Genomic DNA, 922746 nt, shown 5'->3' with positions numbered 1-922746 from the left:
CGGTGGCCTGCGACTTCGGCTTGATCTGGAGGGTCTGGCCCTCCTTCACGCGGAACGACGGGCGGTCCACGATCTTGCCGTCGACGAGCACGTGACGGTGCGTGACCGTCTGGCGCGCCTGCAGGATCGTGCGGGCGAACCCGGCGCGCAGCACCAGGGCGTCCAGACGCGTCTCGAGGTCCTCGACGAGGGCCTCACCGGTCAGGCCCGGGGCCTTGCGGGCGTTCTCGTACGCCTTGGCGAGCTGCTTCTCGCGCAGCGCGTACTGGGCGCGCAGACGCTGCTTCTCGCGCAGACGCACCGCGTAGTCCGACTCGGTGCGGCGACGGGCGCGGCCGTGCTCACCGGGCGGGTAGGGGCGCTTCTCGAAGTGCTTGACGGCCTTGGGCGTCAGGGCCAGGCCGAGCGCGCGGCTCAGGCGGACCTGGCGACGCGAGCGGGTCACGTTGCTCACAGAGGTACTTCCTGTCGTGTCGATGGACGAGCACACCCGCGCACCGGACGAGGTCCGGACGGAAAGGGTTCCGGCGGGCGTGGGGCCGACCACTGGTGCGGCGCGCTGACCGTCGCAGGACGGTCGGTGCCACGGGCTAGGGCCCCAGGTGCTGCTTGCTGGTGGTGCTCGTGCGGCGGACCGCACGATCGCCCGCACACGGCGGACGACCGGTCCATGCTACCCGACCACCACCCGTCCGTCCGACCGCGACGCCGGCACCGGCACCGGCACACCGACCGTGGCGTCGCGCGCGGTCGCGGCGACCGCGCGCCCGTCAGCCCCCCGACGTGCCGGGCCCCGGCCGCGTCCCGGGGTCGAGGATCGACCGGATCCGGGTCAGCCGCTCCCCCACCGACCGCTCGAACCCGCGGTCCGAGGGCTCGTAGTACCGCGTGCCCGCCAGCTCGTCCGGCAGGTACTGCTGGGTGGCCACGGCGTGCGGCTCGTCGTGCGCGTAGCGGTAGCCCTTGCCGTGGCCCAGCCCCTGGGCACCGGCGTAGTGGGCGTCACGCAGGTGCGGCGGGACGCTGCCGATCCGGCCCGCCCGCACGTCGGCCAGCGCGCGGTCGATGCCGAGGTACGCGGCGTTGGACTTGGGGGCCGTCGCCAGGTGCACGACCGCCTCGGCCAGGATGATCCGCGCCTCCGGCATCCCGATGAGCGCGACGGCCTGCGCGGCCGCGACCGCGGTCTGCAGCGCGCTGGGGTCGGCCATGCCGACGTCCTCCGCCGCGGAGATGACGATGCGCCGCGCGATGAACCGGGGGTCCTCCCCCGCCGCGATCATCCGCGCGAGGTAGTGCAGCGAGGCGTCGACGTCGGAGCCGCGGACCGACTTGATGAACGCGCTGATGACGTCGTAGTGCTGGTCGCCGTCACGGTCGTACCGCACCGCCGCGACGTCGATCGCGCGTTCCATGGTGGCGAGGTCGACCGTGGCGGGCGTCGCGTCGTCGGCCGCGGGGCCACGGTCCCCGAGAGCGGCCCCCGCAGCCGCCTCGAGGATCGTCAGCGCCTTGCGGGCGTCGCCGCCGGCGAGGCGCAGCAGGTGGTCGAGCGCGTCGTCGTCCAGCGCGACGGACCCCGCCAGGCCGCGCTCGTCCCGGACGGCACGCTCGACCAGTGCGCGCACGTCGTCGGTCGTCAGCGGCTGCAGCGTGAGCAGCAGGGAGCGCGACAGCAGCGGGGAGTTGACGGAGAACGACGGGTTCTCGGTGGTGGCGGCCACGAGGGTCACCCACCGGTTCTCGACGCTCGGCAGCAGCGCGTCCTGCTGGGCCTTGGTGAAGCGGTGGACCTCGTCGATGAACAGGACGGTCTCCGAGCCGTCGGACGCGAGGCGGCGACGGGCGTCCTCGACCACGGCGCGCACGTCCTTGACGCCGGCGGTGACGGCGGACAGCTCGACGAACCGCCGTCCCGAGGTGCTGGCGACGAGGTACGCCAGCGTCGTCTTGCCGGTGCCGGGCGGGCCCCACAGGATCACCGACGACGGCGCGGCACGGCGTGACGCCTCGTCGGCGGGCTCGACCAGGCGACGCAGCGGCGAGCCCGCCACGAGCAGGTGCCCCTGGCCGGCGACCTCGGCGAGGGTCCGGGGTCGCATGCGCACCGCGAGGGGTGCGCCGGCGGCGGGCGCGGGCAGCCCCTGCGCGGTCGAGACGACCGCGTCGAACAGGTCCATGCCTGCGAGCCTACGCACCGCCGCCGACGGGACCGCCCACGGCCACGACGGCGCACGACGCGGCGTCGGTGTCCCGCGACGTGCGCGGGTGGCCCCGGACCTGCGAGCATGGCGGGCGTGTTCGCACGCCTCGGCCGCAGGGTCGCCCACCACCCGCGCCTGACCGTCGTCGTCTGGCTCGTGCTCACCGTCGTGGGCTACGCCCTGGCCGTGCAGGGCCTCCACGGCCAGAGCCTGTTCGACCGCGTCGAGGCCGGGGGTCCGGGTGTCCCGGGCGCGGAGTCGACCGAGGGGCAGCAGATCCTCGCGGACGAGCGGACCACGGGCCCGGCGGTGAACCTCGTGCTGACGGGTGTCGACCCGGCGGACCCCGCGGTCGGGCCGGCGCTCGAGGAGGCGCGCGCGCAGATCGCGGCGGTGCCCGGGGTGGTGTCGGTCATCGACCCCCTGGTGCTGCCCGGCGGTGTGCAGAGCCCGGCGGCGGCGCCGCTGCTGGCGCAGGACGGGGACGGGTTCCTCGTCGTCGTCGAGCTCGAGCCGGACCTGACGGCGGACGAGCAGGCCGCCGCGCTGGACGAGGTGGAGCAGCGCCTGCGCGCGGTGCCTCAGGACCTGCGGGACGTCGCACCGGACGTCCGCGGCGTCGTGGGCGCCGAGCACCTCATCGTCGACGAGATCACGCAGCAGGTCGAGGACGACCTGCGCACCGGAGAGGCCGTCGCGCTGCCGATCGCGCTGCTCATCATGGTGGTGGTCTTCGGCGGGTTCCTGGCGGCGTCGATGCCCATGGCCGGCGCCCTCGCGTCCATCGCCGGCGGGCTGGGCGCCCTCCTGGCGCTCACGTACGTGATGGACGTCGACGCCTCGGTCGTCAACGTCGTCACCGTGCTGGGGCTGGGCCTGTCCATCGACTACGGCCTGCTGATCGTGTCGCGGTTCCGCGAGGAGCTGCAGCGCACCGTCGGGACGGACGACGGCGCGGGGTCGCGGCGGCGACGCGGCGACGGACCGGTGGTGGAGGCGGTGGAACGGACCATGGCGACGGCCGGGCGGACGGTCGCGTTCTCGGCCGTGACCGTCGCGGTGTCGATCGCGGGTCTGCTGGTCTTCCGGCCGGAGATCCTGCGGGCCATCGCGGCCGGTGGGGTGGCGGTCGTGCTCGTGGCGGTCTCCACCGCGATCACGCTGGTCCCCGCGCTGCTGACGCTCACGGGCCGTCGCCTGGCGCGCCCGGGCCTGGTGGCGCGGATCCCCCTGCTGCGCCGCGCGTCGGACGTGCAGCGTGAGGAGGGTGCGTTCTCGACCCTGGCCGCCCGGGTCCAGCGCCACCCCTGGTGGGTCATGCTCGGGTCCGTCGCGCTCCTGCTGCTGCTGGCCGCCCCGGCGTTGCGCATGGAGCTGCGGATCAGCGGGCTGGAGCTGCTGCCCGAGGGCACCACCCAGCGCGAGTACGTGGGCGACCTGGAGGAGAACTACCCGGCCGCCGCGGGACCCGCCGTGACCGTGGTCGCCGCGACGTCGCTGGCCGAGGCCACGGCGTGGGCCGAGGAGCTCGAGGCCCTGCCGGACGTGGCGTCCGTCGACCCGCCGGCCGAGCTGGGCTCCTACGTCGTCATCGGCGTGCGGGCGGACACGACCGACCCCGGCGGGCCGGTCGCGGCGGACGTCGTGCGGGAGGTCCGTGACGTGCCGGCGCCGTTCGAGCGCTGGGTGGTCGGGCAGGCCGCGTCGCAGATCGACTTCACGAAGGCGCTCATGGAGCGCGCGCCGGTCGCGCTGGCCGTCGTCGGGGTGGCGACCCTGCTGCTGCTGTTCCTCATGACGGGCTCCGTGGTGATCCCGGTCAAGGCGCTGCTCACCAACGTGCTGTCGATCCTGGCCTCGCTGGGCGTGCTGGTCTGGGGGTTCCAGGACGGGCACCTCGAGGGGTTGCTGGGCTTCACGTCGACGAACGGCATCGAGACCTACGTGCTGGCGCTCGTCGCCGCCTTCGCGTTCGGTCTGGCGATGGACTACGAGGTCTTCCTGCTCTCGCGCGTCAAGGAGCTGCACGACGAGGGGCTGGCGACCGACGCCGCGGTCCGGCTGGGGCTGCAGCGCTCCGGGCGGATCATCACCTCGGCCGCGGCCATCATCATCGTGGTGTTCGCCGGGTTCGTCGCCGGCGACCTCGTGGTGATCAAGCAGGTCGGGTTCGCGCTGGCGGTCGCCGTGCTGATCGACGCGACGGTGGTCCGCCTGTTCCTGGTGCCGGCGACCATGACGGTGCTGGACCGCGCCAACTGGTGGGCACCGCGCCCCCTGCGCCGGCTGTACGACCGGTTCGCGATCCTGCACTGAGCCGCCGAGGCGCGCGGGCAGGGGGCGGCCGGGCCGTCAGGCGACCAGGCCCTGCCCACCGTCGACGAAGACCTCGGTCCCCGTCACGTGCCGCGCCGCGTCGGACACCAGGAACGCGATGACGTCGGCGACCTCCTGCGGCGAGCCCGGCTCCTCCCCCGTGAGCGGGATCTGCCCCTGCGGGTACTGCGCCGGCAGCCCGAGGTCGTCCGTGTCCCGCTGCTCCGTGTTCTCGTCGATGTTCGTCTCGATGGCGCCGGGGCACACCGCGTTGACGCGCACCCCGCGCGGGCCGAGCTCGACGGCCGCCATGCGGGCGAGCGCGACCTGACCCGCCTTGCTGGTGGCGTACGCCGACGCCCCGGGCGTCGTGAAGGTCCGGGTCCCGTTGATGGACGACACGACGACGACGGCCCCGCCCTGGCGCAGCAGCAGCGGCAGCGCGTAGCGCAGGGTGAGGAACGTCCCGGTGAGGTTGGTGCCGAGCGTGGCGTGCCACTCGTCCGGCTCGATCTGCTCCAGCGGCGCCCACACCCCGTTGACGCCGGCGTTGGCGACGACCACGTCGAGGCGCCCCAGCTCGCGCTCCACCCGGGCGTACACCTCACGGACCGCCTCCGCGTCCCCGACGTCCGCGGCGAGGGGCAGCACCCGCCCGCCCGCCGCGCGGACCTCCGCGGCGACGTCGTCCGCGCTCTCCTGGCGGTGCCCGACCGCGACGACGGTCGCACCGTCCTGCGCGAGCCGCACCGCCGTCGCCCGTCCGATGCCCGATCCCGCGCCCGTGACCAGCGCGACCTTGCCGTCCAGCGTCATCGTGCTCCCTCCCTCGACGTCATGGTCGACGGTAGCCACGCCCGGCGCGGACCGCCCGGTGAGCACCACGGCGGAGCCAGGGGCACGTCAGGGGCGTGCGGCACCCGGCGGCCCGTAGCCCGCGTTCTCGACGTCGACCCGGAATCCGAGGGCCGCGTAGACGCGGCGTGCCGGCGCGTTGTCGGCGTACATGCCCAGCGACACCCAGGGCGCGCCGCCCTCGAGCGCCCGGCGCGTCGCCACCGCCGCCAGCGCGGTGCCCAGCCGGTGGCCGCGCGCGTCGGGGACGACACCCAGGCCGTGCAGGTGCATCGAGGGGACGTCCGTGCCGGCGCGCACCGCGACACCGATCACGCCCAGCAGCCGGCCGCCGGCCGGGTCCGGCACACCCCACCACGCCGCGTCGTCGGACGCGCCGGGGCGCGCGTGGGTCGTCGGGTTCGCCACGTCGAGGCATGCCGTGATCGCCGCGGCGTCGCGCTCGGCGTCGAGGAGGACGACGCGGTCCTCACCGGGCTGCGCGGGGGGTGGGACGTCGCACGAGAACCGGTCCCACGACGTGGCCGGCACGACGCCGACGACCTCGAGGGCCGCCGGCGTGACGGGCACGGCGCGCGGGACCGTCGCCCAGCGCACACCCGGGCCGTGGCTCCGCAGCGCGTCGGGGAGGAGCTCGTGGAGCTCGTCGGGTGCCCCCAGGGCCCACAGGATCGACCCGCCCGGCCGTTCCCGGGCCAGGACCGCCGCCGCGGCGCCCTGCGCGAGCACCGCGGCATCGGCCCAGTCGTGCCGCTGGTCCAGCACGTCCCGCCGGCTGCGCAGCGCGGCGGGCAGCCGCGCCAGGAGCCGGTGGCTCACACCTGGGCGGCGGGGGCCGGGCCGGCGGGCGGCTGGGCGGCCTTGGGACGCGTGTCGACGCCGGTCTCGCGGCGCTGCTCGGGCGAGATGGGCGCCGGTGCCCCGGTCAGCGGGTCGTACCCGCCGCCGGACTTCGGGAAGGCGATGACCTCACGGATCGACTCGGAGCGCGTGAGCAGGGCGACGATCCGGTCCCAGCCGAACGCGATGCCGCCGTGCGGCGGCGCACCGAACGCGAAGGCGTCGAGCAGGAAGCCGAACTTCTCCTGGGCCTCCTCCTGCCCGATGCCCATGACCTCGAAGACGCGCTGCTGCACGTCGCGCCGGTGGATACGGATCGAGCCGCCGCCGATCTCGTTGCCGTTGCACACGATGTCGTAGGCATACGCGAGGGCCGCACCCGGGTCCTCCTCGAAGCGGTCGATCCACTCCGGGGTGGGCGACGTGAACGCGTGGTGCACGGCCGTCCAGGCGCCCTTGCCGACGGCGACGTCGTCGTCCTCGCCGGTGGGCTTGAACAGCGGTGCGTCGACGACCCACACGAACGACCAGGCGTCCTCGTCGATCAGCCCGCCGCGGCGGCCGATCTCCAGACGGGCGGCGCCCAGCAGCGCACGCGCCTCGCTCTGCTTGCCGGCGGCGAAGAACACCGCGTCACCCGGGTTGGCCCCGACCGCGGCCGCCAGCCCGGCGCGCTCCTGGTCGGTGATGTTCTTGGCGACCGGTCCGCCGAGCTCGCCGTCCTCGCCCACCGTGACGTAGGCCAGGCCCTTGGCACCGCGCTGCTTGGCCCACTCCTGCCACGCGTCGAACCCGCGGCGGGGGGTGCTCGCACCACCCGGCTGCACGACCGCCCCGACGTACGGCGCCTGGAAGACCCGGAACGGGGTCTCGGCGAAGTACGCGGTGAGGTCGGTCAGCTCGAGGCCGAAGCGCAGGTCGGGCTTGTCCGTGCCGTACCGGCGCATCGCCTCCGCGTACGTCATCCGCGGGATCGGGGTCGGGATGGTGTACCCGATCAGCTCCCACAGCGACGTCAGCACGGCCTCGGCGAGCTCGATGACGTCGTCCTGGTCGACGAAGCTGGCCTCGATGTCGAGCTGGGTGAACTCCGGCTGGCGGTCCGCGCGGAAGTCCTCGTCCCGGTAGCAGCGGGCGATCTGGTAGTACCGCTCCAGGCCGCCGACCATGAGCAGCTGCTTGAACAGCTGCGGGGACTGCGGCAGCGCGTACCAGCTGCCCGGGGCCAGGCGCGCCGGGACGACGAAGTCGCGCGCACCCTCGGGCGTGGACCGCGTCAGCGTCGGGGTCTCGACCTCGACGAACCCGCGCTCGTCGAGCACCGCGCGCGCGGCACGGTTGACCTGGGCGCGCAGCCGGATGGCGTGGGCCGGGGCGGGCCGGCGCAGGTCGAGGTAGCGGTGGCGCAGGCGCGCCTCCTCCCCCACCGGCTCGTCGACGGACGCCGAGACCTGGAACGGCAGCGGTGCGGACTCGTTGAGGACGACGACCTCGTGCGCGACGACCTCGACCTCGCCGGTCGCGAGGTTGGGGTTCTCGTTGCCCTGCGGACGGCGCCCGACCTCACCGGTGACCTGGAGCACGTACTCCGCACGCAGCCCGTGGGCGACGGCCTCGTCGCGGATGACGACCTGGGCGATGCCCGAGGCGTCGCGCAGGTCGACGAACGCGACCCCGCCGTGATCGCGCCGGCGGTCCACCCAGCCCGTGAGGGTGACGGTGGTGCCGATGTGCTCGGCCCGCAGCGAGCCGGCGGTGTGGGTGCGCAGCACGGAAGGTCCTTCAGGTCGGGGATCCGCGCCCGGACGGACGCACCCCCGATCATAGGTGCGCCGACGGTGCCCGGCCCACGCGGACGCCCTACCGCGGGACGCCCCGCGCGCACCCGCCCCGACGGGCCGGACCCTCAGAAGAGACTGGGCTGCAGCTCGGCGGCGGCCGGCGGCGCGGGCTCCCGGTCGCTGCCCCAGCGCACGCCGTCGCCGACGTCCTGCGGGGCGCGGTCCAGCCCGTGCCGTGCGAGCAGCGGGCGGACCCGCGCGCCCAACCAGGCGCCGTACTCTGCGTGGGCGTACGACCCGCCCCGGTACACCCGGTCGTAGCCGGCCACCAGGTCGGGCCGCTCCCGCCGCAGCCACGCGAGGAACCACTCCCGGGCGCCCGGCCGCAGGTGCAGCGGCAGCACGGTGGCCCGCTGGGCCCCGGCCTCGGCGACGGCGGCGAGCAGCCGGTCCAGGTGGTCCGTGGAGTCCGTCAGCCAGGGCAGCACCGGCGCCACCATGACGTGCACGGGCAGCCCGGCCTCCCGCGCCGCGCGGACCAGCGCCAGACGCGCCCGCGCCGTCGGCGTGCCGGGCTCCAGGCTCTGCTGCAGGTCGTCGTCCAGGACGGCGATGGAGACGGCCGTCGACACCGGCACGTCGCGCGAGGCCTCGGCCAGCAGCGGCAGGTCCCGGCGCAGCAGGGTGCCCTTGGTGAGGACGGACAGCGGCGTGCCCGAGCCCGCGAGCGCCTCGATGATCCCGGGCATCAGCGCGTACCGGCCCTCCGCCCGCTGGTACGGGTCGGTGTTGGTGCCGAGCGCGACGTGCTCGCGTCGCCACGACGGCCGACCGACCTCGGCGTGCAGCACCTCGGCGACGTTGGTCTTGACGACGATCTGGGTGTCGAAGTCCGCCCCCGCGTCGAGGTCGAGGTAGCGGTGGGTGCCCCGGGCGAAGCAGTAGGCGCACGCGTGCAGGCAGCCCCGCATCGGGTTCACGGTCCACCGGAACGGCACCGCCGACGCGTCCGGCACCCGGTTGAGAGCCGTACGGCACAGCACCTCGTGGAAGGTGACGCCGGCGAAGTCCGGCGTGCGCACGCTGCGCACGAGTCCGGGCATGGCGCGCAGGTCGAGCCCGGGCAGCGCGGTGCCGTCCTGCGCACCGATCTTCTGCCCGTCCCATCGCACACGGTCATTCGAACACACGTTCGACCATGTGTCGAGAGGGTCAGCCGCCCGCCCGGCAGCCGGCCGTGCGGCAGCCGGTCGTGCGGCAGCCGGTCGTGCGGCAGCCGGCCGTGCGGCAGCCGGCCGTGCGTCAGCCGGCCGTGCGGCAGCCGGCCGTGCGTCAGCCGGCCGTGCGGCAGCCGGCCGTGCGTCAGCCGGCCGTGCGTCAGCCGGCCGCGACGACGCGCGGACGCACGTCGTCCGCCGGCGGCGCCCACGTCGCGGCGTCGGCGGGGACCTGCTCGCCCGAGCGGATGTCCTTCACCTCGTCCTGCGCGGGTGCGCCGTCGTCGGCCGGGTCGCCGACGAACCACACGAAGGGGATGCCGCGGCGGTCGGCGTGCTTGATCTGCTTGCCGAACTTGGCGGCGCTCGGCGCCACCTCGACGGGGATGCCCCGCGCCCGCAGCGCGGCGGCGACCGCGTCGGACCGCGAGCGCAGCTCCTCCGACGTGACCGCGACGAGGACCGCGGTCGGCACCGAGCGCGTCGCGCGCACGAGGCCGGCGGACAGCAGCCGGGACACCAGCCGGGACACGCCGATCGACAGACCGACGCCCGGGTAGGTCTGGTTGCCGTCCGACGCGAGCGTGTCGTACCGGCCACCGGAGCAGATGGACCCCAGGTCCTCGTGCCCGACCAGCACGGTCTCGTAGACCGAGCCGGTGTAGTAGTCCAGGCCGCGGGCGATCCTCAGGTCGGCCACGACCACCCCGGGCGCGCGCTCGGCCGCGGCGGCGACGAGCGCGCCGAGCTCGCCGAGCCCTTCCTCCAGCAGGTCGCTCGATGCCCCCTGCCGGGTCGCGAGCTCGCGCACCCGCTCGACGACGGAGGCGTCGTCGCCACTGATCGCGGCGAGCTCCAGGCAGGCGTCGGCCTGCGCGGGCGTGGCGCCGGCCTCGTCGACGAGCAGCGCCGCGACCGCCTCCGGGCCCACCTTGTCGAGCTTGTCGATGCCGCGGAGCACGGCCTCGACGTCGTCGAGACCCAGGCCGCGGTAGAAGCCCTCGGCGACCTTGCGGTTGTTCACGAGGATCCGCACCGGCGGCACGCCCAGGTCGCGCAGCGCACCGAGGGCGTCCGCCATGACCAGCGGGAGCTCGACCTCGTAGTGGTAGGGCAGCGCACCGGCGCCGACGACGTCGATGTCGGCCTGCACGAACTCGCGGAACCGCCCGTCCTGGGGCCGCTCGCCACGCCACACCTTCTGGATCTGGTAGCGGCGGAACGGGAAGGCCAGGTGCCCGGCGTTCTCCAGCACGTACCGCGCGAACGGCACGGTGAGGTCGAAGTGCAGGCCCAGCTGGCCCGCGCGCTCGGGCGCCGCGTCCGGGTCCTCCTGCAGGCGCCGCAGCACGTAGACCTCCTTGGAGGTCTCTCCCTTGCGCAGCAGCTGGTCGAGCGGCTCGACGGCCCGCGTCTCGATCCCCGCGAAGCCGTGCAGCTCGAACGTGCGGCGCAGGACGTCGAGGACGTGCTGCTCGACGATGCGCCCGTCGGGCAGCCACTCGGGGAATCCGGACAGGGGTGTGGGTCGCGCCATGGGCACGATGATCCCAGAACGCGACGCCCGGTCCCGCACCCTTCCGGGACGTGGGCCGCGCCGTCCCGGCGGCTCAGCCCCGACGCGGCAGGTACGGGTTGGTCGCCAGCTCGGTCGCCACGTCGGTGGCGGGGCCGTGGCCCGGCAGCACGCGGGACCCGCGTGGCAGGGCCGCCACCACGTCGCGCAGGGTCGCGAGCATCGCGTCATCGTCGCCGCCCGGCAGGTCGGTGCGACCGATGCCGCCGGCGAACAGCACGTCGCCGGACAGGACGACGGGTTCGACCTCCCCCGCGTCGACGAGGTAGAGCGTGGAGCCCTCGGTGTGCCCGGGGGCGTGCCGGGCGACGACCCGGACCCCGCCGAGGTCGAGGTCGACGTCACCCGTCCGGCCCACGCCCGCGCGACCGAACGGCTGGACCTGCTGCGGCTGCTGCCACGCGGCGGGCTCGACGCCGACGGCGCGCAGCGCCTGGGCGAGGGGGCCACGCGGGTCGTGGCGCGGGTCGAGGACCCCGAGCGTGCCGAACGGGTCCGCCAGCCGGTGCACGTCCCCGGCGTGCAGCAGCACGGGCACGTCGAACGCGGCGGACAACGCCGCCGCGTCCCACGTGTGGTCCGCGTGCCCGTGCGTGAGCAGCACGCCGCGGGGCCGCAGCGCGTGGCGGGCGACGATCTCGCGCACCTGCTCCGCCGTGCCGGCACCGGGGTCGACGACGGCGCAGTCGCCGTCCGGGGCGACGAGGACCGAGCACCGCGCCGCGAAGACGGGCGCGACCACCGTGAGCATCTGCATGTCCCGCACGCTAGACGAGCACCCGGACGCGTGCTGCACCGGCGCCGGCGACGGACGTCGGGGCGCACGGGACCGGGGCCACGCCGTGGTCAGCGTGCGCGACGACTGCCCGGGCTTGCCTAGACTGTCCCGGGGTCCGGCGCGTCTGCGGCGGTGGCACGTGGGACGGCAGCGGTGCAGCGGCGACGCGCACGTGCCGGCGGCACGACGAGACTGAGGAGAGCGGTGTCTTCGAAGCGCGAGCGCGAGCAGGAGCGCCGTCGGCAGGAGAAGAGGCACGCGCGCATGCTCGAGGCGCAGCGTGCGCGCCAGAAGCGCGCCCGCGTGGTGGCCGGCGGCGTGGTCGGCGCCCTCGCGCTCGGCCTGGGGGCTGTGGCGATCGTCGGCCTGACGCGCGACGACGCTCCGCCGTCGGCCGGACCGCAGGACGCGCCGTCCGCCGCCGCGACCTTCCCCGCACGGACGGGCAACGGCGGCGTCGCGCCCGACCCGGCGCTGGCCGAGGCGCGCACCTGGACCGGCACGCTGAGCACGTCCGCCGGTGAGATCGGCGTCGAGCTCGACGGCGCGGCGGCGCCGCAGGCCGTCGCGAACTTCGTGACCCTCGCCGACGAGGGGTACTTCGACGGCACGCTGTGCCACCGGCTCGTGACGCAGGGCATCCACGTGCTGCAGTGCGGCGACCCGACAGCCACCGGCATGGGCGACCCCGGGTACTCGTGGGGCCCGGTGGAGAACGCCCCCGCCGACGACGTGTACCCCGCCGGCACCATCGCGATGGCCCGCGTCGGCGGCGACGCCGAGTCGATGGGCTCCCAGTTCTTCCTCGTCTACGAGGACTCGCAGATCCCGTCCGACGCGGCGGGTGGCTACACCGTGTTCGGCCACATCACGTCCGGTCTGGACGTGGTGCAGGCCATCGCTGACGCGGGGACCCAGGACGGCTCCGAACGTCCGGTCTCCGACGTCACCATCGAGGGAGTGGAGATCCAGTGACCGAGCACCCGACGACGCCGTCCGCGGACGACGCCGAGCAGGCTCCCCCCCTCGCGGGCGACCCGACGGCCGTCGAGGCCACGCCCGAGGCACCGGTGGACGAGCCGGCGACCGAGGACAGCACCGCGACGCCGGACGAGCCGACGGACGACGCCGTGCAGGACGTCACTCCTGAGCCGCAGGCCGAGGCCGGCGCCCCGGCGACCGACGGCACCGAGGGCGTCGTGACGGACACCGAGCCCGGCACCGCCGCGGACGAGGCGCCACCGGCTCCGGCCGAGGAGGCCGCACCCGCCGAGGACGCACCGGTCGACGAGACCGCGCCGGCCGAGGAGACCGCACCGGTCGACGAGACCGCGCCGGCCGAGGAGACCGCACCGGCCGACGAGACCGCGCCGGCCGAGGAGACCGCACCCGCCGACGAGACCGCACCCGCCGAGACCGCGGCCGAGGTGAGGGACGTCGCGTCCGAGCAGCCCGCGTCCGACCAGTCCGCCACGCCTGCGCCGGGTGGGGTCCCCGCCCCCGGCGCCCGGCCGGGTCAGCGTCCGCGGCCGACGCCCGCGGCGATGCGTCCCGGCCCGCGGCCGCCGCGCCCCGGCGGTCCCGCCGCACCTGCCACACCGGCCGTCCCGGTCCCCACGCCGGACGAGGAGGCCGAGGCCGCGCGGGCCGCGACCTTCGGCCGGGTGGACGAGGACGGCACGGTGCACGTGGTCGAGGCCGCGGGCGAGCGCGTCGTCGGGCAGTTCCCCGGCGCGAGCGCGCCGGAGGCCCTCGCGCTGTACGTCCGCCGGTTCCTGGACCTGCAGGCCAAGGTCGCGCTGTTCGACGCCCGGCTGTCCGCGACGGACCTGTCCGTCAAGGAGATCGACCAGACGCTCGCGCGCCTCACCGAGGAGCTCGTCGAGCCCGCCGCCGTCGGCGACCTCGACGGCCTGCGGGCACGTCTGGAAGGGCTGCGCGCACGCGCCGCCGAGCGCCGCGCCCAGGCCGACGCCGAGCGCGCCGCTGCACGCGAGGCCGCGGTCGCGGCCCGCACGCAGATCGTCGAGCAGGCCGAGAAGATCGCCGCGACCGACCCCGCACGCATCCAGTGGCGTCCCGCCGGTGAGCAGCTGCGCTCCCTGCTGGACCAGTGGAAGGACGCCCAGCGCTCCGGGCCGCGCATCGACCGCCCTACGGAGGAGTCGCTCTGGAAGCGGTTCAGCCACGCACGGACCACGTTCGACCGCGAGCGACGGCACTTCTTCGCCGAGCTCGAGGCGCGCAACGCCGAGGCGAAGGGCGTCAAGGAGCAGCTGGTCGCCGAGGCCGAGCGCCTCGCGTCGAGCACCGACTGGGGCGGCACGTCCGCCGCGTTCCGCGACCTCATGACGCGCTGGAAGGCCGCGGGCCGCGCCAACCGCCAGGTCGACGACGCACTGTGGGCCCGGTTCCGGACCGCCCAGGACGCGTTCTTCGCCGCGCGGGACGCTGCGAACGAGGCCGTCGACGCCGAGTTCCGGGCGAACCTGGAGGTGAAGGAGGCGCTGCTCGTCGAGGCGGAGGCCCTCCTGCCCATCCGTGACCTCGGCGCCACCAAGGCGGCCCTGCGCTCCATCCAGGACCGCTGGGACGCCGCCGGCAAGGTGCCGCGCGCCGACCTGCAGCGTGTCGAGGGCCGGCTGCGCGCCGTCGAGAGCGCGATCCGCGACGCGGACTCCGCGCAGTGGCGTCGCGGCAACCCCGAGACCCGCGCGCGGGCCGAGGGCGCTGCGGCACAGCTGGAGCAGGCGATCGCCGGGCTCGAGGCGGACCTCGACGCCGCGCGCGCCGCGGGCGACGAGCGCCGCGTGCGCGAGGCTCAGGCGGCGCTCGACGCCCGACGCGCGTGGCTGGAGCAGGTCCAGCGCGCGGCGCAGGACGCTCGCGGCTGACGCACCACCCGTCCGTCCACAGGATGCCCGTCCGCGCCCCCGGCAGGGGGCGGGGGCGGGCATCCTGGCGTCCGTGACCTCCCCGCTCGACATCCCGGGCCCCGCGGCCCTGCGCCGGCTGCGGCCTGGCGCTCCCCCGTCGGTCCCGCTCGTCGTGCGCCGCGCCGACGTACCGGCCTCCGCGTGGACGGGGCTGCACCTCGACGGCGTGCTCGCGCCGCTGTGGCGGGACACCGCACGCGTCGTCGACCGCAACGCGTCCGACGGCAGCGCGTCCGACAGCAGCGCGTCCGACGACGCAGCGGTCGGCGGCACAGCGGTGGCCGGCACAGCGTTCGACGGCACAGTGGTCGACGGCACAGCGTTCGACGGCACAGCGTTCGACGGCACAGTGGTCGACCACGCGGTGGACCCCGCCGTGCGCGCGGCGGCGTTCGCCGCGCTCGTGCCGCAGCGCGGCACGGTCGGCCGTGAGGCGGCCGCGTGGGTGCACGCGGGAGGCAGCCCGCCCGACCGCGTCACGGTGCTCGTGCGGTCCGGGGCGCGGCGCCCGGACCCCCATCCGAGCCGCACGACGGCCGAGGCCGACCTCACGGAAGCCGACGTCGTGGACCTCGGCGGGGTGCGCGTCACCACCGTGCTGCGGACCGCGGTGGACGTCGCGCGGTGGCTGCCGACCGAGGACGCGCTGCGCGTGCTGCGCCGGCTGCCGCCGGTGGGCCTGGACCCGGCCGACGCGCTGCGCCGGCTCGAGCAGCACGCCGGAGGGCGCGGGGTCCGGCGCGCACGGCGCACCCTGCGGCTGGTCTGACACGCGGCGCCGCGGCGCCCGGGACCGACCCGGGCGTCAGGCGCGGATGGCCGGCTCCTCGGCGCCACGCGACCCGGTCACCCGGTACACGTCGAAGACGCCCTCGACCTTGCGCACCGCGGCCAGCACCGACGCGAGGTGCGACGGCTCGGCCATCTCGAACACGAAGCGCGACAGCGCGACCCGGTCGCGGGACGTCGACACCGACGCCGACAGGATGTTCACGTGGTGGTCGGACAGCACGCGCGTGACGTCCGACAGCAGCCGGCTGCGGTCGAGCGCCTCGACCTGGATCTGCACGAGGAACAGCTGCGAGCTGGTGTGCGTCCACTCCACCTCGACGATGCGCTCCGGCTGGCGCCGCAGGCCCTCGACGTTGAGGCAGTCCGTGCGGTGCACCGAGACGCCCGCGCCCCGCGTGACGAACCCGATGATCTCGTCACCCGGCACGGGCGTGCAGCACTTGGCGAGCTTGACCCACACGTCCTCGACGCCCTTGACGACCACACCGGGGTCGCCCGTGCGCACGCGCCGCGCGGTCGACCCGGGCCGCGCCGCCTCGGCGAGGTCCTCCTCCTGGGCCGGCTCGCCCCCCAGCGAGTGCACGAGCCGCTGCACCACGGACGTGGCCGAGGCCTGCCCCTCGCCGACCGCCGCGTACAGCGCCGAGACGTCCGCGAAGCGCATCTCGTGCGCCAGCGCGACGAGGGCCTCGTGCGACATGAGCCGCTGGATCGGCAGGTTCTGCTTGCGCATCGCCTTGGCGATGGCGTCCTTGCCCTGCTCGATCGCCTCCTCGCGGCGCTCCTTGGTGAACCACTGGCGGATCTTGTTGCGCGCGCGGGGGCTCTTGACGAACGCGAGCCAGTCGCGGCTGGGCCCCGCCGTCTCGGACTTCGACGTGAAGACCTCGACGACGTCACCGTTCTCCAGCGTGGAGTCGAGCGGGACGAGACGACCGTTGACCCGCGCGCCCATCGTCCGGTGACCGACCTCGGTGTGCACCGCGTAGGCGAAGTCGACGGGCGTGGAGCCCGCGGGCAGCGCCTGGACGTCGCCCTTGGGGGTGAACACGTACACCTCGGCGCCGGCGATCTCGTCGCGCAGCAGGTCGAGGAACTCCGTGGGGTCGGCCGTCTCCCGCTGCCAGTCGACCAGCTGACGCAGCCACGTCATGTCGTTGCCGGCGGCGTCCTGCGGCCCGCCGCTCTTGGCGGTCTCCTTGTACTTCCAGTGGGCCGCGACGCCGTACTCCGCGCGCCGGTGCATGTCGTGCGTGCGGATCTGGATCTCGACCGGCTTGCCCCCGGGACCGATCACCGTGGTGTGCAGCGACTGGTACAGGTTGAACTTGGGCATCGCGATGTAGTCCTTGAACCGGCCGGGCACCGGGTTCCACCGCGCGTGCAGCGCACCGAGCGCCGCGTAGCAGTCGCGGACCGTGTCGACGAGGACGCGCACGCCCACCAGGTCGTAGATGTCCGCGAACTCGCGGCCGCGCACGATCATCTTCTGGTAGATCGAGTAGTAGTGCTTCGGCCGGCCCGTCACCGTCGCCTTGATCCGTGCGGTCCGCAGGTCGGCGCCGACCTGGTCGCGGACCGTGGCCAGGTACTCCTCGCGGGCGGGGGCGCGCTCCGCGACCAGGTGCACGATCTCGTCGTACACCTTGGGGTAGAGCGTCGCGAACGACAGGTCCTCGAGCTCCCACTTGATGGTGTTCATGCCGAGCCGGTGCGCGAGCGGCGCGTAGATCTCGAGGGTCTCGCGCGCCTTCTTCTCGGCCGACGCCGCGGACACGAACTTCCAGGTGCGGGCGTTGTGCAGCCGGTCCGCCAGCTTGATGACGAGCACCCGGATGTCGCGCGACATCGCGACGACCATCTTGCGGACCGTCTCCGCCTGGGCGGCGTCGCCGTACGCGACCTTGTCGAGCTTGGTCACGCCGTCGACCAGCATCGCGACCTCGGGACCGAAGTCGTGCCGCAGCTGGTCCAGGGAGTAGTCGGTGTCCTCGACGGTGTCGTGCAGCAGCGCCGCCACGATCGTCGACGGGGTCATGCCGAGGTCGGCGAGGATCGTCGCGACGGCGACGGGGTGCGTGATGTACGGGTCACCGCTCTTGCGCAGCTGGCCGCGGTGGGCGTGCTCCGCCACCACGTAGGCCTGCTCGATCACCGACAGGTCGGCCTTGGGGTGGTTGGTGCGCAAGGCCTGCAGCACCGGCTCGAGCGCGGGGTGCGCGGAGGCCGACCGCCCCGACAGCCGGGCGAGACGGGCACGGACCCGACCGGTCGACCCCGGCACGGCGTCCACCTCGGGCGTTCCGGCGCCCGGCGTCGTGACCGCGGGCCCGGAGGGCACGGCCGGTCCGGGCGCAGCGGGGACGGGCGCGCTCACCGGCTCGGCCCCTGCTCCGACCTTCTCCGACATCCGCCCGCACCCCCTTTCCGTGATCGCTCGATTCTACGGCCGCGACGCGTGCGGCCCCGCCCGGCGCACACGCCCCGCACCGGTGCGTGCGCCCCGCCGGCGGGGCGCACGGTCAGGCGATGGTCAGCAGCGCGTCGACGAAGCGTCCCGGCAGCTGCGCACGCCCGCCCAGCGCCTCGAGCTCCACGAGGAAGCTCAGCCCCACGACGGTGGCACCGCAGGACTCCAGCAGCTCGACGGTGGCTGCCGCCGTGCCGCCGGTCGCCAGGACGTCGTCGACGACGAGCACGCGCGCACCGTCGGGAATGGTGAACGGCTGCACCTCGACCGCGGCGGTCCCGTACTCGAGCGCGTACGTCTGCGACGCGACGGGTCCGGGCAGCTTGCCGGCCTTGCGGACGGGGACGACACCGGCACCCAGGGCGGTCGCCACCGGCGCGGCCAGCAGGAACCCGCGCGCCTCCATGCCCGCCACGAGGTCGATCGGCCCCGGCGCGTCGGCGGCCAGCGCCCCGACCACCTCGGCGAAGGCGCCGGCGTCCGCCAGCAGCGGCATGATGTCGCGGAACAGGACCCCGGGCTCCGGGTAGTCCGGCACGGTGCGCATCAGCGCGTCGATCCGACCGGCCAGCGCGGCCCGCTGGTCCGACGGGCCGGGCACCGTGACCGGCCCGTCGGGCTGCGGGCTCATCGGCCCTTGCGCCGGGGCTGCGCGCCCTGGCCCAGGTGGCCGCCCGGCCGCAGGGCCGCGGCCGCGTGCACCGCACCGGCGGTGAGGCCCTCGCCCTGCGCGCCGTCGCTACCCGCGCGCGCCGCCAGGACCTTGGCGGTGTGCTCACGGATCCGCGGCTCGCGCTCCCGCAGCGTGACCTCGAGCGGCGTGGCGATGAAGATCGACGAGAACGTCCCGACGAACATGCCGACGAACAGCGCCAGGGCGATGTCCCGCAGTGTCCCGGCCCCCAGGACGAACGCACCGATCACGAGGATCGACGCGACCGGCAGGAGCGCGACGACCGAGGTGTTGATCGACCGGACGAGGGTCTGGTTGACGGCCAGGTTGGCCCGCTCGGCGTACGTGAAGCGCGTCTGCTCCAGCGTGTCCGCGGTGTTCTCCCGGACCTTGTCGAACACGACGACCGTGTCGTAGATCGAGTACCCGAGGATCGTGAGGAACCCGATGACGGTGGCCGGGGTGACCTCCCAGCCGATGGCCGCGTAGATCCCGACGGTGATGATGAGGTCGTGGAACAGGGCGATGATCGCCGCCGCCGCCATCCGCCAGTTGCGGAAGTACACCGTCATGACCAGCGACACGAACAGCAGGAAGACGAGCAGACCGGTCACGGCCTTCTGCGAGACGTCCTGCCCCCACGAGGGGCCGATGTAGGCGCTGGTGATCTGGTCCTGGCCGACGTCGAAGGCCTCGGCGAGACCGTTCTTGACCTCCTCGACCTGCTCGTTGGTGAGCTCGGCCGTCTGGATGCGCAGCGAGCTGCCGCCGACCGTCGTGACGCGCGGGGCCTCCTCGGGCGAGACGGCCTGCACCGTGTCGACCGCGAGCTGCTGGTCGTCGGTGGGCACACCCGAGACCATGAACTCCGAGCCGCCGCGGAACTCGATGCCGGGGTTGAGGCCCGGCTTGACGAGCAGCACCGCGGAGATGAGGACGAGCACGAGCGAGATGGCGTACCACCTGCGCCGCTTGCCGACGATGTCGTACGAGCGGCGGCCCGTGTAGAGGTCGTTGCCCCACTGGGCGAATCCCGTGGCCATCAGCGGTCGCTCCCCTCGGCGCGCTCGGCGGCGGGCTCGTCGGTCCCGGACGCGGGCGGTGCGTCCGGCGGTGGTGCCGCAGCCGACTGCGCGGCACGGGCCGCGGCGCGGCGCTCGGCAATGGTCAGGCCGCCACCGCTGCCGACGGAGACCGGCTCGCGTGCGGACTCGGGGGCCGGTGCACCCGCCGTGCGCTGGCCCGGCGTGACCACGCGGCCGCGGCCGCCGTACCGCAGCACGTCGACGCCGAGGCGGCGCGGGTCGAGCCCGGAGGCGGGGTGCCCCTCGGAGAAGAACCGGGTACGGCCCAGCAGGACCATCAGCGGGTGCGTGAACAGGAACACGACGAGCAGGTCGACCACCGTCGTCAGGCCGAGGGTGAACGCGAAGCCCCGCACGCCGCCGACCGCGAGCAGGTACAGCACGATCGCGGCGGTGAAGTTCACCGCGTCGGACGCCAGGATCGTGCGACGCGCCCGCTCCCAGCCCTTCTCGATCGCGGCACCCAGGGCCCGGCCGTCCCGCAGCTCGTCCCGGATGCGCTCGAAGTACACGATGAACGAGTCGGCCGTGATGCCGATCGCCACGATGAGGCCGGCGACACCGGGCAGCGAGAGGCGGTAGCCCTGCAGCCAGGACAGCAGCGTGATGACCCCGTAGGTCACGAGTGCCGCCACGAGCAGCGAGGCGACCGTCACCAGGCCCAGCGCGCGGTACTGGAAGAGGGAGTACACGACGACCAGCAGCAGCCCGAAGACACCCGCGAGAAGGCCCTTCTGGAGCTGCTCGGAGCCGAGCGTCGCGGAGATCTGCTGCTCGCTCTGGACCGTGAAGCTGATGGGCAGCGAACCGAAGTTCAGCTGGTTCGCCAGCGTCGCCGCGGACTCGCGGTCGAACGACCCGGAGATCTGCGCCTGGCCGTTGGGGATGACCTCGTTGACCGACGGGGCGGAGATCACCAGCGCGTCGAGCACCACCGCGAACTGGTTGAGCGGCGGGGTCTGGCTCGCCAGGCGCGTCGTGACCTCGGTGAACTTCGGGGTGCCGGCGCCGGTGAACTCCAGGTTGACGACCCACTGGCCCGTGGAGGCACCCGTGGAGGTCGTCCCCATGCCGGACGTCGCGCTCTTGATGTCCGCACCGGGGATCTCGACCGGGCCGAGGATGTACTTGGCCAGGCCCTCCTGGTCGCACGCGACGAACGCGGTGTCGGGGTCGCCGGGGGCGCCACCGGCCCGGTTCTCGGGCAGCGTGCAGTCGAGGGCGTCGAACTCCTGCTGCACCTCGGGCGTCACGTAGTACGCGATGTCGCTCGGCCCGTCCGGGGACTCCTTGGTCGGCTGGTCGGCCGCCGGGGACGCCGCGGGGTCCTGCGGCGTCGCCGCAGGGGCCCCCATGACGAGGACCGGACGGAACTCCATCTGCGCCGAGGTGCGGACCAGGTCGAGGGTCTCCTTGTCGGGACGGCCCGGCAGCGCGACGACGATCTTGTCGCCACCCTGGCTGGTGATCTCCGCCTCGGCGACGCCGGAGGCGTCGACGCGCTGGCGGATGACCGCGATCGCCTGGTTGATCGTCTCGGAGGTGACGTCGCCCTTGGCCTCGGGCACGGGCTCGAGAATGATCTGCGTCCCGCCCTCGAGGTCGAGCGCGAGGTTCGGCGTCAGGGACGCGTCGCTCCAGCGGGTGCCGGCGAGGATCGACGCGAACAGCGCGACGACCAGCAGCCCGAGCATGACGAGCGTACGGACCGGCCGTTCACGGCGGCGGGGAGGAGGGGCCAACGGAGTTCTTCTCTCGTGCGCGCACCGCCCGGGAGGACCGGCCGGTGGGGTCGGGGCCCGGGCGTCATCGCCCGGGCCGGTGGGTCACTTGTCGTCGCGACGGTCGTCCGGCGTCGTCGGGGGCTCGGGCGGCAGGGAGGACAGGTCGTCGGGCACGTCCACCACGGGCTCGTCCTGGACGGCGGGGTCCTCGGTCTCGGACGGCTGCTCACCCACGACGGCCTCGGTGCGGCGCCCGATCGCGGCGCGCAGCCAACGCGTCTGCGTGCCGGGCGTGGACTCGAGCGTGACGACGTCGCCGTCGATGGCCGTGACGGTCCCGAAGAGCCCGGAGGCGGTCATGACCTCGTCCCCCACCTCCAGGTTGTTCCGCAGCTCGGCGGCCTCGCGCTGCTGCTTGCGCGTGCGGCTCGACATGAACCACAGCGCGGCGAACGCGAGCAGCATGATGATGAGGAACGAGTAGTCCATGGGGTGGTGGTTCTCCGCATTCGTGTCAGACGTCCGCCGCAGTCTAGGCGCCGCGGCCCGCCGCTCCAACGTCCCAGGGTCCTGCGACGTTCCCACCCGGTGCCCGAAGGGCGCCGCGCGCTCAGCCGAAGAGCGTGTCCGAGGCCACGGGGACCGCCAGCCCGAGGTGCTCCCACGCCGGTGGCAGGGCGACGCGGCCGCGCGGCGTGCGCCCCACCAGGCCCTCCCGCACGAGGAAGGGCTCGGCCACCGTCTCGACCGTCTCGGGCTCCTCGCCGACCGCCACCGCGAGCGTCGTCAGGCCGACGGGGCCGCCACCGAACCGGCGGCACAGCGCGTCGAGGACAGCACGGTCCAGCCGGTCCAGCCCGCGCTCGTCGACCTCGTAGACCGCCAGCGCCGACCGGGCGGCGTCCAGCGACAGGTGGCCGTCACCGCGCACCTGTGCCCAGTCGCGCACCCGGCGCAGCAGCCGGTTCGCGATGCGCGGCGTGCCGCGCGAGCGCGACGCGATCTCGGCCGCGGCCTCGGCGTCGAGCGGCACGCCCAGCAGCCCGGCGGACCGCACGAGCACACGCTCGAGCTCGTCGTCGGCGTAGAAGTCGAGGTGGCCGGTGAACCCGAACCGGTCGCGCAGCGGCGCCGGCAGCAGTCCCGCCCGGGTCGTGGCACCGACGACGGTGAACGGCGGCAGCGACAGCGGGATCGCGCTGGCGCCCGCCCCCTTGCCCACCACCACGTCGACCCGGAAGTCCTCCATGGCCACGTACAGCAGCTCCTCCGCCGGGCGGGCCAGCCGGTGGATCTCGTCGATGAACAGGACCTCCCCCTCGTCGAGGGAGGACAGCACCGCGGCCAGGTCGCCCGCGTGCTGGATGGCCGGCCCGCTCGTGACCCGCAGCGACGCGCCGAGCTCGGCGGCGATGATCATCGCCAGCGTCGTCTTGCCGAGGCCCGGCGGGCCCGACAGCAGGACGTGGTCCGGTGCCCGCCCCCGCGCCATCGCCGCCTCCAGCACCAGCGACAGCTGGTCTCGCACGACGCGCTGCCCGACGAACTCCTCCAGCCGACGGGGCCGCAGCGCCGCCTCGGCGGCACGCTCCGGCTCGTCCGCGGCGGGACGCACCACCGAGCCGGCGTCGAAGGCGTCGGGCTCCCCCACCTCGATGCGTCCGCCGCCGAGGGGGTCCGTCGCGTCCTCAGGCACGGGCGCTCCCCAGCGAGCGCAGGGCGGCGCGCAGCACGCCGGGCACCTCGTCGGCGCCGACCGGGCCGGTGGTGCCGTCGAGCACGGCCGCGACCGCGTCCTGCGCGGCCCGCAGCGGCCAGCCGAGGCCCACGAGGGCCTCGACGACCTGCTCGCGGTGGTCGGCCGACAGCGGGGCGGAGGCGGCGCCGGTGGGCGCGGGCGCCCCCAGACGCTCCCCCAGCTCCAGGACGATGCGCTGCGCACCCTTGCGTCCGATGCCCGGCACCCGCACGAGCGCCGCCAGGTCCTCGTCCGCGACCGCACGGCGCAGCCCGTCCGGGGTGTGCACGGCCAGCATCGCCAGCGCGAGGCGCGGCCCGACGCCCGAGACCGTCTGCACGGTCTCGAACACGTCGCGCTCGTCGTCGTCGGCGAAGCCGAACAGGGTCAGGGAGTCCTCGCGCACCACGAGGGACGTGAAGAGCCGCGCAGGCTGCCCGACGCGCAGACCGGCGAGCGTCGCCGGGGTCGCCTGGACCAGCAGACCCACACCACCGACCTCGAGGACGGCCGAGTCCAGCCGTACCGCCAGCACGGTCCCGTGCACCGACGCGATCACCGCGCGCTCCTCCCGTCGTCGACCGGGACACTGTGCCACACCCGGGCGAACACCTGTACGAACGACACGCGAGCCGTCACCCCCGGCGGCGCGCCGCCTGCTCCGCCTCCGCCCACCGGCGCTGCGCGGGAGTGAGGGCCCCGGGCTCGCGCTGCGGTGCCCCCAGCGCTCCCGCCGGGCGCCACAGGTGGCAGATCGCCAGGGCGAGGGCGTCCGCGGCGTCCGCGGGCCGCGGCAGGTCGTCCAGGCCGAGCAGCCGGGCGACCATCGTCTGGACCTGCGCCTTCTCGGCACGGCCGGACCCCGTGACCGCGGCCTTGACCTCGCTGGGCGTGTGCAGGGCGACGGGGATGCGGCGACGGGCCGCCGCCACCATGGCCAGGCCGGCGACCTGCGCGGTCCCCATCACGGTGCTCACGTTGTGCTGCGCGAAGACGCGCTCGACCGCCACGGTGTCGGGCGCGTGCTCCTCGATGCACTCCTCGAGGGCGCGCTCGATGAGGAGCAGCCGCTGGTCGACGTCGAGCGCGGGGTCGGAGCGCGCGACCGACACGTGCACGAGACGGGCGCGCCGTCCGGGCAGCCCGTCGACGACGCCGAGGCCGCACCGGGTCAGGCCGGGGTCCACTCCGAGCACGCGCACGCGGCCATCGTCGCAGCCGCCGGACGCAGGACGGGCCCCGCCACACCGGTGGCGGGGCCCGTGCGCGCACCCGGGAGGGTGCGGTGCGTCACTCGGCGTCGAGCTCGGCCATGACCTCGTCGGAGGCGTCGAAGTTGGCGTACACGTTCTGCACGTCGTCGGAGTCCTCGAGCGCGTCGATCAGCCGCAGGATCTTGCGGGCGCCGTCGGCGTCGACCTCGATCTGCGTCGACGGCCACCACACGACGTCGGCCGAGTCGTAGTCGATGCCGGCCTCCTGCAGGGAGGTCCGCACGGGCACCAGGTCGGTGGCCTCGCTCAGCACCTCGAACGACTCGCCGAGGTCGGTGACCTCCTCGCCGCCCGCCTCGAGCACGGCCTCCATGACGGCGTCCTCGTCGGTGCCCTCCTTGGGGACGATGACCACGCCCTTGCGGCTGAAGATGTACTGGACCGACCCGGGGTCGGCCATCTGGCCGCCGTTGCGCGTGAAGGCCACCCGCACGTCGGACGCGGCCCGGTTGCGATTGTCCGTCAGGCACTCGACCAGCACCGCGACACCGCCGGGGCCGTAGCCCTCGTACGTGATCGACTGGTAGTCCGCGCCGCCGGCCTCCTGGCCGGAGCCGCGCTTGACGGCACGGTCGATGTTGTCGTTCGGGACGGACGACTTCTTGGCCTTCTGGATGGCGTCGAAGAGCGTCGGGTTGCCCGCGGGGTCACCGCCGCCCGTACGGGCGGCCACCTCGACGTTCTTGACGAGCTTGGCGAAGAGCTTGCCCCGCTTCGCGTCGATGACGGCCTTCTTGTGCTTGGTGGTGGCCCACTTGGAGTGACCCGACATGGCTCGTTACCCCTTCGTCTCCGCTGATCCGCCCGCGTCGCTCCCGGGGCGCCGCCCAGGTGCGGGCGGGCCGGGGATCCGCGACGTCACAGGCTGTCGCGGACGATCTGCACGAACAGTCGGTGCACCCTCGGGTCCCCGGTCACCTCGGGATGGAACGAGGTCACGAGCAGCGGGCCCTGGCGCACCGCAACGATCCTACCGGCGGCGGGGCCCTCCGCGACGCGTCCGACGACGGTGGCTGCGGGTCCCACCTCCTCGACCCAGGGCGCCCGGATGAACACGGCGTGCACCGGGTCGTGCGCGCTCTCCTCCACCCCGTCCAGGACGAGGTCCGTCTCGAAGGAGTCGACCTGCCGCCCGAACGCGTTGCGCCGCACGGTGATGTCGACGCCGCCGAGCGTGCGCTGCCCCTCGATGCCGCCGATGATCCGGTCGGCGAGCAGGATCATGCCGGCGCACGACCCGTAGGCGGGCATGCCGCCGGCCAGCCGGTCCCGCACGGGGCCGTCCAGCTCGAACGCCCGCAGCAGCTTGTCGATCGTCGTCGACTCACCCCCGGGCAGCACGAGCGCGTCCACGGCGTCGAGCTCGCTGCGGCGGCGCACCGCGACCGCGCCGACGCCGAGGGAGCCGAGCACCGCCAGGTGCTCGCGGACGTCGCCCTGCAGGGCGAGCACACCGATGGTGGGGGTCACGGTGGCCGATCCTAGGCGTCCTCGACCGCGGCCGGCCCGACCACGGCGAGGGGCCGCCCGGCAGCGCCCGTGGGGTCCGCCACCTCGTCGGCCAGCCGCTCCAGCCCGAGCAGGAGCTGGTCCCGCGGCGCCGCGAGCGAGACCCGCACCATCCCCGCGGCGGCCGTCCCGAAGGTCGACCCGGGCGCGACCGCGACGTGCCGACGTGCCAGCAGGCCCCGGGCGAAGGCATCGGTGTCGGAGGTCCCGACGTCGACCATGAGGTAGAACGCGCCGTCGGGCACGACGTGCGCCACGCCGCGGCGCGCCAGGAGCGCGCACGCGGCGTCCCGCCGCTCCCGGTAGGACGCCACGGCGTCCGCGACGCCGTCCTGCGGCCCCGTGAGCGCGGCCAGCGCCGCCACCTGCCCGGGCGTCGACGGGCAGGCGACGGTCGCCTCGGCCAGGTGGCCGAGCGCCTCGACGACGTCGGGCGCGGGGACGACGACCCAACCCGTGCGCCAGCCCGTCAGCGCGTAGGTCTTGGAGACGCTGAAGAACCCGAGGACCCGCCCGTCCGTGTCGTACGCGAGCGGGCTGACGTGCGGGCGGTCGAAGGTGATGGCCTCGTAGCACTCGTCCGACAGCAGCCACAGGTCGTGGCGCCGTGCGACCTCGACCAGCCCTGCGACGACGTCGGGCGGGTACACCGCCCCCGTGGGGTTGTTGGGCGAGCACACGACGAGCGCGCGGGTGCGCGGTGTCACGCGCGACGCCACCTCGGCAGGGTCCGGCACGAAGCCGGCGGCCGCGTGCGCCGGGTAGGTGCGCACGGCGGCACCGGCCGCGACGGCCGCCATGTCCCAGTTCGGGAAGGTGGGGTCGGGCAGCAGCACCTCGTCACCCGGGGCGAGCAGCGTGGCCATGGCCATGGCCAGCCCGTGCATCGCGCCGTGGGTCACCACGACCTCGTCGGGCGACGTGGGACGTCCGTGGGTGCGCGCGACGCGCTCGGCCGCCGCGACGCGCAGCTCGACGAGGCCCGTGCTCGAGGTGTACCCGGTGCGTCCGTCCCGCGCGGCCGCGGCGACCGCCGCCACGACGTGCTCGGCGGGACCCGCGTCGGGCTCGCCGATCTCGAGGTGGATGGCGCTCGGGTCACCCAGCGCGAGGTCCATGAGGGTGCGGATGCCCGACCGCGGGATCCGGGCGACGGGCGAGGAGGCGGCGGCACGAGGCATGCGCCGGACGCTAGCCGGGTGACGTGACCGGGATGTTACCGACCAGTACGCACGGCGCGGGGGGCCGCCCGCGACGCGTCACTCCTCGACGAGACCGAGGTGGCGCGTCGTGCCGTCCCACACCAGGACGGCCCGCACGAGCTCGGGGAGCCCGGCCGGGAACACCTCGATCGTGACGCGGTCCAGCTCGTCGAGGTCCCACCACCGCAGCTCGTCGAGGACGTCCAGCTCGACCGCGGTCCAGCCGTCGCGCGTCGTCACGAGGTCGGTCGCCGGCACGCGGGCGAGGTACAGGTCCTCGTCCTGCCGGCACGTCCGGGCGGCGAAGTCGAACAGCGCGGACCGCGTGTACACCGGGCCCACCAGCTCGTCGGGCGCCAGCACGATGCCCGTCTCCTCGCGGACCTCCCGCACCGCGGCCTGCCGGGACGTCTCCCCCGCGTCGATGCCACCGCCCACCGTGAACCACCACGACCGCTCCGGCAGGTCGACGTCGTGGCCGCGGACGAGCAGGACGCGGTCGTGCTCGTCGAGCAGGATGACGCGGGCGGCGCGCCGGTGCAGCAGGCCGTCCGGGCCGGGGACCCAGTCGCTCCCGAACACGGCGGCCGACGCGCCACCCACCTCGGCGCCGTGCGGGCCGGTCGTGCTCACCAGCCCCGCTCGGCCAACCGGTGCGGCACCGGCACGTCGTCCACGTTGATGCCGACCATGGCGTCACCCAGGCCGCGGGACACCTTGGCGATGACGTCCGGGTCGTCGTGGAACGTGGTGGCCTTGACGATGGCCGCGGCGCGCTCGGCGGGGTTGCCGGACTTGAAGATGCCCGAGCCGACGAACACGCCCTCGGCGCCGAGCTGCATCATCATGGCCGCGTCCGCAGGCGTCGCGATGCCGCCGGCGGTGAAGAGCACGACGGGCAGCTTCCCGGCCGTCGCCACCTCCTTGACCAGCTCGTACGGTGCCTGCAGGTCCTTGGCCGCGAGGTACAGCTCGTCCTCGGGCAGGGACGTCAGCCGGCGGATCTCGTCGCGCAGCGTGCGCATGTGCGTCGTCGCGTTGGACACGTCACCGGTTCCGGCCTCGCCCTTGGAGCGGATCATCGCCGCGCCCTCGGTGATGCGCCGCAGCGCCTCGCCGAGGTTCGTCGCGCCGCAGACGAACGGGACGGTGAACGCCCACTTGTCGATGTGGTGCGCGTAGTCGGCGGGCGTCAGCACCTCCGACTCGTCGACGTAGTCGACGCCGAGCGCCTGCAGCACCTGCGCCTCGACGAAGTGCCCGATGCGGGCCTTGGCCATCACCGGGATGGACACCGTCGAGATGATGCCGTCGATGAGGTCGGGGTCGCTCATGCGCGCCACGCCGCCCTGCGCCCGGATGTCCGCGGGGACCCGCTCGAGCGCCATGACGGCGACGGCGCCCGCGTCCTCGGCGATCTTCGCCTGCTCCGGGGTGACGACGTCCATGATGACGCCGCCCTTGAGCATCTCGGCCATGCCGCGCTTCACGCGCGCGGTGCCGACCTCGCCGGCGGCGGGCTGGGAGTTCTGGGTCACGTCAGACCTCTTCGATCGGTGGTGGCGGGGGGCCCGCCTGCCGCGGTGCCCGGCGGCACGGCGCGACGCCGGACGCCGGCCGCCGTGGTCGGGGACACATCCATCCTAGGCAGGACGACCCCGGCGGTGGACGGACGACCGGCACGCGGACAGCGCGCGTCAGGCGCCGGTCGCGCCGACCTCCGGGGGCACCGGCCGTGCGCTCTCGCCGGGCCGTGCCAGGCCGTGGGGCCACGCGTCGTCGAGCTCGAGGGTGCGCGGCTCGGGCGCGTGCCCCGCGAGCCGTAGCAGCCGCACCGAGGCGCTTCGGCGCACGCGCTGCGTCTGGGCGACGGCCTCGTTGTGGAACCGACGCGCCAGCTGCACGCGGTACCAGGCGGCGGCCAGGTCGCCCAGCAGCCGGGCGCCGAGCGGGTCGGTGGCCAGCGCGGCCACCTCGTCGGCGTCGTCCAGGATCTCGCGCAGCGCTGCCGTGAGCTCGCTCTCCACCTGGGACCGGTCCACCGGCTCACCCGGCGCGTCCGGGGCGCCGAGCACCTCGTGCACGTCGGGCGGCAGCAGCCCCGCCGGCACGTCGACCGCGCCCGCGGCGGTCAGCGACTCCCACACCGACTCACCCAGCACCACCGAGCTCGCGGGGTCCAGCAGGCCGCTGGTGGCCAGCTCCGACGCCACCGTCGCACGCCGGACGAGCTGCGCGTCGACCACCGCGCGAGACGCCGCCACCTTGCGGTGCAGTCGGTCCAGCCGGCTGGCGCGCACCCACACCAGCCACAGCGCCAGCAGCACGACGCCGACGACCACCAGGACGGCCGTGCCGTCCATCGCGCCCGTCACGTGCGGTTCCGCCGCAGCTCGAGCAGGCGGGCGCCGCGCAGCGACGACGGGTCCTCGCCGACGGGCGCATCGCGACCCGCCACCGCCATCTCGTAGACGGCGAGCACCTGGTCGGTCACCGCCGACCAGTCGTAGCGGCGCACCACGCGCGACGCGTGCGCGCTGATCCGCTCGCGCAGGGCGGCGTCGCCGAGCACCCGCACCAGGGTGGCGCCGAGGTCCGCCGGGTCACCGGTGCGGAACAGCACGCCGGCGTCCCCGTCGTCGAGCACGCGCGCGAACGCGCCCAGGTCGCTGGCGACCACCGTCGTCCCGGCCGCCATCGCCTCGACCAGGACGATGCCGAAGCTCTCGCCGCCGGTCTGCGGCGCGCAGTAGACGTCCACGGAGGACAGCAGCCGCGCCTTGTCCTCCTCGCTGACGCCGCCGAGGAACTCGACCGCGCCGGCCCGGTCACCCAGCAGCTCACGCGCCTGCTCCTGGCCCGTGTCACCGCTGCCCGCGACGAGGAACCGTGCACCCGGGTACGTGTCGAGCACGGTCGTGACGGCGCGCAGCAGCACGGCGAGCCCCTTGCGGGGCTCGTCGAGGCGGCCGAGGAACGCCACGGTCGGCGCCTGCGGCGTGCCGGTCCACCGGGGGTCCGTGCCGGCGTTCGCGAAGGTGTCGACCCACACCCCGTTGGGGATCACCACCGCGTCGCCGCCCAGGTGCTCGACGAGCGTGCGCCGCGCGTCCTCCGAGACCGCGATCCGCAGGGAGATCTTCTCCAGGGACTGACGGACGAGCGGGTACGCCATCTGCAGGGAGCGGGACCGCACGATCGAGGTGTGGAACGTCGCCACCACCGGGCCGTCCGCGATCCACAGGGCGAGCATGCCGAGGCTCGGCGTGACGGGCTCGTGCAGGTGCAGCACGTCGAACTCGCCGGCGGCCAGCCAGCGCCGCACCCGGCCGGCCGTCACGGGGCCGAACGTGAGCCGCGCGACGGACCCGTTGTAGTGCACGGGGACCGCGCGGCCGGCCGCGACCAGGTAGGGCGGGACGGGGGTGTCGTCGGCCGCGGGAGCGAGCACCGACACCTCGTGGCCACGCCCGATGAGCGACTCGGCCAGGTCCCGGACGTGGAACTGCACGCCCCCGGGCACGTCGAAGGAGTAGGGGCACACGATCCCCACGCGCAGGGGGCGGGTGCTGGTCACGTGGCGGTCTCCGGGCCCAGGGCGTCGTCGCCCGCAGCCGGCTCCCCCGTCGCGCGGCGAGCCGCGTCGCGGGCAGGGTCGAGGTCCGCGACGAACACGCGCTGCAGCATGTGCCAGTCCTGGGGGTGTGCCTGGATCTGATCGGCGAGGACGTCCACCCACGCCTGCGTCAGGGCGTGCACCCTGTCGGCGCGGGGCGCGTCCGCGGGGACCTCGATGCGAGGGCTGAAGCGCACGACGATCCCCCACGGCCCGCCGGCCGCCCGCCGCCGGGCACGACGCAGCCGCTCGTAGCTGATGGACGCGGCGACCAGCGGCGCGCCGGTGGTCACCGCCAGCGCGGCCGGCCCGGCCGCCACCCGCGCGCGCTGCCCGAAGAGGTCGACCTCGAGGCCCTTGGCCGTGAGGTCGCGGTCCGCCAGCAGCGGCAGGAGCCCGGGTCCGGTGCGGGTGACGTGCACCAGCTGCCGGAACACGTCGCCGCCACCGGTCAGCGGGATGATCCGCAGGCCGATGCTCTCGCGGAAGGCGAGGAACTCCTGGAAGAGCTCCTCGGGCTTCAGCCGCTCCGCGACGGTCGTGACCGGCGCGACGTGAGCGGCCGCCCAGGCGCCGGCGAGGTCCCAGTTGCCCGTGTGCCCGAGGGCGACGACGATCTGCCGCCCCTCGTCGAGGTGCGGCAGGAGGTTCTCCAGGCCCTCGACCCGCACCCGGGCCGCGAGCTGGTCCGTGCTCAGCGCGCGCAGCGTGAACGCCTCACCGAAGTAGCGCATGTACGAGCGCATGCCCGCGCGCGAGAGCCGACGCAGCGCACGCTCGTCCAGCTCGGGGCGCACCCGGGCGAGGTTGGCCTCGAGGCGCCGCACGCCGGACCCGCGGCGCGCCCACGCGACGTCCGCGCCGAGCGTGCTCAGCCCGCGCACGACGACGCCGGGGACCCGGTGGCCGACGCGCCACGCGAGGTGGTAGGCGCGGGCGACGTCGATCACGGGGCCGCCTCCCGCACCTGGCGACGGACCGTGGCCATGCGCTGCACCACCGTGACCGCCGACGCAGCCGCGAGCAGCCCCAGGACGACGGTCATGACGACGTCGGGCAGCCCGGCGCCGACCAGGATCGTCGCCACGATCACGGCCACGAGCCGCTCGGCGCGCTCGGCGATCCCGACCGCGGCCGTCATGCCCAGGCCCTCGGCACGCGCCCGGGCGTACGGCACGATCGAGCCGAGCACCAGGCACGCGAGCGCGAGGACGGCGGTGAGCCGCGAGCCGCCGCCGCCGGTGTACCAGAGCACGAGGCCGGCGAAGATCGCGCCGTCACCGAAGCGGTCGAGCGTGGAGTCGAGGAACGCCCCCCAGGGACTGCTGCGCCCGGCGCGCCGCGCCATCACCCCGTCGAGCGAGTCGGTGAGCGTGAAGACGGCGATGAGCAGGCCACCGAGCAGCAGGTGACCCGTGGGGAACGCCCACAGGGCCGTCACGACGACGACGAGCGTCCCGGTGATCGTCACGGCGTCCGGCGACACCCCCCGGCGCAGGAGCGCGTCGGCGAGCGGCGTCCACAGCCGCGTCATCACCCCGCGCAGTCGGCTCAGCACGCGTCCGTCATCCCTTCGTGGTGGCGGGCCACGCGGCGGCGAGCGCCTCACGCGTGTCGCCGAGCAGCGCCGGCAGCGCGCGCGTGCGCGCCACGATCGGCAGGAAGTTCGCGTCGCCACCCCAGCGGGGCACGACGTGCTGGTGCAGGTGCGCCTGGATGCCCGCGCCCGCGACCTGCCCCTGGTTCATGCCGAGGTTGAAGCCGTCGGGCGCGAGCACGTCGCGCACCACCCGCATCGCGGTGCGCGTGAGGTCCGCCACCTCCGCGACCTCGGACGGCGTGAGCTCGGTGTAGTCCGCGACGTGCCGGTACGGGCACACCAGGAGGTGCCCGGAGTTGTACGGGTAGAGGTTCATCACCACGTAGGCGACCGCGCCGCGGTGCACGACGAGCCCCTGCTCGTCCGGCAGGCCGGGGATGCGGCAGAACGGGCAGCCGTCCCCCGGCGAGTCGTCCGCGGGCTTGTCCTGCCCGCCGATGTAGGCCATGCGGTGCGGGGTCCAGAGGCGGTCGAGCCCGTCCGGGACGCCGGCGAAGGCGTCGGCGGGCTCGACCTCCACGTCGTCGGAGGAGGGCACGGCTCAGACCTGCACGCGGTCGCGGACGGCCGCGACGATCCGCTCGACCGCCACGTCGACGGGCACGCCGTTGTCCTGCCGGCCGTCGCGGTAGCGGAAGGAGACGGCACCGGCCTCGGCGTCCTCCCCGCCGGCGATGAGCACGAACGGGATCTTCTGCGTCGAGGCGTTGCGGATCTTCTTGCCGAAGCGGTCGTCGGAGCGGTCGACCTCGGCACGGATCCCCTGGGCGCGCAGGCGGGAGACCACCTCGTCGAGGTACGGCTCGAACGGCTCGGCGACCGGCACGGCCAGCACCTGGACGGGGGCGAGCCAGGCGGGGAACGCCCCGGCGTAGTGCTCGGTCAGCACGGCGAAGAACCGCTCGATCGAGCCGAACAGGGCGCGGTGGATCATCACCGGGCGCTGCCGGGTGCCGTCGGGGGCGGTGTACTCGAGCTCGAAGCGCTCGGGGAGGTTGAAGTCGAGCTGGATGGTCGACATCTGCCAGGTGCGGCCGATGGCGTCCTTGGCCTGGACCGAGATCTTGGGGCCGTAGAAGGCGGCGCCGCCCGGGTCCGGCACGAGGTCGAGGCCCGAGGCCTCGGCGACCTCGCGCAGGGTCTCGGTCGCCTCCTCCCAGACCTCCTCGGAGCCCACCGACTTCTCGGGGTTGCGGGTCGACAGCTCCAGGTAGAAGTCGTCGAGCCCGTAGTCCTTGAGCAGGTCGAGGACGAAGGTGAGCAGACTGGTCAGCTCGTCCTTCATCTGCTCGCGCGTGCAGTAGATGTGCGCGTCGTCCTGGGTGAAGCCGCGCGCGCGGGTCATGCCGTGCACGACGCCGGACTTCTCGTACCGGTACACGGTGCCGAACTCGAAGAGCCGCAGCGGCAGCTCGCGGTACGACCGCCCGCGCGAGGCGAAGATGAGGTTGTGCATCGGGCAGTTCATGGGCTTGAGGTAGTAGTTCTGCCCCTCGCGCCGGATCGTGCCGTCCTCGTGGTACTCCGCGTCGAGCTGCATGGGCGGGTACATGCCGTCGGCGTACCAGTCCAGGTGGCCCGAGATCTGGAAGAGCTGCTCCTTGGTGATGTGCGGCGAGTTCACGAAGGAGTAGCCGGCCTGCACGTGCCGGCGGCGCGAGTACTCCTCCATCTCCATGCGGATGATGCCGCCCTTGGGGTGGAAGACCGCCAGGCCGGACCCGATCTCCTCGGGGAACGAGAACAGGTCGAGCTCGTTGCCGAGCTTCCGGTGGTCACGGCGCTCCGCCTCGGCGATCCGCTCGAGGTAGGCCTTGAGCTCGTCCTTGGTCGGCCACGCGGTGCCGTAGACCCGCTGCAGCTGCGGGTTCTTCTCCGACCCGCGCCAGTAGGCGGCCGCGGACCGGGTGAGCTGGAAGCCGTTGCCGATCAGGCGGGTGGAGGGCAGGTGCGGACCGCGGCACAGGTCCTGCCACACGACGGTCTCGGACTCCCGCCCGGCGCCGCGCACGTTCTGGTAGATCGACAGCCCGCCGAGGCCCACCTCGACGGACGCGCCGTCGGTGTCCCCGGCCTCGCCCTTGAGCCCGATGAGCTCGAGCTTGTACGGCTCGGCAGCGAGCTCCTCGCGCGCCTGCGCCTCGGTGACCTCCCACCGCCGGAAGGTCTGGCCCTCCTTGACGATCCGGCCCATGACCTTCTCGATGGCCTTCAGGTCCTCGGGGGTGAACGGGGTCTCGACGTCGAAGTCGTAGTAGAAGCCGTCGGTGATCGGCGGGCCGATGCCGAGCCGCGCCTTCGGGTTGACCTCCTGCACCGCCTGCGCGAGCACGTGGGCGGCCGAGTGCCGCAGCACCGCGAGCCCGTCCGGGGAGTCGATGGTCACCGGCTCCACCACCGCGCCGGACGCCAGCGGCGCAGCGAGGTCCTTCAGCTCGCCGTCGACGCGGACGACGACGACGTCCCGGCGGTCGGCGAACAGCTCGGCGCCCGTCGTGCCCTGCGCGACCGGGGTCTCGACGCCGTCGACGGTCAGGGTCATCTGCTCGGGCACGTTCGTGAGCTCCTCGGGTCTGCCCGCTCCGCGGGTCGCGGCGGGTCGGCGGCACGGGTCGGCGGTCGTCGACACGGGCCAGGTCGATGCTACCGACCGCGGTCGGCCGGAGGCGCACCCCGCCGTCGCCGACCGGGGTGCAGAGGCGGGTCAGGACGGGCGGGGCCCGCCGGGCAGCTCGTGCGGGACGTGCGCCTCGAGCTCCGCGAGCCAGGCCGCGGGCGACGCGTCGGACGGCATCCGCCAGTCGCCGCGTGGCGACATCGTGCCGCCCTCGCTGACCTTCGGGCCGTTCGGGAGCGCCGAGCGCTTGAACTGGCTGGCGAAGAACCGTCGAAGGAACACCTCGAGCCAGCAACGCACCGTCGGCAGGTCGTACTCGGGGCGCCGGTCCTGCGGCCACGCCGGGGGCCACTCCCCCGCCGACGCGTCGTGCCAGGCGTGCCACGCGAGGAAGGCGATGCGGCTGGGCCGCATGCCGTGCCGCAGCAGCTGGTACAGCGCGAAGTCGTGCAGCGCGTACGGGCCGATCGTGTCCTCGGTGGACTGGATCCGCTCGCCCTCGCGCGCCGGGACCAGCTCCGGGGAGATCTCCTGGTCCAGGACGCGCAGCAGCACCGCGTTCGTCGCGTCGTCGAAGTGCCCCTCGCCGACCACCCAGCGGATGAGGTGCTGGATCAGGGTCTTGGGAACGCCGGCGTTGACGGCGTAGTGGGACATCTGGTCCCCCACGCCGTAGGTGCACCAGCCCAGCGCCAGCTCCGAGAGGTCGCCGGTGCCCAGCACGATGCCGCCGCGCTGGTTGGCTGCGCGGAAGAGGTAGTCGGTCCGCAGACCCGCCTGCACGTTCTCGAACGTGACGTCGTAGACCTCCTCACCGGCGCCAGCAGGGTGGCCGAGGTCCGCGAGCATCTGGCGTGCGGCGGGGCGGATGTCGATCGTCTCGAACGTCGTGCCGAGCGACTCCATGAGCGCCAGCGCGCTGGCCTTCGTGCCCTCGCTGGTCGCGAACCCCGGCATCGTGAACGCCAGGATGTCGCTGCGGGGACGGCCGAGCCGGTCCATGGCCCGGGCGGCCACGATGAGCGCGTGCGTCGAGTCCAGCCCGCCGGACACCCCGATGACGACCTTGGCGCCCCCGACCGCACGCAGCCGCTGCTCCAGGCCGCTGACCTGGATGTTGTACGCCTCGTAGCAGTCGAGGGCGAGGCGCTGCGGGTCGTCCGGCACGAACGGGAACCGGTCGACTCGCCGACGCAGCCCGACGTCGCCCGCCGGCGGGTCGAGGGTGAAGGCGACGGTCCGGTGCGAGGCGCCCGCGGGGGGCATGCCCAGCCCGCGGCGGTTGTCGTCGAAGGTCCCGGTGCGCTGGCGGTGCTGGCGCAGCCGGTCGAGGTCGACGTCCGCCACCGTGTGCACCGGCTCGTCGACGAACCGCGGCCCCTCGGCCAGCAGCTCGCCCAGCTCGTAGACCATGGTCTGGCCGTCCCACGACAGGTCCGTCGTCGACTCGCCGTACCCGGCCGCCGCGTACACGTACGCCGCTGCGCACCGCGCGGACGCCGAGCGCACCAGCAGCCGGCGGTCCTCGGCCCGCCCCACGGTGATCGGGCTCGACGAGAGGTTGACGAGCACGGTGGCACCCGCGAGCGCGGCGGTCGCGCTGGGCGGGACCGGGACCCACAGGTCCTCGCACACCTCGACGTGCAGGACGAGCCCGGGCACGTCGGTCGCCGCGAACAGCAGGTCGGGGCCGATCGGCACGTCCTGCCCGGCGATCGTGATCGTGCCGCGCACGTCGTCCCCCGGGGCGAACCAGCGACGCTCGTAGAACTCCCGGTACGTCGGCAGGTACGACTTGGGCGCGACGCCGAGGACCCGGCCGCGGTGCACGACCACCGCGGCGTTGAGCAGCCGCCCGCCGTGCGCGAGCGGCGCGCCCACGACCAGCACGGGCCGCAGGTCGTGCGAGGCGGCGACGACCTCGTCGAGCGCGGCGCGCACCGCCTCGAGCAGCGCGTCCTGCAGGAACAGGTCGTCGATCGCGTAGCCGGACAGGCACAGCTCGGGCAGCACGGCGACGGCGACGCCGTCGTCGTGGCACGCACGCGCGGCCGTGATGACGGCCGCCGCGTTGCGGGCCGGGTCGGCGACGGTGACGGGCACCGTGCACGCGGCGACCCGGGCGAACCCGTGGGCGTAGGCGGAGAGGAAGTCCACGTCGCGAGTCTGGCACGGCCCGCGGTTGCCGACCTCGGTGCACGCCCCGGCCGGCGCGGTCCCCGAGCAGCACGGACGCGAGCTGCCCGCGCGAGGTGAGGTGACCGAGGTGGAGGGGAACCACGCGGCGTACCTCACGCGTCCGGACGTGGTCGCCGGCGTCATCGACCGCGCCGCCCGCACCGCCCTGGTGCCTGCCGCCTGAGCCCGCGGGCGGCGGGACGGGTGCGGTCCTCGGCGGCCACGACCCGCCGGGCCCACCCGGTCCGGACACGACGACGCCCCAGCCATCAGGCCGGGGCGTCGTCGAGCGGGTGGGCGATACTGGGTTCGAACCAGTGACCTCCTCGGTGTGAACGAGGCGCTCTACCACTGAGCCAATCGCCCGCTGCGTGCGCCGTCCGGGTCCGTCGACGGCCCAGCCCCTCGGGGCAGACCACCGGCGAACCACCCGTGGGCGGCACGGGAGACGATGTTAGCGGACGTCGGCCCGAACGCCGAACCGACCTCGTCGTCGGCGTGCCGCGCCGGCCCGTGGAGCCCTGCGCAGGAGCGCCCCGACGTGCTCACGACGGGTCTCACGACCGGCGCCGCGACCGGGCAGCTTGTCGCGATCTGCACCCTCCCGTGCGATGGGCAACGTTTTCCATCAAGGTGAAAGGGTCCGGGCGGGTGAACTGTGGGCAAGCAACGGTCCAATGGGACATCGGTCCTGCCATGATGTGAGTCCACGGGCCCGTGCGGGCACCACCACGCGACAGGAGGACCCGATGACGGGATCGTCGTACGACGTCATCGAGGTCGTCGCCATGCAGCTCATCGGGTCCGATGCGACCGTCATCCCGGTGTCCGCGGAGCTCTGCTTCCGCACCACCGACCCCTACACGGTGCGCGCCGTCTTCACGGGCGCCCACACGATGTCGACGTGGCTGCTCGGCCGCGAGCTGCTCGCCCAGGGCGTGCACGCGGTCGCCGACGCCCCGGCCGGCACCGGTGACGTGCAGGTCTGGCGCGACGACGACCCCGACTACACCCTCGTGTCGCTCTCGGGCGTCGAGGGCAGCGCGCTGCTGGCGGCGCCGACGGAGCCGCTGCTGCGGTTCCTCGCCGCGACCGAGTCCCTCGTCCCCGTGGGCGCGGAGTCGGACAAGATGGAGGGCGAGATCACGGCGCTGATCGCCGCCCTGCTCACCGCCTGACCCGCGGCACCACCCGACGGCTCCAGCCGGTCCCGCACGCGCGGGGCCGGCTGTCGTCGTCCGGGCGCGTCGTCGTCCGGGCGCGTCGTCGTCCAGCCGTGCGGTCGTCCGGGGCCCGCCACCGTCCGGCTCCGCAGGGGCCTACGGGTCCAGGTCCTGGGGCAGCCGCTCGAGGAACACGCGCCGGGCCTCCTGCGACAGCGGTCCGGGCGTCACGTCCACGTCGTCGAGGCGCACGACCGGGGTGACGTGACGCACGGACCCCGTCAGCGCCAGGTGGGCGCGCCCGGCGGCCACGTCGTCCAGCACCTCCCACGGCAGCTCGTCGGGACGGGCCTCGCGCACCGGGAGCCCGGCCTCACGCCCCCACAGCAGCACGAGCTCGCGGGTGATGCCCGCCAGCGCGCCGGTCTCCAGCGCGGGCGTCAGCATCTCCCCGGCGGTCTCGACGAACACGTTGGACCCGGTGCCCTCGCACAGGCGCCCCCGGGTGTCGGCCAGGAGGGCCTCGTCGGCGCCGTGCTCGCGGGCGCGGGCGAGCGCCACGACGTTCTCGCCGTACGACGTGGTCTTCAGCCCGGCCAGCGGTGAGCGCTCGTTGCGGACCCACGGCACCCGCACCGCGCGGGCGACCTCGGCCGCGGCCGCCGGACCTGCGACCACGACGACCACGGGGCGCTGCTCGTGCGGCGCGTCGCGCTGCGTGCCCAGCGGACCCGGACCGCCGGTCACGGTGATCCGCAGGCGCCCCGCGCGCTCCCCCGCCGCGGCGAGCACCGCGCGCACGCCGGCACGCACGTCGTCCAGCGGCAGGGCCGGCAGCCCCATCCCCCGCGCGGACGCCTCCAGGCGGGCCAGGTGCCGGGTCAGGGCGAACGCGACGCCGTGGTGCACGGCACAGGTCTCGAAGACACCGTCGCCGACTGTCACGCCGTGGTCGACGGCCGTGAGCACCGGCTCGTCCGGGGTGCGCAGCCGGCCGTCGGCCCAGATGGTCACGTCCACGCCGGCCATCCTGCCACCGGCCGCGCCCGCGCGGCCGGTCGTCAGCGCGACGCGAGCGCGACCAGTCGGGCGGCCTTGAGCTCGGTCTCGTCCCACTCCGCCGCGGCGTCGCTCGCCCACGTGATCCCGGCCCCGGTGCCGAAGCGCAGGACGTCGTCACGCCACCAGAAGGTGCGGATGCCGACGGCGAGCTCGGCGGACCAGGTGCCGTCCCCGGCCACGTGCACCCATCCGACCAGGCCGCAGTACGGGCCGCGCGGGACGGGCTCGAGCTCCGCGATCACCCGGAGCGCCGAGCTCTTGGGCGCCCCGGACACCGAGCCCGGCGGGTAGGTCGCGGCGAGCAGCCGGGCGAGACCGTCCGGTGCGTCCCGGACCTCGGGGAGCAGGTCGCCGGCGACGGTCGAGACGAGGTGCACCAGCCCAGGGTGCTGCTCGGTGGCCAGCAGGTCGGTCACCCGCACGGTCCCCGGCCGGCACACGCGCTGCAGGTCGTTGCGCACGAGGTCGGTGATCATCACGTTCTCCGCGCGGTCCTTGGCGCTCAGACCGGCGGGCGTGGCCGCGGTGCCCTTGATGGGCGCCGACGTGACGACGCCGTCCCGCACGCGCAGGAAGAGCTCGGGCGAGGCCGTGACGACCCACCCCGGCGCCACAGGGCCCCCGAAGGGCACGTGGACGCCCCCGGAGTACGGCGCCGGGTTCCCGGCCGCGAGACGGGCGCCCAGGGCACGCGCAGCGGGCTCACGGCCGTCGCCGCCGGGCAGCGGCGCGGACAGCACGCGGCAGACGTTCGCCTGGTACACCAGCCCGTCGCGCACGTGCGCGCGGACCCGCTCCACCGCGGCCACGTAGCCGGCACGGTCCAGCGACGACGTCCAGGCCGCGCGCGGCGGCCCCTGCCAGGCCTGCGACGCACCCTGCGCAACGGCCGCCGGGCGCACGTCGGCGAAGCGCCACGCGTCGACACGGCCCTCGAACTCCCCCACGACCGCCCACCAGCCCGGTGCCGCCGTCGCGTCCGGCCGGGCCCGCAGATCGGCGTGCTCGACGACCCCCCGGGCGTGGCGCCCCCCGAACCACGCCTCACCGGGGGCGGGGACGGGCGCTGCGGACGGGCTGGGCACGGGCTCAACCTACCCAGGCCCGACGGGCGTCCGGGCCGCTCGCAGGAGCCACGGAACGCGCCCGCGGACACGCTGGTGAGGGGCCGGTTGGACTCTCACCGATGTTGTCGTCTAGAGTCTTCGACGCACCAGGAACGCCGGTGAAACGGCGGAACTGACGCGCGGACGTGGCTCAGTGGTAGAGCATCACCTTGCCAAGGTGAGGGTCGCGGGTTCGAATCCCGTCGTCCGCTCGGAGGCTATCCCCATCGGTACCCAACCGTTGTGGACTGCGGTCTCAGCGGTGGAGTGGCCGAGAGGCGAGGCAGCGGCCTGCAAAGCCGTATACACGGGTTCGAATCCCGTCTCCACCTCGCATGTACTCCCCCCATGGGCGATTGGCGCAGCGGTAGCGCGCTTCCCTGACACGGAAGAGGTCACTGGTTCGATCCCAGTATCGCCCACCAGCATCACCCAGCGAGAGCCGTCCCGGAGGTCCGGGACGGCTCTTCTGCTGTCCGGTGACGTCGGCGGCCGACGTCACCCCCGTCAGCGCCCCGCGGGCAGCGCCAGCCCCGCACCGGGGATCGCGGCGAGCAGGTCCCGCGTGTACTGCTCCCGGGGGGCGTCGAACACGTCGTCCGTCGGGGCGTGCTCGACGACCTTGCCCTCGCGCATGACGACGACTGAGTCCGCGATCTGGCGCACCACGGCGAGGTCGTGGGTGATGAACAGGTACGCCAGGCCCAGCTCGCGCTGCAGTCCGGCGAGCAGGTCGAGGACCTGCGCCTGCACCAGCACGTCGAGCGCCGAGACGGCCTCGTCGAGCACGACGACCTCGGGCGCGAGCGCGAGCGCCCGTGCGAGGGCGACCCGCTGGCGCTGCCCCCCGGACAGCTCGGCCGGGAACCGTCGCATGACGTCGTGCGGCAGGGCGACCATGTCGAGGAGCTCGCGCACGCGCGCCTCGCGCGCCGGGCGGTCCCCGACCCGGTGCACGCGCAGCGGCTCCTCGAGCGACCGGTAGACCGAGTACTGCGGGTCGAGCGACCCGTAGGGGTTCTGGAACACCGGCTGGATCCGGCGGCGGAACGCGAGCTGCTCCCGCCGGGTCAGCCCGCCGACGTCCTGCCCGTCGAACAGCACCGTCCCGGCCGTCGGCTCCAGCAGGCCGAGCACCATGTTCGCCGCGGTCGACTTGCCCGAGCCGGACTCCCCCACCAGGGCCAGCGTGCGGCCACGGGCGAGCGTGAAGCTCACGTCGTCCACGGCCGTGAAGCCGGTCGCTCGCGCACCACGGCCACGGGTGCGGAACACCTTCGTCAGGTGCGAGGCCACGACGACCTCGTCGCGCCGCGCCTCGGGCTCGTCGGCGTGCCGCGCGAGGAGGTCGTCGACGGGCTGCTCGCCGCGGGCGTGGGCGACCTGGATCCGGCGCGACGACAGCGAGGGCGCCGAGGCCACCAGCCGGCGGGTGTACGGGTGCAGCGGATCGGCCAGGATCCGGCGCGCCGGCCCGGACTCCACGACCTCACCCCGGTACATCACGACGAGGTGCTCGGCGCGCTCGGCCGCGAGGCCGAGGTCGTGCGTGATGAACAGGACCGCGGTGCCGAGGTCGGCGGTCAGGGTGTCGAGGTGGTCGAGGATCTGCCGTTGCACGGTCACGTCGAGGGCGGACGTCGGCTCGTCGGCGATGAGCAGCCGCGGGCGTGATGCCAGACCGATCGCGATGAGCGCGCGCTGGCGCATGCCGCCGGAGAACTCGTGCGGGTAGAGGCCGGCACGCGCACCGGCGTCCGGCAGCCCCGCCTCCGTGAGCAGCTCGTGCACACGGGTGCGGCGCGCCGCCCGCGTGCCGACGAACCCGTTGGCGCGCAGCGCCTCCTCGACCTGGGAGCCGATCTTCCACACGGGGTTGAGGTTCGACATCGGGTCCTGCGGGACCAGGCCGATCTGGTCGCCGCGCAGCGCCTCGACCTCCCGGCGGCCGAGACCGACGAGCTCACGACCCGCGAAGCGGATGCTGCCACCGGTGACCCGGCCCGTGCCGGGCAGCAGGTCGATGATCGCGTGCGCGGTCGTCGACTTGCCGGACCCGGACTCACCGACGATCGCGACGGACTGACCCGGGTAGACGGTCAGGTCGGCACCGCGCACGGCGTGCACCGGGCCGGTGGCGGTGGCGAACGCCACCTCGAGCCCACGGATCTCCAGGAGCGGGGCGTCCGGGTCGAGCGGCGTCCGGGGGGTGGGGGTGCTCATCGGGTGCGCGCCTTCGGGTCGAGGGCGTCGCGCACGACGTCGCCCATCATGATGAAGCCGAGGACCGTCAGGGCCAGCGCCCCGGCGGGGTACAGCAGGATCTCCGGGTTCGTGCGGATGGCGCCCTGCCCCTGCGAGATGTCCCCGCCCCAGGACACGACCGACGGCGGCAGCCCGATGCCCAGGAAGCTGAGCGTCGCCTCGGCCACGATGAACGTGCCGAGGGCCACCGTCGCGTAGACGATGACCGGTGCCGCGGAGTTCGGCAGCACGTGCCGCAGGAGGATGCCGGGCCTGCTCATGCCCAGGGACCGCGCGGCCGTGACGAACTCGTCGTTCTTGACGGACATCACGGTGCCGCGCGCGATGCGCGCGATCGGCGGCCAGCCGAAGGACGCCAGCACCAGGGCCACCGTCAGGGCGGTCCGGCGGGTGGACAGGCTCATGATGACGATGGCGGCGAGCACGAGGGGGATCGCGAAGAAGATGTCCGTCACGCGGGCCAGCAGCGTGTCCGCCCACCCTCCGAGGTACCCGGCGAGCGCACCCGCCGTGGTCCCCACCGCGACGACGAGCAGCGTGGTGAGCACGCCGACGATCACCGAGGCCCGGGCGCCGTGCACGGTGCGCGAGAAGATGTCGCACCCCTGACGGTCGAACCCGAAGGGGTGCCCGGCCCGGGGGGCGTCCAGGGCGTCGGACAGGGCGCACGTGCGCGGGTCGATCGACGTGAACAGACCGGGGAACGCGGCCACCAGCAGGACCATGACGATGAGCAGCGCGGACACCCAGAACAGGGGGCGTCGGCGCATGCCGTGCCACGCCTCGCGCCAGAACCCCGCGGGCGCGCTCGTCGTACGGACGGCGTCGACGGCGCCGAGCTCGTCGTCGGAGGCCGGACGGGCGATGTGCTCCTGACCGGGTCGCGGTGCGGTGCGGACGGCGTCGACGGCACCGGTGCTGAGGGGGGCGTCAGGCATAACGGATCCTCGGGTCCAGCGCGGCGTACAGCAGGTCGACCGCGAGGTTGGCGACGATGTAGACGAGCACGAGCACGGTGGTCAGCGCCACGACGGTCACGTTCTCGCCGCGCGTGATGGCGTCGTAGAGAGTGCCCCCGACGCCGTGGATGTTGAAGATCCCCTCGGTGACGATCGCCCCGCCCATGAGAGCGCCGAGGTCGGCACCGAGGAACGTCACGACCGGGATGAGCGAGTTGCGCAGCACGTGCCGCCCGGTGACCTGTGTGCGGGACAGGCCCTTGGCGCGGGCCGTGCGCACGAAGTCGGCGGAGAGGTTCTCCTGCACCGACGTCCGGGTCAGGCGCAGCACGTACGCGAACGACGTCGCGGCGAGGACGGACGCCGGCATCAGCAGGCTGACGACGTCGGGGTCACGGCCGGCGGTGATCGGCAGCCAGCCCAGGTTGACCCCGACGACGATCTGCAGGACGAAGCCGAGGACGAACGTCGGCACCGCGATCACCAGCAGGCTGAGCACGAGGACCGTCGAGTCGAACAGCCCGCCCTTGCGCATCCCGGCGAGGAGTCCGAAGCCGACGCCGAGCACGGCCTCGATGGCCAGCGCCATGAGGGCGAGCTGGAACGTCACCGGCAGCGCCTGGGCGATGACTTCCGTGACCTCACGGCCGGTGAACGTGACGCCGAGGTCGAGCGTGACGATGCCCTTGAGGTAGAGCAGGTACTGGACGAGGAACGGCTCGTCCAGGTGGAACTCCGCACGGATCTGCTCCTGCACGGCCTCGGGCAGGCCGCGCTCGCCGCCGAGCGCGAGCACGGGGTCACCCGGGCGCAGGAACACCAGCGCGTAGAGCAGGAGGGTGGCGCCGAGGAAGACGGGGATGACCTGCAGGACCCTGCGGCCGATGTACCAGCGCATGCCGACGTCTCTTCCGGTGGTTCCGTCACGGAGCGGGTGGACGGGTCCCGGCGCCGCGGGTCGGCGGCGCCGGGACCGCGCGTCACTCGCTCTTGGTGACCTGGTAGAGGATCGGGTCCGAGTCCCAGCCGAACTCGACGTTCTCGACGGTGTCGGCCCAGCCGCCGGTCGCGTTGTTGTACCAGAGCGGGATACCCGGCAGCTGCTCGAACAGGATCGACTCGGCCTCGAGGTACAGGGCCACGGCCGCCTCCGGGTCGTCCGCCCCGTTCGCCTCGGCGAGCTTGGCGTCGAAGTCGGCGTTGGACCACTGGCCGTCGTTGGAGCCTGCACCGGTCCCGTAGATCGGGCCGAGGAAGTTGCTCATGGCCGGGTAGTCGGCCTGCCAGCCACCGCGGAACAGGCCCGGCACCGAACCCGCGTCGCGGGCGTCGAGGTACTCGTCGAATGTCGGGTACGGGTAGAACTCGCAGCCGATCTCGAGCACGGTGCGGATGTTGTTGCAGACCGCGTCGACCCACGTCTGGTGGTCGGAGTCGGCGTTCGAGGCGATCTGGAGCGTGTAGTCGCCCACCGGCGTGATCGCCTCGGCCTGCGCCCACAGGTCGACCGCGAGCTCGGGGTCGTAGTCCAGGACGTCGTTGCCGGGGATGTCCTCGGTCCAGCCGTCGATCACCGGCGACGTGAAGTCCGTGGCCGGGGTGCGCGACCCGGAGAAGATCGTCTCGGTCACCTCGGGGCGGTTGATCGCGTGGGACACCGCCTGCCGGCGCAGCAGGCCCGCCTCGCCCTGGAACTCGGGCAGCCACTGCGGCACGGTCAGCACCTGGATGACGGCGGCCGGCTGGTTGACCGAGCGGCCCTCGAGCTCGTCCTCGAACGTCGCGAAGGCCGACGAGGGCACGTTCTTGATGATGTCGAGCTGACCGCCGAGCAGGTCGTTGTACGCCGAGTCCTCGTCGGTGTACGCGACGAGCTCGAGGCCGCCGTTCTGCGGCGTCCGCTCACCGGCGTACTCGGGGTTCGGCTCGAGGGTGATGGCCTGGTCGTGCTCCCAGGACTCCAGCATGTACGGGCCGTTGCCGACCGGCGCCTCGCCGAAGGCCTCGGGGTCCTCGAAGAACACCTCCGGCAGCGGGAAGAACGCGGCGTAGCCCAGCCGGATCGGGAAGTCGGACTCGGGCTGGCTGAGCTTCACGACGAGCGTGCTGTCGTCCTCCACGACCAGGCCGCCGGCCTCGATGAGGGAGACGTTCTCATCGTAGGAGAAGCCCTCGATGGGTTCGAAGAAGTACGACAGGCTCTGCTTGTTGTCGAGCGCGGCGCCGTAGTCCCACGCCTTCGCGAAGCTCTCGGCGGTGACGTCCGTCCCGTCGCTGAACGTCCACCCGTCGGCGATCGTGATCGTCCAGGTGAGGTTGTCGTCGGACTCGATCGACTCGGCGACCTCGTCGTGCACGGCGCCCTCGGCGTCGTAGTACACGAGCCCGGCGAAGAGGTTCTGCACCGCCAGCGCCCCGAAGACCTCGTTGGTCATGGTCGGGATCAGCGGGTTCTGCGGCTCACCGTTGTGGACGGTGACGACGCCCCCGCCCGCGTCCGCCGTGCTCGTGTCCGAGCCGCCGTCGTCACCGTCGGAGGCGCACGCCGTGAGGGCGAGCGCCCCGGCCAGGCCGAGTGCGGTGAGGGCGGTGGGGCGCCTGGTTCTCATGTGTTCCTCCGGTGCAAGGCGGGTCGGGTGTGCCGCCGGCGGTGGCGCCGTCCGCGAGGGGTGGCGCGTCCGTGGTGGGACGCGCCGGACAGTAGGCGAAGCGCTCCCGCCGTCACACACCTCCTGCGCCCGCAAGGCACGCTGTTACTGAACTGCGCCCGGGTATTTACACGACCGACATCAAAGGCCCGCGGCGGCGATACTGACCATTCTTGTGCGCCACGACCCCGGGTCGCCCCCACGGGCGACGGCAGGGTCGGTCGCCGTGCGGCCCGCCCCGAGGACCGCATGCGCGTCGGGCATTCCGCCACGTAGAGTGCGGAACGGCCGGGCGCCTGGCCGTCAGGAGGTAGCGGCTTGACGACCGTCGCGACCCCCCGACCACCCGCCCCGAGGGAGAGAATTCTCGACGCGGCGGACGTGCTGTTCTATGACAGGGGCGCCCGGGACGTCAGCATCGAGGACGTCGTCGTCCTCGCCGGAACCACCCGCATGACCTTGTACCGGCATTTCCCGTCGAAGGACGATCTCGTGCTCGCGCACCTGCGCCGGCGGGCCGAGCACGAGCGCACGGTCCTCGCGGACGTCGTGCGCGACGCGGCGCGCGACCGGCGCAACCCCCTCCTGCTGCTGGCGGCCCGCGTGCGGGACGACGTCACGGCCCCCGGGTTCCGCGGGTGCCCGTTCCTCAACGCCGCGGCCGAGTACCGCGACCCCGAGCACCCGGTGCGGCGCCTCGTCGCCGCGCACCGGGCCTGGTTCCGGACAAGCCTCGTGGGGCTCGTCGCCGACACCGGCGCGCACGACCCCGAGGGGATCGCCGACAGGATCGTGCTGCTGCGCGACGGTGCGATGGCCGGCGGCGCGCTGGGTGGCGCGTCCTCGCCGGCCGGGGCCCTACCGCCCGCCGTGGCCGCGGTGCTGGGGGTGCGCAGCTGACGGGACGGCTCGGATCCCGAACCTTCACCGGCTGCGCGGCGGCGCCCCTCAGGCGGACGGGACGCGGCCGACGAGGTGCGCGAGCGCACCGTCGCGCGCGAAGACCGGCAGGGTCGCGAGCGGGGCCTCGACGTCGAGCCACTGCCCGCCGTCGTGCACCTGCCCCGTCACGAGCGACGTCCACGTCGCCCGCGGCGGCAACCAGACCCGACGGGACGTCGCACCCGCCTCCAGCACGGGGGCGACGAGCAGCGACGGCCCGTACAGGTACTGGTCCGCCACCCGCCACGCCCACGGGTCGTCCGGGAACTCGTGCGCGAGGCCGCGCATGACCGGCTGACCGTCGGTGTGCGCGGCGGCCATGAGCTCGCGCGTGTAGTCGCGCAGCTCCTCGCGCAGGTGCACGTAGTGCTCCAGCACGTCGTACACGGCGTCGCCGAAGGACCACAGCTCGTTGCCCGCCCCCGTGGGGTTGCGCTCCGAGCCGTCCGCGGCCCGCACCGGGCTCGCCGGGACGCGGTCGCCGTGCAGCCGCATGACCGGCAGGAAGGTGCCCACCTGGAACCAGCGCACGAGCAGCTCGTGGAAGGCCGGGTCGTCCGTGCGGCCGCCCCCGAACCCGCCGATGTCGGTGGTGAACCACGGGATCCCGGCGGCACCCATGTGGACCCCGGCGACGATCTGGCGCCGCAGCGTGGGGAAGTCGGAGTGGATGTCACCCGACCACACCAGCGCGCCGTAGCGCTGCGACCCCGCCCACGCGCAGCGCACGAGGTTGACGACCTCGTGCTCGCCGTCGGCCGTCTGCCCCTCGAAGAACGCCCGCGAGAAGGCCTGCGGGTACCAGTTGGCCACCTCGGTCCCCTGCCCGGCGTGGAACCGGTAGGCGTCGTGGTCGTAGACGCCGAACTCGGGCTCGGCCTCGTCCAGCCAGAACAGGCGGATGCCGTGGCGCGCGTAGCCCTCCCGGCACCGGTCCCACAGGAACCGGCGGGCGTCGGGGTTCGTCGCGTCGACGAACCGGCTCGGGCCGCCGAACCACATCTGCACGTCGATACCGCGGTTCGTGCGCACGAGCAGGTTGCGCCGCGACATCTCGGCGAAGTTCTCCGACTGCAACGACACCTGCGGCCAGACGGACACCATGAGCTCGACGCCCAGCTCGCGCAGCTCGGCGACCATCGCCGCCGGGTCCGGCCAGAACTCGTCCTCGAACCGGTAGTCGCCCAGGTGCGGCCAGTGGAAGAAGTCCGCGACGATCACGTCGAGCGGCAGGCCGCGGCGCACGTGCTCGCGTGCGACCGCCAGCAGCTCGGCCTGGCTCGCGTAGCGCAGCTTGCACTGCCAGAACCCCAGCCCGTGCTCGGGCATCATCGGCGCGTGGCCCGTGGCCTCGGCGTAGCGCCGGCTGACGTCCGCCGGCGTCGCGCCCGCGGTCACCCAGTAGTCGAGCTGACGGCAGGCCTCCGCCGTCCACTCGGTGCGGTTGGCCGCGAACGTCGCGCGACCGATCGCCGGGTTGTGCCACAGGAACCCGTAGCCGGCGCTGGACCGCACGAACGGCACGCTGGCCTGCGAGTTGCGCTGCGCGAGCTCGAGCGTGCTGCCCTTGAGGTCGACGAGGTCCTGCTGGTACTGCCCCATGCCCGCCAGGTGCTCGTCGGCCGGGGTCCGCAGCGCGAGCCCGGCCTGCACGCCGCCGCCCGGCAGCGGCCGGTACGTGCGGGCCCGCACCTTCAGGGCGCCGCCCGACGGCACCTCGGAGAACAGGGGCCGGCCGTCGGCGTCCTCGAACGCGAGCCGGCAGTCGTGCGCGAGGGCGCCGGTCTGCCAGTCCTTGCCGCTGGTGGCCGTCGCGACGACCCGGATGCGGCCGTTGGTCAGCGTCGCCGTCGACCCGTCCACCACGACGTGCGCGTCGGCGTGCGCCGCGGGGTCCGGCGGCAGCAGCGCCCAGTCGGCGTCGACGACGTCGCCCAGCGCCGAGCGCACGCGCACGCTGTCACGGCCCCACGGCTCGACCACGAGGGTCTCGCCGTCGCCGCGCCAGACGAGGGTGCCGGCTCCGGTGTCGAACACGTGCGTCACAGGGCTGCGTCCTTCCCGCCGGGGCGCGGCCCCTGCAACGGTGGAGAGGGGTGCCCGGACGGCGACGGCGACGTCGCACGTGGTCAGGGCCACTCGCGATCATAGGTTGCGCCACCCGCCGCCCACGGCGTGCCGTGCCCTGTGGCGACCCCGGGCACCCGCTGCGACGCTGGCTGGATGGTACGAGCCGGCCACTCGTCCCCCACGCGCACCCGGGGCGGTGGCCGCACGGGGTGGGTGGTCGCCTGCGCCGCCGGCGCCCTCGCGTTCGTCGTGCGCTGGCACCTGGTCGGGGGCGCGGGCGGCGTCCGCGGGTACCACGGGTACGACGACGGCGTGTACTTCTCCTCGGCCGTCGCCTTCGTGCACGGCCGGATGCCGTACCGCGACTTCCTGCTGCTGCACCCGCCCGGTGTGGTGCTCGCGCTGGCGCCGTTCGCCGCGCTGACGCGGTGGACCAGCGACCCGAACGCCCTCGCCGCCGCGCGCGTCGCCTTCATGGCCGTCGGTGCGGTCAGCACCCTCCTCGTCACGCGGCTGGCCCTGCGCTGGGGGACGGCTGCTGCCGTCGTGGCGGGCGCGCTGTACGCCGTCTCCTCCGCCGCCGCGCGCGGGGAGCGCCTCACGCTGCTCGAGCCGCTCGGCACCCTGACCCTGCTGGGCGCCGTCTGCCTCCTGCTGCGGGCGCGCGCACCCGACACGTCCCGGTGGTGGCTGTACGCCGGCGGCGCCGTGCTCGGCGTCGGCCCCGTCGTCAAGATCTGGAACGTCGTCCCCGTCCTCGTGGTGCTCGCCTGGCAGGCGTGGACGCAGGGGACGCGCTCGGCGGTGCACGTCGCGGGCGCGGCGACCGGGTCCTCGTTGCTCGTCCTGCTGCCCTTCGCGCTGGCCTCCCCCGGCGCACTGGTGCGGCTCGTGCTGCTCGCCCAGCTGGGCCGGCCACGGTCGGGCACCACGACGGGTGAGCGGCTCGAGGGGATCACCGGTGTGGGCACCGCACTCGAGCCGCAGCCTCCCGGGACACGCGCGGCGTGGACGGTCGTGGTGTGCGTGGCGGTCGCGGTCGCCGCGGTCGTCGCCTGGTGCGGGCGCCGGGGACGGCTGTGGGTGGCGGTCCTCGGGACGCAGGTCGCCGTACTCCTGGTCTCGCCGCCGTTCTACGTCAACTACGCCGCGTACAGCGCCGCGGCGGTGGTGCTGGTGGTGGCCGCCGCCGTGTCGCTGGTCCCGGGCGGTCGGCCCGCGTGGGCCGGCCCCCGGGCCTGGGCGGCGGCGCTGACCGTCGGGGCGCTAGGGCTCCCGACGGCGGCGCTGCGCCCGCCGCCACCGGAGACGCTCGCCGTCGCCGAGGTCCGTGGGCTGCTCCCGGAGCAGGGCTGCGTGCGTGCGGACTCCCCCGGCGTGCTGGCGGTCCTCGACGTCCTGTCCCGGGACGAGGAGCGCGGCTGCCGGACCCGTGTCGACGTCTCCGGCCAGACGTACGTCGTCGGCGACCGCGACGACCGGGGACGCCCCGTCCCGCGGTCCCGCAACAGCCGCTGGCAGGACGACGCCGTGGCCTACCTGACGTCCGGGACCGCCGCCGTGCTGGTCCGGGCGACGGGCAACGGCTTCGACGACGCGACCGTGGAGCGGCTGCACCGGCAGGGCACGCTCGTGCGGGTGCACGGCGCGCAGGTGCTGCTGCCCCACGACGCCGCTGCCCCGCACGGACCGGCCGCGCGACCCTGAGGACCGGCACGTCGACGGTGCGGGGTGCCCGGAGGGCTGCGCCACGGTCGCCTCGGCGAGCCGGCCGCGCGCTCTGCGCACGCCGGTCCTGCCCCGGCACGGACGAGCGGCGGCGCCCTGCGGTGCGTCCTATGGTCGGAGGGTGCGGCGCCACGTCGGCGTGGCCCGCACGAGGGGGCGCGATCATGGCCGGTTCGCCGTTGGAGCACGTGGTGGCCCGTGCATCCGGGCTGATGCTCACGGACCGCGCGGTCGACCAGGTCCTGGACCTGCTGACGGCCACGCTCCTGCAGGCGGTGCCCGCGGCGTGCGGGGCGGGCATCACGGTCGTCGACCGTGACCGCGACGAGGGCCACGGCGGCACCACGACGGCGGCCACCGGAACGCTCGTCGAGACCGCCGACGCGGTGCAGTACCGCCTGGCGGAGGGCCCCTGCCTCACCGCGTGGCTGACCCGCCGGGCGGTGCGGGTCGACGTCGTGGCGACCGAGCTGCGGTGGCCGCGCTGGGCGCAGGAGGTGGCGGCGCTGGACGTGGCGTCGGTGCTCAGCGCACCGATGGTGGCCGGTGACCTCGCGGTGGGCTCGCTCAAGCTCTACGCGCACGAGCCGCACGCGTTCGCGTCCCGGGACGAGACGACGGTGAACCTGTTCGCGGCGCAGGGTGCGCTCCTGCTCGCCAGCGCCCGGACCTTCCGGGACGCGGGACGCCTGTCGCAGGACGTGCGCAGCGTGCTGGTGCAGCGCGACGCCCTGCAGCGCGCGGCCGGGCTGCTCATGGGGCGCGACGGGCTGACGGAGCAGGCAGCGCTCGCGCACCTGGCGGCCCGGGCCGAGCAGGAGCGCACCGGCGTCCACCAGGTCGCGGCGCGCGTGCTCACCGCGCACGCACGTCAGGTGGCCGGCCGGTGACGACGGCGGCCGACCGCCAGCGCCGGCGGATCCGTGCCGCGTTCGGCCGGACCCGCCTGGAGCCGGAGGAGCTGTGGGTGCGGTACTTCGCCCTCGGTGGCCAGGCGGGTCCCGCCGACCTCGCCGAGTTCCTCGACGGGACGTCGGACCTGCCGGTGCGGGAGCGGGACCGTGTCGCACTGGCGGTGAACGAGGAGCTGGACCGGATCACGGGGAGCGACCGGGCCCCCTACTCGCGCCCCCTGCGCGCCGCGGAGCCCGAGGGTGGCCCGCTCGCCGCCCTGGTCACGCTGCTGCGCGACACGCACCTGTCCCCGCCGGACTCCCTGCCCGCGGCGATCGACGCGGCCGGACGTCACCTCGGCGTCGTCCCCGTGCTCTACCTCGCGGACGACGGGGCCCGCACCCTGGTCCCGCTGCCCGGCGGCCCGGGCCACGGCCGCGAGCCGCTGTCGGTGGACGGCACCCTGCCCGGGCGGGCGTACCGGGTGCTGCAGACCCAGCCCGCGGTCAGCGAGGACGGGCAGGCACGGCTGTGGGTGCCCGTCGTCGACGGCGCGGAGCGTGTGGGCGTGCTCGACGTCATGCTGGCCGACCCGGCGGACCTCGACGACCCCAACCTGCACCGCCACTGCTGGTGGCTCGCCCACTACCTCGGTCACCTCGTCACGGCGCTCGCCTCGTACGGCGACGCGCTGGAGGTGACCCACCCGGCCGGGTCCCGCAGCGCCCGCGCGGAGCTGATCCACCGGCTGCTGCCGCCGTCGACCGCCGGCACGGGCCGGGTGCTGGTCGCGGGGCGCGTCGAACCGGCGCACGACATGGGCGGTGACCTCTTCGACTACGCGCTGAGCGCGACCCGTGCCCAGTTCGCCGTGCTCGACGCGACCGGTCACGACCTGCGCGCCGGCCTGGCGGTGGCCGCGGCGGTCTCGGCCTACCGCGCGGCGCGGCGGGCCGGTGCGGGCCTGTTCGAGCAGGTGGAGGCCGTGCACGGCACCGTCGCGGAGCACTTCGCCGGGAACGTGTTCGCCACCGCCGTCGTCGCCGAGCTCGACCTGCTGACGGGGCGGCTGCGCTACCTCTCGGCCGGGCACCCCGCCCCCCTGCTGCTGCGCGCGGGCAAGGTCGTCAAGCAGCTCGACGACGGACGCCGACCCCTGCTGGGGATCGACGTGCGCAGCACGACGGTCGGTGAGGAGCACCTGCAGCAGGGTGACACCGTCGTCGTGCACACCGACGGGATCACCCGGGCCCGTGACCGGACGGGCCGGACGTTCGGGCTCGGCGGGCTCGTCGACGTGCTGCAGCGGACGGCCGCCGAGGGCACGCCGCTGCCGGAGGTGACCCGGCGCGTGGTGGCGGCGATCCTCGACCATCACCAGGGCGCGCTGCAGGACGACGCGACGCTGCTGATGGTGCAGTGGACGACGGAGGGCCAGGACGCCCTGGACCCCGCCCCCCGGTGACGGGCCGCCGTCGTCGTCAGGGCCGCGCGCGGCCGGCGGGGACGCCGGGTGCGGAGCCCCGCAGCCGCACCTCCCAGCGCCGCCACGGCGGGAGCACACGCCACTGCCGCCCCAGCGTCCGGAACGCCCGTCCGAACCGCGCCACCCACTGCCGCCCGGGGCGCACGGAGCGCGCCGACACGCCCACGTGCCACGAGCGGTCGACGACGATCCGCGCACCGGGGCCGAGCGCCATCGCCAGGTCGAGGTCGTCGTGCACGTCCTCGGTGCGGGTCACGTGCGCGCGGGCACGGCGCCACGACTCCGCACGCAGCGCGGCCGACGACCCCCAGATGACGCCGTGGCCCGCGGCGAGGGCGCCCAGCAGGTAGTACGACCCGAGGTACACGTGTGCGAGGAGCGCCCCCCAGGGTCGGGGCACGTCGAACCGTCCCCACCCGCTGACCGCATCGACCTCGGGGTCGTCGAGCACGCGCACCGCGTGCTCGACCCACCCGGGTCCCGGTCGGGAGTCGGCGTCGAGACGCATCAGCACGTCGCCGCGGGCCGCGTCGTACCCGGTGGCGACCGCGGCCGGGATCCCGACACGCGGCTCGTGCACCACGCGCGCACCGTGCCGCAGCGCGACCTCGACGCTGGCGTCGGTGGACGCGTTGTCGACCACGACGACCTCGTCGGGGAGCCGGGTCTGGCGGGCCAGCAGGGTGAGGCAGGCGTCGAGGTGCGTGGCGTCGTCGCGCACCGGGACCACCACGGAGACGAGGTGCGACCGCCCGGGAGTTGCCGGCGCGGGCTCCGGACGGACCGGCTCGCTCATGGCTGTCACTCGACCTGCTCTCCGGGTGGTGGTGCCCTCGACGATCCCACGACCGGCCGCCGTCCTCCACCGGGGGCACGTGCGCGCTCCGCCGACACGCGAGCCCCGCGGGCCGAGCGGGCTCAGCGACGCGCGCCGGCCGCCCGCTGCGGCGAGGGCCACGACGACGCCGCGTGCCCGCTGACCTCGTCGTACCGGTCGAGCGCGATCGCGGCCAGCCGCGGGTCCGGCGCCAGCGGGTCCGTCACGACGTCCGCGCCCGCCTCGTGCACGCGGTCGAGGAAGTAGCCGGGGGCGAGCAGGTAGGACGCGACCACGACGCGCCCGCCCGGCGCGAGCCCGGCGCGCGCCGCCGCCACGGCGACCGGCACGCGGGGGTGGGCGCCCGACCCGTACCCGACGGTGACGGGCCGGCCCAGGTGCTGCGCGAGCGCGTCGACGACGTCACGCACCGCGGCGGCGGCGGCAGGGTCGCTGGACCCGGCGGCCGCGAGCACGACCGCGTCCCCGTCCCCGAGGCCCGCGGCCAGGAGCCGGTCGGCGAGGATCTCCACCAGGCGCGGGTCGGGGCCCATGGGCCGGGCCGCCGCCGCACCGGGCCGGTCCACCGCGCGGGCCACGTCGACCTTCACGTGGAACCCCACGGACAGCAGCAGCGGCACCACGACGGCCGGTGCCTCGCCCAGCGCGTCGGTGACGACGTCGTCGACCTCCGGCTGCTGCACGTCGACGAACGCCTCGCGCACGTCGAGCCCGGGCCGGGCCGCGACGACGTCGGCGAGGATCGAGGCGATCGCCTCGCGTCCCGCGACGCTGTCGGTCCCGTGCGAGCAGCCGATGAGGACGGGCGCGGTGGCGGACGAGGTCATGCCTGCTCCTGGAGCTCGAGGCGGTAGCCGCGCTTGACCACCGTGCGGATGAGGGCGCGGCTCCCGGCCGCGTCGCGCAGCCGCGCGATCGCGACCTCGGCGGCGTGCGGGTCGGACGAGACGCCCGGCAGGGCGGCCAACACGCGCTCGCGCGGCACCACCGAGCCCCGGGCGTGCGCCAGGACGCGCAGCACCTCCAGGCCCGTGCGCGACAGCGGCAGCACGCGCCCGTCGAGCACCGCCGCCGCCCGCCGCACGCGCAGCGGGCCGGCGACCGTGTCGAGCGCGTCCACACCGCCGTAGTGCGTCACAACGGCCCGCACGAGCGATCCGAGCCGGCCGCGATCGGGCACCAGCGGGTCGATGCCCACGTCGACGAGCGGCTTGGCGGTCACCGGGCCGACCGCCGCGAAGACCACGGCACCCGAGCGGTACCGCCGCAGGACGCCGTCCATCGCGCCGGCGTCGTCCGCGGCTGCCAGCCACGCCGCCGAGCCGGGCGCCGACGTGAAGACCACGGCGTCGATCTCGCCGTCCGCGACGGCCTGCGCCGAGTCGCGCACCAGCGCGGGGTCGGGCGGCGGGCCCCACCGGTAGACCACGAGGCTGCGCACCCGCGCCCCGGCGAGCGCGAACGCCTCGTCCAGGCCGTCGGCGCCGGCGCCGTGGTGCTGGATGACGATGTCGCGGCCCGCCACGCCCTCGTCGAGCAGCGTCTCGGCGATCTCGGCGCTGGTCTCGGACTCCGCGACCCAGTCCGCGCTGAGCCCCGCCGCCTGGATGGCGCCGCGCGCCTTGGGGCCGCGCGCGACGATCCGGGTGCCGCGCAGCACGTCGACGAGGCTGTCGGCCACGCCGGCGGCGTCGGCGGCCTCCACCCAGCCGCGGAACCCGATCCCCGTGGTGACGACGACCGTGTCCGGCGGGTCGACCAGCAGGTCGCGCGTGCGGGCGAGCAGCAGCGCGTCGTCCGTGTGGGGCACCATGCCCAGGGCCGGCGCGTGACGGATCGTGGCGCCGCGGCGTGCCAGGGCGGCGCTGAGCTCCGCGGCGCGGCGGTCCGCCGTGACGAGCACGACGCACCCCGCCAGCGTCTGGTCGATCATCTCGGCCGTCACGCGCCCATTGTCGTGGAACCGGCGCCGGACGGCTCGAGGGCGCCACCGGTCGGGACGTCGAGCAGCCCCGCCGCCGCGACGTCGCCCAGCACGACCACGGCCGGGGCGGCCACGCCCCGTGCCCGGGCCTCCGCAGCGACGGCGTGCAGGGGCGCGCGCGTCACGCGCTGGTCGTCCTGGGTCGCCCGCTCCACCACCGCGACCGGCAGGTCCGGGTCGACCCCGCCGGCCAGCGCGTCGCGCACCAGTCCCGGCAGCGCCGCGACCCCCATGAGGACGACGACGGTGCACGAGCGGTCCCGCAGCCCGGTCAGCGCCGCGGCCGACCAGCCGTCCGTGCCGTTCATCACGTGCACGGCGCCGACGACCCCGCGGTGCGTCAGCGGGATGCCTGCCGCCGCGGCGGCGGCGAACGCGCTGCTCACCCCGGGGACCACGGTGACCGGGACCCCTGCCGCGCGGCAGGCCTGCACCTCCTCGCCGCCGCGCCCGTACACGAACGGGTCCCCACCCTTGAGGCGCACGACGACCCGCCCGCGCTGGGCCTGCTCCACGAGCAGCCGGTTGATCTCGTCCTGCGGGACCGGGTGGTGCCCGGGCGACTTGCCGACGTCGATGACCTCGACGTCCGCGGGCAGCTCGTCGAGCACGTCGGTCGGTCCGAGCCTGTCCGCGACGACGACGTCCGCCTCGGCGAGCGCACGTCGGCCCGCGACGGTGAGCAGCCCCACGTCCCCCGGGCCGCCGCCCACCAGCACGACGCGCCCCCGGTCGGGTGCAGCGCGTCGTCGTCGCAGGTCGACCGCGCCGGTGCGCAGGTGCGCCGCGAGCCAGTCGCGCACCCGCACGCTGCGCCGCGGGTCGGCGCCGGCGGTCGAGACGACCCCGACGAGGACGTCCCCGGCCCGCGTGGTCGCCGGGGTGCGGGCGGTCCCGGCGGCGGGCCGCCGCGGACCGCCCGCGTCGACGCAGAACACGCGGCGTGCCGTGGCCCAGGCGACCACGGCCAGGTCGGTCACCCGGTCCCCCGTCGCGGTGTGCGCGAGCCACACGTCGTCGAGGTCGTCCTCGGCGACCTCACGGTCGGACCAGCGGACCGAACCCGCGACGACGAGGTCGGCCAGCGGCTCGCACACGTGCGGCGCGACCACGTGCACGAGCGCACCGGCGTCCGCGAGCGCCTGCACCCGGCGGGCGGCGACCGGTCCCCCACCGGCCACGAGCACGACCCGCCCGGCCAGCTCCACGCCGAGCAGCGTGGTCATGAGGCACCCCCGGCGACCGCGACCTGCACGTCCCCCTCGAGGACCCGCACGGGCCAGGTGCGCAGGTCCGGGCCGTGCCCGGCGACGGGCTGCTTGCCGGCCCGCTCGAGGCACCGACCGGTGACCAGGTCGAACACCTGCTTGTGCATCGGCGACGCCACGGTCGGCACGTCGGCGTCCTCGACGCGTCGTGTGCCGACGATGCCGCGCGCGATCACGTGGGCGTCGCTGAACGGGTCGAGCTGCTGCACGGCGAGCACGCGCTCGTCGAGCAGCCGGAACAGCGCGACCTGGGTGAGGACGGGCTGCCCGTCCACCTCGTCGGGGACGAGGGCTGCGGCGCCGCGCTCGTACGCCAGGTCGTGCCGCCGGCACACGGTCAGCCAGGTCGTGGCGCGGTCGTCGAGCGTCGTCACGAGCGGACCTCCAGGGTGGTGCCGGCGACGAGCACGGCGCGCTCGTCGTGGGTCGCGGGGCGCACCTGCCCCCGGGTGGGGACGTAGGCGAGCGAGGGGTCGGCGACGTCGGGGGCGTTGACGAAGGACGCGAACCGCCGGAGCTTCTCGGGGTCGTCCAGGGTGGCTCGCCACTCGTCCTCGTAGTCGGCCACGTGGCGCGCCATCTGCTCGTCGAGGTCCGCGCAGAGGCCCAGGGAGTCGTCCAGGACGACGGCACGCACGCCGTCGAGGCCGCCCTCGACCTCCTCGATCCACGGCGCCGTGCGCTGCAGCCGGTCCGCGGTGCGCACGTAGTAGAGCAGGAAGCGGTCGATCGTCCGCACGAGCGTGTCGGTGTCGAGGTCCTCGGCGAGCAGTCGCGCGTGCCGCGGCGTGAACCCGCCGTTGCCGCCGACGTACAGGTTCCAGCCGTTGTCGGTCGCGATGACGCCGACGTCCTTGCCGCGGGCCTCGGCGCACTCGCGCGCGCAGCCCGAGACGCCCAGCTTGATCTTGTGCGGGGAGCGCAGCCCGCGGTACCGCAGCTCGAGCATGACCGCGAGCGCGACCGAGTCCTGCACCCCGAAGCGGCACCACGTCGACCCGACGCACGACTTCACGGTCCGCAGCGACTTGCCGTACGCGTGGCCGGACTCGAACCCGGCGTCGACCAGACGACGCCAGATCAGCGGGAGCTGGTCGATGCGGGCGCCGAACATGTCGATGCGCTGACCGCCGGTGATCTTGGTGTAGAGACCGAAGTCGCGGGCGATCTCACCGACCGCGATGAGCCCCTCGGGGGTGACCTCGCCGCCCGCCATGCGCGGCACGACCGAGTACGAGCCGTCCTTCTGCAGGTTCGCCATGACGTGGTCGTTCGTGTCCTGCAGGGCGGCACGCTCACCGTCCAGGACGTGCGCGGGGGCCGTGGTCGCGAGGATCGAGGCGACGACGGGCCGGCAGATGTCGCAGCCTCGACCGTGCGAGCCGAACCGTTCGAGCACCTCGGTGAACGTGCGCAGCCCCGCGACCCGGACGGCGTCGTACAGCTGGGCGCGCGAGAGCGCGAAGTGCTCGCACAGCGCGCTGCTGACCGTCACGCCGAGCTTGGCCAGCTCGGTGGTCATGAGCTTCTTGACCAGCGGCAGGCAGGACCCGCAGCTCGTCCCGGCGCGGGTGCACGCCTTGACGGCGCCGAGGTCGTGGCAGCCCTGCTCGGCCACGGCGTGCCGGACCGCACCGGCCGACACGTTGTTGCACGAGCAGACCCCCGCGTCGTCGGGCAGCTCGAGGTCCGGTGCACCGGTCCCGCCCTCCGGGAGCAGGAACGCGGCCGGGTCGCCGGGCAGCTCACGTCCCACCATGGGCCGCAGGCTCGCGTACGCCGTGGCGTCACCGACCAGCACGCCGCCGAGCAGGGTGCGGGCGTCGTCGGACAGGACGAGCTTCTTGTACACACCGCCCACCGGGTCGGCCCAGACGACCTCGAGCGCACCGGGGGTGCGGGCGAACGCGTCCCCGAAGCTGGCGACGTCGACGCCCGCGAGCTTGAGCTTGGTGGCCGTGTCGGCCCCCGGGTAGACGGCGGCGCCGCCGAGCAGGCGGTCCACCGTCACCTCGGCCATCGTGTAGCCGGGCGCGACCAGACCGACGCAGGCACCGTGGATGCACGCGACCTCACCGACCGCGGACACGTCCGGGTCGTCGGTCAGGCACGTGTCGTCGACGACGACGCCGCCGCGCGGGCCGATCGGCAGGCCCGCGTCGCGGGCGAGCTCGTCGCGGGGACGCACGCCGGCGGCGACGACGACCACGTCGGCGTCCAGGCGCGTGCCGTCGGCGAGCTCGACGCGCCCCACGCCGCCGCTGCGGTGCGGCAGCAGCCGGGTCGTGCGCGACTGTGTGCGGACCCCGATGCCCAGCCGGTTGACCAGGCGCCGCAGCGCCTCGCCGCCGCCGAGGTCGACCTGGGCCGACATCAGGTGCGTGTCGACCTGCAGGACCGTGGCGCGGGCGCCCAGCGCGTCGAGCGCGCCGGCGGCCTCCAGCCCGAGCAGCCCGCCGCCCAGCACGACGCCCCGCACGGTGCGCTCCGCGGCGAGCGCGGTGACGTGGCCGCGCAGGGCCGCGACGTCGTCGAGCGTCCGGTACACGAAGACGCCGTCGAGGTCGGCGCCCTCCATGGGCGGGACCCACGCGGACGAGCCGGTGGCCAGGACGAGGTGGTCGTAGCGGTGCGTGCGTCCCGACGCGGCCGTGACGGTCCGCGTGGCGCGGTCCACCGCGGTCACGGCGTCCCCCCGCACGAGCGTGACGAGCGGGTCGTCCCACAGCGTCGCGTCACCCAGCGCCAGGTCCTCGGGGGCCCTGCCCGAGAAGAAGCTCGTGAGCGCGACGCGGTCGTACGGCCGCCGTGGCTCCTCGGCGAGGACCGTGACCCGCCAGACACCGTCGGCGTCACGGTCACGCAGGGCCTCGACGAGACGCTGGGCGACCATGCCGCCGCCGACGACCACGAGGTGGCGCTGTGCGTCCATGGGACCCTCCAGGGGCTGGGACCGGGGCGGTCGTCACGGGCGGGCCGGGCGCCGCGCCTGCCGACGACGCTAGGGCCGGCGTGTTTCCGCCGAGCACGCCCGTGCGTTACCCCTCCGGAACCGTCCGCGCACACCGGGGTCGGTCGCCGTGTGAGGGCGCGCGGGGCGACCGCGCCGGCGCGGCACGACGATCACCCGTGCCGGATGAGGCGCGGCGCCGACCCGACGGCGACCCTGGGGTCGGGCCCCGGCCTGCCCGGCGTGACGCCGGGCGGGGCGACGGACCGGCCCGGACGAGGAGACGACGGTGGCCACTCTGAGCGTGTGGAAGTTCGAGACCCCGGAGGGGGCGGCGCAGGCGGAGGACGCGGTCCTCGCCCTGCAGACGCAGCACCTCATCGACGTGCAGGACGCCGCCACGGTGTCGTGGGAGCCGGACAAGAAGAAGCCGAAGACGCGCCAGTCGCACAACCTCGCGGCGGTCGGCGCCCTCGGCGGCACGTTCTGGGGCCTGCTGTTCGGCCTGCTGTTCTTCATCCCCCTGGTCGGGGTGATCGTGGGGGCGGCCGCGGGCGCCATCGGCGGGGCCCTGACGGACGTGGGCATCGACGACAACTTCATCAAGCAGGTGCGCGAGAAGGTCACGCCGGGCACGTCCGCGCTCTTCCTGCTCACCTCCGGCGAGGTCCCCGACCGGATCGTCGCCTCGCTGCGGGAGCAGGGCATCCACGGCGAGCTGCTCGCGACGAACCTGTCCTCCGAGGAGGAGGCCAAGCTGCGCGAGGCGTTCCAGGAGGACGTCTGACGCCTGGCCCTCGGGACGGCCGTGCGCCGCGGTCCACGGACCGCGCTGCACGGCCGTCCTGCCTGTCAGGCGACCACCCGGCCGTCCCCGCCGCGCGGGGGCCGCCGGCGGTGCGTCGGGGACCGCCTGCTCAGGCGTCCACGCGTCCGTCGTCCTCCTGCCGGTCGACCACCCCGGGCGAGGCGGTCTGCACCAGCAGGACGAGCGTGTCGTTGATGCGCTCGAGACGGCGCCCGATGCCCTCGAGAGGGCTGCCCGCGGGAGCGTCCGCGACCCCGGTCTCCGGCAGGTCGGGCCGCACCTCGGTCGGCAGGCGGCCGGTGAGGACGTCGAGCAGCGCCGTGAAGTTGACCTGCAGCGTCGTGCGCACCGCGGCCCAGTCACGCGCCTCGCGGGTCGAGCCCGCGCGGATCGCCGCCTCGACGTTCCGCACCAGGTAGCGGGTGTCGTAGGTGAGCGCCCACAACGCGGTCAGCCGCGCCTCGACACCCGCTGCGGCGGACGCGCCCGCCGCCCGCCGCAGCGGGGCGGCGGTGGCGGAGACGCCCCGCGCCTCGCGCTCGGCGACGAGCACCCGCTCGCGCATCGCCTTCGTCGACACCGACCTGCCGGACTCCAGGTGCCCGACGGCCGTCGTCACGAGCGCCGCGAGGTCCCGCACGAGCTGTGTCGTGTCCTTGTCGAGGACGGCTGCGGTCCGGGTCGGCAGGACGAGCCAGGCGACCACCACGGCGGCCGCCGCACCCAGCAGCGTCTCGAGCACGCGCAGCTCCAGCGCGACGGGCGTGAGCCGGCCGAGGAACTCGTAGACGACCGCGAACAGCATCGTGCGCCACAGGACCGACGCCGCCGGGGAGACCCGGTTGTAGTAGGTCGCGGCGAAGACGGCGACGGCCAGCAGCGGGACCAGCACCCACGGCTCGTGGCCCGACCAGATGGCCACGCCGAACCCGATCACCGCGCCCACGACGGTGCCACCGACGCGCTGCAGCCCTTTGAGGCGCGTCTCCCCGTCGGTGCCGCCGAGCACCTGGTAGGCCGCGAGGGTCGCCCAGTACTGGTGGGAGGAGGACAGGAGCTCGGCGATGACGAGCGCGGCGCCCACCGCGATGCCGGCCTGAGCCGAGCGGCGGGTCACCGACGACAGGTGCAGGCCGGTCGCCTGCGGGTCCGCACCGTTCCAGTCGAGCTCCTCCAGCGCGTCCGCGTCCGCGTCCGCGTCGGCGTCGGCGTCCGCCGACCCCCGGTCAGGGGCGCCACGCCCGGCCGGGACCGGGGCGTCCGGTGCCGCGGCCCGGTCTGTCCCCGTCGCGGGCTCCACGACCGTGCGGAGCGTGGCGCTCAGCCCGGCCGCCACCTCGTACAGCTCGTTCATCGAGCGCCACAGCGCACGCGCCGGTGCGGGCCACTGCGCGGGCGGCGGCGGCGCGTCCCAGGGGTCGACCCGGGGCGTGGAGGCCTCGCGCGCAGCTGCGGCGTCGTGGCCCGCGGCGAGCTGCTGCAGGTGCGCCCGCAGCAGCTCGAGGCGGCCTGCCAGCCGCCCGCGCAGCTCCAGCGACACCGCCGTGCCCGTCACGTCCCGGGCCGCACCCACCAGGTGCGACGCGGACAGGGTCGTGTCCAGGAGCCGCAGGCGCAGCCCCACGGCCTGCCGCGGCTCGAGCCCTGTCGCCTCCGGCGGGCCCGTGAGCTGGCCCGTCATGAACGCCGCCCCGCGGGTGAGCCGGCGCTGGTCCACCGCGACGCGCTTCCTGACGTCGGGGTCCCAGCGCGCCCAGGAGACGGCGTCGACGAGCGTGTCGATCGACGCGACGAGCTCACGCTGGTAGCCGCTGATGCCCGCGCGCAGGACCCGGACGGGACGCTCGGGCAGGAGGACGTTGGTGAGCAGGAAGCCCCAGGCCACGCCGAGAGCCGCCGTCGCGAGGTAGAACCCGACGTCGGACAGCTCCAGGCGCAGGATCAGGGCGAAGTAGTAGACCATGAAGGTCGTGCGGCCCAGGGCCGCCCACCGGGGCCCGAAGCGGGCCATCCAGGTGCCGGCGACGGCCACGACCACGACGAGCACCGCGGTCCACACCGGCGAGCCGGACACCAGGGCGCCGAGCACGACGACGACGACCACCGGCACGAGGAGCAGGACGCTCGTGGCGCGACGCGCGCGCACCGTGCGGTCCACCGCGATGCCCGCGCTCAGCATGCCGACGAAGCCGCCGAACAGCGCGGGCGTCAGGACGTCCTCGCCGAGGGCCCGCAGCAGGAGGTAGCCCGTCAGCGCGGCCCCCACGGCCGCGAGCAGCGCACGGGTGGCCGCGCGCAGCCGCGCGTAACCCGGGTCGACCTGCGCGACGTGCTCCCGCAGGAAGGTGTGCCACCGGGACACGGCCCGCCGCCCGGCGGCGTCCGGCCGCGTCGGCTCGGGCGGGCCGGACAGGTACTCCTCGACGCCGCGCAGCGACAGCGCGCCCTGCGGGTGCAGGATCGAGACCGGCTGGTCGGTGACGATCACCGGCTGGTAGTCGAGGTCGCGTGCGACGGCGACGCTGACCTGCTGCGACCGGTACGCGAACGGCAGCCAGCCGGTGTACCGCCGGTACGTGTCGGCCGGGTCGGCGCCGGGCCGCACGCCCGCGAGAGTGGCCATGTCCTGGTCGAGCTGCAGGAACCGGGCCGCCCACACCCCGCTCACGTCGTCCGGCACCTCACCGTCGGCGATCCGGGCGAAGCGCTCCGCGTCGACGACCTCAGGGACGTCGGTGCTCGTCCAGCGGAGCCGGCGCTGCAGGTAGTCCCCGAACTCGAGGAGCTCGAAGGTCAGCGGCTCGAGCCGGGGCACGGCGGCCCCGGGGTGCCCGGTGGGCAGGCCCCAGCGCAGCGCAGCGATCGTCCCCCCGGTCATGCGCAGCGCGTAGGGCAGGGCGAACTGGTCCCGCCCGCTCTGGAAGTAGTACGCCGCGAAGTGCAGCCGCAGCCCGTCGGTGTACGACCCGAAGGCGTCGCCGACGTCGTCGAGGTGCCCGTCGAGCCCGTTGGGCTGACCGTCGCGGAAGTACGGGGCGATGCTCGCGACGGCGGACCCCGCCCCGCGCTCCGCGGTGACGAACCGGGTGCACAGGCTGTTGAGGTCACCGATCACCGAGTACACGCCGAGCAGGTACGTGAGGACCAGGGACAGCAGGAGCACGCCCGTCAAGGTCTCGGTGATGCTGAGGAAGCGCAGCAGGTCGGTCTCCGCCGTCAACGACGAGCCGCCGACCGTCGACAGCTGGGCGGCGCTGAAGTAGAGCGCGCTGAACAGGTCCAGCGACGCTCCCGTCCCCGAGACGGAGAACGCGGTCGGCGTCATCAGGCCGTAGTAGACGAGCCCGTAGCCGACGACCGTGCCGAAGACCCACAGCACGATCGTGAGGACCACCTGCAGGCCGGTGACCTGCCGCAGCGCCGTCGGGCGCCAGCGTCGCGGCAGCCGCCGGGTGACCGCCCGCAGGCTGCGCCACTGCAGCCGCGTCATCGGCGCCGCCAGGAACCCCGACTCGTCGTAGTTGAGCGCCGTGAGGAAGACGTCGAGGAGCGTGCCGAGAAGGACGACCACGCCCAGCACCAGCCACAGCACGTCCACGGGCGTCTCCTCGTCGGTGGGTCAGAGCACCAGCTCGGGCTGCAGGCGGTTGGGCGTCCACGTGCGGCGCCGGTACGCCGCCCACGTCGTGGCCGCCAGGCCCAGGACGAGGACCCCGGCCAGGACGGCGGCGTCACCGGCGGCGCTCGCCAGGTCGCCGCCGTAGAGCGTCTGCCGCAGCCCGTCGACGGTGTACGACATGGGCAGCAGGCGGTGCACCGACAGCAGCGGCTCGGGGATCGTCTGCCACGGGAAGGTCCCGCCGGCCGTGACGAGCTGCACGAGCATGAGCACGAGGCCCAGGAACTCCCCGACGGCGCCGAACCAGACGTTCAGCGCCTGCAGGACCGCGATGAACGCCGCCGACGCGAGCAGGAGCAGGAGCACCGTGTAGGCGCCGTAGACGGGCCGGATGTCCAGCGCGAACGCGACCAGGGCGGTCATGAGCACCACCTGCCCCGCCCCGAGGACCACCGCCGGCAGCCACCCGCCCAGCGCGGTGCGCCACGCCGGGGCGCCGGCGGCGAGCGCCCGCTGGGACAGCGGCCGCACGAGCAGGAACAGCACGTACCCGCCGATCCAGGTGGCCAGCGACATGAAGAACGGGGCCAGGCCCGCCCCGTAGCTGCCGGCGCGGGCGAGCTGGTCGTCGGCCACCCGCACGGGGTCGCCGATCGTGCGCGCCGTGTCGCGCTCCGTCTGCTGGTCGAGGTCCGGGATCCGTTCCAGCCCGGACTGCAGGCCGTCGCGCAGCTCGGTGACCCCGGACGCCAGCTGGTTCGTGCCGTTGTGCAGCGTGACGCTGCTGATGGCGAGCTCCTCGGCGCCCTGGGACACCTGCGCGGTGCCCGACGAGAGCCGACCGGCGCCGGCGGCCGCGGAGGCGATGCCCTGCGCGAGCCTCGGCGCGGCCTCCGCGAGCGCCGCGTCGCCCTGTGCGACCTCCCGGGCGCCGATGTCGAGCGCCCTCAGGTCGGTGGTCGCCTGGTGCAGGGCCGCCTGGGCCGAGGCGAGCTCGCCCTCCAGCCTCGGGACGGGATCGGTCAGGGCCTGGACCTGCTCGGGCGTGAGGTAGCCCTCGTCCTGCAGGGCGTTCAGCTGGTCCTGGACCACCGCTCGCGCGTCGTCGAGAGCCAGCAACGCAGCGTCGAGATCCTGCCCCTCGTCCGTCCCGCGTCGCTCCTCCAACCGCCGGGCACCTTCCTCCGCCGCTCTCGCCGCAGCCTGCGCCTCGGCCGTCGCCCTCGCCGCGGCCGCCTCGACCTGTGTCGCGACCCTCTCGATCTCGTCGTCACCCGCTGCCACCTTCGCCGCGCCCGCGGCCAGCCGGCGTGTGGCGTCCGGCAGCCCGCGGGTGTCCGCCCGCAGCGTGTCCAGACCGCCCGCCAGCTCGGCCGCGCCGCGGGATGCCTCCTGCGCCCCCCACGCCAGGCGCCCCGTCCCTCCCACCAGCTCCGCGGTCCCTGTCGCCAGCTCACCGGCGCCGTCGACCAGCCGGTCCGCACCCTGGACGCCCTGGGCGAGGTTGGTGTGGATGGAGCCGAAGCCCTGCAGGAACACCGTCGCGGCCTGCGTCCCCACCTGGGTGGCGATGGCGTCGCGCACGTCGTCGGCGATCGTGTCCGCGATGGTCGTGGACAGGTAGTTGTTGGCGTCGTTGGTCACCAGCGTCAGGCTCGCCTGCTGCGGGCGGTACTCGGCGGACGAGACGAGGTCCTGCGAGAAGGACGGCCCGATGATCAGGGCCGCGTCGAACCGGTCGGACCGGACCCCGGCCTCGGCCTCCGCCTGGGAGGTCCGCACCCAGCGGAACCCGCCGCGCCCGTCGGCCAGGCGGTCGGCGACCTCCTGCCCGTAGTCCACCCGGCGGGTGCTGCCGTCCTCCGGGTCCGTGGTCGTCGCACCGCGGTCGCGCACGACCAGGGCGGCCGGGACGTGGTCCAGCCGGCCGTACGGGTCCTCGTTCGCGAAGAGGTACAGCCCCGAGTACAGCGAGGGGATGACGACGAGCGCCAGGAGCGCCAGCTTGGGGAGGGTCCCCGCGGCGAGGCGGCGCAGCTCGGTGCCGGTGAGGCGCGCGATGATCACGACGCACGCCCCTCTCCCGGCGGCGGGTCGTCGGGTCGGTCGTCGGGCGGGTCGTCGGGCGGGTCGTCGGGCGGGTCGTCAGGCGGGTCGTCAGGCGGGTCGTCAGGCGTGCCGTCGACCGCGTCGTCGGGCGTGCCGCCCACGGCGGGCAGCTCCCCTGTCGTCACGTCGTCCGCCGTCCGCCGCACGCCGGGCGCCGTGCGTGTCACCTCGACGTGGGCGGCCCGTCCCGCCGCGTCGCCCCGGGTGCCGGCCACGGGTACGCCGAGGTGGTTCGCCGACGCCCGCGTGCACTGCACCAGCACCCCGAGGCCGCGGGCGGCGAACGCCTGCGCGATCGCCCACCAGCCCGACGGGTCGCCGCCGTGACGGTCGGGCAGCGTCAGCACCAGCAGCCGCACGCCCGGCCGCTCGGACGCCAGGGAGGTCAGCAGCGCGGTGCGCCGCGGCCCGTCCAGCTCGGCCACGCGCGTCCCGAGCCGGTCGGCCATGTCGTGGTCCGCGAGCCACTCGCGCGCAGCGCGGGCGCTGCTGGGCCGACGCGCGAGCGCGAGCTCCTCGGCCACGACGGTGCCGACCGTCAGCACGTCGTCCGGCTCGGAGACCTCGGGCAGGTCCACCACAGCGGTCAGCGCGCGCAGCGCCGCGGGCGTCGTGGTGCTGGCGCCGTCGGCCGTCGTCAGCGTGACGGTCCCGGTGTGCGGGGAGAGCCGACCGGTCGCGACCAGCGCGAGCGCCGTGTGGCCCTCCCCCGGATCACCCGCCAGCAGCACGCACTCCCCTGTGCCGAAGGTCAGGCCGGGCAGGTCGAGCATGGGCCCGTGCCGGCCGGTGACGTGCACGTCGTCCAGCGTCAGCCGCACCGGGCCCGCTGTGGGGGGCGGCGGGTGCCGGACGGCGTCCCGGCGGGCGCGGCGAGCGACCCGCCCGGCGGGCGGCCGCGGCGCGTCGACCGTCATGGCCGCCGCAGGGCGGGGACGGCCGACGCGATGATCAGGAACACCCACGTCGTGAGGATGTAGGGCCACGTGTAGTGCGGGGCGTCGGTCGCGTCGTTCAGCGCCAGGGTCACCACGGCGGTCACCACCGTGCCGACGGCGGCGTAGATCCAGGACGCGGCGCTGCTGCGCAGGAACACGACCGACAGCGCGATCGCGGTCAGGACCCCGGAGTAGCCGGCCAGGCCCTCGCCGATGTCCGACTCGGACCACCCCAGCGCGAACGCGCACAGGCTGCCCACGACGCTGCCCATCACGGCCGCGAGCCCCACCTTCCACGAGGCGATGAACAGGCCCAGCAGGATCAGCGCGCCGGCCCACACGCTGCTCACCAGGACGACCTCGGAGACGTTCGTGAGCAGCGAGCGCAGGTACGTGCCCACGGTGCCGTCGGTGACGTGCACGGCGGGCGAGCGCTCCTGCAGGCTCGCGGTCGTCGCGTGCATGACCCCGGCGACGACGCAGAACGGTGCCGTCGTCGCGGGCAGCGCGAACCGCTTCAAGGGCTGGCTGGCGAACAGACGCACGAAGAACCAGGTGACGAACGCGCACGCGATGCCGCCGACGAACGCGATCGGGTAGGCCCAGCCCTGGCTGCCCAGCGCCGTGTAGACGGCGGCGCCCAGCAGCGCGCCGCAGAAGCCCTGCATGCCCAGCGGCACGTCGTCCGCCCCGATGAGCGCCCCGGTGAGCGTCCCGGCGATCGTGCCGATGACGACGAGCAGCGCCATGCGCCAGTCCGCGACGACGAACGCGGCCAGGATGAGCAGGCCCGTCCACACGTTGCGCTGGAAGAAGATCTGCGACAGCCCGTCCGCGAGCGCGCGGGGGTCCAGCGCGGAGCCGGCCCTCGAGGACATGTTCGGCGACGTCGTTGCTGCCATGACGCTCTCCTGACGTGCGGTCGGGTGGGACGTGGACGGGCCGGGGCCCGTCCGGCTCAGGTCTTGCGCACCAGCGGCGCGGGCGCACCGGTCAGGTGCAGCCGCAGCGCCCGCCACGCGCGCGCCGTCGCGTGCGTGACGGGCGCCGTCGCGTCGCCGACGATCCGGACCCAGGCGCCGACGTCGCCGGGCAGGGCGCTGACGCCCAGCAGGACGTCGGGCGCGTCGGCGAGCTCGGCGTGCAGCAGGTCGGCGAGCTCGCGGGCCGTCGCCAGCGGCGTGACGACGTAGAGCATGCCCAGCACGTCGTGGTCGGCGAGCACCGCCAGGCCGCCGGTCCCGCCGTCCTGCGGCGTCAGGCGTACCCGGTCGAGCGCCAGCACGGTCCCGTCCGGACGGCGGATCTCGACGTCGGAGGCCAGCGCCGCGTACCGGTGGCGCTCGCCGCGGGCCAGCCGCCCGGCCAGCAGGGTCTCACCGGCGATGAGCGTCCCCGACTCCGCGACGATCAGCCGGGTGCTCTGGTAGAGGCGTGCGTCGAGGAACATGACGACCGGCTCCGGCAGGTACTCGACGTACGCGTCCTCGCCGACCTCGACGGTCGTGAGCGCCACCGCGTAGTCGGCCTCCATGCGCAGCACCCGCGTGTACGCCGTGGTCGTGACGTAGGCGCTGGTGCCGGGCCCGAACCGCAGGTCGGTCCGCAGCCGGTCCCCCTGCAGCACGCCCGCGCCGGTGGACATGAGGTAGAGGTACGGCATGTCGGGACGCTGCGGGTCGTAGTAGAGCGGGCGCATGATCTGCAGCGGCGACTTCTGGTAGTGCTCCACCAGCTCGGTGCCGTGGCCGGTGAGAGCGAACTCCAGGTCGAGGATGCCGACCTTGCCCGGGCTGCCCGTGGGCAGCATGGTGGGCACGCCGGCGAAACGGGCGACCTCCCGGGGCACGCGCCGCGGCTCGTAGTACGCCGGCTGCAGGTGGTGGCCCCCGTACGCCGGCACCGGCCCGCCGGGGGGCACACCCTCGTCCCGACGCGCCCGCGGGCGCGTCGGGACGGCGGGCGTGGCCGGCTGGGCAGCGAGGTCTGCGCTCACGGCACCAGGGCGCGGCTGCGCTCGTCCCACATGGCCAGGATCTGGTCCTGCAGGACGTCGACGCCCTCGCCGGTGAGCGAGTTGGTCAGCACGACCGGCTTGCCGTCGCGGACCCGGTAGGCGTCGGACTCCATGACGCCCAGGTCGGTGCGGACGTACTGCGCGATGTCGATCTTGTTGATGACGAGGATGTCGGAGTCCGTGATGCCCGGCCCCCGCTTGCGCGGCATCTTCTCGCCCTCCGAGGTGTCGAGGACGAAGACGAACACGTCCACGAGCGCCGGGGAGAACGTGAGCGTGAGGTTGTCGCCGCCCGACTCGTACAGCAGCGTGTCGACGTCCGGGAACCGCTCGAGCATCTCGGCACCGGCCGCCAGGTTCATCGTCGGGTCGTCGCGCACCGCGGTGTGCGGGCACGCGCCGGTCTCGACGCCGACCACGCGCTCGGGGTCGAGCACGCCCGCGAGCTCGCGCCGCACGTGGTGCGCGTCCTCCTGCGTGTAGATGTCGTTGGTGATCACGGCCGGGCGCCGGCCCACGGCGATCAGCCGGGGCACCAGCGCCTCGGTCAGGGCGGTCTTTCCGGAGCCCACCGGGCCACCGATGCCGACCCGCAACACGTTCTCGTTCATCCTCGTCTCCGTCCTGCCGGCATCCGCCGGCACGTCGTCAGCTCGCGAACAGGCGCGCCTCGGCACGCTCGTGCTGCGCCGACATCACGTCCGCCAGGGGGACGCAGCCACCCATGTCGTCGAGGTCACGGGCGACCGCCTCGTCGGCCGCCTGCTCGATCACCGGCGCCAGTGCGTGCAGCGCCACCTGGACCTCGCGGTGGTCTGCGAGCCGCAGGCGCAGCGCGGCCCCCAGCACGCTCATCGCGAACGCCGCGAGGTCGGACGCGACCGCCGCGGTCGTCTCGACACCCGTCGCCGCGTAGACCACCGCGGTGGCGACCGGCTGGCACCCCGGCGACTCCTTCGCCGCGATCGCGTGCGCCCACGTCCCGATCACCGGACCACCGACCGCGACCCCCGCCACGTCCGTCAGCTGGTGCCCGCTGCGCACGGACGCCCGGCGCATCTCGGCGTTGAGCTTGGACGCGAACAGCAGACGGTCGACCCGGTGCACCTGCTCCCAGTCGCCCGCGGTCGCGGCCTCGTGGGCCCGGGCGAGCGCTGTCGCGTCGCCCGGGCCCACCCCGTGCAGCAGCAGCCCGCGCAGCAGGCCGACCACCCCCCCGTGGTCGACCAGCCGCGCCTGGCTGAACCCCTCGAGACCGTGCGACATCGTGTAGAAGCCGCTCGGGAACGCGGAGTCGGACAGCTGCAGGCTCATGAGCAGCGCCCGGACGTCGGTCGCCACCGTGCTCCTCAGGCCAGGAAGAAGAGCTGGGTCATGGGCAGCGTCTGCGCCGGTTCGATGTGGGCCGGCTCCCCGTCGAGCGTCACCTTGTACGTCTCGGGGTCCACGTCGACGACGGGCAGGGAGCCGTTGCGCACCATGTGGCCCTTGCCGAGCTGGCGGGTGCGGCGCACCGGCAGCACCGTGCTCTCCAGGCCCAGCTTGTCCGGGACACCGGCCTCGACGGCCGCCTGCGACATGTACGTCACCCGGGTGCTCTGCTGCGCCCTGCCGAACGACCCGAACATCGGCCGGTAGAAGACCGGCTGCGGCGTCGGCAGCGAGGCGTTCGGCTCCCCCATGACGGCCCACTTGACGAGGCCACCCTGCAGGACCATCTTCGGCTTGGCCGCGAACGACCCGACCGGCCACAGCACGATGTCGGCGATCTTGCCGACCTCGAGGGACCCGACGTAGTCGGAGATGCCGCACGTGATCGCCGGGTTGATCGTGATCTTGGCGAGGTACCGCAGCACACGGAAGTTGTCGTTGCCCTCGGCGTCCTGCGGCAGCTTGCCGCGCTTGTCCTTGTTGTGGTGGGCGGTCTGGAACGCCCGCGTGAAGGACTCGCCGATCCGGCCCATCGCCTGGGAGTCCGACGAGAACATCGAGATGACGCCCTCGTCGTGCAGCACGGTCTCGGCCGAGATCGTCTCGGCACGGACGCGGGAGTCCGCGAACGCGACGTCCTCGGGGACGTCGTGCGACAGGTGGTGGCAGACCATCACCATGTCGAGGAGCTCGTCGACGGAGTTCACGGTGTAGGGCAGCGTCGGGTTCGTCGACGACGGCAGCACGTTCGGGTGCCCGGCCAGCTTCATGATGTCCGGCGCGTGGCCGCCACCCGCACCCTCGGTGTGGAACGTGTGGATGGTGCGGCCGTCGATCGCGGAGATCGTGTCCTCGACGTAGCCCGCCTCGTTGAGGCTGTCCGTGTGCACGGTGATCTGGACGTCGTAGTCGTCCGCCACGGACAGGGCGTTGCTCAGGGCCGCCGGGGTCGTCCCGTAGTCCTCGTGGACCTTCAGGGCGGCCGCCCCGGCCTCGACCTGCTCCTCGAGCGCCGGGCGCAACGAGCCGTTGCCCTTGCCGTAGAAGCCCATGCTGACGGGCATGTCCTCCGCCGCCTCGAGCATGCGGTGCAGGTTCCAGACGCCGGGTGTGGTGGTGACACCGTTCGTGCCGTCGGTGGGGCCGGTGCCCCCGCCGAACAGCGTGGTGATGCCGCCGCAGATCGCCGTGTCCCCCTGCTGGGGTGAGATGTAGTGCACGTGCGCGTCGATGCCGCCCGCGGTGGCGATCAGGTGCTCACCGGCGAGGAGCTCCGTCCCCGGGCCGACCACCAGGCGGGGGTCGACACCGTTCTGGAGGTTGGGGTTCCCGGCCTTGCCGATACCGGCGATCTTGCCGTCCTTGACGCCGATGTCCCCCTTGAGGACGCCGAGCACGGGGTCGAGGATGATCGCGTTGGTGATGACCAGGTCCAGCACGCCCTGCGCCGAGGTGGTGCGCGGGTCGGCCGCCATGCCGTCGCGTGCGGTCTTCCCGCCGCCGTAGACCACCTCGTCGCCGTAGAGCCCTTCGCTGAAGTCGTGCTCGATCTCGATCACGAGGTTCGAGTCGGCCAGATGGACCTTGTCCCCGACCGTGGGGCCGTACAGGTCCGTGTACTGCTTGCGCGGGATGATCGCCATCAGTGCTCCCCCTCGTGCTTCGTGCCGGCTGCCGGCTGCTCCGGCGTCCCGTTCGCGAACTCGCGCTCGGCGAGCCGACGCAGCGCGTCCAGACGCGTCTGGCGGGAGTCGAGGCCCCCGTCGACGAGGTTGTTGAACCCGACGACCCGGCGGCCGCCGCCGTACGCGACGAGCGTCACCTCGCGGGTGTCGCCCGGTTCGATCCGGACGCCGTTGCCGGCCGGGATGTCCAGGTGCATCCCGTACGCCTTCTCACGGTCGAACCTCAGGGCGCGGTTCACCTCGAAGAAGTGGAAGTGCGACCCGATCTGCACGGCGCGGTCGCCGGTGTTGGCCACGAGGAGGGTGACCTTCTCGCGCCCCGCGTTGATCTCGATGTCCTGGTCGTTGTGGTGGTACTGCGGGCTGCCGAGCATCGTGGTTCCTCACGTTCCGTGGTCGGTTCGAGGGTGTCCGCGTCAGGCGCGGGCGGGTGCGGGCGCACCGGACGCCGGAGCGACGGGTGCGGCGCGGTGCGGGTGGGTGTGCGGGTGTCCGTGCCCGTGCGGGTGCTCGTGGCCGGCCCCCTCCAGGCCGGCGTGCGAGTGCGCGTAGCCGTGTCCGTGGTCGGCCTCGAGCCCGTCCTCGATGCCGTCGTGACCGTGCTGCAGGTCGTGCTCCGCCGCGGCCAGACGCTCCCGGACGATCCGCAGCAGCGCGGTGTCCGACAGCAGCGGGCCGAAGAAGGCGGCGCCGTCGAGCGCGTCCGCCGAGGGCGCCGCGGCGGCGAAGCCGGCCGGCACGACCACGACGTCCTGCGCGCCGAGCAGGCGCACGCGGTGGACCGCACGGGCGAGGTCGGCGTCGGTGACGACGCACGCGACACCGATCTCCAGCCCCGTCCCGAACGTCCGCACGAGGTGCGCCACCCGGTGGAGCTCCGCGTCGTCGAACGGGTCGGCCCCGGGTGCGGCGAGCACGAGACCCGCCCCCGGGTGCCGTGCGGCGGTTCGCGTCGCCGCGGCCCGCAGCAGCGCCACCAGGTGGTCGACCGTCCCGAACTGGTCCGCCAGCGCGATCCGCCCCCTGCCGGACCCCGCGGCCAGCCAGCGCAGCGTGCGCGCCGTGTCGGCGACCATCACCGGGTCGCGCCCCCACGTCATCGGCAGGACGACGACGGGCTCCGGGCCGGCCGCGAGGCCCGCCCGCACCGCGTCCTGCAGCGAGCGCCCCGGCGCGCACACGGCGGCGCCCGGCAGGGCACCGCGGAGCCGCTCGAGGTCGGCCCCCCGCGCGCTCTCGTGCCCGCCGACCAGCACTGGTCGGACGTGGGAGCCGGCCATGCTCAGGCCGACACGGGGTCGTGACAGGAGACCAGCTTGCTGCCGTCGGGGAACGTCGCCTCGACCTGCAGCAGCGAGACCCGCTCCCTGACGCCGGGCATGCAGTCGGACTCGGCGACGACGTGCTTGCCGAGCTCCATGCACTCCGCGACGGACTTGCCGTCACGCGCGCCCTCGATGATCGCCTCCGAGACCAGCGCCTGGACCTCGCTGACGTTCAGCTTGGTGCCTCGCTCGCGGCGTTGCCGGGCCAGCTGGGCCACCTGGTACACGTAGAGCTTCTCCCTTTCACGAGGTGTCAGATCCATGGTGCGGCGACCTTTCGGAAGAGAACTGCGCAGCCCACCTGCGCTCTTGCCGACCATACACCGACGACCATTAAGGACAACTTCTGGACGAGTACCCCCACCTGATCACGGCGAACTGTTCGCGCATTCGCCCGGACGAGCAGCAGAACAACACCGGTGGCATTCTCTGGACGCCTGGTCAAATGAATCGATTTCCCTTCGCCGCACCATCCCTGGACATGTGGCCAAATGAATCGATTCGCTTGCGCGACGGCCCGTCAAAGGGCGCGCCGGAGCTTTTCTCGCCCTACGCTGGCGCCCATGGCTCAGGCACCGGGGAGTGCTCCCCCTCCCGCCGGCGGCACGCCGCACGCGGCGCCCCGCCACGTCACGCTGCGATGGTCGGCAGTCGGGCTCGTGCTGCTCGGCGGAGCGGCCGGAGTCGCCGCGCGCGAAGGGCTCTCGCTCGCCGTGCCGGACGTCGACGAGGTCCCGGTGGTCATCCCGCTGGTCAACCTGCTCGCCGCCTTCGTGCTCGGCTACCTGTACGAGGGCGTCGCCCGCGCCCTGCCGGGCACGCCGCTGGCGGGCCGGCTCAAGCTGCTCGTCGGCACCGGGTTCTGCGGCGGCCTGAGCACGTACAGCTCCCTGGCCACCGACACCGCGGTCCTGCTCGACCACTCCCGCGGCGGCGTGGCCGTGCTGTACGCGCTGGGCACGGTCGTGGTGGGTGCCCTGGCGACGCTCGCCGGCATCGCGCTCGGCTCACGGCTGCACCCGCACCAGCCCGACGCGCACGAGCTGCGGCGCATCGAGGGACACGCCGACACCAGCCCCGCCCACGGGAGGACGTCATGACGCCGGGCCTGTTCCTGCTCGTGGTCGTCGCCGGCGGCATCGGCGCCTGCACGCGGTACGTCGTCGACGCGCTGGTGCGCTCGCGTACCACGTCCGCCTTCCCGTGGCCGACCACCGTGATCAACCTGACCGGCTCGTTCGTCCTCGGGTTCCTCACCGGGCTGGTCGCTGGCGACCTGGCCTCGACCGACGTGAGCGCCGCGGTCGGCACGGGATTCCTCGGCGGCTACACGACGTTCAGCACCGCGAGCTACGAGCTCGTCCAGCTCGTGCGGCAGAAGAAATACGGCGTCGCGCTCGCCTACGGCATCGGCGTGCTCGTGGTGGCCGTGCTGCTCGCCCTTCTCGGGTACCGCTGGGGCGACTCGCTGTAAAGGATCGCCGCGCTCGCGCAGGACGCGCACCCCGGCAGCGGCCCGACGTCCGTGCGGACATTCCCTGGACGGTCGACCTGCACGCACGTCCATTTGTCGGACGGCCGGCACGCCCTCTGCAGGCCTTTTCGCACGCCTAGTACACGTCCCGGACGTACCGACGGGCGCGGGTCATCGCCGTCACGTACGCCGCCGCACCGGCGGGCGACATCCCGCCGTGTGCCGCCACGACCTCGCGCAGCGTCCGGTCGACGTCCGCCGCCATGCGCGCGGCGTCCCCGCACACGTAGACGTGCGCGCCGCGCTCGAGCCACGACCACAGCCGGGCACCCCGCTCGTGCATCCGGTCCTGCACGTACACGGTCGTGCGCTGGTCCCGGGAGAAGGCGGTGTCCAGGCGCGTCAGGACGCCCTCGGACCGCAGCGCGTCGAGCTCCTCGCGGTACCAGAAGTCGGTGGCCTCGCGCCGCTCGCCGAAGAAGAGCCAGCTGTCGCCGGTGTCGCGTCGCGCGCGCCGCTCGGCCAGGAAGCCGAGGAACGGCGCGACGCCCGTGCCCGGACCGACCATCACGACCGGCACCGACCCGTCCTCGGGCAGGTGGAAGTGCGGTGAGGGCTGCACGTGCACCGTGACGTCCGCGGCGGCGTCCGCGTCTGCCAGGTACCCCGAGCACGCACCGGCGCGGGCCGCACCGCCGGGCGCCGTGTACCGCACGATGCCGACGGTCAGGGCGATGCGGTGCGGGTCCACCAGCGGGCTGGAGGAGATCGAGTACTGCCGGGGCTGCAGCCGGGGCAGCGCGTCGGCCCAGTCCTGCGCCGACGCGCGCACCTGCGCCGCCGCGACGACGTCGACGACCTGCCGGCCCCACAGCCACTGCCGCAGGGCGTCGCCCCGGCCGGGCCGCAGCAGCGCGCCGAGGTCCTCCCCGGTGGACCGGTCGGCGACGAAGCGCAGCAGGCCGGTGGCGGGCCGCGTCAGCTCCAGGTCCGTGCGCAGCGCGTCGCCCAGGGCGCGCGCACGTCCGTCCACGCGCACCTCCGCGGCACCGTCCAGGCCCGTGGCGGCCAGCCACTCCGCCACGAGCGCGGCGGCGTTCACGGGGTGCACGGCGAGCGCGTCCCCGGCCCGGTAGGTCACCGGCACCGGGCTGTCGCCCACGTCGAGCACGACCTGGCGGACCTCCTTGCCGGAGCCGGCCACCCCGAGCCGCCGGTTGACCGCCAAGCGGCCGCGACCGGGTCGCGCCCGGGTCGCGCGCTCGCCGGTCCCGCGTGCGCCCGTCGCGTCCGGCTCCACGACCCGGGCCGTCCGGGCACCGGGACGCGACACGCCCTGCCCTGCGGCGGGCAGCGACCCCGTCCCGGGCACGGTGCCGCCCGGCACCGCTCCCGCGTCGCCCGGCGCCACCACGCCGTCCGCCACAGCGGCTGCATCACCGGTCGTCGCGTCGACGGGCGCGGGGGGCGCGCCGTCATCGCCACGCAGCGCCGCGGCGAGCGCGTCGACCCACGGGTCGACGCACGCGTCGTCGCCCGGCTCGCGCTCCAGGTGCGGGACCAACCGCTGGGCGCCCAGCTCGGCCAGACGGCCGTCGAGGCGCCGCCCATGACCGCAGAACCGGTCGTACGACGGGTCGCCGAGCGCGAGCACCGCGAACCGCGCCGCCTCGAAGGACGGCGCGCCGGGGTCAGCGAGCACCTCCCACAGCGCGGCACCGTTGTCGGGGGCGTCCCCGTCGCCGGTCGTGCTGGTGACGAGCACCAGGTCGGCGCGCCGGGGCGGCGCCGCGAGCACGTCGTCCATCGCGACCACGCGTGCGCGCCGACCGGTGGCGGCGGTGAGCCGGGCGGCGACCTCGCCGGCCAGCTCCTCGGCGGTGCCGGTCTGCGAGGCCCACAGGACCACCAGCTCGCGCGCCGGCGCACCGGCCCCGTCGGGGTCGGTGCCCCCGCTGCGGGAGAACAGCCCGGCGAGCACGCCGTCGACCCAGAGCGCGTGCTCCCCGGCCACGGGCGCACCGGGAGGCAGGACCGGCACACCGGGGGCGCCGTGCCCCAGGCCTGCGATGAAGCCCGCGAGGTACCGCTGCTCGCCCGCGTCGAGCACGGGCGCCGCGACCTCCGGCAGGCCGAGTGCCACCGCGAACGCGCGGGCGGCAGCGACGGCCGCGGTGTCGCCGGTCACCGGCAGCGCGGGCGCAGCCCCGGCCGCTGCCCCGACCGTGCGGTCGGCCTCGTCCGCGCCCGTGCCGTCCGGGGCCGGTGCCGGCGTCGCGACCGGCGTCAGCGCGACGGCGCAGGCCTTGAGCTCGGGCTGGAACGACAACGGGTCCACCGCGTCGTTGGTCACCGCGTTGACGCTGAGGTACTCGCCGAACAGGTCGTTCCAGTGGAAGGGCGCGAACGACGTGCCGGGCCGGACGCGGTCGGTCACGACCACGGGCAGCACGGCACGGCCACGGCGGGACGCGACCTCCACGGAGGCGCCGTCCGCCAGCGCGAGCCGCGCCGCGTCGTCGGGGTGCACCTCGACGAACGGACCGGGGTTCAGCCGGTTGAGCGCCGGCACCCGGCCCGTCTTCGTCAGGGTGTGCCACTGGTGGGCGACCCGACCGGTGATCAGCAGGAACGGGTGGTCGTCGTCGGGCAGCTCCGCCGGGTCGACGTGCGGGCGGGCGTGGAACACCGCCCGTCCGCTGGGCGTCGGGAACACGAGGCGCGGCGCGGTGCCGTCCTGGCGGACGTGCCGCGGCTGGTGCACACCGTCGTTGAGGTAGCGCAGCGGGTTGCGCGCCGGCCCGTCGGGCGCCGCGGGCCACTGCACGGGGCCGCGGCGCAGCCGCTCGTAGGTGACGCCGCGCAGGTCGTAGCCCGTCCGCGGGTTGCTGCTGCGGCGCAGCTCGGCGAACACCTCCTCGGACGACGCGTGGGCGAACCCGTCGAAGCCCATCGCCGTGGCGACGCGGGCGATCAGCTGCCAGTCGGGCAGCGCGCCCCCGGGTGCGGACAGCGCGCGGCGCGCGAGCGTCATGGTCCGCTCGCTGTTGACCATCACGCCGTCCGCCTCGGACCACATGGCGGCGGGCAGCACGACGTCCGCGTACGCGTTGGTCTCGGTGTCGGCGAACACGTCCTGCGTGACCACCAGCTCGGCCCGCTCGAGGCCCTCGATGACCGTGCGCCGGTTACCCACGGACGCCACCGGGTTGGTGCAGATGACCCAGCACGCGCGGATCTCGCCCTCCGCCATGCGGCGGAACATGTCGATCGTGCCCGTGCCCGCGCCGTCGGCGCGGATGGTGCCGCGCGGCACGCCCCACAGGTCCTCGCAGAACGCACGGTCGTCGGGGTCGAGCACGCTGCGCTGGCCGGGCAGCCCCGGCCCCATGTAGCCCATCTCGCGCCCGCCCATGGCGTTCGGCTGGCCGGTCAGCGAGAACGGCCCGCTGCCCCGGCGCCCGATCGCGCCGGTGGCCAGGTGCAGGTTGACCAGCGCGTTCGTGCTCCAGGTGCCGTGCGTGGACTGGTTGAGGCCCATCGTCCAGCAGGACACCCAGCTCGTGGCCCCCGCGATGAGCGCCGCCGCGGCCCGCAGGTCCGCCGCCGGGACGCCCGTGAGTCCCTCGACGACATCCGGCGGGTAGTCGGCGAGCAGCGGCGGCATCGCCTCCCAGCCCTCGGTGTGCTCCGCGACGAACTCCTCGTCGACCGCCCCCTCCTCGACGAGCAGGTGCAGCAGACCGTTGAGCAGCGCGATGTCCGTGCCGGGGCGCACCTGCAGGAACAGGTCGGCCCGGTCCGCCGTCGCGGTGCGGCGGGGGTCGACGACGATCAGCCGGGCGCCCGCCTTCACGCGGTCCAGCAGCCGCAGGAAGAGCACCGGGTGGCAGTCCGCCATGTTGGCGCCCACGAGCAGGAAGACGTCGGCGTGGTCGAGGTCGTCGTACGACCCGGGCGGGCCGTCCGCGCCCAGCGAGAGCTTGTAGCCGGTGCCGGCGCTCGCCATGCACAGCCGCGAGTTCGACTCGATGCGGCTCGTGCGCAGGTAGCCCTTGGCCAGCTTGTTGGCCAGGTACTGCGCCTCGATGCTCATCTGCCCGGAGACGTACAGCGCGATCGCGTCCGGTCCGTCGCGGTCGAGGATCTCCCGCAGCCGGCGCGCGACCTCGTCGATCGCCCGGTCGACGTCCGCGGGCACCGGCGCCGCCCCGCGCTCGGTCCGCACCAGCGCGCTCGTCAGGCGGCCGCCGGCCGTCAGCACCGTCGCGCTGGTCGAGCCCTTGGTGCACAGACGTCCGGCGTTCGACGGGTGCGAACGGTCGCCGCTCGCCCGGCGCACGGCGCCGTGCTCGTCGACGTCGAGCACGATGCCGCAGCCCACACCGCAGTACGTGCACACGGTGGCGACCTGGGTCGCCCCCGTGCGCACGTCCTGCGTCGTCGTGGTGGCGGTCATCAGATGACGGCGTGGCCGAACGCCGCACTGCGGCGCACGTACACCGCCCACGTCGTCGCCGCCATCACGCCGTACAGCGCGACGATCACCCACAGGGCGGCCTCGATGCCGCCCGTCGCACCGGTGGAGACGGCGAAGCCGCGCGGGATGAGGAAGCCGCCGACCGCCCCGACCGCGCCGGCGATGCCGAGGCACCCGGCGGCGACCTTGGCGCGGCGGGCACGGTCGGCCGCGTCCCCGGCGCCGTGGCGGAACACGGCGGGGATCATGCGGTAGACGGACCCGTTGCCGGCACCGGTGGCCAGGAAGAGCACCAGGAACGAGCCGAAGAACAGCGGGAACGAGCCGGCGCGTAGCGCGAGGATCGCGCACACGGTGCCCGCTGCCATCACGGCGAACGCGGCGATCGTCACCCGCGCACCGCCCAGCCGGTCCGCCAGGATGCCGCCCATCGGACGGGCGACCGAGCCGACGAGGGCCCCGAGGAAGGCGATCGAGAGCGTCATGGTCGGGAACTCGTTGCGCAGCAGCGTCGGGAAGGCACCCGAGAACCCGATGAACGAGCCGAACGTGCCGATGTAGATGAACGAGATGATCCATGTGTGCCGCTGCCGCGCCGCGGAGCCGTAGGTGCGGGGGTCCGTCGCCGCGTCCTTGACGTTGTCCATGAGGCGCCACGCGAGCACGGCCGCCAGGACCGCGAGCGGGATGAACATCAGCCCTGCGCGCTCGAGCTGCACGCCCGCGGCGGCGACGATCACGAGCGGGACCGCGAGCTGCACGGCCGCCGTGCCGATGTTGCCGCCCGCCGCGTTGAGGCCGAGTGCACGGCCCTTCTCCCGCTCGGGGTAGAAGAAGGAGATGTTCGCCATCGAGGAGGCGAAGTTCCCGCCGCCGACGCCCGCGAGCGCCGCGACGCCCAGCAGGACACCGAACGACAGGTCGGGCCGTTGCACCGCCCACACGAGCGCGCCGGTCGGGACCAGGAGCAGCAGCGCGGACACCACGGTCCAGTTGCGGCCGCCGAACACGGGCACCGCGAACGTGTACGGGATGCGCAGGGTCGCGCCCACCAGCGACGGCACCGCGATCAGCCAGAACATCTGGTCGGCCGTCAGCGCGAACCCGGCCGCGGGCAGCTGCGGCACGACGATGCTCCACAGCGCCCAGACCGCGAACCCGAGGAACTCGGCGAAGATCGACAGGACGAGGTTGCGCCGGGCGACGGCCCGCCCGACGGTCTGCCACTGGTCGGTCGCCTCGGGGTTCCACCCGTGCAGCCACCGCCCCCGGTGACGCACGAGCTCGGGGGTCGTCCCGGGCGGCGTCAGGACCACCGCGCCGGCTCCGTGGGCAGTGCCGGTGACCGGCGGGACGGGTGGGGTGGACGCCCCCGCCGCGGGCGGCGTCGTCGGGGTCTGGGTCACGGGGAGCCTCCGGGCGTCGGGCCGCGTGCGGGGCACGCGAGGTCGGGCGTCGGTACCGGCCGGGCCGGCGGGGGCGCCGCGTGGTGCCGGCGTCGTGCTCGAGGCTAGGAACGCGGTGTTTCACCCGGGGTGGCCCCCCGGTAACCCGCCGCGAACGTTCCGCGCACACCGGCCCGGTGCGCGGTGTGAGGTGAGGTGCGAGGCGCGGGGTGCGGTTCGGGGTCCGGCGGAGGACCGGCGACGCGGGCGGACGAGCGTGCCGCGACGCGGAGCGTGGACCCGCCTGCGAGGATCGACCCATGCCGGACCTCCACGCCCTGACCACCGAGCTCCTCGACGCCGCCCGCACGGACCCGCACGGCCGCAGCGCCCGGCTCGTCGTGCACGACGGCGAGCTGCGCCAGACCGTCATCGCGCTCGTCGCCGACTCCCGCCTGGGCGAGCACGCGTCGCCGCCCGCCGCCAGCCTGCAGACGCTGGTCGGGCGGGTCCGCGTCGAGGTCGGCGGCGACGTGCAGCAGGAGGTCGGCGCCGGTGAGCTCTGGGAGCTCACCCACGAGCGGCACGCCGTGCAGGCGCTCGAGGACAGCGTCGTGCTGCTGACCACGGTGACGGGGGTCGCGACGGGGTCGCACGGGTGAGCCCCGCGGGCGCCCCGCTCCCGCCGCTCGTCGAGCCCGGTCCCCCGCTCACGCCGGGCCAGGTGGCCCGCTACGCGCGGCACCTGGCGCTCGCCGAGGTCGGCGAGGCGGGCCAGCGCCGGCTCCTGGCGGCGCGCGTGCTCGTCGTCGGCGCCGGCGGGCTGGGCTCGCCCGTGCTCCTGTACCTCGCCGCCGCGGGGGTGGGCACGCTGGGGATCGTCGACGACGACGTGGTCGAGGTCTCCAACCTGCAGCGCCAGGTGGTGCACGGTGCGGCCGACGTCGGGCGCCGCAAGGTCGACTCGGCCGCCGACGCGGTCCGCGCCCTCGACCCGGCGCTGGACGTCCGTGCGCACCCGGTGCGGCTGGACGCCGACAACGCCCGCACCCTGCTGGCGGGGTACGACCTCGTCGTGGACGGCAGCGACAACTTCGCGACCCGCTACCTGCTCGACGACGTGTGCGCGGGGCTCGGGCTGCCGTGGGTGTGGGGCTCGCTGCAGCGGGGGCACGCCCAGGTGAGCACGTTCTGGTCGACGCCCCCGGTCGGTGAGGGCGTCACGCTGCGCGACGTGTTCGGCGGCCCGCCGCCGGACGGCACCGTCCCCCCGTGCGCCGTCGACGGCGTGCTGGGCGCGGTCTGCGCGGCCGCCGGTGCGGCGATGGCGCTCGAGGTCGTCCGCCTCGTGTGCGGCGCCGGCCGGACGCTGCTGGGCCGGGTCGTGGTGCACGACGCGTTCGCGGGCACGTGGCACGACGTGCCGGTGCGCCGCCGCGCGGGTGACTCCCGGCGCGACGGCGCGGGCGGCGCGACGGACGCCCCGTCACCAGTGCGGCGCGCCGACGCCCCTACGGGCGCTCCCGCAGACGCTCCCCCAGGCGCTCCCGCCGGGCGCCCGGCGCCGCGGGACGTGCGCACCGGCGACGTCGTGGCGGCCGACGACGCCGACGTCGTCGACCTGCGCGACGCGGTCGAGGTCGCAGCGCTGCCGTTCCCCGGAGCCCGCCACGTGCCGTTCGCGCAGTTCGTGTCCGAGACGACGCTCGCGGGGCTCGACCTCGACCGGCCCCTCGTGCTCGTCTGCCGGGTGGGGAGCAGGTCCGCGCACGCGGCCGCCCTGGCCCGTGCGGCCGGTGTCAGGGACGCGCGGCACCTGCCCGGCGGGGTGGCCGCGTGGGCGCGGACACCCGCGGGGCCCGACACCGCCTGACACCGCCCGCTCAGCCGGGGTGGTCGCCCCCCGCCAGCTGGGACAGGGCGTGCGGCAGCACGCCTGCGAGCACCTCGAGCGCGTCGCGCGCGGCACCGGGCGACCCCGCGACGTTGACCACCAGCGTGCGACCCGCCACCCCGGCGACGCCGCGCGACAGCAGCGCACCGGGCACACCGCGGCGCACGCCGTCCGCGCGCAGCGCCTCGGCGATCCCGGGCACGGTGCGGTCCACCACCGCCAGGGTCGCCTCGGGCGTCAGGTCGCGCGGGCCCAGGCCCGTCCCGCCGGTGGTCAGCACGAGGGCCGCGCCGGACGCCACCGCCTGACGCAGCGCGCGCTCCACGGGCATGCCGTCGGGGACGACCACCCGGTCCGCGACCCGCAGCCCCAGCGCCCGCAGCCCGTCGACGAGCACGGGCCCGGAGACGTCGTCGTACGTGCCGGCGGCGGCCCGGTCGGACACGGTGACGACCACGGCGCACGGCGTGGTGGCGTCCGTCGGCTCAGGCACGGGTCCACGTCCCGCTGCGGCCGCCCGACTTCTCCTCGACGCGCAGGTCGGTGAGGTGGGCGCCGCGGTCGACCGCCTTGACCATGTCGACGAGGGTCAGGCCGGCCGCGGCGACGCACGTGAGGGCCTCCATCTCGACGCCCGTGCGGTCGGCCGTGCGCACGCGCGCGTCGATCGTGACGCCGTCGTCGACGACCTCGAGGTCCACGCTCACGCCGTGGATCGCGACCGGGTGGCACAGCGGCACGAGGTCCGGCGTGCGCTTGGCCGCCTGGATACCGGCGATGCGGGCCACCGCGAGCGCGTCGCCCTTGGGCACGCCGTCACCCCGCAGCAGCGCGACCACCTGCGGGGTCGTGACCAGGCGCCCGGTGGCCCGCGCGCTGCGCACGGTGACGTCCTTGTCGGCGACGTCGACCATGTGCGCGGCGCCGTGCGCGTCGACGTGGGTGAGGCGGTCGGGCTGGGTCACGCGTCGTGCTCCCTCAGGTCGATGACGGTCACGGGGTCCCCCGCGGCCAGGTGCGCGACGTCCTCGGGGACGTCGACGAGCGCGTCGGCGCCGGCCAGGGCACCGAGCAGGTGCGACCCGGGACCGCCGACCAGGACGGCCACGGGCCGCCCCGACCCCCAGTCGAGGCGCGCGCGCAGCAGGCGCCGCCGGCCGGCCGTCGACCGCAGGTCCGCGGCGAGGTCGGCGGTGAGCCTGCGCCGGTGCACGTGGCGCGCGCCGAGCAGGCGACGCAGCAGCGGGCGGACGAACACCTCGAACGACACGAACGAGCTGACGGGGTTGCCCGGCAGCGCGAGCACCGGGGTGCCGTCCGCGAGCGCCCCGACGGCCTGCGGCTTGCCGGGCTGCATGCGCACGTGCACGAGCTCGCCCGCGCCGTCGGCCAGCAGCGCGTCGCGGACCACGTCGTACGCGCCGACCGAGACCCCTCCGGTGGTCACGACGAGGTCGGCCTCACCGACGAGCGCCGCCAGCGCGGCGCGCACCGCGGGGACGTCGTCACGCACGACCCGCACGGCGACGACGTCGGCACCGGCGGCCTCGGCCGCGGCGGCGAGCTGGGGCCCGTTCGACTCGTGGATCTGCCCGTGTGCGAGCGGCTGCCCCGGGGGCACCAGCTCGGACCCGGTCGACAGCACCGCGACGCGCGGGCGCGCGTGGACGGCCACGTGCGCGTGTCCCGTCGCGGCGAGCAGACCCACGGCCCCGGCGCCGAGCACGTCCCCGGCGTGCAGCACCACGTCACCCGCGCGCACGTCCTCGCCGCGACGGCGCACGTGGGCCCCGGGCGCGACGACGCCCTGCACGTGGACGCGGCGCGTGCCGCCGTCGGTCAGCTCGACGGGCAGGACCGCGTCGGCGCCGTCCGGCACCGGGGCGCCGGTCATGACGCGCGCCACCGCCCCGGTGGGCAGGCGGACGTCGCGGGTGTCCCCCGCCGCGACGTCGTCGGCGACCTCGAGCGCGCCGCCGACGTGCAGCTCCGCGCTGCGCACGGCGTAGCCGTCCATCGCCGAGCTGTCCCACGGGGGCAGGTCGAGGGTGCTGCGCACGTCGGCGGCCAGCGCACGCCCGCGCGCCTGCGCGGACGGCACGGTGACGGCGGGCAGCGGGCGTCCGAGCGCCAGCACGGCGGCCGCGTGCTCGTCGAGGCTGCGCACGACACGGGCGGGCAGCGCGGGCCCGGCGGGCAGGACGTCGGCCATGCGCCCAACCTACTGCCGGGTCCGCGGGTCCCCTCGCCCGCCCGGCGCGGCGCACCGTCCGGGCAGCGGACGCCCCACGGCGGGCACCACGGGGCGTCCCTATCATCGCGGGATGGGAGCCGTGAGCGGGGGCGGTGCCACCTCGCGGCCGACGGGGGGGCTGGTGGACCGGTACGGCCGGGTGGCCACCGACCTGCGGGTCTCGCTGACGGACCGCTGCAACCTGCGCTGCACGTACTGCATGCCCGCCGAGGGGCTGCCGTGGGCACCGGACGACACCGTCCTCACCGACGCCGAGGTGGTGCGCCTGGTGCGGATCGGTGTCGAGCTGCTCGGCGTGCGCGAGGTCCGGTTCACGGGCGGCGAGCCGCTGCTGCGGCGCGGCCTGGAGGGCATCGTCGGCGCGACGGCGGCCCTGCGCACGGCCGACGACGTCCCGGTGCGCACGGCCCTGACCACCAACGGGCTGGGGCTGGACAAGCGCGCGCACGCGCTCGCCGCCGCCGGCCTCGGCCGCGTCAACGTGTCGCTGGACTCCCTGGACCCGCAGCGGTTCGCGGTGATCGCGCGCCGCGACCGGCACGCCGACGTGCTGGCGGGCCTGGCAGCCGCCGCGGCGGCGGGGCTGGCGCCCGTGAAGGTCAACGCGGTGCTCGTGCGCGGCGTCAACGACGACGAGGCCGTCCCGCTGCTCACCTGGGCGCTCGCGCACGGGTACCACCTGCGCTTCATCGAGCAGATGCCGCTGGGCCCGCACGGGTCGTGGCGGCGGGAGGACCTGGTGACGGCGCGCGAGATCCTCGACACGCTGTCGGCGGCGTTCGAGCTCGTCGCGGAGCCGGACGGTGCCCGGGCCGGGGCGCCGGCCGAGACGTGGCACGTCGCCGGGCACCCGGGCGCGACGGTCGGGGTGATCGGCTCGGTGACGCGGCCGTTCTGCGGGGCGTGCGACCGCACGCGCCTGACGGCCGACGGCCAGGTCCGCAGCTGCCTGTTCGCGCGTGACGAGGACGACCTTCGCGGGCTGCTGCGCGGCGGGGCCGACGACGACGCGGTCGCCGACGCCTGGCGGGCCGCGATGCGCGGCAAGGCCGCCGGCCACGGCATCGACGACCCGACCTTCCTGCAGCCCGCCCGGACCATGAGCGCGATCGGAGGATGACGGCATGACGAGCACCCCGTCGCCCACGGCCGGGACCCCGCCGGCGCCGTCGTTCGGCGCGTTGGCGACCACGGTGGAGGTGCGCTACTTCGCGGCGGCCGCCGAGGCCGCGGGGGTCGACAGCGAGCAGGTGCCCGTGCCCGCGGGCGCCACGGTCGGCACCTTGCTCGACGCGCTCGCCGCACGCCACGGAGCCGCGCTGCGGGACGTGGCGGCGCGGTGCGCCCTGCTGGTGGACGGGGTGCTGCACCGGGACCGTGGCGAGCCCCTGGGCGCGCCCTCCCGTGTCGACGTGCTGCCGCCGTTCGCAGGCGGCTGAGCCGTCAGGCGCTGCCGACCCACTCGTGACCGCCCGCCGTGAGGTCCTGGCGCTTCCACACCGGCAGGTGGGCCTTGACCTCGTCGACCAGCAGCGCGGCGGCCGCGAACGCGTCCTGCCGGTGGGCGGCCGACACCGCCACGCCCAGGGCGCACTCCCCCACGGCCAGTGTGCCGACGCGGTGGACGCAGGCGACCGCGTCGACGCGGCTGCGGGCGACGACGTCGGCCACGACACGCTCCACCACGTCCTGCGCGTCGGGATGGGCGACGTACTCCAGCCCGGTCACGCCCCGTCCCCGGTCGTGGTCGCGCACCACGCCGGCGAAGGTCACGACCGCGCCGGCGGCGGCGTCCTGCACCGCGCGGGCCAGCGCGTCGACGTCCACGGGGTCGGGGGTCACGCGCGCGGTGAGCACGCGGCGTGCGGGCTCGTACGGGCGGTCCTCGGGTCCGGTCACCGCGCCAGCCTAGGGTTGCGCCACCAGTGCCGCAGGTGCGGTGCGCCGCCCCGCGCGCTGTCCGCAGGTGCGGCAGCGCCCCTACGATCGGGACGTGCCGACCTACCGCGTGGCCGAGGCCGCGACCCTGCTGGGCGTCAGCGACGACACCGTGCGCCGCTGGATCGACTCCGGCCGGCTCGCCGCCGCCCCGGGGTCGTCCGGCCACCGGGAGGTCGACGGCCTCGCCCTGGCCGGTCTCGCGCAGGAGCTGGGGGCGCGGCCCGAGCCCGGCGGCGAGCACCGCTCCACGCGCAACCGGCTGCGTGGCATCGTCACCCGGGTCGTGCGGGACACCGTGATGGCCCAGGTCGAGATCCAGGCCGGGCCGTACCGCGTGGTGTCGCTCATCAGCCGCGAGGCCGCCGACGAGCTGGGGCTCGAGCCCGGGGTCGTCGCGGTCGCGTCCGTGAAGGCGACGAACGTCGCCGTCGAGCACGTCGAGCGCCGGTGACGCGCCGCGTGCCGGTCCTCACGGCCGCGCTGCTGGGCGTGGCCGTGGCACTCGGCGGCTGCACGACCACCGGCGCCGCGAGCGCGGGCGACGACCCCTCCGCCGGCCGGGTCGAGGGTCGGCTCGTGGTCCTGGCGGCCGCGTCCCTGACGGACGTGGTGACGGCCCTGGCGGAGCGGGCCGAGGCGGAGCACCCCGGGCTGCGCGTCGAGACCGCCTTCGGGTCCAGTGCGACGCTCGCCGCCCAGGTGGTCGCCGGTGCGCCGGCGGACGTCCTGCTCACCGCGAGCGACGACACGATGGTCACCGTCACCGGCGCGCTCGGCGGCGACCCCGTCGTCGTGGCGACGAACCACCTCCAGCTCGCCGTGCCGGCCGGCAACCCCGGCGGCGTCGAGTCGCTCACGGACCTCGCCGACCCGGACCTGACGGTCGCGCTGTGCGCCCCGCAGGTCCCCTGCGGGGCGGTCGCCGCGGACGTCCTGGCGCGGGCGGGAGTCGTCGCCGCGCCCGACACCCTCGAGCGCGACGTGCGTGCCGTCCTGACCCGGCTGGTCCTCGACGAGGCCGACGCGGGCCTGGTGTACCGCACGGACGTGCTCGCGGCCGACGGTGCCGTCGAGGGCGTCGACGTCCCGCAGGCCGCGGACGTCCCCACCGCGCACCCCGCGCTCGTGGTCCCCGGTGCCCCGCACCCCGCCGCGGCCGCGGCCTTCGTCACGCTGCTGACGGGCCCCGAGGGACGCCGGGCGTTCGCCGCGGCCGGGTTCGGCCCGCCGTGAGCGCCCGGACCACCGGCTCGCCGGCCTCGTGGGCACTGGTCCTCGCGGCCGCCGCGGGCGTCGCGGTTCTCGTGCTCCCGCTCGTCGCGCTGCTGCTGGCGACACCCTGGGGCGACCTGCCCGCGCTCGTCGCCGACCCCGCCGTGCTGCAGGCGCTGCGTCTGTCGCTCGGCACCGCCACGGCGGCGACAGGGGTGTCCTTGCTCGTGGGCGTCCCGTTGGCGTGGGTGCTCGCGCACGACGACCTGCGCGGCGTCCGGCTGCTGCGCGCACTGGTGACCGTGCCCCTGGTGCTGCCGCCCGTGGTCGGCGGCGTCGCCCTGCTGCTGCTGCTGGGGCGGCGGGGACTGCTCGGCGGCGCGCTGCACGCGTGGACCGGCGTGAGCGTGCCGTTCACGTCCGTCGCCGTCGTCCTGGCCCAGGTGTTCGTGTCCCTGCCGTTCCTCGTGCTGGCGGTCGAGGGCGCCCTGCGCGGGGCGGACCGCCGCCGCGCGCTCGCCGCGCAGACCCTGGGCGCGTCGCCCGGGTACGTGCTGCGCCGGGTCACCCTGCCCGCCGTCGCCCCGGGCGTCGCCGCGGGTGCCGCGCTCTGCTTCACGCGGGCGCTCGGCGAGTTCGGGGCCACCGTGACGTTCGCCGGCAGCTTCCCCGGGACCACCCGCACGATGCCGCTGGCGGTCTACCAGGCGATGGACACCGCACCCGACCAGGCGGTGGCGATGTCGGTGCTGCTGCTGGCGCTCTCGGTGACCGTGCTGGTCGCGCTGCGCGGGCGGTGGCTCGGCGGCCTGCCCGGGACGGGTGCCGGCACCGGCAGGAGGGCGTCGCGGTGATGCTCGACGTCCACGCCCGGGTGCAGCGCGGGTCCCTGACCCTCGACGTCGCGCTACGCGTCCCTCCCGGTGCGGTGCTCGCGGTGATGGGCCCCAACGGCAGCGGGAAGTCGACGCTGCTCGAGGCCGTCGCCGGCCTGGTCCCGCTGACGGCGGGGCACGTGCGCCTGGGGGACGACGTGCTCGCCGACGCCGCGGCCGGGCACCACCGGCCGCCGGCGCAGCGCCGCCTGGGCGTCGCGCTGCAGGACGGTGCGCTGTTCGGGCACCTCTCCGCGCGCGAGAACGTCGCGTTCGGCCCGCGGGCGCAGGGGGTGCGCGCGGCCGCGGCACGCGCGGCGGCCGACGCGCTGCTGGCGGACGTCGGCCTGGCGGAGCACGCCCGGACGCGCGCCGACCGGTTGTCCGGCGGGCAGGCCCAACGCGTCGCGGTGGCCCGGGCCGTCGCCGCGCGCCCGCGGGCCCTGCTGCTCGACGAGCCGTTCGGCGCGCTGGACGCCGGGACGCGGCACCGGGTCCGCGGCGTCGTCCGCCGGGCCGTGGCCGCCGGTGTGCCCGCGCTCGTGGTGACGCACGACCTGCGCGACGCGCTCGAGCTCGCCGACGAGCTGCTGGTGCTCGAGGCGGGGCGCGCGGTCCAGCGGGGTGCCCCGGCCGAGGTCGCCGCCGCCCCCGCGACCGCGTACGTCCGGCGTGTCGCCGCGGCGGGCTGACGGCACCGGCAGGCCGTAGCGTGACGGACGTGACCGCTGCACCCGCCGTCGTGGTCGTCCTGACCGGCGGCACCGCGCGCCGCCTGGGCGGCGCGGACAAGACGGCGCTCGACGTGGGTGGCCGCTCCCCGTTGCGGCGCCTGCTCGACGACGTCGCACCGCTGCCGACGGTCGTCGTCGGCGAGCCGCAGGACGTGGGTCGCGACGTGGTGTGGACCCGCGAGGAGCCCGCGGGCGGTGGCCCGCTCGCCGGCGTCGGCGCCGGTGTGGCCGCGGCCCGGGCGGCGCACCCGGCCGCACCGGTGGTCGTCGTGCTCGCCGGGGACCAGCCCTTCGCCGGGCCGGCCGTCGGGGCGCTGCTGGCGGCGCTGGACGCCGACGCCGCGCTCGACGCCGCGCTCGCCGCGGGCCCGGACGGGCGTCCCCAGCCGCTGCTGGCCGCCTACCGCCTGGCGGCCGTCCGCGAGCGGCTGACCCGGGACCTGCACGGGCGACCGGCGCGGGACCTGGTGGCGGGCCTGCGCACGGTCGGCGTCGCCGTGTCCGCCGCGACGGCGCTCGACGTCGACGACGCCGACGACCTGGCGACCGCCCGCCGCGTGGCCGCCGCCCTCAGCCCGCCGCCGCGGGCTCCTCGCTGAGCAGCTCCGCCACACGGGCCAGCGCGTCACGCACCGCCGTCTCGGGGTCGTCACCCCCGGCGGCGGCCCGGCCGGCCGCCAGTCCCACCACGTACGCGGTCAGCGGGGCGGCGGGGCGCAGGACGCCGTGGGCCACGTCGCGCACCATTTCGAGGACCTCGTCCTGCGTCGCCGCGACGAGCGCCGGGTCGACGCCGAGCGCGGGGGCCGCCCGGCCGGTCCAGTCCTGCAGCGCGTCCATCGCCACCTCCGTCGTCGCAGCCTAGCCACGGCCCCCGGCGGCGCGCCCCTCGTGCGCGGCGGGTGCGTCGAACGCCTGCGCCCGGTGCCGGGCGTGCATGGCCTCGACCAGCTCGGCCTGCTCCCGCGAGCGCGCCACGAGCGCGTCGAGGCGCTCCGCGTCGAGGTCGAGCGCCACGGCGTGCTCCCGCAGCGTCGTCCAGCCCAGGCGCTTGCCCTCGAGGCCCGAGCGCAGCACCTCCAGCTCCAGGACGATGGTCATCGGGGACCGGCCGACGGCGCGGCCGTTCGGCTTCAGCCGCGCCACGCGCTCGGCGAGGGCGGCACCGAGGTGCTTCCAGCGCGAGAGCCGGAACCCGAGGTCACGCGCCGTGGCCTCGTGCACGCGACGCTCCTCGCGCAGCTCGGTCGCCAGCCGCTCGAGGTCGGCGGCGTCCTGCCCCGCGTCGGGGTTGCGGCTCATCCGCTGGACCCGCGAGGCGACGGCGCTGGCGCCCGTGATGTGGTCGTTGAGGTAGGTGCGGACCAGCGTCAGGTCGATGCGCGTGGCGTCGGGCTGCGTCATGGCGTCCTCCCGGATCGGCGTGCCCCGATCCTGGGGCCCTCGGGGACCGCGCGCACGCGGAGAGCGTCAGACGGTCTCGCTCGACGGGGCGGGCGGGGCGACCGCCTGCTCGGCCTCCCGCTCGACCAGCTGCTCACGCCGGCTCGACGCGCGCGGCCGGTACACGACGCGGGAGTGGAACGTGAAGCGGACGACGAAGGCGATCGCGATGGTGATCGCCGTCGCGAGCACCGCGGCCACGTGCATCGTGTTCACCAGCAGGCCGACGAGCGGCAGCCGGACCATCGTCTCGACGTTGTTGAACACGAACGACTGCCCGAACCGGGCCCACACGCCCTTGCCCTCGTGGCGCAGGTCGCGGAAGACGAAGCGCTCCTGCAGCAGGAAGTTCCCCGCGATCGTCACCTCGGCGGCGACGATCGCGGCCAGCAGCCAGTGCGCGCCCAGGCTCGTCATGGCCGCGACGATCCCGATGTTCGCCAGCGCGCCCAGTCCGCCGATGATGGCGAACCGCGACATCCGCCCGAACCGCAGGCCGGCGAGCTGCCACATGAAGTGGACGCCCTGGGCCAGGTTCGCCTTGGACGCCCCGGCGTAACGCTGGCCGAAGACGAACGGGACCTCGACCACGCGCATCGGGTGGCGCGCGAGGATCTCGAGGAGGATCTTGAAGCCCCGGGGACGCAGCGTGTCGAGGTCGATCGCCGCACGCCGGACCGCGAAGAACCCCGTCATCGGGTCGGAGCAGTCGCGCAGCCGCACGGGGAACATCGCGCGTGTGACCGCGGTCGAGGTCGACGACACGGCCCGGCGCACCGCGCCGGACAGGCCGGCGCTGGAGCCGTCCCCGATGTACCGCGAGGCGACGACGACGTCCACGTCGGGCTCCTGCACCCGCGCCAGCAGCGTGGGGATGAGCTCGGGCGGGTGCTGCAGGTCACCGTCCATCACGAGGACGTACGGCGTCGTGCTGGCGCGCACGCCCGCGAGCACGGCACCGCCGAGGCCACCCTCGGGGGTCCGGCGGTGGATCACGCGCACGGGCAGCTCGGCGGTCGGCGCCAGCGCACGCGCCACGTCGGCGGTGTCGTCCGTGGAGTCGTCCACGACGAGCAGGTCGACACCCAGTCCTCGGGTCGCCTCCCCGACGCGGCGCACCAGCTCGGGGACGTTGGGGGCCTCGTTGAACGTCGGCACGATCACGGTCAGCACCGCTCCCGCGCGATCCGGCGCTCCGTCCATGTGCACCTGCCTCCGGTCTTCCGACGACGCCCCGTCGCGTCGCGTCGCAGAACGTCCTGTCACGGTAACCGACACGATCTGCCGCGCCGAGCCCCTCACCCGGGCTAAACGCTTCAGCGGCGCAGAGCCCCACGGTCGGCGCAAACTCCCACGAACCCTGACGAGACAAGCGTGCACACGGCTGCCACCATGACGCACGTGCATCGCGACATGACCGCCCACCTGGTCCTCGACGTCACCTCCCCTGCGCGCCTCGTCCTCGAGATCGCCGTCTCCCACCGCCACGACCCGGTCGAGGAGCTGAGCATCCTGTCGGGCGGTCGTCCCGTGGTGCCGCGCGAGGTCGTGGACCCGCACGGGTCCCGGCTCCACGTCCTCGACGTCGAGCCCGGACCGCTCACCGTCGACTACCGCGCGAGCGTCACCGGACGGGCGGCGGAGCCGGAGCCCGGCGACCCCTCGGACGAGCTGCTCTACCTGCGGCCGTCCCGCTACTGCGAGTCCGACACCCTCGCCCCGACCGCGCGGGCGGAGTTCGTCGGGCTGGCCGGCGTCGACCTGCTGGGGGCCGTCAGCTCGTGGGTCGGTACACGTCTCGCGTACGCCCCGGGCGCCAGCCTGCCGACGGACGGAGCCGTGCGCACGCTCCTCGCGCGGCGCGGCGTCTGCCGCGACTTCGCGCACCTGGTCGTCGCCCTGCTGCGTGCCCTCGACGTCCCCGCCCGGCTCGCGGCGGTGTACGCCCCGGGCCTGGACCCCATGGACTTCCACGCCGTGGCGGAGGCCTACGTGGAGGATCAGTGGCGCGTGCTCGACGCCACGACGCTCGCCCCGCGGTCGAGCCTGGTGCGCATCGCGACCGGCCGCGACGCGTCCGACACGGCGTTCCTGTCGGTGCACCGCGGCACCGCGACGCTGCGTGAGCTGCAGGTCTCGGCGGTGGCCGACGAGCTGCCGGACGACGACGTGCGCGACCTCGTGTCGATCGGGTGAACCGGGAGGCCACCGGCGTACGGACGTGATCTGAGGCACACCGGCTCAGCGAGCCGATCCGATGGTGCCCTGGCACGCTTTCGCCATGCAGACCTGGCCCGGACGCCCCTATCCGCTCGGTGCGACCTACGACGGTACCGGCACCAACTTCGCTCTCTTCTCGGGTGTCGCGGAGCGCGTCGAGCTGTGCCTCATCGACGACGACGGCACGGAGACCCGGGTGGACCTGCCCGAGGTCGACGCGTTCGTGTGGCACGGCTACCTGCCCTCGATCGCCCCCGGGCAGCGCTACGGGTACCGCGTGCACGGCCCGTACGACCCGGCCGCCGGGCACCGCTGCGACCCCTCCAAGCTCCTGCTCGACCCGTACGCCAAGGCCATCGACGGGCAGGTCGACGGCGACCCGTCGCTGTACTCGTACACGTTCGGAGAGCCCGGCACCCGCAACGAGACCGACTCGGCTGGCCACACGATGACCTCCGTCGTGGTGAACCCGTTCTTCGACTGGGGCCACGACCGCCCGCCGCAGCACCAGTACCACGAGTCGGTGGTGTACGAGGCGCACGTCAAGGGCCTGACCCGCCTGCACCCGGCGGTCCCCGAGGAGCTGCGCGGCACCTACGCGGCACTGGGGCACCCGGCCGTCGTCGAGCACCTGTCGGGCCTGGGCGTCACCGCGGTCGAGCTCATGCCGGTGCACCAGTTCGTCAACGACCCGTCGCTGCAGGAGCGCGGGCTGTCGAACTACTGGGGCTACAACACGATCGGCTTCTTCGCACCGCACAACGGGTACGCGTCGATGGCCGGCAGCGGGCAGCAGGTCCAGGAGTTCAAGCAGATGGTCAAGGCGCTGCACGCCGCGGACATCGAGGTGATCCTGGACGTCGTCTACAACCACACGGCGGAGGGCAACCACCTGGGGCCCACGCTGAGCTTCCGCGGCATCGACAACGCGAGCTACTACCGCCTGGTCGACGATGACCCGTCGCACTACTTCGACACCACGGGCACCGGCAACTCGCTGCTCATGCGCTCGCCCGCGGTGCTCCAGCTCATCATGGACTCGCTGCGCTACTGGGTCACCGAGATGCACGTCGACGGCTTCCGCTTCGACCTCGCCGCCACGCTGGCGCGGCAGTTCCACGAGGTCGACCGGCTCTCGGCGTTCTTCGACCTCGTGCACCAGGACCCGGTCATCTCCCAGGTCAAGCTCATCGCCGAGCCCTGGGACCTCGGCGAGGGCGGGTACCAGGTAGGCGGGTTCCCGCCGCTGTGGACGGAGTGGAACGGCAAGTACCGCGACACGGTGCGCGACTTCTGGCGTGGGGAGCCCTCGACGCTCGGCGAGTTCGCGAGCCGGCTGACCGGCTCCTCCGACCTCTACGAGCACACCGGGCGCCGCCCGATCGCGAGCGTCAACTTCGTCACCGCGCACGACGGGTTCACGCTGCGCGACCTCGTGTCCTACAACGAGAAGCACAACGAGGCGAACGGTGAGGACAACCGGGACGGCGAGAGCCACAACCGGTCGTGGAACTGCGGCGTCGAGGGACCGACGGACGACCCGGAGATCCTGGCGCTGCGGGCCCGTCAGCAGCGCAACTTCCTCGCCACCCTGCTGCTGTCGCAGGGTGTGCCGATGATCGCGCACGGCGACGAGCTCGGGCGCACGCAGGGCGGCAACAACAACGGGTACTGCCAGGACGACGAGATCACGTGGGTCGACTGGCACCTCGACGACGAGCGGGAGTCGCTGCTGGAGTTCACGCGCCGGCTCGTCCGCCTGCGCCGCGACCACCCCGTGTTCCGGCGCCGACGCTTCTTCGCCGGCGCGGCCGACCACGGCGGGCAGTCCGACCTGCGCGACATCGCGTGGATGACCCCGACCGGTGGAACCATGTCCGACGACGCCTGGAGCGCGGAGCACGCGTTCGCGGTCATGGTGTTCCTCAACGGCGACGCCATCAACGAGCCGGACCTGCGCGGCGAGCAGGTCATCGACGACTCCTTCCTGCTGCTGTTCAACGGGCACTGGGAGAAGAGGCAGTTCCAGCTGCCGGGCACCGAGTACGGCGCGGTGTGGACGGCCGTGCTGGACACCGACGCCCAGGTGCGCCCGGGCCGGGAGGTCAAGGCGCGCGGCCGGGTGACGCTCGCACCGCGCTCGATGGTGCTCCTCACCCGGCCGCCGGAGCAGGAGACGCCCTCGGCGTCCGGCAGCGGGTCGGCGGCGACCGCCGCCCGGGAGGCGAGCAGGCTGGGGCGGGAGCACGTATGAGCGACCAGCCCGTCGAGCGCGCGCTGCCGGACCGGCGCTCCGTCCGCCCCGGCCACCGCGTCCCCGCCTCCACGTACCGCGTGCAGCTCGGGGAGGACCTGACGTTCGACGACGTGGCGGCCCGGGTGCCGTACTACGCCGGCCTGGGCGTCACGCACGTCTACCTGTCCCCCGTGCTGGCTGCGGCGCCGGGGTCGACGCACGGGTACGACGTCGTCGACCACGACACCGTGTCCCCGGTGCTGGGGGGCGAGCAGGGGCTGCGCCGGCTGGCGGACGCGGCGCACGCGGCCGGGCTGGGGCTCGTGCTCGACATCGTGCCCAACCACATGGCCGTGCCGACCCCCGCGTGGCACAACCGGGCGCTGTGGTCCGTGCTGACCGACGGCCCCGCGTCGCCGTACGCGACGTGGTTCGACGTCGACTGGTCCGCCGGGGACGGTGCCGTGCTGATGCCCGTGCTGGGCGACCGCATCGGGGCCGTGCTCGCGCGCGACGAGCTGCAGCTCGTCGAGCAGGACGTCCCCGGCGTCGGGACGACCACCGTGCTGCGGTACCACGACCACGTCTTCCCCGTGCGCGCCGGCACCGAGCAGCTGCCGCTGGCCGAGCTGGTGGAGCGGCAGCACTACCGCCTGGCGTACTGGAAGGTCGCGGACGAGGAGCTGAACTACCGGCGCTTCTTCGACGTCGGCACCCTGGTGGCGGTCCGCGTCGAGGACCCCGAGGTCTTCGACGCGACGCACGCGCTCGTGCTGCGCCTGCTCCGCGAGGGCGTCGTGGACGGTCTGCGCATCGACCACCCCGACGGCCTCGCCGACCCGGCGGGATACCTCGCGCGGCTGCGCGAGGCGACCGACGGCGCCTGGGTGGTCGTCGAGAAGATCCTGGCCGGCGAGGAGGAGCTGCCCGACGACTGGGCGACGGCCGGCACCACCGGCTACGAGGCCCTGTGGCGCGTGCAGCAGGCGTTCGTCGACCCCGGCGGCGCGGCGCTGCTCGGCTCGGTCATGCACCGCCTGACCGGTGACGTGTCCGACGCGTTCGACGAGGTGGAGGAGACGGCCAAGCGCGAGGTGGTCGACGGGCCCCTGTACGCCGAGGTCCACCGCCTCACCAACCTCGCTGCCGAGATCTGCCACGAGGACCTGCGCCTGCGGGACCACACGTGGCGTGCGCTGGAGGAGTGCCTGGTCGAGCTGCTCGTCGCGTTCGACCGGTACCGCGCGTACGTCGTGCCGGGCGAGCCGGCGCCGCCCGTGTCGGTCGCGGTCCTGACCGCGGCCGCCGAGCGGGCCCGCCGCCGCCTCGGCGTCGACCGCGAGGCCACCATGGCCGTCCTCGTCGACCTGCTGCTGGGCCGGGAGGCCGGCTCGGCGGGCCGCACGCGCGACCCGCGCCGTGACGAGCTCGTCGTGCGGTTCCAGCAGACCTGCGGGGCCGTCATGGCCAAGGGGGTGGAGGACACCGCGTTCTACCGGTGGACGCACCTCGTCGCGCTGTGCGAGGTCGGCGGCGAGCCGGTCCGCTTCGCGACCACGCCCACCGACCTGGCGGCGTGGGCCGTCCGGGCGCAGGCGGGCGCACCGTTCGGCATGACGACGCTGTCCACGCACGACACCAAGCGTGGCGAGGACACCCGGGCCCGGCTCGGCGTGATCTCGGAGCTGCCGCGCGAGTGGTCCGCGCTGGTCGAGGATCTGCGGCGGGCGTCCGCGCCCTACCGCGGGACGCTGCTCGACGGCCGCACCGAGTACCTGCTGTGGCAGACGCTGGCCGGCACGTGGACCGACGACGGGCCCATCGAGGAGGACCGCCTGGTGGCCTACCTCACCAAGGCGGTCCGTGAGGCCAAGTCGCACACCACGTGGCCGGCGCCCGACGAGGCGTACGAGCAGACCGTCCTGTCGGCCGCCCGGCAGGCCCGGACCGACCCGGTCGTGCTGGGGCTGCTCGGGGACTGGGACCTGCGCACCCGCGAGGCGGTGCGCGCGGCCACGCTCGGCACCAAGCTCGTGCAGCTCACGCTGCCGGGGGTCGCCGACGTCTACCAGGGCACCGAGGTGCCGACGCCCACCCTCGTCGACCCGGACAACCGGCGCCCGGTCGACGCGGACGCGCTGGCCGCACGTCTCGCCCGCCTGGACGAGGGCGCCGGTCCGCGCGGCCTGGCGGACGAGAAGATGCTGGTCACGTCCCGGGCGCTGCGCGTGCGACGGGACGTCGCGGACGCGTTCGTCGGACCGCACGCCGGGTTCGTCCCGCTGCCGCACTCGTCGGGGCACGCCATGACGTACGCCCGCACCGTGGGCGGCGACCCGCGCGTCGTCGTCGTCGCGACCCGGCTGGCGGCCGCGGTCGAGCGGCTGGGCGGCTGGGCCGACCACACCGTGGCGCTCCCCGACGGGACGTGGCACGACGTGCTGAGCGACCGGGTGGTCGGCGGCGGGGTGCAGCGCGTGGCCGAGGTGCTCGAGCGGCTCCCGGTGGCGCTGCTCGTGCGGGAGGGGGTGTGACGTGCCGCTGGAACCGCGCCTGTGGGCGCCCTTCGTCGGCCGCGTCGAGCTCGTGCTGCCGGACGTGGACCGCCGCCTGCCCCTGCACGCCGAGGACGACGGCTGGTGGGCCGCCGGGGTCGAGCTGCCCCACGGCACCGACTACGCGTTCTCGCTCGACGGCGGCGACCCGCGTCCCGATCCGCGGGCGGCCTGGCTGCCCCACGGTGTGCACGGCGCCGCGCGCGTCTTCGACGCCGACCGCTTCGCCTGGGCCGACGCCGGGTGGAGCGGCGTGGACGTGCGCGGGGCGGTGACGTACGAGCTGCACGTGGGCACGTTCACGCCGCAGGGCACGCTCGCCGCCGCCACGGAGCGCCTGGAGCACCTCGTCGAGCTGGGCGTGGACGTCGTCGAGCTCATGCCCGTGGCGGCCTTCAACGGCCGGCACGGCTGGGGGTACGACGGCGTCGCGCTGTACGCGGTCCACGAGCCGTACGGCGGGCCGCAGGCCCTGCAGGAGTTCGTCGACGCGGCCCACGCCCACGGGCTGGCGGTCTGCCTGGACGTCGTGCACAACCACCTCGGCCCGTCGGGCAACTACCTGCACGAGCTGGGCCCGTACTTCACCGACGCCCACCACACGCCGTGGGGCCAGGCGATCAACCTGGACGGTCCCGGGGCGGTGCACGTCCGCCGGTGGATCTGCGACTCGGTGCTGCGCTGGGCGCGTGACTTCCACGTGGACGCGTTCCGCCTGGACGCGGTCCACGCGCTGCGCGACGACTCCCCCCGGCACCTGCTCGCGCAGCTCTCCGACGAGGTCGCGGAGCTGGCGGAGCAGCTGGGACGGCCGATCGGGCTGGTCGCCGAGTCCGACCTGAACGACGTCGTGACGCTGGACACGACGCAGGACGGCGGCTGGGGCATGACGGCCCAGTGGGCCGACGACGTGCACCACGCCGTGCACGCGCTGGTGACGGGCGAGCGGCACGGCTACTACGTGGACTTCGGCTCCCCCGAGACGCTGCGCACGGCCCTGACCCGGGTGTTCGTCCACGACGGAGGCATGTCGACGTTCCGCGGCGAGCCGTGGGGCTCCCCGGTCCCCGACGACGTCGACGGGCACCGCTTCGTCGCCTTCACGTCGGACCACGACCAGGTGGGCAACCGTGCGCTCGGGGACCGCCCGTCCGCGCGCCTCGACGCCGGCGGTCTGGCGGCCCAGGCCGCGCTGGTCCTGCTCTCGCCCTTCACGCCGATGCTGTTCATGGGCGAGGAGTGGGGGGCCCGCACGCCGTGGCTGTTCTTCACGGACCACCCCGAGCCCGACCTGGCCGAGTCCGTCCGCGAGGGCCGCGCGCGGGAGTTCGGCGGGCACGGCTGGGTCGACCTGTACGGCGGCCCCGTCGACGTCCCGGACCCGCAGGACCCGGCGACGTTCACGGCGAGCGTGCTGGACTGGTCCGAGCCGGAGCAGCCGGACCATGCGCGGCTGCTCGAGTGGTACCGCGTGCTCGTCGCGCTGCGCCGGTCGGTCCCGGACCTCGCGTCGGGCGACCGCCACCGGACGTCGCTCGACGTGCTCGACCCGCCGTCGCCCACGGACGCCCCCGGCTGGCAGGGCGCCCTGGTGCTGCACCGGGGTGACGCGCGCGTCGTCGTGAACCTCGCCCACGTGCCCGTGGCGGTGCCCGTCGCGGCGTCGCACCCCCTGCGCGTCGTCGCCGCCTGGGACGGCGGTGCGGTGCACGCACCGCACGCCGCCGGTGAGCCGCTGGTCGTGGACGTGCCCGCGCGCGCGGTCGTCGTGCTGGTCTGACGGCCGCGGCGTCCGGCGCGCCGGGTGCCGCGGCGGTCAGTCCCGCCCGACCAGGGCCGCCCCCTCGCCCGCGAGCGCGCCGAGGCGGGACAGCGCCCGGTAGTACTTCTTGCGGTACCCCCCCGCGAGCATGTCCGGCGTGAACAGGTCGGCGCCGTCCGTGGCGCCCGCCCCCGACCCGGCGGCCAGCACGACCGGCACGTCGCGGTCGTACAGCCGGTCCACGAGCACCACGAGGCGCAGCGCGACGTCCTGCGCCGTCACCTGGTGCACACCGGTGATCCCGACGAGGTCGATGCCGTCCAGCAGCGCGCCGTAGCGGCTGGGGTGGACGGTCGCGAGGTGCTCGAGCAGCGCGTCCAGGTCGTCCAGCGTGGCCCCCGGGCGGCCGGTGACGACGGCGCGCACGTCCTGCGCGGACAGGGTGGCGGCGTGCGTCGTGACCGCGCGGTGCCGGTGGTCCTCGCCGTCGATCCGGAGCACCTCGAAGCGGGCGGCCAGCGCCTGGATCTCGCGCAGGAAGTCCTCCGCCGCGAACCGCCCCTCGCCCAACGACTCGGGCAGCGTGTTGGAGGTGGCGGCGATCGCGACCCCGCGGTCCGTGAGCTCCCGCAGCAGGCGGGACATCATCACCGTGTCGCCCGGGTCGTCGAGCTCGAACTCGTCGATGCAGACCAGTCGCTTGGCGGCCAGCGCGTCGACGGTCGCCGCGAAGCCCAGCGCCCCCACGAGGTGGGTGAGCTCGACGAACGTGCCGTACGACGTGCGCTCGGTGCCCACCGCGTGCGCGAGCGAGGCGAGCAGGTGGGTCTTGCCGACGCCGAACCCGCCGTCGAGGTACACCGCCGGCGCCTGCGCGGCGGCGCGGCGCCGCCACCACGCCCCGCCGCTGCGCGTGGGACCGCTCAGCGCGCCCGCGACCTCCCGCAGCCGGTCGAGCGCCTCCCGCTGCGACGGGTGCGCCCCGTCCGGCTCGTACGTGTCGAAGGACTCGCGGGCGAAGTGCCGCGGCGGCACGAGCTCGGCGAGAAGTCGCGACGCGGGCACCCGGGGGTGACGGGCCGTCAGGGAGTCCGGGCGTGCGCGCGGCGCGACGGGGTCGGCGGTGGTCACGGGTGACGACGATACGTCCCACGACACGGGGCGGCCTGCGCGTCCGGCACGAGCGGGCGACCCGCACTCTCGGGCATCCTGGACGGGTGTCCGTATGCCGGGCAGTCATCTCGGGATCCGGACACACCCTCCCGATTCACCCGCACGCGTGCCACGCTCGTCCACGTGAACCTCCCCGGGACCTGCTGCCTGTGTCGGTGCTGTCGCGCCGCCGCGGTCCCGTGCGCCTGCTGTCCGCGGACCCGCTGACCAGCCCCGTTCCCCTCGACGGGCGCGTGGTCCGCGCCCGTCGTCCACGACCTTCGTCGTGCGCGGACGCGTGAGCACGCCCCCCAGCACCCCGGAGGTGGCGCCCCATGGCGCAGACCACGTCCCGCACCCCGCTCGCCCCGCCGCCCAAGCGCCCCGAGGGCCAGTGGGGCTTCGACCAGCGCGACCCGCTCAACGCCAACGAGGCCCTCAAGCAGCAGGACGACGGCCTCAACGTCCGGCACCGGATCGAGACCGTCTACGCCCGCGAGGGCTTCGCCTCCATCCCCGGTGACGACCTGCGTGGCCGCATGCGCTGGTGGGGGCTGTACACGCAGCGCCGGCCCGGCATCGACGGCGGGCGCACCGCCACGCTCGAGCCGCACGAGCTCGAGGACGAGTACTTCATGCTCCGCGTGCGGTGCGACGGCGGCTCGCTCGACCTGCGCCAGCTGCGCACCGTCGCCGGCATCTCGCAGGAGTTCGGCCGCGGGACGGCGGACATCACCGACCGCCAGAACGTCCAGCTGCACTGGATCCGCATCGAGGACGTCCCGGAGATCTGGCGCCGGCTCGAGTCCGTCGGCCTGACGACCCAGGAGGCGTGCGGCGACGTGCCGCGGGTCATCCTGGGCTCGCCGGTCGCCGGCGTCGCGGCCGACGAGATCATCGACGGCACCCCCGCTGTCCGGGCGATCCGCGAGCGGTACATCGGCGACCCGGCCTACTCCAACCTGCCGCGCAAGTTCAAGACCGCGATCAGCGGATCCCCCCACCAGGACGTCGCGCACGAGATCAACGACGTCGCCTTCGTCGGCGTCGTGCACCCCGAGCTGGGCCCTGGTTTCGACCTGTGGGTCGGCGGGGCCCTGTCGACCAACCCCATGCTGGGCAAGCGGCTCGGTGCGTTCGTCACCCTCGAGCGCGTGCCCGAGGTGTGGTGCGGCGTCGTGGGCATCTTCCGTGACTACGGCTACCGCCGCCTGCGGACCCGCGCACGCCTGAAGTTCCTGCTCGCCGACTGGGGACCGGAGGTGTTCCGCCAGGTCCTGCAGACCGAGTACCTGGGGTACGCGCTGCCCGACGGCCCGCCTCCCCCGCCGCCGCCCACCGGCAACCGCGACCACGTCGGCGTGCACCCGCAGAAGGACGGCCGGTTCTACGTGGGGGCCGCCCCCACGGTCGGGCGCGTCTCCGGGCCGGTGCTCACGGCGCTCGCCGACCTGGTCGAGGAGGCCGGTTCCGAGCGGGTGCAGCTGACCACCGAGCAGAAGCTCGTCGTGCTCGACGTCGAGCCGCAGCGCGTCGACGCCCTGGTGGACGGGCTGGAGTCGCTGGGCCTGCGGGTCCGCGGCGCCTCGACGTTCCGGCGGGGCACGATCGCCTGCACCGGCATCGAGTTCTGCAAGCTGGCGATCGTCGAGACCAAGGCGCGCGCCGCGGCCCTGGTCGGCGAGCTCGAGGAGCGCCTGCCGACGTTCGACCAGCCGATCACCATCAACGTCAACGGCTGCCCCAACTCCTGCGCGCGCATCCAGACCGCGGACATCGGCCTCAAGGGCGCGCTGGCCGGCGGCGAGGAGGGCTACCAGGTGCACCTCGGGGGCGGCCTCGGCCTGACCAGCGGGCTCGGGACCACCCTGCGCGGGCTGCGCGTCCCGGCCTCCGAGCTGCCCGACTACGTCGAGCGCGTGACCCGCCGGTTCGACGAGCAGCGCACGCCCGGTGAGCTGTTCGCGCAGTGGGTGCACCGTGCCGCCGAGGAGGACCTGCGATGAGCGAGCAGACCAGCGGGCAGCGAGCGGTGCCGTACTACTGCCCGTTCTGCGCGAGCGAGGACCTCTGGCCGGCCGGGCAGACGCACGGCCAGTGGGAGTGCCGCACGTGCGCCCGGGCGTTCGCGCTGCGGTTCGTCGGACTCGTGGGCGTGTCGTGAGCACCGCGACGCACCGGGCGGCCGACCTGTCGCCCGACGCGCTGCGTGCCCTGGCCGAGCAGGCGGGCCGGGACCTCGAGGGGTCGCACCCCGCGGACGTGCTGCGCTGGGCGCGCGCGGAGTTCGGCGGCGACCTCGTCGTGGCCTCGTCGATGGGTGACGAGGTGCTCGTCCACCTCGCCGCCGCCGCCGCGCCCGGCATCGACGTCGTCTTCCTCGACACCGGGTACCACTTCGCGGAGACCATCGGCACGCGCGACTACTACGCGGACTTCACCGACGTGAGCCTGCGCACGGTCCTGCCGCTGCGCACGGTCGCGGAGCAGGACGCCGAGCACGGCCCCCGGCTGCACGACCGGGACCCGAACCTGTGCTGCGCGCTGCGCAAGGTCGAGCCCCTCGAGCGGGCTCTCGCGCCGTACACGGCGTGGGTCACCGGCATGCGTCGCGAGGACGCCCCGACCCGCACGGACATCGCGGTCGTCGGCTGGGACGCCCGCCGCGGCAAGGTGAAGCTCAACCCCCTGGCGGCCTGGTCGCAGGACGACGTGGCGGCGTACGTCGCCGAGCACCACGTGGTGCTGAACCCGCTGCGCGAGCTCGGGTACACCTCGATCGGCTGCGCGCCGTGCACGCGGGCGGTCGCCCCGGGCGAGGACCCCCGCGCAGGCCGCTGGGCAGGCACGAACAAGACGGAATGCGGGCTGCACACATGACGACGACCTTCCCCACCGACACCCCGGCCGCCGCGGCGGCCGGCCCGAGCACGCCGACCCAGCTCGACGCCCTGGAGTCCGAGGGCGTCCACGTGATGCGCGAGGTCGCCGGCGAGTTCGAGCGGCCCGTGCTGCTGTTCTCCGGCGGCAAGGACTCGATCGTCATGCTGCACCTGGCGCGCAAGGCGTTCTGGCCGGCGCCGGTGCCGTTCCCGGTCATGCACGTCGACACGGGCCACAACTTCCCCGAGGTCATCGCCTACCGCGACCGCGTCGTCGCCGCGCTGGGGCTCCGGCTCGTCGTGGCGAGCGTGCAGCAGGCCATCGACGACGGTCGCGTGACCGAGCGCCCCGGCGGGTCACGCAACCCGCTGCAGACCGTGCCGCTGCTCGACGCGATCACGGCGCACCGGTTCGACGCCGTCTTCGGCGGCGGTCGGCGCGACGAGGAGAAGGCCCGCGCCAAGGAGCGCATGTTCTCCCTGCGGGACGAGTTCGGGCAGTGGGACCCCCGCCGTCAGCGACCCGAGCTGTGGGACCTGTACAACGGCCGGCACCGGCCCGGTGAGCACGTGCGCGTGTTCCCGCTGTCGAACTGGACCGAGCTCGACGTGTGGCGGTACGTGGAGCGCGAGGGCATCGAGCTGCCGAGCATCTACTTCAGCCACGACCGCGACGTGTTCGCCCGCGACGGCATGTGGCTGACGGCGGGCACCTGGGGCGGTCCGCGACCCGACGAGACCGTCGAGCGGCGCCGGGTGCGGTACCGCACGGTGGGCGACATGAGCTGCACGGGGGCCGTCGACTCCGTGGCCGCCGACGTCGCGGACGTCATCGCGGAGGTCGCCGCCAGCCGCCTGACCGAGCGCGGCGCCACGCGCGCGGACGACCGGGCCTCCGAGGCCGCCATGGAGGACCGCAAGCGCGAGGGGTACTTCTGATGGGCACGCACGCACCGGGTCTCCCCCGGACCCGACCGACCCCCACCGCCGACGTCCACGCGCGGCGCGACCTGCTGCGGCTGGCCACGGCCGGTTCCGTCGACGACGGCAAGAGCACCCTCATCGGCCGTCTGCTGTACGACACCAAGTCCGTCCTGGCCGACCAGCTGTCCGCCGTCGAGCGGGCGACGGCCGCCCGGGGCGGCGAGGGCGCGGCCGTGGACCTGGCGCTGCTCACCGACGGCCTGCGGGCCGAGCGGGAGCAGGGCATCACGATCGACGTGGCCTACCGGTACTTCTCGACCGCGCGCCGGGCGTTCGTGCTGGCCGACACGCCCGGCCACGTCCAGTACACCCGCAACATGGTGACCGGCGCGTCGACCGCGGAGCTCGCGATCGTGCTCGTCGACGCCCGCAAGGGTGTGCTCGAGCAGACGCGGCGGCACGCGGCTCTGACGGCGCTGCTCGGCGTGCCGCACGTGGTGCTGGCGGTCAACAAGATGGACCTCGTCGGGTTCGACGAGGCGACGTTCCGCACCATCGCCGCACGGTTCGCCGAGCACGCGCGGGTCCTCGGCCTGCCGACCGTGCACGCCGTGCCGCTGTCCGCCCTCGAGGGCGACAACGTCGTGACCCGGTCCGCGCGCACCGACTGGTACGACGGCCCGACGCTGCTCGAGCTGCTGGAGCAGGTGCCCGTGGCACGGGACGCGGGCGGTGAGCCGCTGCGCCTGCCCGTGCAGTACGTCATCCGTCCCCGGACGCCCGAGCACCCCGACTACCGGGGGTACGCCGGCCGGGTCGCCTCCGGCGTCGTGCACGTCGGTGACGAGGTGCGCGTGCTGCCGTCGGGGCGCACCAGCCGCGTGGTCGCCATCGACACGTTCGACGGCCCGCTGCAGGCCGCCGACGCCCCGCGGTCGGTGACCGTGCGGCTCGCCGACGACCTGGACGTGGCGCGGGGCGACGTGCTGGTCCCCGCCGCCGAGCAGGTCACCGTCGGCCAGGACCTCGTCGGCACCGTGTGCTGGCTGACCGAGCGCCGCTCGGTGCCCGGTTCCCGGGTGCTGGTCCGCGTCGGCACCCGCACGGTGCGGGCGCTGCTGCGCGAGGTCGACGCCCGGCTCGACGTCGACACGCTCACGGTCGAGCGGTGGGACCCGGTGGACACCAGCCACACCATCGACGCGACGGACACCTCGACGCAGGCGGCGCCCCCGGCGCTCGGTCTCAACGCCATCGGGCGGGCGCGCCTGCGGCTGGCCGAGCCGGTCGTGCTCGACGACTACGCGACGCACCGCCGCACGGGCGGCTTCCTCGTGGTCGACCCGACGGACGGCTCGACGCTGGCGGCGGGCATGATCGGGCCGACGCTGCTCGACCGGCTCGCCCCGGTGCGCACCGACGAGCGCGACGACGACTGGCTCGCCGGGGCCGGGATATGAGCCCGCGGCACCCGCTGCTCCTCGACCTCGCCGGCCGGCGGGTCGTCGTGGTGGGCGGCGGTCCCGTCGCGGCGCGGCGCACCCGAGGGCTGCTCGCGGACGGCGCCGACGTGCACGTCGTCGCGCCCGCGCTGTGCGAGGACCTCGCCGACCTCGCCGCAGCCGGTGCCCTCACCTGGTCGGCGCGCGAGTACGCGCCCGGGGACCTCGACGGCGCCTGGCTCGTGCACACGGCGACCGGGGAGCGTCGGGCGGACGACGCGGTGGCCGCGGACGCCGAGGTGTCCCGGACCTGGTGCGTGCGGGCGGACGACGCCGCCGCGTCGACCGCGTGGACACCGGCGGTCGCCCGCGCGGGCGACGTGACCGTCGCCGTGAGCGCGGGCGGCGACCCCCGGCGGGCCGTGGCCCTGCGCGCGGCGCTGCAGCTGCAGCTCGACACCGGCGGCCTGCCGCTGCGCCGGCGCCGCGCGGGCCGCGGGCACGTCACGCTGGTCGGGGGCGGGCCCGGCGACCCCGGTCTGATCACCACGCGCGGCCGGCGCGCGCTGGCCGAGGCCGACGTCGTCGTCGTCGACCGCCTGGCGCCGCGCGCCCTGCTCGACGAGCTCGAGCCCGACGTGGAGGTGGTCGAGGCCGGCAAGGCGCCGCACGCGCACACGCTGACGCAGACCGAGATCAACCGGCTGCTGGTCGAACGGGCCCGCGCCGGGCAGCGCGTGGTGCGCCTCAAGGGCGGCGACCCGTTCGTGCTCGGCCGCGGTGGTGAGGAGCTGGCCGCGTGCCGCCAGGCCGGTGTCGACGTGACGGTCGTCCCCGGGGTCACCAGCGCGATCGCGGTGCCCGGGGCCGCCGGCGTGCCGGTGACGCACCGGGACGTGGCACGTCAGGTGACGATCGTTTCGGCGCACGACGCGCAGACGGACTGGGAGACGCTGGCCCGCCTGCGGGGCACCCTGGTGCTGCTCATGGGGGTCGCACGGCTCGGTGAGCACATGGCGCGGCTGACGTCGCACGGGCTGGACGCGGCCACGCCCGTCGCCGTGGTCGAGGACGGCACCCTGCCGAGCCAGCGCACGACGCTGGGCACGGTCGGGGACATCGCCGAGCGGGCGCTGGCGGTGGGCGTGCGCAACCCGGCCGTCGTGGTCGTGGGGGCCGTCGCGACGCTCGCCACCACGCTGGGAGGCGTCGCCTCTCGCGGGTGAGCCGCGGTCACCTCCTGCCGGGGCCGGCCGTCGGTGCGGCGTCCCGCTCACCCCGCGCCGCACGGGCCAGCACGACGACCGCTGCAGCCCGCAGGAGCACGGAGCCGCCGAGCGCGAGCGGCGCCGTCAGCTCGCGGACCAGCACTGCGCCGAGCGCCGCGCCCGCCATCAGCGCCACCACCGCCAGCGCACGGTCCCGCCGCACGTGCCGCGGGCCGGACGGCGCACCCGCGACGCGGCTGTCCCGGGCCAGGTCCACCAGCGTGCCCGTCACCACGACCGTCGTGATCGCGGCGTTCCCCAGAGGCTTCACGGCCGCCGCCTGCACCCCGGACAGGCCGGCCAGCAGCCCGGTCGTGACCAGCACCGTCGTCTGCCCGAGCCGGGGCACCGCGAGCCAGGCGCCGCCCACGAGCACCATGGCGACGGTCAGCGCCGCGAGCGTCGCGACCGTCGCCCGGGCCACGGCCGGGGACGACGTGCGGGGCACCGAGCGTCCGCCGACCACCGCGCCGACGACGAACGCGGCGAGCGCGACCACCGTGCCGGCCAGCGGCACGTCACCGGCACCCGCGAGCGCGAAGCCGAGGAAGAGCACGTTGCCGGTCATGTTCGCAGCGAACGCGTGGTCGAGGGCGAGGTACGTGACCGCGTCGAGCGCCCCGCTCGCGGCGGTGAGCAGGAGCAGGGCGGCGCTGACCGCGTCCCGCGGTGCCGCCGCGCCGTCTCCTGGCATCGCTGCTCCCCCGTCGGCGCCGGTCGGGCGGGTCGTGCTCCGTCATCGACGGTGCCACGACGGCACCGGCGGCGCACCTGGTCCGTGCGCGCCCTAGCCTGGGGACGTGCCGCCCACCGTCGACCTCGACCTGCTCCTCCCCCGGGACGCGGCCCGTCGGCTGGCGTCGTCCGCCGACGAGGCGGACCTCGTCGCACTGCTGCGACGCGACCGCGCCCGACCCCACGTCCGGGCCACGATGGTCACGAGCGTCGACGGCGCCGCCGCGGGTGCCGACGGTCGGTCCGGGTCGCTCGGCACCCCGGCCGACCGCCGTGTCTTCGCGGTGCTGCGGGCCCTGGCGGACGTCGTGCTCGTGGGTGCCGGGACCGTGCGGGCCGAGGGGTACCGCGAGCTCCCCGTGGCCGCCGGGCTGCGCGAGGTCCGGGCATCGCTGGGCCTCGGGCCGCGGATCGTGCCCGCCGTGGTGACGTGCCGCGGCGACGTCCCCGCGGACGTGGCGGACGGTGCCCTGGTCGTCACCGGGCCGCAGGGCGCCGACCGGGCACGCGCCGCGGTGGGTGCGGACCGGACCGTCGTCGTGCCGGCCCCCCACGACCCCGGCTCCCCCGACCTGCGCGCGGCGGTCGCCGCGCTCGCCGCGCGCGGCCTGCGTCACGTCCTGGCCGAGGGCGGGCCGCGGCTGCTGGCGGACCTGCTCGCCGCGGGCCTGGTCGACGAGCTGTGCCTGACGACGAGCCCCCTGCTGGTGGCGGGCGACGCGCCCCGGGCCGCGACGGGCGCCAGGCCCCTCGACCCGCCGCGCGCCGCACGCGTGCGCCACCTCCTGCACGCGACCGACGGCACGGTGCTGACCTGCTGGGACCTGCGCGCACCCGTAGGCTCGGGGTCGTGACCGACACCATCCTCGTCCTCACCGAGGACACCCTGGCCGAGTCCGACGTCCGACACATCGTGGGCCTGCACCCCGACGAGTCGCCCGCCTACCGCGTGCTCGTGCCCGCCGACACCGATCGCCCCCTGATCCCCTGGATCATCGACGCGCTGAGCCTGGGCGAGCTGCGCGAGGCGTGGGAGCGGGCGACGGGCCACGAGCCGAGCCGCACGCGGGCGCGCCAGACCGCCGCCGAGCAGGTCGCCGGCAGCGTCGCCGCCTTCGTCGCCGCCGGCAGGGACGCGACCGGCGAGATCACCGACGACGACCCGCTGCCCGCGCTGCGCACCGCCGTCGCCGGCGGCGGCGTGCGCGAGGTCGTCGTGGTGACGTACCCGCACATGATCGAGGACACGTTCCACACCGACTGGGCCTCGCGGGCGCGCGAGGAGCTGCACGTGCCGGTGCTGCACCTCTACTCGGGGACCAGCGAGCTGGGCTGAGCCGACCGGCGCGCCCCGCCCGCGCCCTCGCCGCCGTCCCTCGGGGAGTCCCTCGGGACGGCGGCGGTCAGCGCAGCGGGTACCCGGCGCGCTCGACGGTGCGCCGGGCGAGGACGTCGAGGGAGTCGACGTACCCGCCGTCGGCGAGCAGGTCGTGCTCGGCCGCCACGACCGAGAGCTCGGTGCAGCCGAGCACCACGACGTCGGCCCCGCGCTCCCGGAGCCGGTCCGCGACGGCGTGCAGGGCGCCGACGTCGGCCGGACGGCCGGCCTTCACCTCGTCGTAGATGATCCGCATGACGACGTCCTGGTCGGCGTCGTCCGGGACCACCACGGACAGCCCCCGGTCCTCGAACGCCCGCTGGTACACCTGCGCCGCGAGCGTCCCGCTCGTGGCGAGCACGCCGACGCGGGTGACACCCGGCCGGGCGGCGACCTCGTCGGCCGTCTCGTCGACGATGCTCAGCACGGGCACCCCCACCGCGGCGGCGACCTCGTCCGTGAAGTGGTGCGCGGTGTTGCACGGCACAACGACGAAGCCGACGCCGAGGCGCTCCAGGCGACGGGCGTCGGCGGCCATGACCGGCCCGGGGTCCTCGGTGGAGCGCCCGAGGATGTAGGCGGTGCGGTCGGGGATGCCGGCGTGCTGCAGCACCACCAGGTCGACGTGGTCCTGGTCGCGCTCGGCCGCCGTGCGGCGCACCACGAGGTCCAGGAAGCAGACCGTGGCGGCCGGGCCCACCCCGCCGATGACACCGACCTCCACGCGGTGCGGCGCCGTGCCGTCACCGCGCGGGGGCACCTGCCCGGGGTCGCTCACGCGTCACCGTGCGGGTAGTGGCGCCGGTACTTGCGCACCTGGTTGGCCTGCGCGACCGCCAGGTAGGCCAACCGCCGCGGGTCGGTCTCCGCCCGGTACCACAGCGGGTTGGTCACCCGCCCCGCGCGGCCCAGCGCCCGGGTGCGGGCCCGCAGCGCGGGGTCGGCGACGTAGCGGCGCAGCAGCCAGCGCGGCAGCACCGTGTACAGGTGCGGCTCCGTGAGGTGGTCCGCGGCCCCGTCGGGCAGCGGGTCGAGCCCCTGCACGTGCTCACGCACGTAGAGCTCGGCCGTGTTGCGGCCGCCGGCGGTGATGTAGAAGTTCGACCGTCCCAGCCGCGGGTTGAGCTCGAAGAAGACGGTGCGCCCGTCCCGCGGGTCGTACTTGAGGTCGAAGTTGGCGTACCCGGTCCACCCCAGGTGCTCGAGCAGCCGGACGGCCTGCGCGGCGATCTGCGCGTCGTGGCCCGTGATGATCCCCGCGGGGTTGCCCAGCGCGCCGGGCGTGTGCTCCTCGAGCAGCACGTGCCCGAACGCCGAGAACCGGACCTTGCCGGACGCGTCGCTGTAGCAGGTGAGGATGCGCATGCCGGAGTCGTCCCCGGGGATGAGGTCCTGCACGACGAACCGCCCCTGGTACCCGGAGGCCTGCACCCGTGCCAGCAGGTCGGCGAGCTCGACGGGCGTGTCGACCGTGAAGACCTTCTTCTTCCCGGGGAACTCCACCAGGTGGTACGCAGCGGTGTCGGCCGCCTTGGCGATGACGGGGAACCGCAGCCCGGAGGTGTCCGGCGTCCCCCCCGCCTGCACGTCGTGGACCACGGTGGCGGGGTGGTCGATCCCGAGCTCGGCGCACAGCTCGCCGAACAGCACCTTGTCCGTCACGCGGTCGAGCGTCGCGACGTCCACGTACGGGATCGTGTACAGGTCCTCGAGCTGCGCCCGGTTCTCCACGATCGTGCGCACCAGCCAGTCCGCGCTGCCCAGCAGCACCCGGTCGGTGCCCGGGTGCTGCTCGGCGATCGCACGCAGCCGGCGCACGACGGTCGGGCCGTCGTCGATGCCCGGCTCGACGACGTTCTCGAGGATGCGCGAGTGGCGCACCAGGCCCGTCGAGACCGACGACACCACGACGGAGCGCACGCCGTACGCCTCGTGGAACGTGCGCGCCAGCGAGTACGCCCCGACGTCACCACCGAGGACGACGGGCTGCAGCCGCGGCGCCGGCACCTGGGCGCCCGTGCGCCGGCTCACCAGGTCTGCTCGGTGCGGTCGCCGGACCAGTCGGTGTGGAACACGCCGTCGCGGTCCACGCGCCGGTAGGTGTGGGCACCGAAGAAGTCGCGCTGGGCCTGGATGAGGTTGGCCGGCAGCCGCTCGGCCCGCACGCCGTCGTAGTACGCCAGGGACGACGAGAACGCGGGTGTCGGGACCCCGTGCGCCGCGGCCGCCGCCACGACCCGCCGCCACGCCGCGACACCGTTGGAGACGGCCGCGGTGAAGTACGGGTCGGCGATGAGCAGCGGCAGCTCCGGGTTGCGCTCGTACGCCTGCGTGATGCGGTCGAGGAACTTGGCCCGGATGATGCAGCCGCCCCGCCAGATACGCGCCATCGCGGCCCGGTCGATGTCCCACCCGTACTGGGCCGACGCGGCCGCGATCTGGTCGAAGCCCTGCGAGTACGCCACCAGCTTCGAGGCGTACAGGGCCAGGCGCACGTCCTCGATGAAGGCACCGGGCTCGGGCACGTTCCAGGCCAGCGTGTCGGCCGGCAGGACGCCACGCGCGGCCGCGCGCTGCGGGGCGGACCCGGACAGCGCACGGGCGAACGTCGCCTCCGCGATCCCCGTGATCGGTACCCCGAGGTCGAGCGCGTTCTGCACGGTCCAGCGACCCGTGCCCTTCTGCTCGGCGGCGTCCGCGACCACGTCGACGAACGGGCGGCCGGTGGCCGCGTCGGTGTGCGCGAGGACCTCGGCCGTCACCTCGATGAGGTAGGACTCGAGGTCACCGGTGTTCCACGCGGCGAAGACCTCGCCGATCTCGGGCGCCGAGGCACCCAGGCCCTGGCGCAGCAGGTCGTACGCCTCGGCGATGAGCTGCATGTCCGCGTACTCGATGCCGTTGTGCACCATCTTGACGAAGTGCCCGGCACCGTCCGGTCCCACGTGCGTGCAGCAGGGCACGCCGTCGACCTTCGCCGAGATCGCCTCGAGGATCGGGCCCAGCGACGCGTACGACTCGGCCGTGCCGCCCGGCATGATCGACGGCCCGTTGAGCGCACCCTCCTCGCCGCCGGACACGCCCGTGCCGACGAAGTGCAGGCCGTGCGCGCGCAGCGCCTGCTCGCGGCGGACCGTGTCGGGGAAGTGCGCGTTGCCGGCGTCGACGACGATGTCACCGGGCTCCAGCAGCGGCACGAGCTCGTCGATCACCGCGTCCGTGGCGGGGCCGGCCTGCACCATGACGACGACCTTGCGGGGCCGGGCGAGCGAGGCGACGAAGTCCGCCATCGACTCCGACGGCACGAACGTGCCCTCGTCCCCGTGCTCGGTCACGAGCGACTGCGTGCGGGCGTACGTGCGGTTGTGGACGGCGACCGTGTACCCGTGCCGCGCGAAGTTCCGCGCCAGGTTGCGGCCCATGACGGCCAACCCGGTCACGCCGATCTGCGCGGTGCCGACGACCGACGACGGGACAGACATCACTAGCGCTCCTTATGCCGGATGGGCACGTACCGCCGTGAGGTGCCGGGCCCGTGCGGCGACCGGCACCGGCGCGCGCGGCGCGTGCGGATGCGTCGTCGAGCCTAGTGCGCGCGAGGCCCGGCCCCCTCGGCGTGCCGGGGACCGAGACGAGCGGTCCGCCCGTACTCTCGCCGCGTGACCCCTGCCGGACCCGAGGACGTCCCCGCCGAGTTCGTCCGCGCCCTGCGCTCGTTGCGCGGGGTGCCGGTGCGCCCCGAGGTGGTGCTGGACGAGGTTCCCGGACCTGCCCGCATCGCGCCGTACACGGCAGCGCTGACCGCGGAGGTCCGCACGGCGCGTCGTTCGGTCGCGGCCGAGGACCTCGCGTCGGGGCGGTTCGTCGTGCTCTACGACCCCGAGGGCCAGGAGGCGTGGGAGGGCTCGTTCCGCCTCGTCACCCTGGTGCGCGCGAGCCTCGAGGCCGAGGTGGGCGCGGACCCGATGCTCGCCGAGGTCGCGTGGTCGTGGTTCCACGACGCGCTGGAGTCCACCGGTGTCACCCCGCACGCCGCGGGAGGCACCGTGACGCGGGTGCTCTCCCAGAGCTTCGGTGCGCTGGACCGGCGCGAGGAGCAGACCGAGCTCGAGATCCGCGCCTCGTGGACCGCCTGGGACGAGAACCTGGGCCCCCACCTGGCGGCCTGGGCCACCCTGCTGTGCACGGCGGCCGGCCTGCCCCCGCTCCCGGAGGGCGTCGTCCCGCTACCGCGGCGCTGACGGGCCACCCGCGCACCGGCTCAAGTCGTCGGCGGGCCCTGCCGATGCACGGGGCGTGACCATCGAGCCTCTTCGACGCGACGTCCGCGACATCCCGGCCCGCCGCCCGGGCGTCTCGACCGTGCCCACGTCGCGGCGCGTACCGTCCACGACCCCCGCACGTCACCCCATGTGCGTGGTGGTCACCCAGATCGCCGAGGGCGAGGGCGAGACGCTGGTCCGCGCCCTGCGCCGGCGGGGGGCGCACCGTGTCGTCGTCCTGGCCCGACGCGCGGGACGCACCGAGCTGCGCACGCTGCTGGCGGGCGGGCTCCGCGGCGGCGTGGCCAGCACGACCGATGCCACCGGCGCACCGGCCCGCCCGGCACCCGCGCCGCCGGCCCCGACCGCCGAGCTGAGCGCCCGCGAGCTGGGCGTCCTGTCCCGCGTGGCCGAGGGCCGGACCAACCGCCTCGTCGGCGAGGAGCTCGGGCTGTCCGCCCTCACCGTCAAGAGCCACCTCGCCAGGATCTCGCGCAAGCTCGGCACCGGTGACCGGGCGGAGCTCGTGGCGATCGCGATCCGCAACCGGCTCATCGACTGAGGCCGCCACCCGCACGACCGGCCGCGGGTGACCCCGCCCGGAGCGCCGTGCGCGACGCGCGCGCCGGCTGCACGGACGCACCCCCGCGGTCGCCTACGGTGGACGTCATGAATGCCGAGGCGCCGCAGGGCGCGCCGGGTGCGGACGACCACCCGGACGTCACCACGCCGGTCGTCGTCCCGCTGCTGGAGCCGGCCGACGGCGTTCCCGAGGTCGTCGCGACGCCGGAGGCGCTCGCCGCCACCGTCGCGGCGTTCGCGGCGGGCACCGGGCCGGTCGCCGTGGACGCCGAGCGCGCCTCGGGCTACCGGTACGGTCAGCGCACCTACCTGGTGCAGCTGCGCCGTGAGGACGCGGGCACCGCGCTCATCGACCCGATCGCGCTGCCCGACCTCTCGTCGCTGTCCGACGCCCTCGTCGGCGTGGAGTGGGTGCTGCACGCCGCCTCGCAGGACCTGCCCGGCCTGGCGGAGCAGCACCTGCGCCCGTCCCGCCTCTTCGACACCGAGCTGGCCGCGCGGCTGCTCGGGATGGAGCGAGTCGGGCTCGCGGCGGTCGTGGCCGACACGCTGGGTCTGGGCCTGGCCAAGGAGCACTCGGCCGTCGACTGGTCCACCCGTCCGCTGCCGGCGGAGTGGCTGCGGTACGCCGCGCTGGACGTCGAGGTGCTGGTCGAGGTCCGCCAGGTGCTCGCCGAGCGCCTGGCCGTCGCCGGCAAGGCCGAGTGGGCCCGCCAGGAGTTCGAGGCGGTGCGGCTGGCGCCGCCACCGGCGCCGCGGGTCGAGCCCTGGCGGCGGGTGTCGGGGCTGCACAACGTCCGCGACGCGCGACGCCTCGCGGTGGTCCGCGAGCTGTACGCGACCCGTGACCGCAACGCCCGCGAGCGCGACATCTCGCCGGGACGGGTGCTGCCCGACGCGGCCATCGTGGCCGCGGCGCAGGCGCTGCCGCGCACGGTCGGCCAGCTGGTGATGCTGCCGGCGTTCGCCGGCAAGGGGACGCGGCGGCGCGCGGCGCTGTGGCAGTCGGCGATCGACCGGGCCATGGCGCTGCCCGAGGCGGACCTGCCCGCGACCCGCGGGCCCGCGAGCGACGGCCCGCCCCCGGCCCGGGTCTGGGGCGACCGGGACCCGGCCGCCGCACGCCGGCTGACGGCTGCGCGCGGGGTCGTCACCGCGGCGTCCCTGGAGCACACGGTGCCGGTCGAGAACCTGCTGCAGCCCGACCTGCTGCGCCGGCTGTGCTGGTCCCCGCCGCAGCCGCTGGACGAGTCCTCCGTGGCGGCGACGCTCCAGGCCGGCGGTGCGCGGGCCTGGCAGGTCGAGCTGCTCGCCGGCCCGCTCGCCACGGCGCTCGCCGCCGCCTGACGACGTCCTCGCGAGGGACGTGATCTGCATCACCCGCGCGGTTACTCTTGAGTAACTTCGCCTGTCCAGGGACGATGGTCCCTGCCCGCGCGACTGCGCGTGCGCGCTCCCCGGACACCGCCGTCCCCCTGGAGGACTGATGCCGAGCACGTCCCGTCCCGACGCCCGGGTGCCTGCCGCCCGTCGCGTCGTCTTCGTCGACGGGGTCCGCACCCCGTTCGGCCGCGCCCGCAAGGACGGGCTCTATGCCCACACGCGCGCCGACGACCTCGCCGTGCGGACGGTCCGCGAGCTGCTGCGACGCCACCCCCAGCTGCCGCCCGAGCGCGTCGACGACGTCGCGCTGGCCGCGACCACCCAGCAGGGTGACCAGGGCCTGACGCTGGGACGGACCGTCGCGATGCTGGCCGGGCTGCCGACGACCGTGCCCGGGTTCGCGATCGACCGCATGTGCGCCGGCGCGATGACCGCCGTGACGACCACCGCCGCGGCCATCGGCTTCGGTGCGCAGGACGTGACGATCGCCGGGGGCGTCGAGCACATGGGTCGCCACCCGATGGGGTTCGACGCCGACCCCAACCCCCGCTTCCTCGCCGAGCGCATCGTCGCCGCCGACGCCCTCAACATGGGCGTGACGGCCGAGAACCTGCACGACCGGTTCCCCGCGCTCACCAAGGAGCGCGCCGACGCGTACGGCGCCGCGAGCCAGGCGAAGTACGCCGCCGCGCTGGCCGCCGGGAAGATCGACCCCGACCTCGTGCCCGTCGCGCTCCGCGACCCCGAGCGCGGCTGGGGCCTGGCGACGGCCGACGAGCCGCCGCGTCCGGGCACCACGCTCGAGGGCCTGGCCGGACTGGCGACGCCGTTCCGTGCCGGCGGCCGCGTCACCGCCGGCACGTCGGCACCGCTCACCGACGGCGCGGCGTCCTGCCTGCTCGCCGCGGAGGACGTCGCCGAGGAGCTCGGCCTGCCGGTGCGCATGCGCCTGGTGTCGTTCGCGTACGCCGGCGTCGAGCCCGAGGTCATGGGCCTGGGCCCGGTGCCCTCCACCCAGAAGGCGCTCGAGCGCGCCGGCCTCACCATCGACGACATCGGTCTGTTCGAGCTCAACGAGGCCTTCGCGGTCCAGGTCCTGTCCTTCCTCGACGCGTTCGGCATCGCCGACGACGACCCCCGCGTCAACCCGTACGGCGGCGCCATCGCCGTCGGCCACCCGCTCGCCTCGTCCGGCGTGCGCCTCATGACCCAGCTCGCGCGGCAGTTCGCCGAGCACCCCGAGGTCCGCTACGGCCTCACCGCCATGTGCGTCGGACTCGGGCAGGGCGGCACCGTCATCTGGGAGAACCCGCACTTCACCGCCGAGGAGGCTGCCCGATGAGCACGCCCGAGCCGCGCCCCGAGCGCGTCACCCACGCCCTCGTCCGGGACGTCCGCCTGCCCGGCGACCTCGGCACGCTCGCCCTGGTCACCCTCGACAACGGGCTCGACCACACCAAGCCGACGACGCTCGGCCCGCAGGGCATCGCCGAGCTGCACGCCGCGCTGCGCACGCAGCAGGAGCGTGCCGCCGCCGGTGAGATCGCCGCCGTCGCCGTCACCGGCAAGCCGTACTACCTCGCCGCCGGCGCCGACCTGCTGCAGGTCGCCGGCGTGCGCACGCGGGACGCCGCCCTGGCGCTGGGCCGCGGCGGGCACGACGCGTACCGGCTGCTCGGTGAGATGGGCGTGCCGACGTTCGCCTTCGTCAACGGCGCCGCGCTGGGCGGCGGGTTCGAGGTCGCACTGAACTGCGACTACCGCACCGCAGCGGCCGACGTGCGCGCCCTGGCCCTGCCGGAGACCGGCCTCGGGCTCGTCCCCGGCTGGGGTGGCGCGTACCTGGTGCCCCGGCTCGTCGGCATCGAGAAGGCCGTCGAGGTGGTCCTCACGCGCCCGGCCGCCAACAAGCCGTTCACCGCGGCGCAGGCCGCGGCGATCGGGCTCGTCGACGTCGTCCTCGACCCCGCGGACTTCCTCGAGGAGTCCGTCCGCTGGGCCGCGGGCGTGCTGCGCGGGGACGTCACCGTCGAGCGCCGCCCGCTCGACGACGCCGCGACCTGGTCGGCGGTCGTCGACGCGGCCCGCGCCCGGCTCGACGCCGTCGTCCACGGCTCGCGCCCGGCGCCCGGTCGCGCGCTGGACCTCATGGCCGCCGCGCGGGACGCCGACAAGGACGCCGCGTTCGCCGCCGAGGACGAGGCGCTCGCCGACCTCATCCTCAGCGACGAGATGCGCGCGAGCGTCTACGCGTTCGGGCTCGTCCAGGGCGGCAAGAAGCCCACGGGCGCGCCCGACCCCGCGCTCGCCCGCCGCGTCACGCGGGTCGGCGTGGTCGGCGCGGGCCTCATGGCCTCCCAGATCGCGCTGCTGTTCGCGCAGCGCCTCGGCGTCCCGGTCGTCATGCGGGACCTCGACGAGGCCCGCGTCGAGCAGGGGCTGGCCGCCGTCCGCTCCTCGGTCGAGCGCCTCGTCTCGACCGGCCGCATGCCGGCGGACACCGGCGCGCGCATCGCCTCCCAGGTGACCGGCTCGACGTCGATCGACGTGTTCGCCGACTGCGACCTCGTCATCGAGGCGGTCACCGAGGTGCTGGATCTCAAGAAGCGCGTGTTCGCCGAGCTCGAGGACGTCATCGCACCCGATGCGGTGCTCGCGACGAACACGTCCGCGCTGTCCGTCACGAGGATGGCCGCCGACCTGCGCCACCCCGAGCGGGTGGTCGGGCTGCACTTCTTCAACCCCGTCGCGGCGATGCCGCTGGTCGAGGTGGTGAAGGCGGAGCAGACCTCGGACGAGGCACTGGCCACCGGGTTCGCCGTCGCCGCGAAGCTGCGCAAGACCGCGGTCCTGGTCAAGGACCGTCCGGGGTTCGTCGTCAACCGACTGCTCGTGCTGCTGCTGGGCATCATCGTGGACGCCGTCGAGAAGGGCACGCCCGTCGAGGTCGCCGACCGCGCCCTCGACCCGCTGGGCCTGCCGATGCCGCCGTTCGAGCTGTTCGACCTGGTCGGTCCCGCCGTCGGGCTGCACGTCCTGACGTCGCTGCGCGAGGACCTGGGCGACCGCTTCCCGCGCTCCCCCGGGCTCGAGAAGCTCGTCGCCGACGGCACGACCGTCGTCACACCGGCACCCGCCAAGGGGCTGCCCAAGCGGGTCGACCCCGCCGTGCAGGCCGTCTTCGACGCCGCCCGGGAGGTCGAGCCCCTCGACCCGCCGCTGGACGAGGCGGGTGTGCTCGACGCCGTCCTCACGGCCCTGGCCGTCGAGATCGGCCACATGCTCGACGAGGGCGTCGTGACGACCCCGCAGCAGATCGACCTGTGCATGATCCTGGGCGCCGGGTGGGGCTTCCACCTCGGCGGCATCACGCCGTACCTGGACCGCACCGGCTACAGCGAGAAGGTCCTGGGCCGCCGCCTGCTGCCCGAGGGCCTGGCGGACGTGCCCACCGCCTGACCGGCACGGGCTGGATCGACCCCGACGCGGGGTCGGTCCAGCCCGACCGTGCGGGGGTGTCAGAAGGTCGTCAGGCCCCGGGCGCGGAAGACGTCGCGGACGGCCTCGGTGGCCTCGCGCGTGGGCGGCTCGGTGTCCTCGAGCTCGTACGTCAGGCCCAGGTCGGCCCACTTGTCGCGGCCCATCTGGTGGAAGGGCAGGACCTCGACGCGCTCGACGGCCTCACCCAGCGAGGCGACGTAGTCGGCGACGGCCTCGACGTTCTCGGGCGCGTCGGTGAGGCCGGGCACGAGCACGAACCGGATCCACATGCGGTTGCCGCGTGCGGCGAGCCGGCGGCCGAAGTCCAGCGTCGGCTGCAGCTCGCGGCCGGTGGCCCGCTTGTACGTCTCGGGCAGGCCGGACTTCACGTCCAGCAGGACGAGCGAGACGTCGTCGAGCATCTCGTCGGTGGCCTGGGCGCCGAGGAAGCCCGAGGTGTCGATGGCGACCGGGACGTCCATCGCGGCCGCGCCGCGCACGAGGCGCCGCACGAACGCGGGCTGCATGAGCGGCTCTCCGCCGGAGATCGTGATGCCGCCGCCGGTGGCCTTGAACACGCCGCGGTAGCGGGCGATGCGCGTGAGGAGCTCGTCGGCGGTGACGTCGGTGCCCCGCCGCATCTCCATGGTGTCGGGGTTGTGGCAGTACAGGCACCGCAGCGGGCACCCGGACAGGAAGATCGTCAGGCGCGTCCCGGGCCCGTCGACCGCGGTGACGAGCTCCCACGAGTGCACCGAGCCGAGCCGGCCCTCGCGCACCGCGGCCAGTCGCTCACCGCGCTCGGCCTCCGTGGCCTCCAGCCCGGCGGTGCCGTGCCCCTGCGTGCGGGTGTGCGAGCCGCCGACGAGCGGCATCCCGAGGGGGACGACCGGGGCGCCGGTCTGCTCGGCGGTGGTGCTCATCAGGGCCTCGCACGGGTCGGTGGTGCAGGGGGGTGCGACCCCGGCCCGGCGGTCAGCGCGCCGGGCCGGGGTCACGGGGGTCAGACCGCGCCGTGGAAGGTGCGGGACAGCACGTCGAGCTGCTGCTCGCGCGTGAGCCGCACGAAGTTCACGGCGTAGCCGGAGACGCGGATCGTCAGCTGCGGGTAGTTCTCCGGGTGCTCCATGGCGTCCACGAGCGTCTCGCGGTTCAGCACGTTGACGTTCATGTGGTAGCCGGAGGACAGCACGTAGGCGTCCAGCAGACCGACGAGGTTGGTCACCTGCTCGTCCTTCGTCCGGCCGAGCCCGGCGGGCACGATCGACGAGGTGAGCGAGATGCCGTCCTGCGACTCCGAGTACGGCAGCTTGGCGACCGACAGCGCGGAGGCGAGCATGCCGTGGGTGTCACGGCCGTTCATCGGGTTGGCACCCGGGGCGAACGGCTCGCCGAGCTTGCGCCCGTCGGGGGTCGACCCGGTGTTCTTGCCGTAGACGACGTTCGACGTGATCGTCAGCACCGACTGGGTGTGCAGCGCGTTGCGGTACGTGGGCACCGCGCGGATCTTCTCCATGAAGGTCCGCACGAGCCACACGGCGATGTCGTCCGCACGGTCGTCGTCGTTGCCGTAGGTCGGGTAGTCGCCCTCGATCACGTAGTCGGTGATGAGGCCGTCGGCCGTCCGCAGGGGCGTGACCTTGGCGTACTTGATCGCCGACAGCGAGTCCGTGACGACCGACAGGCCGGCGATCCCGCAGGCGAGCGTGCGCAGGACGGTGCGGTCGTGCAGCGCCATCTCGATGCGCTCGTACGCGTACTTGTCGTGCATGTAGTGCACGCAGTTCAGCGCGTCGACGTACGTCTCCGCCAGCCAGTCCAGCGTCTTGTCGAACTTGGCGAGCACGTCGTCGTAGTCGAGCACGTCACCCTCGACGGGCGCCGAGACGGGGGCGACCTGCTTGCCCGTGATCTCGTCACGACCACCGTTGATGGCGTACAGCAGCGCCTTGGCGGTGTTGACGCGCGCACCGAAGAACTGCATCTGCTTGCCGACCCGCATCGGGGACACGCAGCACGCGATGGCCGCGTCGTCGCCCCACGAGGCGCGGATCAGCTCGTCGGACTCGTACTGCACCGCGGAGGTGTCGATGGAGACCTGCGCGCAGAACCGCTTGAAGCCCTCGGGCAGCCGCTCGCTCCAGAACACGGTCATGTTCGGCTCGGGGGCCGGACCGAGGTTGTAGAGCGTCTGCAGGAAGCGGAACGACGTCTTCGTGACGAGCGGGCGCCCGTCCTCGCCGATGCCGCCGATCGACTCGGTCACCCACGTCGGGTCGCCGGAGAAGAGCGTGTCGTACTCCGGGGTGCGCAGGAACCGGACGATGCGCAGCTTGATGACGAAGTCGTCGATGATCTCCTGCGCCTGCTCCTCGGTGAGGACACCGGCCTCGAGGTCACGCTGCAGGTAGACGTCGAGGAAGGTGGAGGTGCGGCCCAGCGACATCGCGGCGCCGTTCTGCTCCTTCACCGCGGCGAGGTAGCCGAAGTACAGCCACTGCACGGCCTCGCGGGCGCTGGTCGCCGGCTGCGAGATGTCGTAGCCGTAGGACGCGGCCATCTCCTTGAGCTCACCCAGCGCGCGGATCTGCTCGGCGAGCTCCTCGCGGTCGCGGATGACGTCCTCGACCGAGCGCTCCATGTCGAGCGACGCCTTCTCGAGCTTCTTGGCGGCGATCAGCTGGTCGACGCCGTACAGGGCGACGCGGCGGTAGTCACCGATGATCCGGCCGCGGCCGTACGCGTCGGGCAGGCCCGTGATGATGTGCGACGAGCGGGCGGCGCGCACGTTCGGCGGGTACACGTCGAAGACCCCGGCGTTGTGGGTCTTGCGGTACTTGGTGAAGATGTCGATGATCTCCTGCGGCGCCTCGTACCCGTAGGTCTCGAGCGAGGTCTGGACCATGCGCCAGCCGCCGTTGGGGATGATCGCGCGCTTCAGCGGCGCGTCGGTCTGCAGGCCGACGATCAGCTCGTTCGTCTCGTCGATGTAGCCCGGGGCGTGCGACGTGATCGTGGACGGGGTCGACGGGTCGACGTCGTAGACGCCCTTCGCGCGCTCCTCCGGGAACATCTCCGAGAGCTTGCCCCAGATGCCGGTGGTGCGGGCCGTCGGGCCGGCGAGGAAGTCGGCGTCGCCCTCGTAGGGCGTGTAGTTGCGCTGGATGAAGTCGCGGACGTCGACGTGGTCGGTCCACGGTCCGGCGACGAAGCCCTCCCAGGCCGCGGGTACGACGGTGTCGCTGCGGTCGCTGGCGGCGGCGGTGATGGTCATCAGGCTCTCCCTGGGTCGGGGTCGATGAAGACGACGCTACGGACGGAATGATGGGATGTCTTGGGACCTCTGTCCCCGCGGCCCGGCGGCACTGGTGACGCCCACCACACGAGCCGGTTCACCCCCGCGCGCGCAGCGCCGCGAGCACGTCCCCCGCGACGTCGTGGGGCGTGAGCCGCAGCTCGTCGATCACCTCGTCGCGCGACGCGTGCTCCAGGAAGACTGCGGGGACGCCGAAGGACTGCACGGGCGTCGGCACGTTCGCCTCCCGCGCACGCTGCGCCAGCAGCGCGCCGATGCCACCGTCGACCAGCCCGTCCTCGAGGGTGACGACGTGGTCGTGGTCCCCCACCAGCTTCACGAGCGCGGCCGGCACGGGCAGCACCCAGCGCGGGTCGACGACGGTGACCGCGGTGCCGTCGGCCGCGAGCAGCTCACCGACCGCGAGCGCGGTGGACACCATGGCGCCGATCCCGACGACGAGCACCCGCGTGCCCGCGCCCTCGTGCCGCGCCAGCACGTCGACCCCGTCGGCGTCCTCGATCGCGGGCACGGGGTCGCCCATCGAGCCCTTGGGGTAGCGCACCACGCTCGGCGCGTCGTCGATGTCGACCGCCTGGCGCAGCGCGGCGCGCAGCGTCGGCTCGTCCCGGGGTGCCGCGAGCCGCAGCCCGGGGACGATCGACAGCATGGCCAGGTCCCACATGCCGTTGTGGCTCGCACCGTCGTCGCCCGTGATGCCGGCACGGTCGAGCACGAACGTGACGCCCGCGCGGTGCAGCGCGACGTCCATGAGCACCTGGTCGAAGGCGCGGTTGAGGAACGTCGCGTAGACGGCGACGACCGGGTGCAGGCCGGCGAAGGCCATGCCGGCGGCCGACGTCGCGGCGTGCTGCTCGGCGATGCCCACGTCGAAGACCCGCTCCGGGAACTCCGCGGCGAACGGGGCGAGGCCCACCGGCTGCAGCATGGCGGCCGTGATCGCGACCACGTCCGGCCGGCGCCGCCCGACGCGCACGATCTCGTCGGCGAAGACGCTGGTCCAGCCGAACCGCGACGGCGCCAGCGGCAGCCCCGTCTCGGGGTGGATCACGCCCACCGCGTGGAAGCGGTCGGCCACGTCCTGCTCGGCGGGCGTGTACCCGCGGCCCTTCTCGGTGATGACGTGGACGATCACCGGCCCGCCGAACGCCCGCGCCCGGCGCAGCGCACGTTCCACGGCCTGCTCGTCGTGCCCGTCGACCGGGCCGATGTACTTCAGCCCCAGGTCCTCGAACATGCCCTGGGGTGCGACGACGTCCTTGATGCCCTTCTTCAGGCCGTGCAGCGCCTCGTAGGCCAGGCGCCCGGGCGGCCCGGAGCGGCGCAGGGTGGTCTTGCCCCACGTCAGCACCGACTCGTAGCCCTGTGTGGTGCGCAGCGAGTCGAGGTGCTGGGCGAGCCCGCCGATGGTCGGTGCGTAGGACCGCCCGTTGTCGTTGACGACGATGACGAGGCGCCGGTCGACGCCCGCGGCGATGTTGTTGAGCGCCTCCCAGGCCATGCCGCCGGTGAGGGCACCGTCACCGATGACGGCCACGGTGTGCCGGTCGGACTCGCCGCGCAGCTGCCGTGCCTTGGCGATCCCGTCCGCCCAGGACAGCGCGGTGGACGCGTGCGAGTTCTCGACGACGTCGTGCTCGGACTCGGAGCGGCTGGGGTACCCGGACATGCCGCCCCGGCGGCGCAGCGACGTGAAGTCCTGGCGCCCGGTCAGCAGCTTGTGCACGTAGGCCTGGTGCCCGGTGTCGAACACGATCGTGTCGCGCGGGGAGTCGAAGACGCGGTGCAGCGCGATGGACAGCTCGACGACCCCGAGGTTCGGGCCGAGGTGGCCGCCGGTGCGCGAGACCTGGTCGACGAGGAACTCGCGGATCTCCTCCGCGAGCGCGTCGACCTCCTGCGTCGTGAGCCGACGCACGTCCTGCGGCGACGAGATGCGTTCGAGCAGCCCCACCTGGGCCTCCTTCGTGCCGGTCCCTCCGGCGGTGTGCCGACGGTTGCCGGACCTCCCACTCTAGGTGCCGCGCAGGGGTCCGTCCTGCGCCACCCGCCCGTCCCGCCGTGCGCGCCACCGGCGCCGCAGCACGACGAGCGCCCAGATCCCGAGGGCGAGGACCACCAGGACGAGCACGGGGAGGAACACGGCGAGCAGGCTCAGGCCGATCGCCGCGCCGTCCTCGACGGTCGAGACGACGGGTGCACCCAGGCCCCCCGTGCCGGCGTTGACGACGGGGCGGGCGGCGGCCTTGCCGGCGTGCACGAGGCCCGCGACGACGATGCCGGCGAGGACCGGCACCCAGGGGTTCTCCTGGACCCAGGACGACGCCTCGAGATCCTCCGCCGCGGACGTGGCGGCGAAGACGATGCCCCCGGTGGCCGGCCGGATGAACGTCTGGACGGCGTCGTTCACGGTGTCCACGGCGGGGACCTTGTCCAGCACGACGTCGGCGAGGAGCAGCACCGCTCCGACACCGACCGCCCAGCCGCTCTGCATCCACTCCAGGCCGGCCGGCAGCACGACGACGTCCGTGAACCGCGCGAGGAGCGCCACGAGCAGGAACGGGATGTAGGCGTTGAGTCCCGCCGCGGCCGACAGGCCGATCCCCGTGAGCGCGACCAGCATGTGCGGGAGACTACCCGGGGGGGGTCCGGTCCGCCGGGCCCCGTGCCGCGTCCGCAGCCGGATCGTTAGGATTCCTGGGAAAGGGGTCCCCTCATGCGCTTCCTCGACGGCCACACGGCCGCGTCCGACCTCACGTACGGCGACGTGTTCCTCGTCCCGTCCCGCTCCGAGGTCACCTCCCGCTTCGACGTCGACCTGGCCTCCAGCGACGGCACGGGGACGACGATCCCCGTGGTCGTCGCGAACATGACCGCGGTCGCCGGCCGTCGCATGGCCGAGACGGTCGCGCGTCGCGGGGGCATCGCGGTGCTCCCCCAGGACACACCCACCGACGTGGTCCGCAAGGTCGTCTCGTCGGTCAAGGAGCGGCACCCCGTCGTCGAGACGGCGACCGTGGTCGCCCGCGACGACACCGTCCACACCGCGCTGACGCTCATCGCCAAGCGCTCGCACGGTGCCGCCGTCGTCGTCGACGACGGCCGGCCGGTGGGGGTCGTCACCGAGGCGGACTGCCGGGACGTGGACATGTTCACCCAGGTCGACCAGGTGATGACGCCGGACCCCACGACCGTGGACCTGGCCGTCATCGAGCAGGGCGGCGCCCACGGCCTGGAGGACGCGTACGAGCAGCTCCACCGCTCGCGGCGCCGCTTCTCCCCCGTCGTGTCCGACGGCCGCCTGGTGGGTGTGCTGACGCGCGTCGGCGCGCTGCGGTCGTCGATCTACACGCCCGCGCTCGACGCGCACGGCCGGCTGCGGATCGCCGCCGCCGTCGGCATCAACGGCGACGTGAAGGCCAAGGCGTCCGACCTGCTCGACGCGGGCGTCGACGTGCTCGTGGTCGACACGGCGCACGGCCACCAGCGCAAGATGCTCGACGCGCTGGCCGCGGTGCGGTCGCTCGACCCGCAGGTCCCGGTCGTCGCGGGCAACGTGGTGACCGCGCAGGGCGTGCGGGACCTCGTGGAGGCGGGCGCCGACATCGTGAAGGTGGGCGTCGGACCGGGTGCCATGTGCACGACCCGCATGATGACCGCCGTGGGCCGTCCGCAGTTCTCGGCGGTGCTCGAGTGCGCGACCGAGGCACGCCGGCTGGGCCGGCACGTGTGGGCCGACGGGGGCGTGCGGCACCCGCGTGACGTCGCCCTCGCCCTGGCCGCGGGCGCCTCGCAGGTCATGGTCGGCTCGTGGTTCGCCGGGACGCACGAGTCGCCGGGCGACATGCGCACCGACAGCCAGGGGCGGCTGTACAAGGAGAGCTTCGGGATGGCGTCCGCCCGGGCCGTCGCGGCCCGCACGCAGGGCGGCTCGGCGTTCGAGCGGGCCCGCAAGGGGCTGTACGAGGAGGGCATCTCGCACTCCCGGATGTACCTCGACCCGCGTCGTCCGGGCGTCGAGGACCTGCTCGACCAGATCACGGCCGGCGTGCGCTCGGCGGCGACCTACGTCGGTGCGACGAACCTCGAGGAGCTCCACGAGCGGGCGGTCGTCGGCATCCAGTCCGCCGCGGGGTACGACGAGGGTCGCCCCCTGCCCGACGGCTGGTGAGCGGGATGCGCCCGGTCCTGGTGCTCACGCACGCGCCGCACGAGGGCCCCGGGGCGATCACCCGCGCGCTGGACGTGCCGTACACCGTGCGCACGGTGCTCGACGTCGCCGAGCCGCGGCTGCCCGCCCTGTCGGACGTCTCCGGGGTGGTCGTCATGGGCGGGGCGATGGACGCCGACGACGTCGCGGGACACCCGGGCCTGGCCGCCGAGCGCGGGCTGCTCGCAGCGGCGGTGGACGCGGACGTGCCCGTGCTCGGCGTCTGCCTGGGCCACCAGCTGCTGGCGCTCGCGCTGGGGGCGCGGCTGCACCGCCGCACGTCCCACGAGGTCGGCTTCGCGCCCGTGCGCGTCGTCGCCGACGACCCGGTCCTGGGCGGGCTCGGCCCCGTCGGTGCGGAGCCGACGGTGCTGCACTGGCACAGCGACGAGGTGGACCTCCCTGACGGGGCGACGCTCCTGGCGTCCACCGACGCCACGCAGGTGCAGGCGTTCCGGGCCGGCAGCGCGGTCGGCGTGCAGTTCCACCCCGAGCTCGACGTGGCCATGCTCGACCTCTGGCTGGCCACGCCGGACATGGTCGACGGCATGTCGGACGACGAGGTCGAGTCGCTGCGTGCCGACGGTGCCCGCCACCTGCCGACGCTGGTGCCCGCGGCGCAGCGCGTCTTCGCGGCCTTCGCCGAGCAGGTCCGGGCCCGCGGGTGAGCCCCACGGACGCGGCGGGTGCACGCGCCGACCTGCTGCGCGTGGCCCGTGACGGGATCTCCTGGCCGGGTGACCCCGCCCTGCTCGCCCGCAGCAGCGGCGCACGCCGCTCGGCCGTCCTCGTCCTGTTCGGCGTGCTGGACGACGCCCCGGCCCGGGTCGGCACGCAGCACGTGCCGGCCGACCTCGACGTCCTGCTGCACCGCCGGGCGGCGACCCTCTCGCACCACCCCGGCCAGGTCGCGTTCCCCGGCGGCGGCATCGACCCCGAGGACGACGGCCCCGTGGCGGCCGCGCTGCGCGAGGCGGTCGAGGAGACCGGCCTGGACCCGTCGGGCGTCGAGGTGCTCGGCACGCTGGCCGACGTCCCGCTGCCCGTCAGCGACAACCTCGTGACCCCGGTGCTGGCGTGGTGGGCCCGCCCGTCACGGGTCGTCGCGGTGGACCACCGCGAGGCCGTCGACGTCTTCCGGGCGCCGGTGGCCGACCTCGTGGACCCCGCACGCCGCGGCGTCGTCGTGCACCCCGCGGGTCGAGGGCGGGTGCGCACCCCCGCCTTCGAGCTCGACGGGGGTGTCGTCGTGTGGGGCTTCACGGCGCTCGTGCTGGCGGGCGTGCTCGACGCCGCGGGCTGGTCGGTCCCGTGGGACCGCTCGCGGACCGTCGTCCCCTGACGCCACGCCGACGCGGGCGCGTCGGGGCCCGACGCGGCCGCGTCACGACGTGCCGCGGTCGCGACGCTCAGCCGCGGCCGGTGAGCTCGACGGCCCGGAGCTGCGCCAGGACCGACAGCTCGGCGGCCTTGAACGTGTGCTCCTGGGTCATGGCGTTCTCGGTGCGGTTCAGGCAGTCGAGGACTAGCTCGCCGAAGTACGGGTAGCCGACCTGGCCCGTGAGGTGGAACGCGGTCTCCTCGTGACCGTTCGCGAGGTACAGGTGACCGCCGGTGGCCTGCGGGTCGCCGAGCTGCATGTACTTGCGCTGCTCGATGAACCCCTCGGTGCCCAGGATGATCGTGCGTCCGTCACCCCAGCCCTGCAGGCCGTCCGGCGTGAACCAGTCGCACCGGAAGTAGCCGGTGGCACCGTTGTCCAGGACCAGCATCGCGTCGCCGAAGTCGTCGAGGCCCGGGTGCTCGGGGTGGTGGTAGTTCGCGATCTGCGACCGGACGACCTCACCGTCCGACGCACCCGTGTAGTGCAGGATCTGCTCGATCTGGTGCGAGCCGATGTCGCACAGGATGCCGCCGTACCTCTCCTTGTCGAAGAACCAGTCCGGGCGTCCCCGGCCGAGGCGGTGCGGGCCCGTCCCGATGACCTGCAGGACGCGCCCGATCGCCCCCTGGGCGATCAGCTGCGACGCGAACACGGCCGTCTCCACGTGCAGCCGCTCCGAGTAGTACACCGCGTACGTGCGCCCCGTCCGGGCGACGGCGTCCTTCGCGGCGGCGAGCTGCTCGAGCGTGGTCAACGGCGCCTTGTCGGTGAAGTAGTCCTTGCCCGCCTCCATGACGCGGATGCCCAGGGCGCAGCGCTCGGAGGTGACGGCGGCGCCGGCGACGAGGTGGACGGCGGGGTCGTCGAGCACCTCGGCCTCGCTGCGCGCGATCCTGACGCCCGGGTGGCGGGCGGCGAAGGCCGCGACCTTGCGCGGGTCCGGGTCGTAGACCCAGGCCAGCTCGGCGCCGGCACCGATCAGGCCCTCGACCTGGCCGTAGATGTGCCCGTGGTCCAGGCCGATCGCGGCGATGGTGAACTCCCCCGGTCCCACGACGGGTGCCGGGACGGGGTCGGGGGCGTAGGTCGAGCCGTCGGTCCTGCTCATCGGGCGTGCTCCTCGGACGTCGGGGCCTGCGGTCCGCAGGCCGGGCTGAGGTCGCCGCGGCGCCGGCCGCACGACCGTGACGATGTCGGCTCAGGCGTGCGGGCCGGGCGAGCCGCCGAGGGAGATCACGCCCTCCTGCGACGCCACCGCACGGGTCTTCTCGTGGTACCGCGGGGCCCGTGCCAGCAGGGCCTCGCCGGTGTACCACGGCGACGCGGGATCGAGCGGCAGGTCCACGGGCCGGCGCTCGATCGCGGCCTGGTAGACGGCGGTGACCACCTCGACGGTACGGCGCCCGTCCTCGCCCGTGATCGCGGGCTCGCGGCCGGCGGTGAGAGCGGCCACCACGTCACCGACCTGGCCGGCGTGCCCCTCGTGGACGAGCGGCACGCGGTCGGCGGCGAGCCTCTCGATGCGGGCGACGAGCTCGGCGTTGCCGCCGCGTGCGGGGAAGCCGTTGGGCTGGGCGGACTCCGCCCGCACCGACCACGGCTGGGCGACGGCGGCGTCGCGGCCCTGGACCGCGAAGGCCTGCTCCTCGCCGTGGTGGACGACGGACGCCGTCAGCGTCGCGATCGTCCGCTCCCACTCGAGCAGCGCGACGGAGAGGTCCTCGACCTCGGAGTTGTCGTGCCAGGCGTTCGTCATGACGGCCGTGACGCGCTCGGGCCGCCCGAGCATCCACAGCAGGAGGTCGATGTGGTGGATCGCGTGGTTGAGCGTGGGGCCGCCACCCTCGGACTGCCAGGTGCCCCGCCAGTCCAGGTCGTAGTACGGCGTGCCCCGCCACCACGCGGAGTCGACACGGGCGTGCGACACCGGTCCGAGCAGTCCCGAGTCGACCGTCTCCTTCACCGCGGCCAGGTCGTTGCGGAACCGGTTCTGCGCGACCACGCTGAGCGTCCTGCCGGCCCGGCGCGCGGCCGCGAGCATCTCGTCGCAGGCGGCGACCGAGGGTGCCATCGGCTTCTCGACCATGACGTTCTTGCCCGAGAGCAGCAGGTCCACCGTGAGGGACCGGTGCGACGACGGCGGCGTGCAGACGCTCACCAGGTCGACGTCCTGGCGTGCCAGGAGCTCGTCGAAGGTGACGACGTCGGCGTCGAGGAGCCCGAAGGCGGCCTTCGCGTCGTGCGCCCGCGACGGCACGACGTCGTGCAGGGCGACGACGCGGCACTCCTCGGGGAACGTCGCGTACCCCGCGAGGTGCGCCGCCGCGATGCCGCCGGTCCCGACGACGCCGACGTTGAGCATGGTCCGGGCTCCTTGCTGCCGGTGTGCGTGCTGTCGACGCACACGAGGTCGCGTGACGCGTCGACCCAGGAGGTCGTCGGGCACGTGATACGTATCAGCGGTGATACGTATCACGGTAGGATGCGGGCCACGGGTGCACCCGTCAAGCCGTGACGCCGTCACGCCGTGCCGGGGCGGTCCCGGCCGGCCGGAGTCCACCCGCGGCGGAGGACCGACATGGACGCACCGCGCGCCACCAGCCGAGACGTCGCACGCCTCGCAGGCGTGGCGCAGTCGACCGTCTCCTACGTGCTCGCCGGCAAGGGGTCGATCTCCCCCGCGACGCGCGAGCGCGTCCGGCGGGCCGCCGAGCAGCTGGACTACCGGCCGAACCTCGCCGCCCGTGCGATGCGCACCCGCCGCACGGGACGCGTGGCGGCCGTCATGGGCCTGCCCGCCTACGACCCCGCCGCCATGCTCGCCGGCGCCTCGGCCGCGGCGCAGGCCGCCGGCTACGCGATGGACGTCCTGCACGTCGACGGCAGCGTCGAGACACGCAGCGAGCGCGTCCTCGAGCTCGCGCGGTCCGGCCTGTTCGACGGGGTCCTGTCCTTCACCCCGCTCCTGCCCGCCGTCGGCGAGCGCGCCCCGACCGACGTCCCCGTCGCGGTGTCCGAGACCTTCGACGACGACATGCACGCCGCCGGGGAGCTCGTCGACGCCTCACCGGTCGCGACGTTCGTCGAGCACCTGGCCGCACTCGGCCACACGCGCTTCCTCCACGTCGCGGGCCCGTCGCAGTACGCGTCCGCCGTGGCGCGGCGCGACGCGTACGTGACGACCGTCGAGCGCCTCGGCCTGACGTCGCTCGGCGTGGTCGAGGGCGACTGGTCCGGCCGGGCGGGTCTCGACGCGATCAGGTCGCTGCCCGACCACGCACCGCCGCTCGCCGTCATCGCGAGCAACGACCTCGTCGCCGTCGGCGTGATGCGCGGGGCCGCGGAGCGCGGGTGGTCCGTCCCCGGGGACGTCAGCGTCACCGGGTGGGACGACGCCCCCGTCGGCCCCTACCTGACGCCGTCGCTCACGACCGTCGACACCGACCGCGCCGAGGCCGGACGGCGCGCGATGCGGCAGCTCGTCGCCGCCCTGAACGGCGAGCCGGCGCCCCACGGGCTGCCCCCGCTCACCACCATCGTCTGGCGGGAGTCGACCGCCCCACCCTCGGACCGGACCGCGCGCCCGTGACGTAGCGTCGCCCCGTGCCGACGCCCCCGCTGCCCCGCCACCCGATGATCGAGGTCGACGTCGACGCGGAGCTCGCCCGTGCGCTGCTCGTGCAGCAGCACCCCGACCTCGCGCACCTGCCGCTGCACGGGCGGACGTTCGGCTGGGACAACCTCACCTGGCGACTGGGCGAGGACCTCGCGCTGCGGTTCCCCGTGCGGGAGACGTCCTCGACGCTCGTCGAGCGCGAGCAGCGGTGGCTGCCTGTCCTCGCCGCGCGGCTGCCGGTGCCCGTCCCCCGCCCGGTCCGCGACGGCCGCCCGGGGCACGGCTACCCGTGGGCGTGGAGCGTCGTGCCGTGGCTGCCCGGCACACCGGTGGCCGCGACGCCCGTCGCCGACCGCACCGGCTGGGCGACGGAGCTCGCCGACGCGCTGGCCGCGCTGCACCGGCCCGCGCCGCCCGACGCCCCCACCAACCCGTACCGCGGGGTGCCCCTGGCGCAGCGGCACGAGGTCATGGCGTCCCGCCTGACGGAGGCCGTCCCGCACGTCGCCGCCCTGCGCGACGCACTCGAGGCCGGCCTGGCCGCACCCGCGTGGGACCGGGACCCCGTGTGGGTCCACGGCGACCCGCACCCGGGCAACCTCGTGGCCGCGGGCGGCCACCTGACGGGCCTGATCGACTTCGGCGACCTGTGCTCCGGCGACCCCGCGAGCGACCTCGCCACCGCGTGGATGACGTTCGACGCGGCCGGGCGCGCGGCCTTCGTGGCGCGGACGCAGGAGGCGCACCGCTGGGACGCCGCGACGTGGGTCCGGGCGCGGGCCTGGGCGGTGTCGTACGTGCCGGTCCTGCTCGCGCACCCCGAGGAGTACCCGCTGATGGCCGCGGTCGGCCGTCACACCGCCGCGCAGGTCGCGGCGGCCTGAGCGCCGGCACCGGCCGGGCCACGCGTCACGGACGCCCGACGCGGTCGGCCGTCCGCAGGACCACGACACCCGCCAGCACCGCCACCAGCGCGGCGACGAGCACGGTCGTCATGTACGGCGCGGCCTCCGGAGGCACCGGGCAGCCCGCGGACGAGTCCTCCTCCTCGCACGAGGCCCACGGCTGCAGGAGGACGACGCCCACCAGCAGCACGCCCCACGCGACCAGCAGCCACCCGACCAGCGCGAGGCGCTGCGCCTCCCGCGCTCCTGCGTTCATGCCTGCCTCTTCGCGGCTGTCGCCGACGGGTCGTCGGCGCGGGGCGTGCACGGTAGCAGGCGCGCCACCGTCGGGTACTGCCCCCGACGCGCCCGAGGGGGCGCCCCGTCGTGCGGGACGCCCCCTCGGGGAGCTGCGACGAACGCGGGGTCAGGCGACCCCGGCCACCTGGCGCAGCACGTACTGCAGGATGCCGCCGTTGCGGTAGTAGTCCGCCTCGCCGGGCGTGTCGATGCGCACGACCGCGTCGAACTCGACGACCGAGCCGTCGGGCTTGGTGGCCGTGACCTTGACCGTGCGCGGCGTCGTGCCCTCGTTGAGCGCCGTGACGCCGGCGATGTCGAACGTCTCCGAGCCGTCCAGGCCCAGGGAGTCCGCGCTCTCGCCCTCGGGGAACTGCAGCGGCAGCACGCCCATCCCGATGAGGTTGGACCGGTGGATCCGCTCGAAGCTCTCGGTGATGACCGCGCGCACGCCCAGCAGGCGCGTGCCCTTGGCCGCCCAGTCGCGCGACGAGCCCGAGCCGTACTCCTTGCCGCCGAGGATCACGAGCGGCACACCGGCCGCCTGGTAGGCCTGGGAGGCGTCGTAGATCGTCGTCTGCTCGGTGCCGCCCTCGAGCCAGTTGACCGTGAACCCGCCCTCGACGCCCGGCACCAGCTGGTTGCGCAGCCGGATGTTGGCGAACGTGCCGCGGATCATGACCTCGTGGTTGCCCCGGCGCGAGCCGTAGGAGTTGAAGTCACGACGCTCCACGCCGTGCTCCGCGAGGTACTGACCCGCCGGGCTGTCCGCCTTGATGGAGCCGGCGGGGCTGATGTGGTCGGTGGTCACGGAGTCGCCGAGCTTGGCGAGCACGCGGGCACCCGAGATGTCCGTGACGGGCTCCGGCGTGGCGGCCATGCCCTCGAAGTACGGGGGCTTGCGGACGTAGGTCGAGTCGGCGTCCCAGTCGAAGACGTTGCCCTCGGGCGTCGGCAGCGCGCGCCACCGGTCGTCGCCCGCGAAGACGTCGGCGTAGTCGGACTCGAACATCTGGCGGTCGATCGACGCGTCGATCGTGGCCTGCACGTCCTCCGGCGACGGCCAGATGTCCCGCAGGAAGACCTGCTCGCCCGCCTCGGTGGTGCCCAGGGGCTCGTTCTCGAAGTCGAAGTCCATCGTCCCGGCCAGCGCGTACGCGATGACCAGCGGCGGCGACGCGAGGTAGTTCATCTTCACGTCGGGGTTGATGCGGCCCTCGAAGTTGCGGTTGCCGGAGAGCACCGACACGACCGACAGGTCGTGCTCGTTGACGGCCGCCGAGATCTCGTCGGCCAGCGGGCCGGAGTTGCCGATGCAGGTGGCGCAGCCGTAGCCGACCAGGTGGAAGCCCAGCTTCTCGAGCGCCGGCCACAGACCGGCCTTCTCGTAGTAGTTGGTGACGACCTGCGAGCCGGGCGCCATCGACGTCTTGACCCACGGCTTGGCCGACAGGCCTTTCTCGACCGCGTTGCGGGCCAGCAGCGCCGCGGCGAGCATCACCGACGGGTTCGAGGTGTTCGTGCAGCTCGTGATCGAGGCGATGACGACGTGCCCGTGGTCGAGCTCGGTGGTCGTGCCGTCCGCCAGCGCGACGGGCACGCGCTTGTGCGGGCGGCGCGCGGCGTCGCCGTTCGGCACGTCGGCCGGCTTGTCGGAGTCGTCCTCGTGCTCGCCGGCCGCGATGGGGTCGGACGCGGGGAACGTCTCCGCGACGGACTCGTCGAGGCCCGAGAAGGGCGCGGCCTCGGCGTCGGAGACGTAGTCGACGATCGTCGTCGCGAACGACTCCTTGGCCGCCGAGAGCTCGATGCGGTCCTGCGGGCGCTTCGGCCCGGCGATCGACGGGACCACGCTCGACAGGTCCAGCTCGAGGTACTCGGAGAACACGGGCTCGACGTACCCGGCGGCGGCCGGGTCGTGCCACAGGCCCTGCTCCTTGGCGTACGCCTCGACGAGCGCGAGCTGCTCCTCGGAGCGCCCCGTCAGGCGCAGGTAGTCCATCGTCACGCCGTCGATCGGGAAGATCGCGGCGGTCGAGCCGAACTCGGGGCTCATGTTGCCGATCGTCGCGCGGTTGGCCAGCGGCACGGACGCGACGCCGTCGCCGTAGAACTCGACGAACTTGCCGACGACGCCGTGCTGGCGCAGCTGCTGCGTGATCGTCAGGACGACGTCGGTGGCGGTCACGCCGGACGGGATGGTCCCGGAGAGCTTGAAGCCGACGACCCGCGGGATGAGCATCGACACGGGCTGGCCGAGCATGGCCGCCTCGGCCTCGATGCCGCCGACGCCCCAGCCCAGCACGCCCAGGCCGTTGACCATCGTGGTGTGCGAGTCGGTGCCGACGCAGGTGTCGGGGTAGGCCTTGCCGTCACGGACCATGACGACCCGGGCCAGGTACTCGATGTTGACCTGGTGCACGATGCCGGTGCCCGGGGGGACGACCTTGAAGTCGTCGAAGGCCGTCTGGCCCCACCGCAGGAACTGGTAGCGCTCGAAGTTGCGCTCGTACTCGAGCTCGACGTTGCGGGCGAACGCGTCACGGCGCCCGGCGACGTCGATCTGGACCGAGTGGTCGATGACGAGCTCGGCGGGTGCGAGCGGGTTGATCCGCTCGGGGTCGCCACCGAGGTCGGCCACGGCCTCCCGCATCGTCGCGAGGTCGACCACGCAGGGCACACCCGTGAAGTCCTGCATGATGACGCGCGCCGGAGTGAACTGGATCTCGGTGTCGGGCTGCGCCCGCGGGTCCCAGCCCGCGAGCGCGCGCACGTGGTCCGCGGTGATGTTGGCACCGTCCTCGGTGCGCAGCAGGTTCTCCGCGAGGATCTTCAGGCTGTACGGCAGCCGCTCCACGCCGGGGACGGCCCCGAGCCGGTAGATCTCGTACGAGGCGTCACCGACCTCGAGAGTTCCCTTCGATCCGAAGCTGTCGACGCTGCTCACTGGCGCTCCTTCGCTGGCTGTGTCCGGGCTCTCACGTCCCGGCTCCCGGGCCCTGCCCCCGGCCAAGCCTAGGACGCGGGAGGGCGGATGCCCGAGCAAGTATCTTGATGTCAAGATACATCGTACCGCGTCGGGGCGGTCCCCTGCACAGGTCGACACACCGGTCGACACACGGCTCGACACACGGCTCGACACACCGGTCGGCACGCCACGAGGGGCGGCCCGCCCCCGGACCGCCCCTCGTCGGTGACGCGTGCCTCAGCCCGCGTCGCTCTCGCGGCTCGCCCGCAGCGCCTCGGCGGCCTTGCGCTCGGCCTCCACGGCACGCTCGTGCGCCCGCGGGTCGTAGTCGGGGGTGCCCTGCTTGTGCAGCTCCTGGGTCGCGATGCGGCTCGCCTCCGCGAGCCGGCTGGCGGCGTCCTGCGACTCGGTCATGGTCCGCTCCTCATCGTCCGTCCGCGACGGGGTCCCGTCGGGGCCCGGCCCGCGGGCCCGCCACCACGCTAGGCCCGCCCGGGACGGCCCGCGCGGCGGCGCGCCTCAGCGGTCGAGGACTGCGACGGCCTCGAGGTGGTGCGTCATCGGGAACAGGTCGTGGCCGGTGACCGTCACGTCCGACCAGCCGCGCTCACCCAGCAGGGCCACGTCGCGCGCGAGCGCCGCAGGGTCGCACGCGACGTACACGATGCGGCGCGGGCGCAGCGCGGCGATCGCGTCGACGACCTTGCGACCGGCGCCCGTGCGCGGCGGGTCCAGCACCACGACGTCGGCGGCCGCCACGGCAGGCGCCCCGCCGCGCCGCCCGCGCAGCACGTCGAGCACGTCACCGGCGTGCAGCTCGACCTGGGGACGGTCGTGCGCGTTGCGGCGCGCGTCGCGCACGGCCCGCTCGTCACCCTCGACGGCCACCAGGCGCCCGTCGGCGCCGACCGCGTCGGCCAGCGGCGAGGAGAACAGCCCGGCGCCGGAGTACAGGTCGAGCACCGTCGCACCCGCGACGTCCCCGACGGCCTCCAGGACGCGGGAGGCGAGCAGCGCCGGCGCCTCGCGGTGCACCTGCCAGAACCCGGCGGCGGCCACGCGGTAGTCGTACGCCCTGCCGGCGAGCTCCACGTGCTCGCGCACGGCTGCGCGCGCGTTGGGGCGCGGGTCGCGGCGGTTGCTGTGCAGGTCGAACGGCGCGCCGTCGAGCAGCACCAGCGCCGACGAGCCGTCCGCCGGGGCGACGGCCTCGATCCGCGAGCCGGCCGGCCAGCGCCGGTCGAACAGGCCGAGCGCGGCGATGTGCTCGGTGGCCAGCGGCATGTCCGCCAGCGGCACGACGTCGTGCGAGCGGTACGCGCGCATCCCGGCACGCCCCTCGGCGTCGACGTGCAGGTCGATGCGCGTCCGCCAGGCCAGCCCACCGCGCGCGTCGTCACCCGGCGCCGCCGTGACCTCCGGCTCGAGGTCGAGCCGCGCGAGGCGTCGCAGCTGCTCGGCCAGCACGGCGCGCTTCCACGCGCGCTGTGCGGGCAGCGCGACGTGGGCGAGCTCTCCCCCGCCCACACCACCGGGGCCGGCGGCGGGCCAGGCGGACGGCACGCGGTCCGGGGACGCGTCGAGGACCTCGACGGCGTCCGCGCGCCAGAACGACGCGTCCGGGGACGCGTCGGTCAGCCGCGCGCGCACCCGCTCACCCGGCAGCGTGTGCCGGACGAACACGACACGTCCCTCATGACGGGCGACGCAGTGGCCTCCGTGGGCCACCGGGCCGATCTCCAGGTCGACGATCGTTCCGTTGCGCAGGGTCTCAGAAGGCACCCGGTACGGTACCTCGCACCGGCTCCTCGAGGCCCGTCTGCCCGGCGGAGGACGCGAGCTGCCAGGGCACGGAGGCGACGACCACCCCGGGCGTGAACAGCAGCCGGCTCTTGAGCCGCAGCGCGCTCTGGTTGTGCAGCAGCTGCTCCCACCAGTGGCCCACGACGTACTCGGGGATGTAGACCACCACGAGGTCGCGCGGGCTCTCGCGGCGGATCGAGCGGACGTAGGTGAGCACCGGGCGCGTGATCTCGCGGAACGGCGAGTCCAGGACCTTGAGCGGGACCGGCACGTCGGCCGCCTCCCACTGCGCGCGCAGCTCCGCGACGTCGTCGGCGTCGACCCCGACCGTCACGGCCTCCACGACGTTCGGCCGGGACGCGCGGGCGTACGCCAGCGCGCGCATCGTGGGACGGTGCAGGTGCGACACCAGCACGACCGCGTGCACGCGGCTGGGCAGCGCGCGGGCCGACTGCTCGTCGGCACCGAGCGCCAGCTCGGCACGGACGCGCGAGTAGTGGCGGTGCACCGCCTGCATGACGACGTAGACGCCCGCCATCGCCAGGATCGCGATCCACGCACCCAGCAGGAACTTGGTGGCGAGCACGATCAGCAGCACCGTGGCGGTCATGCCCAGGCCGATCGCGTTGACCACGCGGGACCGTCGCATCCGGGCGCGGACCTGCGGGTCGGGCTCGGTGCGCAGCCCCCGCGTCCAGTGCCGCACCATGCCCAGCTGCGACAGCGTGAACGAGACGAAGACCCCGACGATGTACAGCTGGATGAGACGCGTGACCTGCGCGTCGAACGCCCAGATGAGCGCGATCGCGCCCAGGGCGAGCGTCACGATGCCGTTGGAGAACGCCAGCCGGTCGCCGCGGGTGTGCAGCTGGCGCGGCAGGTAGCCGTCGCGGGCCAGGATCGAGCCCAGGACGGGGAAGCCGTTGAAGGCCGTGTTGGCGGCCAGCACCAGGATCAGGCCCGTGACGACCGACACGAGCACGAACAGCAGGTGCTGGCCGGAGAACACGGCGCCGGCGAGCTGGCTGATGACGGGGTGCTGCTCGTACCCCTCACCGACCGGCACGCCGTCCCGCAGCAGCTGCGTGGCGGGGTCGTCGACGAACCTCACGCCGGTGGCCTGCGCGAGCAGCAGGATCGACAGGATCATCGCGACCGAGATGGACCCGAGCAGCGCCAGCGTCGTGGCGGCGTTGCGCGACTTCGGCTTGCGGAAGGCGGGCACACCGTTGCTGATCGCCTCGACACCGGTCAGGGCGGCGCAGCCCGAGGCGAACGCGCGCAGCACGAGGAACCCGCCCGCCAGGCCCATGAGCCCTTGGTCGAACCCCTGCTCGGCCGCGACGCCCAGGCCGGCGCTCTCGGCCGGCGGCAGGGTCCCCGAGAAGTAGCGCACGGCACCGACCACCGCGAGCGAGCCCATCGCGCCCATGAACAGGTACACGGGGACGGCGAAGACGGTGCCCGACTCCTTGACGCCGCGCAGGTTGAGCAGCGTGAGCACCACGACCAGCGCGATCGCGAAGGACGTCTCGTGCCCGCGCAGCGCCGGGACGGCGGTGGCTGCGTACTGCGCCCCGGACGAGATCGACACCGCCACGGTCAGCACGTAGTCCACGAGCAGGGCGCTCGCGACCGTGACGCCCGCCTTGGGGCCGAGGTTGACGGACGCGACCTCGTAGTCGCCGCCGCCCGAGGGGTACGCGTGCACGTTCTGGCGGTAGGAGGCCACCACCGTCAGCAGCACGACCGCGACGCCCAGCCCGACCCACGGCGAGACGGTCAGCGCCGTCAGCCCCGCCAGGGACAGTGTGAGCAGGATCTCGTCGGGGGCGTACGCGACGGAGGACAGGGCGTCGGACGCGAAGACGGGCAGCGCGATGCGCTTGGGGAGCAGGGTGTGGCCCAGCCGGTCGCTACGGACCGGACGGCCGAGCACGAGCCGCTTGGCGGCGTCTGCGAGGTCCGACACGATGAGCGATCGTATGCCCGTCCGATCCCCGGCACACGCGGGTTCGCCCCACGCGTGACCACGACGACGGACGCGCTGCGGCCCGGGCACCCCCGGGTATAGCGTGACCGGCTGTGCACTTCGTCATCATGGGATGCGGACGCGTGGGGGCGACGCTCGCGCAGTCCCTGGAGTCCCGCGGCCACTCCGTGGCCGTCATCGACCAGAACCCCGAGGCGTTCCGCCGCCTCGACGCCGGCTTCTCCGGCAACAAGGTGACCGGCCTCGGGTTCGACCGCGACACCCTGCGGACCGCCGGCATCGACGACACCTACGCGTTCGCCGCCGTGTCCGACGGCGACAACTCGAACATCCTCGCCGCCCGTGTGGTGCGCGAGACGTTCGGTGTCGAGAACGTGGTCGCCCGCATCTACGACCCGCACCGCGCCGAGATCTACCAGCGCCTCGGCATCCCGACCGTGGCCACCGTGCGGTGGACCGCCGACCAGGTCCTGCGGCGCATGCTCCCGATGGGAACCACCGACGAGTACCGCGACGCCTCCGGGCGCATCCAGCTGACGCAGGTCGACGTCCACCCGGGCTGGGTCGGACGTCCGCTGCGCGCCCTGGAGAGCGCCAGCGGCGCGCGCGTCGCCTTCGTCACCCGCTACGGCGACGGGCTGCTGCCCGACGCCGGCTCCGTCCTCCAGGAGAACGACATCGTGCACCTGCTCCTCGAGGTCGCGCAGGCCCCCGCCGTCGAGCGGGTCCTCACCGCACCACCGGCGGTCGACGCGTGAGGGTCGTCATCGCCGGCGCGGGCTCGGTCGGCCGCTCCATCGCGCGCGAGCTGCTCGCCCACGACCACGAGGTCACGCTCGTCGACCGCCAGCCCTCCGCCATGCGCGTCGCCCAGGTGGCCGACGCCGACTGGCTGCTGGCCGACGCGTGCGAGCTGCCCACGCTGCGCGCCGTGCGCGCCGACGAGTGCGACGTGATGGTCGCCGCGACGGGCGACGACAAGGCGAACCTGGTCATCTCCCTTCTCGCCAAGACGGAGTTCGGCGTGCCACGGACCGTGGCACGCGTGAACAACCCGAAGAACGAGTGGATGTTCGACGCGGCCTGGGGGGTCGACGTCGCCGTGTCGACCCCGCGCATCATGACCGCGATGGTCGAGGAGGCCGTCGCGGTGGGCGATCTGGTGCGGATCTTCACGTTCCACCAGTCCAAGGCGGACATCCTCGAGCTCACGCTGCCGGAGGGGTCCCCGCTGGCGGGCCTGCGGGTCGGTCAGATCGCGTGGCCCACCGACACCGTGCTCGCCTGCATCGTGCGCGACACGCGCCCGATCGCGCCGAGCCCGGACGACACGCTGGAGGGGCGCGACGAGCTGCTGTTCGTCACGGGTCGTGAGGTGGACGAGAAGGCGCTGGAGCACCTGCTGACCCACGGACCAGCATCCAGCTGAGCCACAGGGCCACGGCCGTCAGCGGCAGCCCCATCGCGAGCTTGGCGGTGCCGAGCCACACGACCTCGTCGGCCAGGAAGAGCGGTAGCTGCACCAGCAGCCGCAGCCCGAACATGCCGACCCACGGCCACGTGGCCAACGCGTAGCGACGGCGCAGCGCCGGGTCGTGCCGCCACTCGACGGCCGCGGACCACGGCCCCCCGCCCAGCGGGCCACGGGCGCTGAACATGCCGACGACGAGTCCCACGAGGGGCCAGCCGGCGACCACCGAGACGAGCGTCCCCACCAGGTAGGCGACGTTGACGAGCAGCCCGTACGCGAAGTAGTCGCTCGCGTCACCGGTCCGCCACGCCCAGATCACGCCGATGCCCACGCCCAGCACGCCGGAGAACGCCTGCGTCACCGGGGTGCGCTGCACCAGCCGCGCCACCACGGCCAGCACCGCGGCCACCGAGGCCGCGATGAGCGCCGGGCGCAGCTGCTGACCTGCCGCGATGTAGACCACGACGAAGAGCAGCCCCGGCGCCACGGCCTCGACCATGCCGCGCACGCCGCCGACGGCGTCGGCGGCCGAGAACTCGTCGGCCGTGATGGCGCGGAGCCCACGGGCGCCGCCCTCCTCGGGCGGCACGGCGTCGTCGATCGCGTCGAGCACCACCGGCTCGTCGTCGTGCGGACCGGGCCGCCGGCCCGTCGGCTCGCTCATCGGCTCACTCCCCCGGTCGCGCGCGCAGCTCGTAGCGCGGGTTGAACACCGTGCGGCGGCCGTCGACGAGGCACACCATGCCGTCCACCTTCAGCCGTCGTCCCGGCTCGATGCCCGCGATACGGCGCCGCCCGAGCCACACGAGGTCGAGCGCGCCCGAGCCGTCGTAGAGCTCCGCCTCGATGGCGGGCACGCCCTCGCGCGGTCGCAGCGTCACCGACCGCAGGACGCCGCTGACGCGCGCCCGCTGGCGGTGCGGCAGCGCGGCGACCGGGCAGCACCCGGGCACGCGCAGCGCGTCGGCCCGCTCCTCGTCGGCCTCGATCTCCGCCCGGGAGGCGATGACCTTGCGGAACCTGTCGGTGAGGGTCATCCGATCTCCGTGATCTCCGGGCCGCGCTCGGGGGGCGCCAGCCGCGGGTTCGCCGGCGGCGGGGGCGGCGGCGTCGCGCCGCCCGGCAGCTGCAGCGGGAGCAGGTCGCGCGGCGGCCGCGCGTCCGTGCCGCGCACGACGACGACCTGCCCGAAGAGCTCCTCCAGCCGCCTCGCGGCGTCCGGCTCGACGGCGGCGCGGCCGGTGAGCACACCGCGCACGAACCAGCGCGGACCGTCGCTGCCGATGAAGCGCGCGGGCCGGTGACCCGTGCGGCCCTCGGGCGTGCGCACCGGCAGCCGGGCGAGCAGCTCACGGCCGAAGGGACCGGGCAGGTCGTCCACGGTCCCGCCCTGCTCCGTGATCGAGGCGGCGATCTCCCCGCGAATCTCGTCCCAGATGCCCTCGCTGCGCGGCGCCGCGAACGCCTGGAGCTGCAGCGACGACCCCTCCAGCAGCACGGCCACGGCCGAGACGACGTTCGACGACTTGTCGACCTCGAGGCGCACCTCCATGCCCTCGACCGACGGCAGCTGGATGGCACCGAGGTCCACGCGCGGCACGTCCGGGTGGGGCGCGTCGGCGTCCCAGGGACCGCGCGCGTCGGGTGCCGGCAGCTCCGCGGCCTCGACGTCCTGCGTCTCGTCCTGCGGGGCGTCGGCCGGTGCGTCGGCCGCGCCGCCCTCCTTCGGGCCACGACGGAACAGACCCACTTCGCTTCCTCCGACCGGCGCTCGCGCGCCCTCGCCCTGCATCGACGTCCTCATGATCCTCAACGACGATCACGACGACAGTAGTTCCGCTCCCGGCCGGCGGCCGGGTCGCGATCACGCCGTGGACGCCCCGCCCGCGGCCGCCGCCCAGCCCCCGCTGGACCCGAAGCCGCCGACGCCCCGCACCGAGTCCGGCAGGGCGTCGACCTCGACGAACGCCGCACGCTCGACGCGCTGCACCACCAGCTGGGCGATGCGGTCGCCCCGACGCAGCTCCACCGCGTGGTCCCGGTCGGTGTTGAGCAGCGTCACCGCGATCTCGCCCCGGTACCCCGCGTCGACCGTGCCGGGCGCGTTGACGACGGTCAGGCCGTGGCGTGCGGCGAGCCCCGAGCGGGGGTGCACGAACGCCGCGTAGCCCACGGGCAGCGCGATCGAGACCCCGGTGGGGACGGTCGCCCGCTGCCCGGGCGCGAGGGTGACGTCCTCGCGTGCCACGAGGTCGGCACCCGCGTCACCGGGGTGCGCGTACGCCGGGGCGGGCAGGTCCGGGTCGAGCCGCCGCAGCAGCACCGGGACGTCCGTGCCGCGCTCGTGCGCGCCGTGCTCGTGCGAGCCGGGCTCGTGCGGGGCGGGGTGGCTGGTCGCTGTCACGGGGGCCGACCCTACCGTGGGCGCGCGCGACCCGCGCCACACCCCGGCCCGGCCGCCCGTCGACCCGACCGGGCGGCGCCGTGCGGCCCGCGACGCGAGCGCCTCGCACCGCGCGGGTGTCGCCCGCGATGAGATCCTGGGCGCATGACCACCGCACCCGCCCCCGGCACGCCCCCCGAGCCGTCCGGCACCGCCGACGGCGTCCCCGGGTTCCGCGAGCAGCTGTGGCCCGGGCCGCTGGGCTGGGTCGCGGTCGTCGCGTTCGCCGTCGTGCTCGGCATCGCGTTCGTGCCCGTCGACACGCGGCTCGCCCTCGCGGCGGGCCTGCTCGCGCTGGGCGCCGGGCTGGCGGGCGCGGTGCTCACCACCCCCCTCGTCCGGGTCGCGCAGGGCACGCTGCAGGCGGGCTCCGCGCGGATCCCGGTCGACGTGCTGGCCGCACCCCGGGTGCTCGACCGTGCCGCGCTGCGCACCGAGCTCGGGCCGGCGCTCGACGCCCGCGCGTACGTGTGCCTGCGGTCGTGGATCGGCACCGCGGTGCGCGTCGAGGTCGTGGACCCGCAGGACCCGACCCCGTACTGGATCGTCTCGACGCGGCGCCCCGACCGGCTCGTGGCCGCGCTGCTCGCGTCCGGCGCACAGCCGGTCCAGACCCCCGGGACGACGCCGGCCGGCCACCCCGAGGGGTGACCGGCCGGTCGGTCGTCGGCGAGGCGCGTCGTCAGGCGGCGCACTCCGAGCAGACGGGCATGCCGTCGCGCTCGTAGGCGAGCTGACTGCGGTGGTGCACCAGGAAGCACTTCGAGCACGTGAACTCGTCTGCCTGGCGGGGAAGGACGCGGACGGAGAGCTCCTCGCCGGACAGGTCGGCGCCGGGCAGCTCGAAGCCCTCGGCAGCCTCCGTCTCGTCCTCGTCCACCACGCCCGAGTTCTTGTCGGAGCGCCGAGCCTGGAGCTCCTGGAGCGAGTCCTCGCTCAGGTCCTCCTCGGTCTTGCGCGGGGCGTCGTAGTCGGTTGCCATGTGTGAGCGTCACACTCCGTCTTCTGCAGCAGTGGTCGTGGTACGCGGGATCAAGGCGCCACGTCAGCGTTTTGTTCCCCGCGCGGGTCGGATTCTGCATCACTTCCGGCCTGGATGCGAACAAGGACACGTGCCCATGTCCGCGGACGTGACGCGCACCACTCACCGGGCATCGTCGCCGCAGGTCAGACCGCTATCGCGGACCACCGTGACCACGGTCGCACACACCCTCGCGGGACGGCGAGTCGGGGGCGTCCGCGTGCAGCTCCTCGAGCAGCGCGACGAGCTCCGCGACGCGTTCCGCCGCGCCCGCGACCACCATGTCCGGCCCGGCCGCACGGCCGCGCAGGCCCGTCACGACACCCCCGGCCTCCGCCACCACCAGACCGGCGGCCGCCAGGTCCCAGGGCTGCAGCCCGCGCTCGTAGTACAGGTCGAGCCGGCCCGTGGCGACCTGGCACAGGTCGATGGCGGCGGCCCCGGCGCGACGCACGTCACGCACCCGGGGAAGCAGGTCCGCCAGCACACGGGCCTGGGCGCGGCGCCGCTCGGCGACGTACCCGAACCCGGTGCCGAGCAGGCACCGGTCCAGCGGCGGTGCCGGAGCCACGGTCAGCGGCCGCCCGTCGAGGTGGGCGCCCTGGCCGCGTCCCGCGGTCCACGTCTCCCCCGTCGCCGGTGCGTGCACGCAGCCCGCGAGGACGGTCCACGCGCCCGGGGCAGGCTCACCGACGACCGCGGCGACGCTCACGGCGTACGCGGGCAGCCCGTAGAGGTAGTTCACGGTGCCGTCGATGGGGTCGACCACCCACGTGACACCCGAGGTGCCGGGCACGTGACCGCCCTCCTCCCCGAGGATGCCGTCGGCGGGCCGCAGCCGGGCGAGCTCGGCACGCACGAGCTCCTCGCTGGCCAGGTCCATGGCGGTGACGACGTCGACGGCGCTCGACTTGGTCGCCGCCACCCCGACGGTCTCGGGCCGGCCGTCGTGGACCAGCCGGCCCGCAGCGACGGCGACCTGCCGGGCGACGGCGACGAGCTCGGCGACGAGCTGGGCGGACGGTTCCGCGGAGGGAGTGCTCACCCCGCCATCCTGCCGCAGCCGGCCGCGCGCCCCCGCGGCGGACGCGGGGTCGGCGCGGCCCCGCGTCAGCCGGCGCCGCCCGACCCGCTCCCGCGCCACGGTCCCGGCGCGTTGAGGCGGAAGCGCAGCGCGGCGACGCGCAGCACGAAGACGCCCGCGGCGACGGCGCCGAGGCCGAGGCCGCCGGCCCACTCCACGTGCCACAGCGCGACCACCGCGACGGACCCCAGCAGGGCCGGCACCGCGTAGAGCTGCCGGTGGTGCAGCACGACGGGCACCTCGCCCGTGAGGAGGTCGCGCAGCATGCCGCCCCCGACACCGGTGAGCACGCCCACCACGACGGCGGCCAGTGCGGTGGTCCCGTACTCCAGGCCCTTCAGCGTCCCGACGACCGTGAAGAGCGCCAGGGCGCCGGCGTCCAGGACGTTGATGACGCGCCGGGCGCGCTCGAGCCTCGGGTGCCCGAAGTACATGACGAGCCCGCCGGCGAGCGCGGCAGCCATGAGGCGCAGGTCGCTGATGCCGACCGGGGGCACCGCACCGATCAGGACGTCACGCAGCACACCGCCGCCGAGGCCGGCCGCCCAGGCGAGCACGAGGATGCCGAAGATGTCGAACTGCTTGCGCACAGCCGCCAGCGCGCCGGACATGGCGCCGACGAAGACGCCGGCGACCTCCAGCAGCGGTTGGGCCAGCAGCTCGGGCATCACGCCCCCATCCTCGCGCAGGCGTCGGGGGCGGGCGCGACGCACGTCACGTGCCGGATGCGGCGGCACACCGGCCCGGGTGCGCGCGTTCGGCGCCCGGAGGTGGCAGGCTCCCTCCTGGAGCCCGGGGAGGTCGTATGGGTGAGCTGGAGCTGGTCGGTCTGCACGAGGACGGCGAGCACCTCGTCGTCGTCGCGCCCGACGGGCAGCGCTTCCGCCTGCGCATCGACGACCCGCTGCGGGCCGCGGTGCGCCGCGACCGTCCGCAGCTGGAGCAGCTGCGCGCCGAGCAGGCCGGATCGCTGAGCCCTCGCGAGATCCAGTCGCGGATCCGGGCCGGCGCCACCGCGCAGGAGGTCGCCGACGCCGCGGGCGTGCCCGTCGAGTCCGTGCGCCGCTACGAGGGTCCCGTCCTGGCCGAGCGCGAGTACGTCGCGGAACAGGCGCGCGGCACGCGCGTCGGGCGCGACTCGGGCGCCCCCCTGCTCGGCGACCTCGTCACGGACCGCCTCGCGGCGCGCGGCGTGGACGTCGGGTCGCTGGCGTGGGACGCCGCGCGCGAGGGCACGGGCCCCTGGACCGTGGCGGCACGGTTCGTCGTCGAGGACGGTCCGCGCACCGCCCGCTGGACGTACGACCCGGTGCGGCGCGCCGTCGTCGCCGACGACGACGAGGCGCGCTGGCTCTCCGAGACGGAGATCGACGAGCCCGTGTCGCGGCGGCACCTGGCGGCCGTGCGGGACGTGGTGTTCGACCTCGAGGCGATGGGCGAGCTGACCGCCGAGGAGCCCGAGCCCACGCACGTGCTGCTCGACGAGCTGCGCACGCGCCGCGGCGTCCGCCAGCCCCTGGAGCTCGACGGCGACGACGAGGAGTTCGAGGGCTTCGGCCCGCAGCACGCGTTCGACTTCACCGCCGGCCCCGGCGGGGCCGGCACGGTCGACGAGGCGAGCGCTCCCGGCGCGCACCCCCGGGACGCCGACCCGGCACGCGAGGCGGTCGTCCTGACACCACCCCGCGGCGAGCGGACGGCTCCGCCGACGGGCGCGGTCCCGGCGGCACCCGCCCCGAAGTCGTCCGCCCCGAAGCCGTCCGCCCCGGAGCCGTCCGCCCCGAAGTCGTCCGGCCCGGAGCCGTCCGCCCCGGACGACGCCGCGGAGACGCGACCGGGTGCCGGTGAGCGACGCTCCCGGCGCCCGCGCGCCAAGGTCCCCAGCTGGGACGAGATCGTCTTCGGCGCCAAGCCGGAGTGAGGCTCGTCGCGACGGTGTAGCGGCGTCGTGACGGTGTAGCGGCGTCGCGCGGACGAGCCACGCCTCGCCAGCGCCCCCGCGCGGAACCGCGCCCGCTCAGGGAGCGGTGCCGCCCCGGCGGTCGCCCGCGTCGTCGTCGAAGAGCAGGGTCTGCGCGGACGGACCGGTGGCGCGGGCCACGCGCGCGGTCATCCGCCGCACGTGGTGACGACGGCACAGGACCTCGTAGGCCACCTCACCGGCGCCGCCCGCGACGTCGCCGACGACGACCTGGTCACCCTCGACCACCATGACACCGTCCAGGGTGCGCGCGTTGTGGGTGGCCCGTGCCCCGCACCAGCACAGGGCCCGGACCTGGAGCACCTCCACCCGGTCGGCCAGCTCGACGAGGCGCGCGGACCCCGGGAACAGCCGGGCACGGAAGTCCGTCGTGATGCCGAAGGCGTAGACGTCGGCGGACAGCTCGTCGACGACGCGGGCCAGCTGCTCGACCTGCACGGCGGTGTAGAACTGCGCCTCGTCCGCGATGAGGTAGTCGACCGGCCGGCCGCGCGTGCGCCGGGTCACGACCTCGGCCCAGAAGTCGGTCGTGTCGTCCACCTCGTCCGCCCGGCGCTGCAGACCGAGCCGCGAGGAGATCATGGCGTTGCCCGCGCGGTCCTGCCGCGTGAACAGCACACCGTCACGCCCGCGTGCGGCGTGGTTGTGGTGCATCTGCAGGGCGAGCGTCGACTTGCCGCAGTCCATCGTCCCCGAGAAGAACACCAGCTCGGCCACGGTCAGCCCCTCCCCGGCACAGGTCGCCCGCTCACCGGTGCACCAGCAGCGGCACGAGCATCTCCCGGGCCGTCAGCGACCCGTGCACGCCCACCAGGGCCATGGACGCCGGCGTCTGCGTGCGGGAGTCGACCACCGTCGCGGCCCCCGTCATCGCGACGACCACGTCCCCGACCACGGGGAGCACCCGCGGCTCGACCGGCCCGAACCACCCGGCCGCGACCGCCTCGTCACGCGTGCGCACGACCGCGTCGTCGCCCAGCTCGTCGCGCCAGCGGGCGGCGACGACACCGGGGTCGACGCCGTCGGCGACGTGCAGGTGCAGCGCGCGGGGCTCTCCCCCCGTGGTCACCACGTCCGCACCCAGCACCGGGTCCGTGCCCACGTCGCGCCGACGCGCCGGGTCGACGTCCACCATCCCGTGGTCGGCGGTGACGACCAGGAGGGTGTCGCGGGGCAGCGAGCGCGCCAGGCGCCCCAGCTCGGCGTCGAGCTCCGCGAGCGCCTCACCCCACTGCCAGGAACCCCAGCCGTGGTGGTGGCCGGTCTTGTCGACGTCGTGCCAGTACAGGTAGGCGAGCCCGGGTTCGCGCAGCGCCCGCACCACCGCGTCGACGCGGCCGTCCAGCGACTCCGCGGCCGCGTACCGCGCACCGCGCAGGGCAGCCCCGGTGAGTCCCGAGCCCTGGAACCGGGCCGGTCCGACGCTGGTGACACGCACGCCGGCGGCAGCCAGCTGCTCGAACACCGTGGGGTGCGGCTGCCAGCGCTCGGCGGGCGGCATGTCGGCCCAGGACACGAGGTTGCCGAGCCGGCCCGTCTCGGGCACCCGCACGGTGTAGCCGAGCATCGCGGTGCGGCCCGGGCCGCACCCGGTGCCGAACGCGGCGACCGCCGTCGCCGTGGTCGAGGGGAACGTGCTGAGCAGCGGCTGCGAGGAGGCGAGCAGCGAGCGGAGGAACGGCGCGTGCCCACCGCGCTCGGCGAGGTTGAGGTGACCCAGCCCGTCCACCAGCACCACGCAGGCGCGCGTCGCGGCCGGCAGCCCCAGCAGCGCCCGGCCGGGCTCGCCGCCGGCCACGTCGACCCCCAGCGCGGCCGCCACCGCGGGCAGCACGTGCCGCAGCGCCGGACCGTCGCCCGGGGTCAGCAGCTCGTCGGGGTGCGGCAGCGCCCCAGCGCGCGCGGACACGCTCACCGCTGGGTCGTCGCCGCCGAGAGCGTGCGCCCGAACCGCATCGCGGCGAGCACCGCCTCGCGCCCCTCCGCCGCGGCGCTCACCCGCACCACGACGTCGTCGGGGGTGATCGAGCCGCTCATGCCGTGGTCGGCGTCGCACTGGGGGTCACCGCAGGACGCGGGCTCCAGGTCGACGCGGGACACCGCGCCCCAGCCGATCGCCAGTGTGAGCTCCGAGGCGCCGTCGCCGGCACGGTGCTGCTGCGGGTCGTTCATGACGTGCGTGAAGGCCACCGAGCGCAGCTCGCGCAGCGGCACCGCCTCGGTCGTCGCCTGGGCGCTGGCCGACGGGTGCTCGGAGTCGGCGGGGTGGTCGTCGACGTGGGTGACGACGAACCGGGTCGCGGTCAGCACGAGCACGGTGACGTGCCGTCGCACCTCCGCACCGTCGAACGTCGTCTCGGGGTGGACCAGGTGGGCGACGGCGTCCTCGCCGGCCAGGGCGAGCTCGAGAACCTCGCCGACGAGCTCCGGGTAGTACCCGGCACGGTGCAGGTCGTCACGCAGCGCGGTGGAGAGTGCAGGCACGCCACCATCCTCCCATCCCCGCGCGAGAGGCCCGGTCCGCCGGTGACCGGCGCGCCAGGGACGTCGCCCGGACGGGCTCACGGCCGCGCCAGCCGGCGGGCGGCGTCGGCGCGGTCGGCCGGTGCCACCGTGACGTACGCGCCGAGCACGGCGAGCCCGTGCGGCGAGACGACCACCGGGTTGAGCTCGAGGGACCGCACGTCGGGCAGGGCGTCGGCGAGCACGGACACCCGGGCGACCAGGTCCTCCAGCGCCGCCACGTCGAGGGCCGGCAGCCCGCGGTACCCGAAGAGCCGGGGCGCCGCACGGGGCGTCCGCACGAGCTCGGCGACGTCGACGTCCGTCAGCGGCGGCACCCGGTACGCCACGTCGCCGAGGAGGTCGGCCGCGTCCCCCGCCACGCCGAGGCTGATGACGGGCCCGAACAGCGGGTCCTCGGCGGACCGCACCACGCACGCGACGCCGTGCGGTGCCATCGCCTGGACCTCCAGGGGCGGCACGCCGGGTCCGGGGTCGTGGGCGTCCGCGAGCGCGAGGATGCCCGCGACGTCCGCACGCAGCTCGGCCGCGTCGGCGACGTCGAGCCGCACACCCCCGAGGTCGGCACGGTGGCGCAGCGCGGGCACGGTGGTCTTGAGCGCGACGGGCCACCCGAGCGCCTCGGCGGCGGCGACCGCCTCGTCCGCGTCGCGCACGCGCACCGACGGCCACACGTGGACCCCGGCGGCGGCCAGCAGCTCGGCGGTCTGGGCCGGGTCGAGCGCCAGCGGGGAGCCGTCGGTGGCACCGGACGCGGCCAGCAGCCGCGCCACCAGGCGGGCGGCCGCGCGGGTGTCGACGCCCGCGGGCCGCACCGGGTGCCCCCGGTCGGCGGCGCGCCACGCGGCGTAGCACGCGGCCCGGCCGAGGGCGAGCGCGGCGTCCTCGGGTGCCGCGTACGCGGGCACGGTCCACGCGCGACCGCCCTCCGCGGTGGCCGTCAGGTCGGGCGTCACGCCGTGCAGGCCGTGGATGCACGCGACGGTCGCCTTGCCGGTGCGGGCCGCGGCGCGGGCGACCTCCCCGGGCAGGACCGCGTCCGGCACCCCGAGGGTCGGGATGCGCAGGACGATCACGACGTCCACGTCGGGGTCGCCGTAGACGCGCTCCACGGCGTCGTGCACCTCGTCCGGTGACGCGTCCTCGGCGAGCAGCTCGACCCGGTCGGTCACGACCAGGCCGGCGGCGGCGGCCGCCTCCGCGACCAGGGCCGCCACCCCCGTGGAGGTCGCGAGCACCGCGGTGCGCCGCCCGCGGGGCAGGGGCTGGTGGGCCAGGAGCTGGACGACGTCGAGCATCTGGTGGACGTTGTCGACCCGGATCACGCCGGACTGGCGCAGCACCTCCTCCAGGGTCCGACGGGGGGCACGCGTCGGACGCACGGCGTGACCCGGGGGCGCGACGTGACCCGAGCGGCCGGCCGTGAGGACGACCACCGGCTTGTGCGCCGCGAGCCGGCGGGCGATGCGCGAGAACTTGCGGGGGTTGCCGATCGACTCCAGGTACAGGGCCACGACGTCGGTGCCGTCGTCCTCGCCCCAGAACTGCATGAGGTCGTTGCCGGACACGTCGGCACGGTGGCCGGCGGAGACCAGCTGGGCGAGCCCCAGGCCACGGCGCTCGACCGCACCCAGCAGCGTGACGGCCAGGGGGGCCGACTGGCAGAACAGCCCGACGCGCCCCGGTCGCGGCGGGCGCGCGGCCAGCGACACGTCCAGCAGGGTGCCGTCGTGCGTCGCGATCAGCCCGAACGAGGCCGGGCCGACCACGCGCATGCCGGCGCCGTGGGCCACGCCCACCAGCAGACGCTGCCGCGCGAGTCCCTCCGGGCCCGCCTCGGCGAACCCGCCGGACAGCAGCACCAGCCCTCGCACACCCAGCGCACCCAGCCGGCGGGCCGCGTCCAGCACGCGCTCGGGCGGCAGTGCCACGACGGCGAGCTCGACGGGCCCCGGCACGTCGTCGATCCGCGCGTGGTGGTGCATGCCGTCCGCGTCGACCCCCGCCCCGTCGAGGCCCTCGGGTGCGCCGACGCCGACGACGTGCACCGTCACCCGTCCGGCACGCGCCTGGCCCGCCAGCCCGGCGACGACGCGCTCGGCCTGGCCGGCGGTCAGCGCGCGGCCCGGCTCCGGGCCGGGTCCCACCACGACGACCGAGCGCGCCGTGAGCAGCGCACGCATCGAGCGCGCCTCGGCGCGGTGCTCGCGGTCCGCGGCGACGGCCAGCGAGCGCTCGGTGGGGTCGATGTCGAACGTCACCTGCACGACGCCGTCCTCGGTGCGCTGGTGCACCTCGTAGCCGGCCTCCTTGAAGACGGCGATCATGCGCCCGTTCTGCGGCAGCACCTCGGCGAGGAAGTGCCGGACGCCGCGCTCGCGCGCCGCCGCGGCCAGGTGCTCGAGCAGCACCGAGGCCAGGCCCTTGCCCTGGTGGGCGTCGGCGATGTTGAACGCCACCTCGGCGGTCTCGGGCTCGACCACGTCGTACCGCGCGACGCCGATGATGCGCTCGGGGGTACCCGCCTCGGGCGACCCGGTCACGGCGACGAGCGCCACCCGGTCGACGTGGTCCACGGTCACCAGCCGCTCGAGGTCGCGCTCCGGCAGGCGGTCGAGGGACGCGAAGAACCGCAGGTACGTCGAGCGCTCGGACTGCGCGACGTGGAACGCCTGCAGCGCCTCGGCGTCGTCCGGGTGGATCGGGCGCAGCCGTGTCGTGGTGCCGTCCGTCAGGACGACGTCCGCCTCCCAACCCGCCGGGTAGGGTGCGGCGGCGGACCCCGGCGCACCAGCCGGGTCCGGGTGCCCGTCAGGGGGGACGACGTCGGCCATGCCGCCAGGCTAGCGGCGCGGCTGCACCGAGGACGGACACGGCGCGGCGACAATGGTCGTGGCGCGCGAACCGTCGGCACCCGCACGCCCCACCGCACCGCAGCACCCGAGGAGCACACCAGCCCATGGCGCGTCGCCCCGCGACCCCCGACCTGCCGCCCGACGACCTCGTCGAGCGGATCGTCGACGTCGACGTCACGACGGAGATGGAGGGCTCGTTCCTCGAGTACGCGTACTCGGTCATCTACTCGCGCGCCCTGCCCGACGCGCGCGACGGGCTCAAGCCGGTGCAGCGCCGGATCGTCTACCAGATGGCGGACATGGGGCTGCGCCCCGAGCGGCCGTACGTGAAGTCGGCGCGCGTGGTCGGCGAGGTCATGGGAAAGCTGCACCCCCACGGCGACACGGCGATCTACGACGCGATGGTGCGCCTGGCGCAGCCGTTCTCCCTGCGCCTGCCGCTGGTGGACGGCCACGGCAACTTCGGCTCGCTCGACGACGGCCCCGCGGCCTCGCGCTACACCGAGGCCCGGATGGCGCCCGCCGCGGTGGCGATGACGCAGGGGCTCGACGAGGACGTCGTCGACTTCGTCCCCAACTACGACAACAAGCTCAAGCAGCCGGGCGTGCTGCCCGCCGCCATCCCGAACCTGCTGGTCAACGGCGCGACCGGGATCGCGGTGGGCATGGCGACCAACATGGCGCCGCACAACCTCGTCGAGGTCGTCGCCGCGGCGCGCCACCTGGTCACGCACCCCGACGCCACGCTCGAGGACCTCATGCGGTTCGTCCCGGGTCCGGACCTGCCGACGGGCGGCAAGATCGTGGGCCTCGACGGCGTGCGCGACGCCTACCGCACCGGCCGCGGAGCGTTCCGGACGCGGGCCACCGCCCGGATCGAGAACGTCACACCGCGCCGCAAGGGGATCGTCGTCACCGAGCTGCCGTACACGGTGGGCCCGGAGAAGGTCATCGAGAAGATCAAGGAGGGCGTGCAGTCCAAGAAGCTCTCCGGGATCTCCGACGTCGTCGACCTCACGGACCGCGCGCACGGGCTGCGGCTGGTCATCGAGGTCAAGACCGGGTTCGACCCCGAGGCGGTGCTCGGGCAGCTCTACCGGCACACGCCGCTGGAGGACTCCTTCTCGGTCAACAACGTCGCGCTGGTGGACGGGCAGCCACGCACCCTCGGGCTGGTCGAGCTGCTGCGGGTGTGGGTCGAGCACCGCCTCGACGTCGTGCGCCGCCGCACGTCGTACCGCCTGACCAAGCGGCAGGAGCGCCTGCACCTCGTCGAGGGCCTGCTGGTCGCGATCCTCGACATCGACGAGGTCATCCAGGTCATCCGCACGTCGGACGACGCGGACACCGCCCGGGGTCGGCTGCGGTCGGTCTTCGACCTGTCCGAGCCGCAGGCGGAGTACATCCTCGAGCTGCGGCTGCGCCGCCTGACGAAGTTCTCGCGCATCGAGCTGGAGAAGGAGCGCGACGAGCTGATCGACGAGATCGCGCGCCTGCAGGCGATCCTCGGTGACGACGCCCTGCTGCGCACCGTCACCTCGGACGAGATGGCCGAGGTCGCGGCGACGTACGGCACCCCGCGCCGGACCGTGCTGCTGGAGAGCGCCGGCGGGACGAGCCTCGCGGGTGCCGCGGGCGCACCGACCTCGGCCAAGGGCGCACCCGCGTCGCTGGAGATCCCCGACACGCCCTGCTGGGCCCTGCTGTCGGCGACGGGCCTGCTGGCACGGACGTCCGAGGACGTCGAGCCGGCACGCGGTGACGGCACCGTCCGCAGCCGCCACGACGTCGTCGCCTCGGCCGTCGCGACCAGCGCACGCGCCGAGATCGGTGCGCTGACGTCGGCAGGGCGCGTCGTGCGCCTGTCCGTCCTCGAGCTGCCCACGCTGCCGCCGACCGACGGCCCGCCGTCGCTGTCCGGCGGGCTGCCGGTGGGCGAGGCGGTCACGCTCGGCAAGGGCGAGCGCGTCGTCGCGCTCGCCCCGCTCGGCGACGACGCTCCCCCGCTGGCGCTGGCGACCGCCCAGGGCGTCGTCAAGCGCGTGACGCCCGGCGACGTGCCGACCAAGGGCGACGAGTGGGAGGCGATCTCCCTCAAGGACGGCGACGAGGTCGTCGGCGCGGGCCTCGCGGCGGACGACGACGAGCTCGTGCTGGTCTCGTCGGACTCCTCGCTGCTGCACTTCCCCGGCGCCCAGGTGCGTCCGCAGGGCCGCGGCGCCTTCGGGATGGCCGGCATCAAGCTCGCCGCCGGCGCCCGGGTCGTGGCCTTCGCCGTCGTGCGTCCCGGGGACGACGCGGTCGTCGTGACCGTGTCGGGGTCGTCCGCCGCGCTGCCCGGCACGCAGACCGGGTCGGCCAAGGTGACGCCGTTCTCCGCCTACCCGGGCAAGGGGCGTGCCACGGGCGGCGTGCGCTCGCACCGGTTCCTCAAGGGCGAGGACACGCTCCTGCTCGCCCACGTGGGACCCGCGCCCGCGCGTGCCACCGGCTCGGGAGGTCAGCCGGTGGAGCTCCCGCCGGTCGACGAGCGCCGTGACGGGTCGGGCGTCGCGCTCGCGGCACCCGTGCACGCCGTGGGCTGACGTCGGCCGCGCCGCAGCGCCTACCGTGGAGCCGTGGCTGCCACGCTCGACCTGCCCCGGTCCGTCCTCCTCGCGCTGTGGCTGACGTCGGCCGGTGAGACCGACGCGGCCGTGTCCGCCGTCCAGCACGACGACGAGCCGCACACGGTCGACGTGGACGGCGAACCGCTGAGCCTCACCGACTGGGTGCGCTGGCTCGGCCGCCCCGTGGACGAGGCGGCCGCGCTGCTGCCCGTCCCGGGTGAGCCCGTCGCCGCGCCGCCGGCGGTGTCCGGCCCCGCCGTGGACGCGGGCGAGTGCGTGCTGCTGCGTGCCGGCACCCGGCTGCTCGCCGCCGTCCCGGACGTCCGACGGTTCGGCTCGGACCTCGAGCCGGGTCACCTCGTGACCTGGCACGTCACCACGGTGCCGGACTGGCGGACGGCGGTGTGGGCGCAGGTGGGCACGCTCGAGGACGCCGAGCGTGACCTGCGCCGCGGGCTGCTGACCGCCACGGAGGCGCTGGTGCAGCTCGGGGTCGAGCGGTGGCGCCCCGACGCGGCCGACACCATCGCCCAGGTGCGCGACGGGGCGCTGCCCGAGCGGCGGCTGCCGCGCCGCGTCGACGCGCAGCGCCTGCGTGTGCTGTCGAGCGCGGCCCGGCTGCGCGGCATCGTCGCGCTGGCCGCTCAGGACGACGGCGGCGCGGTGAACACCTGGCAGGCCGACCAGCGGGCCACCGCGCTGCGCGAGGTCGACCGCGTCGCGCGCCGGGCGATGGCGGCGGCCGCCACCGCGCTGACGCGCGACTGAGTGCCCGGCTCAGCCCTGCAGCACCCCGCGGTAGACCTCGAGCGTCCGCTCACCGATCGCGTGCCACGAGAAGTGGTCCTCGACGCGCCGGCGTGCGGCGGCGCCCCAGTGCGCGGCCCGCCCGACATCGGACACGGCGTCGGCGAGCGCGGCGCCCAGGTCCGCGACGAACGCGTCCGGGTCGACGGGTGTCCCGGTGCCGTCCTGCACCTGGTCGATCGGCACGAGCAGGCCGGTGACGCCGTCGACGACGACCTCGGGGATGCCGCCGGTGGCGGTGCCGACCACGGGCAGACCCACGGCCATGGCCTCGAGGTTGACGATGCCGAGCGGCTCGTACACCGAGGGGCACGCGAACACGGTGCCGTGCGCGAGGACGGCCACCAGCTCGTCGCGCGGCAGCATCCGGTCGATCCAGACGACGCCCGACCGTCGCGTGCGCAGCTCGTCGACCAAGCCGGTGACCTCGGCGAGGATCTCCGGCGTGTCGGGCGCACCGGCGCACAGCACGACCTGCACGTCGGTCGGCAGCGTCTCGACGGCCCGCAGCAGGTACGGCAGCCCCTTCTGGCGGGTGATGCGCCCGACGAACACGACGGCCGGCCGGTCGGGGTCGATGCCCAGGTCCTGCACGGCGCGGCGCGCACGGGCCAGGCCCTCGTCCGACGTGGGCCGCTGCCACCCGTCGAGGTCGATGCCGTTGTGCACGACGTGCACCCGGTCGGGGTCGACCGCCGGGTACGAGCGCAGGATGTCCTCGCGCATGCCGCCGCTGACGGCGATGACGGCGTCCGCCGCCTCGTACGCGGTCCGCTCCACCCAGGACGACAGCGCGTAGCCGCCGCCGAGCTGCTCGGCCTTCCACGGGCGCAGGGGCTCCAGGCTGTGCGCCGTGAGCACGTGCGGGACGTCGTAGAGCAGCGCCGCGAGGTGCCCGGCGAGGTTCGCGTACCAGGTGTGCGAGTGCACCAGGTCGGTGCCGCCGTCGGCGGCGTCCCGGCCGATCCCGTCGACGATCGCCAGGTCGACGCCCATGGTGGCGAGCGCGGCGTTGGCCCCGGCCAGACCACCCGGCACCCCGTAGCCGTACGTCCCCGGCTCCGCGACGGGCTCGTCGAAGCTGTGCACCCGCACGTCCACGAGCTCGCGCAGGACGGCCGTCAGTCCGGCCACGTGGACACCCGCACCCCCGTACACGTGGGGTGGGTACTCACGGGTCAGCAGGTCGACGCGCACCGGTGCCTCCAGTCGTGACCGGCGGGTGGCCGGTCGTCTGAGCGACACGCTAGCGCTCGGACCCGCGTGCTCCTCGCTGCGAGCGCCCCTTCGGCCTAAGTTGGTCGCATGCCAGCGCCGCGTGTCCTCGCCATCGTCCTCGCCGGAGGGGAGGGCAAGCGCCTGATGCCGCTCACCGCGCACCGGGCGAAGCCCGCGGTCCCCTTCGGCGGCAGCTACCGCCTCGTCGACTTCGCCCTGTCGAACGTCATCAACTCGCACTACCTGCACGTGATCGTGCTGACCCAGTACAAGTCCCACTCGCTGGACCGGCACGTGTCCAAGACGTGGCGGATGTCGTCGCTCCTGGGCAACTACGTCGCGGCCGTGCCGGCGCAGCAGCGTGTGGGCAAGCACTGGTACCTGGGCAGCGCGGACGCGATCTACCAGTGCCTCAACATCATCGACGACGAGCGCCCCGACATCGTGGTCGTGGTCGGTGCCGACCACGTCTACCGCATGGACTTCTCCCAGATGGTCGACGCCCACATCGAGTCGGGCGCCGAGCTGACGGTGGCCGGCATCCGGCAGCCGATCGACATGGCCGACCAGTTCGGCGTCATCGAGACGGTGCCGGGCGACCCCTCGCGCATCGCGGCGTTCCGCGAGAAGCCGTCGGACCCGACGCCCGTCCCCGGCTCCCCGATGGAGATCCTCGCGTCGATGGGCAACTACGTCGCGAACGCCGACGCGCTCGTGCAGGCCGTGACCGTGGACGCCGAGGACGTGAACTCCCGCCACGACATGGGCGGCGACATCGTCCCGTGGTTCGTCGAGCGCGGCACCGCAGGCGTGTACGACTTCATCCGCAACGACGTGCCGGGCTCCACCGACCGTGACCGCGACTACTGGCGCGACGTGGGGACCCTGGACTCGTACTACGACGCCAACCACGACCTCATCTCGGTCGAGCCGGTGTTCAACCTCTACAACGACGCGTGGCCGCTGTACACGGGCTACACCGGCCTGCCTCCGGCCAAGTTCGTCCACGCCGGCGCCGGCCGGCTCGGGCACGCCGCCGACTCGATCGTCTCCCCCGGGGTCGTCGTGTCAGGCGCAACCGTGTCGGGCTCGATCCTCTCCCCCGGCATCCGGCTGCACTCCTGGGCCCAGGTGACTGACTCGGTGCTGATGGACGGCGTCCAGGTCGAGCGGTACGCGCAGATCCACCGCGCGATCCTCGACAAGAACGTCATCGTCCCCGAGCGGGCGCGCGTCGGGCTGGACCACGAGCACGACCGCGCGCGCGGGTTCACCGTGACCGACAGCGGGATCACGGTGGTCCCGAAGGGCACGGTCATCACCGACTGACGGCGCGCCGCCGGTGCGGGTCGGGCCGGCGGCAGCACGTCATGCGGACGGGGTCGCACGTCAGGCGGACGGCGGCGCCCGTGCCCGGCCGCGCCACGCTAGCCTGCGGGCGTGGAGACCCGCACGGCCGCTGCCCGCCTCGTCGTCATGGACATCGACTCGACGCTCATCACCGGCGAGGTCGTCGAGATGCTCGCGGCCCGTGCCGGGTCGCTGCCGCTGGTGGCGGCGATCACGGAGCGCGCCATGCGCGGCGAGATCGACTTCGCGCAGTCCCTGCGCGAGCGCGTCGCCACCCTGGAGGGTCTGCCCGTCACGGTCTTCGACGACGTGCTGGCGGAGGTCGAGCTGACGCCCGGCGCGGCGGAGCTCGTCGCCGAGCTGCAGGCCCGCGGCTGGCCGGTCGGTCTGGTGTCGGGCGGGTTCCTGGAGGTGGCACGCCCGCTGGCGGCGCGGCTCGGGATCACCCGGGTCCACGCCAACCGCCTGGAGGCCTGCGACGGCGTCCTCACCGGGCGGGTCGCCGGACCGGTCGTCGACCGGGCGGCGAAGGCCGCCACGCTGACGGCGTGGGCCGCCGAGCTGGGGCTGCCGATGACGCGGACCGTGGCCATCGGGGACGGCGCCAACGACCTCGACATGCTGGCGGCGGCCGCCACCGGGATCGCGTTCAACGCCAAGCCGGTCGTGGCCGGCGCCGCCGACGTCGCGGTCGCCGGGCGGCTGGACGCGGTGCTGGCGCTGGAGCCGTTCGCCGCCTGAGGAGGGCGGGCGGCGCTCGGTACACCTGCCGCCGCCGGTCAGGCCGGGTGGTCCAGGTGGACCAGTCGCAGGGCGCCCGGCGCCGTCGCCGTCCACGGACCGTCGAGCTCGAGGACCGACCAGGCCGCCGTCGGCACACCCATGCGGACGCGGGCCAGCACCAGCTCGTCCGAGCCGGGCCCTGCCAGCGTGGCCGCGGCGTGCGACACCGTCGGCTCGTGGCCGACGACCAGCACCGTCACCGCGTCGTCCGGCACCGCCTGGACGAGGGCCACCAGGTCGCCCGTGGACGCGTCGTAGAGCTCGTCGCTCACGGTGACCGTCGCCGGCGCCGCCCCCGCGGCGCTCAACGCGGCCCGGGCGACGTCCCACGTCTGACGCGTGCGCAGTGCGGACGAGCAGAGCACGTGGGTGGGCGCGAGGCCCGCGGCGGCCAGCGCGCCACCCACGGCCGTGGCCTGGCGCCGACCGACCAGGGCGAGCGGACGCCCGTGGTCGGGGACGCCACCGGCCGGTTCGGCCTTGGCATGGCGCAGGAGGACGAGACGGTGCGGGGTCACCGCACCAGGGTGCCATCGCCCGCGGTGCGACGAGCGCGCGCCCGCGGCGGGACGGACGTGACGTGCGCGACGGCCGGCACCGTACCGCCCGCCCGCGTGCCGCGGGTCGGCGTCGCGCGCCGCCGTGCGTCTCTCACAGCCCCATGGCGTGCACACCGCCGTCGACGTGCACGATCTCGCCGGTCGTCGCGGGGAACCAGTCGGACAGGAGCGCGGCGACCGCACGCGCGGTGGGCTCGGGGTCCGTGACGTCCCACCCGAGCGGTGCACGCTCCGGCCAGCCGCCCTCCATCGACTCGAAGCCCGGGATCGACTTGGCCGCCGTCGTCCGGATCGGGCCGGCGGACACGAGGTTCACGCGGATGCCCGCGGGACCGAGGTCACGCGCCAGGTAGCGGGCGGTCGACTCGAAGGCGGCCTTCGCCACACCCATCCAGTCGTAGACGGGCCAGGCGTAGCGCGCGTCGAACGTCAGGCCCACCAGGGCCGAGCCGCGGGTCAGCAGCGGCTGCGAGGCCACCGCGAGCGACTTCAGCGAGTACGCGCTGACCTGCAGCGCGGTCGCGACGTCGGCCCACTCGCCGGCCAGGAAGTTCCCGCCCATGACCGACTGGGGCGCGAAGCCGATGGAGTGGACGGCACCGTCCAGGTGGTCCGTGTGCTCGCGCACGCGGTCCGCGAGCGCGTCCAGGTCGTCCTGCGACGTGACGTCGAGCTCGACCACGGGCGCCGGCTGGGGCAGCCGGCGCGCGATCACCTGGGTGAGCCGCATCTGGCGTCCGAACGAGGTGAGCACGACCTGTGCCCCCTGCTCCTGGGCCAGGCGCGCGACGTGGAACGCGATGGAGCTGTCGGTGAGGACGCCGGTGACGAGCAGGGTCTTGCCCTCGAGCAGTGCCATGGTCCGCGTGCCTTTCGTTCGGGGTGCGCGTGCGTCGTGCGCCCGCGCGGAGGGTCGGAGAAGGGCTCAGTGCCCCATGCCCAGGCCGCCGTCGACGGGCAGGACCGCGCCGGAGACGTACGCGGCGTCGTCGGACGCGAGGAACTGCACGGCGGCGGCGACCTCGTCGGCCTGCCCGAAGCGCCCGGCGGGGATCGCACCGAGGTAGGCCTGCTGCCGGTCGTCGGGCAGGGCCCGCGTCATGTCGGTGTCGATGAACCCCGGGGCGACGACGTTCGCGGTGATGCCGCGCCCGCCCAGCTCGCGGGTGATGGAGCGGGCCATGCCGACGAGCGCCGCCTTGGAGGAGGCGTAGTTGACCTGGCCGGGCGACCCGTACATGCCGACCACGGACGAGATGAGGACGATGCGGCCGCGACGCATCCGGATCATGCCCTTGCTCGCCCGGCGCACCACGCGGAAGGCCCCGGTGAGGTTGACGTCGACGACGTCGGCGAAGTCCTCGTCGGTCATGCGCAGCAGGAGCTGGTCGCGCGTGACTCCGGCGTTGGCGACGAGCACCTCGACGGGTCCGTGCGCGGCCTCGACGTGCGTGAACGCGGCGTCGACCGAGGCGGTGTCGCGGACGTCGCCGATGACCTCGAGCACACCGTCGGGGGCACCGCCCGACCGGACGATCGTGGCGACCCGGTCGCCCGCGGCGACGAACCGCTCCGCGATGGCGCGGCCGATGCCACGGTTGGCGCCGGTCACCAGCACGCTGCGCGGGGTGCGCGCGGCGGCGTCGGTGGCGGGGGTCGTCTCGGGTGTCGTGGCTGGCACGGGACACGACGCTAGCCGACGGCGACCGTGGGCACGGGGGTGCGCGCGGCCACGAGTTGCACCCCCGACGTTGTGGGAGACCCACAAACTGTGCGCCCCACCACGTCGCCCCGCCCCACGTCCCGTGCACGCCTACCATCGGACGGTGAGGACTCGTCGTCGCACCGAGCACGCCGGGCCGCAGGTGCATCGCATCACCTCGGCACCGACGGCGCTGGCCGACGACCTCGCGCGCCGCCAGCGGCGGTACCTGTGGCAGATGGGCGTGCGCGTGCTGTGCTTCGTGGCCGCGGGCCTGCTGTGGTCGCACGTGCCCACCGCGGTGTCGATCGCGCTGGTCGCCGCCGCCGCGGTGCTGCCGTACGTGGCCGTGCTGCTGGCCAACGCAGGACGGGAACGACGTGAGGAGCCCGGCGTCTACTACGAGGCGCGGGAGATCGGCGGCGCGCAGCCGCACGACGAGCTGGGAGACGGACGGTGACGATGGCGACGCCCCCGCAGGGTGCCGTGCCCGACGTGGTCGGGGAGCTCGTGTGCAGCGCACGCGGCTGCCGCACCCAGCCCGCCTGGGGCGTGCTGTGGAACAACCCGCGGCTGCACACGCCGGCACGGCGCAAGGTGTGGCTCACGTGCGAGGCGCACCGCGAGCACCTGTCCGACTACCTGCGGGTGCGGGACTTCCTGCGGGACGTCGTCCCCGTCGACGAGCTGGAGCGATCGGACCCGTGAGCCTGCTGCACGAGGACGAGCACGCGACCTCCGGCCGGGTACCGACGGACGACGCCGGGGCGGGCGCCGCCCCGGGCGCACCCCCGACCGCCGCCGCCCTGCGCGCGGCCGCTCGACGCCGGGCCGTCGGGCTGGTCGTGCTCGCGGTCGCCGTCTCGCTCACGTGCACGTTCCTCGGCCGCTGGCAGTGGAACCGCCACGTCGCGCGTGACGCCGCGATCGCGGTCGTCGAGGCGAACTACGCGGCGCCGCCCGCGGACCTCGCCGACGTCGTCGCGGACCCCGACGCCCCGCTGCCGGAGGCCGACGCGTGGCGCTCGGTCGAGGTCCGCGGCCGGTACGTGCCGGACGCGGCGGTGCTGCTGCGCAACCGCCCGGTGGTGCCCGGCACGCCCGGCTACCACGTGCTGGTCCCCCTGGTCGTGCAGGACGCGGCACCGGGCTCCTTCGGGGCCCCGGTCGACGCCGGGCGCGTGCTGGTGGTCGACCGGGGCTGGGTGCCGACGGGCGCGGACGGGTCGGTCGACGTCGACGTGCCCGCGCCGCCGGCCGGGGACGTCACCGTGACCGTCCGGCTGCGGCCGGGTGAGCCGGTGAGCAGCCGCAGCGCCCCGGACGGCCAGGTGCAGGCCATCGCGCCGACCCAGGTGCTCGCGGCCGCCGGCGTGGACGGTGAGCCGTACGCGGCCTACGGCGGGCTGGTGCGCGAGGACCCGGCCGCCGACGAGCCGCTCGGCGCGCTCGCCGCACCGAGCACGGACCCCGGCTCGCACCTGTCGTACGCGTTCCAGTGGTGGGTCTTCGCCCTGGGCGGGCTCGTCGCGTTCAGCGTCGCCGCGCGCCGCGAGTGGGTGGCGGCCCGCGCGCTCGGGGACGCGGCACCCGCCCCGCACCCCGCCCGACCTCGCCGGGCGCGAGGGCGGGACGAGATCGACGAGGACGCCGAGATCGAGGCGCAGCAGCGCCGCGACCTGCAGGCTCAGGCCAGCGCGATGAGGTCCAGGTAGTCCTGGCTCCACAGGTCCTCGTCGCCGTCGGGCAGCAGCAGGACCCGTTCGGGCTCGAGGGCCGCGACCGCGCCCTCGTCGTGGCTGACGAGCACGACGGCGCCCTGGTAGCCGCGCAGCGCCGCGAGGATCTCCTCGCGCGACGCGGGGTCGAGGTTGTTCGTCGGCTCGTCGAGCAGCAGCACGTTGGCGCTCGACACCACGAGGGTGGCCAGCGCGAGGCGCGTCTTCTCCCCGCCGGACAGCACGCGCGCCGGCTTGTCGGCGTCGTCGCCCGAGAACAGGAACGAGCCGAGCACCGAGCGCACCTGCGTGTCGGTGAGGTCGGGAGCCGCGGTGCGCAGGTTCTCCAGGACGGTGCGCGACAGGTCGAGCGTCTCGTGCTCCTGCGCGTAGTAGCCGAGCTTGAGACCGTGGCCGGCCTTCACCTCGCCCGTGTCGGGCTCCTGGAGCCCGCCGAGCATGCGCAGCAGCGTCGTCTTGCCGGCACCGTTGAGGCCCAGCACGACGACCTTGCTGCCCCGGTCGATGGCCAGCGAGACGTCCGTGAAGACCTCCTGCGAGCCGTACGACTTCGACAGCCCCTCGGCCGTCAGCGGCGTGCGGCCGCAGGGCGCCGGCTCGGGGAACCGCAGCTTGGCGACCTTGTCGTTGACGCGCACGGCGTCGAGCCCCGACAGCATGCGCTCCGCCCGGCGCGCCATGTTCTGCGCAGCGACCGCCTTGGTGGCCTTCGCCCGCATCTTGTCGGCCTGGGCCAGCAGCGTCGCGGCCTTCTTCTCGGCGTTCGCCCGCTCGCGCCGCCGACGCTTCTCGTCTGTCTCGCGCTGCAGCAGGTACGCGTCCCAGCCCAGGTTGTACTGGTCGAGCTGCGAGCGGTTCGCGTCGAGGTGGAACACCTTGTTCACCGTGGCGCGCAGCAGCTCGACGTCGTGGCTGATGACGACGAACCCGCCGGGGTAGGACTTGAGGTAGTCCCGCAGCCAGACGATCGAGTCGGCGTCGAGGTGGTTCGTGGGCTCGTCGAGCAGCAGCGTGTCCGCACCGGAGAACAGGATGCGTGCCAGCTCGACGCGGCGCCGCTGCCCGCCGGACAGCGTGCCGAGCTCCTGGCCCAGGACGCGGTCGTCGAGGCCGAGCGCCGCCGTGATGCGGTGGGCCTCGCTCTCGGCCGCGTAGCCGCCGGCCGCGGTGAAGCGCGCCTCGAGCCGCGTGTACCGGTCCATGGCCTTGTCACGCGTCGCGTCGTCGGCCGAGGCCATCGCGCCCTCGGTGTCGCGCATCGACGCGAGGACCGCGTCCAGGCCGCGCGCGGACAGCACGCGGTTCATGGCGAGCTGCGTCAGGTCGCCCGAGGCCGGGTCCTGCGGCAGGTAGCCGACGTCACCGCCGCGCGAGATGGTCCCGCCGGTCGGCTGGGTCTCGCCCGCGAGCGTCTTGGTCAGCGTGGTCTTGCCCGCGCCGTTGCGGCCGACGAGCCCGATGCGGTCGCCGGAGGCGATCCGGAAGGTCGTCGGTTCCAGCAGGACGCGGGCGCCGACGCGCAGCTCGACGCCCGAAGCGGTGATCACGGGGTGGTTCCTCGGTTTCCTACGAGAAGACCGGGTGGGTTCTGGCCCCCGGCACAAACGCCGTCCATCGTACCCAGCGCTAGCGTGGCCGGAGGTCGGGCTCCCGGCCGCACCGGCGTCGTCGCGCGTCCGCCCGCAGGCGGCCGACCCGACGACCGTCCACCCCACCGGCCGGAGACGCCCATGTCCAGCACTTTCCCGCACGACGACGGCGCGCGGACCGTGTCGCCCGTGCCCGGCTCGGTCGTCGCCGAGGTCCTCGGCGACCCTCCCGCACCGCGGACCGTGCGCCGTACCAGCACGGACGTCGCGCTCGTGGCCACGTTCGCGGCGTTCGTCGCCGCCTGCGCGCTGGTGCCGGCGATCCCGACGGGGGCGGGTGTGCCCATCACGCTGCAGACGTTCGGGGTCGTCGTCGCGGGGCTCGTGCTCGGCGCGCGACGCGGGTTCCTCGCCGTCCTGCTGTACCTGGTCGTGGGTCTGGCCGGTGTGCCCGTGTTCGCCGAGATGACCGGCGGGCTCGGTGTGCTGGGCAAGCCGTCGGTCGGCTACCTGCTGGCGTTCCCCCTCACCGCGGCGGTCGCCGGGTGGCTCGGCGGGCTCGCGCTGCGCGCCCGCCCGGCGTGGCGCTACCCGCTGCTCGTCGCCGCGGGCCTGGGGTCGTCCGTCCTCGTGACGCACCCCGCGGGCGTCGTCGGGCTGATGGCACGCCTCGGCCTGGGCCCCGCCGAGGCGCTCGCGATCGACGTCGTCTACTGGCCCGGCGACGTGGTGAAGAACGTCCTGGCGGCGGCCGTGACGCTGGCGGTGCTGCGCGCGTTCCCCGACCTGCGCGGCGGCCGGCGCGCGGCGTGATCGAGCTCGACGCGGTCGAGGTCACCGCCTGGTCCCCCGACCCCGCCGGTGGCCCGGACCGCGTCGTGCGGCTGCTGGGGCCGGTGTCGCTGCGCCTGGCCGAGCGGCGGGTGGCCGTCGTGGGGGCCAACGGCTCGGGCAAGTCGACGCTGGCGCGCCTGCTCAACGGGCTGGTGCTGCCGTCGGCCGGGTCGGTGCGCGTCGACAGCCTCGACACGGCGACCGACGGGGCTGCGGTCCGACGGCGGGTGGGGTTCGTGTTCACGGACCCGGACGCGCAGATCGTGATGCCCACGCCGGCCGAGGACGTCGCGCTGTCGCTGCGCCGCACCGTGCCTGACGCCCGCGAGCGCGAGGCGCGCGCGATGGACGTGCTCGCGCGCTTCGGCCTGGCGGACCGCGCGCACGTGTCCGTGCACGCGCTGTCGGGCGGGCAGCGCCAGCTCCTGGCCCTGGCCGCGGTGCTGGCGACCGAGCCGGCCGTGCTGGTCTGCGACGAGCCGACCACGCTGCTGGACCTGCGCTGGCGCACGCACGTGGACGCGCTGCTCGCGTCGCTGGAGCAGCGGGTCGTCGTGGTGACGCACGACCTGGAGGCGGCCGCACGTGCCGAGCGCGTGCTCGTGGTGGACGACGGCCAGGTCGTCGCCGACGACGCGCCGGGACCTGCCCTCGCCCACTACCGGGATCTCATGGGCGCGTGCGACGCCGAGGTCGTGCGGTGAGCGGACCGCGGCGCGCCCGGGCGCGGCGCGGTCCGGCAGGCCCGCGGTGAGCGCGGGACGGCCGCAGCGCGCACCCTGGGCCGGTCCGCTGGGGCTGCACCGTCCCGGCACGAGCGCGGTCCACCGCGCGCCCGCAGGCCTCAAGCTCGTCCTGCTCGCCGCCGCCGGTGCGGTCCTCGTCGTGCGCACCGGGCCCGCCGCGGCCGCCGTGGGCCTGCTCGTCGTCGTCGCGCTCGGCGCCCTGGCCCGCACGCCGTGGCGCACGTCGGTGCGCGGCCTGGTCCCGGTGCTGCTCACGGCCGCCGCCCTCGGCGGGTACCAGACCTGGGCGCGCGGCGCGGCGTACGGCGCGGAGGTGGCGCTGGACCTGCTGACGCTCGTGCTCGCCGGCACCCTCGTGACGGCGACGACCCGCGCCGACGACCTGCTGGCCGTCGTCACCCGGGCGGCGCGGCCGCTGCGCCACGTCGGGCTGCCGCCGGAGACGGTGGCGCTGACGGTCGGCCTGTTCCTGCGCACCGTCCCGGTGCTCGTGCGGGTCACGGGCGAGGCGCGGGACGCCGCGCGGGCGCGCGGCCTGGAGCGGGACCCCCGGGCGGTGGTCGTGCCGGCCGCGGTCCGGATGGTGGGGCACGCGCGGACGACGGGCGACGCGCTGGCGGCGCGCGGGCTCGGGGACTGAGCCCGCACCGGCAGGTGCGCGCGGGCCCGCGCGGCGCGTGTCAGGTGCCGGGCACCGCCGCGAGGTCGTCGTCGGTCGGCACCGGGCGGGCGAGCCGGCCGGTGCGCCGCAGCCACCGCTCGAGCGGCAGCGTGACGAGCGGCGGCACCGCCGCCGCCAGCGCGAGCCCGGCCACCCACCACGGCCAGCGCAGCCGCACGGCGGCGACCAGGGCGACGACCACGTACAGCAGGAACGCCCCGCCGTGCAGGCGCCCGAAGACCGCGACGCCCAGCTCGGTGGTCTGCGTGACGTGCTTGAGGACCATGCCGACGAGCAGACCCGCCCACGTGAACGCCTCGACGAGCGCGACGACGGCGAACAGGCGCCCGACGCGGTCGACGGGACGCACGGGAGCGGCGCCGGCAGGCACGGACGGGGACGCGGCCGGGACGGACGGCGCGGGGGTGGACGCGGGCATGCGGTCGCTCCTGGGGTCGGGGGTGGAGGTCCATGCTCTCCCACGGGCGGGCGTGGACGGGAACCGGCCCGCGGTGCGGCCCGTTACGGGGTCATGACGACACGGGACGGTCACGCGGACGGCAGGACGGGGCAGGGCTCGGGCGGACGGGACGCCGCTCGCCGCGCGGCGGTCGAGCGCGCCGCGCGCGGGGTCCTCGCGCACGGCGGGGGGACGGTGGACCGGCCGGTCCACGGCGACACCCTCCCGCTGGCCTACGTCCGTACCGCTCCGCGCGGTGACGCCCCTCCGCTCGTCGTCGTGCCGGGCGGGCCGGGGCTCGCGTCGGTGCTGCCCTACGTGGCGCTGCGCGCCGAGGCCACCCGCCGCGGGCTCGACGTCCTCATGGTCGAGCACCGCGGCATCGGCCTGTCGCGCCGCGTCCGCGCAGGCGGCGACGTGCCGGCCGAGGCCGTCACGGTCGCCGCGGTCGTCGACGACCTGGTGGCGGTGCTGGACCACGCCGGCGTCGAACGTGCCGTCCTGCTCGGCGCCTCCTACGGGTCGTACGTCGTCCAGGCCTTCGGTGCCCGCCACCCCGACCGCGTCGCCGGGATGGTCCTCGACTCCCCCGTCGTGGCCCCCGCGGACGACCTCGCCGCGGCCCGGGCGCACCGGCGACGCATCCTGTGGGACGGCGACCTGCGCGCCGGTGACGACCCGGCGCTGGCGGGCGTCGCCGACGCGGTCCGCTCCCTGGCGGACGACGTGCCGGCGGCCGAGCTCGCCCACGTCGTGCAGGTCGTGCACGAGTTCGCGGGGCCGCAGGTGCTGCACCGCCTCCTCCTCGCCCGGCGCGCCGGACGGCTGCGGGCGGTGTGGGACCGGGTCGCGACGCTCGGCAGCGGGGAGGTCGACGGGGCCGGGCAGCCCTTCGTCATGGAGCCGGACCTCGTCGCGCGGATCATGGACGACGAGCTCGGGTTCGCGCTGCCGCCGGACGGCGGTCCGCTCGACCCGCAGCTCGCGTTCGCGGACGCCGCCGCCCGGCACGCAGCCCGCGGCGGGGCCGGAGCGACCACCCCGTTCGACCTGCCGGCGGCGCTGCCGGCGTTCACCTGGCCCGTCGCCGTCCTGTCCGGCGACCGCGACCTGCGGACGCCGCGGCCCGTCGCCGAGCGGGTCGTCGGGCTCGCTCCGGACGCGGTCCTCGTGCCGCTCGCCGGCACCGGCCACAGCGCGCTCGACACCCACCGGGCCGCCGCCCTCCTCGCCGCCCGCGCGGTGGCGGCCGGTGCTGCGCGCCGCCTGCCGGACCTGGCGCCACGTCTCGCCGCGCTGCCTCGGCGCGGTCCGTCGAGGCACGTGGGGACCGCGCTCTCGGCGGTCGTGCGGGCGACGACGCGACGCCCCTGACGTCGTCGCCGCGCACGCGGCTGTGGCGCCGTCGCCGCACGGGGAGTGCCGGACGGCTGTCCAGCGTCGCCGCGCGCGTCCGTGACCTCGGGGCTAGCGTGTGCGCGTGACATTCAGCGAGGGTGGCAGGTTCGAGGGCGGCCGGGTCAAGCGGCACGGGCGTGGCGGCGCCGTGGCGGCCGGCGGCGGCGGGCTCGTCGGCATCATCGCGCTGGCGATCTTCCTCTTCACCGGCCAGGACGTGTCCGGCGTCCTCGGTGCCGAGGGCGGCGGCGCGAGCGCACCCGTCGACGAGGTCGGTGAGTGCACCGCCGAGCAGGCGAACACCGATCCCCTGTGCCGCTACTCCGCCACCCTGGAGGCGCTGGAGGTCTACTGGGGGGCGACGGTCCCGGCGGGGACGGCCTTCGCCCCGGCCCAGGGCCACGAGTTCTCGGGCGGCATCGCGACCGGCTGCGGCCAGGCGTCCTCGTCGACCGGCCCGTTCTACTGCCCGGCGGACCAGGGCATCTACCTCGACGTCACCTTCTTCGACCTGCTGCAGCAGCAGCTCGGCGCGCAGGGCGGACCGCTGGCGGAGATGTACATCTACGCCCACGAGTACGGCCACCACATCCAGAACCTCACGGGCGTGTTCGACTCCGCCGACCGCGGCGGGAGCGGCGCCGAGTCGGACTCGGTGCGCGTCGAGCTCCAGGCCGACTGCTACGCGGGGATGTGGGTCGGCGACGCCGCGACGCGCGAGGACCCCGAGACCGGCGTCACGTACCTGCAGCCGCCGACGCGCGAGGAGCTCGCGCAGGCGCTCGACGCCGCAGCCACCGTCGGCGACGACCACATCCAGCAGCAGTCGGGCGGCGTGAACCCCGACACCTGGACCCACGGCTCCAGCGAGCAGCGGCAGAAGTGGTTCACCATCGGCTACGAGCAGGGCTCGCTCGCCGCGTGCGACACGTTCGCCGCGTCCGAGCTCTGACGCCGCACACGGACGGCCGAGCCCGTCGACTCCGGGCGAGGCCGCGCGCTCAGTCCAGGTACGAGTAGACGCGGTCCACCCAGCGGAAGCGGCGCGAGTCGATCTCGTGGCCGATCATGCAGACGACGGCCGCGATGACGATCACGCCGTACATGATCGTGGCACCGCCCCAGAACCCGGCGGCCCTCGGCTGGCCGATGAGCGGCGCGATCACCGAGCCGGTACCGCCGGCCACAGCCGCGCACGCGAGGCAGGCGACGGCGACCGAGAGTCTCCGCAGGCCGTAGAGGACGGGGCCGGCAAGCAGGTGCCGGATCTCAGCCCGTCGCGACACACCGTCGTCGTCGGCAGGGTGCCGTCCTCCGGTGGTCATGACCGAGAGTGTCGCAGGCGCTCCCCGGGCTGTCGTGCGACGCGTACCCACGCGGCCACACCTCGGCTCTCCCACCCCGAGGTCCCCGCGGTCCGCCCGACCACGGAGCGTGCGACGAGGACGACGATCGCGCGACCCGTCCGCCCGGTGCCCGTCGCACGCCGAAGGCCCCGACCAGCGGGCCGGCCAGGGCCTTCGGGTGTGGCGTGCTCAGATGTTGAAGCCGAGTGCCCGCATCTGCTCGCGGCCGTCGGGCGTGATCTTCTCGGGGCCCCACGGCGGCATCCAGACCCAGTTGATGCGGAACCCGTCGACGACGCCCTCGAGCGCCTGGGCCGACTGGTCCTCGATGACGTCGGTCAGCGGGCACGCCGCCGACGTGAGCGTCATGTCGATGACCGCGGTGTTGGTCTGGTCGATGACGACGCCGTAGACGAGGCCGAGGTCGACGACGTTGATGCCGAGCTCGGGGTCGATGACGTCGCGCATCGCCTCCTCGACGTCCGCGGCCGTGGCGGCGCCGGTCGTGGGCGCGGTCGTGGGCACGGGCGTGGTCTCTTCGGTGGTCATGCGTCCTCCGTCGTACGGGCTCCGGACAGGATGAGGGCGTCGGCCAGCGCGACCCAGCCGAGCTGGGCGCACTTGACGCGCGCGGCGTAGCGCGAGACGCCGGTGAACGCCGCGGCGTCCCCGAGGACCTCCTCGGCGTCGTCGCCGATGCCCGCGCCCTGGGACTGCATCAGGTCGCGGAACGTCGCGGCGAGCCGGTCGACGGTCGGCAGGTCCTGCCCGACCACGAGGTCGTGCAGGACGGACGCCGAGGCCTGCGAGATCGAGCACCCCTGGCCCTCCCAGGCCACGCCGCGCAGCACCGGGACGTCACCGGTGGTGTCGACGTCGACGTGCATCGTGATCTCGTCGCCGCAGGTGGGGTTCACCTGGTGCGAGGTCGCCGCGCACGTGCCGTGGTCGGCCGCAGCCACCCCGACGGCCGTCGCACCGGCCGGCAGGCCCCTGCCGTGCGGGTGCTTGGCGTGGTCGAGGATGACCTGCTGGTACAGCTGCTCCATGGCCGAGCTCACGCGGGCCTCCCGTCCGTCGTCGTGTCCTGCAGACCGAAGAACGTCCGGACCCCCGCCAGGGCTTCCCGGAACGCGGCGACGTCGTCGTCGGTCGTGTAGACCCCGGCGCTCGCGCGGGCCGTGGCAGCCACGCCGAACCGGCGGTGCAGCGGCTGCGCGCAGTGGTGGCCGACACGCACGGCGACCCCGGCGTCGTCGAGCACCTGGCCCACGTCGTGCGCGTGCACGCCGTCGACGACGAACGACACGGCCGCGAGCCGGTCGACGTTCTCGGTGGGGCCGATCACGCGGACGCCGGGCACCGACGCCACGGCGTCGAGCAGCAGCCCCGCCACGTGGTGCTCGTGCGCCGCCACGGCCGGCATCCCGAGCTCGCCGAGGTACTGCGCCGCGGCGCCCAGCGCCACGGCCTGCGAGACCATCTGCGTCCCGGCCTCGAACCGCTGCGGCGGCGGTGCGTAGGTCGTGGCCTCCATCGTCACGACCTCGACCATCGAGCCGCCGGTCGTGACCGGCGGCATCGCCTCGAGCAGCTCGCGCCGCCCGTACAGCGCGCCCACCCCGGTGGGGCCGTACATCTTGTGACCCGAGAAGGCGGCGAAGTCCACGCCCAGCGCGGCGAGGTCCACCGGCAGGTGCGGCACCGACTGGCACGCGTCGAGCACGGTCAGGGCCCCGACCTCGCGGGCGCGGGCGACGAACGCCTCGACCGGCGTGACCGCGCCCGTGACGTTCGAGGCGTGCGTGAAGGCGAGCACCCGCGTGCGGTCCGTGACGACCGTCGCGAGGTCCTCGGTGCGGATCCGGCCGTCGTCGTCGACCCCCAGCCAGCGCAGGGTCGCCCCGGTGCGGGCCGCGAGCTCCTGCCACGGCACGAGGTTCGCGTGGTGCTCGGCCTCGGTGACGACGATCTCGTCACCGGCGCCGAGCGCGAACCGCCGGGCGGCCTCTCCCCCGCGCCCCAGCGACGCGTTGGACATCGCGTACGCCACGAGGTTGATCGCCGCGGTCGCGTTCGACGTCCACACGAGCTCGCCGGGCGAGACACCGACGAACCCGGCGACACACGCCCGGGCGTCCTCGAACGCCTCGGTGGCCTCCTCGGCCAGCTGGTGCGCACCGCGGTGCACGGCCGCGTTGCGGCGCACGTAGAAGTCCTGCTCGGCGTCGAGGACGACCTCGGGCTTCTGCGACGTCGCCCCGCTGTCGAGGTACACCAGCCGGCGCCCGTCGCGCAGCGTCCGCTCGAGCAGCGGGAAGTCGGCCCGCACGGCGATGAGCTCGGCGGCGGACAGCGTCGTGCCGCCGGTGGGGCCGGCCGGGACGAGCGGCTCGAGCGTGCTGGTCATGTGTCCTCCGGGCGGGCGGCGGGCGCCCGCGGGTGCGTGCGACGGGGTGGTCGCCCGGGGGCGACCGGTGCGGCGGCCGACGGGGTGCTCCCGGCGGCCGCCGCGACGGGCTCAGACCGAGGTGCCGGCGGCGAGGAAGCGGTCGTAGCCCTCGTTCTCGAGGCGCTCGGCCAGCTCCGGGCCACCCTGCTCGGCGATCCGGCCGTCGACGAAGACGTGCACGAAGTCCGGGGTGATGTACCGCAGGATGCGCGTGTAGTGCGTGATGAGCAGGACGCCCACGTCGCCGCCGGCCTTGACGCGGTTGACGCCCTCGGACACGACGCGCAGGGCGTCGACGTCCAGACCGGAGTCGGTCTCGTCGAGGATCGCGAAGCGCGGCTTGAGCAGCTCCATCTGGAGGATCTCGTGGCGCTTCTTCTCACCACCGGAGAAGCCCTCGTTGACGGAGCGCTCGGCGAAGGAGGCGTCCATGCGCAGGTCGTCCATCGCGGCACGCACGTCCTTGACCCACGTGCGCAGCGGCGGCGCCTCGCCGGAGATGGCCGTCTTGGCGGTGCGCAGGAAGTTCGACACCGAGACGCCCGGGACCTCGACGGGGTACTGCATCGCGAGGAACATGCCCGCGCGGGCGCGCTCGTCGACGCTCATCGCGAGGACGTCCTCGCCGTCGAGCAGCACGGTGCCCGACGTGATTTCGTACTTCGGGTGCCCGGCCAGCGAGTACGCCAGCGTGGACTTGCCGGACCCGTTCGGGCCCATGATCGCGTGGGTCTCGCCGCTGTTCACGGTGAGGTCGACGCCGCGGAGGATGGGCTTGGCGCCCTCCTTCGTCTCGACGCTGACGTGCAGGTCGCGGATCTCCAGGGTGGACATCTGGGGGTACTCCTCGCAGGTTTCAGAGCGGCGCGTCGACGTCGACGAGCACACGCTCGCCGTCGACGGTCACGGGGTAGACGGGGACGGGGCGGATCGCGGGCGGCGACAGCGGCTTGCCGGAGCGCAGGTCGAACCTCGACCCGTGCAGCCAGCACTCCACCGTGCAGTCCTCGACCTCGCCGTCGGACAGGGAGACGGCACCGTGCGAGCAGACGTCGCTGATCGCGTGCCAGTCACCGGACTCGTCGCGGACGACGGCGACCTCGACAGGTCCCGCCTCGCCCTCGAGCTCGACGCGGAGCGCACCGGCGACCGGCACGTCCGCGGTGTAGCAGGCCAGCTGGGCGCTCATGCACGCTCCGTGGCGGCCGCGGCCTGCGAGCCCTCGACCTGCGGCACGCCGAGGATCGCGCTCATCGACTTCTCGAGCTCCGCGTCGATCGCGGCGACGAGCCGCTCCTCGACCTCGGGCACGCCGATCTCCTGGATGAGCTCGGCGAAGAAGCCGCGCACGACGAGACGGCGGGCGTCCGTCTCCGGGATGCCACGGGCACGCAGGTAGAACAGCTGCTCGTCGTCGAACCGGCCGGTGGCGCTGGCGTGGCCGGCGCCCTCGATCAGACCGGTCTCGATCTCGAGGTTGGGGACCGAGTCCGCGCGCGCGCCGTCCGTGAGGACGAGGTTGCGGTTCAGCTCGTACGTGTCGGTCCCCTCGGCGGCCGCGCGGATCAGCACGTCGCCGACCCAGACCGTGTGGGCGCCGACGCCCTGCAGGGCACCCTTGTAGGTGACCCGGGACACGCAGTTCGGGACCGCGTGGTCGACGAACAGGCGGTGCTCCTGGTGCTGGTCCGCGTCCGCGAAGTACAGGCCGAGCGCCGTGACGGACGCACCCTCGCCGACGAACTCGGTGTCGGGCGTGATGCGCACGACGTCGCCACCGAGCGTGACGACGATGTGCTTCACGGTCGCATCGCGCCCGATCCGCACCCGGTGGCTGGCGGCGTGGACCGAGCCGGCGGCCCAGTCCTGCACCGACACGACCGTCAGGTGCGCACCGTCCTCCGCGACGATCTCGACCGTCTCGGTGAGGTTGGCGTGCCCGACGTGGTCGAGGACGACGACGCCCTGCGACATCGGCTCGGCGTGCAGCAGCAGGTGCGCCGCGGTCGGCTCGAGGGGCGCGTCGGCCAGACCGGCGCCCTCGATGCCCTCGACGACGACCGAGGTGACCTTGGAGGAGACCGACTCGCGGGGCAGCGTCACGACCGTCGCGCGGTCGAACGACGCCCACGCGGTCGCGGCGGCCCGGTCGCCCGGCTTGCCGGCGGTGCCGAGACGCACGTCGTCGCGGTCGACGATCTCGACGCGGACCTCCGGCGACTCGACGACCGTCGTGAGGACGCCGCGACCGGTCAGCACGCCGTCGCTCGCCGCGGCGAACAGACCGGCGAACCGGTCGACGGGCGCGAAGCGCCACTCCTCCTCGCGCCCGGTGGGAACGGGGAAGTCCGCGACGTCGAAGGACGTCGGACGCGACGCGCGCGACGCCTCCGGCACGATCCCGCCGTGCGTGTGCGCGCCGTCGGCGGTCGCGCGGGAGTGGTCCGTCGAGAGGCCCTCGCTGGGGCCCTGCTCGTTCGTGGTGGTCGACATCAGCCGACGGCCCCTTCCATCTGCAGCTCGATGAGGCGGTTGAGCTCGAGCGCGTACTCCATGGGCAGCTCACGGGCGATGGGCTCGACGAACCCGCGCACGATCATGGCCATGGCCTCGGTCTCGGTCATGCCTCGGGACATCAGGTAGAACAGCTGGTCCTCGCTGACGCGGGAGACCGTGGCCTCGTGGCCCATCGACACGTCGTCCTCGCGGACGTCGACGTACGGGTACGTGTCCGAGCGCGAGATCTGGTCGACCAGCAGTGCGTCGCACAGCACGTTGGACGCCGAGTGCTCGGCCCCCTCGAGGATCTGCACGAGCCCGCGGTACGACGTGCGACCGCCCCCGCGCGCCACCGACTTCGACACGATGGACGAGGACGTGCGCGGCGCCGCGTGCACCATCTTGGAGCCCGCGTCCTGGTGCTGGCCCTCGCCGGCGAACGCGATCGACAGCGTCTCGCCGCGCGCGTGCTCACCCATGAGGTAGATCGCCGGGTACTTCATGGTGACCTTGGAGCCGATGTTGCCGTCGACCCACTCCATGGTGGCGCCCTCGGCCGCGGTCGCCCGCTTGGTCACGAGGTTGTACACGTTGTTCGACCAGTTCTGGATCGTCGTGTACCGCACGCGGGCGTTCTTCTTGACGATGATCTCGACCACCGCGGAGTGCAGCGAGTCCGACTGGTAGATCGGCGCGGTGCAGCCCTCGACGTAGTGCACGTACGAGCCCTCGTCGGCGATGATCAGCGTCCGCTCGAACTGGCCCATGTTCTCCGTGTTGATGCGGAAGTAGGCCTGCAGCGGGATCTCGACGTGGACGCCCGGCGGCACGTAGACGAACGACCCACCGGACCACACGGCGCTGTTGAGCGCGGCGAACTTGTTGTCGCCGGGCGGGATCACGGAGCCGAAGTACTGCTCGAAGATCTCCGGGTGCTCGCGCAGAGCCGTGTCGGTGTCGAGGAAGATGACGCCCTGCTCCTCGAGCGACTCCTGGATCTGGTGGTAGACGACCTCGGACTCGTACTGCGCGGCGACGCCCGCGACCAGGCGCTGCTTCTCCGCCTCCGGGATGCCGAGCCGGTCGTACGTGTTCTTGATGTCCTCGGGCAGGTCCTCCCAGCTGGTGGCCTGCTTCTCGGTGGACCGCACGAAGTACTTGATGTTGTCGAAGTCGATGCCCGACAGGTCCGCGCCCCACCAGGGCATGGGCTTCTTCTCGAACAGCCGCAGCGACTTCAGACGCGTCTTGAGCATCCACTCGGGCTCGTTCTTGAGCCGCGAGATGTCGCGCACGACGTCCTCGGACAGGCCGCGGCGCGCGACGGCGCCGGCGACGTCCGGGTCGTGCCACCCGTAGGTGTAGTTGCCGATCGAGGCGATGGCCTCGTCCTGGCTCATCGGCTCACCGGTCGCCGGCCGGGTGGCCGTGTCGTCCGTGGGTGCGCTCATGGTGTCGGTCCTTCCGTCGAGTGCACGGGGGCTGGGGAGGGCTGGGGGGTCGGTGGTCGGCCGTGCCGACCGTCCGGCGGCCGCGCGGGGTGGTCGGGCGCCTCGACGGCGTCCGGCGGCGACGACCGGCCGACACCGGCGGGGATGCTCGTGGTGCACACGTGGCCCCCCGAGCCGAGCGTGGACAACCGCTGCACGTGGACGCCCAGCATCCGGCTGAATGCCCGGGTCTCGGCCTCGCACAGCTCGGGGAACTGCGCCGCCACGTCCTGGACGGGGCAGTGCCCCTGGCACAGCTGCACGACGGTGGTCCCGGGGACGGGGCGCGCCGACGCGGCGTAGCCGTCGTCGGCCAGGGCCCGGGCGAGGGCGTGGGCACGGGCGGCGACGTCCTCACCGGCGGCGTCGACGACGTCCGCGTGCCGCGCCTCCAGCTCGGCCACACGGTGCTCGGCGAACTGCCGCACGGCGCGCGGGCCGGCCGCGTCGGCGAGGAAGTGCAGCGCGTCCGTCGCGATCTCCGCGTACCGCTGGGTGAGGACGGCCTGCCCCTGCCCGGTCACGACGTAGCGCCGCGCGGGCCGGCCGCGACCGCGCGACCCCGCGGGGCCGACGTGCACGGCCACCTGGTCCGCCAGCTCGAGGGCCTGGAGGTGCCGGCGTACGCCCGCGGCGGCCAGGTCGAGCGCGGCCGCGAGGTCAGCGGCGCTGACCGGACCGTCGGAGGCGACGAGCTGCAGGATCCGACGGCGGGTGGAGGCGTCGTGCTCGCTCGCGGCGTCGGCGCTGCGGTCGGCGTCGGCGCTGCGGTCGGCGAGGGGTGTGGACCCGGTCATGCAGCACCTCCCCGCGACGTCGAAGACCTCGACCCGCTACGGGCGTCGGCGTGGGCACGACTGCACCCGATATCGGCAACATCCTTGTTGCCGAAATCCATCCACGCAAGCAAGGTGAGCCTTCGTGACGTGCACGTCGCACGGGGAGCCGCCGTCACGGTGCGGCGCTAGACGGTGGCGCGCGCCCGAGCCGCCGGGCCCGTGCCGCCGCGCCCGGCACCCGGGTCCCCGGTCGCGCGGGCGGACGCCGCCGCGAGCGCGATCCTGCTCGCCCCCACCTGGTCGTCGGGGGCGCCGTCCCGCGTGCGGCGCTCGAGCGCGGAGGAGAACAGGTGCACCGCCTCGGAGTACCGACCGGTGCCGTAGCGCACGCGACCCTGCCCCTGGTCGGCGAACGCCAGCACCGCCGAGCAGTCCCGGCGCGCGTCCTCGTCGACGCCCGGGACCACGGCAGCCGCCTGCGCGGCACGGCGCACGGCGTCGACCACGGCGTCGGCCGCGTCGAGCAGCCCTCGCCGGTGCAGCACCTGCGCGAGCCGCAGCAGAGGCCGCCACGCCGCCGCCGGGACGGGCTCGGCGACCGCGAGGTCGGCGAGCCGCACCGGTCCCCCGTGACGCGCCACGTCCGACCACGCGAGCCGCTCCGCGGCCGCCAGGGCGCCGAGGATCCGCAACCAGACGACCCGTTCGGCGTCACCCGGCGGGCCCTGCCGCTCGAGCCGCTCCACGTGCTCCCACGTCGCCCCGACGTCCTGGGGAACCTCCCACAGGGTCGCCGTGTCGATGCGGTACGTGACCACGGGCAGCTCCTTCGGCCGTCACGCGAGGCGGGGACGCACGGGACGATCCGGGCAGATCGACCCGGCGCCCACCGTAGGGGGCGACGGACCGCGCCCGCACGGCCCGTCCACCACCAGGACACCGCCGTCGGTCGCGCACCGCCCGGCACCTGGGCGAGGCCCGCGAGCGCCTAGACTCGCGCTCCGTGCACCGCTCCCCTGCCGTCGAGGTCCACGGCCTCGTGAAGAGGTACGACGGACGCGCCGTCGTCGACGGCCTCGACCTGACGGCCGACGCCGGCCGCGTCACCGCGGTGCTGGGTCCCAACGGCGCCGGGAAGACCACCACGGTCGAGTGCTGCGAGGGCCTGCGGTCCCCGGACGCCGGGACCGTGCGCGTCCTCGGCCTCGACCCCGTCGCGGACGCCGCGGCCCTGCGACCGGCCGTCGGGGTGATGCTGCAGGACGGTGGGCTGCCGACCGGTGTGCGGGCGCAGGAGATGCTCGAGCACGTCGCGCGCATGTACGCCCGGCCGCTCGACACGGGCCAGCTCGCGGAGCGCCTCGGCCTCGGCGCGTTCGCGCGCACCACCGTGCGCCGCCTGTCCGGGGGGCAGCGCCAACGGCTCGCGCTGGCCGTCGCGGTCGTCGGGCGGCCCCGTGTGGTGTTCCTCGACGAGCCGAGCGCGGGCATGGACCCGCAGTCGCGGCTGGCCGTGTGGGAGCTCGTGCGCGAGCTGCGCGACGGCGGGGCCGCCGTCATCCTCACGACGCACCTCATGGAGGAGGCCGAGGACGTCGCCGACCAGGTCGCCGTCGTCGACCACGGGACGGTGATCGCCCGCGGCACCGTGCCGCAGCTGCTCGCCATGGGCGTCGACCGCGACGGAGCGGCGACGCTCGTCGTGCACACCGACGGCGACGTCGACCCCGCCGGGCTCGCGGAGCGGCTCGGCGACCGGTTCACCGTGGAGCGCCGCTCCGGCACGTCGCTGGCCGTGACCGGCGCGGTCGCGCCCGGCACGGTGGCCGCCACCACCGGGTGGCTCGCCGAGCAGGACGTGCTGGTGACGCACCTGGACCTGGGTCGCCGCACCCTCGAGGACGTCTTCCTCGACCTCACCGGACGGAGCCTGCGATGAGCGTGCCCGACGCCCCTGCGGCACCTCGTCCCGACGGACCCGCCGCGGCACCGCCCGCGCGGCGCGTGCTCGCGCAGGCCGCGTTCGAGGCGCGCATGATCCTGCGCAACGGCGAGCAGGTGCTGGTCGCGGTGGTCATCCCCGTCCTCGCCCTCGTCGGCCTCGTCCAGGCGTCGTTCGTCGCGCTGGACACCGGCGGCACGAGCCGGATCGACTTCCTCACCCCCGGCGTCCTCGCGCTGGCCGTCATGACGGCGTCCTTCACCTCGCAGGCGATCGCCACGGCGTTCGACCGCCGCAACGGCGTCCTGCGCCTCATGGCGACGACCCCCCTGGGGCGCGGAGGGCTGCTCGCGGGCAAGGTGCTCGGCGTGCTCGCGGTCGAGGCCGTGCAGGTCGTGCTCATCGGAGCCGCCGCCGTCGCGCTCGGGTGGCGTCCGGACGCGACGGGCGTCCTGCTCGCGCTCGTCGGCGTCGTGCTGGGGACCGCAGCCTTCACCGCGCTCGCGCTGCTGGTCGCGGGGACCCTGCGGGCCGAGGCGGTGCTCGCGCTGGCCAACCTGCTGCTGCTCGTGCTCGCGCTGGGCGGCGGCGTCATCGTGCCCGCGGACCGCCTGCCCGGGCCGCTGGCGACGCTCGCCGCGTGGCTGCCGTCCGGGGCCCTGGGCGACGTGCTGCGCGGTGCGCTGGTCGACGGTGCGCTGCCGCTCGTCCCGGTGCTCGTGCTGGCCGGGTGGACCGCCCTGCTCGGCGCCCTGGCAGCGCGGCTCTTCCGCTGGCACTGAGCCGACCGGCGGCGCTGACCGGCACGATGAGACGTACGCCGCACGGCCCGGCCGCGCCGGGCGCCCCGCCGGGCCGCGACCGCCGCCTACCCTGGACCACGTGACCGGCACGATGCCCTCCCCCGACTCGACGTCCCAGCGCGAGCACGAGCGCCCGCCCGGGTCGCCCCGGCGGGTCGTCGCCCTCCTCGACCGCCTGCGGCCGGGCTGGACGCAGCGCGCGGTCGTCGCCAACCTCGTGGCGCAGATCGGCATCGTCGTGACCGGTGGGGCCGTCCGGCTGACCGGATCGGGCCTCGGGTGCTCGACGTGGCCGTACTGCGAGCCCGGCCGGTTCACGCCCGAGCTCCACGCCGAGATGACCATCCACCCGCTCATCGAGTTCGGGAACCGCACGCTGACGGGTGTGCTCCTCGTGGTGGCACTGGCCGTGGCCCTCCTCGCGGGCCTGGACCGCACGCGGTCGCTGTCCTACCGCCGGCTGGCCTGGGCGCCGTTCGCCGGCGTGGTCGTCCAGGCGGGCGTCGGCGGCATCACGGTGCTCGTCGACCTGCACCCCGCGATCGTGGGCTCGCACTTCCTCATCTCCGCCGCGCTCATCGCCGTCTCCGCATGGCTGCTGGTCCGGCGGCGCGAGGGCGACGGGCCGGTCGTCCCGGTCGTCGACGAGCGCGTCCGCACCCTGGCCCGCGGCCTGGCTGTCCTCGGGGCCGTCGTGGTGGCGCTGGGCGTCGTCGTGACGGGGGCCGGGCCGCACTCCGGGGACGAGGAGGTCGGGTACCGGTTCGCCGTCGACCCGTACGCCGTGGCGCGGGTCCACGCGCTGTCCGTGTGGGCGTTCGTCGTGACCCTCGCCGTGATCCTGGTGCTGCTCGCCCGCGCCCGCCGCGTCGCGGACGCCGGGTCGGGCGGTCCGGCCCGCGCCCTGCGCTCGGGCCTGGTCCTGATGGCCGTCACGCTCGCCCAGGGGCTCGTCGGGTACGTGCAGCTGTTCACCGGGCTGCCGATCGCCCTGGTCAACCTGCACATGCTCGGCGCCGGCGTCCTGATCGCCGCGATCGCGTCCTTCCTCGGGACGCTGCGCCGCCGCGAGGCCTGACGCGGGACGTGCCGGGGACGGCACGTGCACCGACGTGACGAGGGGCGGGGCCCGACCGGGCCCCGCCCCTCGCGGGCCTCACGGTCACGTCAGGCGGGCGTCACCTCGGTGAGACCCGACCAGCCGGCACCGCGCGCGGCCACGGCCGCGAGGACGCCGACGACCGTGGTCGGGCAGTGCAGCCGGCCGGCCATCACCCCGGCGACGACGTCGTCCAGCGGCACCCAGACGGGCACGATGTCGGCCTCCTCCTCGCCGCGCACGTAGCGCTCGGCCTCGGGCACGGGCGACAGGTCCCGCGCGAGGAAGATCGTGATGCGCTCGTCGGACCCACCGGGCGAGGTGAAGTACTCCGCGAGCCGCCACCACCGGCCGGCCACGAGGTCCGCCTCCTCGGCGAGCTCGCGGGCGGCCGCCGTGACGAGGTCCTCGTTCTCGACGTCCAGCAGACCGGCGGGCGGCTCCCACAGCACGTGGCGCACCGGGTGCCGGTACTGGGAGAGCAGCAGCACGCGGTCCTCGTCGTCGAGCGCGATCACCGCGACGGCGCCGGGGTGGTCGACGTACTCGCGCACGACGTCACCGTCGTCGAGCCGCACCGTGTCGGACACCACGTCCCACACCCGTCCGTCGTGCAGCAGGCGGTGCTCGACGACGTCCCGCTCGCGCGGGACGTCGACGAGCGCCTCGTCGCTCACGCGGTCGTCCGCGCCGCGAGCGCCGCGCCGACGAGACCCGCGAACAGCGGGTGCGCACGCGTGGGACGCGACTTGAACTCCGGGTGCGCCTGCGTCGCGACGTAGTACGGGTGCTCCTCGCGCGGCAGCTCGACGAACTCCACGAGCGAGCGGTCGGGCGAGACGCCGGAGATCACCAGGCCGGCGGCCTCGAGCTTGTCGCGGTACGCGTTGTTCACCTCGTACCGGTGCCGGTGCCGCTCCGAGACGCGCTCGCTGCCGTACACCTCGGCGACGACCGAGCCGGGCAGGAGCGCGGCGTCGTAGGCGCCCAGGCGCATCGTGCCGCCGAGGTCGCCCTCGCCGCCGACGATCGTCAGCTGCTCCTCCATCGTGGCGATGACGGGGTGCGGCGAGTCCGGGTCGAACTCGGAGGACGACGCCCCCTCGAGCCCGGCGACGTTGCGCGCGTACTCGATGACCATGCACTGCAGCCCCAGGCACAGGCCCAGCGTGGGGACCTTGCGCTCCCGCGCCCAGCGCAGCGCGCCGAGCTTGCCCTCGATGCCGCGCACGCCGAAGCCGCCGGGCACGAGCACGGCGTCCACGCCGCCGAGCGCCTCCCGGGCGCCCTCCGGGGTGCGGCAGTCGTCGGACGGCACCCACCGGATCGTGACGCGTGCGTCGTGGTGGAACCCGCCGGCGCGCAGCGCCTCGGTCACCGAGAGGTACGCGTCGGGCAGGTCGATGTACTTGCCGACCAGCGCGATCTCGACCTGGTGCGCAGGGGCGTGGACCCGGCTGAGCAGCGCGTCCCAGCCGCTCCACTCGACGTCGCGGAACGGCAGGCCGAGCCGCTGGACGACGTACGCGTCGAGGCCCTCGGCGTGCAGAACGCGCGGGATGTCGTAGATGCTCGGCGCGTCCTTGGCGATCGCGACGCTGTCCACGTCGACGTCGCAGAACAGCGCGATCTTGCGCTTGATCGACTCCGGCACCTCGCGGTCCGCACGCAGCACGATCGCGTCCGGCTGGATGCCGATGCTGCGCAGCGCCGCCACGGAGTGCTGCGTGGGCTTGGTCTTCAGCTCCCCGGACGGGCCGATGTACGGCAGCAGGGACACGTGCAGGAAGAACACGTTGTCGCGTCCGAGGTCGTGGCGCACCTGGCGTGCCGCCTCGAGGAACGGCTGCGACTCGATGTCGCCGACGGTGCCGCCGATCTCGGTGATGATCACGTCGACGTCCTCGGACGCCTGCGAGCGCATCCGCCCCTTGATCTCGTCCGTGATGTGCGGGATCACCTGCACGGTGTCGCCGAGGTACTCGCCGCGGCGCTCCTTGGCGATGACGTCGGAGTACACCTGCCCGGTCGTGACGTTCGCCGAGCCGACCAGGTCGACGTCGAGGAACCGCTCGTAGTGGCCCACGTCCAGGTCGGTCTCGGCACCGTCCTCGGTGACGAAGACCTCACCGTGCTGGAACGGGTTCATCGTCCCGGGGTCCACGTTGATGTACGGGTCGAGCTTCTGCATCGTGACGCGCAGGCCGCGCGAACGGAGAAGTCGACCGAGGCTGCTGGCCGTCAGGCCCTTGCCCAGAGAGGAGGCCACGCCCCCCGTGACGAAGATGTGCCGGGTCAGGGAGTCCGACCGCCCGGAGAGTCGATGCGCGCGTTCCATCACGGGCTTCCACCCTACCGGACCCGGCGCCCGACCGGGACGCGGCGACACCCGAACGTGGCGCGCCGTGCGTCACGTCGGGGTCGGACCGGTCCGTCCGGACGGTGCCGGGTCGCCGGACGTCGCGTCCGGCACCGGCGTGCGCTCGACGCGGAGCACACCGGTCAGCGTGCCGCGGTCCAGCAGCGCGACCGCCCCGACCACGGCCGTGACGGCCACGACCGCGCCCCCGCCGGCGGCCGCGGTCGCACTGAGCGCGCCGTCGCCCACCAGGTCCAGCACGGTGGTCGCGACACCTCGGCCCGCGACCGCACCGAGCACGCCGGCACCCAGCGCGACGACCGCCGTACGCCCCAGACCGGCGAGCGCTGCACCTCCCGCGGCGTGTCGCAGAGCGAGGACCGCCGCGACGCCGCCGAGCGCCATGCCGAGCGCCGTCGCGAGCCCGATGGACCGGAGGACGGCCGTCGGGTCCTGCGGGTCCCCCAGCACGACGAGCAGCGGTACGGCGACGGCGACGGCGCCCCACCCGACGACGTTCGTGAGGATCGCCGCGCGCGGCCGCTCCACGGCGTAGAGCGTGCGGGACACGTGGAACATCACCGCGAGCCCGACGACCCCCGCCGGCATCCACGTGAGCAGGATGCCCATGGCCTCGGCCAGCCCGGCACCCTCGCCCGTCGCGAGGTCCGCGAAGACCCGGGCCACGCCGCTGCCGCCCGCGACCACGGCCGCGCCGCCCAGCGCCCCCACGGTCAGCACCGCGCGCGTCGTGACGGCCGACGTCGCGGCGAACCGAGCGCGGTCCCCCGTCGCGGCGTGCGCCGCCACGCGCGGGAACGTCGACGTCGCGAGGGGCACGACCAGGACCGCGTACGGCAGCAGGTACACCTGCTGGGCGTAGACGACCGCGGAGAACCCGCGCCCGTCGTGCGGCAGCAGCTCGTTGGCGACGTACCAGATGACGAGGACCGAGAGCTGCTGGGCGGCGACCGACCCGACACCGGCGAGCGCGAGCGCCCGGAACCGGGGGCCCGCGTCGTCCGGGAACCGCAGCGTGGGACGCATCCGCACGCCGAGGCGGCGCACCGGCAGCAGCACCGGCAGCAGCATCGCGAGGACGCCCGCCGTCGTGCCCCACGCGAGCAGGTCGATGGCGCCCGGCACGAGCGCCGTCGGGTCGGACGTCTCGCCGTCCGCGAGCGCGCCGTACACCAGGAAGGTCGCGATCAGGACGAGGGAGTTCAGCACCGGGGCGAACGCCGGCCAGAAGAACCGGCGGTGCGCCTGCAGCACGCCGTACAGCAGCACGGTGAGCCCGTACACGGGGACCTGCACCGAGAACACCAGCACGAAGTACCGCACGGTCGCCGCCAGCACGGGGTCGTCCCTGCTCGCGACCGCCGCCACGACGCCGCTCAGCGCCGCGAGAAGGATGCCGAGCGGGACCAGGACGAGCAGGACCCACCCGAGCGCCGCGGACACGAGGCGGTCGATCTGCGCGCGGTCGGCGCGTGCCACGGGCGCGGCCAGCAGCGGCACGACGGCGCCCGCGAGGGCCCCACCGGCCGCGACCTCGAAGAGCACGTTGGGCAGGAGGTTGGCCGCGTTGTACGCGTCGGCGATCGCCTCGTGCCCGACGGTGCCGTTGAGGACGAGCGTGCGCACGAGCCCGAGCACGCGGCTGACGACCGTGACGACCGCGATCATCGCCGCCGCGCCGAGCAGCCCCTGGACAGCACGACGCAGGCCCGCGCGGGTCATGGCGTGGTGCCCACGCCCGCCCGGGGCGCGGCGGGGCGCCGCCCCCACGCGTCGATCTCGCGCAGCACCGGCGTGCGCTCGATGACGCGGGTGAAGCTGACCCGCTCGCTGACGAGCGTCAGGCCGACGACGCCGACGAGCGCCGCGAGCCGCACGGGGCGCGGCGCACCGAGCACCAGCGCCGTGCCCAGCGCCGCGCCCAGGGCGTTCGCCCCGGAGTCGCCGAGCATGTCCGTCTCGGCGAGGTCGGCCTCGACGGCGGTCGAGGCCGCACCGAGCACCGCGCACGCCGCCACGCCGCCGCCGGTGCCGACGAGCGGCGCCGCGGCCAGGGAGACGGCCTTCAGAGCCCGCCCCGGGCGCAGGTCGAGCAGGTTGACGAGGTTGGCGGTGCCGGCCACCAGCGCCGCCGACGCGAGGGTGTCCACCACGCGGCCGACGGGACGACCGGCGGGGCCGCCGGCGGGCGGGGCGAGCGTGGCCGCCGCGAGGGCGCACGCCCCGATGCCGAGCACCTTCAGCCCTCCCGTGGTCAGCTGCCCGCGGGCGAGGGCGCCGAGGTGCCCCCGGAGGCCCTTGGCACGCGTCCCGGGGTCCTCGCGCAGGTCGTCGACCAGGCCGAAGGCACCGGCGCCCACGACGGCCGTCGCGGTCGCGGCGGTCGCCCGCAGACCGCCCGCACCGACCAGCACGCCCGCGAGGACGCCGGCGACCACCGCCGGGCCCTCCAGCAGGCTGACGGGCTCACCGCGGTGGTTGGTGCGCGTCCACGTCGTGGCGCCGCCCGGCGGCTGCCAGTCCAGCGCACCACGCGCCGCGGCCGTGACCGCGGCGGCGACGAGCGCGGCTGCGGGACGGCCCGCGCGGCTCATCCCTCACCGCCGGCCTGGTCCGGCACCTCGCTCTGCGCCGCGGCGTCGTCCGCCTCCGGCACCACGGGTGTGCGGTCCACGGGTGTGAGCTGGACGGCCGGCGGCAGCGTCTGGAGCCCGTCCCCGTAGCCGTAGTGGCCGGGCTGGTCGGCGATCGCGGCGGCGAGCGCGAGCGGCACCACGACCTGCCCGCTGACGGTCGCGACGTCGGCGACGGTGGTCACGGTGTCGGCGAGGGCGTCGTCACCACGCACCGCGGCGACCAGGTCGTCGCCGTCCGTCCCGGTCCCCGCGACGACGGCCCCCTCGGAGAGCCGCTGCGCCGCGGCCGCCAGCGCGAGCTGGGCGTCGAAGGTGACGGGCGTCGGCGCGGCCGTCGCGTCGCCGTCCGCGGGCTCGACCGGCGTGCCGGCGACGACCACCACGGCATCCGCCGGACGGGTCACGTCCTGGGCGTACGACACCAGGGGACGGTCACCCGCCGCGAGCACGTCGAGCAGGGACGACGCGTTCTCCGACAGCGCGTCGGGCGCGGCGGAGTCGGCACCGACGAGCCCCGAGACGAGCGCCTCGGCGAGCTCGGCGTCCGCACCGGCGTCGGCCGCCGGCGGCTGGTCGAGGTAGGACATGACCGTGCCCGCCAGGGTCCGGCGGTACGTCGCCATCGCGGGATCGGTCCACGCGGCGTCCACCGTCACCGTCGCCGAGATCTCGGCACCGGCCTGCGTGAACCGCTCGACGAGCGCCGCGACCTCGTCCTCGGGGACGTCGTCGACGAGCACCAGCGCGACACGGCGGTCGGTCAGGGCACCCGCGAGCAGGCGCTCGCCGGAGGCGGAGGCGAACGCGTCCGCGGCGGCCAGCTCACCGCCGGTGCGGTCCAGCTCGGATCGCAGGCTCTCCTTCTCGGCGCGCAGCCCTTCGACCTGGCCCGTCAGGGTGTCGCCGATGGTCTCCTTCAGCGGGCCTGCGCCGAGGGCGATGCCGACGGCGAGCGCAAGGAACACGGAGATGAGGGAGACGATGTGGTACCGGAAGTCGATCACGGGGTGTGCTCTCGATCGGGTGCGCGACGGATCGCGGCGGGACGTACGAACGGGACGCCGCGCAGGCCGGGGGCGGCGGCACGGCGGGCGGGGGCGGTCACGGCGATCCGCCGAGCAGCGAGCCGACCCACGACAGCAGGTCGTCGACGCGCGCGCCGACCAGGCCGATCAGGGTCTGCCCGGCAGCGGTGGACGCGAGGGCCACACCGAGGGCCAGCAGCCCGGCCAGCACGAGCAGCGTGAGCTGCAGGTTGGAGATGCGGTGCTGGTAGAGCTGGGAGACGCCCTTGGCGTCGACGAGCTTGCCGCCGACGCGCAGCCGGGTGAGGAACGTGCTGGCCATGCCGGAGCGCCCCTTGTCGAGGAACTCCACGAGGGTGGCGTGCGTGCCGACCGCGACGATGAGCTCGGCGCCCTTGTCGTCGGCCAGCAGCATCGCGACGTCCTCGCTGGTGCCCGTCGCCGGGAACACCACGTACGGCACGCCGAGCTCCTCGACGCGGGCGATGCCGGGCGCGCGACCGTCACGGTAGGCGTGCACGACGATCTCGGCGCCGCACCGCAGCGCCCGGTCGGACACCGAGTCCATGTCACCGACGATCATGTCGGGACGCCAGCCGGCGTCGAGGATCGCGTCCGCGCCGCCGTCCACACCGATGAGCACCGGCCGGTACTCACGGATGTACGGACGCAGCGTGACCAGGTCCTCCTTGTAGTGGTACCCCCGCACGACGATGAGGACCTGACGACCCTCGATGCGCGTGTCGATATCGGGCACCCCGACGCCGTCGAGCAGGAGCTCACGCTCGCGGCGCAGGTAGTCCATCGTGTTGGCCGCGAAGGACTCCAGCTGCACCGAGAGCCCCTCGCGCGCCTCGGCCATCGCCGCGGCGACGCTCTGCGCGGTCTGGGCGACGCCCTCGGCGACGAGCGTGTCACCGTCGTGGACGGCACCGTCGACGACCCGCAGCACGCGGCCCTCGGCGATCGCCATGACGTCGGGCCCGAGGTCGTCGATCAGCGGGATGCCCGCCTCGACGAGGATCTCGGGTCCGAGGTTGGGGTAGCGGCCGGACGTCGACCTCGCCGCGTTGAGGACGGCGGCGGGCTGGCACGCCACGAGCGCCTCGGCGGACACGCGGTCCAGGTCGAGGTGGTCGATCACGGCGATGTCGCCGGGCTTGAGCCGCTTGGTCAGCGCCTTGGTGCGGGGGTCGACACGAGCCGGGCCGACGACCTCGGCATCATCGGTCGCGGGCGTGCGGCGGCGAAGGGAGACTCTCATCGAGGATCATCGTCCCACGGACTGGGCCAACAGCTCCGCCGCGTGCGCGCGTGCCGTGACCGAGTCGTCCTGCCCGGAGAGCATCCGGGCCAGCTCGCGCACCCGTTCCTCGCCGTCCACCTCGCGCACGTCGGACTCCGTCACCACGTCCACGCCGTCCGCCAAGGACTTGGAGACCACCAGGTGGCGGTCGGCGAAGGCGGCGACCTGCGCCAGGTGGGTGACGACGAGCACCTGCGTGCCGTGCGCGAGCCGCGCGAGCCGCTCCCCCACCTGCGTCGCGGCGCGACCGCCGACACCGGCGTCCACCTCGTCGAACACGAACGTCCCGGGCGTGGCCGCCCCGGAGCCCTCCGCGGTCGCGAGCGCGACCTCGAGGGCGAGCATGACGCGCGAGAGCTCACCGCCCGACGCCCCCTTGCCGAGCGGCCGCGCCGGGGCACCCGCGTGCGGGACGAGCAGCATCTCGACGTGGTCGGCACCGTGCGGGCCGGGCTCGTCTGCCGGGCGCACGACGACCTCGAGGTGCGCACCACCCATGGCCAGGCTCGCCAGCTCCTCGGTGACCGCCTGCGCGAGCCGCAGGGCGGCCTGGGCGCGGGTGGCGGTGATCGTCGCGGCCAGCTCACGCAGCCGGTCGTCGAGCGCGTCCCGCTGCTCCGTGAGCTCGGCGACGCGCTCCTGCCCGCCGTCGAGGTCGAGCAGCCGCTGCGAGGCGTCCTGCGCCCACGCGAGCACGGCGGCGACGTCCTCGCCGTAGCTGCGGGTCAGGCCGGTCAGCTCCGCACGCCTGCGCTGCACGGCGTCGAGCCGCGCCGGGTCGGCCTGCAGGTCCTGGACGTACGCCGAGAGCTCGGCGGCGAGGTCGGCCAGCAGGTAGCCCGCCTCGGCGGCGCGGGTCGCCAGGTCGGCCAGCGCCCGGTCGTGGTGCCCGGCGTGCTCGAGGGAGCGCCGCGCCTCCTCGACCAGCACGACGGCCGCCGCGCCGACGTCCGCCGCGTCCTCGTCCCCCACGAGTGCGGCGTGCGCGCCGGCGGCCGCGGCGCGCAGGTCCTCGGCGTTGCCGAGCCGCTCGGCCTCGGCGGCCAGCTCGAGGTCCTCCCCCGGCTGCGGCGCGACGCGCTCGACCTCGGCCAGGCCCAGGCGCAGCAGCTCGGCCTCGCGAGCACGCTCCTGGGCGTGCGCGACCCGGTCGTCGAGCTCCGCCTGCACACGCACCCGCTGCGCCCATGTCGCGGCGTGCCGCGCGAGCACCTCGGCGTGCGCCGGCCCGGCGAACGCGTCGAGGGCGGCGCGCTGCCGGGCGGCAGAGCGCAAACGCATCTGGTCCGCCTGGCCGTGGACCGTCACGAGCTCCTCGGCGATCTCCGCCAGGACGCCCTGCGGGACGGACCGCCCGCCGAGGTGGGCCCGGGAACGTCCCGGAGACCCGGGGGTACCCGCGCTGACGGTGCGCAGCACGACCAGCGACCCGTCGTCGTCCACCTCCGCGCCGGCCTCCCGGGCGCGCTCGAGCGCGGGCGACCCCGCGGGCAGCAGGACGCGCCCCTCCACGGCCGCGCCCGTGGCACCGGTCCGCACGGTCGCGGGGTCGGCGCGCCCGCCGAGGAGGAGTCCGAGCGCGGTGAGCACCATCGTCTTGCCGGCGCCGGTCTCACCGGTGAGCACCGTCAGCCCGGGGCCGAGCCGCACGTGCGCGCGACCGATGACACCCAGGTCCTCGATCCGGATCTCGTCGATCACGAAGCACCGTCCTCGTCACTGCTGCGGGCGCCCCGCCAACCCACGACCGGCAGGTCGAACTTCTGCACGAGCCGCGTCGTGAACGGCGCGGGGTAGAGCCGTGCGAACCGCACGGGCACGTCGCTCACGCTGACCTCCATGCGGGTCCCCCGCGCGACGGGCAGCTGCCGCCGGCCGTCGCAGGTGACCACCGCCGTGGACGGGGACCGCTCGATGACCTCGACCGCCAGCACGCTGCTCGGGCCCATGACCAGCGGCCGGGCGAAGAGCGTGTGCGCCGCCAGCGGCACCATGACCGTCCCGCGCACGTCCGGCCAGACCACCGGGCCCCCGGCCGAGAACGCGTGCGCGGTGGAGCCGGTCGCGGACGCCGCGATGAGCCCGTCGCAGCCGAACGACGACAGCGGGCGGCCGTCGACCTCGATGACCACCTCGATCATCCGTGCGGGGTCCGTCTTCTCCAGCGCCGCCTCGTTCAGGGCCCAGGCGGTCCGCACCGTGCCGTCGGCGTCGACCAGGCGCACGTCCAGGGTGACGCGCTCCTCGACCGCGTAGTCACCGTCGGCCAGGCGCTGCACGGCGGTCGCCACGTCCGCCGGCTCGATCTCGGCCAGGAAGCCCACGTGCCCGAGGTTGACGCCGAGCAGGGGCACGTCCGTGCCGCGCGTGAGCTCGGCGGCCCGCAGGATCGTGCCGTCCCCTCCGAGCACGACCGCGAGCTCGAACGGCGGCAGCTCGTCGGCGGTCGTGTGCTGGGACGCGGTGACCGGTTCGACGTCCGCGTCGCGCAGGGCGCGCAGCACGGCCTCGGTGGCGTCCAGCGCCTCGGGCCGACCGCTGTGCCGGACGACGAGCGCGCGCCGGGTCACCGGGCACCTCCCGTGCCCGGTGACCGCTGCCCCGCGCCGACCTGGAGCGTGTCCCGGTCCAGCGCGGTGTCCACGGCCGTGGCCACCGCCGCCGTCACCGCCGACCAGGACGCACCGGCGCCGGCCGCACCCGGGCCCTGCGCCCAGAGCACGAACTCGACGTTCCCGTGGGTACCGGGCAGCGTGCTCGGGCGCACGTCGCGCACCACCGCACCGGACGCGACGACCCGCTCGCAGACGGTCGTCACGGCCTGCGCCCACAGGCGGGGGTCACGCACCACGCCGTCGGCGCCGAGCCGGTCGCGGCCCACCTCGAACTGCGGCTTGACGAGCAGAACCAGGTCGGCCGCGTCCTCGGCCACCGCGAGCAGCGGGTCGATCACGAGCGTCAGCGAGATGAAGGAGAGGTCGGCGACCACGAGGCCCGGTGCCGGGACGACGTCACCGGCTCGCAGGTCCCGGACGTTGACGTGCTCACGGACCTCGACCCGCGGGTCGTCGCGCAGCCGCGGCACCAGCTGCCCGTGCCCGACGTCGACCGCGACGACGTGCGCCGCACCGCGGCGCAGCAGCACGTCGGTGAAGCCGCCGGTGCTGGCACCGGCGTCGAGGCAGTGCCTGCCGGCGACGACCGGACCCGCGGCGCCGTACCCGTCGAGGGCGTCGGCGAGCTTGTGCGCCGCCCGCGAGGCGTACCCGGGATCGGAGGGGTCGGTCTCGACGTGGACGTCCTGGCCGTCGTCGACGCTCGTCGCACCGCGGCGCACGGCGGCACCGTCGACCCGCACGCGGCCGGCCGCGAGCAGCTGTGCGGCGTGACCGCGCGAGCGCGCGAGCCCTCGCCGGACGAGCTCGCTGTCGAGCCGTGCCCTGGTCATGGTCGTCGTCATCCCTCGGCGTCCGCCAACCGGTCCTGGAGCGCCGTGTGCACGTCCTCGAAGGTGGTGAGCTGGACACGCAGGTCCTGCTCCTCGACGCCGGCGAGCCGGGTCAGGGCCTCGTCGACCGCGGGGTCGCCGGAGGTCGGCACCGCCCCCGGCACCGTCGGGTCCTGCACGGGCTCGCTCACGTCACGTCTCCTCTCGACCACCACGGACGCCGTCCGCGGTCGGGCCGCCGTCACCCCGGGCTCGCCGCCGGCACCGGCCGGTCGCGCGCTCGCCCACGGTACCCGGCGGTCGCCGCCGCGGGGCGGTCGCCCACAGGTCGGCGCGGCGCCCCGATCAGCGCAGGAGCTCGGGCACCGACGCCGGGTCGGGGCCCGCGCCGCTGTCCGCGGCGTCCCAGGCGGCCGCGCACGCGGCACGCACCAGGTCCACCGGGTCGTCGGGCAGCCCGTCGACCTGGAGGACGGCGTCCACGACACGCGCGGCCGCACCCCGGCACACCCACCACCCGCCGTCGACCACGGGCTCGGGGTGCGGCGTGAGCAGCGCCCGCAGGTCCGCGGCCACGTAGTGCGGCCGTTCGCCCGGCGCGGCGAGCACCGCGTCGCGCGCGGTGCTCACACCCGTGAGCACGTGCAGCCCCGGCATGTCCCCCGCCCGCGCACCGGCCAGGTCGGTGTCGAGCCGGTCACCCACGACCAGCGGCCTGCTCGCACCGGCACGGGCGACGGCCAGGCGGTACATGGTCGGCGACGGCTTGCCCGCGCTAGACGGCTCCACCCCGGTCGCGGCCCGCACGGCACCGACCAGCGCACCGTTGCCGGGCGCGAACCCGCGTGCCGTCGGCAGGCTCAGGTCGAGGTTCGACGCCACGTGCCAGGCGCCGCGCTGGACGGCGTACGCGGCCTCGGCGAGCTGGGCCCAGCCCACGTCCGCGGCGTAGCCCTGGACCACCGCGACGGGCTCGTCGTCCGCGGACGCGACGATGCGGTAGCCCTTCGCCGCCACCGCGGTGTGCAGCCCTGCCCCGCCGACCACGAGCACCCGCTCGCCGGCGGGCACCCGCGTCGCGAGGAGCTCGGCGGCCGCCTGCGCCGCGGTCATGACCTCGTCGGGCCGCGTCGGGATGTCGAGCCCCGTCAGCTGCTCGGCGACCGCCTCCGGCTCGCGTGACGCGTTGTTCGTCACGAACACCAGCCGCATGCCCGCAGCGCGCGCACCCGCCAGCCCCTCGGACGCACCGTCGATGGGGTGGTGCCCCCGGTACGCGACGCCGTCCAGGTCCACGAGCGCCAGGTCGTACCGCTCGGCGAGCGGCACGTCGCAGCCGAGCAGGCCGCGCGCGGTCACCGCGACTCCTGCGCCGACGCGTCGTCCGCACCGTCCACGACGTCGGTCGGGGCGTCGGTCCCCGGCGCGGTGGGCTCGTCGGTCGACGGCTCAGGCACGACCTCGCCCGCCCCGACGCCCTCGAGGAGGACGTCTTCGTCGGGGAGGTCATCGTCGGCGACGTCCTCGTCGGGGACGTCGTCGTCGGACACGTCGTCGTCGGGGACGTCGTCGTCGGACACGTCGTCGTCGGACACGTCCTGCGTCGGCCCACCCGGGGCGAGCTCCTGCTCCTCGGCGGGCTCGTCCGCCAGGTCGTAGACCACGACGTCCTCGTGCTCCGTGACGTTGCCGGCGGCCTCGTCGAGGACCTCCTGCGGGTACGCCGCCAGCTCGGCGGCGGCGTCGTCCGCGCGACCCGCGGCCTCGAGCGCCGCGGCGCGTGCCTGTGCGACGCGGGCGGCGAGGAGCCCCCGCGCCGCGCGGACCAGGGGTCCGGACAGGGCCGCGACGGCGGCCTCGGCCTGACCGAGGTCGAGACGCGCCCCGCTGACGACCATCGCCATCTCGATCTGCGTGTCCGCCGGGAGCGTCTGCGCCTCGGGCTCCTGCGAGAGCGTGATCGCCCGCTCCGGGCGGCCCAGTCCCCGCTCGCAGTCCGCCATGACGGCCAGGTGCTCGGACGAGCCGTTGAGCCGTCGCACCGTGCGCAGCTCTCGCAGCGCCTCGGCGTACCGGCCGGTGCGGTAGGCCGCGAGCCCGGCGGCCTCGCGCACGACGTCGACCCGCCCGGCACGGCGCACCGCGGCCTGTGCGTGCTCGTACGCCGCCTCGGGGTCCTCGTCGATCAGCCGTCCCACCATGACCAGATGGCGGCCCACGCGCTCGGCGTTCTCCTTGCTCAGCGTGCGCAGCGGCCCCCGCACGTCGCGGTCGAGCATCGAGAAGGTCACGTCCTCGGGGATCACCGGGTCCGGCACCCGGGCCTCCCGCTCGTCGGGCGTCGGACGGGCGGCGGAACGGTCTCCGAATCGGGCGCCGCCACTCGTCGCCGGCCGCTCGTCCCTCCCGTACGGACGGCCGCCGCCTGCGGGACGACCTGTGCGGTCGCCAAAGGACGGCCGGTCGGACCGCTCAGCCGACGACGGACCACGGCCACGGTCACCGAAGGCAGGACGAGCGGGGCGCTCACCCGAGGACCCGCCACGGTCACGGTCACCGAACGCCGGACGACCCGAGCGCTCCCCGAACGACGGCCGGTCGGACCGCTCGCCTGACGACGGACGACGGTCACGGTCACCGAACGCCGGACGACCGGGGCGCTCGGAGGAGGGACCGCGGTCACGGTCACCGAAGGCCGGGCGGTCGGAGGACGGACGACGGTCACGGTCACCGAACGCCGGACGCGCCGTCCCGCCCCCCGAGGACGGACCACGGCCACGGTCACCGAAGGCGGGCCGACCGGTGCGCTCACCCGACGAGGGCCGACGGTCACGGTCACCGAACGCGGGTCGACCCGTGCGGTCACCGGACGCCGGGCGGTCGGACCGCTGCTCACCCGAGAAGGGTCGACGGTCACGGTCACGGGACACGGGGCGCTCACCGCGACCGCCCGAGAACGGGCGCCGGTCGCGGTCGCCGGAGGAGGGCCGACCGCTCCACTCCCCCGAGGCCGGGCGACCCGGACGCTCACCGGCCGACGGACGACGGTCACGGTCGCGGTCACCGAACGCGGGACGGCCCGGACGGTCCGTGCCACCGCCGAAGCGGTCACGGTCACCGAACGAGCGGCCACCGGTGGGCCGCCCGGATGCCGCGGAACCACCGGACCTGCCGCCCGCGGGCCGGGGCCCGCCACGGAACGAGCTGTCCCCGTCGCGACCACCACGCGGGCCGCCACCCGACGGACCGCCACTACGCGGCGGACGGGCCTCGCTGCGGTCGGAGCTCTCCCACGGACGCCCGCCACTGCTCGGGCGGCCGAACGAGCCACCGCCGCGCGCGGGCCGACCCGCACCGGCACCCACGCCTCGGCGGTCGCCGCGGTCCCCCGTCCCGCCCCAGGCAGGACGGGTGCCGTCACGCTCGCCACCTCCCGGCCGCGATCCCCACGTGTCGCCGTCGGGGCGGGATCCCGCCGGACGCCCCTGCCGAGGGCCGCGCACGCCGGACCCGCCGGCCGCGGTCGGGCGCGGGCCACCGGTCCGCGGTCGCTCCGACCAGCCGCCCTGCGCCTGACCGCCGGGGCGCTGCGCGCCTGTGCGCGGACCACCGCTGGACGGCCGCGCTCCCCGCGCGTCCGAGGACGGGCGCCCGGCACGGTCCTGCCCGGATCGGGGGCTCTCCCCACCCGGGCGACCGCCGGCGTAGCCTCCGGCCCGGCCGCCGTGCTGCGGTCCGTTCCTGCGGGGTCGGTCCTGGCCACCGGGGCCGGTGGGGGCGTCGCTGTTCATCTGTACTCCTCGATCGATCGTCTGACCCCATCGTCCCACCACGGGAGGCCCACGGGCACACGACGGACCTTCCGGTCGCGCGGGTGCGCGGAGAGTCTTCTCACGTCGTGCCCGACCTGGGCACGGGGGTGGTGGGCGGGGGAACGACGAAAGGCCCACCCCTGACAGGGGTGGGCCTTTCGTTGAATGATTGTCCGGCGGCGTCCTACTCTCCCACACCCTGGCGGGTGCAGTACCATCGGCGCTGAAGGGCTTAGCTTCCGGGTTCGGAATGGGACCGGGCGTTTCCCCTTCGCTATGACCGCCGTAACCCTGTCGAGATGTCAACGGGAATGAACCGTTGGTTTCTCGGGAACCGCACAGTGGACGCGTAGCAATGAATGAAGTTAGTCAAGTTGTCGGCTTATTAGTACCGGTCAGCTGCGGCAGTCGTTAGTCCTGCCTTCCACATCCGGCCTATCTACCCAGTGGTCTAGCTGGGAGCCTCTCACCCCGTAGGGCATGGAAACCTCATCTTGAAGCAGGCTTCCCGCTTAGATGCTTTCAGCGGTTATCCCTTCCGAACGTAGCCAACCAGCCGTGCTCCTGGCGGAACAACTGGCACACCAGAGGTTCGTCCGTCCCGGTCCTCTCGTACTAGGGACAGCCCTTCTCAAGTTTCCTGCGCGCGCAGCGGATAGGGACCGAACTGTCTCACGACGTTCTAAACCCAGCTCGCGTACCGCTTTAATGGGCGAACAGCCCAACCCTTGGGACCTACTCCAGCCCCAGGATGCGACGAGCCGACATCGAGGTGCCAAACCATGCCGTCGATATGGACTCTTGGGCAAGATCAGCCTGTTATCCCCGGGGTACCTTTTATCCGTTGAGCGACGGCGCTTCCACAAGCCACCGCCGGATCACTAGTTCCGACTTTCGTCCCTGCTCGACCTGTCAGTCTCACAGTCAAGCTCCCTTGTGCACTTGCACTCGCCACCTGATTGCCAACCAGGCTGAGGGAACCTTTGAGCGCCTCCGTTACATTTTAGGAGGCAACCGCCCCAGTTAAACTACCCACCAGGCACTGTCCCTGATCCGGATCACGGACCGAGGTTAGATATCCAGAGCGACCAGAGTGGTATTTCAACGTTGACTCCACCGACACTGGCGTGCCGGCTTCACAGTCTCCCACCTATCCTACACAAGCACCGAACACCAATACCAAGCTATAGTAAAGGTCCCGGGGTCTTTCCGTCCTGCTGCGCGTAACGAGCATCTTTACTCGTAGTGCAATTTCGCCGAGTTCGCGGTTGAGACAGCGGAGAAGTCGTTACGCCATTCGTGCAGGTCGGAACTTACCCGACAAGGAATTTCGCTACCTTAGGATGGTTATAGTTACCACCGCCGTTTACTGGGGCTTAAATTCTGAGCTTCGCACTTGCGTGCTGACCCGTCCTCTTAACCTTCCAGCACCGGGCAGGCGTCAGTCCGTATACATCGTCTTGCGACTTCGCACGGACCTGTGTTTTTAGTAAACAGTCGCTTCTCCCTGGTCTCTGCGGCCCTCCACGCTTCCCCGGGCATGCCGGTTCACGCTTGAGGCCCCCCTTCTCCCGAAGTTACGGGGGCATTTTGCCGAGTTCCTTAACCACGATTCTCTCGATCGCCTTGGTATTCTCTACCTGACCACCTGAGTCGGTTTGGGGTACGGGCGGCTAGAACCTCGCGTCGAGGCTTTTCTTGGCAGCATAGGATCACCCATTTCCCGCATACGCGGTACCCGTCGGCTCTCAGGCTTCACGAGGTGCGGATTTGCCTACACCTCACCCTACGACCTTGGACGTGGACTACCATCGCCACGCTGGGCTACCTTCCTGCGTCACCCCTGTTAATACGCTTACCTACTACCGGTTCGGGTCCCGTGCTCCCCTGCCCCGGTGTCCCGAAGGACGATGAGGCAGGCTCGGACGGTTAGCATCACCGGGCTCGGTATGGGCGGTTCTTCGCCGGTACGGGAATATCAACCCGTTGTCCATCGACTACGCCTGTCGGCCTCGCCTTAGGTCCCGACTTACCCAGGGCGGATTAGCCTGGCCCTGGAACCCTTGGTCATTCGGCGGACGGGTTTCTCACCCGTCTTTCGCTACTCATGCCTGCATTCTCACTCGTGCCGGCTCCACCGCTGGGTCACCCCGCGGCTTCACTGCCGGCACGACGCTCCCCTACCCATCCACACGACTGAACCACGAAGGCTTGTCTCATGTGTGAATGCCACAGCTTCGGCGGTGTGCTTGAGCCCCGCTACATTGTCGGCGCGGAATCACTTGACCAGTGAGCTATTACGCACTCTTTCAAGGGTGGCTGCTTCTAAGCCAACCTCCTGGTTGTCTGTGCAACTCCACATCCTTTCCCACTTAGCACACGCTTTGGGGCCTTAGCTGGTGGTCTGGGCTGTTTCCCTCTCGACTACGGAGCTTATCCCCCGCAGTCTCACTGCCACGCTCTGGCTTACCGGCATTCGGAGTTTGGCTAACGTCAGTAACCTTGTGGGGCCCATCGGCTATCCAGTAGCTCTACCTCCGGCAAGAAACGCGTGACGCTGCACCTAAATGCATTTCGGGGAGAACCAGCTATCACGAAGTTTGATTGGCCTTTCACCCCTAACCACAGGTCATCCCCCAGGTTTTCAACCCTGGTGGGTTCGGGCCTCCACGCGGTCTTACCCGCGCTTCACCCTGCCCATGGCTAGATCACTTCGCTTCGGGTCTAGAGCACGCGACTACGGTCGCCCTATTCGGACTCGCTTTCGCTACGGCTTCCCCACACGGGTTAACCTCGCCACGTACCACTAACTCGCAGGCTCATTCTTCAAAAGGCACGCCGTCACCCCTGCTAGGGAGGCTCCGACGGATTGTATGCACACGGTTTCAGGTACTATTTCACTCCCCTCCCGGGGTACTTTTCACCTTTCCCTCACGGTACTTGTCCGCTATCGGTCACCAGGTAGTATTTAGGCTTACACAGTGGTCTGTGCAGATTCACTCCGGGTTTCTCGGGCCCGGAGCTACTTGGGATCCCCTTCGGGAGGCACGCCATTTCGTCTACGGGGGTAACACCCTCTGTGCCGGGCCTTTCAAGACCCTTCGACTATAACGCGGCTTTCTGACTCCCTGCCCGGGCGGCAGCCCGGACTGAAAGGTCCCACAACCCCGAACGCGCAACGCCTGCCGGCTATCACACGCGCTCGGTTTGGCCTGATCCGCTTTCGCTCGCCACTACTCACGGAATATCTCTTCCTGCCGGTACTGAGATGTTTCACTTCCCGGCGTTCCCTCCACACACCCTATATATTCAGGTGCGGGTCACACGACATGACTCGTGCGGGGTTTCCCCATTCGGACATCCTCGGATCACGGTTCGTTTGCCAACTCCCCGAGGCTTATCGCAGGCTACTACGTCCTTCTTCGGCTCCTGGTGCCAAGGCATCCACCCTGTGCACTTATAAACTTGACCACAAAGATCATTCAAAGATGCTCGCGTCCACTGTGCAGTTCTCAAGCAACCACCGGCCACCGCAAGACACCCCGGCGCCTACCGCACCCAACCAGCACCCACCCCCGAAGGGACGAGCACCACCCGAGCCGGCGGTTCGACCGGACCTCACGGTCCCGACCAAGGCAACACCCACCACGTGGCTGTTCCCTCAGGACCCAACAGCGTGCCAAGCCGACCCGCGACGAACCGGTGAGCTCTTCGTTCCCTCCCCACAGACAAGCTGCAGGCGTACTAGAAAGCCACCGACCCAACGAGCCGGCCAGTAGTCGATGTTCCACCCGTGAGCACCACCCCGGCCGCATTCGGACCGAGCGTGGGCCTGGACACCACCACCACCCCATGACAGGACGACGTGATGCCAGATGCTCCTTAGAAAGGAGGTGATCCAGCCGCACCTTCCGGTACGGCTACCTTGTTACGACTTAGTCCTAATCGCCAGTCCCACCTTCGACGACTCCCCCCAAAAGGTTGGGCCATCGGCTTCGGGTGTTACCGACTTTCATGACTTGACGGGCGGTGTGTACAAGGCCCGGGAACGTATTCACCGCAGCGTTGCTGATCTGCGATTACTAGCGACTCCGACTTCATGGGGTCGAGTTGCAGACCCCAATCCGAACTGAGACCGGCTTTTTGGGATTCGCTCCACCTCGCGGTATCGCAGCCCTTTGTACCGGCCATTGTAGCATGCGTGAAGCCCAAGACATAAGGGGCATGATGATTTGACGTCATCCCCACCTTCCTCCGAGTTGACCCCGGCAGTCTCCCATGAGTCCCCGGCATAACCCGCTGGCAACATGGGACGAGGGTTGCGCTCGTTGCGGGACTTAACCCAACATCTCACGACACGAGCTGACGACAACCATGCACCACCTGTACACCGACCTTGCGGGGCGCACATCTCTGCACGTTTCCGGTGTATGTCAAGCCTTGGTAAGGTTCTTCGCGTTGCATCGAATTAATCCGCATGCTCCGCCGCTTGTGCGGGCCCCCGTCAATTTCTTTGAGTTTTAGCCTTGCGGCCGTACTCCCCAGGCGGGGCACTTAATGCGTTTGCTGCGGCACGGAATCCGTGGAATGGACCCCACACCTAGTGCCCAACGTTTACGGCATGGACTACCAGGGTATCTAATCCTGTTCGCTCCCCATGCTTTCGCTCCTCAGCGTCAGTTGCGGCCCAGTGACCTGCCTTCGCCATCGGTGTTCCTCCTGATATCTGCGCATTCCACCGCTACACCAGGAATTCCAGTCACCCCTACCGCACTCTAGTCTGCCCGTACCCACTGCAAGCCCCAGGTTGAGCCTGAGGTTTTCACAGCAGACGCGACAAACCGCCTACGAGCTCTTTACGCCCAATAATTCCGGACAACGCTTGCGCCCTACGTATTACCGCGGCTGCTGGCACGTAGTTAGCCGGCGCTTCTTCTGCAGGTACCGTCACTTTCGCTTCTTCCCTGCTGAAAGCGGTTTACAACCCGAAGGCCGTCATCCCGCACGCGGCGTCGCTGCATCAGGCTTTCGCCCATTGTGCAATATTCCCCACTGCTGCCTCCCGTAGGAGTCTGGGCCGTGTCTCAGTCCCAGTGTGGCCGGTCGCCCTCTCAGGCCGGCTACCCGTCGTCGCCTTGGTAGGCCATTACCCCACCAACAAGCTGATAGGCCGCGAGCCCATCCCCCACCGATAAATCTTTCCAGACGCTACAGATGCCCGTGCGTCTCGTATCCGGTATTAGACCTCGTTTCCAAGGCTTATCCCAGAGTGAAGGGTAGGTTGCTCACGTGTTACTCACCCGTTCGCCACTGATCCGGTCAGCAAGCTGACCTTCACCGTTCGACTTGCATGTGTTAAGCACGCCGCCAGCGTTCGTCCTGAGCCAGAATCAAACTCTCCGTGAATGTCAAACAGCCACCCACCGACCGAAACCGGCGAGCAACAGACACACAAAGAACCCCCCAAAAGAGGGGCATCAACTGGCATCATCCCTGACCAGACCCACGGGGTGGACCCAGCCAGGATCGACACCACAAACATGGCATCGACTACTTGGCACACTGTTGAGTTCTCAAGGAACAGACGCGCATCCTCGTCAACGCTTTCGCGCTTTCGCAGGAGGCTTTGTTCGATCTTCAATCTACCAGGCGTTCTCCGCGCCCCTGACCACCGTGGTGATCCAGGCCCTGGCGAACGCCGCCGCACGACTCTACCCGACGCGCTGAGCGCCGAGAACCACCATGCGGGAGATGCCCAGCTCCTGCGGGGACCGACCACCGAACGACTGCTCGGTGTCCGTTCCTCCCTGCTGGGCGGGCTCGGAGAACATTACGCGGGTCCCGCGCGGGCGGTCAAATCCGCGAGAGTGTGACGCCGACCACCGCGTGCTCGCCGGCCCCCCGGTCGTCATCTCCGCAGGTCAGCGAGCCGGGAGCCGCTGGTGGGCGGCGCCGTGCACGTGCACGGCGCCGCCCACCCAGGGCTCAGGCCGCGGGGTCGGGTGCCTGCACGTCGACCACGGCCAGGGTCCGCTTGCCCCGTCGCAGCACGGCCCACCGGCCGTGCAGCAGCTGGTCGGCGGTGAGCGTGGCGTCCTCCGACGCGACGCGCACGTTGTTGACCGACGCGCCGCCCTCGGCGACCGCCCGGCGCGCGGCCGCCTTGCTCGCCACCACCCCGGAGGCCGCCAGGAGGTCGACGATCGGGTCACCGACCGCGCCGCGTGCCGTCGGCAGCTCGGCGACGGCCGCCCCGAGCGTGCCGGCGTCGAGCGCCCCCAGCTCCCCCCGGCCGAACAGCGCCTGGCTCGCGGCGATCACGGCCTCCGCCGCCTGCTCCCCGTGCACCAGCGCCGTCACGTCGTGGGCGAGCGCGCGCTGCGCCTCACGCGCCGCCGGGCGCTCGGCGACCGCCTGCTCGAGCTCGGCGATCTGCTCCCGCGTGCGGAACGTGAACACCTTGAGGTACCCCACGACGTCGGTGTCGTCCACGTTGAGCCAGAACTGGTAGAAGGCGTACGGCGTGGTCATGGCCGGGTCCAGCCACACCGTGCCCGACTCCGTCTTGCCGAACTTCGTGCCGTCCGCCTTGGTGATCAACGGCGTCGTCAGGGCGTGCACCCCCGTGGCCTCCACCTTGCGCACCAGCTCGACGCCGGACAGCAGGTTCCCCCACTGGTCGTTGCCCCCGGTCTGCAGCCGCACACCGTGCCGGCGGAAGAGCTCGAGGTAGTCCATCCCCTGCAGGATCTGGTAGCTGAACTCGGTGAAGCTGATCCCCTGGTCGCTGTGCAGCCGGCGGGCCACCGTGTCCTTGGCGAGCATCGTGCCCAGCCGGTAGTGCTTGCCGACGTCCCGCAGGAAGTCGATGGCCGACAGGCCCGACGTCCAGTCGAGGTTGTTGACCATCGTGGCGGCGTTGGCGCCCTCGAACCGCAGCAGGGGTGCGATCTGGGCGCGGATCCGCTCGACCCAGCCGGCGACCACGTCAGGAGAGTTGAGCGTGCGCTCCCCCGTCATCTTGGGGTCCCCGATGAGACCGGTGGCGCCGCCGACGAGGGCGAAGGGGCGGTGGCCCGCGTCCTGCAGGCGCCGCACCGTGAGGATCTGGACGAGGTTGCCGATGTGCAGCGACGGGGCCGTGGGGTCGAACCCGCAGTAGAGCGAGACGGGCCCGGCGGCCAGCTCGGCCCGGAGCGCGTCGAGGTCGGTGTGCTGCGCGAGGAGCCCGCGCCAGGCGAGCTCGTCGAGGATGTCGGTCACAGGGGTCTCCGTCGATCGGGGGCCGGCGCACCCGCGGGACGGGCGGCACGGCGGTACGGGGTCGGACGCCGCACGGCGGCGCGGGACGAGGGGGTGGGGCACGACGAGGGGGTGTGCACCCGGGTCAGGCCGACGTCGTCGCCCCGGGAGGGGCGTCTGCCGACGCCGGCGACCGATACGCGGGGCGGTAGGCCGAGACGGTCGGCTCGCCCGTCAGCCACAGACGCCACGGGTGCACCGCGGCGTCGCCACCGACGCCCGACACCCCGACGCGTGGCCCGGCCGCGACCGGGGACTGCGTCACCGCGACGTCGCGCTTGCGCACGAGCACCGGGCCGCCGGGCTCCGTGAGGTCGGCCCCGTTGGCCGCGAGATCCAGGCCCAGGCACACCGCCAGGCGTGCCGGGCCGCGGGCGAGCTGGCGCTCGTTGTCGACGACGCCGGCGCTCGCGCGTCGCGCCCAGGCGAGCTCGACGCCCTCCACGACCTCGCCGGCGCGCAGCAGCACGGCCGACGCCCGGCCCGCCTGCTCGGTCACCACGTTGACGCAGTGGTGCAGCCCCATGTGCCGGTACACGTACAGACGCCCGGGCTCGGCGAACATGGCCGCGTTGCGGGCCGTCCGCCCGCGGAAGGCGTGCGAGCCCGGGTCGTCCTCGCCGCCGTACGCCTCGACCTCGGTCAGGCGCACGGTGACCGGGCCCTCGGGGCTGCGCGCCGTCACGAAGGCTCCGAGCAGGTCGCGTGCGACAGCGAGGGGATCGCGCGCGTACCAGCTGCGCGCGGGCACCACGCCGGTGCCGGGGACGATGCCGTCGTCCGGCCGACCCGTCGCGGGCGTCTCGAGGTGCACGCGGCCATCATGCCAAACCGGTCGGTCCCGGCGCGGGGACGTCCGGCGCGGGGACGTCCGGCGCCGGACCGACGGCACGCCCGTCGCCGTCGAGCCGGACGTCGGCGCGCTCCCGCGTGCGCTCCCGCTCGAAGTGCGCGCGCTCGTCGGCCATCCACGCCGTCCAGTGCGCCCGTGCCGCCTCGCCGTCGCGGGCCAGGCCGCGCGCCAGCCGCACGTCGTCGGGTGCGCACACCCAGACGCGCACCGACACGAGCCCGTCGACCGCGCGACGCGCCGACCCGCACCCCTCGACGACCAGCACGTCGGGGACCGGGACGTCGACCCAGTCGGTGAACGCGCCCGCGGACCAGTCGTAGCGCTGGAAGCGTCCGGGCAGACCACGCCGCAGCGGTTCGAGCACCTGCGCCGACAGCCGCGGCCAGAGCGTGCCCTCGAGCCCGCCCCACCCGTCGTACAGGTCGTCGAGGTGCACGACCGCGACCCGTGCGCCCGTCTCCCCGACGAGCGCGGCGACGCGGGCGGCCGTCGTCGTCTTGCCCGACCCGGCGGGTCCGTCGACGCACACCAGCCGCACGCGGCCGAGCCGCGGCGGGGCGGCGAGCGCCCGGGCCACGACGACATCGGCACCCGGCGTCACGTCGTCCCGCCCGCGTGCCGGTGCGCTCAGGCCCGCTGTGCGCGCAGGGCGGCGCTGCGCTCGCGCGCGGCGGCGAGCTGCTCGGCCACGCGCACCGGTGCCGTACCACCGACGGCGTCACGGGACGCCAGCGAGCCCTCGACCGAGAGCACCGCACGCACATCGGGCGTCAGGTGCTCGCTGATGCCCGCGAGGTCCGTGTCCGACAGGTCCCACAGCTCGATGCCGCGCTCCTCGCACGTGCGGACGCACGCGCCGGCGACCTCGTGAGCGACGCGGAACGGGACGCCCTGACGCACCAGCCACTCGGCGATGTCGGTGGCCAGGGAGAAGCCCTGCGGCGCCAGCGCGGCCATGCGGTCGGTGTCGAACGTCAGTGTGGCGACCATGCCCGCGAACGCCGGCAGCAGGACGGTGAGCTGGTCGACCTGGTCGAAGACCGGCTCCTTGTCCTCCTGCAGGTCGCGGTTGTACGCGAGCGGCAGGCCCTTCAACGTGGTCAGCAGGCCCGTGAGGTCGCCGACGAGGCGCCCGGCCTTGCCGCGCGCGAGCTCGGCGACGTCCGGGTTCTTCTTCTGCGGCATGATGCTCGACCCCGTGGAGTACGCGTCGTGCAGGCGCACGAACCCGAACTCCTTGGTCGCCCACAGCACCACGTCCTCCGCGAGGCGGGACAGGTCGACACCCGTCATCGCGGCGACGAACGCGAACTCCGCGACGACGTCGCGCGAGGCGGTGCCGTCGATCGAGTTCTCGACGGGCCCGGCGAAGCCGAGCTCGGCCGCGACCGCCGCCGGGTCCAGGCCCAGCGACGAGCCGGCCAGGGCACCGGAGCCGTACGGCGAGCGTGCGGCGCGTGCGTCCCAGTCGGCCCAGCGCTCGACGTCGCGCAGCAGCGGCCACGCGTGCGCGAGCAGGTGGTGCGCGAGCAGCACCGGCTGGGCGTGCTGCAGGTGGGTGCGACCCGGCATCGGGGCGTCCCCGACGGCCTGAGCCTGCGCGACGAGCGCGTCGACGACGTCGAGCACCAGCCCTGACAGCACGCGCGACTGACGACGCAGGTACATGCGGACCAGCGTCGCGATCTGGTCGTTGCGCGAGCGCCCGGCCCGCAGCTTGCCACCGAGGTCGACCCCGGCCCGCTCGATGAGCCCCCGCTCGAGCGCGGTGTGCACGTCCTCGTCGTCGGGCAGGGGCCCGAACGCCCCCGACGCGACGTCGGCACGCAGCCGCTCGAGGGCGTCGACCATGCCGGCGACCTCGTCGTCCGACAGCAGCCCGGCCGCGTGCAGCACGTGGGCGTGCGCCACCGAGCCGGTGATGTCGTCGTCGGCGAGGCGCCAGTCGAACTGCGTCGAGCGCGAGAGGTCGGCGAGGGCCGCCGCGGGGCCGGACGCGAAGCGTCCGCCCCACAGCGCGAGCGGGCCGGGCTGGTCGCTCACGCGTCGATGCCTCCCTGCGTCCCCAGGTCGGGGGCGTTGCCGAACCGGACGTCGCGGGCCGCGGCGAGCTTGGAGCTCAGCCCGTAGATCTCGATGAAGCCACGTGCGGCGGACTGGTCGAACGTGTCGCCCGAGTCGTACGTCGCGAGGTTGAAGTCGTACAGGCTGGAGTCCGAGCGCCGGCCGGTGACCGTCGCGCGGCCGCCGTGCAGGACGATCCGGACGTCGCCGGAGACGTACCGCTGCGTGTCGTCGATGAAGACGTCCAGCGAGCGCTTGAGCGGCGAGAACCACTGGCCGTCGTAGACCAGCTCGGTCCAGCGCTGCTCGACGCCGCGCTTGAAGCGGGCCTGCTCGCGCTCGACGGTGACGTTCTCGAGCTCCTGGTGCGCCGCGATGAGCGCGATCGCGCCGGGGGCCTCGTAGACCTCGCGCGACTTGATGCCGACCAGGCGGTCCTCGACGATGTCGATGCGGCCGACCCCCTGCGCGCCGGCGCGGCGGTTCATCTCCTGGATCGCCTGCAGCGGGGTGACGGGCACCTCGTCGAGCGCGACGGGCACGCCCTGCTCGAACCGCACGACGACCTCGTCGGCGACCGGCGGGAACGTCGGGTCGTCCGTGTAGGTGTAGACGTCCTTGGTCGGCGCGTTCCAGATGTCCTCGAGGAACCCGGTCTCGACCGCGCGGCCCCACACGTTCTGGTCGATCGAGAACGGGTTGTGCTTGGTGGTCGCGATCGGGAGGCTGTGCTTCTCGGCGTACTCGATCGCCTTGTCCCGCGTCAGCGCCAGGTCCCGGACCGGGGCGAGGCACTTGAGGTCGGGCGCGAGAGAGGTGATGCCGACCTCGAAGCGGACCTGGTCGTTGCCCTTGCCCGTGCAGCCGTGGGCGACCGTCGTGGCGCCGAACTGCCGCGCCGCCCGCACGAGGTGCTTGACGATGACCGGGCGCGACAGCGCCGAGACCAGCGGGTACCGGTCGAGGTACAGGCCGTTGGCCTTGAGCGCCGGCATGCAGTACTCGGTGGCGAACTCGTCGCGCGCGTCGGCGACGTACGCCTCGACGGCGCCGCAGTCCAGCGCACGGCGCCGGATGACCTCGAGGTCCTCACCGCCCTGGCCGACGTCGACGGCCACGGCGATCACCTCGGCACCGGTGGCCTCCGCGACCCAGCCGATGCCCACCGAGGTGTCCAGGCCACCGGAGTACGCGAGGACGACGCGTTCGGTCATGTCAGGTTCTCTCCTTCTCGAGGTTCGCGTGCATGAACATACATGCAACTGCGGACCTATGCATAACTCGTCTCAGCCCTCGCCCGCGAGCGCGAGGAAGCGGGCGGCCACGGCGTCCCCGCCCTGCGGGTCGCGGGAGATCACCAGCACCGTGTCGTCCCCCGCGATGGTGCCCAGCACCGTGGGCAGCACCGAGTGGTCGATGGCCGACGCGAGGAACTGGGCCGCGCCGGGCGGCGTGCGGAGCACGACGAGGTTGCCCGACGCCTCCGCCGCGACGAGGAGCTCGGCGCACAGGCGCGCCAGGCGCGCCGCGAGCTGCTCGGTGTCCGTGGTGGTGGGGGTCCGGTCCCCGCCCTCCCCCGGTACCGCGTAGACCAGGGAGCCCGACGCGGTGCGGATCCGCACGGCGCGGAGCTCGACCAGGTCGCGGCTCAGCGTCGCCTGCGTGACCGTGACGCCCTCGTCGGCCAGCAGCGCGGCCAGCTCGCCCTGCGAGTGCACCGTGCCGTGCTGCAGCAGCGTCCGGATCAGCGCGTGCCGGGCCGCCTTGGTGGCCGCCACGGTGGGCGTGCTCACGACCGCTCCAGCAGGAAGGCCAGCAGCGCCTTCTGCGCGTGCAACCGGTTCTCGGCCTCGTCCCAGACCACCGACTGCGGCCCGTCGAGCACCTCGGAGGTGATCTCCTTGCCGCGGTACGCCGGCAGGCAGTGCAGGACGAGCGCACCGGGAGCCGCGAGCGCCAGCGCGGCCGCGTCGAGCCGGAAGGCGTCGAACCGGTGCTCCCGGTCGTCGGCCTCGTCCTCCTGGCCCATCGACGTCCACGTGTCCGTGGCGACCACGTCGGCACCCGCCACGGCCGCCGCCAGGTCGTGCACGACGGCGACCGAGCCACCGGTGCCCGCCGCCACCTGCGCCGCGCGCTCGAGGACCTCGGGGTCCGGCAGCGTGCCGGTGGGCGTGCCGATGCGCACGTGCATGCCCGCGGTCGCGCCGCCCAGCAGGTAGGAGTGCGCCATGTTGTTCGCCCCGTCGCCGACGTACGCCAGCGTCGTGCCGGGCAACGACGCCACGCCGCCTCGGTGCTGCGCGAGCGTCGTGAGGTCGGCCAGCACCTGGCAGGGGTGGAACTCGTCCGTGAGCGCGTTGACGACCGGCACGCCGGCGACGTCCGCCATCTCCTCCAGGCGCGTCTGCGCGTGCGTGCGCCAGACGATCGCCGCCACCTGGCGCCCGAGCACCCGGGCGGTGTCAGCGATCGACTCGCGCACGCCGATGCGTGCCAGGTTGCCGTCCACCGGCAGCGGGTAGCCGCCGAGCTCGGCGATGCCGGTCAGGAAGCTCACCTGCGTGCGCAGGGTCGGCTTGTCGAAGATGACGGCGATCGCGCGGGGGCCCGCCAGCGGTGTGCGGATGAACCGGTCGTCGCGGAACGCGAGCGCGAGCTCGAGGACCTCGGCCTGCTCCCGGGGGGTCAGGTCGTCGTCGCGCAGGAAGTGCCGGGTCACGCGGTCTCCTCGGGGGCGAGGTCGGCCGGCAGCGCGGCGACCAGGTCGACGAACGGCTGCACCTGGTCGTCCGTCAGGACGAACGGGGGTGCGAGGCGCAGCGTGGTGGGCGTGCACGGGTTGACGATGAACCCGGCCGCGAGCGCGTCGGCCGCGACCCGTGCCGCGACGGGCCGGTCGAGCTCGACGGCGACGAGCAGCCCCTCGCCCCGGACCTCACGCACCAGCGGGTTGCCGGTCGAGCGCAGGCGCTCGCGCAGCCGCTCCCCCAGCCCGGTCACGTGGTCGAGCAGGCCGTCGCGCTCGATGACGCCGATGGTCGCGAGCGCGGCCGCCGCGGCGACCGGGTTGCCGCCGAAGGTCGTGCCGTGCTGGCCGCGACCCAGCAGCTCCGCCGCCTGCGGCCCGTACGCGATCGCGGCGCCCACCGGGAACCCGGCGCCGAGCCCCTTGGCCACCGTGACCACGTCGGGGCGGACGCCGCCGCCGATGTGCGGGTGCTGGTGGGCGAACCAGCGTCCCGTGCGTCCCATGCCGGTCTGCACCTCGTCGAGGACCAGCAGCGCGCCGTGCGCGGTGGTCAGCTCGCGCGCCAGCGCCAGGTACCCCGGCGGCAGCGGCCGCACGCCCGCCTCACCCTGGATGGGCTCGACGACCAGCGCCGCGACCTCGTCACCGCCGTGCGCGAACGCGGCACGCAGCGCGTCCGCGTCACCGAAGGGCAGGAACTCCACACCCGGCGGCAGCGGCTCGAACGGCTCGCGGTACGCCTGCTTGTGCGTCAGCGACAGGGCACCCATCGAGCGGCCGTGGAACGCGCCCTCCAGCGCGAGGACGCGTGGGCGGGCGCCGGCCGAGTGGCGACGCGTGAGCTTCAGCGCGGCCTCCGTCGCCTCGGTGCCGGAGCTGGTGAGGAAGACGCGGGAGCCCTCGGGTGCGTCCGCGATCGCGAGCAGCCGCTCGGCCAGCGCGATCTGCGTCGGGCTGGCGAAGAAGTTGGAGATGTGGCCCAGGGTGCCCAGCTGGGCGCTGATCGCGGCGGTGAGCGTCGGGTGCGCGTGACCCAGCGAGTTGACCGCGATGCCGCCGAGCAGGTCGAGGTACCGCACGCCGTCCGCGTCCCACACGTACGGTCCCTCCCCGCGGACCAGCACGCGCTGCGGCGGGCCGAACGTGTCCATCACCGCGTGCGTGTAGCGCGCGGTCCACTGCGCCACCGAGCCGTCGGCGGCGGGCAGCGGCAGCGCGTCGTCCGTCCCGGGTGCGCGGTGCCGGGGGGTGCCCGGGCTGGTCACGGTCACGTCCTGGGTCGCGCTCACGGCGTCGCCTCCTGGTCGTCGCCGGCCAGCCGGACCGCCCGCACGGGCACGGTCGACGGGTGGCCGTCGGGGTCGGTGTCGGGCAGCACCATGGTGCCGACGCCCTCGGACGTGAAGACCTCGACGAGGATCGAGTGGGTCGCTCGGCCGTCGATGACGTGCGCGCGCGGCACACCGCCCTCGACCGCTCGCCAGCAGGCCTCCATCTTCGGACGCATGCCGGAGTCGAGGCGCGGCAGGAGCTCGGCCAGGGCGGACGCGCGGATGCGCCGCACGAGCGTCGAGCGGTCCGGCCAGTCGGTGTACAGGCCCTCGACGTCCGTGAGGATGATGAGCTTGCGCGCCCCGAGCGCGACGGCCAGCGCCGCCGCCGCGGTGTCCGCGTTGACGTTGAGCACCTGGGTGGGGTCGTCGATGTCCGGCGCGACGGTCGAGACCACGGGGATCCGCCCCGCGTCGAGCAGGTCGAGGACGGCCCCGGGGTTGACGTGCACGACGTCACCGACGAGGCCGACGTCGACCTCGTGCCCGTCGACCACGGCGGTGCGGCGGCGCGCCTGGAAGAGCCCGGCGTCCTCGCCCGACAGGCCGACGGCGTGGGGCGCGTGGGCGTTGAGCAGGCCGACGAGCTCGCGCGAGACCTGGCCGGTGAGCACCATCCGCACCACGTCCATGGCCTCGGGCGTCGTCACGCGCAGCCCGCCGCGGAACTCGCTGGCGATGTCGAGGCGGTCGAGCATCGCGTTGATCTGGGGACCGCCACCGTGCACGACGACGGGCCGCAGGCCGACCTGCCGCAGGAAGACCATGTCCTCCGCGAACGCCCGCTTGAGCGTGTCGTCGATCATGGCGTTGCCGCCGTACTTGACCACGACGAGCGCGCCGGCGAACTGCTGGAGCCAGGGCAGCGCCTCGACGAGGACCTCGGCCTTCTGGTCGGCGCGCAGGTCGGTGCGCGTGTCGAAGACGAAGTCGTCGGGCACGGAGGGAAGGTTCACGTCGGGACCGCTCATGTGGAGTAGGCGCTGTTCTCGTGGACGTACTCGTGCGTGAGGTCGTTGGACCACACGGTCGCGGCGGCGTCGCCGGCGTGCAGGTCGACCACGACGTGCACCTCGCGGTCCGCAGCGAGGTCGACCTCCGTGCGGTCGGCGTGCGGGCGGCCGGCCCGGCAGACCATGACACCGTTCATCGACACGTCGACGGCCTCGGGGTCGAACGGCGCGACCGCCTCGGGCACCGTGCCGGCCTGCGCGAGCACGCGGCCCCAGTTGGGGTCGTTGCCGAAGATCGCGGCCTTGAAGAGGTTGGACCGCGTGACGGCCCGGGCGACCGCGAGCGCGGCCGACTCGTCGGTGGCGTGCACCACGTGGACGGCGACGTCGTGCGACGCCCCCTCGGCATCGGCCACGAGCTGGCGCGCGAGCGAGGCGCACACCCGCAGCACGGCGTCCGCGAGCACGTCCCGCGACGGTGTGACGCCCGACGCACCCGAGGCGAGCAGCGTGACCGTGTCCGACGTCGACATGCAGCCGTCGGAGTCCACGCGGTCGAACGTCCGCGCCGTCGCCGAGCGCAGCACCGAGTCGAGCACCGGGGCCTCGACGTCGGCGTCGGTGGTGAGGACGCACAGCATGGTCGCGAGCGCCGGGGCGAGCATGCCCGCGCCCTTGGCCATGCCTCCGACCGTGAACGATCCGTCCGGCGTCTGCACCGTGACGTGCGCGGTCTTGGCCACCGAGTCGGTCGTCATGATCGCCGTCGCGGCGGCGAGCCCGTCGTCCCCCAGGGCGGCGGCGGCGAGGTCGACGCCGGTCAGCAGGACCTCGCGCGGCAGCCGCTCGCCGATGAGCCCGGTGGAGCACACCACGACGTCACCCGCGGAGACGCCGAGCGCCGACGCGACGCGCTCGGCCGTCATGTGGGAGTCGAGGAAGCCCTCGGGCCCCGTGCTGACGTTGGCGCCGCCGGAGTTGAGGACGACGGCGGAGACGACGCCGTCGGTGACGACCTGCCGGGACCACACCACGGGCGCACCGACCACGCGGTTGGTGGTGAACACCGCCGCGCCGGCCTGCCGCGGGCCGTCGTTGACGACCAGCGCCATGTCCGGCGTCCCGGACGCCTTGAGCCCGGCCGTCACGCCCGAGGCACGGAACCCGGCCGCCGCGGTCACCCCGGGCGACGTGCCGGGCGACGTGCCGGCAAGGGCGGCACCGAGGTGGTCGGTCACGGGGCGACTCCGTTCCGCGGCAGGCCGAGGGTCTCCGGCAGGCCGAGCGCGAGGTTGAGGGACTGGACGGCACCGCCGGCGGTGCCCTTGACGAGGTTGTCGATGGCGGTGACCGTCACGACGCGGCCCGCACGGGCGTCGTACGCGACCTGCACCAGCGCGGTGTTTGCCCCGGTGGTCGACGCGGTGGTCGGCCACTGGCCGGCGGGCAGCACCCGCACGAACGGCTCGTCCGCGTACGCGGCGCGCCACGCCGCGCGCAGCTGCTCGTCGTCGACCGTCACGCCCGGCGCGAGCCGTGCGGTGGCCGTCGCGAGGATGCCGCGGGACATCGGCACCAGCACGGGCGTGAAGGAGGTGCGCACGTCCGAGGCGCCGGCGCTGCGCAGGTTCTGCGCGAGCTCGGGGATGTGCCGGTGGCTGCCGCCCACCGCGTACGGCACCGCGGCGCCGAGCGCCTCGGAGGCCAGCAGGTGCGGCTTCAGCGACTTGCCGGCACCGGAGTAGCCGACGGCCAGGACGGCGACGAGGTCGGTGGTGTCGAGCAGACCGGCCGCGACGCCGGGCTGCAGGCCGAGGGTGACGGCAGTGACGTTGCACCCCGGCACGGCGATGCGGCGCGCCCCGGCGAGGAGCTCGCGCTGGCGGGTCATCGACTGCGCGACCACGAGCTCGGGCAACCCGTACGTCCAGGTGCCCGCGTGGGGGCTGCCGTAGTACGCCTCCCAGTCGGCGGCCTCGACCAGGCGGTGGTCCGCCCCGAGGTCGAGGACCACCGGGTCCTCACCGAGCGCCTCGAGCTCGGCCGCGACCTGCCCGCTGGCACCGTGCGGCAGCGCGAGCACGACGACGTCGTGGCCGGCGAGCGCCTGCGCGGTCGTGGGCTCCAGGACGCGGTCGGCGAGCTCCACGAGGTGCGGGTGGTGCGCCCCGAGCGGCGTCCCCGCGTTGGAGTGCGCCGTGAGCGTGCCGATGCGTGCCTGCGGGTGGTCGAGCAGCAGCCGCAGGATCTCCCCGCCGGCGTATCCGCTGGCCCCGGCCACCGCCACCGTGAACGTCATGTGCATGAACATACAGTCGAGTGCAGACAAATACCAAGGAGAAACGGGAACAGTCGACTCACCTCGCACGGTTGCGGCTGGCATGCGCGCCGTCATCGCCACCCACGCCGGTGGCCCCGAGGTCCTGCAGGTCAGAGACGTCCCGGACCCTGAGCCGCGACCCGACGAGGTGCTCGTGCGCGTCGCGGCGGCCGGCGTCAACTTCATCGACACCTACCGTCGCGGCGGGATCTACCGTATGCCGTTTCCTCATGTCGTGGGGTCCGAGGGCGCCGGTGAGGTCGTCGCGGTCGGCTCGGACGTCACCACGCTCGCGCCCGGGGACCGCGTCGCGTGGGCGTCCGCCGAGGGCTCCTACGCGGAGCTGGTCGCCGTCCGCGAGGCCGACGCGCTGCCCGTCCCGCCGGGCGTGGACGACGCCACCGCGGCCGCGCTGCCGATGCAGGGCATCACCGCGCACTACCTCGTCTCCTCGACCTTCCCCGTCGAGGAGGGTCACGACGTGCTGCTGCACGCGGGTGCCGGGGGCGTCGGGCTGCTGCTGACCCAGCTGGCCGCGGCGCGTGGCGCCCGCGTCGTCTCGACCGTCGGGTCCGTCGAGAAGGAGCACCTGGCGCGTGCCGCCGGTGCGTCCGACGTCATCCGCTACCGCGAGCTGTCGGACCTGACCACCGAGCTCCCGGCCCTCGTGCGGGACCTGACCGGCGGTCGCGGCGTGCACGTCGCCTACGACGGGGTCGGCAAGGACACGTTCGACGCGTCCCTCGCGTCGCTGGCCCGCCGGGGCACGCTCGTGCTGTTCGGTGGCTCCTCGGGCCAGGTGCCCCCGGTCGACCTCCAGCGCCTCAACGCCGCCGGGTCGGTCTTCGTCACGCGCCCGACGATCGCCCACTACACCGCCACGCGCGAGGAGCTGCTCTGGCGGGCGGGCGAGCTCTTCGAGGCCGTCACCGCTGGCGCCCTCGACGTCCACGTCGGAGCCACCTACCCCCTGGCGGACGCCGCCGACGCCCACCGCACCCTCGAGGGGCGTGCCACCACCGGAAAGGTCCTGCTGCTCCCGTGACGCTCGACGCCCCCACGTTCGCCTCCCCTCCCCGCACCGTAACCGTCGAGGTCTGGTCCGACGTCGCCTGCCCCTGGTGCTGGATCGGCAAGCGCCGGTTCGCCACCGCGCTGCGCGCGTTCCCGCACCGCGACCACGTCGAGGTCGTGTGGCGCTCGTACCAGCTGTCCCCCGAGACACCGACGGGGCCCGGCCGCCCCGAGATCGACGCGCTCGTGGCCGCCAAGGGCCTGCCGCGGGACCGGGTCGAGGAGATGTTCGCGCGCGTCGCCGCGGTCGGTGCCGCGGACGGGCTGCACTACGACTTCGACGCGACGCTCGCCTTCAACACGTTCGACGCCCACCGGCTGCTGCACCTCGCCCGTGAGGCGGGCGGCGCCCCGCTGGTCGACGCGACCATGGAGACGCTGTTCTCGGCGCACTTCGAGGAGGGCGCCGACCTCGGCGCGCCCGGCGCGCTCGGCGCGATCGCCCGGCAGGCCGGGTTCGCCGTGCACGGGTGGGACGACGCCCGTGTCGCGGCTGCGCTGCAGGGCGACGCCGCGGCGGACGACGTCCGGGACGACCTGGCGACGGCGCGCACGCTCGGGGTCACCGGCGTGCCGTTCTTCGTGGTCGACCGCCGGTACGCGGTGTCCGGTGCGCAGCCCGCCGAGGTGTTCTCCCAGCTGCTCGACGCGGGCTGGCGCGAGGCCAACCCGCTGGTCGTCGCACCTGCGGGCGAGGTGTGCACCGACGGCTCCTGCTGACGGCGTCCCACCCGTCGGCGCGGTCCACCCTGCGGGCTCACCGGACGCCGAGCATGAGGGAGACGAGCTCGCGCAACGAGTCCACGCGCACGTCCGCGAGCGCGGCGTCGGGGCGCCGGGCGTGGACATGACCCCACGGGCCGCGCCGCACGAGCGCCGTGCGCATGCCTGCGGCACGCGCCGGCAGGACGTCGTTGTCGAGCCGGTCGCCCACGTAGAGCACGTCGGGTGCGGGCACACCGAGGTCCGTCACGACGCGGGCGAAGAACTGCGGAGAGGGCTTGGCCACTCCCCAGCGAGCCGAGGTCGCCAGCAGGTCCACCTCGACACCGGCGGCCCGCAGCTGGTGCTCGGCGCGCGCCGGCTGGTTGCCAGCGACCGCGACGAGGTATCCCGCGGCCCGCAGCGCCCGCAAGGTCGGCAGCGCGTCGGGGTAGAGGTCGTCCGGCCGGATCTCCGGGGCGGTCGACGGCGGATCGACACCGACGTGCCGCCACACGTGGCTGTGCGGCTCGTCGCGCTCGGCCAGCGCCCCGAGCACCGCCATGAGGGCAAGGGGCGGCACACCCACCTCCCCGGCGACCTGCACCCACGCGCGCGTCTCGTCCACGAGCGTCTCGCCGACGTCGAACACGACGGCGCGCACGTCGGCCCACCGCGGACGCGGAGTCAGGTCATCCACGGCGGACACCCTGCCAGGCCCGTGGCACCCCCGTCACCCGTCCGGCGCCGCCTCGTCCCGCGTCACCCGACGGGCGCGAGCGGGCGCGCACGCACCTGGTCGAAGAAGGCGACCTCGTGCGCGCACGACGCCGCGTACGCGGCGAGCATGCGTGCGCGGGTCACCGCACCCACCTCACGCGCGGCGGCGTCGGCGAGGTCGGAGGCACGGTCGGCCGCCGCCGCGAAGGCGGGGTCCCCGTAGGTGGCGACCCAGTCGCCGTACGGGTGCGCACCCAGGTGGCCCGCGCGCGCCAGGATGCGCGCGCCCAGGTCCGCGTACAGGACGTAGCACGGCAGCACCGCGGCGACGACCTCGGCGTACGACCCCGTCGCGGCGACCGCCAGCAGGTGGTCGACATAGGCGGTGGTCGCAGGGCTCGCCGGACCGGACCTGCCGCTGCCGGTGAGCCGCTCCTCGTGCAGCCGGGCCTCGACGTCGAGGCACCGCGCCGCGCCCTGCGCGAAGAACACCTGGGCCGCGGGGCCGGGCGCGAGCTGGCTCGCCCGGGCGAGCACCCGGGAGTACTGCGCGAGGTACAGCGCGTCCTGGTGCAGGTAGGCCTCGAAGTCGTCCACGGGCAGCGTCCCGTCGGCCAGCCCGCGCACGAACGGCAGGTCGTCGCACGCGCCGCGCAGTCCGGCCGCCCGCTCCCACGCGTCGACGCTGAACGGGCGCGCACCCAGTGTCGGCGCGTGGTGCAGGTGGTCGACAGGCCCCCGCCCCGACCCGACCGCGAGGGCCTCGCCGGCGGCGATGGCGCCGGTGAGCCACTCCTTCGCCTCCCGGGCCGCCGCCACCCAGTCGGGCCGTCGTGGGCGCAGCGCCGCGACGGCGGCCGACAGCGAGCAGCCCGTGCCGTGCGTGCTGGTCGTGCGCACGCGCGCCCCGCCGAGCTCGGTCACCGTCGTCGGACCGACGACCGCGTCCGGGCTCGCGTCCCCGGCGAGGTGGCCGCCCTTGAGCAGCACCGTCACGCCCGACCGGTGCGCGAGCCGCCGGGCCTGGTCGACCGCGCCCGGCCACGTCGTCGCGGCGGGCTCACCGAGCAGCACGCCGAGCTCAGGCAGGTTCGGCGTCACCAGGTCCGCGAGCGCGACCAGCCGCCGCACGGCGTCCTCGGCGTCCGCGTCGAGCAACCGGTCCCCGCTGCTCGCGACCATGACGGGGTCGAGAACAACGACCGGGGGCCGGGTGCGGGCCAGCCAGGCGGCGACCTCGTCGGCCACGGCGCGCGTGCCGAGCATGCCGATCTTCACCGCGTCCACCACGACGTCGTCGCTCACGGCGTCGAGCTGGGCGCGCAGGAAGTCGACGCCGGGGACGTGCACCTCCCGCACCCCGTGCGTGTTCTGCGCGACGAGCGCGGTCACCACGGCCATGCCGTACGCGCCGTGCGCGGCGAACGACTTCAGGTCGGCGTGGACACCGGCACCGCCCGTCGGGTCGGTGCCCGCGACCGACAGCACGCGCACGCGGCTGCCCGTGAGGCGCGCGCCGGTCGCGGGCGCGGCCGGTGCGGCGCTCACCGGGCCACCGCCGGCGCCGCGGCGCGGTCCCATGCCTCGACCAGCCGCGCGGCGGCCCCACCGGGGTCCGTGGCACCGCACACGGCGCCGACGACGGCCATGGCGTGCACCCCGGCAGCGCGCAGCGCCGGTGCGTCCGCCGCGCCGAGGCCGCCGATGGCCACGACGGGACGACCGCCGGACGCGACGACCGCCGCTCGCGCCCCGGCGACCCCGATCGCCGGCCCCGCCTCGGGCTTGGTGGGCGTGAGCCGCAGGGGACCCGACCCCAGGTAGTCGGCGCCCGCGACCGCCCGGACGTGCTCGGGCAGTGCCGCCGAGGCGCCCACCAGGGCGTCCGGACCGAGCAGCGCGCGCGCGTCGTCGACCTCGAGGTCACGCCTCCCCACGTGCACACCGTCGACGTGGGCGCCGCGCGCCCGCGCCGCGAGCGCGACGTCGACGCGGTCGTCCACGACGAGCACCGCGGGACCCGCGAGGCGCAGCGCGTCGGCCACCGAGACGGTCAGCGCGACGAGCTCACGGGCGGTCGCCCGCTTGGCGCGCACCTGGACGGTGCCGACACCGGCACGGACCGCAGCGCCCGCGACGTCCGCGGGACGGTGTCCGGCACGTCCGCACACGTCGGCGTCCAGGACGAGGTAGATGCCCGCGGGCAGCGCGCTCATGCCGGCACGCCGATCCGCTGCGCGGCCGCGACGCGGCACGCGAGGTCGTCCGGGGTCAGCAGGTACAGCTCGTCGAGGAGCCCGACCTGGAACGACGCGGGGCCGCGCGCGTCGATCACCGCGCGCTCGGCGGCGAGCCCCAGGGCCGCCGACGCCGCGACGGCCGCGGTCAGCGGCGGCGCGACCGACGTGAAGGCCGCGACGAGACCGCCCAGCGCGCACCCGGACCCGGTGATCGTCGTCAGGAGCCGGTCACCGACCGCGAGCCGCACGTGCGTGATGCCGTCGGTGACGAGGTCGACCGGCCCGGACACCGCGACGACCCCGCCGGTGCGCCGCGCGAGGGCGTCGGCGGCGTCGGCGCTGGTGTCGACGTCGTCGCGCGCGTCGACACCGCGACCGGCGGAGACGAAGCCCGCGAGCGCGCGGACCTCGCTGGCGTTGCCGCGCACCACGGCCGGACGCTCGCCGAGCAGGTGGCCGGCCAGCCGCGTCCGGACCGACAGGACACCGACCGCGACCGGGTCGAGCACCCACGGCACACCAGCCCCCGCGGCAGCCGCGACCGTCGGGGCGAGGCACGCACGCTGGTCCGGCCCCGGCGTCCCGAGGTTGACCAGGACGGCGCCCGCGGCGCCCGCGAGCTCCTCGGCCTCCCCCGGCACGCTCGCCATCGCGGGGGACGCGCCGATCGCGAGCAGCGCGTTGGCGACGAGGTTCGTCGTGACCTCGTTCGTCAGGCACTGCACGAGCGGGGTACGCCGTCGCAGCTCGTCGAGGGCCGCGCCACATGCGGCGGCGAGGTCGGTGGGCAGGGCAGACGTCATGGCGGACATCCCTTCGCTCGTACGAACGAGATCAGGTTCGACGGGTGTGATCTCAGCCCTGCTCGGTACAGGGCACCCCGTGTCTCGCCGCCGACCCTAGCCCGCCGGCGGTGACGCTGCCGAGAGCAGGTCTCGCCCTGCGGACGCCTCGATGCCTCACCCGCCCGGGGGCCCCGGGCAGGTGAGGCCGCCGCTACGCTCACGGGTGCGGGTCGCCGGCGCCCCCGGGTGCCGTGCGCGGTCCGCGCCGACCAGCGCGCGTGCGCGCCAGAACCTGCGAGGCGACATGACCCCCGACACCACCCGACCCGCGCCGCTGACCGACCCGGTCGGCACCGTGGTGCCGTCCGCCGTGCCGACGCACTGGTACAACCTGGCAGCGGACCTGCCCGAGCCGTGCCCGCCGGCGCTGCATCCCGGCACGCGCGAGCCGCTCACCCCGGACGACCTGGCGCCGCTGTTCCCGATGGCGCTCATCGCGCAGGAGGTCTCGACCGAGCGCTGGGTGGAGGTCCCGCAGACGGTCCGCGAGATCTACGCACTGTGGCGGCCGTCCCCGCTGGTGCGCGCCCTGCGGCTCGAGCGGGCGCTGGGCACGCCGGCGAAGATCTACTACAAGTACGAGGGCGGCTCCCCCGCCGGCTCGCACAAGCCCAACACGGCGGTCGCGCAGGCGTACTACAACGCGGTCGAGGGCATCACCCGGCTGACGACGGAGACGGGCGCCGGGCAGTGGGGCGCGTCGCTGTCGATGGCGTGCGCGCTGCTGGGCCTCGACCTCGAGGTGTGGCAGGTACGGGCGTCCTACGACGCCAAGCCGTACCGCCGCATGCAGATGGAGACGTACGGCGCGACGTGCCACCCGTCGCCGTCGGACCTCACCGAGGCGGGGCGGGCGATGCTCGCGGCCGACCCGACGACGACCGGGTCGCTCGGCATGGCGATCAGCGAGGCGGTCGAGGTCGCGGCGCAGGACCCGAACGCGCACTACGCACTGGGCTCGGTGCTCAACCACGTGCTGCTGCACCAGAGCGTCATCGGGCAGGAGGCCCTCGCGCAGCTCGACGAGATCGGCGAGCGTGCGGACGTCGTGTTCGGGTGCGCGGGCGGCGGGTCCAACCTGGGCGGGCTGAGCTTCCCGTTCCTGGGGCGCAACCTGCGCGACGGGACGACGACCCGGGTCGTCGCGTGCGAGCCGGCCGCGTGCCCGTCGATGACGCAGGGCGAGTACCGCTACGACTTCGGTGACGTCGCGGGCCTGACCCCGCTGCTGAAGATGCACACGCTCGGCAAGGACTTCGTGCCGCCGCCGATCCACGCGGGCGGGCTGCGCTACCACGGCATGGCACCGATGGTGTCGCACGCCTACGCGCTGGGTCTCATGGAGGCAATCGCGGTGGAGCAGGACGACGCGTTCGCGGCGGGCATCGAGTTCGCGCGCGCCGAGGGCATCATCCCCGCGCCGGAGTCGACGCACGCCGTGGCCGGGGCCATCGCGCACGCCCGGGCGGCGACGACCGACGAGACGATCGTCATCGGCCTGTCCGGCAACGGCGTGCTGGACCTGCCCGCGTACCACGACTACGTCTGACCGGACGCGGTGCGCGGGCCGGCGACGACCCGGCCCGCGCAGCACCCGTCCGCGTCGGGCGCCCGACGTCAGGCCGGAGGGCTCGCGGCGCGGGCGCGGGCGATGTGCCCGCGCACCGCGTCCAGGTCCGCGTCCGTGAAGAGCGCGCGCGGCAGGACGAGCCACCCGTGCGGCGGGTGGGTCCACAGCGCCACTGCCGCACCGCGCACACGGACACCGCCGAAGGCGCTCCAGCGGGTCTGCGCCGCACCACGCGGGGAGGTCGTGCACAGGGCGGTCTCCCCCACCTCGACGGTGAAGGGCCCCGGGGGCGTCAACCCGACCACGCGACGCATGGCATGACGTGTGACCACGATCAGGACCACCGGCATGAGCGACACCACGACCAGCAACGTGATCCAGTCGGCGGGCCCGAGCCGGAACTCGTGGGCACCGAGCTGCAGCGCCGTGACCCCGAGCACGAGCACCCCGCCCCGGATGCGCGTCTCGCGTGACCGCAGCACGACGGCCGCGGCGTCGTGCGCCATGTCACGTCGCAGCTCCTCGGTCACGGTGAGCGTCCGTACGCCGGCATCCTGCATGGCGCACATCGTGGCAGCGCGCCCGGCCCGACGGAGCGGTATCGCCGCGGTTCACCCGACCGCCGGACCCAGCACCCGGCGAGCCCGGGAAGACCACGAGGGCCCGGCCGGACGACGCCGACCGGGCCCTCGTGCGCGTCCGTCAGCCGCGGACCGTGACCGTGCGGCTCGTGCCGCCCGCGACGTTCGCCGCGTCGTCCGGCACGAACACCGCGGTCAGGCGGTGCGTCCCGCTGCCGAGGTCGCGCGGGACGGTCCCGATCGCCAGGCCGAGCACCACGTCCGCGCTTGCCACGACGCGCTCACCCTCGCGCAGCTCGACACGGCCCGCCGGGAGCCGGGCGGTGTCGAGACCCACGGTCGCGACCCACACAGACGGGACCAGCCGCGGGAACGGCGACTGGACGACGGACAGCGACGTGGTGCTGGTCGCCTGCTCGACGGTCACGGTCACCGGGGCGGACTGCGAGCCCGCCACGGCGTCCGTGCCGGCGTACCGCGCGACGACCTCGTAGGTGCCGACGGGCGTGTCCCCCGGCAGCGTGAGCACCGCCCGCCCGCCACGCAGCGACGCCGTGCCGAGCACGTCGTCCCCGGCGACGAACTGCACCGACCCGGTGACCGGGCCCGGCGACGTCACGACGGCCGTGAGCCGGACGCGGGTGCCGCGCGTGCCGAACACCTGCGTGTCCGGCGACGCGCTGAGCGCCGTGGTCGACGCCTCGCCGGCGTCCTCGACCGTGAACGGCACCGAGGCGGTCGTGCCGCTCGGTGACGCGACGACCGTGAGCGTGTGCTCACCCGCCCCGAGATCTGCCGGGACGGTGACCGTCACCTGCGCCGACGCGTCCGGCCCGTCGCCCCGCACCAGCGGGAACGTACCGAGCGACACCTCACCGAGGAGCACCTCGACCGACGTGTTCTCGGGCGCCCCCAGGCTGGTGAGGTTGATGCCGCCGACCGTGAAGGTGAGCTCGTCCCCGGGCGCCACCGGCTCGGTGAGCGCCGGCACCTCGACGGCCCGCTCCGCGAAGTCCGGCGCGATGCCCGGGTGCGCCTGCAGGTACGCGATCCAGGCGTCCCGGTCGATGAGACCGGAGTCGGCCGTGCGGGCGCCCTCGGCGAGCACCCGGAAGTTGTCCCCGCCCTGGGCGAGGAACGAGAACGTCCCGATGCGGTACTCGGCCCCGAGGTCGATCGGCGCGCCGTCGACCGTGACCGACGTGATCCGGTCGCCGAGCTCGCGCGAGGCGTCGTACGTGTAGGTGACGTTATCGGACAGCCCCAGCTGCAGGTACGGGCGGCTCGGGATGGAGCCGTCCGCGTTGGTCTGCCACTGCTGCTCCAGCATCGTCACGACCTGGGCACCCGTGAGCGTGGTGGTCCAGAGGTTGTTGACGAACGGGAGCACCGCGTTGGCCTCGGCGTAGGTCACCGTGCCGTCGGGGGCGTGGAGCAGCTCGGCGCGCATGCCGCCCGGGTTGACGACGCCGATCTGGGCGCCGCCACGCTCGGGCGAGGCGAGCGTGTCGAGGAGGGCCTCCGCGACGAGCGAGCCGAGGGCCGACTCGCGGCTGCGGTCGTCCCGGCCCGTCGTGGTGCCGGGAGCCGAGCCGACGTACACGCCGTCGACGTACTGCCCCCCGGTGAACGCCGTCGTGACGTCCGCGGTCACGGACCCGACGGGCTGCGACCCGACCTCGGTCGCGAACGCGAGGGCGTCGGCGACGATCTGCGCCACCTCGGCGACCCGCGGGTACGCGGCAATGAGGTCGGCGTCGGGCGTCGTCGTGCGCGCCACGTTCTCGGCCGTGGCGGCCGTGACCCGGTCCGTCGCGGGGTCGTACGTCAGCACGACCTTGCCGAGGTACTCGCCGTAGGAGCCGGTCTGCACGACCGGCCGGGTGGCGTCGCCGTCGCCGACCGGCCCGAACCAGGCGTACTGCTTGTGCGTGTGGCCGGTGAAGATGGCGTCCACCGCGGGGTCGGTCCCGGTGACGATGTCGGCGAACGCGCCGCCGGCAGCCAGCTCCTCCTCGAGGGTCGCGCCGTCGGGCGTGCCCGCACCGGCCCCCTCGTGGTACTGCGCGACGATCACGTCGGCCTCGCCGTTCGCCTCGTCGCCGTCCGTGAGTGCGGCAGCCACCCGGTTGACGGCCTCGACCGGGTCGCCGAAGTCGAGACCGGCGATCCCGCCCGGGGTGACGAGCGACTCCGTCTCCTCGGTGACCACGCCGATGACGCCGACGCTCACGCCGTCCATGTCGAGCAGCGCGTACTCGTCGAGCGCGGGCGTCGTGGTGCCCGCCCGGTAGACGTTGGCACCGAGGTACGGGAACTCCGCGTTCTCGCCGCCCGCGATCACGCGCTCGACGAGGTCGTCGTACCCCTTGTCGAGCTCGTGGTTGCCGATGGCCGACGCGCCCAGGTCCAGGGCGTTCAGCACGTCGATCGTCGGCTGGTCGTCCTGCACCGCCGACGCGAACAGCGACGCGCCGATGTTGTCGCCCGCCGACAGGAACGCGACCGGGCCGTCCGCCGCCGCGCGCTGCTGCTCGACCGTGCCCGCGAGCTTCACGGTGTTGGCGTCGATGCGCCCGTGGAAGTCGTTGATGTTGAGGAACGTCAGGTCGACCGGGCCCGCGTTCGCGTCACCGGCCGTCAGGCCCACGACCACCGGGTCGTGGTCCGACGAGCGGTACGCGTCGGGCGCGTGGAACGTCGTGCCGTGGTAGCCGTACCGGCTGTACTCCAGCGCGATGGACTCCGGGGCGTTGATCTCCCAGACGTCGGCACCGGTCGCCCGCGCGATGGCCGCCTCGTTCAGCAGCACGTGGTCGAGCGACCCCGACAGCCCTTGGTACGAGTACGAGTACTGGCCGGGTGAGAGCTGCGCGACGGCGTCGACGTAGCCCGCGTCGTACAGGACCTGCAGCGGGTCCTCCCGCGTGTAGGCGTTGAAGTCGCCCACGAGGGCGACGGCCTCGGCGTCGCCCTGCACCGTCGGGACCCAGTCGCGCAGCGCGGTCGCCTGGCGCACGCGCGACTCGTTCGCCGCGCCCTGCCCGTCGCCCGTGTCGGCGTCGCCGGGCCACGGCCCGGCCGAGCCCTTGGACTTGAAGTGGTTGACGACGACGAGGAACGGCTCGCCGCCGTCCGTCGGCGTGAAGACCTGCCCGATCGGCTCGCGGGCGTTGCCGAACGCCTGGTCGTCACCGCTCTGGTCGCCCAGCGCACGCGACGCGCCCGTCGGGGTCACCGCGGCCGGCTGGTAGATGATCGCGTTGGTGATGACGTCCTGCTCCGCCGCCGGCGGCAGCTCGTCGGACGACGGCACGAAGGCCCAGCGGTCCTCGCCGGCCGCCGCGTTGAGCGCGTCGACCAGGGTCGAGAGCGCCTCGTCGGCCACACCGTCGACGCGGGCCGAGTTCTCGATCTCCAGCAGACCGACGACGTCGGCGTCCAGACCCTCGATCGCCGCGACGACCTTGGCCTGCTGCCGCTCGAGGTCCGCCGCGTCCCACGCGCCGCGCTGGTCGCAGCCCTCGCGCACCGTGACCGGCTCGCCCGCGGGGTCGCGGTAGGCCACGCACGACGCGGCCTCGTCACCGAGGGTCGTGAAGTAGTTGAGGACGTTGAACGACGCGACCGACAGGTCGCCGCCCACCGGCTCGGGGGCCGCGGTGCGGTCGTTCTCGAAGGTCACGGGGGCGGGACCGCCGGCGACCACAGGGGCCGTCGGGTTCAGCTTCCAGGTCCCGTTGCGCCAGTCCACGACCAGCGGCTCGGTCACCTGCACGCCCGCACCGACGCGCACCGGGTTCTGCAGCGACACCCACGGCGGGGTGAGCCCACCGTTGCCGGAGCCGAGGAAGTTGGTCGACGCGCCGTCGTCCAGGACGACTCCCCGCGCGGCGTTGTCGGCCGCGACGGCCGCCGCCTCCGCGGACCCGGGTCGCGCCACCTCCGTGGGCTGCAGCAGCGGCGTCGTGCCGACCGCGAGGCCGACCTCGCCGTACTGGTTCGTGCTGTACGTGTTCGAGACCGTGAGGTCACCCGTCGGCAGGAGGAGCATCGACTCCAGCGCCTCGCGCGCGGCGGCGTCGGCCGGCCACGGGCCGGTCACCGGGGACGGTGCGTCCGCCGCCGGGAGCTCCTGGACGTCGCCGGGAGCCGCGACGGTGACCTGCGTCAGCCCGTTGAACTCCACGACCTCGCCCGTCACCTGCAGGTGCTGACCGATCGCCACCTGCCCGACCGTCGCGGGCGAGTACACGAACAGGGCCTGCGAGCCGTCGCGTGCCGCGTCGCCGCCCGAGCCCGGCGTCTGCAGGACGTAGCCCGCGAGCCCGCCGGTCGGGTAGGCCGCCGTCACGACGCCGGACGTCGTCACGCGCTGACCCACCAGCGGGGACGCGTCACCGGTGCCCTGGATCGCGCCGATGGTGACCACCTGCGGCTCACCCGGCTCGCCCGGCTCCTCGGGCTCCTCGGGCGCGGTCCCCGCCGGCTGCGGCGTGGGCGTGCCGGTCCGGAAGTCGGCCGCGTTGTCCGCGGTGTGGGTGTGCGCGGCGTCGCGCTGCACCGACGTCGCGTTCGTCGTGGCCGGCGCGACGCCGGACCCCGCCCACGACGTCGCGTTCGGTCCCCAGCCGACGAGGTCGACGACCGCGTCCAGCTGGGCGCACCCGGTGTCGCACGTCAGGGCGGCCGTGCCCGCGACGAGCGCGACCTTGCCCGTGGTGCCGCTCATCGCGGTGCCCGTGCCCTCGAGGTCGACGGGCACGTCGGGGGCCGCGGTGTTCGCCCCGAACGCCTGCCCCACGACGAAGGTCGCGCCCGCAGGCACGCTGCCCGACAGCGGCGTGACCTGCCAGGACGTCCCGGTGGCCGACGCGTACTGCAGCGAGTAGCCGGCCAGGTCGACGGCCCCGTCGCCCGGGTTGTACAGCTCGACGAAGTCACGGTCGAACGGCGCGCCGGAGTTGCCCCCACCGCCGTACACCTCGTGGACCAGCAGGGGTGCGTCGGGCGACACCGCCGCCCGCGCGGCTCCCGCGGTGGCCAGGCCACCGGTGAGCATCACGGCGAGTGCGGTGAGCGCCCCCGTGGACCGTCGTCGTGCGTGCACGCAGATCTCCTCCGTCGGGCGCGCGAGGGGTGGGGGACCACGCCTCGTCGCGCGAGCAGCAGCCGTCACCCGGACGGCCGGTCTCACCCTGCGTGGTCCATCCGGTTCGTCGCAACTACCCGACAGTAACTATCTGGTGAACTCCTCCGAGGGTGCCCGGTTCACCCCGGTTCGCCCGGCCCGCGAGCGCACCGACGACGACGGGCCGGCCCCGGGGAGTCCCCGCGACCGGCCCGTCGACCTGGCGATCAGGCGCGCAGCTCGGCGCCCACGCGCGCGTGCGCCTCGGCGACCACGGCGTGCCGCACGGCGGCCGTCTCCTCGGCCGTCAGCGTCCGGTCGGGCGCGCGCAGCCGCAGCGCGAAGGCGAGCGACCTGCGTCCCGGTCCGACCTGGTCGCCGACGTAGACGTCGAACAGCCGCACGTCCTCCAGGACGTCGCCCGCGGTCGACGCGGCGGCGCCGACCCGCACGGCCGTCAGGACGTCCGCCGCCGGGACGTCGTCCGCCACGACGAGCGCGACGTCCTCCTTCGCCACCGGGAACGTCGAGACGGGCACGGCCTGCACCGGCTCCGCGGACGAGGCCGCGAGCAGCGCCGACAGGTCGACCTCGAAGGCCACGGTCCGCGCGGGCAGACCGAGCGCGGTCACGACGTTCGGGTGCAGCTCCCCCGCGTGGCCCACGACGACGCCGTCGAGCGTCGACAGCCGCGCGCAGCGGCCCGGGTGGAACGGCGCCCGCTCCCGGTCGGCGGTCACCGCGAGCTCGACGCCCGCCAGCCGCGCGAGGTGCTGCACGTGCGCGATCGCGTCCCCGTGGTCGGCGCGGCGACCCGCGCCCCACACCCCGGCAGGCTCCGCCAGACCGGCGAGCACGCCCGCCGCGTGCAGCGGCTGCGGCGGCACGGCCGCCTCGAGCGCGGCGAGGGTGTCGTCGTCCGGGCGCACCCCGCCCGCCAGCCGCGGCGCCACGCCGGGGCCCGCCGGCGGCAGCGTGACGAGCCCGAGCTCGAACACGCCCACGTCGGACGTCCCGCGCGTGACGTTGCGGCGCGCCGTCTCCAGCAGCGTCACCAGCAGGTCCGTGCGCATGTACGGCTGCCCGTCGGCGAGCGGGTTGACCAGCCGCACCGCCCGGCGCCGCTCGTCGTCCTCCGGCAGGCCGAGCGCCTCGAGCTGCTCGGCACCGACGAACGGGTAGCTGAGCACCTCGACGAGGCCCGACGCCGCGAGCGTGTCCGCGACCGCGCGGCGCAGCCGCTGGTCCCGGGTCAGGCCGCGGCCGGTCGGGGCGGACGGCACGATCGACGGGATGGCGTCGTACCCGCGCAGCCGCGCGACCTCCTCGACCAGGTCGACGCCCGCGACGAGGTCGGGCCGCCAGGACGGCACGTGCACCCGCCAGGGCGTCGTCGCGTCCTCGACCGTGCAGCCGATCTCCGTGAGCGTCGCGCGCACCTCGTCGTCGGTGTACGGGACGCCGACCAGCCGCCCGGCCTGCGCCGGGTCGAACGCGACCGGCTCCGGCGCCGACGTGCGGTCGACGTCCGTCAGCGCGTCCTCGACCGTGCCGCCGCCGTGCTCGACGAGCAGCGCGGCAGCCCGTGCGACCGCGACCCGCGGCAGCTGCGGGTCCACACCCCGCTCGAAGCGCTTGGACGCCTCCGACGTCAGCCGGTGACGCCGCGACGACCGCGCGACGGACACCGGGTCGAAGTGCGCGGCCTCGAGCAGCAGGTCCGTCGTCTCCTCCCCCACCTCGGAGTCCGCGCCGCCCATGACCCCGGCGATGCCGAGCACGCGCGCGGCGTGCCCGCCCGTGGAGTCGGTGACGAGCAGGTCCTGCGGGTCCAGGGTGCGCTCGACGTCGTCGAGCGTCGTGGCCTTCTCCCCCGGGCGCGCCCGACGGACGACGACCGGCGCGGTGAGCGTGGCCAGGTCGTAGGCGTGCATCGGCTGCCCGAGGTCGAGCATGACGTAGTTCGTCACGTCGACCGCCAGGCTGATCGGGCGCATGCCGGCCTGCGTGAGGCGCTGCTGCATCCAGGCCGGCGACGGTCCGGACGCGCGCACGCCGCGCACGACCTGGGCGACGAACCGGTCGCACCCGGGCACCCCGCCGATGCCCGCGTCGTCGGCGATCTCGACCGCGAACCCGGCGGGTCGCTCCCGCAGCACGTCGTCCGACGCCAGGCCGGGGTCGGTGAAGCGCGCGCCCGTGGAGTGCGCGTACTCGCGGGCGACGCCGCGCATCGCGAAGCAGTACCCGCGGTCCGGGGTCACGTTGATCTCGAGCACCTCGTCGGCCAGGCCGAGCAGGCGCAGCGCGTCGGTGCCGGGAGCGGTGACGTCGTCGCCGTACCCCAGTCGCGACAGCACGATGATCCCGGCGTGGTCCTCGCCGAGGCCCAGCTCGCGCGCCGAGCAGATCATGCCGTCGGACACGTGCGCGTACGTCTTGCGCGCCGCGATGGGGAACGGCCCGGGCAGCACCGCACCCGGCAGCGCGACGACGACACGGTCCCCCACACCGAAGTTGTGCGCGCCGCAGACGATGCCGCGCGCGACGGTCGGGTTGCCGTCGTCGTCGAGGTCGTTGTGCGCGCCCACGTCGACGCGGCACCAGTTGATGGTCTTGCCGTTCTTCTGCGGCTCGGGCGTGAGCTCGAGGACCTGCCCGACGACGAGCGGGCCGGTGACGCCGGAGGTGTGGATCGCCTCCTCCTCGAGGCCGACGCGCACGAGGTCGGCGGCCAGCTGCTCGGCCGTGAGGTCGGCAGGGAGCTCGACGTGGTCGCCGAGCCAGGTCAGAGGGATGCGAGGCATGTCAGATCACCGTCCGGAACTGCTGGGAGAAGCGCACGTCGCCCTCGACCATGTCGCGCATGTCGGCGATGCCGTGCCGGAGCATGAGGGTGCGCTCGATCCCCATGCCGAACGCGTACCCGGAGTACACGTCGGGGTCCACTCCGCAGGCGCGCAGCACGTGCGGGTTGACCATGCCGCAGCCGCCCCACTCGATCCACCCGGGCCCGCCCTTCTTCTGCGGGAACCACAGGTCCATCTCGGCGCTCGGCTCGGTGAACGGGAAGAACGACGGCCGCAGCCGCGTGCGCGCCTCCGGCCCGAACATCGCCCGCGCGAAGTGGTCGAGCGTGCCCTTGAGGTGCGCCATCGTCAGGCCCTTGTCGACCGCGAGGCCCTCGACCTGGTGGAACACCGGGGTGTGGGTCGCGTCGAGCGCGTCGGTGCGGAACACCTTGCCGGGGCACGCGATGTACACCGGCACGCCGCGCTCGAGCATCGTGCGCGCCTGCACGGGCGACGTGTGCGTGCGCAGCACGAGACCCGAGCCGTCCTCGGCGACGTCGCCGTCCTGCGGCGCCACGAAGAACGTGTCCTGCATCTGGCGCGCGGGGTGGTCGACGCCGAAGTTCAGGGCGTCGAAGTTGAACCACTCGGCCTCGAGCTCCGGACCCTCGGCGATCTCCCAGCCCATCGCGACGAACACGTCGGCGATGCGCTCCGAGAGCGTCGTCAGGGGGTGGCGCGCACCCAGCGGGTGACGGTCGGCGGGCAGCGTGACGTCGACGGACTCCTCGACGAGCACGCGCGCGTCGCGCTCGGCCTCCAGCTCGGCCGTGCGCGCGGCGATCGCCGCGTTGACGCGCCCGCGGGCCTGGCCCACGAGCCTGCCGGCGGCGGCCTTGTCGGGGCCGGGCAGCGTGCCGATCGCCCGGTTGGCGAGCGCCAGGGCGCTCGCGTCACCGGTGTGCGCGAGGCGCGCGGACTTCAGGGCGTCGAGGTCGCCGGCGGCGGCGACCGCCGCGAGGGCGTCGTCGACGGCTGCGGCGACGCCGTCGGCGTCGAGCGGGGACAGCGGTGTGTCGCTGGTCATCAGGACCTTCCAGGGCGGTTCGGCGACGGCCGGACCGTGCGGCGCGGACAGGTCACGCGGTGCACGTCGGCCGGCTGGGCAGTCTAGTGGCGCCCGTCCCGGGGCGGTCGCGACGTCCGGCGCGGACGTGGACCTCGGTCACGCTCCTCAGCGTGCGTGCGCGCGTGCGCGGCCCGGGACGGGCCGCGGAAATCGTCGACCACCCGACGCCCGGGTGAGCAGGTGCACGCGCATGCGGCCATGCTGCCACAGCACCGGCTCACGCCCCGAGGGGAAAGGTCCCGACCGTCGTGTACGCCGGTCCGCCGCCGCGGCCTGCCCCGGGCCGCGACTCCACCAGCGTCAGGGCGTCCACGGTCCAGCGGGGTCCCTCGTAGACCGCGAGCGCCTGCTCGAACACCTCCGCCGGTGCGAGGTCCCGACGGTCGCCGCCCGCCGTCCGGCCCGGCCCCCGGCCGCCGCCGCGCGCGCCGGCCACCGCGCGGGTGCCGCGTCGCGGCGGTCGCGCCCCCGCACGGGCCCGCCCGACGGTCAGATGCGGGCGGTGACGGACCCGCGCGTCGGGCGGCGCACCGTGCGCCTCCCCGACCGCCCGGGCGCCGGCGGCGAGGTCGACCATGGCCGTCACGTCACCGGAGGCGCCGACCCACAGCGTGCGGTGCGCGAAGACGCCCGCGCCGCGCAGCTGCAGCTCGAAGGGCCGCGCGCCCGCCGTCACGTCCACCAGCCCGGCGGCGAGGTCGTCGGTCACCGCGTCGGGAAGGCTCCCGTAGAACGCCGCGGTCAGGTGCCACGTCTCGCGGGCCGACCACCGCACACCCTCGTCCTGAGCGCCCGCACCCCGCCGCACGACGGCGAGTGCGAGGTCCAGGTGGTCGAGCACGTCGTCGGGGGGCCACACCGCGGCGAACAGTCGCATGGGTGCAGCCTGCCAGGCGGGCGGTGCTCAGCGCTGGGCGCGCCCCGAGGCGTACAGGCACACGGCGGCGGCGGTCGCGAGGTTCAGCGACTCGGCCCGCCCGCGCAGGGGCACGCGCACCGCGGCGTCGGCCAGCGCGAGGTCCTCCTCGCGCAGCCCCCACGCCTCGTTGCCGAACACCCAGGCGGTCGGAGCCGCGAGGTCCGGCACACCGGCCGGCGCCGCACCCGCCACGTCGAGCAGGTCGTCCAGGTCGTGCGGGGCGGACCCGTCGGCCGCCAGCACGGTGAGCCCCGCCGCGCGCAGCCGCGCCACGACCTCCGGCAGCTCGGGGCCCGCGACCACCGGGAGGTGGAAGAGCGATCCGGCGGTCGAGCGCACCGCCTTGGGGTTGTGCACGTCCACGCTGCTCGCCGTGAGGACGACAGCGCCCGCACCCGCCGCGTCGGCCGCCCGCAGCACGGTGCCGGCGTTGCCCGGGTCCCGGACGTGCGCGAGCACGGCGACGAGCCGCGGGCGTGCCGCGAGCACGTCGTCGAGGTCCGCCCGCACCTGGTCCACCACCGCCACCACGCCCTGGGCGTCCGGGCTCATCGCCTCGAGCACCTCGGGCGTGCCGGTCCGCACGCGCGCGCCCACCTGGTGCGCACCCTCGACGATCTCGGGGTGGCGGCGGACGGCGTCGGGCGTGAGGTACACGTCGTGCACCCGCGGAGCACCGGGGCCGACGGCCTCGCGCACGGCCTGCGGCCCCTCCACGAGGAAGGTCCCGGACCGTCGCCGCACGCTGCGGCTCGCCAGCGCTCGGACGGCCTTCACACGCTCGGCACGGGGGTTGGTCAGCAGCTCGTCGGGCACCCGTCCATCATCCCCGGTGCCGGTGCCGTCCCCCGCACACGGGTGCGGGGCGTGTCCCTCGGCGGGCACGCGCCGTGCGTGTGCCGGGCGCGGTCGACGACCGTCCGCGGGGACGAGGACGCCCCCGCCGTCACGAGGACGACGGGGGCGTGCCGGACGCGGTGCCGGCGGCGGGCGCCGGCGGTCCGTGTGGGTCAGGCGGCGGCCCGGGGCGCGTTGACGTCCTCCGGGAGCGCCGACTTGGCGACCTGCACCAGCGCGGTGAACGCGGCGGCGTCGTTGACGGCCAGGTCGGCGAGGACGCGACGGTCCACCTCGACACCGGCGGCCTTGAGGCCCTGGATCAGGCGGTTGTAGGTCATGCCGTTCTCGCGGGCCGCAGCGTTGATCCGCTGGATCCACAGCTTGCGGAAGTCGCCCTTGCGCGCCTTGCGGTCGCGGTAGGCGTACACCAGGGAGTGGGTGACCTGCTCCTTGGCCTTGCGGTACAGCCGCGAGCGCTGACCGCGGTAGCCGCTCGCCCGCTCGAGGGTCGACCGGCGCTTCTTCTGGGCGTTGACCGCCCGCTTCACGCGTGCCACGTGATGCTCCTTGCGTAGTCCGGGGCTCGTCGCTCCCACCGGCGCTGTGCGCGCCGGCCGGGGTCAGCGACCGAGCAGCTTCTTGATCCTGGGGGTGTCTGCGGGCGAGACGACGACGTCACCGGCGATGCGGCGGGTGCGGCGGCTCGACTTGTGCTCGAGCAGGTGTCGACCGTTCGCCTGCTCGCGCATGACCTTGCCGGTGCCGGTGACCCGGAACCGCTTCTTGGCACCGGAGTGCGTCTTGTTCTTCGGCATGGCTGCCGTGTCTCCTTGTCGTTCGCATCGCACGGTCGTGCGACTCGTGGGTCGTCCGGACGCGGGTGGGCGCGTCCGTGCGGATGTCAGCCGGACTGCTCGCCGTCCGCGGCCGGCGGAGCGGGTCGCGGAGCAGGCTTCGGGGTCGCACCGGGCCGGGGACCGGGCCGCGCCGCGGGGTTCGGCGTCGACGTCGGGGCCGCGGGGCGCGGCGCGGGCGCCGGCGGGCGGGGCGTGCTCGCCGCCGGTGCGGGACGCGCTGCCGGCGCCGACGTGCGCGGCGCCGGTGCCGAGCTGCGCGGCGCGGGGGCCGAGGAGCGCGGTGCCGAGGAGCGCGGTGCCGACGTCCGGGGTGCGGACGCCGAGGACGGGCGCGGCGCCGCGGCCCGACGCGGGGCGTCGGACGTGGCGGACGGCGCGGACGCCTCGGGAGCCGGTGCGGCAGGAGCCTCGGCCGCGGGAGCCGGCGTGGCAGGAGCCTGCGCGGCGGGCGCCGCCTGCTGCTCCGCGGCACGCCGCTCGGTCGCGACCGGGGGCCACGGGATGTGCTCGACGTGCTCGTCGCTCGCCGTCGACTCCCCGTCCTCCGGGTTCGCCTGGGCCGCGGCGCGACGCTGCTCGTTGCGCTGCTCGGCCTTCTTCTTGGTCGGCCCCAGCACCATGATCATGTTGCGGCCGTCCTGCTTCGGCATGCTCTCGATGAAGCCGAGCTCCGAGACGTCGGCCGCGAGGCGCTGCAGCAGGCGCACGCCCATCTCCGGGCGCGACTGCTCGCGGCCGCGGAACATGATCATGACCTTGACCTTGTCGCCGGCCTTGAGGAACCGCTCGACGTGGCCCTTCTTGGTGCCGTAGTCGTGCGGGTCGATCTTCAGCCGGAAGCGGATCTCCTTGAGGATCGTGTTCGCCTGGTTGCGCCGGGCCTCACGCGCCTTCATGTCGGCTTCGTACTTGAACTTGCCGAAGTCCATGATCTTGCACACGGGCGGACGCGCGGTCGGGGCGACCTCGACCAGGTCGAGGTCCGCGTCCTGGGCCAGACGCAGGGCGTCCTCCAGGCGCACGATGCCGACCTGCTCACCGTTGGGTCCGACGAGTCGGACCTCGGCGACGCGGATCCGATCGTTGATGCGGGGCTCGCTGATGTGGTGCTCCTCGGGTTCGTCGTGTCGGACCTCCAGGAACGAGGAAGGCCCCCGCCCTGGGCACAGGCGGAGGCCTCGTCCGGCACCGACGGACGCACGAGGCGTACCGTCGACCGGCCGACGGGGCGAAACCCGTCGACCTGCGGACCGGGACCCGGACCCCTGTCGTCGGACGAGCCGAGCGGTCGGGACCGGGTGGGAGAAGCTCCACTTGTGCATCCACCCCGCCGTGCGTCCCCGACTCCGGCACGGACACCCGGGTGTGCTCCCGGAGGGCCATGCGACAGGACGAGGGCGCGCGACAGCGCGGATCAGTCTCGACAACTCTAGCAGACCACTGCCCGCACGCACCCGAGGGGCCCCGCCCACCGGGCTGCACCCCTCCCGGCCGCACCCCTCCCGATCGCGCTGCGCCCCGCTTCACGTCGGGCGCTCCCCCGGGCCGCCGCGCCCCGCACACCCCGTGGCCATCGAATCTTGAACCATTCCAGAAAACGTGGTCGAGTGTGCCCGTGACCGACACCGACCTGCTCCGTGAGCACGGGCTGCGGGTGACCGCCCCGCGGCTCGCCGTGCTCGACGCGCTCGCCGGTCGCGCGCACCTCGACGCCGACGCGGTGCTGCAGGAGGTCCGCGCCACGCTGCCGAGCGTGTCCGTGCAGGCGGTCTACGACGTGCTGCACGCACTCACCGACGCCGGCCTCCTGCGCCGCATCGAGCCGGCGGGCCACCCGGCCCGCTACGAGCGGCGCACCGGTGACAACCACCACCACGTCGTGTGCCGCGGCTGCGGCACCCTCGACGACGTCGACTGCACGGTCGGCCACGCGCCGTGCCTCATCCCCAGCTCCACGTCCGGCTTCGCGGTCGAGTCCGCCGAGGTCACGTTCTGGGGCCTGTGCCCCACCTGCCGGTCGGCCGGCTGACCCACCGCCGCCCACCCGCACCACGATCCCCGCCGGGCCCGTCCGCCCGGTCGACGAGAGGAACCCACCTTGTCCCACGTCCCGCCCACCACCACCAACTCCGGCGCACCGGTCGCCTCCGACGCCCACGCCCTGTCCGTCGGCGCCGACGGCCCGATCGCCCTGCACGACCACTACCTGGTGGAGAAGCTCGCGCAGTTCAACCGCGAGCGGGTGCCGGAGCGCGTCGTGCACGCCAAGGGTGGCGGTGCGTTCGGCACGTTCACGGTGACGAACGACGTGTCGGCCTACACCCGCGCCGCGGTGTTCCAGCCCGGCACGACGACCGAGATGCTCGCGCGCTTCTCCACGGTCGCCGGTGAGCAGGGCTCCCCCGACACCTGGCGCGACCCCCGCGGCTTCGCGCTGAAGTTCTACACGACCGAGGGCAACTACGACCTCGTCGGCAACAACACCCCCGTCTTCTTCATCCGCGACGGCATCAAGTTCCCCGACTTCATCCACTCCCAGAAGCGGCTGCCCGGCTCGCACCTGCGCGACAACGACATGCAGTGGGACTTCTGGACGCTGTCGCCGGAGTCGGCGCACCAGGTGACGTGGCTCATGGGCGACCGTGGCATCCCCGCCACGTGGCGGAACATGGACGGCTTCGGGTCGCACACGTACCAGTGGATCAACGCCGCCGGTGAGCGCTTCTGGGTCAAGTACCACTTCAAGACCCAGCAGGGCATCGAGAACATGCCGGCCGAGGTCGCCGCGCAGCTGGCCGGCTCGGACGCCGACCACCACATCCGCGACCTCCACGAGCACATCGAGGCCGGCGACTTCCCGCGCTGGACGCTCAGCGTGCAGGTCATGCCCTACGCGGACGCCGCGGAGTACCGCTTCAACCCGTTCGACCTGACCAAGGTGTGGCCGCACGGCGACTACCCGCTGATCGAGGTCGGCGTCATGGAGCTGAACCGCAACCCGGAGAACTACTTCGCGCAGATCGAGCAGGCGACGTTCGCGCCGAGCAACTTCGTGCCCGGCATCGCCGCCAGCCCCGACAAGATGCTGCTCGCGCGCATCTTCTCCTACGCCGACGCGCACCGGTACCGCGTGGGCACGAACCACGCCCAGCTGCCGGTGAACGCCCCGCAGTCGCCGGTGCACTCGTACTCGCAGGACGGCGCCGCGCGGTACACCTTCTCCTCGGCGACCACCCCGGTCTACGCGCCCAACTCGGTCGGCGGCCCGGCTGCCGACCCGGCCCGCGCCGGTGAGGGCGGCTGGGAGTCGGACGGCGCCCTGGTGCGCACGGCGGCGACCCTGCACCCCGAGGACGACGACTTCGGCCAGGCGGGCACGCTCTACCGCGAGGTGTTCGACGACGCCGCGCGCGCCCGGTTCCTCGACACGATCACCGGCCACGTCGGTGGCGTGAAGCGCTCGGACGTCCGTGAGCGCGCCATCCAGTACTGGACCAACGTCGACGCCGGCCTCGGCCAGGCGCTGCGCGAGCGCCTCACCGCGCTCGACGCGCCCGTCGAGACGGGTGACCCCGGCACGGCGAGCGTCCCGGTCGCCTGACCACCGCCCTCGGTCACGTCGGCCCCGCACCCCGTCGGGTGCGGGGCCGACGTGCGTCGGGGCACCGCGCACCGGCGGTGAGAGGATCGACGCATGAGCCACACCCACGCCGACGACGCGGCCACCGACCCGACGACCCAGGCCGTCCGTGACATCGCCGACGTCGCGGCGGTCGAGGTCATCACCGCCGCGGCGGTCCACCTCATGAGCGCCGCCGCCGTCAAGTGCGGCCTGGCCGAGGACGACGCGCAGGGTCCGGGCGCGCGGCACCGGGACCTCGACGAGGCCCGCAAGCTGATCACGGCCCTGGCGGCGCTCGTGGTGACGTCGGCGCCCGACATCGGCAACCAGCACGCCCGCTCGCTGCGCGACGGCCTGCGCTCGCTGCAGCTCGCGTTCCGTGAGGCGTCGCCGTTCCCCGACGCACCGGGCGAGGGCCCGGGCGAGACGTTCACCGGCCCGGTGTCCTGACACCGGCGGGCGTCGCGTCGGGGTCCCGCGGTCGGGTCAGCGCCGGGCGGGGTCCTCACGCAGGTCGCGCACCGGCGCGGTGACGACGTCCGTCACCACGGGGACGCCGCCGCCGTGCGCGCGGCGCCGCCCGGCGAGTGCGACCACGACGAGGCCCACGACGGCCACGGCGCCGCCGACGACGGCCGCCGTCGCGAACCCCGCGCCCGCGCCGGCACGGTCGATGACCACCCCGCACAGGGGTGCCCCCAGCGCGTTGCCCACGGTCTGCATGGTCCCGCCCCACCCCATGACCTCGCCGCGGCGCTCCTCGGGCACCAGCCGCACGAGCGTGGCGTTGATCGACGCGAGGACCGGGGCGCAGGGCAGGCCGGCGATGACGACGGCGACCGCGAGCGCCCCCCGCCCGTCGGCGAACGCCGCCGGCAGGGTGGCCAGCGCGAGCAGCGCCACCAGCACCAGCGGCGCGGGCTGCCGCGGGCTGATGCCGTGCAGGAGCCCGCCCACGAGCGACCCGCCGGCCCAGAGCGCGACCATCCACCCCACGTCCTGCGGGCGTCCGGCGTCGTTGAGCGCCGCGACGAGGGACACGTCCGTCCCCACGATGACGAAGGCTGCGGCGACGGCCGCGAGCAGCACGACCAGCAGCCGGGGCGTCACCACCCGGCCCGCGGGGCCGGCGGCCGGCGTCGCCGCCCCCGACGCGGACCGCGTCGGGGGGTCGGCCCACAGCAGCAGGGCGCCGCCGCCCACGGTCGCGACGCCGACCACGGTGAGCGCCAGCACGCTCGAGCCGCCGGTCACGAGCAGCACCCCGAGCACGGGACCGAGCATGAACGTCAGCTCCGTGGCCACGGAGTCGAGCGCGAACGCCGCCTTCTGCTGCGCGGGCGGCACGAGCACGGACAGCGACTGCCGCACCACCGAGAACACCGGGACGAGGAAGAGGCCGCCGACGAACACCACGGCGATGAGGCCGACGTAGTCCAGGTGCGGGGCGGCCAGCCACACCGCCGACTCCACGGCCACCGACGGCAGCACGGCGCGGCGCAGCCCGAGCCGGTCCACGAGCCGTCCGCGCCACGGGGCACCCACGGCGAGCCCGACGGTGAGGGACGCCGCGACGACGCCGGCGCGTCCGTAGCCCTCGTCGAGCGCCCCGACGACGTGCAGCGTGAGCACGACCCCCGACATGGCGTGCGGGACCCGGGCGACCAGCCCGATGAGGAACAACCGCGCCACACCGGGCAGGCGCAGCACGTCGGAGTAGGCGGAACGCACGATCGACCATGCTGACACGGTGCGGGTCACCGCCCGTGCGGCCGGCGCCCGCGATGCCGGGATCGTCCGGTGCGGCGCGCGCGAGCCACGTCACACTCCCGGACGAGGGCGCGCGGGCGTCCGGTCCGGGCTCGCCGTGACCCTCGCCACGCCGCCCTATCCTGGGGCGATGACCGGACCGAGCGGCCCGACCCCCGACCCCGGGCAGCGTCGCCCCGAGCCCAGGGTGACGACACCGACCGCGCCCCTGCCGGCGGGCTGGGCGGGGCCCGAGCCCGTCGCGGCCGCCCCGCACACGACCCCCGCGCACACGGCCCCCGCGCCGACCGCGCCGCCGCGGCGCGGACGTGCCACCACGGTGCTCGCGCTGCTCCTGGTCGCGGTGCTGGCGACCGCCGGCGTGGTCGGCTGGCGCCTCTGGGAGACCACGGTCGCCTGGGAGGAGTCCGCCGCCGACTGGGAGGCCCTGGCACGCACCCACGGCGACGAGCTCGCGCAGGTGCGCGCCGAGCTCGAGGCGACGGCGGGCGAGCTCGACGCCACGCGTGCCCAGCTGGCCGCCGCGCAGACGCGCATCACCGAGCTCGCCGACGAGAAGGCCCAGCTCGGCGACACCACCGCCGCGCAGCAGCAGCTCGCGGACTACCAGGCGCGCGTCTCGCAGGCCGCGGGGCGCGTCGCGACGTCCCTGGCCACCTGCGTCGACGGTCAGGAGCGCCTCATCGGCTACCTGCAGGACGCCGCGGCCTACGACGCCGCCGACGTCGCCCGCTTCCGCGCGGACGTCGAGCGCGTGTGCGGGGCCGCCGCCGACGCGAACGCCTCGCTGCAGAGCGAGCTGTCCCGGTGAGGACGGCGCACCGCAGGAGGGCGCTCGCACCCGTGGCCGCGCTGGTGGCTGTCCTGCCGGTCGTCGGCGGGTGCGCCGCCCTGCCCGAGCCCCCGGCCCCCGTGCCGACGAGCGTCGTGCCCACGGCCGCCCAGGTACCGCCGCCGGCCGCCGACGGCTCGCAGCTGTCCCCCGACGGCTTCGACGCCGCCCAGCGGATGGCGGTCCGGATCCGCAACATCGGCTGCGGCGGGCTGTCCACCGGGTCCGGCTTCGCGCTCGACGAGCACACGCTCGTCACCAACCGGCACGTGGTCGCGGACTCGGCCGAGCTCCAGCTGAGCACCTACGACGGTCGCGACGTCGCCGCGGAGGCCGCCAGCACCGCGGGGCTGGCGGACCTCGCGGTGGTCCGCACTGTCGACGCGCTGCCCGCGGCGCCCGTCCTGGCCGAGGCCGACCCCCAGGTCGGCGACCCGGTGACGGTCGTGGGGTACCCGCTGGGCCGGCAGCTGACCGTGACGGACGGCCGCGTCGTCGGCGAGGTGACGGACCCGCTGCACGCGAACCTGGGCCAGGTGCTCGTCACCGACGCCCCGGTGGAGCCCGGGAGCTCGGGGTCCGCCGCCCTCGACGCGGACGGTCGCGTCATCGGCGTCGTGTACGCGAAGAACGCGGAGGGGATGAGCTTTCTGGTGCCCGTGAGCACGTTGCGCGCCATGCTGGGCGACGACACGGCGTTCGCGCCGGCACCGACCTGCGGGTGAGCGCGGGCCGGTCCATCACGACGACGGGACGGCACGACATGACGGAGCGCAGGTTCGACCCGGCCACCCTGACCGGTGCGGCGGCAGACACCTTCACGGTCCGCCGGGCCTTCGGCGAGGCGTACGAGCGCGACGGGCGTCTCGTCGTGCCCGTCGCGCGCGTCACGGTCCTCACGGGGTCCGGGGCGGGCGGGGGCGACGGCGACCTGACACCCCCGGACGCCGCGGACGACGGGTCCCGCGCGACGGGCCGCGTCGCGCACGGCAGCGGCGACGGCGGTGCGGGCGGGTTCGCCGCGCACGTCACCCCGCTGGGCATGGTCGTCGTCGACGACGACGGCGCGCACTGGCAGCCGACCATCGACATCAACCGCGTGATCCTCGGCGGTCAGGTCGTCGCCGCCGTGGTCGCGAGCGTCTGGGCGGTCGCGTGGGCCGTCCGGCGTCGCTGAGCACGACCGTCGGCTCAGGCTGCGCGGACCCGGAGCTCCAGGGAGTCCACGCGGGCCGCGACCACCGGGTCGTGCGCCAGCGCGTCGTTGACCTGCGCCAGGACCCGGTCGAGCGCCGCCCGGTCCAGCCCGGCGGGCAGGGCGAGCCGCACCGCCACCTCGGCGCGGGAGCCGGGCACCGCCTCCGCGTCGACCACGAGGCGGACGTCCGCGAGCGCGGCGCGCACGGCGGAGCACACCTCGTCGTCGACCCGGCCGTCGTGGACGGCCGGCTGCCAGCCGTGACCCTGGGCGAGCGCGTACACGGCGGTGCGCGGCAGCGCGACGGTCACCGGGCCGGCGGGGTCGAGGACCAGGACCTCCCAGCCCTCCGCGACCGCGGAGAGTGCCGCCCGCGGGACCGCGGTGGGCACGGGGCGGGCGTCGGCACGCCAGCGCGCCATCGCCGCGACCCCCGTGAAGACCGGCAGGGCCGTGCGGCCGTCGGGCGTGCGCAGCGCGACGATGCCCGCGGACGCCTCCTTGTCGACCGTGTGGGCGTGGCCGCCGTGCTCGACGACGTCGGCCACCTCGAGCTCGGCGAGGACGGGCACGAGCACGCGCGTGGGCGCCAGGGCAGCCACCACGTCGGCGAGCGGCGCGTCCCCGGCGGCGTGCCGGGCGAGCACGTCCACCAGCGTGGGGTCGGCGGACCCGTCGTCCCCGGCGAACGGCGACGACGGCGGCAGCTCGCGACCCCTCACGGGCGTCCGGCCACGTCCAGCGCCTGCGGCAGCGTGAACGCACCCGCGTAGAGCGCCTTGCCGACGATCGCGCCCTCGACGCCGACCCCGACGAGACCGCGCAGGGCGCGGATGTCCTCGAGGCTGGAGATGCCGCCCGACGCCACGACGGGCGCGGACGTGCGTGCGCACACCTCGCGCAGCAGGTCCAGGTTGGGTCCGCGCAGCGTGCCGTCCTTGGTGACGTCGGTGACGACGTAGCGCGAGCACCCGGCGGCGTCGAGGCGCGCGAGCACCTCCCACAGGTCGCCGCCCTCCTGCGTCCAGCCGCGCGCTGCGAGCGTGGTGCCGCGCACGTCGAGCCCCACGGCGATCTGCTCGCCGTGCGAGGCGATGACGTCCGCCGTCCACTCCGGGTCCTCCAGCGCGGCCGTCCCGAGGTTGACCCGGGTCGCACCGGTCGCCAGGGCGCGCTCGAGCGACGCGTCGTCACGGATGCCGCCGGACAGCTCGACCTTGACGCCCTTGGCCGCCAGGTCGGCGGCCACCTTGCCGAGCAGGACCGCGTTGGTGCCGCGGCCGAAGGCGGCGTCCAGGTCCACCAGGTGGATCCACTCCGCCCCGCCGGCGTACCAGTCGAGCGCGGCCGTCAGCGGGTCGCCGTACGCCGTCTCCGAGCCGGCCTCGCCCTGCACGAGGCGGACGGCCTGGCCGTCGGCGACGTCGACGGCGGGCAGCAGCTCGAGCCGGGGCTCACGCGTGGGAGTCATGGGTCCTCTCCGGGTGGGGCCGCACCGGACCTCCGACGGGCCGGTGCGGTGCGGTGCGGTGCGGTGCGGTGCGGTGCAGTGCAGTGCGGGTGACGTGCGGTGCCGTGCTCAGCGCAGCGAGCCGACCCAGTGGGCCAGCAGCTCCGCGCCGGCGTCGCCGGACTTCTCGGGGTGGAACTGGGTGGCCGACAGCGGCCCGTTCTCCACCGCGGCGACGAACCGGCCGCCGTGGTCGGCCCACGTCACCCGCGGGGCGGGCAGCGGGTGCTCGCCCGCCGGGGGCGCGTCGGCCAGCGGGAAGGAGCGCGCGGCGTAGGAGTGGACGAAGTAGAAGCGCTCGCCGTCGAGCCCGTCGAGCAGGACGGAGTCCTGCGGTGCCGTCACGTCGGCCCAGCCCATGTGCGGCACGACGTCGGCCTCGAGGCGGTCGACCACACCGGGCCACTGGCCCAGGCCCTCGGTGCGCACACCGTGCTCGACACCCTCGGCGAACATGACCTGCATGCCGACGCAGATGCCGAGCACCGGGCGACCGCCGGCCAGCCGGCGGTCGACGACCTGGTCGCCCCCGACGGCGCGCAGGCCCTGCATGCAGGCGGCGAACGCACCGACACCGGGCACCACGAGACCGTCGGCGTCGAGGGCCGCCTGCTTGTCGGCGGTCAGCTCGACGTCGGCACCGACCCGGGCGAGCGCCCGCACCGCGGAGCGCACGTTCCCGAAGCCGTAGTCCAGGACGACAACGCGGGGAGACACGACCCCAGGGTAACCGCGACGCGGTGCGGCCCCGGGCAGTCGTCCGACGACCGGACGGTCCCCGGGCGCCGGGTCAGCGCCGGTGCGCGGCCAGCAGCTTCATCGCCTTCCAGCGCGACATCCCGACGGACGACACCACACCCTCGACCTCACCGGCCGGCAGGTCCCCCAGCAGCAGCTCCTCGAGGACCTCGGGAGCCCCGGACAGCACCAGGCCGGCCGGCAGGTCCTTCTCGTGCTCGCCGCCCACCCACTGCGACGCCGTGACCTTGCCCCCGCGACGCTCCAGCAGCACGACGGGGACCTGGCGCAGCAGCCGGGACACGGCACCGGCCGCGGGGACGCCGGCCGCGGGGTCACGCAGCACCGCGAGCGCGCCCACGGACGACGGCACCGCGTCCACGTCCACGCCCGCCAGCGAGCAGGCGGCCGCGAGCGCCGGCGCGACCGCGACCTGCGTCACGACGACGGCCACCGTGGGCGTCGGTGCCGCGGTCAGACCCGACAGGTCGTCGGGGATCTCGATGCCGCGCAGGTCGTCCTCGCTCACAGCGCACCCTTCGTGGACGGGATGCCGTCGACGCGCGGGTCCAGCGCCACGGCCGTGCGCAGCGCGCGGGCCAGCGCCTTGAACTGCGCCTCGACGATGTGGTGCGGGTCGCGGCCCGCGAGCACGCGCATGTGCACGGTGAACGCCGCGTGGTGCGCGATCGACTCGAGCACGTGCGCGGTCAGCGACCCCGTGAAGTGGCCGCCGATGAGGTGGTACTGCTGCCCCTCGGGCTCACCCGAGTGCACGAAGTAGGGCCGTCCCGAGACGTCGACGACCGCGTGGGCGAGCGCCTCGTCGAGCGGCACCGTCGCGTCGCCGTAGCGGACGATGCCCCGCTTGTCGCCCAGCGCCTCGCGCAGCGCCTGCCCGAGCACGATCGCGGTGTCCTCGACGGTGTGGTGGGCGTCGATGTGCGTGTCGCCCTTGGCCTGCACCGTCAGGTCGATCAGCGAGTGCTTGCCGAGCGCCGTGAGCATGTGGTCGTAGAACGGCACGCTCGTGTCGATCTGCGTGCGCCCCGTGCCGTCGAGGTCGAGCTCGACCAGCACGCTGGACTCGCTGGTGCTGCGCTCGATGCGCGCCGTGCGCCGGCGTGCCTCACTCATCGTCCTGCCACCTCCACCAGGGCGTCCTTGAACGCCGCCGTCTCCTCCGGGGTGCCGACCGACACCCGGAGCCATCCCTCGGGGCCCGTGACCCGCACGAGCACACCGCGGTCGAGCAGACCCTGCCAGACCGCCTCGCGGTCGTCGAACAGGCCGAACAGCACGAAGTTCGCGTCCGAGTCGGCGGCCGTGAACCCGTGGTCCCGCAGCCACGTCACCAGGGCGTCCCGCTCGGCGCGCAACGACCCCACCTGCGCCATGAGCTCGGGGGCGTGCCGCAGCGCGGCGCGCGCGACCGCCTGCGTGACCGCCGACAGGTGGTACGGCAGGCGCACGACGCGCAGCGCGTCGACCAGGGCGCGTGAGGCCGACAGGTAGCCGACGCGCGCACCGGCCAGGCCGAAGGCCTTGGACATGGTGCGGCTGACGGCCAGGTGCGGGTAGTCGTCGAGCAGCTCGAGCGCCGACGGCGTGCCCTCGCGACGGAACTCGCCGTACGCCTCGTCGACCACCACGACGCACCCGCCGGGCACCTCGGCGGCGGTGTCGAGCACGGCACGCACGGTGCCCGCCGGCAGTGCGGTGCCGGTCGGGTTGTTCGGGCTGGCCAGCAGCACGACGCTCGGCGCGTGCGCCGCGATCGTCGCGCGCGCGTGGTCGGGGTCGAGCGTGAAGTCCTCCGCGCGACGGCCCGTGACCCAGGCGGTCGACGTGCCGCGCGCGTACTCCGGGTACATCGAGTACGTCGGGGCGAACGACAGCGCGGTGCGCCCGGGGCCGCCGAACGCCTGCATGACGTGCAGCATGATCTCGTTCGAGCCGTTCGCCGCCCACATCTGCTCGGGCTCGCGGTGCACACCCGACTCGACCTCGAGGTAGGCGGCGAGGTCGGCGCGCAGCGCAGCGAAGTCGCGGTCGGGGTACCGGTTGAGGCCGCGGGTCGCGTCGGCGACCGCGGCGGCCACGTCGGCGACGACCTGGTCGGACGGGGCGTACGGGTTCTCGTTGACGTTCAGCAGCACCGGGACGTCGAGCTGCGGGGCACCGTACGGCTCGATGCCGACGAGCTCGGGGCGCAGCGGCAGCGTGCCGGGCGACAGGTCGGGAGCGGCGGTCACGTCCCGAGTCTAGGTTCCGTGCCGCGTGCCCCGGCCAGGGGCCCGCGCACCGGGACGTGTCGGCGTCCCGACGTACGCTGCCGGGCATGCCCACCCCTGCTCCCGACACCGCCACCGCCGTCGACCGGGTCGCGCTGCGCGCGCAGGCGGAGGAGGTGCTGCGGGCGCTCGTCGGACGCGACGACGCCCACCTGCACGAGGACCAGTGGCAGGCGGTCGAGGCCCTGGTCGCGGACCGCCGGCGGGTGCTGGTCGTGCAGCGCACCGGGTGGGGCAAGTCCGCTGTGTACTTCGTCGCCACCGCGCTGCTGCGCCGCGGCGCCGCCGGGCCCCCGCGCGGCGCCACGATCATCGTGTCGCCGCTGCTCGCGCTCATGCGCAACCAGGTCGACGCGGCACGCCGCGCCGGCATCGCCGCGGAGACGCTCAACTCGGCCAACCAGCAGGACTGGGACGAGGTGCACGCGCGCATCGCCGCCGGCGAGGTCGACGTGCTGCTCGTGTCCCCCGAGCGCCTCAACAACCCCGGCTTCCGCGACGAGGTGCTGCCGCGGCTCGCGTCCGACGCCGGGCTCGTGGTGGTGGACGAGGCCCACTGCGTGTCCGACTGGGGCCACGACTTCCGGCCCGACTACCGGCGCATCGGCACGCTGCTGGCCGACCTGCCCGCCGGGGTGCCGGTGCTCGCCACCACGGCCACCGCCAACGCGCGCGTCACGGCCGACGTCGCCGAGCAGCTCGCCGTCACCGGGACCGGCGACGACGGCGACGCCGGTCCCGGCACCCTGGTGCTGCGCGGCACGCTCGACCGGCCCAGCCTGCGGCTGCAGGTGACGGCGCTGCCCGACGTCGCGACCCGCCTCGCGTGGCTCGCGTCGACGCTGCCGACCTTGACCGGCTCCGGGATCATCTACTGCCTGACCATCGCCGCGGTCGAGCAGGTGACCGAGCACCTGCGCGCGGCCGGGCTCGACGTCCGGTCGTACACCGGCCAGACCGACCCCACCGAGCGCGAGCAGGCCGAGGCCGACCTCCTCGCCAACCGCGTGAAGGCGCTGGTGGCGACGTCGGCCCTCGGCATGGGGTACGACAAGCCGGACCTCGGGTTCGTCGTCCACGTGGGCGCGCCCTCCTCCCCCATCGCCTACTACCAGCAGGTGGGACGCGCCGGCCGTGCGACCGCCCGCGCCGACGTCGTGCTCCTGCCCGGGCACGACGACCAGGCGATCTGGGAGTGGTTCGCCTCGACGGCCTTCCCGCCGGAGGACCAGGTGCGCGCGACGCTCGCGGCGCTCGACTCCCAGGGGACGCTGTCGACCGCCGCCCTGGAGACGTTCGTCAGCCTGCGCCGCAGCCGCCTCGAGGGGATGCTCAAGGTCCTCGACGTCGACGGCGCGGTGCGCCGCGTGCGCGGCGGCTGGGAGTCCACCGGGCAGCCGTGGGCCTACGACGGGGAGCGGTACGCCCGCGTCACCGCCGCACGGCGCGCCGAGCAGCGCACGATGCTCGACTACCAGGCCACCGAGGGCTGCCGGATGGCGTTCCTGCGCGCCGCGCTCGACGACCCGGACCTGCCCGACGGCTGGCGGTGCGGACGCTGCGACCGGTGCACGGGGACGAGCGTCGGGGCGGTGCCCGACGCGGGCGCGGTCGAGCACGCGCGCGAGCTGCTGGCGGTGCCCGGCGAGCCCGTCACCGCGCGCCGGCAGTGGCCCAGCGGTCTGGGCTCGCTCGGGCTGGACCTCAAGGGACGGATCGCACCCGGCGAGCAGGTGGCCGAGGGGCGTGCCGTCGGCCGCCTCGACGCGCTCGGGTGGGGCGGCCCGCTGCGCGAGGCGCTGCGCGAGCAGGTGCCCACGGAGCTGCCGGTGAACCTGCGGCCCGCCGTGCGCACCGTGCTGGACGCGTGGGCCCCCCCGGTGGACGTCGTCGTCGCCGTCGCGTCGGAGAGCCGCGGCGCCCTCGTCGAGCACCTGGCGGCCGGGACGGCGCGGCTGCTGGGCGTGCCGCTCGTCGGCGCGCTGCTGCCGACCGGGACGCCGTCGCGGCACGACGTGAACTCCGCGCAGCGGCTGGCGGACGTGCTGCGCCACGTCGACCTGCCGCCCGACGTGGCGGCCGCGGTCGACGGTCGACGGGTGCTGCTGGTGGACGACCGCACCGACACCGGCTGGACGCTGACGGTGGCCGGCCGTCTGCTGCGCCGTGCCGGCGCGACCGAGGTGCTGCCGTTCGTGCTCGGGGTGGGCTGACGCCCGGGCCGGGCACCGACGCGTGAGCGCACGGGCCCGCCGCGCCGAGCGCGACGGGCCGCGTCGTTCAGAACCGCGCGCGCACCGCCTCGCCGTGGGCCGGCAGCCCCTCGGCGTCGGCCAGCGCCACGACCCGGTCGGCCACGGCGGCCAGCGCGTCGGCGTCGTACTCGATCACCTGCACGGCACGCAGGAACGAGTGCACACCCAGGCCGCTGGCGAAGTGCGCGCAGCCGCCGGTGGGCAGCACGTGGTTCGACCCCGCCATGTAGTCGCCCAGGGACACCGGGGACCACGGCCCGACGAAGATCGCGCCGGCGCTCGTGACGCGGTCCGCCCAGGCGGCGGCGTCGACCGTCTGGATCTCCAGGTGCTCGGCCCCGTAGGCGTTCACGACGTCGAGGCCGGCGTCCAGGTCGTCGACCAGGACGATCGCCGACTGGGTGCCCCGCAGCGCGACCCCGACGCGGTCCCGGTTGGCGGTGGCGTCCGTCAGGTCGACGAGCTTCGCCTCGACCGCACCCGCCAGCTCCACGGACGGCGTGACGAGCACGGCCGCGGCGAGCGGGTCGTGCTCAGCCTGGGAGATGAGGTCGGCGGCGACGTGCACGGGGTCGGCGGTGCCGTCCGCGAGGATCGCGATCTCCGTCGGGCCGGCCTCGGCGTCGATGCCCACGACGCCGCGCACCAGGCGCTTGGCCGCCGCGACGTAGACGTTGCCGGGTCCGGTGATGACGTCCACGGGCTCGCACAGCGTCTCGCCGTCGACGTCCTCGCTGCCCGCTGCGCCGTACGCCAGCATCGCGACCGCCTGCGCGCCGCCGACGGCGTAGACCTCGTCCACGCCGAGCAGGGCGCAGGTGGCCAGGACCACGGGGTCGGGCAGCCCGTCGTTGTCCTTCTGGGGCGGGGACACGACCGCGAGCGACGTCACGCCGGCCTCCTGGGCCGCCACGACGTTCATGACGACCGACGACGGGTACACCGCGAGGCCGCCGGGCACGTACAGCCCGACGCGGCGCACCGGGAGCCAGCGCTGGCGCACCTGGGCACCCGGCGCGACCTGCACCGTGAAGTCCTGCGGGCGCTGCGCGCCGTGCACGGCACGCACCCGTCGGATCGTCTCCTCCAGCGCGGCGCGGACCTGCGGGTCCAGCGCCCCCACCGCACCGGCGACCACCTCGGCCGGGACCCGCACGTACGCGGGACGCACGCCGTCGAACCGCTCGGCCAGCTCGCGCAGGGCGTCCGCGCCCCGCGTGCGCACCGCCTCGAGGATCGGTGCCACCGTGGTGGTGGCGTGCTCGACATCGAGCTCGGCCCGGGGCAGCTCGAGGAGCAGCTCACGACGTGACGGACGGCGACCGCGCAGGTCGATTCTGGAGATCACGGGATCGAGTCTAGGACGACGCACGGTGACGGGTCGGGGCCGTCCGCCGCCCGCGGATCCGGCGCGGCGACGGTTGCCGCACCGGGCGACGGTGCCGCGCGGGGACACCGTGCCGCGCCTGGCAGACTGGCCACGTGACCCAGCACGACGAGCCCATCCGCCTCGGCCAGTTCCTCAAGCTCGTCGGCCTCGCCGACACCGGCGGGCACGCCCGCGCCCTCCTCGACGACGGCGCGGTGACCGTCAACGGGGAGCCCGAGGCCCGCCGCGGTCGGCAGCTGCGCCCGGGCGACGTGGTGGAGGTCGACCTGCCCGGCGGCGTGCAGCGCGCGACCGTCGAGGACTGACCGGGCACGGACTGCGCAGCGCGGCCACCCGGCCGGCACGTGGCCGACCGGGTGCGGGACCGGGATCAGGACGCCAGGCAGCTCGGACCGAGCAGGGCCTTGAGGTCCCCGAACAACGAGGGTGACCGCTCGACGCGCAGCCCGTCGTCGAGCCGCATCACCACGGCCCGGCCGGGGCTGGTGAGCCGCAGGTGGACCTCGGTGACGCCCGGGTGCGTCGACAGCACCTCGCGCAGCCGCTCGACGACGGGCGGCGTGCAGCGGCCCTCCGTCAGGGACACCACGACCGGGGAGTCGGCGGCCTGCGACGTGTCCGGGATGGAGACCTCCATCGCCTGCAGCTGCATCTGGTCGTCGCGGCGACGCACACGGCCCCGCACCACGAGCACCGCGTCCTCGGCCAGCACCGTCGAGTAGGCGAGGTAGGTCTCGCCGAAGAACATGATCTCGACGGAGCCCTCCATGTCCTCGAGCGTCACGGCGGCCCACGGGTTGCCCTGCTTCGACATCTTGCGCTGCAGGGTCGTCACCAGGCCCGCGACCACGACCGTCGACCCGTCGGGGCGCTCGGTGTCCGCGTTGAGCGTCGCGATCGACACGTCGGCCTGCGCGGACAGCACGTGCTCGAGCCCCGACAGCGGATGGTCCGAGACGTACAGGCCGAGCATCTCGCGCTCGAACGCCAGGCGCTGCTTCTTGTCCCAGTCCGGCAGGTCCGGGATCGTCACGGCGATGCCGGTGCCGGTCTCGTCGTCACCGCCCAGGTCGGCGAACAGGTCGAACTGGCCCGTCGCCTCCTTGCGCTTGACGTCGATGACCGCGTCCACGGCCTGCTCGTGGATCAGCAGGAGCGCCCGACGGGGGTGGCCGAGGGAGTCGAACGCACCGGCCTTGATGAGCGACTCGATCGTCCGCTTGTTGCAGACGACCGCCGGCACCTTGTCGAGGAAGTCGGTGAAGGACGTGAACGCGCCCTTCTCCTCGCGGGCCGCCACGATCGCGTCCACGACGTTCGCGCCGACGTTGCGCACGGCCGTCAGGCCGAACCGGATGTCGACACCCACGGCCGTGAAGTTCGCCGACGACGAGTTCACGTCCGGCGGCAGCACCGTGATGCCCATGTGCCGGCACTCACCGAGGTACAGGGCCGACTTGTCCTTGTCGTCACGCACGCTGGTGAGCAGCGCCGCCATGTACTCGGTGGGGAAGTTCGCCTTGAGGTAGGCGGTCCAGTACGAGACGACGCCGTACGCCGCGGAGTGCGCCTTGTTGAAGGCGTAGCCGGCGAACGGCACGAGGACGTCCCAGACGGCCTGGATCGCGCCGTCGGAGTACCCGCGCTCGCGCATGCCGGCCTGGAAGGGGATGAACTCCTTGTCGAGCACCTCCTTCTTCTTCTTGCCCATCGCGCGACGCAGCAGGTCGGCCTGACCCAGCGAGTACCCGGCCAGCACCTGGGCCGCCTTCTGCACCTGCTCCTGGTAGACGATCAGGCCGTGCGTGACGCCGACGACCTCCTCGAGCGGCTCCACCAGCTCGGGGTGGATCGGCTCGATCTCCTGCAGGCCGTTCTTGCGCACCGCGTAGTTGACGTGCGAGTTCATGCCCATCGGGCCCGGGCGGTAGAGCGCGATGACGGCCGAGATGTCCTCGAAGTTGTCCGGGCGCATCTGGCGCAGCAGCGAGCGCATGGGCCCGCCGTCGAGCTGGAAGACCCCGAGCGTGTCACCGCGGCCGAGGAGCTCGTACGTCGCAGGGTCGTCGAGCGGGACCGTCTCGATCTCGATCGCGGGCTTGCCGTTCATCACGATGTTCTCGAGCGCGTCGTCGAGGATCGTGAGGTTGCGCAGACCCAGGAAGTCCATCTTGATGAGGCCGAGGGCCTCGGACGCCGGCTGGTCGAACTGCGTGATGATCGCCCCGTCCTGCGGGCGCTTCATGATCGGGATGATGTCGAGCAGCGGCTCGCTCGACATGATGACGCCGGCGGCGTGCACACCCCACTGCCGCTTGAGGTTCTCCAGCCCGCGGGCCGTCTCCAGCACGCGCTGCGCCTCGGGGTCCGCCGCCACGACCTGGCGGAACTCGTCGGCCTCGGCGTAGCGCGGGTGCTCCGGGTCGTACATGCCCGACAGCGGGATGTCCTTGCCCATGACGGCCGGGGGCATCGCCTTGGTGAGCTTGTCGCCCATCGCGAACGGGAAGCCGAGGACGCGCGACGCGTCCTTGAGGGCCTGCTTGGCCTTGATCGTGCCGTAGGTGACGATCTGGCAGACCCGGTCGTCGCCGTACTTCTCGGTGACGTAGCGGATGACCTCGCCGCGCCGGCGCTCGTCGAAGTCCACGTCGACGTCGGGCCAGGACACGCGCTCGGGGTTGAGGAACCGCTCGAAGATCAGGCCGTGCTCGAGCGGGTCGAGCTCGGTGATGCCCATGGCGTACGACGCCATGGAGCCGGCCGCCGAGCCACGACCGGGTCCGACGCGGATGCCCTGCGCCTTGGCCCAGTTGATGAAGTCGGCGACGACGAGGAAGTAGCCGGAGAAGCCGAGCTGCGTGATGACGCCCGTCTCGTACTCGGCCTGCTTGCGCACCGCGTCGGGCACCGAGCCGTGGTAGCGCCGCTGCAGGCCGCGCTCGACCTCCTTGATGAACCACGACTCCTCGTTCTCCCCCGCCGGGACGGGGAAGCGGGGCATGTAGTTCGCCCCGGTGTTGAACTTGACCTCGCACTGCTCGGCGATCAGCACCGTGTTGTCGCACGCCTCGGGCAGCTCGGCCCACGTGCGGCGCATCTCCGCGGCCGACTTCACGTAGTAGCCGGACCCGCTGAACGCGAACCGGCTGCCGCCCTGGTCGCTCGTCGGCTCGTCGAGCGTCGAGCCGGACTGCACCGCGAGCAGCACCTCGTGCGCGTGGGCGTCCTCCTCACGCGTGTAGTGCAGGTCGTTCGTCGCCACGAGCGGGGCACCGATGCCCTCGGCGACGCGCAGCAGGTCCTTGATGACCCGACGCTCGATGTCGAGGCCGTGGTCCATGACCTCGATGTAGAAGCTCTCCTTGCCGAAGATGTCCTGCAGCTCGCCCGCGGCACGCACGGCCTCGTCGTAGTGACCGAGGCGCAGGCGCGTCTGGATCTCCCCCGACGGGCACCCGCTGGTGGCGATCAGACCGTCGGAGTACCGCGACATCAGCTCACGGTCCATGCGCGGCCACTTGCCCATCTGGCCCTCGAGGGACGCCAACGACCCCATCCGGAACAGGTTGTGCATGCCCTCGGTGGTGCGGCTCAGCAGTGTCAGGTGCGTGTACGCACCGCGCGCCGAGACGTCGTCGGCCGCCTGGTGCGCCTCGCCCCAGCGCACGCGGTTCTGGTCGAACCGGCTGGTGCCCGGCGTGACGTACGCCTCGACGCCGATGATGGGCTTGATGCCCCGGTCCGTCGCCTTCTGCCAGAACTCGAACGCGCCGAACAGGTAGCCGTGGTCCGTGATCGCCATGGCCGTCTGGCCCAGCCGCTTGGCCTCGTCGAGCATCTCGCCGATACGCGCGGCGCCGTCGAGCATCGAGTACTCGCTGTGCACGTGGAGGTGGACGAAGGACGGGTCCGGGGATCCTCCAGCACTCATGCTGGCGATCCTACGTCGCCCCACCGACGCCCCCGGACTGCCCCGCCGGGATCTAGGAGTACGCCCCCCGCAGCGTCTCGAGCCCGGCGGCGAGGTCGTCCGGGTACTCGCTGGCGGCCTCGAACCACTGCCCCGTCCCGGGGTGCTCGAAGCCCAGGCGCATCGCGTGCAGCCACTGCCGGGTGACCCCGACACGCGCCGCGAGCGCGGGATCGGCCCCGTAGGTGAGGTCCCCCACCAGGCTGTGGTGCAGCGCAGCGAAGTGCACGCGGATCTGGTGCGTCCGACCCGTCTCCAGGTGCACCTCGACCAGCGAGGCCCCGGGCAGCATCTCCAGCACCTCGTAGTGCGTGACCGACGGCTTGCCACCCGCGACCACGGCGAACTTCCAGTCCGACGACGGGTGACGGCCGATCGGGGCGTCGATCGTGCCCGTCGTCGGCGACGGGTGGCCCTGCACCAGCGCGTGGTAGACCTTCTCGACCGTGCGCTCCTTGAACGCCCGCTTGAGCTCGGTGTACGCGTGCTCGCTCTTGGCGACCACCATGAGGCCGGACGTGCCCGCGTCGAGGCGGTGGACGATGCCCTGGCGCTCGGCGGAGCCGGACGTGGAGATGCGGTAGCCCGCGGCGGCGAGCGCGCCCACCACGGTGGGACCCGTCCAGCCGGGCGACGGGTGCGCCGCGACACCGACGGGCTTGTCGACGACCACGAGGTCGTCGTCGTCGTGGACGATCCGCATCCCCGGCACGGGCTCGGGGACCACGGCCGGCACGGCGGGAGCCGCGGGCTCCAGGTCGACCTCCAGGTAGGCACCCGCGACCAGCCGGTCGGACTTGCCCACCGGGAGCCCGTCGACACGGACGGCACCCTCGGCGGCGAGCTCCGCGGCGCGCGTGCGCGACAGCCCCAGCAGACGGGCGAGCGCGGCGTCGACCCGCTCACCGGCCAGGCCGTCCGGGACGGGCAGCGCCCGCGTGCCGCTCACGCCGCACCCCCACCCGTGATCGGGCCGGACGTGCTGGGGCCCGGCTTCGTGGTGCCGGGCGTGGCGGTGCCGGGCGTGGCGGTGCCGGGCGTGGCGGTGTCGGGCGTGGCGGTGTCGGGCACGTCGGTGCCGTCGGCCGGTGCGGGATCGCCCGCCGTTCCCGGAGGAGCGGCGTCGTGCCCGTCGCGGCTGCCGTCGACGTGGATGCCGCGCGAGGTGAGCCACACGACCAGCACCGCCGCCACGACGATGGCGATGTCCGCGATGTTCCCGATGAAGAGCCGCCCGTACGCGAGGAAGTCGATGACGTGGCCGCGCAGCGGCCCGGGCTCGCGGACCATCCGGTCCACGAGGTTGCCGAGCGCACCCCCGAGCAGCAGCCCCAGGGCCACCGCCCAGCCCGCCGAGCCGATACGCCGCGACACCCGCACGATCACGATGACGACGACCACCGCGACCAGCGTCAGGACCCAGGTCATGCCCGTCGCGATCGAGAGCGCGGCGCCGGGGTTGCGGACGAGCTGGAGCCCGAACAGGTCCCCGAGCAGCGGCGTGCGCTCCCCCGGGGCCAGCGCGGCCACCGCCCACACCTTGGTGACCTGGTCCACGACCAGCACCGAGAGGGTGAGGGCGACGAGCCCGCGGATCAGCCGACGACGGCGCTCGGGGGCGACGAGCACCGCCCCACCCGCTCCGTCGTCGCCCGTCGCGGTCGCGGCGGGTGTCGGGCGGTCGTCGGGCAGGGCGGTGTCGTCGTCCGTCGTGGGCACCGCAGGAGTCTACGGGCGCCTCAGCGGCGCTCCTCCCGCTGCTTGCAGCTCACGCACAGCATCGCGCGCGGGAACGCCTGCAGGCGTGCCTTGCCGATGGCCTGCCCGCAGGACTCGCACACACCGAACGTCCCGGCGGCGAGCCGGTCGAGCGCGTGAGAGGTCTGGTCGAGCAGGTCGCGCGTGTTGTTCACGAGGGTGAGCTCGTGCTCACGCTCGAGTGCGGACGAACCGGAGTCCGCCTGGTCGTCCCCGGCACCGTCGCCGGAGTTGCGCAGCAGATCCGACAGCTCAGCGTCGGCCGCAGCCACCTCGTCGATGAGGCGTAGGCGGTCGGCAGTGAGCTCGTCGGTGACCTGGTCGATCTCGGCTCGGGTCCACGGCACCTCGCCGTCACGCACCGGCAGCAGCGCGACCGGTCCCCCCCGTTCCTCGTCGGACCCCGTCGTCAGCGTGCTCAAGGCATCATTGATGGTCACGGACGTTCCCCCCGTCTCGAGTGCGCCGACTTTATGCGCGTCCGGGGCACCGCACAACAGGACACGACGGGCGCGGGGCACGCGACACGCCGGGCCGACCAGCCGGTGGCCGCTGGGGCGACCGCCGCGCCCTCCTGGCCGCCGTCGGCCGCACCGTCGTCGCCCTGGTGCCGTCCGGGCACGCCGACGCCGCCGGGGGCGGGCACGCACCCCCGGCGGCGGGCAGTCGATCAGATGCTCTGGCTCTCCGGGACCGACTGGCCCTGGCCCGAGCGGGGCGGCAGCGCGTTGCCGCGGTTCTCGAGGTCCCCGAGGAGGTTCTCGAGGTAGCTCTTGAGGCGCGTGCGGTAGTCCCGCTCGAACACCCGCAGCTCGTCGATCTTGCGCTCGAGGAGCGAGCGCTCCTGCTCGAGCTGGCCGAGGGTGCGCTGCGAGGTCTCCTCCGCCTCACGCACGATCCGGTTGGCCCGCGTCTTCGCCTCGTTGATGAGCCGGTCGGACTCCTCCTGGCCGCTGCGCACGTAGTCGTCGTGCAGCTTCTGCGCCAGGGCGAGCATGCCGGTCGCGGACTCGGGCTCGTTGCCCCGCGCGGGGCCGGGCGCCGGCGCCGACACGACGGACGGCTGGGCCATGGCCGGCACGGGGGCGGGCTGGGCCGGAGCGGGAGCGGGGGTCGGCTCCGGGGTCGGCTCCGGCTTGGGCGCGGGCGCGGCCTGCTGGGCACCTGCGCGGCTGAGCTCCGCGATGCGTCGCTCCGCGGCCGCGAGCTTCGTCTTCAGGTCGTCGTTCTCGCCCTGGACGTCCCGCAGGGTGTTGACGACCTCGTCCAGGAAGTCGTCGACCTCGTCCTGGTCGTAGCCTTCCCGGAACTTCGTCGCCTGGAACTTCTTGTTCAGGACGTCGTCTGCGGTGAGCAGTGCCATCGTCGTCACCTCTGTCGGTCGTACTGGCTCTGGCCGGCGGCAGTCAGTCCACCGACCACCTCGGGCCACGGTAGCGGAGAATCCGGGCGGCGTACGCCTCCCGACACTTCGAGGACGCGTGCTGCGCGCACCCCGCGGACGCCCGCACGGGCGCCCGTCGAACGGCGGTTCAGGACAGCCTGCCCAGCACCTGGAGCAGCAGCGAGCACACGAGCGCGAGCACCAGGAAGGCCAGGTCGAACCGCACGGAGCCGATGCCGATCGGCGGCAGGACGCGCCGCAGCGCGCGCAGGGGCGGGTCGGTGACCGAGTAGGTCACCTCCGCGACGACGAGGACGAACCCCGTCGGCCGCCAGTCGCGCGCGAAGACCTGGACCCAGTCCAGCACCAGGCGCACGAGCAGCAGCAGGAAGAAGACGAGGACGACCAGGTACAGCAGGCTGGCGAGCAGGCGCACGCGTCAGCTCTGGTTGTAGAAGCCGGAACGCGTCGCCGGCTCGGCAGCGGTCGCCGCGTCGCCCGCCAGCTCCACGTGCGCGGGCGACAGCAGGAAGACCTTGCTCGTCACGCGCTCGATGGCACCGTGCAGGCCGAAGATCAGCCCTGCGGAGAAGTCGACGAGACGCTTGGCGTCCGAGTCGTCCATGTCCGTGAGGTTCATGATCACCGGCGTCCCCTCGCGGAACGCCTCGCCGATCTTGCGCGCGTCGTTGTACGAGCGGGGGTGGATGGTCGTGATGCGGCGCAGGTCGCCCGCCTCGTGCGGCGCCGGTGCAGCCTGCACCCGCGGCGTTCGGTGCAGCGGCATGACCTGGGCCTCGTAGCTGTCCTCGGGCACGGCGACCTCCGCCTCCTCGTACTCCTCGAGGTACTCCTCGTGGTCGGACCGGTCGTCGGCCAGGCCGAGGTACAGCATCGTCTTGCGCAGCGCTCCGGCCATCGCGTCGTCTCCCATCCGCCGGGCTCCCCCGACTCCTGCGGCCCTGCCTGACGGCACCGGCCGCCCGGCAGGTGCCGGGAACGGTGTCGGTGCGGTGTCGATCGTCTCCGCGCTGGTCACGCTAGCAACGCAGGCCCGGGAGGGCGCGGCGACACGCGGGCGTGTCGCGGCCGCCGCTCACGAGGTCACCCGGTCGGCGCGGTGCGCGCCGGGAGCAGCCGGACGACGCCGACGAACCGCCCGGTGGTCGCCGAGCCCTCGTGGACCGCGCGGCGGTGCGAGTACAGGTCGGCGTCGCGGTACGTGTCACGGCCGTCCGCGTGGACGTGGACCAGCCCGGCGCGCAGCAGCACCGCGCGCGCACCGGCCGCGAGGTCGAGCGCGGGCGTGCCCGCCGCCGTCGTCGCGGCCGCCTCCGGCACCACGGCGGCCACCTCGTCCCGCATCGCGGCGGGGACCTCGTAGGACGCGCCGGCGATGCAGGGGCCGACGGCGGCGACGGTGCGCGCCGGGTCCGCGCCCCGCCGGACCATGGCGGCCACCGTGGCCTGCAGCACGCCGGCCGCCAGCCCCGCCCGGCCGGCGTGCGCGGCGGCCACGACGCGGGCCACGGGGTCGGCCAGCAGCACGGGTGCGCAGTCCGCCACGTACACACCCACCGCCACGTCCGGGGTCGTCGTCACCAGACCATCCGCGGGGAGGTCCCGCGACGACACGTCGGTGACGAGCAGCACGTCGGCGCCGTGCACCTGGGTGGCGAGCACGACCGGCGCACCGATCCGCTGCTCCAGCGCGCGCCGGTTGGCGGCGACGGCGGCGGGGTCGTCACCCACCCGGGTCCCCAGGTTCAGACCACGCCACGGGCCGCCGCTGCGGCCGCCGGCCCGCGAGGTGAACCCCGCCACGACGCCGGGGCCGAGCGGAACGGCGTCGATCACGACGCCGTCCGCCGGCCCCGGACGGTCGGCCACACGGACCTACTTGAGGAAGTCGGGCACGTCGAGCTCGTCCCGCTCGCGGCGGGCGGGCTCCTCCGCCAGCACGCGGGGCACCTCGAGCGACCCCGTGGCGGGCGCGGGCTCGGACCGCGTCGCCATGAACGCCGGCACCTCGGGGCGCGCTGCCTCGCCGGGCTGACCGGTGGTGCGCACGGTGCCGACCGGCACCAGGTCCTCGTCGGGGAGCTGCACGGGGCGCGGCGTCGGGGCCGGACCGGCACCCGGCAGGGTCGTGACGGGCGCCACGGCGGGCACCTGGCGGGCGGTCGCGCCGCTGACCTGGCCGAGCGCGCGGGCGTCGCGACGCACGACGGGACCACCGCCGTCGAACCCGGCAGCGATGACGGTGACCCGGACCTCGTCGCCGAGGGCGTCGTCGATGACCGCACCGAAGATGATGTTCGCCTCGGCGTGCGCGGCCTCCTGCACCAGCCGGGCTGCCTCGTTGATCTCGAACAGGCCGAGGTCGGACCCGCCCTGGATCGACAGCAGCACGCCGTGGGCGCCGTCGATGCTGGCCTCCAGCAGCGGCGACGAGATCGCCATCTCCGCCGCCTGCACGGCGCGGTCCTCCCCGCGTGCGAAGCCGATGCCCATGAGGGCGGAGCCGGCACCCTGCATGACGGACTTGACGTCGGCGAAGTCGAGGTTGATGAGGCCGGGCGTGGTGATGAGGTCGGTGATGCCCTGGACGCCGGACAGCAGCACCTGGTCGGCGGAGTGGAACGCGTCGAGCACGGAGACGGACCGGTCGGAGATCGACAGCAGCCGGTCGTTGGGGATGACGATGAGGGTGTCGACCTCGGCTCGCAGCGCCTCGATGCCGGCGTCGGCCTGCACGGAGCGCCGGCGGCCCTCGAAGGTGAACGGTCGCGTCACGACACCGATCGTCAGCGCGCCCAGCGAGCGGGCGATCCGCGCGACGACGGGTGCGCCGCCGGTCCCGGTGCCGCCGCCCTCGCCGGCGGTGACGAACACCATGTCGGCGCCCCGCAGGACGTCCTCGATCTCCTCGGAGTGGTCCTCGGCCGCCTTCTTGCCGACCTCGGGGTCCGCCCCTGCCCCGAGCCCGCGCGTCAGCTCGCGGCCGACGTCGAGCTTGACGTCGGCGTCGGACATGAGCAGGGCCTGGGCGTCGGTGTTGACGGCGATGAACTCGACACCCTTGAGGCCGACCTCGATCATGCGGTTGACGGCGTTCACGCCGCCACCGCCGATGCCGACGACCTTGATGACCGCCAGATAGTTCTGCGGAGCTGCCACGGTGGGTGCCTCTCGTTCGCGGGTCGCGGCGTGCCGGGCCGCTGGTGCTCGCCCCGACACGCGGGACGCGGGTCGTGCTCGTCAACCTTCACCCTCAGGTTGAAGGTGAGAGTTATGTCAGATGTGCTGTCGGGTCGTGACGCTAGGTGGCCGCCGACCCCGGATCAACGACCGCGCCGCGCGTGTCGTGCTTCGCCGCCGTGATCCGCGTCCTGGACGCCGCCCGCTCACTTGGTGATGGGCATCTGGGGCGCCGAGACGTCGAAGACGGACGCGCCCGCCGCCTCGGGCGCGGCACGCAGCGCGGCCAGCACGGCGAGCTTCAAGGGGGTCTGCTCCGCGCTCCCCCAGTCGATCCGGGGGCCGCCGTCGCGCAGCTGCATGGTGACCGTGTCCTGGCTCGCCGCGGCGACCGAGGCGACCTGCCCCAGCAGGTCGGGCGGCAGCTGCTCCAGGACGTGCAGCACCGCCGACAGCGTGCGCTCGTCACCGACCGGGACGTCGACGACGGGCAGACCGGCGGGCGCCGCGTCGGCGCGCCCCACCTGCACGCCCTGCTCGTCGAGCAGCACGAGGCCCGTCGCCGGCGCCTCCTCCGGCACCGCCGCGACCGGCTCGCGCGACACGAGCTGCACGGCCAGCCCGCGGGGCCACTGCCGCACGACGCGCGCCTCCCGGACACCCGGCACCTCCAGGACCCGGTCCCGCAGCCCGACGGTGTCGAGCCGCGGCAGCGGCGTGCCGGCACGCTCGTGGACGACCGCGACCACCTGGTCCACCGCCACGACGGTTCCGGCGCCGGTGACCTCGAGCTGCGTCACGTCGAGCGCGAGCACCGGCGAGAGCAGCAGCAGCCAGCCGAGCGCGCCGACGCCGACGACGCCGGCCGCTCCCCCGACCACCTGGCGCCGGGCGAGGTTGCGCCGGGCACGCGCCCGCTCGGCGAACCGCTCGCGCGACGTGGTCGACACGACCGCGGGCCGCACCGGCCCGCTGAACCGGCCGACGGTGTACGTGGTCACCGCACGCGTCGACCCGGTGACCGGGTCGGTCGCCGGCGCCGTCGGCGCACCCGGCGCCCGACGGACGCGCGACGTCGCGGCGGTCGGCCGCGTACCGGGACCTCGCACCGTGGGTCCCGGTGCCTCCGAGCGGTCCGCCGTGGCATCGGGATCGTCGCGACCCGGTCGCGACGCGGCGCGGGGGGACGGCACGCGCATCGACGAGATCGGGCGGACGGGCGTCGAGGGGACGGGCGTCGAGGGGGTGGGCGTCGAGGGGGTGGGCGTCGAGGGAGCGGGCGGTGCGGGGACCGGACCCGTCGGCGCGCTGCGCGGCGCGGGGTCGTCCCCCCGGGCCGCGCGGCGACCCGCGGTCCGACGCGGGGCGGCGGGACGTGCGGTGGGCGACGGGCGTCCCGGGCGCGGTGCCGGTGGACGCTGCGGGCTCACGGCCGCGCACCGTCCCGGGGCTCCGCCGCGCCGTCCGCGTGGGTGCCGTCCGCGTGGGTGCCGCTGTCCACCGCGGTGCCCTCGTCCGGAGCGCGCTCGGCGAGCTCGGCGAGCACGACGGGCACGAGCTCCGTCACGTCCCCGGCGCCGACGGTCAGCAGCAGGTCACCGGGCCGCGCGAGCGCGGCGACCGCCCGGGCGGCATCGACCCGTCCCGGCACGAACACGGCCTTGCCCGGCGTCGGCACGTGCTCGACCACCAGGGCTCCCGTGACGGTGGGGTCCGGGTCCTCGCGCGCGGCGTACACGTCCGTCACGACGACCGCGTCCGCGAGGTCGAACGCCTCGCCGAACTCCCGCGCGAACGTCCGCGTCCGCGAGAACAGGTGCGGCTGGAACAGCACGACCACGCGACCGCCGTCGGCCACCTCACGGGCGGCCCGCAGGACGGCGGCGACCTCGGTGGGGTGGTGCGCGTAGTCGTCGACCACCCGCACCCCGCCGGCCGTGCCGCGGTCCTCGAACCGCCGCCCCGTCCCGACGAAGTCGTCGAGCCCGTCGGCAGCCTGCTGCGCGTCGACACCGAGGCGCCGCAGCGCGCACCACGCCGCCGCCGCGTCGAGCGCGTTGTGGGCGCCGGCGACCTGCAGGTGGAGCGTCACGGCGGGCTCGTCGCGGGGCGTCAGCGTGACCCGCCACCGCCCGTCGGTGCTCCGCTCGCTGGGCGAGACGCGCACCTCGGCGTCCGGGCCGGTGCCGTAGGTGCGCACCGCGACCCCTCGCGCGGCCAGCCGGGCACGCGTCGCGGCGACGAGACGCGCCGCGCCCGGGTCGTCCGCGCAGGCGACCAGCAGCCCACCGTCGCGGACCCGGTCCGCGAAGCGCTCGAACGCCGCCTCGAACCGCTCGCGCGTGCCGTAGTGGTCGAGGTGGTCCGGCTCGACGTTGGTGACGACCGCGACCAGCGGCTCGTACGCCAGGAAGGAGCCGTCGGACTCGTCGGCCTCGGCGACGAAGGGCCCGGCCCCGTGCCGGGCGCCGCCGAGCGTGCCCCCGGTCGCGCGGACCACGCCGCCGATCGCGAACGAGGGGTCGGCGCCGGCGTGCACGAGGGCCGCGGCGATCATCCCCGAGGTCGTGGTCTTGCCGTGCGCTCCGGCGACGGCCACGGCGTCGCGGTCGGCCATGAGCGCGGCAAGCGCCTCCGAGCGGTGCAGCACCGGCAGGCCCCGCTCCCGGGCGCGGGCGACCTCCGGGTTGGACGCGCGGACGGCGGACGAGACGACGACGGTGTCGACGTCGTCGACGTGCGCCGCGTCGTGACCGACGTGCACCGTCACACCGGCGGCCCGCAGCCCGGCCAGCGCCGGGCCGTCGTGGGCGTCGGACCCGCTGACGGCGAGCCCGCGCGCGGCGAGCAGCGGTGCGACCGCGGACATCCCGGCGCCGCCGATGCCGACGAGGTGCACGCGGCCGAGGTCGGCCAGCGCCACCGGCCCGCGCTCACCCGGGTCGGCCACGGCCGGTGCGTGCGCCGGGGGCGTGCGGTGCTGCGGGGTGGCGGTCCGCAGGTGGGCGGGCAGCTGCTGCTCGACGAGCCGCGCGACGCGCGCGGCGCCGTCCCGGACGCCCACCCGCGCGGCGGCCGCACCCATGCGTGCCCGGGTCTCGGCCCCGGTGTCGCCGGCCAGCAGGACCGGGAGGTGCTCGCTGACCCAGGCCGGCGTCAGGTCGCCGTCCTCGACGAGCACGCCGCCGCCGGCCGCGACCACGCCGGCCGCGTTGAGGCGCTGCTCGCCGTTGCCGATCGGCAGGGGGACGTAGACGGCCGGGATCCCGAGCGCGGCCAGCTCGCAGACCGTCCCCGCGCCCGCCCGGCCGACCACGACGTCCGCGACGGCCAGCGCCCGGTCCATCGCGGTGAGGTACTCCAGGACGTGGTACCGCTCCGCACCAGGCACGGCGGCGGTGGCCGCCCGGACCTCGTCGGCCTTGCCCCGCCCGGTCAGGTGCAGCACCTGGGCACCGGTGGCGAGCAGCGCACCCGCCGCCCCGGCGACGGCGCGGTTGATGCTCAGCGCCCCCAGGGAGCCGCCGGTCACCAGCAGGGTCGGCAGGTCGGGGTCGAGCCCCAGCGCGTCGGCGCCCGCGCGCCGTGCGGCCGCGGCGTCGGACGCGCGCGCCGCGAGCAGGTCCTGCACCACGGTCCGCAGCGGCAGGCCGGTGACCTGCGCGCCGGGCAGCGCGGTGCCCTCGAAGGTGACGGCGACGGCGGCGGCCCAGCGTGCGCCGAGGCGGTTGGCCAGGCCGGGCCGCGCGTTCTGCTCGTGCACGACGACGGGGATGCCGCGGCGCCGGGCAGCGAGGTACGCGGGCGTGGCCACGTACCCGCCGAACCCGACGACCACCTGGGCGTCGATCTGCGCGATGGCGTCCTCGGCCGCACGCACGGCGGCACCCAGCCGGCCGGGCAGGTGCAGCCAGTCGACGGTGGGGCGGCGCGGCAGGGGGACGCGCGGCACCACGGCCAGGTCGTACCCGTGCTCCGGCACGAGCCGGGCCTCCAGGCCCTCGGCCGTACCGAGGACGGCGAACCGTCCGTGGGGGTGGCGACGACGCAGCTCGTCGGCCACGGCCAGCAGCGGGTTGACGTGGCCGGCGGTCCCGCCGCCGGCCAGGAGGACGGAGGTCGCGTCAGCCACGGGTACGTCCGATCACGGCGAGAGAGCGGCGCACGACCGAGGCACGGGCCGCGAGAGCCTCCGCGGCGCCCGGCTCGGTACGGGCGAAGGACAGCACGAGCCCCAGGGCGGCCATCGTCATGATGAGCGCCGACCCGCCGGCGGAGACCAGCGGCAGCGGCACGCCGATCACGGGCGCGAGGCCGATGACGACGGCGATGTTGACCGCCGCCTGGCCGACGACCCAGGCGAACACGGCGGCCGTCGTGATCTTGACGAACGGGTCGGGGTGCCGGCGCATGATGCGCACCATCGCGAACGCGAGGAGCGCGAACAGACCGAGCACGAGCAGGGTGCCCACGAGGCCGAGCTCCTCCCCCAGGATCGCGTAGATGAAGTCGTTGTGGGCCGCCGGCAGGTACGACCACTTCTCGGCGCTCTGCCCCAGGCCGACGCCGCTGACGCCGCCGGTGGCCAGGCCGTAACCGGCGTGCAGGCTCTGGTAGCACTCGTTGGTCTTGTCGCACTCGTCCGAGAGCCAGGACATGATCCGGTTGATGCGGTTCGGGCTGCCGAGGGTGAGCGCCGCCACGCCGCCCGCGGCCAGCAGCGCCGCGAACCCGAAGATGCGCAGCGGCACGCCGGCCACGAACATCGCGCCCGCGACGAGCAGGACCATCACCATCGCCGTGCCGAGGTCGTGGCCCAGCAGCACGACGCCGATCGCGATCCCCGCGACCGGCACGACGGGCACCAGGGCGTGCTTCCACTCGTGCAGCAGGGGCAGCTTGCGCGTGAGCAGCGCACCGAGCCAGATCGCCAGCGCGAGCTTGACGACCTCCGACGGCTGCGCCGAGAACCCGGGCAGGCACACCCAGTTGAGGTTCCCGCCCTCGCCGCAGCCCAGCGGGGTGAACACCAGCATCTGGAAGGCGATCGCGCCGCCGAGCGCGGGCCACGCGAGCGCCCGCACCACACGGACCGGCAACCGCGACATCAGCAGCAGCACCGGCAGCCCGATGAGCGCGTACCGCGCCTGGTTGAGGAAGACCGCGTACGGCGAGTCCCCCGCCGCCAGCGACTCGACGCTCGAGCTCGACAGCACCATCACCAGGCCGATCGCCACCAGCAGGAACGTCGAGCCCAGCAGCACGTAGTAGCTGGTGACGGCCGAGTTCCACGTGCCCAGGAAGGACGGTTCACGGACCTCCGGCGTACCGCCGGGCGGTGTGACCGTGCGGGTGGGAGCCGTGCGGGGGCGCGGGGGCGCGTCGGCGGTCACTGCCGACCGTCCGCCTGCCGCTCCTGCCCGACCTCACCGTGCAGCGACCGCACGGCCGCCGCGAACGCGTCGCCGCGGGCGGCGTAGGACGTGAACTGGTCCATCGACGCGCACGCGGGGGCGAGCAGGACCGTGACGGGCACGCCCTCGGGCGCGCCGGCCGCCAGCCGGCGCGCGCTGTGCACGGCGCGCGTCATCACCGGCTCAGTGTCACCGGCGTCCAGCTCGATCACCGGGACATCCGGTGCGTGTCGGGCGAGGGCCTCGCGCAGCGGCGCACGGTCCACCCCGAGCAGGACGACCCCGCGCAGCCGGTCGCGCCGGGTGCGGACGAGGTCGTCGAACTGCGCGCCCTTGGCCAGCCCGCCAGCGATCCACACGACCGACCCGGGCTCGAAGGCGGCGAGGGAGGCGGCGGCGGCGTGCGCGTTGGTCGCCTTGGAGTCGTCCACGTACGCCACGTCGTCGACGCGGCCGACGGTCACGATGCGGTGCGCCCCGGGGGCGAAGCCGCGCAGCCCGTCGCGGACGTGCACGGGGTCGACACCGTGGGCGAGCGCCAGCGCGGCGGCCGCGAGCGCGTTGCGCACCACGTGGGGCGGGACCACCCCGGCCGGACCCGCGAGCTGCGCGAGGTCGGCGAGCGTGCCGAGCTCGGCGGCGTGCGTGTGGCGCAGCCGCGCGAAGCCCCGGTCCACCAGCACGTCCTCGACGAGTCCGAGCTGCCCGACGCCGGGCATCCCGAGCGTGAACCCGACGGCGACGCACCCGTCGACCACGTCGGCCTCGCGGACGAGGTCCTCGGTGACCGGGTCCGTCGCGTCGTACACGCACGCGACCTGCGCCCGCTCGTAGATGCGCCCCTTGTCCGCGGCGTACGCGGCCAGCGAGCCGTGCCAGTCGAGGTGGTCGGGCGCGACGTTGAGCACGGCCGCCGCCTGCGCGGACATCGAGTGCGTGTGGTGCAGCTGGAAGCTCGACAGCTCGACCGCCAGCACGTCCAGCGCCGGGTCCACGGCCGCCAGCACCACGGGCGTGCCCACGTTGCCCACGGCGACGGTGCGCCGCCCCGCCGCACGCAGGATCGACTCGAGCATGCCGACGGTCGTCGTCTTGCCGTTGGTCCCCGTGACCGCGAGCCAGGGGGCGGGCTGCCCGTCGCCGCCGTCGCGCGGCACGCGGACCTGCCACGCGAGCTCGACCTCGCTCCACACCGGAACCCCGCGCTCCCCCGCCGCGGCGAGGACCGGGTGGGTCGGGGGCAGACCCGGGGAGGTCACGACGAGGTCGGCCCCGCGCAGGCCCTCGGCGACGAGCCCGGCCACGTCCGCGGCATCGGCCTCGGGGGCGTGCTCGTCGAACGTCACCACCCGCGCGCCACGGTCCCTCAGGACCTGCGCCGCGGCGCGCCCGGAGACGCCCAGGCCGGCGACGAGCACCGTACGACCGTCGAAGCGTGCGTCCACCTACTGCGCCACCCACTCCGCGTAGAAGATGCCGACCCCAAGCGCGACGAACAGGCCGGCGATGATCCAGAACCGGATGACGATCGTCACCTCGCCCCACCCCGACAGCTCGAAGTGGTGGTGCAGCGGTGCCATCTTGAAGACGCGTCTGCCGGTCATCTTGAAGAAGCCGATCTGGATGACGTCCGAGAGCACGATGAGGACGAACAGACCGCCGATGATCGCCCCGAGGATCTCGGTGCGCGTGAGGATCGTCAGCGCCGCCAGCGCCCCGCCCAGCGCGAGCGACCCGGTGTCCCCCATGAAGATCTTCGCGGGGCTCGCGTTCCACCACAGGAAGCCGAACAGGGCACCGGTGATGGCCGCGGCCACGACCGCCAGGTCCAGGGGGTCGCGCGTCTCGTAGCAGCGTGGCCCCGCGGACAGCAGCTTCTGGCACGTCTGGTTGAACTGCCAGACCCCGACCAGCACGTACGCCCCGAAGACGATGAGCGAGACACCGGTCGCGAGCCCGTCGAGACCGTCGGTGAGGTTCACGGCGTTGGACCAGGCGGTGATGAGGAAGTTCGCCCAGATGACGAACAGGACCAGGCCGACGGTCGCACCGGCGAACGCCAGGTCCAGCCCTGTGTCGCGGATGAACGAGATCCGGGTCGACGCCGGGGTGCGGAACTGCTCGTTGGGGAACTGCAGCGCCAGCACCGAGAACACGACACCGACGACGCCCTGGCCGACGATCTTCCACAGCGGGCTCAGTCCGAGGGAACGCTGCCGCGAGATCTTGATGAAGTCGTCGAGGAACCCGACGACCCCCAGGCCGGTCATGAGGAACAGCGCCAGCAGGGCCGACGCGCTGGGCGTCGTGCCCGTGAGCAGCAGGCCGAGCCCCCAGCCGACGAGCGTCGCGCCGATGATGACGACGCCGCCCATCGTCGGCGTGCCGCGCTTGGTGAAGTGCGCGGTCGGGCCGTCCTGCCGGATGAACTGCCCGTACTGCCGCTTGACCAGGAAGCGGATGAACAGCGGGGTGCCGAGCAGCGCGACGAGCATCGAGATGCCGCCGGAGATGAGGACGGCCCTCATGCGTCGGCCCCCACGAGCCGGTCGCCCAGGCGCCACAGACCGGCGCCGAACGAGGACTTCACGAGCACCACGTCACCCGGGCGCAGCTCGTCGGCCAGGAACGCGGCGGCGGCGTCGACGTCGTCGGCCAGGACGACCTCGTCGCCCCACGAGCCCTCGTGGTTGGCGCCGTCGCGGATGGCGCGCGCCCCGTCGCCGACGACCACCGTCAGGCCGATGTTGAGCCGCACCACGAGCCGCCCGATCGCGTCGTGCGCGGTGCGGGACTCCTCGCCGAGCTCGAGCATCTCGCCCAGCACGGCGACCGAGCGCCGCTGCCGCCCGGCGATGACCGCCAGCGCCTTGAGCGCGGCCCGCATCGAGTCGGGGTTGGCGTTGTAGGAGTCGTCCACGACGGTGACGCCGTCCGGGCGGTCCACGACGTGCATGCGGTGCGGCGACAGGGCGTCGGCGGCGGACAGGCCGGCCACGACGTCGTCGAGCGCGATGCCGGCCGTCAGCGCCGCCGCGGCCGCGGCGAGCGCGTTGTGCACGTGGTGCTCGCCGACGAGCCGCAGCTCCACGGGACGCTCCTCGCGGACGTCGCCCTCGACGTGCACGAGCCGGAACCGCGCTCGGCCCAGCGCGTCGAGGCGCACGTCCTGCGCCTGGACCCGCGCGTCGGGGGACGCCCCGAACAGCACGACCGGTCCGGGGGCCACGGCCGCCATGGCGCGCACCCGCGGGTCGTCGGCGTTGAGCACCGCGGTCCCGGCCGGCACCAGCCCCGCGACGATCTCCGCCTTGGCGCGTGCGACCCCGTCGATGCCGCCGCCGAAGCCGCCCAGGTGGGCCTGCCCGACGACCAGCACCACGGCGACGTCCGGCGGGGCGATGTCCGTGAGGTACGTGAGGTGACCGGGGCCGCTCGCGCCCATCTCGAGCACGAGGAACCGGGTCTGCTCGTCGGCGCGCAGCACCGTCAGCGGCAGCCCGATCTCGTTGTTGAACGAGCGCACGGGGGCGACCGTGGGGCCGGCCGCGCCGCACACCTGCGCGAGCACGTCCTTGGTCGTCGTCTTGCCGACCGAGCCGGTGATCCCGATGACGCGCAGGCCGGACCCGCCGGGCTGCGCGGCCGCGTCCCGCAGCCGCACCAGCACGTCGCGTGCCAGGTCGCCCAGCGCGCGCTCCACGTCGGGCACCACGACGCACGGCAGCCCCGGCAGCGGGCGCGCGGCCAGGACGAGCGAGGCGCCGGCCGCCACGGCCGCGGGGGCGAAGTCGTGGCCGTCGACGTGCTCGCCGGGCAACGCGACGAACAGCCCGCCGGGCAGCACCTCCCGCGAGTCGGTGACGACGGGGCCGGCCACCACGTGCTCGGGGGCGACGTCGGCCAGGCTGCCGTGCGTGGCGGCCGCGATCTCGGCCGCTGTGAGGGCGATCACGCGTGCTGCTCCCGGCGCTCGGCGCGGGCGGCGAGGAACACGTCTCGGTCGTTGTAGCGGTGGAACACCCCGGCGATCTCCTGGGTCGGTTCGTGGCCCTTGCCCGTGACGATCACGGTGTCGTCCGGTCCTGCCAGACGAAGGGCCTCGCGGATGGCCTGCGCACGGCTCGTGGCCTCGTGCACGTCGGCCAGGTCGGGGCGCACGTCGCGCACGCCCTCGAGGATGGCGGCCCGGATGGACGCGGGGTCCTCCGAGCGCGGGTTCTCGTCGGTGACGACCAGCACGTCGGCCAGCCGGGCGCCGACCTGCCCCATGATCGGGCGCTTGCCGCGGTCACGGTCGCCGTCCGAGCCGTACACGAGCACGAGCCGGCCGGGCGTGATGGGCCGCACCGCCTCGAGCGCGAGCTCGAGCGCGTCCGGCGTGTGGGCGTAGTCGACCAGGCACAGCGGCCAGCCGTCGCCGCGCTCGACCACCCGCTCCATGCGGCCCGGGATCGCGTGCGCGCGCCCCACGGCCTCGGCCGCCGCGTCGACGGGTACGCCCGCGGCGTGCGCGACCACCACGGCGAGCGCGGCGTTCGAGACGTTGACCAGGCCCGGCAGCGGGCTGTGCGCCTCGTGGCGGGCGCCGTCGGGGCCGCGCAGGACGAAGCGTGAGCCGACGCCGTCCAGGCCGACGTCGGCCTCGACGACCGCCCAGTCGGCCTGTGCCGCCTGCGGTGCGCCGACGCGCGTGCTCACGGTCTCGACGGGGATCGGGGACTCCTGCGCGAGCCGCCGGCCCCACTCGTCGTCGATGACGACGACCCCGCGGCGGGCCTGGCCGGGGGCGAACAGCCGCGACTTGTCGCGGAAGTACCCCTCCATGTCGCCGTGGAAGTCCAGGTGGTCGCGCTGCAGGTTGGTGAAGCCGACGACGTCGAACTGCACGCCGCCCACGCGTCCCAGCGCGAGCGCGTGCGACGAGACCTCGGTGGTCAGCGCGGTCGCGCCCCGCTCGTGGGCCAGCGCCAGCAGCGACTGCAGGACGGGTGCCTCGACGGTGGTGCGAGGGCTCTCGACGGCGTCGTCGCCGATCCGCAGCTCGACGGTGCCGAGCACGGCCGTCACGGCGTGCCGGGCGCGCAGCGCCGCGTCGACGAAGTAGGTGGTGGTGGTCTTGCCGTTCGTCCCGGTGACGCCCACCGTCACGAGCCGCGACGCCGGGTCGTCGAGGACCCAGGCCGCGACCGGCCCGGCCACGGCGCGGGGGTCGTCGGTGAGCAGGACGGGCACACCCGCGGGGACGAGCTCGGCGCCCTCGGTGTCGGTGAGCACCGCCACCGCGCCGCGCGCGACCGCCTCGGCGGCGAACCGTGCCCCGTGGACGCGCAGGCCGGGCACCGCGACGAACAGGTCCCCCGGCTCGACGTCGGCGCTGGACATGGTCACACCGGTGGCCGTCACACCCTCCGCGGGGCCGTCGACCCGCAGGCCGAACGCGGCGGCGAGGTCGTCGACCCTGCGGACCGGCGGGTGCTCGGGGCGCAGCCGGCCCAGGGGGGACGTCATGGGGAGAAATCTACCCCGCCGACTCACTCCCACGTCGCCGGGAACAGCGACGCGGGCGTCCCGGAGGGTGCGACCCCCAGCTGCTGCAGGGCGTACGACGTGACGGTCGAGAAGACCGGTGCGGCCGCCGTGCCGCCGAAGATCGAGGCGCTGGGGTCGTGCAGGATGACCGCCGTGACGACCTGCGGGTCGTCCGCAGGCGCGACGCCGATGAACGACGCCGTGATGCCCGCGGGCGCGAACTTCTGCGCCGTGCCGGTCTTGCCCGCGACCCGGTACCCGGGGATCGCGGCGTTGCCGCCGGTCCCGTCGTCGACGACGCTCTCCATCATCGACAGCACGGTGCCCGCCGTCTGCTCGGAGACCACCCGGGTCCCCTCGGGCGCCGGGCGCGGCGCGTACGCCCCGTCGGGGTCGGTCCACCCCGCCACCAGGTGCGGCGCCACGCGGACACCCCCGTTGGCGATGGTCGCGAAGACGCTCGCGGCCTGCAGGGCGTTCACGGACACCGCCTGACCGAACAGCACGGCGTACTGCGAGCGGCCGTCCCACTCGTCGTACGGGTGCAGGATGCCCCCGGACTCGCCCGGGATCTCGATGCCCGTGCGGCTGCCGAACCCGAACAGCGACAGGTACCGGTGGCGCTGCTCCAGCGACAGCCGCTCGCCGATCTGGATCGTGCCGGTGTTGGACGACTCCGCGAAGACGCCCGTCGCGGTGAGCTGCTGCACGGGGTGGTCGTGCGAGTCCTTGAAGGTCTGGCCGTTGGGCGTCGTCAGCCGGTCGGCGACGGTGAAGCGGTCGGTGGGGCCGACGAGCCCCTCCTCGAGCGCAGCGGCCATCGTCACGACCTTCCCGGTCGACCCGGGCTCGAACACGTCGGAGACGCTGCGGGTCAGCGAGCCGGTGCCGAGGGCGCCCGGGTCGTTCGGGTCGAACGCGGTGGACTCCGCCAGCGCGAGCACCTCCCCCGTCGGTCGCATGACGACGACCGTGCCGCCGGTCGCGCCCATCGCGGCCACCTGCTTGCGCAGCTCCTCCTCGGCCTTCCACTGCAGGTCGGAGTCGAGCGTCAGGCGCACCGAGCTGCCGTCGCGCGCAGGGGTCTGCTCGCTCGCACCCCCGGGGATCGGCTGACCGCCCTTGCCGCGCTCGAAGCGCTCGGTGCCCTTGACCCCCCGGAGCTTCTCGTCCAGCGAGGACTCCAGACCCTGCAGCCCGACGCCCTCGGAGTTGACGAATCCGACGATGTTCCCCGCGACCGTGCCCTTGGGATAGACCCGGTCCGGGACCTTGTCGACGTTGACGCCGTCGATCCGCAGCGCACGGATCTCCCGCGCCACCTCCGGCAGCACGTTCTTCTTGACGTAGACGAAGGGCCGGTCGCCGACGAGCTTGCCGCCGAGCTCCGCGGCGTTCATGTCCAGCAGCGGCGCCAGCCGGGCCGCGACGCCGGCGGCGCCGTCCAGCCCGACCGTCGACCCGCGCGCCTGGTAGCGCGCGATCCGCTGCTGGTTGACGGAGATGTCGTACCGCTCGACCGACGTCGCGAGGACGACGCCGTTGGCGTCGGTCACCTCCCCGCGTGCCCCGATGACCGAGGCGGTCGTCATCCGGTTCTCCCGTGCCTCCTGCGCCAGCTCGGGGCCGGCGAGGACCTGCACGTGCACCAGCCTCCCCGCGAACGTCACCAGGACCAGGGCGAGCACGACGACCAGCGTCAGCATGCGCGGGCGCGACGCCACGACGGTCGGCGGCACGGCCGGTGCCGGCGGACGGCCACCACCCCGCACGGGCGGGCGCCCGCCGCCCCCGCGCGCGGGCGGGACGGCGGCGGCCGGGCGTGCGGGCGTCGCCGCACGTCGGGCGGTCGGCTCCTGGCCGGGCCGTCGGCGCGGCACCGTGCCGGCGCGCTCGTCCACGCGGCCCACCGTGCCACGGGTGCCCGGACGGGCGGTCGCGACGCGCGGGTCGACGCGCACCGCCGGCTGGCGCCGGGCGGGCCGGACGCCCGGCGTCGCCGGGCCGGTCGCGCGCGGGCTCATCCGTCGGCGGGTGCCGGGGCCCCCTGGACGCTGCCGTCCGCGAGCCGCAGCCAGCCGGTGCCGTTTGCCTCCACCATGCCGCGAGCACGTGCGGCCTCGGCCAGCTGCGTCGGCGAGGACCGCGCGTCGAGCTGGGCGACCAGGTCCATCCGGTCCTGCCGCAGTCGGCCGAGCTCGTTCGAGAGCTCGTAGCGCTCGAACGCCAGCGACGCCATCTGGGTGTTCAGCAGCAGCGCCGCGAGCAGCGCACCGCCGAGCACGGCCATGCACGCGAGGACGAACGGCACGCGCGAGCGGGCCTGGGCCGGTGCCCGGACGACCCGCAGGCGCGGCGGCGGCGCGGCCGCGGGGCGAGCGGGCAGCGGGTACGCACGCGCGGCACCGGTGCGGGCGGCGGCCAGGGGCTGGGCGCTCATGCGGCTCTCCTCGGGGTGCGCAGGTGGTCGGGGGTGGGGCGCAGTCGCTCGGCGGCGCGCAGGCGGACGGACTGGGAGCGGGGGTTGCGGGCGAGCTCGTCGGCGTCGGCCTCCTCCGCTCCCCGGGTGAGCAGGCGCAGGTAGGGCGTGTGGGTCGCGGGCTCGACCGGCAGGTCGGGCGGGGCGCTCGACGTGGCTCCCGCCGCGAGCGCGCGCTTGACGATCCGGTCCTCGAGCGACTGGTACGACTCGACGACGATCCGACCGCCGACCGCGAGCGCCTCCACCGACGCCGGCACCGCCCGCTCGAGGGCGGCGAGCTCGCCGTTCACCTCGATGCGCAGCGCCTGGAACGTCCGCTTGGCCGGGTGGCCGCCGGTGCGGCGGGTCGCGGCCGGCACGCCGGCGCGCACGATGTCGACGAGCTCGGACGTCCGCGTCAGGGGCGCCTGCTGCCGGCGCCGGACGACGCCGCGCGCGATGCGGGCCGCGAACCGCTCCTCGCCGTACACCCGCAGCACGCGCGCGATGTCCCGCTCGTCGTACGTGTTGAGCACGTCGGCCGCGGTCGGGCCCGTGGTCGGGTCCATGCGCATGTCGAGGGGGGCGTCCTGCGCGTAGGCGAACCCGCGTTCCGCCTCGTCGAGCTGCAGCGAGGAGACGCCGAGGTCCATGAGGACGCCCTGCACCTCGGGGATGCCGAGCCGGTCGAGCACCTCACGGATCTCGTCGTACACCGCGTGCACCGGCGTGAACCGCTCACCGAACGGCGCGAGCCGCTCGCTCGCGAGCGCCAGCGCCTGCGGGTCGCGGTCGATGCCGACGACCCGGACGTGGTCGAACGCGCGCAGCACGCCCTCGGTGTGCCCGCCCATGCCGAGCGTGGAGTCGACCATGACGGCGCCCGGGGCCGCGAGGGCGGGGGCGAGCAGGTCGAGGCAGCGCTGCAGGAGGACGGGCGTGTGCCGCGACGACGCACCGGCGCCGGTCTGCTCGCTCATCGCCCCTCCTCGCTCTGACAGTGCTGCTGACGTGACTGCTGGTGCCCGTGTGACTGGTGGTGCTGGTGGGACATGGAGATGGCCGGACGATCCCTCCACCGCCCGGCCAGATCCCCCACCGACCCTCTGGCGCCGGGGAAGTGGCGTCAGAGAGGACGGGAGGAGGTCTCGACGGACGGGTGAGGACGACGGGGTGGACGGGCCGTGCCGTCCACGGCGGTGCCGGTGACGGCGGTGCGGAAGGGTGCGGGGGCGACGCGGTGGCCCGGGGGCCGGCCGACGGCTCAGAACGGGCCGTTCGGGAAGACCTCCTCGGTCGTGTCGGCGTAACCCGCCTCCTGCTCGGACAAGTAGGTCTCCCAGGCTGCGAGATCCCAGATCTCGACCCGGGTACCGGTGCCGATGACGGCGACGTCCCGGTCGAGCCCCGCGTAGGTGCGGAGCATCGGCGGGATGGAGATGCGGCCCTGCTTGTCGGGCAGCTCGTCGCTGGCCCCGGACAGGAACACCCGCAGGTAGTCACGCGCCTGCTTGCTCGTGACCGGTGCGGTCCGCAGCTGGTCGTGCATCCGGCGGAACTCGTCCATCGGCAGCACGAACAGGCAGCGCTCCTGCCCGCGTGTCATGACGAGGCCCCCGGCCAGCTGCGGCCGGAACTTCGCCGGGAGGATGAGCCGGCCCTTGTCGTCCAGGCGCGGCGTGTACGTCCCGAGGAAGGGCGCGAAGGAGCCGTAGGCGCCTGTCGGTTCATACGACACCTCACTCCCCTCCTGCTCGTCCCGGATCCGTGGACCCCCCACGCGGCGGGGCTGCCCGAGCACTGCTGAGCCACCCCGCGAGCGAGATGCCACCCGCTCTCCCCACGTGCCTCCACGGTACTCCACTTCCCTCCACCAGCATCTTGTCAAGAGGCCAAGTTCACCCGTCTGGTGAGTGTCCTCCCAGGTCAGCGTCGTGGAGCGAAGTGGAGGGCCCGGCGCGCCCCGGAACCGCCTCGGCACGGGGGGACGGGGACGAACCCGGGACAAGGCGGCATACCTCTCCCCCGGCGACCGCGACGCACGTGCCGTGGGGGCCGCCGTGGAGGGATGTGGGGGGTCGCGAGGTCGACACCCGAACGGCCCCCGGGGGGCGCGTCGGCGCACGTCCGGGGCACCGGGGCGACGCACGGTCCGGGTGAACCTCGCCCGCGGACGACCACTCATGCGTACTCTCGTTCCAGTCGCCGAGGGAGTCGTCCACATGCAGCCACTGCCGTCCCCGCACGAGCTCGACGGACTCGTCGAGACAGCCGCCCGCCTCCGGGCCGGGATCGAGTCGGTCGTGACGGGCCGCCCGGACCTCGTGCGGGTGTCGCTCGCCGTCCTGCTGGCCGAGGGGCACCTGCTGCTCGAGGACGTCCCGGGCGTCGGCAAGACGACGCTCGCCAAGGCGATCGCCCGCAGCATCGACGCCCAGGTCGGCCGGATCCAGTTCACGCCCGACCTGCTGCCCAGCGACCTCACCGGCGTCAACATCTTCCGGGCGCAGACCCACGAGTTCGAGTTCCGCCCCGGACCCGTCTTCGCGCACGTCGTCATCGGTGACGAGATCAACCGGGCGTCACCCAAGACCCAGTCGGCCCTGCTCGAGTGCATGCAGGAGGCGCAGGCGACGGTCGACGGCCGCACGTACCCGCTGCCGCGCCCGTTTCTGGTCGTCGCGACGCAGAACCCGGTCGAGATGGAGGGCACGTACCCGCTCCCCGAGGCGCAGCGCGACCGGTTCATGGCGCGCCTGACGGTCGGTTACCCCAGCGTGGAGTCCGAGCTGGAGATGCTCGACCAGCAGGAGGACACCGACCCGTTGGCACGCATGCGTCCCGTGACGGATGCTGCTCAGGTGCAGGGGTACATCGATCTCGCCCGCCGGCTGTACGCGGCGCCGTCCATCAAGCGGTACATCGTCGCGCTCGTGACGGCGTCCCGCGAGGACACCGGGCTGCGCCTGGGGGCGTCGCCGCGGGCCGCGATCCAGCTCCTGCGTGCCTCGAAGTCCCTCGCCGCGATGTCCGGGCGGGACCACGTCCTGCCCGACGACGTGCAGGAGCTCGCGGGGCCCGTGCTCGCGCACCGGCTCCTGCCCAGCACCGAGTCACGCCTGTCCGGGCGCACGACCCAGGACGTGGTGACCGACATCGTGGCCCGCACCCCGCTGCCGGCGCCCGAGCCCCTCGCCCGGGCGCGGCGCGTGCTGGGCTGATGGACCGACGCCCGACGCCCCGGGGCTGGGCGCTCGCGGCGGCGGGTGTCGTCGGCCTGCAGGCGGGCATCGGGCTGGGCTCGCTCGACCTCGTCCGCGTCGGCGTGCTCCTCCTGGCGCTGCCCGTCGCCGCGCTCGTCGCGGCCCTCGTGGTGGACGCGACCCGAGGCCGTCGAGGGCTGGAGGTGCACCGCGAAGTCCGCCCGGACCCGGTGCACGCCGGCCAGGACGCGGAGGTCCGCGTGGACATCCGCGCGACGGACCGTGCGGGCCGGGCCCGGCTCGCCGGGCTGCGCTTCTCGGAACAGGCCGCCGTGGAGCTCTCGGGCGGCCGCGCCCTGCGCGCCCGGGTCGCCCGGGCGCCCGACCACGCCACCGTCCGCTACCCCGTGCACGCCTCGCAGCGCGGCCGCTGGCCCCTCGGTCCCCTCGTGGTCACACGGACCGACATGTTCGGGGTGGTGCGTTCGCGCACCACGCTGGGCACCGAGTCCCGCGTCGCGGTGTGGCCGGCCGTCGTGGCGCTGCCCGCCCCCTCGGACGTGCTCGTGGGCGAGCCCGACCGCGTCGCCCTCGGGGCGCGGACGCCGTCGACCGACGACGCCAACCTGCGCGACTACCGCGACGGCGACGACCTGCGGCGCGTCCACTGGAGGTCGAGCGCACGCCGCGGCGCGCTGCTCGTCCGCTCGGACGAACGTGCCGGCATGCGACCCGTGACGGTCCTGCTCGACCTGCCCGTGCGCGCCACCGCCACCGAGTGGACCATCTCCCTCGCGGCGTCGATGGCCCTGGCCATGCTCGACAGCGGTCACCCCGTCCGGCTCGTCCCGGCCGGCAGCAGGACCCCGGCGCCCCACGTGCACGCGCGCAGCGGCCCCGAGGCCCGTGCGGCACTGCTGGACCTCACGCTCGACCTGTCGCCGGCGCGCACCGCGAACGACGCCGAGGCCGCCGTGCTCGACGCCACCCGCAGGCTCGACACGACGCGGACCGCCGGTGAGATCGTGCTGGCCGTGGTCGGCCCGATGTCGCCGGCAGGGTGCGGTGCGTTCGCGCACCTGGGCGACGCCGGGCAGGGCTGGGCCGTCGTGCGTGCCGACGGCCGGAACGCCGGTGACGCCCGCGAGAGCCAGCTCACCGCCACGGCGCTGCGGCGCGCGGGGTGGCGGGTCGCGCAGGTGACGACCGGTGAGGACCCGGTGGCCTGCTGGCTGCGCCTGCTGGGGAGCACCCGGTGAACGCCGGACCGGAGCAGGGCACCCGCGCGGTCGTGGGTGCGGCGCTCTGCGTCGTCGCGACGTGGGCCGGTCTGCTCGCGCTCGCCGGGCTCGTCGCCGGGCGACGGTGGCTCGTCGTGGCGTGCGTCGGTGTCCTCCTCGTGGCGGTCGCCACGACCCTGGCACGGGCCGCCTCACGCCGCTGGTGGCCGCCGACCCTCGTCGGGGCGCTCGTGGCGCTCGTGGGCGTCGTGCTCCGGTACGGCGCACCCCCCGGGCGCCCCCAGTTCCTGCCCGACCTCGACGCGGCGCGGCGCGCCTGGGCGACCGCGCGCCAGGGCGTGGTCGTCGTCAACGACTCCTTGGTCCCGATGCCCGACATCCGCCCCTCGGAGATGCTCCTGGTCGTCGGCGGGCTCGTCGTCTTCCTCCTGGTGGACGCCGCGGTGCTCGGCCTGCGCTTCCCCGCGGTCGCCGGCCTGCCGCTGCTGGCGCTGTGGGTGCCGGCGATCGTCCTGGGGTTCCCTGCCGGTGCGGCCCCCGTGTTCTGGACAGCGGCCGCGTACCTCGCGCTGCTCGCCTACGGTGCGGCACCCCTGCACGCCCAGGCGGGCCGGGCACGGCGCGCCGCCACCGCCGTCGTGGCGGGGGTGGCGCTGGTCGGCTCGAGCGTCCTCGCCGGCCCGTCCCTGATGCAGCTGCCCGGCTGGGCGAGCGTCGCCCTGCCGACGTTCGGAGACGGCCCGATCGGCCCGCTGGAGCTGAGCGACGACCTTGACCTGCGCGAGAGCCTGGGCACGCGGTCCGCGCAGGTCGTCCTCACCTACCGGGTCACCGACCCCGCAGCGGGCGACCCCGCCACGGCCGCCGACGACGCGGCAGCGGCCGACGCGGCAGCCGCACCCACCGCGGACGCCGCCACCGAGCCGCCCGCCGACGCAGGGACCGACGCCGAGACCGACACCGGGGTGGACGCCCTGGCGGCGCCCGGCAGCCCCGCCGGGCAGGACGCCGGTGCCACGCCGAGCCCCACGCCGGCACCGCCGCCGGCGGTGGACGCACGCCTGGTCGGACCGCTACGAGCCTTCACCATGGCGGAGTTCGACGGACGCCTGTGGAACCGGACGGAGGCGGACGAGCTCGCACCGTGGGACCCCACGACGCTCCTGTCCTCCGACCCGCTGCTGCGCGGCACCGCACCCGACGCGGCCGCCGGCACCCTCGCCCGGGTCGAGATCGAGGTGGGGGCGCTGCGCGAGCGACGCCTGCCGGTCCCGACCTTCCCCCGCACCGTCGCGGTGGAGGGCACCTGGGGGTACGACCCGCAGCGCGACGAGGTGGTCGGTCGTCGCTCGACCGGTGCGGGCCTGTCCTACCAGATGCTGGTCCAGGTGCCGACCCTCACGGCGGACGACCTGCGCGGGACCCCGGTGGGCACTCCCCCGGACCTCGACCTGTACACGACGGTGCCCGACACCCAGCACCGGGACGACATCGCGACGCTGGCCGCCGACGTCACCGCGGACGCCGACACGGCCTACGAGCGTGCGCTCGACCTGCAGACCTGGCTCCGCTCGGCCTCCAACTTCACGTACGACACCCGGGTCCCGCCCGCCCGGAGCACCGACGCGGTGTGGGACTTCCTCGAGGACCGCCGCGGCTACTGCGTCCAGTTCGCCACCGCGATGGCGATGATGGCGCGCACCCTGGACATCCCCTCCCGCATCGGCGTCGGGTTCCTTCCGGGCCAGCGTGACGACGACGGTGCGTACGTGGTGACCGGCCGGCTCGCGCACGCCTGGCCCGAGCTCTACTTCGACGGGCTGGGCTGGGTCCGGTTCGAGCCGACCCCCGCCTCGCAGAGCGGACCCCCGCCGGCCTGGGCGGACCCGTTCACCGGCATCACAGCCCCGGGCTCGGTCCCCGACGAGCTCGGACGCAGCGGGCAGGACGCACTGCCCAACACCCTGCCCAGCGCGGCGCCGGCGACGCCGGGCGCCGCCGCCGACGAGGAGTCCCCGTGGACGACCGTCCTGCTGCTCGCGGGGATGGGGCTCCTCGCCGCGGGTGGCGTGCTCGCCGCCTACCTGCTGTCCCGGCGTCGCCGTCGCGCCACCGTCCCGGACGACGCGTGGGTCGCGCTGCGCCGCGAGCTCTCCCGCATCGACATCCACTGGTCCAGCTCGACCAGCCCTCGCGGTGTGGTCCGCCACGTGCAGCGCACCCTCGAGACGCGCACAGGCACCGGCCTGTCCGGACCGGCGCTCGCGGGGCTGGAGAACCTCGCGCTCGCGGTGGAGCGGACACGCTACGCGCCGACGCCGCCCGTCCACCCCGCCGACGAGCTGGACGGCTGGGTGCAGGCGGTCCGCGACGGGCTCCGTGAGCTCCTGGCGCAGGGAGCCGGGCGCACCCCGGTCCCCACGGGCTGACCGCGTCCGGCGGGGCAGGCAGCACGCGCGGGTGCAGCTCCCCGGTCGGCGCCCGGCACCCGGACATGCGCACGGCCCGGGCGCCGTGACCAGGCGGCACGCTGGGCCCGGTACCTCGGTGCCACCGTGGGGCAGGCACGAGCCCTGAGGACGCCGGTCGACCGAGGCGGACCGGCGCCGCTGCGGAACGTGCGTCAGCTCCGCGCCGTCAACCCGTCAGGCCCGCGCGTCGCGGGCGGCAGTGCCCCGGCGCGGCGACGGACAGGGACACATGCCGTCGGGCCCGCGCCCTCGGACGGCGCCCTCGGACCAGTGCCGTCGACGACGGGTCAGTGACCTTCGCGGCGGCGGTCCCACCGCTCCTCGAGGCGCGCCATGAACCCCTGCTTGCGACCCGCGGCAGGCGCACGCCTCACGGAGCCGTCGGCGCCGACCGTGCCCTGGGGTCCGGTGGGCTCGCCGCGTGGCGCGGCGAAGGCGAACGCGACGGCCGCGAACATCACGACGAAACCGATGGCACCCAGCCAGGGCTCGGACATCGCCGCCCCGACGACCAGCAGGAGGAGGCCGACGGCTGCTCCGACGCCGGCAATGACGTAGCGCGTGACAGGTCGGTGACCGCCCCGTCGCGTCAGCGTATTGGCGAGCCGAGGGTCGTCAGACGTCAGCTGGCGCTCCATCTGCTCGAGCACGCGCTGCTCGTACTCGGAGAGTGGCATCCCGACCCCCGTCGCACTCCGGTGGACTATGTGGCCTCAGGATAGATCGGCTGGCACCAAGGTGGTAGTCGAGCGACCGTCGGCAGGGCGATCATCATGCGGCACGGAGCGGTGCCGACGCCACCACCGGGGCGGTATCCGCCCCGGTTTCACCTGACGATCGCGACCTGGTCCTCCTCCGACGGCGTTGCGTCGCTCACGAGGGCGTCCCGCACGGCGTCGACCAGGTCCTCCGCCGCGCACAGCGACCGCTCAGCGCGGGCCAGCGTGACAGCCTCGAAACGCCCCGCGTCGACCGCGGCACGCAGCGACGCCCCCTGGGCGAAGAGCCCCGACAACCGGTGCAGCTCGGGTGCGACCGCGTCGAGCATCCCCCACACGGTCCGCGGCGCGCCGCGACCCGACGGACGACCCCGGGCGGCGACGAGCGCCGCACCGGCGCGCAGGGCCGCCAGGTGCGCGTGGGAGAACATCTCCCACGGCTCGCCGGAGAACTGGGCCGCGAGCAGCTCGGCGTCCGCGCGCGCGAGGAGCTCCGCACTCTGCGGCGGAACCGTCGCTGCGTGCAGCAGGCTCACCCGTCCGACCATCGCCCGCACCTCCCGTCGCGGCGGTCCGTCCGCCTCGTCCATCTTCGAACACCTGTTCGAACACGTCAACACCTGCCCACCCCCTGGTCCCCGGGGCCGGGAGGTCCGCGCCTGCCCCGCACCGCACCGGTGCGCCCACGGCACCCTCACCACGTACGGTGGCGGCGTGGCTGCCCGACGTCGCGACCCATCGTCCCGCCGACCACCGACATCCCGGTCGGCCCCGACGGCGCCCGCGTGGCCGGTCGGACCTGTCCCCGTGGCGACGGGCACCGTGGAGGTCGTCCCCGAGCCCGGCCGCCCGCGCGCCGCCACCCTGCTCGTCAACGGCGTCCCGAGCTCGTTCGTCGACCTCGACGACCCGGGCCTGCTCGACTTCGAGTACATGCAGCAGGCCGCCGCCGTCGTCGAGGTGGTCGCCGAGCGGCGCCCCGACCTGACCGTGCTGCACCTGGGCGCCGGCGGCTGCGCGCTGGCCCGGGCGCTCGCCCACCGCCACCCGGAGGCGCGCCAGCTCGCCGTGGAGCTGGACGGGGACGTCGCGCGCCTGGCACGGGAGTGGTTCGCGCTGCCCCGTGCACCGCGGCTGCGCCTGCGCACGGGCGAGGCGCGGGCGGAGCTGACCGGGCTCGCCGACGCCACGTACGACGTGGTCGCCCGTGACGTGTTCGCCGGCGACCGGACGCCCGACCACCTCACGACGGTGGAGTTCGCGCGCGAGGTGCGGCGCGTGCTGCGGCCCGGCGGCGTCTACGTGGCGAACTGCGCGGACCGGCCCCCGCTCGCCCTGGCGCGCGCCGAGCTCGCGACGCTGGCCGCGGTCTTTCCCCACGTCGGCGTCGTCGCCGAGCCGGCACAGCTGCGCGGGCGGCGCTACGGCAACCTGCTGCTCGTCGCCACCGACGACCCCGACCTTCTCGACGACGCCGGCCTGGCACGGACGCTGCGCACGCTCCCGGTCCCTGCGCGCCTCGTGACGGGCGCCGAGGTGCGCACGCTCACCGGCGCGGCGGCACCGCGCCACGACCCGCAGCCGACGGTCGAGCCGCCGACGCCCGACGAGCCGGAGCCGGCCGGGGACCCCGCGGGGTGACGGGCCCGGGAACGGCACAGGGTCGCACCCGTGCGGGTGCGACCCTGTACGCCGCAGGTGCCCGACCGAGGCCGGGCACGGGTCACAGCGGGCGGACGTGCTCCGCCTGCGGACCCTTCTGACCCTGCGTGATCTCGAACTCCACGCGCTGACCCTCGTCCAGCGAGCGGTAGCCCTGCGTGTCGATGGCCGAGTAGTGGACGAAGACGTCGGCGCCGCCGTCGTCCTGGGCGATGAACCCGTAGCCCTTCTCGGCGTTGAACCACTTGACCGCGCCCTGTGCCATGTCCTGCATCCTTCTGTCCCACCGGGTGACCACCGCGGACCGGTGCCCGCGGCGTGCCGCAGCGCCTCACGTCCAGCACCGGGTGGTGCGATCCCCGGCCAGCCGGGGACCCGATGGTTCCGCGCACCGCGCCCCGGAGGGCGAGGGGCAGCGGGCCGGTCGAGCGTCCGTACGCCACTGCAACGGTGAGCATCCTCGCACGTCGGATGTGGCGAACGCCACGAAATCGGACGACTCCCGGGTGCGGGTGACAACGATCCGGTCACGACGCGCGCGCCGCGCTCCTCAGGGAGTGGGCCCGTCCCCGCCACCCTGGTCGGTCTGCTCGGCGAGGAACCGCTCCAGCTCGGCTCCGATCTCCTCGGCCGTCGGCAGGTCGGTCGCCTGCGCCAGCAGGCTCGTGCGCCCGACGCTGCGGGTGAACGCGTCGTACTGCTCCTCGAGCGCCTGGACCACCGCAGCGACCTCGGAGGAGCCCTCGACCTGCCGCTCGATCTCCTGCATGACCTCGGCTGCAGCGGGCTCGAGCGCGGACAGTCCCAGGTCGAGGCCCGTGGCCCGCTCCACGTGACGCAGCCCGGCGAGCCCGGCCGCAGGGAACGACGACTGCGCGAGATAGTGCGGCACGTGCACCGCGAACCCCATCGCGTCGTGGCCGGACTGCCCCAGGCGCAGCTCGAGCAGCGCTGCCGCGCTCGCCGGCACCTGCACCGTGCCGAACATCGACGTGTGGTCCGCCACCAGCTCGGCGCGGGTCGCGTGCGCGGTCACCGACACGGGCCGTGTGTGCGGAACCCCCATCGGGATGCCGTGCAGCCCGACGACCAGCGGGACGTCGAAGCGCTCCACGACCTGACGGACGGCGGCGACCCAGCGCTCCCACTGCAGGTCCGGCTCCAGGCCGTGCAGGAGCAGGTAGGGCACGCCCTGCGCGTCCCGGAGCAGGTCGACGACCAGCTCCGGTGCGTCGTAGTCGGTCCAGCCGGCGTCGAACGTCATCACCGGCCGTCGGCTGCGGTAGTCGACGAGCTGGTCGACGTCGAAGGTGACGAGGCGCTGCGCGTCGCCGAGGGCGGCGAGGTGGTCCACGGCGACCTGCCCGGCGTGCCCGGCGTCGACGAACCCGCGCACGGCGTGCACCAGCACGGGTCGTGCACCGCGCCGCGCGGCGTCGTCCACGCTCGCGGCGACGTCGGGGTCGACGTCGTAGATCTCCCGGGGGTCCAGCATCGCTCTGCACTCACCTCTCGTCGTGGTGTCGAGCGGTACAACGCCCCCGCGGGCCGGTCTCTTCCCGGCCGGCGGCGGCGCCCGTCAGCGACCGGGCAGCCGGACGACCTCGACGAAGAACTCGTCGATCTGCCGCACCACGTCGATGAACCGGTCGAAGTCGACCGGCTTGGTGACGTACGCGTTGGCGTGCAGCGAGTAGCTGCGCACGACGTCCTCCTCGGCCTCCGACGTCGTCAGGACGACGACCGGGATGGCGCGCATCGTCTCGTCGGACTTCATGGCCTCGAGCACCTCGCGCCCGTCCATGCGGGGCAGGTTGAGGTCCAGCAGCACGAGGTCCGGCGTGGGGGCGTCGGCGTGCTCGCCCTCCTTGCGCAGGAACTCCAGGGCGCTGACCCCGTCCGCCACGACCGACAGCCGGTTGCGCACCTTGTTGTGCTCGAACGCCTCCCGCGTCATGAGGACGTCGCCGGGGTCGTCCTCGACCAGCAGCACATCGATGACCTTCTGATCCGACACTGTCAGCTCCGTCCGTCGTCCCCGTCACCGGGGGTCTCGTCCTCCGCGACGGGCAGGGTCCACCGGATGGTGGTGCCCTCGCCCTCGGTCTCGGGGATCCAGATGCGACCGCCGTGGAACTCGACGATCTTCTTGCACAGGGCCAGGCCGATGCCCGTGCCCTCGTAGAGGTCCTTGGCGTGCAGGCGCTGGAAGATGACGAAGACGCGCTCGACGTACTGCGCCTCGATGCCGATGCCGTTGTCCCGCAGCTCGATCTCCCACGCGCCCTCGACCCGGTGCGCGCTGACGTGCACGGCCGGCGGCCGGTCCGGGTGCCGGAACTTCACCGCGTTGCCGACGAGGTTCTGGAAGAGCTGGACCAGGAGCGGCTCCTCGCCGCGCACCACCGGCAGCTCGTCGTGCGTGACGACCGCGCCGGACTCCTCGATGCGCTCGGAGAGCTGGTCCTGCGCACGGGCCAGCGCGGCCGCCAGGTCGACGTCGACGACCTCGCCGCCGACGCGCCCGACGCGGGAGAACCCGAGCAGGTCCTGGATGAGCCGCTGCATGCGCTTGGCGCCGTCGACGGCGAAGTCGATGTACTGGTCGGCCCTCTCGTCGAGCTGGCCGCCGTACCGCTTCTGCAGCAGCTGCGTGAAGCTCGCCACCTTGCGCAGGGGCTCCTGCAGGTCGTGCGAGGCGACGTAGGCGAACTGCTCGAGGTCGCGGTTGGACCGGCGCAGCTCCTCCGCCTGCTCGGTGAGCCGCTGGTGGGCCTCGGTGATCTCCTCGCGCGACGACCGCAGCTCGGCCAGCTGCGTCACCAGCCCGAGCCGCATCTGCTCGACGTCCGAGGCCAGCTGCTCGATCTCCCCCGGGCCCTCGACGCGCACCACGTGACCGAGGTCGCCCTGGGTCACGGCCCGGGTCGCCTGCCCGAGGTCCGTCAGGGGCAGCAGGATCCACCGGCGCAGCGCGAACGACAGCGAGACGCCCATCGCGACGGCTCCGGCCACCAGCAGCAGCACCAGGGCGCCCGTCGCCGTGGTCCAGGTCTCCAGCTCGGACACGGCCGTCGCGCGGTCCTTGCGGAGCTCGTCGAGGTACGCCTCGATCGCGGCGCGGGCGTCGTCGAACAGGACGCGCCCGGCCTCGACCTCGGCCGCCGAGACCGCCTCGCCGCCCTGGTCGCGGACCTGCGCGATGATCGGCTCGGCGAACTGCGTGTGCCACCGGTCCGCGGCGTCCGCCGCGGCACGCGCGTCGGCGACCAGCTCGGCGTCCGGCGCGGTCTGCGCGAGCTCGTCCGCGAGGACCGTGAACGTGACGTCCGCCTCGCGCGAGCGGTCGTACGGCTCGAGCGTGATCTCGTCACCCGTGAGCGCGAACCCCCGGACCGCGGTCTCGGCGTCGACGAGACGGACGTACGCGGAGTCGGCCCGCGTGACCGCGTCGAAGTACACCTCGGTGACCTCGTGCTGGGACGTCAGCGCACGGGACAGCACGAAGCCCGCGACGACGAGCACCAGCCCGAGCAGCACCCCGGTCGAGACGAGCAGCGCGGTCAGACGTCGACGCAGGGTCGTCCCGGTCCGTGCGCCCGCCGTGGTCGCGGCGGCGCTCACCCGTCCCACCCGATGAGCACGACGGCGGCGTCGTCCACGAGGTCGCCCCCGTGGCGCGCCCGCACCGCCGACAGCATCCGGCCCAGGACCTGGTCCTCGTCGGGGCGCAGCGCACCGTCGGACTCGGCGGTGCCCAGCATGGTGGCGTCGGCCACGTCGAGCAGGCCGGCCTTGCCCAGCCGCTGCGTGCCGTCGCCGACCGTGGCCTCCAGCAGGCCGTCGGTGTAGAGCAGTACCCGCCAGCAGTCCCCCAGGTCGAGCCGCTGGGCCGGCCAGCCGCCCCCCACGGGGATGCCGAGCGCCCGACCGCGGGCACCGGACGGCAGCAAGGTCGACGGCGGGCCGAGGCGCAGGGGCACGGGGTGCCCGGCGAGGTAGAGGTCGGCGGTGCGCCGGTCCGGGTGCACCGCGAGCATCGAGACGGTCGTGAAGACCTCCGGCCGCGCGCGTTCGGCGGCGAGCACACGCTCCAGCAGGCCCAGGATGTCGTCGGCGGCGATCCCCGCGAGCACGAGCGTGCGCCACGCCGTGCGCAGGGTGGCGCCGAGCGCTGCCTCGTCGGGTCCGTGGCCGCAGACGTCACCCACCATCGCGAGCACGGTGCCGTCCGGCCGCTCGACGACGTCGTAGAAGTCGCCACCGAGCAGACCGTCGCGGCCGGCCCGGTAGCCGACCCGCACCTCGAGGCGGTCGTCGCGCACGGCGGGCGTCGGCAGCAGCGCACGCTCCAGGCGGGTCGTCTCCGCCGCGCGCACGAGGCTGCGGTAGAGCGCCCGGCCGGTGTCCTCCAGGCGGCGGCGCTGCACGGCGTAGCGCACGGCACGAGCCAGCAGCTGAGCGTCGACGTCGCCCTTGACCAGGAAGTCCTGCGCACCGGCGGCGACGGCCTCGACGCCGGCGTCCGTGCCCGTCAGGCCGGTGAGCACGACCACCGGCGGGGCGCCGGCGGCCAGCACCCGCTGCAGCGCGCTCAGGCCCATCGCGTCCGGCAGGCCGAGGTCCAGGAGCACGCAGTCCGCGTCGAGGTGCAGCAGCGCCTCGTCGACCGTGCGCACCCAGACCGTCTCGTGCGGCAGGCCCCCGTCCTGCAGGTGCTCGCGCACCAGGACCGCGTCGCCCTCGTCGTCCTCGACGACGAGGATCCGCAGGGGCACGTCGTCGTCCCCGGGTGCGCCGGACCGCACGTCCTGCTCAGGCGCCACAGAGCCGTGCACATGCATCCCTTCGTCGGTGTGGACGCACTGTAAGCCAGCCGGACCGCATCCGGGCGATCCCGCCACTCCCGGATGACGCCACGGTCGGATGACGGCGTGCCCGGTGCGCCGGGGGTGCGGGGTCGCGGATAATGGACGGCCGCCCGCAAGGCGGTGCGCCCCGCGTCCGTGCGGGGCGTGGCGACCGGGCGCCCGACCCGGCGCGACGGGGGTGTCCGCGCGCGTGGCAGCGATCGACAACGAGCTGGCCGGTGAGCAGCGGGTCGTCGACGGCCTGTACGGACGCCTCGACGCGCTCCGCGCGCAGGCGCGGCGCCGGCTGGCTGCCGTGCGACGCGCCGGACCGTCGGGATCGCCGCAGAACCGCTCGGAGCGCGACGCGTTCGCGACGCTCTACGAGGACCGGGTCGCGCAGCTCGAGGCCGTCGAGGACCGGCTCGCGTTCGGCCGTCTCGACCTGCACGACGGGGACCGCCGTTACATCGGGCGCATCGGCCTGACGGACGAGGAGCAGACCCCGCTGCTCACGGACTGGCGCGCACCTGCCGCCCAGGCGTTCTACCGCGCGACCGCCGCGCACCCCGACGGCGTCGTGCGGCGCCGTCACCTGGTGACCGCCGGACGCCGGGTGACGGGGCTCGAGGACGACGTGCTGGACCTCGACGCGCTCGTCGCGCAGGGGGTCGACCCCGCGTCGCTGGCCGGCGTGTCCGGCGAGGGTGCGCTCCTCGCCGCCCTGGGGGCCGCCCGCACGGGACGCATGGGCGACATCGTCGCCACCATCCAGGCGGAGCAGGACGCGATCATCCGCTCGCCCCTGGCCGGCGCCCTGGTCGTGCAGGGCGGCCCGGGCACGGGCAAGACGGCGGTCGCGCTGCACCGCGCGGCCTACCTGCTGTACGCCCACCGCCGGCTGCTGGAGCGTTCCGGTGTGCTGCTGGTCGGGCCGTCGCGCACGTTCCTGCACTACATCGACCAGGTGCTGCCGTCCCTCGGCGAGACCGGCGTCGTCACCGCGACCCTGGCCGACCTGTTCCCCGGCGTCGAGGCCCGCGGCACCGAGCCCGACGAGGTCGCCCGGCTCAAGGGCAGCACCGTCATGGCGGAGGTGGTCGCCCGCGCGGTGCGCCAGCGCCAGCGGGTGCCGCAGCAGCCCACGCGCGTGCGCATCGACGGGCGCACGGTCGTGGTGCGCCCGCAGGACGTCGCGTCCGCGATCAGCCGCGCCCGGCGCCAGCACCGACCGCACAACCTGGCGCGCGTCACGTTCGTGCGCGACATGCTGGGCCGTCTCGCGGAGCAGTACGTCCAGCAGCTCGGCGGCGACGTGGCGCCGGAGGACCGCGCCGAGATCATCGAGGACCTGCGCACCACGCGCGAGATCCGTGTCGCACTGAACCTGGCCTGGATGCCCCTGACGCCGCAGGGCCTGCTGCGGGACCTGTGGACCAAGCCCCACCGCCTCGAGGCCGCGGCACCGGAGCTGTCGCCCCGCCAGCGTGCGCTGCTGGCCCGGCCGGCCGACGCCCCCTGGACGCCGGCGGACGTCCCGCTGCTCGACGAGGCGGCGGAGCTGCTGGGCGAGGACGACCAGGCCGCGCGTGCCCAGGCGCGCGCCGAGGCGGCGCAGCGCGCGGCCGACGTGGAGTACGCCCGGCAGGTGCTGCGCAGCACCGGGGCGGGCGACCTCGTCTCGGCCGAGACCCTCGCGGGCCGGTTCGCCGGCAGCGGACCGTCGCTCACCACCGCCGAGCGTGCCGCGGCGGACCGCGCGTGGACCTACGGGCACGTCGTGGTGGACGAGGCGCAGGAGCTGTCCGCCATGGCATGGCGTGCCCTGCTGCGACGGGTCCCCACGCGGTCGCTGACCATCGTCGGCGACGTCGCGCAGACGTCGGCCGCCGGCGGCACGCACGAGTGGGCCGCGATGCTGGACCCGCTGCTGCGCGGCTCGTGGCGGCTCGCCGAGCTCACCGTGAACTACCGGACCCCCGCCGTCGTCGCCGACACCGCCCGCCGGGTGGCCCTGGCGGCCGGGCTGCCGGTCAGCCCTCAGACGTCGGCCCGCGACGTGCCCGACGCGCTCACCTGCACACGGGTCGACGACGACGCGCGCCTGGCGGCGACCGCGGCCGCGCGCGCCGAGGCGCTGACGGACGAGGTCCGCGACGCCGCCGGTGCCGGACGGGTCGCGGTGGTGGCCACGCCGGAGCGCGCGGCGCAGGTGCGGGCCACGCTCGTCGCGGCGGGGCGCGACGTCCCCGCGGGCGACGCGGTGGACCTGCACGCGCCGCTGGTGGTGCTCACGCCGGGCCAGGCCAAGGGGCTCGAGTTCGACGTGGTGGTGCTCGTGGAGCCCGCGGAGGTCCTCGAGGTCTCGGCCGGTGACCTGTACGTGGCCATGACGCGCCCGACGCACGCGCTGCACGTGCTGCACACCCGGGACCTGCCGGCGGGGTTCACCGAGCGCACCTAGCCCCCCGCGGAGGACGCCCGGCCGGTCCGGCGGCGAGCGACGGCAAACGTTTAGCACCGTTGACCTCCCCGGGTGCCGCCGGTCATGGTCCTGCGCAGTCGCGGGATGTTCACCCGGTGCTCATCCCGACGTCACGCAGCGCCGGCTGACACCAGGGGGATCACCGCGCATGGACCAGATCGTGCTCGTCGCCGTCGACCTCGTGGCCATCGGCCTGCTGACGTCGACGTACTTCCGCCGCCACCGTCGGCGCGACCTGGTGGTCGCGTACCTCGGCATGAACGTCGGCGTGCTCGCCGTCGCGTCCACGCTGTCCTCCGCCGCGATCGGCGCGGGTCTGGGCCTGGGCCTGTTCGGGGTGCTGTCGATCATCCGGCTGCGCTCCACCGAGATCGACCAGCGCGAGGTCGCGTACTACTTCGCCGCCCTCGCCCTCGGCATCCTGGGAGCGCTTCCCGCGCAGGTGCTGTGGCACTCCGTCGTGTTCATGGCGCTGCTGCTGCTCACGGTCGTCGTGGCGGACCACCCCCGCGTCCTGCGCCGGCACCACCGCCAGGAGCTCGTGCTCGACGGGGCCGTGCTCGACCGCGTGGCGCTCGTGGCACGTCTGGAGGGCCTGCTCGGCGCACGGGTCCACCAGGTCGCCGTGCAGCGCGTCGACCTCGTCGACGACACCACGTGGGTGGACGTCCGGTACGAGACCGTGCCGCCGTCGCGACGCCGGGGGCACGGGGAGACCGGCCGGGAGGCCGCCCGCACGTCCACGGCGGGTGCCGGCTCGTGACGCCCGCTGTCGAGCTGCTGGCCGACCCGGTGGCGCGCCTCGTGCCCGTCGGCCTCGACGAGCTCGTCGAGCGCGCCGGCCTGCTGACCCGGGTGGACCGCAAGTACCTCGTCCCGGTCGAGGCGGTCGACGGGCTGGTGCGCCGGCTGCCGCGGGACGCCCAGGTGCTGGAGATCGCGTCCCGCCGGCTGTTCGCGTACGAGTCCGTGTACTTCGACACGCCGGAACTCCTCGCGTACCACCTGGCCGCACGGCGGCGCCGGCGGCGGTTCAAGGTGCGCACGCGCACGTACGTCGACTCGGCGCAGTGCTGGATCGAGGTCAAGACCCGCGGTGCGCGCGGCACCACGGTCAAGGACCGCGTCCCGCACCGGCTCGACGACCGCGAGGACGTCGCACCGGCGCTGCCGTTCGTCACCGCCACGCTCGGGGCGCACGGCATCGCGCACGCCGACCAGATGCACTGGCGGCCGAGCCTGCTCACGCGCTACCGACGAGCCACGGTCCTGCTGCCCGACACGGGCAGCAGGCTGACGATCGACGTCGACCTGGTGTGGCACGACGGCCGCCGGCCGCTCCACCTGCCGCACATGGCCGTGGTCGAGACCAAGACCGGTGCGACGGCCTCGGCCGCCGACCGGCTGCTGTGGGCGCACGGGCACCGCCCGCTGCGGATCTCGAAGTACGCGACGGGGCTGGCGGCGCTGCGGCCCGAGCTCCCCGCGAACCGTTGGCGGCGCACGCTGGGCCGTCATCTGCTGCCCGACGGCGCGCCCGACCCGGCGCCCGGCCCCCGCTGACCACGGCACCCGCCACCGGAGGAGACGACGATGTCACGACGGAGCTCCCGCACCCTCGCCCTGGGAGTGCTCGCCTGTGCCCTGGCGGCGCCCCTGGCGGGCGCCGCACCCGCCGCCGGCGCACCCGTTCCGGCCGCGGCGCCGGCGGCCCCGTCGCCCGACGGTGACGTGACGTTCTCGGTCCCCCCGGGCGGGTTCACCGGGACGCTGCAGGTCACCCTCGCGGCGGCCGCACCCGGCGCGCAGGTCCGGTACACCACCGACGGGTCGGTCCCGACCGGCTCCTCCCCCGTCGCGTCCGGCCCGCTCACCCTGACGCGGAGCACCGAGGTGCGGGCGCAGGCGTTCGTCGGCGCGGCCCCCAGCGGTGAGCCGGCGACGGCGCGCTACGTCGCCACGTCCGTCACCACCCGCCACGACCTGCCGGTGCTCGTGGTCGACTCGTTCGGCAAGGGCGCCGTCGGGGACGACTACCACGCCGCCGCGATGCTGGAGCTGCAGCCGACCGGCGGCACCACGACGCTGACGTCGCCGCCCGCGCTCGTCACCGCCGGCGGCTACCGCCTGCGCGGTCAGTCGAGCCGCATGTTCGACAAGAAGCCCTACCGCCTGGAGCTGTGGGACGACACGGGTGACGACGCCGACCTGCCGTTCTTCGGCATGCCGGCAGAGTCCGACTGGGTGCTGCGGGGTCCGTTCGCCGACAAGTCGCTGGTCCGCGAGGCGCTCGTGCTCGACCTCGGGCGGGAGATGGGGCTGGCGACGCCCCGCTACCGGTTCGTCGAGGTCTACGTCAACGACGACGCCCGTCCCGTCGCCGCCGACGACTACCGGGGCGTGTACCTGCTCGAGGAGACGATCAAGAACCAGAAGAACCGGCTGGACCTCAAGAAGCTGGACCCCGAGGACGTCGCACCGCCACGCGTCGAGGGCGGGTACATCCTCAAGTTCGAGTGGCTGGCCGCCGAGGAGCCGCTCGTGCCGTGCCGGGGCGGGTCGACCTGCTGGTCCGACCTCGAGGTCCACGACCCCGACGACCTCGTACCGGCACAGCTCGAGTACATCGCGGGGTACGTCGGACGCGTCAACGACGCGATCCACTCCCCCGGGCGCGCCGACCCGGCAACCGGCTACCCGTCGCTCGTCGACGTCGACTCGTTCGTCGACCTGGTGATCGTCAACGAGCTGAGCCGCGACATGGATGCGTACTACCGCAGCCAGTACTTCCACAAGGACCGCGGCGGACTGCTGACCGCCGGGCCGCTGTGGGACTTCGACCTCACGTTCGGGGTGGGGGGCTACTTCCAGAACGACCAGGTCACGGGGTGGCAGTACGAGCAGACCCGCCAGAACCCGCCGAACGACTGGTTCACCGTGCTCATGCGCGACCCGGCGTTCGTCGAGCGCGTGCGGGCGCGCTGGCAGGAGCTGCGCCGTGGCCCGCTGGCCGACACGGCGCTGCGCGGCCACGTCACCCGGCTGACGGGCCCGCTGAGCGGGGCCGCAGCCCGCAACGCGCAGCGCTGGCCGAACCTGTCGACCCAGCTGATCGGGCCTTTTGTCACCCCGACGGCCCCCACCTGGAACGGTCAGGTGGCCTACCTGGAGGACTGGATGCTGCGCCGCGCCGCGTGGCTCGACACCCCCGCCGCGTGGGGCGGTCCGGCGAGTCCCCCGCCGACGTCCACCGCGTCGCCGGCCCCGACGCCGTCACCGTCGGTCTCCACCGGCCCGACCGCGTCGCCCGTCACGTCCGCGTCGCCGACACCCGGCCGCGACCCCGGCGGGCAGGCGTGCACGGCGACGTTCCGGACGGTGTCCGCCTGGCCCGGCGGGTTCCAGGGCGAGGTCACCGTCACGGCGGGGACCGCCCCCCTGACGGGCTGGGTCGTGACGCTGGGACTCCCGCCGGGTGTCGGAATCACGCAGTCGTGGAGCACGACGCTGACCGGTGGCGGGAGCACGCTCACGGCACGCAACGCGGCGTGGAACGGCAGGCTCGGGGCGGGGGCCGCGACGACCTTCGGCGTCATCGGCTCGTCCTCGGGCGGTTCGGTAGCCCCCACGCTCGCCTGCGCCGCGGGCTAGCCGCCGCGGGCCGGACGCGTCCCCCCGACCCGTGGTCCGGGCGGACGCGTCCCGGCCCTCGGGACGGCTTTGGTCCACGCCGCGGGACGGGAGCACCATGAGGCGTGCCCACCGCCCTGCTCCTCGAGAACCTCCACCCGCACGCCCGGACCATCCTCGAGTCCGCCGGCTTCGACGTCGTGACGCGCACCGGCGCGCTCGACGAGGCCGAGCTCGTCGAGGCCCTCGCCGGCGTCCAGGTGCTGGGGATCCGGTCCAAGACCGACGTGCCTGCCGAGGTGCTGGCGGCCGCCCCCGACCTCGAGGTCGTGGGCGCCTTCTGCATCGGCACCAACCAGATCGACCTGCACGCCGCCGCCGGCCACGGGATCGCCGTCTTCAACGCACCGTTCTCCAACACGCGGTCCGTCGTGGAGATCGCGATCGCCGACATCATCTCCCTGACGCGCCGCCTGACGGTGTTCGACAAGGACATGCACGCGGGCGTCTGGAACAAGTCGGCCACCGGCGCGCACGAGGTGCGCGGCCGCACGCTCGGCATCATCGGCTACGGCAACATCGGCACCCAGCTGTCCGTGCTCGCCGAGAACCTCGGCATGTCGGTCGTGTTCTACGACACCGCCGAGAAGCTCGCGCTCGGCAACGCCCGCCGGATGGACACCCTCGACGAGCTGCTCGAGGAGGCGGACGTCGTCACGCTGCACGTCGACGGGCGCGCCGGGAACGCCGGGATGTTCGGTGCCAAGCAGATCGCGCGCATGCGCCCGGGCTCGATCTTCCTCAACCTGTCCCGCGGCTTCGTCGTCGACTACGCCGCCTTGCGCGACGCCGTGCTGTCCGGCCACGTGGCGGGCGCCGCGGTCGACGTCTTCCCGACCGAGCCCAAGCGCAAGGGCGACCCGTTCGAGTCGGAGCTGCGCGGACTGCCCAACGTGATCCTCACGCCGCACACCGGCGGGTCGACCGAGGAGGCACAGGCCGCCATCGGCCAGTTCGTCGCCAACAAGGTGCGTGACTACCTGGCGACCGGCTCGACCAACCTGTCGGTCAACCTCCCGAACCTCGCGCTCGACCAGCGCCCGGACGCGCACCGCATCGCCTACCTGCACCGCAACGTGCCCGGCGTCCTGGCGACGATCAACGCCACCCTCGCCGAGCACGGCGTCAACATCGAGGGTCAGCTGCTCGCGACCCGCGGCGAGCTCGGCTACGTCGTCACCGACGTCGCGTCGCCCGTCCCGCAGGAGGTGGCCGACGTGCTGCGCGGCCGACCGGAGTCGCTGCGGCTGCGCCTGCTCGACTGACCGGGCCGGACGCCCTGTCGTGCCTGCCGGCCCGATGGTGATGTCGGGGCCGACGACGACGAAGGGGGCCGCGCAGCCGTGTGCTGCGCGACCCCCTGCGGCTCGCTGCCGGTCCCTGACCGGTCAGGCCGAGCCGGACTTGCGCTGGAACCGTCGCTGGACCGGCCCCGCCGTCTCCGCGCCGTGGACCGCGCCGGTGTTGCGGCTGCCGTCCGCGCTGCGGTGCCCCTGGGCCTTCTTGTGCTCGAGCGCGGCCCGGAACTTCTCCTTGGCCTCGTCGCTGACTGCCGACGGCTGATCGTCCTGGGTCATGTGCTTGTCCTCCGCTCGCCGGCGTGGTCACACCGGCGGTCCCAGCGTGGTCGACCGCGGCCGTCCACGCCAGCCCATTCCTGCGGGGCACGCCGGACGGCGAGGGTCAGACCCCGCTCGACGCCGTCCCGGCGGGTGCGTCGTCCTCGCCCGCGCGGGACGCGCGGTGCTCGGCACGCAGTCCCGAGATCGCGGTCTCGAAGTCCTCCAGGGAGTCGAACGCCTGGTAGACGCTGGCGAACCGGAGGTAGGCGACCTCGTCGAGCTCGCGCAGCGGCCCGAGGATCGCCAGACCGATCTCGTAGGCGTCGATCTCGGCCGAGCCGGACGTGCGCAGGCTCTCCTCGACCTTCTGCGCCAGGAGCGCGAGGTCGTCCTCGCTCACCGGTCGCCCCTGACACGCCTTGCGCACACCGTTGGCGATCTTCTCGCGGCTGAAGGGCTCGGTGGCCCCGGACCGCTTCACGACGGACAGGCTCGCGGTCTCGACGGTGGTGAACCGACGGTGGCAGCTCGGGCACTGACGGCGGCGCCGGATCGACGACCCGTCGTCGGAGGTGCGGGAGTCGACCACACGGGAGTCGGGATGCCGGCAGAACGGACAGTGCACAGCGGACCTCTCGGCGTGGCGCAGATGACGTCCGCCTCGACAGCGCCGCGCGGACGCACGCGACGCTAAGCGGTACGGCCTGCCGCCGCAACATCCCTGCCACCGTCGGGGCGCGGTGGGCGCCGTCGCGGCCCACAGCGTGGCGGACCCGCCCGCAGTGCCGCGCCGCGGGCCTTCCGCCCGTCGCCGTGCGCTCAGCGCGCCGGCACGACCACCGTCTGCCCGGCCTGCACCCCGCCGGAGGGCAGCTCGTTGAGCGCCATCAGCTCGAGCACGACGTCCCGCACGTCCTCGCCCGGGGAGGCGGCCTCCGCCGCGATGCCCCACAGGGTGTCCCCGGGTGCGACGACGACGCGCCGCACCTCAGGAGCGGCCGCAGGGCCGTCGGCCCAGGCGCCCGCGGCGCCGCCGACGCCGAGCGCCACCAGCGCGGCCACCGTCCAGACGACGAGCCGGCCGCGACGCGTGAGGTGGAGCGTCGACGAGGGCCCCGTCGGCCGCGCAGCACGCGTGCTCGCGTCCCGCACCACGGGTGCCGGACGCACCGCACGGACACCCGCGGCCGGTCGCACCGTCCGTTCCGTCGTCATCGCGCTCATCCTGCGTTCCTCTCGTCGTCGATCCCGGTCCTCGACCTCGACCCGACCCGGCATCTGTCCGCTCGATCGAACACGTGTTCGTCGAACGCTTGTACGATGTCTACCAGACCGGACCGACACGCGTCGAGACACGATCGAACAGATGTTTGATCCGACCACCCCCCGCCCCTAGGGTGAGCACTGCGACGAGTGCACCACCGACCTCCGACATCGCCGTGGCGACGTCGGAGGCGGCGACCGTCGCCGGAGCTCGTCCCCGAGGGCGAGGCCCGGCGCGGGTGGCGGCGCCCGGCGCACGCGGGTCCCGCCCCGGGCCCCGCGTCGACCGACGCAGGAGGCGCAGTGGACGTGCAGCACGGCTCGACGACGCAGGCCCGCGGGCGGGCCGCCGCCGCGGCCGCGTCCCCCACCGACGCCGACGAGGTCCCCGGCGACGGGCTGACCACGCGCCAGCGCCTCGTCCTGGAGACCGTGCGCGCCTCGGTCGAGCAGCGCGGGTACCCGCCGAGCATGCGGGAGATCGGCGAGGCCGTCGGGCTCACCAGCCCGTCCAGCGTCAAGCACCAGCTCACGGCGCTCGAGCGCAAGGGCTACCTGCGGCGCGACCCGCACCGGCCCCGCGCCATCGAGGTCGTGCAGCCGGACGACGCGCGCAGCGTCGCACGGTGGGGCGCCGGGTCGGACGGCCCCGCGCCGGACACCGACCTGCCCGAGCGCGACAGCGCCCCCGCCCCGTCGTACGTGCCCGTCGTGGGCCGGATCGCCGCAGGCGGGCCGATCGTCGCCGAGCAGGTCGTCGAGGACGTCTTCCCCCTGCCGCGCCAGCTGGTCGGGGAGGGTGAGCTCTTCCTGCTCAAGGTGGCCGGCGACTCGATGATCGACGCCGCCATCTGCGACGGCGACTGGGTGGTGGTGCGACGTCAGCCGGTGGCCGAGAACGGCGAGATCGTGGCCGCGATGATCGACGGGGAGGCGACGGTGAAGACCCTCAAGCGCGCCGACGGCCACGTCTGGCTGCTGCCCCACAACCCGGCCTACGCACCGATCGACGGCGACGAGGCGACCGTGCTCGGACGCGTCGTCAGCGTCCTGCGGAGCCTGTAGCGCCGGCCCGCCGGCGTCGCCGTGCGACGGGTCACCCGCCGCGCGAGGCTGTGGCCGTGCGCCGGACGGCCCGGCACACGGCCAGCCCGCAGGGAGACACCATGCCCGCACGTCGCGACCCCGGCCCCAGCGTGAAGGACCCCGAGCTGTACGAGGACCTGCGGGACCGGGGCAACAGCAAGGAGAAGTCCGCGCGCATCGCCAACGCCGCGGCGGCGCGCGGGCGCTCGGCGGTCGGCCGCGCGGGCGGTCGGGCGGGCGACTACGACGACTGGACGGTCGCGGACCTGCGGCGGCGCGCCGCCGAGATCGGCATCACGGGCCGCTCCGCCATGCGCAAGGCCGAGCTGGTCACCGCCCTGCGCTCGCACTGACGCGCCCGCGGGCCGAGGTCGGCAGGCCGCCGCCCGTCCCGGCGCGCTTCCGGCCCGCTGGGCGGCGGCGGCCGCCGTGCGAGGTCAGAAGCCGAAGCGGCGTGCGACCGACCGGACTGCCTCCGCGGAGCGACGCATCCCCATGATCTCGTCGGAGGACATCGGCACCTCGAGCCTCTCCAGCACGCCCGCCGCACCGACGATCGAGGGCACGCTGAGGCAGACGTCGGACATGCCGAGGTACTGGTCCAGCAACGAGGACACCGGCAGGATCCGGCGCTCGTCCTTGAGCACCGCCTCGATGATCCGGGAGCCCGCGAGGGCGATCGCGTAGTTGGTCGCGCCCTTGCCCTCGATGATGCGGTAGGCGGACTCGACGACCTCCCGTGCGATGGAGTCGCGCACCTCGCGCGTCAGGGGGCCGTTGCCGCCCGTGCCCTCCCAGTCGAGGATCGGCACGGCGCCGATGGTCGACGAGCTCCACAGCGGGATCTCGGTGTCGCCGTGCTCGCCCGCGACGTACGCGTGCACGTTCTGCACCGCCACGCCGGTGTGCCGCGCGATGAGGTACCGCAGCCGCGAGGAGTCGAGCACCGTGCCGGACCCGAAGACCTGCCCGGGCGGCAGCCCGGAGATCTTCATCGCCGCGTACGTCACGACGTCCACCGGGTTGGTCACCATCACGTAGACGGCGTTCGGTGCGACCTCGACGATGCCGGGCAGCACGTTCTTGACCAGGGAGATCGTCGCCTCGGCCAGGTCGATACGGGTCTGGCCGGGCTTCTGCTTGGCGCCTGCGGTGAACATGACGATGTCGCAGTCCGCCATCACGGCCACGTCGTCCGACCCGATCACCTCGGCCATCGACGTGAACTGGATGCCGTGCGACAGGTCGAGGACCTCCGCGTCGACCTTCGCGCGGTTGACGTCGAGCAGCGCCACGGTCCGCGCCGCACCGCGCATCAGGGCGGCGTAGGCCATGGTCGAGCCCACCGCGCCCGCGCCGACGATGCCCAGCTTCGACGTGCGGCGCGGCACGGACGGCGTCGTGCTCAGGGCGTACTCGTCGCCCTCGATGGCGTCGACCATGGTGTTTCCCCTCGTCACGGGCGTCGAGCCGAGCCCGGGACGCACACGCCCGGTCCGCACGCCCCAGGCACGAGGCTAGTCGGAACCGGCCAGCCGGCGCAGCGCGGCGAGCACGACCTCGCGGTCGGTGGTCCGCCAGAACGGCGGCATGGACCGCTGCAGGAACTCGCCGTAGCGCGCCGTCGCCAGCCGCGGGTCGAGCACCGCGACCACCCCGCGGTCCTCCCCCGAGCGCACCAGGCGCCCCGCGCCCTGGGCCAGCAGCAGCGCGGCGTGGGTGGCGGCGACGGACATGAACCCGTTGCCGCCCGCGGCGGCCACCGCGTCGGAGCGGGCCGAGCGCACCGGGTCGTCGGGGCGCGGGAACGGGATGCGGTCGATGACGACGAGCCGGCAGGCCGGGCCCGGCACGTCGACGCCCTGCCACAGCGACAGGGTGCCGAACAGGCACGTCGGCTCGTCGGCGGCGAACCGCGCGACCAGCGTCGGGAGCTGGTCGTCCCCCTGCAGCAGGACCGGCACGTCCAGCCGCTCGCGCATCGCCTCCGCCGCGACCGTCGCCGCGCGGCGGGACGTGAAGAGCCCGAGCGTGCGGCCCCCGGCCGCCTCGACCAGGGTGGCGATCTCGTCGAGCTGGGCGTCCGTGGCCGGTTCGCGTCCCGGTGGCGGGAGCCGCCGCGCGACGTAGCAGATGCCCTGCCGCGGGTAGTCGAACGGGCTGCCGACGTCGAGGCCGCGCCAGCGCAGGACCTCCTCGCCGGCCGGGGGCGGCTGCGTGCCACCGGGCGCGGGGACGCCCGTCGTCGCGGCACCGGCCACGGCCTGCGGCCCGACGGGTGCCGCGTCCGGGCGCACCGCCAGCCCTACCGAGCGGGCGGCGGGATCGAACGACCCACCGAGCGTGAGCGTCGCGGACGTCAGCACCGCCGTCCGCCCCGCCAGCAGGTTGCTGCGGACCAGGCCCGCCACGGCCAGGGGTGCCGCGTGCAGCCGCGTGGTCGTGACGCCCCGGCGGTCCTCCCCGCGCGCGCACCAGAGCACGGTCGACGCGTTCTGCTCGGGGTCGGCAGCCATCCGCTCGGCGACCTCGAACAGCAGGAGCATCGCGGAGTTGGCCATCTTGCGGCCCCCGTCCGCGGCGTCGCGCGCACCTGCCTCCGGCTTCAGCGCCGTCAGCAGCGTGCGCGCCGCGTCGCGCACGGCGGCCACGGCCAGGCGCACGTCCTCCGGCAGCCCGCGGGGGAACCGGCCCTCGGGCAGGGGCACGATGACGCTCGCGAGGTGCTGCGCGGCGGTGTCCAGGTCGGTGGTGGGGACGCCGCCGTGACGTCGCGCCATGCGCGCCGCCTGCTCGATCGCCGGCAGGGACAGCTCGGCCGTCGCCTGCGCCGTGACCCGGTCGGCCAGCTCGTGCGCCTCGTCGACGACCACGACCTGGTGCTCGGGCAGCACGCCGGGCGAGCCGGACGCGGCGATCCCCAGCATCGCGTGGTTCGTCACGACCACGTCCGCCTCCCGCGAGCGCGCCCGGGCGGCTTCCGGGAAGCACTCGGCGAGCATCGGGCACGTCCCCCCGAGGCACTCCATGGCGGTGACGGACACCTGCCGCCACGCACGGTCGGACACGCCCGGGACGAGGTCGTCACGGTCGCCCGTGGTCGTCTCCTCGGCCCACTCGCGCACGCGGACCACCTGCTCGCCCAGCGACTCGCGCACGGTGTCGCCGTCCTCGACCACGGGCGGGTGCTCGGCGGCGCCGGGCCGCTCGGGGACGTCGAAGAGCGTCCCCTGGTCGTCGGACGGGTAGCCGCCGGCAACCTTGTGGACGCACAGGTAGTTGTGCCAGCCCTTCAGCAGCGCGATCTGCGCCTGGCGCGGCAGCTTCGACGCCAGCGCCGTGGTGACGAGCGGCAGGTCACGCGTGAGCACCTGGCGCTGCAGCGCCAGCGTCGCGGTCGACACCACCACGCGCTCCTCGGCCAGCACGGCGTGCCGCACGGCGGGCACGAGGTAGCCGAGCGACTTGCCCGTGCCCGTGCCGGCCTGGACGAGGAGGTGCTCACCGGTGCGCAGCGCGTCGGCCACGGCCTGCGCCATCGCGTGCTGCCCGTCGCGCCGCCCGCCGCCGAGCGCCCCGACGGCCAGGTCCAGGAGCTCGTCGACCTCCGCTGCCGCGTGCGGGGCGCGGGCGCCGTCGTCGGTGCCTGTCGACGACGCAGGTTCGGGCTCGGGCACCGCGTCAGCGTAGTCGCGGCCGCCGACACCCCTCGTGCCCGCCCGGGCACCGGGACGCACTGCACCACACCCGCGGACCGTCCGCGGTCATGCCGTGCGCGCCGCCGCCTCGAGCTCCGCAGCCAGACCCGCGTCGACCCGGGCGCGCAGCAGCGTTCCGGCCGCCGTGTGCTCCTCGTGGTCGATGTCGCCGTGCTCGTGCACGCGGTTGACGAGGTCGCCGCGCGCGTAGGGCACCACGACCTCGACCTGCACGCCGGGGCGAGGCAGCTGGTCGGCGATCAGGGCGCCGAGCTCCTCGATGCCCTCCCCGGTGTGGGCGGACACGACGACCGAGTGCACCTCGCGCGAGCGCAGCCGCGCCACCGCCTCCGGCGACGCGAGGTCGGCCTTGTTGAGGACGATGATCTCGGGCACGTCCATGGCGCCGGGGATGTCGGCGAACACGTGCCGCACGGCGGCGATCTGCCCCTCGGGGTCGGGGTGCGCCGCGTCCACGACGTGCAGGATGAGGTCGGCGTCGGCCACCTCCTCCAGCGTCGAGCGGAACGCCTCGACGAGCTGGTGCGGCAGGGCGCGCACGAACCCGACCGTGTCGACCAGCGTGTAGACGCGCCCGTCGGCGGCCTCCGCGCGACGCACGGTCGGGTCGAGGGTCGCGAAGAGCGCGTTCTCGACCAGCACACCCGCGTGCGTCAGCCGGTTGAGCAGCGAGGACTTGCCGGCGTTGGTGTAGCCGGCGATCGCGACCGACGGGATCGCGTTGCGCTTGCGGGAGGCCCGCTTCGTCTCGCGCGCGGGCGCCATCGCGGCGATCTCCCGACGCAGCTTCGCCATCCGGTTGCGGATGCGGCGGCGGTCGAGCTCGATCTTCGTCTCGCCCGGCCCGCGTGAGCCCATGCCCGCGCCGGCGCCGCCGACCTGGCCACCGGCCTGGCGGCTCATCGACTCACCCCACCCGCGCAGGCGCGGCAGGAGGTACTCGAGCTGCGCGAGCTCGACCTGCGCCTTGCCCTCCCGGGACTTCGCGTGCTGCGCGAAGATGTCGAGGATCAGCGCAGTGCGGTCCACGACCTTGACCTTGACCACGTCCTCCAGCGCGCGCCGCTGGGACGGCGCCAGCTCGCCGTCGACCACGACGGTGTCCGCGCCCACGGCCGCGACGAGCGTCGCCAGCTCGGCCGCCTTGCCCGAGCCGAGGAACGTGCCGGGGTCGGGCGTCCGGCGGCGCTGCAGCAGCCCGTCGAGCACCTCCGAGCCGGCCGTCTCCGCGAGGGCCGCCAGCTCGCGCAGCGAGTTCTCGGCGTCCTCGACCGAGCCGGAGCCCCACAGGCCCACGAGCACGACCCGCTCGAGGCGCAGCTTGCGGTACTCGACCTCGGAGACGTCCTCGAGCTCGGTCGACAGCCCGGAGACCCGCCGCAGCGACGTGCGCTCCTCGAGGTCGAGCTGGTCGCCGTCGAACGCGGTGTGCGACGTCCCGCCGGACTGCAGCGCGGTACCGGCCCGTGCGAGCACACGTGCGACGACGTCGTCGGCCACCTCCTGCGCGCTGCGCGCCGGCGCCTGCTGCGCCTCGTCGGTGGTGTGCTCTCGGTCGTCCACGCGGGTCCTCTCGTCGGCGGATGGCTGTGTCCAGGATCGCACGCACGTACGACGCCCGCGACGGGTTTTCGCTGCGGGCACACCCTCGCGCGCCGCTAGCCTCGGCAGGTGAGCGGCACCGACGACCAGCAGGGTCAGCACTACTTCACGGCCCGACCGGCCTCCCCCGAGCAGCGCCGCACGCTGCGCGTGCACCTGGCAGGGCGCGACGTGGAGGTGGAGACGGCCGGGGGCGTGTTCTCCCCCGACCACGTCGACCTCGGCACGCAGGTGCTCCTGCGGACCGTGCCGGCGCCACCGCCCCGCGGCGACCTGCTCGACCTCGGCTGCGGCTGGGGACCCGTCGCGCTCACGCTCGCGCTGCTCGCGCCCGACGCCCGGGTGTGGGCCGTGGACGTCAACGAGCGCGCGCTCGACCTGGTGCGCCGCAACGCCGTGCGGCTCGGTCTGACGAACGTCGTGGCCGCGACCCCTGACGACGTGCCGGACGACGTGCGGTTCGCGGCCGTCTGGTCGAACCCGCCGGTGCGCATCGGCAAGCCCGCGCTGCACGGGCTGCTGACGCGGTGGCTGCCCCGCCTGGCGCCCGGCGGCGAGGGCTGGCTGGTCGTGGGACGCAACCTCGGTGCCGACCCGCTGCAGCGCTGGCTGGTCGAGGAGGCCGGGCTGCCCACCACGCGCGAGGCCAGCGCGAAGGGGTTCCGGGTGCTCCGGGTCGCGCCGTGACGGTAGCGCCGGACGGTCCTGCCGTGACGCTCCCCGACGACGCGACCCCCGATGCGATGTGGCGCGCCCGTCGCCCCGTGTCCGCCGCGATGTTCGCGCTGGTCGTGCTGGTCGCCTTCGAGTCGTTCGCCGTGACCACCGTGATGCCGCAGGTGGCCGAGGTGCTGGACGGGCGCGCCCTGTACGCGTTCGCGTTCGCCGGACCGCTGGCGACCGGTGTCGTCGGCATGGTCGTGGCCGGCGCGTGGTCCGACCGGCGCGGGCCCGGCCCGCCGTTCGCCGCGGGCGTCGTGCTGTTCGTGCTCGGGCTCGTCGTCGCCGGGGCCGCCGCGTCGATGCCGGTGCTCGTGCTGGGGCGGCTCGCCCAAGGGCTCGGGGGTGGCGTTCTCAACGTCACGCTGCTCGTCGTCGTCGCCCGCGCCTACCCCCCGGTGCTGCACCCGCGCGTGTTCGCGTGGTTCTCCACGGCGTGGGTGCTGCCGTCCGTGGTGGGGCCGTCGCTCGCGGGTCTCGTGGCGGACCTCGCCGGCTGGCGGTGGGTGTTCCTCGGCGTCGCCGTCCTCGTCGTCCCGACGACCGTCCCCCTGCTCGGTACGGTGCGGGGTGCCGCGGGGTCGGCGGCGCCGGACCGGGCCGCGTCGGCCCCCGCCGGTGACCGCGCCGCCCGTCGGGTCGCGTGGGCCGTGCTGGTCGCGGTCGCGGTGCTCGCGCTCAACGTCGCCGCCCAGCTGCCCGCGCCCTGGTCGCAGGCCGTCGCCGCCACGGCCGCCCTGGGTGCGGTCGGCGCCATGCGTCCCCTCGTGCCGCGCGGCGCGCTGCGCGCGCGCCCCGGCCTGCCGGCCGTGATCGCGACGCGCGTGCTGGTCTCCGGTGCGTTCTTCGGGGCGCAGGTGTACGTCCCCTACCTGCTGGTCGACCGGGACGGGTGGGGCACCACGGCCAGCGGGCTGGGGCTCTCGACGTCCGCGCTGGCGTGGTCGGTCGGGTCGGTCGTGCAGGGACGCCTGGGGGCCGGGCTGCCCAGCCGCACGGCCGTGCGCCTCGGCACGGCGCTGGTGCTCGCGGGGGTCACGGGCGCCACGCTGGTCACGGCGCTGGGCCTCCCCGCGTGGGCGCTCGTGGCGGTGTGGACCGCGACCGGGGCCGGCATGGGTCTCGGCTCGTCCCGGCTGAACGTGCTGCTGCTGGGGTGGTCGACGCCGGCGGACCAGGGCCGCAACAGCGCCGCCAACTCGATCGCGGACTCGGTCGGCGCGGCCCTGGCCCTCGCGCTGACCGGCGTGGTGTTCGTGACCGCGGGCGGCGCCGACGGCTACGCCGGCCCCGCGCCGTTCGTCGGGTCGTTCCTGCTCACGGCGGTGCTCGCGCTGGGCGCGGTGCTCGTCGCGGGGCGCGTCGGCGTCCCGCCGACCGAGCGGCGCGACGCGCTCACGCCGTCGGGCGGCTCAGCGGGCGGCTCAGCGGGCAGCGCGGCGCCGAGCGCCCCGAGCACCTGACGCGGCGTCGGCACACCCTGCGCCCGGGCGACGACCGCGCCGTCGGCGTCGAGGACCACGACCGTCGGGGTGGCGGTGACGGCCAGTGCGGCGGCGAGGTGCGGGGCGTCCGCCACGTCGACCTCGACGTGCCGCACCCCGGGGACCGCGTCGGCCACGCGCGCCAGGACGCGCCGGGCCGCACGGCACGGCGCGCAGAACGCCGTCGACACCTGCAGCAGCGTGGCCCGCTCCCCCAGCGGCGAACCGAGGTCCGCCGCCGTGAACGCCGCCGTCACGCGTCCAGCGCCGCCACGTCCACGGCCACGTCGGCCACCAGCACGGCCGGCCCGGCGAGGTCCGCCCGCCCGTCGGCGTGCAGCGTGACCCGCAGCGTGCCGCCCGGGACGTCGACGAGCCACGTACCGGGGGCCTGCGGTCCGCCCCAGGCACGGACCGCTGCTGCCGCCGCGACCGCGCCCGTCCCGCACGAGCGGGTCTCGCCCACGCCCCGTTCGTGCACCCGCATCCGCAGCCGACCCACGACCGTCCCGTCGGCCGCGACCTGCTCGCCCAACGGCACCACGAGCTCGACGTTCGTGCCCTGCGGGGGCAGGGGTGTCACGTCCGGCGCCCGCGTCAGGCCCGCCGCCTCCAGGTCCTGCTCCTGCGCCAGCACGACCACCGTGTGCGGGTTGCCCACGTCGACGGACAGGCCCGGTCGCGTCACGGTCAGGCCGGCCACGTCCACCTGCGCGTCCCCGCCGGTCGCGAGGGCGTCGGGGCCGGCGGGCAGGGTGACGGACCCCATCCCGACGGTGAACCACGGGCCGGACCCGACGTCGGGCTCCGTGGCCGCGACGGTCCGCACCCCGGCACGCGTCCCGACCGCGAGCGGCCCGGTGGCGGGGTCCCACAGCCCCAGTCGCTGCGCGAACCGCGCGAACACGCGCACGCCGTTGCCGCACATCTGCGCGATCGACCCGTCCGCGTTGCGGTAGTCCATGAACCACGGGGTCCCGGCGGTGGCGTCCGGTGCGTCGGGGACGTGCCGGGTGGCGACCAGGCGGATGACGCCGTCCCCGCCCACGCCCGCCCGGCGGTCGCACAGCCGCGCGACGAGCGCCGCCGTCAGGTCCAGCCGGCCGTCCCGGTCGTCCAGCAGCACGAAGTCGTTCTGCGTGCCGTGCCCCCGGACGGCGGCGAGCGTCACGGGCGCGTGGGTGCTCGCGGCGGTGCTCGCGTGGGTGCTCGCGACGGGGGTGGTGGGGGCGGTCACGAGCCCAGCGTACGGCGCACGGGCGCGTGCGGGTCGGGCCGCGGCAGGCGGTCCGCGTCGGCCGCCTCGACCAGCTCGAGCGCGTGCGCGACGAGGTCCGGGTCGCGGGCGTCGAGCCAGTGGACGCGCGGGTCGCGCCCGAACCAGCCCATCTGCTTGCGGGCGAGCCGCCGCGTCCCGGCGGCCGTCGCGGCACGCGCCGCGTCGGCGTCGAGCTCACCGTGCAGCTGGGCGAGCGCCTGGGCGTACCCGACCGCACGGGACGCCGTGCGACCCAGCCCGTGCCGCTCGAGGCGCTCCACCTCCTCCAGCAGGCCGCCGTCCCACATCCGGTCCACGCGCACCTCGATGCGTGCGTCCAGCGCGGCCCGGTCGCAGTCCAGGCCGATCTGCAGGGCCGGCACCTCGTACTCGTGGCGGGGCAGGTTCGCGGAGTACGGACGTCCCGTCAGGGCGACGACCTCCAGCGCGCGCACCACGCGGCGGGCGTTGCGCGGCCCGATGCCGGCCGCGGCGACCGGGTCCAGCGCGGCCAGCTCGTCGTGCAGGGCGCGGACGCCCTCCACCTCGACGCGCTCCTCGAGGCGCGCGCGCAGCTCCGGGTCGGTGCCGGGGAACTCCATGCGGTCCAGCAGGGCGCGCACGTACAGGCCCGAGCCCCCGACGGCCACGGCCCGCGAGCCCCGGGCGTCGAGGTCCCGCAGCACACCGCGCGCGAGCAGCTGGTAGTCCGCGACGGACGCCTCCTCCCGCGGGTCCAGCACGTCCAGCAGGTGGTGCGGGATCCCGCGGCGCTCCTCCGGGGCCAGCTTCGCCGTACCGACGTCCATCCCGCGGTACAGCTGCAGGGCGTCGGTGTTGACGACCTCCGCGCCCAGGGCCTGCGCCAGGCCGAGGGCGAGGTCGGACTTGCCGGTGGCGGTGGGGCCGACGACCGCGACGACGAGGCTCACGGTGCGACCTGCCAGAGCACGACGGCGTGGGCGGCGCCGTGCCACACGTCCGCGCGCAGCACCTCCGGCGTCGGGGCGGGCGCGTCGGGCGGCAGCGCGTCGAGCGCACCGACCAGCACCTGCCACGGTGCCCAGCCGGTGGCGGCCAGGTCGGCCGCGGTCCGCGCGTCCGCCCCTGCGAGCGCCTCGCGGGCCCGGGTGCCGCCTGCGCGCAGCGCGGCCACGACAGCACCGTCCCACGCGGGTGCCCGCGCGTCGGGCGGCAGCGGGGCGCCCGGACCGTGCCGTGCGGACCCCGAGCCCACGAGGACCAGTGCGGTGGGCGCGCCGGTGCCGACCGCCGCGCCCACGGCGCGCAGCGCGTCCGCCGGGCCGGGCGCGACCTCGAGCAGGTGCAGCCGGTCCGCCGCGACACCCGCGTCGAGGACGGTCCGCAGCCCCACGACCGCACCGGTGCCCGGGGCCCCCGGGACGGGCGGGGCACCGGGGACGGGGCCGAGGACGACGTCGGGCACGGGCGCGCCGAGCAGGTGGTCCGGTACCCCCGCGGCCCCGGCACCGCCGTGCACGGACCCGACGACGCAGCGCGTGACCCGGCCGGGCGCGACCACGACCACACGGTGGGCGTGGGCGACCGCACGCGCCGCCGCGGTGGCCGCCGCCGACCGCAGCGCGACCGGCGCGGGGTCCTCGGGGGCCCGCCCCGCGACGCCGGGCAGCAGGAGCACCGTGTCGGGGACGAGGGCGGCGGCGACGAGCACGGACCGACCGTAACCCGCCGCGGGCCCCGGGCCTGCCGCGCGCACCGGCAGGCCGGTCGTCGGTGGTGCCGGGTAGGGTCGGCGCATGGGGTGGTTCCGTCAGCGCGCACGCCGGTGGTGGTCCGGCACCCGCCCGGTCACCGGCACGCCCGAGGTCGGTGTGGACGACGCCGACCTCCACGAGCGTGTCGCCGAGCTGCTGGCCCGCGAGCTGGGGACGGTCGAGCACCGCTCCGCCGCACCGACGCCGGTCTCCCCCGCGCGGATCGCGTCGTGGATGACCGACAACCAGTTCTCGTACTTCGTCGACAACGACGGCGACCTGGGCGGCCTGTGGCGGGGCCGGCTGTTCTACTTCTTCCTCTTCGGCGCGCAGTCGGAGATCCTGCAGGTGCGCGGACAGTGGCACCGCGAGCTCGCGATCGAGCGGCTCGAGGAGGTCCTCGACCTGTGCAACGAGTGGAACGCCGAGCGCATCTGGCCCAAGGCGTACGCCCGGGTGCGGGACAACGGCCGCGTCCACGTGGTCGCCGAGGTGGCCACCGACCTCGAGCACGGTGCCACCGACGCCCAGCTCAGCCAGATCCTGTTCTGCGGCCTGTCGACCGGCAGCATGCTCTTCGACGCGCTGGACGAGCGGTACCCGGACCCGGCCGGGGCGGCGCCGTGAGCGCGCCCGGGTGGCTCCTGCGGGTCCTCGGCGGCCTGCCCAAGCCGACCAAGACGACACCGCTGGACGACGAGCCGCCGCGTCCCCTGACGCGGGACCGCGTGGCCGACTACCTCCTGGGGCGCGGCTACCGGTTCGTCGTGGACGACGACGGTGACCTCACCGGCACGTGGGACGGCAGCCGCTTCTGGTTCCTGCTGCTGGGCGAGCAGCAGGAGATCCTGCAGGTCCGCGGGAGGTGGCAGCGCACGCTCCCCCTCGAGCAGCGTCGCGCGCTGGCGCTGGCGATCAACGACTGGAACCGCGAGCGCATCTGGCCGAAGGCCTACGTGCGCGAGGAGGAGGGCATGCTCGCCGTGTACGCCGAGGTCTCGGCGGACCTGGAGCCCGGGGTCACGGACCTGCAGCTGGCGCAGCTGCTGGCCTGCGGGCTGGGCACCGGCGTGCAGCTCTTCGCCGCGCTGGAGCCCGTCGTGCCCGGCGACGTCCCGCCGCCGGACGTGCCCGACAACTGACGCTCACAACCCGCCCAGCAGCTGCCCCAGGACGATCTTGGTGACCATCGCCGCCGGGTACACCAGGGCGTAGCCCAGGGCGACCCGCGCGTCGTACCCCGTCCGGCCGTTCGCGAACGCCAGGACGGCGGGCTGCGTCTGCGTGCCGGCCACGATCCCCGAGAGCCGGGTCCCGCCGACCCGGAACACCCGACGCATGACGAGGTACAGCCCGGTCGCGACGAACGTCGTCACGACCGCGCCCAGCAGCAGGATGCGCAACCAGTCCCCCGACGTGAACGCGGCACCGATCTGCGCGCCGGCCCGCGTGCCCGCCTGGGCGAGGAAGATCAGCAGGCCGAGCTCGGCGATGGCCTGCGCCGCCGTGTAGGGCATGGCCGTGACGACCGGCCCGACGCGTCCCAGCCGGCCCAGAACGAGCCCGACCAGCAGCGTGCCCGCCGCCGACCCGACCGCGAAGTGGCCGCCGGGCACGGGGAACGCGACGGCGCCCAGCAGGATCCCGAGGGTCATGCCGACGCCCAGGACGACCGGCACGATGTCCGAGAGCCCGCGCGCCGAGTCGCCGAACCACGCCGAGACCTCCGCCATGCGCTCGCGGGGCGCGATGACGCGCACCCGGTCGCCGAGCTGCAGCTGGAAGTCGTCGGTGGCGACGACGTCGACGTCCCCGCGCCGCACCCGCGAGATCGTGGCACCGAACCGGTGCAGCAGGTCCAGCTCACCGATCGTGCGCCCGGCGGCCCGCTCCGCGGACACCGTCATGCGCCGCATGTCCAGGTAGAGGCGGTCCGCCTCCAGCCGGTGCGACGAGGCGTGCCCGAGCTCGCGCGTGACCGCGTCGACGTCCTCCGCGGGTCCCACGACCGTGACGAGGTCGTCGAGCAGGAGCAGGTCTCCCCCGTCCGCGGTACGGATGGGCGCCTCCTCGCCGCGCCGCACGCGGGAGAACTTGATGCGGTCGCCGTGCCGGTCCTCCAGGTCCTCGATGCGGGGTCGCCCGGTGGCCTCGACGCGCACGGTACGGGTCACGAGCGTCGGCGGGGCGTCGGTGTCGAGGTCCCGGTGCCGCAGCGCGAGGGACACCGCGACGAGCATGCCCACGACGCCGAACAGGTACGTGACGGCGTACCCGATGGTCGGGCCGGTCGCGTCGCCCGCGGCGTCACGGGCCGCCGCCAGCGCGGGGGTGTTGGTGACCGCACCGGCCCAGGCGCCCGCGACCACCGCGCGGTCCAGCCCGAGGACGCTGCCGACCCCCGTCGCGACGGCCGCGCTGGCCACCAGGACGCCGGCCACGGCCAGGATCGGCGCGAGGCTGCGGCGCAGCGAGGAGAAGAAGGTGGCACCGGACACCAGGCCGACGCAGAACGTGAACAGGCACAGCCCGAGCGTGCCCAGCGCCTCGGTGATCTCGAGGTCCACGCCGTACGACGCGGCCCAGGCCGAGAGGCCGATGGCCAGGAACAGCACCGCGGCGGCCCCGAGCCCGACGCCGCGAACCCGGATGTGCCCGACGGCCGAGCCGACACCGATGACGACGAACAGCAGGAGGACGGGCTGCTGGGCGAGGAAGAGGAAGACCTCGGACATGACGGCTCCACGGGGGTGCGGGACGGCGACGCCGTCCAGCCCATTGAAGACCTGACCGGTGCCGGCTGCCTGGTCCGAAGGGCCCGGGTCGCCCGGTCCCCGGCGGCGTCAGGCGCCCGGGCGACCGACCGCGGGCAGGCCGAGCACGACCGGCCCCGCCGGCGCGGGAGCACCCGTGCCGCAGCCGCCGCCGGACGCACCGTGCGCGTGCTCCTCGCGGCCCTCCGCCCGCACCTGCCAGGCGTCGCCGGCCCGGGTGCGCCGCACCCGGAAGACGCCGCTCGGGAGCAGGCCGGAGTCCGCCACCAGGTGGTGGGGGGCGCCGTGCGTCACCACGACGGTCACCAGGTCACCCGGGCGGGGGGCGTCGGCCGGGTCCAGGCCGGCGGGGAGCGCCAGGTGCACCAGCCGGTTGTCCTGCGCACGGCCGGAGATGCGCGCCGTGGCGCCGTCCTTGCGCCCCTCGCCCTCGGCGACGAGCACGTCCACGGTGCGGCCGACCTGGGCGGCGTTCTCCTCGGCGGAGATCCGCTCCTGCAGCGCGACCAGCCGCTCGTACCGCTCCTGCACGACGTGCTTGGGCAGCTGGTCCGGCAGGTCCGCGGCGGGCGTGCCCGGCCGCGGGGAGTACTGGAACGTGAACGCGGAGGAGAAGCGGGACTCCTCGACGACGCGCAGCGTCTGCTCGAAGTCCTCGTCCGTCTCCCCGGGGAACCCGACGATGACGTCCGTGGTGATCGCCGCGTGCGGGATGGCGGCCCGCACGCGCTCGAGGATGCCCAGGAACCTGTCCGCCCGGTACGACCGGCGCATGGCCCGCAGCACCCGGTCGGAGCCGGACTGCAGCGGCATGTGCAGCTGCGGCATGACCGTCGGCGTGCTCGCCATCGCGTCGATCACGTCGTCGGTGAACGCCGCGGGGTGCGGGGACGTGAACCGCACGCGCTCGAGGCCGGGCACGGCGCCGACGGCGCGCAGGAGCTTGCCGAACGCGTGCCGGTCGCCGAACCCGACGCCGTAGGAGTTGACGTTCTGCCCGAGCAGCGTCACCTCGATGGCGCCCGTGGCCACCAGCGCCTCGACCTCCGCGAGGACCTCCCCCGGACGCCGGTCGCGCTCCTTGCCGCGCAGGTGGGGCACGATGCAGAACGTGCAGGTGTTGTTGCACCCCACGCTGATGGAGACCCAGCCGGCGTACACGGACTCGCGGCGCGTCGGCAGGGTGCTCGGGAAGACCTGCAGCGACTCGGCGATCTCCACCTGGGCGGCGGCGTTGTGCCGCGCCCGCTCCAGCAGCGTGGGCAGCACGTCGAGGTTGTGCGTGCCGAACACCACGTCGACCCAGGGGGCGCGCTCGACGATCCCCGCGCGGTCCTTCTGCGCCAGGCAACCGCCCACCGCGATCTGCATGCCCCCGGGACGCGTGCGCTTGGTGCCGGCCAGCCGGCCCAGGTTGCCGTACAGCTTGTCGGCCGCGTTCTCCCGGACGGCGCACGTGTTGATGACCAGGACGTCGACGTCCTCGGCGGCCGCGTCCGCGGGTGCCGCGGGCACGTACCCGGCCTGCTCGAGCATGCCGGCCATGTGCTCGGAGTCGTGCACGTTCATCTGGCAGCCGAGCGTCTTGACCAGGTAGGTGCGCGGGCGCGCGTCGGCCGACGAGGGCTCGGGGGCGTGCGCGAGCACCGGGGAGGGCAGGGTCGTGGACATCACTCCCAGGGTACGTCCCCGCCCCGGCGCCCTCCGAACGGCGGGTGCGGCGGCGGCCCCGGCGCGGCGGCCGGCGAACCGCCCCTACCGCCCGGACCGGCAGGTCCCGTGTGAACGTCCTGTTACTGGACCGTGACGTCCATTCGTGACATCCGCAACATCTCACCCGTAGGTTCGACCAATGGCCGACAGCATCACGGCGGAGCCGAGCCCCACGGACGCGACGCCGCGCCCGACCGGTGACCCGCTCATCGTCCTCGACCACGTCGACAAGCACTTCGGCGCGCTGCACGTGCTGCGCGACGTCGACCTGACCATCCACCGCGGCGAGGTGGTCGTCGTCATCGGCCCGTCGGGCTCGGGCAAGTCGACCCTGTGCCGGACCATCAACCGGCTCGAGACCATCGACTCCGGGACCATCACGATCGACGGCAAGCCGCTGCCCAGCGAGGGACGCGAGCTGGCCCGGCTGCGGGCCGACGTCGGCATGGTCTTCCAGTCGTTCAACCTCTTCGCGCACAAGACGGTCCTGGAGAACGTGACGCTCGGCCAGGTCAAGGCCAAGGGCGTGCGGCCCGCCGAGGCCAGGGCGACGGCGATGGACCTGCTGGAGCGCGTCGGCGTCGCCGACCAGGCCGCCAAGCGGCCCGCGCAGCTGTCCGGCGGTCAGCAGCAGCGCGTCGCGATCGCGCGGGCCCTGGCGATGAAGCCCAAGGCCATGCTCTTCGACGAGCCGACCTCCGCGCTGGACCCCGAGATGATCAACGAGGTCCTCGACGTCATGGTCGGGCTCGCGCACGACGGCATGACGATGGTCGTCGTCACGCACGAGATGGGCTTCGCACGCCGCGCGGCGCAGCGCGTGGTCTTCATGGACGCCGGTCAGGTCGTCGAGGAGGCGGACCCCGAGACGTTCTTCACCGCGCCCCGCAGCGAGCGGGCCCGCGACTTCCTGTCCAAGATCCTCACCCACTGACCGCTGCCCCGCGGGCAGCACGACGACCGACCCGATGCAGGACGACGAAGGGAAGCGCAGATGCGTGCACGACGACTGGCGATCGCCCTCACCGCTGTGGCGGCACTGACGCTGGGCGCCTGCTCCGGCGGCGACGACGCCGCCGAGAGCACAGCCGAGCCCGGTTCCGGTGCCACCGAGGACAGCGGTGGCGCCGAGGGCACCCTGCGGATCGGCATCAAGTTCGACCAGCCCGGCCTGGGGTACCAGGACGGCAGCGAGTACACCGGGTTCGACGTCGCGGTCGCGACGTACGTCGCCGAGAAGCTCGGGTACGGCGCGGACCAGATCGAGTGGGTGCAGGCGCCGTCGCAGCAGCGCGAGACGATGCTGCAGAACGGTCAGGTCGACATGATCTTCGCGACGTACTCGATCACCGACAAGCGCAAGGAGGTCATCGCGTTCGCCGGGCCGTACTTCGTCGCCGGGCAGGACCTGCTCGTCGCGGCGGACGACGACTCCGTCTCCGGCCCCGAGGACCTCGAGGGCAAGACGCTGTGCTCGGTGACGGGCTCGACGTCCGCGCAGCGCATCAAGGACGAGTACGCGACCGGGACGGACCTGCTCGAGCAGCCGGGGTACGCGGAGTGCGTCACGGCCCTGGTGGCGGGCACGGTCGACGCCGTCACGACGGACGACATCATCCTCGCCGGCCTGGCCGCGCTCCCCGCCAACGAGGGCAAGGTCAAGGTCGTCGGCGCGCCGTTCTCCGAGGAGAACTACGGGGTCGGCCTGCCGCAGGACAACGACGTCTGCGAGGACGTCAACGCCGCGATCACCGAGATGATCGAGTCCGGGGCGTGGCAGGAGGCTCTGGACGAGGCTGTCGGCGCGTCGGGCTACGAGCCCGACGAGGAGCTGAACCCGCCCGCCGTGGCCGCCTGCGCCTGACGCCCGCACGACCACCGGCCCGGGGCCGGACCCGCGCACGCGGGCCGGTCCCGGGCCTGCTCACCGCACCGCACCCACGGGAGGCCCGGTGGACGAGGGGTACCTCGACCAGTTCCTGTCCCTGTTCGACGAGTTCGACGTGCTCGCGGCGTTCTGGGTGAACATCCAGCTCACGCTCTACGCCGCCGTCATCGCGCTGGTCATCGGCACGCTCCTGGCGGTCATGCGGATCTCCCCCGTGCCGAGCCTGCGGTGGGCGGGCGCCACGTACGTGACGCTGCTGCGCAACACGCCGCTGACGATCATCATCGTGTTCTGCGTGCTCGGCCTGTGGGGGCAGCTCGGCCTGACGCTGTCGACCGACTTCCAGACCAACTTCTTCCGCCTCGCCGTGCTGGGCCTGGCGGTCTACCACGCGGCGTTCGTGTGCGAGGCGCTGAGGTCCGGGGTCAACACCGTGCCCGTCGGGCAGGCGGAGGCCGCCCGTGCCATCGGCCTGGGGTTCTGGTCGGCCGCTCGGCTGGTCATCCTGCCCCAGGCGTTCCGCGGCGCGGTCGCACCGCTGGGCAACGTCCTGATCGCGCTGCTGAAGAACTCCACCGTCGCCGCCGCCGGCTCGGTGGCCGAGACCTCAGGACTCATGCGGACCATGATCGAGTTCCGACCCGACGTCATCCTCGCGATCTTCCTCACCTTCGCCATCGGCTACGTCGCCCTCGTCGTCCCCATCGGGCTCGCGACCACCACGCTGTCGCGGCGGCTGGCGGTGGCCCGGTGAGCGGCCTCGTCCTGTTCGACGTCCCGGGACCGCGCACGCGGCGACGGATGCGCATGGTCAACGCCGTGGCCGCCGTCGTGGTCGCCGGGGTCGCGGCGTGGGCCCTCGTGCTGCTGGAGCGCAAGGGGCAGCTCGCACCCGCGCTGTGGCAGCCCTTCCTCGAGGCCGGCACCTGGTCGGACTACCTGCTGCCCGGGCTGCGCGACACGCTGCGGGCCGCCGGGCTCGCCATCGTCGCGTCGGCGCTGTTCGGGCTCGTGTTCGGGCTCGGCAGGCTGGCGGGCTCCCGCGTCGTGCGATGGGTCTGCGGCACCGTCGTCGAGTTCTTCCGGGCGGTCCCCGTGCTGCTCATGATGGTCTTCTTCAACACGGGCATCTCCCAGCTGCGGCTCGTCGAGCCCCGGGACGTCCCCCTGCTGGCCGTCGTGCTGGGCCTCACGCTGTACAACGGGTCGGTGTTCGCCGAGCTGGTGCGCTCCGGCGTCCACAGCCTGCCGAACGGGCAGCGCGAGGCGGCCCTGGCCGTCGGGCTGCGGCCGGCGCAGTCCCTGCGTCTCGTGGAGGTCCCGCAGGCGCTCATCGCGATGCTCCCGGCGATCGCCAGCCAGCTCGTCGTCATCCTCAAGGACACGGCGCTGGGCGCGATCATCACCTACCCCGAGCTGCTCGACGCCGCGCGCCGCTTCGGCTCCGGGAACGGCAACATCCTGCAGTCGCTGCTGGTCGTGGCCGTCGTCTTCATCATCATCAACTACCTGCTGACGACGCTCGCGGAGCGGCTCGCGTCCCGCGTGGACCGGCTCACCGCCGGGGCCGCGAAGGCCGAGGCACCCACGCTGGCGGCGGGCACCACGAGCTGACGTGCGCCGGCGCCCGGCCGGTGCGGTGCGCCGGCCGGGCGCCGTTCGTCAGCCCGCGGTGGCGCTCGCGCGCAGCTCGCGCACGACCGTCACCCGGATCTCCCCCGGGTACGTCAGGTCCGCCTCGATGTGCTTGGCGATGGCCGAGGCGAGCTGGGGCAGCGCGCGGTCGTCCACCTCGTCGGGCTCGACGACGACGCGCACCTCCCGACCGGCGGCCATGGCGAGCACGCGGCGCACGCCCTGGTGCGCCGCGACGAGGGACTCCAGCTCCCCCATGCGCTCGACGTACTGGTCGATCTCCTGCCGGCGGGCACCCGGACGGGCCGCGGAGACCGCGTCGGCGGCCTGCACCAGCACCGCCTCGACCGTCGCCGGGGGCACCTCGTCGTGGTGCGCGGCGATCGCGTTGACCACGGCGTCGGACTCCCCCAGCCGCCGCGCCAGGTCCGCGCCCACCGCGGCGTGCGTCCCCGCGACCTCACCGGTCAGCGCCTTGCCCACGTCGTGAAGGAACGCCGCGCGTCGGGCGACCGCGACGTCCGCGCCCACCTCGGCTGCGATGGCCGCCGCGATCTGAGCGCTCTCGACGAGGTGCTCCAGCACGTTCTGCCCGTACGACGACCGCAGCCGCAGCCGGCCCATCGTCCGCACGAGGTCGGCGTGCAGGTGGTCGATCCCGGCGCGCTCGACCGCGTCGTGGCCGGCCGCGTCGTGCCTGTCGTCGGCGCCGGCCAGCGCCTCGGCGTAGGCGGCCTCGATGCGCTGCGGATGGATCCGGCCGTCCGCCATCAGGGCCTCGAGGGCCACCTGGGCGACCTCCCGGCGCTCCGCGTCGAAGCAGGAGAGCACCACGGTGTCCGGGGTCTCGTCCACCAGGACGTTCACGCCGGTCAGGGCCTCGAAGTGCCGGATGTTGCGGCCCTCCTTGCCGATGATGCGGCCCTTCATCTCGTCCGACGGCAGCGGCAGGATCGTGACGACGGGCTGTGCGCTCGTGGGCACGGCGACCCGCTGCACGGCGGTCGCGACGATCCGCCGCGCGCGGGCGTCCGCCGTGCGCCGCGCCTGCGCCTCGGTGCGGCGCACCTGCGCCGCCGCGGCGTCGACCGCCTGGGCCGTGATCCGGCGCGTCAGCTCGGTGAGCGCCTCGTCCTGCGTCAGGCCGCTCACGGACTCGAGCTCGGCGCGGGCCTGCGCCCGGGCGTCCGCGAGCCGCTCGTTGGCCGCCCGGTCCGCGTCCGCCAGCGTGCGGGCCGCGACCCGCTCCGCCTTGTCGAGCTCGCGCGCCCCCGCCCGGCGCGCCTCCGCCAGGGCGTCCGCGTCGCTGCGGGTGCGGCGCTCGAGCTCGGCGAGCTCCGTGCGCTCGGCGGCGAGCTCCCGCTCCCTGTCCGCGACGCGACGCTCCCGGCGCTCGGCGTCGGCCAGCATCGCGCGCGCGTCGTCGCGGATCTGCGCGACGTCCTGCACGGCCCGACGACGCTGGTCGTCGGCCTCCCGACGTGCCGTGAGGACGAGGATGAGTGCGACGAGGCACGCCCCCAGCAGACCCACCACGGTGGCGATCGCACCCGGCTCCACGGCACCTCCTCCAGTGTCGGCGCGCCCACGGCGCCGCGACCATTGTCGCCGGTGCACGCCCCGGCGACGTCCCGCCGCGCGGTCAGCGGGTCGCCGGGTCGGCGAGCTCGTCCCACAGCGGGCCGTTCCCCCACTGCGCCTGCTCCCACGCGACCAGGTCCCGTGCCAGCTCGGGCTCCGTGACGTCGACGGCTCGGACGGTCTGCTCGGCCAGCAGGGAGTCGCGCACGTAGAGGTCGAACTCGCGGGACTTCTCGGCCAGCAGCGCGACCAGCCGCTCGTCGACCGTGCCCTCGGCCAGCAGCCGGTGCGCGGTCACCGGGCGCAGCTGGCCCATGCGGTGCAGCCGGGCGAACGCCTGGGCCTCGGTCGCGGGCGTCAGCTGCGGCTCGCAGAGCACCGCGACGGATGCGCACTGCAGGTTGAGACCGACGCCGCCGGCCTGCACCTGCGCGACGAGCACCGCACCGGCGGCGGGGTCGAGCCGCGCCAGCTCGTCGACCAGCTCCTGGCGGCGGTGCGGTGGCACGTCACCCGTGAGCGGGCCGAGCACGGTCGCGCCGCCGTGGGTGACCAGCGCCTGCGCCACGACGTCCAGCACCTCGCGGAACCAGGAGAAGACCACCACCCGACGGCCGTGCGCCCGCGCGTCGGCGACGACCTCCAGGAGCCGGCCCAGCTTCCCGGACGTCGGGTGGCCCGCGTGGACGGACGCGGCGCGCCGCATCCCCATGAGGTCCCCGCGAGCCACGGCGTCGCGGTACCGGCGCCGCCCCTCGGGTGTCAGCTCCTCCCACTCGTCCACCACGGTGAGCGCCGGGAGCTCGACCAGCACGTCGTCCCGGTCCCGGCGCAGGTAGACCGGCGCGACGGCCCGCCGGAACGCGTCCCTGCCCGCAGCACCCAGGTGGCGCGGCAGACCGTCCGCGAGGTCGGGCTGGACCAGGCGGACGAGCGCGACGAAGTCCCCGACGCGGTTCTCCATCGGGGTGCCCGTGAGCAGCGCGACGCGGAAGGTGCGCCCCGCCCACGCCGCGACCGCGCGGGACCGCGCCGCCCGGGGGTTCTTGACGAGGTGCGCCTCGTCGACGACGAGCATGCCGAGCGGGGCGCCGCCGACGGACCACGTGCCCGTGCCGTCGGCGGGCTCGGGGCGACCTTCGGTACCGGTGGCCGGGACGCGATCCGGGGCGTCGAGCGGGGGCACATGGTGTAGGGAGCCGAACGTGGCCACCGCGACACCGCCCTCGCGTCGCCACCTCTCCCCCGCGGCGGCCGCGTCGCGGCCGTGCACACGGACCACGGTGAGCGTGGAGTGCCGCTCGATCTCCCGCTGCCAGGTGACCAGCACGCTCGCGGGGCACACGACGAGCAGGTGGGTCGCACCCTGCGCCGCGACGTGCGCCATGGCCGCGACGGCCTGGACGGTCTTGCCCAGGCCCATCTCGTCGCCGAGCAGCGCACGCCCCTGGTGCAGCAGGAACCGCGCCCCGAAGTCCTGGTAGCCGCGCAGCCGGACCCGCAGCCCCGTGGTGTCGAGGGGGTGGTCCGCGACCTGGGCCGCCAGCTCGGCGGCGAGCAGCCCACGCTCGACGGCGACGTCGACGGCGTGCGGGACCAGCCGCAGCAGCTCCGTGGTGTACGTGGCGGGCCGCGTCTCGACGTCGTCCCAGAGCGCCGCCTGCGGCGGGTCGGGCTCGGCACAGGCGGCCTGCAACCTGTCGACGAGCGCGGGGAGCCCCGAGTGCTCCGCCCAGTGGTCCGCGTCGGCGAGCAGGCGCAGCGCCCGCACGGCCGCCTGCTTGGTCGGGCGCCGGGCCAGCGCGTACCGCAGCCGGTGCCGGGCGACGGCTGCCGCCGGTGCGCACGCGTCGACCGTGCGCACGTGGTCCGTGAGCTCCCGGCGGTGCGGACCGACGAGCGGCTCGAGGCGCAGCGTCCGGGCCAGCAGGGCGAGCAGCCGGGTGGTGGCGAGCACGTCGGGGGCGCCGTCGGCGCGGTCGAGCCGCAGCCGCGGAGCCGTCACCTCCCGCACCGCGTCGGCGAGCTGCTCGACGGCCGCCGCGGTCGCCCGCGCGGTGCGCGGCCCGACGCCCGGGACCTGCTCCAGGACGGCGGCGGGGACCCCGACGAGGTCCGCCGCGACGCGGTAGCCCGCGTCCTCCAGCCGACCGAGGCGCAGGTTGCGGTCGGTGGCGTCGCCGAGGCGGGTGACCGGGACGAGCGCCAGCTCGGCGAGCACCCGTCGCTCGCGGTCGCGCGCCACGGCGTCCGCGACCTGCAGGACGGCCGCGTCGAGGTGGTCGATGACGCCCCGCGCCCGGTCGGCGAGCGCCACGCTCCGGTCGACCAGTGCGCGCGCCGGGTGCCCGATCTCGGGCTCGACGGACGTGGACACGTCCCGGATGATCGCACGGCCCGGGCCCGGCGCCGCTCCCACCCGTCAGTCGTCGGGCGGGGTGCTCGCCATGTCGTCGTCAGCGAGCCCCTCGGCCGCCAGCTCCTCGCGCACGAGCCGGGCGACCAGGCCCGGGGCGTATCCCTTGCGGCCGAGCGCACCGTAGGTGCGCCGGACGCGGACCTGCGCCTCGAGGCCGGCCGTGGACCGCAGGCGCCGGCGCACGAGCTCGCGTGCAGCCTGCTCCTCGTCCTCGTCGTCGAGATCCTGCAGCGCGGCTGCGGCGGTCTCGTCGTCGATGCCCTTGCGGCGCAGCTCGACGCCGAGCGCCCGACGCGACAGACCACGCTCCGCATGCCGCGACCGCACGAACATGCGCGCGTACTCCGCGTCGTCGATCAGACCGACCTCGGTGAAGCGGTCGAGCACGCGGGTCGCGACGTCGAGCGGCACGTCACGCCGTGCGAGCGCGTCGGCCAGCTGCCCCCGCGACTGCGCGGCGGCGGCCAGTCTGCGCAGGACGATGCTGCGGGCGACCGACTCGGGGTCGGGCTCCAGGTCCTGCGCCGCGGCGCCGTCCGGCGGCGGCTCGGTCGCCGGCCGGCCGCGGCGACGCGCCGCGGACCGGCCGGTGGCACCCGTCACGGCGCTCAGAAGTCGACCGGGACCGGCGCGTCGGCCGGGGCGTCGACCTTGGCACCGATGCCGAGCTTCTCCTTGATCTTCTTGTCCAGCTCGTTGGCCAGGTCGGGGTTGTCGCGCAGGAACTTGCGCGCGTTCTCCTTGCCCTGGCCCAGCTGGTCGCCGTCGTACGTGAACCACGCACCCGACTTGCGGACGAAGCCGTGCTCCACGCCCATGTCGATGAGCGAGCCCTCGCGGGAGATCCCGACGCCGTACAGGATGTCGAACTCGGCCTGCTTGAACGGCGGCGCCATCTTGTTCTTCACGACCTTGACGCGCGTGCGGTTGCCGACCGCCTCGGTGCCCTCCTTGAGGGTCTCGATGCGCCGGATGTCCAGGCGGACCGAGGCGTAGAACTTGAGCGCCTTGCCACCCGTGGTGGTCTCGGGGCTGCCGAAGAACACGCCGATCTTCTCGCGCAGCTGGTTGATGAAGATCGCCGTGGTGCCGGACGAGTTGAGGGCACCGGTGATCTTGCGCAGCGCCTGCGACATCAGCCGCGCCTGCAGACCGACGTGCGAGTCGCCCATCTCGCCCTCGATCTCCGCCTTCGGCACGAGAGCGGCGACGGAGTCGATGACGATGATGTCGATCGCGCCCGAGCGGATCAGGGTGTCCATGATCTCGAGCGCCTGCTCCCCGGTGTCCGGCTGCGACACGAGCAGCGCGTCGGTGTCGACGCCCAGCTTCTTCGCGTACTCGGGGTCGAGCGCGTGCTCGGCGTCGATGAACGCGGCGATGCCACCGGCCTTCTGGGCGTTGGCGACGGCGTGCAGCGCGACGGTGGTCTTGCCGGAGGACTCCGGCCCGTACACCTCGACGACGCGCCCACGGGGCAGCCCGCCGATGCCGAGCGCGATGTCCAGCGCGATCGAACCGGTCGGGATGACCTCGACGGGAGCCCGGGTCTCGTCACCGAGGCGCATGACCGAGCCCTTGCCGAACTGGCGGTCGATCTGGCTGAGGGCGGCCTCGAGGGCCTTGGAACGGTCAGGAGCAGCGGGCATGGGTCCACCTCGTCGTCTCGTGCAGCACGTGCTGCGCCTGCGGGGGCTGGTCTTGTCGCGGCGACGCTATGCCCGACCACCGACATCCCGACCGGACCGCCCCCTCCCCGCGACCGGCTCGTCACCGGGTGGGGCTGTGGTCGGCTCGACCGTGTCACCGGGCACCACGCTACCCGAACACCTGTTCGACGCCCACCACGACACGCGGGCGTCGCTCACGGCGCGGCGGGTCCCGGCACCGGGTCGACCACCACGGCCCCGCCGGGCGCGAGCACGCACGGCCGCACGCCCGGCGCCACCCGGCGCACCGCCGCCTCGAACGCCCGCCCGCCCCGGTCCATCCACCCCGGCGGCAGCCGGCGGCCGGCGGGGGCGTGCAGCGTGCCCCAGTGCACGGGCACCGCGACCCGGGCCCCCACCAGGGCGCACACCCGGGCCGCCTCCACGGGGTCGAGGTGGCCCCCCGACAGCCGCGGACCCCACCCGCCGACCGGGACGAGCGCGAGGTCCACGGGCGCGCCGGCGAGCTCCGGGACGCGTGCCAGCCCCGGGAACGGTCCGGTGTCCCCGGCGAACCACACCGTCACCCCGCCACCGCGCACGACGAACCCGGTCGCGGCGTTCGGCCGGTGCGGCATGGGGCGGTGACCGTGCTCGGCCGGGACCGTGCGCACCCGCACGTCGCCCGCGACGGTCCGCCACCGGCCCTCGGGCAACCCGACGCCGTCCACACCGTGCGTGCTGAGCCAGTGGGCGCTCGAGGGCGCGGCGAGCACGGGCACCGACCCCAGCATGCGCAGCGACGCGAGCTCGGCGTGGTCGTGGTGCAGGTGCGACAGGAGCACGGCGGCCGCGCCGCGCCAGTCGGCCCGCCGCGGGGCGGCCCCGCGGCGGCGCAGCAGCCCGGCGTGCGGCAGCAGCAGGGGATCCGTGACGAGCCGCACGCCGCCGACGTCGAGCACGACCGTCGCGTGCCCCAGCCAGCGCGCCCGCACGCTCATGCGCGCTCCGCCGTGGTGGGCCGCCCCGTCGCGACCTGGCGCGGTCGCAGACCGCGCTCGTCGAGCCACGCGACCAGCTGTGCGTGCACCGCGTCCGCGCCGACCAGCATGCGGTGCCCGTCGACGTCCTCGCACCGCGCGTCGTCGACCCCCAGGTCCGCCGGGTGCAGCAGGAACGCGAGGTTCTGCGCGCCACCCAGGCCGCCGTGCGACCCGACCTGGCCCTCGAACGCGTGGACCTGGTCCCGCGGACCCACGGTGGAGACCAGCAGCAGGTCGCCGGTGTGCGGCAGCCGCGCGGCGCGCGCGAGGTCCGCCCGGGCGCGCGACGGGTACGCGGCCAACGGGTCCACGCCCTCGACCACGTCGCCGTCGGCCTCCAGCAGGCGCAGGCCCGCGTCACCGACCGCGACGAGCCCGCGCGTCCGGGAGTCGACGACGACGACGCCGACGGCGGGTCGCGCCGCCAGCCCGGCCACCAGGCCTGGCCACCGCTCCTCCAGGTCCTCCAGCAGCAGTCGCTCGGGCGCCTCGGGGAACCACACGAGCCCGAGGTTGCCCGAACCCACCACGACCACGTCGGGCACGGCCCCACCGGCGTCGGCGGTCGAGCGCGCGGCCCGGCCGTGCTCCCGCACGCGCGGGACGCCGTCCTCGCGCACCCGCCCCCGGTGCCGGTCGGCGCCGGCGTCCGGGCCGAGCACGACGGGGTCGGTCGGCCGCCCGAGCACGCTGGTCAGCAGCGTGTTGAGCGGACCCCAGCCCTCGCCGTCGGCGCTCTCGACGCCCTCGAGGTCGGGCTCGGCCATCAGGGCCCGGACGGTCTCCAGCAGGGACCGGCCCTCCACCTGCTCGAACGTCGCCCCGAGTGTCTGGCCGTGGTCGGAGAGCACGACCACGTCGTACCGGCGGGGCGCCAGGGGCGCCACCTCGTCGAGGATCCGCACGACCTGGTCGAGGCCCTCGAGCGAGCGCAGCGCCTCGGGGCGTGTGGGGCCGGCGTGGTGCGCGACCTCGTCGTAGTCGACCAGGTCGACGTAGACCGTCGGGTCGCCGCGCACCAGCGCCTCCGCGACGAGCGACGTGGCCAGGTCGCGCAGCAGCACGTTGGACACCGCGCGCAGCAGCACGTACCAGCCGCCCCGGGACACCCGCGGGCGGACGTCGTACACCGCCTGCCGACGGGCCTGGTAGAGCTCCTTGACGATCTCGCCCGCGGTGCCGGCCACGGCGCGGGCCAGCACGAACGGGCGGGCGAAGAAGCGCACGTACCCGGGACCGGGGCCCAGCCCGTGACGCCGGCTGCGGCTCATCACCAGGTACGACGACGCCGCGTCGCCCGAGAACATGGTCGCGACCGCCGTGCCCCCGCCCGACAGCAGCCCCGTCCCGTCGCTCATCCGCTCCTCGACGACGGCCGCGTCGGCGGGATGGTTGGTCACGACCAGCCGGCCCAGGCCGCGGTCCCACCAGCGGAACGCCGGGATCGCGTCGGCGGCCCCGTGCAGCAGGCCTGCCTGCGCCGCGGGCGTCGTGCTGGGGACGGCCGACCACCAGGTGGTCAGCCGGTGGCTCCCGGAGTCGACCCAGCGCTGCAGGGTCGGGACCAGCCCGGCGTCCATGGCCTGCTCCAGGACGGGTGCACCCACGCCGTCCAGCTGCACGACGAGCAGCCCGGGCGGCCGCGCCGCACCGGCCGGGGCGCCCCGCGCGTCGCCGCGGCGCCGCGCCCGACGCACCACGTCGGCCACGACGTACGCGTTGTCGCTCGACCCCCACAGCCACCGCCCCGCGGCCATGACGGCCGCGGTGACGAGCAGGACCCACAGCACCGACCACCCCGAACGCACCTCGACGCCCGGCGCGACCAGCAGCGCCGCCCACACGACCAGGACCTGCGCCGCCAGGCCCGTGACGAGGGCACCGCCGGCACCCGCCACCCCGGCCAGCAGCCGCAGCGGGGCGCGGAGCGCGAGGTCGCCGACGCCCACCGCGAGCGCGACCAGCAGCACGCCCCAGGGCGTGACGGCGGTGATCCCGTCCACCAGGGCGATCGCGATCCCGAGCCCGAGCGCCGTCACGGCGAGCGCGAACAGCGCGTCGAGGAGGTCGCCGGTGCGGGGCAGCCACCGCGCGCGGCCCGCCGGCGCGGGGCGGTCGCCCGCGCCCTCCGCCGCGGGCCCGGTCATCGCGTCAGCGCCCCGCCTGCCGCGGTGGCGCCTGGCGGTGCTGGTCCCTGCCCCACCGGTCCGACTCGGGGACGCCGAGGGCGTCGCACAGCGCGCGCCACACGACGCGCGGCTCGACCCCGTCGGCGAGGGCGGCGGCCCCGGTCCGGCCGCCCAGCTCGCCCAGGACCATCTCGCCGAGCAGCAGCCGGCCCTGGACAGGGCCGAGCACGTCGTCCACCAGACCGGCCAGCTCGCGATGCCTCACACCCCCAGCCTGCCACCGTCCGGCGGGGCCGCGCGCGTGTCGGTCGTGCCCGACACAATGGCCCCCGTGGTGCTCGACCGGTTCTCCGCGCCGACCCGTGCGTGGTTCACGGGCGCCTTCGACGCGCCCACGGCCGCGCAGGCGGGTGCGTGGGAGGCCGTCGCGGGCGGCGACCACGCGCTGGTGGTGGCACCCACGGGGTCCGGCAAGACGCTCGCGGCGTTCCTCTGGGGGCTCGACGGCCTGCTGACGGGGCCGGCGCCGCAGGACCCGACCCGGCGCTGCCGCGTGCTGTACGTGTCCCCGCTGAAGGCGCTGGCCACGGACGTGGAGCGGAACCTGCGCTCGCCGCTGGTCGGCATCCGCCAGGCCGCCACCCGCCTGGGGACGACGCTGCCGGAGGTGACGGTCGGCATCCGGACCGGTGACACCCCGCCCGCGGAGCGCCGCGCGTTCGCGACGGCCCCGCCGGACGTGCTCATCACGACGCCGGAGTCGCTGTACCTCGTGCTCACGTCCGGTGCCCGCCGCGGCCTCGCCGGCGTCCGCACGGTGATCGTCGACGAGATCCACGCGGTCGCCGGGACGAAGCGTGGTGCGCACCTCGCCGTCAGCCTGGAGCGCCTCGACGCCCTGCTCGAGGCGGAGGGCGGGCCGGGCCCGGCCCAGCGGGTGGGCCTGTCCGCGACCGTGCGACCGGTCGACGCCGTCGCGTCCTTCCTCGGCGGCGCGCGCACGCCCGCGGACGGCGGTCGGTCCGTGGTCGTCGTGCAGCCGCCGTCGCAGAAGGTCATCGAGGTCGACGTCGTGGTCCCCGTGCCGGACCTGGGCGACCTGGCGGCCGCGGGCCGGCCGGGCGCGGCCGGGACCGCACCGGGGTCGGTCGGACGGTACGGCGGCCCGGGCATCGACCCCGACCTGGCGGGCTTCGGCGCCCCGGCGCCCGGCGCCGCTGCGACGACGGTCGAGGGCGAGCGACCCCGCGCGTCCATCTGGCCGCACGTCGAGGAGCGGGTGGTCGACCTGGTGGCGGCGCACCGCTCGACGCTGGTGTTCGCCAACTCCCGGCGCGGGGCGGAGCGCCTGACCGCCAGGATCAACGAGGTCTGGGCCGAGCGCCACGGCGCCGACGTCCCGGACCCCGGGTCGGTGCGCGCGGCGGCCGTGCCCGGGCAGTCGGGGACCGCGGCCGGCGTCGACACGCGGGACGCGGCGACGATCGTGGCGCGCGCGCACCACGGGTCGATGAGCCGCGCGGAGCGAACCCGCACCGAGACCGAGCTCAAGGCCGGCCGGCTGCCGGCCGTGGTGGCCACCAGCTCCCTGGAGCTCGGCATCGACATGGGCGCCCTCGACCTGGTCGTCCAGGTGGGCGCACCGCCCTCGGTCGCCAGCGGCCTGCAGCGCGTGGGGCGCGCCGGGCACCAGGTCGGTGCGGTGTCCCGCGGCGTTGTCTTCCCGACGCACCGCGGCGAGCTGGTGCCGGCGGCCGTGACCGCGCAGCGCATGCGCACCGGGGAGCTCGAGGCACTGGCCGTTCCGGCCAACCCGCTGGACGTCCTCGCCCAGCAGGTGGTCGCGATGGTGGCCGTCGACGACTGGGCCGTCGACGACCTGGCCCGCGTCGTGCGCCGCGCCGCCCCCTTCGCCCACCTGGGCGACGTGACCCTGCGCGCCGTGCTCGACATGCTCGCCGGCCGCTACCCGTCGGAGGACTTCGCCGAGCTGCGCCCGCGCGTGGTGTGGGACCGCGTGACGGACGTCCTGTCGGGGCGGCCCGGTGCGCTGCGCCTCGCCGTCACCAGCGGCGGCACCATCCCGGACCGCGGCATGTTCGGGGTCTTCCTCGCCGGCGGCGACACGACGGCCGACGTGGCGGTGGACGCCGAGCGCACGGGCGGCCGGCTGCGCGGCGGCAAGCGCGTCGGCGAGCTCGACGAGGAGATGGTCTACGAGTCGCGCGTCGGGGACACGTTCACGCTCGGGTCGAGCACGTGGCGCATCGAGGACATCACCCCCGACCGGGTGCTCGTCACACCCGCACCCGGCGTCCCGGGGCGCCTGCCGTTCTGGAAGGGTGACGCACCCGGCCGGCCGGCCGAGCTGGGCCGGGCGGTGGGCGCCTGGGTCCGCGAGGTCGCGGCGCTGCCGGACGCGGGTGCGCGGGCGCGGGCCGAGGGCGCGGGCCTGGACCCGTGGGCCGCGGACAACCTGCTGGCCTACCTGCGCGACCAGCAGGCGGCGACGGGGCAGCTGCCGAGCGACACGGTGCTGGTCGTGGAACGGTTCCGCGACGAGCTGGGCGACTGGCGCATCGTGCTGCACTCCCCGTACGGCGCGCGGGTCCACGCCCCGTGGGCGCTGGTGCTGGCCGGGCGTCTGCGGGAGCGCTACGGGGTGGACGCGGCCGCCATGCACGCCGACGACGGCATCGTGCTGCGCCTTCCGGACGTGCTGGACGGCGCGGCGGACGCCGCGTGGGGCGAGGACGCGGCCGCGGGTGACGGTCCCCGGCTGAGCCTGGAGGACCTGCTGCTCGACCCGGACGAGGTGCTCACGGCCGTCCGGGACGAGCTCGGCGGGTCCGCGATGTTCGCGGCCCGGTTCCGTGAGGCGGCCGGCCGCGCGCTGCTGCTGCCGCGGCGCCGCCCGGACCGCCGCCAGCCGCTGTGGCAGCAGCGCCAGCGCGCGGCGCAGCTGCTGGAGGTCGCAGCCCGGTACCCGGACTTCCCGATCCTGCTCGAGGCCGTGCGCGAGTGCCTCCAGGACGACTTCGACACCGAGGCCCTCTCCGGTCTCATGCGGGACGTGGGGACGGGACGCGTGCGCGTCGTCGAGGTGACGACTCCGCACCCCTCGCCGTTCGCGCAGTCGCTGCTGTTCGGCTACACCGCCCAGTTCCTCTACGAGGGCGACGCCCCGCTCGCCGAGCGACGGGCCGCCGCCCTCACGCTCGACCCCACGCTGCTGGCCGAGCTGCTCGGCACCGGCGGCGAGTCGCAGCTCGCCGACCTGCTGGACCCCGAGGCGGTCGAGCGCACCGAGGCCGAGCTGGCCGGCACAGCCCCGGACCGCCAGGCGGGATCCCTCGAGCAGGTCGCCGACGTCCTGCGGCGTCACGGCCCGCTCACGGCGACCGAGGTGGCAGCCCGCACCCGCCCCGAGCTCCGCGACGCGGTCCCGGTGTGGCTCGACGAGCTCGCGGCGGCGCGCCGGGCCATCCGGGTCCGCCTCGCGGGGCTGCCCGGCGACCGCGCCGAGCAGTGGGCGGCGGTCGAGGACGCCGGACGCCTGCGCGACGCCCTCGGCGTGGCGCTGCCCGTCGGTGTGCCGGAGGTCTTCACCGAGGTGCTGCCCGACCCCCTGGCCGACCTGCTGCGCCGGCACGCCCGCACGCGCGGGCCGTTCCCCGCCGCGCAGGCGGCGTCCCGGTTCGGCCTGGGCGTCGCGGTGGTCACCGAGGTGCTGCGACGGCTCGAGGCGTCGGGCGTCCTGGTGCAGGGCCGGCTGCGTCCCGACGTGCTGGGCGGGACCGGTGACGAGTTCTGCGACGCCGAGGTGCTGCGCCGGCTGCGCCAGCGCTCGCTCGCGGCGCTGCGCGCCCAGGTGGAGCCGGTCGACCCGCAGGCACTGGGCGTCTTCCTCCCGCAGTGGCAGGGCGTCCAGGCCGTCGGGCGGCGACCCTCGGGGCTGCGCGGCGTCGACGCGGTGGCCCGTGCCGTCGAGCAGCTAGCCGGCTTCGCCGTGCCCGCGTCGGCGCTGGAGACCCACGTGCTGCCGGCGCGGGTGCCCGACTACGTGCCCGCGATGCTCGACGAGCTGACGGCCGCGGGTGAGGTGCTCTGGGCCGGGCACGCGCCGCTGGCCGGGCACGACGGGCTCGTCTCGCTGCACCCCACGGCGGTCGCGGACCTCACCCTGGCCCCGGTGCCCGACCTCGACGACCCGGACGCCCCGGCGACCGACCGCGTGCACCGCGCGGTGCTCGCGGCGCTCGAGGGCGGCGGTGCCTGGTTCCTCGCCGCGATCGTCGAGCGGGTGGCGGCGCAGTGGCTGGACGAGGACGCGCCGCCGGACACCGCCGGCGTCCTGACCGCGCTGTGGGACCTGGTGTGGGCGGGCCGCGTCACCAACGACGGCCTGGGACCGCTGCGTGCGTGGCTCGCCGGCGGGTCCACCGCGCACCGCACGCGCCCCGCGCCTGCACGCGGGCGGCCGGTGCGGCCACGCCTCGGCCTGCGCGCCGGTGGCCGGCTCGGCGTGGGCCCGACCGGGACCGTCCCGCGCACGGCGGGACCGACCTCCGGGCCCGGCGCCGGGCGGTGGTCGCTGCTACCCGCCCGGGAACCGGACGCGACGGTGCGCGCGCACGCCCTGGCGGCCCAGCTGCTGGACCGGCACGGGGTGCTGACGCGTGCCGTCGCACCCGCCGAGGGCATCGGCGGCCGGTTCGCCGCGGTGTACCGCGTGCTGACCGCGCTCGAGCAGGCGGGCCAGGTCCGTCGCGGGTACTTCGTCGAGCGGCTGGGTGGGTCGCAGTTCGCGCTGCCCGGGGCGGTCGACAGGCTGCGCACCGACGCGGAGGTCGTCGACCGGGCCCGTGAGCAGGCGGCCGACCGCCGCGACGCCGGCCCCGCCGGGCCGACGCTCCCGTGGCAGGACGTCGCCCCGCCCGCCTGGGGTGGCCCTGCCGGGCCGGGCACCTGGTCACCCGGTGCGGGGAGCCCCGCCTCGCGGCAGGAGCCGCCGTGGTCCGTGGTGCTGGCCGCGACGGACCCCGCCAACCCGTACGGCGCCGCGCTGGCCTGGCCCGACGCGCCGCCGGGGCGCGACGCGACCGGCCACCGACCGGGCCGCAAGGCGGGCGCGCTCGTCGCCCTGGTGGACGGGGCGCTCACGCTCTACCTCGAGCGCGGCGGGCGCACCCTGCTGACCTTCACCGACGACGCCACGATCCTCGCCGCGGCCGCGCAGGCGCTCGTCACGACGGCCCGCGACCGACGCACGGGCCGGCTGACCGTCGAGCGCATCGACGGGTCGCCCGTCCTGTCCGCCGAGGTGCTGCGCTCCCCCGCGGTCACCGCCCTGACGGCGGCCGGGTTCGTCACCACACCGCGCGGCCTGCGCCTGCAGGTCCCGTGAGGGCCCGCGGAGGACGCCGTGCCCGAGGGTGACGTGCTGCGGCGCACCGCCGCGCACCTGGACCGGGCGCTGGCCGGCCGTCGCCTGCTCCGGGCCGACCTGCGCTGGCCCACCGCGGCGGCGGTCGACCTGGTCGGCCGCACCGTGCTCGGCACGCGGCCGTACGGCAAGCACCTGCTCACCCGCTTCGACGACGGCCGCACCCTGCACACGCACCTGCGCATGGACGGGACATGGCGCATCGTCCCCACGGGCGGGCCGCGCGCGGGTGCCCGCGCGCCCGACGTCCGGGCCGTCCTGGGTGACGAGCGCTGGACGGCGGTGGGCCACCACCTCGGCATGCTCGACGTGGTTCCCACGAGCACGGAGCGAACGCTGCTCGCGCACCTCGGCCCCGACGTCCTCGACGGCGACTTCGACACCACGCCGGGCGTCCCGTGGGCGGGACCACCGGTGCTGGACCTGCCCACCCCGGGGATCGAGGAGGCGCTGCGCCGCTGGGCGGCTCAGGGTGCCCGGCCCGTCGCGGAGGTCCTGCTCGACCAGCGGGTCGTGGTCGGCATCGGCACGATCTTCACCGCCGAGGCGCTGTTCGCGCGGGGGTGGTGGCCCTGGGCCCCGGCGTCGGAGGTGACGGACGCCGACGAGGTGCTGCGCGCGGCCCGGGCGCTGCTGCGGGCCTCGGTCGCGCAGGGCAGGCCCACAGCGGCCGTCTACGGCCGGCAGGGTCGCACGTGCCTGCGGTGCGGTGCGCGCGTCGCGCGCGGGGACGTGGGCGAGCAGCCCACGCAGCGGCAGGTCTACTGGTGCCCGGGGTGCCAGGTGCGCGGTCGTCCCTGACCGCGGACCTCCGCCTTCGGGCGTCTCGCATGCGGACCGCGCGCCGCCTCGGCGACGCGCGGGACGGGTGCCGGCTCAGCCGACGGGCGCGAGCTCCGAGCGCGGCATCGCCCACCCGGCGTCGCCGCCGAGCGCTCGCTCGGTACCGCCGACGCCCGCGCAGGCCGTCAGGTCCGCCGGCACGGTGTCGGGGATCAGCAGACCCTCCGCCACGGCGACACGGTCGCTGACCTCGCGCAGCACGAGGGAGAGCGGTACGTCGAGCGCGTCGCAGATGCTGCTCAGCAGCTCCGACGACGCCTCCTTCTGCCCGCGCTCGACCTCGCTGAGGTACCCCAGCGAGACGCGGGCGGCCGAGGAGACCTCACGCAGGGTGCGGCCCTGGCGCTGGCGCGCGTCCCGCAGGACGTCGCCGATCTCTCGTCGCAGGACGACCATCTGGGCTCCTCCCCTCACGTCGTGTCCCCGGTTCTCCGACGGGCCCGCCCCACGCGGGGCCGTCGCACTTGACGCTCCCGGCCGAGAAGCCGGGAGACGTCCACCGTACCGCGCACCGCCCACGCGTGCGTTCGTGCCTCGCAGGGGCGGCCGGGTGCTCGTCATATCCCCCCCAACGCGACGCCCCTCCGGCGTGTTCCCGGCGCCGGTGAGGCGATGGGGGTGAGGTCACGGGGTGACCTCCCACGGTCAGGGGCCGAGCACCTGCGCAGCGAGGCTCAGCACAGCGGCGCAGGCCGCGGCGCGGACGTCCCGGCGGTCGCCCGGCAGGTCCAGGCTGCGCACGTGGCGTGCCTCGGGGGTGACCACCGCGACGTGCACCGTGCCCGGTGCGTGGCCGTCCTGCTGGTCGGGCCCCGCCACGCCCGTGGTCGCCAGGCCCACGTCCGCGCCGAGGCGCTGCCGTACCCCCGCCGCCATCGCGACCGCCACCTCGGGATCCACCGCACCGCGCGCCGCGAGCAGGGCCGCGTCGACCCCCAGGACGCTCGCCTTGAGCTCGGTGGCGTACGCGACCACGCCCCCACGCAGGACGCGTGAGGCGCCCGGCACGTCCACGAGCGTGGCCGTCACCAGACCACCGGTGAGCGACTCCGCGACGGCCAGCGACCACCCGCGCCGTGCCGCGGCGTCGAGGACGGCGGCCGGCGCGGCACTCACAGCCCTGCCGCCGGCGGCAGGCCGGCTGCGCGCCGGATGCGGGCGGCGTCCCGCACGTAGTCGAGCCCGGTGAGCACCGTGACCAGGACGGCGGCGGCCATGACGACCGCGGCCGGCACCCCGACGAACGCCGGCAGGTGGTCCAGCGGGAGCAGGTACAGCGAGATCGCCACGGCCTGCAGGACCGTCTTGAGCTTGCCGCCGCGGGAGGCCGGCAGCACGACGTACCGCAGCAGGAAGAACCGCATGACGGTGATGCCGAGCTCACGCACCAGGACCAGCACGGTGACCCACCACCAGAGGTCCCCCAACCACGACAGCAGCACCAGTGCGCTGCCGATGAGCAGCTTGTCCGCGATCGGGTCGAGCATCTTGCCGAGGTCGGTCACCTGGCCGGAGCGGCGCGCGAGCCAGCCGTCGAGCCGATCCGACGCGGCGGCGAGGACGAAGAGCCCCGTGGCCAGCAGCCGGCCACCGACGGTGTGACCGCCGTCGGCCAGCAACGCCACGGCGAAGAGCGGGACAACGGCGATGCGCAGCACGGTGACGACGTTGGCCGCGTTCCAGGCGGAGGGAGCGTCGGAGACCACGCGCACAGCCTAAGCGCCGGTCGGTGGGCCACCCGACAGGGCGCTTCTCACCTGCGGGATCACACGTCCAGCGGTGTCGCCCGTGTCCCCCGCGGGGCTAGCGTCCGGGCGTGCCTCGACATGCCCGGGACCCCGGAGCAGCGGTGCTCCCCGTGGCCGTGGCGAGCACCCTGGCCGCGCTCGTGCTGGTGGGCGCCGCCGGAGCTGCCGGCGCCCTCGCCCTGGGGCCCGCACCGGCACCGCCCGTCCCGACGGTGGCGGGGGCCCACGCGTCGCGCCCGACCGTGACGCCCACCCCGCCGCCCGACCCCGACCCCGACCCGGACGTCGAGCTCACCGTCGTCGCCGCGGGCGACGTCCTGCCGCACATGCCCGTCCTGCGCTCGGCCCGGGTCGACGGCGGCTACGACTTCGACCGCCTGCTCGGCCCGCTCGACCCGTGGGTCCAGGGCGCCGACCTGGCGCTGTGCCACCTGGAGGTGCCCGTGGCACCGGACCGCTCGGCACCGTCGGGCTACCCCGTCTTCGGGGCCCCTGCGGAGCTCGCGGCAGGGCTGGCCGACCAGGGCTGGGACGGCTGCTCGACCGCCTCGAACCACGCCGTCGACCGCGGGTGGGCCGGGGTCGTCGCCACGCTCGACGCGCTCGACGCCGCGGGGCTGGGACACGCGGGCACGGCACGGTCGGCGGCCGAGGGCGCCGACCCGCAGCTCTACCGCCTGGAACGCGGCGGCCGCACGGTGACCGTCGCGCACCTCTCCGCGACCTACGGCACCAACGGCATGCCGGTCGACGCCGACAAGCCGTGGTCGGTCCAGCTGCTCGACGTGGACGACGTCCTCGCGCGGGCCGGCGCGGCCCGCCACGCCGGTGCCGACGTGGTCCTGGTGAGCCTGCACTGGGGCACGGAGTACCGCACGGCACCGACCGACGTGCAGCGGGCGGTCGCGCAGCGCCTCGCCGACGCGGGCACGGTCGACCTCGTGATCGGGCACCACGCCCACGTGCCCCAGCCGGTCGAGCAGCTCGCCGGCGGGCCGGGAGGGGCCGGGATGTGGGTCGCCTACGGCCTCGGCAACTACGTGTCCAACCAGGACGAGGCGTGCTGCTCGCGCGCCACCGCCTCCGGGCTGCTGCTGACCGCCCAGGTCGTCGCGACGGGGGCCGATCCCGCCGCCGGCACGCCCGCCGGGCCCGCCCGCGTGGTCGGGGTGCAGTGGACGCCCGTCACGGTGGACCGGCGCGGCGGGCACACGGTCCACGCGCTCGTCGACGTCCCGGCCGGCTCGGCGGGCCTGTCGGCCGCCCAGGTGGCCGACCGGCTCGCGCTCGTCCGGGACGCTGCGGGCACCGCGGCACCCGAGCGCCTCGCACCGGCCCTGGCCACGGGCCCTGCACCGGTGGCCGTCCCGCGCGGTCGGTGAGCCCGGCCGCACCGCCCGCGGCTCCTGCCCGCACCCACCCGCGGTGCGTGCGTCGCACCCGCAGCGCACCCGCCGCCGCGGGTGCCGTCAGGGCATCGGGCGCGCGCCGCCGTACAACCAGCCCTGCCCGTAGCGCCAGCCGTTGCGCCGCAGGAAGTCGGCCTGCTCCTCGTTCTCGATGCCCTCGGCGATCGTGACCATCGCGAGCTCCCGCGCCAGGGCACCCAGCGCGCGCACCACCTTGCCGGCCGTCGGGTCGTGCGGGATGCCGGAGGTGAACGACATGTCGAGCTTGACCCCGGCGACGGGCAGGTCGCGCAGGTAGGACAGGGGCGAGACGCCCGTGCCGAAGTCGTCGAGCAGGATCGGCACGCCCGCGGCCGAGAGCTGCGTCAGCTCGTGGCGGATGCGCGTGCCCGACGCCACCAGGGACGACTCGGTGAGCTCCAGGACCAGCCGGCCCGCCGTGACGCGGTGCCGCGAGAGGTCCTGCAGCAGCCGCGTGGCGAGCTCGGAGTCCCCCAGCTGGTCGGCGGACACGTTGACGGACACCCAGCGTCCGTCGTCGGCGGTCCGCGCCAGGTGCTCGACGACCTGCGTGGCCACGAGCTGCCCGAGCAGCACCGACACCCCGGCCTCCTGCACCTGGGGCAGGAACGCCCCCGGCAGCAGCAGCCCGCGGTGGGGGTGCTGCCACCGCACCAGCGCCTCGTAGCCGACCACGTGCCCGTCGGACAGGTCGACGATCGGCTGGTAGTGCACCACCAGCTCCCCTGCCTCGATGGCCTCCACCAGCTCGCGGTGCACCATCGAGGGCGCGGCGATCTCCATCGACGTGTCGTAGACCTCGGTGCGCCCGCGGCCGCTCTGCTTGGCCCGGTAGAGGGCCGCGTCCGCCGCCGCGAGCAGCGTCGGCGCACCCGCCTCGACCAGGTGCGGCTCGGCGAGCGCGATGCCGATGCTCGCCCGTACACCGAGCCGGCGGCGGCCGACCCGCACGGGCTCGGCGAGCCCGGAGTGGATCTCGTTCGCGACCTCGAAAACCGCCTTGGCGGCGTGCACGTCCTGCAGCACCACGACGAACTCGTCACCGCCGAGCCGCGCGACGGTGCTGCTGCCGGAGGTCGCGGCCCGCAGCACGCCGGCGACGTGCACGAGGATGTCGTCGCCCGCGGCGTGGCCGTAGCGGTCGTTGATGTCCTTGAACCCGTCGAGGTCGCACGCGAGCACCGCGATGCGGTCCACCGCCCCCGGCTGGGCGAGCGCGGCCTGCAGGACCTCCTGGAGCAGCGTGCGGTTCGCCAGCCCCGTCAGCGGGTCGTGCATGGCGCGGTGGGTGAGCATCTCCGCCTGCATGCGGGACTCGGTCGCGTCGCGCACCTGGACGACGAAGTGGTCCGGCCCGCCGTCGGCGGCGCGCACGAGCGCCGCGTCCAGCACGACCCACACCAGCTGGTCGTCGGCACGCCGGCACCGCATCTCGAGCGAGAACCGCTGCTGGCCCCCGCCGAGCAGCTTGTCCATCTCCATGCGCTGGGCGGCGCGGTCCTCGGGTGCGCTGAGCTCGTCGACGCGGTAGCCCCGCAGCGCCGCGGCGTGGGTGCCGAGCAGCTCGGCGAGCGCCACGTTGGCCTCGGTGATCCGCCAGTCGAGGTCGACGAGCGCCATGCCGATCGGCGCGTTCTCCATGGCGACCCGGAACTGCGTCTCGCTGCGGGACAGCGCCACCTCCACGTCGTGGCGGGCGGTGATGTCGACCACCGTGGTGAGCACGGCGATCTCCCCGTCCTCCTCTGCGGGCACGGAGCGGCTCGTCACCTGCACCACCGACGGCCGGTTGCCCGGACCGGGTGGCACGAGGGTGACCACCGTGGTGCGCTCGTCCGCGTCGCCCTCGTGCCGGCCCAGCACCAGGCCGGGGTTCACCGCGAGGCCGCGGTCGTCCAGCAGGACGACCGGGAGACGCGAGACCGGCACCCCCACGACGGCCTCCCGCTCGACGCCGAGGATCTGAGCGGCCCGCTCCGACAGGTCGAGCACGTGCCCGTCCCGCGACTGCACCACGACACCTTCGGCGGTGACGCGCTGCAGCGCGTCGTAGCGCCGGTGCAGCTGCCGGGCCACGCGGACCAGCTCGGCGTTGCGCCGGGCCTGCGACCGCTCGCGGCGCAGCAGCACCAGCACGGTCGCGAGCGCACCGACGGCGACCACCGCGATGACCGTCGTGACGATGCTGTACGGGCCGACCAGACCAGCGTCCACGCCGTGGCCGCTCAGTCGCCGTCGGCGGGGACGTGCCCGCCGGGGCTCTCCTCGTCCGCGAGCGGCGCCGGCTCCGGCGCGCTCTCGCCGCGCAGCATCGCCAGCGTCGCGGGCAGGTCGTCCGGCTGCAGCAGCACCTCGCGCGCCTTCGAGCCCTCGGACGGACCGACGATCTCGCGCGACTCGAGCAGGTCCATGAGCCGGCCCGCCTTCGCGAACCCGACGCGCAGCTTGCGCTGCAGCATCGACGTCGAGCCGAACTGGGTGGTCACGACGAGCTCGGCGGCCTGCAGCAGCAGGTCGAGGTCGTCGCCGATGTCCTCGTCGACCTGCTTCTTGGTGGCGACCACGGCGACGTCCTCGCGGTACACCGGCTTGAGCTGCGTCTTGACGTGCTCGACGACCGCGTGGATCTCCGACTCGGAGACCCACGCGCCCTGGGTGCGCATCGGCTTGGCCGCGCCCATGGGCAGGAACAGGGCGTCACCCTGGCCGATGAGCTTCTCGGCGCCGGGCTGGTCCAGCACGACGCGGGAGTCGGTGAGCGAGCTCGTGGCGAAGGCCAGGCGGGAGGGGACGTTGGCCTTGATGAGGCCGGTGACGACGTCGACGGACGGGCGCTGGGTGGCGAGCACCAGGTGGATGCCGGCGGCCCGCGCGAGCTGCGTGATGCGCTGGATCGAGGCCTCGACGTCGCGCGGGGCGACCATCATGAGGTCGGCGAGCTCGTCGACGATGACCAGGAGGTACGGGTAGGTCGCGATCTTGCGCTCGGACCCGGGCAGCGGCTTGACCTTGCCGGCGCGCACGGCGGCGTTGAAGTCGTCGATGTGCTTGTACCCGAACATCGCCAGGTCGTCGTAGCGCGCCTCCATCTCCCGCACCACCCACTCGAGGGCCTCGGCGGCCTTCTTCGGGTTGGTGATGATGGGGGTGATGAGGTGCGGGATGCCCTCGTACAGCGTGAGCTCGACGCGCTTGGGGTCGACGAGGATCATGCGGACCTCGTCGGGCGTGGAGCGCATGAGGATCGAGACGATCATCGAGTTGACGAACGACGACTTGCCCGCACCGGTGGCGCCCGCGACCAGGAGGTGCGGCATCTTGGCGAGGTTGGCCACGACGTAGCCGCCCTCGACGTCCTTGCCGACGCCGATCACCATGGGGTGCTCGGTGCGCTTGGCGGCCGACGAGCGCAGCACGTCGCCCAGCGCGACCGTCTCGCGGTCGGTGTTGGGGATCTCGATGCCGATGGCCGACTTGCCGGGGATCGGCGACAGGATGCGCACGTCGGCGCTGGCGACGGCGTAGGCGATGTTCTTGCTCAGCGCGGTGACGCGCTCCACCTTGACGGCGGGCCCGAGCTCGACCTCGTAGCGGGTGACCGTCGGCCCCCGGGTGAACCCGGTGACCTGCGCGTCGATCTCGAACTGCTCCAGGACCGACGTCAGCGACTCCACGACCCGGTCGTTGGCGGCCGAGCGCACCTTGTGCGGGGCGCCCTTCGCCAGCACGTCCTCGGTGGGCAGGATGTAGACGACGTCGCCCTCGAGCATCGGCTGCTCACCGCGCGGGACCCCGCTGGTGGGCGGCGCGGGCAGCTCGGCCTCGACGGCCGCCATCGGCACGGTGGGCGCGGTGGGCGCCATGCGCCGGGTCTCCAGCGCGTCGGCGGCAGCCGCGGCGGCGGCGGCCTCCTCCTCCTCGCGCGCCACGACGGCTGCGCGCTCGAACGCCTCGTCGCCCTCGTACCCGTCGAGCCGCCCGTCCTCCGGCGGCGCCAGGTCCTCGGCCCGGCGGCGGCCCAGGAGACGCCGCGGCTTCTTGGCCGGGGGCTCGGGACGGGCGCTGTGCAGCGCCTCGATCACCAGGGGCGCGTCCTCGTCCACGTCCTCGGCGGGGTGCTCGTGCTGGCCGGTCAGGCGGCGGTAGAGGCCGCGCAGACGGGGCCCGATCTGGTGCACGGGCGTCGCCGTGACCACGAGCACCCCGAAGAAGGCGAGGATGCCGAGCAGCAGCCCCGCCACGATCGTCGTCAGCAGCGTGGCGAGCGGCGTGCCGACGCCGAAGCCGACGATGCCCCCCGCGGCGCGGACGGCAGCCATGTCCTGCGTGGCGGGCAGCCCGTTCGCGAGGTGGACGATGCCGCACACGGCGACCGTGATGGCGCTGAGCCCGATGCCGATGCGCGAGTTGGCCTGGACGCGGTCCGGGTGCCGCATCAGCCGCACGCCGACCCCCAGCAGCACCACGGGCACCGCGACGCCGACGACGCCGAACGTCCCGGCCACGACGTTGTGGATGACGTCACCGGCCGTGCCGGACAGGTCCCACCACTCGCGCGCGGCGACGACCACGGCCAGACCGACGAGCGTCAGCGCGAGGCCGTCGCGCCGGTGGGCGGGGTCGAGCTCGCGGGCACCGGCCCCGACGTGCCGGGCGGTTCCGCCGACGAGGTGCGCGGCGCCCATCCAGACGCGGCGCACGATGCGCACCGGCAGAGCGGGTTGACGCGGTGCCGGGGGGGCGCCACGCCCCGCGGGACGGGACGCGCCGCGCGGCTGGGCGCCCTTGGGTGACCGGGGCGACGCACCGGAGGCACGCGTGGGGCGCGCGGGGCCGGGGGTCGTACGGGTCGCCATGGTCCTCACGGTAGCCGCACCGGGCGCCGCTCCCCGGCGACCGGGGGTCGTGTCGCCCGGTGGCACTCGCCACTCCCGGGTGAATCGGGGCTCCTCAGGCGGTCAGCAGACCGACGCCGAGGGTCACGACGCCCGCCGCGACGGCCAGCGCGCCGAGCGGCAGCAGGGCGACGAGGCGGTTGGGCCGCGTCCGGCCGGACCCCGCGGCGGACAGGAAGAACCCGGCCGGCAGCAGCACGGCGCCGACGAGCACGCCGGTCTGCGCGAGCCACCGCCAGCCCCCGGTGAGGGACGTGGCCTCCCCGAGCAGCAGGCACACCATTCCGAGGGTGACCAGCACACCGGCGTGGGCGTGCCCGGCCCGGTAGAACGAGCGCTGGAAGTCGGTGGCCGGGGCACGCCCGGTGACGACCCGCAGCAGGAACCACCCGCCGGACTCGATCGTGACGACCGCGAGGGCCACCACCCCCGCCGTGCTGCGCGCCGCGTCGGTGAGCTCGATCATGAGGCCACCTCCTTTCGTAACACTGTTACAAAACACCGTTACGGAATCCGTGTCAAGCCCCTTATCCTCAGGACGTGCCCCGCCCCCGCAGCCACGACGACACCCTGCGCGAACGACTCCTCGAGGAGGCGACCCGTGCCGTGGCGGACGACGGTGCGGCCGCGCTCACCGTCCGCGACGCCGCCGCCCGGGCCGGGACGTCGTCCAGCGCCGTGTACGCGCTCTTCGGCGGTCGGGACGCGCTGCTGCAGGCCGTCGGCGACCGCGCCGCGGCCCGGTTCGCCGCGCGGCTGCGCGACGCACCCGCCACCGGCGAGCCGGGCGCGGACCTGCTCGCGCTCGGGGTGGCCTACCGCCGCTTCGCCCTCGACGAGCCGCAGGCGTACCGCGTCATGTTCGCGCGCCCCGGCGCCGGGGCCCGCCACCCCGCGAGCGGGCCCGTGGACGAGGCGCCCACGTTCGTCGTGCTGCGCGACGCCGCCGCCCGCGCACTCGCCGCGAGCGCCGCCGCGCCCTTCGACCCCGACGGCGCCGACCGCGACGCGGTGGCCGCCGCCGCGACCGGGCTGTGGGCGCTCACCCACGGCTGGGTGATGCTCGAGATCGACGGCCTGCTCCCCTGGCCGCCGCACGAGCGCGACGTGCGGTACGTCGCCGCGCTGCGCGGCGCGGGCCCCGGCCTGCTGCGCGGCACCCCGCCCGGCGCTGTCCGCGACGGCCCGGACGGGGCCCGGACCCCGTAGCCGGGCGCCCGGGCACGCCTGCGGGTGGGGGGGGTCCGCGGGCCGCCGGCCCGGTACCCGCGGCCGTCGGTCGCCCGTGTCGGTGGCCGGTGCCACCATCGGCGTATGACGTCAACCGCCCCCGGTGCCACCCGCGCGGCGGTCCTGCGGTACCGGGTGCACGCCCAGCAGCTCGACGCCGCGCCGGCGACGAGCGCGGACCCCGCAGCGCCGACCGTGCTGGACGCCGGCGTGCAGGACACCGGACCCGACGGGGCCCTGTGGGCGCTGGCGCTGCGCGGTGCGGACGTGCGGGCGGGCGAGCCGCCCGAGGCCCTCGTGCTCGCCTGGACCCTGCGCGGCGCGCCGCACGCCTACCGGCGGGACGAGCTGGCCGCGGTCGAGGCCGCGGCCCGGCCCTGGTCGGCCCGTGACGCCGCCCAGCGGCTCTTCGACGCCGCACGCCCCCTGCGTGCGGCCGGGATCGACCCGCGCGACGCGCTGGCCACGGCCGCGCGCACCATGCGGGACGTCGTGACGGCGCCGATGCCGAAGGGTGCGGTGTCGACTGCCCTGACGTCCCGGCTGCCCGAGCCCTACCTGCGGTGGTGCCGCACGTGCGGCGCGACGCACGTGTACGAGCAGACGTTCCGCCTGGCCGCGCTGCACGGGGGCCTCGAGCTGGTGCCGGGGACCTCACCGCCGGTGCTGCGTCGGGTGACCGGCTGGCCGCCCGACGCCGTCGGCCGCACGGACGCACCCGGCCCCGGCGGGCGGCACGACCTCGTCCGCACGGCCCTGCACCTCCTGGGTCCGTCGACCCCCCGCCTCGTCGCCGCGTACCTGGACGCCCCGGTGGCTGACGTGACGGCGCGCTGGCCGCACGACGTCCACGAGGTCGACGTGGCAGGAGAACCACGCAGCGTCCTCACCGCGGACGCCGACGCGCTCGCCACCGCCCACGACGTGCCGCCGGCGCCCGTGCGGCTCCTCGGCCCGTACGACCTGTTCCTGCAGGCGCGGGACCGCGAGCTCCTCGTGCCGGACGCAGCGCGACGTGCGGCGCTGTGGCCGGCGCTCGGTCGGCCGGGCGCCGTGCTGCGGGACGGTGACGTCGTCGGCACCTGGCGCCCGCGTGCCCGCGGCGCCCGTCTCGCCCTCGAGGTCGACCCGTGGACGCCGTGGGACGCGGCCACGCGGCGCGCGGTCGCGACGGAGCACGAGCGCCTCGCGGAGTTCCGGGGCAAGCAGCCGGCCTGAGCCGGTGTCCCCCGGGACGTGACGAGGCCCCTGTCGTCCCGGCGCGGGCCGGGACGACAGGGGCCTCAGCGGATCACGCCTCGACGACCACGGGGATGATCATCGGCCGGCGACGCAGCTTGTTGGACACCCAGCGGCCCACGACGCGGCGCATCACCTGCTGGAGCTGGTGCGTGTCCGTCGCGCCCGACCGGGCGGCGTCCTCGAGCGCGGCCGTGAGCACGGGCAGGATCTCGTCGAAGACGTCGTCCTGCTCGGCCACGCCGCGGGCGTGGATCTGCGGACCGGCGAGCACCTTGCCGTCGCCGGAGGACACGACGGCGAAGATGGAGACGAAGCCCTCGTCCCCGAGGATCCGACGGTCCTTCAGCTCGGCCTCGGTGAGCTCGCCGACGCTGGACCCGTCGACGTACACGTAGCCGCAGGGCACGGCGCCGACGACGCGGGCGCGGCCGTCGATCAGGTCGACCACCACACCGTCCTCCGCGAGCACCACGCGGTCCGCCGGTACACCGGTCTTCACCGCGAGCGCGGCGTTGGCGATGAGGTGCCGCACCTCGCCGTGCACGGGCATGACGTTGCGCGGTCGCAGGATGTTGTAGCAGTAGAGCAGCTCGCCGGCGCTGGCGTGGCCCGAGACGTGGACCTTGGCGTTGCCCGAGTGCACGACGCGCGCGCCCAGCCGCATGAGGCCGTTGATGACGCGGAACACGGCGTTCTCGTTGCCGGGGATGAGGCTCGAGGCGAGGACCACGGTGTCACCGGGGCCGACGGACACCTTGTGGTCGCCGTTGGCGATGCGCGACAGCGCGGCCATGGGCTCACCCTGCGACCCGGTGCACATGAGCACGACGCGGTCGTCGGGGAGCTTCTCGATCTGCTTCTGGTCGACCAGCACCCCGTCGGGGACCCGCAGGTACCCCAGCTCGGCGGCGATGCCCATGTTGCGCACCATCGACCGGCCGACCAGGGCGACCTTGCGCTCGTTGGCCACGGCAGCGTCGATGACCTGCTGCACGCGGTGCACGTGGGACGCGAACGACGCCACGACGACACGTCCGGTGGACTCGGCGAAGACCTGGTCGAGGACCGGCCCGATCTCCCGCTCGGGGGTGACGAAGCCGGGGACCTCGGCGTTGGTCGAGTCGACCATGAACAGGTCGACACCCTGCTCGCCGAGGCGCGCGAACGCGCGCAGGTCGGTGATGCGCCCGTCGAGCGGGAGCTGGTCCATCTTGAAGTCACCGGTGTGCAGCACGGTGCCGGCGGGGGTCCGCACGGCGACCGCGAGCGCGTCCGGGATGGAGTGGTTGACGGCGACGAACTCGCACTCGAAGGCGCCGAGCTGCTCGACCTGGCCCTCGCGCACCGGCAGCGTCAGCGGCGCGATGCGGTGCTCCTTGAGCTTGGCCTCGACGAACGCGAGGGTCAGCTGCGAGCCCACCAGCGGGATGTCGCGGCGCAGCCGCAGCAGGTACGGCACGGCACCGATGTGGTCCTCGTGGCCGTGCGTCAGCACGATCGCGTCGATGTCGTCCAGGCGGTCCCGGATGTAGTCGAAGTCGGGCAGGATCAGGTCGACGCCGGGCTGGTGGTCCTCGGGGAACAGGACGCCGCAGTCGATGACGAGCAGCCGCCCCGCGTACTCGAGGACGGCCATGTTGCGCCCGACCTCACCGAGCCCGCCGAGGGGGACGATCCGCAGAGCGCCCTCCGGCAGCGGCGGGGGCAGGGTCAGGTCGGGGTGCGGGTGACTCATGGAGCTCCTGAGGGATCGGTGGGTCCCGACCGCTGCGTCACGCGCGGTCGGTGCCCGCGACGACGCCCAGCAGACCTGCGGCCGCCAGACCGGCACGCACGTCGGCGGCCTCGTCGTCGGTGAAGGGGACCAGGGGAAGCCGGGAGGCCCGGCTGTGGAGGATGCCGAGCTCGACGAGCGCGGCCTTCGCGGCCGCCGCCTGGAACCCGGCGCCGTTGAGGGCCGTGACCACGGGCAGCAGCGAACGGTAGACGTCGAGGGCGGTCGCGGGGTCGCCGGCCTGCCAGGCCGCGAACAGGCGCGCGAAGCCCTCGGGCGCGGCCTGCGTCGCGACGCCCACGAGGCCGACGGCCCCGTGCGCGAGCTGCGCGAGGGTCAGGGCGTCGTCGCCGCTGTACCAGGCCAGGCCGGTGCGCACGATCGACCGGGCGGCGGCGACGACGTCGCCGGACGCGTCCTTCATCGCCACGACGTGGTCCAGGGCGGCGAGCCGGTCGATCGTCGAGGCCGCCAGCCGCACCCCGGCACGGCCGGGGACGTCGTAGAGCATGACGGGCAGGTCCGTGGCGGACGCGACGGCCCCCACGTGGGCGACGATGCCGTCCTGCGACGGCCGCGAGTAGTACGGGGTGACGACGAGCAGCCCGTGCGCGCCGGCCTCCGCGGCCTGCTCGGCCATGCGGACGGCGTGCGCCGTGTCGTTCGACCCGGCGCCGGCGACGACGTACGCACGGTCACCGACGGCCTCGACGACCGCGGCGACGATCTCGGCCTTCTCCGGTGCGTGGGTCGTCGGCGCCTCGCCGGTCGTGCCGTTGAGGACCAGGCCGTCGTGCCCCGCGTCGACGAGGTGCTTCGCGAGCCGGACCGTGGCCTCGAGGTCGACGGCGCCGTCCGCGGTCATCGGGGTGACCATGGCGGACAGCAGCGACCCGAACGGGTGGGTTGCGGAGGTCACGGCGGGCATGCGCACACGGTACCGCTCGGACCCGTCGTCCGCGTCGACCCTTCCACCCACCGGTCCGGGAGCGTCCGTCACCGCACCCAGGTGTCGAACCGGTAGCGGGTCCCGGTCCGCGAGGTGTGCCACGGGCCGTCCGGGCCGCCGGCGACGAGCCGCCAGCCCGGCCCGATCGCGGGTGCCGTGGTGTCCCCGGGCACGTCCAGGTCGACGACCGTCACCTCGAGCCGGTCGGCGCGGCCGAGCGTCGCGGCGTAGACGGCTCCCCCGCCGATCACCCAGACGTCCGGCGCGCTGCGCAGGGCGGTGTCGAGGTCGGCGCGGACCTCGGCCCCCGGCGCCCGGTAGCCCGGGTCGCGCGACAGCACCACGTTGCGGCGCCCGGGGAGCGGCCGGAACCGCTCGGGCAGGGACTCCCACGTGGCGCGCCCCATGACGACCGTGCCGCCGGCAGTGACCTCGCGGAAGTGCGCCAGGTCCTCGGGCACGTGCCACGGGATGGCGCCGGCGTCACCGATGACCCCGGCGGGCGTCTGCGCCCAGACCAGACCGATCACGCGTCAGACCGCCACGGGCGCGGAGATCGCGGGGTGGTGCACGTAGCCCTCCACCGCCACGTCCTCCCACGTGTAGTCGAACAACGACCCCGCCCGGCGCAGCCGCAGCGTGGGGTACGGGTACGGGTCGCGGGAGAGCTGCTCGCGGACCTGCTCGACGTGGTTGTCGTACACGTGGCAGTCGCCGCCGGTCCACACCAGGTCCCCGACCTCGAGGTCGACCTGCTGGGCGATCATGTGCGTGAGCAGCGCGTACGAGGCGATGTTGAACGGCACCCCGAGGAACAGGTCGGCCGAGCGCTGGTACACCTGGCACGACAGCCGCCCGTCGGCGACGTACAGCTGGAAGAACGCGTGGCACGGCACCAGCGCCATGCGGTCGAGCTCGGCGACGTTCCACGCCGACACGACGTGCCGCCGGGAGTCGGGGTTCGCGCGCAGGTCCGCCAGCACGCGCGTGAGCTGGTCGACGTGGCCGCCGTCGGGCGTCGGCCACGACCGCCACTGCACGCCGTAGACGGGCCCGAGCTCGCCGTCCGCGTCGGCCCACTCGTCCCAGATGTGCACGCCGCGCTCGACCAGCGAGGAGATGTTCGACTCCCCGCGCAGGAACCAGAACAGCTCCTCCGCGACGCCTCGGAAGAAGACCCGCTTGGTCGTGACCAGCGGGAACCCGGCGCGCAGGTCGTAGCGCAGCTGGTGCCCGAACAGCGAGCGCGTGCCGGTGCCGGTGCGGTCGGACTTCGGCGTCCCCGTGGCCAGGACGAGGCGCAGCAGGTCCTCGTACGGCGTCGGGACGTCGGTCGTCGGGGCGTGCGTGGCGTCGGCCGGCTCCGTCATGGCGACATCGTAGGCAGGAGGCCAGGATGGTCGGCATGACCTCGCCGCTGCCGCCGACCGTCGCCGCGCACCTGCCCACCGGGATGCTCGTGGGCGGGCGGTGGCGCGCCGCGAGGTCGGGCGCGACGTTCGAGGTCGAGGACCCGGCGACGGCCCGCACGATCTTCGAGGTCGCCGACGCCGACGAGGCGGACGCCCGCGACGCGCTCGACGCCGCCGTCGAGGCGTTCGACCCGTGGCGCCGCACCGCGCCGCGCGTGCGCTCGGACCTGCTGCGGGCCGTCTTCGACACGCTCGTGGCCCGCACGGACGACATCGCGGCGCTCGTGACCGCCGAGGGCGGCAAGCCCTTGGCGGAGTCGCGCGCCGAGGTCGCGTACGCGGCCGAGTACGTGCGCTGGTACAGCGAGCAGGCCGTCCGGGTCGACGGGCTCGCGCGACGCGCCCCGGCGGGCACCCACCACCAGCTCGTGCTGCGCCGACCGGTCGGCCCTGCCCTGTTGATCGCGCCCTGGAACTTCCCGATCGCCATGATCGCGCGCAAGATCGCGCCCGCGCTGGCCGCCGGGTGCACGTGCGTCGTCAAGCCCGCGCGGCTGACGCCGCTGACCACGGCGTACGTCGCCGAGGTCATCCGCGCCGAGCTCGAGGCGCGGGACCTGCCGGCGGGCGTCGTCAACGTCGTGCCCTCGTCGTCCGCGCGGCGGATCAGCGAGCCGCTGCTGGCCGACCCCCGGCTGCGCAAGCTGTCGTTCACCGGGTCGACCGAGGTGGGGGCCACGCTGCTGGCCGCGGCCGCCCCGTCGATCCTGCGCACCTCGATGGAGCTGGGCGGCAACGCCCCGTTCCTGGTCTTCGCGGACGCCGACCTCGACGCCGCGGTCGAGGGCGCGGTGCAGGCCAAGATGCGCAACTCCGGCCAGACGTGCGTGGCGGCCAACCGATTCCTCGTGCACGCGTCCGTCGCGGACGAGTTCTCGCGCCGGCTCACGCGGGCCTTCGAGGGTCTCGTCCTGGGGCACGGCGCCGACGACGGCGTGACGGTCGGCCCGCTCATCGAGCGCGCGGCGGTCGAGCGCGTCGCCGAGGTCGTGGCGCAGGCCGCCGACGGCGGCGCCCGGGTCCGCACGGGCGGCACCGTCCCGCGCCGTGCCGGGTACTTCTACGCACCGACGGTGCTGACGGACGTCGCGCCGGACGCCCGCGTGGTGACCGAGGAGATCTTCGGGCCCGTCGCGCCCGTCGTGACGTTCGACGACGAGGACGAGGCGCTGCGCCTGGCCAACGCGACCCCGTTCGGGCTGGTGGCGTACGCCTACACGCGGGACGTCGGCCGGGCCATGCGGCTGGCCGACGAGGTGCAGGCGGGGATGATCGGCATCAACCGGGGCATGGTCTCCGACGCCAGCGCACCCTTCGGCGGGCTCAAGACCTCGGGCCTGGGCCGGGAGGGCGGCGAGCTCGGCATCGAGGAGTACCTCGACCCGGTGTACGTGGCGCTCTGACGTCGCCCGGCACGGGCGCCGCCGGCACATCCGCGCGCGGCCCGGCACACCGCCGTGCGGGAGACTGGGGACGTGACCACGCACGACCCCGCCTCCGCCGCGCGCCGGCAGGCGGTCTCGGTGTCGGTCGCCACCGGGCTGTACGGCATCTCGTTCGGTGCGCTGTCCGTCGCCGCCGGCCTGTCGGTCCCGCAGACGATGGCCCTGAGCCTGCTGATGTTCTCGGGCGGCTCCCAGTTCGCCTTCATCGGCGTCGTCGGCGGCGGCGGCGCCATGGGTGCCGCCGTCGCGTCCGCCGCGCTCCTCGGCGCGCGCAACGGGCTGTACGGCGCCCAGCTGACGCCCCTGCTGGACCTGCCGTGGTCCCGGCGCCTGCCGGCCGCGCAGCTGACCATCGACGAGTCGACGGCTGTCGCGACGGCCCAGCCGACCCGGGCGGCCGCGCGGGTCGGCTTCTGGTGGACCGGCGTGGGCGTGTACGTGCTGTGGAACCTGTTCTCGCTGCTGGGGGCGCTCGTCGGCGACCGCCTCGGCGACCCGCGCGCCTACGGGCTCGACGCCGCCGCGGCTGCCGCGTTCCTCGCACTGGTGTGGCCACGCCTGGCGGGGCGGGCCGCGCAGGCGGTGGCGGCGGCCGCGGTCGTCGTGGCGCTGGCGACCACGCCGCTGCTGCCCGCCGGCGTCCCGGTGCTGCTGGCCGCGCTGGTGGCCGTGGTCGTCGGCCTCGTCACGACCCGACGCCCGCCCGCACCGGGAGCGGGAGCATGACCGCGCTGTGGGGCGGCGTGCTGCTCGCGGGCCTGGCGTGCCTCGCCATCAAGCTCGCGGGCCACGTCCTGCCGGAGCACTGGCTCGCCCAGCCACGGGTCGCACGTGTGGCCGCCCTCGTCACCGTCGCGCTGCTCTCGGCGCTCGTCGCCGTGCAGGCCGCCACCGACGGCGGACGCGTCGTGCTGGACGCGCGGCTGCCCGCACTGGCCGTGGCGGCCGTCGCGCTGGTGCTGCGTGCGCCGTTCGTCGTCGTCGTGCTGCTCGCCGCGGCGACCGCGGCCGGTCTGCGCCTGCTCGGCATGCCGTGACGGGCGGCCGGGGCGTCGACCGGCAGGGTTAGGCTCACCGGGTGCTGCCCACCGCTGACGTCTCCGTCCGCCCCGCCGTCCCGGGGGACGAGGAGCGCATCGCGCGCATCCAGCTCGCCGCGTGGCGTGCCTCCCACGTCGACGTGCTCGGCGAGGTCGTGCTCGACTCGCTCGACGAGCAGGCGTTCGTCGAGCGGTGGCGGCAGGCCGTGACGGCGCCGCCCGGGCCGGGGTACCACGTGCTCGTCGCGTGCGACGGACCCCGCGTCGTCGGGGTCGCGTCGGTCGCCCCCGTCGCCCCGCCAGACCCGATGCAGGCACCCGGCGGTGTGGTCCTGGCCCTCGAGGTCGACCCGCCGGACCAGCGCGCCGGGCACGGGTCCCGCCTGCTGGCGGCCGCGGTCGACCTGCTCCGCGCGGACGGCGCCGACCAGGTGCAGACGTGGGTGGTCGAGGGGGACGCGGCGCGCGAGCGCTTCCTGTCCGGCGCAGGGCTCGGGCCCGACGGTCGCAGCCGCCGCCTCGCGACGGGACCCGGACCCGACGAGGAGGCGCACGTCGTCACCGAGCGCCGCTGGTACGCCGGCATCTGAAGACCACACCGGCCCGTGTCGCGACGTCCCCGCGGCGGCCCGGCCGCCCCGTCAGGGCAGGTCCGCGGCCGCGCCCTTGCCCCGGTGCAACCGGCTGGCGGTGCGTAGCGCCGCCCGCGCGCGCGACCGGTCCCCGGCCGCGTCGTACGCGAACGCCAGCCGGTACCAGCCGCGCCAGTCACCGGGGTCCGCCTCGACCTGCTCGCGGTGGGGCGCGAACGCCGCCCGCGCCGCCGCCCGGTCGATGCGGCCGCTCGGCGAGCGCGGCAGGTCGTCGACGGGCAGGTCACCCGTCGCCGCCAGCTCGTCGGCCATGCGCTGCACGTCGATCGCCAGCAGCCACTCCCGGGTGATGAGGGCGAGCACCAGCAGCGGCGCGACCAGCAGGGCGACGCCGAGCACCACGCCGACCGTCTGCCCCGTGCCGATGAGCTGCACCGCCCGCAGGGCGACCAGCCAGACGTAGATCGCCAGCAGTGCCGTCAGCCCGACCGCCGCGAGCAGGCCGGTGCGGCGACGGCGTGCCGCGGGTCCGTCGGTCATGCGGGGAGGTCCAGCAGGTGCTCGAGCCCCACGGTGAGGCCGGGCCGGTCCGCCACTCGGCGCACGGCGAGCAGGACCCCGGGCATGAAGCTGCTCCGGTCGAACGAGTCGTGCCGGATCGTCAGCATCTCGCCGGGGTTGCCCAGCAGGATCTCCTCGTGCGCGACGAGGCCCCGCAGGCGCACGGCGTGCACGCGCACGCCGTCGACGTCCGCACCCCGTGCCCCGTCCAGCGCCTGGGCGGTCGCGTCGGGGACGGGCCCGAGGCCCGCGGCGGCACGTGCCGCGGCGATGCCCTGCGCCGTGTGCCGGGCGGTGCCCGACGGTGCGTCGACCTTGTCGGGGTGGTGCAGCTCGACGACCTCGGCGGACTCGAACCAGCGGGCGGCCTGCCGCGCGAACGTCATGGCCAGGACCGCGCCCAGCGCGAAGTTGGGCGCCACCACGACCCCGACGCCGGGCGCCCGGGTCAGGTGGTCGCGCACCCGCCCGAGCGACGCGTCGTCCCAGCCCGTCGTCCCCACGACCGCGTGCACCCCCTGGTCCACCAGGGCGTGCACGTGCTGCTCCGTCACGGCCGGCACCGTGAAGTCGACGGCGACCTGCGCGCCGGCGTCGGTCACGGCTCGCAGGTCGTCACCCGCGTCGAGGGCGGCCACCAGCTCGAGGCCGTCGGCCCCCTGCACGGCGCGCACGGTCTGCGCCCCCATGCGCCCGGAGGCGCCCAGCACGGCCACGCGGATCGGTTCGCTCACGGCAGGCCACCCTAGTCGCCACGCACCGGCGGGTCGCGGTGCGTCCGCGGCCCGCACGCCTGCGACCCCGCCCGCACCGGCCGGACGTCCGACGAGCCCCTCAGCGCGCGAGCGCTCCGGGACCGAACCGCTGCGCGAGGTGCTCGGCGAGCCGACGCAGCTCGACCGGCGGGAGACCGGTGAACCGCTCCACCTCCCGGGGCTGGTAGCCCGCCGCGACGTACCACTCGATCGCCGCGACCGTCGCGGCCGCGTCGACCGGTCCGGCACCCACCGCCTCCCGCACGAAGGTGCTGAACCTCACGGCGGAGAGGTACTGCGCCGGGCTCGTGCCCAGCAGGTGGGTGCACCACCGGTGCAGCTCCCCCAGGCTGGTGCCGACCTCCCGTGCGACGTCGGTCGCCCGCACCAGGCCGCGGCGCTCGTCGACGAACGCCAGCGCGTCGTCGAGGTGGTCGAGGTCGGCGCTGCTGCGGCGGGGCCGTGCCGCCAGCGCCCCGAGGACCGTCGTCACCGCCGCGTCGTCCTCCCCCGCGGCGAGCTGCTCCCCGGCCGCGGCGACGGTGGCCTCGTCGAGGACCGCGGTCGGCGGCAGCCACGTGTCGGCGGTCGGGCGCTCGTCGCGCAACCGCGCGAGCCCGGCAGGGTGCAGCTGCACCCCCAGCCGGGCCACGGGGCCCGTCTGCTCGCCGACGACCGCGTGGGTCCAGGCGCCCCGGACCCCGTCACGGTCGGGCGTCCGCTGCCCGGTCAGCGGCTCGACGACCGCGCCGCCGGTACCGCGAACGATCTGCAGCAGACCCCGACCGTCCGGCAGCAGCACCTCGGCGTGCGCGCGGCCCGCGGCGTGGCGGGCGACCCAGGCGTGCTCGGCCACCCCCGCGAGGGCGCTGGGCACGGCGAACCGACGGTAGGAGTCCACGGCGACGGGCATGCCCCATCATGCCCCGACCGCGGGGCACGACGGGACCGGTCAGTCCCCGAAGGGACCGACCCGCACCACGCTGCGCGGCGCAGCGGCCAGCTCGCCCGCCAGCGCCTGGACCTGCTGCGCGGTGACCGCGCGGACCCGCGCCAGCGACTCGTCGATGTCGAGCAGCTCGCCGTGCACCAGCTCGGCCTTCCCGAGCCGGCTCATGCGCGACCCCGTGTCCTCCATGCCGAGCACCAGCCCGCCGCACAGCTGTCCGATGCAGCGGGCCAGCTCGGCCGCACCCATCGGCTCGTCCGCCATGCGCTCGAGCTCGTGCACCATGAGCGCCGTGACCTCGTCGACCCGCGCCGGGGTGCAGCCCGCGTAGAGGCCGAACAGGCCCGTCTCGGCGTGACCGCTGGCGAACGAGTACGTCGAGTACGCCAGGCCGCGCTTCTCGCGCACCTCCTGGAACAGCCGCGAGGACATGCCCCCACCCAGGGCGGCGTTCAGCACCGAGAGCACGAACCGCCGCTCGTCGGTCGCGTTCAGGCAGGTCCCGCCCACGATGACGTTCGCCTGCTCCGTCGTGCGACGGATGGTGAGCTCCGCGCCGCCCGTCGGCGACGCCGTGGCACCCACCCGGCGTCCGGCGGGCACGTCGGTGGTGCCCAGCTCCCAGCCACCCGTGCGCAGCGCCGCCTCGACCTGCGCGCAGAGCGCGTCGTGGTCGACGCCACCGGCAGCCGTCACCACGAGGGTCTCGGGCCGGTAGTGCTCGCGGTAGTGCTCCCAGACCGCGTCGCGCGGGACCGAGCGGATCGCCTGGGGCGTGCCCCCGATGGGCCGCCCCAGCGGCGTGTCCCCGAAGACCGCGGTCGCGAACTGCTCGTGGGCGACGTCCGACGGGTCGTCGTCGTTCATCGCGAGCTCCTCGAGGATCACCCCGCGCTCGGTCTCGAGCTCGGCGGGGTCGAGCCGCGCCGAGGTCACCATGTCCGCGATGACGTCCACCGCCATCGGGACGTCGGTGTCGAGCACCCGTGCGTAGTAGCACGTGTGCTCCTTGCCGGTGGCGGCGTTGGCCTCACCACCGACGGCGTCGAACGCCTCCGCGATGTCCATCGCGGTGCGCCGCGCCGTGCCCTTGAACAGCAGGTGCTCGAGGAAGTGCGTCGAGCCGAAGTGGCCCGACGTCTCGTCCCGGGACCCGACGCCGACCCAGGCGCCGACGGTCGCCGAGCGCATGCCGGGCATGTGCTCGGTGAGGACCCGGACGCCGCCGGGCAGGACGGTGCGCCGCACGGCGGCGCCACCCTCCTGCCCGACGACGAGCTCCGCACCCGGCGACCCGGGTGCGACGAGCGGGAGCTGCTGCGGCACGTCAGGCGTCGGCGGTCGCCGGCTCGGCGGCCTGGTCGTCGCCCTCAGCCTGGGACTCGTCGAGCACCGCGTGCAGCGAGAGCTTGCCGCGCGGGTCGATCTCACCGATCTCGACCTGGACCTTCTGGCCGATGGCCAGCACGTCCTCGACGTTCTCGACCCGCTTGCCGCCGACCAGCTTGCGGATCTGCGAGATGTGCAGCAGACCGTCCTTGCCGGGCGACAGCGAGATGAACGCGCCGAACGTCGTGGTCTTCACCACGGTACCGACGAAGCGCTCGCCGATCTCGGGCATGTGCGGGTTCGCGATCGCGTTGATCGCGGCCCGCGCGGCCTCCGCCGACGGTCCGTCGGTGGCGCCGATGTAGACCGTGCCGTCGTCCTCGATGGAGATGTCGGCGCCGGTCTCCTCCTGGATCTGGTTGATCATCTTGCCCTTCGGGCCGATGACCTCGCCGATCTTGTCGACCGGCACCTTCACGGAGATGACGCGGGGAGCGAACGGGCTCATCTCGTCCGGCACGTCGATCGCCTCGGCGATGACGTCGAGGATCGCCAGGCGAGCCTCCTTGGCCTGGGTCAGCGCGCCGCCGAGCACCGAGGCGGGGATGCCGTCGAGCTTGGTGTCGAGCTGGATGGCCGTGACGAACTCGCGCGTGCCGGCGATCTTGAAGTCCATGTCGCCGAACGCGTCCTCGGCGCCCAGGATGTCGGTGAGCGCCGCGTAGCGGGTCTCACCGTCGACCGTGTCGGACACCAGGCCCATGGCGATGCCGGCGACGGGCGCGCGCAGCGGCACACCGGCGTTGAGCAGCGACAGGGTCGCGGCGCAGACCGAGCCCATGGACGTCGAGCCGTTGGAGCCCAGCGCCTCGGACACCTGGCGGATCGCGTAGGGGAAGTCCTCGCGGGCCGGCAGCACCGGGACGATCGCACGCTCGGCGAGCGCGCCGTGGCCGATCTCGCGGCGCTTCGGCGAACCGACGCGGCCCGTCTCGCCCGTGGAGAACGGCGGGAAGTTGTAGTGGTGCATGTAGCGCTTGCGCGTCTCGGGCGACAGCGAGTCGATCTGCTGCTCCATGCGCAGCATGTTCAGCGTGGTGACACCGAGGATCTGCGTCTCGCCACGCTCGAACAGCGCGGAGCCGTGCGTGCGGGGCAGCACCTCGACCTCTGCCGACAGCGTGCGGATGTCGCGCAGCCCGCGGCCGTCGATGCGGAAGCCGTCGGTGAGGATCCGCTGGCGGATGAGCGCCTTCTGGACCGAGCGGTACGCGGCGGAGATCTCCTTGTCGCGGCCCTCGAACTGCTCGGCGAGCTCGCCCTGGACCTCGGCCTTGATCTCGTCGAGACGGCCCTCGCGCTGCTGCTTGTCGGCGATCGACAGCGCCTCGGACAGGCGCGCCGTGGCGGCCTGCTCGACGGCGGCGTACGCGTCGGGCTGGTAGTCCGGGAACGTCGGGAAGACCTGGGTCTCCTTGGCGGCCTGGCCGGCGAGCTGCTGCTGCGCCTCGGCCAGCGCGCGGATGGACGGCTTGGCGGCCTCGAGGCCCTGCGCCACGACGTCCTCGGTCGGCACGGTGCCGCCGCCGCCGTGGATGAGGTTCCAGGCACCCTCGGGCGCCTCGGCCTCGATCATGGCGATCGCGACGTCGTCACCGACGATGCGCCCCGCCACGACCATGTCGAACGTCGAGCGCACGCGCTCGGAGTAGCGCGGGAACGCGACCCAGTGGCCGTCGACGAGCGAGAGGCGCGTCGCGGCGACGGGGCCGGAGAACGGCAGGCCGGACAGCTGGGTCGACATCGACGCCGCGTTGATCGCGAGCACGTCGTACGCGTCGTCGGGGTTGATCGACAGGACCGTCACGACGACCTGGACCTCGTTGCGCAGGCCCTTGACGAACAGGGGACGCAGCGGGCGGTCGATCAGGCGGCAGGCCAGGATCGCCTCGGTCGAGGGACGGCCCTCGCGGCGGAAGAACGAGCCGGGGATCTTGCCGGCGGCGTACTGGCGCTCCTCGACGTCGACCGTCAGGGGGAAGAAGTCGAACTGCTCACGCGGGTGCTTGCCGGCCGTGGTGGCCGACAGCAGCATCGTGTCGTCGTCGAGGTACGCGACGGCCGCGCCGGCGGCCTGCTTGGCCAGCCGGCCGGTCTCGAAGCGGACGGTGCGGGTGCCGAAGCGACCGTTGTCGATCGTGGCCTCGGCGAACTGGATCTCGGGACCCTCCATGGGTGCCCTCCTTGTTCTCGAAGGCGCCGCCCTGCCCCGCGGCGGTCTTCGACCGTGGCGCCCGGACACATGTTCCGGGGGCCACTACCGAGGACCGGACGAGCGGGGTCGGCGCGGTGGTTGTGCTGGTCGTGCGGTGGTGCAGGTGGTGCGTGTCGTGCGGACCCGCGTCAGCCCGTCCGGGGGGACGGGGCCCGACGCAGGACCAGCCCGGACCGACACGGTCCGGGCTGGTGCGGGTCGTTCAGCGGCGCAGGCCGAGGCGCTCGATGAGCGCACGGTAGCGGTTGATGTCGACCTTCTGCAGGTAGCCGAGCAGCCGGCGACGGCGCCCGACGAGGAGCAGCAGCCCGCGGCGGCTGTGGTGGTCGTGCTTGTGGGTCTTCAGGTGCTCCGTGAGGTCCTTGATCCGCTGCGTCAGGACCGCGATCTGGACCTCCGGCGAACCGGTGTCACCCTCGTGGGTGGCGTACTCGGTCATGATGGACTGCTTGATGGCACTGTCGAGCGGCACAGGGTCTCCTCAGGATTCTCGTTGCGCGGTGCGCCGGGGCATGTCCACCCGGGCTCTCTCGGTCCGCGGCCGGTCGTACGGCTCGCCCAGACTACCAGGACACGCCGCTCACCTCGTCATGCGGTGCCGGGTGCACCCGTGCGGAGCTCGCGGCGGACGTCGCGCACGTCAAGCGCCATCTGCTCGAGCAACGCGTCGACCGTGTCGAAGCGCACCGTCGGGCGCAGCCGCGCGACGAGCTCGAGCACGACCTCCTCGTCGTACAGGTCGAGGTCGGTGCGGTCGAGCACGTAGGCCTCGACCCGGCGACCGCGGCCGCCGAAGGTCGGGTTGGTGCCGATCGAGACGGCCACGGGCAGGAGGCGGTCGGCGGTCGGCACCGGCAGCCCGTCGGGACGGCGCTCCGCACGCCGCAACCACCCGGCGTAGACGCCGTCCGCGGGCACCATGCCCACCGTGTCGCCGAGGTTGGCGGTCGGGTACCCCAGCTCGCGCCCGCGCGCGTCGCCGTGCACGACGACGCCCCGGACGCGGTGCAGCCGGCCGAGCACCTGCGCCGCCTCCTCGACCGCGCCACGCGCCAGGAGCTCGCGCACCCACGTCGACGACCAGCGGCGGTGCGCGGGGGTGTCCTCGACGGCGCCGCCGGGGCGCACGTCGTCGATGACGTCGACCGTGAACCCGTACCGCTCCCCCAGCCGGCGCATGGTCGTCAGGTCGCCCGAGTTCTGCCAGCCGAAGCGCACGTCGTGGCCGACGACCACGGTGCGCGCCCGCAGCGCCGCCACCAGGTAGCGCTGCACGAACTCCTCGGGGCTCTGGCGCGCGAACCCGAGCGTGTACGGCACGAGCAGGACGGCGTCGAGCCCGGTGGCCGCGAGCAGCTCGAGCCGGTCCGCGTCACCGAGCAGCAGCTCGGGTGCCTCGTCCGGCCGGTGGACCTGGGCGGGGTGCGGCGTGAACGTCACGGCGACGGCGTGCGCGCCGACCGCGCGCGCGTCGTCGACCATGCGGGTCAGGACCGCGACGTGCCCCCGGTGCACGCCGTCGAAGTTCCCGAGCGTGACCACGGAAGGCCCCCACCCGGGGGGCACCTGCGACACGTCGGTCCAGACCTGCACACCAGCTCCCGTTCCACCGCACCCGCCCGTCGCGGGTCCCGGCGGACAAGCCTGCCACGACGCGGGGGACGCCCCGCACCGCCGGTCCTCGGGCGGGCGCGCCCGGGGACCGGCGGTGCGCGTCAGCGACCGAACCGCGGCGTGAGGCGGGCGCCGTCGGTGACGGCCGTGCCGGCGGGGTTGCGGAACACCGCGCGGTACTCCGTCCCGAGGGCGAGCGGCGTCACCAGCACGCGCAGCGTGGTGCTGCGGGCGAAGGGCACCGGGAGCCACGGGCCCCTCCCCCAGCGCCACTGCCACTGCACGGTGGGTGCGGGCTGCCCGCTGGCGGCGGCGCTGAACTCCACGAAGGTGCCGACCCGGCCCGCCGTGTCGGTGGGGTGCCGGACCACGGACGGCGCCTGCTGGGGCACCAGCAGCCGCGCGGCGGTGGTGGTGACGGTGCCCGAGGCGTTGGTGAACACCGCCCGGTACTGCGCACCGGCGTTCGCCGACGTCGCGACGACCTGCAGGGTGGTGCCGGTCGCGCCGGGCACGTCCCGCCACGTCCCGCCGGAGCGGACCTGCCAGCGCACGTCGGGCGCCGGCGCACCGGTCGCGGCCGCCGTGAAGGTCGCGGTCGTGCCCAGTGCGGCCGTCACGTCGACCGGGTGCGTGGTCACCACCGGGGCGGCCGCGGCGGGCGCACCGTCCTGCTGGTCCGCGGCGAACGACGCGACCCAGGAGAGCGACGAGTTCCAGTTGACCGTGATCTCGTTGGAGGCCCACGAACTGATCTCGTCCAGGTAGCACGTCGCCGGGGCGCAGTCCTCGGGGAGCGTCGCCTGCATGGTGGGGTCCCACGTGCCGCGGATCGAGTTGGGACCCCCGGCGAGCGAGCCCTTCGGGGGGTTGGGCAGGGACGGGTCGAGCTGGTGCGCGAACCAGCGGGAGTGCTGGTTCTGCGAGAAGACCGTTCCCCAGCCGGTCACGTACGACCGGTTGAGCGCGTTGCGACCGAACAGGTAGTCCAGCCCCTCCAGGGTCCCCTGCAGGTAGGTCTCGTCGCCCGTGAGGTCGTACGCCGTCGCGACCACCACGAGGACGTTGGTCACCGACGAGTTCGAGCCCCAGTCGTACACCCCGTCGGTGGGCGAGTAGACCGAGCCCCACGGCTGCTGGGCCTGGGCCTCGAGGTACCGGTCCGCGGCGGCCACGACGGACGCACGCACGTCCGCACGGTCGGGCAGCCCGTTCGGGACCGTCGCGAGCGTGAGGCGGCCCAGCGCGGCCGTGCCGCCCCAGAAGAACCCGCCGGGCCCGAAGACGTCGCCGGTGTGGTGCGGGCTCGCCGTGACGTCCGCCGCGTACCGGTCCTCCCCGGTCGTGACGTACAGCTCGGCCGCCGCCCAGTAGAACTCGTCGCTGACGTCCGTGTCGTCGTACGGGCCGCCGCCGTCGCTGCCGGCAGCGGCGGGCGCGTAGACGTCGGGGTGCGCGAGCGCCGCCTCGTACGTGCTGCGCGCCGTGGTCAGGAGCGTCGCGGCGAACTCCGGGTCGATGTCGGCGAACAGGCGCGCACCCTGCGCGGCGACCGCCGCGAGGTTGAGCGTCGCCGCGGTGGACGGCCGGTGCAGGGACCGCGCCTGCGGGTCGTCGGCGGGCGCCAGCGGCAGCCCGGTCCAGCCCTCGTCGTGGATCTTGTGGTGCACCATGCCGGCGTACTCACCGGACGGGGCCACCATCTTCAGCATCCACTCGAGCTCCCAGCGCGCCTCGTCGAGCACGTCGGGCACGCCGTTGCCGTGCTCGGGCAGGTCGAGCGTGCCGTCGTCGAGCGCGCCGGCGCGGGCGCCGGGTGCGGTCAGCGTGCGCTCGTACGTCGAGAGCAGCTGGGCGACGGCGATGCCGCCGTTGACGACGTACTTGCCGTGGTCACCCGCGTCGTACCAGCCGCCCGTGACGTCGAGCGTGTAGTCGCAGGTCCAGCCGTCGTAGTAGTCGCGCGGTCCGATGCACGGCACGTCGGTGTCGCCCTGGTTGGGGGCGACCCCCACGTGCCCCGCCTCCCGGGCGTACTCCTCGCCGACGATCGAGGCCTCGATGTCGATGCCCGACCGCGCCAGGTAGAAGTAGTTCAGCGCGTCGTACCGGAGCTGGGAGTACAGGTCCGTCGCGATCGCGAACGGGTGGCTGATCTCGCCGTCGGCGACGAGGGTGAGGTCCGACCCCGTGGTCGTGACGTCGGAGAAGTCGATCACGTGGACGTTCTCGCCCGAGGACGCGTCCGGGCCGACCGGCTCGGACTCGCCCTGCGCGACCTGCTCGCCGTCCGCGTCCAGCAGCTGCCACTCGACCGCCTCCGTCGCGTCGGTGACGAGCGTCGCGCGCTTGACCGCCTGCGGCAGGTAGCCGACCTGGTTGACGCGGACCCGCGGGCCGGTGTCCGGCTCGTAGGGCGGGGGCGGCGTGGCGGACGTGCTCAACGAGACCTCCGAGAGGCAGAACGTGTACGGCGCAGCCTTGCCGAGATGGAGCGCGACCTGGCCGGGCGCGTCACCGTCGGCGGGGAACGTCAGCCCCGCGGTGAAGGGGTACGACAGTGTGGTGCGCTCCTCGGTCAGCGGAGCCGCCGACTGCTCGAACGCCGTGCGGTACGCGCCGCCGCCCTCGCCGACGATCACCCGCACCGGCGTGGCGGGCTCCGTGCGCCCCGTCAGGGACAGCACGTAGTTCTGGCCCTCCTCGATCGGCAGGCCCGTGAACGACAGGCCGGCGTCCCAGGGGTTCACGTTGCCCCCGGGCACCTCGACGCACATCTCACCGTCGGCGAACGTCGGGTCGCCCGTGCCGTACAGGCTCCAGGGGCCCAGGCTCTCCGCGAACGAGGTGTGGGGCAGCAGCTCGCTGTCGCTGCTCAGCGACACGTCGTCGAGGCAGAAGGTCCACGCCTCGGGGGTGACGCCGCCCAGCTGGAAGGCGATCTGCCCCTCGGGGGACTCGTCGGTCGGCGTGGCGGGGTACGACGCGATGGCGGTGAACGTCTCCTCGACGGCGGTCGGCTCGGCGGTGAGCGCCGGGCTCGTGTCCAGCACGGTGCCGTACGGCGCACCGTTCTGTCCGACCACGGCGCGGATCGTCACGTCGGTGGTCGCGGCGGCCGTGTAGGCGAGCGTGTACGTCGCACCCTCCTCCACGGCCACGCCGTTGAGCACCACGCCGACCCCGTACTGCGCCGAGCCGGCGGGCACGTCCACGCACAGCGCGCCGCTGCTCGTGTCGATCCCGCCGTCGGTGCCGTACGCGATCCACGCGCCGGGTCCGTCGTCGAAGGTGTCGTCGACCGCGACCGCGGGCAGCAGACCGACCGCCGCGAGCACCGCCGCGCTGCCGATCGCCGTCGCCGCGCGCACCGCGCGCCGTGTCTTTCGAGAAACCACGTCGTCTCCCCGGGGTGACTAGAAGCGCTCCCACACCTCGGCGTGCCGGGCGCTCGTCCTGCGGGCGACAGGCTACGGGCGAACCGGACGAACCGGAAGACGCGGTCCGGACCCGGCCCTGCGCGAATCGTTTCGGCCCGTCCTGTGCCAGGTCAGGACGCCGGCGCGAACACCACCGCCGGTCGCAGGCGGCCGCCCCGCCGTTCCACCACGGCCACCAGCGTCCCGTCGGGCGCGATCGCCGCCAGCGGACCGTCGGGCCCGTCGTGCGCGTCCACGCCCTGCCCGTAGGACAGCGCACGCGCCTCAGGCTCCGTGAGCTCCCGGACGGGGAGCACCCCGCGGGCCGCCTCCGCCAACGGCACCACGGGCACCGCCACGTCGTCCGGCGTCGCGCCGAGGTCGTCGAGGGTGCGCGCCTGCGCCAGCCCGAACCCGCCGACGCGCGTGCGGCGCAGGGCCGTGAGGTGGCCGCCGACGCCCAGGGCGTCCCCGAGGTCCCGCGCCAGCGCCCGCACGTACGTCCCGGACGAGCAGGTGACCTCGACGTCGACGTCCAGCACCGGGACGCCGTCGTCGACGTCGGTGCGTGCGGCCACGACCTCGAACCGGGCGACGTGCACGGGACGCGCGGCCAGTTCGACGTCCTCACCGGCGCGCACGCGCGCGTAGGCGCGCTGCCCGTCGACCTTGATCGCCGACACCGTGCTGGGGACCTGGCGGATGTCACCGGTCAGCTCCGCGACCCGGGCGAGCAGGTCGGCCCGCGGGACCGCCGACGCGTCGACCCGCGCCACGACCTCACCCTCCGCGTCGTCCGTCGTCGTGGCCACGCCCAGGCGCACGGTGGCCGCGTAGTCCTTGTCCGCCCCGGTGACGTACGTGAGCAGCCGGGTGGCCCTGCCGATGCCGAGGACCAGGACGCCGGTCGCCATGGGGTCCAGCGTGCCGGCGTGCCCGACCTTCCGGGTCGCCGCCAGCCGCCGCACGCGGGCGACCACGTCGTGGCTGGTCCACCCCCCGGGCTTGTCGACGACGAGCAGCCCGTCGTCGGCGGTCGGGCGGCGCGGCCCGGACTGCCGGGCGTCGCCCCGGCCCGCGGGGGCGGTCATGCGGACGCCGGGACGTGGCGCGGTGCGGTCGGCATCCGGCCAGGCTAGCGGCGGACCCACGGCGTGCCGCACGCGGGTGCGTCCACCGCTGCACCGGGAGCCCGCACCGGGACGACGGACGACGACACCGCGACGGCGCCGGGACGGCACCGCGACGACGACGCGGCACGGCGACCCGGCCGGGGACGACGACGGGCCCCGCGCCGGCACGTGGCCGGGGCGCGGGGCCCGTCGAGGGTGCTCAGTCCGTGCCGGTCTCGTCGTCGTCGCGACGGTACGGGTCGGCCTCGCCGGCGTACCGCGCGCTCGCGGCGAGCCGCGCCACCTCGGCGTCCCGCCGGGCCGCCTCGGACAGCGCCTGCTCGAGGTGCGCCGCCGTCTCCGGCACCGCGTCGAGGTGGAATGCGAGGGTGGGCGTCAGCCGGATGCCCGTCTGCTTGCCCACCTCGGAGCGGATGAGGCCCTTGGCGCTCTCCAGCGCCTTCGCGGAGCCCTCGCGCGCCTCGGCGTCGCCGAGGACCGTGTAGTACACGTCCGCGTGCTGCAGGTCGCCGGTGACACGGACGTCCGTCACCGTCACGAACCCGAGCCGCGGGTCCTTGACCCGCGTGTCGATCATCTGCGCGACCACCTGCTGGACCCGCTCGGCCAGCTTCCGCGCCCGCCCTGTGTCGGCCATGGTCCTGCCTTTCTTCCAGCCCCACCCGCCGTGGGCGTGAGGTCTGAGAACTGACGAGGGTGGCCGCAGGGAGCGGTGGAGCGTGCCTGGCACGGGCCGCCAGGCCCGCGGTAGGCCCGCCCCGCCGCTCCCGGAGGCCGCCCGGGGGTGAGCCGGATCGACTCACCCCCGAGCAACGAACATCACGACCGCGGCTTCTCCCGCATCTCGAACGTCTCGATGACGTCCTCGAGCTGCAGGTCGTTGAACGACCCGAGACCGATACCGCACTCGTAGCCCTCGCGGACCTCGGTCGCGTCGTCCTTGAACCGCTTGAGCGACTCGATCGTCAGGTTGTCCCCGATGATCTTGCCCTTGCGGAGCACGCGCGCCTTCGTGTTCCGTCGGATCTCGCCCGAGCGCACGATGCACCCGGCGATGTTGCCGAACTTGGAGGAGCGGAAGATCTCGCGCACCTCGGCCGAGCCGAGCTGTGCCTCCTCGTACTCCGGCTTGAGCATCCCCTTGAGGGCTGCCTCGACGTCGTCGATCGCCTGGTAGATGACCGAGTAGAAGCGCACGTCGACGCCCTCGCGGTCCGCCAGCTCCTCGACACGCGGCGCCAGCTTCACGTTGAAGCCGATGATGATCGCGTTGTCGACCGTGGCCAGGTTGACGTCGTTCTGCGTGATGGCACCCACACCGCGGTGGATGACGCGCAGCTCGACCTCGTCGCCGACGTCGATCTTGAGCAGCGCGTCCTCGAGTGCCTCGACGGCACCGGACACGTCGCCCTTGAGGACGAGGTTGAGGGTCTCGACCTTGCCCTGCTGCAGAGCCTGCGTGAAGTCCTCGAGGCTGATGCGCTTGCGACGCTTGGCCAGGAGGGCGGCACGCTCGGCCGACTCGCGCTTCTCGGCGATCTGACGCGCGGTGCGCTCGTCGGGCGCCACGAGGAACGTGTCGCCCGCGCGGGGCACCGAGGACAGCCCTAGCACCTGCACGGGACGGGCGGGACCCGCCTCCGTGAGGTTCTCGCCGTGCTCGTCGAGCATGGCCCGGACGCGGCCGTGCGCCGTGCCGGCGACGATCGCGTCACCGACGTGCAGCGAACCGGACTGGACCAGCACCGTGGCGACCGCACCGCGACCCTTGTCGAGGTTGGCCTCGATCGCGACGCCGCGCGCGTCCTTGTCGGGGTTGGCGCGCAGGTCGAGGGCCGCGTCCGCGGTGAGCAGGACGGCCTCGAGCAGCTGGTCGATCCCCTGGAGCTGCTTGGCGGAGACGTCGACGAACATGGTGTCGCCGCCGTACTCCTCGGCCACCAGGTTGTACTCGGTGAGCTGCTGGCGGATCTTGTCGGGGTTCGCCCCCTCCTTGTCCACCTTGTTGACCGCGACGACGATCGGCACGTTCGCCGACTGCGCGTGGTTGAGCGCCTCGATCGTCTGGGGCATCACGCCGTCGTCCGCCGCGACCACGAGGATCGCGATGTCGGTGACCTGGGCACCACGGGCACGCATGGCGGTGAACGCCTCGTGACCCGGGGTGTCGATGAACGTGATGGCCCGCTCGACACCCTCGTGCTCGGCGCGCACCTGGTACGCACCGATGTGCTGGGTGATGCCGCCGGCCTCGCCCGCGACGACGTCCGTGGACCGGATGGCGTCGAGGAGCTTGGTCTTGCCGTGGTCGACGTGACCCATGACGGTGACGACCGGCGGCCGCGCCTCCAGGACCTCGTCACCCTCGGCCTCGAGCTCGGCCTCCAGGTCGATGTCGAAGGCCCCGAGCAGCTCGCGGTCCTCCTCCTCGGCCGACACCATCTCGATGACGTAGCCGAGCTCGGACGCGAGCGCGCCGAACGTGTCCTCGTCGAGCGACTGCGTCGCCGTCGCCATCTCACCGAGGTGGAACAGCACGGTGACGAGCGACGCCGGGTTGGCGTCGATCTTGTCGGCGAAGTCGTTCAGCGACGAGCCGTGGCGCAGGCGGACGACCGTCTTGCCGTTGCCGCGCGGGACGGACACGCCGCCCAGCGACGGCGCCTGCATCTGCTCGAACTCCTGGCGCTTCGCCCGCTTGGACTTGCGCCCACGGACCGGACGACCCCCGGCGCGACCGAACGCACCCTGGGTCGAGCCGCGACCGGCGCCGCCGGGACGACCGCCGCCACCACCGGGACGACCGGCGAAACCGCCGCCACCACCGGGTGCACCGCCACCGGGACGGGCGCCGTAGCCGCCGCCACCGCCACCGGGACGACCGCCACCCCCGCGACCGGCGGGTGCCGGACGCTCACCGGGGCGACCGACGCCGCTCTGCGTACGACCGGGCATCATGCCCGGGTTGGGGCGGGGACCGCCGGGACGCGGACCACCAGGACGAGGACCGCCCGGGCGCTCGCCGGCCGCCGCAGCGGGCGCACCCTCGGCGGGTGCCGGACGACGGTCACCGGGACGCGGCATGCCCTGCGACGGGGCGAAGGGGTTGTTGCCCGGACGCGGGCCACCGGGACGCGGTCCGCCGGGGCGCTCACCCTGGCGGGGCATGCCCTGGGCCGGGGCGAACGGGTTGTTGCCCGGACGCGCCGCGGGACGCGGGGCACCGGGACGGGCACCACCCTGGCCACCGCTCTGCGGCGGACGGGGCGCGCCGGGACGGGCACCCTGCGGGGCCGGCTGCGACGGACGGGCACCGGGGTTGGCCGGTGCGGCCGCGCGCGGGGCCGGGGTCTGGGCGGCGGGAGCCTGGGGGGCCGGCGCCTGGGGGGCCGGCGCCTGGGGGGCCGGTGCCTGCGGCGCCGGAGCCTGGGCGGCCGGAGCCTGCGGTGCCGGGGCCTGCGGTGCTGCCGCGGCCGGCGCCGGAGCAGCCGGTGCGGGAGCGGCCGGTGCCGCGGGACGCGCCGGTGCCGGGGCGGGCGTGCCCCCGGACGGTGCGGGCGCCTGCGGCGCGGCGGGGCGCGCTGCGGGCTTGCCCGAGCCTCCCACCGGGTAGGTGTCGCGCAGCTTGCGCACGACGGGGGGCTCGATCGTCGATGACGCCGAGCGGACGAACTCTCCGAGCTCGTTGAGCTTGGTCATGATGGTCTTGCTGTCGACCCCGAGCTCCTTCGCGAGCTCGTAGACGCGGACCTTGGCCACATCTCTCCTGTCCTGGTCCGCCCGGACAGGGTCGGACCGTCGTTAGTGCGAGGTACTCATCGCTGGGTACTCATCGGTGCGTGCTCATCGGGTAGCCATCGGCTTCCAACCCGCTTTCCCGGTCGACGGTCGGTACCGGAGTCGGTCCCGGCACCGTGGTGCTGTGCTGTGGCTGATCCTGCGCGGCGAGCCGCGTGACGACCTGCTCCACGACATCGACCCCCAGGGGGCCGGTGTGCCGCAGCGCCCGGCCGAAGGCCCGCCGTCGTACGGCGAGCTCGAGGCAACGCTGGTCGGGGTGCAGCCACGCACCCCGGCCCGGCATCCGGCGGCGCTCGTCCACCACGAGCACGGGATCACCCGCGCCGTCGTCGGACAGCACCACCCTCAGCAGGGCCGACCTGAGGCCGGTCGCACGGCACCCCACGCACGTGCGGACGGGACCCGGTTCTGGCGCCTGGGGCGCGGGATCGGGGTTCCGCCTGCTCGGCGAAGAGAGCCGGGCAGCCGGCCCAGCCTCAGAGAGTCTAGCGCGCCTGGTCACCGGACGGGACCGGACGCCCCCGCAGCCGGGTCGTCGGCACCGCGGGAGGACCCGGGTGCGGCGCCCGCCGCGGGCTCCGCGTCGGACCGGATGTCGATGCGCCAACCGGTCAGCTTCGCGGCCAGACGGGCGTTCTGACCCTCCTTGCCGATGGCGAGGGACAGCTGGTAGTCGGGGACGACGACCCGTGCCGCACGGGCGACCGGGTCGACGATCGTGACGTCGAGCACACGTGCCGGCGAGAGCGCGTGCGCGATCATCTCGGCGGGGTCGTCGGAGTGGTCGACGATGTCGATCTTCTCGCCGTGGAGCTCAGCCATGACGGCGCGCACGCGCCCACCCATGGGGCCGATGCACGCACCCTTGGCGTTCACGCCGGGCACGTTCGCGCGCACAGCCATCTTGGTCCGGTGACCGGCCTCGCGGGCCATGGCGGTGATCTCCACCGTGCCGTCGGCGATCTCCGGCACCTCGAGGGCGAACAGCTTGCGCACCAGGTTCGGGTGCGTGCGCGACAGCGTGATCTGCGGCCCCCGCTGGCCGCGGGCGACGTCGAGCACGTAGGCCCGCAGCCGCTCGCCGTGCACGTACCGCTCCCCCGGCACCTGCTCGTGCGCCGGCAGGACGGCCTCGACGCCGCCGACGTCGACGAGCACGGTGCGCGGGTCGCGTCCCTGCTGGATGACGCCGCCGAGCACCTCGCCCGCCTTGCTGCGGAACGTGCCGAGCACCTGGTCGTCCTCGGCGTCGCGCAGCCGCTGCACGATGACCTGGCGCGCGGTCGCGGTCGCGATGCGGCCGAAGCCTGCGGGGGTGTCCTCGTACTCCGGGGTGTCCGGCGTGCCGGGCTCCGCGTCCTCCGGCAGCGGGTCGCGCGCCCAGACGGTCACGTGGCCGCTGCGCCGGTCCAGCTCGACCCGCGCGCGCGCCTGCGCACCGGGCGTCCGGTGGTAGGCGGAGAGCAGCGCCTGCTCGATGGCCTCGACGAGCACGTCGAGGCTGATCTCCCGCTCGCGCTCGATGAGTCGCAGCGCCTGCATGTCGATGTCCACGTCAGCCCCTTCCTGCGCCGTCCCGAGAGACCGCGTCGTCGTCGTCCTCGGCGTCGCGCACCGCGGCGAGGTCCACCTGCACCCGTGCGTCCCGCACGTCGTCCCAGGCCAGCGTCACGGGCGCGCCCTGCACGGGCCGGCGGCCCTTGCCGGGGGCCGTCACCGGCACCACCACGAGGTCCGGCCGCTCGCCGTCGCCGACCTGCTCCAGGCGGCCGGTGAGCGTGCGCCCGTCGGTGCGCCGCACCACCACGGTGCGACCCCGGGCCCGCCGCCAGTGCCGTGCGGCCGTCAGCGGACGTTCTGCGCCGGGGCTGCCGACCTCCAGCGTGTAGGCCGCGGGCAGCACGTCGGCGGCGTCGAGCGCGTCCGACACGGCGCGCGTGACGTCACCCACCCGGTCGAGGTCGAGCGTGCCCGGGTCCTCGTCACGCAGGTCGACGACCACGCGCACGACCGTGCCACGCCCGCTGCCGGCGACCTGGAGGTCGTCGAGCAGCAGACCGGCGCCGGTCACGGCTGCCTCCACGATCTCCCGCACCCGGGGTGCGGTGGCTGGCGCGCCCATGACCCGGCCTCCTGTCGACTCTCCTGCACGGTGGGGCGCAGGCGGCGACCCTGTGACGTTGTGGAACCAGGGTAACGACTCCCGGCGCCCCCACCGGACGTGCCGGGCCGGAGGCGGCGGGCATGGCAGGATCGCGCCCGATGGACCGCCACCGCACCCCGCACCCCGCACCCCCGACCGCGCGCCCGGAAGCGCGCCGGCGCGCACCCGTGCTGCGCCTGGCGGCCACCCTGGTGGCGGGCGCGCTCGCCCTCGGGGGCTGCGGCGTGCGGCTCGAGTCACCGCCGCCGGCGGAGCCCTCCCCGGACGCGATCGAGCAGGTCCGGGCGCGGACGGTGGACGACGCCCTCGCGCTGGCGGACGCCGCGCGGGCCGCCGCGCCGTCCGCCGACGAGGCGACCAGGGCCGTCCTGGACGACGTCGCCACGTTCTCGGACCAGCACGTCGAGGCGCTCGGCGGGGTCTACGACTCCGGGCTGCCGGACGCGACGCCCACCCCCGCGCCGGCCGCGACGTCGCCCGCGGTGACGGACGTCACCGGCGTGCTCAGCGCACTGGTTGACGACGCGGCACGCGCGGCGGACGACGCGGACGACGTGCCCGACGGTGCGCTGGCCCGGCTGGTCGCGTCGGTGTCCGTGGCGCGCGATGCGCTGGCCGACCGGCTCGCCGCGGTGACGGGTGTGCCTCGCCCCGACCCGGCCCTCGCGGCACCCGACGGCACGGCGGGCACGGCGGCGACGGCCACCGCGGACCCCACGGTCACGCCACCCGGTGCCGCGCCCACCGGCGGTGCGGCACCCGGTGACGCGACGCCCGCGGCCGCGGCGGGTGCGAAGGCACTGGCGCTGGCGCACGACGAGGCCGCGTGGACGCTCGCCGTCCTCGCCGCCCGCACCACCGACGAGCGGCGGGCCACCCTGCTGGCGGCCGCCGACGGGCACCGCCGGGCGTCGGACGCGTGGGCCGCGACCGCCGGCGTCGTCGGTCAGCCGACCGACCCGCGCCGGTCCGCGTACGCCCTGCCCGGCGGGCTGGACGACCCGACGGTGGCGGACGCCCTGCCGCGCACGCTGGAGCAGGCCGTCGCCGACGCCTCCGCACAGGCCGTGGACGACGCGCCGGCGGGTGCGCGGGCGGAGGCGATCGCGTCGTTGCGCACGGCGACGGCCGCGGCGGTCGCCTGGGGCGCCGCCCCGGTCCCCTTCCCCGGCATGCCCGAGCTCGCGACGACCCCCGTCGGCTGACCCGCCGGCACCCGCCGCGGTCGCCTGACCACCGGGACCCGGGCGGACGGTTCCGGCCCGGACGTGGGACGCCCGCCCGGCCGGCCCCGTGGGGCGGCTCGAGCGGGCGTCCCACGTCGGGTCCCGCAGGACCGGGGGACGTCAGCCGGCGACCAGCTCGTCGACCATCTCGGCGACGCGGTCGGCCGCCGTGGCGACGGGGACCTGCTCGGGGGTGCCGCCGACCCGGGGGCGGACCTCGACCACACCCTCGGCCAGGCCCCGCCCCACGACGACGACGAGCGGGACGCCCAACAGCTCCGCGTCGGCGAACTTCACGCCGGGTGAGACCTTGGGCCGGTCGTCGTAGAGCACCTCGACGCCGCGCGCCGACAGCGTCGTGGCCAGCGCCTCGGCCGCCTCGAACACGGCGGCGTCCTTGCCCGTGGCGACGACGTGGACGTGCGCGGGCGCGACGTCCGCCGGCCACGCGAGCCCTCGGTCGTCGTGGTTGGCCTCGGCGAGCGCCGCCAGGACGCGGGTCACCCCGATGCCGTACGAGCCCATGGTGACGACCTGGGACTTGCCGTTCTGGTCGAGCACCGTCAGGCCGAGTGCCTGCGCGTACTTGCGACCCAGCTGGAAGATGTGGCCGATCTCGATGCCGCGCGCGAGCTCGAGCGGTCCCGACCCGTCGGGCGCGGGGTCGCCCGCGCGCACCTCGGCCGCCTCGACCGTGCCGTCGGCGGTGAAGTCCCGGCCGGCGACCAGGTCGAAGACGTGCCGCCCGGGCTCGTTCGCCCCGGTGATCCAGCGGGTGCCGGCCACCACGCGGGGGTCGAGGAGGTACCGCACCGCGGTGCGCTCCTCGCCGTCCGCGACGGGCACGTTGGGACCGAGCACGGACGGGCCGATGTACCCGCGGACCAGCTCGGGGTGGGCAGCGAAGTCGGCGTCGCCGGCGGGCTCGACCTCGGCGGGCGCGACGGCGGCCTCGAGCCGCTTGAGGTCGACCTCGCGGTCACCGGGCAGGCCGACGACGAGCAGCTCGCGCTCCCCGGTGGGCTGCACGAGCGCGACGACGACGTTCTTGAGCGTGTCGGCGGCCGTCCACGGCCGGTCGTCCCGCGGCAGGCGCTCGTTGGCGAGCGCGACGAGCGAGTCGATCGTGGGCGTGTCCGGGGTGTCCTCGACGTGCGCGGCGGGCGCGTCGGACCAGTCGATCGCGTCGGGCACGACGGTGGTGACCGCCTCGACGTTCGCCGCGTACCCGCCGGGCGAGCGCACGAACGTGTCCTCCCCGATGGCCATCGGGGCGAGGAACTCCTCGGACCGCGAGCCGCCCATGGCGCCGGAGGTCGCGGCGACGATGACGTACTCGAGCCCCAGCCGGTCGAAGATCCGCTGGTAGGCACCGCGCTGCGCCTCGTAGGACGCCGCGAGGCCCTCGTCGTCGACGTCGAACGAGTACGCGTCCTTCATGACGAACTCGCGCCCGCGGATGAGGCCGGCGCGCGGCCGGGCCTCGTCGCGGTACTTCGTCTGGATCTGGTACAGGGCCGCCGGAAGGTCCTTGTACGACGAGTACAGGTCCTTGACCAGGAGCGTGAACATCTCCTCGTGCGTGGGGGCGAGCAGGTAGTCGGCGCCCTTGCGGTCCTTGAGGCGGAAGATGTTCGGCCCGTACTCGGACCAGCGCCCCGTCGCCTCGTAGGGCTCCTTGGGCAGCAGCGCCGGGAAGTGCACCTCCTGCGCACCGATCGCCGCCATCTCCTCACGGACCACCTGCTCGACCTTCGACAGGACCCGCAGGCCCAGCGGGAGCCAGGTGTAGATGCCGGGGGCGGCGCGACGGATGTACCCCGCGCGCACGAGCAGCCGGTGGCTGGCGACCTCGGCGTCGGCGGGGTCCTCGCGCAGGGTACGGAGGAACAGGGTGGACATGCGCAGGAGCATGACGACGAGCCTAGTGCGCACGCCGAGCGCATTCGCACGGCCCACGGGCGGCGGCGCCCGGCGTGCACCGGCGACGGAGCACGGGCGCTGAGGCGGGCACCGGTGCGAGGATGACCCCGTGCCGGAGCTGCCCGAGGTCGAGGCGCTCGCGCAGCACCTGCGCGAGCGGACGGTCGGCCGCACCGTGACCCGCGTCGAGGTCGCCGCGATCAGCGCGCTGAAGACGTTCCGCCCCGCCCCGGCGGCGCTGCGCGGCGGACGGGTGACGGACGTGGCACGGCACGGCAAGTGGCTGGACACCGCGGTGGACTCCCCCACGGACGGTCCGCTGCACCTGGTGTGGCACCTCGCCCGTGCGGGCTGGGTCCGCTGGTACGACGCGCTGCCGGAGCGCCCTGCGCGGCCCGGGAAGTCACCGATCGCGCTGCGCGTGGGGTTCGACGACGGGTCAGGCTTCGACCTGACCGAGGCGGGGACGCGCAAGCGGCTGGCGGTGCACGTCGTGGCCGACCCCCGCGACGTGCCGGCAGTCGCGACGCTCGGGGTCGAGCCGCTCTCGGACGCGTTCACGCCCGAGCGGTTGGGCGAGCTGCTCGCGGCACGCAACCAGCAGGTCAAGGGCCTGCTGCGGGACCAGGGCACGATCGCCGGCATCGGCAACGCCTACTCCGACGAGATCCTGTTGGTGGCCCGCACCAGCCCGTTCGCCCCGACCCGCTCCTACGACGAGGCCCGCACCCGCACGTTGCACACCGCGATCCGTGAGGTCCTCACGGAGGCGGTCGCGACCGCCTCGGGGCGCCCCGCCGCCGAGCTGAAGGACGCCAAGCGCCGCGGCATGCGCGTGCACGGGCGCACCGGTGAGCCGTGCCCGGGCTGGGACGGCACCCCGTGCGGCGACACGGTCCACGAGGTGTCGTTCGCGGACTCCTCGCTGCAGTACTGCCCCACGTGCCAGACGGGCGGCAAGCCGCTCGCGGACCGGCGGCTGTCCCGGCTGCTGCGCTGACCCGTCGCGGCGTGCGCGCCGGGCGCTCGGCACGGTGGACGGGCGGGCCTCGGCGTCAGAACAGCACGGTGGCGTACGCGCCCACCTCGCGGAAGCCGACGGCCTCGTAGGCCCGCACCGCCCGGGTGTTGTAGCCGTTGACGTACAGGGAGACGACGGGAGCGACGTCGGCGCGCGTCGCGCGGACGACCGCGGCCATCCCGCTCTCGGAGAGCCGCTCGCCGCGGCGCTCGGGGTCGACCCACACGCCCTGCACCTGGGCGACGCCGCCGGCCACGGCCGGCACCTCGGCCTTGAACACGACCCGCGGTCGGCGCCAGCCGCCCGCGCGGTCGACCAGGACGAAAGACCGCCCCTCCTCGATGAGCCGGCGCACGCGCGTCTCGTACGGACCGCCGGGCCCGCTGGCCGGGGAGTACCCGACCTCCTCGGTGAACATGCGGATGCACGCGGGCAGCACCATGTCGTACTCGTCGGGGCGGGAGCGGCGCACGCGCGGGTCCGACGCGATGACCGGCTCCGTGTCGAGCACCATCGAGGGCTGGTGCGCCCGCACCTCCCGCTCCACGGGCCACGTCCCGCGCAGCCGGCCCCACAGGTCCAGCACCGTCGGCGCCGGGCCGACGATCGACGAGCAGCGGCGCCCGCGGGTGGCGCCGAGCTCGGCGAACGCCGCCGTCGCCCGCGCGTGGACCGCCGCGTCGGCGGTCCCCACGACCGGGACGAGGTTGGCGCCGACCCAGCAGACCGCCAGCAGGACGTCGTCCTCGGCGTAGCCCCACAGCTCGCCGCCGGCGCGCCGCACACCCACGGTCGCCGCGTGCTCGAGCCGGCTGGCGGCGAGCACCGACCCGACGGGGTCCGTCGCGCAGACCGCCAGGGCGGCCGGCACGTCGCCGTCGCCGAGGACGGCCGCGCCGGTGCGTCCCGAGAGCGTCGTCGCCGGCGGCAGCACCATGTCCTGATTGTGCCCCAGGTCACACGCGGCTGTCGCCCGTGCGACGGCGCGATGCGCGCCGGTCACTCAGCCGACGCTGACGACGGGGGCGCCCGTGCCCGCCTCGACGGGGTCCATCGTCTCGGCCAGGCGCATGGCCTCCTCGATGAGCGTCTCGACGATCATCGACTCGGGCACCGTCTTGATGACCTCGCCCTTGACGAAGATCTGCCCCTTGCCGTTGCCGGACGCGACACCGAGGTCGGCCTCGCGCGCCTCACCCGGGCCGTTGACGACGCAGCCCATGACGGCGACGCGCAGCGGCACCTCCATGCCCTCGAGGCCCGCGGTGACCTTCTCGGCCAGCGTGTAGACGTCGACCTGCGCGCGGCCGCACGACGGGCACGAGACGATCTCCAGCTTGCGCGGGCGCAGGTTGAGCGACTGCAGGATCTGGATGCCGACCTTCACCTCCTCGACCGGCGGGGCCGACAGCGACACGCGGATGGTGTCGCCGATGCCCTTGCTGAGCAGCGCGCCGAAAGCGGTGGCGGACTTGATCGTGCCCTGGAACGCCGGCCCGGCCTCGGTGACGCCGAGGTGCAGGGGCCAGTCACCGCGCTCGGACAGCAGCTCGTACGCGCGGACCATGACGACGGGGTCGTTGTGCTTGACGCTGATCTTGAAGTCACGGAACCCGTGCTCCTCGAACAGCGACGCCTCCCAGACGGCGGACTCGACGAGCGCCTCGGGCGTCGCCTTGCCGTACTTGGCGAGCAGCCGCGGGTCCAGCGAGCCGGCGTTGACGCCGATCCGGATCGAGACCCCGGCGTCGGTGGCCGCCTGCGCGATCTCCTTGACCTGGTCGTCGAACTTGCGGATGTTGCCGGGGTTGACGCGCACGGCCGCGCAGCCGGCGTCGATCGCGGCGAAGACGTACTTCGGCTGGAAGTGGATGTCGGCGATCACGGGGATCTGCGACTTGCGCGCGATCGCGGGCAGCGCGTCGGCGTCGTCCTGGCTGGGCACGGCGACCCGCACGATGTCGCAGCCCGAGGCCGTCAGCTCCGCGATCTGCTGCAGCGTGCGGTTGATGTCGGTCGTCGGCGTCGTCGTCATCGACTGCACCGAGACCGGGGCGTCGCCGCCGACCTCGACCTTGCCGACGCGGATCTTGCGGGTGGGGCGCCGCGGGGCCAGCACGGGTACGGGGGCCTGCGGCATGCCGAGGCTGATCGGGGTGCTCACCTCCCCATCATCCCACCCCGTCGCGCCCGCGTCGGCGCAGGGCGAGGTGCGTCACACGCATGCTCACCGAGCCGTCACCGGACGTCCACGACCGTGACGCCTGCCGCACCGGGTCAACCGATCCGGACGGGGTCCACGATGTCGAGGTACACCAGCAGCAGACCGACGCCGCCCAGGACGACGAAGACCGTGTACGCCAGCGGCACGAGGCGTGCGGAGTCGGACGGGCGCGGTCGGGCCGTGCCGCGCAGGCGCGCCACCTGACGCCGTGCGCCCTCCCACAGCGCGGTGACCACGTGCCCACCGTCCAGCGGCGGCAGCGGCAGCAGGTTGAACACGAACAGCGCGAGGTTGAGCATCGCGAGGGTCGACAGCAGGCCCGCGGCCCGCACCGCGACCGGCTCCGTGTCCATCGCCGCGATCTCGCCGGCGAACCGGCCCACGCCCACGGGGCCGACGATCGACGTCTGGTCGCGCTCACCGCCCGTGGCGGTGGTGGTGACGAGGTCCACCACGCGCTGCGGGAGCGTCACGACCACCTGCATGGTCTGCCACGTCCCGGACGCGGCGACGGACAGCGCCTCGCCGACCGACTGGCGCTGGATCACCGACGCCGGTGAGAGCCCGAGGAACCCGACCTCACGGGTCAGCACCTCGCCCGCGTCGTCGGTCACCGCGAAGCCGTCGTCGTCGACCACGGGACGCTCCGCGACCACGGGCGTGGCCGTCAGGTCGACCTGGCGGCCGTCCCGCTCGACGACCAGCGGGACCGTCCGGTCACCGGCGTCCCGGATGAGGGCGCTGACCTGGGCCCACGAGGTCACCTCGACGCCGTCGAACGACACGAGGCGGTCCCCGGGCCGCACGCCGGCTGCCGCCGCGGGCGCCGGCGGGTCGTCCGCGGCGCACGCGGTGCCGGCCGGGGCGTCGGCGGCGACGATGCACTCCGAGACGCTCTCGACCGTGGTGCCGGGCACGGGCATGCCGATGCCGACGTACGCGACGAGCAGCAGGACCACGGCGATGAGGAGGTTCATCACCGGACCGCCGAGCATGACGACGAGCTTCCTGGGCGTCGACAGCCGGTAGAAGGCGCGGTGGTCCTCGCCCGGGCGGATCTCCCCGGCGCTGGCCGCGCGCGCGTCGGCGGCCAGGCGCTGCCACCAGGTGCGCGGTGCCCGCGCCCCGACCGCCTCGTCCGGCGGGTACATGCCGATGAGCCGGACGTACCCACCGAGCGGCAGGGCCTTGATCCCGTACTCGGTCTCACCGCGCGTGCGGGACCACAGCGTGGGGCCGAACCCGACCATGTACTGGCTGACGCGCACACCGAACCGCTTGGCGGGCACCATGTGCCCCACCTCGTGCAGCGCGATCGAGCCGAGCAGCACGACGACGAAGACGAGCACCCCGACGACGGTCTCCACGACACCCCCTCCTGCGGGCCGCGGTCGGCCCTGCGTGCGCGGACAGCGTACGTCCGCCGCAGGACATCATCCCCGGTCCGCCTGTGAACAGGGGCGCCGGTCCCCCGGGCGGCGCAGCGCTCAGCGCCGACGCGCCCGTGCGACCACCTGCACGACCAGCACGACGAGCAGGGCCAGGACGAACATCGCGGAGCTGATGACGTTGGCCTGCGGGGGGATGCCCCGGGTCGCCGACACGTAGACGAACTTCGGGAACGTCGTGAACCCGCCCGACGTGAAGTTCGTGACGATGAAGTCGTCGAAGCTGAGGCTGAAGGCCAGCAGGGCAGCCGCCCCGATCCCGGGCAGCAGCAGCGGGAACGTGACGCGCCAGAACGCGTGCCAGGGGGTGGCGTACAGGTCCGCCGCCGCCTGCTCGAGCGCCGGGTCGAGCGTCGACACGCGGGCCTTGACGGCCACGACCACGAAGCTCAGGCAGAACATCACGTGCGCCAGCACCACGGTGCCGAACCCGAGCGGCAGGCGCAGGGACAGGAACTGCGAGACGAGCGCGGCCCCGAGGACGACCTCCGGCGTGGCCATGGGCAGGAAGACCAGCAGGTCGACCGCCGGGCGGCCGCGGAACCGGGCGCGCACCAGGCCGATGGCCAGGAGCGTGCCCAGCGTCGTCGCGACGACCGTCGAGACGACACCGACCTGCAGGGACCCGACCAGCGCCGAGCAGACACGCGGCGCGCCACAGGGGTTCCGCCACGCGTCGAGCGTGAAGCCGCGCCACACGAGGTTGGTCTTGCCGCCGTCGTTGAACGAGAACAGCACGGTGTACGCCACCGGCACGAGCAGGAACAGGAACCCGAGCGCGGCGAACGTCGGGACGACCGCACCGCCGATCCCCCGCCGGCTCACACGAGGTCCTCGGTGCCGGCGCGCCGCACGTACGCCGTGACGAGCACGAGGATCGCGACCATGAGGACGACCGACAGCACCGCCGCGGTCGGGTAGTCGAGCAGCCGGAAGAACCGGCCGTCCACGACCTGGCCGATCATGACGGTCGTCGTGCTGTTGCCCAGGAGCGAGGAGTTGACGTAGTCCCCGACGGCCGGGATGAACGTCAGCAGCGTGCCGGCGACGACGCCCGGCATGGACAGCGGGAGCGTCACCCGGCGGAACGTCGTCGCGGGTGTCGCGTACAGGTCGGCCCCTGCCTCCAGCAGCCGGGGGTCCAGACGCTCGAGCGCGGCGAACAGCGGCAGGACCATGAAGGGCAGGAAGGAGTACGTGAGTCCCACGACGACCGCGGCCGACGTGGCGGACACGCGGCCGTCGGGCGGCAGGACGTGCAACCACCGCAGCGCGCCGACCACCGCTCCCCCGTCCGCGAGGATCTGCTTCCACGCGATGGTCCGCAGGATGAAGCTCGTGAAGAACGGCGCCACCACCAGGACCACGAGCAGTCCCTGCAGGGTCCGGCGCCCACGGGCCCGGACGGCGATGACGTAGGCCATCGGGTACCCGACGAGGAGGGCCGCCACGGTCGCGGCACCCGCGAACGCGAACGAGCGGAGCAGCTGGGGCCAGAACGCACCGAGCGCCTCGGGGTAGTTCTGCCACCGCAGGGCGGGCGTGTACTGCCCCAGCTCGCCACCGGGCACGGGCGCGTACAGGGACGTCGCGAGCAGGGTGCCGACGGGCAGCACGAAGAACACGGCGAGGTACAGCACGCCCGGCAGCAGGAGCCGACGTGCGCCGCGGCCGCCCGCCGGTGCCGGCGGCGGCCCTCCGGGGACGGCCGGGGCGCGGGGCCGCGCCAGCGCCGCTGCCGCGCTCACGGCTCGTCGTCCAGGTCGACCGTGCCGGCGGCGGGCTCCTCGTCCCCGTCGAGGGCGAAGGCGAAGACCGGGTCCCACGTCAGGGCCACCGGGGTGCCGGGCGGGTGCACCGTCGCCCCGCCGGCGTTCTGGGCGAAGACACCGAACGTGGCCAGGCCGCCGACGTCCACCTGGTACTGGGTGCTGACGCCGGTGAACGACGCGTCGACGACGGTGCCGCCCCGCAGGACGTCCTGCCCCGCGGCGACCTGCTCGTCCGCCGCGACCAGCCGGATCTTCTCCGGGCGCACGCCGACCAGCACGCGGGGGCCCGCCGCGACGTTGCGGGCGGCCGGCACGCGCAGCCGGGCGCCGGTGACGTCGACGCCCAGCACCCGCCCGCCGTCGAGCACCTCGACCACCGTGCCCGGCACCAGGTTCGACTGCCCCAGGAAGTTGGCGACGAAGGCGGTCCGTGGGTGCTCGTAGAGCTCTGCCGGCGCCCCGACCTGCTCGACGCGGCCCCGGTTCATCACCGCGACGGTGTCGGCCATCGTCATGGCCTCCTCCTGGTCGTGCGTCACGTGGACGAACGTGATGCCGACCTCGGCCTGGATGCGCTTGAGCTCCAGCTGCATCCGCCGCCGCAGCTTCAGGTCGAGCGCGCCCAGCGGCTCGTCCAGCAGGAGCAGCGCCGGCCGGTTGACCACGGCCCGGGCGAGGGCCACCCGCTGCTGCTGCCCGCCGGACAGCTGCGTCGGACGTCGGTCGGCGAGGTGCGCGAGCTCGACGAGCTCGAGCGCCTCGAGCGCCCGCGCCCGCACGTCGCGGGCCCGGCGCCGACGGAGCCCGAACGCCACGTTCTCGAGCACGTCGAGGTGGGGGAAGAGCGCGTAGGACTGGAACACGGTGTTGACCGGGCGGCGGTGCGCCGGCACGTCCGTCACGTCCTGCCCGGCCAGGCGCACGGTGCCCGCCGAGGGCCGCTCCAGCCCGGCGACCATCCGCAGCGTGGTCGTCTTCCCGCAGCCGGACGGCCCGAGCAGCGCGAAGAAGGTTCCGGACGGGACCGCCAGGGTGAGGTCGTCCACCGCGAGGAACTCGCCGAACCGCCGGCTGACGCCGTCGATCTCCAGCGCGGCACCCGCGGCCGCCGTGCGCTCGACCGTCGGGTCGTCCGTGCCGACCGCGGTCACGCTCTCAGGCCCCGATCGCGGTGAGGAACTGCCCGTTGTAGCGCTCCTCCTCCGCGGGGGTGAGCGTCCGGAACACGCGCACCTGGGACAGGATCTCGTCCGTCGGGAAGATCATGGGGTCCTCCGCGAGCGCGGGGTCGATGCCCGCCATCGCCTCCTGGGCGCCCTGCACCGGCGTGATGTAGTTGACCCAGGCGGCCACCTCTGCGGCGACCTGCGGGTCGTAGTAGTAGTCGAACAGCTCCTCGGCCTGCGCCCTGCGCGGCGACGCGTGCGGGACCATGAGGTTGTCGCTCCACAGCGTGCCCCCGGCCTCGGGGATGGCGAACGCGAACCGCCCGTCGTACTCGTAGTTCAACGACGTGATGTCACCCGACCACGCGATGCACGCCACCGCGTCGCCCGAGGCCAGGTCCTGCACGTAGGAGTTGCCCCGGACCTGACGGATCTGCCCGTCGTCGAGGTGGCGCTGCACCACGTCGAGCGCGTCGAACCAGTCGTCCGTGCTCCACCCGCCCGACGGGTCCGTGCCGTTCTCGAGCATGATCAGCCCGATGGTGTCGCGCATCTCCGACAGCACCTCGACGCGGCCCTTGTAGCGCGGGTCCCACAGGTCCGACACCGACCGCAGCCCGTCCGGGATCGCCTGGGTGTCCCAGGCGATCCCGGCGAAGCCCGACTGCCACGTCAGGGAGAACCGGCGGCCGTCGTCGAAGTCGACCCCGGCGAGGTTCGGCAGGATGTTGGCGGCGTTGGGGATCCGTGACTTGTCGAGCTCGGCCACGTACTCCTGACGGATCCAGCGGGCCGTCATCCAGTCGGTGAGGGTCACGACGTCGTAGCCGATGTCCTGGCCGTTCTCGAGCTGGCGCGAGACCTTCCCGTAGAACGAGTCGTTGTCCTCGACGTCCTCCGCGTAGTCGACGGCGATGCCGGACTGCTCCTCGAACGCCGCGAGCGTCGGGAAGCTCGTGCCCGCCTCGTCCTGGTCGAGGTACTGCGTCCAGTTCGCCCACCGCAGCGCGCCCCCGGCGCCGCCGCCGTCCTCCCCCGCCTGGGTCGAGCCGGCGGTCCCGCAGGCGGCGAGCAGCGCGCCCGCACCGGCAGCGCCCGCCGCGCCGGCGAGGAACCTGCGCCGGGACACCCCGCCGGCCTGCCGCACCAGCTCGCGCACACGGGGGTCCCCCGGGAGCTCACGTCGACCGCTGCTCATCTCGCTCCTCTCGCGGCCGCCCCCGGCCTGCGTGGATGGTGGCGCACCCGCAGGTGCACGCACAAGGAATCCGTCGCGACGAGCGCTGTTGGCAACGAAAAGTTTCCACCGTCGGAACATCCGCGACCGAGAACACCCGTCGTGCCCGACGGCGCGCACATGCTACGAGCGCGACGTGCGCCCGTGACAGGCCTGACCACGGGTCGGACTCGTCCCTGTTCGTCCGGGTACGGCCCGGCGCGGGGTGCCTACGCGCCGAACGCGGACATCACGTGCTTCACCCGGGTGTAGTCCTCGAGGCCGAGCAGTGACAGGTCCTTGCCGTACCCCGAGTGCTTGAAGCCGCCGTGCGGCATCTCGGCCACGAACGGCAGGTGCGTGTTGACCCAGACGACCCCGAAGTCCAGCGCGCGGGACGTCCGCAGCGCCCGCGCGTGGTCCCGGGTCCACACCGAGGACGCGAGCCCGTAGCGGACGTCGTTCGCCAGCCGCACCGCCTCGTCCTCGTCGGTGAACGTCTGGACCGTGACGACCGGGCCGAAGACCTCCTCCTGCACGATCTCGTCCTCCTGCTGGAGGCCGTCGACGACGGTCGCCTCGAGGAACCAGCCGTCGCCGGGGGGCCGCCCGCCCCCCGCCACCACGGTGGCGTGCCCCGGCAGGCGGTCCAGCAGCCCGGTGACCCGCGCCAGCTGCCGCTCGTTGTTCAGGGGCCCGAAGGCCACCTCCGGGTCGTCGGGCGCGCCCGTGCGCCGGGTGCGCGCCGCCTGCGCGAGCGCGGCCACGAGCTCGTCGTGCACGTCCGCGTGCACCAGGACGCGGGACGCGGCCGTGCAGTCCTGGCCGGCGTTGTAGCAGGCCGCGTCCGCGATGCCCTCCGCCGCGGCCTCGAGGTCGGCGTCGTCGAGCACGACGACCGGGGCGTTGCCCCCGAGCTCGAGGTGGACCCGCTTGAGGCCGTCCGCGGCCGCCCGCGCGACCTCCCGCCCGGCACGGACCGACCCGGTGATGGCCACCATGTCCGGGCGCGGGTGGGCGACCACGGCGCGACCGGTCCCGCGGTCGCCGCACACGACGTTGAGCACGCCGGGCGGCAGCACCTGCGCCGCGAGCTGCGCCAGCCGCACCGTGGTGACCGGGGTGGTGTCGGACGGCTTGAGGACGACCGTGTTGCCCGCCGCGAGCGCGGGCGCGATCTTCCACACCGCCATCATCAGCGGGTAGTTCCACGGCGTGACCTGCCCGACCACGCCGACGGGCTCGCGGCGCAGCCAGGACGTGTGCCCCTCGAGGTACTCGCCGGCCGCCAGTCCGGGCAGCACCCGCGCCGCCCCGGCGAAGAACCGCAGCTGGTCGACGCACGGCGGGACCTCGTCGGTCACCGTCAGGTGCAGCGGCTTGCCGGTGTTGCGCGACTCCGCGGCCACCAGCTCGTCGGCGTGCGCGTCGACGAGGTCGGCCAGCGCGAGCAGCGCGGCCTGCCGCTCGGCCGGCGTCGTGCGTGCCCACCCGGCGGCGGCGCGGTCGGCGGCGGCGTACGCCGCGTCGACGTCCTCGGGGCCGCTGAGCGGCGCCGTGCCGTACGACCGGCCCGTGCTGGGGTCCACCACCGCGGTGGTGGACCCGTCGCGCGCCGGGACGTCCCGGCCGTCGACGACGTTGGTGAGCTCGAGCGTCGGGGTGTCGGTCACGGTCGTCCTCCTGACGCCCCGCAGGGCGGCCGGCGTGGCGTGCGGTGCGGCGAGGCTAGTGCGGGTGACGCCCGCACGGTAGAGCAACCGACGCCGGGTGCCCGAGATCCGCGGTCTCGACCACGCTCGGCGACGGATCCGTCGCATCAGCCGGGCCGCACCGACGGAATCCCTTGCGGCGGCGCTGTCGTCCGCGCCACGATCGGGGCATGACGCAGCGGGACCGCACCGCCGTCGCGCTCGACGCGGCGGCGAAGGGCATCATCGAACAGCTCCAGGAGGACGGCCGACGGCCGTACGCCACCATCGGCAGGGCCGTCGGGCTGTCCGAGGCGGCCGTCCGCCAGCGCGTGCAGCGCCTGCAGGAGCAGGGCGTCATCCAGATCGTCGCGGTGACCGACCCCCTGCAGGTCGGCTTCCGCCGGCAGGCGATGATCGGCATCCGGGCCGACGGGGACCTCAACGAGCTCGCCGAGCGGGTCGCGGCCATCCCGGAGGTCGACTACGTCGTCGTCACCGCGGGGTCGTTCGACGTGCTGGTCGAGGTCGTCTGCGAGGACGACGAGCACCTGCTCACCGTGCTCAACGACGCCGTCCGCGCGCTGCCCGGCGTCCGCAGCACCGAGACGTTCGTGTACCTGCGCCTGCACAAGCAGCTCTACAACTGGGGGACGCGATGAGCACCACGCCGCTCGGCACCGACCGGCAGACGGCCGCGCGCAGCCACCTGTGGGGCCACTTCACCCGGCAGAGCGCGTGGGAAGCGGGTGTCCCGACGATCGTGCGGGGCGAGGGGCACCATGTCTGGGACGCCGAGGGGCACCGGCTGATCGACGGGCTGTCCGGGCTCTTCGTCGTGCAGCTCGGCCACGGCCGGGAGGAGCTCGCCGCCGCGGCGGCGGCGCAGGCGCGCGAGCTCGCGTACTTCCCCGTGTGGTCCTACGCCCACCCGCAGGCGATCGACCTCGCCGAGCGGCTGGCGTCGTACGCACCGGGCGACCTCAACCGGGTCTTCTTCACCACGGGCGGGGGCGAGGCGGTCGAGACCGCGTGGAAGCTGGCGAAGAACTACTGGCGCCTGCGGGGCAGGCCCGGCAAGCACAAGGTGGTCTCGCGGGCGATCGCCTACCACGGCACGACGCACGGCGCCCTGGCGATCACGGGCCTGCCCGACCTGCGGGCACCCTTCGAGCCGCTGGTCCCGGGCGCGCACAAGGTGCCCAACACCAACGCCTACCGGGCACCGGAGCACCTGCGGGACGACCCCAAGGCGTTCGGGCGCTGGGCGGCGGACCGTATCGCGGAGGCCATCGAGTTCGAGGGCCCCGACACGGTGGCCGCCGTGTTCCTCGAGCCGGTGCAGAACGCCGGCGGGTGCTTCCCCCCGCCGCCCGGCTACCTCGAGCGCGTGCGCGAGATCTGCGACGAGCACGACGTCCTGCTCGTGTCCGACGAGGTGATCTGCGCGTTCGGCCGCATCGGCGGGATGTTCGCGTGCACCGACCTCGGCTACGTGCCGGACATGATCACGTGCGCCAAGGGCATGACCTCGGGCTACTCCCCCATCGGCGCGTGCATCGTGTCGGACCGGGTGTTCGAGCCGTTCGCGGCCGGGACGGCGAGCTTCGCGCACGGGTACACGTTCGGCGGCCACCCGGTGTCCGCGGCGGTCGCGATGGCGAACCTCGACCTGTTCGAGGCCGAGGGCGTCGTCGACCACGTGCGCCGCGAGGCACCGGTGCTGCGCCGCACCCTCGAGCGGCTGCTGGACCTGCCGATCGTCGGCGACGTGCGCGGGGAGGGGTTCTTCTACGGCATCGAGCTCGTCAAGGACCGCGCGACGCGGGAGACGTTCGACGACGAGGAGTCCGAGCGGCTGCTGCGCGGGTTCCTCACCCCGGCGCTGTACGAGGCGGGCCTGTACTGCCGCGCCGACGACCGCGGCGACCCGGTCGTCCAGCTCGCACCTCCCCTGACCTGCGGGCCGGTGCAGTTCGACGAGATCGAGCAGATCCTGCGCGACGTGCTCACGCAGGCGTGGGCCCGGCTGTGACGCTCGCGGACGTCTCGCTGTGGTGGGAGCAGGTCGTCGCCGACGACCCCGCCGCCGGCCGCCCACGCCCGCCGCTGGACGGTGACACCACCGCGGACGTCGTCGTCGTGGGCGCCGGGTACACCGGCCTCTGGACGGCCTACTACCTGCTGGAGGCCGACCCGTCGCTCGACGTGCTGGTGCTCGACGCGCACACCGCCGGGTTCGGCGCGAGCGGGCGCAACGGCGGCTGGTGCTCGGCGCTGTTCCCCGTGGGAGGAGACGCCCTCGCGCGCCGGTACGGCCCGGACGCGGCGCGCGCGATGCGCGCCGCGATGCGCGACACGGTCGTCGAGGTGGGCGGTGTGACCGCCGCCGAGCAGATCGACTGCGACTTCCGGTACGGCGGCACGGTGACGCTGGCACGCGGTGCCGCTCAGCTGGACCGGGTGGCCGCCGACGTCACCGAGGCCGGCCGCTGGGGCGACGAGCTGCACCTGCTCGACCCGCAGGGCGTGGCCACGCACGTGCGGGCCACGGACGTGCTGGGCGGCGCCTGGACGCCCGACTGCGCACGCGTGCAGCCGGCGCGGCTCGTGCACGGCCTCGCCCGGGTCGTCGAGCAGCGGGGCGCCCGCATCGCGGAGGGCACCCGCGCGCTGCGCATCGCGCCACGGGCCGTCGTCACCGACCGGGGCACGGCCCGGTGCCGGTGGGTCGTGCGCGCGACCGAGGGGTGGACCGCGACGCTGCCGGACACGCGCCGCGCGCTGGCGCCGGTGTACTCCCTGATGATCGCCACCGCGCCGCTGCCGGCGGACGTGTGGTCGCAGATCGGCCTCGAGCAGGGGCAGACGTTCACCGACGCCCGCCACCTGCTGGTGTACGGGCAGCGGACCGCGGACGACCGCCTGGCGTTCGGCGGCCGGGGCGCCCCGTACCACCTCGGGTCCACCGTGGAGCCCGCCCACGAGCACGCACCGCGCGTCCACGGCCACCTGCGGCGGGCGCTCGTCGACCTGTTCCCGTCGGTGGCCGGCCACGCGGTGACGCACTCCTGGGGCGGGCCGCTGGGTGTGCCCCGCGACTGGCACCCGTCCGTCGGCCTGGACACCGCGACCGGGATCGGGTGGGCCGGGGGCTACGTCGGCGACGGCGTCGCGACGGCGAACCTCGCCGGGCGCACGCTCGCCGACCTCGTCACCGGTGCGGAGTCGCCGCTGACGCGGCTGCCCTGGGTGGGGCACCGCTCGCCGCCCTGGGAGCCCGAGCCCCTGCGGTGGGCCGGCATCACCGCGGCGCGCTGGGCCGCGCGCCGGGCGGACCGGGCCGAGCGGCGCACCGGCCGCGCGGGACGGGCCGGCGGGCTGCTCGCCCGCGTCACGGGCGGCTGACGCGCCGATCGGTGCCGGCGGGGCCGTGCGCCCGCTCCCCGTCAGCCCGCGGCCAGCACCTCGTGCGCGCGCGTGCGCGCCCAGCGCTCGGCGTCGAGCACCGCCTCGAGGGTGAGCGCCCCGGCCGGGGTGCCGACGTGCTCGCCCAGCACCCGCTCCACGGTGGCCACCACCTGGCCGAAGCCGATGTCACCGGCCAGGAACGCGCCGACCGCCTCCTCGTTCGCCGCGTTGTAGACCGCGGGGTGCGTCGCCGAGGCGGCGACGGCGGAGCGCGCGAGCCCGACCGCCGGGAAGACCGTCTCGTCGAGCGGCTCGAACGTCCACGACGTCGCGGTGGACCAGTCGCAGGCACGCGCGGCACCGGCCACCCGCTCCGGCCACGCCAGTCCCAGCGCGATGGGCAGGCGCATGTCGGGCGGCGAGGCCTGCGCGATCGTCGACCCGTCGACGAACTCGACCATGGAGTGCACCACCGACTGCGGGTGCACCACCACCGCGATGTCCGCGACCGGCACGTCGAAGAGCAGGTGCGCCTCGATGAGCTCCAGCCCCTTGTTCATCAGGCTCGCCGAGTTCACCGTCACGACCGGGCCCATCGACCACGTGGGGTGGGCCAGCGCCTGCTGCGGCGTGGCGGCGGCGACCTGCTCGGCCGTCCAGCCGCGGAACGGGCCGCCCGACGCCGTGAGCACGAGCCGGGCCACCTCGCCGCGGGCGCCGGAGCGCAGCGCCTGCGCGATCGCGGAGTGCTCGGAGTCGACCGGCACGATCTGGTCGGGCCGGACCGCGGCCGCGTGCACCAGCGCGCCGCCCACCACCAGCGACTCCTTGTTCGCCAGCGCGAGCGTGCTCCCGGCCCGCAGCGCCGCGAGCGTGGGCAGCAGACCGACCGACCCGGTGATGCCGTTGAGCACGACGTCCGCCCCGTGACCGGCCAGCTCGGCGGCGGCGTCGGGTCCCGCGAGCACCCGCGTCCCGGGCAGCGCGTCCCGCACGACCGCGGCGGCGGCGGGGTCGGCCACCGCCACGGACGGCACGGCGTACCGGCGTGCCTGGGCGATCAGCAGCTCGACCTGCGCGCCGCCGGCGGACAGGCCGGTGACCGTGAACCGGTCCGGGTTGGCCGCCACGATGTCGAGGGCCTGCGTCCCGATGGACCCCGTGGAACCCAGGACGACGACGGACCGGCTCGCACCGCCGTCGGTGTGTGCGCTCACTCGACGCCGAGCAGGACCTCGACCGCACGCGCCACGAACGCGTCGACGGGCCCCTCCGCGTAGCCGTTGCGCCCGTTGCGGCGTCGGAACGTGGTCGCGCGCACCTCGGCCGCCGTCAACGGCGCCCCGGTGTCGAAGTAGGCGACCAGCCGGTGGCACAGCTCGTCGACGTCCGCGGGCTCGTAGCCCGGCTTGCGGCCCTCGGGCGGCGCGAACCGGTCGCCGTCCGGACGGCCGAGCCGTCCGTACAGGGTGCGGGCCTGCGCACCGAGGTGCTCCATCCACGCCCCCTGGCCGCGCTCGGCGACGAACTGCGCGCGGTGACGCGCCACGAACGCCGCCTCGAGACGGTCGAGCGCCGCGTCCACGGCCGCGGTCACGTACCCGCCGCGCACGAGGTCGAAGGCGACGTCACGGACGTCCGCACCGGACAGCGCCGTCGGGGGCCCCTGCTCGTACACCGCACGCGCGTGCGAGAAGAACTCGTCGACCTCGTCCGGGTCGTAACCCCGACGCAGGCCGGACACGGTGCGGAACATCCCGTCGCTCACTCGTCCTCCTCCGCGGCGAGCTGGCCGCACGCACCGTCGATGTCGCTGCCGCGGGTGTCCCGGATGGTCGTGGGGATCCCGTGCGCCCGCAAGCGTGCCACGAACTCGCGCTCGACCTCGGGATCGCTCGCCGTCCAGCGCGAACCGGGTGTCGGGTTGAGCGGGATGGGGTTGCAGTGGACCCAGCCGGAGCCGCCGCGGGCGAGCAGCTTCTCGCCCAGCAGGTCGGCCCGCCACGCGTGGTCGTTGACGTCGCGGATCAGGGCGTACTCGATCGACACGCGCCGGCCGGTGACGTCGAAGTACCGCCGGGCGGAGTCCAGCGCCTCGTCCACGCTCCACCGGGTGTTGACCGGCACCAGCTCGCTGCGCAGCTCGTCGTCGGGGGCGTGCAGCGACAGCGCCAGCGTCACGGGGATCCCCTCGCCGGCGAGCCGGTCCATCGCGGGCACCAGGCCCACCGTGGAGACCGTCACGTTGCGTGCCGACATGCCCAGACCGTCGGGGGCGGGCGCGACCAGCGTGCGCACGGTCGCCATGACCGCCTTGTAGTTCGCCAGCGGCTCGCCCATGCCCATGAAGACCACGTTGCTCAGGCGGGTGGCACCGCCGGCCACCTCACCGGCCGCCAGCGCACGGGCGGCCTCGCGCACCTGCTCGACGATCTCGGCGGTGGACAGGTTGCGCAGCAGGCCCATCTTCCCGGTCGCGCAGAACGAGCACGCCAGGCCGCACCCGGCCTGCGACGACACGCACAGCGTCGTGCGGCTGGCGTACCGCATCAACACGGACTCGACCTTGGCGCCGTCGAACAGGTGGTACAGCGTCTTCACGGTCGTGCCGTGGTCGGCCGTCAACGTGCGGCTGGTGGTCAGCAGCTGCGGGAACAGGTCACCGACGAGGGCGTCGCGCGACGCCTTCGGCAGGTCGGTCATCGCGTCGGCGTCGGCCGTCAGGTGCGTGAAGTAGTGCGTCGCGAGCTGCTTGGCGCGGAACGGCTTCTCGCCGAGCGTCGTGACGGCGGCGACCCGCTCCTCGGGCGTGAGGTCCACGAAGTGGCGCGGCGGCTTGCCACGCGCGCCCCGGGTCGGGGCGGTGAGCTGCAGGCGCACGGGGGTGGCGTTCACGGTCGGCGCCTCCTTCCAGGGATGGGCGGTGCGGTCACCCGGCGGGGGGCTGCAGGTACGCGAGCAGCACCCACACGGTCGGGGCGGTGAGCAGGAGGGAGTCGAGCCTGTCGAGCACGCCGCCGTGGCCCGGCAGCAGCCGGCCCATGTCCTTGAGCTCGAGGTCGCGCTTGATCATGGACTCGGCCAGGTCGCCGAGCGTCGCGCTCACGACGACCCCGACGCCCAGGAGCGCACCGACCAGCGGCTCGCCGTGGAACACGGTCTGGATGCCGACCACACCCACGACGCTCGTCAGGACGAGCGAGCCGACCAGGCCCTCCCAGGACTTCTTGGGGCTGACCGACGGCGCCAGCGGGTGACGTCCCAGGAGCGTGCCGACCACGTACCCGCCGGTGTCGCACGCGACGGCCAGCAGGATGAACAGCGCGACCCGCGCGGGCCCGTCGGGCTCGGCGAGCATGAGCATGACGAACCCGCCCAGGAACGGCAGGTACGCCGCGGCGAACGTCGCCGCGGACGCGTCCCGCAGAGCCGCCTCCCCGCTGCCGTCGAGCACGCGCCAGACCACGGCCCCGCCCACGGTCAGCAGGAACGCCACGAACAGGGCCTCCGGCCCCGCGACGTACGCCGAGACGAGGATCCCGGCGGCGCCGACGACCAGCGGGACCAGCGGCAGGTGGATCGAGCGCCGCGCGAACGCCTGCGCCAGCTCCCACATCGCTGCGGAGACGGCGAGCACGGCGAGGACCGCGAACGCGTCCTTGCGGATGAACAGGGATGCCCCGACGGCGCCGAGCAGGATCACGGCGACCGTCACCGCCGCCGGGAGGTTCCGGCCGGCGCGGGTGGCGCGAGGAGCGGCGAGCTGCGTCATCAGACCTCGAGGAGCTCGCTCTCCTTGGAGGCGAGCAGCTGGTCGACGAGCTCGACGTGCTTCTTGGTCAGCGCCTCGAGCTCCTTCTCGGCACGACCCACCTCGTCCTCGCCCGCCTCGCCGTCCTTCGCGATGCGGTCGAGCTCCTCCTTGGCACGACGACGGATCGAGCGCACCGAGATGCGTGCGTCCTCGGCCTTGGACTTGGCGAGCTTGACGAAGTCCTTGCGACGCTCGGCCGTCAGCGCGGGCAGCACGACGCGCACGACGTTGCCGTCGTTGGTCGGGTTCACGCCGAGGTCGGAGTCGCGCAGCGCCTTCTCGATCGCCGCCATCGACGACTTGTCGAACGGCGAGACGAGGATGGTGCGCGCCTCGACGACGTTGAACGACGCGAGCTGCTGCAGCGGCGTCGGCGAGCCGTAGTAGTCGACGAACACCTTCGCGAACATCGCGGCGTTCGCCCGACCCGTGCGGATGGCGGCGAAGTCCTCCTTCGCGACCTCCACGGCCTTGTCCATCTTCTCCTCGGCCTCGAGGAGTGTGTCGTCGATCACCGGTGCTCCTTCGTCTGTGTCGTGCGGACCTGCGCCTGCCGGCGCCGCGCGGCGCCGTCGTCGTCGTGCTCAGCTCGCAGTGATGAGCGTCCCGATCTTCTCACCCTCGAGGGCGCGCGTGACGTTGCCCTCGGCCTCCAGGCCGAAGACCCGCATGGGCACGTCGTTGTCACGGCAGAGGCTGAGCGCCGAGGTGTCCATGACGCCGAGCTCGCCCACGATGGCCTCGGTGTAGGTCAGGTGGTCCAGCTTGCGCGCGTCGGGGTCGCGCCGGGGGTCCGCGGTGTAGACGCCGTCCACGCCGTTCTTGCCCATGAGGACCTCCTGGCAGTGCGTCTCGAGCGCACGCTGGACGGCCACGGTGTCGGTGGAGAAGTAGGGCATCCCCGCGCCCGCGCCGAAGATCACGACGCGTCCCTTCTCGAGGTGCCGGATCGCGCGCAGCGGGATGTACGGCTCCGCGACCTGACCCATCGTGATGGCGGTCTGCACGCGGGTGCTCACGCCCGCCTGCTCGAGGAAGTCCTGCAGGGCGAGGCAGTTCATCACGGTGCCGAGCATGCCCATGTAGTCGGCACGTGCCCGGTCCATCCCGCTGACCTGCAGCTCGGCGCCGCGGAAGAAGTTGCCCCCGCCCACGACGATCGCGACCTGCACCCCGTTGCGCACGGCCGCGGCGATCTCGCCGGCGATCCGGCGCACCACGGGCACGGCCAGTCCGATGGAGCCACCACCGAAGCTCTCACCCGAGAGCTTGAGCAGGACGCGGCGTGCGTCCCCGGACCCGTTCCGGTGCTGCTCCTGCGACGACGGCTGCTGGCTCACGTGTCCTCCACCTCGCTCGTGCGCCGCGTGGCGCGTGCCCGCTGGGTCGGTGCGGGTCGCCCGGCGGACCACGGGCGCCCGGTGCGGCGGTGGCCCCGGCCCACGCGGGCCGGGGCCACCGTCGTCGTCACGACGCTCAGGCGCCCACGCGGTAGCGGACGAAGCCCGTCACCGTGCCGCCGGCCTCGGCGAGGACCTGGCCGACCGACTTCTTGTTGTCCTTGGCGAAGGCCTGGTCCACCAGGACGGCCTCCTTGAAGAACCCGTTGAGGCGACCCTCGACGATCTTCGGGAGCGCGCCCTCGGGCTTGCCCTCGTTGCGCGCCGTCTCCTCGGCGATGCGGCGCTCGTTCTCCACGACGTCCGCGGGGACCTCGTCGCGCGTGAGGTACGTCGGCGAGAACGCCGCGACGTGGGTCGCGATGTCACGCGCGACGGCGGCGCCGGCCGCGTCCGTGGCGACGAGGACACCGACCTGCGGGGGCAGGTCCTTGTTGACCTTGTGGAGGTAGACCTCGACGTGCTCGCCGGCGAGACGCGCGACGCGCCGCACGACGATCTTCTCGCCCAGCGTGGCGGCCGTCTCGTCGACGACCGTCTGCACGGGCGTGCCGTCGCACTCGGCCGCGAGCAGCGCGTCCGCGTCACCGGCACCCGTGGCGACGGCGGCGGCGAGCACCCGGTCGGCCAGCGAGATGAAGGTCTGGTTCTTGGCGACGAAGTCCGTCTCGGAGTTGACCTCGACGAGCACGCCCACCTGGCCCTCGCCGTCGGCCGTCGGGCCGACGTGCGCGGCGACCAGGCCGTCGGAGGCGGCGCGGCCCTCGCGCTTGCCGACGCCCTTGAGGCCCTTCACGCGGATGATCTCGAGGGCCTTGTCGGCGTCGCCGTCGGCCTCCTCGAGCGCCTTCTTCACGTCGAGCATGCCCGCACCGGTGCGCTCGCGCAGGGCCTTGATGTCTGCCAGCGAGTAGTTCGCCATCAGTTCCGTCCGTCCTCGAGTTCTCGTCATGCCGACGTCCTCGGCATGCCGGGTGCGGCGCGGTGGTCCGCGCCGCACCCGTGGGGTCGTACCGGGCGCCCGGGGGCGCTGGCGTCAGGCCTGCTCGGTGCCCTCGGCGGCGGGCTCGGCGCCCTCGGCCGTGGCCTCCTCGCGCGCCTCGGCCGCGGCAGCGGCCTCGACGGCGGGGGCGGCGTCCTGACCGGGAGCGACGGCCGACTCGTCCGGCGTCGCCTCACCCGGGGCGGCCTGCGGGTCGCCCGCCTGCGCAGCCGCGGCGTCGACCGCGGCCGGCGCCAGCGCCGGGTCCTGCAGACCGGCCTCGGCACCCGCCAGGAGCTCCCGCTCCCACTCGGCGAGCGGCTCGGCGGCCGGCTCGCCAGCCTGGCTGGCCGCAGCGCCGCCGGAGTGGCGCTTGAGCGTGCCGTCGGCGACCGCGTCGGCGATCACACGGGTCAGCAGCTGCACGGCACGGATGGCGTCGTCGTTGCCCGGGATCGGGTAGTCGACGACGTCGGGGTCGCAGTTGGTGTCGAGGATCGCGACGACCGGGATGCCCAGCTTGCGCGCCTCGTCGACCGCGAGGTGCTCCTTGTTCGTGTCGACGATCCACACGGCCGAGGGAACCTTGGCCATGTCACGGATGCCGCCGAGCGTCTTGGTGAGCTTGTCCTTCTCGCGGCGCAGGACGAGCAGCTCCTTCTTCGTCAGGCCCGAGGCCGCGACGTCGTCGAAGTCGATCTGCTCGAGCTCCTTGAGGCGCTGCAGGCGCTTGTGCACCGTGGTGAAGTTGGTGAGCATGCCACCGAGCCAGCGCTGGTTGACGTACGGCATGCCGACGCGGGCGGCCTGCTCGGCGACGGGCTCCTGCGCCTGCTTCTTGGTCCCCACGAAGAGGATCGAGCCGCCGTGCGCGACCGTCTGGGAGACGAACTCGTACGCGCGGTCGATGTAGGACAGCGACTGCTGCAGGTCGACGATGTAGATGCCGTTGCGCTCGGTGAAGATGAAGCGCTTCATCTTGGGGTTCCAGCGGCGGGTCTGGTGCCCGAAGTGGACACCGCTCTCGAGCAGCTGGCGCATGGTCACGACGGCCATGGCACGTCCTTCCGGCATGCACCGCGAGGTGCACGCGCATGTGTGCGGACCCCCCGGGCCCGCGATCTCGGTTGTCGGCGCGGCCGGCGGCCGCGCCCCTGGTGCCACACCCCCGTCCGCGCCGGGCACGAGGCCCGGACCGCTGCGGACGAGACCCCGCCGTCCTGCCCCCGCCGGCGGGCCGCCGGTCCCGCACGGGGCGGTTCGACGGACGTCGGCGCGTGGACCTGGACGACCGGAGCCGTGGCACGCGAATTCGACCGGCACACGCCGGTCGTGGAAGAAGTCTATCCCACCGCCGAGGGCCTCCCGGACGCGCCGGCCCGGCTGCCCACGCGCGCCGAGCCGACCACGTCCCCGTCCCCGCACGGCTCCGCCCCCAGGCGCGCGCCGTGCAGGGACGGCTGTCCCGGGCGCCCGCCCATCCTGGGCCCGTGCCCTCCGCCCGCCGCACGACTGCGGCCGCCCTCGCCCCGCGTCACGGTCCCGTCGCCTGTCGCGGGCGTACGCCCGCCCGTGCCGCACCCGGTGTCCGGCGGCGTCCGGTCCCCCGTGCTCTCCACCGAGCTCTCCACCGTGCTCGCCCCCGTGCGGTCCCCCGTGCTCTCCCCCGTGGCCGTGCTCCGGCGGGAGCGCCCTGGGTGATCGTGGTCGCCCTGTCCGTGGTCGCCCTGTCCGTGGTCGCCCTGTCCGTGGTCGCCCTGTCCGTGGTCGCCCTGTCCGTGGTCGCGGGCTCGGCCCCGGCGGTGCCCGGCGACGGCCCGCTCGTCCCCGCCCCGGGTCACCACGTCATGGCCGCCCGCGGGGCGGAGCGGATGGGCACCGTACCCGCCGGTGGGGGGTCGCCGCCCGTGGTCGGCGGCGCCCCTGCGCGCACCGTCAGCCGGGCGGGCGCCGGTCCGGCGCGAGCGGGAGCACGGGAGACGCCCGTGGGCGCGTACCGGGCGCCGGTGGACGGCGTGCCGCGCCTGCTGCGAGCCTTCGACCCGCCGCCGCAGCCCTGGCTGGCCGGCCACCGCGGCGTCGACCTCGGAGCCGGGTCCGGCGCGACGGTCCGCGCCCCGGCGGCCGGCACGGTGACCTTCGCCGGGGACGTCGCGGGCCGGGGCGTCGTGACGGTGCTGCACGACGACGGCCTGCGCAGCAGCCTCGAACCCCTGTCGCCGGCAGTCGCGCCCGGCGCCCGTGTCGACGCGGGCGGGGCACTGGGGGCGCTCACGGGCGACGCCCACGGCGGCACGCCGGGCGGGCCGGCGCTGCACTGGGGCGTCCGGGACGGTGACCGCTACGTCGACCCCTGGGCGCTGCTGCCGGGTCACGGCCCGGTGGTGCTGCTCCCGCTGCGGTGAGCGGCCACCGGCGCCGTGGGGGTCACGCGCGCTCGGCGTCCAGCAGCCGGGTACGCAGCCGGCCCATCGCCGCGGTGTGGATCTGCGAGATGCGCGACTCGGTCACCCCGAGCACGCGGCCGATCTCGGCGAGCGTCATGCTCTCGTAGTAGTAGAGGACGACGACCAGACGCTCACGCTCGCCGAGGCACTCGATGGCCCGCGAGAGCAGGTACTTGGTCTCCTGCGCCTCCACGGAGCCCGCGGGGTCGTCCGCGCGGCGGTCCCCCAGCGTGTCCGCCAGCGTGGCCGCGCCGGGGCGGTCGTCGCTGCCGGCGAGCATCTCGTCGAGGGCCGCGATGTTCACGGACGCCAGCTGGGAGTACACGGCGCGCAGCTCACCCACGGGCAGCTCGAGCCGCTGGGCGACCTCGGCCTCGGTGGGCGCGCGGTGCAGCAGTGCCTCGAGCTCGCCGTAGGCGCGGTCGACGGCGCGCGCCTTGGTCCGCACCGACCGCGGCACCCAGTCCATGGCCCGCAGCTCGTCGATGATGGCGCCACGGATCCGCGAGGAGGCGTAGGACTCGAACCGCACGGCGCGGTCGGTCCGGTACTTCTCGATCGCGTCGATGAGCCCGAAGACGCCGTAGGAGACGAGGTCGGCGTGCTCGACGGTCGAGGGCAGGCGCATGCCGATGCGCCCGGCGACGGCCGTGACGAGCGGGACGTAGTGGAGGATCAGCTCCTCGCGCGCGTCCGGGCAGTGTGTCGCGGTGAACCGCGTCCACGCCGCGTCCACCGCGGACACCTCGACGGGTGCGGCGGGCGCCGTGTCCGTCGGCGGCACGGAGGGTGCCGCGGCACCCTCCACGGCCGGACGCTGCTGGGGGATCACGCCGGCCGGCGCGGTCCCCGGGCGGTAGGCCCGCAGGGCGACGGGGGCGCCCGTCTCGGCGAGGTCGTCGTGCAGGGCCGTCATCGTCGGGTCCGTCTCTCTGCAGGTGGTGCTGGGCGTCGGGCGGAGGGTAGGGACCGCGCCCCCGGTGGTGGTCACGACATCACGCCCGGGGGTGGGCGAGCTGGAAGGCGGAGCGCAGGCGCTCCGCGGAGACGTGGGTGTAGCGCTGCGTCGTCGACAGGCTCGCGTGGCCGAGGATCTCCTGGACCGTACGCAGGTCCGAGCCGCCCTCGAGCAGGTGGGTGGCCGCGGTGTGGCGCAGCGCGTGCGGTGCGACGTCCTCGACCCCGACCTCGCGGGCGAGGTCGTGCACGACCGTGCGGACCTGCCGCTGGTCGATGCGGCCGCCGCGGCTGCCCAGGAGCAGCGCCGGCGGGGAGCCGTCGCGCACCAGACGCGGGCGGCCCGTGCGCAACCACGCGTCCACCGCCTGCGCCGCCGGCCGGCCGAACGGCACGACCCGCTCCTTGTCACCCTTGCCCACGACGCGCAGCATCAGCTCGGCCGCATCGACGTCGTCGACGTCCGCGCCGCAGAGCTCGCCGACCCGCACACCTGTCGCGTAGAGCAGCTCGACCGCCGCCCAGTCCCGCACGTGGACGGCGTCGCCGTCGAGAGCGCGCTCCCGTGCCGCGTCGAGCAGGCGGGTGACCGGCTCCACTGCGAGCACGGTGGGGAGGGCGCCGGCGGCGCGCGCCGTCCCGAGCCGCAGCGTGGGGTCGGTGGGGACACGGCCGGTGTGGACGGCCCAGCGGAAGAAGGTCCGGGCGGCGGCGGCCCGCCGCGCGAGGGTGGCGCGGCTGCGGTGGGCGTTCGCCATCGCGGCGAGCCATCCCCGCAGGATCGTGATGTCGACGTCACCCAGATCGGTCGCGCCATGACGCACCGCGTGGTCCAGGAGATGGTCCACGTCCCCCAGATATGCCCGCACGGTGTGGTCCGAGACCCCGCGCTGGGCCCGCAGATGTGTCGCGAAATCAGCGCGCAGGAGCTCGCGCTGAGCGGCTCCGGTGCTGATCGCGGCCATGTGCATGCCCCTAAGGTGACGTGGCGCACGCAGTTCGACAAGGATGGTTCCTGGCCTGCCCGAGACCGTCTGCTCGGATTGGCCGACAATGTCCGATCCGGCGGTGCGTATTCCCACGAACGCCGGTTTTTTTCACCCATCCGCTACTCACCGGCATCCACCACCCAGCCCGACCCGAGGCGGCGCGCGAAGCCCTCGAGCTCGAGCAGCCCGAGCATCGCACGCGCCTGCGCCACCGTCGTCCCGGCGCGCGCAGCGACCTGCGCCGTGTCGTGCGGCACCCGGCGCGACAGGCCGTCGTGCACACGACGCGCGAGCGGGTCCAGGCCGTCGACGGCACGCGTGTCGTCCTCGGGGTGCGCCGGAGCGACGTCGGCGCCCACGTCACCCGCCAGCTCCACGACCTCGTCGACGTCGGTCACGCACACGGCGACGCCCTCGCGCAGCAACCGGTGGCACCCGGCCGAGGCAGCCGAGGTGATCGGTCCGGGCACCGCACCCACGGGCCGCAGCAGCCGCGCCGCGTGGTGCGCGGTGCTGGCAGCGCCCGACCGCCACGCGGCCTCCACGACGACGGTGCCCGCCGACATCGCCGCGATCAGCCGGTTGCGCTGCAGGAAGCGGCTGCGGGTGGGTGTGGCGCCGGGAGGCACCTCGCTCACCAGGCTCCCGCCGGCGCCCACCACCTCCTCCAGCAGCCGCGCGTTGCCGACCGGGTAGGCACGGTCCACTCCCCCGGCCAGCACCACGACGGTCGTACCGCCGACGAGCAGCGCACCACGGTGCGCTGCGGCGTCGACGCCGTACGCACCCCCCGAGACCACGGTCCAGCTGCGGCCGGCCAGCCCTGCCGCGAGGTCCACGGCGACCCGCTCGCCGTAGGTGGTGCACGCACGCGCGCCGACCAGTGCGACGGACCGGCGCGCCGATGGCGGGGCTCCCCGCACCCAGAGGGCGAACGGGGCCAGCGCACCGAGGTCGTCGAGGCCGCACGGCCACGCGGGGTCGCCCGGCGCGACGATCCGTGCCCCGCTGCGCGCCGCAGCAGCCAGGTCGCGGTCCGGGTCCACGGCGTGCCACCTCGCCGCCCAGCGCTCCGCCGCCGCGCGCAGGCGGCGGGCCGCCGCGTCCGGTGGGTCCGTCCCACCGAGGGGAACCGGCTGCGGGGCAGCGCCGCTCACCGCGCCGGCCACCCAGTCCAACGCGGCCGTCGCACCGCAGGCGCCGACCAGCGCTCCCGCGACCGCGTCGCCCGGCTCGGCCAGCGCGCTCCAGACCGCCCGGGACGACCGGTCGTCGTCCTGCCGGAGGCGGTCGGCGAGCCACCCGGGCACCCGGACGCCCGTCATGCGCCGTGCCCCCTCGTCCGGAGCACGAGTGCGTGGGCCACGTCGGTGCGCCGGGGTCCGTCCCGCCCCTCGAGATCGGCGAGCGTCCACGCGACCCGCAGGACGCGGTCCGCCCCGCGCAGGCTCAGCGTGCCCCGGTCCACGGCACGGTCGAGGTCGGCCACGAGCCGTCGGTCGGCCCGTAGCCGCGCCTGCAGCTCCCGGCCGGGAACCTCCGCGTTGGTGCGCCACGTCGTGCCCCGCCACCGTGCGAGCTGCGCGGCGCGCGCCGCCGCGACCCGCGCCGCGACCGCCGCCGTGCCCTCGCCCGCAACGCCGGCTGGACGGGCAGCGGGCACCTCGAGCTGCAGGTCGACCCGGTCGAGCAGCGGCCCCGAGAGCTTGCCGAAGTACCGTCGGCGCTGCTCGGGGCGGCAGGTGCACGTCAACCCCTTGCCGACCGCGTTGCCGCAGGGGCACGGGTTGGCCGCCAGGACCAGCTGGAACCGGGCGGGGTACCGCGCGGCGCCACCCGCACGGTGCAGCACCAGCTCACCGTGCTCGAGGGGCTGCCGGAGCGTCTGCAGCACCCCCGAGGCGAACTCCGGCGCCTCGTCGAGGAACAGCACACCCCGGTGGGCACGGGAGGCCGCCCCCGGCCGTGGCGTGCCCGACCCGCCGCCGACGATGCTCGCGGGCGTCGCGGTGTGGTGCGGGTCCTCGAACGGGGGTCGGCGGACGAGGCCCTGCACGGGGTCGAACGTTCCGGCCACGGAGTGCACGGCGGTGACCTCGACGGCGTCGGCCTCGCAGAGGTCCGGGAGCAGCCCCGGCAGGCGTGCCGCCAGCATGGTCTTGCCGGCGCCGGGCGGTCCCACCATGAGCAGGTGGTGCCCACCCGCCGCGGCCACCTCGAGGCCGTGGCGCGCGTCCTCCTGACCGAGCACGTCCGCCAGGTCGGGCGCCGGGCCGCGCGAGGTCACCGTCCGCACGTCGTGCACGGGCTCGACGTCGGGCACCTCGATGTCGGCGCCGTGGTACGCGGCGACCTGCGCGAGGGTGTCGGCCGCCAGCACCTGCGCACCCGGGACCAGGCTCGCCTCGACCGCGTTGCCGCGCGGGACGACGACCCGGGGATGGCCCGCCGCGACGGCCGCCGCCACGCACGGCAGCACGCCGCGCACGGGCCGCAGCCGCCCGTCCAGGCCCAGCTCGCCCAGGTGCACCCAGTCGGCGACCGACGCCGCGTCCGCGAGTCCCGCGCCGGCGAGCGTGGCGATCGCCACGGCGAGGTCGAACGACGAGCCGGTCTTGGGCAGGGTCGCCGGTGAGAGGTTGACCGTGATCCGGCGCGTCGGCCACGCGAGCCCCGAGGACGTCACGGCGGCACGCACCCGGTCCCGCGCCTCGGCGAGCGAGGCGTCGGGCAGCCCGACGAGCGTGAAACCCGGCAGCGAGGGGGCGAGGTGGGACTCGACGTCGACGGGATGGCCGACCAACCCCACGAGCGCGACGGCGCGGGTGCGTCCGAGCACTCAGACCACCCCGACCAGGTGCTCGACCCGGGCCGCGCCGCGGTGCGGCAGGACCACGGCGATGACGTCGACACGCACGGACCCCGCCCGCACGTCGTGCTCCCGCAACCAGCGGGCGGTCAGCCGCCGCAGCCGCGCCAGCTTGCGGTACGTGACGGCCTCCGCCGGGTGCCCGTAGGCGTCCGAGCGTCGCGTCTTGACCTCCACGGCCACGACCGCGTCCCCGTCGAGCGCGACGATGTCCAGCTCACCCTCGGCGCACCGCCAGTTGCGCGCCAGGACCGTCCACCCCGCCCGCACGACGAACGCCGCCGCCACGTCCTCCCCGTACCGCCCGACCGCGTCCTTCGCCCGCACGTCGACCACCTCCGGCACCGACCCTGCCGCGCGAGGGCGGGGTGGGAGTGAGTGCCGGTGACGGTCCGTGGACGCCGGAGACGCGGCCGGTGCTGTGGGCGGCTCGGTGGCGGCGCCGTGGCCTCCCGGGGCCGCTGCGGTGTCGGAGGCGGCGCCGGAGCGGGGGTGTCAGCGGGTGAAGCCCGCCCCGGACCCGAGGTCGAGCTCGGCCTTCGCCAGCTCCTCGACGTTGACGTCCTTGAACGTCACCACGCGCACCGACTTCACGAAGCGGGCCGAGCGGTAGACGTCCCACACCCAGGCGTCGACGAGCGAGAGCTCGAAGTAGACCTCGCCGGCGGCCGACCGGACCTGCAGGTCGACGTGGTTCGCGAGGTAGAACCGTCGCTCCGTCTCCACGACGTACGAGAAGAGCCCCACCACGTCCCGGTACTCGCGGTACAGGGCGAGCTCCATGTCGGTCTCGTAGTTCTCCAGGTCCTCGGCGCTCACCGGACCATCATCCCTCATCGTCGGGTGCGGCGGACGCCCACCCCTCCGGGGAGACCGGCGCGGCGTCGTCCCGCCACCCCGGCGCGCGCCCCGGGTCGGGCAGCAGGGCCCCGACCTCCCACCCCGGCCCGCGCGTCACCACGGGCGGCTCCTGCAGGCCCGGCAGCCGCCAGGACCGGCGGTGCAGCGGGCTCGGGCCGTGCTCCCGCAGCGCCGCCAGGTGCTCGGGCGACGCGTACCCCTTGTTCTCGTCCCAGCGGTACGCGGGGTGGGCGGCCGCGTGGCGCACCATGAGGGCGTCCCGCTCGCACTTGGCCAGGACACTCGCAGCAGCGACGCTCGCGCAGGAGCGGTCGGCCTTCACCTTGAGGTGGACCAGCGGCACCGGCAGGTCCCGCGGCGGCTCGAACAGGTCGTCCTGGGTGCCGAACAGGTCAGGCGCCGGGGGCGTGAGCCAGTCGTGCGAGCCGTCCAGCACGACGGCGTCGACGGGGCCGACCACGTCGACGACCGCCCGCAGCGCCCGGGTGCCCGCCAGGCGGAGCGCCGCGACGATCCCCCGCTCGTCGATCTCGTCGGGCGAGGCGTGGCCCACGGCGCGCGCGACGCCCCAGCGTCCCAGCGCCGGCAGCAGCGCGCGCCGCGCCGCGGGCGTGAGCAGCTTGGAGTCGGCCACGCCGCGCGGCGCCGACCGGGTGCTGAGGTCGACCACGACGACCCCGACGGACACGGGGCCGGCGAGCGACCCGCGGCCCACCTCGTCCATGCCGGCCACGAGACGCAGGCCCGTGCGCAGCAGCGCACGCTCGTGCCGCAGGTGCGGGGTGGGGCGGGCCGCGGCACGGCGCGCGACCCGCACCGGCGTCCGTGCCGGGGTCTCGGGTCCCGCCGACGTCATCCCGCGTCGGGGACGTCCGCGAACGTCGCGGACGGGTTCTGCAGGAGCGTGAAGCGGTCCAGCGGCCACACGGTGACGAACGCGGTCCCCACGACGTTGTCGACGGGCACGGACCCGCCGCCCGGGCTACCCGTGTTGTACCGCGAGTCCGCCGAGTGCTGCCGGTTGTCACCCATGACCCACAGCGAGTCGGGGGGCACGACGACGTCGAACGCGCGCTCGCTGGGCTGGGAGCCCGGGGCGAGGTACGGCTCGTCGACCGGGACGCCGTTGACCGTCACGGGCTGACCCGGCCCGGCGCAGGCCACGTGGTCACCCGGCAGGCCGATGACCCGCTTGACGAGGTGCTCACCGGCGTCCTGCGGGAGCAGCCCGACGAACGTGAGCCCCTCGGTGACGGCCTCCGCCAGAGGGCTGCGCGGCGCCTGGATCTGCGGGTTGAGCCAGCCGCCGGGATCCTTGAAGACCACGACGTCCCCGCGCTCGATGTCGAAGGGTCCGGGCGTCAGCTTGCTGACCAGGATCCGGTCGTCGACGACCAGGGTGTCCTGCATCGACTGCGACGGGATGTAGAACGCCTGCACGAGGAAGGTCTTGACGACCAGGGACAGCACCAGTGCGCTGACCAGGATGATGGCCGTCTCGCGCAGCCAGGACCAGGCAGACCCCGGGCGACGTCGGACGGCGTCGCGGTTCCGGCGCCGTGAGCTCATGCCGGGTTCGTCCGTTCCCTCGTCACCGGTGCGCGCGTCCCGCGACCGGCTCGTCCAGTCCTGGCCGCTGCCGCCACCCTGGGCGCCCGTGGGCGTCCACAGCGGACGGGCAGCGGTGGGGGCGGCGCGGGTCGGGGACGCCGTCGGCCCCGTCGCGTCAGGTCGGAACTCGCTCACGGTCACACTCTCGCACGGACGCAGCGGTCGTGGGGGGCCCGGCCGGGGCCCGGTACCCCGGTGGACGCGTCCCGGACGCCCGCGCGGCGGCGTGCCGCGGCCACGGGGACACCGACGGGCGGCGTCCCCGAGGGGGAGCCGCCCGTCGCGTCGTGCCGGGAGAGCAGGAGGTCAGCCCTTCTTGGCGGGCGCCTGCCCGCGCTTCTCCTTGATCTTCGCCTTCTTGCCGCGCAGCGCCCGCAGGTAGTACAGCTTGGCGCGACGCACGTCACCGCGGGTGACGACCTCGATCGAGTCGAGCGACGGCGTGTGCAGCGGGAACGTCCGCTCGACACCCACACCGAAGCTGATCTTGCGGATGGTGAAGGTCTCGCGCACGCCGGCACCCTGGCGGGCGATGACGACGCCCTGGAAGGCCTGGATCCGGGAGCGGTTGCCCTCGACGACCTTCACGTTGACCTTGAGGGTGTCGCCGGGACGGAAGTCCGGGTGGTCCTGGCGCAGCGATGCTGCGTCGACCGCGTCGAGCGTCTGCATGTCGTGTCGCTTCCCCGCCCTGCCGCAGGTCAGGAACGTGATCGACGGGCGCGCGCGCTGCCGGGGCAGGGCAGGCGCCCGTGGTTCGGGTCTGGTCGGTCGGTCCGGGTCGTCGGCGCTGGGCCGGTCCGGTCCGCGCGTCGTGAGCCCTCCCCTGCGGCAGAGAGGCGCTCGACGCACACCGAGGACACAGTCTGCCACAGCAGCCGCGCCGTCCCCAAGCCGCGAGCCACGGATCACACGGTGCGCGTGTCCTCCGCAGGCACGGGGGCCGCAGGACGCAGCTCCCCGTCCACCACGTCCCACCCGCAGTCCGACAGCACGGCACGGTCGTGGCGGTCGAGGGCCGCGACGTCGAGCGCCGCCAACAGGTCCGGGCGCCGCGCCGCGGTGCGCCGCAGCGCCTCGTCGCGGCGCCAGCGCTCGATCCGTGCGTGGTGGCCCGAGAGGAGCACGTCCGGCACGGCGTGCCCCTGCCACGTGGCCGGCTTGGTGTAGACCGGGTACTCCAGCAGGCCGGCGGCCCCGTGCGACTCCTCGACCAGCGACTCCGGATTGCCCACCACACCGGGCAGCAGCCGCGCCACCGCCTCGACCACGACCAGGGCAGCGACCTCGCCGCCGTTGAGGACGTAGTCCCCCAGGGACAGCTCGGTCACGCGACCCCGCGCGGCGTAGTGCTCGGCCACACGGGCGTCGATGCCCTCGTAGCGCCCGCACGCGACGACGAGGTGCTGCTCGGTCGCCAGCGCCTCGGCCGTGCGCTGCGTGAAGGGCGCCCCGGCGGGCGACGGCACGATGAGGTGGGCGCCGGGCGTCAGGACGTCGTCCAGCGCGCGGCCCCACACGTCGGGGCGCATGACCATGCCGGCGCCGCCGCCGAACGGCGTGTCGTCGACCGTGCGGTGCCGGTCGTCGGTCCACGTGCGCAGGTCGTGGACCTGCAGGTCCAGGAGCCCGGCCGTCCGGGCCTTGCCGACGAGCGAGAGCTCGAGCGGCGCGAGGTACTCGGGGAAGATCGAGACGACGTCGACGCGCACGCCTCAGGCCTCCTCGCCCGTGCCGCGGGTCTCGTCGCTGACGACGAGGTTGGCCGCGTCGGCCGCGAGCAGACCGCCCGGCGGGTCGAGCACGACCCGGCCACCGGCCACGTCGACCACGGGCACGATGGCCTCGACGAACGGCACGAGCGTGCGCGCACCGTCGGGTTCCCGCAGCACGAGCACGTCGTGGGCCGGCAGGTGCTCGAGCCCCACGACCTCGCCGAGCGGACGCCCGTCGGCGACGTGCTCGGCGCGCAGGCCCGCGAGCTCGTGCGGGTACCAGCCGTCGTCGTCGTCGTCCGTGTCCTCGTCGCTGTCGACGAGCAGCTCGACGCCGCGCAGCCCCTCGGCCGCGGTGCGGTCGTCCGCCTGCGCGAACGTCACGTACCACCGGCCCTGGGCCTCGCGCACGTGCGCGATCTCGAGCGGGCCCGCCGCAGCGGGCTCGGTGACGAACCGGGCTCCGACGACCAGACGCTCCTGCGGGACGTCGGTGCGCACGTCGAGTGCGACCTCACCCCGCAGGCCGTGCGGACGCCCGACCCTGGCGACGGTCAGCAGCATGTCACTCCCTCCCCCGACGTGTCGGGGACGACGACGGCCCGGCCCCTCGTCGAGGGACCGGGCCGTCGGGTGTCTGCGGTCAGCGCCGGTCGACGTCGACCACGTCGACGCGCACGGCACCGTCCGGCGAGAGCGCCCCGACCACCGTGCGCAGCGCACGCGCGGTCCGGCCGCCCCGACCGATGACGCGCCCGAGGTCCTCGGGGTGCACGCGCACCTCGAGCATCTCACCGCGGCGCAGCGACGACGCACGGACGTGCACGTCGTCGGGGTGGTCGACGATGCCCCGCACGAGGTGCTCGAGCGCGTCGGCCAGCATCAGGCCTGCTCGTCCTCGGCGGGAGCCGCGGCGGGCTCCTCCGTGGCGGCGGCCTTCTTCTCGGACGCCTTGGCCTTGACCTTCTCGGCGTCGAGCGCGGCAGCCTCGACGGCAGCCTTCGCGTCGGCCTTGGGCTCCTTCACGCGCAGCGTGCCCTCGGCACCCGGCAGGCCCTTGAACTTCTGCCAGTCACCGGTGACCTTGAGCAGCACCAGCACCTGCTCGGTCGGCTGCGCGCCGACGCCCAGCCAGTACTGCGCCCGCTCCGAGGTGATCTCGATGAGCGAGGGCTCCTCGGTGGGGTGGTACTTGCCGATCTCCTCGATCACGCGACCGTCGCGCTTGGTGCGCGAGTCGGCGACGACGATGCGGTAGTACGGCGCGCGGATCTTGCCCATGCGCTTGAGACGGATCTTCGTTGCCACGAGGTGGTGTTCTCCTGATGTCTGCTGGGGTGGCCTCGCGGCGCGTCCCGTGGGGTGGGTGCGCCGTTCCGGCCGGAGGACACGGCACCGGGCAGGTAGAGGGGCTGCACGGACCGAGTACAACCGACCATTGTGCCAGACGTGGCGCGGCGGCAACGAATCGAGCACACGCCGCGGTCGGCCGCGGTAGAGCGTGTCGCACGAGGGGTCCGCGCGCTGGCGTCCGATCACGTGTCCCGCCGACGACTGTGACGCCCCATGACCTCCTCGACCACCCGATCCGGATGCCCCTGCGCACGTTCACCGGCATGAGCCGGCGCGACATCGCGCGCGACCTCGCCGGGGGTGGCGTCGCGGCCGACCAGCGCCCGTCGCCGGGGGGCGCGCGCGTCACGTTCCACAGCGGCCGGTTCTTCGGACCTCAGCGCGGCGCGCAGATCAGCCTCGGGCCGGGCCGGCTCGTCCTGGTCTCGGCGGGCGTCGCGGTCCGCACGGAGGACGTGGTCCTGCTGGGCGAGGACGACGACGGCGACGTCGAGCTCGTCACGCGCACCGGTGCGTCGTTGGTGCTCGACCCGAAGCACTTCCGAGGGACTGCCGGCCCGTGGCAGCGGTTCGTCGCCGCGATGCCCCCGGGGGTGGAGCGCTCCAAGCGCGGCGCCGCCGCTCTCACGTCCGGGGCGGTCGCCGGCTGACGCACCCCGGACGCCGGCACCGGGCGCGGGCCGTCACCGGACGCGGGCACCCCGCAGCAGCACGGCCCGCGGGCGCGTCAGCGCCCCCACGTCCGCACGCGGGTCCTCGTCGTAGACGACCACGTCGGCGCTCGCCCCCTCGGCGATGCCCGGCACGCCGAGCCACGCCCGCGTCCGCCACGACGCGGCAGCGACGACGTCGCGCGCGGGGATGCCGGCGCGCACCATCTCGACGGCCTCGTCGGCGACGCGGCCGTGCGCGATCGTGCCGCCCGCGTCGGTGCCGAGCAGCACCCGCACGCCCGCGTCGTGCAGGTGACGCACGTGCTCGTACCGCCGCGCGTGCATCGCCCGCATGCGGGCGGCGAACCGGGGGTAGCGCGCCTCCCCCTGGGCGGCGATGGCGGCGAACTGCCCCACCTGCAGCAGGGTCGCCGTGACCGGCACCCCTGCGGCGGCGATCCGCTCGATCTGCTCCGGCGTCGCTCCCGTCGCGTGCTCCAGCCCGTCGACGCCGGCGTCCAGCAGCCCGTCGAGCGCCTCGTGGCTGAACGTGTGGGCCGTGACACGGGCGCCGGCGTCGTGCGCGGCCGTGACCGCGTCGGCCAGCACCTCGTCCGACCAGAGCGGACGCAGGTCACCGTCGGGGCCGAGGTCGCGGTCGATCCAGTCGGCCACGAGCTTGACCCAGCCGTCGCCGCGGGCCGCCTCCTCGCGCACGGCCTGCGGCAGCTGCGCGGCGTCGGCGAGCTCGCGTCCGTAGTGCCGCAGGTAGCGCTTGGGGCGTGCCAGGTGCCGCCCGGCCCGCAGCAGGCGCGGCAGGTCCGCCCGCGCGTCCATCCAGCGGGTGTCCGCGGGCGAGCCAGCGTCGCGCACCAGCAGGACACCGGCGTCCCGGTCGGCGCGCGCCTGCGCCTCCGCGGTGGCGTCGTCGACCGGGCCGTCGGACGCGAGGCCGACGTGGCAGTGCACGTCGACGAGCCCGGGCAGCACCCAGCCCTCCAGCACGGTGTCGGGCGCCCGGTCCGGGCGCTCGAGGGAGAGCCGGTCCCCCACGACCCACGCGTCACCGACCTCGTGGTCGTCGTCGAGGACGACCGTGCCGCGCAGGTGCGTGATCACGCCTCAGCGGCCCTTGAAGAGGTCACCCAGCCCGGCCGGCAGGTCGCTCGGGTCGAACGACGCCGGGTCGGCGGGCGCAGGAGCGCCCCCGAGCCCGAACGCGGAGCCCGACGGTGCGGCCGGCGCGCCGCCCGCCGCCCGTGCGGCCGCGGCGCGCTCCTGCTCGGCCCGCTTGGCGGGGTTGCCCGACCGCGCGCCCTTGGCCCGCTTGGCGGGCGCCTGCTTGCCGCGGGACTTCTTGCCCCCCATGCCGGGCAGGTTGCCCATGCCGGGCATCCCGCCGGGCATGCCGCCGCCCTTGGCCATCTGGCGCATCATCTTGCGGGCACCGTCGAACCGCTCGAGCAGCTGGTTGATCTCGCTCGTGGTGGTGCCGGACCCGCGCGCGATGCGCGCACGGCGCGAGCCGTTGATGATCTTCGGGTTCTGCCGCTCGCCCGGCGTCATCGAGCGGATGATCGCCTCGATGCGGTCGACCTCGCGCTCGTCGAAGTTCTCCAGGGCCTCACGCATCTGCCCCATGCCCGGCAGCATGCCGAACATCTTCTTGATGGAGCCCATGTTCTTCAGCTGCTGCATCTGCACGAGGAAGTCCTCGAGCGTGAAGTCCTCGCCGGAGACGAGCTTGCCGGCCATCTTCTCGGCCTCGCCGGCGTCGAACGCCTTCTCGGCCTGCTCGATGAGCGTCAGAACGTCGCCCATGTCGAGGATGCGCGAGGCCATGCGGTCCGGGTGGAAGACCTCGAAGTCCGTGAGCTTCTCACCGGTCGACGCGAACATGATCGGACGCCCGGTCACGCTGGCGATCGACAGCGCCGCACCACCGCGCGCGTCGCCGTCGAGCTTCGACAGGACCACACCGGTGAAACCGACGCCGTCGGCGAAGGCCTGCGCCGTGGTCACGGCGTCCTGGCCGATCATCGCGTCGACGACGAAGAGGATCTCGTCCGGGGAGACGGCGTCGCGGATGTCCGACGCCTGCGCCATGAGCTCGGCGTCCACGCCGAGGCGGCCGGCGGTGTCGACGATGACGACGTCGTGCTGCTTCTGCCGGGCCGTCTCGAGCCCCGCCTGCGCCACGGCCACCGGGTCGGCGCCCGCGGGCAGCACGTCGTCGGCGCCCTGGTTGCCCGGGTGCGGTGCGAACACGGGCACGCCCGCGCGCTCGCCGACGACCTGGAGCTGCGTGACCGCGTTGGGGCGCTGCAGGTCCGCGGCGACGAGCAGCGGCGTGTGCCCCTGCTCGCGCAGCCACCGCGCGAGCTTGCCCGCGAGCGTCGTCTTCCCGGCGCCCTGGAGGCCCGCGAGCATGATGACGGTCGGCGGCTGCTTGGCGAACGTCAGCGGGCGCGTCTGGCCGCCCAGGATCGCCACGAGCTCGTCGTTGACGATCTTGACGACCTGCTGCGCCGGGTTCAGAGCCCCCGACACCTCGGCCGAGAGGGCGCGCTCGCGCACGGCGCCGGTGAACTGCCGGACGACGGGAACGGCGACGTCCGCGTCGAGCAGCGCGCGGCGGATCTCACGGATCGTCGCGTCGATGTCCGCCTCGGACAGGCGACCCTTCGCACGGAGGTTCTTGAACGTCGACGTGAGACGGTCGGAGAGGGTGGCGAACAACCTGGGCCTCGCGGTGGTCGGACGGACGGCTACGGACGTCCCAGGGTACCCGCCAGCGCCCGTGCGGCTCTGGCGGTCAGGTCGTCGACGAGCGTGGCCCGCCACGTGGTCCACGCGGCGGGGCCCGCGGCGGAGGCGTCGGCCTCCGTGAGCGCGCGCAGCATCGTCAGCATGTCGACCCTGCCGTCCACCGCGTCGAGGAGCCGTGCGAGCGTCGCCGGGTCGTCCGGGTCGGCCGTCGTGGCCAGCTCGGCGAGCGTCAGGTGCTCGCGGACCAGGCGCGTGACGTCGGCGACGACCTGGGGGCCGAATCCCATGCGCGCCACGACCGGCCCCGCCAGGCGGGCGCCCTCGACGGAGTGGTCCCCCGCCCCCGCGCGCTTGCCGATGTCGTGCAGCAGCGCCGCGAGCAGGAGCGTGTCGGGGGCCTCCACCGCGCGACGGTCCCGGCCGGCGCGCGCCACGGTCTCGACGAGGTGCCGGTCCACGGTGTGCCGGTGGATGGCCGAGCGCTGCGGCCGGTTGCGCACGCCCGCCCACTCCGGGATCCAGGTGGTCGCCACCCCGGCCAGGTCCAGCGCCTCCCACACGGGGACCTGCGCGTGCCCCGAGCCCAGCAGGTGCAGCAGCTGCTGGCGCGCCGCGCGCGGCCAGGGGGTCGGCAGCGGCGGTGTCGTCTCGAGGCTCGCCACGGTGACGGGTGACAGCACGAGCCCCGTGCGCGTGGCCGTCGCGGCCGCACGCAGGGACAGCACCGGGTCCTCGGAGGGCCGAGCGTCCACGGCCAGGACGATCTCCCCGTCGTGCTCGACCAGGCCCTCGGCGATCGTGCGCAGCCGGGGCGGGGTGCGCCGTCCCCGGACCAGCACGGGCTTGCGGGCGGGGCGCTGCAGGGCCTGCCGTGCGTTGCGTGCGGTCGTGTCGAGCGCGTAGGAGATCACGCGCCCGGCCTCGGCGATGGAGGCGAGCAGGTCGTCCCGGTCGTCGAAGCCGACGAGCGCGGCCACCTCGTCCTGGTCCGCCTGCAGCAGGCGGTTGGTGCGGCGCCGCGTGACGACCTGCAGCGCGTCGCGCACGTCGAGCAGGTGCGTGTACGCGTGGTCGACGGCGCCGTGCGGCCGGTCGGTGAGCCACGTCGCGGCGAGCGCCGAGAGCACCACGGCGTCACGGATGCCGCCGCGGGCCTCCTTGAGGTCCGGCTCGATGAGGTAGGCGAGCTCCCCGTGCCGGTCCGCGCGCTGCCGGGTCGACGCGAGGAGCTCCGGAAGGCGCCTGCGCGCGGCGGAGCGCCAGTCGGCGAGCAGGGCCGACGTCGCCCGTGCGATGACGACCCCGTCGCCCGCGACGGGCTGCAGCTCGAGCAGCCCGACGGCCGCGGGCAGGTCCTTGGACGCGACCTGCCGGCACTGCGCCAGCGACCGCACCGAGTGGTCGAGGTCGAGCCCGGCGTCCCAGATCGGGTACCACAGGCGCTCGGCCAGGCCGCCGAGCTCCTCGGCCGAGCGCGCCCGGCCCTCGTGCACGAGCAGGAGGTCGAGGTCGGACACCGGGCCGGCGTCGCCGCGCCCGACGCTCCCCACGACGCCCAGTGCGACGCCCTGCACGTCGCGCCCGTCCGTCGCCTCGGTCCAGAGCCGGGCGAGCGCGCCCACCACCAGGTCGGCGACGGCGCGACGCCGCGCCACCCCGTCCCCACCCGGTCCCGTCATCCGTGCGGCCAGGTCGAGCCGGGCAGCACGCAGGTCCCGCACCCCGGCGGGGTACGGGACCTGCGGCTGCTGCGGTGACCCGGCTGCGCCCCCCGCGGGCAGCCGTTCGGTCGTCATGTGTGGGCTGCGACCTAGAGCGCGTCGTCGCCGTGCTCACCGGTGCGGACGCGAGCCACGTCCTCCACCGGGACCACCCAGACCTTGCCGTCACCGATCTTGCCGGTCTGCGCGGCCTGCACGACCACCTCGGTGACCCCGGCCACGTCCTCGTCGGCGACGAGGACGTCGATCCGCACCTTCGGCACCAGGTCCACGGTGTACTCCGCACCCCGGTAGACCTCGGTGTGACCCTTCTGCCGGCCGTAGCCGCTGGCCTCGCTGACCGTGAGTCCACGGACCCCGGCGGCCTCGAGGGCCGACTTCACGTCGTCCAACCGGTGCGGCTGGATGATCGCCGTCACGAGCTTCGTCATCACTTCACCTCCGACACGACACGGGCGCCGCCCAGGTTCTCGTACGCCGTCTCACCGTGCACCGCGAGGTCGATGCCGCCGACCTCGACGTCCTGCGAGACGCGCCACCCGAGCGTGGCCTTGAGGATGAGACCGATCACCAGCGTCGTCAGACCGGAGAAGACGACCGCCACGAGCGCGATCACGATCTGGATGACGAGCTGGTTGGCGCCACCGCCGAAGAACAGACCCGTGTCGGCGGCCAGGAAGCCGATCATCACGGTACCGACGAGACCGCCGACGAGGTGGACACCGACGACGTCGAGCGAGTCGTCGTAGCCGAACTTGTACTTCAGGCCGACGGCGAGGGCGCAGAGCCCGCCCGCGATGACGCCCAGGATGATCGACGTGACCGGGCGGAGCGCACCGGCGGCCGGGGTGATGGCGACGAGGCCGGCGACGATGCCCGATGCGGCACCCAGCGACGTCGCGTGACCGTCACGGAACTTCTCCGTGATGAGCCAGGCGAGCATCGCGGCGGCGGTGCAGGTCGTCGTGTTGACCCAGGCCATGCCCGCGTTCTCGTCGGCGCCGAAGGCGGAGCCGGCGTTGAAGCCGAACCAGCCGAACCACAGCAGCGCGGCGCCGAGCATCACGAACGGCAGGTTGTGCGGCCGCATGGCCTCCGTGCCGAAGCCCTTGCGCTTGCCGACGAGCAGCGCCAGGACGAGCGCGGCGATACCGGCGTTGATGTGGACGACCGTGCCGCCCGCGAAGTCGATGGGTGCGGTGTTGGCCGTGCCGTCGGTGGTGCCGAACATCGCGGCCGCGATCGAGCCCTCGGCGCCGGACAGCTGCCCGCCGCCCCAGACCATGTGGGCCATCGGGAAGTAGGTCACGGTGACCCACACCGCGACGAACGCCATCCAGGTCCCGAACTTGGTGCGGTCGGCCAGCGCGCCGCTGATGAGCGCGACCGTGATGATCGCGAACGTCACCTGGAACGCCACGTCGATGACCTGCGGGTAGTTCCCCAGGCCGACCATGGGCTCGCCGTCCGCGTCGAAGAGCGTGCCGCTGAGGCCGAACTGGTCGAACGGGTTGCCGAACACGCCGGCCACGCTCGAGCCGTAGGACATCGACCAGCCCCACAGCACGTAGAGGACCCCGACGACGCCCATGGCGCCGAACGACATCATCATCATGTTGAGGACGGACTTGCCCCTGACCATGCCCCCGTAGAAGAACGCCAGTCCTGGCGTCATGAGGAGCACGAGGGATGCTGACGTCAGCATCCAGGCTGCGGCTCCGGTGTCCCACTCCATGTCTGCACTCCCCTCGCCAGCCGGGCGGCCGGACGGGGACAACTGTGGAGCGATCGCGTTTCGCGGTACCGGCGCGGGGGTTACGCACGTGTGACAGCCGCCCCCCGCGCGTAAACGTTGGGTTTCGTGCTGGGCAGATGTCCAGTGCTCGGGACGTCGCGTCCCGACGGCTGGTCCGGCCGGACCGGGCCCCGGCGCGCGGGGCCCGGTCGCGGCTCAGGACTGCAGCAGACCGTCGACGAAGGCCTCCGGGTCGAAGGGGGCCAGGTCGTCGGGACCCTCACCCAGCCCGACCAGCTTGACCGGCACCCCCAGCTCGCGCTGCACCGCCACGACGATGCCGCCCTTGGCGGTGCCGTCGAGCTTGGTCAGCACGATGCCGGTGACGCCGGCGACCTCGCCGAACACCCGCGCCTGGTTCAGCCCGTTCTGGCCGGTCGTCGCGTCCAGCACGAGCAGCACCTCGGACAGCGGGGCCGTGCGGGTGATGACGCGCGTGATCTTGCCGAGCTCGTCCATCAGCCCGGCCTTGTTCTGCAGCCGGCCGGCCGTGTCGACGAGCACGACGTCGGCGCCGTCGCGCACACCCGCACGCACCGCGTCGAACGCGACCGCGGCCGGGTCGGCACCGTCACGGTCGGAGCGGACCGTGGGGACCCCCACGCGTGAGCCCCAGGTCTCGAGCTGGTCGGCCGCCGCCGCGCGGAAGGTGTCGGCCGCGCCGAGCACGACGCTGCTGCCGTCGGCCACGAGGACGCGCGCCAGCTTGCCGACGGTGGTGGTCTTGCCGGTGCCGTTCACCCCGACGACGAGGACGACGGCCGGCACGCGGGCGCCGTCCTCCCCGGTGGTCGGCGTGGTGTGCAGCGTCCGGTCGAGCGTGGGGTCCACGAGAGCGAGGAGCTGCTCGCGCAGCACGGCGCGCGCCTGCTCGCCGTCCCGCAGCCCCTCCACGCGCACGCGCGTGCGCAGCGCCTCGATCAGCTCGTCGGTGGGTCCGGCACCCACGTCCGCGAGAAGCAGGGTCTCCTCGAGCTCGTCCCAGTCGTCCTCCGTCAGCTGGTCGCGCGAGAGCACGCCCAGCAGCCGGGTGCCCAGCGGCGAGCCCGAGCGGGCGAGCCGCTCGCGCAGCCGCCGCAGCCGGCCCGCGGTGGGGGCCGGGGTCTCCAGCGGCGGGGTCGCGAGGTCCTCGGGGACCTCGAGCAGGTCGGTCGTACCGGTGACCTCCGGGCCCTCGTCGGGCACGGCGGGTCCGGTGTCGGCGGGCGCGGCCGGACGGTCCGCGACGGCGGTCCCCGCGGCGGGGGCACCCCCGGCAGGCGGCGTCTCGGCGGGCCGGGTGTCGGTGCGCGGCGTGTCCGTGGGACGGCGGCGCAGGCGCACGGCGGCGGCGACGCCCGCGGCGAGCACGGGCACGCCGACCAGGTAGGGCAGAAGGTCGTTGAAGTCCACGCGGACAGTCTGTCGGGCTGCGCGGCCCCGGTGCGACCCGGGACGTCAGGGCGGTGTCAGGACCGCGTCACCGGTGGGCGTCCTCGCTGCGGGGCTCGTCGGCCCGGGTGTCGTGCGTCCGGGTGGCGTCACGGCCGACGCGCAGCACGTGGGCGGCGCGCTCACGGGCGAGGCGCAGGTCCTCGGCCAGCTCGTCGGGGTGCAGGTAGCCGTCGCCCTCCGAGGCCGTCGCCCGCAGGAAGTCGGCCAGCGACAGGTCCACCGGTCGCGCGGCGGCGGCGCGGGCGGCCTCCGCCTGCTCGACGTCGGGGTCGCGGCGCGCACGCAGACCACGCCGGAACGCGACCCACGGGCTCTCGCCGTCCGGCCTCGAGGGGACGGCGACGAGCGCCACCGCGGCGACGAGGAGGGCGACGAGGAGAAGCGTGATGACGACAGCCACGACACGATTCTGCGACGGGTCGCCCGCGACCGTCGCGCACACGCACGGTGTGCCGGGCAACCCCCGCACAACCTTCACACGGCGTCACCCGGTCACCCGCCCGGACCCCGCGGCCGGGGGGCGCGACCTCAGGCGGGGACGTCGTCGGTCATGCGCTGGCTGATGACGGTGGTCACGCCGTCGCCGCGCATCGTGACCCCGTACAGCGCGTCCGCGATCTCCATGGTGCGCTTCTGGTGCGTGACGACGATCAGCTGCGAGTCCTGCTGCAGCTCCCGGAAGATCTCCAGCAGCCGGCCCAGGTTGGCGTCGTCCAGCGCAGCCTCGACCTCGTCCATGACGTAGAACGGGCTCGGCCGCGCCTTGAAGATCGCCACCAGCAGCGCGACGGCCGTGAGCGAGCGCTCGCCGCCCGACAGCAGCGACAGCCGCTTCACCTTCTTGCCGGCGGGTCGCGCCTCGACCTCGATGCCCGTGGTCAGCATGTCGTCCGGGTCCGTGAGGACCAGCCGTCCCTCACCGCCCGGGAACAGCCGCGGGAACACGACGTCGAAGGCGGCGGCGGTGTCCCGGTACGCCTCGGTGAACACCTGCTCGACCCGCTGGTCGATGTCCTTGACGATCTCCAGCAGGTCGCTGCGCGACTTCTTGAGGTCGGCGAGCTGCTCGACGAGGAACCGGTGCCGCTCCTCCAGCGCATCGAACTCCTCGAGCGCCAGGGGGTTGACCCGTCCGAGCTGCGCGAGCGCACGCTCCGCCGACCGCAGGCGCTTCTCCTGCTCCGCACGCACGTAGGGCACGGCGGTCGGCGCCTCCGGTGCCGGCTCGGTCCCCGGCGGCAGCACGACGGGGACGTCGCGGTGGGGACCGAACTCCTCGAGCAGCACCTCGGGGTCGAGCCCCAGCTCCTCGACCGCGCGGGTCTCCAGCTGCTCGATGCGCAGCCGCTGCTCGGCACGGGCCACCTCGTCCTTGTGCGCCACGTCCGTGAGCTCGGCCAGGTCCCGCACCAGCACGTCGACCTGCGCGCGGACGGTCGTCAGGGCGGCGTCGCGCTCGGCGCGGGCGGCCTCGGCGGCGTCGCGCTCGTCCGCGGCGCGGCGCAGCGCCCGGTCGAGGAGCTCCCCGGTGCGCGCAGCGGCGGTCTGCACCGCGCGCGCCACGGCGGCCTGGCGGGCCCGCTCCTGCTGCCGGCGGGCGGCCTTCTCGCGCGCGGCCCGCTCGGCGGTCGCCGCACGCTCCAGCGACTCGGCGCGGCCCGCGAGCGCCCGGGCGCGCTCCTCACCCGTGCGCAGCGTGAGACGCGCCTCCGTCTCGCGGCCCCGGGCAGCCGTGGCGGCCTGCGCCGTCGCGTCCCGCCGCGCGGTGGCCCCGGCGATCGCCGCCTCGGTGTCCTGCGGCGCCTCCTGCGCGGCGGCGAGCCGTTCGGTGAGCTCGACGAGCGTCGCGTGGTCCGCCTCGAGCGTCGCGCCGGCCGCCTCCAGCGACCGCTGGACGCGCTCGGCCTCGGCGCGGGCGGCGCGGGCGGCGGACCCCAGGTGGCCGAGCTGCTCCGCCACCGCCGCGAGGGCGGCGTCGGACTCGTTGAGGCGCTCGAGGGTCGCGTCCACCTGCTCCTGAGCCGCGGCACGGTCCTCCCGTGCCGTGGCGAGCTCGAAGCGGAGCCGCTCGGCGCTCGCGGTGGCGGTGGCGGCGGCCGAGCGTGCCGTGTCGAGGGCCGCCTGCAGGTGCAGCGCGCTGGGCGCCGACGCGGACCCGCCGGACGCCCGGTGCCGGGAGAGCACGTCACCCGTGCGCGTCGCGACGACGAGGTGCGGGTGCGCCGCGACCAGGGGCCGCGCGGCCGCGAGGTCGTCCACGACGACCACGTCCGCGAGCAGCGCGCGCACGGCGTCGCGCACGGTCGCGGGCGCCTGCACGAGGTCGACGGCGCGGTCGGCACCCGCGGGCAGGTCGACGTCGGAGTCGGGCGAGGCACCGGCGACGAGCAGGGTGGCGCGGCCGGCGTCCTCCGCGCGCAGGTGGCGGATCGCGTCGACGGCGGCGTCGACGGACTCCACGGCGACGGCGTCGGCCACGGCCCCGAGCGCCGCGACGATCGCCTCCTCGTCACGCTCGCCGACGCTGAGCAGCGCCGCGACTGAGCCCACGACACCCGGCAGGGTGTCGGCGGCCAGCAGCGCACCGGCACCGTCCTTGCGGCTGAGGGACATCTCGAGCGTCTCGGCGCGGGACGTCTGCTGGTCCCGCTCCCGCTCCGCCGCGCGCAGCGCGTCCTCGAGCTCCGCGACGCGGGCGGTGGCGGTGTCGAGGGCCTCGGCGGCGGCCTCGTGCTCGGCGTCGAGTCCTTCCTCGCCCTGCTCCACGCCGGCGACCTGGGACTCCAGCGCCGCGAACTGCGTCGTGGCGTCGCGGGCGCGCTCCTCGGCCGCGGCGAGCGATGCGCGCAACCGACCGATCTCGGCCTCCGTCGCCTCGACGCGGCTGCGGCGGGCGGCGACCTGCCCGGCGAGCCGCGCGACGCCCTCGCGGCGGTCGGCGGCGCTGCGCTGCAGGTCCGCGAGCGCCCGCTCGGCCGCACCGGCAGCGGCCTCCGCCTCCTGCCGCGCGGTCCCGGCGGCCGTGACGGCGGCCCGGGCGAGCTCGACGTCCGCCGTGAGCTCGGCCTCCGCGGTCCGCACCCGTGCGGCCTGCGCCTCCAGGTCGGCGGGGTCCTGCCCGGTGGGGCGCTCGGTGGTGGCCGACCCCAGCAGCCGTGCGCGGTCCGCCGCGAGCGACGCGGTGCCGCGCACGCGCTCGCGCAGCGACGAGAGCCGGTACCAGACGTCACCGGCCTCGCTCACGGCCGGCGCCGCCTCCGCGGCCTGCCGTTCGAGCGCCACCAGCCGGCCACGGGCCTCGGCGAGCGCCGTCTCGACCTGCTCGCGGCGCTCCCGCACGGCTGACTCGTCGGCGATCTCCTGCTCCAGACGGGCCCGCAGCTGTGCCAGGTCGTCCGCGAGCAGCCGCGCCCGCGAGTCGCGCAGGTCCGACTGGACCACGGCCGCCTTGCGGGCGACCTCCGCCTGCCGGCCGAGCGGACCGAGCTGGCGGCGGATCTCCGCGGTGAGGTCACCCAGCCGCGTGAGGTTGCCCTGCATCGCGTCGAGCTTGCGCAGCGCCTTCTCCTTGCGCTTGCGGTGCTTGAGGACCCCCGCTGCCTCCTCGATGAATCCGCGACGCTCCTCGGGGGTCGCGCGCAGCACGGCGTCGAGCTGCCCCTGCCCGACGATGACGTGCATCTCGCGGCCCAGGCCGGAGTCGGACAGCAGGTCCTGGATGTCCAGCAGGCGGCAGCCGCGGCCGTTGATCGCGTACTCGGAGCCGCCGTTGCGGAACAGCGTCCGCGAGATCGTGACCTCGGAGTACTCGATCGGCAGCGCACCGTCGGTGTTGTCGATCGTCAGCGAGACCTCGGCCCGTCCCAGCGGCGGGCGGCCGGACGTCCCGGCGAAGATGACGTCCTCCATCTTGCCGCCGCGCAGCGACTTGGCACCCTGCTCCCCCATCACCCAGGCGAGCGCGTCCACGACGTTGGACTTGCCGGAGCCGTTCGGCCCGACGACGCACGTGATGCCCGGCTCGAAGCTCAGCGTCGTCGCCGAGGCGAACGACTTGAACCCGCGCAGGGTCAGGGTCTTGAGGTGCACGTGAGGCAGCCTAGGCAACGCACGACGCGGGGCCGCGCACGCCGGGTGCCCGGGCGTGTGCGGCCCCGCGTCGCGTGGGCGTCAGGGCGTCACAGGCCGGGGAACCACAGGGCGATCTCGCGGGCCGCCGACTCCTCGCCGTCCGACCCGTGCACGATGTTCTCGATGAGCTTGGTGCCCCAGTCGCGCGCCAGGTCGCCCCGGATCGTGCCCGGGGCGGCGACGGTCGGGTCGGTGGCGCCGGCGAGGGACCGGAAGCCCTCGATGACCCGGTTGCCCTCGACGACGACGGCCAGCACCGGACCGGACCGCATGAAGTCGATGAGCGCGCCCACGAACGGCTTGCCGGCGTGCTCGGCGTAGTGCTCGGCCAGGAGCGCCTCGTCGGCCTGGCGGAGCTCGACGGCGACGAGCGTGTAGCCCTTCGCCTCGATGCGGCGCAGGACCTCGCCGACGTGCCCGCGCCGGACTCCGTCGGGCTTGACCAGGACGAGCGTGCGCTGCGTGAGGGGTGCGTCAGACATGGCCGCCACCCTAGCGGGGACCCGCGGCCCCCCGGGCTGTCACGTCCGGTGTCCGGACGTGGGCGCTCGACGCGACCCGGTCAGCCCTCCGGGTGCGCCGCGTCGTACTCCGCACGCTCGCGGTCGATCCGCGCACCCAGCCACAGCGACACCGCCCAGAGCACGACGAAGACGCCGCCGATGACGAACATCATCGGCACGAGCACACCGAAGGAGAGGACGGCGACCTGGGCGACGGTCCCGGCGACGTAGCCCCCCGGCCGTCCGACGTACCCCGCGAGCAGCAGCAGGATCAGCGCCGTGATGCCGCCCAGCGCCCACACGGTGGCGGTGGGCGCGACACGCAGCCCGTGGGCCACGAGGGTCGCGAAGAACACCAGCAGCGCCTCGAGGACGAGCGTCATCTGGGTGAACTGCGGCGTGGCGGGACGCTTCGGCCGCGAGGGTGCCGGGTGCTGCGTGCTCATCGCTCAAGGCTAGCCGCGACCGCCGGGCGCTCAGACCTCCCCGAAGCCCGCCTCGACGTCCGCGACGAGGCGCCGCACCGCCTCGGCCGCCTGCGGGCCCTGCGCCGTGACGACCAGGACGTCGTCCTTCACGGCACCCAGCTTCATGAGCTCCAGCACGCTGGCGGCGTTGACGCCGTTGACCTGGACCTTCGCGTCGAAGGCGGCGAGCATCCGCACCATGAGCGCCGCCGGCCGCGCGTGCAGCCCCAACGGGTTGCGCAGGACGGTCGTGGCCCGCACGGATCCGTCGGGGGCCACGACCGGCTCGGTCGCACCCCCGGGGACGACCTCCGGCGCGGTGTCCGGCGCCGCCGTCGTGCCCACGGGCCCGAACGTGCGCCCCGCGGCCTGCGCCGACGCCAGCACCTGGTCGACGTCCGCCCCGCCGTGCGCGGTGACGGCCGCCGCGACGGCGCCCTCGACGAAGGGCGCGTCCGCGATCCGCACCCGGTCGGCGGTCGCCGGGTCCCCCGCCTCCAGCACGGACTCGGCGGTGAGCACGGCCGACCCGAGGTCGGTGAGCACGACGACCGACCCCCCGCCCGCGGTCGCCTCGCGCACGGCGGCCTCCACCCGGTCGAAGCTGGTGCCGAGACCGCCGTCGTCGGTGCCCCCCGCCGGCAGGATGCGCACCCCCGGGGCCATCTGCGCGGCGACCTGCGCCGCGCCCTCGGCGAGCTGCTGCGAGTGCGACACGAGCACGAGCGCCACGAGCGCCCACTGGTCCGTCACCGGTCCCGCCTCCCCCGCGGCGTCCCTGCCGCGCGCTGCCCTGCACCGCGCCGGGACCGGCGCGGCCGTCGTGTCGTCAGTCCGCGTCGGCGGCGGCCTCGGCGGCCGCCGCCAGGATGAGGGCGCTCGAGCGGGCCCCCGGGTCGAGGTGCCCGGCCGAGCGCTCCCCCAGGTAGCTCGCGCGGCCCTTGGTCGCCACGAGCGGCACCGTCGCGTCGGCGCCGGCCTGCGCACCGCGTGCCGCCGCGGCGAGCACCTGCGAGGGCGGCGCGCCGTGGTCGGCGGCGTCCACCGCCGCGGCGACCGCCGGCGTCCAGGCGTCGACCATGGTCTTCTCGCCCGCCCCGGCGCGCCCGCGCGTGACGATGCCGTCGAGCGCCGCCTCCAGCAGACCCACCACACCGTCCCGGTCGAGCGCCGCGGCCGAGCCGACCTTCGACGCCCGGAGGAACGCCGTGCCGTACAGCGGGCCGGCGGCGCCGCCGACGGTCGACATCAGCGTCGTCGCCACGAGCCGCAGGACGTCGCCGATCGTCGCCGGCGGCGCCTCCAGCGCGTCCAGCTTGGCGACGACCGCGCGGAAGCCCCGCGCGAGGTTCTCCCCGTGGTCGCCGTCACCGATCTGCCGGTCGAGCTCGACCAGCTCGTCCCGGTGCTCGTCGACGGTCGCCGCGCTGCGGCGCACCCAGTCGACCGCCCATGCCACGTCCAGCGTCATCCGCCCCGCCTCCCCCAGTCCCCACGTCACTCACCAGCGCAGCGCGGTGGTGTGCACCGGGGCGTCCCACAGGACGGTCAGCTCGTCGTCCAGCCGGAGGACCGTGACCGACGCGCCCTGCATCTCCAGCGATGTCACATAGTTGCCGACGAGCGAGCGGGTCACCTCGACCCGTCGCTCGGAGAGCAACGCGCGTGCTCGACGATAGACGACGTACAGCTCGGACGCGGGCGTGCCCCCCATGCCGTTGACGAGCAGGAGCACACGCTCGCCGCCCGTGAGCCCCAGGTCCTCGACGACGGGCCCGAGCAGCTTCTCGGTCAGCGCGTCGGCGCTCTCCAGGCCGACCCGGTGGCGGCCGGGCTCGCCGTGGATGCCGATGCCGATCTCGATCTCGTCGTCCGGGAGGTCGAAGCCGGGTCGCCCGACGTGCGGCACGGTGCAGGCCGTCAGCGCGAGGCCCATCGTGCGCACGTTGTCGACCACCCGTTGCGCGACCGCGGCGACCGCGTCGAGGTCGTCGCCGCGCTCGGCGGCGGCACCGGCGATCTTCTCCACCGCGACGGTGCCCGCCACTCCGCGCCGGCCCGCCGTCCAGGTCGAGTCCTCGACCGCGACGTCGTCGTTCACCAGGACCTGGCGCACCGTGGTGCCGTCCGCCTCGGCGAGCTCGGCGGCGGTCTCGAAGTTGAGGACGTCGCCCGTGTAGTTCTTCACGATCGTCAGGACGCCCGCCCCGGCGTCGGACGCTGCGATCGCCGGCGCGATCTGGTCGGGGGTCGGGGAGGTGAAGACCGCGCCGGGCACGGCGGCGTCCAGCATGCCCACGCCCACGAACCCCGCGTGCAGCGGCTCGTGGCCGCTGCCGCCGCCGCTGACGAGCCCGACCTTGCCGGGCACGGTGCCACCGGCCCGCGTGACGTACAGCGGGTCGGTGTGCACCCGCACGACGTCCGGGTGGGCCAGACCGAAACCCTCGACGGACTCGGCGACCACGTCGTGCGGGTCGTTGATGAGCTTCTTCATGCTCGACTCCTTCGGCGTGCACGACGGTGGCTCGTCCACCTCACCCCGGTCCCGGACGGCCGTCAAGGCGGGGCCCCGCCCGCCACCTGCACATGCGTGCAGGCGGCGGGCGGGGCGGACGCGCGTGCGTCGTGCGGTCAGGGGCGGCCCAGCAGGATGCGCGCCTCGGCGACCAGCAGGATCGAGCCGGTCACCAGGACGCCGGCGCCGCGCTCGGCCTCACCCTCCGCGCGCTGCACCGCGACGTCGATCGCGTCGGGCAGCCGCGCGGCGACGTGCACGCGGTCCTCCCCGAACACGTCGACGGCGACCTCCGCGAGGTCGTCGGCGTCCATCGCGCGCGGGTTCGACGCCTGCGTGACGACCACCTCGGCCAGCAGCGGCTCGAGCGCCGCGAGGATGCCCTCGGGGTCCTTGTCCGCCATGACGCCGACGACGCCCACGAGCCGCGTGAACTCGAACGCCTCCTCGACGGCGTCCACCAGCGCCTCGGCACCGGCGGGGTTGTGCGCCCCGTCGACCAGGACGGTCGGGCTGGACCGCACGACCTCCAGCCGGCCGGGGGACGTCACGTCCGCGAACGCCACCTCGACGACCGCACCGTCGAGCGCCCTCCCCCCGGTCAGGAGCGACTCGGTGGCGGCGAGCGCCAGCAGCGCGTTGTGCGCCTGGTGCTCGCCGTACAACGGCAGGAACACGTCGGTGTAGACGCCGCCCAGCCCCCGCAGCGCGACGAGCTGGCCGCCGACCGCCACCTGCCGCTCGACGACCGCGATGTCGACGTCCTCGCGCACGACGCGCGCACCGCGCTCGGCGGCGGCCGCGAGCACGACGCCCTCGACGTCGTCGGTCTGGTGCGCGAGCACCACGGTCGCACCGTCCTTGACGATGCCGGACTTCTCCGACGCGATCTCGACCAGGGTGTGGCCCAGGTAGCGCTCGTGGTCCATCGCGATCGGCGTGATGACGGCGACCTCGGCGTCGACGAGGTTGGTCGCGTCCCAGCGACCGCCCATGCCGACCTCGACCACCGCGACGTCCACGGGCGCGTCGGCGAACGCCGCGTACGCCATGACCGTGAACACCTCGAAGAAGGACAGCCGCTGGCCGCCCTGTGCGAGGTGACGTTCGTCGACCATCTCGATGTAGGGCGCGACGTCGTTCCACACCTCGACGAAGCGCTCGTCGCTGATCGGCTCACCGTCGATGCTGATGCGCTCGGTGACCCGGGTCATGTGCGGGCTGGTGAACCGGCCCGTGCGCAGCCCGTGCTCGCGCAGCAGCCGCTCGACCATGCGGGCCGTCGACGTCTTGCCGTTCGTACCGGTCACGTGGACGCACCGGAACGCCCGCTGCGGGTCTCCCAGCAGCTCCAGCACGTCACGGACGCGGTCGAGCGTGGGGTCGATGTCCTGCTCCGGCGCGCGCGCCAGGATCGCCCGGTAGACCTGGTCGGCCGCCTTCCGGGCGGCCCGGGCCGCCTCGTCCCTCAGGTGGTCGGCGCCACCGCGCTCGCGGCTCACGCGTCGGCCCGCACGACGGTCACGGCGACCTCGGCCACGTCGGCGGCCTCGATGGTCACGGACGTGGCGAGGGTCTCGGCGGCGACGAAGTCGCGGTGCGCCTCGACGTCCGCCACGTGCGCCGTCGGGACCGTGAGCGTGAGGTCGACGCGGTCCGTGACGTGCAGACCGGCGGCCTTGCGCGCGTCCTGCACGGCGCGCACGACGTCGCGGGCGTACCCCTCGGCGCGCAGCGCGTCGTCGAGCGCGAGGTCGAGGACGACGACCACGCCGCCGGCCAGGACGGCGGCGGCCACGTCGGCCCCCGCACCCTCGCCGACCACCGTCGTCAGCTCGTACTCCGCCGGCTCGAGGGCGACGTCCCCGGCGTCGGTGGTGACGACGACGGTCTCGCCGTCGACCCGCCACGCACCGGAGCGGGCGCCCTTGATGACCTGCTGCACGGCCTTGCCGAGGCGCGGGCCCGCGGCGCGGGCGTTGACCGCGAGCCGCTGCGTGATGCCGAACCGCTCGGTGGTCGCGGCGTCCGCCTCGACCACGTCGACGTGCTTGACGTTGAGCTCGGCGGCCAGCAGGTCGGTGTACGGCGCGAGCGCCGCGGGGTCCGGCACCGCGACCGTGAGCCGGCGCAGCGGCTGGCGCACACGCACCTGGTGCGCCTTGCGCAGGCCGAGCGCCGAGGACACCACGGCGCGGACCTCGTCCATCGCGGTGACGAGCGCCGGGTCCTCGACGAGGAGCGCCTCGCCGACGTACCCACCGCCGGCCACGGCGTACCACCCGGCCTCCCCCTGGAGGACGGGGGCGTCGTCGCCCGGCGGCTGCAGGCTCACGGGCCAGTCCGTGAGGTGCACGGAGCGCCCACCGGTGAGCCCGCGCCACACCTCCTCGGTGACGAGCGGGGCGAGCGGCGCCATGACGCGCGTGAGCGTCTCCAGCGCGGTCCACAGCGTGTCGAACGCGTCGGCGTCCTCCGACCAGAAGCGGTCGCGCTGGGTGCGCACGTACCAGTTCGTCAGCAGGTCGAGGTGCTCGCGCACGGCCTCGCACGCGGCGGGGACGTCGTACGCGTCGAGCAGCTCGGTCATCCGCGTCGCGAGGTCCCCGGTGCGCGCCAGGAGGTAGCGGTCCATGGGCGCCAGGCCGGCGGCACGCTCGGCCGTGACCCGCTGCGCGGTGCACCCACGGCCCTCGTCGGCGGCGCCGGCGTACAGGGTGAAGAAGTAGTACGTGCTCCACAGCGGCAGCAGCACCTGGCGCACGCCGTCGCGGATGCCCTCCTCGGTGACCACGAGGTTGCCGCCCCGCAGGATCGTGGAGGACATGAGCGACCAGCGCACGGCGTCCGAGCCGTACTTGTCCCACATGAGGACCGGGTCGGGGAAGTTGCGCAGCGACTTGCTGGCCTTGCGGCCGTCGTCGCCGAGCACGATGCCGTGGCACATGACGTTGCGGAAGGCCGCCCGGTCGAAGATCGCCGTGGCCAGCACGTGCAGCGTGTAGAACCAGCCGCGGGTCTGGCCGATGTACTCGACGATGAAGTCGCCCGGGTAGTGGTGCTCGAACCACTCGCGGTTCTCGAACGGGTAGTGCACCTGCGCGAACGGCATCGACCCGGAGTCGAACCACACGTCGAGCACGTCCGGGATGCGGCGCATCGTCGAGCGGCCCGTCGGGTCGTCCGGGTTGGGGCGCGTGAGGTCGTCGATGAAGGGCCGGTGCAGGTCCGGCTCGCCCTTGTCGTTGGTCGGCACGCGGCCGAAGTCGGCCTCGAGCTCGGCGAACGAGCCGTAGACGTCGACGCGCGGGTACGCCGGGTCGTCGCTCACCCACACCGGGATGGGCGTGCCCCAGTAGCGGTTGCGGCTGATCGACCAGTCGCGCGCGTTCTCGAGCCACTTGCCGAACTGGCCGTCCTTGATGTGGCCCGGGATCCACTCGATGCCCTGGTTGAGCTCGACCATGCGGTCCTTGAACTCGGTGACCCGCACGAACCACGAGGACACCGCCTTGTAGATCAGCGGGTTCCGGCAGCGCCAGCAGTGCGGGTAGGAGTGCTCGTAGGTCTCGTGGCGCACCAGGGCGGCGCGGTGGGCGGCGTCGACGCGCGCGAGCGGGCCCGTGCCGTTCTTCAGGTCGGCGATGACCTGCTTGTTCGCCTCGAAGACCTGGGTGCCCGCGTAGTCCGTGACCTGCGCCGTGAACCGGCCCTTGGAGTCGACCGGCACCACCGGCACGATGCCGGCGGCGTCGCACGCGGCCATGTCGTCCTCACCGAAGGCCGGGGCCAGGTGCACGACGCCGGTGCCGTCCTCGGTGGTGACGAAGTCCGCCGCGAGCACCTGGTGCGCGTGCTCGTGCCCGGCGAAGTAGTCGAAGGGCGGGGTGTAGCGCCGGCCCACGAGGTCGGCACCCGTCAGACGCGCGACGACGGTCGGCTCGTCGCCCAGCTCACGGGCGTACGCGCCCAGGCGCGCCGCGGCGAGCACCACGCGCTCCCTGGGGTGCGCCTCGCCGAACGGCGACCCGGCGGCCGGCTCGACGACGACGTACTCGACGTCGGGCCCGACCGCGACGGCCAGGTTGGACGGCAGCGTCCAGGGCGTCGTCGTCCAGATCAGCAGCAGCTCGCCGGAGTCCAGACGGAACCCGACGGTGATCGCCGGGTCCTGGCGCGAGGCGTACACGTCCTCGTCCATGCGCAGCTCGTGGTTGCTCAGCGGCGTCTCGTCACGCCAGCAGTACGGCAGGACGCGGTAGCCCTCGTAGGCCAGGCCCTTGTCGTACAGCTGCTTGAACGCCCAGATCACCGACTCCATGAAGGACGGGTCGAGCGTCTTGTAGTCGTTCTCGAAGTCGACCCAGCGCGCCTGCCGGGTGACGTACTCCTCCCACTCCTTGGTGTACGTCAGCACCGACTCGCGGCAGGCCTCGTTGAACGCGGCGATGCCCATCTCGTCGATCTGCGACTTGTCGGTGATGCCGAGCCTGCGCTCGGCCTCGAGCTCGGCCGGCAGGCCGTGGGTGTCCCAGCCGAACCGCCGCTCGACGTGCCTGCCGCGCATCGTCTGGTAGCGCGGGACGACGTCCTTGGCGTACCCGGTCAGCAGGTGGCCGTAGTGCGGCAGGCCGTTGGCGAACGGCGGGCCGTCGTAGAAGACGTACTCGTTGTCGCCGTTCTCGCCCGTCGGGCGCAGCGCCACCGAGGCGCGGAACGTGTCGTCCGTCTCCCAGTACCGCAGCACCTCCTGCTCGAGGGCAGGCAGGTCGGGGCTCGGCGGGACGGTCGCGGGAGTGCCGGCGGACGTGCCGTCGGAGGTGCGGTGCAGCGGGTACGCCACGGTCGGTGCTCCTGGTCTCGCGCACCCGAGGGTGCGGTACGGCCACGAGGACGACGCCACCCGGACCGGCCGGGCACCACCGCGGTACCACCTCGCTTGCCGGGGACGGGTCCCCGGCCTCTCGCCTGCGGCTGTGACGGGCCTGCCCCGTCCGGTTCTACTGAGGACCCGCGCCACGAGGACGCGCGATCCCGTTCTTCCGGAGGCTCACCGGTGATGGCCGGGTCGATGCCTGTGCGGGCAGTCTATCGGCGTCCGTGGTGTGAGCGCATCGCAGGTCCGCCCGCAGCGAGCGGAGCACCCGCGTGAGGCCGGCACCGCCGGCCACGCACGCGACCAGCGCGAGGACGACCCCGGGCCCTCCGACCCCGACGACGACGAGCAGGTGGGCCAGGGGCGCCGCCGCGAGCACGGTCGCGGCGACCATCCCCGCGGTGGCCGCGTCGACGCCCCGCAGGGAGCGTGGCGCGACGAGCTCGCCCCGGCGTGCGCGGGCCAGCAGCCACCACCCGGCGACGAGGCACACCTGGAGGCACGCGACCGCCGCGATCGCGGTCAGTGCGTAGGGCACGACGAGCCGCTCGGTCTCGGTGTACCCGCCGCCCACCGCCTCCGCCAGCACCGGCAGGAACCCCTGGAGCAGGAGCGAGCCGGCCAGCAGGATCACCAGAGCGATGCGGAGCACGAGCCGGCGTGAGGTCGTCATCTATCGAGTCTCGATAGATCTCTGTCGACTGTCAAGAGGCAAGCAGGTGATTGGCCCGACCCGAGGGCGACCAGGCACCATCGGCCCATGACCACCGCTCGACCCGTTGCCCTGCTCGACCTCGACGGCACGCTCATGGACTCCGCCTCCGGCATCGTCGCGTCGGTGCGCGCCGCCTACGCCGCGGTCGGCCTGCCGGCCCCCGACGAGGCGACGATGCGCTCGTTCGCCGGGCCGCCGATCGCGTGGTCGTTCACGACGCACGGCGTGCCCGTCGACCTGGTGGACGCCGCGATCACCGGCTACGGCGAGCACTTCGGCCGCGAGGGCGTGTGGGACACCCGGGTGTTCGACGGCATCCCCGAGGCCCTGGTCACGCTGCGCGAGGCCGGGGTGCTGCTCGTGGTCGCCACGGCCAAGCCGCTGCGCTGGGCGGAGCCGATCTGCGCCGAGACCGGTCTCACGCCGCTCCTCGACCACGTGGTCGGCGCACCCGACGACGAGTCGGAGACCAAGGGCGAGATCATCGGGCGGGCGCTGACGTGGGTGCGCGGGACCGTCGGCGACACCGGGTACCGCGCCGTCATGCTCGGTGACCGGGAGCACGACGTGCACGGCGCCGCCGAGCACGGCCTGCCCTGCCTCGGTGCCCTGTGGGGCTACGGCGGCGCCGAGGAGCTGCTCGCGGCGGGCGCCGTCGAGGTGCTCGCGTCGCCCGCCGACGTCCCCGCCGCGGTGCTCGCCCGCGTGACGGGCCGAGGCCCCCGCACCCTGGGATGATGGCCGGGATGACCCACGCACCCCTGGTCCTGCTGGACCTCGACGGCACCCTCACCGACTCCTACCCCGGCATCGCCGCGAGCGCCCGCGTCGCGTTCACCGCGCTGGGGCTGCCCGTGCCGGACGCGACCGCGCTGCGGCGGTTCGTCGGCCCGCCGCTCGCCGAGTCGTTCGCCCTGTTCGACGTCCCGGCCGACCGCGTGCCCGAGGCGATCGCCGCGTACCGCGCGTACTTCCGCGAGACCGGGATGTGGCAGAACAGCGTCTACCCGGGCGTCCCGGAGCAGCTCACGGTCCTGCACGACGCGGGCGTGCGGCTGGCGGTGGCGACCAGCAAGCCCGAGGTCTTCGCCGGACCCATCTGCGAGCGCTTCGGGCTCGCGCCCCTGCTCGAGGGGGTGTTCGGGGCACCGCTCGACCACGTGCCGTCGTCGAAGGCGACGGTCGTCGCGGCGGCCCTGGACGCGCTGCGACCCGCCGGGCCCGTGCTCATGGTGGGCGACCGTGAGCACGACGCGCACGGTGCGCGCGCCCACGGCGTCGACTGCGTCGGCGTCGCGTGGGGCTACGCGCAGCCGGGCGAGCTCGCGCGCGTCGGTGCGCTCGAGGTCGTCCCGACGGTCGACCGCCTGGCCGAGAGGGTGCTGGCGACGCTCCGTACGCCCGGGCGGGCCGAGCTCAGCGCGTCGGCCGGACGGGCGGCAGCGCCGACCACGGGAACGTGATCCACAGGTCGGTGCGGCGCCACACGTAGTCCGGGTCGATCACCGAGCGCGGCTTGGCGTACAGCACGGCGGTGCGCACCTCCGCGCAGTGCGCGGACAGCAGCCGCTTGACCAGGGCGAGCGTCTCACCGGAGTCGGCGACGTCGTCGACGACGAGCGCGCGGAGCCCGCGCATCGCGTCGGTGTCCAGCAGCGGGGGCAGCAGCTGCGGCTCCGGCAGCGTGCTGTCGATGCCCGTGTAGAACTCGACGTTCATGGTGCCGACGGCCTTGGTGCCCAGCGCGTAGGCGATCGCCCCGCCGGGCGGCAGGCCGCCGCGCGCGACCGACACGACGACGTCGGGCACGTACCCGGAGTCCACGACCGTCTGGGCCACCTCGCGCGTCGCGGCGCCGAACGTCGTCCAGTCCAGCACCTCGCGCTCGGTCGGCAGGTCCTGCCCGGGCGCGGCCTCCGTCGTCGTCATGCCTCCATGGTCCCGCACGTACCCGGGCGTGCGCACCGGCCGCGCGTCCCGCGCGCAGACCTGCTCCGATGTGTGCCACCGTGGTGCTGTGAGCGCCGGTACCGAGTCCCCGCTGTTCCCGGGCAAGCACTTCATCAGCACCGTGCTCGAGGCGCTGGAGACCAAGACCACCATGGCGGGCGCGCTGGGCCGCCGCTACCTCATGCGCGCTGCGATGGCGGGGATCATCATCGGGCTGCTGTACGGGGCGCACTACGCCGTCGTGTCCGCGTTCGCGCAGATCACGGTCGGCGGCACCTCGCTGTACCTGGTCGGTCGGATGGCGGGCGCCGTCCTGTTCGGCTGGGCGCTGGTGTTCATCTACTACTCGCGGTCCGAGCTGCTGACCTCGAACATGATGATCGTCTCGATCGGGGCCTACCACCGCCGCACCACGTGGGGCCGCGCGCTGCGGCTGCTGGGCCTGTGCTTCGTCGGGAACTTCGTCGGCGGGCTGCTGGTGGCGGTGCTGCTGCGGTACTCGACGCTCACGGAGGGCGCCACCCTCGACCAGATGGTCACCGCGGTCGACCACAAGCTCGCGTTCGTCGCCGACGGACCGACGGGGTGGGGCGACCTGGTGGTGCGGGCGGTGCTCTGCAACTTCTGCATCAACCTCGCGATGCTGCTGGTCTACAACGGCCTGATCGGCGACGACCTGACCAAGTCGCTCGTCATGATCGTGGCCGTCTTCATCTTCGCCTTCCTCGGGCTGGAGCACTCGGTCGCCAACACGGTGCTGTTCACCATCGTCGGGTTGCAGGAGGGCATCGACGTGGGGCTGGCCGCCGGCAACGTCGGGCTGGCGCTGATCGGCAACTTCGTCGGCGGCGGGCTGCTGATCGGGCTGTACTACGCGTACGTCAACGACGACTCGCGCTGGCTGCGCGAAGGCGGCCCCACCTCCTGACGAGGGGGCGGCGCCCGCACCGACCCGCTTGACCTTGACGTCGCGTCAGCTCCTACCGTCGACCGGGTCCGCACACCGAGGTCGAGGAGGAGCCGTGGAGGCGTCGATCCAGGAGGTCGCCCGGCTGACAGGCACGACGAGCCGCGCCCTGCGTCACTACGACGCGATCGGTCTGCTCGCCCCCAGCCGCGTCGCCGGCACCGGGTACCGCTGGTACGACGACGCCGCCCTCGTGCGGCTGCAGCGCATCCTGCTGCTGCGCGACCTGGGGCTCGGCCTGGCCGAGATCCGCCGGGTGCTGGACCGCGAGACGGACGAGGCGACGGCGCTGCGCCGGCACCTCGCGTGGCTCACGGCCGAGCAGGACCGGCTCGCCCGCCAGGCGGCCTCGGTGCGCCGGACGCTCACCGCACGCGACGAGGGAGGCGACCTGATGGTCGAGGAGATGTTCGACGGGTTCGACCACACGCAGCACCGGCAGGAGGTCGAGGAACGCTGGGGTGCCGACGCGTACGCCGCCGGTGACGCCTGGTGGCGCAGCCGGAGCGACGACGAGCGCACCGCGTGGCAGGAGCGCTCGGCGGCGCTCGCCCGGGACTGGGCGGCGGCGGCCGCCGCGGGCACCGACCCCGCGTCGGACGAGGCGCAGGAGCTCGCGCGCCGGCACGTGCAGTGGCTGCGCGACGTGCCCGGGACGCCCCGCGAGGGCGACGCCCCGGCCCGCGGGTACGTGCTCGGGCTGGCCGACATGTACGTCGCCGACCCGCGGTTCGCCCGCGTCTACGGCGACGACGAGCGGGGTGCCGCCTTCGTGCGGGACGCCCTGCACGAGTACGCCGCGCGCCACCTGTGACGCCGGGACCGGCGCGCCCCCCGAGGGGTCGCGCGCCGGTCCCGGCCGCGGGAGCCGTCAGGCCGGCGACGTCGTCGCCAGGTACTGCCGCCAGCCGCCGTGCTGCGTGATCTCGGGGTGCTCCTGCGCCCTCGCCCGGTGGTCGAGGATGCCGGGCACGAGACGCCCGTCCGCGAGCTCCACCGGCCCCCGGTACAGCCCGGCGGGCTCGCCCTCGATCACCCGCACCAGCACCTCGGCCGGCACCCGGTACAGCTCGCCGTGGACGGCCGCCCCCTCCTCGTCGTCCGCGACGCGGTACATGCCCGGGTGCCGGCCGTCGACGGCGTGCACGCGGTACCGCGGTGCGGTCGTCGTCTCCTCCACCAGCTCGGCGCCGTCGAGGTGCCCGTGCAGCTCGAGGCCTCGCATGAGGCTGCCGTTGACGAAGAGCAGCTCGTCGTCCAGCGCGTCGTCCCGCTCGTGCCGCAGGCGCCACCCGAACGCCGCGAGCAGCACGGCGAGCAGGACGTAGCCGGTCGTCACGGCCGGGGACGCGTTGACGCCCACCTCGACGGCGTTGACGAGCCCGAAGAACGACAGCACCGCGGCGATGCCGGACGTGATCGCCGCCGCGTACAGGCGGCGGTCGATCACGAAACACGCGATCGCGCCCAGCAGGATGCCGACGAGCACGGCCCCCTGCCCGAGCAGCCGCAGCCCGTCGTAGACGACGCCGTTGGCGATGAGCGCACCGGTCCCGACCTCTTCCGCGGACGTGCCCGCCGCCGCGAGCGCGTTGTCGATCAGCCCGGTCGCCCACTCGGCGAGGCTGGGGACGATCGCCAGCACGATCGCCGGCGCGTACCGCCGCGGGTTGACGTCGAACGCCTGGGCGCCGATGACGAGGCCGATGTACAGCAGGACCGGGACGAGCGCCTGCATGGGGAACACCGCCAGGAACGTGCCGACCAGGCCGGTGAAGCACACGAGACCGACGACGACCCCCGTCGCCAGCGAGTACCCCACCCGTCCGCCGACCGCCTTCCAGCCCGGGTGCCCGATGTACACCGCGGGCGGGAACGGCGAGCCGAGGAACGACCCGACGACCGCGCCGAGCCCGTCGGCCGTGAGCACCTGCCGGGCGGAGTACCGGTCCCCCGCCGCGGCGGCCGACTCCACGTTGGTCATGCCCTCGGTGAAGTTGTAGATGCCCAGCGGGATCGCCGAGGCCAGCAGGGGGGCGATGTCCTGCAGCCCCGTGACGACGTCCGCCGACGGCAGCGGCAGGTGCAGCGCGAGGTCCGCGACCGACTGCGTGACCGCGCTCGGCTCGAGGATGCCCGACCAGCCGGCGGCGACCGCGGCCCAGGCGACCGCCGTCGCGACGAGGACCGCGACCAGGCCGACAGGAGCACCGAAGGGCATGCGACGCCCCCCGAGCCAGCCGACGAGGATGAACCCGAAGGCCACGAACGCGATCCACGGCGCCTGCCACATCTGCGCGGCCGGGCTCATCGAGATGAACGTGATCGAGATGCCCGCGAGCGCGCCGAGGAGCGCCGCCCGCGGCGTCCAGCGCCGGATCCACGGGCCGAAGACCGCCCCGAGCAGGACGATGCAGCCGATGATGAACGCCCAGGCCAGGCCCGCACGCCAGGCGGCCAGCGGGTCCTGCGTGCGCAGCAGCACCGGCAGCATGACGACGAAGACGACGATGAACGTGTGCGGCACGCTCGGCCCGTACGGCAGCGCCGCCACGTCGGAGCGGCCCTCCCGGCGGGCGAGCCGCCGTGCGAGCACGGCGTACCAGATGTTGCCCAGCGGCAGCGCGATACCCAGGGCGGGCAGGATCCGCCCGTAGACGGTGTCGCCGGGGATCTGGACGACCGCCAGGCACAGGCCCGTCAGGACGATGACGTTGAGCAGGACGTTGGTGCCGAGGCCGAACAGGCCGTTCCAGTCCCCCGGGGTCCACCACGGCAGACGGCCGGGCGTGCCGGCGGGACGGTCGGCGGTCGACACCTCGCGTGCGGCAGTGCTCATCGTGGGACCTCCTCGTGCGTCGTGGTGCGCAGGGCCGTCAGGAGCGCGTCGGAGGTGCCGACCCAGCCCACGATCCCGCCCTGGGCGCAGAACATGTCGAGTGCGGAGCGGTGGAACTGCGGGAAGTACGACGCGGTGCAGTCGGACAGGACGAGGGACTCGAAGCCGCGGTCGTTCGCCTCGCGGACCGTCGTCTGGACGCACACCTCGGTGGTGACGCCCGTGACGACGAGGCTCGTGATGCCCCGGGCCCGCAGGACGGTCTCGAGGTCGGTGGCGTAGAACGCGCCCTTGCCGGGCTTGTCGAGGACGACCTCCCCCTCGACGGGCGCCAGCTCCGGGACGATGCCGTGCCCGGCTGAGCCGCGCACCAGCAGCCGGCCCATCGGGCCGTCCTCACCGATGCGCAGGGTCGGGCTGCCGCGGTCGCGCTTGGCGGGGAACAGGTCCGCGAGGTCGGGGCGATGGCCCTCGCGCGTGTGGATGACCGGCCAGCCCCGGCTGCGGAAGGCGGCCAGGACGCGGCTCGTGGGCTCGATGGTGCCGCGCAGCCGCGACACGTCGTTGCCGAGGGACTCCCCGAAGCCGCCGGCCTCCATGAAGTCGCGCTGGAAGTCGATGCACAGCAGCGCCACCTGCCGGGGGTCGAGGACGAACGGGAACGGGTCGGCGGGGAGGGTGATCACGGGTCCTCCTGGTGTCGGCGTCCGCGGTGCGGGCGCGTGGGTGCCGGGACCGGCCCGGGCGGTGAGGAGCGTCCCGGACCGGCCCGCGAGCGCGTCACGGAGCCGGGGCAGGGACGTGACGACGGCGCGCCGGGCGCCGTCGGTGACGAACTGCAGCGCCGACTCGACCTTCGGGCCCATGGACCCCGCCGGGAACTCCCCCGCGTCCAGGTGCGCCCGCAGCTCGGCCGGGTCGACGTGCCGCAGCGCGCGCTGCCGCGGCGTCCCCCACCCGACGGCCACCGCGTCGACACCGGTGACCAGGACGAGCGTGTCGACGCCCAGGGCGTCGGCCAGCAGCGCCGACGCCCGGTCCTTGTCCACGACGGCGTCCACACCGCGCCAGCCGTCGGCGGTGCGGACCACCGGGATGCCGCCGCCGCCCGCCGCGACGACGACGGCACCGGCGTCCAGCAGGGTCCGGATGTGCGCGGACTCCACGACCCGCCGCGGGCGTGGGCTGGGCACGACCCGGCGGTGGACCCCGGGCGACGTCTCGACGACGTCCCAGCCCTCGACCGCACGCAGACCCGCGGTCGCGGACGTCATCGCGGCGCCGATCGGCTTGGTGGGCCGCGCGAACGCGGGGTCGTCGCGGTCGACCTCGACGTGCGTGAGGACGGCGACGGCGCGCGCGGTCAGCCCGCGGTCCTCCAGCGCGGAGTCCACGCCGGTCGCGAGCAGGTGGCCGATGCCGCCCTGGGAGTCGGCGACCGCGAGCCACAGCGGCAGCTCGGGCAGCCCCTCGGCCGTCGCCTCCGGCGCCACGAGCTCCCCCCGGCGCAGGATGAAGCCGACCTGGGGCCCGTTCCCGTGCGTGAGGACGACCCGCCACCCGTCGGCGACCAGGTCGGCGACCGTGCCGGCGAGGTCCGCCGCCCGCTCCTGCTGACGGGCGACCGACCCGGGCTCGCCGTCGAGCACGAGCGCGTTGCCGCCGACCGCGAGCAGCACCGTGCCGGTCATCGCGCACGCATCCCGTGCAGCGCGCGGACCGCCTGCAGGAAGACGTCGGACGGTGCCTCGACGACCCCGGCACCGATCTGCCCCACGCCGGCCTCCCGGTGCGCGATCCCGGTGTTGATGACCGGCAGCACCCCGGTGTCGAGGACCTTGAGCACGTCGATGCCGCTGGGTGCCCCGGCGAACCCCAGCGCCGGCAGCCGGAACGCCGGGTGCGGGCCCAGCGTGATGCGCCGCATCGAGCGGGTGGTCTCGAGGGCGTCGTCGGGGGTGCCGCCCACGAACAGGGTGATCGCGGGTGCGGCCGCCATCGCGAAGCCGCCGATGCCGAGCGTCTCGGTGATCGCCGAGTCACCCAGGTCGGGGTTGGCGTCCTCGGGCCCGTAGCCGGGGAAGAACAGGCCGTCGGCGGCGCCCACGGGTGCGGTGAACCACCGCTCCCCGGTACCCGCGACGCGCAGCCCGAACTCGACGCCGTTGCGGGCCATCGCCGTGACGAGGGTCGAGTGCTCGACGCCCACGGCTGCGTCCGTCGCCAGCTTGGCCCCGGCCATCGAGAGGTTCAGCGCGAAGTGGTCGTTGGCCGCGAGGAACCGCAGCACCTCCACACCCCGGTCCTGCTGCGCGACCTCGGGGGCCAGGCGCCGCGCGAGCAGGCTCGTCGCGGCCGTCGAGCGGTTGTGCCCCTCGTCGCCCATCGTCAGCGCCTGCGCGACGAGCGAGGTGACGTCGACCGGGCCGCCGAGCCGCAGGGCGCCGTCCAGCACCGGTCCGAGCACGTCGCGCATCCAGCGCAGCCGGTCCACGACCTCCGCGTCGAACGCCCCGAAGCGCAGCACCCGTCCCAGGCCCTCGTTGAGCGAGGCGTACGCGCGGCGGGGGCCGTCCTGGACGACCAGGACGGGCATCGACGGGCTGAGCACTCCCGCCATGGGGCCGACCGCGTCGTGGTGGTGGCACGCGTCGAGCGTGACCCCGCCGGCCTCCAGCAGGTGCAGCGCGTCGGCGGGCGTGCCCGCCCAGCCCTCGAGCAGCACGGCACCGACGAGCGCACCGCGGACCGGGCCGCACATGTCCGCCAGGTCGATCGGGGGGCCGGCGTGCAGGAGCGTGCGCCCGTCCCCGAGCCCGGGGACGACGTCCCGGGCGGGGCGCACACCCACGAGCTGCGGGCGCACGGCGTGCACCGCGGCGAGTGCGCGGGCGTTCGCGGCGTGGGTGACGTCGTCGTCGAGCGCGACGGCCAGGCGCGCGCACTCGACGTCGCCGAACGCCGGCGGGCGCCAGTCGAGCTGCACGACGTCCGGTGCCGCCTCGACCACCGCGGGCAGCCCGACGTTGAGGACCCGCACCCCGCCGGCGATCACGTCGACGCCCCGGCGACGACGGCGGCGGTGCGCGCCGCCCCCGCGGTGGACGGGTGCACGAGCACCCCGGCGTCCGCGAGCGCGCTGCGGGCCGCGTCGAGACCCTGCGGGTCCGCCTCCGTGCCGCACACCGAGCCGAGCACGACCAGGTCCCGGCCGTCGTCGCGCGCCGCACGGACCGCGTCCTCGACCGCCCGGGCCAGCGGGGTGACGGGGTCCGCGGCCGCACCGAACCCCAGGACGACGTCCACCAGCAGGATCCCGACGTCGCTCCGCCCGCCCGCCGCGACGACCTGCGCGGCGCGGGCCGACGGGTCGATCATCGGGTGCGGGCGGCCCACGGTGTACTCGTCGGCGCCGAGATCGAGCACCTGCCCGGCCACGCCGGCGCGCGCCAGGACCACCCGGGCCTCGGCCGCCAGGGTCCCTCCGGTGTACAGGCCGAGCACGCCGCGCGCCGCCGGTGCCCGCGGCGCGGTGACCGGCGCGGCGAGGTCGACGTCCAGGGTGGCGCCGACCAGCCGGGCGGCAGCGCGCGCGGCGCCCTCCAGCGTGCCGTGGACGGGCACGGCACCGTCGGTGTCCGCCTCGCCCAGCAGGCAGGCCACCGCCGGCTTGCCGAGGTCCGCGAGCCGGGCCAGCAGCGAGCGCGCCACATGCGGCGCGGGCGGCTTGGAGACCACGACGACCGCCTCGGTGGCCCCGTCCGCACCGAGCAGGTCCAGCGCCGGACCCGTCATCGCGCCGCCGACCTCGGCGGACAGGTCCCGCCCCCCGACGCCGACGAGCTGGGACACCCCCGTGCCCGAGCGGTGCAGCAGGCACGCGACCTCCTGCGCGCCGGTGCCCGAGGCCGCGACGATGCCGAGCGGGCCCGGCCGCACCGCGTTGGCGAACCCCAGGGGCACGCCGTCGAGGATCGCCGTGCCGCAGTCCGGGCCCATGAGCAGCAGCCCGCTGCGCACGGCCAGCCGCTTGAGGCGCACCTCGTCGGCCGTGCTCACGTTGTCCGAGAAGCACAGGACGTGCAGCCCGGCCCGCAGGGCCTGCTCCACGACGACCGGCGCGTAGCCGCCCGGGGTGGACACGACCGCGACCGTCGCGCCGTGACCCACGGCCAGCCCCTCGGCGACCGTCCGCGGCGCGTGCTCGCGCCGCGTGCCGCTGTCGTCCGCCACCGCCACGAGCCCCGCCTCGCCCGCGTCCAGCGCACCGGTGACGGAGCCCGCGTCCAGCCCGCGCACCACCAGGACGAGGTCGTCCGGTGCCGGGGTGAGCCCGTCGGGTCGCATGCCCGAGCGCTCGAGCACGGCGAGGTTGCCCGGCGTTCCCATGACCGCACCGACGCGCGTCACCCCGTCGCGCCGCTCGAGCGACGACGCGAGCGCCATGAGCGTCACGGAGTCCCGGTACAGGCGCGGGAGCACCCGCGCCGCCAGCGTGCCCGTCGCCGTCGCGGTCATGCGCTCCTCCGGCGGGCGTCGGCCGGGCACGAGGACGCCTGCGCCGGGCCGGCGAGCGCACCGGCGGCGACGCCCGCGGCGAGGTCGAGACCCGACGTCGCGCCCCACGTCCGCGCCGCGGCGAGCGTCGCCGGCACGAGGCCGACGGCGGCGGTCGCCTCGACGAGGGTGTGGACGCGCTCGGCGACCTGCCCGCGGAGCGCCGCCACCAGGGTGTGGCGCGACAGGCTGGTGGTCCGGTCGAGCAGCACGGGCAGCGCACCGCGGACGACGGTGGCGGCGGCCCCCGCGGAGCGGCGGTCGAGGCCCGCCAGCACCCCGACCACCACGTCGTCACCGCTGGGGGTCGATCCCGGCCCCACCCCGACGAGGCGACGCAGCGCCGTGCGCACCCGCCGGGGGTCCTGGGCGACGGCCGCGGCGACGAGCTCGCCCGCGCGGCGCCGCGCCGGGCGCGGGTCCATGACGTCGCGCCCCGCGCGGGCCGGCTCCGCGCCGAGCGCCCCGGCCAGCAGGGCGCGGGCGGCGTGGGCGTCCACGGCACCCACCGGCACCGCGAGGTCCACCCGCGGCGCACCGTCCAGGTGCGCCGCCCACGGCCCGGGGTCGGGCGTCGTGCCCGCACGCGGTGCCAGACCCCGCAGGCCGCCGCCCAGGCACACCCCGCCGGGCACGAGCCCGTGCTCCGGGGACGTCACCGGCACCAGTGCGCCGCCCGCGGTGCGGAGCACGACCAGGCTCCGCCCGGCACGGACGACGGTCGCCCGCAGCAGCGCGTGCGGCGGGGGTGCGTCGGCCGCGAGCCGCGTCCGCCCGGCGTCCGCATTGTGGGTGTTCGGCATACTGTGACCGTAGGGATCGCGGCCCCGGCCCCGCAGCGTCCGAACCGGACGACGTCGGGCGGCCGCGTCGTCCGATGTGGACAAGGGGCAGCCCGTGGCGACACTGACCGTCCGCGACGTGCTCACCCTGGCCCCGCTGCGGGGCGCCTACGTCCTGGCGGGTGACGCCGGCGTCGACCGGCTGGTCAGCGGGGTCAACGTCATGGAGGTCCCCGACATCGAGCCCTACATCAAGCCCGGCGAGCTGCTCCTCACCACGGCGTACCCCGTGCGCGAGACCCCCGACCGCCTCGTCGAGCTGCTGCGGCTCCTGCACGCGCGCGGGCTGGCCGCCCTCGCGATCAAGCCGCTGCGCTACCTCGACCAGCTGCCGGACCGGTTCGCCGACCTCGCCGACGAGCTCGCGTTCCCCGTGCTCGTGGTCCCCGGCGACACGTCGTTCAACGAGGTGATCGCCGCGGTCCTCGCGGTGGTGCTCGCCGAGCACGACGCCGAGCCCGCGCACGACGAGGTGATCCGCGAGCGCCTCACCGGCATCGCGCTGGCGGGCGGCGGCCTCGACGAGATCGCCCGCACCCTGTCGGGCGCGCTGGCCCGTACCGTCACGGTCCTGGCCGACGACCCGCTGGCCCTGGGTCGCTCACCCCAGGTGCCCGAGCAGTCGCGCGGCGCGGGCGCCGTCGCGCCGCCTGCGGGCCGGTGGGAGTTCCCGGTGACCGTGGCGGGGGTGCGGCGGGGCCGCGTCCTGGTCGGCGGGGAGGCCGAGCCGACGCTCGCGCAGCGGCGGCTGGTCCGGCAGGCCTGCTTCGCCGCCGGGATGCACATCGCCCAGGCGCTGGCGAGCATCGAGCTCGACCGGCGCCTGCGCGTCGTCTTCCTCGAGGAGCTCGTCACCGCGCCCGGCGCGGACCCGGACGCGCTCGCGCAGCGGGCTCGTCTGTTCGGGTGGGAGCTCGCCGGCACGTCGGTGGTGGTCGTCGCCGCGTGCACCACCGCACCGTCGGAGCGGGACCTGCAGGCCGCGGCACGCCGGGCGCTCGGACCGCACGCGGTGGCCTGGCAGCGCGGCACGCAGGTGGTCGCGATCATGCCCGCCCGGGGGCAGCCGGAGGAGGCGTTCCGGCAGGCCCTCGTCCGTGCGGGCGCCGGTGCCACGGTCGTCGCGTCGGGGCGCCCCGCCCCCGCCCTGACGGCGCTGCCGGAGAGCCACGCGACGGCGCAGGAGGCCCTGCACATCGCGGGGGTCACGCGCCGCACCACGGCGCGCCACGCCGACCTCGGCTTCGAGCGGCTCGTGATGAGCCTGCCGCCCGACCGGCTGCGGGACTTCGTCGAGGACCAGATCGGCCCGCTGCTGCGGCACGACGCCCAGGTCGACGGCGACCTGTCGCGCACCCTGGAGGTCTTCCTCGGGCTGGGCAACGCCGCGGAGGCCGCACGGCGGCTGTTCGTGCACTACAACACGATGAAGCACCGCCTCCAGCGCATCGGCGACCTGCTCGACGCGGACCTCCACGACCCGCGGACGCGCACGGCCCTCGCACTGGCCCTCGAGGCGCACCGGCTCCTCGGGCCACCCTGACCCCGGCGGTCGCCGAGGCGTCCCCCTCACTCGCCGTGCAGCGAGCGCTGCCACTCGGCGTGCAGCTCCGCGAACCGACCGCCCGCGGCCACCAGCTCGTCGGGGCTGCCGTCCTCGACGACCCGCCCCGCGTCGACGACCAGCACGCGGTCCGCGTGCATGACGGTCGACAGCCGGTGCGCGATCACCACCGCGGTGCGGCCGGTCAGCAGCGTGCGCAGCCCCTCCTGCACGAGCTGCTCGCCGGGGATGTCCAGCGAGCTGGTCGCCTCGTCGAGCACGAGGACGGCGGGGTCGGCCAGGAAGGCCCGCGCGAACGACACGAGCTGCCGCTGCCCGGCGGACAGCCGGACGCCACGGGTGTCGACGTCCGTGTCGTACCCGTCCGGCAGGGCCGCGATGAGGTCGTGCACGCCGACCGCCCGCGCCGCCCGCTCGATCTGCGCGGGGCTGGCACCCGGTCGGCCCAGCGCGATGTTGGCGGCCACGGAGCCGGAGAACAGGTACGCCTCCTGGGTCACCATGACCATGGCCGCGCGCAGGTCCGTGGGTTCCGCGTCGCGCAGGTCGACCCCGTCCACGCGCACCGCCCCGCTCCGGGGGTCGTAGAACCGGGCGAGGAGCTTGGCCACGGTGGACTTGCCCGCACCCGTCTCGCCCACCAGGGCCACGGTCTGCCCGGCGGGGACGTGCAGGTCGAGGCGCGGCAGCACCGACGGCCCGTCGCCGTAGCCGAACTCGACGCCGTCGAAGCACACGTCGCCGCGGGGCTGCTCGAGGCGCACCGGCCGGGTCGGGTCCGGGACGGTGGGCTCCTGGGCGAGCAGCCCGGACAGCTTCTCGAGGGCGGCCGTGGCGGACTGGAACGAGTTGTAGAACATCCCGATCTGCGCGAGCGGCGCGAAGAACCGCCGCGCGTACAGCACGGCCGCGACCAGCACGCCGACCTCGAGCCCGCCGTCCAGCACCCGCAGGCCACCGACCAGCAGCACCGCGGCCACGGTGACGTTGCCGATGAGGACCAGACCGGTGTCGAAGACGCCGTTGACGCGGATCGCCTCGGCGTTGGCGGCGCGGTACTCCTCCGCCTCGGCCTCGTAGACCCCCGCGACCTGCGCCTCGCGGCGGAAGGCCTGCACCGCGCGGACGCCCGTCATCGTCTCGACGAACCGGACGATGACCCGGGCCGCTGCCGTCCGCGAGCGCCGGTACTGGGCCTGCGAGCGGCGCTGGAACCAGCGCGTCAGGACGACGCCGGGCACGACGGCGACGAGCAGCACCAGCCCGCTGCGCCAGTCGAGCAGCGCGAGCCCGGCCGCGGTGAAGACCATGGCCAGCCCGCTGGCGGCGAGCGTGGTCACGCCGCCGTCGAGGAGCTCGCGCAGCGCCTCGAGGTCGGACGTCTGGCGCGAGATGATCCGCCCCGACGTGTACCGCTCGTGGAACTCCAGGCTGAGGCGCTGGGTGTGCCGGAACACCCGCCGTCGCAGGTCGAGCAGGACGGCCTGGCTGACCGTCGCGGCGAGCCGGACCGTCGCCGCGGTGAACAGCCCTGCGACCAGGGCCGTCAGTGCGTACCCGCCGGCCACGAGCAGGGCCGGTGCGGCGTCCCCGTCCCGCAGTGCCGGGATGCCACGGTCGATGCCGATCGCCACGAGGGCCGGCCCGGCGACGAGCGCGAGCTGGGCCACCACGACGACGACCGCCGTCAGCGCGGCGCGGCGCGCCACGGGCCGCAGCAGCGAGCGGAGCAGGGCCAGCGAGCGGCCGCGGACCTCCCCCGCGTCCTCGTCCGCGCCGGGTGCCGGCGCGACGGCGGTCGCCGCGGTCATCGGCGCACCTCCTCGGCCAGGCCGCGCGGATCCGGGACCGTCGGGTGAGCACCTGGCCCGGGACCGTCGGGACCGCCCTCGGCGGTCAGGACGTACCGGTAGTGCGGGTGCGTCGCCAGCAGGTCGGCGTGGCGGCCCACACCGGTGACCCGCCCGTCCTCGAGGACGGCGACACGGTCCGCCAGCGCGACGGTGGACGTGCGGTGGGCGACGACGAGCGTGGTGGTGCCGGTCAGCACCCGCCGCAGACCCGCCGTGACCTCCGCCTCGGTGGCGACGTCGAGCGCGGACAGCGGGTCGTCGAGCACGAGGACACGGGGCCGTCCGGCGATCGCACGGGCCAGCGCGACGCGCTGGCGCTGCCCGCCGGACAGGCTCATGCCCTCTTCGCCGATGACGGTGTCGAGACCCTGCGGCAGGCGGTGCACGAACCCGGCGCGGGCCACGTCGAGCGCGACGCGCACGGCCTCGTCCGCCTCCTGCGGGCTCATCGCCGCCAGCCGCTCCACCGGCACCCCCATGAGCACGTTGTCCCGCACGGACGCGGAGAACAGGATCGGGTCCTCGAACGCGACCGCCACGGCGCCGCGCACGTCGCGGCGGGTCAGGTCGCGCACGTCGAGCCCGTCGAGGAGGACGGCGCCACCGGTCACGTCGTACAGCCGGGGCACGAGCTGCAGCAGGGTCGTCTTGCCGCTGCCGGTCAGACCCACCAGCGCCGTCGTCAGGCCCGGCTCGAGGACGAGGTCGACGCCCCGCAGCACCTCGCGCGTGCCGGCGCCGTGCGCGAACCGCACGTCGCGCAGCTCGACGCGCGTCCCCTCGGCGGGCACCGGCGGCAGCGCCACGGGCGCGGCGGGGTCGCTCAGCGCCGGGGCCGTGTCCATGACCTCGAGGAACCGGTCGGTGCCGGCGCGTGCGTCGAGCGTCATGCCGAGCAGCTGCCCCAGGCTCTCGACGGGCCGGGTCATGACGGCCGCGGTGGCGAAGAACGCGACGAGCGCGCCGACGCTCACCCGGTCCGTCGCCGCCAGCCACACGCCGAGACCCAGCGCGACGGCGAGCGTCGTCTCCGGGATCCACGCCAGCGCGAACGACATGCGCGACTGCGCGCGCGCCTTGTCCAGCTCGGTGCCGCGCAGCTCGTCGGCCTGCCGCACGAAGTCCTCGAGCGCGTCCTCACCGCGCCCGAAGGCCTTGAGCACCCGGATCCCGTGCACGGACTCCTCGACGCTCGTCGCCAGGTCGCCCGCCTGGTCCCGGGCGCGCCGCGCGACGACCTTGTAGTCCTGCCGGAACCGGAAGCCGAGCCAGACCACCGGCACCGCCCCGCACAGGTAGACCGCCCCGAGCAGCGGGCTCGTCACCAGCAGCAGGACCGCCCCGACGAGCACGGTGGTGGCCGACACCACGAGCTGCACCAGCCCGAACACCATCCACCGGCGCACGGTGTGCAGGTCGCCCATCGAGCGCTGCAGCAGCTGGCCGCCGGACCACCGGTCGTGCACGGCCACCGGCAGGTCCAGCAGGTGCCGGAAGAGGTCGGTGCGCATGGTCCGCTCGACGCTCGTGCCGGGTGTGGCGATGAGGGCGCGTCGGCACCACACGAGCACCGCCTCGAGGACGCCCAGCAGCAGCACGAGGAGCGCGGCCTGGACGACCGCCGCCCGGGACCCGTCGGTCAGCAGCGGACCGTTGACCACCCAGCGCAGCACCTGCGGCACCGCGAGCGCGATGAGGCTGGCCACGAGCGTGGCGCTGCCACCGGCGACGACGCGGGGCAGGGCGGGACGCGCCCACCGGACCAGACGCAGCAGGGCACGCGTCGTCGACGCGTCGGAGGGTGGCATCCGTCCAGCGTAGGACGCACCACCGACACCGCACGCGGACCGGCGCTCAGACCCCCGTCCGGGCGATCGTGGTGTTGTTCGCCTGCGCGCGAGGGCGCACGACGAGCAGGTCGACGTTGACGTGCGGCGGGCGCGACAGGGACCAGGCGATGGTGTCCGCGACGTCCTGCGCGACCAGCGGCTGGTAGCCCTCGTAGACCTTCGCGGCCCGCTCGGCGTCCCCCGCGAACCGCACGAGCGAGAACTCCTCGGTGGCGACCGCACCGGGCGCGATCTCGATGACCCGGATCGGCTCGCCCACCAGCTCCCAGCGCAGCGTCGTCGCGAGCATCCGCTCGGCGTGCTTGGCGCCCGTGTAGCCGGCGCCCCCGGGGTACGCGCCGTGCGCCGCGGTCGACGTGACGACGAGCACGTCGCCCTGCCCGCGCTCGCGCAGCAGCGGCAGCACGCCCTTGGTCACCCGCAGCGTGCCCAGCACGTTGAGCTCGTACATGGTGCGCCAGCCGTCGAGGTCGGCGTCCTCGACGGTGTCCTGGCCCAGGGCGCCGCCGGCGTTGTTCACCACCGCGTCCAGCCCGCCGGTGCCGCGCACGTGCGCGACGAGCGCCTCGACGTCCTCGTCCCGCGTCACGTCCGCGACGACGACGTCGGCGCTGGTCTCGGCGGCCAGGGCGGCGAGCCGGTCGGCGCGGCGGGCGGTGGCGACGACGTCCCAGCCGTCGGCGCGCAGGCGGCGCACCGTCGCGGCGCCGATGCCGGACGAGGCGCCGGTCACGAGGGCGCGGCGGGGACGGTCGACGGAGGTGGTCATGCGGGCTCCTGGGGTGGGTGTCGGACGAGCATGGCACGCGGGAGGGCGGCGGCAGGTGGCCCCGGGCGGGCGGTCACGGGCCTGCGCTCACGGGCTGCGGTCACGGGCGGGTCGTCACAGGCCGGCGGTGACCTCGGTGAGAGCCTCGTCGAGCACGGCCAGCCCCTGACGCGCCTCGTCGGGGGTGACCACGCACGGCGGCACGACGTGCACCCGGTTGTCGGCCACGAACGGCAGCAGCCCGCGGGCCAGGCACGCCGCCTTGACCGCGGCGACGACCGAGGCGGGCACCGGGGCGCGCGTCGCGCGGTCGGCGACCAGCTCCACGGCCCAGAACACGCCGGTGCCGCGCACCTCCCCCACCAGGGGCTGCCGTGCGGCGATCGCGGCCAGGCCCGGACCGAGCACCTCGCGCCCGACGGCCTCGGCGTTCTCCACCACCCCCTCGTCGGCCATCGCCCCGAGCGTCGCGACGACCGCCGCCATGGCCAGCGGGTGGCCCGAGTACGTCAGGCCGCCCGGGAACACCCGGTCGTCGAATCCTGCGGCGATCTCGTCGGAGATGAGCACGCCCCCGGCGGGCACGTAGCCGGAGTTCACGCCCTTGGCGAAGGTCACCAGGTCGGGGACGACGTCGTGCCGGTCGAACGCGAACCACGCCCCCGTGCGCCCGAACCCTGCCATCACCTCGTCGAGGATCAGCACGATGCCGTACCGGTCGGCCACCTCGCGCACCCCCGCGAGGTACCCGGGCGGCGGCACGAGGACGCCGGCCGTCCCGGGCACCGTCTCCAGCAGGATCGCGGCGATCGACTCCGGCCCCTCGCACTGCACCACGCGCTCCAGGTGCCGCAGCGCACGCTCGCACTCCTCCTGCGGGGTGCTCGCCCAGAACTCCGAGCGGTACAGGTACGGCCCGAACACGTGGACGTGGCCGGTGGCGTACTCGTTGGGCACGCGCCGCCAGTCGCCCGTCGCCACCACGGCCGCGCCGGTGTTGCCGTGGTACGAGCGGTAGTGCGAGACCACCTTGGGGCGCCCGGTGTGCAGACGGGCCAGGCGGATCGCGTTCTCGTTGGCGTCCGCGCCGCCGTTGGTGAAGAAGACCTTGGTGAACCGGTCGGGCGCGTGCCCGAGGACGGCCTCGGCCGCCTGCCCCCGGACGAGGTGGGCCGTCGACGGCGCGACGGTCGTCAGCTGGGCGGCCTGCGCCCGGATCGCCTCGACCACACGCGGGTGCTGGTGCCCGATGTTGGTGTTGACGAGCTGGCTGGAGAAGTCGAGGTACGTGTGGCCCGCGTGGTCCCAGACCGTGGAGCCGCGCCCCCCGGCCACGACGAACGGGGCGACGTGCGCCTGCGCGGACCACGAGTGGAAGACGTGCGCGCGGTCCAGCGCGACGGCGCGCGCGTCCAGGTCCGGGACGTCGGCCCGCAGGGGTGCTGCCATCGTCGTGCCTCCTCGGGGTACGGGTGGTGCACCGCAGGCTACGGGCGGGTGCGTGCCGCAGGGCACGGGCGTGTGCGCGCCGCGCCGTCCCCGGGGCGGCGCCGCGACCGACGCCCCGGGGACCGCCGGATGCCCCTCAGCTGCCGCCCTCCTGCAGCTCGACGTCGACGGGCTCGAAGTCGGCGCCGGTCACGTCGACACCCTCGTCACGCAGCTCCGTCAGCGCCTGCTCGACGTACGTGCCGTCGTGCGCGGTGCTCGGCGGCTCGGCCGTGATGAGGGCCGCACCCGTCTCGTTGTGGGTCTCCAGGGCGAGCCGGACCGTGCGGTCCCAGGCCTCGGGGTCGATGCGACCGATCCCGGCGGTCGACGGCCAGATGAGCTTGTTGACCTCGTTCGTCATCCACAGCTGGTGCGACGTGCCGAGCGTGGAGCCGGCGGCCGTGACCACGTCCGCCGCCTCCTGCGGGTTGTCCCGGGCGTACACCCAGCCCCGGATCGTCGCCTTGAGGAACCGGACCGTCGTGTCCTGGTACTCCTCGTCGTCCGCGAGACGCCTCGCGTCCGCCCAGACGGCGTCCTGCAGCATCGCGACACCCTCGTCGTTCCAGTCGATGACCGTGAAGTCGTCGGGCGTGTACAGCTCGCCGGTGTCGGGGTCCACGGTCTCCAGCAGCTGGGCGTACTCGTTGTACGTCATCGCCTGGGCGGCGTCGATGTCGCCGCTGAGCAGGCCGACCATGTCGAACGCCTGGGTCACGAGCTCGAAGTCCTCGACCCCCGCCTGGTCGAGACCGGCGAACAGCTCCCACTCGTTGCCGTAGCCCCACGACCCGATGCGCTTGCCCTCCAGGTCCGCCACGGACGAGATGCCGGCGTCCGCGAACGCCACCTGCAGGGTCGCCGAGCGCTCGAAGACCTGCGCCACGTTCGTGACCTGCGCGCCCTGCTCGATCGACCCCAGCACCTTGGGGACCCACGCGATCGCGTAGTCGACCTCGCCGGCGGCCAGCGCGTCCTGCGGCACGACGTCGCCGCCCGACGGGAGGATCTCGACCTCCAGACCCTCGTCGGCGTAGTAGCCCTGGTCCAGCGCGGCGTAGTACCCGGCGAACTGCGCCTGCGTCAGCCACTGCAGCTGCAGCCGCACGGGCGTCAGGTCGTCACCGGCGTCCGAGCCGCCCCCCGACGCCTCCGCCCCGTCCGTGCTCGAGCAGGCGGCGAGCAGCAGGCCCGCCGCCGCGGCGGCCGTGACCGCCGCCCACCGGCGCGTCGTCGTCCTCATGTGAACTCCCTCGGATGGTGCGCACCGGCGCGGCGCGCGTGCGGGAACAGCGGTCGGGTCGTCCTGGCGGCGTCGGCAGGAGGACGTGCCGGGGCCGGGCCTCATGCGCCGGCCCGACGGTTCACCAGGTGCTCGGCCGTCGCGGTGACGGCGTAGAACGCCAGGCCGACGGCGACGCCGCCGAGCACGTACGCCCACGCCTGCGCGTAGTGCGAGCCCGCGGCGGCGGTCGTGATGAACGACCCGATGCCGGAGCGCGGCCCGCCGAAGTACTCCGCGACGATCGCCGAGATCACCGCGAGCGACGCCGCCATGCGCAGGCCGGTGAACACGAAGGGCACCGCGGTGGGCAGCGTCACCGTGGCGGCGGCCTGCACGGGGCCCGCCGCCAGCGCCCGCATGAGGTCGCGGTGCACCGGGCGCACCTGGCGCAGGCCGCGCAGCGTCGTGACGTGCACGGGCACGAGCACCGCGAGGGCGGCCACGATGACGCGGGCCTGCTCCGAGCCGGCGCCGTACATCGCGTACAGCACGGGGGCGAGCGCCACGACGGGCACGACCGACAGGGCCGCCACCACCGGCTCCGCGAGCAGGTCGACGAGCCGCACGACCGCGGCCACGACCGCCCCGAGCACCCCGAGCACGGCACCCAGGAGCAGACCCAGGGCCGCGTTGCGCCCGGTGACGAGCGCCGCCGAGGAGATGGGGCCGGCGTACGTGACCGCCTGCTCGGCGATGGCGGCGGGTCCGGGCAGCACGAACGCGGGCACCTCGCCGAGCACCACGACCGCGTGCCAGGCCGCCACGAGCGCGACGAGCAGGACGAGCGGGGGCAGGACCTGCCGCGCTGGGCCGAGCGCCCTCGCTGCCCGGGCACCGGGCACCCCGCTCACCGGACCTCCGCCCCGCGACCCGCCGCGGTGCCGCGCAGCGCGTCGCGCACCGCCGCGACGGTCCCGAAGAACGCGGGGTCCGTGCGCAGGTCGTCCCCCGCGTCGTCGTGGGGCCCGGAGCCGGGCGTGGCGGCACCCGCGCGGTCGAGCACCACCGGGACCACCGCCTGCACCCGCCCGGGACGCGGTGACATCACCACGACGCGGTCGGACAGGAACACCGCCTCGGGGATCGAGTGGGTGACGAAGACCACCGCGGCCCGCGTCTCGGCGCAGATCCGCAGCAGCTGCGCCTGCAGGTGCTCGCGCGTCATCTCGTCGAGCGCGCCGAAGGGCTCGTCCATCAGCAGCAGCGACGGCTCGTCGGCCAGCGCGCGGGCGATGGCGACGCGCTGCTGCATGCCCCCGGAGAGCTGGTCGGGGTGGTGGTCAGCGAACTCCGCGAGGTCCACGAGAGCCAGCAGCTCGTCGGCCCGTTCGCGACGCCCGGCCCGCCCGGTACCCGCGAGCGCGAGCGGCAGCTCGACGTTGGCCCGCACCGTGCGCCACGGCAGCAACCCGGCCTGCTGGAACGCGATCCCGTAGTCCCGCCCCAGGCGCGCCTCGCGCGCGCTGCGGCCGAACACCCGCACGGTGCCGGACGTCGGCTCGTCGAGGTCGGCGACGAGCCGCAGCAGCGTGGACTTGCCGCACCCGGACGGCCCGATCAGGGAGACGAACTCCCCGGCGGCCACGCGCAGGTCGACGTCCTGCAGGGCGACCACCTCGCCCGTCCGCCCGCCGAACACGCGCGTCACGCCCTCGACGTCGACCGCCGCGGCCCGGCGCGGTCCCGTGTCCGGCGGCACGGCGGGCTGCTCGCGCACGGCGCTCACGCGCTCACCTCCGCACGCCGGTACCGGCGCAGCGCGCGGCCCAGCAGGGCCACCAGCGCGGCGGTCGACAGCCCGAGCAGCACCGCGCCGAGGATCGGCGCCCACGGCTTGGGCGGGTCGCTCGCCGCGAAGTTCGCGAACTCCAGGACCATGCGGCCCAGCCCGCCGGGCAGGCCGGTCGCCACCTCGGCTACCACGGTGCCCACCACGGCGTTGGCGGCGGCCAGCCGCAGCGCCGGCAGCAGGTGCGGCACCGCGGCCGGCAACCGCAGCCGCAGCAGCGTCGCGCCCCACCCGGCGCCGTAGGCGCGCATGAGCTCCACGTGGATGGTGTCGGGCGACTGCAGCCCTCGCAGCAGGCCGACGGCGACCGGGAAGAACGCCAGGTAGCTCGCGATGACGGCCACCGACATCCACGGCTCCCACTCCAGGGCGCCGACGGCGAGCCGGGACCCCCACGAGCGCACCAGCGGCGCGAGCGCGACCAGCGGGACCGTCTGCGAGAGGACCACCAGCGGCAGCACGGCCCGCTCGGCCAGGGTCACGCGCTGCATCGCCAGGGCGAGGACCGCACCCACCAGGACGCCGATCGTCCACCCGACGACGGCGACGCCGAGACTCGCGCCCGCGGCCCGCAGCACGGCCAGCCACAGCGGGTCCGCGCCCGTGCCGCCCGAGACGGGCTCGAGGAGCCGCGCGAGGGTCTGCCAGGTGTGCGGCATGGCCAGGTCGGTGGTCCGCGGCAGCAGCCTCGTCTCCCCCAGCGCCCACCCCTGCTCGGGGCCGAGCCACTTGTACGCCTCCCACACGGTGACCAGGACGAGCACGGCGAGCACCGCGGCCAGGGGACGCGCCCGCGTCAGGCGCTGCACGGCGCCGACCCCGGGGGACGCGGCGACGGGACGGGCCGTGCCCGGCACCACCGCCGGCGGTGCGGTGGTCGCGCTCACGGCGTCACCGCTGCCGCGCTGGGTGCCGGCGCGGTGGGTACCGTCGCGGGCGCGGTCGCGACGACGGGCTCGGCCAGCGCGGGGATCACGCGCTCGCCGTACAGCCGCAGCGTCTCCTCCTTGTTGTCGTGCTGGAGGTACACCGCGAACTGGTCGCACCCGAGCGCCTCGAGCTCCCGCAGCCGCTCGACGTGCTCGTGCGGGGACCCCAGCACGCAGAAGCGCTCGACGATCTCGTCCGGGACGAACGCCGCGTGGGTGTTCCCGGGGCGCCCGTGGGCGTTGTAGTCGTAGCCCTCCCGTTCGCGGACGTAGTCCGTCAGCGCCCGCGGGATCGCCGAGTCCGTGCCGTACCTGCGCACGATGTCGGCGACGTGGTTGCCGACCATCCCGCCGAACCACCGGCACTGCTCGCGCATGTGCGCCCGCGCCGCGGGCGAGGCCCCGTCGCCGACGTAGGCGGGGGCGGCCACGCAGATCCGCACGTCGTCGGGGTCGCGGCCCGCCGCCTCGGCGGAGTCGCGCACGGCGCGGATCATCCAGCGCGCGATGTCGGGGTCGGCGAGCTGCAGGACGTACCCGTCGCCCACCTCCCCCGCGAGCCGCAGCGCCTGCGGCCCGTAGGCCGCGACCCACACGTCGAGCGTCGAGCCCCGGGACCACGGGAACCGGACCGTGCGCTCACCGAGGTCCACAGGGCGGGAGTTCGCCAGCTCCCGGATCACGTGGACCGCCTCGCGCAGCGTCGCCAGGTCCGACGGCCGGCCGTTGAGCGTGCGCACCGCGGAGTCGCCGCGCCCGATGCCGCAGACGGTGCGGTTGCCGTACATCTCGTTGAGCGTGGCGAACAGCGAGGCCAGCACCGTCCAGTCCCGCGTGGCCGGGTTGGTGACCATCGGCCCGACCACCACCCGGCGGGTAGCGGCCAGGACGGCGGAGTAGATGACGAAGGGCTCCTGCCACAGCAGGTGGGAGTCGAAGGTCCACACGTGCGAGAAGCCGTGGGTCTCCGCCTGCCGCGCCAGGTCGACCGTGCGCCAGGCGGGCGGGTCGGTCTGCAGGACGACGCCGAGGTCCATGCCGGTCCCCTCTCAGACCAGGTACTGCGACAGGTCGCGGCGCAGGTAGCGGCCGTGGCCGGGGCGGCCGTGGTACCCGTCGGCGTCCACGAGCACCTCACCGCGGGACAGGACGACGTCCACGTGCCCGTCGACCTCGAACCCCTCCCAGGCGGAGTGGTCCATGCTCATGTGGTGCGTCGCGCCGACGCCGATGGACGTGTGCCCGGCCGGGTCGTAGACGACCAGGTCGGCGTCCGCGCCCGGCGCGACCACCCCCTTGCGGCCGTACAGGCCGAACATCCGCGCGGGAGTGGTCGACGTGATCTCGACCCAGCGCTCGAGGGTGATCTCGCCGGTCACCACGCCCTGGTACATGAGGTCCATCCGGTGCTCCACGGACCCGATGCCGTTCGGTATGGCGCGGAAGTCGCCGAGGCCGAGCTCCTTCTGACCCTTCATGCAGAACGGGCAGTGGTCGGTCGAGACCATCTGCAGGTCGTTGGTGCGCAGGGCCTGCCACATGTGGTCCTGGTGGCCCTCCGCGCGGCTGCGCAGCGGCGTCGAGCACACCCACTTGGCACCCTCGAAGCCCGGGGCGCCGAGCTGCTCCTCGAGCGAGAGGTACAGGTACTGCGGGCACGTCTCGCCGAAGACGTTGCGGCCGGCGTCCCGGGCCCACGCGAGCTGCTGGACGGCCTGCTTGGCGGAGACGTGCACCACGTACAGCGGCGCCTGCGTGACGTCGGCCAGCATGATCGCGCGGTGCGTCGCCTCCTCCTCGAGCTGCCACGCCCGCGCGACGCCGTGGAAGTAGGGGGCCGTGCGGCCCTGCTCGACGAGCTGGGCCGCGAGCACGTCGATCGCCGGGCCGTTCTCGGCGTGCATCATCGTCAGCAGCCCGAGCTCGGCGGCCTTCTGCATCGCGCGCAGGATCTGGGCGTCGTCGGAGTGGAACACCCCCGGGTAGGCCATGAAGAGCTTGTAGCTGGTGATGCCCTCGTCGACGAGCGTCTCCATCGCCTTCAGGGCGTCGTCGTCCACGCCGCCGACGATCTGGTGGAACGCGTAGTCGACCGCGCAGCGCCCGGCGGCCTTGGCGTGCCAGGCGGCCAGCCCGTCCTGCACGCGCTCACCGGCGCGCTGGACCGCGAAGTCGATGATCGTCGTCGTCCCGCCCCAGGCGGCCGCGCGGGTGCCGGTCTCGAAGGTGTCCGACGCCGCCGTCCCGCCGAACGGCAGCTCCATGTGGGTGTGGGCGTCCACGCCGCCGGGCACCACGTACTTGCCGGTGGCGTCGACGACGCGGTCGACGGACGCGGCGAGGTCGTGGCCCAGCAGCGTGGAACCGGGGGCCAGGACGGCGGCGATCCGCTCACCGTCGACGAGCACGTCGGCCGCGGACCGGCCGGTGGCCGTCACGACGGTGCCGCCGCGCAGCAGCGTGGTGGTCATGGCAGTCCTTCCGCCGTGGGGTCAGGGGGCGACGATCGGGCCGTACGCGTCGGGGCGGCGGTCGCGGAAGAACTGCCACCGCTCGCGCACCTCGCGCACCTGCTCGAGGTCCAGGTCCCGGACCAGCAGCTGGTTCTCGCGCGACGAGCCGACCTCCCCCACGTACGCCCCGTCGGGTCCCACGGCGTAGGACGAGCCGTAGAACTCGACCGCCTCGTCGCCGTACTCGTTGTCCTCGCGCCCGACCCGGTTGTTGGCGACGACGAAGTACCCGTTCGCCACGGCGGCCGCCGGCTGCTCGATCTCCCACAGCCGGTTGGAGATGCCGGGGGCGGTGGCGTTGGGGTTGAAGACGATCTGCGCCCCGTGCAGCGCCAGGACGCGCCACCCCTCGGGGAAGTGCCGGTCGTAGCAGATGTTCACGCCGATGCGGCCGGCCGCGGTGTCGAAGACCGGGTACCCGAGGTTGCCGGGGCGGAAGTAGAACTTCTCCCAGAACTTGGGCAGGTGCGGGATGTGGTGCTTGCGGTACCGGCCGAGCACGGTCCCGTCGGCGTCGATGACGACCGCGGTGTTGTACAGGACGCCGGGCTGGTCCTCCTCGTAGATCGGCAGCACCACGACGATCCCGAGGGACGCCGCCAGCGCGGCGAACCGCTCGGTCGTGGGCCCCGGCACCGGTTCGGCGTAGTCGTAGTACGCCGTGTCCTGCGTGATGCCGAAGTACGGGCCGTAGAACAGCTCCTGGAACGCGATGACCTGCGCCCCGGCGGACGCGGCCTCACGGGTCCACGCCTCGTGCAGCTGGATCATCGACTCCTTGTCGCCGGTCCAGGTGGCCTGGGTGAAGGCGACGCGCACGACGGTCATGGGTCCTCCGGGGTCACGGCGGGGCGGTCCGGCGACGACGGTGGGGCTGCGTCGCGTGGAACGTGACTGTCGACCTTGGACATTTCTGCGGCGTCACCGGGCCTTTGCCGCGGCGGAACTTCCCGGCCCGGTCCGTGAACATCCGTCGCCGCGCGGTCGATGAGGGTCCGCTCATCCCCCGGACACGCGGCCGCAACACCCGCGCGCGACGATGCGCCCATGTCACCGCAGGAGCTGGCGGACCTCGTCACCGACCGCACCCCGCGCGGGATCGCCGCGACGATCGCCCGCCTCGTCCACACCGGCGACCTGCTGCCGGGGCACCGGCTGCCCACGGTGCGCCAGCTCGCCCTGGCCCTCGGCGTCAGCCCTGCCACCGTCGGGTCGGCGTGGCAGTCGCTCGCGTCGGCAGGGCTGGTCGTGTCGCGCGGCCGCGCCGGCACGTCCGTGCTGCCGGAACCTGCCGGGCGGCTGCCCCCGCGGTACCGGGACCTGGCCGACGGGCCGGCGGCACGCCTCCACCTGGCCGGCGGGACGCCGGACCCCGCCCTGCTGCCGGACCTCGCCCCCGCGCTCGCCCGGGTCGCACTGCGGGCGCCCACCCTGGCGACGAGCGGCTACCTGGACGACCCGGTGGTGCCGGAGCTCGAACGGCTGCTGCGGGCGTCGTGGCCCTTCCTCGCCCAGCGCCTCACCGTCGTCGACGGCGCCGTGGACGCGATCAGCCGGGTGCTCGAGCAGGTCTCACGGTTCGGCGACCGCGTCGCGGTCGAGGACCCCGGCTTCCCGCCGGTGCTCGACCTGCTCGACCACCTGGGGCTCGAGCGGGTCGCAGTGGCGCTCGACTCCCACGGCCCCCGCCCCGACGCCCTGGCCGAGGCCGTGCGCGCCGGGGTGCGGGTGGTGCTGCTGCAGCCGCGCGCGCAGAACCCCACCGGGGTGTCCACCTCGCCCACCCGGGTGCGGGAGCTGGCCGCGGTCCTGCGCCCGGCCGCGTCCCGGCTGTGGGTCGTGGAGGACGACCACTCCGGGGAGATCGCGTCGTCGCGCGACGTGAGCCTGGGCCCGCTGCTGGCCGACCGCGTGGTGCACGTGCGCTCGTACTCCAAGTCGCACGGCCCGGACCTGCGGATCGCCGCCGTCGGCGGCCCGGCCCTCGTGCTCGACGGGCTCGTGGCCCGGCGCATGCTCGGCCCGGGCTGGACGAGTCGCCTGCTGCAGCACGTGCTGGCCGACCTGCTGACCGACGCCCAGGCCGTGGAGGCCGTGGCTCACGCGCGCCGGGTCTACCACGGACGACGCCGTGCGCTGAGCGCCGCCCTGGCGCACCACGGCGTGCACGTGCCGCCCGGCGACGGCATCAACGTCTGGATCCCGGTGCACGACGAGCAGACGGCCCTGGCCCGCCTGGAGGCCGCGGGCGTGCGGGTCGCACGCGGGCGGCCGTTCTTCTCCGTCCCGCCGGGGCCGCACGGGTTCGTGCGGGTGAGCGTCGGCGCGCTGCGCAGCCAGGACGTCGAGGCGGTCGCCGCCGCGCTGGCCGCGGCGGCCGCTCCCTGACGCCGGCGGCCCGCCACGCCGGCGTGGGACGGGCCGTACCGCGAGACGGGCGTGCGGCGACACCGTGCGCCCGGCCGCCCGAATGGTTTCGGCCCTGGCCGCGCCGCGAGCGGGGCCGCCATGGTGAACGTCACCACCGTGTGAGGGGAGCCACGTCATGACCAGGACGCGCAGCAGGACCGCCGCATGGCTGGGGGTGGTGGCGCTGGTCGCGGGGGGTGCGGTCGCCACGCTCGGCACCGCCGCCCAGGCCCAGACGATCACGAACATCGCCTACGCCCAGGCCGATCCGGCCGGCAGCCGCGGCCACCTGCTCGACCTGTACGTGCCGGACGGCCCCGGGCCCTGGCCGCTCGTCGTGTGGTCCACCGGGTCGGCGTGGACGTCCGACGACGGCAAGTCCGGTGCGGCGGCCATCGCCCAGCAGCTGAACCCCCGCGGCATCGCGGTGGCCGGGGTCAGCGTGCGGTCCAGCTCGCAGGCGAAGTTCCCGGCCCAGGTGCACGACGTCAAGGCCGCGATCCGGTACCTGCGCGCCTACGCCGACCGGTACCGCCTGGACCCGGACCGCTTCGCCTCCATGGGCGACTCCTCGGGCGGCTGGGTGGCCGCGATGGCTGCGCTGACCGGCGGTGTCGAGTCGCTCGAGGGGCAGGTCGGCCTCTACGGCGTCTCGAGCGCCGTGCAGGCGGGCGTCGACTTCTTCGGGCCCACCGACTTCCAGCGGCTCAGGGAGCAGGACCCCGGCGGCTTCATCGACCACGACAGCCCGAGCGCCCCGGAGGCCCAGCTCCTGGGCTGCGCGATCCCCACCTGCCGCGACAAGGCGCAGCAGGCCAACCCCCTGGCGTACGTCGACGCGCAGGACCCCCCGATGCTCCTGCTGCACGGGCTCAGCGACAACGTGGTGCCCCACGCGCAGACCCAGATCCTCTACGACGCGCTCAAGGCCGCGTGCGTCGACACCCGGTTCTTCTCCGTGCCCGGCGCCGGCCACAGCCACACCGACGTCACGAGCGCCTCGCGCTACGGGCAGCAGACCGTCCGCACGGTCGAGGGCTGCCGGGAGACCGTCACGCAGGGCACCCCGAACCCGAGCTGGGACACCATCGCCGCGTTCCTGAAGGACGCGTGGGGGGACGCCGGACCGGGGCCCACGCCCTCGGTGACGCCCTCGGTGACCCCGTCGGTCACGCCGTCGGTCACGCCCACGCCGTCGGTGACACCCTCGGTGACCCCCACACCGTCGGTGACGCCCTCCGTGACCCCCACCCCGGGTACCGGCACCGGCTGCACCGCGACCTACCGGCTCGCCAACAGCTGGCCCGGCGGGTTCGTCGCGGACGTCACGGTGACGGCCGGCAGCGCCCCGGTCACGGGGTGGCGCGTCACCGTCACCCTCGCCACGGGGGCCGGCGCGACGCAGGTGTGGAACGGCCAGTCGACCGGCGGGTCGGCGTTCACGGTGACGAACGCCCCCTGGAACGGGCGGGTCGACGCCGGCGGGAGCACGACGTTCGGCTTCCAGGGCACCGGGAACGGTGCGGGCGCACGGGTGACCTGCTCGGCCGCCTGACCTCCCGCGAGCCACCGGCGCGAGCCGACCACGAGCGGTGTGCGTGACACGTCACGCACACCGCTCGTGGCGTGGGCGCACGGTTGCGGGGGCGGTTGCGCGGGTGGCGGCCGGAGCGCCTAGGCTTGCCCGTCGGAACCCGACCGTCGCTCTGGTCGGGTCGCACCGCCCCGTGCTGGGACGGTCCTCCGCGGCGCGACGTGCGCCCGTCCCCCTCCCTCCCGTGCCCGACGGCGTGCGCGGCAGCGACCTCCCGGAGAGACCATGCCCCGCGCCCGTCGTCACCTCGTACCCGTCCCGCGCAGCGCTGCCCGCCGCGCCGGCGACTCCCCCACCCGCACGACGTCCCCGCGACGCGTGCCCCGCGCCGTGCTCGTCACCGGCGTCGCCGTCGGCGCGCTCGCCCTCGCCGCGTGCTCCACGGGCGCCCCGGCCGCGGCACCCTCGGCGACCCCGTCGGACGTGCCCACGACGTACGCCCCCGTCACCCTGGACAACTGCGGGACCGAGGTCACGTTCGACGCCCCGCCGCAGCGCGTCGTGACCATCAAGTCGTCGACGACCGAGATGATGCTGGCGCTCGGCCTGGCCGACGCGCTGGTCGGCACCGCGTTCGCCGACGGGCCCGTCCCGGAGCAGTGGGCCGCGGACGTCGCCGACGTCCCGGTCCTCTCGGACAAGGTGCCCGGCCAGGAGGCCCTGCTCGAGGCCGAGCCCGACCTGGTCTACGCCGGCTGGGAGTCCAACCTCAGCGCGGACGGCGCGGGCGAGCGCTCGACGCTCGACGCGCTGGGCATCGCGACGTACGTGTCGCCCAGCGCGTGCAAGGACCCCGCGTACCAGCCGGACCCGCTGACGTTCGACGACGTCCTGGGCGAGATCCGCGAGGTCGGTGAGGTGTTCGGGGTCCCCGAGGCCGCGCGGGAGGTCGTCGCCGCGCAGCAGGCGACGCTCGACGCGATCGAGCCGGTGGACGGCGCCACCGCGGTGTGGTGGTCGTCCGGCACGGACACGCCCTTCGTGGGCGCCGGGATCGGTGCACCGCAGATGCTGCTGGAGACCGCGGGGCTCACCAACGTGTTCGCGGACGTCGACGACACCTGGACGTCGGTCGGCTGGGAGCAGGTCGTGGCGGCGGACCCGGACGTGCTGGTGCTCGTGGACTCCGCGTGGAACTCCGCGCAGAAGAAGAGGGACTTCCTCGCGGCGCACCCGGCGGCCTCCCAGCTCACCGCGGTGCGCGAGCAGCGGTACGTCGTGGTCCCGTTCGCCGCGTCCGAGGCCGGCGTGCGCAACGCCCGGGCCGCCTCCGACATCGCGGACGCGGTGCGGGCGCTCGACGCCGGCACGCCGGCCGCCACGAGCGAGGGCTGACCTGCACCGATGCTGAACCGACGCCTCCGTCCCCCGCGCAGCGAGCCGCCCGCCGGCCCTCTGCTCGCGGGCGACGCCACCGGGCGGGCCCCGCTGCGCCCACCGCTGGCGCTGCTCGTCGCCGTGGGGTCGGCGGCGCTGGTCGTGACGCTGCTGGTCGCCGTGACCATCGGCCCCGCGGACGTCGCTGTGGGCGAGGTGGTCCGCTCGGTGCTCGCGCACCTGGGACTGCGCGCGCCCGACGTGCCGCGCCTGCACGATGCGATCGTCTGGGACCTGCGCCTGCCGCGGGTCCTCACGGCGGCCGCCGTCGGCGCGGGCCTGGCGGTCGCCGGGGCGGTGATGCAGTCGATGACGCGCAACCCGCTGGCGGACCCGTACCTGCTGGGGCTCTCGTCGGGGGCGTCGCTGGGCGCCGTGGCGGTGCTGGTGCTGGGCGTAGGGCTGCTGCTGCCGGTCGCGGCGTTCGTCGGGGCGCTGGCGGCGCTGGTCGCGACGCTCACGCTGGCCCGCACGGGCGGCACGCTCACCCCGACGCGCGCCGTCCTCGCCGGTCTGGCGATCTCCCAGCTCGCGGCCGCGGCGACGTCGTTCGTCATCTTCTGGACCGCCACCGGTGACTCGTACCGCGAGATCCTCTCGTGGCTCATGGGGTCGCTGGCGGGGGCCACGTGGTCGTCGGTCGCGATCGCCGGCGGTGCGCTGGTCGTGGTCGGCACGGTCGTGCTGGTCACGGCGGGACGGCTCGACGCGTTCACCTTCGGCGACACCGCGGCCGCCGCGCTGGGCGTGGCCGTGGAGCGCACCCGGTGGGCGATGATGACGCTCGTCGCCGTGCTCACGGGGGCGATGGTCGCGGTGTCGGGCGCCATCGGGTTCGTCGGCCTGGTGCTGCCGCACGCGGTGTCGGTGGTGACGGGCCCCTCGCACCGCCGGCTGCTGCCCGTCGCGGGCCTGGCCGGTGCGGTCCTGCTGGTCTGGGCGGACACCCTGGCGCGCACGGTGTTCGACCCGCGCGAGCTGCCCGTGGGGATCGTGACCGCGCTCATCGGCGTACCCGTGTTCGCGGTGCTGCTGCGGCGGGGACGGGGTGGCACGTGGAGCTGACGATCGCCGGCGTCGGGACGCGCCTGGGAGGCCGCTGGGTGCTCGACGGCGTCGACGCGACCCCGCCGCCCGGGGCGCTCACCGGGCTGCTCGGCCCCAACGGTGCGGGCAAGACGACGCTCCTGCGCCTGGTGGCGGGCCTGCTGGCGCCGGACGCCGGGGCCGTGCTGGTGACCGACCCCGGTGCGGCGGACCCCACACCGGCGGTGCCGGTCCATCGCATGGATCGGCGTGTGCGCGCGCGTCACGTGGCGCTGCTGGAGCAGGACTCCGGCGCGACGGTGCCGCTCAGCGTGCGCGAGGTCGTGGCGCTGGGCCGCATCCCCTACCGCACGCTGTGGGGCACGGACGACGACGCCGGTGCGGTGGACCGGGCGCTGGACGCCGCGTCGGCGACCCACCTGTCCGACCGGGCGTGGTCGACGCTGTCGGGCGGTGAGCGTCAGCGCGTGCACATCGCCCGGGCGCTCGCCCAGGAGCCGCGGCTCCTGCTGCTCGACGAGCCGACCAACCACCTCGACGTCGCCGCACAGCTCTCGATGCTCGCGTTCGTGCGTGACCTCGGGGTCACGAGCGTGGCCGCGCTGCACGACCTCAACCTCGCGGCGGCGTTCTGCGAGCACGTGATCGTGCTGTCCGCCGGTCGCCTCGCGGCGGCCGGGCCGCCGTCCGACGTCCTGACCCCCGCGCTGCTGCGGGCCGTCTACGGCGTCGACGCCGAGGTCCTGACGCACCCAGGCACGGGCCGTCCCGTCATCGCGCTCACGGCGCCGGCCGGCACGTCCCCGCAGGCCAGGGACCCGCGGCCTGCCGGGGCGTAGGACCCGCGCTCCACGACGTGCTCCCCGCGCCGGGATCGCGACCTTGCTTGCCAGCGGCTCACTGCCAGCACATAGGGTCGAATCCGGTGGCGGTCGAGGTGGACCGCCCCCAATCCTCGGAGGCACAGGCATGAAGGCGACAACCCGTGGGCATACCCACGCACACCCCCGCACAGCGGCACTGGCAGCGGTCGCCGCGACCGTCGCTGTCGTCGTCGCCCTGGCGTCGAACGCCCAGGCCGCGGCCGTCCCGGTGCCGCTCGCCACGGCCGGGAGCTTCGCGATCCTCGCCGGTTCCGGCATCACGAACACCGGACCCACCACGGTTGCGGGTGAAATCGGCACGTTCCCCACGCCGGCCATCTCCGGGGCGGGCTCGATCACGCAGACCGGGGCGACCCACGCCGCGGACGAGGTCGCGGAGCGGGCCAAGAGTGACCTCGTGACCGCGTACGACGACGCCGCGGGGCAGGGTCCCGTGCTCGCGGCACCCGTCGAGCTCGGTGGGCTGACGCTGACGTCGGGGGTGTACTCCTCGGGCGGCGAGCTGGGGATCACGGGCACCCTGACGCTGGACGGCGAGGGCGACCCGAACGCGGTGTTCGTCTTCCAGACGCCGTCGACGCTGATCACCGCGACGGACAGCGCGGTCGAGCTGATCGGTGGCGCCCAGGCCTGCAACGTCTACTGGCAGGTGGGCAGCTCTGCGACGCTCGGCGTCCGGAGCGCTTTCACCGGCACGATCCTGGCGCTGACCTCCATCACGCTCACCACCGGGGCGACGGTCGACGGCCGGGTCCTCGCCCGCAACGGCGCGGTCACGCTGGACTCCAACACCATCACCCGTCCGCTGTGCACGTCGCCGAGCCCGAGCGCCTCGCCGAGCACGAGCACGAGCGCCTCTCCGACGCCCGGTGCGACACCCGGCCCGAGCACCGCCCCCGTCCCGGGTGGCGACCAGACCACCGCTCCCGACGCAGGTTCCGGCGACGGCCCCGACGCGGGATCGGGCGACGACCCCGGCGCGGGATCGGGCGACGGGCCCGGCGCGGGATCGGGTGAGGACGCAGCCTCCTCCCCGCAGGTCGGCCGTGTGCCGATCGGGGGTGTCGCGACCGGCGACGGCAGCAGCATCGACGCCGGGTCGACCGGGAACGCTCTCCACGGCGCCGCACTGCTCGGCGGTGCCGTCGTCGCCGGGGCGGCCGGACTGCGTGCCCGTCGTCGGCTGCCCGCCGCGTGACGGGACGGACGGGTGCGATCGCCTGGGCGGTCGCACTCGTCCTGACGACCGCCGCGTGCAGCTCCGCGCCGGCCGCGGCGCCGAAGGCCCCTGACCCGGCCACCCCCGCGACGGCCCCGGCGGTCACCGCGGTGCCCGCGACGGCTCCGGCCCGGACGGCCGGGCCGGTCAGGATGGCGGCCTCCGCCCCCGTGCGCCTGCAGATCCCCGCGATCGGCGTCGACTCCGAGCTGATGAGGCTGGGCCTGCAGGACGACGGCACCCTGGAGGTTCCCCCGGCAGGCTTCCCCGCCGGGTGGTACGACGGCGCGCCGACACCCGGTGAGCTCGGGCCCGCGGTCATCGCCGGCCATGTCGACTGGGCCTCCGGCCCCGGGGTGTTCTACGAGCTCGCGAACCTCGCCGCGGGGGACGAGATCCGGGTCACCCGCACGGACGGAACGGTCCCGGTGTTCCAGGTCACGGCTGTCGAGGAGCACCCGAAGGACCATTTCCCGACGGACGCGGTCTACGGCGACATCGACCACGCCGGGCTCCGCCTCATCACCTGCGGCGGCGAGTGGGACCGGGCCGTCCGGCACTACGAGGCGAACGTGGTCGTCTTCGCGGAGCTGGTCCGACCCGGCTGAGCGCCCGGGACGGTGCGACCACCCTGCCGCGCGGGCACGCCGTCGACGTCGACGAACCGGTCCCGCAGCTCCCCCACCGTCCACGCCGGGTGCACCGGCACGACGCGGGCGTGCGTCGTGGAGACGATCGGGTCGGTGAGCCGCCGGTCGCTGTGCGGCCCGCGCCCGACGGTCGTCGTGCCGCGCGGCAGGTGCAAGGCGAGCGTCACCTGACCGGTCACGACCGTGCCGGCCACGCGCCCGGCCCGGGCGGACGGGCCGATGTCCGGTTCGTCCGGAACCGGACGGCGAGCCGGTCTCGCGCCCGCGTGACCACGCCCGCCACGATGGGCTCATGACGCCACCGACGCCGACCGACGACGCGTCGACGGACGGCTCGGTCGCCGACCTCCGGGCGTGGGACCGGTCGGCGCGCGCCTACGCCGCCACCGTGGGCGGCCCCGACGACTCGTTCTGGCGGCGGTTCGAACCGTTCCTGGACCGCTGGCTGCCGACCGGCCGACCGCACGTGCTCGACCTCGGCTGCGGACACGGGTGGCTCGCCGGGCTGCTCGCCGAGCGCGGGGCGCACGTCGTCGGCGTGGACGGCAGCGCCGAGCTCGTGGCACGGGCGCGGACCGACCACCCGACGCTGAGGTTCGAGGTCGCCGACCTCACCGCGGGCGTCCCGAACGGGGCAACCGGCCCCTTCGACGCCGTGGTGAGCCACATGGTCCTCATGGACGTGCCGGTCCTCGACCGCCTGCTGGCCGACGTCGCCTCGCTCCTGACGGACGACGGGGTGCTGATCGCCACCCTCCTGCACCCCGCGTTCTTCCACCAGCAGCCCGTGTACGACGACGAGCGGCACCGGCGCGTCACGGGCTACCTGGAGCACGAGGAGCGGTGGATCGACACGTTCGGCGGCCACCGCCACTACCACCGGCCGCTCACCTGGTACGTCCAGCAGCTCCGTGCCGCCGGCCTGGTTCTCGTCGACCTGGACGAGCCGCCGTCGCTCCCCGCCCGCCGTGTCCCCGAGCACGGGTGGACCGACGACGAGCGCTGGTTCGCGACCATCCCCACCATGCTGTCGCTCGCCGCCCGCCGCGGCTGAGGCCGCTGCGTGGACAATGGCGTCATGGCCGACAGACTCTGGATGACGGGCGACGCCGCCGCCGACCGCCTGCTCGACGACGACCCGTTCGCGCTGCTCGTCGGGATGCTCCTCGACCAGCAGGTGCCCATGGAGACCGCGTTCGCCGGGCCGGCGAAGATCGCCGACCGGATGGCCGGCTGGGACGTGCACCGCATCGCCGAGGCGGACCCCGACGAGTTCACCGCGCTGTGCGCGACGCCGCCCGCGGTGCACCGGTACCCCGGGTCCATGGCGGGCCGCATCCAGGCCGTCGCGCGGGCCGTCGTGGAGGAGTACGACGGCGACGTGACGCGCATCTGGACCGACGGCGACCCCGACGGCCCGACGGTGCTGCGCCGCCTCAAGGCGCTGCCCGGCTTCGGTGACCAGAAGGCGCGGATCTTCCTCGCACTGCTGGGCAAGCAGCGCGGCGTGCAGCCCGCGGGGTGGCGCGAGGCCGCGGGTGCGTACGGCGACGACGAGTTCCGGTCGATCGCGGACGTCCGCGACGCCGCGTCGCTCGGGAGGGTCCGCGAGACCAAGCGCGCCGCCAAGGCCGCGGCGAAGGCCGCTCGCTGACCTCGCCGCCCTTCCGGACGGCGGGCCCCCGGCCGGGCCTCCGTCGCGCGACGGAGGCCCGGGCCGTCCCCGAGACCGACGCGCCGGCACCTACGGGCACGTGACGATGAGCCCATGACGACGCCGCCTCCCGCCGTGCTGCCCCACGCCGCACCGGTGACGCTCCCGCCGCCGCCCCGCCCCCGTGTCGGGCCCGTCCCGGTCGCGAGCCGGGCCGTCGCCCCCGACGTCGCGCGCGGGCTCGCGCTGCTGGGCATCGCGATCGCCAACGCCGTGGTGCACCTCGCAGGCGGTGCCGTGGGCCTGGGCCTGCGGCCCGTCGACTCCTCGACGCTGGACCGCACCGTCGACGGCGTGGTGTCGCTCCTCGTCGACCGGCGCACGATGCCGATGTTCGCGCTGCTGTACGGCTACGGCATCGGTGTCGTCGTGCGCCGCCGGGCGGCCGCGTGGGTGCCGTGGCCCGCGTGCCGCGCGGACCTGCTGCGCCGCGCCGCGCTGCTCGTCGCCTTCGGCGTGGCGCACGTCCTGCTGCTGTTCGAGGGCGACATCCTCGGCGCCTACGGGCTGACCGGCCTGCTGGCGGTGGCGTTCGTCCGGGCGTCCGACCGCGCGCTGCTCGTCACGTCCGCGACCGTGCTGGTCGCCTCCGGGGTCGTCGGTGGCGCGATGAACGGCGCGATCGTGCTCCAGGAGGTCTTCCTGGGCGAGCCGTTCGTCATCCCCGTCGAGGAGTCGCCCCTGGCGGCGCTGGCGACGCGGGCACTCAGCGGACTGTTCGGCGCACCGTTGGGCGCCTTCATCGCGCTGCCGCTCGTGCTCCTGGGCATGTGGGGTGCGCGTCGCTCGGTCCTCGAGCGTCCGGCCGACCACGTCCGGCTGCTGCGCCGCACGGCGGTCGTGGGGCTGGCCGTCAGCGTGGTCGGTGCCGTGCCGTTCGCCACGGCGGTCGCGCGGCTGCGCGACCCGTCCACGGGCGACGCGATCGGGTCGGCGATCCTGCACGAGGTCACCGGCGCCGCCGGTGGCGTCGCGTTCGCCGCGCTGGTGGGCTGGGTCGTCGCCGCCCGCGGCACGACGACCGCCATGCTCGGGCCCGTCGGCCGCGCGCTGCGGGCCGTCGGCACCCGGTCGCTGACGTGCTACCTGCTGCAGTCGGTGCTCTTCGTGCTCCCGCTCGCCGCGTGGGCCGGAGGGCTCGGACGGGACATGGGCTCGGCGCAGGTGGTCGCGTGGGCCGTCGGCGTGTGGCTCGTCACCGTCGCGGTCGCGGTCGCTCTCGAGGCCGCGGGGCGGCGCGGGCCGGCGGAGTGGCTGTACCGCAGGCTCGTGTACGGCCGGAGCACGGCGTCCCCGAGCGCGGCGGTCACGGACGGGCAGCCGGCCCCCGAGGCCCGGCCCCTGTCCGGATGACGTCCTCTCGGTCCGCGAGGCGCACGTCCGATCGCGGCAGGGCTGCGGGTGCAGGTCACGAGGACCGACGCGCCTGAGGCCCGGTACGGCCGTCCGCCTCGTCGTCCGGGCCCGCCGCGGCCTCCAGCAGCGTCAGCAGCCACCCCGGCCCGGCGACGCGCGCGCCGCCCAGCCGCGCGCGCAGGCCCCGGTCCGCCGTCACCACGAGCGCGCGGGACCCGGCCGCCGACGCCCGCTCGACGACCTCGGTGTCACCGTCGTGCGGTGCGAGGTGGACGACGAGGCCCGGGACGTCCGGGGCCGACGCACCGCGCGCCCCGCCCTCCAGCACGACGTCGACGAGCACCACCCGCAGGCGGCCGCCGTCAGGGCCCACGACGGGCGCCCCGACGAGCCGCGCCAGCTGGCCGAGCAGCCGGGTCGCCGCGCCGGCGCGGTCCCGCCACCAGCCGTCCGGGCGCGAGCCCACGACGTTCGCGGCGTCGACGACGAGCACGACCTCGTCGGCCACGGGCCCGGTCATCGTCCCGGCCGCTCGAGCGCGTCCTTCCACCCCTGGGCGTACGCCTCGGCCGACCCCTGGTGGAACATGTCGTCCGGGCCGGTGCGCACCAGCACGCGCGCACCCGGCCCGTCGTCGTCGGTCACGACGTGACCGACACCGCGCACGACGGCAACAGGCCGCCCCGACGCCTTGCCCTTGACGAGCTCGGCGGCGCTCGCGATCTCGTCGGCGACGGCCGCGACGGTCATGGTCAGCGGCCGGCCGAACGTGTCGAGCTGCCCGCGCAGGTCGTCGAGCACGTCGACGCCCGCCGCACCGATGGCGAGGTCCGTGACGCCCTGCCGCCAGGGCCGACCCGCCGTGTCGGTGACGAGCACCCCGAGGCGCACGCCGAACGCCGCGACCAGCCCGGCCCGCAGCGCCCGGGCCGACGCGTCGGGGTCGGCCGGCAGCAGCAGCACGGTGCCCTCCGGCGTGTTCGACGCGTCGACGCCCGCCGCGGCCATCACCAGGCCGAGCCGGTTCTCGACGATCCGGGTGACGCCCCCGGCGTGCTCGCGGGTCGCCACGACCCGCAGGGTCTCGTCCGTGATGGCCTGCTCGCGGTCGTCGGCGGCGACCACGCGCCCCTCCGCCTTGGAGACGACCTTGCTGGTGACCACCACGACGTCACCGTCGGCGAGCGCGTGCCCGGGCTCGTCGACCGCGTCGGCGCGCAGCGCCGCCACGAGCAGCGCGACGAGGTCGTCGCCCGGGACGACCTCCGGGACGCCGTCGGGCGCCCAGACGCGCAGCTCGCCCGCGCTCACCGCGACAGCTTCGGCAGCACGTCGCGACCGAAGACCTCGATCCACTCGCGCTGGTTGCGGCCGACGTTGTGCAGGTAGATGCGGTCGAACCCGAGGTCCACGTACTTCTGGATCTCGGCGCGGTGCACGTCGGGGTCGGCGGAGATCACCATGCGGCCGGCGAAGTCCTCGGGACGCACCAGCTTGGCCATCTGCTCGAGGTCGAACGGGGAGCGGATGTCGGCCTTGGGGAACTTCATGCCGCCGTTGGGCCACTCGTGCATCGCGTTGGCGAGCGCCTGCTCGTCCGTCTCGGCCCACGACATGTGGAGCTGGAGGACCTTCGGCATCGCGTCCGGGTCCTTGCCCGCCTCGCGAGCGCCCTCGGCGAACTTGCCGAACAGGCCGCTGATCTTCTCCAGCGGCGCACCGACGGTGATGATCCCGTCCGCGTGCTTCCCGGTGCGCTTGGCGGTGACCGGGCCGGCGGTGGCGACGAGGATCTCCGGGGCGACCTCGGGCATGGTCCACAGGCGCGTCGACTCGAGCTTGTAGAACGGACCGGCGTGCTTGACGTCCTTGCCCGCCAGCGAGGCCGCGAAGAGCTTCTTGATGATGTCGATCGCCTCGAACATCCGGTTGATGCGCTCGGGCGCCTCGGGCCAGTAGCCCGCCACGACGTGCTCGTTCAGCGCCTCGCCGGAGCCCAGACCCAGCCAGTGCCGGCCGGGGTACATCGCGGCGAGCGTCGCCGACGCCTGCGCGACCATCGCGGGGTGCCAGCGGAACGTCGGCGCCGTCACGCCGGGGCCCATGTCCCCCGTCGTGCGCTCCCCGACGGCCGTGAGCACGTTCCAGACGAACGAGGACTGCCCCTGCGCGGGCACCCACGGCTGGAAGTGGTCGGCGGCCATGACGCCGGAGAACCCGTGCTGCTCGGCGTACGCGGACAGCTCCACCGCCTCACGCGGGTGGAACTGCTCCAGCATCGCCGCGTACCCGATCGTCAGCCCTGCCACCTGGTGCGCCTCCTGGTGCTCGTCCCCTGTGCCGTCGAGCCTAGCCCGCACCCGGTGGTCCGCCGCGGGGTGCACGACGGGCTCAGCGGGCGCAGCGGGCTCAGCGCACGACGAGTGCCGGGTGCCGCGGGTCGTCCACCCGCACCACCACGTCCGCGACGTCCTGCGGGGCGACCTCCTGCTCGTACCGCGCGAACGCGGGCAGCATCCAGGCGTCCTGCGGGCCCAGCCGCCGCGCCAGCGTCGCCGGGCGCACGGTGAGGTGGACGGTCAGCTCGGCGTCGAGCCACCTGCCGAGCAGCAGCTCGCCGTCCACGACGAGCACGGCCCCCGGTGGCGCCTGCCGGCGTGCCGCCCGGGTGGCGCGGTCCCGCACCGCGTCCCACAACGAGGGCAGGTACGTGCCGTCGGCGGCGAACGGGTCGAGCACCTCGCGCGCGAGCGCGCCCACGTCCAGCCGGTCCTCGAGGTACGCGTCCGGGTCCTGCCGGCCGTGCTCGTACCGCAGCGACGCGGGCCGCAGGAAGTCGTCGGCGTGCACGCGGACGACCGGCCGACCCGCGGCCCGCAGCGCGTCGACGAGCGCGTCGGCCGGGTCCTGCGGGCGCAGCGGCGCGGCCCCGTCGAGGAGCACGCGGCACCGACCGGGGACCGCGGCCGCGAGGTCGGCCACGTGCGCGACCAGCGCCCCGGGCGTCGTCGGCCGCACCCGCGCGGGCACGGCGCTCACGTCCGAACCGTTTCGGCCGTGCGCCCTGCCCTGGCGCGACTCGTCCGGATCGGGCAGATTCGTCCCAGCGTCGGCGATTGGAACCCCATGACTCGCACCCGTCCTGCCCTCGTCCTGGTCCTGGTGGCGGCGCTGGCCGTGACCCTCGCACCCGCGGCGACGGCCGCCCCCGTGGCCCCGCACGCGGTGGCCACCGACACCACCGCCCCGACACCACCGTCCGGCCTGCGGACCAGCGAGCTGAGCTGCACCGCCGTGCGGCTCACGTGGTCCGCGTCGAGCGACGACGTGGGCGTCGTGGCGTACGACGTCTACCACGACGGGCAGCACATGACGACCGTCGCGGGCACCACCACGCAGGCGCTCCTCACCCTCGTGCCCGGCGTCACCTGGGGCCTGTACGTCAACGCCCGGGACGCCGCGGGCAACGTGTCGCAGGCGAGCGGCACGCTCGACCTGCGCGTGCCGGCGTGCCAGGTCGACACCACCGCGCCGACCGCGCCGTCGGGCGTCGCCGTGCGGGCCACGGGCACCACGGTCACGGTCACGTGGCAGGCCGCGACCGACGCCGTCGGCGTCACCGCCTACGACATCCTGCGCAACGGCTCCGTGGTCGGCAGCACCTCCGGCTCGGTCCTCACGTTCGTCGACTCGGGGCTGCGCGAGCGCTACACCTACGCGTACCGCGTCCGGGCGCGCGACCAGGCCGGCAACCGGTCCCCCAACTCCGACGCCGTGCGCGTCACCACGGGCGGCACCTGCACGGACGCCATCTGCTCCGTCACCCAGGTGGCCACCGAGCGAGACCTGCCGTGGGGGCTGGTCGAGCTGCCGGACGGCTCGGTGCTCTACGGGCGGCGCGACACGTTCCAGGTGGTGCGGCTGGACCCCGCGACGGGCGCGACCCGCGTCGTCGGCACGGTGCCCGGGGTCGCCGGCACGGACGGTGAGGGCGGGCTGCTGGGCCTGGAGGTCGCCGACGACTTCACGACGTCGCCCTGGCTGTACGTCATGCACACCACGACCACCGACAACCGGGTCGTGCGCATCCGCTACTCCGACGGCGCGCTGTCCGGTACGCCGCAGGTGCTGGTCAGCGGCATCCCGCGCAACAAGTACCACAACGGCGGGCGGCTGCGGTTCGGGCCCGACGGCATGCTCTACGTCGCGACCGGCGACGGGCAGAACCCGCAGTGGGCGCAGGACACGTCGAACCTGGCGGGCAAGGTGCTGCGGATCGCACCCGACGGGTCGGTCCCCGCCGACAACCCGTTCGGCAACGCGGTGTGGAGCTACGGGCACCGCAACCCGCAGGGCCTGGCGTTCGACGCCCAGGGCCGGCTGTGGCAGCAGGAGTTCGGCAACTCCGTGATGGACGAGACCAACGTGGTGGTCCGCGGCGGCAACTACGGGTGGCCGCAGTGCGAGGGCACCAGCGGCGACTGCTCCGGTCCCGGGCTCGTCGCGCCGCGCCTCACCCTGCCCGTGGCGTCCGCGTCGTGCAGCGGTCTGGCCGTGACGGGGAACTCGCTGTGGATCGCGTGCCTGCGCGGCACCCGCCTGTACCGCGCGACGATCACGGCGGACGGGCAGCTCACGGACCTGCGGACCCTGCTGTCGGGGACCTACGGCCGGCTGCGCACGGTCGAGCCGTCGGCCGACGGCTCGCTGTGGCTGACGACGAGCACGCGCGGTGACAAGGACTCCGTCGCGAACAACAGCAACGAGCGGATCCTGCGGGTCCGGCCCGGCGGATGACGCCCGCCGGGCGGCCGGCTCAGCCGGGCCCGGACGTCGCCTGCACGTCGACGGCCGGCGGCGGGGCCGCGCCCCGCCGCACGTCACGGTCCGCCCCGGCGCGCACCAGCGCGACACCGGCGACCACCAGGACCGCACCGAGCCCCTGCACGACCAGCGGCTGCTCGCCCAGCAGCACCCAGGCCAGCAGCACGGCCAGCAGCACCTCCGACAGCGCGAGGAACGACGCGAGCCGCTCCCCCAGCAACCGCACCGACACGGCCGACACCCCGTACGCGAACGCCGTGGGCACCGCGGCCACCACGAGCAGCGGGACCGCCCAGTGCATCCGGGTCCCCAGCACCTCGACGCGGACGTCGGGCGCCTCGACCGGCAGCACGCCGACGGCCGCCAGCAGCCCCACGACGGCCGCGCCCACGGCCATCGCGGCCCCCGCCAGGCTCACGGGCGGCAGCGTGACGGGTCGCGCGGTGAGGGCGAAGTACGCGGCGTTGCCGACCGCCGCCCCGGCGGCGAACAGCAGGCCGAGCGGATCGAGCCGCAGGGTGCCGGTGAGGTCGAGCACGAGGACGAGCCCGCCCATGGCCAGTGCGGCACCCGCCAGGGTCGCCGGGGCGGGTGCGCGCCGCGTGCGCACCCACGACCAGAGCACCAGGAGCAGCGGGCCGGTGTACTCGACGAGCAGCGCGACCGCGACCGGCAGCCGGTCGACCGCGAGGAAGTACAGCGTCGACGCCCCGGCGACGCCCAGCAGGCCGAGCCCGACGACGGTGGCCCAGTCGGCACGCAGCGCGACCCAGCGACCCCGTAGCGCCCACAGCGCCGGGCCGGCCAGGAGCAGCGCGCCCACGGTGAGCCGGACGACGATGGCGGCTCCGGGGCTCCAGCCCGCCGCCAGCAGCGGCTTGACCACCGGCCCGCTGGTGGCGAACGCGAGGGCGGCGACGAGCCCCGTGACGATCCCGATGCTGCGCGTGCCGGAGCCCTGCACCGTGCCTCCCGCTGGTCGGCCCGCAGGCTCCTCGGAGGGTCACGCTAGCCGCGGCCGACGACCCGGTCGAGAGCGTGGTGCGGGCGGGGTGCGGCCGGCGCACCGCGAGGCACCCCCACGCCTTGGTTGACGGTTCAACTTCGCGTAGCCTGACCGACCACGCCCCCGACCGACCACAGCCGCACCGGCCCACCGAGACGGAGACCCCGCATGAGCACGTCCTCCCAGCGCGAGGAGCGGGCCGCACGGCTCGCGCAGATCCAGGCGGCGCAGCGCCGCTCCTCCCGTCGGCAGACCGCGATCGTCCTCGGCGTCATCGGCACGCTCGTCACGGGGCTGATCGCGGCGACCGCGGTCGTGCTGGTGGGCGAGTCCCGCCGGACCTCGCAGCTCGAGGCCCAGGCGGGACAGGAGATCGAGGGCGTCGAGACGTTCGACGGCCTGTCGTTCGACCACGTGACGACCGAGGTCGACTACCCGCAGACGCCCCCGGTGGGCGGTGAGCACAACGCCGTGTGGCAGAACTGCGGCGTGTACGACGCCCCGGTGGTCGACGAGCACGCCGTGCACTCCCTCGAGCACGGCGCCGTCTGGCTCACGCACTCCCCCGACCTGCCGGCCGACCAGGTCGCGGCGCTGCACGCGCTCGCCGACGGCCGCCCCTACGTGATGGTCTCCCCGTACGAGGGCCAGCCGTCACCCGTCGTCGCGACCGCGTGGGGCGTCCAGCTCCAGCTCGACGACGCCGAGGACGAGCGGCTGCCGGTCTTCGTCCGCAAGTACCTGCTGAACCCCGAGCTGCCCGAGGCCGGTGCGCTGTGCAGCAACGGCGTGGGGTCGCCCGCGTGACGGACGTCCCGGCGCCGGCGCCTGCGCCTGCGGACCGCACCCGGTCCGCACTGGGGCAGGCGTTCGTCGGGCTGTCCGGGACCGGCCGCGCCGTCGTGGCGTTGCTGGTCCTGCTGGCACTGGTGGTCGGCACGGCCGTCGGGGCGACGCTCGTCGCGCGCCCCGACGCCGCGACCCCGTCCGACGGCTCGGTCGAGGCCGGGTTCGCCCGCGACATGCAGGCGCACCACGCGCAGGCCGTCGAGCTCGCGGTGCTGGTCCGCGACCGGTCGGACGACGAGACGCTGCGCGCGATCGCCCTCGACATCCTCACGATCCAGCAGCAGCAGATCGGGCAGATGGCGGCCTGGCTGCGCCTGTGGGGCCTGCCGGCGGCGTCCCCCGACGGCCCGATGGCCTGGATGAGCGAGGACGGGGAGCACGCGCACGCGGCGGGGGCGGGAGGCACGGGCGGGCTGTCCGCGATGCCCGGGTGGGTGCAGGCGGCCGACATGGCGGCGCTGCGCGACGCCGACGGCACCGACGCCGAGCGCCTGTTCCTGTCGCTGATGATCGACCACCACGTCGGCGGGGTGGAGATGGCCGGGTACGCGGCCGAGCACGCGCGGCATCCCGAGGTGACGCGCCTCGCGCAGGGCATCGTCGACTCCCAGAGCCGCGAGCAGGTCGTGCTGCAGGACCTCCTCGACGCCCGCGGCGGACCGCTCGACGACTGACGCCCCGGCACCGGCAGGGCTGCCGGCGCCCCCGGTGCGGCGTCGACCGCGTGCACGGCCGGGTTCCTCGATCTGGGAGGATGGGTGACATGAGCGACCTGACCCCCAGCCCCGAGACCCCGACGAGCGCACGCGCCGCCCGCCAGGTACCGGACAAGGTCACGGTGGACGGCCTCGAGGAGCGCTGGTCACGCACGTGGGCGGACGACGGCACCTACACGTTCGACCGGACGGCCGAGCGCGAGCAGGTGTACTCGATCGACACCCCGCCCCCGACCGTGTCCGGGTCGCTGCACGTGGGCCACGTCTTCTCGTACACCCACACCGACGTCGTCGCCCGCTTCCAGCGCATGCGCGGCCGCGCGGTCATGTACCCCATGGGCTGGGACGACAACGGCCTGCCGACCGAGCGCCGGGTGCAGAACTACTACGGCGTGCGCTGCGACCCGTCCCTGCCGTACGTCGAGGGCTTCGTGCCCCCGCACGAGGGCACGGACGGCAAGGCCGTGAAGCCGGGCGACCAGGTGCCGGTCTCGCGCCGCAACTTCATCGAGCTGTGCGAGCGGCTGTCGGCCGAGGACGAGGTGCAGTTCGAGGCGCTGTGGCGCCGGCTCGGACTGTCCGTCGACTGGTCGATGACCTACCAGACGATCGGCGCGACGGCCCGCGCGGTGTCCCAGCGCGCGTTCCTGCGCAACCTGCAGCGCGGCGAGGCCTACCAGGCCGAGGCGCCCGGCCTGTGGGACGTGACGTTCCAGACGGCCGTCGCCCAGGCCGAGCTCGAGGCCCGCGACTACCCCGGGGCGTTCCACAAGGTCGCGTTCCACCGCCCCGACGGTGAGCCGGTCGTCATCGAGACCACCCGTCCGGAGCTGCTGCCGGCCTGCGTCGCCCTCATCGCGCACCCCGACGACGAGCGGTACCAGCACCTGTTCGGCACCACCGTGACCAGCCCGCTGTTCGGCGTCGAGGTGCCCGTGCTGGCCCACCCGGCGGCCGAGCCGGACAAGGGCGCCGGCATCGCCATGTGCTGCACCTTCGGCGACCTGACCGACGTGCAGTGGTGGCGCGAGCTGCGCCTGCCGACGCGATCGGTCGTCGGGCGTGACGGCCGCATCCTGCGCGACACCCCGCAGTGGCTGACGTCCGACACGGGCCGCGCGCTGTACGGCGAGCTGGCCGGCAAGACGACGTTCAGCGCGCGCGAGGCCGTCGTGGCGGGTCTGCGGGAGTCCGGCGACCTGCTCGCCGACCCGGTCCCGACCCAGCGCAAGGCCAACTTCTACGAGCGGGGCGACAAGCCCCTCGAGATCGTCACGAGCCGCCAGTGGTACATCCGCAACGGCGGCCGCGACGAGGGCCTGCGCGAGGAGCTGCTGGCGCGCGGCCAGGAGCTCGCGTTCCACCCCGACTTCATGCAGGTGCGGTACGAGAACTGGGTGGGTGGCCTCAACGGCGACTGGCTCGTGTCGCGTCAGCGCTTCTTCGGTGTGCCGATCCCCGTGTGGTACCCGCTCGACGCCGACGGCGAGCCCCGGTACGACGCGCCGATCGTCCCCGACGAGTCCGCGCTGCCGGTCGACCCGTCGAGCGACGTGCCTGCCGGCTACACCACCGACCAGCGCGGCGTGCCGGGCGGGTTCGTCGGCGATCCCGACGTCATGGACACCTGGGCGACGAGCTCGCTGACCCCGCAGATCGTGTGCGGGTGGCTCGACGACCCCGACCTGTTCTCCCGGACGTTCCCGATGGACCTGCGCCCGCAGGGGCAGGACATCATCCGCACCTGGCTGTTCTCGTCCGTGGTGCGCGCCCACCTGGAGTCGGACTCGCTGCCGTGGAAGCACGCGGCGATCAGCGGGTGGATCCTCGACCCCGACCGCAAGAAGATGAGCAAGTCCAAGGGCAACGTCGTCACGCCGATGGGGCTGCTCGAGGAGCACGGGACGGACGCCGTGCGCTACTGGGCGGCCAGCGCCCGGCTCGGGACGGACGCCGCGTTCGAGGTCGGCCAGATGAAGATCGGCCGTCGCCTGGCCATCAAGGTCCTCAACGCCTCGAAGTTCGTCCTGTCCTTCGGGCCGGCCGACGAGCCCGTGTCGCTGGACGCCGCGCTGGTCACGCAGCCGCTGGACCGGGCGATGCTCGCCGGGCTGGCCGACGTCGTCGACCAGGCGACGGCCGCCCTCGAGGCGTACGACCACACGCGCGCCCTGGAGCTCACCGAGACGTTCTTCTGGACGTTCTGCGACGACTACCTCGAGCTGGTCAAGGACCGCGCGTACGGTGCGGGCGCCTCGGCGGCCGAGGTGACGCCCGGCACGGCGTCCGCGCGCGCCGCCCTGGGGCTCGCGCTCGACACGCTGCTGCGGCTGTTCGCCCCCGTGCTGCCGTACGCGACCGAAGAGGTCTGGTCGTGGTGGCGCGAGGGCACGGTGCACCGCGCGCCGTGGCCGACCAGCGACGCGCTGCGCGCCGCCGCGGGCGACACCACGCCCCGTCTGGTGGCCGGTGCGGGCGCCGCGCTCGCCGCGCTGCGCAAGGTCAAGTCCGAGGCGAAGGTCTCCATGCGCACGCCGGTCGAGCACGCGGTCCTCGAGGTGCCGGACGCCCTGCGTGCCGGCGTCGAGGCCGCCCTCGAGGACGTGCGCAACGCGGGCCGGGCCACCGGCACGCTGGAGCTCGTCACCGGCACCGGCGAGACCGTGGTCGCCCGTGAGGCGCTGCTCGGCGAGGCGGTCGCCCGCTGAGGCACCCGCTCGTGCGCCCGCCGGCGCCCTCGGGGCGGCGGCGGGCGCTCCCGTGCCGCCGCCCGGCCGGGGACGGAGGTCCCTGGCGCCGGCGTGACGGATAGGAATGATGTGAGGCGTATAGTTATGCGCGCACAGATCCGTTCGGAAGGACCCCCCATGCGCCACCACCTGCCCGCCGCCGCGCTCGCGGCCGCCGCCCTGCTCGCCCTGAGCGCCTGCTCGGGCTCCGGCGACGACACCGCCGCGGCGGCCGACGGCGAGCTCGCGCTCGTCACGCCCGGCACGCTCACCGTCTGCACCAACCCCCCGTTCGAGCCGTTCGAGTTCGAGGACGAGAACGGTGAGATCGTCGGGCTCGACATCGACATCACGCGTGAGGTGGCCGAGGACCTCGGCCTCGAGCTCGAGGTCGTCGTCTCGCCGTTCGACACGCTGGAGTCCGGCGCGTCGCTCAACACCGGCGCCTGCGACATCAGCGCGTCCGGCCTGACGATCACCGACGAGCGCGCCGCGAAGTTCGACTTCTCGCAGCCGTACTTCGACGCCGACCAGGGTCTGCTCGTGGCCGCGGGCTCGGGCATCGACGACGTCGACTCGCTCGCCGGCAAGAAGATCGCCGTGCAGATGGCGACCACGGGCGAGACCTGGGTCGAGGAGCAGGGGCTGACCCCGGTGCAGTTCGAGGACCTGGGGCTGCAGATCCAGGCGCTGCAGACCGGCCAGGTCGACGCCGTCGTCAACGACATCGCGGTCCTGGGGGCGTTCGTCTCCGAGGGCCTCGAGGTCACGAGCACCTTCCCGACCGGCGAGCAGTACGGGCTCGGCGTGAAGAAGGGGAACACCGCCCTCCTCGAGGCCGTCGACGCGACGCTCGAGCGCATCCACGAGGACGGCACGTACGACGCCATCTACACCGAGCGCATCGGTACCGCGCCCCTCGCCGACTGACGCCCGCGTGGTGCGGGGCCGGCCGGCGCCGGCCCCGCACCACCACGACCCGGGAGTGCGCATGACCACCGCCCCGCAGACCTTGCAGATGCCACCCGGCCGCCGCCGGACGAGCCCACGCACCCGCGCCCGGATCACCCGGGTCGTGCAGTACGTGGTGCTCGCCGCCGCGGTCCTCGCCGTCGTCACGCTGACGGACTGGGCCAACGTCACCACGCAGCTGTTCGACCCCGCGGTCGCGGCCGAGCTCGCCGACCGCATGCCGCGCGGGCTGTGGAACACCGTGAAGTACACCCTCGGCGCCTTCGCCGTGGGCCTGCCGCTCGGCGCGCTGCTCGCGTTCATGAAGCTGTCGTCCGTCGCGGCGTACCGGTGGATCGCGACCGCCTACATCGAGTTCTTCCGGGGCATCCCCGCGCTGCTCGTCGTGCTGTCGGTCGGCTTCGCCGTGCCGATCGCGTTCGGCGTCAGCATCCCCTCGATGCTCGCGAAGGCGTCGATCGCGCTCGGCGTGGTCTCGTCCGCGTACATCGCCGAGACGCTGCGCGCGGGCATCCAGGCGGTCCCCCGGGGCCAGATCGAGGCGGCGCGCTCGCTGGGCATGTCCCACGGGCGCACCCTCGTCCAGGTGGTCATGCCGCAGGCGTTCCGCATCGTGCTGCCGCCGCTGACCAACGAGATCATCCTGCTGACCAAGGACACCTCGCTCGTGTTCCTGCTGGGCATGCAGGTCGCCGAGTACGAGCTGACGAAGATCGGCCGCGACGCGCTGAGCACCGCCCAGGGCGGGCTGACGGCGCTGTTCGTCGCCGGCGCGTGCTACCTCATCATCACCCTGCCGCTGGGCCAGCTGACACGTTGGCTGGAACGGCGCACGGCAGCGAAGGGACGCGGCAAGTGAGCGAGAGCCCCACCGACGGCACGGTCGTCGTCTCGGTCAAGGACCTGCACAAGTCGTTCGGCGAGCGTGAGGTGCTGCGCGGCATCGACCTCGAGGTCGCCGCCGGCGAGGTCGTGTGCGTCATCGGGCCGTCCGGGTCCGGCAAGTCCACCCTGCTGCGCTGCGTGAACCTGCTCGAGCAGCCGACCTCCGGGCGGATCGACGTGCTCGGCGTCGAGGTGACCGACCCCGACGTCGACATCGACCGCGTCCGCACGCACGTCGGCATGGTGTTCCAGCAGTTCAACCTCTTCGGGCACAGGTCGGTGCTCGAGAACTGCACGATGGCCCAGCGCGGCGTGCTGCGCCGCTCGCGCGAGGACGCGGAGCGCGTCGCGCTGGCGAACCTCGAGCGCGTCGGCCTGGCCGACCGCGCCCACGCGGTGCCCGGGCAGCTGTCCGGCGGTCAGCAGCAGCGCGTGGCGATCGCGAGGGCGCTGTCGATGGACCCCCAGCTCATGCTGTTCGACGAGCCCACGTCCGCGCTCGACCCGGAGCTCGTCGGCGACGTCCTCGGCGTCATGCGCGACCTCGCCGACGCCGGCATGACCATGATCGTCGTCACCCACGAGATGGCCTTCGCCCGCGAGGTGGGCGACCGCGTCGTGTTCATGGATGACGGCCTCGTCGTCGAGTCCGGCCCGGCCGACCAGGTCATCGGCGCGCCCCGCGAGGAGCGGACCCGGTCCTTCCTCCAGCGTGTGCTCGATCCCACGCACCAGCACCCCCAGGGCTGACGGTCGCGCGCACTAGTGTCGTGATGTCGTCCGTCCGCCCTCAGGAGCCCCTCCCCATGCCCGAGTACACCTCCCCCACTCTCGTCGAGCCCGACCCGAGCGCCTCCATCTGCACGCTGCTCGCCGACCGGCTGAAGCGCGACGCACAGGGGGTGCTCGCGGAGCGGCAGACCGGGCTGGGCGGGACGTGGCAGCCCGTCACGGTCGCCACGTTCGTCGCCGAGGTCCGCGCCATCGCGAAGGGCCTGGTCGCCATCGGCGTGCAGCCCGGCGACCGCGTCGCGATCATGTGCCGCACGCGCTACGAGTGGACGCAGCTCGACTTCGCGATCTGGACGGCGGGGGCGGTCGGGGTCCCGATCTACGAGACGTCGTCGGCCGAGCAGGTGCGGTGGATCGCGTCGGACTCCGGGGTCCGCCTCGCCCTCGTCGAGACTCCCGCGCACGCCGCCGTCGTGACGCAGGTCCGCGACGACCTGCCGGGGCTGAGCGAGGTGCTCGTCATCGAGGAGGGCGCGATCGACACGCTGGTCACGCGGGGCATGGACGTGTCCGACACCGAGATCGACCGGCGCAGCGTCCTCGCCCGAGGCGCCGACCTGGCGACGATCATCTACACCTCCGGGACCACGGGCCGACCCAAGGGTGTCGAGCTGACGCACGGCAACTTCGTCGACCTGGCCCGCAACGGTGCGATCGGCCTGGGCGAGGTCGTGTCCAAGCCCACGTCGCGCACGCTGCTGTTCATGCCGCTGGCGCACGTCTTCGCGCGGTTCATCGAGGTGCTCTGCGTCGAGTCGGGCGCGGTCATGGGTCACACCCCGGACACCCGCAACCTGCTGCCCGACCTCGCCTCCTTCCGGCCCAGCTACCTGCTCGCGGTGCCGCGCGTGTTCGAGAAGGTCTACAACTCCTCGGAGCAGAAGGCCGGCCACGGCGCGTCGCTGCGCATCTTCCGCTGGGCCGCCAAGGTCGCCATCGCGTACTCCCGCGCGCTGGACACCCCGTCGGGGCCGGGCGCGGCCCTGCGCGCCCAGCACCGCGCGGCCGACGCGCTCGTGCACCGCAAGCTGCGCGCCGCGCTCGGCGGCAACGTGGAGTACGCCGTGTCCGGCGGTGCCCCGCTCGGTGAGCGGCTGGGGCACTTCTACCGCGGCATCGGCGTGCACGTGCTCGAGGGCTACGGGCTGACCGAGACGACCGCCGCGACCACGGTGAACCGGCCCGGTCTGACGAAGATCGGCACCGTCGGCCCGCCGCTGCCCGCCACCTCGGTGAAGGTCGACGACGAGGGCCAGATCTGGATCTCCGGCCCGCACGTGTTCCGCGGCTACCGGCACATGCCCGAGGAGACCGCCGAGGCCCTGGTCGACGGCTGGTTCAGGACCGGCGACATCGGCACGCTCGACGAGGACGGGTACGTCCGGATCACCGGGCGCAGCAAGGAGATCATCGTCACCGCGGGCGGCAAGAACGTCGCACCGGCGCTCCTCGAGGACCGCCTGCGCGGCCACCCGCTGGTGAGCCAGGTCGTCGTCGTCGGCGACCAGCGCCCGTTCATCGGCGCCCTGGTGACCCTGGACGCCGAGATGCTGCCGGGGTGGCTGGCGATGCACGGCCTGCCCCCGATGGACGTGCCCACCGCCGCTGCGAACCCCCAGGTGCTCGAGGCGCTCGACCGCGCCGTCGCCCGGGCGAACGAGGCGGTCTCACGGGCCGAGTCGATCCGCAAGATCGCGGTGCTCACGACCGACTTCACCGAGGCGAACGGCTTCCTGACGCCGTCGCTCAAGGTCAAGCGGGCGGCCGTGCTGCAGAGCTTCGCACCGCAGATCGAGCAGCTCTACGTGGACACGCGCGGCGAGCACTGACGGGCGGGGCGGGTCACGCCCCCGAGCGCAGCCGACGGGTGTCCGCCGACTGCGTCGGGACCGACTCGCTGGGCGTCGACCCGTCCGCCCAGCGCAGCACGGCCCCGACGCCGTCGACCAGCTCGACGTCCCCGTCGCCCAGGAACGTGATGCCGGCGTCCTGGCCCAGCACCGCCCGGACCAGGGCCACGTCGGCGGGCAGCTCACGGCACTCCCCGTCGACCACGCCGATCGTCGTGAGGTCGGCCCGGGACGTCGCGAGCTGCAGCGGTTCGGGCCCCACCCACAGGGTGCGCTCCGCCAGGCCCGCGTCCAGCGCGTCGACGGAGACGACGAGCTGGTCGACCTGCCCGCGGCGCAGCACCTCGACCACGTCGTCGATGCCCGTCACGGCGCCCTCGCCGCGGCCGCGCGCCTCGCGGTAGCGCTCCACCTGCGCCGCGCGGCGTCGGGCGCGCAGCGCGTCCACCGCCTCGGCGAGCCGCGCGGCGAAGGCGCCGGCCTGGATGCCCTCGCCCCGCCCGCCGCCTGCGACCTCGACGACGAGCCGCCGCGTGTGCTGATCCAGGGCGTCGCGCACCAGCGGGACGGTGCGCACGTCACCGGTCAGGACCACGAGGCCGGGTGCCGTCTGCGTCACGCGTCGGTCGACCGCCGCGGCGACCGCCTCGGCGTTGCGCTGCCAGGAGTCCTCCGCCCGCGTCTGCCCGCGCCGCTCGATGCCGCTCTCGCGCACCTTGTGGACGTCGTCGTGACCGCCCTCGACGGTCTCGGTGGACCGGACCGGACCGACGGCGGCGTCCACGTCGAGCCACCGCAGCTCGGCGCCGCTGCGGTCCACCGCCACGACCAGGACCTGCACCGACTCCTCCGCCGCGCGCACGACGGGCGAGAGCGCCGGCACCGGTCCGTACACGCCCCGCGACGCCGGTGGTGCGACCCGCAGGACCCGGTCGACGAGCACACCCTCGGCGTCCGCCACGACGACGCGGCCGTGGGCGTCGCGGCACCCGTCCGGCCGGCCGAGCACCTCGGCCACCTGGTCGAGCACCGCAGCGGGGGCACCGTCCCGCTCGAGGTCCCGCCGCACCGACCGCCAGCGGTCCATCGGGCCGGACTCGCCGGCCACCTCCGCGGGCGACGCGTCGAGGTGGACGGTGACGAACGGCGCCGGACGGCCGAGCAGCGGCTTGAGCCAGTGCAGGTGCATGGGGTCGGACTCCTCCTGCGTGGGCACGTCCCCGGCGACGTCACCGCGCGACCGGTGCGGACCACCGGGGCTGACCCCTCTACCATCGGTCACGCTCCCGGCCCACGCCAACGGTCACCGGTCGGGACCGGAGCCGGACGGGCGTCCGTCAGGGCCGCTGCGCGTGACCCTGGGCGATGGCCTCGTGGTGGTGGATCACCTCGGCCACGATGAACGCCAGGAACTTCTCGGCGAACACGGGGTCCAGCTCCGCCTCCTGGGCGAGGCGACGCAGCCGGCCCACCTGCTCGGCCTCGCGGGCCGGGTCCGACGCGGGCAGCCCCAGCTCGGCCTTGAGGACGCCCACGCGCTGCGTCGCCTTGAACCGCTCCGCCAGGATGTGCACGAGCGCGGCGTCGATGTTGTCGATGCTGCCGCGCAGCCGCGCCAGCTCCGACGGGACGGCGGGGGCTCCGGAACCGCTCACGCGCTCTTCTCACGCGGTGCGCGCTTGTCACGCGACGCCTCGCGAGGGACCAGCGTGGGGTTGACGTTGTCCAGCACCACGTCACGCGTGATGACCACGCGGGCCACGTCGTCGCGGGACGGGACCTCGAACATCACCTGCTGCAGGACCTCCTCGAGGATGGCGCGCAGACCGCGCGCACCGGTCCCCCGCAGCAGCGCCTGCTCGGCGATGGCCTCGACCGCCGCGGTGTCGAACTCCAGCTCGACGCCGTCGATCTGGAACATGCGCTGGTACTGCTTGACGAGCGCGTTGCGGGGCTCGGTGAGGATCCGCACGAGCGCGACCCGGTCGAGCGGCGAGACGGTCGTGATGATCGGGACGCGGCCGATGAACTCGGGGATGAGCCCGAACTTCAGCAGGTCCTCCGGCATGACCTCGCCGTAGACGTCGACGTCGTCGGCCGAGTGGATGGGCGAGCCGAACCCGATGCCGCGGCGTCCTGCGCGCGAGGTGATGATCTCGTCGAGCCCGGCGAAGGCGCCGGCCACGATGAACAGGACGTTCGTCGTGTCGATCTGGATGAACTCCTGGTGCGGGTGCTTGCGCCCGCCCTGCGGCGGCACCGACGCCGTGGTGCCCTCGAGGATCTTCAGCAGGGCCTGCTGCACGCCCTCGCCCGAGACGTCGCGCGTGATCGACGGGTTCTCGCTCTTGCGGGCGATCTTGTCGATCTCGTCGATGTAGATGATGCCGGTCTCGGCCTTCTTGACGTCGTAGTCAGCGGCCTGGATCAGCTTGAGCAGGATGTTCTCGACGTCCTCGCCGACGTAGCCCGCCTCGGTCAGCGCCGTGGCGTCCGCGATGGCGAACGGGACGTTGAGCATCTTGGCGAGCGTCTGCGCGAGGTACGTCTTGCCGCAGCCGGTCGGGCCGATCAGCAGGATGTTCGACTTCGCGATCTCGACCTGCTCCTCGCCGGTGGTCGTCGCGCGCGCGGACTCCCCGGCCTGGATGCGCTTGTAGTGGTTGTACACCGCGACGGCGAGCGACCGCTTGGCGGGCTCCTGACCGACGATGTACTGCTCGAGGAAGTCGAAGATCTCCTTCGGCTTGGGCAGCTCGACCATGCCGACCTCGGTGGCCTCGGCGAGCTCCTCCTCGATGATCTCGTTGCACAGGTCGATGCACTCGTCGCAGATGTAGACGCCCGGTCCCGCGATGAGCTTCTTCACCTGCTTCTGGGACTTGCCGCAGAACGAGCACTTGAGAAGGTCCGCACCGTCCCCGATACGCGCCATGTGCGTCCCCTTCCCTCGTGTCGCCCTCCGCCGTGCCGGCGGTGCGCCGTCGTCGTGACCTCGCGGTCCGCGAGTCACGTTCCCCCATTGCACACCACCGGCGGCCCCGTGTCAGCCGAACCCGACGGGTGCGTCGCGGCGTGTCGGAGCCGACACGCCGTCCGATGCGTCCCGATTCGCGCGGATGACCCAACCATGGCCCATCGTTTGCCGCGGTCCCGCCGTCGGGCGGGACCGCGGCACCCGGACGTCAGCCGGGCTGGACCACCGTGGGGTGCACACCCTTGCGGCTCTCGAGCACCTGGTCGACGATCCCGTAGTCCTTGGCCTGCGCCGCAGTGAGGATCTTGTCGCGCTCGATGTCCTGACGCACCTGCTCGATCGGGCGTCCGGTGTGCTGCGCGAGCGCCGCCTCGAGCCACTCGCGGATGCGGATGAGCTCGTTGGCCTGGATCTCGATGTCCGACGCCTGCGCGTAGCCGCCACCCTCCATCGCGGGCTGGTGGATCAGCACGCGGGCGTTGGGCAGCGCGAGACGCTTGCCCGGCGAGCCGGCGGCCAGCAGGATGGCCGCCGCCGAGGCCGCCTGCCCGAGGCAGACGGTCTGGATGTGCGGCTTGATGTACTGCATCGTGTCGTAGATCGCCGTCAGCGCCGTGAAGGAGCCACCGGGCGAGTTGATGTACAGCGTGATGTCGCGGTCGGGGTCCGTGGACTCCAGCACGAGCAGCTGCGCCATCACGTCGTCCGCCGAGGCGTCGTCCACCTGCACGCCGAGGAAGATGATGCGGTCCTCGAACAGCTTGGTATACGGGTCCTGGCGCTTGAAGCCGTAGGCGGTGCGCTCCTCGAACTGCGGCAGCACGTACCGGCCCGCCGGGGACGCGGGCGCCGCGCCGCCGGCCAGCCGGCTGGCACGGGCGATGAACTGGGACTCCATGCTCACGAAGGTTCTCCTCGCTGGTTCTCTGCGCGTCGCCGGGCCGTCAGGCCGGGGTACCGGGGTCGGTGCCCCCGCCGCCGGTCACGGAGTGGCTCTGCGTCACCACGTGGTCGATGAAGCCGTACTCGAGCGCCTCGGGGGCGGTGAACCAGCGGTCACGGTCCGAGTCGGCGTTGATCTGCTCGACGCTCTTGCCCGTCTGCTCGGCGATCAGCTCGGCCAGCACCTTCTTCATGTGCAGGATCAGCTGGGCGTTGATGCGCACGTCGGTGGCGGTGCCACCGATGCCGCCGGACGGCTGATGCATCATCACGCGGGCGTGGGGCGTCGCGTACCGCTTGCCCTTGGCCCCGGACGACAGCAGGAACTGCCCCATCGACGCCGCCATGCCCATCGCGATCGTCGCGACGTCGGGCTTGATGTACTGCATGGTGTCGTAGATCGCCATGCCGGCCGTGATCGACCCGCCCGGCGAGTTGATGTAGAGCCAGATGTCCTTGTCCGGGTCCTCGGCCGCCAGCAGCATCATCTGCGCGCAGATGGCGTTGGCGTTCTCGTCCCGGACCTCCGAGCCGAGCCAGATGATCCGCTCACGGAGCAGTCGGTTGTAGATGTGGTCGTTGAGACCGAGACCCGGAGAATCTGCCCGGGCCACGGCCGGCACCTGCTCGTTCACGAAGGCTCCCTCGTCTGGCTGCGTCCTACCCTGCGCACCGGTCCGCTCCCCTGCCGGGGGCGACGGACGGCCACGCGTTGCAGCGACCCTAACGCCCGCGTGCGCCCGCCCACGTCCCGCCCGCGCGCCGTTTCGCTGACGGCGCAGCCGTGGCGGGCGCCCCGCCCACGGCGGGACGACGACGGCCCCGCCGCACCCGCGAGGGGCACGGCGGGGCCGTCGTCGACGTGCGGGGACCTGGCCGGTGTGTCAGGCCTTCTCGTCGGCGCTGTCCTCGCCGAACGCGACGGACGACACGTCGGTCGCGGGGTCGGCGGCGACGGCGGCCTCGGCGGCGGCGTCGGCCTGGTCGGCCGCCGCGTCCTCCTCGTCCGTGCCGATGAACTCCGACAGGTCGACGGCCGCACCGGAGCCGTCGACGACGGCGACGCGGCGCAGCGCGACGGCCAGCGCCTTGGAGCGTGCGACCTCGGCCACCATCGCCGGGATCTGGCCCTGCTGGTCCAGCGTCGTGATGAACGTGTTGGGGTCCATGCCGTACTGGCGCGACGCGCTGACCAGGTAGTCGAGCAGCTCGCTCTGGCTGACCTTGATGTCGAGCTGCTCGGCCAGCGTGTCGAGCAGGATCTGGTTGCGCAGCGCGGTCTGGGCCTGCTCGGTGACCTCGGTGCGGTGCTCGTCGTCCTCCAGGCGGCCCTCGGACTCGAGGTGACGGTGCACCTCGGCCTCGACGACGCCGGCGGGGACGGGGATCTCGACCTCGGCCGTCAGCTTCTCGACCAGCAGGTCGCGCGCCTGCACGGCCTGGTTCGACGCCTTGATGCGGCCCGCCTGCTCGCGCAGGTCGGCCTTGAGCTCGTCGATCGTGTCGAACTCGCTCGCGAGCTGCGCGAACTCGTCGTCGACCTCGGGCAGCTGACGCTCCTTGACGCCGGTCGCCGTGACGCTGACCAGGGCCTTCTCACCCTTGCGGTCACCACCGGCGAGCTCGGTCTCGAACGTCGTGGTCTCGCCGGACGACAGCCCGACGAGCGCCTCGTCCAGCCCCTCGAGCATGTTGCCCGAGCCGATCTGGTAGCTCGTGCCGGAGACCTGGTCGATCTGCTCGCCGTCGATCGTCGCGGTGAGGTCGATGACGACGAAGTCGCCCGACTCCGCCGGACGGTCGACGCCCACGAGCGAGCCGAAGCGCTCGCGCAGCGCGTCGAGACGCGCGGCGACGTCCTCGTCCGAGACCTCGACGTCGTCGACCGTGACGCTCAGGCTGTCGAGCTCGGGCAGGGTGATCTCGGGGCGCACCTCGACCTCGGCGGTGAAGTGCAGCTCGCCCTCCTCACCGGCGGCGGCGGGGACGAGGCCGGGGACCTGCGTGACCTCGACGGCGGGCTGACCCATGGGGCGCAGCTTGTTCTCACGGACGGCCTCGGCGTAGAAGCCCGACAGGCCCTCGTTGACGGCGTGCTCGATGACGGCAGGACGACCCACCCGCTGGTCGATGATGCGCGGCGGCACCTTGCCCTTGCGGAAGCCCGGCACGGTCACCTGCTCGGCGATGTGCTGGTACGCGTGGTCGATGCTCGGCTTGAGCTCGTCGTACGTCACCTCGACGGTCAGCTTGACCTTCGTCGGGTCCAGGGTCTCGACGGCGCTCTTCACTTCGATGATCTCCAACTGGTCATGGCCGGGCGCCGGCGGGTCCGACGTGGTGGCACGCTTCGATCTCACGCTCTGGGAGGCGCTGCACGCTGCGGGCCGGGCGACGTCGTGACCGCCCCGAGGTCCAGCCCGGGGTGGCGACGTGCGAGTGCCCGACGGCGCGTACGCGCGACCCTCGATGCTACGCCACGCGTGGGACCGGCCGCCAAGGCGGGCGCCGCACGGGGCGGGCTGCACCGCGCGACGACGGGCAGGAGCACGGGTGTGGGGCGACGACCGCGACGGAACCGGTAACCTTGCTGCGCCGCCACGGTCGGAGCCCGCTCGGGCACCCGCACCGGGCGCGTGCGGACGTAGCTCAATGGTAGAGCCCCAGTCTTCCAAACTGGCTACGCGGGTTCGATTCCCGTCGTCCGCTCTCTCCCCACCGTCCCCCCGGGCGGACGTCCGGCACGTCCCGCTCGTCACGACCACGGACGAGCCGCTCACCCGTCGGGCCCTCCGGGCCGACCGTCTCCCGCAGCCACCCGGCGAGCGGCTCCGGCAGCCCGGACGCCTGGAGCAGCGGCCTCGACGGACGCGACGGTCCCGTCGTACAGGGCGACGCCGTCGGTGGCCCCCGCGCGCGCCAGTCAGCCGGCGGCGCGACGCACGAGGTCCGCGAGCGTGCGTCCGACCCCGTCCGTCCACGCCGTCAGGGCGTACGACGTCGGCCACAGCGGGCCGTCGTCGAGCGCGGCGGGGTCCTCGAACCCGATGGTCGTGTAGCGCGACCCGAACTTCTCGGACGGCTTGAGGAAGCACAGCACCCTGCCGTCCTTCGCGTAGGCGGGCATGCCGTACCAGGTCCGCGGCGCGAGGTGCGGCGCGTGCTCGCGCACGAGCGCGTGGAACCGCTCCGCGAGCGCGCGGTCGGCCGGCGGCATCTCGGCGATCTTCGCCAGGACGTCGGCCTCGAGCCGGTCGGCCTTCGCCTGCTTCCCACCCCGTGCCGAGTCGGCCCTGAGCTCGGCCGCGCGCTCCTTCATGGCGGCGCGCTCCGCGGCGCTGAACGTGCCCTCGGTGGCCTGTGCCTTCGACGCGGTCATGACGCTCTCCTCGTCGTCGATGCGGACGACTCGACGCTAGGAGGCACCGGAGGGGTGGCGCTTCTCGGATCCTGACCGATCGGCGGATGGTGTCGGGCTGGCGGGATTCGAACCCGCGACCCCCGCGTCCCAAACGCGGTGCGCTGACCAAGCTGCGCTACAGCCCGTGCACCGCCGGCGGGCGGCACGCGCTCACCCTACCGGCGGACCCAGGGCCCCGGACGCCCCGTGGCGCCGCACCCGGCACCACGGGCCCGTCCTCGTGCGACTTCCGTCGGCCGTGCCGGTCGTGATGGGGTGGCGCCGTGACGACGACGTACCTGCAGCCCGGCGACCGCGTGCTCCTGACCGGTGACTCGATCACCGAGTGGGGGCGTGACCACGACCAGCCCGACTCGCCGTGGGGGCTGGGGCACGGGTACGCGGGCATCGTGGCGGCGCTCGCAGGGGCGCGCCGACCCGACCTGGGGCTCACGTTCCACAACCGCGGCGTCGGCGGTGACACCACGCGCATGCTCCGCGACCGCTGGCACCCCGACGCGCTGGCCCTCGAGCCGACCGTGGTGTCGGTGCTCGTCGGGGTGAACGACACCTGGCGGCGCTTCGGCTCCGGGGACGTCACGACCACCGCCGAGTACGAGGAGCACTACCGCGCGATCCTCGACGCGGCGCGCGAGCGGCTCGACCCGCGGTTCGTCCTCGTCGAGCCGTTCGTGCTGCCCGTCCCGCCCGTGAGCCCGGCGTGGCGCGAGGACCTCGACCCCCGGATCCACGTCGTGCGCCGGCTCGCGGCCGAGTACGACGCGGTGCTGGTGCCCGCCGACGGCCTGTTCGCGGCCGCCGCGTCCCGCACCGCGCCCGAGCGGTGGGCGTTCGACGGGGTCCACCCGACCCCGGCGGGCCACGGGCTGCTGGCCGAGGCGTGGCTCGCGGCGGTCGGCCTGGCGGCCCGCTGAGGGTCCGCCCCACCACCGACGTCCGCATGGCGGGACGCCCGTCTCGCGGGGAACCTTTGCGCGTGTCGTCGTGTTGGGACTACCGTCGGCTCGACCACGGGTCGACACCCGTGCCCGGCCCGCCTCTCGCGGGCCCCGGACGAGGAGAGCGATGCGCGTGCCCACCGCCGCCGTAGCCCCCGTCCTGCGCGCCTGCGTGGCGCCCACCTGTTGTCGGTGTCGGTAGAGCGCTGGCGCGCCCGCACGCACCCGTCGTGCACCGCACCGTCCCGGTGCACCCCGGCCAGCGCTCGCCCCGTCGCCCCGTCACGGCGGGGACCCGTCACCACCGCGCCGCACCGCCGGCGCCCCCTGGCACCGCAGATCCCCCGCACCCGCCGCCCCCTCGGGGCCCGGCGCCGACCGAAGAGGAACCATGGCACGCATCTACGAGGACGCCACCGCGCTCATCGGCAACACCCCGCTCGTCCGCATCAACAAGATCACCGACGGCGCCCCCGCCCGGGTCGTCGGCAAGCTCGAGTTCTACAACCCGGCCAACTCGGTCAAGGACCGCATCGGCGTCGCGATCATCGACGCGGCCGAGAAGTCCGGCGAGCTGCAGGCCGGCGGCACGATCGTCGAGGCCACCAGCGGCAACACCGGCATCGCGCTGGCGTTCGTCGGCGCCGCGCGCGGCTACAAGGTCGTGCTGACGATGCCGGAGACGATGTCGAAGGAGCGGCGCGCGCTGCTGCGGGCCTTCGGCGCCGAGCTGATCCTCACGCCGGGCTCCGAGGGCATGAAGGGCGCGGTCAACCGCGCCAACGAGATCGTCTCCGAGCGGCCGGGCGCGATCCTGGCCCGCCAGTTCGCCAACGAGGCCAACCCCGAGATCCACCGCCGCACGACGGCCGAGGAGATCTGGGCCGACACGGACGGCGAGATCGACATCCTCGTCGCCGGCATCGGCACGGGCGGCACCATCACGGGCGTCGGTCAGGTGCTCAAGGAGCGCAAGCCGGGCGTGCAGATCGTCGGCGTCGAGCCGGCCGAGTCGCCCATCCTCAACGGCGGCGCCCCCGGCCCGCACAAGATCCAGGGCATCGGCGCCAACTTCGTCCCCGAGATCCTCGACACGGCCGTCTACGACGAGATCATCGACGTCGACGCCGAGACCGCCGTGGCGGTCGCCCGCCGCGCCGCGCGCGAGGAGGGCCTGCTCGTCGGCATCTCGTCCGGCGCCGCGCTGCACGCCGCGACGCTGCTGGCCCAGCGACCCGAGAACGCGGGCAAGCTGATCGTCGCGATCATCCCGTCGTTCGGCGAGCGGTACCTCACCTCGGTGCTCTACGCCGACCTGCTCGACTGACGACGCCGGGCCCGGTCGTCGCCCCGCGGCGACCGGGCCCGCAGCCGTCCGCCCTCCCGGCGGACGCCCACCCCTGACCGGAGCCCCACCATGCGTCCCCTGCACCAGTTCCTGCGCACGCTGCGCGACGACCTCGACGCGGCGCACCGGCACGACCCGGCCGCCCGCACCCGGCTCGAGGTGGCGCTGGCGTACCCGGGGGTGCACGCGATCTGGGTGTACCGACTGGCGCACCACATGTGGGCCGTCCCGCTGCTGCGCCTGCCCGCGCGGGTGGTGTCGCAGATGGCGCGGGCGGCCACCGGCGTGGAGATCCACCCGGGGGCCCGGCTCGGGGAGCGCCTGTTCATCGACCACGGCATGGGCGTGGTGATCGGCGAGACCGCCGAGGTCGGCGACGACGTCGTGCTGTTCCACGGTGCCACGCTCGGCGGCCGCTCCATGAAGCGCGGCAAGCGGCACCCCACGCTCGGCGACCGGGTCGTGGTCGGCGCCGGCGCCAAGATCCTCGGGCCCGTGTGGGTCGGCCACGACGCGCAGGTGGGCGCCAACGCGGTCGTCATCACGGACGTACCGGCGGGCGCGATCGCCGTGGGCGTCCCCGCGAAGATCCGCGGCCGGGGCACGCAGGTGCCGCTCGACGTCGAGGTCGACGACCCCGCGATCTACATCTGACCGCCCCGCCGGCCCACGCCCCCGCTCGCCGGGGCGCGACGTCGCCCACCTTGTTCTAGTTGTTGGCTAACTACTAGACTGGACGCATGATCTTCCGGATCGACCCCACCTCCGGCGAGCCGATCTACGCCCAGCTCGCCGACCAGGTGCGCTCGGCCGTCGCACGCGGCGAGGTGCGCACGGGCGAGCGCCTGCCCTCGGCGCGGGAGCTGGCCACCTCCCTGGAGGTCAACCTCCACACCGTGCTGCACGCCTACCAGATGCTGCGCGACGAGGGGGTCGTCGAGCTCCGGCGCGGCCGGGGCGCCGTCGTCACCGGCACGAGCGCACCGGACCTCACCGACCTGCACGCCGCCGTCTCCGCGCTCGCCGCGACCGCGCGGCGGCTGCGGGTCGCCCCCGAGACCGTCACCACCCTCGTCAAGGAGGCCCTGCGATGACCACCCCGCGCCCGACCCCGCCGCACCGGCTCGCCACGACGCTCACGACGCTCGTGCTGCCGCTGGCCGTGACCGGCACGGCCGTCGCGGTCGGCGCGTCGTGGGCGCCGCGCCTGCCCGACCCGGTCGCGACGCACTGGGGTCCGTCCGGGGCGCCCGACGGGTTCGGCAGCCTCACCGAGATGCTGCTGCTGTCCGGCCTGGTGGTGCCGGTGCTCGCGCTCGGCATGTGGGCGCTGGCCTTCTTCGCAGGCCGGGACACGTCGACGCGGCGCCTCGCGGCAGCCGCCTCGACGTTCCTCGCCGTGATGATGTCCGGGCTGACGATCGGGTCCCTCGCGGGGCAGCTCGACCTGCCGGACGCCGCGGCGAGCCCCGACATCGACCCGACCCTCGGCGTCTCGACCGCGCTCGGCGTCCTCGCCGCCGTCGTGGTCGCGCTGCTCGTGCCCCGCACGGCGCCCCAGCCGGCGACGGCACCGCCGGACGCCGCTGCCCCGCGCACGGACCTCGCCCCCACCGAGCGGGCAGCCTGGAGCGCGACCGTCACGAGCCCGGTCGGCACCGGGGTCGGCGCGGTCGCGACGATCACCACGGCCGTGCTCGCGATCGCGTCGGACGCCCCCTACATGCTCGTCGTCCCGGCGCTGCTGGGCCTGCTGCTCGCCGCCACGCTCGTGCTGCGCGTGAGCGTCGACGCACGCGGGCTGGTCGCCCGTTCCCCGCTGGGCTGGCCGTCGATGCGCGTGCCGCTGGACGAGGTGGTGGTCGCCCGCGTCGCCACGGTCGAGCCGCTGCGCGAGTTCGGCGGCTGGGGCTATCGCGTCGGGGCGGGCGGGCGCGTCGGCTTCGTGCTGCGACGCGGGGAGGCCGTCGAGGTCGAGCGCACCGGCGGCCGCGTGAACGTCGTGACGGTGGACGACGCGGCGACGGCGGCGGCGCTGCTCAACACCCTGGCGGAGCGCAGCCGATCCGGGCGTACCACCGGGTAGCCTCGGCCGGGCGCCGACCGGCGCGCGTCGACGGTGACGACAGGGAGCAGCGCATGCGCCTCGGGTACCACACGGGCTACTGGTCGGCCGGCCCCCCGCCGGGCGCCGCGCAGGCCGTCGCCGCGGCCGACGAGCTCGGCCTGGACTCGGTGTGGACCGCAGAGGCGTACGGCTCGGACGCGCTGACCCCGCTCGCGTGGTGGGGCGCCCGCACCCGCCGCGTGCGCCTGGGCACCGCGATCGCGCAGATCTCCGCGCGCACCCCGACGGCCGCGGCGATGGCGGCGCTCACGCTCGACCACCTCAGCGGCGGGCGGTTCGTCCTCGGGCTCGGGGCGTCCGGGCCGCAGGTGGTCGAGGGCTGGTACGGCCAGCCCTACCCGCGGCCCCTGGCCCGCACCCGCGAGTACGTCGACGTCGTGCGCCAGGTGCTGGCCCGCGAGGCCCCGGTGACGTACGACGGCGACTTCTACCGCCTGCCGCTGCCCGCCGACGAGGGCGCCGGGCTCGGCAAGGCGCTGCGCTCGACCGTCCACCCGCTGCGCGCCGACCTGCCGATCCACCTGGCCGCCGAGGGACCGCGCAACATCGCGATGGCGGCGGAGATCGCCGACGGCTGGCTACCCCTGTTCTACTCGCCCCGCATGGACGCGACGTACCGCGAGCTGCTCGCCGACGGCTTCGCGCGCCGCGCAGCGGCCCGCCGGCCCGCGGAGGACTTCGAGGTCGTCGCGACGGTGCCGGTCGTGCTGGCGGACGACGTCGAGCAGGCGGCCGACGCGGTGCGCCCCTTCATCGCGCTGTACGCCGGCGGCATGGGCGCCAAGGGTGCGAACTTCCACCGGGACGTGCTCGACCGCCTGGGGTACACCGAGGCGTGCGACGAGATCCAGGCCCACTACCTGGCGGGCGACCGGGCGCGCGCCACGGCCGCGGTGCCCACCGAGCTGGTGCGCGACATCGCCCTGGTCGGCACCGAGGACGACGTCCGGGCCCAGCTGCCCGCCTGGCGCACCACGGCTGTCACCACCGTGCTGGCCCAGGCGGACCCCCGCACGCTGCCGCGGCTGGCGGCGCTGTGGCGTGAGGCTGGTCACGACGGCGCCCCGGGGGCGGGGACGGCGCCCGACCCGGCCTAGCCTGGGGTCGACGGTGCACCGGCAGGAGGGTGCACCGCACCGCACGGAGCACGTCCGCAAGGGGTCGCATGACAGTCGTCGAGCAGGTCGCGGCGCGCCCGGCGACCTCCGGGACGGGCGACGCCCCGCGGCTGCCCCACCTGCGCGGGCTGGACGGCGTACGCGCCCTGGCCGTCGTCGCGGTGCTGCTCTACCACCTGCGCGTGCCGTGGGCCCCGGGTGGGTTCCTCGGGGTCGACGTCTTCTTCGTCCTGTCCGGCTACCTCATGACGACGCTCGTCCTCGACGAGGTCGCGGCGACCGGCACGTTCCGCACCCGGCGGTTCCTCGCGCGGCGCGTGCGCCGGCTCGTCCCGGCGCTGGCGGTCGTGCTGGTGGCCGTCGCCGCTGCCGGGCTCGTCGCACGGGACGCCCTGACGACGCTGCGCGGCGACCTGCTGGCGGCCGTGACCTACACCTCCAACTGGTGGCAGGTGGTCGCCGACCGCTCGTACTTCGAGCTCACGGCACGCCCGCCGCTGCTGCAGCACCTGTGGAGCCTCGCCGTGGAGGCGCAGTTCTACCTGGTGGTGCCCCTGGCGGCGGTGCTGGCGCTCCGGGCGGGGCGGGCCCGGGTGGGCCAGGTCGCGGCCGGCCTGGCCGTGGCGTCGACCGTCGCGATGGGGGTGATGGCCGCCCGGCAGGGCATGCCGGTCCCCCACGACGCCACGCGCGCGTACGTCGGCACCGACACGCACGCCATGGGCCTGCTGCTGGGCGTCGCCGCGGCGACCGTGTGGCAGCCCTGGCGCACGTGGCGCCGGGCGGGGTCGTGGCGCACGGAGCGCGGCGACCCGGTCCGGCGGTTCGAGGCCGGGATCGCCGACGCGGTGGGCGCCGCCGCGCTCGTGGGCGTGGTCGCGTGCGTCGTGCTGGTGGACGAGTTCTCCGCGGGCCTGTACCGGGGCGGGTTCCTGGCGTTCTCCGCCCTGGCCGTCGTGCTCGTGGGCGCCGCCGCCGACCCGGCAGGTCTGCTCGGGCGCACCCTGTCCCGGCAGCCCCTGCGCTGGCTGGGTGAGCGGTCCTACGGGATCTACCTGTGGCACTGGCCCGTCCTCATGCTGACGCGCCCCGACCAGGACCTCACGCTGCCCGACTGGGCGTCGCCGGTCGTCCGCGTCGGGGTGACGCTGCTGCTGGCCGAGGCGTCGTACCGCTGGGTGGAGACGCCGGTGCGGCGCGGCGCCCTGCGGCGGCTCGTGGCGGCGCTGCGGACGCCCGGCCCCGGACGACGGTCGCTCGCGGTGCGGACCGGTGCCGTGGCGGTCAGCGCGGCGGTGGCGTTGACCGCGCTCGTGGTCGGTGTGGTGCGGACCCCCGCGACCACGGGCGACGCCGTCGTGGCGGCCCCCGCAGCGTCCGCCCCTGCGCCGACGCCGGACCCCGGCGCGATGGCGGGCGTCGCGCCGGAGCAGGACCGCGCGCCGGAGCCGACGCCCGCGGAGCAGGTGGGGACGGTCACCGCGTTCGGCGACTCGGTGATGCTGGGCGCGGCCGCGGAGCTGGGCGCCCGAGGCGTGGCGGTGGACGCCGTGGTGTCCCGGCAGTTCGGGGAGATGGTCGACCTGGTGCTCGGCGCGGACGCCGCCGGGACCCTGGGTGACACGGTCGTGGTGCACGGCGGCACGAACGGGCCGGTGGCGGAGGAGGACCTGCGCCGGCTGCTGGAGGGCACGCGCGACCACCGGGTCTTCGTCGTCAACGTGCGCGTCCCGCGGGCCTGGGAGCAGTACGACAACGAGCTGTTCGCGCGGGTGGTGCCGGAGTACCCGCACGCCCGCGTCCTGGACTGGAAGTCCGGCGGCGACGCGAACCCCGGCTGGTTCTACGACGACGGGATCCACCTGCGCGAGGGGGACGGCCGCACGGGGTACGCGGACTGGGTGGTCCGGGAGATCCAGCCGCGTCCGTGACGTGCTGCCGGCCGGCACCGGCGCGCGAGCGCCCGTGCCGTGGTCGGTCGTTGCCCGCAGGGGCGCCCTGCGGTTACAGTCTGCTCGAAACGTGGTCATCCGGTCTCGAATAGTGAGATCGCCAGGGATCGTCCCGACCACTCGACGCCGCAGGAGGACGCGATGACCGTCGCCCGTCCCCTCCTCGCCGCGTGCTGCCGCTGTTGCTCGTGCTGCCTCATGCAGCCCTGCACCGGCCCCCGCTGACCCCAGCACACCGACCCGCCTCCGGGTCACCCGCCGGTGCCCGCCCCCTCGTGGCCGCCGGCCCCCGCCGGACGCCCACGCCCGACCTCACGGACGTCCCCCATGAGCCACACCACCACCGAGCGCCGTGCCCACACGGTCACGCTCGACGCCGTGCGCCGCACGTTCGCGACGCCCACCGGCACCCGGACCGTGCTGCACGCGGTCGACCTCGAGCTGCGCGCCGGTGAGATCGTCGCCCTGGTCGGCCCGTCCGGCTGCGGCAAGTCGACCCTGCTGCGCCAGGTCAGCGGCCTGGACACGCCCGACTCCGGGCGCCTCCTGCTGGACGGCACCCCTGTCAGCGGCGTCGACCGGCGCACCGCCGTGGCCTTCCAGGAGCCGCGCCTGCTGCCGTGGCGCAGCCTGACCGCCAACGTGGCGCTCGGCCTGCCGCGCGGCACGCCGAAGCCCGCGGGCCGCGAGCGCGTCGCCGAGCTCCTGCGACTCGTGGGCCTCGAGGAGTCGGCCGACCTGCGGCCGCGGCAGATCTCCGGCGGCATGGCGCAGCGCACGTCGCTGGCCCGGGCGCTGGCCCGCAACCCCGGCGTCCTGCTGCTCGACGAGCCGTTCGGCGCGCTCGACGCCCTCACCCGGCTGCGCATGCAGGACCTGCTGCTCGACGTGCACGCCGCCGAGCCGACCACCGTCCTGCTCGTCACGCACGACGTCGAGGAGGCGCTGTACCTCGCCGACCGCGTCCTGCTGATGCGCAACCTCGCCCGCTGCCCTGCGGGCACCCCGTCGGTGGCCCGCGTGATCGACGTCCCCGGGCGCCGACCGCGCGACCGGGCCGACCACCAGCTCGCCGAGCTGCGGGCCGAGCTGCTCGAAGGGCTCGGGGTCGCGACCCACCACGCCCCGCCGCTCGACCCCGACCTGCACCACTCGATCTGACCGGCCCCCACCTCCCTCCCCCGGCGCCGCCCGGCGCCGGCCCCCGGGCCACGGCCCACCCACCGAGATGAGAGAACCGACGATGAGCATCCGCACCGCCGTCTCCGCCACCGCGCTGGCCCTCGTGACCGCCCTGGCGATGACCGGCTGCGTCGCCGGTGAGGACGCCGAACCGCAGGCCGCCGCCCCGTCCGCCGCCGGCGACGAGGCCGCCTGGAGCGCCGACACCCTCGACGTCGACTTCGCCACGTACAACCCGCTGAGCCTGGTCATCAAGGACCAGGGCTGGCTCGAGGAGACCCTGGGCGACGACGTCACCGTCAACTGGGTGCAGTCCGCCGGCTCGAACAAGGCCAACGAGGCGCTGCGCGCCGGTGCGGTCGACGTGGGCTCCACCGCCGGTTCCGCCGCGCTGCTGGCACGCTCCAACGGCTCGCCGATCCGCACGATCGCGATCTACTCCCAGCCCGAGTGGGCGGCGATCGTCGTGCCCGAGGGGTCCGACGTCACGTCCGTGGCGGACCTCGCCGGGAAGTCCGTGGCCGCGACCAAGGGCACCGACCCCTACTTCTTCCTGCTGCAGTCGCTGGAGGAGGCGGGCGTCCCGCTCGACCAGGTCGAGGTGCAGAACCTGCAGCACGCCGACGGGCGCACCGCCCTCGAGCAGGGCTCGGTCGCCGCGTGGTCCGGCCTCGACCCGATCATGGCCGCGAGCGAGGCCGAGTCCGGCACGCAGCTGATCTACCGCAACATCGACTTCAACACCTACGGCTTCCTCAACGCCACGCAGGACTTCCTCGACGCCAGCCCGGACCTCGCGCAGGTCGTCGTCGACGCGTACGAGAAGGCCCGCGCGTGGGCGCAGGAGAACCCCGACGAGGTCGTCGCGATCCTCGCCGAGGTCGCGGGCATCGACCCGACGGTCGCGGAGAAGGTCATCGTCGAGCGCACCAACCTCGGCGTCGACCCGGTCCCCGGCGACGCGCAGCGCGAGGTCCTCGAGGTCGTCGGACCGATCTTCGTCGAGTCCGGTGACGTGGCCGACCAGGCCACGATCGACACCGCGCTGGACGAGCTGTTCGAGCCGACGTTCGCCGAGAAGGCCGACGCCGGGAACGTCGCGGGCTGACCGCACGCGGCGCCCGTCCGGTCCGCCGGACGGGCGCCGCAACCCCCGCACCACTCCTCCTCCCCCCAGGAGCCACACCTCATGACCGACGGATGGATCGGCGGCACCGGCACGGGCCCCGTGACCGGCCACGCGGGCCGACCGCACCGTGCGCTCAACCCGTTCGACGACGGCGACGACCCGGCCCGCGACCCCGACGCGCGACCCGTGGACGAGCCGCCGACCCCCGCACCGGTCCTCGACGCGCCGGCGGACGCGCACCCCCGCGACGACCTCCCCGCGGGCGGCGACGCCGCCGCCGCCACACCCGGCGACGCCTCGCCGGCAGACCCGGTGCGGCACGCGCGGGTGCCGTTCTGGTCACGTCGCGCGACGCGGGTCGTCGGCGGCGCCGTCCTGCCGCTCCTGCTGCTCGCCGCGTGGCAGTACGTCACGACGGCAGGGCTCGTCGCCCCGTACCAGCTGCCCAGCCCCGCGTCGGTGTGGGCTGCCGCCGTGGACCTCGCGGGGCGCGGCGACCTGGCGACGCACGTCGCCATCTCCGTCCAGCGCGTGCTGGTCGGGTTCGCGCTCGGCGGCGGCGTGGCGCTCGTCGTCGCGGCCGTCGTGGGGCTGTCGCGGGCGGGGGACGTCCTGCTCGCCCCGACGCTCGCGGCGATCCGCGCGGTCCCCTCGCTGGCGTGGGTCCCGCTGCTCATCCTGTGGATGAAGATCGGCGAGGACTCCAAGGTCACGCTCATCGCGATCGGTGCCTTCTTCCCGATCTACACGACCGTGGCGGCCGCCCTGCGGCACGTCGACCCCCAGCTGGTCGAGGCCGGGCGCGCCTTCGGTCTGCGCGGTGTGACGCTCTTCCGCTCGGTCCAGCTGCCGGCGGTCCTGCCGGCGGTCATGTCCGGGCTGCGCCTGGCCCTGGCCCAGGCGTGGCTGTTCCTCGTCGCCGCCGAGCTCATCGCGTCGTCGATGGGGCTGGGCTTCCTGCTCACCGACTCGCAGAACAACGGGCGGGTCGACCGGATCCTGCTCGCGATCGTCCTGCTGGCGCTCATGGGCAAGCTGACCGACTCGGTCGTCGCCCTGGCCGAGAAGCAGCTGCTGCGGAGGTTCGCATGACCACCCTGACCGCGCTGCAGACCGAGACGCGCACCTACCCCGCGCCCGCGCACCTCGCCGCGTCCTCGAACGTCCGCCCCGAGGACTGGGCACGCGCCGAGGCCGACCCCGTCGCGTTCTGGGAGGAGGCCGCGCGCCGCCTGGAGTGGGCCACGCCCTGGCACACCGCTCACACCTGGTCGCCGCCGGTCCCCGTCGAGGGCGGTGAGCCCGACGAGCTCACGGTCCCCGAGGCCCGCTGGTTCGTCGGCGGACGCCTCAACGTCGCCGTCAACTGCGTCGACCGGCACGTCGCGGCCGGCCGTGGCGACAAGGTCGCGCTGCACGTCGAGGGCGAGCGCGGCGACCGCCGCTCGATCACGTACGCGCAGCTCCAGCGCGAGGTCGCGCAGGCCGCGCACGCGCTCACCGAGCTCGGGGTGGGCCCGGGCGACCGCGTCGTCGTGTACCTGCCGGTCATCGCCGAGACGGTCGTCGTCACGCTCGCGATCGCGCGCATCGGCGCGGTGCACTCACTCGTCTTCGGCGGGTTCTCCGCCGAGGCCGTGCGGTTCCGCGTGCAGGACACCGAGGCGAAGGTGCTGGTCACCAGCGACGGGCAGTTCCGCCGCGGTGCGGCCGTCGAGGTGAAGTCCGCCGCCGACGAGGCGGTCGCCGGGCTCGGCCACGTCGAGCACGTGCTCGTCGTGCGCCGCACCGGCCAGGACGTCGCGTGGACCGACGGGCGCGACGTCTGGTGGCACGACGTCGTCGACCGCCAGCCCGACGTGCACGAGGCCCACGCGTTCGACGCCGAGCACCCGCTGTTCGTCATCTACACCTCGGGCACCACGGGCAGGCCCAAGGGACTGGTGCACACGTCGGGCGGGTACCTCACGCACGCCGCGTGGTCGCACTGGGCGGTCTTCGACGCCCAGGACGACGACGTGCACTGGTGCACCGCCGACCTCGCCTGGGTCACGGCGCACACGTACGAGATCTACGGGCCGCTGGCGAACGGGCTCACGCAGGTCATCTACGAGGGCACCCCGGACACCCCGCACCGCGAGCGCCACCTCGAGGTCATCGAGCGGTACGGCGTCACCACGTACTACACGGCCCCGACGCTCATCCGGACGTTCATGACGTGGTTCGGGGACGACCTCCCGACCGGGCACGACCTGTCGAGCATCCGCCTGCTCGGGACGGTCGGCGAGGCGATCAACCCCGAGGCGTGGGTGTGGTTCCGCCGCACGTTCGGCCGGGACGAGGCACCGGTCGTCGACACGTGGTGGCAGTCCGAGACGGGCGCCGCGATGATCGCGCCCGTCCCCGGCGTCACGACGCTCAAGCCCGGCTCGGCCACGCGGCCGCTGCCGGGGATCGCCGCGAAGGTCGTCGGGGAGGACGGGGTCGAGGTCGCACCCGGCCAGGGCGGGTTCCTGGTCGTCGAGCGCCCCTGGCCCGGCATGGCGCGCACGGTGTGGCGCGACCCGCAGCGGTACCTCGAGGCGTACTGGCGGCGGTTCGCCGGGCACGGCCCGCACGGCGGGTACTTCCTGGCCGGCGACGGCGCGTCGTACGACGAGGACCGGTTCGTCTGGCTGCTCGGCCGGATCGACGACGTCATCAACGTCTCCGGGCACCGGCTGTCGACCATCGAGGTCGAGTCCGCGCTGGTCGCGCACCCCGCTGTCGGCGAGGCCGGTGTGGCCGGGGTCGCCGACCCCGTCACCGGGCAGGCCATCGCGGCGTTCGTCGTGCCGAGCACCCCGCCGGGCCCGGTCGAGGACGTCGACGCGTGGCTGGCCGCGACGCTCACGCTGCGTGAGGAGCTGCGCGCGCACGTGGCGCGCGAGATCGGCCCGGTGGCCAGGCCGCGCCACGTGCTGGTCGTCCCCGAGGTCCCCAAGACGCGCTCGGGCAAGATCATGCGCAGGCTGCTCACCCAGCTCGTCGAGGGCACCACCCTCGGCGACACGACGTCCCTGCAGAACCCGTGGGCGGTCGACCAGGTCGGCACGCTCGTCACCGCCGGTCTCCCCCGCTGACCGGCCGGCCGACCTGATGACCCACCCCCAGAACAGGAGCACCGTGAGCGAGCACCGCTTCGGCTTCCGCACCCGCGCCCTGCACGCCGGCGGCATCCCCGACGCCACCACCGGTGCGCGCGCCGTGCCGATCTACCAGACGACGTCGTTCGTCTTCGACGACACCACGGACGCCGCGAACCTCTTCGCGCTGCAGAAGTACGGCAACATCTACTCCCGCATCGGCAACCCCACGGTCGCCGCGTTCGAGGAGCGCATCGCGTCGCTCGAGGGCGGCATCGGCGCGGTCGCGACCGCGTCCGGCATGGCCGCCGAGTTCCTCGTCTTCGCGGCCCTGGCGGGCGCGGGCGACCACATCGTCGCCTCGGCGCAGCTCTACGGCGGCACCGTGACGCAGCTCGACGTGACGCTGCGGCGGTTCGGCGTCGAGACGACGTTCGTGCCGGGCACCGACCCGGCGGACTACGCCGCCGCGATCCGCCCGGAGACGAAGGCCGTCTACACGGAGGTGATCGCCAACCCGTCGGGCCAGATCGCCGACCTCGCCGGGCTGGCCGAGGTCGCGCACGCCGCGGGTGTGCCGCTCGTCGTGGACTCCACGCTGTCGACGCCGTACCTCGTGCGACCCCTCGAGCACGGCGCGGACATCGTCATCCACTCCGCGACCAAGTTCCTCGGCGGGCACGGCACCACCCTCGGCGGCGTGATCGTGGAGTCCGGGCGCTTCGACTGGGGCAACGGCCGGTTCCCGACCATGACCGAGCCCGTCGCGTCGTACGGCGGCGTGCGCTGGTGGGAGAACTTCGGCGAGTACGGGTTCCTCACCAAGCTGCGCTCGGAGCAGCTGCGCGACATCGGCCCGGCCCTGTCGCCGCAGTCGGCGTTCAACCTGCTGCAGGGTGTCGAGACGCTGCCGCAGCGCATCGACGCCCACCTGGCCAACGCGCGCGAGGTCGCGACGTGGCTCGAGACCGACCCCCGCATCACCTCGGTGCTGTGGGCCGGGCTGCCCTCGCACCCGCACCACGAGCGCGCGCAGCGGTACCTGCCGCTGGGCCCGGGATCGGTGTTCGCGTTCCGGCTCGCCCCCGCGGGCGACGTCGCGGGCCGCGAGGTGGGACGCCGGTTCATCGAGTCGCTGCAGCTCGCCAGCCACCTGGCGAACGTCGGCGACGCCCGCACCCTGGTGATCCACCCCGGGTCGACGACGCACCAGCAGCTGTCCGCAGCGCAGCTCGAGGCCGCCGGCGTGCCGGAGGACCTCGTGCGCATCAGCGTCGGCATCGAGGACGCCGAGGACATCCTGTGGGACCTGGACCAGGCGCTGACCGCCGCCACCGGCACGACACGGGAGGACGCCCGATGAGCGCACGCACCTGGCAGGGCCCCAGCGCCCCCGAGCGGCTGTCGATCCTGCGCGCCACGCGCTCGATCGCGATCGTGGGGGCGTCGAGCAACCCGGCCCGCGCGTCGTACTTCGTCGCGACGTACCTGCTGTCCAGCTCGCCGTACGACGTGTACTTCGTCAACCCCCGCGCCGACGAGATCCTGGGCCGGCCGGTGTACCCGTCGCTGGACGCGCTGCCCGTCGTCCCGGACCTCGTCGACGTGTTCCGTCGGCACGACGACCTGCCGACGGTCCTCGACGAGACCCTCGCGGTGGGTGCGAGGACCCTCTGGTTGCAGCTGGGGTCCTGGCACGAGGACGTCGCCCGGCGGGGCGAGGAGGCCGGGCTCGACGTCGTCATGGACCGCTGCGTGAAGATCGAGCACGCCCGGTTCCACGGCGGTCTGCACCTGGCCGGGTTCGACACCGGCGTCATCTCCTCGCGGCGCGCGCTCGGCTGAGGACGCCGGACGGGTGGGGCGTCAGTCGTCGGGGAACCACACGGCCTGACGCACCCGCACGCGCCGCCCGTCGGCCGTCAGGGGCGCGCCCTCCGCACGCAGATGCGCCAGCGCGCGGTCCCGGTGGTGCGCGGGCGGGTCACCGGCGGCCGTCACGACGCGCCACCACGGGACGGCTCCCCCGGTCGCCATGGCCCGCCCGACCTGGCGCGGGCCGCCGCGCGCGGGCCGACCCGCGGCGCTCGCGCGGTCCGCGAGGACCTCGGCGATCAGCCCGTACGTCATCACGCGGCCCGGCGGGACGGCCGCGACGAGCCGGTGGACCTCCTCGACGTAGTCCTCCTCGGCGCCCCCGACGTCCTGCCCGGGGCGGCCGACCCTCCCGGGGCCCGTCCCGTCGCCGTCGTCCGGTCGTCCACGGGGCACCACCGGACCTGCCACGTCAGCTCCGCCGCACGACCACGACGGCGCGGTCGTCGTCCTCCGCCGCGCGCACGCCGGCCAGCACCTCGTGCGCGCTGCCGGGCCGGGCGGCGACCACGGCCTCGACCACGCCGAGCAGCCGGTCGATGCCCTGGTCGACGTCGCGACCGGGCGCCTCGATGAGCCCGTCGGTGTAGAGGACGACGACGTCGCCCGGAGCCAGGACGCCGGTCACCGTCCCGGGGCGCATGTCCTCCAGGATGCCCAGCGCGACTCCGCCCGCCGCGTCGAGCACGTCGATCCGTCCGGACCCCGCGTGCAGCACGGCGGGCGGCGGGTGCCCCGCGCTCGCGACGCGGAAGCGGCCCGTGCTCAGGTCGAGCGCCAGGTGGACGGCCGTGGCGAACCCCTCGTCCCAGCCCTGCTCCAGCAGGTACCGGTTCGCGGCCGGCAGGAACTCGTCGGCCGGCAGCGCCCCCAGGAGCCCTCCGAGCGCACCCTGCAGCTGCAGCGCCCGGACGCCGGCGGCCTGGCCCTTGCCCGACACGTCGACGAGCACCACCTCGTACGAGCCGCCGCTGCGGTGGGCGACGACGAAGTCGCCGGAGAACGCGGCACCGTGGGCGGAGCGCACCTCGGCGTCGGCCTGCCACCGTCCGGGCAGGGCGGGCAGTCGTCCGCCCGCGCTCAGCCGGTCCCGCAGGTCGACGAGCATGAGGGCGCCGGGCGCCCCCTGCAGGCCGAGCCGCTCGCGCTCGACGCCGAACGTGACCACCGCACCGCACCCCAGCACGAGCACGACGACCTGCCCCGGGTCGACCGACCCTCCCGCCGTGAGCGCGGCCGTGAGCAGCACCACGGACGCGACCAGCACGAGCAGCGCCCGCCAGCGCAGCACGAAGGCGCCGACGAGCAGCAGCAGGAGCAGCCCGGAGGGCGCGAACCACGCCGGGCGCCACAGCACGGCCACGGCGTACAGGACGGCGGCGAGGCACAGCGCGCCGCCCACGAGCGGCTGCGGGCCGCCCGCCCACCCGGCCAGGACGCGCCACACCCAGCCGCTCGGTGCCGGGCGCGGTGTCGTCACGGGGTCGAGCCTAGGCGGGCGCCCGCGTGGCCCCGGGCAGGGGCGCCCGTGCGTCGTGCCGGGAGACAAAGGCCGTGCAGCCACCGTGACCGAGCACCAGGATGACCCCCATGAGCGCCCTGCCTCCCGGATACCGCACCGTCGCCGTGCCCGCCGACCGGCTCGCCGAGTTCCGCACCACCGACCAGCTCGCGTTCGCCTCGGTCCCCGACCCGGAGACCGAGGCGTCGCTGCCGTTCCCGATCCCGCAGGAGCGGATGATGGCGGTCGAGGCGCCGGACGGCACGTTCGCCGCGGTGCACGGGTCCTACGAGTTCGCGATGCCCGTGCCCGGCGGCACCGTGCCCTGCGCAGGCCTGACGTGGGTCGCGGTGCGGCCCGACCAGCGCCGTCGCGGGCTGCTGCGCGCGATGATCGCCACCCACCTGGAGCGGTCGCTGGGACGCGGGGAGCCCGTGTCGGCGCTCTTCGCGGCGGAGGCGGCGATCTACGGCCGGTTCGGCTACGGCAGCGCCGCCGACGACGTCCGGCTCACGCTGCCCCGCGGGGCGGCCCTGCGCCCGGTGCCCGGCAGCGACGCGCTGACCGTCCACCTGGAGCGCGTCGACCCGGACCGCCACGCCGACCTCGTCGAGGACCTGGGACGGCGCGCCGGCGCCGGACGACCCGGCTGGATGCCGCGCGCTGCGGCCCCGCTGCGGGTGCGGGCCGTGGCCGACCCGCCGGCCTGGCGCCACGGGTTCGAGCCCCTGCTGCTCGCCACGGTGCGTGACGGCCGGGAGGTCCGCGGCCTGGCCCTGCTGGCGCGGAAGGAGGCGTGGGGCGAGGCAGGACCCGACTACACGGTGCAGGTCCGGCTCGCCGCCGCGCTGGACGCCGCCGCGACCCACCGCCTGTGGACCTTCCTGCTCGACCTCGACCTCACCACCCGGGTCGAGACGCCGGTGCTGCCCGTCGACGACCCGCTGCTCCACCTGCTCGTGGACCCCCGCCCGGCGCGGCGCCGCCTCGCCGACAACCTGTGGGTGCGGCTGCTGGACGTGCCCGCGGCGCTGACCGCGCGACGGTACGCGGCCCCGCTGGACGTGGTGCTGGACGTGACGGACGACCTGCTGCCGCAGAACGCCGGGCGGTGGCGGGTCGTCGCCGACCACGCGGGTTCCGTCGACGTCGCGCGCACCACGGCCGACGCCGACGTGCGGCTGGACGTCCGCGAGCTGGGCGCCCTGTACCTCGGGGGCCGCTCGGCCGCCGCGCTGGGCGACGCCGGGCTGGTGACGGGCGAGGCCGCCGCGCTCGGGACACTGACCACGGCGTTCCTGTCGCCGCGAGCGCCGGTGTGCCCCTGGAACTTCTGATCCGGGCAGAACGGGAGCCGGTCACGGATCGGTCACAACCGGCATCGGGCCCTTGTCGTACTTAGTTCATTAACTAAAGTTACGACTGGTCGGCCTGCATCCCTCCCGACGAGGTGGTCGCCGTGTGCACGACGACGTCCACACAGCTCGAAGGGATCGACGATGAACCTTCCCCGCAGACGATGGCCACTGGCCGTCGCCGTCACCACCGCCGCCGCCCTGACGCTCGCCGCGTGCTCGGGCGACCCGATCGACGCCCCGCAGGAGACCCCGGACGTCGAGGGGCTCGCCGAGGCGCAGTCGCTGGTCTCGGAGTACCCCCGCGAGGAGACCGTCTTCACCAGCGGCGCGCAGTGGGGGCCCCCGTCGAGCTGGAACCCCATCCCCCAGTCGGGCGAGGCCACCGGCGTGCGCGGCCTGCTCTACGAGCCGCTGTTCTCGTTCGACCCCGCGACCCTCGAGCTCGAGCCGTGGCTCGCCGAGCGCGGTGAGTGGACCGACGCCGACACGTACGTCCTCACGCTGCGCGACGGCCTGACGTGGCAGGACGGCGAGGTCCTCGACGCCGAGGACGTCGTCTTCACCGTCGAGCTGGGCAAGGTCCCGGACGTGCGCTGGAGCAACCTGTGGACGTGGCTGTCGAGCGTCACCGCCACGGACGCCACGACGGTCACCTTCGAGTTCTCCGACCCGCGGTACCAGGAGTGGGACAACTTCCTCTACACGAGCTCGGTGCTGCCCCAGCACATCGTGTCGACGTGGGCGGAGACCGACTACAACTCCAACGCGAACGAGGACCCGATCGGTTCCGGGGCGTTCCGGTACTCGACCCACGGCCAGGACCGGATGGTGTGGGAGCGAAACGACGACTGGTGGGGCACCGAGGCGCTCGGCCTGGAGTTCCCGATGACGTACGTCGTGGACATCGTCAACCCGTCGAACGAGGTCGCCCTCGGCCTGCTGCTGCAGGGCGGGCTGGACCTGAGCAACAACTTCCTGCCGGGCGTGCAGACGCTCGCCGACAGCGACAAGCTCGGCACGTACTTCGACGAGGCGCCGTACATGCTCTCGGCCAACACGGCCGTGCTCGTGCCCAACGCCACGCGCGCGCCCATGGACGACGCCGAGTTCCGCCGCGCCATGGCCTTCGCGATCGACGTCGACAAGATCGTCGCCAACGCGTACGGCGGCATCGTCCAGAAGGCGCACCCCACGGGCCTGCTGCCCGCGTACTCCTCCCTCTACGACAAGGCCGTCGTCGACGAGCACGGCTTCGAGTACGACGCGGACGAGGCCGCCTCGATCCTCGCGGCCGCCGGGTACGAGGACACCGACGGTGACGGGTTCGTCGAGACGCCCGAGGGCGAGAAGATCGAGCTCGACCTCATCGTCCCCGCCGGCTGGACCGACTGGATGGAGTCGGCGCGCGTCATCGCCGAGGACCTGCAGGCCGCCGGCATCGACGTCACGGCCGACTTCCCCGACTCCGGTGCCGTGGACGACGCCCGCTCCAGCGGGGACTTCGACCTGCTCATCAACAACTGGGCCGGCCTGAGCAACACCCCCTGGACGTACTACAACTACCTGTTCCACCAGCCGGTGCGTGACCTGCAGCTGGTCGGCAACTTCGGCCGGGTGCCCGACGCCGGCGCGTGGGCGCTCGTCGAGCAGCTCTCCCGCACGGCGAGCGACAGCCCGGAGTACGCACGGATCATGGGCGAGCTGCAGGAGATGTCCCTGACGCAGATGCCGATGATCCCGCTCTGGTACAACGGCCTGTGGGCGCAGTACAACACGTCGACGTGGGGGAACTGGCCCACCGACGGCGGTGACTCCACCGCCTACCCCAGCACCTGGGGCGGCTTCTGGCAGATGGGTGGCCTGCGCACCCTGGCGGCGCTGCAGCCGGCCGGCTGACACGCACGGTCCTGCCCCCGGGCGCGCGACGGCGCGCGTCCGGGGGCAGGGCCGACGTCCCCGCCCGCTCCGAGCCCCCTGGGACCGCCGTGCGCACCTACCTCGCCCGCAAGGGCACCATCTACGTCCTGACCTTCTTCGTCGCGGTCACGCTGAACTGGCTGATCCCGCGCCTCATGCCCGGTGACCCGGTGCAGCGGATGATCTCCCGCGCCGGCGTGCAGCACCCCGAGTCGATCGGCCCGATGGTCGAGTACTACGAGCGCCTGTTCGGGCTCGACATGCCGGTGTGGCAGCAGTACCTCAACTACTGGGGCTCGCTGCTGCGGGGCGACCTCGGCGTGAGCATCTGGCTCTTCCCGTCCCCCGTCGAGGACGTCATCCTCCGGGCGGTGCCCTACACCCTCGGGCTCATGCTCCCGGCGATCCTGCTCAGCTGGGTCGTCGGCAACTGGATGGGCGCGGCCGCCGCGCGGCGCAAGGCGCTCGACAACACCGTGCTGCCCGCGTCGTACCTGCTGACCGCGACGCCGTACATGTGGCTAGCGATCCTCCTGGTGTGGGGCCTCGGCGTCGTCGCCGGGTGGTTCCCCGTGGCCGGGGGCTACGACTTCGGCAGGCGCCCCACGACGTCGATGTCGTTCGTGCTCGACGTCCTGCACCACTGGTTCCTGCCGTTCCTGTCCCTCTTCCTCGTCTCGCTGGGCGGGTGGGCCATCGGGATGCGGAACCTCATCATCTACGAGCTGGAGTCGGACTACGCGAACTACCTCGCGGCCCTCGGGGCACCGCAGCGCCTGATCCGGCGGTACGCCTTCCGCAACGGGCTCCTGCCGCAGATCACCGGCCTGGCCCTGCAGCTCGGCACCGTCATCGGCGGGGCGCTGGTCACCGAGGTCGTCTTCGCCTACCCGGGCCTGGGGTACCTGATCCTGCAGGCCGTCCAGAACGCCGACTACTTCCTGCTGCAGGGCGCCCTGCTGTTCGTGGTCGTCGGGGTGCTGGTGGCGAACTTCGTCATCGACCTCGTGTACGTCGTCGTCGACCCGCGCACGCGGACCGGACTGCAGGGAGCCTCCGCATGACCGTGCCCAGCCCCGGACCCGCCACCACCGTGGCGGACGACGCACCCGACGCGGGTGCCGCCCTCGACGTCCCGGACGCCGGCCCCCGGCGACTGCCCGGACGCCGCCACGAGGTCCTGTACTTCGCGCTGCGCAACCCGAAGGTCGTCGGGGCGGCCGTGGTCATCGTCGGCCTCGCGCTGCTCGGGCTCGTGGGCCCGCTGTTCGCCGACCACGGGCCCAACGACTACGCCGGCCCGACCATGCAGCCGCCGTCCGGGGAGTTCTGGTTCGGCACCACGATGTTCGGCCAGGACGTGTGGGTGCAGTTCGTCGCCGGGCTGCGCAGCACGTTCCTCGTCGGGATCCTCGGCAGCGTGGTCGCCGGCGTCATCGGCATGACGATCGGGTTCGTCGCGGGCTTCCGCGGCGGCTGGGTCGACGAGCTGCTCAACATGCTGACGAACGTCGTGCTCGTCATCCCGGGATTCGTGGTCCTCATCGTCATCAACACGTACCTCGGGGTGCGCAGCGTGCCCATGCAGGCGCTCTACATCGGCCTGTTCAGCTGGCCGTGGGTGGCCCGCGCCGTGCGCGCGCAGACGTTCTCCCTGCGGGCCCGGGAGTTCGTCGACCTCGCGCGGCTGTCCGGCGTCCCGACGCGCACGATCATCGTGCGCGAGGTCGCACCGAACATGTACTCGTACCTGTTCATGACGTTCGTGCTGCTGTTCGGCGGCGCCATCCTCACGGCCGCGTCGCTGGACTTCATCGGCCTGGGCCCCACGAACGCCGTGTCGCTCGGTCTGATGATGAACCAGGCCGTCCAGTGGAGCGCCCTGCACCTGGGCATGTGGTGGTGGTTCGTCCCGCCCGGCCTGGGGATCACCCTGCTGGTCGGGGCGCTGTACGTGATGAACGTCGGGCTCGACGAGGTGTTCAACCCCAAGCTGAGGGAGATGTGACATGAGCCTGCGGGTGGACGACCTGGCGGTGCACTACCGCACGACGCGCGGCGACGTGCAGGCCCTCGACGGCGTCACGTTCGAGATCGCGGACGGCGAGATCATGGGCGTGGCCGGCGAGTCGGGCTGCGGCAAGACGACGCTCGGCAAGGCGCTGATCCGGCTCGAGACCCGGATGAAGCACGTGCGGGGCACGGTGAGCCTGGACGGCGAGAAGCTGCCGATCGCCGACGACCGTGCGATGAACCCCTACCGGTACCGGAAGGTCTCGCTGATCCCCCAGTACGCGATGTCGGCGATGAACCCGACGCGCAAGATCGGGCGGATGATCCGCGAGCTGGTCACCGCCAAGGGCGTGGCGTACGAGGACGTGCGGCCCGAGCTGGAGCGCCGGCTGCGCCTCGTCGGGCTCGACGAGGCGATCCTGGGCCGCTACCCCATCGAGCTGTCCGGCGGCATGAAGCAGCGCGTCGTGCTCGTCCTGGCGACCCTGCTCGACCCGTCGCTGCTCATCGGCGACGAGGTGACCTCCGCGCTGGACGTGACCAGCCAGAAGGCGGTGGCCCGCGCGCTGGTGGAGTTCCGCGACCGGGAGTTCGTCCGGTCGGTCGTCGTGGTGACGCACGACATCTCGGTTCTCTACCAGATGGCCGACACGATCCTCGTGATGTACGCCGGCCGCCTGGCGGAGAAGGCGTCGGCGACCACCGTGATCGACCAGCCCCTGCACCCGTACACGAAGATGCTCGTCGGCGCGCTGCCGAAGGTCGGCGAGCGCTACGACGACCGGCGGCTGACCGGGATCGTCGGGCGGCCGCCGTCGCTGCTGGACCCACCGGCCGGGTGCCGGTTCCGTGACCGGTGCCCGCTGGCGATGGCGAGGTGCGAGGAGCAGCCCCCGTTCCTCGAGGTGGCCCCCGGCCACCAGGTCGCGTGCTGGGCGGTGGCGTGATGCTCGAGCTCGTCGACGTCCACAAGGTCTACCGGGTCGGCACGTTCGGCGGCGGCACGGTGCACGCCGTGCGGGGCGTCTCGTTCGACGTCCGCCCGGGCGAGGTCGTCTCCCTCATCGGGGAGTCCGGGTCCGGCAAGTCCACGATCGGCCGGATGGTGCTGCGGCTCGCGAACGCCACGTCGGGGTCGATCAGGTTCGACGGCACCGACGTGGTCTCGCTGCGTCACCGTGGCCTGCGGGACTACTACCGCCACGCGCAGGGCGTCTTCCAGGACCCGTTCTCGTCGTACAACCCGATCTTCAAGGTCGACCGCACGTTCGACACGCTGCGCCGCTCGTACTTCCCGCAGGTCGCGGGCCGCGAGTGGGACGAGCGCGTCCACGACGCGGTGCACTCCGTGGGCCTCGAGCCCGCCGAGGTGCTGGGCAAGTTCCCGCACCAGCTCTCGGGCGGCCAGCTCCAGCGTCTGCTCATCGCCCGCGCGCTGCTGCTCGACCTGCGGCTGCTCGTCGCCGACGAGATCATCTCGATGCTCGACGCCTCGACCCGCATCGACGTGCTCAACCTGCTCGGCGACCTCAAGGACCGTGGCCTGGGCATCCTGTTCGTCACGCACGACCTCTCGCTGGGCAGCTACGTCAGCGACAAGGTCGTCATCCTGCACCAGGGCCGCGTCGTCGAGCGCGGGGCCACGGCGGCCGTGTTCGCCGACCCGAGGCACCCGTACACGCGCACGCTGCTGGCCTCCGTGCCGCAGCTCGACCGCCGGTGGGAGGACATGGAGGCGGACGAGGAGCGCCGCGCGGCCGCGCTCGGCGACCGCTGCCTGTACCACGAGCAGGTGGGCGCCGACGCGCCGGACCTCGGGCTCGCGGAGGTCGCGCCGGACCACCTCGTCGGGTGCTTCCGGGACGCGGCCGACGCCACCTGCCCCGGGGTGGGCGCGACCGTGGCGGGGTGAGCGCCACCGGGGGCAGGATGTCGCGATGACCGCACCCGGGTACCGCACCCTCGTCGTCCCGGCCGCACGCCTCGACGAGTACCGCCGCGCCGCGGCCCTGACCTTCCCCATGGTCGGCGACCCGCTGCTCGACGACAGCCTGCCGTTCGCGGTCCCGCCCGAGCGGGCGGTGGCCGTCGAGGCACCCGACGGGCAGCTGGTCGCCACGCACGGGTCGTACCCCTTCCGGCTGCCCCTGCCCGGCGGGGCCGTGCGCTGCGCCGGGCTGACGTGGGTGGGCGTGCGGCCCGACCACCGACGCCGGGGCCTCATGACGTCGATGCTGCGCGCTCACGCCGAGCGGTCGCTCGCGCGCGGCGAGCCGGTCTCCGCGCTGTTCGCGGCCGAGGCGGCGATCTACGGGCGGTTCGGCTACGGCAGCGCCTGCGACGAGGTCCGGCTGACCCTGCCGCGCGGGGCGGCGCTGCGGCCCGTCGAGGGCTCGTCGGGCCTGGCGGTCCAGGTCGAGCGGTTCGACGCCGCGACGCACGCGGACCTCGTCGAGGACGTGCACGTGCGCGCCGGGGCCGGTCGCCCCGGCTGGATCGCGAGGACGCCGCGCGCGCTGCGCGACCGTGTCCTCGCGGACCGTCCCGCGGCACGCGGCGGTGCGGAGCCGCTGCTGCTGGCGACCGTGCGACGCGGCGACGACGTGCGCGCCCTGGCGCTGCTGGCGCGGCGCGAGGAGGCGGACGAGACCGGTCCGCGGTTCACCGTGCAGGTCCGGCAGGCCTCCACGCTGGACCCTGCGGCGACCCACCGGCTCTGGTCGGTGCTGCTCGACCTCGACCTCACCGCGAGCGTCACGACGCCCGCCCTGCCCGTCGACGACCCGCTGCTGCAGCTGCTCGTCGACCCGCGGCCGGGACGGCGGCGGGTGACCGACAACCTCTGGGTCCGGGTGCTCGACCTGCCGGCCGCGCTGGGCGCCCGGCGCTACGCCGCGCGGCTCGACGTCGTGCTGGACGTGGGCGACGCGTTCCTGCCCCGCAACGCCGGGCGCTGGCGGCTCGTCACCGACGCGGACGGTGCCGCCGAGGTGACCCGGACCGACGCCGAGCCCGACGTGCGGCTCGACGTGCGGGAGCTGGGCGCGATGCTCCTGGGCGGACGCTCGGCGGCCGCCCTGGCGACCGCGGGTCTCCTCGACGGCCCGGCGGACGCCGTCGACCGCCTCGCGGTGGCGTTCGGCTCGCCGCTCGCCCCCGTGTGCCCGTGGCTGTTCTGACCGGCGGTCAGCCGCGCGCGGCCTCGTAGTCCGCGAGCTGGTCAATCCGGCGCTGGTGGCGCGGGTCGCCGCTGAACGGCTCGGCGACGAACAGGTCGACGAGCTCGATCGCCTCGTCGACGGAGTGCTGCCGGGCGCCGATCGCCACGACGTTGGCGTCGTTGTGCTGACGTCCCAGGCGTGCGGTGTCCGCGTTCCAGGCGAGCGCGGCCCGCACCCCGGTCACCTTGTTGGCGGCGATCTGCTCACCGTTGCCCGAGCCCCCGATGACGACACCCAGGGACCCCGGGTCGGCCACGACGGCCTCCCCCGCGGCGAAGCAGAACGACGGGTAGTCGTCCTGGGCGTCGTACTCGAAGGCCCCGTGGTCGACGACCTCGTGGTCGGCGGCCCGCAGATGCTCGACGAGCGCGACCTTCAGCTCGTACCCGGCATGGTCGGCGGCGACGTGGATGCGCATGTGCTCATCCTGCCGCAGCGTGGCACCCCCTGACGTCACCGGGAGTTCGTAGGCTGTCCCGCATGACGCGCAGCGGACTCCCCCTGGACGACCTCGACCCGGCCGTCCGACCCCAGGACGACCTCGACGAGTACGTGAACGGCCGGTGGGCCGCGGCCCACGTGATCCCGCCCGACCGCGCGATGGACGGCCCCTTCCGGGCCCTGTACGACGAGGCCGAGCGTCAGGTGCTCGACATCATCACCGACGCGGCCGCCGGTGCGGGCGACACGACCGGCGTCGAGGCGAAGATCGGCGCCCTGTACTCGAGCTTCATGGACGCGGACGCCGTGCAGGCGGCGGGCGTCGAGCCGCTGCGGGAGGACCTCGCGCTCGTCGACGGCGCGACCGGGAGCGCCGAGCTCACCGTCGCGCTGGGCACGCTGCAGCGCACCGGCGGCGCCTCGGTGGTCGACCTGTACGTCGACAACGACGCGAGGGACCCCGACACGTACGTCGTGCACCTCGTGCAGGGCGGCCTGGGGCTCCCCGACGAGGCGTACTACCGCGAGGAGCAGCACGCGGCCGTGCGCGAGAAGTACCTGCCCCACGTCGCGCGCATGCTGCGGCTCGCGGCGCCCGTCTCCGCCGTGGTCGCCGCGGGCGACCCGGACGACCTGGCGGCACGCGTCGTGGCCCTCGAGACCCGGCTCGCCGCGCACCACTGGGACGTGGTGAAGGACCGTGACGCCGAGCTCACCTACAACGCCCTGACGCTCGAGGAGCTCGCGGCGCGCGCCCCCGGCTTCGACTGGCGCGCGTGGGCCGACGCGCTGGGCGCACCCGCGGGTGCGCTGGACCGGCTCGTGGTCCGCGAGCCGTCCTTCGCCGAGGGCCTGGCCGCGCTGTGGACCGAGGTCCCCCTCGCGGACTGGCAGGCGTGGGCCACGTACCACGTGGTCTCGTCCCGTGCGCCGTACCTCACCGACGAGGTCGTCGAGGCCAACTTCGACTTCTACGGCCGCACGCTCTCGGGTGCGCCGGAGGTGCGCGAGCGCTGGAAGCGCGGCGTCTCCCTGGTGCAGGGCGCGCTCGGCGAGGCGGTCGGCAAGGTGTACGTCGAGCGGCACTTCCCGCCGTCGCACAAGGACCGCATGGACACGCTGGTCGCCCACCTCGTCGAGGCGTACCGCGAGTCGATCACCTCGCTGGAGTGGATGGGTGAGGAGACGCGGCAGCGCGCGCTCGACAAGCTCGACCGCTTCACGCCGAAGATCGGCTACCCCGCGCGGTGGTGGGACTACTCCGCGCTCGTCGTGCGCGCGGACGACCTGGTCGGCAACGTGCGCCGCTCGCACGCGTTCGAGCTGGACCGCGAGCTGCACAAGATCGGCCGGCCCATCGACCGTGACGAGTGGTTCATGACGCCGCAGACCGTCAACGCGTACTACAACCCGGGCATGAACGAGATCGTCTTCCCCGCCGCGATCCTGCAGCCCCCGTTCTTCGACGCCGACGCGGACGACGCCGTCAACTACGGCGGCATCGGCGCGATCATCGGCCACGAGATCGGTCACGGGTTCGACGACCAGGGCTCGAAGTACGACGGCGACGGCCGGCTGCTGGACTGGTGGACCGCCGACGACCGCGCGGAGTTCGAGCGCCGCACCAAGTCCTTGGTCGACCAGTACGCGCAGTACTCCCCGCGCCAGCTCCACGGCAGCCACAAGGTCAACGGCGAGCTGACGATCGGCGAGAACATCGGCGACCTCGGCGGCCTGGCGATCGCGGTGCGTGCCTACGGCATCGCGCTCGGGCGGCCGGTGGAGCAGGCACCCGTGATCGACGGGTTCACGGGCCTGCAGCGCCTGTTCATCGGCTGGGCCCACTCGTGGCGGACCAAGGGCCGCGACGAGGAGATCATCCGCCGCCTCGCGGTGGACCCGCACGCACCGGACGAGTTCCGGTGCAACGGCGTGGTGCGCAACATCGACGAGTTCTACACGGCGTTCGACGTGCAGCCGTCCGACGCGCTGTGGCTGGACCCCGAGAGCCGCGTCCGGATCTGGTGACCCGCAGGCGTGCGGCCCGGGCGACCCGGGCCGCACGCCCGTCCGGCGCGCACGTCCTCGAGGCGCTGCCCGCCGCTGCCCGGAGGCGGTCGCTCAGGGCAGGGCGGTCCACTGCGCGCGCGCCAGCCGGAACCCGATGCCCGCGGCGTCGGTGCAGGTCACGCCGTCCTTCCCCGAGGCACAGGTGTACCCGCCCTGGGTCTCCTGCGCGCCGTACGCGAGCTCGGCACGGTCCGGCGGCAGCTGCGGCACCCCGTCGTCCTCGCACACGAACCGGAACCCCTCGGCGTCGAGCCGCACGACGTGACCGGTCGGCGACTCGCACCCGGTGACCCGGGGCGCCGCGTACGTGAAGCTCCTGATCGTGCAGACGACGCCCTCGGGGCTCATCTCGCAGGCGATGTTGCCGCTGGGCAGGTCGAACGCGACCGACTCCGAGGACCCCGGCTCGTCGTCGTCTCCGGCGGCGGCGTCCGCCACCGCGGTGGGCGTCGGCGTCGCGGCCGCCGGCCCCGGGGCGTCGCCGCCCCGGGGCAGCGTGATCAGCAGCACCACCAGCAGCAGCACCAGCAGGACGTCGACCAGCAGGAACACCTGCATCCCGCGGCTCAGGCCCCGCAGCGGCCCCATGCCGTTCACTCCTGGTGCGTGGCCGGTGCGTCGAACACCGGGCCCTGCGTGCGGGTGCGCTTGAGCTCGTAGAAGCCGGGGACGCTGGTGACCAGCGCCAGACCGTCGAACAGACGCCCCGCGGCCTCGCCCGTCGGCGCCGGGGTGATGACGGGCCCGAAGAACCCGACCCCGTCGACCGCCACGACCGGCGTGCCGACCTCGTCGCCGACCAGGTCCATGGCGGCCCGGTGCGACGTGCGCAACAGGTCGTCGACCTCGTCGGTCGCCGCGACGTCGGCCAGCGCGGCGGGCAGCCCCACCTCGGCCAGCGACTCGGCGACGATCGCGGCGGTGTCCGTGCGGCCACCGGGGTGACGGCGCGTGCCCATCGCGTCGTAGAGCGGCTTGAGGACCTCGTCGCCGTGGTCGCGCGCCGCGGCGACGAGCACGCGCACGGGCCCCCACGACTCGGCCATGAGCCGCTGGTACCCGTCGGGCAGGTCACGGCCCTCGTTGAGGACCGACAGGCTCATGACGTGCCACCGGACGTCGACGTCCCGCACGCGGGTGACCTCGTCCATCCACCGTGACGTCATCCACGCCCACGGGCAGACGGGGTCGAACCAGAAGTCCACGACGGGCACACCGAGCTCCTCTCACCGACGGTCGTGGCCGAGTGTGCCCTCTCCCGCCTGGCGACGCACATCCCGTGCGCGCTCCGAGGTCGGCGCGGGCCCCCGTGGCATGATCGTGCGGTCGCGCACGTGCGACACCGCAGCGTCCTGCGCACCGACCGACCCGACCCCGCGTCGCCGCCGACCGCCACGCCGCTGCCGCCGTCCATCGTGGCCACCGCCGCAGAACGATCGGAGAACGTCCGTGCCCGGAGAGAACCTCACCCGCGCCGAGGCCGCCGAGCGGGCCGCGCTCGTCCGCACCCACGCGTACGACGTCGAGCTCGACCTGACGACGGGGCCGACGACGTTCACCTCGCGGTCGACCGTGCGGTTCTCGGCGACGGCCGGCGCGAGCACCTTCGTCGACCTCATCGCGCCCACCGTGCACGAGGTCGTGCTCAACGGCCGTCGGCTGGACCCCGCGGACGTGGTGGCGGACTCCCGCATCCGGCTCGACGACCTCGCCGCGGAGAACGAGCTGACCGTCGTCGCGGACTGCGCGTACATGAACACCGGCGAGGGCCTGCACCGGTTCGTCGACCCGGTCGACGACGAGGTCTACCTCTACAGCCAGTTCGAGGTGGCGGACTCGCGGCGCGTCTTCGCGGTGTTCGAGCAGCCGGACCTCAAGGCGACCTTCACGTTCACGGTGACCGCGCCGGCCCACTGGACGGTGGTGTCGAACTACCCGCAGCTCGGCGAGCCGCAGCGCGTCGAGGGCGGCCGCAACCGCAACGGCGGCCGGGACGACGGCACCGCCACGTGGCGGTTCGACACGACGCCGCCGATCTCCTCCTACATCACGGCGATCATCGCCGGCCCGTACCACGGTGAGCACGGCGAGCTGACGAGCAGCGACGGCCGCTCGATCCCGCTGGGCGTCTACTGCCGGTCCTCGCTGGCCGAGCACCTGGACACCGACAACATCCTCGACATCACCCGCGCCGGGTTCGCGTTCTACGAGGAGCGGTTCGGCCACCCGTACCCGTTCGCCAAGTACGACCAGCTGTTCGTCCCCGAGTTCAACGCCGGGGCGATGGAGAACGCGGGCGCCGTCACGTTCCTCGAGTCGTACGTGTTCCGGTCGAAGGTGCCCGACGCGACCGTCGAGCGCCGGGCCGTGACGATCCTGCACGAGCTCGCGCACATGTGGTTCGGCGACCTGGTGACCATGCGCTGGTGGGACGACCTGTGGCTGAACGAGTCGTTCGCGGAGTACGCGTCGACGCTCGCGACGGCCGAGGCGACGCGGTGGACGAGCGCGTGGACCACGTTCTCCTCCCTCGAGAAGTCGTGGGCCTACCGGCAGGACCAGCTGCCCTCGACGCACCCGATCGTCGCGGACATGCGCGACCTGGAGGACGTCGAGGTCAACTTCGACGGCATCACGTACGCCAAGGGCGCCTCCGTCCTCAAGCAGCTCGTCGCGTGGGTCGGCCAGGACGAGTTCTTCGCGGGTGTGCGCTCCTACTTCGCGAAGCACGCGTGGGGCAACACCCAGCTGCGCGACCTGCTGACCGAGCTCGAGGCCACGAGCGGGCGCGACCTGTCGGCGTGGTCCGCGCTGTGGCTGGAGCAGGCGGGCGTCACGCTGCTGCGCCCCGAGATCGAGGTCGACGCCGACGGCGTCATCACGTCGTTCGCCGTGCTGCAGGAGGTCCCTGCGGAGCACCCGGTGCAGCGGCCGCACCGCCTCGCGGTCGGTGGGTACGACCTGCAGGGCGAGGGCGACGACGCGCGCCTGGTGCGCACCGTGCACGTCGAGCTCGACATCGACGGACCGCGCACCGAGGTGCCCGCGCTCGTCGGGGTCCGGCGGCCCGCGCTGCTGCTGGTCAACGACGACGACCTCGCGTACGCCAAGGTCCGCCTCGACCCGCAGTCGCTCGCGACGTCGGTCGCGCACCTGGACAAGTTCACCGACTCGCTGCCCCGGACCCTGGTGTGGGGCGCGGCGTGGGACGCGACCCGGGACGGCGAGACCTCGGCACGCGACTTCGTCGAGCTCGTCCTCGGCAACATCGCGCACGAGACCGACTCCTCGGTCATCCTCGTGCTGCTGCGCCAGCTGACCACAGCGCTCGACCTGTACGTGGCGCCCGAGCACCGCGAGGCCACCGCCACGGGGGCGGCCGACCGGCTCCTCGCGCTCGCCGAGGCGGCGCCCGCCGGCTCGGACCAGCAGCTGCAGCTCCTCAAGGCGTTCGCCGCCCGGGCACGCACCGACGCCCAGCTCGACGTCGTCACCGAGGTGCTCGACGGTCGGCGCACGCTCGACGGCCTGTCCGTCGACACCGACCTGCGGTGGGAGCTCCTCACCGCCCTGGTCGCCGGGGGTCGCGCGGGCGACGCCGACATCGCGGCGCAGCAGGCCGCCGACGCGACGGCCACCGGGCAGCGGGCCGCCGCGGCCGCGCGGGCCGCCGTCCCGACCGCCGAGGCCAAGGAGCGCGCGTGGGCCGCGGTCGTCTCGGGCGACGACCTGCCGAACGCCCTCCAGGCCGCGACGATCAGCGGGTTCGGGCGCGTGCACGACACGACGCTGCTCGTCCCGTGGGTCGAGCCGTACTTCGCCGAGCTCGAGCGGGTCTGGGCGGACAAGACCAACGAGATGGCCCAGAACGTCGTCGTCGGCCTGTACCCGACGGCGCTCGCCGACGACCCGCGGGTCGACGTGCTGGGTGCCACCGACGCGTGGCTCGCCGGGCACCCGGACGCCCCCGCCGCGCTGCGGCGGCTCGTGGTCGAGTCCCGCGACGGTGTGCGTCGTGCGCTCGCCGCGCAGCAGGCGGACCGCGCACGCGACTGACGTGACACCGACGGCCGGGCACGCGGGTGCCCGGCCGTCGGCGTGTCCGGGGTGCGGGTGAACGGGTGGGGTGAGCGGGTGGGGTGAACGGGCGGGGCGAGCGGGTGCGGCCGACCCCCACGGGTCAGCGGCCGGCCCCGCGCTCCACGGCCCGCAGCCACGCCTCCGCCTGGCGGCGACCGCGCAGCCGCACCATGCGCGGGTCGTCGGCCCGTGCGGCGTAACGCTCGCGCACGCGCCGGTGCGAGGTCCAGGACCACAGCACGATGTTCTGGTCCGGGTCGAGGTGCCGCAGGTTCGCCAGGCGCTCGCGGTTGCCGTGCCACAGCTCCTGGCGCGTGAGCCCGCGCCACAGCGTGCGCCGCACCACCCGCGCCATGACGATGCGCCGCGGGTGGTCGAGCCAGACCACGGCGTCCGCACCGTCGAGCAGGTCACCGAGCCGCGAGTCCCAGTTGCCGTCGACCACCCAGGCGGGGCCCGCGGTCCGTGAGCGCAGGTCCGCGTGCGCCTCGGCGACGTCACGCTTGACCCAGTCCGGACCCCAGAAGACCTCGTCCAGCTCGACGTGCGGGGCCGCGAGCGCCCGGGCGAGGCGCCGCGCGAACGTCGTCTTGCCGGACCCGGAGGTGCCGACGACCCGCACGCGGCGCAGCGTCGTCGTCACTCGCCCATCGCGTCGGCCAGCGACTGGGCGCGGGCGTTGGTGAACAGGTCCTCCAGGAGCACGACCTGCCCCGTCCCGTCGGCCAGCGGCACCTTCCAGTTCGGGTACTCGCGGTCCGTGCCGGGCTGGTTCTGCGCCCGCCGCTCGCCCACCGCGTCCGCCAGGGACACCCCCAGCAGCACCGCGGGTGTCGCGGCGACCCAGCGGTGCAGCGCCTCGACGATCTCCCGCTCGCTCGGGTCGTGCCCCAGCAGCCCGCGCTCCCGCAACGCGCTCAGCATGCGCTCGCGCTCCGCGGCCGCCTCGGCCCGCACCTGCTCGACCGGGGTCGACAGCAGCCCCAGCCGGTCGCGCAGGGTCACGTGCTCCTCCGCCAGGTACCCGGCGGTGGGGGGCAGGTCGTGCGTCGTGACCGTCGCCAGGGCGAGCCTCCGGTACGACTCCGGCGGACGCGGGCGGCCGTCGTGCTCCTGCTCGAACCACAGCACCGACGTCCCGAGGATCCCGCGCTCCGAGAGGTAGTCGCTCACCCACGGCTCGACGGTGCCCAGGTCCTCGCCGATCACCACGGCCCCGGCGCGGTGCGCCTCGAGCGCCAGGATGCCGACCAGCGCGTCGTGGTCGTACCGCACGTAGGCGCCGTCGCGCGGCGAGTTGCCGACGGGCACCCACCACAGGCGGAACAGCCCGAGCACGTGGTCGATGCGGATGGCACCGGCGTGCCGCAGCACCGTGCGCAGCATGTCCCGGTAGGGCCGGTAGGCGGCGCGGGCCAGGGCGTCGGGGTGCCACGGCGGCTGCGACCAGTCCTGGCCCTGCTGGTTGTACATGTCCGGCGGTGCGCCCACCGAGGCCCCGGTCGCCAGGACGTCGCGCAGCGCCCAGGCATCGGCCCCCTCGGGGTGCACCCCGACGGCCAGGTCGTGCATGATCCCCAGCGCCATGCCGCCCTCGCGCACGACGCGCTGCGCCCGCTCGAGCTGTTCGTCGGCCACCCACTGCAGCCACGACCAGAACACGACACGGTCGGCCAGCTCGACGGCGGCGGCCGCGACGGCGTCCGACAGCGGGTCGCGCAGGTCGTCCGACCAGCCGGACACGGGTCCGTACCGCTCCACGAGCGCGCACCACAGCGCGAACTCGCGCAACCCCTCGCCCTGCTCCTCGACGAACGCGTCGAACTCCGCCTGGCGGGCGACCGAGCGCGGGTGGCCGAACACGACCTCGAGCGCGGCCCGCTTGGCCGCCCACGCCGCGTCACGGTCGACCGGGCCGGGGTCGGTGTCCAGCGCGAGCACGGGCTCGGCCGCCCACTCGACGAGCGCGCGGTCCGCCGCGGACAGGTAGGCCGTCTCCCGGACGTCCTCCACGCGGATGTACAGCGGGTTGACGAACCGCCGGGTCGTGGGCAGGTACGGGCTGGGCGTCAGCGGCTCGACGGGCTCCGCGGCGTGCAGGGGGTTCACGAGCAGGAAGTCCGCGTGCCAGCGGTGGGCGGCCAGCCAGCCGAGCTCGGCGAGGTCAGCCAGGTCGCCCACGCCCCACGACGTCCGGGACCGCACCGAGTACAGCTGCGCCATGACGCCCCAGACCGCGCCGTCGCGCAGCCGCTCGGGCAGCTCGAGGCGCTCCGGGGTGACGACGACAGGGCTGTGCGCGTGGGCCGACGGGCCCTCCGCGCGGATCTCGTGCCAGCCCAGCGGCAGGTCGTCGGGCAGGGCGAACGTCGCGCGGCCCACGAGCCGCCCGTCGACCTGCCGCGGCTCGACGACCACGTCGACCTGGACGACCTCGCGCCGCCCGCCGCCGACCTCCGGGTCGAGCTCGAGCCACACCTCGACGGGATCGCCGTGCGTGACGTGCACCGGGACGTTCACCGAGCTGCCCTGCCGCAGCACGACCACCGGGGGCAGCACCCGCCGCCACGGCATGTTCTCGACGTGGTCGAGCGCGAGCGCGACCCGCTCGGGCGTCGACGCGTCCACGCCGAGGGCGCCGAGCACGCGGATGACGGTCTCGTCGCTCGCCTCGTGGTCGTTCCCGTCGTGGCCGCGGTAGGCCGGCACGACGTCGTAGGCGGCGGCGAGCCGCCACAGGTCCTCGTGCAGGGTGGTGTGTGGCACCCCTCGATCCTGCCAGAGCACGCCGGGTGCAGCGCCCCGAGACCCCGGCCCGGCGCGGCGCGGCCGGACGGGTGACCCACCGCGCGACCGCCGGGCGCGACGTAGCCTGGGGCACCGTGACGACCGAGCCGCCGCGCGCCACCGCGCGCCCCGTCCCCCACGCAGCCCCCTACCCGGACGCCCCGCGCGCGGACCTCGTCGAGGACCTGCACGGACGCCGCGTCGCCGACCCGTACCGCGTCCTGGAGGACGCGGACGACGAGCGCACCGCGCGGTGGTCGCGCGCGCAGGACGACCTGTACGCCGGCTACCGGGCGCGGGTGTCCGCCGCCGCGGCCGGCACGCCCTTCGCCGACGCGACGCTGCGCGACCGCCTGGCCGCCCTGCTGGGTGCCGGGTCCGTCGGTGCGCCCGCGTGGCGCGGTGCACGCCGCTTCTCCACCCGCCGCGCCGGCGACCAGGAGCACGCCGTCGTGGTCGTCGCGGAGGCGGGCGCCGACGGCACCGCGACCGAGCGGGTGCTCGTCGACCCGCTCGTGCTCGACGCCGCGGGCACCACCACCCTGGACGCGTGGCAGCCGTCGAAGGAGGGCGACCTGCTCGCGTACCAGGTCTCGCACGGCGGGACCGAGGAGAGCGTGCTGCACGTCCTCGACGTGGCGACCGGCCAGCTCGTCGACGGTCCGATCGACCGCGCCCGCTACTCCCCCGTCGCCTGGCTGCCCGGCGGCGAGGCGTTCTACTACGTGCGCCGCCTCGCCCCGGACCTGGTCCCGGCCGACGAGCAGCAGTACCACCGCCGGGTCTGGCTGCACCGCGTCGGGACGTCCCCGGAGCAGGACGTCGAGGTCTTCGGTGAGGGCCTGGACCTGACCAGCTACTACGGCGTGCAGGTCAGTCGCGACGGCCGGTGGCTGATCGTGTCGGCGTCCGCGGGCACGGCGCCGCGGACGGACGTGTGGATCGCGGACCTCACCGCACCGGGCGCGCACGAGGCACCGGCCTTCGTCGAGGTCGCGGTGGGGCTCGACGCCGAGGTCGGTGCGTGGGTGGGCCGTGACGGACGCCTGTACGTCCACACCGACCTCGACGCGCCCCGCGGCCGGCTCGCGGTCACGGACCCCGCGACCCCGGGCGTGGAGCACTGGTCGACGCTCCTGCCGCAGGACGACGTGGCGGTGCTCGAGGACGTCGCGTTCGTCGACGACGGTGACCCGACGCGGCCCTCGGCCCTGCTCGCGTCGTGGCGGCGCCACGCCGTCAGCGAGGTGACCCGGCACGACCCCCGCACGGGTGCGCGCACGGGGCAGGTGCCGCTGCCCGGGCTGGGTTCGATCAGCGGCCTGGTGACGCGCCCCGAGGGGGGTCCCGAGGTCTGGTTCTCCTACACCGACCACGTGACGGTGCCCCACGTGCACCGGTACGACGCCCGCACCGGTGACGTCGACGTGTGGGCGACCCCGCCGGGCGCCCTGCCCGACGTGCCGGCGGTCCACAGCCGGCAGATCGAGGTCGTGAGCGCGGACGGCACGCTCGTGCGCGCGTTCGTGCTGGCGCGTGCCGACCGCGTCGACGCCGAGGGGCGCCCGCTCGCCCCGGCGCCCACCGTCCTGTACGGGTACGGCGGCTTCCAGATCAGCCTGGACCCGGCCTACTCCGCGACGACCCTCGCGTGGGTCGAGGCCGGCGGCGTCTACGTCGTGGCCAACCTGCGCGGCGGCGGCGAGGAGGGCGAGGAGTGGCACCGCGCCGGCATGCGCGGGTCCAAGCAGAACGTCTTCGACGACTTCCACGCCGTCGCCGAGCACCTGGTGGCCGAGGGGTGGACGACCACGGACACGCTGGCCTGCTGGGGCGGCTCGAACGGCGGCCTGCTGGTCGGCGCGGCCGTGACGCAGCGCCCCGACCTGTGGGCCGCGGCCGTCTGCTCGGCGCCCCTGCTCGACATGGTCCGCTACCAGCGGTTCGGCCTGGGCGTGACGTGGACCGAGGAGTACGGCGACGCCGAGGTCCCCGAGGAGCTGGACTGGCTGCTCGGGTACTCGCCCTACCACCGCGTGGTCGACGGGACCGCGTACCCCGCGGTGCTGTTCACCGTCTTCGAGGGCGACTCCCGGGTCGACCCCCTGCACGCGCGCAAGCTCGCCGCCGCCCTGCAGGCGGCCACGACGTCCGACCCGGCGGAGCGGCCCGTCCTGCTGCGCCGCGAGATCGGCGTGGGCCACGGCGCCCGCGCGCTGTCCCGCACCATCGGCCTGTCGGCCGAGCAGCTGCAGTTCGTCGCCGACCGCACCGGTCTGCTGGAGGTCGAGGAGGCATGAGGACCCCGACCGTGTCCGCGGGCGCGTCCCCGAGCGCGTCCCCGACGGCGACCGCGCCGGCGGCGACGGCCGAGGTGACCCCGCCGTCGTTCACCAAGCCCGCCGGTGACAGCTGGCCCACATGGCTCGGCGACTGGTGGGAGTGGTTCGTCGGGGTCCCCCTGCGCATCGTCCTCATCGTCGTCATCAGCGCCCTGGTCCTCCTGCTGCTGCGGCGCACCATCTCCGGCGTCACCCGGCACGTGGCGGAGGGCGATCCCGTCATCGAGCGCGGTGTGCTGCGCCCGATCGGCCGGTCCGAGGTGGGCTCCGTCCTGCTCAAGGCGAACCCGCTCGCCACGGCCCGACGCGCGCAGCGCGCCCGGACCATCGGGTCCGTGCTGCGCTCGACCGCGTCGATCGTGGTCGGCTCCATCGCCGGCCTGCTGGTGCTCGACGCGCTGCACATCAACCTGGCGCCGTTCATCGCGTCCGCCGGGATCGTGGGCGTCGCCGTCGGCTTCGGCGCGCAGAGCCTGGTCAAGGACTTCCTTTCCGGCCTGTTCATGCTGCTGGAGGACCAGTACGGCGTGGGCGACGTCGTGGACATCGGCCCGGCGACCGGCACCGTGGAGAACGTCGGGCTGCGGGTGACCAAGGTGCGCGACGACAGCGGCACCCTCTGGTACGTCCCCAACGGCTCCATCGTCCGCGTGGGCAACAAGACCCAGGGGTTCAGCACCGCGCTGGTCGAGGTGGACGTCGACTACTTCGTCGACCTCGACGAGGCGCGCGGCCTGCTGACCGAGGCGGCCCGCCGGGTGGCGACCGACCCCGTGGTCGGCGCCTACCTGCAGGGCGAGCCCGAGGTCACGGGCGCCGAGAAGCTCGCGGCCGACGCCGTCGGGCTGCGCCTTTCCGTGAGGACCGCCCCGGCCATGCAGTGGGAGGTGGCCCGGCACCTGCGCCTCGCGGTGCGGCAGGCGCTCGAGGCGGCCGGCGTGCCGCTGGCCGGGCAGCGGGACGCCCTGGTGGCGCACCAGGAGCGCCTGGGGCTGATCCCGACGTCGGCGGACGACGGCGCGGGGGGCAGCGGCGGCACGACTCCCGGCGGGGCCGCCGGCACCCCGCAGGGCGACGCGCAGCAGGGCGACGTGGAGCAGGGCGACGCGCAGCAGGGCGACGTGGAGCAGCAGGGCGACGCCTCGCCGCGGGATCCCCACGACACCCCGGTGCACGACGTGGTCGAGCGCCGCGAGCCCCCGCCACCGCCGGCGGGCTGACGGTCCGTCAGCCGGCCGTCCAGCCCAGCACCGGACGGCCGGCCTCGACCCGCTCGCCCTCGGGGACGAGGAGCGTGACGTCGACGGCCTCGGCCTGCAGCGCCACGACCGGGCACATCGTCGACAGGCCCGCCGCGGCCACGTCCACCGGCGACCAGGTGAGCACGCGGTCACCCGCCCGCACGCGACGGCCGCGCTCGACGTGCAGCTCGAAACCCTGACCCGCCAGGGTCACGGTGTCGATGCCGACGTGGACCAGCACCGCGCGTCCGTCGTCGAGCTCGAGCGCGAAGGCGTGCGGGTGCAGCGCGCCGACGACGCCGTCGCACGGCGCGAGCACGTCCTGCCGACCGGTCCGGTCCGGTTCGACCGCGAGCCCGGGCCCGACCATCTGCTCGGCGAACACCGGGTCGGGGACGGCCGTCAGCGGCCGCACCACTCCCGGGACGGGGCTCGTCAGCCGCAGCTGCGCCACGCGGCGGCCGGTCTCAGCGCAGGGTGTCGAGCTCGGCGGCGAGGTTGTCGGCCTCGGGTCCCACGATCACCTGCACGATGCGGCCCGAGCGCACGACGCCGAACGCGCCGCTCGCCTTGAGCGCCGCCTCGTCGACCAGCTGCGCGTCACCGACCTCGACCCGCAGCCGCGTGATGCAGGGCTCGAGGTCCACGACGTTGGCCTCGCCGCCCAGTGCGGCCAGGATCTGCTCTGCCTTGCTCAATGGGTCTCCCTGGTTCGTCGTCGCCGGCGCCCGGGTGCGGCGACGACGGGTACCCGCCGACGGCATCGACCGGGCGTGCGCGGTCGGACCCCAGGCTACCGCCGCGCCACCGCCCGGCGCCCCTGCCACCGCGGCAAGGGCGTGGCGCACGCCGGCGGGGTGTGCCGGGTGCGCGACCGCGTTGGACCTCGGCGTGGGCCCGGGCCAGACTGCGGGGGCACGGCGACGACGGCGGCCGCACGACCGTCCCCTCGTCCCGGCGGGTACCGAGGAGGTCCGGGGTGGGCAGCACGTACGTCGTCCGAGGCATCGGCGTGAGCCCGGGACGCGTGGTGGGGCCCGCGGTGCGCCTGCCCGACGCCGTCGCCGAGCCGCCCGCCGGCCGGCGTCTGCCGCCGGGCTCCGACACCGACGCGGCCGCCGAGCGGGTCGCCGCGTCCGCGGCGGCCGTGCGTGACGAGCTCGACGCCGCGGCGCAGGCCGCCGAGGGCGACAGCGCCGCGCTGCTGCACGCGACGGCCGCGATGGCGGCGGACCCCTCCCTGGTCGCCGACGCCCAGCAGCGGGTGCGTGACGAGCACCTCGTCCCCGAGCGGGCCGTGTGGGAGGCCGCGGACGCGGTCGCCGCCGAGCTCCAGCTGCTGGGCGGGTACATGGCCGAGCGCGTGCGCGACGTGACCGACGTGCGGGACCGGCTGGTGGCCCACCTGACGGGACTGCAGGCACCCGGCGTGCCGGTCCGCCCGTACCCCTACGTGCTGGTCGCGCCCGACCTGGCGCCGGCCCTCACCGCGACGCTCGACCCGCAGCGCGTGCTCGCGGTGGTCACGGCCGCCGGCGGGCCCACGTCGCACACCGCGATCCTCGCGCGGTCGCGTGGCATCCCGGCGGTCGTCGCCGCGGCCGGGGCGCTGGACCTCGCCGAGGGCACGCAGCTGCTCGTGGACGGCGCCGCCGGCACCGTCGTCCCCGACCCGACGGACGACGCCGTGCGGCGCGTCCGCGCCCGGGGTGCGGCGCCGCGCACCTTCGACGGGGACGGACGCACGGCGGACGACCACCGCGTGGAGCTGCTCGCCAACGTCGGCGACCCCGCCGACGCGCAGGCGGCGGCCGACGCGGGCGCCCAGGGTGTCGGGCTGTTCCGCACCGAGTTCGCGTTCCTCGACCGCACGCAGGCGCCCGACGTCGACGAGCAGACCGCCGCGTACGGCCGCGTGCTGGCAGCCTTCGCGGGCCGCAAGGTCGTGGTGCGGACCCTCGACGCGGGGGCGGACAAGCCCCTGCCGTTCCTGCACGCGGCACCCGAGGCGAACCCCGCACTGGGGGTGCGCGGCCTGCGCGTGGCCCAGGAGCGCCCCGACGTCCTCGAGGACCAGCTCACGGCGATCGCGCGTGCGGCCGCCGAGCACCCGGGCACCACCACGTGGGTCATGGCACCGATGGTCGCCACGGTCGACGAGACCGAGGCGTTCGTCGCCGCGTGCGCCCGGCACGGCCTGCCCACCGCCGGGATCATGGTCGAGATCCCGAGCGCGGCGCTGATGGCCGGCCCCCTGCTCGCCCACGCGCACTTCGCGAGCATCGGCACCAACGACCTCACGCAGTACACGATGGCCGCCGACCGGCTGCTCGGGGCGGTCGCGGGCCTGTCCGACGCGTGGCAGCCGGCGGTGCTGCGGCTCGTGGAGGCCACCGCGCTGGGTGGGGCCGCCCAGGCGCGGCCCGTCGGTGTCTGCGGGGAGGCGGCCGCGGACCCGGCACTGGCGGTGGTCCTGGTCGGGCTCGGTGTGACGTCGCTGTCGATGACGCCCCGGGCGCTGCCCGACGTCGCCGCGGTGCTGGCCGCCACCGACCTGGCGACATGCCGCGTGCTGGCACGTCGTGCCGCCGACGCGGCGAGCGCCGCCGACGCCCGTGCCGCGGTGCGCGCGGGCCTGCCCGTGCTGGACGAGCTCGGGCTGTGACGGCCGTCGGGGGTGGCGCGACGCACACCCCGGCCCCGTCCGGCCAGGCGGGGCAGCGTGTGAGGATGGGCGGCGTGAGAGACGACTCGTTCTACGCGGCCGTCGGCGGGCACGAGACGTTCGTCCGGCTCGTCGACGAGTTCTACCGCGGCGTCGCGGCGGACCCGGTGCTGCAGCCGATGTACCCCGAGGAGGACCTCGGGCCTGCGGCCGAGCGCCTCACCCTCTTCCTCGAGCAGTACTGGGGCGGACCCACGACCTACTCCGAGCAGCGCGGCCACCCCCGCCTGCGGATGCGGCACGCCCCGTACAAGGTCAACCCCGACGCGCGCGACCGCTGGCTGCGGCACATGCGGACCGCCGTGGACTCGCTCGACCTCGCACCCCTGCACCGCGGCCAGCTGTGGGACTACCTCGAGCGCGCGGCCCACTCCATGCTCAACACCTTCGAGGACTGACCCATGACGCTGCCCGACGCGAGCCACGACCCCGTCGGGGCGGTGCTGCGTGCCCTGGACCTGACCGCCGACCCGAGCGAGCCGGACACGTTCGAGGGGCTCAGCCTCCCGCAGCCGCAGGGCCGCGTGTTCGGCGGGCAGGTCCTGGCGCAGGCGCTGCTCGCGGCGGGCCGCACCGTCCCGGACGGCCGCCTGCCGCACTCGCTGCACGGCTACTTCCTGCGGCCCGGGGACGACTCCGCGCCCATCGGCTTCGCGGTCGAGCGGCTGCGCGACGGCCGCTCGTTCTCCGCCCGCCGCACGCACGCGCTGCAGGGCGGCGCACCGATCCTGTCGATGATCGCGTCGTTCCAGGAGCGGCAGCCCGGCATCGAGTACGCGCAGACGCCCCCCGACGTCCCGGACCCGGAGGAGGTCGGCTCGGCCCTCGACGCGCTCGGTGACGTCGACCACCCGATGGCCCGGTTCTGGGCGCAGGAGTCCGCGTTCGACCTGCGCCACGTCGACGGGTCGATCTACCTGCGCGCCGGCGCCCAGGGCAGCCAGGGCGACCAGTGCGTCTGGGCGCGGGCCCGCGGCCCCGTCCCCGACGACCAGCTGCTGCACCGTGCGCTGCTGGCGTACGGCTGCGACCAGATCATGCTCGAGCCGGTGCTGCGCCGCGCCGGCCGGCCGTGGGCGACGCCGGGGCTGTCCATGGCGAGCCTCGACCACGCCATGTGGTGGCACCGCGACGTCCGCGTCGACGACTGGCTGCTGTTCGTCCAGACGTCCCCGAGCGCCCAGGGCGGGCGCGGCCTGGGTGCGGCGCGGGTGTTCGACCGGGAGGGCACGCTCGTCGCCTCCATCGCGCAGGAGGGCATGGTCCGGGTCCCGGACTGACGCCGGCGTCCCCGCGGGCACCGGGTCCGCGCCGGGTCCGCACCGGTCCGTCCACCGCCGGTCCGCCCGTCGCGGTCCACGGCTCCCGCGTCCCGCTCGACGAGCGCGGCCCGCGCCGGCGGGCGAGACTCTGCGGCATGGTCCGGCTCCGACGTGTGCGCCTCGACCAGCCCGGCTGGACGCGCCGCCGGGCCGGGCGCGGCTTCGTGTACCTCGACCACGAGCGGCGCCGCATCGACGAGCCGGAGCACCTCGAGCGCCTCTCCACGCTCGCGATCCCGCCGGCCTGGCGCGAGGTCTGGATCAGCCCGTGGCACAACGGCCACATCCAGGCCGCCGGGCTGGACGAGGCGCAGCGCCGTCAGTACCTGTACCACCTGCAGTGGCAGGCCCGGCGGGCCCGGCTCAAGCACGAGCACGTGCTGCAGGTGGCCCGCCGGCTGCCGGCCGCGCGCCGGCGGGTGCGGGCGGACCTGGCGCTCGAGGGCATGCCGCGGGACAAGGCGCTGGCCCTGGCGTTCCGCCTGCTGGACCGCGCCTACCTGCGGGTCGGCACCGAGGGCTACACCCGCCGGCACGGCTCGTTCGGCCTGGCGACGCTGCGCCGCGAGCACGTGCGCGTGCTGTCCGACGCGGACGGCTCCCCCGGCGCGGTGCACCTCGTCTTCCCCGCGAAGTCGGGGCAGATCCGCGACACGGTCGTCGACGACGAGACGGTCGCCGAGCTGGTCCGCACGCTGCTGCGACGCCGCGACGACAGCCCGGAGCTGCTGGCGTGGCGCGACGACGCGGGGTGGCACGACGTGACGAGCAACGACGTCGGGGCGTACGTGCGCGACCGGCTCGGCGAGGCGACACCCAAGGACTTCCGCACGTGGCACGCCACCGTGCTGGCGGCCCGCGGCCTGGCGGAGGGCGGTCCGCCCCCGCGCAGCGAGCGGGGACGCCGCCGCGTCGTCGCGTCGGTCGTCAAGGCGGTCTCCGAGGAGCTCGGCAACACCCCCACGGTCGCCCGGTCGTCGTACATCGACCCGCGGGTGATCGAGCTGTGGGAGCGCGGCGAGACGATCGCGCCGACACGCTCGCAGCACGTGGCGGAGCGGCGCACCCTCGCGCTCCTGACGGGCTGAGCGCCCCGGGTGCGGCCCCGCTCGCCCGGCCGCAGACTGCCCGGATGAGCGACGCGCGCCCCGACGCCCCGAGCCCCGGGCACGGCGACGACCCCGGGCACGGGACCGGCCCCCAGGCCGACCTCGCGCCCGAGCCGGTCGTGCGCACCCTGGAAGGGCTCGTGCCGGGCACCGGCCCGGACGGCCGACCCCGCCCCGATGCCCCGCTCGTGGCGGTCACGGGGGTGACCGGGTACGTCGGGGGACGGCTGGTGCCCGAGCTGCTCGCCGCCGGGTACCGGGTGCGGGCCCTGGCGCGGCACCCGGAGCGGCTGCGCGGACGACCGTGGTACGACGACGTGGAGGTCGTTGCGGCGGACGCCGGTGAGCCGGATCAGATCCGTGCGGCACTCGAGGGCTCCGACGTGGCGTACTACCTGATCCACTCGCTGGGCACCGGCCGGACCTTCGAGCAGCGCGACCGCCACACGGCGCTGGTCTTCGCCCAGGCGGCGCGTGAGGCGGGCGTGGGTCGGATCGTCTACCTGGGCGGTCTGTACCCCGAGGGCGAGGAGCTCTCACCCCACCTGGCGTCGCGCACGGAGGTCGGGGAGATCCTGCTGGCGTCCGGCGTGCCGACGACGGTGCTGCGTGCGGCGGTGGTCCTCGGCTCGGGCTCGGCGTCCTTCGAGATGATGCGGTACCTCACGGAGCGGCTCCCGGCCATGACCGTGCCGCGCTGGGTGCAGAACCGGATCCAGCCCATCGCGATCCGCGACGTGCTGCGCTACCTCGTCGGGTCGGCCGCGATGCCGCCCGACGTGTCGCGGGCCTTCGACATCGGCGGGCCGGACGTCCTGACGTACCGCGACATGATGCAGCGGTACGCGCGCATCGCCGGGCTGCCGCGGCGGGCCATCGTCGCGGTCCCGGTGCTGAGCCCACGGCTGTCGAGCCTGTGGGTGTCGCTGGTCACGCCCGTGCCCGGCGGGCTCGCACGCCCGCTGGTGGAGTCCCTGGTCCACGAGGTGGTGTGCGACGAGCACGACATCGCGCGGTACGTGCCGGACCCGCCGGACGGGCTCATCGGCTTCGACCGTGCCGTGCGCCTCGCGCTGGCCCGCGTCCAGGGCGCCGGCGTCACCACCCGGTGGTCGTCCGCGACGCCGCCCGGGGCTCCCAGCGACCCGCTGCCCTCCGACCCCGACTGGGCGGGCGGCACCCTGTTCGTCGACGAGCGCCGCGTCCGCGTCGACGCCTCCCCCGCCGCGCTGTGGCGCGTGGTGGAGGCGGTGGGCGGCGAGCGCGGCTGGTACTCGTGGTCGCTCGCCTGGCGGGTGCGCGGGCTGCTGGACCGGGTCGTGGGCGGTCCGGGGCTGCGCCGCGGTCGCCGCGACCCTGCACGGCTGCTGCTCGACGACGCCGTCGACTTCTGGCGCGTGGAGCAGATCGTCCCTGGCCGGCTGCTGCGGCTGCGGGCCGAGATGCGGCTGCCCGGGCTGGCGTGGCTCGAGCTGCGCGTGGAGCCCGCCGACACGCCCCTGGACGACGACGGGACGCCCGCCGTGCCCGACGACACCCCGTGGGAGCCGTCCGAGTGGCGACGGCCGCCCGTGGTGTTCGCGCAGCGCGCCCTGTTCCACCCGCACGGCCTGGCCGGGCAGCTGTACTGGTGGGCGGTCTACCCGTTCCACGGGGTGGTGTTCGGCGGCATGCAGCGCAACGTCGCCCGTGCGGCCCGGTCGGCCGAGCGTGCCCGGCGCGACCTGGCACCGTCGGCGGGTGGGGGCACGACGGCCGCGGCGACCACCGGCCCGTACCCCGCCGCGGTCATGCCCTGCGGCGGATGACCACCGGCTCCTCGACGTACGGCTCCCAGACCGCACGCTCCTGCGCGGTCAGCCGGCGCGGTGCGCCCGTCGCGGAGTCGACCAGCACGATCGTCGTCGTCGCGCGTGCGTAGACCTCCGAGCCCACCACGGCGGTCGGCGCGTCCCGGACCTCGTAGCAGACGTCGAGGCTGGCACCCCCCAGGTGCCCGATCCACAGCTCGATGACGACCGGCGCGCGCCGGTACGGCAGCGGCCGGACGTACTGGATCTCCTGCCGGGCGACCAGCGTCGAGGTCAGCGCACCCGGCCCGGCGTCGAGCACCGCGGTGGCCCGTGCCCCGTCGGGGACGACGCCGTCCGGACCCTCGGGGTGGCGCCAGAACACCTCGATGCGCGCCTCCTCCAGGAGCCGCAGCATCTCGACGTTGTTCACGTGGGCGTACGCGTCCATGTCGGACCAGCGCAGCTGGACCGGGACCTCGATCCTCGCCATCGACTTCCCTCCTGTGCCGGCCGCGACGGTTCGTCCGGCCTCGTGCGGCCCCGTGCGGCTCCCCGCGGTGCGACGGCGGGCACGGCGGCCGACGTCGATCCTGCCGCACGGACGCGTGGGAGTGCGCACGGCCGGCACGGGTCCAGGCCCTTCGCGGGTCCACCCCCCACGGCCCTCGTCCGCCACGGGCGCGCCGCCCGCCGGGGTCAGCGAGCCGCGGCGCGGGCGGCCAGGTCCCGGCAGCTGCGCAGCGAGGCGACCTCCTGGGCGACCGGGTCGACGACGAGACGACGTGCCACGTCCTGGACCGCTGCGCGCAGCCGACGCCGGGCGGACCGGGCACGCGCCCGGGCACCCCACCGAGCGGCCACCGCACCGAGCGCCGCCACCAGCAGCCCGGCGAGCACGCCGCCCACCAGCAGCACGGTGGGGGCAGGTGCGGGTCCCCACACCGGGGTCACCGGGTCGGGCAGCTGCAGGTACGCCAGCACCGCGAGGCCGGCCAACCAGAGGGCTCCGGCGACGGCGGCTGCGAGCAGCAGCCACTGCACGGCACCGACCGCGCGCCACCACCAGACCGGGCGCTCGGGGAGCAGGCGGGTACGGGCGACGGCCAGGTCGAGGGCGTCGGGCAGGTCCGCCGTGGTGACGCGCGCCCGCGCCGCCAGCACCCACGCGTCCGGTGCCCCCGCGAGGACCGCGTCGGCGTGGTCCCGCACCGCCGTCGCGGCACGCGCCCGCTGGGCCGGGCCGGCGGGCGGCAGCGACGTGGGCGCCACCTCGTCGCCCACCGCGCGTGGCGCCAGGTGCAGCCGGCGCAACGGGTCCGGGCGCAGCCGGGCGAGCCACCGCACGGGCGGCCAGCCGGTGTGCGCGACGGCCCGGCGCACCGCGGACCGGCGCACGGCCGCGACGACGGTCGGCACCCCCGCGGCGTCCTCCAGCGCTGCGACCAGGTCGTCCGCCCGCGCGGACCGCTGCCGTCCCCCCGGGACGTCGCGGCACGCGTCGGCCACCTCCAGCGCTGCCGCGCGCACGTCCGCCACCCACCGCCGGTTGCCGGCCTCGCGACGCTCGACCGCCCGCGCGACGAGCGCACGCAGGTCGGCCACGCCGTCGCCGCTGCGGGCCGAGGCGGCCACGACACGGGCACGCGGGAGCCCGTCGTCCGCGGCGAGGCGGCGCAGGTCCGCCACCACCGCGGCCACGTCGGCGGCCGGGAGGCGGTCCGCCTGGTTGAGCACGAGCACCACGACGTCGTCACGGCCCGCGAGCGGGCGCAGGTACCGCTCGTGCAGGGCCCCGTCGGCGTACTTCTGGGGGTCGACGACCCACACCAGCAGGTCCGCGCGCGCGACCAGCCGCTCGGCGCGCAGCCGGTGCTCCACGACCACGGAGTCGTGGTCCGGCAGGTCCAGCAGCACGAGCCCGGTCGCGAGCCCCGCCGCGGGCGGCACGGCGTGTCGTCGACGCACCTCGAGCCAGTCCAGCAGCCGCCCGGGGCCCGTGCCGTCCGGGTCCTCGCCGACGACGACCGCCAGCGGGTGGGACGTCGTGGGTCGCTGCACGCCGGTCGCCGCGAGCTCGTCCCCGACGAGCGCGTTGAACAGCGAGGACTTGCCCGACCCGGTGGCTCCCGCCAGTGCGACGACGGTGTGCTCGGCCGACAGGCCCGCGCGCTCCCGCACCCGGTCCAGCACGTCCCGGGTGCGCGCGACCAGCGGCTCGGGCAGGCGCTCCCCGCCCGCGTCCAGGGCTGCGGACAGCGCGTCGAGGCGCTCGTCCAGGGTCGGGCTCATGCGTCGTCCCGCGGGCGGCCGCCGAGCAGCCGCCGCCACCAGCCGCCGCGCGCGGTCGGCTCGTCCCCCGGCGGTGTGGTCTCCCCGGGCGCGCCGGTCGCGGTGCCAGGGGTCCCGTCCCCGCGCGTCCACCCGGCACCGCGCAGCGCGGTGCCGACAGCGCGCGACGAGGCGCTCGGCGTCCCGGCAGGGCGCCCGGCACGGTCGGCGTGCGCGGCCCGCTCGACGTCCGCGGCCACGGCGCGCAGCCCGGCACCGTCCGCCCGGGCGGCACCGAGCGCGTCGAGCTGGGCCGTGTACCGCTCGGCCTCGCGGGCCAGCAGGTCCGTCACGCGGGCGTCGAGCCGCTCGCGGGCCTCGACGGTGAGGCGCCGCACGGCGTCGTCACCGAAGACCGCCTCCAGGAGCTTCTGGGCGACGACCGCCGTGCCACCGGCGATCCCGACCTCGATGCCGGTCAGCCCGCCCGTGGACGCGAACGCGAGGACCATCAGGCTGACGCCGGCGACGTTGACGCCGAACGAGAGGTAGCGGGCGGTGCCGCGACGGGACTGCCCCTGCTCGCGCACGAGCTCGAGGACGTCGGACTGCCAGCCGCGGACCTGCGCGTCCACCTCGGCCCGCAGCGTGGTGGACGCGCGGGCGAGGTCGAGGCCCTGGAGCAGCGCGGCGCCCGCGGGGTCGCCCCGCCACGCGGCGTGGGTGCGCTCCGCGGCCTCGTCCGCGGCATCCAGGACCACCGCCGCCAGCCCGTGCGCGATGGCCTGCTCGACGCGCGGCGCCGGCGCGGGCGTGCCGCGGAAGAACCCCGTGACGGCGTCGCGCACCCGCCCGACGCCTTGCTCGACCGACCGCAGCAGGTCGCCCGTGCCGACGAGCTCCTGCCAGCGGGCCAGGACCTCGCCGCGCAGCATCGCGCCGTCGGAGGTCGCGGCGCGCACGTGCGCGGCGCCGTCGTCGTAGGCGGCCGCCACGGTCCGGCGCAGTCGTGCGTCGGTCGCGACCTGCACGTCGGCGGCGTCCGCGAGCACGTGGCTGCGCCGCACCAGGTCGTCCACCACACCGTCGCGGGTCGCCGTCGCCACCGCCTCGCGCGCGGGTGCGTCGGCGCCCAGGGCGGTGAGCCACGTGGCCACGTCCGCGACCGCATGCTCCGGCAGCAGCCCGTCCGTGAGCGGCGCCTCGGGCACCAGGAACAGCGGGGCGTCCGGCAGCCCGTTCTCGTCCATCATGCGGCGCAGGTCCTGCACGACCTCCTCCGTGCCGGGGTCCACGCGGTCGACGACGAGCGCGACCTGCGCGTGCCGGGCTGCCGCCCGGTGCAGCAGGTCCCACGGGACGGCGTCGGCGTAACGTGCCGCGGTGGTGACGAACAGCCACAGGTCGGCGGCGTCGAGGAGCTGCGCCGCCAGGCGCCGGTTGCCGACGTCCACGGAGTCCACGTCGGGGGCGTCGAGCAGCGCGAGCCCGCGCGGCAGCGCGTCGGAGGCCACGAGCCGCAGAGCGCGCGCCGGGTCGACCTGTGCGTCGTCCCCGCGCGCGCCGGCGCCGGGGTGGCCGGTGAGCCGGGCGAGGCCGGGCAGCACGCGGTCCGTGGAGTACCAGCGCTCGTCGAGCGGGTGGTGCACGAGGACCGGTGCCCGGGTGGTGGGGCGCAGCACGCCCGGCGCCGAGACCTCCGACCCCAGGAGGGAGTTGACGAGGGTGGACTTGCCCGCACCGGTCGAGCCGCCGACGACGACCAGGAGCGGCGCGGACCGTGCCCGCAGCCGCGGCAGCAGGTAGTCGTCGAGCTGGGTCAGCGCGGCCGCCCGGTCGGTGCGCGCGACGTCGACCCCGGGGGCCTCGAGCGGGAGGGTGAGGGCGCCCAGACGGGCCTGGAGCCGCTCGAGCGTGCCGAGGAGCCCGTCCCCCGCGTCGGCCGGGGCCACGTGCGGGTCGCTGACCTCGGGCTCCGTCATGCCGGACAGTCTGCCCGACCGTCCCCGAGGCAGCCCGTCGACGGAGGCCGGTGCCGCTGAGAGCGGACGCCGGACCCGCGACGGCCCGGACGCGCGTGCTCGTCCGGGCCGTCGGGTGGTGCGGGCTGCTGCGTCAGTCGCGGCGCAGCTTGCGGTACGTCACCCGGTGCGGGCGGGCCGCGTCGGCGCCGAGCCGCTGCACCTTGTTCTCCTCGTACGAGGCGAAGTTCCCCTCGAACCAGTACCAGCTCGCCGGGTTCTCCTCGGTGCCCTCGTACGCGAGGATGTGCGTGGCGACACGGTCGAGGAACCACCGGTCGTGGGACACCACGACGGCGCAGCCGGGGAACTCGAGCAGGGCGTTCTCGAGCGAGCCGAGCGTCTCGACGTCGAGGTCGTTGGTCGGCTCGTCGAGCAGCAGCAGGTTGCCGCCCTGCTTGAGCGTGAGTGCCAGGTTGAGGCGGTTGCGCTCACCACCGGACAGCACGCCCGCGGGCTTCTGCTGGTCCGGGCCCTTGAAGCCGAACGCGGCGACGTACGCACGCGACGGCATCTCGACGTTGCCGACCTTGAGGTAGTCGAGCCCGTCGGACACGACCTCCCACAGGGTCTTCTTGGGGTCGATGCCACCACGCGACTGGTCGACGTACGAGATGGAGACCGTCTCGCCGACCTTGAGGTCGCCCCCGTCGAGGGGCTCCAGGCCGACGATCGTCTTGAAGAGCGTCGTCTTGCCGACGCCGTTGGGGCCGATGACACCGACGATGCCGTTGCGCGGCAGCGTGAAGCTCAGCCCGTCGATGAGCTGGCGACCGTCGAAGCCCTTCTGCAGGTTCGTGGCCTCCAGGACGACCGACCCCAGGCGCGGGCCCGGCGGGATCTGGATCTCCTCGAAGTCGAGCTTGCGCGTGCGGTCGGCCTCGGCAGCCATCTCCTCGTAGCGCGCCAGACGCGACTTCGACTTGGTCTGCCGGCCCTTCGCGTTGGACCGCACCCACTCGAGCTCGTCCTTCAGGCGCTTGGCGAGCTTGGCGTCCTTCTTGCCCTGGACCTGCAGGCGCTCCTGCTTCTTCTCCAGGTACGTGGAGTAGTTGCCCTCGTACGGGTACAGCCGGCCACGGTCGACCTCGCAGATCCACTCCGCGACGTGGTCGAGGAAGTACCGGTCGTGGGTGACGGCGAGGATCGCGCCGGGGTACTGCTGCAGGTGCTGCTCGAGCCACAGCACGGACTCGGCGTCCAGGTGGTTGGTGGGCTCGTCGAGCAGCAGCAGGTCGGGCTTCTCGAGCAGCAGCTTGCACAGCGCGACCCGGCGACGCTCACCACCGGACAGCACCGACACGTCGGCGTCCGGCGGCGGGCAGCGCAGCGCGTCCATCGCCTGCTCGAGCTGGGCGTCCAGGTCCCAGGCGTCGGCCGCGTCGATGGCCTCCTGCAGCTGACCCATCTCCGCCAGCAGCGCGTCGAAGTCGGCGTCCGGGTCCGCCATCAGGGCGGAGATCTCGTTGTAGCGGTCGAGCTTGCCCTTGATCTCGGCGACGCCCTCCTCGACGTTGCCGAGGACCGTCTTCTCCTCGTTCAGCGGCGGCTCCTGCTGCAGGATGCCCACCGTGTAGCCCGGGGAGAGCCGCGCCTCACCGTTCGACGGCTGGTCGAGGCCCGCCATGATCTTGAGGATCGTCGACTTACCCGCCCCGTTGGGTCCGACGACGCCGATCTTCGCGCCGGGCAGGAAGTTGAGGGAGACGTCGTCGAGGATGACCTTGTCGCCGTGCGCCTTGCGCGCCTTGTACATGGTGTAGATGAACTCAGCCACTGAGTGCTCGTCCGCTCCTCGTAGGTCTGGTGGTGCCGCGGGCCGGGGCGCGCGCTCCCCCGCCGCACCGAGGTGCGGGCAAGGGGTCGCGCTGTCACCGCCCGGCCGCCGGCGCCGGATGCCGATCCACCAGCCTAGGCGATCACCCGCGTGCGGCGAGCGCCAGACCCTCCGGCTCGTCCGCCGGCGGCGCCTCGTCGGCGGCGGACGCCCACGGGTCGTCCGGGAACACGCCGCCGTCCGGCCCCGTGACCTCGGGCAGGACGGTCAGGTCCGACTCGGAGCCGTCGCCCGGCAGGTCGTCCCGGCGGCGCGCGCCCGCCATGGTGCGGCGGAACTGCGCCGTGCCATACGCCAGGTCGTGGCCGACCGCCAGCGCCTCCAGCACCAGCTCGGTGCGCGCCGTACCGTCCTGCGCGACCCACTCCGACTGCCCGAGCCGCCCCACCACCACGACCGGGTCGCTCTTGCGCAGCGACGCCGCGAGGTTGACCGCGACCGTGCGCCAGGCCTTCACCGTGAACCACAGCGTCGGGCCGTCGCGGAAGGCGCCGGTCTGCCGGTCGAGCACGCGCCGGGTGGAGGCCAGCCGGAACTGCGCGTACGGCACGCCGCCGACCCCGTCGAGGTGGTAGCTGCGCACGTCGGATCCGACCCACCCGACGACCGTCACGTCCTGCGTGTGCGTTCCCATCGAGGTCCCCTGTCTGCCCTGGCCCCGCGAGCGCGGGGCGTCGAGCAGCCATCGTGGGACGCGAGCGGGCGGCACCGGGCAGGGCGGTGCCCACCGGTGGAGCCGGGCGGCACGGGCGAGGGCTGTGGGCGGCTCGAGAGCCCCGAGGACCCCGTCGGACGTGGCGTCAGTCCGCTGCGAGGGCCCGCGCCGCCAGCTCCCGCGCGTGCCGGTGCTCCGCGAGCACGTCCTGCGTGGGGGTCAGCAGCCGCCCTCGGGCAGCAGCCTCGATCGCGGCACGGCCGTCCGTCACGACACGTTCCCCCCGCGTCCGGGCGGCCCGCCCCCGCACCAGCAGCGACGCCACCAGGAGCACGAGCGCCAGCGCGAGCACGCCGGCCACCACCGCGCCCGGCGGCACCCAGGGCAACGACGCGCCCTGCGCGTCGGCGACGAGCAGCCCGGCGCCGACGAGGCCGGCCACCCCCGCCAGCGCGGCGAGCACCAGCAGCACCACCGCAGCCCGGGACCGGCGGGCTGCCACCGGCACGTGCGCGAGCGCGTCCGTCACCGCCAGCCGCAGCTCGACGGTGGTCGCGACACGGTCGCGCAGGTCGGCCGCCCACCGCTGCGGCAGCCCCTGCGTCGCCCCGGAGAGCCAGGACGCGCGGGCCAGCCCCACGCCGTCGGCGTGCACGTCGCCCAGCCGGGGCGCCCGGCCGGACCCGCCGCGCACGGCCGCCGCGACGGCCGCCCCGACGGCCGTCAGCCCGGCCGCCGCGGCCAGCCGGTCGACGACGACCCCGAGCGCCAGCGCGTTCGGCGCGGGCTCACGCGGTGCGACCTGCGTGAGCACCGCACGGGCGGCGTCGGCGAGCTCGGCGTCGGCGTGCGCGGCCGCCACGGACCGGCGCGCCACGGCCTGGGCGAGCACGTCGCGCAGCTCGCGGACCCCGTCACCGGTGACGGCCGACACGGGGTGCACGGCGACGTCGGGCAGCCCGTCCTCGACGAGCAGCCGCCGCACGTCCGCCGCGAGGTCGGCACGCACCTCGGCGGGCACCGTGTCCACCTGGTTCAGCACCACGAGCATCGAGGAGTCGCGCCCCGTCATGCGCTGCAGGTAGCCGGAGTGCAGCGCGTCGTCGGCGTACTTCTGGGGGTCGACGACCCACACGAGCAGGTCGACCTGGGGCAGCACGCGGTCGACGACGTCGCGGTGCTCCGGCGCGATGGAGTCGTGGTCGGGCAGGTCGAGCAGGACCAGCCCGCGCAGCGACGCCTCCCGGTCCCCGTCCAGCAGGCTCTCGCGCTCGATGCGGTGCTCCGGCTCCACGCCGATCCAGTCGAGCAGCGCGTCGCCGTCCCCACCCCAGACGCACGCCGTGACGCGCGAGGTCGTGGGCCGCCGCACTCCGACGTCGGCGAACTGCAACCCGCTGACGGCGTTGAACAGGCTGGACTTGCCGGAGCCGGTGCCCCCCGCCAGGGCGACGACGGTGTGGTCGACCCCGAGGGCCAACCGCTCGCGCACCCGGTCGATGGTGGCGCCGACCTCCGCCACGACCGCGGGGTCGAAGCGTGCACCGCCGACCGCCAGCGCACCGTCGAGCGCGTCGACGCGCCCCTCGAGCGCGGCGGTCGTCGCGCCGCGGACGGCGCCGTCCGGTGCGGCCGGCACCACCGGCGGGGGCTCGTCACCGTCCGGGACGGGCGGTGCCGCCGGCGTGCTGGTCGGGTCGTCGCTCACGTCAGGCCCTTCAGGACGGCGAGGCGCAGCCGCAGCCGCGACGACGCGTCGGCCGCGAGGTCGGGGTCGTCGAGCGCCCGGCCGGCGATGGTGCGCTCGAGGTCGACCTGGGCACGGGCGCGCCGCTCGAGGTCGTCGCGCAGCGTCGCGACGAGGTCGTCCCCCGCGCCACCGAGCAGTGTGCGGGCAGCCTCGGCAGCCTCGTCGACACCGCTCGCGGCGGCCAGCGCGAGGGCTGCCAGCGCGTCCTCACCGACGGCCTTGGCGACCTGCGCGCGACGACGGGCGTCCGCGCCGCCGCCCGCCAGGGTCGCGCGTGCGGCGCGGGAACCCTCACCGACCCAGGCACGCGCGGCCCGCTCGGCCGCGGACACGCGCGAGGCGTCGCCGTCCGGCCAGCGCTCGAGGACCGACGACGCACCGGCGGGTGCGCCCGGACCGGTCAGCGCGGCCCGCAGGGCCTCGTCGCCACGCTGCCCGACGGCCGTGAGCACCGCCGTCGTGGACGTCGTGAGGTCGGTGAGCAGCGGGGCGACGGCCGTCCCGCGGCCACGGCCGGTGCGGGCGGTGCCGCGCACGCGGCCGGATCGGCCGACGAGCCGGGCGAAGGGCGCACGCTGCGCGGCGAGCTCGGCCCAGCGGGCCCGCACCGCGCCGTCCGCGACGGCCCCGGCGCGGATCGTCTCCACCGCCGCGTCACGGGGCGCCGCGGTGGCCGCGTCGAGCACCTGCGCCACGTGCTGCGCGGCGTCGGCCTGCTCCTGCACGGCCTCGGCCAGCTCGTCGACCCAGGGCCGCAGGGCGCCGAGCGCACCCCGCAGCGTCCGCGCGACGACGGTGCGCGCCCGGTCGGGGCCGGCGAGCATCGTCAGCCACCGCAGGACGGGTGCGACCACCGCACCCGACAGCGGACCGGAGTGCGGCCCGACGTCGGGGATCACGAACAGCGGGGAGCCCGCCAGCCCGTGGGTGCGCAGCCGGTCGAGCAGGTCGCCGCGGATCGTCGGGAGCGACGCCGGCGGCACCCGGTTGAGGACCATCGCCACGGACGTGCTGCGCTCCACGGCGGCCTCCAGCACGCGCCACGGCAGCGCGTCGCCGTACCGGGCGGCCGTGGTGACGAAGAGCCACAGGTCCGCGGCCTCGAGGAGCCGGTGCGCGGTGTCACGGTTGGAGTCGAGGACCGAGTCGAGGTCGGGGGCGTCGAGGATCGCGATGCCGCGGGGCACCGTGTCCGCCGCGACGGCCCGCACCTCGTCGAGCACCGGGTGGTGGGACAGCAGGTCGGTGTCGAGCGGGTGGTGCACCAGCACGGGCTCGCGCGTGGTCGGGCGCAGCACACCGGCGGCGGTGACCTCCCGCCCCACCAGCGAGTTCACGAGCGTGGACTTCCCCGCGCCCGTCGAGCCGGCGACGACCACGACGGCCGGCGCCGACAGCTCGGTCAGGCGCGGCACCAGGTGCTCGTCGAGCTGGTCCACCAGCCGCGCCCGCGACGCCCGTGCGGCACCGACACCGGGGATCTCCAGCGGGAAGGAGGTCGCCTCGACGTCGCGGCGCAGGTCGCGCACGGCGTCCAGCAGGGACGTCTGGGCCAGCGGGCGGGCCAGCATCGGCGCGTCCGCGGGCACGTCGGAGCGACCCGGCGCAGACGTGGACGGCTGCGCAGGCACGGTTCCAGGCTGCGCGCTCACAGGACCATTGTCGGTGCCACACCTGACCAGGCCAAACGCGGCGCGCGGGTGACAGGTCACAGGTCTGCGCGCCGGGGTCACGTCGCACGTCCACGCAGGGCCGTCGCGCCCACGCCACTACGCTGGTCGGCACTGGCCCCCGTAGCTCAATGGATAGAGCAACGGCCTTCTAATCCGTCGGTTGCAGGTTCGAGTCCTGCCGGGGGCGCCGGACGCCTCAGTCCGCCACGGGGCGCGCCACCTCGTACCCGTCCTGCACGTGGACGACCTCGAACGGGACGCCCGGGTGCAGGATCTCGGCCACCTGCAGGACGTCCCCCCACTCCTGGGGGACGCCGCCCGACTGCCGGTCGACCAGCAGGTAGTCCGGCACGGGGTTGCGGTTGCCGAGGTAGTACACGTCGGTGCGGTCGACGAGGTACGACATCAGGCCGACGTCCGTCTCGACGACCGCGCCGTCCGGGATCGTGGCCAGCGTGTCCCGCGCGGCCTGGGCGCGCGGCGCACCGAAGTGCAGGCCGGGGTTCGTCAGCTGCCACAGCGGCAGCTGGGGCAGCAGCATGAGGCACGCCGTCAGGCCCACCACCGGCGCGTACCGGCTGTAGTGCCGCAGCCACCGGACGCGGCCACGCCGGGCGCGGTCGACGCCGTCGAGCATGGCCATGAACGCGATCGGCATGAGCACGGCGCTGTAGTGCCACGTCGGTCCCCAGTACCCCGGCTCCGGCGACAGGAACCGCCACGCCAGCGTGGGACCGGCGACGAGCACGAACGGCGAGCGCAGCGCGATGCCGCCCGTGACGACCACCAGCAGCCACAGGGTGTGCCCCTTGGCGGGGTCGTAGAGCGCGAGGGGGTCCGCGAGCGCGGCGGCCAGGTCGAGGCGCGACCCGTAGGCCCACTCCCCGTCGGGGTTGAGCAGGGGCAGCACCACGCGCGTGGCCAGCAGGAAGCCGCCGACGCCCCACGCGGTGAGCAGCAGCAGCGCGGGACGCCGCGCCCGCCACGCCAGCACGACCCCCAGGACGGCGGTCGTCAGGCCCAGGTCCTCCTTGACCAGCACGAGCAGGGCCCCGGCCACGGCCGCCGTGCGCCACCGCTCGCGCATCGCCGCTGCCAGCGAGACCGCGAGCAGCGGGACGGCGAACGCGATCTCGTGGAACTGCGCCTCCACCGCGCTCTGCAGGCCCCAGCTCAGGCCCGCGGCCACACCGACGAGGCCACCGGTGACGCGGCCCAGGACCGGCACGGCCGCCCACGTGACCACGGCCGCGGCCACGCCGAAGAGCACGTTCTGCACGACGAGCAGGGTGAACGCGTGCGGGAACGCGGCGTACACCGGACCCAGCAGCACCAGCAGCGGGTGGAAGTGGTCGCCCAGCAGGTTGTACTCCGGGCCCTTGATGTGGACGACCGGCGACTCGAGCGCCGCGTACCGCGCCGCCAGCTGCGTGAAGATCCCCAGGTCCCACGAGCGCACGACGAACGTCTGCCACTGCGCGACGGAGTACGCCGTGAACGCCAGCGCGACGGCGAGCCCCACGCCGGCGGGCAGCAGCCAGCCGCGGGCGGTCGATGAGGCTCCCGCGCGGGCGGGGTCGGCGGCCGGGACGTCGGAGGCCGGGGCGCGGGTGGCCGGGTCGTCTGCGGCCGGGACGTCGGTGGCCGCGTCGCCTGCGGCCGGGACGTCGGCTGCCGGGGCGTCGGCTGCCGGGGCGTCGGCGGCCAGGACGGGCGCCGGGGCGCGTCGCTGCCCGTCCCCGGGCGCGTGGTCGTCCGGACCGGTCTTCGGCCCGACGGCACGGCCGGTCACGGCGGCAGGGTCTGGGGACGACACGGCACCTCCCGTTCCCCGCCCCGGCGACGGCCCGCCGGTGGACCTCGCAGATCCTGCCACGGGCCCCCCGGTGCCGGAAATGTCGTGACGCCGGCGGGCGCGCTCTGGTCCAGTGGAGGCATCCCGTTCCACCACGACGCACACCCCGCCGGGGGTGCGCCCCCGCACGCCCTCAGGAGCCCTCATGCATCCGTCCACCACCTACGACATCCACCGCCAGGAGCACCTCGAGCGGCTGCGCGGCCTGGCGCTGGAGCGCGCGAACGACGAGGCGCGGACCACTCGGTCGGACGCCCGCGGACGCCCACCGGACCCGGCACGCTCCCCCGCTGCGGCACGCCGTCCGGCGCCCGCCCGGCGGTACACCCGGCGCACCCCCCACGTGGCACCATGACCCCGTGCTCACGCCCGCCCGCAGCCACCCCGCCGCCGGCGGGCGTCGCGCGTGATGGGGCGGCACGACGGCCGACGCTCGGCACCCCCCACGCCCTGGTACCGGCGTGCGGCGCTGACCGCCCTGCGATGGCTCGGCCGGCTCGCCCTCGGTGCCCTGGCCGGCGGGGTCGTGCTGGGGGCGACGCTGTGGGCGGGCACGTCCTGGCAGTCGGCGCGGCTGCTGGGCGCCGCCGCCGGGGTCCTGGTCGTGGTGGCGGCCGCGCTGGCGGCGACCCTGCCGGGTCCCGCCCCCTCCGTCGCGCCGCCGTCACGCACCCGCCCGGGCGACCCCTCGCCCCCTCGTGACGCGCCGCGCAGCGACCGGTGACGCACGGGCGTCCTAGTCTGTCGGCGTGACCAGCACCGCCGACGACGCACCGACCACGACCACCGCCCCCACGACGGGCGCCCACACCAGTACCGACCGCATCGTGTGGGTGGACTGCGAGATGACCGGGCTCGACCTGGCCCACGACGCCCTCGTCGAGATCGCCGCCGTGGTCACGGACTCCGAGCTCAACGTCCTCGGGGAGGGCGTCGACGTCGTCGTCGCGCCGCCGCCGGACGCCCTGGCCCAGATGGGTGACTTCGTCCGGACGATGCACACCACGTCCGGGCTGCTCCCCGAGCTCGAGCACGGCACGACCCTGGCGGACGCCCAGGCGCAGGTGCTCGAGTACGTGCGCACGTGGGTGCCGGAGCCGGGCAAGGCGCCGCTCGCCGGCAACTCGGTGGGCACGGACAAGGCGTTCCTCGACCGCGACATGCCGGAGCTCGTCGCGCACCTGCACTACCGGATCGTCGACGTGTCCTCGATCAAGGAGCTCGCGCGCCGCTGGTACCCCCGCGTCTACTTCGCCGCACCGGAGAAGAAGGGCGGGCACCGGGCGCTGGCCGACATCCTCGAGAGCATCGACGAGCTGCGCTACTACCGGGCGGCGCTGCTGCCCGCCGCGCCCGGCCCGGACTCGGCGCAGGCCCGCCGCATCGCCGCGGAGGTCGTCGCCACGAGCGTCAAGCGCGGGGTGCTGCCCGACGCCTGACCCCGGGAACGCCGCAGGGCGCCGACCGGAGTCGGCGCCCTGCGCACGTGGGGTGGCTAACGGGACTTGAACCCGCGACCCCCTGGACCACAACCAGGTGCTCTACCTACTGAGCTATAGCCACCGCGGTGCCGGTCCGCACCGCTCCCCGGAGGGAGCCGTGCCACGGCACCTGGTCCGACGCGAGCGCCGGGCCGACGACGAGTGTAGCGGGTACCGGGGCCCTGGTCGTCACGCGGCGCCGCGGTGGACCGCTGTGACGCGTGACGGACGCGTCACAGTCGGGCGCGCACCGCGTCCGCGAACCGCTCCACGGCCCCGGGGGCGTGCTCGAAGAACAGGGACGGCTCGGCCAGCTCGACCTCGAGGACGACCGGCTGGTTCTCGTCGTCGGGGATGAGGTCGACGCGGGTGTAGAGCAGCGGTGCACGGTCGGGGAAGATCTTGCCCAGCTCCGAGACGACCATGTCGGCCACGGCGCGCTCCTGCTCGGTGGCGTCACGGGCGGCCAGGACCCGCTCGCGGAACAGGACGCCCTCCTTCTCCCCCGCCCGGTACGGCCCCTCGAGCAGCGGCTCCTTGCGCACGCAGTGGCTGAACTCGCCGTCGACGTAGACCAGCGCGCTCTCGCCCTGGGTGTCGACCTGCGTGAGGTAGCGCTGCAGCATCACGCGCCGACCCACGGCGAGCAGGTTCTTGGCGTGCGTGATGGCCAGGGACCGCGACGGGGTCACCCCCGCGTCGTACCGGCCCGTGTCACGCGAGCCCGCGCTGACGGTCGGCTTGATGACGAAGTCACCGAACGCCGGGAACCGGGTGTGGATGGCGCGCGCGTTGAGGTTGCGCTCCGGGTCGAGCCAGATGGTCGGGACGATCGGGACGCCACGCTGCTCGAGGTCCCGCAGGTACGCCTTGTCGATGTTCCAGGCCACGACGTCCGCCGGGTTGAACAGCGTGGAGGTGCGCTCCACGCGCCGCGTCCAGTCGGCGAACTGGGCGGGACGGTCCGTGTAGTCCCACGTCGAGCGGATGAGGACGTGCGGGTAGGCGGCCCAGTCGACCGTCGGGTCGTCCCACACCACGACGTCCGTGGGGACGCCCCGCGCGGCCAGCGCGTCGCGCAGCGGCAGGTCGTCGGGGTCGAGGTCCGGCAGCTGGGCGCAGGTCGCGAGGGCGAGGCGCGCGGTGGATTCGCTCACGTCCGCACTGTACCCACGGCGTGTGACGTGCACGCACCGGGCGCGTGACCGTCCGGGGACGTGACGACGACGCGTCGGCGTCCCGGGGGCGGGACCCCGCACCGGCTCAGGCCTCGGCGTCCTCCGACGCGGTCAGTCGGTGCAGCGCGCGCACGACGCTGCCCGGCGAGGCCGTGCCCACCGCACGGCCGTCGGCGTCGAGCACGTCCAGCCGGCCGCCGTCCAGGGCGTCGGCGACCTCGGTCAGGGCGGCGACGACGTCCCCGAGCTCGGCGCCGAGGCGCACCGTGGGCCGCACCGACGGGCCCGCGGCGGACTGCTCCGTGTCCGTGCCCACCCCCGTGCCCTGCGGCGTGCCGGGGTCCAGGTCGGCGGTCTCGAGACGGCCGAGCGCCAGCAGGCGCGCGGTCCGACCGCGACCCACCAGGTCCGCGACGGCCGGCGACGCCGGCCGGGCGACGACGTCGAGCGGGGCCGCCAGCTGCTCGACCCGCGCACCGCGGCTGAGGACGACCACGCGGTCCGCCATGCGCACCGCCTCGTCGATGTCGTGCGTGACCATCATCACGGTGGTGCCCAGCTCCCGCTGGAGCCGGGCGAACTCCTGCTGCAGCCGCGCCCGGCCCACGGGGTCGACCGCACCGAACGGCTCGTCCATCAGCAGCACGGGCGGGTCGGTGGCCAGGGCGCGGGCGACGCCGACGCGCTGGCGCTCGCCGCCGGACAGCTCGTGCGGCCAGCGCCGCGCGTACCGCTGCGGGTCGAGCCCCACGAGGGTCAGCAGCTCGTCGACACGCTCGCGCGCGCGCCGCCGGTCCCACCCGAGGAGCCGGGGCACGGTCGCGACGTTCTGGGCCACCGTGCGGTGGGGGAAGAGCCCGACGTTCTGGATGACGTACCCGATGCGGCGGCGCAGCGCCACGGGGTCGACGTCCGTGACGTCCTCCCCGCCCAGCACGATGCGCCCGGACGTGGGCTCCACCAGGCGGTTCGCCATCCGCAGCGTCGTGGACTTGCCGCAGCCCGACGGCCCGACGAGCACCAGCAGCTCCCCCTCGCGCACCTCGAGGGTCAGGTCGTCGACCGCGACCGAGCCCGCGTACTCCTTGCGGACCGCGTCGAACCGGATGGCGGCACCCGGCGACGCGGGCACGGCCGACCCGCGGGTCGGCCCGGTGCGCGCGGACGTGGTCACGGGCAGCGACGCTAGCGGCACGTGCCGACACCCGCGAGGCGGCCCGCCCGGCGCTCACCGCGCGGGTGTCCGAGGTCGTCAGTAGGTTCGGGCGCATGCCGACCGCGCAGGTGCTGGCGACCGCCACGAACCCGTGGTTCTCGTGGGAGTACCTCGAGCGCAACGGGAGCGACGTGCTGCGCTACACCCAGCAGCACGCGTCGCTGACCGCCGAGGCGGTGCTCATCGCCCTGGTCGTGGCGCTGCCGCTCGCGGCGCTCGCCCACCTGCGCCCCCGCCTGGCCGGTCCCGTGCTGGCGGCCACCGGGGTGCTGTACACCATCCCGTCCCTCGCGCTGTTCGCGCTGCTCGCGCCGGCCACGGGCATCGGGCGGACCACGGTGCTCATCGGGCTGGTCGTCTACGCGCTGCTCGTGCTCGTCCGCAACGTGCTGGTCGGGCTGCAGGGCGTCGACCCCGCGGTCCGGGACGCCGCGCGCGGCATGGGGTACGGGCGGCTGCGCCTGCTCCTGACGGTCGAGCTGCCGCAGGCCGTGCCCGCCGTCGTGACCGGCCTGCGGCTCGCGACCGTCAGCACCGTCGCGCTGGCCACCGTCGGCGTCGTGGTCGGCTACGGCGGGCTCGGGCAGCTGATGTTCCGCGGCTTCCGCAGCGGCTACCACGCCGAGATCATGACGGCCACGGTGCTCTGCCTGGTGCTGGCCCTCGTCGCGGACCTCGCCCTCGCGCTCCTGGGTCGCGTCCTGACGCCATGGCGACGGGGCTCACGCACCCGGCCCGCCGCGCGCGACGCCGTCGGCTCGCAGGAGGCCGCATGGACGTCCTGACCGAGGCGCTGCGCTGGCTCAACGACCCGCTCAACTGGACCGGCCGCCAGGGGGTGCTCGCCCTGGCGGGCACGCACCTGGCGATCTCCGCGGTCGCCGTGGTGATCGCGCTGGTGGTGGCCCTGCCCGTGGGGCTGTGGCTCGGCCACCGGGGGCGCGGCGCGACCGTCGGCGTCGTGGTGGCCAACACGACACGCGCGCTGCCCACGCTCGCGCTGCTGACCCTGCTCGCCGCCGCCGGCTGGTTCGGCAGCACGGCGACCGCCATCGCGTGCGCGGTCTTCGCCGTCCCACCGGTCCTGGCGAACGCCGTCACCGGCGTCGGCGGCGTCGACCCCGACGTGCGGGACGCGGCACGAGGCCTGGGCATGTCGGGCGCCCGCGCGCTGTGGACCGTCGAGGTGCCGCTCGCCCTGCCGCTGCTCGCCGCCGGCATCCGCACGGGCACCGTGCAGGTGCTCGCGACGGTGCCGCTGGCCGCCCTCGTGGGGGGCACGAGCCTGGGAACCATCGTGGTGAGCGGCTTCGCCACCCAGCGGTACGGCAAGGCACTGGCCGGCGGCATCCTCGTGGCGGCGCTGTGCCTGGTGGTCGAGGGGCTGCTCGCCGTGGTCGAGCGCGCGGTGACCCCGCGCGGCCTGCGCGGGCGCGGCCGTGCCGCGACCGCGGACGAGCGCGCCGACGTCCGCCCCCACCGCCACCGCGTGCCTGCCACCGCCACACCCGCCACCGCCGTGCCCGCCACCACCACCGGGGAGCCCGGGGCCCGCAGCGCCCCCTGATCCCTCCGACCGTCCGAGGTCGACCGCTCCACAGCCCGCCGCACCCGGCCCACCCTCGACAGGAGACCTCCGATGCGCATCAGCCCGCGCCACCGCACCCTCGGCGTCCTCGCCGCCCTCACCCTGACGCTCGGCGCCTGCGGCACACCCGGGTCCGGCGGCGGTCAGGCCGAGACGGCCGCCGCCGGCTCCGACCTGCCGGCCTGCGAGCCGATCGCCGGCGAGAGCCTGGTCGTGCTCGAGGACGACAAGGGCCTGCAGAACGCCGACAACATCATCCCGGCGGTCAACGCCCAGGTGGCCGCCGACCACCCCGAGGCCGTCGAGCTCCTCGACTCCGTCTCGGCCGCGCTCGACACCGAACGGCTCATCGGTCTCAACAAGGCCGTGGACGTCGACCGGCGCACCTCCACCGAGGTCGCAGGAGAGTTCGTCGCCGAGGAGGGCCTGGCGGCGGACGACGCGAGCACCGGCACGGGCACGTCGCTGACGATCGGTGCGGCGAACTTCTCCGAGAGCATCACGCTGGCGGAGATCTACGCCGAGGTGCTGCGCAGCGCCGGCTTCGACGCCCGGGCCCAGACCATCGGTGCCCGCGAGACGTACCTGCCCGCGCTGCAGTCCGGTGAGCTGGCGGCGGTCCCGGAGTACGCCGCCACGCTGGCAACGTTCCTCAACGCGCAGGTCAACGGCGCCGACGCACCCACCGTGGCGTCCAGCGACGTGGACGAGACCGTGACCGCCCTGACACCCCTGGCCGAGGAGAGCGGGATCGTCGTCGGCGAGGCGTCGGACGCGCAGGACCAGAACGCGTTCGCCGTCACCGGGGAGTTCGCCCAGGAGCACGACCTGCAGACGCTGTCCGACCTCGCCGCCACCTGCGGCGACGTCGTGCTCGCCGGCCCGCCGGAGTGCCCCGAGCGGCCGTTCTGCCAGGTGGGGCTCGAGGAGACGTACGACCTGTCGGTCGGCGAGTTCAAGTCCTACGACTTCGCACTCATCGGCCAGGCGGTACGGCAGGGTGACGCGGCGGTGGGGCTCGTGACCTCGTCCGACGGCTCCCTGGCAGCCACGGACGACTGACCGACCCGCGGGAGGCGGCGGGTCAGCGACCCGCCGCCTCCAGCAGCCGCAGCCACACCTCGCTGAGGGTCGGGTACGAGGGCACCGCGTGCCACAGCCGCGCGAGCGGCACCTGCCCGACGACCGCGACGGTCGCCGCGTGCAGCATGTCGGCGACGTCCGGGCCGACGAACGTCGCCCCGACCACCACGTCGCGCGCGCGGTCCACGACGAGCTGCGCCCGGCCCGCGTAGTCCGCCGCGGTGACGGTGGCACCGGCGAGGTCACCCAGCTCGTAGGACAGGACCTCGACGTCCAGCCCCTCCGCACGCGCCGCCGCCTCGGTCCGCCCGACCCAGGCCACCTGGGGCCGGGTGAAGACGACCTGCGGCACCGCCGCCGCGTCGGCGGTGGCGCGGTAGCGGCTCCAGGGCGCGGCGGCGGCCTCGGCGGCACGGGACAGCCCCGCCGGGTCGTCCGAGACGGCGCCCGGGTCCCGCGGGTCGAACCGGGCGGCCACGACGTCCCCCACCACCCGGGCGTCGTACTTGCCCTGGTGGGTGGTCGCCGTGCGGCCCGTGACGTCGCCCGCCGCGAACAGCCAGCCACCCTCGACCGACGTCACCTGCAACCGGTCGTCCACGGCCAGCGGATCACCCGGTCGCAGGCCGAGCACCTCGAGCCCCAGGTCGTCCGTGGCCGGTCGGCGACCCGTGGCGACCAGCACCTCGTCGACCGTGACGACGTCGGCGGCGCCCGGCGCGCCGTCGTCGCCCGCGCGCTCCACGGTCAGGTGCACGCCCTCCTCGTCGCGCGACGCGGACGTCACGGACGCGCCGAACGCGACGCGCACGCCGCGGTCGGTGAGGCTGCGCGCCACGGCGTCCCCGGCGAACGGCTCGGCCGCCGGCAGCAGCCGCCGCCCGCGCACCAGCACCGTGACCTCGCTGCCGAGGTCCGCGAAGGCGGTGGCCATCTCGGTGGCCACCACGCCACCGCCGACGACGGCGAGCCGCGGGGGCACCCGGTGCGCGGACGTCGCCTCGCGGCTGGTCCACGCCCGCACGCCCGCGAAGGCGTCGGGCACGACGGCGACCGACCCGGTGGCCACGACCACCGCGTGGCGGGCGCGCAACGGGCGGGCGGTCCCGTCGGCCCTCTCGACCGTGAGTGTGCGCGGCCCCGTGAACCGCGCGTGCCCCCGCACGAGCGTCAGCCCGGCACCCTCGACCCAGGCGACCTGCCCGGCGTCGTCCCAGTGGGCGGCGACCTCGTCGCGGCGGGCCAGCACGGCCGCGACGTCGAGGTCACCGGTCAGCGCGGCGTCCGCGCCGGGCACCGCGCGCGCCGCGGCGAGCGCGTCGCCGGGCCGCAGCAGCGCCTTGGAGGGCATGCACGCCCAGTAGGAGCACTCGCCGCCGACCAACGCCGGCTCCACGACGGCGACGCGCAGCCCCGTGCGCGACGCGCGGTCCGCGACGTTCTCCCCCACCGCCCCGGCACCGAGGACGACCACGTCGAACTCGTCGTCGGCGCGGGTCGAGCGGTCCACGGTGCCGCCGCCCTGCGGACCGGGGTCGGCGGCCCGTCCTGCCTCGCCCGTGCCGTCCCGCTCCGGGGACCCGCTCCGCTCGTCGGCCATCACCGCTCCGTCCTCGACAGGTGACGACATCGTGACGCGCTGCGCCGCGGCATGCCCGCCGGGACACGCAAGGGCCCGGGCGGACCGTGCGCGCACCGTGGTCCGAGCAGGGTCCAGGGAGAACGGGCGAGAGCCTCGACCTCACCCGCCCGACGCTGCCAGGATGGACGCGTGTTCGGACGCCGCCGCGAGCCCCCCGGACCCGACGGGCACGGCAGGGAGCCCGAGCGTCCGGCGCCGGTGTCGCACGACGCGCTGCTCGCCGCGGTCGTGGCGCAGCACCTCGACGGGGCGCAGGTCGTGGAGGGGACGGCGCGTGTCGTCGGTCCTGAGCTGACCGTGCTGTGCCACGTCCCCGTGGTCACCGACCTGGGCCGGCAGCGGCAGGCGGCGTGCTTCTTCCAGCTGTCCGGTGGAAGGCTGGGCAGCACGCCGGTCTTCACGTCGGTGCCCGGGTACGGCCCCAGCGAGGAGGAAGCCGTCGCCCAGGGCGGCCACTCCCTGGCGGGCCTCGTGTCGGCGTTGCTCGGGGCGATCGCCGGCCGCGAGCCGTCGGCCGCGCACCCGGTGGTGCGCTGCCAGGTCGTGCTCGACGGGCGACGGTTCGGGCTCGTCGTGGCAGGGCTGGACCGTGGGCCCGCCGGGCCGGACGCGGTGGTGCGGCTCGGTGAGTTCCGGGAGGCCCTCGGTGGCACGCCGTTCCTGCTGCCGCCGTTGATCGGCGATGTCGGGTGCCTGCCGTTGCTCCAGGGCGACGACGCCGCGCTCGTCAGCCTCTTCGTGGCCCAGTGGCCGAGCTCCCGGACGGTCGAGCTCAAGGTCCACGGCGCCGACTGGACGACGACCGGCCTCCTCGACGACCCGGTGGGGCTCGCGTCCGGCGACGACGCCGCGCTGCTGCGTGAGCTCGCGATGCTGGTGCCCCTCGACCCGCCGGCGCCCGTGACGCGCGAGGCCGTCCAGCGGACCCTCGACGGCCTGGCCGAGCGGCGTACGCCCCGCCAGGCGGCCGGCTGGCAGGGCTGGACCGTGCACGGCGGCCGGCTCGGGCCGGTGCTGGACCACGAGCAGCTCGCGGCGGTGGAGGCCGGGACCGGCCCGCTGCCGAACGACGTGCGGGACTTCCTCCTGCGGGTCGCCGGCCCGGGTGCGGGCCCGGGGTACGGGCTGCTGCCGCTGCGGCGGGCGGGCGACGTCGTCCCACTCGCGCACGCGGGGTGCGGCAACGCCTGGGTGCTCGCGCTCGAGGGGCAGCGGCGGGGGACCGTCTGGCTGGACGCGTCCGGGTCGGCCGGAGAGACCACCCAGGTCGCGTCGTCGTTCACCGAGTGGTTCACCGACTGGCTGGACGCAGCCGTGCGTGACACCGGCCCATGGCTGCAGTACGACGTCCGTGGGTGCTCGCCGGTCAGCGCCATGTCACGGGCGCTCACCGCCAGGTCGGACCACGCGGCTGCCGCGGGCGAGCCGGAGCCCACGTCGCTCGTCGGGATGCCGGACGGCGCCATCTGCACGGTCGGGGAGGCGACGTACCTGCCGCACGGTCCGATGGACCCGTGCCACGGGTGCGTCTCGCTGGCCGGGTCCCTGGGGTTGGCGCCGACCGTGTTCGCGCCCGGCTTGCTCATGGGCGCGCGCTGAGGCCACCGGGATCCCGTCCGCCGTGCTGGTCGCGGTCGTCGGTGGTGGGTCGCCCCGGGAACGACGAAGCCCCGTCAGGCGGACCTGACGGGGCTTCGTGGCTGGTACGCCCCCCGGGACTCGAACCCGGAACCCGCTGATTAAGAGTCAGCTGCTCTGCCAGTTGAGCTAGAGGCGCGCGGCTGGTTGAGATTAGCAGGATCCCGGGGTGGTGGTCGAACCGGAGGGCCGCCCACGGGCCTGTTGTGACGACCCTCACGCCCCGGTGGGCGTGCCGCCGTCCGCGCTCCACCACGCGTCCTCGGGGAGCCCCTCGGCCGCGAGCAGCTCCTCGGACGTCTGCCCCGTCGGGGCGAGCAGGTCGACGAGCAGGGTCAACGGCACGTGCTCGGCCAGCAGCTCCTGGGCGTGCTGCGCCGCGTCGAGCCCGGGGAGCATGACGTTCTCGTCAGGTGCAGGCACGCCCTCCGCGCCGGCCCCGGCCTCCTGGGCCCGGCCCGGGTCGTCCGCCGGGATGCGCTCGTCCATGGTCCTCCTCGTCGCACGCGCGACAGTCGCGGTCCCCCGACCTTCACCCGGACCCTACGACGCGAACCTCGCCGTCATGAAGACACGACGGCGGGTGCGCACGACACGCCGGTCACAGGTACAGGCCGGTGCCCTCACCGGTCGCCCGCGGCTCCGCCACGCCGTGCACGTCCTTCTCCCGCAGGAGCAGGTACGTGCTCCCGGAGACCTCCACCTCGGCGCGCTCCTCCGGGTCGAACAGCACGCGGTCGCCGACCTTGACCTGACGCACGTGCTCACCCGCCGCGACCACCGTGGCCCACGCCAGCCGCTTGCCCATGGCCGCCGTCGGCGGGATGAGGATGCCGGCGCCGGTACGGCGCTCGGCCGCGTCGGAGTCGAGCTCGACCAGCAGCCGGTCGTTGAGCATGCGCAGGGGAAGGTCACGGCCCGCGCCCTCGCGGGGCGTCTCGTTCGGTGCACTCACGTCGCCGACGCTACCCCGCTGCGATCTAGGCTGGCGTCCGTCGTCCCGCCCCCACGACCCGCAGGAGTGACCGTGCCCCGCCTCGCCGTCGGCGACACCGCGCCCGACCTCACGCTTCCCAGCAGCACCGGCGAGGAGGTGTCGCTGCGGGACCTGCGCGGCCGCTCCGTCGTCGTCTACTTCTACCCCGCCGCCGGCACGCCGGGCTGCACGGCGCAGGCCTGCGACTTCCGCGACTCGCTGGCCTCGCTCACGGGCGCCGGGTACGTCGTCCTCGGCGTCTCGCCCGACTCGCCCGAGAAGCTGGCGCGGTTCGCGCAGGCCGAGGCGCTGACGTTCCCCCTGCTCTCGGACCCGGAGCACCGCGTGCTCGAGGCCTGGGGCGCGTGGGGCGAGAAGACCAGCTACGGGCGCACGTCGACGGGCGTCATCCGCTCGACCGTGGTGGTCGACCCCGAGGGCAAGGTCGCGCTCGCGCAGTACAACGTGCGCGCCAAGGGCCACGTCGCCAAGCTGCGGCGGGACCTCGGCATCGACTGACCACCGGGCGGCCCCGGGTCGGCGCGTGCCAGACTCGGGCGCGCGCGGGAGTGGTGAAACGGCAGCCACGCCAGGTTTAGGTCCTGGTGCCCGCAAGGGCGTGCGGGTTCGACTCCCGTCTCCCGCACCACGACGGGGCCGGGGCGTACGCCCCGGCCCCGTCGCCGACCTCAGCGGAACGGCAGCCCGATCACGGACCCTCCGGTCGCCACCGTCGACGGACCGCTCCCGATGGCGTTCCACAGCGCCACCCGGACCGTGCCACCGCGCAGGTCACCCAGCGCACCGGTCGCGCGGTCCAGGCCGACGGCCTGGGTGTAGCGCTCACCGCCCGGCAGGGGGTCGGTCGCGAGGTACCGGTAGACCTCGACCCGGTCCCACGTCCCGTCCCCGGTCAGGTCGTACTGCACCGAGAGGCGCGTGCCGTTGCCCACGTGGGTGCCGGCGTCGACCAGCAGGTCGAACGTCGTCGTCCCGCCCGTGGCCCGGGCGGTGAGGCCCGTGGCCTGCAGGACGACGGCTCCCGGCGGCTCGGCCGCGGTGTCGGTCCCGCGCGCGGCAGGCACCTGGAGCTCGCCCGCCGGACCCGGGGTCCGGACGAGCGCACCGTCCCGGCCGAGCGCGAACGTGAGTCCGGTGCCGGGCGTCGGTGTCGGGCTCGCCGTCGGACGCGGGGTGCGTGTCGGCGTCGGGCTCGCCGTCGGACGCGGGGTCCGTGTCGGCGTCGGGCTGACCGTCGGACGCGGGGTCCGCGTCGGCGTCGGGCTCGCCGTCGGACGCGGGGTCCGCGTCGGCGTCGGGCTCGCCGTCGGACGCGGGGTCCGCGTCGGCGTCGGGCTCGCCGTCGGACGCGGGGTCCGCGTCGGCGTCGGGCTCGCCGTCGGCCCGGCCGTCGGGCCGCCCACGGCACCCCCGCCGGACCACGTCTGCGCCCCCGTGGCCACCGTCCTGCCGGCGGGCACCGACACCCGTGTGCCGTCGCTGAAGGTCACGGTCCGCGGCGCCGACGTCACGTTGGCGGCGACGTAGGTGCGCGCGCCGTCCTTCACGAAGACCACGGAGAGCGGGCTGTCGCCGTGCACCGTGGTGTCGAGCGTCCCCAGCGCCGCGAGGTTCGCGATCCAGTGGAACGTGTGCGCCCGCGACTCCCCCTCCTCCACCGGGTAGCCGGGGTTCGCCTGCAGCAGGCGCAACGCCTCGTCGGGGTCGCCCAGCGCCAGGTAGCTCCACAGGATGTCCTGCCACACCGTGGGCGGTCCGCCGTTGGCCTTCACCAGCTCGGCGTAGTTGGACCGGACGTCGTCCGGTCGCGTGCCGAGGTACAGGTGGGACCCGGTGATGGGCAGCGTGTTGATCCCCTGGATCATCTCGGCCTCGCCGGAGAACCACGTCGAGTACGTGCCGCCGTCGCCCCAGACCATGCCGAGGGTCGAGTGGCCGAACCCGTCCGGGATCGCCTCGGCCCGGTCGAACCAGTACTCCTGGATCGCCGCGGCCTGCGTCGCGTACAGGTACGCGCCCGCGTCCCGCACGGCGGTGTCACCGGTGGCCTCGCCCCACTGCACGAGAGCGCCGGCGAAGTTCATGCCCTCGGAGCTCGACTCCTGGTTGTTGCCGGCGACGAACGCCCCGTGGCCCGACGCCCAGTCGTGGCCGGCGTACACGTCGAAGTCCCGCAGGTACGGGAACCGGGTCTCGGACCGGTCGTACCCGTTGGCGTCCCGGATGAGCAGGTCCACCATGCCGCCGTACTGCCCGTCCGACGCCCACTGCGGGTCGAACCGGGCCAGGGTGGCGGCCGCGGCGACGAAGTACCCGTAGTGGAAGTGGTGGTCGTTCAGCTCGGTGTCCGAGCCGTACGACGCGGGGTACCCGATGAGGGTGCCCCACCGCTCGTCGTAGGCGAAGACCTGCCCGGTCTTGCCCGGCGTGGCGGTGAACCAGTCGGTGAGCGTGGCGCGCACGCGCGCCAGGGTCTCGTCCCTCAGCTGCGTCTCCCCCAGCTGGTCGGCGATCTCGACGATGCGCGTCGCCCGCCCCAGGGCCTTGCCGGTCCAGTAGGTGTCGGCCCGCAGGATCGGCATCGGGTCGGCGGCCACCTCGGCCAGCAGCCCGTCCAGCGTCGCGCGCGCCGCACCGGACGACGTGGCGACGGCCGGCACCTCCGGAAGGACGCCCGTGAACGGCGTGGCGGTGGTGAAGGACGTGGTGCCCGCGTACGGCGTCATGGCCCCGCGCGGGCTCGGGTACGCGGCGTCGAGCTGCTCCCCGTCGACGGCGGTGACGTACCGCTGCTGGTGGGGGTACAGCGCGACGAGGGCGCCGGTCGCACCGGCCTCCAGCGGCGTCGTCTCCAGCCGGTAGGTGGTCCGGACCACGCCGGCGGCGGCGTCGTAGGTGTAGTCGGCCGTGGTGCCCGTGACCTCGGCGAGGGCGGAGCCGTCGACCGCGGCGAGCGCGGCGGCCCGGTCGGCGTCGGTCGCGTCGGCCGCCGTGGCCAGCGCGGTCACGGCCAGGTAGCCCCGACCACCCAGGGAGGACCGGAGCGTGGACCCCGTGACGTCCCACGTCGCACCCGTGGGTGCGTGCGCGGCGTAGTCGTGGCCGTTGGCGGTGAAGCCGAGCGTGGCGCCGTCCCGCGCCCACACGCGCACGTCGTGGGTGGACGACAGCACGGCGTCGCCGCCCTGGACGTGGTACCAGGAGGTGGGCAGCCCGTGCCCGATCGTCGCGCGCAGGCTGCGAGTGCCGTCGGACCAGGACGGCGTGACCGTCCAGTCCGTCCAGCCCGCGACCTGCACCGTCGGCGCCTCGAGCCCGGCAACGCCGACCACGACGTCCTGGACGAACCGGAAGTGGAACTCGCCGATGCCGCCGGGCGTCCCGGACAGCGTCGCCTCGCGCGGCGTCGACAGACCCAGGCCCCCGGGCGTCGGCTGGTACGACACCGGGTGGGCGTGCAGCGGCTCGCTCAGGCGGCAGTCCAGCCGCTTGTACAGCAGCGACGACCACCAGTCGTTGGTCGGCAGCGCACCGGACGGTGCGTCGTCCGTCAGGGCCGAGCGCGGGTCCGCCTCGACCGAGTCGCACCCCTCGGGCGTGGGCCCGACAGGTGCGGCGGCGTACCCGCCGGCACCCACGTCGACGATCCCGTCGGCGGCGACGGCGTCGTCCCGCGGGACGATCACGAGGGCCGCGGCGCCGGCCAGCGCGAGCGCCGCCGTCGTCGCGATCCCACGCCTCCACCACGGCACCGTGACCGTGTCCAGGGCGTGCTGAGATGAGGACCCCCGAGGGGTCCGTGCTGTTGGTTGCATGGTGTGAAGCCCCCAAGGCGACCCCGTCGCGCGCTGCGCGCGCGGCGGTCGCCCCTGCGACCGGTGCGCCGCTCCGTTGCGCCGCACCGCGACCGGTCCCCGCGCGACCCCCGTTGGTCACGCTGTGGTGAGAGCGATCTCACATCACGCTAACACCGCGTCCAGGTCCTGCAACCGCGAGCGGCGGGACGCCCCGAAACGGTTCGTCCCGCCGCTCGGCGAGGGGTCTCAGGCGGCCGAGGACCGCTCGGCGATCTTGGCGCGCACCTCGTCCATGTCGAGCTCCTTGACGCCCGCGAGGACCTGCTCGAGCGCCGGGGCCGGCAGCGCACCTGCCTGGTTGAAGACGAGGATCCCGTCCCGGAACGCCATGAGCGTCGGGATGGACGTGATCTGGAGCTCCGCGGCCAGCTGCTGCTCGGCCTCGGTGTCGACCTTCGCGTGCACGACCTCCGGGTGCGCCTCGCTGGACGCCTCGAAGACGGGTGCGAACATGCGGCACGGGCCGCACCACGCCGCCCAGAAGTCGATCAGGACGATGTCGTTGTCCTTGACCGTGCTGGAGATGGTGTCGGCGGTCAGCGTGATGGTGCTCATGGGTGTGTCTCCGTCCTGCAGGGGTTCCCCCGGTACAGCACCGACCCCTCCGGCCCTATTCCGCCGCCCGCTGCCCCCAGCGAGGCGATGCGGCCCGCACGCCGCGGACGGGGTAGAACTGCACGGTGACCGCGTCCGCCGAGTTCCACCCTGGCCCCGAGCGTCCTGCCGGCTGGTTGTCCGCCGAGCAGATCGGCGCCGCGCGCCGGCAGCTGCCCATCCTCTACGTCGACGCCGTGCCCGTGCGCGTGGACGAGTCGGGCGACGTCGTCGCCGTCGGGCTCCTGCTGCGTGTGACGAACGAGGGCGTGATGTCCCGCGCACTGGTGTCGGGGCGCGTGATGTACCACGAGCGGGTGCGCGACGCCCTGCTGCGGCACATCGAGAAGGACCTGGGCCCCGTCGCGCTGCCGCAGGTGCCGGCGTCGCCGCAGCCGTTCACCGTCGCCGAGTACTTCCCGACCCCCGGCGTGACGCCGTACCACGACCCCCGCCAGCACGCGGTGTCGCTGGCGTACGTGGTCCCGGTGGCCGGTGACTGCCGCCCGCAGCAGGACGCGCTGGACCTGGCCTGGTTGACGCCGGAGGAGGCGTGCGCCGAGGCGGTGCAGGTCGAGATGAACGGCGGGCAGGGTCTGCTGCTGCGCCAGGCGATGGCGTGGGCGGGCCGCCTGCCCTGACCCGCGCCGCCGTCGGCGCCGGGCCGCATCAGGTGCCGCGTCAGGTGCCGTGTCAGGTGCCGTGTCAGGTGCCGAGGTCGAGCTGCGGCCAGTCGGCCAGGTCGGCACGCAGCTGCCGGTCGTGGGTCGCGACGACCACGGCGGCCGACGTCGCCCGCAGCGCGACCGTGAGGTCGTCGACCAGCCCGACGGACAGGTGGTTGGTCGGCTCGTCGAGCACCAGCACGTGCGGCGCCGCCAGCAGCGCGCACGCCAGGTCGAACCGGCGGCGCTGACCGACGGACAGCTCCCGCAGGGGACGCTCGAGGTCCTCCTCGGTGAGCAGGCCGAGCGCCGCGACGGGCACCAGCGCGTCGGGGTCCAGGGCGCCGGCCTCGAGCAGGTCCAGGGCGTGGCGGGCGTAGGCGTCGAACGCGGTCGGCGACGCGCCACCCGGTGCCGCGGCGCGCTCCCCCGGCCCCTCCTGGGCCAGGACGCCCAGCCGGACGCCCGGCGCCACGGTCCGCGTGCCCCGGTCGAGCACGAGCGAGCCCACGAGCGCCGCCAGCAGGGTCGACTTGCCGGCGCCGTTGGGGCCCGTGACCAGCAGCCGGCTCGCCGGCATGACGTCCACCCGGCGCCCGGGCAGGTCGAGCCGCCCCGCGACGCGGGCGCCCCGCAGGTCCACGAGGGGACCACCCGTGTAGTCCGTGGGGACGGACGGCAGGTCCGGGAACTGCAGGGCGGGCGGGGGCACGGGCACCTCGACGGCCTGCGCCTCGAGGCGCTGGACCAGGCGGTCGGCGGCCTTCACGTGCTGCCGCGCCCGGGTGGCGCGACGGTGGGCGTGCGACCCCTTGGGCGGGCGCCACTCGTCCGACAGGCCCTCGTACGACGCGTCGAGGCGCTGGGCCAGGACCCGGGCGCGCTTGCGCTCGGCGCGGTAGCGGGCCCGCCACCGGCGCAGCATCTGGTCGCGCGCGAACCGGTAGTCCGCGTACCGCGCCGCGCCGTACAGCACCGGCCGCCCGTCCATCGACGGGTCCATGTCGAGGATGGCCGTCATGACGTCGTCCAGCAGGCGACGGTCGTGCGTGACGATGACGAGCCCACCTGCCCACCCCCTCAGCTGCGCGGTGAGGTGCTCGACCCCGCCGGTGTCCAGGTGGTTGGTCGGCTCGTCGAGCAGCAGCAGGTCGGCGCGCTCGGCGAGCCGGCAGGCCAGGCGCACGCGGTACCGCTCGCCCACGCTGAGCTCGGCCAGCGGGCGGTCGCGGTCCCGGGGGGCGCGCAGCCGCGACAGGCTCTCGTCGACCCGCCGGTCGACGTCCCAGGCCGCGAGGTGCTCGTAGCGCGCGATCGCCGCGGACAGCGCGGCCACGTCGCCGCCCTCGTGGTCGAAGGCGTCGATCACGGCCTGCAGGTCGGCCGCCGCGGCGCGCGTGGCCGCACCCGTGGCCTCGACGAGCGTGCCGATCGTGTCCCCCTCGGACACGGCGAGGTCCTGCTCGACGACCGCCAGCGTTCCCTGCCGGCGGACCGCGCCGCCCTGCGGGTGCAGCCGACCGGCGAGCACGCCCAGCAGGGTCGACTTGCCGGCGCCGTTCTCCCCGACGAGCCCGACGCGGTCGCCGGGGCCCACGGTGAGGTCGAGCCGGTCCAGCACCGGGCGCCCCGGGTAGCCGAACGTCACGGACTCCGCGACGAGCTGCACCTCGCCCGGACGCGAGGTCGGCGGCGCGCTCATGCCTGCAGCGCCGCCACCAGGTGCGGCACGAGGGCACGGAACGCCTGTCCGCGGTGGCTGATCGCGTTCTTCTCGGCCGGCGTCAGCTCGGCGCACGTGCGCGTCTCGCCGTGCGGCACGAGCACCGGGTCGTAGCCGAAGCCGTGCGCACCGCGCGGTGCCGTGGCCAGCGTCCCCTCCAGCGTGCCCACCTCGACGTGCTCGGTGCCGTCGGGCGTGACGAGGGCTGCCGCGCACACGAACCGCGCACCGCGGTGGGCGGGGGCGATGTCGGACAGCTGGGCGAGCAGCAGCGCCAGGTTGGCGGCGTCGTCGCCGTGGCGTCCTGCCCAGCGCGCGGAGAAGATGCCGGGCGCACCGCCGAGCACGTCGACGCTCAGCCCCGAGTCGTCGGCGACGGCGGGCAGGCCGGTGGCCGCCGCGAGGGCCCGCGCCTTGAGGAGCGCGTTCGCCTCGAACGTCAGCCCGTCCTCGACCGGCTCGGGCGCGTGCACCTCCCGGGCGCCGAGCACCGCGGCCGGGTCCAGCCCGGGCAGCACGGGCGCCAGGATCGCGCGCAGCTCGGCGACCTTGTGCGCGTTGTGGGTCGCCAGCACGAGCCGTGCGCCGGCCGGGACCACGACACCCTCGGCCGGTGTCACGCGCCGACCCCGGCGGCCGGTCCTGCCGTCCGCGTCGCGGTCCCGTCGGCGGCGGGCGCCGCCAGCACGGAGGCCTGCAGGGCCGTGAGCCGGGCGGTGCCCGCCACCGCGAGGTCGAGCAGGGCGTCGAGCTCGGCGCGGTCGAACGGCGCGTGCTCCGCCGTGCCCTGCACCTCGACGAACGTCCCCGAGCCGGTCGTCACGACGTTCATGTCGGTCTGCGCGCGCACGTCCTCGCGGTAGGGCAGGTCGAGCACCGGGACGCCGTCGACGATCCCGACGCTGACGGCCGCGACGGAGTCGCGCAGCACCCTGCGTCCGGGCTTGACCAGCCGCTGCGACGTCGCCCACGCGACGGCGTCGGCGAGCGCGACGTACGCACCGGTGATGGCGGCCGTCCGGGTGCCGCCGTCCGCCTGCAGGACGTCGCAGTCGAGGACGACGGTGTTCTCCCCGAGCGCGGCGACGTCGACGACGGCGCGCAGCGACCGGCCGATCAGCCGCGAGATCTCGTGCGTGCGCCCGCCGACCTTGCCGCGCACCGACTCCCGGTCGGACCGGCTGTCGGTGGCCCGCGGCAGCATCGCGTACTCGGCGGTCACCCAGCCCTCGCCCGAGCCCTTGCGCCAGCGCGGCACGCCCTCGGTGAACGACGCGACGCACAGCACCTTGGTGCCGCCGAACTCCACGAGGACGGACCCCTCGCCCGCGTCCAGGAAGCGCCGGGTGATCGTCACCGGCCGCAGCTCGTCGGGCCGTCGCCCGTCCGCCCGCAGCACCCCCGCCGTACCGTCCGCCACCGCACCCGCCGTCGTCCCGCCACCGCTCACCATGCCCACGACCCTACGTGCGCACGGTGCCCGGCTCCGAACCGGCCCCCCGGGGGGCGCTGCACCCCGGCGCCGGGGCACGGCCGGCGTCACACGGGGTAGGTCGCCCCCGGTGCGGCCAGCACGACGGGGCCGTCGTACACCGCGCGGGCCTCCGCCACGGCGACGTGCGGGTCGTTCCAGGCCGGCACGTGCGTGAGCACCAGCGCCCGCGAGCCCCCGCGCGCGGCGGCCTGCCCGGCCCGACGGCCGGTGAGGTGGACGCCGCGGACGTGGTCGTCACGGCCCTCGACGAACGCCGCCTCCGCCAGCAGCAGGTCGGCGCCCGTCGCCAGGTCGTCCAGGCCCGGGCACGCGTCCGTGTCCCCGCTGTACGCCAGGACGACGCGGCGTGCCGGGTCGTCCTCCGACGGGCCGGTGACGCGCACGCCGACGGCGGCCACGGGGTGCTCCACCGGCACGGCCTCGAGGGTCATCGGCCCGACGACGACGGGCACGCCCGGCGCCCAGGTGCGCACGTCGAACTGCTCGGCCGTGTCGGTCGCGGGGTCGTGGCCGGACATCTGCACGATCCGCTCCCGCGTACCCGCCGGTCCCTGCACCACGAGCCGCGGCAGCGGGCCGGCGGGCCGGTAGCGGCGGTACACGCCGAGCACCGCGAGGTCGGCCACGTGGTCGGCGTGCAGGTGCGAGATCGCGACGAGGTCGAGCGCGGCGGGGTCGCCCCACCGCTGCAGCGCACCGAGCGCCCCGTTGCCCAGGTCGAGCAGCACGGACCAGGTGCGGCCGTCCGCGTCGTCAGCCTGGACGAGGTACGACGACGCCGCCGAGTCCGGTCCCGGGAACGACCCGGCGCACCCCAGCACGACGAGCCTCATCGCAACGCACCCCGGGGCTCGACCGCCTCGACCTCGGGACCGAGGAACCGGCGGGCCAGCGAGGCGAACGACGCCGGGTCGCCCGTCGCGAGGAACCGGTGGGTCGCCGGGCCCGACGCCGGGTCGCGCTCCATGTCGTGCGCGACCAGCGTGCGGTAGACGTCCTTGGCCGTCTCCTCGGCGCTCGACACGAGCGTGACCTCCTCGCCCATGACGTAGGAGATGACGCCGGTGAGCAGCGGGTAGTGGGTGCAGCCCAGCACGAGCGTGTCGACGCCGGCCGCGCGGACGGGGTCGAGGTACTCGTGGGCCGTGGCCAGGGCGTCGGGTCCGGACGTCACCCCCGCCTCCACGAGCTCGACGAACCGGGGGCACGCGCGCGACGCCAGCTCCACCCCCGCGACGGCGAAGGCGTCGTCGTAGGCGCGCGAGTCGATCGTGGCCCGCGTGCCGATGACACCGATGCGCCCGTTCCGCGTCGCCGCGACCGCGCGGCGCGCGGCCGGCAGCACCACCTCGACGACCGGCAGCCCGCGGCGCAGCGTGTACCGCTCACGGGCGTCGCGCAGCACGGCCGCGGACGCGGAGTTGCAGGCGATGACCAGCATCTTCACGCCCGCGTCGACCAGGTCGTCCATGATCTCCAGCGCGTGGGCGCGCACCGCGGCGAGCGGCTTGGGACCGTACGGGCCGTTGAGGGTGTCGCCGATGTACAACGTGGACTCGTGCGGCAGCTGGTCGAGGATGGACCGCGCCACGGTCAGGCCCCCGACGCCGGAGTCGAAGATGCCGATGGGGGCGTCGCTCACGCGACCGAGACTAGCCGTCGGACCGGCGGCGCCCGGTGCCGGGACGCTCCGGTGCGGCGAGCATCACAGCCAGCAGCGACTCCTGCAGCCAGGACAGCGCGCCGTACACCGAGGCCAGGTAGGCGCGGACGTCGTCCTCGTCGCCGTCGCCCAGGCCGTCGTACAGTGCCTCGGAGTCCGCGTCCGTGCGGATGCCGAGCCGCTCGCCGAGCACCAGGCGCAGGTCCGTCAGCGTCGCCGCGACGTCGTCGGCCTGGTCGGGCGACACCACCAGCGCGTGCTCCGGCCACCCGGGCTCGCCGTGCACCAGCGCGGCCCACAGGGCCCGCAGGCGGGCGATCTTGCGCCCGCGCAGGTCGTCCTCCGTCAGCCTGCGGAACTCGTCGGCGACCTCGGGGTCGTCCCGCGACGCGTCGGGCAGCAGCCGGCGCACCGCGGGGTCCTGCGGCGGCGGCACGGGTCCGGTACGCATCGACCACCCACCGGGAGCACCGGGGACGGGCTCGCCCGTCGCGGGCGGGGCGCCGTCCTCGAGGCGGCCGGCGCCCAGCAGCTCGGCGACGTCGGCGACGACCGAGGCGACGACGTCGCGCTCGCTCGGGTCGAGCTGCGCGACGAAGCGGCCCTTCTGACGGCGGAACGCGCGCATCACTGCCCCCCGCGCTGCATCGTGGCCCACAGGCCGTAGGAGTGCATGGCCTGCACGTCGATCTCCATGGCCTCACGGTTGCCGGTCGACACCACCGCGCGGCCCTCCTCGTGGACCTGGCGCATGAGGTGCTCGGCCTTCTCGGTCGGGTACCCGAAGTAGGTGCGGAAGACGTAGGTGACGTAGGTCATGAGGTTCACCGGGTCGTTCCACACGATCGTGACCCAGGCGTCGGCCGTGGACGTCGCCTCGGCCACGTCCGGGCGGGTGTCGGGAGCGGTCAGCGCGGGCACGACGCCCACTGTAGGTGGGACGGCCTGGCGCGGCGGATGACCGCGTCGCCGGGGGCGTCTACGTTGACGGCATGACGGACACGCACGCACCGGCACCGACCGCGACCACCCCGGCCGTCGCCGCCGTCGGCTCGGGCAGCACCGCCCTGCTCACCGACCGCTACGAGCTGACCATGCTGCAGGCGGCACTCGCCGACGGCACGGCGCACCGGCGCTGCGTCTTCGAGGTCTTCACGCGGCGGCTGCCGGCCGGCCGCCGGTACGGCGTGCTGGCCGGCACGGGCCGCGTGCTCGAGCAGCTGGCCGCCTTCCGGTTCGGCACCCCCGAGCTGGACTGGCTGGCCGACGAGCGCATCGTGGACGACGCCACGCTGGAGTTCCTGGCGGGGTACCGCTTCCGCGGCTCGGCCGTGGGCTACGCGGAGGGCGAGATGTTCTTCCCGCAGTCCCCCGTGCTGGTCGTCGAGGGCACCTTCGCCGAGGCCGTGCTGCTCGAGACGCTGGTGCTGTCCGTGCTCAACTACGACTCGGCGGTGGCGTCGGCGGCGTCCCGCATGACCAGCGCGGCGGTGGACCGCCCGTGCCTGGAGATGGGGGCGCGGCGCGCGCACGAGGACGCCGCCGTCGCAGCCGCCCGGGCCGCCGCGGTCGCGGGTTTCGCCGGCACGTCCAACCTGGAGGCGGGGCGCCGCTACGGGCTGCGGACCATCGGCACCGCCGCGCACGCCTTCACGCTGCTGCACGACGACGAGGAGGCGGCGTTCGCCTCGCAGGTGCGCTCGTCCGGCGCCGGTACCACCCTGCTGGTCGACACGTACGACGTGCGCCGCGGCGTGGAGCGCGCGCTCGCGGCGGCGGGCACGGGCCTGGGTGCCGTGCGGCTCGACTCCGGGGACCTGGCCGTGCTGGCGCAGGAGGTCCGTGCCCAGCTGGACGCGGCGGGCGCCCGCGACACGCGGATCGTGGTGACGAGCGACCTCGACGAGTACGCGATCGCCGCGCTGGCGGTCGCTCCCGTGGACTCGTACGGCGTCGGCACGTCGCTGGTGACCGGCTCGGGCGCCCCCACGTGCGGGATGGTCTACAAGCTCGTGGCCCGCGAGGGCGCCTCGGGTGCCATGGAGCCGGTCGCCAAGGCGTCGCGGTCCAAGACGAGCCTGGGTGGCCGCAAGTCCGCGGCGCGGCGCCTGGACCGGGACGGGCGCGCCGTCGAGGAGGTGCTGGTCGTCGGTGACGACGAGCGGGTGGCCGCCTGGACGGACGAGCGGCACCGCGACCCCGACCCCACGCTGCGGCCCCTGCACGTGCCGCTCGTGGTCGACGGCGAGGTGCTGCCCGGGCTGACGGCGGCGCAGGGCGTGCGTGCTGCGGCCGCGCGGCACGCCGCGTCCCGCGACGAGCTGCCGCGCGGCGCCCGCCGGCTGTCCTCGGACGAGGCGGCCGTTCCGACGGTGGAGCTGCGCCTGGGGTGAGCCACTCCGGACACGGCACGGGCCGGGACGCGTGGTGCGTCCCGGCCCGGCGCGTCAGGTCGGCGTTCGCCGACCGCGCGATGCTGCGTCAGATCCTCGTGCGCGACCGACCACGGCCCACGAGGCCCAGGATCAGGCTCACGACCAGCACGATGACGCCGATCCAGATGAGGAACTGGCCGATGTTGGTCGCAACGCCGAGGACGACGAGGACGACACCGACGAGAATGAGGATGAGCCAGGACGGCATGTGAGCACCCTTTCGTGCGAACGCCCGGCGGCACGTGGCCGCAGGCTCCGAGTTCGGCCCCGGGGGTACCCGGGGCCGTCTTTGTCACGGGAAGAGCCTGGCAGTCACAGGCCCGCTCGGCACGTCGAACGGTCGACTTGCGGAGCCGGGCGTCACTGGTATGTGGTCACGTGTCCAGCGTCCTGACCTGGCATTTCATCCAATCCTCATCGTCCACATCGTGAGATGGACGGGTGTGCGAGACAGCCGTCCCGATGCGCGACGGACCGTCAGCGCTTGCCGACGAACCACCCACGGACCATCGCGATGCGGGCCTCGAGCTGGTCCGGCGCGGCCAGCGCGACCTCCGGACCCCCGCACCGGCGACGCAGCTCGGCGTGGACCGTCGCGTGCGGCTGCCCGCTGCGCCGCGCCCACGCGCCGACCAGCTGGGCGAGCTCCTTGCGCAGCTCGGCCTGCTTGCGGTGGTCCATGACCTCCGGCTCGGGCTGGGAGCGCGCACGACGCGCCCCCTGCTGGTCGGCCTGGCGCTGCCGCAGCAGCGTCGTCACCTGGTCCGCGTCGAGCAGGCCCGGCAGGCCGAGGAAGTCCAGCTCCTCGTCGGAGCCCACCTCGGCGCCCGTGCCGAACTCGCCGCCGTCGAACAGCACCCGGTCGAACGAGGCCTGCGCCTCGAGCGCCTGGAACGAGCCGGCGACACCGTCCGCGCCGACCGCGTCGGAGGCCTTCTCCGCGCGCTCCGCGAGGGCGAGCAGGTCCCCCTCGGGGTCCTCGGAGCCGTCGGTCGGCTTGTCGAGCGCGTGGTCCCGCTCGACCTCGAGGGTGGCGGCGAGCTCCAGCAGCTGCGGCACGCTCGGCAGGAACACCGACGCCGTCTCGCCGCGCTTGCGCGCCCGCACGAACCGGCCGACCGCCTGGGCGAAGAACAGCGGGGTCGCGGTGCTCGTCGCGTAGACGCCCACGGACAGCCGGGGGACGTCGACGCCCTCGGAGACCATGCGCACGGCCACGAGCCAGCGGGAGTCGCTCGCCGAGAACTCCTCGATACGGTCGCTCGCCCCCGCGTCGTCGGACAGCACCACGGTCGGCGACTGCCCCGTGAGGCGGGCGAGGTGCCCGGCGTAGGCGCGGGCGTCGGTCTGGTCCGTCGCGATCACCATCGCCCCGGCGTCCGGGACGGTGCGGCGCACCTCCGTCAGCCGGCGGTCGGCCGCCGCCAGGACCGAGGGGATCCACTCGCCGTCGGGGTCCAGCGCGGTGCGCCAGGCCTGGGACGTCATGTCCTTGGTCAGCGGCTCGCCCAGGCGCGCGGCGATCTCGTCGCCCGCCTTGGTGCGCCAGCGCATCGATCCCGAGTACGACAGGAAGATCACGGGACGCACGACGTGGTCGCGCAGCGCGTCGCCGTACGCGTAGGTGTAGTCGGCGACCGAGCGGCGGATGCCCTGCGCGTCGGGCGCGTACGTGACGAACGGGATCGCGGCGGTGTCCGAGCGGAACGGCGTGCCCGTCAGCGCGAGCCGGCGCGTGGCCCCCTCGAACGCCTCGCGCACCGCGTCGCCCCAGGACAGGGCGTCACCGCCGTGGTGCACCTCGTCGAGGATGACCAGCGTGCGCTCGGCGGTGGTGCGTGCCGCGTGCAGCGCGGGCTTGCTCGCCACCTGCGCGTACGTCACCGCGACGCCGTCGTAGCCGGCACCGTGCCGCCCCTGGGCGTTGGAGAACCGCGGGTCCAGGCGGATGCCGACGCGCGCGGCCGCGTCCGCCCACTGCTTCTTGAGGTGCTCGGTCGGGGCGACCACGGTCACGCGCCGGACGGCACCCGACGCGAGCAGCTCCGTGGCGATCCGCAGCGCGAAGGTCGTCTTGCCGGCGCCGGGCGTCGCGACGGCGAGGAAGTCGCGCGGCGCACGCTCGCGGTACAGGTCGATCGCCTGCGCCTGCCAGGCCCGCAGGCTCCCCGCGGCCCCCCACGGCGCACGCGCGGGGAACGCCGGCGGCAGCTGCTGCGCTGCCGCCGTCGAGGGGTGCTGGGGGGTGGAGACAGGGGCGACGGACCGACGGGCCGCGCTCACGCGCCGCCCGCGCCGGAGCCGGAGCCGGAGCCCTTGCCACGGCCGAAGCCGAAGAACCCGCGGCCTCCGCCGCCTCCCCCGTCCGAGCCGCCGTCGCCGTCCTGCGGCTCGCGGAGGCCGTCGTACACCTCTTTGCAGATGGGGCACACGGGGAACTTGTTCGGGTCGCGACCGGGCACCCAGACCTTGCCGCACAGCGCGATGACCGGCTTGCCGGTCATCGCGGACTCCATGATCTTCTCCTTGCGCACGTAGTGCGCGAAGCGCTCGTGATCACCGGGCTCGACCTGCTCGGTCGTCTCGGCACGCTCGAGGACCGAGGTGCCGCCCTGGGGTCCGAACGGGTCGTCGGGTCCGGTCGGCGGGGTCGGCTCACTCATGGGGCCATCGTACGTCGGGGGTCGGACAGCCCCGCGGCGGCACGACGGGTCGAGCCGGACCGGGAGGAGCCCTCACCCGGCGCGACCGGGTCTGGAACCACTCCCCTGTTTTGTGTCAATCTATGAACACATTGACATCGTCGCGGAGGCCGTCGTGAACCTGCCCGTGCTGCTCCTCTCCCTCGCCGTGGCGGCCCTCGTGGCCTGCCTGGTCGCGGTCGTCGCCGCGCGTGCGGCCACCTCGGCCGTCGGCGAGGTGGTCGTCACGCCCGCCGCGTACGACCGTGCCCGGCGGCACGCCGCGACCGTGGCGCTCGTCGCGTGGGCCGTCCTGCCGACCGTGGCCGTGCTGCTGCCCGGCGCGGTACCCGACGGACCAGGGGCCGGGGTCGCCCTGGGCTGCGTCCCCGCGGTCGCCGGCCTGGCGTTCCTGCTCGTGGCGGCGGTCGGCGAGCGCACGTGGCCGGCGCCCCGGGGGACCGTCCGCGGCGCGGCGCTGACCCGCCGCACCGCGCGCGACGTCGCGCCCCGCTGGACGGTGGTGGCGCTGCTCACGTGGACCGCCCTGCTGCTGGGGACCCTGCTCGCCACCGGCGTGACCGCCGGCCCCGACGGCCGGACCGTCGCGCTGCAGCCGGACGCCCTGGTGTCGACCGCCGCCGGGCCGTACCCCGGAGCTCCCTACGCGGTGCCCCTCGCCGCCGCCACCGTGCTGCTGGCGGTCGCCACGTGGGGCGTGCTGCACCTGGTGGCGGCGCGCCCGGCGGTCGCCGGGGTGTCGACGGACGACGACGCCCTGCTGCGCCGCGTGTCCGGGGCGCGGGTCGTCGCGGGCGTGCAGCTGGTCGTCGGCGGGACGCTCGCCGCCGTCCTGCTGGCCACGGGCAAGGCGGTGCGGTCCGCCGCGCACGCCACGTACGCGGTCGACGGCGTGTCGATCGAGGTCGTGCAGCCCGTCGCCGCTGCGCTCGGCACCGCGGCCCTCGCCGCCGCGCCGGTGGTGGGGCTCACCACGCTCCTGCTCGCCGCGACCGCGCTGCTGCGCTCCTCCCGTGCGGCGCAGCCGCGCGTGGCCGTCCGGCTCGACGTCCGGGTCACCGGATGAGTGCCCCGCGGATCGAGGTGGACCTGGGCTCCGGGGTCCCGGTCTACGAGCAGCTGCGCACCCAGGTCGTCGCGCACGTCGCCGCAGGCCGCCTGCGGCCGGGCGACCGGCTGCCCACGATCCGCGCGCTGGCCACCGACCTGGGCGTCGCACCCGGGACGGTCGCCCGCGCGTTCCGGGAGCTGGAGCTCGCCGGCGTCGTGGTGACGCGGCGCCGCACGGGGACCGTCGTGGCGGCCGACGCGGCCCCGGCGACCGTCGGCGCGCGCGAGGCCGCCGCGGCCTACGTGCGGGCCGCGCGGGCCGCCGGCCTCAGCCCGGACGAGGCGCTCGACCTCGTGCGCGGCGCCCTGCTGACCTGAGGCCGCCCGGGCGACGGCCACGACGGGCGACCGTCGAGGCCGACGACGCCGGGACACGCGGACCGGAGGCACGCGGACCGGAGGCACGCGGACCGGAGGCACGCGAGCCAGGGAGGCGTGGGCTACAGCCCCTGCCACGCGGGCTTGCTCGCCCACGTCTCGCGGTAGTGGTCCAGCAGCCGCAGCCGGCTCGCGGCCGCCTCGTCGACCAGGACGCTCACGTGCGGGTGCAGCTGCAGCACGGTGGCAGGCCACAGGGCGCTGACCGGGCCCTCGACCAGCTGCTGCACGGCCTCGGCCTTCCCCTCCCCCTGCGCGAGCAGCACCAGGTGCCGTGCCGCCATGATCGTCGCGAGGCCCTGGGTGAGGCAGTGCGTGGGGACCGCGTCGGCGTCGCCGTCGAAGAACCGGGCGTTGTCCTCGCGCGTCCGGCGCGTCAGCGTCTTGATCCGCGTGCGCGAGCCCAGCGACGATCCCGGCTCGTTGAACGCGACGTGCCCGTCGGTGCCGATGCCCAGCAGCTGCAGGTCGACGCCGCCCGCGTCGGCGATCGCGGCCTCGTACGCGGCGCACGCCGCGGGGAGGTCCTCGGCCAGCCCGTCGGGGCCGTGGACCGCGTCGGGCGGCAGGTCGACGCGCGAGACCAGCTCGGCGTCGATGACGTGGCGGTACCGCTGCGGGTGGTCCGCCGGCAGCCCGACGTACTCGTCGAGCAGGAACGCCTGCGCGCGCGCGAACGACAGGCCGTGCTCCGCGTGGCGCCGGGCGAGCTCGTCGTACACGGCCAGCGGGCTCGACCCGGTGGCCAGGCCCAGCACGGCGTCGGGCCGCTCCGTGAGCAGCCTGCCCACGGCGTCCGCGGCCAGCCGCGCCAGCTCGGGCGCGGGTGCGACGACCACCTCCATCAGACGACCTCCCCTCGTCCCACGAGCGCGGCCCCCACGGCACCCACGGGCACGTCCCGTGGTGCCAGGTGCACACGCTCGGCCAGTCGCAGCGACGCCAGGAACGGCGACGCCGCGGCCTCCCTCCCCAGCTCGACGCGCACCGCGTCCAGCAGCGGATCACCCACACCGCTCACCCCACCGCCCAGGACCACGTGGTCGACGTCGCACGTCAGCACCAGGATGCGCACGGCACCGGCGACCGCCCACGCGAACCGGTCGCGGACCGCCACGGCGCGCGGGTCGCCCGCGGCGGCCGCCGCGAACAGCGCGAGCGGCGCGGGCCGCCCGTCCGTCGAGGGCCACGCCACCTCCACGGCGCTGCCCGACGCGTACTGCTCGACGCACCCCCGCTGCCCGCACCCGCACGGCAGGCCGTCAGGCACGAGCGTCAGGTGCCCGACCTCACCGGCCGCCCGACGGGCGCCGCGCCGCAGCGCCCCGTCGAGCATCAGACCGGCGGCCACGCCGGTGCCCAGCGCGAGGAAGGCGAGATCGCGCGGTGCGGGCACCGCGTCGACCGTGTGGGCGGCGCCGACGACCGCGGCGTTGAGGTCGTTCTCGACCCGGACCGGCACCTGGCCGGCCAGCGCCGCCGCCACGGCCGATGCCAGCCCGAAGGGGCGCTCGACGCCCACGTTGACGGCGTGCTCGACCGTGCCCGTCACGGGGTCGACCACACCCGGCACCCCCACCCCGACCCCGCTCAGCGCGGCGAGCGGCAGTCCCTGCTCCGCGGTGAGCGTCTCCACGCAGGTCCGCACGGCGGCGACCAGCCCGTCGGGCCCGGGCACGGTCGGCACCCGGTGCGTGGCGACGACCGCGCCGTCGGCGGCGAGCAGGACGGCGAGCACCTTGGTGCCGCCGACGTCGACGCCCACCGCCCAGCCCGCCCGGCCGGCGTCGGTCGGGGTGCCGCCGGCGGGTACGAGGGCGCCGGTCGCACCGGCAGGCGTGACGTCAGGGGCGGTCGGGTCGACGGGTGTGGTGCGGGCGTGCGTGGGCACGACAGGGTTCCCCCCCGGGGTCGTGGCGTCCATGGCTCAGCCCTTGACCGCTCCGGACACCAGGCCTCCGGTCATGCGCCCCTGCACGAGGAGGAAGAAGATGACGACGGGGATCGCGACCAGCACCGAGCCGGCCATGAGCGCCCCCCAGTCCGTCGCCTTGGTGGCCTGCTGGAACGTGCGCAGCCACACGGGCAGCGTCATGGACTCGGGCCGGGTCATGATGATCAGGGCCATCATGAACTCGTTCCACGCCTGCAGGAACGCGAACACGCCGGTGGCCACGAGACCGGGCGCGAGCAGCGGGAACGTCACCTTCCAGAACGCGCGCGGGCGGGAGCAGCCGTCGATCATCGCGGCCTCCTCGAGCTCGACGGGCACCCCGTTGACGAACCCGCGCAACGTCCAGATCGTGAAGGGCAGGACGCCCGCGAGGTACACGACGCCGAGCGCGACCACGGTGTTCAGCAGCCGCCAGGAGTCGACCATCTGGAACACCGAGATCATCATCGCCTCGCCCGGGACCATCTGGATCACCAGGATCGACAGCACGAAGGCCGCCCGCCCCCGGAACCGGAAGCGTGTGACGGCCAGCGACGCGAAGAACGCCAGGACCATCGCGGCGACGAGCACGAGGAACGTCACCTGCAGCGAGTTGCCGAGCGCCGGCACGAAGGGCGAGCGCTCCTGGTGGAACATCGCGGTGTCGTAGTTGCGCAGCGTCGGCTCGTCCGGCCACAGGTGCAGCTCCGGCCCGATGATGCGGTCGGTCGGCAGGAACGACGTGTTGACCATCCAGTAGACCGGGAACACGAAGGCCGCGGCGAGCAGGGCGGCGACCACGCCCCAGCCGACGGACGCCGCCCGGCGGCGGGCCGGACGGCGGCGGACGACACCCGCGGCCGGTGGTGCGGGTGCAGCGACCGGCACGGTGCCGGCGGGTGCCAGGCTCACAGCTGCTCCTCCTTGACCGTCGCACGCACGTAGTACGCGGAGATGGCGAGCATGAGGACGGTGAAGATGACGGCGATGGCGCTCGCGGCCCCGTAGTGGCCCTGGGCCATGCCCATCTCGTAGATGTAGACGCCGAGCGTGCTCGTCTCGGACGTCACGCCGCCGATGCCCTGCAGGACGAAGATCTGCGTGAAGACCTTCAGGTCCCAGATCATCGACAGCACGATCAGCACGACGTAGATGGTCCGCACGTACGGGACCTGCACGTCGAGGAACCGCTGCCGGCCGTCGGCGCCGTCGAGCTGTGCGGCCTCGAGCACCTCGCGGGGGACCTGCGTGAACCCCGCGTAGAGCGTGAACGCCACGAAGGGGATCGCCCCCCACACGATGACCAGGGCCGCGACCGCGAAGAAGGACAGCGGGGAGATGAGCCACGAGTGGCCCATCCAGCTCTCGCCGGTCACCGACGTCAGCAGGTGGTTGACGACGCCGTACCGGGTGTCGAAGATCCACCCCCAGACGAGCATCGCGGCCAGCGGTGGCATCGCCCAGGCCAGCAGCAGCGCGACCGACAGCACGAGGCGCATCACCCGGCCGAGCCGCATGAGCAGCAGGGCCACCAGCGTGCCGGCCGTGATGGTCGCGACGACGCACACGAGCATGAAGACGAAGCTGCGGGCCGTGACGGCCCAGAACCGTTCGTCGGTCAGCGTGGCGGCGTAGTTGTCGAGACCCACGAACGGCGCCGGCACGCCGAGCAGCTGGGCGCGCTCGTACTCGTGCACGGACAGCCAGAGCATGCGGACCAGCGGGTAGCCGGTGACGACGACGAGCACGGCGAGGCTGGGGGCCAGCAGCACCCAGGGCAGGAGCCGCGCGGGGGTGGTCGCGCGGGTCGCGCGGGGCGGCGGCGCGGCGCCGGGCGGCGCGGGCCGCAGCACGGTGGAGCTCATGGGGGTCCCTCCTGCGGTGACCCGGCCGGGCCCGCACGCGAGGCGCGGACCCGACCGGTGACGCCGGGTCAGCCGTTGAGGATGGACTCGATCTGCGCGTCGAGCTCGGTCGCGATCGTCTCGACGTCACCGCCCTGCGCGATCTGCACGAGGGCGTCCTGGACGACCTTCTGCGCCTCGACGTCGCCCCACCTCGGCGTCGCCGGGGTCAGCTCGGCGTTGGCCGCCGCGGTGGCGGACGCGAGCGTGAACTCGTCGTCCGGCAGGGCCGGGACGAGCGACTTCTTGGCCGGGATCATCGAGTTCTCGGCGAGGATCGTCTGGTACTCGTCGGACAGCAGGATCGTCAGGGCCTTCTTCGCCAGGTCGACGTTCTGCGACTTCGTCGCGACCGCGATGTTCGACCCGCCGGCGAAGACCTTGGCGGTCTCGCCCGCGGTCGCGCCGGGCAGCGGGAAGGCGTGCAGGTCGGCACCGAACGTGTCGGCGCACCCGGGTGCCTCGGCGTCGGCCGGGGCCTGGATGGACCACCGGATCCAGTTCGGGGCGGACAGGAACGTCGTCTGCCCGGCGCAGAACGGGATCTGCAGCTCGGACTCGTCGCCGTCCTTGGGCGCGTTCGAGGCGTTGACCATGAGGTCCTGGACCTGCTCGAGGCCCTTGATGCCACCCTCGGAGGAGAACCCGGCCTCCCACGTGCCGTCGTCACGGGGCTCGGCGATGAAGCCGCCGTTCTCCCAGACGAACGGCAGCGCGTTGTACCAGTCCTGCCCGGGGAACCAGACACCGGAGTGGTCGGCGGTCCTCAGGGACTTGGCCGTCTCGACGTACTCCTCGAGCGTGGTCGGCAGCGCCGCCCCGCCCAGGACCTGGTCGCTGTAGAACACGATGCGCGAGCCCGCGTAGTACGGGGCGGCGTAGAACGTGCCCTCCCACGTGCCGGCCTTGACGAAGCCGGGCAGCAGGTCGTCGCCGCCGAGGTCCTCGGCGATGTCGTCGAGCGGCGCGAAGTACCCGGCGGACGTGAACGTGGCGGCCTGCGTGTTGCCGACCTCGACGACGTCGGGCGAGTCGGACGACGACAGCGCGGTCGTCAGCTTGTCGACGAGGCCGGTCCAGGACTGCTCCTCGATGGTGAGCGTCGAGCCGGGGTTCTCCTCCTCGAACGTCGACGTGAGGTACTCGCGCGCCTCGTCGGGGGTGTCGCTCCCGACGAGCCAGACGCGGATCTCGGCGCCCTCGGCGCCGGACGCGTCGTCGGTCCCGCTGTCACTGCCGCCGGAGCACGCCGTCAGGACGAGGGCTGCCGCCAGGCCGGCGGCGCCGGTACGTAGGATCTTCACGTCGTTGTTCCTCCCAGGTGCGAGGCGACCGTCGCGCGACGTCGCCGGTGGGTGGTGCCGACCTGCTGGACGCTCGGCCCGGGGTCGTCACGTGACCCCGGGCCGGCTCCGGCCGCTCCGGATCGTCACGTGATCCCGAGCCGGCCGGACAGGACGAGCACGCAGGCGCCCGCGAGCGCCGCGTCCTCGTCCAGTGCTGCCATGCGGACCCCGAGGTCGTGACCGACCGCGGGGATGGTGCGCTCGCGCAACGTCGTGGTGGCCGCCGCGCGCAGCGGCCCGTCGAGCAGGTCGACGGGGCCGGAGAGCAGGACCTCGGCGAGGTTGAGTGCGCTGACGACGGGCGCGAGGGTGCGGCCCAGCGTCCGCCCGGCGGCGGCCAGCGCCTCGTCCGCGCCCTGGGCGCTCGCGCCGGAGGTGCGGCGACGCAGCGCGGGCGCGCTCAGCACGGTCTCCAGGCAGCCGGCGCGCCCGCACGCGCAGGGCAGCGGCGCCTCGCCCGGGGTGTCCGCGTCGATGACGGTGACGTGCCCGATCTCGCCGGCAGCGTGCCCACGTCCGCGTACCAGCGCACCGTCGACGAGCATCCCCGCCCCGACACCCTGCCCGACGGTGACGACCATGGCGTTGGCGTCGGCGCCGCCGAACGTGTACTCCCCCAGCGCGCGGGTGTCGGCGTCGTTGGCGACGTGCACCGGGGCACCGAGCACGGCCGTCAGCCGGGAGGCGAGCGGCACGTCGTACCACCCGCGGTTGGGCGCCTCCAGGACGCGGCCCGCGTCGTCCACGACCCCCGGGGAGGCGATCCCCACACCGAGCACGGGCGCGGTGGCGGCCGCGACGAGCCTGCGCCCGAGCTCCTCGACGAGGGCGACGGCGGCCGCGCCCGTGGCACCGGCCGTCGGCACGTGGTCCCGCGCCACGACCTGCCCCTCGAGCGTCATCACGGCGCCACGGACGGTCTCGTCGTCGGTGAGGTCGAGCACGACCACGTGGTGGTCGGCCGAGCGCAGGCCGACGAGCGTGGCCGGCTTGCCGACGCGACCTTCCGTGCGCACACCCAGGTCCCCCACCAGCCCGTCGGCGAGCAGGTCGGCGACCAGGTCCGACACGGTGACGCGCGTGAGGCCGGTGCTGCGGGCGATGTCGGCGCGCGACGAGGGGCCGGCGTGGAAGAGGTGCCCGAGCACCAGGGACCGGTTGTGGGCCCGGGCGTGCTCGGGGAGCACCTTGGCGGTGGGCCGCAGCTCGCGCCGCACCGGCCCGGGCGGGCGGCCGATCGTGCGTCCCGTGGTCGTCGACATGTTTGTTAGTAGACCTTCCTTACAAATCCCGGTCAAGGCTCCCCTGTGACCGTGATCACATCGTGACCGCTGGTTCACACGGGCGTCTCACGGCCCGCGGCGGTGCCCGGAACGCGGCTCGGAACGCGGGGACCGCCCTGTGCTCAACCGGCCGCAGGACCACCCTCGGCCAGGGCGGCCAGCCAGCCCCGGGCGCCCGGGTGCCGGACGGACGTCGTCGCCCGGCGGACGCCCTCCCCCAGTGCGTCCAGGGGGTCGGCACCGCGGGCGAGCGCCGCGGCCATCGCCCCGTGCAGCACGTCGCCGGCACCGAGCGTGTCCACGACCTCGCCGGGCGGCACCGCGACGGGCGCCACCCAGGACCGCACGGGCGGCCCGTCGGCAGCGGCACGGCGCACCCGGACCGGCCCCGCCCCGGCGCTGCGCGCGACGAACCGCGGCCCCTGCGCGGCGACCTCGTCCAGCAGCGCGTCCACCGCCCGCTCGTCGCGCACCGCCCGGCCGGGCACGGCGAAGTCCGCCGACAGCACCGCCAGGTCGACGACGGCCAGCAGCTCGGGCGTCGACGGCTTCCAGCTCCCGCCGTCCAGGAGCACGGGGACGCCCGCGTCGCGGGCCGCGCCCGCCAGCACCGCGGCGGCGCCCGCGTGGTGCCCGTCCACGAGCAGGGCGCCGGCGCCGGTGACCACGTCCGCGCCGGGGGTCGGCAGCCGCGGGACGCGCGCGCCGTTCACCGACACCACCGCCCGCTCCCCCGTCGCGCGCGTCACCAGCACCGTGGACACCGGCAGCACGCCCGCCACGTCCGGCACGAGGTCGACGACGTCGACGCCCGCAGCGGCCAGGCCGGCACGGGCCACGTCCGCGAGCGCCCCGGAGCCGATCGCCGTGACCAGCGTCGTGGGCACCCCGAGGCCGGCAGCGACCGCGGCGGCGTTGGCCGCGGGACCGCCGAACGTCACGTCGAGGCCGTCGGCGACGACCTTCTCGTCCGCACCGGGCAGGCGGTCCACCACCTGGGTGACGTCGAGCGTGGTCAGGCCGCAGCAGACGAGGCGGGCAGGCATGCGGGCATCCTCCCAGGCGCGCCCAGCACCGCCGCGCCGCGAGCCGGACCTGCGGCCCCACCACGTAACGTTTCACAGCCGCCCCGGGGGATTCGCCGGAGATGTCCGGCGTGGTTCGCTGAGCCCGCGTAAGCGCTTCCCCCACGAGAGGCAGGGACATGTCCCGCAGACCACCGGCGGCCCGACGCCCGTTCCGCGTCGCACTCGCCGCCGCCCTCACGCTCGCCCTCGGCGGCACCCTCGGCCTCGCCACGGCCGTCGGCGCGAGCGCTGCGAGCGTCGACACCAACGCCTGGTACGTCCTGGTGAACCGCCAGAGCGGCAAGGTCATGGACGTCACCGGCACGTCCACGGCCGACGGTGCGGCCATCCAGCAGTGGCCCCGCAACGACGGGGCCTGGCAGCAGTGGCAGTTCGTCGACTCCGGGTCGGGCTGGTACCGGCTGAGGTCGCGGCACTCCGGCAAGGTCCTCGACCTGTGGCAGTGGTCGACCGCCGACCGCGCCCCGTTCCACCAGTACTCCGACCTCGACGGGTACAACCAGCAGTTCAAGCTCATCGACTCCGCGAGCGGCGCCTACGTGCGCCTGCACAACCGCCACTCCGGCAAGCTCGTGACCGTCACCGACCGCTCGACCGCGGACGGTGCGAGCATCACGCAGCTCACCGACAACAACCAGTACAACCAGCAGTGGCAGCTCGTGAAGGTCGGGGCGGGCACCGCGCCCACGCAGCAGCCGACGCAGCAGCCCACGACACCCCCGCCGTCCGGCGGGTCGGGCTCCTGGCCCTCGGCGTCCGGCCAGCAGAAGGTCTCCGCGACCATCAAGGTCAGCGGCACCCTCGACGGCCGCAACGTGCGGTACTACGGGATCTCGTCGGGCGACCAGGACGAGTCGCAGCCGCCGATCTTCCAGCTCTCCGACGGCGCGGTGCTCCGCAACGTCATCATCGGCACGGGCGCCGGCGACGGCGTCCACTGCACCGGCACCTGCACGCTCGAGAACGTCTGGTGGGAGGACGTCGGCGAGGACGCCGCGACCCTCAAGGGCTCGAACGCCTCGCAGGTCATGACCGTCAACGGCGGTGGTGCGAGGTCCGCGTCGGACAAGGTGTTCCAGCACAACGGGCCCGGCCGGTTCGTCATCACGAACTTCCAGGTGTCCGACTTCGGCAAGCTCTACCGCTCGTGCGGCAACTGCTCCACGCAGTACGCACGGACCGTCGTCATCGAGAACGTGCAGGTCACCGCGCCGGGCAAGTCGCTCGTGGGGATCAACTCCAACTACGGCGACAGGGCCACCATCTCGGGCGTGACGATCGTCAACGACCCGTCCCGCAAGATCGTGATCTGCGAGGAGTACCGCGGGGTCACGTCGGGCGAGCCGTCGAAGATCGGCTCCGGCCCGTCCGGGGCCTGCGGCTACAGCAGCTCGAGCATCACCTACCGCTGACGCGTCAGCGCACGGCGACCCGCGGCCGTGCCCGGTCGACGAGCCCCCAGGCCGTCGCACCGAGCACGACCGCGGCCGTCAGCACGGCGGGCCACGGCCCGAGGACGTCGGTCGCGACGTGGGACGCGACGAACACCCCCAGCCCGACCGCCACGACGACGAGCGCCCGCCACCAACCGGCCCGCGGCACCGCGAGCCGCAGGCACACCGCGGCCACCACGAGCAGCACCGCACCCCCGAGCCCGCGCACGCCGGTGCCCTGCGCGACGGCGAAGGCGACGACCAGACCGACGGCGGCGAGCGGTGCGACGGGGAGGCGGGGCATGCGCCCACGCTAGCCCGGTCCACCGGACGTCCCGTGCGGGCTGCACCCCCACGGCCCTACGGTGGGCGGGAGACCACGCCCACCCCGAGGGAGACCCACGTGCCCACGCCGCCCATCGACCCGACGACCACGAGCGCCTGGCAGGACCTCTCGGAGCACGAGAGCACGCTGCGGCCCGACCTGCGCGCCTGGTTCGCCGACGACCCGGAGCGTGCGCAGCGCATGACGCTGCAGCTCGCGGACCTCACGGTCGACCTGTCGAAGAACCTCGTCACGGACGAGACGCTGGCGCTGCTGGCACGCCTCGCCGACGAGGTGCGGCTCACCGACCGCTTCACGGCCATGCTGGCCGGCGAGCACATCAACGTCACCGAGGACCGCGCCGTGCTGCACACCGCCCTGCGGCGCCCGGCCGACGCCGAGCCGCCGCTCGTGGTCGACGGGCAGCAGGTGGACGACGACGTGCAGGCCGTCCTGGGCGAGGTCTTCGCGTTCGCGGAGAAGGTGCGCTCGGGCGAGTGGACCGGCGTCACCGGCGAGGCCGTGCGCACGGTGGTCAACATCGGGATCGGCGGGTCCGACCTGGGCCCCGTCATGGTCTACGAGGCCCTCGAGCCGTACGTCGCGGACGGGCTGGAGGTGCGGTTCGTCTCCAACATCGACCCCACGGACCTCGCGCAGAAGACCGCGGACCTCGACCCGACCACGACGCTGTTCATCGTCGCGTCCAAGACCTTCACGACCCTCGAGACGCTGACGAACGCGCGCCTGGCCCGCCAGTGGCTGTGGGACCGGCTGATCGGCGAGGGCCGCATCGAGGACACGGACGAGGACCGTCGCCGCGCGGTGGCGAACCACTTCGTCGCCGTGTCGACCGCCCTGGACAAGGTCGCCGACTTCGGCATCGACCCCGCCAACGCGTTCGGGTTCTGGGACTGGGTCGGCGGGCGCTACTCCGTCGACTCCGCGATCGGGACGTCGCTGGCCATCGCGATCGGCCCCGACGCGTTCGGCGAGCTGCTCGAGGGCTTCCACGCCGTCGACGAGCACACGCGCACCACCCCCGTGGCGCAGAACGTGCCGTTCCTCATGGGCCTGCTGAACGTCTGGTACGTCAACTTCCTCGGCGCGCACACGCACGCCGTGCTGCCGTACGCCCAGCAGCTGCACCGCTTCCCGGCCTACCTGCAGCAGCTCACCATGGAGTCCAACGGCAAGTCCGTGCGCTGGGACGGCACACCCGTCACCACGCAGACCGGCGAGGTCTTCTGGGGCGAGCCCGGCACCAACGGCCAGCACGCGTTCTACCAGCTCATCCACCAGGGCACGCGGCTGATCCCCGCCGACTTCATCGCGGTGGCCAACCCCGCCTACCCGCTGAGCGACGGCGGCACCGACGTGCACGGGCTGTTCCTGGCCAACTTCTTCGCCCAGACCAAGGCGCTCGCGTTCGGCAAGACCGCCGACGAGGTCCGCGCCGAGGGCACGCCCGAGGAGATCGTCGCCGCCCGCGTGTTCTCGGGGAACCGGCCGACCACGTCGATCCTGGCGCCCGCCCTGACCCCGTCCGTCGTGGGGCAGCTCATCGCGCTGTACGAGCACATCACCTTCGCGCAGGGCGTCGTGTGGGGCATCGACTCCTTCGACCAGTGGGGCGTCGAGCTGGGCAAGAAGCTCGCGACGGATATCGCCCCGGCCGTGCAGGGTGACGCCGCGGCCCTCGACGCGCAGGACGCGTCCACGCGCGCGCTGATCGCCCGGTACCTCGAGCTGCGGCGCTGACAGCCGCTCGGGCGGTCCGACGACGGGCCGCGGCTCCCCACCCGGGGGCCGCGGCCCGTCGTCGCGTCCGCGGCGCCGCGTCGCCTCAGGCGGTCACCGCGCCGTGCACGTGATCGCGCCGGGCGCGCCGCTGCCCGTGCCCTGGAAGCCGAGGTCGGTGGACGCCCCCGGCGCGAGCGCGCCGTTCCAGGCCGCCTCCCGGAAGGTCACGGGCGACGTGCCGGACGCCGTCGCGCTCCACACGTGGGCGACCCGGCCACCGGGTAGCTCGACCGTGACCTCCCACCCGCTCGACGCGACGGCACCCGTGGCGGTGACGCGCACCGAGGCCACGAACCCGCCCGGCCACGCGCTCGTCACGGCGTAGGTCGCGGTGCACCCGGGGGAACCCGGAGCCGGGGTGGGCGTCCCGGTCACGTCGGGGCGCGGCGTCGTGGCCGGGGTCGGCGTCGGGCTCGGCGTCGGCGTCGGCGTCGGGCTCACCGTGGGCGCGGGCGTCGGGCTCACGGTGGGCGCGGGGCTCCCGCCCTCGACGAGGGCCAGGGCACGCTCCGCCGCCGGGAGCCAGGTCGCGGCCATCCGCGCCGTGCCGGCGTCGTTCGGGTGGACGCCGTCGGACGTGTCGCGGGCGGGGTCCCAGCCCGTCGCGTGGTCGACGACGAGGACGGGCGACGCCGCGGTGGACGTCACGGCCGCCCAGTCGGGCACGGCCGCGTTCAGCGCGCGGGTCCGTGCCGGGCAGTCGCCGCAGGTCGGCGGCGCGACGGGGACGATCTGCGCGACCACGACCACGACCTGCGGGTCCACGGCACGCATCTGGGTGACGAGCGTCGTCCACGCGTCGAGGACCTGCTGGGTGCTCCGGTTGCTCCAGACGTCGTTGGTGGCGAAGTGCATGAGGACGACCTGGGGCCGTGTCGCGGCGAACCAGCGGGCCGCCTCGCCCGACGCGGCGACGTCCGTCACCAGCGCGCCGCCGTGACCCTCGTTGTCGCCGTCGTGCGCGAAGCCGCAGCCCTGCGGCGGCAGGGTGCCCACCATGTCCACACGGTGCCCGGCGGCCGTGAGGTCGCGGTGCAGGAGCGCGCGCCAGCACCCGGGCGACCCCGTGATCGAGTCGCCCAGGGCCATGACGCGCACGGGCTCCTGCGCCGCGCGTGCCGCAGGAGCGGTGGCCAGCGCACCGGCCGGCAGGAGCAGGGCGAGTCCCAGCAGCGCCGCTCCGACGCGACGCAGGGGGTGGTGGACCATGGTCGGCTCCTTCGACGCTGGACGCCCCCGCCGCGGGCGGGTGCCGGTGGGTGCGTCGAGCCTGCCGTCCCGGTGGTGCCCGAGGAGGGCGTCGAAGCGTTTCGCCGCGGTGCGACGTCCGCAGCCCGCGCGTGGCAGGCTGACGTCGGGACCGGCGACGTGCCGGCAGGGAGGTGGCAGCGTGCCCGAGCCGCAGGGTCGCGTACGTGTCGACGCCTGGACGTGGGCGGTGCGGCTGTTCCCCACCCGGTCCGCCGCGGCCGCCGCGTGCCGGGCGGGCCACGTGCGCGTCAACGGCGACCGGGCCAAGCCGGCGACGCAGGTGGTGCCGGGCGACGAGGTGCAGGTGCGGGGCGGCGCGCGCGAGCGTCTCGTCGTCGTGCAACGACTCCTGGTCAAGCGCGTGTCGGCGGAGGTCGCGCAGGCCTCGTACCTCGACCGCTCCCCCGTGCCGCCGCCGCGCACGCAGGTGGCGGTCGCCGGGGAGCGTGACCGCGGCGCGGGCCGCCCCACCAAGCGTGAGCGCCGGGCCATCGAGCGGCTGCGCGGGCACTGAGCCGTCGGCACTGAGCCGGCACCGAGCCGTCGGCGGGGAGCGCGCGCTCAGTGCACGTCGGCGAGGGTCGCCATCCAGTCGCCGACCCCGGTCTGCTCCAGCAGGTCGGCGACGCGCGGGCTGACCGCGGCCATCCGCAGGGGCAGGCCGCGCTCGGCCGCGTCGCGCGCGAGGCGCACCAGGACGGACAGCCCCGTGGAGTCGAGGAACGTCACGCCGGAGGCGTCGACCTGCACGTCGCAGACCCCGGGCGCGTCCAGCGCCCGCCACAGCGCCGGCGCGTCACGCTCCCGCACCACCAGGTCGACGGCCCCCGTCAGCACGACCCGCAGCACGGGGCCCTCGGCGTGCACGTCGAGGCGCCCCTCCGACCCCGGCCGCCCGTTCATCGGGCGAGTGTGCCCCACGCCACGGACATCCGGCACCCGTAGCGGGAGTGGCCCTGCGACCGGCGGGTCGCAGGCGGTGGCGGACGCGGCCGTGACCACGCAGGCGGTAGCCGGACCGCGTCCGGGTGCGGTGCGTCGGGTGCTGTGCGTCCGGGTGCATCCTGGGGACGTGACCACGGGCCCGGGCCTCGCGACGGGCGACACCCACGTCGTCGTGGCCTGCCCACCGGGCCTCGACGTGCGCCGCACGGTCGGCCGGCTGCGGCGCGGACCGGGCGACCCGACGTGGGCGACGACACCGGGCGCCGTGTGGCACGCGACGCGCCGCGGCCCGGGGGCGGCCACCCTGCGGCTGTGCCCCGTGCCCGGTGGCGTGCGGGCCGACGCCTGGGGACCGGGCGCGTCCGCCGTGCTCACCGAGGCTCCTGCCCTGCTCGGGCTGCTCGACGACCCGACGGGGTTCGCGGCCGGGCTGCACCCGGTGGTCGCGCGCGCCCACCGCACGCACGCCGGCGTCCGGCTCGCCCGCAGCGGCGACGTGTGGTCGACCGTCGTGACGGCCGTGCTGGAGCAGCGCGTCGTCGGGGTCGACGCGCAGGCCTCGTGGCGCCGGCTCGTCGCGCGGCACGGGTCGCCGGCGCCCGGTCCAGCGCCTGCCGGCCTGCGGGTGGCGCCGCCGCCTGCCGTGTGGCGGACGCTGCCGGTGTGGGAGTGGCGCCGCGCCGGTGTCGACGCGCAGCGCTCCGACACCGTGCGCCGGGCCGCCGCCGTCGCGCACGCGATGCGGGCCGACCTCGACCCGCCCGAGCTCGCGCGGCGCCTGCGGACCGTGCCCGGCATCGGCCCGTGGACGACGGCGGAGGTGACGTCCCGCGCGCTCGGCGACCCCGACGCCGTGCCCGTGGGCGACGCCCACCTGCCCCACCTGGTCGGCTGGGCCCTCACCGGGCGGCGGGTCGACGACGCGGGGATGCTGCACCTGCTGGCTCCGTGGCAGGGGCACCGCCAGCGCGTCCTGGTCCTGCTGCAGCTCGCCCACCTGGGACGGATGCCGGCGTACGGGCCCCGCGGGCCGCGCGCGCTGCCGATGCGCTGACGTGCCGTGGCCGGACGTGCCGCGGTGCGGCAGGCCGGGGATACTGGCCGTTCACCGCGTCCGACCGCAGGAGGAGCCATGCCGCACGACGACACCGCCCGCCCGACCGACGCACCCCCGGAGGACCCGTCGCGCGCGGCGACCGGGCTGCTGTGCCTCCTGCTGTTCGTCGGGTCGTTCGCGCTCCTCGCCTTCGGGTTCGACGGCGACGCGACCACCGGGCCGTGGCTCGTGACGGCGGGCATCCTCGCGTTCGGTCTGGCCTTCGCGATCCCGACGACGATCCTGCCCGCGATCGAGGAGCGCGACGGCCGGTGACGCCGCTCGCGGTGCCCACGTGCCTGGTGCTGGTGCGCCACGGCGAGAGCGTCGGCAACATCGCGGCCACGCGGGCCGAGCGCGAGCGCGCGCTGCGGGTCGACGTGGCGACGCGCGACGCGGACACCCCGCTGTCCGAGCGGGGGCGCGAGCAGGCGCGGGCACTCGGGACGTGGCTCGCGGACCTGCCGGCCGACGAGCGGCCCGACGTGGTGTGGTGCTCGCCGTACGTGCGCGCCCGGCAGACCGCGGAGCTGGCGATGGAGGTGGCGGGACTCGACCTCCCGGTCCGGCTCGACGAGCGGCTGCGCGACCGTGAGCTGGGCGTGCTCGACCGCCTCACGTGGCGCGGCGTGCAGGAGCTGCACCCGCTGGAGGCCGAGCGTCGGCACCACCTCGGCAAGATGTACCACCGCCCGCCCGGCGGCGAGTCCTGGGCGGACGTCGCGTTGCGCGTGCGGTCCGCCCTCGGGGACCTGCAGCCGCGCGACGCCGGGCGGCGGGTCCTCGTCGTGGTGCACGACGCGGTCGTCATGCTCCTGCGGTACGTCCTGGAGGAGCTGACCGAGGACGAGCTGATGACGATCATCCGGGAGCGCAGCGTGCGCAACGCGTCGCTGACGCGCCTGGACCGGGCCGACGACGCCTGGCTGCTGACGGCGTTCGACGAGGTCGAGCACCTCGCGGAGCTGGACGCCCCGATCACGGAGCACGAAGGGACGGCGGACACCGGTGGATGACCTCGTGCTGACCCCCGCGCTGCTGCGGGAGCACCCCCTGCCCGAGCCGACGGGCGGCAAGGACGCGCGCGGCGGCGTGCTCGTGCTCGGCGGCGCGCGCGCCACGCCCGGCGCGGTGCTGCTCGCCGGCGTGGCCGCGCTGCGGGTCGGCGCCGGGCGGCTGTCGCTGGGCGTCGCGGCCTCCGTGGCCGGGCCGCTGGCCGTGGCGGTCCCGGAGGCCGGGGTCGTGGGGCTGCCCGAGGGACGCACCGGGTCGGTCACCGGCCCGGGTGACGAGCTCGACGGCGAGCTGCAGCGCGCCGACGTCGTCGTCGTCGGGCCGGGCCTCGACGAGCCGGACGGGACCCTCGCGCTGCTGCGCGCGGTGGTCGCCGCGGCCCCTGCCACGACGTCCCTGGTGCTGGACGCGTTCGCCCTCGGCGTGCTGCGCGACGCGCGGGACCTGCACGGGGCGCTGCGCGGGCGGACCGTCCTGACGCCCAACACGACCGAGGCCGGGCGGCTGCTCGGACAGGACGCGGACACGACCGACGAGGGTCGCGACGACGCCGACGTGCCGGTCGCCGCCCGCCTCGCGGACGCGTACGACGTCGTCGTGGCGTGCGCGGGGGTCGTCGCCGAGCCCCGCGGCCGCCGCTGGCGCTCGTCGACGGGCTACTCGGGCCTGGGCACGTCCGGCAGCGGCGACGTCCTGGCCGGCGCCGTGGGCGGGCTGCTCGCGCGAGGGGCGCCGCCCGCGCAGGCCGCGTGCTTCGGGGTCGCCGCGCACGGCGTCGCCGGTGACCGGCTGGCCGCGTCCGTCGGGCCGCACGGGTACCTGGCGAGCGAGCTGCTGGCCGAGCTCCCCCGGGTGCTCGTCGAGCTGCGCTCGCGCTGAGCGCTCCCGCTCCGCGGACGCGACGCCCGGACGGGCCCGCGGTACCGCACACTGGTGGCGTGGACACACCGCGCATGAACGTCGAGTCGTTCAACCTGGACCACCGCACCGTCGCCGCGCCGTACATCCGGCTCGCGGACCTCAAGGAGCTCCCCCACGGGGACGTCCTGTCCAAGTTCGACGTGCGGTTCACGCAGCCCAACGTGGCGCACCTCGAGATGGACGCCGTGCACTCCCTCGAGCACCTGTTCGCCGAGCACTCGCGCAACCACTCGGACCGGGTCCTGGACTTCTCCCCCATGGGCTGCCAGACGGGCTTCTACCTGATGCTCGAGGGCCGCTGGACGGACCAGGAGGTGCAGGACCTGGTCGCCGCGACCCTCGAGGACGTCCTGCACGCGACCGAGGTCCCCGCGGCCAACGAGGTGCAGTGCGGCTGGGGCGCGCACCACACGCTGACCGGTGCGCAGGACGTGGCCCGCGCGTTCCTCGCGCAGCGCGACGCGTGGAGCACGGTGACCGCGTGAGCGACGGGCTCTCGGCCGCGCCCGGCGTGCTCGTCGACGCGGTCGTCGTGACCGCGATGGGGGTGGAGGCCTCCCCCTTCCTCGAGCGTGCGACCGCCGTGGGCGACGAGGTGGAGGTCGCGGGCGCGCGGCGCCGCGTGCTGGACCTCGGCGGTCCGCGGGTGATGCTCGTGACCTGCGGCATCGGCCTGGTCAACGCCGCCTCGGCCGCGACGCTCGCGCTGCACGGGTCGGGGGCGCGCGTCGTGCTCAGCGCCGGCTCGGCCGGGGGCATGGGGCTCGACGTGCGCGTCGGCGACGTCGTCGTCGGTGCCACGACCGTGTACGGGGCTGCCGACGCCCGCGTGTTCGGGTACGCGCTGGGGCAGGTGCCCGGCATGCCGGCACGCTTCGACGCCGACCCGGGCCTGCACGCCGCGGCAGCCGGTGTCGCCACGGACGGCCTGACGGTCCGCACCGGCACCATCCTGTCGAGCGACGTCTTCGTGGACGCCGAGCGCGTGGTCCCGCTGCGCCACGCCTTCCCCGACGCGCTGGCCTGCGACATGGAGTCCACGGCCCTCGCGCACACGGCGCACCTCGCCGGGGTGCCGTTCCTGTCCGTCCGCGGCATCTCCGACCTGTGCGGGCCGATCGCCGGGGTCGACTTCGACGCGCACGTCGACGACGCGGCCGAGCGGTCCGCGGTCGTGGTGCTCGGCCTGCTGGACGCGGCGCTCGTCACGGGCTGACGGGACGCCCGACGACTTCGCGCCGCGTCCACGGTCGGTAGGTCTGTCCCGGAATGTCGTCGACCGGTGCGCGGTTGGCACCGGAGACTGCTCGGGCACGGCTGCTGCGCCCGGCGGCCGTCCGTCCACCGCCGCGCACCGCACCGGCCCGAACCGACAGGCGACCTCGTGACCGACAGGACCGCTCCGCCCGTCGCGCCGCCCACGGGGCCCACCGCGGCCACGCAGCCGGCGACCGCCGCACCCACGGGCCCCGACGGCGTCCCGGTCGCGATGTCACCCCGCGACCGGCTCGCGGTCGCGCTGCTGCTGGTCTCGACGTTCGTCGTCATCCTCAACGAGACGATCATGGGCGTCGCGCTGCCGCGGCTCATGGACGACCTCGCGATCACCGCGGGCACCGCGCAGTGGCTGACGACCGGGTTCCTGCTGACGATGGCCGTGGTCATCCCCGTGACCGGGTTCTTCCTGCAGCGCACCACGACCCGGGGCGCGTTCCTCACGGCGATGGGCCTGTTCTCGCTCGGCACGCTGGTGTGCGCGCTCTCCCCCGGGTTCGAGATGCTGCTCGTGGGGCGCGTCGTGCAGGCCACCGGCACCGCGGTGATGCTGCCGCTGCTCATGACGACCGTCATGACCGTGACCCCGCCGGCCTCCCGCGGGCGCACGATGGGCAACATCTCGATCGTCATCTCCGTCGCCCCCGCCGTGGGCCCGACCCTCTCCGGCCTGATCCTGTCGGTGCTGGACTGGCGGTGGATGTTCGGTCTGGTGCTGCCCGTCGCGCTGGCCGCGCTGGCCCTGGGCGCGCTGCGGCTGCCGGACGTCACGCAGCCGCGGCACGCACGGGTCGACGTGGTCTCCGTGGTCCTGTCGGCCGTCGCGTTCGGCGGCCTGGTGCTGGGCATGTCACGGGTCGGCGAGGTCGTCGCCGGCGGGCTGCAGCCCGCCACCGCGGCCGCGCTGGTCGCCGGGGCCGCGGGGCTCACCCTCTTCGTCGCACGCCAGCTGCGGCTGCAGCGCACGGACGACGCCCTGCTGGACCTGCGGGTGTTCCGCTCCCGGACGTTCGCCGTGTCGGTCGGGCTGATGGCGATCATGATGATGGCCCTGTTCGGCGTCATCATCATGCTGCCCATCTACGCGCAGGACGTGCTCGGCCTCGACACCCTGCGCACCGGGCTCATGCTGCTGCCCGGCGGGCTCCTCATGGGGCTGCTCGCCCCGCTGGTCGGGCGCGCGTACGACCGGGTCGGCGCGCGTCCCCTGCTGCTGCCGGGCACCGTGCTGGTCAGCACGGCCACGTGGGGCATGGCGCTGCTGCTCGGCGAGCAGACGCAGCCCTGGCTCCTGGTCGCGGCGCACCTGACGATGTCCGCAGGGCTGGCGCTGGTGTTCACGCCGCTGTTCACGTCGGCGCTCGGGGCCGTCAGCGCCGACCGCTACTCCCACGGCAGCGCGATCATCGGCACCGTGCAGCAGGTCGCGGGCGCGGCCGGCACCGCCGTGTTCGTCACGGTCCTGTCGGCGGTGGCGGCGGACCGGGCGGCCGACGGCGCGTCCGCGCTCGTCGCGACCGCGGAGGGTGTGCACGCGGCGTTCCTCGTGGGCGCCGTGCTGACGCTGCCCGCGATCGCGGGTGCGCTCGCCGTGCGCTCGGCACCGGCCGGTGCCGCCGTCGCCGGCCACCACTGACACCCGCCGGCACCCCGCGGCGCACGCACCGGGCGCCGCCCGGTCAGGGACCGGGCGAGGGCCCGGCACCGTCGGCGAGGTGCGTGACCGCGTCCAGCACCGCGGCGTGCAGGAGAGGGTCGCCGAGCGGGCGGAAGTGCCCGTCGAGCGGCAGGCGGACGTTGACCGCGCCCGCGAGCTCGCTGCCGCCGGGGACGTGCGGGTCGAACCGCGCGAAGATCGACCAGATCCGCGCGTGCGCCGCGACGTCCCGGGCCAGGGCGAGCAGGTGCACGTCGAGGGGCGACAGCGCCCGCACCGGACGCACCGGGAACCACCGCGCGTACACCGAGCCGGCGAACGGGGTGTTGACGGCCACCAGCCCCGCGACCCGCGGGCCGGCGTGCTCGTCGGCGAGCACCATCTTGCCGATCAGCCCGCCCTTGGAGTGCGCCACCAGCACGACGCGAGTGAGCCCCAGGGCCTCCAGCCGCTCCACCACGAGCGGCATCGAGGCCCCCAGCGGCCGCAGGTTGAGCCCGAGCGCCGGGACCGTGTGCACGGGGTGCCCCGCGGCGTGCAGGGCCCGCGCCAGCGACGTCATCACCGGCCACGTCTCGTAGATCCCGGGCAGCAGCAGGACGGGCGTGCGGTCGCCCGCCGCCAGGGAGTCCGGCAGCGGTGCGGCGAGCACCGCCCGCGCCTGCGCGCGGACGATCCACGCGTAGTCCCGGACCCAGGCCACCCCCTGGCGCAGCCGGTGCCACACCTCCGCGGCCGCCCGCCCGGCCGCCCGCAGCCGGGCCGGTCGCACCGGCACCGTCCTCGCAGCCGGCCCGTCCGTCATCGCGCGACGTGCTCCAGCACGAGGTCCGCGACCTCGTCGGCGCGGGGGTACATCGCGGCGTGCGACGCCCCGGGGACCGTCACGTGCGTGCCGCGCGGCGCCGCGGACGCGAGCCGAGCCGTCCACCCGGGCGGTGCGACCCTGTCGTGCTCGCCCCGCACGACGAGCACGGGCGCGTCGACCTGCCGGAGCCGCTCGGCGACGGGGTGCTGCAGCATGTGCCGCAGCACCGCGAGGTACCAGCGGGGTCCGCACTCGGCGTAGGTACGCGCCAGCAGCGCCTGCGCCCGCACCGGCTCGAAGACGTTGCCGGCCACCAGACGCAGCATCTGCTCGGTGGCGGTGGGGGCGTCGTCGTCGACGGTGGGGCCGACGAGCACCGCGTGGGACGCGACGGCGGGCGTCGTGGCGACCGCCTCGACCACGACCTGCGCGCCCATGGAGTGCCCGACCCAGGTGGCGCCCTCGATCCCGGTGCGCCCGGCCCAGCGCGTGACGAGCCGGGCCAGGTCCGCCACACCGACGTCGGTGCGGGGGCGCGGGACGCGCCCGAAGCCCGGCAGGTCGAGCAGGTGCACGGTCCCGGCGCGTGCGAGCCGCCGCGCGAGCGGGTCGAACGTCGCCGACGAGGCCCCCAGCCCGTGCACGAGCACGACGTCGAGCCGGTCCCGCTCCGGCAGCTCGTCCACCATCGCGTCGCGCAGCGTGCGGGTGCGCAGCGCGAGCCCGTCGATCCGCATCCTGTCGACCCGGCACGTCGTCGCCGTGGGTGCGTGGGCCCGGCCGACCGTCAGCGGCATGCGTCCTCCCGTCGTACGACGCCCGGTGCGGGCGCGCCCCGGGATCGTCGCACGCGCCGACCACCCGCGCAGGTCAGGGCGGCACCCGGCGTCAGCCCGCCGGGAGCTCCAGGACCGTCCGCGTGCCCGCCCCCGGGGCGTCCGCCACCCGCACGTCGCCGCCCAGGTCGCGCGCCACCTCGCGGGCGATCGCCAGGCCGAGGCCCGCACCACCGGCGTCACGCTCACGCGCCTCGTCGAGCCGCACGAACCGCTCGAACACCCGCTCGCGGTCGGCCGGCGCGATGCCCGTGCCGTCGTCGTCGACCAGGACACGGACGACGCCGGGGCCGGGCGCGACCGTCACGGTGACCCGGCTGCGGGCGTGCCGCACGGCGTTCGCGACGAGGTTGCGCAGCACGCGGGTGGCCCCCTCGACGGTGGCGGTCGCGGTGCCCGCCCCGTGCACGTCCACCCGGACGTCCCGCTCCCGGGCCGCGGTCGCGAGGCCCGCCGCGACGTCCGCCGCCACGGCCGCCAGGTCGACCGGCTCGCGCGGGGCGTCCGACGCACCCACGCGCGCCAGCACCAGCAGGTCGTCCACGAGCGTCTGCATCCGGGCGACCTGCGGGGTCAGGTCCGCGACGAGGTCGTCGACGGGGTACGCACCGGGGTGCGCGGCGGCGACCTCGACCGCCGCCCGCGCCGCCGCGACCGGCGAGCGCAGCTCGTGCGCCGCGTCCGCGACGAAGGTGCGCTGACGGGCGGCGGCGACCTCGAGCCGGTCGAGCATCGAGTTCAGGGTGCGCGCGAGCGCCGCGAGCTCGTCGTCGACGGGTGGGACGGGCAGGGCTCCGGGCCCGCCCGCGAGCGCGACCCGGTCGGCCGCGGCGCGCAGCTGCTCGACGGGGGCCAGGGCGCGTCCCAGCACGGTCCACAGCACCACCGCGAACCCCACGGTCAGCACCGGCACCACCAGCAGCAGCGCGACCCGCAGGGCGCGCAGCACGCCCTGGACGTCGGTCGCCGGGACGGTGGTGACGAGCGTGGCGGGCTCGCCCCGCCAGGTCACCGCCCGCACCGCCGCGCGGGCGACCTCGTCGTAGGCACCGGCGTCCGTGCCCACCACGAGCACGTCGTCGCCCGCGCGCTCGCGCCAGGCGGCGAGGGTCGCGGGGTCGACCACCGGCAGGGTGCGGGAGGCGGTCGCGGACGTCGCCAGCACACGCCCCGACGCGTCGAGCAGCTGCGCCACCTCTCCGGGCTGCCGGACGGGCAGCGCGTCCGGCACACGGTCGTCCGCGACGAGCGCGGCGAGCGTCTGCGAGCGCTCGCGGACGACGTCGTCGAGCGCGGCGGTGCGCGCGGTGCCCAGGGCTGCCGAGAGCGCCAGGGCGCCGGCGACCAGGACCACCGCGACGGCGAGCGTGGCGACGAGCGTCAGGCGCGCCCGCAGCGACAGGGCGCGACGGCGCGGCCCGCGCGGCCCGGTGCGCGACGCACCCGCCCCGGGACCGGTCACGCGCCACCGACCCGGTACCCGGCACCGCGCACCGTGGTGACCGCGTCGCGGCCGAGCTTGCGGCGCAGGTAGCCGACGTACACCTCGACGACGTTCGGGTCCTCGCCGCCGGTGTCGAACACGTGGTCGAGCAGCTCGATCTTGCCGACGACCCGGTCGGCGTGCCGCAGCAGGTACTCCAGCAGGGCCGTCTCCCGCACGGTGAGCCCGACCGGGCGGCCGTCCCGCGTGACCTCGCGCGACGCAGGGTCGAGCGTCAGCGCGCCGGCCTGCAGCACCGCCGGGCGCGGTGCGACCGGGCGGCGCACCAGCGCCCGCAGCCGGGCCACGAGCACGACGAACGAGAACGGCTTGGTGAGGTAGTCGTCGGCGCCGACGTCGAGCCCGTCCGCCACGTCGTGCTCGCCGTCCTTGGCCGAGAGCATGAGGACCGGCGTCCACACGTCCTGCGCGCGCAGCGCCGTGACGACCTCGTAGCCGTTGCGCCGGGGCAGCATCACGTCGACCACCAGCACGTCGTACGCGCCGTCGACCGCCATCGCCAGACCCGTCGCGCCGTCGTGCGCGGCGTCGACGGCGAAGCCCTCGGCCGTCAGGCCCCGGCGCAGGGCGTGCACGAGCCCCACCTCGTCGTCGACCACCAGCACCCGCACCCCGGCAGCATCCCACCCGCCGGGCTCCGACCGCGGTGCCCGCCGCGGTCGGCGTCTCAGCGTCCGCTCAGGCCGGTGCGCGCAGAGTGGTGGCATGGACACCGCACCCGCCTCCCCCGCCCGCCCGCGGCTGCGCACCGCGTGGGCCGTGCCCGCCACCGCGGTCGTGGCCGTCGCCGCGGCGTTCGCGGCGCCCCCGCTGCTCGCGTCGGCCGACTCCGCCGGCCTGCCGGAGGTCTCGGCGGCCGAGCTGCTGGACCGCGTCGCGGCCGCCGAGCCGCAGGCGCTGTCCGGCACGGTCGTGCACACCGCCCGCCTGGGCCTGCCGGAGCTGAGCCTGACGCAGGCGTCGGGCGCCGACCCCGTCAGCCTGCTCAGCGGCTCGACGACGCTGCGGGTGTGGACCGACGGCCAGGAGCGCTCGCGCGTGTCCCTGCTGGGCACCGCCTCGGAGTACTCGGTCGTGACCGACGCCACCCAGGCGTGGACGTACTCGTCGTCCGACGACGAGGTCGTGCACTACGCGCTCTCGCCGCAGGACGCCGCGCGGGCCCAGGAGCTGGCGGCCACCGCGACCCCGCCGGCCGACCTGCCCAGCCCCGACGAGCTGGGCCGCGAGGCGCTCGAGCGGGCCGAGAAGGACGCGACGGTCGGCGTGGACGCCGTCACGACCGTCGCGGGCCGCGACGCCTACCAGGTGGTCGTGACGCCGCGCAGCACCACCACCCTCGTGGCGCGGATCGTCGTGGCCGTGGACGCCGCGACGTGGACCCCGCTGCGGGTGCAGGTCTGGAGCAGCGACGAGGCCGCGACGCCGGCGCTCGAGGTCGGCTTCACCGACGTGACGTTCGCCGACCCGGGCGAGGCGGTCCTGACGTTCTCCGCGCCCCCCGGGGCCGAGGTCCGCGAGGTGACCGTCCCGCTGCCGGACGCCGCGGCGCACGCCGCGGCCGCGGACGCGGCGCAGGGCCTGCCGGCGGACCCGGAGGCGATGACGGCGCCCGAGGGCGTGCGCGTCAGCGGCAGCGGCTGGGACACGGTCGTCGAGCTCAGCGGCGTCGACGTCGCGGCGCTGCTGGCGGGCGACCCGTCCGCCCTCGGCGACGACCCGGCGGCGGACGGGCCGCTCGGCGGTGAGGGCGCGCAGGACCTGGCCGAGGACTTCATGCCCGAGGGCGACGGTGCCGGCGTCGAGCTGGACGCGGGAGCGCTGTACGACCAGCTGACCACGCCCGTCGAGGGCGGCCGGGCGCTGACCTCGACGCTGCTGTCCGTGCTGGTCCTCGACGACGGCCGCGTGCTGGTCGGGTCCGTGCCGGTGGACGTGCTGCGCGCGGCGGCGGACGCGTGACGACGCCCGCGGGGGCGACCGCCACGGCGGCCGCCCCCGCGTCGGCGCCCGTCGTGCCGCACCCTGGTGCGGTGGGTGACGACGCGGTCCGCACGCACGGCCTGACCAAGCGGTTCCGTACGGGTCAGGTCGCCGTCGACCGTGTCGACCTGCTCGTGCCGCGTGGGGCGGTCTACGGGTTCCTGGGACCCAACGGGTCGGGCAAGACCACGACGATCCGCATGCTGCTGGGCCTGGTGGCCCCCACCGCGGGCGAGGTGCACCTGCTGGGCTCACCGATGCCCCGGGACGCCGGGCGCGTGCTGCCGCGGGTGGGCGCGCTCGTCGAGGGCCCGGCGTTCCAGCCGTACCTGTCGGGGCGGGCCAACCTCGCGCGGCTGGACGCCGTCGACGCGTCGGCGGACCCGCGCACCGCCCGCGCCCGGTCCGACGCCGCGCTGGACCGCGTGGGCCTGGGCGCCGCGGCCGACAAGCGCTACCGGCAGTACTCGCTGGGCATGAAGCAGCGCCTCGGGCTCGCCGCCGCGCTGCTGCGCCCGCGTGACCTGCTGGTGCTCGACGAGCCCACCAACGGCCTGGACCCGCAGGGCACGCGGGAGGTGCGGCACCTGGTGCGCGAGCTGGCCGACGCCGGGACCACCGTGCTGGTGTCCTCGCACCTGCTCGCGGAGATCGAGCAGGTCTGCACGCACGTCGGGATCATGGGTGGCGGGCGGCTGCTGCTGCAGGGCCCGCGCGCCGACCTCACGGCACGGCGGGCCGCGCACGTCATGGTGCGCACGGCACCGGCGGACGTCGACGCGGCCGTGGTCGAGCTGCGCCGCCTCGGACTGGTCGACGTCACGGTCGAGCAGGGCGTCGTGGACGGCGGCGTCACCGTCGTCGCCTCGGACGCGGCCGACGACGGCCGCGAGCGGCCCGCACCGCAGGACGTCGCGGCGGCCCTGGTGCGCGCCGGTGTCGGCCTGCTCGCCTTCGACGTGCGCCGACCCTCGCTGGAGCAGGTGTTCGTCGAGCTGACCGGGGAGGGCTTCGATGTCGCCCGTTGAGACCGCCGCGGCGGAGCCGCGACCCGTGCCCGCCGTCCGGGAGGCCGACACGCCCAGCCGGCACCCCGGGGCGCTGGGCCGCCTGGTGCGCTCCGAGCTCCGCCTGGTGCTGCGCCGACGCCGCAACGTGGTGCTGCTCGTCGGCCTGGCGTTCGTCCCGCTGCTGCTGGGCGTCGTGCTGCGCCTGGCGCAGGACGCGGGCCTGGCCGGCCAGGGGCCCCCGTTCGTGGCCAGCGTGACGGGCAACGGGCTGTTCCTCGTCGTGGCGTCGCTGTTCCTGTGCACGCCGTTCCTGCTGCCGCTGACCATCGGCATCGCGTCGGGCGACGCGATCGCGGGCGAGGCGTCCGCCGGGACCCTGCGCTACCTGCTCGTGGTGCCCGTCGCGCGCGGGCGGCTGCTCGCCGTCAAGGCACTCGGTGCGCTCACGTTCGCCGCGGCGGCGGTGCTGGCGATCGCCGTGGTGGGGCTGGTGACCGGCGCCGTGCTGTTCGGGGTCGGCGACCTCACGCTGCTGTCCGGCGACACCGTCCCGCTCGGCGAGGGCGTGCTGCGGGTCGCGGGGGTCGTGGCGTACGTCGGGCTGTCGATGACCGGGCTCGTGGCCGTGGGCCTGTTCTTCTCCACCCTCACGGAGGTGCCGGTGGGCGCGATGGCGGCCACGGTGGTGGTGGCCGTCGTCGCCAGCGTCCTGGACCAGCTGCCGCAGGTCGCGGTGATCCACCCGGCGCTGCTGACGCACCACTGGTTCGACTTCGCCGAGATGCTGCGCATCGTCCCCTCGGTGGACGTGCTGGCGCAGGGGCTGGCCGTGCAGGCGGGCTGGGTCGTGGTGTTCGGTGCCCTGGCGTGGGCCCGGTTCACCACCGCCGACGTCACGTCCTGACCGGCGCACCGGGCGCCCGCCGGGGCGTCCCGGTGCCAGACTCGGTGCGTGAGCGTGTACGGGACGGAGCCGGTCGCGGGGCCGGAGGGGCTGACCTACGCCGCGCTGCTCGTGCGGGCGGAGCGGTCCGACGTGCTGGCGGCACTGACGCGGGAGCGGTTCTCCGGCTGGGTGGGCCCGCAGGACGACGGCTGGGTCGTGGCCGTGCCGGAGCACGCGCGCGGCCACGTCGCCGCGCACCGGCGCCGGGTCGACGACCTGGCCGCCGTCGTGGCGCAGGACCTGACCACGGTGGCGGTCGCCGTGCTCGTGCAGCGGGACCGTCTGCTGCGCCTGTGGGCGTCCGACGGCGTTGTCCCGGTCACCGACTACGTCTCCGACGCCCACGTGGCGTACCCGCACGACGACGAGGCCTACGGGACGGAGTGCCTCGAGGGGGTCCGCGGCCTGGCGACGCTCGCCGGGCACCCGGAGGCCGCCGACGACCTCACGGCGCTGCTGGCCGAGGAGCTCGGTGAGTCCGAGTCGGAGTCGGAGCGGCTGATGGCCGTGTGCCGGCTGCTCGGGTGGCCGCAGTGGCTCGTGGCCGTCGACTCGCTGCCGCGGCGCGTGCCCGGCGGCCCGGGCGCGGAGGCGTTCACGCGGCTGCGCGCAGGGCGCACCGGGGTGGGTGGCCTGCTGGCGGCGCGCGCCGCGGCGGTCGTGCGCCGGTCGGAGTAGCCGGCCGGCGCCGTCAGACGATCCGGGCCGCGTCGGGTGCGAGCCGGCGCTGCATGCCCGCGCCGAGCGCGAGGCCCGCGAGCACGCCCAGGCTGATGGCCACCATGGACACGCCCGTGGTGACGATGGTCGTGATCGCCTGGTCGGTCGAGCGCCCCAGCGCGGAGGTCACGCCGACCAGGCCGAGCGCACCGGGCACCAGCAGCCAGAACCCGGGCAGGAACGTCACGAGGAACGGCGGTCCCCCGCGCCGGGCGGCCGCGAGCATCGCGACCGGCGTCATCGCCAGCGCCCCGACGAACGACGACACGACCGCCCCGAACAGCACGCCGCCCAGCACCTGCCCGGCGTACCCGACCACCAGCACGAGCGTGATCCACGGCAACGACCCGCGGTGCGCCTCGTTGTTGGTCGTGACGCCCACGGCGTACACGAGCACCCCGAGCCAGGTCGCGACCCAGCCCAGGGGGTGGTCGGCCCCCGTGCTGCCGACGTCCGCCGCGGGCACGCCGACCAGGCCGGCGGCGGCCGTGATCCCCAGGGCCAGCAGGACCAGCTGCATGACGCCCGCCGCGAGACGGGACGACCCCGCGATCATCTGCCGCGTGGCCAGGTCGATGACCCCCGTGGTGAGCAGCGCTCCCGGCAGGAACGTCACCAGCGGCGCCACCAGCGGGGCCAGCAGCCCCACGGACCAGCCGGTGCGCACCAGCAGCAGCACCGGCACCGCGACGACGAACGCGCAGACCGCCACGATCAGCCCTTGGTAGACAGGGGGCACCCGCCGGGTCGCCGCGGTCAGCACGGCGACCACGCCCCCGAGCGCGGCCGCCACCAGGGTGTCGAGCCACCCGCCGCCGAGCACCATGGACAAGCCGGCGGCGACGGCCACGTAGCCCGCCGCGCGCCGCGCGGTCGACGTCGCCGGGTCCGAGGCCACGATCCTCTGCAGCTGCTCCAGGGCCTCGCGCGGCCGCACGTCGCCGCGCTGGGCGGAGTTGGCCAGGTCCAGCACGTCGGAGACCTGGTCGAGCCGCAGCGCGCGGCTGCCGGCCGTCGACACGGCCGTCTGCACGGTGTCGTGCTGCGGCACCGAGACGATGAGCGCCGTCGGGAACGTGACGACGGCCGCGTCGGGCAGCCCGTTGACGGCGGCCACCCGCTGGAGCGTGGAGTTGACCTGCACGATGGGCGACCCGGCGTCGATCATCGCCTCACCGAGCCGGACGAGCAGCTGCACGGTGACGTCCACGCGCGCCGAGAACGCCTCCGCCTCGGGGGTGCCCGGACCCGGGGAGCCCTCCCCCGTCGGGAGCACGAGCGTCGCGTCGGCGTCGTCACCGACCCGTGGCAGCGGCATCGTCGTCGCGGCGGTGGCGGGCCCGCCACGGCGGGCGCCCGTCACGTCGTCGGCCGTGCCACCGGCGGACGCCCCGTCACCCGCACGACGCTCGGCGACGGCCCTGCGCCACCACCACCACAGCCCGGCCGCCGCAGCCACGAGCACGACCGCGGCCAGCGCCACCACCACCCACGGCACGTTCGACTCCACGACCGCGGGGCGCGAGGAGAACGCCGGGACCTGGACGGCGGGCTCGGTCGTCGGGGTGGTCGGGACGACCGGTGCGGGAGCCGTGGGCGCGGCCGTCGGTTCGGCGGTCGGGAGCGGGGCGACGCCCTCGCCCGGCGTCGCCTCGGGCGTGGCCTCGACGGGCGGGGCCGTGGCCACCGGTGCGCTGGCCGTGGGTGTCGGCGCCGGCGCGCTCACCGTCGGCTCGGGTGCGACCGTCTCCTCCGGCTCGACGGGCAGGACGGGATCGACGGGCTCGAGCGGCTCGAGGAGCTCCAGGCCGGTGGGGAGCCCGAGACCTGTGAGGGACGTCGGCAGCACCGTCACGGCTCGACCTCGAACGTCGTCAGCCCCTGCGGTGGTGCCTCGTGGACCTCGAGGCCGGTGACCCGTGCGTGCCGCGGGCCGCGGGCCAGGAACGCCAGCATGGCGTCGACCTGCTCCGGCGCGCCCTCGACCGCGGTCTCCACGGCGCCGTCCGGGCGGTTGCGCACCCAGCCCGCGACACCGAGACGGGCGGCCTCCTGCGCGCAGGACCAGCGGAAGCCGACCCCCTGCACCACGCCGCGCACGACGACCCGTCTGTGCACCCGGTCCTCCGCTCCCCGCCCGCCCTGTGGGCAGGTTACCGACGCACCGGGGGGCGAGCACGGCGGGAGGGACGGCAGGATGGGGGTCGTGACCATCAACCCCGACCCGCCCCGGCGGCTGCGCTCGGCGCTGTTCGTCGACTTCGACAACGTGTACATCGGCCTGGCACGCCTGGACCCGCAGGCGGCGGAGGCGTTCGCCACCGACCCCGCCCACTGGCTGTCCGAGCTCAGCCAGGGCTCCGACGTCGACGGGGACCTGACGCGCCGCTTCCTGGTGCGCGCGTGCTACCTCAACCCGTCGGTGTACTCCCGGTTCCGTCCCAACTTCACGCGGGCCGGCTTCCAGGTGGTGGACTGCCCGTCGCTCACGCAGCAGGGCAAGTCCAGCGCCGACATCAACCTCGTCCTCGACGCGGTGGACGCGCTGGCGGCCACCACGCGGTACGACGAGTTCGTCATCGTCTCCGCCGACGCGGACTTCACGCCGCTCGCGCAGCGCTGCCGCGCGGACGACCGGCGCGTGACGATCATCACAGCGTCGCCCGCCGCGTCGGCGTACCGCTCGGTCGCGGACACGGTCATCGGCGCGGACGCGCTGGCCGACCTCGTCACCCAGACCGCGTCCACGCTGGACGCGGAGCCCGCCGTGGTGCCGACGCCCGCCGAGCCGGCCGCGGTCGAGCCGGCCGCCGACCCGGTCGCCGCGGCGGCGACGCCGCCCGCCGCGACCCGCGGGTCGCGCGGATCCGGCAGGTCATCCGCCAAGGAGACGCCCGACGAGCCGGCACCCGCCGCCGCACCGGCGCGCACGCCGGCCCGGGCGCGGGTCGCCGAGCGGGTCATGGACGAGGGTGAGGCGCGGGCCCGGCGGGCCGTGCGACGCGCGGTGCGCACCGCCGACGCACCGTTGCCGCTGGGCGCGGCCGCACAGGTCGCGCAGACCGCCGACCCGTCCCTCGCGACGACGCAGTGGGCCGGCGCCGGCAACTTCACGGCGTGGCTGGGGCGCGCGGTGCCGGACCTCGACGTGTCGACGCGCCCGCCGGGGCACGTGTGGGACCCGCAGCGCTTCGGCGAGGCCGACCTGCCGGGTGCGGTGGCCGACACGGCCCCCAACGAGCTGCAGCGTCAGGTCATCGCCGTCACCGACACACCGGGTCTGAGCCAGGCCCAGTACCGGGTGCTGCTCAAGACCCTCGCGTCGGACGTCGCGGCCCACCCCTTCGACCGCGTCGCCACGTCGCGCCGCGTCCACGAGGCGTGCCAGCAGTCGGGCACCAAGGTCGGCCGCTCGACCGTCAACTTCGTGATCTCGGGTGTCCTGTACACCGGGCTGTCGCTGGACGGGGACCCCGGTGCGGAGAAGGTGGCCCGGGCGTGGGCGGACAACGTCATCGGGCTGTGCCGCGGTGCGCGCATGGAGCTGACCAACGGCGACGCGGCCGCCATCCGCGCCTGGGTGGGCGGCGGTCTGGTCACCGCCTGACCCCGGACGCAGGCCGGCCCGGCCGCCACGTGGGCGACCGGGCCGGGAGGGGTGGGCGGGGTGTCAGGCGTACGAGGGGCGCTGCGTCGACCCCGCGGCGGCGGCGGCCGGGCCGCGGTAGGTGCTCGAGCCGAGCCACAGGATCCAGGTGAAGACGACGGACAGCAGCACCAGGCCGACGGTGAAGCCGGCGTCGTGGCCGAACGACTTCGACAGGTCGTGCATGATGATGATCAGCGCGACCACGTTGACGCCCGGGACCAGGAGCAGCAGGAACCACCACAGGGGCCGGCCCACGACCTGCAGCAGGACGATGGTGTTGTAGATCGGGACGAAGGCCGCCCAGCCCGGCTGGCCCGCCTTCGTGAAGATGCCCATGAGGCCGAGGCAGCCGATGACGTAGAAGACGAGGCTGAAGATCAGCGCGACGACCACGCTACCTGCGGCGGCAGCGGCCTCGGCGTCGGTGAGCGGGACCGTGAGAAATGTGGACATGGCGCGAAGGCTAGCGCCCCTGTGAGCCCGCTGTGCCCCGTTCTCACCCGTGATCGTGGGCAGGTGCCGGACCGGCTCCTCCGGTCGGCGCAACCGTCGGTCCGGCGGTGAGGAACCCGACGGTCAGCGTCGCGAGCAGGTCGGGCCGGTCCCGCGGCAGCATGTGGCCGGCCCGGGGGACGACCTCGAGCCGGGCGTCCGGCAGGGACCGCACGAGGAGCCCCGTGTGCGCGTGGTCCACGACGTCCCGTTCCCCCACGACGACCAGCGTCGGCGCCGTGACCCGCGCGAGCCCGGCGGGGTCCAGGCGGGGCTCGCAGGCCATCAGCGCGACGCGCTCCGCGAACGCCCGCAGACGCGGCACGACGCGCGCGAGCGGGCCCGCCACCGCGTGCAGGGCACGGACCCGCGCCTGCACGCGGGCGGTCAGTCCCGCGGGGAACAGGTTGGCGCCCACGACGACGAGGCGCCGCACACGGTCCGGCCGGCGCACGGCCAGCTCGAGGGCGACGTTGCCGCCGTCGGAGAACCCCAGCACGTCGGGCTGCCGCAGCCCCAGCAGGTCGAGCACCTCGGCGACGTCGTCGGCCATCCGCGCGATGCTGAGCGGCCCCGTGCCGCGCGGGCTGCGGCCGTGCGCGCGCGAGTCGATGCCCACGAGCGTGCGTCCCGCGCCGAGGGCGGGCACCATCCGGTCGAAGACGTGGTGGTCCTCACCGTTGCCGTGCAGCAGCACCAGCGGGGGGCCCGAGCCGCGCGTGACGACCCACAGCGGCCCCACCTGCCGCCCGGGCGCCGGGCACCGCACCGCGACCGTCTCGCTCACGCCCCGACCCTAGGCCCGGCGGGGAGGCGACGCCGAGGCGGGCGCAGCGGCCCCCGGGGGCCCCGGCGTGCAGTGCGCCACCGGGCGCGCCGACGCCCACGGCGACCGTGGTGCGGGCGCACCCGCCCGGAATGGGGTGCCGGCACCGGCGGTTGCCCCAGGGGTGACCGCGATCTCCGTGCTCGACCTCGTGCCCGTCCGCTCCGACCAGACCACGGCCGACGCCCTCGCCGCGACCCTCGCGCTCGCGCGCGTCGCCGACGAGGTCGGTGCCCGCCGGTACTGGCTCGCCGAGCACCACAACATGCCCGCCGTGGCCGCGACCAACGCGCCCCTGCTGATGGCTCTCGTGGCGGCCGCGACGTCCCGGGTGCGGGTCGGGTCCGGCGGCGTCATGCTGCCCAACCACTCGCCGCTGGTCGTCGCGGAGCAGGTCGCGCTCCTGGAGGCGGCGTACCCGGGCCGCGTCGACGTCGGCATCGGCCGCGCGCCCGGCGCCGACCCGGTCACCGGCCACCTGCTGCGGCGCGGCGCGACGGGCGACGGCGTGGACACGTTCGACGCGGACGTGGCGACGCTGGCGTCCCTGGTCCGGCCCGACGGCGTGGACGTGCGCGTAGGGTCGTCCACCTACCCGCTGCGCGCCACCCCCCGCGCGGTGTCGACGCCGCAGCTGTGGCTGCTGGGGTCCTCGACGTACTCGGCGCAGCTCGCCGGGCGGCTGGGGCTGCCCTACGTCTTCGCGCACCACTTCGCCGGGCGCGGCACCGCCGAGGCCGTCGCCCTGTACCGCCGGTCGTTCCAGCCCTCGCCGGAGCTCGCGGAGCCCCGCACGATCGCGGTGGCGAACGTCGCGGTGGCGGCCACCGAGGACGGGGCCCGGCGTCTGGCCCTGCCGCAGGTGCGCAGCATGTGGCGGCTGCGCTCCGGGCTCACGCTCGAGCCGCAGGAGCTCGTCGAGGACGCGGAGGCGACGCCCCTGCCCGCCGCCGCCGACGAGGGGGCGGCCGCGCTGACGTCGTCGTGGGTCGTGGGCGACCCCGACCAGGCGGCGACGCAGCTGCGCGCCCTGGCCGACGTGGTCGGCACCGACGAGATCATGCTCCAGCCGATCGCGGGGGCCACCCGCGGCACCCCCGCGGACCGCTCCCCCGCCCGGGAGCAGACGCTGCGCCTGGTCGCCGAGGCCCTGGCCTGACGGACGTCACGCGCCCGCGGCCGGTCACGCGGGCGTGCGCTCCAGGAGCGTGAGCACCTCGTGGTGCGTCGTGTGCGGGAACATGTCGAGCACCTGCGCGCGCACCAGCCGCAGCGAGGGCATGTGCGCCAGGTCGCGCGCCAGCGAGCCCGCGTGGCACGACGAGTAGAGGACCCGCGGCACCCCGCTGGCCTCCAGCCAGCGGCTCAGCGGCTCCCCGAGCCCGCGCCGCGGCGGGTTCACGACCACCAGGTCGGGCATGTCGGGCGCGGCCAGCGCGAAGGCGGTCGCGTCGCCGGCCAGGAAGCGGGTGCCGGGCAGGCCCGCGTCGCGGGCCGTCTGCTCCGCGCTCGCGACCGCCTCGGCGCTGCTCTCCACGCCGACGACGTCACGGCCGGGGCGCGCCAGGTGCAGGGCGAACCCGCCGACACCGCAGTAGAGGTCCCAGGCGGACGCGACCTCGGCCTCGTCGGCCCACGCCACCGCCTGCCGGTAGAGCGCGGCGGCGACCTCGGTGTTCGTCTGGAAGAAGCTGCGCGGCCGCAGGTGCAGGTCCAGGCCGTTGACCCGCATGCGGAGCGTCTCGCGCGGCGTGAGCAGGATCTCCCGGTCCCCCTCGAGCACGGCGGCGTGCGCCGGCTGCACGTTGACCGACGCGACGACCAGGTGCGGCAGGTCGGCCTGCAGGCCGGGCAGGTGCTTGCGGATCCGGGCCAGCGCCTCGGTGCTGCGCAGCACGAACCGCACCATGAGCTCGCCGTCGGGCGACCCGGTGACGATGACGTGCTTGAGCTCGCCGCTGCGTGACGGCACGTCGTACGGCGTGAGCCGCGCGCGGGTGACGAACGCGGCGAGCGGCGCGAACGCGGCCGAGACGGCGGGCGGGTACAGGGGGCAGCCCTGCAGGTCGACGCCGTGCCCGTGGCCGTCGAGGATGCCGAGGGTCGGCGCGTCGACCGTGCCGGCGACGACCATCTTCGCCTTGTTGCGGAAGCCGGCCTCGGCGCTGGTGACGGTCGGCAGCCACGTGACGCCGCCCGGGTCGCCCAGCACCGCCCGCACGTGCCGCTGCTGCTCGTCGACCTGCTGCTGGTACGGCTCGGCGAGGAGGGTGCACGAGCGGCACACCCCCGCGTCGAAGTACCCGCAGCGCACGGCACCAGGGTACGTGCCGCACCCCGCCGTCAGAGAGCTCGGGACGGCGGGGCGTCAGAGCTCGGCGAGGAGCGCGTCGATCTGCCCGACGGCCTCCCGCATGCCCTCGGCCATGCCCATGGCGAGGACCTGCTCGAGCGCCTCCGCGGAGGCGAAGTGCGAGGTGATGGTCATGATCGTGCCCGTGCCGCCCGGCTGCAGCTCGACCACCATGCGGGTCGTCGGCAGCGACGTGTCCGGCTCACCGTGCGCGTCGGCGAACCCGTCCTCGAGCTCGATCCGCCGCGGCTCGTCGACCGCCACGAAGGTCCACCACCCGTGCGCGGTCGTCCCGTCGGGACCGGTCATGTGGTACTTCGCGCCCCCACCGGGCCGCAGGTCGTGCTCGTCGAAGGTGGCCGGCCAGGTGGGCGGGCCCCACCAGCGCTCCAGCGTGCGCGGCTCGGCCCACAGCCGCCACGCGCGCTCGGGTGCGGCGGCGAGGTCGGCGACGACGACGAGGGTCAGGTCGGTGGTGTCGGGCGTGGTGCTCAGGACGGTCATGGCGTGCCTCCGGTCCGGGGTGCGACCCGGGCCACGGCGGCCGCGGGCTGAGGGCCGACCGCATCGGCGGCCGGGTCGTGAGCGGGGCCACGCCCCGGGTCGAGCTCCGCCAGGACGGCGGACATGCGGTCCACGCGGGCTTCCCACAGCTCCTCGAGCTGCTCGAGCAGGGCGGCCGCCCGCCGGACGGTCGCGACGTCGCCGCGGACGATCTGCTCGCGTCCGTGACGCTCCTTGACCACGAGGTGCGCCTGCGCGAGCACGCTGACGTGCTTCTGCACGGCCGCGAAGCTCATCTCGTAGCGCGCCGCCAGGGCCGAGACGGACGAGCCGTCCACGAGCACGCGACGCAGGATGTCGCGCCGCGTCGTGTCGGCCAGCGCCCGGAACAGGCGGTCCGCCGCCCGGTCCTCGTCGGTTCGTTGATCTACAACCACAAGGTTGTACGTTATGCCCGTCGACCGCCTCCCACAAGACCCCACCGCACAGCCCGATGGCGAGGGCGCCCCGGTTCCGGCGGCCCGTCGTCGACCCGCTGCACGACCGCCGGACGCCGAGGCGGCGGGTCGACGTACCCGCGGCGCACGGCACCCGGGTGCGTGCCCGGCTCAGCCGCTCGCGGTGGAGGCACGCACGACGACCCGGGGCGCGACCGTCTCGACGCCCCGCTCCGCGGCTCCCGCGATCCGGGAGAACAGCCGGGTCGCGGCCCGGCGCCCCATCGTCTCGAAGTTCATGTCGACGCTGGTCAGGGCAGGGCGCGAGCCGGCGATCATCGGCTCCCAGTTGTCGAACCCGATGACCGCGACGTCCTGCGGGACGCGCACGCCCCGCTCCCGCAGCGCGTCGAGGACGCCGCGGGCGATCATGTCCGAGCCGCACACGACGGCGTCGATGCCCGGGTCCGCGTCGAGGGCGGCACTCACCCCGGCCCGCCCCCACGCCTCGCTCCAGGAGCCGAAACGCACCGGCCCGACCTGCTCCAGCCCTGCGGCGGCGAGCGCCTGACCCACGCCCGTGGCGCGGTCCTGCGCGGCGGCGTAGGTCGGGTCGCCGGAGACGTGCGCGATGCGCCGGCGGCCCAGCGTGAGCAGGTGCTCGGCGGCCAGCCGCCCGGCCGAGACGTTGTCCGGCACGACGGACGCGTCGTCCGGGTCGTCGGAGGGCGCGTAGGCGTACACCACCGGCACCGGGACGTCGGGACCGAGCGAGGACCGGGGGTCCGTCCGCGACCCGACGATGATGAGCCCGTCGACGCGCCGGCCCAGCAGGGCGCGCAGGTGGTGCTGCTCGCGGATCGCGTCCTCGCGGGCGTCGCACAGGAAGACCGACGTGCTCCCGGCGCCGAACGCGTCCTCGGCCCCCATGAGGATCGGCAGGCTGAACCGACCCTCGAGGTCGTGCGTCAGCAGGCCGACGGTGCCGGTGCGGCCGGCGGTGATGGCGCGGGCGAGCGAGTTGGGGGTGAACGCGAGACGGTCGGCGACCTCCTGCACGCGCCGCCGCGTGTCCGGGTGGACGTCGGCCTTGCCGTTGAGCGCCTTGGACGCGGTGGCCACCGACACGCCGGCGAGCTGCGCGACGTCGCGCAGCGTGACCGGGCGCGTCCGGGTGTCGCTCGTCGCCATGGTCGATCTCCGTCCGGTGACGGGCCCCCGTCCGGGTGCCACCGGGTCAATCATGCCCGAAAACGTCACGACGTCGTGCAGGTTGACCCCGCCGCCTGGCCGCTGATAACGTCCCGAAAAGGGTTTCGGCGATTTTCGACCGACGGTTCTCGCACCGCGCCCGCCGCAGCGACGCGGCCCTCGCCGTCCTGACGTCGCTGCCGATCCTCGTCGTCTTCAGCCTCACCTACCGCCAGCTCAAGGACGGGCTCACCGTCGGCGCGGTGAAGTAGCCCCTCCTGCCACCCCCCCGTCCGGCGCCGCCGGACCGAGCACCACCGGAGCACGCCATGCCCTCGTCCGACATCCTCCGCACCGACCGCCCGAGCCGCACCCCCGACCACGGCCGCCCCGTTGCCCCGTCCCGCTCCCCCTGGCGTCCCCTGGGGCTCGACGAGGTCAGGATCACCGGAGGCTTCTGGGGGGACCTGCAGGACCTCAACGCGTCGACGATGATCGCGCACGTCGAGGGCTGGCTCGAGCGGCTGGGCTGGACGGGCAACTTCGACGCCGCGGCCGAGGGGCGGCTGCCGCTGGACCGCCGGGGCCGCGAGTTCTCGGACTCCGAGACGTACAAGCTGCTCGAGGCCATGGCCTGGGAGGTCGGCCGGACCGGGGACCCCGACCTCGACCGCCGGCTGCGCGCGCTGGCGGCCCGGGTCGCGGCCGCGCAGGAGCCCGACGGCTACATCGGCACGATGTTCGGCCGCACCGGGCAGCGTCCGCGCTGGTCGGACCTGGAGTGGGGGCACGAGCTGTACTGCATCGGCCACCTGGTCCAGGCGGGTGTCGCGCGGGCACGGACCCACGGCGACGACGAGATCGTCCGCGTCGCGGTCCGGGCCGCCGACCACGTGTGCGAGGTCTTCGGACCCGACGGGCCGCACCAGGGCGTGTGCGGGCACCCGGAGATCGAGGTCGCGCTCGTCGAGCTGTACCGGGTCACCGGGGAGCGGCGCTACCTGGACCAGGCGCGCCTGTTCGTCGAGCGACGCGGGCACGGCGCCCTCGGTGAGATCGACTTCGGGCCGACGTACTTCCAGGACGACGTGCCGGTCCGCGACGCGACCGTGCTCGCCGGGCACGCCGTGCGCGCCCTGTACCTGGCGGCCGCGGCCGTGGACCTCGCGGTCGAGGACGCCGACGACGAGCTGCTGGCCGCCGTGGCCGGGCAGGTCCGCACGACCCTGGCCCGCCGCACCTACCTGACGGGCGGGATGGGCGCGCACCACGAGGGCGAGTCGTTCGGCGCGGACTTCGAGCTGCCGTCCGACCGGGCCTACGCGGAGACGTGCGCCGGCATCGGGTCGGTCATGGTGAACCACCGGCTGCTGCTGCAGACGCAGGACGCCCTGCACGCCGACGCCGTCGAGCGCGCGCTCTACAACGTCGTCGCCACGTCCCCCGCGCAGGACGGACGGGCGTTCTACTACACGAACACCCTCCACCAGCGGACGCCGGGACGCGAGGTCGCACCCGACGACGTCAGCCCGCGGGCGGCGTCCAGCCTGCGGGCACCGTTCTTCGCGGTGTCCTGCTGCCCCACGAACGTCACCCGCACGGTCGCGTCGCTGGCGTCGTACGTGGCCACGGTCGACGACGACGGCGTGCAGCTGCACCAGTACGCACCGGCGACCCTCCGGGCCGCACTCGGTGACGGCCGCCGGGTCGAGCTCGAGGTGACGACCGCGTACCCGCACGACGGGCGCGTCGTCGTGCGCGCCCTCGCCGCACCGCAGGACGACTGGACCCTCACGCTGCGGGTGCCCGCGTGGGCCACCGGGGCGCAGGTCACGACGGCCGACGGATCGTCCCGGGCGGCCGAGCCCGGCTACGTCACCGTCGCCGGCCCGGCCGCCGGGGCGCAGGTCGTGCTGGACCTGCCGGTCGCGGCCCGCTGGACGTGGGCGGACCCGCGGGTCGACGCCGTGCGCGGCCAGGTCGCGGTCGAGCGCGGGCCGCTCGTGCTGGCCCTGGAGTCGACCGACCTCGGTCGGGACGTCGCGGCCGCCGTCGTCTCGACGCAGGAGCCCCCCGTGGAGCGGGACGGCCAGGTGCTCGTGCCCGTCGCGGTGCGCGACCTGGCGGAGCGCACCTGGCCCTTCGGCGGGGCACCCTCCCCCGCGCCCGACGACCACCGGCTGGTGCCGTTGGTCCCGTACCACGCGTGGGCCAACCGCGGTCCGTCGACGATGCGGGTGTGGCTGCCCGTGGTGTGACCGCGCGGTCCGCACCGCGCACGGCCGGGCGCGCCCCACGGGTGCCCGGCCGTGCGCGTCCGCCGGGTCACGGGTCATGCCTGCGGCACCCCGGACAACCGCCCGAAACCAGGACCGAACGGATTGTCAGGGGGACGTTGCATCACCTAAGGTCACGACCGCGGGAGCGCTCCCGCACTCGCGTGCTGCGGACGTCGCCGGCCCGCAACCACGTCGCAGGCACAGGGGGAACCACCGATGGACCGCACCGCCGCGCCCGCACCCACCCGTCCCCACCCTCCGGGGCACACCGGGGCCCGACGGGTCGCGCTCGTCACCGGCGCCACCTCGGGCATCGGCGCCGCGACGGCCCTCGAGCTGGCCTGGCGCGGGCTGCGGGTGGTCGTCCTCGGCCGTGACGTGACGCGCGGCACCGGTGTCGTCGACCGCATCCGGGCGTCCGGCGGCGAGGCAGCGCTCGTCACGACCGACCTGTGCGACGACGACGACCTCGAGCGCGCCATCGACGAGGCCACCGCCGTGTGGGGCCGGCTCGACCACGCGTTCAACAACGCCGGCGTGACCGGGCCCGGGACCGTCGCCGACGCGACGACCGAGGACTTCGACCGGGCCTTCGCGGTCAACACCCGCGCCCTGTGGCTGTGCATGCGTGCGGAGATCCGCCACATGACGCGCACGGGCGGCGGGTCCATCGTCAACAACCTCTCGGTGCACTCCGTGCGGACCGTGTTCCACGGCGTCGCCCCCTACGCGGCGTCCAAGGCCGCCGCCCTCGCCCTGACCCGGTGCGCGGCGGTGGAGCTGGCCGGCCGGGGCATCCGCGTCAACGGCGTCGCCCCGGGGCCCATCGACACCGGGCTCTTCCCCGGCGCAGGGCTGCACCCCGACGGCACCGACGCCTGGGAGCCGCTGCTGCCGATGGGTCGCGCCGGCACCACCGGTGAGGTCGCGGACGCGGTCGCGTGGCTGTTCTCGGACGAGGCGAGGTACGTGACCGGCAACGTCGTCGCGGTCGACGGCGGCTTCCTCGCCTGCTGAGGTCGGGCCCCGGTCGCGCGCCCCGGCTCCCGGCGTCCTAGCCTCGGAGGTCCCACCGGCCGAGGAGGACCCCCGTGACGACGCACCGCACCCCGACCACCCGCGCCGGCGACGGGCTCGCGCGCACGATCGGCCGGGTCGCGCTGGGCGGGTTCCTCGCCTTCGCCGGCACGGGCCACCTGACGTTCGCCCGGGAGGAGTTCGTGGCCCAGGTTCCGTCCTGGGTGCCGCTGGACACCGACCTGGTCGTCGTGGGCTCCGGCGTCGTCGAGATCGCCCTGGGCACGGCCCTGGTGGTGGCGCCGCGGCGCTACCGCCCGTGGGTGGGTGCCACCGCCGCGGCGTTCTTCGTCGCCGTCTTCCCCGGCAACGTCGCGCAGTACGTCGAGCGCAACGACGGCTTCGGCCTGGACACGGACGCCAAGCGGCTGGCGCGCCTGCCGTTCCAGGGCGTGCTCGTCCTGTGGGCGCTGTGGTCCACGGGCGCCTGGCGCGCGTGGCGGCAGCGGCGGCGCTGACGGACGAGCGGGCCCGGCTGACGAGCGGGCCCGGACGAGCACCGCCCCCGTCGCGCGGGGGCGGTGCTGACGTCGCGCCGTCGCGCCGTCAGGGCGTGGTGAGGTCGAAGCTGCGGACCGTCACCGCCCCGCCGAGCGCCGTCGTGGCGTGGTTGAAGATGCCGAACCGGTAGCCCATGAAGAACTGCCAGTCGTTGTTCAGGGTGAACGCCGGGCCCAGCGTCCGGAAGGTGCTGCCGTCGGTGCTGTAGGAGAACGTGGCCTGGCGGCCCGACCCCGGCCGGATGTCCGCCGACGCCCGCAGCCAGATCCGTCCCGCGGGCACGCTCGCGCTCGCCCGCTCGGTCCCCGTGCTGGTCGTGGCCCAGGACGAGCTCATCGCGAGCCCGTCGGTCATGACGACCCGGGAGCTGCCGTCGGCGTCGCGCACCACGCCGATCCACGCCGACGACTGCCGCAGCATCGCCAGCCCGGCCCGGTCGCCGACGCGCATCTGCGAGTGGTCGAGCTCGATGGTGGCGGTGGACGACGGCCCCTGGATCCGGTGGGTCAGGGTGTTGCGCGCCGCGTACAGGTCGTTGGTGACCGTGGCCGTCTGCAGCCGCAGCCCGTCGCCGACCGAGAACCGGCTGGTGTCGGGGTTGTGGTTCCACTCCCACCGGTGCCCCAGCGTGCTGCCGGTGAACGTGTCCCGCCCGGTCATCGGCGCGACCGTGCGCGTCGTGCTGATCGCGGGTCGCGGGTACGTCGCACCCCAGCGCCCGTCGACGGTCTGGACGCTCGGCCACCCGTCGGTCCAGGTGAGCGGCGCGAGGGTCGGCATGCGACCGCCGGGGTACGCGTCGGTGAACGCCATGTACCACCAGTCGCCGGCCTGCGTCTGCACGATGCCGCCCTGGTGCGGGACGCCGCCGCCGCTGATCGGGCCGGGCAGGTCGAGCAGCACCCGGCGCTGCTCGTACGGGCCCCACGGCGACCGGGAGCGCAGCACGTACTGGCCGTTCGCGGGCCGCGTCAGCCAGATGTAGTAGTAGCCGTCCTTCTTGTAGAACCGGGCGCCCTCGAGCGTCCCGATGTCGGACGGCGTCTGGTACACCTGCTGCGCCCGCACCTGCTGGGTCCCGTCGGCGTTGAGCTGCGCGACGCTGATGGTGCCGTTGCCGTACGCGATGTACATGGTGTCGTCGTCGTCGACGAGCAGGCCGGCGTCGTAGTAGCACTGGTTCATCCGGGCCTTCTTGGTCCACGTGCCGTCGACGGCCGAGGCCGTGTAGACGTACGTGCGGTTGAACTCCGTGCAGCCGTACCAGTAGTAGGTGCTGTTGCTCCTGCGGTAACCGAGGGTCGACGCCCAGATGCCCTTGACGTACCGGTTGCCGCCGGTGAGGTCGTACTTCGCGTCGTCGAAGTCGAGCCGTGGCACGGAGTGCCCTGCGTACTCCCAGTTCACGAGGTCGTACGAGCGCAGGACCGGGGCTCCCGGGGAGTAGTGCATGGTCGAGGCGGAGTAGTAGTACGCGTCGCCCACGCGGATGATGTCGCCGTCGGCGAAGTCCTGCCAGACGACCGGGTTGGTGAAGGTGCCGGTCACGGGGGGTGGTGTCCTCGTCGGGCTCGGGGTCGGGGCCGGGGTGGTGCTCGGGGTCGCTGTCGGCGTGGCGCCGACGGGCACCGCCTGCCACTGCTGGTTGGTGCCGCCCCAGCTGTTGTACTGGACGATCTCGGCGTTGTCCCCCGTCGCCGCGTTCTGCACCTCCAGCGCCTTGCCGGAGTTCCGGTTGACCAGCGTCACGTACCCGGTCCCGGTGTCCTGCACCCGCCACTGCTGGTTCGCTCCCCCGTGGTCGGCGTACTGCACCACGCGGGCGCCGTCGGCGGTGGACCAGCCCTGGACGTCCAGGACCTTGCCCGACAGCACGGAGCTCACGCGGTGGTAGCCGTCGCCGGCGTCGATGAAGCGCCACTGCTGGTTCGTGCCGGTGCCACGGGTCCACTGGGTCAGGCGGGCGCCGTCGGTGGTGGCGAAGTTGTAGACGTCGAGCGCCTTGCCGCTGTTGCGGTTGACCAGGACGTACGCGGTCCCGGCGTCCACGGCGGCGGCTGCGGGCAGGGCGACGAGGGACGCGCAGACGGTCGCGAGCGCCGCGAGGAGGGCTGCGGCGGCCCGCGGGCGCCGCGACGTCGGGGCAGGGGTGACACGCATCGGGGCTCCTCGGGCAGGAGGGCGGCGGACGCGCCGGAGCGCGGTGTGATCGTTCACAACCCGCCATGGACGACACCGGTGTCGTCGGGGGCTGTGTCGTCATGCTCCCGCCGGGTCAGGGCGACCACAAGGCCGACGGGACCGTCGAAGCGTTTCACCCGCGCGGCGTCCGCGTCCCGCGCGCGGGGACGGTGCGCGCCGGGCGACGCGGGGTCGAGGCCGCCGCGTCGTGCGGGAGGCTGGGTCGGTGACCGAGACGAGCCCGCTGCCGATCACCCGCTACGCGTCCGTCGTCGCGACGAACCTCGCGACGCCGTGGCCGTACCACCTGGTGCACCTGGCCACCGGACCGGACGACGTGCGCCCGCCCGCCGACCTGTACCCGGCCTTCCACACGTCCTTCGACTGGCACTCCTGCGTGCACATGCACTGGCTGGGGGTCGAGGTGCTGCGCACCGGTCACGAGGACACGGTCCTACGGGCCCGGATCGACGCGAACCTCACCGCCGAGCGCGTCGGGGGCGAGGTCGCGTACCTGCGGGCGCACCCCGCCTTCGAGCGGCCCTACGGCTGGGCGTGGGCGGCGCGCCTCGCGGCGTCCTGCCGCGCCGCGGCCGACGCGGGCGACGAGGACGCCGCACGCTGGGCCGACGCGACCGCGCCGCTGGCGGACACGGTGCTGGACCTCGCCGTTCCCTGGCTCGCCCGCATCGAGCACCCGGTGCGCCACGGCGTGCACAGCAACACCGCGTTCGGCCTGGCGCTGCTGCTCACGGCCGCCGACGACCTGGGCCGCACCGCCGCGGCCCGGGCCCTGCGGACGCACGCGCGCCGGCTGTACGGCACCGACCGGGACTGGCCCGCCCGCTGGGAGCGCAGCGGGCACGACTTCCTGTCCCCCGGCCTGGCGGAGGCGGACCTCATGGCCCGTGTGCTGCCCGCGGACGAGCTGCGCCCCTGGTTCACGGCGTTCCTGCCCCGGCCGGGCGAGGCCACGTCACCCGCACGCGTCGTCGACCCCACCGACGGCCACGCCGTCCACCTCGACGGCCTCAACCTCTCGCGCGCGGGCGCGCTCTTCCGCCTCGCCCGCGCCCTGGACGACCCGTCGCTGCGCGACGCCGGCGACCGCCTGCTCGCCGCCGGGCTCGCCTCCCTGGACAACGAGGACTTCGTCGCGACGCACTGGCTCGCGTCGTTCGCGTGGGACGCGACGACGAGCCGGTGAGCGCGGGGGCGCGCGGCCGTGGGACCTGCTCGATCGTGGACACGCCTCACCGGGTCCGCGGGACGGCCGGGGTCAGACGTGCGCGGCACCCCCGGCGCCGTGCCCCACGGGCGCGCCCCCGAGCCGCGCCAGGGCGCCGTGCGCCGCGACGACCCCCGTGCTGAACGACGCCTGCAGCAGGTAGCCGCCGGTGGGCGCCTCCCAGTCGAGCATCTCGCCGGCGACGAACGTGCCCGGCAGCGCGCGCAGCATGAGCGACCCGTCGACCTGCGACCACGCGATGCCGCCCGCGGTCGAGATCGCCTTGCCCATCGGCATCGTGTCCGTCACCACGACCGGCACCGCCTTGAGCCGTTCCGCCATGCCGGAGGACGGCAGCGCTCCGGCACGGGCCTCGCGGAGCAGGCCGATGCCGGCGGGGTCGAGGCCGACCGTGCGACGCAACCAGCTCGACCCCGAGTCCTTCGGCCGGCGTCGCTGCAGCCGCTCGTCGAGCTGCGCCACGGTGAGGTCCGGACGCAGGTCGACCTCCACGACGCAGCGGCCCTGCGCGTCGAGGACCTCCCGGATCGCGGCACCGAGCGCGTAGACCGGTCCCCCCTCGAGACCGGTGCTCGTGAGCATCGCGTCGCCGCGCACCCGCACTCCGGGACGTCCGCGGACCGTCAGCGCGACGTTCTTCAGCGGCGTCCCGGCGAACCGCTGCGCGAACACCTCGGTCCATGCGACGCGGACCCCGACGTTGGCCGCCCGCAGCGGCGTCACCTCGATCCCGCGCTCCGTGAAGGGCCCGACCCAGTCGCCGTCGGCCCCCAGCCGCGGCCAGGACGCACCCCCGAGTGCGAAGACCGTCACGTCCGCGCCCACCTCGGACGTCGTCCCGTCCGCCCCGGTGAACCGTGACGCCCCGTCCGGCGACCAACCGACCCACCGCCGCCGCTTCTCGATCCGTACGCCGAGCTCCGCCAGCCGCGCGAGCCACGCCCGCATCAGGGGCGTCGCCCGGAACGAGCGAGGGAAGACCCGACCGCTCGACCCGACGACGGTCTCCTCCCCCAGGCCCGCGCACCACGCACGCAGGTCCCCCGGGCCGAACACGTCGAGCATCGGCCGCAACCGGTCTGCGGCCGCGCCGTACCGGGCGACGAAGGCGTCACGCCCCTCGGTGTGCGTGATGTTCAGGCCGCCGTGCCCGGCCAGCAGGAACTTGCGCCCCACCGACGGCATCCGGTCGTGCACCACGACGTCGACGCCGGCGCGCGCCAGCACCTCGGCGGCGATCAGGCCGGCCGGTCCACCACCGACGACGGTGGCGGTGGTCATCGGCGGGGACGGACGCGGCGGTCGTGTGTCGGCACCGGGCGAACGTAGCGGACCGGCGGGCGACCGCCGTCACCTGACGTGCACGTGGCTCACGCGCCGTTCGGCATCGTGAGCGCGCGGGCCACGCACGACGACGCCGAAGTCGACGACGAGCCGCCGCAGGACTGAGCAGAGAACGCTCGAGGCCCGCCCCCAGACGGGGACGGGCCTCGATGCAATCGGCGAAGAGTGCCTTCGCGTTCGACGAAGACCTCGACGTGGAGGTGGCGGGAATCGAACCCGCGTCCGATGACGTGGGACCAGGGCTTCTCCGGGTGCAGTCCGCAGTAGATTTTCTCAGCCCCCACGATCACGCGGACAAGACGTGGACGGGCTCAGTCGGCTGAGAGTCCCGCCCGCCCCACCGACGAGGACGGACAGCAGTGGCTCTCTAGATGACGCCGGGAACTAGATCGAGAGCATGTCTAGGCCGACGGACTTCGAAGCCTCGCTCAGGCGGCGAGGGCGAAGTCGGTGCGCTTGGAATCGGCACCTATGAGTTGCACGGAGCGTTTACGAGATAACCGTGCATCCTCGACCCGCTTCACCTGGCTCGACGATCACCGTCGAAACCGATCACCCCCATGGGTGTATGCACTTGTCAAGATCGCCGTCCGCCCTGGTGGGGCGGCAGGCGTGGACCAGCGTACGTCACAACGTCCGCCGGTGTCATGGTCATTCCCGCCTGCGCCGGCGCGGGCCGACGGCACCGGACAGCGCACCCCACGGTGCGGCCCGGTGCCGTGCGCGGCCCACGTCACGCCTGGCCGGCCGGGTCCTGCTCCGGCGTCGCGTCCTGCGACGGAGCGTCGGACGACTCGTCCTGCGGGGCGTCCGAGCGGTCGCGCGGCGAACGACCCGGGCGCTCGTCGGTCGAGCCCGCGTCCTCGTCCGGACGGACCTGCGACCGACCCTCCGACGCGTCGCCGTCCTGCGCCGACGGACCCGCGCCGCGGTCACCACGGTCACCGTGCTCGCCGCGCCCACCGGGCCGCTGCCCGTCGAAGCCGCCTCGCTCGCCCCCGCCGAAACGCTCGCCCTGCCACTCCTGGTGCATCCCGCGGTCGTCGCCGCGGTCGTCGTGCATGGCCAGCGCCACGGTGCCGCCGCCGATGACCAGGCCGAGGACCAGGGCGCCGCCACCGATCAGCGACGTCGCCAGCACGCTCAGGCTGCGGCCCTTGCCCTTGCCCTTCTCCGACGCGGGCTCGACGGGCGTCCCGCCCGGCACCGGGTCCGTCACGGGTGCGACCGGCTGAGCGGCCGCGGGCTGCGCCGGCGTCGTGGTCTCCGGGGTCGCCGCGGCGTCGGCCGGGCGGTTCCTCGTCGTGTCCTCCATGCTGCTGCTCCTTCCGTCGGCGCCCCGACGGCGCCTGCTGCATGACAGGACACCTCCCTGATCCTGGAACGTGCTGAGATCGACCTAGGACCCACCTGTGGACCGGACGGCGCACCGGTGGGACGCCGGCGACGGGGACGTGGTCAGCGCGCCCCGGGCCGTCCGGCCGGGCCGCCTCGACGCGTGACCTTCGCCAGGAGCTCCTTGGCCCTGCGCTGGTTCTCCGGCTTCGCCATCTCGCGCCGGGCGATCTGTGCCGCCTTCAGCGCGAGTCCGCTCTTCATCGCTCTGCCCAGGTATCCCATGGCTGTCCACCTCCGTGGTCGTGGCGTCCCACCGTAGGGCGGCATGCGCGGCGGCGCGCGCCGGGGCCGGGCGTGCCCGTCCTCCGGATCGCGCGCCCCGGTGCACATGTCGGTGCCGTCCTCCACGATGGCCTCATGGACCTGCCGGTGATGCCGCCCGTCGCGCCGATGCTCGCGAAGTCGGTCAAGGAGATCCCCGACACCGGGCACGTCGAGCCGAAGTGGGACGGCTTCCGCACGATCGTGTTCCGCGACGGTGACGACGTGGAGCTCGGCAGCCGCAACGAGAAGCCGATGACCCGTTACTTCCCCGAGCTGGTCGAGTCGCTGAAGGCGAACCTGCCGGAGCGGTGCGTCGTCGACGGCGAGATCGTCCTGGTCTCCGGCGACCGCCTCGACTTCGACGCCCTGCAACAGCGCATCCACCCGGCGGCCAGCCGGGTGAAGCTCCTGGCGGAGCAGACACCCACGTCGTTCGTCGCGTTCGACCTGCTGGCCCTCGGCGACGAGGACCTCACGCACCGGCCGTTCTCGGAGCGCCGTGCGCTCCTGGTCGACGCGCTCGCCGGCGCCCGTCCCCCGGTCCACGTCACGCGCGCCACCTCCGACATGGCCGAGGCCCAGGCGTGGTTCCGGCAGTTCGAGGGGGCCGGCCTCGACGGCGTCGTCGCCAAGCCGCTGGGCGCGCCGTACCAGCAGGACAAGCGGGCGATGTTCAAGATCAAGCACGAGCGCACGGCCGACTGCGTCGTCGCCGGCTTCCGGTGGCACAAGTCCGGCGACGTGGTCGGCTCGCTGCTGCTGGGCCTGTGGAACGACGAGGGCCACCTGCAGCACGTCGGTGTCAGCGCGTCGTTCCCGATGGCCCGCCGGCGCACCCTGCTCGACGACCTCGCGCCCTACCGGGACGTCGACCTGGCCGACCACCCGTGGGGCGCCTGGGCGGACCAGGCCGCGCACGCCGACCGACGCATGCCCGGTGCGGTGAGCCGCTGGAGCGCGGGCAAGGACCTGTCGTTCGTCCCGCTGCGCCCCGAGCTGGTCGTGGAGGTCGCGTACGACCACATGGAGGGCGACCGCTTCCGCCACACCGCGCAGTTCCGCCGGTGGCGGCCGGACCGTGAGCCCCGCTCGTGCACCTACGCCCAGCTCGACGAGCCGGTCCGGTACGACCTGGCCGACGTCCTCGGCCCCTGAGATCCCGGTACGGCGTCGCTCACACGGCGAGCAGCACGGCCGCCGTCACGGCGAGGGTCGCGACGACCTCCCCCGCACCGATCACCGCCGGCCGCACCTGCGGCCACCGGTGCGGCACCAGCCAGGCACGCAGCGCCAGCAGCGCGCCCACGAACCCGAGCAGCGGATGCACCAGTGCCCCCGCCGCGGCGGCCACCACGTGGTAGACCACGGAACCCCGCAGGACCCGCGGGTCGTCCCGCTCACGGATCAGCGACTTCACGTACGGCACGGTCCCGAGGAAGTACACGGCCAGCACCACGGTGGCGGTCCACACGGCACCGGACCGCGGGTCGCCGGTACCCAGGCCCGCGGCCACCGGCGTGAGCAGCGCGGCCGCGAGCACGGTGACGGTGTCGTTCCACCACGAGCGGTCGGCGCGGCGCAGCGAGGCGTAGAGGCTCACGCCGAGCAGCGGGGCGAACGCCGGCGCCCACAGCAGCAGGTGCGGCGCGACGCCGAGCAGGACCCCGAGCAGCATCAGACCGGCGGCGCCGTACACCGCGACCGGCGCCCGGTAGCGGACCTTGCGCCCCGACCTCAGCCACAGCCCGGCGGCGTGGTACGCGAGGTACCCGACCAGCCAGGCGACCAGCAGCAGCACGTGCCGCCACGACCACCCGCCGAGGACCCCGCCGACGACCGGCGGGACGACGAGCATCGCCCACGCACCGTGCTGGCGCGGCACCCAGCCCGGACCGGGCCGTCGGCGGCGGGGGCGCGCAGGGCGCACGTCGCGGACCGGCGCCGGGGACGAGGCCGGGGTGGAGGCGCTCATCCCGGCAGGCTAGGGCGCGGCACCCGCGGCCACCTGGGCCCCAGGTCCGTGCTCCGTCAGTCCGCCAGGCCGATCGCGTACCCGACGAAGAACAGCACGGCGAATGCCACGACGACGCCGATGATCACGTAGGCCGCCCAGTTGGCGCCCCGCGACCCGGTCGCGGGCTGGTGGTCGGACGCACCGGACGTCGACGACTCCCCCGGCGGTGTGTCACCGGGAGCCACGGAGCCGCCCGGCTCCAGGCCGGGCGTGGTGGCCGGGTCGGGGTCGGGGCTCGTCGGTGTACTCATGCCGCTCCTCCTGTCGTGCCGTCGTCCCACGGTGCGGGACGTGCGGCGACCCGGCAACCGCAGGAGCCGCACGGATCGCCTCCGTCGCGCGCTGCGCGGGTCTCAGCCGTCGACCAGCGCGAGCAGCTCGGCGTCCAGGGCGATCTGCGTGTCCAGGGTGACGTAGCCCCGCTCCTCGAACAGGACCGTGACCCGCTCGGGCTCCACGACGCTCACCGTGCCGGCCCCGAACTCCCGGTGCCGCACCTCCTGCCCGGGGCGGACGGCCCCCTCGGCGACGGCCAGGGACGTGCCCGCGTCACAGCTGTCGCAGCGGCCGCACGGCTCGGTGCGCTCCTCCCCCAGCAGCTCCAGCAGCAGGCGGCGCCGGCAGTCGGTCGTGTCGGTGTAGGACCGGACGAGCTCGACCCGCGACGCCTCCAGCCGGGCGCGCCGCTCACCCTGCTCGTGCACCTGCTCCAGGACGGTGCGCGGGTCGGCGTCGGCGACCAGCGACACGCGCCCGTCGTCGTGCCGGACCGCCCCGACCTGCTCGAGCGTCGCGAGGGCACGGACGACGGTGCGACGTGCGAGCCCCGCGCGCTCCGCGAGCACCTGCTGGCCCACGGGGCCCTCCGCCAGCGCGGTCAGCACCTTCGCCAGCGTGCCGGGACGCGGGCCGCCGCCACCGCGCTGGTACCGGGCCAGTGCGTGGTCCTCGGCACGGTGCAGCACCAGGCCCCGGGCAGGCTCACCGTCCCGGCCGGCCCGCCCGACCTCCTGGTAGTACTGGTCGAGCGTGGCGGGCGGCCCCGCGTGCACGACGAGGCGCACGTCGGCGCGGTCGATCCCCATGCCGAACGCGGACGTCGCGACGACGACGTCGTGCCGGCCGGCCAGGAAGGCGTCCTGCGTGGCGGCCCGCTCCGCCGCCGGCAGACCCGCGTGGTAGACCAGCGCGGGCCGCACGTCCGCGAGCCGCTCGGCCAGCCGCTCGCAGTGCGCCCGGGTCCGGGCGTAGACGATCACCGGACCCGGCTCCGCGGCGACCTCGGCGACCACGCCGGCGTCCCGCTCGTCCTCCGTCGCGGTCGGCCGCGCGCCCAGCCAGATGTTGGGCCGGTCGGCGTCGTGCACCAGCACGCGCGGTTCCCGCATGCCCAGGAGCCGCACGATCTCGTCGCGCACGTGCGTGGACGCCGTCGCCGTCAGCGCCAGGATGCGCGGTGCACCGAGCCGTCGCGTCGCGGCACCGACCAGCAGGTAGTCGGGCCGGAAGTCGTGGCCCCACTCGGCGACGCAGTGCGCCTCGTCCACGACGACGAGACCCACGTCGGCGCCCGTCAGCGCCTCGAGGACCACCTCGCGCTGGAGCTGCTCGGGCCCCAGGAGCAGCACGTCGAGGTCGCCGGACGCGGCCGCGGCCAGGGCGTCGCGCTGCTGGGCGGCGGTCCGCACCGAGCTCACGGACGACACCCGCAGCCCGGACTCCCGCAGGGCCCGCTCCTGGTCGCGCTGCAGCGCGATCAACGGCGACACCACCACGGTGAGCCGCGCCGCGACGAGGGTCGCGATCGCGTACACCGCGGTCTTGCCCGCACCCGTGCGGGCCACCAGCACCGTGTCATGGGTGTCGAGCCCCGCGAGGGCGTCGCGCTGCGCCTGCCGCAGCGCGGTTCCCTCGCCCAGCACCCGGCCCACGGCCTCGTCCAGCTCCCGGTCCTCGGTCACGCCCACCGTCCCTCTCGTCGGATCCGGGGTGATGTCTACCCGCGGCGGCGCCCGCGCGCGCGGTGAGCGCGGTCCCGTCGCCGTGCAGCCACAGGTGTCGCGCCCACCGCGCGGGTGCCGTGCCGGGCCCGTACCGTCGGGACCGGTGGCGCGCCGCGAAGCCCGCGGCCCGGCCCGGGCTCAGGAGGTCTCGCATGAGGACGACGCGACGCCCCCACGACGTGGTCGTCGTGGGCTCCGGGTTCGGCGGGCTGTTCGCGACCCGCGCGCTGGCCGACGTGCCGGGTGTGCGCGTCACCGTGGTCAGCGGCGTGAACCACCACCTGTTCCAGCCGCTGCTGTACCAGGTCGCGACCGGCATCCTCTCCTCGGGCGAGATCGCTCCCGCGACCCGCGACGTGCTGCGGCGTCAACGCAACGCGCGCGTCCTGCTCGGGGTCGTCGAGGACGTGGACCTGGAGGCCCGCGAGGTCGTCCACCGGTCCGTCCTCGGCCTGCGCCGCACCCGGTTCGACTCGCTCGTGGTGGCCGCGGGCGCCGGTCAGTCGTACTTCGGCGCCGACCAGTTCGCCGAGCACGCCCCGGGTCTGAAGAGCCTGGACGACGCGCTCGAGGTCCGTGCCCGGATCCTCGGCGCCTTCGAGCTGGCGGAGCTCTCGGGCGACGACGACACCGTCGACCGGCTGCTGACGTTCGTCGTCGTCGGGGCCGGGCCGACGGGTGTCGAGATGGCCGGGCAGGTCGCCGAGCTGGCGCACCGGGTACTGCGCGGCCAGTTCCGCCGCATCGACCCGACGCGTGCCCGCGTGCTGCTCGTCGACCCCCTCCCCCAGGTGCTGCCCGGGTACCCGGAGCGCCTGTCCACCGCCGCGGCGACCGAGCTCGTGCGCGTCGGTGTCGAGGTCTGGACGGGCTGGAAGGTCGTGGACGTCGACGAGCTGACCGTCACGGTCGAGAACGGCGACGGGCACCGGCGGACCGTGCCGTCCGCCTGCAAGGTCTGGGCGGCCGGCGTGGCCGGGGCACCGATCGGGCGGGTGCTCGCCGACCGTGCGGGGGTCGAGACGGACCGCGCCGGGCGTGTCCCGGTCGAGCCGGACTGCTCGCTGCCGGGCCACCCCGAGGTGTTCGTCGTCGGGGACCTCATGCTCAACGGCAGGCTGCCGGGTGTCGCGCAGGTCGCCATCCAGAGCGGCCGGCACGCGGCCGACCAGATCCGCCGGCGGGTGCAGGGCGAGCCGACCGGGCAGCCGTTCGTCTACCGGGACAAGGGCAGCATGTCGACCGTGTCCCGGTTCTTCGCCGTTGCGCAGGTGGGGCCCGTGCGCACGGCCGGCGTCACGGCGTGGGCGCTGTGGCTGGGCGTCCACCTGGTGTACCTGGTGGGGTTCAAGAACCGCCTGACGACGCTCCTGCACTGGGCCGTCTCGTTCGTCGGCCGCGGCCGTGCCGAGCGCGCGTCGACCTGGCAGCAGGTGGTGGCCCGCAACGCGCTGCGGCAGACGGGTGAGGCCGCGCCGGCGTCACCCGGCGAGGGCTCCGCAGCCTGAGCGCACGGCCCGGACGCGGCCGGCGGCTCACCAGCCGCCGCCACCCCCGCCGCCGACGCCCCCGCCGGAGAACCCACCGCCGCCGAGCCCGGAGCCACCCGACGTCCCGGGCGTGGGTGCGCTGATCGCCGCCGTGGTGATCGACTCGAACCTGTCGATCGCACCGACGAACCCGGTGCCCCAGAACCCTGTGCCGTACGCGTACGTGCCGACGTACCACGTGGGGGCGGCGACCACCACGCCCTGCGCCGCGAGCTCGGCGAACACGCGCGACCAGCGGTCCGCGAGGCCGAAGACGATCGCGTAGGGCAGGTACCGGCTGAAGATGTCCTGCCCCTCCTCGAACCGGATCTGGTTCGCCTCGGCGGTCGCCAGGTAGCGGCGGAAGCCGAGCGCCTGGGCGAGCACCGCGGTGCCGTCCGCCGTGCGGGCGGGCGCCGAGCCGCTGAGCACGAGGACCAGGATGCCGACCAGCAGCAGCGCGACGCCGACGAGCGCGAGACCGGGCACGACACCGACCGCCATGCCGATCATGAGGCCGAGCCCGCCGACCACGGCGAGCAGGACGCCCACGACGATCCACGCGGTGCGCACGCTCTTCGGGTTGGCGCGGAACCACCCCACGCTGGTCACGTGCTGGTACAGCATGTCCTGCACCTTGGCCAGCGACGCCGCGAAGGTCGTCCGCAGCTCCGAGAGCCGGACCTCGTCACCCGTGCGGAAGAGGTCGCCGAGCAGCGTGGCCTCGAACGGCAGCAGGCCCTCGGTGCCGGACCGCAGTCGCACGAGCGTCCAGTCCTTCGGCTTCTTCCCGGGCTTCGAGCGCGGCACCTCCTCGATGCGCAACCATCCGCGCACGGCCAGGTCGATGATCGTGGCGGTCACATCCACGGGGTCGGCCTTCTCGTCGACGAGCGTGCCGATCTCCCCCGGCCGCGTCCCCTCGGGCGGCTGGAACTCCACGCTCACGGGCGTGCGGCGGTCGCGGTGCCCGGTCGGCACCTCCATGCCCGCGGCCGGTCGCAGGCCCGGGGTCAGGCCCAGGTACGCGCGGTCCCGGCCGGTCCGGCGGACCTTGCTCACCGCCAGCCCGCCGCCGAGCAGCACGATCACGGCGGCGATCGCACCGCCCACGCTCGCAGGACGCAGCGGCAGCAGCGGGTCCGGCTTGTCGCGCAGGATCGGCTGCACGCCGGGGAACGTGCCGCCCGGCCACCCCGTGACCGTGGTGAGCTGGTCACCGACCGGGACGACGTCCTGCGTGAACGTCGCGGAGTCACCCGCGGACGTGGCGGAACCGCACGGCGTCGTCGACCCCTCGGGGCCGACGAAGCACGCGACGCCCTCGACGGTGGCCGGCCCCGTGACGGTGACCGACAGGTCCGACAGGGGGATCTCCCAGCCCGGGCCGATGACGTTCCAGTACAGCTCGTCGCCCGAGTGCTGCGCGTTCGCGGGGTTGATCCAGCCCTCGACCGTGAACTCCACCCGGTACGTCTGGACCCCGGAGACGTCGTCGACGTCCTCGTCCCCGATCCGCAGGATCATCGCGGACGTCTCGTCCTCGCGGTTCACGTCGGCCGGGGCGCCCGTGGGGCTCGAGGCCCGCACGTCGCTGAACTCGAAGACGCGGTCCTGCTCGTCGTCGTACGACACGCGCGTGGGGAAGGTCAGGTACGGGCCGTGACCCGGGTCGTCGCCGTAGTCGAAGTCCAGGTCGATCGCGACGGCCACCGTCCCGTCGACGGCAGCCTCGGCCGTGACGTCGTAGCGCGTGATCTCACGGCCGCTGGTCATGTCGCCGGGCGTGCCGGCGGCGAGCGCGACGGGCGGCGCCAGCAGCAGGACGCCGAGCGCGACGACCACGACGAGCGCCAGCACGACGAGCCGTCGTACCGCACGGGAGAGCACAGGGTCGGGTCCGGCTGGTCGTGCGTTCGTCACCGGTCGCGTCGCTCCCTGATCGCTCGCTGCGCCTCGAGGTTGTCCTGCCGCTCGCGCAGCGCCTGTCGCTTGTCCCAGTCCTTCTTGCCGACGGCCAGGGCGATCTCGACCTTCGCCCGGCCGTCGAGGAAGTACAGCGCGAGGGGCACGATCGTGTGCCCCTTCTCGCGCGTGCGCGCCTCCAGGCGCTCGATCTCCTCGCGGTGCAGCAGCATCTTGCGCTTGCGCCGCGGTGCGTGGTTGGTCCACGTGCCCTGGGAGTACTCCGGGATGTGCACCCCGTGCAGCCAGGCCTCGCCGCCCTCGACCTCGCCCCAGCCGTCGACCAGCGAGGCCCGACCGGCGCGCAGCGCCTTGACCTCGGTGCCCGTCAGCACGAGCCCGGCCTCGAGCACGTCCTGGATGAGGTAGTCGTGCCGGGCCTTGCGGTTGGCGGCGACCATCTGGCGGCCGTCGGCCTTCGCCTTCGCCACGGCACGGCCCTCCGTCCTGCTGCTCGTCGGCGGCACGGGGCCGCCGGGTGGGGCGCCCCTCGGGCGCGGCGCGGCGGTTGCCGCGGGGTCGAGCCTACCGGCGGTCCCCGGCCGGCTCCCAGGTCATTGCGACGCTGCCGTCACAGACCCAGGTAGGGCCAGGGGTTCACGGTGCCCCCGTTGAGGTACACCTCGAAGTGCAGGTGGCACGCGGCCGACGTGCCGGTGTTGCCCGCGTAGCCGATGACCTGTCCCGCGCTGACGCGTGCACCGGCACCGACGCTGAACGACGACAGGTGGTTGTAGCTCGACATGAGCGACGAGCCGTTCACCCACCCGTGGTCGACCATGACCTGGTTGCCGTACCCGCCGCGGTACCGGGCCCACTGCACGGTGCCGGACCGGGCGGCGTACACGGGCTCGCCGCACCGGTCGCGCAGGTCGATGCCCGCGTGCAGCCGCCAGTAGCCCAGCACGGGGTGCAGGCGGTTGCCGTACTCCGAGGTCACCACCATCGGGTTGTGCGCCGTGGGGTTGGCGAACAGGGCACCCGGTCGGGCACCTCCGGGCTGGGAGCTGCCGCCACCACCGCCCCCGCCACCACCGCCACCGCCGTTGCCGTTGCCGTTTCCGTTCTGGGCGGCGGCACGGCGCGCGGCCTCCTCCTGCTCGCGCTGCACGCGCTGGGCCTCGACGATCGCGGCGAGCTCGCTCGCGACCTTCGCCCGCTCGGCGTCGTTGGCCGCGACCTGCGCCTCCGCCTCGGACCTGCGCGACTCGATGTCGGCCTTGCGCTGCTGCTGCTCGGCGACCAGCCGCTCGACCTCGGCCTTGGCCGTCTCCGCCTGCGCCTGGGCCTGCCGGGCCTCCTCGAGCTTGACGTCGGCGGCTGCCTTGAGCTCGTCCACCTTCGCGCGGACCGCCGCCTGCCGCGCCTGGGCGTTCTTGTTCCTGGCGGCCAGCTCGGTGAGCTCGTCGAGCACCTGCGTCTGCGTACGCAGGGCGGTCGAGACCATCCCGTACTTCTCGACGAAGTCCTGGGAGCTGTCGGCGTCGAGCACGACGCTCATCCCGGAGACGTCGCGCCCGCCCTTGTACGCCTCGCGCGCCATCTGGCCGATGGCGACCCGGATCTCCTGCTCGCGGGCGTCGTCGACAGCGATCTGCTCGACGATCGCCGCCTCCTCGTCCTGCGCGGCCTGCAGGCGTGCGGCGAGGATCTCGGCCTCGCGCTGCGCGGCCTGGGCGGCGGCGACGGCCGCGTCGAGCGCGGCCTGGGCGGCGGGCAGCTGCGCCTCGACCTCGGCGAGCCGGGTCAGGGCGGCGGCCAGCTCGCCGCTGAGCTCCTCGATCGCCTCGGCGAGGTCCGCGGCACGCTGGTCCGCCGCCTCGGCACGCTGCTCGGCCGCGGCACGCTTGTTGGACAGGTCGTCGGCCACGGCCGGCCCGCCCGCGGCGACGAACGCCGGCGCCGCGACCGCGAGGGCCGCCAGCAGCGCGACGACCGCCTGCAGCGGACGCCGCCGGGCGCCGGTGGAGGGGGTGCGGTCGGGTCGGGGCATGGTCATACCTTCGTGTATCGGCTCAGGGTGACCAGGGACGAGATCGCCGCGAGGACGAACGCGACGACGATCAGCAGCGGGGCGATCGCCAGCACGTCCGACGTCCCGACGTACGGGATCCACGGCACCGACTGGCCCAGCCAGTCCGTGACGAGGTACTCGACCCCCAGCCACAGACCGCCGATCGCCATGGCGGCGCCGAGGGTGGCGGCGATCGCGCCCTCGAGCATGAACGGGAGCTGGATGAACAGGGTCGACGCCCCGACGAGCCGCATGATGCCCGTCTCCCGGCGTCGGCTGAGTGCCGAGAGGCGGATCGTCGTCGTGATGAGCAGCACCGCCGCGAGCAGCATGATCCCCGCCAGGCCGGCTGCGGCCCACGTGGCGCGGTCCAGCACCAGGAAGAGGTTGTCGAACAGGCGGCGCTGGTCCTGCACGGACTCGACGCCCGGCCTGCCGGACACGACGTCGGCGACCACCTGGTACTGCTCGGGGTCGCTCAGCTTGATGCGCAGCGAGGAGTTCATGTCGTCAGCCGTCACGGCCGACGCCCAGAACTGGTCCTGGAACTGCTCCTGGAACGCCTCGTACGCCTGCTGCTTGGACTCCTGGTAGATCTCCTGGACGAAGTCCGCGACCTCGGGGGCGTCGAGGGCGGCGAGCACCTCGGCCCGCTGCTCCTCGGTGACCTCGCCGGCCGCGCACGTCGGCGCGGTGGAGCCCGTGGGGCACAGGAAGACCGAGACCTCGACCTTGTCGTACCAGTCGTCCTTCATCTTCCCGATCTGCGTCTGCAGCAGCGCCGCGGCGCCCAGGAAGGTGAGGCACACGAACGTGACGAGGACGACCGAGATCGTCATCGACAGGTTGCGGCGCAGGCCGATGCCGATCTCGGAGAGGATGAACTGGGCGCGCATGTCCGATCCCCTCAGCGGTCCGAGCCGTAGACGCCGCGCGACTGGTCGCGCACCATCTCGCCCGTGCTCAGCTCGATGACGCGCTTGCGCATCTGGTCGACGATCTCGTCGTCGTGGGTCGCCATCACCACGGTGGTGCCGGTGCGGTTGATGCGGTCGAGCAGGCGCATGATCCCCAGGGACGTCGTCGGGTCGAGGTTGCCGGTGGGCTCGTCGGCCAGCAGGATCGCCGGCCGGTTGACGAAGGCGCGGGCGATCGCCACACGCTGCTGCTCACCGCCCGACAGCTCGTGCGGGCGGCGCTTCTCCTTGCCGGCCAGGCCGACCATGTCCAGCACGTCCGGCACCGTCGTGAGGATGTGGTGCCGCGGCTTGCCGATGACCTGCAGCGCGAACGCGACGTTCTCGAAGACCGTCTTCGTGGGCAGCAGGCGGAAGTCCTGGAAGACCGCGCCGATCTGGCGGCGCAGGTGCGGCACCTTCCAACTCGACAGCGTGCCGAGCTCCTTGCCCGCGACGAACACCCGGCCTGCGGACGCCCGCTCCTCACGGAGCACCAGACGCAGGAACGTCGACTTGCCGGAGCCCGACGCACCCACGAGGAAGACGAACTCACCGCGCTCGACGTCGAGGGACACCCGGTCCAGCGCGGGTCGTGCACCGCGCGCGTAGACCTTCGTCACGTTCTCGAACCGGATCACGACCGACCTCGCCTCGTCCTGCCCCCGGGCGTCGCCGGGGCCGCCCGCGGGCCGCGGGCCTCATCGAGGGTAGGAAGGCCCTCACCCGGACGGGGGCAGGACACGCCGCCGCCCGCCTGTGAATCGGCGCGCAGGACGGACGACCGTCCGACTCGTCCCGGTCCGTCCCGGACGCCGGTCCACGACGCCGGGTGGCGTCCGGTCAGGCGTCGGCGATCTGCTGCCCGCGGCGCCAGCGGATGCCGGCCTCGATGAAGTCGTCGATGTCACCGTCGAACACCGCGGCGGGGTTGCCGACCTCGTGCTCCGTGCGCAGGTCCTTGACCATCTGGTACGGCTGCAGCACGTAGGAGCGCATCTGGTCGCCCCACGACGCCTTGATGTCGCCCGCCATCTCCTTCTTCGCGGCCCGCTCCTCCTCCTGACGCTGCAGGAGCAGGCGCGACTGCAGGACGCGCAGGGCGGCGGCACGGTTCTGGATCTGCGACTTCTCGTTCTGCATGGACACGACGATCCCGGTGGGGATGTGGGTCATGCGCACGGCCGAGTCGGTGGTGTTGACGGACTGCCCGCCGGGCCCGGAGGACCGGAACACGTCGACCTTGATCTCCGACTCGGGGATCTCGATGGAGTCGGTCTGCTCGATGAGCGGGATCACCTCGACGGCGGCGAAGGACGTCTGCCGGCGACCCTGGTTGTCGAACGGGGAGATCCGGACCAGACGGTGCGTGCCGGCCTCGACGGACAGGTGCCCGAACGCGTAGGGCGCCTTGACCTCGAACGTCGCCGACTTCAGCCCCGCCTCCTCGGCGTAGGACGTGTCGAGCACGGACGTGGCGTACCCGTGCCGCTCGGCCCAGCGCAGGTACATGCGCATGAGCATCTCGGCGAAGTCCGCCGCGTCGACGCCGCCGGCACCCGCGCGGATCGTGACGACCGCGTCGCGGATGTCGTACTTGCCGGCCAGCAGCGTGCGGACCTCGAGCTCACCGAGGTCCTTGCGGATCTTGACGAGCTCGGCCTCGGCCTCGGCGAGCGTGTCGGCGTCGTCCTCCTCCGCGGCCATCTCGACGAGCGTCTCCAGGTCGTCGATGCGCCCCCCGAGCCTGGTGACGCGGTCGAGCTCGGACTGCGTCGAGGACAGCGCGCTGGTGACCTTCTGCGCCGCGTCGGGGTCGTCCCACAGGTCGGGGGCGGACGCCTGCTCGGAGAGCACGGCGATCTTCTCCCGCAGCGCGGTGGGGTCGCTCACCGACTGGATCGACTCCAGCGTGGAGCGCAGCTCGCGGATCTCGGCAGGGAAGTCGGTGGTGGCCACGGCCGTCCAGGCTACCCGCTCCGGGGGGCCGGTCCGTCGGCCGTCACTGCGTCACCGTGCGCGAGACCAGCACCGGGCACGCCGCCCGCGCCACGAGCCACTGGCTCACGGAGCCGAGCACGAGGCCCGCCAGCCCGCTGCGGCCGCGCGTGCCGACCACCAGCAGGTCCGCCTTCTCGGCGTGGCGCGCGAGCACGCGCGCTGCGGGACCCTCCTCGACCAGGGTCTCGACCTGCACGTCCGGGTACCGGTCGCGCAGCAGGGTCCGCGCGCGCTCGAGCGAGTCCTCGGCCGCGCGCCGGGCCACGTCGTCGGGCGAGACGTCGGGGTGGTCCCGGACCCAGTCGGCCAGGGAGCGGCCGTGCAGCGGCCCCTGCCAGCACGCGACGACCCGCAGGCGGGCGCCCGTGCGCGCCGCGTACCGGCCGGCCGCCTCCACGGCACCCAGCGCCTGCCGTGACCCGTCGACACCGACGACGACGAGGTCGGTGGGCGCCTCCTCGGGGCTGGTGCGGGGCACGATCACGACCGGGCAGGGCGCGTGCTGCAGCGTCGCCAGGGCGACGGACCCCATGAGCACGCCGGACAGCCGCGCCGACCCCTGCCGGCCCAGGACGATCAGGGGCGCGTCGACGGCACGGTCGACCAGGGCACGGGCGGGTGGCCCGTCGTCGAGCACCGCCTCCACCTCGATGCCCGGCACGGCCTCGCGCGCGACCTGGGCGCCCTCCTCCGCGACCTCGCGCGCACCGTCGCGCACGTACGCGGACGCGGCGCGCGTCGGCGGGGTGTCCAGCTGGCCGGCCAGGCCCCACACGTGCACCACCTGCAGGGGCAGCCCCAGACGCTGGGCAGAGCCTGCCGCCCACCGGACCGCGGCCACCGCCTCGGGTGAGCCGTCGTACCCCGCCACCACGTGCTCGGTCATGGGTGTCCTCCTCGACGTCTCGATCGTCCCGCCGCCGCGCGCCCGGGACAACCGCGCGATGCGCCACGCGCATCCTCTTGACCGGTCAAGTGAGGCGGCGTAGCGTCGAACTCGCCAACTTGATCGGTACAGAAGCGATGGGAGCACGACATGAGCCTCTTCGGCACCGGCTTCGGCGTCCGCGCGACCCAGATCCGCGCGACCAGCGCCCACGCGGACGCCCCCCTGGTCCCCCTGCGCCCCGGGGACCTGCGCGCCGAGCGTCGTGCGCGACGCCGGCGCACGCGCCCGTCGCGCACGGCGCGCGCCCGGCTCGCGGCGGCGAGCCTGCTGCACCGGCTGGCCGATGCGCTGACCCCGGCCCCCGAGCGGCTCGGCCGGCCCGTGGCATGACGGCCCGCCCGGGCGCCGCGGCCTACGCTGGTCCCCGTGACGCGGGGACCGAGGGCGGGGACGACATGGGCCGCGTGACGCTGCAGACCGTCGCCGACGTGGTCGGCGTCAGCCGCATGACCGTGTCCAACGCGTTCTCCCGCCCCGACCAGCTCTCGGCCACGCTGCGCGAGCGGATCCTCGCCGCGGCGGCCGAGCTCGGGTACGCCGGCCCGGACCCGACCGCGCGGGCGCTGGCGCGGCGGTCCACCGGCGCGGTGGGCGCGGTGATGACCGACTCCCTGGGCGAGGCGTTCCGGGACCCTGCGGCGGCCGCGTTCTTCGGGGCGCTGGCCGAGGAGCTCGCGCCGACCGGCCTGTCCGTCTCGCTCATCCCCGCGGCGGGCGTCGGTGGCCACCTGCACGCGCGCGACCTGCCGATCGACGCCGCGGTGGTCTACGCGTGCGCCGGTGACACCGAGGCCGTCGGCTGGCTGGCCCGGCGCCGGCTGCCCCTGGTGTTCGTGGACCAGGAGCCGCTGGCGGGGAGCACGGGCATCGTGCTGGACGACGTCGGCGGCGGCCGGGCGGCGGTCGAGCACCTGGTGGGCCTGGGGCACCGCGACATCGCGGTGCTGACGATGAACTCGGGCCTCACCGCCCCCGCGTGGCGCGCCGACCCGTCCGCGGACAACCCGACCCAGGTGGCGCGCAAGCGGACGGCGGGCGCCCTGGCGGCGCTGGCGGACGCAGGGCTGACCGGTCGGGTCCTCGAGGTGCCGGACAACCGGGCCACGGACACCGCCGCCGGCGTCGAGCTGCTGCTGGCCGACCCGCAGCGCCCCACGGGTGTCGTCTGCTTCTCCGACCTCATGGGCGCCACGCTGGTGCGCGCCGCGCAGCAGGCGGGACTGACGGTCCCGCGCGACCTGTCCGTCGTGGGGTTCGACGACTCGTTCCTCGCCCAGACCGTCCGGCCGGCGCTGACGACCCTGCGGCAGGACTTCGACGCGAAGGGCCGGCTGGCGGCGCAGGCGCTCATCGACGCCCTGGCGCACGCCCGCGGCGACGGCCCCGAGCCCGCGCCGACCACGGTGGTGGTGCCCGTCGAGCTGGTCGTGCGCGGCAGCACCGGTCCGGCCCCGGCCTGACCCACCCGCCCGGCACGGGCCGCCCGCACGACCGCCCGGTCCGCCCACCCGGGGTCACGAGGCGCGTGCCGCGCCCTCGGCCTCGAGCGCGATGCCGTCGGTCCACGGCGCCAGCACCCACGTCACCAGCACCGGGCGCGTAACCGCGCCCAGGCGCACGACGGCGGTCCGCCCGTCGGGCGTGGACGCCTCGAGCACGCGGACGGCGTCCCACCGTGCGGCGGGGTCCGGGTGGTCGCGCACGTACTGCTCGACCGCGGCCCGTACCGCGGCGTCGGTCAACGGCACCCCGCCCGCGTCGCCCGGTTCGGCGAAGTAGCGCGCGCCGACCTGGTCGGCGGCCGAGAGCGCCGCCAGGTCCGCCACCGCGAGCAGCCGCTTGCGGTCCAGGTGCACCCCGGTGGCCGCGGCGACGACCAGCACCAGCAGGATCGCGAGGACGGCGAATCCCAGCGACAGGACCATGACCTGCCCGCTGTCGTCACCACCGCCGGCGCCCGTCCGCGCGCGGCGCCAGGAGCTCGGCGCCCCCGGCCTCATCGCGCCGCCCGGTAGGCGTCGACCGGCGCCACCCGCTCGGCCGTGACCGGGACCTCGAGCGGGACCACGTCGCGCACGAACGTCGGGACGAACGGCAGCGGCACGCGGACCTGCACGGTCGCCGCGACCTCCGCACCCGGCGTGAGGCACGGGTCGCTCGAGCACCGGACGGTCAGCGCCGCTGCGGGGTCGTCGTCGAAGCCCTGGTCCGCGAGCGCCACCCCCACGGCGGTCACCGCACGGGCAGCGCCCTGCCGGGCGTCGTCCGCCACGACGTACACGCGCGCCGCCTCCCGCGCGGCTCCCTCCGTCGCGAACGTCGCGGCCTGGATGCGGCCGAGGACGAGCACGAGGTAGACGATCGGCACCAGCAGCACGAGCGAGATGCCGAGGAACTCCACGAGCGCGCTGCCCGCGTCGGCGTCCCGTCCGGCCGTCCGGGCGCGGTGCCGCCGCCGGAGCCGGGCGACGGCGGTCACGGCCACTCCACGGGTGCGTGCCCGTCGAGCCGCATGACGCCACCCGGGCCGAGCAGACCGACCACGGGCAGCGGCACCCGGACGCTCACCTCGACGAGCTCGAGCCCGGCGGCGTCGACGCGTCGCGCGGTCACGTCCTGCGCGTACCGCTCCGCGAGCGACGCCCGCAGCAGCTCGGTGGTGCGGGCTGCGCCCTCCGCGGGGGTCCGGCCCACCTGGGCCGCGTAGCGGGCACCCTCCGCCGCCGCGTCCACGCAGGTGTTGCGCACGTGCTGGACGAGCGCGAGCTGCAGCACGGAGGCGAACAGCACCACGACCAGGCCCCCGACCAGCGTGAAGTCGACGATCGCGGAGCCCCGGTCACCGGCGCCGCGCAGTTCCGGGGCGGACCTCAGGTGCCCGATCCGGGCGAGACGCCCTCGATCGCGTCGAGGAACAGCCGCTGCAGCGCGTCGCCCGCGGCCAGCCACAGCACCGACACCAGACCGGCCGTCATGAGGGTGACCAGCACCCAGCCCGGCACGTCGCCCCGCTCCGGGTGACCACCCGCCGACGCCCGGTGCACCGCCGCGCTCCACGTCCGGGACCAGAACCTCGTCGCCATGCTCGACCTCCGTCGTCACCGCGCGGACGCCGGGCGGCGTCGCGCTGCTCGTCGCGGCCGGGGTCACAACCCCACCCGCAGGACCACCGCGCTGGGGAAGACGGCGAACAGGACGGTCACCGGGAGGATGAGGAACACCACCGGGACCATCATGAGCACCTCCTTGCGCCCGCCGGTCTGCATCAGGGCTCGCCGGCCCTCCTCGCGGACGTCCTGGGCCTGCGCCCGCAGCACGTCGGCCAGGGGTGAACCGCGCTCGACCGCGACAGCGACGCCTTCGGCGAACCGCGCCAGCGCGGGGAGCCCGGTCCGGTCCGCGAGCGCCTGGAGGGCGCCGGTCAGCGGCGTACCGGCCCGCGCGTCGGCCAGGGTGCGGGCGAGCTCGTCGGCCAGCTCGCCGTGGGTCTGGCGCACGACGCGCTCGAGCGCGCCGGTCGCTCCCTCCCCCGCGCTCACGGCCAGCGCGAGCAGCTCGGTGACGGTGGGCATCTGCGCGAGGAGCCGCGCCTCCCGGCGGGCGACCTGCCGCCCCACCAGCCAGTCGGGCACCAGCGCGCCGAGGAGCCCGCAGACGGCGACCAGCGCGACCAGGGGCACCACGGCAGCACCCCGGGTGGCGGCGAGCACCACGGCGGCGAGCAGCCCGACCGCGAGCCCGACGACGCCCGAGACGACCTGCTGCGCGCGCAGCTGCTCGACCGTCTCGTGACGACCGGCGCGCGCCAGCCGCCGCCGCACGTCGGCGGCCGGCGACCCCAGCCGGGCGACGAGGCGCACCCCGTCCGCCAGGAAGGGCGCCACGAGTCGGTCGACCGTGGCCCACGGACCACGCGCCGCCTCGGCGCGCAGCAGGCTCGACGTGCCGCGCGTGCGCAGGTAGGGCCCGACCCGCTGGTCGAGCGTGATCCGCCGGGCGCCGAGCCGCAGCGCGACGAGCACCAGCCCGCTGCCCAGCAGCAGGCCGGCGAGCGCACCCAGCACACGGGGGCTCATCGCAGCACCCGAGGGTCGTCCGGCAGGCGGGCGACCCGCAGCATGACCCGGTACGCCACGACCGTGCAGACCGCGCCGGTGACGAGGACGACCGCACCGGCGGTCGAGTCGTAGGCGCGGATCGCCTCGGGACGCGTCGCCAGCATCGCGAGCACGACCCACGGCGCGGCGACGGCCAGGCGGGCGGCGTACACGGTCCAGCTCTGGCGCGCCTCGATCTCCCCACGGGTGCGCAGGTCCTCACGCAGGAAGGTCGACAACGTGCGCAGCAGCCGCCCCAGGTCGGTGCCACCGACGTCCCGGGTGAGACGCAGCGCCTCGATGATCCGGTCCGCGACGGGGTCGGCGAGCCGGTCCTTGAGCACGTCGAGGCTGTCGACGAACCGCCCGGTCGCGCGGTAGTCCTCCGCGAACGCGCGGAACGGCGGGCGCAGCTCGGCCGGTCCCCGGTCACCCAGCTGGGCGACCGCCTCCGGCAGGGACAGCCCTGCACGCACGCCCGACGCGAGGTGGTCGACCACGTCGGGCCACAGGCCGCGTGCGGCGGCGAGCCGACGGCGGGCCCGGCCCCGCACGAGCGCCGAGGGCGCGGCGGCCGCGAACGCGCCTGCGCACAGGGCGACCACCGGGACCGGCACGACGAGGAACGCCAGTGCCGCGACCAGCAGGCTCGCGAGCGCGCTGACACCGATCAGCGCACCCGGCGTCACGGCGCTGACACCGGCCTGCGTCAGCGTGTCGCGCGTCCGCACGGTCCAGCCGTCAGGCCGCTGCCCGTGGCCACGCGCGAGCGGCCACCAGGACCACCAGACGCACGCGAGCCCCGCCCCCAGCAGCAGCCCCACGACGACGCCCACGGCTCAGCCCTGCCGCAGCATCGCGGCGACGTCGAGGCCGGCCCGGGCGAAGCGCTCGACGTGCGGCGGGAACCCGTCCCCACGCACGAGCACACCGGCGCGCGTGGTGAACAGGTCGGCCGTCTCCACGACACCCGCCTCCACGCGACCGGGCACCGCGACGACCTCACGGGTGCGCCGCCGCCCACGGGCGTCCAGCTCCAGGTGAACGACGAGGTCCACGGAGGACGCGACGGTCGGCACCACGAACCGGTCCGAGATGTTGCCTCCGGCCAGCAGCGGCAGCGTGCACAGCTTGCTGAGCGCCTCCCGTGCCGAGCTGGCGTGGATCGTGCACATCGCGGGGATGCCGCTGTTGAGGGCGATGAGCAGGTCGAGCGCCTCCGCCTCCCGGACCTCCCCCACCAGCAGCCTGTCGGGGCGCATCCGCAGCGCCTCCTTGACGAGGCGGCGCAGGGTGATCTCGCCGGTGCCCTCCAGGTTGGGCTGCCGCGTCTGCATCGCCACCCAGTCACGCACGGCCGGGCGCAGCTCGAAGACCTCCTCGCAGCTCACCACCCGCTCGCGCGGCGGAACGGCCCCGGCCAGGGCGTTGAGCATCGTCGTCTTGCCGGCCTGCGTCTGGCCGGAGACCAGCACGTTGAGGCCGACCTGGACCGCGGCCCGCAGGAACGCGGCCGCCTGCGGGGTGACCGACCCCAGGGCGACCATGTCCTCCATGCTCGTGGCCCGCACGACGTACTTGCGGATGTTCACCGACCAGTACCGTCGCGTGACGTCGGGGATGACGGCGTGCAGCCGTTCACCGCCGGGCAGGGAGGCGTCGACGAACGGGCTGGACAGGTCCAGCCGCCGCCCGGAGACCTTCAGCATCCTCTCCACGAGGTCCCGGACCTGGGCCTCCGTCAGGATCGTCGTGGTCAGCTCGGGCTCACCGCGCCGGGCCACGAAGACCTGCGACGGCGAGTTGATCCAGATCTCCTCGACCTCCTCGTCGTCCAGGTAGCGCTGCAGCGGTCCCAGCCCGGCCACGGCGTCGACCACCAGCTTGTGCGCGGCGGCGGCGTCACCCAGCGGCGGCACGGCCCCGAGCAGCGAGCGCTCGTCGTAGTCGGCCATGGCGGCGTGGACCAGCGCCACGACCCCGGCCCGGTCCCGCACCGGGTCGAGCCCGCGACGCCGGACGAGCTCACGGACCTCCCCCTCGAGGATCGTCACGCCGTCCGCCACCACCGTCACCACCCTCACCGTCCCGCGTCCCGCGCCGCAGATGTCCCGTTCGTCCGTATCCGGCAGCGACGGTAGGGCATGGCGCGCCACCGCGGGGCGGTTCGTCCACAGGACGACGCGGGAGGGCCCGCGACTCGCCGGGGCCGCTGGTCCCGTTGTGCCCTGATCTCGTCCCGCCGCACCGGGCGGAGGAGACAAGGAGTACTGGCGCACCATGACCACCAGCACGGTGAGCCCCGCGTTCAGCGTCTTCACCTCGGCGGAGGTCCAGGAGGTGATGGAGCGCGCCGGCACGATCCGCTGGAACCCCTCGGTGGAGGGGGCGGGTGCGACGGTCGTCACCATGGAGACGTTCGTGTGGGTGCAGGACACCACCACGGCCGCGACGTCGCGGCACGCCCGTGCGGTCCCCGTGCGGGGCGCACGTTCACACGTAGGTTGGGTTCCGTGAACACTCCCCCACCCACGGGTGACCAGCACGTGCTGCAGCACGGTGACCAGGTCGCCGTCGTCACGTCCGTCGCCGCGAGCCTGCGCGAGTACCGCGTCGGTGACCGGGACGTCGTCCTGCCGTTCGCGGTCGACTCGATCGCCCCCGCGTTCTCCGGTGCCGTGCTGGCGCCGTGGCCCAACCGGCTGCGCGACGGCACGTACCGGTTCCGCGACGTCACCTACGAGGTGCCGCTGACCGAGCACGAGCGCCTGACGTCGCTGCACGGCCTGCTCGCGTACGAGCGGTTCGCCACCGTGATCGCCACCGAGGACTCGGTGACGCTGCGCCACGACCTGGTGCCGATCCCGGGCTACCCCTGGCCGCTGCGCCTGGACGTGACCTACACGCTGGGCGACGACGGCCTCACGGTGGCGCTCGCCGCGACCAACCAGGGCACCGACGTCGCGCCGTACGGCGTCGGGTTCCACCCGTGGCTGTCCCCCGGCCCCGGCACGGTCGACGAGTGCACGCTGCAGCTCGACGCGGCCCGGTCGGTGACGGTCGACGAGCGCCTGCTGCCCACCGGGACGCAGTCCGTCGCGGGCGACATGGACCTGCGCGCGGGCCGCCCGCTGGCCGGCGTCACGCTGGACGACGCGTGGCTCGAGGTGACCCCCGACGCCGACGGCCTGACGTGGGCGACCCTCACCGGGGCCGACGGCCGCACCGTCGCGGTCTGGGCCGACGCCACGCTGCCCGCGTGGCAGGTCTGCACGGGCGACGGCATCCCCGGCATCGAGCGCCGCGGCGTCGCGGTCGAGCCGATGACGTGCATCGCGGACGCGTTCCGCACCGGCGACCTGCTCGTGGAGCTCGCGCCCGGCGCGACCCACGAGGTCCGGTGGGGCATGTCGCTGCGCTGAGCCGTCCCGTCGGCGGGTCCGCTGCGGCGGGCCCGCCGGCGTGCGTCAGGTGCCGCCGCGCGTCACCGACGCGGACCGGCCGACCGCGACGTCAGCCGTAGTACTCGCCGTCGGCCTTGACGCCCTTGGTGTACTCCCAGTGCCACGGCTCGTACGGGCCGGAGCCCCCGCGGACGGCCCAGTTGGGCTGCTCCCAGCCGAACGTGGGTCCGTTGTCGTTCATCCACGTCCAGCGGGCGCCCGACGTCTGGATCGAGCAGAAGTCCATCGCGAGGCCCCAGCCGTGGTTGCTCTTGCCGGGGGTGGCGGCCAGGCCGCCCTTCTGCGCCTTGACGGCCTTCTGCTGCGCGAGCGTCCGGTACCCGGACGACAGGCACAGGTCCGTCCCGAACCGCGCGACGTGGGCCTCGTTGAGCTCGGCGAGCGCGACGGCCGCGTCGGCGCGCATCTGCGTGCGCCCGTCCCACAGCGTGCACAGGTCCTTGGTCGCCAGCAGGCCGTTCTCGCCCGCAGCGCGCACCGACCCGTCGCAGCCGGGCAGCGCGGAGCGCTCGGCGTCCCGCGAGACGTCGGCCAGGGCCCGCAGCCGCGAGCTGGAGTCGGTCGACATCAGCGGGGTGGGGGGCAGGTCCGTCAGCGGGAGGGCGGTCAGGGCCGCGACCGTCGACGGGAGGTTCGCGTCCGCGGCGGCCGTGGTGGCGACACCCATGACGATCTCGCCGTCCGCCACGCCCTGCGTGACCGGCACGACCACGGTGACCCCGACCAGCGCGCACAGCACACCGGCGCGCCCCAGGACCGTCGTCGAGCGCCGACGCGCGGGGGCGTCACCGTCGTCGGTCGCCACGATGCCGCGCCCGACGGGCTGCGCCGCCACAGGGACGGCTGTCACGTCGGCGTCCGGTCGCGCACTGCGACGGCGCGCGCGTGTCGTCGGCTCCGCTCGGTGGGATCCCACGACACCTCCGCTCACTTCGTCCCGCTGGTCATCGGCTCCCCCGATGCGGTTACGAAACCATAACGGGCTGCGCGCGCCGCTCCAAGGGCCTGATACGTCACAGGACGGTCGCAATCTGGACACGTGCACGACACACCGGGCGACACGCCGCGTCTTCACGGATCCTCCACCGCCGCAGGTGCCGTCAGCGGGCCGGATCACCCCGGCGCCGGTGCGTCCTGCACCCCGGTCGGGGGCCGCCCGGCCGTGCGCCCGACCTCAGCGCAGCTGGCCCCGCTGCATCGCGTCGCGGACCTCGCCGACGAGCTCCTCGAGGATGTCCTCGAGGAAGACGACACCGGTCGTGCGCCCCGCGTCGTCCACGCGGGCGAGGTGCGAGCCCGAGCGCTGCATCGCCTCCAGCGCCGTCTCCACCTCGTCGCCCGGCGCGACCACCGCGAGGGTGCGCACGCGCCAGGCCGGCACGGGCTGCGTGCGTGTCGCCTCGTCGGCGTACAGGACGTCCTTGATGTGCAGGTACCCGGTGGGCCGCCCGTCCGCGTCCACGACGACGAACCGGCTGAAGCCGGTGCGGGCGACCAGGTGCTCGATGTCGTCGGGCGTGCTGCCCGCGTCCACGGTCACCAGCTCGTCGACCGGCACCATCACCTCCGCGGCGGTGCGGTCCGAGAACTCGATGGCCCCCGAGAGCAGTCCCTGCTCGTCGGCCAGCAGACCCTCCGCCTGCGAGCGCTCGACGATGGACTGCACCTCCTCCGCGGTGAACGCGGAGGCCACCTCGTCCTGCGGCTCGACGCGGAACACCCGCAGCACGTGGTTCGCGAGCCAGTTGAGCGCGACGATCACCGGACGCATCACGCGGGCCACCCACACCAGCGGCGGGCCGAACAGCAGCACGGCGCGGTCCGGCCCGGCGACGGCCAGGTTCTTGGGCACCATCTCGCCCAGCACCACGTGCAGGTAGACGACCACCAGCAGCGCCAGGACGAACGCGATGGGGTGCGTGAGGGCGGCGGGCACCCCCAGGGCGTGCAGCGGGTCCTCGATGAGGTGGGCGATCGCCGGCTCGGCGACGAGGCCCAGGCTCGTCGAGCACACGGTGATGCCCAGCTGCGCGGCCGCGAGCATGAGCGAGACGTGCTCCATGGCCCACAGCACGGTGACGGCGCGCCGGTCACCGGCCTCGGCCAGCGGCTCGACCGACGAGCGGCGCGCGGACATCAGGGCGAACTCCGCACCGACGAAGAACGCGTTCGCCGCGAGGAGGACCACGGCCAGGACGAGCGCGAGCGTCGCGTCCATCAGTCGTCACCCGCCTCGTCCGCCGGGACCTCGCTGATCCGCACCCGCTCGACGCGGCGCCCTGCCATGCGCTCGACCCGCAGCCGCACGTTCCCCTCCACGATCTCGTCGCCCTCCGCAGGCACGCGCCCGAGCCGCGCCATGAGCAGACCGGCGACGGTCTCCCACGGGCCGTCGTCCGGCACGCGCAGCGCCGTCGCCTCGTGCAGCTCGTCGGGGCGCACCACGCCCGGCAGGACCCACGAGCCGTCCGCCTGCCGCGCCCGCGTGCCGCGCGCGCGGTCGTGCTCGTCGGCCACCTCGCCGACCAGCTCCTCGACGACGTCCTCGAGGGTCACGGCACCGGCGGTGCCGCCGTACTCGTCCACGACGACCGCCATCTGCAGTCCCTGCGCTCGCAGGTCGACCAGCAGGGGACCCAGGCCCACCGTCTCGGGGACGCGCGGCGCGTCGACCATGAGGGCGGCGGCCGGCACCTCCGGGCGCCGCTCGTGGGGCACCGCCATCGCCTTGCGCAGGTGGACCAGGCCCAGCACGTCGTCCACGGAGTCCCCGATGACGGGGAAGCGCGAGTGGCCGGTCTGCCGGGCCAGCGCCATCACGTCGGCGGCGGAGTCGTCGCGCCGCACCACGTGCAGGCGCGTGCGGTCCGTCATGACGTCGACGGCGGTGAGGGTCGAGAAGTCGATCGAGTTGGTCAGCAGCGTCGCGGTGGCCTGGTCCAACGTGCCCTGGGCGGCGGACCGGCGCACGAGCGAGGCGAGCTCGGCGGGCGACCGCGCGCCCGACAGCTCCTCGCGCGGCTCGACGCCCACGCGCCGCAGCAGGGCGTTGGCGGTCCCGTTGGTCAGGGCGATCACCGGGCGCAGCGCGGCGGTGAAGCCCAGCTGCAGCGGCGCCACGACGCGTGCGGTGCCCAGCGGGCGGGCGATGGCGAAGTTCTTGGGCACGAGCTCGCCGAAGAGCATGGAGAACCCGTTGACGAGGACCAGCGCGAGCACGGCCGCGAGCGCACCCGCCACGGCACCCCCGACCCCCGCGCCCTCCAGCGGCAGGCCGAGCAGGCGCACGACCGCGGGCTGCGTGGTGTAGCCGAGCAGCACAGTCGTGACGGTGATGCCGACCTGGGCCCCGGACAGCTGCGTCGAGAGCCGGCGCAGCGCCCGCACGACGGAGCCGCCGCGCGTGTCGTCGGGGGCGGTCTGCCGCTCGACGAGACCGGGGTCGAGGGTGACGAGCGCGAACTCGGCGGCGACGAACACCGCCGTCCCCGCGGTCAGCAGCACACCGAGGCCGACGAGCAGCCAGTCGGTCAGCACGGGAGCACCGGCGCGCGGTGCCCGCGGGCACCCGCGGGCTCGCAGGACGTGGAGAGGGGCGGGCCGGCGTGCTCGCGTCCAGCGGGACGCCGTCCGCGGCCGGCTCCCGCGCACGCGGCGGGGGCGGGACGGACGCGGGGCGGGACGCGATGCCGGCAGCGACTTGAGCTGCTCATGGTGAGCGACATCCTACGGACGATGCGCGGACGCGCGCGGGCTCGCCATGACCGCTCCCGGCTGCGTGTGCCACGCTGGCCCCATGGCCACCAGCGTCGCGCGACCGGGTGTCACCACCGTCCTCGTGGTGGAGGACGAGCCCGCGATCGCCCAGGCGATCGTGCACCGCTTCACCGCCGAGGGCTGGAACGTCGAGGCGGTGGGCGACGGCCACGCGGGCGTCGCGACCGCCGCCCGGCTGCAGCCGGACGTCGTCGTCCTCGACGTCATGCTGCCGGGGATCGACGGCCTCGAGGTGTGCCGGCAGATCCAGGCCGAGCGGCCCGTCCCCGTCCTCATGCTCACGGCCCGCGACGACGAGACGGACATGCTGGTCGGCCTGGGTGTGGGCGCCGACGACTACATGACCAAGCCGTTCTCGATGCGCGAGCTGGTCGCGCGGACCAAGGTGCTGCTGCGCCGCACCGAGCGTGCGGCGCGGGCCGCCGAGATGGCCACCGTCCAGCAGCCGGAGCCCCCGCTCGTGGTCGGTGACGTCACGATCGACAGCGCGCAGCGCCGGGTGCAGCGCGCCGGGACCGAGGTGCACCTGACCCCGACCGAGTTCGACCTGCTGCTGACGCTCGCGTCCTCGCCGCGCACCGTGCTGACCCGCGAGCGGCTGCTCGCGGACGTGTGGGACTGGGTGGACGCCAGCGGGACCCGGACCGTCGACTCCCACATCAAGGCCCTGCGCCGCAAGCTCGGGCCGGACCTGATCCGCACGGTCCACGGCGTGGGGTACGCCTACGAGCCCGCGGACGCGGCGGCGGACGACCCCGCCGAGGGCGGGTCGTGACGGTTCCCCCACCGCCGCCCGCCCGCCACGCGCGGGGGGACGCCGACCGCTGGCGGCTGCCGGACGTCCGGCCGCTCGACCCGCTGCGCACCATCAAGATGAAGCTGGGCGTGCTGGTCGCCGCGACCGTCACGCTCGCCGCCTTCGTCATCTGGGTGGGCTACGGCCAGGCGCTCGGCCCGAGCCGCACGCTGCCGCTGGCGATCGCCCTGTCGCTCGTCGTGACGCAGCTGCTGGCCCGCGGCATGACGTCCCCGCTGCGGGAGATGACCGAGGCGGCGCGGGCGATGGCGGCCGGCGACTACAGCCGCCGGGTGCGCTCCACGAGCCGCGACGAGGTCGGGCAGCTCGCCGAGGCGTTCAACACGATGGCCGACGACCTGGAGCACCTGGACACCTTCCGGCGCGAGCTGGTCGCCAACGTGTCGCACGAGCTGCGCACACCCGTCACGGCGCTGCAGGCACAGCTCGAGAACATGGTCGACGGGGTCAGCGAGCCGGACCCCGCGACCCTGGCCGTCGCGCTGGCGCAGACCGAGCGGCTGTCCCGGCTGGTGTCCTCCCTGCTCGACCTGTCGCGGGTCGAGGCGGGTGCCATGTCGCTGCGGATCGAGGACGTCGACCTGGACCAGCTGCTGGACGAGGCGGCCGACGAGGCGTCGCTGGTCGGTGCCGAGAAGCGGCTGCGGTTCGTCGTGGACGTCGTGCCGGACGGTCTGACCGTCCCCGCCGACCCGGAGCGGCTGCACCAGGTGATCGCCAACCTCCTGCAGAACGCGGCCCGGCACTCGCCCGCGGACGAGGAGGTCCGCGTGGTCGCCCGTCGTGCGGGGCGCGACGTGCAGATCGACGTGATCGACCGGGGACCGGGCATCGCCCGGGAGCAGCGCGCGCACGTCTTCGAGCGGTTCGTGCGGGGGAACACCCCCGCGCTGACGGGACAGGGGTCGACGGGTGGCACGGGGCTCGGCCTGGCGATCGTCCGCTGGGCCGTGGAGCTGCACGGGGGCACCGTGGAGGTCGCCGACTCCGACTCGGGCTGCACCATGCGCGTGCGCCTGCCGGCCACGCCCGCCCGCACCGCCCCGCACCCGTGAGGCGCGGCCCGGCACGCCCCGGACCTGCCTTTGAGGCACGTCCCAGCCTGCCTTTAGGGGCCGTTGACCCCGGCGCCGCGCGGAGTGAAGACGATGCACAGATCACCGTGCGGGGCGCCGCGCAAGAGGCCTCCGACCCCGTCGAGCACGTAGTGTTGTCGTCAACAGAACTGGCGATGGCGCGGTCCGGTACCGCGCACCGGAAGTGGGCGATCCCAGCGTGACGCAGAACGCGCAGTCAGACTCCACCCGTGCCGACTTCGGCGCGAACGAGTGGCTGGTCGACGAGCTGTACGAGCAGTACCAGAAGGACCGCGACGCGGTGGACCCCGCGTGGTGGGACTTCTTCGAGGGCTACAGGCCCGAGACGTCGGGTGCTGCGGCCAACGGCGACGCCACGACCCACGCACCGCCCGGCCGTCCGGCCGAGCAGACGGCGCCCGCCGTCGCGGCACCTGCTGCGCCGCCCGCCGCCGCGGCGCCCGCGCGGCCCGTCGAGGTCACGCCCTCCCCCGTCGCCACCGCACAGCCGGCGACGGCGCCGTACGCCGAGGTCGCCACGCGCCGCACCGACGAGGCACAGGACGCCCAGCCCGTCGACGACGTGCAGAAGCTGCGCGGCCCGGCGGCCCGCGTCGTCACCAACATGGAGGCGTCGCTCGAGGTGCCCACGGCCACCTCGGTGCGCGCCGTGCCGGCCAAGCTGATGGTCGACAACCGCATCGTCATCAACAACCACCTGGCGCGCGGCCGCGGCGGCAAGGTCTCCTTCACGCACCTCATCGGCTTCGCGCTGGTCGAGGCCGTCGGCGAGATGCCCGCCATGAACTCCTCGTTCACGCTGGTCGACGGCAAGCCGGGCGTGCTGTCGCCCGCGCACGTCAACCTGGGCCTCGCGATCGACCTGGCCAAGCCGGACGGCACGCGCCAGCTCCTGGTCCCGTCGATCAAGAAGGCCGAGACGCTCGACTTCGCGCAGTTCTGGACGGCCTACGAGGACGTCGTGCGCCGCGCGCGCAACAACAAGCTCACGGTGGACGACTTCGCCGGGACGACGATCTCGCTGACCAACCCCGGCACGATCGGCACGGTGCACTCGGTGCCGCGGCTCATGCAGGGGCAGGGCACGATCGTCGGCGTCGGCGCCATGGACTACCCCGCGGAGTTCGCCGGCACGTCGGACGAGCAGCTCAACCGCATGGGCGTCTCCAAGGTCCTCACGGTCACCTCGACGTACGACCACCGGATCATCCAGGGCGCCCAGTCGGGCGACTTCCTGCGGATCCTGTCGCGCAAGCTGCTGGGCGAGGACGGGTTCTACGACAGGGTGTTCGCGGCCCTGCGCGTGCCGTACGAGCCGGTGCGCTGGGTGCGGGACGCCAACCACGACCCGGACGCGGAGGCCATCAAGCCCGCGCGCGTCGCCGAGCTGATCCACGCGTACCGCTCGCGCGGCCACCTCATGGCCGACACCGACCCGCTCGCCTACCGCCAGCGCAAGCACCCGGACCTCGACGTGCAGAACCACGGGCTGACGCTGTGGGACCTGGACCGCACGTTCCCCACCGGCGGCTTCACGGGCAAGTCCCGCGCCACGCTGCGCGACGTGCTGGGCCTGCTGCGCGACTCGTACTGCCGCACCGTCGGCGCCGAGTACATGCACCTGCAGGACCCGCGGCAGCGCCGCTGGCTGCAGGAGCGCCTGGAGTCCGGGTACGCGCGCACGCCCCGTGAGGACCAGCTGCGCATCCTGCGCCGCCTCAACGCCGCCGAGGCGTTCGAGACGTTCCTGCAGACGAAGTTCGTCGGGCAGAAGCGCTTCTCGCTCGAGGGCGGCGAGTCCCTCATCCCGCTGCTCGACGCGATCCTCTCGCGAGCGGCCGACGGCGGCCTCGACGAGGTCGGCATCGGCATGGCGCACCGCGGGCGGCTGAACGTGCTGGCGAACATCGCCGGCAAGTCCTACGGCCAGATCTTCAGCGAGTTCGAGGGCAACCAGGACCCGAAGTCGGTCCAGGGCTCGGGCGACGTGAAGTACCACCTCGGCACCGAGGGCGTCTTCACCGCCGAGTCCGGCGCGACGACGGCCGTCTACCTGGCCGCGAACCCGTCGCACCTGGAGGCCGTCGACCCGGTGCTCGAGGGCATCGTGCGAGCCAAGCAGGACCGCATCGACCTCGGGGGCGACGGCTTCTCCGTGCTGCCGATCCTCATCCACGGCGACGCGGCGTTCGCGGGCCAGGGTGTCGTCTTCGAGACCCTCAACCTCGCGCAGCTGCGCGGGTACCGCACGGGCGGCACGATCCACGTGATCGTCAACAACCAGGTCGGCTTCACCACCGGCCCGTCGTCGTCGCGCTCCTCGCAGTACGCGACGGACGTCGCCAAGGGCCTGCAGGTGCCGATCTTCCACGTCAACGGGGACGACCCCGAGGCCGTGGTGCGGGTGGCCGAGCTGGCGTTCGAGTACCGCGAGCAGTTCGACCGCGACGTCATCATCGACATGGTCTGCTACCGCCGCCGCGGGCACAACGAGGGCGACGACCCCTCGATGACGCAGCCGCTGATGTACAACCTCATCGAGGCGAAGCGCTCGGTCCGCAAGATCTACACCGAGGCCCTCGTGGCGCGGGGGGACATCACCCTCGAGGAGGCCGAGCAGGCCCTGCGCGACTACCAGTCGCAGCTCGAGCGCGTCTTCACCGAGACGCGGGAGGACGGCTGGACGCCGCCGCCCGCGGACGTGGAGACGGTGGCCGGGCTCGAGCGACCGGAGTCCCAGCAGGAGGACGCCGGTGTCATGGTCGGCTGGCAGACGGCCGTGCCCGCGTCGGTCCTGCAGCGGATCGGCCAGGCGCACGTGAGCCCGCCGGAGGGCTTCACGGTCCACCCGAAGCTCGCCCAGCTCCTGGACAAGCGCGAGCGCATGAGCCGCGACGGCGGGATCGACTGGGGCTACGGCGAGATCCTCGCCTTCGGCTCCCTGCTGATCGAGGGCACGCCGGTGCGGCTGGCCGGGCAGGACTCGCGCCGCGGCACCTTCGTGCAGCGGCACGCGGTGCTGCACGACCGCGAGACGGGCGCCGAGTGGACCCCGCTGCTGTACCTGTCGGGCGACCAGGCGAAGTTCTGGGTCTACGACTCCTCGCTGTCGGAGTACGCCGCCCTCGGGTTCGAGTACGGCTACTCGGTGGAGCGCCCCGACGCGCTGGTGCTGTGGGAGGCGCAGTTCGGCGACTTCGTCAACGGCGCGCAGACCGTCATCGACGAGTTCATCTCGTCCGCGGAGCAGAAGTGGGCGCAGCGCTCGTCGGTCGTGCTGCTGCTCCCCCACGGCTACGAGGGCCAGGGGCCCGACCACTCGTCCGCACGCATCGAGCGCTTCCTGCAGCTCGCCGCCGAGGACAACATGACGATCGCCCAGCCGTCGACGCCCGCGTCGCACTTCCACCTGCTGCGCCGTCAGGCGTACCAGCGTCCGCGGCGCCCCCTCGTGGTGTTCACGCCGAAGTCGATGCTGCGGCTCAAGACCGCGACCTCGGACGTGCAGGACTTCACGACGGGCACCTTCCGCCCCGTGGTCGGCGACGACCTCGCAGCGGCCAAGGCCGACCAGGTGACGCGCGTGCTGCTGTGCTCGGGCAAGGTCTACTGGGACCTCCTGGCGCAGCGGGTGTCCTCGGGCGACCAGCAGACCGCGATCGTGCGGTTCGAGCAGCTCTACCCGCTGGACCCCGACTCGATCGCGCAGGCGCTCGCCCCGTACGGCGACGCCGAGCTGGTGTGGGTGCAGGACGAGCCGCGCAACCAGGGTCCGTGGACGTTCATGTCGACGCACCTGCCGCCGCTCGTCGGGCGGACCGTCCGGGTGGTCTCCCGCCCGGGGTCGGCCTCCCCCGCGGCCGGGTCGGCCAAGAAGCACGCGGCCGAGCAGAAGGCCCTGATCGAGGCGGCCTTCCAGCGCTGAGCACGGCCGACGGGCCGGCGACCCCTGCGGGGCGCCGGCCCGTCGTCGTTCCCGGAGCGCCTACGAGGCCTGGTCGGCGGGGTCGCAGCTGAACCGGCGCCGGTACGCCAGCGGTGTGGTGCCGAGCGTGCGGGCGAAGTGGTGGCGCAGCAGCGCGGCGGTGCCGAACCCGCAGCGTCGAGCGATCTCCTCGACGGGTGCGGCGGTGCGCTCCAGCAGCTCCTGGGCACGGGCGACCCGCTGCCGCGCCACCCAGGCGGCGGGCGTCGAGCCGGTCTCGGAGCGGAACCGGCGCGCGAACGTGCGCTCCGACATCAGTGCGCGGGCAGCGAGCACGGGCACGCCCAGGTCGTCGTCGAGGTGCTCGAGCATCCACGCCAGCAGCGGGGCGAGGGTGTCGGCCTGCGGGGGCAGCGGGGTGTCGACGTACTGCGCCTGGCCGCCGTCGCGCTGCGGGGGCACCACCATCCGCCGCGCGATGCTCGTGGCCGCCGCCGCCCCGAGCTCGCGACGCACCAGGTGCAGGCAGGCGTCGATGCCGGCGGCGGTCCCGGCGCCGGTGATGACCCGCCCGTCCTCGACGTAGAGCACGTCGGGGTCCACCGTGGCCGACGGGAAGCGCTGCGCGAGGGCGGCCGCGTGCATCCAGTGGGTCGTGCAGCGTCGCCCGTCGAGCAGCCCGGCCTCACCCAGCGCGAACGCACCGCTGCAGATGCTCAGGATCCACGCCCCGCGCTCGTGGGCGTCACGCATCCCCTGCAGCACCTCGGCGGGGACGGTCCCCTGCGGCATGCCGTAGGCGGGCACCACGACGAGGTCGGCGTCGCGCATCGCCTCCACACCGTGGTCGACGACGATCGCGAAGCCGCCCTTGGTCGGCATCGCGACACCGGGCGTGGGCCCGCAGACACGGAAGTCGAACCTGGGACCACCGGTGTCGGAGCGGTCGATCCCGAAGACCTCGCACGCGGTGCCGAGCTCGAAGGCGGCGGCGTTGGGCAGGGCGAGCACGGCGACGGTCCGGAGCACCCGTCCACGGTCCCACGGGGTTGGCAGGATTTCAACCCTCACCGTCAGTTCCGCCACTCGTGGCGCAATCTGGGCGTACACAGACTTTCTGCCATGGACATTCTCTGGATCGTCGTCATCGCCCTCACCGCCGCCGCGTGGGTCGCGTGGCTCGTCCACGTCGTCCGGCACGACGGACTGGGCGACCACGAGCCACCCCGCTCGCACCCGCACGAGGTGCACCAGCCCGTGACGCAGATCTTCCTCCGGTGACCCGTCGCGCCCCGCGACCGCGCCACCGCGACCGACACGGACGCGACCCGCCCGTCGATCGGTGCGACCACGCGCCCCCGGCCTGAGAGACTGTCGCCCATCGCGCACCGGACCGCCCGGCGCCGCGGGCACAGGCAGGAGTGATGGGCGTGGGTGAGCTGCCGCTGCGTCTCGCCGTGGTCGGGGACGAGCTGGTGGCCGGCGCGGGCGACCCCAAGGGACTGGGCTGGGTGGGACGCGTCACGGCGCGCACCAGCACGCCCGACCCGTTGACCGTGCTGACCCTGGCCGTCCCGGGCGAGACCAGCACCGAGCTGGGTGCCCGCTGGGACGCCGAGGTCTCGCGACGACTGTCGCCCCACGCCGACAACCGGCTCGTGGTCGCGCTCGGGCGCGCCGACATCGCCGCCGGACTCTCGCTGGCACGCAGCCGCCTGAACCTGGCCAACATCCTCGACGTCGCCGACCAGCGCCGGATCCCGGCGTTCGTGATCGGCCCGCCGCCGGGCCCCGCGCACGAGAGCGACCGCCTGGCGGAGCTCTCCGCCGCGCTCGGGGACGTCGCCTCGCGGCGCCGCGTCCCGTACGTGGACATGTACTCGCCCCTGGCGACGCACGACCAGTGGCTCGCGGACATGGCCACCTCGCCGCAGCACCTGCCCGGTCAGGCCGGCTACGGGCTCATGGCCTGGCTCGTCCTGCACACCGGCTGGCACACGTGGCTGGGCCTGCCGGATGACGGCGCCTGACCCCACGCCGGACCCGGCACCTGCCGTCCCGCAGCACACCGCCCCCGCACCGTCGGGAGCGGCCCGCGTCGTCGGCCCTCGTGCCGTGCTCGAGGTGTGCCTGCGCGCCGCTGCCGTCCTGCTGGTCATGGCCGCCGTCATGCTCGCCGTGCTGCTGGCGATGGCCTCCCGCTCCTCCGACGCGGCCGTCGACGCCCAGGCCGCCGTGATGGTCGTCGTCCTCATGTACGGGCTGCACCTCGTGGCCCTGGCCGTCCTCGGGTGGCCCGGCGGCCTGCTGACCGCGCACCTCATGCGGCACGAGACGTCCGAGCGCCGGCACGTGATCGCGTTCGCGGTCGCCGGCGGCCTGCTGGGAGGCGCCATCCTGGCGGCGTGGGGCGGCGGGGTCGCGATCCTCGTGTGGGCCGCCGTCGGCGCGGCCGTGGCGGGTGGCGCGCGCGCCTGGACGGGCCTGGCGCGTCGCCGTCGCGCGCTGCTGCGCGCCACCCACCCCAGCGCGCCCTCCTGAGCGACCCGGGCCCTCGGGCGCTCAGCGCAGCGTGGACCGCATCGTGCGCAGCGCCGTGTCGAGCACCGTCCGCAGGGTCTCGACCGTCAGCTCGTCGACGCCCGACGCGGCGTCGGCCCGGCGCAGGTCGGTGCGGACCTCGTCGCCGAAGCGCCGGACGATCGCCTCGGCCTCGACACGTCGCCGGTGCGAGGCCGTGCGCTGCGGGTCCGGCTCGCCCGGGGAGGGGCGTGCCGCGTCGCGGGCGCGCTGGGCGGCCGAGGCGAGATCGGCCCGCAGGCCGCGCATCGCCGCCTGCACGTCGTCCCGCACCTGGGACGCCTGCGCCCGGACCGTCTCGGAGATCTCGGCCTCCAGGTGCGCCAGGTCGCCGCGACGGGCGTCGAGCTCGGCCCGCCCGGCCTCGGTGAGCGTGTAGGTCGCCTTGCGCCCCTCGTCGGCGCGCCGGACCAGCCCCTCCTCCTCCAGCCGCGCGAGCCGCGGGTACACCGTCCCGGCGCTGGGGCGGTAGGTCCCGCCGAACCGGTCGCTCAACGCGGTCATGAGCTCGTAGCCGTGCCGCGGCCCGTCCTCGAGCAAGGACAGCAGGTACAGCCGCAGCCGGCCGTGCGCGAACACCTGGACCATCAGGCGCTCCTGTCGGCTGCGTCACCCGGCACCGCGTCGCCCGGCACCGCGTCGACGACGGCGTCATCAACGGGCGCGCGCAGCACCGTCACGTGCCCCGTCACCGTGGTCGCGGAGAGGTAGGTGCCGCCGTCGCCGGAGTCCAGGTCGACGGTCCGGCGCCCGGGACCGGTGCCCTTGTGCTCCTGCCCGTCGACGACGAGCCGTCCGGAGACCGACTGGGCCCGCACGCTCAGCCCGGCACCCTCCGGCACACGGACCGTGAGGTCGCCGGCGACGGTGGTGACCGTGAGCGAGGACGTGCCGGGACCGACGTCGAGCGAGACCGCCCCCGACACCGAGTTGCCCTGCACGAGCGTCAGCTCGCCGGAGGCTGCGAACTCGCCCGACACGGTGTTGAAGCGCACGTCGCCCTGGTGGCGGCGCACGACCGTCTCCCCCGAGACGCTGGTGGTCGACAGCCGTCCGTGCACGTCGTCCACGACGACGGAGCCGGAGACGGTCGAGACCGAGACGTCCTGCCGCAGGCCGGCGACGAGCTCGTCCGCGCTCACCGTGCCGACCTTGGCCAGCACGTCGCTCGGGACCGCGATGTGGACGTCGGCGCGGTCCTTGTCCTGGAAGTTGCGGAACCGCTCGACGAAGCCCTCCCACCCGCCGAGCGTGAAGCTGTAGCCGACGCGCAGCTCCCCGTCGGACAGCGTCACCTCGAGCGGACGGCCGTCGACCTCGTGCACCTCCAGGCGGGCCCCGCGCTGCTCCGGGTCGTCGTGCGCGACGACGTCGACGCGACCACCCACCAGCCCGACGCGCAGCGCGCGCAGGTCCTCGATCTCGATCACCTGCGGGCCGGCGACGACCCAGGACTCCGTCGACATGATGCCTCCATCGCGATATGTCGTGTTGTGCGGACACGTTATATCGCGATCGCGCACCGCACAACCGTGCGGACGACGACGGCCGACGACCTCCACGAGGTCGTCGGCCGTCGTCGTGCTGCGGTGCGGTGGAGCTACACGACGATGCCCGCGCCGCGCAGCTCCACCGTGAGGTCGTGCGGGTTGGACGCGACGGCCAGCGCCTCCTCGAAGGTCACCACCGCGTCGCGGACCAGCGTGAACAGGTGCTGGTCGAACGTCTGCATCTTGTAGAAGTCCCCCTCCTTGATGAGGTCGTTCAGCGGGGGGTTCTCCTGGGGCTCGATGATGGCCTCGGCCGTGCGGCCGGTGTTGATCATGACCTCGATGGCCGCCTGCCGGCCGCTGCCGTCCGCCTTGCGCACCAGGCGCTGCGACACGATGCCGCGCAGCGCCTGCGCCAGCGCGATGCGGACCTGCTTCTGCTCGTGGGGCGGGAAGAAGTCCACGATGCGGTTGATGGTCTCGGCGGCGTCGATGGTGTGCAGCGTCGAGAGCACGAGGTGGCCGGTCTCGGCCGCGGACAGCGCCGCGCGCACGGTCTCGGTGTCACGCATCTCGCCGACCAGGATGACGTCCGGGTCCTGACGCATCGCGGCGCGCAGTGCCACGGTGAAGTCCGCGGTGTCCTGGCGCACCTCGCGCTGGGAGACGATCGCCTTCTTGTCCGCGTGCAGGATCTCGATCGGGTCCTCGATCGTCACGATGTTGACCTCACGGTACGAGTTGATGAGGTCGACCATCGAGGCCAGGGTCGTCGTCTTGCCCGATCCGGTGGGTCCGGTCACCAGGACCAGACCGCGGGGTTCCAGCGCGAGCTCGCCGACGACCTCCGGCAGGCCCAGCTCCCCCAGCGACTGCGCCCCGACGGCGACGCGGCGGAACACCATCCCGAAGGTCCCGCGCGCCTGGTACGCGTTGACGCGGAACCGGCCGACGCCCGACAGCGAGTACGCGAAGTCCGCCTCCTTCGTCTCGCGGAAGATCTCCACGAGGTCGTCGGGCAGGACCTCCTCGAGCATCCGCTCGGTGTCCGCGGGGCGCAGCTCCGGCGCCTGCAGCTTGCGCAGCCGCCCGTCCACCCGCACGCGGGGCGACGACCCGACCTTGCAGTGCAGGTCGGAGCCGCCCGTGCTGGCCAGGGCGTGGAGGAACGGGATCACGGACTGCGGCTGCTGGCTCACGTCTGGGATATCGGGCGCGCTGCCCCCGCACTTGAGCACCCGCACGGCGGCGCGCACCACCCCGCGGGTGTGGGACCATGGGACGACATCCCTGCGTGCGTGCGTCGTGCGCGCGCGCCGCGACCCGAGGAGAACCACGATGAGCAAGCGTGGCCGCAAGCGTCGCTCCCGCAAGGGGAACGCCGCCAACCACGGCAAGCGTCCCAACGCCTGAGCGTTCGACGCCGTGACGTCGCGACGGGCCCGGAGCAACCGCTCCGGGCCCGTCGCCGTGTCGTGGGGTCTCAGACCTCGGTGTCAGTCGCGGGACGCAGCCGCAGGACCGTGAGCTGCTCGCGGATCCGCAGGCGCAGCGTCGCCGGGGCCTCCTCCTGGCAGCAGCGCCGCACGAGCTGCTTCATGACGAGCTCGATCTGCTCCTCCTCGAGGCAGTCCCTGCACTCGTGCAGGTGCGCCTCGACGCGGTCGTGGTCCAGCGCACCCAGCTCGGAGTCGACGTACTCCCACAGCCGCTCGACCGCCTCGTCGCAGCCGCAGGCGTCGGTCACGGGCGGGCCGGCCGACGTGTCGGCCACGACGGGCTCGTCCTCACGCGCGCTCACCGGGCACCGTCCGGCGTGCTCGGCGCCGCCCCCGCCAGGCCGCGGCCGCGGGCGTAGTCGGCCAGCAGCTCGCGCAGCTGGGCACGACCCCGGTGCAGGCGGGACATCACCGTCCCGATCGGTGTGCCCATGATCTCGGCGATCTCCTTGTAGGCGAAGCCCTCGACGTCCGCGAGGTACACCGCGATGCGGAAGTCCTCGGGGATCTGCTGCAGGGCGTCCTTGACGTCGGAGTCCGGCAGGTGGTCCAGCGCCTCGGCCTCGGCCGAGCGCAGCCCGCGCGACGTGTGCGACTCCGCCCGCGCCAGCTGCCAGTCCTCGATCTCCTCCGACCGGGACTGCTGCGGCTCGCGCTGCTTCTTGCGGTACGTGTTGATGTACGTGTTGGTGAGGATCCGGTACAGCCACGCCTTGAGGTTCGTGCCCGGGCGGTACTGGTGGAAGGCGGCGAACGCCTTGGTGAACGCCTCCTGCACCAGGTCCTCGGCGTCGGCGGGGTTGCGCGTCATCCGCAGCGCCGCGCCGTACAGCTGGTCGAGGTAGACCAGCGCCTCGGCCTCGAACCGCTCGCTGCGGGCGGCGTCGTCCTCACCCGCAGGGGCACGGGTCGTGCCCTCGCCGTCGTCGACTCCCTCGGGGTGCTCGCTCATCACCACCGAGCCTAGTGCGCCGCGGGCACCACCACCCCCGCGCGGGGGCACGCCCCAGGGGGCGACGCCGTACGCCGGTCCGGGCCGCAGCGGGTGCACGACGGTCGCCGCGCCGGTGACGTCGACAGGCACGGGTGCGGCCGGGGGCGCCGGAGGGCTCGCGAGGGCACAGCTCATGACCGCTCCAACACGGCGGACACCTGCACGCATTCCCGGCGGTGGGCGCGCCGTCGAGGGCGGACGACACTAGCGTGGGACGCACCGTCCACCCGCGGTGACGTCTTCCTGGAGGAACCCGTGCTGCTGCGTCGCATCGCCCGCCCCCTGTTCGCGTCGTGGTTCGTCAGCCAAGGGCTCGACGCGCTGCGCCAACCCGCCGGCCACGCGCAGGTGATGCGCGACGGCCTCGACGGGCTGCGGAGCCGCGTGCCGGGCACCGCCCGTGCCTCGGCACCCGCCCCGGTCGGCAAGGCGCTGGACGGCGACGTCAGCGACAAGCAGCTCGCCATGCTCGCGCAGGCGCACGGTGCCGCGATGCTCGTCGCGGGCACGATGCTCGCGGTGGGCCGCGCACCGCGCACGGCCGCGCTCGCGCTGGCCGGCCTCACGGTGCCGCTGGTGCTCGTCAACCTGCCCCTGTCACGCCGGGGCGCGCTGACGCCCGCCGAGAAGAAGGCGCGCACGGAGCGCCTGGTGCGGGCTCTGTCGTTCACGGGCGGCGCCGTCCTCGCGGGCGTGGACCTCGAGGGTCGACCGGGGGTCTCGTGGCGCGTGCAGCACGCCATGGTGGACCGCGCCGCCGTGAAGGCGGCCCGCGCCGCCGAGGCCGCGAAGCACGTGGACGGCTGACGTGACCGTCCGGCGACGCCGCTAGCCTGGCCGTATGACGAGACAGCACGCCGACCTGTGGACCGCCCCCGTCGCCGACGGGGCGCTCGACGCGACGGTCGCGGTGCCGGGCTCCAAGTCGCTGAGCAACCGCTACCTCGTCCTGGCGGCCCTCGCGGGCGGCCCGAGCACGCTGCGCTCGCTGCTCGTCTCCCGCGACACCCGGCTCATGGCCGGCGCGCTCGAGGCCCTCGGCGTGCAGGTGGACCTGGGTGGGGACGCCGTGCAGGTGACCCCGGCGCCGTTGCGCGGGCACGTGACGATCGACTGCGGGCTGGCCGGCACGGTGATGCGGTTCCTGCCCGCCGTCGCGGCGCTCGCCGACGGCCCGGTCCGCTTCACGGGTGATCCCGAGGCCCTCGCGCGGCCCATGGGCCCCCTGCTGCAGGCACTGCGCGCGCTCGACGTGCGCGTGGACGAGGAGGGCGAGCCCGGCCGCCTGCCGTTCACCGTGCACGGCCGCGGTGCCGTGCGCGGCGGGCACGTCGACGTCGACGCCTCGGGCTCCAGCCAGTTCGTGTCCGGTCTGCTGCTCGCCGCCGCCCGGTTCGACCAGGGGCTCACCGTCCGGCACACCGGGCCGACGCTGCCGAGCCTGCCCCACATCGAGATGACCGTGGCCGTGCTGCGCGCCGCCGGCGTCGTGGTGGACGACTCCCGGCCGGACATCTGGCACGTCGAGGCGGGTCCCGTCGCCGGCCGTGACGTCCAGGTCGAGCCTGACCTGTCCAACGCCGCACCCTTCCTGTGCGCCGCGATGGTGGCCGGCGGCTCCGTGAGCGTGCCCGGCTGGCCTGCGCGCACCACGCAGCCCGGCGGGCTGCTGCCGGGCATCCTCACGCGCATGGGCGCATCGACGTCGCTCGACGGCGACGTGCTCACGGTCAGCGGCACCGGAGCCGTGCACGGAGTCGACCTGGACCTGCGCGCCGCGGGCGAGCTCGCCCCCACGATCGCGGCGCTGGCCGCCCTCGGCGACTCCCCCACCCGCCTGCGCGGCATCGCGCACCTGCGCGGCCACGAGTCCGACCGGCTCGCGGCACTCGCCGCGGAGATCACGCGCCTCGGCGGTCAGGCGGAGCAGACCTCCGACGGCCTGGTCATCACCCCCCGCCCGCTGCACGGCGGGGTGTGGCGCACGTACGCCGACCACCGCATGGCCACCGCCGGTGCCCTCGTCGGCCTGCGGGTGCGCGGCGTGGAGGTCGAGGACGTCGCCACCACCGCGAAGACCCTGCCCGGGTTCGTCGACCTGTGGAGCGGGATGCTGGCCGCGTCGGCGCACGGCGGGCGCGTCGTGCGCGACGGCCTGACGGCCGGGCCGACGGCCTGATGCCCACGCGGCGCTACGACGAGCGGGACGTGCGGATCCGTCCCGGTCGAGGCTCGCGGCCCCGCACCAAGCAGCGCCCCGAGCACGCCGACGCCCGCACGGCGATGGTCGTCGCCGTCGACCGAGGGCGGTACACGGTGCTGGTCGACCCCGGCGGGCCGGACGAGACCCGGATCCTGGCCATGAAGGCCCGTGAGCTGGGGCGCGACCGCGTCGTCCCGGGCGACCGGGTCGACGTCGTCGGGGACACGTCCGGCGCCGAGGGCTCGTTGGCGCGCATCGTGCGGATCGGCGAGCGCCGCACGGTGCTGCGCCGCACCGCCGACGACACCGACCCCGTGGAGCGCGTGATCGTCGCCAACGCCGACCGGCTGGTCGTCGTCACCGCGCTGGCCGACCCGGAGCCGCGCACCCGCATGATCGACCGCTGCGTGGCCGCGGCGTACGACGCGGGCATGGAGGTGCTCCTCGCCCTGACGAAGGCGGACCTCGCGGACCCGGCGGAGCTGACGGCCATGTACGCGCCGATCGGCGTGGACGTCGTGGTGACGCGCAGCGGCGTGGACCCGGTGACGGGCGAGCGGACCATCGAGGGGCTGGACGAGCTGCGCCGGATCCTGTCCGGTGAGGTGTCGGTCCTGGTCGGGCACTCGGGCGTCGGCAAGTCCACGCTCGTCAACGCGCTCGTGCCCGACGCGCACCGCGCCGTCGGCGTGGTCAACGACGTCACGGGCCGCGGGCGGCACACGTCGACGTCGGCGGTCGCGCTCGAGGTGCCGGGCACGGGAGCCCCGACGTGGGTCATCGACACGCCGGGCGTCCGGTCCTTCGGGCTCGCGCACGTCGACCCCGCGCACCTGCTCGGTGCGTTCCCCGACCTCGACGACGTCGCGCGGGAGTGCCCGCGCGGTTGCACGCACCTGGCCGGCTCGCCGGACTGCACGCTCGACGACTGGGTGGCGGACGCACCCGACGACGTCACCCGCGCGGCACGCGCCGCGCGGCTCGACTCGTTCCGCCGGCTGCTGGTGAGCCGTCTGGGTGTCGAGGACCCCGAGCCGGAGGGTGACGGCGCGCGCGTCCCGTGACCGGGCGTCACGTTCGGTAGGTTGACGGCGCGGGCCGCCCGCCGACGACGGCGTGGCGGGGACCGCGCGCGACACCCGCACGTGTGACGAGGAGCCCTGATGGCCTACGACGACGACCTCCGGCTGGCGCACGTGGTCGCCGACCAGGTCGACTCGCTGACGATGTCGCGGTTCAAGGCCCAGGACCTGCAGGTCGAGACCAAGCCGGACCTCACGCCCGTGTCCGACGCGGACCGCGCGGCCGAGGACCTGGTGCGCTCGCAGCTGTCCCGGGCCCGTCCGCGCGACGCCGTGCACGGCGAGGAGCGCTCCGACACCGGGCACGGCCCGCGCCGCTGGGTCGTGGACCCGATCGACGGCACCAAGAACTTCGTCCGCGGCGTGCCCGTGTGGGCCACCCTCCTGGCGCTGATGGACGGTGACGAGGTCGTGCTCGGCGTCGTGTCCGCCCCCGCCCTCGGCCGGCGCTGGTGGGCCGCCAAGGGCACCGGCGCGTGGACGGGCCGGTCGCTCTCGGCCGCGACGCGGCTGCGGGTCTCGGGCGTCGAGCGCCTCGAGGACGCGTCGCTGTCGTACTCCGACCTGGCCGAGTGGGAGCAGCACGGCCGGTTCGACCAGTTCATGGACCTGCAGCGCCGGGTGTGGCGCACGCGGGCCTACGGCGACTTCTGGTCGTACGTGCTCGTCGCCGAGGGCGCCGTGGACGTCGCGGCGGAGCCCGAGCTCGAGCTGTACGACATGGCGGCCCTCGTGCCCGTCGTCACCGAGGCCGGTGGGCGCTTCACGTCGCTCGCGGGCGTCGACGGCCCGCACGGCGGCAGCGCCGTGGTCACCAACGGGCGCCTGCACGACGAGGTGCTCGACATCCTGTCCGTCTGACCAGCACGTCCGCCCGGAGATGACCGTGGACCCAGACCGTCATGCCGAGCACGCCGCGGCGTTCACGCAGAACGCCGACGAGTACGCCGCGGTGCGCCCCGGCTACCCCGACGCGGCCGTCGACCTGCTGGTCCCCCCGGACGCGCACGACGTCCTGGACCTGGCCGCCGGCACGGGCAAGCTGACCGCCGCGCTCGTCGCGCGTGGCCTGCACGTCGTCGCCGTCGAGCCGGCCGACGGCATGCGCCGCGAGCTCGTGGCCCGGCTGCCGCAGGTCGAGGTGCACGACGGCACCGCGGAGTCGGTCCCGCTGCCCGACGCGTCCGTCGACGCCGTCACGGTCGCGCAGGCCTGGCACTGGTTCGACGAGCCGGCGGCCGCCGCCGAGGTCTCCCGCGTGCTGCGCCCGGGCGGGACGCTCGGCATCGTCTGGAACGACCGCGACGAGGACGTGCCGTGGGTGGGCGCGTACGGCGCGCTGCTGCACGAGGCCGCCGGGCCGCAGCTGGCACGCGGCACGTACCCGACGCCCGGCCCCGCGTTCACGGACGTCCTGCGCACCGACGTGCGGTGGGACCACGTCGTGGCGCCCGAGGACCTGGTGCGGCTGGCCGGCACCCGCTCCTACGCGCTGGTCCTGCCCCCCGACGAGCGTGCGGCCCTGCTGGGGCGGGTGCGCGAGCTCGTCGCGACCCACCCCGCGACGGCCGGTCGCGACCGGATCGCCGTCCCCTACGTCACGCGCGTGTACACGGCCCGCCGGCTCTGACGGCGGGTCAGACTCCCAGCGCCGCGGGCAGCTCGTCGAGCGAGCGGATGACGATCACCTCGGCCTGCGTGACCTCGGCCTCGGTGACGGGCACGCGTCGCGGCCCGGGCCGGTCCAGCCACACGCCGACCAGCCCGGCCTGGCGGGACGCGACCGCGTCCACGTCCAGCTCGTCGCCGACGTACGCCGTGCGCGCGGGCGCGGTGCCCAGGCGGCGGCACGCCTCGAGGAAGACGCGCGGGTCCGGCTTGCCGAATCCCAGGGTGTCGACCCCGACCAGCACCTCGAGCCGCTCCCCCAGGCCCGCGCGGGCGAGCTTGGTGGTCTGCAGGTCCTGGCGGGCGTTGCTCAGCGCGCCGATGCGGATGCCCGCGTCGAGCAGCCGCGCCAGCACGGGGTCCGCGTCGGCGTGCGCGGACCAGGCGGACGCGAACGCCTCGTCGAACAGCGCGGACCAGTCCCGGTAGCCCGCCTCGTCGAGCGCCGGCCCGCCGAGCGTGGCGTGCAGCTCGTTCGCGCGCGTCCGGCGCTGCTCGTGGAACGTCAGCTCGCCCCGCGTGTAGGCGCGGTAGTGCTGCCCGGCGTCGGCGCGCCACAGTGCCAGCGCCCTGTCGACGTCGACGCCCGGCGCGTACCGCGCCAGCACCGTGGCGAGCGCGACACGGAACGCCGCGCGCGTCTCGACGAGCGTGTCGTCGATGTCGAACAGGACGCCGTCGACGGCTCTCACAGGGTCGCGCGCAGGGCGGCGACCCGCGCCAGCGTCGCGTCCTTGCCGAGGATCTCCATCGACTCGAACAGCGGCGGCGAGACGCGCCGCCCGGTCAGCGCCACGCGCAGCGGCGTGTACGCGAACCGCGGCTTGATGCCCAGGCCGCCCTCCTCCGCCGGGGACACGAGCGCGGCCGCGAGCGCCGTCTGCGTGGCGTCGGTCGTGAAGCCCTCGGCGGGGATCTCGCCGAGCACCTGCGCGGCACGGTCCAGCACGTCGGCCGACTCGGGGCGCAGCGCGGTGCGCGCGTCCTCCGCGACCTCGAGGGCGTCGTCGGCGACGAACAGGAAGCCGAGCATGCCCACGGCCTCGCCCAGCAGCGTCATGCGCTCCTGCACCAGCGGCGCGCCCGCGTCGAGCAATGCGCGGTGCTCGGCCGAGAGGTCCGCGTAGGAGTCCGCCGGCACCAGGCCCGCGTGGTGCAGGTACGGCACGAGGCGGTCCCGGAAGTCCTCGGGCGCCAGCATGCGCACGTGCGCGCCGTTGATCGCCTCGGCCTTCTTCAGGTCGAACCGGGCGGGGTTCGGGTTGACGTCGGCGATGTCGAACGCCGCGACCATCTCCTCGATCGAGAACACGTCCCGGTCGGGCGCGATGGACCATCCGAGCAGCGCGAGGTAGTTGAGCAGGCCCTCGGGGACGAAGCCACGCTCGCGGTGCAGGAACAGGTTGGACTCGGGGTCGCGCTTCGAGAGCTTCTTGTTGCCCTCGCCCATGACGTACGGCATGTGGCCGAACTGCGGCACGACGGTCGCGACGCCCAGGTCCAGCAGCGCGCGGTAGAGCACCACCTGGCGCGGGGTCGACGACAGCAGGTCCTCGCCGCGCAGCACGTGGGTGATGCCCATGAGGGCGTCGTCCACCGGGTTGACCAGCGTGTACAGGGGGTGGCCGTTGCCGCGCACGATGACGTAGTCCGGCACGGACCCGGCCTTGAACGTGATCTCACCGCGCACGAGGTCGGTGAACGTCACGTCCTCGTCGGGCATCCGCATGCGCAGGACGGCCTCGCGACCCTCGGCGCGGTAGGCGGCCTTCTGCTCGTCGGTCAGGTCGCGGTCGAAGCCGTCGTACCCGAGCTTCGGGTCCCGGCCGGCAGCACGGTGCCGCGCCTCGACCTCCTCCGGCGTCGAGAAGGACTCGTAGGCGTAGCCGCCGGCGACCAGGCGCGCGACGACGTCGCGGTACAGGTCCATGCGCTGCGACTGCCGGTACGGCTCGTGGGGGCCGCCGACCTCGACGCCCTCGTCCCAGTCCAGGCCGAGCCAGCGCAGCGCGTCGAGCAGCTGCAGGTACGACTCCTGCGAGTCGCGCGCGGGGTCGGTGTCCTCGATGCGGAAGACGAACGTGCCGCCGACGTGGCGCGCGAAGGCCCAGTTGAACAGCGCGGTGCGGATCAGACCGACATGGGGCGTACCCGTCGGGGACGGGCAGAAGCGGACGCGCACAGGGCTGCTGGCGGACACGGAGCACCTCGGGGCTGGCAGGAGTGGGATCGGGTCCAGCGTACCGAGCAGCCGGAACCCCGACGTCCTCCCGGTCGTTGGAGGAGGCATGCCCGGCTCGACCGCAGCACCCCCGTCGCCTCGTCACGCCCAGCCCGCAGCAGCAGCGGCGGTCCCGGACGGTGACGCACCGGGCGGCGCGGCGCACGACGTCGCCGAGGTGGTGCGTCGGCGGGCGGCGGCGCTGGTCACCGAGGACGTCGACGCGGGGCGTGTCGTCGTCGCCAGGGTGCGCGACGCGCAGCGCGACATGGCGCGGTTCCGCATGGTCTACGAGTTCGGCATCGAGGAGATGCTGACCAAGATCCGCGTCCTGCGCTCCGAGTTCCGCCAGACCCACGACCACAACCCGATCGAGCACGTCACGTCGCGACTGAAGTCCATGGACTCGATCCTCGACAAGACGATGCGCTACGGGTGCGCGAGCGACCTGCCGACCGTCCGCGAGCGCATCCGTGACATCGCGGGCATCCGCATCACCTGCAGCTTCGTGTCCGACGCCTACTGGGTCGCGGACATGCTCTCGGCGCAGCCGGACGTCGAGCTCGTCGAGCGCAAGGACTACATCGCGCACCCCAAGCCCAACGGGTACCGGTCGCTGCACCTCATCGTGCGCATCCCGGTGTTCCTGTCCGACCGCACCGAGCACGTGTACGTCGAGGTGCAGATCCGCACGATCGCCATGGACTTCTGGGCGAGCGTCGAGCACAAGCTGTCGTACAAGTACCGCGACGCGCTGCCGACGCACCTGCGCGACGAGCTGCTGGACGCCGCCGCGACGGCGGCCGAGCTCGACGCGCGCATGGGACGGCTGCGCGCCGAGGTGCAGGACCTCGGGACGGACGGCGCTGCGACACCCGCACCGTCGTCCCGCTGACGAGGCCCCCGCCCCCGACGGCGCCCGGCCGGCACCGCGACGGGACGTCCGGCCGCAGGACCACGTCGCGGCCCCGCGGGGCCCTCGGAGGCTCACCCCACCGCGTGGGCGTCGGCCGGTCGCCCGTCACTCGCGCCGGGCGCCCACACGGCCCCGGGCACGTCCCCGGGCAGCAGCGGGTTGCCGTGCCCCACGAACCGGTCGTCGCGCCCCCCACGCACGGACGCGCGGTAGTCGGCCAGCGCACCGAGGGCCCAGCCGGACAGCAGCACGATCGCGACGAGGTTGACGGTCGCCATGAGGGCCATGGCGACGTCGGCGAGCGCCCACACGGTCGTCAGCGCGAGCAACGAGCCGATGCCGATCGCCGCGAGCACCAGCGTGCGCAGGGCCGTCAGCGCCCGCCCGTGGATGCCGAGGTACGTGAGGTTGGTCTCCGCGTACGAGTAGTTGCCGAGCACGGAGCTGAAGGCGAACGTGAAGACCAGGACGGTCATGGGAAGCGCCGCCCAGTCGCCGAGCTCGTGGGTGACGGCGTCGGACGTGAGCGCCGCACCCGCGCTCGGGCCGGTCTCGCCGGGGACGTACACCGCGGGGCCCGCCGACAGCACGACGAACGCCGTCGCGGAGCACACCAGCATGGTGTCGACGAACACTCCCAGCGACTGCACCAGGCCCTGCTTGACGGGGTGCGACACGGTGGCCGTCGCGGCGGTGTTGGGGACCGAGCCCATGCCCGCCTCGTTGGAGAACAGGCCGCGCTTGGTGCCGTTGAGGACCGCGGCGAGCAGCCCGCCGCCGGTGCCGGCCAACGCGCTGTCCAGCCCGAAGGCGCCCTCGAGGATCTGCCGCACCACGTCCGGCAGCGCCGGGAGGTTGAGCGCGACGATGACCACGGCCAGCAGCAGGTAGGTACCCGCCATGAGTGGGACGACCACCTCGGCGACGCGTGCCACGCGGCGCACGCCACCGAAGAGCACGGGTGCCGCGACGATCATGAGGCCCACGGCGGTCCACGGCGCGGGCAGCTGGTGGTTCGAGGCGAGCGTGTCGGCGATGGTGTTGGCCTGCACCATGTTGAAGGCGAACCCGAACGTGACCACCAGCAGGACGGCGAACACCGCACCCCACCGGTACGACCCGAGCCCGCGCTGGATGTAGTACGCCGGACCCCCACGGTAGGTGCCGTCCGGCTGGCGCACCTTGAAGACCTGCGCGAGCGTCGCCTCGACGAGCGCCGTGGCCATCCCGACCGCGGCGACGACCCACATCCAGAACACCGCGCCCGGCCCGCCGAGCGTGAGCGCGACCGCGACACCGGCGATGTTGCCCGTGCCGACGCGTGACGCCAGGCCGACGGCGAAGGCCTGGAACGACGAGATGCCACCGGCGGAGCCCGTCCGGGACGCGAACAGCTGGCGGACCATGGCCGGGAACAGCCTCACCTGCACGAACCCGGTGCGGACGGAGAACCACAGGCCCACGCCGACGAGCAGGTAGACGAGCCAGTACGAGTACAGGGCGTTCGTGAGCCAGTCGATCCCCACCTGCAGGTCCATGCCCGCCCCCGTCCGCGCCCCTCAGACCGAGGCTAGGTCGGTCCCGCGGGCGCGGCGAGGGCTGAGGGCCGCGCCGGGGCTACGGGGTGCGGCGCAGCACCGGGTTGCGCAGCACGCCGATCTCCTCGACCTCGACCTCGACGACGTCACGGTGCTCGATGCGTCCCACACCGGCGGGCGTGCCGGTGAGGATGACGTCGCCGGGCAGCAGCGTGAAGACCTCGGAGACGTACGACACGAGGTACGCCACGTCGAAGACCATCTGCGACGTGCGGCCGTCCTGCCGGGCCTCGCCGTTGACGCGAGCCGTCACCGCGAGGTCGTCGACGTCGAGGCCGGGCACGACCCACGGTCCCAGGGGGCAGGACGTGTCGAAGCCCTTGGCGCGGGTCCACTGGTCGTCGGACCGCTGGATGTCGCGCGCCGTCACGTCGTTGGCCACGGTGTAGCCGAACACGTGCTGCAGGGCGCGCTCGGGCGTGACGTCCTTGGTGACCTTGCCGATGACGACGGCCAGCTCGGCCTCGTGCTCGACGTGCTCGGTCCAGTCCGGCAGCACGATCGGGTCGTCCGGGCCGATCACGGACGTGTTGGGCTTGAGGAACAGCAGCGGCGACGTGGGGACGTCGTTGCCGTGCTCCGCGGCGTGCGCCGCGTAGTTGCGTCCCACGCCGACGATCTTCGAGCGCGGGATGACGGGAGCGAGCAGGCGCACCCCGTCGTCGTCGAGCTTGACGCGCTCCCCCGTCGGCTGCACCGGCGTGTAGATGGGGTCGCCCGTGATGACGACGAGCTCCTCGTGGCCGGGCTCGCCCTCGACGAGCGCGTAGCGGGGGTCGGAACCGTTGGTGAACCTGGCGATGCGCACGGGCCCAGCCTAGGTGCTCCGGGCCCGCGGCCCGTGCCCGCTCAGGCGCGGGCCAGCACCTCGCCGTGCGGCACCATGAACCAGCCGTCGGGCGACGTGCCCCACTCGCGCCACGCCTCGGCCAGCAGCTCGAGGGCGACCTCGTCGGCGAGGCGGTGGTCCATCGCCTGGACGGCGAAGTCGGAGGTCACGCAGCGGTCGGCCCACAGCGTCGCCCACCACGTCCGGTCCTCCGGGGTGGCGTAGCACCAGACGCCGGCGCCGGGCGCGATGCCCGCGGCGTCGAAGCCGGCCTGGCGCACCCACGACAGCAGACGGCGTCCGGCGTCCGCCTCGGCGCCGTTGGCCGCCGTCACCTCGTGGTAGAGCTCCTGCCACTCGTCGAGGCCGGGGTGGGCGGGGTACCAGGTCATGCCGGCGTAGTCGGCGTCGCGGACGGCGACCACCCCGCCCGGGCGCGTCACGCGCTTCATCTCGCGCAGCGCGGCGACGGGGTCGGTGAGGTGCTGCAGCACCTGGTGGGCGTGCACGACGTCGAAGGAGTCGTCCTCGAACTCCAGCGCGTACGCGTCACCGACCTGGAAGCGCGCGTTCGTCGCCCCCTTCTCGGCGGCGTGCTCCGTGGCCACGGCGAGGACGGCGGCCGACCGGTCGACGCCCACGACCTCACCCGGCGCCACGCGCGCGGCGAGGTCGACCGTCACGGTGCCCGGACCGCAGCCCACGTCCAGCAGCCGCTGCCCGGGGGCGAGCGCGGGCAGCAGGTAGCCGGCGGAGTTCTCGGCCGTGCGCCACCGGTGCGAGCGCAGCACGCTCTCGTGGTGGCCGTGCGTGTAGACGTCCTGGGTCCGCGTGGTCACACCGGCACTGTAGGCGCGGTCGTACCGATTCGACCAACAGCCGGGACGGATGAGGTCACATCCTGAGAACTCCTGCCCGGCCGCGCGGCCGCGGCACGTCTAGCATGCGCAGATGCGACGCATCGTGGGCGTGGACACCGCGCGGGGGGTCGCCGTGCTCGGCATGGTCACGGCACACGTCGGCCCCGGGGACGCGTGGCGCACCCTGCCGCCCGGCGGCTGGGCGCAGCTCGCCGACGGCCGCCCGTCCGCACTGTTCGTCCTCCTCGCGGGGGTGGGCCTCGCCCTGCTGTCGGGCGGTGCCGACCCGGTCGACGGCACCCGGCTGGTGCAGGCGCGGCTCCGCATCCTCGTGCGCGCGGTGCTGCTGGTCGTCCTGGGGACCGCGCTGGTCCTGCTCGAGACGCCGGTCGTCGTGATCCTCGTGGTGTACGCCGGGCTCTTCGCGGCGGGCGTCGTCGCGCTGCGGTGGCCGCGGTGGGCGCTGGTGGTCGCCGCCGTGCTCGTCGCCCTCGTCGGTCCCCCGCTGCGGCGGGGCCTGGCCGGCTGGGTGGAGGTGGTCGACGCGCGGCCGCTCGACCTGGTGACCGTGCTCGTCGGGCAGTACTACCCCGCGGTGGTCTGGATCGCGTACGTGCTGGTGGGGCTCGCGGTGGGCCGCAGCGACCTGCGCTCCGGCCGCACGCACGCCGCGCTGGCGCTGTGGGGTGCCGCGCTGGTGCTGCTCGGTCACGGCGGCGCCTGGGCCGCACGCCTGCTGCTGGGCCGCGTCACCGAGCTGACCACGGCCGAGCCGCACTCCTCCACCCTGTTCGAGGTCGCCGGCAACACCGGCACCTCGCTGCTCGTGCTCGCGGCGTGCCTGGCCGTCGGCGTCCGGTGGCCGCGGGCGCTGGCACCGGTGTCGGCGACGGGCGCGCTGGCCCTGACCGCGTACACCGGGCAGCTGCTGGCCATCGCGGTGCTGGGCGACGAGGTCGTGTGGCAGGCGACCACCGCCGGCTGGGTCGCGTTCCTGCTCGTCACGGTCGGGCTGTGCTGGCTGTGGCGGGCGACGCTGGGCCGCGGGCCGCTGGAGCTGCTGCTGCACGTGGTGTCGGTGCGCGCGGCCGACGTCACCCCGGACGCCCTCCCGCCGCGACGCACCCCGACGGACGTCCCGGCCCCGGGAGCGCCGACCCCGACGACGACCGCGCCCTCGCCCGACTGAGGCGCCGGCCCGACCTGCGGTTCGGAGCGGGGGCACCGTCGGCTCAGAGCGGGTCGAGGATCCGCTGCAGGAACCGCCGCGTCCGCTCCTGGCGCGGCTCGACCAGCACGTCGTCGGGTCGCCCCTCCTCGACGACGACCCCGCCGTCCATGAAGACGACGTGGTCGGCGACCTGCCGCGCGAACCGGATCTCGTGCGTGACGACGACCATCGTCCAGCCCTCGGCCGCCAGGTCGCGCATGACAGTGAGCACCTCCCCCACGGTCTCGGGGTCGAGCGCCGACGTCGGCTCGTCGAACAGCAGCAGCCGGGGCCGCAGGGCGAGCGCCCGCGCGATCCCGACGCGCTGCTGCTGGCCGCCGGACAGCTCGTGCGGGTAGGCGTCCGCCTTGTCCGCGAGCCCGACCTTCGCGAGCAGCGCCGTCGCCTCGGCCGTCACCTGCGCCGCGGGCCGGCGCTGCGCGTACAGCGGCCCCTCGGTCACGTTCTGCAGGGCCGTGCGGTGCGGGAACAGCTCGTGCGACTGGAACACCATGCCGGACATGGCGCGCAGCCGGCGCAGCTCCGCGCGGGAGGGTCGACGCGCGAAGTCGACGGCGACGTCGTCGATCCGCACCGTGCCGACCTCGGGGACCTCGAGCGAGTTGAGGCACCGCAGGAAGGTCGTCTTGCCGGAGCCGGAGGGACCGAGCAGCACCGTGACGCTGCCGCGGCCGACGCCCAGGTCGATGCCCTGCAGCACGTGCAGCGCACCGAACGACTTCGTCAGCCCGTGCACCTCCACCAGCGGGCGGTCGTCACTCGTCATCGCGTCCCCCACGTCAGTGCGCCACGAACCGGTCGAGGCGGCGCTCCAGCCGGGACTGCGCCGTCGACAGCACCAGGCAGATGAGCCAGTAGATCACCGCGGCCAGCGAGTACAACGTCATGAACTGGTACGTCGGGGCCGCGATCTCCTGCGCCTTGCGCAGCAGCTCGGTCACCATGATCGTCGAGGCCAGCGACGTGTCCTTGACCAGCGAGATGAACGTGTTGGACAGCGGCGGGACCGCGACGCGCACCGCCTGCGGCAGGACGACGCGCTGCAGGGTCAGCCGATGGTCCAGCCCGACGGTCGCCGCCGCCTCCCACTGCCCCTTCGGCACGGACAGGATCGCGGCACGGATCGTCTCGGCCGCGTAGCCGCCCACGTTCAGCGAGAACGCGACGACCGCCGACGGGAACGGGTCGATGACCAGGCCGAGCGACGGCAGCGCGTAGAAGATGATGAACAGCTGCACCAGCAGGGGCGTGCCGCGGATCAGCGAGATGTAGGCGCGGGCGACCCCGGACACCAGCCGGCGCCGCGACAGCCGCGCCAGCGCGACGACCAGCGCCAGCGCCAGCCCGAGGACGAACGAGATCAGCGTCAGCGGGATCGTCCCGCGGATCGCACCGGACAGCAGCGGCCCGATGGACGAGACGACGAGGTCCCAGGTGTCCCCGTTCACGCCGGCTTCACCGGCCGCGACGCGGTCACTGCGAGACGTCCTCGCCGAACCACTTCTCCGAGATCTGCGCGAGCGTGCCGTCCGCGCGGAGCGTCGCGAGCGCCTCGTCGACCTGCGCGGTGAGGTCGGAGCCCTTGCGCAGCGCGAACGCCTGCTCGACGGTGTCCCCCGTCTCGAACGCGATCCTGACCGACTCGTCGCCCGACTGCTTCAGGTAGTCCAGCACGGCCAGGTCGTCGTTGAACGTCACGTCGACGCGTCCCTGCTGCAGCAGCGCGACCGCCTGGGTCAGCCCTTCGACGGCCTCGACCTTCGCACCGGCGTCCGTCGCGATCTGCGACCAGTTGGACGTCGCGGACTGCGCGGCCGTCAGGCCCGAGACGTCGGCGAGCGAGGTGACCGCGTCGTTGTCGGCCGCGACCACCGCGACACCCGTCGACACGGTGTACGGCTCGCTGAAGTCGTACGTGGCGCGGCGCTCGTCGTTGACCGTGACCTGGTTGGCGATGACGTCGTACCGCTCCGCCTCCAGACCCGCGAAGATCGAGTCCCACGTCGTCTCGGAGAACTCGACCTCCAGACCCAGCTCCTCGGCGACCGCCGTGACCACCTCGACGTCGTACCCGGTCAGGTCGCCGTCCGCGTCGTGGAAGCTGAACGGCGAGTACGTGCCCTCGGTGCCCACGCGCAGGACACCGGACGACGGGCCGCCCTCACCCGCCTGCTCCCCCGACGAGCAGGCGGCCAGCACCCCGACGACGAGGACGACGGGCAGGACCAGCAGGCGGCGCAGGGGGCGGGACATGAGTGACCTTTCGGACGGGTGCAGCGCCCCCGACCGTGACGGCGGGGCGAGAGCTGCGGGAGTGGCCGGGAGACCGGCGAGGAGTGGACGATCGGGCGTCCGGTGGACCGCGGGGCGGTCGGGAGGGACCAGTGGTCCGGCTGGCGAGGCGGTGCTCAGCGACAGCGACAACGACGACACGCGGCAGCGAGCGCGGTGCGCGGTGCCGTGGTCATGCGGGCGACCCTAGCACCGGCCCCGGCCCCGGCCCCGGTACCGGCCCCGGCGCCCGACGTCACGGCCAGACCAGGCCGCGCGACCAGCCACCCTCGCAGCTGCGGTAGACGACCCGGGCGTGGGCGCGGTCCAGGCTCCCCTGCCAGAACTCGATGACGTCCGGCACCACGAGCCACGCCTGCCACGTCGGGAGCACGAAGCCGGGGTCCTCGTCGATGCGGGCGCGGGAGCGGGCCATCGCGTCGCGCAGGTCCGTGACCGAGGCCAGCTCGCGCCCCGGGCGCACGCTCGCGGCGGCCGCGCGGGAGCGCGGCGAGCGCGCCAGGTAGTCCTCGGCCGACGCCTCCTCGCCGAGGAACCGCGCGGCACCCGAGATGCGCACCTGCCGCACCACGGGCTGCCACCAGAAGGTCAGCGCCGCCTGCGGGTTCACCTCGAGGTCCTCGACCTTGGCGCTGCGCGCGTCGGTGGCGAACGCGAACCCCTCGGGTCCGACGTCCTTGAGGACCAGGACGCGCGCGGAGGGCTGCCCGGCGACGTCCGCGGTGGACAGCGTCGCGGCGTGCGGCTCCGGGACGCCGCGGCTCAGGGCGGTGGTGAACCAGTCGACGAACAGCTCCAGCGGGTCGTCCGGAACCGCTTCCGCGTCGAACGCCGGTGCGGTGCCGGACAGGGCGGGCAGGGACCGCAGCAACTCGCGCACGACGACACCCTGCCGGGCGGCCCGGACGACGGCAAATGCACGCGACCTACGCTGGGGCGGTGGACCCCCGACCCCACCCGACCGTCACCGTGCTCGACGCGGCGCGGTGGCGTGCCCGCGCCGACGCGCACGCCGCGCGGGCCGACGAGCTCACCGCGGGCCACCGCGCGCGGCGCTCCCGGCACGAGAAGCACGCGATCGAGGACTTCCTGTTCGAGTACTACCCGGCCACCCCCGGGCAGCTGCGTCGGTGGCACCCCGGCGCAGGCGTGGCGCTGGCACCGGAGCCCGACGGACCCGCGCCCCAGGGCGCCTGGCGCTGGTACCGCACCGACGACGACGGCACGGTGTGCCTCGACCTGGCGGCATTCCTCGACGCGCGGGGGGACACCGTGCGGTTCGTCACCGGCCTGCTGGACGCCACCGCGTCCCGGCCCGCGGCGACGGGGTGCTTCGGCCTGCACGAGTGGGCGATGGTCTACCGCGAGCCCGACGGCGAGCACCGGCACTCCCTGCCCCTGCGCCTCGGCGGGGCCGGGACGGACGCGGTGGTGGAGGGGCACCGCATCCGGTGCACCCACGTCGACGCGTTCCGGTTCTTCACCCCCGAGGCCGTCGGGCGCAACACGCTCGTCCCGACGCGTGAGACGCAGACAGCGATGGAGCAGCCCGGCTGCCTGCACGCCAACATGGACCTGCTGGACGGGATTACAGGCACCTCGGAGGCGCCCGAGCCTCCTCCGCTCACGCGCGAGACGCAGATGCTCTACGAGCAGCCCGGCTGCCTCCATGCGGCGATGGACTGCTACAAGTGGGCCCTGAAGTTGGGACCCTTGGTTCCGGGTGACCTACTACTTGACTGCTTCGAGCTCGCGATCGAGATCCGCTACACCGACATGCGGGCCTCGCCGTACGACGTGTCTCCCTACGGGCTGGAACCGATCAAGATTGAGACAGCCGAAGGCAAGCACGAGTATGTCCGCCGCCAACGCGACTACGCCGATCGGTCCAACGACCTCCGGGCCCGCCTATCTGCGCAATGCGCTGCCGCTCGGTCAGCCCCCACATCGGCGAGTCCCAGCCCGACAAAGTGAGCGCCTCACCCCTCTGTGGGCTGCCCACGGGACACAGGCTGTCATCTCTGTGCATCATCCATCCATGACCTGGCTTGGAGAGAACGCTCTCGCACTGCTTGCACTGCTGCTCTCAGGGCTTGCGCTCTGGAGCCAACACCGGCGGCGAATCCGGATCGGCACCGCCATCGTCACAACCGCCGCCCCGGGTCCTGACGGGTCTGTCACCAACTCGTTCTCACTGAAGGTCACCGTGATCAACCATGGGCGACCCGTCACCGTGAGCCCACCGATGCCTGAGCCCGTCGCCGCCATGCAGCCCGGGCAGGTTCTTTCGACCACCTACTCTACAGAGCCGATCGACCTGCGAGTAGGCGTCAAGACTGATCACCCGAGTATGGAGCATCGCCGACTGGAAGATGGCGCGCAGGCCGAATGGTTCTGTCAGGTCCACACTCAATGCAGTGGGCTAATCGACCCGGAAGGCTATCTAGAGATGCGTGTAAAGGTAAATTTGTCTACGGGCAAGACTATCACATCGGACCCCTTCCGCTTCCCAGTAGGACCTCGCTGGAATGCGCCCTCTACGCATTAGGCAGACTAACTCACTTCTCTAGACTCGCTCCAGAAGTCCGTCACAAAACGGACGTACGCGCCTCGGCCTGTGATATCACAACTTTCGACGTCGACGACTCTATTAGTCGAGGCAGTTAGGCGCACAGGAGACAGCGAACGGAAAAGATCGGCGCAGATCGGCCAAACACGATGCGGCGACGCGTCGCGCATTGGCCTACACCTCAACACAAGGAGGGTTGATTCAAACGCGCTTGGCGTAGAACTCACTGAGATCCAGAATCGCCCTCCGGATTGCACGAAGATCCTGCTTTGGGACTTCAATGGGCGAGAGCTTAAAGTACTCGGCGAACTCGTCATTTTCGCCAAAGAGTAGGTCCCCGAGGATTGCGTTCTTAGTTTGAATCAAGTCGACGTACGCGCCGTAATCGATTACCCAGACTTCGTACCGCTCACCTGGGTGATCCTGCGACGAATATCCACGTCGAACTACATGAAGGACGCGTGCATCGAATAGTGAGAGTAGTAGTGGGTCACGGGAGTCTCTCTCGCTTACGAGGAACGCCCGGGCGCGCTTCTGCCGAATCACCTTCTCGATTATCCAGTTCAGCAGACTCTTTGACTCTTCTCGGCTCTCAATAGGGCGCACCTTGTCCGACTGGTACCACGCTCGAGCCGCCTCGCGAACCAAAGGCACAGAGATCTTGGCCTCGCCCGCCTTCCGAGCTGCATCTGCGGCGATGTGAAGCGCATCTCGCGGTACACCCTCGGCGGCTCGCACAAGTTCGTCAAAGGCCCTAGTGTCGGTAAACCCTAGGCGCACGACATCCGAGGTGTCTTTCAGGCCGTCCACCTGCACCACATCGTCCCCGCGCGACGTAAGGTGCTTGAAGAGTAGACCCAGGAAGAACGATCGCGATCGGTCCTCATTAGATTCGAACACCATGAAGTCATCGAGTGTCAATGAACCGCTCATATCGGCACCAAGCTCAATGCCGACCATCTGACCATCTACTTCCTGCCGCCAATTTGCCTGTTGCTCGATCGCCGCAATCTTTACAGTAAATCGCTGCTGAGGCAGTACACACCTGACTAGGAATGCCGCAAGGTATGGCTGCACATCCCTTGGCACACTGGTCCATTCATCGAGCAACAGCCAAACTCTGCGTCGCCCCAAGGCCGTGCCGAGTTCGCGCAATGCCTGTGACAGTTCACTAAAGTTTAGCGCCAAGCGCTCTGATCCGCGCCTCGTCTCGCGAAGCACCGTGCGTTCCGCAGTCTCTCCAGCCGCCTCCACCCGGACCTCAAGCGACGGCGCGGGTGCGAGTTTCCCGGATAGATGCCCGCCCCGCTTCCGTGCTGACGTCGACTCGTCCTCCCGGTCGATTTGGATCTCACCGGCGACCCTCACCGACGTCATGGCCGCCAGCAGTTCATCCATCTTCTCTATCAGTTGCTCATCGTCGAGCATAGAATCATCGGCCATCACCGCGTTTAGCAGCGACTCGCGCATCTGCCCGAGTAAATCCACCAGCAAATTGGCGGCGCGCTCGGTTACGGTGGCCGGCCCTGCGCCCAGGATTCCATCTGGCGAACCAATTGTTCTCAAGTCTAGGTAGACGGCAATATCACCTTCGCCCCTGCGGTGCGCAGCAAGATATGTCAGCGCATGCGTCTTACCGGTGCCGCGCCTACCATTCAAGACCTGGTGGTCGATCGCATCCAAGACATCTGCGATACCGGAATCGACGAAGGTCTCATGCAGATGCACCGACTCGCGCTTCTCTGCGCGCTTTGGTATTTGGTTAAGCGCACGATTGATCGGAGTAAGTGCCATAGGAAGAAACCTATCTCCTGTAGGGCAGCGCACGCTAGAGCCGAATTCGGACACCCGCATCGCCGGTAGTCCAACTGCACCGGAGTGCCGCTCGTGCCCCTGCGCGCCACCAAAGACCTGTACAAGTGGTCGCTCAAGCTCGGCCCGCTGGTCCCCGGTGAGCTGCTGCTCGACTGCTTCGAGCTGGCCCGCGAGATCCGCACCACGGACATGCAGGCCAGCCCCTACGACGTGACGTCGTACGGGCTGGAGCCCGTCGCCGTCGAGACGCCCGAGGGCAAGGCGGAGTACGTGCGCCGCCAGCGGGACCACGCCGAGCGGGCGAACGTGCTGCGCCGCCGGCTCCTGGCGTCGGTCGCCGACGTCCTCACGCCGGCGGGCTGACCCGGACCGGCGGCCGTGAGCGGCAGCGGGCGGCTGCCGTCGTCCCCGGCGTGCCCCGTCCTCAGCCGGCCCAGTGCTCCCGGAGGGCCGCGGACGACCGCGGGTCGTCCTGCACGCGGTGGCCCGCACCGTCGAGGACGAGGTGCTGCGCCCCGAGCGCGACGAGCGCGGCCGCGGTCTCCTCGTAGAGGCGGCTCCACCCACCGGTGACGACCAACGTCCTGACCGGCAGGCCCTGCCGCAGGCCGACGCCCCAGGGTGGTCGCAGCACCCGCAGGCGGGCGACGCGGGCCTCCAGCTCCTCGTCGGGCAGGTCAGGGGGTGGCGTCCCCGTGCCCGCCGCGAACCGCCGCGAGAACTCGTGCGCCGACACGGCCGGGTCGTCGGCGACCGCGAACACGGGCGTCATGGCCGTGATGTGCTCCTCGACCGACGGCGCGCCGCGCGCCAGGTCGAAGCACGCCGGCTCCAGGAGCGCGAGCGACCGGACCAGGGCGGGCTCGGTCTGGGCGGCCAGCACGGCGGCGTTCGCACCGTACGAGTGGGCGACGACGTGCCCACCGCCGCGACCACGGAGCCGGCCGAGAAGACGGCCGGCGTCCCGGGCGGCGTCGTCGGCCGCCCCCTCCCGCGGCAGGAACAGCCAGCCGGGCTCGGCGACCGCCGCCTGCCGGGGCCAGGCGTGGGCGCCTTCCCTGCCTGCTCCGTGCACGAACACGACATCCATGGCAGGCATGATGCCGCACTTCCCGCCGCTCAGGCCGGTGCCGCGAGCAGGTGCAGGGAGACGACGGGCGGCGTCGGCGAGCCCACGGGGTCCGCGACCACGCTCACCTCGCCCGCGCCCGGCACGACCGGCAGGTCCACCGTGCGCAGCCCGCCCGGCGCGCCGACCGCCAGCACCCCCACCTCCTCGTCGCCCCACAGCACGCGGGCACGGCCGGGCTCGGCCAGGTACGTGACCCTCAGGGTGGTGGCGCGCCCGCCCGGGTCGGCCAGGCGGTAGCCGAACCGGTCGCGCGTCGCACGCCAGTGCCGGCCGTCGCGCGCACCGGTCCAGGCGTCGGCACCGCGGAACCCGTGGTCCGTCTCCGGCTGCTGCTGCCCGCACGCCACCGCGTCGAGCGTGCGGGCCGCCAGGCCCAGCTGCTCGTCGTCGAGGGCGGCGAGCGCGGTGCGCCGCGCGGGGACGTCGGCGACGTCGGGGACGACCGGCAGGTAGATCGTGTACCGGGCGTCGTGCAGGGTGGGGAACGGCTCGAGCACCACCGGCCCGTCGGCCCCGCGGTCCAGCACGAAGGTGCCGTCCCCGCGCGGGCGCAGGGCCGCGGCCAGGTCCTCGTCCGACCCGACCAGCAGGGGCGCGGCGGCCAGCGGGCGGAGCGGGCCGTGCGCGACGTGCCCCATGCGGGCGTCGTCGGCGCGCAGGCCCACCAGGTCATCAGCGTCGCCGCGGACGGCAAGCACGACCGGGCCCCACCGCAGCGCGACCCAGCCGTCGTCCCCGGGCAGGCGCTCGGCCGCCGGGCCGGCCAGCAGGCGCCAGGTCACCTGCTCACCGCCGTGCCACGTGCGGCGCACGGTGACGTAGCCCTCGCGCTCGCGCACCGGCGCGACGGGCTCGCCGTCGACCGTCAGCACGACGTCCTCGACCGCCCAGCCCGGGCGGCGCACGTGCAGCGCGAGGTCGGTGGGCGTGCCCACGTCCACGGTGAGCGTCACGTCCGTCGTCGGCGTCGCCGCGGGGTAGTCCGAGGCGAGCCGCACGCGCACACCGCGCTCGGCCCAGTCCAGCGTCGAGGGCACCGGCAGGTTCACCAGCAGCTCGTCGCCGGCACGCGCGTACGCGAGCTCCCCGAGCCGGGCGTACGTCTCCAGCGCCGTGCCCACGCAGCACCACATGCAGGCGTCGCGCGTGGAGTAGACGCGGTAGTGCCCGGGCCGTGCGGGGGTGAAGTACACGAACCCGCCGTCGGGGTGCTGCGCGGACAGGACGTGGTTGACGAGCTGGCGCTCGGCCGCGTCCAGCAGCGTGACGTCGCCCGTCAGCGCGTAGAGCCGCCGCTCGACCTCGAGCATGTTGGCCGTGTTGCACGACTCCGGACCCTCGCGGTGGGTGACGTGGGCGCGGGCGTCGGGCGTGAAGTGCTCCGCCACCGAGTTGCCGCCGAACGCGAGCGTGCGGTGCGCCAGGACGGTCCGGACGAACGCCGCCGCGGCATCCGCCTCCCCGATCGCCGGCCACCCGACGACCTTGGCGACCTGCGTGTTGGCGTGCAGGCCGTCGAGCGCGTCACGGCCCTCGCGCAGGGGGGCCAGCAGCGACGCGTCGGCGAACCGGCGCGCGAGCGCGGCGTACCGCGGGTCGCCCGTGAGCTCGGCCAGGTCGCCGTACGCCTCGCACATGCCGCCGAACTCCGTGCGCAGCATGCGCGCGAACGCGGCGTCGTCGAGGCGGTCGGACAGCGCGACGCCCCAGTCCCCCAGCCGGACGGCGGCGGCGCGCGCCCGGGCGGCGGCGTCCACCGGGCCGTACCGGGCCGCGTCGATCAGCCCGGCGTACGTCTTGTGGACGTTGTACCAGGGCACCCACGCACCCCCGAGGTCGAACGTGCCGGCCTGCGCACCACCCGACGCGACCGACTCCCACAGCGCCACGCCGCCGGGCACGCCGCCGACGTAGCCGGTGCCGAGCGCGTCCTGGCAGGCGACGAGCCCGTCGACGAGCGACCGGGCCAGGTCGGCCGCGCGCTCGTCGCCCGTCGCCGCCCACTGCAGGGCCGCCGCGGACAGGGCGTGCCCGCCGATGTGCCCGTCGAGCCCGATGGACTCCCAGCTGCCGTACGGCTCGGCTCGCGTCGGCAGGCCGGCCTCCCGCCGGAAGGGTGCCAGGAGGCGGTCGGCATCCAGGCCGACGAGGTAGCGCAGGGCCGTGCGCTGGGCCGCGGCGAACGGCCCGTCCGTGAGCCGCACGGCGGTCAGCGGGAACGGCACGACGGCCGGCGTGCCGCCGGACGGCGCCACCGACGACGGTGCACCGGGCGCAGGCGGGGGCGGGACGGGGGACGACGCGGCGACGGTGCTCACGGCCACAGCCTGGCACCCCGTCCCCGGTACGCACGAGTCCGGGAGATCGATTTCACGCATGCCCCCCGACGCCGCGCGCCCGTGGCAGCATGCCCCCATGAGCACGCACGCCCGCCCGACGCTGCTGGACGTGGCGCACGCCGCCGGCGTCTCGCGCGCCACGGCGTCGCGCGCGCTCGCCGGGCGGTCGAGCGTGGACCCGGTGCTCGCGCAGCGCGTGCGGGACGCGGCGGACGCGCTCGACTACCGCACCAACAGCGCGGCCCGCGCCCTGCGCAGCGGCGCGACCGGCTCGGTGGCCGTGGTGGCTCCCAGCAGCGAGCTCGAGGGGCAGGGCGGGCCGTTCGTCGGCGCGCCCCTGCGGGGGGCCACGGCCGTGCTGTTCGCGCGGTCCGTGCAGCCGGTCCTGCTCCTCGACGACGGGCGTGACCGCGCCCCGCTGCTGCGGTACCTGGCGGGCGGGCACGTCGACGCGGCGGTCGTCGTGCTCCAGCGCGAGTCGGAGCCCCTCTTCGCCGAGCTGGGCCCGCTGCCCGTGCCCGTCGTCTTCGTCGGCCGCCCCACCGCCGCCATGGACGACGCCCTGACCTCGGTGGACAGCGACAACTACGGCGGCGGCCGGATCGCGGCACGCGCGCTGCTGGAGGCCGGACGGCGGCGGCTGGCCACCATCGCCGGCCCCGGAGGCTACGCCCCCGCCGACGACCGCACCCGCGGGTTCCGGGACGAGCTGGCCGCATGGGGCGTCGCACCCGGGCCCGTGGTCCACGGGTCGTTCTCCATGTCGTCGGGGGCGTCGGCCGCGGCGTCGGTGCTGCGCCGTGACCCGCACGTGGACGGCGTGTTCGCGGGCTCCGACCTCATGGCGCTCGGTGCGCTGCGCGTGCTGGAGGCCGGGGGCCGCCGGGTGCCGGACGACGTCTCCGTCGTCGGGTTCGACGACACCGTGGTGGCGCAGACGTGCGACCCGCCGCTGACGTCGGTGCGCCAGCCGCTGCGCGAGCTCGGTGAGCGCGCGGCCGAGCTGGTGCTGGACACGCTGGACGACCCGACCGCGCCCGCGCAGCACGTGCTGCTGCCCACGACGCTCACGGTGCGCGAGTCCGTCTGACCCCCTGGCCAGGGGCGACCGCACGGGGTAGCGTCCTGAGAGATCGATCTCTCACCGATGCGAGATCCCCATGGGAAGGCTCCACGTGAAGCAGGCTCTGGTGGTCCGGGGCGGCTGGGACGGGCACGCGCCCGTCGCCGCGACGGACATGTTCATCCCCCACCTCGAGGCGACGGGGCACGCCGTCCGCGTCGTCGACACCCCCGAGGTGTACGTCGAGGACGCGATGGCCGACGTCGACCTGATCGTGCAGTGCTACACGATGGGCGAGGCGTCCGGCGAGGCCGTGGCCGGGCTCCGCAGGGCCGTCGCGGCCGGCACCGGCCTGGTCGGCTGGCACGGCGGCATCGCCGACTCGTTCCGCAACAGCTCCGACTACCTGCAGCTCATCGGCGGGCAGTTCGCCACGCACCCGTCCAAGCACCCCGACGAGTGCCACGGCGACCAGTCGGACAACTACCTGCCCTACACGGTCGACATGCTCCCGGCCGCCGCCGACCACCCGGTCACCGCGGGGATCGAGTCGTTCGAGCTCACCACCGAGCAGTACTGGGTGCTCACGGACGACCTCAACGACGTCCTGGCCACCACCACGCACCCCGCACCGCCGTGGCACCCCTGGCACCGCACCATCACCTGCCCGGCCGTCTGGACGCGGCAGTGGGGCGCGGGCCGCATCTGCGTCGTCACGCCCGGCCACAGCGTCGACGTGCTCGAGCACCCCAGCGTCCGCACGATGATCGAGAGGAGCATGGTGTGGGCGAGCCGCTGAGGGTCGGCGTCGTCGGCTGCGGCGTCATCTCGAACGCCTACCTGACGACCGCCGCGACCGCGCCGGACCTCGAGATCGTCGCCGTCGCCGACCTGGACCGCGCCCGCGCGGACACGACCGCGCAGCGCCACGGCGTCCGCGCGCTCGACCTGCCGGACCTGCTCGCGCACGACGACGTCGAGTGGGTCCTGGACCTGACGACACCCGCGGCGCACGAGGAGGTCGCGCTGGCGGCCATCTCGCACGGGCGGTCGGTCTACAACGAGAAGCCGTTCTGCGCGACGGTCGAGCAGGCGCAGCGCGTCCTCGACGCGGCCACGGCGGCCGGCGTCGCCCTGGGCGGGGCGCCCGACACCGTGCTCGGCACCGGGGTGCAGACGGCACGTCGCGTGGTCGAGTCCGGCGCCCTCGGCCGGCCCGTCGCCGCCACGGCCACCATGGCCTGCGGCGGTCACGAGGCGTGGCACCCGCAGCCGGACTTCTACTACGCACCCGGCGGCGGGCCGCTGCTCGACATGGGCCCGTACTACCTGACGACGCTCGTGCACCTGCTCGGCCCGGTCACCGCGGTGCAGGGCGTGGCGACCCGGCCGCGCACCCACCGCACCATCGGCCAGGGGCCCCGCGCCGGCGAGCAGGTGCCCGTGGACGTCGCGACGCACGTGACCGCGCTCGTCGAGCACGCGTCGGGGGCCGTGACCACGCTGGTCATGAGCTTCGACGCCCCGGCGTCCCTCGCCCGCCCGATCGAGGTGCACGGCGAGCAGGGGTCGCTGCTGGTCCCCGACCCCAACCGGTTCGACGGCGACGTGCAGGTGCACGCGCGCGGCGACCAGTGGCGCACGGTGCCGCCGTCGGCCGGCTACACGAACGCGGGACGGGGCGCCGGGCTGGTGGACGCCGCCCGCAGCACCGACCGGCGCACCACGCGCGCGTCGGCGGACGTCGCGCTGCACGTGCTCGACACCATGCAGACGGTGCTGCGTGCCGCCGACACCGGCACCCGCCTGCCCGTCGCCAGCACCTGCGTGATCCCGTCCCTCGTCCCGCTCGCGGACCTGACCACCCCGGGGAGCCCCGACATGACCACACCCGCACCCAGCGCCCGGGCTGCCTCGTGACCGCCGGCCGGCTCGGCGTCGGCATGGTCGGCCACGCGTTCATGGGCCTGGCCCACTCGCACGCCTGGCAGACCGCGCCCCGGTTCTTCGACCTGCCGCTGCGACACGACCTCGCGGTCGTCGCCGGGCGCGACGCGCAGCGCACCGCGGCGGCCGCCGAGCGGCTCGGCTGGCGCTCGTCCACGACCGACTGGCGCACGCTGCTCGACCGCGACGACGTCGACCTGGTCGACATCTGCACGCCGGGCGACACGCACGCGGAGATCGCGATCGCCGCGCTCGAGGCGGGCAAGCACGTGCTGTGCGAGAAGCCGCTGGCCAACTCGGTCGCGGAGGCCGAGGCGATGGTGGCCGCGGCCGCGGCCGCGCCCGGCCAGGTCGCGATGGTCGGGTACTCCTACCGCCGTGTGCCCGCGATCGCGCTGGCCCGGCGGCTGGTCGCCGAGGGACGCATCGGCACCGTCCGGCACGCGCGCGGACTGTACCTGCAGGACTGGCTGTCCGACCCCGCGACGCCGCTGTCGTGGCGGCTCGACAAGGCCACGGCCGGGTCGGGGTCGCTCGGCGACATCGGCGCCCACGTGATCGACCTCGTGCAGTTCGTCACGGGCGAGACCCTGACGGGCGTGTCGGCGCAGCTCGCGACGTTCGTCACCGAGCGGCCGGTCGCAGCGGAGTTCGGCGGGCTGTCGGGGGTCGGGGACGCGAGCGGCGCGACCGGTCCGGTCACGGTCGACGACGCGGCGGTGTTCACCTCACGCCTGTCCGGCGGCGGGCTCGCGCTGTTCGAGGCGACCCGGTTCGCGCTGGGGCGGCGCAACGCCATCCGCGTCGAGATCAACGGCACCGAGGGCTCGCTCGCGTTCGACTTCGAGGACATGAACGTCCTGCACGTGTACGACGCGCACGACCCGGCGGGCCTGCAGGGCTTCCGGCGCGTGTACGTCACCGAGCCCGAGCACCCGTACACGGGGAGCTGGTGGCCCACCGGCCACGGCCTGGGCTACGAGCACGCGTTCACGCACCAGGTCGTCGACCTCGTCGAGGGCATCGCCGCCGGCACGCACCCGGCGCCGACCTTCGCGGACGGCCTGCAGGTGCAGCGCGTGCTCGACGCGGTCGAGCGTTCGGCCGCCGACGACTGCCGCTGGACGCCCGTCGGGCCGTGACGGGACCCGCGGGAGCCACCCGGCCCCGCGGCGGGGCAGGACGGCGGCCGGTCAGCGACCGACCGCCGCCCCCGCCCGCACGTCGTCCACGCCACGGTTGGCCAACGCGTCCGCGCGCTCGTTGCCCGGGTCCCCGGCGTGGCCCTTCACCCAGACCCACGTGACGTGGTGGCGCTGCACCTCGGTGTCGAGGGCCTGCCACAGCTCCTTGTTCTTCACGGGCTTCTTGTCACCGGTGAGCCAGCCGTTGCGCTTCCACCCCGGCAGCCACTTGGTCAGCCCGTTCATGACGTACGTCGAGTCGACGTGCAGCGTCACCAGGCACGGCCGCCTGAGCGCACGCAGGCCCTCGATGACGGCCGAGAGCTCCATGCGGTTGTTCGTGGTCGCGGCCTCGCCGCCCCACAGCTCCTTCTCCTGGTCGCCGAACCGCATCCAGGCCCCCCACCCCCCGACGCCGGGGTTGCCCTTGCAGGCGCCGTCGGTCCACATCTCCACGCGGGGCAGGTCGTCGGTCTCGCTCACGCGGACACGGTACTTCGCCGCGCGGCGGCGCGGCGCTCGGCGGTGCGGTGCTCAGCCCTCGCGGGAGGACTTGTCGGTCACCTGCTCGCGGACCACGCGGCGCAGCACCTTGCCGACCTGCGAGCGGGGCAGGTCCTTGAGCACGACGAGGCGACGCGGCAGGGCGTACCGCGCCAGGCGCGTCTCGCACCACTCCCGGACGGCCGCGAGGTCGATGCCCGCGCCGGAGCCGTCCTCGTGGAGCACGACGGCCGCGACCACGTGCTCACCCATGTCGCCCGCCGGCTCCCCGACGACCGCGACGTCGAGCACGCCCGGCATGCCGCGCAGGTGGTCCTCGACCTGGGAGGGGTACACCTTGAAGCCGCCGGTGACGATCATCTCCTTCATGCGGTCGACGAGGACGACCATGCCGTCGTCGTCGACGCGCACGACGTCACCGGTGCGCAGCCATCCGCCCTCGAGCAGCTGGTGCGCCGTCTCGTCGGGGCGCTGCCAGTAGCCCTGGAACACCTGCGGCCCGGAGATCAGCAGCTCACCCTGCTCGCCCGGCGGGACGTCGCGCGTCGGGTCCTCCTGGTCGACCACGCGGATGCGGGTGGACGGGAACGGCAGACCGAGGGACCCCGGACGTCGGTCGCGGCTCAACGGGTTGCCGAGCGCGACGGGCGAGGTCTCGGTCATGCCGTAGCCCTCGGAGACGATGCCGCCGGTGACCCGCTCCCAGCGCTCGGCCGTGGCGCGCGGCAGCGCCATCGCCCCGCTGATCGAGTACCGGAAGGACGTCAGGTCGGCGCCGGTCTCCTCGGCCGCCGCGGCCAGCCGGTCGAGCATCGGGGGCACGGCCGGGATGAACGTGCCCGGGCGGCGGCGCTGGGCCGCCAGCACACGTGCCGGGTCGAACGACGGCAGGACGACCAGGGTCGCGGCGATCCGCACGGCGTACGTGAGGCACAGCGTCAGGCCGAAGGCGTGGAAGAACGGCAGGACGCCGTAGACGACCTCGGTGCCGGGCTCGTGCTGCGTCCAGGTCTGGCCCTGCAGCGCGTTGGCGACGAGGTTGCGGTGGCTGAGGACGGCGGCCTTGGGTGTGCCGGTGGTGCCGCCGGTGTACTGCAGCAGCGCGGTGTCCGACGCCACGGGTGCCTCGGACGGCCGCAGCGGCTCCGCGGCCGCGACCAGGCGGTGCCAGTGCGGGACGCCGGCGGGCACGGGCCCGCGCATCGCCGCACGCGTGGTGCGCGCCTTGGCGACGGGCAGCTTCAGCGCCCAGCGCGCGGTGCGCGGCAGGTCGGCCGAGAGGTCGACGGCCACGACGTGACGCAGCTCCGTGCGGTCCTGGGCCTCGAGGACCCGCGGCACGGCCTGCTCCCAGACGATCGCCACGGTGGCCCCGGAGTCGGCCAGCTGGTGCGCCAGCTCGTCCGACGTGTAGGTGGGGTTGTGCTCCACGACGACGGCGCCGAGGCGCAGGACCGACCAGAAGGCGACGATGTGCGACGTGCAGTTGGGCATGACGAGGGCGACCCGGTCCCCCGCGCGTACGCCGAGGTCGTGCAGGACGCGGGTGCCGCGGTCGACCTGGGCGCCGAGCTGGCGGTACGTGGTGGCCTGACCCAGGAAGTCGACGGCGACGCGGTCCGGGTGGTCACGCATGACGCGGTCGAGCGTCGCCGTGAGCGGCTCGTCGGGGATCTCGATGTCGCGGGGCACACCCTGCGGCCAGGCGGCAGGCAGGTCAACGGGCGCGGAGGGAGACGTCACTACGCCACGGTAACTTACGTGACCGTAGGTTACCGTGACGTACGTCCCCCGACGACGAAGATCACGCCCCTCCCCGAGCGCGTCCCGGAGCGTGGCAGGATCGCCGGGTGCCCGACGTCGCCACCGGACCGGTCGTCCCTCCCGAGATCCCCAGCGGCCTGCCCGGCGAGGAGGTGCCCGTCCCCGACGCGGTGACGCGGATCGCCGGCGGCGCACCCGTCGAGGCGGTGTGGGTCAACGCCGTCGGCGGCGTGACGTTCCGCGTCGGTGACGACCGGTACGTGAAGTGGGCACCCGTCGGCGTGCCGGAGCTGGACCTCGCGGCCGAGGCCCTGCGCCTCACGTGGGCGCGGCAGCTCACCCCCGTCCCGGAGGTCCTCGACCTGGGTGCCGACGACGCGGGCACCTGGCTCGTCACCGCGGCGATCGACGCCCGCAGCGCCGTCGTCCCCCCGTGGTCGTCGCGCCCGGCGCAGGCCGCCGCGGCCATCGGCGAGGGCCTGCGTGCCCTGCACGACGCCCTGCCCGTGGGCGACTGCCCCTTCGACTGGTCGGCACGGTCCCGCGTCGAGCGCGCCCTGGAGCACCTCGCCGCCGGCGACACCCCTGCCGGGTGGTCCCCGGAGCACCGTCACCTGAGCGCCGACGAGGCCCGCGCGCGGCTCCTGGACGTGCCACCCGTGGACCGGCTCGTCGTCTGCCACGCCGACGCCTGCGCACCGAACACCCTGATCGGCGACGACGGGCGCTGGGCCGCGCACGTCGACCTGGGCCGCCTCGGCGTCGCCGACCGCTGGGCCGACCTCGCGGTCGCCGCGTGGAGCACCGGCTGGAACTACGGCCCCGGGTACGACACCACGGTCTACGAGGCCTACGGCGTCGAGCCGGACGACGACCGCATCGCGTACTACCGGCTGCTGTGGGACGCCTCCTGACGCACGGCACGGCGCCCGGCGGGCGTGCGAGGATCGCCCGGTGCCCTCCCCCGACGTCACCCTGACCGACCGCCTGCCCACCGGTGACGCCGCGCACGACCCCGACGCGCTGTACGAGGTGTTCACCGCCTGGGCCGCGGACCAGGGCCTGACCCTGTACCCGCACCAGGAGGAGGCGCTGCTCGAGCTGCTGACGGGCGCGCACGTCATCCTGTCGACGCCGACCGGCTCCGGGAAGTCCCTGGCGGGCGTCGCCGCCCACGCGGTCGCGCTCGCCCAGGGCCGCCGCTCGTACTACACCGCGCCGATCAAGGCGCTGGTCAGCGAGAAGTTCTTCGCGCTCGTCGACGTGTTCGGCTCCGCCAACGTCGGCATGGTCACGGGCGACTCCGCCATCAACGCCGACGCGCCCATCGTGTGCTGCACGGCCGAGATCCTCGCCAACCAGGCCCTGCGCGACGGCCCGGACGCCGACGTCGGCCTCGTCGTGATGGACGAGTTCCACTACTACGCCGACCCGCAGCGCGGCTGGGCGTGGCAGGTGCCGCTGCTGGAGCTGACGCGCACCCAGTTCCTGCTGATGTCCGCCACGCTCGGCGACGTCTCGTTCTTCGTCGAGGACCTCACCCGGCGCACCGGGCGCGAGGTCGCCGTCGTCGCCAACACCGAGCGGCCCGTGCCCCTGACGTTCGCGTACTCGGTGGAGCCGCTGCACGAGCTGCTCGACGAGCTGGTCACCACCCGGCGCTCCCCGGTGTACGTCGTGCACTTCACGCAGAAGGAGGCCGTCGAGCGGGCGCAGTCGCTGCTGTCGACGCCCCTGGCGAGCCGCGAGCAGCGCGACGCGATCGCCGCCGAGCTCGGCGGCTTCCGGTTCGGCCCCGGGTTCGGCAAGACCCTGTCGCGGCTGCTGCGCCACGGCGTCGGCGTGCACCACGCGGGGATGCTGCCCAAGTACCGCCGCGTCGTCGAGCGCCTCACGCAGAAGGGCCTGCTGCCCGTCGTGTGCGGCACCGACACCCTGGGTGTCGGCATCAACGTGCCCATCCGCACGGTCGTGCTCACGAGCCTGGTGAAGTACGACGGCGTGCGGATGCGGCACCTCACGGCGCGCGAGTTCCACCAGATCGCCGGCCGCGCCGGGCGCGCCGGGTTCGACACCGTCGGCGAGGTCGTCGTGCAGGCGCCCGACCACGTCATCGAGAACCGCAAGGCCCTGGCCAAGGCCGGGGACGACCCGCGGAAGCAGAAGAAGATCGTCCGCAAGCAGGCGCCGAGCGGGCACGTGAACTGGACCGACAAGACGTTCGAGCGGCTGCGCGACGCCCCGCCCGAGCCGCTGACGTCGAGCTTCCAGGTGTCGCACGCGATGGTCCTGCACGTGCTGCAGCGCGGCCGCGACGGCCGTGGCGACCCGGTGGCCGTCATGACGCACCTGCTCACCGACAACCACGAGCCGGCGGGCGCGCGGTCACGCCACGTGCGACGCGCCGTCGACGTCTACCGGTCGCTGCGCGCCGGGGGCGTCGTGGAGCGCCCGTGGGTCGACGACCCCGCGGCGCCCGGCGGACGCCGTCGCACCGTGCGGCTCGTGGCGGACCTGCCCGCGACCTTCGCGCTCGACCAGGCGCTCTCGCCGTTCGCGTACGCCGCGCTGGACCTGCTCGACCCGCAGGACCCGGGCTACGCGCACGACGTCGTCTCCGTCATCGAGGCCACCCTGGACGACCCGCGCCAGGTGCTCGCCGCGCAGGAGAACAAGGCCCGCGGCGAGGCCGTGGCGGCGATGAAGGCCGAGGGCCTGGAGTACGACGAGCGGATGGCGCTGCTCGAGGGGGTCACGTACCCCCGCCCCCTGGCGGAGCTGCTGGAGGCCACGTTCGCGACGTACCGGCGCACCAACCCGTGGGTCGCCGACCTCACGCTGTCCCCCAAGTCCGTGGTCCGCGAGATGCACGAGCGCGCCGCGACGTTCGCCGAGTACGTGCAGCTGTACTCGCTGGACCGCACCGAGGGCGTGCTGCTGCGCTACCTGGCCGACGCCTACCGTGCGTTGCGCCGCACGGTCCCGGAGGACCGCCGCACCGAGGAGCTCGAGGAGCTCATCGCGTGGCTCGGGGACCTGGTGCGCCGCACGGACTCCAGCCTGCTCGACGAGTGGGAGCGGCTGTCCGACCCGGACGCCGCGCTGGAGGCGGACGACGCGGACTCCGAGGACGCCCCGCCGCCGCCCGTCACCGCCGACCCGCGGGTGTTCCGGGCGCTCGTGCGCGGCGCGCTGTTCCGGCGCGTCGAGCTCGCCGCCCGCGAGCGCTGGGGTGCGCTCGCCGCACTCGGTGACGTCGACGCCGAGGGCGCGCCGTGGGACGCCGACCGCTGGGCCGACGCGATCGAGCCCTACTTCGACGACCACGACGAGATCGGGACGGGCCCGGCCGCCCGCGGGCCGGGCCTGTTCCAGGTGACGCCGGGCACCGCCGCGGACGCGCACGGACCCGCCGCCGGCACGTGGCACGTCCGCCAGGTCCTCGACGACCCGGCGGGCGACCACGACTGGCGCATCGACGCCCTCGTCGACCTCGCCGCGTCCGACGAGGCGGGCGAGGTCCGCCTGCGCGTCCTCGACGTCGGGCCGCTCTGAGACGCACCGGTCGGCGGTCCGGTGCTCCGTCGGCACAGGTCAGGGCGGATCAGGGCCGGGTCAGGGCAGGCTGTCCTGCGGTGACATCCCCGGATCCCCGTGCCACCGTGGGGACATGTCGACGACGGCCACCCGACTCGCGGGGCTGGTGATGTGGCGCGGCGCTCAGCGCCGCGGCCGGCAGCGCGCCACGTCCTCGCCCCACGTCTCGTCCGCGGGCCTCAACTGGCTGCGGGCGGGCGTGCTCGGCGCGAACGACGGGATCGTCTCCGTCGCCGCCACCGTCGTCGGGGTCGCCGGGGCGGCCGCGCCCACGAAGACCATCGCACTGGCGGGCGGGGCGGCGCTCGTCGCCGGCGCGCTGTCGATGGCCTCCGGCGAGTACGTGTCGGTGAGCAGCCAGCGGGACGCGGAGCGCGTCGCGGCGTCCGCCGGGAGGCCGATCGGTGAGCCCGACGACTTCACGAACCCGTGGCACGCGGCGCTCGCGTCCCTCGTCGCGTTCACCGTCGGCGGGCTCGTGCCGCTGCTCGTGGTCCTCGCGCCGTGGTCCGTCGCCGCTCGTGTCCCGGTGACGTTCGGGTCGGTCGTCGTGGCGCTGGTCCTGACCGGGTGGGCGTCGTCCCGGTTCACCGGCGCCTCGCACACGCGCTCGATCCTGCGGAACGTCCTCGGCGGGTCCCTCGCGATGGCCGTGACCTACGGCGTGGGCGCCGTCGTGGGCGTCCGGCTCTGACGCCTACCCTGGGCGGGTGGCCAGGAAGGACGCGCGCACGGGCGCCGGGACCCCCGCCCTCGTCGCGCTCGCCGCGGCGGGCGTGCCGCACACCGCGCACGCCTACGAGCACGATCCGGCGAGCGACCTCGGCTACGGCCTGGAGGCCGCGCACGTGCTGGGCGTGCCGCCCGAGCAGGTCTTCAAGACGCTGGTCGCCGAGGTGGACGGTGCGCTGACCGTCGCGGTGGTGCCCGTGACCGGCCGGCTCGACCTCAAGGCCCTGGCCGCGGCCGTCGGCGGCAAGCGGGCCGTGATGGCCGACCCGCACGCCGCCGAGCGCGCGACGGGCTACGTCGTCGGCGGCATCTCGCCGCTCGGGCAGCGCACCCGGCTGCGCACCGTCGTCGACGAGACCGTCTGGCTGTTCGACACCGTCCTGGTCTCCGGCGGCCGGCGCGGGCTGGACGTCGAGCTGGCCCCCGACGACCTCGTGCGGCTCACCGACGCGGTCGTCGCGGACGTCGCCCGCGGCTGAGCCCCGTCAGCGCCCGTAGGCCGCGAACGCGCGGTCCGTCGGCACGATCTGCTTGCCCAGCGGCACCAGGGACACGGGGATCAGCTTGAGGTTCGCGATGCCCATGGGGATGCCGATGATCGAGGCGAACAGCGGGATCGCCGTCGCCACGTGCCCGATGGCCAGCCAGATGCCGGCCACGAGCACCCAGATCACGTTCCCGATCGTCGACAACGCCCCCGCGGTCGGCTTCTCGACGACGGTCCGCCCGAACGGCCACAGCACGTAGCTGGCGATGCGGAACGACGCGATGCCGAACGGGATGGTCACGATCAGCACGCAGCACACGATGCCGGCGGCCACGTAGCCCAGGGCGAGCCAGGCGCCGGCGAACACCAACCAGATGACGTTCAGCAGGGTCTTCACGGTCCTACCGTGCCACGGCGTGGGGCCACCCCGGCACCCGGAAGGTCCCTGACCGGACCCTGGTTCCTCAGTTCAGCGACGCGTCGTCCGGCGCGGTGGACAGCAGCGCGAGGTCCCCCGGCTGACGGCGCAGCACCCGCCGCCACAGCCCGCCGGGGTCCGGTGTGAAGACGTCCCCCGGCACGTGGTCGACCACGAACCAACCGCCCGCCTCGATCTCCTCGTCGAGCTGCCCGGCGGACCAGCCCGCGTACCCGATGAAGACGCGCAGCGCCCGGACGGCGTCGACGACGAGCACCGGCGGCGCGTCCAGGTCGACCACGGCGAGCCGGTCGCCCAGGTGCCGCACGCCCGGCGGCGTCTCGCCGTCCGCGACGTCCGCCAGGGCCAGCGCGGTGTCCCGCGCCACGGGGCCGCCCTGGAACAGCCGGCTCGGCGCGCTCAGGTGCGGCTGCCACTGCGGCAGCACCGACGTCGCGTCGACCTCCAGCGGGTGGTCGAGCACCACCCCCAGCGCGCCCTCCCCGGCGTGCTCAAGCACGAGCACGACGCTGCGCCGGAAGCTGCGGTCGCGCAGTCCGGGCGTCGCGACGAGCAGCCTTCCCGTGCACCCCTCCACCCCGTCAGCATGCGACCGGCCGGGTCGGGTCCGCCACACGGGCGAGGGCGCGGCGGCGGGTTTCGCCCGCGCGGCCGGCGCCGCGGGGCTGCCGGCTCCGCCCCGGCGCCGCCGGGCGGGTACCGTCGGGGGTCGTGAGCAGCGAGGACGTCACGCGCCGGCTGGCGCAGGTGCAGGACCGGGTCGCCGCTGCGTGCGTCGCGGCCGGCCGCCCCCCGGGTGCGGTGCAGGTGCTGCTGGCGTCGAAGACGATGGACGTCGCCACGGTCCGCGCGGCACTGGCAGCCGACGCGGCGGCGCGGGCCGCCGGCTCGGGGACGCCGCCGGTGCTGCTGGGCGAGAACCGTGTGCAGGAGCTCACGGCGAAGGCCCCGGCCCTGGTGGACCTCTCCCCCACGTGGCACGTCATCGGCCCGCTGCAGTCGAACAAGGTGACGGCGGCGCTGCGGTGGGCGTCGGCCGTCGAGTCGGTGGCCGACGAGGTCCTCGCCCGCCGCCTGTCCGACCGCGTCCGGGACCGCCCGGAACCGCTCGAGGTGTGGGTCCAGGTCAACGTGTCGGGTGAGGCCACCAAGCACGGCGTCACGCCGGACGCCGCACCGGACCTGGCGGCGCGGGTCGCCGCCCTGCCCGGCCTGCGGCTCGCCGGCTTCATGACCATCGGCGCGCGCAGCGACGACGAGCGCGTGGTCCGCGACGGGTTCGCCCGGCTGCGGGCCGTGCGCGACGAGGTGGTGGCCGGCGGCGCCCCCGGCACGGGCCACGCGCACGGTCTCTCGATGGGCATGAGCGGGGACCTCGAGGCCGCCGTCCTGGAGGGATCCACCCTCGTGCGCCTCGGCACCGCCGTGTTCGGGGCGCGGCGCCCGGCCGCCGGGACTGTCGCGTGACGTCCGGCCACCGGTTCCCCCGGTGGGTCTACGGCGTGGGCAGCGAGCCCGACGCCCGGTTCTCGCTGGCCAACGAGCGCACGTTCCTGGCCTGGGCGCGCACGGGGCTGGCGCTGCTCGCCGGCGGTGTCGCGCTCGAGGCGCTCGACCTGCCCGTGGAGCCGCACCTGCGGCTGGCGGCCGCCGTCGTGCTCATCGCCCTGGGCACGCTGGCACCCGGCGTGGCCTGGTGGGGGTGGTGCCGCACGGAGCGGGCGATGCGCCGGGGCGAGCCGCTGCCCTCGCCCGTGGGCTTCGGCCTGCTCGTGGCGGGCGTCGCCGTGGCCGGTGTGCTCGTGCTCGTCGGTCTGCTGCGGGCATGACCTCCTCGCTCGCCGCCGAGCGCACGGCGCTGGCCTGGCGGCGCACCGCGCTCGGGCTGGTGGCCGGCTCCGTGGCGGCCGGACGGCTGCTCTCCGAGGCGTGGGGCGTCGCGGCGTGGGGCGTCGCCGCGGCCGGGACGGCGCTCGCGGTGGTGCTGCTGCGGGCGGCGCGTCGCCGCCGCACCGGCGTGCACGACGCGCACCCGCGGACCACGGCTGCGGCGCGGTCCGTCGGGCGCGACCCCGGCGGACGCCTCGTCACCGCCTGCGCCGCCGCACTGGTGCTGCTGGGCGCCGCGGCGCTCGTCGTCGTCCTGACGTGGGGCGCGTGAGCAGCACCGGACGACGGGCCTGCACCCGGGTCAGGGCACGCGGGCCGTCCACGCGGGGTCGGAGAACTTGGTGACCATGAGCTCGCGCGCCCGGGCCAGCTCGTCGGGCCGCAGCTCGTCGTCGACGGTGCGGTACCGGGACCGGAAGTGCGCGATGAAGGCGTCGATCACCTGCTCGCGCGGCAGCCGGGTCTGCGAGCGCACCGGGTCCACGCGCTTGTTGGCGGACCGGGTGCCCTTGTCGGACAGCTTCTCGCGACCGACCCGCAGCACCTCGAGCATCTTGTCCGCGTCGATGTCGTAGGCCATCGTCACGTGGTGCAGCACCGCGCCGCTCGCCAGGCGCTTCTGCGCCGACCCGGCGATCTTGCCGGCGGGTGAGGCGATGTCGTTCAGGCCGCTCGTGGTGGCGACGACGCCGACGTCCGCCAGCGCGCCCAGCACCCAGTCGTTGAGGAACGCGTAGGAGTCCTCGAAGGACATCCCGTCCACCAACGACCCGGGCACCACCAGCGAGAACGTGATGCAGTTGCCGGCCTCCATGAACATCGCGCCGCCCCCGGAGATGCGCCGCACCACCGTCACGCCGTGCCGCGCGGCCGCCTCGGAGTCCACCTCGTTGCGCAGCGACTGGAACGAGCCGATGACGACGGCCGGCTCCTGCCACTCCCAGAACCGCAGGGTCGGGCCACGGCGCCCGGCCGCGAGCTCCTCCGTGAGCACCTGGTCCAGGGCCGTGTGCAGCGCCGGGGGCAGCGGACCGGGGTGCAGCAGGGCGAACTCGTGGTCCGACCACGCGGTGGACAGCCCGAGCGCGCGCCGCACCGCGAGCGCGACGGCGCGGGTGTCGAAGCCGACCATCGCGACGGGGCCGGCGATGCGGCCCTGGTCGACGGCCAGCCGCAGGGCGTCGTCGACGACGCGGACGAGCTGGGCGACCGGAGCGTCCCGCGGCGTCCCGTCGAGCGCGGCGGACATCACCCCCAGCGCCTCGTCCGGCTCGAGGAAGAAGTCTCCCGACAGGCTCACGTCCCGCAGCAGACCGTCGACGACGTCCAGGTCGACGACGACGAGCTTGCCACCGGGGACCTTGTACTCACCGTGCACGCGTCCACCCTAGGCGCGGACGGGCCCGACCCGTCCCGCGGGCTGCTCCCGAGCGCTCAGGGCAGTGCGCGGACCGCGGACAGCGCCCGCTGCTCGACCATCGCGCTGAGCTCGGCGGGCGTCCCGAGCGCGGCCTGCGCGTCGTCCCGCGCCTCGGCGCGCAGGGCGGTCGCCGTCCACGTGACGATCGCGTTGCCCACCAGGACGTGGCCCGTCGTCTGCTGCCGGGTCTCGTCGTCCTCACCCGTCCGCACGGTGATCTCCTGCACGATCGCGGGGAACACGCCCTGCCCCTCGAGCGCCGGCTCGGCGGTCCACGTGGTGCGGCCGCCGTCCGCGTCGAGCAGCGCGTACCGCGGGCACTCGTCGACCACCGTGACGAGCGCACGGAACGACGCCCGTGCCGCGGCCGCGTCGAGCAGCACGACGACGTCCTCGACGAACGTCATCTCCTCGTTGCCCCACGCCGTGGCGTCGTGGTGCGTCGGCGCCGTCCCGACCACGGTGACGGCGGTCGTGCACGACTCCGGGTCGACGCGCGACCCCTCGGGCAGGCCCCACGGCACCGTGCCCGGCTCGACCCGGCGCGTGACGCCGTCCACGGCCGCGGGGACCTTGCTCTCCAGGTCCGCGGACGTCGCCAGGAGGCTGGCCGCCGTGGTCTCGTCGAACACGGCGTCGGCACCCGGCACGGGCGCGGGCGTGGTCACCGTCGGCGCGGCCGACGGGCTCGCGGCCGGCGTGGGGGTGGTGACCGCCGTCGGCGACGGCGCCATCGGGACCGCCGGGGGGTCGGAGACCCACGGGCGCCAGACCAGCACGATCACCACCACGACGGCGACGACGCCCAGCCACCACCAGCGGCCGGTGCGGCGTCCCGGCCGACTCGCCGGCTCGTCACCCCCGCCCGGCGCGTCCGAGGGCGTCCTCGGGGCGTCGGACGACTCGGGGGCGGTGCCGGACACGCGGGGGCTCCTCTCGATGCTCGGGCCTCGATGCCATCCCCGAGGCTAGGCGGTGCGCGCGCCCCCTGCGCGACGACCCGCTGGTGGGCGACGTGTCAGCGCGGGGCGACACCGCGGTTGCGCAGACCCCAGATCGCGGAGTCGGTGAGCGCCTCCCACGACGCCTCGATGAGGTTGGGGCCCACCCCCACCGTGCTCCAGGACGTCTGGCCGTCGGTGCTCTCGATGAGCACGCGCGTCACCGCGTCCGTGCCCTGCATCTGGTCGAGGATCCGGACCTTGAAGTCGATGAGCTCGAAGTCCTCGAGCTCGGGGTACACCCGCGTCAGCGCGAGGCGCAGCGCGTGGTCGAGCGCGTCCACGGGGCCGTTGCCCTCGCCCGTGCGCACGACGCGCTCGCCGCCCGCGTGCAGCTTGACGGTCGCCTCCGCGGTCGCGGCCGCACCGCGGCTGCCGTTGCGCTCGACGATGGTGCGCCACGACTCGACGCGGAAGTACGCGGGCCGCGCCCCCTCGAGCTCCTCGACGAGCAGCAGCTCGAAGGAGGCGTCGGCGGCCTCGTACGTGTACCCGTTGGCCTCGGCGTCCTTCACGCGGTTCGTGACGCGCGACAGGACGTCGGGGTGCGCGGCGAGGTCGATGCCGAGCTGCCGGCCCTTGAGCTCGATCGACGCGCGACCCGCCATGTCGGACACGAGCATCCGCATGTCGTTGCCGACGAGCTCGGGGTCGGTGTGCTGGTACAGGTCCGGGTCGACCTTGATGGCCGACGCGTGCAGCCCCGCCTTGTGCGCGAACGCGCTGGCACCCACGTACGGCTGCCGCGCGAACGGCGAGATGTTCGTGATCTCGCTGATGGCGTGCGCGATGCGCGTGAGCTCGGCGAGCCCGCCGGGGCCCCCGGGCTCCCGTGCGAGCACCGGACGGCCGAGCTTCAGCTCGAGGTTGGCCACCACGGACAGCAGGTCCGCGTTGCCCGTGCGCTCGCCGTAGCCGTTGACGGTGCCCTGCACGTGCACGCACCCCGCGTCGACCGCGGCCAGGGTGTTGGCCACCGCGCAGCCCGAGTCGTTGTGCGCGTGCATCCCGAGGACCGCGTGCGGCCCGACCGCGGCGCGCACGTCGGCGACGACGTCGCGCACCCAGTCGGGCAGCATGCCCCCGTTCGTGTCGCACAGGGCGACGACCTCGGCGCCCGCCTCGAACGCCGCGACCACGGCGCGCCGGGAGAAGCCGGGGTCGTACCGGAAGCCGTCGAAGAAGTGCTCGGCGTCGACGAACACCCGCCGGCCCTCGCGCGCCAGGAACCTGACGGTGTCCTGGATCATCGCCAGGCCCTCGTCGGGCGTGGTGCGCAGCGCGCGCTCGACGTGCCGCACGTCGCTCTTGGCCACGAGCGTGACGACGGGCGCCTCGGAGTCGAGGAGCGCGCGCACCAGCGGGTCGTCGGTGGCGCGGACACCCGCCTTGCGGGTCGCGCCGAACGCCGCGAGCTCGGCGTTGCGCAGGTCCAGCTCCTTGGCGGCGCGCTTGAAGAACTCGGTGTCCTTGGGCACGGCGCCCGGCCAGCCGCCCTCGATGAACCCGACCCCCAGCGCGTCCAGCATCGGGGCGATCGCGAGCTTGTCCGCGACCGAGAGGTTGATCCCCTCCTGCTGGGCCCCGTCGCGCAGGGTCGTGTCGTAGACGTGGAACGTCGCGGGCGCGGCCGGCGGCTGCGGCGCGGGTGCCGGGGACTGGGTCACGTGGGCTCCTCGGTGCGGGGCGGGCGGGCGACGGCGGGACGGACCGGCGGCGGGTGGTGCCGGTGCCTGGTCGTCGTCTCGTGCGGGCGGGGGTGGTGCCCGTGCACGTGCGGACCAACAAAAAGACCCCCCGGGGTACGGGAGGTCTGCGCGTCGGCGGGTGGGCCGACGCGCTAGGCGATGATGAGCGTGAAGCGGGTCACAGGGTGATGGTGGCACAGCCGGGTGGCGCGCGGCACCCCGTCCATCATGCGGACGAGTGGTCCGCGGGCCCGAGGGGGACGCCGAACCGGGACGTTCCGGTGCCGAACGGTCAGCGCATCGCTAGCGTGTGCCGGGACGTCACGCGCCCGCGCGTCCCGACGTCCCGTGCGAGACAGGAGCCGACGATGTCGATCCCCCCTCCGGAGCGGCCGCAGGACGAGCCGACCCGCCGCTACCCGGCAGTGCCCCCGGCGGCCGCCGCCCCGCCGCCCGGCGTGGCCCCGGCCGCCGTGCCCGTGGGGACGGCGCCCGCGGGCACGGTACCCGCGGGCACGGTGCCCGCGGGCACGGTACCGGCGGCCGGGGTCCCCGTGGCGGGGACGGGCGGGGCCACGGCGCGCGTCGAGACCCGCCTGACGGTGGAGACGGGTCGGTTCTGGGCCGGCGCCGCCGCCACGGCGCTGGTCGCGGCGCTCGTCGGTGTGGTCGGCGTGATCGTGCTGGAGCAGATCCTGCGCATCGACCTGGTCTTCCGCGACCCCTTCGGCACCGGGTCGGCCATGAGCGCCTACGTGCTCGGCGGCGTGCTCAGCGCGGTGGCCGCGGCCGCCCTGCTCCAGCTGCTCGTGCTGACCACGCCGCGGCCGCGGGCGTTCTTCGGCTGGATCGTCGGGCTGGCGACCGTCGTGGCGACGCTCCTGCCTCTGACGTGGACGGACCAGGTCGGGTCCGCCCTGGCCTCCGGGATCGTCAACCTGCTGATCGGGGTGGCCGTCTGGTCGTTGCTCAACGGCGTGCTCGGCTGGACCGTGCGGCGGGTCCCCGCCTGACGCGCGGCGCCCGCGGACGACGAGGGGTGCGCACCCGGGAGGGTGCGCACCCCTCGTGCGAGGTCCGGGTCCGTCAGACCAGGCGGCGCATCCAGCCGTGCGTGTCCGCCGCGCGCCCGTACTGGATGTCGGTGAGCTGCTCACGGATGCGCATGGTCACCGGTCCGGCCTGGCCGTCGCCCACGACGAGGTCGAAGTCGTCGCTCGCGAGCCGCCCGATCGGCGTCATGACGGCCGCCGTCCCGCACGCGAACACCTCGCTGACGCTGCCGTCCGCCAGGCCGCGGCGCAGCTCGTCGAGCAGCACGGGCCGCTCCGCGACCTCGTGCCCCGCCTCCTGCAGCAGCGTGAGGATCGACGAGCGCGTCACGCCCTCGAGGATCGTGCCGGAGACCGCCGGGGTCACCACGGAGCCGTCCGCGTGGACCACGACGACGTTCATGCCGCCCAGCTCCTCGAGCTGGGTGCCGGTCCGGTCGTCGAGGAAGCAGACCTGCTCGAACCCCTTGGCGTACGCCTCCTGCTGGGGCAGCAGGCTGGCGGCGTAGTTGCCGCCGCACTTGGCCGCGCCCGTGCCGCCGGCACCGGCGCGGTGGTACTCACGCGACACCCAGATCGCCACCGGCTGCACCCCGCCCGGGAAGTACGGGCCGACGGGCGAGGCGATGACGAGGAACTCCGCCTCGAGCGAGGCCCGCACACCCAGGAAGGGCTCCGAGGCGTACATGAAGGGACGCAGGTAGAGGCTGGCCTCCTCCCCCGTCGGCACCCAGGCCCGGTCCACCTCGACCAGGGCGCGGATCGCCCCGAGGAAGTCCGCCTCGGGCAGCTCCGGCAGGGCGAGCCGCCGCGCCGACCGCGTGAACCGTGCCGCGTTGGCCTCCGGCCGGAAGGACCAGACGCTTCCGTCGGGGTGGGCGTACGCCTTGAGGCCCTCGAAGATCTCCTGGCCGTAGTGCAGGACCGCGGTCGCGGGGTCGAGCTGCAGCGGCCCGTACTTCTCCACGCGCCGCCCGGTCCAGCCGTCGGTGTGGGTCCACGAGATGCGGGCCATGTGGTCGGTGAAGACCGTGCCGAACTGCGGCGAGGCGAGCGCGGCCGCGCGCTGCTCGTCGGGGACGGGCGCGTCGGTGCGGTGGAGCTGGAAGGTCTCGGACGAAGGGGTCGTCAGGGTGCTCATCAGGGGGCCTTTCACCAGGGTCGACGTCGACGGTACCGGTGCGGACGGCCGGGAGGACAGGTGCACGCGTCGCCTGCGGACCACGGGACGCGCGGGCAGGGCCGGCCCCCCGGGGCGTCAGCCGGCGACGCGGGCGGCGAGGTCCTTGCCCACCTCGGCCGTCGACCGTACTCGCTCGCTCGCACCGCGCTCGGCGAGGTCGGCGGCCACGGCGGCCTCGACCCGCCGGGCCGCGTCGGCCTGGCCGACGTGGTCCAGCAGCATCGCGACGGACAGCACCGTGGCCGTCGGGTCGGCCTTGCCCTGGCCCGCGATGTCCGGCGCGGAGCCGTGGACGGGCTCGAACATGCTCGGTGCGGTGCGGTCGGGGTTGATGTTGGCGGAGGCGGCCAGGCCGATGCCGCCGGTGATCGCCGCGGCGAGGTCCGTGAGGATGTCGCCGAACAGGTTGTCGGTCACGATGACGTCGAACCGCGCGGGGTCCGTCACCAGGAAGATCGTGGCGGCGTCGACGTGCAGGTAGTCGACCGTGACGTCGGGGAACTCGGCGTTGACCGCCTCGACCGTGCGCCGCCACAGGTGCCCCGCGTGCACGAGGACGTTGTGCTTGTGCACGAGCGTGAGCTTCTTGCGCGGGCGGGCCGCGGCACGCGCGAACGCGTCGCGCACCACCCGCTCCACGCCGAACGCCGTGTTCACGCTGACCTCGTTCGCCACCTCGTGCGGCGTGCCGACGCGGATGGCACCGCCGTTGCCGACGTACGGCCCCTCGGTGCCCTCACGGACGACGACGAAGTCGACGTCGCCGGGGTTCGCCAGCGGGCTGGTCACGCCGGGGAACAGCTTGCCCGGACGCAGGTTGACGTAGTGGTCGAGCGCGAACCGCAGCGTCAGCAGCAGGCCGCGCTCGAGGACGCCGGACGGCACGCTCGGGTCGCCGATCGCGCCGAGCAGGATCGCGTCGTGCGTGCGGATGGCGGCGAGGTCCTGGTCGGTCAGCGTCTCGCCCGTGGCGTGCCAGCGGCGCGCGCCGAGGTCGAAGTCGGTGGTGCGCACGGTGGTGCCGGTGCCGTGCAGCGCCTGCTCCAGCACCAGAAGGCCCTGCTCGACCACCTCCGTCCCGATGCCGTCGCCGGCCACGACGGCCAGGTTCAGGGTGGAGGACGAGGTGGTGTCGGTCATGCGCTCATCCTAGCGCCGCGTCCATCCCTCGGGATGCGCGTCTCACGTGGCGATCAGTCGACCGGCGGCGTGGGTCCGGTCCGAGGGTAGACGAGCTCGAACCGCTCGATCACCACGTCCATCGTCGGGGAGAACCCCGCATCGCCCAGCACACGGCGCCAGTAGACCTCGTGCTCCCGCCGCCACGACTCCAGCGACAGGTCGTCCTCGCCCTCGGCTGCCGCGTGCTCGGCGTCCACCTGGTCGAAGGGCACCACCGCGACCTCCGTCGTCCGCAGCAGCGCACGCGGGTCACCCGCGGAGTCCAGCACGATCGACACGTCGCCGACGCGCGGCAGCGGCTCGCCGGACGCGGTCATCTCGGCCAGCGCGGTCGACGTGGCGGTCTTGCGGCCGTCGAGCACCTGCGCGAGCAGCTCGTCCGCGAGGCGGGCGTCGTCGCCGAACGACCACGCGGGCGGTGCGACGGCGCCGTCCACCGACTCCCCCATGACCGAGTCGAGCCTGCCCCAGCCGAGGTGACCGCGCGCCGCGTCCCAGAAGTCCGTGATCCGCGTGTCCTGCGTGCCGGCCTCGGCACGCGCCGTGGGCTGCTGCTCGGTCATCGTCCGCCTCTCGTCGTCGGGCGTCGCTCACCGCACCCGCGCGGCGATCCTCCCCCATGTCCCGCCCCACCGCACCCAGACGCGCGAGAGGTCGGTCCGGCACAGGGCCGGACCGACCTCTCGCTGCGGTCGTGAGGGGTGTCAGCGCGCGGCCGAGCCCTCCTGGTAGTCGGAGTCCGAGGGCTTGACCCACGCGAACAGCTTGCGCAGCTCGCGGCCGACCGGCTCGATCGGGTGGTTCTGGCCCTTCTCGCGCAGCGCCTGGAACTCCGGGGCGCCGGCGTCCTGGTCCGCGATGAAGCGCTCGGCGAAGGCACCGTTCTGGATGTCCGCGAGGACGGCCTTCATGTTCTCCTTCACCTCGGGCGTGATGACCCGCGGACCGGAGACGTAGTCGCCGTACTCGGCCGTGTCGGAGACCGACCAGCGCTGCTTGGTGATGCCGCCCTCCCAGATGAGGTCGACGATGAGCTTGAGCTCGTGCAGCACCTCGAAGTACGCGACCTCGGGCTGGTAGCCCGCCTCGGTGAGCGTCTCGAAGCCGTACTGGATGAGCTGCGACACGCCACCGCACAGGACCGCCTGCTCACCGAACAGGTCGGTCTCGGTCTCCTCGGTGAACGTCGTCTTGATGCCGGCGGCGCGCAGGCCGCCGATCGCCTTGGCGTACGACAGCGCGAGGTCCCACGCCGAGCCGGACGCGTCCTGCTCGACGGCGACGATGACCGGCACGCCGCGCCCGTCGACGTACTCGCGGCGGACCAGGTGGCCCGGCCCCTTGGGGGCGACCATCAGGACGTCGTGAGCCGCGGACGGCTTGATGTAGCCGAAGCGGATGTTGAAGCCGTGGCCGAAGACGAGCGCGGCGCCGTCCTTGAGGTTCGGCTCGATCTCGTCGCGGTACACGATGCGCTGGACCTGGTCCGGCGCCAGGATGACGACGACGTCGGCACCGGCGACGGCCTCGGCGACCGACGCGACCTTCAGGCCCTCGTTCTCGGCCTTCGCCCGCGACGCCGAGCCCTCGCGCAGGCCCACCGTGACGTCGACGCCGGAGTCGCGCAGGTTGAGGGCGTGCGCGTGCCCCTGGCTGCCGTAGCCGATGACGGCGACCTTCTTGGACTGGATGATCGACAGGTCGGCGTCGTCGTCGTAGAACAGCTCAGCCACGGTGGACTCTCCTCGGTGTGGGGGGTGAAGCGTGCGGGTGGTGCGAGCGGGGGGGCGTCAGGCCGAGCGGCTCACGCGCTCGAGCGCGCGGTCGGTGATCGAGCGGGAGCCGCGGCCGATGGCCACGGTGCCGGACTGCACGATCTCACGGATGCCGAACGGCTCCAGGGCGGCGAGCAGCGCGTCGAGCTTGCCGGGGCTGCCGGTCGCCTCGATCACGACCGAGTCCGGCACGACGTCGACGACGTGCGCACGGAACAGCTGGACGACCTCGAGCACGCCGGTGCGCTGGGTGACGTCGGCCTTGACCTTGACGAGCAGCAGCTCGCGCTGGACGGACGCGGCGTCCTCGAGCTCGACGATCTTGATGACGTTGACGAGCTTGTTCAGCTGCTTGGTCACCTGCTCCAGCGGGAGGGCGTCGACGTCGACGACGACCGTGATGCGGCTGATCTCCGTGTGCTCGGTGGGGCCCACGGCGAGCGAGTGGATGTTGAACGACCGCCGGGCGAACAGCCCTGCGACGCGCGTGAGCACGCCGGGCTTGTTCTCGACGAGGACGGACAGGGTGTGGCGGGTCATCGCTCTTCTTCCTTCCTCAGTCCTCGCGGTCCCACGCGGGGCTGATGCCCCGCGCGTACTGGATGGCGTCGTTGCTGACGCCGGCGGCCACCATCGGCCACACCATCGCGTCGCGCGACACCGTGAAGTCCACGACCACGGGCCGGTCGTCGATCTCCATCGCGCGCTTGATGGTCGCGTCCACGTCCGCCTTCGTCTCGCACCGCAGGCCCACGGCGCCGTAGGCGTCCGCGAGCTTGACGAAGTCCGGGACGCGCACCGTGCCGTGGCCCGTGTGCAGGTCGGTGTTGGAGTAGCGCGACTCGTAGAACAGCGTCTGCCACTGGCGGACCATGCCCAGCGAGCTGTTGTTGATCACCGCGACCTTGATCGGGATCTCGTTGATCGTGCAGGTGGCCAGCTCCTGGTTGGTCATCTGGAAGCAGCCGTCGCCGTCGATCGCCCACACGGTGCGCGACGGGTCGCCCACCTTGGCGCCCATGGCGGCCGGCACCGCGAACCCCATCGTGCCGAGACCGCCGGAGTTCACCCAGGCGCCGGGGCGCTCGTACTTGATGAACTGCGCCGCCCACATCTGGTGCTGCCCGACGCCCGCGACGAAGATCGACTCGGGGCCCGAGATCTCGCCGATCCGCGAGATGACGTGCTGCGGTGCCAGGTGGCCGTCGGACGGCTCGTCGAACCCGAGGGGGAAGGTCTCCCGCCACGCGTCCAGCTGCTGCCACCACGCCTCGAGGTCGGGGCGCCCGTGCTGGGCCTGCTCGCGCTCGAGCTCGGGCAGCAGGTCGGCGATCACCTCGCGCAGGTCACCGACGATCGGGACGTCGGCGCGCTTGTTCTTGCCGATCTCGGCCGGGTCGATGTCGGCGTGGACGACCGTGGCGTTCGGCGCGAACGACGACAGCAGGCCGGTCACCCGGTCGTCGAAGCGGGCACCGAGGGCCACCACGAGGTCGGCCTTCTGCAGCGCCGCGACCGCCGCGACGGTGCCGTGCATCCCGGGCATGCCCAGGTGCTGCGGGTGGGAGTCGGGCAGCGCACCGCGCGCCATGAGCGTGGTGACGACGGGGGCGCCCGACAGGTCGGTCAGGCGACGCAGCAGGTCGGACGCACCCGCACGGACGACGCCGCCGCCCACGTAGAGCACGGGCCGGCGCGAGGTCGCGAGCAGCCGGGCCGCCTCGCGGATCTGCTTGACGTGCGGCTTGGTGACCGGGTGGTACCCGGGCAGCGAGATGTCCTGCGGCCACGAGAAGGTCGTCGTCGCCTGCATCGCGGACTTGGCGATGTCGACCAGCACGGGGCCCGGGCGACCGGTCGAGGCGATGTGGAACGCCTCGGCGATCGTGCGCGGGATGTCGTCGGGGTCGGTGACGAGGTAGTTGTGCTTGGTGATCGGCAGCGTGATGCCGACGATGTCGGCCTCCTGGAACGCGTCCGTGCCGATCATCGAGGCACCGACCTGACCGGTGATCGCCACCATCGGCACGGAGTCCATGTTGGCGTCCGCGATGGCGGTGACCAGGTTGGTCGCGCCCGGGCCCGAAGTCGCCATGGTCACGCCGACCTTGCCGCTCGCGTAGGCGTAGCCGGCCGCGGCGTGCCCGCCGCCCTGCTCGTGACGCACGAGGATGTGCCGGACGCGGCGGGAGTCCATGAGCGGGTCGTACGTCGGCAGGATCGCGCCGCCGGGGATGCCGAAGACGACCTCGGCCCCCGCCTCCTCCAACGAGCGGACGATCGACTGCGCCCCCGTGACCTGCTCGGGCCCGACCTGCCGGGGTGCGGCGGCCGCCGGCTCGGCGGCGCGGGGCACGGCCTCCGTGGCGGGGCGCACGGGGCGCACGGCTGTGCGCGGGGGTGCGGGGTGCGGACCCTGGACCATCATCGTCTCCTGCGGGTCGAGTGCGGGTGGGGTCGTCCGGTGCGGGTACCGCGCCGGGCGGACGCCGGGCACGAAAAAGCCCCTCGACCCGGGCACCGGGATGGACGAGGGGCGAGCGCGCGCGACGAGCGACCTGTGCGGGTGGCGTCAGCCGGCGCGCTCAGGAAGTACTACGAGGATCGTCTGCACACGGGCGACCATACGCCCGCCGCCCGCTCGTGTCACATCCCTCTCCGTCCGTCTCACATGCTGGTTCACGTGTCCGCTTCATGGACGCACGACGGCCGTCGGCGTGTCCTGACCTGCTCCTGGGCGTTGCCGCACGGCCCCGTCCTACGGTGAGGACAACCCACGGCCCACCACGACGAGGAGCAATCATGGCCGCACCGGCCCGCCGCCTGGTCGTCGCCACCGCCGTCGCGACGCTCGTGACGCTGACCGCGTGCGCCCGCGACGTCGAGCCCGCGCCCTCCGCGGCGCCGCCGTCCGTGACGGTCACGCCGAGCGCCGGCACCGCACCGGCACCCACGTCGACCACCGCGCCGACCACCGCGCCGTCGCCGACCGCCCAGCCCGCCGTGCCCGCCGAGGCGGCCTTCGCGCCCCCCGGCACGGAGCTGACCCAGGACGGAGACGCCGCCGGCTACGTCGTGACGCAGGTCCGCGTCGGCGAGCACCCCGGGTACGACCGCGTCGTGTACGAGCTCACGGGCGGCGAGGGCACGCCCGGCTACCGCGTCGGCTGGGTCGACCAGGCCGTCGAGGACCCGAGCGGCGAGGTCCGCCAGGTCGACGGGGACGCGGTCCTGCAGGTCTGGCTGATCGGGACCACCTACCCGGTCGACGGCGGCCCGCAGGAGCACGCCGGCGACGTGCGCCCCGACGACGGCGACATCGAGCAGGTCGTGCGCCCGCTGACCTTCGAGGGCATGACCCAGTCGTTCGTCGGCGTCGACGACGGGCTGCGGCCGTTCCGCGTCACGGTCCTGCAGGACCCCGTCCGGGTCGTCGTCGACGTCCAGGACTGAGCCCCGTCAGCGGTAGGTGACGGGCACGTCCCGGAACGTCGGACCCTCGGGCGCCATGACGACGTCGAGCGACTCGACGCGCACCTCGGGCGCGGCGAACCACGCCTGGTACAGCACGGGCCGGCCCTCCACGGTCTCGGCCCGCACCACGTCCGTGTGCCAGTCGTCCAGCACCTCGTGCTGCACCAGCGACGTGACGTCGCCGACCAGCGGCTCGCGGTCGAGCATGGCGTCCAGCGGGACCCGCTCGTCCGGGTCGGCGCCCGCGCCGCCGAGCGGCGTGAACGCGACACGCAGCTCCATCACCGGTCCGTCGACGACGAGCGCCTGCACGGCGATCCGCGTGCGACCCGGGTAGCGGCCCGACCCCGGCACCGTGAGCTCGGCGACCCCGCCGCCGTCGTCCGCGGTGACGACCTCCCCGTCGAACGCCACCGGCGCGGCCGGCTCGGCGCGCTCGGCGCCGGTGCACCCGGCGACGAGCACCAGCGCGGCGACGAGACCCACGATCCCGCCCCCGCGGCTCATCGCTCCACCTCCACGTCGACCCCGGTGATGACGGGCAGCCCGTCGCCCAGCAGCACGTCCACCTCGGAGGGATCGCCCACCAGCCGCGGGTAGGTGATCGTGAACCGCCGCGGGGCGGACAACCGCGTCCCGACCTGCTGCCCCTCCCCCGCCCACTGGTCCGCGAGCCGCCGGACGCGGACCTCGCCGTACCGCAGCAGCCCCTCGCGGTCGACCAGGACGGGGTCCCACGCGACGCCGCGGCTCCGCGAGCCCTCGTCGAGGGCCTCGTGCAGGTCAGGCATGTCCTCGACGTGGCGTTCGGCGCCCTCGAGCCGGACGATGAGCGACAGCTGCGTGACGGCACCACGCACGACCAGCTCCTCGACGCCGACGACGACCTCGGCACCTGCGACCGTGACGGCCGGGAAGCGGACCTCGTCGCTCGTGACGGCGTCCGTCGGCAGCGGCAGGACGTGGGGCGACGTCGCGGGTCGCGGCGGCGCCGCGTGCACGGGCTCGGGCGTGGGCGTCGACGTGGCGCCGGCGACCGACCGGTACCGCAGCTCGACGCGCCGGTTGGTCGCGCGCTGCTCGGGGGCGTCGTCGCCGCCCTCCTCGACCTCGGGGCGCGCCTCGCCGTACCCGACGACCGTCAGTGCGAGGTCGGGGCGCGCGGTGCGCACGGCGTCGGCGACGGCCGCGGCACGGCTCTCCGACAGCGCCTGGTTGCGCTCCGGCGTGCCGACGGAGTCGGTGTGCCCCTCGACGGCGACCTCGCCGCCGTCGGGCACGTCGGACACCAGGCGGCCGATCTCCGCCCGCGCGGCGTCGGAGAGCGACGCGTCGTCGCCCGCGAACAGGAGGTCGGTCGCGAGCGACAGGACCGTCTCCCCGTCCTCCTCCGCCCGCGTCGCCAGAGGGGTGACGCGCAGGTAGGGACCGCTGTAGTCGTCCACGGAGAAGCGGAACCTCTCCGGGTCACCGACCCGCACGGACTTCTCGCGCACCTTCGCCGTGACGGCGGGCAGGTCGCCGAGGCTGATGGGCCCCGGCGGTGTCGGCGCTGCCGCGACCAGCAGCAGGCACAGCGGGGCCGCGACCAGGTGCCGGCGCCTCACGGTCGCACCACCGGCACGCGCGCGACCGACCCCCAGGACGGGTCGACGACGAGGTCCAGGGTCTGCACCTGGTCGCCGGGCGCGGCGAACCACGCCTGGTAGACGACCGGCTCGCCCACGACCGTCTCCGCCTGCAGGACCGCGGTGTGTCGCGGCCCGGACGAAGCCCCCAGCACCTCGTACGTCGTGAGCGTGCGGACGTCGCTCAGGACGGGGGTGCGGTCGACGAGCTGATCGACGCGGATCGGCCCGTGGTCGCGCGCCTCGTCCCCGCCCAGCGGCGTCAGCGTCAGCCGCAGCTCCATCGCGTCGCCGTCGACGTGCAGCGGGTGCACGGCGACGCGCACCTCGCCGTCGTACCCGTGGCTGTGGGGCGCCGTGAACTCGACGACGGGGGCCCCCACGTCCGCCGGGGTGCCGCCCGTGCACCCGACGAGCAGCAGCAGGGCACCCAGGCCCGCGCCCTGTACGACACTCCGCCTCACGCACGCACCTTTCGCCGGGATCGCGGCGGTCACGCTACACGCGGACCGGGCGCGGCCGACGGCCCCGTCCCCCGACCGCGCGGCGACGCCACCCGATCAGGGGTGGCCCACGGCCCCCTCGAGCCCGGTGGTGACGAGCGCGCCCACGCACAGCGCGGCGACGAGCATGACGAGCGGGAACGGCGCGCGGCTGCGCGGCCGCACCACGGCGGTCACGCCCGCCGCGCACGCCACCGCCACCGCGAGCACGCCCACGACGACGGTCGCGCCGCGGGGCGGCCCGGGCGGGTCGACGACCGCCACGCCGACGGCCACCGCGAGCGTCGCCGGCGCGAGGACGGCGGTCGCCCGGCGCCCCATCCGGTGCGGCAGCCCCCGCACACCGGTGGCGGCGTCGTCGTCCAGGTCCGGCAGGACGTTGGCCAGGTGCGCACCGACCCCCAGCAGCGCTCCGACCGCCACCAGCCAGACCGCCGGCCGCGCGTCGCCGGGCAGCGCGAGCACGACGAAGGTGGGCAGGGCGCCGAAGGCCACCGCGTAGGGCAGCCACGACACGGCGCTCGACTTCAGCCCCAGGTTGTACGCCCAGCCCATCGCGACGACGACGAGGTGCGCGACGACGGGCGCGGCACCCGTGGGCACCGACAGCACGACGCTCGCCGCGACGGCGACGAGCGCGGCGGTCCGCAGGCCCGCCGCGGTCACACCGCCGGACACCACCGGCTTGTCCGTGCGCCCCACGGCGAGGTCCCGCGCGGCGTCGAGCCAGTCGTTCGACCAGCCGATCGACAGCTGCCCCGCCAGGACAGTGCCCAGCACCAGCAGCACCGTGCCGGCAGGCGCCCCGACGGCGACCGCGAGCGCCGTGCACAGGGACGTGACGACGACCGTGGGGCCGAGGTGCGACGCGAGGAGCAGAGCGACGAGACGGCGTCCCGCGTGCGGCGGGCCCGACGCGTGGCCGGGCTCGGTCGAGGTGTCGGCCACGGGTGCGACGGTAGCCTCACCGCGCCGTCCGGCGCAGTGCGTGGGACGATTCCGGGCATGTCGCGTGTCCTGGCCGTCGCCTCCGCCCTGCCGGGCCCGGGCCACGACCAGGCGACGATCAGCGAGGTCGTCGCCCCCCTGGTCACGGGTTCGGACGCGGGCGCCGCCCGACTGCTGCGCCGCGTGCACGCGGCGAGCGGCGTGGCGACGCGGCACCTGGCGCTGGCGCCGGAGGAGTACGCGGACATCCGCGACTTCGGCCAGGCCAACGACCTCTACCTCCGGGTCGGCACCGACCTGGCGGAGCGGGCGGTGCGCGAGGCCCTCGCCCGCGCGGGCGTGCACGCCGCCGACGTCGACTTCGTCCTGCTGACGTCCGTGACGGGCATCGGCGCCCCGTCCGTCGACGCCGCGCTGGTCGGGCGGCTGGGCATGCGCGACGACGTCAAGCGCCTTCCGTCGTTCGGGCTGGGGTGTGCCGGCGGCGCGGCGGGCCTGGCACGGGTGCACGACTACCTCGTCGGCCACCCGCACGACACGGCGCTGCTGGTCTGCCTGGAGCTCTGCTCGCTCACGCTGCAGCACGCCGACTCCGACCCCGCCGCGCTCGTCGCCAGCGGCCTGTTCGGGGACGGCGCCGCGGCGGCCGTCCTCGTCGGCTCGGCGCACCTGGCGGGTCTGGCCTCCCACGGCCCCCGGATCGAGGCCACCCGCAGCCGGCTGTACCCGGGCACGTCGGGGGACCTGGGCTGGCGGATCGGCGCGTCCGGCTTCCGGATCGTCCTGTCCGCCGAGCTGCCGGACGTCGTCCGGTCCGAGGTGGCCGGCGACGTCAAGTCGCTCCTGGCCGGGCACGGGCTCGATCCGCAGGACGTGACGCGCTGGGTGGTCCACGCCGGCGGCCCGCGCATCCTCGACGCGGTCGAGGGCGCGCTCGACCTGCCCCCGGACGCGCTCGGTGCGAGCCGGGAGTCCTTGGCCGCGGTCGGCAACCTGTCGTCGGCCTCGGTGCTCGACGTCCTCGACCGGACCCTGCGCACCGACCCGCCGCCCGACTCCCCGGGTGTGGTCCTCGCGTTCGGCCCCGGGGTCGGGCTCGAGTCGGTCCTGCTGCGCTGGTCCCCGACGGAAGGCTGACGCCGTGCTCACCCTCTACTTCGTGGTCGTCGGCCTGACGGCCGTGGAACGTCTCCTCGAGCTCGTGGTCTCCAGGCGCAACGCCGCGTGGTCGTTCGCGCGCGGTGGTGTCGAGAGCGGCCTGGGCCACTTCCCGGCGATGGTCGCCCTGCACACGGCGCTGCTCGTCGCGTGCGTGGTCGAGGTGCTCGTCGCCGACCGGCCGTTCCTGCCGTGGCTCGGCTGGCCGGCCCTCGCGCTCGTCGTCGCGAGCCAGGCGCTGCGCTGGTGGTGCATCGCGACGCTGGGGCCGCGCTGGAACACCCGCGTCATTGTGGTCCCGGGCCTGTCCCTGGTGAACCGCGGCCCGTACCGCTGGTTCCGGCACCCGAACTACGTGGCCGTCGTCGTCGAGGGCATCGCGCTGCCGCTCGTCCACACCGCGTGGGTCACGGCCCTGGTGTTCACGGTGCTCAACGCCGTCCTCCTGCTGCGCTTCCGCATCCCGGCGGAGGAGCGCGCGCTGCAGACCGCGACCGCCTGACCGCGTGCCCGACACCGACGTCCTCGTCGTGGGCGGGGGGCCCGTGGGCCTGGCCGCGGCGATCGAGGCGCGGCTGCGCGGACTCGATGTCGTCGTGCTGGAGCCGCGCACGGGGTCCGTCGACAAGGCCTGCGGCGAGGGCCTCATGCCCGGGGCGCTCAGCCTGCTGCAGGGATGGGACGTCGACCCGCAGGGGCACGCGATCGTCGGCATCAGCTACCGCTCCCCGGCGGGGCACGTGGACCACCGCTTCCGGCACGGGACGGGACGCGGGGTGCGGCGCACGACCCTGCACGACGCCCTGCGGGCACGCGCCGCCGACCTCGGAGCGGTCACCGTCGTGGCACGGGCCGACGACGTGCGCACGACCCCGGGCGGTGTCGTCGCGGGCGGTGTCTCGGCCCGGTACCTGCTCGCGTGCGACGGGCTGCACTCGACCGTGCGCCGGCGGCTGGGCCTGGAGGCGACCGACGACGCGCGGCCCGGGCGCCGCCGGTACGGGCTGCGTCGCCACTACGCGGTGGCGCCGTGGAGCGATCTCGTCGAGGTGCACTGGGCGCCCCTCGCGGAGGCGTACGTCACCCCCGTGGCCCCCGACCTCGTCGGTGTGGCACTGCTCGGCCCACGCGGCGTCGACCCGGCGGACGTGCTGGCGTCGCTGCCCGAGCTCGCGGCGCGGCTCGAGGGCGCACCGGCCGGGCCCGTCCGGGGCGCCGGCCCCCTGCGTCGGCGCAGCACGCGCCGCACCGCGGGACCCGTGCGGCTCGTCGGCGACGCGTCGGGGTACGTCGACGCGCTCACCGGCGAAGGGCTGCGCGTGGGCTTCGCGCAGGCGCGGGCGGCCGTCGCGACGCTCGACGACCCGGCCGCGTACGAGCGCGCCTGGTGGGCCGCCACGCGGGACTACCGGGTGCTCACGTCGGGGCTGGTCGCGTGGGCGTCGTCCCCGCTGCGGGGCGCGCTCGTCCCCACCGCGCGCCGCCTGCCAGGGGTGTTCGGAGCCGTCGTCGAGCGCCTGGCTCGCTGACCGGCGGTCAGACGACCGGGTCCGGGTCCGGGTCCATGTCGAACCCCGGCAGGCCGTCGATGCTCGTGCGGTTCTTCATCCGCCGGTACGCCGCGCGCCCGTCGGTGCCCTTGCGGGCCATGTGCTGCGGCAGCAGGTCGCGCTCGCCCCGGTAGTCCATGAACGGCACGCCGTACCCGCACGAGTCGGAGACGCGGTCGACGTCCACGACGACGACCGCGCGCACGCCCCGGGACTCGTCCAGGCCGCCCTCGAAGCGCGTCAACAGCTCGTCGAAGCCCTCGTCGTACAGCGTGACGAACCGGCCCCGTCCGTGCAGCCGCACGATGTCCGGCGGTCCCTCGAACGCACAGAACATCAGCGTGATGCGGCCGTTCTGCCGCAGGTGCGCGATGGTCTCCGACCCCGAGGCGGTGAGGTCGACGTACGCGACCGTACGGTCGTCGAGCACCGCGAACGTGCCGCCGACGCCCTTGGGCGACACGTTGACGTGCCCGTCGGGGCCGCTCGGCGCGGTCGCGACGAAGAACACGTGCTGCGCGAGGAGCCACGCACGCATGCGCTCGGTGATCCGCTCGTGGACCTTGGCCATCGGGACAGCGTGCCCGAGACGTGCCGTGCGCACCAGGGCGTCCTGGGCCGTGGACGGACCGCCTCAGCCACCCGTGGCGGCACCCGCGACCCGCCGCAGCACGACGCCCTCCCACGGCGCCAGCCGCACGAGACCGCCGTGCGGCACCGCCGGGTCGTCGACGTTCCCGATCACCACCTCGGCACCGTCCCACGTCGCGTCGACGTCCACCCGCTGCTCGTCCCCCGAGAAGTTCCCGAGGACCAGCAGGGCGTCCCCGTCGAGCTCGCGCGTGAACGCGTAGACGTGGGGGTGCTCCGGCAGCAGCATCGTGAAGTCGCCGAGCCGGACCGTCGCGTCGTCGTGCCGCAGCGCGATGAGCCGGCGGTAGTGGTGGAACACCGAGCGCGGGTCGGCCCGCTCGGCCTCGGCGTTGACGCTGCGGTGGTTGGGGTTCACCGGCAGCCACGGCTCCCCGGTCGTGAAGCCGGCCTGCGGCGACGCGTCCCACTGCACCGGTGTGCGCGCGTTGTCGCGGCTCATCGCCGCCAGCCCGGCCAGCAGCCGGTCGTCGCTCGTGTGCCCCAGCGCCCGGGTCTCCTGCACGTACCGCAGCGACTCGATGTCCCGGTAGGCGTCGAACGACCTGAGGTGCGCGTTCGTCATCCCGAGCTCCTCGCCCTGGTAGACGTACGGCGTGCCGCGGTGCAGGTGCAGCACCGTGGCCAGCATCGTCGCCGACTCGCGGCGGTACTCGCCGTCGTCGCCGAACCGGGAAACGATCCGCGGCTGGTCGTGGTTGTCCCAGTACAGCGCGTTCCAGCCGACGTCGGCGAGCCCCGCCTGCCAGCGCCCCAGCACCGCCTTGAGGTCGCGCAGGTCGAGCGGCCGCGGGTCGAACTTGCCGCCGGGCCCGTGGTCGAGGCCGACGTGCTCGAAGGTGAACACCATGTCGAGCTCGCGGCGGGAGGGGTCGGTGAACAGCGCACCGTCCTCGACGGTCGCGCCGGGCGTCTCCCCCACCAGCAGCAGGCCCGCGCGACGGCCGTCGAAGACCTCGTGGTGCATCTCCTGCAGGTACTCGTGCAGGCGCGGGCCGTGCATGTACTGCCCCGACCCGTCACCCAGCGCCCCGGTCGTGGCCGGCCCGTCGGCCAGCGACCCGTCCGGGCCGACGGCCTTGGAGATGAGGTTGATGACGTCCATGCGGAAGCCGTCGACCCCGCGGTCCAGCCACCAGCGCATCATCGCGTAGACCGCCTGGCGGACCTCCGGGTTCTCCCAGTTGAGGTCCGGCTGCTTGCGGCTGAACAGGTGCAGGTAGTACTCGCCGGTCGCCTCGTCGTACTCCCAGGTGGGGCCCGAGAAGAACGACGCCCAGTTGGTCGGCTCGGCGCCAGGGGTTCCCGGCTGCATGCCGGGGCGGGCCGGGCGCCACCAGTACCAGTCGCGCTTCGGGTTGTCGGTGGACGAGCGCGACTCGACGAACCACGGGTGCTCGTCGCTCGTGTGGTTGACGACCAGGTCCATGACGACCTTGATGCCGCGGTCGTGCAGCGCCTCGACGACCGCGTCGAGGTCCTCGAGGGTCCCGAACAGCGGGTCGACGTCCTGGTAGTCGCTGATGTCGTACCCGTTGTCGTCCTGCGGGCTGCGGTAGAGCGGCGAGAACCACACGACGTCGACACCCAGGTCGGCCAGGTGGTCCACCCGCTGCAGCACGCCGCGCAGGTCGCCGATGCCGTCGCCGTCCGAGTCCTGGAAGGACCGCGGGTAGATCTGGTAGACCACGGCGCCGGTCCACCAGGGGGCGTCGTCGACGGTGAAGGTCATGAGCGCTGCTCCTCGTCCGGGGCCTTCGACCGTCGCACGACCAGCCATGGGTCGCACGTCGCGCGCGTCGCCGGTCCGCGGTGCAGGTCGCCGGACGCGTCACTTGATCGCGCCGCGGGTGACGCCCGAGATCACCCAGCGCTGGGCCACGACGTAGACCAGCAGCAGCGGCGCCATCTGCATGAGGTAGGAGGCGAACGCGACCGTGTAGTTGGTGTTGAACTGGCTCTGGAAGACGTACTGCGTCAGCGGCAGGGTCAGGTCGTCGCGCTGGCTGAGGATCACCAGGGGCAGCATGAAGTCGTTCCACACCCAGATGACCGTGAGGATCGCGACCGTCGCGTTCATCGGCGCCAGCAGCGGGAACACGATCCGCCAGAACACGGCCCACGTCGACGCCCCGTCGATGCGCGCCGCCTCCTCGAGCTCGAGGGGGATGGACTTGATGTAGGCGACGAACACGAAGATGTTGAACGCCAGCCCGTACACCGTGTACAGCAGGACCAGGCCGATCTGGTTGTCCAGGCCGAGCTGCGCGGTCAGCTTCACCACGGGCAGCATGATGATCGGGAACGGCACGAACAGCGCCGACACGAAGTAGAAGTACAGGCCCTTGAAGACCTTGTGGTGAGCCATCTGCCGCGCGATCGCGTAGGACACGAGCGAGTTGGTCAGCAGAGTCAGGACGAGCGCGCCGACGGTGAGCATCAGGCTGTTGCCCGCCGCCTGCGGGAAGTTGGTCAGGCGCCACGCGTCCGCGAAGTTCGACCACGTCCAGCTCTCCGGGACGCCGAACCCGGCACCGCCGAGCTGCGCCGGTGTCTTCAGCGCCGTGACGACCGTGAAGTACAACGGGACCAGGACGGTGAGCGACCCGAGCACGAGCAGGATCGTCAGCGGCCAGCTGACCTTCCCCTCCGCCAGGTCGCGGCGGCGCAGGCGGCGCCCGCTGCGCGACGTCGTCCCGGTCACCTTGCCCCGCAGCACGGTGTCGGACATCAGGACTCCGCCTCCCTCGACTGCAGGAACCGCAGCTGCGCGAGCGACAGCACGATGATGACGACGAGGTACACCACGGCGTTGGCCGTCTGGTACGCGTACTCCCCGCCCTGGAAGCCGCCGCGGTAGATCACCAGGGAGATCGACTCCGTCGCCGTGCCCGGCCCGCCGTTGGTCAGTGCGATGACGTGGTCGAAGACCTGCAGGAAGTTCTTCAGCGACAGCACCATGTTGATCGTGAAGAACGCGCTGATCAGGGGGAACGTGATCGACCGGAACCTGCGCCAGGTCGACGCGCCGTCGAGCGACGCCGCCTCGTACAGCTCGCCCGGGATCGTCTGCAGGCCGGCGAGGTACAGGATGATGTTGAACGCGCACGCCTGCCAGACCGCCAGGACGACGATGCCGAGCCACGCGAGGTCCTCGTTCGCCAGGATCGACGTCGACAGCCACTCGACGCCCAGCGCCTGCCCGAGCACGGGCAGGGAGTTGGAGAACAGGTAGTTGAAGACGTACCCGACGACCAGCACGGCCAGCACGTTCGGGATGAAGTACAGGCCGCGCAGCGTCGTCTGCAGCCGGATGCGGGCGTTGAGGCCCATCGCGATCGTCAGGGCGAGCGCGTTGGTCAGGACCGTCGCGACGATCGCGAACTGGAACGTGAACAGGTAGGAGTGCGCGATCCGGTCGTTGCCGAACAGGTTGAGGTAGTTGCGCAGCCCCACGAACTGCCAGGTGCCGTACCCGGCGTAGTCGGTGAAGCTGAAGAAGATCCCCTGCAGCACCGGCAGCGTGTGGAACACGAAGAAGATCGCGACGGCCGGCAGGACCATCCACCAGAACGCGCGCGGCACGCGCGACGGCGGACGCAGGCGGGGTGCGTCGGGCGGCTCAGGCGGTGGGGCGACGTGCGCCGGGGTCGGCGCGGCGGCGGTGGCCATGGCGGACTCCTTCGTCCCGGGTCAGGAGCGCCGTGCGGCGACCTGGTCCCACTCCTCGTCGAGCTGGGTGAGGAGCGCGTCGGCGTCCCCGTCGATGAGGTACTGCTGGAGCATCGCCGCGAGCGGGATGCTCGCGGGGATGCGGTGGTCGACGTAGCCGGTCACCCGGTCGTCGTCGAAGAACGGCAGGACGGGCTCGAGCGTCGGGTCACCGGTCGTCGCGTCGACGAGCGGGGTGATGGCCGACTGGTCCTGCGAGTACTGGCGCATGACGTCGGGCTGCAGGAGGTACTCGACGAACAGCCGCGACTGCTCCGGGTGACGCGGCTGCGCACCCATCGTCACGCCGACGTCCACCCCCGACACCAGCAGCTGCGTCGCGGCGTCGTCGGTGGTCGGCAGGTTCCCGAACCCGATCTCGAAGGCGGGCTCGAACGACACGATCGCGGGGATCGCGAACGACCCCTGCAGGTAGAACGGGACGCCGCCCGCGGCGAACTCCTGGTTGCCCGCGTTGTAGTCGCGGCTGAAACGGTCGGGCTGGGCGAACGCGAACAGCTCCGCCAGCTGGTCGGCGGCCGGGCGCCACTCCTCCGCGAACGTCGTCTCCCCCGCGTCCAGCCGCTCCCAGAAGTCGGCGGGGACGGTGTTGGCGACCAGCTGGTTGAACGCCGGCAGGGCGGTCCAGCCGTCCTTGAGCGTCGCGTACACGGGCGTCGTGCCCGCCTGCTCGAAGGCGTCCATCGCGGTCAGCAGCTCCGCCCACGTCGTGGGGACCTCGACGCCCTGCGCCGCCAGGAGGTCGGCGTTGTAGACGAAGCCCGAGGAGTTGTTGGCGAACGGCAGCGCGTTCACGGCACCCGGCGAGGACTGGCCCAGGTCCTGCACGATCCGCACGACGGCGGGTGAGATCTCCTCCAGCAGGGGGTCGTCGGCCCAGTCGTACAGCACCCCGGCGTCCGCGAACTCGCCGAACACGCCGTTGACGTTGAGCGTGATGACGTCCGGGACGTCCTCGCGGACCAGGCGGGTGCGGAACGCGGTCTCGGCGTCGGGCACGTTGTTCTGCACGACGTCGATGTCGGGGTGCTCCGCCTCGAAGTCGGCGATGATCGCGTCGAACGTCGCGACCGCCTCGGACTTGAACTGGAAGAAGTCCAGCTGGACGCGCCCGCCGCCCGACGCGGGTGACGAGCACGCGACGAGCGGGACGAGCACGGCGCACGCGATGAGGCACGCGCCGCCGCGCGCACGTCGGGTCATGGCTGCCCCCTGCGGTCGGCGTCAGGTGCGCCGAGGACCCGGCGCACCTGGACCTGCACCGGACGCGGACGGGTTCGGGAACCCGTCGTCGCGTCCCGTTGACCACACGCAACACCCGCACGGGCGGGTCCGCAACGCGAGCGGCGCGACCCGGGCGCGCAGTCGCGTGGCCGGTCGGCCGAGCACGGCTCCCCTGGACGCCGCTCCGACGAGCTGCTGGGGCCACGTCGTGCCGGCCGTCGAGGTCGGCTGTGCGCAGGTCGGGCTCACGGTCGCCGGTTCAGCCCAGCACGGCCCCGCGCGACGCCGAGCCCACCAGCTTCTGGTACTTCCCCAGCACCCCGCGCGTGTAGCGCGGCGGGAGCGGGTCCCAGCCCGTGCGACGGGCCGCGAGCTCCCCGTCGTCGACCAGCAGGTCGAGCGTCGCGCGCGCGACGTCGAGGCGGACGCGGTCCCCGTCGCGCACGAGCGCGATCGGGCCGGCGTCGACGGCCTCGGGCGCGATGTGCCCCACGCACAGCCCCGTCGTGCCGCCGGAGAACCGCCCGTCGGTCACGAGCAGCACGTCCTTGCCCAGCCCTGCGCCCTTGATGGCGCCGGTGATCGCGAGCATCTCGCGCATCCCGGGCCCGCCCTTCGGCCCCTCGTAGCGGATGACGACGACGTCACCCGCCTGGATCGTGCCGTCCTCGAGCGCGTCCAGGGCCGCGCGCTCCCGCTCGAAGACGCGCGCGGTGCCCTCGAAGACGTCGGAGTCGAAGCCGGCGGACTTCACGACCGCACCCTCCGGTGCGAGCGAGCCGGACAGGATCGTGATGCCGCCCGTGCGGTGGATCGGGTCGTCGAGCGCGCGCAGGATCTTGCCGTCGGGGTCCGGCGGGGCGATCTCGGCGAGGTTCTCGGCGACCGTGCGGCCGGTGACCGTGAGGCAGTCGCCGTGCAGCAGGCCGGCGTCGAGCAGGGCCTTCATGATCACGGGGACGCCGCCGACCCGGTCGACGTCGTTCATGACGTACCGGCCGAAGGGCTTGAGGTCGCCCAGGTGCGGCACGCGCGACGCGACGCGGGAGAAGTCGTCGAGCGTGAGGTCGACCTCGGCCTCGTGCGCGATCGCCAGCAGGTGCAGCACCGCGTTGGTCGAGCCGCCGAAGGCCATGACCACCGCGATGGCGTTCTCGAACGCCTCCTTCGTCATGATGTCCCGCGCCGTGATGCCACGCCGCAGCAGCTCGACCACCGCCTCCCCCGAGCGGTGCGCGAACTGGTCGCGGCGGCGGTCCGCCGACGGCGGCGCGGCCGACCCCGGGACCGACATCCCGATGGCCTCGGCGACCGACGCCATCGTGTTGGCGGTGTACATCCCGCCGCACGCGCCCTCACCGGGGCAGATCGCGCGCTCGATGCGGTCGACGTCCTCCCGGCTCATGAGCCCCCGGGCGCACGCGCCGACGGCCTCGAACGCGTCGATGATCGTCACGTCCTTCTCGGTGCCGTCGGACAGCTTCACCCAGCCCGGCATGATCGAGCCGGCATAGAGGAAGACGCTCGCGAGGTCGAGGCGCGCGGCGGCCATGAGCATGCCCGGCAGCGACTTGTCGCACCCTGCGAGCAGGACCGACCCGTCGAGGCGCTCGGCCATCATCACGGTCTCGACGCTGTCGGCGATGATGTCGCGGCTCACCAGCGAGTAGTGCATGCCCTCGTGGCCCATCGAGATGCCGTCGGACACCGAGATGGTCCCGAACTCCAGCGGGTACCCGCCCGCGGCGTGCACCCCGCTCTTGACCGCCTTCGCCAGCCGGTCCAGCGAGAGGTTGCACGGCGTGATCTCGTTCCACGAGCTCGCGACGCCGATCTGCGGCTTGACCCAGTCGTCGTCACCCATGCCGACCGCCCGCAGCATGCCGCGCGCGGCGGTCGCCTCCAGCCCGTCGGTGACCTGCCGCGAGCGGGGCTTGATGTCGATGTCCGGACCCGGCGCGCCGTGGGTGCTCGTCATGGCGTGACCCTAGTTCCGCGGCACGGTGTGCGCCCGCTGCCACGGCGTCACCCGATCGGCGTCGGCGTGGGGGGTACCCGGGCTCCCGCAGCCGGTGGAACGATGCCCGGCGTGATCCTGCACCCCCACCCGGCCCGTCGCCGCCGACTGTCCTCGGCCGCCGTCGCGCTCGTCCTGGCCGTCGGCCTCACCGCGTGCGCCGGTACCGAAGCCGGCACCGACGGCACGGCGCCGTCCGCCCCCACCCCCGCTCCGAGCGCGAGCGCGAGCGCCGCACCGCCCGTCGCCGCGCCGGCACCGCCGACCACCGTGGGGTCGGGGCCGGAGGACTCGTTCCGCGCGTGGCTCGCCGCGAGCCGCGAACCGGCGGCCGCGACGGCGTGCGCCTACATGACGCCCGAGCTCGCCCAGCGCATGGTCGACGAGGTCACGGCCACCGGGTTCCCCGGGATCACCGACTGCGAGGGCCTCATCGAGATGACCGCCGGCCTGTACGCGGCCGTCGGCCAGTCGTCCGAGGCCACCGTCGAGCTGGTCGAGCAGACGCCCGAGCACGCCGTGCTCGACGTCGTCTACGCCGAGGGCAGCAGCTGCGGGCGCGTGGTCCTGCGTCCGGGCCCGGGCCACTGGGTGCTCGACGAACGATCCCAGGAGGAGTGCTGAGCATGCCGCCGAACGACGACCCGGGCGGACGCCCGCCCGCGGTCCGGGTGGCGCCCGGCACCGGGCCCATCCAGGTCGCCGAGGGCCTGGTGAGCGCCGACTTCTCGCAGGTCGAGCTCCACGTCGACCCTCCGGGCTCACTCGACCTGGACGCCGAGACCGGCCTCGCGTCCACGACCGACGAGGACTGCGCGACGCTCCTCGTCCCCCGCCAGCACGGGCAGCTGCCGTTCCGGCTCGAGGTGCACGCCCGACCGCCCGTGGTCGACCCCGCGTGGGACGCGGTCGTCGAGCTCTCCCTGCGCGGCGGCGGGCCCGTGCGGGTCACCGGCTGGGCGGGCGAGGGCGCGGTCCAGGGGCCCGTGCTGGCCGACGTCGACCTGCGTGCGCGCTACGCCGTCCGCGACGGGCAGGCGGGCAGCGAGCAGTTCCACCAGGGACGGTGGGACGAGCCGCCGGCCGAGGCGTACGTCGTGCAGCTCTGGCCGTCGCCGCCCGCCCCCGCCCGGGTCGTCAAGGCGATCTCGCCCTGGAGCCAGTACTGGACGTTCGGGCAGGCCGCGGAGGCCGCCGTCCAGCGCCTGCAGGACGTGCCGGACCCCGACCGTCTCACCGCGCTGCTGGACGCGGCGCTGGAGGAGCACCCGGACGTGGCTGCGCACCTCGACGCGGGCGACACCCGCTTCCGGGCGGGCATCATCCGCTACGCACAGGCGCTGTTCCTCGCGACGCACGCGACCGGGGCGTACGCCGACCTGAGAAGCGACTACACGGCACTCGGCCGTCTCGTCGACGCCCGGGTCGAGGCCCGGCGCCGGCCGTGACGGGCGCCGTGCCGGCGCGCACGCCTCAGCGGCGCCGCAGCCGGCTGACGTCGCGCACGGCCCCGCGGTCGGCGCTCGTCGCCATCGCGGCGTATGCCTGCAGCGCCGGGGAGACGTAGCGGTCCCGGTCGACGGGCTGCCACGGGTTCTCGCGCGCCTCCATCTTGGCGCGGCGCTCGGCGAGCACCTCGTCGGGGACGTTCACGCGGATGAGCCGGGTCTCGACGTCGATCTCGATCTCGTCGCCGTCCTCGATGAGGCCGATCGTGCCGCCGGCGGCCGCCTCGGGGCTGATGTGGCCCACGGAGATGCCGGACGACCCGCCGGAGAACCGGCCGTCGGTGATGAGCGCGCACACCTTGCCCAGGCCGCGGCCCTTGATGAAGGACGTCGGGTAGAGCATCTCCTGCATGCCGGGACCGCCCGCCGGGCCCTCGTAGCGGACGACGACGACATGACCCGGCTGGACCTCCTTGCGCAGGATCTTGTCGACGGCCTCGTCCTGCGACTCGCAGACCAGCGCCCGGCCGACGAAGTGGAAGACATCGGGGTCGATGCCGGCGGTCTTGAGGATCGCGCCGTCCTCGGCGAGGTTGCCGCGGAGCACCGCCAGGCCACCCTCGACCGTGTAGGCGTGCGCGACGTCGCGGATGCAGCCGTTCGCGGCGTCGGTGTCGAGGGACTCCCACACGTTCGACGTCGAGAACGCCTGCGTGGTCCGCACGCCGCCGGGGGCCGCGAGGAACAGGTCCTTCGCCCGCTGGGTGGCCTTGCCGCCGCGGACGTCCCAGTCGTCGAGCCACGCGCGCAGCGTGGGCGTGTGGACGCTCGTCACGTCGTGGTCGAGCAGCCCGCCGCGGTCGAGCTCGCCCAGCAGCGCCGGGATGCCGCCGGCGCGGTGGACGTCCTCCATGTGGAAGTCCGGGTGGTTGGGCGCGACCTTCGACAGGCACGGCACGCGCCGGCTGATGGCGTCGATCTCGTCCAGCGTGAACTCGACCTCGGCCTCCTGCGCGGCGGCGAGGATGTGCAGCACCGTGTTGGTCGAGCCGCCCATGGCCACGTCGAGCGTCATCGCGTTGGTGAACGCCGCCTTGGTCGCGATCGAGCGCGGGGCTGCGGTGTCGTCCGCGTCCTCGTAGTACCGGCGCGCGAGGTCGACGATCGTGCGGCCCGCCTCGAGGAACAGCTCACGGCGCGCGGTGTGCGTGGCCAGCGTCGAGCCGTTGCCCGGCAGCGACAGGCCCAGCGCCTCGGTGAGGCAGTTCATCGAGTTGGCCGTGAACATGCCGGAGCACGAGCCGCACGTGGGGCAGGCGTTCTCCTCCACGCTGGCCAGCGCGGCGTCCGAGACGTTGTCGTCGGCCGAGTAGTTGATCGCGTTGACGAGGTTGAGCGGCGTGCGGGCGACGCCGTCCGCGACGACCGCCTTGCCGGCCTCCATCGGCCCGCCGGACACGAACACCACGGGGATGTTCAGCCGCAGCGCGGCGTTGAGCATGCCGGGCGTGATCTTGTCGCAGTTGGAGATGCAGACCAGGGCGTCGGCGCAGTGCGCGTTGACCATGTACTCGACCGAGTCGGCGATGAGGTCGCGGCTGGGCAGCGAGTACAGCATGCCGCCGTGGCCCATCGCGATGCCGTCGTCGACGGCGATCGTGTTGAACTCCTTGGAGACGCCGCCCGCCTCGCGGATGGCCGAGGCGACCAGGTCGCCCATGTCCTTGAGGTGGACGTGCCCGGGGACGAACTGCGTGTACGAGTTCGCGATCGCGATGATCGGCTTGCCGAAGTCCTCCGAGCCCATGCCCGTCGCGCGCCACAGGGCGCGGGCACCGGCCATGTTGCGACCGTGGGTCGAGGTACGAGAGCGCAGCGGACGGCTCATCGCGAGGGTCTCCTTCGGCGGGGTCACGGCCACCTCACGGTGGCCGTGCACCACGGTACGTCGGGCGGACGCGCGGACGTGCCGCGCGTCCGCTGGATGATCCGTCCGTGCAGGTCCGGCGGGCTGCCGGCCGGCGCCTCAGAGGACGGTGACGCCGCTCCAGCGCGGGTCGTCGGGCGTCACCGCGTACGTCCCGCCCGTCAGCTCGACGGTCGTCTCGACCTCCCGCTGCGCGCACGACGGACCGACCCACACCTGCAGCTCGCCGGGCTCCACGACGCGCCGGCCCGAGCGGTCGGTGAACGCGAGCCGCGCGGCGGGCACCGCGAGCTCGACCTCCGCGCTCTGCCCGGCGGCCAGCTCGATGCGGTGGTAGCCGAGCAGCTGCGCGACCGGCCGGGTCACGCTGGCGACCACGTCCCGGCCGTACACCTGCACGACGTCGGCGCCCGCCCGCCCACCGGTGTTGGTGACCGTGACGGTGACCGTGAGGCCGCTGCTCGTGGAGGCGCCACCCGCGACCCGCAGGTTCGTGCGCGTGAACGACGTGTACGACAGCCCGTGGCCGAACGGCAGCGCCGGCACGGTGCTGAGGTTGGTGACGTCGCCGTCGCCGCCCAGCGCCGGGTGCAGGTAGCTGTAGGGCTGGGCGCCCGCCGAGCGCGGCATGCTGATCGGCAGCCTGCCGGACGGGTTGACACGCCCGGTCAGGACGCCGGCGACCGCCGGGCCGCCCTCCTCACCGGGGAAGAACGCCTGGACCGCCGCGGCGCAGCGTGCCAGCGCCCAGTCCACCGCGTACGGCCGACCCGTGAGCATGACGAGGACCACCGGCGTGCCCGTGGCCAGGACGGCCTCCACGAGCGCCCGCTGCACGCCGGGCAGCTCGAGGTCGTCGCGGTCGCAGCCCTCCCCCACGGTGCCGCGGCCGAACAGGGCCGCGTGGTCGCCCACGACCAGCACCGCCACGTCCGCGGCGCTCGCGGCAGCCGCCGCCGCGTCGAGGCCCGAGCGGTCGTCGTCGTCCACCGCACAGCCCTGCGTGAACGTGACCTCACCGCCGTGCTCGCGCTGCAGCGCCTCGAGCACCGTCGGCGTCTCGATGCCGACCGGGGTGCCGGGGTGGTGCGCGAGGACGTGGTTGAGGAACGAGTAGCAGCCGAACAGCGCGGCGACACGGTCGGCGTTCGGCCCGATGACCGCCACGCGCGCCTCGGGCGCCAGGGGCAGCGTGCCGTCGTTGCTGAGCAGCACGAGCGAGCGCTCGGCCAACAGCGCCGCGACCTCGCGGTGCGCGGGCGAGTCGAGGTCCACGTCCGTGGGGGGCGCGTCCTCGAAGGTCGCGTCGAGCAGGCCGAGCTCCTCCTTCTGCGCGAGCGCGCGCAGCACGGCCCGGTCGACGAGCGCCTCGTCCACCGTGCCGGCCCGGACGGCCGCGGCCAGCGGGCCGAGGTAGGCGTCGCCCGTGGGCAGCTCGATGTCCACGCCGGCGGTGAGGGCCTGCGCGGCCGCATCGCCCAGGTCACGGGCCGTGTGGTGCAGCAGCTGCAGGAACGCCACACCGAAGTAGTCGGCCACGACGGTCCCGTCGAAGCCCCAGCGGTCCCGCAGCAGCCCGGTGAGCAGGGACGGGTCCGCAGCGACCGGGACGCCGTCGATCTCGTTGTACGACGACATGACCGACCGCACGCCGCCGTCGCGCACCGCCATCTCGAAGGGCACCAGCAGCACGTCCGCGAGCTCGCGCGCCCCGGCGTGCACGGGTGCGAAGTTGCGCCCCGACCGCGACGCGGAGTACCCGACGAAGTGCTTGAGGGTGGCGTGCACCCCCGTCGACTGCAGGCCCCGCACGTACGACGTGCCCAGCGTGCCGACCAGGTACGGGTCCTCGGCGATGCACTCGTCGACCCGCCCCCAGCGCGGGTCGCGGATCACGTCGAGGACCGGCGCGAGGCCCTGGTGGATGCCCAGGGTCCGCATCGAGCCGCCGATGAGCTCGCCCATGCGGGTCACGAGGTCCGGGTCGAACGACGCGCCCCAGGCCAGGGGCGTCGGGAAGGTGGCCGCACCCCAGGCCGACAGGCCGGTGAGGCACTCCTCGTGCACGAGGGCGGGGATGCCCAGGCGGGTACCGGTGACGAACCAGCGCTGCTTGTCCCACAGCCAGCGCGCCCGCTCGGCCGCGTCGACCGGGCGGGTGCCGTAGACGCGGGTCAGGTGCCCCAGCCCGTCCCGGGTGACGTCGTCGAGACCGCGCTCCTCCTCGAACTCACCCTGGAGCGGGGCCACCGCCTCGCCCTCGCTCTTCTCCCAGAAGCCGACGATCTGGGCGAGCTTCTCCTCCAGCGTCATGCGGGACAGCAGGTCACGCACCCGGTCCGACACGCGCGGGCCTGCGGACAACTCGAGCTCCGTCACTGGACTGTCTCCTCGGGAGTGCGCGACCGCCACGATGCGGGCACGGGGCGCTCGGGGCCCGGCGCACACACGGTGCGGGCCGGGCCCCGAGCGACCAGGGTGGGAAGTCAGGGGGAAGGGCTCAGCCCTTCACGGCCCCCTGCAGACCGCTGACGATGCGCTTCTGCATCGTCAGGAAGAACACCAGCGCCGGGATGATGGCGAGCGACGTGAACGCCAGGACGCCGGCCGTGTCGGCCGAGTACTGCGTCGAGAAGTCCGCCACCCCGAGCGGCAGCGTCTTGAGCTCGGGCCGGTTGAGGAACAGCAGCGGGAGCAGGTAGCCGTTCCACGAGCCCACGAAGGCCAGCACGCCGACCGTCACCATGCCGGGGCCGGACAGCGGCACCAGGATCCGCCAGAAGAACCCGATGCGCGACGCGCCGTCGAGCATCGCCGCCTCCTCGAGCTCGTTCGGCAGCGACATGAGGAACGGCCGCAGGATGACGATCGTCATCGGCAGCGCGAACGCCGCCTGCGGCAGCGCCACGCCCCAGTACGTGTTGGTCAGTCCCAGGTCACGCACCATGAGGAACAGCGGGATGATCGCCACGGTCAGCGGGAACAGCAGACCGAGCACGAACACGTTGAACAGCGCCTGGCGGCCCTTGAACCGGAACCGCGCGAGCGGGTACGCAGCCATGACGCCGGCGACCACCACGAGCGCCGTCGTGATGACGGCGATGATCACCGAGTTCAGCGCGTAGGTCCAGAAGTTCCCGGAGGTGATGACGCCGATGTAGTTGGCGAACACCCAGGGGTTCGGCAGACCGGTCGGGTCGGCCGCGAGCTGCCCGTTGGACCGGAAGCCGCCGATGACGGCGTACAGCACGGGCGAGAGCACCACGGCGGCGATGGCGACCGAGGCGACGTAGACCCACGGGCTCGTGCGGCGCGCGACCCGCGACCCGGTCCGTGACCGTGCCGAGCGTGACGCCCGCGTGGGCGGGGCGAGGGTTGAGGTCATCGGGCCACCTTCTTCCGACGCGGCTTGTCCTCGCCGGCGTCGCGGTTCAGGAAGAACGTCTGGTAGAGGATCGCCAGGATGAACGAGATGGCGAAGAGCAGGATCGCCACCGCCGAGGCGTAGCCGTACTGCTGACGGTCCGTGCCCTGGTTGATGAGGTACGTCGCCATCGTGACGGTCGCGTTGACCGGGCCGCCCTTGGTGAGGATCCAGACCATGTCGAAGAGCTGCAGCGAGCCGATCATCGACAGGAAGATCCACGTGCGGATGGTGGGACCGAGCAGCGGGATCGTGATCTTGCGCTGCACCTGCCACCACGACGCGCCGTCGATCTGCGCGGCCTCGTGCAGCTCCTCCGGGACGCCCTGGAGGCCCGCGAGCAGCAGGACGATCGCCAGACCCGCGTACTTCCAGGTCAGGACGCCCATCACGGTCCACAGCGCGACCTTGGGGTCACCGAGCCAGACCTGGCCGATCGCCCCGAGGCCCACCGAGTCGAGCAGCGCGTCGAGCGGCCCGTTCGGCTGCAGGATGAGCGCCCAGACCACACCGGCCACGACCTCGGCCAGCACGTAGGGGACGAAGACGATGACGCGCATCGCCGTCTGACCGCGGAACCTGCGGTTGAGCAGGAGCGCGACCATGATGCCGATGGGCAGCTGGATGGCGATCGACAGGAAGGCGATCGTCAGGTTGTTGCGGACGGCCCGCTGGAAGATCTGGTCGCCGAGCGCCTGCACGTAGTTCTGGAGGCCGACGAAGTTCTCGAGCGGCCCGAGGCCGTTCCACTTGTACACCGAGTAGTGGCCGGCCTGCAGCACAGGCACGACCACGAAGAGAGCGAAAAGCACGAGGGCCGGGGCCACGAAGAACGTGATCTCGAGGCGCTTTCGCCATGCGTTCGACGACGCTCCGCGCCCCCGCGGCCCGGAGGCCACCGACCAGGCCGTGGCCTGGTCGGTGGCTCCCGGATTCACAGCGGTGGCGGCAGCAGTCCTGGTTGCGCGTCCCCCACGGGGGATCAGGTCTCCTGCCACGTCCGTCAGGCGTTCTCGGCCGCGGCCTGGGTCGCGTCGACGATGTCCTTGGCCGTACCCACGCTGCCGAACACGTTGGCGATGGCGTCGTTCATCGCGCCACCGACGCTCTCACCGAACGCCGTGTCGAAGTACAGCTGGATGTACGGCGCCTCGTTGCGGACGGCGAGCAGCTGAGCCAGCTCGGGCGCCGAGACGAAGGCCGTGGCCGACGGGAGCGTGGGCAGACCCATGTCGTACTCGGCGAAGCCCTTCTGGACCTCGTTCGAGAGCATGAACTCGAGGAAGTCGACGCAGATGTCGGGGGCGTCGTTGGAGCACGCCCACGCGTCGCCGCCGCCGAGCTGCGCGGTGGGGTCACCGTCGCCGCCCTCGACCGCCGGGAAGGCGAACCAGCCCGTGTTCTCGCCCAGGCCCAGACCGTCGTCCGTCAGGCCCTGCATGACGCCGGGCTCCCAGTGGCCGGCCAGCTCCATGGCGACCTTGCCGGTCGCGAGGAGGCCGGAGGCCGAGGCCGGGCCGGTCTGCGCGACCGTGGCCAGGAAGCCGGTGTTGAACGGCTCCTTGGCGACGAGGGCCTCGAGGTCCTCACCGGCACGGACCCAGCAGTCGTCCGAGAAGTCGAGCGTCTGCGTCGCGTCCGCCAGGACCTCCTGCGAGCACTGCCGCAGCGCGAAGTAGTACCAGTAGTGCGCGGCGGGCCACTTGTCGCCGGCTCCGACCGAGATCGGCTCGACGCCGGCGCCCTTGAGGGTGTCGATGGCGGCGTACAGCTCGTCCATCGTCGTCGGCGCCTCGGTGATGCCGGCGTCGGCGAAGATCGCCTTGTTGTACCAGAAGCCCACGACGCCCAGCGAGAACGGCAGGGCGTACGTCTTGTCCTCGACCTGCCAGCCGGCGACGGAGCCGCCGATGGCTGCGATCGTCTCGGCGGCCGGCTCGGTGATGTCCTTGACCAGACCCGCCTCGACGTGCGCCTTCAGCTCGCCGCCGCCGCGCTCCATGAACACGTCGGGCTGGTCGCCGGTCTGGAAGGCCGCGTCCAGCTTGGTGAGCATGTCCTCGTGCGCCATGGCGCTGACCTCGACGGTCACACCGGGGTGGTCCGTCTCGAACTGGTCGGCCAGCGTGTCGTAGTAGTCCTTGCCGGCGCCGGTGTTCGAGTTGTGCCACCACGTGAGGGTGACGTTGTCGCCGTCGCCCTCGGTCTCCTCGTTACTGCCGCTGCCGGAGGCGCACGCGGTCGCGATCATCGCTACCGCCGCGCCCAGCGCGACCGCGCGCAGTGCCGCAGTCCTCTTCATCTTTGAATCTCCTCGTCGTCGCTGACAGGTCGGGACGGGCGCAACATTGACAGTGGTCCAGGAGCGGTGTCAATCGATGTCGATAACGTTATCGACACGATGTCCTATGATCTCGACGTGGACCCGTTCCCCCGCGTCAAGATGGCCGATGTCGCCCGGACAGCCGGGGTCTCCGTCGCGACCGTTTCCAAGGTGGTCAATGGTCGCTACGGCGTTTCGCAGCGCACACTTGAGCGTGTGCAGGAGGTCATCGCCGATCTCGGCTACGAGGCGAGCCTCGGCGCACGGTCGTTACGGTCCTACCGGACGAACGTGCTGGGCATCCTGGTCGCCGAGTTCGAGCCCTTCTCCGCGGAGCTCCTCAAGGGCGCCGGCAGCGCCGTGGCAGCCACCGGGTACGAGCTGCTGGCGTACTCCGGCGGCGGTGGCGGCTCGGCCGAGGTCGGCTGGGAGCGGCGGTACCTGTCCCGCCTGTCCGGCACCCTCATCGACGGCGCGATCATCGTGACCCCGACGGTCGTCGAGGCCCGTCCCGGCGTCCCCGTCGTCGCGGTCGACCCGCACACCGGGCCGACGGGCCTGCCGACGGTCGACTCGGACAACCTCACCGGCGCCGTGCTCGCCACGCGCCACCTGCTGGAGCTCGGGCACCGGCGCATCGCGTTCCTCGGCGGACGCCCCGACCTCGACTCCGCGCGGCTGCGCGAGAAGGGCTTCCGGCGCGCCATGGCCGACGCGGGCGTCCCGGTCGACGAGTCGCTGGTCGGCATGGGCGACTACCGCCGCGGGACGGCGCAGGAGCCCGCCCGGGTCCTGCTCGACCGCGAGGACCCCCCGACCGCGGTGTTCGCCGCCAACGACCTGTCCGCGCTCGGCGTGCTCGACGTCGCCCGCTCGCTGGGGATCGGCGTGCCCTCCGAGCTGTCGGTGATCGGCTTCGACAACGTCCCCGAGTCCGCCCTGAGCGTCCCGCCGCTGACCACGGTCGAGCAGCCGCTGCAGGCGATGGGTGCCGCCGCGCTGCACCTGCTCGTGGACCTCATCGCCGGCACGGACGGCACGACGCACCGGCGTCTGCCGACGTCGTTGGTGCCCCGCGCCTCCACGGCGCCCCCGCCGCGCCGGGCCTGAGCGACCGGTCGTCGCGGGGGACGGCCCTCGTCACGGCGGGGCGACGGCGGTCACGCCCGCGCCGCGACGTCCTCGTCGCTCTCGGCACCCTCGCGGATCCGGCGCGTCACCCACGGCGACAGCGCGAACATCGCCCCGGCGACGACCAGGGCGACGACGCCGATCCCGCCGAAGAACGCCGTGCGGCTCATGCCCTCGGTCGCGGTGATGAGCTGCGCCGTGATCGCCTGCCCTGCCGCGGGGGCCAGGAACCACAGCGCCATGGCCTGCCCGCGGAACGCGCGGGGCGCCAGCAGGGTCGTCGCGGCCAGCCCCACCGGTGACAGGCACAGCTCCCCGAGGGTCTGCACGACGTACACGACGACGAGCACCCACCACGGCGAGCGGCCGTCGCCCGCCACGGCCGACGCGCCCGCCAGGAAGATGAAGCTCAGCGCGGCCAGCGTCAGCCCGATCGCGAACTTCACGGCCGTGGAGGGCCGCCCGTCGAGCTTCACCCACAGCCAGGCGAACACCGGGGCCAGCAGGATGATCGAGGCCGGGTTCACCGACTGGTACAGCACCGGCGAGATGGTCACGCCGCCCACGTCGAGGTCGGTGTGGTCCCGGGCGTACTGCGACAGGGTGTTCGAGGCCTGCTCGAAGATCATCCAGAAGAGCATGGCGGCCACGAACAGCGGGATGTACGCGCCGAGGCGCGAGCGCTCGGCGGTGTTCACCTTGGGCGAGCGGAACATCACGAGGAACATGACGACCGGGGCGGCGAACGCCAGGTACGACAGCGCGTCGATGATGATGTTCAGCGCACCGACGTCGCGGCCACCGGCCCGCACGACCAGCCACGCCAGCGCCGTGGCGGCGAGCAGCGCCAGGACCACGAGCAGCGCCATCCGCACGACGCGCGGCCGGTCCTGCGGCGTGAGCGGGTTGGGCACGACCTCGCCGGCCCCGTGCAGCGCGCGTCGACCCAGGACGAACGCGACCAGCGCGAGCCCCATCCCGACGGCGGCGACGGAGAACCCGGCGTGGTACCCGCCGATCTCGCGGGCGATCTGCACGATGAACGGTGCGGTGAACGACCCGATGTTGATGCCCATGTAGAAGATCGAGAAGCCGGAGTCCCGGCGCGGGTCGTCCCGCCGGTACAGCTCGCCCACCATGCTGGAGACGTTCGGCTTGAGCAGGCCCGTCCCGAGCGCGACCAGGACGATGCCCAGGTAGGCGGTCCAGTGCGCGGGGACCGCGAGGCTGACGTGCCCGGCGGCGATGACGACACCGCCCCACAGCACCGACCGGCGCGCTCCGATGAGCCGGTCGGCCACCCACCCCCCCACCACGGTGACCAGGTAGACCGCCGACCCGTACACCGCCACGAGGGCGGCACCCGTCGCGTCGTCGAGCCCGAGCCCGTCGTTCGCCAACGTGTCGGTGAGGAAGTAGAAGAGGATCGCGCGCATGCCGTAGTAGCTGAACCGCTCCCACAGCTCGGTGGTGAAGAGCGTGAACAGCCCGAAGGGGTGGCCGAAGAAGGTCCGCTCCCGAGGTGCGCGTCCCGTCACCTCCACCTCGACGGCCGGGACGTCGGCGGCTTCGCTCATCCAGCCATGGTCGTCTCGCACGCACGCACGTGCACCTCGGGGACGGGCAGCCCGCGCCGTCGGGGAGCGGCCGGGTTACCTTGGCGGGTGCCGACGATCTGCTGGTTCCGTCGTGACCTGCGGCTGGGCGACCACCCGGCCCTGCTCGCCGCGGTCGCGCAGGCCCGCGCCGACGACGACGAGGTCGTCGCGCTCTACGTCGTCGACCCGGTGCTCCAGCACTCCGCCGGCGCCCCGCGCCTGGCGTACCTGGCGGCGTCGCTGCGCGCGCTGGACGAGGCGACCGGAGGGCGGCTCGTGGTGCGCCACGGCCGGGCGGACCACGTGGTGCCGGAGGCGGCCCGCGAGGTCGGTGCGACGTCCGTGCACGTCAGCGCCGCGACCGAGCCCTACGGCCGGCGCCGCGACGACGCGGTGGCCGCCGCTCTCGCGGCGGGAGGCGCGGCACTGGTCCGCACCGGCTCCCCGTACGCCGTGGCGCCGGGCCGGCTGCGCACGGGGCAGGACGGGCCCTACCAGGTCTTCACGCCGTTCCGCCGGGCCTGGCTGGACCACGGCTGGCACGCACCGGCACCCCGGCCGGGCTCCGTGCCGTGGGCGACGCTCCCCTCCGACGGCGTCCCCGACGCCCCACCGACCGACGTGCGGCTGCCGGACGCCGGGGAGCACGCCGCGCACGCACGCTGGCGCGCGTTCCTGCGCGACGACCTCGACGGGTACGACGTGGACCGGGACCGCCCCGACCTCGACGTGACCTCGCGCATGTCGGTCCACCTCAAGCACGGCGAGATCCACCCGCGGACGATGCTCGCCGACCTGGCCGCCGCCGGCACGGGTGCGACCGGGCGGGCGGCGGAGTCGGTCGCGACGTACCGCTCGGAGCTCGCGTGGCGGGAGTTCCACGCCGACGTGCTGTGGCACTCCCCCGACGCGACCCGACGCTCGCTGCGTCCGGCCGTGCCCGACGACGCGTGGGCGACCGGGGCAGGCGCCGACGACGCCCTCACCGCGTGGACCGAGGGCCGGACGGGCTACCCCCTCGTCGACGCGGGCATGCGGCAGCTGCGCGCGGAGGGCTGGATGCACAACCGGGTCCGCATGGTCGTCGCGTCCTTCCTGGTCAAGGACCTGCACATCCCGTGGCAGCGCGGTGCCGACCACTTCATGGCCTGGCTGGTCGACGGTGACGTGCCGCAGAACCAGCTCAACTGGCAGTGGGTCGCGGGCACCGGGCGGGACGCGGCCCCCTATTTCCGGATCTTCAACCCGGTGACCCAGGGCCGACGCTTCGACCCGGACGGCGCGTACGTGCGCCGCTGGGTGCCCGAGCTGCGCGGCGTGCCCGGCGCGGCGGTGCACGAGCCGTGGCGGCTGCCCGACGGCCCGCCGCCGGGGTACCCCGACCCGATGGTCGACCACGCGCACGAGCGGGAGGTCGCACTCGCGGACCACGCCCGCCGCCCCACCTGACCCCCGGGTCCACCTCGGCCCGGGCCGTCCCGGCCGGACGCCGCCCTCAGCCGGACGCACCCCTCAGCCGGGAACCCCGGCCGGACGACCCGCGCGTCAGGTCCGCGCGACCTCGTTGACCGGAGGCTCCCCCGCCAGCAGCGCCATGACCTGCCGCCGCACGAGCTGCGCGACCCGCGGGAAGGTCGCGTCGGTGTTGCCGCCCTGGTGCGCGGTGACCAGGACGTTCGGGGCCCGCCACAGCGGGTGGTCCGGGGGCAGCGGCTCGGGGTCGGTGACGTCCAGGGCGGCCCGCAGGCGGCCGGCGCCCAGCTCGGCCAGCAGCGCGTCGGTGTCGACGACCTTGCCGCGCGCGACGTTGACCAGCAGGGCGCCGTCCTTCATGCGCGCCAGCGCGGCGGCGTCGAGCAGGTGGTACGACGTGCGCGACAACGGGATGGCGAGCACGACGACGTCCGCGTCGGGCAGGAGGTCGGGCAGCTCGTCGACGCCGTGCACGTGGCCGTCGGCGTCGTCCCGGGCGGTGGCCGCGACGCGGACCAGCTCCACCTCGAAGGGTCGGAACCGGGCGACGATCGCCCGCCCGACCGATCCCTGCCCGACGACGAGCACACGGCGGTCCGCCAGCGAGGGCCCGAACGGGTTGTCCCACCGGCCCTCGTCCATCGCCCGCACGGCACGCGGCAGGTCCCGCTGGACGGCGAGGGTGAGCCCCACGGCCAGCTCGGCCGTGCCGGCGTCGTGCACGCCCCGGCCGTTGCACAGCACGACGCCCGGGGGCAGGTGCCGCAGCGCGTGCTCGTAGCCGGCGCTGGGCAGCTGCACGTACCGCAGGCGCGGCAGGTCCCGCAGCACGTCGAAGCCGCCGGGCCGCACGAAGTAGTGGGGTACCACGACGAGGTCCACGTCGGCGGCGGTGCCGGGGTCCAGCGGTCCGGACAGGTCCCACCGGACCAGGCGCAGGTCGTCCCGGTGGGACGCCGCCAGGTCGGCGAGACGGTGCAGCAGGTCGTCGTCGGGGACGGTGACGGTCAGCACGGTCAGGAGGCCACCCGGCCGGCGCGGTACTCGTCCTCGAGCATCGACATGACGACCGCGTCGCACCACCCGGCCCCGTCGCGGTACGCGTCGCGCCGACGTCCCTCGCGGCGGAACCCGATGTTCTCGTACAGGGACACCGCACGGGTGTTGATGCTCAGCGCCTCGAGCTCCACCCGGTGCAGGTCGAGCCCGTCGAACGCGAAGCCGAGGACCAGCTCGATCGCCTCGGTCCCGTAGCCGCGACCCCGGTAGAGCGGGCGCATGGACAGGCGGAGCGAGGCGCACCGCACGTCGGGGTCGACGTCCGTCAGGACGATCTCGCCGCGGTACTCGTCGTCACCGAACGCCGTCACGGCGAAGTCGTACCGGCCCTCGGCGGCCTCGCGGCTCGCGCACCAGGCGTCGACCTCCTCGCGCGTGAACCCGCGCGTGGTGCCCGTGAGCCGCTTGCCCTCGGCGTCGTCGAGCATGTCCCACATCGCGTCGGCGTCGTCCGTGCCGATCGGACGCAGCACGATCATCTCGCCCTGCAGGGTGGGTTTCTGCATCGCTACCTCCGTCGCGCTCCGGCGGGCGCCGGTCCGGGCACCCCCACCGACTGCCCTCCGGCGTGCGTCGCATCGTACGGAACCGGGACGACCGGGACGTCACGACACGACGCACGCCGGTGCGTCGGCTCCTGCGTCAGGCGGAGACGCGCTCCAGCACGAGCTCGCGCACGCGACCGGCGTCCGCCTGCCCGCGCGTCGCCTTCATGACCGCGCCGATGATGGCGCCGACCGGCCCGAGGTTGCCCCCGCGGATCTTCTCCGCGATGTCCGGCTGGGCGGCCAGGGCCGCGTCGATCGCCTCGAGCAGGGGGCCGTCATCCGACACGACCTCGAGCCCTCGGGCGACGACGACCTGCTCGGGATCGCCCTCACCGGCCAGCACGCCCTCGAGCACCTGGCGCGCCAGCTTGTCGTTGATGCGACCGGCGTCGACGAGCTGCTGGAGCGCACCGATCTGGGCGGGCGTGATCGGCAGGTCCGCGAGCTCGACCTCCTGCTGCTTGGCCGTGCGGGCCAGCTCGCCCATCCACCACTTGCGGGCAGCGGCCGGGCTCGCGCCCGCCGCGACCGTGGCCTCGATGAGCTCGATCGCACCGGCGTTGACGACGTCGCGCATCTCGGCGTCGGCGTAGCCCCACTCACCCTGCAGGCGGCGGCGGCGCGCGGCGGGCAGCTCGGGCAGGGCCGCACGGATCTCCTCGATCCAGGCGCGGTCCGGGACGATCGGCACGAGGTCCGGCTCGGGGAAGTAGCGGTAGTCCTCGGCGTCCGACTTCACGCGCCCGGCGGTGGTGATGCCGGTGTCCTCGTGCCAGTGCCGGGTCTCCTGGACGATCACGCCGCCGGCGTCGAGGATCGCCGCCTGGCGACTGATCTCGTAGCGGACGGCACGCTCGACCGAGCGGAACGAGTTGACGTTCTTGGTCTCGGTCCGGGTCCCCAGGGCGTCGGCCGGCGTGGGGCGCAGCGAGACGTTCACGTCGGCGCGCACGTTGCCACGCTCCATGCGGGCCTCGGAGACACCGAGCGCGCGGAACATGTCGCGCAGCGTCTGGACGTACGCGCGCGCGACCTCCGGTGCCCGCTCCCCCGCCCCGGTGATCGGCTTCGTGACGATCTCCACCAGCGGCACACCGGCGCGGTTGTAGTCGACCAGCGAGTACTCCGCGCCGTGGATGCGCCCGGTGGCGCCACCGACGTGCGTGTTCTTGCCGGCGTCCTCCTCCATGTGCGCGCGCTCGATCTCGACGCGGAACGTGGTGCCGTCCTCCAGCTCGACGTCGACGAAGCCCTCGGAGGCGATCGGCTCGTCGTACTGGGAGGTCTGGAAGTTCTTCGGCACGTCCGGGTAGAAGTAGTTCTTCCGCGCGAACCGGCAGGACTGCGCGATCGAGCAGTTCAGCGCCAGACCGATGCGGATCGCGTACTCCACCGCGGTGCCGTTGACGACGGGCAGCGCGCCCGGCAGGCCCAGGCTCGTCGGCGTGATCTGCGTGTTCGGCTCCTCGCCGAACGACTGCTCGGCGCCGTCGAACATCTTGGTCCGCGTACCCAGCTCGACGTGCACCTCGATGCCGATGACCGGGTCGAACCGGGCCACCGCGTCGTCGTAGTCGACCAGGTCGACGTCGGTCGTCGTGCTCATCAGGCTGCCCCTCCGGCCAGCTCGGGGGCGCGGCCCAGCAGCGGGCCCTCCCAGCTCGTCTCGAGCAGCGCCTCGAGCGCCGCTCCCACGCGGTACAGGCGGGCGTCCTCGCGCGCGGGCGCGAGGATCTGGAAGCCCACGGGCAGGCCGTCGTCCGACAGCCCGTTCGGCAGCGACATGCCCGGGATCCCCGCGAGGTTCGCGGGGATCGTCGCGACGTCGTTGAGGTACATCGCCAGCGGGTCGTCCAGCTTCTCGCCCAGCTTGAACGCCGTCGTCGGCGCCGTGGGCGAGACCAGCACGTCGGCCGCCTCGAACGCCGCGGCGAAGTCGCGCTGGATGAGCGTGCGGACCTTCTGCGCCGACCCGTAGTACGCGTCGTAGTAGCCGGCGCTCAGGGCGTACGTGCCGAGGATGACGCGGCGCTTGACCTCGTCACCGAACCCCTGGCCACGGGTCGCGGCCATGACGCGCTCGGCGGTCACCGGGCCATCGCTCGGCTCGACGCGCAGGCCGAAGCGCATGCCGTCGAACTTCGCCAGGTTGCTCGACGCCTCCGCGGGCAGGATCAGGTAGTACGCCGCGAGCGCGTACGCGAACGACGGGCACGAGACCTCGACGACCTCGGCGCCCGCGCCGCGCAGCGCCTCGAGCGACTCCTCGAACCGCGCCAGGACGCCGGGCTGGTAGCCCTCGCCCTGCAGCTCGCGCACCACGCCGACCCTGACGCCCGTCAGGTCGCCCGACGCACCCTCGCGGGCCGCCGCGACGTACCCCGTCGCCGGGTCGCTCAGCGACGTCGAGTCGCGCGGGTCGTGCCCGCCGATCAGCTCGTGCAGCAGCGCCGAGTCGAGGACCGTGCGCGTGCACGGGCCCGCCTGGTCCAGGCTCGAGGCGAGGGCGATGAGGCCGTAGCGCGACACGCTGCCGTAGGTCGGCTTGACGCCGACGGTGCCGGTGACGGCAGCGGGCTGACGGATCGAGCCGCCCGTGTCGGTGCCGATCGCGAGCGGTGCCTCGTAGGCCGCGACGGCCGCGGCGGACCCGCCGCCGGAGCCGCCGGGGATCCGCTCGAGGTCCCACGGGTTGTGCGTGGTGCCGTAGCCCGAGTGCTCCGTCGACGAGCCCATGGCGAACTCGTCCATGTTGGTCTTGCCGAGGATCGGAAGGCCCGCGGCCTTGATCCGCTCGACGAGGGTCGCGTCGTACGGGGGCACCCAGCCCTCGAGGATGCGCGAACCGGCCGTGGTGGGCAGGCCGCGCGTCACGACGACGTCCTTGACGGCGATCGGCACGCCCGCGAGCGCGTGCAGGTCCTCGCCCGCAGCCCGTCGGGCGTCGACGTCGGCCGCGGTGGCCAGCGCCTCGTCGGTCGCGACGTGCAGGTACGCGTGGACGGCGGGCTCCACGGCGGCGATGCGGTCGAGGTGCGCCTGCGTCACCTCGACGCTGGTCACCTCGCGCGCGGTCAGCCGGTCGGCCAGCTCCGCCGCGGTCATCCGGGTCAGGTCGGTCACGTCACTCCTCCCCGAGGATCTGCGGGACGAGGAACTTGCCGTCGCGGGCCGCGGGGGCCTGCGCGAGCACCTCGTCGCGGTCGAGCGGCGTGACCGGCTCGTCGGCACGGAACACGTTGGTCAGCGGCAGCGGGTGGCTCGTCGCGGGGACGTCCGGGGTGGCGACCTCGGACACGCGGGCGACGGACTCGACGATGACGTCGAGCTCGCCCGCCAGCCGGTCGAGCTCGGCCGGTGTCAGGTCGATCCGGGCCAGCGCGGCGACGCGCGCGACCTCGTCGCGGGAGAGGGTGGACATGGTCCGTGAGTCTAGTCGCGGGCGGGTGGCCGCCGTGGGCGCGTCCGCTGCGGGCCGCGCCCGTCGCGACCGGACGACGCCGACCCGGCGGACCCGCCGAGGGGCCGGCGGTCAGCCGACCCGCGACGTCGCCGCGCTGACCAGCGCGAGCAGCGCCTCGGCGTAGGCGTCCGGGGCGTCGTCGGCCGTGAACACCCGCTCGGGCTGTCCGACGAGCTCGACGAGCACCTGGTAGCGCCCGTCGGTGGACCGGGCGAGGCTGCGGAACGTGCCGCCCAGCAGCTCACGCAGCTGGTCCTCGCGCGGCAGCCACAGCGCGTCCTCCTGGCGGACGGAGTCCAGCGCCCACTCCGTCGTCCCGTTGAAGCCCAGGACGGTGCCCGTGGAGTACTCGTGCGCCTCGACGACCATCTCGGAGATGGTGAACACCTCGCCGCCCATGTCGGCACCGCGCAGGACGAACCTGTCGCCCGCCCGGGGGTGCCACTGCAGACCGGCGGCCTCCAGGGCCACGGCGTTGTCCGTCGAGATCATGCGTCCAGTATCGGCGTCCCGACGCCGTTCGGCCCGCCCGGCGGCGTCCTGCGCGCCGCCGTCGCGCAACGACGCGGGCGCCCGGCGACGCGGACGCCCGACCGCACGGGGACGCCGGGCCGCGACCGGGGCGGGTCAGCAGCCCGTACCGGCCGCGGCCCCGGGCTGCTCGCGGTAGGAGTACCGGTGCGCGGGCCGGAAGCCGAGCGTGGCGTAGAGCCGGTGCGCCGCCGTGTTCTCGACCTCCACCTGGAGGAACGCGCGCCGCGCGCCGGCCCGGCCGGCAGCCGCCAGCGCCTCCTGCGTCAGCGCCCGCCCGAGCCCTCGTCGCCGCGCGGCGGGAACGACCTGCAGGCACGAGAGCGCGACCCAGTCCTCGGCCTGCGCGGCGCGGATGACGCCGAGATCGGCGCCGTCCGCGTCCGTGGCCGTCAGGTAGAGCGCCGGCGCGCCGGTGACGATGGCGTGGGACGCCGCGCGCGCACCGCCCTTGCCGGCCAGCCACAGGTCGAGCCAGGCGTCGTCCGGTGCGTCCGCCACGCGGATGCGGACGCCGGCGATCCGGTCCGGGGCGTCCGGTCCGGAGCCCGACGTCGTGTCCGGGGCCGCCAGGTCCCGCACCAGCACGTCCGCGGCCGCCGCCTCGACGTAGCCGCGCGCTGCGAGCTCCGCCACGAGGCCCGCCGGGTTCTGCGGGTCCCCCACCCGGAAGACGGCCGGCCCACCGTCGGCCTGGTACAGCCGCTCGACGTGGTCGACCACGGCGGACAGGTCGGCGACGTCACCGAGGGCGATCGTCGAGCCCGCGCGGCGGGTGACGCCCCCGGACAGGCCGACGCGCCAGCCCTCGACGTCCACGACGCGGGGCGCGGGCCAGGTCGCGGCCTCGACGAGCGCGCCCGGGGCGTCGGGCGCACGCCACGTCAGGACACGCATCTGCACCTCGTCCGACCAGTCGCGCTCGGGTCGCGCGACGAACCCGAGCCGCGCGTACAGCCGGTGCGCGGCGTGCATGTTCTCGAGGGTCGAGAGGACGACGTCGCGCGTGCCGCGGCCGACCGCCTCGCACAGCGCGGCCAGGACCAGCCGCTCCGCGACCCCGGCCCCGCGAGCGGCAGGGTCCACCGCGAGCATCCGCAGCTCGACCTCCCCGTCCCGCGCGATCTCCGCGTAGGAGGACCCCGGGACCGCGAGGGTGATGGTGCCGAGCACGCGCTCGGCGGCCCCACCGCCGGGCGCACCCGGTGGTGGTGTCCCCGCGGGCCCGTCCGGCTCCGGGACGGCGGCGACCAGCACGGTGGCGTCGGACACGCGCCGCACGGCGTCGCGCAGCTCCGCGGCGTACCAGTGGTCGGCTTCGACGATCCCGTCCGTGACGTACGCGCGCGCGGTGACGTCGCCCACCTGCGGCACGTCGGCCGCGGTCGCCGGCCGCACCCGCACGGAGCCCGCCGGCCCGACGACACGGCCCCCGGCCGTCGCGGGCTGCGCGCCGCCGGGGGCGCTCACGCGCCGTCGCCGTCCGCGGAGCCCTCCGCACCCGGACCCGTCGCGTCGTCGGCCGGCGCCACGGCCGCCGGACCGCCCGCGAGCAGCGCCTCGAACCCCGCCTCGTCGAGGATCCGCAGCCCCAGCTCGCGCGCCTTGGTCTCCTTGGAGCCGGCGTTCTCGCCGACCACCACGAAGTCCGTCTTCTTCGACACGGAGCCGGAGGCCTTGCCCCCACGGACCAGGATCGCCTCCTTGGCGCCGTCGCGGCTGAAGCCGTCGAGGCTGCCGGTGACCACGACGGTCACGCCCTCGAGGGTGCGCGGCACGGAGTCGTCGGCGGCGTCCGCCATCACCACCCCCGCGGCGGCCCAGCGGTCGACGATCTCGCGGTGCCACGGCTCGGCGAACCAGTCCAGCAGCGACTGCGCGATCGTGGGCCCGACGCCCTCGACGCCCGCGAGCCGCTCGACCGCGGCCGCCCGCCGGGCTGCCCGCGGGTCCGGCACGGTCCCGCCGTCGCCGTCGGGTCCGCTCGCGACCTCGAGGTCGAGGGCGTCCTGCCGGGCGCCGTCGTCCGCACCCGCACCCGCGCCGGCGTCCGGGTCGACGACCTCCCGCAGCGCCGCCATCGACCCGAACTCCTGCGCGAGCGCCCGCGCGGCGGTCGGCCCGACGTTGCGGATGCTCAGCGCGACGATCGCGCGCCACAGCTCCTTGGTCTTCGCGAGGTCGAGCTGGTCCAGCAGCGTGCGCGCCGCCTCCGAGGGCTCCCAGTCGGGCAGCGTGCGGCCCTCGGCCTCCGCGGCGGCGCGCTGCGCCCTCGTGTGCTTGAGCGTGCGCCGGAACGGCGTGCGGCGGCGCAGCGTGCCGTCCTCGTCCTCCTTGGGCAGCCCGGTCTCGGCGTCGCGGACGACGACCTCGACCTCGGCGAGCCGCGCCAGGCTCGCGGTGCGCACGCGGTCGACCTCGTCCGGCGTCGCGTCCGGCCCGTACCCGACCAGGTCGAAGAGGTACGCCTCGTTGGGCACCGGGGGCGTCTCGGGCACCTCGGGCTGCGTCAGCGCCGCGGCGGTGACCTCCCCGAGCACCTCGATGTCGAACGCGCCGCGGGAGCCGATGTGCTCGAGGCGTCCGCGCACCTGCGCCGGGCAGCCCTGCGCGTTGGGGCACCGCAGGTCGACGTCGCCCTCGCGCATGGGCCGCAGGGGGGTGCCGCACTCGGGGCAGTCGGCGGGCATGTGCCACTCCACGCGCGGCACGTCGTCGCCCGGGGCCTGCGGGGCGGGGCCCACGATCTCGGGGATGACGTCGCCCGCCTTGCGCAGCACGACCATGTCGCCGACCCGCACGCCCTTGGCCCGCACCACGTCCTGGTTGTGCAGCGTGGCCTGGCGCACCGTGCTGCCCGCGACGAGCACCGGCTCCATGACGGCGAACGGGGTCGCGCGCCCGGTCCGGCCGATGCCGACCTCGATCGCCAGCAGGCGGGTGTTCACCTCCTCCGGCGGGTACTTGTACGCGATCGCCCAGCGCGGGGCGCGGCTGGTGGCACCGAGGCGCCGCTGCAGCGCGATGTCGTCGACCTTGACGACGATCCCGTCGATCTCGTGCTCCACGTCGTGGCGGTGCTCGCCGAAGTACGCGACGCGCTCCCAGACCTCGTCCAGGCTCCCCACGACGCGCGTGTGCGTCGACGTCGGCACGCCCCAGCCGGCCAGCAGGTCGTAGACCTGCGACTGGCGCGCGATGCCGGTGCCTCGCCCCTGCCCCCACGTCAGCGCGCCGATGCCGTGCGCGTACATGCGCAGCGGCCGCGTCGCCGTCACGCGGGGGTCCTTCTGGCGCAGCGAGCCCGCTGCGGCGTTGCGGGGGTTGGCGAACGGCGCCTTCCCGGCGGCGACCTGCGCCTCGTTGAGCGCACGGAACGCCTCGACGGGCAGGAACACCTCGCCGCGGATCTCGATGAGGTCGGGGTGCGTCGCGGGGTCGCCGGCGAGGACGTCGGGGATGGTCGGGATGGTGCGGACGTTGAGCGTGACGTCCTCACCCGTGCGGCCGTCGCCGCGGGTGGCCGCCCGCACCAGGCGTCCCTTCTCGTACAGCAGCGCGATGGCCAGGCCGTCGATCTTCAGCTCGCACAGGTAGTCCAGCCGGGCCGTGGTCTCCAGGTCCCGGTGCACGCGCTCCGACCACGCGACGAGGTCCTCGCGCGAGAACGCGTTGTCGAGCGAGAGCATGCGCTGCACGTGCTCGACCGCCGTGAAGTCCGTCGAGAACGTGCCGGCGACGCGTTGGGTCGGCGAGTCCGGCGTCCGCAGGCCCGGGTGCTCCTCCTCCAGACGCTCGAGGGCACGCATCCGCTCGTCGTACTCCGCGTCCGACGACGTCGGTGCATCGCGCACGTAGTACGCGAACTGGTCCGCCCGGACCTGCTCGGCCAGCTCCGTCCAGCGGTGGCGGGCCTCGGCCGGGACGTCGTGCTCGGGGGTCGCGGGGGTCACGTCGCTCACGCCCCCATCATGGCGTGCGGCACCCACACCGACCGACCAGTCCCGTCGGCGCCCGGCCCTCAGTCGTCCAGGACCGCGACGAGCCGCTCCGCGAACGCCGCCGGCTGCTCCATGAACCCGCCGTGCTCGCCGGGGAAGGGCGTGACGTCCACGCCGAGCAGCCCTGCGAGCGCGGCCGAGGTGGCGGCCGTCTCGAGCGCGGCCGACTCCTCCCCGACGCCCACCACGACCCGCTGCGCGCCGGCGCGCAGCGCGGCGACGTCGGGCAGCCACGTGGTCGTGCCGCGCAGCTCGTGGGCGAAGAAGCGCGCGCTGTCCCGCGCGAACCCCTCGTCGTCGTCCACCACGGGCGGCCCCTCGGCGTCGTCCTCCCAGCCCGCCGCGCCGGCGAAGGCACCCCACGCCGCGGCGACTCCGTGCTCGTGGAACGTCTGGACGACCAGCTCCGTGCGGGCGTGGTGCGTCGCCGCGTCGGGCAGGAGGCCGAGCAGCGGCGGCTCGTGCGCGACGAGCGTGCGGACGCGTCCGGGGTGCTGCTGGGCGAGCGCGAGAGCGGTCACCGCACCGCCACTGGACCCGAGGACGTCGGCCACCGGGGCGCCGAGCGCGTCGAGCAGGGCCGCGACGTCGGCGGCGCGCAGCTCGGGGGTCGAGTCCTGCGCCGGGTCGTCCACGGTGCTGCGGGCGATGCCGCGCGGGTCGTGGGTGACGACGGTGCGCCTGCCGGCGAGGGCATCGGCGACGTCGGCGAAGTACGCCGCACCCATGGGCGACCCCATGAGCAGGAGCAGCGGCCCGGTGCCCCGGACCTCGTAGGTGAGGCGGGCGCCGGGCACGTCCAGCGCGCGCACGTCGGCGGCCACGCTCAGGCCCGCCGCGCCGTCAGGTGCACCGCGACCTCGTCGCCCGCGGCGACGTTCACCGCGCGTCCCGTGCCGAGCACGTGGTGGGAGTCGGGGACCGTGAGGGAGGTGTCGAACGCGCCGTCCTTCTCGAGCGGTGCGGTGAAGGCGTGGTCCAGCGGTGACGACATCGTGGCCCCCTATGTCTACGGTGTGGACTTTCGGATATGTCCACACCGTAGACTTCAGGGTGTGACGAGCGCAAGAGGTACGTACCACCACGGTGACCTCCGGGCCGCGCTGATCGACGCGGGCGTGGACCTCGCCCGCGAGACGGGCGCAGCCGCCGTCGTGCTGCGCGAGGTCACCCGCCGCGCGGGCGTCACGCCGCGGGCCGCGTACCGCCACTTCGCCGACCGCGACGCCCTGCTGCGCGCCGTGGCGCGCGTGGCGCTCGGCCGCATGGCACGCACCGTCGAGGAGGGGCTCGCCGGCGCCGCCGACGGCGCCGCCGCCCTGACGGCCGTCGGCGAGGGGTACATCCGGTTCGCCCTCGACGAACCGGGGCTGTTCGACGTCGGGCTCTTCGCGATGGAGGACATGGCCGAGGTCGACGCACCGGAGGCCGGCGGCGGCGCCGGTCGCTCGCCGTACCACCAGCTGCACGACGCCCTCGCGCGGCTCGTCGCCGAGGGGCGGCTCGCCCCGGGGTCCGTCGACGGCGCCGCACTCACCTGCTGGTCCGGCGTCCACGGGTACGCGACGCTCGCGGCGCTGGGTCCGCTGCGTTCCCTGCCCCGCTCGGAGCGCGACGCGGCGGCGTCCGTCGTGGTCGCGGGCCTCGTGCGCGCCGTCGCGAGCGGACGCCCCGGCGGCGACGGAGCACCGACGGCTCCCTGACCCGGAGCGCGGTGCGTCACCCCCTCCCCACGTGCCACGACCTCACCCGCCGCAGCCCACCGTCACGCCGTCGCCCGCCCCTACACTCGGGCGCGTGTCCGGTCCCGCCGCCCCGCCCGACCTGCGCGCACGTGCCCGGCGCAGCGGCAGCAAGGTCGCTCGGCGCGTGCTCGACCAGCCGCTGCGGCGCATCGGTCTGGGCGGTGCCCTCGTGCTGCTCGCGGCGACGGCCGGCTTCGGTGGCCTGGAGGAGCAGACGCAGGACGGCCCCGAGGTGCTCACCGTCGGGACGCCGGTCGACGTCGCACCGTTCGAGCTGACCGTGCACCGCGTCGTGTGGACCACCGACCTGCCCGGCCAGTACCTGTCGGACGACGGCAACCGGTGGGTGGGCGTCGTCGCGACCGTGCGCAACACGAGCGACGCGGGCCTCCTGGGTACCACGCTGCAGGAGGCGCTGGTGCTCGCCGACGTCGACGGCCTGGTCGGACGTCCCGCAGGCGCCGCCACGCGGGCGACGTCCGTCGCGGTGCTCGAGGACGGCTCGTCGCTCAGCCCGGTGCAGCCGGGGCTGACGTACGAGGCCGCCTTCCTGTTCGAGCAGGACGGGGCCGCCGCACCCCCGACGACCGCGTCCGTCCTGCTGCAGCAGCACACGTGGCGCCGCGGCAGCCTCGACCCGACGCTCGCCTGGTGGGATCCCGCACCGGCCGTCCGCGGCGAGCTCGCCGTGCGTGAGGCCGTGTCCGACGCGGAGCAGGAGGGCGAGGCATGAGCACGTCCGACACGATCGCGGACACCCCGGTCGCCGGCGGCCCGGCGACGCCCGCGCCGCCCCGCCGCTCCCCCGCCGTGCCGCGGCCTCGAGCACTCGGCGCGGGCGCGGCGGTGCTGGCCGCCCTCGCCGTGGGCCACGTCGTCGTGACGGCCTTCCCCGTCGACGAGCGCGTGCAGGCGCCGTTCGTGCGCACCGCGGCCGTCGGGGAGACCGTCGAGCTGCGGTACGCACGGGTGACGGCCGGCGAGCCGACGGGCGCCGTGGTCCTCGACCCCGACGACGGCACGCTCCTGGCGACGACGGGGGTCTGGCTGACGGTGCCGGTGACGATCGACGCCCTCGGGCAGCCGCGTGCGCTCGGCTTCGCGGAGCTGCTGGGCGGCGACGGCCGCACGTACACCGTCTTCACGAGCGGCCGCTCCTCGTTCCTGCCCGGCACGGCGCAGCCCGGCATCGCCCGGTACGCGACCCTGCGCGTCGAGGTCCCGCCCGAGGCGGTGGCCGGGGCGCACCTGCGCCTGGGGCTCGAGCAGAAGGACCAGCGCCGCGACGACGTCGCCGACATCGACCTCGGGCTCACGCAGGCCGACGCCGACGCGTGGGCGGCCGCCGAGGACCCCGTGCTCGCGGGCCCGCCGTCCGACGCACCACCGGAGGAGCCGTGACCGCCGCCCCCGCGACGACCGCACCGGCCGCCCCGGGCACGCCCGCGCTCACCGGGTGGTGGCGCCGCAACCGGTGGGCGCTCGTCGCGCTGCCGGTCGCGCTCGCGCTCACGGCGGTCGCGGCGGGTGACCGGGTCCGCACGCTGTGGTGGGAGCAGGACCTGCGCCGTCCGACCACGGCGGCGCCGGGGGCGACCGTCGGGTTCCACCAGGACGTCGAGGGCGTGGGCCCGATCGACGTGCGGCTCCGGCTCGACGACGTCCGCGACGCGCCGCGCCTGCCCGAGGGCCTCGAGCTGCCGGCGGGCGCGCGTGCGGTGCAGGTCGACCTCACGCTGGAGGCCGACCCCGACGTCCCCCTCGTCACGTGCTCGCTCGCGGTCCGCGACGCCGCCGGCACGCGGTACGACTACGTCGCGATCGGCTGGGGCGCGTACCAGCCCGCGTCCCCGTGCGTGCCCGCGGACGCCACCGGGCCGTGGCCGTCGCTGGGCGACGACCTGGACGGCGCGCTGGGCGACCCCGACGCCCCGCCGCGACCCCGCACGTGGTCGGTCTCCCCGGTCGTCGTCGTGCCGCAGGACGTGCAGGTGGCGGACGTCGTGCTGTGGTGGCAGATGCCGGACCACGTGGTGCTCGGGGCGACGGGCTGACCCGACCTGCCCGCGCGACCCGTCAGACCGGCTCCGCCGGGGCAGGCTCGGCCGGGACGGGCTCGGGCGCCACAGTGGCGGCCTGACCAGCCAGGATGCGGTCCACGCCCGCCGCGAGCAGGGCGATCGTCATCGTCAGCCCCACGGCGGTCGCGACGGCCGACACCATGGGCGCGAAGGCCAGCCACGTGTCGACGTCCTGCGGGCCGCCGAGCTCGCGGGCGGCGAGGAGGATGCCCTCCTCGACCCGCGTGGCCACGAGGAAGGCGAGCGCGAAGACGAGCATCGGGCCCAGGCCCGCGACCGCGAGCCGGCGCAGCCCGTCGACGAGCGCGGTGAACCGGCCCTTCACGTCGCCGACCACCGGCGCCGCCGCCTCGCTCGTCCAGCGCCGCACGGGTGCCGGCACGCGCTGCCAGACGGCAGGCGCGACGCGTCGGGTCGGTGCCGGGGGCGCCGCGAGCCTGTGCCCGTACACGACGGCGCCGACGGTCAGCCACGCGAGCGGGATGACGACGAGGTCGTCCAGGTTGCCCAGCACGCCGACGACACCGTCGACGACCGCGTCGACCGGCCCGGCCACGGGCCCGAGCGCCTCGAGCACGGTCAGCCACCAGTCGAGCACGACCGCGACGGCGCGCCGGCTCTCGACCCACGCCCACACGTCGTCCAGCAGCTCGGTGGTGAACGCCGCGACGACCAGCAGCCAGAAGGCCTCGACGTACGCGCCAGCGAACGCCAGGGCGCGCACGTGGCTGCGGCCCTCCCACCGGCCCAGCAGCCAGCGCAGGACGACCGCGACCACCACGACGGCGACGAGCCCCCACCCGGTCGCGAGGTCGACGAACGACCCGTCGGCCCCGTCCCCCGTGAGCGAGAACCCGTTCTCCATGAACTGCCGGTACGCCGCGGTGTTGAGGAACCGCGCCCGGTCCTCCGCCAGGAAGCCGTAGGACGCGTACAGCGCGAGGAACGGCACGAACACCGAGGCCAGCACGTCGACCAGGCCGCGCTCGTGCCCCGACGCCGCGCCGTCCGGCCCCCGCGTGCGGCCCAGCGCGTCGAGCGCGGGCAGGTCCCTGCGCAGCACGTGCAGCATGGCGACGATCCCGGCGACCATGCTCAGCGGCGCGAGCACCAGCACCGCCCACCCGAGCGTGTTGTTGACGGCGGACGCGTTGACGGCGGCCCAGCCGGCCGCGTGCCGGCCGGCGACGGCCAGCAGCGCGATCACGAGCAGCAGGGGCCACGTGCGCACCCAGAGCCGCACGCCGTGGGCCACGACCGCGCCCAGGTCACGCAGCCAGGCCCGCAGGGCCGGGCGTGGTGCGGGGGCTGTGGTGGGGGCGTCGCTCACGGCGGACATCATGGCGTGCGACGTGCCCGCCGGGGGCCTGCGGCCGCGAACCTCACCCGGTGCCGGCGGCTCCCACGGGCCGGTCGGCCGGCACGTCACCGGACGGCGGCGCCGGGCGCCGACGGGCGGGCAGCAGCACCAGCACGGTGCCCGCGATCCCGACGACGGCGAACACGATCCCCCCGACGACGACCCCCGTCGGTGCCGAGGCGAGGACGACCTCGTCCCGCTCGGTCCCCGTCTCGCGCACGCACAGCGCACGGGCGGGCACGAGGTCGAAGCGGATGCGCACGTCGCTGTCGGTCTCGGAGGCGACGAGGCAGGGCTCCTCCCCGGTCGCGGAGACCCGCAGCGCGTTCACCCCCAGCCCGAGCCAGACTCCCGCGAGCGTCAGCACGCCCACGAGCGCCACTCCCGACGCGGCGAGCAGCAGGAGCGCGCGGCGGCGCGAACGGGGACGACGACGGGTGGGTGCGCTCACGACTCTGCTCTCTCGGCGACGATGCTCGCGGCGCGCACGAGGCCGGCGAGCGCACCGCGTGCGTCGTCGGGCGTGGCCCGCTCGGGTGGTGCGCCGGCCAGCAGGACGACGTCCCGCAGCGCGGCCGCCGGCAGGCCGACGCCCCGCCAGGGCCGCGTCAGCGCGTCCGCCTGCCCCACGACGTCAGGCCCGGCGCACTGCGACGACCGCTGGGCGGGCAGCTCGGCCCACAGGGACCGCCCCGACTCGACCAGACCCGCGACCTCCTCCCAGCCGCGCTCGCCGAGGTCCGCGACCGCCAGCGCCGCGCCGTCCGCCTCGGAGGCGCGGATCGCGCCGAGCGCCGACCACGACGCCCCGGGGTGCACCACCACGGCGGAGGCACCCGCGGCGCGCACGGTGTCCGCGACGGCGGTCAGACCGTCGGCGACCACCGGGAGCGGGACGCGCCGCAGCGGGGCCCGCCCGCTGAACGTCGGCACCACGCCCGCGAGCACGGCCGCGAGCAGCGGCTCGCGCAGCAGCACCCGCACGTCCGCGCCGGGCAGGACGCGCCGCACGTCCGCGACGCGGGCGGCGATGCCCTCCGCGGCCGACGCGACGGTGTCCCGCACCGCCCCGGGGTCGGACAGGATGCGGTCCCCGCGGGCCAGGTACACCTCGGCGGCCAGCGTGAACGGCCCGAGCACCGGCAGCACGAGCCCGCCGGGCCAGCCGTGGGCGGCCACCGCGAGCGCGTCGAGGTCCTCCCGCGCCAGGGCGCGGGCGCGCGCCAGGTCGCGGCCCGGCCGGTCGGCGAGCTTCCAGCCGTGCGGTCCGAGCTCGGCGGGCAGGTCCGCGAGCAGCGCGACGGCCGCACCGGTCGCGTCGCCCCAGGGCCCGCGCGCCGGCAGCAGCACGGCGAACGGCAGACCCACCACCTCGGCCGGGGTGTCCCCCAGGTCGCCGACGACCGTGGTCGCGGCCTCGAGCGCGTCCGTGCCGGGCCACGGCCCGACGCCGCTGACCGCGGTCACGCGGCGCCGTCCGATGCCGCACCGGCCAGGTCGGCGGCGGTGCGCGTCCCGGCCACGGTGGCCTGCCCCAGCACCCGGGAACCGTCGTACAGCACGAGGGACTGCCCCGGGGCGACCCCGCGGACGCCCCCGTCGGCGACGTCGACGGTCACGGACGCCGCGTCGGCGGCGAGCACCCGCGCCGGGACGTCGGCGCCGTGCGCGCGCACCTGGACGGTGCACGACGTTCCCGCCGACGGGACGGCACCGAACCAGACCGCGGCGTCCCCGCGGACGTGCGCGACGTCGAGGTGCTCCGCGGGCCCGACGACGACGCGGCGCCGGACCGGCTCGACCGCGAGCACGTACCGCGGCCGGCCGTCGGGCGCGGGGCGGCCCAGCGACAGACCACGCCGCTGCCCCACCGTGTAGGCGTAGGCGCCGTCGTGCGTCCCCACCACGGCACCGTCCTCGTCGACGATGTCGCCGGGCTGCTCCCCGAGCGCGCGGCGCAGGAAGCCCTGGGTGTCCCCGTCGGCGACGAAGCAGATGTCGTACGAGTCGGGCTTGGCGGCGACCGACAGGCCCCGCGCGACGGCCTCGGCGCGCACCTCGGCCTTCGACGTGACGTCCCCCAGCGGGAACACCGCGCGCGCCAGCCGCTCGGGGCCCATGACGGCCAGCACGTAGGACTGGTCCTTGGCCGCGTCGGCGGCGCGGTGCAGCTCGCGGACGCCGTCGGCGCCCTCGACCACCCGCGCGTAGTGGCCGGTGCACACGGCGTCGAAGCCGAGCGCGACCGCCTTGTCCAGCAGCGCCGCGAACTTCACGTGCTCGTTGCACCGCACGCACGGGTTGGGGGTGCGCCCCGCCGCGTACTCGGACAGGAAGTCCGCCACGACCGTCGCCTCGAAGCGCTCGGACATGTCCCAGACGTAGTACGGGATGCCCAGCACGTCGGCGGCGCGGCGCGCGTCGGACGCGTCCTCGATCGAGCAGCAGCCGCGCGACCCGGTGCGCTCCTGGGCGGGCGTGCGCGACAGCGCCATGTGCACGCCCACCACGTCGTGGCCCGCGTCGACGGCGCGGGCCGCCGCCACCGCGGAGTCCACACCGCCGGACATGGCCGCCAGCACGCGCATCAGGCCCCCACCGCCATCGACAGCCCCGCGGCCCGCGCCCGCTCGACCGCGCCGGGCAGCACGTCGACCACGGCGTCGACGTCGTCGGCCGTCGAGGTGGCGCCGAACGAGAACCGCAGCGCACCGCGCGCGTCGTCCTCGCCGACGCCCATCGCGAGCAGCACGTGCGACGGCCGCGGCACGCCGGCCTGGCACGCGGAGCCCGTGGACGCCTCGACCCCCGCCGCGTCGAGCAGGTACAGCAGGGAGTCGCCCTCGCAGCCCGCGAACGTCAGGTGGGCGTTGCCGGGCAGGCGGTGAGAGGCGTCGGCAGGGCCACGCAGCGTCGCGCCGGGGACGGCCGCCAGCACGCGCCGCACCAGGTCGTCGCGCAGCGCCCCGACGCGCGCGGCGTGGTCCTCGCGCGTCGTCACCGCCTCGTCCACCGCGGCCGCGAACGCCGCCAGCAGCGCGGGGTCGAGCGTGCCGGACCGCACGCCGCGCTCCTGCCCGCCCCCGTGCAGCACGGGGGTGAGGTCGAGACCGCGGCGCGCCAGCAGGGCGCCGGTGGCGCCGGGCCCGCCGACCTTGTGACCGCTCACCGTCAGCGCGTCGACCCCGGACGCGCGCAGGTCGACCGGGACCTGCCCGACCGCCTGCACCGCGTCCGCGTGCACGGGGACGCCGTACCGGTGCGCGAGGCCGACGACCTGCTCCAGCGGCTGCAGCGTGCCCACCTCGTTGTTGGCCCACATCACCGAGACGAGCGCCACCGCGTCCCCGTGCTCCTCGAGCTCGGCGCGCAGCGCGTCGAGGTCCACGCGACCCTCGCCGTCCACGGGCAGCAGCGCGAGCTCCGCGCCGGCGTGCTCGGCGAGCCAGAAGGCGGGGTCGAGGACCGCGTGGTGCTCGACCGCGGACACCACGACGCGCCGGCGCGACGGGTCCTGCGTGCGCCGCGCCCAGAACAGCCCCTTGACCGCCAGGTTGTCGGCCTCGGTGCCGCCCGCGGTCCACACCACCTCGCTCGGCCGTGCGCCCAGGGACGCCGCGACCTGCTCGCGGGCCTCCTCGACGGTCCGGCGCGCCGCCCGCCCCGCCGTGTGCAGCGACGAGGGGTTGCCGGTGCGCGCGAGCCCGGCCGTCAGGGCGGCGAGCGCCGCGGGGCGCATCGAGGTGGTCGCCGCGTGGTCGAGGTAGACCGCGCGGGTGCGGGGTGCACTCACCCCGACAGTCTACGAACGCCCGGGGTCCGCCCCGGGCGCTCACGTCCGCCCGGTTCGTCCGGATCCGCCCGTCCTCGGCCCACGTTCGCCCGCACGAGAGTGCCCGGAGTGCCGTGGACCGGTCCGGGATGCTGCAGGATGTGGGGGTGAGTGCCGACGACGTCATGGCGCTGCCGCTCGCCTTCGGCGGCCAGCGGCTGGACTGGCGTGACCTGCCGCGTGCGGTGCGCGAGCGCATCGAGACGCTGGCCGGTGCCCGCGTGACCGCCGAGATGTCGGCCACCAGCGGGTTCTCGCCCGGGTTCTGCGCGGTCCTGGAGCTCACCGACGGTCGCGCCGTCTTCGTGAAGGCCGTCTCGGCGGACCAGAACCCGCACTCGCCGGACCTCGCGCGGGCCGAGATCCGCGCCGCGCGTGCGCTGCCCCCCGAGGTGCCCGCGCCCGCGCTGCGCTGGTGGGACGACGACGGCCACTGGGTCCTGCTCGGCTTCGACGCGGTGCACGGACGGTCCCCGGAGCTGCCGTGGCGCTCGGACGACCTCGCGCTGGTGCTCCGCGCGCTCGACGACCTGGCGCGCTGCACCCCCGCGCCCGGCCACGACCTGCCGCGGGCCGACGACCTGCTGGCCGAGGACTTCACGGGGTGGCGCTCGATGCTGCGCGGCACGCCGCAGCAGCGCGAGCACGTGGCCGAGCTGCTCGAGGAGCCGGGCCGCTGGGCGCTGGACCACCTGGACGAGCTGGTCGCGTGGGAGCAGGACGCCCTGCGGGTGTGCGCCGGCGACTCCCTGGTGCACGGGGACCTGCGGGCGGACAACCTCATGATCGAGGACGGCCACGACCGCGTGTGGCTCATCGACTGGCCCCACGCGTGCGTCGGGGCACCGTGGATCGACCTCGCGTTCATGCTGCCGAGCGTCATGCTCCAGGGCGGTGCCGGTAGCGACCCGGCCGCGCTCTTCGCCAGCAGCGAGGCGGCTCAGGGTGTGGGCGCCGACGACCTGCGGTCGGCACTGGCCGGACTGGCCGGGTACTTCGCCTGGTCGTCCGCACAGCCGTCGCCGACCGGCATCCCCAACCTGCGCGCCTTCCAGGCCGCGCAGGCGGGTGCCACGCTGCGCTGGCTGCGCGACCTGAGCTGACCCCGCGGCCGCGCCGGCCCCGGTGCCGGCGCGCTCAGCCCTGCAGGCGACGCAGCTCCGCCGCCGCCTGCGGCAGCACCGTGAACAGGTCGCCGACCACACCGAAGTCGGCGATCTCGAAGATCGGCGCGTCGGGGTCGTTGTTCACCGCGACGATCGTCCCGGACGCCTGCATGCCGCCGCGGTGGTGCACCGCCCCGGACACGCCGGCCCCGATGTAGAGGCGCGGCGACACGGTCACGCCGGTCTGCCCGATCTGCGCGTCGTGCGCGATCCAGCCCTCGTCCGTGGCGACGCGGGTGGCGCCCACGGCACCCCCGAGCACGTCGGCCAGCTCCTCGACCACCGAGAAGTCACCCTCGGTGCCGCGCCCCCCGACCACCACGACGTGGGCCGAGCCGAGGTCCGGGCGGCCCGAGTCGGCGTGCTCGGTGCGCTCGACGAGGTGCACGCGGGTCGAGCCGGGGCGCACCTCGACCGGCAGGTCGACGACGGCCGGCGTGGACGGGACCGCGGCGTCCTGCGCGGTCACCGAGTTCGCCTTGACGGTGACCACCGCGCGGGGCGCGGTCACGGCGCACCGCGTGGTCCACGTGCCGGCCAGCACGGTCTTGTGCGCGACGACGCGCCCGTCCTCGAGCACGACGCCGTCGGCGTCCGTGACGACCCCCGCGCCGGTGCGCACGGCCACGCGCGCCGCCGCCTCCTTGTTCTCGAAGGAGGAGACGAGCAGCAGCACCGTGGCGCCCGAGGCCGCGAGCGCGGCCTGCAGGCCGTCGGCCAGCACGGCCGAGAGGTGCGGGTCGGCGTCGGCCACCAGACGGTGCACCGTGCTCACGCCCTGCGCCGCGAGCACGGGCAGCGCCCCGGCGACGTCCTCGGCACCGGCCCACACGCCGTGCACACCGGCGTCGCCGGCCAGCTCCCGCGCGAGGGTCAGCAGCTCGCGCACCGGCGGGCGCAGCGTGCCGTCGGCGGCGTGGTCGAGCAGGACGAGCACGGGGGTGGCGGTCACGGCGGGTCCTCCGGGTGGTGCGGGGTGACGGGGGTGGGGCGGGCCGGCGTCAGACGAGCTTGCGCTCGACGAGCCAGGCGGCCAGCCGGGTGCCGGCGTCGCCCGTGTCGGTGACGAGCACACGGTCCTCCCGCGGCGGGCGCGGCGCCGCCTCGAGCACCTGCGTGCGGGCGCCCGCGGCGCCGACCGTGGCGGGGTCGACGCCCAGGTCGGCGAGGGTCAGGGTGGTGACGGGCTTCTTGCGGGCCGCCATGATCCCCTTGAAGTTCGGGTAGCGCGGCTCGTTGATGCCGTCCGTGACCGACACCAGGGCCGGCAGCGGCGCCTGCAGCGTCTCGGTCGCGTGGTCCAGGCGGCGCGTGGCCGTCACGGTCCGCGCCTGCGGGTCGACGGTGAGCGCCGACGCCAGGGGCAGGGCGGGCAGGTCGAGCTCCTCGGCCAGCGCGGCCGGGAGCAGCGACGTCAGGCCGTCGAGTCCCGCCATGCCGGTGACGACCAGGTCGACCGGGGAGTCCGCGGCCAGGTGACGCACCGCCGCGGCCAGGACCGTCGCGGTCCCGATCGCGTCCGAGCCGGCCACGTCGTCGTCCAGCACGTGCACCGCCTCGTCGGCGCCCATCTGCAGGCCCTTGCGGACCGCGTCGACGGCGTCGTCCGGGCCCACGGTCAGCACGACGACCTCGCCGTCGTGCTCCTCGGCCAGCGTGAGCGCGGCCTCGACGGCGTTCTCGTCGAGCTCGTTGAGGGTGCCGTCACCGCCGTCGCGCACGACGCGCCCGTCGGGACCGAGCTGCCGGTCGGACTGGATGTCGGGGACGAACTTCACGCAGACGACGATCCTCACCCCCCGAACGTTACCTCCCGCAGGGCCCGACGCTCCCGGTCCGTGTCGCCTGCTGGAAACACCGCCGACACGGACCGGACCGTCCTGCTGGCACGATGTGGGGGTGACCGACCCCACGACGACCGGCCGAGCGCACGGGCCGTACCGCCTCGGCGTCCACGTCACCGACACGGGTGTCGACGTGGGCGTCCTCGCCCCCCACGCCACCGCGGTCGAGCTCTGCCTGCTCGACGGCCCCCTGGACGCCCCCACGGAGCGCCGCGTGCCGCTGTCGGGCCCGCGGCTGGGCCACTGGACCGCGTCGGTGCCGGGGGTCCGGCCCGGGCAGCGCTACGGCCTGCGGGCGCACGGCCCGTGGGAGCCCGCCTACGGCCTGCGGTACAACCCCGCCAAGCTGCTGGTCGACCCGTACGCCCGGGGCCTCGTGGGCGACCTGGGCTACGGCCCGGAGACGTACGGCCACGTCGTGGCGAGCGACCTGACGGGCAACCCCTACGGCCCGCCGGACGACCGCGACAGCGCCGCGCACGTGCCGCACGGCGTCGTCGTCGACACGCGTGCGCTGCCCGGGCCCGACCCGGCGGCCAACCGCCCCTGGACGCCGTGGTCGCGCACGGTCGTCTACGAGGCGCACACCAAGGGCCTGACCCGCCTGCACCCCGCCCTGCCGGAGGAGCTGCGCGGCACGTACGCGGGCCTCGCCCACCCCGCCGTGATCGACCACCTCCTCGGGCTGGGCGTCACCGCGATCGAGCTGCTGCCGATCCACGCGTTCACGTCCGAGCCGCACCTGGTGGCCAAGGGCCTGACCAACTACTGGGGCTACTCGACGCTCGGCTTCTTCGCGCCGCACGCGGCGTACGCCACGGCGGCGGCCCGCGCGGCGGGCCCGGCGGCCGTGCTCGCGGAGCTGCGCGCGACGGTCCACGCGCTGCACGAGGCCGGGCTCGAGGTGCTGCTCGACGTCGTCTACAACCACACCTGCGAGGGCGGCACGGACGGGCAGCACGTGTCCTGGCGCGGCCTGGACAACGCCTACTACTACGCGCACGGCGGCGCGGTCCCGGCGACGCTCGCCGACGTGACGGGGACCGGCAACTCCCTGGACTTCCGCCGCACCGGCGTGGTCCAAATGACCCTGGACTCGCTGCGCTACTGGGCGGACGTCGTCGGCGTCGACGGGTTCCGGTTCGACCTCGCGGTCACCCTCGGACGGGGCACCGACGGGTTCCGCGCCGACCACGCGACGTACGTGGCGGCGGCGACCGACCCGCGGCTCGCCGGGCTCAAGCTCGTCGCGGAGCCCTGGGACGTCGGCCCGGGCGGCTGGCGGACCGGGCAGTTCCCGCCGCCCTTCGCGGAGTGGAACGACAAGTTCCGCAACGCGGTGCGCTCCTTCTGGCTCGCCGACCCCGGCCGCGCCGCGCACGGCCTGCCCGGGGACCGGGTGCGCGAGCTCGCCACGCGCCTGTCGGGGTCGGTCGACCTGTTCGGCGGCGGGTCACCCGGCCTGGCCCGTGGCCCGCGCGCGTCGGTGAACTACGTGACGGCGCACGACGGCTTCACGCTGGCGGACCTCGTCGCCTACGAGCACAAGCACAACACCGCCAACGGCGAGCAGAACCGCGACGGCTCGGACGACAACCGGTCGTGGAACCACGGCGTCGAGGGTCCCGTGCAGCGCGACTCCCCCGCCGCCGACATCGCGCCGCTGCGCCGCCGGTCGCTGCGCAACCTGTTCGCCACGCTCGTGCTGTCCGCCGGGACCCCGATGATCACGGCGGGCGACGAGATGGGGCGCACGCAGCGGGGCAACAACAACGCGTACTGCCAGGACAACGAGATCTCCTGGGTCGACTGGGACCTGGCGCCGTGGCGGACGTCGCTGCTCGCGACCACCCGGCACCTCATGGCCCTGCGGCACAGCCACCCGGCCCTGAGCACCCAGACGTTCTACTCCGGGAGCCCCTGGGTACCCGGCGGGCCGCCGGACCTCGGCTGGTACGGCACGGACGGCGTCGAGTTCGACCACGCCCGCTGGCACGACGCGGGCGTCCGCACGTTCCAGATGGTCCGGGTCGCACCCGCACCCCACGACGACCAGGTGCTCCTCGTCGTCAACGGGGCGCTCGACGCCGCCGAGGTGCGGCTCGTGGCGGGCGACGAGCGGCCGTGGCGGCTCGCGTGGGACTCCGTGTGGGAGCACCCGTCCGAGGTCTCGACCGTGGCGATCTCCGGCGGCCTGCACCCGCCGGGGGGTGCGGTGACGACGGTCGAGCCGCTGAGCATGCGGGTGTACGTGCGCCCCTGACGCCGGCCCTCGGCGGCGGTAGCGTGCCGCCATGACGCACCCCCACGACGTCGTGGTCGTCGGTGCCGGGCTCGCGGGCCTGGTCACCACCGCCGAGCTGCTGCGGGCCGGGCGCCGCGTGCTCCTGCTGGACGCGGAGCCGCCCGCGGGCCTCGGCGGGCAGGCGTGGTGGTCGTTCGGCGGGCTGTTCCTGGTCGACTCCCCCGAGCAGCGGCGTCTGGGCGTCCGGGACAGCGCCGAGCTGGCGCTCGCGGACTGGCTCGGGTCGGCGGCGTTCGCCGACGACGGGTCCGACCGCTGGGGGCGGGCCTGGGCGGAGGCGTTCGTCGAGTTCGCCGCCGGGGGGATGCGGTCGTGGCTGCACGGCCAGGGCGTGCGCTGGTTCCCGCTGGTGCAGTGGGCGGAGCGTGGCGGTTACCTGGCCGACGGCCACGGCAACTCCGTGCCGCGGTTCCACGTCACGTGGGGCACCGGTCCCGCGGTCCTCGAGCCGTTCGTCCGGACGCTGCTGGACGGGCACCGCGACGGGCTCGTCGAGGTGCGGTTCCGCCACCGGGTCACCGCGCTGACCACGACGGACGGGCGTGTGACCGGCGTCCGGGGGGACGTGCTGGCACCCGACCGTGCGGCCCGCGGCGTGCCGTCGTCGCGGGCCGTACTGCGTCCGTTCGAGGTCGACGCCCCCGCTGTGGTCGTGGCGACCGGGGGCATCGGTGCCGCCCACGACCTGGTGCGCGCCACGTGGCCCGTCGCGGCCGGCCCCCTCCCGGCGCGCCTGCTCTCCGGCGTGCCCGACCACGTGGACGGCTCCGGCATCGCGGCGGCCCGCGCGGCCGGCGCGCACGTGGCCCACGCCGGCCGCATGTGGCACTACCCGGAGGGCGTCGCCCACCACTCCCCGGTGTGGACGGCGCACGGCATCCGGATCCTGCCGGGACCCAGCTCGCTGTGGCTGGACGCCGACGGCCGACGGCTGCCGGCCCCGCTGTTCCCCGGGTTCGACTCCCTGGGCACGCTCACCCACCTCACGTCGCACGGGCACGACCACTCGTGGTTCGTGCTCGACCGCACGATCCTCGGCAAGGAGCTCGCACTGTCCGGCTCCGAGCAGAACCCGGACCTCACGGGCCGTGACCTGCGGCTCCTGCTGCAGCGCGTGCGTGCGGGGGCGGTCGGCCCGGTCGAGGCGTTCGCGCAGCGGTCGCCGGAGTTCGTCACGGCGACCACACCGGTGGGCCTCGCGGCAGGCATGAACGCGCTGACGGGCACGGACCGCATCGACCCGGACTCGCTCGCCGCCACGATCGCGGCGCGTGACGCCCAGGTGGCCACGGGCCTGGGCAAGGACCTGCAGGTCGTCGCGACCGCGACAGCCCGCCGGTACGTCGTCGACCGGGCCGTGCGGGTCGCGCCGCCGCACCGCCTGCTCGACCCGGAGCACGGGCCCCTGTACGCCGTGCGGCTGTCGGTCCTCACCCGCAAGACCCTCGGCGGGCTCGCCACGGACCTCGAGGGGCGCGTGCTGCGCCCCGACGGGGAGGTGCTGCCGGGGCTGTGGGCGGTGGGCGAGGCCGCCGGGTTCGGCGGTGGCGGCGTCCACGGCCACCGGGCCCTGGAGGGGACGTTCCTCGGCGGCTGCCTGTTCACCGGACGCACCACGGGGCGCGCCCTCGCGGCCGGCTGAGCACGCCGTCCGGTCAGCCCGCGGTCGCCACCAGCCCGGTCGCGGCCACCGACGTCAGCGCGTCGTGCCGGGGCACCACCCGCACGGTCCACCCGAACGGTCCGGTGCGCGTCAGCCCGACCTCCCCGACGTACGCGTACCGCCCGTCCCCGGCCCGGCCGTCGCCGTCCGGCTCCGCGCCGCCGGCGCCGACCGGCTCCGCGTCGGCGCCGCCGTCCGGCGCGCCGGGGGCGGGAGCCACCGGCGTCAGGGCCGCGACGTGCAGGTCCGTGATCTCGTCGTCCGGGCCGACCGGCCCGTGCAGCACCTGCACCGCGACGTCGTCGGGCAGCAGGCCGCCGAGCGTGACCGACGCCCGCACGCGCAGCACGTCACCGACCCGCGGCGGCGTGCCGGCGCCCGTGACCTCGACGTCGTCGACGGCGACACCCGGCCACGCGGCCCGGACCCGCGACCGCCAGCCGGCGAGCGCGACGGCACTGGCGAGGTCGTCGGCGGCGAGGGCCGCGCCCGCCGCGGCGGCAGGCGCGTAGAGGTGCGCGACGTGGTCGGCGACCATGCGCGTCGCCTGCACCTTGGGCGCGAGGCTGACGAGCGTGCGTCGGACCGTCGCCAGCCAGCGGCGCGGCAGCCCGTCACCGTCCCGGTCGTGGAAGCAGGTCAGCACCTGCTCCGCGAGGAGGTCGTGCAGAGCCGCGGCGCGCTGCGACGTCGCCTCGTCACCCTCGTCGGGCGCGGGCCGCGGCAGCGCCCAGCCGTCCTCGCCGTCGTACCACTCGTCCCACCAGCCGTCGCGCACCGCGACGGTGAGGACGCCGTTGAGCGCCGCGCGCATCCCCGACGGGGTGCTCGCCCCCGACGGGTCCACGGGCGTGTCGAGCCACACGTCGCAGCCGGCATGGAGCGCGCGGACCACGTCGCACGAGGCGTCGGTGAGGACGACGAGCCGGTCGCCCAGGTCGGGCCGGTCCGCGAGCGCGGCGAGCCCGGCGGGGACGCCGCCCGGCGGGGCGGCGACGACCAGGCGCACGGGGCGGGCCGCGTCGAGCAGCAGCGCGACCAGGCGCTCCGGGTCGGCGAGGAGCAGGTCCAGGGGTGCACCCGACGACGGCCGGTGCACCACTCCCACGGTGAGCACCTCGTCGGCACCGGGCGCCGACCCGCGCGGTCCGTCCGCCCCGCCCGGGAGCAGGTCGACCAGCCGCGCGCGCAGCCGACGACGGAGCTCCCAGAGCTCCGCGTCCTCGACGGGCCCGCCGGCGTCCCAGCCGGCGCCGGTGGCCAGGTCGCGCGCGCTCATCCGGCGGGCGCCCAGGTCCGTCACCTCGGGCGCGACCCACGTGGGCGCGTGCACGCCGGCGGTGACCGAGCCGATCGGGACCTCCTGGGGGTCGAAGCCCGGCCACAGGTCGGCGAAGGCCTCGCGGCACGCGCGGCCGTGGCGGCGGGAGTCGCCGCTCGCGCGGTCGGCCAGGCGCAGCGCGAGGACGGCGGTGTCGACGGCGGTGTCGACGGGGGTGCCGACACCGTCCCCGGCGCGTGCGCCGAGCGTCAGGACGTCGGTCACGGGCAGGTCGCCGGCGGGGTCGAGCGCCGCGAGGTGCTCGGCCACCAGCGCGCCGTCGAGCAGCGTCGCCGGACCGGGGACCTGCACGGCGAGGACGGACGTCGCCCTGACCAGCTCGAGCGCGACGTCGTACGTCGCGCCGCCGGCGACGAGCTCGCGCACCCGCTCCAGCCCGACGAACCCGGCGTGCGCGCCGCCGGCGTGCACCACCTCGGGCTGCGGCGCACCGGTGAGACGCGCGTGGGCCCGCACCGCCCGCAGCCCGCCGACCCCCCGCAGCAGCGCCCGCTCGAGCCGACGGTCCGCGGCGGACCCCGCAGCGGCACGCGCCCCGGCCGCCGTGGTCCCCGGCGTCGTGGGGTCCAGCAGCAGCACGGGGACGCGCCCGGCACGGGCGACGCGGACCCGGGCGCCCAGCGCACCACCCCCGGGGGTTGCGACCTGCACGACGACCGGCGTCCCGTCGGGCTCCCGCAGCAGCGGCGCGGCGCCGCCGTCCCGAGCGGCCGACCGGGTCGCGCCAGGGCCGGTGTCCCGGGTGCCGTCCGTCGCCCCGCGCGGCAGGTCGTCGACCAGCCCGACGGCGACCAGGGGGACGCCCAGGTCGGACGCCGCGCGCAGGTGGTCGCTCGCGAGGGCCTCCAGGCTGTGGGGGGCCGGGTCGCCGGGTGCCGGGGCGTTCGGCGCCGGGTCGTCCGGCGCGGCTGCGGGGGCGTCGTCGGGGCCGGGCGGGAACCACGCGACGGCGGCGGGCAGCGCGGCCCCGCTCTGGCCCTGGTACCACCGTGGTCCCGTGCGGTAAGCCCGCAGGTCGGCCGCCGCCGCCCGGACGCGGGCCACCAGCGCGGGGTCCGCGGCGGCGGCCGCGAGCCGCTCCGGCTCGAGCGCGTCGAGCAGGGCGGCGGGGTCGCCTCCCACGCGGGACCAGGCCGCCGGGTCGAGGTCGGCGAGGACGGCGCGCGTCGGCGGGTGCCAGGCCCACCGCAGGTCGTGCGCGAGCTCCTCGAGCTCGGCCAGCGGTGCAGGCAGGAGGGTGCGGACGGTGAACCGGCGGATGGCTCTCACGCGCGCAGACTACGCAGAACGGACGGATCGCACAGCGGTTCTGGACGTCCGACCCGGACGCCCGTCCGGCTTCCCGACCGCGAGCCGGGGCCCGCGGCGCGGCGCGGCGGCCGACGCGCCGCCCACCGGATGCCACCACCCCTGCAGGGCGGATAGGTTCGGGACCGTGACGACTCCCCGCCGCTCTCGTCGCACGTCACCGGCCACATCCCCCGGCCCCGCACGTGCCGTCGCCCCCGTACTGCCCCCGCAGCCCGACGTGACCCCGACCACGGACGCTCCCGTGCCCGTGGTGCCCGTGGTGCCCGTGGGTCGCATCCCGGTGCTCGACGTCTCCCCCGTCGCCGAGGAGGGACGCTTCCCCGCGAAGGCGGCGGTGGGCGAGGCGGTGCCCGTGCGGGCGACCGTGATCCGCGAGGGCCACGACGCGCTGGGCGCGACCGCGGTGCTGCTGCGGCCCGACGGCTCGGTCCACTCCGTGGCCCGCATGGTCGACATCGCGCCCGGCCTCGACCGGTACGAGGCACGCCTGGTCCCGGACGCCGAGGGCGAGTGGTCCTTCCGCGTCGAGGGCTGGTCCGACCCGTACGGCACCTGGGCGCACGACGCCGCGATCAAGGTCGAGGCGGGCATCGACGTCGAGCTCATGCTCACCGAGGGCGAGCTCGTGCTCCAGCGCGCCGCCGGCCGCACCGGCGAGGACGCGATGCGCCCGCGCGACGCCCGCGTCCTCCTCGACGCCGTCGCCGGGCTGCGCGACACGTCCCGTCCCCCGCTCGCCCGGCTCGCCGCGGCGCTGGCGCCCGAGGTCCGTGAGGTGCTCGACCGCGCGCCCCTGCGCGACATGGTCACCCGGTCGCGGGCCTACCCCCTGGTCGTGCACCGTCGGCTGGCGCTCACCGGGTCGTGGTACGAGATGTTCCCCCGGTCGCACGGCGCGACGTACGACGAGGCCACCCGGCGGTGGACGTCGGGCACGCTGCGCACGGCGGCGAACCAGCTGCCGCGCATCGCGGCGATGGGCTTCGACGTCGTGTACCTCACGCCGATCCACCCCATCGGCACCACGCACCGCAAGGGCCGCAACAACGCCCTGGCCGCGCTGCCCGGCGACCCCGGCTCGCCCTACGCCATCGGCTCCCCGGACGGCGGGCACGACGCCATCGAGCCGACGCTCGGCACGTTCGACGACTTCGACGCCTTCGTCGCGCGGGCCCGCTCGCTGGGCCTGGAGGTCGCGCTCGACCTCGCGCTGCAGGCCTCGCCGGACCACCCGTGGGTCACCGAGCACCCGGAGTGGTTCACCACGCGGGCCGACGGCACGATCGCCCACGCGGAGAACCCGCCCAAGAAGTACCAGGACATCTACCCCCTGAACTTCGACAACGACCCCGAGGGGATCTACGCCGAGGTCCGCCGGGTCCTGCAGGTGTGGATCGACCACGGGGTGACGGCGTTCCGGGTCGACAACCCGCACACCAAGCCGCTGTCGTTCTGGCAGCGGCTGCTGGCGGACGTCAACGCGTCGCACCCCGAGGTGATCTTCCTGTCCGAGGCGTTCACCCGCCCGGCGATGATGCTGACGCTGGCGAAGGTCGGCTTCCACCAGTCGTACACGTACTTCACCTGGCGCAACACCAAGGCGGAGCTCGAGGAGTACCTCGCCCGGGTCGGCGGCGAGGAGGCGGCCTGGCTGCGCCCGAGCTTCTGGCCGACGACGCACGACATCCTGCCGCCGTACCTGCAGCAGGGCGGGGTCCCCGGCTTCGCCGTGCGGGCCGTGCTGGCGGCGACGGGCTCGCCCACCTGGGGCGTGTACTCCGGTTACGAGCTGGTCGAGAACGTGCCGCGGCCCGGGGTCGAGGAGCAGATCGACAACGAGAAGTACGAGTTCCGCCCGCGGGACTGGGCCCGCGCCGACGACCTCGGGATCGCCCTGCTCCTGGGGCGCCTCAACGAGATCCGGCGCGCGCACCCGGCGCTGCAGCAGCTGCGCGACGTGCGGGTGCACCCCACGACCGACGACGCGCTCGTGTGCTTCTCGCGCCACCTCGACGCCGCCCACTCGCCCACGGGCCGGCCGGACACCGTGGTGGTGGTCGTGAACATCGACCCGCACCACGCCCGGGAGGGTGTGGTCCACCTGGACCTGACCGCCTTCGGCCTGCCCGTCGACCGGCCGGTGGCTGCGCACGACGCGCTGTCCGGCGACACGTACGCCTGGTCCGACCAGGTCTACGTCCGGCTCGACCCGATGGTCAGCGTCGCGCACGTGGTCCACCTCGAGCACCCGCACGGGGCACGATGAGGCCCGTGCTCCCGCCCCCGGAGGGTGCCGCCTCCGCGTCGGGCGATCCCCGCACGCCCCGGACCCCGGTGCTCGGCACGCCGACGACGTCCACGGAGCCGCCGGTGGGCACCCCGCCCCCGGGCTCCATGCCGTCACCCGACGCCGTCCCCGCCCGCCTCGAGCCGCCCCCGACGACCGCGGCGATCGCCCTGTCCGGGCTGCCCGGTCGCCGGCAGCCCGACGTGCCGACGCCGGTGCCCTCGGGCGGGCGCGACACGGACCCCGAGTGGTACCGCACGGCCGTGTTCTACGAGGTCATGCTGCGCACCTTCGCGGACGCCTCGGGCAACGGCAGCGGTGACCTGCCCGGTCTCATCCAGCGCCTCGACTACCTGCAGTGGCTGGGCGTGGACTGCCTGTGGCTGCCGCCGTTCTACCCCTCGCCCATGCGCGACGGCGGGTACGACGTGTCCGACTACACGGCCGTCGCGCCGCAGTACGGCACGCTCGACGACTTCCGCATGCTCGTCATCGAGTGCCACCGCCGCGGCATGCGGGTCGTCGTCGACCTCGTGATGAACCACACCAGCGACCAGCACCCGTGGTTCCAGGCCTCCCGCTCCGACCCGGACGGCCCGTACGGGGACTTCTACGTGTGGAGCGACGACAACACCCGCTACCACGACGCCCGCATCATCTTCGTGGACACCGAGACGTCGAACTGGACGTTCGACCCCGTGCGGCGCCAGTACTTCTGGCACCGGTTCTTCAGCCACCAGCCGGACCTCAACTTCGAGAACCCGCGCGTGGTCGACGCGATGATGGACGTCGCGCGGTTCTGGCTGCACCTCGGGGTGGACGGCTTCCGGCTCGACGCCGTGCCGTACCTGTTCGAGGCCGAGGGCACCAACTGCGAGAACCTGCCGGAGACCCACGAGTTCCTGCGCAAGGTCCGCCGGATGATCGACGAGGAGTTCCCGGGCCGCATCATGCTGGCCGAGGCCAACCAGTGGCCCGAGGACGTGGTGCACTACTTCGGCACCGACGAGGAGCCGGAGTGCCACATGTGCTTCCACTTCCCCGTCATGCCGCGCATCTACTACGCGCTGCGCGACCAGCGGGCCACGCAGATCGTCGACATCCTCGCGGACACCCCGCCGATCCCGGCGAGCGGGCAGTGGAGCACGTTCCTGCGCAACCACGACGAGCTCACGCTCGAGATGGTGTCCACCGAGGAGCGCGCGTCGATGTACGGCTGGTACGCGCCGGACTCCCGGATGCGCGCCAACATCGGCATCCGCCGCCGCCTCGCACCGCTGCTCGACAACTCCCGCAAGGAGATCGAGCTGGCGCACGCGCTGCTGCTGTCGCTGCCCGGCAGCCCCTGCCTGTACTACGGCGACGAGATCGGCATGGGCGACAACATCTGGCTCGCGGACCGTGACGCGGTGCGCACGCCCATGCAGTGGACGCCGGACCGCAACGCCGGGTTCTCCACGGCGGACCCGGGCAAGCTGTACCTGCCGCTGGTGCAGTCGCTCGTCTACCACTACGGCAACGTCAACGTGGAGTCGCAGCTGGCCCAGCCGACGTCGCTGCTGCACTGGGTGCACGGCATGCTGGCGGTCCGCCGGCAGCACCGCGCCCTGGGGCTCGGCACGTTCGACGTCGTGTCCTGCGACAACGAGGCGGTGCTGACCTTCCTGCGACGCACGGAGGACGAGACGGTCCTCGTGGTGGCGAACCTGGCGGCGACGGCCCGTGCGGCGACGGTGACGCTCCCCGAGCACGCCGGCTGGTCCGCACGCGACGTGTTCGGCGGGGCGCACTTCCCCGACGTGCGCGACGACGGCACCATCACGTTCACCCTCGGGTCGCGCGAGTTCTACTGGCTGGAGCTGACGGCGCCGTGATCCTCGACGCACGTGCCCCCGACGACGTCGACCACGAGCTGGTGGCGCTGCTCCACGCGTGGCTGCCGCACCGCCGCTGGTACCCCGCCAAGGGGTCCGACGCGCGGCTGTCGGCTGCGGGTGCGGTGCACCTGACCGACGACGTGCGGATCCTGCTCGTGCAGGTCGACGCCGCGGGGCGCGACGTGCTGCTGCAGGTCCCGCTGGTGCTGCTGGCCGGGTCGGCGCCCGTCGGGACCGACCGCGCGTCGATCGTCGGGGAGGTCGGCGGTCGCACGGTGCTGGACGCGACCGGCGACGCCCGGTTCCTGCGGGCCTGGCTCGCGGCGGCGGACGGGCCGGGCGCCGAGGTCGACGTGACGGGCGCGCGCGTGGTGACCGGCGAGCAGTCGAACACGTCGGTCGTGCTGCCCGCCCCGGACGGCACCCCGGTGGGGATGCTCAAGGTGCTGCGTGCGGTCGCCGCGGGCGAGAACCCGGACATCGACGTGCCGCGGCGGCTCGTGGAGGCGGGGTGGGACGGTGTCCCGGCGCCCCTCGCGTGGTCGCAGGCGCGGTGGCCAGGGCCCGACGGCGAGCCCGTGGTCGGCTACCTGGGTGTCCTGAGCGCGTTCGTCCCGGGTGCGCAGGACGGGTTCGAGCTGGCGTGCGGGTGGGCCCGCGAGGGGCGCGCGTTCAGCGGTCCGGCCGCCGAGCTGGGCGAGACCGTCGCCGGGATGCACGCGGCGCTGGTCCGGGCGTTCGGCGCGGACCCCGACCCGGCCGGCGGCGAGGCGCTCGCGCGGGCCCTGCACGAGCGGTTCGCGTGGGCCGTCGACGCCGTGCCGTCGCTGGCGGACCGGGAGCCCGCCGTCCAGGCGGTGGCCGCGCAGGTCGCGGCCCTGCCCACGACGCCGGCGCGGCAGCGCGTGCACGGCGACCTGCACCTGGGGCAGGTGCTGCGCTCGGCGGGCCGCTGGTTCGTCATCGACTTCGAGGGTGAGCCGCTGGCGCCGTTGGCCGCCCGCGTCCTGCCGGACCTCGCGCTGCGGGACGTCGCGGGCCTGCTGCGGTCGTTCGACTACGCCGCAGCGGTGGGGGGCCTGAGCGGCGCACCCGCGGCCGCGTGGACCGCGGACGCGCGGGCGGCCCTGCTCGCGGGCTACGGCGTGACGGACGACCCGACCAGCACGCTGCTGCTGCGCGCGCTCGAGCTCGACAAGACGCTGTACGAGGCCGTGTACGAGGCGCGCAACCGTCCCACCTGGGCGCCGATCCCCGAGGCCGGGCTGGACCGCCTGCTCGGCTGAGAGCCGCGGCGTCAGGCGACGCCGGACCCCGCGGGCAGCTCGGTCAGGGTGTCGACGACCATCCGCATCCCCGCCTGCCGAGGAGCCACCTCCGCCTGCAGCACCAGCGCGGCACCGCCCAGGGCGGCCGCCTCGGACGCCTGCGAGGAGATCGTGACCCGCACCGGGTGGGTGGCGCGGGCGAAGAACCCGTCGGCCAGGCGCTGCTGGACGACCGGCAGGTAGAGCGAGCCGGCCTGCGCGAACGACGCCCCCGTCAGCACCAGCAGGTCGAGGTCCAGCACGTTGGCGAGCACCTGCGCGGCAGCGGCCAGGTACCGGGCCGACTCCCCCAGGAGCCGCGCGGGCTCCTCCTCACCGCGCGCCGCCGCCCGGGCCAGGGCCGCGAAGTCCTCGGACACGCCCCGACCCGGGAGCGCGATACCGGCCTCGGCGGCCCGCGCGACCACGGCTGCGGGGCCGGCGAACACCTCGACGCACCCGCGCGAGCCGCACCAGCACGGCGGCCCGTCGACGTCGACGCACACGTGCCCGATCTCGCCCGCGTTCGACGACCGGCCGCGGTACACCGTCCCGTCGACGATGATCCCCGCCCCGATGCCGGTGCCCATGTACAGCGCGGCGCACACCGCACCGGTCGGCACGCCGCCGGACCAGTACTCCCCCAGCGCTGCCGCCGTCGCGTCGTTGTCCAGCAGGACGGGTAGCCCGACCGCGTCCTCGATCGCCTCGGCCAGCGGGAAGTCCGCCCAGTGCTGCATGACGGGCGGCGCCAGCGTCATCCCGGTGGTGGTCGACAGCGGACCGGGCGACACGACGCCGACCCCGAGCAGGCGGTCCCCGTCCACCCCGACGCGCGCGGTGGTGGCCGCGACCTCCGCCGCGATGCGCCCGACCACGTCCCGCGGGTCGTCGGACCCGGCGCCCGGGCGCCGCCACCGCGCCACGACCTGCCCGCCGAGGTTCGCGATCACGTACGTGATGCCGGCGTGGTCCAGGTGGACGCCGACGGCGTAGCCCGCGTCGGGGTCGAGCTGCAGCAGCATCCGGGGCTTGCCGCCGGTGGACTCGGCGCGGCCGGCCTCGACCACCAGGCCCTCGTCGAGCAGGCGTCGGACGACGGTCGAGACCGTCGCGGCCGTCAGGCCGGTGGCGCGGGTCAGCTCGACGCGGCTGATGGTGCCGGCGGCACGGATGACGTCGAGGATCGCGCTGCGACTGCCGGTGCGCGGGCCGGGCGTGCCTGCGTTCACACTCCTGCTCCCGTCGCCGTGCGGCCGCCGGGTGGCGACCCGACCGAGCCTAGCCACCCCCCGCCGCCCGCGAGCGGCGACGGGGCTGCGGCGTCCGGGTGAGCCCGCGCGGGTGGCGGGTGCACCGGCGCACGGGGCGCGCGCCGGTGCACCCGGCCGGTCAGTCCACGCGGGTGGCGCGCACCAGCACGAGGCGTTCGGGCGAGAGGTGCGGTGCCCGCACCCCGACCTGCTCGAGCACGCGGCCCGTCGCGCGGACGCCCTGCGGCGTCCACCACGGGGCCTTCCAGCCGTGGGTGATGACGTCGCCCGGAGCCTGGGGCCGCACGTGGTACGTCGCGTCGGGGTCGAGGCCGGGCAGCGGCACCGCGTTCGCGGGCATCTGCGCGGACGACGCCACCGCGGCGACGGCGAACAGCGCGTCGGACCCGTCCTGGGCGACCACCCCGTGCACCTCGAACGCCGGGTCCGGCAGGTCGGCGTGCACGCTGACCCCGGTGTGCAGCAGACCACGCACCTCCTTGTACAGCGCGACCCACGCCGCCAGCTCCGCGCGCTGCGCCTCGTCGGCCTCCCGCAGGTCCCACTCGATGCCCAGGTGGCCGAACAGCGCGGTGCCGGCCCGGAAGCCGAGGGTGGCGCTGCGGCCCGTGCTGTGGGCCGTCCCGGAGCCGATGTGCGCACCGATGAGCTCCAGCGGGATGAGCAGGTTCGTCCACGGCTGAATGGCGCGTCGCTCGAGCGCGTCGATGCAGTCCGACCCCCAGACCCGGTCGGTGCGCTGGAGGATCTCCAGGTCGACCCGGGCACCGCCGGAGGAGCAGGACTCAATCTCGACGCGCGGATGACGCGCGCGCAGCGCGTCGAGGAGGCGGTAGACGGCGAGCGTCTGCCCGTGCACGCCGGGCACGCCGTCGGACCCGTGACCGGCGTCGACGAGGTCACGGTTGTGGTCCCACTTGAGGTACGCGATGTCGTTCTCACTGAGCAGCGCGTCGAGCCGTCCGAGGATGTGGTCGAACACCTCGGGGCGCGCGAGGTCGAGCACCTGCTGCCACCGTGCGGCGCCCGGGAGGCGGTCCGGCAGGCGCAGCATCCAGTCGGGGTGGGCACGCGCGAGGTCCGAGTCGGGGTTGACCATCTCCGGCTCGACCCAGAGCCCGAACTGCATGCCCAGCCCGGTCACGTGCTCGATGAGCGGGTGCAGCCCGTCGGGCCACACCTCGTCGGACACGTACCAGTCGCCGAGGCCCCGGCGGTCGTCACGTCGCGAGCCGAACCACCCGTCGTCCAGGACGAAGCGCTCCGCCCCGACGGCCGCCGCCGCGTCCGCCAGCTCGACGAGCCGGCCCAGGTCGTGCTGGAAGTAGACCGCCTCCCACGTGTTGAGCGTGACCGGGCGCGGGCTGTGCGGGTGCTGCGGACGCGCACGGAGCCAGGTGTGGAACCGCGAGGCGAGGGAGTCCAGCCCCTGCTCGCCGTACGCGCCGTACACCCACGGGCTCGTGTAGGACGCGCCGGGCTGCAGCCGGACCTCGCCGGGTGCCAGCAGCTCGCCGCCGCCCAGCAGCCCGGGGTGGTAGTGCGTGCGCTCCGCGAGGCTGCGGTGGTTCCCGGACCAGGCGACGTGCCAGCCCCACGCCTCGCCGCGGCGGTGCGCGAGGTCCTCGGTCCCGGCGACCAGCACGTACGGGGTGTCGAACCCGGTGCGTCCGCGGCGGTTCTCGCGCAGTCGCGTGCCGTGCGTGAACTCCGTGCGGATCGGTGACCGCTCGCGCGCCCAGTGCCCGCCGAAGTCGAGCAGCGTGGTCGCCCGGACCGGGACCGGCAGGGTGAGCAGCAGCCCGCCGAGCTCGTAGACGTCGTCGCCCGCGTTGGTGAGCGTGGCGCGCTGCCGGACGAGCCCCTGCGGCGTGAGCTCGAGCACGAGCTCGAGCGCCAGCGCGGTGGCCGGGTCGGTGGCGGGCACGACGAGCACGGCACCGCCGTCGCCCGTGCGCGTCAGCTGCGGGACCCCGGCGCGGAAGTCCGGCGACCAGGAGCGGCCGGCGCGCGAGCCCGTCAGGCCCGGGGTGCCGAGCCAGCCGTCCGCCTGCAGCGGCAGCACGCCGGGCACCACGCCGCCGTCGACGGGGAACCCCATGAGTGCCGGGCGGCCGGCGAGCCGCAGGTCCGCGAGCGCGTCGCCGTCGAGGGGGCCGAGGTCGGCGCCCCAGTGCAGCACGCGCGGCAGGCCGGCGAGGTCCAGGACGAGGCTGACGCCGGCTGCGCGCAGGTGCAGCAGCTCGTCCGGTCGCTCGGGTGGCTGCCGGTCCCCCCGGTCGCTCGTCGGGGTCGTCTCGTCGTCGGGACGCTCTGGCACCGCTCACCTCCGTTGTGATCGCGCCCACCCTATGTCGTTGACTTGCTTATTTCGGTCGCCTAACAATGGGTGTCGCTCCCCGGGTCGACGCCGACCTGCCGCGCGCGACGCGTGGCCACCGGAGCCGCGGACCGGGAGCCGACATGACCGACGACGTCCTCGCCGAGGGCTGGACCCTCACGGCCGACCCCGCCACGCTGCCCTCCGGGCTGCCGGCCGCGCTCGCCTCCCGGCTCGTGTCGGGGGTCCCCGCGCGGGTGCCCGGCACCACGCACACCGACCTGCTCGCGGCCGGGCTCGTCCCCGACCCGTACGTCGACCGCAACGAGCTCGAGGTCGCCTGGATGAAGCGGGTGGACTGGTCGTACGCCCGGCCGCTCGACGTCACCCCTGCCGCCGACGACGAGCGCGTCGACCTGGTTCTCGAGGGCGTCGACACCGTCGCCGCCGTGCGCCTGGACGGCACCGTCCTCGCACGCACGGCCAACCAGCACCGCACCTACCGGGTCGACCTGCGCGACCACCTGTGCCCGGGACCGCAGGTGCTGCGCGTGGACCTGACGTCGGCGCTCACCTACGCCGAGGCGGAGGCCGCGCGGCTGGGACCCCGGCCCATGGCCTACGCGCAGCCGTTCAACATGGTCCGCAAGATGGCCTGCTCCTTCGGCTGGGACTGGGGACCCGACCTGCAGACGGCCGGCCTGTGGCGCCCGGTCCGCGTCCAGCGGTGGCGCGTCGCGCGGCTCGCCGGCGTGCGCGCGCTGGTGACCGTGGAGCCCGACGGCACGGGCGTGGTCGAGGTCGTGGTCGACGTCGAGCGGTCGGGGCTCGCGGGTGGTGAGGTCCCGCTGGTGGTGACGGCGCACGTGGCCGGTGCCGAGGGTGTGGTCGAGGTCCGTGCCGGGTCCACCACCGGCACCGTCCGCCTCGAGGTCCCGCACGCGCCGCTGTGGTGGCCGGTCGGCCACGGCGGCCAGCCGCTGCACGACCTGCACGTCGAGCTGCGCGCGAGCGACCCCGCGGCCCCCGCGGGCCCGCGCGGCACCGGCCCGCTGCTCGGCGCGTGGTCCCGCCGCATCGGGTTCCGCACCGTCGAGCTCGACACCCTGCCCGACGACCACGGGTCGGCCTTCACGCTGCGGGTCAACGGGCGCGCGGTGTTCGTCCGCGGCGCCAACTGGATCCCCGACGACCACCTGCTGACCCGCATCACGCGCGACCGCCTCGCCGGGCGCCTCGACCAGGCGCTGGGGGCCCACCTCAACCTGCTGCGGGTCTGGGGCGGCGGGATCTACGAGTCCGAGGACTTCTACGAGCTGTGCGACGAGCGCGGGCTGCTGGTGTGGCAGGACTTCCTGCTGGCGTGCGCCGCGTACCCCGAGGAGTCCCCGCTGCGCGAGGAGATCGAGGCCGAGGCCCGCGAGCACGTCGCCCGCCTGACGCCGCACCCGTCGCTGGTGCTGTGGAACGGCGGCAACGAGAACCTGTGGGGCTTCCGGGACTGGGGCTGGGAGCCCGAGCTCGACGGGCGCACCTGGGGCCACGCGTACGCGACGGAGGTGCTGCCGGCCGTGGTGGCCGAGCTCGACCCGACCCGGCCGTACGTCGCGAACAGCCCCACCTCGCCCGGGTACGACATCCGCGACGTGCACCCCAACGACCCGGACCACGGCTCCCACCACCAGTGGGATGTCTGGAACCGGGTCGACTACACCGTGTACCGCGACGAGGTCCCCCGGTTCTGCTCGGAGTTCGGCTTCCAGGGCCCGCCGACGTGGTCGACGCTGGCGCGCGCCGTCCGCGCCGAGGACGGCTCGGTGGCCGGCAAGGAGCACCCCACCTTCCTGCTGCACCAGAAGGCCGAGGACGGCAACGGCAAGCTCGACCGCGGCATGGCACCGCACCTCGGTGTCCCGTCCGACCCGGACGACTGGCTGTGGGCAGGTCAGCTCAACCAGGCGCGCGCGGTGCGGTTCGCGATCGAGCACCACCGCTCCTGGTGGCCCGTCACCGCCGGGTCCGTCGTGTGGCAGCTGAACGACTGCTGGCCCGTGACGTCGTGGGCGGCGATCGACGGCGACGGACGACCCAAGCCCCTGTGGTGGGCGCTGCGTGCGGCGTTCGCCGAACGGCTGGTGACCGTGCAGCCGCGCGACGGTCGCGAGTCCCTCGTCGTCGTCAACGACACCCCCGTCCTGTGGAAGGCGACGGCCCTGCTGGAGCGTCAGACGCTCGGCGGCGACGTGCTGGCCCGGGCGGAGGTGCCGCTGACCGTCGGCGCGTGGTCCGTGGGCACCTTCCCCGTCGCGGCCGCGCTGCGGACGCCCGGCGACCCGACGGCCGAGGTCCTGGTCGTGTCGCTGGACCGCCGTCGGGCGGTGCACACCTGGGTCGAGGACGTCGACCTCGCCCTGGACCCGACGCCGTTCGACGCGCGCGTGCACCCCGTGCAGGACGGGTACGCGGTCGAGGTGACGGCACGCTCGCTCGTGCGTGACCTCACGCTGCTGGTCGACCGGCTGGACCCCGCCGCGAGCGTCGACGAGGCACTGGTGACGTTGCCGGCCGGCGCCCGTGCCACGTTCCGTGTCCGCACGGCTGCCACCCTGGACCCGGCCGCCCTCGTCACCGCCCCGGTGCTGCGCAGCGCGAACGACGTCGTCGTGGCGGCCCGCGCCCCGGGGGCGTGACCGCACCGCGCGCCCGGACCGTCACGGACCGCGCCGGCACGGGGCCGGCCGGTACGCTGAGCGCCGTGGGCGCAGACGCGGTCGGGTTGGTGCTCGCGCGTCCTGCGCGGATGCTGGGGTTCGAGCCGTTCTTCATGGAGCTGATCGGCGGCATCGAGGAGACGCTGTCCTCGGACGACCGCTCGCTGCTGCTCCACGTCGTGCCGGACCACGGCGCGGAGATCGCCGCCTACCGGCGCTGGGGCCGGGGTGGCCTGGTCGACGCGGTCGTGCTCGTCAACCTCGTCGTCGACGACCCGCGCCTGGCGGTGCTCGGCGAGCTCGGGATCCCGACGGTGGTCGTCGGCGGCCCGGAACGGTCGCTGCCCGGGGTCGCGCACGTGTGGATCGACAACGGCCAGGCCATGCGTGACGCGGTCGGCTACCTCGTCGACCTGGGGCACCGCACGATCGGGCGGGTGTCCGGACCGGCGGCTCTCGCGCACACGCGCTCGCGCACGCACGCCTTCCTCGACGAGTGCGTCCAACGCGGCGCCAGGGGCGTGGTCGTCGAGGCCGACTACGGGCAGGAGTCCGGCACCCGGGCCACCCGCGCGCTGCTCGGCCGCAACGACCCGCCGTCGGCGGTCGTGTACGACAACGACGTCATGGCGGTCGCCGGGCTGGGCGTCGCGAACGAGCTGGGGCTCGGGGTGCCGTCCGACGTCTCCCTGCTCGCCTGGGACGACTCGGCGCTGTGCCGGTTGTCGCACCCACCGCTGTCGGCGATGAGCCTCGACGTGCACGCCATGGGCGTCCAGGTGGGCGACGCCGTGCTGAACCTCCTGGCGTCGGGCCGTGCGACCACGTCGACCGCCCCCCTGCCGCGCCTCGTCGCCCGCGGCAGCACGGCACGGCGGCCGCGTGCCGTGCGCGACGATCCGGCGCAGGCGTGACGACGCGCCCACTCACCACCTGCGGCAACGCGCCCGGGGTGATTGGGTAGGGACATGACTGCGGCTGCCACGTCCCCCGTGCCCGTCGACCACGACACCCTGCGCGCCGTGGCGGCGGGCTCCTTCTACGATCCCCACGCGGTCCTGGGTCCGCACGTCGGCGACGGCACCGTCACGGTCCGTACGCTGCGTCCCCTCGCGGACCGCGTCGTGGTGGTCACGGCGGACTCCCGCGTCGAGGCGCAGCACGAGCTGGACGGCATCTGGTACGCCCTGCTGCCCGGGACCACCGTGCCCGACTACCGCCTCGAGGTCACCTACGCGGACTGGACGGCGGTCGTCGACGACCCGTACCGGTTCCTGCCCACCGTGCAGGAGCTCGACCGCTACCTGGTGCGCGAGGGCCGTCACGAGCAGCTCTGGCAGGTCCTGGGTGCCAACGTCCGCACCTACGACGGGCAGCTCGGTCCGGTCCGTGGCACGTCCTTCGCCGTGTGGGCACCGAACGCCCGCGCGGTGCGCGTCGTCGGCGACTTCAACCACTGGCAGGGCGCGACCCACGCCATGCGCTCGCTCGGTGACAGCGGCATCTGGGAGCTGTACGCGCCGGGTGTCGACGCCGGCGCCCGGTACAAGTTCGAGATCCTCGGGGCGGACGGGTCGTGGCGCCAGAAGGCGGACCCGATGGCGAAGGGCACCGAGGTGCCGCCCGCCACCGCCTCCGTCGTCGTCGAGACGACCTACACGTGGTACGACGACACGTGGATGACCGCCCGGGCGCAGCGCGACCCGCACGCGGGGCCGATGAGCGTCTACGAGGTCCACCTCGGGTCGTGGCGCCAGGGGCTGTCGTACCGCGACCTGGCCCACCAGCTCACCGAGTACGTGCTGGAGCTGGGCTTCACCCACGTCGAGCTGCTGCCCGTGGCGGAGCACCCGTTCGGCGGCTCGTGGGGCTACCAGGTGTCGTCGTACTACGCCCCGACCTCGCGGTTCGGCCACCCGGACGACTTCCGGTACCTCGTGGACTGCCTGCACCGCGCCGGCATCGGCGTCATCGTCGACTGGGTGCCCGCGCACTTCCCGAAGGACGAGTGGTCGCTCGCCCACTTCGACGGCACGGCGCTCTACGAGCACCCGGACCCGCTGCTCGGTGAGCACCCGGACTGGGGCACGTACGTCTTCAACTTCGGGCGCCCCGAGGTGCGCAACTTCCTCGTCGCGAACGCGACCTACTGGCTCGAGGAGTTCCACGTCGACGGGCTGCGTGTCGACGCCGTCGCGTCGATGCTCTACCTCGACTACTCACGCCAGGCGGGCCAGTGGCGCCCCAACGCGTACGGCGGCCGGGAGAACCTCGAGGCGATCTCGTTCCTGCAGGAGACCAACGCGACGGCGTACCGGCGCACCCCTGGCATCATGATGATCGCCGAGGAGTCGACCGCCTGGCCGGGCGTCACGGCGCCGACGTCCGCGCACGGCCTGGGCTTCGGCCTGAAGTGGAACATGGGCTGGATGAACGACACCCTGCGCTACCTGCGCGAGGAGCCGATCAACCGCCGGTACCACCACCACGAGATCACGTTCTCGATGGTCTACGCCTACTCCGAGCACTTCGTGCTGCCCATCAGCCACGACGAGGTCGTCCACGGCAAGGGCTCGCTCTACGGGCGCATGCCGGGAGACCACTGGCAGAAGCTCGCCGGCGTCCGGGCGCTGCTCGCCTACCAGTGGACCCATCCCGGCAAGCAGCTCTTGTTCATGGGCCAGGAGTTCGCCCAGCAGGGCGAGTGGGCGGAGTCCCGCTCGCTCGACTGGCACAGCCTCGACGACGACGCCCACCGGGGGGTGCAGCGCAGCCTGCGGGACCTCAACGAGGTCTACCGCCGCACTCCCGCGCTGTGGCAGCTCGACCACACCCCCGACGGCTTCGCGTGGCTCGCGTCCGACGAGGCGGACCTCAACCTGCTGGCGTACGTGCGGTACGGGGTGGACACGCCCCCGGCCGTCGTCGTCGTGAACTTCGCGGGCGTCCCGCACGAGGGCTGGCGTGTCCCGCTGCCCACCGGCGGCACGTGGCGCGAGGCGTTCAACTCGGACGCCGAGGTCTACGGCGGGTCCGGTGTCGGCAACCTGGGCGCGATCGCTGCGGAGCCGGTCGAGCACTACGGCCGCCCGTGGTCGGCCTCGATCCGGGTCCCTCCGCTCGGGGCGGTCGTCTTCGTCCTGGACGAGGACGGCGAGCCCACGCCCGCCTGAGCCTCTGGCCCCGCACGGCGCCAGGAGCGCCGCACGGACGTGCCTGTGCCCCTGCCGATGCTCTGTCGGCAGGGGCACAGACGTCTCCGGGGCACGGCACGGGCCACCCCGGCTGTGCCGGCGGGTGTGGTCAGGGCCCTGGCGGTTCGGTCACCGGACCGCCCGCACGCCATGTCACCGGACCGCCCGCACGCCACAAGGGGTCGAGCGGGCCGCACGGACGCCCTGCGAGGGGCGCCGGGCCTCGTCCGGGCCGCCGTGCCCGGTGGGCCGAGCCGTCGCAGCAGCCGCCGACGGTCGGCTACCGAGGTGCAACGAGGCAGTCCGGGGCGCTCGTCGACTTCTACGGGAACGACGAAAGGCCCACCCCTCGCGGGGTGGGCCTTTCGTTGAATGATTGTCCGGCGGCGTCCTACTCTCCCACACCCTGGCGGGTGCAGTACCATCGGCGCTGAAGGGCTTAGCTTCCGGGTTCGGAATGGGACCGGGCGTTTCCCCTTCGCTATGACCGCCGTAACCCTGTCGAGATGTCAACGGGAATGAACCGTTGGTTTCTCGGGAACCGCACAGTGGACGCGTAGCAATGAATGAAGTTAGTCAAGTTGTCGGCTTATTAGTACCGGTCAGCTGCGGCAGTCGTTAGTCCTGCCTTCCACATCCGGCCTATCTACCCAGTGGTCTAGCTGGGAGCCTCTCACCCCGTAGGGCATGGAAACCTCATCTTGAAGCAGGCTTCCCGCTTAGATGCTTTCAGCGGTTATCCCTTCCGAACGTAGCCAACCAGCCGTGCTCCTGGCGGAACAACTGGCACACCAGAGGTTCGTCCGTCCCGGTCCTCTCGTACTAGGGACAGCCCTTCTCAAGTTTCCTGCGCGCGCAGCGGATAGGGACCGAACTGTCTCACGACGTTCTAAACCCAGCTCGCGTACCGCTTTAATGGGCGAACAGCCCAACCCTTGGGACCTACTCCAGCCCCAGGATGCGACGAGCCGACATCGAGGTGCCAAACCATGCCGTCGATATGGACTCTTGGGCAAGATCAGCCTGTTATCCCCGGGGTACCTTTTATCCGTTGAGCGACGGCGCTTCCACAAGCCACCGCCGGATCACTAGTTCCGACTTTCGTCCCTGCTCGACCTGTCAGTCTCACAGTCAAGCTCCCTTGTGCACTTGCACTCGCCACCTGATTGCCAACCAGGCTGAGGGAACCTTTGAGCGCCTCCGTTACATTTTAGGAGGCAACCGCCCCAGTTAAACTACCCACCAGGCACTGTCCCTGATCCGGATCACGGACCGAGGTTAGATATCCAGAGCGACCAGAGTGGTATTTCAACGTTGACTCCACCGACACTGGCGTGCCGGCTTCACAGTCTCCCACCTATCCTACACAAGCCGCACCGAACACCAATACCAAGCTATAGTAAAGGTCCCGGGGTCTTTCCGTCCTGCTGCGCGTAACGAGCATCTTTACTCGTAGTGCAATTTCGCCGAGTTCGCGGTTGAGACAGCGGAGAAGTCGTTACGCCATTCGTGCAGGTCGGAACTTACCCGACAAGGAATTTCGCTACCTTAGGATGGTTATAGTTACCACCGCCGTTTACTGGGGCTTAAATTCTGAGCTTCGCACTTGCGTGCTGACCCGTCCTCTTAACCTTCCAGCACCGGGCAGGCGTCAGTCCGTATACATCGTCTTGCGACTTCGCACGGACCTGTGTTTTTAGTAAACAGTCGCTTCTCCCTGGTCTCTGCGGCCCTCCACGCTTCCCCGGGCATGCCGGTTCACGCTTGAGGCCCCCCTTCTCCCGAAGTTACGGGGGCATTTTGCCGAGTTCCTTAACCACGATTCTCTCGATCGCCTTGGTATTCTCTACCTGACCACCTGAGTCGGTTTGGGGTACGGGCGGCTAGAACCTCGCGTCGAGGCTTTTCTTGGCAGCATAGGATCACCCATTTCCCGCATACGCGGTACCCGTCGGCTCTCAGGCTTCACGAGGTGCGGATTTGCCTACACCTCACCCTACGACCTTGGACGTGGACTACCATCGCCACGCTGGGCTACCTTCCTGCGTCACCCCTGTTAATACGCTTACCTACTACCGGTTCGGGTCCCGTGCTCCCCTGCCCCGGTGTCCCGAAGGACGATGAGGCAGGCTCGGACGGTTAGCATCACCGGGCTCGGTATGGGCGGTTCTTCGCCGGTACGGGAATATCAACCCGTTGTCCATCGACTACGCCTGTCGGCCTCGCCTTAGGTCCCGACTTACCCAGGGCGGATTAGCCTGGCCCTGGAACCCTTGGTCATTCGGCGGACGGGTTTCTCACCCGTCTTTCGCTACTCATGCCTGCATTCTCACTCGTGCCGCCGGCTCCACCGCTGGGTCACCCCGCGGCTTCACTGCCGGCACGACGCTCCCCTACCCATCCACACGACTGAACCACGAAGGCTTGTCTCATGTGTGAATGCCACAGCTTCGGCGGTGTGCTTGAGCCCCGCTACATTGTCGGCGCGGAATCACTTGACCAGTGAGCTATTACGCACTCTTTCAAGGGTGGCTGCTTCTAAGCCAACCTCCTGGTTGTCTGTGCAACTCCACATCCTTTCCCACTTAGCACACGCTTTGGGGCCTTAGCTGGTGGTCTGGGCTGTTTCCCTCTCGACTACGGAGCTTATCCCCCGCAGTCTCACTGCCACGCTCTGGCTTACCGGCATTCGGAGTTTGGCTAACGTCAGTAACCTTGTGGGGCCCATCGGCTATCCAGTAGCTCTACCTCCGGCAAGAAACGCGTGACGCTGCACCTAAATGCATTTCGGGGAGAACCAGCTATCACGAAGTTTGATTGGCCTTTCACCCCTAACCACAGGTCATCCCCCAGGTTTTCAACCCTGGTGGGTTCGGGCCTCCACGCGGTCTTACCCGCGCTTCACCCTGCCCATGGCTAGATCACTTCGCTTCGGGTCTAGAGCACGCGACTACGGTCGCCCTATTCGGACTCGCTTTCGCTACGGCTTCCCCACACGGGTTAACCTCGCCACGTACCACTAACTCGCAGGCTCATTCTTCAAAAGGCACGCCGTCACCCCTGCTAGGGAGGCTCCGACGGATTGTATGCACACGGTTTCAGGTACTATTTCACTCCCCTCCCGGGGTACTTTTCACCTTTCCCTCACGGTACTTGTCCGCTATCGGTCACCAGGTAGTATTTAGGCTTACACAGTGGTCTGTGCAGATTCACTCCGGGTTTCTCGGGCCCGGAGCTACTTGGGATCCCCTTCGGGAGGCCACGCCATTTCGTCTACGGGGGTAACACCCTCTGTGCCGGGCCTTTCAAGACCCTTCGACTATAACGCGGCTTTCTGACTCCCTGCCCAGGCGGCAGCCCGGACTGAAAGGTCCCACAACCCCGAACGCGCAACGCCTGCCGGCTATCACACGCGCTCGGTTTGGCCTGATCCGCTTTCGCTCGCCACTACTCACGGAATATCTCTTCCTGCCGGTACTGAGATGTTTCACTTCCCGGCGTTCCCTCCACACACCCTATATATTCAGGTGCGGGTCACACGACATGACTCGTGCGGGGTTTCCCCATTCGGACATCCTCGGATCACGGTTCGTTTGCCAACTCCCCGAGGCTTATCGCAGGCTACTACGTCCTTCTTCGGCTCCTGGTGCCAAGGCATCCACCCTGTGCACTTATAAACTTGACCACAAAGATCATTCAAAGATGCTCGCGTCCACTGTGCAGTTCTCAAGCAACCACCGGCCACCGCAAGACACCCCGGCGCCTACCGCACCCGACCAGTACCCACCCCCGAAGGGACGAGCACCACCCGAGCCGGCGGTTCGACCGGACCTCACGGTCCCGACCAAGGCAACACCCACCACGTGGCTGTTCCCTCAGGACCCAACAGCGTGCCAAGCCGACCCGCGACGAACCGGTGAGCTCTTCGTTCCCTCCCCACAGACAAGCTGCAGGCGTACTAGAAAGCCACCGACCCAACGAGCCGGCCAGTAGTCGATGTTCCACCCGTGAGCACCACCCCGGCCGCGTTCGGACCGAGCGTGGGCCTGGACACCACCACCACCCCATGACAGGACGACGTGATGCCAGATGCTCCTTAGAAAGGAGGTGATCCAGCCGCACCTTCCGGTACGGCTACCTTGTTACGACTTAGTCCTAATCGCCAGTCCCACCTTCGACGACTCCCCCCAAAAGGTTGGGCCATCGGCTTCGGGTGTTACCGACTTTCATGACTTGACGGGCGGTGTGTACAAGGCCCGGGAACGTATTCACCGCAGCGTTGCTGATCTGCGATTACTAGCGACTCCGACTTCATGGGGTCGAGTTGCAGACCCCAATCCGAACTGAGACCGGCTTTTTGGGATTCGCTCCACCTCGCGGTATCGCAGCCCTTTGTACCGGCCATTGTAGCATGCGTGAAGCCCAAGACATAAGGGGCATGATGATTTGACGTCATCCCCACCTTCCTCCGAGTTGACCCCGGCAGTCTCCCATGAGTCCCCGGCATAACCCGCTGGCAACATGGGACGAGGGTTGCGCTCGTTGCGGGACTTAACCCAACATCTCACGACACGAGCTGACGACAACCATGCACCACCTGTACACCGACCTTGCGGGGCGCACATCTCTGCACGTTTCCGGTGTATGTCAAGCCTTGGTAAGGTTCTTCGCGTTGCATCGAATTAATCCGCATGCTCCGCCGCTTGTGCGGGCCCCCGTCAATTTCTTTGAGTTTTAGCCTTGCGGCCGTACTCCCCAGGCGGGGCACTTAATGCGTTTGCTGCGGCACGGAATCCGTGGAATGGACCCCACACCTAGTGCCCAACGTTTACGGCATGGACTACCAGGGTATCTAATCCTGTTCGCTCCCCATGCTTTCGCTCCTCAGCGTCAGTTGCGGCCCAGTGACCTGCCTTCGCCATCGGTGTTCCTCCTGATATCTGCGCATTCCACCGCTACACCAGGAATTCCAGTCACCCCTACCGCACTCTAGTCTGCCCGTACCCACTGCAAGCCCCAGGTTGAGCCTGAGGTTTTCACAGCAGACGCGACAAACCGCCTACGAGCTCTTTACGCCCAATAATTCCGGACAACGCTTGCGCCCTACGTATTACCGCGGCTGCTGGCACGTAGTTAGCCGGCGCTTCTTCTGCAGGTACCGTCACTTTCGCTTCTTCCCTGCTGAAAGCGGTTTACAACCCGAAGGCCGTCATCCCGCACGCGGCGTCGCTGCATCAGGCTTTCGCCCATTGTGCAATATTCCCCACTGCTGCCTCCCGTAGGAGTCTGGGCCGTGTCTCAGTCCCAGTGTGGCCGGTCGCCCTCTCAGGCCGGCTACCCGTCGTCGCCTTGGTAGGCCATTACCCCACCAACAAGCTGATAGGCCGCGAGCCCATCCCCCACCGATAAATCTTTCCAGACGCTACAGATGCCCGTGCGTCTCGTATCCGGTATTAGACCTCGTTTCCAAGGCTTATCCCAGAGTGAAGGGTAGGTTGCTCACGTGTTACTCACCCGTTCGCCACTGATCCGGTCAGCAAGCTGACCTTCACCGTTCGACTTGCATGTGTTAAGCACGCCGCCAGCGTTCGTCCTGAGCCAGAATCAAACTCTCCGTGAATGTCAAACAGCCACCCACCGACCGAAACCGGCGAGCAACAGACACACAAAGAACCCCCCAAAAGAGGGGCATCAACTGGCATCATCCCTGACCAGACCCACGGGGTGGACCCAGCCAGGCTCGACACCACAAACATGGCATCGACTACTTGGCACACTGTTGAGTTCTCAAGGAACAGACGCGCATCCGCTGGACCCTCTCGGGCCCGTCTGGAGGCAACCGTTCTAACTTAGCCGTTCCGCGGCTCCCGGTCAAGGCGGCCTCTCGGCGTCCCTGGCTCGTTCGCCTGGGTCGTGAGACCCGGCCGGCCGGCCCCGTGCTCCGAGGAGCCGTGGGCCTGGATGACCGTACCCGATCCGCTGACCTGGTCCGACACCCGCCTCTCCGACCCCGGGGGGCTGAGCGGCTGGATGACCGTACCCGATCCTGCGACCCGGTCCGACACCCGCCTCTCCGGCCCCGAGGGGCTGAGCGGCTGGATGACCGTACCCGATCCTGCGACCCGGTCCGACCGCCCCCACGACGCCACGACGCGGCTGGCGCTCAGCGCCGGCCGACGAGGTCGAGGGGGGTGCCGTCCGCGGGGACCGACCACCGGGTCGAGCTCGGTGTCCGTTCCTCCCTGCCGGGCGGCCGGGGGAACATTACGCAGCACCCGGCCGACGCGCAAGTCGCGTGAGCGGGTGTGACCGGGGGCACCGACGATGCTCTCGGCGGACCCTCCCCGGCACGCGACAACGCCGCCGGCCGGGAGGCCGACGGCGTTGCTCACGCGGTGGTGGTGAGAGGTCGATCGCGGTCAGTACAGGGCCGACGCGAGCGCGCGGCGGGCGGCGACGACACGCGGGTCGTCCGTGCCCAGGACCTCGAAGAGGTCGACCAGCCGCACTCGCACCCGCTCCCTGTCCTCGCCGGCGGTGCGACGCACGAGCTCGACGAGCCGGGCGAACGCGTCCTCGACGGCACCGCCGAAGACGTCCAGGTCCGCGACCGCGAGCTGCGCGTCGACGTCGTCGGGCCGGGCGGCGGCCGCCTCGCGCACCGCGCGCACGTCCGCACCCGCGGTGCGCTCCATGAGACCCACCTGCGCCAGGCCCGCGCTCGCCATCGCGTCGCGGGGGTTCTCCCGCAGCGCCTGCTCGTAGGCCGAGCGCGCCGCGGGGAGGTCGTCCCGCTCGATCGCGTCGTACGCCGCCTGGTGCAGCGGCGGGAGGGCCGGCTCCGGCTCGGGCTCCGGGGCGGGAGCGCCTGCGGCGACGCGGCCCGTGATGCCGTTCGCCTCGGCCGCCGCGAGGAGCTGGTCGAGCACCGCCCGCACCTGCTCGCGCGGGTAGGCGCCCTGGAACAGCGGCACCGGCTGCCCGCCCAGCACCGCCACGACGGTCGGCACCGACTGCGCCTGGAAGGCGGCGGCCACCTGAGGGTTGGCCTCAGCGTCGATGCGGGCCAGGAGCCAGCGTCCCGCGTCCTCGTCGGCGAGGGCCGCGAGGTCCGTCGCGACCTGCTGGCTCACCTCGCTCCACGGCGCCCACAGCACCACGACCACCGGGTGCTGGGTCGAGGACTGGACGACGTCGGCGAACGTCGACTGGTCGACGTCCCGGACGTACCCGCCGGCGGTCGGCAGGCCGCCCGGGCTCCCGGGCGGCGGGGTGGCCGGACGTGCCAGGGCCGACAGGTCGACTGCTCCGCGCGCGTCGAGGCGGGGGCCGGGCTGCTGCGACGGCTGCGACATCACGAGCTCCTCGGTGTGGTCGTGCGTGCTCAGGTCGGTGAGGACGTCACCGCGGGTCGGCCCCACGGACGTGGGTGCGGTGCCGTCCGCGCATTGTCCATCGTCGCAGGCCCAGGGCGCAGCGGCGTCCGCCGCGGCGCGTCACTGGGCCGTCGCCGCGGTGACCGACTGCTCCCCCGCCAGCACCTGCACCTGCGCGTCGCTGCCGGCCGGCGGCACGTACATGACCACCACACCCGTGAACGTGCGCGTCAGGCTCGATCCCGCCGTGGTCGCCCCGCCCGCGAGCGCCGAGTAGAACGGCTCGACCGTGATCGTGCCGCCGGGCGCCGCGAGCGTCACGGTCGACGTGGTGGCGATCTCGCTGACGACGATGGCCCCACCGTCGACCGTGCCGACGGTCACGACCGGCTCGGCGGCCGGGGTGTACGTCTGGGTCAGCGTGGCCGCGTCGGCGAGCTGCGAGACGACCTGCGCCCGCTCGGCCTCGATCGCGGAGCGGAAGGCGTCCGGCGCGAACGCGCCCGCGTGCGGCGACGCGTCACCGTTCGCCAGGACGTCGGTGTACTGCGCGACCGCGTCGAGCGGGGTGAGCACCAGGCCCTCCGCGTCCGGCGCGAGCGTGGGGCTGCCCTCCTCGGGCGCCGCGGTCGCGGGCGTCTGCGCCGACGGCATGAGCTTGGCCCAGCCCCACAGCTTGTACTGATCCCGCGGGGACGCCTGGCGCAGCACGAGGACGCGGGGTGCCTGCAGGTCGTCGGGCTGCTCGGTCACGACCAGCTGGGTGCGGGGCCAGGTGTCCGTCTCCGACACGACCAGCGCCTGCTCGTCGAACGGCAGCGCCGTCGGCGGCTTCGTCCCGCCGTTGGCCGTGTTGCGCACGTACTCGGCGGTGCGGATGGCCAGGGCGGGGCCCTCGAGACGCGCCGCCAGACCCGCGGGGTCGTTCCCCGCGTCGCCCGCCGCGACCACCTCGGACACGGCGCCGAGCACGCGCTGCGCCTGGGCGACCGACAGGGCAGGCGGTGCGACGGCGGGCACGGGGTCCGGCTGCGCGGTCGGCAGCGGCGTGCCGCAGCCGGTGAGCAGGAGCAGCGGGAGCGCCGCCGCGGCGGCGAGCGCACGCCGCGCACGGCGTGTGGGCCGTGCGGCGCCGACGACGCCCTGGGCGGGCTGCGGGGCGCGGGTGCGGGTCAGGGTCATCGTCCTTCCTCCGTGGTCGGGTCGTCGTCGTCGGCCGGCAGGCCCCACGCGCGTCGCCAGGCGTCTGCGCGCGGGCCGGCGGCGGGTTCGGTCCCCGCCGCGCGCGGTCCGGTCGGGACGGGGGCGTCGCGGAGCCAGGCCGGACGCGGGGGGTCGGCCGGGGCGGGGCCAGCGCTGCGCCCCGGGACGGGGCCAGGGGTCGCGTCGGCGCCCGTCACGGCCCGCGGCCCCTCCGGACCGGCGGCACGGGACGCCTGGGGCCCCGCGGACGGGCCACGGCCCGGCGCGTCCGGACCGGTGGCCCAGCCCGGGCGCGCGGACGTCGGACGCCGCCCGCCGGGGGCGTCGGGCGAGCCCGCCGCTCCGGGCGGGGGCAGCTGCGGGCTCCCCGTCGGACGTGCCGGTGGCAGCTGCGGGCTCGCACCCGCCCGCCCCGGGGGGAGCTGCGGGGTACCGGCCGGACGCGCCGGCGCGGGCTGCGGGGTACCGGCCGTGCGCGGCCCCGGCGGCGGGAGCTGCGGGCTGCCGGCCGGGCGCGTCGAGTGCTCGCCGCCGAGCCAGGCGGGGCGACCGTGCGGGTGCTCCGACGCCGGGCCGGGTGACGCCGCGGCCGGCGTCCCCGTCATCGGCCCGCCGCCTCGGGTGGCTGTCGTCCGCGCGGCGGTGGCGGCCGGGATCCAGCCGGTCGGCGCGTCGTCGCCCGTCGGTACGGCGCCGCCCGTGGGCGCGCCGCCGTCGCGGCGCCCGCCGACGGGCACGGCCGGGCCGCGGGGCGTCCGCGGTTCCGGGGCGTCGGCACCCTCGGGCGCACCCGAGGTGTGCGCGTCCTCCCCCTGCCCGGTCGCGCGGGCCTCGCGGCCGCTCGAGCCCCGGGAGGTGACGGCGCGCAGCGCACGCCGCGTCGCGGGGGCCACCGCGGCGAGCGGCCCTGCGGCCCGGACGGGCTCGCCGGGCAGCGCGGGCTCTGCGGGCACCGCCGGGTCCGTGCTCCGGGCACCGGCTGCTGCCCGGCCGGCGGCCGGGGTGGGTGCCCCACCCGCGCGCGTCGGCGCGGCCGTGCCGGCCGTCCGACCTGTGCCGGGTGCGCCGTCGGAGGCGGACCGCCCACCAGGGGCGGCGCCGGTGGAGGCGGCAGGCGAGGCCGCGACCGGTGTCACCGCGGCGTCGTCGCGTGCCGCCGACGCGTGCACGGGCTCGTCCGCGGGCGAGGCGCCGGACGCACGGGCGGCACCCTGCGCCGCCAGCTCCCGGAGCTGCCGGCGCGTGAGCCCGGCGGGCTCCCCGTCGGGGCCGACCACGGGCATCGGCCCGGTGAGCACGGGGGTCCAGTCCGCGTCGGAGCCTCGCCGCCTGCGACGCAGGTCGCGGGCGAGCAGGGCCGCTGCGGCCAGCACGAGCAGGCTGCCGACGACGACGCACGGCCACAGCCAGGGCGTCGTGACGACCTGGGGCCAGGCGAGCGACAGGGTCACGGGCGAGCCGCCCGGACCGGCGGCCAGCACGCTCCAGCGGCCGGGCTGCGCGGTCCACGTGATCTCGGCGGAGCCGTCGCCCGTCGCCTCCACGACCCACAGGTCGGAGCCGGTCGGGTCGGGCACCGTCACGGCGGCCCCGGCCTCGGCGGGCGCCTCACCCTCGGCAGGCGCCTCACCCTCGGCAGGCGCCTCACCCTCGGCAGGCGCCTCACCCTCGGCGGCCTCCGTGGGCTCGGGAGCCGGTGCGGCCACGTCCTCCGCGGCCAGCCGGTGCCAGCCGGCGAGCCCGGTGACGCGCTCGTGGGCGTCGGTCCCGACCCAGCCCGCCACGTCCGTGTCACGGCCGACGGCGAGGACGACGGGTCCGTCGGCCTCGGCCCGGACCGTCACCTCGTCACCGGCCAGCTCGAGCACGCCGGGGTCGGTCACCACCAGGGGTTCGTCGGCCCGCAGCTCGGCGACGAGCACGTCGTCAGCACGCCATGCGGTCGCAGAGGCCACCCCGAGGGCGATGACCACGACACCCAGGAATCCCACCAGGGCGACGATCAGTCGCTTCAGCACGCACAGTCCTCTCCGGTCGCGAACGGCCCCAGGATAGGCAGACGGGTCACGACGGGCCGAACCCGGACGAGGGGTGACGGCCCGATCGTCACCCGACCTCCACCTCCCGATCACGTCGGGACGACGCGGAGGGAGATTGCGGGGCGAACCCGGACAGACGCGGCACCCTGCCCACGCACAGGCCGCTCACCAGCACCGACGCACTCGCCGGCGGGCGTCGCCGGGCGCGTGGTCCGTCCTTTTCAGGGACCGTGTGCCGCGTATCCTGGCACCGGGGCACCGGCCCACCGAGGAGGACCTCGGCCACCGCCGCCGGCCGGGCCCGTCTTCCAGGAGGATCATTCGTGCCCGAAGCCCGGAACCCGTTTCCCGTCGTCAACTTCCGCGGCTACGACCGCGACGCGGTCGACGAGACCATCGGCGCGCTCGAGAAGGCCCTGGCCGACGCGCGGGCGCAGGTCGAGGCGCTCGACTCCGAGAAGATGAAGGTGGCGGGCGAGCTCTCCGAGGCGCACCGCCAGCTGCGCGAGGCGGAGCGCCCGACGTACGCGGGCCTGGGCTCGCGCATCGAGCAGCTGCTGCGCTCGGCCGAGGAGCAGTCGTCCGACGTCATGACCCAGGCCAACGCCCAGGCTGCGGACTCGCTGGCGCGGGCCAAGCTGGCGGCGGGTCAGCTGCGCGCCCGCGCGGAGAACGAGGTGGCCGAGCTGCTGGCCACCGCCCGGCGCGAGGCCGAGGAGGTCCGCACCACGGCGGCCGCGGAGGCGGAGAGCTCGGTGCTGGCTGCCCACCGCCGCGCGGAGGAGCTCGTCGGGTCGGCCGAGCGGGAGGCGGCGCGGATCCAGAGCGCGGTCGCGACCGAGGAGAGCGAGCGGCGGACGTCCCTCGAGCGCGAGCTCGGGACGCTGCGGGCACGCGTCGAGCACGAGGCGACCCAGCTGCGCGTCGCCACCGAGCGCACCGCGACCGAGCTGCGGACGCGCACGGAGGCGGAGACCACGGCGCTGCGCGAGGAGACCGAGCGGTACGCGCAGGACCTGCGCCAGAGCGCGGACCAGGAGACCACCGAGCTGCGTCAGCGCACCGAGGCCGAGGTCGCGGCGCTGCGCAGCGACGCGGAGCGGTACGTCGCGCGCCTGCGGTCCGAGGTCAACGCGGAGGTCGCCGCGGCGCGGCAGGCCGCGGCGGAGGAGACCACGGCGCTGCGTGCCTCGGCGGCCGAGTACGCCGACGCGACACGCGCTGCCGCGGAGCGCGACGCGGCGGCGCTGCAGCAGCGGGTCGCCACGGAGGTGGCGGCGCTGCGCACCGAGGCGGAGCAGTACGCCGCGTACGTCCGCGCGACCGCCGAGCGCGAGGCCGGCGAGCTGCGCGCCGCGACGCACGACGAGATCGCCCAGGTCCGGGCGGAGGCCGAGGACGCGGTCGCGACGCTGCGCACCGAGTCGGAGCAGTACGCCGCGGAGCTGCGGGCGTCCGCCGAGCGCGAGACGACCGAGCTGCGCGAGCGCACCGGCTACGAGGTCGCCCACCTGCGCGAGACGGCCCAGCGTGAGACCGACGAGCTGCGGTCCACGACCGACCGGGAGACGTCCGAGGCCCGGGCCGCCGCGGACCGCGAGACCACGGAGCTGCGCGAGCGCACGCGGCTCGAGGTCGAGCGTCTGCAGAACGAGGCTCGCCGGGCGGTCGCCGAGGCGATGACCCAGGCCCGCACGCAGGCCGACGAGCTGGTCCGGCGCGCCGAGCAGCAGCTCTCCGACGCCGAGCTCGCCATCGCGGCGCAGCACGAGGCGGCCGAGCGGCACGACGCTGAGCGCCACGAGACCGCGCGCGCCGAGACCGAGCGGCTCGTCGCGGACGCCGAGGCGCACGCCTCCGAGGCGGAGGAGCGCGTGGCCAAGGCCCTCGCGCACGCCGAGAAGGTGCGGGTCGACGCCGAGCAGCAGGCAGCGGAGCTGCTCGCCAACGCGCGGCGCAACGCGGACCGCGTGGTCGCCGAGGCACGGGAGCACGCCGAGAAGCAGATCTCGGACGCGATGACCGAGGCGGAGCGCGAGCGGACCACGGCGACGCGCCAGGTCGAGGACCTGCACCGGCAGCGCGAGTCGATCACGTCCTACCTCGACGAGCTGCGGCACCTGCTCGGCACCAACCCGGACCGGGCCGCGCTGGAGAAGGCGGGCAGGATCGAGGAGAAGTTCGTCAAGGAGCAGTCGGGCGGCACCGCGGCCGCACCCGCGCAGCGCGCCGAGCGGCAGCCGGCCACGGCGGCCCGCCCCGCCGGCACGGAGGCGGCCGACGCCGCCCCCGACGGTGCCGGCGACCGCACCGGGACGACCGGGTCCACCGGCTCGGGCGACGCCGCCGGCCCGCAGACCGAGCCGGCCGGTGACGAGGGCTCCCGCCCGGCGCGTCCGGCCCGGCCCGCGCGCACGTCGAAGGCTCGCCCGGCACCGGTCTCGGCGGCCGTGCCCGTCGTGCCCTCCCCCGCCGTCGAGCAGCAGGCCGACACGGCGACGGACGCGTCGTCCGACGGTCGCTGACCACCCGATGAGCAGCCCGCAGCCCTCGCCGGACGGTCGCACCGACCGTCCGGCGGGGCGCGCGCCCGGCGTCCCCCCGCACGGGCCGGCGGGACCGACCCCGGCCGCGCCGCAGGCCGCCTCGGAGCAGCCCGGCCCCGACCGCGCCGCGCAGTGGCGCGAGCAGCGCCGGGAGGCCGCGCGCGCGCACGCCGACGCGCTGGCCGCACGGCAGCGCGCCGAGTCCACGCGGGCGCGGGCGATCATCGCGGGCTTCCTCGCGGAGGCGCGCGAGCGCGGCGTGGCCCCGGGCCCGCTGCACGTGCGCTCGTACGACGGCCGCGCGCGCTACCGCACGCCCCTGCGGGGCTGGTACCTGCGCCGCGACGAGACGGTGGGCGTCGACACCGCCGGGGAGTTCTACGTGCTGACCGCCCCGCCCAGCCTCACGGCCCGCTTCCGCGGGGTGCAGCCGGTGCCGCAGGACCCGCCGCTCGTCATCGGTGCGGGCGGCAAGGACGGCGAGTCGATCGACCTGCCCGACGCCCTGGCGCGGGTGCTGGCCGGCGAGGTCTGACGCCGGCCACGTGAGCGTCCGGTCAGCCGGCGTCCACGCGGTTGGCGAGCTCGGACAGCGCCGTCGCCACGGCCGCCGGGTCCTCGACCGCCGACAGGTGACCGACCCGCGGCACCACGACCAGCAGCCCGTCCGCCGCCGTCGCCACCATGTGGTCGGCCGCGTCGGTGCCCGTGACGGCGTCCTCGTCGCCCACGACGACGGTGACCGGCCCCGTGAAGAGCCGCAGCGTCTCCGTCCGGTCGGGTCGCGCCGCCATGGCCCGCTGCGCCCAGGTGACACGCGCCGGGTCCTGCTCGCCGATCCAGGCGGTGACGCGCTCGACGACCTCGGGGCGGGCACCGCGGGTGGTCTCCCCCAGCAGTGTGCCCACCATGCCGCGGACCGGGTCGACAGAGCCGGCGGCCTCGACCTCCGCGGCGACGCCCTCGCGCTTCGCGGCGGCCTCGGGGGTGTCCGCGGTCGACTTGGTGTCGACCAGCGCGAGGCCGGCCACGAGCTCCGGGTGGCGCTCGAGGAGCGCGAGCGCCACGTACCCGCCCATCGAGAGCCCGGCGACGACCACCGGTCCGGTGCCCGCGTCGCGCACGACCTGCGCGACGTGGTCCGCCGCCGCCTCGAGCGAGGGCTCGGGCAGGTCGGAGCCGACGGGGACCGGCAGGTCGGGGGCGAGCACCGGGCGGGTCCGCGCGAGCGCGCCTGCGACGTCGTCCCACATGCGGTGGTCCAGCGGGAAGGCGTGCAGCAGGACGATCGGGCTCGCGGTCATGCGTCCTCCAGGAGGTGGGGCCGAGCGACCACCGGTGCGGTCGCCCGCTGACGACACTATCGACCGGGCGGGCGGCCCGCCCTGCGTGCGCGGGCGAGGCGCGCCGCACGCTCCAGCAGCACCGCGACCCCGTCGTCCGCGTTGGACGGCAGGGTCGCGTGCGCCGCGGCACGCACGGCCGGGTGGGCGTTCGCGACCGCGAAGGCGCGCCCGGCCCACCGCAGCATCGGCAGGTCGTTGGGGGCGTCGCCGACCGCCCACACCTGGGCCGGCGCGATCCCGCGGCGCGCGGACCAGTCGCCGAGCGTGGCGGCCTTCGTCACCCCGGGCGCCGCGATCTCGCCGAGCGCCCCGGCGGCGGACGACGTCACCTGCGCGAGGTCGCCGACCACCCGCTGCGCGTCCGCCACGAAGGTGTCCGCGTCCGTGGGGCGCCCGGTCGCCCGCAGCAGCAGCTTCAGGGTCGTGGGTGGCAGGACGTCCTCGATGCGCTCGGCGCGCGGGCTGCCGGGCGGCACGTCGTGCTCGGAGACGAAGCCGCGCTCGGAGGCGAAGCCCGCGGCGGACTCGACGGCGAGGTGCACGCGGTCCGCGCCCCACGCCGCGCGCAGCCGCGCGGCCACGGCAGCGACGCGCCGGGCGTCCATGCCGTGCTCCTCCAGCACGCGCAGCCCCGCGACGTCGACGACGGACGCGCCGTTGGCGCAGATCGCGACGCCGTGGCCGGCGACGTGGGCGGCCAGGTCCGTGAGCCAGCGGTGCGGCCGGGCGGTGACGAAGACGACGTCCAGGCCCGCGTCCTCCGCGTCCGCGAGCGCGGCGGCGGTGCGGTCCGAGACCGTCCCGTCGGGGCGCAGCAGCGTGCCGTCCAGGTCGCTGGCGACCAGCCGGACGTCGTCGCCCGTGCCGGTGACCGTGCCGGAGTCCTGCTCGGGTGCGGCGCTCACCGGCGTGTCGGCCCGCGCCGGGTGCGCGCCTGCCAGCACGCGGTGTGCCAGTGCCGCCGCTCGTCGAGTCCGTCCCCGCGCCAGGAGTCGGTGCGCCACGCGACGACGTGGGCGGTGCCGGCCGCGACGGTCTGGAAGCAGCCGGGGCAGCGGTACTCGCGGTCCGACCCGGCGACCCGCTGCACGACCCACTCGCCGTCGGGCCCGCTCTCGGACCGGCGTCCGCCCGTCACCCGGTCCAGGTCGAGGGGCACGTGACCGGTCCCGTAGGGGCGACGGGACGATCGGCGGGAGCGTGGCACGGCACCATCCTCACCCGGCCGCCGACCCGCCCGCTCCCGCGGCCCGGGACGCCGACGCCCCGCCGGCCGCGGTCGCGGCGGGCGGGGCGACGGTGGGGCGTGCGTCAGAGGGTCGCCGCGGAGTCCGGCGTCGGGATGACACCCGTGCGGACGAGCTCGCGGTACCACCGCGCCGAGTCCTTGAGGGTCCGCACCTGCGTGTCGTAGTCGACGTGCACGACACCGAAGCGGCGGTCGTAGCCGTAGGCCCACTCGAAGTTGTCGAACAGCGACCACACGAAGTAGCCGCGCACGTCGACGCCCTTGTCCATGGCCTCGCCGACGGCGTCGAGGTGGTCGTGCAGGTACGCGACGCGCTCCGCGTCGTGCACCCGGCCGTCCGGCGTCACGGTGTCGTAGAACGCCGCGCCGTTCTCGGTGATGGCCAGGGGCAGCCCCGGGTAGCGCTCGTGCAGCTCGAGCAGCAGGTCCACCAGGCCCTGGGGCTCGATGTTCCAGCCCATCGCCGTGTGCGGCCCGGGCTGCGGCAGCCACTCGACCTGGTCGGCACCGACCCAGGGGCTGACGACGGACGACCGGTGCCCGTCGGGACCCGGCGTTCCGTCGCCGACCGGCGGCGTCCCGTGCTGGACGCGGCCGGTGGAGTAGTAGTTGACGCCCAGCAGGTCGATCGGGACGCGGATGAGGTCGAGGTCACCGTCCTGCACGAACGACCAGTCGCTGATGCCGGCGGTGTCCGCGAACACACGCTCGGGGTACGCGCCCTCGAGCAGCGGGCCGAGGAAGACCTCGTTCGCGATGGTGTCGATGCGGCGCTTGGCCTCGACGTCCGCGGGCTCGTGGGACGCGGCGCGCGTCACGTGCAGGTTGAGGGTGATCGACACGGGCGTCTGCGCACCGAGCTCCTCACGGATCGCGCGGGCGGCCAGCCCGTGCGCGAGGTTGAGGTGGTGGACCGCCGCGAGCGCCGCGGCCGGGTCCGTGACGCCCGGGGCGTGCACGCCGGAGCCGTAGCCGAGGAAGGACGAGCACCACGGCTCGTTGAGCGTGGTCCACAGGTGCACCCGGTCGCCCAGCGCGCGGGCGACGACGCGGGCGTACTCCGCGAACGCCTCCGCGGTCGCCCGGTTGGTCCAGCCGCCCTCGTCCTCGAGCGTCTGCGGCAGGTCCCAGTGGTACAGCGTCACGACCGGCTTGATGCCGTCGGCGATCAGCCGGTCGACGAGGTCGGCGTAGAAGTCCAGGCCCGCCTGGTTGACCTCGCCCGTGCCGGTGGGCAGCACGCGCGACCACGCGATCGAGAACCGGTACGCCTGCAGGCCCAGGTCCTTCATGATCGCCACGTCCTGCGGCACGCGGTGGTAGTGGTCGATCGCCACGTCGCCGGTGTCCCCGTTCAGCACCTTGCCCGGGGTGTGGGAGAACGTGTCCCAGATGGACGGGGCGCGGCCGTCCTCGTGGACGGCTCCCTCGATCTGGTACGACGCGGTGGCCGAGCCCCACAGGAAGTCTGCCGGGAAGGGACGGCCGGACGGCCTCGTCGTGCTGGTCATGCTGGCCTCCGTGGGTCCACGTGGTCCGGCGGGACCGGAACGGTCACCCGCCGCGGCCGTGCGGCAACGGTGCCCCACGGGTCGAATCGATACGATACAGGGAGTGGGACCGCTCCCGCACCCCTGGGACGACTCAGCGGGCGTCGCTCACGCCCGCAGCTCGACCTCCGCCGTGCCCGCCGCGACGTCGACCCGGTCCCCGCCCCACGGGTGCACCGCCCACGCCCCCGGGGCCCCGACCGCGCGCACCCGCACGGTCGCCCCGACGCGCCGCACCTCGAACGTCGCCTCGCCCTGCCCGCTCGGCACGCGCAGCGTCGAGACGTGACCGTCGGCCAGCCCGAACAGCCGCAGCGTGACGCCGTCGGCGTGGTCCCGGTCGGGGCGGTCGTCGTGCGCGCCGACGGGCAGCACCGTGCCCGGCCGCACGTACAGCGGGACCGAGTCGACGCCGTGCCGCTCGTGGACCCAGCGCGGGCCGGTGACCTGCTCCCCCGTCAGCAGCGACGTCCACGTCCCCTCCGGCACGTAGACGTCGACGTCCCCGTCCGCCGAGAACACGGGCGCCACCAGCAGCGACTCCCCCAGCATGTACTGGGTGTCCACGGTCGCGGCCCCCCGGTCGTGCGGGAACTCCAGCACCATCGGCCGCATGACGGGCAGCCCTTCCTCGTGCGCCACCCGGCCCGCCTGCGCCAGGTAGGGCATGAGCGACAGCTTGAGCCGCGTGAAGCGCCGCGTGACCTCGACCGCCTCCTCGTCGAACGCCCACGGCACCCGGTAGGAGTCCGAGCCGTGCAACCGGCTGTGCGACGACAGCAGCCCGAACGGCACCCACCGCTTGAACACCGCGGCGTCGGGCACGCCCTCGAACCCGCCGATGTCGTGGCTCCAGAACCCGAACCCCGACAGCGCCAGCGACAGCCCGCCGCGCAGCGACTCCGCCATCGAGACGAAGGTCGACTCGCAGTCGCCGCCCCAGTGCACCGGGTACTGCTGGCCGCCCGCGGTGGCCGAGCGCGCGAACAGCACCGCCTCGCCCGGTCCCCGCTCGGCCTCCAGGAGCTCGAAGACGCACCGGTTGTACAGGTGCGCGTAGTAGTTGTGCATGCGCTGCGGGTCCGACCCGTCGTGCCACACCACGTCGGTCGGGATCCGCTCGCCGAAGTCGGTCTTGAAGCAGTCGACGCCCTGGTCCAGCAGCGTGCGCAGCTTGCCCTGGTACCACGCGACGGCGTCCGGGCTGGTGAAGTCCACCAGCGCCATCCCCGCCTGCCACAGGTTCCACTGCCACACGGACCCGTCCGCGTTGCGCACCAGGTGGCCGAGCTCCTTGCCCTCCGCGAACAGCGCCGAGCGCTGCGCGATGTAGGGGTTGATCCAGACGCAGATGCGCAGACCGCGCTCCTTGAGCCGGCGCAGCATCCCCTCGGGGTCCGGGAACGTCGCCGGGTCCCACACGAAGTCGCTCCAGTGGAACTGCCGCATCCAGAAGCAGTCGAAGTGGAAGACGCTCAGCGGCAGGTCGCGCTCGGCCATGCCGTCGACGAAGTGCGTGACCGTGGCCTCGTCGTAGCTGGTGGTGAACGAGGTGGACAGCCACAGGCCGTAGGACCAGTCGGGCACCCGCGCCGGGCGGCCGGTGAGCGCGGTGTACCGGCGCAGCACGTCCTTGGGCGTCGGGCCGGCCACGACGTAGTAGGTCAGCGACTGCCCCTCCACCGAGAACTGGGCGCGCGAGACGACCTCGGTACCGATCTCGAAGGAGACCCGCTCCGGCTGGTCGACGAACACCCCGTACCCCGTGTCCGAGAGGTAGAACGGCACGTTCTTGTACGCCTGGTCGCTGGCCGTGCCGCCGTCGGCGTTCCAGATGTCCACCGTCTGGCCGTTCTTCACCAGGGCGCCGAACCGCTCGCCCAGGCCGTAGACGTGCTCCCCGACGCCCAGGGTCAGCTGCTCACGGACGAAGTGCCGCCCCGCGGCGTCGGTCATCACCCCGACGCTGCGGGCCACGGACGAGGTGAGCACGCGGCCGTCGGCGACGAACTCGACCGACCAGTCCCCCTCGGTCGCCACCCGCGCCTCGAGCGGGCCCGAGCGGAGCGTCGCCACGGGGGCCCCGTTGAGCTGCGGCGTCGTGATCTTGACGTCGCCCACGCTGCGGTGCAGCGCGAACCGCGGACCGCGGTCCAGCCCACCCTGGAAGTGCTCGATGGTCACGCCGACGACGCCGTCCATGGGCGAGTGCAGGGTCACCGTCACCAGTGGCCGGTTGAGCGTGTCCCCGCGCGTGACGATCGGCGCCGTCGACGCGTACACGGTGAGCGTGTCCTCGCCGGCGACGACGTCGTCCACGTGGCGGGGACGCAGCTCGGTGACCCCGGGCAGGAGCTGCCAGTAGCCGTCGGTGAACTTCATGGGGTCCTCTCGGTCAGGGCGAGGGCGCCGTGCGCCGCCAGCGGCACACGGCCGGTGACGTCGGTGCCGGTCAGCAGGTCGTGCCAGGCTCCGGCCCCGGCGTCGGTGAGCTCGACGGCGCGCGGCCGGTCGCTCGCGTTGAGGCAGAAGAGGACGTCCCCGCGGCGCACGACCTCCACGCCCGCCTCGGCCCGCACGTCGGCGGGGCCCGCGACACCGGCCGCCGCCAGACAGGCGCGGACCACGGCCCCCACGGCGTCCGGCGGTAGCAGCGCGCCGACGTACCAGCCCTGCCCGCCGCCGTCGTGCCGGCGGCGGACCACCAGCGGGCAGCCGTCCAGGTCACCCCCGTCGACCGTGGCGAGGGCCTCACCGTCGTCGACGCGCAGGCGCTCGGCCCAGTCGTGCACCACGACGTCACCGAGCAGGTCGGACCGCACGCTCACCCCGACGTCGGGCAGCGGCACGTGCTCCTCCCCCGATCCGCCGACCAGGTCCGCGAACGGGACGGGGAACCGGCCGGTGCGCACGTGGGCGTCGCGGTCGACCACGGCGGAGAACGGCCCGACGAGCAGCACGCCACCACGCTCGACCACGCGACGCAGGCCCGGGACGTGGGCGTCGTCGACGAGGAACAGCTGCGGCGCCACCACCAGGTCGTACCCGTCGAGGTCCGCACCGGGGGGCACGACGTCCACCGCGACGCCGTCCTCCCACAGCGGCCGGTAGTAGGCCAGGAGCTGCGGGAGCACGCGCAGCCGCTCCGACGGGCCGCCCGGCTCCTCGGCCGCCCACCAGCTCGACCAGTCCATGACCAGCGCCACCCGTGCGGGCACCCGTGTGCCGACGACGCGACGCAGCCTGCCCAGCTCAGCACCGTGCGCCACCACCGCGCGGTGCCGCGCGGTGTCCGGCCCGGCGTGCGGGACGAGCGCCGAGTGGAAGCGCTCGGCGCCGACCACGGACGCCCGCCACTGGAAGAAGCACGAGCCGTCGGCGCCGCGGGCGATCGCGCGCAGCGAGTCCAGGCGCAGCCGGGCGGTCGACTTGGGCACGTTGTGGGGCCGCCAGCTCACGGCACCGGCCGCCTGCTCCATGACCATCCACGGCGCGCCGCCGGCCAGGCCGCGCGCGAGGTCGTGCGTGAGCGCGACCCGCACCACGTCGTCCGGGTCGGCCGGGTCCCCGTAGACGTCGTCGGCGACGACGTCGAGGTGCGGGGCCCAGCGCCAGTAGTCGGTCGGGTGGTGGAAGCCCATGAGGTTGGTGGTGACCGGCACGCCGGGCGCGTGCTGCTCCACGACCTCGCGCTGCTCGAGGTAGAGCGCCAGGAGCTGGTCGGAGGCGAACCGCCGGTGGTCGAGCACCTGGGTCGGGTTGACCAGGTAGGGCGCGGTCCGCGGCGGGATCACCTCGGACCACTCGTCGTAGCGCTGGCTCCAGAACGTGGTGCCCCACGCCCGGTTCAGCTCGTCGAGGCTGCCGTACCGTGCCCGCAGCCACGTGCGGAACCCCTGCGCGCAGTGCTCGCACCAGCACACCTGGCCGAACTCGTTGCCGACGTGCCACATCCGCACGCCGGGGTGGGGGCCGAACCGCGCGGCGAGCGTCCGCACGACGGACAGGGACCGCTCGCGGTACTGCGGGGAGGAGGGGCAGAAGTGGTTGCGGGACCCGTGCGACAGGCGGACGCCGTCCCGCGTGACGGCTCGCGTGCCCGGCCAGAGCACCCCGAGCCAGGGCGGGGGCGAGGCGGTCGGGGTGGCGAGGTCGACGAGGATGCCGTGGTCGGCGGCGAGGTCGACGACCTGCTCCAGCCAGCCGAGCTCGAAGCGCCCGGGCCGGGGCTCGAGCGCGGCCCAGGCGAAGACGCCGACCGTCACGAGGTTCACGCCCGCGTCGCGCATGAGAGCGACGTCCTCGCGCCAGACCTCGGGCGGCCACTGCTCGGGGTTCCAGTCGGCGCCGAGCAGGAGGCCGACCTCGTCGGTGAGGCGCGCGAGCGGCCGGGTGGGCGCGGGTGCCGCGCGGGGTGTCGCGAGGTCCGTCACGAGGTCCGCCTCCCGCCGCGCCCCTGGGCGCCTTGATCGTCGAAGCGCTTCACCAGCCTAGCGGGTCGATATCGTTCTACCTCCGCGTGGGTCCCCCGGCGTCGAGCCGGACGTCCGACCAGGTGCGAGGCGAAGCGCTTGCGTGCCGACCCTGCCCGTCCACGCGGGTGAACCCGCGCCACCGGGCCGCTCGGGGCACCCGGACCGCGCGCTAGGGTGTGCCGCACCAGCGGGTGGGAGCGCGATCCGGCGAGCCCCGAGCACCTGACGGACGGAGCGACGTGGCGAGCACCATCGACGACGTGGCGCGAGCGGCAGGGGTGTCGACCTCCACCGTCTCCTACGTGCTGTCGGGCAAGCGGCCGATCTCGGCCCCCACCCGCCAGCGCGTCGAGCGGGCCATCCGCGACCTGGGGTACCGCCCGCACGCGGGCGCCCGCGCCCTGGCCTCCAGCCGCACCAACGTGCTCGCCCTCATGGCCCCGCTGCGCGTCGACGTCAACGTCTCGGTGATCATGCAGTTCGTCACCGGCGTCGTCACCGCCGCGCGCACGTACGACCACGACGTGCTGCTGCTGACCGCCGACGAGATCGCCGGCATGGAGCGCGTCGCGACCGGCTCGATGGTCGACGCGCTGGTGATGATGGACATCGAGGCCGACGACCCGCGCGTGCCCGTGCTGGCACGCCTCAGCCAGCCCGCGGTGCTCATCGGGCTGCCGCGGGACCCCGAGGGGCTGTCGTGCGTCGACCTCGACTTCGACGCCGCGGGCCGGCTGGCCGTGCGCCACCTCACCCGGCTCGGCCACCGGCAGGTGGCCCTCGTCGGCTCCCCGCGTGCGGTGCTCGAGCGGCACACGTCGTACGCCGAGCGCATGATCCGCGGGTTCACGCAGGCGACCTCCGACGCCGGCGTCGAGGGCATCGTGGAGCCGTGCGAGTCGTCGATGGTCGGCGCCGTCGACGCGATCGACCGCGTGCTCGCCCGGCAGCCGGACGTCACGGCGCTCGTCGTCCACAACGAGGTCGCGCTGCCCTGGGTGCTGGCTGCCCTCCGCGAGCGCGGGCGGCGCGTCCCGGACGACGTCTCGGTCCTGGCCGTCTGCCCGCCCGACGTGGCCGTCGGCCAGCCGCTGCCCCTGACGAGCATCGACATCCCCGCGCACACCATCGGCACGGTGGCCGTGGAGATGGCGATGGCCCGCGTGGAGAAGTCCGCCCCGGCGGAGACGCGACTGCTCACCCCGCAGCTGGTCGAGCGCGCCAGCACGGTTCCCCCCGCGCGCTGACCACGCGGCCGCCCACCCAGCCGTGCGTCCCGTGCGCACCACCGGCGTCAGCCCTTGATGGCGCCGAAGATGACGCCCTTGGTGAAGTGCCGCTGCACGAACGGGTACACCACGAGGATCGGCACGATCGCCAGCACCATGACCGCCATCTTGACCGGCAGGCCCGTCACGGCGCCCGTCGCGACGTCGACCTGGCCGACGCCCGACCCGGGCAGCGTCACGCCCTGCAGCACGTAGGAGCGCAGCACCAGCTGCAGCGGCCACTTGGCGTTGTCGTTGATGTAGAGGATCGCGTTGAAGAACGCGTTCCAGTACCCCACCCCGTAGAACAGGGCGACCACCGCGACCACGGCCCGCGACATCGGCAGCACGACGCCGCCCAGGATGCGCCAGTCCCCCGCACCGTCGATCCGGGCGGCGTCGAGGATCGCCGGCTCCAGCCCCATGAAGAAGTTGCGCAGGATCAGCACGTTGAACGCGGACACCGCGCCGGGCAGGATCAGCGCCCAGTACGAGTCGATCAGACCCAGGCCGCTCACCAGCAGGTAGGTCGGGATCAGGCCCGCCCCGAAGAACATCGTCACGAGGAAGACGAACAGGAGGGGGCGGTGCCACAGCGACGACGGGCGCGACAGCCCGTAGGCGGCCAGCACCGACACCACCGTCGACAGGACGGTGCCGACGGCCGTGATGCCGACGCTCACCAGGACCGCCCGGGTGACGATGCCGCCGGACAGGATCTGCCGGTACGCGTTGAGGGTGAGCTCGCCCGGGACGAGCACGAGCCCGCCCACCCGGATCGTCTCGGCCTGCGTGGACAGGCTGGTGAGGACGACCGTCCACAGCGGCAGGACGACCGCCAGGACCACGCCCGTCAGGACGAGGGCCTTGACGAGCGCGCCGACCCGCGACGGCGGCTCCTCCCACGCGGGCCGGTGCCGCGAGCGCCGCGGGCGTGGGCGGCGCGGCACGCGCGTCGCCTCCTCGGGGGCCGCGTCCCGCGGGACGAGGAGCACGTCCGAGCTGATCTCCGGTGTCTGACCGCTGCCGATGCTCATGCCTTCTGGTACACCCCCGACTCACCGAACACGTGCGCGAGCTTGTTGGCGCCGAGGACCAGCGCCAGGCTGACGACGCCCTTGACGAGGCCTGCCGCGGCCGCGAAGCCCCAGTCCCCGTAGATGACGCCCTGGTAGTAGACGTACGTGTCGATCACCTCGGCGACGTCGGCCCCCACGGCGCCGCGCTGCAGGATGAGCTGCTCGAAGCCCACGGTGAGCGCGTCGCCCAGCCGCAGGATGAGCAGCAGCACGATCACGGGTCGCAGCGCCGGCAGCGTGATGTGCCACATCCGCCGCCAGCGGTTGGCGCCGTCGACGGCGGCCGCCTCGTAGAGCTCGGGCGACACGGTGGACAGCGCGGCGAGGAAGATGATGATCCCCCAGCCGGCGTCCTTCCAGACCGACTGCATGGTGACCAGCACCAGGAACGTGTCGGGGTTCGTCATGAGGTCGAAGCCCGTGCCGAGCCCCGCGTCGCGCAGGGTCTGGTTGACCAGGCCCGCACCCCCGAAGATCTGCTGGAAGATCGTCACGACCAGCACCCACGAGAAGAAGTGGGGCAGGTACACGATCGACTGGATGGTCGTGCGGATGCGCGGCGTCACGACGCTGTGGAGCAGCAGCGCCAGCACGATCGGCACGGGGAAGAAGAAGACGAGCTGGAACGCCGTGATCACCAGGGTGTTCTGCACCGCGTCCAGGAACAGCGGGTTGGACAGCACCCGCTCGAAGTTCGCCCAACCGACGAACGGGCTGCGCAGGAACCCCGTGTACGGCGAGTAGCTCTGCCACGCGATGACGTTGCCGAGCATCGGCACGTAGGCGAACACGGCGAGCAGGAGCACCGCCGGCAGCGTCATGACGAGCAGCGCCCCGTCGCGCCGCAGGCGCGTGCGCACCGACAGCCGCCGGACCGGGAGGGGCTCCGGCCGGGCCCCCGCGGACGTGCCCGCGGGGTCCCGGACCGGGTCCGGCGCCGTGGCGGCCCTCCCTCCGCCGCGACGCACGATCTGACCGAGGCCCGTCACTGCGCGTCCAGGATCTCCTGGTAGAAGGAGCGCAGCTCCTCACCCCCCGCGGAACGCCAGGTCTCGACCGCCGCGTCGAGGTCGTCGAGCGACTTGCGGCCCCGTGAGATGTCCTTCTCGAGGTCGACGAAGGGCTGCCCGATCGACGCGAACTGCGCGGGCTCGACGATCTGCTGCGCGTAGAAGAGCGGGTCCGTGACGAACTCGGCCGCCTTCTGCTGCCACGTCGAGGACGCCTCGACGTAGCCGGGGTACTGCACCCGGGTGTTCGCGATCGGGCCGTCGACGAGGAACATGTACGTCGGCTGCAGCTCGGTCGCGGCGAGCGCGGTGGGCACGGGCACGCCGCCCTCCCCCTTGGTGTAGTGCACGCCTTCGACGCCGTTCTGCACCAGGTCGAACTCGGTGGTGCCGAACGGTGCCGCCAGCACGTTCGCGAGCGCGAGCAGCTCGCGGATCCGCTCCTCGTCGTCGCTGCGCTTGAGGAACGAGAAGATGTTGGCGGGGTTGCCCTTCCACAGCACGGGCGTGCCGCCGTCCGCCGCGAACGGGTCGAGGGGCTGCTGCCAGAACCCGGGGTTGCTCGCCAGGTTGTCACGCAGCGCCTCGTGCCACCCGCCGAGCCCGTCGCTCATGAGGAGCGACGTGCCGGACTGGAAGCGGGTCTTGGCCTCCCCCTGCTGGTCGGCCACGGCGTCCGGGTGGACGGCGCCGGACGCGAACAGCTCGGCGTTCCACGCCAGGGCGGCGCGGTACTCCTCGGTCTCCACGCGGTGCACCAGGCGGTCCCCGTCGAGCCGCCACTTCGGCGGCACCGCGTGGATGGTCGCCGAGGTGTTCCACAGGTCCTCGGCACCCCAGCGGCCGCCGCCCGTCAGCTCGGCGGCCAGGTCGAGCAGGTCCTGCCCGTTCCTGACGTCCAGCGTGATGCCCAGCTCGTCGAGGACGTCGGTGCGCACGAAGGTGGCGTCCGTGATGGTCTCGCCCGGGAACGGCAGGCCGTAGAGCCGGCCGTTGAAGACGCAGAACCTCCACGCGTCCGTGGGGATGTTCGCGAGGTTGGGGTACTCCTTGACGGCGTCGCCGCCGAGGTGGTCGGTGAGGTCCTGGAAGATGTTCGGGACGATCTCCGAGCCGAACCGCGGCGGGATGTTCCAGGTGGGTACGCAGACCCAGTCCGGCACGTCCTTGGCGGACGCCAGGACCGTGGCGAGCTTGTCGCCGTAGGTGTTGCCGTCGGTGATCCGGAACTCGATGGACGAGCCGAGGATGCCGTTGACGGCCTCGTAGTACTGGTTGCCCTTGGTGGGCGGGATGGTGCCCCACAGCGGCGTCATCGCGGTGAAGGTGGCGCCGCTGCCGGGGGCCTCGGGGACGGACCGGACCAGCTCGGCGGGCAGCGTCGCGTAGCCGGGGGTGGATCCGTTGACGCTGGGGAAGTCGGGCTCGACGTAGTCGATCGGCACGTACGTCGGCAGGACGTCGCCCGAGGGGACGGCGCCGGGTGCGGCGGCCGGGGCGTCGCTCGTGCCGCAGCCCGTCAGCAGGGACGGGACGCCGACGACGGCCGCACCTGCGGCGACCATGCCGAGGAACGAGCGGCGATGCACGGGCCGGTCGGCGAGGCTCCCGGCGGAGGTGGTGGTGTTCATCAGCGCCCTTCACTCCCTCGTGGATGTGGACGTGCTGCGGTCGACCGGGCCGTCGCGCGGCGCCGCGGGTCCTCGATGACCCCGATGGACATCGCGCAATCGAAGCGGTTCGACTCGGTTTCGTGCTCGGGAATCTAGGGGACGGCACCGATTCAGGCAAGACCCCCACAACTGACAGGAGGAACTTGTCAGCGCCGGCCGATTCGGCCACGATGGCTGGCCAGCACGCCCGACGTGGTCATCGAAACGGTTCGACCATCGCACGCGTACCGGCGGCCCCGAGCCCTCGTGCGCACCCATCGCACGCCCCCGACGACGAGGAGCGACGTGGCCGACGCCACCACCCCCGACCTGCTCGTCGCCGACGCCCCACCGGCCTGGCGCGACGCGACGCTGCCCGTGCGGAGTCGCGCCGAGGCACTCCTCGTCGCGCTCACCCCCGAGGAGCGGATCGCGCTGCTGCACCAGCACGCCCCGGCCGTCCCCCGCCTCGGCCTGGCGGCCTTCCGCACGGGGTCGGAGGCGCTGCACGGCGTGGCCTGGCTGGGCACCGCCACGGTCTTCCCGCAACCCGTCGGGCTCGCCGCGTCGTGGGACACCGACCTCCTCGAGCGCGTCGGCGCGGTGGTCGGCACCGAGCTGCGGGCCAAGCACGCGGCGGACCCGACGGTCTCGCTCAACGTCTGGGCGCCGGTCGTCAACCCGCTGCGGCACCCCGGGTGGGGCCGCACCGAGGAGGGGTTCTCGAGCGACCCCCACGTCACCGCCCTGCTGGCGACGGCCTACGCCCGGGGCCTGCGCGGCGACGACCCCGTGTACTGGCGGACCGTGCCGACCCTCAAGCACGTCCTGGGCTACGGCAACGAGACCGACCGGGCCGTGACCAGCAGCAACCTGCCCCCGCGCGTGCTGCGCGAGTACGAGCTGCCGGCGTTTCGCGGACCGCTGCGAGCCGGCGTCGTCGGCGCCCTCATGCCGTCGTACAACCTGGTGAACGGGCGTCCAGCCCACCTGTGCGGCGAGCTGCTCGACGAGCTGCGCTCGTGGTCGGACGAGTCCCTGCTGGTGGTCTCGGACGCCGCCGCGCCGGGCAACGTCGTGACGTTCCAGCGCTACCACGACGACCACGTCGCCTCCCACGCCGCGCTGCTGCGCGCGGGCGTCGACTCGTTCACCGACAACGACGCCGACGCCGGCCCCACGGTCGCCCGCCTCACCGCGGCGCTCGACCGCGGCCTGCTCGAACCGGCGGACGTCGACCGCGCGGTCCTGCGCCACCTCGAGCTGCGCATCCGCACCGGTGAGCTGGACCCCGAGCTGGACCCGTGGCGGGTCGGCCCCGACGCGATCGACCTGCCCGCGCACCGCGCCCTGGCGCGGGAGTCCGCCGCACGGGGGGTCGTCGTGCTCGCGAACGACGGTGCGCTCCCCCTGGACCCGCTCGCGAACGTGGCGGTCGTCGGACCGCACGCCGAGCGGGTCCTGCACGACTGGTACTCCGGCACGCCGCCGTACCTGGTGGGGCTGGCCCCGTCACTGGCGACGCGCCTGGGCACGCACGCCGTGCACGTCGCCGACGGCGCCGACCGCATCACGCTCACCGCGACCAGCACCGGGCGGGGGGTGCGCGCGCTGGCGGACGGCACGCTGGTGGCGGACGCCGACGAGCCGCCGGGGCACGACCTCACCGACTGGGGCGACGGGCTGCTGACCCTGCGCGACGTCGGTCGCGACCTGCTGTGGTCCGGGGCGCGCTGGGCCGTGCGCGCCGACGCGACCCGCGTGGGCGGCTGGGTCGCCCAGGAGTCCTTCCGACGCACCCGGCACGACGACGGCACGTGGTCGCTGCAGCACGCCGGGTCCGGCCGCTGGCTGCGCGTGCAGCACGACGAGGCCGGCACGCTCGTCGCCGACGCACCGGACGCCGCGCTCGCCGAGCGCTTCCGCGTCGACCTGCTGCGCAGCGGAGCCGCCGCGGTCGCGGACGCCGCGGCCGCCGCCGACGTCGTCCTCGTCACGGTCGGGAACGACCCGCACCTGCACGGGCGCGAGACCGAGGACCGCCCGCACCTGGACCTGCCCGCACCGCAGGTCGCGCTGTGGCGGGCCGCCCGGGCCGCGGGTGCACGGGCGGTGCTGGTCGTCGTCTCGTCGTACCCGTACGTGCTCGGCCCGGCCGGCGACGAGGCCGACGCCGTCGTCTGGTCGTGCCACGCCGGGCAGGAGCTGGGCAACGGGCTGGCGGACGTCCTGCTGGGCGAGGCGGAACCCACGGGGCGGCTCGCCCAGGAGTGGCCCGCCGACGCCGCGCAGGCGGGCGACCTGCTCGACCAGGACGTCATCGCGACGCACGCCACGTCCTGGTACAGCCGCACCCGTCCCCGGTACGGGCTGGGGCACGGGCTGACGTACGGCGCGCCCGTGTACGACGACCTGTGGTGCACCCCCGGCCCGGTGCGTGACGGCGACGGGGTGGTCGCCCACGTCACCGTCACCAACGCCGGCGACCGGCCGGCGCACGAGCTCGTGCAGCTCTACGTCGACGCGCCCGAGCACCGGCTGGCGTACCCGCACCGCGTGGTCGCCCACACGCGGGTCGTCGTGCCGCCGGGTGGCACCGCCGTCGCGACCCTGCACGTGGCCGTCGCCGACCTCGCGGTGTGGGACGTGACCCGCGACCGGTGGGTCGTGGAGCCGGGCCGCTACGTGCTGACCGCCGCCCCGTCGAGCGCGCACGACGGGCCGCGCGCCGACCTGTGGGTGGCGGGCGACCCCGTGCCTCCGCGCGACCTGCGCACCCGGCCCGCACGTGCGGTCGACGCCGACGCGCTGGCGGGCGTCGACCCCGCCGACCTCACGCCGACGACCGGCACCTGCGTGCAGGTCCGGCGGGGCCACCCGGCCGGGAGCGTGCTGCTGCGGGACTGCGACGTCGCGGGAGCAGCCGCGGTCGAGCTCACCGTGGCCCGCACGCGGGCGGGCGACGCAGCCGTCGAGCTGCTGGACGCGGCCGACGGGTCGGTCCAGGTCCGCATCGACGTGCCCGCCGGCGGCGGCCGGTACGACTGGTGCACGCTGACGACGCCCCTCGCCCCGGACTCCGCCCTGACGAGGGCGGACGGTCCGCGCGACCTGCGCCTCCGGCTGCTCGGGTCCGCGCGTCTGGCCACCGTGCGACTGACGTGACCGGCACGCCGGGCGTCGGGCCGGACGTCCCCGCGGCCGGTCGGGCGGCGACCGTCAGGCGACCCAGAGCCCCCCACGTGCGACACGCAACGGGCGCAGGTCGGGCGTCGTGACGACCAGGTCGGCGCGCCGCCCCGGCACGAGCGCACCGACGTCGTGCCGGCCGAGCACGTCGGCCGGCGTCGCGGACGCCGCCCGGACCGCGTCGACCAGGGGCACACCCGCCGCGACGGTCGCCCGCACGACGTCGAGCAGGTGCGCGACGCCGCCGGCGATGGCACCGGTGCTGACCCCGCCGTCGGCCGTGGGCTGCAGCACCCGCGCGACACCGTCGGCGACCCGGACGGCGGCGGGGCCCAGGCGGTAGTCCCCGTCGGGCATGCCGGCCGCGGCCATCGCGTCGGTCACGAGCACGGCACCGTCGGGGCCGACGAGCTCCATGACCGCACGGACGGTGGCCGGCGCCAGGTGCGTGCCGTCGGCGACCAGCTCGACCACGAGCTCACCCCGCGCAGCGGCGGCCAGGCACGCGGCGACCGGCCCCGGGTCCCGGTGGTGCGGCGGGCGCATGCCGTTGAACAGGTGGGTGGCGGTCGGCCGGGGACCCCTCGCCCGGGGCGACGTCGCGAGCAGGTCGAAGGCTCGCGCGACCGCCGCCTCGACCTGCTCGGCCGTCCCGTCGGTGTGCCCCACGGAGGGCAGCGCACCGGCGGCGACGAGAGCGGCGAGCACGTCCTGCCCCCCGTCCGCCACACCGGGGACCTCGGGTGCCACCGTCATCGTCACCAGGTGGCCCCTCGCGGCCGCAGCGAGGTCGCGCACGAGCGTGGGGTCGCCCGGCAGCATGTCGTCGGCGCTCTGCGCACCGCAGCGGGCGGGCGCCAGGAACGGCCCCTCGAGGTGGATGCCCGCGACGACACCGGCGTCCGCCGCGTCGGCGAGCAGCGCGGCCCGCTCCAGCAGCACCGCGCGGGGGGCCGTGACGAGGGACGCGACCAGGGTCGTGGTGCCGTGCCGCAGGTGCTGGGCCGCTGCCCGCGCCACGTCCTGCGGCCCCGTGGCGTCGGGGAAGCCGGCGCCGCCACCGCCGTGGCAGTGCAGGTCGACCAGCCCCGGCAGCACCAGCGTGCCCGGCGCCGGGGCGTCCGGCCGCTGCTCCGCCGGTACCTGCGCCGCGGGCTCGACCCGGTCGACGCGACCGTCCACCACGTGCACCACCGCGTCACGCAGCACCCCGGTGGGCGTCACGACGTCCCCCCGCACGAGCAGCGGACCGGTGGGGTCGGGGGCGTGGCTCACCATGGCCCCATCATGGCGCGGCACGGGACGCGTCAGCGCCGCTCGCGCGGCGCGGCGGTCCCGCGGCGCGCCCGCACGGCGCCCGCCGCCAGCCCGCCGACCAGTCCGGCCAGGGCCGGCAGCCCGATGAGGTCCCACGCCGCCGAGCCCGCCTGCCAGGGCCACGCCGACAGCAGCACTCCGGTCTGCACCACACCGACCAGTGCACCCCCGACCAGGCCCAGCCCTGCGTACACGCCCGGCCCCGGGCCGAACCGCCCCAGCACCGCCCGCGCCAGCACCACGAGCGGCACCGCGCAGAGCACAGCGGGCCCGGCTGCGTACAGCAGCCACGTCGCGGAGCCGGTCAAGGCCTGCGCGCCGGGGCCGTCGACCAGCAGGAACGCCGCGGCGCGCACGACCCAGGCCGTGACCACAGCGACGACGACCCCCACGACGGCCGGCGCCGTCCAGTGCCGGATCACGCCCGGGCCGCCGCGACGAGGCGCAGCACGTCCTGCGCCGCACCGGGCACGACCGGCAGACGCGCGAGCGAGACGAGTCGCCCCACGACCGGTGCCGCACCGTCGATGAGCGCTCGGGTGCGCCGGGAGCCCTCCGAGTCGTCGTTCCCCCGCTCGCGGAACAGCCGCAGGGCCGTCGACCGGATCAGCTCGCGGGTCTCGTCCGCGGTGCGCCGCGCGCTCACGGCGCGACCGCCGCAGGAGCACCGGCCGTCACGTGCTCGCCCCTGTCGGCATGCCGGCCGTCGGCGAGGTCTGCGGGTTCGCCCGTCCGCACCGTGTCCATGGTGCAAGTGAACACGTTCATCCGAACCCGCTCACGACGTCAGAAGAGGCGGGCGTCCACGTCGTCGACGCCCCGCATGGCGTCGTAGTCGAGCACCAGGCACGTGATGCCGCGGTCGGTGGCGAGCACCCGCGCCTGCGGCTTGATCTCCTGCGCGGCGAACACGCCCCGCACGGGCGAGAGGCGCGGGTCACGGTTGAGCAGCTCCAGGTAGCGCGTGAGCTGCTCGACGCCGTCGATGTCACCGCGCCGCTTGATCTCGACGGCCACGCTCCCGCCGCCGGGCGCCTTCGCCAGGATGTCGACCGGGCCGATCGCCGTCGGGTACTCGCGCCGCACCAGCGTGTGGCCGGACCCGAGCAACCCGATCTGGGCTGCCAGCAGCTCCTGCAGGTGCGCCTCGACGCCGTCCTTGACGAGGCCGGGGTCGACGCCCAGCTCGTGCGCCGAGTCGTGGTGCACCTCGTAGAGGTCGATCACGAGCCGGTCGTCGGTCTTGGCGTGCTGCACCGTCCAGACCTGTGTCACGCCGGCGGCACGCTGCTCGGCGTCCGGCTCCCCCACGGCGAGGGAGCACGGCGGGCTCATCCAGTTCAGCGGCTTGTACGAGCCGCCGTCGGAGTGCAGCAGCACCGACCCGTCGGCCTTGACCACCACGAGCCGGCGCGCGCGGGGCAGGTGCGCCGACAGCCGTCCCGTGTACCGCGCCGCGCACTCGGCGACCACCAGGCGCATGGACGCTCCTTCAGTGCTTCGGGGGGATCAGAACACCTTGCCGACCCGCGAGGGGGTGGCCTCCAGCCAGGACGTGAAGCCGGCGTACGCGTCGGCGGACATCTGCAGCCGGATCTCCTGGAGCGGACCGCCGGTCGCGGGAGCGACCTGGCAGCGCGCGACCACCGCCTGCGGCTTGCCGGGGACGAGCGGCAGCACCGTGCGCTCGAGGACGACGATGCTGCCGCGCGACCACGTCCGGGCCGGACGAGGCATGACCGACGCCCGCCGCCACCAGTAGAGGGTCACCGAACCGTACTGCGCGACCCCCCGGGCGGACGGCGTCCTGCCGTCGTGCGCCGCCTCGACCAGGCGGCACGAGAACGAACCGACCCGGCGCGAGAGCGTGCTCGTGCGGGACAACCACACCACGGCGACGACCCCGGCGAGGAGCACCAGCGTCGCCGCGACCGTGATCCACGCCGCACCGTTCACGCCGTGACCTCCACGCCGACGTCCGCCGCGTCAGCGCCCGGTCGGGGCGGTGCCGGCCGACCCGGAGACCGAGTCGACCACCACCGTCACCTGGTCGGAGTCGACGGACAGGAAGCCCCCGTCGACGTCCCACGACAGCGGCGCGCCGCCGCCGGCGGGCACCACGCGGACCGCGCCGGGCCGCAGCACCGACAGGATCGGCGTGTGCCCGGCGAGGATGCCGATGTCACCGTCGGCCGCGGGGGCCGACACCAGACGTGCGGTGCCGGACCACACCTTGCCGTCCGCCGCCACGACGTCGACCTCGAGCTGAGCCACCGTGCTGCCTCCTGAGTCCTGGTACGTCGTCTGTGCCCGCAGGCTCAGACGCCGTACTCCTTCTGGATGCGGGCCCAGTTGCGCTCGAGGTCCTCGAGGCCACCGATGTTGAAGAACGCCTGCTCCGCGATGTGGTCGAACTCGCCCTCGGCGATCTTCTTGAACGCCTCGACCGTCTCGGACACCGGCACCGTCGAGCCGACGACGCCCGTGAACTTCTCGGCCATGTACGTGTTCTGCGAGAGGAACTGCTGGATGCGGCGCGCACGCGCGACGATCGTCTTGTCCTCCTCGCTGAGCTCGTCCACACCGAGGATCGCGATGATGTCCTGGAGCTCCTTGTTGCGCTGCAGGATCTGCTTGACCTGCGTCGCGACGTCGTAGTGCTCCTGGCCCACGTAGCGCGGGTCGAGGATCCGGCTGGTCGAGGCCAGCGGGTCGACGGCCGGGTACAGACCGCGCGACGCGATCTCACGGCTGAGCTCGGTGGTCGCGTCGAGGTGCGCGAACGTCGTGGCCGGCGCCGGGTCGGTGTAGTCGTCCGCGGGGACGTAGATCGCCTGCAGCGACGTGATGGAGTGACCACGCGTGGAGGTGATGCGCTCCTGCAGCTGACCCATCTCGTCGGCGAGGTTGGGCTGGTAGCCCACCGCGGACGGCATGCGGCCGAGCAGCGTGGAGACCTCGGAGCCCGCCTGCGTGAACCGGAAGATGTTGTCGATGAAGAGCAGCACGTCCTGCTTCTGCACGTCGCGGAAATACTCCGCCATCGTCAGGGCGGACAGGGCGACGCGAAGACGCGTGCCCGGGGGCTCGTCCATCTGGCCGAAGACGAGGGCCGTCTTGTCGAAGACGCCCGCCTCCTCCATCTCGACGATGAGGTCGTTGCCCTCACGGGTGCGCTCGCCGACACCGGCGAACACGGAGACACCACCGTGGTCCTGCGCGACGCGCTGGATCATCTCCTGGATGAGGACGGTCTTGCCGACACCGGCACCGCCGAACAGGCCGATCTTGCCGCCCTGGACGTACGGGGTGAGCAGGTCGATGACCTTGATGCCGGTCTCGAACATCTGCGTCTTCGACTCGAGCTGGTCGAAGGCCGGGGGCTTGCGGTGGATCGGCCAGCGCTCGGTGATCTCGAGCGTCTCGCCCTCGGCGAGGTTGAGCACCTCACCCGTGACGTTGAAGACCTTGCCCTTGGTGACGTCACCGACGGGCACCGAGATCGGCAGACCCGTGTCGCGCACCTGCGCGCCGCGGACCAGGCCGTCGGTCGGCTTGAGCGCGATCGCGCGCACCAGCGAGTCGCCGAGGTGCTGCTCGACCTCGAGGGTCATCGTGAAGCCGCCGGAGGCCTCACCCTCGCCCTGCGCCGAGAGGTCGATGTCGACCTCGAGCGCGTTGTAGATCTCGGGGATCTGGTCCGGCGGGAACTCGATGTCCACGACGGGCCCGATGACCCGCGCGACCCGGCCGACGCCGGGCGTGCCGGCGTTCGCGGCCGTCGCGTCGACGGTGGTGGCGGTCATGTCTGCCTCGCTTCGCTCGTCCGGAACGCTCGGGCGCCCGGCTGGGGTCGGTGTCGTGCTGTCGTTCGGGTCAGGAGGCCGCGAGAGCGTCGGCACCCGACACGATCTCGCTGATCTCCTGCGTGATCTCGCCCTGACGCGCCTGGTTGGCCAGTCGCGTGTACAGGCGGATGAGGTCCTCGGCGTTCTCGGTGGCCGTGTGCATGGCACGCTGCCGCGCGGCGAGCTCGGACGCGGCCGCCTGCAGGAGGTTCGCGTAGATGCGGGTGCGGACGTACCGCGGCAGCAGCGAGTCCAGCACCTCCTCCGGGCTCGGCTCGAACTCGTAGAGCGGCAGGGCGTCGTGCTCGCCGGCGGGCTCCACGCCCTCGACGACCTCGAGCGGGAGCATCCGGATCACGCGCGGGCGCTGCGTCACCATGTTCACGAACTGCGTGAACACGACGTGCACCTCGCCCACGCCGCCCTCGTCGGCCGGAGCACGGAAGGCCGCCAGCAGGGCGTCCGCGATCTCGTCGGCCACCTCGGGGGTGGGCGCGTCCGAGAACCCGGTCCACCGCCCGGCGAGCTCACGCTGCCGGAAGGTGTAGTAGGCCACCGCTCGCCGCCCGGAGACGAAGAGCGAGACCTGCTTGCCCGACTGCTCCAGACGCTGCACGAGCCGCTCGGTCTCGCGGATGACGCTCGCCGAGTACGCGCCGGCCATGCCACGGTCCGAGGCGATGAGCAGCACAGCGACCCGCTTCGTGTCGTCCCGCTCCACGAGGAAGGGGTGCGACACGTCGGAGTGGGTGGCGACCGCCGACACCGCGCGCGTGATCGCGCGCGCGTACGGCGTGGCCATGGTCACCCGCCCGCGCGCCCGGCCGATGCGCGACGCCGCGATGAGCTCCTGGGCGCGGAACATCTTCTTCAGCGACTGGGTGCTCTTGATCCGCGCCTTAAAGACGCGCTGCTGACCGGCCATGCTCAGGCCCGCTTCTGGCGGACGATCTGCTCCTGCTCGACCTCGACACCCTCGTTCTCGGCGTCGCCGCCCACGAGCGGCGTCCCGTCGAACTTCAGGAAGCCCAGCCGGAACTCGTCGATCGCACCGGCCAGTGCCTGCTCCGTCGCCTCGTCGAGCTTGCCCGTCTCGGCGATCGTGGACAGCACGTCGGTGTTGCGACGCAGGTGGTCCAGCAGCTCGGTCTCGAAGCGGCGGACGTCCTCGATCGGCACGTCGTCCAGCTTGCCCTTGGTGCCGGCCCAGATCGACGCGACCTGGTTCTCCACCGGGTACGGCGAGTACTGGCCCTGCTTCAGCAGCTCCATGAGGCGCGCACCACGGGTGAGCTGCGCACGCGACGCCGCGTCGAGGTCGGAGGCGAACATGGCGAACGCCTCGAGCGAGCGGTACTGCGCCAGGTCGAGCTTCAGCGTGCCGGACACCTGCTTCATCGCCTTGACCTGCGCGGCACCACCGACGCGGGACACCGAGATGCCGACGTCGACGGCCGGGCGCTGGTCGGCGTTGAACAGGTCCGACTGCAGGAAGATCTGGCCGTCGGTGATGGAGATGACGTTGGTCGGGATGTACGCCGAGACGTCGTTCGCCTTGGTCTCGATGACCGGCAGCCCGGTCATCGAGCCCGCGCCGAGCTCGTCGGAGAGCTTCGCGCAACGCTCGAGCAGGCGGGAGTGCAGGTAGAACACGTCGCCGGGGTACGCCTCGCGGCCCGGCGGGCGGCGCAGCAGCAGCGACACGGCGCGGTACGCCTCGGCCTGCTTCGACAGGTCGTCGAACACGATGAGGACGTGCTTGCCCTGATACATCCAGTGCTGGCCGATGGCCGAGCCGGTGTACGGGGCGAGGTACTTGAAGCCGGCCGGGTCGGACGCGGGGGCCGCGACGATCGTCGTGTACTCGAGCGCGCCGGCGTCCTCGAGGGCGGAGCGCACCGAGGCGATCGTCGAGCCCTTCTGGCCGATCGCGACGTAGATGCAGCGGACCTGCTTCGACGGGTCGCCGGTCTCCCAGTTCGCCTTCTGGTTGATGATCGTGTCGATCGCGATGGCCGTCTTGCCGGTCTGGCGGTCGCCGATGATGAGCTGACGCTGCCCGCGCCCGATCGGGATCATCGAGTCGATCGCCTTGAGGCCGGTCTGCAGCGGCTCGTGCACCGACTTGCGCGCCATGACGCCCGGCGCCTGCAGCTCCAGGGCGCGGCGGGCGTCCGTGGCGACCTCGCCGAGGCCGTCGATCGGCTGGCCCAGCGGGTCCACGACGCGACCGAGGTACCCGTCACCGACGGCGACCGAGAGCACCTCGCCCGTGCGGCGGACCTCCTGGCCCTCCTCGATGCCGGTGAACTCGCCCAGGACGACGACACCGATCTCGCGGACGTCGAGGTTGAGCGCCAGGCCGAGCGTGCCGTCCTCGAACTTCAGCAGCTCGTTGGCCATCGCGCCGGGCAGGCCCTCGACCTGCGCGATGCCGTCGCCTGCGATCGAGACCCGGCCGACCTCTTCGGTCGCCGGTCCCTTGGGCTCGTAGGACTTCACGAAGCTGTCCAGCGCGGAGCGGATGTCCTCCGGCCGGATCGTCAGCTCAGCCATGGCGTTCTCCTCATCTGACGCACGCGCCTCGCGCGTGCGGTGTGTCGTGGGCCGGTGCTCCGGCGTGGGTCAGCCGGCCAGCTGCCGGCGGGCGTCGGCGAGTCGGGAGAGGACGGTCGAGTCGATGACGTCGGGACCGGCCTGCACGCGCAGACCCCCCACGACATCCGGGTCGACGACGACGTTCACCTGGACGGGCCGTCCGAGCGCACGCCCCAGGAGGGCGGCGAGACGGTCCGTCTGCGTCGGGCTGAGCGGCGCGGCCGCCACGACCGTGGCCACCTCACGGCTGCGCAGCTCGGCGATCAGGTCACCGACGTGGTTGAGCGTGGTGACGAACCGGCGTCCGCGCGGCGCGACCGCGGCGCGGCGCGCCACCGCACGGGTGATCGCGGTGCCCTGGCCGCCGAGGATCCGGTCGACCAGGTCGCCGCGGGCCTGCGCGGGGAACGCGTCGTCGAGCAGGTAGCGACGCACCTCGCGCTGCCCGGCCAGGGACCGGGTCAGCCCGAACAGCTCGTCCTCCACCTCGCCCAGCGTGCCGTCCGCCTCCGCGGACGACAGCAGCGCACGGAAGGCGAGCCGCTCGGTCGCGCCCGCGAGGTCGGCGTCCGCCGACCACCGGGACCGCACGAGCGCCTGGGCGATCTCGACGGTGCGGGGGTCCGCACCGTCGAGCACCCGCGCGACCAGCGCGCTCTTCGGGTCGCCCTCGACCGACGGGTCGGCGAGGGTGCGACGCAGCGAGCTCGACGAGTCGAGCGCGTCCACGAGGGCGAAGAGCTCCTCGCTGATCCTGCGTGCCTGCCCGCCGGCGGCGCGGACGACCGGCGTGTACCGGTTCTCCACCGCCTCCAGCGAGGCGCGACTGGTCCCGCGCATCAGTTCCCCTTGCCTGCGCTCGTGGTGGTGCCCGCCTCGAGCTCGTCGAGGAACCGGTCGACGACGCGCGAGCGGCGCGCCTCGTCCTCGAGCGACTCGCCCACGATCTTCGAGGCGAGCTGCGTGGCGAGCGTGCCGACGTCCGCGCGCAGCGACACCGCGGCCTGCTGGCGCTCGGCCTCGATCTGGCGCTGGGCGGTCTCGGCGATGCGAGCCGCCTCCTCCTGGGCGCGCACACGCGACTCGGCGAGGATCTGCCCACCCTCGGTGCGCGCGTCCTCGCGGATGCGTGCGGCCTCGGCACGAGCGTCGGCGAGCAGCTTCTGGTACTCCTCGAGCTGCGCTGCCGCCTCCGCCTGGGCCGACTCGGCCTTCGCGATCCCGCCCTCGATCTTCGCCGTGCGCTCGTCCAGCACCGCCTGGAACTTCGGCAGCACCAGCTTGTAGAACGCGACGCCGATGACCACCAGGACGAGCGTCGACCAGAACAGGTCGTAGCCGGCGGGGACGAGCAGCCGGATGCCCTCGACCTCTTCCCCCGCGGCCGTCACGACGCCCGCGGGGACCGCGGCGCCGCTCACTGGAAGAGGAACCCGGTGATGAGGCCGAGGAGGCCGAGGACCTCGACGAAGCCGATGCCGATGAACATCGTGGTGCGCAGCTGGCCGGCGACCTCGGGCTGGCGCGCGATGCCCTCGACGGTCTTACCGATGAGGATGCCCAGACCGATGCCGGGGCCGAGCACCGCGAGGCCGTAGCCGACGGTCGCGATGTTCCCGGAGACGGCGTCAGCGGCGGCAAGGATCATGCTGGTGTCTGCCACGGTGGCTCGTTCCTTCCGTTGGGTCCCCGGCCGGTCGGCCGGGGGCTCGTACTCACGTGCGGGACCACGCGCCCGCGGGGCGTGGTGTCAGTGCTCGTCCGAGATCGACAGGCTGATGTAGACAGCCGCGAGGACGACGAAGATGTAGGCCTGCAGCGCGGCGACGAACACCTCGAACAGGGTGATGGCGAAGCCGCCGAGCAGGCTCGGGACGGCGAACACGCTCATGCCCGACATGGAGCGGACGAAGTAGTCCGTGGCCGCGAAGCAGAGCACCAGCATGAGGTGGCCGGCGACCATGTTGGCCATGAGCCGGACGGCCAGCGTCACGGGCCGCAGGATGAAGACGGTGAGGAACTCCACCGGCGTCAGCAGGACGTAGAGGAACGGCGGGACGCCCGGCGGGAACAGGCTGACCTTGAGGAAGCCGCCGAGCCCGTGGGCGCGGATCCCCGCGCCCAGGTACATGACGTACACCCACAGCGCGAGCATGATCGGCAGGCCGATCAGCGCGCTCCCGGCGATGTTCAGCCCGGGGATGATCCCTGTGATGTTGAAGGCGAGGATCGCGAAGAACACCGTGGTGAGGAAGGCGACGTACTTGTGCGCCTTCTCCTTGCCGATGATGTCCTCGGCCACGTTCACCCGGACGAAGTCGAGCAGGAGCTCGATCACGTTCTGCCCGCGGCTGGGCACGAGCCGCGCCTTGCGCGCCGCGACGATCATGATCGTCAGCAGGACGACCACGGCCACGACCCGCACGAACTGCATCCGGTTGAACTCGAAGATCGTGCCTTCGAACAGGATGGCCGGCGGGAAGAAGTCCGCGATCGAGGGCGTGTGGAAGACGTTCTCGTCCGCGGCGAGCGGCAGGATCGTCGCGATGCTGGACAGGGCGGTCTCCTGTGGTCGTGATGGCCGGTGCCGCCTCGTCGCGGGCACACCAGCAGCACCTGGCCGTCGTGGATGGGGGAAGCCTAACCCATGCATGACCTTGGTCCGGCCTGCGGGGACGCTTCATGTGGTGACGCAGGTCACCGCGCCGGGGCGCCGGGCTCCACGTAGGGGACCCGGCCCGTCTGGACCGCCCGGAAGTCGAGCACGGCAGCCCCCACGACGCCCAGCGCCAGCACCGCGGCCAGCACACCACGGGAGTAGAAGTCGTGGTCACGCAGCAGCGCGAGGACGACCACCACGACGAGCACCTTGGCCAGCCAGGTCCCCATGACCACGGCCGCCATCGTGGTCGGCGGGGAGTGCAGCGTCCGCAGCATCGCCACGACGGTGGTCCCCGAGAACACCAGCGCGAGGCCGACGCCGATCAGCGCGCCCCACACCCCGGGCGCGCCTGCCAGCAGCGCTCCCGCACCGAGGCCCACGACCGCGAGCCCGCCGAGCAGCAGGCCGGTGTCGCGCAGCGCGCGACGGAACACCGCCGCGGTCGGGTCCGGCGCGGGCGCGGCGGGGGTGGGGTCGCTGGTCGTCATGGCTGGGCCTCCACGGGCTCCGGGGTGCGCCCGCGCAGCGGGCCGAGGGTCAGGGCGGTCGCCACCACCACGCCGACGCCGGTGGCGACGAGCACGGTGGTGGTCGACAGGACGGCGAGGGCCGCGACGCCGAAGGCGAGCACGGCCGTCCAGATGTACATGATGAGCACGGCGCGCCGGTGGCTGTGCCCCAGCGCCAGGAGCCGGTGGTGCAGGTGCAGCCGGTCGGGGTGGAACGGGCTCTTGCCCTTGAGGAGCCGCCGCACGATCGCCAGCCCCATGTCGAGCAGCGGCAGCACCAGCACCGCGACGGGCAGCAGGATCGGCACGTAGGCCGGGAACTGCACGCGGTCGACCACCGCGGCGGGGTCGATCTGCCCCGTCACGACGATCGCGGCAGCGGCCATCACGAAGCCGAGCAGCATCGACCCCGAGTCGCCCATGAAGATGCGCGCCGGGTACAGGTTGTGGGGCAGGAAGCCGAGGCAGACGCCCACGAGCGCCGCGACCACCAGCGCCGCCAGGTTGGAGTAGTCGTCCCGGCTGGTGTCGACCGTCAGCAGGTACGCGTAGAGGAAGAAGGCCACACCGCCGATCGCCAGCACGCCCGCCGCGAGGCCGTCGAGCCCGTCGACGAAGTTGACGGCGTTCATCGCGACGATCACGGAGACGACGGTGATGAAGACGAACATGCGCGACGACCCGGTCAGCACCCCACCGATCGGCAGCTGGTAGAGCAGGACGCCCTGCCAGGCCAGGAACCCGGCGGCCAGCACCTGGCCCATGAGCTTGGTCAGCCAGTCCAGGTCCCAGATGTCGTCGGCGACACCCAGCGCGCACACCAGGGCCGCGCCCCCCACCACACCGAGGATCGGCCGGGGGTTGGCGTACACCGGTTCGAGGAACGGCAGCCGGGAGCCCATGAGCAGCGCCACCAGCAGCCCGGCGAACATCGCCATGCCGCCCAGGCGTGGGGTGGGGATCGCGTGCACGTCACGGTCGCGCACCGCCGTGATCGCACCCCACCGCAGCGCGCACCACCGTGCGAGCGGCGTCATGAGGTACGTGACCACGGCCGCGATGACCATGATGAGCAGGTAGACCCTCACGGCGCGGGGGCCCCCGGCGTGGCGGCGGCACCGTCCGCGGCGGCACCGTCCGCGGCGGGGCCCGGGCGGTCCGGCGGCGGGGGCGCCATGACGGGGGCGACCGTGGCGAGCGTGGCGACGTCCAGCGCCCCGAGGCGCACGATGCGCAGCACGTCGCCGGTCGCGTCGACGATGGTGGAGGCCACCCCGCCGGGGCTGGTGCCGCCGTCGAGGAAGACGGGGACCTTGGCGCCGAGCTGGCGGTACGCCTCGACGGCCGTCGTGGCGGCCGGGTGGCCGGTGAGGTTGGCGCTGGACACGGCGAGCGGCCCCGTGCGCCGCAGCAGCGCGAGCGCGACCGGGTGGTCGGGCATCCGCAGCGCCACGGTGCCGTTCGTCTCCCCCAGGTCCCACGCCAGCGACGGCTGGGCGCGCAGGATCACGGTGAGGCCACCGGGCCAGAACGCCTCGGCCAGCGCACGCACCCCGTCCGGCACGTCGGTGGCCAGGCCGTCGAGCGTCCGCACGTCGGGGATGAGGACCGGCGGGGGCATCTGGCGGCCGCGGCCCTTGGCGTCGAGCAGGGCCTGCACCGCGCGCGGGTCGAACGCGTCGGCGCCGATGCCGTACACGGTGTCGGTGGGCAGGACGACCAGCTCGCCGCGGCCGACGGCGTTGACCGCCTCGTCGATCGCGGGGCCCCAGGTCGCGGGGTCGGTCGCGTCCTTGATCCGGATGAGGCTCACGCGGGCGAGTCTCCCACGACCGCGAGCGCGACCCGCCGTGCCACGAGCGTGCGCGGACGCCCGGTGAGGTCGGGCACGGTCCGCACGTCCGCGAAGGCCCCGGTGGCCCGGGCGGCGGCGCAGGCGGCGGGGCCCTGCACCTCGGCGTGCTCCATCACGAGCAGGCCCCCCGGCGCGAGCAGCCGGGCCGCGGCCGCCACGACCGCGCGCGGCACGTCGAGACCGTCGGACCCGCCCCCGTACAGGGCGAGGTCCGGGTCGTGGTCGCGCACCTCGGGGTCCAGCGGGACCGCGTCCGGCGGGATGTACGGCGGGTTGGAGACCAGGACGTCCACGGTGCCGTCGTGCTCCGCGAGCAGCGCGGGGTCCCGGACGTCACCGGCCAGCACGCGCAGGTCGTCGGCGCCCGCGGCGCGGGCGTTGGCGCCGGCGAGGGTGACCGCGTCGGCGGACAGGTCGACCGCGACGACGCGGGCCGCAGGGACCTCCGTGGCCACCGAGACCGCGATCGCCCCCGTCCCCGTGCACAGGTCCACGACGAGGGGCCGCCCGCCCCTGGCCGCCAGGGCCGCGGCCTCGTCGACCGCGAGCTGCGCGACCGTCTCGGTCTCGGGACGCGGCACGAAGACGCCGGGCGCGACCCGCAACGTGACGTACCGGAACACGGTGCTGCCCACGATGTGCTGCAGCGGCTCGCGGCTGCGGCGCCTCTCCACCACCGCGGCGTAGTCGCGGGCGAACCCGGCCGGCAGCGGCGGGGGCAGCACGAGCTCGACGCGCGGCAGGCCGAGCACGTGGGCGGCCAGCGCCAGCGCGTCGTGCCGCGCGGACGGCACACCGGCCTCCGCGAGCACCGTCGTCGCCCCCTCGACGTACGCGCGCAGGCCGGGCGTCGCGTCGCGGGACACGGCCCCCTGCGGCGCGGCGTCGGCGCCCCGGGTCGCGCCCGTCACGCCGTGACCCCGCCGGCCGCCGCGAGGCGGGCCGCCTCGTCGGCCTCGACCGCCGACGCGATCACCGCGCCCAGGTCGCCGTCGAGCACCTGGTCGAGGTTGTACGACTTGTAGCCGGTCCGGTGGTCCGCGATGCGGTTCTCCGGGAAGTTGTAGGTCCGGATCCGCTCCGAGCGATCCACCGTGCGCACCTGCGAGCGGCGCGCCTCGCTCGCCGCCGCGGCCGCCTCCTCCTGACGGGCCGCGAGCAGCCGTGCCCGCAGCACCCGCAGCGCCTGCTCGCGGTTCTGCAGCTGCGACTTCTCGTTCTGCATCGACACGACGATGCCCGTGGGCAGGTGGGTGATCCGCACCGCGGAGTCCGTGGTGTTGACGGACTGCCCGCCCGGGCCGGACGACCGGTAGACGTCGATGCGCAGGTCGTTCGGGTCGATGTCGACGTCACCCTCGTCGTCGGCCTCGGGGAAGACCATGACGCCCGCGGCCGACGTGTGGATGCGGCCCTGCGACTCCGTGACGGGCACCCGCTGCACGCGGTGCACCCCGCCCTCGTACTTCAGGTGAGCCCAGACACCGTCCTCCGGCGGCCCGGCGGTCCGTGCCTTGACCACGACCTGCGCGTCCTTCACACCGCCCAGGTCCGACGGGGTGGAGTCCAGGACCTGCACGCTCCAGCCCTGCCGCTCGGCGTACCGCGTGTACATCCGCAGCAGGTCGCCGGCGAACAGCGCCGACTCCTCGCCGCCCTCCCCCGCCTTGATCTCGAGGATGACGTCGCGGCCGTCGTCGGGGTCCCGCGGGACCAGGACGCGCCGCAGCCGCTCCGCGGCGTCGTCGGCCGCGGCCTGCAGGGCCGGCACCTCGGTGGCGAACGCCGGGTCCTCGGCGGCCAGCTCACCCGCGGCCTGGGCGTCATCGGCCGCCGCACGCCACTGGCGGTAGGCCTGGACGACGCGCCCCAGCTCGGCGTACCGCCGTCCGAGCCGCCGGGCACGGGCGGCGTCGGCGTGCACGGCGGGGTCCGACAGGTCCCGCTCGATCTGGGCGTGCTCCGCGAGCATCGCCTCCACGGCGTCGAGCTGCTCCACGTGCTGCCTTCCCACTGCGACCGGCCCCGGGCACACGCACCGGACGTGCGCGCGCAAAGCGACAGCGCCGGTGCGCGGGCGGACACGACCATGGAGGGCCGTCGTCCGCCGGGCGCACCGGCGCTGCTGAGGAGCTAGTTGGCCGGCTTCTTGCCGTAGCGGGCCTCGAACCGGGCCACGCGGCCGCCGGTGTCGAGGATCTTCTGCTTGCCCGTGTAGAACGGGTGGCAGGCGCTGCAGACGTCGGCGTGGATCTTGCCGCTCGTCACCGTCGACCGCGTGACGAACGAGTTGCCGCAGGTGCACGTGACCTCGGTGACCACGTACTCCGGGTGGATGCCAGACTTCACGGGAGCTCTCCTTGGGGGTTTGTCTCCGGGTCCGGACGCGCGTCCCGCGCCGGTGAACCGCAGACCGACGGACCATTGTGCCAGAACCGTGGGCCAGGGCGAAAACTTCCCGCACGGGACGCGGACGGCCCCGCACCTCGGGGGTGCGGGGCCGCCCGGCGACGGTGCGCCGGTCACACGACCGTGCGGCTGACGCCCTCCTCGAGGGTGGGGCCGTTGCCGCCCGGGGTGGTCTTCTGCACCTGCAGCAGGAACTCCACGTTGGACCGGGTCTCGCGCAGCTTGCCGAGCAGCAGCTCGATCGCCTGCTGCTGGTCGAGCGCGCCGAGCACGCGACGCAGCTTGTAGACGATCTTCAGCTCGTCGTTGCTCATGAGCACCTCCTCGCGGCGGGTGCCGGACGCGTTGACGTCCACCGCCGGGAAGATGCGCTTGTCCGCCAGCGAGCGGGACAGCCGCAGCTCCATGTTCCCGGTGCCCTTGAACTCCTCGAAGATGACCTCGTCCATCTTCGACCCCGTCTCCACCAGGGCGGAGGCCAGGATGGTCAGGGAGCCACCGTTCTCGATGTTGCGCGCGGCGCCGAAGAACCGCTTGGGCGGGTAGAGCGCCGAGGCGTCCACACCACCGGACAGGATGCGGCCCGACGCGGGCGCCGCCAGGTTGTAGGCCCGCGACAGGCGGGTGAGCGAGTCGAGCAGCACGACGACGTCCTGCCCCAGCTCGACGAGCCGCTTGGCCCGCTCGATGGCCAGCTCGGCGACGATCGTGTGGTCCGACGCGGGGCGGTCGAACGTCGAGGCGATGACCTCGCCCTTGACCGTCCGCTCCATGTCCGTGACCTCCTCAGGGCGCTCGTCGACGAGCACGACCATGAGGTGGACCTCGGGGTTGTTCGCGGTGATCGCGTTGGCGATCTGCTGCATGACGATCGTCTTGCCGGCCTTGGGCGGCGCGACGATGAGGCCGCGCTGGCCCTTGCCGATGGGCGCGACGATGTCGATGACACGCGGCGTCAGGCGACCGGGCTCGGTCTCCAGGCGCAGCCGCTCCTGCGGGTACAGCGGCGTCAGCTTGGTGAAATCGGGGCGCTGGCGCGCCACCTCCGGGTCCATGCCGTTGACCGTGTCGAGCCGGACCAGCGCGTTGAACTTGTTGGGGCGGCCGCCCTGCGGCGCCGCCTCGCCCTCACGCGGCTGACGGACCGCACCGGTGATCGCGTCACCGCGGCGCAGCCCGTGCTTCTTCACCTGGTTGAGCGACACGTACACGTCGTTCGGTCCCGGCAGGTAGCCGGTCGTCCGCACGAAGGCGTAGGAGTCCAGCACGTCGAGGATGCCGGCGACGGGCACCAGGACGTCGTCCTCGGTGACCTCGATCTCGTCGAGGCCACCCAGGTCGCCCTGGGTGCCGCGGCCCGTGCGGCCCCGCTTGCGGTCGCGGTCACGGTCGCGGAACCGGTCGCGCGACCGGCGACGCCGGCCGCCGCGCTCGTCGTCGTCCTGACGGTCGTCGCCGCCCTGGCGGACGTCCTGACCGTCGGCCTGCTGACGGTCGGACTGCTGGCGGTCGGGCTGCTGGCGGTCGCCCTGCTGGCGGTCACCCTGGGCACGGTCGCCCTGCTGGCGGTCGCCCTGGGCACGGTCGTCCCGCTGGCGGTCGCCGCGCTGGCGGTCCCCCGCACGGTCGTCCTGCCGCTCGTCCCGCACGCGGTCGTCGGGGCGACGCTCGGGGCGCTGCCGCTCGACCGTGGCGTCGTCCGCGGGCTCGACCGCGACGGGCGCACCGGCCCCGCGTCCGGCCCGGCGGGAGCGGCGCTCACCGGCACCCTCGGCGCGCGTCCCGCGCTCCTCGCGCTGCTCCGGCGGGGTGAGGCGCGCGTCGAGCGCGGCCTCCAGCCCGGCGAGCGCGTCCCGGCTGCCGGAGCGCTGGCGCGCACGCGCCGGTCGCTCCACGGGTGCCAGGTCGACGGCGGGCACGTCCACGGGTGCGGAGGTCTGCGCGCGCTGCGGGGCGGGCTCCGACGTCACGGGCGCCTCCTGCGCGACGGCCTGGGCCCGGCGCGTCGTCGCACGGGGCTCCGCGGCCTGCGGGCGCTCACCGGAGCGCGCGGCGGAGATCGCCTGCACCAGGTCGCCCTTGCGCATCTTGCTCGTGCCCTTCACGCCGAGCTGCGCTGCCAGGGCCTGGAGCTCCGGCAGGCGCATCGCGGAGATGCTGCCGGAACCCGAGCCGCCCGCAGTGGTCGCGGCGGCGTCGATGGTGTCTGTCACGAAGGATCCTTCCCCCTCGTCGGGGCCCACCCGGTCCGACCGGGAGGAGGCCTGCGTCCGGTCGGACACGACCGGACGGAGCGGTGCCACGCGCGCTGCGTACGACGACGTCTGCTCGCGCGGGCTGGATGTTCCCCTCGTCGTCGACTCGGTGGACCGTCCGGCGGGATTCCAGGAGGTGGTCGGGGAGCTGAGGACCGTGGAAGGTCCACGCCGGGTCACCGACAGGATCCACAGGGGGCCGGAGGACGAGGTCCGGGGAACGGAACAAAGCGTAGCACCGGGGACACCGGCCCCGGGGCGGGTCCGGCGCGTTCACCCGGGCGCGCGCCCGCCGCCGCTCAGTCCAGCAGCGTCACGACGGACGCGCCCTGCGTGTCGACCGGCAGCGGCAGCACGCGCCACCCCGCCATGACTCCCCCGAACGCCGCCGACACGGCGGCGTCGGCGTCGGTCGCGCCGTCCCCCTCCCCGCCGGCGACGCGCCGCGCGAGCGCCAGCACCGTCGGGCCGGCGCCGGAGACGACCGCGGCGACGCCCTGGGCGCGCAGCGCGTCGACGAGCGCGAGGGACGCCGGCATCACCTGCCGCCGGTACTCCTGGTGCAGCCGGTCGCCCGTCGCGGGCAGCAGCAGGTCGGGTCGTCGGCCGAGCGCCTCGACCAGCAGCGCCGAGCGACCGGCCTGCCAGGCCGCGTCCACGTGCGGCACCTGCGCCGGCAGCACGCCCCGCGCCGCGCGGGTCGAGAGGTGCCCGGGCGGGACGATCGCCACGGGGGCGACGTCGGGGTGCACGGTGAGGCGCGCCGCGTGCACCCGCGGGACCGACGCCTGACCGGCGTCGTCCGTCCACGCGACCGTGAGCCCACCCAGCAGCGCGGGGGCCGCGTTGTCGGGGTGTCCCTCGAGGCCCGTGGCCAGCGCGAGCGCCACGTCGTCGTCGAGCGCGTCGGGGTCCCCGACGAGCCCGCGGGCGGCCAGCACGCCGGCCACGACGGCCGCGGCCGACGAGCCGAGCCCGCGGCCGTGCGGCACCCGGTTGTGGCACACCAGGTGCAGCCCGGTCTGCGGGGCACCGACGTGGTCGAGCGCGGCGCGCAGGGCCCGGACCACCAGGTGCGTCTCGTCGTCGGGGAGGGTCCCGGCTCCCTCGCCCTGCACCTCGACACGCACGCCCGGGGTACCGAGCGCGCGCACCTCGAGCTCGTCGTGCAGGCCCAGGGCGAGCCCGAGGGCGTCGAAGCCCGGACCGAGGTTGGCGGAGGTGGCGGGGACCCGGACCCGCACGTGCGCCGCGCGCAGCCGCACGGCGCTCAGTCCAGGCCGAGGGCGTCGGCGATGGACACGACGTCCGCCGACACGCGCACGGGCTGCACCTCGTCACCGTCCGCGGTGCGCAGCGCCCACTGCGGGTCCTTCAGACCGTGGCCGGTCACCGTGACGACGACGCGCGCACCGGCCGGGACCAGACCACGCTCGGCGCGCGCCAGCAGCCCGGCGACGCCCGCGGCGGACGCGGGCTCGACGAACACCCCGACCTCGGCCGACAGCACGCGGTGCGCGGCGAGGATCTGCTCGTCGGTGACGGACTCGATGACGCCGCCCGACACGTCACGGGCCTCCTCGGCCTGCTGCCACGACGCGGGGTTGCCGATGCGGATCGCGGTGGCGATCGTCTCGGGGGTGTCGACGGGGTGACCCAGCACGATCGGGGCGGCGCCCGCGGCCTGGAAGCCCCACATCGCGGGGGTGCGACCGGCGACGGCCGGGAGGGCCTCGCCCGCGTCGAGGCCCGCGTACTCGCGGTAGCCCCTCCAGTACGCCGTGATGTTGCCGGCGTTGCCGACGGGCAGGCAGTGGATGTCGGGGGCGTCGCCCAGCGCGTCGACGATCTCGAACGCCGCGGTCTTCTGCCCCTCGATGCGGTCGGGGTTGACCGAGTTGACGAGCTCGACCGGGTACGCCTCGGCGAGCTTGCGGGCGGCGACCAGGCAGGCGTCGAAGTTGCCGTCGACCTGCAGCAGCCGCGCGCCGTGCGCGATCGCCTGGCTGAGCTTGCCCATCGCGATCTTGCCGTCCGGCACGAGGACCGCGCAGACCATGCCCGCGCGGGTCGCGTACGCCGCGGCGGACGCCGAGGTGTTGCCCGTGGACGCGCACACGACCGCCTGCGCGCCCCGCGCCGCCGCGGCGGAGATCGCCGTGGTCATGCCCCGGTCCTTGAAGGAGCCGGTCGGGTTCATGCCCTCGACCTTGACGTGCACGTCGGCGCCCGTGAGCCGCGACAACGCGGGTGCGGGCACGAGCGGCGTGCCGCCCTCCCCCAGCGTGACGATGCGCTGCTGGACGTGCGCGGGCAGGCGGTCGGCGTACTCGGCGATGACGCCGCGCCACTGGTGGGCCATGGGATGCGATTCCTCGGGTGGGTGGGGTGGGGTGTTCAGAGCACCGGCAGCACGGACACGACGGCGCGCACGACGTCGAGCGCGGCGACGGCGTCGACCGTCGAGCGCAGCGCGCGCTCCGGTGCGGTGTGGGTGGTGATGACGAGCGTGGCCGACACGTCGCCGTCCGTGTCCTGCAGCGTCTGGCGCACCGACTCGATGGAGACGTCCTGCGCCGCGAGCTCGGCCGCGACCCGGGCGAGCACGCCCGGGAGGTCGTCGACCTCGAGGCGCACCTGGTACCGCGACCGGGCCTCGCCGCCGTCGAGCACGGGGAGGTCGGCGTGCGAGGACTCGACAGGTCCCTTGCCGCCGAGGACCCGGTGCCGCGCCACCGAGACGAGGTCGCCCAGGACCGCCGACGCGGTCGGGCTGCCGCCCGCTCCGCGGCCGTAGAACATGAGCTCGCCCGCGGCCTCGGCCTCGACGAAGACGGCATTGAACGCCTGCCGCACGGCCGCGAGCTGGTGCTCGGCGGGCACGAGGGTGGGCCGGACGCGGACGAGCACACCCTCGCGCCCGTCGGCCGCGCGTGCCCGCTCGGCGACCGCGAGCAGCTTCAGGACGTGGCCGGTGCGACCCGCCCAGGTCACGTCGTCGGCGGTGAGCCCCGTGATCCCCGTGCGGTCGACGTCGGCGAGCGCCACACGGGTGTGGAACGCGAGCGACGCGAGGATCGCGGCCTTGGCGGCGGCGTCGTACCCCTCGACGTCGGCCGTCGGGTCCGCCTCGGCGTACCCGAGGGCCTGCGCGTCCGCGACCGCCTCGTCCAGGCCCTGCCCGGTGGTGGTCATGGAGTCGAGGACGTAGTTGGTGGTGCCGTTGACGATGCCGAGCACGCGCTGCACGGTGTCGCCCGCGAGCGACTCGCGCACGGGGCGCACGATCGGGATGGCGCCGGCGACCGCGGCCTCGTAGTACAGGTCCACGCCCGCGTCGTCCACGGCGTCGTAGAGCGCAGGCCCCTCCTGCGCGAGCAGCGCCTTGTTGGCGGTGACGACCGACGCCCCGTGCTCGACGGCACGCAGCACGAGGGTGCGGGCCGGCTCGATCCCGCCCATCAGCTCGATGACGACGTCGGCCTTCTCGACGAGCGACTCGGCGTCCGTCGTCAGGAGCGCGCGGTCGACCACGGGGTCGCGCTCGGCGTCCAGCGAGCGCACCGCGACCCCGACGAGCTCGAGCGGCGCCCCGACGCGGGCGGCGAGCTCGTCGGCCTCCGTCACCAGCCGGCGGACCACCTCCGTCCCGACGACGCCGCAGCCGAGGACGGCGACGCGCAGGGGCGGGTGGGTGCCGGGGGTGAGGGCCACGCAGGTGCCTTCCGAGCGGGGCGGCCGACGGCCGCCGGAGGTCGTGGGGGTCGTGCGTCGGACCGGCCCGCGAGGGCCGGTCGGGGCCCAGGATAGGGCGCGCACGCCCGGCGCCGTCCCGCGGGTCCGCGCTCCGGGCGCCGCGCGGCTGGACGGCGGTCTTGTGAGGTCGTCCTCACCGCCGGTAGCGTCCGTCCTGACAGAGTGTCAGCAAGTCCTGGCACGCCCTCGCGCACCAGGAGCACCATGGCCACCACCCCGGAGACCGTCGACACCCTGTCGACGGCGCTGCGCACCGGCACCCGGCAGGACCACGAGGACGCCGAGCGGTCCGCGTTCGTCGAGCACCTGATGGGCGGCACGCTCCCGCTGGCCGGGTACGTCGACCTGGCCGCCCAGCAGCACGCCGTGTACCGCGCCCTGGAGGCCGCCGGCGACCGCCTGGTCGCGGCCGGCACCCACGGCGACCTCGTCTTCCCCGAGCTCGTCCGGGTGCCCGCCATCGAGGCGGACCTCGCGCACCTGCTCGGCGACGGCTGGCGCACGCAGGTGCGGGTGCTGCCCGCCACCGCCGACTACGTCGCGCGCCTCGAGGCCGTCGGCGACGACCTGCCGCGCTACGCCGCGCACGCGTACACGCGCTACCTGGGCGACCTGTCCGGCGGCCAGATCCTCAAGCGCATGATCGAGCGCCACCACGGGCTGAGCGGTGCGGGGGTGTCGTTCTACGACTTCCCGCAGATCCACAGGCTCAAGCCCTTCAAGGACGTGTACCGCGACCGGCTCGACGCCCTGCCCCTGACGCCCACGCAGCGCGAGGAGGTCGTCGCCGAGGCCCGCATCGCCTTCCGGCTCAACCGGGCGGTGTTCGCCGACCTCGCGGCCGTGCACCTCGGCTGAGCGGGGTGGCACCGGCAGGCGGGGTCAGCCCGTGCCGGTCGGCTCAGGACGCCGCGACGTCGAGCGCCAGCAGGTCCGCCACGGTCTCGCGGCGCACGAGCACGCGCGAGGCCCCCGCGGTCACCGCGACCACCGGCGGGCGGGTCAGCAGGTTGTAGTTCGACGCCATCGACCGGCCGTACGCCCCCGTGGCGGCGACCGCGAGCAGGTCTCCCGCCCGCACGTCGCCGGGCAGCTGCACCTCGTGGACGACGACGTCACCGCTCTCGCAGTGCTTGCCGACCACGCGTGCGAGCACGGGTGCGGCGTCCGACAGCCGCGACACGATCTCCGCGTGGTACTGCGCGCCGTACAGCGCGGGGCGGATGTTGTCGCTCATGCCCCCGTCCACGGAGACGTACGTGCGCACGCGTCCGTCGTCCAGACGCACGGGCTTGACCGTGCCCACGGTGTAGAGCGTCAGCCCCGCGGGGCCGACGACCGCGCGGCCCGGCTCGATCGACAGCCGCGGCAGCGGGGTGCCCAGCTCGCGCGCCGCGTCGGCGACCGCCTGGGCGACCTCCTTCGCGATGCGGTCCGGGTCGAGCGGGACGTCGCCCGGCAGGTAGGCGATGCCGTAGCCGCCGCCCAGGTCGACCTCGTCGACCAGGACGCCGGTGCGGGCGTGCAGCGCCGCCCGCAGCGCGAGCACGCGCTGCGCGGCCACGGCGAAGCCCGACGGGTCGAGGATCTGCGAGCCGATGTGCGAGTGGATGCCCAGCAGGCGCAGGGCGGGGTGCTCCAGGACGCGCAGGAGCGCCGTCAGGGCGGGGCTGTCGCCGCCATCCGGTCCCGCGGCCAGCGACAGCCCGAACTTCTGGTCCTCGTGCGCCGTGGAGATGAACTCGTGACCACCGGCGTGCACACCGGTGGTCACGCGGACCATGACCGGCGCGGGGGCGCCGTCCGGGCCGCGGTGCGCGCGCACCAGTGCGGCGAGGCGGTCCACCTCGACGAGCGAGTCGACGATGATGCGCCCGACGCCCGCGTCGAGCGCGGTGCGCAGCTCGTCGTCGGACTTGTTGTTGCCGTGCAGGCCGATGTCCGCGCCGGGGACGCCGGCCGCCAGCGCGACGGCGAGCTCCCCGCCGCTGGCCGTGTCGACGCGCAGGCCCTCCTCGTGCACCCACCGCGCGACCGCGCGCGTCAGCAGCGCCTTGCCGGCGTAGTAGACGTCGACGCCCGTGCCGACCTGCGCGCACGCGGCCTCGAACGCCGTGCGGTACGCCCGGGCACGGGCTCGCAGGTCCGCCTCGTCGACGACGTACGCGGGGGTGCCGTGCGTCGCCGCCAGGTCCCGCACGTCGACGTCCGCGACCCGCACGGCACCGTCGGCGCCGCGCACGACGCCGGAGGACCACGGCGGGCCGAGCGGCCCGGCGGTCACATCCGCTCCGGCGCGCCCACCCCGAGCAGGCCGAGGGCGTTGGCGAGCACCTGGCGGGTCGCGTCGTTGAGCCACAGGCGCGTGCGGTGCGCGTCGGTGACCTCCTCGTCGCCCCACGGCACGACGCGGCGCTTCTGGTCGTACCACTTGTGGTACGCCCCGGCGACGTCCTCGGCGTACCGCGCGACGCGGTGCGGCTCGCGCAGGTCCGCGGCCTGGGCCACGATCCGCGGGAAGTCGGCCAGCAGACCCAGGAGCTTGGCCTCCGACTCGTGGTCGAGCAGCGAGCCGTCGAACCCGTCCTCGCGGCGCACCCCCGCCTCGGCGGCGTTGCGGGCCACCGCGGCGGTGCGCGCGTGCGCGTACTGCACGTAGTAGACGGGGTTCTCGTTGGTGGCCTTGGCGAGCAGGTCGAGGTCGAGGTCGATCTGCTGGTCCGACGACGAGCGCGACAGCGCGTAGCGCGCGGCGTCCACCCCGACGGCCTCGACGAGGTCGTCGATCGTGATGATCGTGCCCGCGCGCTTCGACATCCGCACCGGCTCCCCGTCCTTGACGAGGTTCACGAGCTGGCCGATGAGGATCTCGAGGTTCACGTGCGGGGTGTCACCGAACGCCGCGCACACGGCCATCATGCGACCCACGTACCCGTGGTGGTCCGAGCCCAGCATGATGACGACGCGGTCGAAGCCCCGCTCACGCTTGTCGAGGTAGTAGGCGATGTCACCGGCGATGTAGGCGGCCTCGCCGTCGGACTTGATGACGACGCGGTCCTTGTCGTCGCCGAGGTCCGTGGTGCGCAGCCACAGCGCGCCGTCCTTCTCGAACATGTGGCCGCCCGCCCGCAGACGCTCGACCGCGCGGTCCACGGCACCGGACTCGTGCAGCGAGTCCTCGTGGAAGTACACGTCGAAGTCGACGCCGAAGTCGTGCAGGGACTGCTTGATCTCCCCGAACATCAGCTCGACGCCGCGCGCGCGGAACGCCTCGCGCGCCTCGTCGTCCGGGAGCGTGCGCGGGTCCGGCTCACCGGCCGCGAGCGCGTCGGCGATCACCTGGTCCGCGATCTCGGCGATGTACTGGCCGCCGTAGCCGTCCTCGGGGGCCTCCTCGCCGCGGGCGCGGGCCAGGAGGGACCGCGCGAAGCGGTCGATCTGCGCGCCGTGGTCGTTGAAGTAGTACTCGCGCGTGACGTCGGCGCCGGACGCGGTCAGCACGCGGGCGAGCGCGTCGCCGACCGCCGCCCAGCGCACGCCGCCGATGTGCAGCGGACCCGTGGGGTTGGCCGAGACGAACTCGAGGTTGACCTTGAGGCCTGCGAACGTCTCGTTGGTCCCGTAGTCGGCACCCTGCTCGACGATGCCGCGCGCGAGCTCGCCGGCGGCCGCGGCGTCGAGCCGGATGTTGAGGAACCCGGGGCCGGCGATCTCCACCGCCGCGATGCCCGGCACGTCGGCGAGGCGCCGCGCGAGCTCCTCGGCGAACGCGCGGGGGTTGACGCCCGCCTTCTTCGCCAGCTGCAGCGCGACGTTCGTCGACCAGTCGCCGTGCTCGCGCTGGCGGGGTCGCTCGATGTGCACGCGAGCCGGGATCGCGGCCGGGTCGAGGGTGAACGTGCCGTCGTCGACGGCGTGCACGAGAGCGCCGCGCAGTGCGTCGGCGAGCTGGTCGGGAGTCACGGTTCCAGGGTAGGGGACGGGCCGCCCACCTCCGTGCGCGCCCGTCGGCGGCGGGGCCGACTCAGCCGGCGACGAGGTCACGCCGGCGCAGCAGGACGAGCGCCACGGCGAACAGGGCGACGGCGACGGCCGCCATACCCGCCGCAGCGCCGCGGTCCCAGGTCTCGAGCGGCACCTTGCCCATCCACTCCAGTGGCGAGAGGTGGCGCGCGGTGTCGCTCAGCCGGAGCAGGTCCGCGCGGAGCGCGACGACCGCGGCCCAGACCACGACGACCCACCCGAGCGGAGCGAGCCTCGGGCTGATCGCCCCGAGGAGGACCGTCAGGGCCCCCACGAGCAGCACGGGCGCCGCGAACGACATCGCGTCACGAAGACCGTCGGCCACCCTCGCGTCGTCCTCGAGAGCGATCGCGAGCCCCAGCCCGCTGAGCAGTCCTGCCCACGCCAGCATCAGCAGCGACCACCCCGCGGCGACCAGGCCCGCCGACCCCAGCCAGCGCTCGCGGCTCAGCGGCGCGGCGAGGACGCGCCCCGTGCGACCGGCCCGCTCCTCCTGCGCGGTCACGAGCGCGCACCGGACGGCCACGGCGGCCGCGAGGAGCGCGTTGACCTGGACGAGGAGGACGAGGCGAGCCTCGAGTCCCTCGCTGGCCATGTCCCGGGCGAACAAGCCGAAGACGAACGCGACCACGCCACCACCGACGAGGAGCGCGAGCGACGGTGCGCGGGTCAGCCGCGCGACGAGGGCGGTCGGTCCGCGGAGCGCCGGCGAGGCCTCCGCCCGCCCCGGCCGGGGCTGCATCACGCCGCCGCCGAGGTCACGGTGCGCCGTGACCCACAACGCGGCAGCGGACAGCACGACAGCGACGACGGCGAACGCGACGGCGGGCCACACGGGCGGGGAGGAGGCGAACGGCCGCACCTCCGCCAGCCAGGACATCGGGGTGGACCACGTCGCGTCGAGCCGCTCGACGTCGACGAAGCCGCGCACCAGGTAGCAGATGCCGAACGCGAGCTGGTGCGCGTCGCGTGACGTGCGCGCGAGCTGACCGGCGAGCAGCCCGAGCGACGACGCCCACACCATGAGCAGGGTGAGTGCCGCCGCGTACCGCGCGGACCCTGCTCCGGGGTAGTCGGCCCCGAGCAGGGTGAGGTACCCGAGGACGCCGACGAGGACGGCGCTCGCGGTCGAGGCGAGCATCCCGGCCACGACGGGGGCGAAGCGGCCGACGGGACCGGCGAGGACGATGTCGAGGTGGCCGCGGTCCTCGAGCGAGCGGGTGAGGTGCACGGCGATGTGCGCGCCGACCAGCGGGAACAGCGTCAGGGTGATGATGCCCATCTCCTGGGCGAGGATCCCCCCGACCGTCGTCAGGTCGTAGCCGCGCCCCTGGAACACGCTGGTGGCGACCGAGCCGGTCACCGCCTGGGCGTAGAGCTCGCGGTGAGCCGCGTCCGGGTAGAGGTCGAGGATCGACGCGGCGGCCGACCACAGCAGCACCGTCATCACCACGGGCCAGCCGAGCACGCTCACCCACGTCGTGCGCAGGAGCAGCCGCAGGCAGCCCACGACACCGGTCATGCGTGGAGCCCCGCTGTCCCGGCACCCGCGGAGTGGTAGGCCGTGAGGAACAGCTCGTTGAGGTTGGGTGGCTCCACCGTGATGCGCAGGAGCCCTGCCGCCATGACGACCTCCATGGCGGCAGGCAGGTCCTCCGGACCGACCCGCAGCCTCGTCCGGACGCCGTCGGCGTGCTGCTCGGCGTGCAGGTCCGTCACGGAGGGCACCGCGTCGAGGGGCCCGAGCGGCCGGGCGGTGAGGGCGAGCACGGTCGTGCGGGTGCTGCCTCGCAGGCTGTCGAGAGTGCCGCTGGTCACCGCACGTCCCGCCCGGATGATCGTCACGCGGTCGCAGAGCGCCTCGACCTCGCTCAGGATGTGGCTCGAGAGCAGGACGGTGCGACCCTCCGCCTTCACCTCCTGCACGCAGGACTGGAAGACCTCCTCCATCAGCGGGTCGAGACCGGAGGTGGGCTCGTCGAGCAGGAGGAGGTCGGCCTCCTTCGAGAGCGCGGCGACGAGCGCCACCTTCTGCCGGTTGCCCTTGGAGTACGTGCGGGTGCGCTTCGTCGGGTCGAGGTCGAACCTCTCGACCAGCTCGCGACGCCTGCGGGCGCTGCCACCGCCCTGGAGGCGCACGAGGATGTCGATGCACTCGCCGCCCGACAGCCCGTTCCACAGCGCGACGTCGCCGGGGACGTAGGCCAGCCGGCGGTGCACCTCGACGGCGTCGGACCAGCAGTCGCGGCCGAAGATCCTCGCCCGGCCCCCGTCCAGACGCAGCTGCCCGAGCAGCGCGCGGATCGTCGTGGACTTCCCGGCACCGTTGGGGCCGAGAAATCCGTGGACCTCTCCCTCGGCGACCCGGAGGTCAAAACCGTCGAGCGCGTGAGTTCGTCCGAACGACTTCCGAAGACCTTCCGCCTCGATGGCCGGACTGCCTGTCGATTCGTTTCTTGGCACAGGAACAGCAGCTGGCGGCGACACCACGGGTCCTATCCCGCAGGACGTCGGAGCCCCCTGCGGATCCGCCCACCCTGCGCGTCGGGGAACACAGTGGCGGGCCGGCCCCCGCCCCGCAAGGGACCTTCCGCCGCCGCCGACGGCCCGGCTCCGGCCGCCGTGACGTGTCGCGGATCTCCCCCGACGACCGTCCCGGTGGTGAGAGGTCGTCCTGTCGACGCCTCGTCCGCACCGGCACAGTCGGTCACGGCGCGGCGACGCACGGCGCGCGCAGAGCGCCAGGGCTGGTCGTCCGGTCGTCGGACGTGTTGACTCGGGCAGGGCGCCGGGGCCGCGAAGCGGGCGGCGCACGCCCCGACGCCGACGACGAGGAGACCACCGCCCATGGCGCGACGCACCGGACTGATCGACACCGCCGTGGAGGCGCTGCGGTCACGCATCGGCTCGGGCGAGTGGCCCGTGGGGACGCGCATCCCGCCCGAGCCCTCGCTGGTCGAGCTGCTCGGCGTCGGGCGCAACACCGTGCGCGAGGCCGTGCAGTCACTCGTGCACGCCGGGCTCCTCGAGCGACGCCAGGGGTCGGGCACGTACGTGCTGTCGTCCTCCGAGTTCGCCGTGACCATGGGCCGGCAGATCGCCGACGCCCGGCAGCGCGACGTCGTGTCCGTGCGGCGGGCCCTGGAGATGGAGGCCGCGCGGCTGGCCGCGCGCCGCCGCACCGCGGACGACGCGTCCGACCTGCTCGCCAAGCGCGACGCCCGCGCCGCGGCCTACGAGGGCGGGGACCTCGACGAGATGGTCGCCTCCGACCTCGCGCTGCACCGCGCGATCGTGCGGACGGCGGGCAACCCCGTGCTGCGCTCGCTGTACGACAACCTCATCGAGGCCATCGGCGACAACATCCGCTTCAACTTCGTCACCGACGTGCACGCCGCGGACGCGCACGACTCGCTGATCGAGGCGATCGTGGCCGGCGATCCGGAGCGCGCGGCCGCCGAGACCAGCGGCTACCTGTCCGGCCTGCTCGAGGACGGCTGACCGGCCGCGGCACCGAGGCGCGCCGCGCGGGGGTTGCCGCGTCCGCGAGCGCGTGACCTCACGCCCCCGCGGGTGCTGGTAGTCTCGGGCATCGCCGCGCGCCCGTAGCTCAGCGGATAGAGCGTCTGCCTCCGGAGCAGAAGGTCGAAGGTTCGAATCCTTTCGGGCGCACCACACGAGAGCCCCACCGCCGTTCCCCGGCCGTGGGGCTCTCGCGCGTCCGGGGGCGCACGCCGCTCCCTGCGCCTGCGACCGGACGGGGGACGCGCCCGCACGATGGGGTGACCACGCAGGCCGGGGCACGGGCCGGTGGCTACCGTCGGTGGCCGTGCTCGTCCACCAGCCCGTCCCCCGCACCCGCGTCCGCCTGGGCCGCACGCTCGGGCGACGGACCGGGTGGCAGGCCACCGCCCGCGGCTTCGTCTGCTACCGGGCCCGCGACGCCGCGACCGGGCGCTTCTCCCTGTGGGAGGAGTGGCACCTGCGCGACGGCGACGACGCCGACCACCGCCTGGCCTACACCTACGGCTACCGCCGCCGGACGGTGACGCTCTCCTACCCCGTCGACCTGCCCGAACGGCTCGACCCGGCCACCCTGCGCGCGGGCGAGGACGTCACCGTCACGCTGGACGGCCGACGCCGTCGTCTGCAGGTCGCCCGGGCGGACGTCGCCGAGGTCCTCCACGTCCTGGGCGCGCCCCGCCACCCGCTCACCGTGGGCGACCGGGTCGCGCACGCCGAGCTGCGGGCGCCGGACGTGGTGCTCACCGTGCAGGACGCCGGCGACGGCGTGGTGGACGTCCACCGCGGCGCCGTGCTGGAGCCGCACGCCCAGCGGCAGGTGCTCGGCCGGGACGTCCGGCCGCGGATGAACCGCTTCCTGGTGGCCGGCGGGGCGTTCGCGGGGTTCGTGCTGCTCTACAACGCCCTGCACGCCTGCCTCCCGGATGCCGGCACGGCCGGCGCCGCGGGGGCCGCGAGCGCGGTGGTCGCACCCGTCGGGCCGGCGGGCGCCACCCCCTGACCCCTGCCGGCCCGGACGGGCCCGAGCACTCCCCTGGCCCCCGGGCCCCGCACCCGCAGGGACGCGGGACCAACGGCCGCGGCGCCGCGCCCGTCCGGCGAGGACCGTGGGGTCATGACAGCGATGGTGGTGTTCGAGTCCATGTTCGGCGGCACCCTGGCGATCGCGGAGGCGGTCGCTGCGGGCATCGCGTCGTGCGGCCTGGCGGTCGACGTCGTCGAGGTCGGCCGGGTCGTGGGTGACGGGGAGCGCGCACCGTGGCGCGCGACGGACGTGCTGCTGCTGGCCGTCGGAGGGCCGACGCACCTGCGCGGCATGAGCACCAACGACTCCCGCACGCAGGCCCGCACGCACGGCCCGACCGTCTCCGGCCTGACCGGGCTGGACCGCTGGCTCACCTCGGCGCCGGCCCTGGTGGCCGGTACCCCGGTGGCCGCGTTCGACACGTCCTGGGGCACCGCGGACAGCGGCTCGGCCGCGCACGCGATCGCCGAGCGGCTGCAGGCGCTGTCCGGGAGGCTCGTCGCCCCGCCGGCGTCTTTCGAGGTCACCGGGACCACCACCGGGCCGACGGAGGCGGAGCTCGGACGCGCCTTCGGCTGGGGTGCGTCGCTGGTGTCCGCGCGGGCGTAGCGGGCGGCCTCGACGCGCGGTGAGCCGCCGACCCCCCTAGCGTCTGTGCCGCCGGACGTCGCCGGCCGCCACCTGGAGGACATCGATGGGTCTGTTCGGACGCCGCCCCCCGCCGCAGCAGGTCGAGGACGCGCTCGCGCGACCGGCCGCCGCCCCCACCCGGACCGCGGGTGTGCTGTGGGCCGACGGCCTGGGGCGGGCGGGCACCCGCGCCGTGCAGGTCCTGGCCGTCCTGGCCGTGGTCGCGGTCGCGGTGTTCGCGCTGACCCGCCTCACCCTCGTGGTCATCCCCGTGCTCATCGCGCTCGTGCTGGCGTCCGCGATCTCGCCGGTGGTCGGCACCCTGCGCCGGCGCGGGGTGCCCTCGCTGCTCGCGACGTGGATCGCCCTGCTCGGCCTGCTGGCACTGCTCGGAGGGATCGTCTGGCTCGTCGTCCGGGCGGTCGTGAACCAGTGGGAGGACCTGCGCGACCAGGCCCTCGACGGGTTCGACGAGCTGCAGGCGTACGTGCAGAGCCTGCCGTTCGACATCACCGACGAGCAGATCGCCTCGGTGCGGGAGTCGGCCGTGGGCCTCCTGCAGTCCGACGCCGTCGGGTCGGGCGCGATCGCGGGGGTCTCGCAGACCGCCGACTTCGTCGCCGGGTTCTTCATCATGGTCGTGGTCCTGTTCTTCTTCCTCAAGGACGGGCCGAAGATCTGGGAGTTCCTGCTGCGCCCGTTCGACGGCGAGCGGTACCGGCGCGGCCAGCGGGTCGGCGCCGCGACCGTGCAGGCGCTCGGCGGGTACGTGCGGGGCACGGCGATCGTCGCCGCGGTGGACGCCGTCGGCATCGGCATCGGGCTGGCGGGCGTGGGCGTGCCGCTGGTGATCCCGCTGTCGGTCCTGGTCTTCCTGCTCGCGTTCATCCCGCTCGTGGGCGCGACGGTCGCCGGCATCCTCGCCGCGCTGGTCGCGCTGGTCGCCGTCGGACCGGTGCAGGCGCTGATCGTCGTGGGCATCGTCGTGCTGGTGAACCAGCTGGAGGGCGACTTCCTGCAGCCGGTCGTCATGGGTCGCTCGTTGTCGCTCCACCCGCTGGTCATCCTCTTCGCGCTGACGGCCGGCACGGTGCTGGCCGGCATCACCGGGGCCGTGCTGGCCGTGCCGATCGCCGCGTCCGTGTGGCGGTCGATCCAGGTGTGGGACGGGCCCGACCTGCCGGCCCGGTTCGCGCGGAAGAAGCGTCCCGAGGTCGTCTGAACCCGCGCGGGCGGCGCGGACGGGCGCCCCGCCGGGCTACCGTGCCCGGATGGCGACCGACCCGCTCCCCCGTGCACCGTGGGCCGTCGCGATGCGCTGGTCCCGCCTGCTGTTCTGCCACTGGCCCGTGCCCGTGGCCACGCTGCGGCCGCACGTCCCGCCGCTGCTCGACATCGACACGTTCGACGGCGACGCCTGGCTCGCGGTCGTGCCGTTCACGATGCCGGTGGTGCGACCCCGCCTCACCCCGCCGCTGGGGTTCGGCCCCGGGGCCTTCCACGAGCTCAACGTGCGGACCTACGTGACGTACCGCGGCGAGCCCGGGGTGTGGTTCTTCAGCCTGGACGCCGCCAGCGCGACCGGCGTCGCGGTCGGGCGCGCGACGATGAGCCTGGCCTACCACCGCGCCCGCATGCGGCTCGAGGAGACGGCCGGGACGGTCCGGTACGCCAGCGACCGCACCGACCCGCGCGCGCCGGCGGCCGCGTTCCGCGCCGTCTACGCACGCACCGGTCCGGCGCGGGCGTCCGAGCCGGGCACGCTCGAGCACTTCCTCACCGAGCGCTACCGGATGTACACCAGCGACCTGGCGCCCCGCGCGCCGCGCCGGCTGTGGGTCGGCGGTGTGGAGCACGCGCCGTGGCGGCTTGCGCCCGCGGAGTGCGACATCACGACGAACACCATGACGCTGCCGCTGGGCGTCGACGTGTCAGGCAGGGCCCCGCTGCTGCACGCGGCCGAGCCCCTCGACGTGCGCGGCACCCTGCGACGACGGCTCGTCTGACGCTCAGGCCGTCGACCGCCCCTGCCACGTGCACACGCACGCCTCGTTGCCCTCCGGGTCGGCCAGCACCCAGAACGACGGTGCGGCGTCGTCCGACACCAGCCGGCCACCGGCGGCGAGGGCCGCCGCGACCCGCTCCTCGGCCAGGTCGTGCGGCACCGTCACGTCGACGTGGAGGCGGTTGCGCTGCGGGCGCGGCGCGTCCATCTGCTGGAACCACACCGCCGGCCCGGTCCCGGCCGGGTCGGCGAGCGCGCCCGGGTCGCCCGGGACGTCGTCGTAGGCGAGCACCGCCTTCCAGAACGGGCGGACCGCCGGGATGTCGAGCGCGTCGACCGCGATCTCGAGGATCTCGCCCGCGGGCTCCGCGGCCTGCAGGCCCAGCTCGTCCGCGACGGCGGTGACGGCGGCGGCCAGGTCGACGTCACGCTGCGTGAGGCCGTGCACGTCGTGGCTGCTGGTGGTGACCGTGACCTGGCCGTACCGCAGCAGCACGTCCGGGTGGTGGTCGGCGGCGTCGGCGGCCCGCGCGACCCGGGCGACCAGCTCGGCGCCCGTGGCCCAGTCGGGCGTGCGGAACGCCGCCCGCAGGGTGCCGAGCAGGACGCGCCAGTGGCGGGCGTCGACGGCGGCGGTGACGGCGGAGTGCGGCAGGACGTCGCTCATGGGGCCACCGTGCCACCGGGGTCCGACACCCGCGCGGCGACGCGTCCGGCGGCCCCGACGGGCCCGCGGAGCAGGACCGAGGTCCCCTCACGGCCGCGCCGCGGGACGCGGGAGCGGCGTGCGTCACACCCGCGGGGACTTTCATCCCACGTTTCCGGGCCCCCTGATCCCTAGCGTCGGAACCAGCGACGGACGGCCTCCAGCGTCCGCCCCCCTCTCACCACTACCCGGGGAGTCCAGGTGTCCGAAACCAAGAAGAGCACCCGCGCGAAGGCCGCTGCCGACGCGCCGGCCGAGGCGACCTCGGCCACCGCCGCCCAGCCCGCAGGCAGCGCCCTCGGCGTCGCCGAGGTCGACGAGGTCGCGCAGGCCGTCGACCGGCTCGTCGCCAACGCCACCAAGGCGCTCGCCGAGTTCTCGTCGATGACCCAGGAGGACGTGGACCGCTTCGTCAAGAAGGGCGCGGTCGCGGCACTCGACCAGCACGGCAACCTCGCCAAGCTCGCCGTCGACGAGACCGGGCGCGGCGTCTTCGAGGACAAGGCCGTCAAGAACATCTTCGCGTGCGAGCACGTCACCAACTCGATGGCGAACCTCAAGACCGTCGGCGTCATCAACGTCGACGACCTCAACGGCATCACCGAGATCGCCGAGCCCGTCGGGGTCATCGCCGGGATCACCCCGGTGACCAACCCGACGTCCACCGCGATCTTCAAGTCGCTCATCTCGCTGAAGACCCGCAACCCGATCATCTTCGCGTTCCACCCCAACGCGCAGCGCTCCTCGCTCGAGGCCGCACGCGTCGTGCGTGACGCGGCCGTCGCCGCCGGTGCCCCCGAGCACTGCATCCAGTGGGTCGAGACCCCGTCGCTGGCCGCGACCGGTGCGCTCATGAACCACCCGGGCGTCGCCACGATCCTCGCGACCGGTGGCAACGCGATGGTCAAGGCCGCGTACTCGTGCGGCAAGCCGGCCCTCGGCGTCGGCGCCGGCAACGTCCCGGCGTACGTCGAGAAGTCCGCGAAGCTCGCCCGCGCGATCAACGACATCGTCCTGAGCAAGGCCTTCGACAACGGCGTCATCTGCGCCTCGGAGCAGGCCGCGATCCTCGACGACGAGATCTACGACGCCGCGATGGCCGAGTTCGCCAAGCTGCACGCCTACCGGGCCACCCCGGCGGAGAAGGCGAAGCTCGAGCGCTTCATCTTCGGCGTCGAGGCCGGCGGCGAGAACTGCGGCGGCGCCAAGCTCAACCCCGCGGTCGTCGGCAAGTCGCCGGTGTGGATCGCCGAGCAGGCCGGGTTCACGGTCCCGGCGGACACGTCGATCATCCTCGCCGAGGTCACCGGCGTCGGCCCGCACGAGCCCCTGACCCGCGAGAAGCTCTGCCCCGTGCTGGCCGTGCTGCGCGCGACCTCCACCGAGGAGGGCTTCGCGCTGGCCGAGCAGATGGTGGAGTTCGACGGCCTGGGCCACTCCGCCGCGATCCACACGCGCGACGAGGCCCTGACGGTCGAGTTCGGCAAGCGCGTCAAGGCGATCCGCGTCATCTGCAACGCCCCGTCGTCCCTCGGCGGCATCGGCGACATCTACAACGCGTTCATCCCGTCGCTGACGCTGGGCTGCGGCTCCTACGGCCACAACTCGGTGTCGAACAACGTGTCGGCGGTGAACCTCATCAACGTCAAGCGCGTGGGCCGGAGGAACAACAACTTGCAGTGGTTCAAGGTCCCCGCCAAGACGTACTTCGAGCCGAACGCCATCCGCTACCTCGCGGACATGGCGGACGTCGAGCGCGTCACCATCGTCACCGACGCGACCATGACGACCCTCGGGTTCGTCGACAAGGTCCTCGACGTCCTGCGGCGCCGCGGCAACAACGTGGCCGTGCAGATCATCGACCAGGTCGAGCCGGAGCCGTCCGTCAAGACGGTCCAGGCGGGCGCGGCGCAGATGCGCCACTTCCGCCCCGACACGATCATCGCGCTCGGTGGTGGCTCGCCCATGGACGCGGCGAAGGTCATGTGGCTGCTGTACGAGCACCCGGAGATCGTCTTCTCCGACCTCAAGCAGAAGTTCTTCGACGTCCGCAAGCGCGCGTTCAAGTTCCCGGTCCTGGGCGACCTGGCCAAGCTCGTGTGCATCCCGACCACGTCGGGCACGGGCGCCGAGGTCACGCCGTTCGCGGTCATCTCCGACCCCGACGCCGGCAAGAAGTACCCGCTGGCGGACTACGCGCTGACCCCCACGGTCGCGATCATCGACCCGGTGCTGACCTCGAAGATGCCGCGCTCGCTGGCGGCGGACTCGGGCTTCGACGCCCTGACGCACGCCACCGAGGCGTTCGTGTCGGTCTACGCCAACGACTTCACCGACGGCATGGCGCTGCAGGCGATCCGCCTGATCTTCGACAACCTCGCGCAGTCGGTGAACGGCGACCCGGCCGACCCGGCCACGCAGGACGCCCGCGAGAAGATGCACAACGCGGGGACGATCGCCGGCATGGCCTTCGGCAACGCGTTCCTCGGGATCGTGCACGCGATGGCGCACGTGATCGGCTCGACGTACCACCTGGTGCACGGCCGCACGAACGCCACGCTGCTGCCGCACGTGATCCGCTACAACGGGACCGTCCCGACCAAGCTCACGAGCTGGCCGAAGTACGAGTCCTACGTGGCGCCCGAGCGGTTCCAGCAGATCGCCGCGATGCTCGGCCTGCCGGCCTCCACGCCCGAGGAGGGTGTCGAGTCCTACGCGCTGGCCGTCGAGGCGCTGCGCGCCAAGGTCGGCATCCCGTCGTCCTTCCAGGCGCAGGGCGTCGACGAGCAGGAGTTCATCAACCGCCTCGACGAGGTCGCCATGGGCGCCTACGAGGACCAGTGCGCTCCCGCGAACCCGCGCATGCCGATGATCGGCGACATGAAGGACATCATGACCGCGGCCTACTACGGCACGTCGCTGGAGGACGTCCGTGGACGCCGCGAGCGGACGGGGGCCTGACCGACCTCCCCGACGGTCCAGCGCCCCACCCCACGGGGCGGCGCCCCCGTCACCGCTCCGACGCCCCCGCCGGCACCGCCGGCGGGGGCGTCGTCGTCCCGGCACGTGGCCGGGACGGCACCCTCGCCGAGCGCGACGGACGATGACGGGGCAAACTGGACGCCCGGTCGACTCGGCCGGTCCCCGACGAAGGAGGCGTCCCCGTGGCTGCGCCCATGACATCCGTCCGCCGTCAGCCGACCACCACCGCGGCCCCCGGCAGGTCCGCGCGCCTGCTCACGGCGCTCGCGACCGGCGGTGCACTGACGCTCGGGCTCGCCGCCTGCAGCGACGCCACCGTGCAGGAGGCGGGCGACGACATCGCGAGCGCCGCCCAGGGTGCCGCGGACGAGATCACGGCGGCCGGGGACAAGCTCGAGGAGGTCCTGGCGACCGCCCGGACCCACGCCGACGAGGCGCGGGCGGAGGTCGACCAGGCCCGCAGCTCGCTCAGCGGGCTCGACGACGAGGCGCGAGGCAAGGCCGACCAGGCCGTGACCAACGCGCAGGGCGCGGTCGACGAGGCCCAGGCCGCGCTGGACAAGGCGCAGGCCGAGGGCGCGCAGGCGTCCGCGCAGGCGCTCGCCGACGCCCGCGCCAAGGTCGACGCCGCACGCGCGGACCTCGACGCCGCGGCCGCGGGCGCCGGCGACGAGGCCGGTGGTGCGCTGCAGACGCTCGGCGCCCACCTCGACGCCCTCGGCCAGGACCTGAGGTCCGCGACCGAGTGACCCGGGCGACGGCCCGGCACTGCCGGGTCGTCGCTCCCCTGTCGTCGGTGGCCCACGGGTTGCCCCGGGGAGCGGGTGAAATCCACGACCCGCCCTCCGGGACGTCGTCCGAGGCCCCCCATCTGCCGATCGTGGAGACATGACCGTTCGCACGCACACCCGGGAGGTCCGCCGCCACCGTGCCGAGTGGTGGGTCGTGACCGCGTGGCTCTCGCTCGCGCTCCTCGTCGTGGTCGGCCTGCTCTCGGCCGCCGGCACGTTCTGAGCCGACCCGCCGACCCAGCCGGCCGGGCGGGCCGTCGGCCCCGCACGCGCACGCCTATGCTCGCGCCGTGACGACGCGGTGGCAGCAGGTGGCGGCGGCGACAGGCCTGCTGGACCCCGACGGGACCGCGCGGGCGACGGTCTTCGCGGAGATGTCCGCGCTCGCCGACCGGACGGGTGCGCTCAACCTCGGGCAGGGGTTCCCCGACGTCGACGGCCCGCGGCCGGTCGCGCGGGTGGCCGCCGACGCGATCCTGGCCGGCGTCAACCAGTACCCGCCCGGCCCCGGCACCGCCCCGCTGCGCGCGGCCGTCGCCACGCACCAGCGCGTGCGCTACGGCCTGGAGGTCGATCCCGCGACGCAGGTCCTCGTCACCACCGGGGCGACGGAGGCGCTCGCCGCGGCGGTCCTGGCGCTGGCGTCCCCGGGTGACGAGGTGCTCACGCTGGAGCCGTACTACGACTCCTACGCCGCGGTCGTGGCCATGGCCGGCGCGACGCACACCACCGCACCCCTGCGCCCGACCGCCGACGGCTTCCGGCTGGACGTCGCGGCCCTGGAACGCGCGATCACGCCGCGCACGCGGCTGCTGCTGCTCAACTCCCCGCACAACCCGACCGGGGCCGTGCTGCGCGCCGACGAGCTGGCGGCGGTGGCGCGCCTCGCCGTGGCGCACGACCTGCTCGTGGTGACCGACGAGGTCTACGAGCACCTGGTGTTCGGCGTCCGGCACGTGCCCGTGGCCACGCTGCCGGGCATGGCGGAGCGCACCCTGACGGTCTCGTCGAGCGGCAAGACGTTCTCGTTCACGGGGTGGAAGATCGGCTGGGTGACCGGACCGGCCGCGCTCGTCGCGGCGGTCCGGACGGTCAAGCAGTTCCTCACGTACGTGTCCGGTGCGCCGTTCCAGCCCGCCGTGGCGCACGCGCTGACGGATCCGGCGGCCCTCGCGTGGGTCGAGGACCTGGTGGCGTCGCTCGCGGAGCGGCGTGACCTGCTCAGCGACGGGCTGCGCGACGCGGGCTTCGACGTGGTCCGGCCCGACGGCACCTACTTCGTGCTGGCCGACGCCGCCGGGCTGGGCGCCACGGACGGCGCGGCGTTCTGCCGCGCGCTGCCGGAGCGCGCCGGGGTGGTCGCCGTGCCCGTCAGCGCGTTCACCCGCGCCGGGTCACCGACGCACGACGCGCTGCGGACCTGGGTGCGCTTCACGTTCGTCAAGCGCCGGGACGTCCTGGAGGACGCCGTCGCCCGCCTGGGCCGCGCGTTCGGCTGACGACCGGGCCGGCGCCCGGCCGGGCCCGGCTCAGGTGAGCTGCTGCTCAGGTGAGCTGCTGCCAGGCACCGCCGCGGCGGAACGCCGGGGTGGCCAGCGCCAGCACCGCGAGCGCCACGGTGGCCGACGCCAGCATGACCACGGCCATCGCGACGGGTCCGCCGCCCAGCACGCCGGAGAGGTTGGCGACGACGCCACCGGTGCCCGCCTGCAGCGCGCCGATGAAGGCGGCCGCAGTGCCGGCCATCGTGCCGTGCCGGCCCAGGGCGATCGCCGTGGCGTTGGGCGGCGCGAAGTTGACCAGCGCGAGCACCAGCCACAGCACGACCACGAGCGACCACAGCCCACCGAACCCGGTGAGCGCGACCGCCAGCAGCGCCGCGGTGAGCAGCACGGTGAGCACGACCGCGACCCGCAGGATCCGGATGGGGGCCACGCGGCGCACCAGGGCGGCGTTGACCTGCGCCCCCAGCACCAGGCCGACGCCGTTGACGGCGAACAGCAGGGCGAACTGGTGCTCGGTGAGGCCGTACCCGACCCGCAGCACGAACGGCGACGCGACGACGTAGGTCATGAGCACGGCCATGGTCAGACCGGGCAGCACGGCCAGCGCGACGAAGTGCCGGTCCCGCAGCAGGTGCGCGTAGCCGGACAACGCGGCCCGCACGCCGCTGGGCCGGCGCCGTTCGACGGGCAGCGTCTCGGGCATGCGGCGCGCGACCACGAGCCACAGCCCCACACCGAGCACCGCCAGCACGACGAACACGGCCCGCCAGCCCCACTGCCCGGCGATGACCCCGCCCAGGGACGGTGCGAACAGCGGGGCGACGCCGATCACCAGCATGAGCCGGGACATCAGCCGCGACGCGTCCGACCCGACGAACCGGTCCCGGATGAGGGCCATGGCCACGACCGTCGCGGACGCGTTGAAGAACCCCTGCGCGACGCGCAGCGCGATGAGCGGGACGATCGCGGGCGCGACCGCGCAGAGCAGGGACACCACGACGTGCAGCGCGACGCCGACGAGCACGGGGGTGCGCCGCCCGAGGCGGTCGGACAGCGGACCGATGACGAGCTGGCCCACCGCGCCGCCGATCAGCATGCCCGTCATGGTCAGCTGCGCGGCGGCGGCCGAGGTGCCCAGGTCGCGCGCCACGTCCGGCAGGGAGGGCAGGTAGATGTCGGTGGAGATCGCGGGCAGCGCGCACATCGCGCCCAGGAGCAGGACGTGGCGCGCGTCGGGGCGCTGGTGGGGCGCGTCGTCCGTGGGCGTCGCGCCGGCGCCTCCCGGGGCGACGGGGACGGCGGCCGCGGGGTCGGCCGGTGCGGGGTTCACCGGTGCGTGGCCGGCGGGTGCGGTGCGGTGGTCTGACTGGTGCATCGCCCTCTATCGTCGCACCGACCGCGACAGTTCACGAATCGATTCGACACGCGGGTGCGCCTCGTGGTGCGGGTGTCGGTGGCCGGTGGCACGCTGACCGGCATGTGCGGCAGGTACGCGTCCTTCCGGGAGGACCAGGCGATCGCCGACGAGTTCGCGGTGGCGACCGTCGCGGACGACGCGCGGCTGCTGCCGCCCTCGTGGAACGTCGCGCCGACGGACGGCGTCCGGATGGTCGTCGAGCGCGCCGACCGGGCGACGGGTGAGATCACCCGGCAGCTGCGGGTGGCCCGGTGGGGCCTGGTGCCCTCCTGGGCCAAGGACCCGTCCGTCGGCAACCGCATGATCAACGCCCGCGTCGAGACGCTGGCGGACAAGCCCGCCTTCGCCAGGCCGTTCGCCGCCCGGCGGGCGCTGCTGCCGGCGGACGGCTACTACGAGTGGCAGGCCGGCCCGCAGCCGCCGGCCGGGGCACCGCGCCGCCGCGCGCCCAAGCAGCCGTTCTGGATCCACCCGGCCGACGGTGACGTCGCCGCGCTGGCCGGGCTGTACGAGTTCTGGCGGGACCCCGCCCGGGCGGACGACGACCCGGCGCGCTGGCTCGTGTCCGTGACCGTGGTGACCCGCCCGGCCACGCCGGCCCTGGCCGCGATCCACGACCGGCAGCCGCTGATCCTGCCGCCCGACGCGTGGTCCGCCTGGCTCGACCCCGCGGTCGGGGCCGACGACGCGCGCGCGCTGCTGACCGTCGACCCGCCCCCGCTGCGGGCGACCCCCGTGTCCACCCGCGTCAACGCGGTGGCCAACGACGGCCCCGACCTCCTCACCCCCGAGGGGCCCGACATCGGCTGAGCGCGCGGTCAGCGCCCGGCGGACTCCAGCCGGTACGGCACGACCTCGCCCACCCCCGGCAGCTCCCGGGCGGGCTGCTCGGTGAGACGGAACCGCGGGTCGCCGCCGAGCACCTGCGCCGTGACCGCGTCGACCAGCACCGAGCTGGGGTCTGCGACGTCCGTGAGGCGGGCCGCGAGGTTCACGCTGGGGCCGAAGACGTCACCGAACCGGGACAGCACACGGCCCCAGACCAGCCCGACGCGCACCGGGGTGACCCCCCGCGCACCCTCCGCCAGCCCACCGGCGCCGCGTGCGGCCTCGACGTCCAGCGACGTCCCGAAGGCGTCGGCGAGGCCCAGGGCGACCGCCGCCCCCACCCCGGGGGTGTCGGCGATGAAGAGCACCGCGTCCCCGATCGTCTTGACGACCCGCCCGCCGGCACCGACGACCACGTCGCGCGCGGCGGTCTCGAAGCGCTGGACGAAGTGCGACAGGTCCGTGGAGCCCAGGCCGGCGGTGCGGCGGGTGAACGAGACCATGTCCGCGAACCCGACCGCGCGGGCCAGCGGCAGCAGGTTGCCGTCGATCGCGACGTCCCGCAGGTGGCCGAACTCGGCCGCGTAGCGGTCGGCCACGGCGGCGAGCTGGCGGCGGTAGGAGTGCAGCAGCTGCTGCTCGAGCAGCGGGGCGAGGTCCCGCAGCCGGTCGAGCACCAGCAGGCGCGCGGACGTGTCGTCCAGGCCGAAGCGCGACTCCATGTCCTCGACGAGCGCCTCGACCTGCCACAGCGCGAGCCGGTCGGAGGTGTGCCCCAACGAGCGGATCACCGTCACCACCGTGGCCGGCTCGAGCCCGTGCTCCTCGATGAGCGCCCGTGCGCGGGCCAGCGCCTGCGCGTCGCGCTCGGTGAACATGACCTCGTCGTCGCCGCTGCTCGGCAGCCCGAGGGTGCGCCAGAAGATCCGCACCGTCTCGAGCTCGACCCCGGTGCGACGTGCCAGGTCGCGCGCGCTCAGCGTGCGAGGACCGCCCAGGAGCAGCTCGTCGAGGGCGTCGGTGGTCCCGGTGGGCGGGGCAGGACGCGGCTCCTCACCGGGCGCACCGGCCCCGGGTCGCCCGCTGTCCCGCACACCTCCCGGCACGGGTCGCAGCCTAGTTCACGACCCTGTGTCCCCCGTCACCCGCACGTGCGCGACGTCCCCGGCGAGCACCCGCTGCTCGACGCCCTGCGCGTCGCGGACCAGCAGCGCGCCGTCGTCGGCCAGGCCGGTGGCGGTGCCGGTGAGCGCGGCGCCGCCGGGCAGCTCCACCCGCACGGGCCGTCCCAGGGTGGAGCACACCGAGGCGACCTCGTCCACGAGGCCCGCGGCGACGGCGTCGCCGTCGTGCTCGACCCACCGGTGCGCGACCTGGTCCAGCGCCTCGACCAGCGCGACCAGCAGGCTCGCCCGGTCCACGGACCCGGCACCGGCCAGGACGAGGGACGTCGCCCACGGCACCGGCAGCTCGTCGCGGCGCTGGTCGACGTTGAGCCCGATCCCGACCGCGACGCCCGGCACCTGCGGCACCGCCTGGGCCAGCACCCCGGCGACCTTGCGGGCGGTGCCCCAGCCGTCGAGGGGCTCGACCTGCTCACCGAGCTCGACCAGCACGTCGTTGGGCCACTTGAGAACCGCCCGCACGCCGGCCGTCGCCCGCAGCGCCCGGACCGCACCGAGCCCGGCCAGCAGCGGCAGCCACGCGTAGGTCGCGGGGCCCGAGCGAGGGCGGGCGACGAAGGTGCAGGTCAGCGCGGCCCTCGCGGGGGACGTCCAGGTGCGTCCCGCGCGCCCGTGCCCGGCCACCTGGTGCTCGGTGACCAGCAGGCTCGCGTGCGGCCAGGCGTCGGGGTCGTCGCGCAGGCCGGCCACCACGTCGTCGTTGGTGGACCCCGTCTCGGGCACCACGTCCAGGCGGGCCAGCGGTCCGGCGGGGGCCAGCAGCAGCTCACGCAGCGCGGCGACCTGCAGGGGCGGGCGCTCGGTCATCGCGCCATCATCGCGCAGCCACGTGCCCGCGCGCCGCACGAGGCACCGGTGCGGCGCGCGCGCCCGTTGTCGGGTCCCCACAGCGGTCCGCCGGCAACACGGTCGGCGGGGTGCACGGTGCTGGTGGACGTCCACAACTAGCCTCGTCGGGTGACCCAGGACGACCTCACCGTGCGACCCGGCCCGACGGACCCGGCCCCGACGGACCCCGCCGCGCCGGCCCGCACCACCGCCGGGCTCCTCGACGACCTGCGCGCGCGCCGCGCGGCCGCCGTCGACGTCGCCGAGCAGAAGGCCGCGGCCAAGCAGCACGCCCGCGGACGCAAGACCGCCCGCGAGCGCGTCGAGGCGCTCCTGGACCCCGGCTCGTTCGTCGAGCTCGACGCGTTCGTCCGGCACCGCTCCACCAACTTCGGCCTGGGCGACCGCCGCGTCGCGGGCGACGGCGTCGTGGTCGGCCACGGCACGGTCGAGGGCCGGCCGGTCTGCGTGTACTCGCAGGACTTCACCGTCTTCGGCGGCTCGCTGGGCGAGGTGCACGGGCAGAAGATCACCAAGGTGATGGACCTCGCTCTGCGCACCGGGGTGCCGCTGGTGGGCATCAGCGACGGTGGCGGCGCACGCATCCAGGAGGGCGTCGCCGGCCTGACCCAGTTCGCCGAGATCTTCCGTCGCAACGTCGCGGCCTCGGGCGTGATCCCGCAGATCAGCCTCATCCTCGGACCGTCGGCCGGCGGCGCGGTGTACTCCCCCGCGCTGACCGACTTCATCGTCATGGCGGACGGCACCTCCAACATGTTCATCACCGGCCCGGACGTGATCCGCGCGGTCACGGGCGAGGACGTGGGCTTCGAGGAGCTGGGCGGCGCGACGACGCACTCGACCCGTTCCGGCGTCGCGCACTACATGGCCTCGGACGAGGACGACGCGATCGACTGGGTGCGCACGCTGCTGGCGTACCTGCCGACCAACAACCTGGCCGACCCGCCGGCCTACGCGCACGAGGCCGACCTGGAGCCGTCGGACGAGGACCTCGCGCTGGACACGCTCGTCCCGGACTCGGACAGCCGGCCGTACGACATGCACACGGTCATCGAGACCGTGCTCGACGACGACAGCTTCCTCGAGGTGCAGTCGCTGTACGCCCAGAACGTCGTGGTCGGGTTCGGCCACGTCGAGGGCCAGCCGGTGGGCGTCGTGGCGAACCAGCCGATGCACATGGCGGGCACGCTGGACATCAACGCGGCGGAGAAGGCCGCGCGGTTCGTGCGCACGTGCGACGCCTTCGGGATCCCCGTCCTGACGTTCGTCGACGTCCCCGGCTTCCTGCCCGGCACCGACCAGGAGTGGAACGGCATCATCCGGCGCGGCGCGAAGCTGATCTTCGCGTACGCGGAGGCGACGGTCCCGCTGGTCACGGTCATCACGCGCAAGGCCTACGGCGGCGCGTACATCGTCATGGGCTCCAAGCAGCTGGGCGCCGACGTGAACCTCGCCTGGCCGACCGCGCAGATCGCCGTCATGGGCGCCGGTGGTGCGGTCAACATCCTGCAGCGCGGCGCGCTGCAGACCGTGGCGCAGGCCGGCGGCGACGTCGAGGCGGAGCGGCGCCGGCTGACCGCCGCGTACGAGGACGCCATCGTCAACCCCTGGGACGCGGCCGACCGCGGCTACGTGGACGACGTCATCGAACCGTCGGCGACCCGCGCCCAGGTGGTGCGGTCCCTGCGGCTGCTGCGCACCAAGCGTGCGAGCCTGCCGCCCAAGAAGCACGGCAACATCCCGCTGTGAGGAGCCCGGCATGAGCGAGCACGAGCACGACCACCCCGACGAGCACGACCCGGCGTCGCACGGGCGCGAGCCGCTGGCGGGGGTGGACGCCCGCGAGCTGCACACCACGGTGGACGAGCTCGCCGAGGCGCTGCACGCGTACGTCGAGACGGCGGTGGGCGTCCGGGCCGAGTTCGGCGCGCGAGAGGCCGACGAGGACCCCCGCGTGCTGGCGCTCGAGGGGCGGGTGGGCACGCTCAACGCCCGGCTGTACGACCTGCTGCACGCACGGCTCGGGCTGCACGCCGACCTGACCGGCATGACCTGGGACGACGCCGACCCCGACGCGGACGCCCCGGTCGAGCCGGGCGACCACGACACGTTCCACCTGGGGTTCGTCGTCGAGCTGCCGTCGACCGTCAGCGACCTGACGCTCGACGCCGTCATCGACCTCGTCGACGACGGCGGTGCGCAGATCGCGCACACCCTCACCGAGCGCGGCTACGTCGTCGGCGAGTGGGGCGCCGGGCGCGGCGCCCCCGTGCTGCTGGACGACGAGGACGACGACGAGGACGACCTGTGACCACCGGGCAGGGGCGCGCCACGGCCGAGCCGGTGGACCCGCACGTGCAGGTGGTGCGCGGCACGCCCGACGACATGGAGCTGGCGGCCCTCGTGGCCGGCCTGGTCGCCGCGGGCGCGCACCACGACGCGGCGACGCCGGACACCGACGGTGCCGCACGGTCGGCCCGTGCGCGCTGGACCGCTCTCCGGCCGCGTGCCGGTGCGCTGCCGGGCCGCGGGCACGACGCGTGGCGCTGGAGCCTGCACCCCTGACGTCGCGGCGGGCACCACCCCGTCCACCGACCCCCTGGGAGCGTGTGGCGCCCCGCCGTAGGGTGGCCCGGGTGACGACACCAGCGCCCGCGCCCCGTCCCACCAGCCCCGTCGACGCCGTCGCCGACGCCTACGTGGCCGCGCTCGCCCGGCTCGACCCCATCAGCGCCACGCAGCTGGGCGTCCTGGGTCACGACCGCGAGCTCACCGACTTCTCGCCCGAGGCGTCCGCTGAGCGCGCCGACCGCGCCCGGTCGACGCTGCTCGCCCTCGAGGGCCTGTCCCCCGCGGACGCCGTCGACGAGGTCACGGTCGCGGCCATGCACTGGTCGCTGCGCACCGGCATCGACCTGCAGGACGCCGGCGAGAACGACCGCATGCTCAACAACCTGTCCTCGCCGTCGCAGCAGGTGGCCGAGGTGTTCGACCTCATGCCGACGGACAGCGAGCAGGCGTGGGACGACGTCGCCGCGCGGCTCGCCCGGGTCCCGGCCTCGCTGGGGTCGTACGTGACGGCCCTGCGGAGCGCGGCGGCGCGGGGCGACGTCGCCGCCGTCCGTCAGGTCGAGGCCGTGATCGGTCAGGCCCGGGAGGCGGCGCACCCGGAGTCGTCGCCGTTCACGCGGCTGGTCCGGGGTGCGGACGCACGCCGCGTGCTGGGTGACGACCACCCGCTGCACGCCGACCTGGAGCGCGGGGCGGCCGCGGCCCGTGCGGCGTACGGGGACCTGGCGCAGGTGCTCGCGGACGAGCTGGCGCCCGTCGCCCCGGAGGCCGACGCCGTGGGTCGCGAGCGCTACGCGCTGTGGTCGCGCCACCACCTGGGTGCCGACGTCGACCCGGACGAGACGTACGCCTGGGGGCTGGAGGAGCTGGCCCGCGTGCAGGCCGAGCAGGCCGAGGTCGCGGCGCAGGTCGCCGGTCCCGGTGCGACCGTCGAGCAGGCCGCGGCGCTGCTCGACGCGGACCCCGAGCGGCAGCTCGCGGGCACCGACGCGCTGCGCGGCTGGATGCAGGCGACGTCCGACGCGGCGATCGAGGCCCTCGACGGCACCCACTTCGACATCCCCGCGCCGGTCCGCACGCTGGAGTGCCGCATCGCGCCGTCGAGCACGGGGGCGATCTACTACACGGGACCCAGCGACGACTTCGCCCGCCCGGGTCGGATGTGGTGGTCGGTGCCGCCGGACGTCACGTCGTTCTCGACGTGGCGCGAGCGCACCACCGTGTACCACGAGGGCGTTCCCGGGCACCACCTGCAGATCGCGCAGGCCGTGTTCGAGCGCGCCACGCTCAACTCGTGGCGCCGGCTCGTCGCCTGGACGTCGGGCCACGGGGAGGGGTGGGCGCTGTACGCCGAGCGCCTCATGGCCGACCTCGGGTTCCTCGACGACCCGGGCGACCGGCTCGGCATGCTCGACGGCCAGCGGCTGCGCGCGGCCCGCGTCGTGTTCGACCTGGGGATGCACCTGGGCCTGCCGGCCCCGGCCGAGGTGGGGACGTGGACCCCGCAGACCGGCTGGGACTTCCTGCTCGCGAACGTGCAGATGCCCGAGTCGTTCGTGCGGTTCGAGTACACCCGCTACCTGGGCTGGCCCGGCCAGGCGCCGTCGTACAAGGTCGGGCAGCGGCTGTGGGAGCAGTACCGCGACGCGGCGCGCGCCGACGCCGCCGCGCGCGGCCGGGTGTTCGACCTGCGGGACTTCCACGCCCGCGCGCTCTCGCTCGGGTCGGTGCCGCTGGCGGTCCTGCCGACCGCGCTCACGTCCTGAGGCCTGCGGTGGGGGCGGCCGCGCCGACCCCCACCGCACGGCTCAGAGCAGCGTCCAGCCGTACTTGGCGAAGACGACCGCGACGAACAGCACCAGCACGGCCACGGTGACGAACCAGTCGTTGCCGGACGCGACGAACCGCCGGCCCCACGGCCCGGCCCGGCCCGGCAGGTTCAGGTGCCCGTCGCGCACGTTGACGCGGGTGAGGCCCGCCCACACCAGCGTCGTGGTGGCGGTGATCAGCAGGCACCAGGGGCACAGGGCGCCGATGACGAAGAACGACTGCTGGAACAGCCACCACGCGAACACCAGACCGGCCGTGTAGACCGCCTGCGCGCTGAGCATGAACCACCGCGGGAAGACGACGCCGCCGATCATCGCCACCGCGACGGTGATGACGATCGCCTCGGCCGCGATGCCCAGGAACGCGTTGGGGAAGCCGAAGAGCTCCGCCTGCCAGCTGGCCCCGACCTTGCCGCACGAGATGACCGAGTTGAGGTCGCAGCTCAGCGTCGCCGTCGTGCTCGTGGCCTTCGCCACCGCGATGGGGATCGCCTCGTACGACAGCACGAACGACGTGTACAGGCCGATGAGCCCCGAGACGAGCATCTCGATCGCCGTCCGCCGCCGCCACGCGGGGGGCGCGGGCTCGAGCAGGTCCGGGTCCTCGGGCAGGCCGAGCTCGTCGTCGAGCACGTCGTCGTGCTCCGGGTCCACGACGTCGCCGTCGTGCACGCTCCTGGTGGCGTCCATCACCGTGGCCTCCTCGCCCTGCGGTCCGGTGCGCCATTCTGCCCTGCACACCTGGGTGCGACGCAGGCCCCACGTCCCGCGCACACCCCGGGCCGCCGGACGCGGGCGGCGCGGCCGGCGCCGGAGCGGGCCGTTAGGGTCGGGCCGTGACCCGCCTGCTGCTCGCCTCCGCCTCCCCCGCCCGCCGCGCGACCCTCGCCGCCGCCGGCCTGGCTCCGCTGGTCGCCGTGTCCGGCGTCGACGAGGACGCCGTCCTCGCCGCGGCCCGCGAGCGCTTCGGCGACCTGGAGCCGGCGGACGCGGTGCTCGTGCTCGCGCAGGCCAAGGCCGAGGACGTGGCGCGGCGCCTCGACGACCTCGACGTCGAGGGGTGGCAGGACGAGGACGTCGTCGTGCTGGGCTGCGACTCGATGCTCGAGATCGACGGCGAGGTGCTGGGCAAGCCGGTCGACGCGCAGGACGCGGTGGCCCGCTGGCAGGCCATGCGCGGGCGCAGCGGCGTGCTGCACACGGGCCACTGGCTGGTGGACGAGCGCGACCCGGCCGACGGCGGCACGGGTGCGACGCTCGGCGCGACCGCCTCCACGGTGGTGCACTTCGCGGACCTCTCGGACGACGAGATCACGGCGTACGTCGCGACCCGTGAGCCGCTGACCGTGGCCGGCGCCTTCACGATCGACGGGCTGGGCGGACCGTTCGTGGAGCGCATCGAGGGCGACCACCACACCGTGGTCGGCGTGAGCCTGCCCCTGCTGCGGCACCTGCTGGCGGACATCGACCTCACCGTCCCCGCCCTCTGGCAGGCCTGACCGCACCGCACGCGGGCCACCACGCCCACCGCCCGCGGCGCGGCGTGGTGGGTTCCTACAAGGCGCCCGCGCGGGCCTTGGGGGTTGCCCCAGTCTTGCGACGCGGGCCCGCGACGCAGCCGGGACCTGCGTCTCTGGCGCGCTACCGTGAGCCGTGCCCCTCATCACCAAGGTCCTCGTCGCGAACCGCGGGGAGATCGCCGTCCGCATCGCCCGTGCCTGCCGCGACGCCGGTGTCGCCTCCGTCGCGGTCTACTCGGACACCGACCGTGACGCGCTGCACGTGCACGTCGCGGACGAGGCGTACGCCCTCGACGGCGCCCGCGCGGCCGAGACCTACCTCGACATCGCCAAGCTGCTCGACGTGGCCCGGCGCTCCGGCGCCGACGCGGTCCACCCCGGCTACGGCTTCCTGTCGGAGAACGCGCAGTTCGCGCAGGCCGTGACCGACGCCGGCCTGGTGTGGGTGGGCCCACCGCCCGCGGCGATCGAGGCGCTCGGCGACAAGGTCAGCGCGCGCCACATCGCCCACCGCGCAGGCGCACCGCTGGTCGCGGGCACGCCGGAGCCGGTGCGCGACGTCGCGGAGATCCACGCGTTCGCGGCGGAGCACGGGCTGCCCGTGGCCATCAAGGCCGCGTTCGGCGGCGGCGGCCGGGGCCTGAAGGTCGCGCGCGAGGCCGACGAGATCGACGAGATGTACGAGTCCGCGGTCCGGGAGGCCGTCGCGGCGTTCGGACGCGGTGAGTGCTTCGTGGAGCGCTACCTGGACCGGCCGCGGCACGTCGAGACGCAGTGCCTCGCCGACGCGCACGGCACGGTCGTCGTCGTCTCGACGCGTGACTGCTCGCTGCAGCGCCGCCACCAGAAGCTCGTGGAGGAGGCGCCCGCGCCGTTCCTCACCGACGAGCAGCACGCCACGCTCGTCGCCGCGTCGCAGGCGATCCTGCGGGAGGCCGGGTACGTGGGCGCCGGCACCTGCGAGTTCCTCGTGGGCGCCGACGGCACGGTGTCGTTCCTCGAGGTGAACACCCGCCTGCAGGTCGAGCACCCCGTCACCGAGGAGATCAGCGGCATCGACCTGGTGCGCGAGCAGCTGCGCATCGCCGCCGGCGAGCCGCTCGGCTACACCGAGGTCGTCACCCGCGGGCACTCGATCGAGTTCCGCATCAACGGCGAGGACCCGGCCGCCGGGTTCCTGCCGGCTCCCGGTCGCATCTCCCGGCTGCGCCTCCCCTCCGGCCCGGGGGTGCGCGTGGACTCCGGTGTCGTCGAGGGCGACACCGTGTCCGGCCTGTTCGACTCGATGATCGCCAAGCTGGTCGTCACGGGCGCGACGCGCCGCCAGGCCGTCGAGCGGGCGCGCCGCGCGCTCGCCGAGCTCGAGGTGGTCGGCATCCCGACCGTCGTGCCCTTCCACCGCGCGGTCCTTCAGTCGCAGGCGTTCGTCCCGGCGGACGACACCACCCCGTTCACCGTGCACACCCGGTGGATCGAGACCGAGTTCGCGCAGACCGTCGCGGGGCTGGGCCGCCCCGCCCCGGCGCCGGAGGAGGCGCAGCTGCCCGACGGCGCGCTGGAGCGCGTGGTCGTCGAGGTCGGCGGCAAGCGGCTCGAGGTCGTGCTGCCGGCCGCCCTGGGGCTCGGACGCACCTCCGGGACCGGTCCGGGTCGCGGCGGGGCCGGGACACGCCCCGGCGCCGGTCCGCGACGCACGTCACGCCCGCGGTCCGGGCGCAGCGGCGGGTCGAACGGCACGACGCTCGCCTCGCCCATGCAGGGCACGATCGTCAAGGTCGCGGTGGCCGAGGGCGCCCAGGTCGCGGAGGGCGACCTGGTGGTGGTCCTCGAGGCCATGAAGATGGAGCAGCCCCTGGTCGCCCACCGCGCCGGCACGGTCCAGTCGCTCGTCGCCGGCGTCGGCTCCAGCGTGAGCGCCGGCGGCGCGATCTGCGAGATCGTCGGCTGAGCGCGTCGCGCACGGGTCCGCAGCCCCGTCGCCCCGGCGACGGGTGGGTGGAGTGCGCCTGCGGGCGGCGCCACTGGGGCCTGCACGGTGCCGCCGGGCTGCTGCTGGTGCGGCGTGACGGCACCGGACGCGCCACCGACGTCGTGCTGCAGCACCGCGCGCCCTGGAGCGACCAGGGCGGCACGTGGGGCCTGCCAGGGGGCGCACGCGAGCCCGACGAGACCGCGGCGCAGGCCGCGCTGCGCGAGGCGCAGGAGGAGGCGGGCGTCGACCCCGCGGCGGTGGCGGTGCGCGGCGAGCACGTGCTGCGTCACCCCGACTGGGCGTACACGACCGTGCTCGGCGACGCCCGCGGCCCGGTCGAGCCCGCCGTGACGGACGCCGAGAGCATCACGGTCGCCTGGGTCCCGGTCGACGAGGTCGTCGACCGGGACCTGCTGCCGGCGTTCGCCGACGCCTGGCCGCTGCTGCGGGCGCGCCTCGACGGCTGACGCCCGGCCCGCGGCCCGGGCGCCGCCTCAGTCGATCGCCCGCTGGTGGAGCATGCGCGCCACCTCGGCGATCGTCCCCGACATCGACGGGTACACCGTGGAGGCCTCCGCGACCTGGTCGGCCGTGAGCCGGTGCGTGACGGCCAGGGTGAGCGGGAAGATCGACTCGCTCGCCCGCGGGCCCACCACCACGGCGCCCAGGATCGTGCCGGTGCCCGCGTGGGCGAAGATCTTCACGAACCCGTCGCGCACGCCCAGCATCTTGGCGCGCGGGTTGCGCGACAGCGGGAGCGTGCTGGTGCGGTAGTGCGTCCCCGTCTCGCGCAGCCGTGCCTCCGAGAGCCCCACCGTCGCGATCTCGGGCGCCGTGAAGATGTTGGCCGAGATGCCCCGCAGCGACAGCGGTCGGACCGCGTCGCCCAGCGCGTGGGACATGGCGATGCGCCCCTGCGTGGCCGCGACGGACGCCAGCGGCAGCACGCCGGTGCAGTCGCCGGCCGCGTACACGCCGCGCACGTTGGTGCGCGAGACCTTGTCGACCTCGACGTGCCCGGACGGCGTCACGCGCACGCCGGCCTCCTCGAGCCCGAGCCCGCGCGTGGTGGGCACCGAGCCCACCGCGAAGAGCACGTGCGAGCCCTCCACCGTGCGGCCGTCCTCCAGGGTCACGACGACGCCGTCGGCCGTCCGGCGCGCGGCCGACGCGCGCGAGCGCGACATCACGGTCATGCCGCGCTGGGTGAAGATCCGCTCGATGAGCTCCGCGGCGTCGGCGTCCTCGCCCGGCAGCACCCGGTCGCGGCTCGACACCAGGACGACGTCCGCGCCGAGCGACGTGTACGCACCGGCGAACTCCGCCCCCGTCACACCGGACCCGACGACGACCAGCCGCTCCGGCAGCTCGTCGAGGTCGTACATCTCCGTCCACGTGAGGATCCGCTCGCCGTCCGGGCGCGCGTCGGGCAGCACCCGCGGCGTGGCACCGGTCGCCAGCAGCACCACGTCGGCCGCGAGCTCGTGCTCCCGGCCGTCCTCACCGGTCACGGCCACGCGTCCCGGGTCGAGCAGTCGACCGGTGCCGGTGACGACGTCGACGCCCTCGCGCGCCAGGCGCGCCCGGATGTCGTCGGACTGCGCGCTCGCCAGCGCCTTGACCCGGGCGTTGACCGCCCGCAGGTCGATGCTGTGGCGCAGCGCGGTCCCGGGGCCGGCGCCGGACGCACCGGCGCCGACGGCCGCGAGCGCGTCCAGCCGGATGCCCAGCTCGGGTGCGCGGTCGGCGATCGTCATCCACTCGGCCGTCGCGATGAGCGTCTTGGACGGCACGACGTCGGTGAGGACGGCCGCGCCGCCGAGGCCCGCGCGCTCGACCACGGTCACGCGCGCGCCGAGGCGTCGAGCGACGAGCGCCGCCTCGTAGCCGCCCGGTCCGCCGCCCACGATCACGACGTGCCCGGCGGGCGGGTCGTCCGGTGCGTCGCGCACGGTCGAGGCGGCGGTGACGGCCGGCACCTGCGGCTGGTCGGGGGCTGCGGAGGTCTGCTCGCTGGTCACGGGCCCCATCCTGCCCGGCCGGCACGTGGTTAGCCTGTTCCCATGACCGACGTCTCCCCCGCCCGCGACCTCACCGGTGGCGCGCTGCCCAGCCTCGACGACCCGACGACCGACCCCTTCGACGTGGCACGACTCGCGGCGGAGGTGATCGCGCAGCGCACCGGCGTCGCGCGGCACGACGTCGCACTCGTGCTGGGCTCCGGGTGGGGCGGTGCGGCGGACCTGCTCGGCGAGACCGTCACCGAGATCCCGAGCCACGAGGTCCCCGGGTTCACGCGGGCCGCGGTGGCGGGCCACGTCGGCATGCTGCGCTCGGTGCGGATCGCGGGTGACGGCACCCGGCCCGACCGGTACGCGCTGGTGCTGGGCTCGCGCACCCACCTGTACGAGGGGCGCGGCGTGCGTCGCGTCGTGCACGGCGTGCGGACCGCCGCGGCCACGGGTGCGTCGACGGTGGTGCTCACCAACGGCTGCGGCGGCCTGAACCTGGCGTGGGGGCCGGGCACGCCCGTGCTGATCCGCGACCACATCAACCTCACGGCGACGTCGCCGCTCGAGGGCGCGACCTTCGTGGACCTCACCGACCTGTACTCGTCCCGGCTGCGTGCCGTGGCGCGGGAGGTCGACGCGTCGCTCGACGAGGGCGTGTACGTGCAGTTCCCCGGCCCGCACTACGAGACGCCCGCGGAGGTCGCCATGGCCGGCCGCCTCGGGGGCGACCTCGTCGGCATGTCCACCACCCTGGAGGCCATCGCCGCCCGCCACGCGGGTCTCGAGGTGCTCGGCATCTCGCTGGTGACCAACCTGGCCGCGGGCATCAGCCCGGAGCCGCTCGACCACGCCGAGGTCCTCGAGGCCGGACGCGCCGCCGGGCCGCGCATCAGCGCGCTGCTCGCGGAGGTCGTGCGGCGGTTGTGAGGCGCACGCGGTGACGGTGCCGGGCCGTGGCCCCGCCAGTAGGTTGGTGTCCGTGAGCGCCACGGACAACGACGACGTGCTGCGCGGGGACGCCCCGGCGCCGGCCGCGACCGACCGGAACCCCGCCGCCGACCCGGTGGAGGACGACGCCTGGGACGACCTGGTGCGCCGGGTCGGGGCCTGGGTGGCCGACGACCCGGACCCGCGGACGGCCGACGAGCTGACGTCGCTGCTGCAGACCGCGCGGGACACGCCCGAGCCCGGTGACGACGGACCGGTGGCCGACCTGGCACGCCAGGAGGCGCAGGCCGCCCGCGCCGACCTCGAGGACCGGTTCAGCGGGCTCCTGCAGTTCGGCACCGCGGGTCTGCGCGGTGAGCTGGGCGGCGGACCGCACCGCATGAACCGCGCCGTCGTGATCCGCGCCGCGGCGGGGCTGGCGGACTTCCTCACCGGTGAGCTCGAGGGTGCGACCCCGCCGCCCCGCGTGGTCGTCGGTTACGACGCGCGCCACAACTCGCACACGTTCGCGCTCGACACCGCGGCGGTCATGACGGCGGTCGGGATCGACGTGCTGCTGCTGCCGCGGCCGCTGCCGACCCCGGTGCTCGCCTCGGCCGTCCGGCGGTTCGGGGCCGACGCCGGCGTCATGGTGACCGCATCGCACAACCCGCCGCAGGACAACGGGTACAAGGTGTACCTCGGCGGGCGCGTCGTCACCGGCGCCGGGCAGGGCGCCCAGATCGTGCCGCCCGCGGACACCGCCATCGCGGCGGCGATCGCCCGCGTGCCGTCGGTCGCGTCCGTGCCGCGCGCCGCGTCCGGCTGGACCGTCCTCGGCGAGGACGTGGTCGAGGCGTACGCCGCCGACGCCGCCGCCGTCGCCCCGGGCGGCGACCCGGACCACCGCGCCCGGCTGAAGGTCGTCGTGACCCCGCTGCACGGCGTGGGCGGCGCCCTGACGCGCGACGTCCTGACGCGTGCGGGCTTCACCGACGTCACCCTGGTGCCTGAGCAGGCGGAGCCGGACCCCGACTTCCCCACGGTCGCCTTCCCCAACCCCGAGGAGCCGGGCGCGACCGACCTCGCGCTGGCGCTGGCCGCCGCGATGCGGGCCGACCTCGTCGTGGCGGTCGACCCCGACGCCGACCGGTGCGCCCTCGCCCTGATCGACCCCCGCGCGCACGTGCCCGCCCGCGGGCCGGAGACCCCGCAGGCCGACGGCTGGCGCATGCTCACCGGCGACGAGGTCGGTGCCCTGCTGGGCGCCGACGCGGCCGCCCGGGTGCGCGCGGACGACCGCCCCGACGGCGCGGCACCGACGCTCGCGTGCTCGATCGTGTCGTCGCGCCTGCTGGCGGCGATCGCCGCCGACGCCGGGCTGCGGTTCGCCTCGACGCTCACCGGCTTCAAGTGGATCTCCCGCGTCGACGGTCTGGTCTTCGGGTACGAGGAGGCGCTGGGGTACTGCGTCGACCCCGCGCACGTGCGTGACAAGGACGGCATGTCGGCCGCCGTGCGGGTGTGCGACCTGGCCGCCCGCCTGGCGGCGGAGGGCCGCACTCTCGTCGACGCGCTGGACGACCTGGCCCGCGCCCACGGCCTGCACGCGACCGGGCAGGTCAGCGCGCGGTTCGCCGACCTCAGCCGCATCGGCGCGACGATGTCCGCGCTGCGGGAGCGGCCGCCGGCGCAGCTGGCCGGCTCGCCCGTGGTCGAGGTCGTGGACCTGGCCGCCGGCACCGACGACGACCGCGGCGGGCTGCCCCCGACCGACGGGCTGCGGCTCCTCACGGCCGACGGCACGCGGGTGGTCGTGCGCCCGTCGGGCACCGAGCCCAAGGTCAAGGCCTACCTCGAGGTCGTCGTCCCCGTCGCCGCCGACGCGGACCGTGGCGCCCTCGACACCGCGCACCGCACGGCACGCGAGCGCCTGGACCACCTGGCGGCCGACGTGCGGACCGCGCTGGGCCTGGACGGGAGCTGACCGGTCGAGCGGCGGCGTCCGCCGCTCGACCGGGTGCGTGGGGGCCTCAGCCGGTACGCGTGCAGCGCACCTGCGGGACGGACCGGGCGGTGTCGCTCGCGGCCGTGCCGTTGAAACCGAACGTCACGCTGCCCCCGTCCTCGATGATGCCGTTCCACGGCATGTTCTCCGCCGTCACCGTGCTCCCGCTGCGGGTGATCTCCGCGGCCCACTGCTCGGTGATCTCCAGCCCGTCGGGCTGCGTCCAGGTGAGCACCCAGCCGCGGACCCCCGACGTCGTGGCGGTCACGGTGACCTGGGCCTGCATGCCGCCCGGCCACGAGGTCACCACCTCGTAGGTGGCGGTGCAGGCGCCCGCGGGCACGGCCGCCGGCGGCGCCGCCACGCCCGGCTGCGCCCCGTCCGAGGGTGGTGCAGCGGCGGGCGGCGTCGCCGCCGCCGGACGCGACGGGGACGTGACGGACGGCTCCGGGCCGGCCTCGGGCGTCGGCCCGCTCGACGGCGTCACCGTGGGCAGTCCGTCGCTGAGGGTCGTCTCCCCCGGGGCGAAGGGCGGCACGACGGGGTTCACGTCGGTGTCCACCGCGGACGGGTCGCAGACCGCGCCCGGGCGGTAGGCGGTGTAGGCGCCGGCGTCGCACGTGAACCCGACGACGGCGTCACCTCCCAGCACGACCTCGCCCGACAGCCGCGCCGATCCCAGCACCCGTGCGACGTCGCGCACGACCACGTCGCCCGTGAGCTCGGCGCCGCCCTCCACCCACGCGCGCCCCTCGAGACGCACTCCCGGGCCGACGACGGCGTCGCCCCGCACCACGGCACCCGTCGCGACGTACGCGGCAGGGTCGACGCGCGCGGTGTCGTCGACCCAGCCGCCCCCGTGCGGGTGCCGGTGGCCGCCCTCGGCGGCGAGGTCGGCGACGGGGTCGGACACCGTCGCGCCCGCGACCCGGAACTCGTAGGGGTAGCGGGCGGTCCGGGGGAACGTCTCCAGCCCCGAGGCGACCACCTCGGTCGGCGTAGCCGTGACCACGAGGTACACCTCGTCCTCGCCGGCGCGCAGCGCGAGGCGCAGCTCACCGTCGGTGGCCTCCGTGACGGGGCTGTACCGCGGGCCGCCCGGCCCGACCGCGACGAGCCCGAAGCTCCAGCCGGGGTGCTCCCCCGCCCCGCTGCCGACGTGCCCGCGCACGCGCACCCGCACGTCGGTGCCGGACCCGTCGGGCACGAGCCGCACCACGGTGTAGCCGTACGCACCCGGCGCGAACGTACCGGTCACCCGGTGGTGCGAAGGGTCGTCCGCCACGGCCTCCACGGGCGTGGTGCGGTGCGCGACGAGGACGGGGTCCACGCCCTGGTGCAGCCCGCCCGGCGTGAGGTCGTCGACGGCCACGCGCATGGCGTACTGCGTCACCCGGCGGTTGAGCGCCGCGGCGTTGGAGGACGTGAGCCGAACGTACGCGCCGAGCAGGTGCTCGGTGTCGGAGGAGCCGGTCCACAGGTCGCCCACGAGCCGCGGCGACGAACGGTCGGCGAGGTGCTGCAGCAGCAGCCACCCCGCCGCACCCTGGCGTGCGCTGCCCCAGGCGAGGTGCGGGGCGAGCAGGTGGTCCGAGACGTCGGCATGGTCCCCTGGCACCGCGAGCGTCGCCAGGTACGCGGACGCCGCCGTGCGCAGGGTCGCCGCCGACTCGGGTGTGAGGCCGTGCCCGGGGTGCGCCGCCGCGGTGAGGTGCTGCAGGGCCTCCGCGACACCCCGGGCGAGCTCCCACGGCGTACCGGCCGGCACCGGCACCCCCGCGGACCGCGCCGCACCGTCGGTCGGGGCGGGACCCGCGGCTGACGGCGTCGCGGCGGCGGAGGCCGACGCCGTCGCACCGGCGACGGCGGCCGCGGCGACCTCCGGCTCGAGGGAGGACGCCAGCACGGCGGGCTGCACCCGCAGGAGCGCGATCCCGTCGACGACCGCCCCCCGGGTCGGCGGCACCGGGTCGCCGGACGGCTCGTCGGCGGTCACGGGCGGGTCCACGGGCGTGGCGGCGCCCGGACCCTGCGCCCACGTCCCGTCGACCACGACGAGGAGCTTGTGCTCCGCCAGCGGCCCCTCGTCCGCACCCAGACCGGCCTCGTCGACGTCGAGCGCGTGCAGCGCCTCGAGCTGGGCGACGACGACGTCCGGGTCGAACCGCAGGGCGTCCGGCGCGGCGGTCGGGTCGGGCCCGGCGCGCCCGCCCCACGCGAGCGCCACCCGGTCGCCCTCGAGCACGTGCGCCTCCGACCACGCGGCGCGCCACGGCTCAGGGACGGCGAGCCGGAGCCGCTCGGCCCCGTGGTCCCCGAGGGCGCTCGCCAGGGCCGCGCCCAGCACGAAGGCCGCGACGAGCGCCACGACGACCGTGCCGCGCCTGATCGGGCCCATGCCGCGTGCGTCTCCTCCCGGCGGTGCGCGCCGTCGGGGTCCGGGTGGACCGGGCGGACCTGCTCCTGACCTGCGTGGTCGGCGTCGAGCGAGCGCTATCCGGACGACCGTCCACCATGGTCTGCCCTCCGCGGACCAGTCAACGCCCGAATCGTCCGGATCAGCGGGTATTCACCCGACCGAGCGGCAGATTCTCACGCCTCTCTCATCGCGCCGGAACCCGAGAGGTCAGTAGTCGCCGTCCGCCGTCAGGCCCGCGAGCACGGATGCGGTGCCCGACAGCCCCAGCCGGGTGGCCCCGGCCTCGATCATCGCGAGCGCGTCCGCCGCCGTCCGGATCCCGCCCGACGCCTTGACGCCCAGCCGGCCGCCGACCGTCCGCGACATCAGCCGCACGGCGTGCACCGTGGCGCCGCCCGCCGGGTGGAAGCCCGTCGACGTCTTGACGAAGTCCGCACCCGCGGCCTCCGCAGCCTCGCAGACGTGCACGATCTCGTCGTCCGTCAGCGCGGCGGACTCGATGATGACCTTCAGGACGGTCGGGGCGGGCACGGCCGCGCGCACGGCGGCGATGTCGCGGCCGACGTCGACGAAGCGACGCTCCTTGGCGGCACCCACGTCGATGACCATGTCGACCTCCGCGGCGCCGTCCGCCACCGCGCGCGCCGCCTCGGCCGCCTTGACGTCGCTGTGGTGCTTGCCCGACGGGAACCCGCAGACCGTCGCGACCAGCAGGTCCGGCGCACCGTCCAGACCGACGGGGATCTCCAGCGGCAGGAACGAGGGCGACACGCACACGGAGTACACCCCGAGCTCGACGCCCTCGGCCACCAGCGCCTCCACGTCGGCCCGCGTGGCCTCCGGCTTGAGCAGCGTGTGGTCGACGAAGCGTGCGAGGCCGACGGCGTCGAGGGGGACGTGCGTGGTCGGGGTGTCGTCGGTGGTCATGCGCGGTGCCTCCCGGGGCGTGCTGCGCCCGGCGGGACCGCCGGGCCGGTGATGCGGTCGACGAGCGCGTGGCGCTCGTCCTGGTGCAGGAACGTGTGCCGGGCGGCGGTCACGGTCACGTCGACCACGTCGTCGAGCGTCCACCCCGCCTCCCGCACCAGCAGACCCAGCTCGCGCGACAGCGACGTGCCGGACTGCAGGCGGTTGTCCGTGTTGACGGTGACCTCGAACCCGGCGCGACGCAGCAGCGTCACGGGATGGGCCGCCACCGAGGCGGCCGCGCCCGTCTGCAGGTTGGACGACGGGCACACCTCCAGCGGGACGCGCCGGTCGCGCACCCAGTGCGCCAGCAGCCCCAGCCGCCACGACCCGTCGGGCCCCTCGTGGACGTCGTCGGCCAGCCGGACGCCGTGGCCCAGCCGGACGGCGCCCGCGACGTGCAGCGCCTCCGCCATCGAGTCGAGCCCCGCGTCCTCACCCGCGTGCACGGTGGCCGGGAAGCTCGCGTCGCGCACGACGCGGAACGCGGCCGCGTGCCGCGACGGCGGGAACCCCTCCTCCGGTCCGGCGATGTCGAAGCCCACGACGCCCGCGTCCCGGTTCGCCAGCGCGAGCGCGGCGATCTCGTCGGACCGGTCCGCCTGCCGCATCGCGGACAGGACCTGCACCACCCGGATCTCGTGACCGGCGGACCGCGCCTCGGCCTCACCCTGCGCGAAGCCCTCACGCACCGCGTCGACGACCTGCTGCAGCGTCAGGCCGCGCTCCAGGTGCTGCTCGGGCGCGTACCGCTCCTCGGCGTGCACGACGCCGTCCGCAGCGAGGTCGAGCACGGCCTCCCGGGCCACACGGCGCAGCCCCTCGGCGGTCTGCATGACCGCCAGGGTGTGCGTGAACGTCTCGAGGTACCGCGGCAGCGAGCCCGAGCCGGCCGCCTCGACGAACCAGCGCCCGAGGGCCTGCGGGTCCGTCGTCGGCAGCTCGTGGCCGATCGCGGCGGACAGCTCGATCATCGTCTCCGGGCGCAGCCCGCCGTCGAGGTGGTCGTGCAGCAGGACCTTCGGCAGCGCGCGCAGCGTCTCGTCGAGGTCCTGCCCGTCAGGGGTCGGTGTCACGCGTCGGCGCCCTCGTCGTCGTCCAGGTGCACCTCGGCGGACTGCTCGACCACGTCGGCCTCCTCGGCGCGACCCTCACGGTCCGGCCGGGGGAAACCGGGGACGTGGTCCTCCGGCTCGTCGTCGGCGGTCTCGTCGGCGTCCGTCAGCGTCAGCGGCTGCTCCGTGTCGACGGGCGCCAGGCCGGCGTCGCGCCAGGACTGTGCTCCGGGGACGGTGCTCATGGCTCCTCCGTGGTGGTGCGGCGGCAGGGGACGTTCCTCATCGTGACCCGGGCGCGCAGGTGCCGCGACCGGGCCGTGCGGACGTCAGTCCGCCGCGACGCGGTCGAGCACGAGCGGGCGGGTCGCACCGGGCGTGCCCTGCGGGTCGACGACCACGCCACCGGCCAGCGCCTCGTGCGCGCGGGCGAAGCGCTCCGGGGTGTCGGTGTGCAGCGTGAGCAGCGGCTGGCCGCGGCGGACGGTGTCCCCCGGGCGGGCGTGGATCTCGATGCCCGCACCGGCCTGCACCGGGTCCTCCTTGCGGGCCCGGCCCGCGCCGAGGCGCCACGCGGCGACGCCCACGGCGTACGCGTCGAGCGTCGTCAGGACACCGTCGGCCTCGGCGAGCACCTGCTCCTGCTCCCGTGCGACGGGCAGCTCGGCGTCGGGGTCGCCGCCCTGCGCGGCGATCATCCGGCGCCACACGTCCATCGCGCGGCCGTCGGCCAGCGCCGCGGCCGGGTCCGCGTCCGGCTGCCCCGCTGCGGCGAGCATCTCGCGCGCCAGCGCGACGGTCAGCTCGACGACGTCCGCCGGGCCGCCGCCGGCCAGGACCTCGACCGACTCGCGGACCTCGAGCGCGTTGCCCGCCGTCAGGCCCAGGGGCGTCGACATGTCGGTGAGCAGCGCGACCGTGCGCACCCCGGCGTCGGTGCCCAGCGCGACCATCGTGCGGGCCAGCTCGCCCGCGCGCTCCGCGTCCTTCATGAACGCGCCGGAGCCGACCTTCACGTCGAGCACGAGCGAGCCGGTGCCCTCGGCGATCTTCTTGCTCATGATGGAGCTCGCGATCAGCGGGATCGCCTCGACCGTGCCGGTGACGTCGCGCAGCGCGTAGAGCTTGCGGTCCGCCGGTGCCAGGCCCGACCCGGCGGCGCAGATGACGGCGCCGACGTCCTCGAGCTGGCGCATCATCTCGTCGTTGCTCAGCGCGGCGCGCCAGCCCGGGATCGACTCGAGCTTGTCGAGGGTTCCCCCGGTGTGGCCGAGCCCGCGGCCGGACAGCTGCGGCACGGCCACGCCGAACACGGCGACGAGCGGCGCCAGCGGCAGCGTGATCTTGTCGCCCACGCCCCCGGTGGAGTGCTTGTCCGCCGTGGGCCGCGACAGGCCGGAGAAGTCCATGCGCTCGCCGCTGGCGATCATCGCCGCCGTCCAGCGCGCGATCTCGGCGCGGTCCATGCCGTTGAGCAGGATCGCCATGGCGAGGGCCGACATCTGCTCGTCCGCGACGACCCCGCGGGTGTACGCGTCGACCACCCAGTCGATCTGGCCGTCGGTCAGCCGGCGCCCGTCCCGCTTGGCGACGATGACGTCGACGGCGTCGAACTGCTCGCTCATCCCTGCTCCTTGTCCTGACCCCTACCGCGCACGGTGAGGTCCGTCGGCCCGAAGGCGTCGGGCAGCACCTCGCTCATGGGTCGTACGCCGCTGACCGTCTCGAGCAGCAGGTCGGGCCCGCCGTGCTCGAACAGCAGCTGCCGGCAGCGTCCGCACGGCATGAGGACGTCACCGTGCCCGTCGACGCAGACGAACGCGACCAGCCGGCCGCCCCCGGTCACGTGCAGCATCGACACCAGGCTGCACTCGGCGCACAGGCCGACGCCGTACGACGCGTTCTCGACGTTGCAGCCGGCGACCACCCGTCCGTCGTCGACCAGCGCCGCCGCGCCGACCGGGAACCGCGAGTACGGGGCGTAGGCCCGGGTCATGACGTCGCGTGCGGCGGCCCGCAGGCCGTCCCAGTCGACGGTCCGCGTGCTGCTGGGCATGTCTCCCTCTCCGCTCATTCCTTGACGTAGGCCTCGCCGGACGCCGCCGGGCCGCGCGAGCGGCCGACCAGGCCCGCCACGGCGAGCAGCGTCACGACGTACGGCAGCATGAGCATGAACTGGCTCGGCACCGGGGCTCCGACGATGCTCAGGGCACCCTCGAGGTTCGACGCGAACCCGAACAGCAGCGCGGCCAGCGCGGCGCGCACCGGGTCCCACTTGCCGAAGATGACGGCGGCCAGGGCGATGAACCCGGCACCGGCGGTCATCTCCTTGCCGAAGGCCGACACCGACACGACGGTGTAGAACGCGCCACCGACACCGGCGATCGCGCCCGCCACGAGCAGCGCCCGGTACCGCGTGCGCTCGACCTTGATGCCGACGGTGTCGGCGGCCTTGGGGTGCTCCCCCACGGCACGCAGGCGCAGGCCCCAGCGCGTGCGGTACAGCGCGAACCACACACCGGGCACCACCAGGTACATGAGGTAGACGACGACCGTCTGGTTGAACAGCGACGGGCCGATCACGGGGATGTGCGAGAGCCCGGGGATCGCGATGTTCGAGAACCGCGTGGTGCTGTTGAGCTGGGGGTTGGGCACCAGCACCTGCGAGTACAGGAAGCTGGTCACGCCGATCACCAGCACGTTGAGCACGACACCCACGATGACCTGGTTGACGCGGTACGTGATCGTGAACACCCCGAGCACGGCGGCGACCAGGACACCCGCGAGCACCGCGGCCAGCAGGCCGACCCACGGGCTGTTCGTCACCGAGGCCGCGACCGCGGCGCAGAACGCCCCGGCGAGCAGCTGGCCCTCGATGGCGATGTTGACGACGCCGGCACGCTCGCCGATCACGCCGCCCAGCGCACCGAAGACGATGGGCACCGCGAGCAGCACGGCACCACCGATGAGGCGGACCGCGGGGATGTCGCTCGGGCTGCCGGCCGCGGCCCAGGCGAGGAACCCGACGAGGAAGACCGCCGCGAACAGCGCCGAGACCCACACCGGGACCTTGTGCCGGCGCATGACGCGCCAGGCGGCGAGCAGCGACAGCAGCGCCATGACCGCGACGCAGACCCACCCGGTCGCGGTGCCGGGCACGGCCAGGCTCGGCAGGCTCACGAGGTCCCCGGAGCTGGCGAGGCGGAACCTCGCGTCGCCCTCACGGGGCCGCACCGTCAGCAGCAGCGCGAACAGCACCGTCACCACGCCGAGCACCACGGGCCCCTTGCGGGACACCACGGTCACCGTGCGGTGCTCGACGGCACCGCCGGACGCCTCGGTGGGCTCCACCGTCGTCGTGCTCATCGCTGCACCTCCTCACGGCGCGAGGCGCCGGACCGGCGGGTCCCCGCCGGTGCCCGACGGCCCGGCTGCGGAAGCCGGAACACCGCCCGCACCAGCGGCGGCGCCGCGATGAACAGGACGATCAGGGACTGCACGACCAGGACGATCTCGATCGGGATCCCCTCGGACGCCTGCATGACCGAGCCCCCGGCCTTGAAGCCACCGAACAGCAGCCCCGCGAACAGCACCCCGACCGGGTTCGACGACCCGAGCAGCGCCACGGTGATCGCGTCGAACCCGATGCCCGCGTCGATGTCGTAGCTGAAGCCCGTGGTGATGAGCCCGAGCACCTGCGTGCTGCCCGCGAGGCCCACCAGCGCGCCGCTGAGGAGCATCGCCATCACGGTCGCGCGGGGCACGTGGATGCCGGCGACGCGCGCGGCGCGGGCGTTCTCGCCCACCGCCCGCAGCGAGAAGCCGAGGCTCGAGCGCTCCAGCAGCCACCACGTCAGCACCACCGCGCCGAGCGCGAGGAGGAAGCCGAGGTGCAGGCGGAACTCCGGGCCCAGCAGCCGCGGCAGGAGCGCGGTGTCCGCCATGGGCGGCGACTTGGGGTTCGCCGACCCGGGCGCCTGCAGCAGGCCCGGCGTTGCCAGCAGGTAGGACAGCAGGTAGAACGCGATGTAGTTGAGCATGATCGTGACGATCACCTCGTGCGCCCCCGTCGCGGCCTTGAGCAGGCCCGCGAGACCGCCCCACAGCGCACCGGCCGCGACACCGACGACGAGCGCCACCAGCAGGTGCAGCCCGCCCGGCAGGTCCCAGGCGAACCCGACCCAGCCGGCACCCGCCGCGGCCATGAGCATCTGCCCCTGCCCGCCGATGTTGAACAGGCCGGAGCGGAACGCCAGCGCCAGCCCGAGACCGGCGGCGATGAGCGGCGTCGCGTAGGTCATCGACTGCGTGAGCGGCCGGATCCCCTGCGCGAACGAGTCCGCCGTGTAGTTGTAGACCGCGCCGCGGAAGAGCGCCGCGTACGCGCCGCCGACGGCCTGGCCGATGGCGGCGAACGTGTCACCGGGGCGCGAGAAGAAGTACGAGGCGGCCGACTGCACGCCCTCGTCCGTGAAGGCGATCATCACCGACCCGGCCAGCACCGCGAGCACCACGGCACCGAGCGAGACCGCCCAGCCGCCGGACGCCACGCGCTGCAGCGCGTCGTTCCACCGGGTGTCACGGACGGGCGTGGGCCCGGCGTCGTCACCGCCCACGTCGGTCACCACCGTGTCGGGCACGACCACGTCGGCGACGCCCTGGTCGCCGGGCTCCTTGGGCTCGCTCACGCGGCCTCTCCCTCGTTCGGCGCGATGCCAGCCATCATGAGGCCGAGGACGTCGCGCGGGGTGTCGGACGGGACGATGCCGACCACACGGCCGCGGTACATGACGAGGATCCGGTCGCCCAGGGCGACCGCCTCGTCCAGCTCGGTGGCGACGACGACCACCGGGACGCCCTCGTCCCGCGTCTCGACGATGCGCTTGTGGATGAACTCGATCGAGCCGACGTCGACGCCGCGCGTCGGCTGGGCCGCCACGAGCAGGCGCAGGTCGCGCGAGAGCTCACGGGCGACGACGACCTTCTGCTGGTTGCCCCCGGACAGCCGCCCCACCGGCGAGTCGATGCCCTGGGTGCGGATGTCGTACTGCTCGACCATGTCGCGGGCGAACCGGTCGCGCGCCCGCAGCTGCAGCGCCCCGGCCCGCACGAACGGCGGCCCGTCGGTGCGGTCGAGCACGAGGTTCTCGGCGACGGTGAACTCGGCGACGAGCCCGTCCAGCGTGCGGTCCTCGGGCACGTAGCCGACGCCGGCGTCCAGCACCCGGCGCACCGAGCGCCCGACGAGCTCGGTGGACCCGAGGCGGATGCTGCCGGTGACGAACCCCTGCAGCCCTGCCAGCGCCTCCGCCAGCTCGGTCTGCCCGTTGCCCTGCACGCCCGCGACGACCAGGATCTCGCCACGGGGCACCTCGAACGACACGTCGTCGACGAGCACCGTGCCGCGTGCGTCGGTGACCTGCAGGTGCTCGACCCTCAGCCCGTCGCCCTGGGGCCGCGCCGGCTCCCGGTGCACGACCAGCTCGACGGGGCGGCCGACCATGAGGGAGGCGAGCTCGGCGTCCGTCGCGGTGGGCGAGGCCTCCCCGACCACGGCGCCGCGGCGCACGACCGTGATGCGGTCGGCGACCTCGCGGACCTCGCGGAGCTTGTGGGTGATGAAGACGATCGCGGTGCCGCCGGCCTTCAGCCGACGCATCATGTCCATGAGCTCGTCGGTCTCCTGCGGCGTCAGCACCGCGGTCGGCTCGTCGAACACCAGGACGCGCGCGTCGCGCGACAGGGCCTTGATGATCTCGACCCGCTGCTGGACGCCGACGGGCAGGTCCTCGACCACCGCGTCGGGGTCGACGTGGAACCCGAAGCGGTCGGCGATCTCGCGCACCCGGCTGCGCGCCGCGTCGAGGTCGAGCCGGCCGCCGGTCGTCGTCTGCTCGTGCCCGAGCATGACGTTCTCCGCGACCGTGAAGACGGGGACGAGCATGAAGTGCTGGTGCACCATGCCGATGCCGGCGGCCATGGCGTCGCCCGGGCCGGCGAAGTGCTGGACCTCGTCGTCCAGGAGGATCTCGCCCTCGTCGGCCTGGTAGAGGCCGTACAGGACGTTCATCAGGGTGGACTTGCCCGCACCGTTCTCCCCGAGCAGGCAGTGGATCTCTCCCGGCTCGACCGTGAGGTCGATGTGGTCGTTGGCGACCAGGGCGCCGAAGCGCTTGGTGATGCCGCGCAGCTCGAGCTTCATGGGGACGGTCCTCGGGACGGGTCGGGACGGTGCGGTGCGGGTGGTCCGGTCGGGTCGCCGGCCGACCCTGCGATCGTCGCACGTGACCACCCGGGCGGGCCGTGGCCGACCCGCCCGGGTGTGCGTCACACGTGCGCTGCCGCGGTCACTCGGAGAGGTACGAGGTGACCGTGATGTCGCCGTCGATGATCTGCTGCTTGAGCTCCTCGACCTCGGTGACCAGCTCCGGGGACACCTTGGACTCGAAGTTGTGCAGCGGGGCGATGCCCACACCGTCGTTCGCCAGCGTGCCGACGTACGCCTCGGGGTCGAACTCGCCCTCGCCCGCGGCCAGGACGGCCTCGTAGGTCGACAGCTTCATGTTCTTGAGGATCGACGTGAGGACCAGGTCCTGCGTGGCCGGGTCCGTCTCGAAGACGTCGGCGTCGGCGCCGATCAGCGCGACCTCGCGGCCCGAGTCGGCGATGGCGTCCATCGCGGACTGGTAGATCGGGCCACCCACGGGCAGGATCACGTCGACGCCCTGGTCGATGATGCCGGCCGCGACCTGCTTGGCCGTGTCGTTGGCCTCGAAGCCGCCGGTGAAGGAGCCCTGGTCGCCGCCCTGGTAGCCGACGAGCTGGACGTCCGCGCCCTTGACCTCGTTGTAGTACTCGACGCCCTGCTTGAAGCCGTCCATGAAGATCGTGACGGTCGGGTAGGGCTGGCCGCCGAACGTGCCGACCTTCGACACGCCGTTGTCGGCCGAGTAGCCGGCGGCCAGGTAGCCGGCGAGGAACGCGGCCTGCGCCGTGTCGTACAGCAGCGGCTTGATGTTGTCCGCGTCCTTGGTGCCGTCGAAGTCGTTGTCCGCGGCGTCGTCGACCAGGATGTAGTCGATCTCGGAGTTGGCCTCGGCCGACTCGACCGTCGCTGCCGACAGCGCGAAGCCGACGGACACGATCGCGTTGCAGTTCTCGGCCACGAGGCTCTCGAGGTTCGTCGCGAAGTCCGCCTCGGAGTCCGACTGGACCTCGGCGAAGCCGGCGCCGAGCTCCTCGGTCGCCTCCTTCGTGCCCTCGTAGCTGAGCTGGTTGAAGCTCTTGTCGTCGAAGCCACCGGCGTCGGAGACGACGCAGGCCTTGAAGTCCGAGGCCTCGTCACCACCGGCGGACGGCTCCGCGGCGTCGGGTGCACTGCCACACGCCGCGAGCGTGAGGGCGAGCGCCCCACCGAGTGCGGCCACTCGAACGATCTTCTTCACGACAGGTCTCCCACTTCTCGTCGTCCCGCCGCACAGGTGCCCGGGACGGACGGACGGCGCAGCGTTGCACCGCCGACGTGCCCGACCAGTCGGCTTGATCACTGTGGACCCTAGGCACCTGCAGGTCACCGAACTGTTACCGGCGGGTATCCCTGCAGGTTCTGTGATGAATTCGCAACCTGTTCCCGCCCTTCGGTCGTGCTGTCCGCACATCGATACGGACGGATCAGACGCGGCCGCGTCGGCCCGCCAGCTGGGCGGCCCGCGCGAGGAGCAGCGCACCCGCCTCCACGGCACGCTCGTCCACCCGCAGGTCGCCCTGGTGGATGTCGTACGTCCGACCCCCGGGGGTGCGGGTGCCGAGCCGTGCCAGGGCGCCGGGCACCTTCGTGAGGTACCACGCGAAGTCCTCGCCGCCGAGCGACTGCTCGGTCAGCCGCACGGCTTCCGGTCCCAGCATGTCGTGGGCGGCCGCCTCCAGCACGGCGGTGCTCTCGGCCCGGTTCTCCACGGGCGGCACGCCGCGCTGGTGCTTCACCTCGACCTCGACCCCCAGCGGGCGCACGACGTCGGCCACGGCCTGCTCGAACACGGCCGACGCCCGCTCCCAGGCGCGCACGTCGAGGCACCGCAGCGTGCCCATCACGGTGCCCGTCCCCGGGATCGCGTTGGGGACGGTCCCCGCGCGCACGGCGCCCCACGTGAGGTTCACGCCGGAGCGCGGGTCCAGCCGCCGGCCCAGCACCGCGGGCACCTGCGTGATGACCTGGCCCAGCGCGAACACGACGTCACCCGTGAGGTGCGGGCGCGACGTGTGGCCGCCCTCACCCGTCACCGTGACGGTGACCTCGTCGGACGCCGACGTGATCGGGCCGATGCGCGTGCCGACCATGCCGACGTCCAGCTTCGGGTCGCAGTGCACCGAGAAGATCTCGCCGACACCGTCCAGCCCGCCCTCGTTGATGACGTCGATGGAGCCACCGGGCTGCACCTCCTCGGCGGGCTGGAAGACGAGCCGCACGCCGACGTCGAGCCCGCCGTCGGCCGCGAGGCGCGCCAGCGCCAGGCCGGCACCGAGGACCGCGGCCGTGTGCACGTCGTGCCCGCAGGCGTGCGCGACGCCGCGGTGCTCCGCCGCCCACGGCAGGCCGCACGTGTCCGGCACGGGCAGCCCGTCGAGGTCGGCGCGCAGCGCGACCCGGCGCGCGCCCGACCCGGAGACCGTGGGGCCGATGTCGCACCACAGGCCGGACCCGGGCAGCAGGTGCGGGGTCAGACCCGCGGCCGCCAGCCGCTCGGCGACGACGCGCGTGGTCCGCTCCTCGGTGCGCCCGAGCTCGGGGTGCGCGTGCAGGTCGCGCCGGATCGCGACGAGCTCGGCCCGCATCCCGTCCAGCACGGCGGCCAGGTCACGGGCGCCCGGGTCGGTCGGCTCCGGGCAGAGCGTGCGCAGCGCGGGCACGTCCTGGGCGCTGGGGGGTGCGGCGAGCTGGTCGACGGGCGTGGCGGGCATTGGACGAGGGTATCGCCGCAGCCCGCCGACGCCGCGGTCAGAGCAGGTCGTCGCGGCCCCGGGCACGCCACCCGTCGACGGCCGCCTTGACCTGCTGGGCGTGGGCGCGCGTGGTCACGAGCAGGGCGTCGGCGGTGTCGACCACCACGGCGTCGGGCACGCCGACGACCGTGACCGTGCGCCCGCCGGTGGCGACCACCGAGCCGTCCGCGTCGATGCGCAGCACGTCGTCCGGCGTGCCGAGCGTCGGGCCGCCGTCGCCGGTCCCGAGCAGCGCGCCCAGCGAGGCGAAGTCGCCGACGTCGTCCCAGCCGAAGGTGCCGGGCACCACCGCGACGCCGCCCGCGGCGGCCACGGGCTCGGCGATGGCGTGGTCGATCGCGATCCTCGTCAGCCCTGGCCACGTGTCGGCGAGTCGGGCGTCGCGCTCGTCGGTGTCCCACGCGGCCGCGATCCGCAGCAGGCCGTCGTGCAGCGCGGGCAGCTGCGCGGCCAGGTGCTCCAGCAGGACGCCGGCGCGCACGACGAACATGCCGGCGTTCCAGCTGTACCCGCCCGCGGCCAGGTACGCGGCCGCGGTCTGCGCGTCGGGCTTCTCGGTGAAGCCGAGGGCGCGCCGGGCGCTGGGTGCGCCGGGGGCGCCCAGCGGCTCGCCCGCCTGCACGTACCCGAACGCGGTGGACGGCTCGGTGGCCGGGATGCCGATCGTGACGACGGCGCCGGTGCGCGCGGCGGCCACGGCCTGCCGGATCGTCGCCTCGAACCCGGGCAGACCGGTGATGACGTGGTCCGCCGCGAAGGACCCGAGCACCACGTCCGGCCCGTGCCGCCGCGCCAGCACGGCGGCCGCCAGGCCGATCGCCGCCATGGAGTCGCGCGGGCTCGGCTCGGCCAGGACGTGCTCGGCACCCAGCTCCGGCAGCTGGTCGGCGACCGCGGCGGCGTGCCGCGCGCCGGTCACCACGAGCACGTGGCCCGGGCCGGTGAGCGGGAGCAGACGGTCCACCGTGGCCTGCAGCAGGGTCCGGCCGGTGCCCGTGAGGTCGAGCAGGAACTTGGGGTGGCCCGCGCGCGACAGCGGCCACAGGCGGGTCCCGGCGCCCCCGGCGGGGACGACGGCATGGAAGTCGACGATGGGTGCGTCCGGCATGCCGACAACGTAGCGGCCGGGCGCCGGTGCCGCGGGCACCGCCGTGGACAGGCCCCGGCAGGGCGGCGCGGGCCACGGACCGAGGTCCCGGACGGGGTGCGCGCCGTGTGGGCTTGGTCACAATCAGCCGCCGTGCCGCGCCGTCACCGCTCGGGGCGAGGTCCGGACGTGGCGCAGGTCATTACAGTGAGAGGACTTCAGGACATCGACGTCCTCTCGCGAACTCGCCACAGGAGGCCCCCCACCGTGTCCTCAGCGCCCACCGCGCCAGCGCGGCCGGCCGGAACGCTCTACCGCGGGCGCGAAGGCATGTGGTCCTGGGTCGCGCACCGCATCACCGGTTTCGCGATCTTCTTCTTCCTGCTCGTGCACGTGCTCGACACCGCGCTCGTCCGGGTCTCCCCCGAGGCGTACAACGACGTGATCGGGACGTACAAGAACCCGATCATGGGTCTGGGCGAGGCCGGCCTCGTCGCGGCCATCGTGTTCCACGCGTTCAACGGCATCCGCCTGATCCTCGTGGACTTCTGGGCCAAGGGCCCGAAGTACCAGCGGGTCATGCTGTGGGTCGTCCTGGGCCTGCTCGTCGTGACGATGGCGGGCTTCCTGCCGCGTCACCTGATGAACGTCTTCGGGGGCCACTGATGAGCACCATCGCCGATCCCAAGGCGCCGCGCGCCTCGCGCCCCGGCCCCTCGCGCCGTACCACCCGCGGCAACTTCGAGCTGTACGGCTGGGTGTTCATGCGCGCGTCGGGCGTCCTGCTCGTCGTCCTGATCTTCGGCCACCTGTTCGTGAACCTGATCGCCGGCGAGGGCATCAGCGCCATCGACTTCGGCTTCGTCGCGGGCAAGTGGGCCTCGCCGTTCTGGCAGGTCTGGGACCTGCTGATGCTGTGGCTCGCCATGCTCCACGGCACCAACGGCGTGCGGACGATCATCAACGACTACGCGGAGAAGGACGGCACCCGCCTGGTGCTGAAGCTCGCGCTGTACGCCGCGACCGTCGTCGTCATCGTCCTCGGCACGCTCGTGATCTTCACGTTCGACCCGTGCCCCCCGAACAGCCCGGCCGATCTGCTGCCGTCGTTCTGCGCGCGCTGATCCCCGGTCGCCCCCCAGCAAGGAAGGCCTCACAGCCGATGCAGACCCACCAGTACGACGTCGTCATCGTCGGCGCGGGCGGCGCCGGGATGCGCGCCGCGCTCGAGTCGTCGACGCGCGTGCGCACCGCCGTGATCTCCAAGCTCTTCCCCACCCGCTCCCACACCGGCGCGGCGCAGGGCGGCATGTGTGCCGCGCTGGCCAACGTCGAGGAGGACAACTGGGAGTGGCACACGTTCGACACCGTCAAGGGCGGTGACTACCTGGTCGACCAGGACGCCGCCGAGGTGATGGCCAAGGAGGCCATCGACGCGGTGCTCGACCTGGAGAAGATGGGCCTGCCGTTCAACCGCACGCCCGAGGGCCGCATCGACCAGCGCCGGTTCGGCGGGCACACCCGCAACCACGGCGAGGCCGCCGTGCGCCGCTCCTGCTACGCGGCGGACCGCACGGGCCACATGATCCTGCAGACGCTGTACCAGCAGTGCGTGAAGAACGACGTCGAGTTCTTCAACGAGTTCTACGTCCTCGACCTGCTGGTCGACCACGACCTGGCCACGGGCGACGTGCCCGACGGCGAGGAGGTCAACGCCACCGGCGTCGTGGCGTACGAGCTGGCCACGGGCGAGATCCACGTCTTCCAGGCCAAGGCCGTCGTGTTCGCCACCGGCGGCGCGGGCAAGATCTACAAGACGACGTCGAACGCCCACACCCTCACCGGTGACGGCATGGCGCTGGCGTACCGCCGCGGCATCCCGCTGGAGGACATGGAGTTCTTCCAGTTCCACCCGACCGGCCTGGCGGGCCTGGGCATCCTGCTCTCCGAGGCCGCCCGCGGCGAGGGCGGGATCCTGCGCAACGCCGACGGTGAGCGGTTCATGGAGCGCTACGCCCCCACCATCAAGGACCTCGCGCCGCGCGACATCGTCGCCCGGTCGATGGCTAACGAGGTGCGCGAGGGCCGCGGCGCGGGCCCGAACAAGGACTACGTCCTGCTCGACCTCACGCACCTGGAGCCGGCGCACATCGACGCCAAGCTCCCGGACATCACGGAGTTCGCGCGGACCTACCTCGGCATCGAGCCGTACACCGAGCCCGTGCCGGTCTACCCCACGGCGCACTACGCCATGGGCGGCATCCCCACGAACATCGCGGGCGAGGTGCTGCGCAACCCGACCGACGTCATCAAGGGGCTGTACGCCGCCGGCGAGGTCGCCTGCGTCTCGGTGCACGGGTCGAACCGCCTGGGCACCAACTCGCTGCTGGACATCAACGTCTTCGGCAAGCGCGCCGGCCAGTCGGCCGCCGCCTACGCCGCCACCGCACCGTTCGTGGAGCTGCCCCCGAACCCGGCGACACGCGTCGAGGCCGAGCTGGAGACGATCCGCACGCGGCCCGACGGCGAGCGCGTGGCGGACATCCGGCGCGCGCTGCAGGAGACGATGGACGCGAACGCCCAGGTGTTCCGCACCTCGGAGTCCCTGACCCAGGCGCTGTCCGACATCAAGGCGCTGCGCAAGCGGTACGAGGCCGTGTCGGTGCAGGACAAGACGCGCACGTTCAACACGGACCTGCTCGAGGCCGTCGAGCTGGGCTTCCTGCTCGACATCGCCGAGACGGTCGTCGTCGGGGCGCTCAACCGGGAGGAGTCGCGCGGCGGGCACTTCCGCGAGGACTTCCCCGACCGCGACGACACGCGGTTCATGCAGCACACGATGGCCTACCGGCGACCGGTCGCGGCCGGCGCCGCGGACGCCACCGTCACGGGGTCCGACGCGTCGTTCCGCCGGGCCGAGACCTTCGACGGCTACCAGGTGGTCCTCGGGGCCAAGCCCGTCACCGTCACCCGCTACCAGCCGATGGAGCGCAAGTACTGATGACCGCCACCGTGGAAGTCCCCGCGCCCGAGGCCGGCGCCGTCCCGTCGTTCCAGGTCACGCTGCGGATCCGCCGGTTCCTGCCGGCGGACGACGCCATCCCGGCGTTCGGCGAGCCGTTCGAGGCCGAGCCCCGCTGGGACGAGTTCACGGTCGACGTGCACGGCACCGACCGCGTCCTGGACGCGCTGCACAAGATCAAGTGGGAGCAGGACGGCTCGCTGACGTTCCGCCGGTCGTGCGCGCACGGCATCTGCGGCTCGGACGCGATGCGCATCAACGGCCGCAACCGCCTCGCGTGCAAGACGCTGCTCAAGGACCTGGACCCGGGCAAGCCGATCGTCGTCGAGCCCATCAAGGGCCTGCCGGTGGTCAAGGACCTCGTGGTCGACATGGAGCCGTTCTTCGCGTCCTACCGCGAGATCATGCCGTTCCTCGTCACCACGGGCACCGAGCCCACCAAGGAGCGGCTGCAGTCCCCCGAGCAGCGCGAACGGTACGACGACACCACCAAGTGCATCCTGTGCGCCGCGTGCACGTCGTCCTGCCCCGTGTTCTGGACCGACGGGCAGTACTTCGGCCCTGCGGCCATCGTCAACGCGCACCGCTTCATCTTCGACAGCCGCGACGAGGGCGGGACGCAGCGCCTGGAGATCCTCAACGACAAGGAGGGCGTGTGGCGGTGCCGCACGACCTTCAACTGCACCGAGGCGTGCCCCCGCGGCATCGAGGTCACCAAGGCGATCCAGGAGGTCAAGCGCGCGATGATCACGCGCGCCTTCTGACGGACCCCAGCACCGCACGCCCGACGGGCGTCCTGCGCAGCACGCGCGGGGCGCCCGTCGTGGCATGCTGACGCGTGCCCACCGACGAGCGCCCCGCCGGTCCGCCCACAGGGCCGGCCCCGGACCCGCTGGACGCGTTGCCGCGCTACGTCGAGCCCGACCCCGGCGCACCCGAGGTGACGCTGCCGGGCGGCAACGTCGGCGGCGCCGTGCGCGTGGGTCCCACCGTGCGCCGCCCGGCCGGACCCTGGACGCCGACCGTGCACGCGCTCCTCGACCACGTGCGCTCCCGCGGGCTGGACGGGGTTCCCGCCCCGCTGGGGATCGACGCGCAGGGCCGCGAGGTGCTCGAGCACCTCCCCGGTGAGGTGGTCGACCTCGCCGAGGTGACCGACGCCCGCCTCGCGTCCGGCGCGGCCTGGCTGGCGCGGTACCACGACGCGGTGGCGGACCTGCGGCCGGTCGAGGCGCGCTGGCGCCTGGTGGACCGGGACCTCGCCCCCGGCGAGATCGTGTGCCACCACGACGCGACGATGTACAACATGCTCGTCGCCGGGCCCGGCGCCGACGACGTCGTGGGCGTCGTGGACTGGGACGTCGCCGGCCCGGGCGTGCCGCTGGACGACCTGGTGATGTTCGCCTGGAGCGGTGTGCCGTTGTACGCCGAACCCGGCGCGCAGGAGGGCGCGCGCCGCCTGCGCCTGCTCACCCGGGCGTACGGGGAGCAGGCGGCCGCGCTGGGGCGCCCGGCGCCGGCCGCGCAGGACGTCGCGCGGCACGTGGTCCCGCGCATGACCGCGTCGACCGACCGCATCGCCGCCGGTCAGGAGGCCGGCGACCCGGGCATGCTGAACCTGCTGCGCGTCGGTGAGCCCGCGCGCACCCGCGCCGGGGTGGCGGCCTACGCCGCGCGGCTCACCGCGCTGCTGGCCGCGCTCGCGTCGTCGCCCTCCTGATCCGCCGGTGACGGCGCCGGCGGGTTCGCGGTCCAGGCCGCCGCGAGCAGCACGATGCGGGCGATGAGCTTCATCCACACCAGCAGCACCACGATCACCGCGAAGGACGCGAGCACCGGGTTGCTGCGCACCGAGCCTGCCACCACGGCCGTGCCGAGGACCCGCACGATCCCGAGCCCCGCCCCGGCGATGGCGGCTCCCCCCAGCAGGTCGCGCCGCGCGGGCGCCTGACCGGCGAGGACGCGCACGATCATGACGAACAGCCCTGCGTCGACCACGAACGCGACGAGGATGCCCGCGACCCGCACCACCAGCCCGGACGTGTCCGACCAGCCCACGAGCCCCAGCAGCCAGTCGGCCGCCGTCGTCACCGCGATGCCGAGGACCGCCGAGAGCAGCACCGCCAGTGCGATGCCGACGAACGCGCCCAGCTCGCGCAGCTTGCCCAGGACCACGTTGCCGGCGGTGTGCGCACCGAACATCGCGCGGACCGCCGTGCGCAGCGCCGCCGTGGCGGAGATCGCGGTGAAGAGCAGGACGCCGAACGCGACGACGCCGGCGATGCCGAGCCCCGTGCTCAGCTCGAGCTGGTCCGGCTTCAGCAGCCCCTCGCCGTCGCCGGTGTCGATCAGCCCGGGCAGCGACTGCCCGATCGTCCGCAGCACCGTCGCACGCAGCTCCGCGTTCCCGCCGAGGACCGCCATGAACGCCGTGTAGCCGATCGTGAGCCCGGCGAACACCGAGAACAACGTCGTGTACGCGATCCCGCCCGTGAGCAGCCCGCCGCCGGCCGCACCGAAACGCGCGTTGGCGCGGGCCACCCGCGTCCGCTGCCACCACGCGAGCAGAGCCTGCACGCGCTGCACGACCCCGGGGAACCCCGCCGCCCACCGCGGCCCGGCCACCGGGTCCGGCGCCTCCTCGGTGGCGTGCCGGTGCGCCGCTCCGGCGCCCGCGGGCGGTGCTGCGACGGTCCGCTCGTGCCGGGTGGTGCGCCGATCCATGGCGACGAATCTAGGGGTGCGCCGCCCCCGGGGCATCCGGGGCGCCGGTCACGGCGCCCAGGGCGAACCGGCGGACCGGGCACCAGCCGGTCCCGTCGTGCACGAACCGGTGGATACCGGTGACGTCGAACGCGGCGTCGTAGTCGACCATCGCGGCCTGCGCCGCGTCGAGCGCGGCGTCGTCCAGGTCGTGCGCCACCGTGACGTGCGGGTGGTACGGGAACTGCGTGGCGACCTGCAGGCTCCCGACGCGCAGCGCCGACTCCAGCCCCGCGCACTGCGAGGCACCCTCGACCAGAGCGACGAACACCACCGGGGACACCGGCCGGAACGTCTGCGTCCCGTGCAGCCGGATCCGGAACGGGTGGTGCCGGGCCGCCGTCGCCGCGAGGTGCTCGTCCAGCGCCGCCAGGCGGTCGTCCGCCACGGGGGTGGGCCCGACGAGCGTCACGTGGGGCACGATGTTGCGCGCCTCGGGGTCGCCGAACCGCACGCGGGCGTCGTGCAGCTGCGTGCGGAACGGCTCGGGCACCGCGATCGCGACGCCGACGACCGTCTCGCCCGCGGCGGCCCGGGGAAGCCTCACGCGCGCGTCCGACGCCGCGGCAGCAGACCCGAGCGGTCGTACACCCGCTCGAGCGTCGGCGTGGCGAGCTCACGGGCCCGCGCCGCACCGTCGGCCAGGACGTCGTCGAGCGCCGACGGGTCCGACATGTAGTGGCGCACCCGCTCCTGGAACGGGGTGAGGAAGTCGACCACGACCTCCGCGAGGTCCTTCTTCAGGTCCCCGTAGCCCTTGCCGACGTAGTCCGCCTCCAGCGACGGGATCGCCCGCCCGGACAGGGCCGAGAGGATGGTCAGGAGGTTGGACACCCCCGGCTTGGTCGCCGGGTCGTACCGGATCTCCCGCTCGGCGTCCGTCACGGCCGACCGGATGCGCTTGGCGACGACCTTGGGGTCGTCCAGCAGCTCGATGAGCCCGTTGGGGCTCTCGGCCGACTTGCTCATCTTGGCGGTCGGGTCCTGCAGGTCGTAGATCTTGGCCGTGGCCGACACGATGTACGGCTCGGGGACGACGACCGTGCCCTTGCCGAAGCGGGAGTTCATCCGCTGCGCCAGGTCGCGCGTCAGCTCGAGGTGCTGGCGCTGGTCCTCGCCCACGGGCACGAGCGCCGTGTCGTACAGCAGGATGTCCGCGGCCATCAGCACCGGGTACGTGAACAGCCCGACGGTGGTGCCGTCCGAGCCGTGCCGGGCCGACTTGTCCTTGAACTGCGTCATCCGCCCCGCCTCGCCGAACCCCGTGTGGCACGACAGGATCCAGGCGAGCTCGGCGTGCTCGGGCACGTGCGACTGCACGAACAGGATGGACCGCTGCGGGTCCACCCCGGCCGCCAGGTACTGCGCGGCCGTGCGCCGGGTCCGCTCGCGCAGCACCTTCGGGTCCGGCCCGACCGTGAGCGCGTGCAGGTCGACGACGCAGTAGATGGCGTCGTGCGTGTCCTGCAGCGCGACCCACTGGGTCAGCGCGCCGAGGTAGTTGCCGAGCTGGAGGGAGTCCGACGTCGGCTGCATGCCCGAGAAGATCCGTCGGCCTGCGGCGGACGGCGTGGCCGGCTGCGACGAGGACAGCACCTGGGTCATGCGGGGTCCTCCTGGGGGTCGTCGGCCGGGGCCGGTGCGGTGCGGGTGGAGCATGGTGCGGCTGGGCTGAGGTGCCGGACGTGGGGCGGTCAGGTCGCCTCGTCGTCGAACGGCGCGGGACCACCCGGTGGCGCAGCCGCGCGGGCGAACGCCGCCGTCGGTGCGGCGGCGGCCGCGGTCGCGCGCACCCGCCCGGGGCGCGGCGCGGCAGGCCGGGACGGCTCGTGGGCGGACGGTTCGTCGAGCAGCGCGTCCCGCACGATGCGGCGCGGGTCGTACCGCCGGGGGTCGAGCGCCGCCCAGTCGACGTCGTCGGCACCGAGCTCGGCGTCGACGCGGTCCTTGGTGTCGCGGGCCACGTCGCGCAGGCGCCGCACCCACCCCGCCAGCTGCTCGGCGTAGGCCGGCAGCCGCTCGGGTCCGACCACCAGGGCGGCGACGAGCAGCAGGACGAGCAGCTCGCCGCCGTTGATCCCGAACACCTGCTCAGGTTACCGCGACGGGCACGGCGGCCGGGCTCTCAGTCCGACGGCCCCTCGACCAGCCGCACCCGCACGTCGCGCTCGTCGTCGCCGGTGCGCACGCGCAGCACCACCGTGTCGCCCGGTGTGCGCGCGCGGATGGAGACGATGAGCTCCTCCGACGCGGTCACCGGTCGGCCGTCGATGGCGAGGATGACGTCGCCGCGGCGGATCCCCGCGACGTCGGCCGGACCGTCCGGCGTGACCGCACGCGTGTCGGGCGGGTCCTGCTCGAAGACGCGCACGCCCTCGCCGGAGTACTCCGGGTCCAGCAGCACACCGATCACCGGGTACGTGGCGCGGCCGGTCTCGATGAGCTGCTCGGCCGTGCGGCGTGCCTGGTTGGACGGGATCGCGAAGCCCAGGCCGATGCTGCCGACACCGGTGAGCCGGCCGGGCAGCTGGGCGATGGCCGAGTTGATGCCGACGACCTCGCCCCGGGCGTTGACGAGCGGGCCGCCCGAGTTGCCGGGGTTGATCGCCGCGTCCGTCTGGATCGCGTTGATGAACGCCGTGTCACCCGGGTCGCCGGCGACGACCGGACGGTTGAGCGCGCTGACGATGCCCGTGGTCACCGTGCCCACCAGCCCGAGGGGCGCACCGATCGCCACGACCGGGTCTCCCACGGCGATCGCGTCCGAGTCGCCGAGCGCCAGCGGGGTCAGGCCCGTCGCCTCGACCTTGACCACGGCGAGGTCGTAGTCGCCGGTCGCACCGACGACCGTGCCCGCCATCTCCGTGCCGTCGGAGAACTGGACGACGAGCGCGCCGTCGGACGCGCCCGCGACCACGTGGTTGTTCGTCAGCACGTACCCGTCCTGGCGCAGCACGAACCCGGAGCCGGAGCCCGAGCCGTCGGCGGTGGTCACCTCGATCGAGACGACGCTGGGCAGCACACCGGCCGCGATCGCCGCGATCGAGCCCGGCTCGCGGTCCACAGGGACGCCCGGCTCGAGGACGACCGGCAGGCCGGCGTCGACGCGGCGGCCGTCGCCCGGCAGCGCGCGGGCACCGAGGAGGCCACCGGCGAACCCGGCGGCGAGGGACAGCGCGACGAGCGGGGCCACCCACGCCACCGAGAGCGCCCGGCGCCGGCGGCGACGCCGCGGGGCGTCGGGCAGAGGGGCGTCGGACAGGGGGGCGTCGGGCAGCGGGGCACCCGGTGGACCGCCGTGCCCGGGCGCACCGGGGTACCCGGGCACACCGGGGTGACCGGGGACCGCCGGGGCGGCGCCCGGCGCGGCGGCGACGCCCGGGTGGTCGCCGTACCCGCGCACCTGCCCCGTGCCCGGGACCGAGCCTGCGCCCGGGGCGATCGCGACGTCGGTCCGGCGGTACGCCGATGGCGCCGCGAACAGCGGGGCGGGGGCCGCGGACGGGGCGACCGGGCTGCCCGCCTGCGCGGCGGGGGGCGGCACGGCGCCGGCACCCGGGTCGACGGGCTCAGCGGGTGCGGGGACGGGCAAGGGTGCGGGGACCGGCTCGACGGGTGCGGGAACGGGAGCGACGGGTGCGGGAACGGGAGCGACGGGTGCGGGAACGGGAGCGACGGGTGCGGGAACGGGCTCGGCGGCGTCGCCGGGAGGTGCCGGCTCGGCCGCGTCGCCGGGAGGTGCCGGCTCGGCCGCGGGGTCCGCGGGGTCCGCGGGGTCCGCGGGGTCCGCGGCGCCGTACGGCGGCGGGCCGGCGGTCACGGGCGCTCCCACACGGCCGAGACGGTCTGCCAGCCGCGGCTGATCCGCCCGGTCACCGTGTCGTCGTAGCCACCGGACGGGAACGCGGCGACCAGGGCGTCGACGTCGCCGTCGTCCTGCGCCGCGACCACCTGCACGACCGTGGCCTCGGACTGCCACGCGACGTGCCACGGCTCGACGGACAGCACGTGCACCTGTCGTCCGCCGACCTCGCGCACGGGGGCCCCGGCCAGTGCGGCCGTGTCCAGGCGGCCCTGCTGCTCGGTGACGACGAACGTCCCCCCGGGGCACTCCACCTCGACCGAGAGCACCTGCGGGCTGCCGGACGACCACGTGACGGCGCCGACGCGCCACCCCTCGGGCAGGGTCCCGGGGAAGGTCCACCCGTGCCTGCGCAGCCAGGCGACGGTGTCGTCGTCGGCCGGGGAGGTCCCCGCGGCGGGGCCGTCCGAGGCGTGCGCCAGCAGGCCGAGCACCGCGGCGGGGTGCGACGTGGGCGTGACGACCGGCCGCTCCCCCAGCACGAACAGCGCGGCGGCGACCGCACCCAGGCCCGCGACGGACCCGACCACGAGGCGCACCGGGGTGCGGCGCGTGACGACGTCGCCGCGCAGGGCGTGCGTCGCGGCGTACGGGAGTGCCGCACCGCCGGCGACGGCGAACGGGTCGCGCGGCCCGGGCGCCGGCGGTACCGCCTGGGCCGACAGCGAGAGCAGCCGGGCGGTGAGGTCCGCCGTCGGCACCACGGGGTCCTCGGCGGCTGCGGCGAGCGCACGGCGCGCCTCCCGCGCCGCGGCGAGCTCCCGGGAGCACTGCCCGCACGTCGCGACGTGCGCGAGGGCACGCTCCGTGGCGGCCGCGTCGAGCTGCCCGTCGACCAGTGCGCTGATGCGCGACCCGAGGTGCATCACCGGACCACCTCCGCCGGGTCCGGCAGCACTGCCGTGGCGTCGGCGTGCCCGGCGACCTCGGCCCGGCGGTGCGCCAGCGCCACCCGCAGGCGCGCCCGCGCGCGGTGGATCCGCGAGCGCACGGTGCCGAGCTTGATGCCGAGGGTCACCGCGATCTCCTCGTACGACAGACCCTCGATGTCGCACAGCACCACCGCGGCGCGGTACTCGGGGGGCAGGTCGTCGAGCGCGCGCTGGACGTCGTGGTCCAGGTTGCCGGCCTCGAAGGCGCGCTCGGGCGTCGACAGCCGGTCCGGCGACGTCCAGCGCTCGGTGTCGTCGCCGATGGGCTCGATGCGCACGCGCTGACGGCGCCGCGCCTGGTCGAGGAAGAGGTTGGTGGTGATGCGGTGCAGCCAGCCCTCGAACGTGCCGGGGCTGTACGTGTGCAGGGACCGGAACACGCGCACGAACGTCTCCTGCGTGAGGTCCTCGGCGTCGTGCCGGTTGCCCGTCAGCCGGTAGGCGAGCCGGTACACGCGGCCGGAGTGCTCGCGGACGATCTCCTCCCACGACGGGGCCTGCCACTCGGGGGGCTGGGCACTCATCTACGGGCACTCTCCTCGGTCCGGCGCTGGGCCTCAGTCTCCCAGGTCACGGCGGCGTCCTCGACCCGTGTTCGTCGTGGGCGGAACCCCCTCCGGGACGAGGCTGCGCCACGCGCACCGGGTCCGGCCACCGCCGACGCCGCGGGACTACGCTGACCGGCAAGGACGAGCCCGCTCGGGGCCCGCGACGAGGAGGCCGTCATCTCCACCGACAAGGCGCAGAGCTGGGTGTACTGCGAGGAGTTCCTCGACGAGGACGACGTCCTGCTGCGGGCCCGGGAGCGTGCGTCCCACCTCGGCTGCACCCCCGTCCTGCCGGGTGCGGGCGCGGCGCTGCGCGTGCTCGCCGCGGCGGCGCAGGCCCGGGCGGTCGTCGAGGTCGGCACGGGCGCCGGCGTCGGGTCGCTGTACCTGCTGCGCGGCATGCCGGCCGACGGCGTCCTGACGACGATCGACCTCGAGCTCGAGCACCAGCGCGCCGCGAAGGAGGCGTTCGCCGAGGAAGGTGTGCGCAGCACCCGCACGCGGGCCATCTCCGGTCGCGCGCTGGACGTGCTGCCGCGGCTCACGGACGGCGGCTACGACATGGTCGTCGTCGACGCGGACGTCGAGAACTACCCCGGCTACGTCGAGCAGGCCGTCCGGCTCCTGCGTCCCGGCGGCGTCCTGGCGGTGGACGACGCGCTGTGGCACGACCGCGTCGCCGACCCCGCCCGGCGCGACGAGGCCACGACGACCGTGCGTGACGTCGGGCGCCAGGTCCGCGCCGACGACCGGCTGCTGCCGGCGCTGCTGCCCACGGGCGACGGCCTGCTGGTGGCCGTGCGCCGCTGAGGCCGGCCGCGCGGCGCCGACCACGACCGGCCGACAGCGCCGCCACCGGGGCGGCACCGCCGGGAGCCGGGCGGCTCAGTCGAGCGAGCCGAGGTACTCCAGCAGGAGCCGCGCGCCGTACCCCGTGGCGCCCTCGGTGACCTCGTGCTTGTCGGAGGTCGAGCGCGCCGGACCTGCGATGTCGAGGTGCGCCCACCGGCGCTGCCCGACGAACCGGCGCAGGAACAGCGCGGCGGTGATGGACCCGCCACCGATCCGACGGTCCTCGGGGACGTGGCGCAGGTCGGCGACCGACGAGCGCACGGCCTCCTCGTACTCCGCGACGAGCGGCATGTGCCACACGAGCTCACCGGTGCGCTCCCCCGCTGCCGAGAGCCCGGCGACGAGCGCGTCGTCCGTGCCGTAGAGCGCCGCGTGCTGACGGCCCAGACCCAGCGTCGCGGCACCCGTGAGCGTCGCGACGTCGATGAGCACGTCCGGGTCGAGGGTCGCGTCGGCCCAGGCCAGCGCGTCCGCGAGGACGAGTCGACCCTCCGCGTCGGTGTTCGCGATCTCGACGGTCGTGCCGCCGTGGATCGTCACCACGTCACCCGGCCGGTACGACGCCGCGCCCACGTGGTTCTCCGCCAGCGGGAGCACGGCCGTGACGCGGTGCGGCACCTGCGCCTGCGCCGCGGCGAGCACGGTGGCGAGGGCGACGGCCGACCCCGCCATGTCGGTCTTCATGGGCACCATGGCCTCGCGGGGCTTGATCGACAGGCCCCCCGTGTCGTAGGTGATGCCCTTGCCGACCACGACGACGTGACGGCCGTCGCCGTCGACAGGCGTGTACGAGACGCGGACGAGCCGGGGCGTGGAGGCGGACCCCCCGCCGACGGCCAGGATGCCGCCGAACCCGCCGGCGGCGAGCTCGCGCGGCCCCAGGACCTCGACGTCCAGGCCGGCCTTCGAGCCGAGGTGACGGGCACGGTCCGCCATCCAGGCGGGGTTCTTGACGTTCGACGGCGTGTTCGCCAGGTCCCGGACCAGCCACGTGGCGGCGGCACCGGTCGCGGCGGTCGTGACCGCCTCCCGCACCGCGGGGCCGTCGCGGCCCAGCAGCACCAGGTCGGCGGGCGCCTGCGCGGGGGACGCGGGCTCCGCGGCCATGCGCGGCAGCGTGTAGGCCGCCAGCAGGTAGCCCTCGGCCACGGCGCGCGCGGCACGGGCGGCGGCGGCGTCGTCGTCGTGGGTCTGCGCGCCGACGGTCGCGGCGACGCGCCGCAGGCCGCGGGTCGCCCGGGCCAGCGCGGCACCGGCACGGCGCAGCGCGGTAGGGCTCTCGTCCCCCACGCCGACGAGGACGATGCGCGGCGGCAGCCCTGCCCAGGGCAGCACCACGGACGAGCCGACCGGCAGCGGCAGGTGGACGGTGAACGCCTCACCAGCCGCACCGGTGAGGCCGGCACGCTCGGCCAGCTCCGCCAGGTCGACGCCGTACCGGGCCGCGGCCTGGGGCGTGCCGGAGCGCGGCTGCAGGGCGTCGTCGCCCGGACGCCGCGGGGCCACCTGCACCGCGACCGCGTCGACCGACCCGTCCGTGAGGAGCGGGGAGTCGACGACGGTCGCCGCGTGCAGGTCGACGGTCGGTGGGGTGCGCGGCGCGGTCCGCGGGGCCACGCCGGTGGTGCGAGGGCTCATCCGCAGGTCGTCAGCCGACGACGGAGGTGAGGGCCTCACCCAGCTCGGCGGCCTCGGTCGCGTTGAGCTCGACCACCAGCCGTCCGCCGCCCTCGAGCGGGACGCGCATGACGATGCCGCGACCCTCCTTGGTCACCTCGAGCGGTCCGTCGCCGGTCCTCGGCTTCATCGCGGCCATCCGGGCCTCTCCTTCGCCTCGTACGTTGCCGGCCCGGCGCGCTGCCGGGTCGCCCCGACAACCGCCTGATCTGCCGGTTGTCCACCGGACATCCTAGTTCACCGCGCGAGGACGCCGCCCGGGTGCGGGCGGCACGAACGGGTCACGGTGGCCAGTCGCCGGCGGGGTTGGACTCCCACATCTGCCGGATCCAGAGGGCCTGCAGCGCCAGCATGACGACGAGCACCGCCACGAACCAGGCACGCCGCGCCCACGGCGGGCGCCGGACCGCCCCGGCGGTCACCGCTCCCAGCGGGAACGCGAGCAGCAGGAACCGGGCCAGGCTCGACCCGGGCTCGATGACCGCGACGATGTAGAGCACGTACGCCACCGACCACGCGTGGAGCTCGGGGCCCAGCCGCCAGGCGGCCGGCACGAGCAGGACCGCGGCCATGAGGCCGAACCCGGCGACCAGGGCCGGCACGGCCCACTCCCCGAGCCAGAACTGCGGGACGTACGTCCACCCGAGGAAGGGCGTGACCTCCCGCACGCCGCGCCAGGCCTCCTGCGTCTGCAGGTACCCGTCCGGCACACCGGTCACCCAGCCGCAGATCGCGGGCCAGGCCACACCGGACACCCCCGCCGCCAGCGCCAGGCCGAGCAGACCCGCGGCGTCGCGGCGCCCGAGGTCGTCCTCACCGCGTCGGGCACGCCACCAGCGGACCGCCGCGTGCACCACGACCACCGCGACCATGGGCAGGGCCACGGCACGGGCGAACCCGAGCGCCAGGACGGCGACCGCCGCCCAGCCGTACCGCCGCCGCACGATCAGCAGCAGCGACGTGGCCACCAGCAGCAGCGCGGTGGACTCGGTGTACGCCACCTGCAGGACGGCCGCGGACGGGAACGCGCAGACCAGCGCGACGGTCGCCAGCGGGAGCCCGGGGCGGGCTGCGACCGCGCGCGGTGCACCGACCCGGACGACCTCGTGCACGACGAGCACCGCCGCGGCCCCCAGCACGAGCGCCACCGTCGGGGCGACCGCCACCCACGAGCCGCCCGTGAGCGTCATCACGGTCCGCACGAGCATCGGGTACAGCGGGAAGAAGGCCCACGGGTTCTGCTGCACCAGGCCCTGGTCGTCCCGGGGCAGCTCGGCCGGGTACCCGGTGTCGGCGATCTGCTGGTACCACCCGGCGTCGAACGGCACCGCGACGAAGAGCTGGTACGGCGGGTCGCCCGCGGTCCACGACGTCGGCTTCTGGACGGTGGCCGTCACGAGGAACGCGACCGCCGCGAGCAGGCGCGACGCACCCCAGACGAGCAGCACGTGCACCCACCAGGGCCACGCCCGCACACGCGCCACGAGGCGGTGGACCGGCCCCTCGGCGCGGCGGGGGTCGGCGTCCTGCGCGTCCCCCGCGTCCCCGGCGTCCCGCGGGGACGGCGGGGCCGCGGTGGCAGGCACCCCCCGGGCGGGGGTCCCGGCGCTCACAGCAGCCCTCGCAGCGCCCGCAGGGGTGCCCGCTCGCCGCGGATCGCGGCGACCATGTCGAGCGCCCGCCGGGTCGCGGCCACGTCGTGCACCCGGAACACGCGGGCGCCGAGCCAGGCCGCCACGGCCGTCGCCGCCAACGTGCCCTCGAGCCTGTCCTCGGGCGGGAGGTCCAGCGTCTCGCCCACCACGTCCTTGCGTGAGATCGCCACGAGCACAGGGTGCCCGATGTGGACGAGTTTCGGGGTGTTTCTGAGCAGGTGCAACGAGTGCCACGTCGTCTTGCCGAAGTCGAGCGTCGCGTCGACGAGCACGGAGGCGGGGTCCACGCCCAGCGCCACGGCCCGGGCGGCCGACGCCGTCAGCGTCCGCTCGACGTCCGCGACGACGCCGTCGAGGGGGTCGACGCCCTCCGGCGCGGGGTAGGTGACACGGAAGGGGTCGCTGCGCGGGGTGGCACCGCCGGTGTGCGAGCAGACGACGCCCAGCCCGCGCTCGGCGGCCACCTCGACCAGTGCCGGGTCGTGCCCGGCCCACGTGTCGTTGAGCAGGTCGGCGCCGGCGTCCGCCGCGGCCCGCGCGACGCCCGCACGCCAGGTGTCGACGCTCACCAGCAGGTCCGGGTACCGGGCACGGACGCGCTCGACGACCGGCAGCACGCGGGCGATCTCCTCGGCCTCGTCGACGACGGGCCCGCGACCGGCCCGCACACCGCCCACGTCGAGGACGTCGGCCCCCTCGGCCACGGCGCGGTCGACCGCGGCGTCGACCGCGTCGGCGCCGTGACGCGCCGCGGCGTAGAAGGAGTCCGGGGTGCGGTTGACCACCGCCATGACCACGGGGTGGTCGGCGCCGAACGTGCGACCGCGCAGCCGCAGCGGCGCTGCGCCGGCCGGGACGCCGGGCAGGGGCGGCTCGGTCACCACCCGCCGTCCGTGAGCGGGCCGTCCGTCCCGGTCGCGCCCGCGTCCCGTGCCCGCCGGCCGTCGCGCGCACGCGCCTCGCCGGCCGCGGCCGCCGCGCGCTGGTCGCGCGCGGCCGCGCGCACCGCCGCCTCCTCCTCGGCGCGCAGCTCGGCACCGCGCCGCACGACGATCTCGACGGCCTCCTCGGCGTCGGCCGCGACCTGCAGCAGGTCGACGTCGACCTCCGCGATCATGCCCTGCGGGTGCACGGTGTCGCGCAGCCAGCTCAGCAGGCCCGTCCAGTAGTCGCCCCCGAGCAGGACGATCGGGAACCCGGTCACCTTGTGGGTCTGCACCAGCGTGAGCGCCTCGAACAGCTCGTCGAACGTGCCGAACCCTCCGGGCAGCACGACGAAGCCCTGCGAGTACTTGACGAACATCGTCTTGCGGGCGAAGAAGTAGCGGAAGTTGACGCCCAGGTCGACCCACTCGTTCATGCCCTGCTCGAACGGCAGCTCGATGCCGAGCCCGACGGACAGGCCGCTCGCCTCGGTCGCCCCCCGGTTGGCCGCCTCCATGATCCCCGGCCCACCGCCGGTGATCACGGCGTACCCGGCCTCGACCAGACCGCGCGCCACGTCCTGCGCCATCGCGTAGTAGGGGTCGCCCGGCTTCACCCGGGCGGAGCCGAACACGCTGACGGCGGGTCCGACCTCGGCGAGCGCGCCGAAGCCCTCCACGAACTCGCTCTGGATCCGCATGACCCGCCAGGGGTCGGAGTGCAGCCACCCGGCCCCCTCGGGGCCGGACAGCAGGCGCTGGTCGGACGTGGTGGCGGGGATCTGGTCGCGGCGCAGCAGGACGGGGCCGCGGCGGTACTCGGGGGCGGGTGCCCGCGTGTCGTCGGGGGTCATCCCCCGAGCCTAGGCGAGGCCGGTCGGGCGGGGTCAGACGTGGGACGGGGACGTCAGGCGGTGCCCAGCGGCAGGTCCTCGGGCTGCGCACCCGTCAGCCACGCCCGCAGCGCGCGGTGGCACAGCTCGATCTGGGCGACCGGCACCCGCTCGTCGTCCTTGTGCGCCAGCAGCGGGTCCCCGGGTCCGAAGTTGACGGCCGGCACCCCCAGCGCGCTGAACCGGGCGACGTCCGTCCACCCGTACTTGGGCGCCGGGCGGCCGCCCGTGACGGCCAGGACGGCGGCCGCGAAGTCCTGCGCGGCCGGGGCGTCGAGTCCGGGCCGCGCACCCGCCGCCGCGTCCGTGACGACGACGTCGTACCCCGCGAACAGCTCGCGCACGTGCGCGACCGCCTCGTCGACGCTGCGCGACGGCGCGAACCGGTAGTTGACGGTGACCACGCAGGCGTCGGGGATCACGTTGGTGGCGACGCCGCCGGTGATGCGCACCGCGTTGAGGCTCTCGCGGTACGCCAGCCCGTCGACCTCGACCGTCGCGGGCTCGTACGCCGCGAGCCGACGCAGCACCTCGCCCGCGGCGTGCACGGCGTTGACCCCCACCCACGCGCGGGCCGAGTGGGCCGCGACGCCGGTGAGGCGCACCTCGACGCGCAGCGTCCCGTTGCACCCGCCCTCCAGGCCGCCGTCGCTCGGCTCGCCGAGCACCGCGAAGTCCGCCGCGAGCCAGTCCGGGTGGTGCGCCACGAGCCGCCCGAGCCCGTTGAGGTCGGCGTCGACCTCCTCGTGGTCGTAGAACACCCACGTCACGTCGTGCACCGGCTCCGTCAGCGCCGCCGCGAGCGACAGCGCCACCGCGACGCCCGCCTTCATGTCGACGGTGCCCCGGCCCCACAGCACGTCCCCGTCGAGCCGGGTGGGCAGGTTGTCCGCGACGGGCACGGTGTCCAGGTGCCCCGCGACGACCACGCGCCGCCCACGGCCCAGCGACGTGCGCGCCACGACGGCGTCACCGTCGCGCAGCACCTCCAGGTGCGGGTACGCCCGCAGCGCGGCCTCGACGGCGTCCGCCAGGACGGTCTCCGCCCCGCTGACGGAAGGGACGTCGCACACCTGACGCGTCAGCGTCACGACGTCGGCGGACAGGTCCAGGAGGTCGTCGGCAGCCACGTCCCGACCCTACGCGCGCAGGGCTGGGTGCGGCGCGCGCCGTAGGCTGCTGGCCATGACCGACCGCACCGCCTGGGGCCTCGGCCTCGCCACCGTCACCGACACCGGGACCACGCTCGACGTCTGGTACCCGGCGCCCGAGCTCGGCGAGCCGCCCGCGGGCCTGGACGCCGGCGACGCCGCGTCCGTGCGCGAGCACGCCCCCGCCGAGCTCGCCGCGTGCGAGCGCGAGGACCCCGCCCGGCGCGTCCTGGCCGTGCTGGTGGCCACGGTCGTGGACCTGGACGCGCCCCCCGCCGGGACGGCGGACGCCTACCTGCGGCTGCACCTGCTGTCGCACCGCCTGGTGCGCCCCCACGGGGTCAACCTGGACGGCCTGTTCGGCGCCCTGCCCAACGTGGTGTGGACCGACCGCGGCCCGTGCGCGGTCGAGGACTTCGAGGCGACCCGGCTGCGGCTGCGCGCCGCCACGGGCACCCCGGTGACCGTGTACGGGGTCGACAAGTTCCCCCGGATGGTCGACTACGTGCTGCCGTCGGGCGTGCGCGTCGCCGACGCCGACCGGGTACGGCTCGGCGCGCACCTCGCCCCGGGCACCACCGTCATGCACGAGGGGTTCGTCAACTTCAACGCCGGGACGCTGGGCACGTCCATGGTCGAGGGGCGGATCTCCGCCGGTGTCGTGGTGGGCGACGGCTCGGACGTGGGCGGCGGCGCCTCGATCATGGGCACGCTGTCCGGCGGAGGGCGCGAGGTCGTCTCGATCGGGCAGCGGTCGCTGCTCGGTGCGAACTCCGGGCTGGGCATCCCGCTGGGCGACGACTGCGTCGTCGAGGCCGGCCTGTACGTGACGGCGGGCACCAAGGTGCGGCTCGTCGGCTTCGACGTCGACGGGGCCGCGGACGACGACGGCGCCCGGGTCGTCAAGGCGCGCGTGCTCGCGGGGGCGGACAACGTCCTGTTCCGCCGCAACTCGCGCACCGGTGAGGTCGAGGCCGTCGCACGCTCCGGCGCCGGCGTGCACCTGAACTCCGCCCTGCACGCCAACTGACGACGTGACGAGACGTCGCCGCGGCGGGTGCGTGCCCGCGCTCGCCACCGCGGTGGCCGCCGTGGTCCTCGTGGCGCTCGGCGTGGCGGCGGTCGTCGCGCTGCTCGACCGTGCCCGGCCGAGCCCACCGGCCGCCGAGCGCTGCGTGGCGCAGCTGGACGGCACGGACTGGAGCCTGACCCCCGACCAGGCGCAGCACGCCGCGCTGGCGTCGGCCGTCGCCACCCGGCGGGGCCTGCCCGCCCGTGCCGTCACCATCGGCATCGCCACGGCGCTGCAGGAGTCGCGCCTCGAGAACATCGACTACGGCGACCGCGACTCCGTCGGGCTGTACCAGCAGCGCCCGTCGCAGGGGTGGGGCACCGTCGAGCAGATCATGGACCCCGTCTACGCGACCACCAAGTTCTTCGAGGGCCTGGAGAAGGTCCCCGGCTACCAGGACATGGCGGTCACGGAGGCCGCCCAGGCGGTGCAGCGCAGCGGGTTCCCGGACGCGTACGCCCAGCACGAGGTCCGGGCGCGGGCGTGGGCGTCGGCACTCACGGGCCACTCCCCCGCAGCGCTGCGGTGCACCCTGCACCCCGTCGAGGACGCGGGGGGTGTCGACCCCGTGCTCGCCCGCATCGCGCGCGACCTCGGCGACGCCCCGGCCACCGTGACACCCGCCGAGGGCGACCGGCCGGCGACCGTCGACCTCACGGCGGGCTCGCTCCCGCTCGACGAGCCCGGCCGGGCCGGCTGGTTCCTCGGCCAGTGGGCCGTGGCGGTCGCGTGGGCCGTCGACCTGGAGGCGGTCGCCGTGGGCGACGTCGTGTGGACGCGGACGACGCCGACCTGGGAGCCGACGGGGACCGACCCGCTGCCGCCCGGTCAGGTCCGCCTCACCGTCGCCGGCTGAACGACGTCGACCCCCGGCCGCGCAGGGCGGCCGGGGGTCGACGGGGCGTGGGTCAGCGGCGGTCGCCGGGCACGTAGTCGCGCTCGGTGGCGCCGGTGTAGACCTGGCGCGGGCGGCCGATCTTCGTCTGCGGGTCGTTCATCATCTCGCGCCACTGCGCGATCCAGCCGGGCATGCGGCCCAGCGCGAACAGCGGCGTGAACATCTGCTCCGAGAAGCCCATGGCCTTGTAGATCAGCCCGGTGTAGAAGTCCACGTTCGGGTACAGCTTGCGCGAGACGAAGTAGTCGTCGGACAGGGCGATCTCCTCGAGCCCCAGCGCGATGTCGAGCAGCTCGTCCTCACCGCCGAGCGCCTGCAGCACCTCGTGCGCGCTCTGCTTGACGATGGCCGCGCGCGGGTCGTAGTTCTTGTAGACCCGGTGGCCGAAGCCCATGAGGCGGACGCCGTCCTCCTTATTCTTCACGCGTCGCATGAAGTCGGTGGCGTCGCCGCCGTTCTCCTTGATCTGGCCCAGCATCTTCAGCACGGCCTCGTTGGCGCCGCCGTGCAGCGGGCCGGAGAGCGCGTTGATGCCGGCCGCGACCGAGGCGTAGATGTTGGCGTGGCTCGACCCGACGACGCGGACCGTGGAGGTCGAGCAGTTCTGCTCGTGGTCCGCGTGCAGGATGAGCAGCTTGTCCAGCGCGTTGACCACGGTCGGGTCCGGGTCCCACTGCTGGTACGGCACCGCGAACGTCATGCGCAGGAAGTCCTCGACGTACCCGCGCGAGTAGTCCGGGTACAGCAGCGGCTCGCCCTTGGAGGCGCGGTGCACGTAGGACGTGATGGTCCGCGTCTTGGCGAGGATGAGGACCGTCGCCAGCTCGACCGTGTCGGAGTCGAACGGGTCGAGGGACTCCGGGTAGAACGTGGACAGCGCGTTGAGCGCCGACGCCATGACCGCCATGGGGTGCGCGTTGCGCGGGAACGTCCCCATGAAGGTGCGGAAGTCCTCGTGCACCAGGGTGTGCCGGTTGACGCGGTCCTCGAACGCCGAGAGCGCCTGCGGGGTCGGCAGCTCGCCGTGGATGAGCAGGTACGCGACCTCGAGGAACGAGGAGTGCTCGGCGAGCTGGTCGATCGGGTAGCCGCGGTACCGCAGGATGCCCGCGTCACCGTCGATGTAGGTGATCCGCGACTCGCACGACGCGGTGTTCATGAACCCCGGGTCGACGGTCACCAGACCGGTGTCGCGCAGCAGGGAGGAGACGACGATGCCGTCGTTGCCCTCCGCGGCGGGCACCACGGGCAGGTCGCGTGCCTGCCCGTCGACCACGAGCTGGACAGGTGCCTGCACCGGTGCGGTGACGACGTCCGACATGGGTGTTCCTTCCTGCGCCGACGAGCGTGTCCGACCTGCCCCGGCGGATCGCCGCGCTGACCGGTGGGACGACCGACGCACGGTGGTGACCCCCGTCGGCCCGCAGCGACGGTACCTGCGAGAACGCTGTCTTGACCAACGTGCGGGCGGGGCTTGGGCCTGATGTGATGTTCCTCACAGCGGGTGCCGCCCAATCTATACGCGCGCCAGGGTGAGCGGGACCCGCGCGGCGGACCGGGTGACTCAGGCGCCGGTGAGCCGTGCGGCCGCCTCGGCGATCCGCTCGTCCGGGGCGGTGAGCGCCACCCGTACGTGCCCCGCCGCAGCCGACCCGTAGAACGCGCCGGGCGCCACCAGCAGGCCCAGCGACGCCAGGTCGGCCACCGTCGACCAGGCGTCCTGCGGCGGTCCGTCCGGCCGCACCCACAGGTACAGGCCGGCGTGCGAGCGGTCCACCACGTACCCGGCGGCCTCGAACCCGCGCCGCAGGACGGACCGGCGGCGGCGGTAGCGCTCGCGCTGCTCGGCCACGTGGGCGTCGTCCTGCAGGGCCGCCGTCATCGCCGCCTGCACCGGACCCGGGACGATCATCCCGGCGTGCTTGCGCGTCTCCAGCAGCCCGGCGACCAGCGCCGGGTCACCCGCCACGAACGCGGCCCGGTACCCGGCCAGGTTCGACTGCTTCGACAGCGAGTACACCGACAGGAGCCCGGTGAGGTCGCCGCCCGTCACGCGCGGGTCGAGCACGCTCGGCACGCCGCTGCTCGCCCACGGCTCGTCCCACGCCAGCTCGGCGTAGCACTCGTCCGACGCGACGACGACGGGCCGACCCGTTCGTCCCGCGGCGGCACGCGCCGCGTCCACGACGGCGGCGAGCTCCTGGACGCCCAGCACCGAGCCGTCGGGGTTGCCCGGGGAGTTCAGCCACACCAGGCGCACGTCGTCGCGCGACGCGAGCAGGCGCACGGGATCGTCCGTGGGCACCGGCACCGTACCGGCGAGGCGCGCGCCGACGTCGTACGTCGGGTACGCGGTCGCCGGGTGCAGCACGGCGTCACCGGCACCGAGGCCCAGCAGCGACGGCAGGAACGCCACCAGCTCCTTGGACCCGACGGTCGGCAGCACCGCGTCGGGGTCCAGGCCGGGCACGCCGCGACGGCGGGCGAACCACGCCACGACGGCCTCGCGCAGCGCCGGCGTGCCGTGCGTGGTCGGGTAGCCGGGCGAGTCCGCGGCGGCGGCGAGCGCCTCGCGCACCACCTCCGGGGTCGGGTCGACCGGCGTCCCCACGGACAGGTCCACCAGACCGCCGGGGTGCGCGCGCGCCCGCTCGCGCACGGGCACCAGGGAGTCCCAGGGGAAGTCCGGCAGCGCGGCGGTCAGCAGGCCCACGGGTCCCCCACCCGGGTGCGCGCGGCGGTCACTCGCCGTGCACGCGCAGCGGGACGGTGGCGATGATCGGGTGGTCGTGCTCGATCTGCCCCATCTTCGCGGCACCGCCCGGCGATCCGATCTCGTCGAAGAAGTGCACGTTCGCCTCGTAGTACGACGACCACTGCTCCGGCACGTCGTCCTCGTAGTAGATCGCCTCGACCGGGCACACCGGCTCGCAGGCACCGCAGTCCACGCACTCGTCCGGGTGGATGTACAAGGAGCGCTTGCCCTCGTAGATGCAGTCGACCGGACACTCCTCGATGCACGCCTTGTCCTTGACGTCCACGCAGGGTTCGGCGATCACATACGTCACGGCGGGTCCTCCACGGGTGCAGCGGTCGACCTAGTATCCCCCACGTGCGACCTGCCACGACCCGACGTCCAACCTCCGACACGGGAGGACCGGCGTGAGCCCGGACGTCTGGCGCACCTGGACGCCCGGGACGCGGGTCGTCGTGCGCCGACGACGCGACGACCTGCCCCCGGGGACGGTGCCCGGGACGCTGCGCGGCGGCGAGCCGCCGTTCACCGACGTGCTCGGCGAGGTCGTGGCCGTCGACGACGCCGGGGTCACCGTCCGCACGCGTCGGGGCGTCGTGCACGTGCCGGCGCAGGACGTCGTCCGGGCGAAGACGGTGCCCCCGCCCCCGGCGCCGCGGGCGCGGCGGGGGGACGGGGGCACCGGCTGACGTCAGGGCGCCGGCGTCGCGGCGGGCGGCGACCCGCACACCACCTTGTTCTGCGGCTTGTAGCGCCACGTCCTCGACTGCGTGTCCACGAGCTCCTCACCGAGGTAGACGCGCCGCGTGTTGGTCACCGTGAACCCGGGGTTGCCCGCGCTCTGCGGCTCGCACGTCGGGGACTGGGAGTACACCGTCGTGGGGGCCACCACGCCGGAGCGCCCGCTGGTGGACGTCTCGACGGTGAAGTGCTTGGTGCTCCAGATGCGCACGTGCGCCCGCCCGTCCGCGACGAAACCCTGCACGAGCGCCCCGTAGGGAGTGTTGTTCTTCCACTTCATGTCGATGGTGCCCGTGAAGATCGTGGCCTCCTGCCCCTCGGGGTACCGGGAGAACCACTCGCTGTGGGGGGTGTGCTCGACGTCCTCGTAGCCTGCGAGGAACGCGGCGTTGAACGTCGTCGTCGACACCTGTGACAGGCCGCCGCCCCACGCGTCCTTGTGCTCGCCGTTGACGATCGCACCGGCCTGCACGAACCCGTGAGCGCCGTCGACCGGACCCAGCGCCTCGGTGAGGCTGAACGTCTCGCCCGGCCGCACGAGCTTGCCCGTGATGTTCTTCAGGCCCTGGGCGATGTTCGCCGTGCGGCGCGGCTCGCTCGTCAGGGGCGTGGAGAACTGCGAGACGATCTCCTTGACGCCGAGCGCCTCGAGGGCCTGGGTGGTCTGCGCCGGGTCGGACTGGACCAGCTCGACCGGTGCGACACGGTCGGTGCCCGCCGTCGCCGCCTGCGCGACGGACGTCGCCAGGGCGGCCGGGTCGAGCGTCGTGCCGGGCGTGCCGGGGACGATGACCGGTGCACCGTCCTGGAACTCGAACCGCGCGTCCGCCGCCGTGGTCAGCAGGTCGGGCAGCTGCGCCAGCACGGCCTCGCCGAGAGCGGGGCCGTCGAGCTGCAGCTGCAGCGTGCCGTCCACGGGCACGAGCGCCGCCCCGGCGGTGAGCGTCGGGACGTCGAGGGTGGCCTGCCGGTCGGCGACCTGCACGGTCACCGGCGCCGCGGCCAGGGGCTGGGCGATCTCCCGCAGCGCGCGCTGCGTCTCCTCCTCCGACACGGCGGGTGGCAGCACCTCGGTCGGCAGCTCGAGCGGACGCGTCCCGGTGAGCCAGGAGTCCTGCAGCACCACCGCGGCGCCGTCCTCGTCGAGCTCCCACCCGTCGACCGCCTCGGTCGCGTGGGCGGCGCCGTCGGCGAACACCACCGTGCCGTCGACCGGGGCGAGGGTCAGCGAACCCGTGAGCTGCGTCAGGGCGGCGTCCATCGCGTCGTCGTCGACCTGCGTGACGGGCGGCTGCTCGCCGACGCCGACGAGGTGACGCCACAGCCGCACGGGCTCGGTCAGGTCGACGCCGGTCAACCGCGCGACCGTCGCGTCCACGTCGAGCGTCAGCCCTGCGGCCACGGGGTCGATCTCGGACTGCACCTCCTGCGCGACCACGGGGACGGGCGTCGTCGTGCGCTCCGCCAGTCCGGCGGTCAGCGCCTGCTCCGCCTCCTCGGACGACATCGAGCCGATCTCGATGCCGGCGACCGTGGCGCCGCGCGGGACACGGTCGGCGAGCGCGTACGACGACCCGACGTACAGCCCCCCGAGCAGGACGACCGCACCGCCGACGACGGCCAGCCTGCGCGGCCAGCGCCTGCGACCGTCCTCGGCGTCGAACCCGTCGAGCGGCGAGGTCGCACGGCCGTCGCCGGGCGCGTCCACCGGTCCGTCGCCGTCACCGCGGCCGTCGCCCGCGGTGCGCGGCCACGACGTGGCGGGCGCCGCGGGTGCGGACCGGGGCACCGCGGTGATCAGCGCCGTGGCCTGCGGGTCCGCCTCCGGGCGGTCGGTCGGTCGCGCGTCGTCCGACGGCGCCGGGGGTGCCGTGGAGTCGGCGTCGGCACCCGCGGCGGTGGCCGCAGCGGCCGTGGCGCCGGGGGTGGCGTCGTCACGGTCGCCGCCCACCGAGGGCTGCGGCTCCTCGTCGTCAGCGGTCGGGGCGGGCGAGCCCGTGCCGTCCGCCCGCGGGGCGGGCGCGTCGTCCGACGGCGGTCCGCCGGTCACGCCGTCCGGGCCCGCCCCATCCCGCGCGACGGCGTCGGTCGGCCCGTCCGTCGTCGCGTCCGCGCCCTGCGAGGGGGTCACGGTCGCCGCAGGCCCGTCGGCAGGGGTCTCACTGCCGGCCGCGGAGCCGTCGTCCGTCGGTGCGGCGGCGTCGGTCGGTGCGGCGGCGTCGGTCGGTGCGGCGGCGTCGGTCGGTGCGGCGGCGTCGGCCGGTGCGGCGGCGTCGGTCGGTGCGGCGGCGTCGGCCGGTGCGCCACCGGCACGGTTCTGCGCGAGCGCGTGGGCCGGCACACCCACGGAGGCGGCGTTGAGCGCGGTGAAGGCGAGTGCGGAGAAGCCGCCGAGATCGAGCACCGGCCGGGGCTGCGGGTCCGGCTCCTCGTCGCGCGGCGAGTCGCCGTCGGGGTCCCGCCCGTCGTCGGCCGGGTCGGCCGCGGCCGAGACCTCCGTGTCGCGCTCGGGCTCCTCGGCGACACCCTGCTCGGCGGCACCGGTCGCGTCATGCCCGGCGTCGCCCGCACCGGGCGTGGCGTCGGCCCGGGGGACCTCGGCGGTCTGCGGGACGTCGTCGGTGTCCGCAGCCGGGGCGGGCGCGGGTGCGGTCACCGCCACGTCCTCCCACGACGGCCACGCGGCGAGCGGCTCGGCCTGCGGGGGCGCGAGCGGACGGGCGGCGCGGGTCGCGGCCACGCCGACCGCGGCGCCCCGGCCCGTGCCGGGCGTGTCGCCGCGGGCCACGTCCGTGGTCCCCTCGTCCGCGGCCCTCGTGCCCGCGGCATGCTCGGCAGTGTCGCCGGCAGCACCGCGCTCGGCAGCGGCACCCTCGGCAGCGTCGTCGACAGCGGCACCCTCGGCAGCGTCGTCGACAGCGGCACCCTCGGCAGCGTCGTCGACAGCGGCACCCTCGGCAGCGTCGTCGACAGCGGCACCCTCGGCAGCGTCGTCGACAGCGGCACCCTCGGCAGCGTCGTCGACAGCGGCACCCTCGGCAGCGTCGTCGACAGCGGCACCCTCGGCAGCGTCGTCGACAGCGGCACCCTCGGCAGCGTCGTCGACAGCGGCACCCTCGGCAGCGTCGCCGACAGCGGCACCCTCGGCAGCGTCGCCGACAGCGGCACCCTCGGCAGCGTCGTCGACAGCGGCGTCGGCGTGGGCGAGCTCGTCGCCGTCGGCCGCCTCGTCCGTGCCGGTCGTGCCGGTCGCCGCCGCGGCCCCGGACTCCTCGATGCCCACACCGGTCCCACCGGCGGGCGCCGCAGGCGCGGCGGGCCCGTCGCCGACAGGTCGCTCCGCGGCGTCGTCGGTCGGCGTGTCGCGGTCGGTCCCGTGCGTCATCGATCCCCCGTGCTGGTCCCACGCGCGCACGACGCGCGCGTGGCGATTCTAGGGGCGCGACCTGCACGCCACGGCGTCCCGACGCGTTCCGTGACCGATCATCACCCGCGGTCCGCAGGACCCTCCCGGGACGCGCACACCCCGAGCGACCTCGGGCGTGTCCGGCCACGGCGAGCACGAGAAGGCTGATCCCGGCGATCGGCTGGCAGACTCGCTCGGTGGCGAGTGGTCTTGAGTCCGTGACCGAGACGGTTGTGCACCGCGTCTGGGCCGAGCGGCTGGGAGTGGCGCCGGCCGTCTTCCGGGAGTCCCAGCCGGTCTTCGTCGACAGGTCGGACCTGACGGCGGCGGTGGTGGTCCGGCTCGGCCGGACCGTTGCGGTTGCGGCGCCCGAGCGCGCGCTGTCCCGGCTGAGGTCCCTCGGACCGGGGCACCTGCTCCACGTCGGCTCGCTGCTCGGGGCGTTGGAGCCGTGGGCGCCGCGCTTGTTCGGGGTGGCGTCGCTGGCGTTCGCCGATCGCACGACACTTGCCCCGGTCGGGGCCGACGCCGCCCGGACTGCCTCGGAGGCTGAGGTGGAGGCCGTCCTGTCGAGGTGCTCCGTCGAGGAGCGCGACGAGAGCGGGCTGCTCGACATGGACCGGCGGTGGATCGCCCTCGGCGAGGACGGTCGGCCGGCGGGTGCAGCCGGGTACGAGGTCTGGGGTGGCGGGCTCGCCCACGTCGGTGTGGCTGTCGCCGCAGCATCACGGGGCAAGGGCCTCGGAGCCCGCGCCGCCATGGCAGCCGCTGTGCACGCGATCGGCGTCGGCCTGGTGCCGCAGTGGCGCTGCCGAGAGGACAACGTCGCCTCGTTGCGTGTGGGCGAGCGCCTCGGGTTCGTCCGGACCGGCGAGCAGGTCGCGATCGACCTCGCGCCGGACGAACGGGATCTCACACACGCAGCCAGGTGATGGCGGCGGCGCGGACGACGGCGCCGCGGGAGGCGACGGCGTGCTCGTCGTCGCACGTGGTGAGGCCGCGCTGCCGCGTACGCCACCACCGCGATCTGATGCGCCCGCGCGCGACCCTTCGCGGCCGAGTCGTTGGACGTGACGCTCGAGACGGCGGTCGTCGCGCGCTCGGCAGTCACGCGGTGCGGAACTCGACGCGGATGGCGGACGGCTCAGCGGCCAGGCGGGCCGAGTCCTCGGCCGGGTGCGTGAAGGCGTCCAGCCCGAGCTCGGAGACGTCGACGGCGTTGCGGACGTCGATGGTCTGCGTGCCCGCCGAGGCCCTGGTCGCCTGTCCCGCCCGGCGCGCACCACCACCTGCCGAGGCGACGGCACCTACCGGAGGCCGCGCAGCCGGCCCCGCAGGTGGACCAGACCACCGGCGTCCGGGGCACCCTGGGCGGCGGCGAGCACGCGGCCGACGACGACGTCGTGGTCCCCCGCCCGGTGCACGGCCTCGGTGCGGCAGTCCAACCAGGCGGCGGCACCGTCGACCCAGGCCGCGCCCGACACCGGCCCGGGTCGGTGCGGCACCCGCGTGAGCTGGCCGACCGCGGGTCGGCCCGGCGACGCGAGCCAGTCCGCCACCTCGCCCTGGTCGTCCGCCAGGACCGACACCGCCCAGGTGTCGACGTCGTCCAGGACGTCACGCAACCGGGCGTCGACGTGCACGCAGAACAGCACCAGGGGCGGCTCGAGCGACACCGAGGTCAGCGAGCTGACCGTCGCCGCGTGCTCCACCCCCAGCCGACGGGCGGCCACCACGGCGACCCCCGCCGCCAGCCGGGCCGCGACGACCCGCAGGGCGTCCGCCGTGACGTCGGCGTCGGTCACGGCGCGGTCGGCCCGTCGTCCGTGACCCAGCGCCGGGGGACGAGCCCGACGACGATCACGGCGAGCACGGCGCCGCCCACCCAGCCCCACCCCCACAGGTCGCCGGCCGGGACGAGCACGTCCCCGCCGGGTCCGCCCGTGGCCAGCACCTGGATCGCGAGGAGGGCGCCGCCCGCGCTCGCCCCGTAGCCGAACCACCCGCACCAGGCCCGGGCGATCAGCACGATGACGAGGACGAGGAGCACGCACAGCACGAGCCCCCAGGGGCGGACGGCACGGTGCATGACGGTGCCGATCGTCCCCGCGACCAGCCCGAGGGCGAACGAGGCGGCGGCGCGCCAGAGGGTCGCGGCGGTGGGCAGCTGCACGGCGTCAGGTTACCGGCCGCACACCGGCCGGCCAGGTCAGCCCGGCCTCCTCGGCGCGCAGGCTGCCGGTCGCGTAACGGTAGGCCTCCTCGGCGGGCACGGCCGCCAGCACGGCGTTGCTCAGCGCGTAGCAGCCGACCAGCGCGTCCTCACCGGCCACCGGGCGCACGGCCTGCACCTGCGTCGCGTGCGCGCGCAGGGCTGCGAGGACGCGGTCCCGGACGGGCGCGACGTCGACGAGCAGGTCGACCTCGTCGTCCGGGACGGCCATCGAGGGCGGCTCGGCGGACGGGTCCGGCAGCGTGAGCGACTCGATCGTCGCGCCGAGGGCCGCCAGCACGGCGTCACCGGCGAGTGCGACCTGCGCGCGCCGCAGGGCGACGCGGCCGGCCACGGACCACAGGACCACCGGGACGACGTGGGCGGGCGAGTACGTGTCGTCCTCGCGAGCAGCGAGCTGCAGCGCCAGCGTCGTGACCTCGTGCGCACGGACGTGGTCGGGGTGCCCGTAGCCGCCGCCGGGCTCGTAGGTCACCACGACGGCCGGCCGGCGGGAGCGCAGCAGGCGCGCCAGCGCGTCCGCGGCCTCCTCGAGGGAGGCGAACGCGAAGGCGTCGACGGGGACGTCGTCCGGCGCCGCGGCGCGACCGACCCCCACCCACGCCATGCCCGAGTCCTCGTAGTGGACCTCCGCGGCCACGGCCTCGTCGAGGAACCCGTGGTCGCGCACGCCCAGGGCACTCAGCGCGGCGGCCAGCTCGTCCTCGCGGTGCGCGGCAAGCGCCGGGCCGTCACCCTCGAGGTGGGCCCAGCGCCTGCCGATGACCTCGCCGCGCTCCCCGCGCGTCGCCGTCACGACGGTGACGGGCCGCCCCGCGGCGGCCCACGTCGCGAGCAGCGCCCCGGTCGCGAGCGTCTCGTCGTCGGGGTGCGCGTGGACCGCCAGGAGTCCGCCGGTCATGCTCGTGCCACCGTCCGCGGGTCAGGCGCGCTTGTTGCGCGCGGTCTGGCGGGCCCGCTCGGTCTGGTCGAGCACGACCTTGCGGATCCGCACGACCTCGGGCGTCACCTCGACGCACTCGTCCTCGCGGGCGAACTCGAGGGACTCCTCGAGCGTGAGCTTGCGCGGCGGCACCAGGTTCTCGAAGGACTCCGACGTCGAGGAGCGGATGTTGTTGAGCTTCTTCTCCTTGGTGATATTGACGTCCATGTCCTCGTTGCGCGCGTTCTCGCCGACGACCATGCCCTCGTACACCTCGGAGGTCGGCTCGACGAAGAACGTGCCGCGGTCCTGGAGGTTGAGCATCGCGAACGGCGTCGCGACACCCGACCGGTCGGCCACGAGCGAGCCGTTGACACGGGTCTCGATCGGGCCGGCCCACGGCTCGAAGCCCTCGGCGATGGACGACGCGATGCCGGTGCCGCGCGTGTCGGTGAGGAACCGGGTGCGGAAGCCGATGAGGCCGCGCGCCGGGACGACGAACTCCATGCGCACCCAGCCGGTGCCGTGGTTGCTCATCGTCTCCATGCGGCCCTTGCGCTGCGCGAGCAGCTGCGTGACGGCACCGAGGTACTCCTCGGGGACGTCGATCGTCATGCGCTCGGTCGGCTCCATGACCTGGCCGTCGACCTTCTTCGTGACGACCTGCGGCTTGCCGACGGTGAGCTCGAAGCCCTCACGGCGCATCTGCTCGACGAGGATCGCCAGCGCGAGCTCGCCACGGCCCTGCACCTCCCACGCGTCGGGGCGCTCGGTGGGCAGCACGCGCAGCGAGACGTTGCCGACGAGCTCGCGGTCGAGGCGGTCCTTGACCTGGCGGGCGGTGACCTTGTGGCCCTTGCCGCCCTTGCCGGCCAGCGGGGAGGTGTTGATGCCGACGGTCATCGAGATCGCGGGGTCGTCGACCGTGATGAGCGGCAGCGGCCGCGGGTCGTCGGGGTCCGTGAGGGTCTCACCGATGGTGATGTCCTCGATGCCGGCGACGGCCACGATCTCGCCCGGGCCGGCCTGGTCGGTCGGGACACGGTCGAGCGCCTTGGTCTCCAGCAGCTCGGTGACGCGCACGTTCTGCATCGTGCCGTCGTGGCGCGCCCACGCGACCGTCTGCCCCTTGCGCAGCGTGCCGTTGTGGATGCGCAGCAGCGCGAGGCGGCCGAGGAACGGCGAGGCGTCGAGGTTGGTGACGTGCGCCTGCAGCGGCGCCTCGGGGTCGTACGACGGCGCCGGGATCTTCTCGAGGATCGTCGCGAACAGCGGCTCGAGGTCCGGGCTGTCCGGCAGCCCGCCGTCGGCGGGCTGCACGAGCGACGCCCTGCCGACCTTGGCGGCGGCGTAGACGACCGGCACGTCGAGGATCGCGTCGAGGTCGAGGTCCGGGACCTCCTCGTGGAGGTCGGACGCCAGGCCGAGCAGCAGGTCGGTCGCCTCGTGGACGACCTCGTCGATGCGCGCGTCGGGGCGGTCGACCTTGTTGACGAGCAGGATCACGGGCAGCTTGGCGGCGAGCGCCTTGCGCAGCACGAAACGGGTCTGCGGGAGCGGGCCCTCGGACGCGTCGACGAGCAGGACGACGCCGTCGACCATCGACAGGCCGCGCTCGACCTCGCCACCGAAGTCGGCGTGGCCGGGGGTGTCGATGACGTTGATGGTCACACCGTCGGGCTGGCCGATCTTCGCGGCGGCAGGCCCGGAGTACCGGATCGCCGTGTTCTTCGCGAGGATCGTGATGCCCTTCTCCCGCTCCAGGTCACCCGAGTCCATCGCGCGCTCGTCGACGTGGTCGTGCGCACCGAACGCGCCGGACTGCCAGAGCATCGCGTCGACGAGGGTCGTCTTGCCGTGGTCGACGTGCGCGACGATGGCGACGTTGCGCAGGTCGGAGCGCACGGCGGCGCCGGTGGCCTGGTCGGTTGCGGGCATGCGGGTACTCATCTCAGTGGGCTGGGGGGTGCGCCGGGCGTCGGCGCAGCGTCCCACCTTACCGCCGTGTCCAGTCCCACCACCATGTGAGGTCCGCCGCAGCGGGCGTCAGGGGCGGCACGTCGGCCACGACGGGCAGCCCCCGGGCGTCCTGGGGGTCGCGCACGGCGGCGACGGTGAGCACGGGCGTGCGCACGACGGGCAGCACCGCGCCGGAGTCCAGCAGCGTCTGCGAGGCGGCGCGGACCGCGTCGGCCGCGGCCTGCGCGTCCGGCTGCCCCGCCAGCGCGTCCAGGGCCGTGTCCAGCGCGGGGTCGGCGTGCCCGCCGACGTTCGTGGCGCCGCCGGTGCGCCACCGGGAGACGAAGCCCGCGACCGGCAGCTCCTCCTGCGCGACGGGGACGAGCGCCGCGTCCCAGTCCTCGGCCCGCGTGCGCAGCGCGCGCGCCGGGTCGTCGGCCGCCACCGCCACGACGCGGTAGCCCGCCTCGGCCGCGGCCTCGGACAGCAGCTCGAACGCCGCCGCCCGGACCGGGTCGGACCGGTTCGTCAGCACCCGGACCGTCGGGGGGTCCTGCGCACCGTCCGACGTCGCACCGCCCGCCGTCGCCCCGTCCGCGGGCACGTCCGGCACGTCCGGCACGTCCGGCACCCGGACCGTCGGCGCCGTGGGGCCCACCTGGGCGGCGACCACGTCCGAGGGCTCCGTCCGGGCCCACAGGGGCCGGACCGCGACGTCGGCGACGTCCGCGCGCGGCACGCTCCCGACGAAGCCGCGGCGCAGCGCGGCCGCGGTGGCCGCCGGGTCGGGGTCCGCGGCGTGCGCCGCGGGGTCGAACACGCCGCCGCCCGCCTCCTGCAGCACCACCTGCAGCACGGCGTCGCCGCCCGTGCGCAGCGCGACGTCCTCCAGCGCCTCCGCGCCGGCGAGCACGTCCGCCGTGCTGACCGGTGCGACGACGTCGACGTCGTCCGACGCGAGCGCCTCGACCTGCGCCAGCGGGTCGAGGTCCGTGCGGACGCGGACCCGGTCGAAGGCCGCCGGTGCGGCGCCCGTGTACGCCGCGCTGCGCGCCACCTCCACACCGTCCGCGTCGACGCGTGTCAGCACGTAGGGGCCCGTGGTGGTGGTGAGCGTCGGGTCGGCCCCGACGTCACCGGCGCGCCCGGCTGCCCGCCACACACGGGAGATCGCCGTCAGCGCGGCCCGGTCCTGCTGCTGCACGGCGGTCGCGACGGCCTGCGCCCAGGTGTCGGGCACCTCTCCCCCGCCCTCGCCCGCCGTGGCGTCCGGCGTCGGGGTGCCCGGCGTCGGGGTGCCCTGCGTCGGGGTGCCCTGCGTCGGGGTGCCCTGCGCAGGAGTGCTCGCCGTCGACGCGGACGGTGCGGGCTGCGACGTGGTGCCCTCCCCCGTCGGTGCGGCGCCGTCGGACGGCGTCGGGGTCGGCGCCGGGGCCGGGAACGCGGGCGTCGCGGGGTCGAGCGCGAGGCGGCCCACGACGTGCGCGGGCAGGTTCACGTCGAGCGCGACCTGCCAGTCCGCCACCGGCACGTCGTACACGACGGTGAGCGTGGCACCGTCCACCACGGGCACCGCCGACGCCCGCACCAGGGCGGCCGACGTCGCCCCGAACAGGACGACGTCGTCCGCGGGCTCGACCGGCTCGCCGTCACCACCGAGCTCCGGCACGACCTCGTCGAGCTGCCCGCTGCGGGCGGCCCACTCCAGCAGCAGGTCGGCCGGGGTGACGGGGACGCCGTCGGACCAGGTGGCCGTGGGCGCGACCGTGTACCGCACGGTCAGCGGGGAGTCGGCGACCTTCTCCACCGTGCCGAACGTCGGGTCGGGAGTGACGGAGCCGTCCGGGCCGAGGGTCGTGAACCCGGACTGCACCAGGCCGCGCACCAGGACGCTGCCCGGGGAGCGGCCCGCAGGCGTGCCCCCGTTGAGCGAGGCGAAGGGCAGGTCCGTGGTGACGACCACCGTCCCGGCCCGCTCGGGGTCCACCGGGTCGGCACTGCACGCCGCCGTCGTGGCCCCCAGCAGCAGCACCACGGCTGCCGCCGTCCGTCGCGATGCCGCCGGCACCCTCGTCCACCTGCTCGTCACCGTGCTCCTCCTGCACCGTCCGCGGCGCTCCCGCCGCCCGGACGGGACCCTGCCACGCACACCGGGACATCGGCGACCGAACGCGCGGACTTGACCCCACAAGAGCCCCGAATCCGTCCGGACCGGTGGGAACGGACGAGACCAGGAGGGACACCGACGAGACGGGCGCCAGCGGACGACGCACGACAGACCGGAGCGAGCCCCGCCCGCTGACGTGCGGCGTCCGGGTCGAGGCGCGTGCGCACCACGAGCGCTGCCAGGACGACGCCGCCGGCGCCCGTCACGTCTCCGCGAGCAGCGTGAGCACGCCCGCGCCCGCGCGTGCGCCCGCCCGGAGCAGGCCGGACGGACGCACCCCCTACCGCGGGCCCGACTACTCGCGGGTGCTGTCGTCGAGCGGTCCGTGCTCGCGCGCCGGGTCGACCTGCAGCGCGGTGACCTCGTCACCGAGGCTCTCCAGCAGGCGGTGCCGCTCCTCGCGCCGCCGACGCTGCTCGCCCGGCTCGGGCACGGGCGCGGCGGCGAGCAGCCGCTGCGTGTACTCCTCGCGCGGGTGCTGGAGCACCTGCTCGCGGTCGCCCTGCTCGACGATCTTCCCGTCGCGCAGCACCACGACCCGGTGCGCCAGCAGGTCCACGACCGCGAGGTCGTGCGAGACGAAGAGGCACGCGAACTTGTACCGCTCCTGCAGCTCGGTGAACATCGCCAGCACGCTGGCCTGCACCGACACGTCCAGTGCGGACGTGGGCTCGTCGGCGACGAGGAGCTCCGGCTCGAGCGTGAGCGCGCGGGCCACGGAGACCCGCTGGCGCTGACCGCCGGAGAGCTCGTGCGGGTACCGGTTGAAGACGCTGCGCGGCAGGTGCACGGCGTCGAGCAGCTCGTACACCGTCTTCTGGCGCGACCGACGGTCGCCGACACCGTGCACGATCATCGGCTCGCTGATGACGTCACCGATCGGCAGGCGCGGGTTCAGCGACGCGGCCGGGTCCTGGAAGATGACGCCGATCCGCCGGCGCAGCCGCTTGGAGGCCTTGGCGTTCATCCCCGTGAAGCGGTCGCCGAACAGCGAGATCTCGCCGGCGGCGGGCTCGATGAGTCCCAGCGCGGCCCGGCCGAGGGTCGACTTGCCCGAGCCGGACTCCCCCACGAGGCCGACGACCTCACCCTGCCGGACGTCGAACGACACGTCGTCGACGGCACGGAACGGCGGCTTGCCGGTGCGCTGGTACTCGATGACGACGTTCTTGACCTCGAGCGCGGGCGCGCTGGTCGTGTCGACGGACTCCGCGGCGTGCCGCGACGTCCCGAACTGGCCGGGGCCGCGCCCCAGGTGCGGCACGGCCTCGAGGAGCCGTCGGGTGTACGGGTGCTGCGGGCGGTTGAGCACCTCGTCGACGGTCCCCCGCTCGACGATCTCGCCCTTGAACATGACCGCCACCCGGTCGGCCATGTCCGCCACCACACCCATGTTGTGGGTGATCAGCAGGATGCCGGTGTCGAGCTGGTCCTTCAGGGACCGCAGCAGGTCGAGGATGTCGGCCTGGACGGTGACGTCGAGGGCCGTGGTCGGCTCGTCGGCGATGATCACCCGCGGGTTGCAGCTGATCGCGAGCGCGATGACCACGCGCTGCCGCTGACCGCCCGACAGCTCGTGCGGGTACTGCTTGATCCGTCGCTCCGGCTCCGGGATGCCCACCATCCGCAGCAGCTCGACCGCGCGGTCGAGTGCGGCGCGGCCGTAGGCGATCCCGTGCAGCTCGAGCGCCTCGCTCATCTGCAGGCCGATCGTCAGCACCGGGTTCAGTGCCGTCATCGGCTCCTGGAAGACCATCGCCACGTCGTTGCCGCGCAGCCGCCGCAGGCCACGGCTGTCGAGCGAGCCGACCGACTTGCCCGCGACCTCGACGTTCCCGCCGACGCGGGCGTTCTTCGGCAGGAGGCCCAGTGCGGTCATCGACGTGACCGACTTGCCGGAGCCCGACTCGCCGACGAGCGCGACGACCTCGCCCGGGCGCACGTCGAGCGAGATGCCCTTGACGGCGTGGACGGAGCCGAACTCGGTGCTGAACCGGACGTCGAGGCCCTCGAAGCTCAGGACACGGTCGTCGCTCGGCGTGGTGCCGGCATCGGTGGTGACCGTCATCAGTCCTTCTTCCTGTTCTGGCGCGGGTCGAACGCGTCGCGCAGGCCGTCACCGATGAAGTTGACGGCGAGGGCGATGCCGAGGATGAAGATGCCGGGCCACCAGAACAGCCACGGACGCGACGTGAACGCGTTCTGGTAGTCGGAGATCAGGAGACCCAGCGAGGTGTCCGGCGGCTTGACGCCGAAGCCCAGGTAGGACAGCGAAGTCTCCAGCAGGATCGCCGACGCGATCGACAGCGTCGCCGCCACGATGATCGTGCCCAGCGTGTTCGGCAGGATGTGCTTGACGATGATGCGCGCCGGCGACGTGCCGACCGCGCGGGCCGCCGAGACGAACTCGCGCTCGCGCAGCGACAGGATCTCGCCGCGCACGAGGCGCGCCAGACCGGTCCAGGTCACGAGCCCGAGCACCATCGCCAGGACGAAGATGTTGCGGCCGCCCGAGATCTGGCCGAGCGCCGCGGCCAGCGCGAGCAGCGGGATCACGATGAGCAGGTCCGTCATGCGCATGAGCAGGGCCTCGACCCACCCGCGGTAGTAGCCCGCGAGTGCGCCGACGGCCGTACCGACGAGCGTCGAGACGATGCCGACCACGAACGCGATGATGAGCGAGCGCTGCGTGCCGCGCATGACCATGGCGAACCAGTCGCGCCCGATCGTGTCCTGGCCGAAGGGGTGCTCCCCGATCCGGAAGGGCCACAGCGAGAGCGTGGGGCGACCGCCGTTGATCACCTCGACCGGCTGCAGGTAGTTGTACTTCCACCACCCCGGGATCGGGCCCACGCCGATGGACGTGAACGCGAGCACCGTGACGAACACGAGGACCGCGAGGGAGATCATCGCCGCGCGGTGCCGCAGGAACCGGCGCAGCACGAGCTGCCCCTGCGAGTAGGACCGGTCGGTCGTGGCGCCCTCGAGGTCGTCCTCGACCCGGGTCACGGGCTGCAGGCTGCCGGGGTCGGCCCCCTGGCCGCCCGGCATGGGGACGATGGCCTCGTGGGCCTCGTGCGAGTTCGGGTCAGTCATGGTGCGCTCCGGTCGCGGTGGGGACGGGGTGGGCCGCGCTGCTCACGGGGCTCACCGCCGGATCCGCGGGTCGAGGAAGGCGTAGCTGATGTCGGCCAGCATGTTCATGACCACGGCAGCGACGCCTGTGACGAGGAAGAACGCCATCACGGGACCGGGGTCCACCTGCGTGAGGCCGGTCCGGAAGAGCTCGCCCATGCCCTTCCAGCCGAAGACGGCCTCGGTGATGACCGCGCCGCCGATCAGGCCGGCGAAGTCGAACGCGACGATCGTGGTGAGCGGGATCAGCGCGTTGCGGAACGCGTGACGGCTGATGACCTCACGCTCGCTCAGGCCCTTGGCCCGCGCGGTGCGCACGTAGTCCTGCTCCAGCACCTCGAGCATCGACGCGCGGGTGTACCGCGTGTACGACGCGAGGGAGATCAGCGTGAGGACGACCGTCGGCAGGATGAGCTGCGTCCCCTTGTCGAGGAAGTCCTGCCAGAACGTGCCGTCGAAGTTCGGCGTCTGCGAGCCGATCGTGGAGATGGGCCGCGGCTGCAGCTGCAGGTAGCCGGCCCAGGCGCCGAGCGCCTTGTCCATGACGACCGTGCCCGCCATGACGCTGGCGGTGACGAACGAGGCCCACATCGCCGTGCGCCGCGAGAAGCCCCCGAGGAACCAGCCGCACGCGAGGGCGATCACGACCGCGACTGCGTACAGGCCGAAGAGGATGGGCCAGGTCGGGTCCGCGAGGACGCCGCCGAACGCGAGGTAGGACACGAGCCCGAGCCCGACGGTCGCGCCCACGGCCCGCACGACGCGGCGGTTACCGAACCCGCTCGTCAGGGCCACCATGAGCGCGCCGGCGCCGATGCTGACGAGCGCGACGACCGGCAGGCCGAGGGCGGGTCGTCGCCACCAGTCGACGGCGTCGAAGTAGGTGATGGCGACGACGACGAAGAGGGCGGTCCCGCCGCCCGTCATGAGCCGACGCCGCAGGTCCCCGCCGAGCGCGGCCTGGACGACGAAGCCCAGGACCAACCCGATGAGGATGGTGGTCAACGTGCTCACCGAGGGGTCCGCGATCCAGTCGTTGAACCGGATGGCGCCGTACTCCTTGAGCAGCACGGCGGCCCAGAAGACGGGGAGCGAGAAGAAGAGGAAGGCGAAGAAGGTGACGACGTAGTCGAAGCCGGAGTACTGCCGGATCGCCGTCAGGATGCCGAAGAAGACACCGGCGACGATGGCGAGCAGCGTCGCCCCCACCACCAGGCGCAGCGTCGAGCTGGCGGCGTTCTCGAGCATGCTGCTGACCTCGACGCCGGCGCGGTTGGTGCCGAGGTCGCAACGACCGACGAGGCATCCCGCGGCTCCGGTCAGCCACTGCCAGTACCGCTGGTACCACGGGAGGTCGAGGCCCATGGTCGTGATCCGCTGGGCGATGAGGTTGTCGCGGTTGGGATCGTTCGACTCACGCAGGTCCTGCAGGGGGTCGCCCGAGTTGATCGTGAGGACGAACATGAGCACCGAGCCGCCGAGCAGCACCAGGGCGGAGATACCCAGGCGGCGCAGTATGAATCTGGTCAACGCTTCGAACCCTTCTATCGCCCGGTTCGGGGGGTCGTCCGGCCGACGCCTGATGGCGTCCGGCGGACCCGGGCCCACGGATCACGGTGCCGAATCGTACGCGCTCACGCGCGCACGGTGGGACAGGGGGTAACCCCTGCCCCACCGTGCGTGCTGCGTGCGCCGGCCGGGGCCGGCGGCGTCGTCAGCGGCCGTTCAGGCTCACTTGGCCCGCTGCCACTGGTCGGCGTTCCACAGAGCGCCGTTCTGGGTCGCGGTGAACCGGACGTTGTCGATGTCCGACGTGTGAGCAATCACACCCGGGTGAGCGAAGACCGGGATGCCGTAGAGCGTGTCCCACAGCTCCTTCTCGATCACCTTCGTCTGCTCGAGGTGGACCTCCGGGTCCAGCGAGGCGGCCAGCGCGGACCACGCCTCGTCGACCTTCGTGTTGGAGTAGCCGCCGTAGTTCTGCGGGTAGTCCGTCGAGTAGATGTTCTGACCCGAGGCGATCTGGCCCGACCCGGCCCACGCGAAGAGCGCGACCTCGTAGTCACCGTTCACCAGAGCGTTGGAGAAGAAGTCGGACGAGCCGACGTCCTGGACGTCGAAGCCGGCCTGGTCGCAGCTGGCCTTGATCAGGGCGACCTCTTCGGTACGACGCGGGTTGGGCGCCGAGTAGCCGATGCGGACCGTGACGGGCTCCGTCACGCCGGCCTCGGCGAGCTTCTTCTTGGCGGCGTCGAGGTCGACGTCGTCGTAACGGCCGTCGTAGGACGCCTCGACGACCTCGTCGTAGTCGTCCTGGAACGGGAAGACCTCACGCGTGTTCATGACGACCGCGCCCTCGTCGACGGGCTTGATCAGCGTGTCGACGATCTGCTGCCGCGGGACGCAGTAGGCGAATGCCTCGCGAGCGGCCAGGCCGCCCTCGGCGTCGGAGAACACGCCGTTGTTGAAGTTGTAGTCGAGGTGCTCCCACGTCAGGTTCTGGCCCGTCTGGACCTTGACCTGGTCGCCGAGGCCCTCGAGCTGGCTGACGGTGTCGACCGTCGCCTGCGGCTCGATGACGTTGAGGTCACCGTTGGCGAGCGCCTGCAGGTGCGCGTCGGCCGCGAGGAAGCGGATCGTGAGGCGGTCGGTCGCCGCGGGCGTGCCCCAGTAGTTCGGGTTCGCCTCGAGCGTGATCGACTGGCCGGCCGTCCAGCCACCCTCCATGAGCTGGTAGGGGCCGCCCGAGGGCGCGATGGCGGGGTCGGGGAGCTGACCCGGCGTCGGCGAGAGCCAGTTGTTCCAGAACTCGGCCGCCTTGGTGACGGTCTCGACGTCCTCGTTCTTGATCGCGGCGACGAGGTCGTCCTCGGTGATGCCGATCTGCTCCGCGACGACGTGCGCGGGGAGCAGGTAGGCGCCCGTGACGAGCTTCCAGTCCGGGTACTTCTCGGCGTACTCGACCGTGAAGGTCATGTCGCCGGCCTCACCCTGCGGGCCGGTCGGGACGTTGGTCTGCGTGTAGTCCGTGCCCGAGACGTGGTTGAAGACCGGGGCCTTCGGGTCCGGGGACAGCCACGCCGGGTTCTGCGCCACCCACTCGAAGAGGAAGTCGGCGTAGTCGATCGCGTTGCCGTCCGACCACTTGACGTCGTCGTTCACCGTGTACTCGATGACGAGCGGCTCGTCGCCCTCGAGGCCGGAGACGACCTCGGCGGAGCCGAACTCCTCGTTCGGGTAGATGGTGCCGTCGGTGCCGAAGTAGAAGAAGCCACCGGGGTTGATGCGGTCGCTCACGGCCGAGTTGTACGTGGAGTAGGTGTCCGCGGTGAACGCGTTGTACCCGGTCCACTCGTCCTGGCCGACCGAGTAGAAGATCTCACCGTCGGCGGTCTCGGTGATCCCGAGGTCCTCCTTGGCGGTGGTGCTCGCCTCCTCGGTCGCGTCAGCCGACGGGCTGGCGGCCGGCTCGCTCGCCTCGGGGCTCGTGCACGCCGCGAGCACGAGTGCCGTCGTGGCGAGCGCCACGACCGCCGTTGACCTGCGTGTCGTCCTCAATGTTCCTCCTGAAAGGCATGGCATCCGGCGCTGCCATCGAGGCACACCTGACCGGACATCCACGGTGGATGCGAGCGACAGTACAACGCGAAATCCCGGCATCTGGGACGCAGCCCGGGGCTGGAATCGATCGTTACGGATTCGATACTGGGCAGTACGTCTCAGAAACTGAGACGCAACACCTCGGTAACCAGGACCCTCGGCTCCCGGTCGGGCGGTGCGGTCAGCGCCCCACGACGGCTCACGCGGTGTCACTGCAGGTCGTCGGCGCGCGCGGCCGCCCACGCCCGCGATCGCGGGCTCGCGGCACCAGGATGTCGGGGTGCACGACCGGCACGTCACCCCGGGCCCAGGCGACGACGGCTGCAGGACGAGCGGGAACGCTCGGAGCTCAAGCAGGTCCGCCGCCCGCCGCGCGCGGACTGACGATCCCGCAGCCCGGCTCGCACGCCCGACGGTCCGCTGGGCACCGCCCGCTTCACGACGTCGGGGTCATCACCTCGACACGGTTCCCGAAACCGTCGCGGGCATGGAAGCGGATGTACCCCTCGAACGTGTCCCGCTCCGCCCACGAGAGCTCGTAGCCTCCGCGACGGATGCGATCGGCCGTGGCGTCCAGCTCGGCCGGCGAGGCGCAGACGAGACCGGGGTGGGCCTTCGCGGCAGGGACGAACGGGTCCTCGACCCCGAGGTGGACCTCGGCGACGACGACCTCGCCGTCGTGCGCACGGAACCAGCACCCGCCGCGTCCGGCCAGGGACGGCGGTTTCTGGACCTCCTCCAGCCCCAGAGCCTCACCGTAGAAGCGACGCGCCTCGGCCTCCTCGCCGCGAGGCATGGCGACCTGGACGTGGTGGAGCCTCATACCGCACCTCCGAAATATCTCGATGTCGAGATACACGCTAGCGGCGGAGCCGACGGACGGGCCGGACCCGGTGATCAGGGCCGGCGACCCGCCGTGGTCCCTCGCCGATCGCTGCGCCGGAGCCTGCCGAACCCCCGGGCGGTCCCGGTCCTGCCTCAGACGTTGAAGCGGAACTCCACGACGTCGCCGTCGTGCATGACGTAGTCCTTGCCCTCGATGCGGGCCTTGCCGGCGGCGCGCGCGGCGGCGACCGAACCGGCCTCGACGAGGTCGTCGAACGAGATGACCTCGGCCTTGATGAAGCCCTTCTGGAAGTCCGTGTGGATCACACCGGCCGCCTGCGGGGCGGTCCAGCCCTGGCGGATCGTCCAGGCGCGCGACTCCTTGGGACCGGCCGTGAGGTACGTCTGCAGGCCGAGGGTGTGGAAGCCGACGCGGGCGAGCTGGTCCAGACCGGACTCCTCCTGGCCGTTGGCCTCGAGCATCTCGCGCGCCTCGTCCTCGTCGAGCTCCACCAGCTCCGACTCGAACTTCGCGTCGAGGAAGATCGCGTCGGCGGGCGCGACAAGGGCGCGCAGCCGCTCCTGCATCGCGGTGTCGGCCAGGCCGGCGTCGTCGGTGTTGAAGACGTAGATGAACGGCTTGGCCGTCATGAGCTGCAGCGCGCGCACGTGCTCGTCGTCTGCCAGACCGGCGGCGAACAGGGTCTGCCCGGTCTCCAGCACCGCGTACGCGCGCTTCGCCGCGTCGAGCACCTCGGGGGCCGTCTTCTTGCCGCGGACCTCCTTCTCGAGGCGCGGGATCGCGTTCTCGAGGGTCTGCAGGTCGGCCAGGACCAGCTCGGTCGCGATGATCTCGATGTCGCCCTCGGGGTCCACCCTGCCGCTGACGTGCACGACGTCCGGGTCGGCGAACGCGCGCGTCACCTGGCAGATCGCGTCGGCCTCCCGGATGTTGGCCAGGAACTTGTTGCCCAGGCCCTCGCCCTCGCTCGCACCCTTGACGATGCCGGCGATGTCGACGAACGACACCGTCGCCGGCAGGATCCGCTCGGAGCCGAAGATCTTGGCGAGCGTCTCCAGGCGCGGGTCCGGCAGCGGGACGACGCCCACGTTCGGCTCGATCGTCGCGAACGGGTAGTTCGCCGCGAGGACCTGCGCGCGGGTGAGCGCGTTGAAGAGGGTGGACTTGCCGACGTTGGGCAGGCCGACGATGCCGATCGTGAGAGCCACGGGCGTCGAGTCTACGCAGCGTCGGAGGGTCCTCCTGCCGCCGGGGTCGCCGCCGCGGCGCCGGGCTGCCCCGGCGCCGCGTGCGTCAGGCGAACGCCCGCATGCGCTGCAGCAGGTCCGGCCCCCGTCGGTCGAGCATCGAGCCGCCGAGCCGCACGCCGACCAGGAGCACGACCACCCCCAGGACGACCCCCACCCCGAGCGCGGCCCAGCCGAACGGCGCCGACCCGCGCCCCACGCCGAGCCCGGCGAGGATCAGGGTCGGCGAGGCCAGCAGGCCGACCGCCAGGGACCCCACCATCTGCGACGTGAAGGCGGCCGAGCCCGCACCCTGCTTGCTGGCGAACGGGTTCTCCCCCGGCAGCTGCACCGGGTACACGAAGGCGGCCGACACCACGCTGGCACCGCCGAGGGCCGTCAGCAGCAGGCCGAGACCCGCACCCAGCAGCGCGGGCACCGCGTCCCAGCGGTCGGCGTACCAGGCGGTGGAGACCACCAGCACGACCGTCGCGAACAGCCCGACGGCGCCCGCCACGACCACCCGCCCCCACCGGTCGGCCACCCCGCGCAGCGGCGCCGCCAGGTGGGTCCAGAACGCCGTGCCGTCGTACGCGACGTCCGCCGAGATGCTCCAGCCGATCATGAACGCCGCCACGGGGCCGGCGATGAGCACGAGCTCGCCGCCGGGCGCCGCGAACGCCAGCAACACGGGCAGCACCGGCACGACCGCCACGGCGACCGAGTACCGCGGGTCGCGCATCCAGTACGTGACGGCGCGCGCGGCCACGGCCCCGGTCGGGGTGGCGGGCACCCGGCCGAACCACCCCAGCCCGCGGGCACGCGCGTCACCGCCCGCGCTGACCGGCTCGGTCAGCGTGCGGTCCAGCGCCCACGACCACACGCGGAGCGCGAGCGCGACGGTCGCCACCGCGATGACCAGCCGGGCCAGCGCACCCGCCCAGTCGCCGACGGCCACGGCCGGTGCGAGCGCCCACGGAGCACCCGGCGGCGTCCACGACAGGACGCGTGCCACGGACCCCAGCCCGTCGACGGCCGAGGCCTGGTCGGCGACGGTGTTGAGGATCGGGCCGATGAACATCACGGGGAGGATCGCGAGCGCCGCGACGACCTCCCGGACCCGGCGTCGGCCGATGAGCGGCGCCAGCGCCGTCGTCGTGGCGCGGGCACCGATGGTGCACGCCAGCACCGCGAGCACGCCGCCGACGAGGGCGGCGAGCGCCGCGGCCGGCTCGCGCCACCACGACAGCGGCATGGCCAGGGCGCTGACCGTGGTGACGATCCCGGGGATGCCGATCAGGCCCGCGAGCGTGAGCCCGACGAGCAGGTCGCGGCGCGGGACGCCGAAGGTGACGAAACGCCGGGGGTCGAGGGTGGAGTCGACGCCGAACGCCAGGAGCGGCACGACCCACCAGCCCAGGACGACCACGGACCCGACGGCGACGAGGACGTCCGAGCGGACCGCGACGTCGACGAAGCCGAGGGCCACGAGCCCCACGACGGCCGCCAGCAGCACGGACAGCCCGTACAGCGCGCCCACGACGACGCCCACGACCTGCCAGGCGCTGCGGCGCAGGGCGTTGCGCAGCAGCGTCAGCTTCAGTCGGACGAGGTGCGCAACCACGCGAGCCCCTCCCCGGTGATCCGGCCGCCCACGAGCTCGACGAACCGCTCCTCGAGCGAACGACCGGCGCGCACCTCGTCGACGGTGCCGGCTGCCAGCACGTGGCCCTCGGCGATGACGGCGACGTGGTCGCACATGCGCTGCACGAGGTCCATGACGTGCGACGACACGACCACGGTCCCGCCGCCCGCGACGTACTGGTGCAGGATCTCGCGGATGTTCGCGGCCGACACGGGGTCGACCGCCTCGAACGGCTCGTCGAGCACGAGGACGCGGGGCGCGTGCACCAGGGCGCAGGCGAGCGCGACCTTCTTCGTCATGCCCGCGGAGTAGTCGACGACGAGGGTGTCGCGGTCGTCCGACAGGCCGACGGCGGCGAGCAGGTCGTCGGTGCGGGCCGCGACCGTCGCGCGATCCAGGCCTTGCAGCAGCCCCGCGTACGTGACGAGCTGCGCACCCGTCAGGCGGTCGAAGAGGCGCACCCCGTCGGGCAGCACCCCGAGCATCCGCTTGACCTCGACCGGGTTCGCCCAGAGGTCCACGCCGTGCACGAGGACGGTGCCCGCGTCGGGCCGCAGCAGACCGGTGGCCATGGACAGGCTGGTCGTCTTGCCCGCCCCGTTGGGGCCGACCAGGCCGTAGAACGAGCCCGACGGGATGGTCAGGTCGATGCCGGCGACGGCGACCTTGTCACCGAAGCGCCGCCACATGCCCTGCAGGGCGAGGGCGGGCGCGCCGGGTCGGGGGGACGGGGCACCGGGGGCGGCCGTCGTCGGCGCGACCCCGGGCGCACCGGACGGGCCCGGGACGGGGCCCGGAGCGGGTGGTGGGACGGCGTCTGGTGTGGTCACGCGATCGACACTAGGGCGCGGGCACGGGCGGGCGGATCGGTCGCGCGACGGAACCGGGCCTCCGTCCCGGGACTGGGCACGGCAGGGGCACAGCAAGGGCACGGCTGGGGCACAGCAGGGGCACGGCGGCAGGACGACGGGCCCTGTCGGTCCCCTCTGGCACGCTGCGCACCATGGATCCCGTGCTCGGTACCGCAGCCCTCCCGCTGCTCCTGTCCGCCCTGCTGGTCGGTGCCGCCCTGGGCGCCGTCGTGGCGTGGGTGGTGGGGTCGTCGCGCGCGACCCGCGCCGCCGAGGAGCGGGTGCGGTCGGCGGAGGTCGAGGCCGCCCGTGCCCTGGCACGGCTCGAGGCGGAGCGCGCCGGCGCCGGCGACCGGTTCCGGGCGCTGGCGGACGAGGCGCTGGCGGCGACCAGCGAGCAGTTCCTCGCCCTGGCCCACCAGCGGCTCGCGGCCGAGCACCAGACGCAGGTGGGTGAGTTCGCGCAGCGCGAGCAGGCGGTCCGCGCGATGGTCGAGCCCCTCGCCCGCACGCTCGACCACGTCCGCACCGAGCTCGTCGAGGCCGAGCGTGCCCGCGTCGAGGGCAACGCGGCGCTGGGCGAGCAGGTGCGCGCGATGCGGGCGGCGTCCGAGCAGCTGCGGGGCGAGACGTCGCAGCTCGTCACGGCGCTGCGCTCGTCGCAGGTGCGCGGCCGGTGGGGCGAGGTGCAGCTGCGGCGCGTGGTCGAGGCCGCGGGGATGCTCGCGCACGTCGACTTCGTCGAGCAGGAGCAGGTGCGCACGGACGACGGGCTGCAGCGCCCGGACATGGTGGTGCGCCTCGCGGGGGGCAAGCAGGTCGTCGTCGACGCGAAGGTCGCGTTCCTGGGGTTCCTCGACGCCGCGCAGACGGACGACGAGACGGTGCGCGCCCAGCGGCTCGCGGCGCACGCCCGGCACGTGCGCAAGCACGTCGACGACCTCGCCTCCAAGCGCTACTGGGACCAGTTCGCCCCCGCGCCGGAGTTCGTCGTGATGTTCGTGCCGGCCGAGTCGTTCCTGCACGCGGCGGCCGACCAGGACCCGACGCTCATCGAGTACGCGTTCGAGCGCAACGTCGTCATCGCGACACCCGTCACGCTGCTCACGCTGCTGCGGACCGTGGCGTACGCGTGGCGGCAGGACGCGCTGGCGGCCAACGCGCAGCAGGTGCTCACGCTCGGCAAGGAGCTGCACGGACGGCTCGCGACGATGGGCACGCACTTGGCGCGGCTCGGCCGCTCGATCGACGCGGCCGCCGGTGCGTACAACCAGGCGGTCGGGTCGTTGGAGTCCCGCGTGCTGGTCAGTGCCCGCCGGTTCGCCGACCTCCACGTCGTCGACGGTGACCTGCCGACGCCCGGGCCGGCGAACCCGCGGCTGACCGCCCTGAGCGCGCCGGAGCTCGTCGCGTCGGCGGCGGAGCAGGTCGTGGCGCTGGACGACCTCGTGCTGGGCGACCCGGCCGGGCGCCGTGACGACCGGGCGCTGCAGGACGAGGTCGCACGGCGGCGCGCGGCCGACGGGGACGCGTCGACCGCCTGATCACCACGGCAGCCGGCGCCGCCGCGTGCGGGATGCCGCCCGCCGCGGCGTCACATGAGCACCGGCGACGTCCGCGTTGCCGGGGGCCGCGCGGCGCCGGCGAGCGGTGCGCGGTACGTCGCGCGCGGTGCGCGGTCGGACGTCAGACGGGCTGGACGTCCAGCCGGCGGCGACCGTCGGGCCGCGGGCGCCCCGCCGGCTCCCCGGCCTTCTTGAGGTCGGCGCGCAGCTCGCGCGGCAGGGAGAACATGAGGTCCTCCGTCGCGGTGCGGACCTCCTCGACGTCGGCGAAGCCGTGCACGGCCAGGAACGCCAGGACGTCCGCCACGAGGATCTCGGGCACCGACGCGCCCGACGTCACGCCGACGGTGGTCGCGCCCTCGAGCCAGGCGGGGTCGATCTCGGCGGCCTTGTCGACGCGGTACGACGAGCGGGCACCCGCGTCGAGCGCGACCTCGACGAGGCGCACCGAGTTCGACGAGTTGGCCGAGCCGACGGTGATGACGACGTCGCACGCGGGCGCGAGCTTCTTCACGGCGACCTGGCGGTTCTGCGTGGCGTAGCAGATGTCGTCGCTCGGCGGGTCCTGCAGGTGCGGGAACCGCTCGCGCAGGCGGCGGACCGTCTCCATGGTCTCGTCCACCGACAGCGTCGTCTGCGAGATCCACATGACCCGCTCCGGGTCGCGAACCTCGACGTGGTCCGCGTCGGCCGGGGAGTTCACGACCTGGATGTGCTCGGGCGCGTGACCCTGCGTGCCCTCGACCTCCTCGTGGCCGTCGTGGCCGATGAGCAGGATGTCGAAGTCGTCCGCGGCGAACCGCACGGCCTCCTTGTGCACCTTGGTCACCAGGGGGCACGTCGCGTCGATCGTCTGCAGGTTGCGCGCCGCCGCGGAGGCCTTGACCGCCGGCGAGACGCCGTGCGCCGAGAACACGACGCGTGCGCCCTCGGGCACCTGGTCCGTCTCGTCGACGAACACCGCCCCGCGCGCGGCGAGCGTCTCGACGACGTGCCGGTTGTGCACGATCTCCTTGCGGACGTACACCGGGGCGCCGTAGTGCTCGAGCGCCTTCTCGACGGCGACGACCGCGCGGTCGACGCCCGCGCAGTACCCGCGGGGTGCCGCGAGCAGCACGCGCTTGCGCGCCGGCGGAACGTCGGCGCGGAGATCAGGGCCGGGGGCGGTCGAGGTCACCGGTCCAGTCTAGGCCGGGCGTCCCGGACGACCCGGGTGACGGCGGCCACCGTCACCCGACCTCCACGACTCCACCCGCTCCCCCTCGCCTCCCGCCACCGCGTGAGACGCGTGCCCCGCGAGAGCGGGCCCAGGTCGCCCGTGGCACTTGCGCCCGGTCTCGCGAGGTCCGTGTCCCCCGCACCGGGACGCGCACCCGTGGTCGGCGGTGTCGGGGGCGTGCGGCAGGCTGGGGGCGTGCAGGACGAGACGAGCGCACCCGCCCCACCGCCCGCGGCCCCCCTGCCGCTCCCGCTCAAGGCCGCGGACACGACACCCGAGCGCCCGTGGCCCGTGCGGCACCTCGCGCCCAAGGTCGCGGACTACGTGGCGCGCATGCCGCCCGTCTGGGTCGAGGGCCAGGTGCTCAACGTCCGGCGCTGGAACTCCCTGCTGTTCCTCACGCTGCGCGACACCGACCTCGACATGTCGCTGTCGGTGACGCTGCCGGCCGTCGCCGCGATGAGCCTCGGCGAGCGGTTCACGGACGGCGCGCACGTGGTGGTGCACGCCCGCCCCCAGTACCAGGTGAAGAAGGGCTCGCTGGGGTTCGCGGCCGACCGGGTGCGGCTGGTCGGCCTGGGCGAGCTGCTGGCCCGCATCGAGCACCTGAAGGGCGTGCTCGCGGCGGAGGGCCTGTTCGACGAGTCCCGCAAGCGTCCGCTGCCCTTCCTGCCCGCCGTCGTCGGGCTGGTGTGCGCGCAGCAGGGCGACGCCGAGCACGACGTCGTGTCCAACGCGCGCGCCCGCTGGCCCGCCGTGCAGTTCGAGATCCGCCGCGTCACCGTGCAGGGCCCCAGCGCGGTGCCGGAGGTGAGCGCGGCCGTCGCGGAGCTCGACGCCGACCCCCGCGTCGAGGTCATCGTCGTCGCGCGTGGCGGTGGCTCGTTCGAGGACCTGCTGCCGTTCAGCAACGAGACGCTCGTGCGTGCGGCCGCCGCGTGCCGCACGCCGCTGGTCAGCGCGATCGGGCACCACATGGACGCCCCCCTGCTGGACCTCGTCGCCGACCTGCGCGCCTCGACGCCGACGGACGCCGCCAAGCGCGTCGTGCCCGACGTCACCGAGGAGCGCGCGCGGATCGTGCAGGCACGGTCGCGGACCCGCGCGGCCGTCACCCACCGGCTCGCCCGCGAGGAGGCCGGGCTCGCGAACCTGCGCAGCCGCCCGGTGCTGGCCCGGCCCGGGACGCTCGTCGACCCCCACGAGGACACGCTGCACCGGCTCACCGGGCGCGGCCGCACGGTGCTCGACGCCGCGCTCGCGCAGGCCGCGACGGCCACGGCGCGTCTCGCCGGGCAGGTGCGGGCCCTGTCCCCCGCCGCGACGCTCGAGCGCGGGTACGCGGTCGTGCAGCGCGCCGACGGCGCGGTCGTGCGCAGCCCCGACGACGTCACCCCGGGTGACCGGCTGCGGGTGCGCGTCGCGGCGGGCGAGCTCGCGGCCGACGTCGCACCGTGACGGCCCGCCGGCCGGGACGGTGCGCCGCGCACGGGCGACGACGCGGGACGGCGCGGCAGGTGCGCTGGTCGGCTGGTTGACTGTGCGCGTGGCACGACCCGACACGGCCGGCGCAGCCGGCGACGAGAACCCAGCCCCCACCCTCCCGGACCCGGCGGACCTCGGCTACGAGCAGGCGCGCGACGAGCTCGTCGCGATCGTCGCCCGGCTCGAGTCCGGCGCCGGGACGCTCGAGGAGTCGCTCGCGCTGTGGGAGCGCGGTGAGGCGCTGGCCGCGCGCTGCCAGGAGTGGCTCGACGGCGCGCGCGCACGGCTGACGGCCGCCCGCGGCAGCGGCGGCACGGAGGACGACGAGTGACCGGCGAGGCACGTGCCCTGGTGGTCGGCGAGGCCCTGGTCGACGCCGTGCGGCGCACGGACGGGACGCGTGACGAGCACCCGGGCGGGAGCCCCGCGAACGTCGCGCTCGGCCTGGCACGCCTCGGGAGGCGCGCCGACCTGCTGACGTGGCTCGGCGACGACGCGGACGGTGACCTGGTGCGCCGCCACCTGCAGCGCTCGGGCGTCCACGTGCTGCGCGGCGACCGCGCCGCGGTCCGCACCCCGGTGGCCACCGCCCACCTGGACGCCGAGGGCGTCGCGACGTACGAGTTCGACCTCGAGTGGGACCTGCCCTCGTCGTGGGCCGAGGACGACGACGCGCCCCTGGTCGTGCACACGGGCTCGATCGCGACCGTGCTCGCACCCGGTGCCGCGAAGGTCGCCCGGCTCCTCGCGAGCCGCCGCGCCACGTCC

The 922746-nt window shown here is 74.6% G+C and carries 812 protein-coding genes, 11 tRNA genes, 6 rRNA genes, 1 other RNA gene, 2 pseudogenes and 1 riboswitch (2 of these 833 cut by a window edge); of the genes and pseudogenes, 292 read left to right on the top strand and 540 right to left on the bottom strand.

Annotation, left to right across the window (positions count from 1 at the left end; genetic code table 11):
* Both rpsD and KG103_RS09220 read right to left on the bottom strand, forming a co-directional pair.
* Window positions 1-454, bottom strand: partial view of a 30S ribosomal protein S4 gene (gene rpsD, locus KG103_RS09225; RefSeq protein ID WP_089798933.1) — the 5' portion only. 173 nt of this gene lie to the left of the window's left edge; the window shows 454 of its 627 coding nt (coding positions 1-454); it begins with the start codon at window positions 452-454; the stop codon falls past the left edge of the window.
* Window positions 455-770: 316 nt separating this feature from the next.
* Window positions 771-2180, bottom strand: a complete 1410-nt coding sequence (locus KG103_RS09220; RefSeq protein WP_207341976.1) for a replication-associated recombination protein A — start codon at window positions 2178-2180, stop codon at window positions 771-773.
* Window positions 2181-2288: 108 nt separating this feature from the next.
* Between KG103_RS09220 and KG103_RS09215 the strand changes: the two genes are divergently transcribed.
* Window positions 2289-4520, top strand: coding sequence for an MMPL family transporter (locus tag KG103_RS09215; RefSeq protein WP_207341977.1), 2232 nt, complete (start codon window positions 2289-2291; stop codon window positions 4518-4520).
* Between the two features lie 36 nt (window positions 4521-4556).
* On the opposite strand, the gene KG103_RS09210 is transcribed toward KG103_RS09215, so the two are convergent.
* From KG103_RS09210 to KG103_RS09185, 6 genes are all read right to left on the bottom strand, one after another.
* Window positions 4557-5336, bottom strand: coding sequence for an SDR family oxidoreductase (locus KG103_RS09210; RefSeq protein WP_207341978.1), 780 nt, complete (start codon window positions 5334-5336; stop codon window positions 4557-4559).
* Window positions 5337-5423: 87 nt separating this feature from the next.
* Window positions 5424-6194 (bottom strand): GNAT family N-acetyltransferase, encoded by a 771-nt coding sequence (locus tag KG103_RS09205; RefSeq protein WP_207341979.1) that lies wholly within the window; start codon window positions 6192-6194, stop codon window positions 5424-5426.
* Window positions 6191-7987 carry an aspartate--tRNA ligase gene (gene aspS / locus KG103_RS09200; protein ID WP_207341980.1) on the bottom strand — a complete coding sequence of 599 codons (1797 nt, stop codon included), beginning with the start codon at window positions 7985-7987 and terminating at the stop codon, window positions 6191-6193. Before aspS ends, KG103_RS09205 begins: the two co-directional genes overlap by 4 nt.
* Window positions 7988-8121: 134 nt before the next feature.
* Window positions 8122-9168 carry an Rv2578c family radical SAM protein gene (locus KG103_RS09195; protein ID WP_207341981.1) on the bottom strand — a complete coding sequence of 349 codons (1047 nt, stop codon included), beginning with the start codon at window positions 9166-9168 and terminating at the stop codon, window positions 8122-8124.
* Between the two features lie 205 nt (window positions 9169-9373).
* Window positions 9374-10750, bottom strand: a complete 1377-nt coding sequence (gene hisS, locus KG103_RS09190; RefSeq protein ID WP_207341982.1) for a histidine--tRNA ligase — start codon at window positions 10748-10750, stop codon at window positions 9374-9376.
* Window positions 10751-10823: 73 nt separating this feature from the next.
* Window positions 10824-11546, bottom strand: coding sequence for an MBL fold metallo-hydrolase (locus KG103_RS09185; protein WP_207341983.1), 723 nt, complete (start codon window positions 11544-11546; stop codon window positions 10824-10826).
* 225 nt (window positions 11547-11771) lie between these two features.
* On the opposite strand from KG103_RS09185, the gene KG103_RS09180 reads away from it, so the two are divergent.
* The 3 genes from KG103_RS09180 to KG103_RS09170 all read left to right on the top strand — a co-directional run bounded on the left by KG103_RS09180 (window position 11772) and on the right by KG103_RS09170 (window position 15272).
* Window positions 11772-12542 carry a peptidylprolyl isomerase gene (locus KG103_RS09180; RefSeq protein WP_207341984.1) on the top strand — a complete coding sequence of 257 codons (771 nt, stop codon included), beginning with the start codon at window positions 11772-11774 and terminating at the stop codon, window positions 12540-12542.
* Complete coding sequence (locus KG103_RS09175) at window positions 12539-14461, top strand: DUF349 domain-containing protein (RefSeq protein WP_249670866.1); 1923 nt, start codon at window positions 12539-12541, stop codon at window positions 14459-14461. The genes KG103_RS09180 and KG103_RS09175 overlap by 4 nt, the downstream gene beginning before the upstream one ends.
* 73 nt (window positions 14462-14534) lie before the next feature.
* The gene (locus KG103_RS09170; protein WP_207341985.1) at window positions 14535-15272 is read left to right on the top strand and encodes a hypothetical protein; all 738 of its coding nucleotides are present in this window, start codon (window positions 14535-14537) and stop codon (window positions 15270-15272) included.
* Between the two features lie 36 nt (window positions 15273-15308).
* Here the strand turns inward: KG103_RS09170 and KG103_RS09165 are convergent, their stop codons facing one another.
* The 21 genes from KG103_RS09165 to KG103_RS09065 form a co-directional block, all read right to left on the bottom strand.
* Window positions 15309-17705 (bottom strand): RelA/SpoT family protein, encoded by a 2397-nt coding sequence (locus tag KG103_RS09165; protein ID WP_207341986.1) that lies wholly within the window; start codon window positions 17703-17705, stop codon window positions 15309-15311.
* A 112-nt stretch (window positions 17706-17817) separates the two neighbouring features.
* Window positions 17818-18396 (bottom strand): adenine phosphoribosyltransferase, encoded by a 579-nt coding sequence (locus KG103_RS09160; protein WP_207341987.1) that lies wholly within the window; start codon window positions 18394-18396, stop codon window positions 17818-17820.
* The gene (gene secF, locus KG103_RS09155) at window positions 18393-19481 is read right to left on the bottom strand and encodes a protein translocase subunit SecF (protein ID WP_207341988.1); all 1089 of its coding nucleotides are present in this window, start codon (window positions 19479-19481) and stop codon (window positions 18393-18395) included. Before secF ends, KG103_RS09160 begins: the two co-directional genes overlap by 4 nt.
* Window positions 19481-21217 (bottom strand): protein translocase subunit SecD, encoded by a 1737-nt coding sequence (gene secD / locus KG103_RS09150; protein ID WP_207341989.1) that lies wholly within the window; start codon window positions 21215-21217, stop codon window positions 19481-19483. Before secD ends, secF begins: the two co-directional genes overlap by 1 nt.
* Before the next feature lie 132 nt (window positions 21218-21349).
* On the bottom strand, window positions 21350-21736 hold the full coding sequence (yajC, locus tag KG103_RS09145; protein ID WP_207341990.1) for a preprotein translocase subunit YajC: 387 nt from the start codon (window positions 21734-21736) through the stop codon (window positions 21350-21352).
* Between the two features lie 121 nt (window positions 21737-21857).
* Window positions 21858-22865, bottom strand: a complete 1008-nt coding sequence (gene ruvB, locus KG103_RS09140; protein WP_372434921.1) for a Holliday junction branch migration DNA helicase RuvB — start codon at window positions 22863-22865, stop codon at window positions 21858-21860.
* A gap of 70 nt (window positions 22866-22935) precedes the next feature.
* On the bottom strand, window positions 22936-23544 hold the full coding sequence (ruvA, locus tag KG103_RS09135; RefSeq protein ID WP_207341991.1) for a Holliday junction branch migration protein RuvA: 609 nt from the start codon (window positions 23542-23544) through the stop codon (window positions 22936-22938).
* Between the two features lie 76 nt (window positions 23545-23620).
* The gene (ruvC, locus tag KG103_RS09130; protein ID WP_207341992.1) at window positions 23621-24187 is read right to left on the bottom strand and encodes a crossover junction endodeoxyribonuclease RuvC; all 567 of its coding nucleotides are present in this window, start codon (window positions 24185-24187) and stop codon (window positions 23621-23623) included.
* 88 nt (window positions 24188-24275) lie between these two features.
* The gene (locus KG103_RS09125) at window positions 24276-25031 is read right to left on the bottom strand and encodes a YebC/PmpR family DNA-binding transcriptional regulator (RefSeq protein WP_207341993.1); all 756 of its coding nucleotides are present in this window, start codon (window positions 25029-25031) and stop codon (window positions 24276-24278) included.
* An 86-nt stretch (window positions 25032-25117) separates the two neighbouring features.
* Window positions 25118-25729: a pyridoxal 5'-phosphate synthase glutaminase subunit PdxT gene (pdxT, locus tag KG103_RS09120; RefSeq protein WP_207341994.1), complete on the bottom strand. Its 612-nt coding sequence runs from the start codon at window positions 25727-25729 to the stop codon at window positions 25118-25120.
* Between the two features lie 11 nt (window positions 25730-25740).
* On the bottom strand, window positions 25741-26949 hold the full coding sequence (locus KG103_RS09115; protein ID WP_207341995.1) for a pyridoxal phosphate-dependent aminotransferase: 1209 nt from the start codon (window positions 26947-26949) through the stop codon (window positions 25741-25743).
* Window positions 26950-27027: 78 nt separating this feature from the next.
* The gene (locus KG103_RS09110) at window positions 27028-27603 is read right to left on the bottom strand and encodes an NUDIX hydrolase (RefSeq protein WP_372434918.1); all 576 of its coding nucleotides are present in this window, start codon (window positions 27601-27603) and stop codon (window positions 27028-27030) included.
* Window positions 27600-28508: a pyridoxal 5'-phosphate synthase lyase subunit PdxS gene (gene pdxS / locus KG103_RS09105; protein WP_207341996.1), complete on the bottom strand. Its 909-nt coding sequence runs from the start codon at window positions 28506-28508 to the stop codon at window positions 27600-27602. The genes KG103_RS09110 and pdxS overlap by 4 nt, the downstream gene beginning before the upstream one ends.
* 159 nt (window positions 28509-28667) lie before the next feature.
* Window positions 28668-29345 carry a hypothetical protein gene (locus KG103_RS09100; RefSeq protein WP_372434919.1) on the bottom strand — a complete coding sequence of 226 codons (678 nt, stop codon included), beginning with the start codon at window positions 29343-29345 and terminating at the stop codon, window positions 28668-28670.
* Complete coding sequence (locus tag KG103_RS09095; RefSeq protein WP_207342130.1) at window positions 29342-30529, bottom strand: glycosyltransferase family 4 protein; 1188 nt, start codon at window positions 30527-30529, stop codon at window positions 29342-29344. The genes KG103_RS09100 and KG103_RS09095 overlap by 4 nt, the downstream gene beginning before the upstream one ends.
* Before the next feature lie 14 nt (window positions 30530-30543).
* Entirely contained in the window at window positions 30544-31533 is a 990-nt protein-coding gene (locus KG103_RS09090) for a phosphatidylinositol mannoside acyltransferase (RefSeq protein ID WP_207342131.1), read from the bottom strand.
* Window positions 31533-32144, bottom strand: coding sequence for a phosphatidylinositol phosphate synthase (pgsA, locus tag KG103_RS09085; RefSeq protein WP_207341997.1), 612 nt, complete (start codon window positions 32142-32144; stop codon window positions 31533-31535). Before pgsA (KG103_RS09085) ends, KG103_RS09090 begins: the two co-directional genes overlap by 1 nt.
* Window positions 32145-32151: 7 nt before the next feature.
* Entirely contained in the window at window positions 32152-32724 is a 573-nt protein-coding gene (locus tag KG103_RS09080; protein ID WP_207341998.1) for an HIT family protein, read from the bottom strand.
* Window positions 32725-32727: 3 nt separating this feature from the next.
* Window positions 32728-34728, bottom strand: coding sequence for a threonine--tRNA ligase (gene thrS, locus KG103_RS09075; RefSeq protein WP_207342132.1), 2001 nt, complete (start codon window positions 34726-34728; stop codon window positions 32728-32730).
* A 162-nt stretch (window positions 34729-34890) separates the two neighbouring features.
* Window positions 34891-36960 carry an NAD(+) synthase gene (locus KG103_RS09070; protein ID WP_207341999.1) on the bottom strand — a complete coding sequence of 690 codons (2070 nt, stop codon included), beginning with the start codon at window positions 36958-36960 and terminating at the stop codon, window positions 34891-34893.
* Window positions 36961-37275: 315 nt separating this feature from the next.
* Window positions 37276-37347: transfer RNA gene (locus tag KG103_RS09065), tRNA-Val, on the bottom strand.
* Window positions 37348-37730: 383 nt separating this feature from the next.
* On the opposite strand from KG103_RS09065, the gene KG103_RS09060 reads away from it, so the two are divergent.
* Window positions 37731-38159 (top strand): SsgA family sporulation/cell division regulator, encoded by a 429-nt coding sequence (locus KG103_RS09060; protein ID WP_089798897.1) that lies wholly within the window; start codon window positions 37731-37733, stop codon window positions 38157-38159.
* Between the two features lie 141 nt (window positions 38160-38300).
* On the opposite strand, the gene KG103_RS09055 is transcribed toward KG103_RS09060, so the two are convergent.
* Both KG103_RS09055 and KG103_RS09050 read right to left on the bottom strand, forming a co-directional pair.
* Complete coding sequence (locus tag KG103_RS09055; protein ID WP_207342000.1) at window positions 38301-39164, bottom strand: aminotransferase class IV; 864 nt, start codon at window positions 39162-39164, stop codon at window positions 38301-38303.
* Between the two features lie 41 nt (window positions 39165-39205).
* Complete coding sequence (locus tag KG103_RS09050; protein WP_207342001.1) at window positions 39206-40291, bottom strand: chorismate-binding protein; 1086 nt, start codon at window positions 40289-40291, stop codon at window positions 39206-39208.
* A 161-nt stretch (window positions 40292-40452) separates the two neighbouring features.
* Here KG103_RS09050 and KG103_RS09045 point away from each other — a divergent pair.
* The 3 genes from KG103_RS09045 to KG103_RS09035 all read left to right on the top strand — a co-directional run bounded on the left by KG103_RS09045 (window position 40453) and on the right by KG103_RS09035 (window position 40737).
* Window positions 40453-40524, top strand: a tRNA-Gly gene (locus KG103_RS09045).
* Window positions 40525-40573: 49 nt separating this feature from the next.
* Window positions 40574-40644, top strand: a tRNA-Cys gene (locus tag KG103_RS09040).
* An 18-nt stretch (window positions 40645-40662) separates the two neighbouring features.
* Window positions 40663-40737 (top strand) — tRNA-Val (locus KG103_RS09035).
* Between the two features lie 82 nt (window positions 40738-40819).
* Here KG103_RS09035 and KG103_RS09030 read toward each other — a convergent pair.
* From KG103_RS09030 to KG103_RS09015, 4 genes are all read right to left on the bottom strand, one after another.
* A complete protein-coding gene (locus tag KG103_RS09030; RefSeq protein ID WP_207342002.1) occupies window positions 40820-42535 on the bottom strand; it encodes a dipeptide ABC transporter ATP-binding protein in 1716 nt (571 codons plus the stop codon).
* Complete coding sequence (locus tag KG103_RS09025) at window positions 42532-43515, bottom strand: ABC transporter permease (RefSeq protein WP_207342003.1); 984 nt, start codon at window positions 43513-43515, stop codon at window positions 42532-42534. Before KG103_RS09025 ends, KG103_RS09030 begins: the two co-directional genes overlap by 4 nt.
* Complete coding sequence (locus tag KG103_RS09020; protein WP_207342004.1) at window positions 43508-44434, bottom strand: ABC transporter permease; 927 nt, start codon at window positions 44432-44434, stop codon at window positions 43508-43510. The genes KG103_RS09025 and KG103_RS09020 overlap by 8 nt, the downstream gene beginning before the upstream one ends.
* An 82-nt stretch (window positions 44435-44516) precedes the next feature.
* Window positions 44517-46145 carry a peptide ABC transporter substrate-binding protein gene (locus KG103_RS09015; protein ID WP_207342005.1) on the bottom strand — a complete coding sequence of 543 codons (1629 nt, stop codon included), beginning with the start codon at window positions 46143-46145 and terminating at the stop codon, window positions 44517-44519.
* 357 nt (window positions 46146-46502) lie between these two features.
* Between KG103_RS09015 and KG103_RS09010 the strand changes: the two genes are divergently transcribed.
* Window positions 46503-47084, top strand: coding sequence for a TetR/AcrR family transcriptional regulator (locus KG103_RS09010; RefSeq protein WP_207342006.1), 582 nt, complete (start codon window positions 46503-46505; stop codon window positions 47082-47084).
* A 48-nt stretch (window positions 47085-47132) separates the two neighbouring features.
* On the opposite strand, the gene KG103_RS09005 is transcribed toward KG103_RS09010, so the two are convergent.
* Complete coding sequence (locus tag KG103_RS09005) at window positions 47133-49172, bottom strand: glycoside hydrolase family 31 protein (RefSeq protein ID WP_249670865.1); 2040 nt, start codon at window positions 49170-49172, stop codon at window positions 47133-47135.
* A gap of 177 nt (window positions 49173-49349) precedes the next feature.
* Here KG103_RS09005 and KG103_RS09000 point away from each other — a divergent pair, with 177 nt between their 5' ends.
* The 3 genes from KG103_RS09000 to KG103_RS08990 all read left to right on the top strand — a co-directional run bounded on the left by KG103_RS09000 (window position 49350) and on the right by KG103_RS08990 (window position 53283).
* Entirely contained in the window at window positions 49350-50903 is a 1554-nt protein-coding gene (locus KG103_RS09000; RefSeq protein WP_207342007.1) for a glycosyltransferase 87 family protein, read from the top strand.
* A gap of 185 nt (window positions 50904-51088) precedes the next feature.
* Window positions 51089-51814 (top strand): GAF domain-containing protein, encoded by a 726-nt coding sequence (locus tag KG103_RS08995; RefSeq protein WP_207342008.1) that lies wholly within the window; start codon window positions 51089-51091, stop codon window positions 51812-51814.
* A complete protein-coding gene (locus KG103_RS08990) occupies window positions 51811-53283 on the top strand; it encodes a PP2C family protein-serine/threonine phosphatase (protein ID WP_207342009.1) in 1473 nt (490 codons plus the stop codon). Before KG103_RS08995 ends, KG103_RS08990 begins: the two co-directional genes overlap by 4 nt.
* A 16-nt stretch (window positions 53284-53299) precedes the next feature.
* On the opposite strand, the gene KG103_RS08985 is transcribed toward KG103_RS08990, so the two are convergent.
* From KG103_RS08985 to nirB, 6 genes are all read right to left on the bottom strand, one after another.
* Window positions 53300-54100 (bottom strand): glycosyltransferase family 2 protein, encoded by an 801-nt coding sequence (locus KG103_RS08985; RefSeq protein ID WP_207342010.1) that lies wholly within the window; start codon window positions 54098-54100, stop codon window positions 53300-53302.
* A 122-nt stretch (window positions 54101-54222) separates the two neighbouring features.
* Window positions 54223-54969, bottom strand: coding sequence for a sirohydrochlorin chelatase (locus tag KG103_RS08980; protein WP_207342011.1), 747 nt, complete (start codon window positions 54967-54969; stop codon window positions 54223-54225).
* Window positions 54966-56075 (bottom strand): uroporphyrinogen-III synthase, encoded by a 1110-nt coding sequence (locus KG103_RS08975; protein ID WP_207342134.1) that lies wholly within the window; start codon window positions 56073-56075, stop codon window positions 54966-54968. The genes KG103_RS08980 and KG103_RS08975 overlap by 4 nt, the downstream gene beginning before the upstream one ends.
* Window positions 56076-56083: 8 nt before the next feature.
* Window positions 56084-57352 carry a uroporphyrinogen-III C-methyltransferase gene (gene cobA / locus KG103_RS08970; RefSeq protein ID WP_207342012.1) on the bottom strand — a complete coding sequence of 423 codons (1269 nt, stop codon included), beginning with the start codon at window positions 57350-57352 and terminating at the stop codon, window positions 56084-56086.
* Window positions 57349-57768, bottom strand: a complete 420-nt coding sequence (locus KG103_RS08965; RefSeq protein WP_207342013.1) for a nitrite reductase (NAD(P)H) small subunit — start codon at window positions 57766-57768, stop codon at window positions 57349-57351. The genes cobA (KG103_RS08970) and KG103_RS08965 overlap by 4 nt, the downstream gene beginning before the upstream one ends.
* Entirely contained in the window at window positions 57765-60326 is a 2562-nt protein-coding gene (gene nirB, locus KG103_RS08960; protein WP_207342014.1) for a nitrite reductase large subunit NirB, read from the bottom strand. The genes KG103_RS08965 and nirB overlap by 4 nt, the downstream gene beginning before the upstream one ends.
* Before the next feature lie 307 nt (window positions 60327-60633).
* On the opposite strand from nirB, the gene KG103_RS08955 reads away from it, so the two are divergent.
* Complete coding sequence (locus KG103_RS08955; RefSeq protein WP_207342015.1) at window positions 60634-61131, top strand: DUF1269 domain-containing protein; 498 nt, start codon at window positions 60634-60636, stop codon at window positions 61129-61131.
* 130 nt (window positions 61132-61261) lie between these two features.
* Here the strand turns inward: KG103_RS08955 and KG103_RS08950 are convergent, their stop codons facing one another.
* The 11 genes from KG103_RS08950 to KG103_RS08900 all read right to left on the bottom strand — a co-directional run bounded on the left by KG103_RS08950 (window position 61262) and on the right by KG103_RS08900 (window position 74539).
* The gene (locus tag KG103_RS08950; protein WP_207342016.1) at window positions 61262-64750 is read right to left on the bottom strand and encodes an FUSC family protein; all 3489 of its coding nucleotides are present in this window, start codon (window positions 64748-64750) and stop codon (window positions 61262-61264) included.
* 21 nt (window positions 64751-64771) lie between these two features.
* Window positions 64772-66838, bottom strand: a complete 2067-nt coding sequence (locus KG103_RS08945) for a YhgE/Pip domain-containing protein (protein ID WP_207342017.1) — start codon at window positions 66836-66838, stop codon at window positions 64772-64774.
* The gene (locus tag KG103_RS08940; RefSeq protein WP_207342018.1) at window positions 66835-67701 is read right to left on the bottom strand and encodes an ABC transporter ATP-binding protein; all 867 of its coding nucleotides are present in this window, start codon (window positions 67699-67701) and stop codon (window positions 66835-66837) included. Before KG103_RS08940 ends, KG103_RS08945 begins: the two co-directional genes overlap by 4 nt.
* Window positions 67702-67793: 92 nt before the next feature.
* Window positions 67794-68720: an urea transporter gene (locus KG103_RS08935; protein WP_207342019.1), complete on the bottom strand. Its 927-nt coding sequence runs from the start codon at window positions 68718-68720 to the stop codon at window positions 67794-67796.
* Window positions 68721-68776: 56 nt separating this feature from the next.
* Window positions 68777-69814, bottom strand: coding sequence for an urease accessory protein UreD (locus tag KG103_RS08930; RefSeq protein ID WP_207342020.1), 1038 nt, complete (start codon window positions 69812-69814; stop codon window positions 68777-68779).
* Window positions 69811-70446 carry an urease accessory protein UreG gene (gene ureG / locus KG103_RS08925; RefSeq protein ID WP_089798870.1) on the bottom strand — a complete coding sequence of 212 codons (636 nt, stop codon included), beginning with the start codon at window positions 70444-70446 and terminating at the stop codon, window positions 69811-69813. Before ureG ends, KG103_RS08930 begins: the two co-directional genes overlap by 4 nt.
* A gap of 37 nt (window positions 70447-70483) precedes the next feature.
* The gene (locus KG103_RS08920; protein ID WP_249670864.1) at window positions 70484-71176 is read right to left on the bottom strand and encodes an urease accessory protein UreF; all 693 of its coding nucleotides are present in this window, start codon (window positions 71174-71176) and stop codon (window positions 70484-70486) included.
* A gap of 8 nt (window positions 71177-71184) precedes the next feature.
* A complete protein-coding gene (gene ureC, locus KG103_RS08915; RefSeq protein WP_207342021.1) occupies window positions 71185-72909 on the bottom strand; it encodes an urease subunit alpha in 1725 nt (574 codons plus the stop codon).
* Window positions 72909-73325: an urease subunit beta gene (locus tag KG103_RS08910; RefSeq protein ID WP_207342022.1), complete on the bottom strand. Its 417-nt coding sequence runs from the start codon at window positions 73323-73325 to the stop codon at window positions 72909-72911. Before KG103_RS08910 ends, ureC begins: the two co-directional genes overlap by 1 nt.
* Window positions 73326-73367: 42 nt before the next feature.
* Window positions 73368-74231 (bottom strand): hypothetical protein, encoded by an 864-nt coding sequence (locus KG103_RS08905; protein ID WP_207342023.1) that lies wholly within the window; start codon window positions 74229-74231, stop codon window positions 73368-73370.
* Between the two features lie 2 nt (window positions 74232-74233).
* The gene (locus KG103_RS08900) at window positions 74234-74539 is read right to left on the bottom strand and encodes an urease subunit gamma (protein ID WP_207342024.1); all 306 of its coding nucleotides are present in this window, start codon (window positions 74537-74539) and stop codon (window positions 74234-74236) included.
* A 300-nt stretch (window positions 74540-74839) separates the two neighbouring features.
* Between KG103_RS08900 and KG103_RS08895 the strand changes: the two genes are divergently transcribed.
* Both KG103_RS08895 and crcB read left to right on the top strand, forming a co-directional pair.
* The gene (locus KG103_RS08895; protein ID WP_207342025.1) at window positions 74840-75376 is read left to right on the top strand and encodes a fluoride efflux transporter FluC; all 537 of its coding nucleotides are present in this window, start codon (window positions 74840-74842) and stop codon (window positions 75374-75376) included.
* Window positions 75373-75750 (top strand): fluoride efflux transporter CrcB, encoded by a 378-nt coding sequence (gene crcB, locus KG103_RS08890; protein ID WP_207342026.1) that lies wholly within the window; start codon window positions 75373-75375, stop codon window positions 75748-75750. Before KG103_RS08895 ends, crcB begins: the two co-directional genes overlap by 4 nt.
* A gap of 136 nt (window positions 75751-75886) precedes the next feature.
* Here the strand turns inward: crcB and KG103_RS08885 are convergent, their stop codons facing one another.
* Together KG103_RS08885 and KG103_RS08880 are read right to left on the bottom strand one after the other, a co-directional pair.
* Complete coding sequence (locus KG103_RS08885) at window positions 75887-80209, bottom strand: bifunctional nitrate reductase/sulfite reductase flavoprotein subunit alpha (RefSeq protein ID WP_207342027.1); 4323 nt, start codon at window positions 80207-80209, stop codon at window positions 75887-75889.
* Window positions 80209-81636: an MFS transporter gene (locus KG103_RS08880; RefSeq protein ID WP_372434920.1), complete on the bottom strand. Its 1428-nt coding sequence runs from the start codon at window positions 81634-81636 to the stop codon at window positions 80209-80211. The genes KG103_RS08885 and KG103_RS08880 overlap by 1 nt, the downstream gene beginning before the upstream one ends.
* A gap of 299 nt (window positions 81637-81935) precedes the next feature.
* Between KG103_RS08880 and KG103_RS08875 the strand changes: the two genes are divergently transcribed.
* On the top strand, window positions 81936-82277 hold the full coding sequence (locus tag KG103_RS08875) for a cupin domain-containing protein (RefSeq protein WP_207342028.1): 342 nt from the start codon (window positions 81936-81938) through the stop codon (window positions 82275-82277).
* A complete protein-coding gene (locus KG103_RS08870) occupies window positions 82274-83488 on the top strand; it encodes a ThiF family adenylyltransferase (RefSeq protein WP_207342029.1) in 1215 nt (404 codons plus the stop codon). The genes KG103_RS08875 and KG103_RS08870 overlap by 4 nt, the downstream gene beginning before the upstream one ends.
* 10 nt (window positions 83489-83498) lie before the next feature.
* Here the strand turns inward: KG103_RS08870 and KG103_RS08865 are convergent, their stop codons facing one another.
* Genes KG103_RS08865 through KG103_RS08855 form a run of 3 tightly spaced genes read right to left on the bottom strand, consistent with a single transcriptional unit; the run spans window position 83499 to window position 85721 of the window.
* Window positions 83499-84002, bottom strand: coding sequence for a MogA/MoaB family molybdenum cofactor biosynthesis protein (locus KG103_RS08865; RefSeq protein ID WP_207342030.1), 504 nt, complete (start codon window positions 84000-84002; stop codon window positions 83499-83501).
* Window positions 83995-84474 carry a cyclic pyranopterin monophosphate synthase MoaC gene (gene moaC / locus KG103_RS08860; protein WP_207342031.1) on the bottom strand — a complete coding sequence of 160 codons (480 nt, stop codon included), beginning with the start codon at window positions 84472-84474 and terminating at the stop codon, window positions 83995-83997. The genes KG103_RS08865 and moaC overlap by 8 nt, the downstream gene beginning before the upstream one ends.
* Window positions 84471-85721, bottom strand: a complete 1251-nt coding sequence (locus tag KG103_RS08855; RefSeq protein WP_207342032.1) for a molybdopterin molybdotransferase MoeA — start codon at window positions 85719-85721, stop codon at window positions 84471-84473. Before KG103_RS08855 ends, moaC begins: the two co-directional genes overlap by 4 nt.
* Before the next feature lie 112 nt (window positions 85722-85833).
* Between KG103_RS08855 and moaA the strand changes: the two genes are divergently transcribed.
* Window positions 85834-86883 (top strand): GTP 3',8-cyclase MoaA, encoded by a 1050-nt coding sequence (gene moaA, locus KG103_RS08850; protein ID WP_207342033.1) that lies wholly within the window; start codon window positions 85834-85836, stop codon window positions 86881-86883.
* Window positions 86884-86887: 4 nt separating this feature from the next.
* Window positions 86888-87202: a MoaD/ThiS family protein gene (locus KG103_RS08845; RefSeq protein ID WP_207342034.1), complete on the top strand. Its 315-nt coding sequence runs from the start codon at window positions 86888-86890 to the stop codon at window positions 87200-87202.
* A 4-nt stretch (window positions 87203-87206) separates the two neighbouring features.
* Here the strand turns inward: KG103_RS08845 and KG103_RS08840 are convergent, their stop codons facing one another.
* Window positions 87207-87662: a molybdenum cofactor biosynthesis protein MoaE gene (locus tag KG103_RS08840; RefSeq protein ID WP_207342035.1), complete on the bottom strand. Its 456-nt coding sequence runs from the start codon at window positions 87660-87662 to the stop codon at window positions 87207-87209.
* Window positions 87663-87756: 94 nt separating this feature from the next.
* Between KG103_RS08840 and KG103_RS08835 the strand changes: the two genes are divergently transcribed.
* The 5 genes from KG103_RS08835 to mobA are packed head-to-tail and all read left to right on the top strand — an operon-like array spanning window position 87757 to window position 91124.
* Window positions 87757-88155: a TOBE domain-containing protein gene (locus KG103_RS08835; RefSeq protein ID WP_207342036.1), complete on the top strand. Its 399-nt coding sequence runs from the start codon at window positions 87757-87759 to the stop codon at window positions 88153-88155.
* Window positions 88152-88937: a molybdate ABC transporter substrate-binding protein gene (gene modA, locus KG103_RS08830; protein ID WP_207342037.1), complete on the top strand. Its 786-nt coding sequence runs from the start codon at window positions 88152-88154 to the stop codon at window positions 88935-88937. Before KG103_RS08835 ends, modA begins: the two co-directional genes overlap by 4 nt.
* Window positions 88934-89770 (top strand): ABC transporter permease, encoded by an 837-nt coding sequence (locus KG103_RS08825; protein WP_249670863.1) that lies wholly within the window; start codon window positions 88934-88936, stop codon window positions 89768-89770. The genes modA and KG103_RS08825 overlap by 4 nt, the downstream gene beginning before the upstream one ends.
* Window positions 89770-90483: an ATP-binding cassette domain-containing protein gene (locus KG103_RS08820; protein ID WP_242635652.1), complete on the top strand. Its 714-nt coding sequence runs from the start codon at window positions 89770-89772 to the stop codon at window positions 90481-90483. Before KG103_RS08825 ends, KG103_RS08820 begins: the two co-directional genes overlap by 1 nt.
* A 29-nt stretch (window positions 90484-90512) precedes the next feature.
* Complete coding sequence (gene mobA / locus KG103_RS08815; protein ID WP_207342039.1) at window positions 90513-91124, top strand: molybdenum cofactor guanylyltransferase; 612 nt, start codon at window positions 90513-90515, stop codon at window positions 91122-91124.
* Here mobA and KG103_RS08810 read toward each other — a convergent pair.
* From KG103_RS08810 to KG103_RS08800, 3 genes are all read right to left on the bottom strand, one after another.
* Window positions 91096-91365, bottom strand: coding sequence for a DUF6457 domain-containing protein (locus tag KG103_RS08810; protein ID WP_207342040.1), 270 nt, complete (start codon window positions 91363-91365; stop codon window positions 91096-91098). The two genes, mobA and KG103_RS08810, sit on opposite strands and share 29 nt — an antisense overlap.
* 21 nt (window positions 91366-91386) lie before the next feature.
* The gene (locus KG103_RS08805; protein ID WP_207342041.1) at window positions 91387-91929 is read right to left on the bottom strand and encodes a hypothetical protein; all 543 of its coding nucleotides are present in this window, start codon (window positions 91927-91929) and stop codon (window positions 91387-91389) included.
* Between the two features lie 66 nt (window positions 91930-91995).
* Complete coding sequence (locus KG103_RS08800) at window positions 91996-93171, bottom strand: glycosyltransferase (RefSeq protein ID WP_207342042.1); 1176 nt, start codon at window positions 93169-93171, stop codon at window positions 91996-91998.
* A 198-nt stretch (window positions 93172-93369) separates the two neighbouring features.
* Here KG103_RS08800 and KG103_RS08795 point away from each other — a divergent pair, with 198 nt between their 5' ends.
* The 4 genes from KG103_RS08795 (at window position 93370) to treZ (ending at window position 100759) form a co-directional block, all read left to right on the top strand.
* Window positions 93370-94164 (top strand): transglutaminase-like domain-containing protein, encoded by a 795-nt coding sequence (locus KG103_RS08795; RefSeq protein WP_207342138.1) that lies wholly within the window; start codon window positions 93370-93372, stop codon window positions 94162-94164.
* An 85-nt stretch (window positions 94165-94249) separates the two neighbouring features.
* A complete protein-coding gene (gene glgX, locus KG103_RS08790; protein WP_207342043.1) occupies window positions 94250-96442 on the top strand; it encodes a glycogen debranching protein GlgX in 2193 nt (730 codons plus the stop codon).
* Window positions 96439-98958, top strand: coding sequence for a malto-oligosyltrehalose synthase (treY, locus tag KG103_RS08785; RefSeq protein ID WP_207342044.1), 2520 nt, complete (start codon window positions 96439-96441; stop codon window positions 98956-98958). The genes glgX (KG103_RS08790) and treY overlap by 4 nt, the downstream gene beginning before the upstream one ends.
* Before the next feature lie 7 nt (window positions 98959-98965).
* Window positions 98966-100759 (top strand): malto-oligosyltrehalose trehalohydrolase, encoded by a 1794-nt coding sequence (treZ, locus tag KG103_RS08780; protein WP_207342139.1) that lies wholly within the window; start codon window positions 98966-98968, stop codon window positions 100757-100759.
* Between the two features lie 36 nt (window positions 100760-100795).
* Here the strand turns inward: treZ and zapE are convergent, their stop codons facing one another.
* On the bottom strand, window positions 100796-101872 hold the full coding sequence (gene zapE, locus KG103_RS08775) for a cell division protein ZapE (protein WP_207342045.1): 1077 nt from the start codon (window positions 101870-101872) through the stop codon (window positions 100796-100798).
* Between the two features lie 356 nt (window positions 101873-102228).
* On the opposite strand from zapE, the gene KG103_RS08770 reads away from it, so the two are divergent.
* Genes KG103_RS08770 through cobA (KG103_RS08745) form a run of 6 tightly spaced genes read left to right on the top strand, consistent with a single transcriptional unit; the run spans window position 102229 to window position 108367 of the window.
* The gene (locus KG103_RS08770; RefSeq protein ID WP_207342046.1) at window positions 102229-103899 is read left to right on the top strand and encodes a nitrite/sulfite reductase; all 1671 of its coding nucleotides are present in this window, start codon (window positions 102229-102231) and stop codon (window positions 103897-103899) included.
* Window positions 103896-104057: a hypothetical protein gene (locus KG103_RS08765; RefSeq protein ID WP_207342047.1), complete on the top strand. Its 162-nt coding sequence runs from the start codon at window positions 103896-103898 to the stop codon at window positions 104055-104057. The genes KG103_RS08770 and KG103_RS08765 overlap by 4 nt, the downstream gene beginning before the upstream one ends.
* Window positions 104054-104773, top strand: coding sequence for a phosphoadenylyl-sulfate reductase (locus tag KG103_RS08760; protein WP_207342048.1), 720 nt, complete (start codon window positions 104054-104056; stop codon window positions 104771-104773). The genes KG103_RS08765 and KG103_RS08760 overlap by 4 nt, the downstream gene beginning before the upstream one ends.
* Window positions 104770-105714, top strand: a complete 945-nt coding sequence (gene cysD / locus KG103_RS08755) for a sulfate adenylyltransferase subunit CysD (RefSeq protein ID WP_207342049.1) — start codon at window positions 104770-104772, stop codon at window positions 105712-105714. The genes KG103_RS08760 and cysD overlap by 4 nt, the downstream gene beginning before the upstream one ends.
* The gene (locus tag KG103_RS08750; RefSeq protein ID WP_207342050.1) at window positions 105714-107159 is read left to right on the top strand and encodes a sulfate adenylyltransferase subunit 1; all 1446 of its coding nucleotides are present in this window, start codon (window positions 105714-105716) and stop codon (window positions 107157-107159) included. Before cysD ends, KG103_RS08750 begins: the two co-directional genes overlap by 1 nt.
* On the top strand, window positions 107156-108367 hold the full coding sequence (gene cobA / locus KG103_RS08745; protein ID WP_207342051.1) for a uroporphyrinogen-III C-methyltransferase: 1212 nt from the start codon (window positions 107156-107158) through the stop codon (window positions 108365-108367). Before KG103_RS08750 ends, cobA (KG103_RS08745) begins: the two co-directional genes overlap by 4 nt.
* Window positions 108368-108374: 7 nt before the next feature.
* Here cobA (KG103_RS08745) and KG103_RS08740 read toward each other — a convergent pair whose 3' ends face one another.
* On the bottom strand, window positions 108375-109103 hold the full coding sequence (locus KG103_RS08740) for a YoaK family protein (RefSeq protein ID WP_207342052.1): 729 nt from the start codon (window positions 109101-109103) through the stop codon (window positions 108375-108377).
* Between the two features lie 106 nt (window positions 109104-109209).
* Between KG103_RS08740 and KG103_RS08735 the strand changes: the two genes are divergently transcribed.
* Window positions 109210-109998: a dihydrofolate reductase family protein gene (locus KG103_RS08735; RefSeq protein WP_207342053.1), complete on the top strand. Its 789-nt coding sequence runs from the start codon at window positions 109210-109212 to the stop codon at window positions 109996-109998.
* Window positions 109995-110480 (top strand): hypothetical protein, encoded by a 486-nt coding sequence (locus KG103_RS08730; RefSeq protein WP_207342054.1) that lies wholly within the window; start codon window positions 109995-109997, stop codon window positions 110478-110480. Before KG103_RS08735 ends, KG103_RS08730 begins: the two co-directional genes overlap by 4 nt.
* Before the next feature lie 67 nt (window positions 110481-110547).
* Here KG103_RS08730 and cuyB read toward each other — a convergent pair whose 3' ends face one another.
* Genes cuyB through gndA form a run of 3 tightly spaced genes read right to left on the bottom strand, consistent with a single transcriptional unit; the run spans window position 110548 to window position 114004 of the window.
* On the bottom strand, window positions 110548-111300 hold the full coding sequence (cuyB, locus tag KG103_RS08725) for a cysteate racemase (RefSeq protein WP_249670862.1): 753 nt from the start codon (window positions 111298-111300) through the stop codon (window positions 110548-110550).
* Complete coding sequence (locus KG103_RS08720) at window positions 111297-112553, bottom strand: carboxylate--amine ligase (RefSeq protein ID WP_207342055.1); 1257 nt, start codon at window positions 112551-112553, stop codon at window positions 111297-111299. Before KG103_RS08720 ends, cuyB begins: the two co-directional genes overlap by 4 nt.
* Complete coding sequence (gndA, locus tag KG103_RS08715; RefSeq protein ID WP_207342056.1) at window positions 112550-114004, bottom strand: NADP-dependent phosphogluconate dehydrogenase; 1455 nt, start codon at window positions 114002-114004, stop codon at window positions 112550-112552. Before gndA ends, KG103_RS08720 begins: the two co-directional genes overlap by 4 nt.
* A 177-nt stretch (window positions 114005-114181) precedes the next feature.
* Here gndA and KG103_RS08710 point away from each other — a divergent pair, with 177 nt between their 5' ends.
* The 5 genes from KG103_RS08710 to KG103_RS08690 all read left to right on the top strand — a co-directional run bounded on the left by KG103_RS08710 (window position 114182) and on the right by KG103_RS08690 (window position 120208).
* Window positions 114182-114763, top strand: a complete 582-nt coding sequence (locus KG103_RS08710; protein WP_207342057.1) for a DUF3000 domain-containing protein — start codon at window positions 114182-114184, stop codon at window positions 114761-114763.
* Window positions 114764-114818: 55 nt separating this feature from the next.
* The gene (locus tag KG103_RS08705; protein ID WP_249670861.1) at window positions 114819-115346 is read left to right on the top strand and encodes a helix-turn-helix transcriptional regulator; all 528 of its coding nucleotides are present in this window, start codon (window positions 114819-114821) and stop codon (window positions 115344-115346) included.
* A gap of 107 nt (window positions 115347-115453) precedes the next feature.
* Window positions 115454-116713, top strand: coding sequence for an HRDC domain-containing protein (locus tag KG103_RS08700; RefSeq protein WP_207342058.1), 1260 nt, complete (start codon window positions 115454-115456; stop codon window positions 116711-116713).
* A 139-nt stretch (window positions 116714-116852) separates the two neighbouring features.
* Window positions 116853-118091: a thiolase family protein gene (locus KG103_RS08695; protein WP_207342059.1), complete on the top strand. Its 1239-nt coding sequence runs from the start codon at window positions 116853-116855 to the stop codon at window positions 118089-118091.
* Window positions 118088-120208, top strand: a complete 2121-nt coding sequence (locus KG103_RS08690) for a 3-hydroxyacyl-CoA dehydrogenase NAD-binding domain-containing protein (RefSeq protein ID WP_207342060.1) — start codon at window positions 118088-118090, stop codon at window positions 120206-120208. The genes KG103_RS08695 and KG103_RS08690 overlap by 4 nt, the downstream gene beginning before the upstream one ends.
* 59 nt (window positions 120209-120267) lie before the next feature.
* On the opposite strand, the gene pflA is transcribed toward KG103_RS08690, so the two are convergent.
* From pflA to KG103_RS08670, 4 genes are all read right to left on the bottom strand, one after another.
* Window positions 120268-121152 carry a pyruvate formate-lyase-activating protein gene (gene pflA / locus KG103_RS08685; RefSeq protein ID WP_207342061.1) on the bottom strand — a complete coding sequence of 295 codons (885 nt, stop codon included), beginning with the start codon at window positions 121150-121152 and terminating at the stop codon, window positions 120268-120270.
* A gap of 80 nt (window positions 121153-121232) precedes the next feature.
* A complete protein-coding gene (gene pflB / locus KG103_RS08680) occupies window positions 121233-123503 on the bottom strand; it encodes a formate C-acetyltransferase (RefSeq protein WP_207342062.1) in 2271 nt (756 codons plus the stop codon).
* A 118-nt stretch (window positions 123504-123621) separates the two neighbouring features.
* Window positions 123622-125499, bottom strand: a complete 1878-nt coding sequence (dxs, locus tag KG103_RS08675) for a 1-deoxy-D-xylulose-5-phosphate synthase (protein WP_207342063.1) — start codon at window positions 125497-125499, stop codon at window positions 123622-123624.
* Window positions 125500-125559: 60 nt separating this feature from the next.
* Window positions 125560-126168, bottom strand: coding sequence for a DUF4126 domain-containing protein (locus tag KG103_RS08670; RefSeq protein ID WP_207342064.1), 609 nt, complete (start codon window positions 126166-126168; stop codon window positions 125560-125562).
* Window positions 126169-126261: 93 nt separating this feature from the next.
* Between KG103_RS08670 and KG103_RS08665 the strand changes: the two genes are divergently transcribed.
* Genes KG103_RS08665 through KG103_RS08655 form a run of 3 tightly spaced genes read left to right on the top strand, consistent with a single transcriptional unit; the run spans window position 126262 to window position 129097 of the window.
* Complete coding sequence (locus KG103_RS08665) at window positions 126262-127716, top strand: GuaB1 family IMP dehydrogenase-related protein (protein ID WP_207342065.1); 1455 nt, start codon at window positions 126262-126264, stop codon at window positions 127714-127716.
* Window positions 127717-127721: 5 nt separating this feature from the next.
* Entirely contained in the window at window positions 127722-128423 is a 702-nt protein-coding gene (locus tag KG103_RS08660; protein ID WP_207342066.1) for a type 1 glutamine amidotransferase, read from the top strand.
* Complete coding sequence (locus KG103_RS08655) at window positions 128420-129097, top strand: NUDIX hydrolase (RefSeq protein ID WP_207342067.1); 678 nt, start codon at window positions 128420-128422, stop codon at window positions 129095-129097. The genes KG103_RS08660 and KG103_RS08655 overlap by 4 nt, the downstream gene beginning before the upstream one ends.
* Window positions 129098-129164: 67 nt before the next feature.
* On the opposite strand, the gene KG103_RS08650 is transcribed toward KG103_RS08655, so the two are convergent.
* Together KG103_RS08650 and KG103_RS08645 are read right to left on the bottom strand one after the other, a co-directional pair.
* Entirely contained in the window at window positions 129165-130247 is a 1083-nt protein-coding gene (locus KG103_RS08650; RefSeq protein ID WP_207342068.1) for a Gfo/Idh/MocA family protein, read from the bottom strand.
* Between the two features lie 90 nt (window positions 130248-130337).
* Window positions 130338-131501: a Gfo/Idh/MocA family protein gene (locus KG103_RS08645; protein ID WP_207342069.1), complete on the bottom strand. Its 1164-nt coding sequence runs from the start codon at window positions 131499-131501 to the stop codon at window positions 130338-130340.
* 216 nt (window positions 131502-131717) lie between these two features.
* Between KG103_RS08645 and KG103_RS08640 the strand changes: the two genes are divergently transcribed.
* Entirely contained in the window at window positions 131718-132728 is a 1011-nt protein-coding gene (locus KG103_RS08640; RefSeq protein ID WP_207342070.1) for a LacI family DNA-binding transcriptional regulator, read from the top strand.
* A 14-nt stretch (window positions 132729-132742) separates the two neighbouring features.
* On the top strand, window positions 132743-133639 hold the full coding sequence (locus KG103_RS08635) for an aminoglycoside phosphotransferase family protein (RefSeq protein ID WP_307860973.1): 897 nt from the start codon (window positions 132743-132745) through the stop codon (window positions 133637-133639).
* 25 nt (window positions 133640-133664) lie between these two features.
* Here the strand turns inward: KG103_RS08635 and KG103_RS08630 are convergent, their stop codons facing one another.
* The 5 genes from KG103_RS08630 to KG103_RS08610 all read right to left on the bottom strand — a co-directional run bounded on the left by KG103_RS08630 (window position 133665) and on the right by KG103_RS08610 (window position 140682).
* The gene (locus tag KG103_RS08630) at window positions 133665-133916 is read right to left on the bottom strand and encodes a hypothetical protein (protein ID WP_207342071.1); all 252 of its coding nucleotides are present in this window, start codon (window positions 133914-133916) and stop codon (window positions 133665-133667) included.
* A gap of 150 nt (window positions 133917-134066) precedes the next feature.
* The gene (gene acnA, locus KG103_RS08625) at window positions 134067-136886 is read right to left on the bottom strand and encodes an aconitate hydratase AcnA (RefSeq protein WP_207342072.1); all 2820 of its coding nucleotides are present in this window, start codon (window positions 136884-136886) and stop codon (window positions 134067-134069) included.
* Window positions 136887-137144: 258 nt separating this feature from the next.
* Complete coding sequence (locus tag KG103_RS08620) at window positions 137145-137321, bottom strand: translation initiation factor 2 (RefSeq protein WP_207342073.1); 177 nt, start codon at window positions 137319-137321, stop codon at window positions 137145-137147.
* Between the two features lie 105 nt (window positions 137322-137426).
* Complete coding sequence (locus tag KG103_RS08615) at window positions 137427-138689, bottom strand: class I SAM-dependent RNA methyltransferase (protein WP_207342074.1); 1263 nt, start codon at window positions 138687-138689, stop codon at window positions 137427-137429.
* The gene (locus tag KG103_RS08610) at window positions 138679-140682 is read right to left on the bottom strand and encodes an APC family permease (protein WP_207342075.1); all 2004 of its coding nucleotides are present in this window, start codon (window positions 140680-140682) and stop codon (window positions 138679-138681) included. Before KG103_RS08610 ends, KG103_RS08615 begins: the two co-directional genes overlap by 11 nt.
* A gap of 128 nt (window positions 140683-140810) precedes the next feature.
* On the opposite strand from KG103_RS08610, the gene KG103_RS08605 reads away from it, so the two are divergent.
* A complete protein-coding gene (locus tag KG103_RS08605; RefSeq protein ID WP_207342076.1) occupies window positions 140811-141461 on the top strand; it encodes a potassium channel family protein in 651 nt (216 codons plus the stop codon).
* Window positions 141458-142132, top strand: coding sequence for a potassium channel family protein (locus KG103_RS08600; RefSeq protein ID WP_207342077.1), 675 nt, complete (start codon window positions 141458-141460; stop codon window positions 142130-142132). The genes KG103_RS08605 and KG103_RS08600 overlap by 4 nt, the downstream gene beginning before the upstream one ends.
* Here KG103_RS08600 and KG103_RS08595 read toward each other — a convergent pair.
* From KG103_RS08595 to dut, 4 genes are all read right to left on the bottom strand, one after another.
* Window positions 142065-142838, bottom strand: coding sequence for a DUF3159 domain-containing protein (locus tag KG103_RS08595; protein ID WP_207342078.1), 774 nt, complete (start codon window positions 142836-142838; stop codon window positions 142065-142067). The genes KG103_RS08600 and KG103_RS08595 overlap by 68 nt on opposite strands.
* Before the next feature lie 4 nt (window positions 142839-142842).
* Window positions 142843-143211, bottom strand: coding sequence for an OB-fold nucleic acid binding domain-containing protein (locus KG103_RS08590; RefSeq protein WP_207342079.1), 369 nt, complete (start codon window positions 143209-143211; stop codon window positions 142843-142845).
* Window positions 143208-143924: a DUF3710 domain-containing protein gene (locus KG103_RS08585; RefSeq protein ID WP_207342080.1), complete on the bottom strand. Its 717-nt coding sequence runs from the start codon at window positions 143922-143924 to the stop codon at window positions 143208-143210. Before KG103_RS08585 ends, KG103_RS08590 begins: the two co-directional genes overlap by 4 nt.
* Window positions 143925-144038: 114 nt before the next feature.
* The gene (gene dut / locus KG103_RS08580) at window positions 144039-144497 is read right to left on the bottom strand and encodes a dUTP diphosphatase (protein ID WP_207342143.1); all 459 of its coding nucleotides are present in this window, start codon (window positions 144495-144497) and stop codon (window positions 144039-144041) included.
* Between the two features lie 225 nt (window positions 144498-144722).
* On the opposite strand from dut, the gene KG103_RS08575 reads away from it, so the two are divergent.
* Window positions 144723-145268 (top strand): DUF3093 domain-containing protein, encoded by a 546-nt coding sequence (locus KG103_RS08575; RefSeq protein WP_207342081.1) that lies wholly within the window; start codon window positions 144723-144725, stop codon window positions 145266-145268.
* 31 nt (window positions 145269-145299) lie between these two features.
* Here KG103_RS08575 and KG103_RS08570 read toward each other — a convergent pair whose 3' ends face one another.
* The 3 genes from KG103_RS08570 to KG103_RS08560 form a co-directional block, all read right to left on the bottom strand.
* Window positions 145300-145599, bottom strand: a complete 300-nt coding sequence (locus KG103_RS08570; RefSeq protein WP_089798812.1) for a DUF4193 domain-containing protein — start codon at window positions 145597-145599, stop codon at window positions 145300-145302.
* Between the two features lie 193 nt (window positions 145600-145792).
* Entirely contained in the window at window positions 145793-146683 is an 891-nt protein-coding gene (locus tag KG103_RS08565) for an inositol monophosphatase family protein (protein ID WP_207342082.1), read from the bottom strand.
* Between the two features lie 65 nt (window positions 146684-146748).
* The gene (locus KG103_RS08560; protein WP_207342083.1) at window positions 146749-147390 is read right to left on the bottom strand and encodes a trimeric intracellular cation channel family protein; all 642 of its coding nucleotides are present in this window, start codon (window positions 147388-147390) and stop codon (window positions 146749-146751) included.
* A 137-nt stretch (window positions 147391-147527) separates the two neighbouring features.
* Here KG103_RS08560 and sepH point away from each other — a divergent pair, with 137 nt between their 5' ends.
* Window positions 147528-148643 (top strand): septation protein SepH, encoded by a 1116-nt coding sequence (gene sepH / locus KG103_RS08555; RefSeq protein ID WP_207342084.1) that lies wholly within the window; start codon window positions 147528-147530, stop codon window positions 148641-148643.
* A 96-nt stretch (window positions 148644-148739) separates the two neighbouring features.
* Here sepH and KG103_RS08550 read toward each other — a convergent pair whose 3' ends face one another.
* From KG103_RS08550 to KG103_RS08535, 4 genes are all read right to left on the bottom strand, one after another.
* Entirely contained in the window at window positions 148740-149420 is a 681-nt protein-coding gene (locus KG103_RS08550) for a thymidine kinase (RefSeq protein WP_207342085.1), read from the bottom strand.
* Between the two features lie 31 nt (window positions 149421-149451).
* Entirely contained in the window at window positions 149452-150612 is a 1161-nt protein-coding gene (locus KG103_RS08545) for an alkaline phosphatase family protein (RefSeq protein WP_207342086.1), read from the bottom strand.
* A 2-nt stretch (window positions 150613-150614) separates the two neighbouring features.
* The gene (locus tag KG103_RS08540) at window positions 150615-151187 is read right to left on the bottom strand and encodes a DUF5998 family protein (protein ID WP_207342087.1); all 573 of its coding nucleotides are present in this window, start codon (window positions 151185-151187) and stop codon (window positions 150615-150617) included.
* A 77-nt stretch (window positions 151188-151264) separates the two neighbouring features.
* Window positions 151265-154060 carry a bifunctional acetate--CoA ligase family protein/GNAT family N-acetyltransferase gene (locus tag KG103_RS08535; RefSeq protein ID WP_207342088.1) on the bottom strand — a complete coding sequence of 932 codons (2796 nt, stop codon included), beginning with the start codon at window positions 154058-154060 and terminating at the stop codon, window positions 151265-151267.
* Window positions 154061-154185: 125 nt separating this feature from the next.
* Between KG103_RS08535 and KG103_RS08530 the strand changes: the two genes are divergently transcribed.
* Together KG103_RS08530 and KG103_RS08525 are read left to right on the top strand one after the other, a co-directional pair.
* The gene (locus KG103_RS08530; protein WP_207342089.1) at window positions 154186-156666 is read left to right on the top strand and encodes a DNA gyrase/topoisomerase IV subunit A; all 2481 of its coding nucleotides are present in this window, start codon (window positions 154186-154188) and stop codon (window positions 156664-156666) included.
* Between the two features lie 33 nt (window positions 156667-156699).
* A complete protein-coding gene (locus tag KG103_RS08525) occupies window positions 156700-157458 on the top strand; it encodes a hypothetical protein (protein WP_207342090.1) in 759 nt (252 codons plus the stop codon).
* A 9-nt stretch (window positions 157459-157467) separates the two neighbouring features.
* Here the strand turns inward: KG103_RS08525 and glgA are convergent, their stop codons facing one another.
* Complete coding sequence (gene glgA, locus KG103_RS08520; RefSeq protein WP_207342091.1) at window positions 157468-158694, bottom strand: glycogen synthase; 1227 nt, start codon at window positions 158692-158694, stop codon at window positions 157468-157470.
* 108 nt (window positions 158695-158802) lie between these two features.
* Between glgA and KG103_RS08515 the strand changes: the two genes are divergently transcribed.
* On the top strand, window positions 158803-160044 hold the full coding sequence (locus tag KG103_RS08515; protein WP_207342092.1) for a glucose-1-phosphate adenylyltransferase: 1242 nt from the start codon (window positions 158803-158805) through the stop codon (window positions 160042-160044).
* Window positions 160045-160155: 111 nt separating this feature from the next.
* Window positions 160156-160806: a phosphoserine phosphatase SerB gene (gene serB / locus KG103_RS08510; protein ID WP_207342093.1), complete on the top strand. Its 651-nt coding sequence runs from the start codon at window positions 160156-160158 to the stop codon at window positions 160804-160806.
* Window positions 160807-160844: 38 nt separating this feature from the next.
* On the opposite strand, the gene KG103_RS08505 is transcribed toward serB, so the two are convergent.
* The 3 genes from KG103_RS08505 to fabG all read right to left on the bottom strand — a co-directional run bounded on the left by KG103_RS08505 (window position 160845) and on the right by fabG (window position 163089).
* Window positions 160845-161366, bottom strand: coding sequence for a SixA phosphatase family protein (locus KG103_RS08505; protein ID WP_207342094.1), 522 nt, complete (start codon window positions 161364-161366; stop codon window positions 160845-160847).
* A gap of 133 nt (window positions 161367-161499) precedes the next feature.
* Window positions 161500-162267 carry an enoyl-ACP reductase FabI gene (gene fabI / locus KG103_RS08500; RefSeq protein WP_207342095.1) on the bottom strand — a complete coding sequence of 256 codons (768 nt, stop codon included), beginning with the start codon at window positions 162265-162267 and terminating at the stop codon, window positions 161500-161502.
* A gap of 66 nt (window positions 162268-162333) precedes the next feature.
* Window positions 162334-163089, bottom strand: a complete 756-nt coding sequence (gene fabG, locus KG103_RS08495; protein WP_207342096.1) for a 3-oxoacyl-ACP reductase FabG — start codon at window positions 163087-163089, stop codon at window positions 162334-162336.
* Between the two features lie 145 nt (window positions 163090-163234).
* Between fabG and KG103_RS18840 the strand changes: the two genes are divergently transcribed.
* The 3 genes from KG103_RS18840 to KG103_RS08480 are packed head-to-tail and all read left to right on the top strand — an operon-like array spanning window position 163235 to window position 164825.
* Window positions 163235-163570, top strand: coding sequence for a DUF3099 domain-containing protein (locus KG103_RS18840; protein ID WP_249670860.1), 336 nt, complete (start codon window positions 163235-163237; stop codon window positions 163568-163570).
* A 2-nt stretch (window positions 163571-163572) separates the two neighbouring features.
* A complete protein-coding gene (locus tag KG103_RS08485; protein ID WP_207342098.1) occupies window positions 163573-163818 on the top strand; it encodes a hypothetical protein in 246 nt (81 codons plus the stop codon).
* Complete coding sequence (locus KG103_RS08480) at window positions 163815-164825, top strand: SURF1 family cytochrome oxidase biogenesis protein (RefSeq protein ID WP_249670859.1); 1011 nt, start codon at window positions 163815-163817, stop codon at window positions 164823-164825. The genes KG103_RS08485 and KG103_RS08480 overlap by 4 nt, the downstream gene beginning before the upstream one ends.
* Here the strand turns inward: KG103_RS08480 and KG103_RS08475 are convergent.
* Window positions 164798-166396, bottom strand: a complete 1599-nt coding sequence (locus tag KG103_RS08475; protein ID WP_207342099.1) for an ABC-F family ATP-binding cassette domain-containing protein — start codon at window positions 166394-166396, stop codon at window positions 164798-164800. The genes KG103_RS08480 and KG103_RS08475 overlap by 28 nt on opposite strands.
* 183 nt (window positions 166397-166579) lie before the next feature.
* Between KG103_RS08475 and KG103_RS08470 the strand changes: the two genes are divergently transcribed.
* The 3 genes from KG103_RS08470 to KG103_RS08460 are packed head-to-tail and all read left to right on the top strand — an operon-like array spanning window position 166580 to window position 168658.
* Window positions 166580-167251, top strand: coding sequence for a biotin transporter BioY (locus KG103_RS08470; RefSeq protein ID WP_207342100.1), 672 nt, complete (start codon window positions 166580-166582; stop codon window positions 167249-167251).
* Window positions 167248-167976, top strand: coding sequence for an energy-coupling factor ABC transporter ATP-binding protein (locus KG103_RS08465; RefSeq protein ID WP_207342101.1), 729 nt, complete (start codon window positions 167248-167250; stop codon window positions 167974-167976). Before KG103_RS08470 ends, KG103_RS08465 begins: the two co-directional genes overlap by 4 nt.
* 46 nt (window positions 167977-168022) lie before the next feature.
* Window positions 168023-168658 (top strand): energy-coupling factor transporter transmembrane component T family protein, encoded by a 636-nt coding sequence (locus KG103_RS08460; protein ID WP_207342102.1) that lies wholly within the window; start codon window positions 168023-168025, stop codon window positions 168656-168658.
* A gap of 40 nt (window positions 168659-168698) precedes the next feature.
* Here the strand turns inward: KG103_RS08460 and KG103_RS08455 are convergent, their stop codons facing one another.
* The gene (locus KG103_RS08455) at window positions 168699-169118 is read right to left on the bottom strand and encodes a DUF3817 domain-containing protein (protein WP_207342103.1); all 420 of its coding nucleotides are present in this window, start codon (window positions 169116-169118) and stop codon (window positions 168699-168701) included.
* 93 nt (window positions 169119-169211) lie between these two features.
* Between KG103_RS08455 and KG103_RS08450 the strand changes: the two genes are divergently transcribed.
* Window positions 169212-170513, top strand: coding sequence for an alpha/beta fold hydrolase (locus KG103_RS08450; RefSeq protein WP_207342104.1), 1302 nt, complete (start codon window positions 169212-169214; stop codon window positions 170511-170513).
* 106 nt (window positions 170514-170619) lie between these two features.
* The gene (gene ypfJ, locus KG103_RS08445) at window positions 170620-171489 is read left to right on the top strand and encodes a KPN_02809 family neutral zinc metallopeptidase (protein ID WP_207342105.1); all 870 of its coding nucleotides are present in this window, start codon (window positions 170620-170622) and stop codon (window positions 171487-171489) included.
* Between the two features lie 49 nt (window positions 171490-171538).
* Here the strand turns inward: ypfJ and KG103_RS08440 are convergent, their stop codons facing one another.
* The 10 genes from KG103_RS08440 to KG103_RS08395 all read right to left on the bottom strand — a co-directional run bounded on the left by KG103_RS08440 (window position 171539) and on the right by KG103_RS08395 (window position 179921).
* Window positions 171539-171862, bottom strand: a complete 324-nt coding sequence (locus tag KG103_RS08440; protein WP_207342106.1) for a hypothetical protein — start codon at window positions 171860-171862, stop codon at window positions 171539-171541.
* A gap of 210 nt (window positions 171863-172072) precedes the next feature.
* The gene (locus KG103_RS08435; protein ID WP_207342107.1) at window positions 172073-172432 is read right to left on the bottom strand and encodes a metal-sulfur cluster assembly factor; all 360 of its coding nucleotides are present in this window, start codon (window positions 172430-172432) and stop codon (window positions 172073-172075) included.
* Window positions 172429-172944 (bottom strand): Fe-S cluster assembly sulfur transfer protein SufU, encoded by a 516-nt coding sequence (gene sufU / locus KG103_RS08430; protein WP_207342108.1) that lies wholly within the window; start codon window positions 172942-172944, stop codon window positions 172429-172431. Before sufU ends, KG103_RS08435 begins: the two co-directional genes overlap by 4 nt.
* Complete coding sequence (locus KG103_RS08425; RefSeq protein ID WP_207342109.1) at window positions 172941-174293, bottom strand: SufS family cysteine desulfurase; 1353 nt, start codon at window positions 174291-174293, stop codon at window positions 172941-172943. Before KG103_RS08425 ends, sufU begins: the two co-directional genes overlap by 4 nt.
* A 111-nt stretch (window positions 174294-174404) precedes the next feature.
* Window positions 174405-175169 (bottom strand): Fe-S cluster assembly ATPase SufC, encoded by a 765-nt coding sequence (gene sufC, locus KG103_RS08420; protein WP_207342110.1) that lies wholly within the window; start codon window positions 175167-175169, stop codon window positions 174405-174407.
* Window positions 175170-175191: 22 nt separating this feature from the next.
* On the bottom strand, window positions 175192-175524 hold the full coding sequence (locus KG103_RS08415; RefSeq protein WP_089798786.1) for a non-heme iron oxygenase ferredoxin subunit: 333 nt from the start codon (window positions 175522-175524) through the stop codon (window positions 175192-175194).
* Window positions 175521-176828, bottom strand: a complete 1308-nt coding sequence (gene sufD, locus KG103_RS08410; protein ID WP_207342111.1) for a Fe-S cluster assembly protein SufD — start codon at window positions 176826-176828, stop codon at window positions 175521-175523. Before sufD ends, KG103_RS08415 begins: the two co-directional genes overlap by 4 nt.
* On the bottom strand, window positions 176828-178285 hold the full coding sequence (gene sufB, locus KG103_RS08405) for a Fe-S cluster assembly protein SufB (protein ID WP_278186618.1): 1458 nt from the start codon (window positions 178283-178285) through the stop codon (window positions 176828-176830). Before sufB ends, sufD begins: the two co-directional genes overlap by 1 nt.
* The gene (locus tag KG103_RS08400) at window positions 178282-179121 is read right to left on the bottom strand and encodes a helix-turn-helix transcriptional regulator (RefSeq protein ID WP_207342112.1); all 840 of its coding nucleotides are present in this window, start codon (window positions 179119-179121) and stop codon (window positions 178282-178284) included. The genes sufB and KG103_RS08400 overlap by 4 nt, the downstream gene beginning before the upstream one ends.
* Before the next feature lie 167 nt (window positions 179122-179288).
* The gene (locus tag KG103_RS08395) at window positions 179289-179921 is read right to left on the bottom strand and encodes a hypothetical protein (protein WP_207342113.1); all 633 of its coding nucleotides are present in this window, start codon (window positions 179919-179921) and stop codon (window positions 179289-179291) included.
* Between the two features lie 185 nt (window positions 179922-180106).
* On the opposite strand from KG103_RS08395, the gene KG103_RS08390 reads away from it, so the two are divergent.
* The 3 genes from KG103_RS08390 (at window position 180107) to KG103_RS08380 (ending at window position 182926) form a co-directional block, all read left to right on the top strand.
* Entirely contained in the window at window positions 180107-181042 is a 936-nt protein-coding gene (locus tag KG103_RS08390) for an ABC transporter ATP-binding protein (RefSeq protein ID WP_207342114.1), read from the top strand.
* Complete coding sequence (locus tag KG103_RS08385) at window positions 181039-181827, top strand: ABC transporter permease (RefSeq protein WP_207342115.1); 789 nt, start codon at window positions 181039-181041, stop codon at window positions 181825-181827. Before KG103_RS08390 ends, KG103_RS08385 begins: the two co-directional genes overlap by 4 nt.
* Window positions 181828-181927: 100 nt before the next feature.
* Window positions 181928-182926, top strand: coding sequence for a COX15/CtaA family protein (locus KG103_RS08380; RefSeq protein WP_249670858.1), 999 nt, complete (start codon window positions 181928-181930; stop codon window positions 182924-182926).
* Between the two features lie 89 nt (window positions 182927-183015).
* Here KG103_RS08380 and KG103_RS08375 read toward each other — a convergent pair whose 3' ends face one another.
* From KG103_RS08375 to argC, 26 genes are all read right to left on the bottom strand, one after another.
* A complete protein-coding gene (locus tag KG103_RS08375; RefSeq protein ID WP_207342116.1) occupies window positions 183016-183624 on the bottom strand; it encodes an NUDIX domain-containing protein in 609 nt (202 codons plus the stop codon).
* The gene (locus KG103_RS08370) at window positions 183621-185285 is read right to left on the bottom strand and encodes a CTP synthase (RefSeq protein WP_278186619.1); all 1665 of its coding nucleotides are present in this window, start codon (window positions 185283-185285) and stop codon (window positions 183621-183623) included. The genes KG103_RS08375 and KG103_RS08370 overlap by 4 nt, the downstream gene beginning before the upstream one ends.
* A 72-nt stretch (window positions 185286-185357) precedes the next feature.
* Window positions 185358-187049 carry a murein biosynthesis integral membrane protein MurJ gene (gene murJ / locus KG103_RS08365; RefSeq protein WP_207342117.1) on the bottom strand — a complete coding sequence of 564 codons (1692 nt, stop codon included), beginning with the start codon at window positions 187047-187049 and terminating at the stop codon, window positions 185358-185360.
* Window positions 187046-187921 (bottom strand): hypothetical protein, encoded by an 876-nt coding sequence (locus tag KG103_RS08360; protein ID WP_207342118.1) that lies wholly within the window; start codon window positions 187919-187921, stop codon window positions 187046-187048. Before KG103_RS08360 ends, murJ begins: the two co-directional genes overlap by 4 nt.
* A complete protein-coding gene (locus tag KG103_RS08355; RefSeq protein ID WP_207342119.1) occupies window positions 187918-188967 on the bottom strand; it encodes a copper transporter in 1050 nt (349 codons plus the stop codon). The genes KG103_RS08360 and KG103_RS08355 overlap by 4 nt, the downstream gene beginning before the upstream one ends.
* A 97-nt stretch (window positions 188968-189064) precedes the next feature.
* Window positions 189065-190252 (bottom strand): putative cytokinetic ring protein SteA, encoded by a 1188-nt coding sequence (gene steA / locus KG103_RS08350; RefSeq protein ID WP_207342120.1) that lies wholly within the window; start codon window positions 190250-190252, stop codon window positions 189065-189067.
* Between the two features lie 6 nt (window positions 190253-190258).
* Window positions 190259-191995, bottom strand: a complete 1737-nt coding sequence (gene recN / locus KG103_RS08345; protein ID WP_207342121.1) for a DNA repair protein RecN — start codon at window positions 191993-191995, stop codon at window positions 190259-190261.
* Entirely contained in the window at window positions 191992-192864 is an 873-nt protein-coding gene (locus KG103_RS08340; protein WP_207342122.1) for an NAD kinase, read from the bottom strand. Before KG103_RS08340 ends, recN begins: the two co-directional genes overlap by 4 nt.
* Window positions 192861-193754 (bottom strand): TlyA family RNA methyltransferase, encoded by an 894-nt coding sequence (locus KG103_RS08335; RefSeq protein WP_207342123.1) that lies wholly within the window; start codon window positions 193752-193754, stop codon window positions 192861-192863. The genes KG103_RS08340 and KG103_RS08335 overlap by 4 nt, the downstream gene beginning before the upstream one ends.
* The gene (locus tag KG103_RS08330; protein WP_207342148.1) at window positions 193751-193933 is read right to left on the bottom strand and encodes a hypothetical protein; all 183 of its coding nucleotides are present in this window, start codon (window positions 193931-193933) and stop codon (window positions 193751-193753) included. The genes KG103_RS08335 and KG103_RS08330 overlap by 4 nt, the downstream gene beginning before the upstream one ends.
* A gap of 154 nt (window positions 193934-194087) precedes the next feature.
* Window positions 194088-195101 carry an HAD-IIA family hydrolase gene (locus tag KG103_RS08325; RefSeq protein ID WP_207342124.1) on the bottom strand — a complete coding sequence of 338 codons (1014 nt, stop codon included), beginning with the start codon at window positions 195099-195101 and terminating at the stop codon, window positions 194088-194090.
* Complete coding sequence (locus KG103_RS08320) at window positions 195098-196060, bottom strand: hypothetical protein (protein ID WP_249670889.1); 963 nt, start codon at window positions 196058-196060, stop codon at window positions 195098-195100. Before KG103_RS08320 ends, KG103_RS08325 begins: the two co-directional genes overlap by 4 nt.
* A gap of 1665 nt (window positions 196061-197725) precedes the next feature.
* A 5S ribosomal RNA gene (gene rrf / locus KG103_RS08315) occupies window positions 197726-197842 on the bottom strand.
* Window positions 197843-197919: 77 nt separating this feature from the next.
* Window positions 197920-201025: ribosomal RNA gene (locus tag KG103_RS08310) — 23S ribosomal RNA — on the bottom strand.
* A gap of 415 nt (window positions 201026-201440) precedes the next feature.
* Window positions 201441-202960 (bottom strand): 16S ribosomal RNA (locus KG103_RS08305).
* The 16S, 23S and 5S rRNA genes sit together here, the layout of an rRNA operon.
* 579 nt (window positions 202961-203539) lie before the next feature.
* A complete protein-coding gene (gene tyrS / locus KG103_RS08300) occupies window positions 203540-204817 on the bottom strand; it encodes a tyrosine--tRNA ligase (RefSeq protein WP_207341291.1) in 1278 nt (425 codons plus the stop codon).
* Window positions 204818-204941: 124 nt separating this feature from the next.
* Window positions 204942-205670, bottom strand: coding sequence for a DNA-3-methyladenine glycosylase (locus KG103_RS08295; RefSeq protein WP_207341292.1), 729 nt, complete (start codon window positions 205668-205670; stop codon window positions 204942-204944).
* Between the two features lie 7 nt (window positions 205671-205677).
* Window positions 205678-206310, bottom strand: a complete 633-nt coding sequence (locus tag KG103_RS08290; protein WP_249670857.1) for a uridine kinase family protein — start codon at window positions 206308-206310, stop codon at window positions 205678-205680.
* 26 nt (window positions 206311-206336) lie between these two features.
* On the bottom strand, window positions 206337-207752 hold the full coding sequence (gene argH / locus KG103_RS08285; protein WP_207341293.1) for an argininosuccinate lyase: 1416 nt from the start codon (window positions 207750-207752) through the stop codon (window positions 206337-206339).
* Entirely contained in the window at window positions 207749-208987 is a 1239-nt protein-coding gene (locus KG103_RS08280) for an argininosuccinate synthase (RefSeq protein ID WP_207341294.1), read from the bottom strand. The genes argH and KG103_RS08280 overlap by 4 nt, the downstream gene beginning before the upstream one ends.
* 72 nt (window positions 208988-209059) lie before the next feature.
* Entirely contained in the window at window positions 209060-209566 is a 507-nt protein-coding gene (locus KG103_RS08275) for an arginine repressor (RefSeq protein ID WP_207341295.1), read from the bottom strand.
* Window positions 209563-210495 carry an ornithine carbamoyltransferase gene (gene argF / locus KG103_RS08270; RefSeq protein WP_207341296.1) on the bottom strand — a complete coding sequence of 311 codons (933 nt, stop codon included), beginning with the start codon at window positions 210493-210495 and terminating at the stop codon, window positions 209563-209565. The genes KG103_RS08275 and argF overlap by 4 nt, the downstream gene beginning before the upstream one ends.
* Entirely contained in the window at window positions 210492-211814 is a 1323-nt protein-coding gene (locus tag KG103_RS08265; RefSeq protein WP_372434910.1) for an acetylornithine transaminase, read from the bottom strand. Before KG103_RS08265 ends, argF begins: the two co-directional genes overlap by 4 nt.
* A complete protein-coding gene (argB, locus tag KG103_RS08260) occupies window positions 211811-212827 on the bottom strand; it encodes an acetylglutamate kinase (RefSeq protein ID WP_207341297.1) in 1017 nt (338 codons plus the stop codon). The genes KG103_RS08265 and argB overlap by 4 nt, the downstream gene beginning before the upstream one ends.
* On the bottom strand, window positions 212824-214047 hold the full coding sequence (gene argJ, locus KG103_RS08255; protein ID WP_207341298.1) for a bifunctional glutamate N-acetyltransferase/amino-acid acetyltransferase ArgJ: 1224 nt from the start codon (window positions 214045-214047) through the stop codon (window positions 212824-212826). Before argJ ends, argB begins: the two co-directional genes overlap by 4 nt.
* Window positions 214044-215114: an N-acetyl-gamma-glutamyl-phosphate reductase gene (gene argC, locus KG103_RS08250; RefSeq protein WP_243656479.1), complete on the bottom strand. Its 1071-nt coding sequence runs from the start codon at window positions 215112-215114 to the stop codon at window positions 214044-214046. Before argC ends, argJ begins: the two co-directional genes overlap by 4 nt.
* 76 nt (window positions 215115-215190) lie before the next feature.
* On the opposite strand from argC, the gene KG103_RS08245 reads away from it, so the two are divergent.
* The gene (locus tag KG103_RS08245) at window positions 215191-216174 is read left to right on the top strand and encodes a quinone oxidoreductase family protein (protein ID WP_207341299.1); all 984 of its coding nucleotides are present in this window, start codon (window positions 215191-215193) and stop codon (window positions 216172-216174) included.
* A complete protein-coding gene (locus KG103_RS08240; protein ID WP_207341300.1) occupies window positions 216171-216923 on the top strand; it encodes a DsbA family oxidoreductase in 753 nt (250 codons plus the stop codon). The genes KG103_RS08245 and KG103_RS08240 overlap by 4 nt, the downstream gene beginning before the upstream one ends.
* 37 nt (window positions 216924-216960) lie before the next feature.
* Here the strand turns inward: KG103_RS08240 and KG103_RS08235 are convergent, their stop codons facing one another.
* The 4 genes from KG103_RS08235 to thiM all read right to left on the bottom strand — a co-directional run bounded on the left by KG103_RS08235 (window position 216961) and on the right by thiM (window position 220668).
* A complete protein-coding gene (locus tag KG103_RS08235) occupies window positions 216961-217605 on the bottom strand; it encodes an HAD family hydrolase (RefSeq protein ID WP_249670856.1) in 645 nt (214 codons plus the stop codon).
* A gap of 62 nt (window positions 217606-217667) precedes the next feature.
* Window positions 217668-219173, bottom strand: coding sequence for a bifunctional hydroxymethylpyrimidine kinase/phosphomethylpyrimidine kinase (thiD, locus tag KG103_RS08230; RefSeq protein ID WP_372434911.1), 1506 nt, complete (start codon window positions 219171-219173; stop codon window positions 217668-217670).
* Complete coding sequence (locus KG103_RS08225) at window positions 219170-219841, bottom strand: thiamine phosphate synthase (RefSeq protein WP_207341302.1); 672 nt, start codon at window positions 219839-219841, stop codon at window positions 219170-219172. The genes thiD and KG103_RS08225 overlap by 4 nt, the downstream gene beginning before the upstream one ends.
* Window positions 219838-220668, bottom strand: coding sequence for a hydroxyethylthiazole kinase (gene thiM / locus KG103_RS08220; RefSeq protein WP_207341303.1), 831 nt, complete (start codon window positions 220666-220668; stop codon window positions 219838-219840). The genes KG103_RS08225 and thiM overlap by 4 nt, the downstream gene beginning before the upstream one ends.
* A riboswitch (TPP riboswitch) is annotated at window positions 220660-220758 on the bottom strand. (Overlaps the previous gene by 9 nt.)
* A gap of 196 nt (window positions 220759-220954) precedes the next feature.
* Between thiM and KG103_RS08215 the strand changes: the two genes are divergently transcribed.
* On the top strand, window positions 220955-222259 hold the full coding sequence (locus KG103_RS08215; protein WP_207341304.1) for a TrpB-like pyridoxal phosphate-dependent enzyme: 1305 nt from the start codon (window positions 220955-220957) through the stop codon (window positions 222257-222259).
* A gap of 68 nt (window positions 222260-222327) precedes the next feature.
* On the opposite strand, the gene KG103_RS08210 is transcribed toward KG103_RS08215, so the two are convergent.
* From KG103_RS08210 to infC, 9 genes are all read right to left on the bottom strand, one after another.
* Window positions 222328-222840, bottom strand: a complete 513-nt coding sequence (locus KG103_RS08210) for a hypothetical protein (protein WP_207341305.1) — start codon at window positions 222838-222840, stop codon at window positions 222328-222330.
* Window positions 222841-222982: 142 nt separating this feature from the next.
* Window positions 222983-227923, bottom strand: coding sequence for an ExeM/NucH family extracellular endonuclease (locus tag KG103_RS08205; RefSeq protein WP_207341484.1), 4941 nt, complete (start codon window positions 227921-227923; stop codon window positions 222983-222985).
* 296 nt (window positions 227924-228219) lie between these two features.
* The gene (pheT, locus tag KG103_RS08200) at window positions 228220-230799 is read right to left on the bottom strand and encodes a phenylalanine--tRNA ligase subunit beta (protein ID WP_207341306.1); all 2580 of its coding nucleotides are present in this window, start codon (window positions 230797-230799) and stop codon (window positions 228220-228222) included.
* 1 nt (window position 230800) lies between these two features.
* On the bottom strand, window positions 230801-231871 hold the full coding sequence (gene pheS / locus KG103_RS08195) for a phenylalanine--tRNA ligase subunit alpha (RefSeq protein WP_207341307.1): 1071 nt from the start codon (window positions 231869-231871) through the stop codon (window positions 230801-230803).
* A 259-nt stretch (window positions 231872-232130) separates the two neighbouring features.
* Entirely contained in the window at window positions 232131-232790 is a 660-nt protein-coding gene (gene thpR, locus KG103_RS08190; protein WP_207341308.1) for an RNA 2',3'-cyclic phosphodiesterase, read from the bottom strand.
* A gap of 27 nt (window positions 232791-232817) precedes the next feature.
* Window positions 232818-233648, bottom strand: coding sequence for a TrmH family RNA methyltransferase (locus tag KG103_RS08185; RefSeq protein WP_249670855.1), 831 nt, complete (start codon window positions 233646-233648; stop codon window positions 232818-232820).
* Between the two features lie 194 nt (window positions 233649-233842).
* Window positions 233843-234229, bottom strand: coding sequence for a 50S ribosomal protein L20 (gene rplT / locus KG103_RS08180; RefSeq protein WP_089801998.1), 387 nt, complete (start codon window positions 234227-234229; stop codon window positions 233843-233845).
* Between the two features lie 63 nt (window positions 234230-234292).
* Entirely contained in the window at window positions 234293-234487 is a 195-nt protein-coding gene (gene rpmI / locus KG103_RS08175; protein ID WP_013116857.1) for a 50S ribosomal protein L35, read from the bottom strand.
* 86 nt (window positions 234488-234573) lie between these two features.
* Window positions 234574-235605 carry a translation initiation factor IF-3 gene (gene infC / locus KG103_RS08170; RefSeq protein WP_249670886.1) on the bottom strand — a complete coding sequence of 344 codons (1032 nt, stop codon included), beginning with the start codon at window positions 235603-235605 and terminating at the stop codon, window positions 234574-234576.
* Window positions 235606-236144: 539 nt separating this feature from the next.
* On the opposite strand from infC, the gene KG103_RS08165 reads away from it, so the two are divergent.
* From KG103_RS08165 to KG103_RS08155, 3 genes are all read left to right on the top strand, one after another.
* Complete coding sequence (locus KG103_RS08165; protein WP_307860948.1) at window positions 236145-236558, top strand: Fur family transcriptional regulator; 414 nt, start codon at window positions 236145-236147, stop codon at window positions 236556-236558.
* A gap of 69 nt (window positions 236559-236627) precedes the next feature.
* A complete protein-coding gene (locus tag KG103_RS08160) occupies window positions 236628-238130 on the top strand; it encodes a catalase (protein WP_207341310.1) in 1503 nt (500 codons plus the stop codon).
* Between the two features lie 93 nt (window positions 238131-238223).
* Window positions 238224-238601, top strand: a complete 378-nt coding sequence (locus tag KG103_RS08155; RefSeq protein WP_207341311.1) for a DUF1844 domain-containing protein — start codon at window positions 238224-238226, stop codon at window positions 238599-238601.
* 36 nt (window positions 238602-238637) lie between these two features.
* Here the strand turns inward: KG103_RS08155 and KG103_RS08150 are convergent, their stop codons facing one another.
* Window positions 238638-239882, bottom strand: coding sequence for an MFS transporter (locus KG103_RS08150; protein ID WP_249670854.1), 1245 nt, complete (start codon window positions 239880-239882; stop codon window positions 238638-238640).
* A 169-nt stretch (window positions 239883-240051) separates the two neighbouring features.
* On the opposite strand from KG103_RS08150, the gene KG103_RS08145 reads away from it, so the two are divergent.
* The 3 genes from KG103_RS08145 to KG103_RS08135 are packed head-to-tail and all read left to right on the top strand — an operon-like array spanning window position 240052 to window position 241930.
* On the top strand, window positions 240052-240732 hold the full coding sequence (locus KG103_RS08145) for a hypothetical protein (RefSeq protein WP_207341312.1): 681 nt from the start codon (window positions 240052-240054) through the stop codon (window positions 240730-240732).
* Window positions 240729-241478: a S1C family serine protease gene (locus tag KG103_RS08140; protein WP_207341313.1), complete on the top strand. Its 750-nt coding sequence runs from the start codon at window positions 240729-240731 to the stop codon at window positions 241476-241478. The genes KG103_RS08145 and KG103_RS08140 overlap by 4 nt, the downstream gene beginning before the upstream one ends.
* A 38-nt stretch (window positions 241479-241516) precedes the next feature.
* Complete coding sequence (locus KG103_RS08135; protein WP_207341314.1) at window positions 241517-241930, top strand: spore germination protein GerW family protein; 414 nt, start codon at window positions 241517-241519, stop codon at window positions 241928-241930.
* A 14-nt stretch (window positions 241931-241944) separates the two neighbouring features.
* Here the strand turns inward: KG103_RS08135 and KG103_RS08130 are convergent, their stop codons facing one another.
* From KG103_RS08130 to KG103_RS08105, 6 genes are all read right to left on the bottom strand, one after another.
* The gene (locus KG103_RS08130) at window positions 241945-242673 is read right to left on the bottom strand and encodes an SseB family protein (RefSeq protein WP_207341315.1); all 729 of its coding nucleotides are present in this window, start codon (window positions 242671-242673) and stop codon (window positions 241945-241947) included.
* Window positions 242670-243422 carry a bifunctional 1-(5-phosphoribosyl)-5-((5-phosphoribosylamino)methylideneamino)imidazole-4-carboxamide isomerase/phosphoribosylanthranilate isomerase PriA gene (gene priA / locus KG103_RS08125; protein WP_207341316.1) on the bottom strand — a complete coding sequence of 251 codons (753 nt, stop codon included), beginning with the start codon at window positions 243420-243422 and terminating at the stop codon, window positions 242670-242672. Before priA ends, KG103_RS08130 begins: the two co-directional genes overlap by 4 nt.
* Before the next feature lie 108 nt (window positions 243423-243530).
* Window positions 243531-244178, bottom strand: coding sequence for an imidazole glycerol phosphate synthase subunit HisH (gene hisH, locus KG103_RS08120; RefSeq protein WP_207341317.1), 648 nt, complete (start codon window positions 244176-244178; stop codon window positions 243531-243533).
* Between the two features lie 73 nt (window positions 244179-244251).
* Complete coding sequence (locus tag KG103_RS08115; protein ID WP_207341318.1) at window positions 244252-244728, bottom strand: hypothetical protein; 477 nt, start codon at window positions 244726-244728, stop codon at window positions 244252-244254.
* Entirely contained in the window at window positions 244725-245336 is a 612-nt protein-coding gene (gene hisB / locus KG103_RS08110) for an imidazoleglycerol-phosphate dehydratase HisB (protein ID WP_207341319.1), read from the bottom strand. The genes KG103_RS08115 and hisB overlap by 4 nt, the downstream gene beginning before the upstream one ends.
* A complete protein-coding gene (locus KG103_RS08105; RefSeq protein WP_207341320.1) occupies window positions 245333-246454 on the bottom strand; it encodes a histidinol-phosphate transaminase in 1122 nt (373 codons plus the stop codon). Before KG103_RS08105 ends, hisB begins: the two co-directional genes overlap by 4 nt.
* 86 nt (window positions 246455-246540) lie before the next feature.
* On the opposite strand from KG103_RS08105, the gene KG103_RS08100 reads away from it, so the two are divergent.
* On the top strand, window positions 246541-248706 hold the full coding sequence (locus tag KG103_RS08100; RefSeq protein ID WP_207341321.1) for a RecQ family ATP-dependent DNA helicase: 2166 nt from the start codon (window positions 246541-246543) through the stop codon (window positions 248704-248706).
* Window positions 248707-248773: 67 nt separating this feature from the next.
* Here KG103_RS08100 and hisD read toward each other — a convergent pair whose 3' ends face one another.
* Window positions 248774-250096: a histidinol dehydrogenase gene (gene hisD / locus KG103_RS08095; protein WP_207341322.1), complete on the bottom strand. Its 1323-nt coding sequence runs from the start codon at window positions 250094-250096 to the stop codon at window positions 248774-248776.
* Between the two features lie 134 nt (window positions 250097-250230).
* On the opposite strand from hisD, the gene KG103_RS08090 reads away from it, so the two are divergent.
* Window positions 250231-250443: an RNA-binding S4 domain-containing protein gene (locus tag KG103_RS08090; RefSeq protein WP_207341323.1), complete on the top strand. Its 213-nt coding sequence runs from the start codon at window positions 250231-250233 to the stop codon at window positions 250441-250443.
* Between the two features lie 65 nt (window positions 250444-250508).
* Here KG103_RS08090 and dnaE read toward each other — a convergent pair whose 3' ends face one another.
* The 20 genes from dnaE to mraZ all read right to left on the bottom strand — a co-directional run bounded on the left by dnaE (window position 250509) and on the right by mraZ (window position 275599).
* Window positions 250509-254072 (bottom strand): DNA polymerase III subunit alpha, encoded by a 3564-nt coding sequence (dnaE, locus tag KG103_RS08085; protein ID WP_207341324.1) that lies wholly within the window; start codon window positions 254070-254072, stop codon window positions 250509-250511.
* Window positions 254073-254124: 52 nt separating this feature from the next.
* Window positions 254125-255060 (bottom strand): RluA family pseudouridine synthase, encoded by a 936-nt coding sequence (locus tag KG103_RS08080; protein ID WP_207341325.1) that lies wholly within the window; start codon window positions 255058-255060, stop codon window positions 254125-254127.
* Window positions 255057-255830 carry a signal peptidase II gene (lspA, locus tag KG103_RS08075; RefSeq protein WP_249670853.1) on the bottom strand — a complete coding sequence of 258 codons (774 nt, stop codon included), beginning with the start codon at window positions 255828-255830 and terminating at the stop codon, window positions 255057-255059. The genes KG103_RS08080 and lspA overlap by 4 nt, the downstream gene beginning before the upstream one ends.
* Before the next feature lie 20 nt (window positions 255831-255850).
* Window positions 255851-256291: a TraR/DksA family transcriptional regulator gene (locus KG103_RS08070; protein WP_207800455.1), complete on the bottom strand. Its 441-nt coding sequence runs from the start codon at window positions 256289-256291 to the stop codon at window positions 255851-255853.
* A gap of 248 nt (window positions 256292-256539) precedes the next feature.
* Complete coding sequence (locus tag KG103_RS08065) at window positions 256540-257232, bottom strand: DivIVA domain-containing protein (protein WP_207341326.1); 693 nt, start codon at window positions 257230-257232, stop codon at window positions 256540-256542.
* A 169-nt stretch (window positions 257233-257401) separates the two neighbouring features.
* Complete coding sequence (locus KG103_RS08060) at window positions 257402-257689, bottom strand: YggT family protein (protein WP_207341327.1); 288 nt, start codon at window positions 257687-257689, stop codon at window positions 257402-257404.
* 3 nt (window positions 257690-257692) lie between these two features.
* Window positions 257693-258172, bottom strand: a complete 480-nt coding sequence (locus KG103_RS08055) for a cell division protein SepF (RefSeq protein WP_207341490.1) — start codon at window positions 258170-258172, stop codon at window positions 257693-257695.
* A gap of 185 nt (window positions 258173-258357) precedes the next feature.
* Window positions 258358-259110, bottom strand: coding sequence for a peptidoglycan editing factor PgeF (gene pgeF, locus KG103_RS08050; RefSeq protein WP_307860949.1), 753 nt, complete (start codon window positions 259108-259110; stop codon window positions 258358-258360).
* 39 nt (window positions 259111-259149) lie between these two features.
* Entirely contained in the window at window positions 259150-260433 is a 1284-nt protein-coding gene (ftsZ, locus tag KG103_RS08045; RefSeq protein WP_207341328.1) for a cell division protein FtsZ, read from the bottom strand.
* Between the two features lie 227 nt (window positions 260434-260660).
* Entirely contained in the window at window positions 260661-261455 is a 795-nt protein-coding gene (locus KG103_RS08040) for a cell division protein FtsQ/DivIB (RefSeq protein WP_249670852.1), read from the bottom strand.
* A gap of 425 nt (window positions 261456-261880) precedes the next feature.
* Window positions 261881-264586, bottom strand: a complete 2706-nt coding sequence (gene murC / locus KG103_RS19120; RefSeq protein ID WP_207341330.1) for a UDP-N-acetylmuramate--L-alanine ligase — start codon at window positions 264584-264586, stop codon at window positions 261881-261883.
* A complete protein-coding gene (gene ftsW, locus KG103_RS08030; protein ID WP_207341331.1) occupies window positions 264579-265847 on the bottom strand; it encodes a putative lipid II flippase FtsW in 1269 nt (422 codons plus the stop codon). The genes murC and ftsW overlap by 8 nt, the downstream gene beginning before the upstream one ends.
* Window positions 265844-267313 carry a UDP-N-acetylmuramoyl-L-alanine--D-glutamate ligase gene (gene murD / locus KG103_RS08025; protein ID WP_207341332.1) on the bottom strand — a complete coding sequence of 490 codons (1470 nt, stop codon included), beginning with the start codon at window positions 267311-267313 and terminating at the stop codon, window positions 265844-265846. The genes ftsW and murD overlap by 4 nt, the downstream gene beginning before the upstream one ends.
* The gene (gene mraY, locus KG103_RS08020) at window positions 267314-268396 is read right to left on the bottom strand and encodes a phospho-N-acetylmuramoyl-pentapeptide-transferase (RefSeq protein ID WP_089801950.1); all 1083 of its coding nucleotides are present in this window, start codon (window positions 268394-268396) and stop codon (window positions 267314-267316) included.
* Window positions 268393-269823: a UDP-N-acetylmuramoyl-tripeptide--D-alanyl-D-alanine ligase gene (locus tag KG103_RS08015; RefSeq protein WP_207341333.1), complete on the bottom strand. Its 1431-nt coding sequence runs from the start codon at window positions 269821-269823 to the stop codon at window positions 268393-268395. Before KG103_RS08015 ends, mraY begins: the two co-directional genes overlap by 4 nt.
* Complete coding sequence (locus KG103_RS08010; RefSeq protein ID WP_207341334.1) at window positions 269820-271379, bottom strand: UDP-N-acetylmuramoyl-L-alanyl-D-glutamate--2,6-diaminopimelate ligase; 1560 nt, start codon at window positions 271377-271379, stop codon at window positions 269820-269822. The genes KG103_RS08015 and KG103_RS08010 overlap by 4 nt, the downstream gene beginning before the upstream one ends.
* 23 nt (window positions 271380-271402) lie before the next feature.
* Window positions 271403-273424 (bottom strand): peptidoglycan D,D-transpeptidase FtsI family protein, encoded by a 2022-nt coding sequence (locus KG103_RS08005; protein WP_207341335.1) that lies wholly within the window; start codon window positions 273422-273424, stop codon window positions 271403-271405.
* Window positions 273421-273840 (bottom strand): hypothetical protein, encoded by a 420-nt coding sequence (locus KG103_RS08000; protein ID WP_207341336.1) that lies wholly within the window; start codon window positions 273838-273840, stop codon window positions 273421-273423. Before KG103_RS08000 ends, KG103_RS08005 begins: the two co-directional genes overlap by 4 nt.
* Window positions 273837-274841 (bottom strand): 16S rRNA (cytosine(1402)-N(4))-methyltransferase RsmH, encoded by a 1005-nt coding sequence (gene rsmH / locus KG103_RS07995; RefSeq protein WP_207341337.1) that lies wholly within the window; start codon window positions 274839-274841, stop codon window positions 273837-273839. The genes KG103_RS08000 and rsmH overlap by 4 nt, the downstream gene beginning before the upstream one ends.
* A 284-nt stretch (window positions 274842-275125) precedes the next feature.
* Complete coding sequence (gene mraZ / locus KG103_RS07990; protein ID WP_089802192.1) at window positions 275126-275599, bottom strand: division/cell wall cluster transcriptional repressor MraZ; 474 nt, start codon at window positions 275597-275599, stop codon at window positions 275126-275128.
* Between the two features lie 484 nt (window positions 275600-276083).
* On the opposite strand from mraZ, the gene KG103_RS07985 reads away from it, so the two are divergent.
* From KG103_RS07985 to KG103_RS07975, 3 genes are read left to right on the top strand one after another with little or no spacing between them, the layout of a single operon-like run.
* Complete coding sequence (locus KG103_RS07985) at window positions 276084-277082, top strand: AAA family ATPase (protein WP_207341338.1); 999 nt, start codon at window positions 276084-276086, stop codon at window positions 277080-277082.
* Window positions 277082-278323 carry a DUF58 domain-containing protein gene (locus KG103_RS07980; protein WP_207341339.1) on the top strand — a complete coding sequence of 414 codons (1242 nt, stop codon included), beginning with the start codon at window positions 277082-277084 and terminating at the stop codon, window positions 278321-278323. The genes KG103_RS07985 and KG103_RS07980 overlap by 1 nt, the downstream gene beginning before the upstream one ends.
* Complete coding sequence (locus tag KG103_RS07975) at window positions 278320-280734, top strand: transglutaminase family protein (protein ID WP_207341340.1); 2415 nt, start codon at window positions 278320-278322, stop codon at window positions 280732-280734. Before KG103_RS07980 ends, KG103_RS07975 begins: the two co-directional genes overlap by 4 nt.
* A gap of 329 nt (window positions 280735-281063) precedes the next feature.
* Here KG103_RS07975 and KG103_RS07970 read toward each other — a convergent pair whose 3' ends face one another.
* Both KG103_RS07970 and KG103_RS07965 read right to left on the bottom strand, forming a co-directional pair.
* Window positions 281064-281453, bottom strand: coding sequence for a DUF3040 domain-containing protein (locus tag KG103_RS07970; protein ID WP_207341341.1), 390 nt, complete (start codon window positions 281451-281453; stop codon window positions 281064-281066).
* Between the two features lie 149 nt (window positions 281454-281602).
* Window positions 281603-282031 (bottom strand): SAV_6107 family HEPN domain-containing protein, encoded by a 429-nt coding sequence (locus tag KG103_RS07965; protein ID WP_249670851.1) that lies wholly within the window; start codon window positions 282029-282031, stop codon window positions 281603-281605.
* A gap of 178 nt (window positions 282032-282209) precedes the next feature.
* On the opposite strand from KG103_RS07965, the gene KG103_RS07960 reads away from it, so the two are divergent.
* Window positions 282210-283136 carry a spermidine synthase gene (locus tag KG103_RS07960; RefSeq protein ID WP_207341342.1) on the top strand — a complete coding sequence of 309 codons (927 nt, stop codon included), beginning with the start codon at window positions 282210-282212 and terminating at the stop codon, window positions 283134-283136.
* Window positions 283137-283218: 82 nt separating this feature from the next.
* Here KG103_RS07960 and KG103_RS07955 read toward each other — a convergent pair whose 3' ends face one another.
* The 5 genes from KG103_RS07955 to KG103_RS07935 all read right to left on the bottom strand — a co-directional run bounded on the left by KG103_RS07955 (window position 283219) and on the right by KG103_RS07935 (window position 287935).
* A complete protein-coding gene (locus KG103_RS07955) occupies window positions 283219-283422 on the bottom strand; it encodes a cold-shock protein (protein WP_089801928.1) in 204 nt (67 codons plus the stop codon).
* Between the two features lie 285 nt (window positions 283423-283707).
* Window positions 283708-284652: a PAC2 family protein gene (locus tag KG103_RS07950; RefSeq protein ID WP_207341343.1), complete on the bottom strand. Its 945-nt coding sequence runs from the start codon at window positions 284650-284652 to the stop codon at window positions 283708-283710.
* Between the two features lie 84 nt (window positions 284653-284736).
* A complete protein-coding gene (locus KG103_RS07945) occupies window positions 284737-285174 on the bottom strand; it encodes a response regulator (protein WP_089801924.1) in 438 nt (145 codons plus the stop codon).
* Window positions 285175-285176: 2 nt separating this feature from the next.
* On the bottom strand, window positions 285177-286781 hold the full coding sequence (locus tag KG103_RS07940; protein WP_207341344.1) for a sensor histidine kinase: 1605 nt from the start codon (window positions 286779-286781) through the stop codon (window positions 285177-285179).
* A complete protein-coding gene (locus KG103_RS07935) occupies window positions 286778-287935 on the bottom strand; it encodes a PP2C family protein-serine/threonine phosphatase (RefSeq protein ID WP_249670850.1) in 1158 nt (385 codons plus the stop codon). The genes KG103_RS07940 and KG103_RS07935 overlap by 4 nt, the downstream gene beginning before the upstream one ends.
* A 283-nt stretch (window positions 287936-288218) precedes the next feature.
* On the opposite strand from KG103_RS07935, the gene KG103_RS07930 reads away from it, so the two are divergent.
* The 5 genes from KG103_RS07930 to serA all read left to right on the top strand — a co-directional run bounded on the left by KG103_RS07930 (window position 288219) and on the right by serA (window position 295447).
* On the top strand, window positions 288219-290471 hold the full coding sequence (locus KG103_RS07930; RefSeq protein ID WP_249670849.1) for a HelD family protein: 2253 nt from the start codon (window positions 288219-288221) through the stop codon (window positions 290469-290471).
* A gap of 169 nt (window positions 290472-290640) precedes the next feature.
* On the top strand, window positions 290641-291255 hold the full coding sequence (locus KG103_RS07925; protein ID WP_207341347.1) for a DUF4956 domain-containing protein: 615 nt from the start codon (window positions 290641-290643) through the stop codon (window positions 291253-291255).
* Window positions 291252-292055 (top strand): polyphosphate polymerase domain-containing protein, encoded by an 804-nt coding sequence (locus tag KG103_RS07920; protein WP_249670848.1) that lies wholly within the window; start codon window positions 291252-291254, stop codon window positions 292053-292055. The genes KG103_RS07925 and KG103_RS07920 overlap by 4 nt, the downstream gene beginning before the upstream one ends.
* 30 nt (window positions 292056-292085) lie before the next feature.
* Window positions 292086-294143: a CotH kinase family protein gene (locus KG103_RS07915; protein WP_207341348.1), complete on the top strand. Its 2058-nt coding sequence runs from the start codon at window positions 292086-292088 to the stop codon at window positions 294141-294143.
* Between the two features lie 104 nt (window positions 294144-294247).
* Window positions 294248-295447 carry a phosphoglycerate dehydrogenase gene (serA, locus tag KG103_RS07910; protein WP_207341349.1) on the top strand — a complete coding sequence of 400 codons (1200 nt, stop codon included), beginning with the start codon at window positions 294248-294250 and terminating at the stop codon, window positions 295445-295447.
* A 123-nt stretch (window positions 295448-295570) separates the two neighbouring features.
* Here serA and KG103_RS07905 read toward each other — a convergent pair whose 3' ends face one another.
* The 3 genes from KG103_RS07905 to KG103_RS07895 all read right to left on the bottom strand — a co-directional run bounded on the left by KG103_RS07905 (window position 295571) and on the right by KG103_RS07895 (window position 296968).
* Window positions 295571-295759, bottom strand: a complete 189-nt coding sequence (locus KG103_RS07905; protein ID WP_089802184.1) for a DUF5302 domain-containing protein — start codon at window positions 295757-295759, stop codon at window positions 295571-295573.
* A gap of 106 nt (window positions 295760-295865) precedes the next feature.
* Window positions 295866-296369, bottom strand: coding sequence for a transcriptional regulator NrdR (nrdR, locus tag KG103_RS07900; RefSeq protein ID WP_207341350.1), 504 nt, complete (start codon window positions 296367-296369; stop codon window positions 295866-295868).
* Between the two features lie 194 nt (window positions 296370-296563).
* A complete protein-coding gene (locus KG103_RS07895; protein WP_242635673.1) occupies window positions 296564-296968 on the bottom strand; it encodes a LysM peptidoglycan-binding domain-containing protein in 405 nt (134 codons plus the stop codon).
* Window positions 296969-297406: 438 nt separating this feature from the next.
* On the opposite strand from KG103_RS07895, the gene lexA reads away from it, so the two are divergent.
* Window positions 297407-298072, top strand: a complete 666-nt coding sequence (gene lexA / locus KG103_RS07890) for a transcriptional repressor LexA (RefSeq protein ID WP_207800493.1) — start codon at window positions 297407-297409, stop codon at window positions 298070-298072.
* A gap of 101 nt (window positions 298073-298173) precedes the next feature.
* Window positions 298174-298446, top strand: coding sequence for a DUF7218 family protein (locus KG103_RS07885; RefSeq protein ID WP_207341352.1), 273 nt, complete (start codon window positions 298174-298176; stop codon window positions 298444-298446).
* A gap of 84 nt (window positions 298447-298530) precedes the next feature.
* Here the strand turns inward: KG103_RS07885 and KG103_RS07880 are convergent, their stop codons facing one another.
* From KG103_RS07880 to hflX, 3 genes are all read right to left on the bottom strand, one after another.
* Entirely contained in the window at window positions 298531-299535 is a 1005-nt protein-coding gene (locus KG103_RS07880) for an L-lactate dehydrogenase (protein WP_207341495.1), read from the bottom strand.
* Between the two features lie 75 nt (window positions 299536-299610).
* The gene (locus tag KG103_RS07875) at window positions 299611-301770 is read right to left on the bottom strand and encodes an ATP-dependent DNA helicase (protein ID WP_207341353.1); all 2160 of its coding nucleotides are present in this window, start codon (window positions 301768-301770) and stop codon (window positions 299611-299613) included.
* An 87-nt stretch (window positions 301771-301857) separates the two neighbouring features.
* The gene (hflX, locus tag KG103_RS07870; RefSeq protein ID WP_207341354.1) at window positions 301858-303375 is read right to left on the bottom strand and encodes a GTPase HflX; all 1518 of its coding nucleotides are present in this window, start codon (window positions 303373-303375) and stop codon (window positions 301858-301860) included.
* Between the two features lie 108 nt (window positions 303376-303483).
* Here hflX and KG103_RS07865 point away from each other — a divergent pair, with 108 nt between their 5' ends.
* Window positions 303484-304101 carry a class I SAM-dependent methyltransferase gene (locus KG103_RS07865; protein WP_207341355.1) on the top strand — a complete coding sequence of 206 codons (618 nt, stop codon included), beginning with the start codon at window positions 303484-303486 and terminating at the stop codon, window positions 304099-304101.
* Window positions 304102-304124: 23 nt separating this feature from the next.
* Complete coding sequence (locus KG103_RS07860; protein WP_249670847.1) at window positions 304125-305597, top strand: MFS transporter; 1473 nt, start codon at window positions 304125-304127, stop codon at window positions 305595-305597.
* A gap of 23 nt (window positions 305598-305620) precedes the next feature.
* Here the strand turns inward: KG103_RS07860 and KG103_RS19020 are convergent.
* From KG103_RS19020 to KG103_RS07840, 4 genes and pseudogenes are all read right to left on the bottom strand, one after another.
* A pseudogene (locus KG103_RS19020) lies at window positions 305621-305875 on the bottom strand (TlpA family protein disulfide reductase); the annotation flags it as partial.
* Entirely contained in the window at window positions 305872-306855 is a 984-nt protein-coding gene (dapF, locus tag KG103_RS07850; RefSeq protein ID WP_207341356.1) for a diaminopimelate epimerase, read from the bottom strand. The pseudogene KG103_RS19020 and the gene dapF, both read right to left, overlap by 4 nt.
* Window positions 306852-307808: a tRNA (adenosine(37)-N6)-dimethylallyltransferase MiaA gene (miaA, locus tag KG103_RS07845; protein WP_207341357.1), complete on the bottom strand. Its 957-nt coding sequence runs from the start codon at window positions 307806-307808 to the stop codon at window positions 306852-306854. Before miaA ends, dapF begins: the two co-directional genes overlap by 4 nt.
* On the bottom strand, window positions 307805-308569 hold the full coding sequence (locus KG103_RS07840) for a class III extradiol ring-cleavage dioxygenase family protein (protein WP_207341358.1): 765 nt from the start codon (window positions 308567-308569) through the stop codon (window positions 307805-307807). The genes miaA and KG103_RS07840 overlap by 4 nt, the downstream gene beginning before the upstream one ends.
* An 85-nt stretch (window positions 308570-308654) precedes the next feature.
* Here KG103_RS07840 and KG103_RS07835 point away from each other — a divergent pair, with 85 nt between their 5' ends.
* Both KG103_RS07835 and KG103_RS07830 read left to right on the top strand, forming a co-directional pair.
* Window positions 308655-309239, top strand: a complete 585-nt coding sequence (locus KG103_RS07835) for a type III secretion system chaperone family protein (protein WP_207341359.1) — start codon at window positions 308655-308657, stop codon at window positions 309237-309239.
* On the top strand, window positions 309236-309754 hold the full coding sequence (locus KG103_RS07830; protein WP_207341360.1) for a type III secretion system chaperone family protein: 519 nt from the start codon (window positions 309236-309238) through the stop codon (window positions 309752-309754). The genes KG103_RS07835 and KG103_RS07830 overlap by 4 nt, the downstream gene beginning before the upstream one ends.
* 3 nt (window positions 309755-309757) lie before the next feature.
* Here the strand turns inward: KG103_RS07830 and KG103_RS07825 are convergent, their stop codons facing one another.
* Both KG103_RS07825 and miaB read right to left on the bottom strand, forming a co-directional pair.
* Complete coding sequence (locus tag KG103_RS07825) at window positions 309758-311347, bottom strand: aspartate:alanine exchanger family transporter (protein ID WP_207341361.1); 1590 nt, start codon at window positions 311345-311347, stop codon at window positions 309758-309760.
* 108 nt (window positions 311348-311455) lie between these two features.
* A complete protein-coding gene (miaB, locus tag KG103_RS07820) occupies window positions 311456-313057 on the bottom strand; it encodes a tRNA (N6-isopentenyl adenosine(37)-C2)-methylthiotransferase MiaB (RefSeq protein WP_207341362.1) in 1602 nt (533 codons plus the stop codon).
* Window positions 313058-313238: 181 nt separating this feature from the next.
* Here miaB and KG103_RS07815 point away from each other — a divergent pair, with 181 nt between their 5' ends.
* The 4 genes from KG103_RS07815 (at window position 313239) to KG103_RS07800 (ending at window position 316601) form a co-directional block, all read left to right on the top strand.
* A complete protein-coding gene (locus KG103_RS07815; RefSeq protein ID WP_207341363.1) occupies window positions 313239-314033 on the top strand; it encodes an amino acid ABC transporter ATP-binding protein in 795 nt (264 codons plus the stop codon).
* Window positions 314034-314093: 60 nt separating this feature from the next.
* Complete coding sequence (locus tag KG103_RS07810; protein ID WP_207341364.1) at window positions 314094-314963, top strand: glutamate ABC transporter substrate-binding protein; 870 nt, start codon at window positions 314094-314096, stop codon at window positions 314961-314963.
* A gap of 88 nt (window positions 314964-315051) precedes the next feature.
* Window positions 315052-315741: an amino acid ABC transporter permease gene (locus tag KG103_RS07805; RefSeq protein ID WP_207341365.1), complete on the top strand. Its 690-nt coding sequence runs from the start codon at window positions 315052-315054 to the stop codon at window positions 315739-315741.
* Window positions 315738-316601 (top strand): amino acid ABC transporter permease, encoded by an 864-nt coding sequence (locus tag KG103_RS07800; RefSeq protein ID WP_207341366.1) that lies wholly within the window; start codon window positions 315738-315740, stop codon window positions 316599-316601. The genes KG103_RS07805 and KG103_RS07800 overlap by 4 nt, the downstream gene beginning before the upstream one ends.
* 48 nt (window positions 316602-316649) lie before the next feature.
* Here the strand turns inward: KG103_RS07800 and rny are convergent, their stop codons facing one another.
* The 7 genes from rny to KG103_RS07765 all read right to left on the bottom strand — a co-directional run bounded on the left by rny (window position 316650) and on the right by KG103_RS07765 (window position 325708).
* Complete coding sequence (gene rny, locus KG103_RS07795; RefSeq protein ID WP_207341367.1) at window positions 316650-318182, bottom strand: ribonuclease Y; 1533 nt, start codon at window positions 318180-318182, stop codon at window positions 316650-316652.
* 82 nt (window positions 318183-318264) lie between these two features.
* Window positions 318265-320580, bottom strand: a complete 2316-nt coding sequence (locus KG103_RS07790; RefSeq protein ID WP_207341368.1) for a DEAD/DEAH box helicase — start codon at window positions 320578-320580, stop codon at window positions 318265-318267.
* 45 nt (window positions 320581-320625) lie between these two features.
* A complete protein-coding gene (locus KG103_RS07785; RefSeq protein ID WP_207341369.1) occupies window positions 320626-321225 on the bottom strand; it encodes a regulatory protein RecX in 600 nt (199 codons plus the stop codon).
* Between the two features lie 5 nt (window positions 321226-321230).
* Window positions 321231-322271: a recombinase RecA gene (gene recA, locus KG103_RS07780; RefSeq protein WP_207341370.1), complete on the bottom strand. Its 1041-nt coding sequence runs from the start codon at window positions 322269-322271 to the stop codon at window positions 321231-321233.
* Window positions 322272-322486: 215 nt separating this feature from the next.
* The gene (locus KG103_RS07775) at window positions 322487-323272 is read right to left on the bottom strand and encodes an MBL fold metallo-hydrolase (protein WP_207341371.1); all 786 of its coding nucleotides are present in this window, start codon (window positions 323270-323272) and stop codon (window positions 322487-322489) included.
* On the bottom strand, window positions 323269-325461 hold the full coding sequence (locus KG103_RS07770; RefSeq protein ID WP_207341372.1) for an alkaline phosphatase family protein: 2193 nt from the start codon (window positions 325459-325461) through the stop codon (window positions 323269-323271). The genes KG103_RS07775 and KG103_RS07770 overlap by 4 nt, the downstream gene beginning before the upstream one ends.
* Window positions 325462-325465: 4 nt before the next feature.
* Complete coding sequence (locus KG103_RS07765; RefSeq protein WP_207341373.1) at window positions 325466-325708, bottom strand: DUF3046 domain-containing protein; 243 nt, start codon at window positions 325706-325708, stop codon at window positions 325466-325468.
* Between the two features lie 57 nt (window positions 325709-325765).
* On the opposite strand from KG103_RS07765, the gene KG103_RS07760 reads away from it, so the two are divergent.
* Entirely contained in the window at window positions 325766-330850 is a 5085-nt protein-coding gene (locus KG103_RS07760; RefSeq protein WP_207341497.1) for an Lhr family helicase, read from the top strand.
* Between the two features lie 18 nt (window positions 330851-330868).
* Window positions 330869-331690 (top strand): DNA-formamidopyrimidine glycosylase family protein, encoded by an 822-nt coding sequence (locus KG103_RS07755; protein WP_207341374.1) that lies wholly within the window; start codon window positions 330869-330871, stop codon window positions 331688-331690.
* 75 nt (window positions 331691-331765) lie between these two features.
* Here the strand turns inward: KG103_RS07755 and KG103_RS07750 are convergent, their stop codons facing one another.
* The 3 genes from KG103_RS07750 to pgsA (KG103_RS07740) form a co-directional block, all read right to left on the bottom strand.
* A complete protein-coding gene (locus KG103_RS07750) occupies window positions 331766-332128 on the bottom strand; it encodes a helix-turn-helix domain-containing protein (protein ID WP_207341498.1) in 363 nt (120 codons plus the stop codon).
* A 249-nt stretch (window positions 332129-332377) separates the two neighbouring features.
* Window positions 332378-332848, bottom strand: coding sequence for a CinA family protein (locus KG103_RS07745; protein WP_207341375.1), 471 nt, complete (start codon window positions 332846-332848; stop codon window positions 332378-332380).
* Window positions 332845-333438: a CDP-diacylglycerol--glycerol-3-phosphate 3-phosphatidyltransferase gene (pgsA, locus tag KG103_RS07740; RefSeq protein ID WP_207341376.1), complete on the bottom strand. Its 594-nt coding sequence runs from the start codon at window positions 333436-333438 to the stop codon at window positions 332845-332847. Before pgsA (KG103_RS07740) ends, KG103_RS07745 begins: the two co-directional genes overlap by 4 nt.
* Before the next feature lie 110 nt (window positions 333439-333548).
* Here pgsA (KG103_RS07740) and KG103_RS07735 point away from each other — a divergent pair, with 110 nt between their 5' ends.
* Window positions 333549-334862, top strand: a complete 1314-nt coding sequence (locus KG103_RS07735) for a CapA family protein (protein WP_249670846.1) — start codon at window positions 333549-333551, stop codon at window positions 334860-334862.
* Between the two features lie 87 nt (window positions 334863-334949).
* Here the strand turns inward: KG103_RS07735 and KG103_RS07730 are convergent, their stop codons facing one another.
* The 3 genes from KG103_RS07730 to KG103_RS07720 all read right to left on the bottom strand — a co-directional run bounded on the left by KG103_RS07730 (window position 334950) and on the right by KG103_RS07720 (window position 340271).
* Window positions 334950-337124, bottom strand: a complete 2175-nt coding sequence (locus KG103_RS07730) for a putative bifunctional diguanylate cyclase/phosphodiesterase (protein ID WP_207341377.1) — start codon at window positions 337122-337124, stop codon at window positions 334950-334952.
* Window positions 337125-337135: 11 nt separating this feature from the next.
* Window positions 337136-339766, bottom strand: a complete 2631-nt coding sequence (locus tag KG103_RS07725; protein WP_242635674.1) for an FtsK/SpoIIIE family DNA translocase — start codon at window positions 339764-339766, stop codon at window positions 337136-337138.
* Between the two features lie 94 nt (window positions 339767-339860).
* The gene (locus tag KG103_RS07720; RefSeq protein ID WP_207341378.1) at window positions 339861-340271 is read right to left on the bottom strand and encodes a hypothetical protein; all 411 of its coding nucleotides are present in this window, start codon (window positions 340269-340271) and stop codon (window positions 339861-339863) included.
* Between the two features lie 74 nt (window positions 340272-340345).
* On the opposite strand from KG103_RS07720, the gene KG103_RS07715 reads away from it, so the two are divergent.
* A complete protein-coding gene (locus KG103_RS07715) occupies window positions 340346-341014 on the top strand; it encodes a TetR/AcrR family transcriptional regulator (RefSeq protein ID WP_207341379.1) in 669 nt (222 codons plus the stop codon).
* Window positions 341015-341119: 105 nt separating this feature from the next.
* Entirely contained in the window at window positions 341120-342253 is a 1134-nt protein-coding gene (locus KG103_RS07710) for a DNA glycosylase AlkZ-like family protein (RefSeq protein WP_207341380.1), read from the top strand.
* A gap of 73 nt (window positions 342254-342326) precedes the next feature.
* On the opposite strand, the gene KG103_RS07705 is transcribed toward KG103_RS07710, so the two are convergent.
* From KG103_RS07705 to KG103_RS07690, 4 genes are all read right to left on the bottom strand, one after another.
* Window positions 342327-344012, bottom strand: a complete 1686-nt coding sequence (locus KG103_RS07705) for a ribonuclease J (protein ID WP_089802168.1) — start codon at window positions 344010-344012, stop codon at window positions 342327-342329.
* A gap of 37 nt (window positions 344013-344049) precedes the next feature.
* The gene (gene dapA, locus KG103_RS07700) at window positions 344050-344979 is read right to left on the bottom strand and encodes a 4-hydroxy-tetrahydrodipicolinate synthase (RefSeq protein ID WP_207341381.1); all 930 of its coding nucleotides are present in this window, start codon (window positions 344977-344979) and stop codon (window positions 344050-344052) included.
* 68 nt (window positions 344980-345047) lie between these two features.
* Window positions 345048-345530: a dihydrofolate reductase gene (locus KG103_RS07695; protein ID WP_207341382.1), complete on the bottom strand. Its 483-nt coding sequence runs from the start codon at window positions 345528-345530 to the stop codon at window positions 345048-345050.
* A 3-nt stretch (window positions 345531-345533) separates the two neighbouring features.
* Window positions 345534-346370, bottom strand: a complete 837-nt coding sequence (locus KG103_RS07690) for a thymidylate synthase (RefSeq protein WP_207341383.1) — start codon at window positions 346368-346370, stop codon at window positions 345534-345536.
* Between the two features lie 35 nt (window positions 346371-346405).
* Here KG103_RS07690 and KG103_RS07685 point away from each other — a divergent pair, with 35 nt between their 5' ends.
* The 4 genes from KG103_RS07685 (at window position 346406) to KG103_RS07670 (ending at window position 349547) form a co-directional block, all read left to right on the top strand.
* Window positions 346406-347875, top strand: coding sequence for an NAD-dependent succinate-semialdehyde dehydrogenase (locus tag KG103_RS07685; protein ID WP_207341384.1), 1470 nt, complete (start codon window positions 346406-346408; stop codon window positions 347873-347875).
* 72 nt (window positions 347876-347947) lie between these two features.
* Entirely contained in the window at window positions 347948-348643 is a 696-nt protein-coding gene (locus KG103_RS07680; protein ID WP_249670845.1) for an AzlC family ABC transporter permease, read from the top strand.
* On the top strand, window positions 348640-348954 hold the full coding sequence (locus KG103_RS07675) for an AzlD domain-containing protein (RefSeq protein WP_207341386.1): 315 nt from the start codon (window positions 348640-348642) through the stop codon (window positions 348952-348954). The genes KG103_RS07680 and KG103_RS07675 overlap by 4 nt, the downstream gene beginning before the upstream one ends.
* A 41-nt stretch (window positions 348955-348995) precedes the next feature.
* Window positions 348996-349547, top strand: a complete 552-nt coding sequence (locus KG103_RS07670) for a GNAT family N-acetyltransferase (protein WP_207341387.1) — start codon at window positions 348996-348998, stop codon at window positions 349545-349547.
* A gap of 51 nt (window positions 349548-349598) precedes the next feature.
* Here KG103_RS07670 and KG103_RS07665 read toward each other — a convergent pair whose 3' ends face one another.
* The 14 genes from KG103_RS07665 to KG103_RS07600 all read right to left on the bottom strand — a co-directional run bounded on the left by KG103_RS07665 (window position 349599) and on the right by KG103_RS07600 (window position 367508).
* The gene (locus KG103_RS07665) at window positions 349599-350090 is read right to left on the bottom strand and encodes a tetratricopeptide repeat protein (protein ID WP_207341388.1); all 492 of its coding nucleotides are present in this window, start codon (window positions 350088-350090) and stop codon (window positions 349599-349601) included.
* On the bottom strand, window positions 350087-350845 hold the full coding sequence (gene dapB / locus KG103_RS07660; RefSeq protein WP_207341389.1) for a 4-hydroxy-tetrahydrodipicolinate reductase: 759 nt from the start codon (window positions 350843-350845) through the stop codon (window positions 350087-350089). Before dapB ends, KG103_RS07665 begins: the two co-directional genes overlap by 4 nt.
* A 100-nt stretch (window positions 350846-350945) precedes the next feature.
* Window positions 350946-351779 (bottom strand): helix-turn-helix domain-containing protein, encoded by an 834-nt coding sequence (locus tag KG103_RS07655; RefSeq protein WP_207341390.1) that lies wholly within the window; start codon window positions 351777-351779, stop codon window positions 350946-350948.
* A 39-nt stretch (window positions 351780-351818) separates the two neighbouring features.
* The gene (locus KG103_RS07650; RefSeq protein ID WP_207341391.1) at window positions 351819-353141 is read right to left on the bottom strand and encodes a M16 family metallopeptidase; all 1323 of its coding nucleotides are present in this window, start codon (window positions 353139-353141) and stop codon (window positions 351819-351821) included.
* 1 nt (window position 353142) lies between these two features.
* Entirely contained in the window at window positions 353143-355377 is a 2235-nt protein-coding gene (locus KG103_RS07645) for a polyribonucleotide nucleotidyltransferase (protein ID WP_207341392.1), read from the bottom strand.
* Between the two features lie 244 nt (window positions 355378-355621).
* Window positions 355622-355891 (bottom strand): 30S ribosomal protein S15, encoded by a 270-nt coding sequence (rpsO, locus tag KG103_RS07640; RefSeq protein WP_207341393.1) that lies wholly within the window; start codon window positions 355889-355891, stop codon window positions 355622-355624.
* Window positions 355892-356007: 116 nt separating this feature from the next.
* Window positions 356008-357012 (bottom strand): bifunctional riboflavin kinase/FAD synthetase, encoded by a 1005-nt coding sequence (locus KG103_RS07635; protein WP_207341394.1) that lies wholly within the window; start codon window positions 357010-357012, stop codon window positions 356008-356010.
* Window positions 357013-357134: 122 nt separating this feature from the next.
* Window positions 357135-360431 carry a glycoside hydrolase family 9 protein gene (locus KG103_RS07630; protein WP_207341395.1) on the bottom strand — a complete coding sequence of 1099 codons (3297 nt, stop codon included), beginning with the start codon at window positions 360429-360431 and terminating at the stop codon, window positions 357135-357137.
* A 152-nt stretch (window positions 360432-360583) separates the two neighbouring features.
* Window positions 360584-361543: a tRNA pseudouridine(55) synthase TruB gene (gene truB / locus KG103_RS07625; RefSeq protein WP_207341396.1), complete on the bottom strand. Its 960-nt coding sequence runs from the start codon at window positions 361541-361543 to the stop codon at window positions 360584-360586.
* A gap of 241 nt (window positions 361544-361784) precedes the next feature.
* Window positions 361785-362222: a 30S ribosome-binding factor RbfA gene (gene rbfA / locus KG103_RS07620; protein WP_207341397.1), complete on the bottom strand. Its 438-nt coding sequence runs from the start codon at window positions 362220-362222 to the stop codon at window positions 361785-361787.
* A gap of 182 nt (window positions 362223-362404) precedes the next feature.
* Complete coding sequence (infB, locus tag KG103_RS07615; protein ID WP_207341398.1) at window positions 362405-365344, bottom strand: translation initiation factor IF-2; 2940 nt, start codon at window positions 365342-365344, stop codon at window positions 362405-362407.
* Between the two features lie 70 nt (window positions 365345-365414).
* Window positions 365415-365729, bottom strand: coding sequence for a YlxR family protein (locus KG103_RS07610; protein ID WP_307861465.1), 315 nt, complete (start codon window positions 365727-365729; stop codon window positions 365415-365417).
* A gap of 155 nt (window positions 365730-365884) precedes the next feature.
* Window positions 365885-366940 carry a transcription termination factor NusA gene (gene nusA, locus KG103_RS07605; RefSeq protein WP_207341400.1) on the bottom strand — a complete coding sequence of 352 codons (1056 nt, stop codon included), beginning with the start codon at window positions 366938-366940 and terminating at the stop codon, window positions 365885-365887.
* A 1-nt stretch (window position 366941) separates the two neighbouring features.
* A complete protein-coding gene (locus KG103_RS07600) occupies window positions 366942-367508 on the bottom strand; it encodes a ribosome maturation factor RimP (RefSeq protein WP_207341401.1) in 567 nt (188 codons plus the stop codon).
* 140 nt (window positions 367509-367648) lie between these two features.
* Between KG103_RS07600 and KG103_RS07595 the strand changes: the two genes are divergently transcribed.
* On the top strand, window positions 367649-368755 hold the full coding sequence (locus KG103_RS07595) for a DUF4439 domain-containing protein (RefSeq protein ID WP_207341402.1): 1107 nt from the start codon (window positions 367649-367651) through the stop codon (window positions 368753-368755).
* Window positions 368756-368896: 141 nt separating this feature from the next.
* Here KG103_RS07595 and KG103_RS07590 read toward each other — a convergent pair whose 3' ends face one another.
* Window positions 368897-370690: a proline--tRNA ligase gene (locus tag KG103_RS07590; RefSeq protein WP_207341403.1), complete on the bottom strand. Its 1794-nt coding sequence runs from the start codon at window positions 370688-370690 to the stop codon at window positions 368897-368899.
* A 118-nt stretch (window positions 370691-370808) separates the two neighbouring features.
* Here KG103_RS07590 and KG103_RS07585 point away from each other — a divergent pair, with 118 nt between their 5' ends.
* Window positions 370809-371699 (top strand): Fpg/Nei family DNA glycosylase, encoded by an 891-nt coding sequence (locus tag KG103_RS07585; RefSeq protein ID WP_207341404.1) that lies wholly within the window; start codon window positions 370809-370811, stop codon window positions 371697-371699.
* 55 nt (window positions 371700-371754) lie between these two features.
* Here the strand turns inward: KG103_RS07585 and KG103_RS07580 are convergent, their stop codons facing one another.
* The 8 genes from KG103_RS07580 to KG103_RS07545 form a co-directional block, all read right to left on the bottom strand.
* Entirely contained in the window at window positions 371755-372657 is a 903-nt protein-coding gene (locus KG103_RS07580) for a GNAT family N-acetyltransferase (protein ID WP_207341405.1), read from the bottom strand.
* A 66-nt stretch (window positions 372658-372723) separates the two neighbouring features.
* Complete coding sequence (gene ispG / locus KG103_RS07575) at window positions 372724-373860, bottom strand: flavodoxin-dependent (E)-4-hydroxy-3-methylbut-2-enyl-diphosphate synthase (RefSeq protein ID WP_207341500.1); 1137 nt, start codon at window positions 373858-373860, stop codon at window positions 372724-372726.
* 137 nt (window positions 373861-373997) lie between these two features.
* On the bottom strand, window positions 373998-375311 hold the full coding sequence (locus tag KG103_RS07570) for a M50 family metallopeptidase (protein WP_207341406.1): 1314 nt from the start codon (window positions 375309-375311) through the stop codon (window positions 373998-374000).
* A gap of 120 nt (window positions 375312-375431) precedes the next feature.
* A complete protein-coding gene (locus KG103_RS07565; RefSeq protein WP_207341407.1) occupies window positions 375432-376217 on the bottom strand; it encodes an ABC transporter permease in 786 nt (261 codons plus the stop codon).
* Complete coding sequence (locus KG103_RS07560) at window positions 376214-377140, bottom strand: ABC transporter permease (RefSeq protein WP_213319999.1); 927 nt, start codon at window positions 377138-377140, stop codon at window positions 376214-376216. Before KG103_RS07560 ends, KG103_RS07565 begins: the two co-directional genes overlap by 4 nt.
* A complete protein-coding gene (locus KG103_RS07555; RefSeq protein ID WP_207341408.1) occupies window positions 377137-378315 on the bottom strand; it encodes an ABC transporter ATP-binding protein in 1179 nt (392 codons plus the stop codon). Before KG103_RS07555 ends, KG103_RS07560 begins: the two co-directional genes overlap by 4 nt.
* 4 nt (window positions 378316-378319) lie before the next feature.
* Complete coding sequence (locus KG103_RS07550) at window positions 378320-379528, bottom strand: polyamine ABC transporter substrate-binding protein (RefSeq protein ID WP_207341409.1); 1209 nt, start codon at window positions 379526-379528, stop codon at window positions 378320-378322.
* A 248-nt stretch (window positions 379529-379776) separates the two neighbouring features.
* Complete coding sequence (locus KG103_RS07545) at window positions 379777-381219, bottom strand: gamma-aminobutyraldehyde dehydrogenase (protein ID WP_207341410.1); 1443 nt, start codon at window positions 381217-381219, stop codon at window positions 379777-379779.
* A gap of 209 nt (window positions 381220-381428) precedes the next feature.
* Here KG103_RS07545 and KG103_RS07540 point away from each other — a divergent pair, with 209 nt between their 5' ends.
* Genes KG103_RS07540 through KG103_RS07530 form a run of 3 tightly spaced genes read left to right on the top strand, consistent with a single transcriptional unit; the run spans window position 381429 to window position 384645 of the window.
* A complete protein-coding gene (locus KG103_RS07540) occupies window positions 381429-381899 on the top strand; it encodes an Lrp/AsnC family transcriptional regulator (RefSeq protein WP_207341411.1) in 471 nt (156 codons plus the stop codon).
* Window positions 381896-383272 carry an aspartate aminotransferase family protein gene (locus KG103_RS07535; RefSeq protein WP_207341412.1) on the top strand — a complete coding sequence of 459 codons (1377 nt, stop codon included), beginning with the start codon at window positions 381896-381898 and terminating at the stop codon, window positions 383270-383272. Before KG103_RS07540 ends, KG103_RS07535 begins: the two co-directional genes overlap by 4 nt.
* Window positions 383257-384645, top strand: coding sequence for an NAD(P)/FAD-dependent oxidoreductase (locus KG103_RS07530; RefSeq protein WP_207341413.1), 1389 nt, complete (start codon window positions 383257-383259; stop codon window positions 384643-384645). Before KG103_RS07535 ends, KG103_RS07530 begins: the two co-directional genes overlap by 16 nt.
* A gap of 41 nt (window positions 384646-384686) precedes the next feature.
* Here KG103_RS07530 and dxr read toward each other — a convergent pair whose 3' ends face one another.
* From dxr to rpsB, 8 genes are all read right to left on the bottom strand, one after another.
* Window positions 384687-385865: a 1-deoxy-D-xylulose-5-phosphate reductoisomerase gene (gene dxr / locus KG103_RS07525; protein ID WP_207341414.1), complete on the bottom strand. Its 1179-nt coding sequence runs from the start codon at window positions 385863-385865 to the stop codon at window positions 384687-384689.
* Window positions 385862-386416, bottom strand: a complete 555-nt coding sequence (locus KG103_RS07520) for a DivIVA domain-containing protein (RefSeq protein ID WP_207341415.1) — start codon at window positions 386414-386416, stop codon at window positions 385862-385864. Before KG103_RS07520 ends, dxr begins: the two co-directional genes overlap by 4 nt.
* Window positions 386413-387543, bottom strand: coding sequence for a 23S rRNA (adenine(2503)-C(2))-methyltransferase RlmN (gene rlmN, locus KG103_RS07515; protein WP_207341416.1), 1131 nt, complete (start codon window positions 387541-387543; stop codon window positions 386413-386415). Before rlmN ends, KG103_RS07520 begins: the two co-directional genes overlap by 4 nt.
* Before the next feature lie 34 nt (window positions 387544-387577).
* Window positions 387578-388420 (bottom strand): phosphatidate cytidylyltransferase, encoded by an 843-nt coding sequence (locus KG103_RS07510; protein WP_207341417.1) that lies wholly within the window; start codon window positions 388418-388420, stop codon window positions 387578-387580.
* Window positions 388420-388977 (bottom strand): ribosome recycling factor, encoded by a 558-nt coding sequence (frr, locus tag KG103_RS07505; RefSeq protein ID WP_207341418.1) that lies wholly within the window; start codon window positions 388975-388977, stop codon window positions 388420-388422. Before frr ends, KG103_RS07510 begins: the two co-directional genes overlap by 1 nt.
* A gap of 69 nt (window positions 388978-389046) precedes the next feature.
* Complete coding sequence (pyrH, locus tag KG103_RS07500) at window positions 389047-389802, bottom strand: UMP kinase (protein WP_207341419.1); 756 nt, start codon at window positions 389800-389802, stop codon at window positions 389047-389049.
* Between the two features lie 136 nt (window positions 389803-389938).
* Window positions 389939-390784 carry a translation elongation factor Ts gene (gene tsf, locus KG103_RS07495; RefSeq protein WP_207341502.1) on the bottom strand — a complete coding sequence of 282 codons (846 nt, stop codon included), beginning with the start codon at window positions 390782-390784 and terminating at the stop codon, window positions 389939-389941.
* A gap of 114 nt (window positions 390785-390898) precedes the next feature.
* The gene (rpsB, locus tag KG103_RS07490) at window positions 390899-391900 is read right to left on the bottom strand and encodes a 30S ribosomal protein S2 (protein ID WP_207341420.1); all 1002 of its coding nucleotides are present in this window, start codon (window positions 391898-391900) and stop codon (window positions 390899-390901) included.
* 641 nt (window positions 391901-392541) lie between these two features.
* Between rpsB and KG103_RS07485 the strand changes: the two genes are divergently transcribed.
* Window positions 392542-393249 carry a murein hydrolase activator EnvC family protein gene (locus KG103_RS07485; RefSeq protein ID WP_249670843.1) on the top strand — a complete coding sequence of 236 codons (708 nt, stop codon included), beginning with the start codon at window positions 392542-392544 and terminating at the stop codon, window positions 393247-393249.
* A gap of 22 nt (window positions 393250-393271) precedes the next feature.
* Here KG103_RS07485 and KG103_RS07480 read toward each other — a convergent pair whose 3' ends face one another.
* The 13 genes from KG103_RS07480 to rpsP form a co-directional block, all read right to left on the bottom strand.
* The gene (locus tag KG103_RS07480) at window positions 393272-394207 is read right to left on the bottom strand and encodes a FliA/WhiG family RNA polymerase sigma factor (protein ID WP_207800457.1); all 936 of its coding nucleotides are present in this window, start codon (window positions 394205-394207) and stop codon (window positions 393272-393274) included.
* A gap of 79 nt (window positions 394208-394286) precedes the next feature.
* Complete coding sequence (locus KG103_RS07475) at window positions 394287-395219, bottom strand: tyrosine recombinase XerC (protein WP_372434913.1); 933 nt, start codon at window positions 395217-395219, stop codon at window positions 394287-394289.
* A 137-nt stretch (window positions 395220-395356) separates the two neighbouring features.
* Window positions 395357-396562 carry a DNA-processing protein DprA gene (gene dprA / locus KG103_RS07470; protein ID WP_207341422.1) on the bottom strand — a complete coding sequence of 402 codons (1206 nt, stop codon included), beginning with the start codon at window positions 396560-396562 and terminating at the stop codon, window positions 395357-395359.
* The gene (locus tag KG103_RS07465; protein ID WP_207341423.1) at window positions 396559-398076 is read right to left on the bottom strand and encodes a YifB family Mg chelatase-like AAA ATPase; all 1518 of its coding nucleotides are present in this window, start codon (window positions 398074-398076) and stop codon (window positions 396559-396561) included. Before KG103_RS07465 ends, dprA begins: the two co-directional genes overlap by 4 nt.
* A complete protein-coding gene (locus KG103_RS07460) occupies window positions 398077-398433 on the bottom strand; it encodes a YraN family protein (protein ID WP_207341424.1) in 357 nt (118 codons plus the stop codon).
* A gap of 168 nt (window positions 398434-398601) precedes the next feature.
* Entirely contained in the window at window positions 398602-398925 is a 324-nt protein-coding gene (locus KG103_RS07455; RefSeq protein ID WP_089801771.1) for a DUF2469 domain-containing protein, read from the bottom strand.
* Window positions 398926-398932: 7 nt separating this feature from the next.
* Window positions 398933-399823, bottom strand: a complete 891-nt coding sequence (locus KG103_RS07450) for a ribonuclease HII (protein ID WP_207341425.1) — start codon at window positions 399821-399823, stop codon at window positions 398933-398935.
* Window positions 399820-400713, bottom strand: a complete 894-nt coding sequence (lepB, locus tag KG103_RS07445; protein ID WP_249670842.1) for a signal peptidase I — start codon at window positions 400711-400713, stop codon at window positions 399820-399822. Before lepB ends, KG103_RS07450 begins: the two co-directional genes overlap by 4 nt.
* A gap of 171 nt (window positions 400714-400884) precedes the next feature.
* Complete coding sequence (rplS, locus tag KG103_RS07440) at window positions 400885-401250, bottom strand: 50S ribosomal protein L19 (RefSeq protein ID WP_207341426.1); 366 nt, start codon at window positions 401248-401250, stop codon at window positions 400885-400887.
* Window positions 401251-401486: 236 nt separating this feature from the next.
* Window positions 401487-402290 (bottom strand): tRNA (guanosine(37)-N1)-methyltransferase TrmD, encoded by an 804-nt coding sequence (gene trmD / locus KG103_RS07435; protein WP_207341427.1) that lies wholly within the window; start codon window positions 402288-402290, stop codon window positions 401487-401489.
* A gap of 3 nt (window positions 402291-402293) precedes the next feature.
* Window positions 402294-402857 carry a ribosome maturation factor RimM gene (gene rimM / locus KG103_RS07430; RefSeq protein ID WP_207341428.1) on the bottom strand — a complete coding sequence of 188 codons (564 nt, stop codon included), beginning with the start codon at window positions 402855-402857 and terminating at the stop codon, window positions 402294-402296.
* 79 nt (window positions 402858-402936) lie between these two features.
* Window positions 402937-403176 carry an RNA-binding protein gene (locus KG103_RS07425; RefSeq protein ID WP_089801762.1) on the bottom strand — a complete coding sequence of 80 codons (240 nt, stop codon included), beginning with the start codon at window positions 403174-403176 and terminating at the stop codon, window positions 402937-402939.
* Window positions 403176-403601 carry a 30S ribosomal protein S16 gene (rpsP, locus tag KG103_RS07420; RefSeq protein WP_207341429.1) on the bottom strand — a complete coding sequence of 142 codons (426 nt, stop codon included), beginning with the start codon at window positions 403599-403601 and terminating at the stop codon, window positions 403176-403178. The genes KG103_RS07425 and rpsP overlap by 1 nt, the downstream gene beginning before the upstream one ends.
* A gap of 284 nt (window positions 403602-403885) precedes the next feature.
* Here rpsP and KG103_RS07415 point away from each other — a divergent pair, with 284 nt between their 5' ends.
* Window positions 403886-404296 carry a hypothetical protein gene (locus tag KG103_RS07415; protein ID WP_207341430.1) on the top strand — a complete coding sequence of 137 codons (411 nt, stop codon included), beginning with the start codon at window positions 403886-403888 and terminating at the stop codon, window positions 404294-404296.
* Window positions 404297-404329: 33 nt separating this feature from the next.
* Here KG103_RS07415 and KG103_RS07410 read toward each other — a convergent pair whose 3' ends face one another.
* From KG103_RS07410 to KG103_RS07335, 16 genes are all read right to left on the bottom strand, one after another.
* Window positions 404330-405418: an amidohydrolase family protein gene (locus KG103_RS07410; RefSeq protein WP_207341431.1), complete on the bottom strand. Its 1089-nt coding sequence runs from the start codon at window positions 405416-405418 to the stop codon at window positions 404330-404332.
* A gap of 3 nt (window positions 405419-405421) precedes the next feature.
* Window positions 405422-407038 (bottom strand): signal recognition particle protein, encoded by a 1617-nt coding sequence (ffh, locus tag KG103_RS07405; protein ID WP_207341432.1) that lies wholly within the window; start codon window positions 407036-407038, stop codon window positions 405422-405424.
* A 29-nt stretch (window positions 407039-407067) separates the two neighbouring features.
* Window positions 407068-408864: a [protein-PII] uridylyltransferase gene (locus KG103_RS07400; protein ID WP_207341433.1), complete on the bottom strand. Its 1797-nt coding sequence runs from the start codon at window positions 408862-408864 to the stop codon at window positions 407068-407070.
* Window positions 408865-408878: 14 nt separating this feature from the next.
* Window positions 408879-409220, bottom strand: a complete 342-nt coding sequence (locus KG103_RS07395) for a P-II family nitrogen regulator (protein WP_013116698.1) — start codon at window positions 409218-409220, stop codon at window positions 408879-408881.
* Window positions 409220-410524, bottom strand: a complete 1305-nt coding sequence (locus KG103_RS07390; protein ID WP_207341434.1) for an ammonium transporter — start codon at window positions 410522-410524, stop codon at window positions 409220-409222. Before KG103_RS07390 ends, KG103_RS07395 begins: the two co-directional genes overlap by 1 nt.
* 216 nt (window positions 410525-410740) lie before the next feature.
* On the bottom strand, window positions 410741-411976 hold the full coding sequence (gene ftsY, locus KG103_RS07385) for a signal recognition particle-docking protein FtsY (RefSeq protein WP_207341435.1): 1236 nt from the start codon (window positions 411974-411976) through the stop codon (window positions 410741-410743).
* A 67-nt stretch (window positions 411977-412043) separates the two neighbouring features.
* Complete coding sequence (locus KG103_RS07380) at window positions 412044-412418, bottom strand: hypothetical protein (RefSeq protein WP_207801425.1); 375 nt, start codon at window positions 412416-412418, stop codon at window positions 412044-412046.
* A 128-nt stretch (window positions 412419-412546) separates the two neighbouring features.
* Entirely contained in the window at window positions 412547-416107 is a 3561-nt protein-coding gene (smc, locus tag KG103_RS07375; RefSeq protein ID WP_207341436.1) for a chromosome segregation protein SMC, read from the bottom strand.
* Window positions 416108-416196: 89 nt separating this feature from the next.
* A complete protein-coding gene (gene ndk / locus KG103_RS07370) occupies window positions 416197-416631 on the bottom strand; it encodes a nucleoside-diphosphate kinase (protein WP_207341437.1) in 435 nt (144 codons plus the stop codon).
* Window positions 416632-416711: 80 nt separating this feature from the next.
* A complete protein-coding gene (locus tag KG103_RS07365) occupies window positions 416712-417098 on the bottom strand; it encodes a DUF4233 domain-containing protein (RefSeq protein WP_207341438.1) in 387 nt (128 codons plus the stop codon).
* A gap of 30 nt (window positions 417099-417128) precedes the next feature.
* Entirely contained in the window at window positions 417129-417872 is a 744-nt protein-coding gene (gene dhaM / locus KG103_RS07360) for a dihydroxyacetone kinase phosphoryl donor subunit DhaM (RefSeq protein WP_207341439.1), read from the bottom strand.
* Window positions 417873-417948: 76 nt separating this feature from the next.
* A complete protein-coding gene (gene dhaL, locus KG103_RS07355; protein ID WP_207341440.1) occupies window positions 417949-418590 on the bottom strand; it encodes a dihydroxyacetone kinase subunit DhaL in 642 nt (213 codons plus the stop codon).
* A 30-nt stretch (window positions 418591-418620) separates the two neighbouring features.
* Entirely contained in the window at window positions 418621-419616 is a 996-nt protein-coding gene (gene dhaK / locus KG103_RS07350) for a dihydroxyacetone kinase subunit DhaK (RefSeq protein ID WP_207341441.1), read from the bottom strand.
* Window positions 419617-419753: 137 nt separating this feature from the next.
* Complete coding sequence (locus KG103_RS07345; RefSeq protein WP_207341442.1) at window positions 419754-421139, bottom strand: bifunctional folylpolyglutamate synthase/dihydrofolate synthase; 1386 nt, start codon at window positions 421137-421139, stop codon at window positions 419754-419756.
* Window positions 421136-424480, bottom strand: coding sequence for an isoleucine--tRNA ligase (gene ileS / locus KG103_RS07340; RefSeq protein WP_207341443.1), 3345 nt, complete (start codon window positions 424478-424480; stop codon window positions 421136-421138). The genes KG103_RS07345 and ileS overlap by 4 nt, the downstream gene beginning before the upstream one ends.
* Before the next feature lie 157 nt (window positions 424481-424637).
* Window positions 424638-425186, bottom strand: a complete 549-nt coding sequence (locus KG103_RS07335) for a DUF2975 domain-containing protein (protein WP_207341444.1) — start codon at window positions 425184-425186, stop codon at window positions 424638-424640.
* 87 nt (window positions 425187-425273) lie between these two features.
* On the opposite strand from KG103_RS07335, the gene KG103_RS07330 reads away from it, so the two are divergent.
* Window positions 425274-425966 carry an HAD hydrolase-like protein gene (locus KG103_RS07330; RefSeq protein ID WP_207341445.1) on the top strand — a complete coding sequence of 231 codons (693 nt, stop codon included), beginning with the start codon at window positions 425274-425276 and terminating at the stop codon, window positions 425964-425966.
* A gap of 8 nt (window positions 425967-425974) precedes the next feature.
* Window positions 425975-426691 (top strand): HAD hydrolase-like protein, encoded by a 717-nt coding sequence (locus tag KG103_RS07325; RefSeq protein WP_207341446.1) that lies wholly within the window; start codon window positions 425975-425977, stop codon window positions 426689-426691.
* On the opposite strand, the gene KG103_RS07320 is transcribed toward KG103_RS07325, so the two are convergent.
* Window positions 426645-427157: a phosphoribosyltransferase gene (locus tag KG103_RS07320; protein WP_207341447.1), complete on the bottom strand. Its 513-nt coding sequence runs from the start codon at window positions 427155-427157 to the stop codon at window positions 426645-426647. The genes KG103_RS07325 and KG103_RS07320 overlap by 47 nt on opposite strands.
* Before the next feature lie 88 nt (window positions 427158-427245).
* Between KG103_RS07320 and KG103_RS07315 the strand changes: the two genes are divergently transcribed.
* Together KG103_RS07315 and KG103_RS07310 are read left to right on the top strand one after the other, a co-directional pair.
* Window positions 427246-428106: a formate/nitrite transporter family protein gene (locus KG103_RS07315; RefSeq protein ID WP_249670841.1), complete on the top strand. Its 861-nt coding sequence runs from the start codon at window positions 427246-427248 to the stop codon at window positions 428104-428106.
* Window positions 428107-428200: 94 nt separating this feature from the next.
* Window positions 428201-428959 carry a MerR family transcriptional regulator gene (locus KG103_RS07310; RefSeq protein ID WP_207341449.1) on the top strand — a complete coding sequence of 253 codons (759 nt, stop codon included), beginning with the start codon at window positions 428201-428203 and terminating at the stop codon, window positions 428957-428959.
* A 57-nt stretch (window positions 428960-429016) separates the two neighbouring features.
* On the opposite strand, the gene KG103_RS07305 is transcribed toward KG103_RS07310, so the two are convergent.
* Genes KG103_RS07305 through KG103_RS07285 form a run of 5 tightly spaced genes read right to left on the bottom strand, consistent with a single transcriptional unit; the run spans window position 429017 to window position 436344 of the window.
* Window positions 429017-430984 (bottom strand): allophanate hydrolase-related protein, encoded by a 1968-nt coding sequence (locus KG103_RS07305; protein WP_207341450.1) that lies wholly within the window; start codon window positions 430982-430984, stop codon window positions 429017-429019.
* On the bottom strand, window positions 430981-432675 hold the full coding sequence (locus tag KG103_RS18820; protein WP_243656477.1) for a carbamate kinase: 1695 nt from the start codon (window positions 432673-432675) through the stop codon (window positions 430981-430983). The genes KG103_RS07305 and KG103_RS18820 overlap by 4 nt, the downstream gene beginning before the upstream one ends.
* Complete coding sequence (locus KG103_RS07295) at window positions 432672-434039, bottom strand: YlbE family protein (RefSeq protein ID WP_249670840.1); 1368 nt, start codon at window positions 434037-434039, stop codon at window positions 432672-432674. Before KG103_RS07295 ends, KG103_RS18820 begins: the two co-directional genes overlap by 4 nt.
* Window positions 434036-435502 carry a hypothetical protein gene (locus tag KG103_RS07290; RefSeq protein ID WP_207341451.1) on the bottom strand — a complete coding sequence of 489 codons (1467 nt, stop codon included), beginning with the start codon at window positions 435500-435502 and terminating at the stop codon, window positions 434036-434038. The genes KG103_RS07295 and KG103_RS07290 overlap by 4 nt, the downstream gene beginning before the upstream one ends.
* Window positions 435499-436344 (bottom strand): oxamate carbamoyltransferase subunit AllH family protein, encoded by an 846-nt coding sequence (locus KG103_RS07285; RefSeq protein ID WP_207341452.1) that lies wholly within the window; start codon window positions 436342-436344, stop codon window positions 435499-435501. The genes KG103_RS07290 and KG103_RS07285 overlap by 4 nt, the downstream gene beginning before the upstream one ends.
* Before the next feature lie 94 nt (window positions 436345-436438).
* Between KG103_RS07285 and KG103_RS07280 the strand changes: the two genes are divergently transcribed.
* The gene (locus tag KG103_RS07280) at window positions 436439-437926 is read left to right on the top strand and encodes a PucR family transcriptional regulator (protein WP_207341453.1); all 1488 of its coding nucleotides are present in this window, start codon (window positions 436439-436441) and stop codon (window positions 437924-437926) included.
* A 26-nt stretch (window positions 437927-437952) separates the two neighbouring features.
* Here the strand turns inward: KG103_RS07280 and KG103_RS07275 are convergent, their stop codons facing one another.
* The 11 genes from KG103_RS07275 to KG103_RS07225 form a co-directional block, all read right to left on the bottom strand.
* A complete protein-coding gene (locus KG103_RS07275; protein WP_207341454.1) occupies window positions 437953-439758 on the bottom strand; it encodes an ABC transporter ATP-binding protein in 1806 nt (601 codons plus the stop codon).
* Window positions 439755-441608 carry an ABC transporter ATP-binding protein gene (locus KG103_RS07270; RefSeq protein WP_207341455.1) on the bottom strand — a complete coding sequence of 618 codons (1854 nt, stop codon included), beginning with the start codon at window positions 441606-441608 and terminating at the stop codon, window positions 439755-439757. Before KG103_RS07270 ends, KG103_RS07275 begins: the two co-directional genes overlap by 4 nt.
* A 46-nt stretch (window positions 441609-441654) precedes the next feature.
* Window positions 441655-442419: an SDR family oxidoreductase gene (locus KG103_RS07265; RefSeq protein ID WP_207341456.1), complete on the bottom strand. Its 765-nt coding sequence runs from the start codon at window positions 442417-442419 to the stop codon at window positions 441655-441657.
* 114 nt (window positions 442420-442533) lie between these two features.
* On the bottom strand, window positions 442534-443868 hold the full coding sequence (locus tag KG103_RS07260) for an aspartate aminotransferase family protein (protein ID WP_207341457.1): 1335 nt from the start codon (window positions 443866-443868) through the stop codon (window positions 442534-442536).
* A 136-nt stretch (window positions 443869-444004) separates the two neighbouring features.
* Window positions 444005-445153: an ABC transporter substrate-binding protein gene (locus KG103_RS07255; RefSeq protein WP_207341458.1), complete on the bottom strand. Its 1149-nt coding sequence runs from the start codon at window positions 445151-445153 to the stop codon at window positions 444005-444007.
* A gap of 101 nt (window positions 445154-445254) precedes the next feature.
* Window positions 445255-446046: an ABC transporter permease gene (locus KG103_RS07250; protein ID WP_249670839.1), complete on the bottom strand. Its 792-nt coding sequence runs from the start codon at window positions 446044-446046 to the stop codon at window positions 445255-445257.
* Window positions 446043-446921: an ABC transporter ATP-binding protein gene (locus tag KG103_RS07245; RefSeq protein ID WP_207341459.1), complete on the bottom strand. Its 879-nt coding sequence runs from the start codon at window positions 446919-446921 to the stop codon at window positions 446043-446045. The genes KG103_RS07250 and KG103_RS07245 overlap by 4 nt, the downstream gene beginning before the upstream one ends.
* Window positions 446918-447871: an ABC transporter permease gene (locus KG103_RS07240; protein ID WP_249670838.1), complete on the bottom strand. Its 954-nt coding sequence runs from the start codon at window positions 447869-447871 to the stop codon at window positions 446918-446920. The genes KG103_RS07245 and KG103_RS07240 overlap by 4 nt, the downstream gene beginning before the upstream one ends.
* Window positions 447868-448950 carry a TIGR03842 family LLM class F420-dependent oxidoreductase gene (locus KG103_RS07235; RefSeq protein ID WP_207341460.1) on the bottom strand — a complete coding sequence of 361 codons (1083 nt, stop codon included), beginning with the start codon at window positions 448948-448950 and terminating at the stop codon, window positions 447868-447870. The genes KG103_RS07240 and KG103_RS07235 overlap by 4 nt, the downstream gene beginning before the upstream one ends.
* Window positions 448951-448962: 12 nt before the next feature.
* The gene (gene hydA, locus KG103_RS07230; RefSeq protein ID WP_207341461.1) at window positions 448963-450384 is read right to left on the bottom strand and encodes a dihydropyrimidinase; all 1422 of its coding nucleotides are present in this window, start codon (window positions 450382-450384) and stop codon (window positions 448963-448965) included.
* A gap of 21 nt (window positions 450385-450405) precedes the next feature.
* On the bottom strand, window positions 450406-451254 hold the full coding sequence (locus KG103_RS07225; protein ID WP_207341462.1) for a nitrilase-related carbon-nitrogen hydrolase: 849 nt from the start codon (window positions 451252-451254) through the stop codon (window positions 450406-450408).
* Window positions 451255-451473: 219 nt separating this feature from the next.
* Between KG103_RS07225 and KG103_RS07220 the strand changes: the two genes are divergently transcribed.
* From KG103_RS07220 to KG103_RS07190, 7 genes are all read left to right on the top strand, one after another.
* Window positions 451474-452814, top strand: a complete 1341-nt coding sequence (locus KG103_RS07220) for an aminotransferase class I/II-fold pyridoxal phosphate-dependent enzyme (protein ID WP_207341463.1) — start codon at window positions 451474-451476, stop codon at window positions 452812-452814.
* Window positions 452815-452971: 157 nt separating this feature from the next.
* Window positions 452972-454390: a cellulose binding domain-containing protein gene (locus KG103_RS18815; RefSeq protein WP_207800461.1), complete on the top strand. Its 1419-nt coding sequence runs from the start codon at window positions 452972-452974 to the stop codon at window positions 454388-454390.
* 264 nt (window positions 454391-454654) lie between these two features.
* Entirely contained in the window at window positions 454655-455764 is a 1110-nt protein-coding gene (locus tag KG103_RS07210) for a putative F420-0 ABC transporter substrate-binding protein (RefSeq protein WP_207341464.1), read from the top strand.
* Between the two features lie 9 nt (window positions 455765-455773).
* Window positions 455774-456871, top strand: coding sequence for a putative F420-0 ABC transporter permease subunit (locus tag KG103_RS07205; RefSeq protein WP_243656478.1), 1098 nt, complete (start codon window positions 455774-455776; stop codon window positions 456869-456871).
* The gene (locus KG103_RS07200) at window positions 456862-457692 is read left to right on the top strand and encodes a putative F420-0 ABC transporter ATP-binding protein (RefSeq protein ID WP_207341465.1); all 831 of its coding nucleotides are present in this window, start codon (window positions 456862-456864) and stop codon (window positions 457690-457692) included. The genes KG103_RS07205 and KG103_RS07200 overlap by 10 nt, the downstream gene beginning before the upstream one ends.
* Before the next feature lie 130 nt (window positions 457693-457822).
* Complete coding sequence (locus tag KG103_RS07195; RefSeq protein WP_207341466.1) at window positions 457823-458935, top strand: ice-binding family protein; 1113 nt, start codon at window positions 457823-457825, stop codon at window positions 458933-458935.
* Window positions 458932-459564: a class F sortase gene (locus tag KG103_RS07190; protein WP_207341467.1), complete on the top strand. Its 633-nt coding sequence runs from the start codon at window positions 458932-458934 to the stop codon at window positions 459562-459564. Before KG103_RS07195 ends, KG103_RS07190 begins: the two co-directional genes overlap by 4 nt.
* Here KG103_RS07190 and KG103_RS07185 read toward each other — a convergent pair.
* A complete protein-coding gene (locus tag KG103_RS07185) occupies window positions 459516-459785 on the bottom strand; it encodes an FHA domain-containing protein (protein WP_207341468.1) in 270 nt (89 codons plus the stop codon). The two genes, KG103_RS07190 and KG103_RS07185, sit on opposite strands and share 49 nt — an antisense overlap.
* 113 nt (window positions 459786-459898) lie before the next feature.
* Between KG103_RS07185 and KG103_RS07180 the strand changes: the two genes are divergently transcribed.
* The 3 genes from KG103_RS07180 (at window position 459899) to KG103_RS07170 (ending at window position 462673) form a co-directional block, all read left to right on the top strand.
* Window positions 459899-460660 (top strand): class I SAM-dependent methyltransferase, encoded by a 762-nt coding sequence (locus tag KG103_RS07180; RefSeq protein WP_207341469.1) that lies wholly within the window; start codon window positions 459899-459901, stop codon window positions 460658-460660.
* Window positions 460661-460684: 24 nt separating this feature from the next.
* On the top strand, window positions 460685-461260 hold the full coding sequence (locus KG103_RS07175) for an HhH-GPD-type base excision DNA repair protein (RefSeq protein ID WP_207341470.1): 576 nt from the start codon (window positions 460685-460687) through the stop codon (window positions 461258-461260).
* A gap of 114 nt (window positions 461261-461374) precedes the next feature.
* Window positions 461375-462673, top strand: coding sequence for a DUF418 domain-containing protein (locus KG103_RS07170; protein WP_207341471.1), 1299 nt, complete (start codon window positions 461375-461377; stop codon window positions 462671-462673).
* 55 nt (window positions 462674-462728) lie between these two features.
* On the opposite strand, the gene KG103_RS07165 is transcribed toward KG103_RS07170, so the two are convergent.
* From KG103_RS07165 to KG103_RS07150, 4 genes are all read right to left on the bottom strand, one after another.
* Window positions 462729-463196: a hypothetical protein gene (locus tag KG103_RS07165; protein WP_207341472.1), complete on the bottom strand. Its 468-nt coding sequence runs from the start codon at window positions 463194-463196 to the stop codon at window positions 462729-462731.
* A complete protein-coding gene (locus tag KG103_RS07160; RefSeq protein WP_207341473.1) occupies window positions 463193-463987 on the bottom strand; it encodes a coenzyme F420-0:L-glutamate ligase in 795 nt (264 codons plus the stop codon). The genes KG103_RS07165 and KG103_RS07160 overlap by 4 nt, the downstream gene beginning before the upstream one ends.
* Window positions 463984-464955 carry a TIGR03557 family F420-dependent LLM class oxidoreductase gene (locus tag KG103_RS07155; RefSeq protein ID WP_207341513.1) on the bottom strand — a complete coding sequence of 324 codons (972 nt, stop codon included), beginning with the start codon at window positions 464953-464955 and terminating at the stop codon, window positions 463984-463986. Before KG103_RS07155 ends, KG103_RS07160 begins: the two co-directional genes overlap by 4 nt.
* Window positions 464956-465085: 130 nt before the next feature.
* Entirely contained in the window at window positions 465086-465715 is a 630-nt protein-coding gene (locus tag KG103_RS07150; RefSeq protein ID WP_249670837.1) for a nucleoside/nucleotide kinase family protein, read from the bottom strand.
* An 87-nt stretch (window positions 465716-465802) separates the two neighbouring features.
* On the opposite strand from KG103_RS07150, the gene KG103_RS07145 reads away from it, so the two are divergent.
* Window positions 465803-467473, top strand: coding sequence for a PQQ-dependent sugar dehydrogenase (locus tag KG103_RS07145; protein WP_207341474.1), 1671 nt, complete (start codon window positions 465803-465805; stop codon window positions 467471-467473).
* A gap of 19 nt (window positions 467474-467492) precedes the next feature.
* Here the strand turns inward: KG103_RS07145 and KG103_RS07140 are convergent, their stop codons facing one another.
* On the bottom strand, window positions 467493-468464 hold the full coding sequence (locus KG103_RS07140; protein ID WP_207341475.1) for an EamA family transporter: 972 nt from the start codon (window positions 468462-468464) through the stop codon (window positions 467493-467495).
* Window positions 468465-468674: 210 nt separating this feature from the next.
* Here KG103_RS07140 and KG103_RS07135 point away from each other — a divergent pair, with 210 nt between their 5' ends.
* The 7 genes from KG103_RS07135 (at window position 468675) to KG103_RS07105 (ending at window position 477278) form a co-directional block, all read left to right on the top strand.
* The gene (locus tag KG103_RS07135) at window positions 468675-469313 is read left to right on the top strand and encodes a DUF3105 domain-containing protein (RefSeq protein WP_207341476.1); all 639 of its coding nucleotides are present in this window, start codon (window positions 468675-468677) and stop codon (window positions 469311-469313) included.
* A complete protein-coding gene (locus tag KG103_RS07130; RefSeq protein WP_207341477.1) occupies window positions 469310-470029 on the top strand; it encodes a DUF305 domain-containing protein in 720 nt (239 codons plus the stop codon). Before KG103_RS07135 ends, KG103_RS07130 begins: the two co-directional genes overlap by 4 nt.
* Before the next feature lie 89 nt (window positions 470030-470118).
* Window positions 470119-472779, top strand: a complete 2661-nt coding sequence (gene valS, locus KG103_RS07125; protein ID WP_207341478.1) for a valine--tRNA ligase — start codon at window positions 470119-470121, stop codon at window positions 472777-472779.
* Between the two features lie 159 nt (window positions 472780-472938).
* The gene (locus tag KG103_RS07120; protein ID WP_207341479.1) at window positions 472939-473730 is read left to right on the top strand and encodes a basic amino acid ABC transporter substrate-binding protein; all 792 of its coding nucleotides are present in this window, start codon (window positions 472939-472941) and stop codon (window positions 473728-473730) included.
* Window positions 473731-473791: 61 nt separating this feature from the next.
* Window positions 473792-474631: an amino acid ABC transporter permease gene (locus tag KG103_RS07115; RefSeq protein WP_242635678.1), complete on the top strand. Its 840-nt coding sequence runs from the start codon at window positions 473792-473794 to the stop codon at window positions 474629-474631.
* The gene (locus KG103_RS07110) at window positions 474628-475407 is read left to right on the top strand and encodes an amino acid ABC transporter ATP-binding protein (protein ID WP_307859577.1); all 780 of its coding nucleotides are present in this window, start codon (window positions 474628-474630) and stop codon (window positions 475405-475407) included. Before KG103_RS07115 ends, KG103_RS07110 begins: the two co-directional genes overlap by 4 nt.
* 56 nt (window positions 475408-475463) lie before the next feature.
* Window positions 475464-477278 (top strand): AMP-dependent synthetase/ligase, encoded by a 1815-nt coding sequence (locus tag KG103_RS07105; protein ID WP_207340590.1) that lies wholly within the window; start codon window positions 475464-475466, stop codon window positions 477276-477278.
* Between the two features lie 13 nt (window positions 477279-477291).
* Here the strand turns inward: KG103_RS07105 and KG103_RS07100 are convergent, their stop codons facing one another.
* From KG103_RS07100 to tig, 6 genes are all read right to left on the bottom strand, one after another.
* Window positions 477292-478515, bottom strand: a complete 1224-nt coding sequence (locus KG103_RS07100) for a baeRF2 domain-containing protein (protein ID WP_307860927.1) — start codon at window positions 478513-478515, stop codon at window positions 477292-477294.
* Between the two features lie 121 nt (window positions 478516-478636).
* Window positions 478637-478954 (bottom strand): chorismate mutase, encoded by a 318-nt coding sequence (locus KG103_RS07095; RefSeq protein WP_207340591.1) that lies wholly within the window; start codon window positions 478952-478954, stop codon window positions 478637-478639.
* A complete protein-coding gene (clpX, locus tag KG103_RS07090) occupies window positions 478951-480234 on the bottom strand; it encodes an ATP-dependent Clp protease ATP-binding subunit ClpX (protein ID WP_207340592.1) in 1284 nt (427 codons plus the stop codon). Before clpX ends, KG103_RS07095 begins: the two co-directional genes overlap by 4 nt.
* A 250-nt stretch (window positions 480235-480484) precedes the next feature.
* Window positions 480485-481180 (bottom strand): ATP-dependent Clp protease proteolytic subunit, encoded by a 696-nt coding sequence (locus KG103_RS07085; protein WP_249670836.1) that lies wholly within the window; start codon window positions 481178-481180, stop codon window positions 480485-480487.
* A gap of 40 nt (window positions 481181-481220) precedes the next feature.
* Entirely contained in the window at window positions 481221-481853 is a 633-nt protein-coding gene (locus tag KG103_RS07080) for an ATP-dependent Clp protease proteolytic subunit (protein ID WP_089801679.1), read from the bottom strand.
* 249 nt (window positions 481854-482102) lie between these two features.
* Window positions 482103-483509 carry a trigger factor gene (gene tig, locus KG103_RS07075; RefSeq protein WP_207340593.1) on the bottom strand — a complete coding sequence of 469 codons (1407 nt, stop codon included), beginning with the start codon at window positions 483507-483509 and terminating at the stop codon, window positions 482103-482105.
* 347 nt (window positions 483510-483856) lie between these two features.
* On the opposite strand from tig, the gene KG103_RS07070 reads away from it, so the two are divergent.
* A tRNA-Gly gene (locus tag KG103_RS07070) sits at window positions 483857-483927 on the top strand.
* A gap of 214 nt (window positions 483928-484141) precedes the next feature.
* Here the strand turns inward: KG103_RS07070 and KG103_RS07065 are convergent.
* Both KG103_RS07065 and KG103_RS07060 read right to left on the bottom strand, forming a co-directional pair.
* Complete coding sequence (locus KG103_RS07065; RefSeq protein ID WP_207340594.1) at window positions 484142-484597, bottom strand: iron chaperone; 456 nt, start codon at window positions 484595-484597, stop codon at window positions 484142-484144.
* Window positions 484598-484689: 92 nt separating this feature from the next.
* A tRNA-Pro gene (locus KG103_RS07060) sits at window positions 484690-484764 on the bottom strand.
* 138 nt (window positions 484765-484902) lie between these two features.
* Here KG103_RS07060 and KG103_RS07055 point away from each other — a divergent pair.
* The 13 genes from KG103_RS07055 (at window position 484903) to KG103_RS06995 (ending at window position 499404) form a co-directional block, all read left to right on the top strand.
* Entirely contained in the window at window positions 484903-485553 is a 651-nt protein-coding gene (locus tag KG103_RS07055; RefSeq protein WP_207340595.1) for an SGNH/GDSL hydrolase family protein, read from the top strand.
* Window positions 485554-485968: 415 nt separating this feature from the next.
* Window positions 485969-486904 carry a cysteine synthase A gene (gene cysK / locus KG103_RS07050; protein ID WP_207340596.1) on the top strand — a complete coding sequence of 312 codons (936 nt, stop codon included), beginning with the start codon at window positions 485969-485971 and terminating at the stop codon, window positions 486902-486904.
* 90 nt (window positions 486905-486994) lie between these two features.
* Window positions 486995-487579, top strand: a complete 585-nt coding sequence (gene epsC / locus KG103_RS07045) for a serine O-acetyltransferase EpsC (protein ID WP_207340597.1) — start codon at window positions 486995-486997, stop codon at window positions 487577-487579.
* Between the two features lie 86 nt (window positions 487580-487665).
* Complete coding sequence (locus KG103_RS07040; RefSeq protein WP_207340598.1) at window positions 487666-488019, top strand: GntR family transcriptional regulator; 354 nt, start codon at window positions 487666-487668, stop codon at window positions 488017-488019.
* Window positions 488016-489011, top strand: a complete 996-nt coding sequence (locus KG103_RS07035) for a DUF1648 domain-containing protein (RefSeq protein ID WP_207340599.1) — start codon at window positions 488016-488018, stop codon at window positions 489009-489011. The genes KG103_RS07040 and KG103_RS07035 overlap by 4 nt, the downstream gene beginning before the upstream one ends.
* 53 nt (window positions 489012-489064) lie before the next feature.
* Window positions 489065-490150 carry an LLM class F420-dependent oxidoreductase gene (locus tag KG103_RS07030; RefSeq protein ID WP_207340600.1) on the top strand — a complete coding sequence of 362 codons (1086 nt, stop codon included), beginning with the start codon at window positions 489065-489067 and terminating at the stop codon, window positions 490148-490150.
* Window positions 490151-490218: 68 nt separating this feature from the next.
* Window positions 490219-492102 (top strand): acyltransferase family protein, encoded by a 1884-nt coding sequence (locus tag KG103_RS07025; RefSeq protein WP_207340601.1) that lies wholly within the window; start codon window positions 490219-490221, stop codon window positions 492100-492102.
* Between the two features lie 348 nt (window positions 492103-492450).
* Complete coding sequence (locus tag KG103_RS07020) at window positions 492451-493284, top strand: ABC transporter ATP-binding protein (RefSeq protein ID WP_207340602.1); 834 nt, start codon at window positions 492451-492453, stop codon at window positions 493282-493284.
* An 82-nt stretch (window positions 493285-493366) separates the two neighbouring features.
* Window positions 493367-494413, top strand: coding sequence for an aliphatic sulfonate ABC transporter substrate-binding protein (locus KG103_RS07015; protein WP_207340603.1), 1047 nt, complete (start codon window positions 493367-493369; stop codon window positions 494411-494413).
* 333 nt (window positions 494414-494746) lie between these two features.
* A complete protein-coding gene (locus KG103_RS07010) occupies window positions 494747-495526 on the top strand; it encodes an ABC transporter permease (protein WP_207340808.1) in 780 nt (259 codons plus the stop codon).
* Window positions 495523-497556 carry an acetate--CoA ligase gene (acs, locus tag KG103_RS07005; RefSeq protein WP_207340604.1) on the top strand — a complete coding sequence of 678 codons (2034 nt, stop codon included), beginning with the start codon at window positions 495523-495525 and terminating at the stop codon, window positions 497554-497556. The genes KG103_RS07010 and acs overlap by 4 nt, the downstream gene beginning before the upstream one ends.
* 43 nt (window positions 497557-497599) lie before the next feature.
* Complete coding sequence (locus KG103_RS07000) at window positions 497600-498922, top strand: O-acetylhomoserine aminocarboxypropyltransferase/cysteine synthase family protein (RefSeq protein WP_207340605.1); 1323 nt, start codon at window positions 497600-497602, stop codon at window positions 498920-498922.
* The gene (locus KG103_RS06995; RefSeq protein ID WP_207340606.1) at window positions 498919-499404 is read left to right on the top strand and encodes a CoA-binding protein; all 486 of its coding nucleotides are present in this window, start codon (window positions 498919-498921) and stop codon (window positions 499402-499404) included. Before KG103_RS07000 ends, KG103_RS06995 begins: the two co-directional genes overlap by 4 nt.
* A 21-nt stretch (window positions 499405-499425) precedes the next feature.
* Here KG103_RS06995 and KG103_RS06990 read toward each other — a convergent pair whose 3' ends face one another.
* A complete protein-coding gene (locus KG103_RS06990; RefSeq protein ID WP_207340607.1) occupies window positions 499426-499830 on the bottom strand; it encodes an MGMT family protein in 405 nt (134 codons plus the stop codon).
* Between the two features lie 16 nt (window positions 499831-499846).
* Window positions 499847-500914, bottom strand: coding sequence for a PP2C family protein-serine/threonine phosphatase (locus tag KG103_RS06985; RefSeq protein WP_249670835.1), 1068 nt, complete (start codon window positions 500912-500914; stop codon window positions 499847-499849).
* A gap of 110 nt (window positions 500915-501024) precedes the next feature.
* Between KG103_RS06985 and KG103_RS06980 the strand changes: the two genes are divergently transcribed.
* The 7 genes from KG103_RS06980 (at window position 501025) to KG103_RS06950 (ending at window position 509402) form a co-directional block, all read left to right on the top strand.
* Window positions 501025-502272 (top strand): GNAT family N-acetyltransferase, encoded by a 1248-nt coding sequence (locus tag KG103_RS06980; protein ID WP_207340608.1) that lies wholly within the window; start codon window positions 501025-501027, stop codon window positions 502270-502272.
* A gap of 162 nt (window positions 502273-502434) precedes the next feature.
* The gene (locus KG103_RS06975) at window positions 502435-504189 is read left to right on the top strand and encodes an ABC transporter substrate-binding protein (RefSeq protein ID WP_207340609.1); all 1755 of its coding nucleotides are present in this window, start codon (window positions 502435-502437) and stop codon (window positions 504187-504189) included.
* An 89-nt stretch (window positions 504190-504278) separates the two neighbouring features.
* Window positions 504279-505274, top strand: coding sequence for an ABC transporter permease (locus tag KG103_RS06970; RefSeq protein ID WP_249670834.1), 996 nt, complete (start codon window positions 504279-504281; stop codon window positions 505272-505274).
* Window positions 505271-506218, top strand: coding sequence for an ABC transporter permease (locus KG103_RS06965; RefSeq protein ID WP_207340610.1), 948 nt, complete (start codon window positions 505271-505273; stop codon window positions 506216-506218). The genes KG103_RS06970 and KG103_RS06965 overlap by 4 nt, the downstream gene beginning before the upstream one ends.
* A 1-nt stretch (window position 506219) precedes the next feature.
* Window positions 506220-507170, top strand: coding sequence for an ABC transporter ATP-binding protein (locus tag KG103_RS06960; protein WP_207340611.1), 951 nt, complete (start codon window positions 506220-506222; stop codon window positions 507168-507170).
* The gene (locus KG103_RS06955; RefSeq protein ID WP_207340612.1) at window positions 507170-508135 is read left to right on the top strand and encodes an ATP-binding cassette domain-containing protein; all 966 of its coding nucleotides are present in this window, start codon (window positions 507170-507172) and stop codon (window positions 508133-508135) included. Before KG103_RS06960 ends, KG103_RS06955 begins: the two co-directional genes overlap by 1 nt.
* 25 nt (window positions 508136-508160) lie before the next feature.
* Complete coding sequence (locus tag KG103_RS06950; protein ID WP_207340613.1) at window positions 508161-509402, top strand: GNAT family N-acetyltransferase; 1242 nt, start codon at window positions 508161-508163, stop codon at window positions 509400-509402.
* A 7-nt stretch (window positions 509403-509409) separates the two neighbouring features.
* Here KG103_RS06950 and KG103_RS06945 read toward each other — a convergent pair whose 3' ends face one another.
* Window positions 509410-509862, bottom strand: a complete 453-nt coding sequence (locus KG103_RS06945) for a ribose-5-phosphate isomerase (protein ID WP_207340614.1) — start codon at window positions 509860-509862, stop codon at window positions 509410-509412.
* A gap of 62 nt (window positions 509863-509924) precedes the next feature.
* Between KG103_RS06945 and KG103_RS06940 the strand changes: the two genes are divergently transcribed.
* Window positions 509925-511913: a M13 family metallopeptidase gene (locus KG103_RS06940; RefSeq protein WP_207340615.1), complete on the top strand. Its 1989-nt coding sequence runs from the start codon at window positions 509925-509927 to the stop codon at window positions 511911-511913.
* A gap of 93 nt (window positions 511914-512006) precedes the next feature.
* Here the strand turns inward: KG103_RS06940 and KG103_RS06935 are convergent, their stop codons facing one another.
* Together KG103_RS06935 and KG103_RS06930 are read right to left on the bottom strand one after the other, a co-directional pair.
* Window positions 512007-512543 (bottom strand): hypothetical protein, encoded by a 537-nt coding sequence (locus tag KG103_RS06935; RefSeq protein WP_207340616.1) that lies wholly within the window; start codon window positions 512541-512543, stop codon window positions 512007-512009.
* A gap of 5 nt (window positions 512544-512548) precedes the next feature.
* Window positions 512549-513169: a mycothiol-dependent nitroreductase Rv2466c family protein gene (locus KG103_RS06930; protein ID WP_207340617.1), complete on the bottom strand. Its 621-nt coding sequence runs from the start codon at window positions 513167-513169 to the stop codon at window positions 512549-512551.
* A gap of 235 nt (window positions 513170-513404) precedes the next feature.
* Between KG103_RS06930 and pepN the strand changes: the two genes are divergently transcribed.
* Entirely contained in the window at window positions 513405-516011 is a 2607-nt protein-coding gene (gene pepN / locus KG103_RS06925) for an aminopeptidase N (RefSeq protein ID WP_207340618.1), read from the top strand.
* Window positions 516012-516135: 124 nt separating this feature from the next.
* Here pepN and KG103_RS06920 read toward each other — a convergent pair whose 3' ends face one another.
* A complete protein-coding gene (locus KG103_RS06920) occupies window positions 516136-516678 on the bottom strand; it encodes an AAA family ATPase (protein WP_207340619.1) in 543 nt (180 codons plus the stop codon).
* Window positions 516675-518801: a 4-alpha-glucanotransferase gene (gene malQ / locus KG103_RS06915; protein ID WP_207340620.1), complete on the bottom strand. Its 2127-nt coding sequence runs from the start codon at window positions 518799-518801 to the stop codon at window positions 516675-516677. The genes KG103_RS06920 and malQ overlap by 4 nt, the downstream gene beginning before the upstream one ends.
* A gap of 116 nt (window positions 518802-518917) precedes the next feature.
* On the opposite strand from malQ, the gene KG103_RS06910 reads away from it, so the two are divergent.
* Window positions 518918-521122 (top strand): prolyl oligopeptidase family serine peptidase, encoded by a 2205-nt coding sequence (locus tag KG103_RS06910; RefSeq protein ID WP_207340621.1) that lies wholly within the window; start codon window positions 518918-518920, stop codon window positions 521120-521122.
* Window positions 521119-522384, top strand: a complete 1266-nt coding sequence (locus tag KG103_RS06905) for a mechanosensitive ion channel family protein (RefSeq protein WP_207340622.1) — start codon at window positions 521119-521121, stop codon at window positions 522382-522384. The genes KG103_RS06910 and KG103_RS06905 overlap by 4 nt, the downstream gene beginning before the upstream one ends.
* 7 nt (window positions 522385-522391) lie before the next feature.
* Here the strand turns inward: KG103_RS06905 and KG103_RS06900 are convergent, their stop codons facing one another.
* The gene (locus KG103_RS06900; RefSeq protein WP_207340623.1) at window positions 522392-522859 is read right to left on the bottom strand and encodes a PTS sugar transporter subunit IIA; all 468 of its coding nucleotides are present in this window, start codon (window positions 522857-522859) and stop codon (window positions 522392-522394) included.
* Between the two features lie 13 nt (window positions 522860-522872).
* Window positions 522873-523169 carry a glucose PTS transporter subunit EIIB gene (locus KG103_RS06895; RefSeq protein ID WP_256439610.1) on the bottom strand — a complete coding sequence of 99 codons (297 nt, stop codon included), beginning with the start codon at window positions 523167-523169 and terminating at the stop codon, window positions 522873-522875.
* Window positions 523170-523384: 215 nt separating this feature from the next.
* On the opposite strand from KG103_RS06895, the gene ptsP reads away from it, so the two are divergent.
* The 5 genes from ptsP to KG103_RS06870 all read left to right on the top strand — a co-directional run bounded on the left by ptsP (window position 523385) and on the right by KG103_RS06870 (window position 529369).
* Window positions 523385-525070, top strand: a complete 1686-nt coding sequence (ptsP, locus tag KG103_RS06890) for a phosphoenolpyruvate--protein phosphotransferase (RefSeq protein WP_207340624.1) — start codon at window positions 523385-523387, stop codon at window positions 525068-525070.
* Window positions 525071-525144: 74 nt separating this feature from the next.
* Window positions 525145-525528: a globin gene (locus KG103_RS06885; protein ID WP_089802120.1), complete on the top strand. Its 384-nt coding sequence runs from the start codon at window positions 525145-525147 to the stop codon at window positions 525526-525528.
* 3 nt (window positions 525529-525531) lie between these two features.
* Entirely contained in the window at window positions 525532-526410 is an 879-nt protein-coding gene (locus tag KG103_RS06880; protein WP_207340625.1) for an acyl-CoA thioesterase, read from the top strand.
* A 137-nt stretch (window positions 526411-526547) separates the two neighbouring features.
* Window positions 526548-527540: a DNA topoisomerase IB gene (locus KG103_RS06875; protein WP_207340626.1), complete on the top strand. Its 993-nt coding sequence runs from the start codon at window positions 526548-526550 to the stop codon at window positions 527538-527540.
* 44 nt (window positions 527541-527584) lie between these two features.
* Window positions 527585-529369 carry an SDR family oxidoreductase gene (locus KG103_RS06870; RefSeq protein WP_243656364.1) on the top strand — a complete coding sequence of 595 codons (1785 nt, stop codon included), beginning with the start codon at window positions 527585-527587 and terminating at the stop codon, window positions 529367-529369.
* On the opposite strand, the gene KG103_RS06865 is transcribed toward KG103_RS06870, so the two are convergent.
* From KG103_RS06865 to KG103_RS06835, 7 genes are all read right to left on the bottom strand, one after another.
* Window positions 529350-529844 carry an acyl-CoA thioesterase gene (locus KG103_RS06865; protein ID WP_207340627.1) on the bottom strand — a complete coding sequence of 165 codons (495 nt, stop codon included), beginning with the start codon at window positions 529842-529844 and terminating at the stop codon, window positions 529350-529352. The two genes, KG103_RS06870 and KG103_RS06865, sit on opposite strands and share 20 nt — an antisense overlap.
* Window positions 529845-530050: 206 nt before the next feature.
* Window positions 530051-531643 carry a GTPase gene (locus KG103_RS06860; RefSeq protein WP_207340628.1) on the bottom strand — a complete coding sequence of 531 codons (1593 nt, stop codon included), beginning with the start codon at window positions 531641-531643 and terminating at the stop codon, window positions 530051-530053.
* On the bottom strand, window positions 531640-533604 hold the full coding sequence (locus KG103_RS06855) for a dynamin family protein (protein ID WP_207340629.1): 1965 nt from the start codon (window positions 533602-533604) through the stop codon (window positions 531640-531642). The genes KG103_RS06860 and KG103_RS06855 overlap by 4 nt, the downstream gene beginning before the upstream one ends.
* A 133-nt stretch (window positions 533605-533737) precedes the next feature.
* Window positions 533738-535420: an energy-dependent translational throttle protein EttA gene (ettA, locus tag KG103_RS06850; protein WP_207340630.1), complete on the bottom strand. Its 1683-nt coding sequence runs from the start codon at window positions 535418-535420 to the stop codon at window positions 533738-533740.
* Window positions 535421-535562: 142 nt separating this feature from the next.
* Window positions 535563-536114, bottom strand: coding sequence for a single-stranded DNA-binding protein (locus tag KG103_RS06845; protein ID WP_207340631.1), 552 nt, complete (start codon window positions 536112-536114; stop codon window positions 535563-535565).
* Between the two features lie 166 nt (window positions 536115-536280).
* On the bottom strand, window positions 536281-537843 hold the full coding sequence (locus tag KG103_RS06840) for a GTPase (protein WP_207340632.1): 1563 nt from the start codon (window positions 537841-537843) through the stop codon (window positions 536281-536283).
* Complete coding sequence (locus tag KG103_RS06835; protein WP_249670833.1) at window positions 537840-539516, bottom strand: GTPase domain-containing protein; 1677 nt, start codon at window positions 539514-539516, stop codon at window positions 537840-537842. The genes KG103_RS06840 and KG103_RS06835 overlap by 4 nt, the downstream gene beginning before the upstream one ends.
* 156 nt (window positions 539517-539672) lie before the next feature.
* On the opposite strand from KG103_RS06835, the gene KG103_RS06830 reads away from it, so the two are divergent.
* Window positions 539673-539745, top strand: a tRNA-Arg gene (locus KG103_RS06830).
* Window positions 539746-539754: 9 nt separating this feature from the next.
* On the opposite strand, the gene KG103_RS06825 is transcribed toward KG103_RS06830, so the two are convergent.
* Window positions 539755-541350 (bottom strand): DUF2079 domain-containing protein, encoded by a 1596-nt coding sequence (locus tag KG103_RS06825; RefSeq protein ID WP_249670832.1) that lies wholly within the window; start codon window positions 541348-541350, stop codon window positions 539755-539757.
* Window positions 541351-541558: 208 nt separating this feature from the next.
* On the opposite strand from KG103_RS06825, the gene KG103_RS06820 reads away from it, so the two are divergent.
* From KG103_RS06820 to orn, 3 genes are read left to right on the top strand one after another with little or no spacing between them, the layout of a single operon-like run.
* On the top strand, window positions 541559-541768 hold the full coding sequence (locus KG103_RS06820) for a hypothetical protein (protein ID WP_207340635.1): 210 nt from the start codon (window positions 541559-541561) through the stop codon (window positions 541766-541768).
* A gap of 54 nt (window positions 541769-541822) precedes the next feature.
* Window positions 541823-542137, top strand: a complete 315-nt coding sequence (locus KG103_RS06815; RefSeq protein WP_207340636.1) for a hypothetical protein — start codon at window positions 541823-541825, stop codon at window positions 542135-542137.
* A 25-nt stretch (window positions 542138-542162) separates the two neighbouring features.
* Window positions 542163-542852 carry an oligoribonuclease gene (orn, locus tag KG103_RS06810; RefSeq protein ID WP_207340637.1) on the top strand — a complete coding sequence of 230 codons (690 nt, stop codon included), beginning with the start codon at window positions 542163-542165 and terminating at the stop codon, window positions 542850-542852.
* A gap of 48 nt (window positions 542853-542900) precedes the next feature.
* Here the strand turns inward: orn and KG103_RS06805 are convergent.
* From KG103_RS06805 to KG103_RS06795, 3 genes are all read right to left on the bottom strand, one after another.
* Window positions 542901-542976: transfer RNA gene (locus KG103_RS06805), tRNA-His, on the bottom strand.
* Window positions 542977-543127: 151 nt separating this feature from the next.
* Window positions 543128-544051, bottom strand: a complete 924-nt coding sequence (locus KG103_RS06800; RefSeq protein WP_089802114.1) for an ATP-grasp domain-containing protein — start codon at window positions 544049-544051, stop codon at window positions 543128-543130.
* Between the two features lie 106 nt (window positions 544052-544157).
* On the bottom strand, window positions 544158-545246 hold the full coding sequence (locus KG103_RS06795) for an ABC transporter ATP-binding protein (RefSeq protein WP_407644965.1): 1089 nt from the start codon (window positions 545244-545246) through the stop codon (window positions 544158-544160).
* Between the two features lie 95 nt (window positions 545247-545341).
* On the opposite strand from KG103_RS06795, the gene KG103_RS06790 reads away from it, so the two are divergent.
* From KG103_RS06790 to KG103_RS06780, 3 genes are all read left to right on the top strand, one after another.
* Window positions 545342-546073 carry an ABC transporter permease gene (locus KG103_RS06790; protein ID WP_207340638.1) on the top strand — a complete coding sequence of 244 codons (732 nt, stop codon included), beginning with the start codon at window positions 545342-545344 and terminating at the stop codon, window positions 546071-546073.
* A complete protein-coding gene (locus tag KG103_RS06785; RefSeq protein ID WP_207340639.1) occupies window positions 546061-546855 on the top strand; it encodes an ABC transporter permease in 795 nt (264 codons plus the stop codon). Before KG103_RS06790 ends, KG103_RS06785 begins: the two co-directional genes overlap by 13 nt.
* A gap of 72 nt (window positions 546856-546927) precedes the next feature.
* Window positions 546928-547938: a glycine betaine ABC transporter substrate-binding protein gene (locus KG103_RS06780; protein ID WP_207340640.1), complete on the top strand. Its 1011-nt coding sequence runs from the start codon at window positions 546928-546930 to the stop codon at window positions 547936-547938.
* Window positions 547939-547960: 22 nt separating this feature from the next.
* On the opposite strand, the gene KG103_RS06775 is transcribed toward KG103_RS06780, so the two are convergent.
* A complete protein-coding gene (locus tag KG103_RS06775; RefSeq protein ID WP_207340641.1) occupies window positions 547961-549559 on the bottom strand; it encodes a dihydrolipoyl dehydrogenase family protein in 1599 nt (532 codons plus the stop codon).
* Window positions 549560-549730: 171 nt separating this feature from the next.
* Between KG103_RS06775 and KG103_RS06770 the strand changes: the two genes are divergently transcribed.
* The gene (locus KG103_RS06770; RefSeq protein ID WP_207340642.1) at window positions 549731-551200 is read left to right on the top strand and encodes an SMI1/KNR4 family protein; all 1470 of its coding nucleotides are present in this window, start codon (window positions 549731-549733) and stop codon (window positions 551198-551200) included.
* Between the two features lie 102 nt (window positions 551201-551302).
* On the opposite strand, the gene KG103_RS06765 is transcribed toward KG103_RS06770, so the two are convergent.
* From KG103_RS06765 to KG103_RS06755, 3 genes are all read right to left on the bottom strand, one after another.
* Window positions 551303-551378: transfer RNA gene (locus tag KG103_RS06765), tRNA-Lys, on the bottom strand.
* Between the two features lie 77 nt (window positions 551379-551455).
* On the bottom strand, window positions 551456-551728 hold the full coding sequence (locus KG103_RS06760) for a hypothetical protein (protein ID WP_207340643.1): 273 nt from the start codon (window positions 551726-551728) through the stop codon (window positions 551456-551458).
* Between the two features lie 112 nt (window positions 551729-551840).
* The gene (locus tag KG103_RS06755; RefSeq protein WP_207340812.1) at window positions 551841-552137 is read right to left on the bottom strand and encodes a GroES family chaperonin; all 297 of its coding nucleotides are present in this window, start codon (window positions 552135-552137) and stop codon (window positions 551841-551843) included.
* Between the two features lie 129 nt (window positions 552138-552266).
* On the opposite strand from KG103_RS06755, the gene bcp reads away from it, so the two are divergent.
* Together bcp and KG103_RS06745 are read left to right on the top strand one after the other, a co-directional pair.
* Window positions 552267-552734, top strand: coding sequence for a thioredoxin-dependent thiol peroxidase (bcp, locus tag KG103_RS06750; RefSeq protein ID WP_207340644.1), 468 nt, complete (start codon window positions 552267-552269; stop codon window positions 552732-552734).
* A 44-nt stretch (window positions 552735-552778) separates the two neighbouring features.
* Window positions 552779-552864, top strand: a tRNA-Leu gene (locus KG103_RS06745).
* A gap of 40 nt (window positions 552865-552904) precedes the next feature.
* Here KG103_RS06745 and KG103_RS06740 read toward each other — a convergent pair.
* Together KG103_RS06740 and trxA are read right to left on the bottom strand one after the other, a co-directional pair.
* On the bottom strand, window positions 552905-555988 hold the full coding sequence (locus KG103_RS06740) for a glycosyl hydrolase (RefSeq protein ID WP_249670831.1): 3084 nt from the start codon (window positions 555986-555988) through the stop codon (window positions 552905-552907).
* Between the two features lie 291 nt (window positions 555989-556279).
* Window positions 556280-556648, bottom strand: a complete 369-nt coding sequence (trxA, locus tag KG103_RS06735; protein ID WP_207340646.1) for a thioredoxin — start codon at window positions 556646-556648, stop codon at window positions 556280-556282.
* Between the two features lie 125 nt (window positions 556649-556773).
* On the opposite strand from trxA, the gene KG103_RS06730 reads away from it, so the two are divergent.
* Entirely contained in the window at window positions 556774-557328 is a 555-nt protein-coding gene (locus tag KG103_RS06730; RefSeq protein WP_207340647.1) for an NUDIX hydrolase family protein, read from the top strand.
* 64 nt (window positions 557329-557392) lie between these two features.
* Here KG103_RS06730 and KG103_RS06725 read toward each other — a convergent pair whose 3' ends face one another.
* The 7 genes from KG103_RS06725 to clpS all read right to left on the bottom strand — a co-directional run bounded on the left by KG103_RS06725 (window position 557393) and on the right by clpS (window position 563154).
* Complete coding sequence (locus KG103_RS06725; RefSeq protein WP_207340648.1) at window positions 557393-559054, bottom strand: ABC-F family ATP-binding cassette domain-containing protein; 1662 nt, start codon at window positions 559052-559054, stop codon at window positions 557393-557395.
* Window positions 559051-559695, bottom strand: coding sequence for an RdgB/HAM1 family non-canonical purine NTP pyrophosphatase (gene rdgB / locus KG103_RS06720; RefSeq protein WP_207340649.1), 645 nt, complete (start codon window positions 559693-559695; stop codon window positions 559051-559053). The genes KG103_RS06725 and rdgB overlap by 4 nt, the downstream gene beginning before the upstream one ends.
* Window positions 559692-560528, bottom strand: a complete 837-nt coding sequence (gene rph, locus KG103_RS06715; protein ID WP_207340650.1) for a ribonuclease PH — start codon at window positions 560526-560528, stop codon at window positions 559692-559694. The genes rdgB and rph overlap by 4 nt, the downstream gene beginning before the upstream one ends.
* An 86-nt stretch (window positions 560529-560614) precedes the next feature.
* On the bottom strand, window positions 560615-561403 hold the full coding sequence (locus KG103_RS06710) for an MBL fold metallo-hydrolase (protein WP_207340651.1): 789 nt from the start codon (window positions 561401-561403) through the stop codon (window positions 560615-560617).
* Window positions 561400-562212 carry a glutamate racemase gene (gene murI / locus KG103_RS06705; protein WP_207340652.1) on the bottom strand — a complete coding sequence of 271 codons (813 nt, stop codon included), beginning with the start codon at window positions 562210-562212 and terminating at the stop codon, window positions 561400-561402. The genes KG103_RS06710 and murI overlap by 4 nt, the downstream gene beginning before the upstream one ends.
* A gap of 10 nt (window positions 562213-562222) precedes the next feature.
* Window positions 562223-562861, bottom strand: coding sequence for a DUF2017 domain-containing protein (locus KG103_RS06700; RefSeq protein WP_207340653.1), 639 nt, complete (start codon window positions 562859-562861; stop codon window positions 562223-562225).
* Entirely contained in the window at window positions 562861-563154 is a 294-nt protein-coding gene (gene clpS / locus KG103_RS06695; RefSeq protein WP_372434886.1) for an ATP-dependent Clp protease adapter ClpS, read from the bottom strand. Before clpS ends, KG103_RS06700 begins: the two co-directional genes overlap by 1 nt.
* Before the next feature lie 71 nt (window positions 563155-563225).
* On the opposite strand from clpS, the gene KG103_RS06690 reads away from it, so the two are divergent.
* Window positions 563226-564626 (top strand): nicotinate phosphoribosyltransferase, encoded by a 1401-nt coding sequence (locus KG103_RS06690; protein WP_207340655.1) that lies wholly within the window; start codon window positions 563226-563228, stop codon window positions 564624-564626.
* 88 nt (window positions 564627-564714) lie between these two features.
* On the opposite strand, the gene KG103_RS06685 is transcribed toward KG103_RS06690, so the two are convergent.
* The 3 genes from KG103_RS06685 to KG103_RS06675 form a co-directional block, all read right to left on the bottom strand.
* A complete protein-coding gene (locus KG103_RS06685; protein WP_207340656.1) occupies window positions 564715-564876 on the bottom strand; it encodes a hypothetical protein in 162 nt (53 codons plus the stop codon).
* A 269-nt stretch (window positions 564877-565145) separates the two neighbouring features.
* On the bottom strand, window positions 565146-566951 hold the full coding sequence (locus tag KG103_RS06680; protein ID WP_207340657.1) for a DEAD/DEAH box helicase: 1806 nt from the start codon (window positions 566949-566951) through the stop codon (window positions 565146-565148).
* On the bottom strand, window positions 566948-567331 hold the full coding sequence (locus tag KG103_RS06675) for a DUF3039 domain-containing protein (RefSeq protein WP_207340658.1): 384 nt from the start codon (window positions 567329-567331) through the stop codon (window positions 566948-566950). The genes KG103_RS06680 and KG103_RS06675 overlap by 4 nt, the downstream gene beginning before the upstream one ends.
* A gap of 154 nt (window positions 567332-567485) precedes the next feature.
* Between KG103_RS06675 and KG103_RS06670 the strand changes: the two genes are divergently transcribed.
* Window positions 567486-568436: a hypothetical protein gene (locus tag KG103_RS06670; RefSeq protein WP_207340659.1), complete on the top strand. Its 951-nt coding sequence runs from the start codon at window positions 567486-567488 to the stop codon at window positions 568434-568436.
* Entirely contained in the window at window positions 568433-568798 is a 366-nt protein-coding gene (locus KG103_RS06665) for a GntR family transcriptional regulator (protein ID WP_207340660.1), read from the top strand. Before KG103_RS06670 ends, KG103_RS06665 begins: the two co-directional genes overlap by 4 nt.
* 122 nt (window positions 568799-568920) lie before the next feature.
* Here the strand turns inward: KG103_RS06665 and nagB are convergent, their stop codons facing one another.
* The 7 genes from nagB to KG103_RS06630 form a co-directional block, all read right to left on the bottom strand.
* Window positions 568921-569703, bottom strand: coding sequence for a glucosamine-6-phosphate deaminase (gene nagB / locus KG103_RS06660; RefSeq protein WP_207340661.1), 783 nt, complete (start codon window positions 569701-569703; stop codon window positions 568921-568923).
* On the bottom strand, window positions 569703-570749 hold the full coding sequence (locus KG103_RS06655) for an ROK family protein (RefSeq protein ID WP_249670830.1): 1047 nt from the start codon (window positions 570747-570749) through the stop codon (window positions 569703-569705). Before KG103_RS06655 ends, nagB begins: the two co-directional genes overlap by 1 nt.
* A 36-nt stretch (window positions 570750-570785) precedes the next feature.
* On the bottom strand, window positions 570786-571703 hold the full coding sequence (locus KG103_RS06650; RefSeq protein WP_372434887.1) for a carbohydrate ABC transporter permease: 918 nt from the start codon (window positions 571701-571703) through the stop codon (window positions 570786-570788).
* Window positions 571700-572656: a carbohydrate ABC transporter permease gene (locus tag KG103_RS06645; protein WP_207340663.1), complete on the bottom strand. Its 957-nt coding sequence runs from the start codon at window positions 572654-572656 to the stop codon at window positions 571700-571702. Before KG103_RS06645 ends, KG103_RS06650 begins: the two co-directional genes overlap by 4 nt.
* Window positions 572657-572724: 68 nt before the next feature.
* A complete protein-coding gene (locus KG103_RS06640) occupies window positions 572725-573999 on the bottom strand; it encodes an extracellular solute-binding protein (RefSeq protein ID WP_249670829.1) in 1275 nt (424 codons plus the stop codon).
* Between the two features lie 125 nt (window positions 574000-574124).
* Window positions 574125-575303, bottom strand: coding sequence for an ROK family transcriptional regulator (locus KG103_RS06635; protein WP_207340664.1), 1179 nt, complete (start codon window positions 575301-575303; stop codon window positions 574125-574127).
* Between the two features lie 143 nt (window positions 575304-575446).
* Entirely contained in the window at window positions 575447-576370 is a 924-nt protein-coding gene (locus KG103_RS06630; RefSeq protein ID WP_207340665.1) for a PfkB family carbohydrate kinase, read from the bottom strand.
* Window positions 576371-576528: 158 nt separating this feature from the next.
* On the opposite strand from KG103_RS06630, the gene KG103_RS06625 reads away from it, so the two are divergent.
* Window positions 576529-577824: a pectate lyase gene (locus KG103_RS06625; protein WP_207340666.1), complete on the top strand. Its 1296-nt coding sequence runs from the start codon at window positions 576529-576531 to the stop codon at window positions 577822-577824.
* Between the two features lie 4 nt (window positions 577825-577828).
* Here KG103_RS06625 and KG103_RS06620 read toward each other — a convergent pair whose 3' ends face one another.
* Entirely contained in the window at window positions 577829-578149 is a 321-nt protein-coding gene (locus KG103_RS06620) for a hypothetical protein (RefSeq protein ID WP_207340667.1), read from the bottom strand.
* 99 nt (window positions 578150-578248) lie between these two features.
* Here KG103_RS06620 and pgi point away from each other — a divergent pair, with 99 nt between their 5' ends.
* Window positions 578249-579931, top strand: coding sequence for a glucose-6-phosphate isomerase (gene pgi / locus KG103_RS06615; RefSeq protein ID WP_207340668.1), 1683 nt, complete (start codon window positions 578249-578251; stop codon window positions 579929-579931).
* A gap of 93 nt (window positions 579932-580024) precedes the next feature.
* On the opposite strand, the gene KG103_RS06610 is transcribed toward pgi, so the two are convergent.
* On the bottom strand, window positions 580025-581182 hold the full coding sequence (locus KG103_RS06610; protein ID WP_207340669.1) for a cellulose binding domain-containing protein: 1158 nt from the start codon (window positions 581180-581182) through the stop codon (window positions 580025-580027).
* Window positions 581183-581363: 181 nt separating this feature from the next.
* On the opposite strand from KG103_RS06610, the gene KG103_RS06605 reads away from it, so the two are divergent.
* Window positions 581364-581738, top strand: coding sequence for an RNA-binding S4 domain-containing protein (locus tag KG103_RS06605; protein ID WP_207340670.1), 375 nt, complete (start codon window positions 581364-581366; stop codon window positions 581736-581738).
* A 47-nt stretch (window positions 581739-581785) separates the two neighbouring features.
* On the opposite strand, the gene KG103_RS06600 is transcribed toward KG103_RS06605, so the two are convergent.
* A complete protein-coding gene (locus KG103_RS06600) occupies window positions 581786-582127 on the bottom strand; it encodes an STAS domain-containing protein (RefSeq protein ID WP_207340671.1) in 342 nt (113 codons plus the stop codon).
* Between the two features lie 169 nt (window positions 582128-582296).
* On the opposite strand from KG103_RS06600, the gene KG103_RS06595 reads away from it, so the two are divergent.
* The 7 genes from KG103_RS06595 to KG103_RS06565 all read left to right on the top strand — a co-directional run bounded on the left by KG103_RS06595 (window position 582297) and on the right by KG103_RS06565 (window position 588111).
* Complete coding sequence (locus tag KG103_RS06595; protein WP_249670828.1) at window positions 582297-583223, top strand: DNA-3-methyladenine glycosylase family protein; 927 nt, start codon at window positions 582297-582299, stop codon at window positions 583221-583223.
* 78 nt (window positions 583224-583301) lie between these two features.
* Entirely contained in the window at window positions 583302-583541 is a 240-nt protein-coding gene (locus tag KG103_RS06590) for a hypothetical protein (protein ID WP_207340673.1), read from the top strand.
* Complete coding sequence (locus KG103_RS06585) at window positions 583538-584281, top strand: histidine phosphatase family protein (RefSeq protein ID WP_249670827.1); 744 nt, start codon at window positions 583538-583540, stop codon at window positions 584279-584281. The genes KG103_RS06590 and KG103_RS06585 overlap by 4 nt, the downstream gene beginning before the upstream one ends.
* The gene (locus tag KG103_RS06580) at window positions 584274-585158 is read left to right on the top strand and encodes an NAD(P)H-hydrate dehydratase (protein ID WP_207340674.1); all 885 of its coding nucleotides are present in this window, start codon (window positions 584274-584276) and stop codon (window positions 585156-585158) included. Before KG103_RS06585 ends, KG103_RS06580 begins: the two co-directional genes overlap by 8 nt.
* A gap of 74 nt (window positions 585159-585232) precedes the next feature.
* Window positions 585233-585685, top strand: coding sequence for an S-ribosylhomocysteine lyase (locus KG103_RS06575; RefSeq protein ID WP_207340816.1), 453 nt, complete (start codon window positions 585233-585235; stop codon window positions 585683-585685).
* Window positions 585682-586416 carry a 5'-methylthioadenosine/S-adenosylhomocysteine nucleosidase gene (gene mtnN, locus KG103_RS06570; protein ID WP_207340675.1) on the top strand — a complete coding sequence of 245 codons (735 nt, stop codon included), beginning with the start codon at window positions 585682-585684 and terminating at the stop codon, window positions 586414-586416. Before KG103_RS06575 ends, mtnN begins: the two co-directional genes overlap by 4 nt.
* 273 nt (window positions 586417-586689) lie before the next feature.
* A complete protein-coding gene (locus tag KG103_RS06565; RefSeq protein WP_207340817.1) occupies window positions 586690-588111 on the top strand; it encodes a DHA2 family efflux MFS transporter permease subunit in 1422 nt (473 codons plus the stop codon).
* Between the two features lie 43 nt (window positions 588112-588154).
* Here the strand turns inward: KG103_RS06565 and KG103_RS06560 are convergent, their stop codons facing one another.
* From KG103_RS06560 to KG103_RS06545, 4 genes are all read right to left on the bottom strand, one after another.
* Complete coding sequence (locus tag KG103_RS06560) at window positions 588155-588904, bottom strand: esterase/lipase family protein (protein WP_207340676.1); 750 nt, start codon at window positions 588902-588904, stop codon at window positions 588155-588157.
* 29 nt (window positions 588905-588933) lie between these two features.
* Window positions 588934-589737, bottom strand: a complete 804-nt coding sequence (locus KG103_RS06555) for an alpha/beta fold hydrolase (protein ID WP_207340677.1) — start codon at window positions 589735-589737, stop codon at window positions 588934-588936.
* Window positions 589738-589828: 91 nt separating this feature from the next.
* Window positions 589829-591238 carry a sensor histidine kinase gene (locus KG103_RS06550; protein WP_207340678.1) on the bottom strand — a complete coding sequence of 470 codons (1410 nt, stop codon included), beginning with the start codon at window positions 591236-591238 and terminating at the stop codon, window positions 589829-589831.
* Entirely contained in the window at window positions 591235-591891 is a 657-nt protein-coding gene (locus KG103_RS06545; protein WP_207340679.1) for a response regulator transcription factor, read from the bottom strand. Before KG103_RS06545 ends, KG103_RS06550 begins: the two co-directional genes overlap by 4 nt.
* Before the next feature lie 94 nt (window positions 591892-591985).
* On the opposite strand from KG103_RS06545, the gene KG103_RS06540 reads away from it, so the two are divergent.
* The 4 genes from KG103_RS06540 to KG103_RS06525 all read left to right on the top strand — a co-directional run bounded on the left by KG103_RS06540 (window position 591986) and on the right by KG103_RS06525 (window position 595897).
* The gene (locus tag KG103_RS06540; RefSeq protein ID WP_207340680.1) at window positions 591986-593242 is read left to right on the top strand and encodes a LolA family protein; all 1257 of its coding nucleotides are present in this window, start codon (window positions 591986-591988) and stop codon (window positions 593240-593242) included.
* A 71-nt stretch (window positions 593243-593313) separates the two neighbouring features.
* Window positions 593314-594291, top strand: a complete 978-nt coding sequence (locus KG103_RS06535; RefSeq protein WP_249670826.1) for an ABC transporter ATP-binding protein — start codon at window positions 593314-593316, stop codon at window positions 594289-594291.
* The gene (locus tag KG103_RS06530; protein WP_207340682.1) at window positions 594278-595177 is read left to right on the top strand and encodes an ABC transporter permease; all 900 of its coding nucleotides are present in this window, start codon (window positions 594278-594280) and stop codon (window positions 595175-595177) included. The genes KG103_RS06535 and KG103_RS06530 overlap by 14 nt, the downstream gene beginning before the upstream one ends.
* A 48-nt stretch (window positions 595178-595225) precedes the next feature.
* Window positions 595226-595897 carry a hypothetical protein gene (locus KG103_RS06525; RefSeq protein WP_207340683.1) on the top strand — a complete coding sequence of 224 codons (672 nt, stop codon included), beginning with the start codon at window positions 595226-595228 and terminating at the stop codon, window positions 595895-595897.
* Between the two features lie 13 nt (window positions 595898-595910).
* On the opposite strand, the gene KG103_RS06520 is transcribed toward KG103_RS06525, so the two are convergent.
* Together KG103_RS06520 and KG103_RS06515 are read right to left on the bottom strand one after the other, a co-directional pair.
* The gene (locus KG103_RS06520) at window positions 595911-597794 is read right to left on the bottom strand and encodes a threonine/serine exporter family protein (RefSeq protein ID WP_207340684.1); all 1884 of its coding nucleotides are present in this window, start codon (window positions 597792-597794) and stop codon (window positions 595911-595913) included.
* Window positions 597791-598057 carry an acylphosphatase gene (locus tag KG103_RS06515; protein ID WP_249670825.1) on the bottom strand — a complete coding sequence of 89 codons (267 nt, stop codon included), beginning with the start codon at window positions 598055-598057 and terminating at the stop codon, window positions 597791-597793. The genes KG103_RS06520 and KG103_RS06515 overlap by 4 nt, the downstream gene beginning before the upstream one ends.
* A gap of 79 nt (window positions 598058-598136) precedes the next feature.
* On the opposite strand from KG103_RS06515, the gene KG103_RS06510 reads away from it, so the two are divergent.
* Window positions 598137-599546, top strand: a complete 1410-nt coding sequence (locus KG103_RS06510) for an NYN domain-containing protein (protein WP_243656365.1) — start codon at window positions 598137-598139, stop codon at window positions 599544-599546.
* Window positions 599547-599609: 63 nt separating this feature from the next.
* Here KG103_RS06510 and KG103_RS06505 read toward each other — a convergent pair whose 3' ends face one another.
* Window positions 599610-600041, bottom strand: a complete 432-nt coding sequence (locus KG103_RS06505) for a DUF5684 domain-containing protein (RefSeq protein WP_207340687.1) — start codon at window positions 600039-600041, stop codon at window positions 599610-599612.
* 43 nt (window positions 600042-600084) lie between these two features.
* Window positions 600085-600867 (bottom strand): alpha/beta fold hydrolase, encoded by a 783-nt coding sequence (locus tag KG103_RS06500; RefSeq protein WP_207340688.1) that lies wholly within the window; start codon window positions 600865-600867, stop codon window positions 600085-600087.
* Between the two features lie 163 nt (window positions 600868-601030).
* Between KG103_RS06500 and KG103_RS06495 the strand changes: the two genes are divergently transcribed.
* Window positions 601031-602065 carry an MsnO8 family LLM class oxidoreductase gene (locus KG103_RS06495; protein ID WP_207340689.1) on the top strand — a complete coding sequence of 345 codons (1035 nt, stop codon included), beginning with the start codon at window positions 601031-601033 and terminating at the stop codon, window positions 602063-602065.
* A gap of 24 nt (window positions 602066-602089) precedes the next feature.
* Here KG103_RS06495 and rlmC read toward each other — a convergent pair whose 3' ends face one another.
* The 4 genes from rlmC to KG103_RS06475 form a co-directional block, all read right to left on the bottom strand.
* Complete coding sequence (rlmC, locus tag KG103_RS06490) at window positions 602090-603220, bottom strand: 23S rRNA (uracil(747)-C(5))-methyltransferase RlmC (protein ID WP_207340690.1); 1131 nt, start codon at window positions 603218-603220, stop codon at window positions 602090-602092.
* Window positions 603221-603274: 54 nt separating this feature from the next.
* On the bottom strand, window positions 603275-603763 hold the full coding sequence (locus KG103_RS06485; RefSeq protein WP_207340691.1) for an SRPBCC family protein: 489 nt from the start codon (window positions 603761-603763) through the stop codon (window positions 603275-603277).
* On the bottom strand, window positions 603760-604200 hold the full coding sequence (locus tag KG103_RS06480; protein WP_207340692.1) for an ArsR/SmtB family transcription factor: 441 nt from the start codon (window positions 604198-604200) through the stop codon (window positions 603760-603762). Before KG103_RS06480 ends, KG103_RS06485 begins: the two co-directional genes overlap by 4 nt.
* A gap of 171 nt (window positions 604201-604371) precedes the next feature.
* On the bottom strand, window positions 604372-605391 hold the full coding sequence (locus KG103_RS06475; RefSeq protein ID WP_207340693.1) for a LacI family DNA-binding transcriptional regulator: 1020 nt from the start codon (window positions 605389-605391) through the stop codon (window positions 604372-604374).
* A gap of 329 nt (window positions 605392-605720) precedes the next feature.
* Here KG103_RS06475 and KG103_RS06470 point away from each other — a divergent pair, with 329 nt between their 5' ends.
* The 3 genes from KG103_RS06470 (at window position 605721) to KG103_RS06460 (ending at window position 609205) form a co-directional block, all read left to right on the top strand.
* Entirely contained in the window at window positions 605721-607649 is a 1929-nt protein-coding gene (locus KG103_RS06470) for a glycoside hydrolase family 127 protein (protein ID WP_207340694.1), read from the top strand.
* A gap of 237 nt (window positions 607650-607886) precedes the next feature.
* Window positions 607887-608687 (top strand): SDR family NAD(P)-dependent oxidoreductase, encoded by an 801-nt coding sequence (locus KG103_RS06465; protein ID WP_207340695.1) that lies wholly within the window; start codon window positions 607887-607889, stop codon window positions 608685-608687.
* Between the two features lie 74 nt (window positions 608688-608761).
* Window positions 608762-609205 carry a DoxX family protein gene (locus KG103_RS06460; RefSeq protein WP_207340696.1) on the top strand — a complete coding sequence of 148 codons (444 nt, stop codon included), beginning with the start codon at window positions 608762-608764 and terminating at the stop codon, window positions 609203-609205.
* 88 nt (window positions 609206-609293) lie between these two features.
* On the opposite strand, the gene KG103_RS06455 is transcribed toward KG103_RS06460, so the two are convergent.
* Window positions 609294-611408, bottom strand: a complete 2115-nt coding sequence (locus tag KG103_RS06455; protein WP_207340697.1) for a family 43 glycosylhydrolase — start codon at window positions 611406-611408, stop codon at window positions 609294-609296.
* 247 nt (window positions 611409-611655) lie between these two features.
* Between KG103_RS06455 and KG103_RS06450 the strand changes: the two genes are divergently transcribed.
* Entirely contained in the window at window positions 611656-612636 is a 981-nt protein-coding gene (locus KG103_RS06450; protein WP_207340698.1) for a DUF2891 family protein, read from the top strand.
* Between the two features lie 72 nt (window positions 612637-612708).
* Here KG103_RS06450 and KG103_RS06445 read toward each other — a convergent pair whose 3' ends face one another.
* From KG103_RS06445 to KG103_RS06430, 4 genes are all read right to left on the bottom strand, one after another.
* Window positions 612709-613959, bottom strand: a complete 1251-nt coding sequence (locus KG103_RS06445) for a BaiN/RdsA family NAD(P)/FAD-dependent oxidoreductase (protein WP_207340699.1) — start codon at window positions 613957-613959, stop codon at window positions 612709-612711.
* 255 nt (window positions 613960-614214) lie between these two features.
* Window positions 614215-614582, bottom strand: a transfer-messenger RNA (tmRNA) gene (gene ssrA / locus KG103_RS06440).
* A 173-nt stretch (window positions 614583-614755) separates the two neighbouring features.
* Entirely contained in the window at window positions 614756-615337 is a 582-nt protein-coding gene (locus tag KG103_RS06435) for a hypothetical protein (RefSeq protein ID WP_207340700.1), read from the bottom strand.
* 143 nt (window positions 615338-615480) lie between these two features.
* Complete coding sequence (locus KG103_RS06430) at window positions 615481-615621, bottom strand: hypothetical protein (protein WP_207340701.1); 141 nt, start codon at window positions 615619-615621, stop codon at window positions 615481-615483.
* A 156-nt stretch (window positions 615622-615777) separates the two neighbouring features.
* Between KG103_RS06430 and KG103_RS06425 the strand changes: the two genes are divergently transcribed.
* A complete protein-coding gene (locus KG103_RS06425; protein ID WP_207340702.1) occupies window positions 615778-616839 on the top strand; it encodes an ATP-dependent DNA ligase in 1062 nt (353 codons plus the stop codon).
* Between the two features lie 19 nt (window positions 616840-616858).
* Here the strand turns inward: KG103_RS06425 and KG103_RS06420 are convergent, their stop codons facing one another.
* From KG103_RS06420 to KG103_RS06410, 3 genes are all read right to left on the bottom strand, one after another.
* Window positions 616859-617656, bottom strand: a complete 798-nt coding sequence (locus KG103_RS06420) for a YwiC-like family protein (protein ID WP_207340703.1) — start codon at window positions 617654-617656, stop codon at window positions 616859-616861.
* A 56-nt stretch (window positions 617657-617712) separates the two neighbouring features.
* On the bottom strand, window positions 617713-617949 hold the full coding sequence (locus KG103_RS06415; protein ID WP_207340704.1) for a DUF6480 family protein: 237 nt from the start codon (window positions 617947-617949) through the stop codon (window positions 617713-617715).
* Between the two features lie 102 nt (window positions 617950-618051).
* Complete coding sequence (locus tag KG103_RS06410; RefSeq protein WP_264758261.1) at window positions 618052-619659, bottom strand: RecQ family ATP-dependent DNA helicase; 1608 nt, start codon at window positions 619657-619659, stop codon at window positions 618052-618054.
* A 194-nt stretch (window positions 619660-619853) separates the two neighbouring features.
* Here KG103_RS06410 and KG103_RS06405 point away from each other — a divergent pair, with 194 nt between their 5' ends.
* Window positions 619854-621209 carry an NAD(P)/FAD-dependent oxidoreductase gene (locus KG103_RS06405; RefSeq protein ID WP_207340706.1) on the top strand — a complete coding sequence of 452 codons (1356 nt, stop codon included), beginning with the start codon at window positions 619854-619856 and terminating at the stop codon, window positions 621207-621209.
* Between the two features lie 27 nt (window positions 621210-621236).
* Here KG103_RS06405 and KG103_RS06400 read toward each other — a convergent pair whose 3' ends face one another.
* From KG103_RS06400 to KG103_RS06370, 7 genes are all read right to left on the bottom strand, one after another.
* Window positions 621237-623120: a DUF2207 domain-containing protein gene (locus tag KG103_RS06400; protein ID WP_249670824.1), complete on the bottom strand. Its 1884-nt coding sequence runs from the start codon at window positions 623118-623120 to the stop codon at window positions 621237-621239.
* Between the two features lie 29 nt (window positions 623121-623149).
* The gene (gene smpB / locus KG103_RS06395; protein WP_089801352.1) at window positions 623150-623626 is read right to left on the bottom strand and encodes an SsrA-binding protein SmpB; all 477 of its coding nucleotides are present in this window, start codon (window positions 623624-623626) and stop codon (window positions 623150-623152) included.
* A 140-nt stretch (window positions 623627-623766) separates the two neighbouring features.
* Window positions 623767-625188, bottom strand: a complete 1422-nt coding sequence (locus KG103_RS06390; protein ID WP_243656366.1) for a M23 family metallopeptidase — start codon at window positions 625186-625188, stop codon at window positions 623767-623769.
* A 2-nt stretch (window positions 625189-625190) separates the two neighbouring features.
* Complete coding sequence (ftsX, locus tag KG103_RS06385) at window positions 625191-626105, bottom strand: permease-like cell division protein FtsX (protein ID WP_207340708.1); 915 nt, start codon at window positions 626103-626105, stop codon at window positions 625191-625193.
* 11 nt (window positions 626106-626116) lie between these two features.
* The gene (ftsE, locus tag KG103_RS06380) at window positions 626117-626806 is read right to left on the bottom strand and encodes a cell division ATP-binding protein FtsE (protein ID WP_089801348.1); all 690 of its coding nucleotides are present in this window, start codon (window positions 626804-626806) and stop codon (window positions 626117-626119) included.
* Between the two features lie 202 nt (window positions 626807-627008).
* Window positions 627009-628124 carry a peptide chain release factor 2 gene (gene prfB / locus KG103_RS06375; RefSeq protein ID WP_207340709.1) on the bottom strand — a complete coding sequence of 372 codons (1116 nt, stop codon included), beginning with the start codon at window positions 628122-628124 and terminating at the stop codon, window positions 627009-627011.
* 43 nt (window positions 628125-628167) lie between these two features.
* Window positions 628168-629052: a universal stress protein gene (locus KG103_RS06370; protein ID WP_207340710.1), complete on the bottom strand. Its 885-nt coding sequence runs from the start codon at window positions 629050-629052 to the stop codon at window positions 628168-628170.
* Window positions 629053-629202: 150 nt separating this feature from the next.
* On the opposite strand from KG103_RS06370, the gene KG103_RS06365 reads away from it, so the two are divergent.
* Together KG103_RS06365 and KG103_RS06360 are read left to right on the top strand one after the other, a co-directional pair.
* Window positions 629203-629445, top strand: coding sequence for a hypothetical protein (locus KG103_RS06365; protein WP_207340711.1), 243 nt, complete (start codon window positions 629203-629205; stop codon window positions 629443-629445).
* 65 nt (window positions 629446-629510) lie between these two features.
* Window positions 629511-630575 carry a LacI family DNA-binding transcriptional regulator gene (locus KG103_RS06360; RefSeq protein ID WP_207340712.1) on the top strand — a complete coding sequence of 355 codons (1065 nt, stop codon included), beginning with the start codon at window positions 629511-629513 and terminating at the stop codon, window positions 630573-630575.
* 54 nt (window positions 630576-630629) lie between these two features.
* On the opposite strand, the gene KG103_RS06355 is transcribed toward KG103_RS06360, so the two are convergent.
* The 7 genes from KG103_RS06355 to KG103_RS06325 form a co-directional block, all read right to left on the bottom strand.
* Window positions 630630-631115: a pilus assembly protein TadG-related protein gene (locus KG103_RS06355; RefSeq protein WP_242635736.1), complete on the bottom strand. Its 486-nt coding sequence runs from the start codon at window positions 631113-631115 to the stop codon at window positions 630630-630632.
* The gene (locus KG103_RS06350) at window positions 631112-631594 is read right to left on the bottom strand and encodes a pilus assembly protein (RefSeq protein ID WP_207340713.1); all 483 of its coding nucleotides are present in this window, start codon (window positions 631592-631594) and stop codon (window positions 631112-631114) included. The genes KG103_RS06355 and KG103_RS06350 overlap by 4 nt, the downstream gene beginning before the upstream one ends.
* Entirely contained in the window at window positions 631591-631941 is a 351-nt protein-coding gene (locus KG103_RS06345) for a TadE/TadG family type IV pilus assembly protein (RefSeq protein ID WP_322973090.1), read from the bottom strand. Before KG103_RS06345 ends, KG103_RS06350 begins: the two co-directional genes overlap by 4 nt.
* Before the next feature lie 44 nt (window positions 631942-631985).
* Window positions 631986-632198 carry a hypothetical protein gene (locus tag KG103_RS06340; RefSeq protein ID WP_207340828.1) on the bottom strand — a complete coding sequence of 71 codons (213 nt, stop codon included), beginning with the start codon at window positions 632196-632198 and terminating at the stop codon, window positions 631986-631988.
* A gap of 63 nt (window positions 632199-632261) precedes the next feature.
* Window positions 632262-633191 (bottom strand): type II secretion system F family protein, encoded by a 930-nt coding sequence (locus tag KG103_RS06335; protein ID WP_207340714.1) that lies wholly within the window; start codon window positions 633189-633191, stop codon window positions 632262-632264.
* Entirely contained in the window at window positions 633188-634048 is an 861-nt protein-coding gene (locus KG103_RS06330) for a type II secretion system F family protein (protein ID WP_207340715.1), read from the bottom strand. The genes KG103_RS06335 and KG103_RS06330 overlap by 4 nt, the downstream gene beginning before the upstream one ends.
* A gap of 3 nt (window positions 634049-634051) precedes the next feature.
* Window positions 634052-635290, bottom strand: a complete 1239-nt coding sequence (locus KG103_RS06325) for a CpaF family protein (RefSeq protein WP_372434893.1) — start codon at window positions 635288-635290, stop codon at window positions 634052-634054.
* A 202-nt stretch (window positions 635291-635492) separates the two neighbouring features.
* On the opposite strand from KG103_RS06325, the gene KG103_RS06320 reads away from it, so the two are divergent.
* Window positions 635493-635729: a hypothetical protein gene (locus KG103_RS06320; RefSeq protein ID WP_207340716.1), complete on the top strand. Its 237-nt coding sequence runs from the start codon at window positions 635493-635495 to the stop codon at window positions 635727-635729.
* Window positions 635726-636634, top strand: coding sequence for an aldose 1-epimerase family protein (locus KG103_RS06315; RefSeq protein WP_207340717.1), 909 nt, complete (start codon window positions 635726-635728; stop codon window positions 636632-636634). The genes KG103_RS06320 and KG103_RS06315 overlap by 4 nt, the downstream gene beginning before the upstream one ends.
* 91 nt (window positions 636635-636725) lie before the next feature.
* Here the strand turns inward: KG103_RS06315 and KG103_RS06310 are convergent, their stop codons facing one another.
* From KG103_RS06310 to KG103_RS06300, 3 genes are all read right to left on the bottom strand, one after another.
* Window positions 636726-637526, bottom strand: a complete 801-nt coding sequence (locus KG103_RS06310) for a M15 family metallopeptidase (RefSeq protein WP_207340718.1) — start codon at window positions 637524-637526, stop codon at window positions 636726-636728.
* Window positions 637527-637850: 324 nt separating this feature from the next.
* On the bottom strand, window positions 637851-638894 hold the full coding sequence (locus KG103_RS06305; RefSeq protein ID WP_207340719.1) for a hemolysin family protein: 1044 nt from the start codon (window positions 638892-638894) through the stop codon (window positions 637851-637853).
* Window positions 638894-640213 (bottom strand): hemolysin family protein, encoded by a 1320-nt coding sequence (locus tag KG103_RS06300; RefSeq protein WP_207340720.1) that lies wholly within the window; start codon window positions 640211-640213, stop codon window positions 638894-638896. Before KG103_RS06300 ends, KG103_RS06305 begins: the two co-directional genes overlap by 1 nt.
* Before the next feature lie 259 nt (window positions 640214-640472).
* Here KG103_RS06300 and KG103_RS06295 point away from each other — a divergent pair, with 259 nt between their 5' ends.
* The 3 genes from KG103_RS06295 (at window position 640473) to KG103_RS06285 (ending at window position 646292) form a co-directional block, all read left to right on the top strand.
* On the top strand, window positions 640473-641228 hold the full coding sequence (locus KG103_RS06295) for a response regulator transcription factor (protein WP_207340721.1): 756 nt from the start codon (window positions 640473-640475) through the stop codon (window positions 641226-641228).
* Window positions 641225-642325: a HAMP domain-containing sensor histidine kinase gene (locus KG103_RS06290; protein ID WP_207340722.1), complete on the top strand. Its 1101-nt coding sequence runs from the start codon at window positions 641225-641227 to the stop codon at window positions 642323-642325. Before KG103_RS06295 ends, KG103_RS06290 begins: the two co-directional genes overlap by 4 nt.
* 220 nt (window positions 642326-642545) lie before the next feature.
* Window positions 642546-646292, top strand: coding sequence for a multifunctional oxoglutarate decarboxylase/oxoglutarate dehydrogenase thiamine pyrophosphate-binding subunit/dihydrolipoyllysine-residue succinyltransferase subunit (locus KG103_RS06285; RefSeq protein ID WP_207340723.1), 3747 nt, complete (start codon window positions 642546-642548; stop codon window positions 646290-646292).
* A 60-nt stretch (window positions 646293-646352) separates the two neighbouring features.
* Here the strand turns inward: KG103_RS06285 and KG103_RS06280 are convergent, their stop codons facing one another.
* Complete coding sequence (locus tag KG103_RS06280; RefSeq protein WP_207340724.1) at window positions 646353-647321, bottom strand: GlxA family transcriptional regulator; 969 nt, start codon at window positions 647319-647321, stop codon at window positions 646353-646355.
* A 93-nt stretch (window positions 647322-647414) separates the two neighbouring features.
* Between KG103_RS06280 and KG103_RS06275 the strand changes: the two genes are divergently transcribed.
* The 3 genes from KG103_RS06275 to KG103_RS06265 all read left to right on the top strand — a co-directional run bounded on the left by KG103_RS06275 (window position 647415) and on the right by KG103_RS06265 (window position 648833).
* On the top strand, window positions 647415-647573 hold the full coding sequence (locus KG103_RS06275) for a hypothetical protein (RefSeq protein WP_207340725.1): 159 nt from the start codon (window positions 647415-647417) through the stop codon (window positions 647571-647573).
* A gap of 149 nt (window positions 647574-647722) precedes the next feature.
* The gene (locus KG103_RS06270) at window positions 647723-648322 is read left to right on the top strand and encodes a GDSL-type esterase/lipase family protein (RefSeq protein ID WP_372434888.1); all 600 of its coding nucleotides are present in this window, start codon (window positions 647723-647725) and stop codon (window positions 648320-648322) included.
* Complete coding sequence (locus KG103_RS06265; RefSeq protein ID WP_207340727.1) at window positions 648309-648833, top strand: hypothetical protein; 525 nt, start codon at window positions 648309-648311, stop codon at window positions 648831-648833. The genes KG103_RS06270 and KG103_RS06265 overlap by 14 nt, the downstream gene beginning before the upstream one ends.
* 21 nt (window positions 648834-648854) lie before the next feature.
* On the opposite strand, the gene KG103_RS06260 is transcribed toward KG103_RS06265, so the two are convergent.
* The 3 genes from KG103_RS06260 to KG103_RS06250 all read right to left on the bottom strand — a co-directional run bounded on the left by KG103_RS06260 (window position 648855) and on the right by KG103_RS06250 (window position 651561).
* Window positions 648855-649460 (bottom strand): PadR family transcriptional regulator, encoded by a 606-nt coding sequence (locus tag KG103_RS06260; RefSeq protein ID WP_207340728.1) that lies wholly within the window; start codon window positions 649458-649460, stop codon window positions 648855-648857.
* Window positions 649460-650338 carry a DUF4097 family beta strand repeat-containing protein gene (locus KG103_RS06255; RefSeq protein ID WP_207340729.1) on the bottom strand — a complete coding sequence of 293 codons (879 nt, stop codon included), beginning with the start codon at window positions 650336-650338 and terminating at the stop codon, window positions 649460-649462. The genes KG103_RS06260 and KG103_RS06255 overlap by 1 nt, the downstream gene beginning before the upstream one ends.
* 134 nt (window positions 650339-650472) lie before the next feature.
* Window positions 650473-651561, bottom strand: a complete 1089-nt coding sequence (locus KG103_RS06250; RefSeq protein WP_207340730.1) for a type IV pilus twitching motility protein PilT — start codon at window positions 651559-651561, stop codon at window positions 650473-650475.
* Window positions 651562-651700: 139 nt separating this feature from the next.
* Between KG103_RS06250 and KG103_RS19165 the strand changes: the two genes are divergently transcribed.
* Window positions 651701-651775: a 50S ribosomal protein bL37 gene (locus KG103_RS19165; protein WP_099052597.1), complete on the top strand. Its 75-nt coding sequence runs from the start codon at window positions 651701-651703 to the stop codon at window positions 651773-651775.
* Window positions 651776-651845: 70 nt separating this feature from the next.
* Here KG103_RS19165 and rsrA read toward each other — a convergent pair whose 3' ends face one another.
* The gene (rsrA, locus tag KG103_RS06245; RefSeq protein WP_249670823.1) at window positions 651846-652163 is read right to left on the bottom strand and encodes a mycothiol system anti-sigma-R factor; all 318 of its coding nucleotides are present in this window, start codon (window positions 652161-652163) and stop codon (window positions 651846-651848) included.
* Entirely contained in the window at window positions 652160-652990 is an 831-nt protein-coding gene (locus KG103_RS06240; RefSeq protein ID WP_278186652.1) for a sigma-70 family RNA polymerase sigma factor, read from the bottom strand. Before KG103_RS06240 ends, rsrA begins: the two co-directional genes overlap by 4 nt.
* A 120-nt stretch (window positions 652991-653110) precedes the next feature.
* Between KG103_RS06240 and KG103_RS06235 the strand changes: the two genes are divergently transcribed.
* The 5 genes from KG103_RS06235 (at window position 653111) to KG103_RS06215 (ending at window position 657770) form a co-directional block, all read left to right on the top strand.
* Window positions 653111-653662 carry a DoxX family membrane protein gene (locus KG103_RS06235; protein WP_207340732.1) on the top strand — a complete coding sequence of 184 codons (552 nt, stop codon included), beginning with the start codon at window positions 653111-653113 and terminating at the stop codon, window positions 653660-653662.
* Between the two features lie 34 nt (window positions 653663-653696).
* On the top strand, window positions 653697-655034 hold the full coding sequence (gene aroA / locus KG103_RS06230; protein ID WP_207340733.1) for a 3-phosphoshikimate 1-carboxyvinyltransferase: 1338 nt from the start codon (window positions 653697-653699) through the stop codon (window positions 655032-655034).
* Complete coding sequence (gene rsgA / locus KG103_RS06225; RefSeq protein WP_207340734.1) at window positions 655034-656122, top strand: ribosome small subunit-dependent GTPase A; 1089 nt, start codon at window positions 655034-655036, stop codon at window positions 656120-656122. Before aroA ends, rsgA begins: the two co-directional genes overlap by 1 nt.
* Window positions 656123-656221: 99 nt before the next feature.
* Window positions 656222-657001: a histidinol-phosphatase gene (gene hisN, locus KG103_RS06220; RefSeq protein WP_207340735.1), complete on the top strand. Its 780-nt coding sequence runs from the start codon at window positions 656222-656224 to the stop codon at window positions 656999-657001.
* A 25-nt stretch (window positions 657002-657026) separates the two neighbouring features.
* A complete protein-coding gene (locus tag KG103_RS06215; RefSeq protein WP_207340736.1) occupies window positions 657027-657770 on the top strand; it encodes a class I SAM-dependent methyltransferase in 744 nt (247 codons plus the stop codon).
* A gap of 7 nt (window positions 657771-657777) precedes the next feature.
* Here KG103_RS06215 and KG103_RS06210 read toward each other — a convergent pair whose 3' ends face one another.
* Together KG103_RS06210 and gltX are read right to left on the bottom strand one after the other, a co-directional pair.
* Window positions 657778-658500, bottom strand: coding sequence for an HAD family hydrolase (locus tag KG103_RS06210; RefSeq protein ID WP_207340737.1), 723 nt, complete (start codon window positions 658498-658500; stop codon window positions 657778-657780).
* Window positions 658497-660008, bottom strand: coding sequence for a glutamate--tRNA ligase (gene gltX, locus KG103_RS06205; RefSeq protein ID WP_207340738.1), 1512 nt, complete (start codon window positions 660006-660008; stop codon window positions 658497-658499). Before gltX ends, KG103_RS06210 begins: the two co-directional genes overlap by 4 nt.
* A gap of 88 nt (window positions 660009-660096) precedes the next feature.
* Between gltX and KG103_RS19015 the strand changes: the two genes are divergently transcribed.
* Window positions 660097-660924, top strand: coding sequence for a GTP pyrophosphokinase (locus KG103_RS19015; protein WP_207340739.1), 828 nt, complete (start codon window positions 660097-660099; stop codon window positions 660922-660924).
* A 92-nt stretch (window positions 660925-661016) separates the two neighbouring features.
* On the opposite strand, the gene KG103_RS06195 is transcribed toward KG103_RS19015, so the two are convergent.
* From KG103_RS06195 to KG103_RS06185, 3 genes are all read right to left on the bottom strand, one after another.
* Complete coding sequence (locus tag KG103_RS06195; RefSeq protein ID WP_207340740.1) at window positions 661017-662483, bottom strand: alanine/glycine:cation symporter family protein; 1467 nt, start codon at window positions 662481-662483, stop codon at window positions 661017-661019.
* A gap of 79 nt (window positions 662484-662562) precedes the next feature.
* Complete coding sequence (locus tag KG103_RS06190; RefSeq protein ID WP_207340741.1) at window positions 662563-663351, bottom strand: fumarylacetoacetate hydrolase family protein; 789 nt, start codon at window positions 663349-663351, stop codon at window positions 662563-662565.
* 41 nt (window positions 663352-663392) lie between these two features.
* Window positions 663393-664211: a methyltransferase domain-containing protein gene (locus tag KG103_RS06185; RefSeq protein WP_207340742.1), complete on the bottom strand. Its 819-nt coding sequence runs from the start codon at window positions 664209-664211 to the stop codon at window positions 663393-663395.
* A 112-nt stretch (window positions 664212-664323) separates the two neighbouring features.
* Between KG103_RS06185 and KG103_RS06180 the strand changes: the two genes are divergently transcribed.
* Window positions 664324-665421 carry a heparan-alpha-glucosaminide N-acetyltransferase domain-containing protein gene (locus KG103_RS06180; protein WP_207340743.1) on the top strand — a complete coding sequence of 366 codons (1098 nt, stop codon included), beginning with the start codon at window positions 664324-664326 and terminating at the stop codon, window positions 665419-665421.
* 43 nt (window positions 665422-665464) lie between these two features.
* Here KG103_RS06180 and KG103_RS06175 read toward each other — a convergent pair whose 3' ends face one another.
* From KG103_RS06175 to KG103_RS06160, 4 genes are all read right to left on the bottom strand, one after another.
* On the bottom strand, window positions 665465-666229 hold the full coding sequence (locus KG103_RS06175) for an amino acid ABC transporter ATP-binding protein (RefSeq protein ID WP_307860931.1): 765 nt from the start codon (window positions 666227-666229) through the stop codon (window positions 665465-665467).
* A gap of 13 nt (window positions 666230-666242) precedes the next feature.
* The gene (locus KG103_RS06170) at window positions 666243-666911 is read right to left on the bottom strand and encodes an amino acid ABC transporter permease (RefSeq protein WP_207340744.1); all 669 of its coding nucleotides are present in this window, start codon (window positions 666909-666911) and stop codon (window positions 666243-666245) included.
* A gap of 25 nt (window positions 666912-666936) precedes the next feature.
* Complete coding sequence (locus KG103_RS06165) at window positions 666937-667716, bottom strand: amino acid ABC transporter substrate-binding protein (protein ID WP_207340745.1); 780 nt, start codon at window positions 667714-667716, stop codon at window positions 666937-666939.
* Between the two features lie 274 nt (window positions 667717-667990).
* Entirely contained in the window at window positions 667991-668635 is a 645-nt protein-coding gene (locus KG103_RS06160) for a pyridoxine/pyridoxamine 5'-phosphate oxidase (RefSeq protein WP_207340746.1), read from the bottom strand.
* 35 nt (window positions 668636-668670) lie between these two features.
* Between KG103_RS06160 and KG103_RS18805 the strand changes: the two genes are divergently transcribed.
* Complete coding sequence (locus KG103_RS18805; RefSeq protein ID WP_243656367.1) at window positions 668671-669729, top strand: 3-methyladenine DNA glycosylase; 1059 nt, start codon at window positions 668671-668673, stop codon at window positions 669727-669729.
* Window positions 669730-670525: 796 nt separating this feature from the next.
* Here KG103_RS18805 and KG103_RS06145 read toward each other — a convergent pair.
* Entirely contained in the window at window positions 670526-672118 is a 1593-nt protein-coding gene (locus tag KG103_RS06145) for a hypothetical protein (RefSeq protein WP_207340747.1), read from the bottom strand.
* Between the two features lie 99 nt (window positions 672119-672217).
* Between KG103_RS06145 and KG103_RS06140 the strand changes: the two are divergent.
* A pseudogene (locus tag KG103_RS06140) lies at window positions 672218-672502 on the top strand (3-methyladenine DNA glycosylase); the annotation flags it as partial.
* Between the two features lie 61 nt (window positions 672503-672563).
* On the opposite strand, the gene KG103_RS06135 reads toward KG103_RS06140, so the two are convergent.
* Window positions 672564-673229 (bottom strand): alpha/beta fold hydrolase, encoded by a 666-nt coding sequence (locus tag KG103_RS06135; RefSeq protein WP_207340748.1) that lies wholly within the window; start codon window positions 673227-673229, stop codon window positions 672564-672566.
* Between the two features lie 29 nt (window positions 673230-673258).
* A complete protein-coding gene (locus tag KG103_RS06130) occupies window positions 673259-675589 on the bottom strand; it encodes a beta-L-arabinofuranosidase domain-containing protein (RefSeq protein WP_249670821.1) in 2331 nt (776 codons plus the stop codon).
* A gap of 97 nt (window positions 675590-675686) precedes the next feature.
* On the opposite strand from KG103_RS06130, the gene KG103_RS06125 reads away from it, so the two are divergent.
* The 4 genes from KG103_RS06125 (at window position 675687) to KG103_RS06110 (ending at window position 679762) form a co-directional block, all read left to right on the top strand.
* Window positions 675687-676700, top strand: coding sequence for a LacI family DNA-binding transcriptional regulator (locus KG103_RS06125; protein ID WP_207340750.1), 1014 nt, complete (start codon window positions 675687-675689; stop codon window positions 676698-676700).
* A 70-nt stretch (window positions 676701-676770) separates the two neighbouring features.
* The gene (locus KG103_RS06120; protein WP_207340751.1) at window positions 676771-677472 is read left to right on the top strand and encodes a ThuA domain-containing protein; all 702 of its coding nucleotides are present in this window, start codon (window positions 676771-676773) and stop codon (window positions 677470-677472) included.
* The gene (locus tag KG103_RS06115) at window positions 677457-678593 is read left to right on the top strand and encodes a Gfo/Idh/MocA family protein (protein ID WP_207340752.1); all 1137 of its coding nucleotides are present in this window, start codon (window positions 677457-677459) and stop codon (window positions 678591-678593) included. The genes KG103_RS06120 and KG103_RS06115 overlap by 16 nt, the downstream gene beginning before the upstream one ends.
* A gap of 23 nt (window positions 678594-678616) precedes the next feature.
* A complete protein-coding gene (locus KG103_RS06110; protein ID WP_207340824.1) occupies window positions 678617-679762 on the top strand; it encodes a Gfo/Idh/MocA family protein in 1146 nt (381 codons plus the stop codon).
* Between the two features lie 51 nt (window positions 679763-679813).
* Here the strand turns inward: KG103_RS06110 and rnhA are convergent, their stop codons facing one another.
* Both rnhA and KG103_RS06100 read right to left on the bottom strand, forming a co-directional pair.
* Window positions 679814-680254: a ribonuclease HI gene (gene rnhA, locus KG103_RS06105; protein WP_207340825.1), complete on the bottom strand. Its 441-nt coding sequence runs from the start codon at window positions 680252-680254 to the stop codon at window positions 679814-679816.
* Between the two features lie 84 nt (window positions 680255-680338).
* Window positions 680339-682051: an AMP-binding protein gene (locus KG103_RS06100; protein WP_207340753.1), complete on the bottom strand. Its 1713-nt coding sequence runs from the start codon at window positions 682049-682051 to the stop codon at window positions 680339-680341.
* Window positions 682052-682158: 107 nt separating this feature from the next.
* Here KG103_RS06100 and KG103_RS06095 point away from each other — a divergent pair, with 107 nt between their 5' ends.
* The 4 genes from KG103_RS06095 (at window position 682159) to ybaK (ending at window position 686880) form a co-directional block, all read left to right on the top strand.
* Window positions 682159-682986, top strand: a complete 828-nt coding sequence (locus KG103_RS06095) for an aminoglycoside 3'-phosphotransferase (RefSeq protein WP_249670820.1) — start codon at window positions 682159-682161, stop codon at window positions 682984-682986.
* 40 nt (window positions 682987-683026) lie between these two features.
* On the top strand, window positions 683027-685627 hold the full coding sequence (locus KG103_RS06090; protein ID WP_207340754.1) for a DEAD/DEAH box helicase: 2601 nt from the start codon (window positions 683027-683029) through the stop codon (window positions 685625-685627).
* Between the two features lie 115 nt (window positions 685628-685742).
* A complete protein-coding gene (locus KG103_RS06085; RefSeq protein WP_207340755.1) occupies window positions 685743-686363 on the top strand; it encodes a VIT1/CCC1 transporter family protein in 621 nt (206 codons plus the stop codon).
* Window positions 686364-686379: 16 nt separating this feature from the next.
* On the top strand, window positions 686380-686880 hold the full coding sequence (gene ybaK, locus KG103_RS06080) for a Cys-tRNA(Pro) deacylase (RefSeq protein WP_207340756.1): 501 nt from the start codon (window positions 686380-686382) through the stop codon (window positions 686878-686880).
* A gap of 6 nt (window positions 686881-686886) precedes the next feature.
* Here the strand turns inward: ybaK and KG103_RS06075 are convergent, their stop codons facing one another.
* Together KG103_RS06075 and KG103_RS06070 are read right to left on the bottom strand one after the other, a co-directional pair.
* Complete coding sequence (locus KG103_RS06075; protein ID WP_207340757.1) at window positions 686887-687285, bottom strand: YccF domain-containing protein; 399 nt, start codon at window positions 687283-687285, stop codon at window positions 686887-686889.
* Between the two features lie 67 nt (window positions 687286-687352).
* Entirely contained in the window at window positions 687353-687904 is a 552-nt protein-coding gene (locus tag KG103_RS06070; protein WP_207340758.1) for a YqgE/AlgH family protein, read from the bottom strand.
* Window positions 687905-688038: 134 nt separating this feature from the next.
* Between KG103_RS06070 and KG103_RS06065 the strand changes: the two genes are divergently transcribed.
* The 3 genes from KG103_RS06065 to KG103_RS06055 are packed head-to-tail and all read left to right on the top strand — an operon-like array spanning window position 688039 to window position 689488.
* Window positions 688039-688794 carry a YggS family pyridoxal phosphate-dependent enzyme gene (locus KG103_RS06065; RefSeq protein ID WP_207340759.1) on the top strand — a complete coding sequence of 252 codons (756 nt, stop codon included), beginning with the start codon at window positions 688039-688041 and terminating at the stop codon, window positions 688792-688794.
* On the top strand, window positions 688791-689156 hold the full coding sequence (locus KG103_RS06060) for a YidH family protein (protein ID WP_207340760.1): 366 nt from the start codon (window positions 688791-688793) through the stop codon (window positions 689154-689156). The genes KG103_RS06065 and KG103_RS06060 overlap by 4 nt, the downstream gene beginning before the upstream one ends.
* Window positions 689153-689488: a DUF202 domain-containing protein gene (locus KG103_RS06055; protein WP_207340761.1), complete on the top strand. Its 336-nt coding sequence runs from the start codon at window positions 689153-689155 to the stop codon at window positions 689486-689488. The genes KG103_RS06060 and KG103_RS06055 overlap by 4 nt, the downstream gene beginning before the upstream one ends.
* A gap of 30 nt (window positions 689489-689518) precedes the next feature.
* Here KG103_RS06055 and KG103_RS06050 read toward each other — a convergent pair whose 3' ends face one another.
* From KG103_RS06050 to cimA, 3 genes are all read right to left on the bottom strand, one after another.
* Window positions 689519-690595, bottom strand: coding sequence for a lipoate--protein ligase family protein (locus KG103_RS06050; protein WP_207340762.1), 1077 nt, complete (start codon window positions 690593-690595; stop codon window positions 689519-689521).
* Window positions 690596-690651: 56 nt separating this feature from the next.
* Window positions 690652-691560 carry a hypothetical protein gene (locus tag KG103_RS06045; RefSeq protein WP_207340763.1) on the bottom strand — a complete coding sequence of 303 codons (909 nt, stop codon included), beginning with the start codon at window positions 691558-691560 and terminating at the stop codon, window positions 690652-690654.
* A 95-nt stretch (window positions 691561-691655) separates the two neighbouring features.
* Window positions 691656-693305, bottom strand: coding sequence for a citramalate synthase (gene cimA / locus KG103_RS06040; RefSeq protein WP_207340764.1), 1650 nt, complete (start codon window positions 693303-693305; stop codon window positions 691656-691658).
* 389 nt (window positions 693306-693694) lie between these two features.
* Here cimA and KG103_RS06035 point away from each other — a divergent pair, with 389 nt between their 5' ends.
* Window positions 693695-694339, top strand: coding sequence for a DUF6069 family protein (locus KG103_RS06035; protein WP_207340765.1), 645 nt, complete (start codon window positions 693695-693697; stop codon window positions 694337-694339).
* Between the two features lie 73 nt (window positions 694340-694412).
* On the opposite strand, the gene KG103_RS06030 is transcribed toward KG103_RS06035, so the two are convergent.
* The 6 genes from KG103_RS06030 to KG103_RS06005 form a co-directional block, all read right to left on the bottom strand.
* Window positions 694413-695519: a branched-chain amino acid aminotransferase gene (locus tag KG103_RS06030; RefSeq protein ID WP_207340766.1), complete on the bottom strand. Its 1107-nt coding sequence runs from the start codon at window positions 695517-695519 to the stop codon at window positions 694413-694415.
* Between the two features lie 117 nt (window positions 695520-695636).
* A complete protein-coding gene (locus KG103_RS06025; RefSeq protein WP_207340767.1) occupies window positions 695637-696701 on the bottom strand; it encodes a 3-isopropylmalate dehydrogenase in 1065 nt (354 codons plus the stop codon).
* Window positions 696702-696754: 53 nt separating this feature from the next.
* Window positions 696755-697306, bottom strand: coding sequence for an ASCH domain-containing protein (locus tag KG103_RS06020; protein ID WP_207340768.1), 552 nt, complete (start codon window positions 697304-697306; stop codon window positions 696755-696757).
* A gap of 141 nt (window positions 697307-697447) precedes the next feature.
* The gene (gene ilvC / locus KG103_RS06015; RefSeq protein WP_207340829.1) at window positions 697448-698476 is read right to left on the bottom strand and encodes a ketol-acid reductoisomerase; all 1029 of its coding nucleotides are present in this window, start codon (window positions 698474-698476) and stop codon (window positions 697448-697450) included.
* A 57-nt stretch (window positions 698477-698533) separates the two neighbouring features.
* Entirely contained in the window at window positions 698534-699058 is a 525-nt protein-coding gene (gene ilvN, locus KG103_RS06010) for an acetolactate synthase small subunit (protein ID WP_207340830.1), read from the bottom strand.
* A 16-nt stretch (window positions 699059-699074) separates the two neighbouring features.
* Complete coding sequence (locus tag KG103_RS06005; RefSeq protein WP_207340880.1) at window positions 699075-700943, bottom strand: acetolactate synthase large subunit; 1869 nt, start codon at window positions 700941-700943, stop codon at window positions 699075-699077.
* A 377-nt stretch (window positions 700944-701320) separates the two neighbouring features.
* On the opposite strand from KG103_RS06005, the gene KG103_RS06000 reads away from it, so the two are divergent.
* Window positions 701321-701971: an AMIN-like domain-containing (lipo)protein gene (locus tag KG103_RS06000; RefSeq protein ID WP_207340831.1), complete on the top strand. Its 651-nt coding sequence runs from the start codon at window positions 701321-701323 to the stop codon at window positions 701969-701971.
* A 6-nt stretch (window positions 701972-701977) separates the two neighbouring features.
* On the opposite strand, the gene KG103_RS05995 is transcribed toward KG103_RS06000, so the two are convergent.
* From KG103_RS05995 to KG103_RS05985, 4 genes are all read right to left on the bottom strand, one after another.
* Window positions 701978-702499, bottom strand: coding sequence for a hypothetical protein (locus tag KG103_RS05995; protein ID WP_207340832.1), 522 nt, complete (start codon window positions 702497-702499; stop codon window positions 701978-701980).
* Window positions 702496-703599, bottom strand: coding sequence for an OmpA family protein (locus tag KG103_RS18800; RefSeq protein ID WP_307860933.1), 1104 nt, complete (start codon window positions 703597-703599; stop codon window positions 702496-702498). Before KG103_RS18800 ends, KG103_RS05995 begins: the two co-directional genes overlap by 4 nt.
* Window positions 703596-704084, bottom strand: a complete 489-nt coding sequence (locus KG103_RS18795) for a hypothetical protein (protein WP_207800605.1) — start codon at window positions 704082-704084, stop codon at window positions 703596-703598. Before KG103_RS18795 ends, KG103_RS18800 begins: the two co-directional genes overlap by 4 nt.
* A gap of 96 nt (window positions 704085-704180) precedes the next feature.
* Window positions 704181-705071: a UbiA family prenyltransferase gene (locus tag KG103_RS05985; protein WP_207340834.1), complete on the bottom strand. Its 891-nt coding sequence runs from the start codon at window positions 705069-705071 to the stop codon at window positions 704181-704183.
* Between the two features lie 57 nt (window positions 705072-705128).
* Here KG103_RS05985 and KG103_RS05980 point away from each other — a divergent pair, with 57 nt between their 5' ends.
* From KG103_RS05980 to KG103_RS05970, 3 genes are read left to right on the top strand one after another with little or no spacing between them, the layout of a single operon-like run.
* A complete protein-coding gene (locus KG103_RS05980) occupies window positions 705129-706208 on the top strand; it encodes a type III polyketide synthase (RefSeq protein ID WP_207340835.1) in 1080 nt (359 codons plus the stop codon).
* 4 nt (window positions 706209-706212) lie between these two features.
* Window positions 706213-706731, top strand: coding sequence for an isoprenylcysteine carboxyl methyltransferase family protein (locus KG103_RS05975; protein WP_207340836.1), 519 nt, complete (start codon window positions 706213-706215; stop codon window positions 706729-706731).
* A gap of 4 nt (window positions 706732-706735) precedes the next feature.
* Complete coding sequence (locus KG103_RS05970; protein WP_207340837.1) at window positions 706736-707758, top strand: NAD(P)/FAD-dependent oxidoreductase; 1023 nt, start codon at window positions 706736-706738, stop codon at window positions 707756-707758.
* Between the two features lie 7 nt (window positions 707759-707765).
* Here KG103_RS05970 and KG103_RS05965 read toward each other — a convergent pair whose 3' ends face one another.
* From KG103_RS05965 to ilvD (KG103_RS05940), 6 genes are all read right to left on the bottom strand, one after another.
* The gene (locus KG103_RS05965; RefSeq protein WP_207340838.1) at window positions 707766-708350 is read right to left on the bottom strand and encodes a pyridoxamine 5'-phosphate oxidase family protein; all 585 of its coding nucleotides are present in this window, start codon (window positions 708348-708350) and stop codon (window positions 707766-707768) included.
* A 63-nt stretch (window positions 708351-708413) separates the two neighbouring features.
* Window positions 708414-710162, bottom strand: a complete 1749-nt coding sequence (locus tag KG103_RS05960; protein WP_207340839.1) for a glycoside hydrolase family 13 protein — start codon at window positions 710160-710162, stop codon at window positions 708414-708416.
* Window positions 710163-710261: 99 nt separating this feature from the next.
* The gene (locus tag KG103_RS05955; protein WP_207340840.1) at window positions 710262-711161 is read right to left on the bottom strand and encodes a carbohydrate ABC transporter permease; all 900 of its coding nucleotides are present in this window, start codon (window positions 711159-711161) and stop codon (window positions 710262-710264) included.
* Window positions 711161-712102 carry a carbohydrate ABC transporter permease gene (locus KG103_RS05950; RefSeq protein WP_243656419.1) on the bottom strand — a complete coding sequence of 314 codons (942 nt, stop codon included), beginning with the start codon at window positions 712100-712102 and terminating at the stop codon, window positions 711161-711163. The genes KG103_RS05955 and KG103_RS05950 overlap by 1 nt, the downstream gene beginning before the upstream one ends.
* 21 nt (window positions 712103-712123) lie before the next feature.
* Entirely contained in the window at window positions 712124-713365 is a 1242-nt protein-coding gene (locus KG103_RS05945; RefSeq protein ID WP_207340841.1) for an ABC transporter substrate-binding protein, read from the bottom strand.
* A 280-nt stretch (window positions 713366-713645) separates the two neighbouring features.
* Window positions 713646-715364 carry a dihydroxy-acid dehydratase gene (ilvD, locus tag KG103_RS05940; RefSeq protein WP_207340842.1) on the bottom strand — a complete coding sequence of 573 codons (1719 nt, stop codon included), beginning with the start codon at window positions 715362-715364 and terminating at the stop codon, window positions 713646-713648.
* A gap of 111 nt (window positions 715365-715475) precedes the next feature.
* On the opposite strand from ilvD (KG103_RS05940), the gene KG103_RS05935 reads away from it, so the two are divergent.
* Both KG103_RS05935 and KG103_RS05930 read left to right on the top strand, forming a co-directional pair.
* On the top strand, window positions 715476-716027 hold the full coding sequence (locus tag KG103_RS05935; RefSeq protein WP_207340843.1) for a hypothetical protein: 552 nt from the start codon (window positions 715476-715478) through the stop codon (window positions 716025-716027).
* A gap of 2 nt (window positions 716028-716029) precedes the next feature.
* Window positions 716030-716851, top strand: coding sequence for a hypothetical protein (locus KG103_RS05930; protein ID WP_207340844.1), 822 nt, complete (start codon window positions 716030-716032; stop codon window positions 716849-716851).
* A gap of 25 nt (window positions 716852-716876) precedes the next feature.
* On the opposite strand, the gene ilvD (KG103_RS05925) is transcribed toward KG103_RS05930, so the two are convergent.
* From ilvD (KG103_RS05925) to KG103_RS05905, 5 genes are all read right to left on the bottom strand, one after another.
* Window positions 716877-718739 (bottom strand): dihydroxy-acid dehydratase, encoded by a 1863-nt coding sequence (gene ilvD / locus KG103_RS05925; protein ID WP_207340845.1) that lies wholly within the window; start codon window positions 718737-718739, stop codon window positions 716877-716879.
* A 138-nt stretch (window positions 718740-718877) separates the two neighbouring features.
* Window positions 718878-721157 carry a beta-xylosidase/alpha-l-arabinosidase gene (locus tag KG103_RS05920; RefSeq protein WP_249670819.1) on the bottom strand — a complete coding sequence of 760 codons (2280 nt, stop codon included), beginning with the start codon at window positions 721155-721157 and terminating at the stop codon, window positions 718878-718880.
* Window positions 721158-721278: 121 nt separating this feature from the next.
* Window positions 721279-722163, bottom strand: coding sequence for a carbohydrate ABC transporter permease (locus KG103_RS05915; protein WP_207340846.1), 885 nt, complete (start codon window positions 722161-722163; stop codon window positions 721279-721281).
* The gene (locus KG103_RS05910) at window positions 722160-722996 is read right to left on the bottom strand and encodes a carbohydrate ABC transporter permease (RefSeq protein ID WP_307859604.1); all 837 of its coding nucleotides are present in this window, start codon (window positions 722994-722996) and stop codon (window positions 722160-722162) included. The genes KG103_RS05915 and KG103_RS05910 overlap by 4 nt, the downstream gene beginning before the upstream one ends.
* 209 nt (window positions 722997-723205) lie before the next feature.
* Window positions 723206-724504 (bottom strand): ABC transporter substrate-binding protein, encoded by a 1299-nt coding sequence (locus tag KG103_RS05905; RefSeq protein ID WP_207340848.1) that lies wholly within the window; start codon window positions 724502-724504, stop codon window positions 723206-723208.
* 99 nt (window positions 724505-724603) lie between these two features.
* Between KG103_RS05905 and KG103_RS05900 the strand changes: the two genes are divergently transcribed.
* Window positions 724604-725635: a LacI family DNA-binding transcriptional regulator gene (locus tag KG103_RS05900; RefSeq protein WP_207340849.1), complete on the top strand. Its 1032-nt coding sequence runs from the start codon at window positions 724604-724606 to the stop codon at window positions 725633-725635.
* A 50-nt stretch (window positions 725636-725685) separates the two neighbouring features.
* On the opposite strand, the gene KG103_RS05895 is transcribed toward KG103_RS05900, so the two are convergent.
* Entirely contained in the window at window positions 725686-727233 is a 1548-nt protein-coding gene (locus KG103_RS05895) for a peptide MFS transporter (RefSeq protein WP_207340850.1), read from the bottom strand.
* 87 nt (window positions 727234-727320) lie between these two features.
* On the opposite strand from KG103_RS05895, the gene KG103_RS05890 reads away from it, so the two are divergent.
* The gene (locus KG103_RS05890) at window positions 727321-728703 is read left to right on the top strand and encodes a cryptochrome/photolyase family protein (RefSeq protein ID WP_207340851.1); all 1383 of its coding nucleotides are present in this window, start codon (window positions 727321-727323) and stop codon (window positions 728701-728703) included.
* A gap of 96 nt (window positions 728704-728799) precedes the next feature.
* On the opposite strand, the gene KG103_RS05885 is transcribed toward KG103_RS05890, so the two are convergent.
* The 10 genes from KG103_RS05885 to KG103_RS05840 form a co-directional block, all read right to left on the bottom strand.
* Complete coding sequence (locus KG103_RS05885) at window positions 728800-729741, bottom strand: 2-hydroxyacid dehydrogenase (protein WP_207340852.1); 942 nt, start codon at window positions 729739-729741, stop codon at window positions 728800-728802.
* Between the two features lie 2 nt (window positions 729742-729743).
* Window positions 729744-730292 carry a GNAT family N-acetyltransferase gene (locus KG103_RS05880; RefSeq protein ID WP_207340853.1) on the bottom strand — a complete coding sequence of 183 codons (549 nt, stop codon included), beginning with the start codon at window positions 730290-730292 and terminating at the stop codon, window positions 729744-729746.
* Window positions 730293-730428: 136 nt separating this feature from the next.
* A complete protein-coding gene (gatB, locus tag KG103_RS05875) occupies window positions 730429-731940 on the bottom strand; it encodes an Asp-tRNA(Asn)/Glu-tRNA(Gln) amidotransferase subunit GatB (RefSeq protein ID WP_207340854.1) in 1512 nt (503 codons plus the stop codon).
* The gene (gene gatA / locus KG103_RS05870; RefSeq protein ID WP_207340855.1) at window positions 731940-733457 is read right to left on the bottom strand and encodes an Asp-tRNA(Asn)/Glu-tRNA(Gln) amidotransferase subunit GatA; all 1518 of its coding nucleotides are present in this window, start codon (window positions 733455-733457) and stop codon (window positions 731940-731942) included. Before gatA ends, gatB begins: the two co-directional genes overlap by 1 nt.
* A 1-nt stretch (window position 733458) precedes the next feature.
* On the bottom strand, window positions 733459-733755 hold the full coding sequence (gatC, locus tag KG103_RS05865) for an Asp-tRNA(Asn)/Glu-tRNA(Gln) amidotransferase subunit GatC (RefSeq protein ID WP_207340856.1): 297 nt from the start codon (window positions 733753-733755) through the stop codon (window positions 733459-733461).
* A 111-nt stretch (window positions 733756-733866) separates the two neighbouring features.
* Window positions 733867-734289, bottom strand: coding sequence for a pilus assembly protein CpaE (locus KG103_RS05860; protein ID WP_207340857.1), 423 nt, complete (start codon window positions 734287-734289; stop codon window positions 733867-733869).
* Between the two features lie 135 nt (window positions 734290-734424).
* On the bottom strand, window positions 734425-735798 hold the full coding sequence (locus KG103_RS05855; protein ID WP_249670818.1) for a GNAT family N-acetyltransferase: 1374 nt from the start codon (window positions 735796-735798) through the stop codon (window positions 734425-734427).
* Window positions 735795-738290, bottom strand: coding sequence for an NAD-dependent DNA ligase LigA (ligA, locus tag KG103_RS05850; protein ID WP_207340858.1), 2496 nt, complete (start codon window positions 738288-738290; stop codon window positions 735795-735797). Before ligA ends, KG103_RS05855 begins: the two co-directional genes overlap by 4 nt.
* 59 nt (window positions 738291-738349) lie before the next feature.
* Window positions 738350-739153, bottom strand: a complete 804-nt coding sequence (locus KG103_RS05845; RefSeq protein ID WP_207340859.1) for an alpha/beta fold hydrolase — start codon at window positions 739151-739153, stop codon at window positions 738350-738352.
* Window positions 739154-739155: 2 nt separating this feature from the next.
* Window positions 739156-739323, bottom strand: coding sequence for a hypothetical protein (locus KG103_RS05840; RefSeq protein WP_207340860.1), 168 nt, complete (start codon window positions 739321-739323; stop codon window positions 739156-739158).
* A 61-nt stretch (window positions 739324-739384) separates the two neighbouring features.
* On the opposite strand from KG103_RS05840, the gene KG103_RS05835 reads away from it, so the two are divergent.
* The 4 genes from KG103_RS05835 (at window position 739385) to KG103_RS05820 (ending at window position 742128) form a co-directional block, all read left to right on the top strand.
* Window positions 739385-740032 carry a TetR/AcrR family transcriptional regulator gene (locus KG103_RS05835; protein WP_249670817.1) on the top strand — a complete coding sequence of 216 codons (648 nt, stop codon included), beginning with the start codon at window positions 739385-739387 and terminating at the stop codon, window positions 740030-740032.
* Between the two features lie 94 nt (window positions 740033-740126).
* Window positions 740127-740807 (top strand): DUF4352 domain-containing protein, encoded by a 681-nt coding sequence (locus KG103_RS05830; RefSeq protein WP_207340861.1) that lies wholly within the window; start codon window positions 740127-740129, stop codon window positions 740805-740807.
* On the top strand, window positions 740804-741475 hold the full coding sequence (locus tag KG103_RS05825) for a hypothetical protein (protein WP_207340862.1): 672 nt from the start codon (window positions 740804-740806) through the stop codon (window positions 741473-741475). Before KG103_RS05830 ends, KG103_RS05825 begins: the two co-directional genes overlap by 4 nt.
* Window positions 741472-742128, top strand: coding sequence for a hypothetical protein (locus tag KG103_RS05820; protein ID WP_207340863.1), 657 nt, complete (start codon window positions 741472-741474; stop codon window positions 742126-742128). The genes KG103_RS05825 and KG103_RS05820 overlap by 4 nt, the downstream gene beginning before the upstream one ends.
* Window positions 742129-742150: 22 nt before the next feature.
* On the opposite strand, the gene KG103_RS05815 is transcribed toward KG103_RS05820, so the two are convergent.
* From KG103_RS05815 to KG103_RS05795, 5 genes are read right to left on the bottom strand one after another with little or no spacing between them, the layout of a single operon-like run.
* Window positions 742151-743485, bottom strand: coding sequence for a hypothetical protein (locus tag KG103_RS05815; RefSeq protein ID WP_207340864.1), 1335 nt, complete (start codon window positions 743483-743485; stop codon window positions 742151-742153).
* Between the two features lie 52 nt (window positions 743486-743537).
* Window positions 743538-743966, bottom strand: a complete 429-nt coding sequence (locus tag KG103_RS05810) for a hypothetical protein (protein ID WP_207340865.1) — start codon at window positions 743964-743966, stop codon at window positions 743538-743540.
* On the bottom strand, window positions 743963-744982 hold the full coding sequence (locus KG103_RS05805; protein ID WP_207340866.1) for a uroporphyrinogen decarboxylase/cobalamine-independent methonine synthase family protein: 1020 nt from the start codon (window positions 744980-744982) through the stop codon (window positions 743963-743965). The genes KG103_RS05810 and KG103_RS05805 overlap by 4 nt, the downstream gene beginning before the upstream one ends.
* Window positions 744979-746103 (bottom strand): tRNA 2-thiouridine(34) synthase MnmA, encoded by a 1125-nt coding sequence (gene mnmA / locus KG103_RS05800; RefSeq protein WP_207340867.1) that lies wholly within the window; start codon window positions 746101-746103, stop codon window positions 744979-744981. Before mnmA ends, KG103_RS05805 begins: the two co-directional genes overlap by 4 nt.
* The gene (locus KG103_RS05795) at window positions 746103-747308 is read right to left on the bottom strand and encodes a cysteine desulfurase family protein (protein WP_207340868.1); all 1206 of its coding nucleotides are present in this window, start codon (window positions 747306-747308) and stop codon (window positions 746103-746105) included. Before KG103_RS05795 ends, mnmA begins: the two co-directional genes overlap by 1 nt.
* A 146-nt stretch (window positions 747309-747454) precedes the next feature.
* On the opposite strand from KG103_RS05795, the gene KG103_RS05790 reads away from it, so the two are divergent.
* Window positions 747455-748450, top strand: coding sequence for a phosphotransferase family protein (locus KG103_RS05790; RefSeq protein WP_207340869.1), 996 nt, complete (start codon window positions 747455-747457; stop codon window positions 748448-748450).
* A 34-nt stretch (window positions 748451-748484) separates the two neighbouring features.
* On the opposite strand, the gene KG103_RS05785 is transcribed toward KG103_RS05790, so the two are convergent.
* Together KG103_RS05785 and KG103_RS05780 are read right to left on the bottom strand one after the other, a co-directional pair.
* A complete protein-coding gene (locus tag KG103_RS05785; protein ID WP_207340870.1) occupies window positions 748485-749465 on the bottom strand; it encodes an electron transfer flavoprotein subunit alpha/FixB family protein in 981 nt (326 codons plus the stop codon).
* A 49-nt stretch (window positions 749466-749514) separates the two neighbouring features.
* A complete protein-coding gene (locus tag KG103_RS05780) occupies window positions 749515-750309 on the bottom strand; it encodes an electron transfer flavoprotein subunit beta/FixA family protein (RefSeq protein WP_207340871.1) in 795 nt (264 codons plus the stop codon).
* 103 nt (window positions 750310-750412) lie between these two features.
* Here KG103_RS05780 and glgX (KG103_RS05775) point away from each other — a divergent pair, with 103 nt between their 5' ends.
* Window positions 750413-752620 (top strand): glycogen debranching protein GlgX, encoded by a 2208-nt coding sequence (gene glgX, locus KG103_RS05775; protein WP_207340872.1) that lies wholly within the window; start codon window positions 750413-750415, stop codon window positions 752618-752620.
* 31 nt (window positions 752621-752651) lie between these two features.
* Entirely contained in the window at window positions 752652-754304 is a 1653-nt protein-coding gene (locus KG103_RS05770) for an FAD-binding dehydrogenase (protein WP_207340873.1), read from the top strand.
* 13 nt (window positions 754305-754317) lie between these two features.
* Here KG103_RS05770 and glgP read toward each other — a convergent pair whose 3' ends face one another.
* The gene (glgP, locus tag KG103_RS05765) at window positions 754318-756936 is read right to left on the bottom strand and encodes an alpha-glucan family phosphorylase (RefSeq protein ID WP_207340874.1); all 2619 of its coding nucleotides are present in this window, start codon (window positions 756934-756936) and stop codon (window positions 754318-754320) included.
* A gap of 259 nt (window positions 756937-757195) precedes the next feature.
* Between glgP and KG103_RS05760 the strand changes: the two genes are divergently transcribed.
* The 3 genes from KG103_RS05760 (at window position 757196) to KG103_RS05750 (ending at window position 762428) form a co-directional block, all read left to right on the top strand.
* Window positions 757196-759244, top strand: a complete 2049-nt coding sequence (locus KG103_RS05760) for an alpha-1,4-glucan--maltose-1-phosphate maltosyltransferase (RefSeq protein ID WP_307860934.1) — start codon at window positions 757196-757198, stop codon at window positions 759242-759244.
* A gap of 128 nt (window positions 759245-759372) precedes the next feature.
* Complete coding sequence (gene treS / locus KG103_RS05755) at window positions 759373-761139, top strand: maltose alpha-D-glucosyltransferase (RefSeq protein ID WP_207340886.1); 1767 nt, start codon at window positions 759373-759375, stop codon at window positions 761137-761139.
* Complete coding sequence (locus KG103_RS05750; protein WP_207340875.1) at window positions 761136-762428, top strand: maltokinase N-terminal cap-like domain-containing protein; 1293 nt, start codon at window positions 761136-761138, stop codon at window positions 762426-762428. Before treS ends, KG103_RS05750 begins: the two co-directional genes overlap by 4 nt.
* A gap of 11 nt (window positions 762429-762439) precedes the next feature.
* On the opposite strand, the gene KG103_RS05745 is transcribed toward KG103_RS05750, so the two are convergent.
* On the bottom strand, window positions 762440-763681 hold the full coding sequence (locus KG103_RS05745; protein ID WP_207340876.1) for an ROK family transcriptional regulator: 1242 nt from the start codon (window positions 763679-763681) through the stop codon (window positions 762440-762442).
* Between the two features lie 160 nt (window positions 763682-763841).
* Window positions 763842-766043, bottom strand: a complete 2202-nt coding sequence (locus KG103_RS05740) for an alpha-galactosidase (RefSeq protein ID WP_207340877.1) — start codon at window positions 766041-766043, stop codon at window positions 763842-763844.
* Window positions 766044-766186: 143 nt separating this feature from the next.
* Between KG103_RS05740 and KG103_RS05735 the strand changes: the two genes are divergently transcribed.
* The 3 genes from KG103_RS05735 (at window position 766187) to glgB (ending at window position 771927) form a co-directional block, all read left to right on the top strand.
* A complete protein-coding gene (locus KG103_RS05735; RefSeq protein ID WP_207340878.1) occupies window positions 766187-768733 on the top strand; it encodes a glycoside hydrolase family 2 protein in 2547 nt (848 codons plus the stop codon).
* A 65-nt stretch (window positions 768734-768798) separates the two neighbouring features.
* Window positions 768799-769668, top strand: coding sequence for a LacI family DNA-binding transcriptional regulator (locus KG103_RS05730; RefSeq protein WP_249670816.1), 870 nt, complete (start codon window positions 768799-768801; stop codon window positions 769666-769668).
* A gap of 54 nt (window positions 769669-769722) precedes the next feature.
* Window positions 769723-771927: a 1,4-alpha-glucan branching protein GlgB gene (gene glgB / locus KG103_RS05725; protein WP_207340879.1), complete on the top strand. Its 2205-nt coding sequence runs from the start codon at window positions 769723-769725 to the stop codon at window positions 771925-771927.
* Between the two features lie 399 nt (window positions 771928-772326).
* Here glgB and rrf (KG103_RS05720) read toward each other — a convergent pair.
* The 6 genes from rrf (KG103_RS05720) to KG103_RS05695 all read right to left on the bottom strand — a co-directional run bounded on the left by rrf (KG103_RS05720) (window position 772327) and on the right by KG103_RS05695 (window position 782545).
* Window positions 772327-772443 (bottom strand): 5S ribosomal RNA (gene rrf / locus KG103_RS05720).
* 77 nt (window positions 772444-772520) lie between these two features.
* Window positions 772521-775633 (bottom strand): 23S ribosomal RNA (locus KG103_RS05715).
* 415 nt (window positions 775634-776048) lie between these two features.
* Window positions 776049-777568, bottom strand: a 16S ribosomal RNA gene (locus KG103_RS05710).
* Window positions 777569-778367: 799 nt separating this feature from the next.
* Entirely contained in the window at window positions 778368-779303 is a 936-nt protein-coding gene (locus KG103_RS05705; RefSeq protein WP_207341722.1) for a tetratricopeptide repeat protein, read from the bottom strand.
* A 141-nt stretch (window positions 779304-779444) separates the two neighbouring features.
* Window positions 779445-780506 (bottom strand): hypothetical protein, encoded by a 1062-nt coding sequence (locus KG103_RS05700; RefSeq protein ID WP_242635911.1) that lies wholly within the window; start codon window positions 780504-780506, stop codon window positions 779445-779447.
* A complete protein-coding gene (locus tag KG103_RS05695) occupies window positions 780503-782545 on the bottom strand; it encodes a hypothetical protein (RefSeq protein WP_207341694.1) in 2043 nt (680 codons plus the stop codon). The genes KG103_RS05700 and KG103_RS05695 overlap by 4 nt, the downstream gene beginning before the upstream one ends.
* A 344-nt stretch (window positions 782546-782889) precedes the next feature.
* Here KG103_RS05695 and KG103_RS05690 point away from each other — a divergent pair, with 344 nt between their 5' ends.
* Window positions 782890-785091, top strand: coding sequence for a coiled-coil domain-containing protein (locus KG103_RS05690; RefSeq protein WP_207341693.1), 2202 nt, complete (start codon window positions 782890-782892; stop codon window positions 785089-785091).
* A 7-nt stretch (window positions 785092-785098) separates the two neighbouring features.
* Window positions 785099-785647, top strand: coding sequence for a hypothetical protein (locus KG103_RS05685; protein WP_207341692.1), 549 nt, complete (start codon window positions 785099-785101; stop codon window positions 785645-785647).
* A gap of 22 nt (window positions 785648-785669) precedes the next feature.
* Here KG103_RS05685 and KG103_RS05680 read toward each other — a convergent pair whose 3' ends face one another.
* The 6 genes from KG103_RS05680 to KG103_RS05655 form a co-directional block, all read right to left on the bottom strand.
* The gene (locus tag KG103_RS05680) at window positions 785670-786416 is read right to left on the bottom strand and encodes an alpha/beta hydrolase (RefSeq protein ID WP_207341691.1); all 747 of its coding nucleotides are present in this window, start codon (window positions 786414-786416) and stop codon (window positions 785670-785672) included.
* A gap of 56 nt (window positions 786417-786472) precedes the next feature.
* Window positions 786473-787363: an HAD family hydrolase gene (locus KG103_RS05675; protein ID WP_207341690.1), complete on the bottom strand. Its 891-nt coding sequence runs from the start codon at window positions 787361-787363 to the stop codon at window positions 786473-786475.
* Window positions 787360-787665, bottom strand: coding sequence for a hypothetical protein (locus tag KG103_RS05670; protein ID WP_207341689.1), 306 nt, complete (start codon window positions 787663-787665; stop codon window positions 787360-787362). Before KG103_RS05670 ends, KG103_RS05675 begins: the two co-directional genes overlap by 4 nt.
* A 104-nt stretch (window positions 787666-787769) precedes the next feature.
* Window positions 787770-789218, bottom strand: a complete 1449-nt coding sequence (locus tag KG103_RS05665) for a GH1 family beta-glucosidase (protein WP_207341688.1) — start codon at window positions 789216-789218, stop codon at window positions 787770-787772.
* A gap of 147 nt (window positions 789219-789365) precedes the next feature.
* The gene (gene yicI / locus KG103_RS05660; protein ID WP_207341687.1) at window positions 789366-791639 is read right to left on the bottom strand and encodes an alpha-xylosidase; all 2274 of its coding nucleotides are present in this window, start codon (window positions 791637-791639) and stop codon (window positions 789366-789368) included.
* Window positions 791636-793690 carry a beta-galactosidase gene (locus KG103_RS05655; protein ID WP_207341686.1) on the bottom strand — a complete coding sequence of 685 codons (2055 nt, stop codon included), beginning with the start codon at window positions 793688-793690 and terminating at the stop codon, window positions 791636-791638. The genes yicI and KG103_RS05655 overlap by 4 nt, the downstream gene beginning before the upstream one ends.
* Window positions 793691-793971: 281 nt before the next feature.
* Here KG103_RS05655 and KG103_RS05650 point away from each other — a divergent pair, with 281 nt between their 5' ends.
* Window positions 793972-794979 carry a LacI family DNA-binding transcriptional regulator gene (locus tag KG103_RS05650; RefSeq protein WP_207341685.1) on the top strand — a complete coding sequence of 336 codons (1008 nt, stop codon included), beginning with the start codon at window positions 793972-793974 and terminating at the stop codon, window positions 794977-794979.
* Between the two features lie 47 nt (window positions 794980-795026).
* On the opposite strand, the gene KG103_RS05645 is transcribed toward KG103_RS05650, so the two are convergent.
* From KG103_RS05645 to KG103_RS05635, 3 genes are read right to left on the bottom strand one after another with little or no spacing between them, the layout of a single operon-like run.
* Window positions 795027-796037 (bottom strand): carbohydrate ABC transporter permease, encoded by a 1011-nt coding sequence (locus KG103_RS05645; RefSeq protein ID WP_207341684.1) that lies wholly within the window; start codon window positions 796035-796037, stop codon window positions 795027-795029.
* Entirely contained in the window at window positions 796034-797050 is a 1017-nt protein-coding gene (locus KG103_RS05640; RefSeq protein WP_372434917.1) for an ABC transporter permease, read from the bottom strand. Before KG103_RS05640 ends, KG103_RS05645 begins: the two co-directional genes overlap by 4 nt.
* Window positions 797051-797064: 14 nt before the next feature.
* The gene (locus KG103_RS05635) at window positions 797065-798720 is read right to left on the bottom strand and encodes an extracellular solute-binding protein (protein ID WP_207341683.1); all 1656 of its coding nucleotides are present in this window, start codon (window positions 798718-798720) and stop codon (window positions 797065-797067) included.
* 327 nt (window positions 798721-799047) lie between these two features.
* Here KG103_RS05635 and KG103_RS05630 point away from each other — a divergent pair, with 327 nt between their 5' ends.
* Window positions 799048-801906, top strand: a complete 2859-nt coding sequence (locus tag KG103_RS05630) for a glycoside hydrolase family 3 C-terminal domain-containing protein (RefSeq protein WP_249670815.1) — start codon at window positions 799048-799050, stop codon at window positions 801904-801906.
* Window positions 801907-801960: 54 nt separating this feature from the next.
* Here KG103_RS05630 and KG103_RS05625 read toward each other — a convergent pair whose 3' ends face one another.
* From KG103_RS05625 to KG103_RS05515, 23 genes are all read right to left on the bottom strand, one after another.
* On the bottom strand, window positions 801961-803208 hold the full coding sequence (locus tag KG103_RS05625) for an N-acetylglucosamine-6-phosphate deacetylase (RefSeq protein WP_207341682.1): 1248 nt from the start codon (window positions 803206-803208) through the stop codon (window positions 801961-801963).
* Window positions 803209-803237: 29 nt separating this feature from the next.
* Complete coding sequence (locus KG103_RS05620) at window positions 803238-803669, bottom strand: hypothetical protein (RefSeq protein WP_207341681.1); 432 nt, start codon at window positions 803667-803669, stop codon at window positions 803238-803240.
* Window positions 803666-803893, bottom strand: coding sequence for a hypothetical protein (locus KG103_RS19065; protein WP_207341680.1), 228 nt, complete (start codon window positions 803891-803893; stop codon window positions 803666-803668). Before KG103_RS19065 ends, KG103_RS05620 begins: the two co-directional genes overlap by 4 nt.
* 140 nt (window positions 803894-804033) lie before the next feature.
* On the bottom strand, window positions 804034-804729 hold the full coding sequence (gene nucS, locus KG103_RS05610) for an endonuclease NucS (protein ID WP_207341679.1): 696 nt from the start codon (window positions 804727-804729) through the stop codon (window positions 804034-804036).
* Window positions 804730-804756: 27 nt separating this feature from the next.
* Window positions 804757-805203: a DUF2550 family protein gene (locus KG103_RS05605; RefSeq protein WP_207341678.1), complete on the bottom strand. Its 447-nt coding sequence runs from the start codon at window positions 805201-805203 to the stop codon at window positions 804757-804759.
* A gap of 30 nt (window positions 805204-805233) precedes the next feature.
* Complete coding sequence (locus KG103_RS05600; protein ID WP_207341677.1) at window positions 805234-805521, bottom strand: F0F1 ATP synthase subunit epsilon; 288 nt, start codon at window positions 805519-805521, stop codon at window positions 805234-805236.
* A gap of 44 nt (window positions 805522-805565) precedes the next feature.
* Window positions 805566-807053 carry a F0F1 ATP synthase subunit beta gene (gene atpD, locus KG103_RS05595; protein WP_207341676.1) on the bottom strand — a complete coding sequence of 496 codons (1488 nt, stop codon included), beginning with the start codon at window positions 807051-807053 and terminating at the stop codon, window positions 805566-805568.
* 70 nt (window positions 807054-807123) lie between these two features.
* Window positions 807124-808020, bottom strand: coding sequence for a F0F1 ATP synthase subunit gamma (locus KG103_RS05590; protein ID WP_207341675.1), 897 nt, complete (start codon window positions 808018-808020; stop codon window positions 807124-807126).
* 2 nt (window positions 808021-808022) lie between these two features.
* Complete coding sequence (atpA, locus tag KG103_RS05585; RefSeq protein ID WP_207341674.1) at window positions 808023-809651, bottom strand: F0F1 ATP synthase subunit alpha; 1629 nt, start codon at window positions 809649-809651, stop codon at window positions 808023-808025.
* A 69-nt stretch (window positions 809652-809720) separates the two neighbouring features.
* The gene (locus KG103_RS05580; protein ID WP_207341673.1) at window positions 809721-810533 is read right to left on the bottom strand and encodes a F0F1 ATP synthase subunit delta; all 813 of its coding nucleotides are present in this window, start codon (window positions 810531-810533) and stop codon (window positions 809721-809723) included.
* Complete coding sequence (locus tag KG103_RS05575) at window positions 810533-811114, bottom strand: F0F1 ATP synthase subunit B (protein ID WP_207341672.1); 582 nt, start codon at window positions 811112-811114, stop codon at window positions 810533-810535. Before KG103_RS05575 ends, KG103_RS05580 begins: the two co-directional genes overlap by 1 nt.
* A complete protein-coding gene (gene atpE, locus KG103_RS05570) occupies window positions 811111-811341 on the bottom strand; it encodes an ATP synthase F0 subunit C (protein ID WP_043598826.1) in 231 nt (76 codons plus the stop codon). Before atpE ends, KG103_RS05575 begins: the two co-directional genes overlap by 4 nt.
* Window positions 811342-811443: 102 nt before the next feature.
* On the bottom strand, window positions 811444-812229 hold the full coding sequence (gene atpB / locus KG103_RS05565) for a F0F1 ATP synthase subunit A (RefSeq protein ID WP_242635920.1): 786 nt from the start codon (window positions 812227-812229) through the stop codon (window positions 811444-811446).
* 161 nt (window positions 812230-812390) lie between these two features.
* A complete protein-coding gene (locus KG103_RS05560) occupies window positions 812391-812843 on the bottom strand; it encodes a hypothetical protein (protein ID WP_207341670.1) in 453 nt (150 codons plus the stop codon).
* Window positions 812840-813952: an MraY family glycosyltransferase gene (locus tag KG103_RS05555; RefSeq protein WP_207341669.1), complete on the bottom strand. Its 1113-nt coding sequence runs from the start codon at window positions 813950-813952 to the stop codon at window positions 812840-812842. The genes KG103_RS05560 and KG103_RS05555 overlap by 4 nt, the downstream gene beginning before the upstream one ends.
* The gene (locus KG103_RS05550) at window positions 813949-814677 is read right to left on the bottom strand and encodes an L-threonylcarbamoyladenylate synthase (protein ID WP_207341668.1); all 729 of its coding nucleotides are present in this window, start codon (window positions 814675-814677) and stop codon (window positions 813949-813951) included. The genes KG103_RS05555 and KG103_RS05550 overlap by 4 nt, the downstream gene beginning before the upstream one ends.
* Window positions 814674-815585 (bottom strand): peptide chain release factor N(5)-glutamine methyltransferase, encoded by a 912-nt coding sequence (gene prmC / locus KG103_RS05545; protein ID WP_207341718.1) that lies wholly within the window; start codon window positions 815583-815585, stop codon window positions 814674-814676. Before prmC ends, KG103_RS05550 begins: the two co-directional genes overlap by 4 nt.
* 41 nt (window positions 815586-815626) lie before the next feature.
* Window positions 815627-816691 carry a peptide chain release factor 1 gene (gene prfA, locus KG103_RS05540; RefSeq protein ID WP_207341717.1) on the bottom strand — a complete coding sequence of 355 codons (1065 nt, stop codon included), beginning with the start codon at window positions 816689-816691 and terminating at the stop codon, window positions 815627-815629.
* A 161-nt stretch (window positions 816692-816852) separates the two neighbouring features.
* Window positions 816853-817068 carry a 50S ribosomal protein L31 gene (gene rpmE / locus KG103_RS05535; RefSeq protein ID WP_207341667.1) on the bottom strand — a complete coding sequence of 72 codons (216 nt, stop codon included), beginning with the start codon at window positions 817066-817068 and terminating at the stop codon, window positions 816853-816855.
* 173 nt (window positions 817069-817241) lie between these two features.
* Window positions 817242-819341: a transcription termination factor Rho gene (gene rho / locus KG103_RS05530; protein WP_207341666.1), complete on the bottom strand. Its 2100-nt coding sequence runs from the start codon at window positions 819339-819341 to the stop codon at window positions 817242-817244.
* A 341-nt stretch (window positions 819342-819682) separates the two neighbouring features.
* The gene (thrB, locus tag KG103_RS05525) at window positions 819683-820648 is read right to left on the bottom strand and encodes a homoserine kinase (protein WP_207341665.1); all 966 of its coding nucleotides are present in this window, start codon (window positions 820646-820648) and stop codon (window positions 819683-819685) included.
* A gap of 5 nt (window positions 820649-820653) precedes the next feature.
* Window positions 820654-821745 carry a threonine synthase gene (gene thrC / locus KG103_RS05520; protein ID WP_207341664.1) on the bottom strand — a complete coding sequence of 364 codons (1092 nt, stop codon included), beginning with the start codon at window positions 821743-821745 and terminating at the stop codon, window positions 820654-820656.
* A 35-nt stretch (window positions 821746-821780) separates the two neighbouring features.
* On the bottom strand, window positions 821781-823097 hold the full coding sequence (locus KG103_RS05515; RefSeq protein ID WP_207341663.1) for a homoserine dehydrogenase: 1317 nt from the start codon (window positions 823095-823097) through the stop codon (window positions 821781-821783).
* A 246-nt stretch (window positions 823098-823343) separates the two neighbouring features.
* Here KG103_RS05515 and KG103_RS05510 point away from each other — a divergent pair, with 246 nt between their 5' ends.
* Window positions 823344-823997, top strand: a complete 654-nt coding sequence (locus KG103_RS05510; protein ID WP_207341662.1) for a biliverdin-producing heme oxygenase — start codon at window positions 823344-823346, stop codon at window positions 823995-823997.
* Between the two features lie 43 nt (window positions 823998-824040).
* Here the strand turns inward: KG103_RS05510 and lysA are convergent, their stop codons facing one another.
* The 4 genes from lysA to KG103_RS05490 form a co-directional block, all read right to left on the bottom strand.
* The gene (gene lysA, locus KG103_RS05505; RefSeq protein ID WP_207341661.1) at window positions 824041-825423 is read right to left on the bottom strand and encodes a diaminopimelate decarboxylase; all 1383 of its coding nucleotides are present in this window, start codon (window positions 825421-825423) and stop codon (window positions 824041-824043) included.
* Window positions 825420-827102, bottom strand: coding sequence for an arginine--tRNA ligase (gene argS / locus KG103_RS05500; RefSeq protein WP_207341660.1), 1683 nt, complete (start codon window positions 827100-827102; stop codon window positions 825420-825422). Before argS ends, lysA begins: the two co-directional genes overlap by 4 nt.
* 61 nt (window positions 827103-827163) lie before the next feature.
* A complete protein-coding gene (locus KG103_RS05495) occupies window positions 827164-828684 on the bottom strand; it encodes a hypothetical protein (protein ID WP_207341659.1) in 1521 nt (506 codons plus the stop codon).
* Window positions 828681-829625, bottom strand: coding sequence for an ABC transporter ATP-binding protein (locus KG103_RS05490; protein ID WP_207341658.1), 945 nt, complete (start codon window positions 829623-829625; stop codon window positions 828681-828683). Before KG103_RS05490 ends, KG103_RS05495 begins: the two co-directional genes overlap by 4 nt.
* Window positions 829626-830009: 384 nt before the next feature.
* Here KG103_RS05490 and KG103_RS05485 point away from each other — a divergent pair, with 384 nt between their 5' ends.
* From KG103_RS05485 to KG103_RS05460, 6 genes are all read left to right on the top strand, one after another.
* Entirely contained in the window at window positions 830010-830663 is a 654-nt protein-coding gene (locus KG103_RS05485) for a FadR/GntR family transcriptional regulator (RefSeq protein ID WP_207341657.1), read from the top strand.
* Window positions 830664-830761: 98 nt separating this feature from the next.
* Window positions 830762-830837: transfer RNA gene (locus KG103_RS05480), tRNA-Arg, on the top strand.
* Window positions 830838-830991: 154 nt separating this feature from the next.
* Window positions 830992-831687, top strand: coding sequence for a hypothetical protein (locus tag KG103_RS05475; RefSeq protein ID WP_207341656.1), 696 nt, complete (start codon window positions 830992-830994; stop codon window positions 831685-831687).
* Window positions 831688-831801: 114 nt separating this feature from the next.
* Entirely contained in the window at window positions 831802-832320 is a 519-nt protein-coding gene (locus KG103_RS05470) for a hypothetical protein (protein WP_207341655.1), read from the top strand.
* Between the two features lie 85 nt (window positions 832321-832405).
* Window positions 832406-833563: an AI-2E family transporter gene (locus KG103_RS05465; protein ID WP_207341654.1), complete on the top strand. Its 1158-nt coding sequence runs from the start codon at window positions 832406-832408 to the stop codon at window positions 833561-833563.
* Window positions 833564-833612: 49 nt separating this feature from the next.
* Window positions 833613-834347, top strand: coding sequence for a YqjF family protein (locus KG103_RS05460; protein WP_207341653.1), 735 nt, complete (start codon window positions 833613-833615; stop codon window positions 834345-834347).
* Between the two features lie 3 nt (window positions 834348-834350).
* Here the strand turns inward: KG103_RS05460 and KG103_RS05455 are convergent, their stop codons facing one another.
* Window positions 834351-835013 carry a VOC family protein gene (locus tag KG103_RS05455; RefSeq protein WP_207341652.1) on the bottom strand — a complete coding sequence of 221 codons (663 nt, stop codon included), beginning with the start codon at window positions 835011-835013 and terminating at the stop codon, window positions 834351-834353.
* A 240-nt stretch (window positions 835014-835253) separates the two neighbouring features.
* Here KG103_RS05455 and adhE point away from each other — a divergent pair, with 240 nt between their 5' ends.
* The 4 genes from adhE to KG103_RS05435 all read left to right on the top strand — a co-directional run bounded on the left by adhE (window position 835254) and on the right by KG103_RS05435 (window position 840324).
* Entirely contained in the window at window positions 835254-838013 is a 2760-nt protein-coding gene (adhE, locus tag KG103_RS05450; protein ID WP_207341651.1) for a bifunctional acetaldehyde-CoA/alcohol dehydrogenase, read from the top strand.
* A gap of 215 nt (window positions 838014-838228) precedes the next feature.
* On the top strand, window positions 838229-838783 hold the full coding sequence (locus KG103_RS05445) for a hypothetical protein (RefSeq protein ID WP_207341650.1): 555 nt from the start codon (window positions 838229-838231) through the stop codon (window positions 838781-838783).
* Between the two features lie 139 nt (window positions 838784-838922).
* Window positions 838923-839048 carry a molybdopterin oxidoreductase gene (locus tag KG103_RS05440; protein WP_207341649.1) on the top strand — a complete coding sequence of 42 codons (126 nt, stop codon included), beginning with the start codon at window positions 838923-838925 and terminating at the stop codon, window positions 839046-839048.
* Window positions 839049-839115: 67 nt separating this feature from the next.
* The gene (locus tag KG103_RS05435) at window positions 839116-840324 is read left to right on the top strand and encodes a pyridoxal phosphate-dependent aminotransferase (protein ID WP_207341648.1); all 1209 of its coding nucleotides are present in this window, start codon (window positions 839116-839118) and stop codon (window positions 840322-840324) included.
* Between the two features lie 46 nt (window positions 840325-840370).
* On the opposite strand, the gene KG103_RS05430 is transcribed toward KG103_RS05435, so the two are convergent.
* On the bottom strand, window positions 840371-841705 hold the full coding sequence (locus tag KG103_RS05430) for a multidrug effflux MFS transporter (protein WP_207341647.1): 1335 nt from the start codon (window positions 841703-841705) through the stop codon (window positions 840371-840373).
* Between the two features lie 102 nt (window positions 841706-841807).
* Here KG103_RS05430 and KG103_RS05425 point away from each other — a divergent pair, with 102 nt between their 5' ends.
* Window positions 841808-842557, top strand: a complete 750-nt coding sequence (locus KG103_RS05425; protein ID WP_207341646.1) for an SOS response-associated peptidase — start codon at window positions 841808-841810, stop codon at window positions 842555-842557.
* An 8-nt stretch (window positions 842558-842565) separates the two neighbouring features.
* On the opposite strand, the gene KG103_RS05420 is transcribed toward KG103_RS05425, so the two are convergent.
* Both KG103_RS05420 and KG103_RS05415 read right to left on the bottom strand, forming a co-directional pair.
* Complete coding sequence (locus KG103_RS05420; protein ID WP_207341645.1) at window positions 842566-843681, bottom strand: adenylate/guanylate cyclase domain-containing protein; 1116 nt, start codon at window positions 843679-843681, stop codon at window positions 842566-842568.
* A gap of 15 nt (window positions 843682-843696) precedes the next feature.
* On the bottom strand, window positions 843697-844566 hold the full coding sequence (locus KG103_RS05415) for a biotin--[acetyl-CoA-carboxylase] ligase (protein WP_207341644.1): 870 nt from the start codon (window positions 844564-844566) through the stop codon (window positions 843697-843699).
* 171 nt (window positions 844567-844737) lie between these two features.
* Between KG103_RS05415 and KG103_RS05410 the strand changes: the two genes are divergently transcribed.
* The 4 genes from KG103_RS05410 to KG103_RS05395 all read left to right on the top strand — a co-directional run bounded on the left by KG103_RS05410 (window position 844738) and on the right by KG103_RS05395 (window position 848945).
* Window positions 844738-846357, top strand: a complete 1620-nt coding sequence (locus KG103_RS05410) for an acyl-CoA carboxylase subunit beta (RefSeq protein WP_207341716.1) — start codon at window positions 844738-844740, stop codon at window positions 846355-846357.
* A 10-nt stretch (window positions 846358-846367) separates the two neighbouring features.
* Complete coding sequence (locus tag KG103_RS05405) at window positions 846368-846919, top strand: hypothetical protein (protein WP_207341643.1); 552 nt, start codon at window positions 846368-846370, stop codon at window positions 846917-846919.
* Window positions 846916-847173 (top strand): acyl-CoA carboxylase epsilon subunit, encoded by a 258-nt coding sequence (locus KG103_RS05400; RefSeq protein WP_207341642.1) that lies wholly within the window; start codon window positions 846916-846918, stop codon window positions 847171-847173. The genes KG103_RS05405 and KG103_RS05400 overlap by 4 nt, the downstream gene beginning before the upstream one ends.
* Before the next feature lie 71 nt (window positions 847174-847244).
* A complete protein-coding gene (locus tag KG103_RS05395; protein ID WP_207341641.1) occupies window positions 847245-848945 on the top strand; it encodes a DUF885 domain-containing protein in 1701 nt (566 codons plus the stop codon).
* Window positions 848946-848987: 42 nt separating this feature from the next.
* On the opposite strand, the gene KG103_RS05390 is transcribed toward KG103_RS05395, so the two are convergent.
* The gene (locus tag KG103_RS05390) at window positions 848988-849698 is read right to left on the bottom strand and encodes a vitamin K epoxide reductase family protein (protein WP_207341640.1); all 711 of its coding nucleotides are present in this window, start codon (window positions 849696-849698) and stop codon (window positions 848988-848990) included.
* A 146-nt stretch (window positions 849699-849844) separates the two neighbouring features.
* Here KG103_RS05390 and KG103_RS05385 point away from each other — a divergent pair, with 146 nt between their 5' ends.
* The 3 genes from KG103_RS05385 to KG103_RS05375 all read left to right on the top strand — a co-directional run bounded on the left by KG103_RS05385 (window position 849845) and on the right by KG103_RS05375 (window position 852967).
* Window positions 849845-850507, top strand: a complete 663-nt coding sequence (locus tag KG103_RS05385) for a Maf family protein (RefSeq protein WP_207341639.1) — start codon at window positions 849845-849847, stop codon at window positions 850505-850507.
* A 154-nt stretch (window positions 850508-850661) separates the two neighbouring features.
* Window positions 850662-852476, top strand: a complete 1815-nt coding sequence (locus KG103_RS05380) for an acetyl/propionyl/methylcrotonyl-CoA carboxylase subunit alpha (RefSeq protein WP_207341638.1) — start codon at window positions 850662-850664, stop codon at window positions 852474-852476.
* A 47-nt stretch (window positions 852477-852523) separates the two neighbouring features.
* On the top strand, window positions 852524-852967 hold the full coding sequence (locus KG103_RS05375; protein ID WP_307859636.1) for an NUDIX hydrolase: 444 nt from the start codon (window positions 852524-852526) through the stop codon (window positions 852965-852967).
* 27 nt (window positions 852968-852994) lie between these two features.
* Here KG103_RS05375 and KG103_RS05370 read toward each other — a convergent pair whose 3' ends face one another.
* The gene (locus KG103_RS05370) at window positions 852995-854530 is read right to left on the bottom strand and encodes an NAD(P)H-quinone dehydrogenase (RefSeq protein WP_207341637.1); all 1536 of its coding nucleotides are present in this window, start codon (window positions 854528-854530) and stop codon (window positions 852995-852997) included.
* A gap of 33 nt (window positions 854531-854563) precedes the next feature.
* On the opposite strand from KG103_RS05370, the gene KG103_RS05365 reads away from it, so the two are divergent.
* Window positions 854564-855439, top strand: coding sequence for a purine-nucleoside phosphorylase (locus tag KG103_RS05365; RefSeq protein ID WP_207341636.1), 876 nt, complete (start codon window positions 854564-854566; stop codon window positions 855437-855439).
* A gap of 136 nt (window positions 855440-855575) precedes the next feature.
* Window positions 855576-857426, top strand: coding sequence for a phospho-sugar mutase (locus KG103_RS05360; RefSeq protein ID WP_249670879.1), 1851 nt, complete (start codon window positions 855576-855578; stop codon window positions 857424-857426).
* 46 nt (window positions 857427-857472) lie between these two features.
* On the opposite strand, the gene KG103_RS05355 is transcribed toward KG103_RS05360, so the two are convergent.
* The 12 genes from KG103_RS05355 to KG103_RS05300 form a co-directional block, all read right to left on the bottom strand.
* Window positions 857473-859845 carry a DUF6055 domain-containing protein gene (locus KG103_RS05355; protein WP_207341635.1) on the bottom strand — a complete coding sequence of 791 codons (2373 nt, stop codon included), beginning with the start codon at window positions 859843-859845 and terminating at the stop codon, window positions 857473-857475.
* Between the two features lie 228 nt (window positions 859846-860073).
* A complete protein-coding gene (deoC, locus tag KG103_RS05350) occupies window positions 860074-860793 on the bottom strand; it encodes a deoxyribose-phosphate aldolase (RefSeq protein ID WP_207341634.1) in 720 nt (239 codons plus the stop codon).
* Window positions 860790-861908 carry an adenosine deaminase gene (locus KG103_RS05345; RefSeq protein WP_207341633.1) on the bottom strand — a complete coding sequence of 373 codons (1119 nt, stop codon included), beginning with the start codon at window positions 861906-861908 and terminating at the stop codon, window positions 860790-860792. The genes deoC and KG103_RS05345 overlap by 4 nt, the downstream gene beginning before the upstream one ends.
* Complete coding sequence (locus KG103_RS05340) at window positions 861905-862132, bottom strand: hypothetical protein (protein ID WP_207341632.1); 228 nt, start codon at window positions 862130-862132, stop codon at window positions 861905-861907. Before KG103_RS05340 ends, KG103_RS05345 begins: the two co-directional genes overlap by 4 nt.
* Window positions 862133-862216: 84 nt before the next feature.
* On the bottom strand, window positions 862217-863512 hold the full coding sequence (locus tag KG103_RS05335) for a thymidine phosphorylase (RefSeq protein WP_207341631.1): 1296 nt from the start codon (window positions 863510-863512) through the stop codon (window positions 862217-862219).
* A complete protein-coding gene (locus KG103_RS05330; protein WP_207341630.1) occupies window positions 863509-863943 on the bottom strand; it encodes a cytidine deaminase in 435 nt (144 codons plus the stop codon). Before KG103_RS05330 ends, KG103_RS05335 begins: the two co-directional genes overlap by 4 nt.
* A 14-nt stretch (window positions 863944-863957) precedes the next feature.
* The gene (locus KG103_RS05325; RefSeq protein WP_207341629.1) at window positions 863958-865253 is read right to left on the bottom strand and encodes an ABC transporter permease; all 1296 of its coding nucleotides are present in this window, start codon (window positions 865251-865253) and stop codon (window positions 863958-863960) included.
* Window positions 865250-866575, bottom strand: coding sequence for an ABC transporter permease (locus KG103_RS05320; protein WP_207341628.1), 1326 nt, complete (start codon window positions 866573-866575; stop codon window positions 865250-865252). The genes KG103_RS05325 and KG103_RS05320 overlap by 4 nt, the downstream gene beginning before the upstream one ends.
* Window positions 866572-868089 (bottom strand): ABC transporter ATP-binding protein, encoded by a 1518-nt coding sequence (locus KG103_RS05315; RefSeq protein ID WP_207341627.1) that lies wholly within the window; start codon window positions 868087-868089, stop codon window positions 866572-866574. Before KG103_RS05315 ends, KG103_RS05320 begins: the two co-directional genes overlap by 4 nt.
* A 145-nt stretch (window positions 868090-868234) precedes the next feature.
* Entirely contained in the window at window positions 868235-869332 is a 1098-nt protein-coding gene (locus KG103_RS05310; protein WP_207341626.1) for a BMP family lipoprotein, read from the bottom strand.
* A 226-nt stretch (window positions 869333-869558) separates the two neighbouring features.
* Window positions 869559-870845, bottom strand: a complete 1287-nt coding sequence (locus KG103_RS05305) for an amidohydrolase (RefSeq protein WP_207341625.1) — start codon at window positions 870843-870845, stop codon at window positions 869559-869561.
* 37 nt (window positions 870846-870882) lie between these two features.
* Window positions 870883-871995 carry a mannose-1-phosphate guanylyltransferase gene (locus tag KG103_RS05300; RefSeq protein WP_207341624.1) on the bottom strand — a complete coding sequence of 371 codons (1113 nt, stop codon included), beginning with the start codon at window positions 871993-871995 and terminating at the stop codon, window positions 870883-870885.
* A gap of 246 nt (window positions 871996-872241) precedes the next feature.
* On the opposite strand from KG103_RS05300, the gene sdhC reads away from it, so the two are divergent.
* From sdhC to KG103_RS05275, 5 genes are all read left to right on the top strand, one after another.
* Window positions 872242-872640: a succinate dehydrogenase, cytochrome b556 subunit gene (gene sdhC / locus KG103_RS05295; RefSeq protein ID WP_207341623.1), complete on the top strand. Its 399-nt coding sequence runs from the start codon at window positions 872242-872244 to the stop codon at window positions 872638-872640.
* Window positions 872640-873098, top strand: coding sequence for a succinate dehydrogenase hydrophobic membrane anchor subunit (locus KG103_RS05290; protein WP_207341622.1), 459 nt, complete (start codon window positions 872640-872642; stop codon window positions 873096-873098). Before sdhC ends, KG103_RS05290 begins: the two co-directional genes overlap by 1 nt.
* A gap of 38 nt (window positions 873099-873136) precedes the next feature.
* Entirely contained in the window at window positions 873137-874975 is a 1839-nt protein-coding gene (sdhA, locus tag KG103_RS05285; protein ID WP_207341621.1) for a succinate dehydrogenase flavoprotein subunit, read from the top strand.
* Window positions 874975-875760 carry a succinate dehydrogenase iron-sulfur subunit gene (locus KG103_RS05280; RefSeq protein ID WP_207341620.1) on the top strand — a complete coding sequence of 262 codons (786 nt, stop codon included), beginning with the start codon at window positions 874975-874977 and terminating at the stop codon, window positions 875758-875760. Before sdhA ends, KG103_RS05280 begins: the two co-directional genes overlap by 1 nt.
* Before the next feature lie 74 nt (window positions 875761-875834).
* On the top strand, window positions 875835-876716 hold the full coding sequence (locus KG103_RS05275) for a phosphotransferase (protein ID WP_249670814.1): 882 nt from the start codon (window positions 875835-875837) through the stop codon (window positions 876714-876716).
* On the opposite strand, the gene KG103_RS05270 is transcribed toward KG103_RS05275, so the two are convergent.
* The 7 genes from KG103_RS05270 to sigE form a co-directional block, all read right to left on the bottom strand.
* On the bottom strand, window positions 876662-877720 hold the full coding sequence (locus KG103_RS05270) for a YihY/virulence factor BrkB family protein (protein WP_207341619.1): 1059 nt from the start codon (window positions 877718-877720) through the stop codon (window positions 876662-876664). The two genes, KG103_RS05275 and KG103_RS05270, sit on opposite strands and share 55 nt — an antisense overlap.
* A 10-nt stretch (window positions 877721-877730) precedes the next feature.
* Window positions 877731-878306 (bottom strand): 2'-5' RNA ligase family protein, encoded by a 576-nt coding sequence (locus tag KG103_RS05265; RefSeq protein WP_207341618.1) that lies wholly within the window; start codon window positions 878304-878306, stop codon window positions 877731-877733.
* Window positions 878303-879364 carry a tryptophan--tRNA ligase gene (trpS, locus tag KG103_RS05260; protein ID WP_207341617.1) on the bottom strand — a complete coding sequence of 354 codons (1062 nt, stop codon included), beginning with the start codon at window positions 879362-879364 and terminating at the stop codon, window positions 878303-878305. The genes KG103_RS05265 and trpS overlap by 4 nt, the downstream gene beginning before the upstream one ends.
* A gap of 89 nt (window positions 879365-879453) precedes the next feature.
* Complete coding sequence (locus tag KG103_RS05255; RefSeq protein WP_207341616.1) at window positions 879454-879846, bottom strand: Sec-independent protein translocase family protein; 393 nt, start codon at window positions 879844-879846, stop codon at window positions 879454-879456.
* A 38-nt stretch (window positions 879847-879884) separates the two neighbouring features.
* Entirely contained in the window at window positions 879885-881579 is a 1695-nt protein-coding gene (locus tag KG103_RS05250) for a S1C family serine protease (protein WP_249670813.1), read from the bottom strand.
* Window positions 881576-882487 (bottom strand): zf-HC2 domain-containing protein, encoded by a 912-nt coding sequence (locus KG103_RS05245; RefSeq protein WP_207800760.1) that lies wholly within the window; start codon window positions 882485-882487, stop codon window positions 881576-881578. The genes KG103_RS05250 and KG103_RS05245 overlap by 4 nt, the downstream gene beginning before the upstream one ends.
* Window positions 882487-883077 (bottom strand): RNA polymerase sigma factor SigE, encoded by a 591-nt coding sequence (gene sigE, locus KG103_RS05240; RefSeq protein WP_207341614.1) that lies wholly within the window; start codon window positions 883075-883077, stop codon window positions 882487-882489. The genes KG103_RS05245 and sigE overlap by 1 nt, the downstream gene beginning before the upstream one ends.
* A 201-nt stretch (window positions 883078-883278) precedes the next feature.
* Between sigE and KG103_RS05235 the strand changes: the two genes are divergently transcribed.
* Complete coding sequence (locus tag KG103_RS05235; RefSeq protein WP_207341711.1) at window positions 883279-883911, top strand: O-methyltransferase; 633 nt, start codon at window positions 883279-883281, stop codon at window positions 883909-883911.
* A gap of 75 nt (window positions 883912-883986) precedes the next feature.
* Here KG103_RS05235 and KG103_RS05230 read toward each other — a convergent pair whose 3' ends face one another.
* The 6 genes from KG103_RS05230 to dapE form a co-directional block, all read right to left on the bottom strand.
* Complete coding sequence (locus tag KG103_RS05230) at window positions 883987-885591, bottom strand: leucyl aminopeptidase family protein (protein ID WP_207341613.1); 1605 nt, start codon at window positions 885589-885591, stop codon at window positions 883987-883989.
* Between the two features lie 10 nt (window positions 885592-885601).
* Window positions 885602-885769, bottom strand: a complete 168-nt coding sequence (locus KG103_RS05225; RefSeq protein ID WP_013116243.1) for a DUF3117 domain-containing protein — start codon at window positions 885767-885769, stop codon at window positions 885602-885604.
* A 142-nt stretch (window positions 885770-885911) separates the two neighbouring features.
* Window positions 885912-887216 carry a hypothetical protein gene (locus KG103_RS05220; protein WP_207341612.1) on the bottom strand — a complete coding sequence of 435 codons (1305 nt, stop codon included), beginning with the start codon at window positions 887214-887216 and terminating at the stop codon, window positions 885912-885914.
* 23 nt (window positions 887217-887239) lie between these two features.
* A complete protein-coding gene (gene folP, locus KG103_RS05215; RefSeq protein WP_207341611.1) occupies window positions 887240-888166 on the bottom strand; it encodes a dihydropteroate synthase in 927 nt (308 codons plus the stop codon).
* Window positions 888163-889062 carry an LOG family protein gene (locus tag KG103_RS05210; protein ID WP_207341610.1) on the bottom strand — a complete coding sequence of 300 codons (900 nt, stop codon included), beginning with the start codon at window positions 889060-889062 and terminating at the stop codon, window positions 888163-888165. Before KG103_RS05210 ends, folP begins: the two co-directional genes overlap by 4 nt.
* A 53-nt stretch (window positions 889063-889115) precedes the next feature.
* A complete protein-coding gene (gene dapE / locus KG103_RS05205) occupies window positions 889116-890231 on the bottom strand; it encodes a succinyl-diaminopimelate desuccinylase (RefSeq protein ID WP_207341609.1) in 1116 nt (371 codons plus the stop codon).
* Window positions 890232-890286: 55 nt separating this feature from the next.
* Here dapE and dapD point away from each other — a divergent pair, with 55 nt between their 5' ends.
* Entirely contained in the window at window positions 890287-891282 is a 996-nt protein-coding gene (dapD, locus tag KG103_RS05200; protein WP_207341608.1) for a 2,3,4,5-tetrahydropyridine-2,6-dicarboxylate N-succinyltransferase, read from the top strand.
* A gap of 4 nt (window positions 891283-891286) precedes the next feature.
* Window positions 891287-892180 (top strand): hypothetical protein, encoded by an 894-nt coding sequence (locus tag KG103_RS05195; protein ID WP_207801460.1) that lies wholly within the window; start codon window positions 891287-891289, stop codon window positions 892178-892180.
* A gap of 52 nt (window positions 892181-892232) precedes the next feature.
* Here the strand turns inward: KG103_RS05195 and KG103_RS05190 are convergent, their stop codons facing one another.
* The 3 genes from KG103_RS05190 to fdxA form a co-directional block, all read right to left on the bottom strand.
* Window positions 892233-893543, bottom strand: coding sequence for a citrate synthase (locus tag KG103_RS05190; protein ID WP_207341607.1), 1311 nt, complete (start codon window positions 893541-893543; stop codon window positions 892233-892235).
* 243 nt (window positions 893544-893786) lie between these two features.
* Entirely contained in the window at window positions 893787-894935 is a 1149-nt protein-coding gene (gene dapC, locus KG103_RS05185) for a succinyldiaminopimelate transaminase (RefSeq protein ID WP_207341606.1), read from the bottom strand.
* Between the two features lie 28 nt (window positions 894936-894963).
* Window positions 894964-895290: a ferredoxin gene (gene fdxA / locus KG103_RS05180; protein WP_089803176.1), complete on the bottom strand. Its 327-nt coding sequence runs from the start codon at window positions 895288-895290 to the stop codon at window positions 894964-894966.
* A gap of 94 nt (window positions 895291-895384) precedes the next feature.
* On the opposite strand from fdxA, the gene KG103_RS05175 reads away from it, so the two are divergent.
* Window positions 895385-895666: a putative acetyltransferase gene (locus KG103_RS05175; RefSeq protein WP_207341605.1), complete on the top strand. Its 282-nt coding sequence runs from the start codon at window positions 895385-895387 to the stop codon at window positions 895664-895666.
* Between the two features lie 2 nt (window positions 895667-895668).
* On the opposite strand, the gene KG103_RS05170 is transcribed toward KG103_RS05175, so the two are convergent.
* The gene (locus tag KG103_RS05170; RefSeq protein ID WP_213319991.1) at window positions 895669-899103 is read right to left on the bottom strand and encodes a VanW family protein; all 3435 of its coding nucleotides are present in this window, start codon (window positions 899101-899103) and stop codon (window positions 895669-895671) included.
* A gap of 239 nt (window positions 899104-899342) precedes the next feature.
* Between KG103_RS05170 and KG103_RS05165 the strand changes: the two genes are divergently transcribed.
* On the top strand, window positions 899343-900056 hold the full coding sequence (locus tag KG103_RS05165; RefSeq protein WP_207341603.1) for a GNAT family N-acetyltransferase: 714 nt from the start codon (window positions 899343-899345) through the stop codon (window positions 900054-900056).
* A 375-nt stretch (window positions 900057-900431) separates the two neighbouring features.
* On the opposite strand, the gene KG103_RS05160 is transcribed toward KG103_RS05165, so the two are convergent.
* The 13 genes from KG103_RS05160 to KG103_RS05100 all read right to left on the bottom strand — a co-directional run bounded on the left by KG103_RS05160 (window position 900432) and on the right by KG103_RS05100 (window position 917688).
* The gene (locus KG103_RS05160) at window positions 900432-900929 is read right to left on the bottom strand and encodes a flavin reductase family protein (protein WP_207341602.1); all 498 of its coding nucleotides are present in this window, start codon (window positions 900927-900929) and stop codon (window positions 900432-900434) included.
* Window positions 900926-901297: a hypothetical protein gene (locus tag KG103_RS05155; protein ID WP_207341601.1), complete on the bottom strand. Its 372-nt coding sequence runs from the start codon at window positions 901295-901297 to the stop codon at window positions 900926-900928. The genes KG103_RS05160 and KG103_RS05155 overlap by 4 nt, the downstream gene beginning before the upstream one ends.
* A gap of 4 nt (window positions 901298-901301) precedes the next feature.
* The gene (locus KG103_RS05150; RefSeq protein WP_207341600.1) at window positions 901302-902258 is read right to left on the bottom strand and encodes a PIG-L family deacetylase; all 957 of its coding nucleotides are present in this window, start codon (window positions 902256-902258) and stop codon (window positions 901302-901304) included.
* Window positions 902259-902279: 21 nt separating this feature from the next.
* The gene (gene typA, locus KG103_RS05145) at window positions 902280-904217 is read right to left on the bottom strand and encodes a translational GTPase TypA (RefSeq protein ID WP_207341599.1); all 1938 of its coding nucleotides are present in this window, start codon (window positions 904215-904217) and stop codon (window positions 902280-902282) included.
* Between the two features lie 58 nt (window positions 904218-904275).
* Window positions 904276-906327, bottom strand: a complete 2052-nt coding sequence (locus KG103_RS05140; protein ID WP_207341598.1) for an ABC transporter substrate-binding protein — start codon at window positions 906325-906327, stop codon at window positions 904276-904278.
* A 373-nt stretch (window positions 906328-906700) separates the two neighbouring features.
* Window positions 906701-908473, bottom strand: a complete 1773-nt coding sequence (locus KG103_RS05135) for an ABC transporter ATP-binding protein (protein ID WP_207341597.1) — start codon at window positions 908471-908473, stop codon at window positions 906701-906703.
* Entirely contained in the window at window positions 908473-909501 is a 1029-nt protein-coding gene (locus tag KG103_RS05130) for an ABC transporter permease (protein ID WP_242635914.1), read from the bottom strand. The genes KG103_RS05135 and KG103_RS05130 overlap by 1 nt, the downstream gene beginning before the upstream one ends.
* A gap of 51 nt (window positions 909502-909552) precedes the next feature.
* Window positions 909553-911070, bottom strand: a complete 1518-nt coding sequence (locus KG103_RS05125; RefSeq protein ID WP_207341596.1) for an ABC transporter permease — start codon at window positions 911068-911070, stop codon at window positions 909553-909555.
* A gap of 201 nt (window positions 911071-911271) precedes the next feature.
* The gene (locus tag KG103_RS05120; RefSeq protein ID WP_249670812.1) at window positions 911272-913068 is read right to left on the bottom strand and encodes an ABC transporter family substrate-binding protein; all 1797 of its coding nucleotides are present in this window, start codon (window positions 913066-913068) and stop codon (window positions 911272-911274) included.
* Between the two features lie 508 nt (window positions 913069-913576).
* Window positions 913577-913963, bottom strand: a complete 387-nt coding sequence (locus tag KG103_RS05115) for a VOC family protein (RefSeq protein ID WP_207341594.1) — start codon at window positions 913961-913963, stop codon at window positions 913577-913579.
* Between the two features lie 155 nt (window positions 913964-914118).
* Window positions 914119-915195 (bottom strand): redox-regulated ATPase YchF, encoded by a 1077-nt coding sequence (ychF, locus tag KG103_RS05110; RefSeq protein WP_207341593.1) that lies wholly within the window; start codon window positions 915193-915195, stop codon window positions 914119-914121.
* An 85-nt stretch (window positions 915196-915280) separates the two neighbouring features.
* Complete coding sequence (locus KG103_RS05105) at window positions 915281-916837, bottom strand: hypothetical protein (protein ID WP_207341592.1); 1557 nt, start codon at window positions 916835-916837, stop codon at window positions 915281-915283.
* On the bottom strand, window positions 916813-917688 hold the full coding sequence (locus KG103_RS05100) for an ABC transporter ATP-binding protein (protein ID WP_207341591.1): 876 nt from the start codon (window positions 917686-917688) through the stop codon (window positions 916813-916815). The genes KG103_RS05105 and KG103_RS05100 overlap by 25 nt, the downstream gene beginning before the upstream one ends.
* Before the next feature lie 173 nt (window positions 917689-917861).
* Between KG103_RS05100 and KG103_RS05095 the strand changes: the two genes are divergently transcribed.
* Entirely contained in the window at window positions 917862-919253 is a 1392-nt protein-coding gene (locus tag KG103_RS05095; protein ID WP_207341590.1) for a DNA recombination protein RmuC, read from the top strand.
* 142 nt (window positions 919254-919395) lie between these two features.
* Here the strand turns inward: KG103_RS05095 and KG103_RS05090 are convergent, their stop codons facing one another.
* A complete protein-coding gene (locus KG103_RS05090) occupies window positions 919396-920451 on the bottom strand; it encodes a 4-hydroxy-3-methylbut-2-enyl diphosphate reductase (protein WP_249670811.1) in 1056 nt (351 codons plus the stop codon).
* 237 nt (window positions 920452-920688) lie between these two features.
* On the opposite strand from KG103_RS05090, the gene xseA reads away from it, so the two are divergent.
* The 3 genes from xseA to KG103_RS05075 form a co-directional block, all read left to right on the top strand.
* Window positions 920689-921951, top strand: coding sequence for an exodeoxyribonuclease VII large subunit (gene xseA / locus KG103_RS05085; RefSeq protein WP_207341589.1), 1263 nt, complete (start codon window positions 920689-920691; stop codon window positions 921949-921951).
* 88 nt (window positions 921952-922039) lie between these two features.
* A complete protein-coding gene (locus tag KG103_RS05080) occupies window positions 922040-922309 on the top strand; it encodes an exodeoxyribonuclease VII small subunit (RefSeq protein ID WP_207341588.1) in 270 nt (89 codons plus the stop codon).
* Window positions 922306-922746: the start of a carbohydrate kinase family protein gene (locus KG103_RS05075; RefSeq protein ID WP_207341587.1), read on the top strand. It continues 519 nt past the right edge of the window; the window shows 441 of its 960 coding nt (coding positions 1-441); the start codon lies at window positions 922306-922308; its stop codon lies off the right edge, out of view. The genes KG103_RS05080 and KG103_RS05075 overlap by 4 nt, the downstream gene beginning before the upstream one ends.

Origin of the sequence: Cellulomonas wangleii, from assembly GCF_018388445.1 — a bacterium.
GTDB lineage: Bacteria > Actinomycetota > Actinomycetes > Actinomycetales > Cellulomonadaceae > Cellulomonas > Cellulomonas wangleii.
The sequence above is the reverse complement of the archived record's forward strand: the minus strand, read 5'-3'. Positions and strand labels throughout refer to the sequence as shown.

Excerpts from the sequence above, each read along its gene's own strand:
- sdhA (WP_207341621.1), top strand. The coding sequence starts at position 873,137 with ATGCAGACCCACCAGTACGACGTCGTCATCGTCGGCGCGGGCGGCGCC.
- KG103_RS06085 (WP_207340755.1), top strand. The coding sequence starts at position 685,743 with ATGTCGACGACGGCCACCCGACTCGCGGGGCTGGTGATGTGGCGCGGC.
- KG103_RS06780 (WP_207340640.1), top strand. The coding sequence starts at position 546,928 with ATGCGCATCAGCCCGCGCCACCGCACCCTCGGCGTCCTCGCCGCCCTC.
- KG103_RS07155 (WP_207341513.1), bottom strand. The coding sequence starts at position 464,955 with ATGCTGGAGCAGTTCCACCCGCGTGAGGCGGTGGAGCTGTCCGCGTAC.
- secD (WP_207341989.1), bottom strand. The coding sequence starts at position 21,217 with ATGCTCGGGCTGCTGGTCGTCGCGCTGTTCGCGTCGATCCTCGCCGGC.
- KG103_RS06405 (WP_207340706.1), top strand. The coding sequence starts at position 619,854 with ATGAGGACGACGCGACGCCCCCACGACGTGGTCGTCGTGGGCTCCGGG.
- gndA (WP_207342056.1), bottom strand. The coding sequence starts at position 114,004 with ATGTCTGTCCCGTCGTCGGTCGTCGGCACCGCGCAGATCGGCGTGACC.
- KG103_RS08665 (WP_207342065.1), top strand. The coding sequence starts at position 126,262 with ATGCGCTTCCTCGACGGCCACACGGCCGCGTCCGACCTCACGTACGGC.
- KG103_RS05980 (WP_207340835.1), top strand. The coding sequence starts at position 705,129 with ATGTCGCGTGTCCTGGCCGTCGCCTCCGCCCTGCCGGGCCCGGGCCAC.
- KG103_RS07320 (WP_207341447.1), bottom strand. The coding sequence starts at position 427,157 with ATGACGACGACGGAGGCCGCGCCCGGGCAGGACCTGCCGACCGAGCGC.
- KG103_RS05210 (WP_207341610.1), bottom strand. The coding sequence starts at position 889,062 with ATGACCCCCGACGACACGCGGGCACCCGCCCCCGAGTACCGCCGCGGC.
- hisS (WP_207341982.1), bottom strand. The coding sequence starts at position 10,750 with ATGGCGCGACCCACACCCCTGTCCGGATTCCCCGAGTGGCTGCCCGAC.
- KG103_RS05315 (WP_207341627.1), bottom strand. The coding sequence starts at position 868,089 with ATGAAGCTCGAGCTGCGCGGCATCACCAAGCGCTTCGGCGCCCTGGTC.
- KG103_RS08005 (WP_207341335.1), bottom strand. The coding sequence starts at position 273,424 with ATGAGCCCGCGCGCGACCGGCCCGGCGACGCCGGGCGTCCGGCCCGCC.
- rpsB (WP_207341420.1), bottom strand. The coding sequence starts at position 391,900 with ATGGCCGTCGTGACCATGCGCCAGCTGCTCGAGAGCGGTGTCCACTTC.
- KG103_RS05170 (WP_213319991.1), bottom strand. The coding sequence starts at position 899,103 with ATGACGCACGGGACCGACCGCGACACGCCGACCGACGACGCCGCGGAG.
- KG103_RS05115 (WP_207341594.1), bottom strand. The coding sequence starts at position 913,963 with ATGAGGCTCCACCACGTCCAGGTCGCCATGCCTCGCGGCGAGGAGGCC.
- yicI (WP_207341687.1), bottom strand. The coding sequence starts at position 791,639 with ATGAAGTTCACCGACGGCTACTGGCAGCTCCTGCCCGGGGTCACCGAG.
- KG103_RS06175 (WP_307860931.1), bottom strand. The coding sequence starts at position 666,229 with ATGACGAGTGACGACCGCCCGCTGGTGGAGGTGCACGGGCTGACGAAG.
- KG103_RS08695 (WP_207342059.1), top strand. The coding sequence starts at position 116,853 with ATGCCGAGCACGTCCCGTCCCGACGCCCGGGTGCCTGCCGCCCGTCGC.
- KG103_RS07580 (WP_207341405.1), bottom strand. The coding sequence starts at position 372,657 with ATGGTGCTGCCGCCGGCGACGACGCTCTCGGGACGCACCGGCGCGGCC.
- KG103_RS06555 (WP_207340677.1), bottom strand. The coding sequence starts at position 589,737 with ATGCCGCTGACGGTCGGCCGGGCCCACGCACCCACGGCGACGACGTGC.
- mnmA (WP_207340867.1), bottom strand. The coding sequence starts at position 746,103 with ATGCGCGTGCTGGCGGCCATGTCCGGCGGTGTGGACTCCGCGGTGGCG.
- KG103_RS06180 (WP_207340743.1), top strand. The coding sequence starts at position 664,324 with ATGCGACGCATCGTGGGCGTGGACACCGCGCGGGGGGTCGCCGTGCTC.
- KG103_RS08400 (WP_207342112.1), bottom strand. The coding sequence starts at position 179,121 with ATGACCGGGTCCACACCCCTCGCCGACCGCAGCGCCGACGCCGACCGC.
- KG103_RS06775 (WP_207340641.1), bottom strand. The coding sequence starts at position 549,559 with ATGGCCGACGAGCGGAGCGGGTCCCCGGAGCGGGACGGCACGGGCGAG.
- KG103_RS08205 (WP_207341484.1), bottom strand. The coding sequence starts at position 227,923 with ATGCTCACCGGTGGCCTGGCCACCGCGGGAGCCGCGCGGGCGGCGGTG.
- epsC (WP_207340597.1), top strand. The coding sequence starts at position 486,995 with ATGCGTCCCCTGCACCAGTTCCTGCGCACGCTGCGCGACGACCTCGAC.
- KG103_RS06760 (WP_207340643.1), bottom strand. The coding sequence starts at position 551,728 with ATGGACGAGCGCATCCCGGCGGACGACCCGGGCCGGGCCCAGGAGGCC.
- KG103_RS05915 (WP_207340846.1), bottom strand. The coding sequence starts at position 722,163 with ATGACCTCAACCCTCGCCCCGCCCACGCGGGCGTCACGCTCGGCACGG.
- rnhA (WP_207340825.1), bottom strand. The coding sequence starts at position 680,254 with ATGTGGACCGACGGCGCCTGCAAGGGCAACCCCGGCGTCGGGGGGTGG.
- KG103_RS08765 (WP_207342047.1), top strand. The coding sequence starts at position 103,896 with ATGAGCGAGCAGACCAGCGGGCAGCGAGCGGTGCCGTACTACTGCCCG.
- KG103_RS05510 (WP_207341662.1), top strand. The coding sequence starts at position 823,344 with ATGGCCACCACCCCGGAGACCGTCGACACCCTGTCGACGGCGCTGCGC.
- sepH (WP_207342084.1), top strand. The coding sequence starts at position 147,528 with ATGGGTGAGCTGGAGCTGGTCGGTCTGCACGAGGACGGCGAGCACCTC.
- KG103_RS07285 (WP_207341452.1), bottom strand. The coding sequence starts at position 436,344 with ATGCCGAACACCCACAATGCGGACGCCGGGCGGACGCGGCTCGCGGCC.
- KG103_RS08145 (WP_207341312.1), top strand. The coding sequence starts at position 240,052 with ATGACCGGACCGAGCGGCCCGACCCCCGACCCCGGGCAGCGTCGCCCC.
- KG103_RS08650 (WP_207342068.1), bottom strand. The coding sequence starts at position 130,247 with ATGAGCAGGACCGACGGCTCGACCTACGCCCCCGACCCCGTCCCGGCA.
- KG103_RS07135 (WP_207341476.1), top strand. The coding sequence starts at position 468,675 with ATGAGCACGTCCTCCCAGCGCGAGGAGCGGGCCGCACGGCTCGCGCAG.
- argB (WP_207341297.1), bottom strand. The coding sequence starts at position 212,827 with ATGAGCGGTCCCGACGTGAACCTTCCCTCCGTGCCCGACGACTTCGTC.
- KG103_RS07770 (WP_207341372.1), bottom strand. The coding sequence starts at position 325,461 with ATGACCGGGCCCGCGGCGGAGGGCGCGGGCGACCGCCCCGCGCCGGCG.
- KG103_RS07290 (WP_207341451.1), bottom strand. The coding sequence starts at position 435,502 with ATGACCGCGACGGCGACGGGCACGCTGGCGGCGCGGGTGCTCCCGCGC.
- KG103_RS07025 (WP_207340601.1), top strand. The coding sequence starts at position 490,219 with ATGACAGTCGTCGAGCAGGTCGCGGCGCGCCCGGCGACCTCCGGGACG.
- KG103_RS05860 (WP_207340857.1), bottom strand. The coding sequence starts at position 734,289 with ATGATCTCGACGGACAACGCCGTGGCCCTGGAGGCCGCCGGTCTGCAG.
- KG103_RS06445 (WP_207340699.1), bottom strand. The coding sequence starts at position 613,959 with ATGACCACCGCCACCGTCGTCGGTGGTGGACCGGCCGGCCTGATCGCC.
- KG103_RS05330 (WP_207341630.1), bottom strand. The coding sequence starts at position 863,943 with ATGCCCAGCAGCACGCGGACCGTCGACTGGGACGGCCTGCGGGCCGCC.
- KG103_RS05465 (WP_207341654.1), top strand. The coding sequence starts at position 832,406 with ATGGGTCTGTTCGGACGCCGCCCCCCGCCGCAGCAGGTCGAGGACGCG.
- KG103_RS06000 (WP_207340831.1), top strand. The coding sequence starts at position 701,321 with ATGGCCGCACCGGCCCGCCGCCTGGTCGTCGCCACCGCCGTCGCGACG.
- KG103_RS06055 (WP_207340761.1), top strand. The coding sequence starts at position 689,153 with ATGACCTCCTCGCTCGCCGCCGAGCGCACGGCGCTGGCCTGGCGGCGC.
- KG103_RS07195 (WP_207341466.1), top strand. The coding sequence starts at position 457,823 with ATGAAGGCGACAACCCGTGGGCATACCCACGCACACCCCCGCACAGCG.
- crcB (WP_207342026.1), top strand. The coding sequence starts at position 75,373 with ATGACGCCGGGCCTGTTCCTGCTCGTGGTCGTCGCCGGCGGCATCGGC.
- nagB (WP_207340661.1), bottom strand. The coding sequence starts at position 569,703 with ATGGAGGTGGTCGTCGCACCCGCGCCCGAGCTGGCGCGGCTGGCCGCG.
- KG103_RS06035 (WP_207340765.1), top strand. The coding sequence starts at position 693,695 with ATGTCGATCCCCCCTCCGGAGCGGCCGCAGGACGAGCCGACCCGCCGC.
- KG103_RS05340 (WP_207341632.1), bottom strand. The coding sequence starts at position 862,132 with ATGAGCACCGTCCCCGGAGCACAGTCCTGGCGCGACGCCGGCCTGGCG.
- ftsX (WP_207340708.1), bottom strand. The coding sequence starts at position 626,105 with ATGCGCGCCCAGTTCATCCTCTCCGAGATCGGCATCGGCCTGCGCCGC.
- KG103_RS08845 (WP_207342034.1), top strand. The coding sequence starts at position 86,888 with ATGACGAGCACCCCGTCGCCCACGGCCGGGACCCCGCCGGCGCCGTCG.
- KG103_RS07175 (WP_207341470.1), top strand. The coding sequence starts at position 460,685 with ATGGCCGACAGACTCTGGATGACGGGCGACGCCGCCGCCGACCGCCTG.
- KG103_RS06505 (WP_207340687.1), bottom strand. The coding sequence starts at position 600,041 with ATGTCCACATTTCTCACGGTCCCGCTCACCGACGCCGAGGCCGCTGCC.
- KG103_RS06960 (WP_207340611.1), top strand. The coding sequence starts at position 506,220 with ATGAGCCTGCGGGTGGACGACCTGGCGGTGCACTACCGCACGACGCGC.
- KG103_RS08000 (WP_207341336.1), bottom strand. The coding sequence starts at position 273,840 with ATGAGCGCCCAGCCCCTGGCCGCCGCCCGCACCGGTGCCGCGCGTGCG.
- KG103_RS05900 (WP_207340849.1), top strand. The coding sequence starts at position 724,604 with ATGTCCTATGATCTCGACGTGGACCCGTTCCCCCGCGTCAAGATGGCC.
- hisB (WP_207341319.1), bottom strand. The coding sequence starts at position 245,336 with ATGAGTGAGGCACGCCGGCGCACGGCGCGCATCGAGCGCAGCACCAGC.
- hydA (WP_207341461.1), bottom strand. The coding sequence starts at position 450,384 with ATGACCACCACGCTGCTGCGCGGCGGCACCGTCGTGACGGCCACCGGC.
- KG103_RS07645 (WP_207341392.1), bottom strand. The coding sequence starts at position 355,377 with ATGGAGGGTCCCGAGATCCAGTTCGCCGAGGCCACGATCGACAACGGT.
- KG103_RS06475 (WP_207340693.1), bottom strand. The coding sequence starts at position 605,391 with ATGGCGACGAGCGACACCCGGACGCGCCCGGTCACGCTGCGCGACGTC.
- KG103_RS18805 (WP_243656367.1), top strand. The coding sequence starts at position 668,671 with ATGCACGCGACCTACGCTGGGGCGGTGGACCCCCGACCCCACCCGACC.
- dhaL (WP_207341440.1), bottom strand. The coding sequence starts at position 418,590 with ATGACGCTGGACGTGGCATGGGCGGTCGACTGGGTGCGCCGCAGCGCG.
- KG103_RS06935 (WP_207340616.1), bottom strand. The coding sequence starts at position 512,543 with ATGGGGCCGCTGCGGGGCCTGAGCCGCGGGATGCAGGTGTTCCTGCTG.
- KG103_RS07760 (WP_207341497.1), top strand. The coding sequence starts at position 325,766 with ATGGCCCCCGTGGTGCTCGACCGGTTCTCCGCGCCGACCCGTGCGTGG.
- KG103_RS08670 (WP_207342064.1), bottom strand. The coding sequence starts at position 126,168 with ATGCTGGTCGCGCTCACGGGGATCGGCCTGTCGGCCGCGGCGGGACTC.
- KG103_RS06725 (WP_207340648.1), bottom strand. The coding sequence starts at position 559,054 with ATGAGCGCGCCGCCGACCTCGCGTCCGGGCGAGGTGCAGCTCGTCGCG.
- KG103_RS07985 (WP_207341338.1), top strand. The coding sequence starts at position 276,084 with ATGCAGCCACTGCCGTCCCCGCACGAGCTCGACGGACTCGTCGAGACA.
- rplS (WP_207341426.1), bottom strand. The coding sequence starts at position 401,250 with ATGCAGACGCTCGACGCGGTCGACGCAGCATCGCTGCGCCAGGACCAC.
- KG103_RS07775 (WP_207341371.1), bottom strand. The coding sequence starts at position 323,272 with ATGAGCGTGCGGGCGCGCTGGCTGGGGCACGCGACGGTCGTGCTCGAC.
- KG103_RS05840 (WP_207340860.1), bottom strand. The coding sequence starts at position 739,323 with ATGTCGTCACCGCTGGACCACGCCTTCACCGCACCGCTCGAGAAGGAC.
- KG103_RS07825 (WP_207341361.1), bottom strand. The coding sequence starts at position 311,347 with ATGTCCGAGGTCTTCCTCTTCCTCGCCCAGCAGCCCGTCCTCCTGCTG.
- ispG (WP_207341500.1), bottom strand. The coding sequence starts at position 373,860 with ATGCCGCAGGCCCCCGTACCCGTGCTGGCCCCGCGGCGCCCCACCCGC.
- KG103_RS06425 (WP_207340702.1), top strand. The coding sequence starts at position 615,778 with ATGGACCTGCCGGTGATGCCGCCCGTCGCGCCGATGCTCGCGAAGTCG.
- KG103_RS06600 (WP_207340671.1), bottom strand. The coding sequence starts at position 582,127 with ATGAACGGGCGGCCGGGGTCGGAGGGGCGCCTCGACGTGCACGCCGAG.
- thrS (WP_207342132.1), bottom strand. The coding sequence starts at position 34,728 with ATGACCCTGACCGTCGACGGCGTCGAGACCCCGGTCGCGCAGGGCACG.
- KG103_RS07955 (WP_089801928.1), bottom strand. The coding sequence starts at position 283,422 with ATGGCACAGGGCGCGGTCAAGTGGTTCAACGCCGAGAAGGGCTACGGG.
- KG103_RS07335 (WP_207341444.1), bottom strand. The coding sequence starts at position 425,186 with ATGACGACCTCACGCCGGCTCGTGCTCCGCATCGCTCTGGTGATCCTG.
- KG103_RS09000 (WP_207342007.1), top strand. The coding sequence starts at position 49,350 with ATGGTACGAGCCGGCCACTCGTCCCCCACGCGCACCCGGGGCGGTGGC.
- KG103_RS06485 (WP_207340691.1), bottom strand. The coding sequence starts at position 603,763 with ATGACCGTCCTGAGCACCACGCCCGACACCACCGACCTGACCCTCGTC.
- KG103_RS06335 (WP_207340714.1), bottom strand. The coding sequence starts at position 633,191 with ATGAGCCCCCGTGTGCTGGGTGCGCTCGCCGGCCTGCTGCTGGGCAGC.
- KG103_RS06870 (WP_243656364.1), top strand. The coding sequence starts at position 527,585 with ATGAGCGACGCGCGCCCCGACGCCCCGAGCCCCGGGCACGGCGACGAC.
- KG103_RS05470 (WP_207341655.1), top strand. The coding sequence starts at position 831,802 with ATGACAGCGATGGTGGTGTTCGAGTCCATGTTCGGCGGCACCCTGGCG.
- KG103_RS06790 (WP_207340638.1), top strand. The coding sequence starts at position 545,342 with ATGCCGACCGCGCAGGTGCTGGCGACCGCCACGAACCCGTGGTTCTCG.
- KG103_RS07690 (WP_207341383.1), bottom strand. The coding sequence starts at position 346,370 with ATGACGGAGCCGGCCGACGCCACGCACGCCCCGACGACCGACGTCCCG.
- acs (WP_207340604.1), top strand. The coding sequence starts at position 495,523 with ATGACCACCCTGACCGCGCTGCAGACCGAGACGCGCACCTACCCCGCG.
- KG103_RS05430 (WP_207341647.1), bottom strand. The coding sequence starts at position 841,705 with ATGCACCAGTCAGACCACCGCACCGCACCCGCCGGCCACGCACCGGTG.
- KG103_RS07970 (WP_207341341.1), bottom strand. The coding sequence starts at position 281,453 with ATGCCACTCTCCGAGTACGAGCAGCGCGTGCTCGAGCAGATGGAGCGC.
- KG103_RS06565 (WP_207340817.1), top strand. The coding sequence starts at position 586,690 with ATGTCACCCCGCGACCGGCTCGCGGTCGCGCTGCTGCTGGTCTCGACG.
- KG103_RS05965 (WP_207340838.1), bottom strand. The coding sequence starts at position 708,350 with ATGGCCAAGGTCCACGAGCGGATCACCGAGCGCATGCGTGCGTGGCTC.
- KG103_RS05880 (WP_207340853.1), bottom strand. The coding sequence starts at position 730,292 with ATGCAGAAACCCACCCTGCAGGGCGAGATGATCGTGCTGCGTCCGATC.
- KG103_RS06945 (WP_207340614.1), bottom strand. The coding sequence starts at position 509,862 with ATGCGCATCCACGTCGCCGCCGACCATGCCGGGTACGAGCTGAAGGTC.
- KG103_RS07115 (WP_242635678.1), top strand. The coding sequence starts at position 473,792 with ATGACCACCGCCCCGCAGACCTTGCAGATGCCACCCGGCCGCCGCCGG.
- KG103_RS07590 (WP_207341403.1), bottom strand. The coding sequence starts at position 370,690 with ATGCTCCTGCGCATGTCCACCCTGTTCCTCCGTACCCTGCGCGAGGAC.
- KG103_RS08570 (WP_089798812.1), bottom strand. The coding sequence starts at position 145,599 with ATGGCAACCGACTACGACGCCCCGCGCAAGACCGAGGAGGACCTGAGC.
- KG103_RS06700 (WP_207340653.1), bottom strand. The coding sequence starts at position 562,861 with ATGCGCGCGTTCCGCCGTCAGAAGGGCCGCTTCGTCGCGCAGCTCGAC.
- KG103_RS05455 (WP_207341652.1), bottom strand. The coding sequence starts at position 835,013 with ATGAGCGACGTCCTGCCGCACTCCGCCGTCACCGCCGCCGTCGACGCC.
- KG103_RS05590 (WP_207341675.1), bottom strand. The coding sequence starts at position 808,020 with ATGGCCGGTCAGCAGCGCGTCTTTAAGGCGCGGATCAAGAGCACCCAG.
- KG103_RS08895 (WP_207342025.1), top strand. The coding sequence starts at position 74,840 with ATGGCTCAGGCACCGGGGAGTGCTCCCCCTCCCGCCGGCGGCACGCCG.
- KG103_RS09060 (WP_089798897.1), top strand. The coding sequence starts at position 37,731 with ATGACGGGATCGTCGTACGACGTCATCGAGGTCGTCGCCATGCAGCTC.
- tsf (WP_207341502.1), bottom strand. The coding sequence starts at position 390,784 with ATGGCGAACTACTCGCTGGCAGACATCAAGGCCCTGCGCGAGCGCACC.
- KG103_RS05645 (WP_207341684.1), bottom strand. The coding sequence starts at position 796,037 with ATGAGCATCGGCAGCGGTCAGACACCGGAGATCAGCTCGGACGTGCTC.
- KG103_RS06875 (WP_207340626.1), top strand. The coding sequence starts at position 526,548 with ATGGTCCGGCTCCGACGTGTGCGCCTCGACCAGCCCGGCTGGACGCGC.
- KG103_RS05270 (WP_207341619.1), bottom strand. The coding sequence starts at position 877,720 with ATGGATCGGCGCACCACCCGGCACGAGCGGACCGTCGCAGCACCGCCC.
- KG103_RS05825 (WP_207340862.1), top strand. The coding sequence starts at position 740,804 with ATGAGCACGTCCGACACGATCGCGGACACCCCGGTCGCCGGCGGCCCG.
- KG103_RS06710 (WP_207340651.1), bottom strand. The coding sequence starts at position 561,403 with ATGAGGCTCGTCGTGCTGGGGTGCGCCGGGTCGTTCCCGGGACCGGAC.
- KG103_RS08215 (WP_207341304.1), top strand. The coding sequence starts at position 220,955 with ATGACCCCCGACACCACCCGACCCGCGCCGCTGACCGACCCGGTCGGC.
- KG103_RS06575 (WP_207340816.1), top strand. The coding sequence starts at position 585,233 with ATGAACGTCGAGTCGTTCAACCTGGACCACCGCACCGTCGCCGCGCCG.
- KG103_RS05425 (WP_207341646.1), top strand. The coding sequence starts at position 841,808 with ATGTGCGGCAGGTACGCGTCCTTCCGGGAGGACCAGGCGATCGCCGAC.
- KG103_RS08805 (WP_207342041.1), bottom strand. The coding sequence starts at position 91,929 with ATGACGCAGCCCGACGCCACGCGCATCGACCTGACGCTGGTCCGCACC.
- KG103_RS06370 (WP_207340710.1), bottom strand. The coding sequence starts at position 629,052 with ATGACCGAGCACGTGGTGGCGGGGTACGACGGCTCACCCGAGGCGGTG.
- KG103_RS07225 (WP_207341462.1), bottom strand. The coding sequence starts at position 451,254 with ATGACCGTCGTGCGCGTCGCCTTCACCCAGGCCACCTGGACCGGCGAC.
- KG103_RS05580 (WP_207341673.1), bottom strand. The coding sequence starts at position 810,533 with ATGCGCGGGACCAGTCGCGCCTCGCTGGAGGCGGTGGAGAACCGGTAC.
- KG103_RS06435 (WP_207340700.1), bottom strand. The coding sequence starts at position 615,337 with ATGGAGGACACGACGAGGAACCGCCCGGCCGACGCCGCGGCGACCCCG.
- KG103_RS08985 (WP_207342010.1), bottom strand. The coding sequence starts at position 54,100 with ATGAGCGAGCCGGTCCGTCCGGAGCCCGCGCCGGCAACTCCCGGGCGG.
- KG103_RS05415 (WP_207341644.1), bottom strand. The coding sequence starts at position 844,566 with ATGACCGAGCGCCCGCCCCTGCAGGTCGCCGCGCTGCGTGAGCTGCTG.
- KG103_RS08360 (WP_207342118.1), bottom strand. The coding sequence starts at position 187,921 with ATGAGCCGCGCGGGCCGTCCCGCAGCCGCGCTCGTCGCCGCCGCGGTC.
- KG103_RS09165 (WP_207341986.1), bottom strand. The coding sequence starts at position 17,705 with ATGTCGGAGAAGGTCGGAGCAGGGGCCGAGCCGGTGAGCGCGCCCGTC.
- KG103_RS08910 (WP_207342022.1), bottom strand. The coding sequence starts at position 73,325 with ATGCTCGGCAGCCCGCAGTACCACCACAACGACCAGGACATCGAGATC.
- KG103_RS06685 (WP_207340656.1), bottom strand. The coding sequence starts at position 564,876 with ATGCCGTCCTGGCTCATCCTCATTCTCGTCGGTGTCGTCCTCGTCGTC.
- KG103_RS06540 (WP_207340680.1), top strand. The coding sequence starts at position 591,986 with ATGGACACCGCACCCGCCTCCCCCGCCCGCCCGCGGCTGCGCACCGCG.
- dhaK (WP_207341441.1), bottom strand. The coding sequence starts at position 419,616 with ATGAAGAAGCTCATCAACGACCCGCACGACGTGGTCGCCGAGTCCGTC.
- KG103_RS06110 (WP_207340824.1), top strand. The coding sequence starts at position 678,617 with ATGGTCGGCCACGCGTTCATGGGCCTGGCCCACTCGCACGCCTGGCAG.
- KG103_RS05705 (WP_207341722.1), bottom strand. The coding sequence starts at position 779,303 with ATGTCGCAGCCGTCGCAGCAGCCCGGCCCCCGCCTCGACGCGCGCGGA.
- KG103_RS06865 (WP_207340627.1), bottom strand. The coding sequence starts at position 529,844 with ATGGCGAGGATCGAGGTCCCGGTCCAGCTGCGCTGGTCCGACATGGAC.
- KG103_RS07425 (WP_089801762.1), bottom strand. The coding sequence starts at position 403,176 with ATGCTGGCCGACGCGCTCGAGCACCTCGTGCGGGGCATCGTCGACCAC.
- KG103_RS07915 (WP_207341348.1), top strand. The coding sequence starts at position 292,086 with ATGTCACGACGGAGCTCCCGCACCCTCGCCCTGGGAGTGCTCGCCTGT.
- pheS (WP_207341307.1), bottom strand. The coding sequence starts at position 231,871 with ATGACCAGCGACACACCGCTGTCCCCGCTCGACGCCGACGGCGTCGCC.
- clpX (WP_207340592.1), bottom strand. The coding sequence starts at position 480,234 with ATGGCGCGTATCGGGGACGGTGCGGACCTTCTCAAGTGCTCGTTCTGC.
- KG103_RS05230 (WP_207341613.1), bottom strand. The coding sequence starts at position 885,591 with ATGAGCCCTCGCACCACCGGCGTGGCCCCGCGGACCGCGCCGCGCACC.
- KG103_RS07170 (WP_207341471.1), top strand. The coding sequence starts at position 461,375 with ATGACGACGCCGCCTCCCGCCGTGCTGCCCCACGCCGCACCGGTGACG.
- KG103_RS06975 (WP_207340609.1), top strand. The coding sequence starts at position 502,435 with ATGAACCTTCCCCGCAGACGATGGCCACTGGCCGTCGCCGTCACCACC.
- KG103_RS07725 (WP_242635674.1), bottom strand. The coding sequence starts at position 339,766 with ATGGCGACCCGTACGACCCCCGGCCCCGCGCGCCCCACGCGTGCCTCC.
- prfA (WP_207341717.1), bottom strand. The coding sequence starts at position 816,691 with ATGCTCGCGGAGCACGCCCAGATCGAGCGGGACCTGTCGGACCCCGCC.
- atpA (WP_207341674.1), bottom strand. The coding sequence starts at position 809,651 with ATGGCTGAGCTGACGATCCGGCCGGAGGACATCCGCTCCGCGCTGGAC.
- KG103_RS07665 (WP_207341388.1), bottom strand. The coding sequence starts at position 350,090 with ATGACCGACGGACCCGCGGCACGCCGTCGCCGCACCGGCCTGCTCGCG.
- KG103_RS08155 (WP_207341311.1), top strand. The coding sequence starts at position 238,224 with ATGAGCCACACCCACGCCGACGACGCGGCCACCGACCCGACGACCCAG.
- KG103_RS05700 (WP_242635911.1), bottom strand. The coding sequence starts at position 780,506 with ATGACCCTGACCCGCACCCGCGCCCCGCAGCCCGCCCAGGGCGTCGTC.
- KG103_RS06455 (WP_207340697.1), bottom strand. The coding sequence starts at position 611,408 with ATGCGTGTCACCCCTGCCCCGACGTCGCGGCGCCCGCGGGCCGCCGCA.
- KG103_RS07540 (WP_207341411.1), top strand. The coding sequence starts at position 381,429 with ATGACGCAGCGGGACCGCACCGCCGTCGCGCTCGACGCGGCGGCGAAG.
- nirB (WP_207342014.1), bottom strand. The coding sequence starts at position 60,326 with ATGGACGCACAGCGCCACCTCGTGGTCGTCGGCGGCGGCATGGTCGCC.
- pflA (WP_207342061.1), bottom strand. The coding sequence starts at position 121,152 with ATGAGCACCACCGCCGAGCAGACCGGCGCCCCGGTCGTCCCCCTCGGG.
- KG103_RS07415 (WP_207341430.1), top strand. The coding sequence starts at position 403,886 with ATGCCCCTGCGCACGTTCACCGGCATGAGCCGGCGCGACATCGCGCGC.
- thpR (WP_207341308.1), bottom strand. The coding sequence starts at position 232,790 with ATGCGACTGTTCGCCGCGGTGTGGCCCCCCGACGACGTGCTCGACCAC.
- KG103_RS05635 (WP_207341683.1), bottom strand. The coding sequence starts at position 798,720 with ATGAACACCACCACCTCCGCCGGGAGCCTCGCCGACCGGCCCGTGCAT.
- recA (WP_207341370.1), bottom strand. The coding sequence starts at position 322,271 with ATGCCCGCTGCTCCTGACCGTTCCAAGGCCCTCGAGGCCGCCCTCAGC.
- KG103_RS08455 (WP_207342103.1), bottom strand. The coding sequence starts at position 169,118 with ATGCCCGCGTCCACCCCCGCGCCGTCCGTCCCGGCCGCGTCCCCGTCC.
- KG103_RS07895 (WP_242635673.1), bottom strand. The coding sequence starts at position 296,968 with ATGAGCGCGATGACGACGGAACGGACGGTGCGACCGGCCGCGGGTGTC.
- KG103_RS07015 (WP_207340603.1), top strand. The coding sequence starts at position 493,367 with ATGAGCATCCGCACCGCCGTCTCCGCCACCGCGCTGGCCCTCGTGACC.
- cobA (WP_207342051.1), top strand. The coding sequence starts at position 107,156 with ATGAGCCCGCGGCACCCGCTGCTCCTCGACCTCGCCGGCCGGCGGGTC.
- KG103_RS08575 (WP_207342081.1), top strand. The coding sequence starts at position 144,723 with ATGACCACCGCACCCGCCCCCGGCACGCCCCCCGAGCCGTCCGGCACC.
- KG103_RS05905 (WP_207340848.1), bottom strand. The coding sequence starts at position 724,504 with ATGAAGAGGACTGCGGCACTGCGCGCGGTCGCGCTGGGCGCGGCGGTA.
- thiM (WP_207341303.1), bottom strand. The coding sequence starts at position 220,668 with ATGACGTCTGCCCTGCCCACCGACCTCGCCGCCGCATGTGGCGCGGCC.
- KG103_RS05280 (WP_207341620.1), top strand. The coding sequence starts at position 874,975 with ATGACCGCCACCGTGGAAGTCCCCGCGCCCGAGGCCGGCGCCGTCCCG.
- KG103_RS07550 (WP_207341409.1), bottom strand. The coding sequence starts at position 379,528 with ATGAGCAGCGGTCGACGTGAGCTCCCGGGGGACCCCCGTGTGCGCGAG.
- pheT (WP_207341306.1), bottom strand. The coding sequence starts at position 230,799 with ATGCCTCGCATCCCTCTGACCTGGCTCGGCGACCACGTCGAGCTCCCT.
- KG103_RS06895 (WP_256439610.1), bottom strand. The coding sequence starts at position 523,169 with ATGCCGTCGGCGGGTACCCGTCGTCGCCGCACCCGGGCGCCGGCGACG.
- KG103_RS06430 (WP_207340701.1), bottom strand. The coding sequence starts at position 615,621 with ATGAAGAGCGGACTCGCGCTGAAGGCGGCACAGATCGCCCGGCGCGAG.
- KG103_RS08855 (WP_207342032.1), bottom strand. The coding sequence starts at position 85,721 with ATGGCCGACGTCCTGCCCGCCGGGCCCGCGCTGCCCGCCCGTGTCGTG.
- KG103_RS06590 (WP_207340673.1), top strand. The coding sequence starts at position 583,302 with ATGCCGCACGACGACACCGCCCGCCCGACCGACGCACCCCCGGAGGAC.
- valS (WP_207341478.1), top strand. The coding sequence starts at position 470,119 with ATGAGCGACCTGACCCCCAGCCCCGAGACCCCGACGAGCGCACGCGCC.
- KG103_RS09115 (WP_207341995.1), bottom strand. The coding sequence starts at position 26,949 with ATGCCTCGTGCCGCCGCCTCCTCGCCCGTCGCCCGGATCCCGCGGTCG.
- KG103_RS06980 (WP_207340608.1), top strand. The coding sequence starts at position 501,025 with ATGAGCGCCCTGCCTCCCGGATACCGCACCGTCGCCGTGCCCGCCGAC.
- KG103_RS07600 (WP_207341401.1), bottom strand. The coding sequence starts at position 367,508 with ATGGGCGCGCCAGCCACCGCACCCCGGGTGCGGGAGATCGTGGAGGCA.
- KG103_RS06240 (WP_278186652.1), bottom strand. The coding sequence starts at position 652,990 with ATGAGCTGTGCCCTCGCGAGCCCTCCGGCGCCCCCGGCCGCACCCGTG.
- KG103_RS08750 (WP_207342050.1), top strand. The coding sequence starts at position 105,714 with ATGGGCACGCACGCACCGGGTCTCCCCCGGACCCGACCGACCCCCACC.
- KG103_RS06785 (WP_207340639.1), top strand. The coding sequence starts at position 546,061 with ATGGACGTCCTGACCGAGGCGCTGCGCTGGCTCAACGACCCGCTCAAC.
- KG103_RS06260 (WP_207340728.1), bottom strand. The coding sequence starts at position 649,460 with ATGGTCCAGGTGTTCGCGCACGGCCGGCTGCGGCTGTACCTGCTGTCC.
- KG103_RS06510 (WP_243656365.1), top strand. The coding sequence starts at position 598,137 with ATGGGGGTCGTGACCATCAACCCCGACCCGCCCCGGCGGCTGCGCTCG.
- KG103_RS08700 (WP_207342058.1), top strand. The coding sequence starts at position 115,454 with ATGAATGCCGAGGCGCCGCAGGGCGCGCCGGGTGCGGACGACCACCCG.
- steA (WP_207342120.1), bottom strand. The coding sequence starts at position 190,252 with ATGAGAGTCTCCCTTCGCCGCCGCACGCCCGCGACCGATGATGCCGAG.
- typA (WP_207341599.1), bottom strand. The coding sequence starts at position 904,217 with ATGCCCGCAACCGACCAGGCCACCGGCGCCGCCGTGCGCTCCGACCTG.
- KG103_RS08645 (WP_207342069.1), bottom strand. The coding sequence starts at position 131,501 with ATGCTCAACGTCGGCGTCGTCGGGACCGGCGGCATCGCGGCGGCGCAC.
- KG103_RS06610 (WP_207340669.1), bottom strand. The coding sequence starts at position 581,182 with ATGGTCCACCACCCCCTGCGTCGCGTCGGAGCGGCGCTGCTGGGACTC.
- KG103_RS06470 (WP_207340694.1), top strand. The coding sequence starts at position 605,721 with ATGCCCTCGTCCGACATCCTCCGCACCGACCGCCCGAGCCGCACCCCC.
- KG103_RS06955 (WP_207340612.1), top strand. The coding sequence starts at position 507,170 with ATGCTCGAGCTCGTCGACGTCCACAAGGTCTACCGGGTCGGCACGTTC.
- KG103_RS05995 (WP_207340832.1), bottom strand. The coding sequence starts at position 702,499 with ATGAGCCGCGGGGGCGGGATCGTGGGTCTCGTCGCCGCGCTGGTGCTC.
- glgB (WP_207340879.1), top strand. The coding sequence starts at position 769,723 with ATGACTGCGGCTGCCACGTCCCCCGTGCCCGTCGACCACGACACCCTG.
- KG103_RS08820 (WP_242635652.1), top strand. The coding sequence starts at position 89,770 with ATGCTCGACGTCCACGCCCGGGTGCAGCGCGGGTCCCTGACCCTCGAC.
- KG103_RS07815 (WP_207341363.1), top strand. The coding sequence starts at position 313,239 with ATGGCCGACAGCATCACGGCGGAGCCGAGCCCCACGGACGCGACGCCG.
- atpE (WP_043598826.1), bottom strand. The coding sequence starts at position 811,341 with ATGATCCTTGCCGCCGCTGACGCCGTCTCCGGGAACATCGCGACCGTC.
- KG103_RS08440 (WP_207342106.1), bottom strand. The coding sequence starts at position 171,862 with ATGACCACCGGAGGACGGCACCCTGCCGACGACGACGGTGTGTCGCGA.
- KG103_RS05625 (WP_207341682.1), bottom strand. The coding sequence starts at position 803,208 with ATGGTGAGCCACGCCCCCGACCCCACCGGTCCGCTGCTCGTGCGGGGG.
- KG103_RS06855 (WP_207340629.1), bottom strand. The coding sequence starts at position 533,604 with ATGACGGAGCCCGAGGTCAGCGACCCGCACGTGGCCCCGGCCGACGCG.
- KG103_RS05685 (WP_207341692.1), top strand. The coding sequence starts at position 785,099 with ATGAGCAGCCCGCAGCCCTCGCCGGACGGTCGCACCGACCGTCCGGCG.
- KG103_RS08810 (WP_207342040.1), bottom strand. The coding sequence starts at position 91,365 with ATGGACGCGCTGCAGGACTGGACCGGCCGGGCGGCCCCCGCGCTCGGC.
- KG103_RS08425 (WP_207342109.1), bottom strand. The coding sequence starts at position 174,293 with ATGACCAGCACGCTCGAGCCGCTCGTCCCGGCCGGCCCCACCGGCGGC.
- mraY (WP_089801950.1), bottom strand. The coding sequence starts at position 268,396 with ATGAGGGCCGTCCTCATCTCCGGCGGCATCTCGATGCTCGTCGCGCTG.
- KG103_RS06860 (WP_207340628.1), bottom strand. The coding sequence starts at position 531,643 with ATGAGCCCGACCCTGGACGAGCGCCTCGACGCGCTGTCCGCAGCCCTG.
- argC (WP_243656479.1), bottom strand. The coding sequence starts at position 215,114 with ATGCACATGACGTTCACGGTGGCGGTGGCCGGGGCCAGCGGATACGCC.
- KG103_RS05390 (WP_207341640.1), bottom strand. The coding sequence starts at position 849,698 with ATGGACGCCACCAGGAGCGTGCACGACGGCGACGTCGTGGACCCGGAG.
- KG103_RS08450 (WP_207342104.1), top strand. The coding sequence starts at position 169,212 with ATGACGACACGGGACGGTCACGCGGACGGCAGGACGGGGCAGGGCTCG.
- KG103_RS05130 (WP_242635914.1), bottom strand. The coding sequence starts at position 909,501 with ATGACTGACCCGAACTCGCACGAGGCCCACGAGGCCATCGTCCCCATG.
- KG103_RS08100 (WP_207341321.1), top strand. The coding sequence starts at position 246,541 with ATGCCCACCCCTGCTCCCGACACCGCCACCGCCGTCGACCGGGTCGCG.
- KG103_RS08980 (WP_207342011.1), bottom strand. The coding sequence starts at position 54,969 with ATGACCTCGTCCGCCACCGCGCCCGTCCTCATCGGCTGCTCGCACGGG.
- KG103_RS05955 (WP_207340840.1), bottom strand. The coding sequence starts at position 711,161 with ATGTCCGACACCGTGCTGCGGGGCAAGGTGACCGGGACGACGTCGCGC.
- KG103_RS08335 (WP_207342123.1), bottom strand. The coding sequence starts at position 193,754 with ATGACGACGACCATGACCAGGGCACGGCTCGACAGCGAGCTCGTCCGG.
- KG103_RS07365 (WP_207341438.1), bottom strand. The coding sequence starts at position 417,098 with ATGAGCACGCAGCACCCGGCACCCTCGCGGCCGAAGCGTCCCGCCACG.
- KG103_RS07720 (WP_207341378.1), bottom strand. The coding sequence starts at position 340,271 with ATGATCGAGCTCACCGACGCGGCGCGCAGCACGGCGGGGGTGGTGGCC.
- KG103_RS07180 (WP_207341469.1), top strand. The coding sequence starts at position 459,899 with ATGACGCCACCGACGCCGACCGACGACGCGTCGACGGACGGCTCGGTC.
- murJ (WP_207342117.1), bottom strand. The coding sequence starts at position 187,049 with ATGACCCGCGCGGGCCTGCGTCGTGCTGTCCAGGGGCTGCTCGGCGCG.
- KG103_RS06645 (WP_207340663.1), bottom strand. The coding sequence starts at position 572,656 with ATGAGCTCCACCGTGCTGCGGCCCGCGCCGCCCGGCGCCGCGCCGCCG.
- KG103_RS07885 (WP_207341352.1), top strand. The coding sequence starts at position 298,174 with ATGCCCGCACGTCGCGACCCCGGCCCCAGCGTGAAGGACCCCGAGCTG.
- KG103_RS05405 (WP_207341643.1), top strand. The coding sequence starts at position 846,368 with ATGAGCGAGCACGAGCACGACCACCCCGACGAGCACGACCCGGCGTCG.
- KG103_RS08770 (WP_207342046.1), top strand. The coding sequence starts at position 102,229 with ATGGCGCAGACCACGTCCCGCACCCCGCTCGCCCCGCCGCCCAAGCGC.
- KG103_RS06420 (WP_207340703.1), bottom strand. The coding sequence starts at position 617,656 with ATGAGCGCCTCCACCCCGGCCTCGTCCCCGGCGCCGGTCCGCGACGTG.
- KG103_RS06275 (WP_207340725.1), top strand. The coding sequence starts at position 647,415 with ATGGACATTCTCTGGATCGTCGTCATCGCCCTCACCGCCGCCGCGTGG.
- KG103_RS05495 (WP_207341659.1), bottom strand. The coding sequence starts at position 828,684 with ATGACCGGTGTCGTGGGCTGCCTGCGGCTGCTCCTGCGCACGACGTGG.
- KG103_RS18815 (WP_207800461.1), top strand. The coding sequence starts at position 452,972 with ATGACCAGGACGCGCAGCAGGACCGCCGCATGGCTGGGGGTGGTGGCG.
- KG103_RS08210 (WP_207341305.1), bottom strand. The coding sequence starts at position 222,840 with ATGCAGGATGCCGGCGTACGGACGCTCACCGTGACCGAGGAGCTGCGA.
- KG103_RS08370 (WP_278186619.1), bottom strand. The coding sequence starts at position 185,285 with ATGGAACGCGCGCATCGACTCTCCGGGCGGTCGGACTCCCTGACCCGG.
- KG103_RS08885 (WP_207342027.1), bottom strand. The coding sequence starts at position 80,209 with ATGACCGCCACCACGACGACGCAGGACGTGCGCACGGGGGCGACCCAG.
- rsmH (WP_207341337.1), bottom strand. The coding sequence starts at position 274,841 with ATGAGCGAGCAGACCGGCGCCGGTGCGTCGTCGCGGCACACGCCCGTC.
- KG103_RS08530 (WP_207342089.1), top strand. The coding sequence starts at position 154,186 with ATGGCGCGTCGCCCCGCGACCCCCGACCTGCCGCCCGACGACCTCGTC.
- rimM (WP_207341428.1), bottom strand. The coding sequence starts at position 402,857 with ATGCTGCTGACCGTCGCCAGGGTCGGGCGTCCGCACGGCCTGCGGGGT.
- KG103_RS06755 (WP_207340812.1), bottom strand. The coding sequence starts at position 552,137 with ATGCTCAACGACCGGCTGCTGGTCGAGCTCGACTCCGACGCGGCCGAG.
- KG103_RS06195 (WP_207340740.1), bottom strand. The coding sequence starts at position 662,483 with ATGGACCTGCAGGTGGGGATCGACTGGCTCACGAACGCCCTGTACTCG.
- KG103_RS07480 (WP_207800457.1), bottom strand. The coding sequence starts at position 394,207 with ATGACGGCCCTGCACGACGACCTCGCCGAGACGGGCGCCCCCGTCGCC.
- KG103_RS08975 (WP_207342134.1), bottom strand. The coding sequence starts at position 56,075 with ATGATCGACCAGACGCTGGCGGGGTGCGTCGTGCTCGTCACGGCGGAC.
- KG103_RS08935 (WP_207342019.1), bottom strand. The coding sequence starts at position 68,720 with ATGGCAGCAACGACGTCGCCGAACATGTCCTCGAGGGCCGGCTCCGCG.
- nucS (WP_207341679.1), bottom strand. The coding sequence starts at position 804,729 with ATGCGCCTGGTGGTCGCCGAGTGCGCGGCGCGGTACACGGGACGGCTG.
- dapA (WP_207341381.1), bottom strand. The coding sequence starts at position 344,979 with ATGCCCGCCGTGACCTCCGCAACCCACCCGTTCGGGTCGCTGCTGTCC.
- rph (WP_207340650.1), bottom strand. The coding sequence starts at position 560,528 with ATGGTGAGCGGTGGCGGGACGACGGCGGGTGCGGTGGCGGACGGTACG.
- KG103_RS08630 (WP_207342071.1), bottom strand. The coding sequence starts at position 133,916 with ATGAACGCAGGAGCGCGGGAGGCGCAGCGCCTCGCGCTGGTCGGGTGG.
- KG103_RS07255 (WP_207341458.1), bottom strand. The coding sequence starts at position 445,153 with ATGAGGACGACGACGCGCCGGTGGGCGGCGGTCACGGCCGCCGCGGCG.
- KG103_RS06965 (WP_207340610.1), top strand. The coding sequence starts at position 505,271 with ATGACCGTGCCCAGCCCCGGACCCGCCACCACCGTGGCGGACGACGCA.
- KG103_RS06905 (WP_207340622.1), top strand. The coding sequence starts at position 521,119 with ATGAGGACCCCGACCGTGTCCGCGGGCGCGTCCCCGAGCGCGTCCCCG.
- KG103_RS05245 (WP_207800760.1), bottom strand. The coding sequence starts at position 882,487 with ATGCACCTCGGGTCGCGCATCAGCGCACTGGTCGACGGGCAGCTCGAC.
- KG103_RS06125 (WP_207340750.1), top strand. The coding sequence starts at position 675,687 with ATGAGCACGCACGCCCGCCCGACGCTGCTGGACGTGGCGCACGCCGCC.
- KG103_RS06305 (WP_207340719.1), bottom strand. The coding sequence starts at position 638,894 with ATGGACGCGACGCTCGCGCTCGTCCTGGCCGTGGTCCTCCTCGCGGCG.
- cysK (WP_207340596.1), top strand. The coding sequence starts at position 485,969 with ATGGCACGCATCTACGAGGACGCCACCGCGCTCATCGGCAACACCCCG.
- KG103_RS08055 (WP_207341490.1), bottom strand. The coding sequence starts at position 258,172 with ATGGCCGGAGCGCTGCGCAAGACGATGCTGTACCTCGGCCTGGCCGAC.
- KG103_RS06265 (WP_207340727.1), top strand. The coding sequence starts at position 648,309 with ATGACGGCGCCTGACCCCACGCCGGACCCGGCACCTGCCGTCCCGCAG.
- KG103_RS06360 (WP_207340712.1), top strand. The coding sequence starts at position 629,511 with ATGGGCCGCGTGACGCTGCAGACCGTCGCCGACGTGGTCGGCGTCAGC.
- ureC (WP_207342021.1), bottom strand. The coding sequence starts at position 72,909 with ATGGCGATCATCCCGCGCAAGCAGTACACGGACCTGTACGGCCCCACG.
- KG103_RS06145 (WP_207340747.1), bottom strand. The coding sequence starts at position 672,118 with ATGGCACTTACTCCGATCAATCGTGCGCTTAACCAAATACCAAAGCGC.
- KG103_RS05445 (WP_207341650.1), top strand. The coding sequence starts at position 838,229 with ATGACATCCGTCCGCCGTCAGCCGACCACCACCGCGGCCCCCGGCAGG.
- KG103_RS06390 (WP_243656366.1), bottom strand. The coding sequence starts at position 625,188 with ATGCCCCGACCCGACCGCACCCCCTCCACCGGCGCCCGGCGGCGTCCG.
- KG103_RS05150 (WP_207341600.1), bottom strand. The coding sequence starts at position 902,258 with ATGACCGGCGGACTCCTGGCGGTCCACGCGCACCCCGACGACGAGACG.
- KG103_RS05560 (WP_207341670.1), bottom strand. The coding sequence starts at position 812,843 with ATGACGACCAGCGACCCCACCCCCGCCGCGCCCGCGCCGGACCCGACC.
- KG103_RS06665 (WP_207340660.1), top strand. The coding sequence starts at position 568,433 with ATGAGTGCCCCGCGGATCGAGGTGGACCTGGGCTCCGGGGTCCCGGTC.
- ureG (WP_089798870.1), bottom strand. The coding sequence starts at position 70,446 with ATGAACGAGAACGTGTTGCGGGTCGGCATCGGTGGCCCGGTGGGCTCC.
- KG103_RS07810 (WP_207341364.1), top strand. The coding sequence starts at position 314,094 with ATGCGTGCACGACGACTGGCGATCGCCCTCACCGCTGTGGCGGCACTG.
- KG103_RS05370 (WP_207341637.1), bottom strand. The coding sequence starts at position 854,530 with ATGGGGCCCGTGACCAGCGAGCAGACCTCCGCAGCCCCCGACCAGCCG.
- KG103_RS07675 (WP_207341386.1), top strand. The coding sequence starts at position 348,640 with ATGACCGCGCTGTGGGGCGGCGTGCTGCTCGCGGGCCTGGCGTGCCTC.
- KG103_RS07390 (WP_207341434.1), bottom strand. The coding sequence starts at position 410,524 with ATGGAGTGGGACACCGGAGCCGCAGCCTGGATGCTGACGTCAGCATCC.
- KG103_RS08225 (WP_207341302.1), bottom strand. The coding sequence starts at position 219,841 with ATGAGCGCGCTGCCCGCGGGCATCTACCTCGTCCTGGACGCCGACGTG.
- treY (WP_207342044.1), top strand. The coding sequence starts at position 96,439 with ATGAGCGACCAGCCCGTCGAGCGCGCGCTGCCGGACCGGCGCTCCGTC.
- KG103_RS07265 (WP_207341456.1), bottom strand. The coding sequence starts at position 442,419 with ATGACCACCTCCGTCGACCGTCCCCGCCGCGCCCTCGTGACCGGCGCC.
- KG103_RS06255 (WP_207340729.1), bottom strand. The coding sequence starts at position 650,338 with ATGTCGACGGAGTCCTGGGTCGTCGCCGGCCCGCAGGTGATCGAGATC.
- trpS (WP_207341617.1), bottom strand. The coding sequence starts at position 879,364 with ATGACCCAGGTGCTGTCCTCGTCGCAGCCGGCCACGCCGTCCGCCGCA.
- KG103_RS09030 (WP_207342002.1), bottom strand. The coding sequence starts at position 42,535 with ATGAGCACCCCCACCCCCCGGACGCCGCTCGACCCGGACGCCCCGCTC.
- KG103_RS06320 (WP_207340716.1), top strand. The coding sequence starts at position 635,493 with ATGACCACCAGCACGGTGAGCCCCGCGTTCAGCGTCTTCACCTCGGCG.
- KG103_RS08660 (WP_207342066.1), top strand. The coding sequence starts at position 127,722 with ATGCGCCCGGTCCTGGTGCTCACGCACGCGCCGCACGAGGGCCCCGGG.
- cobA (WP_207342012.1), bottom strand. The coding sequence starts at position 57,352 with ATGACCACGCTGCTCGGCGTGGAGCTGGCCGGGCGGGTCGTGCTCGTG.
- KG103_RS08515 (WP_207342092.1), top strand. The coding sequence starts at position 158,803 with ATGCCAGCGCCGCGTGTCCTCGCCATCGTCCTCGCCGGAGGGGAGGGC.
- KG103_RS05300 (WP_207341624.1), bottom strand. The coding sequence starts at position 871,995 with ATGCCGGACGCACCCATCGTCGACTTCCATGCCGTCGTCCCCGCCGGG.
- aroA (WP_207340733.1), top strand. The coding sequence starts at position 653,697 with ATGACGAGACAGCACGCCGACCTGTGGACCGCCCCCGTCGCCGACGGG.
- KG103_RS07400 (WP_207341433.1), bottom strand. The coding sequence starts at position 408,864 with ATGACGACCGAACGGCTGCCCGCGGGGGGCGCAGCCGGGTCACCGCAG.
- KG103_RS05960 (WP_207340839.1), bottom strand. The coding sequence starts at position 710,162 with ATGACCTTCACCGTCGACGACGCCCCCTGGTGGACCGGCGCCGTGGTC.
- cysD (WP_207342049.1), top strand. The coding sequence starts at position 104,770 with ATGACGACGACCTTCCCCACCGACACCCCGGCCGCCGCGGCGGCCGGC.
- atpD (WP_207341676.1), bottom strand. The coding sequence starts at position 807,053 with ATGACCGCCACCACCGTCGACGCGACGGCCGCGAACGCCGGCACGCCC.
- KG103_RS08245 (WP_207341299.1), top strand. The coding sequence starts at position 215,191 with ATGCGCGCCGTCATCGCCACCCACGCCGGTGGCCCCGAGGTCCTGCAG.
- sufB (WP_278186618.1), bottom strand. The coding sequence starts at position 178,285 with ATGAGCGCACCCACGGACGACACGGCCACCCGGCCGGCGACCGGTGAG.
- KG103_RS05950 (WP_243656419.1), bottom strand. The coding sequence starts at position 712,102 with ATGGCCACCGCCGCCGCGCCGACCCCGGCGCACGTCGCCCCACCGCCT.
- KG103_RS05305 (WP_207341625.1), bottom strand. The coding sequence starts at position 870,845 with ATGCCCGCCACGCCCGTCGACCAGCTCGCCGCACCCCCCAGCGCCCAG.
- KG103_RS08010 (WP_207341334.1), bottom strand. The coding sequence starts at position 271,379 with ATGACGTCCCCCCTGGGCCGGCTGCGCCCCGAGCACCCGCCGGTCCGC.
- miaB (WP_207341362.1), bottom strand. The coding sequence starts at position 313,057 with ATGTCCACGACCCTGCCCTCCCCGGTGCTCGCGCACGCCCCCGAGCCC.
- sufD (WP_207342111.1), bottom strand. The coding sequence starts at position 176,828 with ATGTCGACCACCACGAACGAGCAGGGCCCCAGCGAGGGCCTCTCGACG.
- KG103_RS09125 (WP_207341993.1), bottom strand. The coding sequence starts at position 25,031 with ATGTCGGGTCACTCCAAGTGGGCCACCACCAAGCACAAGAAGGCCGTC.
- truB (WP_207341396.1), bottom strand. The coding sequence starts at position 361,543 with ATGACCGCCCCCGCGGGCCGGGGCGACGCCCGGCAGTCCGGGCCGCGC.
- KG103_RS07330 (WP_207341445.1), top strand. The coding sequence starts at position 425,274 with ATGACCACCGCTCGACCCGTTGCCCTGCTCGACCTCGACGGCACGCTC.
- dprA (WP_207341422.1), bottom strand. The coding sequence starts at position 396,562 with ATGACGGGCGTCCGGGTGCCCGGGTGGCTCGCCGACCGCCTCCGGCAG.
- KG103_RS07165 (WP_207341472.1), bottom strand. The coding sequence starts at position 463,196 with ATGACCGGGCCCGTGGCCGACGAGGTCGTGCTCGTCGTCGACGCCGCG.
- trxA (WP_207340646.1), bottom strand. The coding sequence starts at position 556,648 with ATGAGCACCATCACGCTGACCGCCGACACCATCTCCAGCACGGTCAAG.
- KG103_RS07535 (WP_207341412.1), top strand. The coding sequence starts at position 381,896 with ATGAGCACCACGCCGCTCGGCACCGACCGGCAGACGGCCGCGCGCAGC.
- KG103_RS06165 (WP_207340745.1), bottom strand. The coding sequence starts at position 667,716 with ATGTCCCGCCCCCTGCGCCGCCTGCTGGTCCTGCCCGTCGTCCTCGTC.
- KG103_RS05665 (WP_207341688.1), bottom strand. The coding sequence starts at position 789,218 with ATGACCAGCACGACGAGGCCGTCCGGCCGTCCCTTCCCGGCAGACTTC.
- KG103_RS06135 (WP_207340748.1), bottom strand. The coding sequence starts at position 673,229 with ATGGATGTCGTGTTCGTGCACGGAGCAGGCAGGGAAGGCGCCCACGCC.
- KG103_RS07475 (WP_372434913.1), bottom strand. The coding sequence starts at position 395,219 with ATGCACATGGCCGCGATCAGCACCGGAGCCGCTCAGCGCGAGCTCCTG.
- KG103_RS06880 (WP_207340625.1), top strand. The coding sequence starts at position 525,532 with ATGACGCTGCCCGACGCGAGCCACGACCCCGTCGGGGCGGTGCTGCGT.
- KG103_RS07065 (WP_207340594.1), bottom strand. The coding sequence starts at position 484,597 with ATGACCGCGTCGAAGGCACAGGCCACCGAGGGCACGTTCAGCGCCGCG.
- KG103_RS07710 (WP_207341380.1), top strand. The coding sequence starts at position 341,120 with ATGACGTCAACCGCCCCCGGTGCCACCCGCGCGGCGGTCCTGCGGTAC.
- KG103_RS07035 (WP_207340599.1), top strand. The coding sequence starts at position 488,016 with ATGACCACCCCGCGCCCGACCCCGCCGCACCGGCTCGCCACGACGCTC.
- yajC (WP_207341990.1), bottom strand. The coding sequence starts at position 21,736 with ATGGACTACTCGTTCCTCATCATCATGCTGCTCGCGTTCGCCGCGCTG.
- KG103_RS07275 (WP_207341454.1), bottom strand. The coding sequence starts at position 439,758 with ATGACCGCGGCGACCGCCGTCGCGCCGGCACCCGGCGCGGACGAGGAC.
- KG103_RS07595 (WP_207341402.1), top strand. The coding sequence starts at position 367,649 with ATGGACCGCCACCGCACCCCGCACCCCGCACCCCCGACCGCGCGCCCG.
- KG103_RS07040 (WP_207340598.1), top strand. The coding sequence starts at position 487,666 with ATGATCTTCCGGATCGACCCCACCTCCGGCGAGCCGATCTACGCCCAG.
- rbfA (WP_207341397.1), bottom strand. The coding sequence starts at position 362,222 with ATGGCCGACACAGGGCGGGCGCGGAAGCTGGCCGAGCGGGTCCAGCAG.
- pflB (WP_207342062.1), bottom strand. The coding sequence starts at position 123,503 with ATGACCATCACCGCCGCCGCCAGCGACCGCAGCGACACCGTCGTACCC.
- dapD (WP_207341608.1), top strand. The coding sequence starts at position 890,287 with ATGACCGACCGCACCGCCTGGGGCCTCGGCCTCGCCACCGTCACCGAC.
- KG103_RS07305 (WP_207341450.1), bottom strand. The coding sequence starts at position 430,984 with ATGAGCACTGCCGCACGCGAGGTGTCGACCGCCGACCGTCCCGCCGGC.
- KG103_RS05485 (WP_207341657.1), top strand. The coding sequence starts at position 830,010 with ATGGCGCGACGCACCGGACTGATCGACACCGCCGTGGAGGCGCTGCGG.
- KG103_RS07235 (WP_207341460.1), bottom strand. The coding sequence starts at position 448,950 with ATGGACCTCGGCGTCGTCCTGCAGACCGACCCGCCCGCCTGGCGCACG.
- KG103_RS06940 (WP_207340615.1), top strand. The coding sequence starts at position 509,925 with ATGACGCGCAGCGGACTCCCCCTGGACGACCTCGACCCGGCCGTCCGA.
- KG103_RS07510 (WP_207341417.1), bottom strand. The coding sequence starts at position 388,420 with ATGACGCAGCTCGCCGCTCCTCGCGCCACCCGCGCCGGCCGGAACCTC.
- KG103_RS06120 (WP_207340751.1), top strand. The coding sequence starts at position 676,771 with ATGGGAAGGCTCCACGTGAAGCAGGCTCTGGTGGTCCGGGGCGGCTGG.
- KG103_RS07685 (WP_207341384.1), top strand. The coding sequence starts at position 346,406 with ATGACCTCGCCGCTGCCGCCGACCGTCGCCGCGCACCTGCCCACCGGG.
- KG103_RS18820 (WP_243656477.1), bottom strand. The coding sequence starts at position 432,675 with ATGACCGGCACGGTGCTGCTCGCGGTCGGCGGCAACGCGCTCGTGCTC.
- rsgA (WP_207340734.1), top strand. The coding sequence starts at position 655,034 with ATGCCCACGCGGCGCTACGACGAGCGGGACGTGCGGATCCGTCCCGGT.
- ilvD (WP_207340845.1), bottom strand. The coding sequence starts at position 718,739 with ATGAGCCGTCCGCTGCGCTCTCGTACCTCGACCCACGGTCGCAACATG.
- KG103_RS07950 (WP_207341343.1), bottom strand. The coding sequence starts at position 284,652 with ATGCTGGACCCCCGGGAGATCTACGACGTCGACCCCGACGTCGCCGCG.
- ilvD (WP_207340842.1), bottom strand. The coding sequence starts at position 715,364 with ATGACGAGCACCCACGGCGCGCCGGGTCCGGACATCGACATCAAGCCC.
- KG103_RS06030 (WP_207340766.1), bottom strand. The coding sequence starts at position 695,519 with ATGAGCACCCTGACGACCCCTTCGTCCGAGACCTTCCAGCTCCACCGC.
- KG103_RS08620 (WP_207342073.1), bottom strand. The coding sequence starts at position 137,321 with ATGACCGAGTCGCAGGACGCCGCCAGCCGGCTCGCGGAGGCGAGCCGC.
- KG103_RS08640 (WP_207342070.1), top strand. The coding sequence starts at position 131,718 with ATGGACGCACCGCGCGCCACCAGCCGAGACGTCGCACGCCTCGCAGGC.
- KG103_RS08595 (WP_207342078.1), bottom strand. The coding sequence starts at position 142,838 with ATGAGCGAGCCGACGGGCCGGCGGCCCGGTCCGCACGACGACGAGCCG.
- thrC (WP_207341664.1), bottom strand. The coding sequence starts at position 821,745 with ATGGCCCACCAGTGGCGCGGCGTCATCGCCGAGTACGCCGACCGCCTG.
- KG103_RS07655 (WP_207341390.1), bottom strand. The coding sequence starts at position 351,779 with ATGCCCGTCGCCGTGGACTCCTACCGTCGGTTCGCCGTGCCCAGCGCC.
- KG103_RS09220 (WP_207341976.1), bottom strand. The coding sequence starts at position 2,180 with ATGGACCTGTTCGACGCGGTCGTCTCGACCGCGCAGGGGCTGCCCGCG.
- KG103_RS05680 (WP_207341691.1), bottom strand. The coding sequence starts at position 786,416 with ATGACCGCGAGCCCGATCGTCCTGCTGCACGCCTTCCCGCTGGACCAC.
- KG103_RS08435 (WP_207342107.1), bottom strand. The coding sequence starts at position 172,432 with ATGACCACCGAAGAGACCACGCCCGTGCCCACGACCGCGCCCACGACC.
- KG103_RS07270 (WP_207341455.1), bottom strand. The coding sequence starts at position 441,608 with ATGCCACCCTCCGACGCGTCGACGACGCGTGCCCTGCTGCGTCTGGTC.
- treS (WP_207340886.1), top strand. The coding sequence starts at position 759,373 with ATGCCGTCACCCGACGCCGTCCCCGCCCGCCTCGAGCCGCCCCCGACG.
- KG103_RS06025 (WP_207340767.1), bottom strand. The coding sequence starts at position 696,701 with ATGACCGACACCACCTCGTCCTCCACCCTGAACCTGGCCGTCGTGGCC.
- KG103_RS08995 (WP_207342008.1), top strand. The coding sequence starts at position 51,089 with ATGGCCGGTTCGCCGTTGGAGCACGTGGTGGCCCGTGCATCCGGGCTG.
- KG103_RS05190 (WP_207341607.1), bottom strand. The coding sequence starts at position 893,543 with ATGTCGGACGTCGTCACCGCACCGGTGCAGGCACCTGTCCAGCTCGTG.
- KG103_RS07980 (WP_207341339.1), top strand. The coding sequence starts at position 277,082 with ATGGACCGACGCCCGACGCCCCGGGGCTGGGCGCTCGCGGCGGCGGGT.
- KG103_RS07145 (WP_207341474.1), top strand. The coding sequence starts at position 465,803 with ATGACTCGCACCCGTCCTGCCCTCGTCCTGGTCCTGGTGGCGGCGCTG.
- KG103_RS08535 (WP_207342088.1), bottom strand. The coding sequence starts at position 154,060 with ATGGCCGACGTCGTCCCCCCTGACGGGCACCCGGACCCGGCTGGTGCG.
- hisN (WP_207340735.1), top strand. The coding sequence starts at position 656,222 with ATGGCCTACGACGACGACCTCCGGCTGGCGCACGTGGTCGCCGACCAG.
- KG103_RS05355 (WP_207341635.1), bottom strand. The coding sequence starts at position 859,845 with ATGGGCCCGATCAGGCGCGGCACGGTCGTCGTGGCGCTCGTCGCGGCC.
- KG103_RS06815 (WP_207340636.1), top strand. The coding sequence starts at position 541,823 with ATGGGGCGGCACGACGGCCGACGCTCGGCACCCCCCACGCCCTGGTAC.
- glgX (WP_207342043.1), top strand. The coding sequence starts at position 94,250 with ATGCAGACCTGGCCCGGACGCCCCTATCCGCTCGGTGCGACCTACGAC.
- deoC (WP_207341634.1), bottom strand. The coding sequence starts at position 860,793 with ATGACCACCGACGACACCCCGACCACGCACGTCCCCCTCGACGCCGTC.
- KG103_RS05895 (WP_207340850.1), bottom strand. The coding sequence starts at position 727,233 with ATGAGCGAAGCCGCCGACGTCCCGGCCGTCGAGGTGGAGGTGACGGGA.
- KG103_RS19015 (WP_207340739.1), top strand. The coding sequence starts at position 660,097 with ATGCCCGGCTCGACCGCAGCACCCCCGTCGCCTCGTCACGCCCAGCCC.
- KG103_RS07120 (WP_207341479.1), top strand. The coding sequence starts at position 472,939 with ATGCGCCACCACCTGCCCGCCGCCGCGCTCGCGGCCGCCGCCCTGCTC.
- KG103_RS06630 (WP_207340665.1), bottom strand. The coding sequence starts at position 576,370 with ATGCCTGCCCGCCTCGTCTGCTGCGGCCTGACCACGCTCGACGTCACC.
- KG103_RS09020 (WP_207342004.1), bottom strand. The coding sequence starts at position 44,434 with ATGCGCTGGTACATCGGCCGCAGGGTCCTGCAGGTCATCCCCGTCTTC.
- gatC (WP_207340856.1), bottom strand. The coding sequence starts at position 733,755 with ATGTCCACCCTCTCCCGCGACGAGGTCGCGCGCGTCGCCGCGCTGGCC.
- KG103_RS07925 (WP_207341347.1), top strand. The coding sequence starts at position 290,641 with ATGGACCAGATCGTGCTCGTCGCCGTCGACCTCGTGGCCATCGGCCTG.
- KG103_RS06295 (WP_207340721.1), top strand. The coding sequence starts at position 640,473 with ATGGCCACCAGCGTCGCGCGACCGGGTGTCACCACCGTCCTCGTGGTG.
- KG103_RS09160 (WP_207341987.1), bottom strand. The coding sequence starts at position 18,396 with ATGAGCCCGCAGCCCGACGGGCCGGTCACGGTGCCCGGCCCGTCGGAC.
- KG103_RS06020 (WP_207340768.1), bottom strand. The coding sequence starts at position 697,306 with ATGACCGAGCAGCAGCCCACGGCGCGTGCCGAGGCCGGCACGCAGGAC.
- fabI (WP_207342095.1), bottom strand. The coding sequence starts at position 162,267 with ATGGCACTGCTCGAGGGCAAGACCCTGCTCGTCACCGGCGTCCTCACC.
- KG103_RS05930 (WP_207340844.1), top strand. The coding sequence starts at position 716,030 with ATGCCGCCGAACGACGACCCGGGCGGACGCCCGCCCGCGGTCCGGGTG.
- KG103_RS05225 (WP_013116243.1), bottom strand. The coding sequence starts at position 885,769 with ATGGCCGCGATGAAGCCGAGGACCGGCGACGGACCGCTCGAGGTGACC.
- sigE (WP_207341614.1), bottom strand. The coding sequence starts at position 883,077 with ATGAGTGCCCAGCCCCCCGAGTGGCAGGCCCCGTCGTGGGAGGAGATC.
- KG103_RS08135 (WP_207341314.1), top strand. The coding sequence starts at position 241,517 with ATGACGGAGCGCAGGTTCGACCCGGCCACCCTGACCGGTGCGGCGGCA.
- KG103_RS07880 (WP_207341495.1), bottom strand. The coding sequence starts at position 299,535 with ATGGTCGACGCCATCGAGGGCGACGAGTACGCCCTGAGCACGACGCCG.
- KG103_RS05095 (WP_207341590.1), top strand. The coding sequence starts at position 917,862 with ATGGATCCCGTGCTCGGTACCGCAGCCCTCCCGCTGCTCCTGTCCGCC.
- KG103_RS07750 (WP_207341498.1), bottom strand. The coding sequence starts at position 332,128 with ATGGTCGTCCTGCGACGAGAGATCGGCGACGTCCTGCGGGACGCGCGC.
- KG103_RS08900 (WP_207342024.1), bottom strand. The coding sequence starts at position 74,539 with ATGGATCTGACACCTCGTGAAAGGGAGAAGCTCTACGTGTACCAGGTG.
- KG103_RS08905 (WP_207342023.1), bottom strand. The coding sequence starts at position 74,231 with ATGGCCGGCTCCCACGTCCGACCAGTGCTGGTCGGCGGGCACGAGAGC.
- KG103_RS07705 (WP_089802168.1), bottom strand. The coding sequence starts at position 344,012 with ATGAGTCACCCGCACCCCGACCTGACCCTGCCCCCGCCGCTGCCGGAG.
- KG103_RS07905 (WP_089802184.1), bottom strand. The coding sequence starts at position 295,759 with ATGACCCAGGACGATCAGCCGTCGGCAGTCAGCGACGAGGCCAAGGAG.
- KG103_RS09215 (WP_207341977.1), top strand. The coding sequence starts at position 2,289 with ATGGCGGGCGTGTTCGCACGCCTCGGCCGCAGGGTCGCCCACCACCCG.
- KG103_RS08690 (WP_207342060.1), top strand. The coding sequence starts at position 118,088 with ATGAGCACGCCCGAGCCGCGCCCCGAGCGCGTCACCCACGCCCTCGTC.
- KG103_RS05325 (WP_207341629.1), bottom strand. The coding sequence starts at position 865,253 with ATGAGCACGACGACGGTGGAGCCCACCGAGGCGTCCGGCGGTGCCGTC.
- KG103_RS05460 (WP_207341653.1), top strand. The coding sequence starts at position 833,613 with ATGGCGACCGACCCGCTCCCCCGTGCACCGTGGGCCGTCGCGATGCGC.
- secF (WP_207341988.1), bottom strand. The coding sequence starts at position 19,481 with ATGGCCACGGGATTCGCCCAGTGGGGCAACGACCTCTACACGGGCCGC.
- KG103_RS05945 (WP_207340841.1), bottom strand. The coding sequence starts at position 713,365 with ATGACCCGACGTGCGCGCGGCGGCGCGTGCCTCATCGCGTGCGCCGTG.
- KG103_RS06355 (WP_242635736.1), bottom strand. The coding sequence starts at position 631,115 with ATGAGGCCGGGGGCGCCGAGCTCCTGGCGCCGCGCGCGGACGGGCGCC.
- KG103_RS06845 (WP_207340631.1), bottom strand. The coding sequence starts at position 536,114 with ATGGGAACGCACACGCAGGACGTGACGGTCGTCGGGTGGGTCGGATCC.
- KG103_RS05770 (WP_207340873.1), top strand. The coding sequence starts at position 752,652 with ATGACGCACCCCCACGACGTCGTGGTCGTCGGTGCCGGGCTCGCGGGC.
- KG103_RS06620 (WP_207340667.1), bottom strand. The coding sequence starts at position 578,149 with ATGCCCCGCCTCCCCGTCGCACCGCTCGCCGCCGTCGGTCTGGTCGTC.
- KG103_RS06005 (WP_207340880.1), bottom strand. The coding sequence starts at position 700,943 with ATGGTCCAGGGTCCGCACCCCGCACCCCCGCGCACAGCCGTGCGCCCC.
- KG103_RS08740 (WP_207342052.1), bottom strand. The coding sequence starts at position 109,103 with ATGCCAGGAGACGGCGCGGCGGCACCGCGGGACGCGGTCAGCGCCGCC.
- KG103_RS07210 (WP_207341464.1), top strand. The coding sequence starts at position 454,655 with ATGCCCCGCGCCCGTCGTCACCTCGTACCCGTCCCGCGCAGCGCTGCC.
- KG103_RS06995 (WP_207340606.1), top strand. The coding sequence starts at position 498,919 with ATGAGCGCACGCACCTGGCAGGGCCCCAGCGCCCCCGAGCGGCTGTCG.
- KG103_RS09185 (WP_207341983.1), bottom strand. The coding sequence starts at position 11,546 with ATGCAGATGCTCACGGTGGTCGCGCCCGTCTTCGCGGCGCGGTGCTCG.
- KG103_RS05135 (WP_207341597.1), bottom strand. The coding sequence starts at position 908,473 with ATGACGGTCACCACCGATGCCGGCACCACGCCGAGCGACGACCGTGTC.
- KG103_RS09210 (WP_207341978.1), bottom strand. The coding sequence starts at position 5,336 with ATGACGCTGGACGGCAAGGTCGCGCTGGTCACGGGCGCGGGATCGGGC.
- KG103_RS08065 (WP_207341326.1), bottom strand. The coding sequence starts at position 257,232 with ATGGCACTGCTCACCGCAGACGACGTCCTGAACAAGAAGTTCCAGGCG.
- KG103_RS06690 (WP_207340655.1), top strand. The coding sequence starts at position 563,226 with ATGACGGACACGCACGCACCGGCACCGACCGCGACCACCCCGGCCGTC.
- KG103_RS09025 (WP_207342003.1), bottom strand. The coding sequence starts at position 43,515 with ATGCCTGACGCCCCCCTCAGCACCGGTGCCGTCGACGCCGTCCGCACC.
- ndk (WP_207341437.1), bottom strand. The coding sequence starts at position 416,631 with ATGTCTGACGCACCCCTCACGCAGCGCACGCTCGTCCTGGTCAAGCCC.
- KG103_RS07220 (WP_207341463.1), top strand. The coding sequence starts at position 451,474 with ATGTCACCGCAGGAGCTGGCGGACCTCGTCACCGACCGCACCCCGCGC.
- KG103_RS06635 (WP_207340664.1), bottom strand. The coding sequence starts at position 575,303 with ATGTCGACGACCACGGGACGCACGATCGGCCGCCCGCCCGGGCCGGTG.
- KG103_RS08415 (WP_089798786.1), bottom strand. The coding sequence starts at position 175,524 with ATGAGCGCCCAGCTGGCCTGCTACACCGCGGACGTGCCGGTCGCCGGT.
- KG103_RS05735 (WP_207340878.1), top strand. The coding sequence starts at position 766,187 with ATGACCGACGACGTCCTCGCCGAGGGCTGGACCCTCACGGCCGACCCC.
- priA (WP_207341316.1), bottom strand. The coding sequence starts at position 243,422 with ATGACTCCCACGCGTGAGCCCCGGCTCGAGCTGCTGCCCGCCGTCGAC.
- KG103_RS06625 (WP_207340666.1), top strand. The coding sequence starts at position 576,529 with ATGTCCCGCAGACCACCGGCGGCCCGACGCCCGTTCCGCGTCGCACTC.
- KG103_RS07835 (WP_207341359.1), top strand. The coding sequence starts at position 308,655 with ATGGGGTGGTTCCGTCAGCGCGCACGCCGGTGGTGGTCCGGCACCCGC.
- KG103_RS08605 (WP_207342076.1), top strand. The coding sequence starts at position 140,811 with ATGGGATGCGGACGCGTGGGGGCGACGCTCGCGCAGTCCCTGGAGTCC.
- KG103_RS08485 (WP_207342098.1), top strand. The coding sequence starts at position 163,573 with ATGGCGACGCCCCCGCAGGGTGCCGTGCCCGACGTGGTCGGGGAGCTC.
- KG103_RS08800 (WP_207342042.1), bottom strand. The coding sequence starts at position 93,171 with ATGGACGGAGCGCCGGATCGCGCGGGAGCGGTGCTGACCGTGATCGTG.
- KG103_RS06465 (WP_207340695.1), top strand. The coding sequence starts at position 607,887 with ATGGACCGCACCGCCGCGCCCGCACCCACCCGTCCCCACCCTCCGGGG.
- KG103_RS09015 (WP_207342005.1), bottom strand. The coding sequence starts at position 46,145 with ATGAGAACCAGGCGCCCCACCGCCCTCACCGCACTCGGCCTGGCCGGG.
- KG103_RS06675 (WP_207340658.1), bottom strand. The coding sequence starts at position 567,331 with ATGAGTGAGCCGACCCCGCCGACCGGACCCGACGACCCGTTCGGACCC.
- KG103_RS06365 (WP_207340711.1), top strand. The coding sequence starts at position 629,203 with ATGAGCCTCTTCGGCACCGGCTTCGGCGTCCGCGCGACCCAGATCCGC.
- KG103_RS06820 (WP_207340635.1), top strand. The coding sequence starts at position 541,559 with ATGCATCCGTCCACCACCTACGACATCCACCGCCAGGAGCACCTCGAG.
- KG103_RS07105 (WP_207340590.1), top strand. The coding sequence starts at position 475,464 with ATGCCCGAGTACACCTCCCCCACTCTCGTCGAGCCCGACCCGAGCGCC.
- KG103_RS08590 (WP_207342079.1), bottom strand. The coding sequence starts at position 143,211 with ATGACCCTCACCGACAGGTTCCGCAAGGTCATCGCCTCCCGGGCGGAG.
- KG103_RS08560 (WP_207342083.1), bottom strand. The coding sequence starts at position 147,390 with ATGCCCGAGCTGCTGGCCCAACCGCTGCTGGAGGTCGCCGGCGTCTTC.
- rpmI (WP_013116857.1), bottom strand. The coding sequence starts at position 234,487 with ATGCCGAAGAACAAGACGCACTCCGGTGCCAAGAAGCGGTTCCGGGTC.
- moaA (WP_207342033.1), top strand. The coding sequence starts at position 85,834 with ATGGGAGCCGTGAGCGGGGGCGGTGCCACCTCGCGGCCGACGGGGGGG.
- ilvN (WP_207340830.1), bottom strand. The coding sequence starts at position 699,058 with ATGACCCGCCACACCCTGTCCGTCCTCGTCGAGAACAAGCCCGGCGTG.
- KG103_RS07450 (WP_207341425.1), bottom strand. The coding sequence starts at position 399,823 with ATGACGTCGGCGGGACCCGAGACCCCGGCACGGACGCCGGTGCGGGTC.
- dnaE (WP_207341324.1), bottom strand. The coding sequence starts at position 254,072 with ATGAGTGCTGGAGGATCCCCGGACCCGTCCTTCGTCCACCTCCACGTG.
- KG103_RS06340 (WP_207340828.1), bottom strand. The coding sequence starts at position 632,198 with ATGGCGACGAGGTTCTGGTCCCGGACGTGGAGCGCGGCGGTGCACCGG.
- KG103_RS08875 (WP_207342028.1), top strand. The coding sequence starts at position 81,936 with ATGCCGGACCTCCACGCCCTGACCACCGAGCTCCTCGACGCCGCCCGC.
- gatB (WP_207340854.1), bottom strand. The coding sequence starts at position 731,940 with ATGAGCACGACGACCGACGTCGACCTGGTCGACTACGACGACGCGGTG.
- KG103_RS08470 (WP_207342100.1), top strand. The coding sequence starts at position 166,580 with ATGTCCAGCACTTTCCCGCACGACGACGGCGCGCGGACCGTGTCGCCC.
- KG103_RS07325 (WP_207341446.1), top strand. The coding sequence starts at position 425,975 with ATGACCCACGCACCCCTGGTCCTGCTGGACCTCGACGGCACCCTCACC.
- KG103_RS06415 (WP_207340704.1), bottom strand. The coding sequence starts at position 617,949 with ATGAGTACACCGACGAGCCCCGACCCCGACCCGGCCACCACGCCCGGC.
- KG103_RS05365 (WP_207341636.1), top strand. The coding sequence starts at position 854,564 with ATGACCGACGTCTCCCCCGCCCGCGACCTCACCGGTGGCGCGCTGCCC.
- KG103_RS05335 (WP_207341631.1), bottom strand. The coding sequence starts at position 863,512 with ATGAGCGAGCAGTTCGACGCCGTCGACGTCATCGTCGCCAAGCGGGAC.
- KG103_RS08280 (WP_207341294.1), bottom strand. The coding sequence starts at position 208,987 with ATGACCGAACGCGTCGTCCTCGCGTACTCCGGTGGCCTGGACACCTCG.
- sufC (WP_207342110.1), bottom strand. The coding sequence starts at position 175,169 with ATGTCCACCCTGGAGATCCGCGACCTGCACGTCAGCGTCGAGACGAAG.
- KG103_RS05440 (WP_207341649.1), top strand. The coding sequence starts at position 838,923 with ATGACCGTTCGCACGCACACCCGGGAGGTCCGCCGCCACCGTGCCGAG.
- KG103_RS08385 (WP_207342115.1), top strand. The coding sequence starts at position 181,039 with ATGAGCGTGCCCGACGCCCCTGCGGCACCTCGTCCCGACGGACCCGCC.
- KG103_RS06950 (WP_207340613.1), top strand. The coding sequence starts at position 508,161 with ATGACCGCACCCGGGTACCGCACCCTCGTCGTCCCGGCCGCACGCCTC.
- KG103_RS07260 (WP_207341457.1), bottom strand. The coding sequence starts at position 443,868 with ATGGCAGCACCCCTGCGGGCCGACGTCCCGGACCTGGACGCGCGCGCC.
- KG103_RS06530 (WP_207340682.1), top strand. The coding sequence starts at position 594,278 with ATGTCGCCCGTTGAGACCGCCGCGGCGGAGCCGCGACCCGTGCCCGCC.
- KG103_RS07030 (WP_207340600.1), top strand. The coding sequence starts at position 489,065 with ATGCGCCTCGGGTACCACACGGGCTACTGGTCGGCCGGCCCCCCGCCG.
- KG103_RS07395 (WP_013116698.1), bottom strand. The coding sequence starts at position 409,220 with ATGACGAAGCTCGTGACGGCGATCATCCAGCCGCACCGGTTGGACGAC.
- KG103_RS07205 (WP_243656478.1), top strand. The coding sequence starts at position 455,774 with ATGCTGAACCGACGCCTCCGTCCCCCGCGCAGCGAGCCGCCCGCCGGC.
- KG103_RS05290 (WP_207341622.1), top strand. The coding sequence starts at position 872,640 with ATGAGCACCATCGCCGATCCCAAGGCGCCGCGCGCCTCGCGCCCCGGC.
- KG103_RS07020 (WP_207340602.1), top strand. The coding sequence starts at position 492,451 with ATGAGCCACACCACCACCGAGCGCCGTGCCCACACGGTCACGCTCGAC.